At 64.4% G+C, this 922,746-nt stretch carries 806 protein-coding genes, 3 tRNA genes, 5 pseudogenes and 4 riboswitches (2 of these 818 only partly in view); of the genes and pseudogenes, 430 read left to right on the top strand and 384 right to left on the bottom strand.

Features of this window, described 5'->3' with window-relative positions:
* Window positions 1-1,171: the 3' portion of an L-2-hydroxyglutarate oxidase gene (lhgO, locus tag JOF47_RS18270; RefSeq protein WP_210001065.1), read on the top strand. It extends 38 nt beyond the left edge of the window; 1,171 of the gene's 1,209 nt are visible here — the last part of the coding sequence; its start codon lies beyond the left edge, outside the window; its stop codon occupies window positions 1,169-1,171.
* A gap of 140 nt (window positions 1,172-1,311) precedes the next feature.
* Here lhgO and JOF47_RS18265 read toward each other — a convergent pair whose 3' ends face one another.
* Both JOF47_RS18265 and JOF47_RS22550 read right to left on the bottom strand, forming a co-directional pair.
* A complete protein-coding gene (locus tag JOF47_RS18265; protein WP_342592836.1) occupies window positions 1,312-2,598 on the bottom strand; it encodes an alkaline phosphatase D family protein in 1,287 nt (428 codons plus the stop codon).
* A 183-nt stretch (window positions 2,599-2,781) separates the two neighbouring features.
* A pseudogene (locus JOF47_RS22550) lies at window positions 2,782-2,940 on the bottom strand (DUF7800 domain-containing protein); the annotation flags it as partial.
* A gap of 276 nt (window positions 2,941-3,216) precedes the next feature.
* A riboswitch (guanidine-III (ykkC-III) riboswitch) is annotated at window positions 3,217-3,282 on the top strand.
* Window positions 3,283-3,293: 11 nt separating this feature from the next.
* Here JOF47_RS22550 and JOF47_RS18260 point away from each other — a divergent pair.
* Both JOF47_RS18260 and JOF47_RS18255 read left to right on the top strand, forming a co-directional pair.
* Window positions 3,294-3,608, top strand: a complete 315-nt coding sequence (locus JOF47_RS18260) for a DMT family transporter (protein WP_210001064.1) — start codon at window positions 3,294-3,296, stop codon at window positions 3,606-3,608.
* Between the two features lie 206 nt (window positions 3,609-3,814).
* Window positions 3,815-4,603: a DUF429 domain-containing protein gene (locus JOF47_RS18255; RefSeq protein ID WP_210001062.1), complete on the top strand. Its 789-nt coding sequence runs from the start codon at window positions 3,815-3,817 to the stop codon at window positions 4,601-4,603.
* Between the two features lie 62 nt (window positions 4,604-4,665).
* Here the strand turns inward: JOF47_RS18255 and JOF47_RS18250 are convergent, their stop codons facing one another.
* Window positions 4,666-5,283 carry a TetR/AcrR family transcriptional regulator C-terminal domain-containing protein gene (locus tag JOF47_RS18250; protein ID WP_210001060.1) on the bottom strand — a complete coding sequence of 206 codons (618 nt, stop codon included), beginning with the start codon at window positions 5,281-5,283 and terminating at the stop codon, window positions 4,666-4,668.
* A gap of 258 nt (window positions 5,284-5,541) precedes the next feature.
* Between JOF47_RS18250 and JOF47_RS18245 the strand changes: the two genes are divergently transcribed.
* The 10 genes from JOF47_RS18245 to JOF47_RS18200 all read left to right on the top strand — a co-directional run bounded on the left by JOF47_RS18245 (window position 5,542) and on the right by JOF47_RS18200 (window position 16,202).
* Entirely contained in the window at window positions 5,542-6,810 is a 1,269-nt protein-coding gene (locus JOF47_RS18245) for an MFS transporter (protein WP_210001057.1), read from the top strand.
* Window positions 6,811-6,883: 73 nt separating this feature from the next.
* Window positions 6,884-8,536, top strand: coding sequence for an amidohydrolase (locus JOF47_RS18240; RefSeq protein ID WP_210001056.1), 1,653 nt, complete (start codon window positions 6,884-6,886; stop codon window positions 8,534-8,536).
* 55 nt (window positions 8,537-8,591) lie between these two features.
* Window positions 8,592-9,785, top strand: a complete 1,194-nt coding sequence (locus tag JOF47_RS18235) for a serine hydrolase domain-containing protein (protein ID WP_210001054.1) — start codon at window positions 8,592-8,594, stop codon at window positions 9,783-9,785.
* A 226-nt stretch (window positions 9,786-10,011) separates the two neighbouring features.
* A complete protein-coding gene (gene thiO, locus JOF47_RS18230; protein ID WP_210001052.1) occupies window positions 10,012-11,244 on the top strand; it encodes a glycine oxidase ThiO in 1,233 nt (410 codons plus the stop codon).
* Window positions 11,241-11,480: a sulfur carrier protein ThiS gene (gene thiS, locus JOF47_RS18225; protein WP_210001050.1), complete on the top strand. Its 240-nt coding sequence runs from the start codon at window positions 11,241-11,243 to the stop codon at window positions 11,478-11,480. Before thiO ends, thiS begins: the two co-directional genes overlap by 4 nt.
* Before the next feature lie 84 nt (window positions 11,481-11,564).
* Entirely contained in the window at window positions 11,565-12,368 is an 804-nt protein-coding gene (locus JOF47_RS18220; protein WP_210001049.1) for a thiazole synthase, read from the top strand.
* Window positions 12,369-12,540: 172 nt separating this feature from the next.
* Window positions 12,541-13,737 (top strand): molybdopterin-synthase adenylyltransferase MoeB, encoded by a 1,197-nt coding sequence (gene moeB, locus JOF47_RS18215; protein ID WP_210001047.1) that lies wholly within the window; start codon window positions 12,541-12,543, stop codon window positions 13,735-13,737.
* Window positions 13,738-13,924: 187 nt separating this feature from the next.
* The gene (locus tag JOF47_RS18210; protein ID WP_210001045.1) at window positions 13,925-14,554 is read left to right on the top strand and encodes a J domain-containing protein; all 630 of its coding nucleotides are present in this window, start codon (window positions 13,925-13,927) and stop codon (window positions 14,552-14,554) included.
* A gap of 159 nt (window positions 14,555-14,713) precedes the next feature.
* Window positions 14,714-15,124: a DUF302 domain-containing protein gene (locus JOF47_RS18205; protein ID WP_210001043.1), complete on the top strand. Its 411-nt coding sequence runs from the start codon at window positions 14,714-14,716 to the stop codon at window positions 15,122-15,124.
* 124 nt (window positions 15,125-15,248) lie between these two features.
* Complete coding sequence (locus tag JOF47_RS18200; protein ID WP_210001042.1) at window positions 15,249-16,202, top strand: acyl-CoA thioesterase; 954 nt, start codon at window positions 15,249-15,251, stop codon at window positions 16,200-16,202.
* Window positions 16,203-16,301: 99 nt separating this feature from the next.
* On the opposite strand, the gene JOF47_RS18195 is transcribed toward JOF47_RS18200, so the two are convergent.
* On the bottom strand, window positions 16,302-17,210 hold the full coding sequence (locus JOF47_RS18195; protein ID WP_209995814.1) for an IS982 family transposase: 909 nt from the start codon (window positions 17,208-17,210) through the stop codon (window positions 16,302-16,304).
* A gap of 95 nt (window positions 17,211-17,305) precedes the next feature.
* Here JOF47_RS18195 and JOF47_RS18190 point away from each other — a divergent pair, with 95 nt between their 5' ends.
* From JOF47_RS18190 to JOF47_RS18160, 7 genes are all read left to right on the top strand, one after another.
* On the top strand, window positions 17,306-18,745 hold the full coding sequence (locus JOF47_RS18190) for a glycosyltransferase family 87 protein (protein WP_210001040.1): 1,440 nt from the start codon (window positions 17,306-17,308) through the stop codon (window positions 18,743-18,745).
* The gene (locus JOF47_RS18185) at window positions 18,735-20,147 is read left to right on the top strand and encodes a phytoene desaturase family protein (RefSeq protein ID WP_210001039.1); all 1,413 of its coding nucleotides are present in this window, start codon (window positions 18,735-18,737) and stop codon (window positions 20,145-20,147) included. Before JOF47_RS18190 ends, JOF47_RS18185 begins: the two co-directional genes overlap by 11 nt.
* Window positions 20,148-20,694: 547 nt before the next feature.
* Window positions 20,695-22,086 carry a helix-turn-helix transcriptional regulator gene (locus JOF47_RS22225; protein ID WP_281070250.1) on the top strand — a complete coding sequence of 464 codons (1,392 nt, stop codon included), beginning with the start codon at window positions 20,695-20,697 and terminating at the stop codon, window positions 22,084-22,086.
* A 169-nt stretch (window positions 22,087-22,255) separates the two neighbouring features.
* Complete coding sequence (locus JOF47_RS18175; protein ID WP_210001038.1) at window positions 22,256-23,125, top strand: class I SAM-dependent methyltransferase; 870 nt, start codon at window positions 22,256-22,258, stop codon at window positions 23,123-23,125.
* A gap of 282 nt (window positions 23,126-23,407) precedes the next feature.
* Entirely contained in the window at window positions 23,408-24,721 is a 1,314-nt protein-coding gene (locus JOF47_RS18170; RefSeq protein ID WP_342592835.1) for a sensor histidine kinase, read from the top strand.
* Complete coding sequence (locus JOF47_RS18165) at window positions 24,714-25,349, top strand: response regulator (RefSeq protein WP_210001037.1); 636 nt, start codon at window positions 24,714-24,716, stop codon at window positions 25,347-25,349. Before JOF47_RS18170 ends, JOF47_RS18165 begins: the two co-directional genes overlap by 8 nt.
* Before the next feature lie 56 nt (window positions 25,350-25,405).
* Window positions 25,406-25,846 (top strand): hypothetical protein, encoded by a 441-nt coding sequence (locus tag JOF47_RS18160; RefSeq protein WP_210001036.1) that lies wholly within the window; start codon window positions 25,406-25,408, stop codon window positions 25,844-25,846.
* A gap of 44 nt (window positions 25,847-25,890) precedes the next feature.
* Here the strand turns inward: JOF47_RS18160 and JOF47_RS18155 are convergent, their stop codons facing one another.
* Window positions 25,891-26,886, bottom strand: a complete 996-nt coding sequence (locus JOF47_RS18155; RefSeq protein WP_210001035.1) for a CPBP family intramembrane glutamic endopeptidase — start codon at window positions 26,884-26,886, stop codon at window positions 25,891-25,893.
* 132 nt (window positions 26,887-27,018) lie between these two features.
* Between JOF47_RS18155 and JOF47_RS18150 the strand changes: the two genes are divergently transcribed.
* Entirely contained in the window at window positions 27,019-28,242 is a 1,224-nt protein-coding gene (locus JOF47_RS18150) for a sensor histidine kinase (protein WP_210001034.1), read from the top strand.
* Entirely contained in the window at window positions 28,230-28,898 is a 669-nt protein-coding gene (locus JOF47_RS18145) for a response regulator (protein ID WP_245356420.1), read from the top strand. The genes JOF47_RS18150 and JOF47_RS18145 overlap by 13 nt, the downstream gene beginning before the upstream one ends.
* A gap of 487 nt (window positions 28,899-29,385) precedes the next feature.
* Here the strand turns inward: JOF47_RS18145 and JOF47_RS18140 are convergent, their stop codons facing one another.
* Window positions 29,386-30,867, bottom strand: a complete 1,482-nt coding sequence (locus tag JOF47_RS18140) for a purine-cytosine permease family protein (RefSeq protein ID WP_210001032.1) — start codon at window positions 30,865-30,867, stop codon at window positions 29,386-29,388.
* A gap of 585 nt (window positions 30,868-31,452) precedes the next feature.
* Between JOF47_RS18140 and JOF47_RS18135 the strand changes: the two genes are divergently transcribed.
* The 13 genes from JOF47_RS18135 (at window position 31,453) to JOF47_RS18075 (ending at window position 46,562) form a co-directional block, all read left to right on the top strand.
* Window positions 31,453-32,403: an ABC transporter ATP-binding protein gene (locus JOF47_RS18135; RefSeq protein ID WP_210001030.1), complete on the top strand. Its 951-nt coding sequence runs from the start codon at window positions 31,453-31,455 to the stop codon at window positions 32,401-32,403.
* A complete protein-coding gene (locus JOF47_RS18130; RefSeq protein WP_245356419.1) occupies window positions 32,400-33,263 on the top strand; it encodes an ABC transporter permease in 864 nt (287 codons plus the stop codon). Before JOF47_RS18135 ends, JOF47_RS18130 begins: the two co-directional genes overlap by 4 nt.
* A gap of 31 nt (window positions 33,264-33,294) precedes the next feature.
* Entirely contained in the window at window positions 33,295-34,620 is a 1,326-nt protein-coding gene (locus JOF47_RS18125; RefSeq protein ID WP_245356418.1) for a sensor histidine kinase, read from the top strand.
* On the top strand, window positions 34,617-35,333 hold the full coding sequence (locus JOF47_RS18120) for a response regulator (RefSeq protein WP_210001028.1): 717 nt from the start codon (window positions 34,617-34,619) through the stop codon (window positions 35,331-35,333). The genes JOF47_RS18125 and JOF47_RS18120 overlap by 4 nt, the downstream gene beginning before the upstream one ends.
* A gap of 7 nt (window positions 35,334-35,340) precedes the next feature.
* Window positions 35,341-35,505 carry a hypothetical protein gene (locus JOF47_RS18115; RefSeq protein ID WP_210001027.1) on the top strand — a complete coding sequence of 55 codons (165 nt, stop codon included), beginning with the start codon at window positions 35,341-35,343 and terminating at the stop codon, window positions 35,503-35,505.
* Between the two features lie 81 nt (window positions 35,506-35,586).
* Complete coding sequence (locus tag JOF47_RS18110; RefSeq protein WP_210001026.1) at window positions 35,587-36,867, top strand: M18 family aminopeptidase; 1,281 nt, start codon at window positions 35,587-35,589, stop codon at window positions 36,865-36,867.
* Between the two features lie 1,642 nt (window positions 36,868-38,509).
* On the top strand, window positions 38,510-41,260 hold the full coding sequence (locus JOF47_RS18105) for a hypothetical protein (RefSeq protein WP_210001025.1): 2,751 nt from the start codon (window positions 38,510-38,512) through the stop codon (window positions 41,258-41,260).
* A gap of 305 nt (window positions 41,261-41,565) precedes the next feature.
* A complete protein-coding gene (locus JOF47_RS18100; protein WP_210001024.1) occupies window positions 41,566-43,713 on the top strand; it encodes an acyltransferase family protein in 2,148 nt (715 codons plus the stop codon).
* A gap of 188 nt (window positions 43,714-43,901) precedes the next feature.
* The gene (gene rpsF / locus JOF47_RS18095; RefSeq protein ID WP_210001023.1) at window positions 43,902-44,207 is read left to right on the top strand and encodes a 30S ribosomal protein S6; all 306 of its coding nucleotides are present in this window, start codon (window positions 43,902-43,904) and stop codon (window positions 44,205-44,207) included.
* 45 nt (window positions 44,208-44,252) lie between these two features.
* A complete protein-coding gene (locus JOF47_RS18090) occupies window positions 44,253-44,843 on the top strand; it encodes a single-stranded DNA-binding protein (RefSeq protein ID WP_210001022.1) in 591 nt (196 codons plus the stop codon).
* Window positions 44,844-44,905: 62 nt separating this feature from the next.
* Entirely contained in the window at window positions 44,906-45,145 is a 240-nt protein-coding gene (gene rpsR, locus JOF47_RS18085; protein WP_007269381.1) for a 30S ribosomal protein S18, read from the top strand.
* Window positions 45,146-45,160: 15 nt separating this feature from the next.
* Window positions 45,161-45,616 (top strand): 50S ribosomal protein L9, encoded by a 456-nt coding sequence (gene rplI / locus JOF47_RS18080; protein WP_210001021.1) that lies wholly within the window; start codon window positions 45,161-45,163, stop codon window positions 45,614-45,616.
* A 251-nt stretch (window positions 45,617-45,867) separates the two neighbouring features.
* Window positions 45,868-45,981, top strand: a riboswitch (SAM riboswitch).
* Window positions 45,982-46,052: 71 nt separating this feature from the next.
* On the top strand, window positions 46,053-46,562 hold the full coding sequence (locus JOF47_RS18075; protein ID WP_210001020.1) for a flavin reductase family protein: 510 nt from the start codon (window positions 46,053-46,055) through the stop codon (window positions 46,560-46,562).
* A 99-nt stretch (window positions 46,563-46,661) separates the two neighbouring features.
* On the opposite strand, the gene JOF47_RS18070 is transcribed toward JOF47_RS18075, so the two are convergent.
* The gene (locus JOF47_RS18070) at window positions 46,662-47,087 is read right to left on the bottom strand and encodes a DUF1801 domain-containing protein (RefSeq protein ID WP_210001019.1); all 426 of its coding nucleotides are present in this window, start codon (window positions 47,085-47,087) and stop codon (window positions 46,662-46,664) included.
* Between the two features lie 511 nt (window positions 47,088-47,598).
* Here JOF47_RS18070 and dnaB point away from each other — a divergent pair.
* Window positions 47,599-48,972 (top strand): replicative DNA helicase, encoded by a 1,374-nt coding sequence (dnaB, locus tag JOF47_RS18065; protein WP_210001018.1) that lies wholly within the window; start codon window positions 47,599-47,601, stop codon window positions 48,970-48,972.
* A gap of 90 nt (window positions 48,973-49,062) precedes the next feature.
* On the opposite strand, the gene JOF47_RS18060 is transcribed toward dnaB, so the two are convergent.
* Complete coding sequence (locus JOF47_RS18060; RefSeq protein WP_210001017.1) at window positions 49,063-49,500, bottom strand: SRPBCC family protein; 438 nt, start codon at window positions 49,498-49,500, stop codon at window positions 49,063-49,065.
* A gap of 121 nt (window positions 49,501-49,621) precedes the next feature.
* Between JOF47_RS18060 and JOF47_RS18055 the strand changes: the two genes are divergently transcribed.
* Window positions 49,622-51,025, top strand: a complete 1,404-nt coding sequence (locus JOF47_RS18055; protein WP_210001016.1) for an MFS transporter — start codon at window positions 49,622-49,624, stop codon at window positions 51,023-51,025.
* The gene (locus JOF47_RS18050) at window positions 51,022-51,213 is read left to right on the top strand and encodes a helix-hairpin-helix domain-containing protein (RefSeq protein ID WP_210001015.1); all 192 of its coding nucleotides are present in this window, start codon (window positions 51,022-51,024) and stop codon (window positions 51,211-51,213) included. The genes JOF47_RS18055 and JOF47_RS18050 overlap by 4 nt, the downstream gene beginning before the upstream one ends.
* Window positions 51,214-51,305: 92 nt before the next feature.
* On the opposite strand, the gene JOF47_RS18045 is transcribed toward JOF47_RS18050, so the two are convergent.
* The 7 genes from JOF47_RS18045 to JOF47_RS18015 form a co-directional block, all read right to left on the bottom strand.
* Window positions 51,306-51,638, bottom strand: a complete 333-nt coding sequence (locus JOF47_RS18045) for a GNAT family N-acetyltransferase (protein ID WP_210001014.1) — start codon at window positions 51,636-51,638, stop codon at window positions 51,306-51,308.
* Between the two features lie 10 nt (window positions 51,639-51,648).
* The gene (locus JOF47_RS18040) at window positions 51,649-52,044 is read right to left on the bottom strand and encodes a ribonuclease E inhibitor RraB (protein ID WP_210001013.1); all 396 of its coding nucleotides are present in this window, start codon (window positions 52,042-52,044) and stop codon (window positions 51,649-51,651) included.
* Window positions 52,045-52,107: 63 nt separating this feature from the next.
* Entirely contained in the window at window positions 52,108-53,115 is a 1,008-nt protein-coding gene (locus JOF47_RS18035) for a pirin family protein (RefSeq protein WP_210001012.1), read from the bottom strand.
* A gap of 109 nt (window positions 53,116-53,224) precedes the next feature.
* Window positions 53,225-53,512 carry a MoaD/ThiS family protein gene (locus tag JOF47_RS18030; RefSeq protein WP_210001010.1) on the bottom strand — a complete coding sequence of 96 codons (288 nt, stop codon included), beginning with the start codon at window positions 53,510-53,512 and terminating at the stop codon, window positions 53,225-53,227.
* A 2-nt stretch (window positions 53,513-53,514) separates the two neighbouring features.
* Entirely contained in the window at window positions 53,515-54,618 is a 1,104-nt protein-coding gene (locus JOF47_RS18025) for a WD40/YVTN/BNR-like repeat-containing protein (protein WP_210001008.1), read from the bottom strand.
* A gap of 64 nt (window positions 54,619-54,682) precedes the next feature.
* On the bottom strand, window positions 54,683-55,348 hold the full coding sequence (locus JOF47_RS18020) for an HAD-IA family hydrolase (protein ID WP_210001006.1): 666 nt from the start codon (window positions 55,346-55,348) through the stop codon (window positions 54,683-54,685).
* 135 nt (window positions 55,349-55,483) lie between these two features.
* Window positions 55,484-55,819: a YnfA family protein gene (locus JOF47_RS18015; protein ID WP_210001004.1), complete on the bottom strand. Its 336-nt coding sequence runs from the start codon at window positions 55,817-55,819 to the stop codon at window positions 55,484-55,486.
* Between the two features lie 95 nt (window positions 55,820-55,914).
* Between JOF47_RS18015 and JOF47_RS18010 the strand changes: the two genes are divergently transcribed.
* Window positions 55,915-56,361 (top strand): SRPBCC family protein, encoded by a 447-nt coding sequence (locus tag JOF47_RS18010; protein ID WP_210001002.1) that lies wholly within the window; start codon window positions 55,915-55,917, stop codon window positions 56,359-56,361.
* A gap of 3 nt (window positions 56,362-56,364) precedes the next feature.
* On the opposite strand, the gene JOF47_RS18005 is transcribed toward JOF47_RS18010, so the two are convergent.
* Window positions 56,365-57,141: an SDR family oxidoreductase gene (locus JOF47_RS18005; protein WP_245356417.1), complete on the bottom strand. Its 777-nt coding sequence runs from the start codon at window positions 57,139-57,141 to the stop codon at window positions 56,365-56,367.
* Between the two features lie 182 nt (window positions 57,142-57,323).
* On the opposite strand from JOF47_RS18005, the gene JOF47_RS18000 reads away from it, so the two are divergent.
* On the top strand, window positions 57,324-57,929 hold the full coding sequence (locus JOF47_RS18000) for a GNAT family N-acetyltransferase (protein WP_210001000.1): 606 nt from the start codon (window positions 57,324-57,326) through the stop codon (window positions 57,927-57,929).
* A 217-nt stretch (window positions 57,930-58,146) separates the two neighbouring features.
* On the opposite strand, the gene JOF47_RS17995 is transcribed toward JOF47_RS18000, so the two are convergent.
* The gene (locus tag JOF47_RS17995) at window positions 58,147-58,641 is read right to left on the bottom strand and encodes an FBP domain-containing protein (RefSeq protein WP_210000998.1); all 495 of its coding nucleotides are present in this window, start codon (window positions 58,639-58,641) and stop codon (window positions 58,147-58,149) included.
* A gap of 300 nt (window positions 58,642-58,941) precedes the next feature.
* Window positions 58,942-59,742: a formylglycine-generating enzyme family protein gene (locus JOF47_RS17990; protein WP_210000996.1), complete on the bottom strand. Its 801-nt coding sequence runs from the start codon at window positions 59,740-59,742 to the stop codon at window positions 58,942-58,944.
* Between the two features lie 250 nt (window positions 59,743-59,992).
* Here JOF47_RS17990 and aceE point away from each other — a divergent pair, with 250 nt between their 5' ends.
* The 5 genes from aceE (at window position 59,993) to JOF47_RS17965 (ending at window position 67,315) form a co-directional block, all read left to right on the top strand.
* The gene (gene aceE, locus JOF47_RS17985; protein ID WP_210000995.1) at window positions 59,993-62,710 is read left to right on the top strand and encodes a pyruvate dehydrogenase (acetyl-transferring), homodimeric type; all 2,718 of its coding nucleotides are present in this window, start codon (window positions 59,993-59,995) and stop codon (window positions 62,708-62,710) included.
* 1,120 nt (window positions 62,711-63,830) lie between these two features.
* The gene (gene uraD, locus JOF47_RS17980) at window positions 63,831-64,337 is read left to right on the top strand and encodes a 2-oxo-4-hydroxy-4-carboxy-5-ureidoimidazoline decarboxylase (RefSeq protein WP_210000992.1); all 507 of its coding nucleotides are present in this window, start codon (window positions 63,831-63,833) and stop codon (window positions 64,335-64,337) included.
* Between the two features lie 45 nt (window positions 64,338-64,382).
* Entirely contained in the window at window positions 64,383-64,727 is a 345-nt protein-coding gene (gene uraH / locus JOF47_RS17975; protein ID WP_210000990.1) for a hydroxyisourate hydrolase, read from the top strand.
* 4 nt (window positions 64,728-64,731) lie between these two features.
* Entirely contained in the window at window positions 64,732-65,658 is a 927-nt protein-coding gene (gene pucL, locus JOF47_RS17970) for a factor-independent urate hydroxylase (RefSeq protein WP_210000988.1), read from the top strand.
* A 76-nt stretch (window positions 65,659-65,734) separates the two neighbouring features.
* Complete coding sequence (locus tag JOF47_RS17965) at window positions 65,735-67,315, top strand: nucleobase:cation symporter-2 family protein (protein WP_210000986.1); 1,581 nt, start codon at window positions 65,735-65,737, stop codon at window positions 67,313-67,315.
* Between the two features lie 205 nt (window positions 67,316-67,520).
* On the opposite strand, the gene JOF47_RS17960 is transcribed toward JOF47_RS17965, so the two are convergent.
* A complete protein-coding gene (locus JOF47_RS17960) occupies window positions 67,521-68,285 on the bottom strand; it encodes an IclR family transcriptional regulator (RefSeq protein ID WP_210000985.1) in 765 nt (254 codons plus the stop codon).
* A gap of 189 nt (window positions 68,286-68,474) precedes the next feature.
* Here JOF47_RS17960 and JOF47_RS17955 point away from each other — a divergent pair, with 189 nt between their 5' ends.
* The 5 genes from JOF47_RS17955 to JOF47_RS17935 all read left to right on the top strand — a co-directional run bounded on the left by JOF47_RS17955 (window position 68,475) and on the right by JOF47_RS17935 (window position 74,640).
* Entirely contained in the window at window positions 68,475-69,863 is a 1,389-nt protein-coding gene (locus JOF47_RS17955; RefSeq protein WP_210000983.1) for an NAD-dependent malic enzyme, read from the top strand.
* Window positions 69,864-69,881: 18 nt separating this feature from the next.
* Window positions 69,882-71,507: a malate synthase A gene (gene aceB / locus JOF47_RS17950; RefSeq protein WP_210000982.1), complete on the top strand. Its 1,626-nt coding sequence runs from the start codon at window positions 69,882-69,884 to the stop codon at window positions 71,505-71,507.
* The gene (locus tag JOF47_RS17945) at window positions 71,504-72,781 is read left to right on the top strand and encodes a DUF6986 family protein (RefSeq protein WP_210000981.1); all 1,278 of its coding nucleotides are present in this window, start codon (window positions 71,504-71,506) and stop codon (window positions 72,779-72,781) included. The genes aceB and JOF47_RS17945 overlap by 4 nt, the downstream gene beginning before the upstream one ends.
* Complete coding sequence (locus JOF47_RS17940; protein ID WP_210000979.1) at window positions 72,774-73,610, top strand: bifunctional allantoicase/(S)-ureidoglycine aminohydrolase; 837 nt, start codon at window positions 72,774-72,776, stop codon at window positions 73,608-73,610. Before JOF47_RS17945 ends, JOF47_RS17940 begins: the two co-directional genes overlap by 8 nt.
* 82 nt (window positions 73,611-73,692) lie before the next feature.
* Complete coding sequence (locus JOF47_RS17935; RefSeq protein WP_210000977.1) at window positions 73,693-74,640, top strand: aminotransferase-like domain-containing protein; 948 nt, start codon at window positions 73,693-73,695, stop codon at window positions 74,638-74,640.
* 47 nt (window positions 74,641-74,687) lie between these two features.
* Here JOF47_RS17935 and JOF47_RS17930 read toward each other — a convergent pair whose 3' ends face one another.
* Both JOF47_RS17930 and JOF47_RS17925 read right to left on the bottom strand, forming a co-directional pair.
* Window positions 74,688-75,434, bottom strand: coding sequence for an aspartate/glutamate racemase family protein (locus JOF47_RS17930; RefSeq protein ID WP_210000976.1), 747 nt, complete (start codon window positions 75,432-75,434; stop codon window positions 74,688-74,690).
* A gap of 40 nt (window positions 75,435-75,474) precedes the next feature.
* Window positions 75,475-76,992, bottom strand: a complete 1,518-nt coding sequence (locus JOF47_RS17925; protein ID WP_210000974.1) for an NCS1 family nucleobase:cation symporter-1 — start codon at window positions 76,990-76,992, stop codon at window positions 75,475-75,477.
* A 300-nt stretch (window positions 76,993-77,292) separates the two neighbouring features.
* Here JOF47_RS17925 and JOF47_RS17920 point away from each other — a divergent pair, with 300 nt between their 5' ends.
* From JOF47_RS17920 to JOF47_RS17895, 6 genes are all read left to right on the top strand, one after another.
* Window positions 77,293-78,084: a hydroxypyruvate isomerase family protein gene (locus tag JOF47_RS17920; RefSeq protein WP_210000972.1), complete on the top strand. Its 792-nt coding sequence runs from the start codon at window positions 77,293-77,295 to the stop codon at window positions 78,082-78,084.
* 45 nt (window positions 78,085-78,129) lie between these two features.
* The gene (locus JOF47_RS17915; protein WP_210000971.1) at window positions 78,130-79,041 is read left to right on the top strand and encodes a 2-hydroxy-3-oxopropionate reductase; all 912 of its coding nucleotides are present in this window, start codon (window positions 78,130-78,132) and stop codon (window positions 79,039-79,041) included.
* 177 nt (window positions 79,042-79,218) lie between these two features.
* Window positions 79,219-81,024 (top strand): glyoxylate carboligase, encoded by a 1,806-nt coding sequence (gcl, locus tag JOF47_RS17910; protein WP_210000968.1) that lies wholly within the window; start codon window positions 79,219-79,221, stop codon window positions 81,022-81,024.
* 15 nt (window positions 81,025-81,039) lie between these two features.
* Complete coding sequence (locus tag JOF47_RS17905) at window positions 81,040-82,206, top strand: glycerate kinase (RefSeq protein ID WP_210000966.1); 1,167 nt, start codon at window positions 81,040-81,042, stop codon at window positions 82,204-82,206.
* Window positions 82,207-82,242: 36 nt separating this feature from the next.
* Window positions 82,243-83,640: an allantoinase AllB gene (allB, locus tag JOF47_RS17900; RefSeq protein WP_210000965.1), complete on the top strand. Its 1,398-nt coding sequence runs from the start codon at window positions 82,243-82,245 to the stop codon at window positions 83,638-83,640.
* A gap of 202 nt (window positions 83,641-83,842) precedes the next feature.
* On the top strand, window positions 83,843-84,319 hold the full coding sequence (locus JOF47_RS17895) for a GNAT family N-acetyltransferase (protein ID WP_210000963.1): 477 nt from the start codon (window positions 83,843-83,845) through the stop codon (window positions 84,317-84,319).
* On the opposite strand, the gene JOF47_RS17890 is transcribed toward JOF47_RS17895, so the two are convergent.
* Both JOF47_RS17890 and JOF47_RS17885 read right to left on the bottom strand, forming a co-directional pair.
* Window positions 84,300-85,646: a hypothetical protein gene (locus JOF47_RS17890; protein ID WP_210000961.1), complete on the bottom strand. Its 1,347-nt coding sequence runs from the start codon at window positions 85,644-85,646 to the stop codon at window positions 84,300-84,302. The two genes, JOF47_RS17895 and JOF47_RS17890, sit on opposite strands and share 20 nt — an antisense overlap.
* A gap of 35 nt (window positions 85,647-85,681) precedes the next feature.
* Window positions 85,682-86,989 (bottom strand): hypothetical protein, encoded by a 1,308-nt coding sequence (locus JOF47_RS17885; RefSeq protein WP_210000959.1) that lies wholly within the window; start codon window positions 86,987-86,989, stop codon window positions 85,682-85,684.
* A 380-nt stretch (window positions 86,990-87,369) separates the two neighbouring features.
* Between JOF47_RS17885 and JOF47_RS17880 the strand changes: the two genes are divergently transcribed.
* Entirely contained in the window at window positions 87,370-87,978 is a 609-nt protein-coding gene (locus JOF47_RS17880) for a hypothetical protein (RefSeq protein WP_210000957.1), read from the top strand.
* Between the two features lie 41 nt (window positions 87,979-88,019).
* On the opposite strand, the gene bcp is transcribed toward JOF47_RS17880, so the two are convergent.
* Window positions 88,020-88,508 (bottom strand): thioredoxin-dependent thiol peroxidase, encoded by a 489-nt coding sequence (gene bcp / locus JOF47_RS17875; RefSeq protein WP_210000942.1) that lies wholly within the window; start codon window positions 88,506-88,508, stop codon window positions 88,020-88,022.
* A gap of 279 nt (window positions 88,509-88,787) precedes the next feature.
* On the opposite strand from bcp, the gene JOF47_RS17870 reads away from it, so the two are divergent.
* Both JOF47_RS17870 and JOF47_RS17865 read left to right on the top strand, forming a co-directional pair.
* Window positions 88,788-90,521 (top strand): ABC transporter ATP-binding protein, encoded by a 1,734-nt coding sequence (locus tag JOF47_RS17870; protein ID WP_210000939.1) that lies wholly within the window; start codon window positions 88,788-88,790, stop codon window positions 90,519-90,521.
* Window positions 90,522-92,597 (top strand): ABC transporter ATP-binding protein, encoded by a 2,076-nt coding sequence (locus JOF47_RS17865; RefSeq protein WP_210000936.1) that lies wholly within the window; start codon window positions 90,522-90,524, stop codon window positions 92,595-92,597.
* Window positions 92,598-92,800: 203 nt separating this feature from the next.
* On the opposite strand, the gene JOF47_RS17860 is transcribed toward JOF47_RS17865, so the two are convergent.
* Together JOF47_RS17860 and JOF47_RS17855 are read right to left on the bottom strand one after the other, a co-directional pair.
* A complete protein-coding gene (locus tag JOF47_RS17860) occupies window positions 92,801-93,187 on the bottom strand; it encodes a phage holin family protein (RefSeq protein WP_210000933.1) in 387 nt (128 codons plus the stop codon).
* A gap of 484 nt (window positions 93,188-93,671) precedes the next feature.
* Complete coding sequence (locus tag JOF47_RS17855) at window positions 93,672-94,085, bottom strand: PLD nuclease N-terminal domain-containing protein (RefSeq protein ID WP_342592834.1); 414 nt, start codon at window positions 94,083-94,085, stop codon at window positions 93,672-93,674.
* 715 nt (window positions 94,086-94,800) lie between these two features.
* Here JOF47_RS17855 and JOF47_RS17850 point away from each other — a divergent pair.
* A complete protein-coding gene (locus tag JOF47_RS17850) occupies window positions 94,801-95,379 on the top strand; it encodes an FUSC family protein (RefSeq protein WP_210000930.1) in 579 nt (192 codons plus the stop codon).
* A gap of 412 nt (window positions 95,380-95,791) precedes the next feature.
* Here the strand turns inward: JOF47_RS17850 and JOF47_RS17845 are convergent, their stop codons facing one another.
* From JOF47_RS17845 to JOF47_RS17830, 4 genes are all read right to left on the bottom strand, one after another.
* On the bottom strand, window positions 95,792-96,061 hold the full coding sequence (locus tag JOF47_RS17845; protein ID WP_342592833.1) for an SHOCT domain-containing protein: 270 nt from the start codon (window positions 96,059-96,061) through the stop codon (window positions 95,792-95,794).
* A gap of 99 nt (window positions 96,062-96,160) precedes the next feature.
* On the bottom strand, window positions 96,161-96,598 hold the full coding sequence (locus JOF47_RS17840; RefSeq protein ID WP_210000924.1) for a DUF6325 family protein: 438 nt from the start codon (window positions 96,596-96,598) through the stop codon (window positions 96,161-96,163).
* 305 nt (window positions 96,599-96,903) lie between these two features.
* Window positions 96,904-97,575: a GAP family protein gene (locus JOF47_RS17835; RefSeq protein ID WP_210000922.1), complete on the bottom strand. Its 672-nt coding sequence runs from the start codon at window positions 97,573-97,575 to the stop codon at window positions 96,904-96,906.
* Between the two features lie 2 nt (window positions 97,576-97,577).
* A complete protein-coding gene (locus tag JOF47_RS17830; RefSeq protein WP_210000919.1) occupies window positions 97,578-99,254 on the bottom strand; it encodes a SulP family inorganic anion transporter in 1,677 nt (558 codons plus the stop codon).
* Between the two features lie 195 nt (window positions 99,255-99,449).
* Here JOF47_RS17830 and JOF47_RS17825 point away from each other — a divergent pair, with 195 nt between their 5' ends.
* A complete protein-coding gene (locus JOF47_RS17825) occupies window positions 99,450-100,403 on the top strand; it encodes a formylglycine-generating enzyme family protein (RefSeq protein ID WP_210000914.1) in 954 nt (317 codons plus the stop codon).
* A gap of 61 nt (window positions 100,404-100,464) precedes the next feature.
* Here JOF47_RS17825 and JOF47_RS17820 read toward each other — a convergent pair whose 3' ends face one another.
* Entirely contained in the window at window positions 100,465-101,139 is a 675-nt protein-coding gene (locus JOF47_RS17820; RefSeq protein ID WP_210000911.1) for a GAP family protein, read from the bottom strand.
* Window positions 101,140-101,343: 204 nt separating this feature from the next.
* Between JOF47_RS17820 and JOF47_RS17815 the strand changes: the two genes are divergently transcribed.
* Window positions 101,344-102,438, top strand: a complete 1,095-nt coding sequence (locus JOF47_RS17815; protein ID WP_245356416.1) for an AI-2E family transporter — start codon at window positions 101,344-101,346, stop codon at window positions 102,436-102,438.
* Window positions 102,439-102,553: 115 nt separating this feature from the next.
* Here JOF47_RS17815 and JOF47_RS17810 read toward each other — a convergent pair.
* The 3 genes and pseudogenes from JOF47_RS17810 to JOF47_RS17800 form a co-directional block, all read right to left on the bottom strand.
* Window positions 102,554-103,472: pseudogene (locus tag JOF47_RS17810) on the bottom strand (IS982 family transposase); the annotation flags it as partial.
* 85 nt (window positions 103,473-103,557) lie between these two features.
* Window positions 103,558-103,767 carry a hypothetical protein gene (locus JOF47_RS17805; RefSeq protein ID WP_210000901.1) on the bottom strand — a complete coding sequence of 70 codons (210 nt, stop codon included), beginning with the start codon at window positions 103,765-103,767 and terminating at the stop codon, window positions 103,558-103,560.
* A gap of 140 nt (window positions 103,768-103,907) precedes the next feature.
* A complete protein-coding gene (locus tag JOF47_RS17800) occupies window positions 103,908-106,124 on the bottom strand; it encodes a helix-turn-helix transcriptional regulator (protein WP_245356415.1) in 2,217 nt (738 codons plus the stop codon).
* Between the two features lie 1,134 nt (window positions 106,125-107,258).
* Between JOF47_RS17800 and JOF47_RS17795 the strand changes: the two genes are divergently transcribed.
* From JOF47_RS17795 to JOF47_RS17770, 6 genes are all read left to right on the top strand, one after another.
* Window positions 107,259-109,622, top strand: a complete 2,364-nt coding sequence (locus JOF47_RS17795; protein ID WP_210000895.1) for an arylsulfatase — start codon at window positions 107,259-107,261, stop codon at window positions 109,620-109,622.
* Window positions 109,623-109,634: 12 nt separating this feature from the next.
* Window positions 109,635-111,263, top strand: a complete 1,629-nt coding sequence (locus tag JOF47_RS17790) for a SulP family inorganic anion transporter (protein ID WP_210000892.1) — start codon at window positions 109,635-109,637, stop codon at window positions 111,261-111,263.
* A gap of 261 nt (window positions 111,264-111,524) precedes the next feature.
* Window positions 111,525-111,941, top strand: coding sequence for a hypothetical protein (locus JOF47_RS17785; protein ID WP_210000890.1), 417 nt, complete (start codon window positions 111,525-111,527; stop codon window positions 111,939-111,941).
* A gap of 231 nt (window positions 111,942-112,172) precedes the next feature.
* The gene (locus JOF47_RS17780) at window positions 112,173-112,829 is read left to right on the top strand and encodes a pentapeptide repeat-containing protein (RefSeq protein WP_210000888.1); all 657 of its coding nucleotides are present in this window, start codon (window positions 112,173-112,175) and stop codon (window positions 112,827-112,829) included.
* Window positions 112,830-112,883: 54 nt separating this feature from the next.
* Entirely contained in the window at window positions 112,884-113,651 is a 768-nt protein-coding gene (locus tag JOF47_RS17775) for a CPBP family intramembrane glutamic endopeptidase (RefSeq protein ID WP_210000883.1), read from the top strand.
* A gap of 27 nt (window positions 113,652-113,678) precedes the next feature.
* Entirely contained in the window at window positions 113,679-114,920 is a 1,242-nt protein-coding gene (locus tag JOF47_RS17770; protein WP_210001838.1) for an MFS transporter, read from the top strand.
* Here the strand turns inward: JOF47_RS17770 and JOF47_RS17765 are convergent.
* Window positions 114,917-115,201 (bottom strand): transcriptional regulator, encoded by a 285-nt coding sequence (locus JOF47_RS17765; RefSeq protein WP_210000881.1) that lies wholly within the window; start codon window positions 115,199-115,201, stop codon window positions 114,917-114,919. The genes JOF47_RS17770 and JOF47_RS17765 overlap by 4 nt on opposite strands.
* Before the next feature lie 3 nt (window positions 115,202-115,204).
* Window positions 115,205-115,864: a hypothetical protein gene (locus JOF47_RS17760; protein ID WP_210000879.1), complete on the bottom strand. Its 660-nt coding sequence runs from the start codon at window positions 115,862-115,864 to the stop codon at window positions 115,205-115,207.
* 137 nt (window positions 115,865-116,001) lie between these two features.
* Here JOF47_RS17760 and JOF47_RS17755 point away from each other — a divergent pair, with 137 nt between their 5' ends.
* Window positions 116,002-117,357, top strand: coding sequence for an MATE family efflux transporter (locus JOF47_RS17755; protein ID WP_210000877.1), 1,356 nt, complete (start codon window positions 116,002-116,004; stop codon window positions 117,355-117,357).
* Here the strand turns inward: JOF47_RS17755 and JOF47_RS17750 are convergent.
* Genes JOF47_RS17750 through JOF47_RS17740 form a run of 3 tightly spaced genes read right to left on the bottom strand, consistent with a single transcriptional unit; the run spans window position 117,354 to window position 119,986 of the window.
* Window positions 117,354-118,649 carry a sensor histidine kinase gene (locus tag JOF47_RS17750; protein ID WP_210000875.1) on the bottom strand — a complete coding sequence of 432 codons (1,296 nt, stop codon included), beginning with the start codon at window positions 118,647-118,649 and terminating at the stop codon, window positions 117,354-117,356. The two genes, JOF47_RS17755 and JOF47_RS17750, sit on opposite strands and share 4 nt — an antisense overlap.
* 6 nt (window positions 118,650-118,655) lie before the next feature.
* Window positions 118,656-119,357, bottom strand: coding sequence for a response regulator transcription factor (locus tag JOF47_RS17745; RefSeq protein ID WP_210001835.1), 702 nt, complete (start codon window positions 119,355-119,357; stop codon window positions 118,656-118,658).
* Window positions 119,357-119,986: a hypothetical protein gene (locus JOF47_RS17740; RefSeq protein ID WP_210000874.1), complete on the bottom strand. Its 630-nt coding sequence runs from the start codon at window positions 119,984-119,986 to the stop codon at window positions 119,357-119,359. The genes JOF47_RS17745 and JOF47_RS17740 overlap by 1 nt, the downstream gene beginning before the upstream one ends.
* Window positions 119,987-120,170: 184 nt before the next feature.
* Between JOF47_RS17740 and JOF47_RS17735 the strand changes: the two genes are divergently transcribed.
* A complete protein-coding gene (locus JOF47_RS17735; protein ID WP_210000873.1) occupies window positions 120,171-122,069 on the top strand; it encodes an acyltransferase family protein in 1,899 nt (632 codons plus the stop codon).
* Window positions 122,070-122,137: 68 nt separating this feature from the next.
* Window positions 122,138-123,682, top strand: a complete 1,545-nt coding sequence (locus JOF47_RS17730) for a polysaccharide deacetylase family protein (protein ID WP_210000872.1) — start codon at window positions 122,138-122,140, stop codon at window positions 123,680-123,682.
* 33 nt (window positions 123,683-123,715) lie between these two features.
* Here the strand turns inward: JOF47_RS17730 and JOF47_RS17725 are convergent, their stop codons facing one another.
* Window positions 123,716-124,375 (bottom strand): GntR family transcriptional regulator, encoded by a 660-nt coding sequence (locus tag JOF47_RS17725; protein WP_210000870.1) that lies wholly within the window; start codon window positions 124,373-124,375, stop codon window positions 123,716-123,718.
* A 142-nt stretch (window positions 124,376-124,517) separates the two neighbouring features.
* On the opposite strand from JOF47_RS17725, the gene JOF47_RS17720 reads away from it, so the two are divergent.
* The 4 genes from JOF47_RS17720 to JOF47_RS17705 are packed head-to-tail and all read left to right on the top strand — an operon-like array spanning window position 124,518 to window position 128,067.
* Window positions 124,518-125,852 carry an MFS transporter gene (locus JOF47_RS17720; RefSeq protein WP_210000868.1) on the top strand — a complete coding sequence of 445 codons (1,335 nt, stop codon included), beginning with the start codon at window positions 124,518-124,520 and terminating at the stop codon, window positions 125,850-125,852.
* A 57-nt stretch (window positions 125,853-125,909) separates the two neighbouring features.
* Window positions 125,910-127,136, top strand: coding sequence for an alpha-hydroxy acid oxidase (locus JOF47_RS17715; RefSeq protein WP_210000866.1), 1,227 nt, complete (start codon window positions 125,910-125,912; stop codon window positions 127,134-127,136).
* Between the two features lie 24 nt (window positions 127,137-127,160).
* Window positions 127,161-127,733 (top strand): DUF308 domain-containing protein, encoded by a 573-nt coding sequence (locus tag JOF47_RS17710; RefSeq protein WP_210000862.1) that lies wholly within the window; start codon window positions 127,161-127,163, stop codon window positions 127,731-127,733.
* Between the two features lie 37 nt (window positions 127,734-127,770).
* Window positions 127,771-128,067 (top strand): hypothetical protein, encoded by a 297-nt coding sequence (locus tag JOF47_RS17705; protein WP_210000861.1) that lies wholly within the window; start codon window positions 127,771-127,773, stop codon window positions 128,065-128,067.
* 89 nt (window positions 128,068-128,156) lie between these two features.
* Here the strand turns inward: JOF47_RS17705 and JOF47_RS17700 are convergent, their stop codons facing one another.
* Both JOF47_RS17700 and JOF47_RS17695 read right to left on the bottom strand, forming a co-directional pair.
* Window positions 128,157-128,486 (bottom strand): hypothetical protein, encoded by a 330-nt coding sequence (locus JOF47_RS17700; protein WP_210000857.1) that lies wholly within the window; start codon window positions 128,484-128,486, stop codon window positions 128,157-128,159.
* Window positions 128,487-128,549: 63 nt separating this feature from the next.
* On the bottom strand, window positions 128,550-129,098 hold the full coding sequence (locus JOF47_RS17695; RefSeq protein WP_210000855.1) for a CGNR zinc finger domain-containing protein: 549 nt from the start codon (window positions 129,096-129,098) through the stop codon (window positions 128,550-128,552).
* A 144-nt stretch (window positions 129,099-129,242) separates the two neighbouring features.
* Between JOF47_RS17695 and JOF47_RS17690 the strand changes: the two genes are divergently transcribed.
* Window positions 129,243-130,211, top strand: coding sequence for an EamA family transporter (locus tag JOF47_RS17690; RefSeq protein WP_210000852.1), 969 nt, complete (start codon window positions 129,243-129,245; stop codon window positions 130,209-130,211).
* 100 nt (window positions 130,212-130,311) lie between these two features.
* Here the strand turns inward: JOF47_RS17690 and JOF47_RS17685 are convergent, their stop codons facing one another.
* From JOF47_RS17685 to JOF47_RS17660, 6 genes are all read right to left on the bottom strand, one after another.
* Window positions 130,312-130,677: a cupin domain-containing protein gene (locus JOF47_RS17685; RefSeq protein ID WP_210000850.1), complete on the bottom strand. Its 366-nt coding sequence runs from the start codon at window positions 130,675-130,677 to the stop codon at window positions 130,312-130,314.
* Window positions 130,678-130,734: 57 nt separating this feature from the next.
* Window positions 130,735-132,108 carry an NAD(P)/FAD-dependent oxidoreductase gene (locus JOF47_RS17680; protein WP_210000849.1) on the bottom strand — a complete coding sequence of 458 codons (1,374 nt, stop codon included), beginning with the start codon at window positions 132,106-132,108 and terminating at the stop codon, window positions 130,735-130,737.
* Between the two features lie 46 nt (window positions 132,109-132,154).
* Complete coding sequence (locus tag JOF47_RS17675; RefSeq protein WP_210000848.1) at window positions 132,155-132,715, bottom strand: helix-turn-helix domain-containing protein; 561 nt, start codon at window positions 132,713-132,715, stop codon at window positions 132,155-132,157.
* 269 nt (window positions 132,716-132,984) lie between these two features.
* Window positions 132,985-135,300, bottom strand: a complete 2,316-nt coding sequence (locus tag JOF47_RS17670; protein ID WP_210000847.1) for a heavy metal translocating P-type ATPase — start codon at window positions 135,298-135,300, stop codon at window positions 132,985-132,987.
* Window positions 135,301-135,373: 73 nt separating this feature from the next.
* Window positions 135,374-135,694, bottom strand: coding sequence for a heavy-metal-associated domain-containing protein (locus JOF47_RS17665; protein ID WP_210000846.1), 321 nt, complete (start codon window positions 135,692-135,694; stop codon window positions 135,374-135,376).
* A 52-nt stretch (window positions 135,695-135,746) separates the two neighbouring features.
* Entirely contained in the window at window positions 135,747-136,076 is a 330-nt protein-coding gene (locus JOF47_RS17660; RefSeq protein WP_210000843.1) for a metal-sensitive transcriptional regulator, read from the bottom strand.
* A gap of 83 nt (window positions 136,077-136,159) precedes the next feature.
* Between JOF47_RS17660 and JOF47_RS17655 the strand changes: the two genes are divergently transcribed.
* From JOF47_RS17655 to JOF47_RS17625, 7 genes are all read left to right on the top strand, one after another.
* Window positions 136,160-137,428 carry a carboxylate--amine ligase gene (locus tag JOF47_RS17655; RefSeq protein WP_210000842.1) on the top strand — a complete coding sequence of 423 codons (1,269 nt, stop codon included), beginning with the start codon at window positions 136,160-136,162 and terminating at the stop codon, window positions 137,426-137,428.
* A 64-nt stretch (window positions 137,429-137,492) separates the two neighbouring features.
* Entirely contained in the window at window positions 137,493-137,660 is a 168-nt protein-coding gene (locus JOF47_RS17650; RefSeq protein ID WP_210000841.1) for a hypothetical protein, read from the top strand.
* Window positions 137,661-138,199: 539 nt separating this feature from the next.
* Window positions 138,200-139,321, top strand: a complete 1,122-nt coding sequence (locus JOF47_RS17645; protein WP_210000840.1) for an ABC transporter substrate-binding protein — start codon at window positions 138,200-138,202, stop codon at window positions 139,319-139,321.
* Complete coding sequence (locus JOF47_RS17640) at window positions 139,318-140,127, top strand: ABC transporter ATP-binding protein (protein WP_210000839.1); 810 nt, start codon at window positions 139,318-139,320, stop codon at window positions 140,125-140,127. The genes JOF47_RS17645 and JOF47_RS17640 overlap by 4 nt, the downstream gene beginning before the upstream one ends.
* Window positions 140,120-141,010: an ABC transporter permease gene (locus JOF47_RS17635; RefSeq protein WP_342592832.1), complete on the top strand. Its 891-nt coding sequence runs from the start codon at window positions 140,120-140,122 to the stop codon at window positions 141,008-141,010. Before JOF47_RS17640 ends, JOF47_RS17635 begins: the two co-directional genes overlap by 8 nt.
* Window positions 141,011-141,142: 132 nt before the next feature.
* On the top strand, window positions 141,143-142,510 hold the full coding sequence (locus tag JOF47_RS17630) for an NtaA/DmoA family FMN-dependent monooxygenase (protein ID WP_245356414.1): 1,368 nt from the start codon (window positions 141,143-141,145) through the stop codon (window positions 142,508-142,510).
* Between the two features lie 12 nt (window positions 142,511-142,522).
* Window positions 142,523-143,398 (top strand): ribokinase, encoded by an 876-nt coding sequence (locus JOF47_RS17625; protein WP_342592831.1) that lies wholly within the window; start codon window positions 142,523-142,525, stop codon window positions 143,396-143,398.
* 123 nt (window positions 143,399-143,521) lie between these two features.
* On the opposite strand, the gene JOF47_RS17620 is transcribed toward JOF47_RS17625, so the two are convergent.
* Complete coding sequence (locus tag JOF47_RS17620; RefSeq protein ID WP_210000836.1) at window positions 143,522-144,166, bottom strand: PadR family transcriptional regulator; 645 nt, start codon at window positions 144,164-144,166, stop codon at window positions 143,522-143,524.
* Window positions 144,167-144,308: 142 nt separating this feature from the next.
* Between JOF47_RS17620 and JOF47_RS17615 the strand changes: the two genes are divergently transcribed.
* Window positions 144,309-144,815, top strand: coding sequence for a flavin reductase family protein (locus tag JOF47_RS17615; RefSeq protein ID WP_210000834.1), 507 nt, complete (start codon window positions 144,309-144,311; stop codon window positions 144,813-144,815).
* A gap of 43 nt (window positions 144,816-144,858) precedes the next feature.
* Window positions 144,859-145,281, top strand: a complete 423-nt coding sequence (locus JOF47_RS17610; protein ID WP_210000833.1) for a riboflavin kinase — start codon at window positions 144,859-144,861, stop codon at window positions 145,279-145,281.
* A 119-nt stretch (window positions 145,282-145,400) separates the two neighbouring features.
* Here the strand turns inward: JOF47_RS17610 and JOF47_RS17605 are convergent, their stop codons facing one another.
* A complete protein-coding gene (locus JOF47_RS17605; RefSeq protein WP_210000832.1) occupies window positions 145,401-145,823 on the bottom strand; it encodes a VOC family protein in 423 nt (140 codons plus the stop codon).
* A gap of 199 nt (window positions 145,824-146,022) precedes the next feature.
* Between JOF47_RS17605 and JOF47_RS17600 the strand changes: the two genes are divergently transcribed.
* Window positions 146,023-147,333, top strand: coding sequence for a GAF domain-containing protein (locus JOF47_RS17600; protein WP_210000831.1), 1,311 nt, complete (start codon window positions 146,023-146,025; stop codon window positions 147,331-147,333).
* Here JOF47_RS17600 and JOF47_RS17595 read toward each other — a convergent pair.
* Entirely contained in the window at window positions 147,330-147,995 is a 666-nt protein-coding gene (locus JOF47_RS17595; RefSeq protein ID WP_245356962.1) for a GAP family protein, read from the bottom strand. The genes JOF47_RS17600 and JOF47_RS17595 overlap by 4 nt on opposite strands.
* A 291-nt stretch (window positions 147,996-148,286) precedes the next feature.
* Between JOF47_RS17595 and exaC the strand changes: the two genes are divergently transcribed.
* The 3 genes from exaC to JOF47_RS17580 are packed head-to-tail and all read left to right on the top strand — an operon-like array spanning window position 148,287 to window position 150,497.
* Window positions 148,287-149,810, top strand: a complete 1,524-nt coding sequence (gene exaC / locus JOF47_RS17590) for an acetaldehyde dehydrogenase ExaC (protein WP_210000829.1) — start codon at window positions 148,287-148,289, stop codon at window positions 149,808-149,810.
* A 40-nt stretch (window positions 149,811-149,850) separates the two neighbouring features.
* The gene (locus tag JOF47_RS17585) at window positions 149,851-150,042 is read left to right on the top strand and encodes a hypothetical protein (RefSeq protein ID WP_210000828.1); all 192 of its coding nucleotides are present in this window, start codon (window positions 149,851-149,853) and stop codon (window positions 150,040-150,042) included.
* A gap of 41 nt (window positions 150,043-150,083) precedes the next feature.
* Entirely contained in the window at window positions 150,084-150,497 is a 414-nt protein-coding gene (locus JOF47_RS17580; protein ID WP_210000827.1) for a DUF779 domain-containing protein, read from the top strand.
* Here the strand turns inward: JOF47_RS17580 and JOF47_RS17575 are convergent.
* Window positions 150,494-150,952, bottom strand: coding sequence for a pyrimidine dimer DNA glycosylase/endonuclease V (locus JOF47_RS17575; RefSeq protein ID WP_210000825.1), 459 nt, complete (start codon window positions 150,950-150,952; stop codon window positions 150,494-150,496). The two genes, JOF47_RS17580 and JOF47_RS17575, sit on opposite strands and share 4 nt — an antisense overlap.
* Window positions 150,953-151,034: 82 nt before the next feature.
* Between JOF47_RS17575 and JOF47_RS17570 the strand changes: the two genes are divergently transcribed.
* On the top strand, window positions 151,035-151,466 hold the full coding sequence (locus JOF47_RS17570) for an acyl-CoA thioesterase (RefSeq protein ID WP_210000822.1): 432 nt from the start codon (window positions 151,035-151,037) through the stop codon (window positions 151,464-151,466).
* 8 nt (window positions 151,467-151,474) lie between these two features.
* Here JOF47_RS17570 and JOF47_RS17565 read toward each other — a convergent pair whose 3' ends face one another.
* Window positions 151,475-152,974 (bottom strand): SulP family inorganic anion transporter, encoded by a 1,500-nt coding sequence (locus tag JOF47_RS17565; protein WP_210000819.1) that lies wholly within the window; start codon window positions 152,972-152,974, stop codon window positions 151,475-151,477.
* 252 nt (window positions 152,975-153,226) lie between these two features.
* On the opposite strand from JOF47_RS17565, the gene JOF47_RS17560 reads away from it, so the two are divergent.
* Entirely contained in the window at window positions 153,227-154,024 is a 798-nt protein-coding gene (locus JOF47_RS17560; RefSeq protein WP_210000816.1) for a dioxygenase family protein, read from the top strand.
* A gap of 27 nt (window positions 154,025-154,051) precedes the next feature.
* Here the strand turns inward: JOF47_RS17560 and JOF47_RS17555 are convergent, their stop codons facing one another.
* On the bottom strand, window positions 154,052-154,645 hold the full coding sequence (locus JOF47_RS17555; protein WP_210000813.1) for a GNAT family N-acetyltransferase: 594 nt from the start codon (window positions 154,643-154,645) through the stop codon (window positions 154,052-154,054).
* Window positions 154,646-154,804: 159 nt separating this feature from the next.
* Window positions 154,805-155,689 (bottom strand): SDR family oxidoreductase, encoded by an 885-nt coding sequence (locus tag JOF47_RS17550; RefSeq protein ID WP_210000809.1) that lies wholly within the window; start codon window positions 155,687-155,689, stop codon window positions 154,805-154,807.
* Between the two features lie 141 nt (window positions 155,690-155,830).
* On the opposite strand from JOF47_RS17550, the pseudogene JOF47_RS17545 reads away from it, so the two are divergent.
* Window positions 155,831-156,160 (top strand): annotated as a pseudogene (locus tag JOF47_RS17545) (winged helix-turn-helix transcriptional regulator); the annotation flags it as partial.
* A gap of 52 nt (window positions 156,161-156,212) precedes the next feature.
* Here JOF47_RS17545 and JOF47_RS17540 read toward each other — a convergent pair.
* On the bottom strand, window positions 156,213-157,172 hold the full coding sequence (locus JOF47_RS17540) for a D-2-hydroxyacid dehydrogenase family protein (RefSeq protein ID WP_210000804.1): 960 nt from the start codon (window positions 157,170-157,172) through the stop codon (window positions 156,213-156,215).
* 85 nt (window positions 157,173-157,257) lie between these two features.
* On the opposite strand from JOF47_RS17540, the gene JOF47_RS17535 reads away from it, so the two are divergent.
* Complete coding sequence (locus tag JOF47_RS17535) at window positions 157,258-158,385, top strand: hypothetical protein (protein WP_210000801.1); 1,128 nt, start codon at window positions 157,258-157,260, stop codon at window positions 158,383-158,385.
* 101 nt (window positions 158,386-158,486) lie between these two features.
* On the opposite strand, the gene JOF47_RS17530 is transcribed toward JOF47_RS17535, so the two are convergent.
* The 7 genes from JOF47_RS17530 to JOF47_RS17500 all read right to left on the bottom strand — a co-directional run bounded on the left by JOF47_RS17530 (window position 158,487) and on the right by JOF47_RS17500 (window position 164,259).
* Window positions 158,487-158,639 carry a hypothetical protein gene (locus JOF47_RS17530; protein WP_210000798.1) on the bottom strand — a complete coding sequence of 51 codons (153 nt, stop codon included), beginning with the start codon at window positions 158,637-158,639 and terminating at the stop codon, window positions 158,487-158,489.
* A 183-nt stretch (window positions 158,640-158,822) separates the two neighbouring features.
* Complete coding sequence (gene pcaC / locus JOF47_RS17525; RefSeq protein WP_210000795.1) at window positions 158,823-159,221, bottom strand: 4-carboxymuconolactone decarboxylase; 399 nt, start codon at window positions 159,219-159,221, stop codon at window positions 158,823-158,825.
* The gene (locus JOF47_RS17520; protein ID WP_210000792.1) at window positions 159,218-160,033 is read right to left on the bottom strand and encodes an alpha/beta fold hydrolase; all 816 of its coding nucleotides are present in this window, start codon (window positions 160,031-160,033) and stop codon (window positions 159,218-159,220) included. Before JOF47_RS17520 ends, pcaC begins: the two co-directional genes overlap by 4 nt.
* Window positions 160,030-161,427, bottom strand: a complete 1,398-nt coding sequence (locus JOF47_RS17515) for a lyase family protein (RefSeq protein WP_210000790.1) — start codon at window positions 161,425-161,427, stop codon at window positions 160,030-160,032. Before JOF47_RS17515 ends, JOF47_RS17520 begins: the two co-directional genes overlap by 4 nt.
* Window positions 161,428-161,560: 133 nt before the next feature.
* Window positions 161,561-162,169 (bottom strand): protocatechuate 3,4-dioxygenase subunit alpha, encoded by a 609-nt coding sequence (pcaG, locus tag JOF47_RS17510; RefSeq protein WP_210000788.1) that lies wholly within the window; start codon window positions 162,167-162,169, stop codon window positions 161,561-161,563.
* Window positions 162,169-163,002, bottom strand: coding sequence for a protocatechuate 3,4-dioxygenase subunit beta (gene pcaH, locus JOF47_RS17505; protein ID WP_342592830.1), 834 nt, complete (start codon window positions 163,000-163,002; stop codon window positions 162,169-162,171). Before pcaH ends, pcaG begins: the two co-directional genes overlap by 1 nt.
* Window positions 163,003-163,062: 60 nt before the next feature.
* Window positions 163,063-164,259 carry a 4-hydroxybenzoate 3-monooxygenase gene (locus JOF47_RS17500; RefSeq protein ID WP_210000784.1) on the bottom strand — a complete coding sequence of 399 codons (1,197 nt, stop codon included), beginning with the start codon at window positions 164,257-164,259 and terminating at the stop codon, window positions 163,063-163,065.
* Between the two features lie 141 nt (window positions 164,260-164,400).
* Here JOF47_RS17500 and JOF47_RS17495 point away from each other — a divergent pair, with 141 nt between their 5' ends.
* On the top strand, window positions 164,401-164,901 hold the full coding sequence (locus JOF47_RS17495; RefSeq protein WP_210000783.1) for a DUF3237 domain-containing protein: 501 nt from the start codon (window positions 164,401-164,403) through the stop codon (window positions 164,899-164,901).
* 83 nt (window positions 164,902-164,984) lie between these two features.
* Here JOF47_RS17495 and JOF47_RS17490 read toward each other — a convergent pair whose 3' ends face one another.
* Together JOF47_RS17490 and JOF47_RS17485 are read right to left on the bottom strand one after the other, a co-directional pair.
* Entirely contained in the window at window positions 164,985-165,386 is a 402-nt protein-coding gene (locus tag JOF47_RS17490; protein ID WP_210000781.1) for a VOC family protein, read from the bottom strand.
* Between the two features lie 133 nt (window positions 165,387-165,519).
* A complete protein-coding gene (locus JOF47_RS17485) occupies window positions 165,520-166,101 on the bottom strand; it encodes a PadR family transcriptional regulator (protein WP_210000778.1) in 582 nt (193 codons plus the stop codon).
* 177 nt (window positions 166,102-166,278) lie between these two features.
* On the opposite strand from JOF47_RS17485, the gene JOF47_RS17480 reads away from it, so the two are divergent.
* The 3 genes from JOF47_RS17480 (at window position 166,279) to JOF47_RS17470 (ending at window position 169,895) form a co-directional block, all read left to right on the top strand.
* Window positions 166,279-167,373 carry an aromatic ring-hydroxylating oxygenase subunit alpha gene (locus JOF47_RS17480; protein ID WP_210000777.1) on the top strand — a complete coding sequence of 365 codons (1,095 nt, stop codon included), beginning with the start codon at window positions 166,279-166,281 and terminating at the stop codon, window positions 167,371-167,373.
* A 38-nt stretch (window positions 167,374-167,411) separates the two neighbouring features.
* Complete coding sequence (locus JOF47_RS17475) at window positions 167,412-168,425, top strand: PDR/VanB family oxidoreductase (protein WP_210000774.1); 1,014 nt, start codon at window positions 167,412-167,414, stop codon at window positions 168,423-168,425.
* A 102-nt stretch (window positions 168,426-168,527) separates the two neighbouring features.
* Window positions 168,528-169,895, top strand: a complete 1,368-nt coding sequence (locus JOF47_RS17470) for an MFS transporter (protein WP_210000771.1) — start codon at window positions 168,528-168,530, stop codon at window positions 169,893-169,895.
* A gap of 26 nt (window positions 169,896-169,921) precedes the next feature.
* On the opposite strand, the gene JOF47_RS17465 is transcribed toward JOF47_RS17470, so the two are convergent.
* Complete coding sequence (locus tag JOF47_RS17465; protein WP_210000767.1) at window positions 169,922-170,659, bottom strand: IclR family transcriptional regulator; 738 nt, start codon at window positions 170,657-170,659, stop codon at window positions 169,922-169,924.
* A 299-nt stretch (window positions 170,660-170,958) separates the two neighbouring features.
* Here JOF47_RS17465 and betT point away from each other — a divergent pair, with 299 nt between their 5' ends.
* A complete protein-coding gene (gene betT / locus JOF47_RS17460) occupies window positions 170,959-173,187 on the top strand; it encodes a choline BCCT transporter BetT (protein WP_210001830.1) in 2,229 nt (742 codons plus the stop codon).
* A gap of 9 nt (window positions 173,188-173,196) precedes the next feature.
* Here betT and JOF47_RS17455 read toward each other — a convergent pair whose 3' ends face one another.
* Window positions 173,197-173,775: a CGNR zinc finger domain-containing protein gene (locus tag JOF47_RS17455; protein ID WP_210000764.1), complete on the bottom strand. Its 579-nt coding sequence runs from the start codon at window positions 173,773-173,775 to the stop codon at window positions 173,197-173,199.
* 26 nt (window positions 173,776-173,801) lie between these two features.
* Between JOF47_RS17455 and JOF47_RS17450 the strand changes: the two genes are divergently transcribed.
* The 5 genes from JOF47_RS17450 to JOF47_RS17430 all read left to right on the top strand — a co-directional run bounded on the left by JOF47_RS17450 (window position 173,802) and on the right by JOF47_RS17430 (window position 177,710).
* Window positions 173,802-174,011: a hypothetical protein gene (locus JOF47_RS17450; RefSeq protein WP_210000762.1), complete on the top strand. Its 210-nt coding sequence runs from the start codon at window positions 173,802-173,804 to the stop codon at window positions 174,009-174,011.
* Between the two features lie 162 nt (window positions 174,012-174,173).
* The gene (locus tag JOF47_RS17445) at window positions 174,174-175,385 is read left to right on the top strand and encodes a thiolase family protein (protein WP_210000760.1); all 1,212 of its coding nucleotides are present in this window, start codon (window positions 174,174-174,176) and stop codon (window positions 175,383-175,385) included.
* A gap of 73 nt (window positions 175,386-175,458) precedes the next feature.
* Entirely contained in the window at window positions 175,459-176,130 is a 672-nt protein-coding gene (locus tag JOF47_RS17440; RefSeq protein WP_210000758.1) for a 3-oxoacid CoA-transferase subunit A, read from the top strand.
* Window positions 176,130-176,801 (top strand): CoA-transferase, encoded by a 672-nt coding sequence (locus tag JOF47_RS17435; protein WP_210000757.1) that lies wholly within the window; start codon window positions 176,130-176,132, stop codon window positions 176,799-176,801. The genes JOF47_RS17440 and JOF47_RS17435 overlap by 1 nt, the downstream gene beginning before the upstream one ends.
* Window positions 176,802-176,912: 111 nt before the next feature.
* A complete protein-coding gene (locus tag JOF47_RS17430; protein WP_210000756.1) occupies window positions 176,913-177,710 on the top strand; it encodes an IclR family transcriptional regulator domain-containing protein in 798 nt (265 codons plus the stop codon).
* 3 nt (window positions 177,711-177,713) lie between these two features.
* Here the strand turns inward: JOF47_RS17430 and JOF47_RS17425 are convergent, their stop codons facing one another.
* Window positions 177,714-178,181, bottom strand: a complete 468-nt coding sequence (locus JOF47_RS17425; protein ID WP_210000755.1) for a MarR family winged helix-turn-helix transcriptional regulator — start codon at window positions 178,179-178,181, stop codon at window positions 177,714-177,716.
* A gap of 130 nt (window positions 178,182-178,311) precedes the next feature.
* Here JOF47_RS17425 and JOF47_RS17420 point away from each other — a divergent pair, with 130 nt between their 5' ends.
* From JOF47_RS17420 to JOF47_RS17380, 9 genes are all read left to right on the top strand, one after another.
* Window positions 178,312-179,238, top strand: coding sequence for an SDR family NAD(P)-dependent oxidoreductase (locus tag JOF47_RS17420; protein ID WP_210000753.1), 927 nt, complete (start codon window positions 178,312-178,314; stop codon window positions 179,236-179,238).
* 13 nt (window positions 179,239-179,251) lie between these two features.
* Entirely contained in the window at window positions 179,252-180,145 is an 894-nt protein-coding gene (locus tag JOF47_RS17415) for an amidohydrolase family protein (RefSeq protein ID WP_210000751.1), read from the top strand.
* The gene (locus JOF47_RS17410; RefSeq protein ID WP_210000749.1) at window positions 180,142-181,329 is read left to right on the top strand and encodes an acyl-CoA dehydrogenase family protein; all 1,188 of its coding nucleotides are present in this window, start codon (window positions 180,142-180,144) and stop codon (window positions 181,327-181,329) included. The genes JOF47_RS17415 and JOF47_RS17410 overlap by 4 nt, the downstream gene beginning before the upstream one ends.
* A gap of 63 nt (window positions 181,330-181,392) precedes the next feature.
* Window positions 181,393-181,848, top strand: coding sequence for a MaoC family dehydratase (locus tag JOF47_RS17405; RefSeq protein ID WP_210000747.1), 456 nt, complete (start codon window positions 181,393-181,395; stop codon window positions 181,846-181,848).
* 236 nt (window positions 181,849-182,084) lie between these two features.
* Window positions 182,085-183,074: an ABC transporter substrate-binding protein gene (locus JOF47_RS17400; protein ID WP_210000744.1), complete on the top strand. Its 990-nt coding sequence runs from the start codon at window positions 182,085-182,087 to the stop codon at window positions 183,072-183,074.
* A gap of 58 nt (window positions 183,075-183,132) precedes the next feature.
* On the top strand, window positions 183,133-184,653 hold the full coding sequence (locus JOF47_RS17395) for an acyl-CoA synthetase (RefSeq protein WP_210000742.1): 1,521 nt from the start codon (window positions 183,133-183,135) through the stop codon (window positions 184,651-184,653).
* 158 nt (window positions 184,654-184,811) lie between these two features.
* Window positions 184,812-185,645 carry an ABC transporter permease gene (locus JOF47_RS17390; protein ID WP_210000740.1) on the top strand — a complete coding sequence of 278 codons (834 nt, stop codon included), beginning with the start codon at window positions 184,812-184,814 and terminating at the stop codon, window positions 185,643-185,645.
* Window positions 185,642-186,415, top strand: a complete 774-nt coding sequence (locus JOF47_RS17385; protein WP_210000738.1) for an ABC transporter permease — start codon at window positions 185,642-185,644, stop codon at window positions 186,413-186,415. Before JOF47_RS17390 ends, JOF47_RS17385 begins: the two co-directional genes overlap by 4 nt.
* On the top strand, window positions 186,405-187,268 hold the full coding sequence (locus JOF47_RS17380) for an ABC transporter ATP-binding protein (protein WP_210000736.1): 864 nt from the start codon (window positions 186,405-186,407) through the stop codon (window positions 187,266-187,268). Before JOF47_RS17385 ends, JOF47_RS17380 begins: the two co-directional genes overlap by 11 nt.
* 151 nt (window positions 187,269-187,419) lie before the next feature.
* On the opposite strand, the gene JOF47_RS17375 is transcribed toward JOF47_RS17380, so the two are convergent.
* Window positions 187,420-188,295: an IclR family transcriptional regulator gene (locus JOF47_RS17375; protein WP_210000735.1), complete on the bottom strand. Its 876-nt coding sequence runs from the start codon at window positions 188,293-188,295 to the stop codon at window positions 187,420-187,422.
* A gap of 121 nt (window positions 188,296-188,416) precedes the next feature.
* Here JOF47_RS17375 and JOF47_RS17370 point away from each other — a divergent pair, with 121 nt between their 5' ends.
* The 4 genes from JOF47_RS17370 to JOF47_RS17355 are packed head-to-tail and all read left to right on the top strand — an operon-like array spanning window position 188,417 to window position 192,246.
* Window positions 188,417-189,385 carry an ABC transporter substrate-binding protein gene (locus tag JOF47_RS17370; protein WP_210000733.1) on the top strand — a complete coding sequence of 323 codons (969 nt, stop codon included), beginning with the start codon at window positions 188,417-188,419 and terminating at the stop codon, window positions 189,383-189,385.
* Window positions 189,386-189,408: 23 nt separating this feature from the next.
* On the top strand, window positions 189,409-190,656 hold the full coding sequence (locus tag JOF47_RS17365; protein WP_210000731.1) for a cytochrome P450: 1,248 nt from the start codon (window positions 189,409-189,411) through the stop codon (window positions 190,654-190,656).
* Window positions 190,657-190,660: 4 nt separating this feature from the next.
* Window positions 190,661-190,969, top strand: coding sequence for a 2Fe-2S iron-sulfur cluster-binding protein (locus JOF47_RS17360; RefSeq protein WP_210000728.1), 309 nt, complete (start codon window positions 190,661-190,663; stop codon window positions 190,967-190,969).
* Window positions 190,966-192,246, top strand: coding sequence for an NAD(P)/FAD-dependent oxidoreductase (locus tag JOF47_RS17355; RefSeq protein ID WP_210000725.1), 1,281 nt, complete (start codon window positions 190,966-190,968; stop codon window positions 192,244-192,246). Before JOF47_RS17360 ends, JOF47_RS17355 begins: the two co-directional genes overlap by 4 nt.
* Window positions 192,247-192,319: 73 nt before the next feature.
* On the opposite strand, the gene JOF47_RS17350 is transcribed toward JOF47_RS17355, so the two are convergent.
* On the bottom strand, window positions 192,320-193,501 hold the full coding sequence (locus JOF47_RS17350) for an FAD-dependent oxidoreductase (RefSeq protein ID WP_210000722.1): 1,182 nt from the start codon (window positions 193,499-193,501) through the stop codon (window positions 192,320-192,322).
* A gap of 115 nt (window positions 193,502-193,616) precedes the next feature.
* Between JOF47_RS17350 and JOF47_RS17345 the strand changes: the two genes are divergently transcribed.
* Window positions 193,617-194,903: a glycerophosphodiester phosphodiesterase family protein gene (locus JOF47_RS17345; protein WP_342592829.1), complete on the top strand. Its 1,287-nt coding sequence runs from the start codon at window positions 193,617-193,619 to the stop codon at window positions 194,901-194,903.
* 421 nt (window positions 194,904-195,324) lie between these two features.
* Here JOF47_RS17345 and JOF47_RS17340 read toward each other — a convergent pair whose 3' ends face one another.
* Complete coding sequence (locus JOF47_RS17340; protein WP_210000719.1) at window positions 195,325-195,879, bottom strand: potassium channel family protein; 555 nt, start codon at window positions 195,877-195,879, stop codon at window positions 195,325-195,327.
* Between the two features lie 144 nt (window positions 195,880-196,023).
* Entirely contained in the window at window positions 196,024-197,202 is a 1,179-nt protein-coding gene (locus JOF47_RS17335; protein ID WP_210000717.1) for an AI-2E family transporter, read from the bottom strand.
* A 127-nt stretch (window positions 197,203-197,329) separates the two neighbouring features.
* Here JOF47_RS17335 and JOF47_RS17330 point away from each other — a divergent pair, with 127 nt between their 5' ends.
* Window positions 197,330-198,646, top strand: a complete 1,317-nt coding sequence (locus tag JOF47_RS17330; protein WP_210000715.1) for an ion channel protein — start codon at window positions 197,330-197,332, stop codon at window positions 198,644-198,646.
* 19 nt (window positions 198,647-198,665) lie between these two features.
* Here the strand turns inward: JOF47_RS17330 and JOF47_RS17325 are convergent, their stop codons facing one another.
* Both JOF47_RS17325 and JOF47_RS17320 read right to left on the bottom strand, forming a co-directional pair.
* Window positions 198,666-199,763 (bottom strand): ATP-binding protein, encoded by a 1,098-nt coding sequence (locus tag JOF47_RS17325; RefSeq protein ID WP_210000712.1) that lies wholly within the window; start codon window positions 199,761-199,763, stop codon window positions 198,666-198,668.
* A 301-nt stretch (window positions 199,764-200,064) separates the two neighbouring features.
* A complete protein-coding gene (locus tag JOF47_RS17320; protein ID WP_342592827.1) occupies window positions 200,065-200,481 on the bottom strand; it encodes an SHOCT domain-containing protein in 417 nt (138 codons plus the stop codon).
* Window positions 200,482-201,652: 1,171 nt separating this feature from the next.
* Here JOF47_RS17320 and JOF47_RS17315 point away from each other — a divergent pair.
* Complete coding sequence (locus JOF47_RS17315) at window positions 201,653-202,069, top strand: hypothetical protein (protein ID WP_210000708.1); 417 nt, start codon at window positions 201,653-201,655, stop codon at window positions 202,067-202,069.
* Window positions 202,070-202,167: 98 nt separating this feature from the next.
* On the opposite strand, the gene JOF47_RS17310 is transcribed toward JOF47_RS17315, so the two are convergent.
* Window positions 202,168-203,523: a D-serine ammonia-lyase gene (locus tag JOF47_RS17310; RefSeq protein WP_210000707.1), complete on the bottom strand. Its 1,356-nt coding sequence runs from the start codon at window positions 203,521-203,523 to the stop codon at window positions 202,168-202,170.
* A gap of 346 nt (window positions 203,524-203,869) precedes the next feature.
* Between JOF47_RS17310 and JOF47_RS17305 the strand changes: the two genes are divergently transcribed.
* Together JOF47_RS17305 and JOF47_RS17300 are read left to right on the top strand one after the other, a co-directional pair.
* A complete protein-coding gene (locus tag JOF47_RS17305) occupies window positions 203,870-204,214 on the top strand; it encodes a cupin domain-containing protein (RefSeq protein ID WP_210000704.1) in 345 nt (114 codons plus the stop codon).
* A 173-nt stretch (window positions 204,215-204,387) separates the two neighbouring features.
* On the top strand, window positions 204,388-205,443 hold the full coding sequence (locus tag JOF47_RS17300; protein WP_210000702.1) for a zinc-dependent alcohol dehydrogenase family protein: 1,056 nt from the start codon (window positions 204,388-204,390) through the stop codon (window positions 205,441-205,443).
* A gap of 82 nt (window positions 205,444-205,525) precedes the next feature.
* Here the strand turns inward: JOF47_RS17300 and JOF47_RS17295 are convergent, their stop codons facing one another.
* From JOF47_RS17295 to JOF47_RS17255, 9 genes are all read right to left on the bottom strand, one after another.
* On the bottom strand, window positions 205,526-207,313 hold the full coding sequence (locus tag JOF47_RS17295) for an ATP-binding protein (protein ID WP_210000701.1): 1,788 nt from the start codon (window positions 207,311-207,313) through the stop codon (window positions 205,526-205,528).
* 216 nt (window positions 207,314-207,529) lie between these two features.
* Window positions 207,530-208,192, bottom strand: coding sequence for a CoA transferase subunit B (locus tag JOF47_RS17290; RefSeq protein WP_210000700.1), 663 nt, complete (start codon window positions 208,190-208,192; stop codon window positions 207,530-207,532).
* A gap of 27 nt (window positions 208,193-208,219) precedes the next feature.
* Window positions 208,220-208,945 (bottom strand): CoA transferase subunit A, encoded by a 726-nt coding sequence (locus tag JOF47_RS17285; RefSeq protein ID WP_210000699.1) that lies wholly within the window; start codon window positions 208,943-208,945, stop codon window positions 208,220-208,222.
* A gap of 176 nt (window positions 208,946-209,121) precedes the next feature.
* Entirely contained in the window at window positions 209,122-209,535 is a 414-nt protein-coding gene (locus tag JOF47_RS17280; RefSeq protein WP_210000698.1) for an SHOCT domain-containing protein, read from the bottom strand.
* A 239-nt stretch (window positions 209,536-209,774) separates the two neighbouring features.
* Complete coding sequence (locus tag JOF47_RS17275; RefSeq protein ID WP_210000696.1) at window positions 209,775-210,599, bottom strand: HpcH/HpaI aldolase/citrate lyase family protein; 825 nt, start codon at window positions 210,597-210,599, stop codon at window positions 209,775-209,777.
* Window positions 210,596-212,767: an acetyl/propionyl/methylcrotonyl-CoA carboxylase subunit alpha gene (locus JOF47_RS17270; protein WP_210000695.1), complete on the bottom strand. Its 2,172-nt coding sequence runs from the start codon at window positions 212,765-212,767 to the stop codon at window positions 210,596-210,598. Before JOF47_RS17270 ends, JOF47_RS17275 begins: the two co-directional genes overlap by 4 nt.
* Window positions 212,768-212,773: 6 nt before the next feature.
* Complete coding sequence (locus JOF47_RS17265) at window positions 212,774-214,375, bottom strand: carboxyl transferase domain-containing protein (protein WP_245356948.1); 1,602 nt, start codon at window positions 214,373-214,375, stop codon at window positions 212,774-212,776.
* 40 nt (window positions 214,376-214,415) lie between these two features.
* Complete coding sequence (locus tag JOF47_RS17260) at window positions 214,416-215,066, bottom strand: TetR/AcrR family transcriptional regulator (protein ID WP_210000691.1); 651 nt, start codon at window positions 215,064-215,066, stop codon at window positions 214,416-214,418.
* 384 nt (window positions 215,067-215,450) lie between these two features.
* Window positions 215,451-216,119, bottom strand: a complete 669-nt coding sequence (locus tag JOF47_RS17255) for a FadR/GntR family transcriptional regulator (RefSeq protein WP_210000690.1) — start codon at window positions 216,117-216,119, stop codon at window positions 215,451-215,453.
* A gap of 159 nt (window positions 216,120-216,278) precedes the next feature.
* On the opposite strand from JOF47_RS17255, the gene JOF47_RS17250 reads away from it, so the two are divergent.
* From JOF47_RS17250 to JOF47_RS17165, 18 genes are all read left to right on the top strand, one after another.
* Entirely contained in the window at window positions 216,279-217,544 is a 1,266-nt protein-coding gene (locus tag JOF47_RS17250) for an Nramp family divalent metal transporter (RefSeq protein WP_210000686.1), read from the top strand.
* Window positions 217,545-217,630: 86 nt separating this feature from the next.
* Window positions 217,631-219,397, top strand: a complete 1,767-nt coding sequence (locus tag JOF47_RS17245) for a gamma-glutamyltransferase family protein (RefSeq protein WP_210001817.1) — start codon at window positions 217,631-217,633, stop codon at window positions 219,395-219,397.
* A 95-nt stretch (window positions 219,398-219,492) separates the two neighbouring features.
* Window positions 219,493-220,140 carry a YoaK family protein gene (locus JOF47_RS17240; protein WP_245356412.1) on the top strand — a complete coding sequence of 216 codons (648 nt, stop codon included), beginning with the start codon at window positions 219,493-219,495 and terminating at the stop codon, window positions 220,138-220,140.
* 18 nt (window positions 220,141-220,158) lie between these two features.
* Window positions 220,159-220,440: a hypothetical protein gene (locus tag JOF47_RS17235; protein WP_210000681.1), complete on the top strand. Its 282-nt coding sequence runs from the start codon at window positions 220,159-220,161 to the stop codon at window positions 220,438-220,440.
* A gap of 280 nt (window positions 220,441-220,720) precedes the next feature.
* A tRNA-Gln gene (locus JOF47_RS17230) sits at window positions 220,721-220,792 on the top strand.
* Window positions 220,793-221,323: 531 nt separating this feature from the next.
* Entirely contained in the window at window positions 221,324-222,142 is an 819-nt protein-coding gene (locus JOF47_RS17225; protein WP_210000679.1) for a D-alanyl-D-alanine carboxypeptidase family protein, read from the top strand.
* Between the two features lie 226 nt (window positions 222,143-222,368).
* Window positions 222,369-223,199: a ribose-phosphate diphosphokinase gene (locus JOF47_RS17220; RefSeq protein WP_210000677.1), complete on the top strand. Its 831-nt coding sequence runs from the start codon at window positions 222,369-222,371 to the stop codon at window positions 223,197-223,199.
* Between the two features lie 72 nt (window positions 223,200-223,271).
* Window positions 223,272-224,843 (top strand): nicotinate phosphoribosyltransferase, encoded by a 1,572-nt coding sequence (locus JOF47_RS17215; RefSeq protein ID WP_210000676.1) that lies wholly within the window; start codon window positions 223,272-223,274, stop codon window positions 224,841-224,843.
* Between the two features lie 6 nt (window positions 224,844-224,849).
* Complete coding sequence (locus JOF47_RS17210; RefSeq protein ID WP_210000675.1) at window positions 224,850-225,008, top strand: hypothetical protein; 159 nt, start codon at window positions 224,850-224,852, stop codon at window positions 225,006-225,008.
* Window positions 225,009-225,018: 10 nt separating this feature from the next.
* Window positions 225,019-225,657, top strand: a complete 639-nt coding sequence (locus tag JOF47_RS17205) for an NUDIX hydrolase (RefSeq protein ID WP_210000674.1) — start codon at window positions 225,019-225,021, stop codon at window positions 225,655-225,657.
* Window positions 225,658-225,710: 53 nt separating this feature from the next.
* Window positions 225,711-227,132 (top strand): MFS transporter, encoded by a 1,422-nt coding sequence (locus JOF47_RS17200; protein ID WP_210000673.1) that lies wholly within the window; start codon window positions 225,711-225,713, stop codon window positions 227,130-227,132.
* A gap of 29 nt (window positions 227,133-227,161) precedes the next feature.
* Complete coding sequence (locus JOF47_RS17195) at window positions 227,162-227,935, top strand: SDR family oxidoreductase (protein WP_210000671.1); 774 nt, start codon at window positions 227,162-227,164, stop codon at window positions 227,933-227,935.
* A gap of 28 nt (window positions 227,936-227,963) precedes the next feature.
* On the top strand, window positions 227,964-229,406 hold the full coding sequence (locus JOF47_RS17190; protein ID WP_210000668.1) for an aldehyde dehydrogenase family protein: 1,443 nt from the start codon (window positions 227,964-227,966) through the stop codon (window positions 229,404-229,406).
* 12 nt (window positions 229,407-229,418) lie between these two features.
* Window positions 229,419-229,754, top strand: a complete 336-nt coding sequence (gene fdxA, locus JOF47_RS17185; RefSeq protein ID WP_210000666.1) for a ferredoxin — start codon at window positions 229,419-229,421, stop codon at window positions 229,752-229,754.
* A 779-nt stretch (window positions 229,755-230,533) separates the two neighbouring features.
* Entirely contained in the window at window positions 230,534-232,051 is a 1,518-nt protein-coding gene (locus tag JOF47_RS17180; RefSeq protein ID WP_210000665.1) for an RNA-guided endonuclease InsQ/TnpB family protein, read from the top strand.
* Between the two features lie 533 nt (window positions 232,052-232,584).
* On the top strand, window positions 232,585-233,262 hold the full coding sequence (locus tag JOF47_RS17175; protein ID WP_210000662.1) for a hypothetical protein: 678 nt from the start codon (window positions 232,585-232,587) through the stop codon (window positions 233,260-233,262).
* Entirely contained in the window at window positions 233,184-233,486 is a 303-nt protein-coding gene (locus JOF47_RS17170; protein WP_210000660.1) for a hypothetical protein, read from the top strand. Before JOF47_RS17175 ends, JOF47_RS17170 begins: the two co-directional genes overlap by 79 nt.
* A gap of 158 nt (window positions 233,487-233,644) precedes the next feature.
* Window positions 233,645-235,168 carry a competence protein CoiA gene (locus JOF47_RS17165; RefSeq protein WP_210000658.1) on the top strand — a complete coding sequence of 508 codons (1,524 nt, stop codon included), beginning with the start codon at window positions 233,645-233,647 and terminating at the stop codon, window positions 235,166-235,168.
* Window positions 235,169-235,343: 175 nt separating this feature from the next.
* Here JOF47_RS17165 and JOF47_RS17160 read toward each other — a convergent pair whose 3' ends face one another.
* Complete coding sequence (locus tag JOF47_RS17160) at window positions 235,344-236,270, bottom strand: hypothetical protein (protein ID WP_210000657.1); 927 nt, start codon at window positions 236,268-236,270, stop codon at window positions 235,344-235,346.
* A 731-nt stretch (window positions 236,271-237,001) separates the two neighbouring features.
* Between JOF47_RS17160 and JOF47_RS17155 the strand changes: the two genes are divergently transcribed.
* Window positions 237,002-237,415 carry a hypothetical protein gene (locus JOF47_RS17155; protein ID WP_210000654.1) on the top strand — a complete coding sequence of 138 codons (414 nt, stop codon included), beginning with the start codon at window positions 237,002-237,004 and terminating at the stop codon, window positions 237,413-237,415.
* A gap of 1 nt (window position 237,416) precedes the next feature.
* Window positions 237,417-238,133 (top strand): DUF4238 domain-containing protein, encoded by a 717-nt coding sequence (locus JOF47_RS17150; RefSeq protein ID WP_210000650.1) that lies wholly within the window; start codon window positions 237,417-237,419, stop codon window positions 238,131-238,133.
* A 778-nt stretch (window positions 238,134-238,911) separates the two neighbouring features.
* On the opposite strand, the gene JOF47_RS17145 is transcribed toward JOF47_RS17150, so the two are convergent.
* Window positions 238,912-239,637, bottom strand: a complete 726-nt coding sequence (locus tag JOF47_RS17145; RefSeq protein ID WP_210000649.1) for a hypothetical protein — start codon at window positions 239,635-239,637, stop codon at window positions 238,912-238,914.
* A gap of 686 nt (window positions 239,638-240,323) precedes the next feature.
* Here JOF47_RS17145 and JOF47_RS17140 point away from each other — a divergent pair.
* The 5 genes and pseudogenes from JOF47_RS17140 to JOF47_RS17120 all read left to right on the top strand — a co-directional run.
* Window positions 240,324-240,959: a hypothetical protein gene (locus JOF47_RS17140; RefSeq protein WP_210000645.1), complete on the top strand. Its 636-nt coding sequence runs from the start codon at window positions 240,324-240,326 to the stop codon at window positions 240,957-240,959.
* A complete protein-coding gene (locus tag JOF47_RS17135; protein WP_210000644.1) occupies window positions 240,956-242,575 on the top strand; it encodes an Eco57I restriction-modification methylase domain-containing protein in 1,620 nt (539 codons plus the stop codon). The genes JOF47_RS17140 and JOF47_RS17135 overlap by 4 nt, the downstream gene beginning before the upstream one ends.
* A complete protein-coding gene (locus JOF47_RS17130) occupies window positions 242,572-245,070 on the top strand; it encodes a DEAD/DEAH box helicase (RefSeq protein ID WP_210000642.1) in 2,499 nt (832 codons plus the stop codon). Before JOF47_RS17135 ends, JOF47_RS17130 begins: the two co-directional genes overlap by 4 nt.
* 408 nt (window positions 245,071-245,478) lie before the next feature.
* The gene (locus tag JOF47_RS17125; protein WP_210000640.1) at window positions 245,479-246,414 is read left to right on the top strand and encodes a DUF5655 domain-containing protein; all 936 of its coding nucleotides are present in this window, start codon (window positions 245,479-245,481) and stop codon (window positions 246,412-246,414) included.
* A 124-nt stretch (window positions 246,415-246,538) separates the two neighbouring features.
* Window positions 246,539-246,760: pseudogene (locus JOF47_RS17120) on the top strand (DUF4158 domain-containing protein); the annotation flags it as partial.
* A gap of 117 nt (window positions 246,761-246,877) precedes the next feature.
* On the opposite strand, the gene JOF47_RS17115 reads toward JOF47_RS17120, so the two are convergent.
* The 8 genes from JOF47_RS17115 to JOF47_RS17080 all read right to left on the bottom strand — a co-directional run bounded on the left by JOF47_RS17115 (window position 246,878) and on the right by JOF47_RS17080 (window position 256,600).
* Window positions 246,878-248,239, bottom strand: coding sequence for a phenylacetate--CoA ligase family protein (locus tag JOF47_RS17115; RefSeq protein WP_210000635.1), 1,362 nt, complete (start codon window positions 248,237-248,239; stop codon window positions 246,878-246,880).
* 11 nt (window positions 248,240-248,250) lie between these two features.
* Entirely contained in the window at window positions 248,251-250,830 is a 2,580-nt protein-coding gene (locus tag JOF47_RS17110; RefSeq protein ID WP_342592826.1) for a heavy metal translocating P-type ATPase, read from the bottom strand.
* A 671-nt stretch (window positions 250,831-251,501) separates the two neighbouring features.
* Entirely contained in the window at window positions 251,502-252,074 is a 573-nt protein-coding gene (locus JOF47_RS17105) for a GNAT family N-acetyltransferase (RefSeq protein ID WP_342592825.1), read from the bottom strand.
* Window positions 252,075-252,238: 164 nt separating this feature from the next.
* Window positions 252,239-253,102 carry a F510_1955 family glycosylhydrolase gene (locus tag JOF47_RS17100; protein ID WP_210000628.1) on the bottom strand — a complete coding sequence of 288 codons (864 nt, stop codon included), beginning with the start codon at window positions 253,100-253,102 and terminating at the stop codon, window positions 252,239-252,241.
* A gap of 86 nt (window positions 253,103-253,188) precedes the next feature.
* Window positions 253,189-253,797, bottom strand: coding sequence for a DUF305 domain-containing protein (locus JOF47_RS17095; RefSeq protein WP_210000625.1), 609 nt, complete (start codon window positions 253,795-253,797; stop codon window positions 253,189-253,191).
* Window positions 253,798-253,895: 98 nt separating this feature from the next.
* Window positions 253,896-254,354 carry a hypothetical protein gene (locus tag JOF47_RS17090; protein ID WP_210000623.1) on the bottom strand — a complete coding sequence of 153 codons (459 nt, stop codon included), beginning with the start codon at window positions 254,352-254,354 and terminating at the stop codon, window positions 253,896-253,898.
* A 561-nt stretch (window positions 254,355-254,915) separates the two neighbouring features.
* On the bottom strand, window positions 254,916-256,373 hold the full coding sequence (locus JOF47_RS17085; protein ID WP_210000621.1) for a multicopper oxidase family protein: 1,458 nt from the start codon (window positions 256,371-256,373) through the stop codon (window positions 254,916-254,918).
* The gene (locus tag JOF47_RS17080; RefSeq protein ID WP_210000619.1) at window positions 256,373-256,600 is read right to left on the bottom strand and encodes an SHOCT domain-containing protein; all 228 of its coding nucleotides are present in this window, start codon (window positions 256,598-256,600) and stop codon (window positions 256,373-256,375) included. The genes JOF47_RS17085 and JOF47_RS17080 overlap by 1 nt, the downstream gene beginning before the upstream one ends.
* 963 nt (window positions 256,601-257,563) lie before the next feature.
* Here JOF47_RS17080 and JOF47_RS17075 point away from each other — a divergent pair.
* On the top strand, window positions 257,564-260,638 hold the full coding sequence (locus tag JOF47_RS17075; RefSeq protein ID WP_210000617.1) for a Tn3 family transposase: 3,075 nt from the start codon (window positions 257,564-257,566) through the stop codon (window positions 260,636-260,638).
* A 302-nt stretch (window positions 260,639-260,940) separates the two neighbouring features.
* Here the strand turns inward: JOF47_RS17075 and JOF47_RS17070 are convergent, their stop codons facing one another.
* The 5 genes from JOF47_RS17070 to JOF47_RS17050 form a co-directional block, all read right to left on the bottom strand.
* Window positions 260,941-261,582, bottom strand: a complete 642-nt coding sequence (locus JOF47_RS17070) for a vitamin K epoxide reductase family protein (protein WP_210000614.1) — start codon at window positions 261,580-261,582, stop codon at window positions 260,941-260,943.
* A gap of 29 nt (window positions 261,583-261,611) precedes the next feature.
* Window positions 261,612-262,313 (bottom strand): DsbA family protein, encoded by a 702-nt coding sequence (locus JOF47_RS17065; protein ID WP_210000611.1) that lies wholly within the window; start codon window positions 262,311-262,313, stop codon window positions 261,612-261,614.
* Window positions 262,314-262,443: 130 nt separating this feature from the next.
* Window positions 262,444-262,953: a signal peptidase II gene (gene lspA, locus JOF47_RS17060; protein ID WP_210000609.1), complete on the bottom strand. Its 510-nt coding sequence runs from the start codon at window positions 262,951-262,953 to the stop codon at window positions 262,444-262,446.
* Complete coding sequence (locus JOF47_RS17055) at window positions 262,950-264,896, bottom strand: heavy metal translocating P-type ATPase (RefSeq protein WP_210000607.1); 1,947 nt, start codon at window positions 264,894-264,896, stop codon at window positions 262,950-262,952. Before JOF47_RS17055 ends, lspA begins: the two co-directional genes overlap by 4 nt.
* Window positions 264,893-265,279, bottom strand: a complete 387-nt coding sequence (locus JOF47_RS17050; RefSeq protein WP_210000606.1) for an ArsR/SmtB family transcription factor — start codon at window positions 265,277-265,279, stop codon at window positions 264,893-264,895. Before JOF47_RS17050 ends, JOF47_RS17055 begins: the two co-directional genes overlap by 4 nt.
* A 301-nt stretch (window positions 265,280-265,580) precedes the next feature.
* Here JOF47_RS17050 and JOF47_RS17045 point away from each other — a divergent pair, with 301 nt between their 5' ends.
* Both JOF47_RS17045 and JOF47_RS17040 read left to right on the top strand, forming a co-directional pair.
* Entirely contained in the window at window positions 265,581-266,174 is a 594-nt protein-coding gene (locus tag JOF47_RS17045; RefSeq protein WP_210000605.1) for a recombinase family protein, read from the top strand.
* A 193-nt stretch (window positions 266,175-266,367) separates the two neighbouring features.
* On the top strand, window positions 266,368-267,015 hold the full coding sequence (locus JOF47_RS17040; RefSeq protein WP_342592824.1) for a recombinase family protein: 648 nt from the start codon (window positions 266,368-266,370) through the stop codon (window positions 267,013-267,015).
* 187 nt (window positions 267,016-267,202) lie between these two features.
* Here JOF47_RS17040 and JOF47_RS17035 read toward each other — a convergent pair whose 3' ends face one another.
* The 4 genes from JOF47_RS17035 to JOF47_RS17020 all read right to left on the bottom strand — a co-directional run bounded on the left by JOF47_RS17035 (window position 267,203) and on the right by JOF47_RS17020 (window position 272,091).
* Window positions 267,203-268,177: an HNH endonuclease gene (locus tag JOF47_RS17035; RefSeq protein ID WP_210000604.1), complete on the bottom strand. Its 975-nt coding sequence runs from the start codon at window positions 268,175-268,177 to the stop codon at window positions 267,203-267,205.
* A gap of 464 nt (window positions 268,178-268,641) precedes the next feature.
* Complete coding sequence (locus JOF47_RS17030; protein WP_210000603.1) at window positions 268,642-269,871, bottom strand: hypothetical protein; 1,230 nt, start codon at window positions 269,869-269,871, stop codon at window positions 268,642-268,644.
* A 716-nt stretch (window positions 269,872-270,587) separates the two neighbouring features.
* Complete coding sequence (locus JOF47_RS17025; protein WP_210000602.1) at window positions 270,588-271,418, bottom strand: hypothetical protein; 831 nt, start codon at window positions 271,416-271,418, stop codon at window positions 270,588-270,590.
* A complete protein-coding gene (locus JOF47_RS17020) occupies window positions 271,411-272,091 on the bottom strand; it encodes a helix-turn-helix domain-containing protein (RefSeq protein WP_210000601.1) in 681 nt (226 codons plus the stop codon). Before JOF47_RS17020 ends, JOF47_RS17025 begins: the two co-directional genes overlap by 8 nt.
* A gap of 1,159 nt (window positions 272,092-273,250) precedes the next feature.
* Between JOF47_RS17020 and JOF47_RS17015 the strand changes: the two genes are divergently transcribed.
* The 4 genes from JOF47_RS17015 (at window position 273,251) to JOF47_RS17000 (ending at window position 276,068) form a co-directional block, all read left to right on the top strand.
* Window positions 273,251-273,790 carry a hypothetical protein gene (locus JOF47_RS17015; protein WP_210000599.1) on the top strand — a complete coding sequence of 180 codons (540 nt, stop codon included), beginning with the start codon at window positions 273,251-273,253 and terminating at the stop codon, window positions 273,788-273,790.
* A complete protein-coding gene (locus tag JOF47_RS17010) occupies window positions 273,783-274,400 on the top strand; it encodes a hypothetical protein (RefSeq protein ID WP_210000595.1) in 618 nt (205 codons plus the stop codon). Before JOF47_RS17015 ends, JOF47_RS17010 begins: the two co-directional genes overlap by 8 nt.
* Before the next feature lie 113 nt (window positions 274,401-274,513).
* Window positions 274,514-274,849 carry a hypothetical protein gene (locus tag JOF47_RS17005; protein WP_210000593.1) on the top strand — a complete coding sequence of 112 codons (336 nt, stop codon included), beginning with the start codon at window positions 274,514-274,516 and terminating at the stop codon, window positions 274,847-274,849.
* Window positions 274,842-276,068 carry a hypothetical protein gene (locus JOF47_RS17000; RefSeq protein ID WP_210000590.1) on the top strand — a complete coding sequence of 409 codons (1,227 nt, stop codon included), beginning with the start codon at window positions 274,842-274,844 and terminating at the stop codon, window positions 276,066-276,068. Before JOF47_RS17005 ends, JOF47_RS17000 begins: the two co-directional genes overlap by 8 nt.
* A 208-nt stretch (window positions 276,069-276,276) precedes the next feature.
* Here the strand turns inward: JOF47_RS17000 and JOF47_RS16995 are convergent, their stop codons facing one another.
* Window positions 276,277-276,900 carry a recombinase family protein gene (locus JOF47_RS16995; protein WP_210000588.1) on the bottom strand — a complete coding sequence of 208 codons (624 nt, stop codon included), beginning with the start codon at window positions 276,898-276,900 and terminating at the stop codon, window positions 276,277-276,279.
* A 294-nt stretch (window positions 276,901-277,194) separates the two neighbouring features.
* On the opposite strand from JOF47_RS16995, the gene JOF47_RS16990 reads away from it, so the two are divergent.
* The gene (locus tag JOF47_RS16990; protein ID WP_210000585.1) at window positions 277,195-280,347 is read left to right on the top strand and encodes a DEAD/DEAH box helicase; all 3,153 of its coding nucleotides are present in this window, start codon (window positions 277,195-277,197) and stop codon (window positions 280,345-280,347) included.
* Window positions 280,348-280,384: 37 nt separating this feature from the next.
* Here JOF47_RS16990 and JOF47_RS16985 read toward each other — a convergent pair whose 3' ends face one another.
* Window positions 280,385-281,164, bottom strand: a complete 780-nt coding sequence (locus tag JOF47_RS16985) for an IclR family transcriptional regulator (RefSeq protein ID WP_210000583.1) — start codon at window positions 281,162-281,164, stop codon at window positions 280,385-280,387.
* A gap of 121 nt (window positions 281,165-281,285) precedes the next feature.
* On the opposite strand from JOF47_RS16985, the gene JOF47_RS16980 reads away from it, so the two are divergent.
* From JOF47_RS16980 to JOF47_RS16970, 3 genes are read left to right on the top strand one after another with little or no spacing between them, the layout of a single operon-like run.
* Complete coding sequence (locus tag JOF47_RS16980; protein ID WP_210000580.1) at window positions 281,286-282,671, top strand: SLC13 family permease; 1,386 nt, start codon at window positions 281,286-281,288, stop codon at window positions 282,669-282,671.
* A 42-nt stretch (window positions 282,672-282,713) separates the two neighbouring features.
* Window positions 282,714-283,937, top strand: coding sequence for a CaiB/BaiF CoA transferase family protein (locus JOF47_RS16975; RefSeq protein ID WP_210000577.1), 1,224 nt, complete (start codon window positions 282,714-282,716; stop codon window positions 283,935-283,937).
* Window positions 283,934-284,752, top strand: coding sequence for an enoyl-CoA hydratase/isomerase family protein (locus JOF47_RS16970; protein ID WP_210000572.1), 819 nt, complete (start codon window positions 283,934-283,936; stop codon window positions 284,750-284,752). The genes JOF47_RS16975 and JOF47_RS16970 overlap by 4 nt, the downstream gene beginning before the upstream one ends.
* 245 nt (window positions 284,753-284,997) lie before the next feature.
* Here the strand turns inward: JOF47_RS16970 and JOF47_RS16965 are convergent, their stop codons facing one another.
* Window positions 284,998-285,678, bottom strand: a complete 681-nt coding sequence (locus JOF47_RS16965) for a GntR family transcriptional regulator (protein WP_210000569.1) — start codon at window positions 285,676-285,678, stop codon at window positions 284,998-285,000.
* A 130-nt stretch (window positions 285,679-285,808) separates the two neighbouring features.
* On the opposite strand from JOF47_RS16965, the gene JOF47_RS16960 reads away from it, so the two are divergent.
* From JOF47_RS16960 to JOF47_RS16930, 7 genes are all read left to right on the top strand, one after another.
* Window positions 285,809-286,837 carry an NAD/NADP octopine/nopaline dehydrogenase family protein gene (locus tag JOF47_RS16960; RefSeq protein WP_210000567.1) on the top strand — a complete coding sequence of 343 codons (1,029 nt, stop codon included), beginning with the start codon at window positions 285,809-285,811 and terminating at the stop codon, window positions 286,835-286,837.
* Window positions 286,838-286,839: 2 nt separating this feature from the next.
* On the top strand, window positions 286,840-288,315 hold the full coding sequence (locus JOF47_RS16955) for an ABC transporter substrate-binding protein (RefSeq protein WP_210000566.1): 1,476 nt from the start codon (window positions 286,840-286,842) through the stop codon (window positions 288,313-288,315).
* A 45-nt stretch (window positions 288,316-288,360) separates the two neighbouring features.
* A complete protein-coding gene (locus tag JOF47_RS16950) occupies window positions 288,361-289,266 on the top strand; it encodes a carbohydrate ABC transporter permease (protein ID WP_210000564.1) in 906 nt (301 codons plus the stop codon).
* A 101-nt stretch (window positions 289,267-289,367) separates the two neighbouring features.
* Window positions 289,368-290,231, top strand: a complete 864-nt coding sequence (locus JOF47_RS16945) for a carbohydrate ABC transporter permease (RefSeq protein ID WP_210000561.1) — start codon at window positions 289,368-289,370, stop codon at window positions 290,229-290,231.
* Window positions 290,228-292,153, top strand: coding sequence for an FAD/NAD(P)-binding protein (locus tag JOF47_RS16940; RefSeq protein WP_210000559.1), 1,926 nt, complete (start codon window positions 290,228-290,230; stop codon window positions 292,151-292,153). Before JOF47_RS16945 ends, JOF47_RS16940 begins: the two co-directional genes overlap by 4 nt.
* On the top strand, window positions 292,137-293,192 hold the full coding sequence (locus JOF47_RS22375) for a peroxidase-related enzyme (protein WP_210000557.1): 1,056 nt from the start codon (window positions 292,137-292,139) through the stop codon (window positions 293,190-293,192). The genes JOF47_RS16940 and JOF47_RS22375 overlap by 17 nt, the downstream gene beginning before the upstream one ends.
* 228 nt (window positions 293,193-293,420) lie before the next feature.
* A complete protein-coding gene (locus JOF47_RS16930; protein ID WP_210000555.1) occupies window positions 293,421-293,918 on the top strand; it encodes a winged helix-turn-helix transcriptional regulator in 498 nt (165 codons plus the stop codon).
* On the opposite strand, the gene JOF47_RS16925 is transcribed toward JOF47_RS16930, so the two are convergent.
* Window positions 293,915-295,285: an MFS transporter gene (locus JOF47_RS16925; protein WP_210000553.1), complete on the bottom strand. Its 1,371-nt coding sequence runs from the start codon at window positions 295,283-295,285 to the stop codon at window positions 293,915-293,917. The two genes, JOF47_RS16930 and JOF47_RS16925, sit on opposite strands and share 4 nt — an antisense overlap.
* A 136-nt stretch (window positions 295,286-295,421) precedes the next feature.
* On the opposite strand from JOF47_RS16925, the gene JOF47_RS16920 reads away from it, so the two are divergent.
* On the top strand, window positions 295,422-296,159 hold the full coding sequence (locus JOF47_RS16920) for a VOC family protein (RefSeq protein ID WP_210000550.1): 738 nt from the start codon (window positions 295,422-295,424) through the stop codon (window positions 296,157-296,159).
* A gap of 104 nt (window positions 296,160-296,263) precedes the next feature.
* Window positions 296,264-296,629: a nuclear transport factor 2 family protein gene (locus tag JOF47_RS16915; RefSeq protein WP_210000547.1), complete on the top strand. Its 366-nt coding sequence runs from the start codon at window positions 296,264-296,266 to the stop codon at window positions 296,627-296,629.
* 38 nt (window positions 296,630-296,667) lie between these two features.
* On the opposite strand, the gene JOF47_RS16910 is transcribed toward JOF47_RS16915, so the two are convergent.
* Entirely contained in the window at window positions 296,668-297,174 is a 507-nt protein-coding gene (locus JOF47_RS16910; RefSeq protein WP_210000545.1) for an Lrp/AsnC family transcriptional regulator, read from the bottom strand.
* 158 nt (window positions 297,175-297,332) lie between these two features.
* Window positions 297,333-298,790: an aldehyde dehydrogenase family protein gene (locus tag JOF47_RS16905; RefSeq protein WP_210000542.1), complete on the bottom strand. Its 1,458-nt coding sequence runs from the start codon at window positions 298,788-298,790 to the stop codon at window positions 297,333-297,335.
* 195 nt (window positions 298,791-298,985) lie between these two features.
* Between JOF47_RS16905 and JOF47_RS16900 the strand changes: the two genes are divergently transcribed.
* The 4 genes from JOF47_RS16900 (at window position 298,986) to JOF47_RS16885 (ending at window position 302,730) form a co-directional block, all read left to right on the top strand.
* Window positions 298,986-300,419, top strand: coding sequence for an APC family permease (locus JOF47_RS16900; protein WP_210000539.1), 1,434 nt, complete (start codon window positions 298,986-298,988; stop codon window positions 300,417-300,419).
* Window positions 300,420-300,438: 19 nt separating this feature from the next.
* A complete protein-coding gene (locus JOF47_RS16895) occupies window positions 300,439-300,792 on the top strand; it encodes a DMT family transporter (RefSeq protein ID WP_210000536.1) in 354 nt (117 codons plus the stop codon).
* 88 nt (window positions 300,793-300,880) lie between these two features.
* Window positions 300,881-302,314, top strand: coding sequence for an NAD(P)/FAD-dependent oxidoreductase (locus JOF47_RS16890; RefSeq protein ID WP_245356411.1), 1,434 nt, complete (start codon window positions 300,881-300,883; stop codon window positions 302,312-302,314).
* Complete coding sequence (locus JOF47_RS16885; RefSeq protein ID WP_210000533.1) at window positions 302,311-302,730, top strand: cupin domain-containing protein; 420 nt, start codon at window positions 302,311-302,313, stop codon at window positions 302,728-302,730. Before JOF47_RS16890 ends, JOF47_RS16885 begins: the two co-directional genes overlap by 4 nt.
* Window positions 302,731-303,090: 360 nt before the next feature.
* Here the strand turns inward: JOF47_RS16885 and JOF47_RS16880 are convergent, their stop codons facing one another.
* From JOF47_RS16880 to JOF47_RS16860, 5 genes are all read right to left on the bottom strand, one after another.
* The gene (locus JOF47_RS16880; RefSeq protein ID WP_210000531.1) at window positions 303,091-303,924 is read right to left on the bottom strand and encodes an alpha/beta fold hydrolase; all 834 of its coding nucleotides are present in this window, start codon (window positions 303,922-303,924) and stop codon (window positions 303,091-303,093) included.
* Window positions 303,925-304,173: 249 nt separating this feature from the next.
* Window positions 304,174-304,782, bottom strand: a complete 609-nt coding sequence (locus JOF47_RS16875; protein WP_210000529.1) for an NADPH-dependent FMN reductase — start codon at window positions 304,780-304,782, stop codon at window positions 304,174-304,176.
* A gap of 234 nt (window positions 304,783-305,016) precedes the next feature.
* Entirely contained in the window at window positions 305,017-305,406 is a 390-nt protein-coding gene (locus tag JOF47_RS16870) for a hypothetical protein (protein WP_210000527.1), read from the bottom strand.
* Between the two features lie 138 nt (window positions 305,407-305,544).
* A complete protein-coding gene (locus tag JOF47_RS16865; RefSeq protein ID WP_210000525.1) occupies window positions 305,545-306,516 on the bottom strand; it encodes a 2-hydroxyacid dehydrogenase in 972 nt (323 codons plus the stop codon).
* Window positions 306,517-306,521: 5 nt separating this feature from the next.
* Window positions 306,522-307,850 carry a glucarate dehydratase family protein gene (locus tag JOF47_RS16860; protein ID WP_210000523.1) on the bottom strand — a complete coding sequence of 443 codons (1,329 nt, stop codon included), beginning with the start codon at window positions 307,848-307,850 and terminating at the stop codon, window positions 306,522-306,524.
* A 102-nt stretch (window positions 307,851-307,952) separates the two neighbouring features.
* Here JOF47_RS16860 and JOF47_RS16855 point away from each other — a divergent pair, with 102 nt between their 5' ends.
* On the top strand, window positions 307,953-308,891 hold the full coding sequence (locus tag JOF47_RS16855; RefSeq protein WP_210000521.1) for a LysR family transcriptional regulator: 939 nt from the start codon (window positions 307,953-307,955) through the stop codon (window positions 308,889-308,891).
* Between the two features lie 40 nt (window positions 308,892-308,931).
* Here JOF47_RS16855 and JOF47_RS16850 read toward each other — a convergent pair whose 3' ends face one another.
* The 5 genes from JOF47_RS16850 to JOF47_RS16830 all read right to left on the bottom strand — a co-directional run bounded on the left by JOF47_RS16850 (window position 308,932) and on the right by JOF47_RS16830 (window position 315,029).
* Entirely contained in the window at window positions 308,932-309,873 is a 942-nt protein-coding gene (locus tag JOF47_RS16850) for an AEC family transporter (RefSeq protein WP_210000520.1), read from the bottom strand.
* A 142-nt stretch (window positions 309,874-310,015) separates the two neighbouring features.
* Window positions 310,016-311,347 (bottom strand): enolase C-terminal domain-like protein, encoded by a 1,332-nt coding sequence (locus tag JOF47_RS16845; protein ID WP_210000518.1) that lies wholly within the window; start codon window positions 311,345-311,347, stop codon window positions 310,016-310,018.
* Window positions 311,344-312,951 carry an aldehyde dehydrogenase (NADP(+)) gene (locus JOF47_RS16840; RefSeq protein ID WP_210000516.1) on the bottom strand — a complete coding sequence of 536 codons (1,608 nt, stop codon included), beginning with the start codon at window positions 312,949-312,951 and terminating at the stop codon, window positions 311,344-311,346. The genes JOF47_RS16845 and JOF47_RS16840 overlap by 4 nt, the downstream gene beginning before the upstream one ends.
* A 63-nt stretch (window positions 312,952-313,014) precedes the next feature.
* Window positions 313,015-313,953, bottom strand: coding sequence for a 5-dehydro-4-deoxyglucarate dehydratase (kdgD, locus tag JOF47_RS16835; protein ID WP_210000514.1), 939 nt, complete (start codon window positions 313,951-313,953; stop codon window positions 313,015-313,017).
* 188 nt (window positions 313,954-314,141) lie between these two features.
* Entirely contained in the window at window positions 314,142-315,029 is an 888-nt protein-coding gene (locus JOF47_RS16830) for a LysR family transcriptional regulator (protein ID WP_210001811.1), read from the bottom strand.
* A gap of 150 nt (window positions 315,030-315,179) precedes the next feature.
* On the opposite strand from JOF47_RS16830, the gene JOF47_RS16825 reads away from it, so the two are divergent.
* The 4 genes from JOF47_RS16825 to JOF47_RS16810 all read left to right on the top strand — a co-directional run bounded on the left by JOF47_RS16825 (window position 315,180) and on the right by JOF47_RS16810 (window position 318,742).
* Window positions 315,180-316,181 carry a tripartite tricarboxylate transporter substrate binding protein gene (locus JOF47_RS16825; RefSeq protein WP_210000512.1) on the top strand — a complete coding sequence of 334 codons (1,002 nt, stop codon included), beginning with the start codon at window positions 315,180-315,182 and terminating at the stop codon, window positions 316,179-316,181.
* A 66-nt stretch (window positions 316,182-316,247) separates the two neighbouring features.
* The gene (locus JOF47_RS16820; RefSeq protein WP_210000510.1) at window positions 316,248-316,793 is read left to right on the top strand and encodes a tripartite tricarboxylate transporter TctB family protein; all 546 of its coding nucleotides are present in this window, start codon (window positions 316,248-316,250) and stop codon (window positions 316,791-316,793) included.
* 24 nt (window positions 316,794-316,817) lie between these two features.
* Window positions 316,818-318,347 carry a tripartite tricarboxylate transporter permease gene (locus tag JOF47_RS16815; protein WP_210000507.1) on the top strand — a complete coding sequence of 510 codons (1,530 nt, stop codon included), beginning with the start codon at window positions 316,818-316,820 and terminating at the stop codon, window positions 318,345-318,347.
* Window positions 318,344-318,742, top strand: coding sequence for a universal stress protein (locus tag JOF47_RS16810; protein ID WP_210000502.1), 399 nt, complete (start codon window positions 318,344-318,346; stop codon window positions 318,740-318,742). Before JOF47_RS16815 ends, JOF47_RS16810 begins: the two co-directional genes overlap by 4 nt.
* 198 nt (window positions 318,743-318,940) lie before the next feature.
* On the opposite strand, the gene mqo is transcribed toward JOF47_RS16810, so the two are convergent.
* From mqo to JOF47_RS16790, 4 genes are all read right to left on the bottom strand, one after another.
* Window positions 318,941-320,422 carry a malate dehydrogenase (quinone) gene (gene mqo / locus JOF47_RS16805; protein ID WP_342592823.1) on the bottom strand — a complete coding sequence of 494 codons (1,482 nt, stop codon included), beginning with the start codon at window positions 320,420-320,422 and terminating at the stop codon, window positions 318,941-318,943.
* 36 nt (window positions 320,423-320,458) lie between these two features.
* A complete protein-coding gene (locus tag JOF47_RS16800; RefSeq protein WP_210000499.1) occupies window positions 320,459-321,163 on the bottom strand; it encodes a FadR/GntR family transcriptional regulator in 705 nt (234 codons plus the stop codon).
* A gap of 36 nt (window positions 321,164-321,199) precedes the next feature.
* Window positions 321,200-322,333 carry an L-talarate/galactarate dehydratase gene (locus JOF47_RS16795; protein WP_210000496.1) on the bottom strand — a complete coding sequence of 378 codons (1,134 nt, stop codon included), beginning with the start codon at window positions 322,331-322,333 and terminating at the stop codon, window positions 321,200-321,202.
* Between the two features lie 260 nt (window positions 322,334-322,593).
* Window positions 322,594-323,586, bottom strand: a complete 993-nt coding sequence (locus tag JOF47_RS16790; protein WP_210000493.1) for a 2-hydroxyacid dehydrogenase — start codon at window positions 323,584-323,586, stop codon at window positions 322,594-322,596.
* Between the two features lie 285 nt (window positions 323,587-323,871).
* Here JOF47_RS16790 and JOF47_RS16785 point away from each other — a divergent pair, with 285 nt between their 5' ends.
* From JOF47_RS16785 to JOF47_RS16760, 6 genes are all read left to right on the top strand, one after another.
* Window positions 323,872-325,470, top strand: a complete 1,599-nt coding sequence (locus JOF47_RS16785) for an ABC transporter substrate-binding protein (RefSeq protein WP_210000488.1) — start codon at window positions 323,872-323,874, stop codon at window positions 325,468-325,470.
* A gap of 71 nt (window positions 325,471-325,541) precedes the next feature.
* Entirely contained in the window at window positions 325,542-326,549 is a 1,008-nt protein-coding gene (locus JOF47_RS16780; protein WP_245356410.1) for an ABC transporter permease, read from the top strand.
* A gap of 12 nt (window positions 326,550-326,561) precedes the next feature.
* Window positions 326,562-327,551, top strand: coding sequence for an ABC transporter permease (locus tag JOF47_RS16775; protein ID WP_210000483.1), 990 nt, complete (start codon window positions 326,562-326,564; stop codon window positions 327,549-327,551).
* Window positions 327,551-328,642 (top strand): ABC transporter ATP-binding protein, encoded by a 1,092-nt coding sequence (locus JOF47_RS16770; RefSeq protein WP_245356409.1) that lies wholly within the window; start codon window positions 327,551-327,553, stop codon window positions 328,640-328,642. The genes JOF47_RS16775 and JOF47_RS16770 overlap by 1 nt, the downstream gene beginning before the upstream one ends.
* Window positions 328,639-329,718: an ABC transporter ATP-binding protein gene (locus JOF47_RS16765; protein ID WP_210000479.1), complete on the top strand. Its 1,080-nt coding sequence runs from the start codon at window positions 328,639-328,641 to the stop codon at window positions 329,716-329,718. The genes JOF47_RS16770 and JOF47_RS16765 overlap by 4 nt, the downstream gene beginning before the upstream one ends.
* 155 nt (window positions 329,719-329,873) lie before the next feature.
* Window positions 329,874-330,647: an aspartate/glutamate racemase family protein gene (locus JOF47_RS16760; RefSeq protein ID WP_210000476.1), complete on the top strand. Its 774-nt coding sequence runs from the start codon at window positions 329,874-329,876 to the stop codon at window positions 330,645-330,647.
* A 38-nt stretch (window positions 330,648-330,685) separates the two neighbouring features.
* Here JOF47_RS16760 and JOF47_RS16755 read toward each other — a convergent pair whose 3' ends face one another.
* From JOF47_RS16755 to JOF47_RS16735, 5 genes are all read right to left on the bottom strand, one after another.
* Window positions 330,686-331,132 carry a UPF0158 family protein gene (locus JOF47_RS16755; RefSeq protein WP_210000473.1) on the bottom strand — a complete coding sequence of 149 codons (447 nt, stop codon included), beginning with the start codon at window positions 331,130-331,132 and terminating at the stop codon, window positions 330,686-330,688.
* 93 nt (window positions 331,133-331,225) lie between these two features.
* On the bottom strand, window positions 331,226-332,212 hold the full coding sequence (locus JOF47_RS16750) for a C-terminal binding protein (RefSeq protein WP_210000471.1): 987 nt from the start codon (window positions 332,210-332,212) through the stop codon (window positions 331,226-331,228).
* Window positions 332,213-332,314: 102 nt separating this feature from the next.
* Window positions 332,315-333,955, bottom strand: coding sequence for a thiamine pyrophosphate-binding protein (locus tag JOF47_RS16745; RefSeq protein WP_245356408.1), 1,641 nt, complete (start codon window positions 333,953-333,955; stop codon window positions 332,315-332,317).
* Complete coding sequence (locus JOF47_RS16740) at window positions 333,948-335,684, bottom strand: amidohydrolase (protein ID WP_210000470.1); 1,737 nt, start codon at window positions 335,682-335,684, stop codon at window positions 333,948-333,950. The genes JOF47_RS16745 and JOF47_RS16740 overlap by 8 nt, the downstream gene beginning before the upstream one ends.
* Window positions 335,681-336,967, bottom strand: coding sequence for an MFS transporter (locus JOF47_RS16735; RefSeq protein WP_245356407.1), 1,287 nt, complete (start codon window positions 336,965-336,967; stop codon window positions 335,681-335,683). Before JOF47_RS16735 ends, JOF47_RS16740 begins: the two co-directional genes overlap by 4 nt.
* Window positions 336,968-337,249: 282 nt before the next feature.
* Here JOF47_RS16735 and JOF47_RS16730 point away from each other — a divergent pair, with 282 nt between their 5' ends.
* The 3 genes from JOF47_RS16730 to JOF47_RS16720 all read left to right on the top strand — a co-directional run bounded on the left by JOF47_RS16730 (window position 337,250) and on the right by JOF47_RS16720 (window position 339,538).
* Window positions 337,250-338,140, top strand: a complete 891-nt coding sequence (locus JOF47_RS16730; protein ID WP_210000468.1) for an Lrp/AsnC family transcriptional regulator — start codon at window positions 337,250-337,252, stop codon at window positions 338,138-338,140.
* A 157-nt stretch (window positions 338,141-338,297) separates the two neighbouring features.
* Complete coding sequence (locus tag JOF47_RS16725; protein ID WP_210000467.1) at window positions 338,298-338,882, top strand: hypothetical protein; 585 nt, start codon at window positions 338,298-338,300, stop codon at window positions 338,880-338,882.
* Window positions 338,876-339,538, top strand: a complete 663-nt coding sequence (locus JOF47_RS16720; protein WP_342592822.1) for an RES family NAD+ phosphorylase — start codon at window positions 338,876-338,878, stop codon at window positions 339,536-339,538. Before JOF47_RS16725 ends, JOF47_RS16720 begins: the two co-directional genes overlap by 7 nt.
* Window positions 339,539-339,594: 56 nt before the next feature.
* On the opposite strand, the gene JOF47_RS16715 is transcribed toward JOF47_RS16720, so the two are convergent.
* From JOF47_RS16715 to JOF47_RS16705, 3 genes are all read right to left on the bottom strand, one after another.
* A complete protein-coding gene (locus tag JOF47_RS16715) occupies window positions 339,595-340,827 on the bottom strand; it encodes an amidohydrolase (protein WP_210000464.1) in 1,233 nt (410 codons plus the stop codon).
* 112 nt (window positions 340,828-340,939) lie between these two features.
* Complete coding sequence (locus JOF47_RS16710; RefSeq protein ID WP_377737240.1) at window positions 340,940-341,689, bottom strand: hypothetical protein; 750 nt, start codon at window positions 341,687-341,689, stop codon at window positions 340,940-340,942.
* 25 nt (window positions 341,690-341,714) lie between these two features.
* Window positions 341,715-342,470 (bottom strand): DUF5058 family protein, encoded by a 756-nt coding sequence (locus tag JOF47_RS16705; protein ID WP_210000462.1) that lies wholly within the window; start codon window positions 342,468-342,470, stop codon window positions 341,715-341,717.
* Between the two features lie 469 nt (window positions 342,471-342,939).
* Between JOF47_RS16705 and JOF47_RS16700 the strand changes: the two genes are divergently transcribed.
* The 3 genes from JOF47_RS16700 to JOF47_RS16690 all read left to right on the top strand — a co-directional run bounded on the left by JOF47_RS16700 (window position 342,940) and on the right by JOF47_RS16690 (window position 351,256).
* Window positions 342,940-349,296, top strand: coding sequence for a DUF4011 domain-containing protein (locus JOF47_RS16700; RefSeq protein WP_245356933.1), 6,357 nt, complete (start codon window positions 342,940-342,942; stop codon window positions 349,294-349,296).
* A 138-nt stretch (window positions 349,297-349,434) separates the two neighbouring features.
* The gene (locus JOF47_RS16695) at window positions 349,435-349,875 is read left to right on the top strand and encodes a MarR family winged helix-turn-helix transcriptional regulator (RefSeq protein ID WP_210000458.1); all 441 of its coding nucleotides are present in this window, start codon (window positions 349,435-349,437) and stop codon (window positions 349,873-349,875) included.
* On the top strand, window positions 349,868-351,256 hold the full coding sequence (locus JOF47_RS16690) for an MFS transporter (protein WP_342592821.1): 1,389 nt from the start codon (window positions 349,868-349,870) through the stop codon (window positions 351,254-351,256). Before JOF47_RS16695 ends, JOF47_RS16690 begins: the two co-directional genes overlap by 8 nt.
* Before the next feature lie 55 nt (window positions 351,257-351,311).
* On the opposite strand, the gene JOF47_RS16685 is transcribed toward JOF47_RS16690, so the two are convergent.
* The 14 genes from JOF47_RS16685 to JOF47_RS16620 all read right to left on the bottom strand — a co-directional run bounded on the left by JOF47_RS16685 (window position 351,312) and on the right by JOF47_RS16620 (window position 365,326).
* Window positions 351,312-352,154 (bottom strand): DUF1684 domain-containing protein, encoded by an 843-nt coding sequence (locus tag JOF47_RS16685; RefSeq protein WP_210000455.1) that lies wholly within the window; start codon window positions 352,152-352,154, stop codon window positions 351,312-351,314.
* Between the two features lie 332 nt (window positions 352,155-352,486).
* Window positions 352,487-353,065 carry a dihydrofolate reductase family protein gene (locus JOF47_RS16680; RefSeq protein ID WP_210000453.1) on the bottom strand — a complete coding sequence of 193 codons (579 nt, stop codon included), beginning with the start codon at window positions 353,063-353,065 and terminating at the stop codon, window positions 352,487-352,489.
* An 85-nt stretch (window positions 353,066-353,150) separates the two neighbouring features.
* Window positions 353,151-353,645 (bottom strand): very short patch repair endonuclease, encoded by a 495-nt coding sequence (locus JOF47_RS16675; RefSeq protein WP_210000451.1) that lies wholly within the window; start codon window positions 353,643-353,645, stop codon window positions 353,151-353,153.
* 309 nt (window positions 353,646-353,954) lie between these two features.
* Window positions 353,955-354,659: an HD domain-containing protein gene (locus JOF47_RS16670; RefSeq protein WP_210000450.1), complete on the bottom strand. Its 705-nt coding sequence runs from the start codon at window positions 354,657-354,659 to the stop codon at window positions 353,955-353,957.
* Between the two features lie 156 nt (window positions 354,660-354,815).
* The gene (locus tag JOF47_RS16665; RefSeq protein WP_210000449.1) at window positions 354,816-355,628 is read right to left on the bottom strand and encodes an IclR family transcriptional regulator; all 813 of its coding nucleotides are present in this window, start codon (window positions 355,626-355,628) and stop codon (window positions 354,816-354,818) included.
* Window positions 355,629-355,829: 201 nt separating this feature from the next.
* A complete protein-coding gene (locus JOF47_RS16660) occupies window positions 355,830-356,708 on the bottom strand; it encodes a formylglycine-generating enzyme family protein (RefSeq protein WP_245356931.1) in 879 nt (292 codons plus the stop codon).
* Between the two features lie 234 nt (window positions 356,709-356,942).
* On the bottom strand, window positions 356,943-357,740 hold the full coding sequence (gene nagB, locus JOF47_RS16655; RefSeq protein ID WP_210000447.1) for a glucosamine-6-phosphate deaminase: 798 nt from the start codon (window positions 357,738-357,740) through the stop codon (window positions 356,943-356,945).
* A gap of 4 nt (window positions 357,741-357,744) precedes the next feature.
* On the bottom strand, window positions 357,745-358,719 hold the full coding sequence (locus tag JOF47_RS16650; RefSeq protein WP_210000446.1) for an ROK family protein: 975 nt from the start codon (window positions 358,717-358,719) through the stop codon (window positions 357,745-357,747).
* A complete protein-coding gene (locus tag JOF47_RS16645) occupies window positions 358,716-359,645 on the bottom strand; it encodes a Gfo/Idh/MocA family oxidoreductase (RefSeq protein WP_210000444.1) in 930 nt (309 codons plus the stop codon). Before JOF47_RS16645 ends, JOF47_RS16650 begins: the two co-directional genes overlap by 4 nt.
* Window positions 359,642-360,493: a carbohydrate ABC transporter permease gene (locus JOF47_RS16640; protein ID WP_245356406.1), complete on the bottom strand. Its 852-nt coding sequence runs from the start codon at window positions 360,491-360,493 to the stop codon at window positions 359,642-359,644. The genes JOF47_RS16645 and JOF47_RS16640 overlap by 4 nt, the downstream gene beginning before the upstream one ends.
* Window positions 360,490-361,455 (bottom strand): carbohydrate ABC transporter permease, encoded by a 966-nt coding sequence (locus JOF47_RS16635; RefSeq protein ID WP_245356405.1) that lies wholly within the window; start codon window positions 361,453-361,455, stop codon window positions 360,490-360,492. Before JOF47_RS16635 ends, JOF47_RS16640 begins: the two co-directional genes overlap by 4 nt.
* Window positions 361,456-361,527: 72 nt before the next feature.
* A complete protein-coding gene (locus tag JOF47_RS16630; protein WP_210000442.1) occupies window positions 361,528-362,835 on the bottom strand; it encodes an extracellular solute-binding protein in 1,308 nt (435 codons plus the stop codon).
* Window positions 362,836-362,903: 68 nt separating this feature from the next.
* Window positions 362,904-364,277 (bottom strand): sulfatase family protein, encoded by a 1,374-nt coding sequence (locus JOF47_RS16625; protein ID WP_210000441.1) that lies wholly within the window; start codon window positions 364,275-364,277, stop codon window positions 362,904-362,906.
* 5 nt (window positions 364,278-364,282) lie between these two features.
* Window positions 364,283-365,326, bottom strand: coding sequence for a hydroxyacid dehydrogenase (locus JOF47_RS16620; protein WP_210000437.1), 1,044 nt, complete (start codon window positions 365,324-365,326; stop codon window positions 364,283-364,285).
* A 131-nt stretch (window positions 365,327-365,457) separates the two neighbouring features.
* Between JOF47_RS16620 and JOF47_RS16615 the strand changes: the two genes are divergently transcribed.
* The gene (locus JOF47_RS16615) at window positions 365,458-366,609 is read left to right on the top strand and encodes an ROK family transcriptional regulator (protein WP_210000434.1); all 1,152 of its coding nucleotides are present in this window, start codon (window positions 365,458-365,460) and stop codon (window positions 366,607-366,609) included.
* A gap of 737 nt (window positions 366,610-367,346) precedes the next feature.
* Here the strand turns inward: JOF47_RS16615 and aztD are convergent.
* The 3 genes from aztD to JOF47_RS16600 all read right to left on the bottom strand — a co-directional run bounded on the left by aztD (window position 367,347) and on the right by JOF47_RS16600 (window position 370,452).
* Entirely contained in the window at window positions 367,347-368,690 is a 1,344-nt protein-coding gene (gene aztD, locus JOF47_RS16610; RefSeq protein ID WP_245356404.1) for a zinc metallochaperone AztD, read from the bottom strand.
* Window positions 368,691-368,930: 240 nt separating this feature from the next.
* Window positions 368,931-369,608 carry a GNAT family N-acetyltransferase gene (locus JOF47_RS16605; protein WP_245356403.1) on the bottom strand — a complete coding sequence of 226 codons (678 nt, stop codon included), beginning with the start codon at window positions 369,606-369,608 and terminating at the stop codon, window positions 368,931-368,933.
* A 148-nt stretch (window positions 369,609-369,756) separates the two neighbouring features.
* Entirely contained in the window at window positions 369,757-370,452 is a 696-nt protein-coding gene (locus JOF47_RS16600) for an HAD family hydrolase (RefSeq protein WP_210000433.1), read from the bottom strand.
* 192 nt (window positions 370,453-370,644) lie between these two features.
* On the opposite strand from JOF47_RS16600, the gene JOF47_RS16595 reads away from it, so the two are divergent.
* From JOF47_RS16595 to JOF47_RS16570, 6 genes are all read left to right on the top strand, one after another.
* A complete protein-coding gene (locus JOF47_RS16595) occupies window positions 370,645-371,406 on the top strand; it encodes a GntR family transcriptional regulator (RefSeq protein ID WP_210000430.1) in 762 nt (253 codons plus the stop codon).
* A 144-nt stretch (window positions 371,407-371,550) separates the two neighbouring features.
* Window positions 371,551-372,714, top strand: a complete 1,164-nt coding sequence (locus JOF47_RS16590; protein ID WP_210000426.1) for an ABC transporter substrate-binding protein — start codon at window positions 371,551-371,553, stop codon at window positions 372,712-372,714.
* The gene (locus JOF47_RS16585) at window positions 372,711-373,655 is read left to right on the top strand and encodes an ABC transporter permease (RefSeq protein WP_210000423.1); all 945 of its coding nucleotides are present in this window, start codon (window positions 372,711-372,713) and stop codon (window positions 373,653-373,655) included. The genes JOF47_RS16590 and JOF47_RS16585 overlap by 4 nt, the downstream gene beginning before the upstream one ends.
* Window positions 373,643-374,512 (top strand): ABC transporter permease, encoded by an 870-nt coding sequence (locus JOF47_RS16580; protein WP_210000422.1) that lies wholly within the window; start codon window positions 373,643-373,645, stop codon window positions 374,510-374,512. Before JOF47_RS16585 ends, JOF47_RS16580 begins: the two co-directional genes overlap by 13 nt.
* Window positions 374,509-375,567, top strand: coding sequence for an ABC transporter ATP-binding protein (locus tag JOF47_RS16575; protein WP_210000419.1), 1,059 nt, complete (start codon window positions 374,509-374,511; stop codon window positions 375,565-375,567). The genes JOF47_RS16580 and JOF47_RS16575 overlap by 4 nt, the downstream gene beginning before the upstream one ends.
* The gene (locus JOF47_RS16570) at window positions 375,564-376,388 is read left to right on the top strand and encodes an alkaline phosphatase family protein (protein WP_210000418.1); all 825 of its coding nucleotides are present in this window, start codon (window positions 375,564-375,566) and stop codon (window positions 376,386-376,388) included. Before JOF47_RS16575 ends, JOF47_RS16570 begins: the two co-directional genes overlap by 4 nt.
* A 94-nt stretch (window positions 376,389-376,482) precedes the next feature.
* On the opposite strand, the gene JOF47_RS16565 is transcribed toward JOF47_RS16570, so the two are convergent.
* Together JOF47_RS16565 and JOF47_RS16560 are read right to left on the bottom strand one after the other, a co-directional pair.
* Window positions 376,483-377,718, bottom strand: a complete 1,236-nt coding sequence (locus tag JOF47_RS16565; protein ID WP_210000417.1) for an MFS transporter — start codon at window positions 377,716-377,718, stop codon at window positions 376,483-376,485.
* Between the two features lie 82 nt (window positions 377,719-377,800).
* A complete protein-coding gene (locus tag JOF47_RS16560) occupies window positions 377,801-378,469 on the bottom strand; it encodes a TetR/AcrR family transcriptional regulator (protein ID WP_210000416.1) in 669 nt (222 codons plus the stop codon).
* A 384-nt stretch (window positions 378,470-378,853) separates the two neighbouring features.
* On the opposite strand from JOF47_RS16560, the gene JOF47_RS16555 reads away from it, so the two are divergent.
* Complete coding sequence (locus JOF47_RS16555) at window positions 378,854-380,494, top strand: ABC transporter substrate-binding protein (protein WP_210000415.1); 1,641 nt, start codon at window positions 378,854-378,856, stop codon at window positions 380,492-380,494.
* A 167-nt stretch (window positions 380,495-380,661) separates the two neighbouring features.
* Here JOF47_RS16555 and JOF47_RS16550 read toward each other — a convergent pair whose 3' ends face one another.
* Together JOF47_RS16550 and JOF47_RS22515 are read right to left on the bottom strand one after the other, a co-directional pair.
* The gene (locus tag JOF47_RS16550; protein WP_245356402.1) at window positions 380,662-381,237 is read right to left on the bottom strand and encodes a TetR/AcrR family transcriptional regulator C-terminal domain-containing protein; all 576 of its coding nucleotides are present in this window, start codon (window positions 381,235-381,237) and stop codon (window positions 380,662-380,664) included.
* Window positions 381,238-381,423: pseudogene (locus JOF47_RS22515) on the bottom strand (helix-turn-helix domain-containing protein); the annotation flags it as partial. It lies immediately after the preceding gene.
* A gap of 153 nt (window positions 381,424-381,576) precedes the next feature.
* Between JOF47_RS22515 and JOF47_RS16545 the strand changes: the two are divergent.
* The 8 genes from JOF47_RS16545 to JOF47_RS16510 all read left to right on the top strand — a co-directional run bounded on the left by JOF47_RS16545 (window position 381,577) and on the right by JOF47_RS16510 (window position 390,833).
* Complete coding sequence (locus JOF47_RS16545; protein WP_210000411.1) at window positions 381,577-383,256, top strand: amidohydrolase; 1,680 nt, start codon at window positions 381,577-381,579, stop codon at window positions 383,254-383,256.
* Window positions 383,257-383,269: 13 nt separating this feature from the next.
* Complete coding sequence (locus tag JOF47_RS16540) at window positions 383,270-384,901, top strand: ABC transporter substrate-binding protein (protein ID WP_210000409.1); 1,632 nt, start codon at window positions 383,270-383,272, stop codon at window positions 384,899-384,901.
* Complete coding sequence (locus JOF47_RS16535) at window positions 384,888-385,916, top strand: ABC transporter permease (RefSeq protein WP_210000406.1); 1,029 nt, start codon at window positions 384,888-384,890, stop codon at window positions 385,914-385,916. Before JOF47_RS16540 ends, JOF47_RS16535 begins: the two co-directional genes overlap by 14 nt.
* The gene (locus JOF47_RS16530; protein ID WP_210000403.1) at window positions 385,913-386,770 is read left to right on the top strand and encodes an ABC transporter permease; all 858 of its coding nucleotides are present in this window, start codon (window positions 385,913-385,915) and stop codon (window positions 386,768-386,770) included. The genes JOF47_RS16535 and JOF47_RS16530 overlap by 4 nt, the downstream gene beginning before the upstream one ends.
* A complete protein-coding gene (locus tag JOF47_RS16525; protein ID WP_210000399.1) occupies window positions 386,767-388,443 on the top strand; it encodes a dipeptide ABC transporter ATP-binding protein in 1,677 nt (558 codons plus the stop codon). Before JOF47_RS16530 ends, JOF47_RS16525 begins: the two co-directional genes overlap by 4 nt.
* A gap of 11 nt (window positions 388,444-388,454) precedes the next feature.
* Window positions 388,455-389,900 (top strand): NAD(P)/FAD-dependent oxidoreductase, encoded by a 1,446-nt coding sequence (locus tag JOF47_RS16520; protein WP_210000396.1) that lies wholly within the window; start codon window positions 388,455-388,457, stop codon window positions 389,898-389,900.
* Complete coding sequence (locus tag JOF47_RS16515; protein ID WP_342592819.1) at window positions 389,897-390,280, top strand: cupin domain-containing protein; 384 nt, start codon at window positions 389,897-389,899, stop codon at window positions 390,278-390,280. Before JOF47_RS16520 ends, JOF47_RS16515 begins: the two co-directional genes overlap by 4 nt.
* Window positions 390,281-390,485: 205 nt before the next feature.
* Complete coding sequence (locus tag JOF47_RS16510; protein WP_210000393.1) at window positions 390,486-390,833, top strand: nuclear transport factor 2 family protein; 348 nt, start codon at window positions 390,486-390,488, stop codon at window positions 390,831-390,833.
* Window positions 390,834-390,934: 101 nt separating this feature from the next.
* Here JOF47_RS16510 and JOF47_RS16505 read toward each other — a convergent pair whose 3' ends face one another.
* Together JOF47_RS16505 and JOF47_RS16500 are read right to left on the bottom strand one after the other, a co-directional pair.
* Complete coding sequence (locus JOF47_RS16505; protein WP_210000391.1) at window positions 390,935-392,314, bottom strand: APC family permease; 1,380 nt, start codon at window positions 392,312-392,314, stop codon at window positions 390,935-390,937.
* Complete coding sequence (locus JOF47_RS16500) at window positions 392,301-393,998, bottom strand: amidohydrolase (RefSeq protein ID WP_210000388.1); 1,698 nt, start codon at window positions 393,996-393,998, stop codon at window positions 392,301-392,303. Before JOF47_RS16500 ends, JOF47_RS16505 begins: the two co-directional genes overlap by 14 nt.
* A gap of 194 nt (window positions 393,999-394,192) precedes the next feature.
* Between JOF47_RS16500 and JOF47_RS16495 the strand changes: the two genes are divergently transcribed.
* A complete protein-coding gene (locus JOF47_RS16495) occupies window positions 394,193-394,816 on the top strand; it encodes a TetR/AcrR family transcriptional regulator (RefSeq protein ID WP_210000385.1) in 624 nt (207 codons plus the stop codon).
* A 125-nt stretch (window positions 394,817-394,941) separates the two neighbouring features.
* On the opposite strand, the gene JOF47_RS16490 is transcribed toward JOF47_RS16495, so the two are convergent.
* Window positions 394,942-396,375, bottom strand: coding sequence for an amidase (locus tag JOF47_RS16490; RefSeq protein WP_210000381.1), 1,434 nt, complete (start codon window positions 396,373-396,375; stop codon window positions 394,942-394,944).
* A 306-nt stretch (window positions 396,376-396,681) separates the two neighbouring features.
* Complete coding sequence (locus tag JOF47_RS16485; RefSeq protein WP_210000378.1) at window positions 396,682-397,722, bottom strand: Lrp/AsnC family transcriptional regulator; 1,041 nt, start codon at window positions 397,720-397,722, stop codon at window positions 396,682-396,684.
* Between the two features lie 154 nt (window positions 397,723-397,876).
* On the opposite strand from JOF47_RS16485, the gene JOF47_RS16480 reads away from it, so the two are divergent.
* Together JOF47_RS16480 and JOF47_RS16475 are read left to right on the top strand one after the other, a co-directional pair.
* A complete protein-coding gene (locus tag JOF47_RS16480; protein ID WP_210000375.1) occupies window positions 397,877-399,382 on the top strand; it encodes an AbgT family transporter in 1,506 nt (501 codons plus the stop codon).
* A gap of 59 nt (window positions 399,383-399,441) precedes the next feature.
* Window positions 399,442-400,596, top strand: coding sequence for a M20 family metallopeptidase (locus tag JOF47_RS16475; protein WP_342592818.1), 1,155 nt, complete (start codon window positions 399,442-399,444; stop codon window positions 400,594-400,596).
* A 68-nt stretch (window positions 400,597-400,664) separates the two neighbouring features.
* Here the strand turns inward: JOF47_RS16475 and JOF47_RS16470 are convergent, their stop codons facing one another.
* The gene (locus JOF47_RS16470) at window positions 400,665-402,164 is read right to left on the bottom strand and encodes a carboxylesterase/lipase family protein (RefSeq protein ID WP_210000369.1); all 1,500 of its coding nucleotides are present in this window, start codon (window positions 402,162-402,164) and stop codon (window positions 400,665-400,667) included.
* Window positions 402,165-402,318: 154 nt separating this feature from the next.
* Here JOF47_RS16470 and JOF47_RS16465 point away from each other — a divergent pair, with 154 nt between their 5' ends.
* Entirely contained in the window at window positions 402,319-404,592 is a 2,274-nt protein-coding gene (locus JOF47_RS16465) for a glycoside hydrolase family 3 C-terminal domain-containing protein (RefSeq protein ID WP_210000366.1), read from the top strand.
* A gap of 71 nt (window positions 404,593-404,663) precedes the next feature.
* Here JOF47_RS16465 and JOF47_RS16460 read toward each other — a convergent pair whose 3' ends face one another.
* The 3 genes from JOF47_RS16460 to JOF47_RS16450 are packed head-to-tail and all read right to left on the bottom strand — an operon-like array spanning window position 404,664 to window position 408,166.
* A complete protein-coding gene (locus JOF47_RS16460) occupies window positions 404,664-406,373 on the bottom strand; it encodes a PhnE/PtxC family ABC transporter permease (RefSeq protein ID WP_210000365.1) in 1,710 nt (569 codons plus the stop codon).
* Complete coding sequence (gene phnC, locus JOF47_RS16455; protein WP_210000364.1) at window positions 406,370-407,209, bottom strand: phosphonate ABC transporter ATP-binding protein; 840 nt, start codon at window positions 407,207-407,209, stop codon at window positions 406,370-406,372. The genes JOF47_RS16460 and phnC overlap by 4 nt, the downstream gene beginning before the upstream one ends.
* Before the next feature lie 39 nt (window positions 407,210-407,248).
* Window positions 407,249-408,166 carry a phosphate/phosphite/phosphonate ABC transporter substrate-binding protein gene (locus JOF47_RS16450; RefSeq protein WP_342592817.1) on the bottom strand — a complete coding sequence of 306 codons (918 nt, stop codon included), beginning with the start codon at window positions 408,164-408,166 and terminating at the stop codon, window positions 407,249-407,251.
* A 510-nt stretch (window positions 408,167-408,676) separates the two neighbouring features.
* Here JOF47_RS16450 and JOF47_RS16445 point away from each other — a divergent pair.
* On the top strand, window positions 408,677-410,101 hold the full coding sequence (locus tag JOF47_RS16445; RefSeq protein ID WP_210000363.1) for a flavin monoamine oxidase family protein: 1,425 nt from the start codon (window positions 408,677-408,679) through the stop codon (window positions 410,099-410,101).
* Between the two features lie 228 nt (window positions 410,102-410,329).
* Window positions 410,330-411,763 (top strand): flavin monoamine oxidase family protein, encoded by a 1,434-nt coding sequence (locus JOF47_RS16440; protein WP_210000362.1) that lies wholly within the window; start codon window positions 410,330-410,332, stop codon window positions 411,761-411,763.
* Here JOF47_RS16440 and JOF47_RS16435 read toward each other — a convergent pair.
* The 10 genes from JOF47_RS16435 to JOF47_RS16390 all read right to left on the bottom strand — a co-directional run bounded on the left by JOF47_RS16435 (window position 411,760) and on the right by JOF47_RS16390 (window position 422,116).
* Window positions 411,760-412,728, bottom strand: a complete 969-nt coding sequence (locus JOF47_RS16435) for a DMT family transporter (RefSeq protein ID WP_210000361.1) — start codon at window positions 412,726-412,728, stop codon at window positions 411,760-411,762. The genes JOF47_RS16440 and JOF47_RS16435 overlap by 4 nt on opposite strands.
* A complete protein-coding gene (locus tag JOF47_RS16430; protein ID WP_210000360.1) occupies window positions 412,725-413,321 on the bottom strand; it encodes a TetR/AcrR family transcriptional regulator in 597 nt (198 codons plus the stop codon). Before JOF47_RS16430 ends, JOF47_RS16435 begins: the two co-directional genes overlap by 4 nt.
* Before the next feature lie 224 nt (window positions 413,322-413,545).
* Window positions 413,546-414,046, bottom strand: coding sequence for a DUF805 domain-containing protein (locus JOF47_RS16425; RefSeq protein ID WP_210000359.1), 501 nt, complete (start codon window positions 414,044-414,046; stop codon window positions 413,546-413,548).
* A 249-nt stretch (window positions 414,047-414,295) separates the two neighbouring features.
* A complete protein-coding gene (locus JOF47_RS16420) occupies window positions 414,296-415,534 on the bottom strand; it encodes a saccharopine dehydrogenase family protein (RefSeq protein WP_210000357.1) in 1,239 nt (412 codons plus the stop codon).
* 100 nt (window positions 415,535-415,634) lie between these two features.
* Window positions 415,635-417,152 carry an APC family permease gene (locus JOF47_RS16415; protein WP_210000353.1) on the bottom strand — a complete coding sequence of 506 codons (1,518 nt, stop codon included), beginning with the start codon at window positions 417,150-417,152 and terminating at the stop codon, window positions 415,635-415,637.
* 125 nt (window positions 417,153-417,277) lie between these two features.
* The gene (locus JOF47_RS16410) at window positions 417,278-417,838 is read right to left on the bottom strand and encodes a TetR/AcrR family transcriptional regulator (RefSeq protein WP_210000352.1); all 561 of its coding nucleotides are present in this window, start codon (window positions 417,836-417,838) and stop codon (window positions 417,278-417,280) included.
* 200 nt (window positions 417,839-418,038) lie between these two features.
* On the bottom strand, window positions 418,039-419,643 hold the full coding sequence (locus JOF47_RS16405) for an SPFH domain-containing protein (protein WP_210000350.1): 1,605 nt from the start codon (window positions 419,641-419,643) through the stop codon (window positions 418,039-418,041).
* Window positions 419,644-419,646: 3 nt separating this feature from the next.
* Complete coding sequence (locus JOF47_RS16400) at window positions 419,647-420,123, bottom strand: NfeD family protein (RefSeq protein WP_210000348.1); 477 nt, start codon at window positions 420,121-420,123, stop codon at window positions 419,647-419,649.
* Between the two features lie 454 nt (window positions 420,124-420,577).
* Window positions 420,578-420,892: a hypothetical protein gene (locus JOF47_RS16395; RefSeq protein ID WP_210000346.1), complete on the bottom strand. Its 315-nt coding sequence runs from the start codon at window positions 420,890-420,892 to the stop codon at window positions 420,578-420,580.
* Window positions 420,893-421,204: 312 nt separating this feature from the next.
* Window positions 421,205-422,116 (bottom strand): LysR family transcriptional regulator, encoded by a 912-nt coding sequence (locus tag JOF47_RS16390; protein WP_210000344.1) that lies wholly within the window; start codon window positions 422,114-422,116, stop codon window positions 421,205-421,207.
* 134 nt (window positions 422,117-422,250) lie between these two features.
* Between JOF47_RS16390 and JOF47_RS16385 the strand changes: the two genes are divergently transcribed.
* From JOF47_RS16385 to JOF47_RS16375, 3 genes are all read left to right on the top strand, one after another.
* Window positions 422,251-423,573, top strand: coding sequence for an MFS transporter (locus JOF47_RS16385; protein ID WP_210000342.1), 1,323 nt, complete (start codon window positions 422,251-422,253; stop codon window positions 423,571-423,573).
* A 100-nt stretch (window positions 423,574-423,673) separates the two neighbouring features.
* Complete coding sequence (locus JOF47_RS16380) at window positions 423,674-425,320, top strand: amidohydrolase (RefSeq protein ID WP_210000340.1); 1,647 nt, start codon at window positions 423,674-423,676, stop codon at window positions 425,318-425,320.
* A gap of 121 nt (window positions 425,321-425,441) precedes the next feature.
* Window positions 425,442-426,878 carry an IS1380 family transposase gene (locus tag JOF47_RS16375; RefSeq protein ID WP_210000338.1) on the top strand — a complete coding sequence of 479 codons (1,437 nt, stop codon included), beginning with the start codon at window positions 425,442-425,444 and terminating at the stop codon, window positions 426,876-426,878.
* Between the two features lie 303 nt (window positions 426,879-427,181).
* Here the strand turns inward: JOF47_RS16375 and JOF47_RS16370 are convergent, their stop codons facing one another.
* The 7 genes from JOF47_RS16370 to JOF47_RS16340 form a co-directional block, all read right to left on the bottom strand.
* Complete coding sequence (locus JOF47_RS16370; RefSeq protein WP_210000335.1) at window positions 427,182-429,230, bottom strand: beta-galactosidase; 2,049 nt, start codon at window positions 429,228-429,230, stop codon at window positions 427,182-427,184.
* A gap of 119 nt (window positions 429,231-429,349) precedes the next feature.
* Window positions 429,350-431,071 carry an amylo-alpha-1,6-glucosidase gene (locus tag JOF47_RS16365; protein WP_210000332.1) on the bottom strand — a complete coding sequence of 574 codons (1,722 nt, stop codon included), beginning with the start codon at window positions 431,069-431,071 and terminating at the stop codon, window positions 429,350-429,352.
* Window positions 431,072-431,074: 3 nt separating this feature from the next.
* Window positions 431,075-431,977, bottom strand: a complete 903-nt coding sequence (locus tag JOF47_RS16360) for a carbohydrate ABC transporter permease (protein ID WP_210000331.1) — start codon at window positions 431,975-431,977, stop codon at window positions 431,075-431,077.
* Window positions 431,974-432,948, bottom strand: coding sequence for a carbohydrate ABC transporter permease (locus JOF47_RS16355; protein WP_210000328.1), 975 nt, complete (start codon window positions 432,946-432,948; stop codon window positions 431,974-431,976). Before JOF47_RS16355 ends, JOF47_RS16360 begins: the two co-directional genes overlap by 4 nt.
* The gene (locus JOF47_RS16350; protein ID WP_210000326.1) at window positions 432,945-434,264 is read right to left on the bottom strand and encodes an ABC transporter substrate-binding protein; all 1,320 of its coding nucleotides are present in this window, start codon (window positions 434,262-434,264) and stop codon (window positions 432,945-432,947) included. Before JOF47_RS16350 ends, JOF47_RS16355 begins: the two co-directional genes overlap by 4 nt.
* A 608-nt stretch (window positions 434,265-434,872) precedes the next feature.
* Window positions 434,873-436,462, bottom strand: a complete 1,590-nt coding sequence (locus tag JOF47_RS16345) for an amidohydrolase (protein WP_210000323.1) — start codon at window positions 436,460-436,462, stop codon at window positions 434,873-434,875.
* A gap of 266 nt (window positions 436,463-436,728) precedes the next feature.
* Window positions 436,729-437,394 carry a GntR family transcriptional regulator gene (locus JOF47_RS16340; RefSeq protein ID WP_210000320.1) on the bottom strand — a complete coding sequence of 222 codons (666 nt, stop codon included), beginning with the start codon at window positions 437,392-437,394 and terminating at the stop codon, window positions 436,729-436,731.
* Between the two features lie 108 nt (window positions 437,395-437,502).
* On the opposite strand from JOF47_RS16340, the gene JOF47_RS16335 reads away from it, so the two are divergent.
* Window positions 437,503-438,651 (top strand): ATP-NAD kinase family protein, encoded by a 1,149-nt coding sequence (locus JOF47_RS16335; RefSeq protein WP_210000318.1) that lies wholly within the window; start codon window positions 437,503-437,505, stop codon window positions 438,649-438,651.
* 19 nt (window positions 438,652-438,670) lie between these two features.
* Window positions 438,671-439,429 (top strand): SDR family NAD(P)-dependent oxidoreductase, encoded by a 759-nt coding sequence (locus tag JOF47_RS16330; protein ID WP_210000316.1) that lies wholly within the window; start codon window positions 438,671-438,673, stop codon window positions 439,427-439,429.
* A gap of 409 nt (window positions 439,430-439,838) precedes the next feature.
* On the opposite strand, the gene JOF47_RS16325 is transcribed toward JOF47_RS16330, so the two are convergent.
* The 4 genes from JOF47_RS16325 to gcvPA form a co-directional block, all read right to left on the bottom strand.
* Entirely contained in the window at window positions 439,839-440,159 is a 321-nt protein-coding gene (locus JOF47_RS16325) for a DUF805 domain-containing protein (protein ID WP_245356401.1), read from the bottom strand.
* A 383-nt stretch (window positions 440,160-440,542) separates the two neighbouring features.
* Window positions 440,543-440,707: a hypothetical protein gene (locus JOF47_RS16320; RefSeq protein ID WP_210000313.1), complete on the bottom strand. Its 165-nt coding sequence runs from the start codon at window positions 440,705-440,707 to the stop codon at window positions 440,543-440,545.
* Between the two features lie 734 nt (window positions 440,708-441,441).
* On the bottom strand, window positions 441,442-443,043 hold the full coding sequence (gcvPB, locus tag JOF47_RS16315; protein ID WP_210000312.1) for an aminomethyl-transferring glycine dehydrogenase subunit GcvPB: 1,602 nt from the start codon (window positions 443,041-443,043) through the stop codon (window positions 441,442-441,444).
* A 2-nt stretch (window positions 443,044-443,045) separates the two neighbouring features.
* Window positions 443,046-444,416, bottom strand: a complete 1,371-nt coding sequence (gene gcvPA, locus JOF47_RS16310; protein WP_210000311.1) for an aminomethyl-transferring glycine dehydrogenase subunit GcvPA — start codon at window positions 444,414-444,416, stop codon at window positions 443,046-443,048.
* Between the two features lie 270 nt (window positions 444,417-444,686).
* On the opposite strand from gcvPA, the gene JOF47_RS16305 reads away from it, so the two are divergent.
* The 4 genes from JOF47_RS16305 to JOF47_RS16290 all read left to right on the top strand — a co-directional run bounded on the left by JOF47_RS16305 (window position 444,687) and on the right by JOF47_RS16290 (window position 448,415).
* A complete protein-coding gene (locus tag JOF47_RS16305) occupies window positions 444,687-445,994 on the top strand; it encodes an ABC transporter substrate-binding protein (RefSeq protein WP_210000310.1) in 1,308 nt (435 codons plus the stop codon).
* 4 nt (window positions 445,995-445,998) lie between these two features.
* Complete coding sequence (locus tag JOF47_RS16300; RefSeq protein ID WP_210000309.1) at window positions 445,999-446,940, top strand: carbohydrate ABC transporter permease; 942 nt, start codon at window positions 445,999-446,001, stop codon at window positions 446,938-446,940.
* Window positions 446,937-447,758 carry a carbohydrate ABC transporter permease gene (locus tag JOF47_RS16295; protein WP_210000306.1) on the top strand — a complete coding sequence of 274 codons (822 nt, stop codon included), beginning with the start codon at window positions 446,937-446,939 and terminating at the stop codon, window positions 447,756-447,758. Before JOF47_RS16300 ends, JOF47_RS16295 begins: the two co-directional genes overlap by 4 nt.
* A gap of 123 nt (window positions 447,759-447,881) precedes the next feature.
* Window positions 447,882-448,415, top strand: coding sequence for a VOC family protein (locus JOF47_RS16290; RefSeq protein WP_210000304.1), 534 nt, complete (start codon window positions 447,882-447,884; stop codon window positions 448,413-448,415).
* Between the two features lie 36 nt (window positions 448,416-448,451).
* Here JOF47_RS16290 and JOF47_RS16285 read toward each other — a convergent pair whose 3' ends face one another.
* Window positions 448,452-449,270 carry an AraC family transcriptional regulator gene (locus JOF47_RS16285; protein ID WP_210000302.1) on the bottom strand — a complete coding sequence of 273 codons (819 nt, stop codon included), beginning with the start codon at window positions 449,268-449,270 and terminating at the stop codon, window positions 448,452-448,454.
* 124 nt (window positions 449,271-449,394) lie between these two features.
* Here JOF47_RS16285 and JOF47_RS16280 point away from each other — a divergent pair, with 124 nt between their 5' ends.
* Entirely contained in the window at window positions 449,395-450,618 is a 1,224-nt protein-coding gene (locus JOF47_RS16280; RefSeq protein WP_210000300.1) for a glycoside hydrolase family 3 protein, read from the top strand.
* A gap of 66 nt (window positions 450,619-450,684) precedes the next feature.
* The gene (locus JOF47_RS16275; protein WP_210000298.1) at window positions 450,685-451,827 is read left to right on the top strand and encodes a hypothetical protein; all 1,143 of its coding nucleotides are present in this window, start codon (window positions 450,685-450,687) and stop codon (window positions 451,825-451,827) included.
* A 93-nt stretch (window positions 451,828-451,920) separates the two neighbouring features.
* Here JOF47_RS16275 and JOF47_RS16270 read toward each other — a convergent pair whose 3' ends face one another.
* The 4 genes from JOF47_RS16270 to JOF47_RS16255 all read right to left on the bottom strand — a co-directional run bounded on the left by JOF47_RS16270 (window position 451,921) and on the right by JOF47_RS16255 (window position 455,163).
* Window positions 451,921-452,574: a VWA domain-containing protein gene (locus JOF47_RS16270; protein WP_210000295.1), complete on the bottom strand. Its 654-nt coding sequence runs from the start codon at window positions 452,572-452,574 to the stop codon at window positions 451,921-451,923.
* A gap of 31 nt (window positions 452,575-452,605) precedes the next feature.
* A complete protein-coding gene (locus JOF47_RS16265) occupies window positions 452,606-452,968 on the bottom strand; it encodes a hypothetical protein (RefSeq protein WP_210000292.1) in 363 nt (120 codons plus the stop codon).
* A 303-nt stretch (window positions 452,969-453,271) separates the two neighbouring features.
* A complete protein-coding gene (locus tag JOF47_RS16260; RefSeq protein ID WP_210000291.1) occupies window positions 453,272-454,312 on the bottom strand; it encodes a protein kinase domain-containing protein in 1,041 nt (346 codons plus the stop codon).
* A gap of 149 nt (window positions 454,313-454,461) precedes the next feature.
* Window positions 454,462-455,163 (bottom strand): class I SAM-dependent methyltransferase, encoded by a 702-nt coding sequence (locus tag JOF47_RS16255; protein WP_210000290.1) that lies wholly within the window; start codon window positions 455,161-455,163, stop codon window positions 454,462-454,464.
* Between the two features lie 251 nt (window positions 455,164-455,414).
* On the opposite strand from JOF47_RS16255, the gene JOF47_RS16250 reads away from it, so the two are divergent.
* Entirely contained in the window at window positions 455,415-456,242 is an 828-nt protein-coding gene (locus JOF47_RS16250) for a VOC family protein (protein WP_210000289.1), read from the top strand.
* Window positions 456,243-456,543: 301 nt separating this feature from the next.
* Here JOF47_RS16250 and JOF47_RS16245 read toward each other — a convergent pair whose 3' ends face one another.
* A complete protein-coding gene (locus tag JOF47_RS16245; protein ID WP_245356400.1) occupies window positions 456,544-458,088 on the bottom strand; it encodes an FAD-dependent oxidoreductase in 1,545 nt (514 codons plus the stop codon).
* A gap of 464 nt (window positions 458,089-458,552) precedes the next feature.
* A complete protein-coding gene (locus JOF47_RS16240; RefSeq protein ID WP_210000287.1) occupies window positions 458,553-459,227 on the bottom strand; it encodes a TetR/AcrR family transcriptional regulator in 675 nt (224 codons plus the stop codon).
* Window positions 459,228-459,342: 115 nt separating this feature from the next.
* Between JOF47_RS16240 and JOF47_RS16235 the strand changes: the two genes are divergently transcribed.
* Both JOF47_RS16235 and JOF47_RS16230 read left to right on the top strand, forming a co-directional pair.
* A complete protein-coding gene (locus tag JOF47_RS16235) occupies window positions 459,343-460,872 on the top strand; it encodes an APC family permease (RefSeq protein WP_210000285.1) in 1,530 nt (509 codons plus the stop codon).
* A gap of 2 nt (window positions 460,873-460,874) precedes the next feature.
* Window positions 460,875-461,795: a carbon-nitrogen hydrolase family protein gene (locus JOF47_RS16230; RefSeq protein WP_210000283.1), complete on the top strand. Its 921-nt coding sequence runs from the start codon at window positions 460,875-460,877 to the stop codon at window positions 461,793-461,795.
* 47 nt (window positions 461,796-461,842) lie between these two features.
* On the opposite strand, the gene JOF47_RS16225 is transcribed toward JOF47_RS16230, so the two are convergent.
* The 8 genes from JOF47_RS16225 to JOF47_RS16190 are packed head-to-tail and all read right to left on the bottom strand — an operon-like array spanning window position 461,843 to window position 468,878.
* Complete coding sequence (locus tag JOF47_RS16225; protein ID WP_210000281.1) at window positions 461,843-463,240, bottom strand: cryptochrome/photolyase family protein; 1,398 nt, start codon at window positions 463,238-463,240, stop codon at window positions 461,843-461,845.
* 29 nt (window positions 463,241-463,269) lie between these two features.
* Entirely contained in the window at window positions 463,270-464,133 is an 864-nt protein-coding gene (locus JOF47_RS16220) for a prenyltransferase (RefSeq protein WP_210000279.1), read from the bottom strand.
* A complete protein-coding gene (locus tag JOF47_RS16215) occupies window positions 464,130-464,456 on the bottom strand; it encodes a lycopene cyclase domain-containing protein (protein WP_210000277.1) in 327 nt (108 codons plus the stop codon). Before JOF47_RS16215 ends, JOF47_RS16220 begins: the two co-directional genes overlap by 4 nt.
* Window positions 464,453-464,791, bottom strand: a complete 339-nt coding sequence (locus tag JOF47_RS16210) for a lycopene cyclase domain-containing protein (protein WP_210000274.1) — start codon at window positions 464,789-464,791, stop codon at window positions 464,453-464,455. Before JOF47_RS16210 ends, JOF47_RS16215 begins: the two co-directional genes overlap by 4 nt.
* A complete protein-coding gene (crtI, locus tag JOF47_RS16205) occupies window positions 464,788-466,413 on the bottom strand; it encodes a phytoene desaturase family protein (RefSeq protein WP_210000270.1) in 1,626 nt (541 codons plus the stop codon). The genes JOF47_RS16210 and crtI overlap by 4 nt, the downstream gene beginning before the upstream one ends.
* Window positions 466,410-467,288, bottom strand: a complete 879-nt coding sequence (locus tag JOF47_RS16200; RefSeq protein ID WP_210000267.1) for a phytoene/squalene synthase family protein — start codon at window positions 467,286-467,288, stop codon at window positions 466,410-466,412. The genes crtI and JOF47_RS16200 overlap by 4 nt, the downstream gene beginning before the upstream one ends.
* Window positions 467,289-467,292: 4 nt before the next feature.
* On the bottom strand, window positions 467,293-468,384 hold the full coding sequence (locus JOF47_RS16195) for a polyprenyl synthetase family protein (protein ID WP_210000264.1): 1,092 nt from the start codon (window positions 468,382-468,384) through the stop codon (window positions 467,293-467,295).
* On the bottom strand, window positions 468,381-468,878 hold the full coding sequence (locus tag JOF47_RS16190) for a MarR family winged helix-turn-helix transcriptional regulator (protein WP_210000262.1): 498 nt from the start codon (window positions 468,876-468,878) through the stop codon (window positions 468,381-468,383). Before JOF47_RS16190 ends, JOF47_RS16195 begins: the two co-directional genes overlap by 4 nt.
* Window positions 468,879-468,996: 118 nt before the next feature.
* Here JOF47_RS16190 and JOF47_RS16185 point away from each other — a divergent pair, with 118 nt between their 5' ends.
* Both JOF47_RS16185 and JOF47_RS16180 read left to right on the top strand, forming a co-directional pair.
* Window positions 468,997-469,812: a tryptophan-rich sensory protein gene (locus JOF47_RS16185; protein WP_210000259.1), complete on the top strand. Its 816-nt coding sequence runs from the start codon at window positions 468,997-468,999 to the stop codon at window positions 469,810-469,812.
* Window positions 469,809-471,284: an SDR family oxidoreductase gene (locus JOF47_RS16180; RefSeq protein WP_210000256.1), complete on the top strand. Its 1,476-nt coding sequence runs from the start codon at window positions 469,809-469,811 to the stop codon at window positions 471,282-471,284. The genes JOF47_RS16185 and JOF47_RS16180 overlap by 4 nt, the downstream gene beginning before the upstream one ends.
* Window positions 471,285-471,319: 35 nt before the next feature.
* Here the strand turns inward: JOF47_RS16180 and JOF47_RS16175 are convergent, their stop codons facing one another.
* The gene (locus tag JOF47_RS16175) at window positions 471,320-471,886 is read right to left on the bottom strand and encodes a MarR family winged helix-turn-helix transcriptional regulator (protein ID WP_210000255.1); all 567 of its coding nucleotides are present in this window, start codon (window positions 471,884-471,886) and stop codon (window positions 471,320-471,322) included.
* A 211-nt stretch (window positions 471,887-472,097) separates the two neighbouring features.
* Entirely contained in the window at window positions 472,098-472,376 is a 279-nt protein-coding gene (locus JOF47_RS16170) for a hypothetical protein (RefSeq protein ID WP_210000254.1), read from the bottom strand.
* A 408-nt stretch (window positions 472,377-472,784) separates the two neighbouring features.
* Between JOF47_RS16170 and rlmN the strand changes: the two genes are divergently transcribed.
* The 3 genes from rlmN to JOF47_RS16155 all read left to right on the top strand — a co-directional run bounded on the left by rlmN (window position 472,785) and on the right by JOF47_RS16155 (window position 475,273).
* Window positions 472,785-473,990, top strand: a complete 1,206-nt coding sequence (rlmN, locus tag JOF47_RS16165) for a dual-specificity RNA methyltransferase RlmN (RefSeq protein WP_245356917.1) — start codon at window positions 472,785-472,787, stop codon at window positions 473,988-473,990.
* A gap of 46 nt (window positions 473,991-474,036) precedes the next feature.
* The gene (locus JOF47_RS16160; protein WP_210000252.1) at window positions 474,037-474,504 is read left to right on the top strand and encodes a carboxymuconolactone decarboxylase family protein; all 468 of its coding nucleotides are present in this window, start codon (window positions 474,037-474,039) and stop codon (window positions 474,502-474,504) included.
* Window positions 474,505-474,646: 142 nt separating this feature from the next.
* Window positions 474,647-475,273 (top strand): mycothiol-dependent nitroreductase Rv2466c family protein, encoded by a 627-nt coding sequence (locus tag JOF47_RS16155; protein ID WP_342592816.1) that lies wholly within the window; start codon window positions 474,647-474,649, stop codon window positions 475,271-475,273.
* 88 nt (window positions 475,274-475,361) lie between these two features.
* Here JOF47_RS16155 and JOF47_RS16150 read toward each other — a convergent pair whose 3' ends face one another.
* Entirely contained in the window at window positions 475,362-476,528 is a 1,167-nt protein-coding gene (locus JOF47_RS16150; protein ID WP_210000251.1) for an N-formylglutamate amidohydrolase, read from the bottom strand.
* A 204-nt stretch (window positions 476,529-476,732) separates the two neighbouring features.
* Here JOF47_RS16150 and JOF47_RS16145 point away from each other — a divergent pair, with 204 nt between their 5' ends.
* The 4 genes from JOF47_RS16145 (at window position 476,733) to JOF47_RS16130 (ending at window position 480,173) form a co-directional block, all read left to right on the top strand.
* The gene (locus JOF47_RS16145) at window positions 476,733-477,566 is read left to right on the top strand and encodes an oxygenase MpaB family protein (protein ID WP_210000250.1); all 834 of its coding nucleotides are present in this window, start codon (window positions 476,733-476,735) and stop codon (window positions 477,564-477,566) included.
* Window positions 477,567-477,885: 319 nt separating this feature from the next.
* Complete coding sequence (gene trxA, locus JOF47_RS16140; RefSeq protein ID WP_210000249.1) at window positions 477,886-478,251, top strand: thioredoxin; 366 nt, start codon at window positions 477,886-477,888, stop codon at window positions 478,249-478,251.
* A 124-nt stretch (window positions 478,252-478,375) separates the two neighbouring features.
* Window positions 478,376-479,581 (top strand): pyridoxal phosphate-dependent aminotransferase, encoded by a 1,206-nt coding sequence (locus JOF47_RS16135; protein WP_342592815.1) that lies wholly within the window; start codon window positions 478,376-478,378, stop codon window positions 479,579-479,581.
* A 181-nt stretch (window positions 479,582-479,762) separates the two neighbouring features.
* Entirely contained in the window at window positions 479,763-480,173 is a 411-nt protein-coding gene (locus tag JOF47_RS16130; RefSeq protein WP_210000246.1) for a DUF2695 domain-containing protein, read from the top strand.
* Between the two features lie 17 nt (window positions 480,174-480,190).
* Here the strand turns inward: JOF47_RS16130 and JOF47_RS16125 are convergent, their stop codons facing one another.
* Together JOF47_RS16125 and JOF47_RS16120 are read right to left on the bottom strand one after the other, a co-directional pair.
* Window positions 480,191-480,625: an acyl-CoA thioesterase gene (locus JOF47_RS16125; RefSeq protein WP_210000243.1), complete on the bottom strand. Its 435-nt coding sequence runs from the start codon at window positions 480,623-480,625 to the stop codon at window positions 480,191-480,193.
* Between the two features lie 98 nt (window positions 480,626-480,723).
* Window positions 480,724-481,239, bottom strand: coding sequence for a MarR family winged helix-turn-helix transcriptional regulator (locus JOF47_RS16120; RefSeq protein WP_210000241.1), 516 nt, complete (start codon window positions 481,237-481,239; stop codon window positions 480,724-480,726).
* Window positions 481,240-481,332: 93 nt separating this feature from the next.
* Here JOF47_RS16120 and JOF47_RS16115 point away from each other — a divergent pair, with 93 nt between their 5' ends.
* From JOF47_RS16115 to JOF47_RS16085, 7 genes are all read left to right on the top strand, one after another.
* On the top strand, window positions 481,333-482,004 hold the full coding sequence (locus tag JOF47_RS16115) for an NADPH-dependent F420 reductase (protein ID WP_210000239.1): 672 nt from the start codon (window positions 481,333-481,335) through the stop codon (window positions 482,002-482,004).
* Between the two features lie 41 nt (window positions 482,005-482,045).
* A complete protein-coding gene (locus tag JOF47_RS16110; RefSeq protein ID WP_210000237.1) occupies window positions 482,046-483,089 on the top strand; it encodes an LLM class flavin-dependent oxidoreductase in 1,044 nt (347 codons plus the stop codon).
* Window positions 483,090-483,319: 230 nt separating this feature from the next.
* Complete coding sequence (locus JOF47_RS16105) at window positions 483,320-483,502, top strand: hypothetical protein (protein WP_210000234.1); 183 nt, start codon at window positions 483,320-483,322, stop codon at window positions 483,500-483,502.
* A 69-nt stretch (window positions 483,503-483,571) separates the two neighbouring features.
* Window positions 483,572-484,183, top strand: coding sequence for a dihydrofolate reductase family protein (locus tag JOF47_RS16100; protein WP_245356399.1), 612 nt, complete (start codon window positions 483,572-483,574; stop codon window positions 484,181-484,183).
* A gap of 135 nt (window positions 484,184-484,318) precedes the next feature.
* On the top strand, window positions 484,319-485,416 hold the full coding sequence (locus JOF47_RS16095; protein WP_210000232.1) for a pyridoxal-phosphate-dependent aminotransferase family protein: 1,098 nt from the start codon (window positions 484,319-484,321) through the stop codon (window positions 485,414-485,416).
* Window positions 485,417-485,724: 308 nt separating this feature from the next.
* Window positions 485,725-487,173: an APC family permease gene (locus JOF47_RS16090; protein ID WP_210000229.1), complete on the top strand. Its 1,449-nt coding sequence runs from the start codon at window positions 485,725-485,727 to the stop codon at window positions 487,171-487,173.
* Window positions 487,174-487,222: 49 nt separating this feature from the next.
* Window positions 487,223-488,476 carry an acyl-CoA dehydrogenase family protein gene (locus JOF47_RS16085; RefSeq protein WP_210000227.1) on the top strand — a complete coding sequence of 418 codons (1,254 nt, stop codon included), beginning with the start codon at window positions 487,223-487,225 and terminating at the stop codon, window positions 488,474-488,476.
* 95 nt (window positions 488,477-488,571) lie between these two features.
* On the opposite strand, the gene JOF47_RS16080 is transcribed toward JOF47_RS16085, so the two are convergent.
* Genes JOF47_RS16080 through JOF47_RS16070 form a run of 3 tightly spaced genes read right to left on the bottom strand, consistent with a single transcriptional unit; the run spans window position 488,572 to window position 492,473 of the window.
* Entirely contained in the window at window positions 488,572-489,864 is a 1,293-nt protein-coding gene (locus tag JOF47_RS16080; protein ID WP_210000224.1) for an MFS transporter, read from the bottom strand.
* Between the two features lie 28 nt (window positions 489,865-489,892).
* The gene (gene guaD / locus JOF47_RS16075; protein WP_210000221.1) at window positions 489,893-491,209 is read right to left on the bottom strand and encodes a guanine deaminase; all 1,317 of its coding nucleotides are present in this window, start codon (window positions 491,207-491,209) and stop codon (window positions 489,893-489,895) included.
* Window positions 491,202-492,473 carry an MFS transporter gene (locus JOF47_RS16070; protein ID WP_210000219.1) on the bottom strand — a complete coding sequence of 424 codons (1,272 nt, stop codon included), beginning with the start codon at window positions 492,471-492,473 and terminating at the stop codon, window positions 491,202-491,204. Before JOF47_RS16070 ends, guaD begins: the two co-directional genes overlap by 8 nt.
* Window positions 492,474-492,797: 324 nt before the next feature.
* On the opposite strand from JOF47_RS16070, the gene JOF47_RS16065 reads away from it, so the two are divergent.
* The 7 genes from JOF47_RS16065 (at window position 492,798) to JOF47_RS16035 (ending at window position 497,568) form a co-directional block, all read left to right on the top strand.
* Window positions 492,798-493,148, top strand: a complete 351-nt coding sequence (locus JOF47_RS16065) for an ArsR/SmtB family transcription factor (protein ID WP_210001777.1) — start codon at window positions 492,798-492,800, stop codon at window positions 493,146-493,148.
* Window positions 493,145-493,642: an SRPBCC family protein gene (locus JOF47_RS16060; protein WP_210000217.1), complete on the top strand. Its 498-nt coding sequence runs from the start codon at window positions 493,145-493,147 to the stop codon at window positions 493,640-493,642. The genes JOF47_RS16065 and JOF47_RS16060 overlap by 4 nt, the downstream gene beginning before the upstream one ends.
* A gap of 178 nt (window positions 493,643-493,820) precedes the next feature.
* A complete protein-coding gene (locus tag JOF47_RS16055) occupies window positions 493,821-494,297 on the top strand; it encodes a DUF2975 domain-containing protein (protein WP_210000215.1) in 477 nt (158 codons plus the stop codon).
* Window positions 494,297-494,527, top strand: a complete 231-nt coding sequence (locus tag JOF47_RS16050) for a helix-turn-helix domain-containing protein (RefSeq protein WP_210000212.1) — start codon at window positions 494,297-494,299, stop codon at window positions 494,525-494,527. The genes JOF47_RS16055 and JOF47_RS16050 overlap by 1 nt, the downstream gene beginning before the upstream one ends.
* 68 nt (window positions 494,528-494,595) lie before the next feature.
* Entirely contained in the window at window positions 494,596-495,795 is a 1,200-nt protein-coding gene (locus JOF47_RS16045) for a LolA family protein (protein ID WP_210000209.1), read from the top strand.
* Window positions 495,792-496,763, top strand: coding sequence for an ABC transporter ATP-binding protein (locus JOF47_RS16040; protein WP_342592814.1), 972 nt, complete (start codon window positions 495,792-495,794; stop codon window positions 496,761-496,763). Before JOF47_RS16045 ends, JOF47_RS16040 begins: the two co-directional genes overlap by 4 nt.
* Window positions 496,764-496,770: 7 nt before the next feature.
* Window positions 496,771-497,568 carry an ABC transporter permease gene (locus tag JOF47_RS16035; protein ID WP_210000205.1) on the top strand — a complete coding sequence of 266 codons (798 nt, stop codon included), beginning with the start codon at window positions 496,771-496,773 and terminating at the stop codon, window positions 497,566-497,568.
* Window positions 497,569-497,623: 55 nt separating this feature from the next.
* Here the strand turns inward: JOF47_RS16035 and JOF47_RS16030 are convergent, their stop codons facing one another.
* From JOF47_RS16030 to JOF47_RS16010, 5 genes are all read right to left on the bottom strand, one after another.
* On the bottom strand, window positions 497,624-497,902 hold the full coding sequence (locus tag JOF47_RS16030; protein WP_210000202.1) for a hypothetical protein: 279 nt from the start codon (window positions 497,900-497,902) through the stop codon (window positions 497,624-497,626).
* A gap of 120 nt (window positions 497,903-498,022) precedes the next feature.
* Window positions 498,023-498,991 (bottom strand): hypothetical protein, encoded by a 969-nt coding sequence (locus JOF47_RS16025; RefSeq protein ID WP_210000199.1) that lies wholly within the window; start codon window positions 498,989-498,991, stop codon window positions 498,023-498,025.
* A 142-nt stretch (window positions 498,992-499,133) separates the two neighbouring features.
* Window positions 499,134-500,147, bottom strand: coding sequence for a TAXI family TRAP transporter solute-binding subunit (locus tag JOF47_RS16020; RefSeq protein ID WP_210000196.1), 1,014 nt, complete (start codon window positions 500,145-500,147; stop codon window positions 499,134-499,136).
* A complete protein-coding gene (locus tag JOF47_RS16015; protein ID WP_210000192.1) occupies window positions 500,144-501,577 on the bottom strand; it encodes a sensor histidine kinase in 1,434 nt (477 codons plus the stop codon). Before JOF47_RS16015 ends, JOF47_RS16020 begins: the two co-directional genes overlap by 4 nt.
* Entirely contained in the window at window positions 501,574-502,242 is a 669-nt protein-coding gene (locus JOF47_RS16010) for a response regulator transcription factor (protein ID WP_210000190.1), read from the bottom strand. The genes JOF47_RS16015 and JOF47_RS16010 overlap by 4 nt, the downstream gene beginning before the upstream one ends.
* Window positions 502,243-502,510: 268 nt before the next feature.
* On the opposite strand from JOF47_RS16010, the gene JOF47_RS16005 reads away from it, so the two are divergent.
* Complete coding sequence (locus tag JOF47_RS16005) at window positions 502,511-503,950, top strand: MFS transporter (protein ID WP_210000188.1); 1,440 nt, start codon at window positions 502,511-502,513, stop codon at window positions 503,948-503,950.
* Window positions 503,951-504,053: 103 nt separating this feature from the next.
* Here JOF47_RS16005 and JOF47_RS16000 read toward each other — a convergent pair whose 3' ends face one another.
* Together JOF47_RS16000 and JOF47_RS15995 are read right to left on the bottom strand one after the other, a co-directional pair.
* Window positions 504,054-504,893, bottom strand: coding sequence for an aldo/keto reductase (locus JOF47_RS16000; protein ID WP_210000186.1), 840 nt, complete (start codon window positions 504,891-504,893; stop codon window positions 504,054-504,056).
* Window positions 504,894-504,952: 59 nt separating this feature from the next.
* A complete protein-coding gene (locus JOF47_RS15995; protein ID WP_210000183.1) occupies window positions 504,953-506,146 on the bottom strand; it encodes an MFS transporter in 1,194 nt (397 codons plus the stop codon).
* Between the two features lie 156 nt (window positions 506,147-506,302).
* Here JOF47_RS15995 and JOF47_RS15990 point away from each other — a divergent pair, with 156 nt between their 5' ends.
* The 10 genes from JOF47_RS15990 (at window position 506,303) to JOF47_RS15945 (ending at window position 517,699) form a co-directional block, all read left to right on the top strand.
* On the top strand, window positions 506,303-506,749 hold the full coding sequence (locus JOF47_RS15990) for a MarR family winged helix-turn-helix transcriptional regulator (RefSeq protein ID WP_210000181.1): 447 nt from the start codon (window positions 506,303-506,305) through the stop codon (window positions 506,747-506,749).
* Between the two features lie 263 nt (window positions 506,750-507,012).
* Window positions 507,013-508,272, top strand: coding sequence for an acyl-CoA dehydrogenase family protein (locus JOF47_RS15985; RefSeq protein ID WP_210000179.1), 1,260 nt, complete (start codon window positions 507,013-507,015; stop codon window positions 508,270-508,272).
* A 32-nt stretch (window positions 508,273-508,304) separates the two neighbouring features.
* The gene (locus JOF47_RS15980; protein WP_210000177.1) at window positions 508,305-508,541 is read left to right on the top strand and encodes a hypothetical protein; all 237 of its coding nucleotides are present in this window, start codon (window positions 508,305-508,307) and stop codon (window positions 508,539-508,541) included.
* Between the two features lie 501 nt (window positions 508,542-509,042).
* Window positions 509,043-509,867 (top strand): IclR family transcriptional regulator, encoded by an 825-nt coding sequence (locus JOF47_RS15975; protein ID WP_342592813.1) that lies wholly within the window; start codon window positions 509,043-509,045, stop codon window positions 509,865-509,867.
* Complete coding sequence (gene hutG / locus JOF47_RS15970) at window positions 509,864-510,802, top strand: formimidoylglutamase (RefSeq protein WP_210000174.1); 939 nt, start codon at window positions 509,864-509,866, stop codon at window positions 510,800-510,802. The genes JOF47_RS15975 and hutG overlap by 4 nt, the downstream gene beginning before the upstream one ends.
* A gap of 8 nt (window positions 510,803-510,810) precedes the next feature.
* Complete coding sequence (gene gltS / locus JOF47_RS15965; protein ID WP_210000171.1) at window positions 510,811-512,088, top strand: sodium/glutamate symporter; 1,278 nt, start codon at window positions 510,811-510,813, stop codon at window positions 512,086-512,088.
* 490 nt (window positions 512,089-512,578) lie between these two features.
* Window positions 512,579-513,625, top strand: a complete 1,047-nt coding sequence (locus tag JOF47_RS15960) for an MBL fold metallo-hydrolase (RefSeq protein ID WP_210000169.1) — start codon at window positions 512,579-512,581, stop codon at window positions 513,623-513,625.
* The gene (locus JOF47_RS15955) at window positions 513,622-514,962 is read left to right on the top strand and encodes an MFS transporter (RefSeq protein WP_210000167.1); all 1,341 of its coding nucleotides are present in this window, start codon (window positions 513,622-513,624) and stop codon (window positions 514,960-514,962) included. The genes JOF47_RS15960 and JOF47_RS15955 overlap by 4 nt, the downstream gene beginning before the upstream one ends.
* A gap of 535 nt (window positions 514,963-515,497) precedes the next feature.
* Complete coding sequence (locus tag JOF47_RS15950) at window positions 515,498-516,925, top strand: amino acid permease (protein WP_210000164.1); 1,428 nt, start codon at window positions 515,498-515,500, stop codon at window positions 516,923-516,925.
* A 192-nt stretch (window positions 516,926-517,117) separates the two neighbouring features.
* Window positions 517,118-517,699 (top strand): dihydrofolate reductase family protein, encoded by a 582-nt coding sequence (locus JOF47_RS15945; RefSeq protein WP_210000162.1) that lies wholly within the window; start codon window positions 517,118-517,120, stop codon window positions 517,697-517,699.
* A 253-nt stretch (window positions 517,700-517,952) separates the two neighbouring features.
* Here the strand turns inward: JOF47_RS15945 and JOF47_RS15940 are convergent, their stop codons facing one another.
* A complete protein-coding gene (locus tag JOF47_RS15940) occupies window positions 517,953-518,876 on the bottom strand; it encodes a LysR substrate-binding domain-containing protein (protein WP_210000160.1) in 924 nt (307 codons plus the stop codon).
* A 286-nt stretch (window positions 518,877-519,162) separates the two neighbouring features.
* Here JOF47_RS15940 and JOF47_RS15935 point away from each other — a divergent pair, with 286 nt between their 5' ends.
* A complete protein-coding gene (locus JOF47_RS15935) occupies window positions 519,163-521,493 on the top strand; it encodes an aminotransferase class III-fold pyridoxal phosphate-dependent enzyme (RefSeq protein ID WP_210000159.1) in 2,331 nt (776 codons plus the stop codon).
* Here the strand turns inward: JOF47_RS15935 and JOF47_RS15930 are convergent.
* Complete coding sequence (locus JOF47_RS15930; RefSeq protein ID WP_210000156.1) at window positions 521,467-521,805, bottom strand: hypothetical protein; 339 nt, start codon at window positions 521,803-521,805, stop codon at window positions 521,467-521,469. The two genes, JOF47_RS15935 and JOF47_RS15930, sit on opposite strands and share 27 nt — an antisense overlap.
* 562 nt (window positions 521,806-522,367) lie before the next feature.
* Here JOF47_RS15930 and JOF47_RS15925 point away from each other — a divergent pair.
* The 4 genes from JOF47_RS15925 (at window position 522,368) to JOF47_RS15910 (ending at window position 526,462) form a co-directional block, all read left to right on the top strand.
* Window positions 522,368-523,654, top strand: coding sequence for a hypothetical protein (locus tag JOF47_RS15925; protein ID WP_210000154.1), 1,287 nt, complete (start codon window positions 522,368-522,370; stop codon window positions 523,652-523,654).
* 274 nt (window positions 523,655-523,928) lie between these two features.
* Window positions 523,929-524,888 carry an ABC transporter ATP-binding protein gene (locus JOF47_RS15920; RefSeq protein WP_210000151.1) on the top strand — a complete coding sequence of 320 codons (960 nt, stop codon included), beginning with the start codon at window positions 523,929-523,931 and terminating at the stop codon, window positions 524,886-524,888.
* Window positions 524,888-525,640: an ABC transporter permease gene (locus JOF47_RS15915; protein ID WP_210000148.1), complete on the top strand. Its 753-nt coding sequence runs from the start codon at window positions 524,888-524,890 to the stop codon at window positions 525,638-525,640. Before JOF47_RS15920 ends, JOF47_RS15915 begins: the two co-directional genes overlap by 1 nt.
* 147 nt (window positions 525,641-525,787) lie before the next feature.
* Window positions 525,788-526,462: a metal-dependent transcriptional regulator gene (locus tag JOF47_RS15910; RefSeq protein WP_210000146.1), complete on the top strand. Its 675-nt coding sequence runs from the start codon at window positions 525,788-525,790 to the stop codon at window positions 526,460-526,462.
* A 103-nt stretch (window positions 526,463-526,565) separates the two neighbouring features.
* Here the strand turns inward: JOF47_RS15910 and JOF47_RS15905 are convergent, their stop codons facing one another.
* The 6 genes from JOF47_RS15905 to nirB form a co-directional block, all read right to left on the bottom strand.
* Complete coding sequence (locus tag JOF47_RS15905; RefSeq protein WP_210000144.1) at window positions 526,566-527,456, bottom strand: metal ABC transporter permease; 891 nt, start codon at window positions 527,454-527,456, stop codon at window positions 526,566-526,568.
* On the bottom strand, window positions 527,453-528,196 hold the full coding sequence (locus JOF47_RS15900) for a metal ABC transporter ATP-binding protein (protein ID WP_210000142.1): 744 nt from the start codon (window positions 528,194-528,196) through the stop codon (window positions 527,453-527,455). Before JOF47_RS15900 ends, JOF47_RS15905 begins: the two co-directional genes overlap by 4 nt.
* Entirely contained in the window at window positions 528,193-529,155 is a 963-nt protein-coding gene (locus tag JOF47_RS15895; RefSeq protein WP_210000140.1) for a metal ABC transporter substrate-binding protein, read from the bottom strand. The genes JOF47_RS15900 and JOF47_RS15895 overlap by 4 nt, the downstream gene beginning before the upstream one ends.
* Window positions 529,156-529,494: 339 nt before the next feature.
* Window positions 529,495-530,622 carry a uroporphyrinogen-III synthase gene (locus tag JOF47_RS15890; protein ID WP_210000137.1) on the bottom strand — a complete coding sequence of 376 codons (1,128 nt, stop codon included), beginning with the start codon at window positions 530,620-530,622 and terminating at the stop codon, window positions 529,495-529,497.
* Window positions 530,619-531,644 carry a uroporphyrinogen-III C-methyltransferase gene (gene cobA / locus JOF47_RS15885; protein WP_245356397.1) on the bottom strand — a complete coding sequence of 342 codons (1,026 nt, stop codon included), beginning with the start codon at window positions 531,642-531,644 and terminating at the stop codon, window positions 530,619-530,621. The genes JOF47_RS15890 and cobA overlap by 4 nt, the downstream gene beginning before the upstream one ends.
* The gene (gene nirB, locus JOF47_RS15880; RefSeq protein WP_210000135.1) at window positions 531,641-534,271 is read right to left on the bottom strand and encodes a nitrite reductase large subunit NirB; all 2,631 of its coding nucleotides are present in this window, start codon (window positions 534,269-534,271) and stop codon (window positions 531,641-531,643) included. Before nirB ends, cobA begins: the two co-directional genes overlap by 4 nt.
* Before the next feature lie 378 nt (window positions 534,272-534,649).
* Between nirB and nirD the strand changes: the two genes are divergently transcribed.
* Both nirD and JOF47_RS15870 read left to right on the top strand, forming a co-directional pair.
* Window positions 534,650-535,027 carry a nitrite reductase small subunit NirD gene (gene nirD / locus JOF47_RS15875; RefSeq protein ID WP_210000134.1) on the top strand — a complete coding sequence of 126 codons (378 nt, stop codon included), beginning with the start codon at window positions 534,650-534,652 and terminating at the stop codon, window positions 535,025-535,027.
* Window positions 535,024-535,794: a sirohydrochlorin chelatase gene (locus JOF47_RS15870; RefSeq protein WP_245356396.1), complete on the top strand. Its 771-nt coding sequence runs from the start codon at window positions 535,024-535,026 to the stop codon at window positions 535,792-535,794. Before nirD ends, JOF47_RS15870 begins: the two co-directional genes overlap by 4 nt.
* Window positions 535,795-536,205: 411 nt before the next feature.
* On the opposite strand, the gene JOF47_RS15865 is transcribed toward JOF47_RS15870, so the two are convergent.
* From JOF47_RS15865 to JOF47_RS15855, 3 genes are read right to left on the bottom strand one after another with little or no spacing between them, the layout of a single operon-like run.
* Complete coding sequence (locus JOF47_RS15865; RefSeq protein ID WP_210000133.1) at window positions 536,206-537,714, bottom strand: FAD-dependent oxidoreductase; 1,509 nt, start codon at window positions 537,712-537,714, stop codon at window positions 536,206-536,208.
* On the bottom strand, window positions 537,714-539,885 hold the full coding sequence (locus tag JOF47_RS15860; protein ID WP_210000132.1) for a molybdopterin oxidoreductase family protein: 2,172 nt from the start codon (window positions 539,883-539,885) through the stop codon (window positions 537,714-537,716). The genes JOF47_RS15865 and JOF47_RS15860 overlap by 1 nt, the downstream gene beginning before the upstream one ends.
* The gene (locus tag JOF47_RS15855) at window positions 539,886-541,301 is read right to left on the bottom strand and encodes an MFS transporter (protein ID WP_377737316.1); all 1,416 of its coding nucleotides are present in this window, start codon (window positions 541,299-541,301) and stop codon (window positions 539,886-539,888) included.
* Between the two features lie 495 nt (window positions 541,302-541,796).
* Here JOF47_RS15855 and JOF47_RS15850 point away from each other — a divergent pair, with 495 nt between their 5' ends.
* Window positions 541,797-542,576, top strand: coding sequence for a VOC family protein (locus JOF47_RS15850; protein WP_210000129.1), 780 nt, complete (start codon window positions 541,797-541,799; stop codon window positions 542,574-542,576).
* 145 nt (window positions 542,577-542,721) lie between these two features.
* Here the strand turns inward: JOF47_RS15850 and JOF47_RS15845 are convergent, their stop codons facing one another.
* Window positions 542,722-543,153, bottom strand: a complete 432-nt coding sequence (locus tag JOF47_RS15845; RefSeq protein ID WP_342592812.1) for a winged helix-turn-helix transcriptional regulator — start codon at window positions 543,151-543,153, stop codon at window positions 542,722-542,724.
* Window positions 543,154-543,340: 187 nt separating this feature from the next.
* Between JOF47_RS15845 and JOF47_RS15840 the strand changes: the two genes are divergently transcribed.
* A complete protein-coding gene (locus JOF47_RS15840) occupies window positions 543,341-543,643 on the top strand; it encodes a DoxX family protein (RefSeq protein WP_245356395.1) in 303 nt (100 codons plus the stop codon).
* Window positions 543,644-543,722: 79 nt separating this feature from the next.
* Window positions 543,723-544,331 (top strand): NADPH-dependent FMN reductase, encoded by a 609-nt coding sequence (locus JOF47_RS15835; protein WP_210000127.1) that lies wholly within the window; start codon window positions 543,723-543,725, stop codon window positions 544,329-544,331.
* A 116-nt stretch (window positions 544,332-544,447) separates the two neighbouring features.
* Here the strand turns inward: JOF47_RS15835 and JOF47_RS15830 are convergent, their stop codons facing one another.
* Entirely contained in the window at window positions 544,448-545,377 is a 930-nt protein-coding gene (locus JOF47_RS15830; RefSeq protein ID WP_210000125.1) for a LysR family transcriptional regulator, read from the bottom strand.
* Window positions 545,378-545,560: 183 nt separating this feature from the next.
* On the opposite strand from JOF47_RS15830, the gene JOF47_RS15825 reads away from it, so the two are divergent.
* The 5 genes from JOF47_RS15825 to JOF47_RS15805 all read left to right on the top strand — a co-directional run bounded on the left by JOF47_RS15825 (window position 545,561) and on the right by JOF47_RS15805 (window position 552,842).
* Window positions 545,561-546,859: an MFS transporter gene (locus JOF47_RS15825; protein ID WP_210000124.1), complete on the top strand. Its 1,299-nt coding sequence runs from the start codon at window positions 545,561-545,563 to the stop codon at window positions 546,857-546,859.
* A 14-nt stretch (window positions 546,860-546,873) separates the two neighbouring features.
* Window positions 546,874-548,334: an amidase gene (locus tag JOF47_RS15820; protein WP_210000123.1), complete on the top strand. Its 1,461-nt coding sequence runs from the start codon at window positions 546,874-546,876 to the stop codon at window positions 548,332-548,334.
* 382 nt (window positions 548,335-548,716) lie between these two features.
* Window positions 548,717-550,072: an MFS transporter gene (locus tag JOF47_RS15815; protein WP_342592811.1), complete on the top strand. Its 1,356-nt coding sequence runs from the start codon at window positions 548,717-548,719 to the stop codon at window positions 550,070-550,072.
* Window positions 550,073-550,215: 143 nt separating this feature from the next.
* Window positions 550,216-551,895 carry an amidohydrolase gene (locus tag JOF47_RS15810; protein ID WP_210000122.1) on the top strand — a complete coding sequence of 560 codons (1,680 nt, stop codon included), beginning with the start codon at window positions 550,216-550,218 and terminating at the stop codon, window positions 551,893-551,895.
* Window positions 551,892-552,842, top strand: coding sequence for a CobW family GTP-binding protein (locus tag JOF47_RS15805; protein ID WP_210000121.1), 951 nt, complete (start codon window positions 551,892-551,894; stop codon window positions 552,840-552,842). Before JOF47_RS15810 ends, JOF47_RS15805 begins: the two co-directional genes overlap by 4 nt.
* Before the next feature lie 141 nt (window positions 552,843-552,983).
* On the opposite strand, the gene purB is transcribed toward JOF47_RS15805, so the two are convergent.
* On the bottom strand, window positions 552,984-554,393 hold the full coding sequence (gene purB / locus JOF47_RS15800; protein WP_210000119.1) for an adenylosuccinate lyase: 1,410 nt from the start codon (window positions 554,391-554,393) through the stop codon (window positions 552,984-552,986).
* Between the two features lie 200 nt (window positions 554,394-554,593).
* On the opposite strand from purB, the gene JOF47_RS15795 reads away from it, so the two are divergent.
* A complete protein-coding gene (locus JOF47_RS15795; RefSeq protein WP_210000118.1) occupies window positions 554,594-554,935 on the top strand; it encodes a hypothetical protein in 342 nt (113 codons plus the stop codon).
* Between the two features lie 5 nt (window positions 554,936-554,940).
* Window positions 554,941-556,416: a hypothetical protein gene (locus JOF47_RS15790; protein ID WP_210000117.1), complete on the top strand. Its 1,476-nt coding sequence runs from the start codon at window positions 554,941-554,943 to the stop codon at window positions 556,414-556,416.
* On the opposite strand, the gene JOF47_RS15785 is transcribed toward JOF47_RS15790, so the two are convergent.
* Window positions 556,397-556,789 (bottom strand): phage holin family protein, encoded by a 393-nt coding sequence (locus tag JOF47_RS15785; protein WP_210000116.1) that lies wholly within the window; start codon window positions 556,787-556,789, stop codon window positions 556,397-556,399. The two genes, JOF47_RS15790 and JOF47_RS15785, sit on opposite strands and share 20 nt — an antisense overlap.
* 92 nt (window positions 556,790-556,881) lie before the next feature.
* Here JOF47_RS15785 and JOF47_RS15780 point away from each other — a divergent pair, with 92 nt between their 5' ends.
* The 6 genes from JOF47_RS15780 (at window position 556,882) to JOF47_RS15755 (ending at window position 563,414) form a co-directional block, all read left to right on the top strand.
* Window positions 556,882-558,003, top strand: a complete 1,122-nt coding sequence (locus JOF47_RS15780; protein ID WP_210000115.1) for a histidinol-phosphate transaminase — start codon at window positions 556,882-556,884, stop codon at window positions 558,001-558,003.
* Window positions 558,004-558,123: 120 nt separating this feature from the next.
* Window positions 558,124-559,272 (top strand): pyruvate dehydrogenase (acetyl-transferring) E1 component subunit alpha, encoded by a 1,149-nt coding sequence (pdhA, locus tag JOF47_RS15775; protein ID WP_210000113.1) that lies wholly within the window; start codon window positions 558,124-558,126, stop codon window positions 559,270-559,272.
* Window positions 559,269-560,249, top strand: a complete 981-nt coding sequence (locus tag JOF47_RS15770; RefSeq protein ID WP_210000112.1) for an alpha-ketoacid dehydrogenase subunit beta — start codon at window positions 559,269-559,271, stop codon at window positions 560,247-560,249. Before pdhA ends, JOF47_RS15770 begins: the two co-directional genes overlap by 4 nt.
* 75 nt (window positions 560,250-560,324) lie before the next feature.
* Entirely contained in the window at window positions 560,325-561,752 is a 1,428-nt protein-coding gene (locus JOF47_RS15765; RefSeq protein WP_210000109.1) for a dihydrolipoamide acetyltransferase family protein, read from the top strand.
* Between the two features lie 143 nt (window positions 561,753-561,895).
* Window positions 561,896-562,675 carry a hypothetical protein gene (locus JOF47_RS15760; protein WP_210000107.1) on the top strand — a complete coding sequence of 260 codons (780 nt, stop codon included), beginning with the start codon at window positions 561,896-561,898 and terminating at the stop codon, window positions 562,673-562,675.
* A gap of 115 nt (window positions 562,676-562,790) precedes the next feature.
* Window positions 562,791-563,414 (top strand): phosphoribosylanthranilate isomerase, encoded by a 624-nt coding sequence (locus JOF47_RS15755; RefSeq protein WP_210000104.1) that lies wholly within the window; start codon window positions 562,791-562,793, stop codon window positions 563,412-563,414.
* A 75-nt stretch (window positions 563,415-563,489) separates the two neighbouring features.
* Here JOF47_RS15755 and JOF47_RS15750 read toward each other — a convergent pair whose 3' ends face one another.
* The 5 genes from JOF47_RS15750 to JOF47_RS15730 form a co-directional block, all read right to left on the bottom strand.
* A complete protein-coding gene (locus tag JOF47_RS15750; RefSeq protein WP_210000102.1) occupies window positions 563,490-563,750 on the bottom strand; it encodes a hypothetical protein in 261 nt (86 codons plus the stop codon).
* Window positions 563,751-564,013: 263 nt separating this feature from the next.
* Window positions 564,014-565,675 (bottom strand): dipeptide ABC transporter ATP-binding protein, encoded by a 1,662-nt coding sequence (locus JOF47_RS15745; protein ID WP_210000099.1) that lies wholly within the window; start codon window positions 565,673-565,675, stop codon window positions 564,014-564,016.
* The gene (locus JOF47_RS15740) at window positions 565,672-566,574 is read right to left on the bottom strand and encodes an ABC transporter permease (RefSeq protein WP_210000097.1); all 903 of its coding nucleotides are present in this window, start codon (window positions 566,572-566,574) and stop codon (window positions 565,672-565,674) included. The genes JOF47_RS15745 and JOF47_RS15740 overlap by 4 nt, the downstream gene beginning before the upstream one ends.
* Window positions 566,571-567,512 carry an ABC transporter permease gene (locus tag JOF47_RS15735; RefSeq protein WP_245356394.1) on the bottom strand — a complete coding sequence of 314 codons (942 nt, stop codon included), beginning with the start codon at window positions 567,510-567,512 and terminating at the stop codon, window positions 566,571-566,573. Before JOF47_RS15735 ends, JOF47_RS15740 begins: the two co-directional genes overlap by 4 nt.
* Window positions 567,513-567,601: 89 nt before the next feature.
* On the bottom strand, window positions 567,602-569,305 hold the full coding sequence (locus JOF47_RS15730) for an ABC transporter substrate-binding protein (protein WP_210000090.1): 1,704 nt from the start codon (window positions 569,303-569,305) through the stop codon (window positions 567,602-567,604).
* A 455-nt stretch (window positions 569,306-569,760) separates the two neighbouring features.
* Here JOF47_RS15730 and JOF47_RS15725 point away from each other — a divergent pair, with 455 nt between their 5' ends.
* A complete protein-coding gene (locus JOF47_RS15725; protein WP_210001764.1) occupies window positions 569,761-570,831 on the top strand; it encodes an IS110 family RNA-guided transposase in 1,071 nt (356 codons plus the stop codon).
* A gap of 86 nt (window positions 570,832-570,917) precedes the next feature.
* On the opposite strand, the gene JOF47_RS15720 is transcribed toward JOF47_RS15725, so the two are convergent.
* A complete protein-coding gene (locus JOF47_RS15720; protein WP_210000088.1) occupies window positions 570,918-571,523 on the bottom strand; it encodes an NAD(P)-dependent oxidoreductase in 606 nt (201 codons plus the stop codon).
* Between the two features lie 109 nt (window positions 571,524-571,632).
* Here JOF47_RS15720 and JOF47_RS15715 point away from each other — a divergent pair, with 109 nt between their 5' ends.
* Window positions 571,633-572,010 carry a winged helix-turn-helix transcriptional regulator gene (locus JOF47_RS15715; protein ID WP_210000087.1) on the top strand — a complete coding sequence of 126 codons (378 nt, stop codon included), beginning with the start codon at window positions 571,633-571,635 and terminating at the stop codon, window positions 572,008-572,010.
* Window positions 572,011-572,081: 71 nt separating this feature from the next.
* Here JOF47_RS15715 and JOF47_RS15710 read toward each other — a convergent pair whose 3' ends face one another.
* Both JOF47_RS15710 and JOF47_RS15705 read right to left on the bottom strand, forming a co-directional pair.
* A complete protein-coding gene (locus tag JOF47_RS15710) occupies window positions 572,082-572,951 on the bottom strand; it encodes a DUF2182 domain-containing protein (RefSeq protein ID WP_245356393.1) in 870 nt (289 codons plus the stop codon).
* Window positions 572,905-573,510 (bottom strand): DUF1326 domain-containing protein, encoded by a 606-nt coding sequence (locus tag JOF47_RS15705; protein ID WP_210000085.1) that lies wholly within the window; start codon window positions 573,508-573,510, stop codon window positions 572,905-572,907. Before JOF47_RS15705 ends, JOF47_RS15710 begins: the two co-directional genes overlap by 47 nt.
* A 304-nt stretch (window positions 573,511-573,814) precedes the next feature.
* Here JOF47_RS15705 and JOF47_RS15700 point away from each other — a divergent pair, with 304 nt between their 5' ends.
* From JOF47_RS15700 to JOF47_RS15685, 4 genes are all read left to right on the top strand, one after another.
* Window positions 573,815-575,446: an FAD-dependent oxidoreductase gene (locus tag JOF47_RS15700; RefSeq protein WP_210000082.1), complete on the top strand. Its 1,632-nt coding sequence runs from the start codon at window positions 573,815-573,817 to the stop codon at window positions 575,444-575,446.
* 67 nt (window positions 575,447-575,513) lie between these two features.
* On the top strand, window positions 575,514-576,818 hold the full coding sequence (locus JOF47_RS15695; RefSeq protein WP_210000079.1) for a cytochrome P450: 1,305 nt from the start codon (window positions 575,514-575,516) through the stop codon (window positions 576,816-576,818).
* A gap of 128 nt (window positions 576,819-576,946) precedes the next feature.
* Window positions 576,947-577,417: a DUF4383 domain-containing protein gene (locus tag JOF47_RS15690; RefSeq protein WP_210000076.1), complete on the top strand. Its 471-nt coding sequence runs from the start codon at window positions 576,947-576,949 to the stop codon at window positions 577,415-577,417.
* 222 nt (window positions 577,418-577,639) lie between these two features.
* Complete coding sequence (locus JOF47_RS15685; RefSeq protein WP_210000073.1) at window positions 577,640-579,103, top strand: L-lactate permease; 1,464 nt, start codon at window positions 577,640-577,642, stop codon at window positions 579,101-579,103.
* 42 nt (window positions 579,104-579,145) lie between these two features.
* On the opposite strand, the gene JOF47_RS15680 is transcribed toward JOF47_RS15685, so the two are convergent.
* The 3 genes from JOF47_RS15680 to JOF47_RS15670 all read right to left on the bottom strand — a co-directional run bounded on the left by JOF47_RS15680 (window position 579,146) and on the right by JOF47_RS15670 (window position 581,210).
* A complete protein-coding gene (locus JOF47_RS15680; RefSeq protein ID WP_210001760.1) occupies window positions 579,146-579,442 on the bottom strand; it encodes a DUF503 domain-containing protein in 297 nt (98 codons plus the stop codon).
* A 59-nt stretch (window positions 579,443-579,501) separates the two neighbouring features.
* A complete protein-coding gene (locus JOF47_RS15675; protein ID WP_210001758.1) occupies window positions 579,502-580,764 on the bottom strand; it encodes an aminotransferase-like domain-containing protein in 1,263 nt (420 codons plus the stop codon).
* Between the two features lie 68 nt (window positions 580,765-580,832).
* Window positions 580,833-581,210, bottom strand: coding sequence for a GerMN domain-containing protein (locus JOF47_RS15670; protein WP_342592810.1), 378 nt, complete (start codon window positions 581,208-581,210; stop codon window positions 580,833-580,835).
* Between the two features lie 16 nt (window positions 581,211-581,226).
* Between JOF47_RS15670 and JOF47_RS15665 the strand changes: the two genes are divergently transcribed.
* Window positions 581,227-581,520 (top strand): hypothetical protein, encoded by a 294-nt coding sequence (locus JOF47_RS15665; RefSeq protein ID WP_210001884.1) that lies wholly within the window; start codon window positions 581,227-581,229, stop codon window positions 581,518-581,520.
* A gap of 46 nt (window positions 581,521-581,566) precedes the next feature.
* Here the strand turns inward: JOF47_RS15665 and JOF47_RS15660 are convergent, their stop codons facing one another.
* Entirely contained in the window at window positions 581,567-581,977 is a 411-nt protein-coding gene (locus JOF47_RS15660) for a helix-turn-helix domain-containing protein (RefSeq protein WP_210000071.1), read from the bottom strand.
* Window positions 581,978-582,122: 145 nt separating this feature from the next.
* Here JOF47_RS15660 and JOF47_RS15655 point away from each other — a divergent pair, with 145 nt between their 5' ends.
* The 5 genes from JOF47_RS15655 (at window position 582,123) to JOF47_RS15635 (ending at window position 587,186) form a co-directional block, all read left to right on the top strand.
* Window positions 582,123-582,923 carry a helix-turn-helix transcriptional regulator gene (locus tag JOF47_RS15655; protein WP_210000068.1) on the top strand — a complete coding sequence of 267 codons (801 nt, stop codon included), beginning with the start codon at window positions 582,123-582,125 and terminating at the stop codon, window positions 582,921-582,923.
* Between the two features lie 181 nt (window positions 582,924-583,104).
* Window positions 583,105-584,079, top strand: a complete 975-nt coding sequence (locus tag JOF47_RS15650; RefSeq protein ID WP_210000066.1) for an ABC transporter substrate-binding protein — start codon at window positions 583,105-583,107, stop codon at window positions 584,077-584,079.
* Window positions 584,076-584,987 carry a siderophore-interacting protein gene (locus JOF47_RS15645; protein ID WP_210000065.1) on the top strand — a complete coding sequence of 304 codons (912 nt, stop codon included), beginning with the start codon at window positions 584,076-584,078 and terminating at the stop codon, window positions 584,985-584,987. Before JOF47_RS15650 ends, JOF47_RS15645 begins: the two co-directional genes overlap by 4 nt.
* Window positions 584,962-586,038 (top strand): iron chelate uptake ABC transporter family permease subunit, encoded by a 1,077-nt coding sequence (locus JOF47_RS15640; RefSeq protein ID WP_210000063.1) that lies wholly within the window; start codon window positions 584,962-584,964, stop codon window positions 586,036-586,038. Before JOF47_RS15645 ends, JOF47_RS15640 begins: the two co-directional genes overlap by 26 nt.
* Window positions 586,035-587,186 (top strand): FecCD family ABC transporter permease, encoded by a 1,152-nt coding sequence (locus JOF47_RS15635; protein WP_245356392.1) that lies wholly within the window; start codon window positions 586,035-586,037, stop codon window positions 587,184-587,186. Before JOF47_RS15640 ends, JOF47_RS15635 begins: the two co-directional genes overlap by 4 nt.
* Window positions 587,187-587,458: 272 nt before the next feature.
* Here the strand turns inward: JOF47_RS15635 and JOF47_RS15630 are convergent, their stop codons facing one another.
* Both JOF47_RS15630 and JOF47_RS15625 read right to left on the bottom strand, forming a co-directional pair.
* Window positions 587,459-589,222 (bottom strand): ABC transporter ATP-binding protein, encoded by a 1,764-nt coding sequence (locus JOF47_RS15630; RefSeq protein WP_210000062.1) that lies wholly within the window; start codon window positions 589,220-589,222, stop codon window positions 587,459-587,461.
* Window positions 589,219-590,904, bottom strand: a complete 1,686-nt coding sequence (locus JOF47_RS15625; RefSeq protein ID WP_210000061.1) for an ABC transporter transmembrane domain-containing protein — start codon at window positions 590,902-590,904, stop codon at window positions 589,219-589,221. Before JOF47_RS15625 ends, JOF47_RS15630 begins: the two co-directional genes overlap by 4 nt.
* Window positions 590,905-591,102: 198 nt before the next feature.
* Here JOF47_RS15625 and JOF47_RS15620 point away from each other — a divergent pair, with 198 nt between their 5' ends.
* Both JOF47_RS15620 and JOF47_RS15615 read left to right on the top strand, forming a co-directional pair.
* Window positions 591,103-591,888, top strand: a complete 786-nt coding sequence (locus JOF47_RS15620; RefSeq protein WP_210000060.1) for an ABC transporter ATP-binding protein — start codon at window positions 591,103-591,105, stop codon at window positions 591,886-591,888.
* 329 nt (window positions 591,889-592,217) lie between these two features.
* On the top strand, window positions 592,218-593,387 hold the full coding sequence (locus tag JOF47_RS15615) for an NAD(P)-dependent malic enzyme (RefSeq protein ID WP_210000058.1): 1,170 nt from the start codon (window positions 592,218-592,220) through the stop codon (window positions 593,385-593,387).
* A gap of 130 nt (window positions 593,388-593,517) precedes the next feature.
* Here JOF47_RS15615 and cycA read toward each other — a convergent pair whose 3' ends face one another.
* Window positions 593,518-594,984 (bottom strand): D-serine/D-alanine/glycine transporter, encoded by a 1,467-nt coding sequence (cycA, locus tag JOF47_RS15610; protein ID WP_210000056.1) that lies wholly within the window; start codon window positions 594,982-594,984, stop codon window positions 593,518-593,520.
* Window positions 594,985-595,191: 207 nt separating this feature from the next.
* On the opposite strand from cycA, the gene JOF47_RS15605 reads away from it, so the two are divergent.
* The gene (locus JOF47_RS15605) at window positions 595,192-596,037 is read left to right on the top strand and encodes an HpcH/HpaI aldolase/citrate lyase family protein (protein WP_210000054.1); all 846 of its coding nucleotides are present in this window, start codon (window positions 595,192-595,194) and stop codon (window positions 596,035-596,037) included.
* A gap of 186 nt (window positions 596,038-596,223) precedes the next feature.
* A complete protein-coding gene (locus JOF47_RS15600; protein ID WP_210000052.1) occupies window positions 596,224-596,820 on the top strand; it encodes a DUF2231 domain-containing protein in 597 nt (198 codons plus the stop codon).
* Between the two features lie 2 nt (window positions 596,821-596,822).
* Here the strand turns inward: JOF47_RS15600 and JOF47_RS15595 are convergent, their stop codons facing one another.
* Window positions 596,823-596,984, bottom strand: a complete 162-nt coding sequence (locus tag JOF47_RS15595) for a hypothetical protein (RefSeq protein WP_210000048.1) — start codon at window positions 596,982-596,984, stop codon at window positions 596,823-596,825.
* A 198-nt stretch (window positions 596,985-597,182) separates the two neighbouring features.
* Here JOF47_RS15595 and JOF47_RS15590 point away from each other — a divergent pair, with 198 nt between their 5' ends.
* Window positions 597,183-597,803, top strand: a complete 621-nt coding sequence (locus JOF47_RS15590) for a class I SAM-dependent methyltransferase (protein WP_210000046.1) — start codon at window positions 597,183-597,185, stop codon at window positions 597,801-597,803.
* 55 nt (window positions 597,804-597,858) lie between these two features.
* On the opposite strand, the gene JOF47_RS15585 is transcribed toward JOF47_RS15590, so the two are convergent.
* Complete coding sequence (locus JOF47_RS15585; RefSeq protein WP_210000043.1) at window positions 597,859-599,412, bottom strand: long-chain-fatty-acid--CoA ligase; 1,554 nt, start codon at window positions 599,410-599,412, stop codon at window positions 597,859-597,861.
* 423 nt (window positions 599,413-599,835) lie between these two features.
* Here JOF47_RS15585 and JOF47_RS15580 point away from each other — a divergent pair, with 423 nt between their 5' ends.
* Both JOF47_RS15580 and JOF47_RS15575 read left to right on the top strand, forming a co-directional pair.
* Window positions 599,836-600,804, top strand: a complete 969-nt coding sequence (locus JOF47_RS15580) for an asparaginase (RefSeq protein WP_210000041.1) — start codon at window positions 599,836-599,838, stop codon at window positions 600,802-600,804.
* 29 nt (window positions 600,805-600,833) lie between these two features.
* A complete protein-coding gene (locus tag JOF47_RS15575) occupies window positions 600,834-601,721 on the top strand; it encodes a polysaccharide deacetylase family protein (RefSeq protein ID WP_210001753.1) in 888 nt (295 codons plus the stop codon).
* A 23-nt stretch (window positions 601,722-601,744) separates the two neighbouring features.
* On the opposite strand, the gene JOF47_RS15570 is transcribed toward JOF47_RS15575, so the two are convergent.
* From JOF47_RS15570 to JOF47_RS15540, 7 genes are all read right to left on the bottom strand, one after another.
* Window positions 601,745-602,401 carry an SDR family oxidoreductase gene (locus JOF47_RS15570; protein ID WP_210000038.1) on the bottom strand — a complete coding sequence of 219 codons (657 nt, stop codon included), beginning with the start codon at window positions 602,399-602,401 and terminating at the stop codon, window positions 601,745-601,747.
* A gap of 347 nt (window positions 602,402-602,748) precedes the next feature.
* Window positions 602,749-604,182: an aspartate ammonia-lyase gene (locus JOF47_RS15565; protein ID WP_210000036.1), complete on the bottom strand. Its 1,434-nt coding sequence runs from the start codon at window positions 604,180-604,182 to the stop codon at window positions 602,749-602,751.
* Window positions 604,169-605,323, bottom strand: a complete 1,155-nt coding sequence (locus JOF47_RS15560; RefSeq protein ID WP_342592809.1) for a M20 family metallopeptidase — start codon at window positions 605,321-605,323, stop codon at window positions 604,169-604,171. Before JOF47_RS15560 ends, JOF47_RS15565 begins: the two co-directional genes overlap by 14 nt.
* A gap of 100 nt (window positions 605,324-605,423) precedes the next feature.
* On the bottom strand, window positions 605,424-606,101 hold the full coding sequence (locus JOF47_RS15555; RefSeq protein ID WP_210000031.1) for a DUF1028 domain-containing protein: 678 nt from the start codon (window positions 606,099-606,101) through the stop codon (window positions 605,424-605,426).
* Between the two features lie 29 nt (window positions 606,102-606,130).
* A complete protein-coding gene (locus JOF47_RS15550) occupies window positions 606,131-607,618 on the bottom strand; it encodes a 4-hydroxyphenylacetate 3-hydroxylase family protein (protein ID WP_210000029.1) in 1,488 nt (495 codons plus the stop codon).
* 48 nt (window positions 607,619-607,666) lie between these two features.
* Window positions 607,667-608,302: a flavin reductase family protein gene (locus JOF47_RS15545; protein WP_210000027.1), complete on the bottom strand. Its 636-nt coding sequence runs from the start codon at window positions 608,300-608,302 to the stop codon at window positions 607,667-607,669.
* Window positions 608,303-608,381: 79 nt separating this feature from the next.
* Window positions 608,382-609,317 carry a LysR family transcriptional regulator gene (locus JOF47_RS15540; RefSeq protein ID WP_210000026.1) on the bottom strand — a complete coding sequence of 312 codons (936 nt, stop codon included), beginning with the start codon at window positions 609,315-609,317 and terminating at the stop codon, window positions 608,382-608,384.
* Between the two features lie 126 nt (window positions 609,318-609,443).
* On the opposite strand from JOF47_RS15540, the gene JOF47_RS15535 reads away from it, so the two are divergent.
* Genes JOF47_RS15535 through JOF47_RS22370 form a run of 3 tightly spaced genes read left to right on the top strand, consistent with a single transcriptional unit; the run spans window position 609,444 to window position 613,045 of the window.
* On the top strand, window positions 609,444-610,604 hold the full coding sequence (locus JOF47_RS15535) for a M20 family metallopeptidase (RefSeq protein WP_210000024.1): 1,161 nt from the start codon (window positions 609,444-609,446) through the stop codon (window positions 610,602-610,604).
* A gap of 41 nt (window positions 610,605-610,645) precedes the next feature.
* Window positions 610,646-611,512 carry an ABC transporter substrate-binding protein gene (locus JOF47_RS15530; RefSeq protein WP_210000021.1) on the top strand — a complete coding sequence of 289 codons (867 nt, stop codon included), beginning with the start codon at window positions 610,646-610,648 and terminating at the stop codon, window positions 611,510-611,512.
* 9 nt (window positions 611,513-611,521) lie between these two features.
* On the top strand, window positions 611,522-613,045 hold the full coding sequence (locus JOF47_RS22370; protein ID WP_210000018.1) for an amino acid ABC transporter permease/ATP-binding protein: 1,524 nt from the start codon (window positions 611,522-611,524) through the stop codon (window positions 613,043-613,045).
* Between the two features lie 206 nt (window positions 613,046-613,251).
* On the opposite strand, the gene rraA is transcribed toward JOF47_RS22370, so the two are convergent.
* The 4 genes from rraA to JOF47_RS15505 all read right to left on the bottom strand — a co-directional run bounded on the left by rraA (window position 613,252) and on the right by JOF47_RS15505 (window position 617,733).
* The gene (gene rraA / locus JOF47_RS15520; RefSeq protein WP_210000015.1) at window positions 613,252-613,716 is read right to left on the bottom strand and encodes a ribonuclease E activity regulator RraA; all 465 of its coding nucleotides are present in this window, start codon (window positions 613,714-613,716) and stop codon (window positions 613,252-613,254) included.
* A gap of 129 nt (window positions 613,717-613,845) precedes the next feature.
* Complete coding sequence (locus JOF47_RS15515) at window positions 613,846-614,694, bottom strand: fumarylacetoacetate hydrolase family protein (RefSeq protein ID WP_210000012.1); 849 nt, start codon at window positions 614,692-614,694, stop codon at window positions 613,846-613,848.
* 112 nt (window positions 614,695-614,806) lie between these two features.
* Window positions 614,807-616,456 (bottom strand): N-acyl-D-amino-acid deacylase family protein, encoded by a 1,650-nt coding sequence (locus JOF47_RS15510; RefSeq protein WP_210000009.1) that lies wholly within the window; start codon window positions 616,454-616,456, stop codon window positions 614,807-614,809.
* 443 nt (window positions 616,457-616,899) lie between these two features.
* Window positions 616,900-617,733 (bottom strand): SH3 domain-containing protein, encoded by an 834-nt coding sequence (locus JOF47_RS15505; protein WP_210000007.1) that lies wholly within the window; start codon window positions 617,731-617,733, stop codon window positions 616,900-616,902.
* 1,528 nt (window positions 617,734-619,261) lie between these two features.
* Here JOF47_RS15505 and JOF47_RS15500 point away from each other — a divergent pair.
* The 5 genes from JOF47_RS15500 (at window position 619,262) to JOF47_RS15480 (ending at window position 623,681) form a co-directional block, all read left to right on the top strand.
* Complete coding sequence (locus tag JOF47_RS15500) at window positions 619,262-619,903, top strand: ABC transporter permease (protein WP_210000005.1); 642 nt, start codon at window positions 619,262-619,264, stop codon at window positions 619,901-619,903.
* Complete coding sequence (locus tag JOF47_RS15495) at window positions 619,896-621,179, top strand: ABC transporter ATP-binding protein (protein WP_210000002.1); 1,284 nt, start codon at window positions 619,896-619,898, stop codon at window positions 621,177-621,179. The genes JOF47_RS15500 and JOF47_RS15495 overlap by 8 nt, the downstream gene beginning before the upstream one ends.
* Complete coding sequence (locus JOF47_RS15490) at window positions 621,176-621,949, top strand: ABC transporter permease (RefSeq protein ID WP_245356390.1); 774 nt, start codon at window positions 621,176-621,178, stop codon at window positions 621,947-621,949. Before JOF47_RS15495 ends, JOF47_RS15490 begins: the two co-directional genes overlap by 4 nt.
* Window positions 621,950-621,951: 2 nt before the next feature.
* The gene (locus tag JOF47_RS15485; RefSeq protein ID WP_210000001.1) at window positions 621,952-622,944 is read left to right on the top strand and encodes a glycine betaine ABC transporter substrate-binding protein; all 993 of its coding nucleotides are present in this window, start codon (window positions 621,952-621,954) and stop codon (window positions 622,942-622,944) included.
* A 116-nt stretch (window positions 622,945-623,060) separates the two neighbouring features.
* Window positions 623,061-623,681 carry a nucleotidyltransferase family protein gene (locus JOF47_RS15480; RefSeq protein WP_210000000.1) on the top strand — a complete coding sequence of 207 codons (621 nt, stop codon included), beginning with the start codon at window positions 623,061-623,063 and terminating at the stop codon, window positions 623,679-623,681.
* Here JOF47_RS15480 and JOF47_RS15475 read toward each other — a convergent pair.
* The 7 genes from JOF47_RS15475 to JOF47_RS15445 all read right to left on the bottom strand — a co-directional run bounded on the left by JOF47_RS15475 (window position 623,634) and on the right by JOF47_RS15445 (window position 632,912).
* Complete coding sequence (locus JOF47_RS15475; protein ID WP_209999999.1) at window positions 623,634-626,480, bottom strand: molybdopterin-dependent oxidoreductase; 2,847 nt, start codon at window positions 626,478-626,480, stop codon at window positions 623,634-623,636. The two genes, JOF47_RS15480 and JOF47_RS15475, sit on opposite strands and share 48 nt — an antisense overlap.
* A gap of 4 nt (window positions 626,481-626,484) precedes the next feature.
* Window positions 626,485-627,333: an FAD binding domain-containing protein gene (locus JOF47_RS15470; protein WP_209999998.1), complete on the bottom strand. Its 849-nt coding sequence runs from the start codon at window positions 627,331-627,333 to the stop codon at window positions 626,485-626,487.
* Complete coding sequence (locus JOF47_RS15465) at window positions 627,324-628,538, bottom strand: XdhC family protein (RefSeq protein WP_209999997.1); 1,215 nt, start codon at window positions 628,536-628,538, stop codon at window positions 627,324-627,326. Before JOF47_RS15465 ends, JOF47_RS15470 begins: the two co-directional genes overlap by 10 nt.
* Window positions 628,539-628,580: 42 nt before the next feature.
* On the bottom strand, window positions 628,581-630,077 hold the full coding sequence (locus JOF47_RS15460) for an NCS2 family permease (protein ID WP_209999996.1): 1,497 nt from the start codon (window positions 630,075-630,077) through the stop codon (window positions 628,581-628,583).
* Between the two features lie 14 nt (window positions 630,078-630,091).
* Window positions 630,092-630,583 carry a nucleoside deaminase gene (locus JOF47_RS15455; RefSeq protein WP_209999994.1) on the bottom strand — a complete coding sequence of 164 codons (492 nt, stop codon included), beginning with the start codon at window positions 630,581-630,583 and terminating at the stop codon, window positions 630,092-630,094.
* A 407-nt stretch (window positions 630,584-630,990) separates the two neighbouring features.
* On the bottom strand, window positions 630,991-631,812 hold the full coding sequence (locus JOF47_RS15450; RefSeq protein ID WP_209999991.1) for a DUF4184 family protein: 822 nt from the start codon (window positions 631,810-631,812) through the stop codon (window positions 630,991-630,993).
* A gap of 158 nt (window positions 631,813-631,970) precedes the next feature.
* Window positions 631,971-632,912, bottom strand: a complete 942-nt coding sequence (locus JOF47_RS15445) for a LysR family transcriptional regulator (RefSeq protein ID WP_209999989.1) — start codon at window positions 632,910-632,912, stop codon at window positions 631,971-631,973.
* Between the two features lie 78 nt (window positions 632,913-632,990).
* Between JOF47_RS15445 and JOF47_RS15440 the strand changes: the two genes are divergently transcribed.
* Together JOF47_RS15440 and JOF47_RS15435 are read left to right on the top strand one after the other, a co-directional pair.
* The gene (locus JOF47_RS15440) at window positions 632,991-634,730 is read left to right on the top strand and encodes an L-aspartate oxidase (protein ID WP_209999986.1); all 1,740 of its coding nucleotides are present in this window, start codon (window positions 632,991-632,993) and stop codon (window positions 634,728-634,730) included.
* A 171-nt stretch (window positions 634,731-634,901) separates the two neighbouring features.
* Entirely contained in the window at window positions 634,902-635,450 is a 549-nt protein-coding gene (locus tag JOF47_RS15435) for a hypothetical protein (protein WP_209999983.1), read from the top strand.
* 175 nt (window positions 635,451-635,625) lie between these two features.
* Here the strand turns inward: JOF47_RS15435 and JOF47_RS15430 are convergent, their stop codons facing one another.
* Both JOF47_RS15430 and JOF47_RS15425 read right to left on the bottom strand, forming a co-directional pair.
* Window positions 635,626-636,765 carry an RsiV family protein gene (locus JOF47_RS15430; RefSeq protein ID WP_209999981.1) on the bottom strand — a complete coding sequence of 380 codons (1,140 nt, stop codon included), beginning with the start codon at window positions 636,763-636,765 and terminating at the stop codon, window positions 635,626-635,628.
* A 128-nt stretch (window positions 636,766-636,893) separates the two neighbouring features.
* Window positions 636,894-638,327: an Rv1352/Rv1906c domain-containing protein gene (locus JOF47_RS15425; RefSeq protein WP_209999980.1), complete on the bottom strand. Its 1,434-nt coding sequence runs from the start codon at window positions 638,325-638,327 to the stop codon at window positions 636,894-636,896.
* A 662-nt stretch (window positions 638,328-638,989) separates the two neighbouring features.
* On the opposite strand from JOF47_RS15425, the gene JOF47_RS15420 reads away from it, so the two are divergent.
* Entirely contained in the window at window positions 638,990-640,075 is a 1,086-nt protein-coding gene (locus JOF47_RS15420; protein WP_209999977.1) for a zinc-binding dehydrogenase, read from the top strand.
* 109 nt (window positions 640,076-640,184) lie between these two features.
* Here JOF47_RS15420 and JOF47_RS15415 read toward each other — a convergent pair whose 3' ends face one another.
* The 3 genes from JOF47_RS15415 to JOF47_RS15405 are packed head-to-tail and all read right to left on the bottom strand — an operon-like array spanning window position 640,185 to window position 643,131.
* Window positions 640,185-640,823, bottom strand: coding sequence for a LutC/YkgG family protein (locus JOF47_RS15415; protein WP_209999975.1), 639 nt, complete (start codon window positions 640,821-640,823; stop codon window positions 640,185-640,187).
* 4 nt (window positions 640,824-640,827) lie between these two features.
* Entirely contained in the window at window positions 640,828-642,333 is a 1,506-nt protein-coding gene (locus JOF47_RS15410; RefSeq protein WP_209999974.1) for a LutB/LldF family L-lactate oxidation iron-sulfur protein, read from the bottom strand.
* Complete coding sequence (locus JOF47_RS15405) at window positions 642,334-643,131, bottom strand: (Fe-S)-binding protein (RefSeq protein ID WP_209999973.1); 798 nt, start codon at window positions 643,129-643,131, stop codon at window positions 642,334-642,336.
* A 202-nt stretch (window positions 643,132-643,333) separates the two neighbouring features.
* Here JOF47_RS15405 and JOF47_RS15400 point away from each other — a divergent pair, with 202 nt between their 5' ends.
* A complete protein-coding gene (locus tag JOF47_RS15400) occupies window positions 643,334-644,068 on the top strand; it encodes a FadR/GntR family transcriptional regulator (protein ID WP_342592808.1) in 735 nt (244 codons plus the stop codon).
* A 91-nt stretch (window positions 644,069-644,159) separates the two neighbouring features.
* Here JOF47_RS15400 and JOF47_RS15395 read toward each other — a convergent pair whose 3' ends face one another.
* Together JOF47_RS15395 and JOF47_RS15390 are read right to left on the bottom strand one after the other, a co-directional pair.
* Complete coding sequence (locus JOF47_RS15395; protein ID WP_209999969.1) at window positions 644,160-645,170, bottom strand: NADP-dependent oxidoreductase; 1,011 nt, start codon at window positions 645,168-645,170, stop codon at window positions 644,160-644,162.
* Between the two features lie 40 nt (window positions 645,171-645,210).
* Window positions 645,211-645,600: a DUF1304 domain-containing protein gene (locus tag JOF47_RS15390; RefSeq protein WP_209999967.1), complete on the bottom strand. Its 390-nt coding sequence runs from the start codon at window positions 645,598-645,600 to the stop codon at window positions 645,211-645,213.
* Window positions 645,601-645,695: 95 nt separating this feature from the next.
* Between JOF47_RS15390 and JOF47_RS15385 the strand changes: the two genes are divergently transcribed.
* Entirely contained in the window at window positions 645,696-646,301 is a 606-nt protein-coding gene (locus JOF47_RS15385) for a TetR/AcrR family transcriptional regulator (RefSeq protein ID WP_209999965.1), read from the top strand.
* Window positions 646,302-646,374: 73 nt separating this feature from the next.
* On the opposite strand, the gene JOF47_RS15380 is transcribed toward JOF47_RS15385, so the two are convergent.
* The gene (locus JOF47_RS15380) at window positions 646,375-646,887 is read right to left on the bottom strand and encodes a cupin domain-containing protein (RefSeq protein ID WP_209999963.1); all 513 of its coding nucleotides are present in this window, start codon (window positions 646,885-646,887) and stop codon (window positions 646,375-646,377) included.
* 308 nt (window positions 646,888-647,195) lie between these two features.
* Between JOF47_RS15380 and JOF47_RS15375 the strand changes: the two genes are divergently transcribed.
* From JOF47_RS15375 to JOF47_RS15360, 4 genes are all read left to right on the top strand, one after another.
* Window positions 647,196-647,846, top strand: a complete 651-nt coding sequence (locus tag JOF47_RS15375) for a TetR/AcrR family transcriptional regulator (RefSeq protein ID WP_209999960.1) — start codon at window positions 647,196-647,198, stop codon at window positions 647,844-647,846.
* Complete coding sequence (locus JOF47_RS15370) at window positions 647,846-648,808, top strand: ABC transporter ATP-binding protein (protein WP_209999957.1); 963 nt, start codon at window positions 647,846-647,848, stop codon at window positions 648,806-648,808. Before JOF47_RS15375 ends, JOF47_RS15370 begins: the two co-directional genes overlap by 1 nt.
* Window positions 648,805-649,611, top strand: a complete 807-nt coding sequence (locus JOF47_RS15365; RefSeq protein ID WP_209999956.1) for an ABC transporter permease subunit — start codon at window positions 648,805-648,807, stop codon at window positions 649,609-649,611. Before JOF47_RS15370 ends, JOF47_RS15365 begins: the two co-directional genes overlap by 4 nt.
* A 154-nt stretch (window positions 649,612-649,765) precedes the next feature.
* Window positions 649,766-651,010 (top strand): MFS transporter, encoded by a 1,245-nt coding sequence (locus JOF47_RS15360; protein ID WP_245356389.1) that lies wholly within the window; start codon window positions 649,766-649,768, stop codon window positions 651,008-651,010.
* A 110-nt stretch (window positions 651,011-651,120) separates the two neighbouring features.
* Here the strand turns inward: JOF47_RS15360 and JOF47_RS15355 are convergent, their stop codons facing one another.
* From JOF47_RS15355 to JOF47_RS15320, 9 genes are all read right to left on the bottom strand, one after another.
* Window positions 651,121-652,674 carry an amino acid permease gene (locus JOF47_RS15355; RefSeq protein ID WP_377737379.1) on the bottom strand — a complete coding sequence of 518 codons (1,554 nt, stop codon included), beginning with the start codon at window positions 652,672-652,674 and terminating at the stop codon, window positions 651,121-651,123.
* A 591-nt stretch (window positions 652,675-653,265) separates the two neighbouring features.
* Window positions 653,266-653,811, bottom strand: coding sequence for an OsmC family protein (locus JOF47_RS15350; protein ID WP_209999955.1), 546 nt, complete (start codon window positions 653,809-653,811; stop codon window positions 653,266-653,268).
* 39 nt (window positions 653,812-653,850) lie between these two features.
* A riboswitch (SAM riboswitch) is annotated at window positions 653,851-653,969 on the bottom strand.
* 104 nt (window positions 653,970-654,073) lie between these two features.
* Complete coding sequence (locus tag JOF47_RS15345; protein WP_209999954.1) at window positions 654,074-654,331, bottom strand: DUF4190 domain-containing protein; 258 nt, start codon at window positions 654,329-654,331, stop codon at window positions 654,074-654,076.
* Between the two features lie 388 nt (window positions 654,332-654,719).
* Window positions 654,720-655,559 (bottom strand): IS3 family transposase, encoded by an 840-nt coding sequence (locus tag JOF47_RS15340; protein WP_342592807.1) that lies wholly within the window; start codon window positions 655,557-655,559, stop codon window positions 654,720-654,722.
* Window positions 655,560-655,570: 11 nt separating this feature from the next.
* The gene (locus JOF47_RS21990; RefSeq protein ID WP_245356220.1) at window positions 655,571-656,062 is read right to left on the bottom strand and encodes a helix-turn-helix domain-containing protein; all 492 of its coding nucleotides are present in this window, start codon (window positions 656,060-656,062) and stop codon (window positions 655,571-655,573) included.
* Window positions 656,063-656,170: 108 nt separating this feature from the next.
* Complete coding sequence (locus JOF47_RS15335; RefSeq protein ID WP_209999953.1) at window positions 656,171-656,494, bottom strand: DUF4190 domain-containing protein; 324 nt, start codon at window positions 656,492-656,494, stop codon at window positions 656,171-656,173.
* 252 nt (window positions 656,495-656,746) lie between these two features.
* Window positions 656,747-657,250, bottom strand: coding sequence for a MarR family winged helix-turn-helix transcriptional regulator (locus JOF47_RS15330; protein WP_209999952.1), 504 nt, complete (start codon window positions 657,248-657,250; stop codon window positions 656,747-656,749).
* A 161-nt stretch (window positions 657,251-657,411) separates the two neighbouring features.
* A complete protein-coding gene (locus JOF47_RS15325; protein ID WP_209999951.1) occupies window positions 657,412-657,813 on the bottom strand; it encodes a MarR family winged helix-turn-helix transcriptional regulator in 402 nt (133 codons plus the stop codon).
* Between the two features lie 112 nt (window positions 657,814-657,925).
* Complete coding sequence (locus tag JOF47_RS15320; RefSeq protein ID WP_210001745.1) at window positions 657,926-659,587, bottom strand: MDR family MFS transporter; 1,662 nt, start codon at window positions 659,585-659,587, stop codon at window positions 657,926-657,928.
* Window positions 659,588-659,833: 246 nt separating this feature from the next.
* Between JOF47_RS15320 and JOF47_RS15315 the strand changes: the two genes are divergently transcribed.
* Entirely contained in the window at window positions 659,834-660,259 is a 426-nt protein-coding gene (locus JOF47_RS15315; protein WP_209999950.1) for a VOC family protein, read from the top strand.
* Between the two features lie 84 nt (window positions 660,260-660,343).
* Here the strand turns inward: JOF47_RS15315 and JOF47_RS15310 are convergent, their stop codons facing one another.
* From JOF47_RS15310 to JOF47_RS15300, 3 genes are all read right to left on the bottom strand, one after another.
* Window positions 660,344-661,174 carry an SDR family NAD(P)-dependent oxidoreductase gene (locus JOF47_RS15310; protein ID WP_209999949.1) on the bottom strand — a complete coding sequence of 277 codons (831 nt, stop codon included), beginning with the start codon at window positions 661,172-661,174 and terminating at the stop codon, window positions 660,344-660,346.
* Between the two features lie 45 nt (window positions 661,175-661,219).
* Window positions 661,220-661,957, bottom strand: a complete 738-nt coding sequence (locus JOF47_RS15305) for a helix-turn-helix transcriptional regulator (protein ID WP_209999946.1) — start codon at window positions 661,955-661,957, stop codon at window positions 661,220-661,222.
* 124 nt (window positions 661,958-662,081) lie between these two features.
* Window positions 662,082-663,101 (bottom strand): proline racemase family protein, encoded by a 1,020-nt coding sequence (locus JOF47_RS15300; protein ID WP_209999944.1) that lies wholly within the window; start codon window positions 663,099-663,101, stop codon window positions 662,082-662,084.
* Window positions 663,102-663,457: 356 nt separating this feature from the next.
* Between JOF47_RS15300 and JOF47_RS15295 the strand changes: the two genes are divergently transcribed.
* The 18 genes from JOF47_RS15295 to JOF47_RS15210 all read left to right on the top strand — a co-directional run bounded on the left by JOF47_RS15295 (window position 663,458) and on the right by JOF47_RS15210 (window position 684,297).
* Window positions 663,458-665,407, top strand: coding sequence for a glycoside hydrolase family 127 protein (locus JOF47_RS15295; RefSeq protein ID WP_281070249.1), 1,950 nt, complete (start codon window positions 663,458-663,460; stop codon window positions 665,405-665,407).
* Window positions 665,408-665,509: 102 nt separating this feature from the next.
* Window positions 665,510-667,210, top strand: coding sequence for an ABC transporter substrate-binding protein (locus tag JOF47_RS15290; RefSeq protein WP_209999939.1), 1,701 nt, complete (start codon window positions 665,510-665,512; stop codon window positions 667,208-667,210).
* A 10-nt stretch (window positions 667,211-667,220) separates the two neighbouring features.
* Window positions 667,221-668,201: an ABC transporter permease gene (locus JOF47_RS15285; protein ID WP_245356387.1), complete on the top strand. Its 981-nt coding sequence runs from the start codon at window positions 667,221-667,223 to the stop codon at window positions 668,199-668,201.
* Entirely contained in the window at window positions 668,198-669,193 is a 996-nt protein-coding gene (locus JOF47_RS15280) for an ABC transporter permease (RefSeq protein ID WP_209999937.1), read from the top strand. Before JOF47_RS15285 ends, JOF47_RS15280 begins: the two co-directional genes overlap by 4 nt.
* Window positions 669,190-670,050, top strand: a complete 861-nt coding sequence (locus tag JOF47_RS15275) for an ABC transporter ATP-binding protein (protein WP_209999935.1) — start codon at window positions 669,190-669,192, stop codon at window positions 670,048-670,050. Before JOF47_RS15280 ends, JOF47_RS15275 begins: the two co-directional genes overlap by 4 nt.
* Window positions 670,047-670,907, top strand: coding sequence for an ATP-binding cassette domain-containing protein (locus tag JOF47_RS15270; RefSeq protein WP_209999928.1), 861 nt, complete (start codon window positions 670,047-670,049; stop codon window positions 670,905-670,907). Before JOF47_RS15275 ends, JOF47_RS15270 begins: the two co-directional genes overlap by 4 nt.
* The gene (locus JOF47_RS15265) at window positions 670,904-672,193 is read left to right on the top strand and encodes an alpha/beta fold hydrolase (protein ID WP_377737394.1); all 1,290 of its coding nucleotides are present in this window, start codon (window positions 670,904-670,906) and stop codon (window positions 672,191-672,193) included. The genes JOF47_RS15270 and JOF47_RS15265 overlap by 4 nt, the downstream gene beginning before the upstream one ends.
* A 291-nt stretch (window positions 672,194-672,484) precedes the next feature.
* Window positions 672,485-673,876, top strand: coding sequence for a fosfomycin efflux MFS transporter AbaF (gene abaF / locus JOF47_RS15260; RefSeq protein ID WP_209999927.1), 1,392 nt, complete (start codon window positions 672,485-672,487; stop codon window positions 673,874-673,876).
* A gap of 41 nt (window positions 673,877-673,917) precedes the next feature.
* Window positions 673,918-675,396 carry an alanine/glycine:cation symporter family protein gene (locus tag JOF47_RS15255; RefSeq protein WP_209999926.1) on the top strand — a complete coding sequence of 493 codons (1,479 nt, stop codon included), beginning with the start codon at window positions 673,918-673,920 and terminating at the stop codon, window positions 675,394-675,396.
* A 128-nt stretch (window positions 675,397-675,524) separates the two neighbouring features.
* The gene (locus JOF47_RS15250) at window positions 675,525-676,430 is read left to right on the top strand and encodes a dihydrodipicolinate synthase family protein (RefSeq protein ID WP_209999925.1); all 906 of its coding nucleotides are present in this window, start codon (window positions 675,525-675,527) and stop codon (window positions 676,428-676,430) included.
* Between the two features lie 94 nt (window positions 676,431-676,524).
* On the top strand, window positions 676,525-677,526 hold the full coding sequence (locus tag JOF47_RS15245) for a proline racemase family protein (RefSeq protein WP_209999924.1): 1,002 nt from the start codon (window positions 676,525-676,527) through the stop codon (window positions 677,524-677,526).
* A complete protein-coding gene (locus JOF47_RS15240) occupies window positions 677,523-678,476 on the top strand; it encodes an ornithine cyclodeaminase family protein (protein WP_209999923.1) in 954 nt (317 codons plus the stop codon). Before JOF47_RS15245 ends, JOF47_RS15240 begins: the two co-directional genes overlap by 4 nt.
* Complete coding sequence (locus JOF47_RS15235) at window positions 678,473-679,219, top strand: GntR family transcriptional regulator (RefSeq protein WP_342592806.1); 747 nt, start codon at window positions 678,473-678,475, stop codon at window positions 679,217-679,219. Before JOF47_RS15240 ends, JOF47_RS15235 begins: the two co-directional genes overlap by 4 nt.
* Window positions 679,220-679,231: 12 nt before the next feature.
* Window positions 679,232-680,413, top strand: a complete 1,182-nt coding sequence (locus JOF47_RS15230; RefSeq protein WP_209999922.1) for an NAD(P)/FAD-dependent oxidoreductase — start codon at window positions 679,232-679,234, stop codon at window positions 680,411-680,413.
* A complete protein-coding gene (locus tag JOF47_RS15225) occupies window positions 680,410-680,676 on the top strand; it encodes a (2Fe-2S)-binding protein (protein ID WP_209999921.1) in 267 nt (88 codons plus the stop codon). Before JOF47_RS15230 ends, JOF47_RS15225 begins: the two co-directional genes overlap by 4 nt.
* Window positions 680,673-682,124 carry an NAD(P)/FAD-dependent oxidoreductase gene (locus JOF47_RS15220; protein ID WP_209999919.1) on the top strand — a complete coding sequence of 484 codons (1,452 nt, stop codon included), beginning with the start codon at window positions 680,673-680,675 and terminating at the stop codon, window positions 682,122-682,124. Before JOF47_RS15225 ends, JOF47_RS15220 begins: the two co-directional genes overlap by 4 nt.
* Window positions 682,125-682,215: 91 nt before the next feature.
* Complete coding sequence (locus tag JOF47_RS15215; RefSeq protein WP_209999916.1) at window positions 682,216-683,679, top strand: aldehyde dehydrogenase (NADP(+)); 1,464 nt, start codon at window positions 682,216-682,218, stop codon at window positions 683,677-683,679.
* 207 nt (window positions 683,680-683,886) lie between these two features.
* Complete coding sequence (locus JOF47_RS15210) at window positions 683,887-684,297, top strand: hypothetical protein (RefSeq protein WP_209999914.1); 411 nt, start codon at window positions 683,887-683,889, stop codon at window positions 684,295-684,297.
* On the opposite strand, the gene JOF47_RS15205 is transcribed toward JOF47_RS15210, so the two are convergent.
* The gene (locus JOF47_RS15205) at window positions 684,294-685,397 is read right to left on the bottom strand and encodes a PQQ-dependent sugar dehydrogenase (protein ID WP_209999912.1); all 1,104 of its coding nucleotides are present in this window, start codon (window positions 685,395-685,397) and stop codon (window positions 684,294-684,296) included. The genes JOF47_RS15210 and JOF47_RS15205 overlap by 4 nt on opposite strands.
* Before the next feature lie 176 nt (window positions 685,398-685,573).
* Here JOF47_RS15205 and JOF47_RS15200 point away from each other — a divergent pair, with 176 nt between their 5' ends.
* A complete protein-coding gene (locus tag JOF47_RS15200) occupies window positions 685,574-685,912 on the top strand; it encodes a bifunctional 3-phenylpropionate/cinnamic acid dioxygenase ferredoxin subunit (RefSeq protein ID WP_209999910.1) in 339 nt (112 codons plus the stop codon).
* 101 nt (window positions 685,913-686,013) lie between these two features.
* Window positions 686,014-687,237: an NAD(P)/FAD-dependent oxidoreductase gene (locus JOF47_RS15195; protein ID WP_245356386.1), complete on the top strand. Its 1,224-nt coding sequence runs from the start codon at window positions 686,014-686,016 to the stop codon at window positions 687,235-687,237.
* Window positions 687,238-687,264: 27 nt separating this feature from the next.
* Here JOF47_RS15195 and JOF47_RS15190 read toward each other — a convergent pair whose 3' ends face one another.
* On the bottom strand, window positions 687,265-688,074 hold the full coding sequence (locus JOF47_RS15190; protein ID WP_209999908.1) for a hypothetical protein: 810 nt from the start codon (window positions 688,072-688,074) through the stop codon (window positions 687,265-687,267).
* A gap of 274 nt (window positions 688,075-688,348) precedes the next feature.
* On the opposite strand from JOF47_RS15190, the gene JOF47_RS15185 reads away from it, so the two are divergent.
* The 3 genes from JOF47_RS15185 (at window position 688,349) to JOF47_RS15175 (ending at window position 690,804) form a co-directional block, all read left to right on the top strand.
* A complete protein-coding gene (locus JOF47_RS15185; RefSeq protein WP_209999906.1) occupies window positions 688,349-689,611 on the top strand; it encodes an MFS transporter in 1,263 nt (420 codons plus the stop codon).
* Window positions 689,612-689,726: 115 nt separating this feature from the next.
* Window positions 689,727-690,179 (top strand): DedA family protein, encoded by a 453-nt coding sequence (locus JOF47_RS15180; RefSeq protein ID WP_209999902.1) that lies wholly within the window; start codon window positions 689,727-689,729, stop codon window positions 690,177-690,179.
* Window positions 690,180-690,309: 130 nt separating this feature from the next.
* Window positions 690,310-690,804 carry an Lrp/AsnC family transcriptional regulator gene (locus JOF47_RS15175; protein WP_209999900.1) on the top strand — a complete coding sequence of 165 codons (495 nt, stop codon included), beginning with the start codon at window positions 690,310-690,312 and terminating at the stop codon, window positions 690,802-690,804.
* 31 nt (window positions 690,805-690,835) lie between these two features.
* Here the strand turns inward: JOF47_RS15175 and JOF47_RS15170 are convergent, their stop codons facing one another.
* Window positions 690,836-692,293, bottom strand: a complete 1,458-nt coding sequence (locus JOF47_RS15170; RefSeq protein ID WP_209999898.1) for a GuaB1 family IMP dehydrogenase-related protein — start codon at window positions 692,291-692,293, stop codon at window positions 690,836-690,838.
* A gap of 242 nt (window positions 692,294-692,535) precedes the next feature.
* Between JOF47_RS15170 and JOF47_RS15165 the strand changes: the two genes are divergently transcribed.
* The 3 genes from JOF47_RS15165 (at window position 692,536) to JOF47_RS15155 (ending at window position 695,417) form a co-directional block, all read left to right on the top strand.
* Window positions 692,536-692,829, top strand: coding sequence for a DUF1540 domain-containing protein (locus JOF47_RS15165; protein ID WP_209999897.1), 294 nt, complete (start codon window positions 692,536-692,538; stop codon window positions 692,827-692,829).
* Between the two features lie 486 nt (window positions 692,830-693,315).
* Entirely contained in the window at window positions 693,316-694,533 is a 1,218-nt protein-coding gene (locus JOF47_RS15160) for an NRAMP family divalent metal transporter (protein WP_209999895.1), read from the top strand.
* Window positions 694,534-694,598: 65 nt separating this feature from the next.
* A complete protein-coding gene (locus JOF47_RS15155; protein ID WP_209999894.1) occupies window positions 694,599-695,417 on the top strand; it encodes a putative hydro-lyase in 819 nt (272 codons plus the stop codon).
* A 92-nt stretch (window positions 695,418-695,509) separates the two neighbouring features.
* On the opposite strand, the gene JOF47_RS15150 is transcribed toward JOF47_RS15155, so the two are convergent.
* The 3 genes from JOF47_RS15150 to JOF47_RS15140 form a co-directional block, all read right to left on the bottom strand.
* Window positions 695,510-696,499, bottom strand: coding sequence for an adenosine deaminase (locus JOF47_RS15150; RefSeq protein WP_209999893.1), 990 nt, complete (start codon window positions 696,497-696,499; stop codon window positions 695,510-695,512).
* Entirely contained in the window at window positions 696,496-697,485 is a 990-nt protein-coding gene (locus JOF47_RS15145; protein WP_209999892.1) for a nucleoside hydrolase, read from the bottom strand. Before JOF47_RS15145 ends, JOF47_RS15150 begins: the two co-directional genes overlap by 4 nt.
* A gap of 168 nt (window positions 697,486-697,653) precedes the next feature.
* Complete coding sequence (locus JOF47_RS15140) at window positions 697,654-699,141, bottom strand: MDR family MFS transporter (protein ID WP_209999891.1); 1,488 nt, start codon at window positions 699,139-699,141, stop codon at window positions 697,654-697,656.
* Between the two features lie 24 nt (window positions 699,142-699,165).
* Here JOF47_RS15140 and JOF47_RS15135 point away from each other — a divergent pair, with 24 nt between their 5' ends.
* A complete protein-coding gene (locus JOF47_RS15135; RefSeq protein ID WP_342592805.1) occupies window positions 699,166-700,515 on the top strand; it encodes an MFS transporter in 1,350 nt (449 codons plus the stop codon).
* A gap of 38 nt (window positions 700,516-700,553) precedes the next feature.
* Here the strand turns inward: JOF47_RS15135 and JOF47_RS15130 are convergent, their stop codons facing one another.
* On the bottom strand, window positions 700,554-702,167 hold the full coding sequence (locus JOF47_RS15130) for a PucR family transcriptional regulator (RefSeq protein WP_209999887.1): 1,614 nt from the start codon (window positions 702,165-702,167) through the stop codon (window positions 700,554-700,556).
* A 192-nt stretch (window positions 702,168-702,359) separates the two neighbouring features.
* On the opposite strand from JOF47_RS15130, the gene lysA reads away from it, so the two are divergent.
* From lysA to JOF47_RS15110, 4 genes are all read left to right on the top strand, one after another.
* The gene (gene lysA / locus JOF47_RS15125; RefSeq protein WP_342592804.1) at window positions 702,360-703,655 is read left to right on the top strand and encodes a diaminopimelate decarboxylase; all 1,296 of its coding nucleotides are present in this window, start codon (window positions 702,360-702,362) and stop codon (window positions 703,653-703,655) included.
* 69 nt (window positions 703,656-703,724) lie between these two features.
* The gene (locus JOF47_RS15120) at window positions 703,725-704,666 is read left to right on the top strand and encodes an ABC transporter substrate-binding protein (protein ID WP_245356385.1); all 942 of its coding nucleotides are present in this window, start codon (window positions 703,725-703,727) and stop codon (window positions 704,664-704,666) included.
* Window positions 704,667-704,703: 37 nt separating this feature from the next.
* Window positions 704,704-705,606, top strand: a complete 903-nt coding sequence (locus JOF47_RS15115) for an amino acid ABC transporter permease (RefSeq protein WP_342592803.1) — start codon at window positions 704,704-704,706, stop codon at window positions 705,604-705,606.
* 16 nt (window positions 705,607-705,622) lie between these two features.
* Window positions 705,623-706,432 (top strand): amino acid ABC transporter ATP-binding protein, encoded by an 810-nt coding sequence (locus tag JOF47_RS15110; RefSeq protein WP_281070308.1) that lies wholly within the window; start codon window positions 705,623-705,625, stop codon window positions 706,430-706,432.
* An 8-nt stretch (window positions 706,433-706,440) separates the two neighbouring features.
* Here JOF47_RS15110 and JOF47_RS15105 read toward each other — a convergent pair whose 3' ends face one another.
* The 7 genes from JOF47_RS15105 to JOF47_RS15075 form a co-directional block, all read right to left on the bottom strand.
* Complete coding sequence (locus JOF47_RS15105) at window positions 706,441-707,121, bottom strand: response regulator (RefSeq protein WP_209999880.1); 681 nt, start codon at window positions 707,119-707,121, stop codon at window positions 706,441-706,443.
* Complete coding sequence (locus JOF47_RS15100) at window positions 707,118-709,646, bottom strand: DUF4118 domain-containing protein (protein ID WP_209999878.1); 2,529 nt, start codon at window positions 709,644-709,646, stop codon at window positions 707,118-707,120. The genes JOF47_RS15105 and JOF47_RS15100 overlap by 4 nt, the downstream gene beginning before the upstream one ends.
* Window positions 709,647-709,649: 3 nt before the next feature.
* The gene (gene kdpC, locus JOF47_RS15095; protein ID WP_209999875.1) at window positions 709,650-710,261 is read right to left on the bottom strand and encodes a K(+)-transporting ATPase subunit C; all 612 of its coding nucleotides are present in this window, start codon (window positions 710,259-710,261) and stop codon (window positions 709,650-709,652) included.
* A 70-nt stretch (window positions 710,262-710,331) separates the two neighbouring features.
* A complete protein-coding gene (gene kdpB / locus JOF47_RS15090) occupies window positions 710,332-712,503 on the bottom strand; it encodes a potassium-transporting ATPase subunit KdpB (protein WP_209999874.1) in 2,172 nt (723 codons plus the stop codon).
* Between the two features lie 6 nt (window positions 712,504-712,509).
* A complete protein-coding gene (kdpA, locus tag JOF47_RS15085) occupies window positions 712,510-714,177 on the bottom strand; it encodes a potassium-transporting ATPase subunit KdpA (protein ID WP_209999872.1) in 1,668 nt (555 codons plus the stop codon).
* Window positions 714,177-714,266, bottom strand: a complete 90-nt coding sequence (locus JOF47_RS15080) for a potassium-transporting ATPase subunit F (protein WP_209999870.1) — start codon at window positions 714,264-714,266, stop codon at window positions 714,177-714,179. The genes kdpA and JOF47_RS15080 overlap by 1 nt, the downstream gene beginning before the upstream one ends.
* Before the next feature lie 236 nt (window positions 714,267-714,502).
* A complete protein-coding gene (locus tag JOF47_RS15075; RefSeq protein WP_209999867.1) occupies window positions 714,503-715,012 on the bottom strand; it encodes a hypothetical protein in 510 nt (169 codons plus the stop codon).
* A gap of 300 nt (window positions 715,013-715,312) precedes the next feature.
* Here JOF47_RS15075 and JOF47_RS15070 point away from each other — a divergent pair, with 300 nt between their 5' ends.
* The 3 genes from JOF47_RS15070 to JOF47_RS15060 all read left to right on the top strand — a co-directional run bounded on the left by JOF47_RS15070 (window position 715,313) and on the right by JOF47_RS15060 (window position 718,198).
* Window positions 715,313-716,608, top strand: a complete 1,296-nt coding sequence (locus JOF47_RS15070; RefSeq protein ID WP_209999865.1) for an SH3 domain-containing protein — start codon at window positions 715,313-715,315, stop codon at window positions 716,606-716,608.
* 125 nt (window positions 716,609-716,733) lie between these two features.
* On the top strand, window positions 716,734-717,267 hold the full coding sequence (locus tag JOF47_RS15065; RefSeq protein WP_209999864.1) for a hypothetical protein: 534 nt from the start codon (window positions 716,734-716,736) through the stop codon (window positions 717,265-717,267).
* Between the two features lie 175 nt (window positions 717,268-717,442).
* The gene (locus JOF47_RS15060) at window positions 717,443-718,198 is read left to right on the top strand and encodes a SurA N-terminal domain-containing protein (protein ID WP_209999863.1); all 756 of its coding nucleotides are present in this window, start codon (window positions 717,443-717,445) and stop codon (window positions 718,196-718,198) included.
* Between the two features lie 34 nt (window positions 718,199-718,232).
* Here the strand turns inward: JOF47_RS15060 and JOF47_RS15055 are convergent, their stop codons facing one another.
* Both JOF47_RS15055 and JOF47_RS15050 read right to left on the bottom strand, forming a co-directional pair.
* Window positions 718,233-719,486, bottom strand: a complete 1,254-nt coding sequence (locus JOF47_RS15055) for a sensor histidine kinase (RefSeq protein WP_209999861.1) — start codon at window positions 719,484-719,486, stop codon at window positions 718,233-718,235.
* Entirely contained in the window at window positions 719,473-720,129 is a 657-nt protein-coding gene (locus tag JOF47_RS15050) for a response regulator transcription factor (RefSeq protein ID WP_210001731.1), read from the bottom strand. Before JOF47_RS15050 ends, JOF47_RS15055 begins: the two co-directional genes overlap by 14 nt.
* 171 nt (window positions 720,130-720,300) lie before the next feature.
* Here JOF47_RS15050 and JOF47_RS15045 point away from each other — a divergent pair, with 171 nt between their 5' ends.
* The 4 genes from JOF47_RS15045 (at window position 720,301) to JOF47_RS15030 (ending at window position 723,780) form a co-directional block, all read left to right on the top strand.
* Window positions 720,301-720,801: a hypothetical protein gene (locus JOF47_RS15045; RefSeq protein ID WP_209999859.1), complete on the top strand. Its 501-nt coding sequence runs from the start codon at window positions 720,301-720,303 to the stop codon at window positions 720,799-720,801.
* A gap of 101 nt (window positions 720,802-720,902) precedes the next feature.
* Complete coding sequence (locus JOF47_RS15040; protein ID WP_209999857.1) at window positions 720,903-721,904, top strand: peptidoglycan-binding protein; 1,002 nt, start codon at window positions 720,903-720,905, stop codon at window positions 721,902-721,904.
* The gene (locus tag JOF47_RS15035; protein WP_209999855.1) at window positions 721,901-722,599 is read left to right on the top strand and encodes an ABC transporter ATP-binding protein; all 699 of its coding nucleotides are present in this window, start codon (window positions 721,901-721,903) and stop codon (window positions 722,597-722,599) included. The genes JOF47_RS15040 and JOF47_RS15035 overlap by 4 nt, the downstream gene beginning before the upstream one ends.
* Window positions 722,587-723,780: an ABC transporter permease gene (locus tag JOF47_RS15030; RefSeq protein ID WP_209999853.1), complete on the top strand. Its 1,194-nt coding sequence runs from the start codon at window positions 722,587-722,589 to the stop codon at window positions 723,778-723,780. Before JOF47_RS15035 ends, JOF47_RS15030 begins: the two co-directional genes overlap by 13 nt.
* Here JOF47_RS15030 and JOF47_RS15025 read toward each other — a convergent pair.
* The 3 genes from JOF47_RS15025 to JOF47_RS22210 are packed head-to-tail and all read right to left on the bottom strand — an operon-like array spanning window position 723,777 to window position 726,530.
* Complete coding sequence (locus JOF47_RS15025) at window positions 723,777-724,385, bottom strand: GNAT family N-acetyltransferase (protein ID WP_209999851.1); 609 nt, start codon at window positions 724,383-724,385, stop codon at window positions 723,777-723,779. The two genes, JOF47_RS15030 and JOF47_RS15025, sit on opposite strands and share 4 nt — an antisense overlap.
* The gene (locus JOF47_RS22215) at window positions 724,382-725,176 is read right to left on the bottom strand and encodes a penicillin acylase family protein (protein ID WP_281070307.1); all 795 of its coding nucleotides are present in this window, start codon (window positions 725,174-725,176) and stop codon (window positions 724,382-724,384) included. Before JOF47_RS22215 ends, JOF47_RS15025 begins: the two co-directional genes overlap by 4 nt.
* Window positions 725,163-726,530, bottom strand: a complete 1,368-nt coding sequence (locus tag JOF47_RS22210) for a penicillin acylase family protein (RefSeq protein WP_281070248.1) — start codon at window positions 726,528-726,530, stop codon at window positions 725,163-725,165. The genes JOF47_RS22215 and JOF47_RS22210 overlap by 14 nt, the downstream gene beginning before the upstream one ends.
* Before the next feature lie 138 nt (window positions 726,531-726,668).
* Between JOF47_RS22210 and JOF47_RS22205 the strand changes: the two genes are divergently transcribed.
* Window positions 726,669-726,791, top strand: a complete 123-nt coding sequence (locus tag JOF47_RS22205) for a hypothetical protein (protein ID WP_281070247.1) — start codon at window positions 726,669-726,671, stop codon at window positions 726,789-726,791.
* A gap of 69 nt (window positions 726,792-726,860) precedes the next feature.
* The gene (locus JOF47_RS15015; RefSeq protein WP_209999848.1) at window positions 726,861-727,136 is read left to right on the top strand and encodes a hypothetical protein; all 276 of its coding nucleotides are present in this window, start codon (window positions 726,861-726,863) and stop codon (window positions 727,134-727,136) included.
* On the opposite strand, the gene JOF47_RS15010 is transcribed toward JOF47_RS15015, so the two are convergent.
* Complete coding sequence (locus JOF47_RS15010; protein WP_245356383.1) at window positions 727,133-728,650, bottom strand: aldehyde dehydrogenase family protein; 1,518 nt, start codon at window positions 728,648-728,650, stop codon at window positions 727,133-727,135. The genes JOF47_RS15015 and JOF47_RS15010 overlap by 4 nt on opposite strands.
* 1,436 nt (window positions 728,651-730,086) lie before the next feature.
* Between JOF47_RS15010 and JOF47_RS15005 the strand changes: the two genes are divergently transcribed.
* Entirely contained in the window at window positions 730,087-731,529 is a 1,443-nt protein-coding gene (locus JOF47_RS15005; RefSeq protein WP_209999844.1) for an APC family permease, read from the top strand.
* Between the two features lie 754 nt (window positions 731,530-732,283).
* On the opposite strand, the gene JOF47_RS15000 is transcribed toward JOF47_RS15005, so the two are convergent.
* The 4 genes from JOF47_RS15000 to speB all read right to left on the bottom strand — a co-directional run bounded on the left by JOF47_RS15000 (window position 732,284) and on the right by speB (window position 736,226).
* The gene (locus tag JOF47_RS15000) at window positions 732,284-733,207 is read right to left on the bottom strand and encodes an NAD-dependent epimerase/dehydratase family protein (RefSeq protein ID WP_209999842.1); all 924 of its coding nucleotides are present in this window, start codon (window positions 733,205-733,207) and stop codon (window positions 732,284-732,286) included.
* 36 nt (window positions 733,208-733,243) lie between these two features.
* Complete coding sequence (locus JOF47_RS14995; RefSeq protein ID WP_209999839.1) at window positions 733,244-734,002, bottom strand: SDR family NAD(P)-dependent oxidoreductase; 759 nt, start codon at window positions 734,000-734,002, stop codon at window positions 733,244-733,246.
* Between the two features lie 188 nt (window positions 734,003-734,190).
* A complete protein-coding gene (locus JOF47_RS14990) occupies window positions 734,191-735,027 on the bottom strand; it encodes a polysaccharide deacetylase family protein (protein WP_342592802.1) in 837 nt (278 codons plus the stop codon).
* A gap of 200 nt (window positions 735,028-735,227) precedes the next feature.
* The gene (gene speB, locus JOF47_RS14985) at window positions 735,228-736,226 is read right to left on the bottom strand and encodes an agmatinase (protein ID WP_209999836.1); all 999 of its coding nucleotides are present in this window, start codon (window positions 736,224-736,226) and stop codon (window positions 735,228-735,230) included.
* A gap of 286 nt (window positions 736,227-736,512) precedes the next feature.
* Between speB and JOF47_RS14980 the strand changes: the two genes are divergently transcribed.
* Window positions 736,513-738,009 carry a PucR family transcriptional regulator gene (locus JOF47_RS14980; protein WP_209999835.1) on the top strand — a complete coding sequence of 499 codons (1,497 nt, stop codon included), beginning with the start codon at window positions 736,513-736,515 and terminating at the stop codon, window positions 738,007-738,009.
* Between the two features lie 13 nt (window positions 738,010-738,022).
* Here the strand turns inward: JOF47_RS14980 and JOF47_RS14975 are convergent, their stop codons facing one another.
* Genes JOF47_RS14975 through JOF47_RS14960 form a run of 4 tightly spaced genes read right to left on the bottom strand, consistent with a single transcriptional unit; the run spans window position 738,023 to window position 742,894 of the window.
* Window positions 738,023-738,703: a GntR family transcriptional regulator gene (locus JOF47_RS14975; RefSeq protein ID WP_209999834.1), complete on the bottom strand. Its 681-nt coding sequence runs from the start codon at window positions 738,701-738,703 to the stop codon at window positions 738,023-738,025.
* A 41-nt stretch (window positions 738,704-738,744) separates the two neighbouring features.
* Complete coding sequence (locus tag JOF47_RS14970) at window positions 738,745-740,487, bottom strand: acetyl/propionyl/methylcrotonyl-CoA carboxylase subunit alpha (protein WP_209999833.1); 1,743 nt, start codon at window positions 740,485-740,487, stop codon at window positions 738,745-738,747.
* A gap of 11 nt (window positions 740,488-740,498) precedes the next feature.
* Window positions 740,499-742,139: a 5-oxoprolinase subunit B/C family protein gene (locus JOF47_RS14965; RefSeq protein WP_209999832.1), complete on the bottom strand. Its 1,641-nt coding sequence runs from the start codon at window positions 742,137-742,139 to the stop codon at window positions 740,499-740,501.
* The gene (locus JOF47_RS14960) at window positions 742,136-742,894 is read right to left on the bottom strand and encodes a LamB/YcsF family protein (RefSeq protein WP_209999830.1); all 759 of its coding nucleotides are present in this window, start codon (window positions 742,892-742,894) and stop codon (window positions 742,136-742,138) included. The genes JOF47_RS14965 and JOF47_RS14960 overlap by 4 nt, the downstream gene beginning before the upstream one ends.
* A gap of 202 nt (window positions 742,895-743,096) precedes the next feature.
* On the opposite strand from JOF47_RS14960, the gene JOF47_RS14955 reads away from it, so the two are divergent.
* Window positions 743,097-743,285: a hypothetical protein gene (locus JOF47_RS14955; RefSeq protein WP_209999827.1), complete on the top strand. Its 189-nt coding sequence runs from the start codon at window positions 743,097-743,099 to the stop codon at window positions 743,283-743,285.
* A gap of 203 nt (window positions 743,286-743,488) precedes the next feature.
* Here the strand turns inward: JOF47_RS14955 and JOF47_RS14950 are convergent, their stop codons facing one another.
* Window positions 743,489-744,610 (bottom strand): M15 family metallopeptidase, encoded by a 1,122-nt coding sequence (locus JOF47_RS14950; RefSeq protein WP_209999826.1) that lies wholly within the window; start codon window positions 744,608-744,610, stop codon window positions 743,489-743,491.
* Between the two features lie 611 nt (window positions 744,611-745,221).
* Here JOF47_RS14950 and JOF47_RS14945 point away from each other — a divergent pair.
* Together JOF47_RS14945 and JOF47_RS14940 are read left to right on the top strand one after the other, a co-directional pair.
* The gene (locus JOF47_RS14945; RefSeq protein ID WP_209999825.1) at window positions 745,222-745,722 is read left to right on the top strand and encodes a DUF456 domain-containing protein; all 501 of its coding nucleotides are present in this window, start codon (window positions 745,222-745,224) and stop codon (window positions 745,720-745,722) included.
* Between the two features lie 205 nt (window positions 745,723-745,927).
* The gene (locus JOF47_RS14940; RefSeq protein ID WP_209999824.1) at window positions 745,928-746,290 is read left to right on the top strand and encodes a hypothetical protein; all 363 of its coding nucleotides are present in this window, start codon (window positions 745,928-745,930) and stop codon (window positions 746,288-746,290) included.
* A gap of 75 nt (window positions 746,291-746,365) precedes the next feature.
* Here JOF47_RS14940 and JOF47_RS14935 read toward each other — a convergent pair whose 3' ends face one another.
* Window positions 746,366-746,605 carry a LapA family protein gene (locus tag JOF47_RS14935; protein ID WP_209999823.1) on the bottom strand — a complete coding sequence of 80 codons (240 nt, stop codon included), beginning with the start codon at window positions 746,603-746,605 and terminating at the stop codon, window positions 746,366-746,368.
* 79 nt (window positions 746,606-746,684) lie between these two features.
* Window positions 746,685-747,350, bottom strand: a complete 666-nt coding sequence (locus tag JOF47_RS14930; RefSeq protein WP_209999822.1) for a TetR/AcrR family transcriptional regulator — start codon at window positions 747,348-747,350, stop codon at window positions 746,685-746,687.
* 109 nt (window positions 747,351-747,459) lie between these two features.
* Between JOF47_RS14930 and JOF47_RS14925 the strand changes: the two genes are divergently transcribed.
* The 8 genes from JOF47_RS14925 (at window position 747,460) to JOF47_RS14890 (ending at window position 756,167) form a co-directional block, all read left to right on the top strand.
* Entirely contained in the window at window positions 747,460-748,884 is a 1,425-nt protein-coding gene (locus JOF47_RS14925) for a flavin monoamine oxidase family protein (RefSeq protein WP_209999821.1), read from the top strand.
* A gap of 4 nt (window positions 748,885-748,888) precedes the next feature.
* Window positions 748,889-749,767 (top strand): universal stress protein, encoded by an 879-nt coding sequence (locus JOF47_RS14920; protein ID WP_209999820.1) that lies wholly within the window; start codon window positions 748,889-748,891, stop codon window positions 749,765-749,767.
* An 87-nt stretch (window positions 749,768-749,854) separates the two neighbouring features.
* Complete coding sequence (locus JOF47_RS14915; protein ID WP_377737452.1) at window positions 749,855-751,384, top strand: APC family permease; 1,530 nt, start codon at window positions 749,855-749,857, stop codon at window positions 751,382-751,384.
* 226 nt (window positions 751,385-751,610) lie between these two features.
* The gene (gene idi, locus JOF47_RS14910; RefSeq protein WP_209999817.1) at window positions 751,611-752,135 is read left to right on the top strand and encodes an isopentenyl-diphosphate Delta-isomerase; all 525 of its coding nucleotides are present in this window, start codon (window positions 751,611-751,613) and stop codon (window positions 752,133-752,135) included.
* Window positions 752,136-752,263: 128 nt separating this feature from the next.
* Window positions 752,264-753,028, top strand: a complete 765-nt coding sequence (locus JOF47_RS14905; protein WP_209999815.1) for an electron transfer flavoprotein subunit beta/FixA family protein — start codon at window positions 752,264-752,266, stop codon at window positions 753,026-753,028.
* A 13-nt stretch (window positions 753,029-753,041) separates the two neighbouring features.
* Complete coding sequence (locus JOF47_RS14900) at window positions 753,042-754,010, top strand: electron transfer flavoprotein subunit alpha/FixB family protein (RefSeq protein WP_209999814.1); 969 nt, start codon at window positions 753,042-753,044, stop codon at window positions 754,008-754,010.
* Between the two features lie 39 nt (window positions 754,011-754,049).
* A complete protein-coding gene (locus tag JOF47_RS14895; RefSeq protein WP_245356875.1) occupies window positions 754,050-754,979 on the top strand; it encodes a cytochrome b/b6 domain-containing protein in 930 nt (309 codons plus the stop codon).
* Between the two features lie 51 nt (window positions 754,980-755,030).
* Window positions 755,031-756,167 carry an acyl-CoA dehydrogenase family protein gene (locus JOF47_RS14890; protein ID WP_209999808.1) on the top strand — a complete coding sequence of 379 codons (1,137 nt, stop codon included), beginning with the start codon at window positions 755,031-755,033 and terminating at the stop codon, window positions 756,165-756,167.
* Window positions 756,168-756,264: 97 nt separating this feature from the next.
* On the opposite strand, the gene JOF47_RS14885 is transcribed toward JOF47_RS14890, so the two are convergent.
* Genes JOF47_RS14885 through JOF47_RS14865 form a run of 5 tightly spaced genes read right to left on the bottom strand, consistent with a single transcriptional unit; the run spans window position 756,265 to window position 760,673 of the window.
* Entirely contained in the window at window positions 756,265-756,681 is a 417-nt protein-coding gene (locus JOF47_RS14885; protein ID WP_209999806.1) for a Rid family hydrolase, read from the bottom strand.
* Between the two features lie 44 nt (window positions 756,682-756,725).
* Window positions 756,726-757,490 (bottom strand): amino acid ABC transporter ATP-binding protein, encoded by a 765-nt coding sequence (locus JOF47_RS14880; RefSeq protein WP_281070246.1) that lies wholly within the window; start codon window positions 757,488-757,490, stop codon window positions 756,726-756,728.
* On the bottom strand, window positions 757,487-758,413 hold the full coding sequence (locus JOF47_RS14875) for an amino acid ABC transporter permease (RefSeq protein WP_245356382.1): 927 nt from the start codon (window positions 758,411-758,413) through the stop codon (window positions 757,487-757,489). Before JOF47_RS14875 ends, JOF47_RS14880 begins: the two co-directional genes overlap by 4 nt.
* A 17-nt stretch (window positions 758,414-758,430) precedes the next feature.
* Window positions 758,431-759,375: an ABC transporter substrate-binding protein gene (locus JOF47_RS14870; RefSeq protein WP_209999804.1), complete on the bottom strand. Its 945-nt coding sequence runs from the start codon at window positions 759,373-759,375 to the stop codon at window positions 758,431-758,433.
* Between the two features lie 2 nt (window positions 759,376-759,377).
* Entirely contained in the window at window positions 759,378-760,673 is a 1,296-nt protein-coding gene (locus JOF47_RS14865; protein WP_209999803.1) for an alpha-hydroxy acid oxidase, read from the bottom strand.
* Window positions 760,674-760,801: 128 nt separating this feature from the next.
* On the opposite strand from JOF47_RS14865, the gene JOF47_RS14860 reads away from it, so the two are divergent.
* Window positions 760,802-762,502 carry a PucR family transcriptional regulator gene (locus JOF47_RS14860; RefSeq protein ID WP_209999802.1) on the top strand — a complete coding sequence of 567 codons (1,701 nt, stop codon included), beginning with the start codon at window positions 760,802-760,804 and terminating at the stop codon, window positions 762,500-762,502.
* Between the two features lie 92 nt (window positions 762,503-762,594).
* Here JOF47_RS14860 and JOF47_RS14855 read toward each other — a convergent pair whose 3' ends face one another.
* Both JOF47_RS14855 and JOF47_RS14850 read right to left on the bottom strand, forming a co-directional pair.
* A complete protein-coding gene (locus JOF47_RS14855) occupies window positions 762,595-762,993 on the bottom strand; it encodes a RidA family protein (protein ID WP_209999801.1) in 399 nt (132 codons plus the stop codon).
* A gap of 142 nt (window positions 762,994-763,135) precedes the next feature.
* Window positions 763,136-763,612 (bottom strand): Lrp/AsnC family transcriptional regulator, encoded by a 477-nt coding sequence (locus JOF47_RS14850; RefSeq protein WP_209999800.1) that lies wholly within the window; start codon window positions 763,610-763,612, stop codon window positions 763,136-763,138.
* Between the two features lie 392 nt (window positions 763,613-764,004).
* Here JOF47_RS14850 and JOF47_RS14845 point away from each other — a divergent pair, with 392 nt between their 5' ends.
* Window positions 764,005-764,217: a helix-turn-helix domain-containing protein gene (locus JOF47_RS14845; RefSeq protein WP_209999797.1), complete on the top strand. Its 213-nt coding sequence runs from the start codon at window positions 764,005-764,007 to the stop codon at window positions 764,215-764,217.
* An 80-nt stretch (window positions 764,218-764,297) separates the two neighbouring features.
* Window positions 764,298-764,370, top strand: a tRNA-Ala gene (locus JOF47_RS14840).
* Window positions 764,371-764,544: 174 nt separating this feature from the next.
* Here JOF47_RS14840 and JOF47_RS14835 read toward each other — a convergent pair.
* Window positions 764,545-768,378: an outer membrane protein assembly factor BamB family protein gene (locus JOF47_RS14835; RefSeq protein ID WP_209999795.1), complete on the bottom strand. Its 3,834-nt coding sequence runs from the start codon at window positions 768,376-768,378 to the stop codon at window positions 764,545-764,547.
* Between the two features lie 234 nt (window positions 768,379-768,612).
* Window positions 768,613-769,902 carry a HupE/UreJ family protein gene (locus tag JOF47_RS14830; protein ID WP_209999794.1) on the bottom strand — a complete coding sequence of 430 codons (1,290 nt, stop codon included), beginning with the start codon at window positions 769,900-769,902 and terminating at the stop codon, window positions 768,613-768,615.
* A 343-nt stretch (window positions 769,903-770,245) separates the two neighbouring features.
* Between JOF47_RS14830 and JOF47_RS14825 the strand changes: the two genes are divergently transcribed.
* A complete protein-coding gene (locus JOF47_RS14825; protein WP_209999792.1) occupies window positions 770,246-773,452 on the top strand; it encodes a glycosyl hydrolase family 95 catalytic domain-containing protein in 3,207 nt (1,068 codons plus the stop codon).
* 200 nt (window positions 773,453-773,652) lie between these two features.
* A complete protein-coding gene (locus tag JOF47_RS14820) occupies window positions 773,653-774,810 on the top strand; it encodes a N(5)-(carboxyethyl)ornithine synthase (RefSeq protein ID WP_210001726.1) in 1,158 nt (385 codons plus the stop codon).
* A 72-nt stretch (window positions 774,811-774,882) separates the two neighbouring features.
* On the opposite strand, the gene JOF47_RS14815 is transcribed toward JOF47_RS14820, so the two are convergent.
* Window positions 774,883-776,112, bottom strand: a complete 1,230-nt coding sequence (locus JOF47_RS14815; RefSeq protein ID WP_209999788.1) for a cobalamin-independent methionine synthase II family protein — start codon at window positions 776,110-776,112, stop codon at window positions 774,883-774,885.
* A gap of 14 nt (window positions 776,113-776,126) precedes the next feature.
* A riboswitch (SAM riboswitch) is annotated at window positions 776,127-776,234 on the bottom strand.
* A gap of 47 nt (window positions 776,235-776,281) precedes the next feature.
* Window positions 776,282-777,532, bottom strand: a complete 1,251-nt coding sequence (locus JOF47_RS14810; RefSeq protein WP_209999785.1) for a DUF4232 domain-containing protein — start codon at window positions 777,530-777,532, stop codon at window positions 776,282-776,284.
* 136 nt (window positions 777,533-777,668) lie between these two features.
* Here JOF47_RS14810 and JOF47_RS14805 point away from each other — a divergent pair, with 136 nt between their 5' ends.
* Window positions 777,669-778,340, top strand: a complete 672-nt coding sequence (locus tag JOF47_RS14805) for an alpha-ketoglutarate-dependent dioxygenase AlkB family protein (RefSeq protein ID WP_209999783.1) — start codon at window positions 777,669-777,671, stop codon at window positions 778,338-778,340.
* Window positions 778,341-778,342: 2 nt separating this feature from the next.
* Here JOF47_RS14805 and JOF47_RS14800 read toward each other — a convergent pair whose 3' ends face one another.
* Window positions 778,343-779,329 carry an endonuclease/exonuclease/phosphatase family protein gene (locus tag JOF47_RS14800; protein ID WP_209999779.1) on the bottom strand — a complete coding sequence of 329 codons (987 nt, stop codon included), beginning with the start codon at window positions 779,327-779,329 and terminating at the stop codon, window positions 778,343-778,345.
* A 295-nt stretch (window positions 779,330-779,624) separates the two neighbouring features.
* Here JOF47_RS14800 and JOF47_RS14795 point away from each other — a divergent pair, with 295 nt between their 5' ends.
* Both JOF47_RS14795 and JOF47_RS14790 read left to right on the top strand, forming a co-directional pair.
* Entirely contained in the window at window positions 779,625-780,878 is a 1,254-nt protein-coding gene (locus JOF47_RS14795) for an NAD(P)/FAD-dependent oxidoreductase (RefSeq protein ID WP_209999777.1), read from the top strand.
* Window positions 780,879-781,738: 860 nt separating this feature from the next.
* A complete protein-coding gene (locus JOF47_RS14790; protein WP_210001724.1) occupies window positions 781,739-782,878 on the top strand; it encodes an MFS transporter in 1,140 nt (379 codons plus the stop codon).
* 9 nt (window positions 782,879-782,887) lie between these two features.
* Here the strand turns inward: JOF47_RS14790 and JOF47_RS14785 are convergent, their stop codons facing one another.
* Window positions 782,888-783,493, bottom strand: a complete 606-nt coding sequence (locus JOF47_RS14785) for a TetR/AcrR family transcriptional regulator (RefSeq protein WP_209999776.1) — start codon at window positions 783,491-783,493, stop codon at window positions 782,888-782,890.
* 711 nt (window positions 783,494-784,204) lie between these two features.
* On the opposite strand from JOF47_RS14785, the gene JOF47_RS14780 reads away from it, so the two are divergent.
* Window positions 784,205-784,277 (top strand) — tRNA-Ala (locus JOF47_RS14780).
* A gap of 74 nt (window positions 784,278-784,351) precedes the next feature.
* Here the strand turns inward: JOF47_RS14780 and JOF47_RS14775 are convergent.
* From JOF47_RS14775 to JOF47_RS14765, 3 genes are all read right to left on the bottom strand, one after another.
* Window positions 784,352-784,711: a VOC family protein gene (locus JOF47_RS14775; protein WP_209999774.1), complete on the bottom strand. Its 360-nt coding sequence runs from the start codon at window positions 784,709-784,711 to the stop codon at window positions 784,352-784,354.
* 115 nt (window positions 784,712-784,826) lie between these two features.
* Window positions 784,827-785,744, bottom strand: coding sequence for an N-acetylglucosamine kinase (locus JOF47_RS14770; protein ID WP_209999770.1), 918 nt, complete (start codon window positions 785,742-785,744; stop codon window positions 784,827-784,829).
* Window positions 785,741-788,767, bottom strand: coding sequence for an alpha-mannosidase (locus tag JOF47_RS14765; RefSeq protein ID WP_209999767.1), 3,027 nt, complete (start codon window positions 788,765-788,767; stop codon window positions 785,741-785,743). The genes JOF47_RS14770 and JOF47_RS14765 overlap by 4 nt, the downstream gene beginning before the upstream one ends.
* A gap of 128 nt (window positions 788,768-788,895) precedes the next feature.
* Between JOF47_RS14765 and JOF47_RS14760 the strand changes: the two genes are divergently transcribed.
* The 3 genes from JOF47_RS14760 to JOF47_RS14750 all read left to right on the top strand — a co-directional run bounded on the left by JOF47_RS14760 (window position 788,896) and on the right by JOF47_RS14750 (window position 791,993).
* Window positions 788,896-789,708: an aminoglycoside 3'-phosphotransferase gene (locus tag JOF47_RS14760; protein WP_209999764.1), complete on the top strand. Its 813-nt coding sequence runs from the start codon at window positions 788,896-788,898 to the stop codon at window positions 789,706-789,708.
* Window positions 789,709-790,171: 463 nt separating this feature from the next.
* Window positions 790,172-790,498 (top strand): MBL fold metallo-hydrolase, encoded by a 327-nt coding sequence (locus tag JOF47_RS14755; RefSeq protein WP_342592863.1) that lies wholly within the window; start codon window positions 790,172-790,174, stop codon window positions 790,496-790,498.
* A gap of 94 nt (window positions 790,499-790,592) precedes the next feature.
* The gene (locus JOF47_RS14750) at window positions 790,593-791,993 is read left to right on the top strand and encodes an FAD-binding oxidoreductase (protein ID WP_209999759.1); all 1,401 of its coding nucleotides are present in this window, start codon (window positions 790,593-790,595) and stop codon (window positions 791,991-791,993) included.
* Window positions 791,994-792,586: 593 nt separating this feature from the next.
* On the opposite strand, the gene JOF47_RS14745 is transcribed toward JOF47_RS14750, so the two are convergent.
* Window positions 792,587-793,003 carry a hypothetical protein gene (locus JOF47_RS14745; RefSeq protein WP_209999756.1) on the bottom strand — a complete coding sequence of 139 codons (417 nt, stop codon included), beginning with the start codon at window positions 793,001-793,003 and terminating at the stop codon, window positions 792,587-792,589.
* 315 nt (window positions 793,004-793,318) lie between these two features.
* On the opposite strand from JOF47_RS14745, the gene JOF47_RS14740 reads away from it, so the two are divergent.
* Window positions 793,319-794,347: an SH3 domain-containing protein gene (locus JOF47_RS14740; protein WP_209999754.1), complete on the top strand. Its 1,029-nt coding sequence runs from the start codon at window positions 793,319-793,321 to the stop codon at window positions 794,345-794,347.
* A gap of 85 nt (window positions 794,348-794,432) precedes the next feature.
* Here the strand turns inward: JOF47_RS14740 and galK are convergent, their stop codons facing one another.
* On the bottom strand, window positions 794,433-795,578 hold the full coding sequence (gene galK / locus JOF47_RS14735) for a galactokinase (RefSeq protein WP_209999752.1): 1,146 nt from the start codon (window positions 795,576-795,578) through the stop codon (window positions 794,433-794,435).
* A 23-nt stretch (window positions 795,579-795,601) separates the two neighbouring features.
* Window positions 795,602-796,762, bottom strand: a complete 1,161-nt coding sequence (galT, locus tag JOF47_RS14730) for a galactose-1-phosphate uridylyltransferase (RefSeq protein ID WP_342592801.1) — start codon at window positions 796,760-796,762, stop codon at window positions 795,602-795,604.
* A gap of 299 nt (window positions 796,763-797,061) precedes the next feature.
* Between galT and JOF47_RS14725 the strand changes: the two genes are divergently transcribed.
* A complete protein-coding gene (locus JOF47_RS14725) occupies window positions 797,062-797,838 on the top strand; it encodes a DeoR/GlpR family DNA-binding transcription regulator (protein ID WP_209999750.1) in 777 nt (258 codons plus the stop codon).
* Between the two features lie 9 nt (window positions 797,839-797,847).
* Here the strand turns inward: JOF47_RS14725 and JOF47_RS14720 are convergent, their stop codons facing one another.
* From JOF47_RS14720 to JOF47_RS14710, 3 genes are all read right to left on the bottom strand, one after another.
* Window positions 797,848-798,870: a LacI family DNA-binding transcriptional regulator gene (locus JOF47_RS14720; protein WP_342592800.1), complete on the bottom strand. Its 1,023-nt coding sequence runs from the start codon at window positions 798,868-798,870 to the stop codon at window positions 797,848-797,850.
* 50 nt (window positions 798,871-798,920) lie between these two features.
* Window positions 798,921-800,660, bottom strand: coding sequence for a glycoside hydrolase family 36 protein (locus JOF47_RS14715; RefSeq protein WP_209999748.1), 1,740 nt, complete (start codon window positions 800,658-800,660; stop codon window positions 798,921-798,923).
* 88 nt (window positions 800,661-800,748) lie between these two features.
* On the bottom strand, window positions 800,749-801,873 hold the full coding sequence (locus tag JOF47_RS14710; protein WP_209999747.1) for an aminotransferase class V-fold PLP-dependent enzyme: 1,125 nt from the start codon (window positions 801,871-801,873) through the stop codon (window positions 800,749-800,751).
* Between the two features lie 309 nt (window positions 801,874-802,182).
* Between JOF47_RS14710 and JOF47_RS14705 the strand changes: the two genes are divergently transcribed.
* The 6 genes from JOF47_RS14705 to JOF47_RS14680 all read left to right on the top strand — a co-directional run bounded on the left by JOF47_RS14705 (window position 802,183) and on the right by JOF47_RS14680 (window position 809,101).
* A complete protein-coding gene (locus tag JOF47_RS14705) occupies window positions 802,183-803,772 on the top strand; it encodes a peptide ABC transporter substrate-binding protein (protein WP_209999746.1) in 1,590 nt (529 codons plus the stop codon).
* A gap of 95 nt (window positions 803,773-803,867) precedes the next feature.
* Complete coding sequence (locus JOF47_RS14700; RefSeq protein WP_209995755.1) at window positions 803,868-804,791, top strand: ABC transporter permease; 924 nt, start codon at window positions 803,868-803,870, stop codon at window positions 804,789-804,791.
* On the top strand, window positions 804,788-805,762 hold the full coding sequence (locus JOF47_RS14695; RefSeq protein WP_209995756.1) for an ABC transporter permease: 975 nt from the start codon (window positions 804,788-804,790) through the stop codon (window positions 805,760-805,762). The genes JOF47_RS14700 and JOF47_RS14695 overlap by 4 nt, the downstream gene beginning before the upstream one ends.
* 1 nt (window position 805,763) lies before the next feature.
* Entirely contained in the window at window positions 805,764-806,825 is a 1,062-nt protein-coding gene (locus JOF47_RS14690; protein ID WP_342592799.1) for an ABC transporter ATP-binding protein, read from the top strand.
* Window positions 806,812-807,852, top strand: a complete 1,041-nt coding sequence (locus tag JOF47_RS14685; RefSeq protein ID WP_209999744.1) for an ABC transporter ATP-binding protein — start codon at window positions 806,812-806,814, stop codon at window positions 807,850-807,852. Before JOF47_RS14690 ends, JOF47_RS14685 begins: the two co-directional genes overlap by 14 nt.
* Before the next feature lie 70 nt (window positions 807,853-807,922).
* The gene (locus JOF47_RS14680; RefSeq protein WP_342592798.1) at window positions 807,923-809,101 is read left to right on the top strand and encodes a Gfo/Idh/MocA family protein; all 1,179 of its coding nucleotides are present in this window, start codon (window positions 807,923-807,925) and stop codon (window positions 809,099-809,101) included.
* A gap of 131 nt (window positions 809,102-809,232) precedes the next feature.
* Here JOF47_RS14680 and JOF47_RS14675 read toward each other — a convergent pair whose 3' ends face one another.
* The 6 genes from JOF47_RS14675 to JOF47_RS14650 form a co-directional block, all read right to left on the bottom strand.
* Window positions 809,233-809,760 (bottom strand): methylated-DNA--[protein]-cysteine S-methyltransferase, encoded by a 528-nt coding sequence (locus tag JOF47_RS14675; protein ID WP_209999740.1) that lies wholly within the window; start codon window positions 809,758-809,760, stop codon window positions 809,233-809,235.
* Complete coding sequence (locus JOF47_RS14670) at window positions 809,753-811,153, bottom strand: DUF1731 domain-containing protein (protein ID WP_209999735.1); 1,401 nt, start codon at window positions 811,151-811,153, stop codon at window positions 809,753-809,755. The genes JOF47_RS14675 and JOF47_RS14670 overlap by 8 nt, the downstream gene beginning before the upstream one ends.
* Before the next feature lie 73 nt (window positions 811,154-811,226).
* Window positions 811,227-812,750, bottom strand: coding sequence for a S10 family peptidase (locus JOF47_RS14665; RefSeq protein WP_209999732.1), 1,524 nt, complete (start codon window positions 812,748-812,750; stop codon window positions 811,227-811,229).
* Between the two features lie 148 nt (window positions 812,751-812,898).
* Window positions 812,899-813,288, bottom strand: a complete 390-nt coding sequence (locus JOF47_RS14660) for a DUF4282 domain-containing protein (RefSeq protein WP_209999729.1) — start codon at window positions 813,286-813,288, stop codon at window positions 812,899-812,901.
* A gap of 182 nt (window positions 813,289-813,470) precedes the next feature.
* Entirely contained in the window at window positions 813,471-814,994 is a 1,524-nt protein-coding gene (gene putP, locus JOF47_RS14655; protein ID WP_209999727.1) for a sodium/proline symporter PutP, read from the bottom strand.
* Between the two features lie 164 nt (window positions 814,995-815,158).
* Window positions 815,159-816,100, bottom strand: coding sequence for a LysR family transcriptional regulator (locus JOF47_RS14650; protein WP_209999724.1), 942 nt, complete (start codon window positions 816,098-816,100; stop codon window positions 815,159-815,161).
* Window positions 816,101-816,324: 224 nt separating this feature from the next.
* Between JOF47_RS14650 and JOF47_RS14645 the strand changes: the two genes are divergently transcribed.
* A complete protein-coding gene (locus tag JOF47_RS14645) occupies window positions 816,325-819,861 on the top strand; it encodes a proline dehydrogenase family protein (RefSeq protein ID WP_209999720.1) in 3,537 nt (1,178 codons plus the stop codon).
* A 261-nt stretch (window positions 819,862-820,122) separates the two neighbouring features.
* Here JOF47_RS14645 and JOF47_RS14640 read toward each other — a convergent pair whose 3' ends face one another.
* From JOF47_RS14640 to JOF47_RS14620, 5 genes are all read right to left on the bottom strand, one after another.
* Window positions 820,123-820,758 (bottom strand): hypothetical protein, encoded by a 636-nt coding sequence (locus JOF47_RS14640; RefSeq protein ID WP_209999717.1) that lies wholly within the window; start codon window positions 820,756-820,758, stop codon window positions 820,123-820,125.
* 397 nt (window positions 820,759-821,155) lie between these two features.
* Window positions 821,156-822,358: an ABC transporter permease gene (locus tag JOF47_RS14635; RefSeq protein WP_209999714.1), complete on the bottom strand. Its 1,203-nt coding sequence runs from the start codon at window positions 822,356-822,358 to the stop codon at window positions 821,156-821,158.
* On the bottom strand, window positions 822,355-823,236 hold the full coding sequence (locus JOF47_RS14630) for an ABC transporter ATP-binding protein (protein WP_209999711.1): 882 nt from the start codon (window positions 823,234-823,236) through the stop codon (window positions 822,355-822,357). Before JOF47_RS14630 ends, JOF47_RS14635 begins: the two co-directional genes overlap by 4 nt.
* Window positions 823,237-823,345: 109 nt before the next feature.
* Complete coding sequence (locus JOF47_RS14625; protein WP_209999708.1) at window positions 823,346-824,032, bottom strand: response regulator; 687 nt, start codon at window positions 824,030-824,032, stop codon at window positions 823,346-823,348.
* The gene (locus JOF47_RS14620; protein ID WP_209999706.1) at window positions 824,029-825,420 is read right to left on the bottom strand and encodes a sensor histidine kinase; all 1,392 of its coding nucleotides are present in this window, start codon (window positions 825,418-825,420) and stop codon (window positions 824,029-824,031) included. The genes JOF47_RS14625 and JOF47_RS14620 overlap by 4 nt, the downstream gene beginning before the upstream one ends.
* A gap of 113 nt (window positions 825,421-825,533) precedes the next feature.
* Here JOF47_RS14620 and JOF47_RS14615 point away from each other — a divergent pair, with 113 nt between their 5' ends.
* Window positions 825,534-827,351 (top strand): glycoside hydrolase family 15 protein, encoded by a 1,818-nt coding sequence (locus tag JOF47_RS14615; RefSeq protein ID WP_209999704.1) that lies wholly within the window; start codon window positions 825,534-825,536, stop codon window positions 827,349-827,351.
* Between the two features lie 25 nt (window positions 827,352-827,376).
* Here JOF47_RS14615 and JOF47_RS14610 read toward each other — a convergent pair whose 3' ends face one another.
* Window positions 827,377-828,567: a metallophosphoesterase family protein gene (locus tag JOF47_RS14610; RefSeq protein WP_342592797.1), complete on the bottom strand. Its 1,191-nt coding sequence runs from the start codon at window positions 828,565-828,567 to the stop codon at window positions 827,377-827,379.
* 502 nt (window positions 828,568-829,069) lie between these two features.
* Between JOF47_RS14610 and JOF47_RS14605 the strand changes: the two genes are divergently transcribed.
* The gene (locus JOF47_RS14605) at window positions 829,070-829,444 is read left to right on the top strand and encodes a VOC family protein (RefSeq protein WP_209999702.1); all 375 of its coding nucleotides are present in this window, start codon (window positions 829,070-829,072) and stop codon (window positions 829,442-829,444) included.
* A 70-nt stretch (window positions 829,445-829,514) separates the two neighbouring features.
* Here the strand turns inward: JOF47_RS14605 and JOF47_RS14600 are convergent, their stop codons facing one another.
* Window positions 829,515-830,807 (bottom strand): MFS transporter, encoded by a 1,293-nt coding sequence (locus JOF47_RS14600; RefSeq protein ID WP_245356867.1) that lies wholly within the window; start codon window positions 830,805-830,807, stop codon window positions 829,515-829,517.
* Between the two features lie 142 nt (window positions 830,808-830,949).
* On the opposite strand from JOF47_RS14600, the gene JOF47_RS14595 reads away from it, so the two are divergent.
* Complete coding sequence (locus tag JOF47_RS14595) at window positions 830,950-831,498, top strand: acyl-CoA thioesterase (RefSeq protein ID WP_209999701.1); 549 nt, start codon at window positions 830,950-830,952, stop codon at window positions 831,496-831,498.
* Here the strand turns inward: JOF47_RS14595 and JOF47_RS14590 are convergent.
* The 4 genes from JOF47_RS14590 to JOF47_RS14575 form a co-directional block, all read right to left on the bottom strand.
* On the bottom strand, window positions 831,495-831,884 hold the full coding sequence (locus JOF47_RS14590) for a hypothetical protein (RefSeq protein WP_209999700.1): 390 nt from the start codon (window positions 831,882-831,884) through the stop codon (window positions 831,495-831,497). The genes JOF47_RS14595 and JOF47_RS14590 overlap by 4 nt on opposite strands.
* 312 nt (window positions 831,885-832,196) lie before the next feature.
* Entirely contained in the window at window positions 832,197-832,895 is a 699-nt protein-coding gene (locus tag JOF47_RS14585) for a potassium channel family protein (RefSeq protein ID WP_209999699.1), read from the bottom strand.
* A complete protein-coding gene (locus tag JOF47_RS14580; RefSeq protein ID WP_209999697.1) occupies window positions 832,888-834,255 on the bottom strand; it encodes a TrkH family potassium uptake protein in 1,368 nt (455 codons plus the stop codon). Before JOF47_RS14580 ends, JOF47_RS14585 begins: the two co-directional genes overlap by 8 nt.
* Window positions 834,256-834,349: 94 nt before the next feature.
* The gene (locus tag JOF47_RS14575) at window positions 834,350-835,084 is read right to left on the bottom strand and encodes a FadR/GntR family transcriptional regulator (protein ID WP_209999696.1); all 735 of its coding nucleotides are present in this window, start codon (window positions 835,082-835,084) and stop codon (window positions 834,350-834,352) included.
* A 179-nt stretch (window positions 835,085-835,263) separates the two neighbouring features.
* Here JOF47_RS14575 and JOF47_RS14570 point away from each other — a divergent pair, with 179 nt between their 5' ends.
* The 7 genes from JOF47_RS14570 to JOF47_RS14540 all read left to right on the top strand — a co-directional run bounded on the left by JOF47_RS14570 (window position 835,264) and on the right by JOF47_RS14540 (window position 843,489).
* On the top strand, window positions 835,264-836,880 hold the full coding sequence (locus JOF47_RS14570) for an ABC transporter substrate-binding protein (RefSeq protein ID WP_209999694.1): 1,617 nt from the start codon (window positions 835,264-835,266) through the stop codon (window positions 836,878-836,880).
* A gap of 106 nt (window positions 836,881-836,986) precedes the next feature.
* Window positions 836,987-837,943: an ABC transporter permease gene (locus tag JOF47_RS14565; protein ID WP_342592796.1), complete on the top strand. Its 957-nt coding sequence runs from the start codon at window positions 836,987-836,989 to the stop codon at window positions 837,941-837,943.
* A 6-nt stretch (window positions 837,944-837,949) separates the two neighbouring features.
* Window positions 837,950-839,968: a dipeptide/oligopeptide/nickel ABC transporter permease/ATP-binding protein gene (locus tag JOF47_RS14560; RefSeq protein ID WP_245356381.1), complete on the top strand. Its 2,019-nt coding sequence runs from the start codon at window positions 837,950-837,952 to the stop codon at window positions 839,966-839,968.
* Entirely contained in the window at window positions 839,965-840,771 is an 807-nt protein-coding gene (locus JOF47_RS14555) for an ABC transporter ATP-binding protein (RefSeq protein WP_209999690.1), read from the top strand. Before JOF47_RS14560 ends, JOF47_RS14555 begins: the two co-directional genes overlap by 4 nt.
* Before the next feature lie 112 nt (window positions 840,772-840,883).
* Window positions 840,884-841,816 carry a dihydrodipicolinate synthase family protein gene (locus JOF47_RS14550; RefSeq protein WP_209999687.1) on the top strand — a complete coding sequence of 311 codons (933 nt, stop codon included), beginning with the start codon at window positions 840,884-840,886 and terminating at the stop codon, window positions 841,814-841,816.
* A gap of 6 nt (window positions 841,817-841,822) precedes the next feature.
* Window positions 841,823-842,800 carry an ROK family protein gene (locus JOF47_RS14545; protein ID WP_245356380.1) on the top strand — a complete coding sequence of 326 codons (978 nt, stop codon included), beginning with the start codon at window positions 841,823-841,825 and terminating at the stop codon, window positions 842,798-842,800.
* A gap of 2 nt (window positions 842,801-842,802) precedes the next feature.
* Window positions 842,803-843,489, top strand: coding sequence for an N-acetylmannosamine-6-phosphate 2-epimerase (locus JOF47_RS14540; RefSeq protein WP_209999682.1), 687 nt, complete (start codon window positions 842,803-842,805; stop codon window positions 843,487-843,489).
* A gap of 10 nt (window positions 843,490-843,499) precedes the next feature.
* Here JOF47_RS14540 and JOF47_RS14535 read toward each other — a convergent pair whose 3' ends face one another.
* Window positions 843,500-844,738: a low temperature requirement protein A gene (locus JOF47_RS14535; RefSeq protein WP_209999679.1), complete on the bottom strand. Its 1,239-nt coding sequence runs from the start codon at window positions 844,736-844,738 to the stop codon at window positions 843,500-843,502.
* 144 nt (window positions 844,739-844,882) lie between these two features.
* Between JOF47_RS14535 and JOF47_RS14530 the strand changes: the two genes are divergently transcribed.
* Together JOF47_RS14530 and JOF47_RS14525 are read left to right on the top strand one after the other, a co-directional pair.
* The gene (locus JOF47_RS14530) at window positions 844,883-845,737 is read left to right on the top strand and encodes an SDR family oxidoreductase (RefSeq protein ID WP_209999676.1); all 855 of its coding nucleotides are present in this window, start codon (window positions 844,883-844,885) and stop codon (window positions 845,735-845,737) included.
* Between the two features lie 114 nt (window positions 845,738-845,851).
* Complete coding sequence (locus JOF47_RS14525; RefSeq protein ID WP_209999673.1) at window positions 845,852-847,270, top strand: HNH endonuclease; 1,419 nt, start codon at window positions 845,852-845,854, stop codon at window positions 847,268-847,270.
* 34 nt (window positions 847,271-847,304) lie between these two features.
* Here the strand turns inward: JOF47_RS14525 and JOF47_RS14520 are convergent, their stop codons facing one another.
* The 6 genes from JOF47_RS14520 to JOF47_RS14495 all read right to left on the bottom strand — a co-directional run bounded on the left by JOF47_RS14520 (window position 847,305) and on the right by JOF47_RS14495 (window position 854,620).
* On the bottom strand, window positions 847,305-848,066 hold the full coding sequence (locus JOF47_RS14520) for a methyltransferase domain-containing protein (protein WP_209999671.1): 762 nt from the start codon (window positions 848,064-848,066) through the stop codon (window positions 847,305-847,307).
* Window positions 848,063-848,545, bottom strand: a complete 483-nt coding sequence (locus tag JOF47_RS14515) for a mycothiol transferase (RefSeq protein ID WP_209999669.1) — start codon at window positions 848,543-848,545, stop codon at window positions 848,063-848,065. The genes JOF47_RS14520 and JOF47_RS14515 overlap by 4 nt, the downstream gene beginning before the upstream one ends.
* Window positions 848,546-848,604: 59 nt before the next feature.
* Window positions 848,605-849,855: a M20 family metallo-hydrolase gene (locus JOF47_RS14510; protein ID WP_209999668.1), complete on the bottom strand. Its 1,251-nt coding sequence runs from the start codon at window positions 849,853-849,855 to the stop codon at window positions 848,605-848,607.
* Between the two features lie 37 nt (window positions 849,856-849,892).
* Window positions 849,893-851,560 (bottom strand): amidohydrolase, encoded by a 1,668-nt coding sequence (locus JOF47_RS14505; protein ID WP_209999667.1) that lies wholly within the window; start codon window positions 851,558-851,560, stop codon window positions 849,893-849,895.
* A complete protein-coding gene (locus tag JOF47_RS14500) occupies window positions 851,557-853,197 on the bottom strand; it encodes a thiamine pyrophosphate-dependent enzyme (protein ID WP_209999666.1) in 1,641 nt (546 codons plus the stop codon). Before JOF47_RS14500 ends, JOF47_RS14505 begins: the two co-directional genes overlap by 4 nt.
* Before the next feature lie 100 nt (window positions 853,198-853,297).
* Window positions 853,298-854,620 (bottom strand): MFS transporter, encoded by a 1,323-nt coding sequence (locus JOF47_RS14495; protein WP_209999665.1) that lies wholly within the window; start codon window positions 854,618-854,620, stop codon window positions 853,298-853,300.
* 160 nt (window positions 854,621-854,780) lie between these two features.
* Here JOF47_RS14495 and JOF47_RS14490 point away from each other — a divergent pair, with 160 nt between their 5' ends.
* Window positions 854,781-855,965 carry an RsbRD N-terminal domain-containing protein gene (locus tag JOF47_RS14490; protein ID WP_209999664.1) on the top strand — a complete coding sequence of 395 codons (1,185 nt, stop codon included), beginning with the start codon at window positions 854,781-854,783 and terminating at the stop codon, window positions 855,963-855,965.
* 27 nt (window positions 855,966-855,992) lie between these two features.
* Window positions 855,993-856,562: an antibiotic biosynthesis monooxygenase gene (locus JOF47_RS14485; RefSeq protein WP_209999662.1), complete on the top strand. Its 570-nt coding sequence runs from the start codon at window positions 855,993-855,995 to the stop codon at window positions 856,560-856,562.
* Between the two features lie 93 nt (window positions 856,563-856,655).
* Here the strand turns inward: JOF47_RS14485 and JOF47_RS14480 are convergent, their stop codons facing one another.
* The gene (locus JOF47_RS14480) at window positions 856,656-857,639 is read right to left on the bottom strand and encodes a diaminopimelate dehydrogenase (protein ID WP_209999659.1); all 984 of its coding nucleotides are present in this window, start codon (window positions 857,637-857,639) and stop codon (window positions 856,656-856,658) included.
* 109 nt (window positions 857,640-857,748) lie between these two features.
* On the opposite strand from JOF47_RS14480, the gene JOF47_RS14475 reads away from it, so the two are divergent.
* Both JOF47_RS14475 and JOF47_RS14470 read left to right on the top strand, forming a co-directional pair.
* Window positions 857,749-859,473, top strand: coding sequence for an ATP-binding cassette domain-containing protein (locus tag JOF47_RS14475; RefSeq protein ID WP_209999658.1), 1,725 nt, complete (start codon window positions 857,749-857,751; stop codon window positions 859,471-859,473).
* Window positions 859,470-861,242, top strand: a complete 1,773-nt coding sequence (locus JOF47_RS14470) for an ABC transporter ATP-binding protein (RefSeq protein WP_209999657.1) — start codon at window positions 859,470-859,472, stop codon at window positions 861,240-861,242. Before JOF47_RS14475 ends, JOF47_RS14470 begins: the two co-directional genes overlap by 4 nt.
* Window positions 861,243-861,317: 75 nt before the next feature.
* Here JOF47_RS14470 and JOF47_RS14465 read toward each other — a convergent pair whose 3' ends face one another.
* A complete protein-coding gene (locus JOF47_RS14465) occupies window positions 861,318-863,726 on the bottom strand; it encodes a YhgE/Pip domain-containing protein (RefSeq protein ID WP_209999656.1) in 2,409 nt (802 codons plus the stop codon).
* 308 nt (window positions 863,727-864,034) lie between these two features.
* Here JOF47_RS14465 and JOF47_RS14460 point away from each other — a divergent pair, with 308 nt between their 5' ends.
* Both JOF47_RS14460 and JOF47_RS14455 read left to right on the top strand, forming a co-directional pair.
* A complete protein-coding gene (locus JOF47_RS14460; RefSeq protein ID WP_209999655.1) occupies window positions 864,035-865,801 on the top strand; it encodes an FMN-binding glutamate synthase family protein in 1,767 nt (588 codons plus the stop codon).
* A 53-nt stretch (window positions 865,802-865,854) separates the two neighbouring features.
* Window positions 865,855-867,048, top strand: coding sequence for an MFS transporter (locus JOF47_RS14455; protein WP_209999654.1), 1,194 nt, complete (start codon window positions 865,855-865,857; stop codon window positions 867,046-867,048).
* Here JOF47_RS14455 and JOF47_RS14450 read toward each other — a convergent pair.
* A complete protein-coding gene (locus tag JOF47_RS14450) occupies window positions 867,045-868,067 on the bottom strand; it encodes an enoyl-CoA hydratase/isomerase family protein (RefSeq protein WP_342592861.1) in 1,023 nt (340 codons plus the stop codon). The two genes, JOF47_RS14455 and JOF47_RS14450, sit on opposite strands and share 4 nt — an antisense overlap.
* A 216-nt stretch (window positions 868,068-868,283) precedes the next feature.
* Here JOF47_RS14450 and JOF47_RS14445 point away from each other — a divergent pair, with 216 nt between their 5' ends.
* The 3 genes from JOF47_RS14445 (at window position 868,284) to JOF47_RS14435 (ending at window position 871,710) form a co-directional block, all read left to right on the top strand.
* Window positions 868,284-868,673 (top strand): YidH family protein, encoded by a 390-nt coding sequence (locus tag JOF47_RS14445; protein WP_209999653.1) that lies wholly within the window; start codon window positions 868,284-868,286, stop codon window positions 868,671-868,673.
* A complete protein-coding gene (locus JOF47_RS14440; protein ID WP_209999652.1) occupies window positions 868,670-869,005 on the top strand; it encodes a DUF202 domain-containing protein in 336 nt (111 codons plus the stop codon). Before JOF47_RS14445 ends, JOF47_RS14440 begins: the two co-directional genes overlap by 4 nt.
* A 149-nt stretch (window positions 869,006-869,154) precedes the next feature.
* Window positions 869,155-871,710, top strand: coding sequence for a SpoIID/LytB domain-containing protein (locus JOF47_RS14435; protein ID WP_209999651.1), 2,556 nt, complete (start codon window positions 869,155-869,157; stop codon window positions 871,708-871,710).
* A 4-nt stretch (window positions 871,711-871,714) separates the two neighbouring features.
* Here JOF47_RS14435 and JOF47_RS14430 read toward each other — a convergent pair whose 3' ends face one another.
* From JOF47_RS14430 to JOF47_RS14420, 3 genes are all read right to left on the bottom strand, one after another.
* Window positions 871,715-872,650, bottom strand: coding sequence for a LysR family transcriptional regulator (locus tag JOF47_RS14430; RefSeq protein ID WP_209999650.1), 936 nt, complete (start codon window positions 872,648-872,650; stop codon window positions 871,715-871,717).
* Between the two features lie 58 nt (window positions 872,651-872,708).
* Window positions 872,709-872,978: a hypothetical protein gene (locus JOF47_RS14425; protein WP_209999648.1), complete on the bottom strand. Its 270-nt coding sequence runs from the start codon at window positions 872,976-872,978 to the stop codon at window positions 872,709-872,711.
* Between the two features lie 247 nt (window positions 872,979-873,225).
* On the bottom strand, window positions 873,226-874,218 hold the full coding sequence (locus tag JOF47_RS14420; RefSeq protein WP_209999646.1) for an LLM class flavin-dependent oxidoreductase: 993 nt from the start codon (window positions 874,216-874,218) through the stop codon (window positions 873,226-873,228).
* Window positions 874,219-874,706: 488 nt separating this feature from the next.
* Between JOF47_RS14420 and JOF47_RS14415 the strand changes: the two genes are divergently transcribed.
* Window positions 874,707-874,964: a hypothetical protein gene (locus JOF47_RS14415; protein WP_209999644.1), complete on the top strand. Its 258-nt coding sequence runs from the start codon at window positions 874,707-874,709 to the stop codon at window positions 874,962-874,964.
* Window positions 874,965-875,055: 91 nt separating this feature from the next.
* Here JOF47_RS14415 and cspE read toward each other — a convergent pair whose 3' ends face one another.
* Together cspE and JOF47_RS14405 are read right to left on the bottom strand one after the other, a co-directional pair.
* Window positions 875,056-875,259: a transcription antiterminator/RNA stability regulator CspE gene (gene cspE / locus JOF47_RS14410; RefSeq protein WP_007271190.1), complete on the bottom strand. Its 204-nt coding sequence runs from the start codon at window positions 875,257-875,259 to the stop codon at window positions 875,056-875,058.
* 398 nt (window positions 875,260-875,657) lie between these two features.
* On the bottom strand, window positions 875,658-877,241 hold the full coding sequence (locus tag JOF47_RS14405; protein ID WP_245356378.1) for an MFS transporter: 1,584 nt from the start codon (window positions 877,239-877,241) through the stop codon (window positions 875,658-875,660).
* A 110-nt stretch (window positions 877,242-877,351) separates the two neighbouring features.
* Here JOF47_RS14405 and JOF47_RS14400 point away from each other — a divergent pair, with 110 nt between their 5' ends.
* Both JOF47_RS14400 and JOF47_RS14395 read left to right on the top strand, forming a co-directional pair.
* Window positions 877,352-877,894, top strand: coding sequence for a TetR/AcrR family transcriptional regulator (locus JOF47_RS14400; RefSeq protein WP_209999641.1), 543 nt, complete (start codon window positions 877,352-877,354; stop codon window positions 877,892-877,894).
* A 5-nt stretch (window positions 877,895-877,899) separates the two neighbouring features.
* Window positions 877,900-879,156, top strand: coding sequence for an MFS transporter (locus JOF47_RS14395; RefSeq protein WP_209999639.1), 1,257 nt, complete (start codon window positions 877,900-877,902; stop codon window positions 879,154-879,156).
* Window positions 879,157-879,172: 16 nt separating this feature from the next.
* On the opposite strand, the gene JOF47_RS14390 is transcribed toward JOF47_RS14395, so the two are convergent.
* The 3 genes from JOF47_RS14390 to JOF47_RS14380 all read right to left on the bottom strand — a co-directional run bounded on the left by JOF47_RS14390 (window position 879,173) and on the right by JOF47_RS14380 (window position 881,359).
* Window positions 879,173-879,799: a trimeric intracellular cation channel family protein gene (locus JOF47_RS14390; RefSeq protein WP_209999637.1), complete on the bottom strand. Its 627-nt coding sequence runs from the start codon at window positions 879,797-879,799 to the stop codon at window positions 879,173-879,175.
* A gap of 259 nt (window positions 879,800-880,058) precedes the next feature.
* On the bottom strand, window positions 880,059-880,568 hold the full coding sequence (locus JOF47_RS14385) for a hypothetical protein (protein WP_209999634.1): 510 nt from the start codon (window positions 880,566-880,568) through the stop codon (window positions 880,059-880,061).
* Window positions 880,569-880,810: 242 nt separating this feature from the next.
* Entirely contained in the window at window positions 880,811-881,359 is a 549-nt protein-coding gene (locus tag JOF47_RS14380; RefSeq protein WP_209999632.1) for a DUF1697 domain-containing protein, read from the bottom strand.
* Window positions 881,360-881,493: 134 nt separating this feature from the next.
* Between JOF47_RS14380 and JOF47_RS14375 the strand changes: the two genes are divergently transcribed.
* Entirely contained in the window at window positions 881,494-883,455 is a 1,962-nt protein-coding gene (locus JOF47_RS14375) for a S9 family peptidase (RefSeq protein WP_209999630.1), read from the top strand.
* A 77-nt stretch (window positions 883,456-883,532) separates the two neighbouring features.
* Here the strand turns inward: JOF47_RS14375 and JOF47_RS14370 are convergent, their stop codons facing one another.
* A complete protein-coding gene (locus JOF47_RS14370) occupies window positions 883,533-884,876 on the bottom strand; it encodes an MFS transporter (protein ID WP_209999628.1) in 1,344 nt (447 codons plus the stop codon).
* Window positions 884,877-884,987: 111 nt separating this feature from the next.
* Here JOF47_RS14370 and JOF47_RS14365 point away from each other — a divergent pair, with 111 nt between their 5' ends.
* Entirely contained in the window at window positions 884,988-885,467 is a 480-nt protein-coding gene (locus tag JOF47_RS14365) for an acyl-CoA thioesterase (RefSeq protein ID WP_209999626.1), read from the top strand.
* 13 nt (window positions 885,468-885,480) lie between these two features.
* Here JOF47_RS14365 and JOF47_RS14360 read toward each other — a convergent pair whose 3' ends face one another.
* Window positions 885,481-886,500 (bottom strand): AraC family transcriptional regulator, encoded by a 1,020-nt coding sequence (locus tag JOF47_RS14360; RefSeq protein WP_209999625.1) that lies wholly within the window; start codon window positions 886,498-886,500, stop codon window positions 885,481-885,483.
* Between the two features lie 150 nt (window positions 886,501-886,650).
* Between JOF47_RS14360 and JOF47_RS14355 the strand changes: the two genes are divergently transcribed.
* From JOF47_RS14355 to JOF47_RS14330, 6 genes are all read left to right on the top strand, one after another.
* Complete coding sequence (locus tag JOF47_RS14355) at window positions 886,651-887,439, top strand: SDR family oxidoreductase (protein WP_209999624.1); 789 nt, start codon at window positions 886,651-886,653, stop codon at window positions 887,437-887,439.
* Window positions 887,440-887,497: 58 nt separating this feature from the next.
* Window positions 887,498-888,733: a styrene monooxygenase/indole monooxygenase family protein gene (locus JOF47_RS14350; RefSeq protein ID WP_209999623.1), complete on the top strand. Its 1,236-nt coding sequence runs from the start codon at window positions 887,498-887,500 to the stop codon at window positions 888,731-888,733.
* A gap of 40 nt (window positions 888,734-888,773) precedes the next feature.
* Entirely contained in the window at window positions 888,774-890,507 is a 1,734-nt protein-coding gene (locus JOF47_RS14345; RefSeq protein WP_209999622.1) for a flavin reductase, read from the top strand.
* Window positions 890,508-890,552: 45 nt separating this feature from the next.
* Complete coding sequence (locus tag JOF47_RS14340; protein ID WP_209999621.1) at window positions 890,553-892,163, top strand: phytoene desaturase family protein; 1,611 nt, start codon at window positions 890,553-890,555, stop codon at window positions 892,161-892,163.
* Between the two features lie 148 nt (window positions 892,164-892,311).
* Complete coding sequence (locus JOF47_RS14335; RefSeq protein WP_209999620.1) at window positions 892,312-893,088, top strand: cyclase family protein; 777 nt, start codon at window positions 892,312-892,314, stop codon at window positions 893,086-893,088.
* 2 nt (window positions 893,089-893,090) lie between these two features.
* A complete protein-coding gene (locus JOF47_RS14330; protein WP_209999618.1) occupies window positions 893,091-894,749 on the top strand; it encodes a thiamine pyrophosphate-binding protein in 1,659 nt (552 codons plus the stop codon).
* Window positions 894,750-894,851: 102 nt separating this feature from the next.
* On the opposite strand, the gene JOF47_RS14325 is transcribed toward JOF47_RS14330, so the two are convergent.
* On the bottom strand, window positions 894,852-896,297 hold the full coding sequence (locus JOF47_RS14325) for an MFS transporter (protein WP_281070245.1): 1,446 nt from the start codon (window positions 896,295-896,297) through the stop codon (window positions 894,852-894,854).
* A gap of 90 nt (window positions 896,298-896,387) precedes the next feature.
* Between JOF47_RS14325 and JOF47_RS14320 the strand changes: the two genes are divergently transcribed.
* Window positions 896,388-897,086: a TetR/AcrR family transcriptional regulator gene (locus JOF47_RS14320; protein WP_209999614.1), complete on the top strand. Its 699-nt coding sequence runs from the start codon at window positions 896,388-896,390 to the stop codon at window positions 897,084-897,086.
* A 158-nt stretch (window positions 897,087-897,244) separates the two neighbouring features.
* On the opposite strand, the gene JOF47_RS14315 is transcribed toward JOF47_RS14320, so the two are convergent.
* The 5 genes from JOF47_RS14315 to JOF47_RS14295 form a co-directional block, all read right to left on the bottom strand.
* Window positions 897,245-899,641, bottom strand: coding sequence for a bifunctional salicylyl-CoA 5-hydroxylase/oxidoreductase (locus JOF47_RS14315; RefSeq protein ID WP_209999612.1), 2,397 nt, complete (start codon window positions 899,639-899,641; stop codon window positions 897,245-897,247).
* Window positions 899,642-899,735: 94 nt separating this feature from the next.
* Window positions 899,736-901,367: an AMP-binding protein gene (locus JOF47_RS14310; RefSeq protein WP_209999610.1), complete on the bottom strand. Its 1,632-nt coding sequence runs from the start codon at window positions 901,365-901,367 to the stop codon at window positions 899,736-899,738.
* A gap of 75 nt (window positions 901,368-901,442) precedes the next feature.
* Window positions 901,443-902,312: an acyl-CoA thioesterase gene (locus JOF47_RS14305; protein ID WP_209999609.1), complete on the bottom strand. Its 870-nt coding sequence runs from the start codon at window positions 902,310-902,312 to the stop codon at window positions 901,443-901,445.
* Entirely contained in the window at window positions 902,309-902,791 is a 483-nt protein-coding gene (locus JOF47_RS14300; RefSeq protein WP_209999607.1) for a cupin domain-containing protein, read from the bottom strand. Before JOF47_RS14300 ends, JOF47_RS14305 begins: the two co-directional genes overlap by 4 nt.
* Window positions 902,792-902,837: 46 nt before the next feature.
* The gene (locus JOF47_RS14295) at window positions 902,838-903,689 is read right to left on the bottom strand and encodes a fumarylacetoacetate hydrolase family protein (RefSeq protein ID WP_209999605.1); all 852 of its coding nucleotides are present in this window, start codon (window positions 903,687-903,689) and stop codon (window positions 902,838-902,840) included.
* A 141-nt stretch (window positions 903,690-903,830) separates the two neighbouring features.
* On the opposite strand from JOF47_RS14295, the gene JOF47_RS14290 reads away from it, so the two are divergent.
* Window positions 903,831-904,253 carry a RidA family protein gene (locus JOF47_RS14290; protein ID WP_209999603.1) on the top strand — a complete coding sequence of 141 codons (423 nt, stop codon included), beginning with the start codon at window positions 903,831-903,833 and terminating at the stop codon, window positions 904,251-904,253.
* 112 nt (window positions 904,254-904,365) lie between these two features.
* Here the strand turns inward: JOF47_RS14290 and JOF47_RS14285 are convergent, their stop codons facing one another.
* Window positions 904,366-905,247 carry a PaaX family transcriptional regulator gene (locus JOF47_RS14285; RefSeq protein WP_209999601.1) on the bottom strand — a complete coding sequence of 294 codons (882 nt, stop codon included), beginning with the start codon at window positions 905,245-905,247 and terminating at the stop codon, window positions 904,366-904,368.
* A gap of 174 nt (window positions 905,248-905,421) precedes the next feature.
* Between JOF47_RS14285 and JOF47_RS14280 the strand changes: the two genes are divergently transcribed.
* Window positions 905,422-906,408, top strand: coding sequence for a D-2-hydroxyacid dehydrogenase (locus JOF47_RS14280; RefSeq protein ID WP_209999599.1), 987 nt, complete (start codon window positions 905,422-905,424; stop codon window positions 906,406-906,408).
* A 117-nt stretch (window positions 906,409-906,525) separates the two neighbouring features.
* On the opposite strand, the gene JOF47_RS14275 is transcribed toward JOF47_RS14280, so the two are convergent.
* Complete coding sequence (locus JOF47_RS14275) at window positions 906,526-906,753, bottom strand: PLDc N-terminal domain-containing protein (protein ID WP_209999597.1); 228 nt, start codon at window positions 906,751-906,753, stop codon at window positions 906,526-906,528.
* Between the two features lie 76 nt (window positions 906,754-906,829).
* Window positions 906,830-907,207: an RNA-binding S4 domain-containing protein gene (locus tag JOF47_RS14270; protein ID WP_209999594.1), complete on the bottom strand. Its 378-nt coding sequence runs from the start codon at window positions 907,205-907,207 to the stop codon at window positions 906,830-906,832.
* A 240-nt stretch (window positions 907,208-907,447) separates the two neighbouring features.
* Between JOF47_RS14270 and JOF47_RS14265 the strand changes: the two genes are divergently transcribed.
* The 3 genes from JOF47_RS14265 (at window position 907,448) to JOF47_RS14255 (ending at window position 917,319) form a co-directional block, all read left to right on the top strand.
* Complete coding sequence (locus tag JOF47_RS14265) at window positions 907,448-908,464, top strand: helix-turn-helix domain-containing protein (protein WP_209999592.1); 1,017 nt, start codon at window positions 907,448-907,450, stop codon at window positions 908,462-908,464.
* 71 nt (window positions 908,465-908,535) lie between these two features.
* The gene (locus JOF47_RS14260; protein WP_209999591.1) at window positions 908,536-909,528 is read left to right on the top strand and encodes an AraC family transcriptional regulator; all 993 of its coding nucleotides are present in this window, start codon (window positions 908,536-908,538) and stop codon (window positions 909,526-909,528) included.
* Window positions 909,529-910,005: 477 nt separating this feature from the next.
* Window positions 910,006-917,319, top strand: a complete 7,314-nt coding sequence (locus JOF47_RS14255) for an SdrD B-like domain-containing protein (RefSeq protein WP_245356858.1) — start codon at window positions 910,006-910,008, stop codon at window positions 917,317-917,319.
* A gap of 173 nt (window positions 917,320-917,492) precedes the next feature.
* Here JOF47_RS14255 and JOF47_RS14250 read toward each other — a convergent pair whose 3' ends face one another.
* The 4 genes from JOF47_RS14250 to JOF47_RS14235 all read right to left on the bottom strand — a co-directional run bounded on the left by JOF47_RS14250 (window position 917,493) and on the right by JOF47_RS14235 (window position 921,169).
* The gene (locus tag JOF47_RS14250) at window positions 917,493-918,023 is read right to left on the bottom strand and encodes a thermonuclease family protein (protein ID WP_209999589.1); all 531 of its coding nucleotides are present in this window, start codon (window positions 918,021-918,023) and stop codon (window positions 917,493-917,495) included.
* Between the two features lie 14 nt (window positions 918,024-918,037).
* Window positions 918,038-918,397 carry a hypothetical protein gene (locus JOF47_RS14245; protein ID WP_209999588.1) on the bottom strand — a complete coding sequence of 120 codons (360 nt, stop codon included), beginning with the start codon at window positions 918,395-918,397 and terminating at the stop codon, window positions 918,038-918,040.
* Between the two features lie 100 nt (window positions 918,398-918,497).
* Window positions 918,498-919,715: a metal-dependent hydrolase family protein gene (locus JOF47_RS14240; RefSeq protein WP_209999587.1), complete on the bottom strand. Its 1,218-nt coding sequence runs from the start codon at window positions 919,713-919,715 to the stop codon at window positions 918,498-918,500.
* The gene (locus JOF47_RS14235) at window positions 919,712-921,169 is read right to left on the bottom strand and encodes an aminopeptidase P family protein (protein ID WP_342592795.1); all 1,458 of its coding nucleotides are present in this window, start codon (window positions 921,167-921,169) and stop codon (window positions 919,712-919,714) included. Before JOF47_RS14235 ends, JOF47_RS14240 begins: the two co-directional genes overlap by 4 nt.
* A gap of 211 nt (window positions 921,170-921,380) precedes the next feature.
* Between JOF47_RS14235 and JOF47_RS14230 the strand changes: the two genes are divergently transcribed.
* On the top strand, window positions 921,381-922,746 hold the 5' portion of the coding sequence (locus JOF47_RS14230) for a Tex family protein (protein WP_209999586.1). The gene runs 1,064 nt beyond the window's last position; the window shows 1,366 of its 2,430 coding nt (coding positions 1-1,366); the start codon lies at window positions 921,381-921,383; the stop codon falls past the right edge of the window.

Genomic DNA, 922,746 nt, shown 5'->3' with positions numbered 1-922,746 from the left:
CGGGGTGGCCCTGGCGCGGGCCCTTGCCCAACGCCAGACCGGCGAGGTCACGCTCTTTGAAAAGGAAGACCGGCTGGCCGAGCACCAAACCGGCCACAATTCGGGGGTTGTGCATGCGGGCCTGTACTACGCGGAAGGTTCGCTCAAGGCCCGGCTATGCGCCGCGGGGCGTGTGGCAATCAAGGAATTCTGCCTGGAAAAGTCGCTGCCATACCGCGAGCTCGGAAAGCTGGTGGTGGCCCTTGACGACTCCGAACTAACGGCGCTGGCCGACATCGAGAAGCGCTCCCGCGCCAACGGGGTTCCCGGGCTCGTCAGGATCGAGGATTCCGCCAGGTTGCGCGAGATCGAACCGCATGTTGCGGGTGTGGCCGCCCTGCACTCGCCGCATACCGCGGTTGTCGACTACGCCGCGATCACCGAGGCCATGGCGCAGGACGTGCGGGCATCGGGCGGAACGATCCTGTTGGGCCAGGAAGTCACGGCACTGGAAATCGAGCGGGGTCGGGTGCGGGTCACCACCCCGGTTTCCGATGGGGTTTTCGACAGGGTCATAGCGTGTGCCGGGTTGCAATCGGACCTGGTCGCACGGATGGTCGGAGGCGACCCTTCGCCCAAGATCCTGCCCTTCCGCGGAGAATACTGGCACTTGTCGGGGGCGGCGAACCACCTGGTCAAGGGCATGGTCTACCCGGTGCCCGACCCGCGGTTCCCCTTCCTGGGTGTCCACTTCACCCGCGGCGTATATGACGACGTGCACATGGGCCCCAACGCCGTGCCGGCGCTGGCCCGCGAGGGCTACAACTGGTCCACGATCTCGATTCGGGACACCCTGGAATCGCTGCGGTGGCCAGGTGCCCTTCCGTTGGCGAAGCGGCATTGGCGCATGGGCATCGATGAGATCGGCGGGTCACTGATCAAGTCCCTTTCCTACCGGAAGGCCCAGCGGTTCATCCCCGAGCTGAAGCCCGCGGACCTCGCGGCCAAGGCTTCAGCCGGCGTCCGGGCACAGGCCTGGGGGAGGGACGGGTCGCTGGTGGATGACTTTGCCGTCGACCAGGTGGGGCCGGTGACATTGCTGCGCAACGCACCCTCGCCCGCCGCGACCTCGAGCCTGTCCATTGCCCAATACATCCTGGAGAACTACCTGCAGGTCAACGTCCAGCTGTAGCCCAAGCCACCGGCTCAAGGGGTCTGCGGAGGAGTGGGCCGTGCGGCATGAAGCCGCAATGTGGGGTGGTGGCAGCGATGCCCCGGGGACCTCTTGCCGGAGTGCGGGCTCACCATGGGCCGCGGCCCCCGGCGACGGCTTCAGTTCCGCCGCGCCTCGAGGGTTGCCTCGGCGACACTGTCCAACCTCGGGTGCATCTGGTCCCCATCCTCAACCACACCGGTGAGCCAGCTCAGTGCCAGCCCATCGCCGGTGTCCTCCAGGATTGCGAGGTTGTTGTCGAACCAGGGGCCCTTGATCACGTCCCAACGAAACGGGGGATTTGGCACCTTCGCGACCCGCGCCATCCAGGCCCCGAACGGGACTGCGGGTCCAAAGGCCATTGCTGCGGCAAAGTAGCGAAGGAACCGGGGAAGCGGGTTTCTGATTGGCGAACAGACCGCCTGCAGGATCCTGCTGCCGTTCTCCCGCTCGACTTCGGAGACGTAGGAGAAGTGCACGTCGCCCGAGAGGAACGTGACAGTTTGCGGGGCGGGCCCGCGTTTGCCGTCGGCGACCTCGGAGGCGAAGCGGGCCACGTCCTGAAAGCTGCGTTGGAACGCTGCCCAATGTTCAAGGTCCAAGGCCAGGCGCAACCGTTCACCGAGCCATGCCTGGCGGCGTCCTCGTTTGCCCGTGGAGAGAACTTCGTCCCAGGATTCCACGTGGTGCAGACCCATGGGCAGCAGAAACGGCAGTGACGTGCCGATCAGCAGGTGGCGGAAACCGCCCCGCATCCGCTCGTCCAGCCACGCAAGCTCCGCAGGGTCGAGCAAGCCGCGCTGCTCGGGTTCGAGCTTGCGGGCGGCCCGAGAGTCCACCACGATTAGGCGCACCTGATCCCAGTCGCGGTAGTAGCTCCACCTGTAGCTTTCAGGCACGGCATCGACGCGCTCGGCGAACGCGTCCAAGTCCGCGGTCAGATCCAATTCGCCGGGACCTGCGTGGCCGGAGATGCGCCGCCACAGCGGATCCACTGCCCGTTCCTTGGGCGAGAGGTTGCCGAGGTGTTGATAGATCCAGTACGAGCCAAGACCCGAAACGATGCGTTCGTGCCACCAACTGGTCTTCTGCATCTCTTGTTTCCAGCTCAGCGATGAGTTCCAGTCGTCGCGGATATCGTGGTCATCGAAAATCATGGCGCTGGGCAGGGTTGAGAGAAGCCAGCGGTTGGCCGGGTCCGACCAAGCCAACCGGTACAGGTGGGCGTATTCCTCAAAGTCCTTCAGCTCGGCCCCTGGCTCTTCCTTGATGTTGCGGCGCTTGCGGATGAAATCTTGCATCTCTTCGCTGGTGGAGTCCGCATAGACCTGGTCGCCGAGGAACAGCACCAAATCGGGCCAGCGGCCGTGCTCGGGCCCGGCCATGGACAGGGCATAGGCACGCATCGCGTCGATGCCGTGTGTGCGATTTCCGGATTCATCATGAGGAACACTGGTACGGCAAGAACCGAAAGCCAGCCGTGGCTTTTTGGAGGGGTCCAAGGTTACGATCATCGAATCCGGAAATCCATCATCGACGGGCCAGACGAGGGCTCCGTCCAGATGTACGGCATAGGGGCGAACGCTTCCGGTAGTCAACCCGGACACCTCAACGAGAGCGTAGTGGTGGCCGTGCGCAGCAAAGGTCATGGCCCGCCAAGCGTCCTCGCCGCAACGGACCTCGACAGTGCAGGCCGCAGCGGTTTCGACCCAAATGCTGGCGCAAGTATCGTCCACGTGACGGACCATCGGCCCGAGCAGTAGCCCAACTGCGGGCTCGGGTTGGTTGCCCGCCGCTGTGGGTCCAGTGATCATTGGTTTTCCCGCCTATGGTGGTGCCGGTGAACACAGAATGGCACATCGAAACCGATTGCCATAGACCGGTTTCCGGTCTTGGTGCTGGCGCCCGGGCAGTGGGCCCCGGGGTCTCGGTTCCGAAGCCCAGCCAAAAGCATCCGATTCGCGGGTACCCTCGGGTCGACCAGAGAAGTTGCCATCGGGCCGCGGGGTGTGCGACCTTAGAAGGAAGACCCTATGACAGGGGATCCGGACGATGGGTGCCGTACCCGGTGTGCGACAAGACGGCCCTTTAGGAGACTGTCATGTCCTGGCTCGTACTTGTTATTTCCGGTGTTCTGGAGGCCGTTTGGGCCACCGCCCTGGGCAAATCCGAGGGCTTTACCCGCTTGGCCCCGTCCATCGTCTTTGTGGTGGGCTTGATCCTTAGCATGCTTGGACTTGCATACGCGATGCGGGATCTTCCGGTGGGCACCGCCTACGCGGTGTGGGTCGGAATCGGCGCGACATTGACCGTCGTTTATGCCATGGCCACGGGTGACGAATCGGTTTCGCTGCTGAAAGTGCTCTTCCTTGTCATGATTGTCGGCGGCGTGGTGGGGCTCAAGTCCCTTCACTAGAAGGCAGCTTTCCCCGGGCGGGTGTCCCGCCCCGCCCCCTTGAGAGGTTTCCAATATGGCCGGTCGGCGAATGGTGCCATTCTGCAAGACTCGTCGACGAAGGCTCTGGCGAACGTTCGAAAAATCCTCATTGACGTAGGTCCAGAACGCAGGCAGGTCCGCCGGAATCCTGGAGCCATGGGTCGGCATCGGTAGGGTTGTGGAGCATGAAGACACTTGGTGTAGATCTTGCGGCCGACCCGAAGAAAACGGCGGTTGCCGCCATCCATTGGACCGGTGAAAATGCATCACTAACTCATCTGTCTCTTGCTGTCACCGACGATGAAATTGTTGATCTTTTCGGGACAACAGACGTCACGGGAATCGATTGCCCGCTTGGCTGGCCGGAAGCGCTTCTCCCATTTCTGATTGGTCATCAACTGAACGATCCACAGACGGTGCTCGAACAGGATGGGCTGGTGGGTCGACGGCGTCTCGCCTATCGTGCCACTGACCGGTTCGTCACTGCGACCACGGGAATCAGACCACTTAGCGTCTCGGCCGATCGACTTGGACACACCGCAATGCGGTGTGCGGCAATTCAGGCGAAGATTGGGCAGGTGCACGGAACTCAGTCGCGTGACGGTGCGGGCAAATTGGCTGAGGTTTATCCAGCGGCATCGCTGAAGTTATGGGGATTCAAGGCAACCAAGTACAAGGGAACCGGTTCAGCCGAAACCTTGGCGCGGCGCGAATTGGTCGAGCAGTTGAAAGTCGAAGCTCCGTGGCTTCAGTTGGGATCACACGAAGAGAAGATGGTGGCCTCTGACGATCTCTTGGACGCGGTCATTGCTTCGCTTACTGCCCGGGCGGTGGCGGTTGCTTCGACCTATGGTGTCGATCCGTCTCTGGCCAGCAGTGCTCGCAGCGAGGGCTGGATCCATCTTCCGAGCGGTCATCTGGGGGATGTCTTTGCGCATTTCAAGCACCCATCGCAGCCGCAGGCTTGCCGGTGACTGAATCCGAGGGTTCAGCCGAAGCGAAGGAGTGACCCACTGATGAGGCACACCAGCCGGCCTTAGTCCTGCTGGTGCCCCTCCAGCCGGACGCGCATGGCGTCCAGCAGCATCGAAAGCCCGATTTCGAAGGCCTGGTTGCTGCGCACCTTCCCGCGCGGCTCGAGCTCCAGGAGCCGCCCCAGGTTTCGGGTTTCCCCCTCGGGCCGCCAGACGGCATCGGGCGCCGCGTAATCCAGACCCGACCCGAGCGCGAATGCGTCGAAAAGCTGGACGAGCACCAGCACTTCGTCGTCGGGGAAACCGGCGTCGACAAGCGATGAGGCGATGGAGTCATAGGCGGTGATGGCCTGCTGGTCGGTCACGGTGCTGGTGGCAATCAGCGGCACGACGTGCGGGTGCGAGGTGTACATGACTCGCTCGGCACGGATGATCGATTCGATGGTCTCGTCCCAGGGCGCGTTGACGGGCAGATCCGCCATGTACCGGTCCGCCAGGCGTCCGCGCACCAATTCGATGATGGCCTCAAGCCCCTGGACATGGTTGTAGAGGGAGGGCGGTTTGACGCCCAGAGCCCGGGCCAGGGCGTTGACCCCGAAGGGTTCCCCGGAGTCGATGAGCGCGATGGCTGCGTCGGCGATGATTTCCGCCGTGAGCACGGGACGGTGCGGTCGTGCCATGGGGGCTGAATCCTGAGGTCGGGGGCAAGTCGGTCGTGGGCGGGTGGTGTCCCGCCGGCTTACCCAGCCTAGGACACCGCGGGGGCAGTGCCGGGCAGGGCGGCCGGCGAATTCCAGCGGGGGTCTTCCCAAATGGTGTGACGGCAGTCATAATCGTTAAAACTAACACCGTTAGTTTACGTGAGTGCAGCCCCCTCGGCGCATTCCCCGCTCGCCGTTTCCACGTCATCAGTGTCAGAATCCTGGAGAGACCCCGCCATGTCCCACGCTCCCAACGCAGGCCGCATCCCCCTGCGGCTGCCCAGCGCCTCGGCCACCTTTGCCATCGCCATCGCCGGCTACCTCGGTGTCAACCTGTCGCCGTACATGATCACCGCGCTGGAGGTGTCCATCGGGGTCGACTTCATCACCGCCGGGTGGATCGTCACCGGGGTGCTGCTGGCCACCGCGATCGTCGGCCTGTCCGTCGCGCCGCTGTGCGTCGGGCGCTCCCGGCTTTCCGTGGCCCGCGGCGGGCTGCTTCTGGGCCTGCTGGCCTTCGGTGCCGCCGCGCTGGTCCCCAGCCCGGCTGTGATCATCGCCGGCCTGCTGATCGGTGGCGCGGGGGCGGGCGGTGCGGTTGCTGCCTCCGGCGCCGCATTCGCCGCGTTCATCAACCCGGACCGCGTTGCCGGGTTCAACGGGCTGGCCAACCGCGCGGTGATCACCGTGGTGCTTGCCGTGCTGCCGGTGCTGGGGCTCGCCCCGATCAACGTCTTCGGCGCACTGGCGCTGTTCAGCCTGATCGGCCTGGTGCTCAGCGCCTGGCTGCCGCAGGTGCCGGCCGAGGCCCCGCAGGCCGCGACCGCAATGGCCGAGGCCGTGCCGCTGCACGCCGGCCGCACGGCCGCGCGGTCCGGGGACAGGCTGGTGACTGTCGCCGGCTTCACCCTGCTGGTGGTCTTCGCGCTCTGGGCGGTGACGGAGGATTCGCTCTGGGCTATGGGTGGGGTGCTCGGCGAATCCCAGGCCGGGGTGACCCCTGAGGGCCTGGGCCTGGCGCTCAGCGGAGCCACGGCCGGCGGGCTGATCGGTTCGGTGCTGCTGATGATCGTCGGCGGAAAGCTGGGACGCGCCGTCCCGCTGGCCGTCCTGATGCTGCTGGGCAGCGCCCTGAAGATCACCACCGGATTCGCCACCGACCCCACCGCGTTCATCGTCCTGTTCATCGCCTGGAACACCGTCTACGCCATCGCGTTCATGTACTTCGTGGCGGTGGCCGCGGCGCTCTCGGCCGACGGGCGCTGGTCCGGCCCGCTGCTGGCCGTCTACCTGGTCGGCTCCAGCCTGACCCCGGTGATCGGCGCAGGGCTGTTGGCCGCGCTCGGTAACCAGGGCTTCACCGTCTTCCTGGGCATTGCCAGCATGGTGCTGGCCGTCCCGACCGTCGCCATCGCGCTGCTCTCTACGCGGCTGAACCGGGTGACGCCGGCCGAGGGTCAGGCCGAAGAGGCGACGTCGTTCGCAACGGGGACCCTCGCCCCGTAGGACCTTCGCCCCGATCCAGCCGTCAACCAACCCGTCCATCCACAGACAATCCCACCACCCAGGAGTTTCCGCCGTGACCACCACGCTGTACACAAACGCCCGCATCTTCACCGCCGACACCGACCCGGACGCGTCCTGGACCGAGGCACTGGTCGTCGAAAACGGGAAGATCACCTTTGCCGGAACCTCCGCCAAGGCCCGGGCCCTCGCCGGCCCCGGCGCCGAGCGGGTCGACCTTGACGGCCGCCTGGTGGTTCCCGGCTTCATCGACTCGCACACCCACCTGCTGATGACCGGCGAGGCCCTGGCCAAGGTCGAGCTCACCTCGGCCCGCACCGTGGGGGAAATCCAGGCCCGGCTCGCCGCAGCCCGGGCGGCGGCCCCCGGGGCCGCACGCGTGCTCGGCCGCGGTTGGCTCTTCGACTCGGTTCCCGACGGCCGGCCGACGGCCGCCATGCTCGACGCGGCGGTCCCCGATGTGCCCGTCTACCTGGACAACAACGACTACCACTCCTGCTGGGTCAACGGCGCGGCGCTGGCCGAGCTGGGCATCACCCGCGAGACGCCGGACCCGATCGGCGGGCGGATCGTGCGCGACGAAAACGGGGACGCCACGGGCCTGCTGCTGGAAACCGCAGCCCAGCAGATCGTTTGGCCGCACCTTGCCTCGGTGACCACCGACGCCGAGCGCGATGCGGGCCTTGACCGGGTCTTCGAGGCGTACCTTGCCGCCGGGGTCACCGGCGCGGTGGACATGGCCTTCGACGAGATCGGCCTGGCCACGCTCGAGCGCGCGCTGCAACGCCACGGTGGCCGGCTGCCCATGCGCCTGGCGGCGCACTGGTTCATCTCCAACACCGGGGACGAGGCGGCAAACACCGCCCAGGTGCGGCGCGCGGCCGAGCTGGCGGCCCGCGACTTCGGCCCGAGCTTCCGGGTGGTCGGCGTGAAGTTCGTGTCCGACGGGGTGATCGACGCCTGCACCGCAGCCATGCACGAACCATACTTCGACGGCGGCAACGAGGGACCGATCTGGCCGCTGGACCAGCTCAAGCCGGTCCTCGCCGCGGCGGATGCCGCGGGGCTGCAGGTCGCCGTGCACGCCATCGGCGACGCGGCAAGCACCATTGCCTTGGACGCGATCGAACACGCCATCAACCTCAACGGGCCGCGGGAACGCAGCCACCGCATCGAGCACCTGGAATACGCCGCGCCCGGCACCGCCGAACGCATGGCGCAGCTCGGGGTCACCGCGTCCATGCAGCCGGTGCACACCGACTCGGCGGTGCGCGAGAACTGGGATGCGATGCTCGGGGACGAGCGCACCGAGCGCGGCTTCGCCTGGCCGGAGTACGAGGCCGCCGGCGCGCTGCTGGCCTTCTCCTCCGACGCGCCGACGGCACCCCACGCGGCGTTGCCCAACCTGTACGTCGCCACGACCCGGCGTTCGGCGCTGGATCCCTCCCGCGGCGCCGTCGAGCCGGACCTGGCACTGCCGCTGGCCAACGCGATCATCCATGCCACCCGCGATTCCGCCCAATCCGTGGGCGACGGCGCCACCCACGGGCGGTTGGCCGCGGGATACTCCGCGGACTTCGCGGTCATCGACGCGGACCCCTTCATCGAGGGCAACGACGTGCTGCTCACCGCCCGCGTGCTGCGCACCGTGGTGGCAGGGCAGGACGCCTACGACGCGGAACTCTCCGCATCCGGTCTGGCCGGCTAGCGCGCCGCGCCGCGCGACCCCGAATTTGAACCAGCCCCCGAGCAGAGAGAAACCCATGACCGAGGCCACCGACCAGCACCGCCCCACCGCCGCACAATGGCAGGAACCCGAACAGCTGCGCTGGTCGTTCCAGCACATGGACCGGCTCTTCCCGAGCGCAACCATCGCCGCCGCCGGCCCGGCGGCGGAACTCGCCCGGCATCCGCAAGAGCTGCGGGCCCTTGAGGTGCCGCTGCCCGGCGGCGTCAGCCTAAGCGTCGCCGAGATCCTGGCGCTGACCGGCACCGACGCGTGGGCGGTGCTGCACGGGGACCGGCTGGTCACCGAGGAGTACTTCGGGGAGATGGCCGCCGACACCCGCCACCTGCTGATGTCGGTGAGCAAGTCCCTGGTGTCCTGCATCGTCGGTTCGCTGGCCGGCTCCGGCGCCATCGACCTGGCCAGGGGGATCGAGCACTACATCCCCGAGCTGCGCGGCACCGGGTACGAGGGCGCCACCGTGCGGCACCTGCTGGACATGCGCAGCGGCATCAGGTTCTCAGAGGAGTACCTCGACCCGGCATCGGAGGTCCGGCAACTCGACCAGGCGATCGGTTGGGCGCCGCCGGTTCCGGGAGGCCCCGCGACGCTCAAGGAATTCCTGCGGAGCCTGGAAAGCGAGCGGGAACACGGCGGCAGCTTCGCCTACCGTAGCTGCGAGACCGACGTGCTCGGCTCGCTCTGCGAGGAAGCCGGCGGCAAGCCGTTCGCGGAGCTGGCCACGGAGCTGCTTTGGTCAAGGATCGGCGCCTGCAACGACGCCTACCTCGTCCAGGACGCGCAGGGCACCGGCGTGTTCGACGCCGGCATCTGCGCCACGCTGGGCGACCTGGTCCGGTTCGGGGCGATGATCCGGAACGGCGGGGTGTCGCTGACCGGGCAACGGGTGTTGGACAGCGCCTGGGTGGATGACATCTTTGCCGGAGGAACGGACTCGGCGGAGGCATTCGCCGCGGGGGACCATGCGGAAGACATGCCCGGGGGCATGTACCGGAGCCAGTTCTGGTTCCCCTCGGGGGACCGGGACGCGGCCTTCTGCCTGGGCATCCACGGGCAGACGATCTACATCAACCGCGCAAGCGGCGTGGTCGGGGTGAAGCTCTCCTCGACCGCGCTTCCCGTGGACCCGTTCGAGGGTCCGGCGGCGGAAGCGATGTTCGGCGCGATCAACGAGCACCTCCTGGCCACCTCCGCAACCACGGGCAACTGACCGGGGACATGCGGGCCGCAGCGCGGCGGGTTCCCCGGCGGGTCGAAGCGGTGTGACGTCATGGGCGACGGTGAGCTGGCTCATATCCCTTACACTGGGTTTCGTACCGCGGGAGCCAGTGATGCTGGCTGAGAGGGCGCCGTAAGCGCCGACCGACAGACGCCTTCCCGATACGGGAGGGTGTGGAACCTGATCCGGGTCATGCCGGCGTAGGGAAGGAGCCTCAATGTCGTGCACCATGCCCGACCCCATCACCACCGACGTGGCCGTTATCGGCGGCGGAATCGTGGGCCTCGGCATCGCCTGGGAAGCCCAGCGCACCGGTCGCCGGGTGGTGGTCATCGACCCCGCACCGGGCAGCGGCGCCACCTTTGCCGCCGCCGGCATGCTGGCGCCGGTCAGCGAGCTGCACTACCAGGAAGAAGACCTGCTGGAGCTGACGCTGGCCTCCGCGGAACGCTGGCCCGGCTTTGCCGCGTCGCTCTCCGGCGGTTCCCACGCCGAAACCGGGTTGCGCAGCACGCCGACGCTGGTGCTGGGCGCCGACGCCGCGGACCGGCAGGCGCTTGCCGACCTGTGCGAGGCCCAGCAACGGCACGGGCTGGAAACCACCCGGCTGGGCATCAGGGAAGCCCGTGCGCGCGAACCGATGCTGGCCCCGCACCTTGCAGCTGCCTACCTGGTTCCCCGGGACCACCAAGTCGATCCGCGCGCCGTGGCCGCCGCAATCGCTGCGCGGCTTGCCGAGGTCGCCGCCGCCAGGGGAGAACCGCACCCGGGGCGGACCCTCGTTCACGCCAGCGCCGTCGCCCTGCTGCACGAGGATCCCGATGACACCCGTTCCCGCGTGGCCGGCGTGCTGCTGGAGGACGGACGCGAGGTCCGCGCGGGGGAAACTGTGCTCGCCAACGGGCTCGGCGCCGCAGACGTGGCGGGTCTTCCAGAGGGCCTGGCCCTTCCATTGCGGCCCGTGTATGGGGACATCCTGCGGCTGCGCGTGCCGGAAAGCCTGCGGCCTTTGACCACGGCCACGCTGCGGGGCCTGGTCCGGGGGCTTCCGGTGTACGTGGTCCCGCGCAACGACGGCACCGTGGTCATCGGGGCCACCTCGCGGGAGGACGGAGCCCCAGGCGTCAGCGCCGGGGGAGTGCACCAGCTCCTGCGGGATGCCCAAGTGCTCCTGCCCGCCGTGGCCGAGCTTGAACTCCTGGAGACCACGGCCCGGGCGCGGCCCGGCACGCCTGACAACGCGCCGCTTCTGGGCCGCGTGGCCGGTGCGGCGGGGACCGAGGTGCCCGGGCTGGTCATCGCCACCGGGTTCTTCCGGCACGGTGTGCTGCTTGCCCCCATTGCCGCCCACATCACCACCGAACTATTGGACGGCCGGAGCAACCCTGCCTGGGCACACTTCCGCCCCGACCGCTTCTCACCCGCCCTTCACCCACAGGAGATTTCATGAGCACCATCCAACTCAACGGCGCCACCCGACCCCTGGCCGGCGCGAACACCGTGGCCGATCTGGTCGCCGCGGTCACCGGGCGCACCCTGCTGCCCACCGGACACCCCGCCGACGGCGGCAGGCTGGGCGTGGCCGTCGCACTCAACTCGGACATTGTTCCGCGCAGCCAGTGGGGCTCCACCGGGCTGACTGGCAATGATTCCGTGGAGATCGTCACCGCCGTGCAGGGCGGCTGAACGGCCCGTTCGCCGGCCAGTCCACACACCCCGGCCATCCTCCCGGCCACCCAAACACCCCTCCTTGAAAGAAAGCGACGCATCATGACCAAAGTACTGACACAGACGGACCCGCTGATCATCGACGGCATTGAGCTGGGATCCCGCCTCATCATGGGCACCGGCGGCGCCCCGAGCCTTGACGGGTTGGGGGCGGCCCTGGTCGCCTCTGGCACGGAACTGACCACCGTGGCCATGCGCCGATACAGCGTTCCCGGAGCCGGCACGGTGGGCGGAAGCAACCTTTTCGACCTGCTGGTTGAAAACGGCATCCGCGTCCTGCCGAACACGGCCGGCTGCTTTACCGCCCGCGAGGCACTCATGACTGCGGAGCTGGGCCGCGAAGCGCTGGAAACGGACTGGGTGAAATTGGAGGTCATCGCGGACGAGCACACGCTGCTTCCCGATGCGGTTGAGCTGGTGGAGGCCACCGAACAGCTGGTGAACCGCGGCTTCAAGGTGTTCGCGTACACCAACGACGATCCGGTGCTGGCGTTGCGCCTGGAACAGCTCGGGGTCGCCGCGGTCATGCCGCTGGGTGCACCGATCGGCACCGGGCTGGGCATCCTGAACCCGCACAACATCGAACTGATCGTGGCACGGGCCGGGATTCCCGTGATCCTTGATGCCGGGATCGGCACTGCTTCCGATGCGGCGCTGGCCATGGAACTGGGGTGCGACGCGGTGTTGCTGGCTTCCGCCGTGACCCGCGCCCAGGACCCGGTTCGCATGGCAGAGGCCTTCAAGCATGCGGTGATCGGCGGTCGGTTGGCCGCGTCCGCAGGGCGCATTCCCAAGCGCGAGCACGCCCTGGCCTCCTCCGCCATGGAGGGGCGAGTGCGCCTGTAGGTTTTCCGGGAAGTCGATCGACGCGATAATCCAATTTGCGACGATCATCAATGTTCTTTTGTAACCAAGAGTGTACAGAAAATTATCGTTTGTGAGCGGAAAATATAACGAGTTATTAACAGTGAACAACCATGATGTCGGTCCGCAAAAAAACCAATGGAATCGAGAATCAATGACTAACCGTTCTGCCCATAACGAAATTATTGAACTGGCTCCACTGGTGGAGCCCGGGCCGCCCCTTTCATCGGAGGACCTCGAAAGATACTCCCGGCACGCGCTGATTCCACAGATCGGCCTCCTAGGACAACGGCGGCTGCGCAATGCCAGGGTACTGGTCATCGGGGCGGGCGGGCTGGGGTCCCCGGCGCTGCTCTACCTCGCGGCGGCGGGCGTGGGAACCCTCGGGATCGTTGACGACGACTCCGTGGAACTGAGCAACCTGCAACGCCAGGTCATCCACGGAATTAGCGACATCGGACGCAGCAAATTGGAGTCGGCCCGGGATTCCATCGCGGAAATCAACCCGGGGGTCGCCGTCCGGTTGCATCACGTGCGGCTGGACTCCTCAAACGTGCTTGAAATTTTTGCGGACTACGACATCATCCTGGACGGGGCGGACAACTTTGCCACCAGGTACTTGGTCAATGACGCGGCAGCGCTGCTGGGCAAACCGTATGTCTGGGGTTCCATCCTGCGCTTTGACGGCCAGGTGAGCGTTTTCTGGGACAGGGTCGGACCCAACTACCGGGACCTGTATCCGGATCCGCCGGCCGCGGGCTCGGTTCCATCCTGCGCCGAGGGCGGCGTCTTCGGGATGCTGTGCGCATCCATCGGGGCCATGATGGTCACCGAGGCCGTCAAGCTCATCACCGGTGTCGGCGAAACGCTGCTGGGCAGATTGCTGGTTTTTGACGCGCTTTCCTCGCGCTGGCGTGAGCTGCGCATTGCCAAGGACCCGGAATCGGAGCCCATCACCGAACTTGTCGACTACGAAACCTTTTGCGGGCTCGCGGAAACGGCCGGCCAGGCTGCCGCGAACGACGCCCTGATCAGCGTCGACGAGCTGGCCGCCAGACTGGCCCGAAGGGAGGCAGGTGAGGACGGCTTTGTCTTGGTCGACGTGCGCGAACCTGTGGAATTCGAGATCGCCCGCATCCCCGGATCCGTGCTGGTCCCGGCGGGTGGCATCACGGACGGGTCGTCGCTGGGGCGGATCCCGCGGGACGTTCCGCTGATCCTGCACTGCAAGGCCGGCGTACGTTCCGGCCAGGCCTTGGAAACACTGGCAGCGGCCGGCTACGGCGGCGTTCTGCACCTCGAGGGTGGGATCGACGCCTGGCAGCTAGCTTTCCCCGCAGTGGACAGGTAGGGCCTTGCCCGTTTTTCGGGGTGGCCTTGAGACAGGCAACCGACGACGGGTGCGGCCGCCCAAAACGGGATGACCCGGCCAGTTCCGCACCGTTTCGGGGAAATATTTCCCTCCCTGTTCCTCTTGCGCATGGCCCTCTTTTGGGCAACTCTGGGAGAGTTGATGGCAGTTTCCCCGGGGAGAATTAGTGGATCACTACCAGTGCCTGGGAGTCGGGCGTTCCGCGTCCCCCAACCAGATCGAGTCCGCCGCACGGCTGGCATTGTTGCGCCATGGCGCCGATGCGGAGCTAACCGAGCGGATCATGGACGCTTGGTACGTTGTGGGAGACCCGGATCGTAGGTTCGACTACGATTTCTGGTTGCTGACCCACCCGTCACCCGCGGGGGCCTACGCAGCGGTCGAACACGGGTCTGCCCCGCAACGGATTCCCGAACCCGATGTACCGCGGGTGCCCGGGCAGCGACGCGCACCTTTGCCGTTGCCGCCCGTGGGAAGCCGTCCATCCCTGCCGGTCGGGCTTCCCCCTGCCGCCGCATCGACGGGCTCGGTGCCGCAGCTAGGCACGACGCGGTCGTCCTGGCGGGAAGGAGACCCGGACCCCGGGAATTCGGTCGGACCCGGATTCAACCTGCCGCGCCTGCTGGTTCTTCTTGGGCTGGCGGCCGTGACGATGGGTCTGGCGATGATCCTGGTGGCCTCGGCACCGTCGACCGGCATGCTGCTGGTCAATGCAATGTGTTGGCTGGGTTTCATCCTGATCGGCCGCCTGTGGCCGCGGGCGCATATCCCCAACTGGCATCACCGCAACAGGTGAACTTGGATCCTGCACTTGGTCCGCACAATCCGCGGGGAAAACGGCCGCAGGCGCGTGCGTCCCCGAGGGGGCAGACAGCGCCCTGGAACGCGGCTAGGCTGGGCCGCAACACCGGCAAGCCGACGCGCAACGCACTGCATTAGCGAGAGGACCACGGCCATGGGCTACACGCACAGCATCACCGTTCCACTGGAGTGGGAGGAGGCAGTGGTCCGCACCAAGGAGGCCCTGGGACGCCAAGGCCTCGGTGTGCTCACCGAGATCGATGTGTGCGCCGACCTGACGGCCGAGATCAGCGGGGAATCGGCCGACAGGATCGGCGACTACCTGATACTGGGGACCTGGAACCCGCATCTGGCGAATCGGGGACTGCTCACCGAACTCGAACTTGGCGCGCTGCTGCCATTCAACGTGGTGGTCCGCAGGGCCCGGGGCGCGACCGAGACGACGATAGAAGCCATCGACGCGCTGGTCCTGGCGGGTATCAGCGGCAACCCGGCCATTCGCGAGATCGCCGACGATGCGGACACCCGGTTGAAGGCGGCGCTTGAGCGGGTGCGGGCCGGCTGAGCCCTCGCCTCGAAGCCGACACCTGCGGGCCAATGAACGTAGACCCTGTTCGGGGTCACCGTTCATGGCGGTCCTGCGACGAAACATTCCATGCCGGGGAGGGGCTCGCGGCTAGGATTGGCCCATGAACGACGTGATGACGCTGCGCTTCCTGGCTGCCCCGACCGATGTCTCCGAGGACGGCGTCACGGTCCAGGCCGGACGCGTGCTCGAATGGATCGACAAGGCGGGGTACGCCTGCGCCGTCGGCTACAGCGGCGGCTATTGCGTGACCGCATACGTCGGGAACGTGCACTTCACACGGCCCATTGAAAACGGAGACCTGATCGAGGTCACCGCACGCATCGTCTACACCGGGCGCAGCAGCATGCAGGTGGTTGTCACCGTCGACGCCGCCGACGTGCGCGAACGCATCTTCCGCCCGGCCATGGACTGCATCCTGGTTTTTGTCGCGATGGACGAAGACCGCAGACCCAAGCAGATCCCGCACTTTGAGCCGGCCGACGCCGAAACTGCGCAACTGGGATCGGACGCCTCCGAACGCATTGCCGGGCGGGCCGCGATCCGCGATGCCATGTTCGGCCAGTCCTACACGGATGCGGGCACCACTCCGCGGGAGACCTTCAGGTTCCTGGCCGCCCCGACGGACGTGAACTGGGGTGGGAACGCGCACGGCGGGATCGTCATGCGCTGGATCGACGAGGTGGCCCGGGCCTGTGCCATGGGCTGGTGCGGGAAGGACGCGGTGGCCGTCTATTCCGGGGGCATCCACTTCCTGACCCCGATCCACATCGGCGACATCGTCGAACTCGAGGCCCGGCTGATCCACACCGGACCGCACTCCATGCACATCGTCGTCCACGTGCGGGCGAAGGACCCGAGCGGGACGCAGTGGCGGGACACCACCCAATGCATGACCATCTTTGTCACCCGGGACGACTCGGGACACGCTTCCGAGGTGCCGCAACTGGTGCTCCGCAGCGACGAGGACATCCGCCTCGATGAACACGCACTGGACCTGGTCCGCAGGCGGGCCGAGCTGGCACCCCTGCGCTTTGCCAAGGCGAGAGGGTACTAAGCGCCGTAGGAACATTGTGGCGCCGTCCTCGGGCAGCGCCACAGGCGTTCGGTTGGAGCCTATGGCCGGTCGACCAACTAGATGATTGATTCCAAGGGATCAGTGGTCGTACGCGGTCAACGAGCGCAGCGGATGCCTGCCGGTGTTTTGGTTGTTCCAGATCACCACGGTCAGGGCAAGGATCCGCTGCAGGACCCGCACGGTGACCCCGGCAATGGTTCTCCCGCCTTGTGATTCGAGGTCCAGCTGGCCCTTGAGTGTGTCGTTGATTGACTCGATGACCTGTCTCAATGGCTTCAGGAATTCCTTGCCCGGTCGTCGCCGCTCGCCCTGCCGGGTGGGCCGCACCAGGACGATGCCGGCCTCGGCCAGGTCCTGTTCAAAGATCCTGCCGTAGTAGTTCTTGTCCGCCAGGATCACTTGCCCGGCCCCGATCCCGGCGGGCATGGAGTCCAGGATCCCCAGCAGGGTTTCGCGTTCGTCGGCCTTCGCGCCGGTCAACGCGAAACCCACCGGCAGCCCGGACAGCGTGCACAACAGGTGCAGGCGCAGGCCCCAGAACCAGCGTGAATGCGAGGCGCAGTACCCGTATTCGGCGAACCCCGCCAGCTCGGAGCGGTGCGCCGTCTCGCGGGAGCGCCCGCATTCGACGGGGGTGGAGTCGGCCACCCAGATGCCATCGGCCCACAGGCCGGTGTCCCGGCCCAGGTAGGCAATCACGGCTTGGAGGGTTTCTCCCAGGTGCCGCAGGCGCTTGTTGTAGCCGGATTGCTCGGGCAGGTGTGGGAACCATTCGCAGAGGTCAGCCCTCGCATGGCGAAGCCAGCGGCGTTCCGAGGTGAAGCCCAGCAAGGCCTGGAGCACGGACACGGTGACCAGTTCCGCGTCGGTGATCCTCGGCTGCAAACCGACCGCCGGACGCCACGGAAGCAACTGCGGATTGGCCTTCAAAAAGTCGTCCGTCGAGGCGTACAGTGCTGTTGCAAGGGTGTCCAGGTCGTTGTCCATCGGAACCGTCCAAGGTCGATACGGGTAGTAATTCGAGTCTGGACACCCTTGCCTGCGCTGTCACCCCTTGGAATCAATCATCTAGGCTGAAATCCATGAGCCACACCCCTACCCAAGGCCCCCCGAAACCACGCGTTGGCCCGGTGCGCATCACCGTGCCGAGCCGCAGCGACGCGTTCCTGCGCAAATTCACCGAGGTCATTGGCGGGCCGCTGGGCAGGCATTCGAGCCCCGGGCGCATCAGCCCGGGCTTCTTCACCGTCGAACGCGTGCTGATCATCCTCACGGTGGTCGCCGCGCTGCTGGCCGTGGCCTCGAAGAACGCCTGCCGCATGAACGGCTGGGGCGGCACCAACTCCTACGAGTGGGCCTGCTACTCGGACTGGACCGCGCTTTTCCACGCCCGAGGGTTCGCCGAGAACCCCTTTGCCCCGTTCGCCACGGGGGCCGAGTTCGAGTACCCGGTGCTCATGTCGGTGGTGGCCTCGCTGACCGCCGCGCTGATCCCCGCGGGGGAGTATGACAGGGCGCTGGCATTCTTCGACGTGAATTTCCTGCTGATGGTGGGCCTCTGGATGGTGGTGGTGATCGCCACGGCACGCACCGCCGGGCGCCGTCCCTGGGACGCGGCGATGGTCGCGCTGGGACCGGGCATCATCCTGGCCGCAAGCATCAACTGGGACATGTGGGCCGTGGCCTTCCTGGCCCTGGCGATGCTCGCGTGGTCGCGCCAAAACACCTTCCTGGCCGGGGTGCTGATCGGGCTGGGCACAGCCATGAAACTCTTCCCCATACTCTTCTTCGGCGCGGTGATAGTGCTGGCCATCCGCACCGGGCGCTACAGGCCGCTGTGGGTGTCCCTGGGCGGGGCGGCCCTGTCTTGGACGGCCGTCAACCTGCCCTTCGCGGTGGTGAACTTCGACGCATGGAAGCACTTCTTCACCTTCACCGAGGACCGCGGCGCCGGGCTCTCCTCCTTCTGGCACATCTGGAACGTCACCGCGGCGGTGGTCCCGGGCATGGCCACGCTCGAGGCCAGTGCCATCAACGTGCTGGCCATGGGACTCTTTGTGGCCAGCTGCGCGGCAATCCTCTACCTGGGGTTGCGCGCGCCGGTGGCCCCGCGCTTGAGCCAACTGGTGTTCCTGATCGTGGCGTCGTTCGTCATGTTCAACAAGGTCTACTCGCCGCAGTTTGTGGTGTGGCTGATCCCGCTGGCCGCCCTGGCCTGGCCCAAGTGGAAGGACTTCCTCATTTGGCAGCTCTTCGAAGTGCTGCACTTCTGGGCCATCTGGATGTACCTCTACGCCTCCACCGCGGACATCAAGCCTTCCAACACGTTCCCCGCTTCCTTCTACGTCATGGCCGTGCTGGCCCACATGGTGGCCACCGGCTACCTGATGTACCGGGTCAGTGAATCCATGTTCAGGCCGGAACTGGATCCGGTGCGCAGGGTGGGGCAGTTCGACCCGCAGGCCGGCGCCTTTGCCGGTGCGCCGGACAAGTTTGTCCTGGGAGCACGCCGTGGCGTTTGATGCGGCGGTCATCGGCGCCGGCCCCAATGGGCTGGCCGCCGCGCTGACCCTGGCCCGGGCCGGGCTGGAGGTCAGGCTCATCGAGCGGAATCCCGGTGTCGGAGGCGCCGCGAGGACCCGGGAACTCGGCTACCCCGGTGCCGTGCACGACCTCGGCTCGGCGGTGCACCCGATGTCCCTGGTCTCCCCGTTCTTTGAGAGCATCGGGTTGCGCCGGCACGTGGACTTTACCGTCCCGGAGATCTCCTTTGCCCACCCGCTGGCCGACGGCCGGGCCGGCATCGCCTGGCGCGACCTGGACCGGACGGTGGCGGGCCTGGGCGCCGAGGGCCCCGGCTACCGGCGGATTCTTGGCCCCGTGGCCGAGCGCATGGAAGCCACGGCGGACATGCTACTGCACCCGCTGCTGCGCCTTCCCAGGCACCCCGGCGCGCTGGCGGCCTTCGGGCTGCGCGCGGCCCAACTCATGGTCCCGCGGCTCGGCACCGGGGAGCTGGCGGCCGCGATGATTGCCGGCTGCGGCGCCCACACCGCCGGCGGCGGACGCGGGCCCTCGGCAACCGGTGCCGGCCTCTTCCTGGCCGCCGCCGCGCACTCGGCCGGGTGGCCGATCCCGCGCGGCGGATCCCAGTCCATCTCCGACGCGCTCGCGAACATGTTCACCGAGGCCGGCGGCAGCATCGAGCTGGACACCGAGGTCAGGGACCTGGCGCAGATCCCTGAAAAGACGGTGCTCTTTGACACCTCGCCGGAGTCCATGGCGCGGATCGCCGGTGCCCGGTTGCCGGAGAAGTATGCCAAGCGGCTCACCGGAACGCGCCGGGCCCCCGGGTCCTGCGTCGTCCACTACGTGCTCAACGCCCCGGTCCCGTGGGCCAACGCCGAACTTGCCGATGCGGGAACCGTGCACCTGGGCGGGACCGCCGCACAGATCGGCCGCGGGGAACGCCGGGCGCGCACCGTCGCATCCGGCGCGCCCTACGTCATCGTTTCCCAGCCCAGCCGCTTCGACCCGAGCCGCGCCCCGGAGGGCAAACACGTGCTGTGGGCCTACTGCCACGTACCGAACGGTGACCCGAGCGACATGACGGCGGCGATCGGCAGGCAGCTGGAGGCCGTCGCCCCCGGCTTCACCGACACCGTCGAATACTCGGAGGCCGTCACGGCCCCGGGCCTGCAGGCGCAGAACCCCAACCTGGTGGGCGGGGACATTTCCGGCGGCATGACGGACATGCTCGGCATGCTGGTGCGCCCGGTGTTCTCGGCCGACGCGTGGGCCACCCCGGCCAAGGGGCTCTACCTGGCGTCGAGCTCCACCCCGCCGGGTCCGGCCGTCCACGGCATGAACGGCCACCTCGCCGCTCTTAGCGCGCTGCGCCGCGAGTTCGGTATCCGGGCGTAGGTGCCACGCTTCCGCGAGGTGAAAGCATAGGGATACTCCCATACGGCCGGATGCATGCATGCAGTTGGCATACCTTGACCTGAAGAATCAGTGCGGTACTGGAAGTTTCAGGGGTACGGGCCACTTCGTGTTGTCTGTGCCATGCCTGATGGAGTTGAACGGTGCCATCCTGCGGGCAGAAACCACTGGCAATGACGGTGTTCCCGTGCGGCGCGCACCGAACCCTTTGGTTGCCGGAGCGGATCAGGACCGGAGGATGGCGGGCCTGCAGCGGGTGCCGCCGGGGATCGACGCACCCACGACGGAGGGCCAGAATAGGGGCATGACATCCCACGCCGATCGGGGCCGCGCGCTGTTCGAGCAGCGGGTCTGGGCTGACGCCTTCACTGAACTTGCGACTGCCGACGAGCGATCCTTGCTGGGCGCGTCCGATCTGGAGCGTCTTGCAACCGCAGCACTTCTTGTGGGCCGGCTGGACGAGAGTGTCGCAGGCTGGGAACGTGCGTATCTTGCCCACGAGAGTGGGGGAGACCTGAGGAGAGCAGTCATGTGCGCGTTCTGGCTGGCGTTCGTGCTCCTCAACCACGGCGACCTCGCCCGTGGTGGCGGCTGGATACATCGTGCCGAGCGACTGCTTGACAGTGTCGGGATCGACTGCGTCGAAGAGGGCTACGTCGTCTACGCCGCTGCGCTGCGGCGCGTGTTCCAAGGAGATCCTGCGGGTGCCGAAGCCGGATTCAGTAATGCGGCTTCGTTTGGAGACCGTTTCGGCAACCGGGAGCTGGCGGCGCTCGCCCGGGTGGGCCACGGGCGGTGCCTGATCCACACCGGTGACATCCCCGGGGGCATGACTCTACTCGACGAGGCCATGGCGACCGTCTCGCCGGCCGTCGTCTCCCCGGGGGCAATGGGAGACCTGTACTGCACCGTGATCGATGGCTGCCAAGAGGCGTTCGACGTCCGGCGGGCCCAAGAGTGGACGGAAGCATTGAGCCGATGGTGCGACGACCAGCCCGGGCTGGTCCTCTACCGGGGCCAATGTCTGATCCATCGAGCCGAGCTCATGCTTCTGTCGGGATTGTGGTCGCAGGCGCTCCTCGAGGTACAACGTGCCTGCGACCGCCTCTCCCGGCCCCGAAGCGAACCCGTTCTCGGGGCCGCATACTACGTCCGGGCCGAGTTGCACCGGTTGCGCGGCGAGGAACCCGAGGCCGAGGCGGCCTACCGGCAGGCGCGCATCTGGGGACGCGAGCCGCAACCCGGGCTGGCGGAGCTGCGGCTCGCCCAGGGCCACGTTGCGGAAGCCTATGCCGCCCTCCGCCGCGGTCTTCAAGAAGCCGGTGCCGATCCGGTGGCGCGTGCACGACTGCTGGGGCCATATGTCAACGTCGCGCTGGTCTCCGGCGCGATCGAGGCTGCTCGCTCCGGCGCGGATGAGCTCTCGACCATAGCCGGCAGCTGGGACAGCCCCTACCTCGGTGCGGTGTCCGCGTATGCCACCGGCTCGGTGCTACTCGCCGAGGGTGACCCTGCGCAGGCGCTGACGCACTTGCGCAGAGCCCGGGCAGCATGGGTCGAGCTGGAGTTGGCGTACGAAGCCGCGCGTACCCGTATCCTGATCGGGAGAGCATGCCGGGACCTGGGCGATTCGGCGACAGCCGACCTGGAACTGGACGCCGCACACTCCGAACTCACCCGACTGGGGGCCGCCCAGGACGCCGCGCCAGTGCGCTCCCGCGTACGCGGCGACGGGTTGTCCAGTCGTGAGTTGGAGGTGCTGCAGCAGCTGGCGACCGGAAAGACGAACCGGGCCATCGCATCGCGGTTGTTCGTGTCGGAGAAGACCGTTGCCACGCACGTCAGCAGCATCCTGCGCAAACTCGGGGTCGAATCCCGGGCCGCGGCGACGGCCTACGCGTACCAGCATCACCTGCTGTAGGCCTTCCCGGCACGCCTGTGAGCCGTCCTTGCGCCACCGGGCCAGCCGCACCATCGGGAGTTTGACCGATACCGCACTCGCAGAAGTACGCAGATTGACCGATGCGGCGCGGTCACGGTCGGTGGTTGGCTTGATGTACCCCAACCAACCGATACAAGGGAACACTCCGATGAAGACGAATCATGAGGCACCCGGTTCCGCGAATCACGCGGAAATTGCTCCCCCGGCGGCCTGGGACGAAATCGCGGCCGGGTACGCTAGGTTCGTGGCACCCGGGGAGCAGCTCTTCTCGAGCGAGGCACTGCGCCTGGTCGGGCTCACCCGCGGGGAGGCTTTCTTGGACGTCGCCGCGGGCCCGGGCGGCCTCGCCCTGGCCGCCGCGCGGCTCGGCGCGAGCGTACTCGCCACAGACTGGGCACCGGCAATGGTCTCGCAGTTCCAGGCGCGGATCCGCGCCGAAAAGCTCCACAACGCCGAAGCCCGGGTCATGGATGCGCACGCGTTGACCGTGGCAGACGACTCCTATGACGTGACTGGTTCCCAGTTCGGTGTGATGCTGGTTCCCGACCAGCCATTGGCCCTGCGTGAAATGGTGAGGGTGACCAAGCCCGGCGGTCGGGTCCTCATCGTGGCCTACGGGTCCCCGACCGAGTTCGAGGCGTTGCAGTTCTTCATCTCGGCCCTTCGTACCGTCGTGCCCGCCTTCGAGGGACTGCCGGAACCTCCGCCGTTGGAGTTCCAGGTATCGGATCCGGGCGTCCTGCGCGACCGGCTCACAACGGCCGGGCTGGGCGCGGTCGAGGTGGACACCTCGTTTCGGGAGCGGGTCGAATTCGACTCGGGTTCGGCATGCTGGAAGTGGATGTGCCACAGTAACCCGGTCGTCGGAATGATCCTCAGCGAGGTGTCGGAGGGGGAACAGGCAGTCGTGCGGGACGTCCTCGACGGGATGATCCGGGAACGGGCGGCGGACGGGCCGTTCGCCGTCCTGACCGCGCCCCTGAACATCGGGTGGGGTCACAAGCCGGTGCCGCGATGAGCAGATCGATCCTGGCCGTGGATACCGGTACTGCGGCGGGAGTACCGCAACGAGGCCGGTCGGTTTCTGTTCGCCGTCGATGAGGACGAATCCCGGCTCGCGATGGGGCAACCGGTGTGCGTGTGCTGCAGGAACGCATGCCGAACGCCACCGACCGGGCGACCTGCGGCAGCGCGACTGCCCAGACGGTGTCGATCGAGCCGAGGACTCAGGTCGTTGCTGCAACCGGACTCAACCGTTCGGTGGATCCGGTGAGCACCGGAGCGGCGCTACGCTGGAGCTGTGAAGACCAGCAACCCCGATGACCTGACAAGCCCCGGCAACACCCTTGCGGATGCCGACCAGCTGCCGGCCTCGGCCGGGGACCTGGTGCTTCGGGTGTTGCGCGTGGGGCTCCACGTGGGCTTCGCCGCGCTGCTTGGCGTCGGGCTGGTCCGCATGATGGTCTCCGAGGAATCGCTGGGCCGGCGGCTGCTGGCGATCATCCTCACCGGCCTGCTAGCGGCCCTGTACCTGGTCGGGACCATCGCCGAAAAACGCCACTTCGGCGGCCGTGCTCCAAGCACCGTGCAATGGGCCAAATGGTGGCTCGGCGGGGTGGTGGTGCTCTGGCTGCTGCTGATGTACCTGAATGCCGACTACTCCTGGCTGGCGTTCCCGCTCTTCTTCCTGCACCTGCACATCCTGGGACCCCGGCACTCGCTGATCGCCGTGACCCTGCTGACCGCCGTGGTGATCGGCGCCGGCGCCTTCCACTCGGGCTCGCTGAGCGCACCCCAGGTGATCGGGCCGGTGGTCGGCGCGATCTTCGCCGTGGTCATGGGCATGGCCTACCGGGCGCTGTACACCGAGGGCGTGAACCAGCGCCGCGCGCTCATTGAATTGCGGGCCACCCGGGCCGCGCTCGCGGAGGAACAGCACCGCGCCGGCACCCTGTCCGAACGCACCCGGCTGGCCCGCGAAATCCACGACACCCTGGCCCAGGGCTTCTCCAGCATCGTGCTGGTCTCCCGCTCGGCCAGCGCCGCGCTGGCCGCGGGGGACACCGCGGCGGCCGCCGAGCGCCTTGAAACCATCGGCGCCACGGCCGCGGAAAACCTGGCCGAGGCCCGCGACTTCGTTCGCGACCTCACCGGCGAGGAGACGGGGGCCCAGGGACTGGCCGGGCGCTTGCGCAGGCTGTGCGCCTCCACCGAACGCACGGCGGAGGCGGCGGGCCAGGGCTTCGAGGTTGTCTTCAAGCAGGACGGCCCGGCCGCGGCCCTGCCGTCCCCCGTCTCCGCCGCGCTGTGGCGCGCGGCCCAGTGCGGGTTGGCCAACGTCGCCTCCCATGCCCGGGCATCGCACGCGGTGCTCAGCCTGGGCTACCTGCCCGACGCCGTCACGCTTGACGTGTTCGACGACGGCAGGGGCATGGACCTGGACGAACTTCCCCGCGAGCCGCGGGCGGACGGCACCGGATTCGGCCTGGCCGGCCTGCGCGAGCGCCTGGCGTTGCTGGACGGCACCCTGGACATCGAGTCGGCCCCGGGCGAGGGCACGGTTCTGGCCGTGCGCATCCCCTGGAACGGAACGGAAAGAGAGAACCATGCCTGAACTGAAGATCCTGCTGGTCGATGACCACCCGGTGGTGCGTGCCGGCCTGCGCGCGGTGCTCACCGAACAGGGCGGGCTCACCGTGCTGGCCGAGGCCTCCGACGGAGCGGCGGCGCTGGCCCAGCTGGCGCGCCTTGAAACGCTGGGCCAGCGCGTCGACGTGGTGCTGATGGACCTGCAGATGGACGGCATGGACGGGGTCACCGCCACCTCCCGGATCCGCGCGCAGGACGGGCCGCCGGTGCTGATCCTCACCACCTACGACTCGGACGCGGACATCCGTGCGGCGCTGGATGCGGGGGCCGCCGGCTACCTGCTCAAGGATGCCCCGCTGGCCGACGTGCTTGCCGCCGTCGAGTCGGCGGCCAAGGGTGAACAGGTGCTTTCCGCCGGCATTGCCGCCCGGATTACCCCGGAGGCGCGCGCCAACAACACCGACCTGAGCCCGCGCGAACTCGAGCTGCTGCAGCTGCTGGCCCGCGGGCAGAGCAACAAGGAAATTGCCCAGGAACTGTTCATCTCCCAGTCGACGGTCAAGACCCACCTGATCCACATCTACGACAAGCTCGGCGTGGACAACCGCACCGCCGCCATCGACAGGGCGCGCGGCAACCGGCTGATCCGCTAGCCTCGAGTGCGGCCATGGCGCGGGCAATCGGCACCGTGGCATGCGAGGATGTGGGCATGTGCTCAACCGTCTTGTGGACGATCAACCACGCCGCCTACACGCCGGGGTTCCGTGACTGGACCCGCGGGCGGCTCGGCGTGGAGCCCCGGGTGAGCCCGCTGCGGATCGACGCCCCGGAGCTGGTCGGCAGGACGGCCGTCGCCTTCACGCTGCCGTTGAACATGTGCGATTGCGGCTCGGCCGTCGGATACGGCGAAGGGAAATTGCGATCCGATGTGCCCGGTCCGGAGGATTACGCGGCCTGGCTCCGGGAACTGCCCGGGCACGCCCGTTTCACCAGCCGGGTCTGCGTCGTGCGCACCTGGAATCCCGAGGGAACCGTTCGTCCCGGCAACACCGAAAGGATCGGTGTTTCGGAGCTCGATGCCGCGGGCATCCTGATGCTTCCGGAGGAAACCCTCCTGGCCGTGGACTTCCCCGTCATGACGGGTTGGTAGGGCCCTCCGGCGCCGGCTGTCAGAATTCAGCGCAGGATGCGCAACTATGCGGCAGGCGAGAAACTCAACCGCTCGATCTTCCGCTTGTCGGCCAGCTTCACAATCGCGACCACGAAGATGGCCGTGGTGAAAGCCGACAGCAGCAGGCTGCCCAGGTTCCCTTCGGTTGCGTTGACGTCAACCAAACCGATGGCACCCATGGCAAAGATGACCGAGTTGTTGATGACGTGCAGGGCAATGGCTGCTTCCAGTCCGCCGGTCCGCCAAGCCAGCCAGCCGGCCACGAGCGCAAACATTGCCACATCGAGCTGTCCGTAGATGTCGTACTGGTGCCCGAACACAAAGAACGGGATGGGCAACAGGATCGCGAATGCCGGGTGGCGCAGCCAGCCGCCAATGAGCTGCATGAAGTAGCCGCGGAAGACGTACTCTTCGGCGGCAGCCTGGAATGGCACCAGCAGGATGGTCAGCAGCAGCAGCGTCCACATGTCCGGGCCCGAAAAATCGGGTTCGAAGGGGAATCCCTGGATCAGGTCCAGCACCGTTGATATTCCGAAACTGAGAACCAGAACGCCGAAAGCGACGGCCATGCAGATTCCAAGCCAGCCCCAGCGCATGGTTCCGCGCACCGAGGTCAGCATCCCCACCTTCTGGAAGTTCATGATGCGTGTGGCCCAGAACAGTGAGGGGATCATGAGGATCAGCGAGAGCATGGTGAACGCAAACGTCAGCGGATCGCTCATGTCCATGCTTTCCAGCGCCCCAAGCGACTCTTCCATGGAGCTTTCCAGCGAGGTGCTGCCGAGGGTGGCAATGAGCAAGGCGAGCATCAGCAGGAACGTCATGCCGATGTATAGCCCGAGCGCGATCAGGCCGACCACCACTGGTTTCCACCAGCGGTACACGGGGTACGTCCTTGAGAGCCGGTGGTAAGGCAGAGGTTCTGCCGGCGGAAGCTCGGCCGGCTGATACACGGGGTACATGTTGCCGGGGTGCGGTGCGCCTCCGGGCGGAACCGGGAACTCGGGATAGCTGCTCATACGACCATTCTTTACCAAGGGCGCATCTTAATCGTGTACCCAAAGGAGGATCTTTGCACCTGATCAGTCGGGAAATCGGTTGGTCCTTTTGGCCGATGCCCCGGGACGTGCGCCGTCGGTAGCATTGGATAAATGACCACTGACATCGTTGCCTATCCACGGCCCTCAGCACTGCGGACCATTTGGGAACATTCGTGGCGGTTGATCGTGGGAATCACTTCCGGTGTCGTCGGCTTTTTTCTGGTCTACGAGTCGTATTTCGCGGACCCGACCAACTACGTAATCCACATGGATCTGCTGATTCTGCTCGATGTGGTCTGTGGCATCGCGACAATCCTGCTCTACCCTTTGCGACACCGCTACCCGTTGCCGGTGGTTGTGGCAATCGTCGTTCTATCTACATTCTCGGTCTTGTCCGCAGGGGTTTGCGCGATGGCCGTCATCTCTCTGGCCACGCGACGCAAACCATACGAGATCGCCGGAATCTCGCTTCTCCTCGCGGTCTGTTCGATTGCGGGCGACAAATTGTTGCCGGGACCTGAACCCATCGCGTGGTGGGAGGCTCTGGTCTACAACGGTCTCTTCATTGGCGTCATAGTGCTCACCGGGCTCTACATCGGAGGCCGTCGGCAGTTGTTTCAGAGCCTGCGCGACCAGGCCCGGAGCGCCGAACGTGAGAATCAGGCGCACATCCATACGGCCCGGGCGGATGAGCGAACCCGGATCGCACGGGAAATGCATGATGTCTTGGCACACAGGCTCTCGCTGGTTGCCTTGCACGCCGGTGCCTTGGAGTACCGGACCGACCTTTCGCGCGAAGCCACCCGCGGGACCGCAACGGTGATCAGGGAGAACACTCACCTGGCATTGGGCGAATTGCGCGAGGTGCTGGGCATGCTGCGCGACCCCAACACGTTGTTTGTCGATGAGGATGCCAGGCCGCAGCCGACGTTGGGGCAGCTTCGGGAGCTGTTGGAACAGGGCCGTTCCGTAGGTACTGAGGTGGTCCTGTCCATGAGCCCCGGGTTCGAGGAGCGCATGGCGCTGCTGCCGGAATCCACGAGTCGACACCTCTACCGAGTCATCCAGGAAGCGCTGACCAATGCCCTGCGGCACGCCCCGGGCGCCGAGGTCGAGTTGTGTCTGGCGGGAAAGCCCGGGCGGAAGGTCCACGTTCAACTGAGCAACCACGTTCCCTTGCCCGCGACCGGGGAGCTGCAGACTTCGATGCCGTGTTCCGGACTGGGCCTGACGGGGCTGCAGGAACGCGTGCGACTGGCAGGCGGCGACCTTGTCGTCGAGCGTCAGGACAATGGAAAGTTTGTGTTGAAGGCATGGATGCCATGGCAGAAGTAATGCGGCGCATCAGGGTGCTGCTGGTCGACGACGAAAACCTGGTGCGCGTGGGGCTGCGGATGATCTTGGAGGGCGACCCGGGGATCGAAATCGTGGGGGAGTGCTCCGACGGGATGGAGGCCCTTTCCGCGGTCAGGATTCTCAACCCGGACTTGGTCCTCATGGATATCCGCATGCCGCGGATGGATGGGATCAGCGCCAGCCAGCGGCTCCTCGAACATCGCCCGGACCTCAAGATCCTGGTGCTCACCACCTTCGACGTCGACGAAATGGTGTTCACCGCGCTCAAGATGGGGGTGAGCGGGTTCCTGCTCAAGGACACGGTGCCCACCGAATTGGTCAGTGCGATCCATGCGGTGGCCGGTGGACGCACCATGCTCTCCGAATCCGTGACCCGCACACTGATCGACGCCGCAAGTCCAACCCCGCCGAACGCCCGACGGCTCGGTGCCCTGGAAAAACTGGGCCAGCTGACCGAGCGCGAACGCGAAATCGCCACCGCAATCGCACGGGGGCTGTCGAACTCCGAGATCGCCGAGCAGCTCTTCATCAGCCTGTCCACGGTCAAGACTCACATCGGCAGGGTGTTGGAGAAGCTGGATGCGGAGAACCGCGTGCAGGTGGCCATCTGCGTGTATGAATCGGAAACGACCTAGTGCGGGACGGCAGTGGCAGGACCGCAGGATCCTCCCATCTTGGGCTGTGTGATCCTGGTTCAGAGGCCGAAGGGCTTCCTCAAATAAGGCGCCATTCCAACAACTCCCACACAAGTGAGGCGCTTCCGCGCCACATGGCAGAATGCGCCTTTCTTACGGGTGCAAAACTACTCGCGTGCCGGTTCCGTGATGATCTTTTCCCCGGGGCATACGTAGCAGTCCGCCACGCGTCGTTCGCCGGTCACCATATTTTCGCCCCCCGTTGGGTGGCCCATAGTCTTCCGCCATGGGCCACCCAACGGGCAAACACTATTCGTCATCGGCGAACCGGTGTACCGACGTTGCCGGGGGTACCCTGCGCTGGCGCTGTTCCAAGTCCATGACCTGGTGGTCCTGGAAGCCGGCATCGTGATCACGTCAACCGACCAGCGGCAACGCGAAGAAACCTCAGGAGCCCAGCCAGCCCCTATGATCTCGACTTTCGTGTTCAGTACAGATTCACTTTTGGTTCTTCCAGGTGACCCGAGTCGGAATTGGACCGTTGATGGACTCGGCGACCCAGCATCGCATAGCTGGCAGCGCTGGTCAGTCCTCCGGCGAGCCAGGAGAAGTCCCACCCGCCAAGCGCCGTAGCTATCGGGCCCTGCATCTGCGGCACCATTCCGTACATGAACAGCCATGTAGCGACAACGCCGAGCAGGAGGGACGTAATTCCGGCCCAATTCACGACAGGAAGTTTGTGATCATCGGGAGCCGCGAACAGGCGGTCTGTGCGACGCGGCCACTTCCTTTCCAGCCAAAAGAAGTGAACCAGCATGATGCCGCTCCAAGCGGCCACCCATCCGACGAGGCCGATGAGCCAAGAGTCAAGCACTGATGCAAAGTCATCCTGGAAGATAAAGAAGATCACGGCCATAAACGAGAGGACCCCAACGAAGAGGTTAAGTTTTCGTCGGCTGATTGCGATGTCCAGAGCCTGGGTAGTTACTGAAAAGCTGTAAATGTTGAGGATGTTGGTAGCGATCGGGCCATGCAGAACCATGAAGAGCACGGGGAGAGCCAGCGCTCCAAAGTTTTGGACGATGAGCTTGCCCGGATCGATCTGACCGCTATTGGTTGCCAAGCTTGCACCGAGGATACCTAGCCAGACAACCGGGATGAACTGACCTAGCACCGAGGCAATGTACAGCTTGCGTTTGGGTACCGAGGTGCTGACAAACCGTGAGTAGTCTGAGGCGTAGGTGAACCAAGTAATTCCCCAGCCGATGCCGATGGCGGTCATGACGGCGCTCATCGCTGCTACCCGGTCGGCTCCTTCGAGGATTTGCCCCGGGGGACCCGCATATGACCAATCGATATCCAGGCCGAACCACGCCACAGCCGACATGACAGCAAGAATGACGAGAGTGGGTGGCACGGTCCAGCGCTCAAAGGTCGCGATTGCCTTGTAGCCAAACCATGCAATTGCCACTTGGGTGGCCATGATGGCGGCGGCGACACAAATTTTCCAGGCGTGGTTTTCCGCGTCTGGATCAACCCATCCAAGCGTGCCGAAAAGGGCCATCACGAGATCCAAAATGACCCACGTGTTCACCGCACACCACCCAATGACCAACAGGGCTTGCATTCCTGCAGGAATGTAGTTTCCGCGGCGCCCGAACGCGGCCCGGGACTGCACCATGGCCGTTGCGCCGGTTTGCTGACCGAGCAAGGCAAAACACCCGAACAGCAGCATGCCGATCAGGTTCCCCAAAACGAGAACGAAGACGGTGTCACCGAGCCCAAGGCCCAGATGAATGCCGAACGCCCCCAGTACCCAGTTGATTGGCGCCAAGTTGGCGCCGGCCCAGATCCAGAATTGACCCGACACTTTTTGAGTACGCGCCGATTCTGGAATCGGTTGAAGAGACGCTTCATAGTCTCCGGAATGGACTTCGTTGCCGGAGCTGACGTGCTGATGTGCGGTCACAGTGGGAATCCTCCAGTTGCTTGCCGTTTTTCGTGGTGGTCTCTTAATCGGGGTGTATGCCGACTTGGTGGGACAGGAAAACCCCGGAGGGTCGAACCCGGAGATGGTGAGGCTAGGAAGCCAGGGCTTTGCGGAATCATGTCCGTGGGGTGACGTCAACAAGATGGATTGTTGATCTCATTTGAGTGTTTTCGCTGACCGGGAGGTAAGTACCCCAATCATTCGTGACCCACATCATTGTGAATAGCCGCAAAATGACTACAAAGGACCTCGTCGCCTATACAAATGTCCATGGCTCGGGCAGAGTCGCATGCGTGATTCATGAAACTTGTTGATGGAATTTCCATGCGCCATTTGGGCGGGGTTATGGCATGGAAGCGTGGTCCGGGCGTTGAGGCTTGTGTCGGTCTCCTCGTACTTCTTTGCATAACTGCTGTCTTGCGGCCGCGGGCTATTCTCCGGCAGATGCGCCTTGGGGGCACCGCTTAGGGGTTTACCCGTACGCCAAAAGATTGACGATTCGCTCATCCAAGATCATCCGCTGGGGCGGTGACGGGGAAGCGAATCCTCCGTAGCGTTGAAGCCATGATCAGAGCTGAAGCATTGGCGAAAGCCTACGGCACCAAACAAGCGGTCGACGGTGTTTCCTTCACCGTCCAACCCGGCAAGGTCACGGGCTTCCTTGGCCCGAACGGCGCCGGAAAATCCACCACCATGCGCATGATCGTCGGACTGGATCGGCCAACGGCCGGCACGGTCACGGTCAACGGACGCAAGTACGCCGAGCACTCGGCGCCGCTGCGCGAGGTGGGCGCCCTCCTGGAAGCCAAGTCCGTCCACAAGTCCCGCAGCGCCCGCACCCACCTGCGGGCCCTGGCGGCAACACACTCGATACCCAACTCCCGGGTCGACGAGGTCATCGAACTGACAGGTCTTGGCGCGGTCGCCAGGAAGAAGGTCGGCGGATTCTCCCTCGGCATGGGTCAGCGACTGGGCATCGCCGTGGCGCTGCTGGGGGATCCGCAAACGCTGATCCTCGACGAGCCGGTCAACGGGCTGGACCCGGAGGGCGTGCAGTGGGTGCGCAACCTGGCGCGGCACCAGGCCGCCCAGGGCAAGACAGTGTTCATCTCCTCCCACCTGATGAGTGAAATGGCGCTGACCGCCGACCACTTGATCGTGATCGGGCGCGGCCGCATCATTGCGGATGCACCGATCGAGCAGATCATCGAGGGGCGGAGCCTGCCCACCAGCAGGGTCAAGACCGACCACGTCGATTCCCTCATGAACGCGCTGGCCGCCGAGCACGTCCAGTTGACCCGCGTGGATGCCGAGACCGTCCAGGTGGTGGGGCTGGATTCCAGGATGATTGCCCGGCGCGCACTGGACCACCAGATCCTGCTCCATGAATTGACCCCGATCCAGCAGTCGCTGGAGGACGCCTACATGTCGCTGACCCAAGACGAAGTCGAATACCACTCCCATTTGGGAAACGAACTGGCAGCAAGCGCCAACGGAAAGCAGGGCCTGAAATGAGCACCGAAGCCATGACCCGACCCCGGTCGTCGGTTCCCGGAGCCGCGGGAAACGGGAAGCTGACCTTCGCCGGCGTGCTGCGCGGCGAATTCATCAAGTTCACGTCCCTGCCCTCCACCCTGGTCCTGGTTCTTTCCACGATCGTGGTCATGGTGGGCTTTGCCGCCCTGAGCACCTGGGGCATTGGAGCGACCCTGGGCGCGATGAACTCTTCGCCGGAAATGGCAGCCCAGATGGGCGACATCAACGAGCTGACCGCATCGTTGCCCGCCAGCGGCATCACCTTCGCCCAGTTGATCATCGGAGCGCTGGCCGTCATGGTCATGAGCTCCGAGTTCGCGACGGGCTCCGCCCGCTCGACCTTCGTTGCGGTCCCCACGCGCCAGCCCGTTTTTTGGGCCAAGGTCCTGATGACGACACTTGTCTCCGCAGCGGTAGCCCTGGTATCGATCCTTTTGGGATACGCGGTTTCCAAGCCGATCGCGGAAAAGTACAATATGCCGCTCGAGTTCGCTTCCGACACCTTCCAGCGCAACCTGTGGTTCGGTGTGGTGTACGTGGTCATGGTGGCCCTGATCGGCCTGTCCCTTGGTACGTTGATGCGCAACTCGGCCGGCGGCATCGTGGTGTTGGCAGCGATCTTCTTCGTGCTGCCGATCGCCACGAACATCCTGCAGGGTTTCGTGGACTGGGTGGCCGACGCCGTCCGTTTCCTGCCCGACCGCGCAGCAAGCGCACTCATGCAGGCTCCCGGCGGCGAGGACATGCTCGAAACCTGGCAGTCCGGCCTGGTGGTCGCGGCATGGATCATCATCCCGCTGGCGGCCGCCGCGTTGGTGCTTCAGCGCCGCGATATCTAGATTCGGGGCAAGCACTGGATAGGCTCGGAGCATGAGCGAAAACCTGTCGAAGGAGGCCGCCGGAACCCCGGAGGTCTCCTTCGACGAGCTTTCGGCCCAACGCGTGGGACGCCTTCGTTCCCTGATGCGCCGCAAGCCACGCGGGGTCGACGCGGCAGTGGTGCTGCTGTACTTCCTGCTGTCGTTGCCGAGCATCATCGACTCGGCACTGAGCGCCCACTGGCCGACCGTGGCGCTGCTGGTCGTGACCGGGTTCGTGCTGTACTTCAGGCGCCGCTGGCCCATGGCCATCCTGATCCTGGTGGCGGTGACCGACAGCGCCGCAACGCTCCTGGATTCCTCCTACCTGGGCAGCAGCACCGGCCTGTGGATCGCGCTCTACACGGCCTCCACGCAATACGCCGCCAGGCGCATGTTCATCCTCACCATCCTGATCAGCGCGCTGCAGGGCCTGATCTTCGTGGTGATCGGCATCCCCGGCATGTTCACCGATTCCCCCGAGGACCAACAATTCCTGGCCGATGTCGGCGGCCGGGCCGTGCTGACAATCATCGGCGTGGCCTTCCTGGTCGGTTCCAACGTGGTGTTCGTGGCGATCGGTTCGGCGGTGCGAAACCACAGGTTGCACGAGGCCGAACTGAACAACTGGGCGGTGCGCGTGCAGACCCTCGCCCAGGTGCGCGAACGCAACAGGATCGCCCGCGAGATGCACGACGTCGTGGCCCACTCGCTCTCCGTGATGATCGCCCTTTCCGACGGCGCATCCGTGGTGCTCAAGCGCGACCCGCAACGGGCCGGCGAGGTGCTTGCCGAACTCTCCGCCACCGGACGGCACGCGCTGGCGGACATGCGCCGGGTCATCGGCGTGCTGCGCACCGGCGACGATGCCTCGCTTGAACCCCAGCCGGCCGTGGACTCCATGGAAAAGATGCTGGAGGGGTTCACGGTGGCCGGCCTGCCCCTGCGCTTCACCCAATCCGGCCCTCCGCTTCCCAAGGACGCGACCTTCCAGCTGACCGTCTACCGGATCATCCAGGAATCCCTCACCAACGTGCTGCGCTACGGCCGCAACGTCACGCGGGTCGGCGTGCTGGTCGAACGCAATGGCGACGAGGTGTCCATCCGGGTCAACGACGACGGGACCCAGCAGGGCGGCAGGCGCGAGGCCGTCGGCTCCGCCCAGGGCATCCGCGGCATGGGCGAGCGCGCGGCGCTCTTTGACGGCACGCTGACCGCCGGCCCGTCCACGGAAGGCGGCTGGGGCGTTGTCGCCACCCTGAAACTCCCGCATCCGGCAGCCGGCGCGAATACGGCTGCCGTCACCACCCCGACCACCGAAACCAGGACCGAATCATGAATCCAGAAGAAACCACGCAAAAACCCCGGATCGGCGTGCTGCTGGTCGATGACCAGCCACTGCTGCGCATGGGGTTCCGGCTCATCCTCGAGGGCGAGGAAGACCTTGAGGTGCTCGGCGAGGCCTCCGACGGTGCCGAGGGCGTGAAGATGGCGCTGGAGCTGAAACCCGACGTGGTGCTCATGGACGTGCGCATGCCGAACATGGACGGCATCGAGGCGACCAAGCGCATCGCCGAACAGCTTTGCGGCACCAAGGTCATCATCCTGACCACGTTCGATCTGGACGAATACGCGTTCTCCGGGCTGCAGGCGGGCGCCTCCGCGTTCCTGCTCAAGGACGTCGCCCCGGAGGAGCTGGTCAACGCCGTGCGCCTTGTGGCCAGCGGCGACGCGGTCGTCGCACCACGGGTCACCGCCAGGCTGCTGGAAACCTACGTGCGCTCGGCGTCCCCGGCCCGCGGCGCGGCCCCCGCGCCGGAACGCGACCCACTGCTCGAGGACCTGACCCCGCGCGAGCTGGAGGTGCTCGGAGCCATGTCCGAGGGGCTCTCCAACGCCGAAATCGCGCACCGGTTTTTCCTCTCGGAGGCAACCGTCAAGACGCATGTGCGAAGGATCCTGACCAAGCTGCACCTGCGCGACCGCGTCCAGGCCGTCGTCTACGCCTATGAGACGGGCCTTGTCATCCCCAGCCAGGGACTGGACTACTAGGCCGCCAATGAACAGCGAATTGTTGCGCAGCCCGTGGCTGCTGCTGGCCGTGGTGTTGCTGGTCGCGGGGGCCTTCCTGCTTTCGGTGTTCGGCTGGCCGCTCGCCGGGTGGGCTAGCATCGTTCTTGGAGTGTTTTCACTGGTGACAGCGGTTCTTCGCACCCGCATCTAGCGGCCGGCCGCTGTTCCCGGCGGCTCCGCGAATCTTGATACCAACGGCCTTTCGGGCCCAACGACACAAGGAAACGCCCCCATGCCCAGTGCAGCAGCACTTGACCACGTCAACGACCTCGCTACCTTTGTGGCGGCCTCTCCCTCCAGTTTCCACGCGGCGGCAGAATCGGCCCGTCGCCTGGCCGAGGCCGGCTTCACCGGACTCGATGAGCGCGCATCCTGGGATCTGGGGGCCGGCAAGTACTTTGTGGTCCGCGACGGGGCGATCATCGCCTGGGTGCAGCCCGAATCGGCAACCGCAACCACCGGCTTCCACATCCTGGGCTCACACACCGACTCGCCCTCCTTCAAGCTCAAGCCCAAGCCGACCACCGGTGCGTACGGCTGGCTGCAGGCAGGGGTCGAGGTCTACGGCGGCCCGCTGCTGAACTCCTGGCTGGACCGCGAACTGCTGCTCGCCGGGCGCCTGGCCATGGCCGACGGCAGCACCGTGCTGGCCCGCACCGCACCGATGCTGCGCTTCCCGCAGCTCGCCATCCACCTGGACCGCGCTGTCAACGACGGGCTGACCCTGGACAAGCAGGTCCACATGAACCCGGTGTGGGGCATCGGCAACCCGGACGAGGCCGACGTGCTGGCCGTGCTGGCGGAATCCGCCGGCGTCGACGCGGCACAGGTCGGCGGCTACGACGTGGTCATCGCCGACGCGCAGCGCGGCGAGGTCTTTGGCGGTTCCAACGAATTCTTCGCCAGCGGGCGGCTGGACAACCTTTCCTCGGTGCATGCCTCGCTGGTTGCCATGATCGAGCACGCCGCAACCGGCAGCGGCGACCACATTGCCCTCTTTGCGGCCTTCGACCACGAGGAAATCGGCTCCGCCTCCCGCTCGGGCGCCTGCGGCCCGTTCCTGCAGGACGTGCTCGAGCGCATCGGCCACGGACTGGGTGCCAACACCGAGGACCGCAACCGCGCCTATGCCGATTCATTCTGCCTCTCGGCCGACGCCGGGCACTCGGTGCACCCCAACTACGCGGGCCGCCATGATCCGGCAAACCGCCCGCTGCTGGGGCAGGGCCCGCTGCTGAAGATCAACGCCAACCAGCGTTACGCCACCGACGCCGTGGGGGCCGCACTCTTCGCGACGCTCTGCAAGCAGGCAGGGGTTCCGTACCAGGAGTTCGTGTCCAACAACCAGATGCCCTGCGGCTCCACCATCGGCCCGCTGACGGCCACCCGCTTGGGTATCCGCACCGTTGATGTGGGCATCCCGCTATTGTCGATGCACTCGGCCCGCGAGCTGTGCGGCGTCGAGGATCCCTTGCGCCTGGCCAAGGTTGCGGGCGGCTTCTTCTCGGCCTAGTACCGCGTGGCCCTCCGGTGCCAGACAACACGGCGCCGGAGGGCCACATGAAACCCCGACATTTCCCGGTCCCAGGTGGCCGTGCTGGTCGGGATTTCGCAGTACACGCCGGGCCCTGGAACAGGGCCCGGCAAGCCGCAGGGGAATCCAGGTCTGCGGTCAGCCGATGCCGAGGAGCAGAACCATAGGGCGGCTTCCATCCCGAAGATAGGCTGGGCATTTTCGAGATGGCGAAACCCGCACTCGATAGCGCTCCGTCTCGGAACTGTCACGTTCGAAGTTCTCAAGATGGTGCGTCGCGTGAATTGCCGACTCTCCGGACTTCGGCAGCACGAGTTGCTCATTGGTTCGGGAGGGCTACTGGTCGCCGCCGGCCATGTGTGAGCCGAGTCAGTGGTTCTCAAGGTCGCGAAATCGCCTGGCCGCGCATCGAATGGCCTTGAGGGCGCTATGACGAACGCGGCAGGTTGTGCTTTCAGGCAGCCGCCACAGGCCTGGTTGCTGCGCCGACGGTTCGTTGCCGTTCCAGATCCCATGCGAACCGACACCGGGTTGCCGCAGTGTTCCTTGGCGCAGGCCGCGATCCTGCGGCGGGTCACCGGCAACGGAAGACCCGTTTTCGCCCTTGGTGCTTCTTGCTGTCCGAGGCACGGTGCGCCGTGGACACACCATGCCTGCCATCGATTTTTTCGTGGTCCTGAGCTGGCGGCACCATGCGGTGAACGCGGAGGTTTCCATCCGGAGGACAACTTGCGCCGCGTGTCTGCGAGAAAATGCGAACACTTGCATCCCGGACAGGTCGAGGATTGCAACGCGCCGATTGCACCGAAGCCCTTCCCGAATACGCACCTTTCCCGACCCGAAGAGGACGCCGAGTGTGTACCGGGGCGCAGTTACCAGAGTGGATGCGCATTGCCCTGTGAAACAGTTCACTGTCTAGTTTTTTATGATCATTTTTCGACTGGAAACCATTCGGAATGCCCCTGAACAAATATCAGGCGTCGCGGCGCTCTGCATCGCCAGGCGATGCCACGGAAGGCCCTTTTGGCCAACCCACGCAGAGGTTGCTCGCGCCCCACGAAACCGGGCCCAGGGGCATCCGGGGCTAAGTCTGTCGATTGTGACCCGAAGATGACGCGGAAATTCTCCGGGCAATCGGAGGGTGAATCGGAGGGTGAATCGGAGGGTGAATTGCTCCGGCCGTTGCGGTAACTCAGCGGAAAGTGGCTCTGTTTGAACCTCGGGGCCACTTCGCAGAAAAACCCAAAATAACCTTGAAAATTCAAGCATTTGAGCGCCATCGAATTGATAAATACTTGTCCGTGGATTAAAAACAGTTCAACGCACGGTTATCGATTGTTGAACAATTCTTCATATTGTTAATAATTTGTTTGCCGGAAGCTCTTGGCCTCTTCAGCAGTTTTTGCCAAAGCGTTGATCGCTTGAGTTACAGTGTGTTGTACCGGGGGAATTTGAAAAATATTCAAGAAAAATCAAGTTCTTTGGTACCTCGAAATCATTAAAAATGAGTGTCTAAAACTCGGAGCGGTTCATTGTGTTGGGGCCTGATCGCTAATCCTTTCAGGACACATCCGCTCATCTTTTTTTGTTCGAAATCCTTTTTAACTCGATGGAGTATCTCTTGAACTACAGCACGCCCAAGCGTAATAAGGCAGTACTGGCCGTAGCATCGTTTGCCACTCTGGCATCGCTTGCCCTGACGGGTTGCACTTCTGCTTCCAGTCCGGCCGCAGGATCGGCGACTGCGCCGACGGCGCACAACATCCAGCTGGCGGGATACTCAACCCCGACGAACACCGCGATCACTGCAGCGCAGGCCAAGGCCGCACAGCACAAGGCCGCAGCAGTCAAGGCTGCAGCCGCAAACACTGCATCCGATGCTGCAGCGAAGGCCAAGGTCTCCGCAGACAAGAAAGCTGCTGAAGCCAAGTCCGCGGCCGAAAAAGCCGACAAGGCAGAAGCCTCCGCTAAGTCGAAGCTGAAGAAGGCCGAGGCCGCAGCTAAGAAGGCTTCGGCCAAGGCCAAGGTTGCAGCCCAGAAGGCTGTCAAGGCCGCCAAGGCCGCCGCATCCAAGGCCGCCGCTGCATCCAAGGCCGCAGATGCGAAAGCCGCTGCCGCCAAGGCCGCCGCAGTGAAGGCTGCAGCTGCCAAGACTGCCGCAGACAAGGCAACCGCAGCAGCGAAGGCCGCCGCAGAGAAGGTTGCGGCAGAGGCAGAGACCGCAGCAGCAAAGGCTGCAACCGCAAAGGCAGCCGAGGATAAGGCTGCCGCCGCTAAGGCCACCGCCGAGGCCAAGGCCGCTGTCGCCCAGGCTGCCGTCGACAAGGCCGCCGCCGCGAAGACCGCCGCCGAGGCCAAGGTCGCCGCCGACAAGGCTGTCGCCGCGAAAGCTGCCGCCGACAAGGCCGCCGCCGAGGCCGACGTGCTCGCCGCGAAGGCTGCCGCAGACAAGGCCGCTTCCGACGCCCAGATCGCCGAGGCCCAGGCCGCCGCTGACAAGGCCGCCGCTGACAAGGCTGCCGCTGACAAGGCCGTCGCCGATGCCAAGGCTGCCTCAGACAAGGCTGCCCAGGATCTTGCCGATGCTGAGCAGACCAAGAAGGACGCTGCCGACTACCGCAAGGCTGTGACTGACCTCTTCAAGGCCGAGACGGCCGTCACCGACGCCAAGATCGCCAGCGCAGGTGCGGCACTGACCGTCACCGCAATGAAAACTGCCTTCGACGACGCCGTAGCGAACGCCGCGCCTGCCCAGTTGGCCAAGGACAACGCCGATGGCCTCGTAGCCGCCGCGCAGGGCCCATACGACACCGCCGTCGCAGCCCACAAGGCCGCCAAGGATGCCCTCACGGTCGCAGAGACTAACCTTTCCGATGCCAACACCCTGGTCGACAACCTGACGGCCAACATCGTTGCCAAGAAGGCTGCGATCGTGACGCTCAAGGGTGAGACGGCAGGCCTCACGACCACCGCCAACACCGAATTGGGCAAGTGGAACACCGCCAACACCGCTCTGAATAACGCCAACGGCATCCTGGCCGACGCGCAGGATGAGTACGACGAAGCCGTTGATGCCCAGGTAGTGGCCGACCAGGCAGTGGCCGCCGCCGAGGCCGCATTGCTAGCTGCCGCAGCGACGCCGGAAGAACTCAAGGCAGTCACCGACGCGAAGGCCGCCCTCGACGCCGCCAAGACTGTCTCGGACGCTTCGAACAGCGCCCTTGCGAAGGCAACCGACGACCTGAACAAGGCCAAGGCAACGGTTACCGACTTGACCGCTGACAAGGCCGCCAAGCAGACCCAGGTCGACAACGCGGAGGCCGTCGTCACCACTACCGCGAATGCCCTTGCCGCAGCCAAGACTGCAGTTGTCGACGCTGACGCGCTTGTTGAAACCAAACTCGGTGCGAAGGCCGCCGCTTCGACGATCAAGGATCAGAAGCAGGCCGACCTCAGCGCCGCGGAAACCGCACTAGCGGCCGACCCCCTTAACCCGGCCCTCGTTACGGCCAGGGACGCTGCCTTGGCAGAGCTGACCACGGCCAACAACAACCTGACCACGGCAACTACCGAGCACGGCACCGCTGTGACGGCTGCTGCCGATGCGCGCACGGACGTCACCACCAAGCAGACCGCCGCAAACGATGCGGTGGCCATCGAGGCCACGCGTGAAAGCGAGTTGGCCGCACTGGCGACCAAGTTGATCGACGCCCAGGCATTGGTTCCGGCTCTGGAGACCGCAAACCAGGCTGCGACCGCCAAGGCGACCGCCGACGCGGTGTCCCTCTCCAAGGCCACCACCACCCACAACGCGGCTGTCGCCGCGGCCGATGTCGACCCTGCATTGGTGAACGCTGTTGCCGCTGCAAAGACTGCGGCTGGCAATGCAAAGACCAACGTCGATGAGCTGGCCATTGAGCTCGACGACGCCAAGGATGAGGCCGAGGTTGCCGACGACGTAGCCAAGGCCGCAGTGGTCAAGCGCGACGAGGCCAAGGCCGCACTGGACGCCAACACGGCTGCCATCCAGACTGCTGAAGCCGTAGTTGCTAGCGACGAAGCAGCCAAGGCTGGCGTCGTGGCAAGCCTCCCGGGTCTGGCAAACGCCATTGTCCCGCTGGCTGCTACCGAGCAGAGCACGCTGGCTACCAAGAATGCCAAGGATGGGGAACTGCAGGTCGCAAAGTTCATCCAGACCGGGGCCGCAACCACCTTGGCACCGCTCGCCGCACTTAGCACCGCAGCCCAGAATGCACACGCAGACGCAGTTGCAGCAGCCGGAGTGGCTACCGCTGCTGTGGCCACGGCGGAAACTGCTCTGATCGCTGCCGACAACCTGGTGGACGATCTGGCAGACAAGCTGGGCCTCTAGCAACACCGGTTTTATCCACGGAAGCGCCCCTGGCACATTGGCCCGGGGCGCTTCTGCCTGTTCCCGTCGCGTTGCGGACAGCGGGACCACCCAAGGTATAGCAGCGCCCCTTTGCTCCTCGGGCGCGACCGTCCGGCGATGCCGGGACGACCTCTCTTGACAGCATTAAGGTCTCATCCGGAGTCTGCACGCCGTATATAGGGGAGCGGGACCAAGCCTCCGGCCGGGCAGTGGCAGGCACCCGCCTGCAGCTCCCGGCCTGGACGCTTTACCCGCTGTTCATCCCGGCGTGCTTTGCTCGCGGTATGACCGCCGAACCGAAGCTTCCGCGCCGAGTCCTGCCAGAGGTCCAGGCGCTGCGCGCCGTCGCGGTGTTGCTCGTGGCGGGCTACCATTTCGCCCCGCAACTGGTCCCCGGCGGATTCATCGGGGTCGACGTGTTCTTTGCGATCTCCGGGTTTCTGATCACCGGGCACCTGCTGCGCGAGGTTCGCACGTCCGGCCGCATCGACCTGCCGGGGTTCTGGGCCGCGCGGGTGCGCAGGATCCTGCCCGCCGCGGTTGCGGTGATCATTGCGGTGCTGGGAGCAACTCTGGCCTTTCTGCCCGCCACGCAGTGGAAAGCCGTGGGGACTGCGGCCCTGGCCGCCGTCTTTTCGGTGGAAAACTGGGTGCTGGCCGCCGCCTCCGTGGACTACCTTGCGGCCGACACCGAACCCACGGCGCTACACCATTTCTGGTCCCTCGGGGTCGAAGAACAGTTCTACCTGGCCTGGCCGCTGCTGGTGTTGCTGGCCGTGTGGCTGGGCAGGTTGTGGGTGCGACTGCGGTTGGGCTCCCTGGCCCGGGAGCGCGCGGGCCGCGAGGATACCGCCGGAGGGTTGCCACGCATCGCGCTCCTGCTGGTCTTCGGTGCGGTCATCGTCGCCTCGCTGGCATACTCGATGGTGTTGGTGGGCTCAGGGAATCCGGCCGCCTATTTCGTCACCCCGGCCCGTGTCTGGGAACTGGCCGCCGGCGGCCTGCTGGCACTGCTGCTCGCCCCGTCCGGACCTGGTCTTGAACGAGGCAACGGCCGCTGGTTCCATGCTGCCGGAGCCCGCACCGCGCTAGCCTGGAGCGGTTTTGCCGCCATCGCGGCGGCGGCCTTTGGCTTTGGTTCGGCCACGCCCTTCCCGGGTCTGTCCGCGGCGCTGCCGGTGGCCGGAACCCTGGCGGTGGTCATGGCCGGGGAGACCCGAGGCCCGTTCGCCCCGCAAAAGATCCTCGAACTTCCCCCGGTGCAATGGGTGGGCAACGTGTCCTACTCGCTGTACCTGTGGCACTGGCCGGTGCTCATCTTCTTCCTCCACTTCTCCGGCAGCGAGCCGGGCCCGGCCCAGGGGATCGGGTTGCTGGCCCTGTCGTTGCTGCTCGCCGGGGCCAGCCACCGCTGGATCGAAACCCCGGTGCGTTCCCTGGCGCCGCTGGCTTCCTCAAAGTGGCGGACCCTGGGCATCGGGGTGATCGTGGTCGGACTGGTCGCGGCGATGTCACTGGCCCCCGGGCCCCTGGCCCAACGTGACACCGTCGCGCAGGAAGGTACGGCCGCCACCCTGCTCGCCGCACCTCCGCCCGGGTTCGGTGCCGCCTCGGTGCCCGCCGGCGCGCCGCCCTACCTGCGGGGCGTGAAGCAGATCGTCCCGGTCCCCGCCGACGCCGAGCATGACCTGCCGCACCTGGGCGAGTGCGTCCAAAAACCGCGTTCCCGGGTCACCCTTGAATGCACCACGGGTGCGGCGGACGGGTCCCTGACCATTGCCCTGGTGGGCGACTCGCACGCTACGCATTGGTACCGGGCGCTGGAGGCCACCGCCAAGGAACACGGCTGGACGCTGTTGACCTATCTGAAGAATTCCTGCCCGTTCACCGCCGCCGAGCGCACCGCCGAGAAGAACGGCAGCATTTCGTGCCACCAGGCCAACGAGGACACCTTGAAGCGGATCGTCTCCCGTGGAATCGTGGATGCGGTGGTGACCAGCCACTGGGCCGGGTCCGTCTTCGAAAAGGGTGCCGCCGAGGGTTTCGCCGACTACTGGGGCCAGCTTGAGGATGCTGGCATCAAGGTCTACCCGATTATCGACACCCCGCGCCCCGGGACGAAGTCCTATGCACGGGACTGCGTGGCGTTGCACCCGGAGGAACTGGAATCCTGCGGTGCCCCGGCGTCCAAGGCCTTCGAAGCCAACGACTCCACCCTCGCCGCGGCCGAACGCGAGCCGCGGGTCGGCGTACTGGATTTCTCCGACCAGTTCTGTGTCCGCGGATTCTGCCCGGCCGTGATCGGGAACGTGTTGGTGTACCGGGACGGGCACCACGTCTCCGACACCTACATGCGCACCCTTGCCCCGGTTTTCGGCATCCGGATCGAGGCGATGCTGCATGCCGACGGGCTGAACGACGACGTGCGGTGACCCGTGTGCTGGACAACGCGCGGGTGACGCATGCAACCCGGCGAAGTCTTGGCCGGCATGGTTTTTCCGTTAGACTGGATGAGGCTGTTTCTGTCGTGCCTGGCAATCGGGCATCGACGACAGCAAATGCAAAGAACCTCCTGTTGCGGAAATGCCGTGACCGTTTAGCCCAAAGGAGGTGGGTTCACATGCGTGCTTATGAATTGATGGTGCTGATCGACCCCGAGGTCGACGAGCGAACCGTTGAACCGACCCTCGGTAAGTTCCTGGACGTTGTCCGTAACGATGGTGGAACCATCGAGAACGTTGACATCTGGGGCCGTCGCCGCCTTGCCTACGACATTCAGAAGAAGTCGGAAGCCATCTACGCGGTAGTTAACTTCACCGCCACCCCCGCTACTTCCGCGGAACTTGATCGCCAGTTGAGCCTCAATGAGACCATCATGCGCACCAAGATCACCCGTCCGGAAGAGGCAAAGGTCGTTGCAGAGTAATTCTGCTTTTCGATCTTCGTAGAACAACACCTTTAGGAGGCTCCAATGGCAGGCGAGACCGTCATTACGGTAATCGGCAATTTGACCGGTGACCCAGAACTACGTTTCACCCCGTCAGGGTCGGCAGTCGCGAACTTCACGATCGCTTCGACCCCGCGAACCTTCGATCGCCAGTCCAATGAGTGGAAGGACGGCGACACGCTGTTCCTCCGCGCATCGGTGTGGCGTGAGGCTGCCGAAAACGTCGCTGAGACGTTGACCAAGGGCACTCGTGTCATTGCTCAGGGCCGCCTCAAGTCGCGTTCTTACGAAACCAAGGAAGGCGAAAAGCGCAACGTCACCGAGCTCGAGGTCGATGAAATCGGCCCGTCGCTGCGTTACGCTTCCGCAAAGGTCACCCGCACCCAGCGCTCCGGCAATGGTGGCAATGGTGGCTTTGGTGGACAGAATGCCGGCGGCAACGCCGGCGGATTCGGCGGCGGCAATGCCGGCGGCCAGGGTGGTTTCGGTGGCGGCAACGCCGGCGGAAACAGCGGTGGCGGCTGGAATGCACCTGCAGCCGATCCATGGGGCGCTCCTGCCGGAGGAAACAACGGCGGATGGGGCAACCCGGGTTCTGACGAACCGCCCTTCTAAACAAAATTATTCACCATCCCGCAGAAAATTCTGCGGGCTCCACCTGATAAAGGAGCTCCACGATGGCTAAGGCTGAACTCCGTAAGCCCAAACCAAAGTCCAACCCCTTGAAGGCCGCTGACATCACTGTCATCGACTACAAGGACGTAGCATTGCTGCGCAAGTTCATTTCGGATCGCGGAAAGATCCGTGCCCGTCGCGTTACCGGCGTTTCCGTTCAGGAACAGCGCAAGATCGCACAGGCCATCAAGAACGCGCGTGAAGTAGCCTTGCTGCCTTACTCCGGCGCTGGCCGCGGCTAAGGAAGGTATACAAACATGGCAAAGCTCATTCTGACCCACGAAGTTACCGGCCTCGGTGCCGCAGGCAACATCGTTGAGGTGAAGAACGGTTACGCACGTAACTACCTTCTCCCGCGCTCGTTCGCCATCACCTGGACCCCGGGCGGTGAGAAGCAGGTTGAGTCGATCAAGGCCGCCCGTGCTGCTCGCGCCGTTGCGTCCTTGGAAGAAGCACAGGCACTTGCCGCCGCTATCTCCGCCAAGCCGGTCAAGCTGACCGTCAAGGCCGGCGCTACCGGTCGCCTCTTCGGCACCGTCAAGACCGACGACATCGCCAAGGCTGTTGCAGCCGCCGGCGTTGGCGCGATCGACAAGCGCAACATCGAGATCAACGATCACATCAAGTCGACGGGCAACTACTCGGCTACCGTGCGTCTGCACACCGATGTATCCGCGACCATCTCGCTGGTAGTTGTTGCCGCAAAGAAGTAATTCTCTGCGCACCCATCGTCCCCCGGGTCGATAAACGATGAGGACTCCACCTTCGGGTGGGGTCCTCATTGCTTTGCCCCGGGGAAACGCCCGATGCGCGGTCTTGTCCAACCTTCCAAATCAGGCTATATCGACTACTGCCGGTAGATAGCGAGATTTGGTCGCAGAATCTTCGATTCTTACGCCACATGTCCCAATGTGTCGAAACAATCTTTGACGGACGCTAAACGTTTCTCTTAACGTTAGTCATGAATCAAGAGCGTCAACGTAAAAGCCCTGGCTTGTTGACCGGCAACCCTCTCACGGTAGTGGGGTGCTCCAGGTGACGATTCGGCCTACCGGGACCCCGGGGGCAAGTACCGCACACCTTTGATGGGCAGCTGCGCTTTTGGCGCGTACCCGGTACAAGGTGGGCACGAAGCCGAAGGACCGAGCCATGACTCTTGCAACAGACCTCACCCCAGATGCCTTGCGCAACGTTTTCGCCCAGCATCCGTCCGGCATTGCAGCATTGTGCGCCATCGTCGACGGGGAGCCCCAGGGCATCGTCGCTTCATCTTTCACCGTGGGTGTTTCGATGGATCCGCCCTTGGTGATGTTCGCGGTCCAGAACACGTCGCGCACCTGGCCCGTCGTTCGCTCCAATGCCCGTATTGGTGTCTCCGTGCTCAGCGAGAAGAACGAGGGCGTTTGCCGCCAGATTGCTTCCAAGACCGGGGACCGCTTTGCGGGGCTTCGCCTGGATTCCACCGACGAAGGCGCCCTGTTGCTCCATGATGCAAGCCTGTGGCTCGACTGCTCGGTGGAGCAGGAGATTCCCGCGGGCGACCACCACGTGGTGCTGTTGCGCGTGCACGGCCACCGGACGAGCGATGAAACGAATTCCCCGCTGGTCTTCCACGGGTCGGCCTTCCGTCGCCTGGAGGCTGAACAGCTCGTCTCCTAGACGCGGTCCAGAAGCACGAGGGCTGCAGGTCCGCGATCCGCCACGTACGTGGTCTTGCGGCCCTGCGGCCCTTCACTTTTGCGGCCGTAGTCCCGGTCGCTAGGAGGGGTCGTGTAATACGTTCATCGTGTGCTGGAAGCCGTGACGGGCCAGCTCGGTGAGGACCTCAAAGTCGATATCGGAGAGCTTGTTGACGTAGAGGCAGGCAGCGCCTCGTTTGTGCTTCCCAAGCTTGGCCAAGAGCTCGCGCGATTCCTCGGTGCCGGTCAGCACGTAGAGGGAAAGATTTGCCGAGCGTGGTGAGAATCCAATGGCCGGCGCATCGCCTTCCCTGCCCGAATCGTATTTGTAGTGGTAAGTCCCAAACCCGATGATGCTTGGTCCCCACATGGTTGCCGGCTGCCCGGAGACCCCCTCCATCATTTCCAGCAAGACCTGCGCATCGGCGCGCCGAGTCGGATGGGCGACGGAGGCGATGAATTCATGCGGGTCAACCCGGGTGGGGACAGTTTTATTGGCAGCCATGCGAGTCAGTATTGCAGCGCCGTCGACGCTCATCAACCTCGTTAATCCCCAGAAACCTTCGAGCTCTGTGGATAGCTGTGGATAGTTTGTGGGTAACCGTGGAATTCATCAGGTGTTAACCGCGGAATCTCGGGGTTTTTGTGTGTATAACCAGGTTTTTCATCCTGAGAAACTGTGGATAACTACTTTCTGTCCACAGGCATGTAAATATATAAAGCCTAGTCAACTGCCATTTTTAGAGAATAATTGTCGGTAATCCACAATGTTCTCCCCAAGCTGTGCACACAACACGCCGCGAGGTACACAGGTTATGCACAGCCCCTGTGGATAACGGTGTTGGGTTTGAGGCAAATGGGGTCTAAGGTGACAGTGTTCCCCACCTATTTCCACAGGCTTGCGTGTCTCTTCGCACACGTGAGATTGGACGTACCAAAAGGTCGGCCGACCCTGCGACACTGAAGTAGGAAATGACGCGGAAACTGGGAACCCGCGGTGCTTGAAGGGAAGACCCGTGTCGCTAGCCAACATCGAAACCAATTCTGAATCCGGCGATTCAGCCTACGGCCGCACGCCGCCTCAGGATCTCGTGGCCGAACAGAGCGTGCTCGGCGGCATGATGCTCTCCAAGGATGCCATCGCGGATTGCGTGGAGGTCCTGCGCGGACTCGATTTCTATCGCCCGGCGCACGAAGCCATCTACGAAGCGATCATCGACCTCTACGGCCGCGGCGAGCCCGCCGACGCCGTGACGGTCTCCGACCTCTTGACCAAGCGCGGGGAAATCACCCGCATTGGCGGTCCGGCCTACCTCCACACGTTGATCCAGTCCGTCCCCACGGCTGCCAATGCCGGCTTCTACGCCGAGATCGTTCGCGAGCGCGCGGTGCTGCGCCGATTGGTTGACGCGGGTACCAAGATCGTCCAGCTTGGCTATTCGCAGGACGGCGAAGTCGACGCGATCGTCAACGAAGCCCAGGCCGAGGTCTACAAGGTCGCCGAACGCCGCACCGCGGAAGACTACGTGCCGCTTCGCGACATCATCGAGGGAACCGTCGACGAAATCGAGTCGGCTGGTTCCCGTGGCGAGGGCATGACCGGCGTGCCCACCGGCTTCTACGAGCTCGATGAGTTGACCCAGGGCCTGCATGGCGGCCAGATGATCGTCATCGCCGCCCGCCCGGCCGTCGGCAAGTCAACGTTCGCGTTGGACTTCGCCAGGTCGGCGGCCATCAAGAACAACATGACCGCAGTATTCTTCTCCCTGGAAATGGGCCGAAACGAAATCGCCATGCGCCTGCTCTCGGCCGAGGCCAGCATCGCGCTGCAGGACCTGCGCAAGGGCACCATCAAGGACGAACAGTGGTCGAAGATCGCGACCACCATGGGCAGGCTCAACGACGCGCCGTTGTTCATCGACGACTCGCCGAACATGTCGCTGATGGAAATCCGCGCCAAGTGCCGCCGCCTGAAGCAGAAGCACGACCTCAAGCTCGTGGTCTTGGACTACCTGCAGCTGATGAGCTCCGGCAAGCGCGTCGAATCGCGCCAGCAGGAAGTCTCCGAGTTCTCGCGTGCACTGAAGCTGCTCGCCAAGGAACTCGACGTGCCGGTCATTGCGCTCTCGCAGCTGAACCGTGGCTCCGAACAACGTACGGACAAGAAGCCGATGGTTTCCGACCTTCGCGAATCCGGATCGATCGAGCAGGATGCCGACATGGTCATTCTGCTCCACCGTGAGGATATCTACGACAAGGAGTCGGCGCGCGCCGGCGAGGCCGACGTGATCGTGGCAAAACACCGTAACGGTCCGACCAAGACCATGGTGGTTGCCTTCCAGGGCCACTACTCGCGCTTCAACAACATGGCGCAAGAGGGCGGGATGTAGCCGCCCCCCAACACGATGGTGCGGCCATTCCCAATCTTCTTGGGAGTGGCCGCACCACTGCGGTAAGGGGCAGCAGGGCTTCCTGTTGCCCTACGCCTGAGCCTCGGCAAACGACTTGAACTCATTCATCGTCTTCAGGTTCTGCTTCGGGAACATCGAGCCGAACAGCAGCCCGACGATCTTCATGAACCCGGAGAATTCGAAGGTGTTGTGCGCGACCCAACGGGTCGAGATTCCGTCCACGTCGTGGAATTCGTTCTTGCAGACGTTGTGCACGCCCTTGGCATCATAGGTTCCGTCGAATGCGTCGGGCAGTTTGCGGCGGGTGACCGTCTCGACCATTTCCATGGTTCCCCTGCCCTGTTTGTAGAGCAGCCTCGAGGTGGTGCCGGGCTCCCCGGGCGTGCCGGAGACCGCATCGAAGGAGAGCAGGCCCTTCTGCCAGAGCTTCAGGTTCTCAGGGTCGTCGAAGAGCTCGATGAACCTGTTGCGCGGGACGTTGACGGTTATTTCGTTAGTGAACTCCACGCTCGCAACCCTACCTGTGGGCACCCCTATTTAAGGGCAAACGCGTCCCCCAAAAGCATTGGTGACAAGACACTCCGCAGAACGATGCGGCGGCGGAAAGCGCAAGCTTTAAGCTCTAACCATGACCTTGTCTGCTGCCGGATCCGGCGCGAAAGCGCCCCTCGGTCTTTTCGCCCCCCAATACCGTTGGGTCACCGTGGGAATGTTCGCCCTGGTGTTCCTTGTCGCCTTCGAATCGCTTGCCGTCACGACGGTCATGCCGCTGGTCAGCAAGGAGCTGGATGGCGCGTCCATGTACGCGCTGGCGTTCGCAGCGCCCATGGCCAGCGGCGTCATCGGCATGGTGGCCGCGGGTGGCTGGTCCGACCGAAAGGGCCCGACGGGTCCACTCTACGTGTCCTCGATCGTGTTCATTGTCGGACTGCTGCTGTGCGGCCTGGCACCGAGCATGCAGGCGCTGGTGGTGGGGCGCCTGGTCCAGGGACTCGGCGGCGGTGCCATCACCGTGGCGCTGTACGTGGTGGTGGCACGGGTTTACGTTCCGCGTCTGCATCCGAAGATTTTCGCCGCGTTTGCCGCGGCCTGGGTCATTCCATCGCTGATCGGCCCGTTTGCGGCGGGACTTGCGGCGCAAACGGTTGGTTGGCGTTGGGTGTTTCTGGGCGTTGTGGGGCTCGTGGTCTTTGCCATGGCCGCGGTGGTGCCGTCGCTGCGCGGGCTCGGCGGCGGGGAGAACCCGAAAGGCAAGATCGCCTGGATGCCCTTGGGCTGGGCGGCCCTGGCCGCGGCTGCGGTCCTGGCCATGAATCTGCTGGCCGACATCCCCACCGTGGGAACATGGCTGATGGTGCTGTCCCTGGTGGTGGTGCTCGTGGCGGTGCGCCCGCTGTTTCCGCGCAGGACCCTGAGTGCGGGGCGTGGCCTGCCGACCACGATCCTGGTTCGGGGATTGGCAGCGGCAGCGTTCTTCGGCACCGAGGTGTACCTGCCATACCTGCTGATGGACCGCTACGCACTCACTCCCGCCGTGGCGGGCCTGGCGCTGACCGGCGCTGCAATCTTCTGGTCGCTGGGATCCGCGGTCCAGGGTCGTTTGGGAGAGACGCTGGGCAATGAACTGGCAATGCTCATCGGCTCTGTGCTCGGCGTGACGGCAATCATCCTGGTCTTGGCGACCGCGGCCTGGCACTGGCCCGCCTTCGTGGCGATCGCGGCCTGGGCCCTCGGGGGAGCCGGCATGGGGCTGGTGTACCCGAGGCAGAACGTGCACATGATCAAGCTGTCGACCACCGCCAACCAGGGCTTCAATTCATCGGCGCTGGGTATCGCCGATTCCATGGGCTCGGCGTTGGCGCTGGCCGCCGCCGGACTGATCTTCGCGGCCTTCAGCGGAAACGACTCGTTCGTCGCGGTCTTCGCCTTCACCGCGCTCATCGGGTTGGCGTTGATCGTCTTGACCCCGCGGACGCGGGCCGTTGAAACGGCCGTGCCGGCTGCCGATGTGACGAATACACTCGGAGCATGAGCGATCACGAACTGCCGAAGATCGGTGCCCCCGCAACGGGGGCGCTGAAGGCCGACGGAATCACCACACTTGAACAGGCCGCGGCCCGGGGCGAGAAGGAACTGTTGGCCATGCACGGGGTCGGACCCAAGGCCATCCGGATCCTGCGCGAAGCGCTGCAGGAGAATGGCTCGGAGCTGGCCGAGTGAAGTCCGGTCTTGCACACCGACTACCGATCGAGGCACGCAAAATCGTGGGAACCCCGGAAACCAACGCCCCGCAGCGGCAGGGGCCCGGGCTCTTACGCCGTCGGCAGGATCCGCAGGTGCTGGCTTCCCGGGGTGACGAGTTGGGCATCGTATTGGTGGTGCTTGGCCGTGTACGCCTTGATGTACGGGCACACCGCCACGACCTTGTGCCCCTGCGCAATGGTGTCTTCCAGGGCAAAGGCGGCAAGCTTCGAGGCCAGCCCCTGCCCGGAAAAGGCTTCGTCGACGACGGTGTGGAAGAAGACGCGCTCGATGCCGTGGTCGGTTGACAGGTCCCGGTAGTGGGCCGCCCCGATGATTTTTTCGCCGTCAAACAGGGCATATCGCTGCCTCTCGGCGAGCTGCCCGACCTGGATTTCGCTCATTTCCGGCTCCTTATCCGTCGCTGCCTTGCCGGCCGAACAGGCGGCTGAAAAACCCCTGCGGCTCGCTGCCCTCGGCCAGGACCACCATGGCACCGAAGCCGTCGTAGTATCCGTGGTGTTGCTCGTTGATGGCGTAGATGGCGCGGATGGATCGCTCCGCGCTCTCCGCGTCGATGGCCTGCCGCCGGTACACGCGCACCGGGAACAGGCCGTTGGCATCCTGCCCGTCGGAACGGTCGACCGACCAGCCCGCGCTTTCAAAGTGCGCACAGGCGTCCTGGGCCTGCTGCGCCGAGGCGTACGAAACGAAATGTTCCACCTCGCGCTTGGCTTCGAGCAGGTCGCCGAGCTCGGCCCGTTCATTCAGCGAACGCCGCAGCCGTTCAAGCTCCGTCTCCAGGCTCATGGGTTCCTTCCTCTCCGCCGTCCCGCGACGTCGCGGGTCCGGGATTCATCGGGCGGTCGGCGCCTAGTTGCGCGGGCGCAGGCGGACGGTGGGCAACACCGGGGCGGGCAGCGGATCGGGTTCGCCGTCCGGGAAGGCGCCGAAGCGCCGTGCCGAGGCGTCCCCGGGTTCGGCACCGATTTCCGCCTGCCACTGCTCGCGGTACTTCACGACTTCCTCGTGGGTGCGCCCCACGAAGTTCCACCACATGAGGATCTGCTCATGGAGCGGCTCGCCGCCGATCAACAGTGCGCGCACGGGCTTGCTGCCGGCGGTGAGCGTGACGGTTTGGAACCCGGCGGGCAGGAACGCCAAATGGTCGACAGGGACATCGTCCGCCTCGACCTTCAGGCATCCGGCATCGAGCAGGATGCCGTGTTCGTGGTGAGCCTTGAGCGCCACCTTGATCCGCGTGCCCGGTTCCATCAGGATCTCGGCACCCACCAGCTCGGTGTGCGTGTGGACGGGGGAGGCCGAGTAGTGCTCGGCCCCGCGGTCCGCGGAAACGCTGAGCGATCCAAGGAACACGCGCACCGTCCAGTCGTTGGTTCCCATGGGCTCCGGGCGGTGGTGGACGAAGGTCGGCGCGGTGTGCCTGGCCCGGTCCGGCAGCGCGATCCACAACTGGGCGCCGTGCAGCACCGTGGTGTCGGGGGTCGAGAATTCGGAGTGGCTGATGCCCCGCCCCGCGGTCATCAGGTTGACCTCGCCCGGACGGACCATGGCGTGGTGCCCCGCGGAGTCGCGGTGCTCGATTTCGCCGGTGAAGAGCCAGGAGACCGTTTGCAGGCCGGTGTGCGGGTGGCGCGGAACGCGCATGCCGCCGGATGCGCCCACGGGGTCCGGCCCGTAGTGGTCGAGGAAGCACCAGGCGCCGATCAGGCTGCGCTGCTTCTGCGGCAGGGTCCTGCGCACATCCATGGCCCGAGGCCCGCCCAGCGGAACGTCCCGCGGGGCCAGCAGCTCGATGCCTGCGCACGCGCGGTGGTCGCTGCACACAAGTTCTTCGGGTGCGGTCTCGAGATTGCTCATGACCATAGCGTAGTGCCGGGCGCCGGATCCGGCGAGGGGACCCACGGGCAGGCCCGCCGGTGTCCAGCGCTCCCGGATGCCGCCGTGAAACCCCGCCGCCCGACCCGCCTCAGCCTCCGGCGACCGATTGCATGATCATGACCGTGGAGCCGGCGGGCAGCTCGGAGTCCAGCCCACGCAGCGCGCGGATGTTGTCCGGACCGATGAAGATGTTCACGAAGCGGCGCACCTGCCCGCGTTCGTCCCTGACCCGGCGGGCAAACAGCGGGTACGCTTCCCCAAGCTCGTCAAGAAGGTTGCCGATGCTGGAACCCGCAGGCATGTGGGCCTCGAGCCTGCGGTTCCCGCCCAGCGTCGCGGCCAGCACCGACGGCACCTCGATCTGGATCGTTTGCATGCTCAGCCGCCAACAACCACTGATGCGCGCACGCTGAGCACATCGGGCAGCCGTTGCGCGACGGTGTTGAAATGCGCCCCCTCGTCGGGGCTCGCAAAGACCTCGCCGCCGCGGGTCCCGAAGTACACCCCGACGGATCCGGGGTTGTCGTCCACGGCCGCCGCGTCGCGCAACACCGCGTTGTAGTCGGGTTCCGGAAGCCCGTCGTGCTGTTCCGCCCAATTGTTCCCGGCATCGGTCGAGCGGTAGACCGAGAGCCGCCCGCCCACTGGGTTGCGCTCCTCGGCGGCCTTCAACGGAATGGTCCAGACCATGCCGGGGGTGCGCGGGTGGGCGAGGAACACGAAGCCGAAATCGGCCGGAAGCCCCTGGGCGATGCTTGTCCATTCATCGCCCGCGTTGTCGGTCCGGTACACGCCGCCGTGGTTCTGGGCGTAGAGCCTGTCCGGGTTTCCCGCGTCCGCGGTGATGTGGTGGACGCACTGGCCGAACTCGGGCCACGGGTCGGGGAAGAAATCGGCCTTGATGCCCTTGTTCCGCGGTTCCCAGGAGTCTCCGCCGTCGGCGCTGCGGTACACGCCGCCGGTGCTCATCGCCGCGTGGACCACGTTCGGGTCAGCCGCGTTCGGCACGATGCTGTGCACCGCGGCCCCGCCGAAGCCGGCACCCCATTCGCTGCGGTGCGGGTGGTCCCAGAGCCCGCGGTTCAGCTCGAAGTTTTCGCCGTCGTCGGTGGACTTGAACACGGAGATGGGCTCGCAGCCCGCCCAGACGACTCCCGGGCGCTCGGCGGTGTCGGGGCGGATGTGCCAGATGCGGGCCAGCGCGGTGTCGGTGTCCTCGGGGAACTTCACCGCGCCCTTCTCGGTCTCGGACCAGGTGGCCCCCAGGTCGTCGCTGTGCACGATGGTGGGCCCCCAATGCCAGTCGTTGACGCCGGCGAAGATCCTGGTGCGGCCCCCGCGGGTGTCTATGGCGACGGACGGGACCTCAAGGGTGGTGAAATGCGGTCCGGTGAGCGTCCAATCCTGCCGGTTCGGGCTCTGGGCCAGCCAGAGGCCCTTCTTGGTTCCGATGGCAAGCACGGTGTTTTGGTCGTTTTCCATGGGAAACAGTGCAACATCGCCCGGGGTCGATTTCAAGGGTGGATCGGACCTCGGCGTGATGTTTTCAATGGCCGTCGGCGACCGTGATGAACCCGTCGACGTAGAGCAAACCCCTGAAGTTTTCGATGCGGGAAAGGCGTTTTGTCAGCGGGGATTCGTGGGTTCCGACGACGACGGTAGTGGCCCCCGAATTGACCGCAGACTGCAGCCCTGCGGGTGCATCCTCGAAGACCACGCAGGCGGAAATGTCGACCCCCAGCTCCGCGGCCGCCTGCAGGTAGCCCTCGGGCGACGGCTTGCCGGCGATGACGTCCTCCGCGGCAACCAGGACCTCCGGGATGGGCAGGCCCGCGGCCCGCAGGCGGGTTTCGGCCAGCGTCCGCCCGGCCGAGGTGACAACGGCATGGGGGATCTTTCCCAACTGGTCCAGGAACGCCCCGGCGCCGGGCACCTCGATGATTCCGTCCACGCGGGTGACCTCCTGCGCTTCGAGCTCGGCGGCGAGTCTGGCCAGGTCGCCGTTGGAACCAGGCAGGAACCGGCGCAGGGTGTCCAGGGTCTGGCGTCCGTGCGAGTATTCAAGCAGTTCGCCGATGTCGATCCCGTATTGCCTCGCGAAATCCGTCCACAGGTCCTCAACGACGGCCGTGGAATCGACGAGGGTTCCGTCCATGTCAAAGAGCAGGGCCCGGGCCTTCAGCGCGGGGAACGGCGGGGTTTCCGGAATCATGCGATCAGCCTAACCGGTGTGCCCCGGGTGTGGCACCGCCTGCAGATGGCGTGAAGGTCGCGCCGCAGAGAGGACCGCCCACGAACGTTCCGTCCTGCCGGTCGACACGGAGACCGGCAAGCCCAACTTCGATGCCTAGGCGTTGCGCGGTCCGTACATGATCAGTGCTACGCCACCCAGGGCAACGATGGCGCCGGCGACATCCCAGCGGTCGGGCCGGAACCCGTCGACCAACACGCCCCAGAGCAGGGAACCGGCGACGAAGACCCCGCCGTAGGCGGCCAGGATTCGCCCGAAATTCGCATCCGGCTGCAGCGTGGCGACAAAACCGTAGAGGCCCAGCGCGATGGCACCGGCCCCGATCCACAGCCAGCCGCGGTTTTCGCGGACGCCCTGCCAGATCATCCAGGCACCGCCGATTTCCAGGAACGCCGCAACACCAAAGAGCAGAACCGATTTGAGTATTGTCATGGGCTCCATCCTTTCACCCTGTGTGGCTTCGCGCGGAGCCCGGAAGGAGCGGCCGGCATTCGGTTCGGCGGCGGTTTAGCGGTAACCTCAGGCGCATGGATATGGGACAACTCGTACTTGAACATGAATTCGCCGTGCCGCGCCCCGCATTGTGGGCGGCCTTTATTGAACCCGAAATCCTAGCCGAATGGTTTGGTCCCGAGGGCTGGGGCGTTCACCTTGACACCGTCACCATTGACCCGCGCGTTGGCGGCGTCCAGGAATTTGTCATGCACTCTCTTGAGGACCCGACCCAAACCTCTCCGGTGAAGGCAAAGTTCACCGAGGTGCGCGAGCACGAGCTGCTCGTGGGCCAGGACGGCCCGCACGAGATGACGCTGAGCCTTGTCATCGAATTGCGCGTCGAGCTCTTCGACCGCCCCAACGGTTCGCTGCTGAAGATCACCCAGGGCCCGCTGCCGGCAGAGGTCATCGAACCCGCCCGTGCCGGCTGGGAATCCTCCTTCACGAAGCTCGAGAAGGTCTTCGCGGACTTTATGTAGCTCTTAGCCCCTGCCGATGAACGGCATGCCCGCGGCCGTGATGGTCACGTGGTTCACTGCGACATTGGCGGGGGAGGCTGCAATGAATTCGATGGTTGCCGCAGCCTGCTCCAAATCAAACGTGGGTTCCGGCTTGCGGCTTCCGTCTGCCTGAAGCGCGCCCGAGTTGGCCCCGACATCTTGCATCATTTCAGAGGCGGCGTTCCCGATGTCGATTTGGGAGCAAGTGATGCCGTGGGCTCGTCCGTCCAGTTCGATGGACTTGGTCAAGCCAGTGACTGCGTGCTTGGTGACCGCGTAGGCAACCGTTGACGGGCGTGGAACCTGGGCGCTGATGGATCCGTTGTTGATGATCCGCCCGCCGCCGGACCGCTGCATGTGCCTGAACGCCGAACCTGCGCAGTACATGGCCCCGCTGAGGTTCACCGCGCAGACCTCTTGCCACTGTGCGGGGCTGAGCTCGCCAATGTTTGCCGCGGGCCCGAAGATCCCGGCGTTGTTGAAAAGCACGTCGATGCGTCCGAAACGTTCGATGGCCGCCGCAAAAAGCTGCTCAACCGCCTCAGGATCCGTGATGTCTGCGGAAACCACCAGTGCCTGCGGGTGCTGTGCCGCGGTGTCGAGCAGCGGCTGTTCCCGGCGGCCGGCAAGCACCACATTCCACCCCGCTGCCAGCATGCGCCGCGTCACCGCCTGCCCGATACCCGACCCTGCACCGGTGACAAGAATTGTTCGGGGCATGGGGTGTGGGGCGGTGTGCTGCGGGGATGAAGCATTCATGGGGGTGGTCCTTGGCTGTTGAAGAGTCGAGTGATTCGTGGTGGTGTCCCCGAACGGGTCTTGGGGGTGGGTTTCCCCGATCCTACTGTGCGAAATATCTTGCGTGCATGTCGGTTACAGACCGGGAAAAACCTGTTTCATGCGGGTCGGCTGTGGGGTTCCGGGGATAGGTTGGAACAGTCATGGGTTCAGAACAGCAATCTTCGAGGCTGGTCCTCGACGTCCCGAGTAGGGGCGACTGCGCGGAAATTTTTGCGATTGCCAGCGATCCGCGCACGTGGACGCACATTCCGGGGGAGCGAAGCAGTGACCCAAAGAAAACCGCCGAGCTTGTTGAAATGTTTCGCGAGGGGTGGACCGCGCACGGGCTTTCAAATTGGGTCGTGCGCCTGGGGCTGCAACATGAGGATCCGCGGATTCGTCCCGGGATGCTTCTAGGTACCGGGGGAGTCCACCTCTTTGAGCCTCCGGCGGCGAGCCCGTTCTGGAATCTCGGATACCGGATTGCGCCAGAAGGTTGGGGGCGGGGCTTCGCCACGGAGGTCGCCGCCAGGGCCGTGGGGATTGCGCGGGAGGTGAATCCCGAGGCACCGGTGATCGCCAGGGTGTTGTCAACGAACCCGGCCTCGGCCAAGGTCGCGCAGAAGGCGGGCCTCAAGCTGGCGTGGCAGGGTGCTCCCTCGAAAGAAACGATTGCGGCCGTCGGGCAGGAAACGGTGCAACGGCTCATTTTTGCCGACCGCGACCTTGACCCGGGAATGCTGGGTTGGCTGGCTTCCCGCGGATAGCAAAAACTTCATGCTGCGCATGGTCCTTCGGATAGAACCGGTTTCCCTCATGAGTGAAGCGCTGAGCGAACCAACATTCCGGATGCTGAGTGCCATGACGGGCCTGTGCACTGAGGCGCAAGGTCTTGAAGCCAGTGCGCACGTTGCCCGGCAGCGACCTGCGGCGGGCGGGTAAACCTCCGGCGCAGAAGAGCCGTTCTCCTGCGCCGGAAGAGTCCTATTTTTCTCCGTCGCGGACCCGCTGGGTGAAGTTTTGTACGTGGTCCTGCAGAACCTGGATCCTGTGTGCGATTGCCGCCTCCCGGTCAAAGCCGACATACGGCAGGGACTGGGGTGTGCGGACGTTGACCGAGCATTCGAACTTCTCACACACCAACGTGCTGATGGTGTCGCCGTTGCGCCCGGCGGGGCCGGCCTGCCTGGCGTTGAAGAACGTCACGTCGTTGGGCAGGTTTATGTCCTCGCACCATGAGCACTGGGGACGACTGCGGGTTTTTCCCTCGGCCTTGCGGAAAATGATGCCGACGGGCTCGCCGTCCAGGAACGTGACCACGTAGCCAATGAGCGGAAGTTTTTCGTCGCGCCAGCCGAGGAAGTCGAGGCTTTCCCAGGAGAGCTCGTCAAAGTTGCTTGGCAGCGTGAGGGACTTGCGCTCGCGGAGCGAGGCATTGATGAACGATGACCGGATTTGTTGTTCTGTGAGGGGAAGCATGAAAAATGTTGCCTAACTGTCTTTTCCGCTCGGCGGCAGTGGCCGGGCACGAGGCGGGAAGGTGATTCGGGTGGGAAGGAAACCGTCCAAGGGGCGCCCGATGGTGGGCCAAGACCGCATGACGGAATCCGTCGCGCCGTGTGGCGCGGGAAAAGAACCGCGAAAGACAGCGTTATCTCGAGCCGGCGGAAAAGACGCCGGCAACCTCCGGACGCCGCGTGGGCAGCTGGGTCGAGATGAAAACGAACATGGGAAAACTATACGCCCGCCGGGAACCCGGCCACGTCGATCGGCCGCGGTTCAGCGACCTTCGAGGCTCCCGCTTGATTTGAGCAAGCCACGCAACGGCGTCCAGCCAACGGGCAGGGGCCCTCGGATATCGGCGCGCCGGCGGTCGGCTTCGGCGGACCAACCTTGTGCGACGGTGCCGCCCGGTTCTCCGACGGCACCGCGCGCCACCCGGAATCCGACGTCCTCCAACAGGGCGTCGGGTGCACTGCCACGGCGCACCGCGGCGCGGCAGCTCCACCTTTTGTCCGCCCAGCCGCCTCCGCGCAGGCTGCGGTAATCCCCGTACCTGGCAGTGTCCGCGTAATCCCAGCACCATTCCCAGACGTTGCCGATGGTGTCGAAGAGGTCGAAACCGTTTGGCTGCTTCAGCGCAACGCCCTGAGGTTTCTCGACGTTGTCAGCTGCCGTCCAGGCGATGTTTTCGAGGGGACCGTAGGTAGGCCCGGCGGTTCCCGCCCGGCAGGCCCATTCCCATTCGGCCTCCGTGGGAAGCCTGTAGCCGTCGGCACCCACGTCCCAGACGACCTCCCGGTCGTTGATGTCGTACACGGGTTTCAGCCCGGCAACAATTGACGCACCATTGCACCAATGTATTGCCTCGAACCAGGTCACCGGGTGCGCGGGTAATGAACCCTGCGGATTGGCCATTGTTCCGGGGTTGGACCATTGGCCGGCGGTAACCGGGGTGGTTCCAATTTCGAAGGGCACGAGTGCCACAGCGCGAGTGGATGAGGAACGGGCGTCCCGCAGCTGCACGGTGCCTGCGGGGATGGAGGCGAACGGCCCGGTGTTTTCGGGTGTGCGAGGCATGGTTTCAAGTCTTCCGCATGCCTTTGCGATTGCAAGCCGGTTGCGCGGATGTGTCCGCGGAGGACGTGTCCAGCTGCACGGGATTCTATGAATATTGCTGTAATCCATGACACGGCGTTGACTTCTGGGCTTAAAACAGCGTTCACTTAATCTTAGTATGCGAGAGAAAGATTTCGTACAGTGAAATACTCTCGTGCTTCAAATGGTGACCAAAAGTAGCCACCCCTCTCCACATCTGAAGGAAACACCCATGACCCTCGTTGATGAGTTCGCTCAAGCATCGTCGTTCGATCCAGAGGAAACCTCTGAATGGATCGAATCATTTGATGCGTTGGTCCAGGCACGCGGCACGCAAACCGCGGAAGGCATCATGAGCACTCTCATGAGTCGAGCGGGCCAGGCCAGCGTGAATTTGCCGCTGGTCCACACCACGGATTACGTGAACACCATTCCCGTGGACCAGGAACCCGAGTTCCCGGGCGACGAGCAGGTCGAACGCCGCTACCGCGCCTACATGCGCTGGAACGCCGCCGTCATGGTGCACCGCGGCCAGCGCCCCGGCGTGGGCGTCGGCGGGCACATCTCCACCTACGCCGGCGCCGCCACCCTGTACGAGGTGGGCTTCAACCACTTCTTCCGCGGCAAGAACCACCCCGGCGGCGGCGACCAGGTCTTCTTCCAGGGCCACGCCTCCCCGGGCATGTACGCCCGCGCCTTCATGGAAGGCCGCCTGTCCGAGGAGGACATGGACGGCTTCCGCCAGGAAAAGTCCCGCGCCGGCCACGCCCTGCCCTCCTACCCGCACCCGCGCTCGCTGCCGGACTTCTGGGAGTTCCCCACCGTCTCGATGGGCATCGGCCCGGCCAATGCGATCTACCAGGCGCAGTCCAACCGCTACCTGCAGAACCGCGGCATCAAGGACACCTCCGGCCAGCACGTCTGGGCCTTCCTGGGCGACGGCGAAATGGACGAGCCGGAGGCTCGTGGGTTCCTGCAGCTGGCGGCCAACGAGAAGCTCGACAACCTCACCTTCGTGGTCAACTGCAACCTGCAGCGCCTGGACGGCCCGGTGCGCGGCAACGGCAAGATCATGCAGGAGCTCGAGGCGTTCTTCCGCGGCGCGGGCTGGAACGTCATCAAGGTCGTCTGGGGCCGCGAGTGGGATGCCCTGCTCGAAAAGGACGCCGGCAGCGCCCTGGTTGACATCATGAACCAGACCCCGGACGGGGACTACCAGACCTACAAGGCCGAGAACGGCGCCTTCGTGCGCGAGCACTTCTTCGGCAAGACCCCGGAAACCAAGGAAATGGTTGCCGACCTCACCGACGAGGACATCTGGAACCTCAAGCGCGGCGGCCACGACTACCACAAGGTCTACGCCGCCTACAAGGCAGCGACCGAGTTCAAGGGCAAGCCGACGGTCATCCTGACCAAGACGGTCAAGGGCTACGGCCTGGGCCCGCACTTCGAGGCGCGCAACGCGACGCACCAGATGAAGAAGATGACCCTGGAGGACCTCAAGGGCTTCCGCGACCACCTGCGCATCCCGATCACCGACGAGCAGCTGGAGGCGGACCCGTACCTGCCGCCGTACTACCGCCCGGCCGACGACTCGGCCGAGTACAAGTACATGATGGAGCGCCGCGCCGCGCTCGGCGGCGCCGTGCCGTCGCGCCGCACCACGTCCAAGGAGATCCACCTCCCCGAGGACAAGGCCTACGACACCGCTTCGCGCGGCTCGGGCAAGCAGCAGGCCGCCACCACCATGGCGTTCGTCCGCCTGCTCAAGGACCTGATGCGCGACAAGGACTTCGGCAAGCGCGTGGTCCCGATCGTGCCCGACGAGTCGCGCACCTTCGGCATGGACGCGTTCTTCCCGACCGCCAAGATCTACAACCCGGCCGGCCAGAACTACCTCTCCGTGGACCGCGACCTGGTCCTGGCCTACAAGGAATCCCCGGCCGGGCAGCTGATCCACCCGGGCATCAACGAGGCCGGAGCCGTCGCGGCGTTCACCGCCGCGGGCACCTCCTACTCCACCCACGACGAGCCGTTGATCCCGATCTACGTGTTCTACTCGATGTTCGGCTTCCAGCGCACCGGCGACTCCTTCTGGGCCGCCGCCGACCAGATGGCCCGGGGCTTCATCATGGGCGCCACCGCGGGCCGCACCACGCTGACCGGCGAGGGCCTGCAGCACGCGGACGGGCACTCCCCGATCCTCGCGGCCACCAACTCCGCGGTCCTGACCTACGACCCGGCCTACGGCTACGAGATCGGCCACATCATGCGTGCCGGCCTGGAGCGCATGTACGGCGGGGCGCACGAGGACCCGAACGTGATGTACTACATCACGCTCTACAACGAGCCGTACCGGCAGCCCAAGGAACCGGAAGACCTGGATGTCGAGGGCATCGTCAAGGGAATCTACCGGGTCTCCGAGAACCACATGGAAGGCCCCCGTGCCCAGCTCATGGCTTCGGGCGTTGCGGTTCCGTGGGCACTCGAGGCACAGCGCCTGCTGGCCGAGGAGTGGGGCGTCTCGGCCGATGTCTGGTCCGTGACCTCGTGGAACGAGTTGCGCCGCGACGGCCTGGCTGCCGAGCGGGAGAACTTCATGAACCCCGGCTCGGAGCCGCGCGTCCCGTTCGTCGCCCGGCAGCTTGAGGGTGCGCAGGGACCGGTTATCGCCGCCACCGACTACATGTCTTTGGTCCCGGACCAGATCCGCCAGTTCGTCCCGAACGAGTTCGCGACCCTGGGTGCCGACGGGTTCGGCTTCTCCGACACCCGCGCCGCCGCGCGCCGCTTCTTCAAGATCGACGCCCAGTCAATGGTTGTCCGCACCCTGCAGATGCTGGCCAAGCGCGGGGAGGTCGACGCCTCGGCACCGGCCGCAGCCTTCGCCAAGTACCAGCTGAACGACGTCAACGCCGGCACCAGCGGAAGCGCCGGCGGCGAAGCCTAGCACTTAGGGCTCGCACGGGCAGCGCGGGGTCGTTTCAGAACGGAACCCGCCTGCGACGTCGCGAGACACGTTCCAAGCGTGGCCCGCGACATCGATTGTGGGGAAATGTCCTCAGCTATGTGCCGAGGACATTTTCTTTGCCCTTTATGCCGAGACAATTCCTGGTTTGCCGGGTGTGGCCGCCGGGAATCTGGACTGTTTGCTTCCATCGCCGTGGTTTTGTTGCGGGCAGGCATGATGGGTGTTTCACCTCGGGGCGAACCGGGCAAGAAGACGCGTAGGAGCCGCGTAAGAGCGCGCAGGAAGCCGTGGCACGGGAACGGCGCTCGACTTCAGGGGGGCGTTGGAAATCGCAGCATGCGGTCATGGGCCCCGGCGTACCGCCCCGAGGGGCAGCGAGGCCCAGAGCACACGCAGGAGCCCGCGCATGTGGACGGGCAGGCTCCGTCTTGCGGGTGAGCCATGTTGTGAGAGATCGCCGGGGGACGCCCGCCCAAAGCTTGCCAGGCTTTAAACACCACAAACGAGGGGATGCCATGGCGCCTCCAATAGCATCCCCTCGTGGACTGGTGGGGTGTTGTTGCTTGCTACTGCGTCCGTGGTTTTAGCTGCGTGCCTTGCTGCGGTGCAACCAAGACCACCACGATGTCGACTTCCTGTTCCGCGAAGTCCCGGATCCGAAGTCGGGATCTAGGCCTCGAATGGGTTCGAACATCGTGATGAAAGGCCTCACGGATAGTTCTCCGGATGCCAGTGCCTCATGTCCTTTGGATGATTCAGCTGCCGAATCGACGGTGTTCATGTTACCCCCTTCGAGGTGATTAATTTCGTATTGCGGAATACGGATTTTGTCTGATGGAATAATTATCATCACATTCTCGGCGCATGCACAAGGGTTCGGCGGGAAAAAGTTGCCGCGGGAGCCAAATGTTTCGTCCCTACAAAGAAGCCGAAAAGACTTTTTCGGCGAAACGCTTGACGGCAGTGATGTGATGGGGGTTACATGTATCGAAGGAAAGATTCCACGATTCAAAAACATCGAGTCGAAGCCGGCGTTGCCGGTGGTAAGGGTGTTCAGCGTTTGGGCGTGGCCTAAAAGTATTGAAAGAGCTGATCACCCATGAACTTATTGCATTTCAACACCCTTGACACCCCTGCCGCTGCAGGCGTCCTTCGTCCCTGCCTTGACGTTGACAGGTGGATTGATTCCATTGTCTGCAAGCGCCCCTTCGCATCGATCGACGATCTTGTTGCGCACGCAGGGCTTGCCGCGGCGCCGCTATCCGAGGAAGAAATTGCCTCGGCGCTGGCCCACCACCCTCGTATTGGCGAGCGCGCCGAGGGCGGTTCGACCGAAGCGACACTGAGTCGCGCGGAACAGTCGACACTCACCCTGGGCGAGGGCATCAAGGAATCCCTCTCCGCGGGAAACCGGGCCTATGAACAGCGGTTTGACCGCGTCTTTCTTATTCGCGCGGCCGGCCGCAGCAGTGAAGAGATCCTGGCCGAGCTTGATCGGCGCCTCTTGAACGACGACGAAGAGGAAACGCGCGAGGTCGGGCAGCAGTTGCGTGAAATCGCATTGCTTCGCCTCCGCGCGCTCTTCGAATCCGTTTCCGCACGCTAGCGGCATTCGCCAAAACCATCTTTGAGGAGCTCGGAGCCCGCAATCATGACAAATCGCAGCCACATCACAACCCATGTACTCGACACCGGGACCGGGAGGCCTTCCTCCGGTGTCAAGGCCACGCTGGAAGCCAAGACGGCATCCGGTTGGCAAGAAATCGGAACCGGGGTGACCGACAGTGATGGTCGGATCGCAAACCTTGGTCCGGTGCAGGTTGAAGCAGGTGAATACCGGGTTTCATTCGAGACCGGTGCCTACTTCGGGTCGAAGGGTACGGAAACCTTCTTCCCCGCGGTAACGATCAATTTCCTGGTGAGCAACACCGCTGATCACTACCACGTACCCCTTCTTATCAGCCCGTTTGCATTTTCCACGTACCGAGGGAGCTAATACAATGACTGCCACAAAGATCGAAACCCCTGTTTCGACCAAGATCGTCCTGGGACAGAACCAGTACGGCAAGGCCGAAGTCCGGCTCGTCAAGATCACCCGCGACACCAAGCGCCACGAGATCGAGGACCTGAACGTCACTTCGCAACTCCATGGCGATTTCACCCGGGCGCACATCGATGGCGACAACGCCCTGGTGGTGCCCACCGACACCCAGAAGAACACGGTTTACGGGCTGGCCCGCGACGGCGTGGGCGCCGTCGAGAACTTCCTGGTCCGGTTGGGAACGCACTTCACCGGCGAATTCGACTGGATCACCGGTGGCCGTTGGTCGGCCGAGCAGTACTTCTGGGACCGCATCAACGACCACGACCACGCGTTCTCCCGCAACAAGTCCGAGGTCCGCACCGCGGTTCTCGAGATCGTCAACGGCGAGAAGAACATTGTTGCCGGCATCCAGGGGCTGACGGTCCTGAAGTCCACGGGCAGCGAATTCAACGGTTTCCCCGTTGACCGCTACACCACGCTGCAGGAAACCTCGGACCGCATCCTGGCCACTGATGTCACCGCCCGTTGGCGCTACAACACCAAGGTCGTCAACGAGGGAGAGCTCGACTTCGATGCGATCTACACCTCGGTCCGGGGGCACCTGCTCTCGGAATTCGCCAACAACCACTCGTACGCGCTGCAGCAGACCATGTTTGAAATGGGCCGTGCGGTACTCGAGGCGCATCCCGAAATCGATGAGATCAAGATGTCGCTGCCCAACAAACACCACTTCCTGGTGGACCTCACTCCGTTCGGCCAGGACAACCCCAACGAAGTCTTCTTCGCGGCAGATCGCCCGTATGGACTCATTGAAGCAACCATCACGCGTGAGGGAGTCCCCGCCACGCATCCGATCTGGGAAAACACACCCGGTTTTTGCTAAGCGATGAGTAACAGGGTGCGCCGATGTAGCAGCACCGGCGCACCCTTCATCGCAGCAACCGACTAGGAGGTCAGTTGTGAACGCTACGCAAGACAAAACTACCAAACTTCGACCCGAGGACGAGCGCCTTCCCTTGGGCAGAACCATCGCCTATGGATTGCAGCATGTGCTGACCATGTACGGGGGCATCATCGCGCCGCCCCTGATCATTGGCGGTGCCGCGGGGCTCTCTTCGGAAGAGATCGGCGTCTTGATCGCCAGCTGTCTCTTTGTCGGTGGGCTCGCGACCATCCTGCAGACGGTGGGCATCCCGTTCTTCGGTTGCCAGCTGCCGCTGGTGCAGGGCACCTCGTTTGCCTCGGTGGCCACCATGGTGGCGATCGTCAACGGCGGCGGGGGAATCCAGGCCGTGTTCGGCGCCGTACTCGCGGCCTCTGCCGTCGGCTTCCTGATAGCTCCCTTCTTCGCCAGGATCGTGCGCTTCTTCCCGCCCGTTGTCACCGGCGTGGTCATCACCATGATCGGCATTTCGCTGACGCCGGTGGCAGCCAACTGGGCCATGGGCGGAAACGCCAAGGCCGAGAACTACGGAAGCCTTGAGAACATCGGGCTCGCCGCCGCCACGCTTTTGATTGCGCTGCTGCTTTCCAAGCTCGGCAATGCCGCGATCTCCCGTCTTTCGATCCTGCTGGCAATGGTGCTCGGAACCGTCTTGGCGCTGCTTTTGGGCATGGCGGACTTCTCCAAGGTCGGCCAGGGTGCACTCTTTGCCTTCCCGCAGCCGCTGGCCTTCGGCTGGCCCGTCTTTGAACTCGGCGGCATCATTTCGATGATCATCGTTGTCCTGGTGATCCTCACGGAAACCACCGCCGACATCCTGGCCGTGGGTGAGATTGCCGGCACCAAGGTCGACTCGCGCCGCATCGCCGACGGCCTGCGCGCCGACATGGCATCAAGCATTGTGGCGCCGTTCCTGAACACATTCACGCAGAGCGCCTTCGCCCAGAACGTGGGCCTGGTGGCCATCACCGGTGTCAAGAGCCGCTTTGTGGTGACCGCTGGCGGCGGCATCCTGGTGGTACTTGGCCTCCTACCGGTCTTGGGCAGGGTCGTTGCCGCAGTGCCCACCGCGGTGTTAGGCGGCGCGGGGATCGTACTCTTCGGCACCGTTGCCGCTTCCGGCATCCGCACGTTGAGCAAGGTCAAGTACGAGGGAAACCTCAACCTGATCATCGTTGCCACCTCGATTGCCTTCGGCTGCCTCCCGATCGTCAAGCCAGATTTCTACGATGCGTTCCCCACTTGGTTCGGGACGATTTTCCACTCGGGAATCAGCTCGGCCGCGGTCATGGCCATCCTGCTGAACCTGCTGTTCAACGAAATGAAGTTCGGAACGCCTAAGAAGGATGCCTCGGTGTTCGTCGCGGCTCCGCCGCGCATGGTGCGTGAAGAGGAAGTCCGCAGCCTGCTGGACGGGGACCACTATGAGGCAGGCAAGCTGATCGACGCCAACGGCGAGGAAGTGCCGGTGGTGAGCGACGAAGAGTTCAAGCAGGCCCTTGAACAGCACCAACAGGAGCTGGCCGGGGTCGGTATTCGGGTTCCGGCTGAAAATACCGGGCACAGGGCGAAAGGAAGTGAGTTCAAACACGCCTAGCGGGCGGGGAATACAACTGCTAACGAGATGACTGGCGGGGCGGGTGATCCGAGGGGGATGGGCCTTCGGATCACCCGCTCCGCTTTTGGGGTTCGGTGCCATGTGCGGCCGAAAAGAACATCACCCGGGGCCGCATGGGCGGCCCCGGGTGATTTACGTGCTTGACCTGGCTCGAATGCTGCCTTGACCGATTGCGCGTGAACGATTAGTCGACGCGCACCGCAAGCGAATTGGACAGTTGCAGGGCAGCGCTCCTGAGTTCGGGAATCGCGCGCTCGGCGAAGTCCTCGGTGACACGCGTGACGGGCCCGGAGATGGAGATTGCCATCGGCGTCGGCGCGCCAGGCACTGCCATGGCAAAGCAGCGGACGCCAAGTTCCTGTTCTTCTTCGTCGATTGCGTATCCCCGACGGCGAATCTGTTCAAGATCGGCGAAGAGCCGGCTCACGGTGGTGATCGTGTTCGGCGTGTACACGGCCATTCCGGCCTGATCGACAAGGCGACGGACCCGGTCATCATCCAGGACGGACAGGATGGCCTTGCCGACGCCGGTTCCGTGAAGGGTGGAACGGCGCCCGACCTCGGTGATCATGCGCATGGACTGCGGAGACTGCGCCTGGGCGATGTACGTGACCATGTCGCCGTCCAGGACGGCAATGTTTGCCGATTCCCCCAGGGTGTTCACCAGGTTCTTGAGCACCGGGGTGGCCAGGGCGCCGAGCTGACGGTTGGCCACCTCGCCCAGGCGGATAAGTCGCGGGCCCAAGGAGTATCGACGGTTTGCCAGCTGACGGACATAGCCGATGCCAACGAGGGTCCGCAGCAAGCGGTGGATGGTCGGCAGAGGTAGCGGAGTATCGACCGCGAGTTCGCTGAGAGCAGCCTCTCCGCCCGCGCGGGCGATGACTTCCAGCAGCTCAAATGCACGTTCAACGGACTGGACGCCGGACGCCGCCTTGGGTTCGGACATTGCGAAACTCCTCGTATATGGGGGATCGATGGAAGGGTCTGTACTTAACTTACCGGAGAGCGTGATAATTATTCCGCGATCCGGAAGTGCGGCGGAAAATGTATGAGCCAAGCCACATTTAGGGCTTGTATTTTCATCCTGTAGATAATAGTATCCACTATACGGAAAACTTTTCTCGAGGAGGACCTCATGGCTGTACCTAGCCCAGGCTATTCATTGACCCTTAGGGTAGAAACCCCTGCCACGATTACCGCGACGAGCGAGCTCGCCGCTGCCGTTGGCAAGGCCGGCGGTTCGATTACCGCGTTGGATGTGACCGAATCCGGCCATGAGCACATGGTTGTCGACGTCAGCTGCAACACCACCGATGCGGCCCACGGCGACCTCATCCGCGACGCACTTAACGCGCTCGAAGGTGTCACGGTCCGTAACGTCTCCGACCGCACCTTCCTGATGCACCTCGGCGGCAAGCTCGAGGTCGTCCCCAAGGTGGCACTTCGCAACCGCGACGATCTCTCTCGCGCCTACACCCCGGGTGTTGCCCGCGTCTGTTTGGCAATCGCCGAGAACCCAGCGGCCGCCCGCAACCTCACCATCAAGCGCAACACCATTGCCGTGGTCACCGACGGTTCCGCCGTCCTGGGCCTGGGCAACATCGGCCCTGCCGCGGCCCTGCCGGTCATGGAAGGCAAGGCCGCACTGTTCAAGCAGTTCGCCAACGTCGACGCCTGGCCGGTCTGCCTGGACACCCAGGACACCGAGGAAATCATCATGATCGTCAAGGCTCTCGCCCCCGTCTACGGCGGCGTGAACCTCGAAGACATCGCAGCCCCGCGCTGCTTCGAGATCGAAGCCCGCCTGCGCGAGGAACTCGACATTCCGGTCTTCCACGATGACCAGCACGGCACCGCAATCGTCACCCTCGCCGCGTTGACCAACGCGCTGCTGGTGGTTGGCAAGCAGATCGACCAGATCAAGATCGTTGTCTCCGGCGTCGGCGCCGCGGGCAACGCGATCATCCAGCTCCTGGCCGCACGCGGCGCAAAGAACATCATTGCCTGCGGTCGCAACGGCGCCATCAGCCGCGATGATGTCTCGGCGGACGCGCACCGCAACTGGCTGGCCGAGAACACCAACCCCGAGAACTTCAAGGGTTCCCTGCACGAGGCCATTGCCGGCGCCGACGTCTTCATCGGCGTTTCCGCACCGAACATCCTCGAAGAAGAGCACATCGCCTCCATGAACACGGATGCAATCGTCTTCGCCATGGCGAACCCGGATCCCGAGGTCGACCCGATCGCAGCAGGGCGCCACGCGGCCATCGTCGCCACGGGTCGTTCCGACTTCCCGAACCAGATCAACAACGTGCTTGCCTTCCCCGGATTCTTCCGCGGATTGCTCGATGCCGGAGTCTCGGACATCACCGACTCGATGCTGTTGGCCGCGGCCGACGCCATCTCCGCCCGCGTGAGCCAGGACGAACTGAACCCGGGATTCATCATCCCGAGCGTCTTTGACCCGCACGTGGCCTCCGATGTGGCCGAAGCCGTTGCACACGCGGCAGCAAAGAACAAGTAGCAAGAAAGAGCGCCTCCAATGACTATCACCGTCACCCACTACCCGGCCGTTGCACAGGCCGAAGAGATCCTTTCCACCGAGGCACTGGCCTTTGTCGGAAAGCTGCAAGAAAAGTTCGCACCCACCCGCGACTCCCTGCTTGAGGCCCGCGGCGTGGCCCGCGCCGAGGCAGCCCGCACCGGAAGCCTGGACTTCGACCCGGCCACCGCCGAGATCCGCAACGGCGACTGGAAGGTCGCCCCGGCACCTGCAGCGTTGCAGGACCGCCGCGTGGAAATCACCGGCCCGGCAACCCCGGCCAAGATGGCCATCAACGCGCTGAACTCCGGCGCCAAGGTGTGGCTCGCGGACCTCGAGGACGCCTCGACCCCGACCTGGCACAACGTCATCGACGCCCTGGCCAACCTGGGTGCCGCAGCACGCGGAACCTTGGCGTTCGTGTCCCCGGAGGGCAAGGAATACGCGCTGCGCACCGACGCGCCGCTGGCCACCGTCGTGGTCCGCCCGCGCGGCTGGCACATGGAGGAAGCCAACCTGCTGGTCAACGGCGAAGCAACCGTTGGCGCCCTCGTCGACTTCGGCCTGCACTTCTTCCACAACGCCAAGGTTCTCAGCGAGTCGGGCCAGGGCCCGTTCTACTACCTGCCCAAGATGGAGTCCTCCCTCGAGTCCCGCCTGTGGAACGACGTCTTCGCCTTCGCCGAGGCCGAGCTGGGCATCGAACACGGCACCATCCGCGCCACCATGCTCATCGAGACCATCCCGGCGGCATTCCAGATGGACGAGATGCTCTTCGAGCTGCGTGACTACGCCTCGGGCCTGAACGCCGGACGCTGGGACTACCTCTTTTCCATCATCAAGTACTTCCGCGAGGCCGGCGACAAGTTCATCATGCCCGACCGCGCCGATGTGGCGATGACGGCCCCGATGATGCGCGCTTACACCGAGCTCCTGGTGCAGACCTGCCACAAGCGCGGCGCCTTCGCGATGGGCGGCATGGCCGCAGTCATCCCGAACCGCCGCGAACCGGAAGTCACCGCCGCCGCCTTCGACAAGGTCCGCAACGACAAGACCCGCGAGGCCAACGACGGCTTCGACGGATCCTGGGTTGCACACCCGGACCTGGTCTCCATCTGCCGTGAAGTCTTCGACTCGGTGCTCGGCGAAAAGTCGAACCAGGTCGACCGCCAGCGCCCCGAGGTCTCCGTCACTGCCGACCAGCTGCTCGACGTCGCCTCGGCGCCGGGCTCGGTCACCGAGGCCGGGGTCAACGCCAACCTCTACGTGGCAGTCGCCTACACCGCCGTGTGGCTTTCGGGCACCGGCGCCGTGGCCATCCACAACCTCATGGAGGATGCCGCAACCGCGGAGATCTCCCGTTCGCAGATCTGGCAGCAGATCAACAACAAGGTCGTCGCAGCCGACACCGGCAACACCATCACCGCCGAACTCGTCGCCAAGGCCCTCGCCGTCCAGGTGGAGAAGCTGCGCGGTGAGGTCGACAACGCCGAGACCTTCGAGAAGTACTACGTGCCGGCTGCCGCCCTCATCGGCCGCCTGGTCTCGGGCCGCGAGGAAGACTTTGAGGACTTCCTCACCCTTCCCGCCTACCGCCTGCTGGACACCGGAGTGGCCGCCAAATGAGCACACGTCACGCACTGGATGCCGCGGCCCTGGCCGAGGTTGAATCGCGTCTGGCAGCCACCGACGAGTTGCTGGCCAACAGCTACCCGGGTGACGACGGGCGCCGCCAGCCCATCCACACCGCCTACGTCCCCGCCGACCGTTTCGCGCCCGAGCTTCCCGCCCAATGGGGAGCCGACGCGCTGAACGCCGCGGGCGGCTTTGCCGGCCTGGCCGCCCTGGCCCAGAAGCTCGGGTTGGAAGACCCCGCAGCCCTGGCAGAGCTGGTGGCGGCGAAGCTGAACAGCGAACCCATTGAGGACCTGCGACTGGACTTCGAGGACGGATTCGGTGTCCGCAGTGACGCCGAGGAAGACGCCGCCGTCGTCGAGGCCGCCCGCCAGGTGGCCCAGGCCGTCGCCGACGGCGTGGCGCCGCCCTTCATCGGCATCCGCTTCAAGTGCTTCGAGGCACCCACCCGTGCCCGCGCGTTGCGCACCCTTGACCTGTTCATTTCCGAGCTCGTCGCCCAGGGTCCGCTGCCGGAAGGACTCGTGCTGACGCTGCCCAAGGTCACCACGATCGATCAGGTCGAGGCCATGGTCTACGTCTGCGAGAAGCTCGAGGAGGTGCACGGCCTGCCCGCAGGCCGCCTGCGCTTCGAGGTGCAGATGGAAACCCCGCAGCTGATCCTCTCGCACGAGGGCACCGTGCCCTCCGCCGCGTTGATCCACGCCGGCAAGGGACGCGTTTCCTCGCTGCACTACGGCACCTACGACTACTCGGCCTCCCTCGGCATCGCGGCGGCCTACCAGTCGATGGAACACCCGGCGGCGGACTACGCCAAGAACGTCATGCAGGTGGCGGTCGCCGGCACCGGCGTGCACCTCTCCGACGGCTCGACGAACATCCTGCCGCTGGGCGATGCCGAAGCCATGGAAAGCGCCTGGGCGCTGCATGCCCGCCTGGTGCGCCGTCACCTGGAACGCGGCATCTACCAGGGCTGGGACCTGCACCAGAACCAGCTGGCCACCCGCTACCTGGCAACCTACGCGTTCTACCGCGAGGGTTTCGAGGCAGCCGCGGCCCGCCTGCGCAACTACGTGCACAAGGTCGAATCCGCGATCATGGACGAGCCTGCAACTGCCAAGGCGCTTGCAAACTTCATCCGCCGCGGCATGATCTGCGGCGCGCTGACCGCCGAGGAAATCACCGCCAAGGCCGAGATTTCCGTAACCACCCTTGAATCGATCGCCCTGGCGCGAGCAACACAGACGGAGGAATCCAATGCCTAACATCGAGACTCGTGCCGATGCAAGCTACTACACCAACTACGGCGGACACCCGCCGCAGACCGACCTGCTGACCGACCGCGCCATCGTCACCGAGGCGTACACTGTGATCCCGCGCGGCGTGCTGCGCGACATCGTCACCTCCGTCTTCCCCGAGTGGACGGGCACCCGGGCTTGGGTGCTTAACCGCCCGGTCGCCGGCGGTTCGACTACCTTCGCCCAGTCGATCGTGGAGGTCACCCCGGGTGGCGGTTCGCAGAAGCCGGAACCGCAGGCCGAGGTCCAGTCGTTCATCTTTGTCGTCGCCGGCGTGCTGACGGTGACGATCAACGGCACCGAGCACAAGCTGGAAGAGGGCGGCTTCGCCTACGTTCCGGCCGGCGCCGACTGGTCCGTGCTGAACAACGGCGGCGACATCACCACCTTCCACTGGATCCGCAAGCGCTACGAGCCGCTGGCCGGCGTCGCGGCCCCGGGTGCGGTCGTTGGCAACGAAAAGGACGTCGTGCCGGGCGCAATGCCAGGCACCGAGGGCAAGTGGCGCACCACGCGCATGCTTGATCCCGAGGATTTGGCATTCGACTTCGGCGTGAACATCGTGACCTTCGAGCCGGGCGCCTCGATTCCGTTCGCGGAAACCCATGTCATGGAGCACGGCCTGTACGTGCTCGAGGGCAAGGCCGTTTACCGCCTGAACGCCGACTGGGTCGAGGTCGAGGCCGGGGACTACATGTCGCTGCGCGCCTTCTGCCCGCAGGCTTGCTACGCCGGCGGACCGTCGAACTTCCGCTACCTGCTGTACAAGGACCAGAACCGCCAGATCGCCTTGTAGGCAATCACCAGGTTCAATAGCCAAAACCGGGTGCGTGAGAATCCAATCTTCCTGGATTCAAACGCACCCGGTTTTTTGCGTTGTGAGGGTACCCCGCGTGGTCGGCGGCGCGTGCGTGAACAACACGGTGACGGCCGTGGATGCCCAAGGCAACGCCTCCGGGCCAGTGATTGCCGAGACGACGCTGCGCTGGGGCGACAGGGTCGCCATGGAAAATCCCGGCTACATCGATGCGCGCCATGTTTTCCATCGCGCCGGGGCCCAGCTGCTCGACGTTCCGGTGGATGCCCAGGGGGCCGTGCCGCAGCGGGATTATGCTGGTGCACGGTTGGTCTATGTCACGCCGAGCCACCAGCACCCAACCAACGTGACCCTGTCGCTGGAGCGCCGCCTGCAGATGATTGCCCGGGGGGCCGAAGAGCAGGATTTCCTCATCGTCGAGGACGACTATGACGCCGAACTTCAGTACAGCGGCCAGACCAGTCCCTGCATGGCCAGCCTTGATCCCAATGGGAGCACCATCTACGTGGGCACCATCTCCAAGATCCTGGCCCCGGGACTCCGCGTCGGATACGTGGTCGGGCCGAGGAAGTTCATTGCCGCGCTTCGCCAGCGCCGTCGGTATGCCCACCGCCAACCGCCGGGCCACATCCAGCGTGCCATAGCGCTGCTCATGAACGCCGGGGACCTGGCCCGGTCCTACCGGCGCTACAGGAACGACCTGCGCCTACGGTGGCGGGCCGCCACGGAGTCTGCGCTGGAATTGTTCCCGCCGGGACAGATCCTGCCTCCCGGGGGCACCGGTCTGTGGCTGCGCACCGGTGCGGAGCGCCCCGCGCGCGAAATCGCCGCCGATGCCCGCGAACGGGGAATCCTGATTGATGCCGGAGACCACTACTTCTCCAACCCGGCGGACGGGAGCGGTTTCATCCGGGTTGGGTTCGGCGTGATCCGTGCCGAAAAGATTCCGGAGGGGATGCGGCGCCTGGCCGCGTTGCTGCCCCCACATCCAACCGCCCCCGTCGATTGATCGACGGGGGCGGTTGGATGTGAAATTTCTGCTGGCTGGCTTTGCTGCTAGTCGGCGTTGACTTCGATGCTTTCCTTGGTGATCGGCCACCCGGTCACGACCTTGGGACGCGGGGTGGCGTAGGTGCGGACCTTGGAGGTGCTCAAGCCCAGGCGAACCAGGGACTCGGCGATGGTCACCGCTGCCCGAACTCCATCCACGATGGGAACCCCGGTCGCCGCGGCAACCTTTGCCTCGAGTTCCGCCATGCCGCCGCAACCGAGCACGATGACCTCGGCCTTGTCGTTTTCCACGGCCTGGCGTGACTGCTCCACGATTGCTGCCACCGCGCGCTCCGGATCGGATTCGAGTTCGAGCACGCCCAACCCGCTGGCCCGGACCGAGGCGCAACGATCGGTGAGTCCGGCCAACTTCAGCCGATCCTCGATCAGCGGGACGGTGCGATCCAGCGTGGTCACCACAGAGTACTTGTGGCCCAGGAACTGGGCCGTCGAGGCGGCAGCCTCGGTGATGTCCACGACCGGAACGTCGAGCAGTTCCTGCAGGCCCTCGCGGCCGTGTTCTCCGTAACCTGCCTGGATAACCGCATCGAATGGCTCGGTGTAGTTCACAACTTTGTCCATCACCGCGATAGCCGCCAGGTAGCTTTCAAAGTTGCCTTCGCAGGAATCTGCGCCGAAATTCGGGGTCAGCTCGATGATTTCGGTGCCTGGCGAGGCTGCCGAACGGGCCGAGTCGCCGATCGAACGGGTCATGCTGGCCGTCGTGTTGACGTTGAGGACCAGAATTCGCATGGTGAAACTCCTTGGAGCCTATCGAAGTGGGTTGGGGTGGTTAGTGAGTTGGGGCGACTGCGATTTCTTCGCCGCTGACGTCCTTGTACTCCTGGCCGTGCTTGGCGATGGCCAGGTAAATGACCGCACCCAGTCCGGAGCCGATGAACCAGGCAAAGGAGGAGAGATGGGCGAATGCCGGCGAGAACGCGAGCACCAGGGCCGCGACCGCGGAAACGGCCAGGGCAATGACTGCCCGGAAGTTCACGCCGCGGGTGAAGAAGTAGGTGCCGGTGGGGCTTGTCCGGTACAGGTCGGGGATGTTGACCTTGGCACGGCGCATGATCCAGTAGTCGGCCATGATGATGCCGAACAGCGGGCCGAGGATGGCGCCCAGGCCACCCAGGAAGTAGGTGATGACCGCGGGGGAGTTGTAGAGGTTCCACGGCAGGATCAGCAGGCCGATGGTGCCCGAGATTATTCCGGCCCGGCGGAAGTTCAGGTGCTTCGGGAAGAGGTTCGTCAGTGCGTAGATCGGGGCGACGAAGTTTGCCATCAGGTTCACGGCAATGGTCAGGACCAGCAGGGCCGTCGAGGCGGCCAGCAGCAGGAAGACGTTCGGGATGGATTCAACAACATCCGAGGGGCTCGTGATGATGGTGCCGTCGATCTTGAACTGGGCGCCGGTCATCATGACAACGATCACGCCGAAGAGCAGCATGTTCAGCGGAATGCCGAAGAAGTTGCCACGAACGACCGACTTCTTGGAGATGGCGTTGCGGGTGAAGTCGCAGAAGTTCAGCACGAAGGTGGCGTAGATGGAAACCCACAGTGCGCCGCCGCCCAGGATGCTGAGCCACATGTCCGCGCCGGTCTTGGCTTCGCCGGTGGACCATGCGATGGAACCGCCGGCCTGGATGAACATCCACAGCGCCAGGGCGCCCATGGTGAAAAGAATGACGGGGCCGGCGAAGGCCTCGTACTTACGGATCATTTCCATGCCGTAGCTGACGATGACCAGCTGGATGGCCCACAGGGACACGAAGCAGATCCAGCCGAGTGTGGAGAGCCCGAGGAAGTTGTTGGAATTGATTGCCGCGGCACCAGGTGCCACTGCAAGGACCATGACCACCAAGACGACCGAGGCCAAATAGGTCTGGATGCCGAACCAGGCAACGGCGACTGCGCCACGGATCAGGGCCGGGATTTGCGCCCCGCGGATGCCGAAGGCGATGCGGCTCATGACCGGGAACGGGACGCCGGTCTTTTCGCCCATGAACCCGGAGAAGTTCAGGAGTGCGAAGAGCAGGATTGCGCCGAATCCGAGGGCCAGCAGGATCTGCCAGCCACCCAAACCAAGAGCGAAGAGTCCGATGGCAAACGCATAGTTTCCAAGGGAGTGTACATCGTTGGCCCACAGCGTGAAGATGCTGTAGCTGGACCAAGTCCGACCCTTCCTAGTGGTCGGGGCCAAGTCGTTGTTGTAGAGCGTTGCACTGAGGTCGTGGGGGTTGAGCTCGAGTGACGCGACTTCGGCCGGAGCCTTCAATCGCGGGGTGCTCACGTTTGGGGTGGTCATGGGATTGCGCCTTTCGGCCGAGCGGTGTGATGGGGATTACAGCTGCTGAGAAAAATGATGACACGATTCCACCCAAAAGAAAAGCGTTTTCGCATGGTGGAAAAGTGGTGGAAAAGTGTTGACCATAAATACGCAGGTCGCGGCCGTCGCGAGGCAGTAACATCGCCGTGGCTGAGCGGCAAAGTCACTCATTGATCGCCTTTGAAACCCCTTGACAGTGACCGAGGCCACTCGCTAGAGTTCTCATAAAGCAATAATCATATTTCGCTCTGCGGAAATAATCCTGTGAAGGAGTCGAAGATGTCTTACACCGTCAACTGTTCAATCCTGCTGACCGAGCTTCCGCTGCTCGAACGCGCCGAAGCGGCCAAAGCGGCGGGGTTCGACAGCGTCGAATTCTGGTGGCCATTTGCCGAGGCAGTCCCCGCCGAAGCAGACGTGGACGCCTTCATTGCCTCCATCAAGAACGCCGGCGTTCAACTTGCCGGGCTTAACTTCTTCGCAGGCGACATGCCCGCGGGCGACCGAGGGCTCGTTTCCTGGATCGGACGCAGCTCGGAATTCAAGGACAACGTCTCCGTGGTTGCAGCCATTGGCGCGGCCACCGGCTGCAAGGCCTTCAACGCCCTGTACGGAAACCGCCAGGACGAGCACACCCCGGAGGAACAGGATGAGCTCGCCTTGAAGAACCTGCTCGCCGCAACCGCCGGGGTGGCGCCGATCGGCGGCACCGTGCTCATCGAGCCCGTTTCCGGCACCCCCGCCTACCCGCTGAAGACCGCCGCCGACGCGCTGTCGGTTGTCAACAAGGTCAAGGAAGCGGGCGCCGGGAACATCGCGCTGCTCGCCGATTTCTACCACCTGTCGGTCAATGGCGACGACGTTGCCGATGTCATCGAAAAGCACGCCCACGAGTTCGGCCACGTGCAGATCGCCGACGCGCCGGGCCGCGGCGCACCGGGAACCGGAAACCTGCCGCTGGGCGAGTGGATCACCCGGTCCCGCGAACTTGGCTACAACGGCGGCATCGCCCTGGAGTACAAGCAGGAACGCGAAACCGCCTTCAACTGGCTGATTCGCCAGAACGCCTAAACGCCGCTTCCCCGTCACGGACCCAAGAATTTTCAGGAGCTAGATATGTCGAACACCAAAAACATCGCCTTCATCGGTCTCGGAATCATGGGCCTGCCCATGGCCATCAACCTGACCAAGGCCGGATTCAACGTCACGGGTTACAACCGCAGCCCGGAAAAGGTGGCAGAACTCGTCGCCGCCGGCGGCACGGGGGCCACCAGCATTGCCGAGGCCGTCGCCGGCGCCGACGTCATCATCACCATGGTTCCGGATTCCGCGGACGTCGAAGGCGTTGTTTCCGGCGAGGCCGGCGCCTTCGCCCACGCGAAGGTCGGCGCCCTGTGGATCGACAACTCCTCGATCCGCCCGGACGTGGCTGCACGCCTGTCCAACGAGGCCCGCGCCGCAGGCATCCGCCCGCTCGACGCCCCGGTCTCCGGCGGCGAGGCTGGCGCCATCGACGCTGTTCTTTCCATCATGGTCGGTGGCGACAGCGCCGACTTCGCGGATGCAGAGCCGGTCCTCAACGCGGTGGGCAAGACCATCGTCCACGTGGGACCCTCCGGCTCCGGACAGACCGTCAAGGCAGCCAACCAGCTGATCGTTGCCGCCAACATCCAGGCGCTCAGCGAAGCAGTGGTCTTCCTCGAGGCCTACGGCGTGGACACCGACGCCGCGCTCAAGGTGCTCGGCGGCGGCCTGGCCGGCTCCAAGGTCCTTGACCAGAAGGGCCAGAAGATCCTGGACCGCAACTTCGAGCCCGGCTTCCGCCTGGCCCTGCACCACAAGGACATGGGCATCGTGACCTCCGCCGCCCGCGAAGCCGGGGTGATCCTCCCGCTCGGTGCCATTGTGGCCCAGCTCGTGGCCTCCACCGTGGCCAGCGGCGACGGCGCGCTTGACCACTCGGCACTGTTCCGCGGTGTCGAACGCCTCTCGGGCAAATCCGAGGTTGCGGCCCTTTCCGCTTCCTAAGGCTTCGGGCCCCCTCCCCACCTCCTGGCGGGGGCCCGGCAAGAACCGGTCGCCGGTATTCGTTCCCTGATGGGTGCCGGCGACCGTAAGACTTCCCAACGATTCACAATTTTTTCCCGGATGGCCAACCGCACCAGTCAGGTCGGAACCCGGGCCACAAGCTAAGGACGAAGACCCATGACCAAGATGCGCGCAGTAGACGCCATTGCACTGATCCTGGAAAAGGAAGGCGCCACCGAAGCCTTCGGCCTTCCAGGTGCCGCCATCAACCCGCTGTACTCGGCCATGAAGGCCCACGGTGGCATCCGCCACACGCTGGCCCGCCACGTCGAGGGCGCCAGCCACATGGCGGACGGCTACTCCCGTGCCACCGGCAAGATCGGACTGTGCCTCGGCACCTCCGGCCCGGCAGGCACCGACATGATCACCGGCCTGTACGCCGCGATCGCCGACTCCATCCCGATGCTCTGCATCACCGGGCAGGCACCGACCGACAAGCTGCACAAGGAAGACTTCCAGGCAGTGGACATCGAAACCATTGCCAAGCCGGTCACCAAGTTCGCCGCCACCATCCTGGAGCCGGGCCAGATCCCGGGCTACTTCGCCAAGGCCTTCCAGGTCATGCGCTCGGCACGTCCCGGCCCGGTCCTGCTTGACCTGCCGATCAACGTGCAGCTCGCCGAGATTGAATTCGACATCGACGCCTACGAGCCGCTCGCTGCCGACAAGCCCGCGGCTACCCGCGGCCAGATAGAGAAGGTCCTGGACATGCTCGTGGCGGCCGAACGCCCGATCATCATCTCCGGCGGCGGCGTCATCAACGCAAACGCCTCCGCACAGCTCGTTGAGCTGGCCGAACTGCTGAACATCCCGGTCTCCCCGACCCTGATGGGCTGGGGCTCGATCCCGGATGACCATCGCCTGCAGTCGGGCATGGTCGGCATCCAGACCCACACCCGTTACGGCAATGTCTCCTTCCTGGCCTCGGACTTCGTCCTGGGCATCGGCAACCGCTGGGCCAACCGCCACACCGGCGGCCTGGACACCTACCGCAAGGGCCGCAAGTTCGTGCACATCGACATCGAGGCCACCCAGATCGGCCGCGTGTTCGCGCCGGACCTGGGCGTCACCTCCGATGCCGCGGCAGCGATCGATCAGCTGCTCGCCGCAGCCCGCGACCGCAAGGCCGCAGGCACCCTGCCGGACTACTCGGCATGGGCCGACGAGTGCACCGCCCGCAAGTCGACGCTGCACCGCAAGACCAACTTCGACAACATCCCGATCAAGCCGCAGCGCGTGTACCAGGAGATGAACACGGCCTTCGGCCGCGACACCACCTACGTGTCCACGATCGGCCTGAGCCAGATCGCCGGCGCGCAGATGCTGCACGTCTACGGTCCGCGCCAGTGGATCAACGCAGGCCAGGCCGGCCCGCTGGGCTGGACCGGCCCCGCAGCCCTGGGTGTTGCGCGTGCCAAGCCGGGCTCCACCGTGGTGGCGCTCTCCGGCGACTACGACTTCCAGTTCATGATCGAGGAACTTGCAGTCGGCGCGCAGTTCAAGCTGCCGTACATCCACGTGGTCGTCAACAACTCCTATCTGGGCCTTATCCGCCAGTCGCAGCGTCCGTTCGAGATGGATTACCACGTCTCCCTGGGCTTCGAGAACATCAACTCCCCGGAGACCAACGGCTACGGCGTCGACCACGTCAAGGTCGCCGAGGGCCTGGGCTGCAAGGCCGTGCGCGTCGAGGATCCGTCCAAGCTTGCCGAGGCCTTCGCCGAGGCAGGCCGCCTGGCCGCCGAGTTCCAGGTTCCGGTTGTCGTCGAGGTCATCCTGGAACGGGTGACAAACATCGCAATGGGTGCTGAACTGGATGCGGTCAACGAGTTCGAGGACCTGGCCGCCGCGGCCGCGGACGCCCCGAGCGCGCTGGTCCCCCTGGACGCCGAGACCGGTCTTCGGGCCGACATCTCCGCCTAAAGGAAACCTCCGATCATGCTGGTAGTCATCGCCTCCGACAAGTTCAAGGGCTCCCTCACGGGAGCCCAGGTGGCCCGCGCCGTCGAGACGGGCCTGGGCCGTAAGATTCCAGGGCTGCGCACCCGCGTGGTGCCCGTGGCGGACGGCGGCGAGGGTACGCTCAGTGCGGCCCTTGAGGCCGGATTCCTTGCCCGCGAGCTGGCGGTCGCGGGCCCCACCGGGGAGCCCGTTCCGGGCTCCATCGGGCTCCGCGAAGGAACCGCGGTCGTCGAATTGGCGACCGCCTCCGGACTGGACCTGCTTCCGGATGGGACAAAGGATCCCTTGGGGGCTACCAGCTACGGAACGGGTGAACTCATCGCTGCGGCGCTGGATGCCGGGGCACGGGAAATCGTGCTCGGCGTCGGCGGCAGCGCCTGCACCGACGGCGGAGCCGGAATGATCCAGGCCCTGGGTGCCCGCTTGCTGGATGCCTCGGGCGCCGAGCTGCCACGCGGCGGCGGGGCCCTGGGCAACCTGGCGAGCGTAGACCTGGGCGGGCTTGACCCGCGCATCGCCGAAAGCACCGTGGTCCTTGCCGCAGATGTGGACAACCCGCTGACCGGCCCCAACGGGGCAGCGGTGGTGTTCGGGCCGCAGAAGGGCGCAACCCGGCAGGACGTTGAACTCCTCGACGCGGGCCTTGCCAACTTTGCTCGTGTGCTTGGCCTGGCGCTGGATGCGGACAAGGTGGCGGCCCAGGCCGCGGCCCCCGGTGCCGGCGCCGCCGGCGGCGTGGGCTTCGCGGCCCTGGCCGTCCTGGGCGCAACGCGCAGGCGCGGCATCGACGTGGTGCTGGAACTCACGGGGCTGGAACGCGCGCTCGAGGGCGCCGACGCGGTGATCACCGGCGAGGGCAGCCTTGACAGCCAGTCGCTCGAGGGCAAGACGCCGATCGGGGTGGCCGAGCTTGCCGCCCGCCACTCGGTCCCCGTCTTTGCCATCTGCGGGCGCACGCTGCTGGGCGCGGAGGAACTGAAGGCCGCGGGATTCGTGCACGTTGTCTCCCTGCATGAACTCGAACCGGATGTGCGCCGTTCAATGGACAACGCCGAGGCCCTGGTGGCCCAGGCCGCCGAGCGCATCGCACCGGTGCTGCTGCGCACCACCGACCCTTCCGGCCTGAACACCGTGACCAGCTAGCCCCCACCACCCTCAACAACGTAAGGAATGAATCCCATGAGCAACACAGAGCTCGCCGAGGACACGACGCCAAGCGATGATTCAGCGCATGGCGCCGGTGCCGATTTCGACCTGGTGATTCGTGGCGAGCACATCGTCACCACCGCAGGCACCGTCGCACGCGAGGTCGGCATCCGCGCCGGCAAGATCGTCGCCATCGAGCCGCTGGGCAACAACCTGCGTGGCGAGAAGACCATTGACCTGACCGACGAGGAGGTGCTGATCCCCGGCCTCGTGGACACCCACGTGCACGTCAACGAGCCCGGCCGCACCGAATGGGAAGGCTTCGAGTCCGCCACCAAGGCAGCGGCCGCCGGCGGCGTGACCACCATCGTGGACATGCCGCTGAACTCCATCCCGCCGACCGTCAACGTCGAGTCGCTGGAGCTCAAGCAGGCTGCCGCGCGCCCCAAGGCGTTCGTCGACGTGGGATTCTGGGGCGGCGCCATCCCGGGCAACAAGACCGACCTGCGCAAGCTGCACGATGCCGGAGTCTTCGGCTTCAAGTGCTTCCTGCTGCACTCGGGCGTCGAGGAATTCCCGTACCTTGAGCCGGACGAGATGGAAGAGGACATGGGTGAGATCGCATCGTTCGACTCCATGATGCTTGTCCACGCCGAAGACTCGCGCGCCATCGACCGCGCACCGAACGCCGAGGGCGACCACTACGACCGCTTCCTGGCCTCCCGCCCGCGCGGCGCCGAGAACGTTGCCGTCGCGGAGGTCATCGAACGAGCACGCTGGACCGGGGCCCGCGCCCACATCCTGCACCTGTCCTCCTCCGACGCGCTGGCCATGATTTCGTCGGCCAAGCGCGACGGCGTGAAGCTGACGGTCGAGACGTGCCCGCACTACCTCACGCTGCTGGCCGAGGAGATCCCGGACGGCGCCACCGCGTTCAAGTGCTGCCCGCCGATCCGCGAGGCCTCCAACCGCGAGCTGCTCTGGAAGGGCCTGGAGGACGGGGTCATCGACTGCATCGTCTCCGACCACTCGCCCTCCACGCTGGATCTGAAGGACATCGAAAACGGCGACTTCGGGGTGGCCTGGGGCGGCGTCGCATCGCTGCAGCTGGGCCTGGCCCTGATCTGGACCGAGGCGCAGCGCCGCGGCATCAAGCTGGAAACCGTGCTCAAGTGGATGTCCACCCGTCCGGCGGAAATCGCCGGGCTGCACCACAAGGGCGCCATCGCGCTGGGCAACGACGCCGACTTCGCGTTCTTCGCCCCGGGCGACAGCTTTGTGGTCGACGTGAACAAGTTGCACCACAAGAACCCGATCTCCCCGTACCAGGGCAAGGTGCTGGCCGGCAAGGTCCGCCGCACGTTCGTCCGCGGCACCGAGGTCGACTTCAAGACCCCCAAGGGCCAGCTGATCCGCCGCGGCGAGATCTAAGCCGTAGTAACACCGGAAATTTCCCGGGCCACTCCCTCTCGTTCCGGCGATCAAGAAGGGGCGGCCCGGGTTTTTTTCATGCTTCCGGACTGTGCCGCGCGGCCCGATGAGGGGGTGCGGAACACGGGTTGAGCACCTACGCTGGTTGTTAACCGCTGAGCGCACCGGGCAATGCCCGGCGCATGACGAGAGGCCCGCACCCATGAGCTCCTATCTGGTCCGTCCGGCCGTGCCCGGCGATGTCCCGGCGCTGGCGGTGATGGTTGAAGCGATGGACCTGGACCTGGAACAGAGCAAGGCGAACATTGCGGCCCTGCTGAAGGACCCGTTCCACGGGATTTTTGTTGCCGAACTCGATGGCGAGCTGGTGGGCAACGCCGCCGTCCAGGACCGCGGTCCCACCATCCGGGCCCGCAGGAGGGCCGCCCGGCTCCATGACCTGTTTGTGGTTGAGGGGCAGCGCCGTTCGGGCATTGGCCGGGCGCTGTTTGAGCGGGCCCGGCTGTGGGCGGCCGAGCGGCCGGATGTGTACTGGATGGAATGGCAGTCCTCCGTGGGCGCCGTCGAGTTCTATGCGCGGCTGGGCTTCAACGCCAACGAGCACAACGACACCGCTGCGCACCCGTTTTACGAGGTGGCCACCGTGAGCGTTGCCGAATCTACGAGGCCCACCGGGTGATGACGTCCCATGTGTCGGCTCCGCTGCCCTCGGGGCCAACCGGGGACCAGCCGATGTAGTCGCCTGTGCAATAGCCGGCTCCGGTCTGCTGCGCATCGGGCACCACGGTGAGTTCATTGGAGTCGCGATCAAACACGTAGCGCTCGGTGGGCATGTCTTCGGATTCCTGTGCATAGGTCCATGAGATTCGGGTCCCGCAGTGCGTCACCCCCACAACTTGGGAGAGCTCGGGGCCCCGGAACAGTTCTGTTTGACGAGTGTCCGGATCAACGAGGAACAGGTCTCCGCCATGGACCACCGAGAGCACTTGCCCATCGGAGCCCCGTAGCGCCATTCGTGACGTGTCGTCGGTGTCCTCTTCTTTCAGGGGCTCCAAACGCTCCAGATGCAGGATTTCCCGCCGTTCTTCTCCCGGGAGGTAGGCGCTGACCGTCTGGGAGATTCCGAGGTCGCTGTCGTCCTGGACTTCGGCAACGGAAGCCAGACCATCTCCCCAGGTGTACAGGTTTTCCCCATCCAATTGGCGGTCGGCGCCATCCGGTCCGAGTTCTTCGCGCATTGCGGCGGGTTTCTTGAAGTCGACGGACAGCATTTTGTAGACGGCTGATCCTTCGGCATCGTGGGGTTGGAAGCTGTTCCAGTAGACGCGTTCGTTCACAAGGATTGGGTCGGAGACGGTTTGGGGATCCCAGCCAGTTTCTTGGCCGTCTAGCGGCGTCTGCGTTGCCAGAACCCGGACATCGGTGGTTCCCGGGGAGACTCCAAGGATCCTCCATCCACCGGTTTCAGGATCCCTGGAAAAGTTTTCGCTCCAAATGATCCCGGCGTCGGTGACCGAAATGCTGGTGATGCCGTGCGGGATGTACTTTTTCTTCAACGCTCCCGAAGTGGCGAAGGGTTCAAATGACTTCCCCACGTAGCGCCCGATCTGCATGGATTCAGGATCGATTCGATTCCCGGTCTCCTCGAATTCCTCCTCCGACAGGCGGGTTCCATGAAGACCCACCGGGGTGCCCGAGGCTTCCACTCCCAATGGCACGAAGGCCGTTTCAGCCGTCTTCATGTCAACAGTCGAGAATACTTCGGTGAAGTCCTTGTCCTTGGTTGCTTCACGGGCCTCGTCGATGCTTCGCTCATTGGCGGCGACCTCGGTTCCGTCTGCCCACACCAGTGCGAACTCGGGTGACACCGGCTGTGCGGACTTGCTGGACGGCGGGGTGCTGCCAGCGCCGGAAGGTTGGGTCAGCGGGGTGCAGCCCGTGAGGCCGAGGGACATCGCCGCGCAGGCAGCTCCAAGGGTGAAGAGGGTGCGGAAAGTGCCGTGCATGCTGCTCCTTATTGGTGCGGTTGGTGACGACCCGTCTAGTTTTCCCATCGGGTCACCACATCCCAGACGGCGGGATTGCCCCCGATTGATCCGCTGACACCCCAGGAGAGGTAGTCACCGCCGCACTGGGCGGTGCCGGTGAATGCCGGGTCGGTGAGCACCCGCAGCGAGGCGTCCAGGGCGTTGTACACATAGCGTGATTCCGCGGGACTGGAATTCTGGTCGACAAAAGACCACGTGGCGCGGTCGCCGCAATGCGCGACATTCGCCACATGCGTCGTGCCCGGCAGGGGGATTGCGACGACCTTTCCGGAGGTGGTGTTCGCGATGTAGAAGTCGCCCAGATAGGTAAAGCTGAAGATGTTTCCATCGGCGCCCAGCGATTCCAAGGAGCTGCCCTCCGGTGCCGACGCCGAGATGCGGACCAGATCGACGTCACCGTGGCTGGATTCAATCAGCGAGGTGCTCTTGTTGTCGGCGAACTCGCTGCCCGTGTGCTCGGTGCCAAGGACCGCAACGTCAGAGCCAAAGTTCGCCGGTGCGTACGCCTGCGTGCGCTCGACCCGAAGGTCCTTCCCGCCCTCCAGCGGGGCCGACAGGACCCGCGCTTCGTAGCCCCTGGCGGTGTCGGCGGGGAATGCCACATGCCAATAGGCGCGGTCGTTGGCAATGATGGGCACCGGCATGACGAACGCCATTGGCGAGTCTGCCGGAACCGAGGCCTCCTTCGAGGTGGACAGCACCCTCGCCGTCTTCTGGCCCGCGGGAACGCCCATGATTTTCCAGGTGCCTTCCATGAACGAATCTTCATCGAGTTCCGCCCACACGGTTCCCGCCTCCGTTGCGGAACCGCCCGCAACGAAATTCGGCTTGCGTGCCTTGGTGTCGGCACCCGCGGTGGTGAATGGCGTGAACTTCCCGCCGGCGTAGGTTCCTACACTGTCAGTGGCGGACAGGGCGTCGAGTACGTGTTCGTAGTCTTCCTGTTTGCCGGTGGACCCAACCAGCGACCCCTGTTCAGTCAAGGCAAAGGGAACCAGGACCCGGCCGTCCTTTGCAAGGTCCTGCGTGTTGTACTCCTTCCGGTAATCCGTGCCGGGCCGCGCAGCCACGGCGTCCCCGAGATTGAGCCGGGTGTCAATGAAGTCCGGGTCCTCGGGCCATTTGAGTCCTGGCACGCGCAGTGCCGAGGGCCCCGGTGATGGAGGGGAGAGCACTGCGGAGCCCGAGGCGGGAGCCGGGGTGGTGGCGCCGTCCGGGGTGGTCAGGGTGGTGCACGCGGGCAGCAACAGGGCGCCGAGCCCGAGGAGGCAAAGACGGCCCACCAATGACTGTTTCTTCATCTGCGACACGCTCCTGCGGGGGACTGGACAGTGGGGTTGCCTAGCAAGAGTCTTGCCTAATGGGGTTCGGAAAAGTAACCCAGACACGCGCAAGTCCGGCAGATGCAGCGCACGTGCCCCGCGCCAATCGGATCCCCGTGCCCGCGTTGTTGACTACCAACGCGGGCACGGGGATATCCAAAGGGGTATTGGCGCCGGGCGCAGCCACGATCGACCATCTTGAGGAACGCCGGACCACGATTGCCCCGAGGTATTAAGAATTCACTGCCAAGGGCCGGATACTTTTATGCCCGGCCCTGCTAGCCTCGCAGCATGAGCAAGCTACTGCCGCCAGCAATGTTCATCCCCCTTCACTGCACGTCCTCGAACCTCGATCCGTCATGAGTACCATCCAAGGATGGAGTTCGACGATCCGCGCGCACGAGCAAGCCATGGCCGCGGATTTGGGTAATTGGAGAACGACTCTCCGCCTGAACAAGGAAGAGGACAAGAAGTCACGCACCAACGACGTGGTTGGCATGATCGTGGGTGCCATCGTGACAACCGCCAGCGTCTTGTTTCTTGCCAGATGGCATCCGCAAGCCCTTGAACTATGGGTGGTCGTCCTGGCTCTGGGGGTCGTTGGCCTAAGCCTGATGGCGATCTTCGCCCGGGATCTCGTGCACAAGTACCGAGTTGGGGTGCGTGGAATGCTCTTGGCCCACGTTTATGAGATGGGCCTGGTCTTTGAACGCACCATGGGCAGCTTGTTCACGGTCCCGCTGAACTCGGCGAAGATCAGATATGTCGCTTGGGACGACGACGGCGAAGATGAGCGTCACCGGGAACAACTTTGGGTGACACTGATCGACGGTACGGTGCGCGCCGTCGAGACATGGACCGAGGCGGAGCGCAGACAGCTTTCGGAGCTGGCCAGCTGCCTTCGACTTGGTGGAAATCCGCAGGTCATCGAACCTACGTGGTCGGCAGGACGGCCCGAGGCGCTTTGAATCCGCCCCGGCCGCCCGTCCGTGTAGTTACCGCGGGCCGGCTAAACGCCTAGCTCTTCACGCAACCGGGCAACGTGCCCACTGGCAGCGACCTTGTACTCGGCCAGAGTGACCCTGCCGTCGGGACCGACCACGACGGTGCTGCGCAGTAGGCCTTCGACTTGGTTGCCGTTGACTTCCTTTTCACCGAAGGAGCCGTAGGCCTTGGTGACGGCGAGGTCGGGGTCGGACAGCAATGGGAAATTCAGGGATTCCGCCTCAGCAAAGGACGCGAGGGCCTCACCCTGGTCGGGGGAGATACCCAGTACTTCGTAGCCTGCCGAGCGCAACGAATTGAGGTTGTCGCGGAAATCGCAGGCCTCGGTGGTGCACCCTGGGGTGGCTGCCTTCGGGTAGAAATACACAACGACATTTTTGCCGGCGTAGTCGGAAAGCGAAATCTTGTTGCCTCGCGCATCGGCCAAGGAAAATTCGGGCGCGCGCTCGCCGACTGTCAAAGGTGTTGAAAGGTCCGACACAAAGAACTCCATTCATTTTCGCATGGTGGTATTGCATTTTCATCCTAGGGGATTTGTGGTCCATCCAACAGGTAGTGGATGACGGTGAATTGAATGCACGACACCGTTGGCCGGGCGATACTCCAAATGATGTAGGCGGTAGCGCAAAAATCACCCCCAGGGAGGGTCAACGCATGGGCGATCGAGTGTAGAGTGGCCAATGCTTCGGCCGAGAACCACCGCCGGACCGCTAAATCAAAGCCCGGAGCCACCGGCCCTTTGTGAAGCTAACACCATGAGGACACCCACTAGATGCTCTTAAAACTCATACTCAGATACTCAAAGCCCTACAAGGGGTGGATCGTTGCCGTGCTGTTCTTCCAGCTGGCAACCACGATCGCCACTTTGTTCCTGCCAAGCCTCAATGCACGCATCATTGACACCGGTGTGGTCAAGGGCGACACCGACTTCATCTGGCGCACCGGCGGCGTCATGCTCGCCGTCGCATTCGTCCAGGTCATCACGGCCATTGCCGCCGTCTATTTCGGCGCAAAAACGGCCATGGCCATCGGCCGGGACCTGCGCCACTCCGTGTTTGACTCCGTCACTTCGTTCTCCGCACAGGACGTCAACAAGTTCGGTGCCGCAACGCTGATCACCCGAGGCACCAACGACGTGCAGCAGGTACAGATGCTCGTTCTGATGGGACTGAACTTCATGGTTTCGGCGCCGATCATGTGCATCGGCGGCATCATCATGGCCGTACGCGAAGACGTCGGACTCTCCTGGCTGGTGTGGGTCTCGGTGCCCGTACTCATCGCCGTGGTGGGCACGCTCGTGTTCTTCCTGATGCCGCTCTTCCGCCAGATGCAGGACCGCATCGACAGCATCAACGGGGTGCTGCGCGAGCAGATCACCGGCATCCGCGTGGTGCGCGCCTTCGTGCGCGAGCCCCACGAAACCGAACGTTTCGAGGACGCCAACGCCAAGCTCACCCGCGTGGGCGTGAAGGTCGGCAACCTCTTTGTGCTGATGTTCCCTCTGATCGGTATGATCCTGCACATCGCCACGGCCTCTGTCCTCTGGTTCGGCGGACACCGTGTCGACACCGGTGAAATGCAGATCGGTGCGCTGACCGCTTTCCTGCAGTACCTGCTGCAGATCCTCATGGCGGTCATGATGGGTACCTTTATGGCCATGATGATCCCGCGCGCCATCGTGTGCGCCGAGCGCATCAACGAGGTCGTCACCCTCGAGCCAAGCCTGATGGACCAGACCGACCACATTACGGACATGACCGCCCCGGGAACCGTTGAATTCCGCAACGTGACCTTCGGCTACCCGGGAGCCGAGGCCCCGGTGCTCAACAACGTGTCCTTCACCGCCAAGCGCGGCGAAACCACCGCAATCATCGGATCGACCGGTTCGGGCAAATCCACCCTGTTGAACCTGATCCCGCGCCTCTACGACGCCGGCGAAGGCCAGGTGCTGGTTGGCGGCGCACCCGTCACCGAACTGACCCGTGCACAGCTGTCCAACAGCGTCGCCACCGTCCCGCAACGCCCGTACCTGTTCTCCGGAACCGTGGCGAGCAACCTGCGTTTCGGCGCCGACACGGCCACCGACGAGGAACTCTGGGCGGCGCTCGACGTTGCCCAGGCCCACGAGTTTGTCTCGGCGCGCGAGGACGGCCTTGAAGGCCGGATCTCGCAGGGCGGCACCAACGTTTCCGGTGGCCAGCGCCAGCGTTTGTGCATTGCCCGTGCGCTTGCGGCAAAGCCGGAGATCTACCTCTTTGACGATTCGTTCTCCGCGCTCGACGTGGCAACCGACGCGCGTTTGCGCTCCGCCCTTCGGGAACCGACCCGGGACGCGGCGGTCATCATCGTTGCCCAGCGCGTTTCCACGATCACCGGGGCCGACCAGATCCTGGTGTTGGACCACGGCGAAATCGTCGCCCGCGGAACCCACGAGGAACTGCTTGAGTCATCGGAAACCTACCAAGAAATCGTGACATCGCAGCTGGCAGTGGAGGAGGTGGCCTAAATGGCAAAACGTACCAAGGAAAACGCCGCACCAGCGGTTGAAGCAACCGACGAGATCGACGAGATCGACGAGTTCGACACCGCCGGGTCCTCCGACATGTTCGGCGACTCGGTGCCCGTCCGCAAGGCCAAGCACTTCTGGCCGTCGGCCAAGCGCCTGATCGGCCTGCTGGCCCCGCAAAAGGTCGGCATGAGCCTGGTGCTCGTTCTGGTCGCAGCGGGAGTCGTGCTCTCGGTCATTGCCCCGAAGATCCTGGGCGAGGCCATGGACGTCATCTTCGCCGGCGCCTTCAGCAAGCAGATGGATCCCAACGTGCCCGTCGACCAGGTCGTCGAGGGCCTGCGCCAATCGGGCCAGAACGACCTCGCGGACATGATGTCCAAGATGAACCTGGTTCCCGGGGTCGGCATCGACTTCACGCTGCTCAGCCGCTACATCCTCATTGTGCTGGCAATGTACTTCGTCTCCTCGCTGTTCATGTGGGCGCAGGGCTGGCTGCTGAACCGCCTGGTCATGAAGGTCGTCTACAAGCTGCGCAAGGACGTCGAGGACAAGCTCAACAAGCTGCCGCTGAACTACTTCGACACCCGACAGCGCGGAGACCTGCTCTCCCGCGTGACAAACGACGTGGACAACATCCAGAACGCGTTGCAGCAGGCGGTCAGCCAGCTGGTGCAGTCGCTGCTCACGGTCGTCGGCATTGTCATCATGATGTTCATCGTCTCCTGGCAGATGGCGTTGATCGCGTTGATCGCGCTGCCGCTTTCCGCGGTTGCCGCGGGCGTCATCGGCTCGCGCGCGCAGGGTCTGTTCACCGCGCAGTGGAAGAACACCGGCGCCCTGAACGGGCAGATCGAGGAATCCTTCTCCGGCCACGACCTCATGAAGGTCTTCGGACGCGAAAAGGACATGCTCGACCGCTTCCACGAGAAGAACGACGAACTCTACGAGGCATCCTTCGGTGCCCAGTTTGTTTCCGGCATGATCTTCCCGGTCATGAACTTCATTTCTTACCTGTCCTACGTCGGCATTGCCGTGGTCGGCGGTCTGCGCGTGGCCTCGGGCCAGATGAGCCTTGGCGATGCCACCGCATTCATCCAGTACTCCCGCGAGTTCACCCAGCCGCTGGGCCAGATGGCCGGCATGGCCAACATGCTCCAGTCCGGCGTGGCCTCCGCGGAGCGCACCTTCGAGCTGCTGGATGCCGAGGAACAGGATCCGGACACCATCACCGACAAGCTGCCCGCCCGCACCGACGGGCACGTCGAGTTCGAGAACGTCAGCTTCTCCTACTCGCCGGAAAAGCCGCTGATCGAGGACCTGTCCTTCGAGGCGCACCCGGGCCACACCGTGGCGATCGTCGGCCCCACCGGCGCCGGCAAGACCACGCTGGTGAACCTGGTCATGCGTTTCTACGAACTCAACTCAGGGCGCATCACCCTGGACGGCGTGGACATCACCGCGATCTCACGCGCCGACCTGCGTTCCAAGGTTGGCATGGTGTTGCAGGATGCCTGGCTCTTCGGTGGAACCATCATGGAAAACATCCGCTACGGACGCCTTGATGCAACCGATGCCGAGGTCATGGCCGCGGCCAAGGCCACCTTCGTGGACAGGTTCGTCCGTGCGCTGCCCGACGGCTACGAGACGGTCATCGACGAGGAAGGCACCAACGTGTCGGCCGGTGAAAAGCAGTTGATCACCATCGCCCGCGCATTCGTTGCCAACCCGTCGCTGCTAATCCTGGACGAGGCGACCTCGAGCGTTGACACGCGCACCGAGCTGCTGGTTCAGCACGCCATGGCAGCGCTGCGCAGCGACCGGACAAGCTTCGTGATCGCGCACCGACTCTCCACGATCCGCGATGCAGACACCATTTTGGTGATGGAGGAGGGCCGGATCGTAGAGCAGGGCAACCACCGCGAACTGCTTACGGTCCGTGGCGCCTACTACCGCCTGTACCAGTCGCAATTCGCCGGCCCGGTGGAGGACGACACCGTGCAGGCAGGCGGCGGCGCGCCCCTGGAAGGGGTCTTTGCGCCGGAGGATGCACAGGGCTCGGGCGCCACGAGCTAGCAACCGCTGCCCCCTGGTCGGGATAAATCGCAAGCGCCTAGGGGCGAAACAAGCGCAGGACCGGCGTGGATGAAAATCCTTGCCGGTCCTGCGCTTGTTTAATCTCCTGTTCGGATCCTTCGTCCCCGATACTGGTTTGCCAGCCGGTGTTGCCCTGGGCAACGTCCCGGTGTTGGTCACGAGGTTCCGGTTGCCCCGAGCATTCAATGCTTCTTTGCGGCCAAGCGCTTCTTTAAGAAAACCATGGGCAACAGCCAAGAGCCCAGCGTCGTGATGATCCAAACAATGAGTGGCGCAAGGATCCAAGTATCTATACCGTGAATGCCCAAGCCCTCGGGGAATATTTGGGCCACGAAGAGTGCAACGAATGTCGAGAGCAACCCGACTCCGCCCGCCGCGAGTGGAGCAAATTTGGAGGCAGTCCAGGAACCTACCCGCGAGAGAACTGTTTGGACTACTGCAAAGACCACTACCGCAACGATGAATCCGTTGGCCGTGAGCACAAAATTAGGAAGTATCCATGAAGCGACCAACAAACCTATCGCTGCGCTTCCAATGTAAATCGCTACCCGAATCAGGAAGATGATCATGTTGCTGATCGTAAAAGGACCGTGGTTCCGCGTCAAGGAACCACGGTGACTCCTAGCAAACCTCGCAAGACCCGATACGTTGCGTCACAAGGAAGCCTGCGTTTCCCCTTGTTCTTGTGCTCTGGGTCGCTGCGATTTTTTGTTGACGGCATGGGATTGAAAGCTACCTGCGGATGCCGGCGACCTAGCAGATTATCCCGCATTGCCGGCGGGCCACCCGGAGCGAAACCATCGTCGACCTTGCAGATGTCGAGCCCATGCTCCTTGCCGCCATACTCCCCGAATTCCGCGGTTGTCCGTTCGGAGTGACGATAAGTGCGAAAATTTGGGCACCTTATAAACGCAGAAAGGGTGCACCATCGAACCGGCGAGAACCAGGCACGGAGGCCCTGGTTTCCTGATTCGGTGCACCCTTTCGGCTGTCAAGTACGAAGGGCTCGGCGCTCGGAATACGGTGTCGGTGAGATCCCAAACTACGCCATGCTCATACGTCGGCGGTCGTCGCGTTTATGCGGCCCATGGCACGCTGCTTCAGATTTTCGTACTCGTCGGCGGTGATGGTTCCGCTCTCAAGGAGCGCCTTGGCCTTGACAATCTCGTCGCTCGGGCTCACCTGCGCAAGGCTGCGGATGTAGTCTTCGGTGGCCACGGTTTTGTCAACGGCATTCTTGTAGTTTCGTTCCGCCATGCCCTTGCCGCGGAAGATCAGGTAGACCAGCGCGGTCAGGAACGGGATGAAGACCATAGTGATGAGCCATACCGCCTTCCACCATCCATTGAGCTCTCGGTCTCGAAAGAGATCGGCGATGATCGAGAAGAGCGCCATCAGGTAGGCGATGAAAACAAACGCCCAGATGAAAAACCAAATGATATTCCAGAAAGATGACCAAAATTCCACTGTCGTTTTCCTTCGCACTTTGGGGCGTCTAAAGCCCGGGGATAGGAATTTTCTGTGCACGGCGAGCCGTTGCTTTCCCAGTGTTGGCCATTGGATTCCGTGTTGTCAACGACAGCTTGTTTCTAATTATTGAAGATAAACTGAATTGCCCACTAGTGCCCCCGCGCACGCATTTTCGGGGCATTCTTCACCCTTTGCGGGCGATGAAAATCCTGTAGGTGAACGCTAGCGTCAAAGCCGTGATGGTTCTCTCCCGAACACGCGCAAACACGCCGGCACGCTGCCTCTTGCCCGTGTGGGGTGCGCCATGAAGGCACGTGCACCCCGCGGGATCACCTGGGATTGGCCCCTGTTCATTTACGGTCTCGTCATGGCTTTGCCTGCAGCACTCGTCATCCCGACTAATCCCATGGCGGGACTGGCCTTGGCGCTCGGCGTCTTGCCAGCGGCCGCCTTCAAGCTACCTGGCGTCCGCCAGGAGAGACATACGATCATAATCGTCGGAGTCCTGTGCGCAGTAGCCTTGCAAATAGGATCGCTCCTCACAAACGTTCCCGCGGTCGCGGTGCCTGCAATATTTGTTCTGGCCGTGCTTACGAGCGTTTGGTCGCGCGCAAGCCGTTTCGGTACGCTCACCCTGTTTCTCGCGCTCCCGCTCACGGGTATTGGGCTCAGCATCCACAGTTTTGGAACGGCCGTGATTCTTGGTGGGCTCATGGTTGCTGGATCCGTCTATGCGTGGCTGGTGTCGTTGCTCTGGCCCGAACGGGTGCCGCCAACGGCACCCGTTCCGCCTCCGAAATTGCCGTTGAACACCATGTTCGTCTACGGGACGCTCCTGGGGCTAGCGGCTGCCAGTGCCGCGGCGATCGGCTACCTCCTTGACCTTGAACACGTTGGCTGGCCGACGGGAGCCGTGCTGCTCGTGATGCGGCCCGCGAGATCCCAGCTCGTGCTCAGAAGCATTGGCCGTGCTGCATCAGTTCTCCTGGGCTCGCTTGCCGCGGCCGCGTTCGCGGTGTTCAGCACGCAGGGCTTGGGTACCGCATTGGTTGTTGGCGTGGTCGTTGCAGCGATGGCCGCGACCACGGCGAGCCGCTGGTACGTGACGCCGGGGTTTGCGTCATTCATCGTGCTCACGTTCATCATGCAGGCAGACACAACCGAGTCCCCGGGCGATCGTTTTGTGGAACGCACCATGGAGACTCTGCTCGGCATCTCCCTTGCATTGCTGTTTGGTGCGCTGATCCCGGCGATCATCCAACGGGTGCGGAAGGTTCGCACCCCGGTCTAGACGATTGTCGCGTCGGGTTTTTGGATCCCAACGCCGGCCATTCGCCGCAGTCTCCGGGGCCTACCTCCATGGATGTTGCGGGCATAGAAATTTCCCTCAACGTGTCGGTACCGCGCCGGTACGCCCACACCGTCGCCAAGATTAGGAACGCGCCCAGAACCAGGCGCACCACGAAGGTCTCGGGGTCGACTCGGGCACGATTTTCACGTCGAACGCATAGAAGAGCCAGGGCCCGAACGGCATTGTCTGTGTAGTGCCGTTCGGGCCCTGGCAGGCTTCGAGACACGGAGGACACGAGCGCCACGACGGCGAGCGGGTTCTGCACCCGATACCGAAAGCCAGCGGAATTAACTGGAGGATTGGTTTGGCCAGCCCTCACTCCCGCTTTTCCAATCGAACACCGACGGGCGTCTCAGCCGAGCAATTTGGACTTCGCCGCGGTGAACTCGGCATCGGTGAGTACACCCGCGTCCTTGAGCGAGGCCAGCTTCTGCAACTCGGCGATGAGGTCGATGCCCGGTGCCGCCGCCGCGGGCGCCGCCGCCGGTGGGGGAGGCGCGGCGGCTTGCTGCTGGGCCACGGCATCCTGCGCCGCCTGTTGCATCATGGCCTGTTGCTGGGCCGCCTCGTACTGTTCCTGCTCGTACGAGGACTGTGCCTTCCTCTGCTGGCGATTGGCCATACCTCCTTGGACTGCGGTCGCGGTGCCGGCGACGACAGCGGTACGAGCTGCCAGGCCGATGAGGCCCGGACGTCCTCTTCTTAGCATGATGGTTTTCCTTTACTCTTCGTTCAGACCGTGGAGGGCGTCAACGAGGCCGTTGACAACGGGGGCGGGGATGCGCTCGACATTCAGCACTTCAGCGCCGGACGCGGCGAACCGCTGGCTGAGGGTCCTGGCCCACGCGAGCTCCAACACGACGAGTGCCGCCGAGCTTCCCGGCGGGACAAGCTCGGAGAGCTCTTCGATGTCGTCGTCCCCGGCAATGCCGATCGCAGCCATTTCCGTGCCGGCCAGTCCATATTCGTCGTCGCCGGTCTCGAGCTCGGTGACCGAGACTTCCCCGCCATCGCTCTTGGCAATGATCACGAAGTCCAGCAGCCGAACGAGCCCCGCATCGAGTAGTTCCCCGAGAGCGTCAAGCACGCCCGCCGAGGGGCGGCTGCCCTCCAACCCGATGAGGTAGAGCTCGACGGGTCCAAATGTGAACTGTCCCATGGCATTTCCTTTCTAGGAATTTCCGCTTCTGTTGCTGCCTAACGAGGCCTGGATGAACGACAACGGAATCGCCTTGATTGCCGTGCCCCTGTCAATCGGCTGCATCCATCTCGGGCGTGGGGTCAGCCGCGCCCGCACGAGACTGCCTCGTGTGAGTCTTGCCAGGGGTCGCTGCATGTTCGCCTCCGGGAAAAGTGCTTGCCTGCACCAATAGTCCTTCGCGGCCGCTTGGACGAGCATCACCCTGTCAGGGTGAGCTTCAGTGGCGGACCCGGGGCCGGGCTGTGGCGTGGCGTGTTTCGTATCTAGAAATGCCCGATTCCCTTGCCGATCATCGACACCCCGATCAGCAGCAAAAGGATTGCCATGATGAGCGCATTTTCCTTGGCGAGCCAGGTGCGCAATGAATCTAGCGGTCTGCGGAGTTTCTCGGCGGCAATCAGGTAGCCGAGCACGGGGACCATGACGGTTGACGCCGCGATCACCGTGAAGATTGCAACCACGAGGACGACGGCCCCGGTGGACAGCTCGGCACTGCCGATGTCCAGCCCGGCGCCGGCCGCCATGATCAGGTTCTTGGGATTCAGGGCCGAGAGCAGGAATCCCAACCCGAGCGCGGTGATGAAGGTGACCTTGTCGATTGCCTGCATCCACTTGGGCAGGGCGGGGTCCTCGCCCGGCTTGGGCCGTTTGCGCCATTGGCCGATCGCCAGCAGGAGCAACCCTGCCCCGAGCAGGAGCTGGATGATTCCTTGGACGGGTTTGGAAGCCTCCGGATCCTGCTCAGGCAGGATTGAGGAGAGCAGCGTGAAGACGGTGACGGCTACTATGATGCCGACAACCCAGCCGAGCAGGAACCCGACGGAGGTGACCCGGGCCTTGGGGGAGAGAAGCATGAGGATCGCGGCAATGACCGGCAACGGGCTGATCGCAATGCCGACAGCGAGCGGGAGTATTTCCCCGATGACGGGAACCATGGTCATCCTTCTTCGTTGGCCGGGCCGGAGACTGCGGCACTCGTCGACAGCGCCGCGATGGCGGAGCGATTGGTCGGGAAAACCCGCTGCTTGTCGAGCAGGCCCAGAAGGGTGAGGCGCTCCCGGGCTTCCGGGCGCACGCGGCTGAAGCTCAACTCCACGTCTTGTCCGGCGAGCCAGTTCTGGAGTGCCGTGAATGATTCGGCACCTGTCACGTCGATGTCTGTCACGGCTTCCATGTCGATCACCAGGTGGTCCACCTTATCGGGGTCGGCCGCCAGCACGGCACGCCTGGCCGCCTGGACGAACACGTCGCCGTTGGCGAAGAACAGTGGAGCGGCCAGGCGGATGACGAGCACGCCGGGAGTGGTCATGGAGCCGGCGGATGCGTCCTCCAGCAATGACTCACCGGGTTCCCCGGATGCCTTCAGCACGTCGATGGCCGGGTTGGAGGCGCGTTTGGCGAGGTTGACCAAGGCGAGTACGAACGCGACGAGGATGCCGATGATGGACCCGACGAGGAGGGTCGTGAGGAAACAGACGGCGCCGATGATGAATTCGAAGCGGTCTTGGCGCCACAGTTCCCTGAATTCCTTGATGCCCAGCAGCGGAATGATTGCCACTCCAACGACAGCGCCGATCGCCGGCGAGGGGATGTCGGCCAGCAGCGCCGTGCCGAACACCAGCAGCAGCAGCGTCCCGGCGGCCATCACCAGGGTGGGCAGCTGCGTGCGGGAGCCTGCCTGGTCCATGGCTGCGGTGCGGGAGGTTGAAGAACCCAATGTGAAGCTCGCCGAGGCCCCGGCGGCGATGTTGCCGACGCCGAATGCGAACAGGTCGCGATTGGGATTGGTCTCATAGTCCCGTTTCTCGCCGTAGGATCGCGAGACCAGCAGGCCTTCGGCCGTCGTGACCATCGTCAGGGCCGCGGCCGCGGGGATGAGCGCAATCCACATCGACCAGTCGAGCACGGGCCAGGACAGCTGCGGCGGTCCGGCCGGGACTTCCCCCAGCACGTTGACACCTGCCGCCTGTGCGTTGGTGAGGACCACGACCACGGTGGAGACGACGAGAACCACGAGCGCCCACGGCACCGCAGCCAAGAGCTTGCGCCCGCCCAACAGCACGGCGACGGAGCCCGCGGCGATCAGCATCGAGTACACATTGGCGGTGCCGAGACCCGAGAGCAGGTCGCCGACCTTTTCCACGAACTCTCCGCCCGAGTTGATGTGCACGCCCAGCATCTTTGCGATCTGGCTGACCATGATGTCCAGGGCCAGGCCGCCGACGAACCCGACGAGAATCGGCTTGGAAAGGAAATTGGCCAAGAACCCGAGCTTGAACACCGACAGCAGGATGAACATGATGCCGATGATGATCGCCTGGGCGAAGGCAAGGGTTGAATACTCCGCGCTTCCGGCGACAGCGAGCCCTCCGATCGAGGACGCGACGAGGGCCGCGGCAGCAGCATCCGGCGAAGCCACCAGCTGTCGCGAGGACACCGTCAGCGCGTACACGATGGCCGGGAGGACCAACGCGTACAGGCCCGCGGTGGGCGGCAACCCGGCAATCTGCGCGTAGCCGATGTTCAGCGGAATCGCGATGGCGAGCAGCGTCACGCCGGCGACCAGCTCTTGCACGAGGTTGCCCCGTGTGAGCCCGGCCAGGGGTCGCTGCATGTTTGCCTCCGGAGATGTGGTTGTCTGCACCAATGGTCATTCGAGGCAGATCGGGGAGGCATCACCCCGCCCGGGTGAACCGCGGTAGATGGCGATCAGCCGGCTTCATCTGTAACGGATGACCCTCGCCGCCCCACGGGCAGGGCAGAATGGTTCGGAAGGCAGGGCATAAGCGAGGGTAGGGGAATTGTGAAGATGCCGGAAGCAGCGACCAACACCGCGGGGCACCCCGAATGGAAAACGATTCCGGCCGGGACCTTCCAGATGGGTTCCCATGACTTCTACCCCGACGAGGCCCCCCGGCACGAACGGTCCGTCGGCGGCTTCCAGATTGCGGCCGGCCCGACGACCAACGCGCAGTTCGCCGCATTCATCGAGGCGACAGGCTATGTGACGGTCGCGGAGCGGGCCCTGTCCGCCGTCGATTTCCCGCACCTGGACGAGGCCGAACGCGCCCCGGGTTCTCTGGTGTTCACCCCCACGGGCGGGCCGGTGGACCTGGGGGACTGGCAACAGTGGTGGGCGTGGGTGCCCGGAGCGCAATGGCGCCACCCGCTGGGACCCGGTAGCGACCTGGCTGGCAAGGAAAACCACCCCGTGGTGCAGGTTTCCTATGCCGACGCGCTCAGCTACGCCCAATGGGCTGGGGCCCGGCTGCCCACCGAAGCGGAACACGAGTATGCGGCCTCCGGCGGAGCCGCCCCGGACCCCTACGTGTGGGGCAGGCAGCGCGACCCGGGCGGGACCGCCATGGCCAACACGTGGCACGGCCGGTTCCCGTACCTGAACACCGGCTCGGCCGGATGGGCCGGCACCTCCCCGGTTGGGGCATTCCCCGCCAACGGGTACGGGTTGTACGACTGCATCGGCAACGTGTGGGAGTGGACGGCCGATTACTACACCAGCTCGCATGAGGCGACCCGGACCGGGCCGGCCGCACCGGCAGGCGGTTGCAGTTGCGGCTCGCAGGATTCGCGGCTCGCCGCGCAGAGCGCGGAACCGGGTTCCGCCGCGCCGCGCCGGGTCCTGAAGGGCGGCTCCCACCTGTGCGCACCCGAGTACTGCCTGCGCTACCGCCCGGCGGCGCGCTCGCCGCAGACCGAAGACTCGGCGACAAGCCACATCGGGTTCCGCTGCGCCAGGCCCTAAAGGTTGCTTCGCCGCATCGACGGTGCAGCACCCGGCCTTGGGTACGTGGTTTGGCGCCGTCCTACAGCATGGTCATTCCGGTGCCGATGATGACAAATCCGATGAGGACCATGACCAGGATGGTGATGACGCGGTTGTTCGCGATAATCCAGTCGTGCACCAGCACCAGGTGCGGTTCGGCGCGTTCGGGGCTCACGAAGGCGAACACCACGGGGATGCCGACGGTTGACGCGGACAGTGCGGTGTACACCGCAACGGCAATCGTCGCGTCTGCGACCGTGAGCGGGTGGGCCGTAAGCACAACGCCCGCGGCGACACCGATCAGCAGGGACTTGGGTCGGAGGTTCAGTGCGAACCCGAAGCCGAACGCCTGCCAAGGCCGCACCGCGCCCACTGCCCGCAGCCATTTTGGCAGTTCGCTGGCGGCCGTCCGATCGGAGCGCCGCCACAGCACCAGCGCGAAGGCCTCCATCGTGAGGCCGATGGCGATCAGGAAGATGCCCACGAGGAACACCGGTTGGAGGTCCACGTGGGCGGGGAGCGTGGCCGCCCCGAGCGCGAAGAGCACCACCACCACAATGATTCCCAGGATCCAGCCGGACAGGTACGCGATGGGTGAACGCCCGGGGTTCGGGGAGAGCAGGATTAGCAGCGCTGCGGTGATGGGCACGGAACTGATCGCCATCGCCACGGCCAGCGGCAGCAAGTGCCCAATGGCTTGAAGGATCATGATCATGCAGGCAGCTCCCCTTGTACGCATACAGGCGTATGTAAACCCTAAAAGGGCCGTCGCCGCGATGTCTCACCCAGACAAGATGATGTTTTGGGATCAGGCACCACGTAGCGTTTGGGCCGGACCGGTCTTCGGGGCACCCGGAACCGCGCGAACCGTTGCCCGCCAATGGAGGAGGCTACTGTGGAAAGCACCCGTCGAGGAACGATGATCTTGCTCGCGCTCGCGGCCGCGACGGTCGCAGCAATCGGGATGAGCTCGATCCGGCACATCCTAGCCCCGGTCATCCTGACGCTGATCCTGACCATTTGCGCCCACCCGGTCCGGGTGGCGATGGAGAAGCGGGGGGTTCCGCACGGGCTCGCCACCGGATCCGTCATCCTTGTCGTCTTCCTGCTGCTGGCGGGGTTCATCTTTGCGTTGATCATCGCCTTCGCCCAGTTCGTCACGATGCTGCCGCAGTTTGCCGGCCAGCTCGCCCAACTCGGCACGGTGGTCACCGAATGGCTGGGCAGCATCGGGATCGGCACGGAACAGACCCAAGCCATTATCAAGGGCATCGACCCGGGCAAACTTGTGGCATTGGCAACCGGGCTCTTCGGAAGCGTCTTCAGCATCACGGGTTCCCTGGTGATCATCCTGACCATGTTGATCCTGATGGCGGCGGATGCCGTATACGTTCCCACGATCCTGCGGCAACTGGCCGTAACGCAAAAAGACCTCGTCGTTGCGTTGACGAGCTACGCATCCAACGTGCGGCGCTACATGGTCGTCACCACGGTGCTCGGCGTCGTCCAAGGCGTGCTGAATACCTTGGTGCTTTTCGTCCTTCACGTTCCCGCCGCCATTCTCTGGGGCCTGCTGGCGTTCCTGTGCAGTTTCATTCCGAACGTCGGATATTTCCTGGCGATCATCCCGCCCATGGTGTTCGGGTTCTTTGTCGGCGGCTGGTCAACAATGATTGCCGTCGTCATCGCGTACGGGCTGATCAACGGCGTGGTTCAGTCCATCATCCAGCCGCGGGTCGTCGGCAACGCGGTGGCGCTGAGCCAGTCACTCACGTTCTTCTCGGTACTGTTCTGGGCCGTCGTGTTCGGGCCAATCGGTGCCATTCTGGCCATCCCGCTGACGTTGATTTTCCGTGCCGTGCTGGTTGATTCGGATCCGAAAGTCCGGCTGTGGCGCCCGGCCATCGGGGACGTCACTGAGACTCGCCGTTTGCTCATGGAGGACGACGCAGTGGCGAAGGAAGCCCGGCGGACACGCCGCGGGGAACGCAGAGGCGACGAAGAGTCGCCATAGCCATTTCCGTGGCTGTTGCGGACGTCCCGGAAGTGTAGTCTCTTCAACGTCATTGGCATTGAGGCCATACCGAGGGCTTCGGAGCCGCTAGATGAGTAATTCCAAGGCTTAGTTGGTCGTAAACCACCAATGAGTGGCGGATCGCGGCACCGATGTTCTCGTTGTGCCAGATCGCCGCCGTCATCGCCAGCAGCCGCTGCACCACGCGGGTGATGACACCCGCCGGGGTGCGTCCTCCGTGCCGTTCCGGGTCAAGCTGCCCCTTGAGGGTGTCGTGGATGGATTCTATGACCTGCCGCAAGGGCTTGACGAACCGGGAACCGGGCCGGAGTTTCTCGCCCTTGCGGGCCCGGGCGCAGCATCTCGATGCCGGCCGCATCCACGGTGTCCTCAAAGTCGGCGCCGTAGTACTCTCTGTCCCCGATCAGGAGCTGGCGGATCCCGCCCTCCTGCAGCTGGTTCATGGTTTCGGTGCCGTCGAGGATGTCGAGGAACATCTGGCGCTCACCGGCCTTCGCGCCGGTCAGCGCGAAGCCGACCGGAAGCCCCTGCAGGGTGCAGGCCAAGTGCAGGCGAAACCCCCAGAACCAACGCGAATGCGAGGCGCAATACCCGTACTCCGCCCACCCCGCCAGGTCCGAGCGCTGCGCCGTCTCGCGGGAACGCCCGCACTCTACCGGGGTCGAATCAACCACCCACACATCATCCGCACCGACATCGGCGGCCCGCACCAGGGTGCCCATGAGCCAGGTCATCGTCGGATAAAGCCTGCGCAGACGCTTGTTGTAGCCCGTCTGGCCCGGCAGGCAGGGAAACATGCCCTCGAATTGTGCCCGGGCATGGCGCAGCCAGCGGGCCTGGGACACGAAGCCCAGAAACGCCTGCATCAAGGCCAGCGTCATCGGTTCGGCGTCCGAAATACGCGGGCTGATCCCGATCCGAGGACGGTAGGGAACCCGCTCCGGATGGTCCTTCAACAAGTCATCCGCTGCGACATAGAAGGCTGTGGCAAGGGTGTCCAGGTCGTTGTCCATCGGAACTCTCCAGGTTCACATGTTGGTTGTTGCACCTCGATTTTGGACACCCTTGCCCGCGATGTCATCCCTTGGAATTACTCATCTAGGAGGATTCCTTGCGCACATGGACTTCGGCGAGTTCCAAGCCCATGTCCGCGATCCGGGCCAGGATCCCGTGGAGTTCGGCTTGGTCATGGAGCATGCCGGTGAGTACGGTCGTCGATGGGGTGATCTGCACGGCGTCCAACTCCGGGAACGCCGCCGCAAGACTATCCGACAGGGCGTAAGGGAGTCGGATTTCGTAGCGATTCATGACCACAACCACCTCCGGGTGCAAGGAGCCTTTTCATCCCCCGGTTCCAGAAGACTCTTCGATCTTCCCGCGGCGCCAGCGCCCACACATCACCTCGCGCGGGTGAACCCCGGTGACCTTCGCGAAAGCAAGGGAACGGGTCAGAGCAGCCCCCTGTTTTGGGCAACTGAGACGGCTTCGCTGCGGTCGGAAACGCCGAGCTTCTGGTAGATGCTGCGCAAATGCGTCTTCACGGTATTCACGCTCAGCGTCAGTTTGCGGGCGATTTCGGCAACACTTTGATGCACCGGCAATTCCTTGAGGATCTCATGTTCCCGCGGTGTCAAGGTCTCGCCGCTGGTAGCGCCGACGGGCTCTTCAGGAAGGATCATCCGCACCCGGCGATGTATGTGGGCAGCGAATTCGTCCAGGTGGCCGAGGCGGCCGATCCGCGCGCCGAGCATGGCAGCGCCCTCACCGCCGCGTGCCGCGAACGGCTGCACCGCATCGAACCGGTGCGCCAGCTTTAGTGCCTTGGCCAGTCGCAGGTCCGCCTCGCTGCCGCGCCCCTGGAGCTCGGCGGCGCGGGCCAGCAAGATCCATGCTCCAACGGGGGCGCCCGCATGCCAAGTCTGCGCCCTGCGGTCGAGCGCAGAAAGAAGCTGTTCTTCCGCGGCATCGCCGGTTCGCGACGGAAACGCGAGTGCGAATCGAACGGTTTCCGATTCCAGGGTGTTTTCCCCGAATGCATTGAAGATTTCTTCGGCGCTCTCCAGCGCTTCGGATCGTCCGTCCAGCTTCAGGTGCAGGCTGGCCACACGCAGGGCGGCCGGGGCGAACACCCTGGGATACTGGTCGCCGTGGTCGCGCAGCAGGCGGTCCACCGTTTCCAGCGAGACCCGCGGATTGGCTTCCGAATCCAAATCGGGGAAGCTGCGCAGGGCGATGGCCGGCACCAGCGTGCCGTGGGTCGCATGGTACGCATCGGCGGTGATGATCTCGTCGAGCTCTTCGAGGGGCACCTGCTCGCAGCGCCTGAACGACCGTGCCGCAGACATGATGGTCGCGGCCGAACGCACCCAGTCGTGCTGGGTGCGCGGGCCGTCCAGAACCCGGACGGTGATTTCGTCTTCGAACGCGGCGGCCTTCTCCCACTGCCCCGAAAGAGCTGCCACCTGCGCCCCCAGCTCGGTCGCGAGCAATGTCAGCCAGGTGTAGCCGGCACGGTCGGCGCTGATTCCCACCTCACGCAGCATCCGCAGTCCGTCCGCAGACTCGCCCAGCTGGCCGATGCACCAGGCCTCCGCCGTTTCGGCCAGTAGGTCCAGGGCAAGGCTCTCCCTGCGCAGGGCCGAGATGTCGTCTTTTCGCAGGCGTTCGACTCGCTCGGCGAGCTGTAGTTTCGAGCGGCCGTCCAGGCAGTGGACGGCGATGGCGGCGGCCAGCCATTGGTCCTGTGTTGCCGCGTCCGTTGTGTCATGTTTTAAGGCTTTTAGGAACAAATGGGACGTCCGCGTCACGTCGGCGAAGTACGGCGCCTCGAGCAGGAGGTTCGTTGCCAAGAGCGCCACGGGTGCGCAGTGTGCAGGCAGGGTGGCCGCGGCGCGGGTTACAAGGTCGGTTTCGCCGGCGAGGATGAGTTCCAGGCCGAAATGCTCGATGGTCTGCTGGATGGTGGTCGGCCGGGCAGAAGCGATGGCCTCCTCCAGCGCATTCGTGGCGTCTTCCTGGGCGCTGAACCATCTGCAGGCGCTCGCATGGGCCGCAGCGAAGGCCTCCGCGTCCTTGCGGCGGGCATCGGCTTGCAGGAAGCTGAGCAGCACCGGGTGGTAGTGGTAGCCATCCGAGTCCTCGACCAGCAATGAATTCCGTTGGGCTACATGGTGCAGCAACTCGCCGGTGTTTGGCATGCCTGCCAAGTGAAAGGCCAGTTCGAAGGGCACGTCACTTCTGATGGCCGTCCGGGAGAGCACGGATCGCTCCTCAACGCTCAAACTTTCCAGAACCTCGCTCACCAAGTAATCGGCAACAGCGCGATGGTCGCCATCGAACCCGGTGACAGCCGCATTCGCATTGTGCCTGCCCTTCAACCACGGAACGGCGAGGGTCAATGCCGTCGCCCATCCGGCCGTTCTGCGCAGCAGCACCTGGGCAGCGGAATCGTCGAGTTCGCATTCGTGGTGCTCGACCAATACGTCCAGCTCCGCACGGGTGAAGGAAAGATCGGCAGTGCGCAATTCCGCCAGTACCCCGGCCGCTTGCAAGTCCCTAAGCGCGGCAAAGGGTTGGTAGCGCCCGGCGACGATGAACCCCGCCAAAGAAGGCAGCGTCTTGACGAGTGCTGCCGCTGTGGATTTGGCCCTGCCGGCCGCGAGCAAATGGATATCATCGATGATCACGATGCGTCTGGGGGGATGGGTGTGCATGAGCCTCTCGGTGTCGGTTTCGATGATGTCCTCAAGGATTTCGGGTACCTGCCCCAGGTCCTCTTCCATGATCCAGGTGACCTTGAGGCCTGCCGCCGCTAGCCGGCGCGCCCAATGCGCAAGCAGTGTCGTCTTGCCCGACCCGGCAGCGCTCCAGATGGTGATCGCCCGGTGTGAACCGGCGAGGAGCTCGTCGAGTGTTGCATCGAGCCGTGGTCGGCTTACGAATCGGGCACCTTGCGGCGGAACTCCCGGCAATGGGTTGACAATTGTCTTCAGTTGTTGCTCTTCTTGCATCCTTCATCGACCTCCAAATGGGAGCACTTAGGCGGCATAGCGTGGGCAGCGTCAGCGTAACCGATCGGCAGCAGGTTTCTCTAGGGTCTTTAGACGCTTGTAATCCGGTTCCAAAAATGCGGGAATCCCAGTGAGTGCGGGTTTCGCAACCGGGGAACACCGAAAATTCTCCTGAAGTTCCAGACGTGTCTTCCCGCGTCTGCCGGGTGGCGCAGGTCCAGGGAAAGCGGCCGCCAGCTGGTGCCTGTGGCGTTTCATTCGGAGAACGGCTCCGAGCATTGAGTTCTCCGGCCGCATTCGAGTGAACGTGCGGTCCCGGTGGTTCGATGAACCAGGTCTCGACCGGCACGCCACGAAACGAGCAAAACCCCTCGGGAGAAGGGGTTCCGCTTTCCGGATCCCGCATGCCGCCCATGGGCCGGCCGGCCGGTCACTCGAGGAGTTCGAAGTCGTCTCGGGGCCAGCCGTCGCCGAATGTGTATTCCGCGTTGTAGCCCGTCGAATTTGCGTCCAGCGGTGTCCGTGTCCACACCCGTTCGGCGTCGGCAAACAATTCTTGATGCGGCTCGGGCCAGGCGCGATGCCGGCAGTCTGCGGGTGAGGGGAGAATGCCGCCACCATTTTGGTTGATTCGTTGAATTCCAACATCGACCTCACCCTGTATGGGTGTGCCCGGTACAAGAAGCCCACCGCAGACGGGCTGTGGAGGGTCGGCGGGCCACCGAAACCGGGTGCGCCAAAAAAATCTCCAGCAGACATCACATCGAAAGCATGAGGAAGAAGAGAGAAATGGCGAACAACTCGAATGACATCCAACGTTCAGCGCTTCCGATCCCGGACCTTGCCTACACAGGCACCGTCACATACGACGCGACCTCGCCCGACACGAAATACCCGCCGATCAAGCGGTTGCTCCCGCCGGAGGGCGCGCCGAACGTGCTCGTGGTCCTGCTTGACGATGTCGGATTCGGGGCGTCCAGCGCCTTCGGCGGCCCGATCCACACCCCGAATTTTGAGCGGGTCGCCGCAGCCGGGTTGAAGTACACCCGCTTCCACACGACGGCGATTTGCTCCCCCACACGGGCCGCGTTGCTCTCGGGCCGCAACCACCACACGGTCGGGATGGGCGGCATCACGGAAATCGCGACGAGCGCACCGGGGTACAGTTCGGTGCGGCCGAACAACTGTGCACCGCTGGCCGAGACGCTTCGACTCAATGGATACAGCACGGCACAGTTCGGCAAATGCCATGAGGTGCCGGTGTGGGAAACGAGCGCGGTCGGCCCGTTTGACCACTGGCCGACGCCAGGTGGCGGCTTCGAGTACTTCTACGGGTTCATCGGCGGCGAGACGAACCAGTGGTACCCGGCAATCTACGAGGGAACGACGCCCGTTGAACCGTGGGGAACCCCCGAAGAGGGGTACCACTTCATGGACGACATGACTCAACGGGCCATCAACTGGACCAAGCAGCAAAAGTCGCTCGCACCTGACAAGCCGTTCTTCACCTACTTTGCCCCCGGTGCGACGCACGCACCGCACCATGTCCCGGCCGAGTGGGCGGACAAGTACAAGGGAAAGTTCGACCAGGGCTGGGACAAGCTGCGCGAAGAGACGTACGCCCGGCAGAAGGCCCTGGGGGTCATTCCCGAGGGTGCGAATCTCACGACCCGCAGCGAGGGAATCCCGTCGTGGGATGAGATGGACGAGCAGCTCAAGCCGCTGCTCGCACGCGAAATGGAAGTCTACGCAGGCTACCTCGAATACGCCGACCACCACGTCGGGATGCTCCTGGACGCGCTCGAGGAACTCGAGGTGCTCGATGACACGCTGCTGTACGTGATCATCGGTGACAACGGGGCATCGGCCGAGGGCACGATGGAGGGTACAACCAACGAGATTTTCACCATGAACCACATGACCGACATGGAGGATGCCGCATTCAAGCTCGCCCACATCGACGACTTGGGCACGCCGGCCTCCTACAACCACTATGCGGTCGGGTGGGCCCATGCGATGGACACGCCGTACCAGTGGACCAAGCAGGTGGCTTCGCACTGGGGCGGCACGCGGAACGGAACGATCGTCTCCTGGCCCAACGGGATCGCGGCGCGGGGCGAGATCCGCAACCAGTTCGCCCACGTCATCGACGTGGCACCCACCGTTTTGGAGGCCGCGGGCATCCCGGAGCCCTCCACCGTGAACGGCGTGACCCAGCGTCCCTATGAGGGCACGCCGATGAACTACAGTTTCGAGTCCGTCGACGCACCGGAGCGGCACACCACCCAGTACTTCGAGATGCTTGGCAACCGCGCGATCTTCCACAACGGGTGGACGGCCGTGGCCATCCACAAGAAGCCTTGGCTCGCCTCCGACCACGGACTCGACGACGATGTCTGGGAGCTGTACAACGTCGAGGAGGACTGGACCCAGACAAACGACCTCGCGGCCCAGGAACCGGAGAAACTGGCCGAGCTGCAGCGCTTGTTCCTCATCCAGGCAGCCCGGTTCAACGTGTTGCCGATGGACATCCGCTCGGCCGAACGCATCAATGCTGACATCGCCGGCAGGCCCCAGTTGCTGAAGGGCGCGTCGCAGACCTTCCACCCCGGCATGAAGCGCTTGAGCGAGGGCTCCGTCCTGAGCATCAAGAACAAGTCGTTCACCGTCACTGCGGCCATCACGGTTCCGGACGGCGGTGCGAACGGCGTGCTCATTGCCCAGGGTGGCGCGTTCGGAGGCTGGTCGGTGTATCTGACCGACGGCAAGCCCGCGTTTGCGTACAACGTGCTGGGCCTGAGCACCGACTTCACGCGCTCGGAAAAGGTGCTTGAGCCCGGTGAACATTCGCTGGTTGTGCACTTCGTCTACGACGGCGGGGGACTTGGCAAGGGCGGAACGGTGACGATCTCCGCAGACGGCACCGACTATGCGACGGGCCGGGTTGAACGTACTCAGCCGTTCCTGTTTTCCATTGATGAAACCCTGGACATCGGTGAGGATGTTGCCTCTCCGGTGTCGAGCGACTACGGGCCGAGCGACAACCAGTTCACGGGAGAAATCTCGTGGATTCGCCTTGACCTCGGCGATGACAACCACGACCACCTGATCGATCAGCAGCATTTGGTGAACATCGCTATGACTAGGCAGTAGCGCAGGTTCGTCATGAATTCGACAACAGGTGGGCGGCGCGGCTGGCTGCCGCCCACCCTGGCCGGCTACCAGCACCGGTGGCTCAGGAGTGACATCCTCGCGGGGGTTTCGGCCGGGGCAGTGGTGATCCCGCAGGCCATGGCCTACGCGACCATCGCGAACCTTCCGGTGCAGATCGGCTTGTACACGTGCATGGTTCCCATGCTTGTGTACGCGATGCTCGGCGGCTCGCGGGCCATGAGCGTTTCAACAACCTCGACCATCGCCACGCTGACCGCGACCACGCTGGTTTCCGCCGGGGTCGCGTCGGGCTCGGAGGATGCCATCGGCAACCTGATGATGCTCACCCTGCTCGTCGGGGCCATCCTCATGCTTGCCAGGCTGTTGAAACTCGGATCCATTGTCGAAAACATCAACAAGGCAACGATCACCGGCATCCAGGTCGGTGTGGGCGCCACCGTTGCGGCGGGGCAACTGCCCACGCTGTTCGGGGTGGACAGCGGGTTCACCGGGCACGGCTTCATCCGCTCGGTGACCGCGACCGTTGAGGCGCTGCCGCAGCTCAACGGGGCCACGTTCGCGCTCTCCGCCGGGTCGATCGCCACGCTGTTCCTGCTCAAGCGCTTTGCCCCCCGGGTGCCCGGGCCACTGGTCGTGGTGGCCGCCGGGATCCTGCTTGTCGCCTTCACCGGGCTGCGGGATGCCGGGGTGCAGCTGATCGACAAGGTTCCGCAGGGGCTGCCGTTGCCGGGGCTTCCCTCCTTTGAGAACATCGGGGCCCTGTTGCCGGGGGCGCTGGCCATCTCGATCATGGCCTTCCTTGAATCCGCTGCGGTGGCCCGCGGCATCCGCCAGGCCGGAGAGCACCGGATCGACAGCAACCAGGAGCTTCTTGCCACGGCGGCCGCCAACGTTGCAGGTTCCCTCTTCCAGACAATGCCGGCGGCGGGCGGCTTCTCCCAAAGCGCCGTCAACCAGGGGGCCGGGGCCAAATCGCAGTTCTCCGGCATGGTGACGGTGGCCCTTGCGATCCTGGTTGCCCTCTTCCTGGGCCCGGTGCTGAGCCTGCTGCCCAGCGCCACCCTTGCCTCCCTGGTGTTCGTCGCGGTGTTCGGCTTGATTGACGTCAAGGGGCTTGCCCGGTTGGCGCGGATCAGTCCCCGCGAATTCTGGATTGCGCTCGCGACGGCCGTTGTCGGTCTCACGGTGGGCTTGCTCGCGGCCGTTGCCGTCGGCGTCGGGGCGACCTTCGGCCTGCTGCTCCATGAATTGGGCCGCGTGCGCTTGAGCGTGGTCGAGCGCCGGGGATCTGCGCTCTGCCTAGCGGTCGGGGGACCGCTATACACGGCAAATGCCTTGGAGACCGAGAACCTGGTCTTGCGCCTGGCCGGCGAACAAGAAGGCATCGACACCGTGGTTCTTGACCTCACACTCATGCACCAGACCTCGGTCACGGTCCTGGACACACTGGTGGACCTCGACCATGAGCTCGCCGAAATGGGAATTATGCTGCGCTTGGCATGCGTGTCCGACATGTCGGCGGCGATGGCCATGAAGACGGCTTGGTACCGGGGGTTGAGCGAGGAAGACCGCGTGTTCGATTCGATGGACGACGCGTTCAGTGCGCCGGAAGCATCCTGAGCGCCGCTGCGTCGCGACGCGTACGAAGTGCGGCATCATCCGAGAAAGGTGATGTCTTACTTCGAAAGGGAATGGACGATTAGACAAGACCCGAGACGACGGGGACAACCGTAACCATGAATGAAAGCGGAGGACACGCAAGCCTTTGAGACCGAAGCCGTGGAACTTCCCGCCTGCGGGTATAGAGGAGCTGTTCCAGCAGCAAGCCCCGCCAAAGGGGCTACCGTATCCGACACCAAGCACGACCCTAAGGAGCCTTTCATGCGCAACACCACCAAGATGTTCACGTCCCTGACCTTGACCGCCCTTTTGGGGGTTTCCCTGGCGGCGTGCAGTTCCACGCCGGAGGAAAACACGGCCGCCGCTTGCGAATCATACGCGGCATTTGTCGGTTCCGTCGCCGAGGTGAAAACCTCCCTGGACAGCGGCTCCACCGTGGGCGATATCCAGGCGGCGCGCGACAAGGTCGCCTCCACCTACGACGACCTGCGAAAGTCGATGGAAAATGTCGCCGAGGATCGCAAGGGCGAGCTCGACACCGCCTGGAATGACCTGAACAAGGCGGTAAACGACGTGAGTTCGAGCATGACGGTTCCCGAAGCCAAGGCATCGCTGTCAGATGATGTCGCCAAGGTCGAGGCGGCGCAGGAGGCTGTCGGCGAAGACCTGAAATGCTAGCGTCCTAGCGTCCTAGCGTCCTAGCGTCCTAGCGTCCTAGCCACGCCGCCGCGGCGGAAAACTGCGGTTTCCGGACCGTAATCCACAGGGCCGCCTCAGGCCACCGTTTCATTTCGGTGTCCGGGGGCGGCTTTGCCATGTGGTCACGGGTTCGTCAAGCCGGGGTTGGGTGAGAATGCCAACGCGGTTTTCGGTAAGCACCTGTCCCTTGACCGGCATAAGCTATTGCCCATGTCTGCACCCGTGAAAGCACCCCGCCTGCCTGCCTTTAAGGAACCGACCACGCAAGGATCGGGCGACCTGACCGGGCTGGACCTCGACGGGCGTGCCGAGGGGCTGCTCTTCGAATCCGACGACGCGGACGGGGTCGACCTCGAGGATGCGGTTTTCACGGAGTGCATCTTCCGTTCCGTCGCGTTGCAGGGTGCCCCGATGGCCCGGGTGACTTTCGGTGACTGCCGCATCGAGGAGGTCAACGCCCCGGTGCTCGAGGCCCCCGAATCGGGTTGGTGGAACACTGCCGTCGTCGGCGGGCGCATCGGCTCGGCCGAACTCTACGGGGCGACGTTCCGCTCGGTGCTTTTTGAGCGCGCCAAGCTCGGCTACCTGAACCTGCGCCGCGCCAAGATCAAGGACGTGATGTTCCGTGACGTGCACATCGAGGAATTGGATGCCGGCACCGCAAACCTGGAGCGCGTCTCCTTCGTCGACTGCACGATCGACACGTTGGTGCTCAACGGCGCCAAGCTCAAGGACGTGGACCTGCGCGGGGCCCGCCTGCGCACGCTTTCGGGCATTTCCTCGTTGAAGGGGGCGACCGTCACCTATGAGCAGCTCATGGACCTAGCCCCGATCCTGGCCGGCGAGCTGGGCCTCAAAATCGAGTAGTTCCGCATTCACGCTGGACCCCAATGTCCAGCTTGGCTCGATAGGGTGGTGGTTATGCACCAACCGTACCCCCAGCACCCCTACGTGCCGCCTGCGCCGCGGCCGCGCCAACCTGTCTTCGATTCGGGCAAGATGCGCCGCGGGGATTGGGTGGTCATTGGCCTGTACACGGTGCTGTTCATCTTCGGCGCGGCCGGCCTGATGGCCATGATCCCGGGATTCACCGAGGCCTTCAACGACCAGGAATCCGCGATCTTCGGCGTGAACATGATCGCCTATGTCGTGGTTTTCACCGCGGCGATCATCATGGGATTCGATGCGCTGCGAAGTTCCTTTGCGACGTTCAAGTACTACCCGTGGGTCAAGGCCCTGGCGATCCCGGGCGCCTGGCTGGCCACGCTGTTTATCGGGGCGGCCGTGATGGTGACGCTGGGCAACCCGGTGAAGAGCGAAAACCAGCTGGCCATCGAGGGCATGACCCGTTCGGTGCCGTTCCTGACGATGTTTGTTGTCACGGCGCTCCTGGGACCATTTGTGGAGGAGTACGTTTTCCGGCACCTGCTCATCGGGAAATTGAGCCGCAAGATCAACGTGTGGGTGTGCGTTGCCATCTCCGTGGTGCTGTTCACCGGGCTGCATTTTGTCGGTGCGGGGTCCTTCGACATCACCTCGGCCGTTCCCTACATGACGCTGGGCATCATGATGTCCGTTGCCTACGTCCTCACCGGCAAGTCCCTTGCCTATTCGTACATCCTGCACGTCTTCAACAACTCCGTGGCGCTGATCATTTCCTATACGCTGCTGCCGCTCTTCCAGCTGTAACCCCTGTTCGTGGAGCAAAAAGAAATCATGGGTATCCAAGGGCACGGTGATTCGCCGTGGCAGGGGCATGTGCATGGCAGCAAGGGCTACAAGCGCATGATCCTCGCGCTTTTTGCCGCCGGCGTTGCCACGTTCTCGCAGTTGTACTCGGTCCAGGGCGTGCTTCCCGAACTCTCGCGCGATCTTGGCATCAGCCAGTCGCAGGCCGCACTTGCCGTTTCCTCGGCGACACTGGGGCTGGCCTGTTCGGTGCTGGTGTGGTCGCTGCTGGCGGACCGGATTGGCCGTTTGCGCACCATGACCATTGCCGTGGTTTGCGCGGTGGTCCTGGGGCTGGCGGTGCCGTTCTCGCCGGGATTCGAGTGGCTGCTGGCCCTGCGCTTCGTCGAGGGCCTGGCGCTGGGCGGGATTCCGGCGGTTGCCCTGGCGTACCTGGCCGAGGAGGTGTCGCACCTGCACGCGGCGGTTGCAGCGGGAACCTACATTTCCGGCACGAGCCTCGGGGGACTGGCCGGGCGTTTGGTCGCCGGTCCGCTGAGCGAATTCTGGAACTGGCGGGTGGGAACCCTCGTGGTGAGCGTCATGGCCGCGATAGCCGCGACGGTTTTCATTGCGGTGGCCCCGAAGCCCAGGGGCTTCACCCCCGTTCCCTGGTCCAGCCCGCACACGATTCCGTTGTGGAAAAAACTGTGGATGAACCTGCGCCACGGTTCGCTGTTGGCGCTTTATGCCCAGGGTTTCCTGCTCATGGGCGGATTCGTGGCGGTGTACAACTACCTAGGCTTCCGCCTGGAGGCGCCGCCGTTCCTGATTCCCGCATCGCTGGCCTCGCTGGTGTTCGTCGCATACCTTTCCGGAACCTGGTCCTCGCGCCAATCCGGGACGATGGTTGCGCGCTTCGCGCGGCTGCCGGTGTTGCTCGGGTCGATCGGCATCATGCTTGGCGGGCTGCTGGTCACCCTGATTGACTGGCTGCCCTCGGTAGTGTTCGGCATGCTCCTGTTCACCGCCGGATTCTTTGCCGCCCATGCGGTGGCCAGCGGATGGATTCCCCTGGCCGCCGTTGGCGGGCGGGCGCAGGCCGCGAGCCTCTACAACCTGGCCTACTACGGCGGTTCCTCGCTCTTCGGCTGGGCCATCGGCCTGGCTTTCGACGCCGGAGGCTGGCCCGCGTTGAGCCTTGCAGTTTCGTCGCTGTTGGTTCTGGCCGCGGTGTTGGCACTGCTGGGATTGCGGCGTAGCGAACAACCCGGGGCGGCGGGCTCCTAGAGCAGTTCCATGAGTTGCTTCTTATAGGCGTCGAAGGCGGCGACACCCGCTGCCGTGATACCCAGATAGGTTGCGGGGGAGCGTCCCTCGATGACTTTTTGCTGGGAAATGTATCCGGCGTCCTCGAGCTTGCGCAGGTGCGTGGAGAGGTTCCCGGCGGTCATGCCCAGGATTTCGCGTAGCTTCGGGAAGGCCACGGATTCGTGGGGGCCCAGGGTGTTCAGCGCCGACATGACACGCAGGCGGGCGTCGGCGTGGATGACCGGATCGAGTTCGGCCATGGCCTACTTCACCGCCGCGGTGTTGTCGCGGCGGCGCAGCACCAGCATGGTGATGCCTGCGGCCGTGAAGAGGACCGGGCCGCCGATGGCGAAGATCGAGATGAATGCCGAAGCCCCTGCGATCAGGCCGGCGATGTTCAGCACGGTGAAGCAGACGCCCAGGATGAACATCGGGCGGTCCTGGAAGACCGCGGACCCTGCCATGTACATGATGCCCACCACGAGGATTGCCACGGCGTTGATCAACCAGCCGGTGACCAGCTGGTCGCCGTTGACCATCAGCTTGGAGAAAGCGATGGAGAACACCGCCACGGCGGCGAAGCCGCCCATCCAGCTCAGCCCGTAGGCCATGCCGGCGAACTTCGAATCCCCCCGGATCCCGGACCCGGAGCGGATGCCGAGAACCGCGGTGTAGGCCACTGCCGCGAAGAGGATCGCGGCGCCGATGAGCAGCGCGGTGCCGTAGGCCAGCGGGAGCCAGCCGAATGCCGCGCCGTGCAGCAGCCCGTATCCGGCCAGGTAGGCGGCGGCCCACACAAAGTAGATCACTGCCGTGTTGGGTTCGGTGGAGGCGCGGGTGGCGGCCACAGCCTGGTTGATGGAGGCCAGTGCCGTGCGGGGGTCCAGCTGCGGTTCCGGGGCGGGGGTCGCGTTGGTATTCATGATGCCTGTCCTTCGGGTTCGGTGAAAGCCGGATGGTGAAGTGACGATCGATCTGCAAATCAGTTTGTAACGCAAACTGGTTTGTGTCAAGAGGTTTGCGGAGGATCCGCAACACCGCGCCCCGGTAGTCTGGTGGGGTGAATGAAGCTGCCAAAAACCAGGCCCAGACCCACGAGTCATCGCGGGGTCTTGGCCGCACCATCCTGGCGCTCGCCATTCCGGCGCTCGGCGCGCTGATCGCCGAACCGCTCTTCCTGCTGGCCGACACCGCCATCATCGGGCACCTGGGAATCAACGAACTGGCCGGGGCCGGGCTGGGGACCACGGTGCTGCAAACCGCGGTGGGCCTCATGGTTTTCCTTGCCTACTCGACGACGCCGGCGGTCGCCCGGGCCATCGGTGCGGGGCAAACCGGCAAGGCCATGGCGGCGGGCCGCGACGGCATCTGGCTGGCCTTGGGGCTGGGTACGGTCCTGGCACTGGTCGGCTTCTTCGGCGCCAAGCCCCTGGCCGCGGCCATGGGTGCACAGGGCCCCGTGCTCGGGTTCGCCGTCGACTACATCCAGTATTCGACCTTCGGAATCCCGGCGATGCTGCTGGTGCTTGCCGCGACCGGCGTGCTGCGGGGCATGCAGGACACCAAGACCCCGCTCTATGTGGCCGGGTTCGGGTTCGCCGCGAACATCATCCTGAACTTCATCCTGGTGTACCCGCTGAACATGTCTGTTGCCGGCGCCGCCCTGGGCACCTCGATCGCCCAGTGGGGCATGGCGCTGGTGTACCTGTGGATGCTGGTTCCTCGCATCCGCAGGGCGGGACAGTCGCTGGCCCCGCACGGTCGCGGCGTGCTGAGGACCGGGCGGGTCGGCTCCTGGCTCATGCTGCGCACCCTGAGCTTGCGACTCGCCCTGATCGCAACGGTGTGGGTCGCCACCGGGCAGGGGGCGCTCACTCTCGCGGCCCACCAGCTGGTGTTCACCATCTTCACCTTCATGGCCTTCGCCCTTGACGCGCTGGCCATCGCCGCCCAGGCGCTGATCGGCAAGGAGCTCGGGGCGGCCAACGCGCAGCGGGCGCGGCTGCTGACCCGGACCATGTGCCGCTGGGGAGTCTATTTTGGGCTCGTCACGGGTGCGGCGCTGGCCGTGGCCGCCCCGTTTGCCGGAGCCCTGTTCACGACCGACGAGTCGGTGCGCCAGGCGACGATGGTGGGAATCTGGATCCTTGCGGTGGCGCAGCCGCTCTGCGGATTGGTCTTTGTGCTCGATGGAGTGCTCATCGGTGCCGGCGACGCCCGCTACCTGGCCGTTGTCGGGATGATCAATCTCGTCGCCTACCTGCCGATGCTCTATGCCGTCACGCGTTTCGAGCACGGCGGGGTTTCCGCCGTGGCCTGGATCTGGGTGGTCTTCGGGATCGGCTTCATGGCTGCCCGTGCGGCGACGCTGTCATGGCGTGTGCGCAACGACAAATGGATGCGCCTGGGCGTCTAGGTCCGCAGGGCCTGGGCTGTCAACGACTGTGCGCTGACCTGGGGGATCGGTCGTGGCAGTGCAGCGTCGGTGAAATCCAACGTGATTCGAGCACCCGGGGCATTGGAGAGGTTCACCTGTGCACCCATGGCAGCGGCCTGGCCGCAGGCGATGGTCAGGCCCAGCCCGATGCCGCCACCCCTGGAAACGAAGCGCTCCGGACCGGTTTCCAAAATAAAACCGGGGAAACCGGGGCCGTGGTCGAAGACTTCCAGGTGCCCCGGGGAACTGCTAACCACCACCTGACCTCCTCCATGCGTGAGGGCATTGCGGACCAGGTTCTCCAAGATCCTCTCCAGCCGACGGGGCTCAAGCCACACCGTGGACTCCGGTGACTCCAGTTCCAGAACCAGCGATGCGCATTGGTCGGGGCAGTGTTCCCGGATGCGGGAGATGATGCCGCGGACGCAGGCATCAAGTTTGGTGGCCACCAGATCGATGGATTCCGTGCCCGATTCGAGCCGCGAGACCTCCAATAGGTCCTCGATCAGCGTACGCAACTTGGCTACCCGGTCCTGCACCAGCTCCGTGGGGCGAGAGGGGGGCAACAGGCTGGCCGCGGTGACCAATCCCGTCAACGGCGTGCGAAGTTCATGGGCCAAGTCGGCCGTAAAACGCTGTTCCGCCGCAATCTTCGCCGTAAGTTCCGCTGCCATGACGTCCACCGCCGCGGCGAATTCGTCGACCTCGTCCTTGCCGACGAAGGGTGGGCCGATGGCTTCCTCCACAACGATGTGCCGCTGCCCGGCGGCGATGGCCCGTGCGGCGTGCGCCCCATGTGCAAGCCGTCGAACCAGGCGAGACGCCACCAGAATTCCCAGCGCCGAGACAGCGAAGAGCGTGGCGATGCCCGCCCAGAACAGCGCGGTGTCCATGTGCGTGCGCACCTGCAGGCTGTCGGCCCAGGACACGGAGAGCGAGAGGATGGCTGGCTGTGAACCGAGCTCGACGGGGGCGGCCGCAAAGATCACGGGCACCCCATCCAAGGTTCCCCGATAGGACACCATGTCCCCGGCGCCGGCGGCTTCCCGCGCCTGAATCGGCAGGTCCGGATCGTTGACGGTGGCTCCCAGCACGCTGATGCCTGTCTCGCCCAGGATTTTCACCGCCTGCTGCAGTGATGCCGTGGCCTCGGTGCGCAGGCGTTGCTCTTCCGAGGTGTTGATCATCTGGCGCACCAGCAACGCGGAGACCAACAGTGCCATGAACACCGATACCGTGGTGACGAGCGTGATTTTCCACCGCAGACTCATGCTTGCTCAACCATGTAATCGATACCCGAAGCCGCGCACTGTCTCCACGCGCTCGGCCCCGATCTTGCGGCGTAGGCGCTGGACGTGCACGTCGATGACGCGGTGGTCGCTATCCCAGCCGTGCCCCCAGACCTCCGTGAGGATTTCCGTGCGGGATACGACGCTGCCGGGATCCTGGCTCAAGATCAGCAGGATGCGCATTTCGGTGGGGGTCAGGTGCACCACCTGTCCATCCAGCGTGACGCTGAGCCGGTGTGGATCAATGTCCAGCCCGTTTCCCGGGGTCTTGGGCGATTCGGCCTCAATGGGTGCGGGAATCAGTTCGCGGGTGCGGCGCAGCACAGCGCGCAGGCGTGCATCAAGAACCTGCAGGTCAAAGGGTTTGGCGAGGTAGTCGTCGGCCCCGGCATCCAACCCGTTGACCATGTCGATGCCGTCTCCGCGTGCCGATACCATGATCACCGGGACGCGGCTGAAACGGCGCAACGCGCGGCAGACCTGGGTGCCGTTCATGGTCGGCAGCATGACATCGAGCAGCACGGCATCCACCGGGTTTGTGGTCTGCTGTGCCTTGAGGCGCTCCAGACCCTCCAAACCGTCTCCGACGCCCTCCACCAGATAGCCAAGCCGGGAAAGTCCAAGCGTCGTGGCCTCGCGGATCACCTCGTCGTCCTCGATCATGAGCAACCGGATTCCCGGGGTCTCCATCACTTCTCTCCTTCAGGTTCCGCATAGTCGACGGGGCTCTCGAACGTGTCTCCTTCGATGAATCGGCCGTCTTGGTAGCGAAAGAGCCGAACCGACCAGCCCGAGGGGCAACACATTGGGTCTTGGGGTTCGTAGATGGCTTCCTGCGCAACCAGACTTCCGTCACTGCCCGAGGTCAGATAGATGTCTGAACCGCCCACCGCCAACACAATACGGGGAGTGCCGGCATCGTTGCGCACCACAAAGGATGCGAAGCTGTAGCTATCCCCGGCAGTACTCACTGAAAAAACTTGGAACCGCTCGCCTGCCGCCTCATGGCTGGGCAGGGCGATCACGCAGCGGGCACAGGTGCTGAGGTACTCGTGGATTTCCGCGGGATCCGCGCCGTCGGCGCGCAGGCCGCTCAAATCGGTGTTCAGCAGCAGGCTACGGATCTGCGCGGGGGTAAAGGGTTTTTCCCAAGCCTCCGCTTCTTCGGGGCTGATGGTGCGTTGCTTTGTTGCTGTCGCCGACGGCGAAGAACCCACGGACGGTACCTCCACGCGCAAGGCCTTACCCGTCGAGCAGGCACCGAGCATCACGCAGAAGGCCATGGCCAGGACGATGCCCAGGCCGCGGCGCAGAGCCATGGCGTTCCTTTCAGGGGAGTGCTGACCCCGGCGGAATTCGGGGGTTAGTGCCATTATGCCCGGTGTCATGCGTAGGAATTGTGACAAAATGCAGTCCCAACCTGTCGATTGTGTAACAACTTCGTGTGTCGTTCGAGACGTCCCCGGCCGTGAACCGTTGCCTGCATCGGGAAACATTGAGGCGGTGAATTCCACCCCCATCTCAATCACCGACCCCGCAGCAGGGGTTGCCGGCTCTTCGCCGACACCGGCGCGCAACCCCGCCCTCGATGGACTGCGTGGAATAGCAGTGCTGGCGGTGATTGCCTATCACCTGTGGCCGCAGGTGCTGCCCGGCGGATTCCTCGGCGTTGATCTGTTCTTTGTGCTCAGTGGTTACCTGATTACCGGTGGATTGCTCAGGCGCCTAGACGCGGGATTGTCCGTGGGGTTGCGCGGATTCTGGATTCGGAGGGCCAGACGGCTGATCCCGGCAATGCTGCTGATGCTGGTGGGTGCTACGGCACTGGCGATCCTTGCCGGCGGTGAGCTTCCCGCGAATCTGCGTGCGCAATGGCTTGGCGCGTTGAGCTACACCAGTAACTGGCTGCAGATCGCGTCAGGGAACAGTTACTTTGCGTCGGCAGAACCACCATATTTTCAACATCTGTGGTCACTTGCCATCGAAGAGCAGTTCTACCTGCTTTGGCCGGTGGTACTGGTTTTGCTGGTTGTAGTGCTTCGCACCAGGACCAAGCTGTTGGCCGCCGTGGCTATGTTGGGGGTTGCCGCGGCGGCAAGCATGGCGTGGGCTTTTGTTCCGGGACAGGATGCGAGTCCGCTCTACTTTGGCACCTGGACCCACGGATTCGGGTTGCTCATCGGTTCCGGGGCGGCCATATACACCAGCTTCCGTCCGAGCGCGCTCGCATTCGGGCTGCTGCCGCGAGTGCGCCGTTCGGGGGATCTGGCCGTCGGAGTGCTGTTCGCCGCAATTCTCATGGCCATGTTCCTCTTGCCCGACACGTCGTCGGTGGCCTATCGCGGGGGCATGGCTCTGTTTTGTGTGGCCAGCGCCGGACTGATTCTGTCTCTGGAACGACGGCATACGCTGGTGCGCGCGCTCTTGAATCAGCAGCATCTGCGGTGGATGGGCAATCGCAGCTATGGTCTCTATCTTTGGCATTGGCCGCTCCTGGTGCTCGCCGGTGTGCTCTTCCCGCCCCAAGCGGCCACGGCAGCAAATCTCTGCGTCCTCGCTGCAACGTTCCTGGCTGCCGCCGCGTCTTGGCATCTGGTGGAGCAGCCCATCATGCGTGACGGGTTCAAGGTCTCGCTGAGCGCGTGGCGATCGAATGTTGCGGGGCGTTTTGAGCCACTGGTTTCCGGTGCACCCGGCCGTTACAGCCAGATCGTGCCGTTGACGGCACTGCTACTGATTCCCCTGTGCACAATCACCGTATTGGTGGCTTCACCGAGGCAGAGCAGTCTGCAGCAGCAATTGACCGAGGCTCAAGAGATGCTCGGTGAGCAAGTCGACACTCTTGGCATCGCGGCGGCGCCCGAACCGCAGACTGCGCCCGTCACCGGTAAAGGAACAGGAAAAACCACGGGCTCAGCGAAGGGGAAACACGCCACGGGTGGCGACGTCACGGCGCTGGGCGACTCTGTCATGCTCGCCTCCACCAGAGAATTGCTGAAGGAGCTGCCGGGCATCTCCATCCATGCGGCCGTGGGCGCCCAGATGCGCGAGGCCCCGGAGAAACTGGAGCGGTTGCGGTACGAAAACCGGTTGCGCCGAGTAGTCGTGCTGGGTTTGGGCACCAACGGGGACCTGCCGGCGGGCACGCTGGAGAAGGTGCGTGACGTCATTGGTCCGGACCGCGAACTGCTTTTGGTCACTGTGCATGCCCCGCGGGCATGGTCCGATTCGGTCAACGAAAAATACCGGAGCGCTGCCGCGAAGTACCCAAACGTTCACCTGGTTGATTGGGCTTCCTTGGCGCCGGAACTCGACGATTTTGCACGCGACAGAGTCCATCCGGGCCCCCAAGGTACCCAAGAATACGCACGTCTGATGTCAAGTGCGCTGAGAAATTCCTGAACCACCGCTTTCCTGCTTCCCCCCACGTTTAGCCGCCGCTTGTCGGCTTCAGATTGAAAGGTCACATCTTGTCCGTCTTGCATCCGCGTTCCCGTCGCAGGGTTTTTACCTACCGCATCGCGGGACTGGCGCTGGTCGCCGCCTTGATGAGCGGGTGCGCGCCGGTTGTCGCACCGAGTACCCTGGCATCGGAGCCGACACCAACTTCTGCGCCGGCCAGCGAGCCCAAGCGATTCTCCCCGCGTCAGGGGCTGTCCCTGGAATTGGTGCCGGGAATCCATACGCTGGCGCGTACCGACGAAGTGAACCGAATCTTCGCGCAATGGTTGGCAGTACCCGGCCATCCGGAGGTGGAGAGCGCGCAACGAGCCACCGTCGATGAGACGATCGCGTCGTTCCTTGGCGCGCTGGAAGAGAAGTCAACCGGAGCGGCCTCGGCTCACGAGCTGAGTATTGACCCGGAACTGACAGGTTCCTCGCGCACGATGCTCGGAATCAGATCCAGCATCTCCGCCGTTGTTGGCGACAATACATCCAAGGGCTATTGGACGCAGTGGTTTGATCTAGGTGCAGGACGGATGCTTGAGACCAAGGAGCTCTTTGTCGATGCCGCGGCCCTGCAGAAGTTTGTAGACCTCGTGGGCTACGGCCTGCGCGGACGCCCCGGAATCGGTGAAGGGGCTGCCGCCCCGGTGGACCCACAACAGCCGGCATCACTCAACTTTGATGCCGCCGGTGACGCACTGGTGGAGTTCGGCGAAAACACCGTTGCGGCAAGCACGGAGGGCAACGTAGTAATCAAGCTGTCCGGCACCGTGATCACACCGCTTCTCAGCGCACCTGGTCAGCAGGTTCGTGACGCTGGCATGCGCCCCACCGGCATGCCTGCGCCGAAGCCTTCATCCACTTCGTCGGCTTCGGGCAGCAACTCCGGAACCAAGGATCCCGTTGACGGCACCCATGACGTTGACGGGAGAGATGTAGATTGCCGCAAGGTCAAGTGCGTGGCATTGACCTTTGACGACGGACCCGGGCCGAAGACGGAGCAGCTGTTGGATGCGTTGAAGCAGGAAAATGCGGCGGCAACCTTCTTTGTGGTCGGTCCGAATGCGGAGGCTCGACCACAGGTGCTGGCTCGCATGGTGGCGGAGGGACATGAAATAGGAAATCACACGTGGAACCACCGCGTGCTCACCTCACTGGCCCCGGGTCGCGTGGCCATGGAGATCAGCGGTGTCGCGGACGCGGTCGAGGATGCAACGGGTACGGCACCCACACTCTTGCGTCCGCCGTACGGAGCCACCAACGCCACGGTCAAGAAGGCCGCTGGAGTTCCAGTCATCTTGTGGGATGTGGACACCCTGGATTGGAAAGTGCGCGATGCGAGCAAAGTTGTGTCGAATGCGCTGCGAGACACCAGGCCGGGATCGATCGTGCTGATGCACGATATTCACTTCAGCACCATCGAAGCAGTTCCCGCGATCCTGAAGGGATTGCGCGCCAAGGGCTACCACTTTGTAACGGTCTCCGAGTTGCTTGCCTCGGCCAACCCGCAAGATGGTGCGGTCTATGGCCGTGGTCCGGCGCCGGGGAAAGCAAAATCGAAACGCTAAGGCATCAGGGGCACAAGCTCGGCGTCCAGTTCTTCAGGCCCAGAGACTTCCCGGATCGTTGAACTGCTGGGCCATCGTGGCGCGGATGGAGCGCAGGTGGGCCCGCATTGCGGCTTCGGCGGCCCGCGCATCGGCACCGGCGATCGCCTCGTATATCGCCTCGTGTTCGGCCTGCTCCGCGGGTGCGCTCATGTAGCGCTGGAGCCCCGGCAGGACATGATGCGCGCGGGCCGTTTCGTCGAAGCAATGGCGCAGCGTATCCGCCAGCCTGGTGTTGCGCGAGGCATCGGCAATGCACTGGTGAAAGCGCTGGGCTGCTTCCATGGCGGCCAAGGGATTTTCGGTGGAGACCTCGGCCTGCGAGTCCAGAATCTGGCGCAACTCCGCGACGAGTGCGGGGGAGAGATAGCCTGCCGCCGACGCCGCTGCATGAGGTTCCAACAACATCCGCAGGTCTAGGGTTTCCTGGACGTCGTTCAGTCCCATGGTCCTCACCAGATAGCCCTTCTTGGGCAGGACCGTCAGAAGGCCCTGGGTGGTCAGGATCCTGAGGGCCTCCCGCACGGGGGTCTTCGACACCGAGTATTCCTCCGCCAGGCGCGGTTCAACCACGATACTTCCGGGCGCCAGCTCTCCGGTGAGAATCGCCGAGCGCAACTGGACGACCAAGCCATCGGTCAACGAGGTTCCCATGCTGCCTCCTGGGGGATGTATGCCCGCACGTGGGCGTCATATTGGGAAAATGCAGATCAGACTGTTGTGAAAGATACTACCCGCCTGTTAGAAATATATTTCAGAGATTTTTCACGAAATTTTGCAAGGACGCTCATTCAACATGGCACAAAACCTGGCACCACCACTCAAGGAACAATCAGCAGATCCGCAGCGGCTCACCCCTGCCGGTCGCCGCGCGGTCTTTGCCGCAGTGCTCGGAACGGTGATCGAATGGTACGACTACGCCCTCTACGGCGCCGCGGCCGGGCTCGTGATTGCACCGCTGTTCTTCTCCGATGCGGTGGCCTCGGCTGGGGCGATGATGGCTTTTGCGACATTCGCCGTGGGCTTCGTTGCCCGTCCGCTGGGTGGTGTGATCGTCGGCCATATCGGCGACAAGTACGGCCGCCGACCGGCCATGATGCTGACAATCATCCTCATGGGCGTTGCCACGGTCGGTGTCGGCTTGCTGCCCACCAGCATAGCCATCGGTGCGGCCGCCCCGTTGCTGCTGGTGGTCCTGCGCCTGCTGCAGGGATTCGGTGCCGGTGCCGAGCTGGCCGGTGCGATGACGTTGGTTGCCGAGTTCGCGCCGCCCAAGCGCCGCGGTTTCTACACCTCGCTGGTGCTTTCCACGCCACCCGCGGGTATCGCCCTGGCGACCTTCGCATTCTTCGCCGTCTCGTCCATGGGAACAGACGCGCTGCTGGGCTGGGCCTGGAGGATCCCGTTCCTGTTCTCGGCTGTGCTCTTCTTCCTGGCCCTGTACATCCGCAACAGGCTCGAGGAAACCCCCGAGTACTCGGCGGCCATCAAGAAGGCCGAAAACGAACGCACCAAGACGCGGCTGCCGCTGCGCGACGTGCTGGCCCGCGACTGGCGCCAGGTCATCGTCGGTTTCTTCTCGATCACCGGCCACAATGCCATGAACTACATCCTGGCCGTCTATGCCCTCACGCTGATGACCTCCCCGGCGGTGGGGTTGGACAAACCCGCGGCCCTGCTGGCCGTCACGCTGGGCTCTCTGGTCAGCGTGGTCCTGACTCCGGTTGGTGGTTGGATGTCGGACAGGTTCGGTGCCCCGCGCGTCCTGCTCTTCGGTAGCCTCATGGGCGCGGCCTTGGCCTACCCGATCTTCGCGTTGCTCAGCGCCGGTGATTTCGCCCTGGCCTTCACCGCGATTGCCCTGGGCTACGGTCTTGTCATCCCCGCCACCAGCGGTGCGCAGGGCGCCTTCCTCACCAACCTCTTCCCGCCGCAACGCCGGCTAAGCGGCATCGGGCTGGCACGCGAGACCAACGGCGCGCTGGTTGCCGGGCTCAGCCCGCTGATCGCCGCGGCGCTGGTCACGGCCGCCGACGGGCAAACCTACCTGGCCGCCGGATACCTGCTGGCCTGCTGCCTGGCCTCGGCGATTGCCGTGGCAGCATCCAACCGGCTTCGCACCAACCGGTAGTTGTCGGGCCCTCCCGAGCCCGAATCCCGCCACCCCTACCCAAAGGAACAAAAAACGATGAAGCGACGCCTGCCGCAAATCTCCGAACTGCGTTCGCTGATGAAGTTCGAGCCGATTAACCTGGACCGGCGCGCGGCGCGGCTGGCCAAGGCCGCCGACGTGTGGGACATCAGGGCCATCGCCAAGCGGCGCACCCCGACGCCTGCCTTTGACTACGTGGACGGCGCGGCCCAGCGCGAGCTGACCTACCGCCGCTCGCGTCGGGTCTTCGATTCCATCGAGCTGATCCCGCGGATCCTGCACGGCACGGCCAGTGCCGACCTGTCCACCACCATCGCCGGCGCGAAGTCGTCGCTGCCCTTCGGCATTGCGCCGACGGGTTTCACGCGATTCATGCACGCCGAGGGGGAGACCGGCGCCGTTCGCGCGGCGGCCCGCGCCGGCATCCCGTTCTCGCTCTCGACCATGGGCACGCGTTCCCTGGAGGAGGTCGCCGAGGCAGCCCCGGAATCCCGCCGCTGGTTCCAGCTCTACCTGTGGAAGGACCGCGACAAGTCCCGCGAGCTGCTCCAGCGCGCCCGGGATTCCGGATACGACACGCTGCTTGTCACCGTCGATACCCCGGTTGCCGGCCAGCGCCTGCGAGATGCCCGCAACGGCATGGTCATCCCGCCGAAGCTGAACCTGAAGACGGTGCTGGATGCCTCCTACCGCCCCGAATGGTGGTTCAACTTCCTGACCACTGACTCGTTGAAGTTCGCCTCGCTGTCCAACACCAGCACCGACCTGCCGACGCTGATCAATTCGATGTTCGACCCGACGCTTTCCTTCGCCGACCTGGAATGGATCCGCTCGATCTGGCCGGGGAAGCTCTTCGTCAAGGGTGTGTTGACCGCCGAGGATGCCCGCAAGTCGGTGGACGCCGGTGCCGACGGCCTGGTCGTCTCCAACCACGGCGGCCGTCAGCTGGACCGCGCCCCGGTTTCCTTCGAGGCCCTGTCCGAGGTGCGCGCGGAAGTCGGCCGGGATGTGGAAATCATCCTGGACTCGGGCATCATGTCCGGGGCAGACATCGTTGCATCGCTCTGCGCCGGCGCCGACTTTGTGCTGATCGGACGCGCCTACCTCTACGGGCTCATGGCAGGCGGCGAGGAAGGCGTGGACCGGGTCATTGAACTTCTGGCCGAGGAGATTCGCGTCAACATGCAACTGATGGGGGCCGCGACCATTGCCGATCTTGGCCCGGAACTGATGCGCCGGCGCCCCCCTGAATTCAAGGGATAGAGCGAACGCCGTTAGACTCGAAGGGTGCCCGCTGTAAAAATCCCCGCCACTCTTGCCGCCGAAGTTGCAACCCCCGTCATGGGCCGCGCAATCACGGCCGCCGGGTTCGCGATCATTTCAATCTTCTGGCCCGGCGCCACAAGCCAGGTCCTGGCCTACGGCCTTGCCGCGTTCATGGTGGCCAGCGCCAAGTTCATGTGGGATTACGCCAAGGCGCCCAGTGCGCCGAAGGCCGCCCGAGGCCTCTACGCCGGTGCGGCGCTGGCGATGATCCTGTCCGGACTGGTCATGGTGTTGCGCCCGGAGGTGTTGGTCATCGGCATCGCCGCGGCCGCCGCCTTCATCATCGCCGGCGTCCTGGAAATCGTTGTTTTCATCCGCCACCGTGCCGACTTTGTTCCGTTCAAGGACCAGCTGGTCACGGGCTTTGTTGGCCTGGGCGTCGGCGCCGCTCTCTTGATGGGACTGCACCTGGATGCCCACGCGTTGCTCGGGCTGGCCGGTGGCGGTGCCATCATCCTGGCCGTCTTCGAACTGATCTCTGCGTTCGGGTTGCGGCATGATGCCAAAGAAGGCCAAGCCGGCCTTTGGCGCTAGACTAGACGTTGAACCAAACCTGTAGGAGGGCCTTAACGTGGGCAACAACCCGGCTGAGAAGAAATCTTGGCAGCAGAGCATCAAGGCGCCACTGTCCTTCTCGCTTGTCATGGCCTTGATCGCTGGCGTCGTGGCCACGATTTCGGCGACCGGCGGATCAAACAACCCGCTGCGGTTGGACGTCGGGCTTGTTGCCTTCGGCGTGGCGTTCGTGGCCTGCCTGCTGATCATCTCCGTGATGACCATGGCCGGCAAGGAGAATCCCGAGGACCTGGGCGCCGGATCTGGTGTCAACCGCTCCTCGGAGAATCCGGACAAGAAGTCGGGCCACTAACCAGGAATATGCAACGAAAGCCACCGAGGTTCAAACCTCGGTGGCTTTTGTGTTTCCAGTCCATTTTCCGGGGGCCGCAGGGATGCGCCTCAGGAGGCGTTTTCCTCGTTGTCGGCGGCGCTCCAGCGGTCCAGGAAATCATCGGCAGTGAGCTCGTCCAGATCCGAGCGAACCATGCTCACAAGGGACTCTGCCTCCTCGATGCTGCCGGTGTTGATGCGAATGACCTCGGAGTGGTCGTCGAGCCGGTGCACCACGACAGCGGCGCCCACGACATCGGATCCGTCGCCGCCGAAGAACCCTTCGACGAGGCCGGCGGCCCAGCGTGTGGCGGCGCGCAGGGGGCTTTCGTTGGCCTTTTCCAGGTCAACATCGAAGTCATCAGAGGCGTGTTTTTGGGGTACTTGTTCGTTGCTCACTGCTGCTCCTCGGTTCGATTGATCGGAACCATCTCCGGTTATGAGACCAGTGTATGGCGAGGATTACAGTTTTTGTGCGGATTTGCGTTGGCGGTACGCACGGACGTGTTCGCGGTTCGCGCAGTTGCCGGTATCGCAGTAGAGCTTGGAGCGGTTCTTCGATAGATCCAGGAGCACGGCGGCGCAATTCGATGCCGCACAGGAGCGCAACCTGTCACGCTCCCCGGAGCGAATGACATCGACCAGGGCCATGGCGGCCTCCACGGCCATGCGCTCACTCAGCGGCGTCTGTTGGGTCGTGGCGTGGATGTGGTAATCCAAGCCGTCGTGCTTGACCAGCTGTGGCAGCGCCCGGGCGTTGCGCAGGATGAAGTTGACCTGCTCGACGGCCTCGTCCTCGGGCGCCACCCAGATGTCGCGTAATTGGGTGCGCAGCTGGCGTACCGAGCGCAGCTCCGCATCGCTGTGGGTGCGGGATCCGAAGAAGCGCTGCTCGGTGACGAATTGGTCAAGGTCCGCAAGGGTCAGCAGGCCGTCGGTGTCCATGGCAACCGTGTTGATCAGATCGACGACCGTGGCAAGCGCGACTTCTGTGTCAGGGGCAAAGATCATTATGACTCCTGTGGGGCCTTGTGGATTGACGGATTATCACCATTGGTTCTAATGTCATTAGCATACATTCATTTACTCCTGACAGTCGATCTGGTTGTGCGCGACCACTCAAACGTCGGAACCCCGCCAAGCTGAGGAGCGCGCATGCCATTGGAGAAAGTTTCATCGGAGCCGGCCGGCTCGCCAGTCTTGGCGGTCCGCCGCGCAAGGCCCCGCATGGGCGGTGTCGGCATCGCGCTGTTTTCCTCGGCGATCTTCGGCCTCTCCGGCTCTTTCGCCAAGGCGCTCTTGGATTCCGGGTGGTCGCCTGCCGCCGCCGTGACGCTGCGGCTGGCCGGGGCCTCGTTGGTGCTGCTGATTCCCACGATCATCGTGATGCGCGGCAAGTGGGGGCTCGCCGCGAAGAACTGGAAGTCGATCCTGCTCTTCGGGTTCTTCGGGGTGGCGGTCTGCCAGTTCTTCTACTTCCAGGCCGTCGAACGCCTGGACGTGGGAGTGGCCCTGCTGCTTGAGTTCCTGGCGCCGGTGCTCATCGTGCTCTTCCTGTGGGTCCGCCACCTCAAGCGCCCCGCAGCCCTGACCATCGGCGGGGCGGTACTCTCCCTGCTCGGCCTGGCTGCCGTGCTGGACCTGACGGGGAGCACCCGGGTGGATCCGATCGGCGTGCTGTGGGGACTCGGGGCCGCGGTCGGGCTGGTCGTCTACTTCTTTGTCAGTGCGCGGGTCGAAGGGGCGTTGCCGCCATTGGTGTTGGCCTCCGGCGGACTCTTTGTGGGTGCTGCGACCATGGCCCTGCTGGCAGCGGTCGGGCTCCTTGAGATGCACATGGCGTTCGCGCCGGTGAAGCTAGCCAACTGGGAAACGCAATGGTGGGTTGCCCTGGGCGGGCTCATTCTCTTCTCCACCGTCATTTCCTATGTCACGGGCATCATGGCCGCCCGGGCCCTGGGGTCGAAGCTTGCCTCGTTCATTTCGCTGACGGAGGTGCTCTTTGCCGTGGTGTGGGCCTGGTTGCTGCTCGGGCAGCTTCCGGCGGGCATCCAGCTGGTCGGCGGCGCACTGATCGTCGGCGGTGTGCTGCTGGTGCGCGCCGATGAATTGCGCAGTCCGTAGGGAGCAGGCAAGGGGGTGCCGCACCGGCCGCGCACGCATCGGTTGTAGCCGCGCCGCAACGACGTGGCTACAACCGATCAAGGCAACTTCGCGTTTCCGGCTAGATGGCGTTGTCGACTCCGGAGAGGATCACATAGGTCTTGCGAACGGTTTCGTGGACCTCCCAGAGCCCCTTCCATCCGGCGGGCATCACCACCGTGTCGCCTGCGCCGACCAGCACCCCGAGGCCGCCCTCCGAGGTGATTGTCACGGACCCGCTGAGGATCTGGCAGACCTCGTGGTATTCGTCGCGGAAGGCTGCGAACGTGCCGGGGGTCGCCTCCCACACCCCGACTTCCAGGGAGTCGGCGGACCAGACCTCCCGCGAGGCCTCCTGCATGCCCTCGGTGACTGCCGTGGCCTTGGGTTCGAATGCCCCGAGTTCGGCGGTGCCGGCGGAGGGAAGGTGGATCAAATGTGCTGCCATGTCTGCCAGGTTCCTTTGCTCGTTGTTGTGTTCTGTGCGGGAGCGTTTCGGTGTCGTTCAGGCCCGGCCGGAGACGAGGTCCGCGATGTGGGCGATCTTCGAGGTTGCCGAACGCCCGTTCTTCTCCGCCTGGTCCGCAATGCCGTAGGCCTTGTAGAGCGACTGGACGGCAATCCAGCGGGCGGGCTCGACCTCCCAGCGCCTCACCTTGCGGTTCACCCATGGCATCTGCGCCAGCTCGCTGCCCGGATCAAGGATCAGGTCCCGGAGCGTGCGCCCGGCGAGGTTGGTCGCGGTGACGCCGGTTCCGACATAGCCGCCCGCCCAGCCGATGCCCGTTTCCTTGTCCAGCCCGACGGTTGCCTTCCAGTCCCGGGGCACGCCCAGCACCCCGGCCCAGGCGTGGTCGATCGCCGCGCCCCGGGTTGCCGGGAACATGTCGTGCAGGATGTCCGTGAGCAGCTTGATGGTGCCGGGCTGGGTGGCTCCGTCGGTGTCGGTCTTGGACCCGTAGCGGTAGGGCACCCCGCGCCCGCCGAGGGCGATGCGCCCGTCCTCGGTGTGCTGTGCATACATGTAGGCGTGGGCCATGTCCCCGACGGTGTCCCGCTCGCCCCACCCGATTTCGTCCCAGACCGAGTCCGGCAAGGGGGCGGTGGCGATCATCGAGGAGTTCATGGGCAGCCATTCGCGGTGGGAGCCCTTGAGGTTTGCGGTGAAGCCCTCGGTGGCGCGCAGGACGTAGGTCGCCTCGACGGTGCCGTACGCGGTGACGGCCTTGCGCGGCAGGATATCGGTGACGGCGGTGCCCTCGTAGATCCGCACGCCCAGGCGTTCGCAGGCCTCGGCCAGGCCGCGCACGAGCTTGGCCGGATGGATGCGTGCCGCATGTGGATGGTGGATGGACCCCAGTGTGTTGGCGACGTTGATACGTTCCCCGGTTTCCCTTGCGTCGAGGAACCGGACGCCGGCCTCCGGCCAGAGGGCTTCGGCGCTTGCCGCGTCCTTGAGCCGGGCCAGCTGTGCCTCGTTGCGGGCGACGGTCAGTTCCCCGCCCTTGTGGAAGTGCGCGTCGATGCCCTCGGCCCCGGCCGCGGAAATGACCTCGTCGACCGTCTCGTTCAGCAGCTCCTGGAAGCGGCCGACGGTCTTGCGGCCGTGGGACTTGACGTACTGGCCGCGGCCGCCGGTGATCGAGTTGGTCAGCCAGCCGCCGTTGCGCCCGGAGGCACCGAACCCGGCGAAGCGGCTTTCGAGCACCACGACATCCAGCGACGGATCCGCCTTCTTCAGGTAGTACGCGGTCCACAGCCCGGTGTAGCCCGCGCCGACGATTGCCACGTCGGCCGTGGTGTCCCCGGTCAGGGGTGTTCGCTGGCCGGGTAGGCCGTCGGCTGCGTACCAGAACGAAACATTGCCGTTCACTGTCATGAGATTGCTCCTGCTTGCTCTTCGGGGTGGGTATCGGCGGGGTGTGTCAGTTGGTGGGCGGGGAGATGACCCAGAGGACTTCGGCGGTGTCGTCGCCGATGTTGCGCAGTCCATGTTCGACGGAGCTCAGGTACTCGATGCTGTCCCCGGCATCGAGGACATGTTTTTCGTCTCCGACAAACAGTTCGATCCGGCCGTTGAGGCACGTCACGAACTCCTGGGCGTTTCCGTGGCTGTAATGCTCTTCTCCGGTGCTGCCGCCGGGTTCGAGATAGCCGGAGTAGATTTCCAGGTTGCGCAAGGGGGCTCGGGTCAGGCTGAACTTGGTCAATCCGTCGGCCATGTGGATCCGGGGGCGTTGGTCTTTGCGAAGGACGCCCTGCGAGTCCTTGATCCGTCCGTCGATGAGTTCGGCCGCGCTCACGCCCAGTGCAGAGGCGAGGCTCCTGAGGCTGGCGACGCTCGCGTTGGACCTGTCGTTTTCCAATTGGCTGATGAATCCGGAGCTCAGGCCGGTCATGCTGGCCAGCCGGCGCAGGGTGAGCCCGCGCAGTTCGCGCGCGGCCCGAACGCGGGCCCCGAGGGTTTCCAAGGCTTCCGTTTCCATCGATGCAGAATCCCGTTTCCCGGAATCAAACATTCCGTCACGCCTCACTAAACATGTTGTTCACGACCACTCTAGGGGCGTGTGACTCGCGGCACAATGAAAACCTTTCGGTGACAAGGAAAAATTTCACTGAAGGGCCCATCCAGCGTTGGGGTAGTGCGCGGCGGGCCGACATCCGGGACGCAACCATGCAAAGCCCGCAAAACGTCGAAGGTCCGGCGTTCCCTTTCGGGGACACCGAACCTTCGGGCGTGGGTGGCCGGACGTTGCTAGCCGCGTTTTCCGAAGCTGCGCAGGCGCAGCGAGTTGGCAACAACCAGCACCGAACTGGCGGCCATTGCGGCGCCGGCGATCATCGGGTTCAGGAAACCCAGGGCGGCGATCGGGATGCCCGCGGTGTTGTAGGCGAAGGCCCAGAACAGGTTCATCTTGATGGTGCCCAGGGTCTTGCGGGAAAGTTCGATGGACTGTGTTACCTGGTTCAGGTCGTTGCCCATGATGGTCAGGTCGGCGGCCTCGATGGCAACATCCGTTCCCGAGCCCATGGCGATGCCGAGGTCCGCCTGTGCCAGGGCCGGGGCGTCGTTCACTCCGTCGCCGACCATGGCCACGACCTGTCCGCGTGCCTGGAGGTCGCGAACGGCCTTCGCCTTGCCGTCGGGGAAGACGTCGGCAAAGACATCCTCCGGGGCGATTCCCACCTTCGCGGCAACCTGCCCGGCCACTGCCGCGTTGTCGCCGGTGAGCAGGACCGGGCGCAGGCCCAGTTCCTTCAGCTTGGCGATTGCGGCCGCGGAGGATTCCTTGACGGTGTCGGTCAGGTTGACCAGACCGGCAAAGGAGCCGTCGACGCCGACCATGATGGAGGTTGCGCCGGACTGCTGTGCCGCGGCGAGGCTTGCACGGTGCTCGTCGCTCAGCTCGATCCCGTTCTCCCTGAGCCAGCTTTCCCGTCCCGCGACGACCATGCGGGTGCCGACGGCGGCGCGGACGCCGCCGCCCGGGGCGGAGGTGAACGCGGTGGCCTCGGCCAGCGGGGCGACGGCCTTCGCGGCCGCGACGATGGCGTGGGCGATCGGGTGCTCGGAGCTGGACTCGGCCGCGCCGGCCAGGGCCAGCAGCTCGGCCTTGTCGAATCCGGCGGCCGGGGTGGCCGAGGTGACGGAGAGGTTGCCCTCGGTGATGGTGCCGGTCTTGTCCAGCAGGACGGTGTCGATCTTGCGGGTGTCCTCGAGGACCTGCGGTCCGCGGATCAGGATGCCCAGCTGGGCGCCGCGGCCCGTTCCGACCAGCAGGCCGATGGGTGTCGCGAGGCCCAGGGCGCACGGGCAGGCGATGACCAACACCGCAACGGCCGCGGCGAATGCCGAATCCAGGTCGCCGGTGAGCACCATCCACAGGACAAACGTGAGTGCGGCGATGGCCAGCACGATCGGGACGAAGACCGCGGAGATGCGGTCGGCCAGCCGGGCAATGGGTGCCTTGCCGGTCTGTGCCTCGGAAACCAGGCGGCCCATCTGGGCCAGCGTGGTGTCCTTGCCGACGCGGGTGGCGCGAACCACCAGCCTGCCGGAAGTGTTGATGGTGGCGCCGGTGACGGTGTCGTCCGGGCCCACCTCGACGGGCACGGATTCGCCAGTGACCAGCGCGGTGTCGATGGCCGAGTGGCCTGAGACCACAAAACCGTCGGTGGCGATCTTCTCGCCCGGGCGGACGACAATCTCGTCGCCCGGAACCAGCTCGGAAGCCGCGATCTTGGTTTCGACGCCGTCGCGCAGCACCGTCGCTTCCTTGGCGCCCAGGTTGAGCAGGGTCTTCAAGGCATCGCCGGCGCGGGCCTTGGCGCGGGCCTCAAGGTAGCGGCCGAGCAGCAGGAATGTTGCCACGACGCCCGCGGTCTCGAAGTAGAGTGCGTGTTCGCTCATCGACATGCCCGTGTGGGCCGTGATGTTCGGGTCCGCGATCAGCTGCCAGAGCGAGAAGAAGTAGGCCGCCAGCACGCCGATCGACACCAGGGTGTCCATGGTCGAGGCGAAGTGGCGGGCGTTGATGGCCGCGGCGCGGTGGAACGGCCACGCGGACCAGAACACCACGGGAGTGGCGAGGGCCAGTGCGACCCAACCCCAGTGCGGGAATTGTGCGGCGGGGACCATGGAGATGATGAACAGCGGCACCGTGAAGATTGCGCCCACGACGAGGCGCTTCTTCAGGTCGCCGCTGGCCGGTTCCGCGGCATGGTTCATGCCCGGCATCTGGTGCGGTTCGTTGGCCGCGGGGGAGTCGGAGGTCGGTTCCGCCGTCGCGTGGGCGTGTGAGGCAGGGGCCGCGGGTGCGGAAGCGTATTGGTCGACCTTGAGGCTGGCCTGGTAGCCGGCGGACTGGACCGTGGCGATGAGTTGCTCGTCGCTGACGTTGTCGGGGACCGTGATGCGCGCCGATTCCAGCGGCAGGTTCACCAGTGCTTCGACGCCCTCGATCTTGCCAAGCTTGCGTTCGACCCGGCCGACACACGATGCGCAGGTCATGCCCTGGATGTCCAGTTCGACGATGCGTTGGTTGACGGGGAACGTGATGTCGTTGCTCATGATTCCTTTTCTTCTCTCGAACCTGGCGGCGGGCCGGACGCGTGGTCCGGCCTCCGGCCGCAGGTGAGGGGGTTTAGGCGCTCGCGGAGACGAGCGTGTAGCCGGCCTCCGTGACTGCTGCTTCGAGAACAGAGTTCTCGACGGGTGCGCTGGTGGTGATGGTGGCGGTGGAGGTGCCGCCGGCGGAGAGGAAGACCTCGACGTTGCTGACGCCCGGAACCTCATTGAGTTCCTCGGTGACGGAGGCGACGCAGTGGCCGCAGGTCATGCCGTCGATCTTCAGGGTGATGCTGCTCTGGCTCATGGCTTCCTCAGTGGGTCGTGCAGTGATGGTGAGGCCTTCGTTTGAGTTGCTTCCGCAGCCGCAACCGCCGCAGCTTGATTCGTTGCTCATGTGTTCTCCTTGGGTGGTTCTTGAGGGGTGTGGAATGTATGCGTGCCGGTGATTAGCGCAGCAGGCGGCCGATGGCGGTAGTCACCTCTGCGACCTTGTCCGCCACGATGCTCTGGTCGCCGGTTTCGATCGACTGGGCTGCGGCGTTGACCACACAGTGTGAAACGTGGTCCTCCACCAGGCCGAGGCTGACCTTGTGCAGCGCGGCGTTGATGGCCGAAATCTGGGTGAGGATGTCGATGCAGTATTTCTCCTCGTCAACCATGCGGCTGACCCCGCGCACCTGGCCCTCGATGCGACTGAGCCGCTTCAGGAGGGCCTCCTTGTTGGCGGTGTAGGCGTGGTTTACATGTTCATCGACGGGGGCTGCAACGTTTTCCATAGTCGCAATAATACCCCTTGGGGGTATCTTGTCAAGTACCCTCCCGGGGTATGCGATGGGCGAATGATTGATAACTTTGGTTTATGCGTATTCCCTCCGAGCAGTCCTTTGTCCCTGTCATCCTGGGGGGCGACATCGGCACATACTCATTGGCTCGAGAGTTCCACCAGGAGCACGGGGCCATTTCCGCCGTTGTCCCATCCGTCATGACCGGAATCGTGGACCACTCCCGCATCCTCGACGCACGCCCCTTTGCCGACCAAGGCAACGAGGCGGCTTTCCTGGACTTCGTGATTTCGCTCGGCCGCGAATTTTCCGCCGGCGCGAGCGGGCCTCGACCGCTGCTGCTGCTGGGCGGAGCCGACCAGCACATCCGCTTCATCGCCCGCAACGCGGAGCGCCTGCGAGTTTGGTTCACCGTCCCGTACGTTGGCGAAAGCCAGCTGGATCGAGCCACGGAAAAGGACGCGTTCTACGAACTCTGCCGCAGTCTGGACATCCCGTTCCCGGGCACCGTGGTCCACGACTGTGCCGATGCGGCCGCGGACATCGAAGCACTGCCCGCGCGCCTGGCCGAGGCCACGGTTCCGTTGCCCGCCATCGTCAAGCCCTCCGACGGGGTTGCCTGGGGACAGCTTGAATTCGCCGGCAAGAAGAAGGTCCACACGGTTGCAACGGAGGCAGAGCTGAAGGACCTGGTGTCCAAGGCCACGGCCGCCGGGTACGCGGGAACACTGGTCATCCAGGACCTGATTCCCGGCGGAGACAGCGGCATGCACATCGCCACGTTCTTCAGCGACCAAAGCGGCAAGGTGCGCTTTGCCTCCTGCGGGCGGGTCATCGTTGAGGAGCACGCGCCGGGTGCACTGGGAAACTCCGCCGCCATCGTGGCCCAGCCCAACGACGTGGCCATCGAGGCCGGAACCAAGATGCTCAACGAACTCGGCTGGACGGGGTTCTCCATGTTTGACATGAAGCTGGATCCGCGCGATGGCAGCTACAAGTTCTTTGAACTGAACCCGCGGCTGGGACGCAACCACTTCTACATCTCCGCGGCCGGGGCAAACGTCTCTCGTTTCTACGTGCAGGAATTCCTTCAGGATGGCCTGCCGGAGGATCCCGAATTCACGCAATTCCAAGACGAACACCTCTACACCATCCTGCCGCTGCGTTTGCTGCGCCGTTATGTCCCCGAGGACATGAAGCAGAAGGTGGAAAAGCTCATTTCCTCGAAGTCCTACAGCCACCCGCTGTTCTACCGCAAGGAAACCGACCCCCGCCGCTGGTACTACATCCTGGTCAGCACCCTGAACCACTACCGAAAGTTCAAGCGCCACTACCCGGCGCCCTAGAGTTCGCCCGGTGCCCCGGCGTAGAGTGTTGCTACCGCCGTCGGGGAACCCTAAGGAGAACGCCATGGGCGAGTACAAGTTGTACACGGATGCTGAGAAGGCCACGTACATGGCCCCTGCTTGCGAACGCTGCGGCCAGCACCGGCATGTTGTCTGGGAGGATCGCGGCGAGGGTGAAGCCCACTGGTCGCCGAGGGACGCAGGCTGTTCCAACGAGGCCTGCACCTCGTAACTTCAGCAACCAGTCCGCACGCCAAAAGTGCGCCGGGTGATTCAGGAATCTTGAATAACCCGGCGCATTTCTGTGTCGCGGATGAATCCCTGTTGCGGGCCGAGTGCATCTGTCGCCCACGTGTCTCTTGCGTCTTAGGTCTTGCGTTGTGTGTTCGTCGGGCGGCCGCGGTGTCGCCGCGTCCAGTTCGCCGAACGTTGACTTGTTGCTTCGCCTGGTGCGCGGGGTCGTGTTTCCGCTCTGCCCACCCGTTCTCACTCCGCGAGCGATCTGAGCGAAGAATGGTCAAACTTAACTATGTTCGAGATTTTGAAACACCGCTGCGCAATGCCGTGTGCCCGCAGTTTTCGAGGTCGGTTTTCCGGCCGGATCTAGCCACTTTGATGGAGTAAATGGTGGCGCGAAGGCTCTCGCGAAACCTGCTTTGTGGCCAGTCGAAGTGGTGTGATCTTGATTGCTCAAAAGTATAGACAAGTTTATCCATTCAAGTTTATGCTGACTGAAATGCCCCATCCGGACCTAGGAAGGAATTTCAACTCGTGAGCAATCTGCTGAAAAAAGGCGCCCGTCGCCGCAGTCTTCTCGTTGTCGGCGGCATTGCCGCAGCGCTTTCACTGAGTGCCTGTGGCGGCGGCGCACCCGTTGCGACGAAGCCATCCAACACTGAGACAGTCCTCGACGACGCGGCCTGCCAGCGCAACAAGGATGCCGGAAAGATCACCTACATTTCCGGATACGGCTATTCGGCCAGCGCCGGCCAGCTGGATGTTTTCCTGGCGAAGGAACTCGGCTACTTTGACGCATTGTGCCTCGACGTTGAGATCAATGCCTCGGGCGCCAACGGCCAGCAGCTGGTCTCCTCGGGCCAAGCCCAGTTCACCGCACTGGGCTCCGCCTCGGACGTGATGCTCGCAGCGGCGAACAGCAAGAACCTGACAGCCGTCGCCACCTACGGCAGCGTCTCCCCGTTCTCGATCTTCGCCAATGAAAAGGTCGCCAGCCTCAAGGACCTCGAGGGAAAGAAGCTCGGCTACTTCATCAACCTCACCCCGATCGCATCCGCCATGCTCGACGCGGCCGGCGTGGATGTTTCCAAGGTCGAACTGATCAAGATGACCAACTACGACCCCACCGTCGTGACGCGCGGCCAGGTTGACGCGATCGTCGGCTACGCCTCGAACCAGCCGCAAACGCTCAAGGCCATGAACCTGCCGTTCAAGGAATTTCTCCCCGCGGACCTGAGCGTCAAGGGCACCTACAACGTGATGGAAGCCAACACCGAGTTCCTGACCAAGCACCGGGAAACCGCCTCCGACTTCATGCGCGCCTCGCTCAAGGCCCTGGACTACTGCCTCGAGAACGACGCGGACTGCTTGGACCGGATCAGCAAGCTTGCGGCGGACAACAACCAGGGATCGGCGTTCCCGCGCGAGCAGCTCGAGCGCACCTGGAGCGTCGAATCCAAATGGGTGAAGAGCGATCCGGCACTGAGCCCCGGCATGCAGACCGCTGACCAGTGGGCCTCGGAATACGAACTGGTGATGAAATACGGAAAGCTTGCCGCGGTTCCCCCCGTCACCGACATGATGGACACCACCCTGGTCACGGACCTCTACAAGGACGGCAACCTCATCTGGCCGACCGAAAAGGCGGCGTCGTGAGCCTCGCGCACGGGACCCCCGAGCATGCGGGCGTGCAGATCAGCAACGTCTCCAAGAGCTTCGGTGCCGTGGGGTCCAAGACCCTGGTGCTCGACGACGTCAGCATCACCATCAAGAAGGGCGAATTCGTCTCGGTGATCGGACCCAGCGGCTGCGGCAAATCCACGCTGCTGAAGATGATCGCCGGCCTGGGCGAGGCCGATTCCGGCGACGTCCTGGTGGACGGAACCTCCATCAAGACCGCCACCAAGAACAAGATGATCGGCTTGGTCCCGCAGTCCCCGGCGCTGCTGCCGTGGCGCACCGTGCTGGACAACGTCACCCTGCCGATGTCCGTGAACCGCAAGGCCAACGCGGGGCGCACGCTGCGGGACCCCAAGGAAATCCTGGCCTCGTTCGGGCTGGGGCACGCGCTGCACAAGTACCCCTCGCAGCTCTCCGGCGGCATGCAGCAACGCGTCGCGATCGCCCGCGCCTTCGTCTTCGACCCGAGCGTGCTGCTCATGGACGAGCCGTTCTCCGCGCTCGACGAGATGAACCGCGACCAGCAGCGGCTGGGCCTGCTCGATTTCTGGCAGTCCAACCGCAAGACGGTGCTCTTCGTGACCCACTCGGTGCCCGAGGCCATCATGCTCTCGGACCGCATCATCGTGATGCAGGCGCACCCGGGCCGCATTGCCGAGGTCATCGAAGTGGACCTGCCCCGCCCGCGGGATGCAGACGTCTACGCGACAGACGAGTTCCGCGACCTCGAAGGCCGCGTCCGATCAACCCTGCACAACGTCATGGAGGTTGCCCGTGTCTGATGTACATGTGGCCCAGGCCGCAACAAAAAACGAGCCCCCGCTGTCCGACAGCGCGCGGGCCGGAATCCTGAGGGCCGGCCCGCAGGCCGGGCAACTCTCCGCCGGCGCGAAGTTCTCCAAGGCGACCAGGTGGCGGCTGTGGGTCCCGCCGGCCATCACCTTCCTGGTGGTCGGGATGCTCTGGCAGGTGGTCGCGCTGGCCAATCCCTACGTCATCCCGACCATCGGCGACATCTGGGCCAGCCTGGCCGGTGACCCCGAGATGTACTGGAGCAACATGCTTGTCACACTCCAGGAGGTTCTCGTGGGCGCCGCGGCCGGCATCCTGATCGGCTTTGCCATCGCCGTGGTGATGGCCGAGTTCGAGATCATGGAACGCGCGGTCATGCCGCTCTTCGTGGTCATCATGGTCACCCCGATCGTGGCGATCGCCCCCGCGCTGGTGGTGGCCTTCGGCTTCGGCATGACGCCGAAGTACATCGTCACGGCCCTGGTGGTCTTCTTCCCGATGCTCGTCAACGCGCTGGCCGGCCTGCGCGACGTGGACCCGCGGACCATGGACGTCATGCGCACCCTGCACGCCAGCCGCTGGGAGATCTTCCGAGACCTGCGCCTGCCCGGCTGCATGCCGTTTGTCTTCGCCGGGCTGCGCGTGGCGCTGCCGCTGGCGATCGTGGGCGCGGCCGTGGCCGAGTTCGTGGCGGCCGGACAGCAGGCGGGCCTCGGCTCGCTGGTGACGATCTCCGCCGCACAGGCAAACCTGCCGGTCGTCTGGGCCAGCATCGTGCTGCTCTGCCTCATGGGCGTCGGCCTGGTCGCCGTCCTGGCCCTGGTGCGCAAGAAGGTCCTGTGGTGGAGCGACGGCAACGTCGTCGCCCGCTAGCTCGTCGCCCGCGAGACCCCCGCACACCCCCATTTAGCCGCACCTCAGATAGTCGCCCGCTGGACCGCCTCCAGCCGGGTTTCCCACCCGTGCCATCGGGATCCAACAAATTTTTTGATGAAGGGTAATGACATGAAACAGCTACGCTTCGGCCTGTTCGAAAACGCCCAGGCCAACGACTCGGGAACCGCCACCTGGCGCCACCCGGAGAACGAACGCGACCACTTCGACAACCTGGACTACTGGAAGAACATCGCCCGCATCTGCGAGGCGGCCCGACTGGACTTCGTGTTCCTCGCCGACGCCTGGGGCTGGTCGGAAGTCAACGGGGAACGCCCGGAGATCTGCACCGTCGAATCCCTGGACCTGCCGCGGCTGGACCCGGCGATCGTCGCCGCCGCCATGGTCTCGGCCACCACGGACCTGGGCTTCGTGATCACCGGCTCGACGCTGATCGAACAGCCGTATTCCTTCGCACGCCGCATGTCCAGCCTCGACCAGCTCTCCAATGGGCGGCTGGGCTGGAACGTCGTCACCACCGGCACCGCGGAGACCGCGGCGGCCGCGTTCGGCATCCCGATGGTCGCCCACGACGAACGCTACGACATGGCCGACGACTTCATGGAGGTCGTCTACAAGCTGTGGGAGGGAAGCTGGGAGCCCGACGCGCTGGAACGGAACAAGGACGGCCGCTTCGCCGACCCGGCCAAGGTCCACCGGATCAGCCACGAGGGGCCGTACTTCCGCTCCGAGGGCTACGGAAACACCTCTTATTCCCCGCAGGGCACCCCGGTGCTCTTCCAGGCCGGGTCCTCCGACCGCGGCCGCCAGTTCGGCGGGCGCCACGGCGAATGCATCTTCCTGGGCGGGGCCTCCGCGACCAAGATGGCCGCGCAGGTCAAGGCCATCCGCGACGAGGCGGTCGCCTCGGGCCGCGACGCGGATTCGGTGAAGCTGATGGCCGCGTTCTCCTGCGTCATTGCCCCGACCCGGCAGGAGGCGCAGGCCAAGTACGAGTCGGTGCTTCAGGCCCAGGATCCAGCCGTCGCCGTGGCCTCCTACGCCATGTTCACCGGCCTGGACCTGTCCTCCTACGCCCCGGAAACCCCGATGGCCGAGCTGCGCACCGAGCTTTCGCAGACCCAGGTCTCCCGCTTTGCCGACCTCACGGTGGGTGACGTGCTCGCGGACTGGCACGCCCACGGCGTGCGCAGCAAGCCGGTCGTCGGCACCCCGGAGGAGGTGGCCGACGCCATCTGCGCGCTGGCGGAGACCGCCGACCTTGACGGTTTCCTGCTCACCCCGGTGATCCAGCCGGGGTCGACGCTCGACTTCGTCGAAATGGTCCTGCCGATCCTGCGCGAACGCGGCGTCGCGGCCACCGACTACGAGGGTTCCACGTTGCGCGAGCGCCTCTTCGGCACCGGCACCCCGGTGCTGGGCGCCAGCCATCCGGCCGCGGGCCATCGTGTGCAGCCGGCCGCCGCGCTGAACCGCTAAGGGGACGACGGCGTGGGGGTCGTGTGCGTGGTTGGCAGCATCAACCTTGACGTGATGGTGCGGGTCGATCGCAACCCCGAGGTCGGGGAGACGGTGCTCGGCGAGGCCGTTGCCCGGCTCCCCGGCGGCAAGGGCTTCAACCAGGCGGTCGCCGCCGGGCGCAGCGGAGCCCAAACGCGTTTTTGCGGCAGCGTCGGCGACGACCCTGACGGATTATTCCTACGTAGGGCGTTGCATGACACGGGGCTCGACGACGCGTTCCTGTCGGTGAGCAAGGACCTGCCGACGGGAATGGCCCACGTGGCCATGCTGCCCGAATCCGGGAACTCCATCATCGTTTCGCAGGGGGCCAACGCCGCGCTGTCCGCCCGCGCCGCGGCAACCGCCGTCGACGGCGCGGATGTGGTGCTGGCGCAGCTTGAGGTTCCCGCGTCGACGGTGGAGGTGGCGCTGGCCGCCGGCCGGGTGGCCGGTGCGCTGAACATCCTGAATGCGGCACCGACCACCGGTTTCACCGAATCCCTGCTGGCGCATGTGGACGTGTTGGTGGTCAACGAGACGGAGGCCGCGGCGCTGGGCGGCGTCGATGCGCTGCTGGGTGCGGGCCCCGAATCGGTCATCGTGACCTTGGGCTCCCAGGGTTCCTGGTGGAAAAGCCGTGCAGGCGACGACCTGCGGGTTCCGGCGTTTGCCGTCGACGCCGTGGACACCACCGGGGCCGGGGATGCCTTCTGCGGCGCGCTGGCGGCGGCCCTCAGCGATGGGGCGTCGATGCCGGAGGCCATGAAACGGGCCTCGGCCGCCGGGGCGCTGGTGGCCATGGACCTGGGTGCGCAGACGGCTCGGCTGTGCGTTGAATCGCTCGCCGAGCTGGTGGCGACCCGCTAGCCAGGGTGTGTGTCGACGGGTCCGTTCCGGCTCCGTTGCGCATCGGAAATGCCGGTCTTGCCGCTTCGAAAAAGCGGGAAGACCGGCATTTTTGCTTGCCCTGGCGGCCAAGCCAGCGGTGCCTTAGGGGGCGGGCTCGGCAACCTGCGGCGGGGTCCCTGCGTTCGGGGTTTCCCTGCCCCGGGTCGCCTTGGGGGTCTTGGTTTCCCCTGCGAAGGTGTACTCGCCTGCGCGCATGCGTTCGGAGAGCCCCCGGACCCATTGCTGCTCCCCGCGCAGCCGGCTGATGGAGAGCTCGAAGATCTCCCGGACATAGGCGGGGGTGGACGTCGACCGGTGGACATCCTCGATGCTGTATTGGTTGCTGGCGATCTTTGCGTCAATCTCACGTACGCGGTGATCCAGCGCGGCAAGGACTTCCTCACGGCTGAGCGCATACATGAACGACGTCAGGGCCATGACCGGTCCGATGTCGAAGGTTTCCACCGTCCATAATGCCCCCCGGAGCAGGCGCAAGAACTCGACCTCGCCCTCGGGGGTGATGCTGTAGGTGGTGCGCTCGGGCCGGTTGCCCTCGGATTCGGTCCCGGTTTCCTCGACGTAGCCATCCTTCTTCAGGGACCGTAATGCGTTATAGATCGAGCCCGGCTGGATGTTCGCCCACTCGTCAACATGCCACGTGAGCAACTCACGTCGCAGGAAGTAGCCATGCACTGGTTGGAACTGGTGCACCGCACCCAGCACCAGGAGACGCGTTGTGGTTGACATGGCTCCCATCGTAGTCAAAAAAAGTCGTGAAAAACATCAAGGGCGCACTTGTTAGGACGACAAACCCGCAATAGTATCTTTCTAACTAATCAAACTTGAATATAAGTTGCGAGCAATCGTTGGATCGAGAAGGAGCCAGAAAATGTCAATACAGACAAACACCGAGGGCGCACCGGACCAGCTTGCCCTGCGACAGGCATTCTCGCTTTTTCCCACGGGCGTCGTTGCTGTCTGCTCGGTCGTTGACGAGGCTCCGGTGGGCATCGCGGTCAACTCGTTTACCTCCGTTTCGCTCGACCCGCCCCTGGTGGGGATCTGTGTTGCCAAGTCCTCCGCAACCTGGCCGGTCCTGGCTGATAGCAATCGCCTGGGTCTCAGCGTGCTTGGTTCGCACCAGGGGCAGCTTTGCCGCAGCCTGGCTTCGCGCAACACCGACAGGTTCCTTGATGCGCCGTGGCGCGCCACCGACGCCGGGGCCGTGGTCATGGAGGGCGCGGCGCTTTGGCTCGAATGCGAGGTGCGCTCGACCTTTGACGGGGGAGACCACGTGGTTGTCCTGCTGGAGGTCGTCAAGTCCGACCTGTTCCCCGACGTGACCCCGCTGGTGTTCCACCAGAGCAAGTTCCGTGAGCTGCAGATTGCCGAATGACCATCCAAGCTCCGACGCCGCACGGGACCCGGAGGTGAACCGGATGCTTGCCGGTCCAGCCGGCCCGACCGGGCTGCTGGCCCGGTTTGCCGGAGTCGTGGTCGGCGGCAACAAGCGTGGCCGGGTTTTGGGGTTCCCTACCGCGAACATTCAGGTCGATGCCCTGTCGGGGGATCTGGAGGACGGCGTCTATGCCGGCCTGGTCTCCTTCCCGCCAGGGGCTGAAACGTTTGGGGCAACCGTCAGCGTGGGCAACAACCCCACGTTCGGCGACGTGAAGGAAAAGCGCGTGGAAGCATACATCCACGATTTCGATGCGGATCTCTATGGGCGCAGAATCGGCGTTCATGTTATTGCATTCCTGCGCCCCATGGAACGCTTCGACACCGTGGACGAGCTCATCAGGCAGACCAGTGACGACGTCGTGTGCGCGCGGTCCTTCCTCAATGACCTGCTGGAGACCTAGGCGAGGGAACGCCAACGTGGCGATCGGGAAAGCGAAGCCCGGGACACAGAGAGTTTTGCCGGTGGTTTCGGATGCTTCGAAACCGCCGGCACTCCCAACGGCGCGGGAAAGTTTCTCCGCTAATCCCCGTCGGCACCAAAGGCCGACATGTCCAACCAGCCGACCTCCCACTCGTGCCCGTCGGGGTCGAGGAACGCCACCGAGTACATGCCCGGCATTTCCTCGGCAGCCTCTCGGTAGATCGTGCCGCCATGCGCAAGCGCGCGGCTGGCGAATTCGTCAACCTCGGCGCGGCTCTCGCCACTGAGGGCGTTGAGTACTTCGCGTCCGCCCGCGCCATAGGCGGGGGTGTCGCCGTTGCGCAGGAACGATTCGTAGAACCCCTTCGACAGGATCATGATCCAGCTGGTATCCGTGATCATCCACGAACTGGCCATGTCATTTGAAAAATCTTCATTCTTCTTGAAACCGAGGCCGGCGTAAAAAACATCCGAGGCCGCGAGATCCTTCGTTGGAAGATTGATGAATACCATGCGGTTCATCCGACCGCTCCCTTCTGTCAGGCTTGTGCCCTTGGTCGGGCGACAATGTGGCCCGACACATACTCTGGCATGAGGGAGGGGCACTTCCAAGGGTTCAAAAGGGACTCAATCTCACCTAGGCTGGGCTAAACATTGCGATGGAATCGTGTTGACCATGTCTCCAGACGACCGCCATGAAACCTGCCTCGAAAGGTAGAGAATGCCGCTGATTTCCCCGGCTTCGCAGTCGCACCAGCGTCGTGCGCTAAGGGCCCATGAAATTTTGGGTGCAAATGACCATCGAAATTCCGTCCTTCAATTGCGCGACGTCGTCAGGGAATCATGGATTCGCTCCATCGGCTTCCAAGAGGACTCGACATCCAATGAACACACGGTGCTGGCCGACGGGGACCTGCACCAATTGCGCACCGACTCTCCGCTGCGCCTGGTGCTTCCCGTCTTTGACAGGCTTCTGTTGGAGCCTGCTCGGGACACTGGGTTGATCCTCGCCATCGGCGACCACACCGGTCGCCTGCTCTGGGTCAAGGGCGAAAGCCAAGTGCTCCGGAAAGCCGAATCCATGGCCTTTGTCCCGGGGGCAGACTGGTCCGAGCGCACGGTGGGAACCTCCGCGCCGGGCACGGCCCTGGCCACGGGCGGGGGGGTGCAGGTCTCGGGCGCCGAACATTTCAACGAAATCGCCCACTCTTGGAGTTGTTCCGCCGTTCCCATCCACGCGCCTGACACCGGCGAAGTGATTGGCGTGGTCGACCTGACCGGCGGGGAGGAAGCAGTTGCCCCGTATTCGCTGGCCCTGCTCAAGGCGGCCGTGGCAGCGGCGGAATCCGAGCTTCGCTGGCAGCAGCAAAGAATCGAACCGACCGCCGCAAAGCACAGCATTTTCACCGTTCCCGGCCGGCGTGCCAAGACGGATGCCGATTCCCGGTTGCGGCTCATGCCGGCCACCGGGCCCGCGGTGGTTCGCGGGACCAGACAACTGGAGCTCAGCACCAGGCATGCGGAACTCCTGACCCTGCTGAGCTGGCATCCACGAGGGCTCAGCGGCGAAGAACTCGTGGACCTGCTGCACGTGAACCCGGATGCCGCGGACCTTGGAACCCTGCGTGCGGAACTGGTGCGGCTACGCAAGGTGCTATCCGGCTTCGACAAGTCCCTGGTTCCGCTTTCGCGCCCCTATCGACTGGCGAAGGTTCCGCGCAGCGACGCACGCGACGTTCTGACGGCCATCGAGTCGGGTGATTTGGACGCCGCCCTGAAACACTACGACGGGCCGGTGATTGAACGTTCGAGCGCACCGGGCATCGAAGCGATCCGTGAGGAAGTCTTTGCCGCGCTGCGCCAGGCGATGCTGCAGGACGGCACCGAACAACAATTGCTGCATTTCCTGCAGGCCCCCGAAACACAAAGCGACGAGGAATTGCTGAGCACCACTTTGCAGGTGCTGCCGGCCCGTTCGCCGCACCGCGCGCTGATAGTTGCCGCGCTCGAGCGGCTGGAAGCGAACGGCTAGAGGTAGGTCAGCCCGTCACTGATCAGCACGACGCCCAAGGCCAACAGCACGACGCCGACCACCGTTGACTGGTGGCGCAACAGCCATGCTTGAACGGGGCCCAGGACGCTCCGGGCGCGCCCGGGCGCAACGAGGTGCAGGATGACAGGCGCCAGGACGCTGGCACCGGACAACACCGTGTAGATCAATGCCAGGACGATGATGGCTCCGGGCTGCTCGTGCGCTGCGCCGATGGAGATCGCCGCGCCCAAGGTGAAGGCCAGTTCCTTCGGGTTGGCGACAGTCAACGCGAGACCCATGCTGAAGGCGCGCGGCGCGGAAATCGTGTTGAGGCTCGACATCCACCCCGGCACCTTGGGTTCGGTTTCCCCCTGCGGCCTCTTGCGCCACTTTCGCGCGGCCACATAGATGAGTCCAAGGCCAAGCGAGATCTTCAGCAGGCCGCTGAGCGTGGTGGCTTCCGAGGACTCCGGCAAGGCCTCGGCCGCAAGCGTCATAGCGGTGAGCATCATCGCGATGCCAATCAGGCGCCCTGCCATGAACCCCAGGCTGCGTCCGGTCCCGTTGGCGGAGAGCACCAGGACAACAATCGCGATCAACGGCAGCGGACTGAGCGTCATGCCGAGTGCGAGGGGCAGGAATTCGCCGATGGCGGTGAGCATATGTGGCACTTCGCTTTCGTTGGCGGTCTGGATGCAGACTCTTGATGATCTCCCGCGGAAATTCCGAACACAAGTCGCCGGCGAACGTCCTGACTTGGCACGAACAACTCCGACGGGCGGAACCGGCTCGTTGCGGACACGGGGAAGAGACTGCGATGCGGCCTGTTTTCGCTGCATGCTTTCTTCCCGCGGTTGCAACCTTGCCCGCGAAGGCATGCAACGTTGCCGCAACGTCGGCGTGAGTAGGCTCACACATGGTAGTGAAAACCCCTCGAAATCCAAGGAGACACCATGACTGTCTACGTAAACCCGAACACCGAAGGATCCCTCGTTCACTTCAAGACCCGATACGACCACTACATCGGTGGGCAGTGGGTGGCTCCGATCAAGGGGCAGTATTTCGAAAACGTCACCCCTGTCACCGGCAAGGGATTCTGCGAGGTCGGCCGCGGCACTGCGGAGGACATCGAGGCGGCAATTGATGCAGCGGAGGCCGCGGCGGGCCCGTGGGGCAAGACCAGCCCGGCTGCGCGCGCGGTGATCCTGAACAAGATCGCCGACCGCATCGAGGAAAACCTGGAAATGCTCGCCGTCGCCGAAACCTGGGACAACGGCAAGGCCGTGCGCGAAACGATCAACGCCGACCTCCCGCTGGCCATCGACCACTTCCGCTACTTCGCCGGCGCCATCCGCGCCCAGGAGGGCGGCCTCTCGCAGCTCGACGACAACACCACCTCGTACCACTTCCACGAGCCGCTCGGCGTGGTCGGCCAGATCATCCCGTGGAACTTCCCGATCCTCATGGCCGTCTGGAAGCTCGCCCCGGCCCTCGCGGCGGGCAACGCCATCGTCCTGAAGCCCGCCGAGCAGACCCCCGTCTCCATCCTGGTCCTTATGGAACTGATCGGCGACCTGATCCCGGCCGGCGTACTGAACGTCGTCAACGGCTTCGGCGTGGAGGCGGGCAAGCCGCTGGCCTCCAACAAGCGCATCCGCAAGATCGCGTTCACCGGCGAGACGACCACGGGCCGGCTGATCATGCAGTATGCCTCCGAGAACCTCATCCCGGTCACCCTGGAGCTCGGCGGCAAGTCCCCGAACATCTTCTTCGAGGACATCGCGGCCAAGGACGACGCGTTCTACGACAAGGCCCAGGAGGGCTTCACCATGTTCGCGCTGAACCAGGGCGAGGTCTGCACCTGCCCGTCGCGCGCGCTGGTGCAGGACTCCATCTACGACACGTTCATGCCGGACGTCATCAAGCGCACCGAGGCCATCAAGCAGGGCAACCCGCTGGACACCGAGACCATGATGGGTGCCCAAGCCTCCAACGACCAGCTGGAAAAGATCCTGTCCTACCTGGACATCGGCAAGGCCGAGGGCGCCAAGGTGCTCACCGGCGGCGGGCGCGCCGAGCTCGGCGGGGACCTTGAGGGCGGCTACTACGTGCAGCCGACCATCTTCGAGGGCCACAACAAGATGCGCATCTTCCAGGAGGAGATCTTCGGCCCCGTCGTCTCGGTGGCCCGCTTCAGCGACTACGACCATGCCATCGAGATCGCCAACGACACCCTGTACGGGCTGGGCTCGGGCGTGTGGAGCCGCAACGGCAACACCGCCTACCGCGCCGGCCGCGACATCCAGGCCGGCCGCGTCTGGGTCAACCAATACCACGCCTACCCGGCGCACTCGGCGTTCGGCGGCTACAAGTCCTCTGGCATCGGGCGTGAGAACCACAAGATGATGCTGGACCACTACCAGCAGACCAAGAACCTGCTGGTCTCCTACTCGGAGGACAAGCTCGGCTTCTTCTAAACCGCATTTTCCCCGGGACGCAGGCCAACAGCCTCATCCCTTGCCCGTCGGCGTCCCGGGGACCCTCCACCATTTCCTGCCCACACCGATCCACGCAAGGAGCGACGGCCGTCTGGCCATCGACGGCATCGGGCAAAAGCAGGACAATTGGCCCAACACCGGCCAAGCCATCCAGGTCAGCATCGAGGTCCGGCACCACCGTCATGGAGCGGCGCCGGACCTCGGTGTTTGAATCAGAGCTTCCGCCTGGCGGCGGACACTAGGGAGCACATCATGGAAACCGTCATTGAATCAGCGTCGGCCATTTACGGGGAGAACTTCTCCCGGGTGGCCATGACCGAGGAAGCCGCAGACCTCCTGCGTTTGCTGTGGCACCGGCACGGTCCGCTGATGTTCCACCAGTCCGGCGGCTGCTGCGACGGCTCCTCGCCCATGTGCTTCCCGGCCGGCGAATTCAAGACAGGGGATTCGGATATCCTGCTGGGCGTCTTCACGCTGCCCGATGCCGACGGCAGCGCCCTGGGGACACTGGATTTCTGGATGAGCAAGGAACAGTTCGAGTACTGGAAACACACCAAGCTGACCATCGACGTGGTGCCCGGGCGCGGCTCCGGCTTCTCGGTGGAGGCACCGGAGGGCAAGCGCTTTTTGATCCGCAGCGAGATCATTGAGTTCCCGGTGTCCTAGGGTCCCGTGGGCTGGTTCGAGGGCCGTTCCCAGGGCTCGATGTCCCCGGGAACCGCCTCGAAGAGCGGGTGCAGGGCCGGCGGATCCTCGGCGGCCAGAACGGCTTCGCGGTGGCTGTCGCGCACCGCCAGCTTTGCAAGCAAGTGCTCCCGCTCGTAGGCAACCTGGCCACTGGTCACGGCAATCCGGGGCCCTTCGCCGCCAATCGGCGGGCGCAGGATCAGGCCCCGGTTGAAGTTGTAGCCCCGCGCATCGGACTCCACGGCCAGCTTCCCCAGGTAGAGTCCGATCGTCGCCAGCGGGTCGGCCGTGGCGCGGAACCGTTCGAGTTGCGGATGGTTCCGGTATCCGGTGGTCCCGCCGTCCAGCACCTTTTGCGCCAGCAGGGTTTCGCGCCAGCAGGCGAGCAGCCCCTTGGTGTCCAGGTATCGCGGGTGCAGGCTCCAAAGACGCATCTGCCCAGCCTATCGGCCCGATTCGGTTGCCGAGTGCTTAATCTTCTGCGCACTTGGCCCCGGCTCTGGTGCAATGGGCTTCATGAGTGAAAACACCCCCGCGGGCACCGGAGTGCCCATCGACATGGAATTGCAATTGCGTTGGTCCGACGAGGACGCGTTGGGACACGTGAACAACGCCCGCGTCGTCACGCTGATGGAGGAGGCCCGCATCCGCTGGACGCAGCCACGGGGCAAGTCCGGCCGTTTCCCCTTCGGCACGGTCGTTGCCTCGCTGCAGCTGAACTACCTGCGTCCGCTTTATTACCAGCCAACGTTGGTCGTCCAGCTGTCCGTGGTGCGCATCGGCACCAAGTCGTTCTCACTGCGGCACGTGGGAATCCAGGACGGGCAGCCGGTTTTCGACGGCACCTCGGTGATGGTTCCGCTGGCTGAGGACAAGGTCTCCAGCCGTGCGCTCAACGATCTCGAACGTGCCTGGCTCGAGGGTGCATTCGTCGAGGCCCGGGTCTAGCTCGGCAGTTAGCCCAGGTGTCCGGCCATGCGTTCGTGCATGGCTGCGCTGGCCTCGTTCATGCCGGTGATGCTGACATGTTTGTCCCGGCCCGCGTACTTGGCCGTGATCGCCTCCAGCGCGGCGATCGTGGAGACGTCCCAGAGGTGGGATTCGTGCATGTCGATCACGACGTTCGCCGGGTCAAGCGCGTACTCGAACTGCGTGTAGAGGTCGTTCGAGGAGGCGAAGAACAGCTCGCCGTGGATCGTGTAGGTGACGGTGTCCCCGCTCGGGTCCAGGCGGCGCTCCACCGTGGCAAAGTGAGCGACCCGCCGGGCAAAAAGCACCATCGCGGAGAGCACGCCCAAGCCCACACCGATCGCGAGGTTGTGCGAGAAGACGGTCGCCACCACGGTGATGACCATGACCGCGGTTTCGCTCTTGGGCATGCGGCGCAGCGACGAGGGGCGGATGCCGTGCCAGTCGAAGGTCGCCACCGACACGAAGATCATCACGGCCACCAGCGCGGCCATGGGAATCAGCGAGACCACGTCGCCGAACACCACCACGAGCACCAGCAGGAAGACGCCGGCCAGGAACGTCGAGATGCGGGTCCGGGCCCCGGAGCCCTTCACGTTGACCATGGTCTGGCCGATCATCGCGCAACCGCCCATGCCGCCGAAGAACCCGGTGACCAGGTTGGCCACGCCCTGGCCCCAGGCCTCGCGGGTCTTATTCGAGCGGGTGTCGGTCACGTCGTCGACGAGTTTCGCCGTCATCAGGGATTCAAGCAGCCCCACGAAGGCCACCGCCAACGCGTAGGGGGCGATGACCTGGAAGGTCTGGAAGTCGAGCGGAACCTGCGGCAAGAACAATGTGGGCAGGCTGTCCGGCAGCTCGCCCTTGTCCCCGACCGTGGGAACGATCGCTCCGCTGAGCACCGTGATGAGCGTGAGCACCACGATCGCCACCAGTGGCGCCGGGACCGCGGTGGTCAGCTTCGGCAGCCCGAAGATGATGGCCAGCGCCAGGGCCAGCAGCGGGTAGACCAGCCACGGGACATTCACCAGCTCCGGAAGCTGGGCGATGAACACCAGGATCGCCAGCGCATTGACGAATCCGACCATGACCTGGCGGGGGATGAAGCGCATGAGCTTGGCGACGCCCAGGAGAACCAACAGGATCTGGAAGACGCCGGCCAGCAGGATCGCCGCCACCAGGTAGTGGATTCCGTGGCTTGCCACCAGCGGGGCGATCACCAGGGCGACGGCACCCGTCGCCGCTGAAATCATCGCCGGCCGGCCGCCGGTGAACGCAATGGTCACCGCCATGGTGAACGCCGAGAACAGTCCCACCCGCGGGTCGACCCCGGCAATCACTGAAAATGCGATGGCCTCCGGGATCAGCGCGAGCGCCACCACCAGGCCGCCCAGGACCTCGATGCCGAGCAGCCTGGGGTGGCGAAGCGTGCGCAGCACCGATTGGCGTTCCTCGGGTGTCGGCGCGGCCGCGGTCAGGGAAGGCATGAATGTGTCCGTTCGAGAATTGGTTGCTGCACGTAGCCGCCGGCGAGAGGGCCTGGTCCGCGCGAGAACGGCGGGCAGGATCATGGGCGCGGGCGCACTACGGGGATTCAGCCCAATACTAAGGGAGCCGCAGGGTTCTCGCTTTGCAATGTGTCCAAGATGGCGGTGTTTTTCGTCTCCGGCTGTGTTGGGTGGCGAACTTCCGATCCCAATTTGCTTGAAGCGTCAACCAAATTGGTTTACGCTGGATTCATGACTACTTCAGCCGATCGACCCCCGGTACTCTTCCTCTCCCATGGCGCTCCGCCGCTTGCCGACGACGCCACCTGGACCGCCGAGCTGGCGTCGTGGTCGGGGGCCATGGAGAAGCCCAAGGACATCCTGATGGTGTCCGCGCACTGGGAAAACGCGCCGGTGACGCTGAGCGCCACCCACCGGAAGCAGGGGCTTGTCTACGACTTCTGGGGCTTCCCGCAGCACTACTACGACGTGCGCTACGACGCCCCGATGGCACCGGACCTGGCGGACGAGGTCGCGCGGCTGACCGGCACGCACGGCCACCACGTGGAGCGCGACGAGACCCGCGGCCTTGATCACGGCGCCTACGTCCCGCTCAAGGAGATGTTCCCCGACGCGGACGTCCCGGTGGTGCAGATGTCCATGCCCACGCTTGACCCCCAGGGCCTGTTTGAGCTCGGGCAGACGCTTGCCCCGCTGCGTGACCGCGGCACCATGATCATCGGCTCCGGATTCACCACGCACAACCTGCGCTGGTTCAACCCCGCCGACGGCCCGAACACGGCTCCGCCAGCGGCATCGAGCGAATTCGACCACTGGGCGCAGGAGGCCATGGCCCGCGGCGACGTGGATTCCATCCTCGACTTCCTGCACAAGGCCCCGGCTGCCCGGGAGGCGCACCCGCGCTCGGAACACTGGGCGCCGCTCTATGTTGCGCTCGGCGCGGCCTACGCTTCCGGAGGCATCGAGACCAAGACGGCAATCGACGGCTTCTGGTACGGGCTTTCCAAGCGGTCCTGGTCGCTCACCTAGACATCGACGCGCGGCCCGAGGCCGCCATCAGAGGTCGCGGCGCATGATGAGCCGCGGCATCCGGCTGGCCACCGCATCGGTGGTGCCGATGACCCGGAACCCCGCATGCTCAAACATGGCCCGGGTGCCGACGAACGCCATGGTGGTGTCCATGCGCCCTGCCGGGTCCACGGGGTGGGCCTCGACCGCGGGTGCCCCGCGCGAGGCCGCGTAGTCGAGCGCACCCTGCAGAAGGTGCTCGGTGACGCCCTGCCGGCGGTGTCCGCTGCGCACCACCACGCAGATGATGCTCCACACCGGAGCTTCATCCACGGGCCGGATGAGTTTGGAGGCCGCCAAGCGCGGGATCTCGGCGCGCGGTCCGATGCTGCACCACCCGACCGGAACACCGTCGCGGTAGGTGATCACCCCGGGCGGGTTCTCCCGCTCGCAGAGCCTGCGCATTGCGGCCTCGCGGCTGCCGTGCCCAAGCTCGTCGATGTCCTTGGCGCCCACCCGGTGGGACAGGCACCAGCAGTGGGTGTCACGCCGGGTCGGATTGATGACGTCGGCGAAGTCCTCGAACCGGTCGGGGGTGACCGGGTGGGTCTGCCACTCGGGGTCCGGCGCATTCTGGGTCATGCGCCAATTCTGCCGCCGGGCATTGCTTCCGGCCAGAGGAATTCCATCGCATCCCGTGGCAATGGCCGACGCGCGCCGTACCGCAAGCGCGGCTGCCCGACTCCCGGGAGGGGAACCGGGCCGCCGCGTTTGCGCACTTAATCCAACGGATACAACCGGCTATTCGGCGCCCTTGGCTGCGAACTGGCCGGCCGCAGCCCGGACTGCCTCGCCCAGGGAAGTGGTGGGTCGTCCCAGGGCGGTTGCCAGGTCGTTGCCCGGCACGAGCAGTTCGCCGCGGGAGATACCGCGATCGCTGTCGGCCAGGATCCGGGCAAAGGGCTCTGGAACCCCGGCACCCACCAGCAGTCGTGCGAAGTCCGCCTCCGGCAGGTCCTGGTAGGTCACGCTCTGGCCGGTTGCGGCGCTGACCTCGCGGGCCAGGTCCTCGAGGGATATCGCCTCGTCGCCGCCCAGCTCGTGGACGGTGCCGGCCTGGCCGTCGGCCAGCAGGATCGCCGCGGCGGCCTCGGCCAGGTCCGCCCGGGTTGCGGCGCTGACGCGCCCCTCGCCCGCGCTGCCAAAGACGGAGCCGTGCTGCAGGTAGCCTCCGAGCTGGTCGGTGTAGTTCTCGAGGTACCAGCCGTTGCGCAGCATGGCGAAGGGAACCCCGGACTCGCGCAATGCCTGCTCCGTGGCCCGGTGGTCGGCGGCCAGCGCCATGGTGTTGGTGTCCGCCTTGGTGATGCTGGTGTAGGCCAGAAGCCCGACGCCCGCATCCTTGGCGGCTTCGATGACGTTCAGGTGCTGGGGCACCCGCTGCGGGCCGGGCTCATTGCCGGAGACCAGCAGCACCTTGTCGACCCCGACCATGGCCTCGCGCAGCGATACCGGGTCTGAGTAGTCCAGTGTGCGGGTCTGGACACCCAGCCCGGCCAGTTCTTCGAGCTTGGCGGCGTTTCGCCCTCCCGCCACGATCTGCCCGGCGGGGACGTTGCGCTCGAGCAGGGATTCGATGACGAGTCGACCGAGTTGGCCGGTGGCACCTGTAATGAGGATGGTCATGAGGGGATTCCTTTCGAGGGTGAACTGAACTTCCTCCCATCACAACCGAGCACCAATTCGATTACTTCCCAAAAGAGAGTACGCACTTTAAAGTAAGCTGCTTTCACGTCGGTAACCACCAGTCCCCAAGAGCCAGCTGGCCCGGCCCCGGTTTTCGAGGCCGGCTGCCCGAACCGGACGGTCCTTGACCACGTCACCAGCAAATGGGGCGTGTTGATCCTGGTGTCATTGGCGAACGGGCCGTTGCGCTGGAGCGAATTGCGCCGCCGCGCCGAGGGCATCAGCGAAAAGATGCTCGCGCAGACACTGAAGACCCTCGAGGCCGACGGCTTCATCCACCGCGAGGCCCAACCCGTGATCCCGCCGCGCGTCGACTACAGCCTTACCAAATTGGGACAAGGGTTGGTACAACAACTGTTGCCACTGGTCGTCTGGATCAGCGAACACGCCGACGACATCGTCAACGGGTAGCTCCCCGGCGGTCGTTGCCGGGGGCTTGGAAACGCCGCCCGGCCTGCGAGGCTCAGGCCAGCAAATTGGTCGGGGCCCCGGCCGACCACGCGGCGATGTCCTCGACCGCGTCGGTGTAGAAGATCCGGAACTGCTCTTCGGTCACGTATCCCAGGTGCGGGGTGGCAATCACCCCGGGCGTCTGCAGCAGCCGGCTGTCCGAGGGCAGGGGTTCTTCGTCGAACACGTCGAGGGCCGCCAGAAACGGCACACCCGTGTCGAGGGCCTCAACCAACGCATCCTCGTCGATCATGGGGCTTCGCGAGGTGTTGACAAGGATCGATCCGGGTTTCATCAGCGCCAGTTGCTTCACGCCCACAACCTTGGTGGTGCGCTCGGAGAGTTTCAGGTGGATGGTGAGCACGTCGCTTTCGGCGAAGAGCCCGTCCTGGTCGACCCATTCGACCCCGACCTCTGCGGCACGGGCCGTCGTCAGGTTCTGGCTGTGAGCGATGACCCGCATCCCGAAGGCCTGGCCGATCCGGGCGATCTGGCTGCCCAAGTTGCCCAGGCCGTAGACCCCGAGGGTCTTTCCCGACAGCCCGGTGCCCAGGGTCTGCTGCCACGGTGCGGAGGCGGCGCGCGGACGTGCGACAGAGAACAGCTCCACGTCCAAGCGGCGGGCAGCGGCCAGGATCAGCGCCCAGGTGTGTTCGGCGGCGGCCGTCGGGCTTCCCGCGGTGCCGCATACGGTGATGCCCAGCTCCTGCGCGGCATCCAGGTCGATCGAGGCATTGCGCATGCCGGTGGTGACCAGCAGCTTGAGATTCGGAAGGCTCCGCAGCCGGGTGCCAGTGAACGGCGTGCGTTCGCGCATCGCCACGACCACTTCGAAGTCCTGCAGGGCACGACAGACGGTGTCATCGTCATGCCCGAGGAATTCGGTGAAGAACGTGGGCTCGCCGGGCAGCGAATCCCAGTCGGCCAGGGATCGGGCGGCATTCTGGTAGTCATCGAGGATCGCTATGCGCATGGCTTCATCCTAGAAGCCGGCGACCGCGTACGGTGGAAAGACGGTCGCAGTGTGACGGACGGCGATCCCCATCGGAAGGGTGCATGTGAAACTGGTTGATGCGTTGCTCGGCGGGCGGCGGGGGCGGCGGTTGCTGCTGGAGTTCGCGCTGGAATCCGAATCGATCCTGCTGGGGGAAGACGCCGAGAACCCCCTGAATACGGGAATGTACTACGCCTCCTACCAGGCGGATCCGGACCGCGGGCAGGGTGTAGCCTTCTTCGGGCCCGGTGCCGAGGCGGCCCGCAACACGATGGTCACGGCCGATGAGGTTGCGTCATTGTTGGCCGCCGTTGCGCTGGTGCCTGCGACAGAAGGGACGCTGCGCAGGGCCCTGTTCCGGAGCGTCGATTCCGCGCGCTACTGGCAGCAGCCCGACGGCCATGACGTCATCGCCGGGTCGGAGCCGGTGCGGAAACTGCTGGTGCGCGTCGCGGAACACCTCGCCGGATCGGCGGATGCCGCCCGGTGGATGCGACCCGCATCAACCGCGGACCAATGGAGCGTTGAAGGGGAATCGCACGCCGGAGCAGCTCCGTCCTGGCCCGCCGGCGAAGCGGCATCAGCAGTGCTCGCTTCGTGGCGGACGGAGGTGGAGAACGCGGAACGCCGCGCCATGCCCGACCGCTTTGCCGACCCGTCAGCCAATTTCAGCGGGGAGTGGTGGTCGATGCCGCCGGCGAAGTTGCGGCATTCCACGGGCGCCTTCACCGACGGGTCCCCGGTGGGCCTGTGGTGCGTGGAAGACGGATTCGGGTGGGACCGCGCGGAGACGCGACGGCTGAGCGTGTTGCCCTCGGCTCGCATCCTTGAAATCACCGACGCCCAGGCCTGGGCGGAACTGTGCCGCGAATATCCGCTGGATGTCACGGCACAGAAGCGGCACGATTGGTACCGCACCACGGGCCGGATCGGCCGCTGGACCATGCCAGATTTTTCGCAGGCGGCACGCGACCACGACGGTGTGCACCTGACGGTCGCCGCATACCTTGCGCTGGCGGGGGAGGCCATTGCGATCGACGAGGACAGCGCGAGCGTGATTGCCGGCTGGAACCCGGACGAGACCTATTGGTTCACCGACGATGCGCGCCACTACGACGCGCCTGAAGCCTGGGAGTGTGCCGATGCGAATTCCGGGGATGCCGCCTGGTTGCGTGTCGCGAGCATTTCCTGAAGAACACGGAACCGCGGGGTTTTCACGTGGCAAGCGAAACGGCCGGCGTGGCATCCAATGGTTGGATGTCCAACCGGCCGTCTGGATTATGTGTTTGTGTGTCAGTCGTCGATCACGCGGCGGTCCCAACGCCGTTTGCGTCCGAGTGCGCGGTTAACGCGCCACGGGGATTTGCGGGCCGTGCCCTGGCCGCGCCACTGGTGCGGCTTGCACAGGGCGCAGCCCCGGTTGCGACGATGAGGCGAATGGGCCATTGAATGTTCCTTCCCGAGTCATTCCCCGCCCGGGTGGGCGGGGTAGCTTTCGGGAAGTGTCCGGATGGAGCATGTTTTAAGCCTAGGCCTGGCACCGGTCGCGGTGCCAGAGGGTCCACTCTTGGCGAAAATGGGCCCGGCATCGAACGATGCCGGGCCCGAAATCGCACGGGAGTGCGGCGCCTACTTGCCTTCGTATTCGGCCAGCACGGCCTTGCCGATCTTGAACGCGGTGTTGGCCGCCGGAATCGAGCAGTAGATGGCGGACTGCAGGAAGACTTCCTTGATCTCGTCCGCGGTCATGCCGTTGCGCAGGGCCGCGTGGACGTGCATTTCCAGTTCTTCCCAGTAGCCGCCGGCGATCAGCGCGGTCAACGTGATGGCGCTGCGGGTGGTGCGCGGCAGGCCGTCGCGGGTCCAGATGGTGCCCCACGCGAAGCGGGTGATCATTTCCTGGAACTCGTCGGTGAAGTCGGTGGAGTTCGCGGTGGCGCGGGCGACGTGCTCGGTGCCAAGGACCTGCTTGCGGACCTCGAGCCCGGCGTCGTAGGCGTCGCCGGGCAGGCGTGGTGATTCGGTCATGCGATTTTCTCCTGGGAAACGGAAGCGAAGAATTCAACGAGCAGCGCGGAGGTTGCCGCGGGGTCCTCGGCCGGGGCCAGGTGCGCAACGGTGTCGATGACGGCAGCGCGCGCATTGGGCGCGTGTTCGGCGATGAATTCGGCGTAGGCCGGCGGGCACACCTGGTCATGGGCCCCGGCTATGGCCAGGATCGGGTCGTTCATGCCGCCGAGGGCCTCGCGCACATCGAAGCTGCCAAGTGCGCCGCAGGCGTGGGCGTAGGAGAAGCGGTCCGCGTCCTGCAGGTTGTGCAGCAGGTTGGTCGAGGCCACCGGGTTGGCCTCGATGAAGCCGGGGGCAAACCAACGTTCGGCCGAGCCGGTCATGACCACGGGGGTGCCGGCCTTGGCGACGAGTTCCGCGCGTTCGGCCCAGCCCTCCGGGGTGCCGATCTTGGCGGCGGAGCAGATGACGGAGAGGCCCGCAAAGCTTCCGGGGAAGTCCGCGGCCAGCTGCAGCGCAGTGGCGCCGCCGATGGAAACGCCCGCGTAGAACAGGGCGTTGCCGTCAACGATCACGCCGTCGGTGCGCAACGCGTCGATCATGGAGATGACCCCGGCGGCCAGCTCTCCCATGGAGAAGCCTTCGGCTGACGGGGCGCTTTCCCCGTGGCCGGGAAGGTCCCAGGCGATGAGCTGGAAGTGCTCTTTCAGGTACGGGACCGCCGGACCCCAGAGGGCCAGGGAGCCGGTGCCCAGCGAGGGGCCCAGGACCATCGTCGGCAGCTGCGGCGCGGAGTTGAAGAGGGACGGTGTCAGCACGGGGATGCTCATGATTCCTTCCAGGCCGAGAAGTCGGCGCAAATTCGGTTGATGATGCTGCCTGTTGCACCCAGGTATTCCAGCGGGTCAAGCAACGAAGCCAATTGGGCGTCGGAGAAGTCCTCGACGGGCAGCGCGACGCGCAGCAGGGCGCGCAGGGTTTCGCAGGTGCCCAGCGAGGAACGCACCAGCGACTGGACCCGGTCCTTGCCCAGCAGCGGGGCCAGCACCGTGGAGACGCGTTCGGAAACCAGCAGGTCGCCGGACAGCGCCATGTTCCGGGCCAGCGCGTCCGGGTGGACCTGCAGGCCTTCGATGAGGGTCGCCGCGTGTGCGGCGGCGCCGCCGGCCAGGCGGAGCAGTTCGCGCAGGGCTGCCCATTCGGTGTGCCAGCCGCCGTCGGGGCGCTCGTCCACTGCGGTGCCCGCTGCCAGGAAGAGCGAGGAAACGTGCGCGGGTGCGGTCAGTGCCGCATTGCGCAGCAGCACCGACAGCACGGGGTTCTGCTTCTGCGGCATGGCCGAGGACCCGCCCTTGCCCTCCTCGCGGGGTTCGGAAACCTCGGCGATCTCGGGGCGGGAGGCCGTGAGCACGTCGGCGCCCATGGAACCGAGTGCCGCGACGAGCGCGGCCAGCGTGGAACCGAGTTCCACCACCGGGGTGCGGTTGGTGTGCCAGGGTGCGAGGGGTGCCGTGAGACCCAGTTCCACCGCCAGTTCTGCGGTGAGCGCGTGGATCTTGTCGTCGAGCTCGGCGCCCGTTGCTTCCGGGTCCAGCTCGCCGAGCTTCTGCTTCAGGGAGGCCAGGGTTCCCACCGCGCCGCCCCACTGCAGTGGCAGGGAGACCTGCTCCAGGTTGCGGGCGGAGGCGGTGAGTGCCGACAGCCAGTTCGCGGCGCGCAGCCCGAACGTGGTGGGCAGCGCGTGCTGGGTCAGCGAGCGTGCGACGGCCGGGGTCATGGCGTGCTCGGTGGCCAGCCGCGCGAGTCCGGTTCCGGCGCGGCGGACATCGGCCAGCACGATCGTGCGGGTGCGGGCTGCCATCAGCTGCAGGGCGCTGTCGATGATGTCTTGGCTGGTGGCCCCGCGGTGCAGCGTGGCGGAGGCGCCCGCGGGTGCCCCCTCTGCTGCGAGTTGCTTGCGCATCATGCCCAGCAGTGGGATCAGGGCGTTGGCGCCGTCGGGTCCGCGCTCGGCCAGGGCGGCCAAGTCGTAGAGCTCCACCCGGGCAACGGCGGTGATGGCCGCGGCGTCCTCGGCGGTGCAGAGCCCTGCCTTGGCCTGGACGCGCGCCCACGCGGCCTCGACGTCCAGCATGGCCTGCGCAAAGGCCGCGTCGGAGGCGGTGGTGGCGGCGGGAGTTGCCGCCCAGGCGGGGTTCAGTAGACCGAAGTCGGCCGGTTGCATGGGGTGGGTGTGCCCTTCCGTGGGAGAACCTGTGGGGGAGAAACGGTTAACCGCAGAGCCCCCGGAGCCACAACCCACGCTACCTCCCCCGTCGGGGAGGCAGCGCATGTCGGTGGAACCGGGGGTGGCGTGCCTAGGACTCGCGCGGGTAGGCGAGGAAGACGGTTTCGTTTTCGCCCTGCAACGACACGTCGAAGCGCAATCCGCCGTCTTCCTCGCGGGTGGCGATCAGCGTCCTGCGGCGGTCCTCGGGCAGCGAGGCCAGCAGCGGATCGGCCGCCAGTGCCGCGGTGTCCTCCGGCAGGTAGATGCGGGTGAACAGGCGGTTGAGCAGGCCGCGGGCGAAGACCGTCAGCATGATGAACGGTGCCTTGCCCTCCTCGGTGGCGCCGGGGTTCAGCGTGGTGAACGTGTAGTGCCCGACGTTGTCCACCGCGGTGCGGCCCCAACCGGTGAAGGTGTAGCCGTCGCGCACCAGGGAACCGTCCTTGGACACCACGTTGCCGGCCTCGTCGGCCTGCCAGATTTCCAGCAGCGCATCGGGGATGACGGTGCCGTTGCCGTCGGTGACCACCCCGTGCAGCCGGATGGAACCGGGGCGGGCCTGGCTGACCAGCTCGTTGTCCTTCGCAAAGGGCAGCGCGTAGCCGTAGAACGGGCCGATGGTCTGCCCCGGGGTGGGGGTGAGCTTCAGCGCCGGGGCCGCGGTGTTCGCCGCGACGGCGTTGGATGTCGCAGTCATTAGTGGTCTCCCTCTTCGTCTTCCATCCAGGTGCGGTTGGATCCGGTGAGCACGATGTCCCAGTTGTAGCCGGTGGCCCATTCGTGGCTGGTGATCGAGTGGTCGTAGGTGGCAACCAGGCGGTCGCGCGCCTCCTTGTCGGTGATCGCCTGGTAGATCGGGTCCAGGCTGAACAGCGGGTCGCCCGGGAAGTACATCTGGGTGATCATGCGCTGGGTGAAGTCGGTGCCGAAGAGCGAGAAGTGGATGTGCGCCGGGCGCCACGCGTTGTGGTGGTTCTTCCACGGGTAGGGGGCCGGCTTGATGGTGGTGAAGCGGTACTCGCCGTTCGGGCCGGTGATCGCCCGGCCCACGCCGGTGAAGTTCGGGTCGATCGGGGCGGGGTGCTGGTCGCGCTTGTGGATGTAGCGTCCGGCGGCGTTGGCCTGCCAGATCTCGACCAGCTGGCCGGCCACGGGGCGGCCGTCGCCGTCGAGCACGCGCCCCTGGACCACGATGCGCTCGCCGATCGGCTCGCCGTTGTGCTGGATGGTCAGGTCCGATTCCAGGGCGTGCACGTCGCGCTCGCCGAAGGCGGGGGAGTGCAGCTCGATGGTCTCGGGATCCACGTGGTGCAGGTTCTTGGTGGGGTGGCGCAGCAGGGACGAGCGGTACGGCGCGAAGTCGATGCGCGGCTGCGTCGCGGCCTTGGCCCCGTCGACGACCGACTGCCGGTAGGCGGCGTGGATGTCGGTGATTTCCGCGGAAATCGCTTCCTGCGACAGCGCGGTGGCTGCCGGGTCCAGCACGTGCGAATCGTTGAAGGACTCGTTCAGGGTGGTTTCGGTGCTCACGTCGTGCTCCTTTCGAAGTGGCATAAGGGTGTGGTGGGGAGGGAAAACGGCAGGCGAGGCCTAGCCGTGCGGCCAGCCGGTGTAGGACTCGGCCAGGTACTGCTGGCCGAAGCGCGAGGAGGTCACGGTCTCCAGCTCGCCCAGCGCGCGCTTGGCCATGAACGGGTCGCCGCCCACCGGGGTGTGCAGCATCGAGGTCATCCAGTAGGAGAAGTTCTGCGCCTTCCACACGCGCTTCAGCGCCTTGTCCGAGTAGCCGTGCAGCAGCGTGTCGTTCTTGGTCGCGTAGAACGAGTCGAGCGCCTCGAACAGCACCTTGACGTCGGCGAAGGCGAGGTTCAGTCCCTTGGCGCCGGTCGGCGGGACAGTGTGCCCGGCATCGCCGATCAGGAAGAGACGGCCGTGGGAGAGTGGTTCGCGCACGAACGAGCGGAACTTCAGCACGCTCTTGTCGAAGATGTTCCCGGTCTTCAGCTGGAAGTTGTCGGGCCCGTCGACGCGACGCTGCAGCTCGGTCCAGATGCGGTCCTGCGACCAGTCGTCGACATTTTCGTTCGGGTCGCACTGGAAGTACATGCGCTGCACGGTCTCGGAGCGCTGGGAGATCAGTGCGAAGCCGTGCGGGGAGTTCGCGTAGATGAGTTCGGGGGAGGACTTGGGCGCCTCGGTGAGGATGCCGAACCAGGCGAACGGGTACTCGATCTTGAAGTCCTGGCGGTTGGTCTCCGGGATCTGCCGGCGGCAGAAGGAGCGCGAGCCGTCGGCGCCGACCAGCACGTCGCAGTGCACCTCGAACTCGGTGCCCTCGGCGTCGGTGAAGCGGAACTTCGGGGTGTCGGTCTCCAGATCCAGCAGCTCGGTGACCTCCGCGGAGAAGCGCACGTCGCCGCCGTCGAGTTCACGGGCTGCCGCGAGGTCGACGAAGACCTCGTTCTGCGCGTAAAGGGTGACGGTGGCGTCCACGAGTTCGGTGAAGTCCAGCGGGTGCGATTCGCCGTTGAATCGCAGGTCGATTCCGGCGTGCTCGTCGCCGTGGGTGAGCACGCGGCCGTTGACGCCCGATTCGACGAGCATCTTCACGGCCTGGGCCTCGAGGATGCCCGCCCGGTGGGTGTTGCGGATCGTCTCGTGGTCGCGCATTTCCACGACCAGGTTCTCGATCCCGGTCTTGGCGAGCAGGTGCGAGAGCATCAGGCCGGCGGGACCGCCGCCAACGATGCCGACCTGTGTCTTGATGATGGTGCGGGTAGCGGTCATGGCAGGCCGTTCCTTCGTGCTGGACGGGAAAACTGGAAGTCTGGAACCAGTCTGTGGTGCCCGCCATCACAGACGCACCCCGATTCTTATTGAATGAGAATCGACGATTTTGATCGGCCATGGGTGGCCATAGTTCTGGGTATGACTCACTCCACCTATGACATCCCGAGGGTCGAGGTCCCGGCCCCGACCCTGCGCTTTGCCTTCCGGATCGATGCCGAAGTTGCCGACAACATCCCGATCGACGAAAGGGCCGGCGGCGAACTTGGATTCATTCCGATCACCGGCGGCACCGTGAGCGGCGACTTGGCCGGGGCGGTGACGACGGGCGGCGACTGGTGCCTGCAAAGGGATGAAGAAACGTACCGGGTGGAGGCCCGCTACGGCCTGCGCCTCGACGGGGGAGCGTTTGTCGACGTGCACAATATCGGCATTCTCAACCAGCGGCCGCGCGGCGCGAGCGGTGCTGGGCCCGACGTCGAGTACTTCATGACCTCTCCCGTCTTCCGGACAGTGGATCCCGGGCTCGACTGGTTGAACCACTCGGTGTTCGTCGGGCACGCGCGGGAGCTTGAGGGCCTCACGCGCATCGATGTTTTCGAGGTCATGTTGCCGGTGGTCATCCCCGTGGTCGGCCCGTAGTCGACGCGGCTTTCCGCCAGGACGCGGCTCTCCGTCATTCCCCTTCACCCGGGATGGTGGACGGCCGTGTCCTTTGTGTTGGTTCAGCCCTTGGGAATCAGCACTTCGCCCTCGAGCCCATCCGGATCCCGGAAGAACATGCTGAGCACGGGGCCGAAGTCGTTCACCGTGCCGTCGCCGGCTCCGGCTTCGACGAGTCTGGCGCGGATGGTCTCGAACGCCTCGGGGGAAGTCGCGGAAAGGCCGAAGTGGTCGAGGCGGCCGCGACCCCACATGGGTGTCTGCCGGTCCGTTTCGGTGTTGCCTTCGATCACGAATACGTTGAGTTCCGTCGACGGCCCGATCTTGATGTTTGTCATGGTTTCGCCGGGGCCGTGGCCCCGAGTGGGGCCGATCTCCGCGTCAAACACCGTCCGGTAGAACTCGCCTAATTTCGCGACGTCTTTCGAGATCAGTGCAATGTGGTTGATGCCGTCCAGCAACATTGAAGTGCATCCCTTCGTCGTCGGTCCACCGGGCCAGCGAAGTGCCAGTAGGTCCACCGCCATTGAGCCCCATGCGCCGCCCGAATTCAAGGCCGACGCGATGCCTTTTCGCCCGCGCCCGGGGTCGCCGCGCCTACTGGTTGAGCTTATCGATCAGCGTCAGCCCCCGGTTCGCCCAGACGACTTCGGCCTCCGCCTGCGCGATCAATCCCTCGTAGGTGAACCGCTTGTAGGCGATGGTTTTTTCCCTGTCCGCCTCCGGGGTGTGGGCCAGACGCCGTGCCAGCATGGGGCTGGTTCCCTCGTCGATTTCCCGCACTTTTTCACGCCACTGTTCAAGCAGCCCGCTGTGGTGCTTGATGTGGGCGCGCATCTGCTCGCGCGCGGCCTCCGGCTCCGCCCATTCGAGGTATGCGGCCTTGAGGTGCGCGGGCTCGCGAATGCGGGCGTAATCCAGGGTGGTGTTCATCCAGCTCCTGAAGGCCAAAAGGCCGGCCTCGGTGACGTGGTACTGGCGTTTTTTCCCGCGCGGGCCCCAAGGGATCTCCTCGCCCTCGAGCAGTCCTTCCGCCTCCATGCGCCGCAATTCCGGGTAGATCTGCGAGTCGGGCGCATGCCACACGTGCCCCACCGACGTTTCGAATTCCTTGAACAAGTCGTACCCCGTCATGGGCTCGACGTTCAGCAGTGCGAGCAGGGCGTAGCGGAGACTCATTGGCGACTTTCTTTCAAAACGTGTTGCCAATCACTATATCCGTAGTTACTCTGGAGCAACACAACTCACTATGTCGATAGGTAGTTGAGCGGTTGCTCGACACATGCCTTTCGCCTGGTCCACCGTCCCCGCGCGTCGTTGCCTCGGGGCGGGCGCAACAGCTCCGGAAGGAAAACCATGACTGTCGTTTCATCCACCAGTTCCACGACCAACAAGGTCCTGCCACATCCGCTGAACGCCTGGTACGTCGCCGCCTGGGACTACGAAGTGACCCGCAAGCCGACGTCCCGCCGGATCGCCAACCGCCCGGTGGCCATGTACCGCACGGAGGACGGCAAGGCGGTTGCCTTGGCCGATGCATGTTGGCACCGACTGGCACCGCTGTCCATGGGCAAGACCATGGAAAAGGACACGATCCAGTGCCCGTACCACGGCATCGTCTACAACTCCGCGGGCCGCTGCGTCTCCATGCCTGCGCAGGAAACCATCAACCCCAGTGCCACGGTTCCCTCGTTCCCCATCGTGGAGCGCTACCGCTACGTGTGGATCTGGATGGGCGATCCGACGCTGGCCGACCCGGACTTGGTGCCGGACATGCACCAGATGAGCTCCGACGAGTGGGCGGGCGACGGGCAAACCATCCATGCGGCCTGCAACTACCAGCTGGTCCTGGATAACCTGATGGACCTGACCCACGAGGAATTCGTCCATTCCTCCTCGATCGGGCAGGAGGAGCTCAGCGAGTCCGACTTCGTCACCGTCCGCGAAGGCAACAAGGTGACGGTCACGCGCTGGATGCACAACATCGACGCCCCGCCGTTCTGGCTGAAGAACATGCGCGACAAGTTCCCCGGCTTCGAGGGCAAGGTCGACCGCTGGCAGATCATCAACTTCGAGGCCCCCTCTACCATCACCATCGACGTGGGCGTGGCCAAGGCCGGAACCGGCGCACCGGAGGGCGACCGCAGCCAGGGCGTCAACGGATTTGTCATGAACACCATCACCCCGGAAACGGACCGCTCCGCCCACTATTTCTGGGCCTTCATGCGCAACTACTGCCTGGACAGCCAGCTGATCACCACCCAGCTGCGCGACGGTGTGCACGGCGTGTTCGGCGAGGACGAGGAAATGCTCATGGCCCAGCAGGCAGCCATCGATGCCAACCCCGACTACGAGTTCTACAACCTGAACATCGATTCCGGCGGCATGTGGGTGCGCCGCATCATCGAGGGCATGCTCGCCTCCGAAGGCCGACTGGCAACCTCCGCCTAAGCGCGGCTGGACCAATCCCGAAAGGCTGAAGAGCACTCATGGCAGCAACAAACATCGAAGTCTGGCAATCGGCAACGGTCGTCGAGGCCGTGCCGGTGGCGGACGGCATCCTTCGCATCATCCTGGAACCGTCCCTGCCGAAACGGGCCGAACCCGGGGCACACATCGACCTGAAGGTCGTCATCGGCGGGGAGGACGCCAAGCGTTCGTACTCCGTGGTGGAATCCAACGAGGACGGAACCCGCCTGGTCATCAGCGTGATGAAGGCTCCGCTTTCCAGGGGCGGGTCGATCTTCATGCACGGCCTCGTTCCCGGCCAGCGGCTGGAAATCACCCAGCCGCTGCAGAACTTCCCGCTGCGGATCGGCGCGCCGCGCTACATCCTGCTGGCCGGCGGCATTGGCATTACCGCCATCGCCAACATGGCCGCGGTACTCAAGCGGCTCAAGGCCGACTACACGCTCGTGTACGTGGGGCGCAGCCGTGAGGCCATGGCCTACCTTGACGAGCTCGCCGACCTGCACGGGGACAGGCTCGAGATCCACGTCGACGCCGAGGGCACCCCGCTGAGCGTTCCCGGGCTGGTGGGCCGAGCGGATGCCGGCACCGAGCTGTACATGTGCGGGCCCATCAGGCTCATGGACGCGGTGCGCCGCAACTGGGTTGAGCGTGAGCTCGACCTGCCGAACCTGCGCTACGAGACCTTCGGCAACAGCGGCTGGTACGACCCCGAGGAATTCATCGTCAGGGTCCCCAAACTGGATTTGGAGGTCACCGTCCCGCAGGGCCGCTCCATGCTGGAGGCGCTCGAGGACGCGGGAGCGGACATGATGTTCGACTGCCGCAAAGGGGAGTGCGGGCTGTGCGAGGTGCGCATCCTTGACCTCCAGGGCGCAGTCGACCACCGCGACGTGTTCTACAGCGAACGCCAGCAGCGGCTCTCGACCAAGATGAACTGCTGCGTCTCACGTGCAGTCACCTCCGCTTCCGGCGCCCGGGCCGACGCCGACCGCGGAGCCGGACCGGCAATCATCACCATCGAACCCAACTAAACAAACCTCACCAAGCAACCTCGAGACATCTCTCCCGTCCGGCCGTCGAGGCCGTTGGCAGGTGATTTGTCGCGCCCAAAAAGTGCAAGGAGTTTCGCCAGCATGAACATCAGAGAACGCATAGACGCCTCACCCATGTCACCCTTCCAATGGGTGGTCGTCGGAGTCTGCACCTTCCTCAATGCCCTGGACGGGTTCGACGTGCTGGCCATGGCGTTCACCGCCAACCGGGTGTCGACCGAGTTCGGGCTCAGTGGTTCCCAGCTGGGGGTGCTGCTCAGTGCCGGGCTCTTCGGCATGGCGGCAGGTTCCCTGGTCCTGGCCCCCTTTGCCGATGTCTTTGGCCGTCGGCCGATGTTGCTTTTCACCACGGGGCTCGCTGCGGCGGGCATGTTCCTCTCCGCCACCGCACACTCCGTGCTGGAACTCGGACTGTGGCGAGTGGTCACGGGTCTTGGGGTGGGCGGAATCCTGGCCTGCACCAACGTCATCACCAGCGAGTACGCCAACAAGCGCTGGCGAGGCATGGCGGTGAGCATCTACACCGCCGGATACGGGGTGGGTGCCACGCTGGGCGGCATGGCCGCGGTTTCCCTGCAGGCGTCCTTCGGGTGGCGTTCGGTCTTCGTGTTTGGCGGCATTGTCAGCACCATTGCGCTGCTCCTGCTGCTGGCTATCGTGCCCGAATCCGTTGACTTCCTGGTGAGCAAGCGGCCGGCGCGGGCCGAGGCCCGGCTCGCCGCACTGGTGCGCAGACTGCGGTTGAACCAGGACACCGTGCTGTTGCCTGAGGCCGCGGTTGGCGGGGCAGTCGGTGCGGCAAAGGGCAAGCAGCTGACCGCACTGTTCTCGCCGGCGAACCGTCGATCCACCGCCCTGATCTGGGTCGCCTTTTTCGCCACCATGTTCGGCTTCTACTTCGTGAACAGCTGGACGCCGAAGCTGCTGGTGACGGCCGGAATGACCGAAAGCCAAGGCGTGGTGGGCGGACTCATGCTGACCCTGGGTGGAACCTTCGGTTCACTGCTCTTCGGGGCCTTGACCACCAAATGGGAGGCACGCAAGGTGCTCCTGGTGTTCACGGTGCTTTCCTCCATCACCATGGTGCTGTTCATATCCGTCGCAGGAATCCTGGCCCTCGCCTTTGCCATGGGCATCGTGGTGGGCATGCTCATCAACGGCTGCATCGCCGGGCTCTACACGCTGGCACCGGCCTCCTATGCTCCGCAAAATCGCGGAACCGGCGTCGGATGGGCCATCGGAGTTGGCCGCTTCGGTGCGATCCTGGCCCCGCTGGCGGCGGGCGCCTTGCTTGATGCCGCCTGGACCGCGGGGCAGCTGTACCTCGGCGTGGGCATCGTGGTGCTGGTTGCCGCCGCGGCCGTCGCCTTCATGCGCTCGCCCCAGGGGACCATTGCCGGCGCGGCCACCGGGAACGGTGTGCTTGAGGGAGCAGCCGCCCACAAATAGCCAGCATCCCGGATACTGTCGTTGTGTCAGGCACCGAGCGCGCGGGAAATCCCGCGCGCCGCGGTGCGCAGCGCCATCACCGCGGCCGGCAGGATCCCCGCGTCGCGCGGAACCACCACGGCCAGCACCGCCAGCGCGTGGCCGCGGGAATCAAGGATCGGAACGGCCGCGCCGGTTGATTCGGTGTCGATGAATCCGTCGAGCGTCGCATAGCCGTTGCGGCGGATCTCCGCTAATTCGCGGCGCAGCTGCGGGTGCGTGGTGAGCATTGTTTCGCCGTGCCGTTCGAGAAAGCCCTCCAGCGTTGCGGCCGGGGAGAACGCCAGCAGCGCCAGTCCCATGGAGGTGCGGTGCACCGGCATGCGGCCGGCGACATTGGCCTGGTTGACCACCGCGCCGGGCCGCGACAGCCGCTCGATCACCAGGACTTCGTCCTCGTGCAGCAGCGCCAGCTGGGTGTTGTGCCCCACCAGCTGGTTCACGTCCTCCATGAAGGGCAGGGCGGCCCGGCGAAGGTCGAAGGTCGGCGCACTGCGGTTGGCCAGCTCCCACAAGCGCACGCCCAGGCGGACCTGCCTATCGGCATCGCGGGCCAATAGTCCGTGCGCCACCAAGTCGTCGACCAGCCGGTAGGCGGTGGCCTGCGGGACGTCGGCGCGGTGCGCGAGCGAATTGACGGTCAGCGTGGGGTTTTGCGCATCAAAGGAGTCGAGGATCCGCACGAGGCGGTCGAGCATCGAGTCCCCGCTCGGTGAGTTGGCCATGGATCCACTGTAGGGCAACCGGCGTGCCTCAAAGAGGTCGAAAACCGAGCGTCGACGGGAAATCCGTGGAGATTAAAGTAACCGTTCCGCGCCTTCCTGATCCGCGTGCATCAAGCCTACGATGAGGGCGCAAAGGCAACCAGATGCACAGGTCCGCTCGGCCTCGGCTCTTTGGGATTGATCCAGATGTTCTTGAATTCGTTGGCGGGCATGGTGCATTCCTGGTCCACGGAGCATGGGAGGACCACGTGGCCGATCAAGAGAAGAAGCAGGGCGCCGGGAATAAGCGCCCCGAACCGATGGTGGAACGCAGCAAGTTCGGCGTCCCCGAGCGTCGCAAGGACCCCGTTGCCGAGGAATTCCGTCCGCCTGTCACCAGCACCGAGCTGAGCAAGGGACCCGCGGAACTCGTCGAGTATCCGGGCCCCAAGGTCAACTGGCGCGTCTTCATCATCTCCGCGATCATCATCCTCGCGTTTTCCATCTGGGCCATCGTTGTGCCGGACAGTGCGGCGGCATCGATGCGCACCGCCGTCTCCTGGATCTCCACAAACCTGGGATGGTTCTACGTCTTGACCGTCACCCTGGTGGTGCTCTTTGTCCTCTGGGTCGCGTTCTCCAAGGAGGGCAGTGTCAGGCTGGGCCCCGACCACTCGAGACCGCAATACAACCTCTTTACCTGGGTCGCGATGCTCTTTGCCGCCGGCGTGGGAATCGACATGCTGTTCTACTCGGTAACCGGTCCCATCACCCAATACATCACCCCGCCCGCGGCGGATCCCCAGTCCGCTGCGGCCATCCAGGATGCGGTCGTATGGACCATGTTCCACTACGGCATTGCCGGCTGGGCCATGTACGCGCTGCTGGGCATGGCCATGGGCTACTTCGCCTACCGCTGGGGCATGCCGCTGTCGATCCGCGCCGCACTGTATCCGTTGCTGGGAAAGCGCGTGCGCGGGGCTGCCGGAGACGTCATCGACATCTTCGCGCTGGTCGGCACCGTGTTCGGCGTGGCAACCTCGATGGGCATCGGCGTGGTGCTGCTGAACGTCGGGTTCTCCCTGCTCTTCGGCCTGCCCGAGGGCCTGGCCCTGCAGATCGCCCTGGTGCTGGTGGCGGTGATCATGACCATCGCGGCCTGCACCTCCGGGGTGGACAAGGGCATCCGGCTGATCTCCGAGCTGAACCTCTGGTCGGCCGGGGCCATGATGCTCTACATCCTCGTCACCGGCCACACCTCCTTCCTGCTGACGGCCATGGTGGAGAACATCGGCCGCTTCGTCTTCACGTTGCCCGAACGCACCCTGCAGACCTTCGCCTACCAGGAGGGTGGCGCCGACTGGATGGCCAGCTGGACCCTCTTTTTCTGGGCGTTCTGGCTGGCCTGGGGGCCCTTTGTGGGACTCTTCCTGGCCCGCATTTCCCGCGGCCGCACGTTGCGCGAGTTCGTGATTGCCGCGATCACCGCACCGGTGCTCTGCGACTTCTTCATCGTCTCGATCTTCGGCAACAGCGCCATGGAGAAGGTGCTGGGCGGCAACACGGAGTTTGCGAACCTTGCCGTCGAGAGCCCCGAGCACGGCTGGTACGCGCTGCTGGAAATGTTCCCCGGCGCCCCGTTCCTGATCGGCCTGGCCACCCTCTCCGGCCTGCTCTTCTACCTGACCAGCGCCAACTCCGGGGCGATGATCATGTCCAACTTCTCCTCCTCGATCCCCGACCCGTCGGTGGACGGGGCCAAGTGGCTGCGCATCTTCTGGGCGCTGGTCACCGCGGTGCTCACCGTGGCCATGCTGGTCGCCGGCGGGGTGACCACCATGGAACACGCGACGCTGATCTTCGCGCTGCCGGTGACGATCATCGCGTACCTTGTCATGGCCTCGTTCTCCAAGGTGCTGCGGATGGAGCGGGCCGAACGCGAGGGGACCGTCATGCGTCGGAAAACCGTGGCGGCGCACGGCGGCGCGGCGCCGGAGAAGACCTGGCGCCAGCGCTTGGCGCACCTGCGTGCCTACCCGTCCAACAAGGCGGTGGCGCAATTCGTGGACACCGTCATCCATCCCGCGCTGGTGGAGGTCAAGGACGAGTTCAGGCAACTGGGCTACCAAGCCGATTTGACCACCAAGCCCAATGCGGAGACCGGCATCGACGAGAACACGTTGCTGGTCCACATGCACGACCACCGCAACTTCCACTACCAGGTGGCGGCGGTCGAGGCGCCGGTGCCCGCTTTCGGTGCGCGCACCGTGGCCCGCGAGGTCGACGTGTACTTCCGGCTGGAGGTGTTCACGCAGACCGGCACCGAGGGCTACGACCTCATGGGCCTGGACAAGCAGCAGGTCATCAACGACGTGCTGGACCGCTACGAGGCCCACCTGTCCTTCCTGCAGTACTCGTCCGAGCGAGACCTGGCCTCGGTGCTCACGCCCCCGCCGCCGACGACCGGCATGATCCCGCAGGTGCCCAAGGAACCGGAAAAGCCCAACCGCGAGGCCCCCGGGGAAGCCGGGGGCGATGAGAAGCCGTAGGCCGGCGAACTAGTTCACCGACGGACGTTGGGGTTTCTGACCGTTTCCCGAGGGTGCGCCGGTGCGGGCGCGGTGCCGCCTGACGGCCGCGCGGTTGGCGCAGCGCACCGAGCAATAGCGCTGCCGGCCGTTGCGGGTCACGTCCACGACCACTGCGCGGCAGGGATCGCCGGGGTCCTCGCCGGCGGCGCAGCGGCCCAGCCTGTGCATTCCCCTGGTGGTCAGATGCAGGGCGGTACCGACGCTGAAGATCGCGCGGAAGACGTGGGGCATGCCCTGGTTGGTGTCGCGGTAGTGCAGATGCCAGCCCTCGTCGTCGTGGTCCACGAGCCGCGGATAGGCCGCGGCCGCTGCCATCTGTTGGTTGAGCAGGGCCGCTCGTTCCTGAGGGTCCGTGGCGTCAACGACGCGCAGCCAGTCCTCGATGACCCGGCGGGTCAGTTCATGGTCCTCGGGGGTGGGGATGAAGTCCATGGTCATCCCGAACGTGCGGGCCCGTTCCTCGATGCCGCTCCTGCCTTCCGGCATGTCATTGGCCAGCGATGCCGCGAGCAGGACGGCATATTCTCCGTAAGGGTTGAGGTGCATAAGGCCATTACAGCATAGTGGTTCGCATGATGCACACAACTACAACCAACGGCTTCCAGGCCGCTTGCGAACAGCGAGCCCACGAGCACGCGTGGGTGGTGGAATCCGCGCACAACACCTCCGAGGGGCGGGTGCTGTACGTGCGCTGCGCCGGAAATTGCGGCGCCCGCCGCATCGACATTCAAGGGGCAATCGAGGTTCCGCCCAGCGAAGTGAGCTTCGTTGTGGGTGGATAGCGGGCGTCCAGAAGGGGCCTTTGAACGGGCGACCGCTTCACGTGCGCCAGCAGGCAGTTGACGGCAAACCCTTGAAGTCGATGCGCCCCTGCTGATAAAGTTCAATTAGTGAACAAGCGTTCACAATGCGAACATTTTGGTCGGAAAGTCGGTCCCCACACCATGCAGCAGGCGTACCTCTACGACGCGATCCGCACGCCCTTTGGCAAGATCGGCGGAAGCCTTTCCGGGCACCGCCCCGACGACCTGGCAGCGCACGTGGTCCGCGAACTCGTGGCCCGCGCCCCGCAGCTGGACCCGGAACGCATCGACGAAACGATCTTTGGCAACGCCAACGGCGCGGGCGAGGAAAACCGCAACGTGGCCCGCATGGCCACCCTGTTGGCGGGCCTGCCCACCTCGATTCCCGGCACCACCATGAACCGCCTCTGCGGTTCCTCGCTGGATGCCGCCATCGCCGCCTCCCGCCAGGTCAACACCGGGGACGCGGAGCTGGTGCTGGTCGGCGGCGTCGAATCCATGAGCCGCGCCCCGTGGGTGTTGCCCAAGACCGACCGCCCCTTCCCGATGGCCAACCTGGAACTGGCAAACACCACCCTGGGCTGGCGCCTGGTCAACCCGGCCATGCCCGGCGAATGGACCGTCTCCCTCGGCGAGGCCACCGAGCAGCTGCGCGAGAAATACGAGATCAGCCGCGAGGACCAGGACGAGTTCTCCGCACGCTCGCACCAGCTGGCCGCGGCCGCCTGGGTCGAGGGCAAGTACGAAAACCTCGTGGTCTCCGTGCCCCCGGCCGGTAAGCGCGGCGCCGAGGTCACCATGGACGAGACCATCCGCCCCGATTCCACCGCCCAGGCGCTGGCCGGGCTGCGCACCGTCTTCCGCGAGGAATCCACCGGAACCGTCACCGCGGGCAACGCCTCCCCGATGTCCGACGGCGCCTCCGCCGCCTTCATCGGCTCCGAGCACGTCGGCGAACTGCTGGGGGCCGCACCGCTGGCCCGCATCGCGGGCCGCGCCTCCTCGGCCCTGGACCCACAGTTCTTCGGCTTCGCCCCGGTCGAGGCGGCCAACAAGGCGCTGGCCAAGGCCGGCATCGCCTGGTCCGACGTGGCTGCCGTGGAACTCAACGAGGCCTTCGCCGCACAGTCGCTGGCCTGCATCCGCGCCTGGGACATCGACCCGGCCATCGTCAACGCCTGGGGCGGCGCGATCTCGATCGGCCACCCGCTGGGTGCCTCCGGCCTGCGCATCCTGGGCACGCTGGCCCGCCGCCTGCAGGAAAACAACCAGCGATGGGGCGTCGCGGCGATCTGCATCGGCGTCGGCCAGGGCCTGGCCGTCGTGCTGGAAAACCCGAACGCCACCGCTTAGATGGACCGAGGGATTTGAACCCTCGGTCATTCGCACTCAGGAAAAGATTTCAGGAATTTAGGAGAGAACCACCATGGCACCACGCATCGCCGCCACGGCCGCAGAGGCAGTGGCCAACATCCACGACGGCGCGACCGTCCTGATCGGCGGGTTCGGCAACGCCGGCCAGCCGATGGAACTCATCGACGCACTGCTGGCCAACGGCGCCACCGACCTCACGGTCGTGAACAACAACGCCGGCCAGGCCGACGCCGGCCTCGCGCTGCTGATCAAGGAACGCCGCGTCAAAAAGGTCATCTGCTCCTTCCCGCGCCAGTCCGACTCCTGGCACTTCGATACGGCCTACCGCGCCGGGGAAATCGAGCTGGAACTGGTCCCGCAGGGCAACCTGGCCGAGCGCATCCGCGCCGCGGGCGCAGGCATCGGCGGCTTCTTCACGCCCACCGGCTACGGCACGCTGCTGGCCGAGGGCAAGGAAACCCGCGTGATCGACGGGCGCGGCTACGTCCTGGAAAGCCCCATCCACGCCGACTTTGCCCTGGTCAAGGCCCTGCGCGCGGACACCCACGGCAACCTTGTCTACCGCAAGACCGCCCGCAATTTCGGCCCCATCATGGCGGCAGCGGCCAAGCAGGCCATCGTGCAGGTCGATGAGATCGTTCCCGTCGGCGGCATCGATCCGGAGGTCGTGGTGACCCCGGGCATCTACGTCAACACCCTCGTCGCACTCGGAGGCAACAACTAATGAGCACCGATACATCCACCTTCACCACCACCGAAGCGCCGCTGACCCGAGACGAGCTTGCCGCGATGGTCGCCGCCGACATCCCCGCCGGCGCGTTCGTGAACCTGGGCATCGGCCAGCCGACCAACGTCTCCAACTTCCTCACCGCTGAACAGGGCGTCACCCTGCACACCGAAAACGGCATGCTGGGCATGGGCCCGGTCGCCACGGGCGAAGACATCGACGGGGACCTGATCAACGCCGGCAAGATCCCGGTCACCGAGTTGCCCGGCGCCAGCTACTTCCACCACGCGGACTCCTTCGCGATGATGCGCGGCGGACACCTGGATGTCTGCGTGCTCGGCGCGTTCCAGGTGTCGGGCTCCGGCGACCTTGCCAATTGGCACACCGGCGCGCCCGGCGCCATCCCGGCCGTCGGCGGTGCCATGGACCTGGCGATCGGCGCCAAGGCCACCTGGGTCATGATGTCCCTGTTCTCCAAGGACGGCGCATCCAAGCTGGTCGAGACCCTGTCCTACCCGGTCACTGGGCTGGGCTGCGTCTCGCGCATCTACACCGAGTCGGCGATCTTCGAGCTGGAGGATTCGAGGGTGGCGGTGCGTTCCGTCCACGGGATCACCTTCGAGGAGCTCGCCGGGCGCCTGCCCGTGGCGTTGGTGCGCGGGGCGTAGCCGGTAAGTTTGAAAGAATGGGGGCAGTCAACACCCTGTCCCCGTTCTTTTGCCTTCCCGCCGAAGCTTTGCGGGGCACTTTCACCATCGATCACCCAGGAGCCGCACGCCATGAGCCAGGACGCAGGAACCACCGCCGCGGGCGGATCGACGTCCGTCCAGTCTCTGGCCCGCGGCCTCGAGGTGATCACCTCGTTCGACGCCGAGCATCCCTCGATGACGCTCAGCGAGGTTGCTAAGCGCACCGGCCTGTCGCGTGCCACGGCCCGCCGGTTCCTGCTCACCCTGCAGGAACTCGGGTATGTGCGCGGGGACGGGAAGTTCTTCGAGCTCACCAGCAAGGTCCTGCAGCTGGGCTACTCCTACCTTTCCAGCGCCACGCTGCCGCAGCTGATGGAGCCGGTGCTTGAGGACCTCTCCACCGCGGTGCACGAGTCGGCCTCGGCCTCGGTCCTTGACGGGCGCGACATCCTCTACATCGCACGCGTGCACACCCGCTCGATCATGCGAGTGGGGATCTCGGTCGGCACCAGGTTCCCTGCCGTGAACACCTCCATGGGGCGGGTGCTGCTGGCCTTCCAGGCCCCCGTGGTGATTGACGTCCTGCTGGCGGAGGGTGTGCATTCGGCCACTGGCCTGGGAATCGACAACGTCGCCGACCTGCGTGCGGAGCTGGAGAAGATCCGCGCCCGGGGCTACGCAATCGTCGACCAGGAGCTGGAGATCGGGCTGCGTTCGGTCGCGGTGCCGGTGTTCAACGCGGACGGCAGCATCGCTGCGGCCATGAACGTTTCGATGAGCGTGCGCCAGCAGGCCCCGGTCAGTGCCGAGGAAGCTGCGCAGGCCGTGCTCCCCGCGCTCCAGCGAGCCGCCTGCCAGGTGCAGGAAGCACTCGCGGCGAGCCGCTGAGGCTCAGGCCGTAAAGGCGATCCGCGAAAGCAGGTCGCGCAGGGTGTCCTGCTCGGCCTTGTTTAGGCGCTCCATCGACATCGATTCGCCCTTGGCCGTTTCCAGGCGTGCCTTCTTGTAGAGCTTGTGTCCCTCCGGCGTTGCGCTGATGACCTTTGAGCGCCGGTCGTTGGGATCGGCATGGCGCTGGACAAAACCGCCCTTTTCGAGCTGGTCGACCAGCGGCACGATCTGGCTGGGATCCAGTGACAGGAACTCCGCCAGCTCGCGCTGGGTGGGGGAGAGGTCGCTGCAAGCCAGCGACAGGACGGAATACGAGCGGACCTTCAGGCCCAGCGGTTCCAGCAGCCCGTTGGCGCGCGCCGAACCCAGGGAGCGCGTGCGTGCGGCCAGGAACTCGATTTCCCCTGCCAGCTCGCAGTCCAGGAACCGTTCAATCCCGCTGGCTATGGTGCTCGACTTGGGTGGCATGAAGGCATCTCCTGGATATTGGTGAGAAACTTAATCGTTGACTTTTTCAAGAGTTTAAGTTGTTATGTATCTAAGCAAGGTTCCCATGTGCAAGGCCGCGGGGGCAACAGCAACCTATGAGGGAGTAAACGTGTCACTTGAAGGAAAAGTAGCAATTGTCACCGGCAGCGGACGCGGCCTGGGCCTGAGCTACGCGCAGGAACTCGCCCGCCAGGGCGCCGCCGTGGTCATCAACGACGTTGACGCCGGCGTCGCCGCCGAGGCCGTCGAGTCGATCACCGCAGCAGGCGGCCAGGCCGTCGCGGTCGTCGCCCCGGTGGGTTCCACCGAGACCGCCATGGCATTGGTTGCCGCGGCAGTTGAGAACTTCGGCCGCCTCGACATCCTGGTCACCAACGCCGGCGTGCTGCGCGACAAGTCCATCCTGAAGATGACCGACGAGGACTTCGACCTGGTCATCAACGTGCACCTGCGCGGAACCTTCACCTGCGTCCGCGAGGCCTACGCCTACTTCAAGGAAAACGGCATCGCCGGGCGCATCATCGCCATCGGCTCGCCCACCGGCCAGCGCGGCAACTTCGGCCAGACCAACTACGCCGCCGCAAAGTCCGGCATCGTGGGCATGGTGCGCACCTGGGCCCTGGAAATGAAGCGCGCGGGCGTCACCGTCAATGCGGTCATCCCCGTTGCGGCAACCGCCATGACCAAGACCGTTCCGTACTTCGCCAAGGCCGTCGAGGCCGAAGAGCGCGGCGAGGCAATGCCCGACTTCTTCCGCAAGACGCTCGGATTCGGCACCTCAGACGACGTTGCCGGCCTGATCGCCTTCCTCGCCTCGGATGCCGCAGGCAACGTCAACGGCCAGGCCATCGGTGCGGGCGGGGACCGCCTCCAGCTCTGGAGCCACCCGGAAGCCATCGAGTCGGAGTTCAACGACGGTGGCTGGGACTACGCAACCTTGCAGGAACGCTTCCCGTTTGCCGGGAATCTGCAGTCGGTCGGCGAGAACTTCCCGGAGCTTCCCGCCGAGCTGCAGCCCGAACCGGCAGCCAAGTAGAAAAGCCGGAATCATGGGCATCAAGTACGAATCGCGGATAGACCTCGCGGCCATCACTGCCATCGACATGCACGTGCACCTCGAGGTCGACGACTGCGGTCACAAGGCCATGCCGGAGGAACTCTTCGAGGCCTCGGCCGCCTACTTCAAGTCCACCGAGCGCACCCCGTCGGTGGACCGGATCGCAGAGGTCTACCGCGAGGCGAAGATGGCGGCCGTGCTGTTCACCGTCGACGCCCGCACCGCACTGGGACATGCGCCGAACTCGATCGACGACCTGGTCGCCGGGGCCGCGCGCAACAACGACGTGTTGATCCCCTTCGGCTCCGTCGACCCGCGCACAGGTCCCGAGGCGATCACCGAGGCGCGCCGCCAGGCCAACGACCTCGGCGTGCGCGGCTTCAAGTTCCACCCCTCGCTCCAGGGCTTCGACCCCTCAAGCGAGGAGTTTTACCCGCTGTGGGCGGCGCTGGAGGAACTCGGCCTGCCGTGCATCTTCCACACCGGGCAGAACGGCATGGGCGCGGGGCTTCCCGGCGGGCGCGGCATCAAGCTGCGCTACTCGAACCCGTTGTTGCTTGACGACGTCGCGGCGGACTTCCCGGGCCTGGTGGTCATCATGGCGCACCCCTCGGTGCCGTGGCAGGACGAGGCGAACTCGATCGCCACGCACAAGGCCAACGTCTTCATCGACCTCTCGGGTTGGAGCCCGAAGTACTTCCCCGCCTCGCTGGTGAAGCTGAGCAACAACGTGCTCTCCCGCAAGGTGCTCTTCGGCACCGACTACCCGCTGATCACCCCCGAAAAGTGGCTCGGCGCCTTCGCCGAGCTGCCGCTGAAGGACGAGGTTCGCCCGCTGATCCTCAAGGACAATGCCGCGGGTCTCCTGGGATTGACGGCACAGTGAGCGCCTTCTATCCCAGCGACCAGCTCGGCTTCGCCGGGCTGCTCAGCGACGCCGAACGCGCGGCGCTGCTGCGTTTGCGGACGGCGTTGGACGAGCATGTCCGCCCGGTCGTGAACGAGTACTGGGAGCGCGGGGAATTCCCCGAACAGATCACCGGCCCGCTCGTCGGGCTGGACCTGATGGAACCGGCCGAGGTCCTGGCCGCCGGGGAAAAGGTCCGTGGACTCTTTGCCGGCTTCAGGAACTTCGAACTGGCCCGCATCGACGCCTCGGTCGCCACGTTCTACAACGCGCAGTCCGGGCTCTTCAGGACCACGGTGAACCTGGGCGGCAGCGAGGAGCAGGCGGCCGCACTCGACCCGAAAATCAGCTCCTACGATCTCAGGGGCGTGTTCGCGCTGACCGAGCCCGAGCACGGCTCGGACATTGCCGGCGGCCTCGAGACCTCGGCGTCCTTCGAGGACGACGAGCGGGGCGGCTCCTGGGTCATCAACGGGTCCAAGCGCTGGATCGGCGGTGCCGCCCAGGCCGACGTGCTTGCGGTCTTCGCCCGCGACACGGCCGACGGCCAGGTCAAGTGCTTCCTGGTGCCGGCCGATGCACCGGGCGTGACGTTGTCCAAGATCGAGCGCAAGGCCAGCCTGCGGATCATGCAGAACGCGGACATCGACCTGGCGGACGTGCGGGTCCCTGACTCCGCGCGCCTGGCGCGGATCAACTCGTTCGCGGACGTCGCGGCCTGCCTGCGCAACATGCGTTCGGACGTCGCCTGGATCGCCACGGGCGCCGCCGCCGGGGCCTACGAGGCAGCGTTGAAGTACGTCTCGGAACGCAAGCAATTCGGCAAGCCCCTGGCGTCCTTCCAACTGATCCAAGAAAAGCTCGCGCAGATGCTTTCGAACGTCACGGCCTGCCTTGGCATGGTCGTGCGGCTCACCGAGCAGCAAGACCAGGGCCTGTACAAGGACGAGAGTTCGGCCATGGCCAAGATGTTCACCGCAAGGATGCTGCGTGAGACCGTGGCGCTTGCGCGAGAGATCTGCGGCGGCAACGGCATCGTGCTCGACTACGACGTCGCCCGGTTCCACGCGGATGCCGAGGCGATCTATTCCTACGAGGGAACCCACGAGATCAATGCGTTGATCGTCGGCCGGGCCGTGACGGGCATCGGCGCCTTCCGCTAACCGGCAGGCACAAGACTTCATTCATCACTTTCCAGCACCAACAACTCACAGGAGGGTCCCACCATGGGCCAGACAGTTCTTTCCTACGAACAGCTCGCAGACGCAGCCGGCACCGACCTGGGCTACAGCGAATACCGCCTGGTCACCCAGGACCAGATCAACACCTTCGCCGACGCGACCGATGACCACCAGTGGATCCACACAGACCCGGAAAAGGCCAAGGACGGCCCCTTTGGCGGCCCTATCGCCCACGGCTACCTTTCGCTGAGCCTGCAGATCGCCTTCTGGTCCGAACTCTTCGATGTCACCGGGGTCTCCACCCGCGTTAACTACGGACTGGAGAAGGTCCGCTTCCCCGCCCCGGTTCCGGTGGGCGCCAACATCCGCATGAAGGCCACCATCGCCGAGGTTGAGGAAGTCAGGGGCGGCTACCAGATCGCCGTCGACCAGGTCGTCGAGGTCGAGGGCGCGACCAAGCCATCGGTCGTCTCGCGCGGAATCTACCGCTTCTACGCCTAAATTGCGGCCAGCGTCCGGGGAGCCCCGAGAGGGCGACCCCGGACGTTGGTGTGCCCTTTTGCCTCTCCTGTGGGGCGGTTCAAGGATCGGCCGCACCAAGTCCTAAAAGCAGTAAAAATCGAACCATTGATTTTTTCAATGATTGCAATTAGATTGAAACCTGTGGCGTCGGTCACAAGTTCTTGGCGAATGGGGCAATGACTCCGGTGCCGCATCAAAACCACTCAGGAGAAATCATGAAGAAGCAATTCACCGCGATTATCACCGGGGCAACAATTGCCGCATTCGCACTGACGGGCTGCGGCGGTGGATCCCTGTCCGGACAGGCCGCAGCGGAAACGGGCGCATCCGGTTCGGCCGGGCTGACCAAAGTGGTCGTTGGCGTCCTTCCCATCGCCCCTTCGGTCGCGGTGAAGTACGGAGTCGACAAGGGAATCTTTAAAAAGCACGGCCTTGACGTTGAATTCACCACCAGTTCCGCCGGGGCAGCGATGCTTCCGGCGGTTTCCACCGGCGACTTGAACTTTGCCGTAGGCAACCCGCTCTCAGTGCTCACCGCCGTGGACAAGGGGCTGGACATGAAAATCGTCACCGGCTACTCGAACTCCAAGGCTGAAGGTGATGACATCAACGGTGTGGTTGTCCGCGCCGATTCAGGCATCAATACCTTCGCTGACCTCGCCGGCAAAACCACAACCGTCAATGCGCTCAAGACACAGGGTGACCTGACAATCAAGGAGTCGGCGGCAATCGATGGTGCCGATCCGGCGGCACTGAAGTTCAGCGAAATGCCCTTCCCGGACATGGAGGCGCAACTTGAACGCAAGAATGTTGATGCCATATGGGCTCCCGAACCTTTCCTCTCCAAGGCCCTTGCCAACAAGGACAACAAGCTCGTTGGCTACCCGAACCAGAAGGCAATTCCGGGCCTTCCGACCATGGTGAGCTTCACCAGCGGCAAGTTCGCCCAGGAAAAGCCCGAGGTCGTCGCCGACTTCAAGGCGGCAATGACCGAGACCCTGGCCGCTGCCGAGGCCGACCAGGCCGGCGCGAAGGCAATGCTTCCGGACTTCATGAAGATGGATGCCACGGTTGCCAAGAACCTCAAGATGGAAACCTGGGACGGAGCCGTTCCGGCAACCCAGCTTGATGCGCTCGGCCAGCTCGCGGCCAAGCTCGCATTCCTCTCCAAGGCCCCCGACGTCGCGGGCCTGACAATCAAGTAGTCAAGAACGCTAGAAACCGTTGCGCCGGCCCGCGGGCCGGCGCACAAGAAAGGCACCGATGCTTAACCAAGGGCTTGGTAGTTGGATCCACAAGCGCCGCATCAAATCGCGGGAGCGCGTGGCCATCGTCGACCGCGATGTGTCCCTGAGCTACGCCGAACTTGCCGTGCGTATCGACAGGTTGGCCAACGCCTTGGCGGATCGGGGAGTGACAAAGGGGTCGCGCGTTGCCTACCTCGGCAACAACCACCCCGCATTCCTTGAAACCCTCTTTGCATGCGGCAGTATTGGTGCCATCTTCGTTCCACTCAACACCCGGCTCGCGCCGCGTGAATTGAACTATGCACTCAACGACTCGGGAAGCGTTGTACTCATTGCCCCCGCGTCACTTGAAACCCAGGCAACGGCTTCGCTCCCGGGAAGCCCCGTTGGGCACACTCTGGTCGTCAGCGACGTGCCGGGGGAGGGTTCGGAGTACGAATCGGCGCTCCTGGCGGCAAGCCCCGCACGCCAAGATGTCGAGGTGGTGCAGGATGACCCCGCAATCATCCTCTACACCTCGGGAACCACCGGCCAGCCCAAGGGCGCCGTGCTCACGCACGGGAACCTCACCTGGAACTCGATCAACGTCCTTGTCGACTACGACGTCACCAGCAGCTCCATCGCGTTGATGATCGCCCCGATGTTCCATGCGGCATCGCTCGGCATGGGAGCCCTGCCGACGCTGCTCAAGGGCGGCACTCTGGTCCTGCAGGACCGGTTCGAGCCTGCCGCGGTGCTTGCGGCGATTGAAAAACACTCGATCACCACACTGTCCGGGGTGCCGACGACCTTCCAGCTGCTCGCCGAGCACCCTGCCTGGCCAACCACCGACATCTCCTCGCTGCGCATGATCACCTGCGGAGGGTCGGCAGTTCCCCTGCGCGTGCTCGAAGCCTATGAGAAGCGCGGGCTCGGGTTCTCCGGCGGCTACGGCCTGACCGAAACAGCACCCGGCGCCACTTCCCTGCAGGCTGAGCATTCGCGCGAAAAGATCGGCTCCGCCGGCCTGCCGCACTTCTTCACCGACATCAAGATCGCCGGTCCCACCGGCCAACCCTTGAGCCAGGGCGAGGTCGGTGAAATCCTCATCTCCGGCCCCAATGTCATTCATGAATACTGGCAACGGCCCGAGGCCAGCGCCGAGGCGTTCGCCGAGGACTCCTGGTTCCGTTCCGGGGACCTGGGATACACGGACGAAGACGGGTTCCTGTTCATTTCGGACAGGCTCAAGGACATGATCATTTCCGGGGGCGAGAACATCTACCCGGCCGAAGTCGAGCAGGCGATCATGGAACTCAACTCCGTGGCCTCCGTCGCCGTCATCGGCATCCCGGATCCCAAATGGGGCGAGGTTCCCCGCGCCGTCGTGGTTGCGGGCGAGGGCATGGCAGTTTCTGAATCAGAGGTCATCGAACACCTCAACGGACGTCTGGCCCGCTACAAGATCCCCAAGACCGTCAGGATCGTGGAGGAACTTCCGCGAACGGCCAGCGGAAAGATCCGCAAGGCCGACCTGCGGAAGTCCTTCGGCGACTGACGAAGCGAAAGCTCCGACGGCACACCACACTCTGCGTTTCGAAGAAGAGCTCAACCACTACCAAAGGACGGCAACCCCGACATGCGAAAGAAACCCTCACGTGCACTGACGGCGTTGGGCATCCGCACGCCAGCGAGCCCCGACGAATTGCTTCCGCAATGACCCAAATCGCTGAAGAACAAGTTGTTGGCGGGCACAAGGCCGCCACGACAAGGCCCCGCCAAACACCCAAGGCAGTCCTTGGACTCATCGGCGTCCTGGTGTTCCTGGGTGCCTGGGAACTGCTGCCGGTGCTGGGGATCGTGAATGCGAAGTACCTGCCGCCGGCCTCCGAGGTCCTGGCGGCCCTGGCCTTGGATCTGGGCCTGACCGCCTTCTGGGTTGCCGTAGGTGACACCATGACCGCCTGGGCCATAGGCCTTGCCATTGCCGTGGTCCTTGCGCTGGTGCTGGGATTGCTCATTGGCATGTCGCCGTTCCTGCGCCGCTTCACGAACTCCACCATCGAGTTCCTACGCCCGATTCCCTCGGTCGCGCTGATCCCGTTGGCCGTGCTGCTGTTCGGGATGAAGATCGAGTCCTCGCTGTTGCTGATCATCTACGCCTGCTTCTGGCAGGTGCTGATCCAAGTGCTGTACGGCGTTGCCGACGTGGACAACGTCGCCATGCAGACGGCCCGCTCCTACGGGTTCTCCCACTGGCAGCGGGTGCGGGACGTGGTCTTCCCGACCATGCTTCCCTACCTGATGACGGGCATCCGACTTGCCGCATCGGTGGCCCTGATCCTTGCCATCACCGCCGAACTGCTCATTGGTTCCCCCGGCTTGGGCAACGAGATCACGCTGGCCCAGTCCGGCGGCGCCATCGCCGGGATGTATGCGCTGATTCTGGCAACCGGGTTCCTCGGTGTGCTGATCAACGTGGTCACACGTGTTGTTGAAAAACGTGTGCTGTCCTGGCATCCGTCCGTCCGTGGGGAGGCAACGCCATGAAAACGCTAAAATCCATCGGCTACCTGCTGGGCCTGCCGCTGATCCTGCTGGCCTGGTGGTGGATTGCCACCTCCGGTGCCGCGAACTTCTTTGTCCCGACCCCGGCTCAGCTCGCCGAAACGTTCGTCGAGACGTGGATGGGCGAGCGCCTGGTCACCGACGTGCTGCCGAGCGTGATCCGCCTGGTCGTGGGCGTGCTGGCCGCGATTGTGCTGGGCATCGGCCTGGGCCTGGCCGTCGGGTTGAACCGCACCATGCGTGCGCTCACCGAGCCGGTTTTCGAGTTCTTCCGGGCGCTGCCGCCGCCGGTGTTGGTGCCGGTGCTGATGCTGCTGGTGGGCATCAACGACGGCATGAAGATCGCGGTGATCATTTCCGGCTGCATCTGGCCGGTGCTGCTGAACACCATCGAGGGCGTGCGCTCCATCGACCCGGTGCAAAACGAAACCTCCCGCTCCTACGGGATCTCCGGCTTCAACCGTATCCGCTACCAGGTGCTGCCCTCGGCAACCCCGACCATCATGGCCGGGGTGCGCCAATGCCTGTCCATCGGCCTGATCCTCATGGTGATCTCCGAAATGTTTGCCTCGTCCTCCGGGCTGGGGTTCACGATCGTGCAATTCCAGCGTTCCTTCGCCGTGCCGGAAATGTGGTCAGGCATCGTGGTGCTGGGCCTGATCGGCGTGGCCTTGTCCTTTATCTTCCAATGGTGTGAACGACGCGTCCTGCGTTGGTACCACGGCCTGAAAGAGGTTGAAAATGCAGTCTGAAAACCCAACGTCCCACGCCGGCGGGCGCACGCTTCCCGATGGCGAGGCACTACTGTCGGTGCGCAACCTGAAGAAGGTCTACCGCACGGACGCCGGCGACATCGAGGCCGTCCGCAACCTGACCTTCGATCTGGGCCGCGGCGAGCTGGTCTGCCTGGTCGGCCCCTCGGGCTCCGGCAAGACCACACTGCTCAAGTGCATTGCCGGCCTGCTCGCTTCCACCGAGGGCGAGGTGCGCCTGGACGGCCAGGTCATCACCGGCCCGCCGAAGAAGATGGCAGTGGTGTTCCAGGAGTACGGTCGTTCGCTGTTCCCCTGGCTCCGCGTGGCCGAGAACGTCGAGCTGCCGCTGAAGAACGCCGGCGTGCCCAAGAACGAGCGCAAGGTGCTGGTCGAGCAGGCGCTGGAGGCCGTGGGTCTGGCCCACGTGCCCAAGTCCTACCCGTGGCAGCTCTCCGGCGGCATGCAGCAGCGCGTGGCGATCGCCCGCGCCGTCGCCTACCAACCCGAGGTGCTGTTGATGGACGAGCCGTTCGCCGCCGTCGACGCACAGACCCGCGCGGACCTCGAGGACCTGATCCGCAGCGTCTGGAAGAAGCTCGGCGTCACCGTCCTGTTTGTCACCCACGACATCGACGAGTCCATCTACCTGGGCGAGCGCGTCATCATCCTCTCCTCCTCGCCCACCGTGGTGCAGGAAGACATCGTGATCGACCTGCCGGCCGAGCGCGACCAGCTGGAAACCCGGTCGCTGCCGCGCTTCACCGAGCTGCGCCACCACGTGTACGCGGAAATCCAGAAGGCCAAGCAGGGGCACCGCCCGGAGGAAGCCATCACCATGGTCGCCAAGTAGCCGGGCCCTGTTCCATTCGATGACGCCGTTGCCCGCCTCCGCCCATCAAGGGGCCGAGGCGGGCAACGGCGTTTTTCGCAGGGTGGTCGTTGAGCCGGGCCGGCCCGCGTGGAGTGCCGGTTTCACGTGCCGTGCGGGTGCGGTCAACGCGTCAAGATGACTTGTGGTGCACGCCCGTCGGTTCCGGGGTGATCTTGGGAATCGAGGGCAGGGCGGCCATCGATCGTTCGCTGGAGCGCACCAGCACCCGAAAGGTACCCTCCCCGTCGTCAGTGTAGGCGGCAAGCAAATCCCGTGAAATGGCCCGGGATGCGGCGGCCAACAGGGTGACGACGGGTGCTACCGCGGTCTCGTCGTTGGGCACCACCACGCTCAAGGCCGCGATGACGTCCTGGTTCACCCCGCGAATGGGCACCGCAATGCCGCGCGCATCGGCGTGGATGTAGCCGTTGCCCACGGCGTGACCGTCCCGCCGCACATTTTGCAGGAGCCCGCGCAGCGCGGAGGGCATGTGCACGGTTTCCGGTGTGTAGGCGAACAAGTCGGAATCGATCATTTCCTCCTGGAACTCTGTCGGTGCATGCGCCAGCAGCACCAGCCCGCTGCTTGAAGCATGCAACGGCAATCTGCCACCGATGAGCGTGTAGTTCACCACCGCCTGCGGGAACGACACTCGGTCCAGGAAAATCACCTCGTGGCCGTCGCGCACAGCCAGCTGCGTATGCTGCCTGACCCGGGCATGCACGGCGTTCAGGTGCGGCCTGGCTATTTCGCGCAGGCCGACGGCGCCCGGGGTCTTGGCGGCCAGCTCCCAGAGCCGCACGCCCAGGCGGTAGCTCTTGTCTGGTTGCCGTTCCAGCAACCCGGTCTCGACCAGTTCGCCGAGCAGCCGGTGGGTGGTCGTCAGCGAAAGGCCGGATCGGGCCGCCAGCTGGGACACCGTCAGGAACAGGGCATCGACGTCGAAGGCCGCGAGCAGCTGTATGGCTCGACTCAACGAGGATCGACCCGCCGATGAATTGGCCACTTCCACTCCTGTCCGGTTCGTTTTTCCTATGAACGGAAAAACACCTTCCAGCATAGTGTGACATGGATCACAGTTGAGCGTGATCCGGCGGTTTCCCGCCGACCGTGCTGAAAGGACTACGATGCTTTCTTCGACTCCCACCCGTCGCGCACTTCTGGGCGCAGGCGCCCTCGCTCTCCTCCTGACCGCCACCGCTTGTGCGGGCACCAATGCCGGGGCCGGCGCCGCCGAACCCGGGGCCGCCACGGTAAAGGTCGGGTACTTCCCGCTGGTCCACACCGCGACCGCGGTCCACGCATCCGAGGCGGGGGTCTTTTCCAAGAACGGCATCAACGTCGAACTGGTGCAAACCCAGGGCGGAGCCACTGCCATCCCGACGCTGGTCTCCGGGAACATCGATGTCACCTACACGAACTACACCTCAGTCCTGCTTGCAAAACACAAGGGCATCCCGCTGACCATCATCTCCGGAAACGACGTCGGCGTCGAAGACCACGGGATCTTCGTCAAGAAGGACTCGGGAATCGAGTCCATTGCCGACTTGAAGGGCAAGAAGTTCGCGGTGAACAACCTCCAGAACATCGGCACGATCGCCATCACCTCCCTGCTGGAGGAAGCAGGCCTGCAGCGCGGCGACGTGGAGATCATCGAGATGCCGTACCCGGACATGCAGGCGGCGCTGGACAGCGGCAACACCGACGCGATCTGGCAGGTCGAGCCCTTCCAGGCGAGCGCCAAGACCAACGGGTTCACCAAGATCGGGAACCTCTTCGACGGTCCGGTGGCCGACATGCCGGTGGCCGGCTGGATCACCACGGAGAAATTCGCCAAGGAAAACCCCGAGGCGATCAAGGCCTTCAAGGCTTCCATCGGCGAATCGGCGAAGGAATTGCAGGACAACAGGGACGAACTGGTGAAGCTGGTGCCGACCTTCACCAAGGTCACGGCCGAAGTCGTGAAGCAAATCGAAATGCCCAAATTCACCAGCGACATCGACAATGACCAGCTTGCCAAGGCCGCGGAGCTGATGCACAAGTACGGCATCATCGACAAGCCGTTGGACGTCGGCACCCTGTTGCCGAACGAATAGCAGAGAAAGGATCACCATCAATCATGAGCAACGCATTGCCTGCCGAAACAACGTGGACCATCGCCCCGGAGGGTGTCCCCGGACTTGACCTGGATCCCTTCAGCGATTACTTCCTGACCGACCCCTACCTTGGACATGCGGCCATGCGTGATGCCGGCCCCGTGGTGTGGCTTGAACGCTACGGGATCTATGCGGTTGCCCGGTACAAGGAAGTCTCAGAGGTCCTGGCCAACCACGCAATCTTCGTCTCCTCACGCGGTGTGGGCATCAGCGATTTCGCCAAGAACAAGCCCTGGCGCCCGCCTTCGCTGCTCCTCGAAGCCGATCCGCCGGAACACACCGAAGCCCGTGCCGTGGTCACCCGGATCATGAACCCGAAACTCATCCGTTCGCTCAAGGAATCGTTCCAGGCGCACGCGGACACCGTCGTGGTGGAGGTTGCCGCCCGGGGGCACATCGACGGGGTCAAGGACCTGGCCGAGCGCTACCCGTTGGAGGTTTTCCCCGACTGGGTGGGTCTGGACAAGGACGGGCGCGAAAACCTGTTGCCCTACGGGTCAATGGTCTTCAACACCTTCGGTCCGATCAACCGGCTCTACGAGGAAGCACTGGAGAAGGGCTCCAAGGCCGCCGTGTGGATCATGGAGCAATGCGCCCCGGGCCGTCCGGCCCCCGGCGGATTCGGTGCGCAGGTCCACGCGGAGGCAGCCGCCGTGGGCTACACCGAGGACGAACAAGCCAGGCTGTTGCGCTCGTTCCTCTCCGCCGGGGTGGACACCACGGTGCACGGCATCGGATCGGCGTTGCATGCGCTGGCCGCCAACCCCGGACAGTTCGAGCTCCTCAAGGCCGACCCCACGCGGGCCCGTGCCACCTTCGAAGAAACCGTGCGGCATGCCGCCCCCGTCCAGACGTTCTTCCGCACCGCCAACGAGGACACCCAAATCGGAGGGATTTCGATCCCCGAGGGTTCCAAGGTGTTGATGTTCCTGGCTGCGGCCAACCGGGATCCCCGCGAGTGGGAAAACCCGGATGACTTCGAGATCATGCGGCGCGCCAACGGACACGTGGGCTTCGGGTTCGGCATCCACGCCTGCCTGGGACAGATGCTGGCCCGGCTGGAAGGGGAATGCGTGCTCAACTCCCTGGCCCGCCTTGTCGACAAGATTGAAATGACGGGGGAGGCGGAAATCCAACTCAACAACACGTTACGCGGGCTGGAAAGACTCCCGCTGCGGCTGACCCCGGCAACCGAGGAGCAGAAGGGCTAGGACGATGACAACCATTGTTTACGAGCACGCCGACGGCAGTGAATCAACGATCCTCGCGAAACCGGGGGACAGCGTCATGCGCACCGCGGTGCTGAACAACGTCCCCGGCATCGTGGCCGAATGCGGCGGCAACGCCATGTGCGCAACATGCCACGTCTACGTTGCCCAGATCCCGGGACTGCCCGAGGTCGCGGACGCGGAGGATGAGATGCTCGACTGCACGGCAGCGGAACGCGGCGCCGACAGCCGGCTGTCGTGCCAGCTCCCGGCCGTTGACGGGTTGCGCGTCAGGATCCCGGAAACCCAAACATGAGCATCGGCGGAACGCTGATCGTCGGTGCGGGGCAGGCAGGCGTCGAGCTGGCCACTGCACTGCGCGCCGCGGGGGACGACCGCCCGATCACCATGATCGGGGCCGAACGCCATGCCCCCTACCAACGCCCGCCGCTGTCCAAGGGTTTCCTCAAGGACCCGTCGGACGCGGGCAAGCTGTTGTTGCGCGATTCGACGTGGTTTGCGCAGCAAGACATCACCGTTGCCTGCGGTGAATCCGTTGACGGCCTGGTCTGGGAATCTGACAGCGCGGGAAAGGCGCTTACCTCCACGGGACGGAAAATCGGGTTTGCTTCCCTTGCCCTGGCGACCGGGGCCACCCCGCGGCGGCTGTCCCTGCCCGGGGCGGACCTCGGCGGAATCCACTACCTGAGAAGCGTGGAGGACGCCAGGACCCTGGCGCAAGGCCTGGGGCAGTCAGCGAAGCTGGTGGTCATCGGGGGCGGATTCATCGGGTTGGAAGTCGCCGAGACGGCAAGGCAATCCGGTTGCCGGGTCACGATCCTGGAGGCCGCCCACCGGCTCATCGGTCGGGCCGTTTGCGAAACCACCAGCACGTTCTACCTGCAGGCAGTTCAGCGGCGGGGAACGAAGGTGCGCACCGGTGCGGAAATAGCGGGATTCACCGGCGAGAACGGATCTGTCCGTTCCGTGCAGGTCCGCGACGCCACCGGGAACCTTGAGGAGATCGCGGCGGACCTGGTGCTCATCGGCATCGGCGTGGTCCCGGAGACCGGCCTGGCCGAACGGCTGGGATTGGCCGTGGACAACGGCGTCCACGTCGACGAGCGCATGGTGGCGTCGGACGGGCGAACCGTGGCGCTCGGCGACATGGCCAACATGCCGTTGCCCGGCGGCCCGCGAGGGGACATCGAACGGATCCGGCTGGAGAGCGTCCCCAACGCGATCGAACAGGCCCGGATCGCCGCGGCCACGCTCATGGGCGGGACCGAATCCTACTCGGCCGTTCCGTGGTTCTGGTCCGACCAGGGCGGCATCAAACTGCAGATCGCGGGCCTGTCGCACGGTCATGACCGGACCGTCCTGCGCGGGGATCCGGACAGCGAGAAGTTCTGCGTGCTGTATTACCTTCGCGAGCAATTGGTCGCGGCCGACTGCATCAACAATCCGCGTGATTTCATGGCGGTCAAGACGGCATTGCGCACCGGCGTCCCGCTGCCGCCCGATGTGGTGTGGGACGTGGGCGTCCCGTTGATGGAAATCGTACGCGGCGGACAGGTCGCGGTATCCATATAGGTGTTTACCGGTGCCAGCCACCTGGCAGCGGCGTCTTGAGGCGACCGGCGCTTGGGCCAATGACTAATACAAATCAGTCGCTGTTCCGGGGCAGCCGTGACCGACGATCGGAGAACGTGGTGTCGGCGATCTTCCGGGCGGCGGCAAACTTTGCCGGCGCGGTTCCTCTGCCGTCGACCAGGTCCGCAAGGATCCTCCCGATGACAGGTGTGAACTTGAACCCGTGTCCGGAGAACCCCGCACCGATGACGACGGGACCGATGCGGTCGAGGACGAAGTCCTCGTCCTCGGTGTTCGTGTAGGTGCAGCTGATCTCCGTGAAGGCGTCGGCGTCCACGCCCGGAAGCCAGACCCGCGCATAGTCCTGCAGCGCGCGGCGCTGGGAGGGCTCGGATGCGAAGCTCCGCTTGTCCGGATCGGTGGGTGCGCCTGTCCCGTGCCATCCGGCCTTGACGCCCTCACCCGGGGTGAGCATCCCGTAGACGGGGGAGTACGCGTGCTCAAATCCCGGGGACCCGGGAACCAGCGCGTGGTTGAAGCCGGGCCACACGGCGTCCCGGTTCGCGGGCGCAAAGTGCAGCGGTTGTTCCTGCGTGACGGTCATCCGCAGAAGTGGGTACTCGGCGCCGAGCAGCTTTCCTGTCCAGGCGCCGGCCGTGACTACGACGCTTCGTGCATGAACGGTTTCGGTTCCTGCAGCCGATTCGAGCACCAGGCGCACCTCGTCATCGGCGAGCACCCGCAGTTCGACCAGACGTACACCGTGCCGGATGTGCGCTCCGGACTCCTGCGCAACCTGCTGGAAGCTGGGCAGCGCCAGGTCCGGATTCAGCTGTCCGCCGTCCGGCATGTACAGCGCTGGCCCTCTGAACCTGATGCCGCGCCAGCGCTCACCAGCTTCGGCCGCGGAAAGCTCCTCTGCGCGAATGCCCACTTGAGTGAGCACCTCCAGGGTCTGCGCCTGGGCTGCGGGATCGCCGTGGTTGACGGTTCCGGTCCGGGCGACTTGTTCGGTGCCGCTTTGTTGGCCCAGCAGCGTCCATAGGCCCAGCGCCTCGGAAAGCATTGCCACATAGGTGGGGTCTGAATAGCCGAGGTTCAGGTTGCGGGTGGTTCCGTGCGAGGCGCCGAGCTTGTGGCCCGGTTCGAATTGCTCGAGCAGGGTGACCTCGCGTCCACGCCCGGCCAGCGCCCATGCGGTTGCCGAACCCATGGCACCGCCACCAACAACGACCGTATCCAACCGTGCAACCATTCCGGCGCTCGCCCCCTTCGCTAAGACTCTTGACGAGCTTATCCGGGGCGTTCGCGTTCACGTGGCTTGTGACGGCCCGGAAACCATGCGTAGGAGATCTTAAGGCGCGGTTCACGTGGCATTCTCTGAACCGTTGCGTGGCCACGGAAGGGTGTTGGGTGTGTTCATCCCCGAGACTGAAAGCAACCACACCATGAAGCTTCGCAACCTCACGCTTGGAACGTTGACCGCCTGCATGCTCGCCGGAATGGCGGTACCCGGCGTGGCCGCACCGCTGACCGCCAACAATAATGACGCACCGATCCTGGTCGGGCACCGCGGCGCAGGTGGCGTCGCACCGGAAAACACGCTGGCGGCGTTCAAGGCCGGAAGCCAGTCCGGTGCTGACTTCGTCGAGCTCGACGTCCAGCTCAGCAGCGACGGCGTCCCGTTCATCTTCCACGACGAAACCCCGGCACGCACCACCAACGTCGAAGAGGTGTTCCCGGGCCGCACGAACGACCCGATCACCTCCTTCACCTGGAAGGAACTGCGCCAGCTCGATGCGGGTTCCTACTTCTCCGCCAACTACGCAGGGGAGAAGATCCCGCACTTCGACGAGGTCATCGACGTCGTCACCGGGAACACCGGGGTGTTCATCGAGATCAAGTCCCCGGCCAAGTCTCCGGGCGTGGAAAAGGTCGTTGCCGATGCGCTGGCCAATGACGCCAAGTGGAGCAAGCTGGAACGGGCGGGAAAGATCGAGGTCCTCGGCTTCGACGTCGCCTCGAACAAGAAGTTCGCCGCCCTGGCCCCGGAGGTCCCGCTGCAGCAGCTGACCGGCAGCGTTCCGGGCGAGGCGGTCCTGGCCGATTACGCGACCTACGCCGACTCCTTCGGCACCAGCTACCGCGGCCTGGATGCCGCGGGAGCCGCCCGCGTCAAGAACGCCGGCCTGGGCCTGGGCGTCTACACCGTGAACTCCGCCGCGGCCGTGGACGCTTCGCTGGCGCTGGGTGCCGAGCGCATCACCGGCGACTTCCCGCAGCAGATGAAGCGCCACATTGCCGGCCAGAAGCCCTTCCCGTCCAACGACGGGGTGGTCATCGCGGATTCGGTCAACGACATGCCCGGCGACGACCTGCAGGCCGAAACCGGCGAGCACGTCATCCTGGCCAACACCGGAAACCGCAGCATCGACGTCGGCGGCTACGTGCTGCGCGACGCGGCAAACAACATGTTGAGCATCGGCGAGGGCTACACGCTGGAGCCGGGCGACCGGCTGCGCGTGTACCCGGGTCCGGGCACCAACAGCGCCGACGCCTTCTACCTGGGCGGCAACGTCGGGGTGCTGAACAACGGCGGCGACTCGCTCGGGCTCTGGAACGCCAAGGGAAAGCTGATGGACACCTTCGCGAACTAGTCTCGATTCTCGTCGGGTGCTGTCAGGGTGCTGGTTCCGGGATCTTCCCGGGACCAGCGGCCTGCCCGTATTGCGGGCATGCCGGGCTAGACAAGCGTCTGGCCGGGGTGGGCGGGACGCAACGGATCGGCCCGCCAGAGAGTTCGGTTCCTTCGAGGTAGTCCCTCAGCCCGAACAACAAGCTCGCACTGATCTACCGGTCCGCAGTCGTTTTGGAGGTCATTGCCATCTGGAGCGCGGCGATTGCCGTACCAGTAGACACGCCTTAGTCCATCGGCGCGAAGGGCCGCGTACGTATGATGTGCCTGTCGCGGGCACCAAATGGGCGTCCTGCGAACGCGTGGTCCCGTTGTGATCCGTCTTCATTAAGCATCACGCACTGCAATGGCATGTGACCGATGTACTAGTAGCAGGACCCCGTTTAGACCTCTCGACCCAGCCCCTTCCGGGCAGCAAAGAAAGCAAGCTTGGCGACCATGACAAGGACCCCAAGGCCCGCAATCATCTGGATGGAGACCAGCCCCCTGGCCAAGGATGTCACGGGCGTAATGTCACCGAATCCGACCGTGGCGAACGTGCTCGAAGTGAAATAGAGGGCGCCGACCCTGTCCAGTGGTTCGCTAAAGTTCGACGTGTCGGTGGCCGAGAGCGACAAGTAGAGCAAGGCAAACAGGAGTATGAACACCACGACACTTTGCACCACCGCTTCCACCGCTTGGACCTGCGGAACACGTGCGGTAACCACGACCCGCACCTGGAAGCCCAAGATCGTGAGGAATGCCAGGACCACGCCGGAGAGCCTGATCCACGCCGCGGCAGGGTTGCTTTCATTGAACCCGCCGATGGGAATCAGGAAGTAGAAAAGAAACGAAGCCGTCAGCACAAGGAGCATCCGGAGGGCGCCCAGAATCGCAACACGGATTCTTCCGCCGGCATCAAGATTCATGAAATCCGTTTGCGTCTTTTTGACGGCCATGACGTGTTCCGACCCTTCGATATCAAGGACATGCGCGGGGCAGAATGCGCCGTGTACAACGATAACCACAACCATCGTCACTGCGGAACCCCGTCGGACGACGGTTCCCCGCACTGCGTCCGGGAGAGTCGGCTCGGTCCGGAATCATTGGTTGCTGCGTTGTGGAACCACGATGTATCGGACTATGAGGATGCCCGCGGCCGCCGCGGGAACGGCGATCAGCGCCCCGGGAAGGCCCATGAGCGTAGCCCCGGCGGTGGCCGAAATCAGCACGATGGCTCCGGGAACTTCCAGAGCCTTGCTCATGACCTTCGGCGTCAAGACGTAGGCCTCCACCTGCATGTAGATCAGCATGGAAATCAGCACGATGAGCCCGGCGGTTGGCGAACTGATCAGGGCAAAGATCGTCATGAAAACCGTGGTGAGGATGGTTCCGATCAAGGGAATCAGCGTGATGAAAAAGGCCGCCAAGGAAATCACGGCGGCGAAGGGAACCCCCGTCAGGGTCAGCAGCAACAGGCTGAAGAGCGCGTTGAAAAAGGCCAACACCACCATTCCGCCAAGGTATCGTCCGACCGAGTCGGTGATCTTCTCGGTCAGGTAGATGGTCGTGTGGCGCTTCGAGGCGGACACCAGCGAGTAAAAGCCCCGCTTCATGGACCTCAACGACATCAGGAAATACAGGGTCAGCACGGCGATGAAAACGGCCGAGGAGACCAGACCGACCAGGGTGCCGCCCAGCCGCAGGGCGCCGCCGGCCACAGACCCCCAAAACGCCGTCTGGCCCACGGTGTCACCCAAGGTCCGCAAGAACGACTCGACCCCGCCGTTTGTCAGGGTATTGAGGTCCAAGACCCATTCCTGGGTCGCCAGGCTTTGAAGGCCCGCTGGAATGGAGAGCACCAGCGCGATGCCCTGCCGTATGGCGAATGGCACGAAGAAAGCCAGGAAGACCCCGGCCACCAAGGCAAAGACAAGCGCTATGAGCAGCACCGCCTTCCCGCGCGAGACCCCCCGGCGGCGAAGCATGCCGACGAGCGGATTCAAGGCCAACGCAAGGAACAGCGCGGCACAGATATTGAATGTCACGGGGGCAAGCGAGTCCAGCGAGACCGCCAACAGCAGGGCGATGAGCACACCGAGGGTGACCCTGAAACCCCACCCCATGGGGTTCGTGCCGATGCCGGGGATCGGCCCCAAGGAGACTGGACGGCGTCCGCGCCGCGGGCCGGAGGCCTGGTGCCTTGAATTGCGGCGGGTCAGGCTTTCTGGGGCATGCGCGTCCGCCGTTTTTCCGGCGGATCCGGCCGTTTGCTCATCCATGGCCTGACTCTATCCTCAGGTTGGTCTGCACCGGAACCCTTTGCAAGGGTCGCCGGAAACGATGCGCCGATGCCCGGACCAATCCATGGGGCGTTACCACTGACAAGGTGATTTGCCCTCGGGTAGCATGTGGATCGTGAGCACTGTTGATGAGCAGGAAGTTCCATCCGTCCGGTTGTTGCTGCAATTGTCGGTACCGGCGATCGTCGTGGGCGTCGTTTCCGCGGTGGGCTTGTTCCTTGTGGACGAAGCCGCCCACCTCATCGAGGAATTCCTGTGGGAGTTCCTTCCCCACCTGCTGAACATCCCGCCGGACTCCGGTTGGTGGATTTTCGCGGTCCTGTCCTTCACGGGCTTTGCCATCGGATTGATCGTCACTTTCGTCCCCGGGCGCGGAGGCCCGGACTCGGCAACCATCGAACTCGTTGCCCCGCCCATGGCTCTGACTGCGGTTCCCGGGGTGTTCATGGTGGCGGCCTTGGGCTTGGCCGGCGGAGTGAGCCTGGGCCCGGAGGCACCGGTCATCGGCATCAACACGGCGATCGTCTTCGCGCTTGTCAATCGCTTTTGGCCGCAGATCAACGTCGGGCTCGTGATGATGGTCTCTGCGGCGGGAACGATCGGGGCGCTTTTCGGCACCCCGGTGGCCGCGATACTGGTGCTGACCGGTGTTGTTGCGGCGGCCAAGAGCGGCGGCGTGCTGTGGGACAGGCTTTTCCTGCCGCTACTCTCGGCAAGCACGGCGTCGGTGACGATGGTATTGCTCGGGGGACAGCTACTCAAGGCGCCGGTGTCGCCTCCCGTGGCTTCCACCTTGTTGGAGTTGATCCCCGCGGCCGTCCTAGTGGCAGGTCTCGCGGCCCTTGTGGGACTTCTGGGGTCCGTGCTTTTTGCGCCGGTCCACGGGTTGTTCCGGCGTTTGAAGAGCCCGCTTCTCTATACAACGCTCGGCGGGCTGATCCTGGGCGTGCTGGGCGTGTTGGGCGGCCCGTTGACGCTCTTCAAGGGCAGCACGCAAACGGTGGAAATCGTTCAACGGGCGGGGGAGTTCACTCCGTGGCAACTCGCCATCATGGTTCTCATCAAGCTTGCGGCGCTGGTGATCGCGGGCGCTGCCGGTTTCCGCGGTGGCAGGATCTTCCCCGCAGTGTTCATCGGTGTTGCCACCGGACTCATGTGCCACGCACTCATGCCGCAGATCCCGCTGACCGTGGCGATTAGCTGCGGTGCCTTGGGCACGGTCCTTGCCGTCTCGCGCGACGGATGGATCGCCATATTTATTGCGGCCGTGATTGGCGGGGATACAACGCTCTTCCCGCTGCTTTGCTTTGTGGTGCTTCCGGTGTGGCTATTGGTCGCGCGGGCGCCGGAGATGATTGTGCATCTGCCGGAGGAACCGAAGTCACCGGAAGAGCCGAAACCCGGCGGACGCCACGCAGGCTAGCCGTAGTTTTCCGGAAGCATCAAGCTGTCGATGACGGCCGAACCGGGACCTTTACGTCGGATCCGCCCTCACGGGTGATCCTGTCGCGCATCTGCGTCAGTGTGGGTGCGTCGATGAATCCGCCGGCAAACAGGCCCTGGCCCTGACGGAACTGTTGGGAGCGCTGGAGCAGTTCCTCGGGGACAAAGCCGAAGACCTCGGCAAGTTCGGCCAGGTCCCGCGGCGCGTTGATGCGCATCAGGCCCAGGTTGTCGCATTGGGAGAGCACGTTCGGGTGGATCTTGGTGGGCCGTTGGGTGGAAAGGAAAAGCCAGAGCCCGAACTTGCGTCCCTCCGCGGCGATTTGGATCAGTTGTTCGGTCAGCGCGCGTTCCACGGGAGTGACGGGGTTCGGGGAGCAGAGGTTGTGGGCCTCGTCGATGACGATCAGCAGTGGCCGGCGCTCGTTGCGGGTTGTCCACAGATGTTCGAGCAGTCCCAAGGCCGCGACCTTGGGTTCGTCCGGGTGGCTGAAGCCCCCAAGGTCCAGAACCGTGGCCCGGGGGCGGCTGTCAATGATGTCGGTGACGGATCCGCCACCGCGGGACCACAGCTCCCACTCGAGCACCTGGAGGTTTTCGATGCGGGTGGCAAGTTTGGCCCGGCCCGGATCGCCGGAGGCACGCAGCGAGTCGGTGTAGGTGTCTTCGTTGACGTTGGTTGCCGCGAAGTCGAGGTGCAGCAGCACATTGAACTCCTCGGCATCCCTGATCGGGTCAAGTTGCAGGACTGCTGCCTTGGAAGCGACGGACAGGGAAAGGAACCGAATGCGAACCTGGGGTCCGTCGGGGCGGGTTGAGTCCAGGACCCGGATGCCGGCGTCGGCGATGCCGCGCGTGGCCTCGGATCCGGCTTCGGGGCGTGTTTGGTCAAGGTGGGTGAAATCGGCATTGGGATCGAAGATCAACATTGGAAGTTCGGTGTGCAGCAGCAACTGCTCGAGCACCACGCCTAGGGCGTAGGTTTTTCCCGAGCCGCTCTGTCCGCACCAGAAGGTGTGGCGGTTGAAGCGTTCGGCACGAAGCTCCACAGCACCCTCGGGGTCGCCTAACGGTGAACCAATCTTCAAAAAAACCATGGTTTTCACTTGCCTTCCATTTGGCGAATCCCGCGGGTTCCGAAACCGTTCCCGAAGATCGAAAATCCGGGTTTGAACGCGGCAGCGGAACACAGCGCACCGGGTTCACCTTGAGAATTCCATATGATCGCTCGCACCGCCATGGAAGGGCTGCACTTTTTGGATTCCCATGGCTGACAGCACGGGCGGAAGGAGCCCATCTCGGTGCCGAAATCCTTGGCGCCCCATTTGTGGGAAACCACAAAACACGGGGCCGTCCGTGGAAGGGACAGCCCCGTGAAATGGGATCTCCGAAGGAATGTTAAACCTGTGGCGAGGCTGCTCCGGACGCGTGTCCCAGGGCACGGCCCTTGAGTGCCTCGTATTCGTCGGCGTTGATTACTCCGGAATCGAGGAGTGCCTTGGCCTTGACGATTTCGTCGCTGGGGCTGGTGTTGGCAACGGTTCGAATGTAGTCCTCAGTCGCGACGGTGTTCCGTGCCGCAATCTCGTGGTTGCGCTTGGCCATGCCCTTGCCGCGGGCGATGAGGTAGACAAGTGCGGTGATGAACGGGATGAAGACCAGTGTTAGGAGCCAAAGCGCCTTCCACCAGCCATTCAATTCATGGTCGCGGAAAAGATCCGCAAAGATCGAGAAAAGCACCATCAGGTAGGCAATGAAAACGAATGCCGTGATGAAGAACCAGATAACGTTCCAAAAATCTGACCAAAAGTCCACGGTGATAATCCTTCCGGTTCCGTGCGGGAGCCTGTTGCCCCGAGGCGTTAGGGGTGCTGGCTGTATTTCCCCTTGGTCCTCATTCTTGGCGTTTGGGCGCCGTCTGGCCATACTTGTTCGGCAAATGATGGACATTTCACCCAAAGGTGATGATGAAAGGCGAAGCACCTGGCGCCGGCATCAGGGGTGAGTTTTCGGGGCTCACGGGAAATCTCTTTGCTCCATGGCGGGCCGAGAAGGCGCCGCCAACATTGGATGCCGCCTTGACGTTTCGACAACATCGCAGGCCGTGCCACGGCCAAGGATCGTTTTCGCCCGGGGCCAACTAAATCATCATCTGTGGATGATGCAGTGCGGGTGGATCCGGACGACGATTAACTGGGCCATGAAATGACTAAGGAAGGCCGAGGCCTCGATGATGCGAAACCTGTATAGGTCGACGATTTTATCCGCGCCGGATTCGATCACATGCTCACTGCCATTGCGCAGCAGCCTGCGGGCACTGGCTTGTGGAGCCGCAGCAAGTCGCCGGCGGCGATCGACACCCAAAGGCCATCGCACCAACAGGTTGCTCCATGTTCCGGGCAGCTATGAGCCAACCTCCGCCGAGTTCGGGACCGACTTCGTGATGGCGACGGACCGCGTTCCGATGGATCAGGAATCCCGCGTCGACCGGGCACGCTACCTGATTGGCCTCGTGAAAGGGTGTGACGGGATGCCCGAGAACGCGGCCTCCCGCAACAATGTTTGCCCGGGCTGCCGACTGGAAGTTACTTGCTGGACATCGGCGAGACACCGGTTGACGGGTTCACCGGCCAGGGTCGTCAAGCCGCACTGGGCGAAAGGGATGGCATTACCCATGGAAAAGTATGAATACGGGTCTGAGGAGATTCTTGTCGTCGAGTTCGAGGGGGACCGGATTGATCCCTGCGTCCTCGAATCGGTCCTTGCCGCGACTCCCACTGCACCTCCCGTTGCACCTCCTGCGGCACGAGCTCCACCGACCCACAGCAAGCACGGCAGATGGATGTCGTTTCCAGATTGCAGCAACTTGGGGAGCTGAAGCAGCAGGGCCTGCTCAGCGACTTGGAGTTCGGACAGGCCAAAAGCAGTTGCTGGGCCCCTGAACTCCCTCCGCGATTCGCACCACACAAGTAATTAGGAGCAACCAATGCGCAAGTCCACTAAGCTTTTCACTTCCCTGGCGATGACCGTCGCGCTCGGCGCATCGCTCGCGGCGTGCAGCTCGACGCCCGAGGAAAACACGGCGGCCGCGTGCGATTCCTACGCGGCTTTCGTTGGGGCGGTGGCCGAGGTCAAGACCTCCCTGAACAGCGGCTCTAACATTGGCGCGATCCAGGCCGCCCGCGACAAGGTCAAGGCGGCCTACTCGGACCTGGAGAAGTCGTTGGAGAAGGTCGGCGAGGATCGCAGGGACGCCTTTGAAACGGCCTGGGACGACCTGGACAAGGCTGTCTCCGATGTCGACCCGGACATGACGGTTCCGGAGGCAAAGGCATCCCTCAGCGACAACATCGCACAGGTCGAAACGGCGCAGAAGAACCTCAACGACGAACTGGGCTGCTAACCACATGACCGTCGGTGCGACGGGCGTCTTTACGACGCTTGAGCAGGGCAGAGGCCCCGGAACCGCGTGGGTCCGGGGCCTCTGCCTGTGGTTGCTGCCTAGCCCCAGACGACCTCGTTGACCAGACGCTGGCCCTCGGCCACGTAGCCGGCCATCTCCGCCGCGGGAACCATGGAACCGCCGGTGGCCCACACGATGTGGGTGGCGTTTGCCATGCGGGTTTCGTCGAGCCCGAATGCCGCTCGGTAGGTTTCGTCCCCGAGGATCCGCCAGGGGCCCGCGAATCCTGCGGCGGCGGAGGGTTCGATGTCGATGCCCTCGGTGTCGTGGAGCAGTCCCTGGAACGCCTTCATGCGCTCATCGGTGACGGTCACGTAGCCGTCGATCAGCTGCTGCAGGTGCTCGCCGACCAGGCGCGAGGGGCGTCCCACGGCAAGGCCGTCGGCGGCGGTGATGCCGTCCAGCCCGATGTCGTTGACGCTGATCGCGTCGTGCAGTCCGGTGCGCACGCCCAGGGACATGCAGGGGGAGTGGGTCGGTTCGGCGAACACGCAGTGCACGGCATCCCCGAAGGCAAGCTTGAGCCCGAAGGTCACGCCGCCCGGTCCGCCGCCCACGCCGCACGGCAGGTGCACGATCAGCGGGTGGTTCGCATCGACGGTGATGTCCAGGGCTTTCAGCTGCCCGGCAAGCCGTGCGCCCGCGACCGAGTAGCCGGCGAATAGCATCAGCGAGGCCTCGTCGTCCACGAACCACACGCTGTGGTCTTCCTCGGCGGTCTTGCGCCCGGCCTCGACGGCGTCGGAGAAGTTGCCCGCGTGCTCGACGACCTCGACGCCGCGGGAGCGCAGCAGGTCCTTCTTCCAGACGCGTGCGTCCATTGACATGTGGACGGTGGTCTTGAACCCGAGCTCGGAGGCGACGATGCCGATCGACAGGCCCAGGTTGCCGGTGGAGCCCACGGCGATGCCGTGCTTCGAGAGCACGTCCTGCACCGCGGGGGTCATCAGCACGCGGGCGTCGTCGTCCGGGCCCATGAGGCCGGCCTCGACGGCGATGCGTTCGGCGACCTGCAGCACCTCGTGGATGCCGCCGCGGGCCTTGATCGAGCCGCTAACGGGCAGGGAATCATCACGCTTGACCCAGAGCGTGCCCGGCAGTTCCTTGCCGAAGCGGCTGCTCAGTTCCGCCTGCATGTCGGGGATGCCGACCAGCGCGGATTCGAGGATGCCGTGGGTGGCGCGGGTGTCGGGGAAGTGCTCGGCGAACCAGGGTGCGAAGCGCAGGAAGCGTGCCTGCGCATCGGTGACGATGGCCGGGTCGATGCCCGACTGCTCGATGCCCGCGGCCGTTTCGGTGGGAGAAGCGGTGAACCAGGCAGTCTCTTCGGCGCGGGCCAGGGTCGCGACCACTGGATCGGTGAGTAGCTGCTCGAGGTCGGGGGTCTGGTTCATAACTGCTGGTTTCTCCATGCTTTCGGGTCTGTCTTGCCTCCTAATGTAGGGCAATGATTTCCTACCGGCGAGTTGGTGGTCACAGCCACGCCCCGGGTTTCGGCCGGGGCGCGGCCCTATTAAAGGTCATTGCCGCACCTCGGATGGGAACGGCCGCGCTCCTGGCGTTCCGCTGCTCGGGACCACACGGCGGATGCCGGGATCCGGCAGGTATTGCCTGATCAACGCCGGGAACTGGCCTTGCCGCCCATCGCCCGATCGGGCAGGTCCAGACACCCTAAAACCTTGACACCTCCCGGGCCGAAGCAAACCATGTGAGTACTGGACGCAGGGAGAGGCGAGGACGATGGGCAACGAAGAGTCTGTACCCGAGACGAGGGGTGTCACGGTGGAGCTCCTGGCCATTGTCGACCTCGGCTCCGAGATCGAGGGCATGACCGGGCGCCAGCTGCGGATGCGCAAAGTGACCATCGAGCCCGGGGGCGTCTTCGGCCCTGTTCACGACCACATAGGCAGGCCGGGACTCGTCCACATCCTGCAGGGAACGATCACCGACCACAGGGACGGGGCCGCCACGGACTACGGGCCGGGCGTGGGCTGGCCCGAGGATAAGAAGACCCTGCACTGGCTGGAGAATCGGGGGACGATTCCGGCGGTGGAGATCTCCGTCGATATCGTCAGGAAAGACTAGGCCCGGTCCGGCCTCTCCCGGGGCTGGCCAAGTGCTGAAATCCGATGGATTCCTACACCATCAACCGCTTTCGCGGTGCTATACACTGCTGACATCTGCGGGGGAATCCAAGCCGTCCTTGAGGATGGCATCAAGTGTTGCATCAGACTTGACCGAATCTAAGGACCAAGAATATGAAAGCCCTTGTTTACCACGGCCCGAACCAGAAATCCTGGGAAGAAGTACCGAATCCCAAGATACAGAAGCCCACCGACGTGATTGTCAGGATCGAAACCACCACCATTTGCGGCACCGACCTCCACATCCTCAAGGGCGACGTCCCGGCGGTAACCCCAGGCCGGATCCTCGGCCATGAAGGCGTGGGAGCCATAACCGAGGTCGGCTCGGCCGTGACCAACCTTGCCGTGGGAGACCGGGTCATCCTGTCATGCATCTCTGCCTGCGGACGTTGCGACTATTGCAAGCAGGGCCTGTTCTCCCACTGCCTGGGCGAGGAAGGAGCTGCCGGCATTGGGTGGATCTTCGGTCACCTGATCGACGGCACCCAGGCCGAATACGTGCGCGTTCCCTATGCAGAGACTTCCGTGCACAAGATGCCCGAGGGCGTCAGCACCCAGGAAGGTACGCTGCTCTCCGATATCCTTCCCACGGGCCACGAAATCGGCGTCCAGTACGGCGCGGTGAAAGCCGGGGACGTTGTCGCGATAGTCGGCGTGGGTCCCGTGGGACTCGCCGCCGTCACCACCGCGCAGCTTTACGGCCCCTCGCGCATCATCGCGATCGATGTGGATGCAAACCGCCTGGAGGAGGCCAAGGCCTTCGGAGCTACCGACGGGGTGCTGTCAACGGACGCGGATTGGAAGGAACAGGTGCTTGCCCTGACTGACGGGCTGGGGGTGGATGTTGCCATCGAGGCGGTGGGCATTCCACAGACCTTTGCCATGGTTCTTGACCTGGTCAGGCCCGGCGGGCACGTGGCAAATGTCGGCGTGCACGGCAAGGGCGTGGACCTGCCAATCGACAGGCTCTGGATCTCCAACGTCACGATCACCATGGGCCTGGTGAACACCAACACGACCGCCACGTTGCTCAAACTCGTCGCACAGAAGAAGCTGGCCGTCGACAGGTTCGTGAGCCACACCTTCAACCTGCAGGACATTGAAGCTGCCTACGACACCTTTTCCCGGGCCGCCGAGACCAAGGCACTCAAGGTCATGCTCAACGCCTGACCGGGCGGCAGCCAAACGAGATGGGTGAACCGCGGGATCGGCCGATTGCCACAGGCGACCGGCCGATCCATGCATGCCAGAGTTATGCGCCGGCCCGGCTGTAGGTCGTCACCTTGTGCCCCTGCCCGCCCTCGCGGACGACGATTCCCGCTGTCAGCAACGGGGAGAGCGCATAGCGGATCTGATTTGCGGTCAGCCCGGTCTTCGAGGAAATGTCTGCAACCTCCAAGGGATCCGAACCCAGTTCCCGCAGGATCGCCGCGGCGTTCTTCGAGGTTTTCATCGGCTCGGGAACACGCAGTGCGGGCGCCGCGTTCGAGGCCGCAGTGTCGTGTCCAACCGGCGTGCCCGCGGACGCCCCGTTCACCGCGGCGGTGTTCGCGGCGACATTGACGGCAGCGGGAGCCAGCGCCGGTGCCATGGCAAATGAGGAACTCTTGCCAGTCAAGACGGCCAGCCCCGCGGCGACCAATCCCTGCAGCTCCCCGCCGGCCTCGGCGGAACCGAAGAGCCCGAATTCGTCGTTGACCATGTGGCTGTTCCACGACCGGCCGTGGCGCATCGATATCAGCAGCTGCTTCTGGATTTCCGAGAGCCCCGCAGCGGCGGGCAGTTCGCCCAGCCACAGGCGGTCCGTTGCGGTGACCGAGGTGCCGCGCATGAGGGACGCCGTGAACCTGACGCCGTTGTCGTTGAACCCCGGGCAGCGCAGCCCGGCGTCGCGGAGCGCCAGCCGGACCTCGCGCAGGCCACCGCCCTCGCCCTCGACCACACGGTGCGCCGATGCGGTGCGCGTCATCTTGCAGATCTCGTACAGGAACTCGTTGACCGAGGACTTGGCACCGGGCCATCCCAGCTGGTCCTGGCTCAGCCCCCAGAGGCCGCCCGGGCTTGAAACCACCAGCTGGTCGCCGCTCAACCGGATCTGGACGTTCTTGCCGGTGGTGTGCGGCCCCAGGTCGCGGTGGACCAGGGCGTTGGCGATGAGCTCGCGCACGGCGACCATCGGCATTTCGGTTTCGTCTTGGCCATGCCCGTTGGACCCGAAGCGGATCTCGGTGCGGGTGTTGCGCTGGACCCATTCCACGGCGCGGTCCAGCAGCTCCGGCAGCGGGCCGTCGAACTCAACGCGGTCGAGGTTCCGGACCTCTCCGCGGGTGGCGGGTTCGGCGACGGCGGTGATGGACAAGTGCGGTTCGAACTGCTGCGGGTACCTGCCCAGTGCGTAGAGCCCGGCCAGGGTCAACCTGCTGCCCTGCGGTTCTATCACGCGCTTGAAGCGCAGCACTTCCTCGTCGGATACCTCGCTCAGGCGGCGCGATGCGGAGCGGGCCACCGCAATGAAGTGGTCGCGCAGCTGGGAGTCCAGATCCGCTATCGAGGTCTCGTCGACCGGGCGGGTGTCGTGCCGCGGGCGGGTGCCGGCGGCCAAGAGTTGCTGGACCTCCTGCTCCGACATCCGGTACTGGCCGTCCGGCTGGCGAAGGTAGGCGAGGTTCCCCTGGACGGTCCGGCAGGGCCGTGCCTCCGGGACAACTCCGGCGACCGTGGCAATGACCACAGTTTCGCCCTCGAGGTCCACACGCTCAAAGGCGACCTGGACCTCGGGCACCACCGCGGTGCGTGCCTGCGATGCCACGAGGGCTTCCAGGGCGCCGGGATCTTCGACCCCCGTCGCGGTGAACCCGTTGGCGGCATCCAGCCCGAGGACGATGGTGCCCCCGCCGGGCATGTTGCCGAAGGCGCTAAGCGTCTCCTTGAGGTCCGGGCATCCCTTGGAAGCTCCCCGAACTTCGGTGTCGGTGAAGTCTCCGGCGTTCGAGCGAAGTCGAGCCAGAAGGAGTTGAAGGTTCTCGGGAGTCCATGCCATGACCCCAGCATAGGCAGTAATGTCTAAACATTCAATATGTAAGTTGCAACCTTCAAAGTTAGACGTGCACCACATTGCAAGTGTGTAGTACCAGGTCAACTAGTATTTTATGGCGTTGAATAATCTTTGGGCGACAGTGTTTGCTGACTGTTGGTGTGGATGTTTCAAACATTAATGTTTGAAACATCCACACTTTGCCCGAAGTTTGCGAAGAAATTAATGTTTGATTACCGCGTCTTGGACGGCGAACTCGGCTTCGGTTTTCTCACGCAGTTCCTCGACGGTGACACCGGGTGCCATGTGCGTCAGGACGAGTCCGGGGCCGCTTCCCGAATCCGTGATGTCGAAGACCGCGAGGTCGCTGATGATCTTGTTGACCACGCGGACGCCGGTCAGCGGGAGGGTGCATTCGCGCAGGATCTTGGGAGTGCCGTCCTTGGCCACATGCTCGGTCAGCACGATCACCTGCGGGGTGCCTGCGACCAGGTCCATGGCCCCGCCCATGCCCTTGACCATCTTGCCCGGGATGGTCCAGTTGGCCAGGTCCCCGGCTCCGGAGACCTGCATCGCACCGAGGATGGCGACCTTCACGTGGCCGCCGCGGATCATGCCGAAGGACGTGGCGGAGTCGAAGACGCTGGCCCCGGGCAGCATGGTGACGGTTTGCTTGCCGGCGTTGATCAGGTCTGCGTCTTCTTCGCCCTCGTAGGGGAAGGGGCCCATGCCCAGCAGCCCGTTTTCGCTTTGCAACACCACGCGCACCCCTTCGGGCACGTGGTTGGCGACAAGCGTGGGGATGCCGATGCCGAGGTTGACGTAGTCCCCGTCGTTCAGGTCCGTGGCCGCGATCGACGCCATCTCGTCTCTGCTCCAGCTCATGGTGAATGCTCCTTGCTTGTCGTGAATTCAGTTGGTGGCGGTGCGTGGGCGGACGGTGCGTTGTTCGATGTCCTTGACCTTGTCGATGGCCTGGACAACGCGCTGCACATAGACGCCCGGGGTGATGACGTGGTTCGGATCGATGCCGCCGAGGGGGACAATGATCTCCGCCTCCGCGACGGTGACTTTCCCTGCGGTGGCGACGACGGGATTGAAGTTCCGCGCGGTGTGCCGGTAGACGAGGTTCCCGTCGGTGTCCGAGGTGTGGGCGTGGACCAGAGCAAGGTCAGCGACGATGCCGCGTTCACGCACGTAAAGTTCGCCGTCGAATTCCTCGACCGGCTTGCCCTCGGCGACGAGGGTGCCGACTCCCGTCTTGGTGTAGAAGGCGGGGATGCCTGCGCCACCGGCGCGGAGCCGTTCGGCGAGGGTGCCCTGGGGGACGAACTCCACCTGGAGATCACCGGAGAGATACTCCTCGGCAAAACGTTTGTTTTCCCCCACGTAGGAGGCCAGCACCCTGCTGACCTGGCCGGAGTCGATGAGCACGCCCAGGCCCTTGCCGTCGACGCCCATGTTGTTGGAGACGATGGTCAGGTCCCTGACACCGGAGTCGCGGACCGCGTTGATCAGGTCGACGGGAATGCCGCTGAGGCCGAAGCCGCCGACGGCGATGGTGATGCCGTCGGCCAGGACGTCCGCCATGGCCTCGATCGCGCTGCCGTGGACTTTTCCGCGTGGTGGCGTTTGCATGTGCACTTCCTCGGAGTTCTCTCGCTGGGTGGTTGGGGCCCGGGACGGAGCCAGCGACACGTTTCGTGCCCGAAGGGATATTGGCGTGCCAGGTAGTGCCGGCCGACACCCGAAACTGTATAGGGACCGACTCCGCGAGCCGGTCCCTATGCCAGTGATGTCCCTCCTGCCGGCAACTACTGCTGCGGCGCGGTTGCGGGGGACGTGCCCATGGCCCGGGCTTTCAGGTGCTCGTACTCTTCGGCGGTGATGGCGCCGGAGTCATGGAGGGCCTTGGCCTTGGCGATTTCGTCGCTCGGGCTTGCATGGGCGACCGTCCGAATGTATTCCTCGGTGGCCAAGCTGGATTCAACGGCACTCCTGTGGCTGCGTTCCGCCATGCCCCTGCCACGGGCGATGAGGTACACGAGTGCGGTGATGAATGGCACGAAGATCAGGGTAACGAGCCACACTGCCTTCCACCAGCCATTGAGTTCACGGTCCCTGAAAAGATCAGCAATGATGCTGAAAAGAGCCATCAGGTAGGCGATGAAACAGAAGGACCAGATGAAGAACCAGATGATGTTCCAGAACGATTCCCAAAAATCCACGGGTGACCTCCTTGGGGTCTACGGAATCCTTTCGGGGTTCCGACGATGGGATCCTACGTGTGCCACCGGTCGGTGACGCTTTCATTCTTAGTGATCAGTCATGGCTTTTACCAGAGGTGAGAGGCCCTGACTATTGATTGCCCCGGTTTTTCGATCGAGGCATCGCCCCTGGACCGAACCGGTGAACGCCGTAACCGCAGGGCAGCGCGACCGTTGGATTCCGTGACCGACGGACACAGTTAGCCCCGAAACGTGGTGCCTGCGGCCCTGGATAGGATCCTCCGCGCATGGCGCAACAGCGGCTCGTCGACCATCTGCCCCTCGAAGGCAAACACCCCCAGTTCCTTCTCGGCCGCCGCCAGAATGCGCACCGCGCGCTCGACCTGCTCGGGGGGCGGCGTGAAGGCCTGTCGTATCATTGGCATCTGTCCGGGGTGGATCGAGGCCTTCGCTCCGAAGCCCGAAGACTGGGCGTCGAGCGACTCGGCCAGCAGCCCCGCATGGTCCGCGATGTCCAGGTACACCGAGTCGATGGCGACCTTGCCGTGCGCCCCGGCGGCGAGCAGCACCTGCGAACGGGCGTGCAGTGCCACATCCCGGTAGCTGCCCCCTTCGGTCCGCGAGGACGATCCGCCCAGCGAGGCGATGAGGTCTTCGGCGCCCCACATCAGGGCCGCCACGTGGGGTGCCGCGGCGATCTGCGCTGCATTGAGCACCCCGAGGGCGGTCTCGCAGAGGGCCACGACCGAATAGCCCCCGAGCGCGTCGACATCTGCTGCCGATTCGGTCTTGGCCAGCATGACCGTGCGGTAGTGCGTGGAGTCAAGGGCCTCCAGGTCTGCCGCGAAGTCGGGACTGCCGACGGGATTGACGCGCACGATGGTGCGTTCGGGATCCTGTGGGTGTTCGATCAGTGCCGCACGCGCTGCCGCGCGGTTCCCGGGGGCCACCGCGTCCTCGAGGTCGATGATGACGGCGTCGGCGCGTTCGAGCGCCTTGGCGTAGCGGTCGGGCCGGTCCGCGGGGCAGAAGAGGATGGCTGGTCCCATGGTGAAGGCGGTCATGAGGGCATCCTCGCTTCTTCCGGGTCGTTGGAGTTGTTGGAGCCGGTGGACCCGTCGAGCGGTTCGTGCGGGTCCGGCCTGCCGTTGTTGGTGACGGAGCTGGTGGAGGTGCTGGTGACGGTGGCGACCACCTGCTGGGCCTTCACCAGGTCGCCGACCCGCAGCCGGCCGATCCGCACGGTGCCCTCGCCGGGGGAGCGCATGGGGTGTTCCATCTTCATGGCCTCGATGGTCACCAGCACATCGCCCTCCCGAACCTGTTGCCCGTCGACGACGCCCACGGCAATGACGGTGCCGGGCATGGGGGAGCGGACCTCCGGGGATGCGGTCCCTTCCTCCCGGCTCAGCCCTGCCAGCTCCCTGTGCAGTTCCTCTTCGCGGCCGACCACCCGCAGGCAGGACACCCAGCCGTCCCGACTGAGCCACAGCGTGGAGTCTTCACCGAACGCGACGGCAACGCGCTGCCGGATCCCGTTGACGGCACAGTCTTCATGGCCCAGGGTGGTGAACTCGAAGGACTCGTCCCCGACCATGAAGGTGCGGCCGCCGGCGCCGGATGTCGATGTGCCGGGTATCGAGTGGAGAACCCGCAGTTCCCCGTCGAGCTCAAGCAGGCTCCGGGTGCGTGCGGGTCCGCCCAGCCGCCACGAATCCCGGGCACGCCACGTCCCGCCGGTTCCCGGGTGCCGGTCCAGGGCCAGTCCGGCGGCGAGCACCAGCTCCGCGTCGCCGACCGCATGGAACACCATGCCCGGCATCTTGCGCTCGATCAGCGTGGTGTCCAGGTTTCCGGCACGGACATCGGGATCGTTCAGCAACAGCCGCAGGTACTCGATGTTGGTCAGCACGCCCAGGACAACCATCCGGGCCAATGCGCCATCCAGCCGTCCCAGCGCCTGGTCCCGGTCCGAACCCCAGGCGACGACCTTGGCCAGCATGGGGTCGTAGTGCGGGGAGACTGCGAAGCCCTCAAGAAGGCAGGAGTCCACGCGCACGTGTTGACCGGCGGGTTCCTCCACCCTCAGCAGCGTGCCCGTCGACGGCATGAAGTCGCGGGCCGGGTCCTCCGCATAGACGCGGGCCTCGATCGCGTGGCCGGCCAGCGTGACGTCCTCCTGGGTGAAGCCCAGCGGCTGCCCCGCGGCGATCCGCACCTGCGCCTCGACCAGGTCGATCCGCCCGCCGCGGATGCGCACGACCTCCTCGGTGACCGGGTGCTCCACCTGCAGCCGGGTGTTCATCTCCATGAAGAAGAACTCGCCCGGTGCCTCGTCGGAGACCAGGAACTCGACGGTCCCGGCCCCCACGTAGTTCACCGACTCCGCCGCCGCGACCGCGGCGGCACCGATCTCGGCGCGGATGCGCTCGCCGTCCGCCTGGTGTTCCAGCAGCGGGGAGGGGGCTTCCTCGATGACCTTCTGGTGCCGGCGCTGCAGGGAGCATTCGCGCTCGCCGAGGTGCACGGTGTTGCCGTGGGTGTCGGCGAGGATCTGCACCTCGATGTGCCGAGGGCTCCGCACCAGGCGTTCCAGGAAAAGCGTGTCGTCCCCGAACGAGCTCAGCGCGGTGCGCCGGGCGCTGGCCAGGGCCGCCGGTAGCTCGTCGGGGGAGTCCACAGCCACCATGCCCTTGCCGCCGCCGCCTGCGGAGGGTTTGATCAGCACCGGGAAGCCGATCTCGGCGGCCGCGTCGATCAGCTCCTCGTCGCTGAGCTCCGGTTCGGCGATGCCCGGGGTGACCGGGACGTCGTGGGCGGCGACGTGGTTCTTGGAGCGGATCTTGTCGCCCATGAGCAGCAGCGCGTCGATGCCCGGGCCGATGAACACGATGCCCGCGTTCTTCAGCGCGCGCGCGAATTCCACGTTCTCGGAGAGGAAACCGTAGCCGGGGTGCACGGCCTGGGCGTCGCTGCGCCGGCAGGCCTCGATGACCGCCTCGATGTCCAGGTAGCTGTCGGCGGCGGGGGACGCCCCCACCCGGACGGCCACGTCGGCCTCGCGCACGTGCAGGGCCCCGGCGTCGGCATCCGAATAGATGGCCACGGACCGGATGCCCATGCGCTTGAGCGTGCGGATCACGCGCACGGCGATTTCGCCGCGGTTGGCAACCAACACGGTGTCAAAGAGTGAAGCGTCAAAGAGCTCGGTGTTAGAGGGATTTGTGGTCATGGTGCATCACATCCTGAAGAGGCCGAAGGAAGTTTCGGGCAGCGGCTGGGTGGCACAGACGTCCAGCGCCAGGCCCAGGATCCGACGGGTGTCCAACGGGTCGATGACCCCGTCGTCCCAGAGCCGGGCGGTGGAATAGTAGGGGTTTCCCTGGTCCTCGTACTGCTTCTTGAGTGGTTCCTTGAAGGCGGTTTCCTCCTCGCGGCTCCAGCTGGAGCCGGCGGCCTCGAGCTGGTCCCGCTTGACGGTGGCAAGCACCGAGGACGCCTGCGCCCCGCCCATCACGGAGATGCGCGCGGCCGGCCACATCCACAGGAAGCGCGGCGAGTACGCCCGCCCGCACATCGAGTAGTTGCCGGCGCCGAAGGAGCCGCCAATGATCACGGTCAGCTTGGGGACCCGGGCCGTGGCGACGGCGGTGACCATCTTGGCTCCGTGCTTGGCGATGCCGCCGGCCTCGTAGTCGCGGCCCACCATGAAGCCGGAGAGGTTCTGCAGGAACACCAGCGGAATGCCGCGCTGGTCGCAGAGCTCGATGAAATGCGCGCCCTTGAGCGCGGATTCGGAGAACAGCACGCCGTTGTTGGCGACGATTCCCACGCGGTGCCCGTGGATGCGCGCAAACCCGGTGACCAGCGTGGCACCGTAGCTGGCCTTGAACTCGTGGAACTCGCTGCCGTCGACGATGCGTGCGATGACCTCGCGGACGTCGTAGGAGGCGTTCACGTCGGTGGGCACCACGCCATAGATTTCGTCCGGGTCCTCGGCCGGCGCGGCGACCTCGGGGATCACGTCCCAGACAGGAACGGGGGTGGGCGGCAGCGTCTGGATGATATCGCGGACGATGCGGATCGCGTGTGCGTCGTTCTCGGCCAGGTGGTCAACGACCCCGGAGACGCTTGCATGAAGCTCACCGCCGCCGAGCTCCTCGGCCGTGACGATCTCGCCGATGGCCGCCTTCACTAGCGGCGGGCCGCCCAGGAAGATGGTGCCCTGGTTGCGGACGATCACCGTTTCGTCGCTCATCGCCGGGACGTAGGCGCCGCCTGCCGTGCAGGAGCCGAGCACCGCGGCGATCTGCGGGATCTTGCGTGCGGACAGGTTGGCCTGGTTGTAGAAGATGCGGCCGAAGTGCTCGCGGTCCGGGAACACCTCGTCCTGCATGGGCAGGAAGGCGCCGCCCGAGTCAACGAGGTAGACGCAAGGCAAGGCATTTTCAAGGGCAATTTCCTGGGCGCGCAGGTGCTTCTTGACCGTCATCGGGAAGTAGGTTCCGCCCTTGACCGTGGGGTCGTTGCACACGACCATGACGTACCGGCCGTGGACCATTCCGATTCCGGTGATCATGCCGGCCCCGGGGGAGTCGCCGCCGTACATGTCTTCTGCCGCAAGCGGTGCAACCTCGAGGAACGGCGACCCCTGATCCAGCAAGGCATCCACGCGGTCGCGCGGCAGCAGCTTGCCGCGGTCCACGTGGCGTTGCCGGGATTTCTCCGAACCGCCCTGTGCCGCCGTGGCCAGACGCTGACGCAGTTCGGAAACCAAGTCCTCCTGCTCAACTGCGTTCTTGAGAAAACCGGGGTCCGCGGTATCGATGCTGCTGGTCAGTCGTTGCACATTTCCTCTTTTCTGGTGAGCACTGGGGAAGCTAGGCGGGAACGCTTGTGGATTTCGGGATTGGTTCGCTGACCAGCAATGTCGGTGGGCGAATGTAGTCAATATCGTCGAGCAGAGTGTGGTCGGCCGACAGGATCTTGCAGGCCATGTTGACGAAGTAGCCCTGCACCTCGGCAAGTGTGAGGCGGCCGTCGGTCCGGTACCAATGGGCAACTCCGGTTCCCATTTCCACCAGGGCGAGCCGCGCCATGGTGGCGTCATCGGCGGAGAAGTCGCCGACCCGCAGTCCGCGTTCGACAACCAGCGCAAAGAGCGACTCGTATTCGTCGCGCAGCGACTGCATTGAGTGGCGATTTTCGGGTCCCAGCGCACGCATTTCATACTCAACAACGCGTGAGGTGAGCGGGTTGGTGGCGGTGAAACCAACGTGTGAGGCAACGAGGGCTGCCAGTTGGATGGTGGGCTCGGCGCCTATGCGGATGGCATCGGAACCGGATTCGATCATGGCTTCCAGACAGGAACGCATGATGCTGACCAGAAGGTCTTCTTTGCTGCCCGTGTAGTGGTAAAGCGTGGCGGAGTTGATTCCGGCCGCAGCGCCCAACTCGCGGATCCCCGTGGCTGCGAATCCGTGCGCGGCGAAACATTCGACTGCTGCTTGCTGAACCCTGCCAAGATCCATGGAACGTTCCCTCTGTTGGAGGTCTGTCACGCTTCCCAATCGATCGATCGGGTATCTGCTGTCAGTCAAGTCCAAGGCCGCCGACCTTGTCAATCATTTGATTGGGAATTGAACGAATCAATTACGACAATGAGGCGCTTTGTCTACTGGGTGAAAAGTCCACTCATTGAGGGTGTGAAAGATTGCGGTCGAGGTTGGGGATGCTCAGGTTCCATCGAACCGTCGCTCGAAATGAATCTCCACGCGGAGTCTGTTTCCGATTGAATTTTCGGCGCCGTTGGCACGACAGAGCGAAACCGTTGCCAGTGCTCACGGACTACCGGAATAGCGGGATGATCCTTGCTGGAATGCCAGTCTTTCGTCGGCTCCGGAAAGTGGATTGTCCTAGTTGTTTCCGGGGGACTGGTCAGCCTTGGGGGCAATCAGCTCCTGGATTCCAGAAATGTGTTCCCTCATGGCGTTTTCCGCCAAGGCCGGCTGGCCGGCGCGGAGTGCATCGACAATTTGCCAGTGCCCGTGGAGCGACGCTTCTTTCCGCTTGCCACCCTGAAACCCCAGGCGGCGGGAAGCCCCGGCCCAGTCGCCGACAATTCGGATGAGGTCCGACAGCAACGGATTGCGGGCGATGTCGGAGAGGGCCACATGGAAGGTCTGGTCCAGCTCAAGCAGCTTCATGGAGCTTGTTTCGCTCTCCGACTCTGCCAGGATCTGCTCCAACTTGCGGATGTCGGCTGCGGTTGCCTTGGTTGCAGCTAAGCGGGCCACTGCAGGTTCGATGGTCAATCGCATTTCCATGACCTGGGAGAAATCTTGCTGTGCCGCGGTAAACGCCTCACTGAGCTGCTCGAACTGAGACTCGGTTGGGGCCTCCAGCACGATGGTTCCGCGTCCGGGGCGACGACTAAGCAGTCCCTTGATCTCCAATTCCAAGAGGGCTTCCCGCAAGGTGGCGCGTGATACGCCCAGCGTGGCCGCGAGTTCTCGTTCCGGCGGAATCTTTTCACCCTGGGGGAGCTCCCCACGCACGATCATCAGTTCGAGTTCAGCAGCCAAGTTCCCACCGAGAGAATTCCATTTTTGGTTGATTGATGACCAATTGACCATGTTGCGTTCCTTCCCTGAATGTTGACCTTGCTAACTACAGTGTACGCATGGCATATTGGTCAGACCAGCAGACCAGTATGGCCTGCGTCACCAAAGGAGAGTGTTGGCATGCAGACGAAAACCAGTCCAGATCAACTAGGACAGCTTCAAGGGTCTCGGTTGCGAAGAATTGTCAATGTCGCTGGCCCCGGGCTGATTGTAGCCGCGGCCGGTGTTGGCGCTGGCGACCTGATTGCTTCGTTGAACTCCGGTGCCAGCTATGGATTGGCGCTTGCCTGGGCCGTGGTTGTCGGCTGCTTCATTAAATTCATAGTCACCGAGTGCATTGGCCGCTGGTCACTGGCGACGGGGATTAGCCCATTGCGGGGCTTCCATAAGTTGAACAAGGCATTCACCACTTATTTTGGGATCTACTCGGTCATTCTGGGATTCTTCTACGGTGCTGCCATTGCGGGCGCGCTGGGGCTGACGATCAATGCCATGTTCCCGAGCGTCGACGTGAAGCTGGGCGCGATTGTTGCCGTTCTCGTGGGAATGGGAATCTTGTGGATCGGCAAGTATGCATCCTTTGAGAAAATCATGGCGTTCTTCGTTGCCGTCATGTTTATTTCCATTGTTGGCGCTGCGGTCCTGACACGCCCCGACATGAGCATTCTGGCGGGCGGCCTGACTCCACGGGTTCCCGATGGAGGAACCTTCTATGTTTTGGGCATCATGGGTGGCGTAGGCATGTCCATTGGACTCCTGTCGTACGGATACTGGCTGCGGGACCGTGGCTGGACGGGCCCGGGATGGATCGGTTCCATGCGGTTGGACCTGGTCATCGGGTACGGCATGACCTTCATATTCATGCTTGCGATGATGATCGTCGGCGCAGCATTCCTGCAAAATGGCGGCACTGAGGTCAGTGGACTGTCCGATTTGAAGCAGCTGGCGCAGCCGTTTGGCGAGCAGTTCGGTGAGCCGGCAAAGTGGCTGTTGCTCATCGGCATGTTTTCCGCCGTTTTCAGCTCATTGATCGGCGGATACAACGCGCTGGCAAACGTATTCAACGACATCGTGAACATTTTCCGAGGCACGACCCATGAGCGCGATGAAAACGCGGCTCGCTCGATTCCGTTCCGCGCCTACATCGTATGGATGTGTATCCCTCCTCTGTCGATGTTGTTCCTGGACAAGCCGGTGACGCTCGTACTCATTTATGCCGCGATGGGTGCGTTGCTCATGCCGGTGCTGATCGGAGGCCTGCTTTGGCTGATGAACTCCAAGGGCTTGGACAAGAAACACCGAAACGGCATCGCCATGAACACGTCATTGGTTCTCGGGCTCGTTATGTTCGTCTCCTTGGCGGTAAACGAGCTGGGCTCACTCTAGTTTTATTGAATATGTATGTTTTTTCTTCGAAAAGGTGTTACTAAGTGAATTTCACTACTCGCCCTGAATTGGCCGGTACCTTTGGCATGGTGTCGTCGACCCATTGGTTGGCGTCACAAGTAGGCATGGGAATCCTTGAACGCGGGGGAAATGCGTTTGACGCGGCGACTGCTTCTGGATTTGCTCTTCAAGTAGTTGAACCGCATCAGAACGGCCCCGGCGGAGATCTCCCGCTGATCTTTGCCAAGGCAAATGAGGGCAATCCGGTCGTGCTTTGCGCGCAAGGGCCGGCTCCCTCCGGGGCCAGCCTCGAGGCCTTTGCGGAGCTGGGCATTGACATGGTGCCCGGGACGGGGCTTCTGGCAGCCGCGATTCCCGGTGCCACGCTGGGATGGCTGACATTCCTGAAAGACCACGGAACGTTCAGCCTCAAAGAGGTTCTGGATGCCGCGATCGGATACGCGAAAAACGGATACCCTGCGACATCCAAGGTCGTGGAGTACATCGGACGCATGGAGCCGCTTTTCACGATGCATTGGGGCCCATCGGCCGAGGTATACCTGCCGAACGGGGAGGTGCCGGCCGTTGGACAGCTCCTGACCAATCCCGCGTTGGCGCAAACCTACCAGCGGTTGGTCGATGTCGAATCCGAGGCGCTTGGCAGCGGTGCCACGCGAGATGCAGCCCTTGAAGCCGTCATCGATGAATGGACCGGCGGATTCGTAGCCGAGGCCATCGACGAGTTTGCAAAGACTTCGTGGAGGGACTCGACGGGAGAAGACCACCGAGGTTTCATCACCAAGGACGACATGGGGAAATGGCGGCCACACTACGAAGCCCCGGTTACTGCCGAATTCGGAGGTGTCACGGTCTGCAAGGTCGGGTTCTGGAGCCAGGGCCCCGTTTTCCTGCAGCAATTGTCATTGCTGCAGGGCATGGATGTTGTTCCCGGCACGGCTGACGGAATCCACAAGATCCTGGAAGCAACGAAACTTGCCTTCGCGGACAGGGATGCCTGGTACGGGGACGTTTCAGACGTTCCCGCCGCGGCGCTCCTCTCGGCGGATTATGCCGATGAACGTCGGACGCTCATTGGCGAAAACGCATCCCACGAAATTCGCCCGGGCTCGCCTGATGGACGGGAGCCGCGGCTGCCCCGTCTGGAGACGAAAGCGGATTTCGATCCGACGGGACTGAGCGGCGTGGGGGAACCGAATGCAGTGGCCGCCGCCTTGGACTCCGGTCCGAAGGCAAACGGCGAGGCCCGTACCGATACCGTCCATGTTGACGTGGTCGACCGGTGGGGGAACATGGTTTCGGCAATGCCCAGCGGGGGTTGGCTGCACTCGTCTCCAGTGATTCCGGAACTCGGGTTCCCGTTGGGAACCCGGTTGCAAATGGCTTGGCTCGAAGAGGATCTACCCAACGTGTTGGCCCCGGGAAAGCGACCTCGAACGACGCTTTCCCCGACGCTGATTTTTAAGGACGGTGAACCGATCATGGCCTTCGGGTCTCCGGGCGGAGACCAGCAGGACCAGTGGCAACTTCACTTCTTGCTGAACCATCTCTTGGGTGGCATGAATCTTCAAGAGGCAATTGATGCTCCGGCTTTCCACAGCACTCATTTCCCGAGTTCCTTCTTCCCGCATGAGCACCAGTTAGGTGTGGTTCTCATCGAGGAAAGGATTGGCGAGTCGGTCATTGAAGGGCTTGAATCGCGAGGACATATTGTTGGAAAAGCCGGCAGCTGGGAGATCGGGCGCATGTGTGCAGTGTCGCGAGACCCCGAAACCGGCGTACTCAAGGCAGCCGCGAATGCTCGCGGCATGCAGGGATATGCGGTCGGACGATGACTTTAATTGTTGGCGATGAAACGAAAACAGCCGCTTCGAACCGACTCCGAAAGGGTCGTGCACGCGTATCGGAAGCAAAGCTACTTACCTGGCTCATGCTGTCCCTGACGTTCTCAACCGGAATCGTCGACGCCGTCGGCTATCTGGGATTGGACAGGGTGTTTACCGGCAACATGACGGGCAACGTCGTGATTCTGGGAATGGCATTGTCTGGAACCACGGACTTGCCCGTGGTTGGCCCGGCCATAGCGCTGGTTCTCTATTTCTTGGGTGCCGTTGTTGGCGGCCGGTTGCTGCGGGGACACCGTGAAGGATGGACGTCTGCGACAACGATCGTTTTCGGTCTGGTGTCGGCGATGCTGCTGGCATGTTCCATCTTCACGCTGGTGGTTCCCCTGGGAGCAATCCCGCATTCGGCCGTTGCCTTGGCAGCCGTTCTGGGGTTCGTCATGGGCGCCCAAGCTGCTGCCGCCAGACAGGTCAAAATCGCCGATGTCACAACGGTAGTGGTGACCTCAACGATCACTGGTCTGGCCGCGGATTCCTGGTTTGGCGCCAGGCTAAAACAAGATTGGGTGAAGCGCCTGATGGCCGTTCTGCTTATCTTGTTGGGAGCTTTGTGTGGAGCCGTCCTGCTTCCGCATGGAATGTGGATTCCCATCTTGGTTTCGGCCTGTTTGTCGCTTGCCGTGACCATTGTTGGCGAGAAGCGAAGAAGAGTTGAACGGGACCTGACCGCCTGAGCTTTCCACCGCGAGTTGATGAACTTCATCAACTCGCGGTGGATTGCCAGCGGTTTGTTGAGCGTCATCGGCTGGTACCCGGAGGTCATCGCCTGCGGGTACCAGCCGATGCGCGAGCTCCGCTCGAAGGTCTGGGAACCGGCACTGGACCAGAATGAAAACCCGCGCGCGAACGGCTGGGCCATCGGAGCAACCATGCTTCGGGAAGGTGCGAGAACCGGGCTGGCCAAGTTGCGGGACACCGAGGAACGTGTGGGGTCCATGGGACCCCACACGGACATTGCCGGCTTCCATGACTAGGCCCATGCCTTTGATTTGATGGCCCCGGCGCCGCAGGTGAATATGGTTGCAGCAGACGCACAGGCGCGGCATATGCTATGGAACATGCACCTACATTGACAAGACGTGCCTGCTGAACGGCCCTCACTCGCAGTTTCATTCCCCGCTGATATCGACAAGAACTCGTTGGGATTATCGGCGATTGTGCTTATAGGTCGGAGTTAGGGTACTATTTGTGGTCGAGTTGCGCTACTAATTCATGCTCTGGCTTGCCGCCGAACAGGGAATTTTTCGTAATTTTTGGGATATGGTGTAATTGGCAACACAACGGTTTCTGGTACCGTCATTCTAGGTTCGAGTCCTGGTATCCCAGCTCTTTCAGCGGACATGATGCGAATGCTGATTTTATTGAAAATTTCTCTAAAATCAATTACTTTTATTTTCGCCGGAGCCCTTTGGGCTACGCCTCACAGCAAGTACAAAATCGATCGATCTGACGCACGGCAGGTTCCGGTATTTGCGCGCCGGGAATCACCGTTCGAGTCAGTCGCTAAACCTGAACTTCAGGACCAGCACCTACGGCCGCATATGGGTCATCGACTTCAACTGCATGCTGGTGTGTTGAGGGTTCGTTTATGTGACCCGAGCCAATGACCTGAGCTTGAGGATCTTTTCGGCCGGGCCAGGAATTACCTCTCTCCGGATCTGTCGAATAGGCTAACACCTGGTATTGATCGGCATTCTTTGACGATCAAAACGGTAGCGGGTTGATGAATCGGAACCCTTGTGCAACCGATAGGAATTGTTTATGGCCTGTACAAGTGGGCATCGAATCAAGACCATAACTACACTCGCGATTTCAGCGGTATTGCTCAGTGGTTGCGCAGTGGCGCCGAGCCCGTCCATGGCAACCGATGCGCTACAGGTTGAGTCAGTCGCAGCAAGGGCCGCGTTGCCTGCCGCTTTGAAGAGCGTGAATTACAACGTCATAACCAGCAGCAAGGTGCACCTGCGAAAGTCCAATACCAACGCTTCCGCATCCATGGGACTGATCCCAAGGGGTACCTCAGTCAAAGCGACCGCAGTCGCAGTCAATGGCTGGTACAAAGTCTCGTATAAGGGCAAGCGCGGTTACATTTCCAACCCCTACGCCAAGCAGGCGGCCACTTCCAAAGGCTCATCGTTTGAAACGAGCGCAGTGCTGGGCAAACGCAACAAGCTGTCCGCAGATTACAAGCCCAGGCTGGGTAAGCTCCCCAACTCCAAGCAAAAACTGCGCACTGATGCTGCAACTGCATTCAATGAATTGAATGCCGAAGCGAAGGGCAAAGGGATTCGGTTGAAGGTTGTTTCTGGCTACCGTTCGTACGATAGCCAGAAAGCCGAACTGGCCAAGTACACCAAACTTTATGGCGCGCAGTACGCACGCAAGGTCGTTGCGCTGCCGGGGCTGTCGGAGCATCAGACGGGACTCTCCGTTGACCTGGGTGCATCGAACGGGCAATGCCGAGAGCGGACCTGCTTTGCGAAAACCAGGGAAGGTCGCTGGCTTGCCGTGAATGCCCCTCGATACGGGTTCATTCTCCGGTACCCCAAAGGGTCGGAAAAGGTCACCGGATTCAACTTCGAGCCTTGGCACTACCGGTATGTCGGAACATCGGTGGCAAAAACCATGAAAATCAAGAAGATTGCCACGCTGGAGCAATTCAACAAGATGAATTGAGCAGCCTCTCTCAACGAGGCGCCACGACGCCTTGGTAAGCGTCGAATTGCAGCCCTTCCTTGGAGTCCTTGCGGGATTCCATGGAAGGGTTGAGTAGTTTCGGCGCCTACGGCCGGCCTTGGTTTCGGACATTTTTGGGAGACTTGGCGAGGGACGGCTCCGCGACGTTATGTGGCGTTCCCACGAATAAACATCGCATGATGTTTATTCGTGCTATGCTCATTCCATGATCAAGGCATTCGCAACCGTCCCGGCAGGATTCACCGTTTTCTCCGATGCAACGGAAATGACGTTCCCAGCAGGGGAGCAGCACATTAAGACCCAGGCGGGCAGCACGCAGACCCCGTCGCACGTGCTGATCTCCGGTGCGGATGCCAACGATTTCGTCTCGGCGGCGATGTGGATCGACCACGCCCGTCAGGGTGGCCACACTGTCACCGCGCAGATCCCCTACCTCCCGGGTGCCCGACAGGATCGCGGCACACCCTTTGGGGCGCAGGTCTACGCAAACCTGATCAACTCGATGGGTGCCGACCGCGTTGTCTGCTTCGATCCGCACTCGCTCGTGATGCCGGCACTTGTCGAGAACCTCGCCGTGGTCCACTCGGACGAGGTCATCGCCGCAAGCCTCCCGCCCCACGACCGCGGCTACGTCGGTGTGATTGCACCCGACGCCGGCGCCGTCGAACGGGCCCGCCGTGCCGCGGATGCCCTCGGCCTTCCGCTCTACCGGGCGACGAAAGAGCGCGACTTCGCCACGGGAAAACTCTCCACCTTTCAGTGCGAAGCACTTCCGGAATCCGGACGGCTGCTGGTCGTTGACGACATTTGCGACGGCGGTGGAACCTTCATGGGCCTGGCCCAAGCCACCGGGCTGCCGAAGGAACGCCTCGATCTGTGGGTGAGCCACGGGGTGTTCTCCGGACGCGCCGCCCAGATCACGTCGGCCTACGGCCGCATCTTCACCACGGATTCGCACCCCGGGCACGGGAACCCCGACGTCAACGCCACCGTCATTCCGCTCGCAGCATTCCTCGAAGCCGGCGCCACCGCCTAGCCGGGCACGTCGCCCGCACCGCTTCCCACCAACTACTTAAAACCGACCAACATTCCCGAAGGGAAAAAGACCATGACAAACACCGCGAGCACCTTCACGCAAACCAACACCTTCACCGGCACCTCAACCAAAGCCGCGGTCACGGCGCCGCTCTTTGAAACCGACGCCTACAAGCTCGGCCACCGCGGCCTGTACCCGGCCGGAACCACGCAGGTGCTGGTCAACTTCACTAACCGCGCCTCGCGCATCGACGGCGTGGACAAGGTGGTCCACTTCGGACTCCAGGCCTTCCTGCAGTCCTACTGCATCGAAGCGTTCGCGCCGTTCTTCGCTGCGGACGAGGACGACGCGGTGAACGCATACCTCGACACGCTCACCGGTGTGCTCGGCCCGAACCACGGCATCGACGCAGAACACGTCCGCGCGCTGCACCGCCGCGGCTACCTGCCGCTGATGTTCCGCGCCCTGCCGGAAGGCACCCTAGTTCCGTTGCGGGTCCCGTCGATCACCGTGGAGAACACCGAGCCCGAGTTCTTCTGGCTGCCCAACTACATCGAGACGGTCCTGTCCGCTGCGATCTGGCAGCCCTCGACCTCGGCAACCATTGCCAACGAATTCCGCACCATCCTCGATGACGCGGCAGCCAGGACCGGCGGGGACACTGCATTCGTGAACTGGCAGCTGCACGACTTCTCCTTCCGCGGCATGGCCGGTGCCGCGGCGGCTGCCGCATCCGGCGCGGGCCACCTGCTCAGCTTCACCGGCTCAGATTCGCTGGCCACCATCGACTGGGTCCGCCGCTACTACCCCTCGGAGTTCGGAACCGACAACGGCCAGGTGCTCGGCTCGATCCCGGCCACGGAGCACTCGGTGATGTGCGCCGGCATCAGCGAATCCTCGGAGTTGGAGACCTTCAAGCGCATCCTGGACGTGCACACCAACGGCAACGTCTCGATCGTCGCCGACACCTTCGACTTCTGGAACGTCCTGCTGGAAATCCTCCCGGCACTCAAGAGCCAGATCATGGCGCGCGACGGCAAGGTTGTAATCCGCCCCGATTCCGGGGACCCCGCCGACATCCTGTGCGGGACGCGGAGCAGCCCGTCGATCGCGCACGACAAAAAGCCGGCCACGATCGCCGAGGACCCCGCCTACTTCGGCGCGGTGCAGATCCTCTGGGAACTTGCGGGAGGCACCGTCAACGACGCCGGTTACAAGGTCGTCGACGGACACTTCGGGTTGATCTACGGCGATTCCATCACCATGGACCGCGCCCGGGACATCACCGAACGGCTTGAGGCACTTGGCTTCGCGGCCGGGAACGTGGTCTTCGGCGTCGGCTCGTACACGTACCAATACGTCACCCGTGACACCTTCTCCTCGGCCATCAAGGCCACCTGGGCGATGATCGACGGTGAGGAGCACAACCTGCTCAAGGACCCCGTCACCGACAGCGGCATGAAGAAGTCGGCGACCGGCCGCCTCGCGGTCACCAGGGACAAGGGCGGCGAACTGGTGCTCATCGAGAAGGCAACGGCGCAGGAGGAAGCCGATTCGCTGCTCGAGCCGGTGTGGGCCGACGGCCGGTTCCTGCGCACCCAGTCCTTCAACGACGTGCGTGCGGTGCTCGGGAACCTGCGGTGATTCCCGATGCCGGAACGAACCCTTGAGGAGCGGCTTGAGGCGGCGGAACGGGAGCTCGCGGAGTTCGAGCACCAGCCGCCGCTGGGATGGCGCGCCTACCAGCGCGGCCGCAACGAGCGAATGGGCATCATCCTGGCCCTGAAACGGCAGCTGGAAGATGGGTAATATCAAGGGCATGCCTACTCAGCCTTTGGTCTCCATCGACGCCGTGCCCGTGATCCTGCATGAAGGATCGCTGCACCTGGTGCTGGGTGTCCGTGACCTCGACCCATTTGCCGGCCGCGCGGCGCTCCCCGGGGTCCTACTCAACGCCCACGAGCGGCTGGCCGAGGCGGTCCAGAGGGCGTTGCTGAGCAAGGCCGGCGTCGCGGCCGGCGCAATCCTGGCGAGCGTCGAGGCCGGGGTGTTCGATGATTTCGAGCGTGACGAGCGTGGCCCCACGCTCTCGATTGCGCGCCTGGTCATCCTGGATGAAAAGACTGCAATGACCGATCCCCGGGTGATGCTGGTTCCCCTGGACGGGCTTCCGGATCTTCCCTTCGACCACACGGCGATCGTTGCAAAGGCCGCCGCCGTGTTGCTGGATTCGCTGTGGATCAATCGGGACACCACCAGGGCGCTGCTGGGAGAAAGTTTTGACACGGCAGAGCTGATTGCCCGCATGAAGGAGCTTGCCGCGGCGGCGGGGTTGCCGGTGCCAGAGACGGCCAACATCGGCCGTTCCCTGGGTTCGAACAAGTTGCTTGAGCGCGTGGCCCCGGCGGCCCCGGCTGCGGGCCGCGGTCGCCCACCGGCGCTCTGGAAGTGGCTCTAGCGGATTCCCGCCCGACCCTACCGCGGGCCGTGCGCGAGTCCTAGGCTTTAACCATGTCGCAGGAAGACTCGCGTACTGCCGACGACGGTTTCTTGGAACCGCAATCCACCGGCAAGGCCGCGGTGCCCGATCCCGGGCACCGGGCGTTCCTCCATGTACTGGTCAATACCGCCGTGGCCAACGTTGTCACCAGTTTCCTCTGGTTCGCCCTGACCTTCTGGGTCTACCTGGAAACACGATCCGTGCTGGCCACGGGGCTCATTGGCGGCGCCTACATGCTGCTTGTCTCGGTCTTCGGCCTGTTCTTTGGCGTGATCGTGGACAGATACCGCAAGCATGCCGTCATGCTCGGTTCAACGCTGTTCACCCTGCTGTTCTTCGGGCTAGCCGGCACGATGTTCCTGCTGATCCCGGAAGCGGATTTGCTTGATATTTCAGGGGTCTGGTTCTGGATTTTTGCCGTGGTGATGCTGATCGGGGCGGTGGTGGAACAGCTGCGCAACATTGCGCTCTCAACAACCGTGACCTTGCTGGTCCCAGCCGAGAAGCGGGCGAACGCCAACGGGCTGGTGGGTTCGGTGCAGGGCATCGCGTTCCTGGTCACCAGCGTCTTCAGTGGCTTGGCCATCGGCACGCTCGGCATGGGCGGAACCATCATCATCGCGCTGGTGGCGATCGTGGTGGTGCTGGTCCATCTGCTGACCATCAGGATTCCCGAACCCCGGATTCTCCGGGAAGCTGGGCATACGGGACTGTCCGAATTGAAGGCAGGGGTCGGGGCGGTCAGGGCCACGCAGGGACTCTTTGCGTTGATCCTCTTCACGACCTTCAACAACCTCACCGGCGGGGTGTTCATGGCGCTCATGGATCCCTACGGCCTGACGCTTTTCCCCGTCGAGATTTGGGGTGTGGTGCTGGGCGTGACGGCCACCGGCTTCATCATCGGCGGCGGCCTGGTGGCGAAGTTCGGGCTGGGCAAGAACCCGATCCGCACCATGCTGATCCTGGTGGCCGTCACCGGCGTGCTGGGTGCCACCTTCACGCTGCGCGAGTGGTGGTGGCTGTACCTGGTGGGCATCTGGCTGTTTATGATCCTGATGCCGGCTGTCGAGGCCGCGGAGCAGACGGTGATCCAGCGGGTCGTCCCCTTCGAGACCCAGGGGCGGGTCTTCGGGTTTGCCATGACGTTCGAGGCGGCGGCCGCCCCGGTCACCGCGTTCATCATCGCGCCGCTGGCCGAGTTCTGGATCATCCCGTACATGGACTCGAAGGCTGGGCAGGACGACTGGGGATGGCTGCTGGGCGAGGGCGATGCTCGCGGGATCGCGTTGGTGTTCCTGGTGTCCGGGATCGCCTCGCTGCTGCTGGCGCTTGGGGCGTTGTGCACGCGCTCCTACCGGCGGCTTTCGATCGCATATGCCGCGGCTCCGGAAAACGCGCCAGAGAATGTCGACAGCCAGGATCTCAGCGAATAGGCCATCTCGTTGGTGTCATTGAAGGCATAGTGGACCTCGGAGTGGAAGGACGCGTCGCCCTCGTTGCGGCATCAACGGGCGGCCTCGGCCTTGCGGTGGCCACGTCCCTGGCCGCCGAGGGTGCGCGCGTTGTGGTCACCGGGCGCGATCTTGAGCGGGCCCGGTCCGTGGCCGCGTCCCTGCCGGGCGCCGTCGCGTTCCACCTGGACCTCAGTGTCCCGGCCGCGCCGGCAGAAGCCGTTGACCGGGTCACCGCGGAGCTGGGTCCCGTCGAGATACTCGTGACGAACGGGCCCGGCCCCAAGCCAAAGCCCGCAAGCACCACGAGTGCCGAAGACCTCTCCGCAGCAATCGACGGACTGCTGCTGCCCCAACAGCGGCTGATTGCCTCGGTGCTGCCCGGCATGATCGAGCGCGGCTGGGGGCGCATCCTCGCGATCGGATCGAGCGGGATCACCGCGCCCCTGCCAAACCTCGTGCTGTCCAACGTCGGGCGCTCGGCCCTCGCCGCCTACATCAAGACCCTCGCCGCCGAACAAGCCCACCAGGGAGTCACGGCAAACCTGTTGTTGCCCGGCCGCATCAACACCGACCGCATCGATGCACTCGACGCGGCGGCCGCGGAACGGCGGGACACCGACGTACAGACGGTGCGCGCCGAATCGTTCGCGGCAATACCTGCGGGCCGCTACGGCCGCCCGGAGGAATTCGGTGCCGCGGCTGCCTTCCTGTGCAGCGACTCCGCCTCCTACATCACGGGGGTTGCGCTGCGCTGCGACGGCGGACTCGTCCGCTCCCTCTAACCCATCCGACACAGTATTGGAGTACACCATGACCAGCACCCTCGAAGCCACAGCCATCGCCCAAAACCTCATCGGTGGTGAATGGACCGGAACCTCGGATTTTGAACGCATGAATCCGGCACGCCCCGGCCAGGTCGCATCCGTCGCACCAAGTTCCACTGTCGAAACCCTGACCAATGCCATCGGCGCCGCCAGTGCCGCGCAAGGCAAGTGGGCGGCACTCTCCATGCCGGCCCGGGGCGCGATCCTCATGGCTGCCGGAGAGATCCTCCGCGGCCGTCTGGGCATCGTTGCCGCCGACCTTGTACGCGAAGAAGGAAAGACCCTTGCCGAAGCCACGGGTGAGGTGAACCGTGCCATCGATGTGTTGCGCTTCTTCGGTTCACTCGGCTGGGCGGCAAGCGGCGACGTATTGCCAAGCGGGTTGCCGGGAACGAGCATCCACACGCGCCGCGAGCCGCTCGGGGTGGCGGGGCTCATTACCCCGTGGAACTTCCCGATCGCCATCCCTGCATGGAAGTTGGCCCCAGCGCTCCTGGCCGGCGACTCCGTGGTTCTCAAGCCGGCAGAGCTCACGCCGATGTCGGCAACACACCTGGCCATGGCCCTCATGGATGCCGGCCTGCCCGAAGGTGTACTCAACGTCGTCCACGGCAAGGGGAGAGTCATCGGCGAGGCTCTGGCCGATGACCGGCGCATTGCCGCCCTCTCCTTCACGGGATCAACAAACGTGGGCCTTGGCCTGCACCGCACGCTAAGCGAGCGCCGCGCCCGCGTGCAGTTAGAAATGGGTGGCAAGAACGGTGTGCTTGTCCTCGACGATGCGTCTCCGCGGACCGCGGCACGAGTGATCGCGGCAGGCGGTTTCGGCCTCACGGGCCAGGCCTGCACCGCCACCTCGCGCGTCTATGCGACCCCCGGGATTTTCCCCGCGCTGCTCGACGAGCTCTCGGGCCTGGCGCGTAACTATGTTCCGGGCGATGGCCTTGATCCGGCAACCACCATGGGCGTGGTCGTGAGCGAACAACAGCTGGCAGCGGACATCGCTGCCGTTGAAGGTGCGACCCGGCGTGGTGCGCGCGTGCTGCAGGGTGGCCGCTCAAACGGCCAGGCCTTTGAGGCGACGGTCATCACCAACGTTTCCAACGACGACCCCGTCGTCACCGACGAGATATTTGGTCCCGTGGTCGCGGTTCTTGAAGTTCCCGACTATGAGGAAGGGCTTGCCCAAATCAACAACTCATCCTATGGACTTACCGCAGGTATCTGCACCGACAGTCTCGCTCGATCAACCGACTTCACCCAGCGTGCCCAAGCCGGGGTCGTCAAAGTCAACCGACCCACCGCGGGGCTGGATCTCAACGTACCGTTCGGCGGGATCGGGGATTCATCCACAAACACCTTCCGGGAACAGGGCCACTCTGCGCTGGAGTTCTTCTCCTGGGGCAAGACCATCTACACGGGTGTCTAAGGGATGTGAAAAATGGCTTACGTCATTGCCCTTCCCTGCGTGGATGTCCTGGACCGATCGTGTGTCGATGCATGTCCCGTTGACTGCATTTATGAAGGCGAGCGCTCTCTCTACATCCACCCGGGGGGGTGCATCGACTGTGGGGCCTGTGAATCGGTTTGTCCGGTCGAAGCAATCTATTTTGATGAAGACTTGCCGGAGATCTGGGCCGGCTATGCCATCGCCAATGCAGAATTCTTCATTGAGATAGGTTCACCCAAGGGTGCGGCAGCACTGGGTCCGTTGCCCTTTGATGCGGCACTCGTTGCAGCACTTCCCCTGCAAGAGGCAGCTGCCCACCTGACATAGAAGTATCCCCATCTCGTGGCACCATATGGATCAAACAGTCCACCCCAACCGGAGCAGGCCCCGGTTGGGGTGGACTCACATCAGGTACTTAATTCACCAGGGGTTTCATCTCGAAGCCCATGAGTCCATGCAGCCGAAGCCTGGCTTCGTGTCGTTGCGGATGCCCTCAAAGTGAACTGTCCGGCACGACGGTCACAACGAGATTCGAAAATGGCGTTCCGCCGCTGCATTGCCCGAATTTGGGCTGGAGGCATCCTGTTGGGCTCGCCGCAAAAGCAGGAACAGTGTTCACGCTCATTGGGACGGCGCAAGAGTGCAAGTCGATACCGGGGCTGGACAGGAGCTACCTGGACGGCCTGACCCTGTATGTGCCCGCAGACGAATGTGAAGACCACCGACCTGATGGATGCGCTTCAGTCGAGTGCGTTCATCTGAACCTTGCTGTGCTTAAGAATCGTGACCCATCGGCCTTCTGTGGGAGCCGATGGGGAGACTCGAACTATGATTTGCGTTCGTAGTAACCAGACATCCGGCAGGATCCAATCAAGGTGACAGAAGTGCTGTTATCGGCGTTTGAAGGGGACCGCCCCGTAAAGCGGCTTCTTACAAAACGGCGGCATGATTCCCGGGCCGGTTCACTTCCTCGAATGTGGTGGCCAGTGGTGGATGGCTTGCGACCGGACGTCGGTTGCTTGTGGTCGGCAAAGGCCATTGAGTTCCGGTTCGCGTCGGCATCCACGGCACTGGTCGTTGCCGCACCCCGGGTGTACATTCATTCCATGAGCGTCCAGGCGGCGATGGCAACCACTATCATCCACCGTGCCTACCGCCTCACCCTTGATCCAACACCGCAGCAGGCCCGGAAGCTTTCCCAATGGGCGGGCGCGGCGCGGGCCATGTACAACCACGCGATCGCGGCGAAACAAGCAAGCCACCGGCGCTGGCTGCAGGAAGTTGCCTTTGCCACCTACGAGCAGGAACTCACCGAGGAACAAGCCCGCAAATCCATCAAGGTCCCCATCCCCACAGCGTATGGTTTCAACGCCTGGCTCACCGAAACACGAAACACCCACCATGACGCCGCCGAGAAAGGATTGCTTCTGCCTGGTCGTGACGGACGTGAACATGACCCGTGGATGCACGAAGTGAACCGGAGCGCGCTCGTGAGTGCGATGAGACACGCAGACGACGCCTGGACCAACTGGATTGACTCTTTGACGGGAACTCGCGCCGGTAGGAAAATCGGGTACCCGCGTTTCAAGAAACGCGGTGTTGCCCGAGACTCTTTCACGATCACCCATGACCGCAAGTCACTAGGCATTCGTTTAGCAACCACCCGGCGCCTGAGGATCCCCACGTTCGGTGAAATCCGGATCCACGACCACGCCAATCGCCTCCACAGGAAACTCCACACCGGAACCGTTGAGGTCACCTCCGTCACGGTCAGCCGTCACGGCCCCCGCTGGTACGCCAGCCTCACCGTCGAAGAAACGATCCCCACACCGCGCCTGTCGAAACGGAAGCGCGCCGCCGGGGTCATAGGTGTCGACCTGGGAGTGAAGGTAGCAGCAGCCCTCTCGAACGGTGAGCTGGTGCCCAACCCGCGCTTTAAGGCCTCACACGCTAAAAAGCTTGCACGCCTGCAAAAGGCACTCACCAAATCGCAGAAAGGATCCCGCAACCGGGCACAGATCGTCCAAAAAATCGGGCGCCTCACCCATCTCGAGGCACGTCAACGTGAAGGCCATGCACACAACGTCGCCAACCGACTCGTTCATACCTGGGCCATTATCGGCATCGAGGACCTCAACGTCGCGGGCATGACACGGTCATCCCGAGGGACAATCGAAAAGCCCGGCAAAAACGTTCGCGCCAAGGCCGGTCTCAACCGGTCAATACTCGACGTCGCACCCGCCCAGATACGGCACCTCCTCGACTACAAAACAGCCTGGTCCGGCACCCAGCTGGTAGTCATCGATCGGTGGGCGCCTACAAGCAAGAAGTGTTCAACCTGCGGTGCGGTGAAAGCCAAACTGACACTTGCAGAACGAACATTCGAGTGTGAAGCCTGCGGCTTGGTACTCGACAGGGATATCAACGCCGCCCGCAACATCGCCGCCCTAGCGGCCGTCGCCCCCAGCACGGAGGAGACGCAAAACGCCCGCCGAGCCGCCCCGCGTAAACCCGTATCCAGTACGGTCAAGCAACGGACAGCAATGAAACGGGAAGACCCACCAGGGTCATCTCCGCCCAGCAACGGGAGGACGTTCCACACCGTGTTGGTGCAGGTCATTTAGTGTCCTGCCCGGGCGCACGCGGAACGGCTCGACGAAAAGACCTCGCCGCCAATGAAGGCGACGTCCTGCCCGGGCGCACGCGGAACGGCTCGAAGAAAAGACCTCGCCGCCAATGAAGGCGACGTCCTGCCCGGGCGCGCGCGGAATAGCTCCAGCGGTCACACTGGAGGGCGATGGCCCACTGGTCCTTCCCTGGCACACACGGAACGGCTCAACGACGAGAAGGAGCCGAAGCCGCTGACCCCGTCCTGCTCGGGCGCGCGGAACGGCTCAATCTTTCACGGCGCTCCTTCGCCGCCTATTTGTTCTGCCCTGGCGCCTACGCACCGACAAACCAGCGGTTGATCCACCCCGGGAATGGACCGTTCCATTTCTGCTGGCCAGACTTGCGTAGATCGCATGAATAAGGGAGTCGTACACATAAGCCACGATCTAGCTTTCCCGACCCCGGAACACGCAGATTCACCACGTCCCACCGTGGATGCCGCGTCACCGGATTGCGGCGCGTGTTCTCATGCGTTTCCACCCGGGTGATGAGCCGGCCGAGCCCACGCCACCGGGCGACCACCATCGGCACCCCGGTCATTCCGGTCGAGGTCACCGCCCGCACCCCGCACCTGGTGCTCGTGACATGGATCGATGACACCGGCGAAACCCCGGGCACCTGGTGCCCCACCAACTTGGTGGGAACAGCACGCGGTCCACGGAACCAGGAGAGCATGAGCATGGATGAGGACCAGACCCCCGAGGCAGTCCACGTTGCCGATAACGCCTACGAGTCACTGCGAGCCCTGGCCCAGCTGACCCGGGCCACCCATCCGGCACCCGAGGTGTACCGGATCCTGGGGAACCTGAAGAACTTTGGCAGCTTCCTGCCCCAGATTTCCACCCAACTCGCCCAAGGCCTCGTGAAATCCCTCGAGGAATACGACGTCACCGAATACGAAGGCAAAGACCCCGCGACCAGCGTCGCCCTGGCCGGCGAACACCTAGCCCGGGCCGCACAGCTGGCTACGCAGATGGGCGAGGAACTGGCCAAGGCCCAGAACGCCATCGCCGGGCAGGGCTACCGCACCGCAGAGGAACGCCGCCGCGCAGAAGAACTCCAGCGCGAAAGCCACGGCGCCCAACCATGGGACCGCTGGACCCCGACGACTACCAGGAACTACTCGCCGGGCACGACGAGACGGATGACGCCCCGGTCCGGCTGACCCGCTACCAAGCGCAGAAATGCGCCGCCATCCTCACCGCCGGACCAGCCGGCCACACCAGCTACGCGGAGGCCACCGACACCGTGGCACGGTTCCTGCAGGCACTCGCACTGGACCTGACCCCGGGCATCGGCCGAACCGAAATGGGCAGTGCCGCGCTGTGGCAGGAGCTCGATGAGCTGCCGCGGCCGGCGCCCGGAGTCCCAGCATCGCAACCCACCTAAGCCCGCCGCTATAGGGCGAAGCCGTCAAAATCGACACGTAAGGCCAAACGAAGACGGTCGAAACTTCCTCCCCGGCACGCAAATTCTTGTCTTGGGATGTTGCGGGCACCAAACTGTCCGACTAACGCGCTACTCTGCCCAAAAGGGGGATGAGGGGCATGCCGTTTGTAGCGATGCTAGGCACAGAAAGAGTCGTCTCGCTGGAGCTCGACGAGATCAAGTGGGCCGCCCTGCGTGGCCAAGAACTGACCATGCCTGGCTGCGGCGTGCGCGCCATCGCCAAGAGCTCGTCACTCGGGACCCACTTCTTCGCACACTACTCCGCCTCCGAGTGCACGATCATCCACAAGCCGGAGTCGCGGCAGCACCGCGCACTCAAGGCCGCCGTGTACCGCCTCGTCGGGCACACCCCCGGCTGGCGGGCTGTCCTGGAACATCCCGGTCCCCAACGACGATGGGTGGCCGACGTCCTGGCGATCGGCCCGGCCAACCGACGCATGGCCTTCGAGATCCAGCTCTCCAAGCAGCCGACGCAGGCATGGGAGGAACGCACACAAGCGTACTTTGACGACGGCATCCTTCCGGTCTGGGTGACCCCGCATACCAAACGGTACGAGCGCATCATCCTTCCCATGGTCCACACCGGCATCACCAAGGTGTCGACCCTCCCCGCCGACCCGGCACACCTGCTCCGGGAGACGGTGTGGCACCCGTCCGAGAACCCGGAACGGTCCCTGGGTGACCGGCTCCAGGACCTCCTCCTGGCCCGACGTGTGTGGAAATCCGGATCCCCTGCGGAGCAGCGGGCGCGCTATGCTGCGGAAGAGCGGGCCCGTGCCAAGCAGGAAGAGGCAGCACGCCGAGAGCACGAGGGTCGACAGGCCGTGCTTCGAGCCCGGCAAGCCGCCGCACGGGCCAAGGCGGAAGCAAAGGCGCGCCAATTCGTCGACAGTGCCGTCTCCATCGAGGTGCCCCCGGTTCCCGCAGTTGGCAGCATCTGGGGCACCAGCATCGCCTGCCCGACCTGCAGCGCCAGATCCACCGTATGGACGTGTGGGAAAGCCGGGGCCTTCCACGTGGCCGAGAAACCCACCCGGGGCCGCGAGGAGCGGAGCCCGTGGGTCGAGGGCGCCATCGGACGATGGCTCGCGGGAACCGGGCACACCCAAGCCCGTCTGTCGTACGCGGCCAGCGACCGGCAGCGCCAGCAACCTGGCTTTTTCTGTCCGGCATGCCGCCACCGGATCCTGCAACAGCTCATCGCCCGGATCCCCGAGCCTCGGTGGTCCCGCGCAAGCGTCCGGGGCAGCCAGTCTCCACCGCAGATGACACGCACCGACCCGCCCGCCCGTCCACGCGATCCAGGGCGGGCCGTCCGGCTGGTCGCGGTGAAAACGCCTGCCCCGCCGCGGCCGCCTGCCCCGCCGCGGCCGCCTGCCCCGCCGCGGCCGCCGGCCGCCCCTACGACATTTGCGCTGCCCGTCTGGGATGAAACGACGTCCCCGGAGGAGATCATCCAGCGTAAGGCCGCCCAGGCAGCACGGGTCGCTGAGAAAGAAGCCGTCCGCACCAACCCCCAGTACGTCCGGGTGTCCGGGGATTGGCGGTACCGGTGCACCCTCTGCGGGGCCGAATTCGACGACTTGCGCGAAGGCCGCCACCGCGGCGGCGGCTGCGTGTAGAACGGTTCCCGCTCGGACCAAATAGTGCGTCCCGAAGCGCGCCTGTGACAGGGATATAGATCTCGGCACGGTTCCAAGCGAATCTCCAAGGTGGTTCGCCAGGTTCTCAATTACGTAGGTGGCAGTATCTCTGCGGCATCAAATGCGGGACGGTTCAAATCGAAAGCGCCGAACGCTACTTTTGGGCATGCCATTGTGCATGCCAGGCGAAGTATTTCGCAGTATGCGGGGTATGGGACGAGACGCGTTTTCCCACCAGGGCGTTCACATAGGTTCTGAGGTGATCGGTCTCGGCACTTCTTGGGCCAATCCCGATAATTCCAGCCTGATCGACCGCAATGTACCCGCGCTCGTACACCGCGTCGCATCCCAGCGCACATGCGGCCATGACAACACGCAGGTCGCCGCGTTCCCCGAGATCGCATTCCGACCGCTTTTTGATGTGTGAAGCCACCAGCAGGCTGTTGGGAAGCACGTTTCCGCACAGTGCGCAGGCGTTCAGCTTCGTATTGCCGAATAGGTATCCCTTGAGCCGTGCATGCTCGGGGCGCCGTGTGGTTGTAAATTCCCCATCGGGACCCACCACGATGACCAATTCGAGCTGGTCGTCGCTGGTGCCTGGCGCCGCGTCGGCCAGGTCGTCGGTGGGCTCCGCGGTCAACCCGAGCTCTTTCATGATCCAAAGGCCGGCGTCATCCGACAGCTCGAAGAGATATCCCTGGTTGATGCCTCCGTGTATGTTGAAGGGGCTTCCGGGGCTTTTCCACGATCTGCGGAGTTCTTCCGGGATGTCGCACAGCTCGAGAGGCACGTCCAGCAGGTGCATGCTGAGGTTGATTTCTCGTCCATCCCGCTGCCATTCAAGATCAGTGAGCCCGAGGTGCGGGTTGGTGGCTGATCGTTGAGGCGCTAGCACCTCACTGACCGCTCGGATCTTCTTCTCGGAGTAGTTGATGACGACATCGCCCGGGCTGAGCAATTCCATGCGGTCCCAATGGTGCTGCTTTTTGCCTCCTTCGGTAGCCAGCGGAGACCACAGTATGCGTAGCTCGGATTCCCACTTGTAGCTTTGTCCTTGATTTACCCACCAGAATTTGCTCACGTTTACCCTTGGTTCCTAACTGTATTTCCTACAATCAAAGCAGGCCGGAGTGACATTTCGACGTTTCACAGAGATCGGATTCACCGAGAAGGGTGCGCTGCCTAAGTGCCGCTGCGTGGAAAATCGAGAGAAAGTTGACGGCATGTATGGACGTACGAATGAAGAGTGAGAAGAAATACGCTGTGACGCGGAGTCCTTCCTCGTGTCCGTGGCAGAAAATCAATCGCTAACGGATTACCGTCATTGGGGACTATCGATACAGCGGTTGGCGCTAAGCGAGAGACCGCAGTCCTTGGCTGCGGGTCACCGCGCCGTTCAAAGCTCAGAGTCCGGTCCTCGTCGTCGAGGAAGAAGAAGCGCTCTAACTCGGGCCTCGTAGGTTCCTCTGCGAACCGTCCATAGGCATCGACATACTCATCAGTCAGAAATTCCACTGGCCTGAGACTGACAACAGCCACCCCACCAGTGATCGAGAGTCTTCCGGCAAAACTCCGCACAACATGGATCGCCTGCGCTAAACGACCCCTAAACGATCATGATCAAGTGCTTAGCGCCAATCGCTGTACCGGTAGTCCCAAAGCCCGGATTACGCATGGCACCAGGCGCAGGATGCACGGATCGCGTTCAGACCCGATCCCTGGAACATTTACGGCCAAGAATTCCCTGACTCTGACTACTAACAAGCGACACCGGCACAGGGGCCGGCTAACAACCTTCAAAGGAAAAACACCATGACCCGACCCGCCCCGATCAAGTCAACGTTTGGCCAGCCCGACGAAGCAATTCCGGCCAGCTCTACCGCACTCAAGTCCACTTTTGTCGGACGTAGTTCAATCGTGCCCCCGGCATCGGTAGAAAGCGGAACATGGGCTGATGCAATGCAGGACTTGAGCGATGAGAACATCGATGATTTGAGAGCAGCAGAAGATGGCGCAACGCTGCTCCATGCCTTGGCTGTTCTTTTGGAAAGGGCGGGTGCAGTCTCTTACTCACTCGAGGCGCGAACTAGCGCAGAGGCAATTGAGCGAATTGCGAAAATGTTCCCCGAAGCTGATGTTAGTGGAAAGGGTGAGGCCTCCGATGGTGACGCTGGAATTGCAGATAACGTGAGAGAGCTTCGTCTAGCCCTTGGGGTTGACTACTAACATGGCTGTGAAAGACGCACATATGGTCTCAAAGAGCTATATTCGCGCGTGGGCTAATGCAAAGAACGTGCTTGAAGTCTTAGACAAACAAGATGGTCGAGGTTACCGAAGATCGTATAACAGCGCCACAGTCGTCAGTTACGTCTACGACCCAAATATTCTTACTCACGACCTAGAGCAAGCCTATGCAGAGGTCGAAAGCAACGGCATCCCAGTTATCAACAAATTACGCGACGGCCATTCCGATTTGTCGGATGCCGAACGAAAAGCGCTGGTCGCATTCCTTGATATGCATCTAGATCGTGGCCGTTATGCAAATCAAGCTAAGACCTTGGCCCCCGCAATTTTAGTGAAAACTGATGGTTCGCACGAAAACGCCAACCTGAATCTCGGTGACCTGATACTTCTTTCACAGTACTTGCCGGAAGTGCGTCGATTGAGCAAACTTGGCATCGAAGAATGGCCTTGGGAGATATGGCCAGCCAACGGGCTTGTTACCGGAGACGGTGCGGTTCTTCTGTGGTGTGAACCTGGTGGTGAGGAAGTGTGTACGATTTCCTTCCCATTGTCTCCGACTAAACTGCTCGTGATTGGCCAAGACCTGGCTGACGGTATTTGGCTTAACTCGAAGGTCGTAGAGAACAGCAAGCGATGGATTGTCGGAGAATTAGGTTCGCTGAATCTCAATTTTGCTACCGCTGAAGGAACCCAAAACTAGAACTATTTGGGATGATGCGCTGTTGCAGCGCGTGCTTCCTAATCGACCGTATTCTGACGAAGTGCCCCAGGGGGCACCCCCACCCATCTAGTTCGATGGGCAGGGGGCACCCCCACCCATCTAGTTCGATGGGCAGGGGGCGACCATCAGTCCAATATCTGATTGATGACCGCAGGGATGTCGGTGTCCACCGGGGATGCGATTGGCGAAGCCCCACCTGCCCCAGCCACCAGGAAGACCACTGCAACACAGCCCGCAGCGAACATCCGGGGTGACCCCTCAACTTTGAGTTGTATGCGCCGCTTCTTCGTCCTAGTCTGGAAATCAATCAACACATCTCTTCCAATCTCTCGTGACTTACTGGTCGTTTGAATTGCTAGGGACCAAAGAGCATCCGGCGGCAACCGGATGCTCTTTCTTTTGCAGTCCCACCTTCCAGTCTCCCGATATTTACCCCGATAGGTTAAGTGTTCGCTCACGGGATAGCTTCGTTCGCTCACGGGATAGAAAAGCCGAGCTCAAACCCACTATTCGTCTTTGCGGTGGCGCGGGATATGGCCGCCTGTGTGGCGGCCCTTGCACAGCCGGAGACCGGTAGTCCCAAAGCCCGTACTAGTCCACTAACGACCGTTTGTGGGATGGGCTTTTAGGCGCGATACGGGAGAGGTCGACTAGGCAGCCGTTCTCCAGCTGCTCGAAAGCGGATCAGGAGCAAAATCCTTAGATTTCCGTCACGTGACTGTGGAGTGTTCGCCTAACGACACTGAACTACGCAGTCCTAATACTGCTTACCTCGGTAAGCCTCCGTGTGGGCCGATCGCTCAAGCTTGGTCTCGCCTGTGATCTGAGCACGGAGGGCACGAACCTCTTTATCGGCGGAATCCCGCATGTGGTCCGCCCAGACTGTGACGTTGCTCAGATCAACCGTCATGGGCCAAGAACCGTCGGGATTCGCTACCGCCGGAGGCTGGCGAAATTCCTGCAGAGCAGGAGCTGAGGAGACGAACAATGCAGTGTCGTGGGTATTGTTGACCAGCCGAGTCAAGGCTGCCTCCACCGCAGCAACCGACAGTGTCTTGTCGGCACTTGCCCAGGCATCGAACCGACGATCCAGAGACGGGTGCCCTGCCCATTTGTTGCGGAGGTGGCGGACGTACATCAACGGCATGTAATGATCACAGTTGATGTCAGTTTGCAGCTTGCCTAGCTGATCCAGCTCGGCAGCGGACGCGTTGGCGTCGGTCAAATGCCGCTTCATACGTCGATGGGCTGTGGGCAGTGACGCCACCCGAGTGTTCTTGGGGTCGTTGCTTGCTAGTCCGCGGTCGTTGAGCGCGGCGATGTCGAGCACCGCCATCCGCATTAACCTGTTGTTGATGTTCTCGATCGCCTGACCAACGCGATCGTCGTTTTCCGGCAGATCACTGAAGTATTGACTGGACCGTTTTGCCAGGTAGAAGCTTTGGACGGCTTGGATCACTGTCGTCCCCAAAAGAGCGGACATCTGCGTCCATGGAGTCTCCGCATCCGCGCTGTTTCTCACCGCGTTATGTGTGGCTGGGGCACCCTGAAATGTTGGAAGGGCTGAATCTGCATACTCGGATTCGAACGGCGATAGCTTCATGACTCAATCCAACCATCGAGAGCATCGCCGACCAAGCTCCGTTGTCCTCAGGCGAATGGAACCGTTGATACATCGAAGAAACCCCTCAATTGGGTGGTGCTTCGACCAACAGGATCCGGGGTGCCCCAACTGCAACACAACCTTGTGGCGGTTCTGCCAGATCACCAGCGGTGGAGGAGGGGTGGCACAAACGACCGTTTGAGAACTGATCTTTGAACTTCTCTTGACCCCGGCGACACGCCGGGGTCGATCCGTGTCTAAAAGGTTGTTCAAAACTGAATCGCCGGAATTCTGACCCGGTACCGTTTTTGGTATGGCGATTATTGGATACGCGCGAGTGAGTATGTCGTTTTTGGGGTCGCCGCAGAAAACGGAAAAATCGTACGCTAAGGGCGAGTGGAGCCAGATAGCAACTGGACTTCAGCTTGCCGACGGAATCAAGTCAAAGTCCGTCCCATAGCAGGAACGGCTTACGGACATGCTCGGTGGCACTGCGTCGGTGTTCTGGTGCTTTGTACTTGGCTGAGACAATGGACTGGTGAACCCACTGTGACTTGAGGAGAAACATGCAGATTAAGACTCGCCAGCGGGTGCGTGACCTCGCTGAGGTCTACACCCACACCCGCGAGGTGACGGCCATGCTTGACTTGATCCCTGACATGTTCCCCACCATGGACGACCCCAGCAACACCGACCGCAAGTTTTTCGAGCCGGCGGCAGGTTCCGGCAATTTCCTCGAAGAGATCCTGCGCCGCAAGCTTGCCTTCGTGACTGCTGACCATTACCGCTCCACCGTGTTGTACGAACACCGGCTGCTGCGTGGCCTTGCCTCGATCTACGCCGTAGACATCGACCCCGAGAACGTCGACGAGTCGAAGGACCGGATGAAACACGTGATGCAGTCCCACCTGGACAACGACCTCAACACCAAGGTGCCGACTCCTGGCTTCGCCAGTGCGGTCGACGCCATCTTGGAAACCAATATCGTCCTGGCCAACACCCTGACCGATCTTCACTCCATTGAGTGGGTCGATTACCGCGCCAGCCGTAACGGTACCTTCCAGCGAGAGTGGTCGACGGCCGGTGCCGCTGACCAGCTCGACCTGTTCTCGGTGCCGAAAGCCGACGATGCGCCGATCCACTACTCCCTGCTGGCCGGCAACCCCGGACCAGTGATGGACACCAAGAAGGCCCGATCATGACCACGACGCGTTTTGGGCACCACGTTCCCGATATCCTCGACTGCCTTGCGCAGCTTTCCAACGACGAGGTTCCCACCCCGCCCAAGCTCGCCCGAGCGATGTTGGATCTGCTTCCCGACGAGGTCTGGAGTAGGCCCGACTTCGTGTGGCTCGATCCGTTCAGCAAGTCAGGTGTCTTCCTCCGTGAGATCGCCACTAGGCTGCTCGACGGCCTGGCCGACTGGGAGCCAGACTTCGCCACACGCCGCGAGCACATCCTGGGCAACATGCTCCACGGTGCCTCGATCACCGAGATGACCGGGATCATCTCGCGTCGCAGCCTCTACTGCTCCGCGAACGCCTCCGGCCCGCACAGCATCGTCCGATTCGCCGAGCCGCAGGGCAATCTCCCGTTCGTCCCCGCAGCGCACGACTTCCAGGCCAACGACCGCTGTCGTTTGTGTAGTGCGCCCGAGGAACTTGAACGCGGCGAGGGTCGCGAAAACTATGCCTATTCGTTTATCCACGGCACCTACCCCACGCAGGAGATGGCCAACATGAAGTTCGACGTCATTGTCGGCAACCCGCCCTACCAGATTGACTCTGACGGCAACACACGGACCATGCCGATCTACCAGAAGTTCGTGGACCAGGCCATCGCCCTTGACCCTCGATATGTCTTGATGATCACCCCGTCGCGCTGGTTCGCTGGTGGTCTCGGTCTCGACGATTTTCGCGCGCGGATGATTGCCGATCGCCGCATGGCCAAGCTTGTCGACAACCCCAAAATTTTTGACTGCTTTCCCGGAGTGAAGATCCGCGGGGGTGTGAGCTATTTCCTCTGGGACCGGGAGCACAATGACGATACTGAGTTCTCCACGAGGATTGACGGCACTATCCGATCGACCGCGCGAAGGGACTTGCGCAAGGGTGAGGGCGTTCTTGTCCGGGACAACCGCGCCGCCTTGATCACCGAGCGGGTCGCGCAGCACGGCTACCCGTCGGTCGAAGAAACTTTCGGCCCCCAGGTCCCCTTCGGGTTGAGGACTAACTTCGCCGGATCCTTGGAAGCGCCCTTCCCCGAATCCATCCCCCTTATCTACGGGACGCGCGTCGGTTACGTCCGGGACGACCAGCTTGAGCGAAACCATGCCTGGGTAGATCGGTGGAAAGTATTGCTCCCAAAGGCAGGCAGTGGTGACACCCCGCTCGATGACGAGGGCAATATCATTGACGTCGTAACTGGAGCGCCGATCGCGCTCGCCCCCGGTTCTGCGTGTACCCAGACATACTTCGTCGCAGGCGTCTTCAACTCCGCCACGGAGACGGAGAACTACGCCAACTACCTCGCCACCAAGTTCGTCCGCTTCCTCGTGCTGCAACGCAAGGTCACTCAGGACATCACGCCGGATCGCTTCCGGTTTGCTCCCATGCTCGATATGACTCGGAGCTGGACCGACGAGGAGCTGTACGACCACTTCCATCTCACCCACGAAGAGCGCGACTACATCAACTTGACCATCAAGCCGCGTTCGGTGAACCTCTCTCTCGACTCGCCCATCCCGGCCAGTCACCTGCCCGGCGGATCGAAGCACCGACCTGGTGCAGGAACCGATGGGCCGGAGATCGACGAGTGACCAAGCGCATTTACGTCTACACCGTTGTCGGCAAGGACACCGAGCCCTGGGAACGCACCGAGGGGTCGACACTTGTCACGGGCGCCGGTCTGCTGAAAGTTGGACAGACCGCCAAGGGCACCGCCCGCGCCCGCATCAAGCAGCAGCTCAACACCGCCTACCCCGGCCTCAAGGGCGTGACCATCCTCCTGGACGAGCCCGCGACCAACATGCACGGCGAGGACTTCTCCGACCATGATGTGCACGCGGCCCTGGTCGCGGCCGGTATCAAGCGCACCGGCGGTGAGTGGTTCGAGGCGACTCTTGACGAGGTCCAGGCCGCGATCCAGACGGTGCGCTCCGACATTTCCTACCAGCCCAAGCGGACCCAGTCTTTTGACATGCGACCTGAACAGCGCGCCGCCGTCGAGACCACTGCGGCCTACTTCCGCAACCACGCAGGCAGCAAGGCGCCGAAGTTCCTATGGAACGCAAAGATGCGCTTCGGCAAGACCTTCTCGACCTACCAGCTCGCTAAGAAGATGGGCTGGCAGCGGGTGCTCGTGCTCACCTTCAAGCCTGCGGTGGCCACGGCCTGGAACGACGACCTGATCTCCCACGTCGACTTCGACGGCTGGCGCTACATCGACAAGGAGGCCAGCGAAGCAGAGCGCGACGACGCCGCCGACTACGACGGCCCGGTGGTTTGGTTCGCCTCTCTGCAGGACCTCGGTGGCCGCGATGCCGACGGCAGCATCAAGGCCAAGAACGAAGCCATCCACTTGATCGACTGGGACGCCATCGTCCTGGACGAGTACCACTTCGGGGCCTGGCGTGACTCCGCCCGGGCCCTCTACGACCCCGCTGACAAGACCGAGGCCGAACTGGCGGAGCCCGACGAGCAGGTGACCGTCGAGGGCCTCGCCGAGGAACTAGCGGTCAAGGCTAGCCACTACCTGTACTTGTCAGGCACCCCGTTCCGCGCGATCACCGACGGCGAGTTCACCGAGGACGCGATCTTCAACTGGACCTACGTCGACGAGCAGCGCGAGAAGGCCGAGTGGGATAACGCCGAGGGTCCCAACCCGTACATCACGCTGCCCCAGATGCAGATGTACTCCTACGACATGGGCAAGAACGCCGAGAGCTACGCCGAGGACGGTGAGTTCAACGGCTTCAGCCTCAACGAGTTCTTCAAGGCCGCCAAGACCAACGACGGCTTCGAGTTCGAGCGCCCCGACGAGGTGGCCGAGTTCCTGGAGATGTTCCGCGGCAAGCTCTCGGACCAGATGAAGCTCCAGGTGCTCACCCAGGACAAGCCGCCGTTCCCCTATGAGGCCGTCCGGTTCAAATCCGCCGTCAAGCACTCGGTCTGGTACATGAACAACGTCGCCGCCTGCTTCGCGATGGCCGAGATGCTGCGCAATCATCCGTTCTTCTCCCAGTTCGAGATCGTGATCGCCGCCGGCGACAAGGCCGGCCAGGGCGTGGCCGCCCTGCCGCCCGTCGAGCGCGCCATCGAGGACGTCAAGAAGGGCGACGGGGTCGGCTCGATTACCTTGTCGGTCGGCAAGCTTTTGACCGGCGTCACCGTGCGCGAATGGGGCGCGATCTTCATGCTCCGGTCGCTGAAGGGCCCCGAGTCATACTTCCAGGCCGCGTTCCGCGTCCAGTCCCCGTGGGCCTACCGTGACGCCGAGGGCAACCTCGACCTGCGCAAGCCGACCTGCTTCGTCTTCGAGTTCGACCCCAACCGCGCCCTGTCGCTGGTCGCCGAGTACGGCTCCAAGCTCGCCACCACCGGCGACACAACCCCGTCGCAGGCCATCGGCGAGCTGATCAACTACCTGCCAATCTTTGGCTTCACCGGGGGAGCAATGACCCAGCTCGACGCCACAGCGGTGCTGGACTGGGCCAGCGCTGGAGTCGGAGCTGCGGCGCTGGCTCGTCGCTGGAACTCCCCGCTGCTTGTCGATGTCAACGAGCACACCCTGTCCGCAGTCCTGGCCCAGCCGGCCCTGATGGAGGCCCTGGAGAACGTCGAGGACTTCCGCGCGCTGGTCGACAACGCCCAGCAGGTCATCACCAACACCAAGGACCTCAAAAAAGCCAAACGCGACCAAAGCGGCACGCTCACCCCCGGCCAGAAGAAGCAACAGTCCGAGACCGCCAAGAAGCGCGCCGAGATCCGCGAGAAGCTGCAGAAGTTCCTGGCCAAGATCCCGGTGTTCATGTACACCACCGACTACCGCGAGGAATCCCTCAAGCACGTTATCGAGTCGCTCGACTCGGAGCTGTTCGAGCGCGTCACCGGCCTGTCAGTGACCGACTTCAAGACGCTCAACAACCTCGGCCTGTTCAATGCCCAGCACATGAACCACGCCATCTACCAGTTCAAGCGCTTCGAGTCCGCCAGCCTCGACTACGCCCTCACCGACGAGGAACGCGAACGCCGCCACCAGCACGAACAGATCGGCCTATGGGACACCGTGACTGTGGGGGAAGGCCATGCCTGATAAAGGGCAGCATGCTTGCCGCGAGTTTCCCGGAACCAGCGTGCTGACCACCAACCAGATGAATGATGAGATCACCGCGTCACTGCGTGCAGCAGTGGAAGGCGTTGAAGCCGTGGAAACCTTTCGAAGCACTCCGTTTGCCCGTCCAAACCCAGATGCTGGAGACTGCCGCCGCCATGGAACTTCTGGCCCGTGTCGGTGGCGACCAACAAGTTCATGGCGAATTTGCCGGCATTGCAGATAGCAGAATAGGACTAGTCGTCAGCGGCGATCTAGAAACCTCCGTATACCCGGAAAAGCCCAAGCGATCGAGTCGCAGGGTGGCAGAACATGTTAGCCCGCGCAGACGGGCAGTACCTTGTCCGGGGAAGCCGGGCATGGGGAGCAGCAGCGAGAAAGTGATTTTTGATGGCCGATTTGAAGTTGTTTAGGATCGCAGAGGGAACGGCTACCGAGATTCCTTCGGGCAGCGTTGCCTTGGAACGTGGTCTGCAGGTGCTTCTCGAGAATAATCTTGAGGCGATTTTTGGCATGAGGTTTTTGGCCAGCGAGTACCTGACCGGCAAGGTCCATAGGGGGCGCATCGACTCCCTCGGGTTGGATGAGAACGGGTCTCCCGTGATCCTTGAGTACAAGCGGACGATCAACGAGAACGTCATCAACCAGGGGTTGTTCTACCTCGACTGGTTGATGGACCACCAAGCAGAATTCCGGCTCCTCGTCGAGGAAAAACTTGGGCGCGACGCTTCCCTGAACATTGATTGGTCGACGCCGAGACTGGTTTGCGTGGCGAATGATTTCACCCGGTATGACGAACATGCGGTGAAGCAGATCGACCGCAACGTGGAGCTCGTTCGGTACCGTGACTTCGGCTCGGATCTACTGGCCATCGAATTGGTGACGGCCACGACTGCTGCCTCGCCGACTCGCAGGATCGTTGCCCCGGAACCAATAGAATCACCGGTACAGGTCACAACCGGCAGCAGGAGACGCAATGCGGGTGACCTCCTGGCGAGAGCCGATAAGGAGCTGGCAAGCCTCTACAAAGCGTACGAGGAGTTTGTCCTCTCCCTGGGGGATGATGTGGTCAGAAACGAACGCCAAGATTATTTCGCGTTCCGAAGGCTGAAGAATTTTGCCTGTGTTGAGGTGCATCCGACCTCCCGGAACCTGCTCATCTATTTGAAGCTCGACCCGCAGACGGTTGAGATGCAGGCGGGATTGATTCGGGATGTTTCCAGCATCGGCCATTTTGGGACCGGGGATGTGGAGCTGCGAATCCATGACCGGGAATCGTGGGACCTCGTGGAATCCCTGTCACGACGGGCCTACGAAGCAAATTAGTCCTTGCAAAACCAACTCTCGAGATTTGGTTTTGCAAGGGATCCGGGGTCTTGGTAGTAACGGCGGGAAATTGAACGCTAAGCCTCGTTGAGCTGGTCTTGGTGCTGTTCGGTAGCCTTGGTGTGTGTCGGTGGAGTTTCTGAGCGAGGAGCAGGCGGGCGGGTTCGGGCGCTTCCTGGGTGAACCGTCGTGGGCTGATCTGGAGCGGTTTTTCTATCTTGACGACGCCGATCTGGAGTTGATCGCGAAGCGGCGTGGAGACCACAACCGGCTCGGCTTTGCCGTGCAGCTTGGGACGCTCCGATTCCTGGGTGTGTTGCTTGCGGATCCGCTTGATGTTCCGTGGCGCGCGCGGATGGGACACGGAAGAGTCCGTGGGTGAATCCGTTTTGTCCTACCGTTGCCGGTCGCCTGAGTGGCTGGGGTGTTCGGCCCGTGCCGGCTCCGACACGGGGTGAATCTCTTATGGCGTGGCCTTCAATCCGCGCACGAAGGGGGCCTTGCCGAGGGCTGTTCTTTCAAGCCGATCCACGATCCTCACATCCACACCAGTTGGCATGACTCCGGCCTCCGCAAGGGCATGCTGTACGGCGGCGCGGACTCCCTCCTGCGAGTTTCCGTGCGAGAGTCCCACCATAAGCACCCGCAGCCGGCCGGGTTCCTGGATAATTTGCCATCCGGTGAGGGCGGCTTGATCCAGCACGTGGTGGAACACAAGGGGGTGGACGGCTACGGTTCCGGCCTTGCCTGGCAGGTGCAGGATGTCTTCGGTTCGACCTTCGATGTCCTCCATGAGTCTGAAGGCGCGTCCGCAGGGGCAGCCGCGGCCACCCAACCGGACGGTGTCGGACATTTCGTAGCGGATCAACGGGAGGGTGCGGGAGAACAGGACGGTCACGAGGAGTCTTGCACCCGTGGTTCCCGGCGGCACTGGGTTTCCGTCCCTGTCCACGGGTTCAATGATCAGCAGGTCTTCATAGACGTGTCGGTTCCGGTGGATACAGGGTGAGGCTATGCCGGCCGTTTCGGTCGCCGCGTACACGTCGAAGGGCGGGCTTCCCCAAGCCGCTTCCAGTTCGGCGGCAGTGTGCGGGGTGAGCACTTCGGAGGCGGAGATCACGCCCTGGGGGGAGATGCGAAGCCGCCCCGCGTGCTGCTCCGCGGCGAGGGGTTTGAGTGCCGAGGCATAGCCGACCAGGATCCTGGGCTGAAACCCGTTCAGTGCGGCGACCGTCTCACCGAGGGGGGCGGTCACATCCAGACGGAGCGTGGGGACGAGCTTGGAACGCAGCGAGGCCCCGACGACGGCGGACTGGTGAGTGGGGATGCGGGAGCTGACGATCGCCGCCTTCAGCGGCCGGGTCGGTCCGGCGGCGATCCCGGCCCAATCATTGGCCCGGGCATAGGATGCCAGGACGGTGCCCCATTCGGAGCGGTTCCAGACGAAGGTTCCGCGCCGGCCCGTGGTCCCTGCCGTGCTGGCCGCCCACCACCGGCCTTGCCACGGCACTCCGGGGTCAGCTCCATTCCGGGTCAGCGACTGCAGGTGGGTCTCAAGATCCGCCAACCTCAGTCCGGGTGAGGTGATGGCTTCGTCGAAGTGTTCCATCAGGTCCGCTTTGGTCACGGGTGGCAGCTCGTTCAGGGGCGCGACGTGCAGGCCTGCGTGATGGCGCCGGTAGAACTCCGAGCCGGTGTAGGCCGCCCGTCGCAATTCCTGCAGGGCGTGGTCCTGGTGTTTGGCGATCAGGGCGGCGTCCCAACGGTCCCGCCTGCGCCAGGCGGCGCGGAGGAACAGCACCCGGGAGATGAGTCGGAGGTCCATGGCGCGGGTACCTAGCGGTTTCCTGCCGGGGCCAGCGGGCGGGTTTGTCGGGCGGTGCTGTCCTCGGGCGTTTCCGGCCGCGGCAGTCGGAGTCTTTTGAGCAGCAGGGCGTTGACGGCGACCAGGAAGCTGGAGCCGGACATCGACAGGGCAGCGATCTCCGGGCTGAGGACGATCCCGGCGAACGCGAACACCCCGGCCGCGAGCGGCAGCGCTATCGCGTTGTACCCGACGGCCCAGCCCAGGTTCTGGCGCATCTTGCGCAGGGTTCCTTTCCCGATCCGCAGCGCGATCGGCACGTCCAACGGGTCAGAGCGCATCAGCACCACGTCGGCTGTTTCGATGGCCACGTCGGTGCCGGCACCGATCGCGATGCCGAGGTCGGCCTGGGCCAGGGCGGGGGCGTCGTTGACGCCATCACCGACCATGGCTACTTTCTTCCCCTCCTGTTGGAGCTGGGCCACCTTGGCCGATTTGTCTCCTGGCAGCACCTCGGCGATGACGGTGTCGATGCCCAGCTGGCCCGCGATCCTGCGGGCGGTCGCTTCGTTGTCCCCGGTGAGCATGACGACCTCAATCCCGACCTCGTGCAGGGCTGCGACCGCGGCGGCCGCGGTTTCCCGCGCGGCGTCCGCCAACGCGATCACCGCCGCGGCCTTGCCGTCGACGGCAACGAGGACTGCGGTGCGTCCGGTGGCGGCAAGTTCATCGCGCACCGGGGCCAGCGACCCCAGGTCGATGTCTTCGTTGGCCATGAGTCTGCGGTTGCCGACCAGCACCCGGCGTCCGTCAACGGTGGCGCCTGCACCGTGCCCGGGAACATTGAGGAAAGCCGAGGCGGTCAGGACGGGTGCGCCTTTTTCCTGCGCGTACCGGACGACGGCGGCAGCGAGGGGGTGCTCGGATTCTTGCTCCACCCCGGCGACCAGGGCCAGCAGCACGTTTTCGTCGATTCCCTCAACGACGACGTCTGTGACTTCCGGTTCACCCTTGGTCAGGGTGCCGGTCTTGTCCATCACGACGGTATCGATCCGGGCGGAGACCTCCAGGGCGGTGGCGTTCTTGAACAGGACGCCGCGTTTGGCCCCGAGGCCGGTGCCGACCATGATGGCCGTCGGTGTGGCCAGGCCCAGTGCGTCGGGGCAAGTGATCACAACGACGGTGATGGCGAACAGCAGCGCGGCCTGGATCGGAGCGCCGAGGGCAAGCCAAGTCGCGAACGTCGCGGTTCCGCCGATCAGGGCGACCAGGACGAGCCAGAATGCGGCTCTGTCGGCCAGCCGCTGGCCGGGTGCCTTGGAGTTCTGGGCTTCCTGGACCAGGGCGACGATCTGGGCCAAGGCCGTGTTGGCGCCGACCTTGGTGGCCCGGACCCGCATGGTGCCGGTGGTGTTGATGGACGCGCCGATGAGTTGCGAGCCGGTGGATTTGGTCACCGGAAGGCTTTCCCCGGTGACCATGGATTCATCCACCTCAGACTGGCCGTCCTCGACCTCCCCGTCAACGGGGATCTTGGATCCCGGGCGGATCAGCAGCAGGTCCCCGGTCCGGACCTCGGAGGTGGGTATTTCGACCGTCCCGCCATCGCGGATGACGACCGCGACCGGTGGTGCCAGCTCGAGCAGGGTGCGGATGGCCTCGTTCGCCCCGCCCCGTGCGCGCATCTCGAACCAGTGGCCCAGCAGCACGAAGGAGGTCAGGACCGTGGCGGCTTCGTAGAACACTTCACCGCCGCCGGTGAGCGTGACCCAGACGCTGTAGAGCCAGCCGGTGCCGACGGCGATCGCGACCAGGACCATCATGTCCAGGGTGCGGGCCTTCAGTGCCCGGTAGGCGCCGTCGAAGAAGATCCAGGCGGAATAGAAGATGACCGGCAGCGACAGGATCAGGGCCATGACGTCATCACGGAGCCCGAACGGTGTCGGGACGGTGAAGCCGAACATGTCCCGGCCCATCGGTGACCAAAGCGTCACACCCACTGACAAGATCGCTGCGACCAGGAACCGGTTGCGCATGTCCTTGACCATGTCATCCATCGACATGCTGGCGTGGTGTCCACCGTGGCCCATCGTCTCCTGCGGGGTCCGGGGCATCGCTGCGTGTGTGCCGGCATCGTCGTGTCCTGCATGGCTGTCCGCCGGAGGCTGGGCATGGCCGGGGTGGGGTTCCACCGTTTCCGGCGCGTGCCCTGCGTGTAGTCCCCGGTGATCAGGCTGCGTCGGGTGCATATGCTCCATTGGTTGTGCTGCACTGGGGTGGACGTGACCTGACGGTGGATGGCCGGCGCCGGTCTTGCCTGCGACATCGTGCCTCGTCCCGGGGGTGAGTCCTGTTTCGTCCATCGGGTAGCAGACATGGTCGGGGACGGATGCGCCCCGGCAGTGGTATCCGCAGTCCCGGATCCACCCTGAGATTTGCTCCACGGAGGTCACGGAGGTGTCAAAGGTCACGGTCGCGGTCTGGGCAACGGGGTTTGCATCGACGGCGGCGACTCCCGGGCGCTGCAGCAGCACGCGCTCGATGACCGCCTTGGAGCTCGCCCGGTGCAGGCCGCGCACCTCCACGACCGTGATCTTCAAAGGAGTGTTCACGGCTCCTCCGGCGCCCTTCGTCTCAGCAGCCATGGTCCGCCCTTTCGCGGGATTGTCCGCGGACGGCAGCGGGGCGGCACACCCGTTGTCGAGCCTGCACTGCGTGGAGGCTGTCGCCGCGACGTCATTTTCCGGTTATCGTCGAACGTATACCCTCTAGGGGCATCGTTCAAGGAGTGTAGGCACCGCCGTTCACCGTAGTGCACCGCGTCCGCGGCGGAGTACGGTCAGCCCGACGGTGTCTTCACTCTCCTCAATTTCATAGCGGGCAAAACGCTCTGCGAGCCGATCCTCTGCAATGCCGGGATCCGGCACCCCGCCCTCATACCGTCGGCCATCGTGGAGCGGGCGAACAGGACGATCGCCATGAGCCTGACACCCCAGGAGCAACACAAAGCTCATGACCGTCAGGACGTAGCCCCAGCTGCCCATGTCTCCGCCGATACATCATCGTTGCTTCCTCCGGCGCGTCGATGTGCCACCGTCCTAACGTTCACTATCGTTCCCGGCACCGTGAGACATCAGGGGCTTTGGTCCCCTCAAGGCTGGGCGGTCGCCTGAGCACCAGGACAAAAGATGCAAGGGAACGCACCGGCGCAGGCCGCCGATTTGAGCAAGGATCGGACGATCCCGGCCCAGGGCAGCGTTCTCGGACGAATACGCTTCGTCAGTCAGCCGGGTGTCCCCAGAGACAAACGGAAGCGGTAGGTCCTGGCGATCCCTCCGTCCCTGGTGGTGTGCTCGTGCACCGGGGCCCACCCGAGCCGTTCGTAGAAGCGCCCGGCCCCGTCAGGGCCGGCCTTGGTCACGAGTTCGGCCAGGGGTGCCCCGGCGTCCGACGCTTGGGCGAGGAAATGTTCCACCAGTTGTCCACCTATGCCGTGTCCCCGGGACGCCGGGTCTACCACGAGAGCGGTGATGACGGCAATACGGGGCTTGGCCACTGGCATCGGGCCGGCTGCAGGAACCGTCTCGGGGACCGGGCGTTTCAGCAGTCGGCGAAGGTATGGCCTTGCGCGGGTGCGCAAGAACCCCAGACACAGCCGGGGCCGCACCGCCAGCCCGAGAACGCCTTGAATGCCCAGCCGCGTGCGGTGAGATCGGAGAACGTCGTCAACGTGCCGTAACTGGTCGCTGGATCCGAACAGGAAGCCTGACGGCACCGGTCCGTCAGGACCAGTGGTTTCGGCAATGAAGGCGAAACCCCAGGGGGCGTCGAGGAAGGTCGCGTGCCAGTGCCTCACGAACCTGGGTCCCAGCAGGGGAAAGAGTCCGTCGCGCAGAAACCGGCATTGCCAGTCGGCAGTCAGAGGGAAGTCGCCGAGTGTGGCTGGACGAATCGCAACGTGGGAATTGATAGGGCTTGGCATGGTGTTTTCCCGGGAGTGGGGGCGGAAATCGACAGGGATCATTTGGCGTCCGTGCTGAAGGTTTGCCCACCATCGGTGGAGCGTTCGATGCCGGTGGGTGTGGCAACCCAGATCTGCGGGCGTTCATCGGGGCCGGCGGCGGCGAGGGCCGAGGGGTGGCCGGCGACCGCTCCGGCGGCCCTCCATGTCCGGCCCGCGTCCGAGCTCAGGTGCACTGTTCCGTCCGGTGCGATGCCGACGACCGTCGAGGCGGTGGCGAAGGCCGTCAGCAGCAGGACCGGTCCGCCCGAGGGCGCCGTCCAGGTCTTCCCGCCGTCGGTGGAACGGTGCACGCCGGCCTCCGTGGTGGCCAGCACGACATCACTGGTAGGTGTCCCGGACAGGTGGTAGGGGGCGAAGCCTCCGTCGCGGGTGGTCCAGGTTTCCAGGTCCGTGGTGCTCTTCAGGGTTCCGTCAAAGCCGATGATTCCGCTGCGGGTCATCGCCAGGGCGTGGAAATCAGAAAGGCCGCCCAGGGAGAGCTGCTGCCAGGTGTCCCCGCCGTCCTGGGTCCGGAGCAGTCCGGCCGGTTCGGGCAGGCCGGTCTCCGGGGCCGGATGCCCCGAGGCGTAGTAGTGGTCATTGCCGGCTGCCGCAAAGCCCATCAGATCAATGGTGGGGCCAATCTTTTCCGGCGTTCCCGAGTCAAGGCCAAAGAGCCCGTCGTGGGTGGCAAGCATGACTTCTCCGGTGTCGGAATCAACCGCCATGCCATGGATATGGGCGAAGGGCTGGTTCGGTGCAGTGACGGGTTGTGGGCCTTGGGTGGACGCCGGGGTGCAGGAGGTCAGCAGCAGGATCAGGGCGGCGGCCGCGGCCATGCGGCCCGTGGCGTGGGCAGGGCAAAGGGAAGTGCGGTTCATGAGGGAGTCTCCAGAACAGAAAAGGGGGTCAACGACGAGGGTGCTGTGGGGCGCACCTGCGCCCCACAGCCAGATGCAGCCGAGCTTCAGAGGCCGGCCAGCAGTTCCTTCATTTTGTCGATTTCCGCACTCTGGTCCCGGGCCATTTTTTCTGCCTGGGCGACGGCGTCCGGGTTGGACCCGTTGGCGATTTCGTCCTGGGCCATCTTGATGGCGCCCTTGTGGTGCGCAATCATCTGGGTCAAAAAGAGCCTGGCGGCCTCGGTTCCCTGGGCTGCTTGCAGGGCGGCCATGTCGTCCTGACTCATCATGCCCTGCATCCCATGGCCCCCGGACATGGCGGCGGGTTCTCCCCAGGCGCTGAGCCAGCCGGTCATGGTCTTGATTTCCGGTCCCTGGGCGGCCTTGATGCCTTCGGCCAGGTCGGTGATCGCCGGGTCGATGCCGTCCTTGGCGAGCATCAGTTCACTCATTTCCACGGCCTGCTCGTGGTGCGGGATCATCATTCGGGCGAACATCGCATCGGCGCTGTTGTGATCGGCGGGCGCAGCGGTTTCGGCGGACGGGGACGCGGACATGGAGCCAGGGACCACGCCGGGCGTGGTGGCGGGATTCGTTCCGGTGTCGGTGGCGCAGCCGGTCAGTGCCAGGGCGGCAGCAAGAGCGGTTGCCGAAATAAGGGTCAGGCGTTTCATGGGTTTTCCTTCAAAAATCAATCGGATGCTGTCGATCGGCCCGCAATGGTGCGGGCGCGCGAAAACTGGCCCACACCATTGCGGCGGGGGCCAAGGTTCTACGTGCGGCTGATGGACAGTTCGATCAATGAAGGAGGGGGCGGGATGTATTCGGTGGCGCCGGTGACCGGTGGCGGGCCGCGCAACCCCAGATCGCCCGGCAACACCAGGAATACCGGGAGGAAAAACGAGGTCATGCTGCCGGCCACCGGTGCCAAGTCACAGCCCGCGGCCTGCGGCATATCGCCGCAGCAGCTCGGGCATTCCAGGTCCGCCCAGCCCGTAGCGGGGGAGGACACCGACGAATCGTGGGCGTGGTCCGCGGGACCGGAATGGTGGTGGTTCCCGCCGCTCGCGGAAACCGTCACCGAGGAGCCCGCCATGGATGGTCCGGCGTGGTTGCCGGCGATGGTGTGCATCCCCATCAGGCCCAGAATGAGCAGGACCAGCCCCAGCAGGGCCGGTAGTGGGAGGAAGAGCGTAGCGGAACGCCGACGCAGCGGTTTGCCGATGCCCATGTGTCCCGCCTTTCCGGTGGTTGCCTGCTTTCCAGCTTACCGGGGCGTTGCCGGGTGCGAGTCCCTAGGATATTGGATGGTGACAGATCCAGACCTGAGCCGGCGCAGGAGTTGCATGTTCGGGAAGTCCAGAAGGGACGAAACGGACATCAGGATCGCAACCACCGCCGGAGAAAGGACGAGACCCACGGAGGCTAAGGCCCCGGCTGGCAAGGGAACGGCATTGGTGCTGTGACCGGCACCCCCAACGAGGTCCTGTATCAAATTGCGTTAACTGGCCCGGGACATACCCGACACGGACGGCACCTCGCGCGGATCTTCCCTGCCAAGGCCGCCCCTGGCCGATTCCACCGTGATGCCAAGGCCAGCGAGAGAGGTAGCGGCATCGAGCCGTGCCAGCGCCAGGAAGCAGTACACTCCTCCCATCATTTTCTCAAATAGTTATTCGCCGGCCGCGAGGCAGTCGACGGTCCTTCCGCAGATGGAGCTGTTTTCCCCGCCGCGCCAGTTATCCACGGGGAAGGCGCGGCGCATCGGTTGCGGAACCTGGAAGGTGTCGGGTCATCGCGCTTCCAGCAGTCCCATCATCCCGGCGTCCTCGTGATCCAGAATGTGGCAGTGGTAAACGGTTTTTCCGGTGAAGTCATCGAAGGCGATCCGAACCCTGACGCTGCTGCGAGCCGGAACGTTGACCACGTCCTGCCACCGGGGGGTGGCCACGGGAAGGCCTGCCTGTTCGATGACCTGCATGGGCCACACATGCAGATGCACGGGGTGGTCCATAAGGCTGGTGTTCCGCAGCGTCCATTCCTCGACGCCGCCGGCCGAAACAGTGGTATCGACCCTTGCCGGGTCGAAGGACTTGCCGTTGATGGTGAAATCCATCATCCCGGTGCCCGGCCCCATGCCCATGCCCATGGCGAAGACCAGTTCGCGCCGGGCGGCGACCGGCTCGGACCGGAGGTCCCGCGGCGCCTGCTGCTCGGGGACAGGAGCGAGGGGGGCAACGGGTGCACCTGCAACGGTGAAGGTCGCCAGGACCGCCCCGGATCGGCCAGCCGAAGAGCGCAGAGGCCCATTGCCGCCCATCATCGGGCCTATGCTTCCCCTGTCGACGGGCAGTGCCCGCAGCACAGCAGTGCCTGCCTGGGCGGTGACCAACAGATCGGCCCTGTTTCCCGGTGCCAGCAGCACCTCGTCGGCTTTGGCGGGGACCCTGAAGCGGCCGGAGTCCAGACCCAACAGTTGCAGCGACTGACCATCCAGGCGAAGCTTCAGGTACCGGCCGGTGCAGGCATTGATGACCCTCCACCGTTCTCGCTCGCCCGGCCGGGCCGCCAGGCGCGGGTTCAGCTGCCCGTTGACGAGGACCATGTTGCCTTCCCGGCCCATCATTTTCTCCATCACCGACACTGCGGCGATTCTTCCGCCCGGAGTCAGGGAAATATCGGAGATCACCAGAACCCGTTCCCTACTCGTCGGGATGGGCTGGGGATCCTGGATGACGATGGCTCCATACAGCCCGCCGAAAATCTGGTCGGCGACCAAGCCGTGGTGATGCGGGTGGTACCAGTACACTCCCGGCGGGTGATCCGCCGGCAGCTGGTACTCGTAGTCAAAGGACGTGCCGGGGCCAACGGAAAGCAACGGATTGTCGCCGTTGCCCTGCGGGGAAACATGCAGCCCGTGCATGTGCAGGTTCGTCGGGTCCCGCAGCCGGTTCTCCAGCGTCACGTTCAGCCGGTCTCCGGCCCGGAGGAACAGGGTGGGACCGGGCAGGGAACCGTTATAGGACAGTGCAGTGGCATCCTTGCCGGCGATCTTTACCTTCCCCAAGGCTGCTGAAAGCGTAAGTTGAAGCCGGCCATCGGCACTTCGTAGGGTCTGCGGTTCTTCCAGCTCCTGCCCGTGGACGGACTGAACCCCGCTGCCCCACAGCAATCCTGCCGCACCCGTCGCGGTGGCCGCTGCCCCGACACTTACCAGAATCAGTGCGCTGCGACGGCTAAGAGGTTGCATCAGGTTTCGCCCCTAAGGGTTTTGAGGCGTTCGCGGTATTCTTCGGTAGTCATTTCGCCCCGGGCATAGCGTTCATCCAAGATTCGCCGGGCGCTCCTGCCGTCGCGAGCCCCGCCGGAAAAAGCCCGCACGGCAAAGATGACCAGCAGGACGAGGCCGATGACCAACAGCAGCCAAAACAGCCAGGTCCAGCCCATCATCGAACCATATCCATATCCATCCATCATTTTCCTTCTCCCTTCTTGCCATACCTGTCGCCGCCCGTCTACAGCCCACCGCACCATTTGCGCAACGGTTCCCGGCTGCACCCGGCCAAGAGCCGCTTCAACCGGATTCGCTTTCAATGTGCCGCCGTGCGGAAAACCGAAACGGTAGATTCAGCGATTTGCCGCCCGCCGCTGGTTGCCCGGTGACGACGAGGGCTGTATGTTGCCCCGATCTCGGCGCCACTGATGCCGGCCGGCTATTGCGGCACACCCTCGGCGGTGGAGGCCAGAGCCGAGCGGAGCCGCGCGTCTGCCTCGTTGGGAATGTCCGGCAGCGCCGGGTTGTCACGCATCTAAGATCACATAGTCCCCAATGGCGTTGGCGGCTTCGGTACCGAGCTTGACTGTAAACGTAGCCCGGACGTCAATTTCGGACTGAATCCAGAACCCCCGGGAAGCAAGGGCCCCGCGTGTCCGCCGGACGGCTTCATCCCATCCCACTGGGACGGTGACGGTACGGGTGTAGGACTTCGCGGTTCTCCTTAGGCTTGGATTCTCACCGGTTGCCCGTAGGCAAATGACTGAAAGAATCTATCCAGGTCCCTCGTTTCATCCTCACCGCTTTCTGGGCGACGGCGCTGCCCTGCTCGCGCATTTCCTCCGGCATACCTGCGTCCGTGCGCTGGCAGCGTACCCGCCGGAATACCGCTTGAGCACAGATTGATCACGTGGTCCAGGCACTCTGAGCCCTGGGAACTTCTGCAATTCACCGTATACCCCCAGCGGTGTTAGAACCACCCTTGCAGGTCATTCTCGCTGCCCTCCGCACAGCCGGAATCACGTGTTCAACGATTCATCGGAGAAAGCGTCGAGCACTGGTTCAAGCCGTCATGTACGTATTAGGGGTCTTGTACTGGTAACGGCGGGAAATTGAACGCTAAGCCTCGTTGAGCTGGTCTTGGTGCTGTTCGGTAGCCTTGGTGTGTGTCGGTGGAGTTTCTGAGCGAGGAGCAGGCGGGCGGGTTCGGGCGCTTCCTGGGTGAACCGTCGCGGGCTGATCTGGAGCGGTTTTTCTATCTTGACGACGCCGATCTGGAGTTGATCGCGAAGCGGCGTGGAGACCACAACCGGCTCGGCTTTGCCGTGCAGCTTGGGACGCTCCGATTCCTGGGTGTGTTGCTTGCGGATCCGCTTGATGTTCCGTGGGGTGTTGTCGATTACCTTTCGGCCCGACTCGGCATCGCGGACCCCTCGATCGTGAAGAAATACATGCAGCGGCGACCGACGGTTCACGAGCACGCCCGCGAGATCCGCGCTGTTTACGGCTACCGTGACCTGGTCGGGCCTGTCCTGGAAGACCTGTCGGCGTACGTCTACTCGAGGGCGTGGACGCACGGGGAGGGTCCGACTGTTCTTTTCGAGCTTGCGACGGCGTGGCTTCGTCGGGAGCGTGTGCTTCTTCCCGGGGTGACGACGCTCGTGCGGGTGGTGCAGTCTGCGCGCGAGGCGGCGCAGTCCGGGGTGTACGGCGTCGTCGCGACGGCGGCCAGCGCTGTCGATCCGCGGTTGCCGGTGGTGTTGCGCGGGCTGCTCGTGACTGACCAGGGTGACCGCGCGAGCCGTCTGGAGGCGTTGCGGGCGGGTCCGACGAGGGTCTCGGGCCCGGAGCTGGACAAAGCGCTGGGGAGGGTCGCTGCGGTGCGGGCGCTCGGGGCCGGGGTGGTTGACCTGTCGGCGGTGCCACCGGCGCGGGTGCGTGCCTTGGCCCGGTACGGGATCGTGGCCAAGGCGCAGTCGTTGCGGCGTTTGGCCGAACCACGACGCACAGCGACGCTCGTGGCGACGGTCACGGCGTTGGAGGCTAACGCAGTCGATGATGCGCTGGACCTGTTTGATCTGCTGATGACCACGAGGGTGCTCGGCCCGTCGCGGCGTGCGGCGGCCGCGGAGCAGCTGGCGAAGTTGCCCGAGCTGGCGAAGGCCTCGCGCGTCCTGGCCCGTGTCGGAGCCCGGCTGCTTCGCGTGCTTGAGGATTCCGGTGACCATGTCGACGTCGCCGCAGCCTGGACGGCATTGGAACAGATCGCCGCGCGGGACCAGATCGCCGAGGCCGTGGTGACGGTCGGCCAGCTTGTGCCGGAGGGCTCCGGCACCGAAGGCGCCATGCGCGAGCAGATGGCGCGTCGCTTCCGGACCGTGGCACCGTTCCTGCGGCTGTTGGCCACTACGATCCCGTGGGGTGCGACCGTCGCCGGCCAGCCCCTGCTCGAGGCGCTTGCCGGCCTGGACGCTTTGCGGGGCCGGCGCAAGGTGCGGCGTGAGGAGATCGACGAAGCGCTTATTCCGCCGGCCTGGCACTCCGCGGTGTTCGGCCGCGTCGACGAGGTCGAGGTGGACCGGGACGCCTGGGTCGTGTGCGTGCTGGAACAGCTCCGCTTGCACCTGCGCCGTCGGGACGTGTTCGCCACGGTCTCGACGCGCTGGGCCGACCCGCGCGCCCAATTGCTCGATGGTCCTGCTTGGGACGCGGCTCGCGGGCCGGCGCTGCGGTCACTGAGTCTGGATGTCCCGGTGAGCGAGCATCTGGCTGGCAAGGTCGAACTGCTGGACGTCGCCTGGCGAGGCCTTGCTGACGCGATCGTTGGGGCCGGCCCGGACTCGAGCGTGCGGCTGACCGAGACCGAGGGTGGCAAGGTCAAGCTGTCGGCCGCGCCGCTGGATGCCCTCGATGTACCTGAGTCCCTGACGGTGTTGCGGGCACGGGTCGCCGGAATGCTGCCGCGGGTGGACTTGCCCGAGATCCTGCTCGAGGTGCACGCCTGGACCGGGTTCCTTCACGCCTACACCCACGTCTCCGGCGCCGGCCCGCGAATGAGTGACTTGCCGGTCTCGGTCGCGGCGGTCCTGATCGCCGAGGCCTGCAACGTCGGCCTGACACCGGTTCTCGCCGAGGGACACCCGGCGCTGACCCGGGACCGGTTGGGGCATGTGGACGCGAACTACGTTCGCTCCGAGACCCACGCGGCCGCGAACGCCCTCCTGATCGATGCGCAGTCCGACGTGCCGATCGCCGCATCGTGGGGCGGCGGGCTGCTGGCCTCGGTCGACGGGCTGCGGTTCGTGGTGCCGGTCCGCACGATCAACGCCGCTCCGAACCCGAAGTACTTTGGTCGCGGGCGCGGGCTGACCTGGTTCAACGCGGTCAACGACCAGGTCGCCGGGATCGGCGGAGTCGTCGTGCCCGGCACGGTGCGCGACTCGCTGTACGTGCTGGACACCATGCTCAACCTCGACGGCGGCCCGAAGCCCGAGATGGTCGCTTCGGACACCGCCTCCTACTCCGACATGGTCTTCGGGATCTTCACCCTGCTCGGATACCGGTTCTCACCACGCATCGCCGACCTCGCGGACCAGCGGCTGTGGCGCGCCACGCTCCCGGGCCAGGCACCGGGCGACTACGGGGCGCTGAACGACGTCGCCCGGCACAAGATCCGTCTGGAGAAGATCACCGACCACTGGGACGACATGGCCCGCGTGGCCGCCTCGCTGGTCACTGGGACGGTACGCGCCTACGACGTGCTGCGCATGCTCACCCGCGACAACGGGGCACCGAACCCGCTCGGGGCGGCGATCGCGGAGTATGGGCGCATCGCCAAGACCCTGCATCTGCTGGCCGTGGTCGACCCGACGGATGAGACCTACCGGCGTTCGATCAACACCCAGCTCACCGTGCAGGAGTCACGGCACCGCCTCGCCAGGGCGATCTTCCACGGCCGGCGCGGGCAGATCTACCAGCGCTACCGCGAGGGCCAGGAAGACCAACTTGGCGCGCTCGGACTCGTGCTCAACGCCGTCGTGCTATGGAACACCCGCTACACCGACGCCGCCGTCACGGCGCTACACAAGGCCGGGCAGGAAATCTCCGAGGTTGACGTTGCCCGCCTGTCTCCGTTGGCCGATCAGCACATCAACATGCTCGGCCGCTATGCCTTCACCGCACCCGCACCCGACGGGCTGAGACCGCTGCAAGACCCCGCAGCCGGGCAGATCGAGCTCTGACCGGCACCATTCACGAAATTCGTGCCAGAACCCGCTAAATGTCGCATTATTTGCAGCGATAAATGTCGCAGTTCCAAGCTCCAGAACTCGCTGGAGCGCAGTAAACGCGGGATCCCTGTGACATTTGGGCCGCTGTCCCGGGTAGGGAACGGCAATCGGGACCGCGGATCTCAACGCCAAATGCCCTGATTCCAGCGGTGCCTGGCGGCTGTTGATGAAAGGTTCCTTCGACCGCGGCAAGATGAACCCGCGGGGTACGATGCTCGCCGCATCGCTCCCGGGGAGTACCTCGGGACCGGTGGCTATCCGCCGGTGAAGGCCGGGAAGAATCGAAGGAACACGGATCCGGCGACCGCGACATAGGCGATGGCCACGAGCGTGCCGGCCCAGCCGGCAACGAACCGGACCACGGCCCGCGGTGCGGGTATGACGCCGTGGACGAGGTTGCGGACCGTGAGCAGGAGGAACAGGGGGATCATCGCCGCCCACACCACCATGCAGTACAGGCACAGGATGTAGATCTCAAAGAGGGCCTGGCTCCAGAGCCAGATGACGAACACCGTCCCCAGGGTCACCCCGGCCTGCAGCCCGGCCCAGTACCAGCGCCCCGGGGCGGCCCCGGAGAGGACCACCATGGCGGTGGCCAGGACCACGGCGAACGCGACGATGCCGATCAGCGGGTTGGGTAAGCCGAACAATTCCGACTGCCAGGTGCCCATGACCCGCCCGCAGGAGACCCACGGGTTCACGTCGCAGCTGGTAACGTGGCCCGAATCCTTGAACAGGGCCAGGCGCTCCAGGACGAGGATGGCCGAGGCGACCCAGCCCACGGCCCCGGTTGCCAATAGCAGGAAGCCGAACGTGCGCGGGCGGGCAAAGCGTGGGCTGCCGGGGCTTGGGTGCCGGGGAACGGCTGCGGGATCGTCGGTGGCCGGTGTGGTCATGGCGTATTCTCCAGGTTCGGGACGGCGGGCTAGTTTGCGGCGGCTTCTGCGATGGCGGCGACGAACTGTTCCAGGCTCTGGACCGTGAGCATCTTTCCCTCGAGGAAGAACGTCGGGGTTCCGCTGACGCCCAGGGCCTTGCCGTCTGCGATGTCGAGCTTGACGCGGTCTTGGGTGGAGGGGTCGCCCACGGCGTGGTCGTACGCGGCCATGTCCAGGCCGAGGTCTTCGGCGTAGGTGCGGAAGACGGCACTCTTGTTGTCCGCTGATTCGCCCCACTGGGCCTGGGTCTCGAACATCTTCTTGTACATCGGTTCGTAGGCGCCCTGTTCGGCCGCGGACTCCACCGCCACGGCGGCATTCATGGAATTCAGGTGCCCGGGCAGCGGGAAGTACCGCTGGACGAAGGTGACGTTTTCCGAATATTCGCCGCGCAGCTCCTCGATGATCGGGTAGAACGCGCCGCAGGACTCGCACTCGAAGTCCAGGAACTCCACCAGGACCGCCTTTTCCTTCGGCGCCTGGGAGAGCACCCGGCTGTTGTCCCGAACGACCGGGGCCTCCGTGACGGAAGCGGAGGCTTCCGAGGCCTCGTGGGCCGCGGTCCTGGCGTTGTTCTGCGCAACGACATAGCCGACGATTGCCGCCACGACGACGGCGGCCAGCAGGGCCCAGACGATGATCTTGGCCTTCTTCGGGGCGCGGTCGGTTGCCGGGGGATTGGTGTTCACGGGGTGTTCCGTTCATTGGGCTGGATGGCCGCGGTGCGGGCCGAGCAGCATGGTTGTGATCCGTTGGCCCGGGTCGGGGCCAACGGATCGTGTCAGGTAAGTTGCCCGGGTGTGTCCCGGGACCCGGTGGTCATTTGCCGTGTTGTGGCGGTGCAGAACGAAGTGTGCCCAGGGCGTAGAGCACCACTCCGGTGGTGACGAAGACATCGGCGAGGTTGAAGGTCGCGAACCAGCCGCTGTGCAGGTAGTCCACGACGCCGCGCCCGTCGAGCCGGTCAATGAAGTTGCCGACGGCCCCGCCGAGCAACAGCGTCGCGCCGGTGCGGGAAAGCCGGCCCATGGCGGGGGCCGTGGTGAGCGAGTACCAGGCCATGGCCGTGATGATCAGCCCGGTGACGGCGATGACGACCCAGCCGGGAAGGTTCGCGCCAAAGCTGAATGCGACGCCGGGGTTGTAGAGCAGCCGGAGATTCATCAGCCCCAGGTCGATCGTCTCACCGGTGGAAAGCAGCGCCTCGGCCAACGCCTTGACGGCCAGATCGATAGCGACCAGCCCGGCGGCACACAGGATCATGACGGTACGGGCAGTGCGCGCCGGTCGCCCCGGCGCCGCGATATGGTCCGTGGTTTGGCCGCTCATGCCACGGGCTCCAGGGCTGATGCCGGCTGGATGGTCCGCAGCGCTGTCTTGCGGCGGAGCCGTCCGGCGCGCACGCCGTTGGCGATCACGACGATTTCGGCCAGTTCGTGGATGAGCACCACGGCGGCGAGTCCCAGGACCCCGAAGAGCGCCAAGGGGATCAGCACCGCGATCAGTGCCAGGGACAGGCCCACGTTCTGGAGCATGATGCGCCGGGTGTTGCGTGCGTGGTCAAGGACCTGGGGCAGGTGGTGCAGGTCCTCGCCCATCAGGGCGATGTCCGCGGTTTCGATGGCGACGTCGGTGCCCATGGCGCCCATGGCGATGCCGGTGTCCGCGGTGGCCAGCGCCGGGGCGTCGTTGACGCCGTCACCGACCATTGCGGTGGGCTGGCGCGACTTGAGTGTGCGGATGATTTCCGCCTTGTCCTCGGGGCGCAGGTCCGCGTGGATCTCGGTGATTCCCGCGGCCTTGCCCAGGGCCGTTGCGGTGATGAGGTTGTCCCCGGTGAGCATGGCCGTGGTGTATCCGGAGGCCGTGAGCCTGGCGATGACCTCGCGGGCTTCGGGGCGCAGCTCGTCGCGGACGCCGATGGCGCCGATGACCGCTCCGTTGTCCTCGATGAGCACCGCGGTGGCTCCGGCGTGTTGCATCCGCTCGATGTCCGGGGCCAGGGAACCGGCCTCGATCCATCCGGGGCGTCCGAGCCGGATGACCCTGCCATCAAGCAGCCCCTCCAGGCCAGCTCCGGGAACCGTGTCCACGTCGGTGACCGAGGCCCGTTCGGTGGTCGAGGCGAGGATCGCGCGGGCGAGCGGGTGTTCGCTGCGGGCCTCCAGCCCGGCCGCGAGGGCCAGGACCTGTTCGCGGGTGGTGGTGGGGGTGCCGAGGACCTCGATCACGGAGGGCTTGTTCCGGGTCAGGGTCCCGGTCTTGTCCAGGGCGATGGTGCGGATCTTGCCGAGGGTTTCCAGCGCCCCGCCGCCCTTGATGAGCACCCCGATCCGGCTGGCGGCACCCACCGAGGCCACGACGGTGACGGGCACGGAGATGGCCAGCGCGCAGGGGGATGCCGCGACCAGCACGACCAGGGCGCGTTCAAACCAGAGCACGGGTTCCCCGACGATGAAGCCGAAGGCGATGATCAGGGCGGCGGCGATCAGGATGCCGGGGACCAGTTTCTTGGCGATGGAGTCGGCCAGTCGCTGTCCCGGTCCCTTGCGCGATTGCTCGGCCTCGACGATGTGTACGATCTTGGCCAGCGAGTTGTTCTCCGCGGTGCTGGTCACTTCAACTTCCAGCGGGCCGGTGCCGTTGATGGACCCGGCGTAGACCTCGGAGCCGGGGCCGGCCTCGACGGGGACTGATTCGCCGGTGAGTGCCGAGGTGTCCAGCGAGGTGCGACCAAGGACGATTCGTCCGTCGGTGGCCAGGCGTTCCCCGGGGCGGACGACCATGCGGTCCCCGGGGACAAGGTCCGTCGGGGAAACAACCGTCTCGGTCCCGTTGCGCAGGACCCTGGCCTCGGCCGGGACCAGGTCCAGCAGTGCCCGCAGGCCGCGCCGGGTTTTGGCCAGCGAGTATTCTTCCAGACCTTCGGAAATCGCATACAGGAACGCCAGCATGGCCGCTTCCTCGAACTGGCCAAGGGCGACGGCGCCGATTGCGGCGATCGTCATCAGTGTGCCGACCCCGATTTTGCCCTTGAACAGGCGCCGGAGCGTGGAGGGCACGAACGTCCAGGCCGCAACCAGCAGCGCGCCGAGTTCCAGCGGCAGCGTCACGACCCGGGGGCCTCCGGCCAGCGAGGTGATCCATGCCGCCAACAGCAGCACGCCGGCCACGGCGGCCGCCCGCACCTCGGTCACCTGCCAGAAGCCCAACGGCTCCTCGGCTTCACCGGTTTCGGTTTTTTCGTCGCTGCAGCCGCAGGCGTCGCTCATCGGGCGTTCTCCTTTTCAACCATCGGGGCGGTGGTGCCGTCGGGGCCGTAGTTCGGGCACAGGCTGACCGCGTTGCCGGTGGCGGCGAGCAGGATCTCGGCCTGGGCGAGCATGTCCATCAGTTCCGGACGGGACAGCGAGTAGTAGACGCTGCGGCCTTCGGAGCGTCCTTCGACCAGGCCGCAGTCTCGCAGGCAGGCCACGTGCATGGACACCGTCGATTGGGGCAGGCCGAGCTCGCGGGTGAGGTCTCCGACCCGCACCTCGCCGCTGGCCATGCGCTTGACGATTTTCAGGCGAACCGGATCGCCGAGGGAACGGAACAGGGCGGTCGCGGGATCCAGGCCGCAGGTGTCCGCCGGAACATTTTGATTGATCAGCATCTACTGATGATATCCAAATTTTCTGATCAATGACATGATGCTCGGTCAACGGGGCCCGCACCGACGGCCTCTGGGGCCGACCGCCGAAGTTGCCGGGAGTGGCGTTCCGTGGCGTTCGCATTTCAGTCATGCCCCGCGAGCCCGTCTCATAAATCTGAAGCTTTATGAGACATTGATACGGATCCCGATCCATAAATACACTGGCCCGGGGTGACGGGGCGCAATATGTCTCGAAAAGTCGTCCCACCGTAAAACGTCTCGCGCGGTTGGCATCAAGGGATTTCTGAGTCAAAATGGCGGGGTGAGACATTTGGGATACACGCGGGTGAGCACCTCGAGCCAGGACGCGCAGCTGCAGCTCGACGCGCTGGTCAAGGACGGGGTGCAGAAACGGGACGTGTTTGCCGACGTCACCTCCGGCAGCAGGACCGCGATCGAGCGCCCCGGGATGAAGAAGCTCCTGGAGTATGCCGAGTCCGGCGACACCGTGGTCGTTTGGCGGGTCGACCGGCTGGGGAGGTCCCTGATCGATGTCCTGAACACCGTGAACCTGCTGCGCGAACGCGGCGTGAACGTCCGCTCCATTTCGGACGGGATCGACCCGGCGACCTCGACCGGGCGGATGATGCTGAACCTACTGGCCTCCCTGGCCGAGTACGAGCGCGAGCTGATCGTGGAGCGCGTCAACGCCGGGATCGCCGCGGCCCGGCAAAACGGCACCCGTTTCGGCCGGCCGCCCTCCGATCCCACGGTGATCGCGGACAAGCTCGCGATCGCGAAGGAGGCCCGTGCGAAGGGACGCACCGCGGAAGACGCGGCACGCTTGGTCGGATGGAGTCGCGCGACGCTCTACCGCCACCTCGGACAAGACTCCGGATCCGTCAAGAGCCAGTGATCCCTGGTGCCCCAGGGGAGTGCAGTGTGCTTCTGAACGACGCATGCCCGAAGGGGTCGACCTCCGCGAGCGTCTTCAACCTCACCCGCACCCGAAGGCCCGCAGCCAGGAAGAACTACGATCACGTGCTTAGCGCCAACCGCTGTACCGATGGTCCGGACACCCTCGGAGTCTCCGTGCCCACCCTCTATCGGTGGGTGCCGGCAACAGTCGCTGCGGGGGCTCCGACGCAATAGCCGTTGCTGTTTGGTGCAGACGCCTTAGAGAAAATGACATCAATCTCATCGGCTACGCCCGCGTCTCCACCAACGGACAAGACTCCCAACTCCAACGGGACGCCCTCGAAACCGCCGGATGCGGCCGGATCTTCGAAGACAAAATCTCCAGCCGCGCCACCGCCCGCCCGGAGCTCGTTGAAGCCCTCGACCACCTCCGGCCAACGGACACCTTGTGCGTATGGAAATTGGACCGTCTCGGCCGGTCGGTGAAGGAAGTACGGACCATCGCCGAAGGCCTCCACGACCTGGGAGTCGGCCTGCGCATGCTCACCGGAACCCTGACGGGAACCTACAGCCCGACCGGGGAAGGGAAATTCTTCTTCGTCATGATGGCCGCGTTCGCCGAACTCGAGCGCGACATGATCCGTGAACGGACCATGGCCGGCCTGGCCGCAGCCCGTGCCCAAGGCCGCACCGGCGGCCGCCCCACCGTCATGGATGCCGATACCCTCGCAGCCGCCCGAGCCAGACGCGCCAACGGGGAAAGCCACACGCAGATCGCCAAAGCACTGGGAGTCTCCCGTGCATCCATTTACCGCCACCTGCCCACCGGCAACACCTGAACCATGCCGCCCAAACAGATTCCTTGGCGCCAACCACTGTTCCCCTCCAGATCGGGCCCGTCCGCACCGTTATCGCAGACCACCGCGCCGCCATCGGCCCGACCTCAACCTGACGCCGCGAGCTTAGCGTTCAATTTCCCGCCGTTACTACCAAGACCCCGATCCCGACTGTGGGGAGGGCCTGACTTTAAGGGCCGGGGTGGATACTTGACTTCGCTCCGGCATTCCAGCGGCGTTGGAGCCACTTCGGGTTGGGCGGAAATTTGGTGGGTTTGCGCAGCTTGACTCCGTCGTAGGGCATAAGTTCTTGGGCGAGTGCCTGGTCAGCGCCGACTTTACTGTGGTTCACGTGGACTACCCCGTCGGGTGCAATCCGCAGATATCCGTCTTCGAAGGCGCGGTCTACCAGCGTCGACAGGCAGATACCATTTGTGGGATCCAATCGGATGGTGTGATCTTCACTCCACGGCACAATATGTGAGGCAACGAGGAAGTGCGGGGTATTGATTCCAGTCAGTGCGCACGCGTACCCATAGTCGGACTTCACGCGGTTGGCGAAAGCTCTCTGGGCGCTTCCTCTGGTTTTTTGGTTCGCATAGCGGTCTGGCGAGCTTGTCTCCAGGTCCGAAACGGAATAGTCTCCCTGATCCATGCGATCTGCGAATTTCCGGACCAATAGTTTTTCGGTGGGGTACCTCTCCGCTGCGCTGTCCTCCACGGGGGGCGTCGTGGGGGCAAGAAGGACTTGACCCAAGAGGTCCAGGATTCCCTGCGACGCGCGGCGTCGCCCTCGGACCGGGCCCGGTAGTCCGGCGTTTTCCATCGCGGAGAGACCCAGGAGCCTCCGTTCGTTGCTGTCTAGCACGCGTACCAGCTGAAGAGCCATCCAGGTCTTGTGCACACGCGCCTTGCGGGCAGCTTTGTTGGTCCAGGAGCTCTTCCCGTCCGGGAGTCCCGTCTCGGTCACGATGCACTGGTGGGTCAGCGCCTGCGTTGGCTTGGTGGCATACAGGAAGACCGTGTCACCGAGCTGCACATGTGCGTTCGTCGTCTCTGACCACCAGATCTCGTCTTGAGTGGTGAATGCTTCTTCTGCGTCGAAGTTTGCGGCGTTGGAGGCAAATAGCCATACCTCTCCCGGGGATGAAACGTTGGACGTCATGTTCTGCGGCCTTTCAAATTGACGCTTTCGATCCGCAAGACCCTCGTATCAGTTGCGAATCAAAGCTGGTTGAAGGGTACCTGAAATCCTGCCGCCATTGTGCGAGAGGGATGATTGGCGGGGCGCTTCGGGCTCCACGCTGACAACGGCGCATATGGCTATTTGAAATGATCCAGAGCGACGTCCCTGCGACAGCGAGCGGCGGATACCTCCATACGAGAGTTCCTCCGATGACAATCCGGTTGCTCTTCCTCTGACTGGAACGGGTCCGGCCTCTCAATAGACCGTGGGAGGGTCGAAGCCGCCGGCATTGGGATTCCCGAGCCTGGGGGCGAGTGCAGCCGACTTCTGGCGGTGAAACCGTTGTCGTCTGGAGCGCTGAGATTGCGGGTAAGGAAACTCGCTGGGGCGAGCTTACCGATATGAATTGGTACGCTCGCCCCAATGTTGAGCAAAACCGGAGTCTACTTGCGGACCTTCACCGCTCCCGAGTACTTGGTGTTTGCGCTGAATCCGAAGGAGTCCTTGACCTCGGCGACCGGGTGGCAGGTGGTCTTCAGGCGCAGGGTCTTTCCGACATCGGCGCGGGCAGCCTTGTACGTAAGTTTGGTGGCTCCCTTGATGTTCTTGGTGTTCCGCTGCCACTGGTAGCTGCACTTGGAAATCACGGGGTTCCAGCTGTGGGACTGTTTGTCACGGGCGGCGGTAGCTCGCACCGTTTGTCCCTTGCGGGCGGTCTTCTTCGACACGGTGGGCTTCGTGAAATCGATCTTGCCCGGCGTATGGAGTATCAGGGAAATAGTGTTGGTCACCCAGAACTGTCCTAGCTTGCTTTCCTTCCCGGCGGAGAGGGCAGCCATGCCTGTACCGTTGGACGACACGGAGCGGACGTTCTTGGTTCCGGGATTCCATCCGATAGCGGCGCGCGCGGTAAAGGCACCGTATCTGTTGCGTATCTCAGCAGGGATCTTGTAGGTTTGTCCCTTCTTCAATTTCGTGAGCGTCTCGGTGTGGACTTCGACGACCGCCAGGGAGGTTGACTTCCGCAAAGGCTCCAGCGACGGCGCGTTGTCACTGAACAGCGTGAGTCTTTCCAGGCTCGGGAGTGCCGCGATGGATTCCATATCGACAGTTGAACGGCCAACGTCCAGCGCTAGGGAAGTCAGCTTTTCGTCACTGGCCAAACTGCTAAGGTCATGCGGTTTACTGGTTGCCATCGACAACCGATCAAGATCCTCAAGTGTGGCGATGTGCTCGAGCGAGGAGACCGTGGTCGTCCCGGTGCTCAGCGCCGTAAGTCGCGGGAAATCCTTCACAAAGGCAAATGTCGGGTCGCTTACGCCAATCCCCATGTGCAGGGTGGTGATGCCAAGATCCTTGAGCTTGGACATGCCGGTGATCTTCAGCGTTTTGTCGTCACCGAGAAGGTTGAGCCACCGCAGGTTCTTCGCAGCTGACAGGGGTGACACATCGGCAATGTTCCTGCAGTTGATGAAATCTGTGCTCTCCAGGATCCTCGGGGTCAGTTTGCGGTCATTGATATCGGTGCATTGTTTGTAGATGTTGTTTGCCGCGGCGTGGGCCGGCGCCGAGGCTCCGACGAGAGCGCCAGCGACCAGAGTTGCTGTGGCGGCCAGCGTAGTGATTTTCCTGATCATGTTTCTCCAAAATGGGCGTTTGATGAGTGCAAACAAGCCTACCCAAGGGGAGGATTTCGGCGGCCCAAAATACGTAGATGACGCGGGCCTATGGGGTTACAAGATTGATGGCGCGATTCGTGGCAGGGACCCCTGCTTTTGGTTGCGCGGGTGCGCTCAGCCGTTAGATGTCTCCGGCTTCCAGGCGCTTCGCCTTGCCTCGGGTTGCCACGTATTTTCCTGAAATGCTCATTGGATGGATGATTAATGCATCATCCGCTCAAATCTGGATACCCGGAATCCAGGGGTAGTTGTTGGCTCCTTCGGGAATATTTACACCCGTTGCGTCGGGGTAGGCGCCAGGAAAACGCGTGACATCGTTTTTTGGGGTCTGTTTTCCATCGCATCAAAGGATGGTTTGATGAGACCGTCGACTGGAACGGAGTGACAAGTTAATAGGGCGCAGGATTCACTGGTGGAAGCAAATTTGACCGTCCCAACAACGTGTCTGACGCCCATCCTTCGCAAGGAACACCGACCGGGCCTTTTATGAGATCCCAGGCTGGTGCCGTGCTGATGCTTGGGTGGCAATCGCACTTCTGCGATCGAAGGCGGTGCCTTTCTTCCGGAAGCCCTTTTCGGCGAGACCGATGTGCCGTTATCCCGGAATTCATGCTTCGTACAGTGTCACGCATGAATTCCGAAACGTTTCCGGCTGGCATTCAACGCATAATTCCAAGCGAGTTATGCATTTGTTCGGGTACCCGATCCAGCTAGTGCCCGGTGTTCGGTCCCAACCCGCCGGGCAACCCCGTCGGGAGCGCGAAGTCCTGCGGGTTGGTGGCCAGGATGCGCAGGGCGTCCTGGCCGTGGGTCCGGTCCTTTTCCTCCAGCATGAGCCAGGACGGAAACAACGGGTCGGCCAAGGCCCGGTGCAGGGTGATGATCCGGCTGCGATCGCTGCCCTTCAATTCCGGCACCAGCCCGAGCGGGTCCTTGAGCGTGGCAGTCAGCACCGCCGCATCGTCCAGGTGGCGGCGCCCGTCGCGGGAGTCCTCCCTATAGGCCGCCCCCTTCAGGACCAGCGCGCCAAGCGTGTTGGGGATGCTGACCCTCACGGCTCCCTCGCCGGTGTCGATGCTGCAGTAGACGGTTCGCTGCAGGGCCTGTGTCCCGGCGGGGACCCGGAACACCTCCCGCCGGCCCAGGAACAGCGGCGGCTTGGCCACCCCGTGGTCGGCGACCATGACATCGATCTGCTCGGTGCCCCGCACGAAGCGGTGGGCCGGGGCGTCGCCATCGATCGAGGCCTGCAGGCTGTATCCGAGCGTGCGCAACGTTTCGGTGAGTTCGCCGGCGGTAACCGAGCCCGTTTCGACATGCAGGATGATGTCGACGTCGGAGGTCGGCCGGGTGACGTCCATTCCCGCGACGGCGGCGTGCAACTGCACCATGAGTCCGCCGACCAGGGTCCATTTGCTGGCGGGCAGCGCCCGGGCCAGCTCGAGGCACTGCGGCCAGGGCGAGCCCCATCCGCCCGGAGGCGTGGGGGCTTCCCAGGTGGGGCGGTCCCCGTCCCGGTCCAGGCTTGTTGGTTCAGCCATGGAGCAGTTCCTCGAGGACGCGGATGCCTGCGGAGCGTTCCCGGGTGGACAGGGAATCCATCAGGTCCACCGCGACCGCGGCCAGGGGGGTTCGGCCGGAATTGAACGGTTCGGCGAGGGCCGTTTCACGGATCACCACGTTGCCGTTGGGGTCCTCGACCATGCCCAGTGCGGTGGCAAACTTCTCGCCATCCCCGGCCGTTGCATAGCCCTCGGCAAACCCGCCGCCGCCGGAGAGACCGAAGCGTGCGGCCGTTTCCTCATCGTGCATCGCCGAACCCGCGGTCGGCATGAGCCGTGGGCGGAGCAGGTCCACGGCCGCCGGGGTTGCCCGGTAGCGCTTCACCGCGGCGCGGTTCCTGGCCAGCAGGTGCACGTCCTCGGCACGGATTTCACCCAATCGGGTCTTCAGGCGGTATTTTTCCGCCGCGCTGATCCATGGTGTTTTCTGCCCGGAGAGCAGGCACAGGGCCGCCCATGCCGTCTTGGGGCTCCACAGCCTGCCGGCATGTTTGCCGGAATCGGCAACCCGCTGCAGGGAAGCGGGGTCGATGAGCAGGGTGCGGCCGGCGGTGCCCGCGCCGGTGAGCCGGCCCGTGCGCAGCATCTTGCGCACCGCGACATCGCTGATGCCCAGGCGGTCGGCCGCTTCCCTCGTTGTCACAGAATCCATACATAAAGGTTCTCATAAAAGAACCATTGTGTATACTCAATTCGTCTGATCATTGACCAGCACGGGAAGCCTATGGTCCATTGGGCGCGATGGGGGAGCCGGCTAAGGCGTCGGGCCGAAGCGAGAGTGAGCGTAGTGTTTGCAACCGTGCTGGACGACTGGGTGACAAAACGCTGACTTATGTTTACTGGAGTTGGCCGATGCTTCGAGGCCTACAGCCTCGTAGTGGTGTTGGTGTTGGTGTTGGTGTTGGTTGGCATAGGACCTCGTACCCCTTGCCATCTTGAATGAGATTGGCTCACTAACAGTGTGCCGCGCCAACCAGCGCCTGCCCTGGGTGTGGTTCGACAGAGGAATGACCAATCTCTTGAAGTCAGGATGCCCGCCTCGGGAGTCATCTCTTTGAATCGAACAAGGTAGGCAACATGACCATCATTGGCATTGATCCGCACAAATCTTCCCTGATGGCAGTAGCCCTGGATTCCCAGGGAGCGGTCCTATAGGCCAAAGAAGATGGGGGGTGATTTTGGTTGTTCTCGTGAGATGAATGGCAAGCCGAGGAATCGTCAACCTGAAACATCCACCGAAACCTCAACGAGTCGAAACACAGGACATGCCATTTCGAGCCAATCCGACGTTGGAGACAGGTAAGAATCTGAGATTTTAAGTAATCAGTGAACTCAATAGATTGGAATGGAACGTGAAGAAGGTACCGGAGGTCAGAGGCGACCCGGACTTGTCTCGAGAAGCACCTGCAGGGCTTGTTCGCCTAGGTCATCAACATCAAATGCAGCGCGGTTCAGCTACACCACGATCCGCTTGCATATTCTGGGCGTCGTGCAGACGCGCACTCAGAAATCTTTAGAAAAGGTCGGGACGTGCTGGCATAATTCCGTACAACTTGCTATGGGAAGATTATAGGACTGTGGGCTGAATGGTCTCAGCGCCTGAGTCGCACGGACAAGAGGAAGATCGGAAAAACACGATAAAGGCCCTAGAATTACCCTACTGGTATCACTACCAGTACTGCGCTCTAGGCGTCCGTCGTGAATACAGAAAAAGAATTTAATTCTCTTTTTGTCTGCGAATAAGACGAGTGAATCTGATTATAATAAATCAGTAAGTTTCAAAGATGTTTATATATAATAAGGAAGGTAAAATGAGTGATCCAATTGAAATCGATGATGCAATAATTCTTCTCATCGGTTCAGGTTCACCGAAGAACCCGGGCGGATCTTTGAGCGGCATTACCAGGCTCGAAAAACTCATATTCCTACTTGAACGAGAAACGAATAGCAAGAATTGGCTTGACCAAGATGCTGATTTCGAAGCGTACAACTTCGGCCCATTTTCTCAAAAAATATATCAAGCAGTGGATACACTTGGTGCCGCAGGATTACTGCTGGACTCCTCAAAGGAATCATCTGATACTACCGACTCCTGGGAACAGCGAGAAGGGATCGGGTTAAATCCCGACCCGTACTCCACCAGAGACTTTCAGTTGACCGATCGAGGATGGCGATACTTCAACGCGCTCAGCGGAGAATTATCGAAAGATGCTCTAGATGAGCTCCGAGACTTCAAGAATCAGTTTGTCAATTTACCCTTACGTCAATTAATACGTTATGTATATATGAAATATGATAATTTCACAACAAAATCCATTATCAGGGATGAAGTGCTAGGTGATCGTGCCTAGTCTTACTCAGTTAACTGAATTAGTAGCTCGTGATATTCCAAATATGGATCTTGTTCTGAGCCTTGGGGTAGTCCTGACCATATTTGGCATCGGGGGGTTCGTCAGTGCTGTTCACATGAGGGAAAAGAATAGGGAACGCCTGACTACCAAAGTTAGGATTGCGTTCGCGGGGCTTACCGAAAACGCCTTCGGCGCCTTAGAGCAACTGCGAGAAGAAATAAATTTGATACTCCCGCTTCACGATGCCCTCTTTGATCCATTGACTGTTATTGCAGAACCCAGCTCCGCAATCAAGCCAGCCCAGAAGAGTATTAAGCTGATAAAAGAACGCCAAAGCATTTCAAAGAATCTAAAATATTTATTAGTCTCATGTAGTATTATAAAATATTCACTATTAGCCTTTCCGATATTTTGCGGAACAGCTACAATGAGTTATTGGCTAAATTACAGTGATAAAATGCAGTGGATGACATTAATAGTCATGACTGCAATTGTTGCCACATTACTTGTATTGGTTTTCCTTTGGTTTGCGTTCTTAGATCAACGTATCCAGCAAGGAATTGAGGATGGAGTAGTGCCCGAGACTGTTGAAATCCGAGGAACGCGATGATCGCGTTTGCCCGTCATGACGCCGCGTTTGATACGAGAGGTGAGTCCCGCATGATGCCCATACTCGTAGACTTTCTGAGGGCGCGAAGATGGCTTCGAGGAGACACCGTCTTGGTGCGCGAATTTCCAGTTAGTGGTCGACGGGTAGATTTAGCGGCTTTGACAAAGAGCGGCGTGCTCAGTGCGTTTGAACTCAAACTGGATGACTTTGGACGCGTGCTGGAACAAGCGGTATATAACCGCCAAACTTTCGATAGATCATGGATTGTAATTGGCAGAACCCCGCGCGATTCTAGCCTCAACGATGCGTCGCGCTTCGGGGTAGGTGTGATTACGATCATTGGTGACCAAGCAAAAATCCTGGTGACTCCAGGAACCCCTTCCTGCGATCGAACTGCACGAGATCGGTCAGTCGTAAGACTCAAGTTAGTTGGAGAAATGAATGTTTAATAGTTTTCAGCACTACTTAAGTTACGGCTCAACTGATCAAGCAACAATGAGAGAGTTGAAAGATTCGTTTAATGGCCTTATCGTGCCTGGTACTATCGCTGCTTTTCAGTCTGAAGGAACCAAAGGTTTTGTTCTGACACTTTCGGCGCGATCTAAAGAGCCTTACGTAATCGATTCTCGTTTTCCGCTTTTTCAAAATAAGCTAAAGAAGCCAAAAAAATCACACCAAATGTTGGCTGAAATTTTGGGTGTTTCCCATGTTCTATTGAAGGACGGAGGGGTGACCCCTTCCGATTTTACCAAAGATATAATTAAAACTATTGCCATAAATTGGCTGAAGTTTAATATTAATTTTGATAATGTTCAATCAAAAACATTTGATAAATATGCGAAACGTTTAGGCGAGAAGATATTATCGGAAGATAAGGAGCGTCCGTTGTTCGTCTTGCCTCCGTATCTAATGGCGAAGCAAGCCGACGATGGTTGGGCGCAGGTTTCTAATGCTATTTGGGAAGCAACCGTAATCGAGGCCAGGCATGTCGAGGAATTAGGTTTGCTTCGTCGCGTTATTGCGGCCGAGTCTCCCCGCGTATGGTCGGAACTTGCCGCGCAAGTTGATGATCGCGAGATCGTTGCTTGGGTCAGTGACTTAGATGAATTTCGAGTTGGATCAGAACGGGATTTGGTTGACTACGGCGAGGCAATTAAGGCCGCGGCCGCGAGGGGGCAAAGCGTTTTTGCATTGTACGGCGGATTCCTGGCCGTTCTTTTTGCTCGATTCGGTTTGACGGGGGCTTCTCACGGGATTGGGTTTGGGGAACATCGTAACTGGGTCGAGTTGCCTTCGTCAGGGGCACCGCCCGCTCGATTCTATCTTTCTATTCTGCATCGTTATGTGTCAGTGGACATCGCCCAGATCCTCTACGAACAGTTTCCCGATCTCGTCGCATGCGCTTGCCTGGAATGCGAATCGAAGTCCCCAATTTCGCTGGAATACCATTCCCTTATGCGGCATTCGGTTTATGCGCGTGCGCGGGAAATCCAAGAATGGTCGCAATTGTCGACAGCCGATGTGACTGGACGATTGCTAGCGGACTATCGAAGGTTCAACGATGCAGTTGAATCGCTTAATCAACCTCAAAAGGTTATACAACGCCTCGAAGACAATAGCCTTCATTTACCTATGTGGGCGCGAATACTGGAGTCAATAGAGCATTAACTCGACCGTGAGTTGCCGGGGTGAATGCAAAGAGAATTTTTATGCCAACTCCGTGCAGTTTGTCGACGTTTTATGGCTATCCATCCGAAAAACATTTTTGTCGGTGAATTGGGAGGAAAGTCGCACAGGTATACCGGTTGTTCAGGTTCCCCGGTCAAGGTCCAGTCGGGGAACTTGACCCTGGTGTTCTGCATTTTGGTTTGCATCCTCACGTGCTGGGACTGTCCTCGTAGTCGCTATTAGGAAATTTCAGCACTTTCGATGGTGTCCGTTGCACGATGCGGTACACCGTACTCCGGGCGACCCCGAACAGCTCGGCGATTTCCGCGCTGGTGTGCTGGCCTCCGCGGTGGAGGGCGACGAGGTGCTTTTCCTGGGCCTTCGAGAGCTTGGGCTGCTTGCCGCGGAGCTTTCCCTTGGCCTTGGCGATTTGCATGCCTTCGCGGGTGCGGGCGCGGATGAGGTCGGATTCGAATTCGGCGACCATGGCCAGGACGTTGAAGAGGAGTTTGCCGACGGGGTCGGTGGGGTCGTGGATGGAGCCGCCGAGGCTGAGCTTGACGTTGCGCTTGGTGAGGTCCTCGACGATGTCGCGGGCGTCGGGCAGGGAACGGGCGAGGCGGTCGAGCTTGGTGACCACCAGGGTGTCGCCGGCGCGGCAGGCGGCGAGGGCTTGTTGGAGTCCGGGGCGTTCGCGGTTGCGTCCGGTGAGGCCGTGGTCGACGTAGACCAGGTCGTCCGGGACGCCGAGGGCCTTGAGGCCGGCTTGCTGGGAGCTGAGGTCTTGTTGGTTGGTGGAGACGCGGGCGTACCCGACCAGGTGCGGTGACATGTCTCGAGTGTAGCGTTTGTGTCACCTGACCGGGACGGTTTTGCGGGCTGGGTATACGCGAATCCGGGTTCCTTGAATTTTCAATGTTTTTGAAGGCCGGATTTTTGGTGCCCGGGTGTCGCGGTGGGGGATCCTCATAAAGAACTCAGCTGCGGTTTCATCTGCGCAAGTAACTAGATTTGAAGATGTGTGTCTGCCCAAAATGACTCCTACCTCGAAACTCGGGAAACGTTGGGCTGTCCATGAATTGTTGCGGGACCGCGAGCTGAAGCCTATTTCTAGTAGCCTGGCAGGATGGACACTCCCGGAGTAAATAGCGAGTTCGACTTGGGTGAAGGAATTTTTGAGAGCTTGCTGACCGATCGTCTGGCAGAGAGGCTTGAGCCCCTTAACGGCTACAAGTGGTCCGTGGAATCGGTCGCGGTCGAAAACGCACCGGGCGAACTGGCTCGTTTCCTCGGACACGCGATTGAAGCACGGTTGAGTGTGCTCGAAGCTGATCAAATGATTACGCTGACCAATCAGCTGCTTGACCTTGTCGGGCACGCTGAAGACGTGCTTCCTGGGCCTCAGAAGCTCATGGAGCTGCAACGCGACAATGGTGTTCGTGTTCGGTCGTTCAAACGCCCGCAAACCTCATTGAGTTCTGCAGCCTTGCTTACGAACAGTCGCGAAGACCCGCAGCTGGCCGCTGAACTACGGGCCGAACTTTCCTCAGCGGATCGTGTTGACCTGTTGTGCGCCTTTATCAAATGGGAAGGGCTGAGACTGCTTTCGGAGTCGCTTGAGGCGATCAAGGACCATGGCATTCCGATACGGGTCATCACTACGACCTACATGGGCGCCACCCAACGCCATGCCATCGACGAATTGGTTCGCCGTTTCGGTGCAGAAGTCCGCATCAACTACGAGACGAATGCGACGAGACTTCACGCGAAGGCATGGATGTTCCACCGCAATTCGGGATTTGATACCGCGTACGTTGGAAGCTCCAACCTCAGCAGGCCGGCGCTGCTTGACGGCCTCGAATGGAATGTCCGGCTCTCGGGTGCGGCGACGCCAGGACTACTGCAAAAGTTCGCGCTGACCTTCGACAGCTATTGGGAAGACGACGCCTTCGTTCCTTACGATCCCGATACGGATGCAGAGCGGCTGGATTCGGCGTTGAAACGTGCCGGTGGAACGACGGCGGAGCGGATGCTCGGATCCACCGGGCTTGAAGTGCTTCCGTTGCTTCACCAGAAGGAGATGCTCGAAGAGCTCGACGCAGCCCGGACCAACCGCAACGAGCATCGCAATCTCGTGGTTGCCGCAACTGGGACCGGCAAGACAGTCCTGGCAGCGCTGGACTACAAACGACTGTGCGAAGCGGCTGGACAGCAGCTCACGCTCTTGTTTGTGGCACACCGCAAGGAAATCCTTGAGCAATCCATGAAAACGTATCGCAAGGTCTTGGGCAAGGGATCCTTTGGCGAGATGTTCGTCGATGGGCAAAGGCCTGTGGCGTGGAAACACGTGTTTGCCAGCGTCCAGTCCTTGGCAGCACTTGGACTCTCCAAAATCGACCAACAAGCCTTCGACGTCGTGGTGATCGACGAATTCCATCATGCCGAGGCGACCTCGTACCGCAAGCTCATTGAACACCTGTTGCCGAGCGAATTACTAGGACTCACGGCAACACCCGAACGCGGCGACGGCATCAATGTGGCGGATACCTTCTTCGATGGTCGCATTGCCTCGGAGCTGCGGCTGTGGGACGCACTCGACGCCGACTTGCTGGTTCCCTTCCACTACTTCGGGGTGGCGGACGACGTCGACCTCAGCGCCATTGAGTGGAAGCGAGGGTCCTACGACCTGGAGCAGCTGAGCAACGTGTACACCGGCAACGACATGCGTGCGCTGAAGATCATCAACGAACTTCGCGACAAGGTGCTCAGCACCTCCATGATGCGAGCGCTGGGTTTCTGTGTCTCGGTCCAACACGCAAACTACATGGCGAAGGTCTTCAACGAGGCTGGCATCCCTTCGGCGGCGGTTTCGGGAAACTCGAGCACCGAGGAACGCGAGGAAGCGCTGGCCAAGCTGCGTGCCAGTGAACTGAACTGCATCTTCGCCGTCGACCTCTTCAACGAGGGACTCGACGTGCCGGAGATCGACACGATCCTCCTGCTGCGTCCGACCCAGAGCTCGACCATTTTCCTCCAGCAGCTCGGTCGTGGACTCCGTCGAGCCGACGACAAGGCAGTGCTCACCGTGCTGGACTTCATCGGGCAACAACGCCGGGAGTTCCGTTTTGACGTCAAGTACCGCGCCTTGCTGGATGTTCCACGCAAGAAGCTGGAACGCATCATTGATGACGGTGCGCCCGGGCTGCCCTCCGGATGCCAACTCATGCTTGACCGGGTGGCGCGCACCATCGTGTTGGATAACATTCGTTCCCAACTCAAGCTCAACAAGCCAGCGCTGGTTCGTGAGATCAGGTCGCATGGGTTGCTTGGACTGGACGACTATCTTGAAGAATCCGGCCGGGACGTCAAGGACATCTACCGCAAAACGGGGGCTTCCTGGACAGATCTGATTCGCCGGGCAGGACTGGTCTCCGCGCGCTCGCCATGGGAGGAAAACCTGGTTGAGTTCGGCGTCGCCCAGCAGGACGAAGAGCGGGACCTGCTCAAGCGGGTCACGGGTTTCCTTCACGTTGATGATGCCGAGCGTGCCGAGGCATATTCCGACCTGCTCTCTACGGACGCCCCACGCTATGCGGAACTGGGGGATCGGAAACAGGTATTCGCGCGCATGCTGTTCTTCACGTTCTGGGACAACGGCGGAGGCTTTGCCACCTACGACGACGGGCTAGATCGTATTCGTGCCAATGGGTACCTGGTTCAGGAGCTGCTTGCTGCATTCGCGCGTGGAGTGGCTCGAAGCCCGCACGCGCCGAAGGGGCTGCCGCTGGGATTGCAGCAGGTTCCGCTGTACTCCCACGCCACGTATCGGCGATCCGAGGTGCTCGCGGCGCTTGAATATGGTTCCTTGGAACAAGGCAAGGGGGTCAATCACCGCGAGGGCGTTGCCTGGTGCTCACAGGCGAGTGCCGATGCTCTCTTCGTGACGTTGGACAAGGACGAGTCCGTTCACAATCCCAACACGCTCTACAAGGACTATGCGATCAGCCCGCGTCTTTTCCACTGGGAGTCGCAGAACGCAACGTCACCAACCAGCCCGACTGGCCGACGCTACTTGAACCGCAAGGACCACGATTCACACATCCTGCTTTTCACACGCGACGTTGCCAAGGATGCTGACGGGATGGTTGTGCCCTTCACCTGTTTGGGTGCAGTCGACTACGTCAAGCACCAAGGTTCCAATCCGATCGCAATTACATGGAAATTGCAGCGCGAAATGCCTGTCAACGTATTCACTTCGGCCAACGCCGTGGCGCGCTAAGGCAAAAACGGCCTTGGCTGCCAGTTCGTTGTCCACCTTAATGGCGAACGCGCCCCGCTCCGCCCAATGAGCGTTGTCCCAGTAGGTCACTGATTTCACGGGCAGTCCTCGCCACCGCGGTGCCATAATCTTCAAACTTCGCAGCGACGATTCGGCTGGAAGGCCCGGAAATCGACACGCAGCCGAGGGGCTTTCCGGCGGAGCTGACGATTGCCGCTCCCACCGACGTGATTCCACTGCTCAGCCCCTCTGCGTTGATCGAATAACCGCGTTCCCGGGATTCCCTGATGAGCTGCCAAACGCTACTGGGTTGGGTTTTCGTTTGGTCGCTGACCTTCTCGAGTGAGCCGCCCAGGATGTCGTGCACATATGCATCCGAAGACGCTGCGAGAAATGCCAATCCGGTCGCCGAGGCGTGGAGTGGAATCTGGGTACCCAGAGCCAGGAAGGCCCGCAGGACGTGTGGCGTATCGAGGCGTTCAACCACGACCAATGCGTCGCCATCGGGGACACACAAGTGAACGGTTTCCTGCGTGTCCAGCTGCAGGCCGTTCATTGGACCGATGGCCACATCGCGGAGATTTGCGCCTATGCTTGCCCTCGCGGTGACGGCGTAGGCGTGGATGGTCAATGACCAGGCCGCATCTCTCGACTCGCTCTGTGCGACCCAATTCAGCTCCTTCAGGGTGCTGAGCATGCGCAGAACCGTTGCCTTCGATGAATCCAGCTGTTTGGCAATATCCGAGAGCCCGATGGGCTGGTGCAACGAAATCGTCTCGATGACTTTGATTGCCGTCACCACGCTCTGCGTACTCATTTAGATGTTTACCGATCTTTCCTTGACCAACCACGGGTTGTGATATAGCTTACATCCACATTCCAGAAATGAACCGTTGGTTCACTGGATGAACCATTCCCGCTGTTGTGAAAGGTTAAGCATGCTTTCTCAAGTTCTTGCTCTATTGATCTTCGTGGGGATTTTCGCGCTGGCAACCCTGCGCAAGGTCCACCTGGGCGTCATCATGTTCGCCGCAGCAGCGGGAGTCGGTATCTGGCTGGCCGATATGAAGCTCAGCGAGGTGATCGACGGTTTCCCGATCTCCATCCTCGTGTTGCTGGTGGGCGTCACCTACTTCTTCGCGATCGCCCAGGCGAACGGGACGGTGGATCGGATCATCGAAGCCGCCATCGCCAAGGTGGGCGACAACGCCTTCATCCTCCCGGCGGTCTTCTTCGCGCTCACTGCCGGCATCTCCGCCATGGGATCTCCACTTGCGGGTTTGGTCATGACTCCCATCGGAATGCCGCTGGCCAAAAAGTACGGAATCGACAGGATGCTCATGGGCCTGGCGATTGGCTGCGGCCTGAGCGCAGGCGGCTTTGCACCCACCAGCCTCTTCGGAATCGTCACCTACGGCACCGCCCACTCGGTCGGCATCGACCTGAACCCGCTGGTTCTCTTCGGCGTGGCACTCGGCGCCAACCTGATACTGCTCTTCGCCGCGTACGTGATGTTCGGCGGCTTCGGATTGCTCCGCTCGCAGAAGACCGGCGGCCTGGGCAACGCCGCCATGCCGCGCTTCAGCAACAGGAAGCCGCTGCCGGCCCACCCGTTCGAACGCGAGGGCCTGACCGAACGCAGTCGCCAGGCGGCGCAGGCCGGCGTCCAGGTCCTTGAGACCGTCGATGTCCCGGTTGAGCCGCGCGCCAAGATGAACGCCACCCAGCTCGTCACCGTCTTGTGCATGGCCGGCCTGGTGGCAAGCGTCATTGCCTTGGCAGTGTTCGACCGCAACCCGGACATTGGCGTCCTGTGCTTTGCCTTCGCAGCGGTCATGACACTCGTCGACCCGAAGACCGGCAAGACCGCCGTCACCAAGATCGACTGGTCGACGGTGCTGATGGTCGGAGGAATCATCACCTTCGTGGGCGTCCTGCAGAAGATGGGCGCCGTGGACATGCTGGGCGACGCTGCAAGCCAGATCGGCACGCCCCTGATCGCGGCACTTGTCATTTGCCTGATCGGCGGCCTGGTCTCGGCGTTCGCGTCGACCACCGGCATGCTGGCGGCGCTGGTTCCCCTGGCAATCCCGCTGGTCGCCTCGGGCGACATCGCCGGATGGGCGGTCATCGCGGCACTCGGCGTTTGCTCCTCGATCGTGGACGTCTCCCCGTTCTCGACGGTCGGCGCAACCCTGGTGGCAACCGTCGACGAAGAGGAACGGCCCCGGATCAACCAGCTATTGACCCGCTGGGGACTGTCAATGGTGGTTGTCGGCCCACTGCTACTGGTGGGTGCACTCGTCGTACCGACGATGCTTTAGCGCCCTCCGCCACTCACCACTACCTTGACCAAGGAGCACCACTTGCTGCCATTGAACGGAATCCGAGTCATCGACCTCAGCCGAGCGCTTGCCGGCCCCTACTGCACGGCATTGCTCGCCGACATGGGTGCAGAGGTCATCAAGATCGAGACAATCAGCGGGGGAGACTCCTCGCGCGCCTGGCCTCCCTTCCAAGGGGATCACAGCCTGTACTTCGACTCGACCAACCGCAACAAGAAGTCCATCTCCGTGGATCTCTACAGCGAGGAAGGCCGGGTCCTGCTGGACCGGCTTCTGGCCGACGCCGATGCGCTGGTGGAAAACTTCAAGCCCGGTACGATGGAAAAGATGGGGCTCGGCCCGGACCGGCTGCGTGAAATCAACCCGCACCTGGTCGTCTCCTCGATCACCGGGTACGGCGCGGCCGGACCGTGGAAGGACAGGGCCGGACTGGACCAGGTGATTCAGGCGGCCTCCGGGTTGACCTCCGTGACGGGCAAGAACGCCGAGGAAACCTACCGCGTGGGGATCCCGCTGGTCGACATTGCCACGGGCATGACCGCGGCCTTCGCGTTGGTGAGCGCGCTTTACTCTCGACTGAACGGCAACGGGACCGCGCGGGTTTCCACCTCCCTGTTTGAAACCGCGCTCGGGCTCTCCGCGTTCCAGGGCCAGACCGCCCTGTCGCTGAACCAGGCGCCGGTGCCGCAGGGCAACAACCACCCGACGATTGCGCCCTACGGCGCCTTTGCCACAGCCACGGAAAACATCGTGGTGGCGGTCGCAACCGAGGCGCAGTGGAAGGCGTTCTGCTCCATCCTGGATCGCCCCGAGCTCTTCGACGACCCGCGCTTCGGCACGGGTCGGGACAGGGCGATCAATAGGGACGAGCTCAACAAGTGCATCCTGAAAGTCCTTGTTGATCGGCCGGCCAGTGAATGGATTGAGGCGATCAATGCCGTTGGCATTCCGTGTGGGCCGGTGCTCAATTACTTGCAGGCAGTCAACAGCGAACAGGCCCAGGCGCTTAAGCTCATTGCCGATACCCAGCGGGCGGATGGTTCGAACCTGCGTGTCCTCCGCGGGCCGATCAGCGTCGACAATGAGCCCACCCCGGTCAGGCAGGCACCGCCTGCGCTCGGGGAACACAGCCGAGAGATCCTGGATTTCATGGGGCTGTCCGCGGAACAGATAGATTTGCTGGTCACCGAGGGCATTGTTCGCGAACCAAAGGTGCTGAGCCAGAGCGGAGTGGCATCACGATGAGTACGGAAACCCTGATGGCCGCCACCGAGTGCGGGCAGATCGCCCTCGATGTTGATGGTTGCATCGGCCGGATCGTGATCGACAATCCGCGCCAACGCAACGCCATGACCCGGGACATGTGCATTTCCCTGGTGAAGGCAGTGCAACGGGCAGACGCCGACCCGCGGGTCAAGGTCATCACGCTGCGCGGTGCGGGAAAGGACTTCTCCGCCGGTGCCGCGATCAATGAGTTGCACCAGGTGCTCTTCGACAACGGCGCCGCCGGGCAGGCGATTGACCGGCTCAGCGAGGCCGACGCCGCGCTCCAGTCGGCATCCAAGCCAACCATTGCGTTGGTAGAAGGGATCTGCATGGGCGGCGGGTGGCAGATCGCATCGGCCTGTGACATGAGCATTGCCTCCGAAACGGTGAAACTGGCGGTAACCCCGTCCAAACTTGGCATCATCTATCCACGCAGCGGCATCGAGCGTCTGGTCCAGCGTCTGGGCGCCGACACGGCAAAATACGTGCTGTTCAGTGCAGACCTGATTCCGGCGAAGAAAGCGGCGGATTGGGGGCTGCTGACCGAAACCGTGCCGGAGGAAGAATTCGAGGAGTTCGGCCGGTCGTTGGTCTTGCGAATCGCCGAGCGCTCCCAGTACTCGATCCACACCATGAAGGCGCTCATTGATTCCATGGTTGCCGCAGATGACCAAGACAGCGCGGCGTTGTGGGATGCCGAATGGGCGCAAGTACCGGATGGCGAGGACTTCCGAGTTGGGCAGGCAGCGTTTTTGGCCGGAGAAAAACCCAATTTTACGTGGAGCGCAGCATAGGATCAGCGCCGCGGGGTCACCGCCAACGCAGTCCTGATGGAAACCAGGTGCAGGGGCATGGCATTCGCATTTGGAAGCCATGCCCCTGCACTTTTTGTGCCTAAGCTTTATGTCGGCTGCCGAAATGCTGCGAGCAACACGGTGACGATACCCCTGCAACCTCGTGGGGATTCGCACAGCTGACCTTTTGCTTCAACCCGGAATATGGGAAATTCTAACCTTCGAATGCCAAGGGCCTGCGTAATCTAGCGGGTGTCGCCCTTGCCGGTAAGCAGGCCATATTCTTGCTCTTGGGCCATCTGCGAAGTTATCTGTGCGCGTGACCTGGCAATGCTCTCTTCGGTGATTAGTCGGGCACGATGTGGATCGCCACTCTTGATAGCGTCGATGAGTTCAGTGTGCCTGTGTCGCGGTGGCATTGGGCCACCTTCGGCCGCACGAACAGACAAGAACCAATGCATCTGGTCCTGCAATTCGGCAATAATCTTGGTCATCTTTGGAATGCCCGCAAGCGCAGCAATGCCAACGTGGATGGAACTGTGGGTGTCCAAGTCCGGGGAATTTTCATCGCTCCGTTGGAACACTTCATCCAGGTCCTCTAGATAAGCGATCTGGGCAGCTGTAGCTTTCAAAGCGGCTATTTCACTTGCAGCTGGCTCCAGGAGCGCACGAAGCAAGTAGACATGACGGATGTCGTTTGCAGAAATTCGGTTTACCAGTGTTCCTCGTTGGGGGAGTATCCGAATGAATCCCTCGGAAGACAGCCTGACCAGTGCTTGGCGGACAGGCGTTTTGCTGGCGCCGAGTTCGGCGGCAAGGGCGTTCTCGTCAATGACCGAATCTGGCATGAGCTGGGCGCTGAGAATTCGACCCTTGGCTAGGTCGTAGGCACGGTCGACAAGCGACACCTTGGAGGAGGTCATCATTTCGCAAGAGTACCAATCCAATCCGAAAAATTCTACTGAAATTTAAGTTGGATTTTTTCTTGACACGACTCAAGTTTTAGATTGAACTGTTACTCAGGTCACACGGGTAATCGAGAGTCGGAGGTGAAAGTTGTCCATTCTTATTTTTGGAGACCAGCAAGCTGTCAACGTTGCTGGATATGTTGCATCCGTTTCTGGCGAGATGGTGTATCTCAGTGCAAGCAATCAAGTTCCAGTCGTAGCAGTAGAACGAGATGGCGGCTTGGTGGCAGTGGACGTCATTTCGCTATCGGTTCGGGAAGCAGCGAGCCAACAATTCGAAGCCGCAATCGTCGTCACCGAGTCGCGCAGGCTTCGTGAAGCCATTGAACCACTTCGCTTTGCGCTTTGCGGCAAGCCGCTGTTGCTTGCACCAGGCGGATTTGGTGGCGTTTTGCGGGTCAAGAAGTGGTTCGAGGAATGGTCGTTGGTTCCACCACGCCTGGCAGAGACCACCGGATTCCCCGTCTCGGGAACCATCGCGAACGGAAACCTTAGATCTCACACACTCAAGCATTCCCTCCCGTTCGCCGCTGAATCGCTTGTTGCGACACAGGAACTATTGAGCTTGTTCGAGCGCTTCCTGCCGGAACTTACCGCGAGCGATTTGAGCACAACGTCTCTGTCCAACACGAACCATATGATTCACCCCAGCGTGGTGCTACTCAACGCGATCCGTGTTGAGAATGGCGAAGAATTCAATTTCTACCGCAATGGGTTGTCACCTGCCGCTGGACGTCTCATCGAACGAATAGATGCCGAACGAATCGAAATTGCTCGACGCGTCGGAGCCGAGGCACTCACCGTTCGTGAATGGATGATTCGTTTCTACGGGGAAGAAGGCATGGCGGGCAATGGAATTGTCGAGTGCCTGCTCAACTTCGCCAATTTCGAGCGGGTTCCATCCCCACCAAGTCTCGACTACCGGTATATCGCTGACGACGTCCCATTCGGCGTGGCGCAGTGGGCTTCCTTGGCCAGGACCTTGGGGATAGAAACACCGGCAATGGACGCGTTGCTCGGCAACATAGAACTTCTCGCGGTTGGCGTCCCCCTGGAAGCCGATCCGATTACCACCGACCTGTTCCTCGATCACCTCGCACTACCCAAAGGAGTCTGACAATGAAGGCTGGAATGGAAAGCGAACACGCAACTCTACGGAACCTCAAAAAGCGTTTGGTCAATGGAGACATTGGACGCCGAGGATTCCTTGCAGGCGCCATGGGTCTTTCGGCCTCGGTGCTCCTCAGCGCCTGTGCCGGGGGTACCGCTTCAAACGCTGGCTCGCCAGGAAAGACCAGCAACGTCATTCCGCTGTACACGGTAGAAAACGATCCGGCCACACTCGCCTTCTACAACCTGACAATTGAGAACTTCAAAAAAGACTTTCCCGACATGGACGTCAAGGTAACCGTCTACGCTGATGCCAACCAGCTCCAGTACCTCACGACAGCATTCCAGAACAAGGTGGATGTCGGAATCTTCTCCCCGGCGGTGAGTTCATTCCCCGACTTCGCTCGTGCCGGTCATCTGTCGAACCTGGATGATCTGATCCAAGAGATCGGGGCCGATGATTTCATGGACGGCACCCGCATCATCGTCGATGGACACGACGTTGCCATGCCGCTGCAATCCAATTCGTCGCTGGTCTACTACCGCAAGGATCTGTTGGAAGGTGCCGGGCTAACCGTCCCCAAGACCTTCGACGAGTACTACAACGCCATCGAAACCCTCCACGGCAAGGACGGGATCGCCGGCATGGCCATGGCAGTCGGCCCGACCCCGCAGCTGCCCCTGCAGTTCTTTGCTCCGTACATCTACCAGTCAGGCCACGACTACTTCGACCGTGAAGGCAACGTCACTTTCAACAACCCCGATGTCCTCGGCGCCGTTGAAAAATTCGTATCAGTCATGAAGTTTGCACCGAAATCCATGCACAACGCTGCATTCGGAGACATCGTTTCGGCATACACGGCCGGCCAAGCTGCCTTTGCCACATTCCCCGGACGCATGGGAGCCGTCATCGCAGAGCGTGACCCGGAACTGGCCGCAAAGACAGGCGTCATGCGCATCCCGGCCGGAGACTTCATGACCGGAGATCTGCACTTTGGCTCAAGCCAGCAGTACGCGATCTATTCGAAGACAGCCAACCCGGAGATGGCACGCGAATTCTTGAAGCGGCTGACCACAGGTCCCGATGCACTCGCCTTCGCGAAAACGGTTCCCGGCCACCTGCTCCCACCGTTGAAGAGTGTCATGGCGGAGTTCAAGAAAGAGCTGGCAACACCCAAGGAAGAATTCTTCAAGAAGCATGGCGACTGGGTTCAGACCTTTATGGATTGCGCCCCAAACTCCATGACGGCTTCCGTCAGCATGGGTGCGGTAGTCGACGGAAAGTACGAAAAACGAATCACGAATTTGGCTCCATTCGGTTCACAGATTTGGGCAGCCCCCGCAGTCGACGGCGTGATGTTCCAGGAGATCCTGTTGGAGAACCGAAACACCAAGGAAGCCTGGCAAGACGCCGGCAAGAAAATGCAAGACATCGTCGACAGCTTCCGGAAGAGTAATCCGTCATGGAAACCGGAAATCATCTAGCCATGTTCCCGGTCTTCCACATACTCCGAAATGAGCGCTGACCCGATGAGTATCGACGTCAATTCACGAGCTGCCCAACCCATTGCTCCCGTCAGCAGGGCAGCTGCAAAGAAACGTAGCCCCATGGCAACCCTTGGGCGGACATTGCAATACGCCGCACTTGTCACGGTCGTCTTGACCGCTATCGTTCCCATGTACTGGATCGTCGTGAATGCGATACGTCCTGACTCGGAAATCGCCGCGTACCCGCCAACGATTTTCCCGAAGGAACTGACGTTCAAGCACTTCATCGATCTCTTTGAAGTCTACGGATTCCAGCAGTACCTCACCAACAGCCTGATCGTTTCCTCGATAGCCACCGTGGTTGCCCTGGTCTTCGGCATCATGGCGGCCTATGCAATGAGCCGGTTCGAGTTCAAGGGGGTTCGTGCCGTTGGCGAACTGTCACTTCTCGCCTACCTCTTGCCGCCCATTTTGGTCTTGGTTCCGATTACACAAATTCTCTTCGGAAATGGTCTGGGTGATAACCGCGCAGCGCTTGCGGTGCTGTACGTGGCGACCTTGCTGCCGTTTGCCCTGTGGATACTGCGCTCGTACTTCTCGGGTTTGGGAATCGATACCGAGGAAGCAGCAATGATTGATGGTTGCACCCGCTTCGGGGCATTCATTCGAGTCGTACTGCCGCAAACCCTGCCAGGAATTGCATCAACCGCAATCTTCACCTTCAACGCAGCCTGGAGCGAGTACCTATTCGCTTCCACGCTCATGACGAGCAATGAAAAGCTCCCGGCAAACCCGGCAGTGTTCCTGCTGATGGGACATATGGGTACCGAATCGTGGGGCCTGCTCATGGCAGCAGCTCTCACCATCATTCTTCCGGTCATGATTCTGTTCTTCATGGCACAAAAGTGGCTGGTTGCTGGCCTGACTGAAGGAGCTGTGAAGGGTTGAGCACGACACTTGAGAAAGCGCCCAAGCAATCGTTGGTTGTTCGCCGTGGACAAGGTTCGGATCAACAGCCAAAGCCGAAACGCTACCTTAGCGACAGAGCATTGGCATATCTGCTGATATCGCCGGCGTTGGTTCTTATCCTGGTCTTCGCCGTCTACCCGTTCATTGTCGCAGTCATCAACAGCTTCAACCTGGTTGACATCAACACGGGCATGAAAACCCCCGTGGGGTTGGAAAACTATGTTGCCATCTTTGCCGATGCAAATACCCGCGACTCGTTCTTCAGAAGCATCAGCTGGACAACGTCGAACATGATTCTGCAGGTTGTTTTGGGCGTCGCAGTGGCAATGCTGCTGAACCTGAACCTCAAGGGCCAACGTATCGCCCGTGTCTTGGTTCTCATCCCGTACATGGTTCCGGCCATCGTGGCTGCACTGGTCTTCAGGTTCATGTTCAACGACGTCACGGGCGTAGTCAACTATGTCCTGATGAAGGTTGGATTCATCGATCAGCCGCTCAATTGGCTTTCCGATCCAGCGATGATGATGCCGACGTTGGTTGCAGTAAATGTCTGGAAATACTCTCCGTTCTTCATCATCGTCGTCCTTGCCAGGCTTCAGTCGATCCCGAAGGACCTATTCGAGGCGGTCGCCATCGATGGTGGCGGCTGGTGGCACCGTTTCACGGCGGTAACGCTCCCCTCGATCATTCCCGTGGTGCTTGCCGGCATGCTCTTGCGTACCATCTGGACGGCGTATGACTTTGACGTTCCCTACCTGCTTTCGAATGGAGGCGGCCCTTCGGGTTCCGCAGTCACCGTGCCGCTCCAAATCAGGGCATTGGCATTCGACCAGCAGCAGTTGGGGCAAGCCTCAGCATTGGCTGTCTGCACGGCAATCTTGTTGACCGGAGCGGCGTACTTCTACCTCCGGGGCTACCGCAAGAGTGAAAAGGCATCCGAATGACCGAAGCAGGTGCAGCTACGATCCGCATAGCAATTGTGGGCGCGGGACCGCGGGGGATATCCGTGCTGGAACGGCTCTCTGCGAATAGTGCGCTGGCCCAGGGCGTATCAACAAATGTCACGCTCTTCGACCCCTTCGAACCGGGAGGGGGACGGGTGTGGGCAAGCGCGCAACCGCAGCATTTGCTGATGAACACCTTGTGCGCCGACGCCACACACTTCACGGATCGTTCGGTTCAGTGCGAAGGCCCGATCGTCGAAGGCCCAAATCTCTACGAATGGTCCCGAATGGTAGCCAACGGGACCATAGAAACCGTGGAGACTGGCATCCTTGCCGAATCAAGCCGGATGGAACCCCACCGCCATCCTTCGCGAAAGATCCTTGGACACTACCTTGAGTGGTGCTACGACAAGGACCTGGAACGACTGCCTGAGAACTTTACTGTGGCATTTGAACAACGGGAAGTGACGGGCCTTCGCCGTGTCGGTGCCCGAACCATCGTGGAAACCGAATCCGAAACCTACGAGTTTGACGTTGTCGTTATCGCAACCGGGCATACGGATTCTCTGCCCAATAAACAGGAAGCAGCAAATCTTGATTTCGCGGCGGATCATGGCCTCTACTACGGGTTGCCGTCCAACCCGATAAGCCAGGACTTGAGCAGTATCCAGCCTGGATCAGTCATCGCAGTTCGCGGATTGGGCATGAACTTCTTTGACTACGTCTCACTTCTTACCGAAGGCCGAGGCGGTCGCTTTGTGGAAGAAGCGGACGGGTCGCTGACCTATCTGCCATCGGGGCAGGAGCCAATCCTTCTAGCGGGGTCGCGACGCGGAGTGCCATACCGGGCCAAGGGCCTCTTTGGCCAGATGACACCGCAGTTTGCCGCACGCTATCTGACACCGGCCATCGTTGAAAACCTTGCCTCCCAGGAACGTCAGCTCAATTTCTTGGAAGACCTTTGGCCGCTTGCTGTCAAGGATGCGGCGTATACCTACTACCGGGTCCTTTCCGAGCAGCACCCAGAGTATTTCGCCGGCACGTTCGGGGACATCGTCGATGGCCTGGACAGCTTCAACTGGGAGAGCGCTGGGATGGAAGCGGTCTTGGCAAGCGCCGTGCCAAATCAGCAGCATCGGATTGACTTCGGCGCAATGGACAAGCCGCTGGCCGGGAAAACTTTTAGCACCTATGACAGCTTCCTTGACTGGTGGAAAACCGATTTGGCTGAGGACTACGAGGAAGCAGTCAACGGGTTCCATAGCGCTACCAAGTGTGCGGCGGTCGCCATTGGTGCAGCGAGAGGGGCGATTCGCAGGTTGGCACGGTACGGAGGGTTCACAGGGGACTCTTATGCCAAGGATGTGCAGGGATGGATACGTGGCTTTGCAGGTTCAGTCGCTAGCGGTCCGCCAGCGCGGCGCATCAACGAGCTCAAGGCACTCGTGGAAGCCGAAATCGTTTGCCCACTCGGCCCCGACATGGTTGTTGAAAGATCGGACGGGTGTTTCAAGGCTTTTTCACCTGCGATTCCCGGCATTGTGCATGAATGCGTTGGATTGCTTGAAGCCCACCTACCAGGTAACCATGCCGCCCGCAGTAGTTCATCGCTGCTTCGCCAAATCGTTGAAGATGGGACTGGACGGCTTTTCCAAATCCCGAACCCGGGCCAAGAACCTTTCATATCAGGGGCGCTCGAGGTGGGGCATGAGCCGTATGCCCTGATCGCCGCAGACGGAACATCGCAAGAAGGAATCTATGTGGTGGGGGTTCCACTGGAATCCATCCACTGGGGTACACAACTAGGACCCTTGGCGCATACCAACTCTCGATTCTTGCGTGACAATGATGCCGTGGCTCGCGCCGCAATAAACTTCGGAAGGACGAACATTGCTGCATTGGAAAGTGCCCAACGCGCTTAGAAGTGAGGTTGCAAGGCTGACGAATGTTTCGCTCGAGGCGGCATTCGGCGAATTGAACTCGGTGCAGGAAGCACTGACTTCAATTTCGGCTGCTGACCGACTTCGAATCGCCATCTGTGTTGCCCCGTATTGCGGTGATCAGACCCTTGTAGATGAGTTTGGCAGTGAGCTGGACGCGATAGCGGGAAACGGCAGCTACGCTGCGATCCTTGACGAATCCGCTTGGGTTAACAACTTTAGTGCGCGCCGGATCTCACTTTTTGAGCATGCGATTGAGATGGCAGTGGATCCGACATCAACCGGGGAAGCTGCAATCATCGCACTGCGCGAAGCGGGTCATAGTGAGGCAGCGATTGTGGCGGCAAGCCAAGTCACCTCGTTTGTTGCGTACTTTGGCAGGCTTCGCAGGGTCGCCGAGCTGTTGAACGTCAGTAGTGCTGCGGTCGCGCCACAGTTGATTCCTTATTCCGAAACCAGTGAGCAGAAGTTCGGGCACCCCCGGCAGGAGTACCCGTTGATGGATTGGCGTGGATTTGTCATTGGCATCCCGGCTTTCTCCGAAGACGTGCGTACGGACCAAGCCAAGGGGGCCTCGGACTACTATTCGGTGCTCAGGCACGAGGAAGGATTCCTGGGAGTCCGTACCGAGCTGTACGACACGATCATGACCGGGGAGGGGCAACTGGAACGCGCCGAACGCGAATTCATTGCCCTGGCCACCAGCTTGGAGACCGGTTGTGAATTCTGTGCCACGGTGCATGGCCGACGGCACTTCTTCCTCTCAAAGGACACAATTTCCAGCCCGCGGCTCAAGCATCTTGGTATTGCAGGGCTAGAGTCATCGCGTGAGCGTGCACTTGCGGGATTTGCCAGCGCCATGGCAACTTCACCGTCCTCGGTGGAAGCGGGCCATCTGGAGGCGTTGAAGGTGCACGGGTTGGATGACGGGCAGATTTTGGATGCTGCGGCAGTCTCGGCGATGTTCAGCTGGGCCAACCGGCTCATGCTCACGTTGGGTGAGGGGATCTCGCAGAACTAGGACAATTCGCCAGTTATGAATTGACGGACATGTTGAGTAAGTGTCCGAACACGCAGCACTCAGAATCATCCCTGCGCGCCTGTGATCTCTTTGAGCGCGCCCGAGGCGTTGTCGTAGATGTGCAAGGTGGTATCGATCGTCCTGCATCTCGCGATGCAGGCTCCAGACAGGGAAGGGCGCTAAGCTTTCCTCAGGATAGTTTGTTCCGTGAACCTTGAGGAGTCGGGCATGCCATTGCGTTCTGATTGGTCCGAGAGGCCGTGCTCGATCGCGCGCGGAATCGACGCGGTCGGCGATCCCTGGACACTGCTGATCATCCGCGAGCTCATCTCCGGCGTACGGCGTTTCGACGAGATCCGCGAATCGGTCGGGGTGTCGGACAAGGTCCTGGCCAACCGGCTGCGCCAGCTCGTCGAGGGCGGTTTGGCCACGCGTATTCCCTACGGGAACGCCTCGACGCGACGCTATGAGTACGAGCCGACGCAGGCCGGGATCGATGCGCTGCCGATCCTCCATGCCTTCGCCCTGTGGGCCGAAAAGCATACCCCGACCGCGGGGCTTGGGCAGCGCCTGGTCATCGTGTGCCGCGACTGCGGCCGGGAATCATCCAGGGGGGAAACCTGCAGCGAATGCGGTGCCGTCCTGAGCGCGGACAACGTTTCGTGGATCCGGCCCATCTCGACGGATCGGATCCCCAAGCCGCTCGGTGCCGCTGTCGAGCGCTAAATCGGCTTCTGTGCCGAGCTTTCTTCGACGGTCTCATTCTGCTCTGGCGTATCGAATGCTTTGGGCGCGCCGGGCAGGAAGAACAGGCTGCCGGCGGCCAGGAAGCAGAGCACCGCGGCGGTGATCCAGGCCATGAGGTAGCTGCCGGAGATGTCGCGGCCGATGCCGGCGGTGAGGGCTCCGGCGCCGGCGCCCACCATGTGGAAGGCGAAGACCCAGCCGAAGACCACGGTGGCGCGCACGGGCCCGAAGTACTTGCGGCACAACACGACGGTCGGCGGTACCGTTGCCACCCAGTCCAGGCCGTAGAACAGGATGAAGATCCACAGCACGGGTTCGACCGTGGGGCCCATCAGCGAGTGAACCGTCAGTAACGAGATTCCGCGCAGGCCGTAGTAGACGACAAGCAACAGCCACGGACGCACGCGGTCGGTCAGCCAGCCCGAGGCAATGGTTCCAATGATGTCGAAAACGCCGATCAGCGCCAGCAGTCCCGAAGCGGTTGTCGCCGGCATGCCGTGGTCATGGGATGCGGGAATGAAGTGCGTTTGGATCAGCCCGTTGGTCGACCAGCCGCAGATCCAGAAGGTGAAGGCCAGGATCCAGAAGGCCCGGAACTTCATGGCATGTTCGAGGACCTTGAACGTTTCGGCGACTGCACCGCCCGCGGGCCGCTGCAAAACTGCAGGGGCGCTCTCGACCGCATCGGTTTCATCGGCACCGTAGGCGGTGGTTTTTACCGCCGCGGGGGAGTTGGCAAAGGGCCAGAACAACAGCGGCACGATGGCCAGGGCGAATCCCGCCACCAAGAATGAAGCAACACGCCATCCGTGATGGCCGGTCAGGTGGACGATGGTCGGCAGGAAAATCAGCTGGCCGCAGGCGTTCGCTGCGGAGAAGATTCCCATGACAAGCCCACGCCTGCGCACGAACCAGCGGTTGGCCACCACCGCGCCAAAGACCAGGGCCATGGCGCCGGTGCCGACGCCAACGAGCCCGCCCGACAAGATCCATAGGTGCCACACCTGGGTGATGAACACCGCCAGCCCGGCACCCGCGGAGACCAGCGTCAACGCTATGGCTGCAACCGCTCGCATGGAGAATCGTTCAAGGAGCGTGGCGGCGAACGGCGCCACCAACCCGTAAACTACCAGGTTGATCGTCACTGTCATGGAAAGTTGGGCCCGCGTCCACCCGAATTCCGATTCCAGGGGTTCGAAGAACGCCCCGGTGGTGGAACGGAAGGCCGCTGCCGCGACGAGCGCCAAAACCGTCACCGCAACCACCAGCCACGCGCGGTGCAACCGCGGCCGTGGTCGGCTCGCGACGGCAAGCGCGGGTTCGGCGGGTGACGAAGGCAGTGACATGGTTCAGGCTTTCTCGCGAGGCTGGTTCGTCGCACCACACTGCCACGCTTTCCTTAGGAAAGTAAAGTGTTACGAGGGGCGAACCGCCGCGATGCACCTCCAAATCGGGTGCTGCCTCGGTATAGGATCTGGCGGTATGGCACTGCGACTTGTACAGGTGAATTTCAAGGCCCGGGACGACTCCGCGCTTGGCCGCTTTTGGGCCGATGCGCTCGGCTGGGGTGTTTCCAGCGAGGGGCCCGGCGTGACAAACGTCGAACCACCGGACTTCACCTGGCCGGATCCCGTCGCGGTCTGCATCGACGTCGTCACCGTCCCGGACCCCGAGACGGTGAACTACCGAACGCACCTCGACCTGGCAACCACCTCTGCTGCCCACCAGACGGAACTGGTTGAGCGCCTGAAAAAACTCGGTGCGACGCCCGCCGACATTGGCCAGGGCGACGTGCCGTGGACGGTTCTGGCCGACCCGGAGGGCAACCTGTTTTGTGTGCTGGAGCCCCGGGAGATCTACAGCGACACCGGGTCGATCGCCACGGTGGTGGTCAACTGCGCGGATCCGCGGGCCATGGCCAAGTTCTGGAGCGAGGCGACGGATTGGACGCTGGACGAGGTGACGGACGACCATGCGAGGCTGCGTTCGGCCCGGGGCGTCGGGCCGTATCTGGAGTTCCTGCGCACGCCGGATCCCGACAGCTTTTGCGGACGCGTCCATCTGGATGTGTTGCCGTACCCCGGTGATGACCAGGCCGCGGAGGTGGACCGGCTGCGGGCGCTGGGCGCCACCGACGCGGACGTCGGACAGGGCGATGTGCCGTGGGTCTGCCTCGCCGATCCGGAAGGCAACGAGTTCTGCGTCCTCGCACCGCGATGACGCCAAGCAGCCTTGGCCTTGCCGACAAAGGTCTTCACTCGAGGTGCGAAGCCCGCTAGCCTCGAAAGCATCGCTCGGTGACGAACAGGTTTTGGAGGTTCCCCATGTCCGCAAACAAGGAAACCGTCATGAAGTACATCGACGGATTCAACAAGAACGACCATGACCAGATCCTGTCCTGCCTGACCGACGACATCGAATGGACGGTGTTCGGGCACTTCCACCTGGTCGGCAAGGAAGCCTACGACAACGAGATCGATGGCCAGGAGTTCGCGGGTCCGCCGGTCTTGAAGGTCGTCCGGATGGTCGAGGAAAACGATGTCTTGATGGCCGAGCTTTCGGGCGAGGTGCCCCGACCCGATGGTGAAGTCATGCGCATGGTGGTGGGCGAGGTGTTCGTGATGCGGGACGCCAAGATCGCCGAGCGGCGTGCGTTCCTGGTCGAGCTCAAGGAGAACGAGTACAAGTAGGCGCGGCCCCGTGTGGACTTGGAGCGCTCAGCCGGTAGTCAGGATTCTTCGCCGGGCTTGATTCCCATGTGGCGTGGGTTCAGGCCCGCGGGCGTGCCCACGCCCCACCCGTAGGCCAGCTTGTGGGCCTCGAGGACGAAGAAGGTCTCGGTGGCAACGACCCCGTCGATGAGCTGCAGGCGGTCGTAGAGCAGTTCGGTGTAGTGCTCGAGGTCCCGGCACACGACCTCGACCATGACGTCGTAGCTTCCGGTGGTCAGCACCACGTAGCTGGACTCGGTGAGCGCCGCCATTTCCTTGCAGACGTTCCGTGCCTTGCCTGGTGCGCAGCGCACGCCGATCAGTGCCAGGCGGTCGAAGCCGATCGAGAGGGGGTTGGCGATGCCGACGATCTGCAGCGTCCCGGAGTCTTCCAGGCGCTGCACGCGGTAGCGCACGGAGGATGCGGGAATGCCGGTTTCCTCGGCAATTTCCTTGAAGGACTTTCGGCCATTGAGCTGCAGCGCGGCAATGAGCTGGCGGTCAATGTCATCGAGTTCGGTCATCGGATTCCTTCGCGGCAACGTCCGTTGGTGCCGTTCATTGTGAACATTCGGGCAGGCACCCGGTTGGGCGGGCCTGCCCCGGCACCACTGGTTCCTTGTTAAGTGGGTACGGCTGTGGCGATACTTCCGTATCGCCACAGCCGTACCTGTCTTTTACCTTAGCTGAGGTGGATGACACCCGTGCGGAGGTCCGTCATGTCGAGCAGGGTGTGGACCCCGCCGATGCGGCCCCAGCCGGTGCCCTTGCCGCCGGCGCCGCCGAACGGCATGTTGATGTCCCACCAGCCGTTGGAGTCGTTCACGACGACCTGGCCGGTCTGGAGCTCCTCCATGAAGCGGAAGGCGCTCTTCATGCTCTGGGTGAAGACGGCGGACTGCAGGCCCAGCGCGTCGCCGTTGGCGATGCGCAGGATGTCGTCGTCATCCTGGCCCACGATGATCGGCAGGACCGGGCCGAATGATTCTTCGCGGCTCAGCAGGCTGTCCTCGGTCACGTTGTCCACCACGGTGAATTCGTAGTAGAGGTCGGTGGCGAAATCCGGGCTGCGGCGGCCGCCCAGGAGGATGTCCAGGCCGCGCTCGCGGGCGTCGGCCATGTGCGTATCCATCTTCACGGCAACGAGCTCGTTGTTCAGCGGGCCCAGGTTGGTGCCCTCGGCGAACGGATCGCCGAGCTTCACGGTTGCCTTGGCGTATTCCAGGACTTCCTTGACGAATGCCTCGTGGATGTCCTTGTGGACGATGACACGCTCGGTGGCGCAGCAGACCTGGCCGGCGCAGAAGAATGCACCGTCGACGGCGGCCTTGGCCGCACGCTTGACGTCGGCATCGGCGAGGACAACCACCGGGCCGTTGCCGGAGCATTCCATGATGGAGCGCTTGAGGCCCGCGGTCTTCTGGATCTTCGCGGCGGTGGCCGAGGAGCCGATGAAGCCGATGGCGTCGATGCCGTCGTGGGAGACCAGCTTGGCGCCGAAGTCGCCCTCGCCCGGAAGGATGGAGACGAGTCCCTCGGGAACGCCCGCCTCGATGAGGCATTCCATGGCGGCCAGAACCGTCAGTGCGGTGTTTGCCGGCGGCTTCACGACGTGTGCGTTGCCGGTGGCAAGGCCCGGGGCAACGAACTCCGCGAACATGAGCAGCGGGAAGTTCCACGGGGTGATGATGCCCCAGACGCCGACGGCCGCGCGGAAGGTGAACATGCGCTTGTCGGTGTCGGAGGACGGAATGGTTTCGCCGTTGAGGCGGATTGCGTCTTCTGCATGCAGGTGGAAGAGCTGTGCGGCTTCGGTGACGTCGGCGATGGACTCGGCCAGCGGCTTGCCCTGCTCCTGCGACTGCAGGTGGGCGAGCTCGTCGATGCGGCGCTCCATGGCGTCGCCGATCTTGTGGCAGATTTCGGCGCGCTTGAAGACGCCGAGCTTCTGCCAGGCTCCCTTGGCCTCGTGGGCCTTGGCCACAGCGCGGTTCAGGTCTTCTTCGGTGGGAACCGGGATCGAGGCGATGAATTCACCGGTGGATGGGCTGATGACGTCGTAGCGCTCCTGGCCGCTTCCATCTGAGTACTCTCCGGCGATAAATAGCTGTGTGCGGGTCGGCACGGATACAGCGGTCATGGAATCAAAAGCCCTTTCAAGAGGAATCCGTTGTTGATGATGTAGATCACTATAGCCCGGTCGCGATTGGCGTCAAGAGTAAAATCTCAATGTTTCTTGCTGAAAAAACAATGAGTAGCCAATCTATTGACTTTCGCGACAATTTTGGCAGGCTTCTATTTGTCCTAATGACGGTGATCGAATTGGAAGGCACGAATGTCCGAGCAGTTGACGCTCCCGGAGAGCGAAGAGCAATTACCCAAGAAGATGCGATGGTTCGACGGATTCGCAATGTCCATGACCATGCCTGCGGCGCTGATTGCCACCCTGGGAGCCTCGATTGCCGACCTCGGCGGCTGGGGCGCCGCGTTCCTCTGGGCGGTGTCGATGATCATCGCCATGGGCGTGAACTGGATCTACACCGAACTTGCCACGATGTTCCCCGAGTCCTCGGGCGGCATCACCCACTACGCGGCCGAGGCCTGGAAGAAGCGCGCACCCTGGGTCGCGCCGCTTGCAAGCGTCGGCTACTGGTTCCCGTGGGGCACCAACCTGGCAACCTACGGCGCCATCACCGGCGCACTGATCCAGGCGCAGTGGTTCCCCGAATCGACCTGGGTGGTGAATCTCGGGCCCATTGAGCTGAACCTTCCCATCGTGATCGGCATCGGCGTCATCCTCTTCATGTACCTGATCAACATCGTCGGCGTCCGCATGACCATGGCGTTCGTCTACATCACCGCCGGCATCCTGATGATCCCGCTCTTCGCGTTCATCGTCCTGCCGCTCTTCAGCGGCCAGTGGGCCCCGGCCGAGCTGACCTGGAACCTGCACGGCATGGAGGGCTTCCACAAAGCGCTCGTCTGGCTCTACATCATGGCCTGGACCACCTTCGGCATCGAGGTTTGCGCGACGTTCGCCCCCGAGTACCGCGACTCCGTCAAGGACACCACCAAGGCCATCAAGGCCGCCGTGCTCTTCTGCTTGGGCGTCTTCTTCCTCATCCCGATCACCCTCGGCGGCTACGCCGGCGAGGAGGCCATCAAGGCCAACCCGGCGACCTTCTTCGTTGACAGTTTCGGCTCCCTGGTCGGCGGCGCCTCGGATGTCATGGTCCTGTGCCTGATCGCCTCGCTGCTGCTGATCATGACCACCTCCGTGGCCGACGCCTCCCGCGTGCTGTTCAACATGGGCAAGTCCGGCATCACCGTCCGCGCCGTGGGCAAGCTGAACAAGCGCGGCGTGCCGGTGCGGGCGCTGAACGTCATGGTCGTGCTGAACATCGTGGTCCTGGTGGTGCTGCAGTCGCCGTTGGCCATCATTGTCACCGGCAACCTGGGTTACATCCTCACCCACATCTTTGCCGTCTCCGGCTTCTACATCCTGCGCAAGGACCGCCCGAACGCCGTCCGTCCGATCAAGCTTGCCCCGTGGTTCGTTCCGCTGTCGCTGGTCCTGACGGTCTTCATGATCGTGATCCTGGTCGTCGGCGCCACGGGCTTCTCCGTCACCGGCTACGGCGGCTTCAGGGAATTGGCCATCGCCTTGGGCGTGCTCGCCAGCGGCGTGGTGATCTGGATCTTCGTGCAGAGGAGCGACGCGCGCAAGGAAGCCGAGCGGCAGCCGCAGGACCTCTCCGAACAGAAATAAAGAGGGGGACCAACACGCCATGCACTGGTTCCTGCTTGCGATTGCCATCGCGGCCGAGATCGTTGCAACCACGCTACTGAAGATGTCCGCCGGATTCACCAAGCCGCTGGCCACCATCGGCACGGTGCTTTGCTACGGGGTGGCCTTCTACACGCTGAGCCTGGTGCTCAGGCATGTGCCGCTGAGCATGGCCTATGCCATCTGGTCCGCCGGGGGAACCGTGGCCATCGCGCTGATCGGCGTGGTGTGGTTCTCCGAGAAACTCACCCTCTGGCAGATTGCCGGAATCCTGCTCGCCGTGGTGGGAGTGGCAATGATCAACCTGGGTGCGGCACAAGTGGTTGCGGCACCCGTGGGGACCGCTGGGCTTTAACAACAGTCCAACTGACTCCGAAACGGGCGTGGTGGTGGCATTGCAAACAAGGCCACCACCACGCGTTATCGAAAACGAAAGAAAACAATTGAGTATCTACGAAAACGTGGCCGAAGCCTACGACGATGTGCTGATCGATGCCGCCCTGCGGGCCGTCAGCCATGTTCCCTATTGGTTGGACGATCCCGACCGTCCCGCGGCGCTACCCGCCCTGGAAGGCTCGACGGAAGCCGACCTGCTGGTGGTCGGCGGCGGATACTCCGGCCTGTGGACGGCGCTGATGGCCAAGGAACGCGACCCGGAACGCTCGGTGGTGTTGATCGAAAGCCACCGCGTGGGATGGGCGGCCTCCGGGCGCAACGGCGGTTTCTGCGAGGCCTCGCTGGTGCACGGCGACTCCAACGGCCGGCAGCACCTGCCGGAGGAGAACGACCTGCTGCGCGAACTCGGGTTGGAAAACCTGCGGGAACTGGCCGACGCCGTCGAGCGCTACGGCATCGACTGCGAGTTCACCTTCTCCGGTGTCCTTAAGCTTGCCACCGAGGACCATCAAGTCCAGTGGCTGCGTGACGAGGCAAAGCGCTACCCCGAGCTGGAGTTCCTGGACCGCCAAGAGGTGCAGGCAAGCGTGAAGTCGCCGGTGTACCGCGCGGGACTCTGGGACAAGGAAGGCACCGCGATGATCAACCCCGCCAAGTTGGCGTGGGGACTGCGCCGGGTCTGCCTGGAAAAGGGCGTGCGGATCTTCGAGAACACCCACGCCACCGGCATCGACGACACCCCGGACACCATCATGGTCAGCACCACCGCCGGCAGCGTGAAGGCCCAGCGCGTGGCACTTGCCACCAATGTCTTCCCGTCGTTGCTCAAGCGCCACCGGCTGCACACCATCCCGGTCTACGACTACGCGATCATGACCGAACCGCTCACCGATGAGCAGTTCGCGACCCTGGGCTGGGAAGACAAGCAGGGCCTGGCCGACCTGAACAACCGCTTCCACTACTACCGCAAGACCCGGGACGCCAACGGGGCCGTCCGCATCCTCTTCGGCGGCTACGACGCGGAGTACTACTTCGGCGGCAAGGTGAAGCCGGAATACGACCAGAACCATGAGACCTTCCGGAAGCTGGTCACGCACTTCTACTTCACCTTCCCGCAGCTGGAGGGCCTGAAGTTCACCCATGCCTGGGGCGGGGCGATCGACTCCTGCAGCAGGTTCTTCGCCTTCTTCGACACCTCGCACAACGGACGGGTCGCCTACACCGCCGGGTTCACCGGGCTGGGCGTCGGGGCAACCCGCTTCGCCGCCAACGTGATGCTGGACCTGCTCTCCGGGGAAAAGACCCAGCGCACCGAATTGCAGATGGTGAAGAAAAAGCCGATCCCGTTCCCTCCGGAACCGGTGGCCTTTGTCGGCGTCAAGATGATGACCGGCGAACTGGCCAGGGCAGACCGCAACCAAGGCAAACGCGGGCTCTTCTTGAAAACAATGGACGCACTGGGAATGGGATTCGATTCATGAGCAACACAGCAGAAACCACGGAAACAGCAGCCAACGACGAGCAGCAGGCCCTACACGGCGGCAGCAAGGTCGACGTCCCGGCGCTGGAACTTGAGCACGAGGCGGTGGCGCCCGAGCAGGACGGCGGCGACGCTCCCACCACGGGGTCGGTCGGTTTCGGCGCCCTGGCCGGGGTCGACTTCGGCGTTTGGGAAATGAGCACCGGAAACATGTTCGATGTCGAGGCCGAGGAAATCTTCGTCGTCACGGCCGGCCGCGGAACCGTGATCATCGGGCCCTTTGAGGGTCGGCCGGCGCAGAGCGTTGAGCTGCTCCCCGGAACGCTCATGCGACTGAGTGAGGGAATGAAAACCATCTGGACAGTGACCGAAACCCTGCGCAAGGTCTATGTCACCCCGAGTGCTCCCGGCGCGTAATTTCGCCTGACCCATACGAACGGTGGCACCGGTTCTGCAGTGAAATCTGCAGGACCGGTGCCACTGTCGTGTGGGCGCATACTTCCCGTCCTTCACGACGGGGTCCGGGTCGCCGATGTGCGCCTCGGCGTTCGTCCAACGCGTCATGGACGCCAACGCCACCCTGTCCCAATGGACCATATGGCCGACCCCGCTCGCCAGGCTCACCACCATTGGGCTTCCGGTCACTGGATCGGAAAGCGCAGCGCAGCCCAAAGACGTCCGCGATCAGTTCCGCAGTGACGATATCCGGTGGTGGGCCGCGATGTGACGATCGTTCATGGCCACCTGCGGATCTCAGTGCCCCGAAGAACCCTTGATCTAGCGCGCGAGGAACTCCAACAGAATCGAGTTCACCTCGTCTGCGTGCGTCCACAACAACCCGTGTGGTGCTCCCTCGATCTCGTGGTACTCGGTCGCGGGCAAGAGAGTCGTAAAGCGGCGCGCTGTATTGTCGATGGGCAGGATGCGATCGGCCGTGCCATGCACGATCAAAGCAGGCACGTTGATATGGTCAATATCCGCCCTGAAATCCGTGAGCCATGTGGGTTGGGCCGCGATTGAGGCATAGGCGGAAGCACTGTAGGCAAGGTTCTTATTGGCCTCCAGCGCCTCAGGACTTAGCCGATTGCCCAAGAACTCATCGGTGTTGAAGAAATTCTTGAAGAATTCCGTGAAGAAGGCGTAGCGATCCTTGGAGACCGCCTGAAGCATCGGATCAAAAACTGACTGAGGAATACCCTCCGGGTTGTCAGAGGTCTGTAGAAGGAAAGGCTCGAGCGAGCCGAGGAAGACTGCCTTGGCGATTCGCCCCGAACCATAGCGTGAAAGGTAGCGTGCCACCTCACCGGTGCCCATGGAGAAACCGACCAAGACGGCATCGTTTACATCCAGCGCGTCCAATACTGCTTTCAAGTCGGCGGAGAAAGTGTCGTAATCATAGCCGGAGACGACTTTCGAACTCTTGCCGAAGCCACGCCGGTCGTAAGTGATGACACGGTAGCCGGCTTCCAAAAGTGCGACGGTTTGTTTTTCCCACGATGAGCCGTCTAACGGATATCCATGGATGAGAACGACGGGCACTCCGTTGCCCTGGTCCTCGTAGTAGAGATCGATCGGTGCATTGTTCTCGGTGCCAACAGTGAGTGTGGCCATGACGGTGCTCCTCCCGGGGTGGCTGGAACAATCGTTCCGGCTCGCGTGACCCACCCTAGGGAATAGGCAGCAGGCGTGCAAGGGAGCCAGAACGAATGCCGCGGAGAAGCGATTGAACTAGCCACGTACAGGCTTGCGGCTTCCGGACGTTGGCCGTGGTGTCACGAAAAAGTGCATTCGTGGCACCACGTCAATTTACGACTGCCGCTCACAATAGGAACTACGGCATCCGATACGTAAGGTCAGCAGTTACTTTTCGACCTTCGCCACGGGATCCGGGTCGCCGATGTGTCCCTCGGCGTTGGCGTCCAGGACGCGCTGAACGAACGCCGCGTACTCGCACATGTAGTGGGTGAGGAAATCGGCGGTCGACTCGTCTTTGACGGTGCCGTCTTCCGCAAAGGCCGACGGTTTGAAGTTGATGTAGGCCTCGGGGGAGTTCAGCTGCGGGGCGTCCAGGAAGCTGAGCACGCTGCGCATGGAGGATTGCATGACCGCGGTGCCGATGGCGCCCACGGAGGCCCCGATGATTCCGGTGGGCTTGCGGGCGAAGGAGTTGGTGCCCCAGGGGCGGGAACCCCAGTCGATGGCGTTCTTCAGCGCGCCTGGAATGGAGCGGTTGTATTCGGGGGAGATGAACAGCAGGCCGTCGGACTCGGCGATCGACTTCTTGAGGGCCAGGCCCGCGGGCGGGAAGTCGGCGTCGTAGTCGTAGCTGTACAACGGGAGGTCCTTGATGGGGATCTCGGTGAATTGCAGGCATTCGGGCGCCAACTTGATCAGCGCCTTGGACAGGATGCGGTTGATGGAGCCGGTGGCCAAGGAACCGACGAAGTAGCCGATGTTGTAGGTAGACATGGGGCCAGTCCAGCACTCCGGAACGCCGCAGTCCAGAGTTTTTGATGAATCTTCGTGCTTGCTTGATCTTTCTGGTATTTCGCCCAGCATGGTCTAATTTTCGGGGCCTAATCCATGACTCTGAACCAGGTGATGACCAAACCTGAAACCGCCGACGCCTGTATGCCCTGATCCGTCATAATGGGCCCATTATGCGGCGACCCAAATCGGCTATGTCCGTCCTTGAAGTTCCGGCTAATTATGGAACCCGGAAGGCCTCATCCAGGCGCTTCCTCCCTCCGGTCGTCTTTTCAAGGTCTTCTTCACGCGTAAGTCCTGCATTTCATCAACGATTATTTTGGCCCATTTCGGGCGCACTTCGCGGTAGTGCCCCAGAAAATCTCGGGCATGTAGCGTCAATGCGGCAAATTCTTTGAAAAGCGGATCTCCTTGAGCTGGGGCTCCCGAACCGTTCAATTCAACGCGAAGACGACATATTTGTCGGCATAAATCATCGTATTGTCGCTTTCTTGTCTCGTAGTAGGGGCTCCAGCGAATCGCGTTGGCAGAACCACTAGCGTCGAGTTTTTGCGGCTTTGATTGCAAATTTGTGAGTGTTTTTGCGGTCTCAGAATCCAAATTCACTTGTAATCACCCCAAGAATCAAAATCTATTGGCAGGTTTGAGAGTCGAACCTAACCTGAGGATGCTTTGCTGCCGCGAGGGTTGTCAATAGGTCTTTACGCGTGGAAACACTCCGCGATTCGAAGGACTTCCGCCACGTCAACGCGGAATGCTATTGCTTAGTCTGCCGCCCTCATTGAACGCATTGATATTCTCCGCGATTTCCGTGGCGCGACGCACGAATGTCTGGCGGGCATGGCCGGAATGATGCGGGGTGGCAATGACGTTTGGCATGGCTGCGAAACGAGACACCGATTCCGGTGCATCGGTTCCGGTCGGCGCATCCCACCACACGTCGAGGGCCGCGCCCCCAATGAGTCCATCCTTGAGTGCCGCATAAAGCGCGTCTTCATCGATGATCGGGCCGCGGGACACGTTGACCAGCAGGGCGTCGCTGCGCATCTGCCTGAATTGGATGGCTCCCATCAAGCCGCGGGTTTCCTCGGTGAGCGGCAGGCAAAGCACCACCACGTCGCTGACCGCCAGAAATTCGGGCAAGGCGTCCATGGACTTCACCCACTCAAGGCTGGATCCCAGTGCTTCCGCTGCCACCGGGCTCCTGCGCACGGCAACGGCCTTCATGCCAAGGCTTGTGCACAGGCGAACCGCTTCGGTGCCGATGCCGCCGAGCCCCACGAACCCAATCGTGAGTTCATCGAGCGTGCGATGAAGGGGCGTCGATGCTTCGGTGGCCACCGAGCGCCACACTCCTGAGCGCATCTGCTCGCTCACGGCCGGCAGTCGCCGCTGGTGTGCCAACACCGCCATCAGGATGTGTTCGGCGATCGAGCGCTCATGGTGCGCGGTCCGCGAAACGACTGTCTCGGCGGGCAGGTCATCCACAGCAACCCTGTCGGTGCCGGATCCGGTGATGTGCACGAACCTGGCGGTGCATGCGGCGGCGTCCCGGGAGGCGAGCTTCGCGCACAGCAAGACATCGGCACGGGCAATAGCCCCGGATTGGGCTTCCGGGGAAATGCCAGCAACGAAATCCCAGTCGTTGCCGGGGGCCTTTTTCCGCAGCAGGTCCGCGAACTCGGAGATGATGGGGTCGGTGACAACAATGCGCATTGCCGTCACCAGCGCGGGGTTGCGAGCCGGAATTCCGGGTGGATGCTCTGCATATATCCGGTGTCGTCGCGCTTTGTCAGCCCGCAATCTAGATACTGCTGGTGCATCCGGGCCAGGGCCTCTTCGTCGAGTTCGATTCCCAGGCCCGGTGCCGTCGGGACCTTGACGGAGCCCCCGCGGATTTCCAATGCACTGGGAACGATGACATCATCGCTAGCCAGCTTCCAGGGCCAGTGGGTGTCGCAGGCGTAGTCGATGTTCTTGGTGGCCGCGGCCAACTGGATCATCGCGGCGAAACTGATGCCAAGGTGCGAATTCGAGTGCATGGACAGGCCGAGCTTGAAGGTCTCCGCGATGCCGGCCAGGGTTTGCGAGCGCCTGAGCCCGCCCCAAAAGTGGTGGTCCGACAGGACGACGTCCACGGCGCCCGCCGCGATGGCCGGCGGTACGTCGTTGAAGGACACGACGCACATGTTGGTGGCGATGGGCAGCTTGACGGCGGCGCGCACCGCGGCGTTGTCTTCAATGGACAGGCATGGGTCCTCGAGGTACTCCAACACCGGCTCCAGTCGCTGGCCGACCTTGATAGCGGTGTCCACTGTCCACACGCCGTTGGGGTCTATGCGCAACGGCATGTCGGGGAATGCCTCGCGCAGGGCTTCGATCGTGGCGGCTTCGATCTCCGGTTCGAAGACCCCGCCCTTGAGCTTCAGCGCGGTGAAGCCGTACTCGTCGACTATCTTGCGGGCCTGGGCCACGATTCCCGCGGGATCCAGGGCAGCTCCCCAGGAGTCGTCTGCATGGCCCGGGTGCCCCGCCCACTTGTAGAACAGGTATCCGCTGAAGGCCACCTCATCGCGGACCGCGCCGCCGAGCAGGGTGCTGACCGGCACGCCGAGGGCCTTGCCCTGGATGTCGAGGCAGGCAACATCGAAGGCGGACAGGACGCGGTCCTCCAATGAGGTGGTGGTGACCATGCCGCCGGTGCCGTGCCCGCCGACGCCGGCGTCGTCGGCCAGCGACGCGGCTACGAGGGAGGAAACTTGGTTGAGGTTGAAGGCGTCGGCCCCCACGAGCAGGGCGCCGGCGCGATTCAGCCGGACCAGGTGCGCCTCATCGCCGTAGGTTTCCCCCAGTCCGTATAGGCCGTCCTCGGTACGGACCACCACGATTGCCCGCAAGGCGAAGGGCTCGTGCACCCCCACGGAATTCAGCAACGGAGGATCCGCGAAGGCCACCGGCGTAATGCTCACCTCGGTAATGAGGCATCGATTCGTTGCCGTTGCCGGGTCGTTTGAGACGGTGGGCAAGAGGTCTAGTTCAAGTTCCGACATGAAGGGACTCCGTATCAGTTGCGTGGTTAGACTCACCCTAAGAGGCTGCATTGATGCATGTCCAAGCCAAAAAAGGCAACCAATCATTCAAGGAGTGAATTGATGTTTTCGCTGATCCAGCTCGAATCCTTTGTTGCCGTGGCCGAGGAGCTGCACTTCGGGGCGGCCGCGGAACGGTTGAACATGACCCAGCCCCCGTTGAGTCGGCAGATCCAGCTTTTGGAACGCGAGCTCCAGGCGCAGCTGTTCGTGCGCAATTCCCGGCGGGTGGAACTTACCGCTGCCGGCCAGGTCCTGTTGCCCAGTGCACGCCGCATCCTGGACCTGAGCGCCAAGACAAGCCTCGAGGTTTCCCGGGTGGCCACGGGGGACGCCGGAACCGTGGTGATCGGCTATACTGCGGTCGCCGGGCAGGCCGTGCTGCCGCAACTGCTGGCCCAGGCCTCAAAGCACCTGCCGCACGTCACCCTGGTGCTGCGAGAGGCGGTTTCGGTTGAGCAGCTGGACGCGCTGAGCAAGGGCTCGATCGACATGGGGCTGCTGCGCCCCATCGTCACGCGTGCCGGAGTGCAGACCCAGCTCATCAAGAAGGACCGTTTGATTGTCGGGCTTCCGCAGGGCCACGACTTGGCCACGGGCAAGGGAGTTTTCATCAAGGAAATTGCCGGCTTGCCACTGATGATGTATTCGACGGGGGAGGCCCGGTACTTCTACGACCTCGTGCTGCGGCTCTTCGACTCGGTGGGTGCCAGGCCCGAGATCGCCCAGATAGCCAGCCAGATTCCTGCGCTCCTGGCGCTCGTTGCCGCCGGCCTCGGGGTTACCCTGGTTCCGGCAACAGCCATGGAATTTGCCCCGCGCGGCGTGGTCTTCGAGGAAATCACCGGGCCCACCGGGCTATCGGACCTGAACCACTCGGACATGTACCTGGCCTGGGACGAGGCGTCCGCGAATCCCGCTGCCGAGATGCTGCGGAAGATCTTCCTTGAGTCGATCGACCTGGACACCGAGGACCACCAGCCGGTTTCTTCCCGGAAGTAGCGAGTGGGACATCGGCCCCATCTTCGCGTTTGGCCGCGGCTCAGCCCAGGAAAAATGTAATCAAAAGCGTCACGGGGATCGCCAGTAGGGTGCTGGACAGGATCACTTCACGGGGCACGGCCGTTTCCAGCCGGAATTGCTGTGAAAAGAGGAGCACGTTCTGTGCCGTGGGAAGAGCCGCCATGATCACCACTCCGAGAAGGGCCGTCCCCTGCAAACCGAAGACGAAGGCCGCGAACACCCAGGCCACCAGCGGCATGAAGAGCATCTTGAAGGCGGAAGCCAGCAACACCTCGCCGCGCAGCGATTTCTCGGCCAGGGGGCGCTGCCCAAAGAGGGACATTCCGAACGCCATCAACAGCAGCGGGATCGACGCCTGGCCCAGCATCTCAATCGGTATGTGGATGACCTCCGGCAGGTGGATGTCCAAGCCCGCGAAGACGGCGCCCACAAACGTGGCGATGGTGACCGGATTGGCGATCGAGCGAAGGATCGTCTTGCCCAACGGGGCATCTTTTTGCCCGCTGCCCGTAGCCCGGGCCGCCAACGCGAAGAAACACAGGTAGATCGGTGCGATCACCAAGAGCTGGGCAATGAGTACGGACACCACGGGGTTGGTGTTGCCCACGGCGTAAAGCGCCAACGGCACGCCGATGTTGCCGGCATTGACGTAGCTGGTGGCCATGGCCGCACCCGGAAGCCGGGCCGTGGGCACCTTGAACAACAGCTTGGCGGACACCGCATAAAGCGATCCCGTCAATGCCGCGGTGATGAGTGCTATCGGCGTGTACACGCCGATCACGGAGCGCAGGTCCGTATCCGCCAGCAGCGTGAACATCAGGGCCGGATTGGTGATGTAGTAGATCAGCGGGGTCAACCCGGTGGCAATGCTCTCGCGCTTGCGCGGCAGGAAGCGCGCGGTGGCCAATCCGATGCCGATCAGTATCAGGACTATCGTGAATCCCTGGAGCACTCCCTGCATGTGGCCTTCCCGTATTGCTCTTGAGTACCGCCATGGCGAACGGTGTCCGCGGAGAGGCATAGCATGGAAGAGGACGGTGGGGGTGTTCCGTTCAATACCTCCACCGTCCCCGGTATTTAGGCGGCGCTTTCCAATGGCACCGCTAGCGCACCAGAGCCGGGCTCTTGGCGTTGAATTCCCAGCCCGGAATCAGGTACTGCATGGATGCCGCGTCGTCGCGCGAGCCCAGTCCGTGCTCCAGGTAGAGCTCGTGGGCCTCCTGGAGGCGTTCGCGGTTCAGACTGACACCCAGGCCGGCACGTGCGGGAACCTTGATTTCGCCGTCGCGGATCAGCAGCGGCTCTTCGGTCAGCCCCTGGCCGTCCTGCCAGATCCAGTGCGTGTCCAGCGCCGTGATCTCGCCCGGAGCCGCGGCACCGACCTGCGTGAACATGGCCAGAGAGATGTCGAAGTGGTTGTTCGAGTGCGACCCCCAAGTGAGTCCGAACTCGTCACAGAGCTGTGCCACGCGCACTGAACCGGCCATGGTCCAGAAGTGCGGGTCCGCCAGAGGGATGTCCACGGCATTGGTGCGCACCGCGTGGGACATTTCGCGCCAGTCGGTGGCGATCATGTTGGTGGCCGTCTGCAGGCCGGTGGCCCGACGGAACTCGGCCACGACCTCGCGCCCGGAGAACTTGCCCTCGGCGCCGCACGGGTCCTCCGCGTAGGCCACGATTCCGGCCATGCGCTTACCCAGACGGATCGCGTCCTTCAGCAGCCAGCCGCCGTTGGGATCCAGGGTGATGCGTGCCTCGGGGAAGCGCTGCTTCAGGGCGATGACGGCATCGACTTCCAGGTCCCCGGACTGCACGCCGCCCTTGAGCTTGAAATCCTTGAACCCGTAGCGTGCCTGGGCGGCCTCGGCCAGCCTGACGATGGCCTCCGGGGTCATGGCCTCTTCGCGACGGACGCGTTCCCAGTCGTCCCGACCGTTTGGCTCGCGCAGGTAGGGCAGGTCGGTGTCATCGGGGTTGCCCACGTAGAAGAGGTAACCGAGCATCGGAACCGCATCGCGCTGCTGGCCCTCGCCCAGCAGTTCCGCGACGGGAACACCGAGGAACTGGCCGTGCAAATCCAGCAGTGCCGATTCGATGGCGGTGACCGCGTGCACCGTGGTGCGCAGGTCGAAGGTCTGGGCGCCGCGGCCGCCGGCATCCCGGTCCGCGAACCGGGTTGCCACGGCACGCAGCAGCGAGCGGAACCGTGCCACCGGCGCACCGATGAGCAGCTCGCCGGCTTCCTCGATGGTGCGGCGGATGGGCTCCCCGCCGGGCACCTCGCCGAGGCCGGTGCGGCCCTCGGAGTCGGTGATGATGGTGATGTTGCGGGTGAAGAACGGGCCGTGGGCCCCGGAGAGGTTCAGCAGCATCGAGTCGTGCCCGGCAACCGGGACGACCTCGATGGCTGCGATGGTTGGCTGTGTTGCGCTCATGCTTGGTCTCCGGCGTTCTTCAGGGTGCCGTCGATGCGGCGGGTCAGCTTCCAGGGGTTGGCCCGCTGCAGCGGGGCCGGCAGCAAACCGTCGGGGATGTTTTGGTAGGCCACCGGGCGCAGGAACCGTTCGATGGCCAGCGTGCCCACCGAGGTGGTGCGGGTGTCAGAGGTTGCCGGGAACGGTCCGCCGTGCACCATGGCGTGGCCGACCTCGACGCCGGTGGGCCAGCCGTTGACCAAGATGCGTCCGGCCTTGCGTTCCAGGATGGGCAGCACCGCGGCGACGGCTTCGTGGTCGGAGTCGTTCAGCTGCAGGGTCGCGGTGAGCTGGCCCTCCAGCTTGGACAGGGCGGTTGCAAGGTCGGCGACGTCCTCGTAGCGGATGACCAGCGAGGCGGCGCCGAAGATTTCCTCGTGCAACACCGGGTTCTCCAGCAGCTGCTCGACACCGGTGGAGAAGATGGACGGGGCCGGGGCGTTTTCGCCTGCACCCTTGGTGCCGCGGCCCAGGAGCTCGACTCCGGGCTGGGCGCCAAGGTTGTGGACACCCTGGACCCAGGAGTTGTAGATGCCCTCGGTGAGCATGGTCTGCCCGGAGGCGTTGCCGGTCTCGGCGCGAAGCGCGGCGGCGAAGGCGTCGCCGGATTCCCCTGCCGGGACGAAGACCAATCCCGGGGCGGTGCACAGCTGGCCGCTGGAACCGGTGACCGAGCCAAGGTACGCCTTGGCGTGGCCGGCGGCGTCCTCGGCCAGTGCCCCGGCGAAGAAGATGACCGGGTTGATGGAGCTCATTTCCGCGTAGACCGGGATCGGCTCCGGGCGGGCCGCCGCGGAAGCCATCAGCGCGGTGCCGCCGGAACGGGAACCGGTGAAGCCCACGGCCTTGATGCGCGGGTCGGCCACCAGTGCCTGGCCGATGCTTGCGCCGGGTCCGTAGAGGAGGGAGAAGATGCCCGGGTGCAGGTTCGCATCCGTGATGGCCTGGGTGATGGCCCGGCCGACGATCTCGCTGGTGCCCGGGTGGGCGTTGTGGGCCTTGAAGACCACCGGGCAGCCGGCGGCCAGTGCCGAGGCGGTGTCGCCGCCGGCGGTGGAGAAGGCGAGGGGGAAGTTGGACGCACCGAACACCGCGACCGGACCCACCGGGATCTTGCGCTGGCGGATGTCCACCCGTGGCATCGGAGTGCGTTCCGGCAAGGCCGGATCGATCCGCACCCCGTGGTGGTCGCCCGCCCGAACCACCTGGGCAAAGAGCCGCAGCTGGTTGCAGGTGCGCCCGCGCTCGCCGGTGAGCCGTGCCTCGGGAAGCCCGGTCTCTGCCATGGCCCGGGCAACCAGCTCGGTTCCCACGGCCTCGATGTTCTCGGCAATTGCCTCGAGGAAGGCGGCGTGGGTTTCCGGGTCAAGGGAACGGAAGGACTCGAAGGCGTCCTCGGCGGCGGCCGTTGCCAGCTGCAGCTGATCGGTGTCGATCAGGCTGTACGCCGGGTCGAGCGCCTGGTTGGTGGCGGGGTTGAAACCCCGGACCTCGCCCCCGTTGCCTGGGGTGGTGATCCCGGCCAGGATGGACTGGCCGGTGAGTTGCTGGGTATCCGTGGACATTGCTGCTCCTGCGTCGCGGGTGGGTGTATCGGTCGTGATGTTGGTGCGTCCCTGCTGCGTTCCTTAGACGGTGGCGGGGGCCGGCATCAGTCCGGCCTTCTGGATCAGTGCGCCCAGGTCGGCCAGGTCCGCCTCGGTGAGGTTCTGCAGCGGCGGGCGTACCGAGCCGGCGTCGCGGCCGATGGCCTTCAGGCCGCCCTTGACGATGGAGACGCCGTAGCCGCTGACGCGGTCGCGGATGTCCAGGTACGGCAGGACGAAGCGCTTGAGCTTCTCGGTGACGGCTGCGTGGTCCTGGTTGCGCACGTCCTTGTAGAAGTCCAGGGCAAACTCCGGAACGAAGTTGTACATGGCCGAGGAGTAGGTGCTCATGCCCAGCTGCAGCAGCGGCAGGGCGAAGGTCTCGGCGGTGGGCAGGCCGCCGAGGTAGAAGAGGCGGTCGCCGTTCTTCGTGTAGACCTTGGTCAGGTGCTCGATGTCGCCGGTGGCGTCCTTGAATCCAATGAAGTTTTCGTGGGTGTCGGCCAGGCGGGCCACGGTGTCGGCCGAGTAGATGGCATTGGCGCGGTTGTAGACGATGACGCCGGTGGAGGTTGAAGCGCAGACGGCCGAGACGTGCTGGAACAGGCCCTCCTGGTCGCATTCGGTCAGGTACGGCGGCAGCAGCAGGATGCCCTCGGCGCCCGCGGCCTCCGAATCCTGGGCGTTCTGGATGGCCTGCTTGGTGGAGCCGCCGGCCGAACCGAGCACCGGAACGCGCGAGCCCGCTTCCTCGACTGCCATACGCACCACGCGGGAGGCTTCCTCGGGGGTGAGGGTGAAGCCCTCGCCGGTGCCGCCGGCGGCGAAGAGGCCCGCGACGCCGAAGCTTGACTGCCAGTCCAGGTGGCTGCGGTATGCGGCTTCGTCGATTTCCAGGTTTGCATCGAATGCCGTCACCGGGAAGGAGAGCAGTCCGTCCTTGAGCTTGGCGGCAAGTTCGGCTGGGGTGTAGGTGGCCATGGGGATACTCCTAAAGCTGGGGCGCCTCCACGACAAGGTGGATATGTGGCAGTGGACGATGAAGTTGTTCGTTGGCTTCAGCCTAGGGACGACCAACGATGCCTGTCCAAGCCCATATTTGTATTGTTTGATACCCGTCGGGTATCGCCAGTTTCGGGAAACACGGCAACGGCCCGGATGGCCAAGATCTAGGCCTGCATGGCCCCGCGCACGATCTGGGCGAGTTTGGCCAGCGCAGGATTCCGGGTGTCCCGGTTCCAGATCGCGTGCAACTCCACGGCGTCCTCCGCAATGTCATCAAGCCGCAGGTAACGCACGCCCTCGACCCCGAGCAGTTTGGCGCTTTCGGGCACAAAGGCGATGCCGCGCCCGGCCGCGACCAGCGCAATCATCGTCAGGATCTGGCTTACCGAATGGACAACGTTCTGGTGCTCGATATCGATCTGCCGTACCACCAAGTCATAGAAATAGCGGGCCTTGGTTGGTGAGTGCATGATTAATGATTCACCTGCCAGATCTTCGACAACGATCTCGCGGGGGAGCAGATCCAGACGGTGCCCGGTGGGCACCGCAATGTACAGGGATTCGGAGAAGAGCAGTTGTGATTCAAGGATATTTTCATCGAAAGGCGGCCTGGCCAGCCCCAGATCTATGTCCCCGTCCTGCAACGCCGTGATCTGTTCCCCGGTCACCATTTCAAAGAGTTCCAGATGCACATTGGGCAGCTGCGTCGAAATTTCGGACAGCAGGGGACCGAGCAGGCTGAAGCCCGAAGCCGCGGTGAACCCGATGCGCAGTTCCCCGAACTGCCCCGAGGCAATGCGTCGCGCGTTCAGCGGGGCGCGTTCGGCCGAAATCACCAGCCGCCTGGCATCGATGAGAAAAGCGTGCCCGGCGGCGGTGAGGCTGACCTTGCGGTTGTCGCGTTCGAGCAGCTCAACCCCGACGCTGCGCTCGAGCTTCTGGATTTGCCGGCTCAGCGGGGGCTGGGTCATGTTCAGGCGTTCGGCGGCGCGGCCGAAGTGCAGCTCTTCGGCGACGGCTACAAAACTTCGGGCTTGATCCAAGGTGAACAATTGATACCTTTCGGGAATCATTCCATGCATTTATGGGGTTGGACAAGCATCATAACTATTTCTAGGCTCAAGCAGAAGTAAAAAACGTGTTGTGACTCACTCGCAGGGGACTCCCCGGCCAGCACGTATCGCCAACAAGGAGAACTAGCAATGAAGAACCGTTTCACACGACGTGCCATGCTGTCGCTTGCCGCCGCCACCGCTGCCCTTTCGCTGACGGCCTGCGGAGGAAATGTTGGCGCCGGAGCTGCCGCTGACGGAGCCTTCCCCAGCGGGCCGGTGACCCTCACCGTGGGTCAGGCCCCGGGTGGGTCTACCGACCTGATCGCCCGCGCAGCGGCCGAAGGCATGGCGGAAAAGCTTGGCGTGGCGCTCCCTGTCGTCAACAAGCCCGGTGCCAACGGCGCTCTGGCCACCCAGGAAGTCGCGGGCATGAAGGCGGATGGGCAGAACCTAGTCCTGCTCAACGCCTCCCTGATCACCATCACCCCGCTGGCCGTCTCGGAAGCCGAAGCAGTGAGCCTGGACAAGCTCGATGTCCTCATGGGCCTGTCCCAGGATGACTACGTGATGGTCGCCAGCACGAAGTCCGGCATCAAGTCGGTTGACGACTTGAAGGCCAGCGCATCCAAGCTGACCTTTGGCACCACGGGTGTTGGCACGGGTTCACAGCTCGCCCAGGAATTGCTGCTGGCCCAGGCCGGCATCAAGGGCACCACCGTTCCGTTCGACTCCGGTTCTCCTGCCTTGACCGCGGTCATGGGCAACCAGGTTCAGGTTTCCACCATCCAGTTGGGTGAGGCCAAACCGCAGATCGATGCCGGCACCGTGGTTCCGGTGGTTGTCTTCTCTTCCGAGCGCAATGAATTCCTTCCGGATGTTCCAACCGCTGTCGAGGCCGGATACGACGTCCCCGTTTCGCAGTACCGTGTGATTGCGGCCCCGAAGGGCCTGAGCGCCGAAGCCAAGTCCGCACTGGTTGACTCGATCAAGGCGGCCGTGGCGAGCGATTCCTACAAGGCCTTCAACAAGCAGAACCTGCTGACCCCGAAGGAAATCTCGGGCGAGGAAGTTGTCACCGAGTGGAACGCGTTGGCCGCCAAGTACAAGGCGCTGACCGCCGAACACAACATCTCGCTGGCCTCCAAGTAGTCTCAGCCCGTTCCCAATCCCCAAGCGCCATCCACAGGTGTGCGCGAGTCACGAAGGAAGCACGCCATGCGAGCCAAACAAGAGCCGCACCCGGAATCGATCCTGGTCGACGAGGAAGAGATCCTCACTCCCGAGCAGCTGGCAGCCCAGTGGGCCGCCGAGGCGCCCGAGGCCGCAGGGCCGGTGGCCAACCTCGTCTCGTCCCTGGTGGTGCTGGGCCTTGGCCTTGCAGGGGTATTGCTTTCCCTTCAATTGGGATTGGGAACGCCGGCCGAACCGAAGCCGGGCATGTGGCCGTTCATCGTCAGCCTCATCGTTGCCGTGCTGTCCGGCGTCCAAGCCGTGATCGGACGCACCGGTGGCACGGACGGCGAAAAGTTCTCGAACAACTCCTGGTACGCGGCCATCGGGTTCGCAACGCTCGTCGGCATGGTGCTGTTGATGCCGGTGATCGGTTTCGAGATTCCCTCGATCCTGCTGTGCTTCATCTGGATGCGGTGGCTCGGCGGTGAACGGTGGCGCTCCGCCGCCGTCTATTCGGTCGTGATCGTCGCGGCGTTCTACGGAATCTTCATCGCCGCACTCGGCACCACCATCCCCCGACTCTTCTAAGTCGCAGATCCAAAGGTAAACGGCATGGATTTCTTTCAGCCGGTCATGGACGGCTTCGGCGTAGTTCTTGACCCCACAAATCTCCTGTACTGCCTGTTCGGCGTGCTGATTGGCATGTTGATCGGCGTACTTCCGGGCCTGGGCCCGGCGGCCACCATCGCCATCTTGCTGCCCCTGACCTACAACGTGGAACCCGTCACCGCGATCATCATGCTCGCCGGCATCTTCTACGGTGCCCAATACGGCGGAACCATTACCTCGGTGCTGCTGCGCATCCCGGGTGAAGCGAGTTCCGTGGTGACGGTTTTTGACGGTTATGTGTTGGCCAAGCAGGGCAAGGCGGGAACCGCCTTGGGCATCGCCGCCATTGGTTCCTTCATTGGTGGCACCATCGCCATCGTCGGCCTGACCTTCCTGGCCCCGGTGGTGGCGGGCTTCGCCCTGGACTTCGGTCCGCCCGAATACACGGCACTGGCGCTGCTGGGCATCTTGCTGGTTGCCACCATCTCCGGCGGCTCCAAGATCAAGGCGCTGATCGCCGCGGCCATCGGCCTGTTCCTGGCCACGATCGGCCGCGACGTGTTCACCGGTGCCGAGCGCTTCACGTTCGGCAACCTGTCACTGGCCGACGGCATCGACTTCGTGCCGATCGCCATGGGCCTGTTCGGTGTCGGCGAGATCCTCTACAACCTGGAGGAACGTCACCGCGCCGCATCGGCTCCCATGGCCGTGGCCAACGTCTGGCCCTCACGCAAGGACCTGAAGCAGGCTTCCGGCGCCATCGGCCGCGGCTCCGTGCTCGGCTTCTTCCTGGGCATCCTGCCTGGTGGTGGCGCAACGATTTCATCGCTGGCCTCCTACGCCGTGGAGAAGAAGCGTGCCAAGGATCCCTCACGGTTCGGCAAGGGCGCCATCGAAGGTGTCGCAGGACCGGAAACCGCAAATAACGCGGCGGCCACCAGCTCCTTCATCCCGCTGCTGACGCTGGGCATCCCGGCAAATGCGACGATGGCCATCATCTTCGGTGCGCTGCTCATCCAGGGTGTGACCCCGGGTCCGCAGCTGATCACCGAGGAACCCGAGCTCTTCTGGGGCGTGGTGAACTCGATGTACATCGGCAACATCCTGCTGCTGATCATGTCCATCCCGCTGGTTGGCCTGTTCGTGAAGATCCTGCGAATCCGTGCCGCCATCCTGGCTCCGATCACCGCGCTGATCACCATGCTCGGTGCCTACACCATCCGCAACTCGATGTTCGATGTCATGCTCGTGGTGCTCTTCGGCGCTCTGGGCTACCTGATGAAGAAGTTCGGTTTCGAACCCGGCCCGCTGGTGCTGGCCTTCGTGCTGGGTAGCCTGCTCGAATCAAGCCTGCGTCGCTCGTTGCTGGTGCTCGAAGGCGATCCGACAGGGTTCTTGACCCGGCCGATCTCCGGCACGTTGCTGGTTGTTTTTGTGATCGTTGCGGTATGGCCAATGATCAAGACAGTGGTCAGCAAGCGCAAGACGGCAAACACCCTCTTGTCCGACACCAAGGTTGAGGAAAAAGTATGAGCATCCTAGTTGGATACGTTCCGACCAAGGTCGGCGAGGCCGCCGTGCGGGCGGCCATTGGCGAAGCCAAGCTTCGCGACGAGGAACTGCTGATCGTGAATTCGGTGCGCGAAGGCGCACTGGTGGACAAGTCGGTGGCAAGCCCGGAGGACATCGAACGCATCAAGCAGTCCACCGCGGCCGCCGGCATCAAGGCCAAGGTCCTGGACTCCATCCACCGCGACGACCTCGCCGCGGAGATCCTGGACTTGGCTGAGAAACATGACGTCTCATTGATTGTCATCGGGCTGCGCCAGCGCTCGCAAGTTGGTAAGTTCATCATGGGATCACATGCCCAGCGCATCCTGTTGCAGGCCGAACACCCGGTTCTGGCCGTCAAGGCCGACCAGGTCTAGAAGCGCTTCGGGCCCAAAGTCCAGGCCGGGCCGGTCAACCGCCGATGGGGGCGTGTTGACCGGCCCGGCCTTTGTCTTGTGTGGCGGCGGGGCCCGTATGGATGTTGTTGGGGTGCTTGGCTATGGGTTTCCCGTCCAAAGCCTCACGGGCTTACTGGATTGAAACAGATTCGCCGACCGAAACCTACAAATCCCGAATCACCAATCCAGCGAGAGGTGTGTGCCGACCTGCTCCCGCACGCGGGCGAGCGCCGCGGCATCGGTATTCAGTTCAGTGCCCAGATGCGGCATGTCCTTTCGCAGCGCCGACAGCCACTCCGGGTAGCGCTCGGGGAAGCTGCGCTTAAGCAGGTCCAGGACGACCCCCACCGAGGCGGATGCGCCGGGGGAGGCGCCCAGCAACGCCGCCAGGGAGCGGTCATCGTTGAGCACGACTTCGGTGCCGAACCCGGCAATGGCCCCGGCACCATCAACGTGTTTGATGACCTGCACCCGTTGCCCGGCCCGCACCAGTTCCCAGTCTTCGGTACGCGCGTTGGGAACAAACGCCCGCAAGGCGTCGAGGCGTTGGGTTGGGGTGGTGAGAATCTGGGAAACCAAGTACCGCACCAGATCCGCGCTGGTGCGCGCGGCGGAGAGCAGGGTGCCGAGGTTTCCCGGGGTCACCGACGCTGCCAGGTCCCGCAGCTTCCCACGTTTCAGGAATCGCGGCGAGAACGCGCCGAAGGGACCGAACATCAGGTATTCCCGTCCATCGAGAACCCGGAGATCAAGGTGCGGCACCGAAATGGCCGGTGCACCGTCGCTCGGGTGCCCGTAGACCTTGGCCCGGTGCTGCTCAATGAGTTCCTTGTTTGAGGTGCGCAGAAACAGTCCGCTGATGGGGAAGCCGCCCATCGTCTTGACCTCGGGCATGCGCGCCGACTGAAGCAGCGGCAGCGTGCCCCCGCCTGCAGCGACAAAGACGAATTTGGCCTCGAGAACCCGATCGCCCTGGGCGTTCCTGGCACGGATGGACCAGTGTCCGGTCTTGGGGACCCTCGCGATGCCACGCACGCGGGTTCCCAATGCCACTTCGACACCGGCCGCGCTCGCGTCCGACATGAGCTTGGAGGTCAAGGAGCCGTAGTCCACGTCGGTTCCCAGGGCGCTGCGCGTGGCTGCAATATCTTCGATGGGCCTGCGCCCCCGAAGCATCAGCGGCAACCACCGGCGCATCGTCGCGGGGTCATCGGTGAACTCCATGGAGGCAAAGAGCGGGTGGGCGCTGAGCGCCGCATGACGGATCCGCAGGAATTCGGTCCACTTGCCGCGGGCAAAGCTGCAGTGGGGGACGCTGCGGATGAAGTCCGCCGGGGCGTCGATACGCCCCTGTTGAACCAGATGTGCCCAGTATTGCGTCGAGACGAGGAACTGTTCGTGGATGCGCAGGGCATCGGTCGGATCGATGCTTCCGTCTGCGGCGGCAGAGGTGTAGTTGAACTCGCAGAGCCCGGCATGGCCGGTTCCGGCGTTGTTCCACCCGTGCGAACTTTCCAGGCCGACGGCATCCAGGGCTTCCAACACGCCGATACGCCAGCCGGGTTCCAGTGTGGCGAGCAATCCGGCCGCGGTGGATCCCATGATCCCCGCCCCGATGATGATCACGTCGAAATGCTCGGTGGTTCCGGACTGCTTCACGAAGGATTCCTTACCTTGGGGGCGAGACCGGCTCGCTCAGTCGTCGGCGGATGCGACTCCGGCTTCGATCTCGAGTCGGTGTAGCGAATTGGCCAGGTGCACGCGCATGGCAGCGGCGGCGGCCATGGCATTGCCCGAGGCGATGGCGTTGCGAATGCTGAGGTGTTCGCCCGCCACTTGCTCCAAACGCGGGGCGGGGATGGAATCCTGGGACTCGAGGCGCTGGCGCGGCATGGCAATCATGGCCGGGCCAAAATGTTGCACCGCATCCAGGAAATAGGGGTTGCCGCTCGCCGAGGCAACGGCGGCGTGGAACTCGAAGTCGCAATTCATGGACAGCGAGGCGTTGGTTCCTGCCTTGGTAAATGCCGCCAGGGCCGCATCGAGGTTCCGCAGTGTTTCGGTATTTGCCGTGCCAGCCGCTGCAGCCGCGGCCTCGGATTCAAAACCCATCCTGAACTCGAGCAGTTGCCTGCGTTCGGCCAGGGTCCGGGGAACCCGCGCCTGCGCAGCTGTCTCGGGTGCCGGGGGAGTCAGCGCAAAGCTGCCGGCACCGCGGCGCGTATGAACCAACCCTTCTGCCTGAAGCCTGGTCAGTGCCTCGCGCACCACGGTGCGCGACACGTCGTGCTCCGCGATCAGTGCATTTTCGCTCGGAAGTTTGTCTCCCGGGGCAATGAGTCCGCTACTGATCTGCTCACGCAGATGCTTGACCAGTTCGGTCGTCAGGTTGGCTTTCATAAGAAGAATCGTTTCACGCGCGCCACGGTCTGATGCTTAGGCTCGGCCGAACTCGACGGTGTCCGTGGTCCAGGCGCGGACCTGGTCGCTGAAGGTGAAGCCGAGTCCCGGGCGGTTCGGGACCAGCATGCGACCGTCCTTGGTCTCGAGGCGCTCATTGAACAACGGGTCCAGCCAGTCGAAGTGCTCCACCCACGGCTCGCGCGGGTATGCGGCGGCGAGGTGCAGGTGGATTTCCATGGCGAAGTGCGGGGCCAGGTCCAGGCCGGCCTGGTCGGCCAGTGTGGACAGGCGCAGGAACTGCGTGATGCCGCCGATGCGCGGGGCATCGGGCTGGATGATGTCGCAGGCGCGGGTGGCAATCAGGCGTTCGTGCTCGGCCACGGAGGCGAGCATCTCGCCGGTGGCAATCGGAGTGTCCAGGGCGGCAGCGAGTGCGGCATGGCCCTCGGCGTCATAGGCGTCGAGAGGCTCCTCGATCCAGACCAGGTCGAATTCCTCGAGCTTGCGGCCCATGCGCAACGCGGTGGCGCGGTCCCATTGCTGGTTTGCATCCACCATCATCGGAACGTCCGGGCCGATGTGTTCGCGAACCGCGGCGACGCGGCGAAGGTCCTCGGCGGAATCGGGCAGTCCAACCTTGATCTTGATGCCGCCGATTCCCTCTTCGATCGACTGGCTGGCGCGTTCCTTGACCTCGGAGATCGACGCGTTGAGGAAGCCACCGGAGGTGTTGTAGGTGCGTACCGAGTCGCGGTGCGAGCCGAGGAACTTGGCCAGGGGCAGGCCTGCACGCTTGGACTTGAGATCGTAGAGGGCAATGTCGAGGGCCGCGAGGGCCTGGGTGGCGACACCGGAGCGCCCCACCGAGGCGCCGGCCCACAGGAGCTTGGTGTAGAGCTTGGCGATGTCATTGGGATCCTCGCCGATCATGGTTTCGGCGACTTCCTTGGCGTGGGCGAACTGTGCCGGCCCGCCGGCGCGCTTCGAGTAGGAGAATCCCAGGCCCTCGTGGCCCTGTTCGGTCTTGATCTCGGCAAAGAGGAAGACAACCTCGGTCATCGGCTTCTGGCGCCCGGTGAAGACCTTGGCGTCCGAGATGGGAGTGGCCAAGGGCAGGCGGGCGGTCGACAGCTTAACGTGGCGGATGGCGTCGGGGGTGTAGCTCATGGCGACTCTTTGCTCCTAGGGGGAGGGTGGGATGTGTGGGGGAACACAACTTATCGTATAAGTTGAAAACTTGTAACACAAGTAGTTCGGCGGAGAACTTTTGGATAGATGATTCGCCGTATTTCCCGTTGGGGGAGCATGCAAAATCGGCCCACCCGGAAAACCGGGTGGGCCGAATACGCGCATGCCAAGCTTCCAGCGGGGCGTCCGCGTAGCCACGGGTCGCCACATTGGCGTGCTGGGAGTGAATCCTTGGGCGGCTAGGAAACGGGGGTGATGAGCTCGCCCGAGTTCACGTAGCTCCGCAGGTTTTCCAGCACGAGTGCCGCCATATCGGCGCGAGTCTCGTGCGTGCCGCTGCCCAGGTGCGGCAACAGGACCACGTTGTCCAGCTCGAGGAGTTCGGTCGGTACATGAGGCTCGTTGGTGAAGACATCCAGTCCGGCGCCGGCGATTTCGCCGTTTTGCAGGGCCGAGACCAGTGCTGGCTCGTCAACGACGCTGCCGCGGGCAATGTTGATCAGGAAGCCCTTCGGGCCGATCTTTTCCAGCACCTCGGCGCTGACCAGCCCGGCCGACGCCGGACCGCCCGCTGCGGCGACGACCAGCACATCGGTGGCTTCCGCCAGCTCCGCGGCGGAAGAGTGGTAGGCGTATGAACTGCCCGCGATTTCCGAGCGGTTGTGATAGTGGATTTCGCACCCGAAGCCCTCGAGCCGCTTGGCGATTGCCGCGCCGATGCGACCCAAGCCCAGGATGCCCACGCGCTTGCCGCTGGCGCGGGTGGCCAGCGGGAAGTTCACGCCCGTTGCCCAGGTGCCGTTGCGCACGAAGCGCTCGGCGGCACCGAGCGAGCGCAGGGTTTCGAGGTAGAGGCCCAGCGCGGTGTCCGCGACGCAATCGGTGAGCACATCCGGGGTGTTGCTGATCGGGATATTGCGTTCGGCCGCCTGGGCGACATCGCTGGCGTCGTAGCCGACGCCGAAGTTCACGATGGCTTCCAGGTTTGGCAGGTGTCTCATGAGTTCGGTGTCAACGCCGATCTTTCCGGAGCAGACCGCCACGCGAATCGATTCGGCGTGATTGTCCAGGAAGGCCTCGCGCTCCGGACCCCCTGCGGGAAGGATCAGTGCGTCGTAGTCGTCAATGAGCGCCTGGGCGACCGTCGGGTTGACCGGGCCGACGCGCACTATTGCATTCCCGGTGATGGGGCTTGGATCGCGCCGGGTAAGGGCGCTCGTTTCTGTTGACATACCTGCATCCTAGGAACGGCCAAGGATGCGCGTCCAACACGTAGATTGCATGGATCAATACCGTTGAGGTATTGATCGCCCGATTGCCGCCAAATGTAGCGGAAGTCACATTCATCAAACCGACACTCGTTGCTCACACCGCCCCAAAACCGCGTGTTCATGCGGAAGTAATGCCTTGACGTGCTTTGGAGTTGCCGCCGAAGCTTTTGGATACACGACCAACAACCACCGTTCATCCCGGTCGTTCCCCACTCGCTCCATTCTTCCAACGCAGAGGAAACAACGATGTTTTTTGCCAGCAAACCAGGTGCTCCAGTGACCCGTACCCGTCGACTCTCCATGGCAGTGGCTGCCGGTGCGCTACTGGGCACCACGGTGTTGTCGGGTTGTTCGGTCGCCAACTCCTCAGCATCCAATTCCTCGGGAGCGGCAGGGGCAGCGGCCGGAGACACCCTGCGCGTCGTCCTGCAGCAAGAGCCGCCGACGCTCGAAGCCTGCGAATCCAACCTCACCAGCACCGGCGTCGTGGTGCGCTCCACCATCACCGAACCACTGATCGAACGCAACCCCACCACCGGTGATCTCGAGCCGAAGCTCGCCACCGAATGGACCAGCAAGGACGACACCAAGTGGACGCTGAAGCTGCGCGAAGGAGTGAAGTTCCACGACGGCAGCGACTTCACCGCCGAGGATGCCGCTGCAACCATCGACCGGGCAGTGAACTCAAAACTGGGATGCAATGTCGAGGGCTATGTTTTCGGGGATGACGACCTGAAGCTCAACGTCGTCGATGCCGGCACCCTTGAGGTCACCGCCCCGAAGGCCGACCCCATCCTGCCGCTGCGCCTCTCCTTCCTGGAAGTGGTGCCGGCCGAAACCTCGAGCACCGAAAAGGTACGCGAGCCGATTGGCACCGGGCCCTACAAGCTCGACAAGTGGGAAGCCGGCCAGAGCATCAACGCCTCGGCATTCGCCGACTATTGGGGCGAGGCCCCGGCCTTCCCGAAGGCCAACTACCAGTGGCGTTCCGAAGGCAGCGTCCGCGCGGCCATGATCACCTCCGGCGAGGCAGACATCGCCACCGGCTTGAGCCCCGAAGACAACATCGGCGATCTGGGAGTCACCTTCCCGAACAACGAAACCGTCGCGCTGCGCATGCATGGCGACACGGCACCGTTCACCGATATCCGGGTCCGCCAGGCCGTGAACTACGCCATCGACAAGGAAGCCATTGTCGCTTCCCTCTACGGCGGGCGCGACAAGGCTGCCGCCCAGTTGGTTCCGGGCGGCGTGGTGGGCCACAGCGAATCGCTTCCGGTCTGGCCCTACGATCCGGAGAAGGCCAAGTCCTTGGTTGCGGAAGCCAAAGCAGCCGGCGTTGATACCTCGGCCCAGATCAGCCTGGTGGTGCGCACCGCGCAGTTCCCGAAGATCGAGGAACTGGGCCAGGTCCTTCAGGAACAGCTGACCCAGGCCGGGCTGAACGTGAAGCTGAAGATGCTCGAAACCAGCCAGCACCTGACCTACCAGGTCCGCCCGTTCCCCACCGATGACGAGGGGGCCATCATGTTGATGACCCAGCACGGCAACCAGGCCGGCGACGCGGCCTTCACGGTGGACCAGTACATGACCACCAAGGGCGCCCAGTCCGCCTTCGGTACCCCGGAACTCGACAAGCTGATCGCTACGGCCGATGCCGCAACCGGCGCCGACCGCCAGTCGGCATTCGAGAAGGTGTTCTCCTACCAAAACGACAACGTGGTCCAGTTCGCCCACATTGCGCACCAGACCGGCATGCTCGGTCTCGCCAAGACCGTGAACTACGCACCGAACTCGTCCACCTCGGACGAACTGCGTTTGGCCGAAGTCACCCCGGCCAAATAGTTCCACCAGCCTTCGCAAGCGACAGGCAATAAAGAACTCGACGGAAAGCAATCAGAACAATGCTCACTTATTTGCGTAAACGGATTGTCTCCTCCGCGCTGCCGCTGGTGGTTGTGGTGGTGGGCGTGTTTGCCCTGGCCCGGATGACGGGAAGCCCGGCAAGCCTCTATCTGCCACTGAACGCCACCGACGCCATGCGGGCGGACTTCATTGCCAAAAACGGTTTGGATCAGCCCGTTTTGGTCCAGATGTTCGACTACTTCGGTGGTCTCTTGCGATTGGATTTTGGAACCTCACTGCGTACCGGGGAGGACGCCGCAGCCATGGCGCTGCGCGCCTTCCCGGCCACGCTGCAACTCGCCGCGATGACCATGGTGATAGCCATTGTCTTGGCCATCATCGTGGGCTCCGCGGCGGCACTGAAGCCAAACGGGGTGCTGGACAGGTTCGCCAGTTTCGTTTCCATGGCGGCTGCCTCGATTCCCGACTTCTGGTTGGCCATCGTGGGCATCTGGGTCTTTGCGATCTACCTGGGGTGGCTGCCCACCTCCGGCGTGATGGGTGCCGCGGCCTGGGTGCTGCCGGTGGCAACGCTGGTGATGCGTCCCTTCGGGGCGCTGGTCCAGGTGATCCGCGGCGCCATGGTCACCTCGCTGTCCGAGCCCTACATCAAGCTCGCCCGGTCCAAGGGTGCCACCGAGTACCGCGTGGTGACGGGCCATGCCCTGCGCAACGCGGCGGCCCCGGCGCTGACCGTTGCCGGCGACCTCACCGTGGGCCTGATCAACGGCGCCGTCGTCGTGGAAACGATCTTCGGCTGGCCCGGCATCGGCAAGCTGATGATCGACTCGATCCTGCAACGGGACTTCGCGGTGCTCCAGGCCTGCGTGCTGCTCACGGCGCTGGCCATCTTCGTCCTGAACATCCTGATCGACCTCGGCTACGCACTGCTTGACCCGCGGGTCCGCCCCGCCGCCGGGGCCAGGGCGCGGCGCAAGACCCGGGCCGTCACGATCGAGAACGAACCGAGCGAACCGATCGAACCCAACGTACCGACCGCCGCTTCGGCGAGCGTCTAGGGGGATACCACCATGACACAGACACTCACTGCGCCCCGCCGGGACCAACGCACCGGCCCGGCCAGGAAACCGAACCTCGGCGGACCGAGCATGTTCCGGATGCTGCTGCGCGACAAGTTCGCCACCGCGGGCGCCGTCATCCTGGCCTTCGTGGTCCTGGTTGCGTTCTTCGGCCCCGCGCTCATGGGCGAGCTGGCCACCAAGCAGAACCTGATGTTCATGAACAAGGCGCCCTTCAACCCGGCCAACGGGTGGGCCTACATCCTGGGGTCGGACTCGCTGGGCCGCTCCGTGCTCGCCCGGCTGGTCGTGGCCACGCGCACCACCCTCATGGTGGCGGTTCCCGCCGTCATGGTGGCACTGGTCGTCGGGTCGCTCTGGGGCGTCTGGGCCGGCTACCACCGGGGCCGGCGCGAGAGCCTCTCGATGCGCATCGCGGACATCATCATGTCCTTCCCGTCGCTGCTGCTGGCCGTGGTGGTGCTCTACGTCTTCAGCCCGTCGGTCGCCAACATCGTGCTGATCCTGGCCGTCACCCGCATCCCGATCTACATGCGCACCGCCCGTGCCGAATCCGCCGAGCTGCAATCGCGCACCTTCGTCGATGCTGCGCGCACCTTCGGCACCAGGCCCAACTCCATCATCGCCATGCACGTGATCCCGGTGGTCACCCCGACGCTGCTGACCCTGGCGACGCTGGAATTCTGCTACGTGATGCTGGCCGAGTCCTCGCTCTCCTTCCTGGGCATCGGAATCCAGCCGCCGGACGTGAGCTGGGGGCTGATGGTGGCCCAGGGGCGCCAGTACCTGCAGACCGCCTGGTGGCTCTCGATCCTGCCGGGCCTGGCGATCGTGATCACGGCCATTGCCGCAAACATGCTCGCCGCGTGGCTGCGCATCGCCACGGATCCGGCCCAGCGCTGGCGCCTGACGCTCGACAAGCCGGCACGCAAGGCCCTGAAGCCCGCATCCCCAAAGCCCGCAGCCAAGGAGGCAAAGTGATGATGGAAGTTCTTGAATCCCGCACCCACAAGCAAACCACCGCCGAAAAGGTCCTGGAGGTGGAGGGACTCGACGTCGACATCCGCACCCCCAAGGGCACCGTCCGGGTCGTGGGCAACGTCAGCTTCACGGCGTACAAGGGACAAACCCTGGCGCTGCTGGGCGAATCGGGCTGCGGCAAGTCCGTGACCGCCAAGGCCATCGCGGGTCTGCTGGACCCGGTGGCGTCCGTGGCCGGGGGAAGCGTTGAATTGGAAGGCGCGGACCTGAACGCGATGAGCCCGCGGCAACGCCGTGAAGTCGCGGGACCGGGCCTGGGCATTGTCTTCCAGGATGCGCTCACCGCGCTGAACCCCGTCTACACGGTGGGAACGCAACTGGGCGAGGCCTTCCGGATCCACCGCGGGATGAACAAGAAGCAGGCCTTGGTCGAGGCCGTCGAACTGATGCGCCGCGTCGGCATCCCCGAGCCCGAGCTGCGCGTCTTCGCCTACCCGCACCAATTCTCCGGCGGCATGCGCCAACGCATCCTGATTGCCATGGCGGTTGCCTTGAGCCCGCGGTTGCTGATCGCCGACGAGCCCACCACGGCCCTCGATGTGACGGTGCAGGCGCAGATCATGCAATTGCTGCGGCGCCTGCGCGAGGAGGAGGACATGGCGGTCGTCCTGATCACCCACGACCTGGCGGTGGTGGCCGAGGAGGCCGACGACGTCTGCATCATGTATGCGGGCAACGTGGTCGAGCGCGGCCCGGTCGCGACGGTGTTTTCCGCGCCCACCCACCCCTACACCAAGGGCCTGCTCGAGTCCGTTCCCACGCACGCGCAGCGCGGGGACGACCTGTCCTCGATTCCCGGAAGCCCGCCCGAACTGCAGCTGATCCCCGCCGGGTGCGTGTACCAGGACCGTTGCCCGATCGCGGCGCAGGTATGCCGCGAGAAGCGCCCCGAACTGCGCCCCAGCGGAGAGAACCAGTTCTCCGCCTGCCACTTTTCGGAAACGTTGTCCGCGGGCGCGGCGCCGAAGCGCGCCGCCGAACCAGTTGCCTCGCCGCAATCCGCTCCAACACCGCAAGGGGAAAACGCATGAGCGTCAACGACATCGATACCCGGAAGCCGAACGTCCTTGAGGTGGAGAACCTGAGCAAGTCGTTCACCGTCTCGGCGGGATCGTCCGGATCCAGGAAGCTGAAGGCGCTCGACGGGATCAACCTCTCGGTCCGCAAGGGCGAAACCCTGGGCCTCGTGGGGGAATCGGGCTGCGGAAAGTCCACGCTGGCCCGCACGCTGATGATGCTGGAACAGCCGGATTCCGGCACCGTCCGCTTCGACGGGCAGGATCCGTTTGCGTTCAGGGGCAAGGCGCTTCTGGCCTGGCGTCGGCGCGTGCAGATGGTGTTCCAGGATCCCTTTGCCTCCCTCAACGCGCGGATGACCGCCGGCCAGATCATCTCCGAACCATTCGCCACGCACCGGGATTTGTACCGCGGATCCGCTGCCCGAACGAAGAGGTTGAACGAGCTGCTGGATTTGGTGGGGCTGCGTGCCACCGATGCCTACAAGACCCCGCAGGAGTTCTCCGGCGGCCAGCGCCAACGCATCGGCATTGCCCGCGCCCTGGCGCTGGACCCTGACCTGATCATCCTCGATGAGCCGGTCTCCGCCCTGGACCTCTCGGTGCAGGCCCAGGTGCTGAACCTGCTCAACGAACTGCAGCAGCAGCTGGGAGTCAGCTACATCTTCATCTCCCACGACCTGTCCGTGGTCCGCCACGTGACCGACCGGGTGGCGGTGATGTACCTGGGGCGGATCATCGAAACGGGTTCCACGGAGGATGTCTTTGACCGGCCGCTGCACCCGTACACCGCGGCGCTGATGTCGGCCTCGCCGAAACTCGACCCGGCCATGCGCCCGGCCCGGCGGATCGTGTTGCAGGGCGAGCTTCCCTCGCCGTTGGATCCGCCCAGCGGGTGCCGTTTCCGGACCCGGTGCTGGAAGGCCGAGGACATCTGCGCCTCGCTGCGGCCGGAAGAAACCACCAGTGTGGCCGAGGGAACGATTTCCCTAGGCATTCCCACGGTCGGACCGCGCGACGAGATGCACATGGCCGAATGCCACTTCCCGGTGTCCAGCGCCGCCGAGGCCGGGTTGGTTCCGGTCGGGTAGCGGGCTGCGGGGTGGACCCGCACCTGAAAGCCGGTGCCGCGCGTGCGTACAAGAACCTGGCCGGTAGTACAGCCAGCTCCTGCGGCTGGTGGCGTTAGGCTGAACCCGTCAGCCGGTTGGAACACCTTCACCGGCCACGCAGAAAGGATTCCCCCTTGTCTGAATATCCGGTCAATGCGAAACGCCGTCAACAATTGGTGCCGGGCCTCATTGGGATGTCGGTGCACACGGATTGCGTGTATCTGCAGGAGATCAACCGCGCGAATCCGCTGAACACCGTGGAGCCGCAAGTCAGCAGCATCAGGATGGTCCTGCAAGCCATCGATTTCGGCCAACTGATCGCGGACCTGAAGACCGGCCGCCGGGATGAGGCCGAGGTGTCGATCCGGCAGGCGCTGGCGGCCGTCCAGCGGGCCGGGGCCGACTTCCTGGTGGTCACCGCGAACACCGTCAGCGCCATGCTTGATGACATGGCCGACGCGGTGTCTGTGCCGGTGCTGGACATCACCAAGGCGGTCTTTAGCGCTGCACGGGAGCAAGGACTGTCCCGGCAGGGCCTGCTCAGCACCTCGCAAACCGCAAAGTCGGGCATCTACCAGGACGGCGCGGCGGAATTTGGATGCTCGGTCATCACCCCGCCGGCCGGGATTGCCGAGGCCGTCGATGAGGCCATCTTCCAGCGGCTGATCCGCGGCATCTGCATCGAGCAGGACGCGAAAACCATCCTGGATGCTGTGTCGTGGTTCAAAAGCCAGGGAGCGGATTCGGTGATCCTTGGGTGCACCGACATGACGCTGCTGGCCGAGCAGTTCACGTTGTCCCCGCTGCCGTTGCTGGACAGCACCGTGCTCCACGCCCACGCGGCGCACTACGTGGCGACCACTGGCGACCTGGACCGCTATTGCGTGCGGTATCCGGCGGGCGCATAGCCTTCCGGCGTTGACGCCTTCACGTTCCGACGGGGTCCCTAGTCAGTCCTGTCCTCGTTGCCGAAACCATGGTCGGGGTCCTCGATGGCCTTGATGCCGACCAGCCACCGGATGATGACCACGCGCATGGCCCGGTCCTTGAACTCGAACCAGGCCTCGCGTTCGTCGGGGAAGGAGCCGAGTACGTCCTTGAAATGCCGGAAGGGGTGGCTGCGGATCAGTGTCTGCTCGAGTTCGGTGCGGGCCCGGCCGTCCGGCAGCGAGACCGCGAAGTCCTCCATGTGTTGGTATGACTCGTAGGGTTCGATGCGGTCGATATAGGCGTAATTGCCCGCCTCGATGTCCTCCATGGCAAGGTCTTCCTCGAAGCCGGGAATCACGATTTCGCCGGTGTCCAGGTTCAGGTAGAACTCGGCACCCAAGGAGTGATCGTCCTGCATGGCCCAGCCGATCCGCTCCAGGTCGAGGTCTTCAAGTTTCAGCATGGTGATTCCTCGCCGCGGGTCGGTGCAGTGTCACTACCAGCCTTGCGCGTGGGCATTGATCGCGCAAGGCCGGTAGCGACGCGGGTCGCCGTCCTAGTTCGCTGCGGCGGGAACCCGGAGCGACGTTTCCGGTTCGGTGCCCCGCAGGACGGCAATGACGTTGCGGGCGGGCAGAGCAATGTACTCGCGCAACGACGCGTCGCTCCGGTAGGCGGTGTGCGGGGTGACGATCGCCGAGGGGTGGTTGACGAGCGGGTGGTCCGCCGGTGCGGGTTCCTCCGCCAGCACGTCCAGCATGGCCCCGGCCAGCTTCCCGGAATCCAGGGCTTCAAGCAGTGCGGCCTCGTCGACCAGCCCGCCTCGGGAAGCGTTCACCAGGTAGGAGCCGTCCGGCATGGACTCCAGCGCCCGGGCGTCGATCAGGTTTTCGGTTTCCGCCGTCAACGGGGTGTGCAGGCTCAGCACGTCGGCCGCGGCCAGCACCTCGTCCAGCCCGGCCTGGCGCACATTGCCGGGCCAGAACTCCGCCGGGGTGAACGGATCGTACGCAATGATTTCCTTGAACGCCGGTGCGGCGAGCTCGGCAAGGTACTGGGCGATCCGGCCGAACCCGACCAGGCCCAGGGTCAGGTTGCCGGGGCGCGGCGGCACCGGGAGCCCGGTGCCTGTCCAGTCCCCGGCCCGCGTGAGGGCCTGGGAGCGCGGGATCTGCCGGACCAGCGCGAGCATTCCGGCGAACGCGTGGGTTGCCACGTCCTGGGTTGCCGCCGAGGGAACCGTACACACGGTGATTCCGGCGTCGGCAGCGGCCCGGACGTCGACCATGTCGAAGCCAGCGGACATGGTGGCGATGACTTTGAGCTCCGGAAGCTCGGCGATCATTCCGGCATCCAGCGAGGCGTAACCCAGGATGATGCCCGAGCAGCCCCGTGCCGCGGCAAGGATTTCCCCGCGGTCGCGGGAGTTCAAGTACTCGGCCTCAAGGCCTGCGGCGGAGAGCAGGTCCAGGGCGATGGTGTGGTCAAGGTCGGCGGCGTCGGTGATCAGGACCTGAGGCGTGGAAAGCGGTGTGGCTGACAAGGGAAACTCCTGAATCTAGGGGGAAGCGAAAGACGGGGATAGACGAATGAGGGCTGCGGGGAAGCGCAAAGGCTTCCCCGCAGCCCCCATTCGGGTCGGCGCTTAGTTGAACAGTGCCATGGGCACGTGGATGAGCTGCACGCCGCCGGCGGCAAGCGCGGCCCGGATGGCCGGGGCCAGTTCCTCGGCGTCGGCGAGCTTGGTGCCGTTTCCGCCGAAGGCCGTGGCGAGCGCCGCCCAGTCGGGCTGCACCAGGTCCACGCCCACCGGGGTGATGGCGCGGTCCAGCTCGTTCTGCTTGATCTCGCCGTAGCCGCCGTTGTCCGCGCAGACCACCACGAGGTCGAGGCGCTGTTCCACGGCCGTGGCGAGTTCCTGGATGGCAAACATCAGGGCGCCGTCGCCGATCACGCAGACCACCGGGCGTTCCGGTGCGCCGATGCGGGCGCCGATGGAGGCCGGCAGGCCGTAGCCGAGCGTCGCGTAGGCGGGGGTGTACAGCAGCGAGTGCGGCGTGTCCTGCGGGACGAAGCTTGCCGTGCCCATGTAGGTGGCCTGCGAGGAGTCGCCGCCGATGATGGTGTTGGCCGGGACCGCCGAGGCGACCTGCTCCGCCAGCGCGGCGAAGGCGGGGGAGAGGGCCCGGGCGTCGTCGCGCATCTGGCCGCGCAATGCGACCAGCTCCGGGGCGGCGGGTGCCCGGTGGTCGCCCAAGGCGGCAATCAGCTGCGGGATCACCGCGGCGCTGTCGCCCACCAGGCCGATGCCGGCCTTCAGGTTCTTATCCAGCTGGGTCTCCAGGATGTCCACGCGCACCACGGTGCCGGCGGGCTTGAGCTCGTTGAACCAGAGCTCGGCCTCGCCGACCTTGGAACCGATCACCAGCAGCACGTCGGCCCGCTCGCAGAACTTCTGGGCGACATCCAGCCGGATGTCCGAGCCGAGCGAGAGCGGGTGCGATTCGGGGATCGCGCCCTTGCCGTTCAGCGTGGTGACGACCGGTGCCTGCAGGGCCTCGGCCAGGGCGAGTACGTCCTTGCCGGCGCGCAGCGAACCGCCGCCGGCCAGGATGACCGGGTTGGTGGCGGCGCGCAGTGCTGCCGCGGCCTGGGCGATCTCATCCAGGTTGGCCGCCTGCGGGGTGCGCGGGGCGACGGCTTCCAGCAGCTCCAAAGGCGCGTCCGAGGGCCCCTCGAGGATGTTCAGCGGAATCTCGATGTGGATCGGGCGCGGACGGGAATAGCGGAACAGCTCGAAGGCGTCGTGGATGGCCTGCACGGCCTCGGCGCCCGAATGCACGCGTCGGGACCATTCGACGATCGCGCCCACGGCGCCGGTGGCGTCCTTGGTCTCATGCAGGGACCCGACGTCCGCGAACTCCTCGCCCACCGGCACACCGGGGGAGAGGATGATCAGCGGGCGGGATTCGCAGTAGGCGGTGCCCGCGGCGGAGAGCGCGTTGAGCAGGCCGGGGCCGGAAGTGGTGATGACCACGCCCGGTAGGCCGGTCTGCTGGGCCCAGCCGTCGGCGCCGTAGCCGGCACCCTGCTCGTGGCGGGAGGTGACCGGGCGGATGCCCAGCGGGGCCAGGTGCCTGTAGAACTCCAGGTTGTGGGTTCCGGGGATGCCGAAGATGGTGTCGATGCCGTAGTTGCGCAGCACCGTCATGACGTCCAGGCCGGCGTTGTTGGCCACGACGCCCTCGGGCAGCTCGATGGTGGCGGCGGGATTCGGGTTAGACATGTGCCGGCTCCTTGGGTGCGTTGGCGGTGCGATCGGTGTCGCGGTCGTCATTTCGGTCGGCGGTGAAGTGGCAGACGCCGTCCACCCAGGTTTCCAGGACGCGGATCCCGGCGATCTCGCCGGCCTCCACGGACAGCGGGTCTACGGCCAGCACGGCGAAGTCCGCGCGCTTGCCGGCAACCAACGAGCCCAGGTCGTCCTCGCGGCCCAGCGCGTGGGCTGCATTGATGGTGTGGGCGGCCAGGGCCTGCGCCGGGGTGATGAGCAGGTCGTCGCTGCCCAGCTTGTGACCCTGGCGGGTCACGCGGGTCGCGGCGGCCTGGATGGCCTCCAACGGCAGCGGCTCGGCGACCGGGGCGTCGGAGCTGATGGTCACCTTCACGCCGGCGGCGATGAATTCGCCCAGCGGGTTGAAGCGCTCGCCGGGGGTGCCGATCGCCTCGGTGACGCCCTCGCCCCAGTTGTAGTAGTGCTGCGGCTGGTTGACCGGGTGGATGCCGGCCGCGGCCATGCGGGTGATCTGTTCCGCGGTTGGGAGGCCGCAGTGCTCGATCCGGTGGCGGGCATCCGTGTCCGGGCGCTCGGCCTGGGCCGCCTCGATGGCGGAAATGACCATCTCCAGCGCGGTGGGGGACTGCGCGTGGGTGGCGGTCTGCAGGCCCAGACGGTGGGCCTTGGCGATCAGCTCGGTGTACGCGGCGGGCTCGTGGTAGAGCTGGCCGGTGCGGCAGGGGTCGCCCACGTAGCCGTCGGGGAAGTAGGCGGTCCAGCCGCCCAGCGTGCCGTCGGCGTAGAACTTGAAGCCCGCGAAGCTCAGCTGCGCGTTGCCGAAGGCCCCGTGCATGCCCATGTCCGCTGCCTCGTCCAGCAGGTGGGAGAGCAGGTACATGTTGACGCGGATCTTGAGCTGGTTGGCCTCGGCCATGCGCAGGTACATGTCGAACTCGCGGCGGGAGACCTGGGCGTCGCCCACGGTGGTGACGCCGCCGGCCAGGAAGCCCTCCTGGGCGATCTGCAGCTGGCGCAGATGCTCCTCGGGGGCGTCGGCAAGGTGGAAGTTGGGGCCGTGGTGCCCGATCTTCACGCCCTCCAGGCCGGTGAGGATGTTGCAGGCAGCGTCCGAGAGTTCGCCGGTGAGCTCGCCGTCGGCGTCGCGGAAGAACTCGCCGCCCGCCGGGTTGGGGGTGTCCTTGTCCACGCCGTGCAGCTCGAAGGTGTAGTTGTTGACGACGCCGCCGTGGCCGGAGGCGTTCATCAGATAGACCTCGCGGTCGGAGGCGACCTCGTCGAGTTCCTTGGCGGTGGGGTGGCGCTGCTCGATGAGGTTGGTCTGCTCGTAGCCGTAGCCGCGCACCGGCAGGCCGTTGGGGGTTGCCGCCGCGCGTTCCTTCAGCAGCGCCACGATCTCCGGGATGCTCTTGGCCTTGTCCGGCCCGCAGTCGACCCAGGTCTTCAGCTGCCCGTACATCAGCGGGTGGGCGTGGGCGTCGATGAAGCCGGGAACCAGGGTGGCGTCGCCGAAGTCCTGCACGCGCGGTTCGGGCAGGCCCAAGGAGGTGGCTGCGGCACGGCACTCGGCCTCGGAACCGACGGCCAGCAGGTAGCCGTCGTGCAACAGCATGGCGGTTGCGGAAGGGTTCTCCGGGTCCATGGTGTGGATGCCGGAGGCGATGACCAACTGCGGCACGAAGGTGCGTGCCGGGGCGTCGAAGGTCTGCAGTTTTCTCATTTTGAGGCCCCAATCGGGTCGTTCATGGTGTTCGGTGTGGCTGCGTGCTTTGGTTCTTCGTCACGGTGCTGCGGGGCGATGGACAGGCAGAAGATGCTCAGGGCGCCCATGGCCAGGAAGAGGAAGAGGACCGGCCAGACGTTGCCGGTTGCCGCGTAGAGCAGCGTGGCCGCCAGCGGGGAGATGCCGCCCCAGAAGGCTGCGGCAACGCCGTTGGACAGCGAGATGCTGGTGTAGCGGGCCTGCGGCGGGAAGAGCTGGGACATGATCGCGGCCATCGGGGCGTAGGTTGCGGTCATCAGCAGGCGCATGGCGCAGAAGGCCACGAAGAGCAGCCACTCGGGTCCGGTCGACATGACCAGGAACTGCGGGATGACCAGGATCATGGAGCCGAGCAGGCCGATGAACATGACGCGCTTGCGGCCCCACTTGTCGCCCAGCCAGGCAACGCCCAGGGTTGCCACGAGTTCCACGAACGCGGCCATTGCCAGTGCGTTCAGGATCAGGGTTTCGTCCAGGCCCACCGACGGATCGGTGCCGTAGGCGGTGGCGAAGGTGGTGGTCAGCTGGTAGCCGCCGGTGGAAAGCGGCAGCAGGCCGACGCCGATCAGCAGCGCCTTCCAGTTGCCGACGATGGCGGTCTTGAGCGGCAGGGACTGAACGGTGCCCTCGACCTTTGCCTCGAAGACCGGGGATTCCTCGACCCGGTTGCGGACCCAGAAGCCCACCAGGATCAGCACGAAGGAGACCAGGAACGGGATGCGCCAACCGCCGTTGAGCAAGAAGTCATCACCCTGGGAGCTCAGGGCACTGAACATCAGTGTCGCCAGCAGGGCGCCGGCGGGGTTGCCCAGCTGGGCAAAGCCGCCATAGAAGGACTTGTGCTTTTCCGGTGCGTGTTCCACGGCCATCAGGACCGCGCCGCCCCATTCGCCGCCGACGGCCAGGCCCTGCAGTGCGCGCAGGACGATGAGGAGCGCCGGTGCCCAGACGCCGATGCTGGCATAGGTGGGCAGCAAGCCCACCAGGGCGGTGGAAATTCCCATGACCAGCAACGTGATGACTAGGGACGGGCGGCGACCGAACTTGTCGCCGATGTGCCCGAAGATGATGCCACCGAGCGGGCGGACCACGAAGCCCACGGCGTAGGTTGCGAAGGCGGCGGCAACGCCGACCGCCCGGTCTGCCTCGGGGAAGAACAACGGGCCGAAGACGAGCGCCGCCGCCGTTGCGTAGATGTAGAAGTCGTACCACTCGATGGCGGTGCCGACAAAGGCAGCCATGCCGGCTCGCCTTGCACGGGCGTGACTGAATTCTTTCACTGCGGCCCTGTTTTGTTCCATGGGAGATTCCACCTTTTCCAGCTCTAGCCAGAACTTGTCTGTGATTCGCACAACTGTAGCCACGGAAAAGCGTGACGGCAAACACAATAAATGCGTCATTTGTGCGGTAATCTTCACTATTGTTTGGATCTTTCGATGTTTGCTCGCAAGGCGAAAAAGATTCACGCGGTCAGACGCAGTTTTTGTTCCAGAGTCGAAACAAACCTGAGATATGAAGGTGCCATGAAAGACCCGCAAAACTTTGACACGGCGATCATCCGGGCCCTGCAGGTCGATGGGCGCGCCAGCTTCCTGGACATTTCCCGGGAGCTGGGTGCGCCCCGGGCGACGATTGCCACCCGAGTGCAGCAGCTGCTGGATTCGGGTACCGTACGGGTGCTCGCGGCGGTGGACCCGTCGTTCCTGGGCCAGCGGGTGATCGCCCATGTGTCGGTCGTGGCCGAGGGACCGGTCCGCGTCATAGCCCAACACCTTGTCCGGGACTCGGACACGGTGTTGGTCTCGGCGGTGGGCGGCGACCACGACCTGATTGCCGAGGTCCGGGTGACGAGCCACGAGGAGCTGCACCGGACCCTGGCGAACGTGCGCCGGCTGCCGGGCGTGGCCAAGATCGACACCCTGGTTTACACCTCGGTGCTCAAGGGCTTCTTCATCTCCAAGTACACCGGGGACGCGTCGATCGATGCCATGGACACCCGGCTGATCGCGCTGCTGCAGGCCGACGGCCGGGCCAGCTACCGGCAGATGGCCGCAGAGGTGGGCCTCTCGGCCACCGCGGTGCGGGTGCGCGTGCAAAGGCTGCTGGATTTGCGCATCATCAAGATCAGCGCGGTGGAGGCGCGCGGCGCACACGGGCGGCAACTCTCCATGGGGGTCGGGCTGAATCTCAACGGCGGCCACGGCGAGGTGCTAGAACAGTTGCGGAACTCAAAGGACGTTGAGTTTGCCGCCGAGACCGTGGGCAGGTTCGATGCCGTGGCGACGCTGGTGGGCCGGTCGCCGGCCGCACTCCTTGATTCGCTCGAGGAGCTGCGAGCGCTGCCCGGGATCAAGCGCACGGCGTCGTGGTCGCACTTGGAAGTGCTGAAGGAAGACTACGCGCGCCGGGTCTGAGGAGGCGTAGGCGCACGGGGACGCGCCCACCTCACGGTGGAAGGGCCCGCGGTTTTCGGCGTCGGGCTCCATGCCGTTGATGTCGCGACGCCCCTAGGCTTCCACGGAATCCACAACTAAACTTGAGCTGTAGGTTTCGTGGGAAGAGGCGGGTCTAATGGCGCAAGAAACCGGACGAACCTGGAAGTTGCGTGGCGGCGGCACCATCGCATATGAACCCAGCAAGGTTGCCTCTGTTGGCGCAACCGAACGGATCGCGCGGATCGTGGCCGACGCAATCGAGGCTGCCGAGGCATCCGCCAGTCTTGGTGCGGCCGTCAGTGCACTTGCGACAACCGCCAGCCCCCAAAGCGCCAGATCCGTGCAGGCAACGGAGAACGTTTTCCGCAGCGCGGAGCAAGAATTCGTCATGCTCTCCAGTGGGGAAGCCGATGCGGAGATTGGATCGAAACCGGGAGCCGGGCGGGCCCGGTCCTGGCGACGCGAGAACCGGGCGCTGGGTATCGAGCGTGGAAACAAGATCCTCTTTCCCAAGTTCCAGTTCACGCGTGAAGGCAAGGTCCACGAAACGATTCTGTTGGTGCTGCGCAAGGCCCGTGACCAGGAACTGACCCAGAATGAAGTGGCGCTCTGGCTGCTCAGCCCCAGCGCCACACTGGATGGACAACGGCCGGTGGACCGACTCAATGCTACCGACGAGGTTGCCATGGCATTCGGGGCGGCCTTCGAAATGGAGTGGTAACGGTGCCCGAACCTGCACCGGTGCCGGTCCCACCGATTGGCGAGATCGACCCGATCGCTTATGAGGTGCCGTCCTCGACGCGGTGGTACAGGGTGTATTCCATCGCGTCGGGGCGCTCTGCCGTGGACTTCAATCCCGGCAGCGCAAGCGCCAAACCCACGAGGTTTGCATTTTTTGAAGACGACAAGAGCGTGAACGTTCCCGTGCTGTATGCCGCCCAAACCGAGGTTTCGGCGGTTTGCGAGTCCATCCTGCATGACGTGCCCGCATCCGGGGGAAACGTCCAACATGCCAGCTACATAAGGGCGGCGATAGGTGCTTTTACGACAAGGCGGCCGCTGACTTTGGCAAATTTCATGGGTACCGGTCTGCGCCGGTTGCGGCTGGAACACGGCCAACTGACATCCACCGATTCCAGGCACCACGGCATCACCGTCCAGTGGGCCAGGGCCGCACACCGTGCCGGCTTCGACGGCCTGATTTGGATGAGCCACCGGTGCAATACCGACCAGGCCATCGTGCTCTTCGGGGACCGCGTAAGATCCGGGGACCTCTCGCTTGATCCGGGGTATGCCAGGATCTTTTCCAATCCCACGGACAGGGATTGGCTCGTCGACATGTGCACGCCACTGCACGTCGAAGTGGTGACGCGCTGACTCGGACCGGGCGTTGATACCCGGGCCGGGTCGTTCGTGTGATGGGTGTGGACCTGCTACTTCTTGCCGACCTTGGAGAACAGGGCGCGGACCGCGGCCCGCACGCCGGTGGCCAGCGTCGGGTCGATGACCGGGGCGAAGAACGGCGAGTGGTTTGCCGGCGGGTGGCCCGCGGCCAGGGTTTCGGCGTCGTTGCCGCCGAAGAACCAGAACACGGACGGGACGTCGATCGCGGCGGCCAGCGCGCCGAAGTCCTCGCTGCCCATGGCCGGGGTGCCCGGCAGGACACGCTCCTGCCCGAACTCCGCACGGAACTCGTCGGCAAGCTTGGCGGTCTCCGCCGGGTCGTTGTACAGCGGCGGGAAGTGGGAGATGTCCTCGATGAGCGGTTCCGGGGCGCCGGAGGCCTGGGCCTCGCCGGCGATGATGCGCCGGATCGAGGAAAGCACGATGTCCCGGACCTCTGCCTCGAAGGTGCGCACGTTGAGGGTGAACACGGCGCTGTCCGGGATGACGTTTTCCTTCAGCCCGGCATGGAATGAGCCGATGGTCACCACCGCGGCGGACTGCGGGGCCACCTGGCGCGAGACGATGGTCTGCAGGCGCAGCACCATGGCCGCGCCCAGCACGATGGGGTCGATGGAGCGCTCGGGCATGGACCCGTGCGAGCCCTGCCCGAAGACTGTGACCCTGAACGAGTCGGCGGTGGTCATGGCCGCTCCGCCCATCAGCGAGACGGTCCCGGCCGGCCCGTTCATCACGTGCTGGCCGAACATGATCTCCGGCTTCGGCGCCCTGTCCCACAGGCCGTCATCGACCATGGCGCGGGCGCCGGCTGCGGTTTCCTCCCCGGGCTGCAGCACAAACGCGATTGTCCCGGCCCAGGCGTCCCTGGCCCTGGCATAGAGCTCGGCGGTCTTCAGCGCGGTGGCCATGTGGGTGTCATGGCCGCAGGCGTGCATGAGCGGGACCTCGGTGCCGTCATCCAGGTTTCCGGTCGCGGTGCTGGCGTAGTCGAGGCCGGTGTCCTCGAGCACGGGCAGGCCGTCTGTGTCGGCGCGCAGGCCGATGACCGGGCCCTCGCCGTTGCGTAGCACGCCCACCACGCCGGTGCCGCCGCAGCGGAACACCTCCAATCCAAGGTCCTCCAACCGCTTGGCCAGGTAGTCGGCGGTCCGGTGCTCCTGCATGGACAGCTCGGGGTTGGCGTGCAGGTACTTGTAGGTTTCGACCAGTTCGGCTGTGGAGTCCTCGGTCAGCGCCAGGGACTGCGGGATGGTGTTTGCCATGGGGGTGTTGTTTCCTTGCCTCGGGGCGGCAGCGGCGTGGCCAAGAGCTGCTGCCGGCCAACATCTTGTTTTCAGTGAATATCGCAGGCCAGGCCATGGCCAAATCCGTGTCCTAGTACACGGGGCCTTCCGGCAGCTCGGTCTCCGCCGTGACGTCCTCCGGGGCGCCCAGCTTGGAGCGGTCGCGCAGCAGCCAGGCGAGCGCCGCGGTGGAAATCACCGCCACGGCCGTGGCGTAGAGGGCGAATCCGGGGATCAGCGGGACCAGCACGAACACCACGATCAGCGAGACCACCAGGGCGATCACCGCCGAGCGCGGGGCCTTCTGGCTCACGATCGCCTGCACGACCACCGCGCCCATGACGGTGGGCAGGATGTAGAGCTGGACGGTGTGGACAACGTCGACCGGGATGACGCTGACCAACCAAGTGCCCAGCAGGCCCACGAAGATGAACAGGGAGAGCAAGTGGACGGTTGCCGCGCCGCAGATGGCGGCGATCGTGGCCAGCTCGCCCTTGCGGGTGCCGGCCTTCACACCGATGGTCGACTGGGCGATCATCGCGGCGGGCAGCAGCTTGTTGGAAATGTTGCCGATCATGAACGCCTGGTACATGGAGGGGGCCCCGAGGATCGGGAAATAGGTTAGCGGCTCGACGATCCAGATTACGCCGAACACCGCGGCGAGCGCCCCGAAGGCGGTGAGGATGCCGGAGATCGTGATGTCCAGGCCAGCGAAGAAGACCAGGTATGCGGGGGCGGCCAGGGAGAAGAACAGGCCCATGATCATGGTGATCCGGCCCCAGCGGGAGGTGGTCTTGTCGAAGGCGCCAAGCGCCTGGTGCACCTGCGTCATGTTGCTCATGGTGTGCTCTTTGCCTTTCTTGGCGTCAGGGGAGGCGGGTGGCGGCGTATGTGATGGCCAGGGACAGGATGATGGCGATGCCCAGCGCCCATTCCTTGATCCACGGTTTGTTGACCCGTTTGGCGATAAGCATCAGGACCGTCATGATCGCGGCCGAGGACACGAACGCGACCACGTGGAGCCACGACTTGGACAGTTCCCCGAGGCCAAGGACCATGAATGCGGCGATCATCGCCGCGCCCGGAACAACCAGCATGATGGCGGGGTTGACCTTGCGCAGCGCCGAGTCGCCGCGCTTGAGCAGTGGGGTCAGGATGAGGGTGGCGATCATCCACATGGCCCCGCCCAGGCTCATGGCGGCCAAGGCCAGGCCGAAGACCGCCTGGGTGTAGGTGGGGCCGCCGAGTTCGGCGCCGGCGGTCTTGGCGGCGATGGCCGCGGCCGCCGTTTCATAGGACACCGACCCGATCAGGCCGATGCGCACCAGCACGGCGGGGGTTCCGAAGACCGTGAGCAGCGCGACGGCGACCATGACCACTGCCAGCGAGGGCCCCAGTGCGGAGATGGCGCCGGCGCGGAAGCTGGTCTTGAGCTCGTCCTTTGTCATCCCGACGTGGGGCGCTGCGGTATCGGCTGCCTTCAGGTAGATGATGCTCTGGAGAACGATGACCAAGAAGACGCCGACGGCGCAGGCCCAGAGGAACGGCGAGTTGGCGATGGCGAGGATATCCGTGGAATTGCTGTCAGCAACGGCGGCGGGCAATGCGGCGGGAATGCTCATGTGGGGGGGTCTACCGTTCATCGAAGGGTTCAATGCGGTGAGCCACCCATCCCGGGGTCGCTCTCCGGAGTTTCCTCACACGGCCGTTTTCGGTATCTGGTGGATTGCGGGTGCTTACGCCCGTCGGTGCCCGAGTGCTGTCCGGGATTCTCCAGCCGCGTGTGATCAGAAGACTATTCAGTTCTCCGCGGATGCCTTGCCGCGTGCGGCCAACGATACTCGAAGTGGATCAACGCGTCAGCCTTCGTGCCATGGAGAAAACTGACTTTGGAAACCCGACATCGTCTGGTCAAGGCGTGTTTGGACAGCCGGCGACGGGGAGTCGTTGTTGTATTGTCGGCCGGCCCGATGAGGCTGGCCCGAGACCACCGTGGCCCGCGGCTTTTCCCGCGTGGGATAGGTTTGGAGGGACAAATCCGGAGTCCCGCGGCAGGCGGTGCAAGCGTTTGAACTGAGGATGGCTTTCTTGATGATTCACCGTGACTATGTGGGAACGGCACTGGAAATCGTCTCGACGGCACTGGACACTTTCGCGGCCGAGAAGCAGGCGGCAAGGACCGCGGCCGCCGGCTGGGCGGGACTGATGGGACAGCTCGACCAGGCGCTGGGAAGCCCGGCGCCGTCCGTGGGCATCGTTGACCTATCCGCACAATTACGTGATCACTTGTCGTTTTCCAGTGAACCCGGCCTTTCGGCGGAGCAGGAACAACGGACCCGACGGCTGCAGGAAATCCACCAGATCTGGGTGAACGGCACGGCATTCACCGAAGCGGACGTGCGGCGCGCATTGGCAACCTGCGAAGATTTCCTGGCCGAACTGGACCTGGACTATTCGGCGGGCCAGATGGCGGAGCTGGTTCAAGCTTTCGCCGCGGGCGACCAGTCACCGGCTTCCGGCCGCACCCTGAACGACAGACCCGTTCTGGTAGACATTGCACATAGTAGAACAGTCAATTACGCCACTGCGCACACGCATGCCCGCATCCTCGAACGGGTGGTGCTCGATAACCGAGGTGGGGAGCGGCGCCAGGTCCTGGTGACGGCCGTCGTGATGAGCGGCAACCTGGCCGTCTCCGCGGTGGCAGAGCGCTGCATGGATCTGCCTTCCGGAGTGACGACTCTCCACGACCTGGACGTGGTGCTGGATCCTGCTGCCTTCGCCCTGATCGATTCCCGTCGTCCGGGAAAGCTCATTGTCAGGGTTGCAGAGAACGGGAAGCTTCTGGCCGAGAAGTCCGTCGAAGTCGACCTGCTGCCGGCAAGCTATTGGCCGGGCGCGGGAAGCCAAGCCAACGCCGAGCTGCTGGCCGCGTTCGTGCAACCGCAGCATCCCCGGCTGGCCGAACTCCTCTCCGAGGCCGACGACCTGTTCCGCATGCGTACCGGCAGCGAGAACGCCGCCTCACGCCTGGGTGGCTCCGAGCGGGTGGACCAGTCCGTCGAATCGATCTTTGAGGTGTTGTGCACGCTCGGCATCCGCCGCGGTAACCCGCCGGCGAATTGGGATCTGGCGGCGACCGGCGGACAGTACATCCGCGGAGCGGAGGAGGTGCTGGGCGAAAAACTCGGCACCGCATTGGACACCACTCTGCTCATGGCGGCGCTGCTCGAGCGTGTGGGCATCAACTCGGTGATCTGGTTGGCGAGGGGACACGCATTCCTTGCGTACTGGCGCATCCCGGACGGGGGACTGCCCAGCAGCAGCCTCGATGCCGAGGGGGCCCGAGCGCTGGTGAACCTTGTGGGTGCCGAGCACCTGCGCATCGTGGAGACCACAGCCATCACCAACGACCGACGAATGTCCATCGCCGAGTCCTCGGCCGCGACCAAGCGCGAGTTTGCCCTGGATTCCGTTGCCGCCGGGCAGCTGACGTTCGCCATCGACATCCGGCAGGCACGCCGCAGCGGAATCACCCCCTTGCCGGCCCGGGGCCTCTCGGAGACAGGCAAGCCATCCGTGGTTGAGTACCGTGCGGCGCAGTCGGACACCCTGGAACGCTTTTTCAAGGAGAAATCCGAACGCCGCCAACAGGCTCCGGCCGCCACGGGCAAGGCGGCACCGCCGCGCATTGCCGCCTGGAAGAACGGGCTGCTGGATCTTTCCCTGCGCAACCGACTGCTGAATTTCACTGACCGCTCCCGCCTTCCGCTGGCGGTCCCGGACAACGTCGTGGACGGCCTCGAAGACCTGGTCAACAACGGCAGAGCCATCGAACTGCTGCCCGCCGACGAGATCGGCGCATTGGACAAAGAGCGGTACAAAACCGGGCCGCTGCTGCCCGTCGAACGCCGGACCGAGTTGCTGCTTTCCCGGGGGAGGGCCTACACCCGTCTGGATTCGGCTCCCTACCTCTCAAAGATGCGCCGCATGGCCGGCGCGGCAAAGCGGATCATTGACGAGAACGGCGCCAACAACCTCTACCTGGCCCTGGGCTCGCTGAACTGGTCAATGGACGGGCGGGCCCTGCGCTCCCCGTTGTTCCTGATCCCCGTCCACCTGAAACCAGCAGGGCGCGGAAAGCACTTCCGCATCGAGATGGATGAGACGGGAACCTCCACCCCGAACTATTGCCTGAGCGAAAAGCTGCACGAACAATTCGGACTGCGCATCCCGGGATTCGAGGACCCGGTCCGCGACGAATCGGGCATCGACCTTGCAGCGGCGATTGGCGCATTGCGGAACGCGTTGGCCGAGGCGGACCTTCCCTTCCACGTGGAGGGAAGCGCGGACCTGGCGATCCTGCAATTCGCGAAGTTCCGGATGTGGAAGGACCTGGACGAAAACTGGGAAACCTTCATGGCCGCACCGCTGGTCAGGCACCTGGTCGAATCCCCGACCAACGAATTCGTTGACCCCGCGGGTGCCGGTTCCGCGGAGCCCAGCGTTGACCTGGATCGGTTGGCAGCCGACTGCCCGGTTCCCGCCGACGCGTCCCAGCTTGAGGCCGTCGCTGCAGCACAGGCCGGGCGCACGTTTGTGCTCGAGGGCCCTCCGGGCACGGGCAAGTCCCAGACCATCACCAACTTGTTGGCACACGCCATGGCCTCGGGGCAGCGGGTGCTTTTCGTGGCGGAAAAACGTGCCGCGCTGGAGGTTGTGAGCAAGCGCCTCAACGAGGTGGGCCTGGGCGAATTCGCCCTGGACCTCCATGACAAGGGCTCGTCCCCGAACGCCGTGCGTGCGCAGATCAAGGCCTCGCTTGACCACTTGGTCTTCGCCGACGAGGCCGGGATGTCCCTAACCGCAAGCGACCTGACCGCTTCCACCCGCAGGTTGGCCGGCTATGCGCGCGACCTCCATGACGAGGGCCCGTCGGGCTATTCCGCCTACGGTGCCCGGAACATCGCCCTGTCCATGCATCCCGCCATTGAGGCACTGCCTGTCACCGAGGCATTCGCCGCACGGGCCGGCGAGGCGGAGGTCGACGTGGTGCGCGAGGCGCTCAGCAGGCTGCCCGAAGCGGCGGAGCCCGCGCGCCCGCGAAAAGACCACCCGTGGGGGTTCCTCGGCGGGCCCATCGCCGAGGACCGGCAAGAAGCCGTGCTGGAAGCGGCCGACAGGCTGACGCATGCACTGGCAGGGGCGGCACATGTCCATGTGGATGCCGGGGTGGCTTCCCTGCTGCGGCTGGCGACGGAACCGGAAGACCTGCGCCATCTCGCCGAACTTCTGGAGGAACGGGTTCCCGTCCCGGTGCTTGATGCCGCCGCGACCCCGGAATGGAAGTCGACGAGCGACGGATTGCTGGGTGAAGCCACGGCGCTGGTGCAGCGCATGAACTGGCTGCCCGCCATCGTTGACCCGTCGGTGCTCTTGGCTGATCTTGCCCCGGCCCACCAAGCTGCCACGGTTGCCGACGAATTTGGGTTCCTGGGATTCGGCCGCAAGAAACGGCGGCTGCGGGTCATCTCCGAACACTTCGGCGAAAACTGGAGGGGTGCCGACACTGATGCAAAGAACCTCGTGACCATCGTGGCGGACCTGATCGAGGCGCGGGCGCAACGTTCACGGCTGGCCAAGGGGCTGGCTTCCCTTGCGGGGATCAGCCTGTTGGAGGACTGGAACCCGTTCGCGGACGGGGATATCCGGCGCGTTGCCGAGCAGCGCGATAGGCTGCTGTGCCTGGCCGTGCTGTTGCCCTCGAGCGGGAAGGTAGGCCGAGATGGGGACTACACCAGTCAGCTGCGCAAGGTCCTAGGGAATGACTCGCCACTTGCCACGGCGCTCGCCGGGGAACTCCGTGAAATTGCGAGGGCCTGGGATTCGCTGGTGGCGCTCCTCCCGCCGGATGCCGGCACCCACACCGCATGGCCCGGTGCACCGGGATTCCTGGACGGGTTCCAACGAACCTCGGACGAGCGCGGCACCGGGCGGACGGCCCAACGCGGGCTGGAACGCTGGGTCGGGTTTGTCGACACCCTGGAAATCCTGAGCGCAAACGGGCTGGATGAAGCTTGGTCGAAACTTGCCACCGGCGAATTCCCGGCAGAGGCCGCGCTGCGTGGTTTCATGCGCGGCATGGCGGAGGCGGCCCTTGCCGAACGGCTCGCGGCCCACGGCCTGGACGAGTTCAACGGCGATACCCAGGCGCGCGCCATCGAACGGTTCACCGACTCGGCCAGATCCCTGCGCCGGCACCTGGCAAAATCATTGCCCGAAATCATCACCCGGCAGCGTACCGATCGCCTGAAGGCCGCCGAGAAACGCATGGGGGAGCTGGCCCGGCAGCTTGAACGCCGCAGGGGCGGCATGAGCGTGCGCCGGCTCATGGATTCCTACGGGGACCTGATCACCACCATCCTGCCGTGCGTGCTGGTCAGCCCGGACTCCGCGGCACGTTTCTTCCCGCCGCGGGCCGGGGAATTCGACATCGTGGTCTTTGACGAGGCCTCGCAGATACGGGTGGCCGACGCGATCGGCGCCCTGGGCCGCGCCAAGTCGGCGGTGGTGGTGGGCGACAGCAAGCAGATGCCGCCCGGTTCCTTCGCCGAAGTCTCGCTGGATCCCGACGAAGACCCGGAGTCGGAGATGCTTGTTGCCGACGAGGAATCGATCCTGACCGAATGTGTCATGGCCCGGGTCCAGCGGCGCTGGCTGTCCTGGCACTACCGCAGCCAGGACGAGTCGCTAATCGCCTTCAGCAACCGGCACTACTACGACGGCAAGCTCTCGTCCTTCCCGTCCCCGCGCAACGGTGCAGTGACCAACGGGGCCGCGTCCAACGGTGCAGCGCAGGCAGGAGCGGACGGCTACGGGATTTCCCTGGTGCGGGTCGACGGCACCTTCCACCGCACGGGTGCCGGCGCACTGCTGCGCACCAACCCGGTGGAGGCCGGGCGCATTGTCGCGGAGATCAAGTGCCGCTTCGATGCCTCGCCTTCGGCCATTCCGTCCATCGGCGTTGTCACCTTCAACGCCCCGCAACGCGACCTGATCGAGGGCTTGCTGCGCGACCACGGGGACGAACGCCTGGGGGCCGCCCTTGAGACGGACGCCGATGGGCTTTTCGTGAAGAACCTCGAAAACGTGCAGGGCGACGAGCGCGACGTGATCCTGTTCTCCACCGCCTTCAGCGCCAACGAACACGGGAAGCTGCCACTGAACTTCGGCCCGTTGAACAACGTCGGCGGGGAGCGGCGCCTGAACGTTGCGATCACCCGTGCGCGCCGCCAGGTCGTGGTCTTCTCGAGCTTCGCCCCCGCCGACCTGCGTGCCGAGGACTCCTCGGCACTCGGCATCAAGCACCTGCGGGCCTACCTGGACTTGGCGGACGAGGGAACCTACATGCTGGGCAACGGGTCGCTGTCGGCCATCGCGCGTGACAGGCACCGCGAGCAGGTTGCCGCACGTTTGAAAGAGCGCGGCCATGTCGTGGCGACTAACGTCGGACTGTCGGACTTCAGGATCGACCTGACGGTGGCCGACGCCGACCGCCCCGGGGAACCGTTGATGGCCATCCTGCTGGACAACGGGCCGTGGGCGGCGCGCAAGACCGTTGGTGACCGCGACGGCCTGCCGCAGGATGTCCTGCGCAACCTGCTCGGCTGGGAATCGGTGATGCGGATATGGCTGCCGTCCTGGCTGGAGGATCCTGAAGCCGTCCTGGACTCGATTGATTCCGAACTCGAACGGGTGCGGGAGGAACAAGCTGCCAGGGAAGCCGCGCCGGGCAATGGCGCCTCGAAGCGCGGGAGAGAAGATTCCTCGGTTCCTGCGGCAGAGGACGCCCAAGACTCGACAGCCAAAAAACAACCCCGCATTTATCCGGGAAAGTCTGCCCCATACAAGCAGTGGGACTTCCGCCTGGTTGGCAAGACCGGCGAGCTGGATCAACTAAAGAGCGCCGCCGGTAAGAAGAAGGCGGCAGCCCTCTTGGCCGAAATCGTGGAGGCGGAATGGCCGATCCACGAGCGAAGCCTGGCCAAGCTGGCCATCAACACCTATGAATTCGGACGAGTCTCGGCCGCCCGGGAGAAAGCAATGCTTGCAGCCCTCAACCAAAAGACCTGGACCACGGATATCGACGGGTTCATCTGGCCGGCGACGCAACAGCAAGACCGCTGGATCGATCACCGCACGGAGTTCGCGAAGCACGACGTGAAAGTCCACGAGATCAGTCCTCGTGAGATCGCCAACCTGATGTGTTCGCTTGCCTTCGCCGCCAAGGAATCCGGCGTCGACGAACTCAAGCGGGCAGCCCTCGGCGCCCTGGGGTACGGGCGCATGACCGAAGGGGTTTCCCGGTGCCTGCAGCAGGGCCTGGAGCTGGCGGTGCGTGAGGGACGCCTGGAATCCGTGGCCGGGAAGATCCGCCCGGCGGGGTAGCGGGAGCCCGGCCTGCCCGGGCGTTGCCGTTCCGGCCAGCCGGGCGACGGACCTTGTGGGGTTCGGGCTCATCGGGTCTTGGCAACACTGGGAAATAATGATCAAGTAACTTGATCAAGTTAGTTGTATGATTTAACGATGACTTCCGAAAGTACACCAGACCCCGTATTCGTCAGGGAATTCCTCGAGGCGCTGCATCCCCTGCTGAGGAGAATGCGGGCCGAACGGTCACTCTCCCCGGGCAAGGTGGGAATCCTGCATCACCTCTCGCAGCACGGCCGGGCGACCAGCAAGGAACTGGCTGCAGCAATACGGGTCAGCCCCCAGGCCATATCGTTGGCAACGCCCGAACTCGAGGAACTGGGATTCATCGAACGCGTCCCCGATTCCGATGACCGCCGCAAGACCTGGATTGTGCTCGCCGAAGCCGGACGGGCAAAACTGGAGGAAGAGATTCGGGCCGGAGAGGGCTGGATTGGCCAGGCCATCACCGAGCAGCTGACCAGCGACGAACGCAGGATCCTTCTGGCGGCCATCCCGGTCCTGAAAAAGATCGGCGTGGAGGCGCCGCGTGCTTGAAACCCGTTCACCCATGGTGCCCGCGTTGGTCTATGCGGCACTATCCACGGCAATCGTCAGCTCACTGGGCATGTTGCTGGTGCCCTCGATCTCTCAGGAAATGGGGGTGTCAGTCAGCACCGCTCAGTGGATGCTGACGCTGAATCTCCTGGCCGGTGCCATAGCCACCCCGGTGATGGGCAGGCTCAGCGATGGCCCGCACAAAAAGAAGCTCTTGCTGGTTTCCCTGGCGATCATCCTTGCCGGATCTGTCATCGCTGCGCTTGCGCCGAACTTCACGGTGTTCCTGATCGGGCGCACCCTCCAGGGCCTGACCTACGGAATCGTCGCCGTGACCATCTCCCTGGCGCGCCGCTACGTGGAACCCGCCAAGGTTCGGGGAGCAATCTCCAGCCTCTCGGTCACCGTGGCCACCGGAATCGGCATTGGCTATCCGCTGACGGGAATCATCGCCGGGCTCGCCGGATTCAGGTGGGCCTTCTGGTTCGCCGCGCTGTTCGTGCTTAGCGCCATCATCGTTGTCATCCGCGTCATTCCCAACGGCCCCGATGAACATGCGGCCGCGATTCCCTTCGACTACCTGGGTGCAACGCTGCTGGCCTTCGGGCTTGGCAGCCTGCTCCTGGGCATCAGTGAAGGTCCCCACTGGGGCTGGACCTCGCCCCGGACCCTCGGCATCCTGTTGTTCGCAGTGGTGCTGCTGTCCCTGTGGATCCGGACGGAACTGCGCAGCGACCACCCGCTGATCAACCTGCATGTCTTCAAGAACGGGGAGGTGCTGCTGGCCAACCTCACGGCGATCGGGCTTGGCGCCGCACTCTACATAGGACTGTCGCTGGCAAGCCTCGTGGCCCAGGCCCCCGAATCCACCGGATACGGCTTGGCCCTGCCCGTGATTTGGGCCGGCTTCGTGATGTTCCCGCTGTCGGTGGGCAGCTTTGCGGCCAACCGCCTGGTGCATCGCCTGGGCCACAGGTTCTCCCTGGCAACGCTGCTGCCCATCGGGGCCGCGCTCATGGCCGTCGCCGGATCGGTGCTGTGGCTGGCCCACAGTGAACTCTGGGAGATCCTGCTGGGAATGCTGCTCTTCGGGCTGGGTCTGGGCGCCGCCTATGCCGCCATGCCGGCGCTGATTGCACGCAGCGTGGCGACCGAAGAACTGGGCAGCTCGGTGAGTTTCAACCAGGTCCTGCGCACCATCGGCAGCTCCTTTGGCACAGCCATCTCGGGTGCGGTCATCGCCGCGCACACCTCGGCCGACCACCACGCCACAGCCACCGGAATCAACCTCACGTTTGAGATCGGAGCCGTGCTCTGCATGCTGGTGTTCCTCGCGCTGATCATCAACGGGTTCGCCACACGTTTCCGCTCCGCGACCTAGCCCGCGGCCTATGCGGGCCGCGACCTCCAGGGGAGCTGCCTTTGCGGGCTGGGGATCAGTTGGCTGAGCGTTCGAACGGCGTTTGCTCGCCGGCCTCGATGGCCACGGTCAGCCGGTTCTCTGCCGGCGGCAACGGGCAGGTGGCCAGATCGGTGAAGGCGCACGGAAGGTTCACCGCCCTGTTGAAGTCCAAAACGACGATTCCGTCCTCGGTAGGCGTGGCCACGGCAAGCGAACGGTTGGCCGCATAGGTGGTCTTTCCCGACGTTGCGTCGGTGAACAGGAAGTTCAAGGTTCCCTCGGCATGGCCGTTGAAGGCCGTGAGGGAGTGGGTTTCCCCGTCGAGTTCGAACACCACCTTGCCGGGTGCCTCATAGATGTGCTCGATGCCCTCCACTGCCGCACCGACAAGGGTGGGCCGGGGTGTCTCGAAGCGGCGGTAGCTGCCGGTGATGCGCCAGCGCAGGTCCGGAGTGTAGGCCGGGACGCCGTTGAAGTCCTGCAACAACGGGTTTTGCGGGTGGCGCGGGCGCAGGATGTATTTGCCGCCGCGCTTGGCTGCTTCGATGATGGTTTCCCCGTGGCCAAGGTCGAACCCGTCGCGTTCGGCGATGCTGCCCAGCTTCTGGACCCCGGAAACCGCCTTGCCGTTCAGTAGCAGGCTCTCGTCGGTGGCGAGTTCCACGTAGAGCCAATCATCCGAGACCCACCACTGGCCGGGGATCCCGTCGAAGCGTGTGGGCTCATGCGTCAGCCAGTGCAGGTCGGTCACCGCGAGGAATCCGTGGGGTGAGGCGAGCACCTGCAACCGCTGCTGGTGCCAGGCTTGCCACTCGGCAGCGAAGCCTGCTGCGTCGGTTTCTTCTGCTGCGGTGATTGCGGGTGCCGGTGCTGACATGGGTTCCTCGTTTCCGTCACGAACGGGACCGAGTAGCGCTGTGGCCCTGCTTCGTTGACTAGGCGTGCATGCTGCGTGGTCGCGCGTTATGGCGTCCACCGGCTTCAATATAGGCATGGCACGCGTAGGATTTCGAGCATTCCGAAACCCCGTGTCACCCTGCTTTGTATGAGGTCATCAACGTGTTTTGGGTGCCATTTGGGGGCGACTTCAAATCGTATGCATCTCGCATTAAGACGTTTTGTGGCCCCCGGATGGGACTGGTTACTTGAAATTTATCGCCCTGTGGGAAGCGGCTGGATCCCGCGGCACTGCAAAAATCGAGACCTGACCTACACCGTCGTCGGCCTGAAACTCGTGATCGAGTTGCCGGGGTCGAAGACGATGCTCTTGGTCATCGTGAACTGTTTGGGGGCGAAGTCCGTGCCGAACGGGCGAATGCCTGAACCAATGAACACGGGGTATCGCTTGATGATGATTTCATCGATTTCCGGCAGCAAGGAGGCGGCCAGCTGGCCACCGCCGGCCAGGTAGATATCGAGCGGTGAATCCTCGTTCTTCAGCGCTCGGATGACCCGACGTGGATCCGCATCGGTGATCAACACCTCGGGATCCGTTGAGTAGAGACTGCGCGAAAAAACGATTTGGCGCAGGTGTGGGTAGGGACTCGCAATGCCCATCTGGAGCGCCGGATCGTAGGTGCGCCGTCCCATCACTACAGTGTCGAACCGGGTCAGCGGTGCCTGTCCGATGCCGAGTTGCTCGCGTCCGTGCTGAGGCAATGTATCGGAGTAGTTCCCAATCATGTGCTGCGTGTATTCATCGGAACCCTCGAAGAAATCGACTTCATCCTGCGGACCGGCGATGAATCCATCGAGGGTCAGGGCAACGTAGTAAACCAATTGGCGCATGTCGGGTAGTCCTCCCCTTTTCAACTTGGTCGTCCCAAGGCTATGTGGAAGCTTCACCCCTTGGCTAGAGACCTCTAGCCGGATTTCACACTGCCACGGTGGAGCCGTCCGTTGGTCCGAGGAACCCGGTGAGGCGGTCAAGAACGACTTTCGGGTCACCGAGTTCGCATTCCCACAAGACCATCGACTCCCAGCCGAGCTCCCTCAGGGCAACGATGGTGCGTTGGTCCCGTCCGCGCGTTGCGGTGCGCTTGGCTTCCCAGAACTCCGCATTTGTCTGCGGTGCGTGCTGGCCATCGGGGCAGTCGTGGAGGTGCCAGAAGCAACCATTGACAAAGACCACCTGGTGGCGTGCGGAAAAGACGATGTCGGGTCGGCCCGGGAGCTTGCCGCCGGGCAAGTGCGCATCCGGGTGCTCCTTGAGAATATTTTCCAGCGTTGAGCGCGGAATACTCCCTTGCAGCCGAAAACGGTATCCAGCGGCGTGCAGCAATCTGCGCACGAAAAGCTCGGGCTTGGTGTTTTTGCCCCTGATCTTCGACATGAGTTGGGAACGCTGCTGAGCGGACATGCTGTCCATGCCTCGATTGTGCACCCGCTGCACTCGGTGGCGCATTCTCGATTCGAGGTTGCCGGCTCGGCACGGAAATTCTCTGGGGAGTGGCCTTAAAGGTTTGAGCACCGGCCGGGTCCACGATGCGGGGGAATGCATCTTGGATCCGGCCGGTGCTCTCATCACTCGCACCTTCATGAGGTAGTTATGACTCTAGGGGGCAAGCCTATGGATTCCATGTGTCAGGGCATCACGTTGCATGTGAACGTGTAATTTTCGCGGCCTACACCCGGGCCGGTGGCCAATGCCAACGCGGCCCCACCACTGAGACGGCACTCATCTCAGAATCCCCGTTTGCAGAAGGGTACGTGAGCGACCCAAGTCGGCCATGGCCATGTCGACGGCTGCGGAAGTGATCAGCTCGGGAATGATTTCCGATTCCAGACGGTCCGTGTAGGCAGCGGGAGTCATGTCTAACCAGCCGGAGACCACCGCGATCCCGGTGGTGTCGAAACGCCACAGCCTGTCAGCGTCGCGCATCAATGCGTCTTCGATGGAGTGGGCCAGAGGGCGGGTGTCGTGTCCGTCGATGATCCTGCAGGCCCCATTGATGAACTCGGTGCTGTAACCCAGCGACGGCAGAACCCGACGGGCCACGGCACAGCCCAGGCGCTCATGTTCGAAGCGGATTTCGGCCTTGCGCCAATCCCCGCGGAAACCATCGGAAATGATCTTGCTTTCATCCACATGCGCCCATCCGGTGTCGTGGAGCAGCGTGGCAACCAGCACCAGCTCGCGATTCGCCTGCGGATGGGCATCACAAAGGCGGCGGGCGTATGCCAGGGAGATGGGCAGGTGGAAGTCGTTTCGGCGGGCCCGTGTTTCCGGAACAACTGCTGCCCAGACCGGGTTCAGGGATTCATCCAGGGCCGCGGTAAGCACTATCGGGCTGGTGTCGACCCGCCCCTGCGCTGGAATAGGTAACTGCGGGTAATCGGCGGCGAAGGTCGCGCCGGGGTCGAAATCGGAAACTGTAGTCATGGCGCGCGGAGGTTCCTTGCATGGATGGGCCAAAAATAGGGTGGGCCCGATGCTGTGGACGGGCAATAATCATGGCCTCAAGTCTTGTCCTGGACGTGCCGGATGGAAACGAATCACTTCCACTCAGCGGAAAGCCGCATCCCGTCCGACGACGTTCTATTCGAAGGGCGTCGGTGCCGGCTCAGGATTGATGGCGGTGCCCAGCAGTGTTCCCAGCGGAATATGCGCGGTGGCTGCTTCGATGCGCTTGGAAATCCCGTGCAAGGCCGGAAGCCGGCGGGCCATGCCCGAGGCATGAGTCGAGGGCACCACCAGCGCGATGGAGCAGGAGAAACGTCCCGTGTGGAATACCGGTACCGCAATGGAGCAAGAGCCGATACGAACCTCCTCCTGGGTCGTTGCGTATCCCTGCTCCCGGACCTGGGCCAGTTCATCCCGCAGGCGTGCGGAATTGACGTGGGTGTGACCGGTGAGCGCGGCCAGCGGGCGTTGGAGATAGGCATCCGCCACCCAGTCCGCGGAGTAGGCGAGCATCACCTTGCCCACCGCGGTGGCGTGCAGTGGAAGTCGACCGCCCACGCGCGTGGTGCGCGGAATTCTTTGGCTGCTGTAGACGCGTTCGACGTAGAGCGCCATGTCGCCGTCGCGCACGGCCAGCTGGCTGGTTTCCCTCGTGAGTGAGAAGAGATCTTGGATGTAAGGCTTGGCTGCATCACGCAATGGGCGTCCTGCGTTCTGCGCGATTGCCCATATGCGCAGCCCCAATTGGATTTTGCCGTTGGGGCCACGACTTAGCATGCCCCACTCCAACAGTTCCGTGACCAGACGGTGTGCGGTGCTCATCGGGACTCCGGACAACTCGGAAATTTCGGTCAGGCTCAGTGACCGACGGGAGGCTTCAAAGACCTCAATGATGGCCAGGACCTTGGAGGTGACGCTGCGTCCGGGTTCTCGGTTGCCTCCGGACATCGATGTTTTCCTCTCAGTGGGCGCACACCGGCGCGGTGCATCCCTAGAGTGTAAGCCTCAGGGTTCACTGGCGTCGGGGATTGAGCCAGCGGTTACGTTTTTTGCCGGCTGTCGGCGCTCTTCTTAAGGGAAATAAATGCGCATGAGAAAACAGGCCAACGCCCGGAGGTTCGGATCCTCGTGCTCTTCGGTGCGACTGTTTCAGTTGTCGACAACAGTGGATTCGGTTCGCGCAACGGTCCGGAAACCGCAGTTGCCAGAGGATGAATCAGGGGTGTTGGATGTTCGGGCGGCGACTCGATAGCGTTCGCAGTAGGAGGCATGGCAGAGGTATGAACCTCCGCGCATGACCCGTCCGGATCCGATGGTCGGGCCTTGGGGGGCATCGACGGGGGAGTTCCGGTAGTACTTGGGCAGGAACCAGTCTGCGCACCATTCCCAGACGTTGCCCGCCATATCGAAGAGTCCGTATCCGTTGGGCGGGAAAGACTTCACCGGGGCGGTCCCGAGATGCCCGTCATCGAGGGTGTTACTGGTCGGAAAGGTTCCTTGCCAGATGTTGCAGCGGTGTTCGCCGCCGGGTGTTAGTTCGTTTCCCCAGGCAAAGCGCTGCGACACCAGACCGCCGCGGGCGGCGTACTCCCACTCGGCCTCGGTCGGCAGACGGCGTCCGGCCCAGACGCAGTATGCCAGTGCGTCATGATGAGAGACGTGAATGACGGGGTGGTCCGGAATGTCTTGCCAGTGGGAATCGGGCCCGGTCGGGTGCGCCCAGTCCGCACCGCGAATGTTCAACCACCACGGAGCCCCGGCCGCCGTCCCGAGAATATCGGGTCGCGCTGCAGCGGAAAGCAAATGAAACACCGCCGAAGAACCGTACTGCTGGGCTTCGGTCCGGTAACCCGTGCTCGCCACGAATTCTGCGAACATCGAATTGGTTACTGCCGTCGCGTCGATTCGAAACGCCTCGAGCCGGACCTTGTGCACTGGGGTTTCGCCATCGGCCGGGTAGCCCTCGCCGAAGGCATCGCCCATGAGGAACGTTCCGCCCGGCACCAATGCCTCATCGCGCACACCCAGGGGAGACTCCCCTCGCGAGCCCTGACAGTCGCTCGTTGTGCCCGAAGTTGCTGTTTCAGCGGCGCGTGAGGGCGTGCAACAGCTGGGTTCGGGGTGTTGGGGTGAAGTACTTAGCGGCAGCAAATTGACTGTCCCTCCTTGGATGTGGTTCTCAGGATATCCGCGTGTTCAGTGGCAAGTGCACAGATGGAAACGGGACACGCGGCCGTCGAGACTGCCGTGACACTTTCCCTGTCAGGCGAGTACGCCCGAGAGGGCGATGCCGGCGGCAGCTTGGCTGGCCTGCCGGTAGTACTCGGATCCTGTAAGCTCCGCGGCCGCTTCTTCGTCCACGATGACCGTGACGTGGGGATGAAGTTGGATGATCGACCCGGGGATGGTTGCGGAAACCGGTCCTTCAACGGCCGCGGCAAGTGCCCGGGACTTATTGGCACCAAAGGCAAGCAACAACAGATGCCGGGCTTCTTGAATGGTGCCAAGCCCCTGGGTGATGCAGTGTGTGGGGACCTCATCGAGGGAGTCGAAGAATCTGGCGTTGTCGCTGCGGGTTTGAGCTGTCAGGGCCTTGATCCGGGTGCGGGATGCAAGTGAGGATCCCGGTTCGTTGAAGGCAATGTGGCCGTTGGAGCCGATACCGAGGATTTGGACATCAATGCCGCCGGCTGCCGTGATCATTTCCTCATATTCGTTGCCGGCCTCCTCGATGTTGCTCCCGGTGCCCCGCGGCGTGAAGACACGGTTGGGGTCGAGCCCCATTGGTTCCACGACTTCGCGAGAAATCACCGAGCGATAGCTTTCCGGGTGTTGCGGCGGGACGCCCAGGTATTCGTCGAGCGCGAAGCCCCTGACGCAGGAGAGATCCAGGTCGGCATGGCGCAACGAGCGCGACAACGCCGCGTAGGTGGACAACGGTGTCGAGCCTGTGGCCAGACCGAGTACCGTGTCGGGGACCGCGGTGATTTGTTTCAGAAGGATTGAGGCCGCGATGTTTCCTGCCTCAATGTTGTCGCGAACTATGATGATTTCAGCCACTGATTTACCTTTGCTGCTGTGGTTGCGGGGTGTGTACGTGGGTGGATCCGGCAATGGCGGCACCTATTGATCCAATGGGCAGTCCCGGAGGAACCAGGCTGACGCGTTGACCCAATGACAGCCCGGCAAGGAACGGGGATCGGGCATCGGCCTTCTTGAGTTCCTCGCGGATTCCGGTCAGCAGTGGTTGCCCCAACGCATTCAGGCCGCCGCCCACATAAATGGAAGCAGGATCGAATGTCAGTCCAAGAATGCGAATCGCCGTTGCCGTCCCGTGGAAGAACCGCTGTTGGATGGAGCGTGCCTCGGGGTTTCCCGCCGCGGCATCGTTGAAGAGCGAGACTGCCGGCCAGCGGCCCCCGCCTCTCCACTGTCGGGCGATACCCGATCCCGAGGCGACGAGTTCCAGGCATCCGCGTTGCCCGCACGGGCAGGGTTCATCAAGCAATCCGAGCGTGAGGTGCCCGATTTCCCCGGCAGCACCCGAGGCTCCACGGACCAGCTGGCCGCAGGAGACATATCCGGCGGCCAGGCCCGTCCCGAGGTTGAGGTACGCGCTGGACCGTGATTGTTCCGTGGTGCCCAAGACATGGTGGGCGCCGAGGGCCGCGGCGTTGACGTCGTTTTCCACGGTGACTGGAAGCCCGTGTTCGCCCTGGGCCAGTGCCCCGAGTTCCAGGCTGCCCAAGCCGACGTTGACCGCACTCGACACCAGGCCCGTGGCCGTATCGACAGTTCCGGGAATGCCGATTCCCAGGCTCGTGACGGGCAGCCCATCCAGGGCCGGTGTCCCGCGCAGTTCGCTGACCACCGTGTGGAGGCTGCGAAGAACCTCGTCTGCACCAAAACCGGTGGGACGGCGCAGGGTATGCAGGACGTTGTTGTCCGCATCGATGGCGACGGTTTCGGTTTTCGTGCCACCGATGTCCACGCCGATCCTGATGGTGCGCGTCAGGGTTGCTGTGGCCGATTGCGTCATGTCAGGCTCCCCAGGGACACGGGGCGCCCGGTGTCCAGGCTCTGGTTTGCGGCCTGGACGATGGCGACGATGCCGAGAATGTCGGCCGGCGGGACGTTGGGTGTTCCGCCCAGGCAGGATGCGACGAGGCCCTCAAGCAGGCCCACGAGCATCGGTGGCCCGGCTTCGATCGAAAACTCCGCGTTGCTGTCGGCCCGTTCCAAGACTCCTGCGGTGAAGGCGCTCCACTGATCTTCGCCGCCCAGGTCTATCACCCTGCCATCGACACAACGGATGGTGACGCGAGTGCGCCCGCCGGCCTCATCTCGACTCGACTCGATGACGGCCCCGGCCAGATCGGTGTCGGCGCCCAGTGCTGTAACGGCCAAATCCACCAGGTGGACGCCGTACCAGGCCAGGCCGGGGTGTCCCGGCTGGGTCGGCAACGGACCGGTGAGTGAAATTCGCTCGGCCGGGCCCGCCGCCACCGCGGATGCGAACTCGGGGGTGAACCGTTTGGGCGAACCGGCAAGGACCAGGGCGCCGGAGGCCTGCGCCGCGGCGAGCATCGACCGCGCGTCATCCAACGTCGTGGCAAAGCGCGTGTCCACGTAGATCGGCTTGCCGAAGCCCACAACACGATCGAAGTACGCGCGGTGCGTGCGGGTATCCGAGGCGACGATCAGCAGGGCATCACACACCTGGGCCACCTCTTCGGGGGAAGCGCACATGCTCACCCCCAGGTCGATGACCTGCTGCTCAAAACCGTCGATGCGCTCGAAGCTGAGCGGAAAGTCCGCCGCAGCTTCCCCTTTCCACGCGTGTGTCACGGTGCCGCCGGGCACCGCGCCATCGATGCCGTCCCCGAACAGGGAAGTGAACGAGGGCGCGTGCGGCGAATCGACGCCGATCAGGCCGAACCGGATCGGTGCACTACCCGCGCTCATCCCTTCACGCCGCTGTGGGTGATGCTGGCAACGATGTGCTTCTGCAGCAGGGCAAAGATCACCAGGCACGGGATGAAGCTGATCAGCGTTGCCGCCATGACGCTGGAGGTGGATGCGGTTTCCGTGTTCAGCGTCGCCAAGCCAACGGTCAGCGTTTTGGCGGCGTCGGATTGGCCCACGACCAGCGGCCACAGCAGGTCGTTCCAGTGCCAGAGGAAGACGAAGATCGCCAGCGTGGCCAGGACCGGGCGGATCAGCGGCAGGACGATCTGCCAGAAGGTGCGCCATTCCCCGGCACCGTCGATGCGGGCCGCGTCGAAGAGTTCCTCGGGCATGTCCCGGATGAACTGGTGGATCAGGAAGATGGCCTGAGCGTTGGCCAGAGTCGGCAGGATCAAGCCCCAAAGCGTGTCCACGCCGCCCATCCTCGAAATCATGATGAAGGTGGGGATCAGAGTGGCCTGGACCGGGACCATGAGGGTTGCGATGATTGCCCAGAGCAGGGCGTTGCGGCCCGGGAAGCGCTTGCGGGCAAACGCATAGGCCGCCATGGAGGCGGTGAGCAGCACGATCACCACCGAAACTGCCGAGTAGATGAACGAGTTCCACAGCCAGAGCGGGAACTCGCCCACGTTGAGCACGCGGATGATGTTCTCGAACGTGAGTTCCTTGGGTATCGCGTAGGGGAGCGTGGGTGCGTTCTCCGGGGACAGCGCCAGCACGACCACGGCAATCAGCGGGGCAACGGTGAAGAGGGAAATGACGGCAAGGACGATGGTGAGCGTGCGCTGACGTCGTTTCTCCATGCCGTTTCGGCGGACGACGGGAGCCGGGGCTACGGCGGTCATTTGGAATCCTTACCTTCAAAGAAGCGCTGCTGGACGAGCGAAAGAATGAGCACGATGACAAACAGCACCACGCCGACGGCCGATGCGTAACCGAAGTCGAAGAACTTGAAGCCCTCGTCGAAGAGGAAGTAGATCAGGCTGTGGCTGGCGCGGGCCGGGCCGCCGCCGGTCATGACGTAGATGGTGTCGAACACCTGGAAACCGATGATGGTTTCGATGACCAAGACAAAGAAGACAACGGGCTTGAGTAGCGGCAGGGTGACGTACAAGAACGACTTCCAGGCCCCGGCTCCATCGATCCTTGCCGCCTCGTGCACCTCCGCTGGCTGTGCCTTGAGCCCGGCCAGGAAGATCAGCATCGAGTAGCCGAAGCCCTTCCAGACAGAGACGAGCGCCAGGGAGGCAAGCACGAGCCACTGCGAACCCGAGGTGAAGGGGACCGGGCCCAGCCCCAGTGCACCCAGGGCCGCGTTCAGCGGTCCGTCGGTGGAGAAGATCCACGTCCAGATGATGCCTGCCATGACAAACGAGCTCAGGTAGGGGATGAACAGCAGCGCCCGGAATGTACCGGTGAAGCGGACCAGCTTGTCGAGCAGCACGGCGCCGGCCAACGAAACCGCAATGATGAAGGGAACAAAGATCACCACGTACAGGAGCGTGACGCGCAGGCTCTGCCAGAAGTTGGGATCCCTGGCCAGGCGCGCGTAGTTGTCGGCACCAAGGAATTCAACGTCTCCGTTGAGGCTGTATTCGGTCAGGCTCATGGCTCCGGCACCGAAGATGGGGAGGAACTTGAAGAGCCCGAAAATCACCAGTGTCGGAAGGACAAACAAGATGCCGGCAATGGCCTCGCGCCTGCGGGCCAGGTTGCGTTTGGGCGTGGGCGTGGGCGTGGGCTGGGGTGGTGTGGTCGGCGATTCCCTACGCGTCGGCGCTGACCTGAGGCTGGTGTTGACTGACATGGGTGACCAATCGGGTTGAGGGGGAATAGGGATACGGTCCGGGCTGGGGATGCCCGGACTGCATCCCCCGGATCATTTGGCCGAGCGCTGGAGGATTCCGCGGGCTTCCTCGGCGGCACGGTCCAATGCTTCGCGGGCCGAAACGTCGCCCCGGAGGGCTGCCTGGATGTTCGGGGCCAGGGTGCCCATCACCTGTCGTGCCACCGGGGAGGATTCTCCCGGGTTTGCGGTTTTCAAGGCCTCGTTCATGGCCACCAGGTCCGGATCCGAGCTCGGGGTCCCGGCGTCGGTGCGCGTCGGCAGGTTTCCCGCCGCCGCGTTCAAGGCCTTCTGCGATTCCGCGGAGCTCAGGTAGGACATGAGCGTGTAGGCAGCGTCCCGATTGTCCTTCTTGTTGATGGACGTCAGTGCCAGCAGTCCGGGGTTGCCATAGGTCGCCTGGACGGTGCCCTGCAAGGGAGCTCTCAGTGTCACGTTTTCCTCACCGAGGGCCGCCCGCATCTGCTTGAGTTCGGCCAGGGAGGTGGTGGCACGCATGGCGACCTTTCCGGCGGCGATCGGGGCGCCTTCCACCTTGGGGCCGTCGGTGGCGGCATCAACGGGTAGTCCGCCGAGCTTCTTCAGGTCGATCAACAACTGCAGGGCGGCTTCCCCGGCCTCGGAGTCGAATGCGACGTCCTTGGCATCGTCGGTGAAAACGGTTCCGCCCGCCTGCCACAGCAGGGGGTAGAAGGACAGGTTGAGTGTTTGCTCGGGGCTGCCTGCGTAGTCCATGACGGCGATGCCCTTCTTGGCGAGCACCGGTGCCGCGCTGCGCAGGTCATCCCAGGTCTTGGGCAACGGGAGGTCGGCATCGGCAAAGATCTTGGTGTTGTACGCGGCAGTGTTGACGTTCTGGAAGATCGGGACGCCGTACAGCTCGCCGTCGAAGGTCGCTGCCTCGAGCGTCGTCGGGTAGAAGGAGTCCTTGTCCTTTTCCACCGCTTTGTCCACCGGCAGCAGACCGCGCACGTTCTTGTAGGTGGCAGCCTGGTCGGGGGTAATGAGGACCACATCGGGTCCCGAACCCGCGGCGAGAGCCGCGGAGATCTGGGGGTCACGCTTCTCGAACGTCTGGAGTTCGATGGCCAGGTCGATGTTCGGGTTTGCCTTCTCGAATGCGGCCTCGGTGTCCTGCCAGTACTTCTTGCTGGCCGTCTCATCCTTGATGACAGGGTACATCCAGAGCGTGACTTCGCTTTTCTTCTGGCCGCTATTGGCTTCCGGGGAGGCCGAGGAGGAGCCACAGGCCGAAAGCGTCAGTGCTGCGGCGGTAAAGATAGCTGCGGTTGCTACCGCTGAACGCGTGGCGCGAGGGCCACGGAACTTCTGGGTGATCATGTTCTTAACCTTCTGCTGGAGTGGATGTGCGGACCTGGCGGCCGCTTCGGGTGTGGTGCGTGGTGGTTCTAACTGATGGCGAGCTCGGGTTGGACGGGTGTGGGCGCGTGCCGTGCACCCAACAGGTATTGCAGGGCATCGCGGTGGCGTTTGGTTGCGGTTCCGGTGTTGAGCAGGGGATCCTCGCATTCCCGCATCCAGTCAAGGAGCGCCGCCGATAGCGATGCAAGCGTGTCTTCCTGGGCCGGATCCTCGGCCAGGTTCTCCAGTTCCTCCGGGTCGGTTCGGAGGTCGTAGAGTTCCCTGACCGGACTGGTGCCGATGGTCGGTCCGTTGAGGTCCGCGGGCAAACTGCGGTGAACCCACGATTGGGTGGGATCCATGGCCCGTGGAGCGTTGGAGAAATTGACGATGAGCTTGTGGGTGGGGGTGCGCACCGAACGCTTGGGGTCGTAGTAGGTGTGGTACGACAACTGGCTGAAGCAGTGGGTGCGCGCCTCCTCGCCCGACTCGACGGCCGGCCGCAGGCTGGTGCCCGGCAACCGGTCCGGCACCGGCAGCCCGGTCAGGTCAAGCAGCGTGGGGACGACGTCCACGTGGCTGACGATCCCGGCGATCCGGCGGGACCTCCACGCCGGGTGCGCCGGGTTGCGGATCATCATCGCGACACCCAATCCCGCGTCGTACAGGGTGCATTTGGCGCGGGGGAGGGCGAGCCCGTGGTCGGTGGTGAAGACCACCAGGGTTTCATCCCGCAGTCCCAGTGCCTCGAGCGCGGCCAGGATGCTGCCGACGCCCTCGTCCATGTGCCTGACGGCGCCCTGGAGTTCGGCGATTTCCTCGCGGGCTCCCGGATCGTCAACCAGGTGGCCCGGGACCGTGAGCCCGCGTGCGGCATCGGGGTCGACCCCGTCGGCGAGGAATCCCATGACCCCCGGCCGATCGCGTTCGGAGGGCACACGGTGCGGTTCGGTGAAGCCCACTTGCAAGTAGAACGGTGCGTTTTCGGTTGCCATGCGCCGCAACGCCTCGGTGGCACGCTCCACGACGACGTCGCGGGCGCCGCCGGTGCGGGCACGGTCGAAACCAAGCCGCTCGGCGACGACCTCATCGGCCAGCACCCGTGACTCGTGGTGCACGCCGACCAGTTCGGTTTGGTAGCCGGCCGTCTTGAGGCGGTGTGCCAGGTGCGTCTTGGGGTCGTTCAGGTCCCAGTCGAACGGCTCGTGGGTCAGGCCGAGCACGCCGTTGGACTGCGGGTAGTTCCCCGTGAAGAGGGAGGCCCGGGCCGGGCTGCAGTGCGGCGCCGTCGAGAAAGCCTGCTCGAAGAGCACGGATTCTTCGGCCATGGTATCAAGATGCGGGGTGGACACCGTTTCAACGCCATAGGCGCCGACGAAACGTCCCAGGTCGTGACAGTGGATCAGGAGGATGTTGCGCATGAGGGTCATCCCATTTTCTCGAGGTCGGTTCGGGTCAAAGCGTGTTCCATAGGGAGGCCACCCAGGAATCTGCGTAGTTCATCGACGACAATCAGGCCAGCGCGCCGACGTGAGTTCGCGGTGGCGCCGCCGAGATGCGGTGTCAGCAGTGCGTTGGGCAGTGATCTCCAGCGGTCATCCGCGGGCAGGGGTTCGAGGTCAAAGACGTCGAGCGCGGCGTCAAGGCGACCGGAGGAAACCTCGGTGTAGAGGGCGTCCATGTCCACGATGGTGGAGCGGGCGGTGTTGATGAAGCCGGCGCCGTCGGGTAGCAGCGCCAGGTGGCTGGCGCCGATCAGCCCCGTGGTCTCCGGGGTGGACGGGGCATGGACCGCGATAACGTCGCTGGTTGCGAAGAGTGACTCGAGGTCAGTGGAGAGGGCGGCCAGCGGATCGGATTCCTGCACGTACGGGTCGTAGATCCGCACGTCCGCGCCCAAGGCTTGGCAGGCCTGGATGTAGCGTCGTCCCGTGCGCGAAGCCCCCACTACGCCAATGCGCGCCCCGCAAATCTCCCGGGCCCGGCGAATGTTTCGCGTGCCATCCCAGGTTTCGCCGTTGCGAAGGCCGTGATCGAGTCTGTTGATGCGGCGCAGGAGGTTCAGCGTGAAGGCCAAGGACAGTTCGGCGACGGCCGGCGCCATCGCGGCACCTGCCTGGGAGACCGGGATGCCCGTGGCCCAAAAATCGTCGCTCACCAATGCATGCAGGGAAGAAGCTGCATGAATGACACAGCGAAGATTTGGTGCGAGGGACAGGCGGTCGGCGTCCAGCTTCGGAAAGCCCCACGCGGTAATAAACACGTCTGCATCGAATGCGGCCCGGGCAAAGGCGCCGGGGGATTGGAGGTCGGACGGCGCAATCGAGGTGACATGTCCAAGTTCATCCAGTGCCGTGCGTGTCGCAGCCGGGATGAAAGCGTTGAACTCGGCTGCGGGGATGCTTAGTAGAATCCTAAGCTTGGGGATGTCGCTGAGCGTGTGCCCAGTCACAGCGTCGTCGATATTCATGGTTTGAGATTAGTGAGCGTCAATCCTTTTGTCAATGACTAAACTAAGTATGATGGGTTGAAGAGATGGCGCCGGAATCGACGCTGGGGTCGAAGAGTTTCCAGACGTAGTAACCGAAGGGGGTAGGTCAGATGAAGCCACGCGCAGGAAGTAAGGCCCTGATTCGAGAGATCAACGAGGCGCTGATCCTCGATATTCTCCGTACCCAGGCACCTGTGTCTCGGGCGACGGTGGCAACCCAAACAGGGTTGAGTGCCGCGAGCGTCACCGGTATTACGGGAAAGCTCATCCGTGGCGGCCTGGTGGTTGAGACTGAGACAGTCCGGGATACCGGCGGCAGGCCCGCGCGACTGCTCGAACTTGGCCTTGACGGAGTATTTGCCGCAGGTGTGCGACTTTCGCCAACGGAGGCGCTCGCCGTCGTTGTTGATCTGCGCGGCGGTGTGGTGTCGACTCACCGGGAGTCGCTGGCTTCCACCGACCCTGCCGATGCGGCGGAAGCCGTGGGTAACGCGGTCCGTCAAGCGGCAGGTGGGAAGCTGTCGCAGCTCATCGGCGTGGGGGTCACCCTGTCCGGCATTGTAGATCAGGCAAGCGGCGTGGTCAGGCATAGCGGCGCGCTGGGCTGGGCCGACGTATCTTTCCAGGCGCTGCTGGAGGATGTGCTTGGTGAAGCCGTGGTAATCGATAGCTATGCCAATGCCTATGCCCGCGGACTGCTCTTCGACGGTTCGTTTACGGTGAGCGAATTGCTGGTTTTCAGCGTTGGCATGAGTTTGGGTGCAGCTGTGGTGGTTGAGGGGCGTATCCAGCCAGGCTTCAACGGTTCGGCCGGTGGTTTTGCCCATTCTCGGGCGATTACAGGAGCCGAGCCAGTGAGACTGTGCCACTGCGGCGCGGAGGATTGTCTGGAAACACGCGGAAGTCTTTGGGGGATGCGCCACGCGATTGAACGGAGTGGCGGAACCGCGCGGGCCATTGATCACGAACTGGATCACGAAGTCATCTCCAAGGCGGCCTGGCATCTGGGGGTTGGCATGGCGAACGTGGCCAAGGTCCTCGGCCCGGAAAAAGTGGTCGTCGGGTTCGCTCCCGAGGCCCGACTCGGGACGTTCGCCGAACAAACCAAGGAATCATTCCTTCGGCAATACGAACATTCGAACACTCCGGCGCCCCAACTGGAAACCACCGTCACGGATCATGTTGCGCTGGCGCGCGGTGCGGCGTGCTCGGTTCTTGGAGGGCTTTTCACGGCGAGGGAGTCGCAGGAGCGCAGCGCCTAGGGTGCGGTTCTAAATCGCGACGTCCCATGCATTCAACCTCGTGGTTGCGCGAGGATGTGCCGAAGTCTCCTGTGGTCGCGGTTCGTCGCTCCACCTGTTCTTTTGTCGTGATCTCGAGCTGCATCCGCGTCCGGGCCATCGTGTGTATTGCCCCGGTAAGTTGCCGCCGCGATTGATGCGTCGTAACCTGATTCTCCCGTTAAAGGTTTGAGCACCGGCCGGGTCCACGATGCGGGGGAATGCATCTTGGATCCGGCCGGTGCTCTCATCACTCGCACCTTGCATGAGGTAGTTATGACTCTGGAGGGCAAGCCTATGGATTCCATGTGCCAGGGCATGGCGTTGCATGTTAGGACAGGGCGCGGCATTGTGAAAACAATGCGCGCGACCACCCGCCGCAGGGTGAAATGGTCGACTTCGGTGAACCCGGCGTCGACGAAGACGTTGCGGCTGCCGACATGCAATTCGACCCTGACAGCCTTCTTTCCCGGAGACAGGAGCATGGGACGGCCCTCCAACGCTCGGGTGCCACGTTGCCTGGACAGGACGAATCGCCGATTCAATTCGCGAAGGTCCGCTCGCCAACGGGTTGGAATGCAGGTGCCCGGGTTCGTTCTGGTTTGAGGGTCAAAAGTTTTGTTGACCCGTTTCGCTGTGTCGACATAAATGTCCTGGCGGACGCGGGGAACCGTTGAAACCGTGGGATAGATGCCATATCGATCCCAACGGGCCGTCGGCTAACTGGATGCGATCGCTAATTCATTCGGGATTTCTGGCAAGACGATACTTTGAATCACCTTGCCTTTCTTGAGGTCGACGGTGTGCAGCTCCTTGGTGGCCGGATTGGTGACAAAGGCAGTTTCTCCCTGCACTAGCAGAGTCGGCCGGGGCTCTTGCCAGTCCAGTGGCTCTTCCCACTCGTCAACAACCTTGATGACGGATTTTTCTTTCCCTGTGGACGGATCATAGATGTGTAGCTTTCCATCCGTGCCGAGCACGAGGGCGCCACCCGATTTGTTGCGTCCCAGCGAGCGGAAAGAATACGAAAAGTCCGTGTCAACCAGCCGAAGCTCGTTGGTGGCGGTGTCCGTGAGCGAGAAGGTCGTGGGGCGTTCCAATTCCGCGTCTTTGTCCATCTTGTAGTCGCCAAGAACCACGGATGAGTTTTCGTTTCCGGATTGGTTGCCGATCCGTCCGTAGGCGTCCGGTGATGAAACCTTGGTGATTTTCCCGTTCTTCACCACGAGCAAACCGTCTTCACACCCAACGACTATTGCCTCGTCCCGGGCTGCGGCTTCGCCGTGAACACCTGGGCAGTCAGTGCTTGTCGCAATCGTGCTTCTGCTGCCGTCCGTTTTTGCCTCACCCAGAAGGGCGATGCCTGAGCGGGACTCGCTGTTACCTTCCGTGACGAGCAGCCGCCCGTTCTCCAGCGACACGGCGACGCCATGGTGCGCTTGCGGGGTTTTGTGATCCTTGGTCTTGGGCAGCGTTTCTTTCGACAAGGCCCTTGGATCGAAGATGCTGACGTTTCCTGTTGCGTCATCGAAGAGAACCGTTTGTCCACCATGGTGGACGGCATGCCCGGGTTGTTGCGCCGGGAACTTCTGTTCTTTGAGTGTCGGATTGGAAACAAAGTGGTGGAAATGATCGCCGTGGACTTCGGACCAAGACCCCGTGTCCAAGACTTGGAACCCTCCGGCTGTGGATACGAGGACATGCCGTCCGTCGCCAGCAGGGTTCACACGGTTGAATCCGTCAATCCGGAAATCGGAGACGACCTTTCCATCGGTGGCACCCAGCACAAGGACGCCGCCGTCGTATGTTACAGCCAGGCGCGGCTGAGCCGTTCGGGATTCCGTTGTCTGCGGGGATCCGTCCTTTGCGGTGTCTGCATCGTTCTTCGGGTCCTGGTTTGAAGTCGTTGTCGGTCCAGGGTTGGTGGCGGGCGCTGGTGCGGTGGCGCAGGATGCGAGCGCCAGTATCGAGGCAAAAGCGGTAGTCACCACAATGGTGCGACGCGCTCGACGTTCAGCGGTCTGAGTTTCGATCGAGACGTATTCGGTGTGGGTGGGTTTCATGCCCGTCAGCATATTGCAAATAAGAATCATTCGTAATAATGTGAACCGGATCGGCTCCGGAACGATTGGTTCACTGCCGGGCGGCCATAGGCATGTCGCGTCAGGAGGTGCATTCAAAAGGTTTGTTGGGCGGGCTCGATGCTCGCTCGAACTCTTAGGAGATCGCTTTGAGCCCGCGGGCCAACTTGCCGGGCTCCCTGCGCAATGGCACTGGATCACATGTGAAGCGAGCGTGTGGCATCACAGGGCAGTTGCCGGTTGTTTTTGAGTGGGGAAGTCGATCCGCATGACCGCCCGCCGCGGGGTGGGGTGGCTGACTTCGGTGAACCCTGCATCGACGAAAATGCTGCGGCTTCCGACATACATTTCGCCCCAGACCGCTTTCTTTCCCGGAGGCAGGACCATGGGGTATCCCTCCAGTGCGCGGGCGCCGCGTTGCCTGGCGAATTCAACGGCTGCCGCCGCCAAGGCGCGTGAAACGCCCCGGCGACGATACCCGGTACGCGTGACAAAGCAGACCAGTGACCAGACGTTTGGATCCTCACGGTCTTCGTTGCGACCGCTCCATGGGACCTTGGACCCCAGCAAGCGTGGATAAGTGGTGCGGGGTTCGACGGCGCACCAACCCACCGCCTCATCACCCAGGTAAGCAATGAGTCCGCTGGTTTTCGCGGCACTCGCGTTTCCGCAGGCGGTTTGAGTTTTCAGACGATCGGCTAGTTCCTCGACGCTTAGCTCGTCGAAGCTGAGTCCGGGATTCTGGAACCACTGGCATTGGCAGGTCGTGGGGGTTCCCCGCGTCCCGAAGACCTTTTGGATATCGGCCCAGCTGGCCTCATTGGCCGGTATGATGACTGGGACAACCGCTGGGTCGGAAGCGGCCGCTACCTCACCTGTGGTTTCCATGTTCTGCTTCATGAAGTCCCTCCGATCGCCAGACAGTCCCGTTCCGCACCGTGTGGAAACGAGACTGCCAGCGCCGACCACGACGGTCAAGGACCCCGGCCCGTAGTCGACGCCGTGGCAAGTCAACGGGCCATCATACTTGGGGAAACTTGGCTATAGCTCAGCCGAGGTCCAGGTCCAAGCATGCGGTGCCGAGCTCCGGAACGATGATGCGTGCGTGCTGTTCCAGCACTTCGGTTGGGTGCGTGCCTTCGACGCAGATGGCGATCATGCCGGCCGCGGCAACGGCGCCGAGTCCCGGGATCGAGTCCTCGAATGCGGCGACCCGCGCGGGATCCTCCAGGCCGAGGGCGGCTGCCGCACGTTGGAAGCCCTCCGGGTGCGGCTTTCCCTGCACCACGTCCTCGTCCGTGACCACAATGCCAAACAGATCCAGCAGTCCCGCGCGCTCCAGCGCCGGGAGCACCTGCAACCGGCTTGCCCCCGTGACAACGCCGAGCTTCAGGCCCGCGGCATGCAGTGCGTGGACCAGTTCCCGGGTGGCCGGGCGGATCAGGCTTTCCCGTTCGATGCGCACGGCGTATTCGGAGTCGATCAGGGGCAGGTACTTGTCCACCGGCCCGGCATCGGCCGGCGCGAGCGCCAGGATGTCGGCCATGATCTCTCGATCGCTGCGACCAGCCAAGGTCTCCTGGTATTGCCGGGCGGTGAGGTTCACGGAACAATGGGTGGCTGCCAAATCGATGAACAGGTCCCGCAGGACGCCCTCGTCGTCGGAGAGTGTGCCGTTGAAATCAAAGAGCACGCCGTCAAGGTTCGTGAGGGTCAAAACGGCATTGGCGGAGGTGGCGCGCATGGTGCGTTTCCAATCTTGTAGGGTTTAGTGAAATCGTTAATCGGTCTAGACCTATGGGCGATCGAGAGACCAAGCTAGCGAGCCGACATGTCCCCGACCGCCTCTTTGGGTGGACCCCAGCTTGGCTGCGGATTAACGGAACGTGAACGCGGCCCGGCAAATGAAAGCGAGACGAAAATCAATACCGAGGAATTGCTTGAACAAGCACAGGGGCTTGTCCTTGATCCGGGGCTGCCGGCCCACCAGTCGATCAGCGATTGGCTCTCCGGCATCATCGCCGGAGGCCTGCTTCCGGCGGGCAGCAAGCTGCCGGCCGAGCGGCAATTCGCCCAGAGCATGGGAGTCAGCCGCATGACCCTGCGCCAGGCCCTGGATACCCTGCTCCAGGAGGGGCGGATCGTGCGCGCGGTGGGCAGCCGCGGAGGTTCCTTCGTGGCGGAGCCGCGGGTTCCCGTGGATATCTCCAACCTCATGGGACTTAGTGCACAGCTGCTCAAAAGCGTGCATAGCGCCTCGTCAAGAGTGCTTTCGGCGGAGACTATTCCGGCAGACAGGGCCGTGGCCGAGGCCCTGAGGATGTCCGTCGGGTCCCCGGTGCACCGGATCCACAGGCTCCGCTTTGCCGCCTCGACACCGGTGGTGCTGGAAGAGACGTTCTTGCCCGCGGAGTTGTTTCCGGGACTGCCGGAGCGTGACCTGACAGGCTCGATCTACGCGGTGATGGGCGAGGATTACGGACTGGCGCCGTTCTCCTCCGTTGAGGAGCTGAACCCGGCGGTGGCAGGCGAGGAGAACGCGGGTCACCTTGAAATCGGACCCGCGACGGCGGTGCTTGGAATCAAGCGCACCGGGCTGGCCCGCGACGGGCGCCCGGTCGAGTATTCCGAGGACCTGGTCCGCACCGACCGGCTGAAGATCGTGGTTTCGGGGCGCGTGGGAGCGTCAAGCGACTGAGCACGACGCAGGCTTATCGGTCTAGACCATTGTTCATCTGTGGGACACCTTGGCGTCGCTGCCCGTCAAGGTGGCGTCGTTAGGTTTGAGTCCGCAAGCAGGTCCTTCCCCGGGCCGACTCACTCACACGGAGAGCATCCCGCCTTGAATACTTCAATCGTTCCGGCAGCAATACGTTCGACGAAAACCACCCGACGCACCCTGCTCCGCGGAGTCGCCTCGCTCGCGCTGCTTGCCACGGTGGGCGGTTCGCTCGCCGCCTGCAGCCAGGCACCAACCGCTGCGGCAAACATCGGCACCACGACCAGCGAGATCGCGGCCCTGGCCAAGACCGAGGGCACGGTCCAGCTGATCGCGGTGCCGGCAGACTGGGCCAACTACGGCGGCCAGTTCGCCGCCTTCAAGGAAAAGTACGGCGTGGACACCCCTGTGGCCACCCCGGACGCCTCGAGCGCGGACGAGATCACCGCGGTCAAGAACCTGCGCGGCCAGAAGACACAGCCTGACGTGATCGACATCGGCTACTCCTTCACCAAGAAGGCAAGCGACGAGAAGCTGATCGCGCCGTACAAGCCCAGCAACTTCGACGCCATCCCGGCGGACCTGAAGGACCCCAACGGCATGTGGGTGGGCGCCTACTACGGCGTGGTCCAGGTGGGCACCAACACCTCGGTGGTCGAGGCCCCGAAGACCTGGGACGACCTGCTGGACCCCAAGTACAAGGGCAAGGTCGCCCTGCCGGGCGATCCGCGCAAGGGTGCCTCCTCCATCGCTGCGGTCTTCGCCGCGTCCCTGGCCCACGGTGGCAGCCTGGACAACATCCAGCCGGGCATCGACTTCTTCGAGAAGCTGGCAAAGTCCGGCAACCTGGTGAGCATCACCTCCCCGGTCTCCGCCCTGAGCACCGGCCAGGCCGCCGTGGTCCTTGACTGGAACTACAACTTCCTGGGCATGGACGAGGAATTGAAGAAGTCGAACATCGCCCTGGAAACCAAGACCTTCGAGGACGGTGTCTTCGGCAACTACTACGCCCAGCCCGTGGTCGCCGACTCGCCGCACCCCAACAGCGCCCGCCTCTGGGTCGACTGGCTCACCAGCGACGAGGGCTCCGAACTCTTTGCCCGCGGCGGCGGCATCCCCGCACGCTACATCGAGCTGAAGAAGGCCGGCAAGCTCTCCGAGGAGGCGCTGTCCAAGCTGCCGGAGGCGGACGTGATCGAGAAGATCAAGTTCCCGAGCATCGAGCAGGGTGAAACGGCCGGCAAGCTGATCGTCGAGCAGTGGGGCCAGAAGGTCGCCGCGCAGTGACGATCGAGCTCGACAAGGCGGCCGACCGGCCCGAGGCGGTGCAGACACCGCCGCCAAGCAAGACATCGCGTAAGACAACGCATAATACAACCCGCAAGGCACCGGGCAAGCTGGCCGGATGGCTGGGCGCGCTGCCGCTGCTGGTGTTCCTCTCGGTGTTCCTGATCGCCCCGATCGCCACCAACATCTTCACCAGCTTCCGGGTGGACGGGCAGTTTTCCCTGGAGCCCATGGCGAAGCTTTTTGAACCGCAGTACCGCGATGCGTTCATCCAGACCATCAACCTGTCCCTGCTGACCGCGGCGGTCGGAGGGGTGCTGGGATTCATCCTGGCGTGGGCCCTGGCCACCGGCACCAAGCCGGCCTGGCTGCGGAACCTGGTGCTGTCCTTCTCCGCGGTGGCCTCGCAGATGGGCGGGGTGGCGTTGGCCTTCGCGTTCATCGCGACCCTCGGCGTGCAGGGCTTGGCGACCCGCATCATCCTGTCGCTGACCGGCTGGAACCTGAGCGAGAACATCCAGCTGGCATCGTTCTTCGGGCTGGCCCTGGTGTACCTGTACTTCCAGGTCCCGCTGATGGCCATCCTGATGCTGCCGGCCTTCGGCTCCCTGAAAAAGCAGTGGCCCGAGGCCGCCTACTCACTGGGTGCCAGCCGCTTCCGCTACCTGGCGGACGTGGCCCTGCCCATCATGTGGCCGCCGATCGTCGGCGCACTGTTGCTGCTCTTCGCCAACTCGTTCAGCGCCTATGCCACCGCCTACGCGCTGGCCGGGGGCCGGGTGAACCTGGTGCCGATCCTGATCGGCTTCTTCATCTCCGGGGACGTCATGGCGGACGAAAGCTTCGCCGCGGCGCTTGTCACCGGCATGATCGTGATCGTGGTGGCGGCCATGGGCCTGCGGACCCTGCTGGAAAGAAGGACCAACAAATGGCTGCGCTAGAAACTGCACCCGAAACACTCCGGGAAGCACGACCAAAAGCAGCGCCGCGCACGAAGCCGGCCGGCGCACCGAAGTTGCAGGACACCGCGCGGATCATCATCTTTGCCGCGGCGCTGGTCATGTTCTTCATACCGCTGGTGGCCTCGGCCGCATTCGGCTTCACCCTGCCGGGGAAGGGCTTCACGCTCGAACCGCTCACCGACGCACTGGCGGGCACCGACTTCGCCGCGCAATTGTTCACCACCCTGGAGCTGGCGGTGCTCAGCACGCTGGGATCCTTGGTGCTGCTGGTGCCGACGCTGCTCTTCCTGCATTTGAAAGCCCCGAAGATGCTGCGGCTGACCGAGTGGCTGTCAGTGGTTCCCTACGTGGTGCCGGCCATCGCGCTGGTGGGCGGGGCGAACCTGTTCTTCCGCAACGTGGCACCCAGCTTCCTGGTCAGCACGTATTCGCTGGTTCCCTTCTACATGGTGCTCACGCTGCCGCTGGTCTACCGGAGCCTGGACGCGGGAATCCGCGCCCTGGATGTCCAAACCCTGTTCGCCGCAAGCGCCAGCCTGGGTGCCAAGCCCCGGCAGACGCTTCTCCACGTGGTGCTGCCGAACATGCGCGCGGCCCTGCTGGGTTCCGCGCTACTCTCCTGCGCCATGGTGCTGGGGGAGTACGCGCTGGCCAGCCTGCTGCTGCACTCGACCTTCCCGGTCTTCATGGTGCAGGTGGGCATGAACCAGCCGCGCGCCGCGGCCGCCCTGTCCTTCCTCACCATCCTGGCCACCTGGCTGTTGCTGGCGTCCCTGTCTTCAGTGACGGCGCGGCGCGGCACCAAGAAATCCACCACGAAAGGGGGATCCCGATGACCCGGGATTCTGCAGAAGTCTCACTGGCCGGCATCAACAAGGCCTTCGGTGGCCGCATGGTGCTGGACAACTTGGACCTGGACCTCGCCGGCGGCGAGCTGCTGGCACTGCTGGGCCCCTCGGGCTGCGGCAAGACCACGATCCTGCGCGTGCTGGCCGGGCTTGAAACCCCGGACGCCGGCACCGTGCGGATCTCCGGCAAGGACATGACCCGCACCCCGGTGCGCGAGCGCGGCATCGGGATCGTCTTCCAGGCCTACAGCCTCTTCCCGCACATGTCTGCGGTGGAAAACGTTGCCTATGGGCTGAAGGTCGCCGGGACGTCACCGGGCAAGCGCACCGCCCGGGCCAAGGAGCTGCTGGAAACCGTGGGGCTGGGCGAACACGCGGCCAAGTTCCCAGCCCAGCTCTCCGGCGGCCAGCAGCAGCGCGTGGCACTGGCCCGCGCGCTGGCGATCGAGCCGCGGGTGCTGTTGCTCGACGAGCCGCTTTCGGCCCTGGATGCGCAGGTGCGGGTGCACCTGCGCGAGGAAATCCGGCGGATCCAGACGCAGTCCGGGACCACCACCCTGCTGGTCACCCACGACCAGGAGGAGGCCCTGACGGTCGCGGACCGGGTGGGCGTGATGCTCAACGGGCGCATCGAACAGCTCGGTTCCCCGCAGGAGATCTACCAGCGCCCACGCACGCCCTTTGTCTCCGAGTTCGTCGGGGCCGTGAACCGGATCCCCGCGCTGCGCGCGGGCAACGAGGTCACGGTGCTGGGCCACCGGATGCCGATGTCCAACACGGCCCCGGAGCTGCTCGCCGCCACGGGCCTGGAGGCCTTGGTCCGTCCGGAGGACCTGAGCCTGCTGGCGCAGAGCCGCGGGGAAGGGATCGTCAGCTCCATGGTGCTGCGCGGCCCCACGACCAGCGTGGTCGTCGAACATGCCGGGTCCAGCCTGAGGGTGGACATGCCCTCGCACGAGGCCGCCGGGTTCACGCTGGCCCAACGCGTCGAGGTCCACACCCGACGCTCCTCGGTGCTGGTTGATGCGGAGCGTGCGGCATGAGCCCGAAGACCGCAAGCCCGAAAATTGCGTTGGTGGGAATCGACGGCCTGCGCATCGACCTGGCGCGCGGCACCGGAAAAATGCCGACGCTCGACGCGGTGATCGAGCAGGGCGTGTTCAACGAGCTGGTGATGGAGGTGCCCACCCTGTCGGGGCCGGGCTGGTCCACCCTGCTCACCGGCAGCACCCACGCCGAGCACGGGGTCAAGGACAACAAGTTCATTGGCCACCAACTGCTGCACCGCCCGGATTTTCTGAGCCGGGCCTACTTCGCCGACCAGTCGACCACCACCATGGCGGCGGCCGGATGGCCGCCGCTGGTGGACCCGGCCGACGCCGGACCGGTCCTCTGGGAGCGGCGCGAACAGCAGCGCTCCGGCCACCACCGGGTGATCTCCCGCGACGGGGAAACCTACGGCTACCAAACGGTGGACGCGCAGATCGCCGACCATGCCGTCGACGTCCTGTCCGCCAAGGGGCCGGATGTTTCCTTCATCTACTTCTGCGACGCGGATGACGAGGGGCATGTCTACGGGCCGCACAGCGCGCAATACGCCGCGGCCATGACCCGGGTGGAGGGCCACCTTTCGCGCATCAAGCAGGCCATCGCCCGCCGCGTCGAGGAACTCGGCGAGGACTGGTACCTGGTGCTCACCACCGACCACGGGCACGTTGATGCCGGCGGTCATGGCTCCGACAGCGCCGTGGAACGGGCCTCGTTTGTTGCGGCAACCCGCTTCGGCGGCTCGTTGGAACACTGGCCGGAAGCGCTCGCGCCCTCGGAACTGACCCCGCTGCTGCTGGAGTGCCGCAAGGGCTGACGGGCGCACGCACGGCCACAGGCGCCGAGTCCCCGGGCAGGACCTTCCGTCCGGGGACTCGGTGTTTCCAATGTCGTATTTAGGGGGCAGTCTTCTAGCGGTGTGAGAAGCGCAGCCCAAGCCGCCGCTCGCTCAGCGCGAGCGAGAGCAGGATGCCGAGGGCGGCAAAGCCACAGGTCATCCACCAGGTGGAGGACCAGCCGCCGGTGGTTGTGGCCAACCAGGCCACGATCATCGGGCCGGTGAAGTTGCCGATATTGAAGATCTGCTGCATCAACCCCATGGCCGCGGGCGCCGATCCGCCCTCCGGGGCCAGATCCACCGCCATGCGGGTCAGTGTGGTCGGCACCATCGCGCCGGTCAGCGAGAACAACGCAACGCAGGCCACCTGCCAGGCCATGCCGTGGGGCACCTGCGACCAGTCGACCGCGAAGGTCAGCACGCTGGTGACACCCATCGACATGAAGGCCAGGTTCAGCAGCAGGCGCGCTGGCGCCCCGCGCTGCAGCAGGTACCCGGTGGCCAGGGCGCCCACGGCATTCATCCCGCCGACCACTCCGGTGAGCACGCCGGGCCCGACCCCGGAAATCCCGCTCTGCGCGTAGACGGTGGGCAGGAATCCGACCACCGCCATCCACTGGATCGTGTAGCAGCCAAAGACGATGCCGGCGATCCAGACCCGTCCCGACCGCGCCGTGATGCCGATGCGGGCCATTGCCGTGCGTGCGCCGCCGGTGCCCGCTGCGGGGTCGGCCGGGACAAAGCGCAGGACCAGCGGGATGGGCAGCAGGCTGACCGCGGCCATCATCCACCACAGCGACTGCCAGCTGGCGACCTGCAGCAAGAAAGCGCTGGCCAGCAGGCCAACCAAGGTGGCTGTTCCCTGGTATGCGCTCCAGCATCCCACCGCAAGGTTGACGCGCCGCGCCGGCGTATGGGACCTGATCAGCCCGGGTCCCACCACCGTCGCCACGATGAAGCCGACACCCTCGACGGCGCGGGAGGCCAGCAGCATGCCTGCCCCGGTGGACAGTGCGCCGAATGCAGATCCGGCGCTGAGCAAGAGCAGTCCCAGGAGAAGGGTTCGGCGCGGCCCGATGACCTCGGCCAGCAGGGAGACGGCCAGCCCGCCGACGATTCCGGCAAGCTGGACAATGCCCAGCAGTACCCCGGCCGTCAGCAGCGAGAAACCCAAGCTTTCCTGGATCAGCGGCAGTGCGGCGGGCAGCTTCCAGATGTGCAGGGCCGCACTGATGCCCGCAATGACCACCACGATCCATGCGGCATTGCCGCCCCGGGTTTTCTGGAGGCGTGCTTGGGTAGTGGTCACCGGTTCGGTCCTTCGTTGGGCGGATCTTCGGATTGTTCCACGGCCCGGGCCGGGAGGCCCAAGTCGTGTCGCCGGACTGCCCTTAGTTTCTGCCCTTGTCCGCCGCCGTGCGGATGATTTGCCGCACGCCGGCGAGGAAAATTTCCCGGTGGTCGAGTGCGAGGATCTCGTCCCGGATGGAGGCGACGAGTGGGTGGTGCGACGGGTCGACGAGTAGCGGTCCCGTGAACCATTCGTGTGATTCAGGGTCGGAGGATTCCGCCAGGTCGCGGGCCAGTCCGGCCGCGCCGGCCAGCACGTAGGCGCCTAAAATCGCATACTGCTCGGCCAGGGCGCCTCCGCGCAGGCCCGCCTCGGAGAAGCAGGAGAGCATGAGTTCGATGCTGTCGAGTTCCCCCTGCCCGCTGGTGGTCAGCGATGTTGCGGTGACGGCGATGGCCGGGTACTCCAAGAAAGTGTCGAGGGTCAACGCAGCAAATTCCGCCAGGCAGTCTTCCCACTGCGAAGTCGGGACGGTCCTCCGGTCATGGGCCATCTTGAAGAGCCTGTCGAGCAGCTCCTGCATGAGGCTTTCCTTGCTTTGGAAATGCCGATATATCGCGGTGGGGTCGACCCCCACTTCCTTGCCGAGATCGCGGTAGGTCAGGCTCAGTGTGTGCGGGCGTGACGCCAGGCGAAACGCCGCTTCGACAAAGACTTCGCGATCCAGCGGCGCCTTGGCTGGCCTGCCGGTCGATGATTTGCCTGACACGCGGGCCTCCGTTCTATCCGCCGGGGCGGGATCTGATGGTTTCTCCGATCATCCTACATTCGATGCTGACAACGTCTATGTCAACACCATTGACAGCGGCATTGACGGCACTTAGGGTCATAACTATCACTCTGAAGAGACGGGGGTCACATGGTTGGGGATTCTGTAGTGCGGCTTCTTGGGCGCGGGAATTCCATGCGGTCCTGCGGGGCCGACCGTCCGGCGGAGCCACTTCCAGCCGCCTGGCCATTGCACCAAACCCCTATTTGAGTTTCACGCCGAGGATTACCAACCCCGGCCGGGTCCCGCGCATCCGGGATCTATGGCCAATTGTGTTCGCTTTGAAGACGACGATCTGTTCCACCTGAGCAAGGAGCCTGAAAAATGAGAAACAAGTCCCTGAAGCTGGCGCTGGCGGCAAGTGCCGTTCTGACGCTTGCTGCCTGCTCGGCCTCCCCCGGGGGTGGTGCTGGCGGTGGTGCAGGAGCCGTGGCGCCGAGCTATGAAGTTACCGCCAATACACCTGCCCCGACCGGCGAGCTGGACAAGCTGATATGGTCCACCTACGCCGAGCCGTTCTCGCTGGACTACGTCTACGCCTTCGACTACGCCGACAACCAGATCCTCTCCAATGTGTGTGAATCCCTGGTGCGGCTGAACGACGACATGTCGATCTCCCCGGGCTTGGCCACGAAGTATGAGAATCGGACGCCCAACACCTGGGTTTACACCATCCGCGAGGGTGTGAAGTTCCACGACGGCACCACGCTCACCGCGGACGACGTGGTGGCATCCATGAACCGCCACCTGGATCCGAAGGTCGGGTCCTTCTGGTTCTCGGTCTACCAGAATGTTGAAAGCATCAAGAAGACCGGCCCGAACGAGGTCACCGTTACCTCGAAGCAGCCCGATGCGCTCTTCAACGAGTCGATGTCCGGTGCCGCGGGCGTTATCGGCAATGCCGCAACCATGGCGAAGCTCGGCGCCGATTACGGAAACTCCAAGGGTGGGGTCAACTGCACCGGACCGTTCGAGCTCAAAAAGTGGCAGAGCGGCGAAAAGCTGTCCCTGACGCGATTCGACAACTACTGGGACAAGGACCTGAAGGCCAAGGCCAAGGAACTCGACTTCGTGGTCATGACCGATCCGGTGGCGCGCGTCAACGCGATGAAGTCGGGCGAAGTGGACGGCGGATGGCTAGTTCCAACCAATGCAGTGAAGGAATTGGACGCCTCGGGCGCCGGCCAGGTTCACTTCGGGATGAACACCGCGGTGCAGTCGCTGATTGCCTCAAACCCTGAAGGCCCGTTGGGCAAGCCGGAGGTCCGCAAGGCGCTGCTGATGGCAATCGACCGCAACGGCCTGGTTCAGGCCGCGGCGTCCGGATATGCCAAGCGAACCAATTCGTTGACCACCGAATCGGTGTGGAGTCATGCGGATCCTGCCACCAAGGAGGCGGCGTTCAAGGACCTCGAGGATTACCCCTACGACGTCGAGGCAGCGGCCAAGATCATCAAGGAGCAGGGCGTTGAAGGCCAGGAAATCACCATCACCACCGCGCCGATCAGCAATGACTTCGCCGTGATTTCGCAGGCCACAGCGGCCGCGGCGGAGTCGATCGGCCTCAAGGCGAAGATCAACACGGTGACCCCCAACGCCTACACCGCACTCTTCTCCGACCCTGAAGCGCGCAAGGGCACCGACCTCTACTTCACCAGCTGGTACCTTTCCGTGGCCGACCCGCAGGAGATGTTCTCCATCCTGCGCACCGACGACTTCTCCAACTACGGCAAGTGGTCAAACCCGGATTTCGACAAGTCCGTCACCGATGCCGTGCAAACCATGGATCAGGACGAGCGCTTCACCAAGTCCCTCGTGGCACAGGAGATCACCAATGCGGAGATCCCGTGGCTGCCGCTCTACGAGAGCCCGAACCTGCTGTGGATGAACAACAAGATCACCGGCGCCTCGCCGTCGATCAACTTCATGTACTACCCGTGGGCGGCAAAAATTGGCTCAAAATAACATTGCGCCAAGCGGTCTAGGCTAGCCAGAGCCGAAATCAAAAAAATGTTCCAGGCCCGAGATTCTTCTCGGGCCTGGAACATTTTTGCCCGTGTCGCAAGAAATGCAACCTTTGTCGGCAGGGCTTTTTGAGAGTGCGGCTCTACGCGCGGTGCTTGGTGACCGGGCTAATTCGGCAGCGTGCCCGGAGGCCGCCCCGTGAAGCCCATGGTGTTTTCGTGTTCGAGGGGCGCGACGGGATTTGGTTGCGAAAAAGGGCCTTGGTTCTGCGCCTTTTCCTTCGCCGCGGCGATGATCTGATTGATGCCGGCGAAGAATATTTCCCGTTCCTCAAGGGCCAGGATGTCGTCGCGGCTAGAGAGTGCCAATGGGTGGTGCGAGGGGTCTGCCTGCAAGGGGCCGGCAAACCATTCGTAGGTCCCGTTGTTCGCGGGGTCGGTAGTGTCCCGGGCCAATCCGGCGGCCCCGGCGAGGACGTAGGAGGCGAAGATTGCGTACTGTTCGGCCAGGGACCTGCCTTGCAGGCCGGCCTCGGAGAAGCAAGCGAGCATGAGTTCCATGCTTTCCAGTTCGCCCGGTCCGCTGGTGGTCAGCGACGTTGCCGTCACTGCTATGGAGGGGTATTGCAGGAATGTATCGAGGGTCGCGGTCGCGAGTTCGGTCAGGCAGGCTTCCCACGCGGTTGGCGAGGTTGTCATCCTGGAGTGGGCCATTCGGAGCACCCTGTCCAACAGCTCCTGCATGAGGCTTTCCTTGCTGTGGAAATGCCGATAAATCGCCGTCGGATCAACATTGAGTTCTTGCCCGAGGTCGCGGTAGGTCAGTGACAATGTGTGCCGGCGCGAAGCGACGCGCAGTGCTGCCTCAACAAAAACTTCGCGATCGAGGGGGACTTTTGCGCCCCTCGTCCTTGGCGATCCGCCTGCCACTCGGGCCTCCGTTCTCCCCGCTGAGGGCGGGCTTAGGTGGTTACTCCACCAACCCTACAATCAATGATGACAACAGATCTGTCAACAGCATTGACAGGCGCGTTGACCTCCCATAGTGTTCTACCAAACAGACTATGGAGACGAGGGTCACAAATGCAGGAATTCGCGGAAATCGCATTCCACGGGGGCAGTGTTTTTACCGGTTCCGGTGAACCAATCACGGGACAGGCAGTGCTTGTTCGCAACGGCCGCATCATGGCAGTCGTGCCGGAGGGCGAGCTTGAAGCACACCTCGGCTCCGACACTGAAGTCATCGACCTCGACGGTGCGCTGTTGGCGCCCGGATTCCAGGACTCTCACATCCACCCGACCGGTGGCGGCACCGAATTGCTCCAGTGCAACTTGTCCGAAGCCGACAATGCCCAGGAAGCGGTGGCCCTCATCGCCGCCTATGCCGCAGCCAACCCCGACGTCGCCTGGATCCAGGGCGCCGGTTGGTCCATGGACCACTACGAGGGTGGCTCACCGCTGGCCTCGCTCATCGACGCCGTGGTTCCGGACCGCCCCGTCTCCCTGTCCAGTCGTGACCACCACTCCATGTGGGCGAACAGCGCTGCCTTCCGTGCCGCCGGCGTTGATGCCAACACCCCGGATCCCTCCGACGGACGCGTAGAGCGTCTGGCCGACGGATCACCCGCGGGCACCCTGCATGAAGGTGCCATGGGTCTGGTCGAAGAGCACGCCCCGGCCGCCACCGCCGACCTGCTGGTTGCAGGGCTTTCCCGCGCCCAGGACGAACTGATTGCCCAGGGCATCACCGGCTGGCAGGATGCCATGGTCGGCGCAGGTGTAGGCATCCCCGATCCCAAGGACGCCTACTACCGACTCATCGCCGAGGGTCGACTGAAGGTCCGCGTGCGCGGCGCCCAGTGGTGGAAGCGCGACCAGGGCCTGGAGCAGGTAGATGCAATGATCGCAACACGTGCCGAAGCCGAAGCGCTGGGCCTTCCGGATCGCTTCAACCTGGGCACCGTGAAGATCATGGTTGACGGCATCGCCGAGAACTTCACCGCCGCCATGATCGAGCCGTACCGCGACAAGTGCGGCCACGCCACCCACAACAAGGGGCTTTCCTTCATCTCCGCCGAGGACCTTGCCGTCTACGTGACGGCCCTGGACGCCGCAGGCTTCCAGGTGCACTTCCACGCGCTGGGCGACCGCGCGGTGCGCGATGCGCTGGACGCACTCGAGGCAGCCCGCGCCGCCAACGGACCGAGCAAGCTGCGCCACCACCTGGCCCACCTGCAGGTTGTCTCGGAAGCCGACGCCGCGCGCTTCGCCGACCTCGACGCCGTGGCAAACCTGCAGCCGCTCTGGGCCTGCCACGAGGACCAGCTCGACACGCTCACCCTGCCGTTCATGCCGGAATCCGCCCAGGAACGCCAGTACCCGTTCGGTGACCTCTTCAACGGTGGCGCCAAGCTGGCGGCGGGCAGCGACTGGCCAGTCTCCAGCGCCGACCCGATTGCCGGTTCGCACATTGCCGTGAACCGCATCTCCCCGGAGGCTGACGACGAGCCGCTGGGCGGCGAAAAGCAGCGTCTGGACCTTGCCACGATCTTCGCCGCCTACACCTCCGGCACCGCGTTTGTGAACCACCGCGACGACGTCACGGGCACCATTGCCCCCGGCTACTTCGCCGACTTCGCGATCGTGCACCCGAATCCGTTCGACGTTGCCCCGGAGGACATCTTCCGCAGCCGCGTCACCTCCACCTGGATCGACGGCAAATGCGTGTACGTGGCAGCCGACATCTCCGTGAATTCCAAGTAAGGCCCCGAAGAACATGATGAAGAAAACCCTGAAACTCGCGTTCGCTGCCGGAGCCGTGCTGGCCCTTGCCGCATGCTCGGCCTCCCCGGGCGAGAACAGCGCCAGCGCCGCGAAGCCCAGCTTCGACCTCACCGTCAACACCCCGGCACCCTCCGGAGAGCTCGACAAGCTGACCTGGTCCTTGTACGCCGAACCGAGCTCGCTGGACTACGCCTACGCCTTTGACTTCTCGGACAATCAGGTCTTGGCCAACGTCTGCGAGTCGTTGCTGCGCCTGAATGCAGACATGAGCGTTGGCCCGGGCCTGGCCACCAAGTTCGAGAACCCGGACCCGACCACCTGGGTTTACACCATTCGTGAGGGCGTCAAGTTCCACGACGGAACCACGCTGACCGCGGATGACGTGGTGTTCTCCATGAACCGCCATCTGGATCCGGCCGTCGGTTCGTTCTGGTACTCGGCGTACAACAACGTCAAGGACATCAAGAAGACCGGTGCCAACGAGGTCACCGTGACCACCAAGGTCCCGGACGCCTTGTTCAACGATTCACTCTCGGGTGCCCCGGGCGTCATCGAATCGGAAGCTACCCTCAAGAAGGCCGGGGCCGACTACGGAAACTCCACCGGCGGCGTGAACTGCACCGGCCCGTTTGAACTCAAGAGCTGGCAGAACGGCGAGAAAATCAATCTCACGCGCTTCGACGGCTACTGGGACAAGAAGCTGACGGCCAAGGCCAGTGAAGTCGAATTCGTCATCCAGACCGACCCCGTGGCACGAGTCAACGCCCTGAAGTCAGGCGAGATCGACGGCGGCTGGATGCTTCCCTCCAACGCCATCGGCGAATTGAAGGCCTCGGGCGCCGGCGATGTCTTCTTCGGACTGAACTCGGCCGTGAACAGCTTGGTCGTCTCCAACCCCGAGGGCCCGCTGGGAAACGCGGAGGTCCGCAAGGCGTTGTTGATGGCCATTGACCGCAACGGCTTGGTGCAGGCGGCCGAGGCCGGCTACGCCACCCGGACCAATTCGCTGACCACCGAATCGGTGTGGGGATCGGCCGATGCCGCAACCAAGGAAGCGGCCTTCAAGGATCTTGTCGACTACCCGTACGATATCGAGGCCGCGGCCAAGATCATCCAGGAACAGGGCGTTGCCGGCCAGGAAATCACCATCACCACCGCGCCCATGGGCAACAACTTCGCGGTGACTGCTCAGGCAACTGCCGCTGCAGCCGAATCGATCGGCCTGAAGGCCAAGATCAACACGGTGACCCCGAACGCGTACTCCGCGCTCTTCTCGGATCCGGCGGCCCGCGAGGGCACCGACCTCTTCTACACCAACTGGTACCTCTCCGCGGGAAACCCGCTCGAAATGTTCTCGATCCTGCGCACCGGAGACTTCTCCAACTACGGAGGCTGGTCGAACCCGGCGTTCGACAAGGCAACGAACGCCAGCGTGCACACGAAGGATCCCGCCAAGAGCCTTGCTTTGGCCGTGGAATCACAGAAAATCACCAACAAGGAAATTCCCTGGTTGCCGCTCTATGAGAGCCCGACCAATATCTGGATGAACAACAAGATCACGGGTGCCTCACCGTCGGTGAACTACCTGTACTACCCATGGGCGGCCCAAATTGGCGCAAAGTAACCTCGCCACAGCGACCCCGCCGGCGCCGGGGGCAACCAAGCCCCCGCGCCAGGCGGGCGCGGCACTGAAACTGGCGGCCGGCAAGATCGGCGCATTCCTCTTCACCGTGTTCGTTTCCTCGGTGATCGTGTTCTTCTCCCGCTGGCTGGTGCCGGGGGACCCGATCAGCTTCCTGCTGCGCGGGCGTAGCCCCAACCCCGAGGCAATCGCCGAGGTCACCGCCATCTACGGCCTGGACAAGCCGCCGCTGGAGCAGTACTGGAACTGGCTTACCGGCATCATCCTGCACGGCGACTTCGGCCGCTCGCTGCAGTACCGGCAGGACGTCACCGACGTGATCCTGGGGCGCCTGCCGGTGACCCTGGGCCTGGTTGTCATGTCCGGCGTGATGATCGCGATCCTCGGCCTGGCCGCCGGCATCGCCGCATCGCTGCTGCGCGGCACCTGGGCGGACCGTGCCATCGTGGCGTCGATGTCCGGCCTGGCGGCCATTCCGTCCTTCGTTGGCGCCATCGTCCTGATCGCGATCTTCGCGGTGCAGCTTGGCATGTTCCCCTCCTTCGGTTCGGGAACCGGCTTCGGGGACATGGTCTACCACTTGGTCCTTCCGTCGCTGGCGCTGGCGCTCTCATTCATCGCCGTGGTGGGCCGCGTGACCCGCTCGTCCATGGTCGAGCAGTTCGCCCGCGAACACGTCGAGGTTGCCCGTTCGCGCGGCGTCACCCCGGTGGCGGTTGTCACCCGGCACGTGTTGCGCAACGCCACCGGCCCCATCCTCACCGTCAGCGGCCTGCTGGTTGCCGGCCTGCTGGTCTCCTCGGCGATCGTGGAGCAGGCCTTCGGCCTGGCCGGCCTGGGATCCCTGCTGGTTTCCTCCGTGGACCGCCTGGACTTCCCCGTGGTGCAGGCCATCGTCCTGATTGTCGTCACCGCGTTCGTAGCCATCAACACCCTGGTTGACCTCCTGGGTCCCGTTATCGATCCACGCCTCAAGGCGGGGGAGGGAGCACGATGACCGTCCAAGCTGCTCCGCGTTTGCCCATCAAACGCCTGACTCTGAAGAACCGTCGCTGGGGGCTGATCCTCGCCACGACATTCCTGGCGCTAGTCCTTTTCGGTGCCGTTTTCGCACCGCTGCTGGCACCCTACCCGCCCGCGGCCGTGGACCTGTTGCAGGTCAACTCGGGACCGACCGCCGAGCACTGGCTCGGCACCGACGCCCTGGGCCGCGACATCTTCTCCCGCATGCTCTACGGTTCGCGCACCGCGCTTGCCGGTCCGGCGTTCGTGGTCATCCTTTCCACCATCCTGGGCCTGCTGCTCGGGCTGTGGGCGGGCTGGGCCGGGGGCAAGATCGATGCGATCATCAGCCGCGTCTTCGACATCGTGCTGGCCTTCCCGGCACTGCTGCTGGCAATCCTCGCAGTGGCCCTCTTCGGCAAGGGCCTGGTGGCCCCGGTGCTGGCCATGTCCATCGCCTACACCCCGTACATCGGGCGGCTGACCCGCCAGCTGGTGGCGACCGAGAAGAACCGCCAATACGTGGCCGCATACAAGGTGCAGGGTTTCTCCGCACCATGGATCGCCACCCGCGCCGTGATGCCCAACGTGCTGGGCGTGGTCGGTTCGCAGACCACGCAGAACTTCGGGTACGTGCTCGTCGAGCTCGCCGCCCTGTCCTTCCTGGGCCTGGGCATCCAGGCGCCGCAGGCCGACTGGGGCACCATGATCAACGAAGGCCAGGCCGCGCTGGTCAGCGGCAACTTCCTGCCGGCACTCATCCCGTCGGTGGCAGTTGTGCTTGTTGTTGTCGCCGTCAACACCGTCGGTGGCTGGCTTTCGGACAAGCTGGGAGATCCCTTCGCATGAACCTCTTAAACATCAGTGACCTGAGCATCGAAATCAACCAGCCCACGGGTTCGACCCTGCTGCTGGACAAGGTGTCCCTCCACATTGCGCGCGGCGAGACCGTGGCATTGGTCGGGGAATCGGGATCCGGAAAGTCGTTGACCGCCCGCGCCGTGTTGGGCCTGCTGCCCTCCTCGGCCGACGTGACCGGCGAGATCGACCTCGAGGGCGTCCAGGTTCTCAAGGCATCCCCGGCCGAGCTGCGCGCCATGCGCCGCACGCGTGCGGCCATGGTCTTCCAAGACCCGCGCTCGTCCATCAACCCGGTGCGCACCCTCGGTGCCCACTTGGTCGAACCCATGATGCAAGAGCCGGGCGCCAACAAGGCGGCGCTGGAGGCCCGTGCCGTGGAACTGCTCGGATCCATGGGGCTCACCAACCCCGAGGCTCGCATGAAGCAGTACCCGCACGAGCTCTCGGGCGGCATGCTGCAGCGCGTCATGATCGCCGGCGCCCTGATGAACAACCCCGAACTGCTCATCTGCGACGAATCGACAACGGCGCTGGATGTGACCACCCAGGCCGCGGTGATCCAGCTGCTGTCCAACGCCGTGCGCGAGCGCTCCATGGGCATGCTTTTCATCACCCACGACCTGGCCCTGGCCGCGTCGATCGCGGACCGCACCTACGTGCTGCGCCACGGCGTGGTGCAGGAGCACGGCGATACCCGGCAGGTCTTCGAACGCCCCGCCTCCGACTACACCAAGCAGCTTGTTGCGGCAACGCCAAGCATGCAGAGCGCCCCGAAGACCGGAGCGCACCAGGTCGAGTCCGCAGCGGCCCCGGTGCTGAGCGTGGACAACGTCTCCAAGACCTACCACCTCCGCGGGCAGCCGCCGGTCGAGGCTCTGAAGTCCGTCTCGCTGGCCATCCCGACCGGCGGCGGCCTGGCGATCGTCGGCGAGTCGGGTTCGGGCAAATCGACCCTCGGTCGCATCGTCGCGGGCCTGGAACACGCCGACACCGGTGAGATGACCATGGCCGGCGGCAACGTGCAGGGCGGCAGCGCCAAGGAACGCCGGCTGAAGACCGCTTCGCGCGTCCAGATGGTGTTCCAGGACCCCTACCAGTCCCTGGATTCGCGGCTCACCCCGGCCAAGGCGTTGGGAACCGTCCTGAAGCTGCACTACAAGCTCGACGCCAAGGCCATGAAGGCGCGCATCAAGGAATTGCTTGAATCCGTGGGCCTGGAGGAAAAGCACGCAAACCTCTACCCGCGCAAGCTGTCCGGCGGCCAGCGCCAGCGCGTTGCGATCGCCAAGGCCATGGCGCTGAACCCGCGCCTGCTGGTGCTCGACGAGGCAACCAGCGCACTCGATGTATCGGTCCAGGCCCAGGTGCTTGAACTGATCAACAAGCTGCGCAAGGAGAGCGGGGTCTCGGTGCTGTTCATCAGCCACGACCTGGCCATCGTCGGGGAAATCTGCGACGAGCTGCTGGTGGTCCAAAACGGCGCCATCGTGGAGAGCGGCCCGACCAAGGCAGTGCTGAGCAACCCGCAACACCCCTACACCCAGACGCTGCTGGCCTCTGTACCGCGCCCGCGATGGGAAACCGGCGGCAGCGACAGCGGCCTCGATGACCAGGGCCCCCTCGACGGGGAACTGGCACCGGCGCAGAACAACAGCCTCTAGAGAAAAAGACAATGACGACATCAAATCCGACATTCTTTGAGAATGCCGAAAAGAACATCGACCTGGCGCTGTGTGCGGCGTCGCTGCGCGACACCAAGCGGGCCGTTTACTGGCTCGATTCCCCGTTGCGTCCCGGCGTCCGTGAACCGCTGCGCGCACAGATCGACTGCGACCTGCTCGTGGTCGGCGGCGGCTACACCGGGTTGTGGACTGCCCTGCAGGCCAAGGAACGCAACCCAGAGACCTCGGTGGTCCTGCTCGAGGCCAACTGGGTCGGGTCCGAGGCTTCGGGCCGCAACGGCGGTTTCTGCGAAGCTTCCCTGGTGCACGGTGAATCCAACGGCGAGCAGCACCTGCCCAAGGAAAACGCGCGGTTGACCGAGCTGGGCAACGAAAACCTGGCCGAGCTGATTCAGGCCATCGAACGCTACGGCATCGACTGCGACCTGTACCGCGAGGGCGCGCTGGCCGTGGCCACCGAGCCGCACCAGGACGCCTGGCTGCGCGAGGAAGCGGACGGCGAGGACACGATCTACCTCGACCGCGAAGAAACCTCAAAGCTGGTCAAGTCGGATGCGTTCATTTCCGGTGCCTGGAGCAAGACCGACACGGTGTTGGTGAACCCGGCGAAGCTGGCCTGGGGCCTGCTTGCCGCCTGCGAACAGCTCGGCGTACGCATCTTCGAGCAGTCGAAGGTCACGGGCATCGAGGAACGCGACGGCAAGATCGTTGCCAACACCGCCACCGGCCAGGTTCTGGCCTCCAAGGTCGCGCTGGCGACCAACGTGTTCCCGTCCCTTCTCAAGCGCAACGCGCTGATGACCGTCCCGGTTTACGACTATGTGCTTGTCACCGAGCCGTTGACCGCCGCACAGCGCGAGGCGATCGGCTGGGAAAACCTGCACGGGCTGGTGGACCTGAACAACCGCTTCCACTACTCGCGCCCGATCGTCGACGAAAACGGCGACTTCCGCATCCTCTACGGCGGCTTCGACGCGATCTACCGTTTCGGCGGCAAGGTCAACCCGGAGTTCTACGACAGCGAGACCACGTACAAGAAGCTTGCGGCGCACTTCTTCGCCACCTTCCCGGAACTGCAGGAACTGAAGTTCTCACACGCTTGGGGCGGGGCGATCGACTCCTGCAGCCGCTTCTTCTCCTTCTTTGATCTGGCTTACAAGGGCAAGGTCGCCTATTGCGCCGGCTTCACAGGACTGGGCGTCGGGGCCTCGCGCTTTGGCGCACGCGTCATGCTTGACCTGCTCGAGGGCAAGAAGAACGAGATCACCGAGCTCGAAATGGTCAAGAAAAAGCCGTTGCCGTTCCCTCCGGAACCGTTGGCTTGGATCGGCGTCAAGATGATGACCGCCGCCCTGGCCCGCGCCGACCGCCGCGAGGGCGAGCGTGGACTGTTCCTCAAGACCATGGACGCCGTGGGAATGGGGTTCGACTCGTGATCACCCTCGAACACGTGGACCATGTCTCGGCCGCCAACCGCACGGTCCTGGCACCGGCAGTGTCGCTGGAACACGAGGCCGTTCCGGCGGACCAGTCGGTTGCCGGGGATCCCACCACCGCCGCCGAGCGGCTCGGGGAGATCTTCGGGGTGGAATTCGGCCTCTGGGAAATGAGCGCCGGAATCATGACCGACGTCGAGGCGGAGGAACTCTTTGTGGTGCTCAGCGGATCTGCCACCGTGCAGGTCCACGCGGCCAACGGCTTCGACGCTGCCGTGCTGAAGCTCGAACCGGGAACCGTCTGCCGTCTGAGCGAGGGCATGCGCACCACCTGGATCCTGGACGAGCCGCTGCGCAAGCTGTACCTGACGCAGGCGTAACCGACAAGCACACTGCAAACCAACAGGCAGGTCAAACATGGCAACGGCCGCGGGAAACCCCCGCGGCCGTTGCCTTTCGCTTGTGGTTTTCCGCGGCCGTTGTATGCCGTCGACCGCCCGCCTACGCTGGTCGCGTCCAGCCCCGGGGAGGCACGGCAGCGCGACCGGAGACCGAGCCCGGCGCGCCCGGAGAACTGAGGAAACCATGGGTGACGAACAGGTTGACCGCAACCTCAAGGGAATGGACGATCTCGACTTCGACGGTTGGAACAACGCCGACTGGAACGGAGTCTTTGCCCACCACCACACCGACGATGTGCTCGTGGACTGGAAAGGCCAGGAACCCACCCGTGGGATCGCGGAGCACATTGACGCGATGAAGGCCTTCGTCGATTCGGTCGGGGGCACGCCGCCCCGGATCACCTCCCACCCGATCTCCTTCGGATCCGGCGAGTGGACCTGTGCCATCGGCGAGTTCGAGGACGGGAGCCGCATGGTGACGGTCGCGAAATGGCGTGACGGAGCGATCGCCGAGGAATACATCTGGGCGTAGAACCCCGCCCATGCACGGAAGCCGCACCCTCAAGGGGAGCGGCTTCCGTATTTCACCAGCGATGCGCCCTGTCCATCCACTAGACCAGACGGGCTGGGTTGCTACTTTTCCGTCATGTCCAGATGCGGCGTCGGGCGGCGGAAGAAACGGGTGATGACCAGCAGCCAGATGAAGCCGATGCCAAGCCACACCAGCCCGATGGTCAGGGCCGTGGCCGACAGGCTGGTCCACAGCCAGACCGTCAGTGCCAGGCCGATCAGCGGCAGCACCAGGAACCTGAACGTGTCCACGGCCCCGCGCCGGGCCTCGTCGAAGAAGTAGTGTTTGATGACCGCAAGGTTCACTGCGGAGAACGCGACAAGCGCCCCGAAGCTCACGGTCTCGGAGATCAGCTGCAGCGTCACGAACAGCGAGCCCATGGCGATCACCGATACGGCCAGGATGGAGAGGACCGGGGTGTTGAACCTGCGGCTGAGCCGCCCGAAGAAGGACTTGGGCAGGACGCCGTCGCGGCCCATCGCGTAGAGGATCCGGGCCACGGAGGCCTGCGCGGCGATCGAGGACCCGATGCCGCCGGCCGTGAATGCGGCCAGGAAGATTGCGGTGAACGTCTGCCCGCCAACGGCCATCATGACATCCATCGCCGCGGAATCCGGGTCGGTGAAAATGTTGCTCGGGTAGGCCAGCTGGGCCACGTAGGCAAGGACGACAAACAGGATTCCCGCACCGAGGGTGACCAGCGTGATGGCGATCGGCAGCGAGCGGCGCGGGTTCTTGGTTTCCTCCGCCAGGGTGGAGATCGAGTCGAAGCCCAGGAAGGAGAGGCACAGGATCGCAGCGCCGGACATCAGCGGGGCGATCCCGTCGGCGCTGCCGTCGCCGGTGAACGGCCTGGTGATGCTCAGGTCGGCCTGCCCGGTGGCCGAGGCCACGGCCATCGCTATAAACACGACGATGAACACGGCTTGGACGGCGATGATCACCAGGTTGGCCCGGGTGACCGAGACGATGCCGATGATGTTCAGGGTGGTGACGAGCGCAATCACCGCGACGATGAACACCCAGTTGGGGATCGCCGGGAAGGCCGCGTTGAGGTAGATGCCGGTGACCAGGTAGTTCAGCATGGGCAGGAAGAGGTAGTCCAGCAGTAGGGACCAGCCTGCCATCAGGCCGGTGGCCGGGCCGAAGCTTCGCTGCGTATAGGTGTAGGCGGAGCCCGCGTAGGGAAACGCCCTGGACATGAGCCCGTAGGAGCGTGCGGTGAACATCATGACGCACAGCGTGATCAGGTACGCCATGGGCAGGCGTCCGCCCGAGACCTGGGTGACGATCCCGTAGGTGGTGAAGACCGTCAACGGAACCATGTAGACAAGCCCGAAGAGCACCAGGCCGGGAATGCCCAGAACGCGCTTGAGCTGCGGTGCGGCGGCATTGGCGCTTGCGGCCTGGAGCTGTGCCGCGTTGGGGTTACTGTGCGACATGGCTCGGTTGTCCTTCATGGTCGGAGTCGTTGACGTACTCGTTTACGTTGTCGTTTGCGTAGGTGGCTTGGCCGGCAAGATACGTGGCGATGACCGGATTGCCAGGCAGTTCGGCCGGTGCAGCGGTCCGAGGGTCCTGCCCGAGCCACACCAGGTCGGCGCTGTGTCCCGGGGCCAGGGTGCCCCACGGGGCCGGGTGCGCATCGGCGAAACCCTGGAAGGCGGTGCCGCGCGTGTAGATGTCCAACGCGTCCTCGATCCCGATGATCTGCTCGGGCACCCAGCCGCCGTCGGGGTCCCCGTCCGTGGTGGTCCGCGATGCGGCAATGGCGATGCCCTCGCGCGGGTCGGCGGAGGACGCGGGCCAATCCGAGCCGAAGGCGAGCCGGGCACCGGATTCGGCCAGCGTGCGGGTCTTGTACTGAGTGTCGGCGCGTTCCCGGCCCAACCTCGGGATGGTCAGCACCGTCATGAGCGCGTCGAGCTGGGCCCAAAGCGGCTGCATGTTTGCCACGACGCCCAACTCGGCAAAACGTGCCAGGTCCTTGTCGCTGGCCAGCTGCACGTGGGTGACCACGGGGCGTGCGGCGGCTGCATCGGTGAAGTGCGCCGAATGCTCCATGGCATCAAGGGAAATCCGCACCGCGTCGTCGCCAATGGCATGGATGTAGGGCTGGAAACCTTCGGCTCGAACGGCCGCGACGGCCTTGGACAGCTCCGCCGGCTCCCAGATCCTCATGCCGTGGTGTTCAACCGTGCAATAGGGGTCCAGCAGTGACGCCGTCTCGTTCTCGATGACCCCGTCGGCGAAGAACTTGATGGTGTTGAACGTGAGGTTGGGATGGTTCAGGGCCCGCACTTCCTCGCGCGCCGCAAGCATCTCCTGAAGTGAACCCGGGAAGTGCCGCGGGTCGGCGATTAGGGCGATGTTCATGCGAACCTTGAGCAGTCCGCGCCGTGCCGCCTCGATGTAGACCTTGTAGTTGTCCAGCTCGGCCCAGGATTCCTGGGCCCAGGTGATCCCGAAGGAGGAGAACATGTCCAGGGCGGTGGCCAGTGCATTCAGGCGCACTTCGAAGGCCGGTGGCGGGCAGACCGCGGCCATCAGGTCCAGGGCACCCCATTCACGCAGTACGCCCAGCGGCTCGCCGTCGGCACGCCGCGGAATTTCGCCCATCTCCGGTTCGGGTGTGTCCTTGGTGATCGAGGCTCGGCGCAGTGCCTCCGAGTTGCACCAAAGGGTGTGGCCGTCCCATCCCCGCAGGACCACGGGGCGGTCGGAAACGCCTTCATCGAGCCAGCGAGCGTCGAAAAGGCCGCCTTCGGCGAGCGAGCCGTTGTAGGCGACGCCCTGGATCCATTCCTCGTCGGGGTTTTCCTCGGCGTAGCGCCTTACTTCGGCGACGATTGCTTCCACCGAGGCGAGTCCGACGAGCTTGGGGCCGTAATTTTCAAGGCCGCCGTGGATCGGGTGGGAGTGGCCCTCGCCGAACCCTGGCATGAGGAATCCGCCGTCGAGGTCGATGGCCTCGTGGTCGATGTCCTTGGCCTGCTGCACCGCGTCGGTGCCCAGTGCGGCGATCAGGCCGTCGCGGACGAGCAGGGCGTGCGTGTCGCCCAACCCCTTTCCGGGCCACACGGTTCCTCCGTGAAACAAGGTGGATCTCTGCTGCTGCGTGTTCATGCAAACCCTTTCCAAGGCCAAGCAACGTAAACGGCACGGCTCGGCACCGACCAGGAGATGGGAGCGGGGGCGCCGAGTGGCACGAACGAACGTCGTTCGTATAAGTAGAATGGAATCTACAGCCGAGGCTAGAGTGTGTCAATGGTCACTTTTGCGGGCTGGCTGCAAGTGTTTCGAAGGTGGGGAAATCAAGGATGAGTATGAATCGCCGGAAGATCGCGATCGCCGCGCTCGAGTTGGTGGGGCGCGAGGGCATCGAGGCGCTCACCATGAAGCGGCTGGCGGAGGAAGTCGACCGGAAACCCGCCTCCCTGTACAACCACATTGCGGGCAAGCAGGACCTCATCGAGGCGATGCGAGGGATCCTGTCCGAGCACATCGAGGCGAGCTACTTTGAGTCACTGGGTTGGCGCGATGCGCTGCTGGCCTGGGCACGCGACTACCTCAAGGCCTTTGCCCAGCACCCCAAGATCATCGCGGTGATGGCCACGACGGCGATCTCCGACCCGGCGACCCTGGCCACCTACGAGAAGGTGGTGGCCAGCCTGGTCCGCGGCGGCTGGAGGCGCGGCGAAGCGGTGGCGGTCATGCGCGCCGTGGAGGCCTACGTGCTCGGATCGGCACTCGACATCGTGGCGCCCGATACGCTGCTCAATCGCGACTCGCTCCCAATGGAACTCAACGAATTGCATGCGAACCTGGATCCGCAAGATGCGGAGATCTGGAGCGCCCAGGCGGCGTTCGACCTGGGCATCAATGCGCTGCTCGACGGACTTGTCGTCACCCTCGAACGCAACGGCGCGCGCAGCCTCCGGTAGCCGGCGAGCGAAGCCCACCGGGCACAAAAGGCGGGCACAAAAAGGGATTGGCAACGCCCGGCTTCCGTCCCCACACGGCCGGAAGCCAGGCGCCGCCAATCCAGCCTGAAGTGTCGGTGCCCGATCTAGGCGGTTGCCGACGCCTTGACCTCGGGCCACCAGGAATCGGCGGTCCATAGGTTCAGCGACTCCTCGAGGGCCGCGCCAAGGGTGAAGACCGTCGCGTCGTCGTAGGTGCGCCCGACGATCTGCACACCCGTCGGTACGCCGTTCGGGGCGATTCCTGACGGCACGGCGAGCACCGGGACACGGCCGATGACGTTGAACGGGAGGGTCAGGGCCGATTCGAGCCAGGGAACTTGCTGCCCGTCGATTTCGATGAGGGCCTCGGGATCCGGGAAGTCCGCCACCAGGCCCTGGGCCGCGTTGGTGGGGCAGAGTAGGGCGTCGTAGCTTTCGAGCAATTTGCCCAGCGGCTCATACAGCTCGGTCTCCGAGATGAGGCCGCCGGCGAAGGATCCGCCCGACGCGGCGCGCTTGGCGAAGTCGCGGGTGTATGGCATCAACAGTTCTTGGTGCTCGCCCGAGATTTCCGAGATGAATGCTCCCATGATGCCGCCGAAGTGTGCCAGTGCCGTTTCGACGAGCTGCTTGCGGGTCCAAGGCAGGGTGACCTCGTCCACGATGACACCGGCGTTGCGCAGGGCCTCGGCCGCGGCGCGGGTGTTGGCTTCCACCGCCGGGTCGATGGCGTAGTCGCCAAGGTTCACGCACAGGGCAACGCGCATGCCGGCCGCGGCCGCAGCCTTCGGCGTGTCCAGCACGTAGGCCGGGCGCAGTGAGGCCTGATCGGCGTAGTGCGGGCCGGCGATGACGTTCTGCAGCATGGCAACGTCGGCAACGCTGCGGCCCATGGGGCCGTCCGCGCAATAGGTGTCCTGATTGAACGGCGCCATGCCGGGTACTCGGCCAAAGGGAGGCTTGAAGCCAACAAGTCCGTTGAAGGAAGCGGGGATGCGGATGGACCCGCCGATGTCGGAGCCGGTTGCAAGGATGGTTTCGCCCGCGGCCAGGGCGGCGCCGGAACCGCCGGAGGAGCCGCCCGGGGTCATCTCGAGGTTCCACGGATTGCGGGTGACGCCCCAGAGCCTGGAGTGGGTGTAGCCGGCGCAGCAGAATTCGGGGGTCGTCGTGCGGCCGTGCACCACGGCGCCCGCGGCAAAGATCCGCTCGACGATGGGGTGGGTGACGTCGGCGATGTTCCCCTTCTCAAGCAGGGAGCCTTCCTCCGAGGTGTATCCGGCAATCGGCTGCTCTTCCTTGAGTAGCAGCGGGATTCCCTCAAGCGCGCGAAGCTGCGTGCCCGGCTTGGCGAAACGTTCCTGTGAGGCGCGGGCGGCGTCGTAGGCCACCTCGAGCATTTCCTCGGTCAGTGCGTTGATGCTCGGTTCCACCGCCGCGGTGCGGGCCACGACCGCGTCCAGCAATTCGACGGGCGAGAGTTCCTTTGCGTTGAAAAGTTCGCGTGCCTTGGTGGCCGTGAGGTGGTGCAGCTCCATGAATGGCTCCAATCGAAAGGTGTACGAGGGCGTGCGGGCCACGGAGACATGGCCTGGAATCGAGGGCGCGTGAAATGTCCTCGCATGATGAGACTAGGCTCACGTTCCGATTAAGTCAACGGTGATGACATCTTTGTTGACACTTGGAGGGATGCGGTGTTCGGAAGCTTGGGGGACCGCCGGGGAAGGTGGTGCGAAATGCTCTCTACCTCCTTGGTGAGGGCGTCGCCGGATCGGCCGGCGCAAATGCGGAAACGGCACCACCCGCATGCTTGCGGATGATGCCGTTTCTGTTGCGGGCGCGAGTCAGGGCGCCTTGTCGTCATGCGTTCGCGGCAGCGCCGAGGGCTGGCGCTCGCCAAGAACGAAGCCGTCTTCGCGGTCGATCCACTGGCGACGCAGCACGCGCAGCACCATCGACATGTTCATCCCCACGATCCCGGGCAGGGCACCGATGTCGTCGGTGACGAAATCCGCCAGCGCCTCTTCGCTGCGGAACACCCCGTGGTAGAACACGGAAGTCGGACCTGCCGTCATGACCGTGTATCGGGCCGACTCGTGGGCACTAAGCCGGGCCAGAGCCTCGGGAATGTGCTGGGGCTGGACTTCCAGGCTGATCAACGCGGTGATCGGGTAGCCCAGCAACGCCGGTTCGATCTCCGCGCGGGGCCTGGCGGTTCCCGATTCCAGCAGGTTCTGGACCAGCCGGTAGGCGCTGGAGTTGCTGATGCTCAGCTTGCGGGCCACCTGCGCCGAGGAAACCCTGCCGTCGTCGAGCAGCATGGCCAAGGCGCCGTGTTCATTGGGACCCAGGGCGGGGTTGGCCGCGGCCGGCGCGTCCGGGTCGTAGTCGGCCAAGGCCGTGAGTGTGGCGGTCTGTTCCTCGCCGAGGCGGTGCAGCCGCCAGCCGAACCCTTCGCGTGCTGCGCGCAGCACCAGGTCCGAGCGGATGGAAGCCACGCCGTCGATGGCGGGCAGCCGGGTCATCAGCAGGTGGTTGATGTCGGTGCCCGGCAGCGGGTAGACGGTGCAATAGAGGTCCGTGGCCCCGGTGGTCATCATGATCGACTGCACCTCGGGCACCCGGCGCAGCTCATTGGCCACCGCATCGGTATGCCCCGGGGCGCACTTGATCCACACCACGTACGGGTTCCCGCTGGTCAGTACCGTCCACCGCGCGGAAGCGATCACACGCAGCACCCCGCGCTCCTGCAGGTTCGCCAGCCGGCGGCTCGCGGTGGTCGGCTTAAGCCCGATGACCTCGGCAATCAGGTTGATTGGTGCCCGCGGAGCGATTTGCAGGGCGGCGACGATGTCTAGGTCGGCGGGGTCGAGTTCCTGGACCAAATTTCCTCCTTGGGATATTTCACCACTATAGTTGCCTGTCGTGACAACAATCACCACTAAATGTGGTGTGGCTGGTTGAAATTATTGATTGGATTGGCTTGTGGTGATGGAAGTGGAGACGGAGACTAAAAAGCCCCGTCGCGGAATTGGTGCCATGTTGAAGTTCATGGATGCCGTGGAACAGTTGGGCAACAGGCTGCCGCACCCCTTCTGGCTCTTCATGGGACTGAGCGTCGTGCTCATGCTCGTCAGCGCCCTGCTGGCTGCCTTGGACGTCTCGGCGGTCTCGCCGGCCACCGGGGAAACGATCAAGGCGCGCAACCTGCTTTCGGCCGAGGGCCTTGAGCTGATACTCGGCGACCTTATCAAGAACTTCATCACCTTCCCGCCGCTGGGCCTGATCCTGGTGGTCATGCTCGGCGTCGCCATTGCGGACAAGGGCGGCCTGCTCACCGCCGTCATGCGCTCAATGCTGGCACGCGTGCCAGCAAAGATGGTGACGTTCACCGTGGCGCTGACCTCCATGTTCGCCCACATCGCCTCTGATGCGGCATTCATCGTCATGATTCCGCTGGGCATGATCGCTTTCAGGTCGGTGGGCCGCAGCCCTGTCATCGGTGCCATCGTCGCATACGTGGCCGTCGGCGGCGCGGGCAGCGTCAGCCCGATCATCGAGGGGTCCGACGCCGTCTACGCCGGCCTGACCACGGCAGCGGCGCAGACCATTGATCCTAACTATGTGGTTTCCCCCGTAGCAAACTACTTCTTCGGCGTCGTGTCCTCCTTCGTGCTCGCCATTTCGATCACCATCGTGACCGAGCTGATCGTGGCCCGCCGCGTCGAAGCCATGAACAAGGTCATCCCGGACCTGACCGACCCGACCGGCATCCCCGACATGAAACTCAACCCCATCGAGCGCCGGGGCGTGCGCCGGGCAGGCATTGCCGCGGCCATCTTCATGGCCCTGCTGGTGCTCTCCGTGGTGCCCCAGGCTTCCCCGCTGCGCGGCGAGGGCGGTTCCATCGTGGACTCCCCGCTCATGGACAACGTCGCCGTGTTCCTGATGCTCTTCTTCGCGGTGGTCGGCATCGTCTACGGAAAGACCGTGGGCACCATCCGCTCGGCCCGCGACGTCCCGGACCTGATGGGCCAGGGCGTGCGCGACCTGGTCCCCGTGATCGTGCTCTTCTTTGCCGTTTCCCAGTTCCTTGGCTACTTCAAGTGGACCAACGTCGGCCAGCTGGTGGCCATCGGCGGCGCGAACGCGCTGAATTCCGTCGACGCGCCCGTCATGTTGATCTTCGTCGGCGCCATCCTGCTCATCAGCATCATGAACCTGCTGCTCACCAGCGGCATCGCCATGTGGTCGCTGATCGGCCCGGTGCTGGTGCCGATGCTCATGCTGCTGAACATCTACCCCGAGACCAGCCAGGCGCTCTTCCGCATCGCCGACGCGCCGACCAACTCGCTGACCCCGATGAGCCCCTACTTCGTGATCGCCCTGGAATTCATCCGCCGCGTGCGGCCATCGGCCGGCATCGGCACGCTGATGTCGCTGGTGCTGCCGCTGACGGTGATCAACCTGGCGGTCTGGACCCTGATGTTCCTAGGCTGGTACGCCCTGGGCATCCCGCTGGGCCCCGGCGCCCCGGTTCGCTAAGACCGGCCCGTGACGACATCAAAGCAAGAACGAAAGAGGCGTACGTGCTAGGCATCGACGTGACAACGACCGACATCCATGACTGGGCCAAGGCCCACGCCGAGGATATGGTCGCCGACGTGGCCATGCTGGTGGGTTACGAAACCCCCAGCCGGGACCTGGAGCTGCTGGACACCGCGGCCGGGGCCATCACTGCCTGGATGCGCGAGCGGCTCGGGGAACCGGACAGGTTGGTGCGCCACAAGCTTGAGGGCCACGGGGACGCCATCGATGTGACCTACGGGGATCCGGGCAGCGCCGGCGTGCTGCTGGTGGGCCACTACGACACCGTGTGGCCGGCCGGAACCCTGGCCGAATGGCCCTTCACCATCCGCGACGACGGGACCGCCACCGGGCCCGGCGCCTACGACATGAAGGCCGGGCTCGTCACCGCGGTGTGGGCGCTGCGCGCCCTGCGCGAATCGGGCGCCGCCCACCCGCCGGTGCGCTTCATCTTCAACGGGGACGAGGAAATCGGCAGCCCGGTCTCCCGCCCGGTCATCGAGAAGGCCGCGGCCTCGGCGCTCTCCACCCTGGTGCTGGAGCCGGGCGTCGGATGGGACGTGAAGACCGAACGCAAGGGTGTCGGCGCGTTCACCGTGAACATCTCGGGCATCGAATCCCACGCAGGGAACGACCCGCTGGGCGGGGCCAGCGCCATCCACGCGCTGGCCGAGCTGATCCCCGAACTCGTCGCCGCACAGGACCACAAGGCCGGCACCACCATCAACGTCGGCGTCATCGGTGGCGGCACCACCCGCAACGTGGTTGCCGGGGCCGCGCACTGCGTGGCCGACGTGCGCGCCTCCACCACGGCCGAGGCCGACCGCGTGGCCGAACTCTTCGCCTCGCTGGAGGCCAGCGACCCGCGCATCGAGGTGGAGGTCACCGGCGGCTGGAACCGCCCGCCCATGCAGTTCACCTCGGTGAGCCGCCCGCTGTGGGAGATGGCGCACGAGGTTTCGTCCGAACTGCGCGAACCGCTCGAGGGCATCAGCGTGGGTGGCGGCAGCGATGCCAACTTCATCGCCGCACTGGGCTTGCCGGTGCTGGACGGGCTGGGCGCCAGCGGCGGGGGGCCGCACGCGCGCCACGAGCATATTGTGCTGGCCGACGTTCCCGACCGGGCGGCGTTGGTTGCGGGGATCCTGCGACGCCACCTGTCGCAAGACTGACTTCCACAGCAAAGCGACCCTTGCCGTCCGTTGGATGGCAAGGGTCGCTTTCGATTCGCGGGGGCGGACTAGACCGAGGCCCCGGGGCGCAGTGCCCGGACGCTGGCGTAGCCGTCCTTGACGGTGCGGGTGTAGCTGTCGAAGATCCGGGTGAACTTTTCCTCCGCACCGTATGGCTCCCAGCCCGGGTTTGAATCCCTGATGAAACTCAGTGCCGCGGCATGCAGCGTGTCGGCCAGTTCCTGCGGGGGAATGGGGCCCGCCAGCGGCTCGACCTTTTCCGAGCCCAGACAGTCGAAGAAGAACGGCACGTCCAGGCAGTGGACCGCCGCCGAGAACACCGGGGTGCGCCAGCTGAAGCGCGAGACCCAGGTGGGGGTGCTGCTGCGCGTATCGGCGAGTTCGGCCAAGGCAACGCGGAACATCCGGTCGGTCAGGAAGCGCCCCATGACGGCGGCGGTGCCCAGCGCCTTGACGTCCGCGTTGTGGGTCATCCAGGCGCGGCGGGCCTCCTTGGTCCCGCCCATCTTGGTGATCATGCGGCCAGCCGGCAGGAAACGAAGGAACTTTGCCGCCTTGCTAAAGGCCATGGCGAATTCGTCGTCGGTGGCCGAAAGCCACAGCGGGACGTCGCTGCCGTGGCCCGCGGCCAGCGCCTCGGTAGTCGGGCGGGGGAGTAGGTCCCCGTCGACAACGGGGCCGAGCGAGAGCCCCTCGTCGAGCATCTTCTGCAGGGCGCCCTTTGCCGTGAGGCTGGTGTTCTTCAGTTGCAGCTCGATGAGCTTTTCCTCGGGCACCGAGCGGAAGCCCTCGAGGTCCGCGCTCACCCCGGCTTCCTTGGCGATGGTGTCGGTCAGCTCCTTGGCCCGCGGCAGGCTGACATCGGCCAGTGCGCCGGAAAGCGAGATGGCACCGCGGAAGAGTCCGCGGGCCGCGGGCATGCCCAGCAGCGTGAGCACCGCGCCGCCGCCTGCCGACTGTCCGGCGATGGTGACTTGGTCCGGGTCGCCGCCGAATGCCGAGATGTTCTCGCGCACCCATTCAAGGGCGCAGAGCCAGTCGCGCACCCCGCGGTTCTCCGGCGCACCGGGGATGTGCCCGAACCCGTCGAAGCCCAGCCGGTAGGACACCACGACCGAGACGACCCCGTCGCGGGCGAACCCGGTGCTGTTGTACCAGGGGCTTGCGGGGGAGCCGGCGAAGAAGCCGCCGCCGTGGATCCAGACGAGCACCGGAAGCCTTGCGTCGCTGTCTCCCGCCGCGGGGGTGGTGACGTTGAGGTTGAGCGTGGATTCGCCGGGCACGCTGGGCTCGGGGATCAGCGTCACGCCGGGGTCCCCGCGCTGCGGCGTGGGACCGAAGGCGAGCGCGTCGCGGATTCCGTCCCACGGGCCGACGGGAACCGGGGCGGCGAAGCGGAGATCGCCCACCGGGGCCTGGGCGAAGGGGATGCCCATGAATGACGTGATGTCGTTGCGGCCCTCGACGGGCCGCCGGATGCCGCGCATGCGACCCAGCGGGGTGCCGATGATCAGCTGGTCCTGTTCGGTGCTTTGTTCTGCTGACATCGTGGCTCCTGATCTGTTGGAACAAAGGTTGTTGGCGGCGGCGTCCGTGACGTCCCAGCGCAAGACTAGCCGATGCTTGTGGCAAAATCCCGAGTGTTGTACGGTATTTCAAAATGCGGTGTTGTGACCGCCGGAACAGACACGAGGACAGCAAATGAACGCAATGATCCCGACCGAGCTGACAATCCAGGAAAAAGCATCATTGACAACGGGTCGCGATTTTTGGAGCACTTCCGGCCATGCCTCCGCGGGGCTGCCGTCGGTGATCCTCACCGACGGACCCCACGGCCTGCGCCTGCAGACCGGCGCCACCGACCACCTGGGGCTCGCGGATTCCGTGCCCGCAACCTGCTTCCCGCCGGCCGTGACCCTGGGATCAAGCTTCGACGTCTCCCTGCTCGAACGCGTGGGAGCGGCCATCGGTGCCGAGGCACGCGCCCAGGGCGTGGGCGTGGTGCTTGGCCCGGGCGTCAACATCAAGCGTTCGCCCCTGTGCGGCCGCAACTTCGAGTACCTCTCCGAGGACCCGCTGGTCTCCGGCGTGCTGGGCTCGGCACTGGTCGACGGGCTGCAGTCCCGGGACGTGGGAGCCTCCGTCAAGCACTTTGCCGCGAACAACCAGGAAGCCGACCGCATGCGGGTCTCCGCGGACGTCGACCCTCGGCCGCTGCGCGAGATCTACCTGCGCGCCTTCGAACGCGTGGTCCGCAACGCCAGCCCGTGGACCGTCATGTGCTCCTACAACCGCATCAACGGCGTCTCCGCGGCGGAAAACCGCTGGCTGCTCACCGATGTGCTGCGCGAGGACTGGGGCTTCGACGGCATCGTCGTCTCCGACTGGGGAGCCGTCACCGACCGGGTGCGTTCCCTCAAAGCGGGCCTGGACCTGGAAATGCCGGGCAACCCGGGCAACAGCATCCAGCGGATCTCCGACGCCATTGCCTCGGGCGAACTCGAGGAATCGGTGCTCGATGAAAGCGTCGTGCGCCTGGCTGAATTCGCCAAGCGGGCCCGGCCCGCCGAGGGACCCGCGGACCTCGAGGCGAACCACGCCCTGGCCCGCGAGGCCGCCGGCAAGGGAATCGTGCTGCTGAAGAACGAGGGCGGTCTGCTGCCCGTGCCGGCAGGAACGGACATCGCGGTGATCGGCGAATTCGCGCGCACCCCGCGCTACCAGGGTGCGGGCTCCTCGCAGGTGAACCCGACCCGCGTGGAAAACTTCCTCGACGAACTAAAGGCCGCCCCGGGCGTCGGGGCCGTCGAGTTCGCCCCCGGCTACTCGCTGGCGGTGGACGCGGCCCCGGAAGCTGAACTCTTCGCCGAGGCGGCGGCGGCAGCCGGCCGGGCCGACACCGTCATCTTCCTGCTTGGCTTGCCAAGCGCCGTCGAATCCGAGGGCTTTGACCGGGCGGACCTGCAACTGCCGGCCGTCCAGCTGGCGCTGCTCGACGAAGTGCGCGCGGCCAACCCGAAGGTCGCCGTGGCCCTGGTGGGTGGCGGAGTGGTTGAAATGCCGTTCGCCGACGAGGTGCCGGCAGTGCTTGCCGCTTGGCTTGGCGGCCAGGCCGGCGGAGGCGCACTGGCCGACGTCGTCACCGGTGCGGTGAACCCCTCGGGCCGCCTGGCCGAGACCATCCCGCTGCGCCTCGAGGACACCCCCGCGGCCCTGGACTTCCCCGGCGAGCACGGACACGTGCGCTACGGTGAGGGCATCTTCGTGGGCTACCGCTGGCACGACGCCCGCAAGGCCGCGGTGCGCTACCCGTTCGGACACGGGCTGAGCTACACCGACTTCGAGTACACGGACCTTGACGTCCAGAGGTACGACGACGGACTGCGTGCCACGGTGACCCTGCGCAACACCGGAAGCGTCGCGGGACGGGAAATCGTGCAGCTCTACGTGGGCCTGCCGGGCTCCGGCGTGGCACGCCCGCCGCGCTCGCTCGCCGCCTTCGCCTGCGTCGAACTGGCTGCGGGTGAAAGCACCGAGGTGGAGTTGCTGGTCGACCGTTCCGAACTCGCCTACTGGGACACCCGGGTCGACGGCTGGACCGTCGAGCCGGGAACCTACGAGGTCTCGGCCGCCGCCTCGAGCCGCGACGTGCGCCTGAACGCGGACATCGAGCTGGCCGGCGACGTGGTCCAGGTTGCGATCAACGCGGAAACCACCCTCGGCGAATTGCTGGCCGATCCCATCGGCGGCGCCATCATGGCCCAGCATGCCGGCGACGCGCTCTCCGGGATCACCGGCGGCTCGGGCGACGACGAGGCCTCGTCGATGATGGCAACGATGCTCGGCTCCCTGCCGATCGGGCGCCTGGTCAACTTCCCGGGCTCCCCGATGACCCATGAAGGCCTGGCCCAGTTGATTGGCGCCGTTCAGGGTGCACGTGCCGCTGCCGCGGCGGGAGTGCCGGCGAAGCAGTAAGACCTGATCATCAAACAGGACCCCCGCGCATTGTGCGCGGGGGTCCTGTGGCCGTGTCGCGGGGGAAAGCCCTAGCGCAAGACCTTGCGCACCCACATGGCGATGCCCTCGACGGCGAGCCCGGCAACCAGGATCATCAGCACGATCGAGGTGACAAGCGGGTAGTTCGACCCCTGGCCCGCATTGAGCAGGTAGTAGCCGATGCCGCCGCCTCCGACGATGCCGAGGATCGTCGCGGCACGGATGTTGGAATCCAGCAGGTAGAAGCTGTGGCCGATGATGGCGCGGGCGCCCTGCGGCAGCGTGGCGGACACGTAGGTTTGGAACCGGGTGGCGCCGGTGGCGGTGAGTGCCCGCTGCGGACCGGTCTGCACCTCCTCGAGCGAGTCGGCGATCAGTTTGCCCAGCAGCCCCACGCCGGCGAAGGCCAGGGCGATGATGCCCGCCTGGCTGCCCAGCCCGGTGACTATGATGAGCAGGATCGCCAGGATGATCTCGGGGACGCCGCGGATGGCCACCAGTGCCAGGCGCGAGCCCGCGCGCACCGAATCGTTCGGTGCCACGTTGCGTGCGGCTAAGGAGCCCAGCACCAGGGAGAAGACCAGTGACAGGATCACCGCTGCCAGCGCGATGGCCAGCGTCTTGCCCATGGCCGAGGCCATGGTCGCGAAGTCATAGGAGCCGAAATTGGGCGGCCAGAACTGTGCCATGATGGCCGGAAGCTTGGGCCAGACCTCGATCAGGTCGCTCCACTTGATGTCGCAGACCCACACGCCGGCCACTGCCACGGCGACGGCGCCCCAGCCCCAGAGCAGGTTGCGCACGCGGGCCGGCGTCCACGGCCTGCGCGAGTGGACCGTCAGGGGTGCGGCGGCGCGCGCGGCCCGGCGGGCCATTGCGCGCTTGGCGGTGGAGCGCGTGGTGTTCGCGGCGTGTCCCAGCAGGACCTTGCGAATGGCGCCGGAAACCAGTTCCATGGCCACGCAGAGGATGAACATCACGATCGCGATGCCGACGCCCAGCGAGTAGTTCAGCGACTTGAACGCATGGGACATTTCCAGGCCGAGGCCCACCACGCCCACGTAGCCTAGGATGACCGAACCGCGGAGGTTGATGTCGTTGCGGTGCAGCACCGTGGCGATCCACGACGGCAGCACCTGCGGCAGTACGCCGCCGATGAATTCCTGGGTCTTGGAACCGCCGGCCGCCCTGATGGCCAGCCGTGGTCCCTCGTCGATCTGTTCGATCGCATCGGCGAAGAGCTTGGAAATCATGCCGATCGAGTGCAGGCCGATGGCCAGGATGCCCGGCAGGGCGCCGATGGAAAACACCAGGATGAACACCATGGCGAAGACGACGTCGGGGATGGCGCGGGTGAAGACCGTGATGAACCGGCCCGCGGCCTGGAAGGCCGGGCCGGGGGTGGTGTTGGCCGCGGCGATGTAGGCCACCGGCACGGACAGGACCGCGGCCAGCAGCGTGCCGGTCAACACCAGGCCCAGGGTGAGAACCGTGAGTTCCAGCAGTTCCGCCAGGGGCGGGAACTTGACCGTGCCGACGCGGGCCAGGAAGCGCTCGGCATTGGCGATGCTCCCGACCATGTTGGCGATTGAGATCTCGGCCTTCGCCAGCGAGTAGATGGAGATGCCCACGATGGCCAGCAGGGTCAGCACCACCGCGGTGCGCTCGGGCGTGGGCCGGGGCAGGGCCCCGGGCTTGCCCGCCACCGGTGTGGTCACCGGCGTGGGAACCGGGGTGGGAATCCGGGTGTCGACGCTCATGAGGAGGCTGCCCCGCTGACGGCCAGGGATGCTGCGTGCTTGGGTTCCGCCTCGGCCTGGGCGGGTGCCGCCGGGGCCTCCGGTTCGGCCGAGACCTTTCCGTAGATCTCCATGACCTGTGCCCGGCCCAGGCCGGCCGTCGGGGTATCCAGGACCACGGCGCCATCGCGCAGCCCGATGATCCGGTCGGCCCAGGAGAGGGCCAGATCCACCTGGTGCAGCGAGCACAGGACCGTGAGGTTGCGTTCGCGGGCGATTTCGCGGATCAGCGACATGACAACCCTGCTTGATTCCGGATCCAGCGAGGCGACGGGTTCGTCGGCCAGCAGGATCTCGGGTTCCTGCATGAGCGCGCGGGCAATGGCGACGCGCTGCTGCTGCCCGCCGGACAGCGTGTCGGCGCGCTCGTAGGCGCGCTCGAGCAGCCCGACCCGATCGAGGGTTTCCAGCGCCTTCACGCGCAGGCGGCGCGGGTAGGTTGCCAGGCCCAGGCGCGGACCCCTGAGCGTGGCCAGCGCACCGGTCAGCACGTTTTCAAGTGCCGTCAGGGATGGAACAAGTTCAAATTGCTGGAAGACAAAGCCCACCTTGGAGCGCAACTGGCGCATGCCCTTGCCCGAGAGCGTGGTGAGGTCCTGGCCCAGGACGTTCAACGTGCCGCTGGTCGGTGTTTCCAGCCCGTCCACGTGCCGCAGGAAGGTCGACTTCCCGGACCCGGAGAGACCCAGCAGCACCACCATTTCGCCCGGTGCGATAGCGAGGTCTACGCCCTTGAGTGCGGCCTTGTCGCCGAATACCTTGACCACGTTTGTGGCCGTGATTGCATGTCCAGACATCTTGTTCACCTGTTCCATCCCCTTCGATCTACCTGGTACTTACTGGCACTGCGAGGCGTTGGTGCTCTTGCAGATGTCGCGGATGGTGTTGTAGTAGGCGTCGTCCACCGGCTTGGTCTCGAAGAAGACGGCCTTGAAGCCCTCGGAATCGGCACCCGCGATGCCGGCGGCGGCGATCTCGTCGATGGTCAGTTCCTTCATCAGCCCGGCAACCTCGGTGCGCAGTTCCTCGGGCAGGTTGTTGGAGACAACGATCGGTGCGCCCGGAACCATGGTCTGGTCGATGACCTTGACCTTGTCGCTCTTTGCGACCTCGCTGTCCTCGGCGAAGCCTGCCTCGCACTCCTTGCCCTCGCCGACCTTTGTCACGGAAACATCGTGCTTGCCGGCAAAGACCTTCTCGATGTCGGAGTCGACATTGATTCCGGCCTTGCCCAGGTTGTAGGAGGGGAAGAGGTAGCCGGAGGTCGAGGACGGATCCACGAAGCAGACCTTCTTGCCCTTCATGTCGGCGATGGTCTTGATGTCGCTGTCGGCCGGCACGATGGCCTGGGAGAAGTAACCCGGCTCCTGGCCTTCCGAGGTGACGATCGAGGAGACCGGGGTGAGCTTGGCGCCGTTGTTGGTGGCGGTCACGTACGTGAAGCCGGAGAAGGATGCGACATCGATCTTGCCGGCGATGGAGGCCTCGATGAGCGCGGCGTAGTCGGTGGACTCGTGGTATTCGACGGTCTTGCCGGTTTCCTTGGCCAGGTAGTCCATCAGCGGCTGGTAGTTGGTTTCGGTGTCAACCGAGTCCGGGACCACGCCGAACACCAGGGTGCTGGCGTCCTTGGCGAAGCCGGCTGCGGCCTCCGGGGTTTGTGCGTTTCCGGCCGGAGCGGCCGAGCATGCCGCCAGGGAAACGCTGGCGAGGAGAGCAAGGGTGAGGGCCGAGATCTTGGTGCGAGTAGACACGGTACTGGTTCCTTCGGAAGTCATCATCTTGTGTGCACAGGAGTCTGTGCCGAGTGTCGACGATATGCACCAAGTTCAACCACCAACCACTCAATCCGTGAACTGCCGGTGAACTGAACCTGCATTTCTGGTGTTGGGTTTCGAAGGTGCATTGAACCACTGACCTGCATGGCGAGGCAGAAGTGTTGTGCGGCGACATGGGCATGGCCGACCGGCCGGGATGTCGGGCGAGCTGGCGGCGCTCGGGCGAAGTTGGCCAGACAAGTCTGCGGCGCCGCCCGGGGGATTGCGCCGGCCCCGGCCTTGAAGTGGGGGTTTGCAGGTGCCGGTGCGCGAGCGGAAGGCGCGGCCTCGGGCGGTCAATTTCGTCGACAACACCCTTGTCAACTGCGTAGACAACGCTGTTGACGATTGTTAGTGTGTGACGCAGTGCACAATCGCCGGTGGGGGCATGGGGACGGCATGGCACTTTGAAGCCCCGCGGTCTCGCGGACTACGAAAGGAAGCTCTATGCAGTCAGAAAACCTTCGGCCTCAGGATAAGCCCACGGGAAATGTTTCCCGACGGGCCATCCTTGGAGCCGGTGCGGCCGCCGCCGGCCTGTTGCTCACGGCCGGGGCCAGCCCGTGGTCGGCAGTTGCGGCGCCGACCTACACCTGGGACGCAATCGTCGTCGGCGCCGGGGCCGCGGGCCTCGGGGCGGCCAGAAAGATCGCCGCCGCCGGCAAGCGGGTCCTGGTGCTCGAGGCCAGGGACCGGATCGGCGGCCGACTGTGGACCGACCGAACCTCGCTGAGCATCCCGCATGAGCGCGGCGGGGAAATGGTGCATGGTCATGACGTTTCCACCTGGGACCTGATTCGGCAGCAAAACCTGACAACCCATCGCTGGGAAGACAAGTTCGCCAAGATCAATGCCGGTGACAGCGTGTGGAACAGCGCCAAGAACTATGACACCTTCCACTTCCCGCAGGGCGCCCCGTCGTTCCCTGCGGGTGTTCCGCAGCCGCTGGCCGGGGAGACCGCCGAGGTGTGGTTGGCGCGGATCGGGATTCCGCGTTCGAACTACCCGATCTACTTCTGGGTGCTGGAGGGTGATTACGAACAGTTCGACGTCATGCCCGCGGACATGGTCGTGGAGGAACTTGGGTTCGTGCTGGACATGCAGCAGTACGCGGGCACCATGCCGCCGGAGGAGTACGGCGACTACAGGGTCATCGGCGGCTATGACCAGATCCTCAAACCGCTGATGCGCGATGTCACGATCCGCAAGTCCACCGTGGTGAACACCGTCGAATACAGTGCCAATTGCGTGAACATCCACACCAACAACGGTTCGTTCAGGTCCCGCGTGGTGGTCATGGCGGTGCCCGGTGGCGTGCTGAAATCCGGCGCGATCACCTTCAACCCGCCGCTGCCGTCTGCGCGCCGCACGGCCATCGACGAGATCAGCTACCTCTCGGTGTTCAAGGGGATCCTCGAGTTCCCCGAGCCCGTGGTGCCGGCGGATGCCGCACTCCCGCGCCGCTGGGACGTCACCGCGCTGTTCTCGGAGAACCCGCCGACCCTGTGGGATGCCTCGCGCGGCACGCCCGGATTCGGGGGACAGCTCATCGTCACCTGGATGACCGGCGGGAAGGCCCAGGAGTTGCTTGACCTGCCGGTGGCCGAACGGCACCAGGCGGGGCTTGAAACCGTCCGCAAGCTGGCCGGCGACCCGGGTTTGCAGCACGTGGGGGCCACAACGTACGACTGGTCCAAGGACAGGTTTGCATTGGGCGCCTATCCCGGCCCGTTCTCGCGGCGCGAGGGCCTGAGTGATCCGGTCGGCGGGGTGCTGTTCTGGGCCGGCATGACCACCAGCACGATCCACGAATCGCGCGATTCGGGAACGGTGGCCGCTGGCTTGGCGTTGGCCGCCCTGCGCCGGGCCTAGTTGCGGGCGAAGCCCGCGTTGGTTGCTGCATGGCGCAGCGACCAACGCGGGTTTTTTGCGTGTGGATGAAGCCGCGCCCGAGCTTTAATCAACACCATTGTCAACATCATGGACAACTATGTTGACGATTGTTAGTGTGTGACCCAGTGCACACTGGCCCGCGGGTGTTGGTCGATCAGCGTGGCACTTTGAAACCCCGCCGCGTAGCGGACAACGAAAGGAAGCTCAATGCAGCCCGAAGATCACCGGCAGGCGAACCGCCACGAAGGAAGCGTCTCCAGACGTACAGTGCTCGGAGCCGGCGCGGCTGCCGCCGCGGGCCTGTTGTTGACGGCCGGGGCAAGCCCCGGCGAGAGCCGGGGAAACGGCCTGGGATCGCTGAACCGCATGTGGGACGCCATCGTCATCGGCGCCGGTGCCGCGGGGCTCGGAGCTGCCCGCAAGCTCTCGGACGCAGGCAAGCAGGTCCTTGTCATCGAAGCCAGGGACCGGATCGGCGGCCGCATGTGGACCGACCGCACCTCGCTGAGCATTCCACACGAGCGCGGCGGCGAGCTGGTGCACGGCCACAACGTTTCCACCTGGGACTTGATCCGCCAGCAGAACCTGAAGACGCATCGCTGGGAGGACAAGTTCGCCAAGATCAACACGGGCGACAGTGTTTGGAACAGCGCCAAGGACTTTGACACCTTCCACTTCCCGCAGGGCGCGCCGTCATTCCCCGGCGAGATACCTCGACCGATGGTCGGGGAGTCTGCCGAAACCTGGCTGGCAAGGATCGGGATTCCGCGCTCGAACTACCCGATCTATTTCTGGGTCATCGAGGGGGATTCCGAACAGTTCGACGTCCTGCCCGCCACCCGGGTCGCCGGCGAGCTCGAGTTTGTCTTGGAGATGCAGCAGTACTCGGGTGAAATGCCGCCGGAGGAGTACGGCGACTACCGGGTCATCGGCGGATACGACCAGGTCCTCAGGCCGCTGGTGCGCGGCGTGGAAATCCGCCACTCCAGCGTTGTCCACACCATCGAGTACCGCAAGAACCGCGTCGACGTGCACACCAACAACGGTTCGTTCAAGTCCCGCGTGGTGGTCATGGCGGTGCCCGGTGGCGTGCTGAAATCCGGCGCCATCAAGTTTGACCCGCCACTGCCCGACGCGCGCCGCACGGCCATCGATGAGATCAGCTACCTGCCGGTGTTCAAGGGAATCCTTGAATTCGCCGAACCCGTCGTGCCCGCGGACCCGACGCTCCCGCGCCGCTGGGACGTCGCCGCGTTGTTCTCCGAGAACCCGCCGACCCTGTGGGACGCCTCGCTCGGCACCCCGGGATACAAGGGGCAGCTCATCGTCACCTGGATGACCGGAGGGAAGGCGCAGGAGCTGCTTGACCTTACGGTGGCCGAACGGCACCAGGCCGGGCTTGAGACCGTCCGGAAGTTTGCGGGGGACCCGGGGCTGAAGCATGTGGGAGCCACGACCTACGACTGGTCCAAGGACAGGTTTGCGTTGGGCGCCTACCCCGGGCCGTTCTCGCGGCGCAGCGGCCTGAGTGATCCGGTCGGCGGGGTGCTGTTCTGGGCGGGCATGACCACCAGCACCATCCACAGTTCGCGTGATTCGGGAACCAAGGCCGCAACGCTGGCGCTGGACGCACTGCGTTAGGGCTTGGCCCCCGGAGTCGGTTGAAGGTCGCGGGCTGGGGTGGGGCTGGTTGGTGCCGTGTCATCGGTTGAAGCTGCGGCGTTGGCTGGCGCAAGGGCCAGGATGACAAGTGCCGCGCCGATGATGGCCAGCCCGCTCCAACCCGCAGGACTGAGGGTTTCCCCGACGATGGCCACGGCCAGGATCGCGGCGACGGCCGGCTCGCTCAGGGTGATGGTGGTTGCGGTGCTGGCTCCCAGACGCGCCAGACCGTATCCGAAAAGCACATAGCCCAGGAACATCGGGACCAGCGCCATGTAGGCCGCCACGGCGAACGCCTGGGTGCTGGCGAGCAAGGGTGCGCCGGTCAGCACGAGCACCGGCAGCAGCAGGATTCCACCGACCCCGAACACCGCACCCATCGAGGCGGAGCGCCCGACGCCTCGATCCATGAGGCGTCGGGCGCACCATGAATAGCAGGCATAAGTGGCACCGGCAACAAGTCCCAGTGCCATGCCGGCGAGGGTGTTTCCGGCGCCACCGGGTCCGTCGGCCATCTTGGACAGGCACAGCAGCAGGCTGCCGATGATGCCGAGCCCGGCGGCAACCATCCACCACCGGCCGAGCGGGGTTCGTTGCACGAACCATTCCAGCACCCCGGAAGCCAACGGGGCCGAGGCCAGGGACACAACGGTGCCGAGCGCCACCCCGGCCAGGTGCATCGAGCTGTAAAACGCCAGCGGGTAGATCGCCACCGCCACGGCGCCCACGGCGACCAGAGGCAGGTTGGCACGCAGTCGACCGCGCTGTGCCCGCAGTGCGGGAATCGCGATGAGGGCCTGCAGGATGCCGCCGATCCCCAGTGCCGCGGCCCCGATCGCCAGCGGGCCTGCATCGGGCGCGAAAGTGGCCGCGGTTCCCGTGGTGCCCCACAGGATCGAGGTGATGGTGATCGCCCCGATGGCGAGCATCCTTCCGCGGTTCATGCCGCGTCCACCAACTCTGCATCCACCAGTGCGGCGGCGATGGTCCGGGCGCGAACCAGGCGGTCGGATGTTCCTTCCAGTCCTGCTCGGGCCACGGCGCCTTCGAGCAGGAATGACAGTTCCTCGGCGAGGTCTGCAGCCAAATCGGCGTCGAGGGCCTCGGTCAGCCCGGCGGCCAGGATCGACTCGACCTCTTCCTTGTGTGCCCGCACCGCCGCCCGCCCGGGCGCGCCCACAGGCAGCTCGGCCGCCGCGTTGAGCAGCCCGCACCCGCGGAACCCGTGGGAGTAGGCGGCTTCGGCGTGGTCGATGTAGGCATCGAACACCGCCAGCACCCTCTCGCGGGCAGTCCGCGCCTCGGCGGTGCGCAGCCTGTGCAGCCCCAGCCATTCCTGGTGCCGTTCGGTGAGATAGGTGAGCACCAGCTCGTCCTTGGACGCGAAGTTGTTGTACAGGCTCTTCCGAGCCACGCCCGCCTGCTCGGTGATCGCATCGATGCCGGTTGCCGCAATCCCGTGCGCGTAGAACAAGTCCGCCGCGGCCTTCAGCAGTCGATTCCTTGCCGGACGCTGCCGGCCCACAATTTCACCCATCACATTCCAATTCTCGGTAGGTAGACCAGTCTACCTACTTAATGTCCTTGGTGCCACCGGTGCGTTGCAGCCTGGATGCGGAAGGTCGAAGCCAGGAGCGAGGGCCTGCCGTTTTGCCCGACGCCCCCGGCCGTGCAGCGGTCGGGCAGGGGTGCCGCTCAACGAGCAGCGCCCATGCAACCGGGTTCCGGTTGCAGGGGCGCTGCCTCCGAAAGGGTTCGCGGCTACGGCGTTGGCTGACCCGTTGGCCGGGCCTGACCCTTGTCGAAGCGTGCGCCTGCCGGATTGGACGGCATCAGCGCAAGGATCAGGATGGCCAGCGACCCGAAGAGCGGCGCCAAGGGGAGCAGGACCAGCCAGCCGCTGAAGTTGCCGTCGTGGAGGCGGCGCACCATCAGCGCCAAGCCGGGGATGATGGTGGCAAGACCGTAGAGTGTCAATAGCAACACCCCGGGAATGGCGCCCGGGGGCATCCCGGCGGAGTTGGGCTCGAAGTTGAATGCGCCACCCATGATCATGGCGGCTACTGCGACGATCCCGACCAGGGCGTTTAGTACCGCTATCCACCAGTACTCGCTGCGGCTGGCACGACCGCTGAACGTCGCATACTTCTTGAAGTACCGCTTGACGGCTTCACCGAAGCCGGCGCCATAGCGGGGCAGGTCCAGGGGGTCTTGGGGAGTGGAAGAGCCGGGGTTCCCGGGCGGGTAGGCAGGGTGTGACATGGTGTGCACTCCTCCATCGAAGTGATCTTTTGCCATGGTACTCGACGGGCTGCCCGTGCCGCGACGGGGTGGTGCGACATATATGGCACCGCCGATCAGGTCTGGTTCGGAGGTGTTTCCATGACCGGCGTTGACGAACATGTCTGGCCGGACGCTCGGCGCGGTGGGAAGCTGGCCGCCGTACAAGTACCCGCAATACGCAGGGAGGCCCCGGCCAAAATAGCCGGGACCTCCGTTGCATGTTATGACTTATTCGCCCAGTTCGTGGGTCCGATCCTGGATGTGCCACGGGGAACCGTAGCCGGCCGGGGCCTCGGAGCCGAGCAGGTCGAGGAACGGCTTGGCGTCGAAGGCCTCCGGGCCCAGCACGCCCGCGCTGCTCCACACGCCGGTCGCCAGCAGTTCCAAGGCGATGACCGGGTTCAACGCGGTCTGCCAGACCACTGCCTGCGAGTTGTCGCGGGCCATCGTCTCCTCGTTGTCGGCCACGTGGTACAGGTAGACGCGCTTGGGAGCCCCGTCCTTGCCCTTGCCGGTGACCAGCAGGCCGGCGCAGGTCTTGCCCTTCATCAGGTGGCCCAGCTGTGCCGGGTCCGGAAGCGCCGCGGCGACGACGTCGCGCGGGGAAACCATCTGGCCCTTGACGTTGACCGGCTTGGTGGAATCAAGGCCGAGCATGTGCAGGGTCTTGAGCACGGAGATGAACTCCTCGCCCAGCCCGTACTTGAAGTTGACCTTCTTGGCATCGATCCAGCGCGGCATCAGCAGCACTTCCTCGTGCTCGACGTTCACGCATTTGACCTCGCCGATCCCTTCCGGGAAATCGAAGACCTCCGGCTCGGAGAACGGGGCGGTGGTGAACCAGCCGCGGTCGGCCTCGTACATCACCGGCGGGTTCAGGCATTCCTCGATGGTGGTCCAGATGGAGAAAGAAGGGGCGAAGTCGTAGCCCTCGACGGTCAGGTTGGCGCCATCGCGCACGCCGAGTTCGTCGATCTCGCTGAACAGCTCGTCTGCCGCGTAGCGGGCAAAGACATCGGAGAGGCCCGGCTCGACGCCGATGCCGCACAGGGCAAGAATGCCGCGTGATTCCAGGTCTTCGTGCGCCTTGAACTGCTCGTCGCCCAGCTTCACGCCGGTGAGCTCGTGCGGGGTTTCCGGGTGCGGGGTGGACAGGGACATGGCCATGTCCAGGTAGGTGGCGCCCGCGTGGGTGACGCCGGTGAAGATCGGCATCACGAAGCGCGGGTCCACGGCGTTCAGCGTGTGGGTGATGCCGTGCTCGCGCACCAGCGCCTCGACCGCGGCGGCGTCGGAGGCGTCGACCTGTGCTGCCTTGAAACGGGGATCCGCCAGTTCCGCGATGAGCTTCTCGGGACGGGTCGGATCGTAGTCGGCGATCAGGCAGGTGGTGAAGAAGTCGCGACGCTTGGCGATGCGGGCGGCTGCCGCGCCGACTCCGCCTGCTCCGATGATGAGGATGTGCACGTTGTGGCCTTTCCTGATGTCTTTATGCGGTGTTGTCTTCCGGCGGCTGTGCCGGAATGGGGGAGTGGTTGCGGGGCCGGGTTTATCCGAGCCCCGGGGATTACTCGGGTGCCAGGATCTTGGAGTCTTTGTTGATGGTTTCCCTGCGGAAGTACGGCTTCGATTCGGGGAACAGGGACCAGACGAACATTGCGACAAGGCCGAGTGCCAGCGAGCCGATGCCAATCACGAAGGTGGAACCGATCCCTCCGATGGTTGCGTAGCCGTACTCGGGATCCGCCATGTCGATGGCCGACTGGATGAACGCCCAGGCCATGAACACCCCGCCGAGCAGCGGGAAGAGGAAACGGTAGAAGACGTTGCGTGCGGAGGTGAACAGGGACGTGCGGAAGTACCAGATGCAGGCGAAGGATGCGATGCCGTAGAAGAGCGCGATGGCCAGGCCGATCGAGAGGATCGAATCCTGCAGCAGGTTGTTGCTGACCAAGCTCATGCCCACGAAGTAGGCGATGGAGATGATTCCCATCAGCAGCGTGGAGAACGTGGGGGTCTGCGACTTTTCGCCGACCACCGCGAAGCGGGCCGGCAGGGCCTTGTAGATGCCCATGGCAAAGGTGCCGCGCGCGGTGGGCAGGATGGTGGTCTGCGAGGAGGAAAGCGCGGAGATGGCCACGGCGATGATGAGGAACCATCCCAGCGGGCCCATGGCCTGGGACGCGAGTCCGTAGAAGACGTCGTCAGCGTTCTCCGGATTAGCCAGTCCGGTCCCTTCTTCCCCGATTCCGGCGTACATCATCACGGCGAGGGTGATGCCGACGTAGGTGACAAGCAGCAGGACGGTGGACAGGAGTGCGGCGCGGCCGGGGGTCTTCTTCGGGTCCTTGGTTTCCTCGGTCAGCGCCAGGCAGGTGTCCCAACCCCAGTAGATGAACAGGGCGAGCATGACGGCCTGGACCATGCCGGATTGGTCGGCAAGTATCGGGTTGAACCAGTCGAGGGATATCGGGGTGGCATCCGGGGCGTTGCCGGTGAAGTACCCGACCAGGCAGCCGATGACAAAGGCGGCCATGGCGGCGTACTGGATGACCAGCAGAACCGTCTGCACCTTCTCGCCGAGTTCCACGCCGCGCATCGACACGTAGGTCATGATCGCGATGGTTGCGGCGCCCAGCCCGACGACCACGGCCCGGTTTTCGACGAGCGACCCGTCGCCGACCAGGTGGAGGATGTAGACGGCGGTGATCTCGGCGAGGTTTGCCATGACAAAGATGCCGGCGACGGCCAGCGCCCACCCGGAGAACCATCCGGTGCGCGGGCCGAAGGCCTTCGCGGCCCAGGTGAAGACCGTGCCGCAGTCGGGCAGCGCGCTGTTCAGCTCGCGGTAGGCGAAGGCGGTGAACATCATCGGCACGAAGGCGATGATGAAGGCGATGGGCGCCTGGGCGCCGACCGCCAGCACCACGTAGCCCAAGGTCGCTGCAATCGAGAAGAGCGGTGCGGTGGAGGCCAGCCCGATGATCGTGGAACCGGCGATGCCGAGCTTGCCTGTTGCAAGGCCCTTGCCCGGCGTGGCCGCGGGTGTGGGTTGGCCTGCAGGTCCATGCGTGGTGGTTTGCATTCGGGCCCCTCCGCGGTTGTGTGATCCACCGCATAGTGCGGCTGTGACCTAAAACCTACCATCTGGTTGGTAGGTGAGTAAAGTGACGCGGAGCACTGTCGCTGGAGGCGTGTTTTGTTACAGGATCAGGCCCTGGGGCCGGCCGTTTCGCGGAGCCTTTCCACCAAACCCAACAGGTCGTTGGCTGTCGAGGAACCAAGGAATGTTTCATTGGTTTCATCGAGGCTCAATAGGGCATTGTGGTTGATTCCGTCGCCGGCGAAGAGTACCAGCTTGGCCAGCGCAGCGTCGCCCAAGGCCAGCAACAACGCCTCGTACCAGCCCGTGCGGCACGTGCGCAGCAGCTCGAGGGCGGCCTCGTCCCCTGTTTGCGCCAACCTGTTCACGGCCTCGATCAGACGTTCAAGCAGGCTGTCGCGACTCAGGGATGAAACCAAGTAGTAGTTGGCGGCGTTGGGCAGGTCCTCCAGCATCTTGTTGGCGTCTGCCGCTGCCTGGGCTTGAAGCTCAACAAAGATTGCCTGCCGCAGTGCGCCCATCGAGGAAAAGTGGTGCAGCACACCGGCCTTGGAAAGCTGGCAGGCCGAGCCGACCGCATCGAGGGTGGCGGCACGGATCCCCTGGTGTACGAGCAGGTTCAGGTACGCGGTGAGAATTTTCTCCCGCTTTCCTTCTTGGGTCAGCATGCGACAATCCTACTCAGGGTCTGGAAGCCGAAGGGGCACCATGAAGGCGCCTGGCCATGCCGGGTGTGATGGCGTGGCTTGAAGCCGCAGGTCAGCCGACCCCGCGCATGGCGTCGAGCAGGCGCTGGGCACGCCCGGGATTGCCGGCAGGTACAGCAAGACGCCCCGCAAAAAAACCGCGGGGCGCCTCGTTGGCCAGGCTAGTTCTGTTCGAAGACCGGGTTCTCGGGCCTGGCGTCGATCGCTGCCAGGGACTTGTCGTCCTTCGATGTTGCCGGGTTCCCGGTGCCGCCGAGCAGTCCCGAAAGCATGTCGCCGAGATCCACTCCGGAGCCCGCCTTGATCATGGCCAGGCCCTCGGTGACGATCCGGTTCGCCTGTTTGACGGCATCCGAGGCACCGTCGCTGCTGATGACCGTGTAGTTGTCGATGCCGGATACCGCATCCGAGCTGGCCTTGACGATCTCCGGCAGGGCGTTGATCGCCAGGAACGCCAGGCTGGACTGGGTATGTCCGGTCAGTGCCGTGGCCTTCGCGTCCTCGGCTGCAGCGGTTGCCGCACCGATGGCTGCAATGGATGCACCCTCGGCCTCGCCGCGCAGGCGCACCGCGTCGGCCTCGGCCTTTGCATTGTATTCAATGGCCGTTGCCTCGGCCTTCGCGTTGAGCTCCACCGCTGTGGCCTTGCCTTCGGCACGGAACACCTCGGCGTTCTTCGAAGCTTCGGCCTCCACCGTCTGGGCGGCGGCGCGGGCCTCTGCGTCGGCAATGGAGGCGCGCTTGGCACCGTCGGCCTCGATGGCCTTGGACTCGGAACGGGCCGTTGCGTTGAAGACGTCGGCGTCCCGCTTGGCCTGGGCCTCGGTGCGAAGCTTGTAGGCTTGGGCGTCGGCAGGCTTGTGGACCTCGATGTCAAGGCGTTCCTGCTCCACCAGGGCCTTTTCGGCCAGCGCCTTGCGCTCGAGCTCTGCAACCAGGACGTCCTGCTCGGCCTTGGCAAGCTCATGGGCCGAGCTGGCGATGGCCGCTGCACGGTCCTCCTCGGCCTTGAACTCGGATTTCTTGATCGCGAGGTCACGCGCCAGAGCCGCGGTGGCCCCTTCCTGTTCAATGCGGGCCGCTTCCGATTCCTGGAAGGCCTTGGACGTGGCGACGCGGGCTTCGCGTTTGGCTCGCTCCAGGCCCGGTTTGCCGACCTCCTCCAGGTAGTCGATGACGGTCGGCATATTGTCCGGGCCGATCACGGTGCGGGAAGGGGTGCTTACCGAGGAGATGTTGAACGCGTCGATCTGGATGCCCTGCTCGGCGAACTGGGTGACCGCTGATTCCAGAGATTGGTCCTGAAATTCCTTGCGGTTGTTGTTCGCGTCCTCGACCGACATGGCCGAAACAATGCCACGAAGCACGCCCTCGGCCGACTTGGTCACCGAGGCGTTCAGGTCTTCCTTCGAGTGAGTGAGGAACCGTTGGACGGCCTTGCTCATGCCCTCGACCGAATCGTCGAACTTGAAGTTCAGGCTGGCTGTCACCGAGGTGGTGATGAAGTTCTTGTCTACGCCTTCCACGGCAAGCTCCACCTGGCGCTGCTCGAGGGACATCACATATTTCTGGTGAATGACCGGCAGAAAAAGCACGATGCCCTTGGTGAATATTTGAACCTGCCCCTTCGCTCCCTTGCCGGCGCGAATGACGGCCTGGTTTGGGGCCACCGTGACCAATCGGGTGGTGGCGTACCAGATGAGGGCTACGAGGACGGCGAGGATTGCTGCGACGGCGATGACCGTTCCATTTACGGCAATATCCATGGGTTAGACTCCGTTCAGTTCAGAGGTGGATGCGACCCTGATGCGGTCTCCAACAACAGCCACAACGGCAATTGGTGTGCCCTGCTCGATAGGGCTGCTTGAAAAGGCGAGGCGCTGGTTGATTTCATCGGGGTGGTTCAGTTGAACCTTCCCAATGATGTTGTTGATATCTGTGGTGGCGACGCCCAGAAGTCCGATGACTTCGTGGGGCTGTGCGTCGGAAATGCTGGCCATCTTCCGGGCAAGCAGCGCTACGCCGACGATGCCGATGGCTCCCAGAAGGGCGCCCGCGATGTAGGCCAGCAACAGTGGACCGTCGTTGAGCAACACAATCGCACCCGCGGCGCCGAAGAGCGTGGCAGCCGCACCGACGGCAGTGGCGGAGATGATTCCGTCGAAAAGATCGAAAATCTCTCCCAGGGTCATGGACATGATCAGGAGCAGGAGGCCAATGCCTCCGATCACTGCGAATGCGAGCATGGGGCTTTCTTTCCGTCGAAGGGATTAACTGTTCAGCCTACTTGGGAAAGGGATATATGCGGTATTTGGTGACTTCTTGATTTGCGCATGTCGGATAGTGATGAAGGCATTGGTCAATGCTTTCGAATTAGTATCGGCACGCGGTCCAGACGCCTGAAAATGGCCCGTTGGCGGGGAATTACTTGTGGCAGGTGGTGGCGGCTGACGGAGTGAATCCACCCGCGTGCGCAATGCTCGGCAAGTGCGGCCTTGTTCTTCGCCATGGACGGTGGGAGACTGCCCGGCGGACGCCTGTCCATGCGGCTGTTGCGCGCCTGATATGCGAAGCGGGCTCGTCAGTGAATCGCGGTTGGCGGCATGGAACCGATCATCGGCCGCGGGCGGGGCGTCGATGAATGCTGTGCCTGCGAGTGGGAAGTTGCGACCCTGTTCGACCTTCCGGTTATCGGGTCAGCTACATGTAGACCGGTGAACTGTGCCCGGGGCAGGTGCAGTGAACCTCGTAGAGTGGCAGGCCCACGGGAGTGTCACCGTATCCCGTGGAAACCAAATGTTCCTCGGAGAACATGAATACCGGGAATTCGTAACTGGCATAGGGGTTGTAGGCCGTTGGGTAGACCCAATGCCCAATGATTTCGTAGCTGGGAAGCGCGTACGGATCGCGCTGGTTGTGCGCGCTCGGGAAAAATTCGGTGCCGACCAGATAGTGACTGGCCACGCCATACTCGTGTTCCTGGTTGATGTGCGCCGGGAACAATATGGCTTCCACCGTGAACTTCCTTATCTAGAGAGGAGGCCGGCGGCTGGATGCCACTGCGAAGGCTCCGTCCGCCGGCCTAACGCCAGCAAAGCGATAAAGTAAGGCTAGCCTAAGATATTTACGTTGTCGATAAATTGCGTTATTTGAACGCTCGGTGTTCCCGCATCAAAACGATCCAGCGGCTCGGCTGTTGGGCATGTGAACCGAACGCAGCGGGCAGAAAAATGCCGGGAGTGCACTGGACGTTTCCGTCCAGCTCCCTCCCGGCATGGAGTTCTTGATTGTGGTCAGGCGTGCATCTTCGCGGTCGCCCCTGAACGCCTATGTTCCTATGGAGAGCTTGTGGTGATGAGTGTTCGAATGCGCCTGTGGCGCAGTGTATTTCATCCATGTTGCCAATTCCTTGGCCAGCGCCTCTAGCTCGGGCGCTGCATAGTGATCCGATTCCCAGGCGGCATGAATGTCAACGGCCAGTGGATCTCCCTCGTGAATCAACAGGGCCTCGTTTAGCCCAAATGCTGCGGGTTCGATGGCAATCGAAGCCCCGCGGCCCGCGGCTGCCTGGGCTTGGGCGAGGATGCCGTTGCTTGCCGGCGTGGCAAGCGACAGGTCGATTGAGGATCGTCCTGCGGCAGCGCGGACGTTGCGCTCCACTGCGCTTCCGTAGCCGGGCATCTGCATGGCGAAACGGGCAACATCCTTGAGCTCGGCTTGTCCCTTGGTGACCGGGAATGGTGCGTTGCCGGGGAAGTGAACGAGGATCGGAGTGGATAGAAGGTGCTGGGAACGCAGCTGTGCAGGGGGTGTCATGGTGTTCACGGCCATGTCCGCTCCGGTGTCAAGAAGCCCATATACATCAGCGGGCCTTGAGGGCAGGATATCGGAGATTGGTGCGCCGGTGGCGATAAAGGGTGCAACAAAGTAGTTGCCAGTGGTTTCGGGACAGGCCACGGTGAAGAGGTGCTGTCCTTCGCCAAGGGCGCCCATGACGTCACTGGCCCGCTCGAGGCGGTTGTGTAGGTCTTGCGCTAGAGCTTGGAGGCGCTCGCCGGCGGCCGTGGGCACCATGCCGGAGGGCGTGCGCCGGAACAGTCGAAGGCCGAGGCTTCGTTCGAGGGAGGCGATTCTGCGTGAGACTGCCGGCTGGGAAACGAACAGTTCGGCTGCCGCTCCGCTCACTGAATTCGAGCGGGCCACTGCAAGAAAGTACATCAGATCCAACTGATTCATCATTACAACAGGTTATATGGTGCTGCAATTTTGGCATTGGACGATTATGTCTGCGGTCACGATAGTAGGTGGTAAGCAACATGTCGCGTCGATCACGTTTAGTCATCGATGACTCGCATCCAAAGGAAGTCCCTCCTATGTCCCAAACCATCACCGACGCCGCCGGGCGTCAGCGCCGATCCATGGCCGGTGCCTTCGTCGGAACCGCCATCGAGTGGTACGACTTCTACATTTTCGGGACCGCAGCAGCCCTCGTTTTCGGACACGTCTTTTACCCGGGCGCTGCGCCGGGTGCCGCTCTGATGGCCTCGTTCGCCACATTCTGGGTGGGCTTCTTGGCCCGTCCCATCGGCGGAATGATCTTCGGGCACTTCGGTGACAAGCTCGGTCGCAAGAACGTACTGGTCATCACGCTGTTGATGATGGGTGCCGCCACCACGATGATCGGCCTGCTGCCCGGTTACGCCCAGATCGGCGCACTGGCCCCCGCCCTGCTCATTGTTCTTCGCGCGCTGCAGGGCATTGCTGTGGGTGGTGAATGGGGCGGCGCAGTTTTGATGGCCACCGAAAACGCCAGCGAGAAGAAAAAGGGGCTAGCCGGTGCCTGGGTGCAGCAGGGATCCCCGGCGGGGTCCATCCTGGCTACGTCCATGTTCATGCTGGTCGGCCTGCTGCCTGACGAGGACTTCTTGTCCTGGGGCTGGCGGATCCCGTTCCTCCTCTCCGCGGTCTTGGTGATCGTGGGTCTAATCATCCGCATCAAGGTCGAGGAATCAGCGGACTTCGAGGCCGCCAAGGCAGCGAACACCGTGGTCAAGGCACCGATCGCCGAGGTCTTCCGGGTTGCCCCGAACATCGTTTTCCTGGGCATCGTCGCCTCCATCATGGGCATCTCGCTGGCATACTTCACCAACACATTCATGCTCTCCTGGACCACTGGCTCCCTGGGCATCGAACGCCAGACAATGCTGAACGTGCTGCTGGGCATGGCGGTGCTGCAATTCATTTGGCAGCCCATTGCAGCGCTGATTGCCGAGAAGATCGGCGCGACCAAGGTGATGATCCTAGGCCTGCTGCTCGCGGTGATCATGGTGGTTCCATTCTTCCTAGCGATTGTTTCCGCGAACCCCGTAAACATCGCCATCACCCTGTACATCACCACCATCGGTGGGACCGCGTACTACGCGCTGCTGGCCAATGCGTTAGCCGCCGCCTTCCCCGCGAACATCCGCTACACGGGCGTCTCGCTCGCATACCAACTGTGTTCCTCGCTCATCGGCGGTGCTACGCCGTTGGTGGCGCAATGGATCCTGAACAGCTCCAATGGCAGTCCCTGGGGTGTTGCCGCGTTCTATGGCGCAATGTTGATTGCCACCATCGTGGGCGTGGCCGGTCTTTCCCGGGCCGCTGCCCGCAGTTCCTTGAAGGCCGTCGCCCAACCAGTGGCCGCCGACCACTAAACGATTGAGCCTTCCCGCATAACCCGTTGCCGGGTCACACCCCTGGGACGTGTCCCGTCAACGAAGTACTTGAAGTCTTTAGAACCCTAGGAGTGACTCCGTGCGCATTGACGCCATCTACACCAACGCCCGCATTCGAACGCTGGATTCGACCAGGCCCACCGCCACACGCATTGGCGTGTTGCATGGGCGCATTGTCGGGTTCGACGAGGAACTTGAGGGCGTGGACGCCGATCGCGTGATAAACCTCGGGGGTGCACCGGTGCTCCCCGGATTCCATGACGCGCACTATCATCTCTCGTTGACCGGGGCGCGGCTTGCCGCCTTGGACCTGAGGCCCACCCGGGTACGGAATCTTTCCGATGTTTACGCTGCGGTGGCCGAGCACGCCGCCACGCTGCCTGCCGACGCCTGGGTTCGCGGGTCGGGCTACGACCAGAACTTCCTGGAGTCCCATCCAGACGGTGCCGAGTTGCACCGGGCCGCGGGCGGGCGCCCCGTTTACCTCGAGCACGTCTCCGGGCACATGGGCGTGGCCTCCACGAGGGCTTTCGAACTGGCCGGGCACCCCGGAGGCCGTGGCGTGCCGGATTTCGACGGCGGCCACGTGCAGCGCGACGAATCGGGATCCGCCACCGGACTGCTGCAGGAGCGGGCCATGCAGCTGATTTACGACCTGGTGCGCCCCATGAAGCTGGACGAGGTGCGGCGAAATCTCGATCTGGCCAACAGGCAGGCCGTCGCCTACGGGCTGACCTCGGTGACCGAACCGGGCATCGGGGACTACAAGATGCTGGGAAACACCCCGGCCGACTTCCATTCCTACCAGAGCGCGGTGGAAGAGGACGTGCTGCGCACCCGTGTGACACTGATGCCCTACTGCAGCACGCTGCATGAGCTGGAAGGTTTCAAGGACCACGGGTGGTTCGGACTGGATCTGGGCATCCGCACCGGGCTGGGAGACGACAGGCTGCGCGTCGGGCCGGTGAAGATCGTCTCCGACGGCTCGTTCATCGGGCGTTCCGCGGCAATGCACCACTGCTACCACGGCGAACCGGACAACCATGGCATGATGCAGCACGACCCGGAAGAGTTGCAGTCCATGATCGTCGGTGCCCACCGGGCCGGGTGGTCCGTTGCCGCCCACGCCATCGGGGATGCCGCAATCGACCATGCCATGGACGGTTTTGCAGCAGCCCAGCGGCTTCTTCCGCGACCCGGCGTGCGTCACCGCATCGAGCATTTTGCGTTGAGCACCGATGCCCAGATCGCCCGCGCGGCAGGTCTGGGGCTGATTCCGGTTCCGCAGGGGGTGTTCATCTCGGATTTCGGCGACGGGATGATGGACGCGGTCGACCCCGCTCTGGCGCCGTTGATCTACAGGATGAAGTCGCTCATTGCCGCAGGCATGGTTTTGCCCGGCGCGACAGATTCGCCCGTCTCCGACGGCAATCCGCTGGTCTCCATCCATGACATGGTCAACCGCACCACGGCAACGGGCCGGGTCCTGGGCCCGGACGAGCGGCTGAGCGTGGACGAGGCAGTGCGTGCCTACACCCACGGTTCGGCGTACGCAGTGGGCCAGGAAAAGGACAAGGGCACGCTGCGCGTGGGCCAGCTGGCCGACTTCGTGGTGCTCTCCGATGACCTGTTCGAGCTCGCCCCGACCAAGATCCGTGACGTCTCCATCGGGGCCACGATCATTGGCGGGCGCACCGTGTACGATGCGGCGGGCCACGCAAGCTAGCCCGGCGTTTTCATGAGTTGCGGATGTCATTAAGCGTCTTTAACGACGAAAAGGTGAGCTGAACTGGGAAAATAGAGGTAACCACACCTTTTATCCACCCAAATCAGGACTCACCTTTTCGATGATCAATACTACCCGCGTTTTCCCTTCCGTTCCGGCGGCCTTGACCGGCCAGTCGCTCATTTCCCATGCCGGGTTGAACGTGCTGACCTCGTTCGTGGAGGCGACCGGTTTCGGTGCCCTGTGCGAGGACCGCTTCTCCCAATTCGTCCCCGAACGAGCCACTCACCGGCCGGGCCGGATCCTCGGCTCGCTCGCGGTGATGCTCGCCGGCGGCGGGGAACACGTCTCGGACCTGGACGTGCTGCGCAACAGCCCCGGACTCTTCGGCCCGGTCCCCTCGGACGCGACGGTGTCCCGGTTCGTTGCACGTGCCGCCGACCAGCCCGAGGCCTTCGCCCACGGCTTTTCCACCCTCAGCCATCGGCTGCGTTCCCGGATCTGGGCGGCGGCCGGAAAACGGAACCCCGCAGCGTTGGCCACCCGTCTGGACCCGCTGGTGATCGACATCGATGCGACCCTGGTAACCGCGCACTCCGAAAAGGAAAACAGCGCCGGAACCTACAAGGGCGGGTACGGGTTCGCGCCCATGATTGCCTCGGTGGATTACGGCAAGGACAACGGCACCGGGGAGATCCTGGCCGCGATGCTGCGGCCGGGAAACAAGGGTGCGAATTCCGCGAAAGATCACATCACCGTGCTCTCCGAGGCCTTGGGGCAGCTGCCCGACACGATGCGCGACGGTCAGGGGAACCTGGCCGCGGAGAGGATCCTGGTGCGCACCGACAGCGCCGGCGCCTCCCGCGAATTCCTGCACCACCTGTATGTGCTGGGACTCCAGTTCTCCACCTCCTTCGCCCTGCCGGTGCCCAACGAACGTTTCATCGGCTGGATCAACAACAAGGAGCACTGGGAACAAGCGCTGGACCAGCACGGAAACCAGCGCCACGACGCCTGGGTCATCGACGCGACCAAGGTCATCGAGCTCAAGGACTACCCCGAAGGCACCCGTCTCTATTTGCGGGCCGAACCCTTGCATCCCGGGGCGAAGGCCTCGCTCTTCGACGTCGACGGGCACCGCGTGACCGCGTTCCTCACCAATGCCCCGCGCTACAACGTCGCATTCCTCGATGCCCGGCACCGAGCCCGGGCAAGGTGCGAAAACCGCATCAAGACCCTCAAGAACGCAGGCCTGGGAAAGCTGCCATTCAAGGCGTTCGCGGCCAACCAGCTCTGGGCCAACCTGGCCGTGCTTGCGCTGAACCTCGTGTCCTGGATGCAAGTGGCGATCCTGCCTGCAGGTCATGCGGCCGGGGTCTGGGACCTGAAGCGATGGCGCTACCGGCTGTTTTCGATCGCCGGAAAACTCACCAGCAGCGCACGGCGGCGACGGCTGCTGGTCCCCGAGGCGGCACCCGAAGCCAACCTCTTCACCACGCTACTCGAGGGAAACACCCGGTTGCGGCACCGATGGCGAAACGGGCACCTGACGGCATAACGGCCCGCCAACAACAGCCCCTTCGAGACGAAAGAGACCCCTTCCGGGAGATGGAACCCGGCGCCCATGCCGGCGACATGGCCATCCCTGCATGCCCGAAAAACAGCCGGGCCGCCGATCCCGGGAAAATCACGGAATCAGCGGCCTGCCGGCACCCGGTGAAAAATCGAGGCTAGGTTCGTCAGGTCCGGTAGTTCACATCGCGGCCAGGCAACCGGCCCATGCGACGCTGTCAAGCAAATGCCGGGAATGCACTGGACGTTTCCGTCCAGCGCCCTCCCGGCATCATGTGTTTGTTTTTGGTCAGGCGCGTCCGATGAACGGCACGGCCCCGGTCCGTGCCGAAGCCAGGACCGCAACGCCGTAGCGAGGCAACGTCACAACGCCGTCCGCCACGGGAACGCCCAACAGGTCAACCGAATCCTGCGGGGTAGTCACCGCCAGCGGCTCGGTGCCGTGGTTGAGCACGAACGTGTAGTCGGTGTCCGCGTCGCTGCGGGTCACCACCTCCAGCGCGGTGTCCGGTACCTCGCGTGCGGGAAGCCCCGCAGCCTCAAGCACCCGGCGGAAGAGTGCGTCCAGGCCCGCGGCCTCAGGTACCACACCCAGGTACCAGGCGGCACCGGTGCCGGAGCCGGCACGACGGGTCACCGCCGCGCGTCCCGCCAGCTCGCCACTGGTGTGCGACCCCAGCACCTCGGTGCCGGTGATGAGCTCGAGCCATTCGCTCCAGATGGATACGGCAAACGATTCTCCGGCGACCTCAAGCTTTTCGTGGATGCCGTCGGGAATCGGCCAGTGCTCGTCGACCTCGATGCCCAGCAGCTCGCGCAGCGGGCCCGGTGCGCCGCCGGCGTGGACCTTCTCCGTCTCATCGACGACGCCGCTGAACGGGCCTACGACCAGTTGGCCGCCGCGCTCCACGAACGCGGTGAGGGCCGCGGCCTGCTCGTTGCTGGCGATGTAGAGGTTGGGGACCACGACGACGTCGTAGCCCTCGAAGGAGTCGGTGGCGCGCACAGTGTCCACAGGGTGCCCGAGGCGGAAGAACGCAGCATTCCAGGCGCGGGCCTGTGCCGCGTAGTTCAGGCGCTGGGACGGCAGGGACTCGGTGGCGGAGGAACCCCACCAGGAATCCCAGTCCACGACCAGGCCCACCGAGGCGCGCACGCGCGTTCCGCGGACGGGTTCCAGTTTCTTGAGCTCGGCGCCCAGGGCCTTGGTTTCCTTGAAGCTGCGCGATTCCTCGCCGCGGTGCCCGAGCATCGCCGAGTGGAACTTTTCCTGGCCGAACTTGGCCTGGCGCCACTGGAAGAACATGGCGCCGTCGGAGCCGTGGGCGATGGCCTGCATCGAGTCGATGCGCATCTGCCCGGGGGCCTTGGGCACGTTGACCTCGCGCCAGCTCACCGCGCTGGCCGACTGCTCGAGCAGCAGCCACGGCGCACCGCCCTTCAGCGAGCGCATCAGGCCGTAGTTCAGCGCCGCCGAGACGTGGGCCAGCGGGTCGGCCGGGTCCGGGTAGGCGTCGTCGGTGACGAGGTCCTCCACCGCGGCGAAGTCCCAGTAGTTCAGGTCGCGCAGCAGCGACATGAAGTTGGTGGTGACGGCGATGTCCGGGGTGACCTCGCGCAACACGTCGATTTCCACCTGGAAGAGTTCCAGCAGCGCGTCGGAGGAGAAACGCTCGAAGTCCAGCAGCTGGGTCGGGTTGATGGGGCCGGTGGCGGTGCGCGGCGGCTCGATGTGGTCCCATTCGGTGTAGCGCTGGCCCCACACGCCCACGCCCCAGGCCTCGTTCAGGCCCTCGAGGGTGGTGTAGCGGTTCCGCAGCCAGGCCCGGAAATGCGCGGCGGAGGCCGGGCACCAGCAACGCGAGACGTGGTCGCCGTATTCGTTGGAAATGTGCCACAGCGCCAGCGCCGGGTGGTTGCCGTAGCGTTCGGCCATCGCGCGGGTCATCCGGGCGACGTTTTCGCGCCAGATGGGCGAGCTGGGGCAATAGGCCTGGCGGGAGCCGAATTCCAGCTGCTGGCCGTCCACGTTGCGCGGGAGCATTTCCGGGTGCCGGCGGATCAGCCAGGACGGCGGGGTTGCGGTGGCGGTGGCAAGGTCGATCTTGATGCCGGCGTCCCAGAGCACCTCGATGACACGGTCAAGCCAGCCCCAGTTGTACACGCCGGGGGTCGGCTCGAGCTGCGGCCAGGAGAAGACCGGAAGGCTGACGATGTTCACCCCGGCCTCGACCATGAGCCGGGCATCTTCCAGCCAGGTCTCCTCGGACCACTGGTCGGGGTTGTAGTCCCCGCCGTAGGCAAGGGCGTCTAGCCGGATGGACCGGGGTTCGGGCATGTCCGTTCCTTTCTGTGGCGGCACCTGCCGCCGGGTGTTTGCCGGTGGGAGCGTCCCGCTCCGTGGGTGTGCCGGCCCCGTGCGGGGGCCGGCGGAGTTGCCTGTGAGCCCGCTCGGGGCTACCAGCTTTCGTCGTTCGTCAGCTGCACGGCCAGGTCGATGAACAGCGCGGCGGACCAGCCGAACGCGGTGGTCGCCGTCTTGGCCTTCTGTCCGGTGACGGGGTTGAAGTATTCGTGCGGGCCGCCGCCGTGGATGACAAGATTCACCGTCTGCTCGGCCAGATCGCGCGCACGTTCGGGCTCGCCCGAGTTGCGCAAACCTTCTATGACCAGCGAGTTGGTGTTGATCCAGACCGGTCCGCGCCACATGCGCTCGGTGGAGAAGTCGGCGTCGTCGGCGGCAACCGTGGGAATCGACCACGGGGTGCCGAACCTTGCCGGGTCCGCCAGGCCGCCGAGCAGCCGCTGCTTGATGGCTTCCGGCAGCGAACCGGTCAGCAGCGGCATCAGGCCGACCACCGCATGGCTGGGCACGGGGTTCCCCGCGGCGCGGGCGTGGAAGAAACCTGTCCGCTCGTCCCACATGCCCAGGAGCAGCTCTTGGGTGCGGGCGGCCCTGGCCCGGTGCTTCTGCGCCAGTTCCTGCGCGCCGGCGTGGCCCTGGCGCTCGGCGAATCCTGCCAGCTCCAGATCCTGCAGCACCAGGTAGGCGCCGAGGTCCGGCGCGGTGGTGGGAAGCGGCCCGTCGAAGATCGGGCTGTCGTCGAGCCCCGAGGAGTACGGGTGGCCGTATTCGGGCATGCCGTCGCCGTCCAGGTCGGAGGCCGCGAACCACCAGTCCTGCGAGTTGCGCAGCGTGGCCAGGTGCTTTTCAACCCAGTCCGCCCCGTCCCAGTCCTCGGCGGGATCCGCTTCCAGGACCTTGCGCAGCGCCCAGGCGGCCAGCGGCGGCTTGGTCAGCGGAACCGGGGCCGAGGGGTCGGCGATTGAGGATCCCGCACGGCGCAGGGTCTCGCGGTCGGAGGCCGGAAGGTCGTCGCTGGTGGCCAGGATGCCGAGCTCGTGCACCACGTCCGGCAGCTGGCCGTCGGTTCCGGGGAAGCCGAAGGCCAGGGACAGCTGTTCGCGGGCCAGCTCCGGGTCGCCGTGGCGCAAACCCACGGCAATGAAGTACGCATCCCACTGCCACAGGCCCACGTAACCGATCTTGGAGGGGACCACCGCGCGGGCCGAACCCAGCGCCGGCATTTCCACGATGTTGGCGCCCAGCACCCACCAGCAGAAGGCGGCCATGTCCCGCAGGTCCTCGCGGACCGCGGGGCACTTGGCGAACCACTCCAGCCAGATCAACTCGGTCGCCGCAACATGGGCCGTGTGCCGGACCGAATGCACGGCCACGGCCGTGCGAGCGGAATCGATGGCAAAGAGCATGGAGCCGGCGGGGGCTTCGCCGACCGACATCGAGTGTGTCAGGCCGTCGGGGGTCTGCCAGCGGACCGTTGCGGGCCCGCCCTGCCCGGGGCCCGGTCCGATGCTCAGGCCCGAGGGCCCGGCGAAGCTCAGCGTGATGGCGCCGCCGCCGAACTCGATCACGTGCGGCAGGACCCGGGTGACGGGCAGGATGCAACCCTCGGGCCCGTGCACCCGGAGGTTCTCGAAGACCAGGCACTCGCTGAGCCGCTTCTCGTATTCGGAGGTGCACACGCGCAGGCCATCACCCTGCGCAAAGACGATCAGCCGCGAGCGCGGCAGCGTGAACGGCGCCTGGATGAGGTCCAGGTGTCCGCCGGCGGCCTCGAGGTTCTCGCGGGCACTCGCGGTTTCGGTCGGGAAAAGCATTTGTTATTTTCCTCCCAGGCCTGAGGCGGCCATGCTGTTCAGGATGCGGCGCTGGCCGATGACAAAGGCGATCAGGATCGGGATGGTGGCGATGGAGGATGCCGCCATGACCAGTCCGTAGTTGACCGACCCGAACTGGCTGGTGAAGGACGCAAGGAGCAACGGCACCGTGTAGAGCTCGGGGGAGTTCAACAGGACCAGCGGGAACAGGAAGCTGTTCCACACGCTCAGCGCGGTGATGATCACCAGCACGCCCAGGCCCGGCTTCAGGTTGGGCAGGATGACGCTCCAGAAGATGCGCCAGCGGCTCGCGCCGTCGATGACCGCAGCCTCCTCGAGCTCCTTGGGCAGCGCCAGGACAAACTGGCGCATCAGGAACACCGCGAACGGGTTGACCATCATGGCCGGGACGATCAACGCCAGGTGGGAGTCGATCCACCCCATCTTGCTCATGAGCAGGTAGAAGGGCACCAAGGTGACCTGCGAGGGGATCATCTGCGTGGCCAGGAAGACCACGAAGATGGACTTGGAACCGCGGAACTTGATCCGCGCGAACGCGTACCCGGCCATCGACGCGGTGACCAGCGTGCCCAGGATGGACAGCACGGCGATGTAGATGCTGTTGAGGTAGGCCTGCGCAAACGGGACGGCGTTCCAGGCGTCGGCGAAGTTGGACCAGGTCCACGGGTCGGGCCAGAAGCTCAGCGGGTCCTGCAGCAGCTGCGGCAGGCCCTTGAGCGAGGTGGCGATCATCCAGAGGAACGGGAAGACCATGGCAATGCCCGCAACCAGCAACACGATGTGCAGCGTGGAGGAGACGCCGATGGCCGCCAGGCGTTCGCGCATCGGCGCCTTCGGGGTGGTCCCCGCGGGGACCTTCGTTTCTTCAAGGTTCAGGGTGCTCATGCTGCATCATCCTCGTAGTGGACGAACTTCTTCTGGGCGCCGAACTGGATGGCCGTGATGACCAGCGTCATGACCAGCAGGATGACCGCGGCGGCGCTGGAGGGACCGAACTGGAAACGGCCGAAGCCCAAATCGTAGATGTGGTAGACGATGGTCCGGGTGGCGTTGTCCGGGCCCGCGTTCTGGGTCAGGATGAACACCGTGTCAAAGGTCTGCATCGAGGAAATGAACGCCACGATCGTGGAGAAGAAGACGATCGGGGAGAGCAGCGGCAGCCGGATCTTGGTGAACAGCGACCACCACGCGGCGCCGTCGATGCGTGCGGCCTCGATGACCGAGGGGGAGATGTTCTGCAGGCCGGCCAGGAAGATGATGACGTTCAGGCCCAGCGAGGACCAGATCGACACGATCGACACGGCGATCAGTGCGAGCTTCGGGTCGCCCAGCCAGTCCGGCGGGGTGATCCCGAAGATCTTGCCTATGGTGGCGCTGAAGATCCCGTCGGCGCGGAACATCTGCTGCCAGATCATGGCCACGGCCACGGTGCTTGTCACCACGGGTGCGAAGAACAGGATCAGGTACAGGGTCCGGGTCTTGAGCTTTTCCAGGGCCACCGCGATGACGACCGCCAGCCCCAGCCCGATCGGCACCGTGATCAGTGCCAGCAGCAGGGTGTTGATGATCGACTTGTGCAGCAGCGGGTCCGCGAGCTGGTCGGTGAAGTTCTTGAACCCCACCCACGTCAGGTCCGTCAGGCCGTCCCATTCCGCAAAGGCCAGGACCAGGCTTGCGCCAAACGGAATGAGCACGAACAAGACCATGCCAATGACCTGCGGGCCGATGAAGACATAACCCCAAGCGCGGTCGCGCTTGCGCCAACCGGCTTCCTTGCGCATGCCCGGGGGAGTGGCTTGGGCGGAGGACCGCCGCGTATTCACTCGCGCGGGTTGCTCCGCGAGTGTGGTGCTCATTTGCCGGTCTTCGACGCGATGAGGGCCGCCACCTTGTCGAGGGTTCCCTGGGCGTTGTTCTTGCCCTGGTAGAGCTCAAGGAACAGGTCGGAGATGTCGGTGGACAGTGCCGGGACCGCGCCTTCGGCGGCGTAGTTTGCGAAGCCGACGTCGCGCATGTCCAGGAAGGTCTGGGCGTGGGTCGGGTAGTTGTCCTCGAGCACGACCTCGTCGGCGCCCTTGATGGACGGCACCGCGTTGCCGCCGCCGGTCAGGCGGAATTCCTGGCCCTCGGCGGAGAGGAACTCGGTCCAGTACGTGAACGCGGCATCCTTGTTCTTGGTGTCGGTGTTGATCGCCAGGTAGGAGGCGGCAACGCCGGTCGGTGCCGGCTTGCCGTCCGGGGTCGGCCAGTCGACAACGTCGTAGCCTTCCTGGACCTTGGCGCCCTTGAGGGTGCCGATCGTGTAGCGGCCCTGGGCGAAGAATCCGGCCTTGTGGGTCACGAACTTGCTGTCGGCGCCGGCGCCGGAGGGCAGGGAATCTGCGTCGACGAACTTCTTGTCCTGGAAGTACTTGCCAAGGGTTTCGACAGCGGCCAGGGTCTTGGGGTCGGAGTTGCCCACGAACTTGCCCGAGGCGTCATACGCGGCGCCTCCCTGTGCGGAGATCCAGCCGTAGTGGGTGGCCCAGTAGTTCCAGAACATGGAGCCGATCAGCCCCTTGGCGGCGATCTGGTCATTCATTTCAAGGAACTTGTCGGTGGTCCACTTGCCTTCGGCGGCGAGGGTTGCAGGGTCCTCGGTGATGCCGGCCTCTTCCAGGACCTTCTTGTCGTACCAGAACGCGTCGCTGTTGACGTCGTTCGGTGCAGCGTAGGTGATGCCCTCCTGCTGAGCGGCGCCAAAGGTGCCGGGGAAGAAATCGTCCTTCTTGGTTTTGCTGGCGTCGGATGCCATCAGGTCATCCAGTGGCATGAGGCGCTTGGAACTGACAAACTGCCCGAGCTTGTCATCGCCAACGTAGAAGACGTCGGGTGCGGTCTTGCTGGTGAGCTGGGCAAGGAGCTTGGAGTGGTACTCGCCGTAGCTGGCCACGGGCTGGAGCTTGACCTTGATCTCCGGGTGGCGCTTCATGAATTCGGTGTTGAATTCGGTGAAGCGGGTCAATTCCTCGGGGGTGCCCCAGGTGCTGAAAACGATGGAGCTGTTGCCGCCCGCTGCCGGGCCGGATGTGGTTCCGGAACCGCCGCCGCATGCGGTCAGGACCAAAGCGGAGACCGCGGCGACGCCTAGGGACAGAACGCTTCTTCTTTTCAGATCCTTGGAATTCCACATGCCAATACCTCTTTCGGTGAGAACGGTCGATTCTTCGCCGCAATGGCTCGAAATGATGCGATCTACCCCGAGAGGATGGAGTGATCGACGCCACAGCAGTGCTTGTATTCTGTATACATGAGACACGATGTGTCAAGTGTCACTTTGTTTGCTTATGTTTGAACTTGAAAGAAGGTCCGGACTCGCCGGTTGGCGCATGGCCGCCTAAAGACTTGCAATTTCCATGCCCACCTCTAGTGATATTGCACATGGCATACCTTTTTGGTTGCATTTGTTCGCAATCGAACAAAGTGTTTTGGGTTAAATTTGGCCAAGAAAGACGCGTGGAGGACCCCGCGCACCCGCATTGGCCACGCGGCGGGGCACTCACGCGGCCCGTGCCGCGTGCAGCGCTGGGACGGCCTTTTAGGTCGCCGCGGGCCGTCTACTTGCCCGGCCGGGCAAGCCTGCGGGAGTTGTGTTCTCGAACGCCTCGGTGCAGGCGCTTCGAGGGTCCGATGGCGTTTACGCCAAAAACCGGCCTTCGCATCCGGTGAGAGGACCGATTGCGAGCGTCGCAGCGAAGGTCATTCCTCGCTTGAAAACCTTCAAGATTTTCTGCTTTTGAACTAGTCGGACCAGCGGATGTCGCCATCGATCACGGTCATGTTTACTTGGGTTGAGCGGAGTTCGAGCGGCACACAAGTGGTTGGGTCGCGGTCAAGGACAATGAAGTCCGCGAGTTTTCCGGGTTCCAGGGTTCCCTTGAGGTGAGATTCGTCGGTGGCAATGGTGTGTGAGGTGGCCGCCGCGTGCAGGGCCTGTTCCCTGGTGAGGATTTCCTCGGGCTGCCAGCCCCCGGCGGGGAATCCGTTGGGGCGTTGACGGGTAATTCCAGCGAACAGGCTGTGGAAAGGGTTGGTGTCTTCCACCGGAGCGTCCGAGCTGAACGACACGGTGCCTCCGGCATCCACGATGCTGGCCCAGGCGTAGGAAAGTACGTCATGGTCAGCGAGCAAGTCGTCCACCAGCTCGATGTCCGAGGTGCAGGAGGCCGGCTGCATGCAGGCCAACGCGCCGCTGGCGGCCAGACGCCCCAAATCCCGGCGCGCGATGTGCTGGACATGCTCGATCCGGTTGGCCGCGGCGGGTTTGTCCCCGGATTGCGCCGCCGCATGTTCGAAGGCGTCCAAGGCGTTGGACACGGCGCGGTCGCCGATTGCATGAACGGCGGCCGACAGCCCGTTGCGGTTGGCCAATGAGACAAGGCTGTTGAGTTCTACCGCCCCTGTCACCGCAAGGCCTTCGGAATGAGTGTGGCCGTAGGGTGCATGCATGAGGCAGGTGCCGGAGGAAAGGGACCCGTCGGAGAAGATCTTCACTCCTCCGCGGCGCAGCCATGCATCGCCTTGGCCCGTGCGTATGCCTTGCTCAATCAGCGATTCGAGGGCACTGACGGGCATGACCTTGTTGACGCGAAGGGGCAGTTCGCCACGTTGGTGCAGGTCGGAAAATGCGTCCCAGGCATCCATGCCGTCGATGTCGTGGAGGGTGGTGATGCCCTGGGCGGTGAGTGCGCGGAGGGTTGCCGGGAGGTAGGTTGCCAGATCTGCCCGGGTCACGTTCTCCAGCATGCGGCCGGCCCAGAAGCCCGCGGCTTCCAACAGGATGCCGGTCGCCGCTCCCGAAGCGTCGCGCATGATGGTGCCGCCGCTGGGATCCGGTGTTGCCGAATCGATGCCCAGGTATTCCAGGGCTGCGGAATTCAGCCAGTAGGTATGCAGGTCCGAATGATGCAGTGCCGTGGGGCGCCCGCCGGTGACCGCATCAAGTTCCCTCAGGTCGGGAAGTTCAGTGTTGTTCCAGGTCCGGTGGTTCCAGCGTCCGCCGAAAATCCAGCTGGTGCTGTCCCTTGGATCGAGCATCGCGGCCCGGGCGGCCACGAGCGCGACGGCTTCGGAGGCGGATGTGGCCGGGGCCAAATCCACTTCGGCCCGGCGTAGGGCCAACTGGGCGGTGTGGACGTGGCTGTCGGCCAGTCCAGGCATGGCGTGTGCCCCGGCGAGGTCGATGCGTTTGGCCTTCGAGGCGAATTCGCGGGCCTCGGAAACGGAACCGAGGAAGTGAATGCGACCTTCCGCCGTCACGAGTGACGATGCCGTGGGATTCGTTGAATCCAATGTGTGGAATACGGCATTCTCATACACCGTGAAATCCATGCAGCGCCCCTTGTCATGCAGTACATATATGCCGATGTCGAAGAACCTACTTCGAATACGTTGCACTGTATGGGGCGCACGGTTTCCGAACAAGGATTCTTTGCGACGTGGCCGGTATTCGGGAAATTGTGACACCGGCAGCCGAATCGCGAATGGCAGGGGGTCTCCCGACGGGCGCGCGGAGTCCCAAAATGACCTTGCCGGGAAAGCAATCGGCCTCCCTGCGCGTGCAGGGAGGCCGGGTGTGTATGTGGAGCGCGCCGGGTTTAGACGCGGGCGCGGCTGTCGTCCTTGTTCGCCATGGCCTTGCCGATGCGCGAGGTGCTGTTGAGCCAGTTGGCAGTCAATGCTGCCTTGGCGGCGGTGAGGTCCTTCTCGATAAGCGCCTTGGCGATTGCCGAGTGCTCGGTCGCGGCTCGTTCTACGCGGTCCTTGGCCCCGACGAAGAACTTTTCGTAGCGCCGCAGGGCAACCTTGTGCGAGGCTATGGTCTCGAGGAGCCGCCGATTGGGGCACTTGGAGAGCAGGAGCTCGTGGAAGTCGTCGTCGTGGCTGTTGACCTCTTCGGCCAGGGCTTCGGTGGCCGTAAACGCCTTCGCGGCATCCATGACCCGTGGCGCAATCGCGTTCAGTTCGTCAGCGGGGCTGAGTTCCAGTGCGAGGCACTCGAGGGCCGCAATGATCTGCACGGCCTCGGCGAAATCCCGCTCGCTTATGGGGGCCCAGCGGAAGCCCTTGCCGGAAATGCGGGTAATGACACCCTGCTGGGATAGCGAAATAAGCGCCTCGCGCAATGGAGTCCGGCTGACGCCGAGTTCCGCCGAGAGTGTCACCTCGTTGATGCTCTCGCCCATATCGAATTCGCCTGCGCCGACGCGGTTCATGATTTCTGTTTCGATCTGTTCGCGCAGTGATTGGCGTTGAATTGCCACTGTCGCCCCCTGGTTCTCGATAGATGAAGCACCGGATTTGATCACCTCTATTGTACTAGAGACTGGGTTCAGTATACTGTATACAGAAATATGAGAGGAAGTTCACAAATGGACGTGACGATTGGCTTGATTGTGAATCCCGTGGCCGGCCTCGGCGGCCGCATGGCCCACAAGGGCAGTGACGCCTCGAATATTCGCGATTTGGCCAAGCGTGCCGGGATCGAACCCCTGGCTCCGGAAAGGGCCGGGCAAGCTGTTCGCCGGCTGTTGGACGGGCTGGAATCATCCCCGGTTGCCGTGCGAATCCTCGCAGGTGCTGACGAAATGGGTGCCGATGCGCTCGATGTCGGCATTCCCCACAAGATTATCGCCTCGGGTGCCATCCACCCCGGGGCTTCGAGTTCCGAAGACACCAAATCAATTGCGCGGAACATGGCCGCCGCCGGTGTCGACCTCCTGCTGTTTGCCGGGGGAGACGGCACGGCCCGCGACATCCTCGACGCCATCGGATCCAGCATCCCGGTGCTGGGCATCCCCGCAGGCGTCAAGATCTACTCGGGCGTCTTCGGCTTGACACCTTCGGAAACCGGCGCGTTGGCTGCGGGTTGGCTCGCCAACCCCAACCGTTGCAGCGACGAACGCGAAGTCGTGGACATTGACGAAGACGAACTGCGCCAAGGCCTTGCGACTCCCAGCCTCTACGGGACGCTGCGGGTCCCCTCGGACTCTCGCCGGCTTCAGCCTCGCAAGTCCGGCAGCCCCGCCTCCGACATCAATGCCGCCCGCTCGTTGGGCATGGCATTCGCCGCCACCATGGTCCCGGATCGCCACTATGTGCTTGGCCCGGGTAGCACCACCATGGCGATCGGCAGCGCACTGGATTTGGAATTGACCCGACTGGGAGTGGACGTTGTTTGCAACGGCCAACTCATCGCCGAGGACGTCGACGCGGATACGCTGAACGCGATGGTTCCCGCCGAGGGCGCCACCATCGTGGTCACCCCGCTGGGGCAACAAGGTTTCGTCATCGGGCGCGGCAACCAACAGATCGACTACCGCGTGCTGCAACGCAGCGAACTGAAGATCGTTGCCACGCCCTCCAAAATGATTTCCCTGGGCGGGCGACCGCTCTGGGTCGATTCGGGACATCCCGAACTGGACGCCACGATCTGTGGCTACACCAAAGTATTTACCGGGGCGAAAGCCGAAGTAATTTATCCCATCAGCAACACCGCTGATGCCCAGGTTCGAGCCTAAACACCATAAGGAGCAGTTCATGCGTTTGAAGGACAAGTCTGCAATCGTCACCGGCGGCGGATCCGGCATCGGCCGGGCCACGGCACTGGCCATGGCTGCCGAAGGCGCCAACGTCGCGATCTTCGACATCAACGAAGAAGCGGCACAGGCCGTTGCCACCGAAGCCGCGGCATTCGGCGTCAAGACCCTGGGCTTGGCCGTCAACGTTGCACTGGATGAAGACGTGAAGCGCGGAGTGGCCACGGCCGCGGCCGAATTCGGCACCGTCAACGTCCTGTTCAACAATGCAGGCATCATCCGCCGTGCCAACGTCATCGACACCACCCTTGAGGAATGGGACCAGGTCATGGGCGTGAACGTGCGCGGCCCGTTCTTGCTCTCCAAGTACGTCATCCCGCTGATGATCGCCGACGGCGGCGGCGCAATCGTCAACACCGGCTCCGGCTGGGGCCTCAAAGGCGGCGGCGACGCACTGTCCTACTGCACCTCCAAGGCGGCAGTCGTGAACATGACTCGCGCCCTGGCCATCGACCACGGCCCGGACAACATCCGCGTGAACTCGGTGAACCCGGGCGACACCAACACCCCGATGCTGCGCGAGGAGGCCCGCCAGCTGTCCCAGGCCGAGGCCGCCTTCCTTGAGGAGTCCAACGACCGCCCGCTCAAGCGCATGGGAACCCCCGAGGAAATCGCCGAGGCCGTCATCTGGCTCGCCAGTGATGCCAGCAGCTACGTCACCGGTTCCGCACTGGTTGTCGACGGCGGCGGAATCGCCTAAATTGTTCCCGCACAACCACCGAGTCCCGCCGGGTGAAGCTAAACACTTCGACCGGCGGGTCTTTTCTTACCTTGTCGCTAGCAGGGCCAGGTGCACCAGGTGAAGCCCGGTTCGATAGCCATCATGTATTGGCTCATTGTTGGTCGGGGCTTAGCGCGTTGAAATGTGACTGGAGACCTTGACGGGTCGCTTCCAACGCTGAATGTTGCATCATCCATTGCCTACGAGAAGCGTGCGCTTTTCCGTATCGATCGGAAAACTGAGGGGCACGACGCGGGTGCTGCAGTTCTACCCGACACCTCGGCCGTGTATCGGTCAGGCATGGGGCCGCACAACGAGAAACGTCCACGCTGCCGTGATCCGGCAGCGTGGACGTTTCCTTGAAACGGTTTCGAGGCTACGACGCTGGTTAGACCACGGTCCATTCCCACATCTTGTCGTAGCGCACGCCTGCGGGGCTGGACGGCATAAGCACAAGGATCAGGAGGACCAGCGACCCGACAAACGGCACAAAGGCGAGTAGGTACAGCCACCCACTGAAGTAGCCGTCATGGAGACGGCGCACTGTCAACGCCAAATTGGGGATGAACGTGGCAAGGCCATAGACGATCAACAGCAACACCCCGGGAACAACGCCCGGGGGCATCTCGGTGGAATTCGGCTCCAGGTTGAACGCGCCACCGATGCCCATGACGGCCACCGCGACGAGCGCGACCAAGGTGTTAAACAAGGCGACCCACCAGTATTCGCTACGGCTGGCACGGCCGCTGAAGATCGCATATTTCTTGAAGTACCGTTTGACGGCTTCACCAAAACTGGCTCCATAAAGTGGCAGAAAAAGTCGGATTAGTGGATTTGAGGCATCGGAGTTCGCGGTCGGGTGAGCAGGGTAAGACACGGTACGTGTTCCTTCAGTGAGATGGTCTTTTCAGATTGTTCGAACCGCAACCCGGACAACGACACGAAGTTGCGACATACGACGCTACAAAATGTTGCGGAACTTGGCGTTGGGGCCGACGGGCGAAGTAGGTCCTATGTTGGCCAGCAGGGTGCGTCGGCAGTAGCAGGGTTGCAGCGCCAAGTGCTTCGAATGCCGCAATCCTTGCTTCGCGTCTAGGCAGTCATGCTGATGCCGGATGCCACCATCTTGTCGGCGAACTCCTTGATTGCCTCCGGGGCGATTGCTACGGCGAAGTAGATGATGAATCCAACCACCACCGCAATTAATACAAAGAGGGCAATCTTGACAAGTTCTCGGAACGTGAAATCGAAGTCCACATCAACTTCTTTCTGGCTGCCAACTGTGGCACCTTATGGAATCTGTAATTTGGCTCGGAAGAGATCCCGGAATTGATTTAACGAACGGCTGCAACCGATAGCCACTTCAACTTGAAATCCGGGAATAACGAATGCTTACGCATGAGCGGCGGCCCTGTAAGACCCCGCAAACCTCGACTCCGCTGAGTCTGGCCACAGGGCAGGTATCTGGTGTGATCCATCCTGAGCCTCCGTATGGAAACGAGTTGACTGTTTCACGAGACTGTCCACACGAATAGTGAAAAGTCGAGGGCCTTTCGCCGCAGCTGCCCGCCAAAAATATCACCCGATTTCGCTGGGGCGTTCAATCGAGAGAGGTACAACTGGGGTATGACATCTCATCAAATTACTAGTCAGTCTCCCTAGCAATGGCCCATGGCGCGTGGCCGTGTCAAAGGTCACGCCGGGGGCGCATTGGTGGATTTTTCCGGTATGCCGAATCTGGTGCCAACGATGAAGGGGAGAATGCCCACCATGAAACTTGCCGCCCCAAACCTGCTGCATGTCGTCAACGCTTCAATCACCAGGTGGGCAGAGGCGGCGGTTCGCAAGCCCTGAACGAACCTCACGTGCACCCGGACCCATGCGCTCGAGACCGGGGCCGAAAGTGGACGAGGACGTGGCCATACGCATGTGGGCTGCCACCGGTAATCCGGCGACAGCCCACATGGGTAATCCGTCAACAATCTGTCTGGTTAGCCCACCGAGACGGGCTCTTCAGCCAACTGCGCCTCGGCGCCGCTGAAGTACTTCTTCTGGTAGGAGCGCCAGGTAATGGCCCAGCGTGCCGGATCGTCCAGGTCATCGTGGTCGATAGCGTGCACGGTCTGGTTGTGCGGGGCGGTGCGCACCAGCTCGGGGTTTTCCCGGGCCTCGGTGGCGACCTGAGCCAGCGCGGCCACGTATTCGTCGATTTCCGACTTGGAGTACGACTCGGTCGGCTCCAGCGTGAACGGCTGCGGGACCAGGTACGGGTGGTGGCTGGTCCAGTAGTGCATGCCGTAGTCGCTCATGCGGATGCCGATTTCCTCGGAGCTGATGCCGGTGTCCTCGAACAATCCCTGCCACGAGTAGCGGACCTGCTCGATGCGGTGCTTGCCCTCGGCGTACGGTGCGCTGGCTCCCGGGATCTGGCGGACCAGGGCCAGCAGGTAGTTGTTGTTCAGCACGGCGATTTCCGCGACCTGGCGCAGGCCGGAGGCGCCCAGTGCCACGATCCAGGCGTAGGCGCGGACCACGTTCGGGGCGACACCGAAGAACGGTGCGACCTTGCCGATGGACTTTTCGCCGCCGTAGTTCACGGTGAAGCCGGCATCGGTCTTTTCGATGCGCGGGTTGGGCAGGAACGGGGCAAGTCGCTCCGAGACGGCGCTGGCACCGGCGCCCGGTCCGCCGCTGGCGTGCGGGGTGGAGAAGGTCTTGTGCAGGTTGAAGTGGCACAGATCGAACCCTGCATCCGAGGCGCGGGTGATGCCCAGGATGCCGTTGGCGTTGGCCTGGTCGTAGGCTGCAAGGCCGCCGACCTCGTGGACGATTTCCACGAATTCGCGGATCTTGTCGTTGTAGATCCCTGTGTCCTCCGGGTTGGTGATCATCAGTGCGGCGGTGCGCGGTGAAACCGCTGCGCGCAGGGCCTCGATGTCCGGGTAGCCGTTGGCGTCCGGCATCAGGGTGATGACCTTGTAGCCGGCGGCCTTGGCGCAGGCTGCGTTGGACGGGTGGGAGAAGATCGTGGTGATGACCTCGTCGCGCACCTGGCCCTCGCCGTTGGACTCGTGGAAGGCGCGGATCATGGAGATGTTGGCCCAGATCGCGGCGGAGCCGCCCTGGGTCTGCAGGCTCACCGAGTGCATGCCGGAGATCTCCGCGATTGCCTGCTCGGTGCGCCAGAAGATTTCCAGCACGCCCTGCAGGGAGGCCTCATCCTGCATTGGGTGCAGTTCGGAGAGCTTCGGGGTGCGGATGATCGTCTCGTTGACCTTGGGACTGTACTTCATGGTGCAGGTTCCCTGGCCGATGTCGACGTTGAAGTCGGCACCCAGGTTCTCCTGGCTGATGCGTAGGTAGTGGCGCACCACGCGCATCTGGGCCAGCTCGGGAAGTGCGGGGGCGCTGGAACGGCGCAGCGAAGACAGCTGCTTCTCGATGCCGTCCAAGGCCTCGACGGCGGCCGGTTCGGCCTGCGACACCAGGATGCCGCGCTCGCCCGGGGTGCTGAGTTCGAAGATGATCGGCTCATCCCAACGGGCCTGGTGGAACCGGCGGTGGGCTGGCTTGGGGCTGACTGGAAGGGCCATTGTTACTTCTCCTTCAGGAAATCGGTGAGGGCTGATACCAAGGTGTCGATGTGTGCCGTGGTGATGCGTTCGGTGACGCAGACCAGCAGGCCGTGTTCGCCGATGGCCACGCCCGGCTCGATGTCGCGTGCACGCAGGGCCGTGACAACCTCTGCGGCGGTCTTGCCGGAGGCCGAAAGGTCGAGAGCGAATTCGCGGAAGTGTGCGGCCGAGTCGCCCAGTTCAACGCCGTCGATGGCGGCGAGCTGCTGCTGGGCGTAGGCGGTGCGTGCCAGGACGGTGTTGCCCAGATCGGCCATGCCGGTCGGGCCCATCGAGGCCAGGTAGACGCCTGCGGCAATGCCCCAGAGCGCTGCTGCGGTGCCCACCCATTCCTTGCCTTCTTCGCGCAGGGCGAAGGAGGTGCGGTCCCAGGCGACGTCACCGAATCCGTACTCGCCCTCGACGGAGGTGCTGGCCAGACCGAAGAGGCGCGATGGCATCTCCATCACGAACTTGGGGTCGTCGTGCACGGCGATGAAGCCGCCGCGTCCGCCGCCGAACCACTGGTGGATGCCCAGGGACTGGATGTCGCCGCAGACGATGTCCGCTCCCCAGTCGGCCGGGGGAGTGAGGCTGCCGTAGGCGATCGGGTCGGTGCCCACGACCAGCAGCGCACCGAACTCGTGCGCCAGGTCGGCGATGGCCTGGCCGGAGGTTTCCAGCGCGCCGTGGAAGCTTGGGGTCTGGATCCAGACGGCCGAGGTGGCGTCATCGACCTGTGCCGCAAGTGCGGCGGTGTCGACCAGGCCGTTGACGGTCGGTACGAAGACCAGCTCGGTGTGGCTTCGCACGTAGTCGGTGACCTTGGAGAGCAGGTCCGGGTTCACGTCGGAGACGACGATGATCTTCGAGCGTCCGGTGATGCGTCCGGCCATGGCCAGGGCCGTGGCCGTGGCCTGCATGCCGTCGTAGGTCGGCACGTTGACCACGTCCATGTTGAGCATTTCGCCCATCATGGAGGTGTATTCAAACAACGCCTGGAAGCGGCCGTGGTCCTCGTAGGGCTCGCCAGCGTAGGCGGTGAGGAACTCGCTGCGGTTGATGACCTCTTCCACGACGGATGGAACATAGTGGTTGTAAACCCCGGCGCCCAGGAAGCTGATGACCTCACGGGTGCTGCGGTTCTTGTTCAGCAGGCCCGTGACGTGCTCTTCCAGCTCGGCCTCGGCAAGGAACGGCTCCGGCAGGTTCAACAGGCCCTTGACGCGCAGGCTTTGGGGAATGTCTTCGTAGAATTCCTCGATGCTGGATGCTCCGGTGACCGCGAGCATTTCCTCGATGACCGAAGGCACCGTATTGGGAATGTAAGGGTGAACTGTGGAATTTTGCATGGAAGGTCGCCTCCTGCTTTTGTCATGACCCGGGTGCGTTCACTGAAGTTCGCAGCTCGGGATAACTTGGTGAAATTCTGTATACAGTGCACATTATGCGGATTCGAAGTGAGAGTCAATTGTGACCCACGCCGCTTTTTGTTCGGCAGTGCCCTGTGGCCTTTTTGTTTGGTTCTGGTGGGAAAAGTATGAAATCTATCCCAAATGTTCTGAATACTGTGTACAGTGTCGTCAACAAACGAGGTCTTCCTGATGACAAGGAGCTCCACAATGATCAAACTCGCAAAGCTGGCCGTGCCGGCCCTTGCACTCGCACTGTTGACCGGCTGCGCCGGCGGCGGAGTCCCCGCGCAGAGTGGCGCGACACTCAAGCCGAATGCAGAAGTGTCAGGCGAAATCACCGTCTGGAGCTGGGATGTCGCCGCGACCGCGCTGAAGCGGTTGGCCACCTCCTACTCGGCCGAACACCCGGGCACCACCATCAAGGTCGTGGACATTGGGTACGACAATGCATACGACAAGATGTCGGTTTCCCTGCAGGCCAACAGCGGGTTGCCGGATGTCATCACCGTCGAAACCGACCGGATGCCGGCCTACGTCACCCAGTTCCCCAAGGGGTTCACCGACCTGGCGCCGCTCATCGACAACGCAACCAAGGACTTCGACCCGTCGAAAATCGCGGCATCATCGGATAAGGGCGGACGCTTGTTGTCCCTTCCGTGGGATTCGGGAACCGTCGGATTGTTCGTGCGCACCGACTACTTCGCCGAGGTTGGCATAGACCCGGCCTCGATCAAGAGCTGGGACGAACTCGTGGTGGCCGGCGAAACCATCAAGAAGAAGACCGGCCACACGCTGATCTCCACCGACCTGTCGGGCGGCGGAATCTTCTCCATGCTGCTCCAGCAGCAGGGCAAGGGCACCTTCAACGCCGCGGGCGACATCGACCTGAACTCGCCGGAGGCGGTGCAGGCGCTGACCCTGATGAAGACCATGAACGAAAAGGGCCTGCTGCACAACGTCAAGGGTTGGGACGGGCAGGTCACCGCGGCCAAGGACGGCAAGTCCGCTGTCAACCCCGAAGCCGTCTGGTGGATCGGCACGCTGACCGGCGAAGCCCCCGAGCTTTCCGGCAAGTACGGCGTGCAGCCGCTGCCGGCGTTCGGCACCGGGGGCGGAACCACCTCCAACAACGGCGGTTCGACCCTGGCCGTTCCCACCCAGGCAAAGAACCCCGAGCTGGCCGGCTCGTTCGTCAAGTACGTGCTGGCCAACAAGGGCAACCAGGTTTCGATGATGAAGGACGAGGGCCTGTTCCCGTCCTACCTGCCGGCCTTCGCAGACCCGCTCTTCGCCGAGCCGCAGGACTACTTCGGCGGCGAGAAGGTCTACCAGCTCTTCGCCGAGCAGACGGCCAAGATCCCTGCGGGCACCACCAACAGCGACAGCGCCAAGGCCGGGGACATCGTGGCAAACGCGGTGGTTTCCGCCGTGCTGAACGGCGCCGACCCGGCGGCCGAGCTGAAGTCCGCCGCCGAGCAGATCGCCACCGCCACCGGCCGTAAGATCGCGCAGTAACACGATGACTACAACGCTGACGCGGCCCTCCGAGCCGAAGGAGGGCCGCGCGACGGCTCGCGCGGCGGCAGCCCGGGCAACGCGGCGGGCAGCACGCCGCCATCGTCCCGGGTATTTCTTCATCCTGCCGGCGCTCGCCCTGTTCGCCCTGTTCTTCATCTACCCGCTGGTTTCGTCGTTCATCCAAAGCTTCCAGTCGATTTCCGGCGGGGAAACCAGCTGGGTGGGGCTGGCCCAGTACCAGCGCCTGTTCGAGGATCCGCTGGTGGCGCAGAGCCTGTTCAACGTCTTCTTGATCCTGGTGATCCAGGTGCCGCTGATGGTGTGCATCGCGATCGGACTGGCCTACATCCTGAACCAGAGCTGGGTTCGCTTCCGGACCGGCTTCAGGGCCATCTACTTCCTGCCCGCGGTGACCACGCTGGTGGCCTACTCGCTGGTCTTCCGGGTCATGCTGGCCACCGACGGGGGAGCGGCCAACCAGATGCTGGGAATGATCGGGATGGACCCGATCGACTGGCTCAACTCCGAGGGCTGGGCGCGGGTGGCGCTGATCGCCTCCATCACCTGGCGCTGGACCGGGTACAACATGATCATCATCCTGGCCGGCCTGCAGGCGATCCCTGCGGAGCAGTACGAGGCGGCCCGGATCGACGGGGCGGGCCGCTGGGCCATCTTCTCCAGGATCGTCGTTCCGCAGCTACGCCCGGTGATCCTGTTCAGCAGCATCACCTCGACCATCGGGGCGCTGCAGCTCTTCGACGAGAACTTCATCCTGACCGGCGGAGGCCCCAACAACGCCACGCTGACCCCGGTGCTGTACCTCTACAAGGTCGGCTTCCAGCAATTCGACTTCGGCTACGCCTCGGCCATCGCCTGGCTGGTCGTGGCCATCATTGCCGTCATCTCTGTCATCCAATTCCGAATCATGAGGGACAAGCCATGATGCAGACCCTTCGCCGCTCCCCGCTCTATCTCCTGCTGGTGCTCGGCGCCGTGGCCAGCCTGGTCCCGTTCCTGTGGATGGTCATCGCCTCGACGCACACCACGGCGGCGATCTTTGCCACGCCGATGCCTTTCCTGCCCGGGGGAGAGCTGTGGAACAACCTGGCCCGGCTGCAGGAGGAGACAGGCTTTGCCCGGGTCATGCTCAACAGCGTGCTGGTGGCCACCATCTACACCGCATTCTCCTGCATTGTCAGTGCCATGTGCGGGTACGGGCTGGCCAAGTACCGGTTCCGCGGGCGAGGCATCATGCTCGGCGGGGTGCTGCTGACCATGATGATTCCCGGCCAGGTGCTGCTGGTGCCGTTGTTCCAGATGATGGCCAGCGTCGGCTGGATCAACAGCTTCCAGGCGCTCATCCTGCCGTTCCTGGCCAACGCCTTCGGCATCTTCCTGATGCGCCAGGCCTTCCTTGATTTCCCGGACAGCCTCATCGAGTCCGCGCGGATCGACGGTGCCAGCGAGATCAAGACGTTCTACCGGATCGTGCTTCCGGTGGCACGGCCGCAGCTGGCCGCCTTGGTGATCTACACCTTCATCAGCCAGTGGAACTCCTTCATCTGGCCGTTGCTGATGCTCAACAGCGAGGAGAAGTACACGCTGCCGGTGGCACTGAACACCATGGTGGGGCTGTCCCGGGTCGACTACTCGGGGCTGATGCTTGGCTCGCTGCTGGCAACCCTGCCGCTGCTCATTGTCTTCCTGCTCTTCCAGAAGCAATTCATCTCCGGGCTCATGGGCGGCGCGGTCAAGGGGTAGGAGCATCGAGGCCGCCGGGCTTCGGGTTCGACGGGCTGTCGGATTTTTTCAAGACCGGCCCCGCCCGTCCGGGTTTCACTGGACTCGTTGACAGCCCACCGCAACTGGTAAAGGAATTCGAACATGTCCACGCAACCCACACAGTCCCCGGCGACAGGGAACCACACCACGGCCGGAGTCCCGCACGGATACACCACGCTGACGCCGTTCATCGTCGTTGAACCGGCGCATGCGGCCATCGAGTTCTACCAAGAGGTCTTCGGGGCGACGCCGCTCTCGGTGATGCCGGGCGCCCCGCGCGAGGACGGAAGCCCCACGGTTTCGCATGCCGAGCTCGACTTCGGAAACGGCATGCTGCAGCTCTCGGATCCGCAACCGGGGTACGGCCTGGTGGCTGCGGACGCGCAGCACACCAACAACTCGATTGCCCTCTACCGCCAGGACGTGGATGCCGTTTTTGCCTTGGCCATCAAGCACGGGGCCACGGCCGTGGAACAGCCCGCCGACTTTGTTTCGGGGGACCGCTTTGCCACATTCGTTGATCCGTTCGGGCGGCGCTGGAGCGTGATGACCCGCATCGAGGACCTCTCGCGGGAGGAATCCGAACGCAGGGTCACGCAGTGGCTTGCGTCGTTCAACGCAGACGCCGGGAAATAGGGGCGGCCGGCGGGACACCGTGGACCAAGGCTCCGGCTAGCGGCCGGAGCCTTGGCCATTAACCTGCTTCAGGTATTCCCCGGGGCTCATGCCCGTCACCGCGGCGAAGTCACGGGTGAAATGCGCCTGGTCCGCATAGCCCAGGGCGTAGGCCACATGCGACAGGTCCGGGCCCATCCCGCGGCCGATCAGCGCCGCCGCCTCCTGCAGGCGGTGGCGCTGCAGCAGCCACTTCGGGGTCAGTCCCAGGCGCGAACGCACCAGGCGTTGCAGGCGGCGTTCACCGATCCGCCATCTCTCGGTGAGCTGTTGCACGCGCTGCAGCCCGGGGGTGGTTTCAATGTCCCGGCATATCCGGTTGAGCAGCAGCCCGTCCTCATCTGCGCCGTCGGGAATCCGTGCAAGCAGCCACTCCTCAAAGAGCCCGATCGCCGCGGCTTGCCGCTGTCCGGGCGTGCCTCCGGCGTGCAGGGCCGCATCGATCGTCGCTGCGCGGTCCAGTCCGATGTCGCCTTCCGGCATCGAGGAATCGACGATCTCGGGCATCGGCCGGGTGCTGAGCAGCGCGCCCGCGGCCGGGCGCAACAAAACGCCCAGGGCACTGCCGCTTCCGGCAAGCCGCTTGGTCGAGAGCCGGGTCACGGGACCGTAGAGCGTACCGGCGCCGTCCTCGATGACCAGGTTGCAGGCGGGATGGGTGAGTATGCGTTGTTCATGTTCCGCACCCGCGGGAATCTCCCAGCGGGCAACCCAATAGTTGCCCACGAGTTCACGCAGCCGTGGGCTTGGATCGATGCGTTCAACACGGGCCCATCCCGGGCCGGTGGGCAGCAGCGGGCCGCGCGGGGTATCCATGGCCCCATTATTCCCCGCCCGGGACCCCCGCCGGAATCGTGGACAGCTACCGAGCGGCGTGGGTCGATTGTTTGCGGCCGAGACTAGAATTGCGTCAACTCGCAACGAATCGGGGGTGTCCCTCATGGGCAACACAAAATCATCAGGTCTCCACGTCACCGGGCGATTGGTGCTGACGGGGACGCTCGCCCTCGCACTGGTCGTGGGCATGGCTCCGATGTCGCAGGCACAGGTCGACGGGGGCCTTGCAAACAGTGCGATCTTGGACGCCACACCCGCATCGGTGCTGCCGACCGCCGTCGCCGCGGCGACGCCCACCCCCAAGCAGGCGCTGGCCAAGCTGACGCTGGACCAACGCGTGGGGCAGGTCCTGATGATGGGCGTTCCTGCCACCGGCGCCAGCAAGTCGGATCTTGCGACCCTGACCAAATACAAGGTCGGCAACGTGTTCCTCAAGGGCCGCAGCTCTTCGGGGGTCAAGTCGACCAAGGCGATCGTGGCTAAAATCAACGCGACCGTGGGCAGCTCGAGCACCGGCGGACAGAAGCGCTTCGTCGCCACCGACCAGGAGGGCGGAAACGTCCAGGTGCTCAAGGGGGCCGGCTTCTCCGCCATGCCCACCGCGTTGCGCCAGGGCACGTGGTCGACCACTGCCCTTCGTTCGAACGCGACGACCTGGGCCAAGCAACTGAAAGCGGCGGGCATCAACGTCAACCTGGCCCCGGTCGCAGACACCGTCCCCGGCGCGGCATTCGCCCCCTACAACTCTCCGATCGGCTACTGGCACCGCGAATTCGGCTACACCTCGGGACACGTGGCCAACGATGTTGCGGCATTCGCGCAAGGGATGCGCGCCGGGGGTGTCGCCCCGGTGGCCAAGCACTTTCCGGGGCTGGGCAGGGTCACCAGGAACACCGACACTTCCTCGAACGTCAAGGACACGACCACCACCCGGACCAGCGCCTACATCAAGCCTTTTGCCAAGGCCATTGCCGGCGGCACGCGGTGGGTCATGGTCTCCAACGCCTACTACACCAAGATCGACGCGGGGCACGTCGGGCCGTTTTCATCGACCATCATGAAGAGCATGCTGCGCAAGGACCTGGGATTCACGGGCATCGTCATCTCGGATGACATGTGCACGGCCAAGCAGCTCTCGCCCTGGAGCTACGCGACGAGGGCGAAGAACTTCTTCAATGCGGGCGGGACCATGATGCTGTGCGTCAACGCCGCCGCCGTCCCCTCGATCCACAAGGCGCTGGTGGCGGAGGCGAAGGCCAGTCCCGCGTTCCGGGCCAAGATCGACGCCGCGGCGCTGGAGGTGTCGGAGACCCGGGCCGGGAAGTAGCCAGGGGCCCGTTTGCCCTTCCGGGGTCCTCCCGGATTCCGCGGGAACGGTGGCAGAATCGAAGGCATGGAGATCCAACCGGAAATTCGGCGTCCTCCGGAGCCCGCGGAGACCCGGCTGCGCATAGAAAGCTGGGCACTGTGGATGGGGCTGGCCTGGACCGTGGCGGGGACACTGGTCGGCTTCATTGGCTTTGCCCGGTACCGCCCGAACTTGGCGGGTCCGGGTTCGGTGGCCATTTACGCGGCCATCGTGGCCGGCTTCGCGGCGACGTCCGCAAGCCTGACGGGTTACCTCAGGATCCTTGTCCTCACGCAACCGTGGTTGAAGGGCTTCCCGCTGTACAGGCAGATCACCAATGCCGTTGCGCTGGTGATCATCCATGCGGCGATCTCCGTCATGGCCGCGCTGGTGACCTTCCGGATCTTCCAGAATTCCTTCCTGGGCCTCACGGTCGACCGCTATGCGGGAAGCATCATGGTGGGGGTCTGCTCGGGCATCGCCGCATACATCGCGCTGACCTCCGCCGCGCGGTTGACGGCCCAAAGCCTTTCCACGCTGCTGGCGGTGTTCCTGGCCACCGGCGTTTTCATCAGCATGCTGGCGGCCGACAACCCCCTGTGGTGGACCGGCATGTTTTCAACCCTCGGGACCTGGCAGTCGGGGCTCACCTCTTTCTGGAGCTTCAACGTAACCCTGGTGGTGTCCGGGCTGGTGCTGAGCACGCTGACCGCGTTCATCGTGCGGGACCTGAGCCTCATGGCGAAGCTGCACGACGACTATGCCAGGGTCATGGGCCGCCCGCCGGCACGATTCATGCGCCCGCGCCCGGCGGTGGTGCGGGTCTGCCTGCTGGGTCTGGGGATCTGCACCATGGGCATCGGGCTGGTCCCCATCGACGTGGCCGAACCGGTGCACACCATGCTGGCGCGGCTGGCCGTCGGTTTCATCGTGGTGCTGCTCCTGGGTGCCGCATTGTGGCTGCCGGGATTCCCGTTGGCATTCCACGTGCTCACGCTGGCTTGCCTGCTGGGCATCGTCGGGGCCGGACTGCTGTGGCGCCCGCTTCGCTACTACGACCTGACGGCCTTTGAGCTGGCCCTCGTGGGCACCACCATCGGCTGGCTGGCGGTCCTCGTGAGGACCACCTCAGCCGCGCTCGCCGTCGACGCAAAAACCGTGGCAAAGGCCCTTGCCGCCAAAGGTTAGCCGGCCGGCGCTGGCATGCCGCCAACCGATCCCGCCGACGGGTTCCGCCAACAGGTCCCGCCGGCGGTCACCTAGTTGAAGTCGGCGCGCATGTCATTTGCCCGTGTTCTTGCGCTGGCGCTCGGTGAAGATGCCCTCGGCGAGGACCTCGTCCCAGTCGGCCCCTCGCAGGCTGGCGCCGCGGACCGACGTGGTCAACTGGCTGTAGGTATCCATGGCCTCCACCGCGGTTTCCCGTGTATAGGTCAGCGAACGCTCGGGGGCGATGCCCAGGCTGGCGCCGACCTCGACGGCGTTCTGGTCGCAGCCCATGTAGGAGATGATCCACTTGTCGACCTCCTCCTGGGTTTGGACCATGTCGCGGATGGCCTGGCGAGTGTATTTGGTGGACGCGTTCTCCAACCCGTCGGTGGCGATGTTCAGGTGCACGATGCCCGGGCGCATCTCTGGGGGCATTTTGGCGATCTGCAGGCGGACATCCGTGATGGTCTTGCCGATCCCGTCAAACAATGCAGTGGTTCCGCGTGGTTCGAGCTCGAAGCGGGGAACCTCGGCCAAGGGCACGTTTCGGTACGTGGCTTCGAACCGGTCGTCGAATTGGTAGAGGGATGCCATCGCCGTGCCCGCTTCGGCCAGTTGCTGGGCGACGTAGGCGTTCAGGCCGCCCTCGATGTCTGCCTTGATGTCGTGCATGGAGCCGGAACGGTCAAGCAGGAAGATGAGCAGTGCGGTGTCTTTGTTGGTCATGGCGACTACCTTTCGGGATGTGGCGCGTTGGTTAGCTGGAGCGCCTGGGCTTGAAGGTCATGGGTTCCTTGGGCGCGGGGCGCCCGGTTTCCGAGTCGTAGCGGGCTCGCTCGATGGAGGAGCTTGACACCTTGCCGCCGGCGTCCGTGTAGCTGGACAGCTGCGAGGTGCGGGCCAGCCGCGGGGGGACCGCATTGGGCGAAAGCCCGGCGCGGACGGCCACCGAACGGATCGATGCGCCCTCGAGGGTGGCCTCGGCCATCGCCTCGTTCAGGGCCGTATCGATGAGTTCGCGGACCTCTCCCAGTCGTTCGACTGCAGCCAGAGGATCGGACGGAATGTCCGAAAGCATCTGGCGGGCTTCGTCGATCGGTGCGCGCTTCTCGTTGCTCATAAACTCATCATGCGCAGTTTCTGAACATGCGTCAATAGTGCGAATCAAATATTTCTGCGCGCTCGAAAGATCGTCAGGGCACTATGAGGTACCGCGCCACGCAGTTGGGCCCATCGGTCGAGTTTGGTTACAACCAGGGTGCCCCAGACCCATTTAGCGTTGAAAACCACATGTCGGCCGAATCAGGGAAGCCAAAAAACTGAACGAGAAATGATCTTCTATGGTCACCTTTCGGTCCGTCGGGCACGGTCTGACCATGCCCTCGACGCAGCCGACAAAACCTCATCACCACCTGTTGGGCAGCTATCGCTGAGTGTTCCCGTCGTGGGTGCCGTTGTACCGCGTGGCGGACGCATCCTGCATGAGGACACCGAACATCTCGGTCATGTAGACAGCGACACTCGCATGTTGGGCAATCAGGTCGGCACCCCCGCCGAGTGCCACGCGCACCGGATCCAGTGCTGGCGTAGCAGGGTCGGCGGCGGCGGCACGCAACAGTGCCAGGCGCTGCGGTCCGGAGGTGTAGCCGAGTTCGAACAGCACCCAGTGGAACAGGTGCATCAGGGCGCTGTCACGGTCGTAGCCTTCATGCGTGACCATGGAGGCTTTTTCCTCCGGGGTGAGGTCGAACTCGCGGTAAAGTGCCAGGCCGAAGTCCGTGAAGAGCAGCCTGCCCTCACGTACGAGGATGTTTCCCGGATGCACATCGAAGTGCTGGAACCCTTGTCTCTTCATCCATGCTGTGGCTTCGATGATCTGCTCGACCACATCGGCGAAGACAACCGGCCCGGTGCCGGCGGATAAGCTCCTGCGCACCCAAGCACCCAGCGTCTCGGGCACGTACTCAAGAAAAAGCACCACGCTCTTGGATGCGTCCTGCATCGCGGTGAGTTTCCTCTTGACCTGAGGCCAATGCGTCCCCCACTGGCGTTGGGGAACATCGCCCTCAAATTCACTCAGGTCCGTATTGCACTTCAGATCAACGACCCGCCACCCGAGCAAAAGCGGGAAGAAATCCGCCGCTCCTGCCTGCACCCACTCGGAGGTCGCCCGATGTGCTGCCAATTCTCGCCCGGCTCCGTGGGTAGGGCTTCCTATCCCGTAGTGGCAGACAAAGGGGAGCCGGACTCGACTAGACGTGGCGGTTGGATCCGCCTCTTCAATGCTGGTCAGTGGGAGCTGTTTCACGAAGACAGTCGTTTCACCGATACGGGCTGTCTTGGTTGTTCCCCCGATGCCTACGCCAACCGGCTCGGCAGCATCGATGAGGGTCCGCACGCCGGCATCATCGAGCCCGGCGAGCACATCGGAGATACCTCGGGCTTTGTCTGTGCGTGCCGTCATTATTACACCCTAAGGTCTGGCCCTTGCCGTGCTTTGAACATCAGTGCTCCTGCCAATAACTATTAGAGAAAAATGACAAAGCCATGGAAACCAATCTTCGTGAACCAGAAATGATCGTTTGTGGTCGAGTTAGTTGTTGGTAAAGGCGGTCATTGTGCGCGCAGCACGAAGAAAATAAAGCTCAGGAACGATGTCCGGTCCTTGAATTGTGGCGGGATGATTTCCGCGGGCGCATCGGTCGAGTACGGTGGTTCGCTGACTGCCTCGATCTGGAATCCCGCCTGGGCAAACGCATCCGTCATGGCGTGCAATGGCCGGTGCCAATACGTCAGGGTGCCCGGTTGGCCATTGAAGGTGTGTTCGTCCGAGTACTTCGCGGGCTTGAAGTAGTCCGTGCCGGGGTTTGTCCAGGGGTAGATGATCGGATGGTTCACGGACATGATGATTCTGCCTCCCGGCCGCAGGACGCGCCGGATCTCCGTCAGTGGTTCCACCCAGTCTTCCAGGTAGTGGAAGACCAATGAGGCAACGACATCGTCGAACGTGTCATCGGGGAACGGGAGGGGCCGGCCGAGGTCGGCCACGAGCAGTTCGGCCTCCTCGCCCAGTCTTTTCCGGGCCAGGTTGATCATCTCTTGGCTGGAGTCGAATCCCGTCACGGTGGCGCCGCGACCGACAAGCGCTTCCGCCAGCGGTCCGGAGCCGCAACCGGCGTCAAGAATCCGGCGATTTCGGACGTCTCCGGCGAGTTTCAGCATCGCCGGTCGTTCGTAGAATGCGTTAATCAGGCTGGTTTCGTTTTCGGTCGAGTAGGCCTCGGCAAAGGTGTCGTAATTGGTGTCCTGCGACATAAATCGTTTCCTCCGTATTCCAGAATGGTGGCATGTATTTTCATGAGGCTAGCAGCCATATCTCCTTGTCACGGGCGAGAAACGATACTTTCACCCGAAAGTCGCCCTCCGGGATGGCGCCGCGTGAAAAGCCTGAAACCTTTTTCCAGCAGAAGGTTCCGCTCACGGCCCCTCCGGTCGCGAATGGTGACGGGCGGGGTACCCGGCAGCGCCCTTGCTCGCTAGGCTTTGTCCATGGACGGGAGCGAGACGTGAACCAACGGACCTACCCACAGGGCGTACCGTGTTGGATCGACACCGAACAGCCCGACGTCGAGGCGGCCGCTGAGTTCTACGGTGGACTCTTCGGCTGGACGTTCGAGAACGCCATGCCGCCGGAAGCGCCGGGCCGCTACCTGATAGCCAAGCTCGACGGCCAGGACGTCGGCGGGATGGCCGGCACCCTGAAAGGTGCCGCGGCCTGGAACACCTACATTGCCGTTGACGACGCCGATGCCTCCGCACAGCGACTGGTCTCTGCCGGCGCCACGATGCAATCGGCTCCCGCAGATGCGGGAGAGGGCGGCCGCGGCTCGGTGCTGGCCGATCCGGCGGGCGCCGAGTTCCGCATCTGGCAGGCGAGGCGGCGTCTGGGCTCACAGGTGGCCAACGTGCCCGGGGCCTGGAACTTCAGCGACCTCCACACCTCCGACCCCAGCGAGGCGATGGCGTTCTATGACGACGCGTTCGGCTGGCAGGTCGATGACCTCGGCTTCGGGCTGCTCATCCGCAGGCCCGGCTATGGCGACCATCTTGAGGCGACAACCGATCCCGGCATCAGGGCGCGGCAAGCCGGGGTGGCCACCCCATCCGGCTTCGAGGATGCGATCGCCTGGATTGCGGACGCAGACCCCAACGAACCGCCGCACTGGCATGTCTCGTTCACCGTGGCAGACCGGGACCAGACGGCGGCTGACGCCGAGCGGCTCGGCGCCCGCGTCCTAAGCCAGAGCGACACCTATTGGACGCGCACGGCACTGATCCGCGATCCCCAGGGAGCGGAGTTCACCGCCAGCCAGTTCACGCCCCCATCCGGCTGAGCTGATCCCGCACCGCACACCGGCAACGGCCTGTTTTCTCCTCACCCCAGTCAACGCAGGTCGGGGGAGACTTGGCCAAAGCCGCGATGGGCGGTGCCACTGGGGCCACACGCGGATACCTTCCCCTGTGTTGCTCCTGACCGTCGTCCCACTCACCGTTCCTCTTGGGGCACGCACAAAACAGCCACCTGACCGCTTGGCGTTAATTTCCGTACCGATCATCCTCACACCATAGGACCCAGTCGTGGATGCCGGGGTTGCCAGCTACAGGCGAATCAGCGATGCCGTTGCACCGCTCGGCTCACTCGGGAACTTGCTCAAAATGGGCCACGAACATGTCCGGCCGCACCAGGACGACCGACCCCTCGGGCAACAAATGCTTGGGCGCCGCCGGGAAGATGTGGCAGTCAACGCCGAGCTCCGTGGCAAGCGCGTTCGCCCGCGCCGAGGCGCTGGACCCGTAACCGTGGATCTGCCAGCTGGCGTCGTTGAGCACCTCGAAGTTGTCCGGGTAATCGCCGGTCCGGAAGGGAACCCACGGCAGGCGCCGACCCATGACTTTCCCGCGCCGCCTGGTCTTGGCAAAACCGCGTGCCAGGGCCGCACGGTCCCGGGCATGTTCGGTGATCCAATAGTGGATGCGGATCTGGGACAGGTAGCCAAAGAAGCGGCGTCCGGTCGGAATGCGGCCGATCACCCTGATGGCCACCGGCCAGATCAACGGGAGCATCCGGATCCGCAGGGTGCGGGCGAACCACGAGCTGGAGGTCACGGCACTGAAGACCCGGTCGGTGGTCTTGACCAAGCGAAGGGCCACGGGCCGACGTTCGGCCTCATAGCGTTGCAGGTAGTGCTCGGGCATCCCGCCGGAGAGCACGTCGTTGATTTTGCACACCAGGTTGTGGACATCCTGAAGGCCGGTGTTCATGCCCTGCGCGCCGACGGGGGAGTGGATATGCGCGGCATCGCCGGCCAGGAAGACCCGACCGCGTGCAAAGGTTTCGGCGACGCGGTGGTGCACCCGGTACTTGGAGAACCACTGGGCGTCGGTGTAGAGGACGCCGAACTCCCGACGCAGCTCGGTGCGGGCCTGCTTTTCATCCACCTCGATGACATCGGTCGCCGCCGTTTCCGGTTCGCTCACGATGCCCAACAGCCGGCGGCGCTCCCCGCCCTGCGCATCGGTGCCCATGGGGAAGCCGAGCATGAAGTTTTCCTCGGCGAAGCGCAGATTGATGCCCGATCCCATGCCCGTCACGCCGTTGGCATCAAGCACATAGAACACCTGGTCCGCCGTTGCGCCCTCAAAGCGGATGCCCATCGCCTCGCGAACCTCGGAGGAAGCGCCGTCGGCGGCAATTACGTAGCGCGCGGATATCGCCAGCGGTCCCTCGGGGCCTGTGCACCGAACCTCGACGCGCTCGCCGGTCTCCTGCAGCGAGTCGAACCCGTGGTTCCACAGCACCTCGTGCCCGGCGTCCTTGAGCGAGTCGGCCAGGATTTCCTCGTTGGCGCTCTGCTCCAGCATGGTCAGGCCCGCATATCGTGTTTGGGAGTACCCCAACCGGTTGAGCTTGATGCTCTTGAAGCTGCGGGCCCCGATGCCGGGACGCAGTTCCCCGGTGGGGACGGCCCGGCGCAGGACTTCGTCGACGAGCCCGAGCTGGCGATAGATTTCCATGCTTCTCGCCTGGAGCGCCAAGGCACGAGACTCCCGGGTTGGCCCCGACTTCGCGTCGATGATCTGTGCGTCGATCCCGAACTTGTGCAGCCACGCCGCGGCCATAAGCCCCGTGGGACCTGCGCCGATGACCAACACGTCCGTCTGCAGTTGCTTGGCATCCATGTTTCTCACGCTACCCCCCTTGGCTGTGCAAATCACCAGTTTGGCAGCGGCTCTCCGCGTGACTGCCCTACGCCGGTGCCGCCCGGCGTGGCTTTGCCGGTGATTTTCTTGGGATTGATTGTTTGACGTATTTGATCAAAGTTTTTATCTGCAGAGGCATGTGAGCTGCGCGTCGGGGGCCACGAACCTCTGAGGATGTTGACCTGCGGGACTTTCTCCGGCGCGACCGTGGTCTTGCGTGCACACACGGTCCTGATGGCTGCCGGCGGGTTGCCGAACATCCAGATTGGTCATGTCGCCGGTTTTGCGGTGCCCGCAGTGCTGAAGCTGCAGTTCCACACGGTCTTGCCGACGCCAAACGCCCCGGGAAATCAAGCAGCGGAGTCCTCGTCCGGTGGCGGAAAAGTTGCACTTGGCGTCAACCGGCGCCACCGAAAGATTTTTGGTGGCCCATCCCTGGGAAGCTAGGGCCGCGGGGCTTCCCCGGCCGCTGCAGTATTTTCTTGGTGGGTCCGTGCCGAACGGATGTGGCCATGCTCCCCATGCTCGAGCTTGGCTCCGACAAGGTGTTCTGCGACGCTGCAGATCAGGCTGATGACTTCCTGGGGCGCCTTGGCACCGGTCAGGATCTCCATCACGAGCCCGTCCTCCAGGGCCACCAGGGTCCACGCAAGTGCATCGGCGTCGAGCACTGGCCGAAATGCGCCTGAAGCGGTCCCGTCTCGGATGATGTGCCCGTAGATCGCCACTTCGCGCTGGTCGAGTACGCGGTCTGCGTCATTCATGCCGGCATCACGCAGCCCGGTGGGCCAGAATTCGTACAGGATGCGGGAGTCGTTGCTATCCAGGCCGCCCGTCGTGCCGGCCACGATGGCCGCCCGCAAGCGTGCCTCGGGGGTTTCGGCCCGGTCGACCGCTGCTTCGATGCGCTCGATAAAGGCGTCTGACGACGCAAAGACGAGTTCGCGGAAGATCTCGGCAAGTCCGCCGAAGTAGTAGAGCACGGCAGGCGGTTCCATCCCCGCCTGCGCAGCGATCGCCCGCAGGGTCGTGCCTGCGGCACCGTCACGCACCGCAACGCTCTTGGCCGCGGCGAGGATCTCGGCGCGGCGTTCGGTCTGTCGATTGGGGCGTCCCATCCTGCCATTCTGCCTCAAAAAGTACGCAGACCTTGACAGGCGCCGCCGGTGTTGTTTGAATGACGTTCAGTAATCTGAATCACATTCAGATAAAAACCCGAAGGAGAGATCCGCCATGCAAGAACCCGCCCAGCCGATCGTGTCGGCGACGTCCCCGACCGACAAAGGCCTCCGCAGCAATGCCATCGGGATGGTACGGATCGTGGCGGTCGGTCTTGCCGCAGTCGCGCCCGCCTACAGCCTCGCGGTGACGCTCGGATTCGTCGCTGATTCCGTGGGTGTTCACGCCCCGGCTGCATTCTTGGTCGGATTTCTTCCGATCCTGTTCACCGCGTTCGCCTTCCGTGACCTCAACCGCGTGATGCCCGATTGCGGCGGTGTGTTCGTCTGGATTTCCCGCGTGCTGGGCCCGGTCGCGGGATGGTTCTTCGGAGGCTGGGTTCCCCAGATTGCCACGTTCATCGCGACCGCAGCCCTGGCACAGGTGGCCACGGTGTACCTTCTGGACTCCGTAGGGCTCGAAATGCTCGCGGCGAACCCCGCGGCCACGATTCCCCTTGCGATCGCACTTATTGCGGTAAGCGCCGTGGTCGCGATCCGCGGGATCGAGCTTGCCGCCTGGGTCCAGTACGCCCTCATCGGCCTTCAGATAGTAGCCATCGGCGGATTCTGCGTCGGCGCCTTCCTGGCGATCGGACGCGGCACCGCACCCGCAAGCGCCGAGCCGGTCAGCCTGGACTGGTTCAACCCATTTGCCACGGACCCCTCGGGCCTTGTCGCCGGGGTCATTCTTGCGCTGTTCATCTACTGGGGATGGGACGCGTTGATCGCCGTCAACGAGGAAACCACCCATCGTTCCCGCACGCCGGGCCGCGCGGCCATCGTCTCGACGGTGATCCTGTTGGTCCTCTACGTCTCGGCCTCCGTCGCCGCACTCGGATTCGGCGGCGTCGACCTGCTCACCTCGGACGAGGCGATTGGCGATGTCCTCTCGGTGATCGGTCCACTGGCGACGGGCGAATTCTTTGGCCGCATCATCACGCTTGCGATCGGCATGTCTGCCCTGTCCGCACTCTTTACGGTGGCCGTCGCCTCTCCGCGTTCCTGGCTGAGCATGGCAACCTACCGGGCACTTCCGAAATCCATCGGTACCGTGGACCCCAAGAGCCGCACGCCGAGGACCGCGACCCTCTGGTGGGCGGGGCTGAGCATCCTCACCATCATCGTGCTTTCCCTGATCTCCCAGGACTTCGTCGGTCTCGCCATCCTGTCAATCGGTTTGCAGGTGGCCGTCTACTACGCAGCCACGGCGGTCGCGGCCATCATCTACTTCGCACCCCGGATGCGAGACCCGAAAACCCTGATCCTGGCCGGCGTCCTGCCCGGACTCGGGGCATTGATGATGGCCATCGCGTTCGTTGTCAGCGCCATCGACATGGCCCGCCCCGAGTACGCCGACGTTTCCTGGCTCGGCATCGGAGCCGTCTTCTGGATCGGCATCGGGGCACTGGTCCTTGGCCTGATTGTCACCCTTGCGGTACGTCCGCTCTGTCCCGAATTTTTCAATCGCTCCACGATCCCCGTGGGCAATGCAAACAGCACCGACTTCCATGTAATGGACCCCACCGAAGAAATGAGCCACTGACCATGCCCATCCTTAACATCGCCGCCATCCAGACCAGCCCGGTGCCCGGGGACATTGATGCCACCTTCGAACGGTTCGAGGCGCAGGTGCGCACCGTTACCGCGATGCGTCCCCACCTTGATCTGGTGGTTGTTCCCGAACTGCTTCTTGCCGCCCCGAAAGCGATGCTTGAACCCGACCCCGATTTCGATGAACGCGCGGCGACCACGGTGCCGGGGCCGCTCGCGGATCGGCTTTCCGATTTGGCGCGGGAGCTCAAGATCTGGCTCATCCCCGGTTCGCTGGTTGAACGCTCGGGGAAGCACCTCTACAACACCGCCATCGCGATCAACCCCGACGGCGAAATCGTTGCCCGATACCGAAAGATCTTCCCCTGGCGCCCGTATGAGACCCTCGAGCCCGGCAGTGAGTTCACGACCTTCGATATCCCGGGTGTCGCACGTATTGGTCTGGCGATTTGCTACGACGGCAGTTTTCCCGAAGTGGCCCGGCAGCTCGCCTGGCTCGGTGCGGACGTGATCATCCAGCCGACCCTCACCACCACCCGCGACAGGGAAATGGAACTTGTCATGGCCAGAGCCAACGCGTTTACCAACCAGGTCTTTGTCGTCAACCTCAACGCGTCCGATCCGGCGGGCGTCGGCGACAGCGTGCTCGTCGACCCCGAAGGCACGATCATGCAGCGAGCCGGGGCCGGTGAGGAAACCCTTTTCGGGGTTCTCGACATCGACAGGGTTGCCATTGTCCGCAAGTACGGAACCCACGGCATCAACCGGCCATGGGAGGAGCTGGAAAGCAAGTGCAACAGCCTCGCCTTCCCGATGTACAACGGTGCACGGATGCTCCCTCCGGTGTTCCGCACCGATCCGGCGGACCAAGTCCCGCACTCGCCTGCGGAAGCGGCCGTTCGGGTGTATGGGTAGACCGTCGGAGGCATGCGCGTCGACGTGCATGCCTCCGACGCTCTGCATTAGTGATCCTTCATCCGGGCATAGGCATCCAGCGCCCGCGCCCGCGATTCCTTCAGCTCCACGATCGGTGCGGAGACCGCCACCGGCGCAAAACGGGCAACGTAGGATCCCCGTGGGTCGAATTTCTTGGCCTGCAGCTCGGGGTTGAAAATCCTGAAATAGGGCGACGCGTCGGCGCCGCAGCCGGCGACCCACTGCCAGTTGGCGGGATTGGAGGCGGCATCGGCATCCACGAGCGTGTCCCAGAACCATTGCTCGCCGACCCGCCAGTGGATGCCGAGGTTTTTCACCAGCAGGCTGGCGGCGACCATGCGCACCCGGTTGTGCATCCACCCGGTTTCCCAGAGTTGTTTCATGCCCGCATCCACCAGCCCGAATCCCGTTTCGCCGCGGCACCATGCCTCGAAAGCTTCGTTGACCTGTGCCTCATGGGAGCCTCGGGGGACCCCGCCGGATGGCCACGCCCACTCGAAGGCATCGAATTCCGTGCGCAGGTTTTCGGTGGCCATGTCCGGGTGGTGGTAGAGCAGGTTCCAGCAGAAGTCGCGCCAGGCCAGCTGGCGCATCATGGCACGCGCACCTTCGGCGGCCGGTGGATGTTCATGGATGAGCGCGCTGAGGGATTCCCACACCTGGACCGGGCTCAGGTGGCCCCAGCGCAGGGCCGGCGAGAGCCGCGACGTGCCGTCCATGTCCGGCCGGTCGCGGGTGTCGCCATAGTTGGCGGCAATCTCCGCAAGCACCACCTCCAGCCGCTCGCGGGCGGGCCCTTCTCCGGGTGCCCACGCCGAGGCCAGTCCGGGCGACCAGTCCGGGGCGGAAGGCAGCAAATCCCAGTCGGCCAACTCGTCACTGTGCACTGAAAGGAGCCCGGTCGGTTCTTGCCGCGGGGGTTCGACCAACGCGGGGCGCATCGGCAACCGAAGCAACGCATTGAAAAACGGCGTGAAAACCTTGAACGGCTTGCGGTCCTGGGTCAATGGAACCCATGGTTCCTGCAGCAACGTGCCCGAAAAGCTCAGTGCAGTGCCTCCCGAGGCGTTCACGAGTTCCTTGACATGGGTATCCACCGCGCGTTCGGGGCCGCCGTACCGACGATTCCAATAGATGGATCGCGCGCCGCTGGCCGAGAGGAGCTCCGGCAGGATGTTCGCCGCCGCACCGCGACGCAGGACCAACGGGACACCGAGCCTGCCCAGACTCGCCCGAAGGTCATCCAGGGCATGGTGCAGCCACCAACGGGCCGCGCGGCCAAGCGGGCGGATGCCCGGTGACCTTTCGTCGAGGATGTACACGGCAATGGTTGTCCCGGCTGCCATTGCAGTATCCAACGCAGGATGGTCCGCAACCCGCAGGTCATCGCGGAACCACACCAGGTTCGTCGCATTCAAATTCACTTTCCACCTTCCCGGTGTCTTCGCGGCGGTTAGACATTGCGTTCAAGCGCATACCAAATCAGCACCATGGTGACGAAGAATCCGGTGACGTAGTTCAGCCAGAGGAACCTGACCCAGCCTGCATGGGCGTGTTCCGACTCCGCGTCCTCGATGTTGGCATAGGGCAGCACATTGACCAGGTACGGCAGGGTCAACAACCCTGCCAACGGCCCGGGCCAGGTGGTGAACAGCAACAGCAGCCCGGACACCAGATAGGCCAGCGCGGCGCCCCGTACCGTCCGCTTGGCCCCGAGCACCGTGCCGATGGAACCCAGGTCGGCGGCACGGTCGGGAACAATGTCTTGCACGGCGCCAAAGGCGTGAGAGGCCATGCCCCAGAGGAAGAATGAGACAAGCAAGGCCAGCAGCGGGCCGTTGAAGTGCGCGCCGGCAAGCACCAAGCCATAGACGGCCGGGGACACGAAGTGCATGCTGGAGGTCAGCGAATCCAGGAAGGGACGTTCCTTGAAACGCAGCCCGGGGGCGCTGTAGGCGAGCAGCGCAAACATTGACACCAGCAGCACCAGGTTCGCCTGCCAGGAACCGGCAAGCACCAATATCACCAGGAACGGCACTGTCGCGACGGCACAGGCGACCAGTATGCCGCGGTGCCGCGTGCGTTCCAGCACGGCGCCCTCGGCGCCGCCCTTGCGCGGATTGAGCAGGTCGGATTCGTAGTCGAACACGTCGTTCACGCCATACATGGCCAGGTTGTAGGGGATCAGGAAGAAGAGCGTGCCAACCACCCAGATCCAGTCGATCCGCCCCGCGGCCAGCAGGTATGCGGCGGCAAAGGGGTAGGCGGTGTTCACCCATGAAACCGGCCGGCTGGTCATGAACAGTTCGCGGATCATGGACGGTCCTTCCCTGCCGGTGCGTTGCCGCCGCCAAGCCACCACAGCGCGGGCATGAACAACACGGCCGCGAGCGGATAGCTGAAGTCCTCGATCGGGGCCAGACCCACGCGGATCCCCAGCAGCGTCTGGTCCCCGTAGCCAAAGAGCCCGGAGGCGATCATGACGTTGTCGAAGACCGCGGTCAGCACCGTGAGGACCGCCATCGCGAAACCAAGGGCCGGCGCAACGGATCCAAACGGGATCCGGCGCAGCCGCAGGGACACCAGAAAAAGCGCCAGTGAACCGAGCAGGAACCACCCGGAGAGAAGGGCGAAATTCATGGTGCCTCGACTCCCGTCCGCAGCCTGGCCCGATGCGCACGCCAAGCCAGTGCACCGTTGGCCAGCACCATGCTTTGGTAACAGAGGAAGAACAGGAAGAAGGCTTCCTCCAGCGGCATCTGTTCCCCGATCATCAGCCCCGTCATGAGCCGTGATTCACGGTGCAGGAAGATGCCCTGGTCGATCGCGATCACGTCCCATAGCAGGAAGATGCAGGTCCCCATCGACAGGGATGCGAGGGCCGGGATCGGCCGGGCGAAGACGAAGAGCCGGTACCTGGCGTCGAGCAACACCATGCACCCGATCAGCGCGAGCAGCATCAGCAGGTACGTCATTTGGCCACCCGCTCTTCCTGCACATCCCCTTCGGGTTCGCGGGCGTCGCGATTCTGGCCGTCCATGGAGAATGGTCCGAGATCCTTGATCCCGTTGACTGCCTTGGCAGTGATTTCCGCACTGATCAGGCACATGGGAACACCGACGCCGGGGCGCACCGAGCTTCCCGCATAGTGGAGACCCTCCACCTTGGCGCTCCTGTTGGCGGGCCGGAAGAAAGCACTTTGCCCGAGCGTGTGGGCCAGGCCCAACGCCCCTCCGCGCCACGCGTTGACGTTGTTCACGAAGTCCCCGGGTCCGAAGGTTTGCCGCACCACGATGCGTTCGGCCAGGTCAGGGATGCCTGCCCAGGCCGCCAGCTGGGCCAGGGCCGCATCGGCGACGGCCTCCACCTGTTCGCTGCCGTTTCCGTCGGCACCGCCGGTTCCCCACTCCGGCAGCGTCGGGGCGGGAATGAGCATGAAGAGGTTCTCGTGCCCGGCCGGGGCGACTCCCGGATCCGTGGCGCTGGGCATGCACACGTAGATGCTGGTCTCCGTATCCAGCGGTTCCCCGCGGCGGATGCGGCCGAAGTTCTCGTCCCAGTCTTGGGTGAAAAGTAAGTTGTGGTGGAGCAGCTTCGGCAGCTTGCCGCGGATGCCCAGGCAGATCAGCACGGCGCTGGGACCCGGGTCGCGGCGCTTCCACGCGGCATCGGAGGAAGAGCGCAGCTTCCGGGGCAGCAGCCGCGATTCGATGTGGTGCAGGTCGGCGGCGCCGACCACCACGCTCGCATCGAGGCGATGGGTTTCGCCGCGGCTGTCGCTCCAGCGCACCGAATCCACTCGGGTATGCCGGCCGGTTTGCACGGTGTCGATGCCCTCCGCCGTGGCACCGGTGACGATCTTGACCCCGGCCTTGGTGCACAGCTCGGCCATGGCATCGACCAGCTTGGCGAATCCGCCGAGCGGATACTTCACTCCCTGGGTCAGGTCCAGGTGGCTCATCAAGTGGTACAGGGCCGGTGTGTGTTTGGGGCTGCTGCCCAGAAAGACCGCCGGGTAGCCCAGGATCTGGCGCAGGCGGGGATCGCTGAAACGCTGGGCGACGAACGAATCCAGCGAGCGGGACAGCAGCGGTGCCAGCCGGGGCAACAGGGCCGGCAGCCGGGGATTGAGCAGGGACCGGACCGAGGAGAAGCCGTCGTACAGGAAATGTTCCAGCGCCAGCCCGTAGCTGGTTTCGGCGTAGGCCAGGTATTTTTCCAGAGCGACCCCGGCCCCGGTCTGCACGGATTCGAAGGCTGCCACCGCGCCCGGCCCCGTGGTCATGTCCAGAGGATCGGGGTGGCCCTGGAACCAGGTGCGGTACCCGACCTCCAGGTCAACCAGGTCGAGTTCCACCGTGGTGGAGGTGCCCATGAGTTTGAACCAGTGCTCGATGACCTCCGGCATGAGGTACCAGGACGGGCCCGTGTCGAAGCTGAACCCGTCTCGGTGCAGCCGTCCGGCCCGCCCGCCCAGTGAGTCCTGCATTTCCAGCAGCGTGACCCGGTGGCCGGAGGCCGCCAGCAGCCCGGCGGTGGCCAGGCCGGAGAATCCGCCGCCGATGACCACCACGTATTCGGAGGATTGGTGTTTCACGCCGCTTCCTTTCTGCGGGTGCCGATCGTCGAGCGCAACGCGATCAGCGCCTTGCGCCGCGCGGGGACAGAGATTCGTTGGTACATCAGCTGCGCCGCCGTCGTGCGGTCCAACTCCCGCAGCAGTGCGCCAAAAAGCCCGTGGGCCATACGTACGGCCCGGGCCGCGCGCGGTGCCAGGTACGGGATGCCGAGCGCGGCGGCGGAAAGGTCGGCGCGGATTTCGGCGACCAGCGCATCCTTGTGGGTGCCGGAAAAAGCGGTGGGGTCCAAGCCGGGGAAGTAGCTGCGACCCAGCTCGCCGGTGTCCGTGGGGAGGTCGCGCAGGAAATTGACCTTTTGGAAGGCGGCGCCCAGGTGCCGGGCCGCGGTTTCGAGTTCAGCGTCGTGCCCGGCCGGTGCCTGCGGCATCGACCGGAACACCCGCAGGCACATGAGTCCCACGACCTCGGCCGATCCGTAGATGTATTGGTCCAGGGTGGCGGCATCGTGGGTGGTGATGGACAGGTCGGCGCGCATGGAGGCGAAGAACGGTCGGGTCAGTTCGGTGCCGATGCCTTGGCTTCGGGCGGTGCACGCGAAGGCGTGGACTATCAGGTTGGTGCTGTAGCCGGTGAGCAGCGCGGCCTCGGTCTCGGACTCGAGCCGGGCCAGCGCCTCGGCGACAGCCTGCGGATCCAGGCCCGCCTCGCGTGCCACCCCGTCCACCACCTCGTCGGCCAGGCGCACCAGCGCGTAGATGTTGGAGATGTGCCTGCGGGAATCTCGGTCGAGCATCCTGCAGGCCAGCGAAAAGGACGTCGAATATTGCGTAATGACCACGCGGGCGCTGCTGCTCGCGGCTTCCGTGTAGCGTTCCAATGCCGTGTGTTCCATGTGGCTAGACCCCCCTGTGCAGGATGAGTGAGGCGAAATCCTCCAGCGCGGCGCTCACGTGGGCCGGCAGCCGGAGCTGGTGGGCCGATTGGGTGGCGCCGTGGCAGAGTTCCTCGGCAAGCTGCCTGGCGAGGGATTCGGCACCGGTGCGCTGCAGGCTTTCGCGCAGCGTTGCAACGTCCGTCCGGTGTTCGCGGAAGAGCTGCAGGTTCGCCGCGAACGCGGGTGTCGTGGAGGCCATCGCCGTAAGGATGGTGCTCTTGCCCTCGCGCAGATCCGATTCGATGGATTTCCCGGTGACCGCCGGGTCCCCGAAGGTCCCCAGCACGTCGTCGATGAGTTGGTACGCGACCCCCAGCTGGCTGCCGATGGCCCCGAGGGCCGCCGCCTCTTCGGCGTCGGCCCCGGCCAGGAGCGCACCTGCCTGGAGCGGCACCTGGAAGGAGTAGGCGGCGGTTTTCAGTTCCTCCATGCGGAGCACCTCGGGGACCTTGGCGGGGGAACCTGCGAGGGAAAAGAGCAGGTCCTCCAGCTCGCCGGCACCGGCATTGTGGATGGCTTGGTGGAAGGAGTGCTCAATGGCGGCGGCCGCGGGCAGGGAACCTGCCGCTTTGAGTGCCAGCTTGATGGAGGCCGCCAGCAGGAGGTCCCCGGCGATGATTGCGGCCGCATGGCCGGCGTGCTCGGCATCGGCCGGTGATTTTCCTTGGGCGAGTGCCTCGTCGCGGTAGTGCGCGGAGAGGGTTGGCCGTCCGCGGCGCGTGAAGTCCCTGTCGATCACATCGTCATGCATCAGCAGCGAGCCGTGGAGCAGCTCGAACGCGCATCCCAGCGTGATGACGCGCCTGGTGTCCCGGCCGCCGAAGGCCTCGTGGCCCAGCATGGCCAGGCGCGGCCGCGTGAGTTTTCCGCCCTCAAGGGCCGTGCCGATGCGCTCCCAGAGAATCGCGGTCGCCGGCGAGTACGCGGCCGCGGTCTGTCGGTATTCGCCGATGACGGCGTCCAGTTCACGGCGAACCGACCGTTCCAGGGGCGGCGAAGGATCGATCGTCGTTCCGCCGCGGGTCTGCACGGCGCTGTGGGTTGGCAGGCTCATGATCGTCCGCTCCGATTCTTGGTGGTGGGGGTGTCCATGGTGTCGATCTGCGTATGCATGGCCTCGAGCATGGCGTCGAGGTAGCGCACCACTGCCTGTTGCTCGCCGGGAGCCAGGGTCTGGACGACGCGTTCGGCATCGTTGAAGAGCGGGCGCAGTGCGGTGAGGGTCTGGGTGATTGCCGTGGGGCTGGGGGATAGAAGGAAACTGCGGCGATCGCTGGGGTGCGGTGCCCGGAGCACGTGGCCGCGTTCGCTCATCCTGTCTATGACGGCGGTGGTGGCCGCCGTCGAAATATGCAGCCGCGCGGCCAATTCGCTGGGGGTCATGGAGTGAAAGCGAATCAGGTGCTGCAGGGCCTGGAAGTCGGTTTCATTGATGTTCAGATGGCGGCACATCGCGTGTTCGAGGGCATCGTTGAGAACCAGCACCTCATGCAGCAACCGCGAGGCGGGGTGCAGCGCAGACCCGTCGTCCGGGGATACTCGAATCATCTTTACCTCGAAAGGTTGATTGCTAGCCTATCTAGATACATCATGGGTTAACAAGTTGTTGCTTGTCGAGTGGGACGGGCAACCAAAGCAAAAAAATCCCTCGAACAGGAGGACCGAGATGCACGTCGAAGAGAAAAGCCCAATGGCGATCCCGTTGCTGGTCGCGCTGGCGGTGTTCGCGGCGATCGGTGGGGCGTTCGTGGGCAGCGGGGCTTTGGGCGGTACGCCCATCAAGGATGCGGCCGACGGATGGCTGGGTGCCGATTCGACGCTGGTGGCGCCGGGCACCGGAGCGTTTGTGATCTGGACGTTCATCTACCTGGGGCTGGCCGTCTATGCGGTGTGGCAGCTGGGTGCAACGGCCCGAAGTTCCCCCACCCAGCGCATTTTGCGGCCGCTGGCTGCCGCCTCGGCGATCCTCAACGCCCTGTGGCTTGCGGTGGTGCAGCTCGGCTGGCTGGGGATCAGCGTCCTGGTGATACTTGCGTTGCTTCTGGTGCTGATCCGGATCTTCATGCTGTTGGTCCAGGAACCCGTCGTCGACCTGACCGAGCGCTGGATCATGTGGCTGACCTTCGGGCCCTACCTGGGGTGGGTGAGCGTCGCGACGGTTGCGAACATGGCGGCGTGGCTGGCCTCCCTCGGTGTGGGTAGCGATGCCGGTTGGGCGCAACCGCTGGCTGCGGTGTTGGTCGTCATCGCGGTACTCATTGGCGCCGCCACGGTGCTGTATTCGAGGGGACGGATGTCGGCTGCCTTGGCCATGGTGTGGGGCATTGCCTGGATCGGCGTCGGTCGCAGCGACGGAGGGACGTCTTCGACGATTGTCGCCGTGACTGCATTTATCGGAGCGGGTGCCCTGCTGGTGTTCACGGTGGTTGCCGGGGTGGCGCTCACTTCCCGCCGGAAGCAGATGCAAGAGGCACAGCCATGAGTGTCATTGCAGTGACGGGAGCCTCGGGTTACATCGGTGGGCGGCTGGTCCCGTTGTTGCTGGAAAACGGCCACCAGGTGCGGGTGCTGACCCGCCGGAAGGATGCCCTCCGCGATGTTCCCTGGCGTGCAGAGGTGGAGGTGATCGAGGGAGACCTCACCGATCTGCGCGCCGCGCAGGAACTCTGCCGCGGCGCAGCCGTCCTCTACTATTTGGTGCACTCCATGGGAGGGACCTCTGACTTCGCGCCGCTTGAGGAACGCTGTGCGCAAACCATCGTCCAAGCGGCAAGGGCGGAAGGTCTCGAACGCTTCGTTTACCTTTCGGGGTTGCACCCCGACGGTGAACTCAGCCGCCACCTGTCCTCACGGGTCAGGGTGGGGGAGATCCTCGAAGCCAGCGGCATCCCCACACTGACGTTGCAGGCGGGGCTGATCATCGGTTCGGGCTCGGCAAGCTTTGAAATGGTCCGGCACCTCACCGACGTGTTGCCGGTGATGCCCGCCCCGCACTGGGTGCTCAACAAAGTCCAGCCCATCGCCGTGCGCGATGCCTTGCACTACCTGGGCCGTGCTGCGGAACTCCAGCCAGACATTTCCGGCGCCTTCGACATCGGCGGCCCCGATGCGCACAGCTACGGCGACATGATGCGTCTCTATGCGGATGCCGCACGCATTCGCCGCCCCGTCATTTGGCCGCTCCCGGTGCTGACCCCGTGGCTGGCGGCGCAATGGGTCAACCTTGTCACCCCTATTCCGCGATCCCTCGCGATACCGCTGGTCGAATCCCTGCAGCATGACTGCGTGATGCGCAACAGGGACATCGACTCGATCATCGAACGTCCCGAAGGAGGGTTGACGGGGTACCGCAGGGCCGTGGAGCTCGCGCTGGCCAAGATGGAGGCGGACACCGTGGAAACGACATGGGCCACGGCCCACGCGCTGGAGTCCCCGGCCGAACCGCTGCCTTCCGACCCCCAGTGGGCGGGACAAACCGTCTACACGGATGATCGGGAACGGGCAACCACGGCCGCACCGAGCCAGCTCTTCACCGTGATCCAGGGGATCGGCGGGGACACCGGCTACTACTCGCTTCCCGGAGCCTGGGCCGTGCGCGGGTTCATGGACAAACTGGCCGGGGGAGTGGGCTTGCGCCGGGGCAGGCGCAGCCGCCAGTCCCTGGCGCTTGGCGATGCACTGGATTGGTGGCGCGTCGAGGAACTGGTGCCCGGCGAGCTGTTGCGCCTGCGTGCGGAGATGCGCGTCCCGGGCCGGGCCTGGTTGGAGCTCTCGGTGAAACCCATTCCGGGCGGCAGCCTCTACAGGCAGCGGGCCGTCTTCTTCCCCCGCGGGCTGGCCGGACGCCTCTATTGGCTATCGATCCTGCCGTTCCACGGGGTGATCTTTTCCTCCATGGCCCGCAGAATCACCACCGCCGCGGAAAACCTTGGGGAAACCAAGAATCGGGGTTGACCCGGTGAACCCGGAAACAGTCCGACCGGGAACGGTTACGCGTCGTCGCCGGCGCGCTCGCCGACCGAAGCGATGCTGTCCTCCAGATCGCGGGCGGTCTCGGAGAGGAAGCGAATGACGACTTCCCGTTCCTTGGCGCTGAGCCGCGCCGCGGCGCCGAAGCGCGCCGCGTGGTGGCGGCCAACTTGTTCGCGTGCTGCCATGTGTGTTTCGGCAGTGACGGTGACGCAGAGCGACCGGCGGTCGGTCGGATGCGAAGTGCGCACCACATGCCCCGCCTTTTCAAGGCGGTCAATCATCTTGGTTACAGATGCCGTGGTGATCACCAGGTGTTTGGCCAACATGCCGGGTGTCACCGATATCGAAGTGTTCTTGGCCGAGATCAGGAAGCGAATGGCTCGCATGTCCGTCTCGTTCAGGTTCATGTAGCGCTGGGAGGCGCGGGAGATCTTGCGCTCGACGGCGCGTAGCCGACCCATCTCCGCCATGATGTGGTCGATCTGCTGCAGCGTTTCATCGCTCAGCCCGGACCTGTCGATCAGTTCGCTGCGCGGGTCGCTCGAGGCTAGGTTGAAGATGGTGGGAAGCTCTTCGCGTTCCATTGGCTTCCCCGCTTTCCTCGAATCACACAGATGTAGTTGACCAATTCATAATACGGCTCTTGGGTGAATGACATCCCAACTCCAATGGCGGTGCCGCATGTATGGAGAGGCGAGGGAGTTTTCAGGACTGGCCCGCCGGCGCACCCGACGGGCCACATCGTAACTCCTGGCGATCGATGACTCGGGCAAGCTCGCCCAGACGCAGGGGCGGCTATTCTTCGCCCACCTTATTTTCAGTCTTTTGTTCAAGGGCTTGGGCCTGCATGATGAACATCGCCATCGTGGCTGCCGAGGTCTTTTTCGTGTAGCCGGTAATCATCAGCAGCAAGCCAAAACCGACGCCAAGGAGTGGCGTCCCGGTACCGGAAGCGAAGAGAGCTAGGCAGCCTACCGCCAAGCACAACACCGAAATGAAGATACCGGTTGTTTCCAAGCCATCTCCGGCCTTGCTGATTGTCTCTTGTGCGGGAACTGCATCTTTATTGGCCATGTTTCTGATGCTCTCGGAAGACCAACGGCTGACATGGATAAATATGAGCCGTATCGTAGAGCCCGACCTGTTGTTGGATGCCTTGGCCTGGTCACGTTCTTTCAAATCAGGACCATTTTCCAGACGTTTGGGCGTCGGCCATCGCGGACCGCCGCGCGGATGCGACAACCAAATTGTCTTGCGGACCGGCGGGCTCCCGGAGATTTGTCGTAGTCAGCCTCCCGTTCAGCACATGGGTAAAGCGTGGTGCCCAATCTCACCGCCCATATGCTGGACATGCATGGGAGAATGATAGGGATGACTTCCCCCAAAAACACCCCAGAGACCGTGCCTGCCGAAACTGTGCCCAGCGCAGAGGACGTGGCCGCGCGCCGTGCCGCCCAGGCAACCGCCCAAGGCGCCCAGCAAATGCGCATCTCCGAATCCCGTGCCAAGGCCGAGGGTCGCGCGCAGGTTCGCCCGACCGCCGAAGGCTGGAAGCAGGCCATGGGCGACGACGGTCGTCCGCAGCTGCAGTTCACCGCCAAGAAGCGCGTCTCGCAGCCGCCGGTCCACCTGGCCGACCTCACGCTGGCCGAACGCGCCGACAAGCTCAAGGAGATCGGTCTGCCGGCCTTCCGCGCCAAGCAGCTCTCCGTGCACTACTTCCAGCACTACACCACCGATCCCGAGCTGATGAGCGACCTTCCCAAGGACCGCCGCGCCGAGATCGCCGAGGTCATGTTCCCGAAGCTGCTCACCGAGGTGAAGCGACTGGCCACCGACGATGGCAAGACCATCAAGTTCCTTTGGCGCCTCTTCGATGGCTCGCTGGTCGAGTCGGTGCTCATGCGCTACAGCAACCGCATCACGCTGTGCATCTCCTCGCAATGCGGTTGCGGCATGAACTGCCCGTTCTGCGCCACCGGCCAGGCCGGACTGACCCGCAACATGTCCACCGCCGAAATCCTGGACCAGATCGTCCAGGCCAACCGCGTCATTGCCGAGGGCGGACTGGGCGGACAGAAGCACCCAGAAGAGCGCGTGGGCAACATTGTCTTCATGGGCATGGGCGAGCCCCTGGCCAACTACAAGCGTGTGATGAACGCCGTGCACCGCATGGTGGCCGACGTCCCCGAGGGCCTGGGCATGAGCGCCCGCGGCATCACCGTCTCCACAGTGGGCCTGGTTCCGGCGATCAACAAGCTGTCCGAAGAGGGCATCCCGGTCACCTTCGCGCTTTCGCTGCACGCGCCGGATGACGAGCTGCGCGACGAAATGATCCCTGTGAACTCGCGCTGGAAGGTCGACGAGGCACTGGATGCTGCGTTCAACTACTACGTGAAGACCGGCCGCCGCGTCTCCATCGAGTACGCGCTGATCAAGGACATGAACGACCACGGTTGGCGCGCGGACCTGTTGGCCCGCAAGCTCAACGCCCGCGGCCGCGGCTGGGTCCACGTGAACCCGATCCCGCTGAACCCGACCCCGGGCTCCGTCTGGACCGCCTCGGAGAAGGACGTCACGGCAGAGTTCATCGACCGCCTGGAATCCGCAGGCGTGCCAACCACGCTGCGCGACACCCGCGGCAAGGAAATCGACGGCGCCTGCGGCCAGCTGGCGGCAGCCGAGTAGTACACTCGTCCCTATCGGCCGGGCTTGTCTTTGAGGAAGGTTTCACATGTCTTTATCTGATCCGTTTTTCCTTGACAAGTCCGACACCGATAGCTGGAAGGCGCTCAACGCCTTCTCCCTGAAGGTCAAGGCCGCGGGCGAAGCCGCGGGCCTTGACTATCGCCTCATTGAACTGCTGAATGTACGCATTTCGCAGATCAATGGCTGCGCCTTCTGCCTGGACATGCACGTGCGCCAGGCGCTCGAAGCGGGGGAGAGCGCCCAACGCATCGCGGTGCTCCCCAACTGGCGCGAAACCACGCTCTTCAACGACGTCGAGTCGGCGGCACTTGCCGTCGCCGAGGCGACCACCACGCTTCCCGATTCCGAATCCCGCATTGCGGAGTTGGCATCCTCCCGGCTGGTGCTCTCCGACGCGCAATTCTCCGCCGTGCAGTGGGCCGCCATCGCGATGAACGCGTTCAACCGCGTCTCGATCCTCTCGCAGCACCCGGTGCGGGTGCGCAAGTACTAGTCTTTGAAGCGTTGCGTCTTCCCAGTACTTTTTCGTGGTTGACGTCGACGCAGTGGCCACGCGGGAACAAGCCGGTCTGTTTCGCTGTTTTGCTTGATAGCCGCGTAAATATCGCGGTGCCCCATGTTGAAAGGAGCGCACCGTGTCCACAAGCACAGTGCCCACCACCGAAAAAGCCGACTTTTGGTTTGACCCCATCTGCCCGTTCGCTTGGGCGACCTCGCGCTGGATTGGCGAGGTGGAAAACGTGAGGAACATTTCCGTAGATTGGCACGTCATGAGCCTGTCGGTCCTCAACGAAAACCGTGAAAACCTCCCCGAGGACTACCTCACCATGCTCGCCCAGAGTTGGGGCCCCGTGCGCGTAATCACGGCCGCCGCCGCTTCCCACGGCGCACAGGTCATCAAGCCGCTCTACGACGCCATGGGCACCGACATCCACGTCAACGGCAACAAGGACCTCGCCCTCGTCGTCACCAACGCCCTGGCCGAGGTTGGCCTGCCCGCCGAGTTGGCCGGCGCCGCCACCACCGACACCTACGACGCGGCCCTGCGTGCCAGTCATTCCGATGGCATCAACCGCGTGGGCCAGGACGTCGGCACGCCCATTGTGGCCGTCAACGGCAATGCCTTCTTTGGCCCCGTCATCACCCGAATCCCGCGCGGTGAGGAAGCAGGAAAGCTATGGGATGCCACGGTGATGCTGGCCGGGTTCCCGCATTTCTTTGAGATCAAGCGGACCCGCACCGAAGACCCGCAGTTCGACTAATCCAGGCCACCGGAACGGCCAAGGGGCCAGGTCGCAACGGGCAGCATCCCCGTTCTTGCGACCTTGGATCAGGAGTTTCCGTTGCTTGCTATGGTTCCTGCGCGGTGAACCAGGCACGGAATTCGTTCCAGCTGGCCATGCAGTGCCGTGCCAGCGTCGCCGTCCACTCGGTGTCTTCGTCGGGCCACCCGGTGCCCGGCAGCTGGAGTTCGGCGCTTGCGGCGGGTCCCAGCAGGTAGTCGCGCAGGAACTCGGCCTGCACCGCGCCGAGCTGGACGGTCCCCGAGCCCGATTCCAGGGTGAACGTGGAATCGGTGAGGTTCCTGAAGCGTTCCCCGGAGGCGATGATTTCCTGTCTGCCCAGATAGGGGGTGTTCAGGGCGACATCGGCGTCGAATGCCACGTCGAACCCGGTACGGTGGCAATCGGCAAGCGCGCGCAGTGCCTCCGGGTCCATCGTGATGACATCCTCCCCGCGCCTGTTGCCCAGTGCATCCCCTCGGTTGGAAAGCACAACGATGTCCGGCAGCTGGTCGGCCCGCCCGCGCAACACGTTCACGGCACCGTCGCGGGTGGTGAAGTGGTTCGTGGCGTCGTGGAACGACAGCGTGGTGACCTGGGCCCGGCCGCCGTTTTTAACGCGCTCGGAGGCCGTAGCAACCATGGCATTGCGGATGGAATTCCTTGTTGATTCGTAAACGCCCAGGCCGCGCTCGGCGACCGATTCAAAGGCCTTGACCATCGCCTCGAGTTCGGCGTCGGAATCCGGTACCCGCAGCAGGGGGAAGAAGGAGAAGGTGACGGGGCGGATCGTGTCCACGCCTGTCAGGTCGACCTTGTTCCAGACCCCGGCGTCGCGCACCCGGGTAAAGGCCTCGCGCAGCTGTGCCCCGAGGTTCGCCGGCCGCGGCCGGTTGGGATCGCGCAGCAGCCGCGGGTGGGGGTTCTCGACGTAGATGATGCGCGGATCCAGTTGCGCCCAGTTGCGCACGATGTGCCCGGCGGTGCGGTCCGAGTAGTCGAACTGCAGGCGCTGGGTGATGTCAGGGGCCAGGAATCCGGCGAGTTCCTCGGGCACCGCATCCCCGGCGTGCGGGCAGTTGACCAGCACGTCGGCCTCCGCAATGGCCTGCTCCAGGGTGCGGTTGCCCTTGTCCTTGAAGAAGGTGATCTCATTGGGAGTGAAGGTTTCACCGGCGGGAATGAGCACCGGTGCGCCTGGCTTGGCGGCCGCCGGCTGATCGGACTGCGACATGCGGTTCTCCTCGTGGCGATACTGTTGTTCTGAGGTGCTTCAGTGACTTGACCTGAGCCTATCGGCTGGTATGTCCGACTGGATAGCAACGGGGCAAATAATTCCGGAACCGCTGGCGGCTATCGGAACTCGCTCAGGATGGCAGGACACAATGGGATGGGGATGTCGCAAAAGCGAGGCCCATCGCTAATGAATGGAAAACAGATGAGCCAACCAGCTCCAGCGGCAGGTTTCGGGCCGGATTCGGTCTTGGGCAGGTACGCGCCGGAAAGCGTTTACTTGCTCGGAGCAGGGCGCGCAATCCTGCTTCAGTTGGCCCTGGCTCCGGTGGGCCACGGAGTGGCGCGGCATTCGAATTTCGCCACCAATCCGGTCGGGCGGCTGCACGGCACACTGACCTATGTCTACGCCCAGAGCAACGGCACCAAGGAACAACGGGCCAAGGTGCGGGAGATGGTGCATGTTGCCCACGCCCCGGTCCGCTCCCCGGTCGCCGCGGACGGATCACATCCGGCCTATTCGGCACGGGATCCGCGATTGCAATTGTGGGTCGCTGCGACGCTTTATGATTCGGCCATGCAAATCCATGAGATGGTGTTGCCGCCGATGGATAACGAAACCGCGGAAAGGCTCTATCGGGAGTACGCGGTGTTGGGCACCGAGCTGGGCATGCCGGAAGGATTCTGGCCCGCGAACCGTACGGACTTTGCGGAGTATTGGGCGCGCACGTGCGCACAGCTTGAGGTCGATCGGCCGGTACGGGAGGTGGCAACGGAACTTCTCGCGGCACAGCATGCGCCACTCTGGGTGCGAGCGTTGATGCCGATGGCCAGGTTCATGACGATCGGGTTGCTCCCCGAATCGGTGCGTTCCATGTATGGCTTCGGCTGGACCGAATGCCAACAGCGGCGCATGGAACGGGCGCTTCGGTGCGCCCGGGTTGCAGTGCGGATCATGCCGCGCCGCCTCCGGCATTTTCCGATGCACTACTACCTGCGGCGTCTGGATGGCCTGGGCGGAGCAACGACCGCCGGATGAAGGTTCGGCGCCGGCCAAGAGCAGCGCTTAAATAGGTTGGGCCCGGCAGCTGCCGGGCCCAACCCCGAAAATCGGGGAACTACTTGCAGGTGCAGCGATCGGCCACTGCAACATCGCCGAGTGCAGCTTCGATGTGCTCGCCGCAGCCTTCCCAGGTTGGCTTTGCGCAGCTTTCGCAGGTGACCTTCTTGCACATATGGTGACTCCTTGTTGAAGAAAAGAAACATTCACTCGGAATAATACCCCTGCGGGTATGGTTAGGCCATTTGGGGATTCGTTCGGAGTCCATATCCACACCTCCCGAAGGGATGAAGCATCCATGGCTTCAGTTGAACTTAATGCAGCAAACTTTGAATCGATCATCTCCGCACCGGGCACCGTGCTGGTGGATTTCTGGGCGGCATGGTGCGGCCCCTGCCGCCAGTTCGCGCCGGTGTTCGAGGCCGCCAGCGAAAAGCACGAGGACATCGTCTTCGGGAAGATCGACACCGAGGCAGAGCAGCAGCTGGCCGCCGCCGCCAACATCACCTCCATCCCGACGCTGATGGCTTTCCGCGACGGTATCCTCGTCTTCTCCCAGCCCGGCGCGCTGCCCGGCGAGGCGCTCGAGGACCTGATCGGCCAGATCCAAGGTCTGGACATGGAAGCCATCAAGAAGGACATCGCTCAGCGCGCAGACGCCTGATTCCTGCGCGATTCTTGCCTTCGTGGCCCCGACCGGTTTGTCATCCGGACGGGGCCACGGCCGTTTTGCGTGTCGCTTGTGACAGGCTGGGGAGAGCCGAAAAGAATCGACCGTTGGAGGAATCGTGCAGCGCAGTCTCAAGGTGGCCGGACGGGCCAAGGTTCCGGCCTTCGAGGTCATGAGCATTCTTCACAGGGTCGCGGCCCTGCGTGCCGCGGGGCGCGACGTGGTTTCCCTCTGTGCCGGGGAGCCGGGCGGCGGGGCGCCGTTGGCGGTGTCCAGGCGCGCCGCGGAGATCCATCTGGCCGGCACGCCGATGACGTACACGCCGGCGCTGGGCATCCTTGAACTGCGCCAGGCAATCGCCGGACACTACAAGCGTTGGTACAACATCGAGGTTCCTGCTTCCAACATCGCAATCACCACCGGCAGCTCCGGGGCCTTCATGCTGCTTTTCCTTGCGGCGTTCAACGCCGGGGACAAGGTGGCGCTGGCGCGGCCGGGCTACCCTGCGTATGCAAACATCCTGCGCACGCTCGGCGTCGAGGTCGTGGAACTGGCGGCCGGACTGGAATCCCGTTACCAGCCGAGCATCGAACTGCTTGAGGCCGCTTGGAAGGAGCACGGCCACCTTGACGGGTTGATGCTTGCCTCCCCGGCCAACCCGACGGGCACCATGGTCTCCGGGGCTGAGCTTGCCGAGCTGGCCGCGTGGTGCCGCGAGCGCGGGGTCCGGCTGATCAGCGACGAGATCTACCACGGCATCGACTATCCGGAACCGGGTTCCCAGGCCCGCCGCTCGGTCAGCGCGTGGGAGATCGACACGGACACGGTTGTGATTTCCAGCTTCTCCAAGTACTGGGGCATGACAGGGTGGCGGCTGGGCTGGGCGCTGGTTCCCGATGACCTGGTGGGCACCGTCGATGCGCTTGCAGGAAATGTCGCGCTCTGCCCGCCGGCGCCGGCCCAATACGCGGCGCTCGCGGCATTCGGGGAGGAATCCTACCGCGAGGCCGAGGCCCGGGTTGCCGAATTCTCCAGGGCGCGCGGCGCGCTCCTGGAGGCGCTGCCGCGCCTGGGCTGGGGCGAATGCGCCCCGGCCGATGGCGCCTTCTACCTCTACGCGGACCTTGGCGATGCGCTGGGATCCTTCGCTAATTCCAGTGAATACTGCGCTGCCCTGCTGGAGGCCGAGGGCGTGGCGATCGTCCCGGGCATCGACTTCGACAAGGTCGACGGGGGCCGCCGCGTGAGGTTGAGCTTCGCCGCGGGTCTTGGCCCCGTCATCGAGGCCATCGAACGGATTGTGCGTTTCCAGGCGAGGCTCTGACCAGACCAGACCAGACCAGACCAAGCCAGGCCTGGCCGGGTGCCGGGTTCGGGGGACTGGTCCGCACTGGGTGTTTCCGTGCGCGGAACCGCCGGAACTCTGTCCACAGGTTTCGTGCCGAACGGGCCGCCGCGCGCGAATCCATTCCATCCTTGAGGCACGCCAAGCCCAGGAGGAAGCGATGGAACAGTACCCCGACAAAGAACTCGAAGACGCGCTGAAGAACGTGCGGATGCTGCTGCCGTGGCGCCATGAATGTCTGGCCTGCTATGTCTTCCGCATGCTCGCCCACGGGTGCGACGGACTGAAATGGTCCAAGACCTATCGCGACATGCGCGCTCCGCGTGCCACCGCGCTGGAACGGAAGCTCCCGGAACTCGGCGGATACTGCGACTGCGAGGTCATGGCCAACGTTTTCCACCCCAACGACGCCATGTGGGAACTCGACGACCAGGGAGAGGTCGACGAGACGCGTATCCCGCAGTGCCACGGCGTCCGGCTCGGAACCATCAAACCGTGCGCATTGTGGTTCATGCGCAGCGGCATCCAGTGGGGCGGCGGAGTGTACAGGGGCGCCAGGAAGGCGTCCTAGCCTGCTTGTGCCGGAGGCTAGTCCTCCGGGTGCTTGATCTTCAGGTGCTCGCCCGGGATGCGATCGCGGTCGTAGGTGATTTCCGTGAACCCGTGAGGGGACGGTTTGCCGTCGTCGCCCATGTTCACGAAGACGATTTTTTCGATCGTGAGGATGGACTGACGGGTGATCATGTTGCGCACCTCGGCGCGCATGGTCAGCGAGGTGCGGCCGAAGGCCGTTGCCGTCAGTCCCATTTCGATCAGGTCGCCCTGTTGGGCGGAGGAGACGAAGTTGATTTCCGACATGTACTTGGTGACGGCGAAGCCGTTGCCTAGCTGGACGATCGCGTAGATCGCCGCTTCCTCATCGATCCAGCGCAGCAGGGATCCGCCAAAGAGCGTGCCGTTGGCGTTGAGGTCTTCGGGGCGGACCCATTTGCGGGTGTGAAAAGTAATATCGCCATCAGTCATGCGTCGATTCTATGGCGCGCGCGTGCCCGGCGGCGACGTCGGTGACCAGTGCGACGGACGCGAAGTGGCGCGGGCGTGCGGGCGGCCCGGAAAATTCGCTAGCCCAGGTGGTCCATGGCCTCGCACGGATTGGCGCCAGGCTGGGCGCGGTGCACCGACATCGAGAGCTTGCCCAGCAGGCCCGCCAACTGCGCGGTCTCGCCCGCATCGAGTCCGGTGAGCAGCGTCTGTTCGGCGTCTGCCACGCGCTTTTCCAGTTTTTCCAGCAGCTTGAGGCCGGTGTCGGTGGCGACGATCTTCCGTGCGCGGCGGTCTGTGGGTGCCGGGACGCGCTCGACGAGCTCCGCGGCGACGAGGTCGTCGATCAGGTAGGTCAACACCGTGCGGTCAATGCCAAGGTGTGCACCGAGGGCCTGCTGGTTTGCCGGGTCATGGTGGACCACCGTCGAGAGCATTTGGTAGCCGCGCACGGAGCAGGGCATCTCCTCGACAGCCTGCGCAAAGAGTGTCTGGTGGCCGCGCAGGATCATGCCCAGGTGCCAGGCGAGATCGCCGGGAATGAATCCGGGAAGCGGCTTGTCCTGGGATAGCGGTGTGCGCGTTGAAGTGGCCATGACACCCATCATAGCCGAAAGCATGGTGTTGCGCAGATGTTCTGTTTGGAATATAGTCTGTAGTACAGCATATATTTCTGGAGAGAAGGAACGATGGACATCGGTGCACAAGAGTTTGTGGCAACACGGGGGACCGTTGGCATTTTGGGTGCGGGCCGCGTGGGCACCGCGATTGCCCGACTGGCGGTTGCCGCCGGGTACCGGGTGAAGATCGCCACCTCCAAGCCCGCCGCCGACAATGCGTTGATCATCGAGATCGTGACCCCGGGAGCCGAAGCGGCCGACGTGCCCGAGGCGGCCGACTCCGACTTGGTGGTCGTCGCCGTCCCGCTGCACAAGTACAAGAGCGTCAGCGCCGAATCCTTGGCCGGCAAGGTGGTCATCGACGCGATGAACTACTGGTCGGTCACCGACGGCGACATCGCCGACTTCGAGGCCGACGAGCGCTCCTCCAGCGAGGTCGTCGCGGCCCACCTCGCGGCCTCGCGAATCGTGAAGTCCTTCAACCACATCGGCTACCACGAGATGGAGCCCGATGCGGCGGCGCCCGGCACCGCCGACCGCCGTGCGCTGGCCGTGGCCGGCGATGACGCGGACGCCAAGGAGCGGGTCGCCGAGTTCATCGACGCGCTCGGCTTCGACGTCGTGGACGCCGGCGACCTGGCCGCGGGCAAGGCCTACGAGCCCGGAACCGACATCTTCAACGGCCGATTGAACTCCGACGAACTTTCAACGAAGCTGCGCGGCAGCCTCGTCACCGCCTAACACGCACCCCCACACTTCCTTACCGAAAGAGAGAGCACCACATGGAAATCGGCGCCTACAGCTTTGGCGATACCCAGCGCAATGCCGATGGAACGCTGCGTTCCACGACCGAAGCGGTCCGGAACCTCTTCGAGGCGATCGTCCACGCTGACAAGTCCGGCTTGGATTACTTCGGCGTGGGCGAGCACCACACCACCACCATGCCCGCGTCCTCGCCCGGAGCCATGATCGCCGCGGCCGCCGCGGCCACCACGCGGATCAAGCTCGGCAGCGCCGCCAGCATCATCGGTACCGACGACCCGGTGCGCATCTTCCAGCAGTTTGCCACCGCCGACGCCATCTCCGGCGGCGGGCGCGTGGAAATCACCGCTGGCCGCGGCTCCTCCGTGGAGACCTTCCCGCTCTTCGGGCACAGCCTCGAGGAGTACGACGACCTGTACGCCCAAAAGCTTGACCTGCTCATGGCGATCAACAACGCCGAGACGGAGAACGTCACCTGGTCCGGCACCGTGCGCCCGGCACTGGATAACTTGGCCGTGGTGCCCCGCCCGGCCTCCGGCAGGCTGCCGATCTGGCTGGCCACCGGCGGCAACGCCAGCTCCTCCGCCCGCGCCGGCCAACTTGGCCTGCCGGTGTCCTACGGCATCATCGGCGGTGCGCCGCACCGCTTCGCCCCGCTGGCCGACCTCTACCGGCGTGCGGGCGCGGCGGCCGGGCAGTCCCCGGAGTCGCTGAAGGTTTCCGTCGGCGCCCTGGGCTTCGTGGCACCGACCAAAAAGGAAGCCATCGACCGCTTCTACCCGGGCTGGCACAACCTGAACGTGGAAATGGGCCGTTTGCGCGGCTGGCCGGCACCGGACAAGCGTGCCTACCTGGCGCAGGCCGACGCCCCCGGGGCCTACTACGTGGGCTCGCCGGACGAGGTCGCCGAACGCATCGTCCACCTTCACGGCTACCTGGGGCACATGCGCCACTTCCTGCAGATGGACATCGGCGGCATTCCGCAGGAACAGCTGCTCGAGTCGATCACGCTGCTGGCCACCGAGGTCAAGCCGCGCGTCGAGCGCCTGCTGGCGCAGAAGTAGCCTTCACGAGCTTTCACCACGCGGCATTCCCCGGAGCGGGGCCGGAACCATTGGTTCCGGCCCCGCTCCGGGTCTAACGGGAACCTGCGAAAGCCCGAAAAATCCCCGGGAAAGCCCGGCATGGATGGGTTTTGGAGTTGACCGGTCAACTTGTTGCCAAACACCCCAACCGGTGCAACGGTGTAGATATCCGGGAGCAAGCTGGTCCGGGATCGACATTGGAGGGCGTCATGGGCAACCACCACCATGAAGACGAACGCTACAAAAAGTACTACGATCGGCCGCCGCGCGGCGAAGTACCGGCCGACGAGCGGGTGCGTCAGGCCAAGGACGGCGGAACCGAACCAGTCCAGGACGGAGGCGTCCCGAAACAGGTCCCGGAGCCGGCCAAGGGCGAACCGGGGAACCGGTAAACCCCTGCCACCCCGACCATGCGCGGCCGCGACGGGCCTGCGCGCCACCTCGTTGAAAGGTTGTTGGCCATGCGGAAACTGCCGGTCTTGCGGAAACTGACGGTGCTGAACAACCTGACCCTGGACGGGGTGATGCAGGGGCCCGGGCGCCCGGACGAGGACACCCGCAACAGGTTCGGCCATGGCGGCTGGGCCCAGGCGTATGCCGACGCGGTGCTGGGGGAGTACCTGGGCCGCGGCATGGGGACCGCCCACGAACTCGTCCTGGGCCGCCGCACCTGGGAGGATTTTGCCTCGTTCTGGCCGACGCAGGAGAACAACCCGTTCACCGACCTGCTCAACACCCTTACCAAGCACGTGGCATCCCGCACGCTTCACGAACCGCTGGCGTGGGCCAACTCCCGGCTGCTGCCCGGGGACGCGGTCGACGCCGTCGCCGCTCTGCGCGCGCAACCGGGACCGGACCTGTTGTGCATGGGCAGCGGCAACCTGCTGCGCTCGCTCATGGCCGCGGGGCTGGTGGACGAATACACGCTGCTGATCCACCCGCTGGTGCTAGGCACGGGCCGCAAGTTTTTCGCCGACGGGCTGCCGCGCGCCGAGCTGAAGCTCGTCGAGGCAATCACCACCACCACGGGCGTCATCATCGCGGTGTACCGGCCGGAGGATCGGGCAGACTGACGGCCGTGCCGGTGTCCGGGGCGGTGTCCCGCGCGGGGAGGACGGAAGAATTTCCTCGGCGTCGACCAGCCCCCGGCGTAGGGTGGGTGGTGACGAGTCCCGACATCCAGTCAGACAGACAGAGAGGGTTTTGCGATGACCCAGATTGTTCCCGTCCGCCACCTCTTCGGCCCCGGCCCCTGCAACCCCTACCCCGAGGCCACCGCCGCACTCGGGCTGCCGTTGCTCGGCCACCTGGACCCCGCATTCATCGCCCGCATGGACCGAACCTGCGAGGGCCTGCGCACCCTGTGGGGAACCGAGAACAAACGCACCCTGCCGCTGAGCGGCACCGGCTCGGCCGGCATGGAGGCCTCGTTCGTGAACACTGTGAAGGCGGGCGATGTTGCGGTCATTGCCGTCAACGGCCTCTTTGGAGAGCGCATGTGCGAGGTTGCGTCGCGCGCCGGTGCCGAGGTGGTCCGCGTGGACCACGAATACGGCACCCCGGTGGATGCCCAGCGCGTTGCCGAGGCACACCCGAACCCGACGGTGATCGCCGCGGTACACGCGGAGACCAGCACGGGCGTCATCTCCGACATCGCAGCACTCGGCGCCATCAAGGGAGACGCACTGCTGATCATGGACGCGGTGACCTCCATCGGCGGCATGCCCGTGCTTGCCGACGAGTGGGGAGTCGACGTGGCCTATGCCGGCACGCAGAAGTGCATCGGCGTGGCCCCTGGTCTGGCGCCTTTCACCATTTCGGACCGGGCGTTCGAGCGCCGCGTGCAGAAACCGCAGTCCTGGTACCTGGACCTCGGATTGCTGGGCGGCTACGCCACCGGCGGGACGGGCGGCGGCCGCACCTACCACCACACCGCGCCCGTTGCGATGGTCGCCTCGCTTGAGGCGGGAATCGACCGGATCCTCGCCGAGGGACTGGACAACGTCGCGGTCCGCCACCAAGCCGCCGGCAAGGCGTTGCAGGACGGGCTCGAGGAGATGGGCCTGACACTCTTTGCCGCCGAGGGCCACCGGCTGCCCCAATTGACCACCGTGTACGTTCCGGAGGGCGTGGACTCGGACAAGGTCCGCGGCTACCTGCTGGAGCGATTCAACATCGAGATCGGCGGAGGGGTGGGCAAGTACGCCAGCACGGTGTGGCGGATCGGGCTCATGGGTCCGAACGCCAACCCGGCCTCCGTCGTGCTGCTGCTCTCCGCGCTGAAGGAAGCCATCGCCAAGGCCTGAGGCGCTTTCCCGCGGCTCCGGCCGGGGAACCGGAACGGGCATGCGGAAAACCGGCGGCCAAGCGCCGCCGGTTTTCCGCGTGTGGTGGCTCTGCGCGTGTGGGCAACTTTGTGTCGCGGTGTTGCCGCGGCGGCGTGCCGAATGACGAAATGTTGCTTGTGGAATGCGGAGGGAACCTGCGGACGGGAAATTCACGTCATGAAGCGACGCAGTGGGCAACGCCCTGACATGTGCTCGCAGGCCGCCACTGCGCGAACTTAATGTGGATCCAAATCCCACTAAGTGAACTTCCGTTCGGAGCAACGCACATGTCCCAGCAACAGATTCTTGCACCCGCGCCAATCGCGACGCCGGATACGGCAACCGCCAGTCCCCGGTTGCGCGGCAACCTCGGGGTGGCCTCCATCGTTTTCATCGTCGTGGCCGCGGCCTCGCCCCTGGGCGTCATCGGCGGCCCCGTCCCGCTGGGCATTGCGTTCGGCAACGGCTCGGGATTCCCGTTCTCCTTTGTGGTGGCCACGGTGGTGCTGTTGCTCTTCTCCGTGGGTTTCACCCAGATGACCCGGTTTGTGCCGACCGCCGGGGCGTTCTATTCCTACGTCAGCAAGGGGCTGGGCCGCGGGTTCGGCCTGGGCGCGGCCTTCGTCGCGCTGCTGGCCTACCTGGCGCTCGAGGCAGGTGTCTTCGGGCTTTTCGGCCCCGGGCTGGCAGAACTGGTGAAATCCTACGGCGGGCCGGAACTGCCTTGGTGGGCATGGGCCGCGATCGGCTTCGTCGCCGTGACGGCGCTGGGCTACAGGAACATCGCGCTCTCCGGAAAGCTGCTGGCCGTGCTGCTCATCGCCGAGGTCGCGATCGTGCTGGTGCTCGACGCCGTGGTCATCTTCTCCGGCGGCGGGCCCGAGGGTTTTGCCACCGGAATCGTGACCCCCTCCGAAATCGTCTCCGGCGCGCCGGGCATGGGCATCCTCTTTGCCATCCTGAGCTTTGTGGGCTTCGAGGCCACCGCCGTGTTCCGCGACGAGGCCAAGGACCCGGACCGCACCATTCCGCGGGCCACGTACATCTCGCTGATCTCGATCGGCGTCTTCTACACGGTCTCCAGCTGGGTGCTGATCAGCGCCAACGGCGAGAGTGGCATCGTCGCCAACGCCACCGAAAACCCGGGCACGATCCTGCAGACCACCACCCAGGCCTACCTGGGCGCCGCCGGCGGGCACATCGTCCAGCTGCTGTTTGTCACCAGCCTGTTCGCCTGCATCCTCTCCTTCCACAACATCGCCTCCCGCTACCTGTTCCAGCTGGGCGCCCGTGGCGTGCTGCCCGCGCCCCTGGGCAGCGCGCACCGGGTCCACGGCGCCCCCTCGGTGGCATCGTTGGTTGCCTCGGGAACCGTCGCCGTGCTGGTCATCGCCGCCGCGGTGCTGGGGCTTGACCCGATCGGCCAGTTCTACACGTGGCTGGGCGGAATTTCCTCGGTCGGCATCGTCCTGCTGCTGACGTTGACCTCCATTGCCGTGCTGGTCTTCTTCGGGCGCAAGGAACGCGGCGGTGCCCTGTGGCCGCGGCGGATTGCCCCGGCTCTGGGACTGGTCGGACTGTTGGCTTTCCTTGCCATCATCCTGCTGAACCTGCCGGCGCTGGTGGGGGAGAGCAGCTACGGACCGTTCTCCGTGGGTGTGCTGGTCTTGCTGGCCGCGGCCCTGCTCGCGGGCCCCGTCGTCGCCGCCTGCCGGCGCGCCGTCGTCCTTGACTAGAGGCCGCACCGCGTCCGCCTCCCAACCACAATTCGTTTCAGGAGAATCCATGAGCACCGTTCTTTCAGCCGAGACCCTGTCCGCTGCACCCCTGTCATCCGCGACCCTATGGTCCGGCCGCCACGCCGACAGCCGGGAACTGGAGCATTGGAGTGCGGTGGCACAAACCGTTGCCGCCGAGCTGGCCGCCGGCGCCCTGGAACGCGACAACAGCGGTGAAGATCCGCTGGAGGCGTTGGAGCTGCTGCGTACACACGGATTGGCGGGGCTTGTGGTCCCTGCCGTTTACGGCGGCGCCGGGGCGCACTGGGAAACCGCTTTTCGGGTCATTCGGATCCTGGCGCGGGCCGATGCCTCGGTGGCGCAGATCCTCGGGTACCACTACCTGAATTCGTCCTGCCTCGCGTTCTACGGCGCGGGCCGCGACCAGTCGGCATGGTTCCGGAGGATCGCCGAACAGGACCAGCTCTGGAGCGACGCGCTGAACCCCGTGGACCCGGACCTGGAACTGATCGCCGACGGCGCCGGCTACCGGCTGACCGGACTCAAGCGCTTTGCCACCGGGGCCTCCGCCACCGACGTCATCATCTCCGCGGCCCAGGCCAGCGGTGGCCGGCACGACGGCCGCATCGTGATCTTCGCCGTGGAGCGCGGACGTGAAGGCATCAGGTTCCCGGGCGACTGGGACCACCTGGGGCAGCGTGCCTCGGCCAGCGGCTCGGTGCGCTTCGATTCCGTGCACGTGGGCGAAAAGGACGTTGTGGGATTCGACGAGGGCACGGCGTTCTCCACGGTGGTGACCCCGGGCGTCCAGCTGCTCTTCGGCAACATCTATCTGGCTGCCGCCGAGGGCGCGCTGGAACAAGCCAGGGAGTTGACGCTGGCCAGGCGCAACTCCTGGTTCCTCTCCGGGGTGCAGACCTATGCCGAGGACCCGCTGGTGCACCGCACCTACGGCGAACTCGTGGCCAGGACCCAGGCCGTCGAGGCGCTCGCCGACAAGTTGAACCGCCGCTATGACGAGGTGATCGGCCTGGGTGAAGCGGTGACCGAGGCGGACCGTGCGCGCCTTGAGGTCGAGGTTGCCGGGCTCAAGGTGGTCTCCACGGAGGTGGCGCTCGATGTCACCAGCCGCGTGTTCGAGGTGACCGGTGCCAGTTCCACGAAGCGCTCGGTTGGACTGGACCTGTACTGGCGCAACATCCGGACCCACTCCCTGCACGACCCGGTCGACTACAAGAAGACCGAGGTCGGCTCGTACTTCCTCAACGGAACGGTGCAGCCGATTTCGCTCTACACCTAGTAGCAGTCTCGTTGGCGGGGTGTGGCCTCAGGCGGCCGATCCGCCGCCCGGATCGTGTCCGTCCGTCACGACGCTTCCCCGCCACCCTCGGAGACTCATGTGGCGGGGACGACGGCATCTTCGCGGATGAATAGCGCCGCAACGGCGCCGACGACGACCACGGCCGGCAACAGCCACAACGCCGCCTGGTAGTCGGCCAACACCGCCTCGTCGGGCAGCATCGCGCTGGGGATGGAGGTCAGGAGTCCGCCGATGATGAAGCAGACGCCGTTGACGATTGCCGATGCGCTGCCGATCAGCCGGCCGGGCACGGCCTCGGCGGCGATGGTGAATCCGAGCATGTGTGACCCGGCGAAGAATCCGATGGCGAACATCAGGATGAGGGCCGCTCCGTTGCCCTCGCGGGGCATGTAGATCACGAGGATGATTGCGAGCGCCTGGAGCAGGATGCCGTAGAAGGCGGGCCATTTCCGGCTGCGCCACTTGTCGGAAACCACGTTCACGATCGGTGCGCCGGCCGCGAGGCCCAGCCAGGCCAGCGCGGTCAGGATCGTGGCGAAGCTGGTTTCGGCACCGCGCGCTTCCATGATCCGGGGACCCCAGAGAGTGCCGACCGCGAGCATCGCACCGAATGAGGTGCCGGCGAGAATGGCGGAGAGGTCGACCTTGTAGTTCGAAAATGAGGTGCCGAGGTCGCGGAAAATCTGCCTGAACACGTTTTCGCCTTGTGCCGGGCCTGCGTCGGCGAGGGCCGGCTGCTCGGCGGGCGGGTTTCGCACGAATAGCACGAACAAGACGACAAGGATCACGCCGAAAGTCCCAAAGGCAACGAGCAGCTGCTGCCAGTTCAGGCTCGCGAGCGCTGCGAGGATCAGGGGCTGCCCGACCGCGGAACCCAGGGAAGCGAAGGTCTGCACGAGCCCGAACATGAGGCCGTACTTGGCGGCCTCGAACCACTTGCCGCCGAGGTATCCGGCGCCGACGAACCCGAACGAGGACCCGATCGCAAGCACGGATTGCGCGAGTGCGAGGGTGGCGAAGTTCGTGGTGCCGGCGTAGAGGAACGCGCCGATGGTGACCAGGGCGACCGCGATCGCCATCAGCGGCCGGCTGCCGAACCGGTCCAGGAGCGCGCCGGAGAAGAATTGCACGACCGCGAACACCCACGTGTAGATCGACGCGGCGAGACCGATTTGTGCGATGGAGAGGCCCGCCGTGACTTGGATGTCGGGCGAGACGACGGCGTAGCCGGTCTGGATTGCGAAAAGCCACACAACGAAGACGGTGGCGAGCACCCAGACCAGCCAAGCCTCGGGTCCGCCGATCTTCCGGTGCCCGACGAACCACTTGTTCGCCCCGTGTGCATATGCGGTGTGTCCTGTGGACATGATTCCCTCCCGATCTTGGTGCTTCTGTTCAGCGGTCGCGCGTGTGTGCGATTTCGCCGGCGATGTAGGTGGCCTGGACGGTGCGGTCGTCTCCCATGACGGAGAGGACGAAGAGCTGTTCTTCGAGCGAATCGACCTGGCTGCTGCGAAATGCGAGCAGGTCGGTGGCCCGGGTATCCAGCACGACCAAGTCTGCGGCCTTGCCGACCTCGATCGACCCGATGCGGTCCTGGACGCCGAGCGCCTGCGCCCCGCCAAGGGTGGCGAGGTAGAACATCTTGATCGCATCCAGCGGGTATTGGGTGAGCTGAGCCACCTTGTAGGCCTCGTTCATGGTGGCCAGCAGCGAGAAACTCGTGCCGGCCCCGATATCGGTGCCGAGCCCTACGGTCAGGTTGGATTTCGGGTTCTTGGCCTGGTGGATGTGGAACAGGCCGCTGCCCAGGAACAGGTTCGAGGTCGGGCAGTGCGACACGGCGGTGCCGGTCTCCACGCAGCGCATGCGCTCCGCGGCGGTGAGGTGCACGCCGTGGGCTAGCACGGCGCCGGGGCCGAGCAGCCCGGCATGGTCGTAGACGTCGAGGTAGCCGGCCCGGTCGGGGAACAGCGATTTCACCCAGGCGATTTCGCCGAGGTTCTCCGACACGTGCGTGTGCATCAGCACGCCGGGGTGCTCGCGCCGGAGCGCGGCAGCGGCCTCGAGTTCGGCTTCGGTGCTGGTCGGCGCGAACCGGGGGGTGACCGCGTAGAGGTTGCGGCCGGTGCCGTGCCAGCGTTCGATCAGCGCCTTGGAGTCGTCGTAACCGGTCTGGGCGGTGTCGAGGAGCCCGGACGGGGCGTTGCGGTCCATCATCACCTTGCCGCCTGCCATCAACATGTTCCGGCGGGTGGCCTCCTCAAAGAAGGCATCGACCGAGTCGGGGTACACGGCGCAGAATGTCAGGGCGGTGGTGGTGCCGTTGGCGAGCAGCTGGTCGAAGAAGATCTTCGCGACCATCGACGCGTGGACCTTGTCGGCGAACCGCTGCTCCTCGACAAACGTGTATTCGTTCAACCAGTCGATCAGTTGCGCTCCGAAAGCGGCGATGATGCCCGTCTGCACGTAGTGGATGTGGGTGTCGACGAACCCGGCGCTGATGATTGCGTGCGGGTAGTGGTCGACCGGCACCCCGTCCGGCACGGACGCAGCGAGATCGGCATAGGGGCCGACGGCGGCGATGGTTCCGTTCTCGATGAGGATAAGCCCGTCGGTGTGTTCGACCAGCACCTCGTCCTCTGCGGCGACAAAGGGGTCGCCGGTGAGGGTGACGATGTGGCCGCGGATGGCCCGGTTCGGTTCATGCATGTGAGGGTGACCCTTCTGGTTGCGGCGACAGTGGAAGGCGTGGTTCGCGAAGTGCGGCGGCGCCGAGGACACCGCACAGGATGACAACGGGCATCAACCACAGCACCGCCTGGTACGCGCCGAGGTCCGGAACCTCCGGGAGCAGCGCGCTCGGGATCGAGATGAGGAGTCCTCCAACAATGAAACAGACCCCGTTGACGATGGCGGAGGCACTGCCGATCAGGCCGCTGGTGACGGACTCGCCGGCGATGGTGAATCCGAGCATCTGCACGCCGGAGAACAACCCGACGGCGAACATCAGGCCGATCGCCGCGCCGTTGCCGGCGCTGGGCAGGTAGATCACCAGGGTGATCGCAGCGCCCTGCAGGGCCAGCGCGACAATGGCAGGCCATTTGCGGCTGTGCCACCGGTTCGAAACGATGTTCACCAGCGGCGCCCCGACCGCGAGGCCGAGCCACGCGATCGCCGTCAGCACCGTCGCGAAGGCGGCATCCAGGCCACGCGCTTGCATGAGTCGCGGACCCCACAGAGTCCCGACGGCGAGCATGGTCCCGAACGACGCCCCGGCGATCACCGCGGCAAGCACCACCCGTGTGTTCGAGAAGCAGCGGCCGAGTTCGCCAAGTATGTCGCCGACAACGTGCCCGCCGGTCTGCCCCGGCCGGTGTGGGGCGGCGTCCCGCACGAACACGATGAACAGGGCAGTGAGCAGCACCCCGAAGGTCGCGAAAGCGAGAAGGAGTTGCTGCCAGTCGAGCGCGTTGAGTGCGGCGAGGATCAGTGGCTGCCCGACGGCGGAACCAAGGGAAGCGAACGCCTGCACCAGGCCGAACATGAGGCCGTAGCGGGCTGCCGGGAACCAGGTGCCGCCGATGTAACCCGCACCCACGAACCCGAACGACGCACCGATGGCGAGCACGCATTGGGCGGTAGCAAGGGTGGCAAACGTGGTGGTGGAGGCGTAGAGGAACGCGCCGATCGTCACCAACCCCACCGCACAAGCCAGCAGCGGCCGGCTGCCGAAACGATCAAGGAGGGCGCCGGAAAAGAACTGCACGATCGCGAACACCCACGTATAGATCGACGCCGCCAACCCGACCTGCACGATCGACAGCCCGGCGGTGGCTTGGATCTCGGGCGAGACCACGGCGTACCCCGTCTGGATGGCAAACAACCACACCACGAAGGAAGTCGCCAGCACCCACACCAGCCACGCCTGCGCACCGCCAAGTTTCACCGTCGCGGAAGACCGCACTCCAGCCATCGTGCCTCCAAAAGAAAGGCCCACCGGCGCAGTACCGCGCCAATGACCAAGCTACGGTTGAGAACCAGCCGCAACATCACCCATAGCGGATGAATGCATCGCCGCAGGTGCGATGGCGGTTACGGCCCAAAGCAACTCGTGGGCGACATGGCTGCCCATGTGGCGGCACCGACCGCAGGCAAGGGTGAACGGGGCGGGCGCCGCAAGTTTTTCGACCAGGGCCGGCACCTCGGTGGGGCGGTCTTTTGCGCGCATCCGTGCCCGTGGAATTGGGTGTGGAAAACCCCTTGCGCGCGGTTTCTTCGCGAGGTAACCTACAACCAAATGGTTGTACATGAACTGAGCGAACTCGAGATCGACCGCATCTTCCAGGCCCTGGCGGATGCGACCCGGCGCGACATCATCAAGCAGGCAATGCGGCGGGAACAGTCGGTCTCCGAACTGGCGAAGCACTACCGGATGAGTTTCGCGGCCGTGCAAAAGCACGTCGCGGTACTGGAAAAGGCCTCGCTGATCACCAAGGAAAAGCGCGGAAGGGAGCAGATCGTGCACGGAAACCCGGAGATGCTGCACCGCGCGGCGCAACTGCTCGACGCCTATGAGGACATCTGGCGGCAGCGCGCGAACCGCATCGGAGAAATCCTCCTCGAACCCCGCAAAGGAACGGAATCATGACCGTCATCAGCACACATAAGGACACCGAAAACCTCACGCTCACCTTCGTCGCCGAATTCGCGGCCGACGTCGAGCGCGTCTGGCAGGTCTGGGAGGACCCGCGCCAGCTTGAACGTTGGTGGGGCCCGCCGACCTGGCCCGCCACCTTTGTCCGGCACGATTTCGTCGAAGGCGGCGAATCCCGCTACTACATGACCGGCCCGGAAGGTGAAAAGGCCCGCGGATGGTGGAAGACCACCGCGGTTCAGGCGCCCAACACCCTTGAATTCGACGACGGCTTTGCCGGCGAGGACGGGGAACCCAGCGGATTCCTCGGCACCACCCATTGCGTGGTGAAACTCGAGGGGACCGGAGCGACCACCCGGATGACCACCAGAAGCTCGTTCGAGAGCCTGGAGCAGCTTGAGGAAATGCTCAAGATGGGCATGGAGGAAGGCATGCGCGAGGCCATGGGCCAGATCGACGGGTTGCTGGCGCTCGAAGCCAATGCCTAGAAGCCGTCAAACGCACGAACCACCGTGGGCGGGAGTCGGGAATGCGACTCCCGCCCACGGTGCGTCTGTGCCGCCGTCGAACATTTTGGTCGCACCCCTCTTGTCTCTGTGGCCCCCGCTTTGAAAAACCTATCGTTTAACGATAGGTTTTGATCGCTGTTCGACACTAGGAGATCCAATGGGAAACATGACAATCCACGCGCTGCGCACGGTGCTTGCCCTGGCGCTTGCGGGGACGCTCTTTGTTCAGGTCGTGATGGTTCCGCTGCTGGCCGTGGACCTGACGGAGTTCGGCGCGGGCATCGAGGCCGTGCGCATTCCAATCATTGTCATCGCGGTCCTGGGGATCGTGGCACTTCAGGTCGTGATCGTCTGCGTGTGGCGCCTGGTGACCATGGTGCGCAGGGGCACGGTTTTTTCGCGTGCCGCCTTCCGCTTCGTGGACGTGGTGATCGGAGCGGTCACAGCCGCCGCGCTGCTGATCTTCGGGCTGGGCATCGTGCTGGCACCCGGCGAGGCGGTGGCCCCGGGCATGGTGTTGCTCATCGGCGGAACCGGCCTGCTGGTTGCCGGAATGGCATTGGTCGTTTTGGTGATGCGAAAGCTGTTGGTCCAGGCATCGGGCATGGCCGCCGAGCTCAACGAGGTGATCTGATGCCGATTGTCGTCGACATCGACGTCATGCTGGCCAAACGCAAGATGTCGGTCGGCGCTCTTGCCGACCGAATCGGGATCACCCCCGCCAACCTCGCCGTTCTCAAGAACGGGCGGGCGAAGGCCGTGCGCTTCACGACCCTTGAGGCATTGTGCGAGGTGCTCGACTGCCAGCCCGGGGACTTGCTGCGCTGGGAAGCCTGCGAACCGGAAGAAGGCAATCCGACCTAGGCGTCGCCATCGACGGTCCGGCGGCGTACCGTGGAAATACCTATGTATCTGAGTCGGGAATGATGGCCATGAAACCCGTTGCAGTCAAAAAATGGATACCCGCAGTGGCGGTGCCCGCATTCATCGCGGCGGCCGCACTGGGGGCCACGGCTTCAGCAAATGAGCAGGTGGAGCTGGATCCCAAGTCGCCGCAGGAAATCCTGCTGATGATCGAGAACTCCAAGGACACCGACTTTTCCGGAAGCCTCACGGCAACGGTCGACCTGGGCCTCCCGCAGCTGCCCGACACCGGTGAATTCGGCTCGTCCGATACAGGACCGTCCGACGACACCGGGGCAACCGACGATACGGACCCGTCCGATGGAACAGAGGCAACCGACGACACCGGGGCAACCGACGACACGGATCCGTCCGATACCGGGGAATCCGACGACGCCAAGCTGATGAAAATGCTCTCCATGGTGTCCGGAACCCACGAGGCACGCGTCTATGTGGACCGGCCCGACAAGTTCAGGTTGCAGGTCATGGACGGCCTGGACGAACAGGACTTCATCCGCAACGGCACCGAGCTGTGGCACTACGACTCGGCGACAAACACCGTCGACAGGTCCGCGGTGCCCGAACTGTATGACGACACAAAGCGGCATTGGGGAAACAGCGACGAGGAGGAATCGATGACGCCGGGCGAAGTTGCCGACAAGTTCCTTGCCGACATCGACCCGAGCACCATGGTGGAGGTCAACGAGGACGTGCAAATAGCGGGCCGCGATGCCTACAGCCTTGAACTGACCCCGCGCACCGAAGATACCCTAGTTGCCGGCGTGAGCATCGGCGTCGATGCGGAGACGGGAGTTCCCCTGGGCATCACCGTTGACGCGGTAGACCAGGAAGATCCGGCGATCTCGGTGGAGTTCACCTCCTTCACCCCGGAAACCCCCGATGCCGCACTGTTCGAATTCACCCCGCCGGAAGACGCAACGGTCCGCGAACACGACATGTCCGAATGCATGAAGCACCACGACATGCACGAACACGGCAACAAGCCGGAGACAGAGGGAACCGGCTGGGAAACGGTGGTGGTGCTTTCCGAGGACGAAGTGCCCGCCGGGCTGATGGACTCCGAGATGCTGGACCAACTCGCCGTCCCCGTTGACGGCGGCCACCTGCTGCACAGCTCGCTGTTGAACATACTCGTCACCGATGACGGGCAGGTGCTCATCGGTTCGGTTCCCGAGGCCCGGCTGCAGGCCGTGGCCGACGAGCAGTGAGCCCGCCGCCCCTCGATGGGGCACTGGCCATCCAGACGTTCGGATTGGGCAAGAGCTTCGGCAAGCGCCGGGCCGTCAACGACCTGGACCTCGAGGTGCCGCACGGATCGGTCTTCGGGTTCCTGGGTCCCAACGGATCGGGAAAAACCACGACCATCCGGATGCTGCTCGGTTTGGCCGCGCCCAGCAGCGGAAGCATCAACCTGCTCTCCCGGCCCATGCCCGCGGCCGCATCGCATGTCCTTCCCCGGGTCGGGGCCCTGGTCGAGGGCCCGGCCTTCCACCCCTTCCTGTCTGGGCGGGCCAACCTCGTGCGCATGGATTGCGCCGACACCACCTCCGACCCGGCGACCCGGACCATGCGCGTGGAGGCGGCACTGGAGAAGGTCGGCCTGGGCAAGGCCGCCAAGCTGGCCGTGCACGCGTATTCGCTGGGCATGAAACAACGGCTGGGAATCGCCAATGCGCTGTTGCGTGAGCGCGAATTGCTGGTGCTGGACGAGCCGACCAACGGCCTTGACCCGCAGGGAACCCGCGAGGTCCGGCATCTGATCGGTTCGCTCGCACGCGAGGGGACGACGGTCTTCGTCTCCAGCCACCTGCTCAGCGAAATCGAGCAGATGTGCACCCACGTGGCGGTGATGAGCACCGGAAACCTGCTGGCCCAGGGGACGCTGGCGCAGTTGCGCTCAGGCGGAAGAAGCCGGCTGACGCTGCGCACCCCGGATGCCGGGCTCGCCCTGGGAGTGCTGGCCCGGCTGGGGCTCGAAGCGCTGCCGGACCCAACAGCGTCCGGGGCAGACCGGGTGTTGAGGTCCAAATTGGATTCGGGGGCCCCGGAAGCCGAGCTGATCGTGCAGGAGCTGGTTGCGGCCGGCGTGCGCGTGCGCGGATTCGCCGTGGAAGCGGCCAGCCTCGAGGAACGTTTTGTTGCGTTGACGGGGGAGGGGTTCGACCTTGCACAGTAGCGGATTGATGCGCTCGGAACTCGCACTGCTCTTCAGACGCCGCCGCACCTGGGCGATGCTGCTGGCGCTGGGGGCGGTTCCGGTGCTGATCGCCGTCGCCGTCAGGCTCACCTCCGGCCCGCCGTCCGGCCGCGGCCCCGCCTTCCTGGACCGGGTGGCGGGCAACGGGTTGTTCGTGGCCGTCACCGGCCTGCTGGTCTGCATTCCGTTGTTCCTGCCGCTGACGGTTGCGGTGGTTGCGGGGGACACGATTGCCGGGGAGGCCGGCACCGGGACGCTGCGCTATCTGCTCACCGCACCCGTTTCACGTCCGCGCCTGCTGCTGGTCAAGTATGCGGCGGCGGTGGTCTTCTGCCTGGCCGCGGCGCTCATGGTGGCCCTGTGCGGGGTGCTGGTGGGCTGGATGCTATTCCCCGTGGGCCCGGTGACGCTGCTGTCCGGCGACACGATTGCGCCGGCCGCCGCTCTGCTGCGGCTCGGGCTCATTGCCGCCTACGCGGCGCTGTCGCTGCTCGGCCTGTCGGCCATCGGCCTGTTTGTTTCCACGTTGACCGACGTGCCCGTAGGCGCCATGGCCGCCACCGCGGTGCTTGCCGTGACCGCGCAGATCCTCGGCCAGCTCCCGCAGCTGGACTGGCTGCACCCGTGGCTTTTCCCGCACCACTGGCTGGGCTTCGCGGACCTGTTGCGCGAACCGATCCTGTGGACGTCGTTCGGCGACAACGCCTTGCTGCAGGGCGGCTACATCCTGGTGTTCGGGGCGCTGGCCTGGGGCCGGTTCGCCAGCAGGGACGTCCTGTCCTGAGTTTCAGGCCGGGTCGAAGCCGGGATGATGCGCCGCGGTCGGCGGCGCATCGTCGCTATTTCTTGGACCTCTTGGACATGCCCGGGCGAACCGGCACGAACTCGACGATCTTGTTGCGGGCAAGCGGCTTTCCCTTGTTGCGGTCGAAGCCCTTCGCATCCAGCTCGTTGGCCAGACGGTAGGCGGCGTTGGCCTCGGCGCGCAGCTCGTTCAGTCGCTGCCCGGTGAACTCCTCCTGCGTCCCGTCGGTGAAGATGACGTTGACGCGCACGGTCTTGGGGTAGATGGCGCGCATGCGGATGTTGCCGTCGGAGTCCTGCTGGAGATTCATCATGTGGTGTTCGCCTTCGTAAGTGTGGGAGTACAGTCTTTCGCATTTTTCCGCAGGATACATCTTGGCCGCGTGGAGCAAGCGATGAGCATGCGAATCCGGTGTGCCGTCCGCCGGGCCTATTCAGAGGGAATTGAGTGTTTGGCGCACCGTTTCGTCGTGCTGCCGCAGATCGAAGGTGAAGGAGACCCCGTGCGGGAAGACATGGAACGGTTCGGCGAATCCCGCGTCATGGGCCTGGAACTCGTCCCAGACGACAATGTCCTCCAACCTTCTGACTCGCGCGGTGACCGCGCCGCAGGGGATCTCGAGGCATGCGCCAATCAGCAGTGGAACCCTGCCGGGAAGATCGGTAAAAACGCGCGTGCCCAGAAGCATTTCCAGGACCTCGCCGCCGGCCGGGCCGTAGGGGGTTCCCCGTTCCTGGACGGGCGAATGGACCAGATCGGAGAGCTTCCTGCGTTCGGGCTTCGCAACGATCCGGCCAAGGGATTTCTGCAGGATCCTTGCCAGCGGCAAGCCACCAACCGTCCATTGCAGCCCCTCCTTGGGGTCGCGAAGTCGCAGGCTGCGCCGGGAGACGCAGGCCCCGATTCCCAGTGCCACGGGCCTGGAAAGTGCGGCGGGGGAGTGCACCTCGGCGAAGACCGCGCGCAGGTACACGCCGAGGTCGTCCAGGGCCTTCTCATAGCCGGTCCGTTCAAAGGTGAACGGACCGAGCTCGTCCAGTGGAGCGGGTTCGTCGGCTTCCTCGTCGAGATCGGGTTCGGGATCATGTGAAAAGTCCGACCACACCACGACGTCCGCCGAAACCTCGACCCTGACGCCGAGTCCGCCGCAACCCGGATCAAAGCAATTGGAACAAAAATACAACCACACACGATCAGCCCCGAAATCGCCGGGATCTTCCGCCTTGAGCCGCCTGATTTGGCCGAGCGCGGCGTCGAAGTCCAATTCCCTGCGCATGAGCGTGAGCGGGCATTCGGACTGGTTGGCCCCGGCATAAACCATCGAGCGGAGGAAGCGTCCGTCGATGAATGCATCGAAACCTCCGCTGGGGTCCGGGCGAAGCTCAAAGGTGTTGACGTCCATGTTGCGCCCCCTGTCTGTCCGGACGATCCGGTGAACGCTCCGTCTCGGTGGCACTAACGATAGTTCAAACATCCAATGGTGTTCATGCCCAAGACAGGACGCCAAAGCGCAACACCGACACCAGCGTTGTGTCGATCGGCGACTACCCGTGCAGTGTTTTGTAGGCGGCGGCCGCGGCGGGGTGTAGGGGTATGCCCGCCGTGTTGATCAGCGATTCCGGGCTCAGGAACTGGATGCCGACGCTCGAGCGCGGAATCAGTTCCTCGGCATGGAGCACCAGTAGCTCGACGGTCCGCTTCACTGTCCGCTCGTCCAAATCAGCCCGGCACAAAAGCAGGTTGGCCACGCCGATGGTCCACACCGCGGGCATGCCTTCGTAGCTTCCAGCGGGGATCAGCACCCGGTCGTAGAAGGCGCCGTACCGTGCCCGAAGGGCCGGGAGCAGGGCCGAAAGATCAAGCAGTGAGAGCCCCGTGTCCCCATGCGCCGCGGCAATGGCGGCGGTGGGCACGCCGCCTGACCAGAACAAGGCATCCACCGAACCGTCTTGGAGGGCGGCAAGCCCGTCATTGAGTCCCAGGTTCTTCACGGTGATGGTTTTCCGGGTGGCCGGCGCGCCGTCGGGGGAGGAACTCAGCCCGGCGACCTCGATGAGCCGCGGGGTGATCAGCGACGTGCCCGAGCCGGGCTGGCCGACGGCAACCGTCCGGCCGGCAAGTTCGGCGAGGGAGCCAATGTTGCTGTCCTTCCGCACGACGCAGTGGACGTAGTTTTCGTACACCTTTCCAAGCGCGGCAACCTCCCCGGGGTGCGCGCCGGGGGCAGCGGCCTGCTGGGCCGCGGCATCCGCCAGCGCGACGGCAAGGTCGGCCCTTCCGGTGCTCAGATGCTCCAGATTGTCCAGGCTGCCGCCGGTTGCCTCCACGACGGCCCTTTCGGCGACACCGTGGCGCTGGAGGGATTCCGCCAGCAACGTTGAAAACTCAAGATAGAAGCCGCCCGGCTCCCCGCCGGCAACGGTGAGCAGGCCGGGCCGGCCCTCGGTGGTGCATGCGCCGAGGGCCGGAGCGATGATTCCGGCCAGGCCCGCGACAAGCCCCGCCCTGAGCAAACTGCGTCTGGACAACCCCAATGCGCCTTCATTCTGAGTGTTCACGGCCTTGTTCCCGACCCCGGCGACACATGTATCCGGTCAAATTCAAGGCGCACCCTCAATCCGTGCGGGAATTGTTCGCCCAAGACCAGACGACCGCCATTGGCTTCGGCGAGCTTGTCGACAATGGTCATTCCCATGCCGCTGCCGCGAATTCCCGAATGCCCGGGTGCGCGCCAGAACCTCGTGGTGGCGGCGGCCAGCTGGTCCGCAGCGAGTCCCGGGCCGTGGTCCGCTATCTCGATGACCGTGTGCCCTGCTTCGGTTCGGACGGCGGCGGTGATGGTGGCCCCGGCGGCGTACTTGATGGCATTGGTGAGCAGCTCGCCGATCATTTGGGCAAGTTCGGTGGGGTTGCAGGCGATCTCCGCCTCCGGGTTTTCATCCGTGGCAAGGATGACGGCCGAGCCGGCGCGCTGCGCGGCCGGTTGCGCCCTTTCAACCTCTTCCTGCAGCACGGGGAACGGGTTGATGGCCGGCACCTTCGAACCGTCTGCCGGGCTCAGTGCCGCGCGGGTCGATCCCTCAAAGGCCCGGTGCTCGGCCACGGCAAGCCTGAGCACTCCGTCCAGGATTTCTTCCACACGTTCAAGTTCCGCCAGCACTCCCGCACCGGCTTCCAGTTCGCGTTCGCGGTCCAATTCCAGCAGCAGCAAATCGATCCGCAGACGCAGCGCGCCGATGGGATTTCGCAATTGGTGCGAGGCGTCCGCAATGAGCTGGCGCTGGGATTCGATGCTCTCGCTGACGGCGTCCGCCATGGTGCTGAAGGAACGGCTCAACTCTCGCAGCTCCGGCGGACCGTCCTCCGGCAGCCGGCCGGTTCGGCCGGTTTCCTTCAATTCCGTGACTGCCTCGTTCAACCGGAGCACCGGACGCAAGACCCAACCGGTGACGCGCGCGGCACCCAGCAGCAGCAACGCCGCGAACGCGGCCGCGGCCAGGCCCACCACCAGCCACCTGCACAGCAGCTTCTGCCGTGCAACGTCCAGATTGACCTCGAGCACCACCTCGCCCAGGACCTGGTTGGCGCTTCCGATGGACCGGGAGATGACTTCGGTGCCGCTCCCGAACGGCGTGACGGGGTCCAGCGTGGTGTCGCTGAGGTTGAGGCTGGCCCGCGCGAGCGCGTCCGCGACGTCCGGCCGGTTCTCGTCCAATGCGCCGGAACGCAGCGTTTCCCGCTGCAACCGAACCACGATTCCTTCGCCGTAGAGCCCAGAGTAGGTGTCCATTTCCCGCTGCAACACGGTGCTGTCCCCGTCGACCGCGGCATCGTAGGCCACCAGCGCGATCCTGTTGAGCGATGCAACGCGGTTGATCTGCAGCTCCTGGGTGAGCTCACGGCTGCTGGACGTCAGGATCACATTGGAGATGACAAGGACCAAGAGCAGCGAAAGCACGCTCAGAACGCCAAGGACACGTGCCTTCACCGCGGGTCGGCTTCGATTCGGTACCCGACGCCGCGGACATTGACGATGAAACCCGGAAGCTGAAGCTTGGAACGCAGCCCGGTCAGGTGGACATCGAGGGACCTGGACGAGGCAAGGAACGCATCGCCCCAGAGCGCGTCGAGAATTTGTTCCCGGGTGACGACGGAACCAGCATGCCTAGCCAGGAGCGCAAGCAAGTCGAACTCGGTGGCCGTCAACGGCAGCACGCGTCCGGCGACCGCCGCCACTCGGCGGTCCAGGTCGATGTCCAGCTCGCCCACGTGAAGGTGTGGATCGCTCCGCCCGTCGAGCAGCCGCGTCCGTCTGGTGACTGCCTCGATCCGGGCCAGCAATTCAACAAGCTTCACCGGCTTGACGAGGTAGTCATCCGCGCCGGAACGAAGCCCCAGGACAACACTGCGTTCGTCGTCGCGGGCGGTGAGGACCAAGATGGGGCATTGGGTCACCTGGCGAAGCTTGCGCAGCACCTCAAGCCCGTCCATGTCCGGAAGCCCCAAGTCCAGCAGGATCACGTCGAAGTCGCGGTGCCGCAGCAGGGCATCGCTGCCGCGGGAAACCCGATCTACACCGTGGCCGGTGGACTTCACGGCTGCGGTGAGTGCTGCGGCCATGGAGTCGTCATCCTCAACGATGAGTACGTCCATGGCAGGGTTCCTTGCGTCGTCAGTTGTGTCGTCAAAAATTCGTTGTTCACGCCCGGTCGATGCGACCGGGGCCCGTCTTGGAGGGTACCATTTCCCCGCGTTTCCCGCCCTTCGCCGGCTCCGGGGGCAAAGCCGCTGCGGGCCAAAATGCGGATTCTTAAGGAAGTGTTAGGAATTCCAAATCGCGTTGGTTGTGCCGTGTCTCACGATTACCTTGGTGGAGGACCTCGGTTATTTTGGGGGCCGCCAACGTAGAGGAGGAACCCCCATGAGCAATGTCGCCGTGGACAAAATCAACAAGGCACCGAAACCCGGTTCCGGCACCAAGGACGCTGCGTCCGCCAGCGAGGCCGCCGCGACCCGCAAGGCCGTGAGCAACATCCTCAAGGGATCGGCCGGAAACCTCGTGGAGTGGTTCGACCTCTACGTCTACACGGTGTTCGCAGCCTACTTCCAGTCGCACTTCTTCAATGCCACGAACGAGCTGCAAGCAGGCCTCGAGGCGATGGCCGTCTTCGCCACCTCGTTCCTGATGCGCCCCGTTGGCGCCTGGTTCTTCGGCCGCTACGCCGACCGCCACGGCCGCAAGGCCGCGCTGACCCTGTCCGTGACCATGATGTCCGCCGGGTCCTTCGCGATTGCGCTGCTGCCGACCCAGGAAGCCATTGGCATGTGGGCCATGGTCCTACTGGTCTTCGTGCGCCTGCTGCAGGGCTTCTCCGTGGGCGGCGAGTACGGCACCAGCGCCACCTACATGTCCGAGGCCGCGACGTCCAAGCGCCGCGGGTTCTTCTCCAGTTTCCAGTACGTGACCCTGATCGGCGGCCAGATGCTGGCCCTGCTGGTGCTGGTCATCCTGCAGAACACCATGAGCCACGAAACCCTGGTCGAATGGGGCTGGCGCATCCCGTTCGCCATCGGCGGCCTGGCCGCCCTGGTGGTGCTGTGGTTGCGCCGCAGCATGGAGGAAACAGTCTCCGCCGAGCAGGTTGCCGCCGCGAACAAGCCCGGCGTTGCCGGCGAAGCCCAGCCGGGCACCATGAAGCTGTTGTTCACCCAGTACTGGAAGCCGCTGCTGGTCTGCATCGGCATCACCCTGGGCGGCACCGTTGCCTTCTACACCTACACCAACTTCATCCTGAAGTTCATGAACGATACCTCCGGCATCCCCAAGACCGAGACCTCTGTCATCAACTTCTGGGCGCTGTTCATCTTCATGCTCCTGCAGCCGGTCTACGGCATGATCTCCGACAAGGTCGGCCGCAAGCCTCTGCTGCTCTGGTTCGGCATCACGGGTGTGCTGTTCACCTGGCCGCTGCTTTCGATGCTTTCCAAGACCCAGAACCCGGTCTTCGCCTTCCTGCTGATGATGGGCGGCCTGGTCATTGTCGGTGGATACACCTCGATCAACGCCCTGGTGAAGGCCGAGCTGTTCCCGGCTTCCATCCGCGCCCTCGGCGTGGGTCTGGGCTACGCGATCGCCAACTCGCTCTTCGGCGGCACCGTCCCGCTGATCGGAGCGGCCTTCCAGAAGGCCGAGCGCGTTGACCTGTTCTTCACCTACGTCACCGTGGCGATCGCCATCTCGCTGCTGGTCTACATCTTCGCCCTGAAGAACAAGAGGACCACGCACTTGGACGATGAACAGGGCCATGCCTGGAACGCCAAGAACCAGGAAGACGACAAGACGGAACTCGTCGACGCCTAGTTTCCTGGGTATTAAGAAGCGGGGCCACCCGTTTTCACGCAAGAATCTGCGTGAAAACGGGTGGCCCCGCTTCGTTGCTTGTGGCTACCGGGCCGAATCGCGTCTAGCCGTTGAAGGTCAGCGGGTGCGGGCCGGTGCGACCGTCACGCTCGAGCACATCGATGGCCGTCATTTCCTCGGCGCCGAGCTCGAACCCAAAGACGTCGAAGTTCGAGGCCATGCGCGAGGCCGTGACCGACTTGGGGATCACCAGGTTGCCGCTTTGCAGGTGCCAGCGGATGACCACCTGCGCGGGGGTGACCCCGTGCGCCTGCGCCGCGGCGAGGACTGCGGGTTCGGTCAATGCGGCTCCCTGCGCCAGCGGGCTCCACGCCTCGGTGGCGATGCCGTGGGCAAGGTTCACCGCGGCGGTTTCGCGGTTTTGCAGGAGGGGGTGAAGTTCCACCTGGTTCACCGCGGGGATGGTTCCGCCCAGGGCGACGATGCGTTCAAGCTGCTCGGGCAGGAAATTGGAGACGCCGATCGCGCGGGTCAGGCCCTCGGCCTTCAGCTCCTCAAGCACCTGCCACGATTCGAGGTAGGCGTCGGTATCGGTGCCGGGCCAGTGGATGAGGTAAAGGTCAACGTAGTCGAGGCCGAGCTTCTCGAGGCTGGTGAGCAGGGCGGCGCGGGTCTTTTCGCGACCTAGGTCCGCCAGCCACAGCTTGGTCGTGATGAACAGTTCCTCGCGGGGGATTCCGGATTCGGCAAGGGCGCGTCCGACGCCGGCTTCGTTTCCGTAGATTGCCGCGGTATCGATGCTGCGGTACCCGGTTTCCAGGGCGGTCGCGACCGCCGCCGTGGTTTCCTCGTCGGAAACCTGGAATACCCCGAAGCCCAGCTGGGGCATGGTGACCCCGTTGTTCAAGGTGATGGTCGGGACGTTGGTGGATGTGGTGTTCATTGTCGAGTTCCTTTTTAGGTGTGTGCGGTTGGATGTGTACGGAGGGGGAAGACGGGTGGTTACGGCACTGGAACCGGCGAAAGCCGTGGTTCTTGGTCTTTTGCATATTCGCCGCCGCGAACCCGCACGGCGACGAGCAGCACCAGCAGCCCGGCAACGGTGATTGCGGCACCGGCCCACAGTGGCGAGGTGTAGCCGAGCCCCGCCGCGATGGTCAGGCCGCCGACCCACGCACCGAAGGCGTTGCCGATGTTGAAGGCCGCAATGTTGGCGCCCGAGGCGAGGGTTGGCGCGTGTGCCGCGTGGTTCATGATGCGCATCTGCATCCCCGGTACGGTGGCAAACCCGACGCCACCCATGAGCACCAGGGCGATGATGGTTGCGATCTGGTTGTCGGCCGTGAGCGCGAACCCGATCAATACGATCGTGAGGACGCCCAACAGCGCAATGAGCGTTTTCGGCAGGTTCTTGTCCGCGGCGCGGCCGCCGAGGATGTTGCCGGCGAACAGCCCGACGCCGAAGAGGATCAACAGCCACGGCACGGTGCTCGGGGCGAAACCGCCGACGCCCGTGAGCGTGAAGGCGATGTAGGTGAAGGCGCCGAACATGCCGCCGTAGCCCAAGATCGTCACCATCATCGACAGCCAGACCTGCGGGCTGCGGAAGATGGTGAATTCACCAAAGACGCCGGCGTTGGAGGAACGGGCGAGGTTGCCAGGCACCAGCAACATGATGCCGACCAGTGCGATGACGCCAATGGCCGTGATGGCCCAGAATGTGGCACGCCATCCGGCCGCCTGGCCGAGCATCGTTCCGAGAGGTACGCCGAGCACGTTGGCGATGGTGAGTCCTGCGAACATGAACGCGATGGCGCCGGCACGCTTGGTGGCCGGCACCAGGTCGGCGGCGACAACCGAGCCGATGCCGAAGAACGCGCCGTGGCACAGCGCGGCGATGATGCGCCCGAGCATGACCAGCTCGTAGCTTGGGCCGGTGGCCGAGAGCAGGTTGCCGATGATGAACAGCACCATCAAGAACAGCAGGGACTTCTTGCGGTCGTACCTGCCAAGCACTGCCGTGAAGATGATGGCGCCGATGGCAACGGCGAGGGCGTATCCGGAGATGAGGTAGCCGGCGACGGTTTCGGTGACCCCGAAATCGGACGCGACCTCGGGCAGCAAGCCCATGATGACGAACTCGGTCAGACCGATGCCGAAGCCGCCAAGGGCGAGGGCATAAAGAGCAACTGGCATGAGAACCTTCTGTGCGAATTTTGGGTGCGGATGCAGTGGCGTACCGGCCGGATACGTTCGTTGCGTGTGCAACTACTGCGTAAGCAATGATTGCACGCGCGGCATATCGGCGCAAGGTGGTAGTCTTGTGGTGTAGAGAACAGAGGAGTTCCGCCCATGGGAATCAAGGACGACGCGGTACAGATTCGCGCGCAGGGCTGGCGAACGCTTGCCGCGCTGCACAACCTCATCGAGGGTGAACTTGAGCGCGCGCTGCAGGCCAAACACGGACTGTCGGTTGTTGAATTCACGGTGCTCGACGCGCTGGGTCGGCAAGATGGCTGGCATATGCGCATGGCCCAGCTGGCCCGCGCCGCCGCACTCTCCAGCAGTGCCATTACCCGGCTGGTCACGCGACTCGAGGACCGCGGCTTGCTCACCCGCATCCTCTGCATGGATGACCGGCGCGGAATCTACACCGAACTCACGGCGGCAGGCGAGAAGCTGCTGAACGAGGCACACCCAACCCATGACGCCGTATTGCGCGAGGCGCTGGAAAATGCCGCCCGCGTGCCCGAACTCCAGGACCTGGTCACGGCCGTCGCGCCGCGCGACGAAAACTGACACCGCGGGATTCCGCGGCGTCCAAGCGCGGTGGGTTATCAGTACCCGACATTGCCGGAGCCGCGCATTTCCCTGGTTTGCCGAGTGTGCACTTCTGTGACGGCAAAAGTCCCTGCATGACGTTTCCGGCCCCAAGCAACGGTCGCGTGTGACACTTCGCGACCCCCTTATTCCCCACGTGAAGCGGGGTATTTGTAGTGGCGTCGCCGGTTCCTAGAGTCGGACATATTCGTTCGCACCTCGCCCGGAAGGAACCACCAACCATGACCAGCACCGAGCTCGAAGCCCCATCCCGGACCAGACTCGAGCAACTCAAGGAACACTTCGCGCCGCTGTTTTACGACATCGCCGAGGGTGCCTCGGAACGCGACAGTAACCGGAGCCTGCCGCGCGAACAGATCAAGGCCCTTGCCTCGGCCGGATTCGGGGCCTTGCGGGTGCCCGAAACCCACGGCGGCGCGGGTGCCACCCTGCCCGAACTCTTTGCCCTGCTCACGTTGCTGGCTTCCGCCGATCCGAACATCACCCAGGCGCTGCGCGGGCACTTTGCGTTTGTGGAGGACCGGTTGGTCGCAGCAGAAGGCCCCGAACGCGACGCCTGGCTGGACCGCTTTGCGGCGGGGGAACTTGTCGGGAATTCCTGGACCGAGATCGGGTCAGTGGCACTGGGCGAGGTGAACACCAGGGTGGCCCCGGACGGCAACGGCGGTTTCACCGTAACCGGAACCAAGTACTACTCCACCGGCAGCATCTTTGCCGACTGGATCGACGCCTATGCCGAGCGCACCGATACCGGCCAGCGGGTCATCGCCGTCGTCAAGGCCCGCCAGCCGGGTGTCGTGTTGGAGGACGACTGGGACGGGTTCGGGCAGCGCACCACCGGCACCGGCACCGCGACCTTTGCCGGGGCGGCGGTGGAGCCGGCGAACCTGATCGACTTCGACACCCGCTTCAAGTACCAGACCGCGTTCTACCAGGCCGTGCTGCTCGCGGTGCTGGCCGGCAGCGCCGCAGCCGCGGAACGCGACTTCGCCGCCGAACTTCGCGCCCGCAAGCGCACCTTCAGCCACGGTGCGGCGGAACGGGCCAGCGACGACCCCCAACTCCTGCAGGTCATCGGCGAGGTCTCGGCCGTTGCGTTCGTGGCGAATGCCACCGTCGATTCCATGGCCGAGGCGCTGGAAGATGCCTACCAAGCGGCAGTGGCCGTGCGCGCGGGGGAGCTGGGCGTGGCGGAAGAGGAAGCCGCAAACGACGCCGCCGAGCTCGCCTCCGCCCAGGCGCAGATCGCCCTGACCCCGTTGGTGACCAATGCGCTGTCGCATGCGTTTGACGCGCTGGCGGCCTCGGCAACCAGCACCGCCAAGAACCTGGACAGGCATTGGCGCAATGCGCGAACCGCCGGGAACCACAACCCCTGGGTGTTCAAGGCCCGGTTGGTCGGCGAAAACGCGGTGCATGGCTGGGCGCTGCCGCGGGTCTGGGCCATCGGGGCATCTGCCGGGTCGCCCACCGGGAGCTAGAACGGCAAGTACATGCAAGAACAGTAGGGCGGGTGCGCGAATGCGTGTCCGCCCTCGGCGTATGCTCCCGTCGAATACTCGCCAGCGTCGAGGTGGCCGAGGCCTCCGTCCTTCGGGTCCTACCGTATGACCTCGAGGCCGACGGGCTGGCGGCCATGACCACGCTGAAGCCGGCGGAGCTCGGTCGTGCGGCCGACCGCGTTGGGGACTCGCAGTGTGCGGGAGGATTTCTCGAGTTCGATCGACCGAACCAGCCGTGGGCCGGCTGAGTGTCCACCTCCGGCGTGGGCCTGAATATCTCGAATCCGGGAAAAGCCTCTTCCCCGATCACCTGCCGCGGTTCTGCTCGTAGGCGTTCCGTCCGCTGCGACAAATGGAGCGGCCATTCCTGCCTCGGTGGCATTCCGCCATGCATTCCCTTGTGCCTCTTGTGTCGAGCCCGTCTTTCGCCTGCCGCGTTGAATGTCGCGGAGAGCGGATGCCGGTCGCTGCGGCGGCATTGCCCTGGGCAGGGGATCGCCGGTGTGTCAGAGGCCTCAAAACACCTCCGCAACGTGAAGTGCATCACGTGCACACCCTTGGGCGGTGGTGATTTTCGGCACCGGCCAATCAGCAAGTAGGGGCCTTTCCGGGTGTTGACAAGTCCCGCTCGAGACGTCGCGCTAGCACCCCGGGTGTCGCGGGCCACGTTTCGTCCATCGGGAAGAGTCCCAACAAAATTCTCACCATGCGAGAATTTTTTCTTGAAAGAACCGTGTTGGTCATCTTGAATGGAGCACTGGACTGCCAAGGGAACCTTGGTTTACCGGCGCGGTAGATGCCTGCGGGGTTGGCCGGGCGGCATGAATGACAGGGACTTTGTGGGAGACGAAAACGAGGCGGATACGCCAGCCACTAGGGCGTTACGCATCCTAGGGGCGCTGGCAAAGGTGCCACAGGCAAGCGCGAAGGAATTGGCTGATTCAACACAGATACCGGTCAGCACCGTGTATCGGATGCTGACGTCGTTGGTGTCCTCCGGTTTTGCACAAAAAACCTCCACCAAGCACTACGGCGCCGGGCCAATCGCTGTGCAGCTCTCCGAGCGGTACCGCGATACCACCCTCACCACTGGCTCGGTGACCCCGTACCTTCGTCAGCTTGCCCAGGACTCCGGGGAATTCGTGGCCTTCATGGTGGCTCATGGCACCGAAGCGGTGTGCGTGGAGGCTGTGGACTCGCGGCACATGCTGCGCTGCTGTTACACCGTGGGCGCCTCGCAACCATTGCTGCGCGGGGCCACCGCGACGGCACTGCTCTCTCGGATGCCGCGGGACTCGCGCCACAGGGTCTTCGACCATTACCGGGTTTCGGACGAGACCCGGACAGCCATCGAACAGGCCTGCACACAAGCGGTCGCCGACGGGTACGCAGTCAGCTACGGCGAACTTGACGCCGGGATCTGGGGCGTGAGCGCGCCGGTAGTGGACGGCGCCGGGGGGCTGAGCGGGGTCGTCACCCTGATGGCACCGGCCGAACGCAGTGCATACCGCTCTTCGCAATTGATTCGACTTGTCCGCCGCACGGCGGACTTCCTAAGTGGAGGAATACAATGACTCGGAAAAATCCCGAGCCGTGGAACGGCCGTAACGACGGCCCCGGTGCGGAAAACGCGCGCTGGCACAACACCATCGTCGACTGGACGCCCGGCGTCGCCGCTGGCAGCGCCCTGCTGGGATTCGCCAGTGATGAGGGCGTGCGTCGCAACAAGGGCCGGGTGGGTGCCCATGCCGGTCCTGGAGCGTTGCGGGCGGCACTGTCTTCCCTTGCCCTGCATCGTCCGGTGGCGCTCTACGATGCCGGTGACGTGGTGGTCGAGGGGCAGGATCTGGAATCGGGGCAGGAACAGTTCGCCTCGGCGTTGGCGTCCCTGCTCGCCGACGGGCACTTTACCGTGGGTCTGGGTGGTGGCCACGAGATCACCTTTGCCAGCTATGCCGGTGTGGCGCGGGCCCTGGGTGATGACGGGCAGTGGAGCCTGGGCATCCTGAATATCGATGCGCACTTCGACCTGCGCGATGAGGACCAGGCGTCATCGGGCACCGGCTTCGCCCAGATCGCCCGGGCCGAGGCTGCGGCCGGACGCACCTTCCACTATGCGGCGGTGGGCATCAGCGAGGGAGCGAACACAAAGGTGCTCTTCGACCGTGCCCACGCACTTGGTGTCAAGACCCTGTTGGACACCGAATGCCACATGGCAAACATCGGGCGCGTTCGCGACTTCGTCGTCGAATTCGCCAAGTCGGTGGACCACTTGTACCTGACCGTCGACCTCGACGCGTTGCCGGCGAGCGTGGCCCCGGGTGTGAGTGCCCCGGCCGGGTACGGCATAGGGCTCGACGTCGTGCGAGAGGTCGTGCTGGCGGCTGCCGGCAGCGGAAAGCTCGTGCATGCCGACATTGCCGAACTCAATCCCGACTTCGACGTCGACCAGCGAACTGCCCGCACCGCGGCACGTTTGATCAATGACCTGATTCTGAACCGAGGCTAAATACCCACATGGAAATCCAACTTAATCTTGTCCAATCGGCGGCACTGGCGCTGCTTCTGCTCTCCCTGGGTGAATGGGCGCGCCAAAGGGTCGGCTTCCTGCAGAAGTACTGTATCCCGGCACCCGTCATTGGCGGCTTCGTGTTCGCGCTGATTGTCCTGCTGCTGCGCCAGACCGGCACCGCGCAGGTCGGGCTGGACACCTCGCTGCAGTCCCCGGCCATGATCGCCTTCTTCACGACCATTGGCCTGGCCGGCTCGCTGGCCTCCATCAAGAAGGGCGGCAAGTTGCTGCTCGTCTACCTAGTGGTGTGCTGGAGCCTGGCCATCATGCAGAACCTGATTGGCATCGGCATGGCCACCGCGGTGGGCGTTTCCCCGATGCTGGGCATCATGGCCGGCGCGGTGAGCCTGGAAGGCGGGCACGGGGCGGCCGCCGCATTCGGCCCCACTGCCGAAGCGATGGGCGTCGAGGGTGCCACCGCGGTGGCGATTGCCTCGGCTACCTTCGGTCTGGTCGCCGGCAGCCTGATGGGCGGGATGACCGCAAGCTTCCTGGTGGCCCGCCACAACGTGCAGATTCCCGAAAAGGCAGGACTGCGCGGGAAACTGGCCTTCGCCGGTGCCGTGGCCAGGAACATGTCGGCCGGTGGCGGCTCGGACAAGGCCGCCACCGCTGTTGCCGAACCGATCGAGGAGACCCCGGCCAAGAACGGGATCAACTACTCGAACCTGCTGACGGCCGTGTTGGTTATCGGTGTTGTCATGGTGATCGGGATGGCCTTGGGCACTTGGTTGTCCGACGTGACCGGGTTCTCGCTGCCGGCCTATGTCGGCGCGATGATCATCGCCCTGGTCTTCCGCAACATGAACGACAAGCTCGGCTGGGTCAAGATCGACGACGACGCGGTGGACCTGATCTCGCGGTTCACCCTCGGCTTCTTCCTGACCATGGCCATGATGAGCCTGAAGATCTGGGAGCTGGCGTCGTTGGCGGGTCCGTTGGTGCTCATCCTTCTGGTGCAGCTGCTGTTCATCCTTGCCTTCGCCGTCTTCGTGGTCTTCCGGGTATTGGGAAAGAACTACGATGCGGCCACCATGGTGGCGGGATTCATCGGCCATGGTCTCGGCGCAACTCCCAATGCGCTGGCGAACATGGACGCTTTCAATTCCCGCTTTGGTGTCCGGTCGGAACGTGCGTTCCTGATCGTCCCGTTGGCCGGCGCGGTCCTCATCGACCTGGTCGCCCTGCCGTGGATTGTCTGGTGCATGAACTGGGTGGCTTAGCGCCCACTCGGACCGGGACCCGTCGGCATCCACGGGGCGGGGCGGCCTGCCGGTTCCGCCTTCGGGTCGCGGCGCGGTCCCGCCAGGATGGACACGTCTCGAAAGCCGCGGTGTAGAAGAAGCGAAGGTGCGGGGTCATGATGACCCCGCACCTTCGCTTCAGTTGTTTGTGAGCCGAACCGTGGCATTCCGCCCGCTCCATGAGTCAGCCCGATGCCGATGGCCCTTCGGGGGCAAACATGTGTTTCTTGGCGAGGGATTCCAGAAGCGCCAGGACATCACGGTCGTCCAAGAACTCTGCGCCGTCCCGATGAGCTTAGGAAAAATCGAGGCCACCGTCCCCGGGACGGTGTCATGCCATGGCCCGCCAGTCGTCTACATAAGAAAAACCGATTAAGAAGGAAGATAAAAACAGTTTTACGAATGTAACGGGGGACACCATCCTTGTCTTAGAGGACCTACCCGTTTGAGAAGCCAAGGAGCCGTTCGCGTGCACAGCACATCCCTGAAACCCCACGTCGTCACGCTGGGGACCGCCGGCGGTCCGCGCTGGTGGACCGGCGAAAATGCCGGCAAGCGTGCGGGTATTTCCACGGCAGTCGTCGTCGGCGACGCCGTGTACCTGGTGGATGCCGGAACGGGCGTGGGAAACCAGCTCATGAAGGCCGGTTTCAGCACCGCGAACCTGCGCGGGATCTTCCTGACCCACCTGCACTCGGACCACACCATCGACCTCGCGTCGCTGGCCATCTTCGGGCTGTTCACCATCACGCCGGGCCAGAAGTCCATCCGCATCATCGGCCCCGGCGACCGCGGCATCCTGCCGCCGGCATCCCCGCGCGCCGCGGTGCCGCCGACCCCGCTCTACCCGGCGAACTCGACCCCGGGCACGGCCGACATGTTCAGCCACCTCATGCAGGCCTACGCCACGGACCTGAACGACCGGGTGATCGATGCGCTGCGCCCCTCGCCGCTGGACCACTTCGTTGCCTCGGACATCCAGATCCCGCAGGGAACCGGCTACCACGCGAACGAGAACCCGACCCCGGAGAACTTCGCCCCGTTCGAGATCTACCGCGACGAACTGGTGACGGTGACGGCCACCCTGGTCAAGCACCCGCCGATCGCCCCCGCCTTCGCCTTCCGCTTCGACACCGCCGAGGGATCGGTGACCATCTCCGGCGACACCGCCCCGTGCGAAAACCTCGTCACGCTGGCACGCGACACCGACCTGCTGCTGCACGAGGCCATCGACTTCGACTGGGTCGAGCGCGCCTACGGCCACATCGGCACCGAGGCGGCACAGGCCTCCATGGACCACCACCGGCTCTCCCACACCTCCGCGCAGCAGGCCATCGAGCTGGCCGAACGCGCCGGGGCCCGCACGCTGGCCCTGCACCACCTGGTTCCCGGAACCACCCCCGTCTCGGTCTGGCGCTCCCACGCCGCCGATTTCTCCGGCACCTTCGTGGTCCCGGACGACTTGCAAGTGATCTCCTTCGCCACCGAACCAGCAGAAATGGTAGTCTCCCGATGACACACAGCCCGGCTATCGACAAGGCCACCGAGAAGTTGGACATCCCGTCGCTGAACTCTCCGCAGATGCGGCGGATCTTGGCCTCCTCCTTTATCGGCAGCGCCATCGAGTTCTACGACTTCATCCTCTACGCCACGGCCGCCTCCTTGGTCTTCAACAAGGTGTTCTTCGTGAACCTGGAGCCGTCGGTAGCGATCTTCGCTTCCTTCGCCACGCTGGCAGTCGGCTACCTTGCGCGCCCGCTGGGCGGCATCGTCTTTGGCCACTTCGGCGACAAGCTCGGGCGCAAGGGCGTGCTGATCACGTCGATGGTGATGATGGGCGTCGCCTCGACCATCATCGGCCTGCTGCCGCCGACCGCGCAGGTGGGCATGATCGCCCCGATCGCGCTGATCTTCCTGCGCATCGTGCAGGGCCTTGCCGTGGGTGGCGAATGGGGCGGGGCCATGCTGATGGCCCTGGAACACGCACCCAAGGAACGTCGCGGATTCGCCGCGAGCTTCGCGAACATGGGCGGCCCCGCCGGCGCCGTCATGGCCACGCTTGCCGTCTCCGCCGTCTCGACGCTGCCCAACGACCAGTTCCTGGCCTGGGGCTGGCGCATCCCGTTCATCGCCAGCCTGGGCTTGGTGGCAATCGGTCTGGTCATCCGCCTGAAGGTCTCCGAATCCCCGCTCTTCCTGGCCCTTGAAAACAAGGCCGAGGAAAAGAAGATCCCGCTGATGCAGGTGCTGACCAAGTACCCGAAGTCGGTTCTCATGGGCACCCTGGTGGGCATGAGCTCCTACACCGTGCAGGGAATCATGACGGTCTGGGCCATCTCCTACGTGGTGGAAGCCGGTGGCATGGACCGCACCTCGGTGCTGAACATCAAGGCCGTGGGCGCCGCGTTGACCGTGGTGTTCGTCTGGATTGCCGCACGCTACTCGGACCGCATCGGACGCCGTCCGGTGATGATGGTCGGCATCCTGGCCGGCGCAGTGCTGGCCCTGCCGATCATGTGGATGCTGCAGATGGGCGAAATCTGGCTCTTCGCGATCGCGTTGTTCCTCGCCAACGGCCTCATCCAGGGCGTCATCTTCGGACCCTTCGGTGCCTTCACCGCGGAATTGTTCCCCACCCGAATCCGCTACACCGGTGCCTCGCTGGTCTACCAGCTTTCCTCGACCCTCGGCGCGGGATTCACCCCGATGATCGTCACCGGCCTGGTGCTGCTCGGCGGCGGCTCCCTGTGGCTGGCAGGTGCCGGGTGGGCCGTGGTCTTCGTGATTGCGGCACTGGCGATGCGCAGCGTGAAGGAAGGCAAGGACGCCGACCTGAGCGCCGAAAAGATGTAGTTCCGCGGAGCTTTTGAAGGGATGGGCGGTTTCTCACGAAACCGCCCATCCCTTCTTCGCGTTCGGCACCGGTCCGTTGGCAGAACTCGAAGGAGGCGGTCAGTTGGGGTCTCGGCCCGCAGTTGCCCACCGGCCGTGGCTCGATGCGTAGCTTCTCGAAGGCGTTCATGGCGTCTGGCCACATGTCTTTTCGGCTGCCGACGTTTCTCGCGGACGGGGCCCTGGCCCGGGTCTGGGAACCACGCTCGTGCATCCTTGCTGCACTGCGCCAGATGGGCACAAACCGCCGCGGCAACGTATGATCCCCATCACTGGCGTGTGGTGCCTGCAACACCTTGAAGGGGTGCCGCAGCGCCCGGAAATTGGCATTTTTTTCGGTGCGCCCGGGGTGTTCCCCGATATACCCTCGGCTCAAACAGACATCGCGCGGAGGGGTATTGTCTCCAAGGGCACATCTCGCCTATGCACCAGAGCACATTTCTGGCAGGCGGCCGAAGCGCCAAAAAATCTCTGGCAAGACCCCGGAAAGTTTCACATGTCTATTAGTACTACTTCGACGGCAACGGAGCCGTCCGCAGAAGGTGCCGAAAGCGGCAAGTTGCGCTCGCGGCACGTCACCATGATCACCCTTGGCGGCATCATCGGTGCCAGCCTCTTTGTTGGTTCGGGCAACGTCATTCGTTCGGTCGGTCCCGCGGCCGTCATTTCCTACCTCATCGGCGGACTGCTGGTCTTCCTGGCCATGCGCATGCTCGGCGAGATGGCCGCAGCACGCCCGACCGTCGGCTCGTTCATGGAATACGCCCGCCAGGGTCTCGGCAACTGGGCCGCATACCTCGTTGGCTGGCTGTACTGGTACTTCTGGGTCGGCGTGCTGGCCTATGAATCCGTGCTTGGCGGCAAGATGCTCAACGGTTGGTTCCCAGAGCTTCCGTCATGGCTGTTCTCCGCTATTCTTTTGGTCCTCTTCATTTGCACCAACATCATCTCGGTGCGCACCTTCGGCGAGGTCGAGTTCTGGCTGGCCAGCATCAAGGTCATCGCCATCGTCATCTTCCTTGCCGTCGGCGTGCTCTTTGCCTTGGGCATGTGGCCGAACTCCAGCTTCTCCGTCGATAACCTGTGGCAGCACGGTGGATTCGCCCCGAATGGCGTGTGGATCTCCATCACCGGCGTGGCCGTCGTGATCTTCTCCTACTTCGGCACCGAGATCGCCGTCATGGCCGCCGCCGAGTCCGAGGATCCCTCCAAGGGCATCCGCCAGGCCAGCAGCACCATCATCTGGCGCATCCTGCTGTTCTTCGTCGGAGCAGTGCTGGTGATCGTGACCATCGTGCCGTGGAACCAGCTGCCCGACCCGGCCGAGATCGCCCCGTTCACCTACGTATTCTCGCTCTTTGGCCTGCCGGGTGCCGAGCTGGTGATGAGCCTGATCATCTTCACCGCCGTCTGTTCGGTGCTGAACTCCGGCCTGTATTCCGCTTCGCGCATGTTTGCGGCGTTGGCCGACCAGGGCTTCGCCCCGAAGATCATGACCAAGCGTTCAAAGAACGGCGTGCCTCTGGCTGCATTGATCGCCTCGACGGTCGGCGGCTTCGTGGCGACCATCGTGAACTTCGCATTGCCCGACTCGGGCATCTTCGACTTCATCATGAACTCCGCCGGCCTGGTGGCACTGTTTGTCTACGTCTTCATCGCCGTGACCCAGATGCGCCTGCGCTCACGCATGTCCCCCGAGGAAGTCGCCGGGTTGAAGCTGAAGATGTGGCTCTTCCCCTGGTTGAACTACTTGCTGATAGCCGGAGTGGTGGGTGTCCTGGCCATCATGTTGACCACCGAATCCGGCCGGACCCAGGTATGGACCAGCTTGCTGGCCACCGGTGTACTGGTTGCCTTCTGGCCCGTGGTCCGCAAGAAACTTGCGGCCCGCGACCGCGACGCAGTCACGTCCTCCGCTTCCTAGCCTGAAGCTACATTGGACAGAAAGCCTGAACCGGCCCCCGAAAGGTGGACTCGGTAGGTAAAAGTCCAAGCAGCGAGTGCCTGGGCCCGATATTTCATCGGGGCCAGGCACTCGCTGCGTTAACCAGGCACTCGCTGCGTTAACCAGGCACTCGCTGCTAATATGGGGCACCCCAAACCAAAGGAGGGCCCCGTGGGCAAGGTGGTCATGTACGGCTCGGTGTCGGTGGACGGCTTCGTCGCGGACGGGAACGACCAGCCCGGACCGCTGTTCGACTGGTTGTCCGGCGGGGATGTCCCGTTGGGCGAGAGCGGCGAGGTGAAGGTGTCGCAGACGTCCTACGACTACACCCGGCCGTACTGGGACCAGATCGGGGCGACAATCGTCGGCCGCCACGTCTTCGACCTGACGGACGGCTGGGACGGGAAGCCTCCGGGCGGGGTCGACCACGTGGTTGTCGTGACGCACCGGCCGCAGCCCGAGGGCTGGGACCCCGAGGCGCCGTTTCACTTCGTCGACGGCGTCGAGGCGGCCGTGGCCAAGGCGCAGGAGCTCGCGGGCGACCGCATCGTCGAGGTCGCCGCCGGCGACGTCGGCGGCCAGGTGCTTGCCGCGGGCCTGGTCGACGAGGTGCGCATGGACGTCGCACCCGTCGTATTCGGGTCCGGCAAGCGCTACTTCGGGTCGGTCCACGCACAGCACCTGTTGGAGGATCCCGACGTGGCGATCCGGGGCAACCGGGTGCTTCACCTACGCTATCGGGTGCGCCGTTGACCGATCCGGGCGGGTGCGCGAAGAAGCCCACTGCGAACGGTGGCACAAGGTCGGGCCTCCGGCTGCGTTTGCGCATCGCCGCCCCGGGACCGACGCGCCAGCCGACATCCAGCCAGCGATTGCACCCTCAACTGTGAAGAGCCCGTTAACAGGATCTCGTCTATGCTCGGCGGTCAATGGGACATTTCGACGCATGTAAAACTCCACGGACGTAAGGAACTGAATTAATCATTCCGGTCTCCGGGGGAGCAGTTCAGAAACCGCCCATCCCGTCTTCGCGTTCGGCACCGATCCGTTCGCAGAACTCGATGAAGGCGCGCAGGCGCAGGCTGGGTCGGTCAGAGGCCGTGTAGGCGACACAGATGTCGCTGCGGCCCACCGGTCCCTCGATTTCCAGCATTGCCAGAGGCAACCCGTCGTAGCTCATGTTCACCGGAGGGCGTTGGACCAGCACCGTGTAGCCCAGCCCGCGGGCCACCATGCCGCGCACCGCCTCGAAATTCGAGCTGCTCCAGGCGATCTTGGGATCAAGGCCGGACATGCGCAGGTTCACCAGCTGGTTGTCCTGCACCGAAGGGATGTCCAGCGAGACGAAATCCTCGTCGGCCAATTCCGCCAGCCGGACGCTGCCCCTGCCGGCGAGCGGATGGTTGGCGGCCAGCAAAACGTAGGGGCGCCCGGTCATCACCGGGGCGTGCTTCACCACGGGAAGCAGGTGCCTGGTGTGGGTGAGCACTGCATCCAGGTAACCCTCGAGCATCCGTTCCTGCAAGACGACTCCGTCACCCTCGATGATCCGTACCTCGAGTCCGGGATTCGGCTTGGTGAACTGTTCGCAGATGATCGGCAGCCAGAACGCCGAAAGGCTCGTGTAACAGCCGATGACCAGCGGGCCGGCCAGGGTGCTTTGGCGTTCCCCGATGTGGCCCTGGACTTCTTCGGCGTGGCGGACCAGGTCCTTGGCGTCGCGCAGGAAATGGGCCCCCACCGCGGTGAGCACGACCCCGCGCGCCCGGTGCCGCACCAACAGCTGCGACCCCACGATGCGTTCGAGTTCGTTGATGGCCTGCGACATGGCCGCCTGGGAAATGTGGCACGCGGCGGCGGCGCCGGAAATCGACTCGGCATTGGCCACGGCGATGAAGTACTGCAATTGCTTGAGGGTGTAGTTGACCACCTATTCAGCGTAGGTGATGCGGTGTTCGAAGCCTCGAACGGAGTCTTTCATTGCGCGCGGAAAACACTTGCCGGCCCGACATTTGTTCATGCGCGATCCGTATCCGAAGGCCCCGCGCTGCGAGGCAAATCGGCACTCTTCGTCAATGCCCGAGCACTGAAACGCAAGCATCTTGCCACGGCGGATTCGTACAGTGGGTGGTGGACCGCGACGCAAAGCGGCGTACCTGCGTGGCGAATGCACCGAATCGATCTCGCGCCCCGAACCGTCGTGGAAAGGCGAAACCATGGAAACCACACTCGACCTGCGCAGCATCACTGCCCAGGAGGCAGAGCAGCTGGTGACTGGGGCACTGGATTCCTACGGGATTCCGGCCGAAGAAGCGGTGTTTGAGCTCATCAAGCACCGCGAAAACTTCGTCTACCGCCTGGCGGTGCCCGGGAGAACCGACTTGGCTGTGCGGCTGCACCGCCCGGGTCTGCGCAACGACGCGGAAATCCATGCCGAAATGGCGTTCCTCGACGCGGCCGGTGCCCGCGGAATCATGGTGCCCCAAGTGCTGCCCACGGTCGATGGCCGGCTGTTCGTTTCCCTGCTCGACGGTTTCGGCAGGTCCTGCCAGATCGACCTGCAGGAATGGATCACCGGCTCCACAACGCTGGGTTCCATCGACGAGGGGCTGTTCGGCACCAGCACGCTGGGGCCGGAGGACTTCAGGAACCTGGGCTCCACCATCGCCCGGCTGCACGTGCTGGCCGAGGAACTGGGCCCGGAGGCCGGCACGGGGCGCGGTGCCTGGGACGCGGAGGGACTCACCGGGGCCGCACCGCTGTGGGGCGACCCGCTGGCCGCCAGCGTCTTGGACGACTCCCAGCGAGCCCTGCTGCGCAAGGCCTTGGACCGCGCCGGCCGGATACTGAAGGACCACGGCAAGGCCCCGGACCGCTATGGGGCCATCCACGCTGACTTCACCCCGGAGAACGTGCTGACCTCTCCCGCCGGCCTGCGGGTTATCGACTTCGACGACTTCGGCCCCGGCTATTTCCTTTTCGACCTGGTGACGGCGCTCTTCTTCTTCCAGCCGCATCCGGCCTACCCCGCGTACCGGGAGGCGTTGTTCCAGGGGTACGGCAGCGTGCGCGAACTGCCGCCGGAACACCTTGAGCTCTGGGATACGTTGCGCCTGGCACGCGGTGCCAGCTACCTGGGGTGGGCCGCCGCCCGCGAGGGACAGGACGATGCCCTATTCATCTTCGAGAACGTGCTGCCGCTGGTGCTCCGGCTGGCGGCGGACTATGCAAAGGACAGCCCGACGTTGATTTCCGAGACCGTTTCCACCACCGATGAACTGCTGGCCCGGCGCTTTGCCACGGTGGGCAGGCATTCCCCGCTCTTCTACGCCCAGCCGATCGCCCTGGCCTCGGCCGAGGGCGTGTGGCTCACCGACACCGAAGGACGCCGCTACCTGGACGGCTACAACAACGTGCCGCACGTGGGGCACTGCAACCCGCGGGTGGTCGCGGCCGCCTGCGCGCAGGCCAAGGTCCTGAACCTGCACAGCCGCTACCTCAACGAACCGATGGTGGCCTACGCGGAGAAGCTGCTTTCCTGTTTCCCGGCGCCCTTGGACAAGATGTTTTTCACCAATTCCGGCTCCGAATCCAACGAGTTGGCGCTGCGCATCGCCCGCCAACACACAGGCGCCCGGGGCGTGCTGGTCAGCGATTTCAGCTACCACGGCAACACGAGTGCACTGGCCGAACTCACCACCGGGCTGGTGACCCGCGAGGGACTGGGGGAGCACGTCCGTCCGATCCGCATTCCGGACCTGGAACATGCGGGCGGGCTGACGGAGGACGAACTCACGGCGGCTGCCCTGGCCGGGGTGGATGCGGCGATCGCCTCACTGAAGGCCGCGGGCATCGGACTGTCCGCGGTGCTCTTTGACCCGCTGTTCTCCACCGAGGGGCTGAACCGGGTCCCGCGCGGCTACGTGGCCGGGCTGGCCGACCGCGTGCATGCCGCCGGCGGCCTGGTGATCGCCGACGAGGTCCAGTCCGGGTTCGGGCGCACCGGGGACGCCATGTGGGGATTCGAGCTGCACGGCATCGTCCCGGACCTCGCCACCCTGGGTAAGCCCATGGGCAATGGCCACCCGCTAGGCGCCGTGGTGACCACCACGGCGTTGCTCGACGAGTTCGGCAGCCACAACATGTACTTCAACACCTTTGCCGGAAACCCGGTCTCCGCCGCCACCGGGCTGGCGGTGCTGCAGGAAATGGAGGACCGTTCGCTGCGGGCCAACGCCAGGGGCCTCGGTGTCGGCATCCAGTTGAGGCTGCGGGAAATTGCGGCCGAATCGCCCGCCGCGGGCGCGGTCAAGGGCCGCGGCCTGTTCTTCGGCGTCGAGATCGTGCGCCCCGACGGCGGCCCGTGGGCCGAGGGTGCCAAGGCCGTCATCGAACACATGAAGGCGAACGGTGTGCTGGTCAGCAGGATCGGCCCGGATGACAACGTGCTGAAGATGCGCCCGCCCATGGTGATCGGCAGGGAGGAAACCGAGCTGCTGCTCGAGGCCTTCGGCGCCGCGCTACTGCATGTTGGCAGCGCGGGCTAGGGGACCAAAAACGCGAAACTCCCTTGGCTGGCACCGGAAGAACCGGTGCCAGCCAAGGGCGTTTGCTGCTTGTTGCCCTGCGGCGTGGTGCCGTGCGGGGTGTTGCGTCTTGGCCTTGCATGCGTTGACGATCTCCAGGACCCGCTCCTCGGCGTCGATGTCGGCCTTGATGCCGCCGGGAACCTTAAAGAAGAACACGGTGCCCATGCCCCACCAGACAAAGAAGATCAGCCATGACTGCCAGCATAGCGAGGCGGGCCCGTCCTGCAACTTTTCGATCGTGCACTCTCGGAGGTTAGGTTCCGAATTCATGTGATTTTTATACCCCTAGGGGTATATGACATACTCGAATGTGAGGGGGCTTCGATGCCCCGTTGAACAGTTGCCGCCAATCGCGAGGAATAAACACATGTGCCGTGCAGTCAAATGCCGCAAGTGCCAGAAGACTACCTGGGCCGGTTGCGGCCAGCACGTCAAGCAGGTCATGGCCCACGTGCCGCGTTCCGAGCAATGCTCCTGTGATCCGAATGCGCCGAAGGCCCCCAAGGAGTCCGCTGGCTGGCTTACACGACTCTTTCGCCGCTAGACCGGCGCGGCCACGAAGCTTGCGGCGATCGACACACCACCTGGTGTGTCGATCGCCGCTTTTGCATGTCATGCGCGATGGGTGGCGCACCGTAAAGCGGTTTGTCCGCGGGATCCCCTTTGCGTCCCTTGTTTCATTACGATTTCATGACGATTCGTTTTTGCTGAAACGCATTGGCATGTGCTGGAGCGCTGGCTAGGCTGGGTGGGCTTGGGAATTGCAGCATCGCAGGGAGCTTCGCCGGCTCGGTGTCTTTGGGGGAGGGGGAAACTGATGAAAAGGTCGAGAATGAGGATTGCTGCTGCGAATTTGCTGCTTTTGTTCGCGGTCGCTTTCCCGCCGGCCGGCGCTCTTGCCGCGAGCCCGAAGTGCGCGCTGGCTCCCGAAAGTGCCCTTCGATTGAATCCTCCCAAATCGAACAGGGCGATCCAATCGTTCGACTATGGACCCGGTGGAAATGTCTATTTCATGCAGCCTTCCCGCAACGACACGCGGCTGTCCAGATGCTTCCGCACTTCGGCGGGAAAATGCGTTCAGCGTGACAGCGTCAAGTTGCCGCGTTTTGGGCACGGAGAGTCGCTTGAGGTGTATTCGAAAAAGGGCCGCACTTATGCATGGGTGGGGAGCGGTGCCCGGAAAACGCCGCCGCGTTATCACTCGAGGACGATCTCGCTGATCGAGTACATCAAGGCGCCCAAGGGCTCGAAAAAAGCGAGCTATCGCCGAGTTGGCACGCTGACGGACTTGGCTTCAATCGTCCCCGGCAAGTCTGGTGCCGCAGCTCGAAGTGCCGTTGCGCTGTCCGACAAACAGGGTCGATTGGCCATTCGGGTGCAGCTCGGAGGGCCACGTTCGGCCGCCTACTACGGCATCTACAAGACTGCGGCACTCACCGCACTTATGAAGAAGGCGCCGGGAAACAAGTTGCCGATCGCAAAAGCCAAGAAACTAATGGTGTCCCAATTCAAGGAACCCAAGACCTCGAAGAAGGCGTTCCAGGGCTTTGACATCAAGGGCGATGGCGCCAAGCTAAAGCACCTCTACGTTTTTCGGGGTTATGTAGGTCAAACTCCCACGATTTATCTTTACTCCTGGCGGAATGGCGGGGAAGTCGCCAAGCGGGGAAAACGCGTCATCGAGAGCAAGTCCACCGCCGGTTTTGAAGCCGAAGGCATCAAGGTTGAAGCCGATCCGATGGACACCGGGGGCGTACACGTTCAAATCGGATTCAATCCGACTCGACGCGACAGTAAGGACCGACGGATCTTCCGGCTGTACCGATTGGCGGAATCCGCCTCTGGGCTGAAGGCGGGGGCCGCGGTCCTTCCCCCTTGCCCCGCGGCGGATCCCCCCAGCCAGAAGGTGAACAAGCACAACCAGGGGGACCTGTCCCGGGGCTCGAATTTGTTGACCGGTGAGCTGCCCGGGGCGCCAGTCCCTCAAAGAGATACGGTGGACCCGCCGGAGTTTTGCGAGGATCCCTTGTTGCAAAAGTTCATGTGGACTCTCGTGCCCATATGCTCGCGGAGCGGTGGGCAAAACCTTGCCCCGTACCCCCTGGCGTATTATCGCTAGCGTCCAGCCAATGGCGTGCTCGTCAGCCACTGCCAGCTGGAAGTGCGCAATTCCGTGGCAGCTGCGCGCGCTGGAACTCGTGGAACATTCAAAACGCCCGGAACGGCCAAAACTCCTAATTGGCGCCCGAACCGGCCCTACATTTTCGTACCCGGAATTCGCCCGCAGCTCCCGCTCCATCCGATGAATCTGCCAAAGCCCACCGGATTCACTTCAGTCAACCAATGTGTTCTTTCTCTTTTGTTGGGCCGCCAAACACAGAAGACTGGGCCGTATGAATGAAACGACCGAACAATTGGCCGCACGGTTGGAAGCCAATCCGGATCCGGGGATCGCGCTAAGGCTCGACGGGGTCCGCAAGACCTTCCACACCGCCCTAGGCCCGCTGGAAGCCGTGGCGGGAATCGACATGAGCGTCGGGACCGGAGAGATCGTTGCCTTCCTGGGGCCCAACGGCGCGGGAAAAACCACCAGCATCGACATGATGCTTGGGCTCACCGCACCGACATCCGGCACCATCTCGGTGTTCGGCAAGAGCCCGCGCGCGGCCGTGGAGGCCGGGGAAATCTCCGCGGTGCTGCAGACCGGCGGGTTGCTGCGGGACCTCACAGTGCGCGAAACCGTCACCGCGATCGCCGCGCTGCACGGTGCCAAGGACCGCATCGAAGAGGTCATGGAACGCACCAACATCCTCTCCCTGTCCCGCCGCAAGGTCTCCAAGTGCTCGGGAGGCGAACAGCAGCGGCTGAAATTCGCGCTCGCACTGCTGCCCGATCCGAGGTTGCTGATCCTCGACGAACCCACAGCCGGGATGGACGTCGCTGCGCGCCACGCGTTTTGGGGCACCATGCGGCAGGACGCCTTGGAGGGTCGCACCGTCCTGTTCGCCACCCACTACCTGGAAGAGGCACAGGACTTCGCCGAACGCACCATCCTCATCGGGGCAGGACGCGTGCTGGCGGACGGCCCCACCAACCAGCTGCGCACCATGACAGGCGGACACGTCGTCTCCGCCACACTGCCCGATGACCGCCCCGCCGAGCCGGCACTTGCGGCGCTGCGCACCCTGCCGCGGGTCGTCTCCGTGCGCTTAGAGGGCCGCCGGGTCAGCATCACGGGCCCGGAATCCGACGCCGCGGCGCTGATGCTGCTGACAGGACTCGGGGCCCGCGAGCTGGAGATCACCGCACCCACCCTGGAATCCGCCTTCATGGCGTTGACGGAAGCACGCTGATGAACCCCACCTATGTACGCATCGAACTCTTCCGCCAATCCCGGGACATCATGAACGTCATGTTCGCGGTGTTCATGCCCGTGGCCATGTACGTGCTCTTCGGGAACATGTTCGGCTCCGGGGACACGAGCGCAGGCAACGGCAACGTGAAGTTCTACGTCATGGTCTCCATGGCCGCCTACGGTTCTGCCGTCGCCACCACGGCCATCGCCGGGACCGCCGCCACCGAGTCCATGCTGGGGTGGGGACGGCAAATCGCGCTGACCCCGATGAAAGCCTCGGGATTCGTGGCCGCCAAGATCACCGTCGCCCTGGTCATCTCCGCCGCTAGCGCCGCCGCCGTGTACCTGACCGGCATGCTCACCGGGGCGCAGGCAGACGCGGCCTGGATCTGGGCGCTCAGCTACGGGACCGTCGTGCTGGGCTCGGGGGTCTTCGGCCTCTATGGCATGGCCGTCGGGCTGGCCTTCAAGTCGGAGACTGCAATCGGCATTGCCAGCAGCGGCCTGGTGTTCTTCGCCTTCTTCGGTAACGTGTTCATGCCGCTGAGCGGGGTGCTGCTGGACATCGCACGATTCACCCCGATGTACGGGTTCGTGGGATTGGCCCGCTACCCGCTGACCGAGGGCTACGGGGCCGGGACCGATACCGTGGATTCGATTGGCATGCTCCTAGCCAACATAGTGGGTTGGGCACTGGTCTTCGCCGGGCTTGCGCTGTGGGCGGTCCGCCGCTCGAGGGCGCGGCGGTGAAACTAGCCCCGCCGGTCCCGTTTCCTTCCGGGTGATCCAACTTCTTGATCCACACGATCAACGCGCCCGCAATCTCCGGGGCCGGATCCGGGCTGCGCACCCAGGGAGCGCCCGCACGCCGCTCGTCCGATCTGTAGACTCGTATGCATGTCGGTTTCGGAGCTTTCGGTCAGTACGCAGAACTACCTGAAGGTCATCTGGGGTATCTCCGAATGGTCGGACGTTCCCGTGACGGCGACCGTCATTGCGCAGAAGACGGGGCTCAAGGTCTCCTCTGTTTCCGACGCCGTGCGGAAGATGACCACCCAGGGCCTGGTGAGCCACGCGCGCTACGGCGCCGTCGAACTGACCGACCTCGGCCGCAAGCACGCCCTGGACATGGTGCGCAGGCACCGGCTCCTGGAAACGTTCCTGGTCCAGGTCCTCGGATACGACTGGGACCAGGTCCACGACGAGGCCGAGAACCTGGAACACGCCATCTCGGATTTCATGGTGGAACGCCTCGACGCGTTCCTGCAGCACCCCACCCGCGACCCGCACGGAGACCCGATCCCGTCCGCGGACGGCGTGGTGGTGCTGCCCGACGCGGTCCTGCTCAGCGAGGTGGGACCGGGCCAGCGGGTCGTCGTGGAGCGGATCTCGGATGACGACCCGGTGCTCTTGAAGTTCCTCCACGCCCAAGGCGTCGTGCCGGGAGTCGTCTTGACGATCGTGGGGGCAACGCCGTTCTCGGATGCCCTGAGCCTGAACGTCGGCGACGGCGAAATCCCTGTCAGTCTGGGCCGCCAGGCGACGGACGCGCTTTACGTGTCCCACGCCTAAGTCACGCAACGCACCGAAACACGCCCAAACGCACCGGAGGCCAGGGGCGCCGGCGCGGTGCGCTGCTTCCCCCGGCCTCCCCGGTGCGGTGTCGTCGGCGGTCCTAGGCGACCTGCGACGGTTCGGGTGACGCCGCGGCGCGGCGGCGCTTCGAGGCCGCGTACCTCTTGCCCAGCAACCCCTGGGTGGGGCTGAAGAGGTACACCAGGGCGAACACCGCGCCCTGGGTCAGCACGATCATGCCGCCGGAGGCCGTGTCCAGGTAGTAGCTCACGTACAGGCCGACCACGGAGCAGACGACGGAAATCGCGGGCGCGATCACCAGCATCCGGCCGAACCGGTCGGTGAGCAGGTGGGCCGTGGCCCCCGGGATGATCAGCATGGCCACCACCAGGATGACGCCCACGGCCTGCAGGGCCACCACGGAGGTGAGGGCCAGCAGGCCCAGCAGCGCTGCGCCGATGATCTTCGGGTTCAGCCCGATGGCGTGGGCATGGGTCGGGTCGAACGCGAAGAGCGTGAAGTCCTTCCGCTTGAACAGCAGGATGCCCAGCGCGATCGCACCGAGGATGACGATCTGCGTCAGCTCGGCCTTCGAGACGCCCAGGAGGTTGCCGAAGATGATGTGGCTCAGGTCGGTGTTCGAGGGCGTGACGGAGATCAGTACCAGGCCCAGGGCGAAAAGCGTGGAGAACACGATGCCGATGGCCGCGTCCTCCTTGATGCGACTGGTGTCGCGGACGGCGCCGATCAACGCCACGGCCAGGAACCCGAAGAGCAGCGCGCCGATCGCGAACGGCACGCCGAGCACGTAGGCCAGCACGACGCCCGGAAGCACCGCGTGGGACACGGCGTCTCCCATTAGCGACCAGCCGATCAGCACCAGCCAGCAGGAAAGCACGGCGCAGACCGCCGCCGCCGTCACGGCCGTGGCCAGCGCGTTCACCATGAAGTCGTAGCCCAGCGGCTCGACGATGAGGTCTATGAGGTTCATGAGTCGTTTCCGCTTCCCAGGACGTCCAGGCCGAAGGCCAGGGCAAGGTTTTCCGGCCGCAGCACGGTCTTAGGGTCCCCGTGCATGAGCACCCGCTGCATGAGCAGGACGGCCTCGTCGGCCAGCGCCGGCAGGGCGTGCAGGTCGTGGGTCGAGACCAGGATGGCGGCGCCTTCCTGGGCCTGCTCGCGCAGCAGGCGCGTGATGGTGGCCTCGGAACGCTTGTCGACGCCCGCGAACGGCTCGTCCAGCAACAGGATGTTGGCGTTCTGGGCGATGCCGCGGGCCACGAAGGCGCGCTTCTTCTGGCCGCCGGAGAGCTGGCCGATCTGACGGTGCGCGTACTCGGTGAGTTCGACGCGTTCCAGGGCCTCGTTCACCGCCACGTGGTCGGAGCGCTTGGGGCGGCGGGTCCAGCCCATGCCCCCGTAGCGGCCCATCATGACAACGTCGTGCACCGAGACCGGGAAGGCCCAGTCGACGTCCTCGCTTTGCGGGACGTAGCCGATGGCCGCGGACTTGCGGGCCTGCGCCGGGGTTCCTCCGTTGATGGTGACGGTGCCGCCGTCGGGCTTGACCAGTCCCATGATCGCCTTGAACAGCGTCGACTTCCCCGAGCCGTTCATGCCGATCAGGCCGCAGATCCGTCCGTGGTTCAGGGTGAGTTCGGCCCGGTCCAGGGCCAGCACGTCGCCGTAGCGCACCGTGACGTCCCTGACCGTGATCGCCTGGGTGCTCATGACGTCTTCCCGGTGAGTGCCTCGAGGATCACCTTGGAATCGTGCCGGATGAGGTCGAGGTAGGTGGGGACGGGGCCGTCGGCCTCGGAGAGCGAATCGACGTACAGGGTTCCGCCGAACTTGCTGCCGCTGGCCTGGACCACCTGCTGCATCGGGGCATCGGACACCGTCGACTCGCAGAACACCGCCGGCACCTGGTTTTCCTTCACGAACTCGATGGCGGACGCGATTTGCCGCGGGGTGGCCTGCTGCTCGGCGTTGACCGCCCAGATGTACTTCTCGGTCAGGTCGGCGTCGCGGGCCAGGTAGGAGAACGCACCTTCGCAGGACACGATCGCCCGGTGGTTTGGTTCCAGTCCGGAAAGCCCTGCGACGAGGTTGTCCTGAAGCTGCTTCAGTTCCTGGTTGTAGGCGCGTGCGTTATCCGTGTAGACGGTGCTGTTCGCGGGGTCGAGCTCGATGAAGGCATCTCGGATGTTGTCGACGTAGATCTGCACATTGAGCGGGCTCATCCAGGCGTGCGGGTTGGGCTTGCCGGCGTAGGAATCCTCGGTGATGTCGATGGGTTCGACGCCCTCGCTGACCACCGCATGCGGCACGTCGATTTCCTCGACGAACTGCGTGAACCAACCCTCGAGGTTCATCCCGTGGTCCAGGATCAGCTGCGCGCGGGAAGCCTTGGCAATGTCCTGCGGGGTTGGTTCATAGCCGTGGATCTCGGCCCCGACCTTGGTGATCGACTCCACCTGGAGCTTGTCGCCGGCAACGTTCTGGGCGATGTCGGCCAGCACCGTAAACGTGGTGAGCACGACGGGGCGATCGGACTGACCGCCTCCGGCCCCGGGGTTTGAGTCGGAGCAGGCGCTGAGCGAGGCGATGAGCGCGACACTTGCCGCACCGGCCAGTAGTCGGCGCAGCAACGAGGGTGCGGCTGTCTTGTGTCGGCGAGGATTCGTCATTGATGTCCTATGCGGCGTGGTGTAGTCGTTGGGCCGGGGGAACGCGGCGTAAAAGCAATGTTACGTCATGCCGTAGAAGAATGTACGTCTAGACGTAACTATTGCGTAGCGTGAAGAAACGGCCGGCAAACGGGCCTCCGGGCGGGACGGATGCGGACCGATCCGGAGGTGTGTTCGGGAATCCTTGGTGACTAGGCAAGGCGAAAAACTGGAGCGTCCACGCGTCGTCGCCTGCAAGCGACGCGGGAACGCTCCGGCGTGAAAAATTTACGGTGGTTGATGACGACCCCGCTGCCATCCGGTGGATGCCAGGGGCGGCGTGACAGGGGCCGGGCGGATCTAGACGTTGATCCGGTAGCCGCGCTTGACGACCGTGGAGATCAGCCGCGGGTCCGGCAAGGCCCGCCGAAGCCTGCTGAGAGCCATGTCAAGGGCGTGGTCCGAGGAACCGTCGGGCAAAAGCGAGACCAACCGGGCACGGGGAACCACCCGTCCGCGAGCGCTCAGTATCGCCTTGAAGAGTTTCAGCTGGATGGCGCTGAGTTCGCGGTCGTTCCCGCCCAAAAGAACGGTGTCCCCGCGCAGCTCGCAGGAACCCAGAACAGATTGGCAACTGATCGATCCGCTGTCGGAGAGGTGTTCCACCAGGATGCGGATCATGGCACCCATCCGGTGCCGTTCGGGAACCAGTGGTTCGATCCCGACTTCCCGCAGCGGGGCGGCAGTCACCGGTCCCACGGTCACGCAGCACACGCTGAACTGGAGCGCCTCCAACAGCTCCGTGTAGCAACCCTGTTCCTCCGCGGCGGCGAGCATCGCGCGGACCGCCGGCGCACTGGTGAAGGTGACGGCATCGATGGCCCCGGAACACAGGGCCCGCAGCAATTGGGTCATCCGGTCCGCGTCCTCCGGGGGTCCCCAGCGATACGGGCTGATCCGGATGACCTCGCTGGCTCCGGCGTCCGTGAGGGCCTGTGCCGCGGGGTCGTCACCGATCCCGTGCTGTTGCAGCACCACCCTCTTGCCGGCAACCTTCGGGGACACCTCGGAAACCAGCGTGGAGGTCAGTTCGTCGCTGCTCATGCCGTCGGCCTCGAAACCCAGCGCGCGCACGGCGCCCAGGGCCTTGGGGCCGCGCACGTGGATCGACGCGTCGTGCAGGACCTGTGTCAGCTCGTCGCCCAGGCCTGCGGCATCGGCCGTCTCGAACCACCGGCGGAATCCGTAGGCCGTGCTGACCAACACGAATTCTGGCCGCAGGTCCAGAACCAGCCGCGTGTGTTCCAGCAATTCCGCATCTTCGACCAGCGGCGCCATGCGCAACGTCGGTGCGTGCTGCACTTGCGCGCCGCGGCGTTGCAACGCCTCGATGAGTTCGGCCGAACGCCGTTCAGAGGTGACGGCGATCCGGAATCCGGACAGGGGCGAGGCCACCCGGCCAGGTGTTTCCAGCTCGGCCACGCTCATCGTGCAACCGCCGGGATCAGCGACTGCAGTTCAAGGTCCCGGTCGCCCAGGGCCGCGACCCCGCCGATCACGATGACCGCGGGGTTGCTGCAACGCGCGCTGCGCGCCGCCTCGGCCAGCGTCCCCAGGGTTGCCCGGGTGCTTCGTTGGGTGTCGGTGCAGCCGCGCTCGATGATGGCGGCCGGCGTGCCGGCATCAAGCCCGTGGCGCAACAGCCCTGCGGTGGTCTGCTCCAGCGTGGCGACGCCCATGAGCACCACCAACGTGCCGCCGAAGCCGGCCATGTGCCCCAGCTCCTGTTCGGTGAACGGGTCGTGCCCCGAGAGCACCGTGAAGCCCTTGCTGATTCCGCGTGCCGTCACCGGAATGCCCACAGCGCCCGGAACCGAGATCGCGCTGCTGATTCCGGGGATCACCGTTGCCTGGATTCCCGCGGCCCGGCAGTCCGCAAGTTCCTCGGAGCCGCGCCCGAAGACGTACGGGTCCCCGCCCTTGAGGCGCACCACGTTGTTCCCTGCCCGGGCCGATTCGATCATCAATTCGGTGATGCGCGCCTGGGGCACCTTGTGGTGGCCCGGTGCCTTGCCCACATCAACCAGAGCGGCGCCCGGTGCCAACCGGGCCAGATCGTGGCTGGGCCCCAGCCGGTCGTAGAACACCACGTCGGCCGCCGTCAGCGCGGCGACTCCGCGCTCCGTGAGCAGGTCGCTGCTGCCGGGGCCGCCGCCGAGCAAAGTCACGGACCCCTCGCCCGGGGCCGCGGGCTCATGCGAAATCAGGATCGCTTGACTTGCGGCAAGCTTTTCGAGGACCGCCCACCCAGCGTTGCCGTCGTCGACCGCGACAACCAGGCGAATCAGGTGTGCCGCGTTCAATTGCCTTTCCGCCGTGCCTGGATCATGTGCCTCGCTGACGTGGGCGCCGGCGGCCCTGTAACGCGCCACTGCGCGCCGCGCGGCCCGGGGTTCTCCCGCAATGAGCACGTGGTGGCCGTTGAGTTGAAGGTTGCCGGCGAACATCATGCCTCCCAGGTTGAATTCGGGGTGCCGATGCCGATGCTGGCTCCCAGCGACACGGGGGCGGCCGGACGGTGCTGGCCGCGCTCGGGGACGTATTCCAGGTCCGGATCGGACATGCCCGGTGCGTTGACGAAGGAACGGAAACGGCGCAATTTCTCCGGGTCCGCCAGCGTGGCGGCCCATTCGTCCTCGTAGTTGCCGATGTGGTTTTCCATGGCTTCTTCGAGTTCCGCGCCCAGACCCAGCGAGTCCTCGACCACCACGGAGCGGACCATCTCGATGCCGCCGTCGAGGTCCTCCATCCAGCGCGCAGTGCGCTGGAGCTTGTCTGCCGTGCGGATGTAATACATCAGGTACCTGTCCACGTATCGAATCAGTGTCTTGTCGTCGATTCCCGTGGCCAGCAACCGGGCGTGGGCGGGATTGGCGCCGCCGTTGCCTCCCACGTAGAGGTTCCAGCCTTCCGCCGTGGCGATGACCCCGACGTCCTTGGCGCGGGCCTCGGCGCATTCGCGGGCGCACCCGGAGACGCCCATCTTGAACTTGTGGGGTGCCCGCAAGCCTCGGTAGCGCAGTTCCATTTCGATGCCCATGGCCACCGAATCCAGCATGCCGTAGCGGCACCAGGAGGATCCAACACATGTCTTCACGTTGCGCAGCGACTTGCCGTAGGCCTGCCCGGATTCGAACCCGCCGTCGACGAGTTCGCGCCAGATCTCGGGCAGCTGTTCCAGCCGGGCACCGAACATGTCGATGCGCAGTCCGCCGGTGAGCTTGGTGTAGAGGCCGTACTTCTGGGCGACGTGCGCGATGAGCGCGAGCTTCTCCGGGGTGATTTCCCCGCCGGGGATCCGGGGGACCACCGAGTAGGTGCCGTCCTTCTGCATGTTGGCCATGACGCGGTCGTTGGTGTCCTGCGCGCCGGCCAGTCCGGCTTCCATCGGGTGCCCGGAGGTCTGCGAGGCGAGGACGGAGGCGATCACCGGCTTGCAGATGTCGCAGCCCGCCCCCTGGCCGAAGCGCTGCATGATTTCCGGGTAGGTTTTCAGGCCGGCCACGCGGACGGCCTCGAAAAGCTGGGCCCGCGAGAGCTCGAAGTGCTCGCACATGGCCGCCGAGATGACGGCCCCGTTCTTGAGCATCTCGGTTTCCATGAGTTTCTTGAGCATGGGCACGCAGGATCCGCATTGGGTTCCGGCGCGGGTGCAGCCCTTCAGCGCCGAAAGGTTGGTGACGGGTTCCTGGCCCTCGCAACTTCCGCATCCGCCCACTGCGTCCCTGATGGTTCCGGCGTTGACGTTGTTGCACGAGCACAGGACGGCGTCGTCGGGCAGTTCGCCGTCCGGGACCTCGCCGCCCAGGGCGCTGAGGTAGGCGCCCGGCTCGGCAGGCAGCTCCCTGCCCAGCAGCGGGCGCAGCGCCTGGTAGGGGCTGGCATCGCCGACGAAGATCCCGCCCAGGAGCACCTTGGCATCCTGCGAGACAACGATCTTTTGGTAGAGGCCGCGCGGCGCATCCGCGTAGACCACCTCGAGGGCGCCCTCGGTGCGTGCGAAACCGTCGCCAAAGCTTGCCACGTCCACACCGGAGAGCTTGAGCTTCGTGGCGGTGTCGAACCCGCCGAACTCGGCGGACCCGCCCTGCAGCTGTTCGGCGAGCACTTCCGCCATGGCGTTGGCCGGGGCCACCAGGCCCACGCACAGGCCGCCGAAGTTGGCGACCTCGCCGATCGCCCAGACATGCGGCACGGCCGTGGCGCAGCGTGCGTCGATCTCGATGCCGCCGCGCGGGCCCAGACCGAAGCGCGGTGCCAAACTGTCCTGCGAATCAAGGAACTCGTTGTGGCGGCGGGCCAGTTCGTCGCGCGGCCGGACGCCGATCGAGACCACCACCATGTCCGCGTCGATCCGGCGGCCGTCGGCCATCAGCACGCCTTCGACCCGCACTTGTCCTGCCTCGGTGCCGGTGATGATTTCCTGCGGGTACACGCCGCCGTGCACCGTGAATCCCGTGTCGGCGATGAGCCGGCCCATGGCTTGCCCCGCGCCCTCATCGAGCTGGGTTCCCATGAGCCACTTGCCGCCGTCGATGACCACCGCGTCCGCTCCGAGGGCCTGGGCGCCGGCCGCTGCCTCGAGCCCCAGCAAGCCGCCGCCGATGGTGGCCACCACCGGGGCTCGGCCCAGGCGTTCGGCAAGCTCGCACACGGACGCCGCAATGGCCCAGACGTCCTCCAAGGTCCGGTACACGTGGGTGTGCCCGGCACCGGGAATGGGCAGGGTGGCTGCGTTGGAGCCGGTGGCCAGGACCAGTTCGTCATACTCGAAGCTGCGTCCGTCGGCCGTGGTCACCCGGCGGCTGATGCTGTCGATTCCGATGGCCGCGGCATGTGTTTCGAGGGCGACATTCTCCCGTTCCCACAGCCCGGCATCGCCCAGGGTCAGATCCACCCCGGGGTTGGTCAACGCCTGCGACAGGGCGACCCTGTCATAGGGAAGGTGGACTTCCTCGGTGAGCACGGTGATGTGCACGTTGCTCGGCTCCCGGCCGGCCATGGCCTCGGTGAAACGATGTGCGGCGGGGCCTCCGCCAACCACCACAATGCGGCGTGATCCATTCACTGCGCTCATTTTGTATCTCGACTTTCGCTCACGAACCCAAGGGTGCTGTGGTTGACTGCTTTCCACCCTAGGGAGCCGGTTTTGCCGCCCGATGACCCAGACGTTTCGGTCTGCGCAATTTCATGCACCAATCTCATGACATGGGGTGAGTGTCCCGAAACATGGATGAAACGATCGACGGGAGAGGCGTGCGCAACCCGAGCCGGGACCTCGCGGCGACCGCCGGTTTCGGACAGGATCACTCCGCCTCACCGGATCCTCCCGTCGGTGTGAGCGACGGTTTACAGGTGCGCAACACCAGAACGTCGAGCACGAAACAACGGCTCCGTAGGCTCGCCTCATCGGAACAACCCGGATCGAAAATTCCCAGTCGAGAGGAACCCAGTGATGAGCGCTGTAGTCGAAGAAGTCGTACTCGAATCCGAAGACGGCATGGTGTCGGTGTGCCGGCCCGAGGACCTCGAGCCGGGGTGGGGTGAGGCCGCGTGGCTGGGCGGGAAGCAGGTCGCACTCTTCCGCACGGAAGGCGAGGACTTCTTCGCCGCCTCCCACCACTGCCCCACCAGCGGGGCCAAGGTCATGGCCCGGGGGATCCTGGGCGACCAGACGATCGACGGCCACCGGGTGTCAACCATCGCGTGCCCGCTGCACAAGGAGGTGTACCGGTTGGACACCGGTGCCTGCCTGAGCGCCTCGGCGCAGCCGCTGCCGGTCTTCCCGCTGGTCGAACGCCAGGGCCAGCTGTGGATGGCGGGAAGGCCATGACCACGGCGTACGCGGAACCCGTAGTGATGGACCACGCCGCGTGGCAGGGGTGGTCCGAGATGCTTCCCGAGCCGTCCCTGGTGGCCGTCTCCCACGGAACGGGCGATCCGGCGGGCCGCTCGGCGACCCGGGGACTCGTGGATGCGGTGGACGCGGCCATGGGCACCACCCCGGTGCATGACGCATTCGTGGATGTCGAACACCCGAGGGTTGGCCGGTTCGTCTGCTCGGAGGAGCTGGGGCCGGATGCCGCGGCGGCCCTGGTGCCCTTGCTGCTTTCCGCGGGCACGCATGCATCCGGCGACCTTGCCGATGCCGCAGCGCTGCGTCCGGGCACGCGGGTCGCACTTCCGCTGGGCCCGGCCAGCGGGCTGGCGATCGTTCTGCGCCGCCGTCTCCTGGAGGCCGGCTGGGTTCCGGGTGAAGCGGTGATCTTGGCCTGTGCCGGGTCGACCGATCCCGCGGGCGTCGCGGACTGTCGCACGATGGCACAACGTCTGGCCGGCCACCTGCAAGTCCCCGTCACCGCCGCATTCATTTCGGCCGCCGAACCACGACTTGGCGAGGCCATCAACGCGGCGCGCACGCGCAACCCGAGAGTCCGCACCGCGGTTGCCACTTATTTGCTGGCCCCAGGCTATTTTGCGGACCTGGCTGCAGCTTGCACACCGGACGTGCTGGGCAAACCGCTGTTGGTCCCCGGCGAGAACCCGCCGCAGGAACTGGTTGACCTGGTGATCAAGCGATACCGGCAGGCCATCGCTTAGAACCTCGCTTTGCCACGCTCGGCGATGCCACCTTTGACCGGGAATCACCAGCCTGGGGGTGGGTTGTGAATTCGTCGAATATCCGGCGCTAGGACTCCGAAGCGTCCGGCAACGATCGTTCGCATGACACTGTTTGGTTTCATTGGGCCCGGGAAACCAAGGACTCGCGGTGTCATGCCTTGCCGTGTGCACGCCAGTGCAATGGATGCACTCCTGGGCGAGACGCAATTCCGGCGAAGGCCGGACCCACGGCTGGGAACTGCGCAGATTGCAAGTCGGCGGCTGCCAATTTCTGTCGGAAAACCGCGCCAGCGTCGGATGTTTCACTTTCTCACAAGCCACACCAAGAAACCGTCCGATCCGTGAATGCACCGGATCGGACGGTTCTTTTGGTGCCGCGCTCGCCGAGCCTCAGGCGGAAACCGGAACCGGTCTGAGCATCGCTTCAATCGTGGCGCGGCAGCCGCCGCATCCGGTGCCGGCCCGGCAGGCATCGCCCACCTCGGAGACAGTCAGGCAACCGGCCTCCACCGCCCGGGCCACCTGCCCGTGCGTGGCACCCGAACAGCGGCACAACTGGTCATCGGTCCCCGCAGCCACGGGTGTCTCCAGCGCGCACGGGTCATCCAGGCGCAGCAGGGTCGAACGATCCTGCGGCAGCACGCTGCCACGTTCGTAGGCCAGCACCAGTTCGGCGCTGGTGCGGGGCAGCCCCATGGCCAGGAAACCGGTGGGGACCCCGTGCCTGGTGACGAGTTTCAGGTAGCGGCCCTCCGCGGGGTCGGCGAAGACGGTCACCTGGTCCTCGCCCCCGTCCCAGAGGCCCGCCGAGATGTTTCCGCCGGCCGTCACCTCCAAACCCTGTCCCTTGAGCATCAGCACGTCCGAGGAGTGGTGGGCCGGTGGGGCGATCGCGGGGTCCAGGCGTTCGGCGGGGGCATCCGGCCGAGGTGCCGGGTGCGTGAGCATGAAGTTCGCCAGCCAGCCGGCCTGTGCCCACCCCGGGGCCAACAGCCCGACCGGTGCCCTGCCGGCAACCTCCGCGCAGTCACCGATCGCAAAGATGCGGTTCTCGGAATCGGCAACGAGGAATTCGTTGGTTTGAATCCCGCGGTTCACCTTCAACCCGCACCCCGCGGCCAATTCGGTGCGTGCCCGGACACCCGTTGAGATGAGCAGGGCATCGCCGGGGATCACTCCGTGGCCTTCGGTGGCCAGCCCGGTGAATCCCGCATCGTCCTTTTCCACGCCCGTGGCCCGGACGCCGGACACCACCTCGATGCCCGCGGCCCGCAGGCCCCGGGCCAGGAGCTTCCCGCCGTCGGCGTCCACCGTGCGGCCCAGCGGCGCCTCCCCGTGGTGGATGAGCACCGGGCGGTGCCCGGCCTTGGCCATGGCCAGGGCCGCCTCGATGCCCAGGATCCCTCCGCCGAGCACCAGCACCCGGCCCTCGCGTTGAAGCACCCCATGCAATTCCGTGGCGTCCTCGAGGGTGCGCAGGGCGAGCACGCCGTCGGGCAACCGGGCCTCGACGTGCGGCTCGAAGTTCACTCCGTGCAGGGTCGGGATCACCGGCCGCGCGCCGGTGGCAAAAACCAGCCGGTCGTAGGGCAGCACCCCGCCATCCCCCAGGCGCACCTGGCTGCGGGAACGGTCCACGCGGGTGACCTTGGTGCCCAAGCGCAGGTAGACCCCGGACTGCCGCAGCCGCTGTTCGTCGACCATGTTCAGGTGCCCGGCCTCGGTGGCCCCGACCGCCAGCTCGGCAAGCAGCACCCTGTTGTAGGCCACGTGTTTTTCGGCGGAAACCACGGTGAGGTGGATCCGTCCGTCGGCGACGCCGGGGAGCAGGCCCTCCGCGAGGGATGCTGCCACGGGGCCGAACCCGATGACGATGATGCGTTCCGGGGTGCCTGGCATCAGGACTCATCTCCCAGGGGATACAGCGACACGGGGACGTGCTTGAATTCGGGCATCGCACTGAGCGGGTCGACCAGCGCCGGGGTCAGCAGGTTGGCGTTGTTGGCGCCGGCGAAATGGAAGGGCAGGAACACCGTGTCCAGCCGGATCCCGGCGGTGAGCCGTGCCCGGGCCACCATCCGTCCGCGGCCGTTGGCGAGCGCCACGCGCTGCCCCTCGGCAATGCCGTGCGCCAGCGCTGTGGCCGGGTGGATTTCCAGCAGTGCCTCGGGCGCCGCCGCATGCAGTTCCGCCACGCGGCGAGTCTGCGTGCCGGTTTGGTAGTGCTCCAGCAACCGGCCGGTGACCAGGGAGACCATGCCGGGCTGGTGCGCGGCCTCGGGTAGCGCGGCGTGGTGGACGGGGACGATCACGGCCCTGCCGTCGGGGTGGGAGAAGCGTTCCAGGAAGAGGCGCGGCGTGCCGGACCGCCGCCCCGGCTCGCGGGAGACCGGCTGTGCCGGGGAGCAGGGCCAATACACCGCGGCCCCCGCATCGAGGTCGTCCCAGTCGATCCCGGAGTAGTCGGCCAAGCCGCCCGCCGAGGCGAGGCGCAGCTCCTCGAAGACCTCGCGGGCCTCGGGGGAGAACGTCCCGGGGGAGTCCAGGCGCCGGGCCAGCTCGGCGAGGATCCACAATTCGTTGCGCGCCATCTCCGGTGCCTCCAGGGCGGCACGCCGACGGAGCACACGGCCCTCCAGGTTTGTCATGGTGCCTTCCTCCTCCGCCCACTGCAGCACCGGGAGCACCAGGTGGGCTTCGGCCGCGGTTTCCGACAGGAAGAAATCGCAGACCACCACGAAGTCCAGGCGCCGCAACCCGACAATCACCCGGGAAGCGTCGGGTGAGGAGAGTGCCGGGTTGGATCCGTGCACCATGAGCATGCGTGCGCCGCGCTCCCTGCCCAGGGTGTGCAGCAATTCGGTGGCTGGGACGCCGGGACCGGGAATGGTTTCCGGGGCCACGCCCCACACCTTGGCCACGTGTTCCCGGTGCGCGGGGTCGGTGATTTTTCGGTAGCCGGGCAGCTGGTCGCATTTCTGTCCATGTTCGCGCCCGCCCTGGCCGTTGCCCTGCCCCGTGATGGTTCCGAACCCGCCGGCCGTGGTGCCCGGCAACCCGAGCAGCAGGGCGAGGTTGATCGCGGCCGTGGTGGTGTCGGTGCCGTTGGCGTGCTGTTCCACGCCGCGACCCGTCAGGATGTAGACGGGCCCGCCACCGGATTTCGCCGCGCGCGCCGCCAGTGCCAGGGCGCGGGCGGTGCGCCGGATCTCGCCGGCGGGAACACCCGTGGCCGATTCGACTCGTTCGGGCCACCACTGCGCCAGCGAGCTGCGCAGCGCACCCAAGCCGTTGGTCCGCCGCGCCAGGTATTCATGGTCGACCAGCGACTCGCCGAGGAGCACGTGGGCCAGGCCCAGAAGCAGCTGCAGGTCGCTGGCCGGTGTTGGTTGCAGGTGCCAGCCCGCGCCGTTGGCGCAGAGCTCGGCCGTCGCCGAGCGGCGGGGATCCACCACGACCAGCCCGCCGGAGGTGCGTGCTCCCTCGAGGTGCCGCACAAACGGGGGCATGGTGTCGGCAACATTGGACCCCAGCATCAGAATCATGGAGGCCCCGTCCAGGTCCGCCAGCGGGAAGGGAAGGCCGCGGTCGAGTCCGAACGCGCGGTTTCCGGCCGTTGCGGCCGAGGACATGCAGAACCGGCCGTTGTAGTCGATGCGTGAGGTGCCCAAAGCCAGCCGGGCGAACTTACCCAGCTGGTAGGCCTTCTCATTGGTCAGGCCGCCGGCACCGAAGACCGCCACGGCATCGGCCCCGTGTTTGGCACGGATTCCCGCGGCCCGTTGGGCCACCATATCCAGGGCCTCGTCCCAACCGATGGGTGAGAAGCCGCCATCGGGATGGCGCAACAGGGGAGTGTCCAACCTTTCGGCGTGCCTCAGCAGCCTCGCCGCGCTGTAGCCCTTGCGGCACAAGGCGCCGCCGTTGGTTTCGAAGTTCCTCCCGCTCAGTTTCACCGGCTCGCCGGCGTCGGGCGTCGGCTCCAGTGTGATACCGCATTGCAGGGCGCAGTAGGGGCAATGTGTGTCGGTGGCCTGATGGACGTGTCCGGCCTCGGTCGGAATGCTCATTCAGACTCCTCGGTTGGCGAACTCTGTGCCGCGGCGAACGTAGCAGAACCAAGTCACAGCCATAAGCGCAATATAGAACGCGACGAAGATACAAAATGCCGGGGTGTAGGAGCCGCGCAGCGAGATCGACAGTCCCAGGGCCTGCGGGACCAGGAAGCCGCCGTAGGCCCCGATGGCCGAGACCAGCCCGAGTGCCGCGGCCGCCTTGCGGGCCGCGCCCACCCCGCCGGTCTTTCCCTCGGTATCGGATGCCATCGTGGCGCGCAGCGCGAAGACCGCCGGGATCATCCGGTAGGTCGAACCGTTGCCGACCCCGCTGGCCGTGAAGAGCACCAGGAAGAGTGCGAGGAACAGCCAGAAGTTGGCGTGCGCGAGTGTCAGCACCAAACCGACGGTCACCGTTGCCATGACGCTCAGGGCGCCGAGGGTGATCCTCGCGCCGCCAAACCGGTCGGCAAGTTTCCCGCCGAAGGGACGGGCCAGGGAACCGACCAGGGGGCCGAGGAAGGCCAGGGAAATCGTGGCCGTGCCCAGCTGGAAGGCGGAGTATCCGGTGAAGGTGTCGGCGATGAGTTTAGGGAACACCGCCGAGAACCCGATGAAGGATCCAAAGGTGCCGATGTAAAGGGTCGCAATGATCCACAGGTGCTTTTCACGAAGGCACGCCAGCGCGCCGCGCACGTCCGACCGGGCGTTGCTCAGGTTGTGCATGTTGCGCCAAGCGCCGAACGCGGCCACCAGGATCAAGGGGATCCAGATGATGCCGGCCATCGGCAGCTGCAACGAACCGGCGGCGAAGACCGTGATGGCGATCGGCACCAGCAGCTGGGCCACCGCAGCGCCGAGGTTGCCACCCGCGGCATTCAATCCAAGGGCCCAACCCTTCTGCGAAGCCGGGTAGAAGTAGGTTATGTTGGCCATCGAGGAGGCGAAGTTGCCGCCGCCGAACCCGGCGAGCCCGGCCAGTGTCAGCATGACCCAGAAGGGGGTGCTGGTGTCGGAAACGGCCAGGGCCAGGCCGCCGGCCGGGATCAGCAACAACAGGGCGGAGACGACGGTCCAATTCCGGCCCCCAAAGCGGGCGACCATGAACGTGTAGGGGATTCTCAAGGTTGCGCCGATCAAGCTGGGCATCGAGATCAACCAGAAGAGCTGGGTGGTGCTGTAATCGAATCCGGCCTTCGGCAGGTAGACCGCGACGATTGCGAAGAGCTGCCATACGACGAAGCCCAGGAACTCGGCGAAAATTGACCAGCGAAGGTTGGTGGCGGCGGTGGAGCGGCCGATCCTGTTCCAGAATTCGGGGTTTTCCGCGTCCCAATTGCTGACCCACCGTCCCTTGGCCATCACCAGGGAAGTTGTGGGAGCTGCGACGGTGCCGATCGTTTGCGTTTCGGACTCTAGCTGGGTGCTCAAGGCGAATCGTTCCCTTTCACTCGTGGTTGATGCTGTTGAGCATTCCAGAGCTGGATTTCATCGGGGCGCAGTTGCTGTTGCGCCAAAGGCAAATGGAAATCACGATCACAATACAAAGCGGGAGAACCGCGAAACCTGCTGGAAACGCGGCCGGGAGATCCACGCCGGAGGTCCGGTGCTTGGCATGCCCTATGCAGGGACCCGGCACAAACCGAATGGCGACGTACAACGTGAGATCAGGGTTAGCCACTGGGCAGTAGGTCGTGCTGACCATGGGGTAACGCCATAAAACTGTCTGGCCGGGCCGATACGCTCATGCATGAGTCACGTTGTCGTCCGCGGGTTCAATGGAAACGGCCTAGCCGCAGGCGGTACGGTCCATCTATTCAGGGGTAAAAAGTTCACCGGAATATGTCCAATGGTTCATTGCCACGCACTGGTCCCAGACATAGACTCGCCTCTGGAACAGACCCCCACTCACGGAACGGAAAACACATGCCCAAGCCAGACATCACCTCCGGATCGCCATGCTGGATCGACCTGATGACCGCCGATCCACAGCGCTCGATGGATTTCTATTCCGAGCTGTTCGGATGGACCTACGAGGTCGGCGACCAGGAGAAGTACGGCGGTTACACCATGGCGTTCAAGGACGGGCAGTCCGTCGCCGGCCTCATGAAGAACGACGGACAGTCCGGCTACCCGGACGTCTGGTCGACCTATCTGCGCGTGGATGACATCGGCGCGACGGTGGAGGCGGCCGCCGCCAACGGCGGAGCGGTCTTCATGCCGCCGATGGAGGTGCCGGAGCAGGGCAAGATGGCGATGATTGGCGACCCGGGCGGGGCAAGCCTCGGCCTCTGGGAGTTCGGCGGCCACACGGGCTACCAGCTCGTCGCCGAGGAAGGGGCTCCCGCATGGCACGAGCTTTTCACCCGCAATTTCCCGGCCGCAGTGAAGTTCTACGAGGACGTGTTCGGCTGGGACATCAACGTCGTTGGCGACACCGACGAATTCCGCTACTCAACCCTTGGCTCCAATGAGGATGCCAAGGCCGGAATCATGGATGCCAGCTCGTTCCTCCCGGCCGAGGTTCCCGCCAACTGGCATGTCTACTTCGCCGTAGACAACGCGGATGCAACCATCGAAAAGGCACTGGCCCAGGGCGGAACCGTCATCCAGCCGGCCGAGGACACCCCCCACGGTCGCAACGCGGCACTCACCGACGCAACCGGTGCGCCGTTCTGGATCACCCAGGAAATCAAGCAGGGCTAATCCCGGGTTAAACCAAGGCCGGCCGCATCCCAGACTGGGGATGCGGCCGGCCTTGGTTGTGTCTGGAGTCCGCCGGTAGCCAACCAGCATGGGGCCGGAACGAAGAACGTCCACTTCCGGCACACCGCACCCGAACCGCGGCTGTTTAGGCTTCGGGTCCGTCGAATGCCGAGCGTGCGTCGAGGATCGCGCGGTGATTTGTTGCCGCCCAGCCCACGAGTTCGATCACCGGCTCGCTCAAGGAGCGGCCGAGCGGCGTTGTTGCGTATTCGACGCGGGGAGGGATTTCCGGATAGCTCGTGCGGGTGACGAGCCCGTCGCGTTCGAGACTCCGGAGCGTCTGGGTGAGCATGCGGTGCGAGATCCCGTCGACACTGCGCTGGATCTCCGTGAAGCGGCGGGGACCGTCATGCAGGAGACCGATTACCAGCAGGCTCCACTTGTCGCCGACACGGGCAAGGACCTCGCGGATCACGCGGCTGGCGGGATTGTCCGTGCTGCACATCGCTGCGCCGTCGGTATCGCCGAGCACGTGGATGGATTTGGGCGTTTGCACTTGTGATGGATCGGTTTTCATGTCTGTTCCTTTCCAATACGCACCTCAAGGTGCGTAACGAACGTAGAAGTTCGGTAGGCCTTTGGGGAACATCTAACATTTGGTGCGTTATGCACCTTTAGTAACTAACGAACTAGGAGTTCCTATGTACATCGCTCTTTGGGTAGTAACAGGTATTTTTGCAGCACTCTTCGCCATGGCCGGGAGCATGAAAGTCGTGAAGCCGTACGCCGGCATTCGCGAACAAATGGAATGGGTGGAAACGGTGACCCCCGCGCAGTTGAAGGGCATCGGCATCGTCGAGGTGCTCGGCGCCATCGGCATGGTGTTGCCGGCCGCAACGGGCATCGCGCCCTGGCTCACCCCGGTTGCCGCCGTGGGACTGCTTGTGACAATGATCGTCGCGACGGCCCTGCACATACGCCGTAAGGAACCCTTCCTTCCCAGCCTGATCCTCGGCGTTGTCGCACTGGTTGTCGCAATCGGTTGGATCCTAGTCCCGCAACTGTGACAAGTGCCGAGGTCGTCACGCCCGGCTTACAGTCACCGTAAACAGAAATCTTTGTCCCGACCGAGAGGAGCCACCTCGCATGTCCACTTCCACCGAACGCCCGCTCATCAAGGTCATCGTTGGCAGTGTGCGTCCCGTGCGCGTCGGCGACCAAATCGCGGCCGCCTTGGCGCCGGTGCTCGCCGAGGCCTCGGGAGCGCGCGTCGAAATCATCGACCTCGCCGGGCTTGCGCTGCCGATGCTTGACGAACCGATGATGCCTGCGATGGGCAACAACCAGAAGCCCCACACCATCGTGTGGAGCGAGATGGTCAAGGAGAGTGATGCGGTGGTGTTCCTGACGCCGCAGTACAACGGCGGCTATCCGGCGGCGCTGAAGAACGCCGTCGATTACCTTTATCGCGAGTGGTCGGCCAAGCCCGCGCTCATCGTGAGCTACGGCGGCCACGGCCACGGCGGCGGCCAGTCCGGGGCGCAGCTGCGCTCGGTGCTCGAGTTCGTCGGGCTCGACCTGGTGGCAGGCAATGTGGAGCTCACCCTTCCCCGCGACTCCTACGGCGCCGACTGGCGGCTCACGGATGCCGAACCGATCGTCACGAGCCACGAGACCCCAATTCGCGCCGCAGCCGAGGCGCTTGGTGCGCGGTTGCGAAACAAGGCAGAGGCGCCGGTGGCCGCGGGAGCCTAGGTCTGCAGTCACCGATCCGCCTCACCTTTCGATTGAATTCGGAGGTGGGGCGGATCGTTTTAATTGCCGGGAAGTGGCAGGCAGCTACCGCTGCAACAAGCCTCCTGCATGCGACGCTACCGAGGTGCACGTGCGGCGAACTGCTGCACCACATTGTCGATGACTTCGATCAGACGCGCCGTTCGCGCCGGGGGTTGGTCCCGGGTGGGGGTCACCGCGCACAGCTGAGAATCCGCGACGTCCTCCTCGATCCGCAGCGGGACCAGCCTCCGGCCGCAGTGCGTCTTGTGCGTCAGGTGTTCGTGGTGCAGCAACGAATATCCGAGTCCGGAGGCGACGTAGGAACGGATCACCTCGTAGCTGGTCGAGGTGTACTTGATGTTCGGCGTGATGTTCAATGCCCGGAAAAAGCTCATGTAGCGGTTGAAGGTATGCGGGCTCGAGAGGAACGCCGCAGGTTCGTTGGCCAGCTCATGCAGCGAGACCGAGGTGCGGCCCGCCTGAACCAGCCTGTGGTCCTCGGCGACGACGACGTGGGGCGCGATGGTGCGCAGCGTGGCGATGCCGAATTCGGGGGTCAACTCGTCGGCATAGAGCAGTGCCACGTCGAGCTGCCTCCTCCGCAAGGCCTCCGGCAGTTCGTCCAGGTCCCCCTCGGTCAACGTGAGAGTGACTCCCGGCATGAGCCGCGCCGCCTCCAGCAGGATCGTGGGCGCGTAGAACGGGGCAAGCGGGGAATATACGCCGATGCTTAGTTCGCCCTGCAGCGGATCGTCGGTGCCTCGTGCGATCGATCCCAGGCGCCCGACCGAGTCCAATAACGGTTCCAATGCCGTCAACAGCCGGAGGCCCGCCAGTGTCGGTTCGACGCCCTTGCGTGGAATGCGCGCGAGCAGCTGGATGCGATACTGCCGCTCCAGGCGGGCGATCGCCGTCGACAACGTCGGCTGGGTGACGCTCAGTGCCTCCGCGGCACGGGTCAGGCTGCCCAGCCGGACCACGGTGCGGAAATACTCCAGTTGGACGATCGTTGCGTCATCGAGCATGGGTCGAATCTCCTTTGTATTGATTTTGGCAATGCTAGCGCGAAAGAGCATCGATTGGACACCGCACCAGGATCGGCACAAGCTGTGATGGTCATCACAGCGATAGACCGAGATTCCTTGGAGGCTTTAGTGGGTCAATCACCCTCACCGCGTGCCGATACCCGGACCGCGCGGTCCGGATCGATGCAAAAGCGGGTCCTGGCAGGCGGCGCCGTCGGACAGTTCATCGAGTTCTACGATTTCAGCCTGTATGGGCTCAGCGCCCTGATCCTGGCGACGCACTTCTTCCCCTCCGGATCGACGTTCACCGCGATGCTGGCCACCTTCGCCACCTTCGGCGTGGCGTTCCTGATCCGCCCGCTCGGCGGGCTGTTCTTCGGTGCGCTGGGCGACCGCATCGGCCGCAGGCCGGTTCTGTTCATCACCCTGATGGGCATCGGCCTGGCAACGGTCGGCATCGGGCTCATGCCGTCCTACGCTGCCATCGGGTTCGCCGCACCGGTCCTGCTGGTGTTCTTCCGGCTCATCCAGGGGTTCTCCGCGGGCGGCGAATCGGTCGGGGCACCGGCCTTCGTCCTGGAACATGCACCCGTGGAGCGGCGCGGACTCTGGCTATGCATCACCATTGCGGCAACGGCGCTGCCCGGCGTCTTCGCCGGCGGGCTGATCCTGGGTCTGAACCTGGTGTTCGGCCCGGACGGGTACGAGCAGTGGGCCTGGCGCATCCCGTTCCTGCTGGCATTGCCGCTGTCGGTGTTCGGGTTCTGGATCCGCAGCCGGACCGAGGAATCGCCGGAGTTCCAGAAGGTGCTCCAGTCGGCCGAGGCCAAGGAATACAGCCCGATCCGCGAGGCCTTCCGCACCAATGGGAGGCGCATGGTCCAGGTGGCGTTGGTGTGTGGCCTGACGGCACTGTCCTTCTACTTCCTGGCCGGCTACTTCGTCTCCTTCCTGCAGACGGCCGGCGGCCTGACCCGGGCCCAATCGCTGGGACTCAATGCGGTGGTCATGTCGGTCGTGGCGTTGGCCACGCCGTTCGCTGGGATGATCAGCGACAAGGTCGGACGACGGCCGATGCTTCTGGTGGGCTCGGCCGGTGTGGTGGTCCTGGTCATTCCCGCGTTCCTGCTGATCACCAGCGGCAACGTCTGGGTGGCATTGCTTGGCCAGCTGATCTATGTCCTGCCGCTGCTGGTCTACAGTGCCGGCAGTGCCACGATCTTCGTCGAGATCTTCCAGACCAAGACCCGCTTCACCTCCGCCGCCGTGAGCTACAACGTCGGCTACGCATTGCTGGGCGGCACCGCACCGCTGGTCGGCACCTGGCTGGTCGAGACCACGGGCTCGTCGATCTCGCCGGGTATCTACCTGGGTATCTACGCGGTCATCGTCTTCCTGGTGGTCCGCTTCGGCGGGGTTCCGGAAACCCACCCGCTGCTAGGAAAGCGCGCAGCGGACGAACCCGATCTTGTAAACCAGTGAAAGGAATTTTCTCCATGAACACCCCTGTCACCGACACAACGCTGTGTTTCGCAACTGCCACCGAGCTGCTGGAGGGATACCGCCGCCGCGACTACAAACCCAGCGAGGTTCTCGCTGACCACTTTGCGCAGATCGAACGCACCAACCCCGCCACGGGGCTGGGCGTGAATGCCCTGACCGAAGAAATGCGCGAAACCTCCACGTCGGCCGCCCTTGCCGCCGACGAGGCATACGTTCGCGGAGGTTCCCTGCCACCACTGCTGGGTGTGCCGCTGGTGACCAAGGAAAAGCACGCGATCGCAGGGCTGGCCGTCACCCAGGGGCTGGGCAACGAGCGGGCGCAGTTCCCGACGGCGAACCAACCCATCGTCCAGCGGGTGCTGGATGCAGGGGTGCTGCTGCATGCCCGAACCACCACCCCGGAGTTCTCCTGCGCTTCCGTCACCCATTCGAAGCAGTGGGGCGTGACCCGGAACCCGTGGAACCTGGCTGCGGGGCCCGGCGGATCCTCCGGCGGTGCGGGCGCGGCCCTTGCCGCGGGCATGAGCACGTTGGCCACGGCCAGTGACATCGGTGGATCGACCCGGATTCCCGCAGGTTTCAACGGGATGGTCGGCTACAAGGCCCCGTACGGTAGGGTTCCCGGGGCCGCGCCGCTGAGCGCCGACTGGTACCGCAGCGACGGGCCGATGGCACGCAGTGTCTCCGACGTTGCGCTGTTGCAGTCGGTGATGGCCGGCCGCCACCCCTCGGATCATAGCTCCTGGGGCGAACACGGGGCCGACTACCTCTCTCATGTGCAGGCAGGAACGCCGCAGTCGCTGCGCGGGGTGCGCATCGCCTACAGTCCCACGCTGGGAGATTTCCCGGTGGCGGCCAGCATCCGCGCCAACACCGAGGCGCTCGTCGCGCGGTTGGCGGAGCAGGGCGCCATTGTCGAGGTCGTCGAACCGCGTTGGGATACGGAGCAGATCCTTGACACGATCTTCTCCCACTTCGGCACCATCATGGGCAGGGCGCTGCTTCAGCAAGTAGATGGAAACCTTGAGGAACTGTCCGCATACGCGCAGCTGTATGTGGCGCAGGCCGCCGAGGCTGCCGGAAGTGGAACCATCGTGGATTCGCTCACCAAGGACATCGCGATCCAACAGGAACTGGCACGCATTATGGAGGGTTGCGACGTGCTGCTGACCCCGACCCAGGGTGCGGAGATGCTCCCGGCGGACGGAAACTTCGTCGAGGGCATCACACTCGAGGGGCGCCACTTTGACAACTACATGGCAGCCCACATGACGATGCCGTTCAACATCGCCAACCGCTGCCCGGTCATGGCCATGCCGACGGGACTGTCCAGCGTAGGCGTGCCCACCAGCGTCCAGATCGTCGGGCACCCCTTCGGCGAGGCGACCGTCTTCAAGGTCTCTGCCGCGGTCGAGGCACTGACTGATCAGTTGGGGCGCCCGGCCGGTTGCTGATTCGATGATCCGCGAACGCCGTGCCCGAGGTGGAGGCAATGCCACCCCGGGCGCGGCGTTTGCGCGTGTTCAGTGCACGGGCGTTAAGAGGCTGGCGCCGCAACTGAAGGAGATATTGCGGCTGCTGGAACTGGCTGGCCAATAATTTGATCTGCTGGGTGTCTTTCAATGAGCCCATTGCCCCGCCGTGCAGACGAATCCAGTCTCGGCACAAAAGCAGCCGAGACGGAAGACGGTAACAACCAAGACCGTCTCTCCCGGCGAAACGTATAGATTTTTTCAATGCTAGTACAAAGAAGCATTGATTGGACGTGATATGAATTCCACTACAAACTCGTGACTGTCATCACAGTAAGAAACTGAACTATTTTTGGAGAATACAGTGGATCAAGCAACCTCTCTGCACGACACTTCCCGGCCCAAACCGGCCGGAACAATGCAGAAGCGGGTCTTGGCCGGCGGCGCCGTCGGACAGTTCATCGAGTTCTACGACTTCAGCCTCTACGGCCTGAGTGCATTGATCCTGGCAAAGCACTTCTTCCCCGCCGGGTCGACATTCACCGCGATGCTCGCCACCTTCGCCACCTTCGGTGTGGCCTTCCTGATTCGCCCGCTCGGCGGACTGTTCTTCGGGGCATTGGGCGACCGAATCGGCCGCAGGCCGGTCCTGTTCATCACGCTGATGGGCATCGGCCTGGCGACGGTTGGAATCGGGCTCATGCCCTCCTACGCGGCCATCGGGTTCGCCGCACCGGTCCTGCTGGTGTTCTTCCGCCTCGTTCAGGGTTTCTCCGCAGGCGGGGAATCCGTCGGGGCGCCGGCCTTCGTGCTGGAGCATGCGCCGCTGGAGCGGCGCGGACTCTGGCTGGGCGTCACCATTGCCGCCACGGCGCTTCCCGGGGTCTTTGCCGGCGGGCTGATCCTGGGACTGAATATGGTCTTTGGCCCCGAGGGTTATGAACAGTGGGCCTGGCGCATTCCGTTCCTGCTGGCATTGCCGCTGTCGGTGTTCGGGTTCTGGATCCGCCGACGGACCGAGGAATCGCCCGAATTCCAAAAGGTGCTCCAGTCGGCAGACAGCAAGGAGTACAGCCCGATCCGTGAGGCCTTCCGCACCAACGGGAGACGCATGGTCCAGGTGGCGCTTGTCTGCGGTCTGACGGCATTGGCCTTCTACTTCCTGGCCGGCTATTTCGTCTCCTTCCTGCAGACGGTTGGCGGCCTCAGCCGCGGCCAGTCACTGGGACTCAATGCGGTAATCATGGCGCTCATGGCAACAATCTCTCCGTTCGCCGGGCTGATCAGCGACAAGGTGGGACGCCGGCCGATGCTGCTGGTGGGCTCGGCAGGCCTGGCGATTCTGGTCATTCCAGCGTTCCTGCTGATCACCAGCGGAAACGTCTGGGTCGCCTTGCTCGGCCAGCTGGTCTACATCCTGCCGCTGCTGGTCTTCGGAGCGGGCAGTGCCACGATCTTTGTGGAAATCTTCCAGACCAAGACCCGTTTCACCTCCGCCGCCGTGAGCTACAACGTCGGCTACGCGTTGCTTGGCGGCACGGCCCCGTTGGTCGGCACCTGGCTGGTCGAGACCACCGGCTCGGCAGTCTCGCCTGGCGTGTACCTGGCCATTTATGCCGCCGTCGTGTTCCTGGTGGTTCGATTCGGCGGGGTTCCGGAAACCCACCCGCTGCTTGGCAAAGCCCGCCTGGAGAAGTCCGAACTCGTCAACCAGCACTAGCACCACTCGTCCGGTCGGCCAGATCACTGGGCCCTTGCGCAGCCGCGAATTTGTTTGCGGCTTGTGCAAGGCGTCTAGGCAGGCCGACCGGCATTTCAGCTACACGCAATAGATCAGTTTTTATGAAAGGCAGCTAATCCTCCATGGAACCCACCATTGTCTACCCCGCCCGCATGATCCGCACGATGGACCCCGCACGTCCCACCGCGGAGGCAATTGCCGTGCGCGGCGAACGGATCCGCGCGGTTGGCACCGTGGCCGAACTGATGTCCTACCCGGGGTCGGTTCGTGATGACCGCTATGCGGATGCCGTATTGGTTCCGGGCTTCGTTGAATCCCACAGTCACGCGGGAACGGGAAACATGTGGAATGACATCTATGTGGGGATGGTTGATCGCACCGACCCCAACGGAAAGCGCTGGCCCGGTTGCCTGACCATAGAGGATGTCATCGCACGTCTGATCGAGGCCGACGGCGATCTCCAGGACCCCGATGCACCCCTGGTGGCGTGGGGACTTGATCCCATCTACTTCCCGGGAGAAAGACTCTCGGCGAAGCATCTGGACAGGGTATCGACCACCCGTCCCATCCACATCACGCACTCCAGCGGACACTCTAGTTCGGTGAATTCGGTGGCAATGGATGCCTTTGGAATTGATTCCGGCACCAACGTCATCGGGGTCGTGAAGGACGAGAACGGCGACCCCACGGGAGAACTCCAGGAAATGGTGGCCATTGCCCTGGTGGCGCCGCTGACCGAAGGCCGCGGCGTGATGTACACGAACCCGGCGGCGCTGCGGGCCTTCGCCCAGGACGGAGTGAACACGGGCACCACCACCTTGACCGACCTGGGCTCACAACTCCTGATGGATGACGCAGGCGTGGGTGTCTACGAATCCGCGGTCGATGATGATTTCCCGGCCCGGCTCAACGTGTTCCACTTCGGTTTGGGCCTCGGGAAGGTGGCGTTGTCATTTGAGGATGCCGCCAAACGATTGGTGCACTTGCGCGAGCGCTCCAGCAGCAAATTGCGATTCGGCAACGTGAAACTCATGCTCGACGGCACGATCCAGGGCTTCACGGCCAGGCTGTTGGAGCCGGGCTACTACGGCGACCAGCCCAACGGGATCTGGGCCGTCAGCCCGGAGGAGTTCCGCGAGGCCTTCGAGACGTTCCACCGTGCGGGCATCCTGGTCCATGTCCACTGCAACGGCGACCAGACGACCCAGCTGTTCATCGAGACGCTCGAGGCCATCCTCTCCAAGTACCCGCGTCCGGACCACCGCCACACGGCCACCCACTCGCAGCTAAGCACCAGCGCACAGTACCGTCGCCTGGCAGCGCTGGGCGCGTGCGCCAACATCTTCGCCAACCACATTTGGGCCTGGGGCGACCAGCACATGGATCTCACCGTCGGCCCGGACCGCGCATCACGGATGAACGCGGCGGCCACGGCGCTGCGCCACGGGGTCCCGATCTCGCTGCACTCCGATTCCCCCGTGACACCACTGGGCCCGCTGCGCACCATGAAGCACGCGGCGACCCGGTTGACCGTCTCCGGCCGGGTCATGGGCGAACACGAACGAATCAGCGCCCAGGATGCCTTGGAAGCCGTCACCCTCGGTGGCGCATACATGCTGAAGATGGACCACGAGGTAGGGTCACTCGAGGCCGGAAAGTTTGCAGACGTCGCGGTTTTGGCCGAGGACCCCCTCGACGTGCCCGCCACCCGGATCGGCGAGATCCACGTGTACGGCACCATGGTGGGCGGACAACACCACGCAAGCAACGTCGCCGCGCCGGCGTTGGCCGGCACGCCGTGACTCCCAAGCTGGGGCTGATCGGCGGCTACCTGGGCTCCGGAAAGTCCACGCTGGTCAACCGGCTGCTATCCGGGGCCCTGCCGGGCCGCACGGCCGTGGTGGTCAACGACTTCGGCAGCGTCAACATCGACGCAGATCTCATCCAGTCGGCGGACGGCGACACGATCGAGTTGAGCAATGGGTGCATTTGCTGCCAGCTCAACGACGACGTGGCACGCACCATGACGGCGTTGGCGGCACGGGAGGACCTCGACAACGTCATTTGCGAGGTCAGCGGGGTGGGAGACCCCGGAGAACTGGCTGCCTGGCGAAGCTACCCGGGGTTCGGCGCCGGCCCCGTGGTCGTCTGCGCCGATGCCACGGCAATCGTGCGATTGTCGCGCGATCAGTATGTGGGGGATACTGTTCGCCGTCAGTTGGGTTCGGCCGAACTGGTCTTGATCATCAAGACGGACCTGGCCATGCCGGGGGACGCTGCTGCGGCACTGGCGGTTTGCGAAGCGGCAGCCCCGCAGGCACTGGTGGTGCAGCAAGACCCGTTGGACCCGCAACTCACCGCGGCTCTGGTCTTTGCCGCCGAAGTGCCCCCGTCCGCGGCAGCAGGTCCCGTGGTGGCAGATGCGCATACCGACGTCCATTCCACCTGCACGGTTGCGGTGCCCGGACCGATCGACGTCGATTCACTTCGGCTGGCCTTGTCTGCCCAGTCTCAAAGGCTGGTCCGCGCCAAGGGCATCGTCCAGGATTCGGCCCACCGTTGGCACGAGGTGCAGCTGGCAGCCGGCCGGGTCGAGGTCAAGGAGCGTTCATCGGGTGCTCCGACACCCGATGGCGCCCGGCTGGTATTGATATCGGCCGGTGCCGACCGAACGGCATCCTTGGAGCAAGCCCGGGCAAAGCTGGTTGATGCCGTGGGTGTTGTTCCGATGGCTGTTCCCGGCCGCTAGAACGGTCCGAACACGACGGTGGCCATTTTGGACACGGGCAATCCCGTGAACATCCGCTACAGGGGATAACAGCGATCGCCCCGACCGCAAGGGTCGGGGCGATCGCTGTTTAAAACACGTAGCGGAAGAATCCGCCGGGGTTTACTTCTTGAGGTGGTCTACCAGCTGCGAGGCGATGCCGTTGTAGGAACCCGGGGTCAGCGCCAGCAGGCGTGCCTCGGCCTCGGCGGACAGGCCCAGCTCGGAGACGAACTCCTGCATGCGGGCCGCATCCACGCGCTGGCCGCGGGTCAGGTCCTTGAGGCGCTCGTACGGGTTTTCCATGCCGTCGACGCCGGCGATGGCCTCGGCGCGCATGACCATCTGGATGGCCTCGCCGAGCACCTCCCAGTTGTGGTCGAGGTCGTCGGCCAACACGGCCTCGGCAACGTCCAGGCGGTCAAGGCCCTTGGCGACGTTGGAGATCGCCAGCAGCGAGTGGCCGAAGGCGGTGCCGATGTTGCGCTGCGACGAGGAGTCGGTGAGGTCGCGCTGCCAGCGGCTGGTCACAAGGGTGGCGCCCAGGGTGTCGAGCAGGCCGTTGGAGATCTCCAGGTTCGCTTCGGCGTTCTCGAAGCGGATCGGGTTGACCTTGTGCGGCATGGTCGAGGAGCCGGTGGCGCCGGCAACCGGGATCTGCGCGAAGTAGCCGATGGAGATGTAGCTCCACACGTCGGTGCACAGGTTGTGCAGCACGCGGTTGAAGCGGGCCATGTCGGCGTACAGCTCGGCCTGCCAGTCGTGCGACTCGATCTGGGTGGTCAACGGGTTCCAGGTCAGGCCCAGGCCCTCGACGAAGGTGCGCGAGACTTCCTGCCAGTCGGCGGCGGGCACCGAGGCGTAGTGGGCGGCGTAGGTGCCGGTGGCGCCGTTGATCTTGCCCAGGAACTCGGTCTTCTCGATGCGGTCCAGCTGGCGGGTCAGGCGCCAGGCCAGGACGGCAAGTTCCTTGCCCAGGGTGGTGGGGGTGGCTGGCTGGCCGTGGGTGCGCGAGAGCATCGGCACGTCGCGGGATTCCTCGGCCATGGCGGTGATCTGTGCGACCAGCGTGCGTGCGGCCGGCAGCCACACGTTCATGACCGCATCCTTGACGCCCAGGGCGTAGGAGAGGTTGTTGATGTCCTCGGAGGTGCATCCGAAGTGGACCAGCGCGGTGAGGTCGGCGATGCCGATGGCCTCCAGGCGGCGGCCGATGTAGTACTCGACGGCCTTCACGTCGTGAACGGTCACGGCCTCGATCTCGGCCAGCTCGGCGACGGAGGCTGCATTGAAGTCGGTGACGATGGCGCGCAACGCTGCACGCTGTTCCTCGCTCAGCGGGGAGGTGCCCGGGAGCACCGAGTTGTCGGTCAGGTGGATCAGCCACTCGACCTCAACGTGGACGCGGTCGCGGTTCAGGGCCGCTTCGGAGAGGTGGTCGACCAATGGGGCGACTGCTGCACGGTAACGACCGTCCAGGGCACCAAGGGCGAGGGGTTCGGATGCAAGTGAAATGCGCGCGGAATCAGCCATGATGCCCATTCTTTCATGTTTTGCCTCACTACGGCCGGGAGAGTGACGCCGCACACGCTCGCGGGTCTGCTCCCGCATGGGCAGGATATCCACAATCCGGGACCCGCAGGGAGTTCGGCGCCCGGCGGGCTTCTACCGTTGCACGCAATGGCGGCGTAACAAGGCGAGGCACCGCAAAGCGAGGGAGGAGTGAAACAAGGATGTTGGAGGCAATTGCCGACGAAATGCTGATGCGGGTGGTCGCCACCCAGGCGGTGGTGTACCGGGCGCGGGAACAACTGGGCGAGGTGCTCAACCTGCAATGGGAATCGCCGGCAGGCCGGGCGTTCAGGGACCGGGCCGCGGAATTGGCCGCCAAGGTCGCGGACCTCGATGCGCGGCTGGAAACGGCGCGCGGCGAAATCTGGGCCGCCCGCGCCGACCTTGCCGAGCTCGAGGCTTCGATGCTGTCGGGGCTGACCACTCTTGGGCCGGTGTCGATCCCGGGCGGGCTGCCGATCGGGTTGCTGGGCGGACTCGGGCTGCCCGGCGGGAACCAGTAACGCCGATGGGATACGAAAGCCGCGGGGGAGTGGCGGGGACCGAGTTTTCCCTGGATGAACTTGAACGGAGTTCCGCAATGCTGGCGGCCGCGGGTGCCGAACTGCTTGAGGGGGCGGCGAAGTTGGCGCTTTCACCGCAGCCGCCCGCGGCCCTTTTGCTGCTGGGCACCGTCCTGATGCGCCAGCGGGTGCTCGCGGCAGCCGGCACCGTCATCGAGCTGGCGGCGCTGTGCTCGGTCCGGGCGGCGGAGGCGGGCGGCCTGGCGCTTCGGGTCCATACCGCGCGCGAGGCCTATGAACAGGCCGAGGCGCTTGCGACACGGCAAATCAACGATGTGCGCGGTGCACTGCTGCCATTGATCCTGATGTGGGACCTGGCCACGAACAAGGGCCGCCCGCGCACCGACACCATGGAGGACCTCATCAACCAGGCCCCGGCCATGCTCGGTGCCTTGCTGCCGGGTCCCGCAGGCGGCGTGGCCTTGTTGCGGGACCGGGAACACGGCGGGATCTTTGACACGAGTGTGGCCCAACGGTTGTATCCGGTGCTGGGGGCCGGGCTCTCCGGGCTCGGCCTGATCCAAACGGGACCCGTAGAGGTTGCGGCACTCAACGGGGCCCGCACCGTGGAAGCACGGGGCGCACTGGACACGATGCTGGACCTGCAGGAGATCGCCGAGCACGAGCCGCCGGGCAGCCTCCTGGTCAGCACGGTGCAAGGCAGCGGGCCGCCGGTGCACATCGTCACCATCCCCGGAACCCAATCGGATCCGCTGCGCGAGGGCATCGAGTCGATCAAGGGGCTCGGCGGTGTCCAGCCGGTGTCCGCCGGAATGAACCCCTGGGACACCGCGGGCATCGCCGAGGGCATGGGCTTCGGGTCCCAGCACATCGCGGTGGCGGTGGGGGAAGCGCTGGTGCAGGCGGGGGCCAAGCCGGGGGACACTGTGGTGCTCAGCGGATACAGCCAGGGCGGGATCCACGCGGCGAACCTCGCCGGAGACAGCCGGCTCAGCGACACCTTCGACGTGTCCTATGTCTTGACGGTGGGATCCCCGGTGGCGCTGGCGGCGCTGCCGAAAATGACAAAGGCGCTTCACCTGGAAGACCGCCGGGACATGGTGCCGGGGACCGACGGTTCACCGAATCCAGCCGGACGGAACCGAGTCACCGTCTATTTCGATGGCCCCGGCCAGGAGGAGGAAATGCCGAACACGGGATTCGGGCAGGCGCACAAGTTGTCCAACTACCGGGAACATGCCCGCGATCTCCGGGGTGCCACGGACCCCGGCATCGTCGAATCCACGGGGCGGCTGGAGACGCTGCTGGCCGGGTCCGGCGGCCTGACCGTGCGTTCCTACCAGTTGAGGCGGGTCGTGCCCTCGGGCAAGGCCTCCGCGGAACCTAAGCCCGCACCGAGGGGCCGGCCGCTGAAGGAAAAGCCGAAAGGCGTTCCTCCGGTTACTTCCGGCTGGGGGTGAGCCAACCGATCAGTGCGGAGACCAGCGAAATGATCAGGGAAGCGATGATTGCATCCCAGAAGAACTTGTCCACGTGCAGGCCGAACGGCATGTAGGTGGTGATCCATGAGGTCAACATGAGCATGCCGGCGTTGATGACAATGGCAAACAGTCCCAGCGTGAGGCACGTGATGGGCAGCGACAGGAGCTGCACGATGGGGCGGACCAGCGCGTTGACCAGACCGAAAATCAGGCCCACCGTAAGGTATCCAACAACTATGCCGAGCGTCTTGTCGTGGGTTGGCGCCGGGGTGACTTCGACGCCCGGCACGATCCACGCGGCAACGGCCAAGCCCAGGGCATTGATAACCACACGGAGAATAATCGCAATCATGGCCCCATGATTACATAGGTTTATGTGTGCCGTCGGCATACACGCAAACTTTCCAGCCGCTTCTCAGCGACCCAATTCGATAGGCTGTGACCATGACCACGCAAAACCCTGTATCCCACGATCCGGTCCAGCCCCGCACCATCATTGGGCGGATGCCGAAGTATGCTGCCGGGAAGCCGCCGACCGAGGTGTCGGGACTGGAGGCTTTCAAGCTTTCCTCCAACGAGAACCCGTTGCCGCCCATCCCCGCGGTGCTCGATGCAATCCGCGAACAGGTTTCGCTGAACCGCTACCCGGACCCGCTCTCGACCAAGCTGCGCAATGCGCTGGCCGGGTTCCTGGACGTTCCGGCCGACGACATCGTCACGGGCGCCGGTTCGCTCGGTGCGCTGACCCAGATCCTGGCGACTTTTGCCGGCCAGGACGACGACGGCGTGCAGGACGAGGTCATTTTCGCTTGGCGCTCATTTGAGGCCTACCCGATCGTGGTCCAAACCGCAGGCGCACTGCCGGTGGAGGTGCCGTTGCTGGCCGACGGCCGCCACGACCTCGACACCATGGCAGAAGCGGTCAACGAGCGCACCGCGGTCATCCTGCTGTGCACGCCCAACAACCCGACGGGACCGATCCTCACGCAGGACGAGGTCGATGCCTTCATCGCGAAGGTTCCCAAGAACGTCTTGATCGTTGTCGATGAGGCGTACCAGGAATTCGTGCGTGACGAAAACGCCGTGGACGGTATCAAGACCTACCGTGAGCACACCAACGTCGTGGTCCTGCGAACCTTTTCCAAGGCCCACGGGCTGGCAAATCTCCGGGTTGGATACTCGGTCTCGCATCCCGAGGTCACCGAATTCCTGCGCGTCGGGGCGACCATGTTCGCGGTCTCCTCGCTGGCCGAGGACGCAGCCGTGGCCTCGCTGGCCAATTACGGGCAGGTTGTGGAAAGGGTACAAAAGATTGTCGACGAACGCACCCGTGTCGTGAATGCCCTCAAGGAGCTTGGATGGGACATTCCGAAAGCCGAAGGAAACTTCGTCTGGCTGCCCCTGGGCGCGAATACCGCCGAGTTCGTTGCCCTTGCCGAGGTGCAGGCACTTTCGGTGCGCGGATTCGCCGGTGAAGGCGTTCGTGTGAGCATCGGCGAGATCGAGGCGAACACCCGCTTCGTGGATCTTTGTCGGAACTATCCAAAAGGTTCTTCGCTTTCCTAGGGCGAATAAGTCGTAATCAGCGACTTGTCACCGTTAGGCTTGAACTAATAAACCCGCTATATGCCCCATGCGGAATGCATTCCAATTGGGGCATATTTCATTTATGTAAGGACCCTCGGTATGACCCAAACCGTGCACGAGCCCTCGGTCGAAACGCTGATCCAGCTATTGACCCCCGAAGGTGAGCGTCGCTCGCATGCCGAGTACGACCGCTACATCCAAGACGTAGACGCCGCCATGCTTCGCGATTTCTACCGCGACATGGCGCTGACCCGCCGATTCGACCAGGAAGCCACCGCGCTCCAGCGCCAGGGACAGTTGGCCCTGTGGGTGCCGCTGCGCGGCCAGGAAGCCGCCCAGATCGGGTCCGGCCGGGCCACCCGGCCCAACGACTACATTTTCCCCACCTACCGGGAACACGGCGTGGCGCTGACCCGCAACGTCGACTTCCCCCAGATGCTACGCATTTTCCGCGGCATCTCCAATGGCGGATGGGACCCGCGGGAAAACAACTTCCACATGTACACCATGGTGCTTGCGGCCCAGATGCCGCACGCCACAGGTTATGCGATGGGCGTGCAGCGCGACCAGGCCGGCTGGGACGCCGAACGCCTGGAAAAGGAAGGGACCGCGGTTGTCGCCTACTTCGGCGACGGCTCGTCCACCGAGGGTGAAGTTCACGAATCAATGGTCTTCGCCGCAAGCTTCGAAGCCCCGGTGGTCTTCTTCTGCCAGAACAACCAGTGGGCGATCTCCGTTCCGTTCCACGTGCAGTCCAAGGTTCCATTGGCCGAGCGCGCCGCGGGCTACGGATTCCCCGGAATCCGCGTGGACGGCAACGACGTACTTGCAGTCCTGGCGGTCACCCGCTGGGCACTGGATCGTGCCCGCCGCGGCGAGGGTCCGGCCCTGATCGAGGCCGTCACCTACCGCATGAGCGCACACACCACCGCGGATGACCCCACGAAGTACCGCATGAGCGCCGACGAGGAAGCCTGGGTCGACCGCGACCCGGTCGCCCGGCTGGAAAAGCACCTGCGCGACAACAACCTGGCCGACGAGGCGTTCTTCGAACAGGTCGTCGCCGACGGCCACGAGATGGCAAACCGCGTCCGCGAGGAAGCCATGGCGTTCCCCGAACCCGAACTGGCACAGTCCTTCGCCAACGTGTATGCCGAGGCGCACCCGCTGATCCAGGAAGAGCTCAAGTGGCACCTGGAATACGAGGCAGGTTTCGCAGAGAACACCGAGGAAGGGGCCACCCGATGAGCACCACCACCATGACCCTGGCCAAGGCCATCACCGCCGGACTGGACAAGGTCCTGGCTGACAACCCGAAGTCCCTGCTCATCGGCGAGGACATCGGACGACTTGGCGGCGTCTACCGCGTCACCGACGGGCTGATCGACACCTACGGGCCGGATCGCGTCATTGACTCCCCGCTGGGCGAGGCCGGAATCATCGGCACCAGCATCGGCATGGCCATCCGTGGCTACTCGCCGATCGCCGAGATCCAGTTCGACGGCTTCGTGTTCCCCGCGTTCAACCAGATCACCACGCAGCTGGCCAAGATGCGCGCCCGCTCGGAGGGCCGCTTCGGCGCCCCGGTGGTCATCCGCATCCCGTACGGCGGCGGCATCGGTTCCATCGAGCACCACTCCGAATCCCCGGAGGCGCTCTTCGCACACACCGCCGGCCTGCGCATCATGGCACCGTCCAACGCCCACGACGCCTACTGGATGATCCAGCAGGCCGCCGCATGCCAGGACCCGGTGATCTTCTTCGAACCCAAGCGCCGCTACTGGCTCAAGGGCGAAGTTGACACGGAAAACCCGGCCGCCGACGCCTTCAAGGCACAGGTCATCCGCCCCGGCGAGGACGCCACCATCGTCACCTACGGCCCGCTGGTGCCCGTGGCGCTGGCCGCGGCGGAGGCCGCGCGGGAGGACGGGCGATCCGTGGAGGTCATCGACCTGCGCTCGGTGTCCCCGATCGACTTCGACACCATCACCGAGTCGGTGGAGAAGACCGGACGCCTCATTGTCACCCACGAGGCCCCGACCTTCGGCGGGCTTGGCGGAGAAATCGCCGCCCGCATCACCGAGCGTTCCTTCCTGTCCCTGGAGGCGCCGGTCATCCGCGTGGGCGGCTTCCACATGCCCTACCCGGTGGCCAAGGTCGAGGAACAGTACCTGCCGGACATCGACAAGGTCCTCGAGGCACTCGACCGCTCCTTCGCCTACTAACCTTCGGCCGCCCCCACCTCAACCGGTGCGTTTGCGCGCCACAGACCCATCAACGTCCCCTTAAGGAGTCAGACGATGAGCACCTTTAATCTTCCCGACGTAGGCGAAGGCCTCACCGAGGCGGAAATCGTCAGCTGGAAAGTCAAGCCAGGGGACACCGTGGCCATCAACCAGGTCTTTGCCGAGATCGAAACGGCCAAGTCGCTCGTGGAACTGCCGAGCCCGTACGCCGGCGTGGTCAAGGCCCTGCATGCGGCCGAGGGCGAAACCCTTGCCGTGGGCGCACCGCTGTTCACCGTGGACGAGGTCGGCAGCCAGCCCGAACCGTTGACCAACGTGCCCGCGGTGGCGGACATCGCGGAGGCGGACACCCCGGTGGCCAGCGAGGAGCCGGGCCCGCTGGTCGGCTCCGGCCCGAAGGCTGACGCCGTGAAGCGCCGTGCCCGCGTTTCGCGCCCCGAACCGGCTGCCGCAAGCCGCCCGGCACCGGCGGCCCCGGCCCCAACCACCCCCGCAGCGCTGGCCGACACCATTTCCCGCCGCGCCGCCGAGATCGGCCAGGCCTCCACCCGGCTGACCGCCGCCGCCAAGCCGGCGGTCGCGGCCCTCGTGAACCGCGTGCTGGCCAAGCCGCCGGTCCGGAAGGTCGCCAAGGAACTCGGCATCGATTTGACCGAGGTCATCGGCACCGGCGGCAAGGGCGAGATCACCCGCGAGGACGTGCTCTCCTACAAGGCGCAGCGCGAGGCCGAACGCGACGCGGCACCGACGTTCTGGTCCCCGAAGGGCGTGGAGCTGGACCACCGCATCATCCGCACCCCGGTGCGCGGCGTCCGGAAGGCCACGGCCAAGGCCATGGTCGACTCGGCGTTCACCGCGCCGCACGTGTCGATCTTCGTCGACGTGGATGCCAGCCGCACCATGGAATACGTGGCGCGCCTGAAGAAGAGCCGCGACTTCGAGGGCATCAAGGTCTCCCCGCTGCTGGTGCTGGCCAAGGCCGTCATCTGGGCCGCCGCCCGCAACCCCTCGGTCAACGCTTCCTGGGTGGAGACCGAGAACGGTGCCGAGATCCAGGTCAAGCACTTCATGAACCTGGGCATCGCCGCGGCCACCCCGCGCGGACTGATGGTGCCGAACATCAAGGAAGCCCAGGACCTGTCCATGCGCGAGCTGGCCATCGCCCTGAACGACCTTGCCGAGACCGCGCGCGCCGGCAAGACCAGCCCCGCCGCCATGACCGGCGGCACCCTGACCGTGACCAACATCGGTGTGCTGGGCATCGACACGGGAACCCCGATCATCAACCCGGGCGAGGTCGCGATCGTCGCCTTCGGCACCATCCGCCAGAAGCCGTGGGTCGTCGACGGCCAGGTGGTTCCGCGTTGGATCACCACCCTCGGCGGCTCCTTCGACCACCGCGTGGTCGACGGGGACCTGTCCGCCCGCTTCATGGCAGACGTCGCCTCCATCATGCAGGAGCCGGCGCTGCTGCTCGACTGATCCGGAAGTGCGATCCAAGAGACCGAGTCCAACACCCTGGAAACAGGGCAGTTGGACCCGGTCTATTGGTTTTAAGGAGCGGATCGGGCAGATTTGTGGCAAGCAGGTTTTCACCAAGGCCCTCTTGCTCGAGGAGAACGTCTATGCCCGTCGCAAACGAACGCCCGGTCCGCTTTCCCATGCGCCGCAAGCCCCTTGTTGCATGGCTCGGTGTGGCCGCGGCGATGGCCCTTGTGGCCGGCTGCGCGGTCTCGCCCGCACCCGGAGCCGTCCCGGACGGGACCGGACAGCAAGTGCCGGCCGCCGCGGTCGGCTCCCCGACGCCCTTCCTTACCCAAGCGCCGCAGGTCGACACCTCCGACTGGAAATCGTTTGAAACTTTCGGCGTGGGTTTCAAGTACCCGGCCGAGTGGAAGGTCGTTGCCAAAAAAGAGTGCCAAGGGTGTGAACCTGCGGGGGACCCCAGGAAGAACCCGTATGCCAAGTGGAACGTTCTGGACGCGGACGGCATCGAAATCGCCGAGTTCAGTGCCGACTCGGCCGAGGACAACGACGGGGACGCCACCTACGTGCGGACACGGCTTGAAACGATCGAGCTGGACTCCAACATGTCGACTCCCACCGTGGTTCTCTTCGAACACTCGTTGGCAAACACTCCCACCAGGGACAACTACCGGACCGCGGCCCTCATGGTGGACGATGCGGTCCTGGCCGCCGAACGCGACGAATTTCCGCAGCTTGCCTATTTCCGCCCGCGCAAGGGCGTTGCCGCGATGCTGGAAACCACCAACGGCTTCCCCAAGAGCCTGGGGTTCACGGCGCAGGACGTCAGCCTCGGAGACGCCATCAAGATGATGGACACAACCGGGTACCGGAACATGGTGGCACTTATGCTCAGCGTCAAGGCGGTGCCGCAGGAGTAGCGGCCGCACCGCAAGGCCGGGTGCCGGCCACGGAGCCATCCGCGGGGCCTCGGACCCGTCGCCACTGGATACCATGGATAGGGTAACCAAGGACTCGCGACGGGGAAGAACACCAATGCCACAGCTGTACATCAAGATCTGCGGGTTGAGCACCCCCGAGTCGGTCGCCGCTGCCGTGGCGGCCGGGGCCGACGCCGTGGGGTTCGTCTTTGCGCCGGGCAGCCCGCGCACCGTTGACGCGGAACTGGCCGCCTCCTTGGGTCAGGCCGTTCCCGCGGACGTTGAGACCGTCGGCGTCTTCCGGAACCAACCGCTGGCCGAGGTCATGGACATCGCGACGAGCGCGGCCGTGAGCACCGTGCAGCTGCACGGGGACGAGCCGCTCGCCGACATCCGGGCGCTGCGGGACGCGGGTTTCAAGACACTGCGGGCCTTCTCCGTGGACGCATTCGAGGCCCTGCCGGAAGCGGAACGTCTGCTGTGGGACGCGGAACGCATCCTGATCGACGCCGTGGAGCCGGGGGCTGGTGTCACTTTTGACGCCACGAACGTGCTGGCCGAACCGCCTGCGGGCATGTGGCTCTTGGCCGGCGGGCTCAACCCGGGCAATGTCGCGGGACTGGTCAAGACCCTCAACCCGAGCGGCGTTGATGTCTCAAGCGGCGTCGAATCAAGCCGCGGCGTCAAGGACAACGGGCTGATCGCCGACTTCATCCGGGCGGCGCGTTCGGCCGAATGATCCGCCACGTCCTCGCGACGGGACAGCGAAAGGCCCCCGCCGATGCGAGGGCCGAGGGACTTGGTTGGGAGCGGGCTAACTGAAGATGAACGAGACGGCGGCGGTGAACGACTTGACCTCGTAGTGGACCACTGCCGGGACAACCGCCGGGGCGTGGTCCTCAAGGAATCGGCGCAGGTGCCACATGGCCCATCCCAGCCGGTCGGCCGGCAAGACCGTGGTGGGGACCATGACCACAAAATGCGTGGCAACCGGGGCGCCTGCCGGGGTGCGGTCGGTGATGGTGGCGGTTACGCTGCCGATGGATAGGGTTTCGGCGGCTACTTGGGTGCGCATTTCGGGGTCCTTTGAGGTCCTGCGGCTTATGGGGGTTGGGATCGGTTTGCGGGCCGGTTTGGCGGGTCCGGGTTTTGCTTAAAGCATCTCGCCACGATCCGACAGTTTGCTCCCGGATCGGGCGGCTTGGCTAAAGTTTTTATGCCTCTGTTTATTGATGTTCGTAGCCGTCAGGGTCGTGGATTGCATCGACCGTGCGAGAGCGGTTGCCGCCGGCATTCGGGCGCATTTTCGCCCCGCAGCAATTCAGGTTCGCATCCGGCTCATTCGCCGGCGAAGATCCTCGGCGAGGCGCTGAGCAGCGCCCGGGTGTAGGGGTGCTGCGGGTTGTTGAACACCGACTCGACGGGCCCGGATTCCACGATGGCACCGCCCCGCATGACCAGCACGCGATCGCTCATGTGCCTGATCACGGCCAGGTCGTGGGAGATGAACAGGTAGCTGAGCCCCAGCTTCCGTTGCAGGTCATCGAGCAGGTCAAGTACCTGTGCCTGGATGGAGACATCCAGCGCGGAAACCGGCTCGTCGCAGATGAGCACGCGCGGCTCCGGGGCCAACGCCCGGGCGATGGCCAGCCGCTGTCGCTGCCCGCCGGAGAGCGTTGCGGGGTTCCGGGATGCCAGCGAGGTCTCAAGCCCCACCAACCCGAGCAACCCGTCGATGCGCGCCCGGTAGGCCCGCGGGTTGCGTGTCGCCCCGGCGCTGAGTGCATCGGCCAGCAGCCGTTCCACGCTCATGCGCGGGTCGAAGGAGGAGAGCGGGTCCTGGTAGATGGCCCCGAGCTTGGGACGCGTTGCCCGGCGCTCCGATTCGCGCAGGGCGCTCCACGGTTCGCCGAAGAGCTCGACCGACCCGCGCTCCGGGGCCAACAGCCCCAGCACCATGCGCGCCGTGGTGGTCTTGCCCGACCCGGATTCGCCGACCACGCCGAGGGTTTGCCCCGGCAGCAGCTCGAACTCGACATCCGACACCGCCGTGAAGTCCTCACGGCCCGGGGTCCGGAATGCCTTGGACAGCGACCGAGCGGTGAGCACCGGTGCGGGCCTTTGGTCGGTCCCCGGTTCCGCCGGTGCCTTGATGCTTGCGGGCGCCGCGATGCATTCCGGTGGCTCGACGGCGGGGGAGAGCCGGGTGTGGCGCGGCTTGCCGGCCGGCACCGCGCGCAGCAGGCGCTTGGTGTATTCGTGTTGTGGGTCGCCGAGGACCTGTTCGGCGGGACCGGTTTCCACGATGCGCCCGGACTGCATGACGGCGATCGCGTCGGCCACCCGGGACACCGCGGCCAGGTCGTGGCTGATCATGAGCATGGCCGAACCCTGTTGGCGCAACTGGCCCAGCAGGTCCAGCACCTGAGCGGCGATCGTTGCGTCAAGGGCGGTGGTGGGCTCGTCGGCGATGAGCAGCGCCGGGTCCAGGGCGATGGCGGAGGCTATCAGAGCGCGCTGGCGCATGCCCCCGGACAGTTCCCCGGAGAGCTGTCCGGCCCGCAACGCCGGGTCATCGAGCCCCACGGCTTCCAGCAGCTCCATGACGCGCGCGGCGCGTTGGGCGGGGGAACCGCCGATGTGCAGGCGCAGTGCATCGTCGATTTCCCGGCCGATCTTGCGCAGCGGGTCCAGGGAGGTCAGCGCGTCCTGCAGGATGAATCCGACGTCCTTGCCGCGCAGCCTGCGCCACGCACGTTGGCCCAGTGCTCGGACGTCGCGGCCGGCCAGCGACATGGTCTCGGCCCGCACCGTCGAGCGGGGACCGGCCAGCCCGATCAGCGAGCGCGCCGTGACGGATTTTCCGGAACCGGATTCCCCGACCAGCGCCAGGCAGGCCCCGGGCTGCAGGGAGAAGGACACGTCGCGAACCACGTGGTTGGTGCCGAAGGAGACGTTGAGGTTGCGCACCTCGATCAGGGGCAAGGGTTCTTCGCTCATCGCTTGCCGCCGCCCTTGTTCAGCAGGCGCGAGAGCACCGTGGCGGCCGCGGCGACCAGCACGATGGCCAGGCCGGGGAAGAACGTCATCCACCACGCCAGGGACAGGTAGGTGCGCCCGGCGGAGAGCATCGCGCCCCATTCGGGTGCCGGCGGCGGGGCTCCGAGGCCCAGGAAGCTCAGCGAGGCGGCCCAGAGAACGGCCTGGCCCAGGCCCAGCGTGCCGAGCACCGCGATCGGGGCCAGCGCATTGGGCAGCAGGTGCGTGGTGAGGATCCCTGCGCGGCTGCGTCCCAGCACCGTGGCGGCCTCCACCATGGGCGAGTTGCGCAGCGCGACCAGCTGGCCGCGGATCAGCCGCGCGTACCCGGGCGCAGTGGTCAGCCCGACGGCGATGACGGTGGTGCCCACGCCTGGCCCAGCCAGGGCGATGAACACGAGGGCCAGCAGCAGCCCGGGCAGCGCGAAGAGCACCTCGAGGATGCGCCCGACCCCGGCGTCCAGCCAGCGGCCGCCGAAGCCGGCAACCGTGCCCAGGACCAGCGCCAGGCCCAGCCCGATGGCCGTTGCAGCGGCGCCGATCAGCAGCGAGGGCCGCGAGCCGTAGATGATGCGCGAATAGATGTCGCGCCCCGACTCGTCGGTGCCCAGCAGGTGTCCGGGGCCCGGGGGAGAAAACGCGTCGGCGGGGTTGATGGCCAGCGGGTCGAAGGGGGCCAGCCAGGAAGGAACGATGGCGGCGAGCACAAAGAAGCCGAGCACCAGCACCGGGAAGGCCAGCTGCAGCCGGGTGGCCCACGCGTGCGAACCGCCGAGGGCCCGCGGATTCGCGCTGTGCCCGGCGAGCACCGGGTCGCCGGCTGGCAGCTCGTGCGGCAGTTCGTGTTTGGCCAGGCTCATGCCGCACGCACCCGGGGGTCGGCGAGGCGTTCGGCGATGTCGGAGAACGCCATGATCACCACGTAGGCGGCTGCCGAAAGCAGCGCGACGCCGGTGACCATCGGGATGTCGCGCGCGGTCACGGCGGAGAGCAGGCTGCGGCCCAGTCCCGGGCGGGCAAAGATCGACTCGACCACCACCGCGCCGGAGAGCAGGGAACCGAACGCCCAGCCGGAGAGCGCGATGCCGGGCAGCGCAGCGTGGCGCAGGGCATGGCGCAGCAGCACCCCGTTCTCGCTCTCGCCGCGCGCCCGCGCGGAGAGAGCAAAGGAGGAGATGTGGGCATCGAGCATCGAATCGCGCATGACTTGGCCCAGGAACCCAGCCAGCGGAAGTGCCAGGGTGGCCACGGGCAGCACCAGCCCGGCGGGGGTTTGCGTGCTCACCGGCGGCAGCCAGCCCAGCGAAGTGGAAAAGAGCAGGATGAGCACGCTGGCCAGCCAAAAGTGTGGGACCGCGGCGGAGACGATTTCCAGCCCGGAGGCCAGCGCGCGTCCCACGGCGCCGCTGCGGATGGATGCGGTGGCCACGGCAAGTGCCAGCACCCAGGCCACCAGCAGGGACAGCACCGCCAGGGTGAGCGTGGGCGGCACCAGTTCGCCGAGCACCTCGGCCACGGGGACCTTCAGCGAATAGGAGGTGCCGAGGTCGCCGGTGGCCAGCCGCCACAGCTGGCCGAAGTATTGGGCCAACAGCGGCTGGTCAAGCCTGTATTCGGCGCGCGCCGCGGCCAGCGCCTCGGCCGAGGCCTGTGAACCGGGGCCGCCCATGATCGCCTCGGCCGGATCGCCAGGAATCATCCGGATCCCGAAGAAGATCGCCGTGGCAACGGCCCACAGCACAAAGATCCCGCCGCCGATTTTGCCCAGCGTCCAGTAGGCGACTTTCCCAAGTCGCATGCCGGGTCGCGGAGGGTGCTTCATCGGTGGGCGGGATCTTCGTTCGCTGGTGGTGCGGTTGCTGATGCGGGGTGCCTAGACGGGGATGGTTACTTGCCCAGCCAGGTGTCGAAGAACGTCGGCGAGGCAACCGCGGTGGTGGTTCCCACGCCCTGGGTCTTGGCCGAGTAGGTGGTGGTTCCCACGCCCTGGGTCTTGGCCGAGTACAGGAAGTGGTTCTGCTGATCGTACAACGGCAGCAGGTAGTAGCCCTCCAGCACCAGCTTCTGCGCCTTGGCGTACAGGTCCTTGCGCTCTGCCTCGTCCTTGGTGGAACCCGCGGTTTCCAGCAGCTTGTCCAGTTCCGGGTTCTTCACCTGGGACAGGTTCGCGAAGTAGCCCGACGGGGCGGGGATCGTGGAATCCGAGTGGAAGAGGATGCTCAGCACGCTCGGGCCCACCTTGGTGTACGGGGCCGAGACCAGGTTGTACTTGTGCTGGAACAACTCGCCGTACCAGCTGGACAGGTCCAGCAGGTTGATCTTGACCTCGATGCCCGATTCCTTGGCGGTCGCCTGCAGCTGCTGGAAGAGCGACTGTTCGGCGGGGATCGACTGGCTGGTGCTCACCGGGAAGACCAGGGACAGGCGCTTGCCGTCCTTGGTCCGGTAACCCTCGGCATCGCGCTGGGTGTAGCCGGCGGCATCCAGCAGCTGGCCCGCCTTGGCCGGGTCGTAGGCAAAGAGCGATTCCTCGCTGAAGCCCAGCGGCTCGACGCTGGAGAGCGGGGAGTAGGAGCGCTTGGCAGTGCCGAAGAAGAGCGAATCGACACCCGCATTCACGTTCACCGCATGGATGAAGGCCTCGCGCACGCGCACGTCGTCAAACGGCGCCTTGGAGGAGTTCAGCTCGATGCGGTTGGAGGCGCCGGGGCGCGGTGCGTCGAGGTGCTTGATGGCCTCGTTCTTCGCGGCGGCGGCAATGGTGTCCGGCTGCGCGTTGTCGATGATGTTGACCTCGCCGGCCTGCAGGGCCGCGTAGCGGGTTGCCGCCTCCGGGATGAAGCGCCAGGTGATGCCGTCCAGGTAGGCCGCGCCAGCGTGGCTCGGGGAGTCGGTCGGCTGGACGTAGTCGGCGTTGCGGACCAGGTTCACCGAGTCCTGCTTCTTCCAGGATTCGACCTTGAACGGGCCGGTGCCCACCGGGGCGGCGCAGTTTTCTTCCTGGGAGCGCTTCAGCGCGGTGGGGGACTCGATGGCAACCCACGGCATGGAGAAGGACTCGAGCAGCGCGTTGTCCGGCGTCGAGAGCTTCAGCTCCAGGGTCGAGGCGTCGACCGCCTTCATGGTCTTGATCTTGCCCAGGGCCAGGTAGCCGGTGGAGGAAGCGGTCTTCGGGTCGCGCAGGTGTTCGAAGTTGGCCTTCACGGCGGCGGCGTCAAGCGCAGTGCCGTCGGTGAACTTGATGCCTTCGCGGATTTTCACGGTGCGCGTGAGGCCGTCGTCGGAAACGGTGGAGCCGGTGGCCAGCCACGGGACCAATTCGCCCTTGGCGTCCTTGGTGTAGAGCGTCTCAAGGTACTGGGAGGAGACGAGGGCCTGCGGGTAGTTGCCGCCCACATGGGGGTCCAGGCAGCTGGGCTCGGCGTCGCCGGAGGCGTAGACCAGGGTGCCGCCGGTTACCGGGGTTCCGGCGTCGTTGCCGGCTCCCGGGGCTGGGGCGGGGGTGGAGGTGCAGCCTGCCAGGACAAGGGCGGCGGCGACCATGGCGCTCGTGGTGAGAACGCGGGGTGCCAGGGTGCGGGCGTGGGTCATGGAACAACTTCCTGCATGCAGATGATGTCGAGCGAGGATGCGCACTCCGATGTGCGCACACCGAATCCACCATAGAACAGTCGTTGGGGGCGGGGCAGGCTCTGTGTGCGAGGTCATAGTCGCCGGCGTGCGTTCGAGGGGCGGTTAAATGCTGTGAGACTCGATCCAGCTGGTCTGGGACTGGCTGGCAGGATAGGTACCGGCTGTTCTTCCCCGTGGATGTGACTCATTAAATGACTGACCCTCAGGTGTCCTTCGCTTGACCTGTCCGTCCAACAGGGGTGGGTCGGCCGGTACCCGTCCGGCCCACCACGGTAGCTTCATTAGAAGATTGTCCACCCTTACGGGCGTGACCCATCACAGTTCTGTTCCGTAGTGATTCCTACCCGGACCGGTACCGGCCTTTCACGGCCACCAACCAAGTCCATCACAAGAGGAAAAGTACGGTGACCGCCATGTCTATCGTCGCGCATTCTCACCCCTTTGTCGTGGGTGTCGACACGCACGCCCGCAACCACGTCTATGCCATCCTCGATGCCGCCAACGGGGCACTCCTGGATACGCAGTCATTCCCGAGCACCGCAGTCGGCATCAACCGGGCCATCAAATGGGTGGCACGTCGTACCAACGCCGACGCAGACGCCCTCTGGGTGATCGAAGGCGCTGCGTCCTACGGCGCGGTCCTTGCCGGCACCGTGGCCGCTCAGGGATTCGCTGTTGCCGAGGCTCCCCGCATGGATGCAAAGAGCCGTCGCGGAGTCGGCAAAACCGACGCCCTGGATGCCCACCGGATGGCCATGGCCGTGCTGCCTTTGCCGGTGGAGAAACTGCGTCGTCCCCGCCTGAACGAGGGGATCCGCCAGGGCTTGCGGATCTTGTCCACGGCCCGTGAATCCATGTCCAAGGACCGCACCCGTGCGGTCAACGCCCTGAACGCCGTGGTACGCAGCAACGACATCGATATCGATGCCCGCAAGAAGCTCACAACCTCTCAGATAGGGGAAATCTCTCGGTGGCGTGAACGTGACGAAGAGCTGGCGTTGAGTATCGCCCGGGCCGAGGCGGTCCGGCTGGCAAAACACATCCTGGACTTGGCGGAGGCGCTGCAGTCCAACGAACAGAAGCTGGATGAGCTGGTGCGGGCCAGCGAGGCGGCCCCTTTACTTGAGGTCAAGGGCTTCCGGGCGGTGACCGCAGCGAAGTGTTTGGTGGCGTGGTCGCATGAGGGTCGGGTCCGTAGCGAAGCTGCTTTTGCCTGTCTGGCGGGCGTGAATCCCATCCCCGCGTCCTCGGGTAACACGGTGCGGCATCGGTTGAACCGGGGTGGCGACAGAAGGCTCAACAGCGCTCTTCACCTAGCTGCGCTCACCAGGATGACCCACGACGCTGAGACCTGTGACTACGTCGAGAAGCGTCGCGCCGAGGGCAAAAGCGACAGGGAGATCCGCCGCTGCGTGAAGCGCTATTTGGCCCGTCGTGTGTTCAGGATCTTGAATGCTGCAGCTGAGGCGCAAAAGGTCCAGTAAGACGGTTGACAGACATAGAAGAGTCAACGTGCGTGTGCCGCGCCCGCGTTCGGGGGTGCGGCACACGCAGCGGAGCTGCGCCCTGGTTAGGCGCTGGCCACCGTGAATCGGCGGTGCAGGTGCTTCGGGTCCTCGATCTCGTCAAGGGCGGCCACGGCGAAGTCACCGGTGCTCACGCGCTCGCCGGCCGGCGAATCGTTGCCCAGGACAATCGAGCCGGTGGCCGGTCCCGGTGCGATTTCCGGTGCCGGTGCCAGCATGGTCCAGTCCAGGCCGGAGGCCGAGGTGTAGAAGTCCAGGACGGTGCCCATGGTGCGGGCCTCGGGCATGTAGGCCTCGGGGAAGCCCGGGGTGTCGACCAGGCGGACGCCGTCGATCTCGGTGGCGCCGGCTCCGCCGACAACAAAGAGGCGTGCCGGGACGAGGGTCTCGGAGATTTCCTCGTGGGCGTCGATGAATGCCTGGTGGTCCTCGCCCGTGCGCGATGGCGGGATCGACAGGACCACGACGTCGTTCTCTGCGGCGAGCTTGCGGTATGCCGAGATGTCCGTCAGGTCGGCCGCGGCGCTGGTTGTTCCCTCGACGGTCTTGCCCGAGTGCGAAACGGCCGTGACCTGGTGGCCGCGGGTCAATGCTTCGGCAACGATCTGGCTGCCAACCATGCCGGTTGCTCCGTAGACGGCAAATTTCATGATGCGTTCCCTTCGGTTTGTTGGTGCGGGTTCTGGGCGGCCCTCACCGGGTAAGTGTCTCAATAGTATCTATTTGATACCGAGTACCTCAAAGTAATAGGGTTACCGAATGGATACTGAGGCCCAGGATTTCGACGTGATGACCCTCGGCTGCCCGTCGCGGGTCATCATGCAGCGGCTCGGTGACAAGTGGACGCCGCTGGTGTTCCTGGCCCTGAAGGACGGGCCGCGCCGATTCTCCCACTTACGCAACGACATCGGCGGCGTCACCCCCAAGGTTCTCACCCAGACGCTGCGCTCCCTAGAACGTGACGGATTGTTGAACCGCACGATCTACCCCGAGGTCCCGCCGCGCGTGGAGTACGAGCTCACCGAGCTGGGCCACACGGTGCTCGGCCCGCTGGAGGTCATTAGGGCATGGTCGCAGGACCACGCCTCCCTGATCCTGCAGGCCCGTGACGACTACGACGAGCGCAACGACGCCTAGACCCTTCGCACGGACACTCGCCCGTTCCCTGAAAGCGGCCGGGATGCTTCGTTGATGCGCCAGGCCCGCTGCTACATATCGATTCCGGGGTCCATGTCGGGAGTCATGCCGGGATCCATATCCGGGTCCATGACAGGGCCGAGGTGCAGCCCCGGCAACAGCTCGGGGAAGAACGGAGCGACGAGGGCGAAGACGATCACGCAGACGCCGACGACGCGGCTGAAGGCGACCCCGTGCCGCCAGGTCTTTTCCAAAAGGACCACCGCCGCAATGACGGCCATCCACGCCAGGTTCATGGTGCCGACGACGATCAGCACGAGCATCAGGCCCCAGCAACACCCGGTGCAGTACGCCCCGTGGTAGATGCCTGTCCGCACGTCGCGCAACGGACCCTTGTAACCCGATACATGCAAAAGCAACGTCACGGGGGACCTGCAGTGCCGGAGGCAGAAATTCTTCAGCGGCGTGAGCTGGTAGGCCCCGGCCGCTGCCAGCAGGACGGCGCCCACCCACGGCGCGGCCGCCGGTGCCCGCGCGGCCAAGGTCCCGCCGAGTGCCGCGGCACCGTAGGCCAGAATGCCGAACAACGCCCAGACCGCCAGATAGCCGGCGACGAGGGCCACGGTGCGGGCCGTCCTGATCCATCCGTTGGGCACCGACCGGAGGGACCTGAGATACACGCCCAAGAGGGGCGCCAGCGCCGGCAACATCATCGCCGACATCATCAGTTCCCAGCCGACCAGGTACCCGAACAGGCCCAAACCCATCGTGCCCGGGCCAACGGGCATGCGGGCTGCGGCCAGGATGGTGAAATACCAGGCAACCAGGGCGCACGCCAGCAAAACGAGCAGCCCCGGAAGGGGCATGACCGCCAGGGCGGTGCGCCCGGCCGCGTCAGGCTGCCCAGGCGAAGGGTGCCGAGAAGGAGTTCTTGCCGGCATTGTCCCATTCCATTCCGAAGACATCGACGGTGGCGGTGGTGCCGGTGCCGGCGGCCAGGGTGTCCGCGGGGAATCCGATGCCGCTGACCCGGACCCCCAGCTCCGTGGGATCGAGCGGGGAAACGAAGTCCTCGACGTCGACGTTGACCGCGTCACCCACCTGGATCCGGTGGCGGCGTCCGTCGTCGGAATAGTTGATCTCGTGGGACTCCATGCCGACCATCTCGCCGATCAGCGGGGCCAAGCCCGCCATCGGACCGCCGGCTTGGCCTCCGAACACGGAGCCGAGGGCCTCGGCCTGCTCGGGGGAGGCTGCCGCGTCCATCAGGACGCCGATCTTCCAGCCACCGTCACTCATCTGCTGCGGGGCGTCGCCGATCAGGCAAACCGTAAGCCCGCCGACTTGGATGCCGTTGATCTCCCCGGTGTCGACGTGGAACGCCAACTCAACCTGGCAGCGTTCGTAGTCGGCCGGTGCGGTCAGCCCCGAGGTCGCGCAGGGACAGATGGAATCGCAATTGCAGTTTTCGAAGTATGTGCCTTCAATATGCCAGCCCATGGTGGGCTCCTTCCGGATCTTCCCCCAGGCTCGCCTTAAGTTTGCGCCCACCAGGAAGGCCGGTCAATACAGGGAAGGCGACCGGATCGGATCGATTTCGCGGGGTCGATGGACCCGTCCGTTACCGCCCTCGCTCCGGGACTGTTCCCATGATTTTCATCGGCTCGCGGGTCACACGGATGGAGCCCCTGCGACTGCTGCAAGGCTCTCACACGGTACTGCCAGCTACCGCCCTTTCCCTGCCCCGGTGCCAGGCCTAGACTCAAAATGATGCCCCAGGGTCGGAGCAAGGAAAGAGTTCGATATGCGACTAGTCGTCGACCTCACCAAATGCCAAGGCTACGCACAATGCGCCTTCCTCGCGCCGGATGTCTTTTCCATCCAGGGCGACGAGGCACTGGTCTATGACCCGAACCCGTCCGAGGAACAGCGCCGGCGCGTGCTGCGCGCCGCCGCCGCGTGCCCGGTCCAGGCCATCAAGCTGGACAGGGTGGATAGGGCCGCCGTTCCGCCCGTGCCCGGCGAACCGCCGGAGGAAGAGGGTTCCGGCGACGGCAGCCAGGACGCCTTCATGCAGACCGGACGGATCGTCATCGTCGGCGCCTCGCTGGCCGGACTGCGTGCGGCCGAGAAACTGCGTGAGGAGGGGTTCTCGGGATCCTTGACCCTGGTTGGCGACGAGCCTCACGAGCCCTACGACAGGCCGCCGCTGTCCAAGCAGGTCCCGGCCGGGGTGGTTGCCCCTGAGCACACGGACCTGCCCCGGCAGCGCGAGATCGACGCGGACTGGAAGCTGGGAGTCGCCGCCACGGGGCTGGACCTGCAAGGCAAGCAGGTGCGTCTTGCCGACGGCACGGCACTCGACTTCGACAAGCTGCTGATCAGTACGGGGGTGCGGGCCAGGCCCTGGCCGAACCCGGAGGAAGCGGCGCTGAAGGGCGTGCTGACCCTGCGCACCCGCGAGGACGGCGCCCGGCTGCAGGAGCTGCTGGCGGCCCGCCCCCGGCGGGTGCTGGTCATCGGCGCCGGGTTCATCGGATCTGAGATCGCCTCCGTATGCGTCGAGCTAGGCCTGGACGTGACGGTCGCCGAGGCCGGGCCGGCCCCGCTCGGGGCCGCGCTGGGCGGGGTGGTCGGGGCAATCGCCGGGGAGATCCAGAAGGAGAACGGCGTCGACCTGCGCTGCGGGGTCCGGGTCACGGCCCTGGAAGGGGACGCATCCGGGCAGCTGTGCAGAGTCCGACTGTCCGACGGCACGACCCTCGAGGTCGACGTCGCAGTTGCGGCCCTCGGCGTGATCCGCAACGTCGACTGGCTGGAGGACTCCGGGCTGGCCTGCGGCCCCTGGGGCGTTGCCTGCGACGCCGGCTGCCGCGTCATCGACGCGAACGGGCTTGTCACCGACGACATCTTCGTTGCAGGCGACGTGGCCCGGGCCCCGCAGCCGATGTTCGGCTACCAATTCCTGGCCATCGAGCACTGGGGCAACGTCGTCACCCAGGCGGAGGTGGCCGCGCACAACATGGTCAACGGACAGGCGGGGCGTTGGCCGCACCTGGCCGTCCCGAAGTTCTGGTCTGTCCAGTTCGGCCACGAAATCAAGAGCGTGGGCGTGCCGTCGGTCGCGGACGAGGTTGTCATCACCCAGGGTTCCGTGGCCCAGCGCCGGTTTCTGGCGGTCTACGGCTACAAGGGCCGCATCGTCGCGGCCGTGGCCTTCAACCAGAACAAGTGGGTGGAATTCTACGAACCGCTGATCGAGCGCGCCGCCCCCTTCCCGCCGCCGCTCGCCCTCGTTGACGAACCCACGCACGCGGACCCGGTCCCCGCCGGGTTCCAGGCAATGGCCAGCCCCACCCAGGACGCGACGGTCGTGGTGACCGGACACGACCCGGGCGAGCGCCGCGCCACGCTGAATCGCACGCCACTGCGCTAACTTCCCCCTGCCGGCCGTTGAGGGCCGGTGCCCGCCAATCCTCCGCACGAACCAAGGAGCCAGCATCATGACCGAGTCAAGCATCTGGGACCAGGTCCTCGACTACTCCCACAGGCCCAACCCCTATCCGCTGTATCAGGAGATGCGCAAGACGCCGGTGAGCCAGTTGCCGGACGGCGCCTATCTGGTGAGCACCTACGCGGAAATCGTCTCGCTGTTGCACGACCCAAGGGTCAGCTCGGACCTGTCCAACAACCCCCACGCGTTGGCGATGGCGGCCGAAGCGGCCGGGGTGCGCGGCGCCGAGGAGAGCATCGAAGCCGCGGCTGCAGCAGAAGCCGAGGGGGACGGGGAAGTGGAAGGGGAAGGCGGGCGGCCGATGTCCAAGACCTTCCTGCTGATGGATCCGCCCGACCATGACCGCATGAGGCGTCTGGCCATGCGGCATTTCGGGCCGCCGAATTCGCCGCGGCGAATCGCGGACCTGGAACCCAAGATGCTGCAGCTGGTCACCGATTTGATCGACGCCATGGAGGGAAAGGAGCGGATCGACTTCGTCGAGGACCTGGCCTACCCGTTCCCCGTGTCGGTGATCTGCGAGCTGCTGGGGGTCCCCGACGAAGACAAAGCCCGCTTCCGTGTGTGGGTGGACATGGCACTGCAATCCACGGACCCCAGCCTGGACCCCGAAACGCAGAAGGCGCGCGGCGAGGAGGCGGGCAAGGAACTGAACGCCTTCATGAGCGAGCTCGTCGCTGCGCACCAGGAAAACCCCGGCACCGACATGCTCTCCGCCATGGCCACCGACGACGGCCCCGAAGGCCGGATGACCACCGAGGAACTGGTCAGCGTCGGGCTGCTGCTGCTCATCGCGGGCCACGAGACCACGGTCAACCTGATCTCCAACGGCGCGCTGACCCTGCTGCGCCACCCCGAGGTGCTCCAGCGGCTGCGCGACGATCCGGACCTTGCCATTCCGATGGTTGAGGAACTGCTGCGCTACGAACCCCCGGTGCACTTCGTGCCCTTCCGCACGGCGCTCGCCGACATCGAGGTCGCCGGCACCACCATCCCCGAGGGATCCGCCATCACGCTGGTCCTGGGTGCCGGCAACCGCGACCCCGGCCATGTTTCCGACCCGGACAACTTTGTGCCGGAGCGGGAAAACAACGAGCACCTCGGCTTCGGCGGCGGCATCCACATGTGCTTCGGTGCACCCCTTGCCCGGTTGGAGGCCCAGGTCGCGCTCACCGAGATGGCCAGGCGGCTGCAGAACCCGCGGCTTGTCACCGACCCGCCGCCGTACCGGATCAGCCCGATCCTGCGCGGCCCGCTGCACCTGGAGATGGACATCGACGGCATCCGCCCGTAGGCGGTGGAGCGGCGCCCGCCCCGGAAAGTTTTGTTCCCGGCGCCCAATCCGTGGGGCGCGGCACTCCGAATACCCTGTGTCTGCAACGCAACCGGCGTTGGACAACCAAGGGATTCAAGGAGTCAACCATGGCTACGGCACATGCCAGCTCGGCCCATCACACACCGACCCGCCACAGCCTCGTGCAATACGCGGCGCTGGTCGTGGGCGCGGTTTTCCTGCTGGTCGGCATCCTGGGATTCATTCCGGGAATCACCAGCAACACGGAGCACCTCGGCATGGCCGGACACCACTCCGGCTCCATGCTGCTGGGGATCTTCCAGGTCTCGGTGCTGCACAACATCGTGCACCTGGTCTTCGGGATCGCAGGACTGACGCTCTGGCGCAGCGCGGTGGCGGCCAAGCGTTTCCTGGTCATCGGAGGCGTGATCTACCTGGTTCTCGGGTTCTACGGAGTTTTCATCGACCAGGCCAGTGCCGCCAACTTCGTCCCCGTCAACTCCGCGGACAACGTGCTGCACTTTGCCCTCGGCGTGGGCATGGCAGCACTCGGGCTGATCCTGGGCAGGAGCACGGCCCCCGCCCGCCGCATGGCCTAGGAGATCACTCCACCCCGAACCAGGGGCCCGGAATCCGCCGATCTGTTCACCTCCATCAAACAGGCCGACGGGTTTCGGGCCCCGTGTCATGGATGTGAAGCCGACGGCAGCCCCGGAATCGGCCAGAATCCAGCTGCACGGGTAGTCTCGGCCTCGAAGGAATCAGCCCGGAGGGCGTGCTTCTTAGAACCGCCACGAGCAATCCAAAGGGGTAACCAAGACATGTTGGCCATCGCAGCCGCCCTGCCCATCGTGGTGGCCATGGCACTGTTCCTTGCCCGGGCGAAGGCCGTCAACATGGCGCTCTGGTCCCTGGCCACGGGGCTGGCCGTGGCCCTGGTGTTCTTCCCCGCCGGCCCCGGAAAGTGGCTGGACGCGGGGGTGCTCTTCGGGCCGACCATCATCGAGGTGCTGCTGATCCTCTTTGGCGGCGTGCTGCTCTCCCGCATCACCACGGAGACCGGTGCCATGGCCAGCATCTCCGGTTGGCTGGGTCGCAGCGCCTCGCACCCGCAGGCCGGCACGGTGCTGGTGGTGTTCGGGCTGGTGCCCTTCGCAGAATCCGTGACAGGGTTCGGGATCGGTGTGACGGTGGGTGTCCCGTTGCTGCTGCGGCTGGGCCACGACGTGCGGCGCGCCGCGGTCCTCAGCCTGCTGGGCCTGGTGGCGGTTCCGTGGGGAGCACTGGGCCCGGGCACGCTGGTGGCCGCGGACCTGGCCGGCCTGAGCCTGCAAGACATGGGTGTCCGCTCCGCGCTGCTGAGCCCGCCCGTCATGCTGGGTTCGGCACTCACCTGTTGGCTGGTGCTGCGCCGCGGGGCCGAACGCCCCGGCCGCCTGCTGGCCCACCTGGTTGCCGCCGCGCTGCTGCTCAACTGCGGAATCCTTGCCGCGAACCTGCTCATGGGCACGCCCCCGGCCGGAATCGTCGGCTCGCTGGTGGTGATTCTGGTGCACCTGGCTGCCTTCAAGATCGCCGGCAGCCTGGTTCCGGCCGGGCCGCAGGTGCTGCGCTCGTTGCTGCCCTACGGCGTGCTCACCGCCGGCCTCTTGCTGGCCAGGCTTGCCACCATGGGAATGGACGCTTCGCTGTCCAAGCGGGCACTGGCCAGCGGAGGAGTGTGGCTGCTGATTGCCTGCCTGGTCGCGCACCACCTCGCCCCGGAACGGGGAACCAATGCACGTCCCCTGGGAAGCCGGATGCATGCTGCCTACCGTTCGTGGATCCCCGTCGGGGTGACCACCGGCGCCTTCACGGTGCTCGGCGCAATCCTGGCGCTTTCGGGCATGGGGCAGGAACTGGGCTCGACCCTTGCCGCGATGGGCCCCGCCTACCTGGTGCTGGGGCCCATCGCCGGCGGGTTCGCGGGCTTCATCTCCGGCTCCAACACCGGGGCGAACTCGATGCTGGCCGCCACCCAGGCGCAGGCGGCGCTGGCCATGGGATCCTCGGTGCTGCAGCTGGTGGCGGCCTCCAACGTGGCCGCATCCATGGCGACCATGCTGGCCCCCTCGCGGATCCTGCTGGCCTACGAAATGGCCGCGCTGGACCCGGGACGGGACTCGGATCCGGACGCCGAACACCCCGGAGAGCAGGAGGTCACCGCGTGGGTCGCCCCGAAGATCGCCGCGCTGCTGGCGTGCGTGTGCACCCTGCTGGGCGTGGTCACCTGGGTGATCCATTAGCCCACGGCCGGCAGACAGGCCCCCGGCCGTGTACTGGAGCGGCTATTCGTCCTCGGAGGAATGCAGCCGACGCCGGGCATTGAGCAATTCCACGTCCGGTCGCGCCGCGACCAGCCGCTCGATGCCGTCGAGCACCTCGATCACGTGCGCGGCGTCGGCAGCGACAAGTCCCGCTGCCACCCCGGCGCGCCGGTGCAGCTCCAACTCTCCGGTCTCCGCAACGGAAACCTCGAACCGGCGCTTGATCTCGGCCATGATCGGGCGCACGACGGAGCGCTTGCCCTTGAGCGAGTGAACCTCGCCCAGCAACAGGTCGAACTCGATCCATCCAAACCACATGGATACAGCATGCGTCATACGCCGTAGCATTGCTGCGCGGACCGGGCTGTGGGCCGTTCCTAGCGCGCGTCGTTCTCGGCGATGGCTCGTTCGAGCACCGGCGCCAAGCGCCTGACGCCCTCGCGGATCTTTTCCTCGGGCACGGCGCTGAAGGCAAGGCGCAGCCGGTGGCTCGGTGCGTCGTGCGGGCTGAAGGCGGCACCCGGGATGAACACCACTCCGGCCTCGATGCCCTTGGCCAGCAGCGAGTAGGTGTCGATTCCCTCCGGCAGCGTCACCCAGATGAAGAAGCCGCCCTCCGGGCGGGTGTACTGGACACCCTCCGGCATGTGCTCATCGAGCGCCTCAAGCATCGCCTCGCAGCGTGCCGAGTAGAGCGCGCGGTACTCGTCGATCTGTCCGCGCCAGTCGTGGCCCTTGAGGTATTCGCTGATCAGCATCTGGTTCAGCGTTGCGGGGCAGAGCGAGACGGCTTCGGCCGCAAGGTAGAAGCGGCGGAAAAGGTGCTCCGGAACCAGTGCCCAGCCGATGCGCAGGCCGGGGGCCAGGATCTTGGAGAACGAGCCCATGTAGATCACGTGGTTCGGGTTGCCTGCCCGCAGCGGCTTGATGGGCTCGCCGGAGTAGCGCAGCATGCCGTAGGGGTTGTCCTCCAGCACCAGGATGTTCTCGGCGGCGCAGATGTCCACGATTTCCTGGCGGCGTTCGGCGGCCAGCGTGATGCCGGAGGGGTTGTTGAAGTTGGGGATCGTGTAGAGGAACTTGATGTTGGCGCCGGCCTGGCGCAGTTCCGCGATGCGCTCGGTCAGGGCCGAGGGGATCAGCCCGTGTTCGTCGGTGGCGATCGGCTCGACCTTGGCCTGGTAGGCCTCGAAGGTGTTCAGCGCACCCACATAGGTGGGGTCCTCGCAGAGCACGGTGTCGCCCGGGTTGCAGAACACCTTGCAGGCGACGTCCTGGGCGGACTGGGACCCGGTGGTGATCACGATGTTGTCGGGGTGCGCGTCGGTGATGCCTTCCTCCGCCATCACCTCGCAGATCTGCGCGCGCAATTCCTCGGTGCCCTGGCCGCTGCCGTACTGGAGGGCGCTCATGCCCTCTTCGACGATCAGCCGGTTGGCCATCTCGCCGAGCTTGGCCAGCGGCAGCGATTGCAGGTATGGGTTGCCGCCGGCCAGCGAGACAAGCGTCGGGTCGAGCGAGAGTTCAAAGACGTCTCGCACTGCCGACTGCTTGATGTGGGAGGCGCGTTCGGAGAACAACGTCTCATGGCGTGAAAGGGACTCGGCGCGTGCAAGCGCCAGCTCGGATTCGCCGCTCATGTCTGCTTCAAGTTGTGACTTCACACCCGCACCCTATCAACATTTGTTGTCTGTGAGTCAACAGTTTTCTATTTTTGGCTCAGCAATTCTTCAATGTTCGATCCATTGACCAGGATCCTCGCGCTGCCCACGCCCGCGGCGACCTTTGCCGTGTATTTCAGCTGCTCGATGATGCGCGGGTCATCGCAGGTGCCGCCCGACATCACGGTTCCCGTGAGGTTGACCGTGACCTGGTCGCCCTTCACTGAGGAGGACTTGTAGCGCAGGTCGGATGCGGCCACGGCGTTCTTGAGTCCCGACTCCCCGTGGGTCGCGGCGTTGTCCTTCAGCAGGGCGTTCATTGCCGCCTCGACCTTGTTGGTGAATGCGACCGGGCCGGTCTCGGTGGCCACCAGGGTGTCCCCGCAGCCGATCGTCGGTCCCGAGGCCCCCTCTGGGTCATCCACCTCCACGTAGAACACCGTGAGCTTCGCCGTCGTGGTGCTGGGCGATGCCGACGGGCTGGAGGGGCTCGACGATGCTACTGGGCTGGAAGCGCTTGCGCTCACGGTCGGTGCCGGACTCGCGATGGCGGTGTCGCTCGGGGACTGGATGGCGGAGGTGCTCCCCGGCACCGGAGGCTCTGCGGGCGCGCAGCCGCTCAAGGCCAAGCCGAGCAAACCGGCGAGCAAAACCGTCGCATGGCGCGCGGACCTGTGGTGGAGAAACACGTTGACCTCCTGGGTCGGGATTCGCGGACACTTGTGCCCACGGTAGGGATTCCGGGCCTGCGGAGTGAAGCGCGGAAAAGTTGCGTTTTGGCCTATTCCACGTTTTCCACGTTGCCGTCCTGGGGATGTTCGCGGGTTTCCAGCCACGCCTCGATCGCCGCGGGGCGGATGCGTCGGTGCGTGCCGCGGTACTCAACCGGGATGACTCCGGAATCGGTGAGCTTGCGCAGGTAGCTCGGCGAGATGCCTGCCATGTGGGCCGCCTGGGACGTATTGAGCAGGGACTCGACGGTGCTGATGCTCACCTCATCCCCGCGAGACATCCTGTGCAGGACCTCGATGAGTGCCGTGTGGGCCGTGTCCGGCAGTTGCAGGGCAGTGCCGTTGACGAAAATCGTCGTGTCGGCGGATTCGTCGAGGGCTGCTGCCAGCTTGGTGGCGAGCTTCGGCTCCAAGGCGGGGAACGAAGCGGCCTTGGCTAGAGACGTGGTCGGAGAAGGCATGCTTCCATCGTATCCGTCGCACGGAGCAGCAACTTTGAACACCACGCAACACATTATTAGGCAACCCTGCTGCTGTTAGTATCAATAACGCAAGGCTATCCTTCCTAAATTGGCGGTCCCAATGGCATCTGCACCCCTGGCCGTCATGGCCGAGCGTCAAGCACCAACCGATGCGTCTGCGACGTGCTTCGATAGCTCCTGCCCGCGCTTCTATCGCGTGCACACCAGCCTCTTCACCACGCCCTCCGGCCAAGCCTGGGAATCGCATTGGCACCAGAACTTTCACGAGGTGCTGTGGGGGAGCCGGGGCGTGCTGACAGTGGAAACCGGCCACGGCGTATTCATGGTTCCCCCGGGGCTCGGCCTGTTCGTGCCGGCGGGCGAGGACCATGCGGTTCTGGCCGGGCCCCGCGCGGAATTCCGTTGCACCTATTTCCATGCCCAACTGGGTGCCGCGCCGGGAACCGGCCCCACCGCGATTGCCATGCCGACCGTGCTGCAGGAACTTCTTCTGCATTTTGAGCGCAACGACGACGATCTTTCGCTGCGGCGGGACACCGAGAGCGTAGCATTCCGCATGCTGCGCCCGACCGACCTGCGCGTCGTGGACATTGTGCTGCCGGAAGATGACCGGTTGCGCACGGTCGCCCGAGGCATCCTCGACGACCCTGCGGAGGACTGCACGCTCGAACTGTGGGGTTTCCGCGTGGGAGCCAGCCCGCGCAATCTCTCGCGCCTTTTTATCCGGGAAACGGGCATGACATTCGCCCAGTGGCGCCTGCAGGCCAGGCTGCGCATCGCCATGAACCTGTTGCTTGATGGCCTTCCGGTCGGACAGGTTGCCCGACGAGTCGGATACCTTTCGGTGAGCGCTTTTGTGGCGGCATTCCGCAAAGAGGTTGGTCAGACGCCGGGCGCCGTCCAAGGGGAGCTTCTCGAGGCCTAGGCTCGCCGGTTTATCCATCGGAGTATGTCGCTTGCGAGCCACAGCCTGTCCGATTCGCGGCATAAGGGCGATTTACTGTGGAGATACAAGGTAGGCAACCCTAACTCCCTGGCGAACATTTTGAAACGCCGGGGTTGCCGAATGCCTTCCCTCCACGTCACTCGCAGAATTGGATTCCCCCATGAAAACCATGTCGACCAAGTACCTCGGCGTCGTTGCGGCCCTCGGGGCCTCACTCCTGCTCACCTCCTGCAGCGCCGGTGCGGCAGCCAAGGACCAGGCGCCGGCCTCGGCCGAAGCGCAGACGATCTCGATCAGCAATGAATTCGGCGCGGCCGAGGTTCCCGCGGATCCGCAGCGCGCCCTGGGTTTCTACACCACCGACACCGACATCCTGATCACCCTGGGCATCAAGCTGGCCGACCAGCAGCCCATCCGGGGTGACAACGGATTCACCACCTTCCCCGACTTCTTCCCGCAGGAAGCCCTGGCGAACGTGAAGCCGTTTGCGAACTACCCGGAATTCAACTACGAGAAGGTCCTTGAATCCAACCCCGACTTCATCCTCAACGGACTGTCTTACGACACCGAGATCCCCAAGAAGCTGAACCCGATCGCGCCGACCTACAACTACAACGCCTTCGACGGCGGCGACTGGCGCGAGCACTTCAAGAAGACCGCCGAGACGCTGAACCGCACCGAGCAGTACCAGGCCTGGACGGACAAGTACCAGGCGCGCGTCGACGAGATCAAGGGCAAGATCAAGGCCGCAGGAATCGACCCGGTGGTCGCCAGCGTCTCCTTCTACGACGGCAAGGTCGGCGTTGACTGCTACGGCATCGCCTGCCTGGTGTTCGACGACCTGGGGCTGAAGATCAGCAAGCTGGCACGGGCCAACGACGAAGGCGTCACGAACCTGAGCCTCGAGCAGCTCGACCAGCTCAAGGACATCGACGAGGCGTTCACCACCGTGGGAGTCGGCGAGGAACGCTCACTGCTGCAGACCTCGGACAAGCTCAACGCCAGCAGCGTCTGGAAGGGCCTCGACTTCGTCAAGAACGACCAGATCACCAACATCAACATGGAAATGGTCTACGGTTCCCCGAGCGGCCAGATGGCCTTCCTGGATGAGGTAGAGAAGGCCCTGTTGCCATGAGTGAAACCACGCTGAACGAGACCAAGCTGCCCAACCGCATCTATCGCGCGGTGGTGATGCGCACCGAACGCCTCACCGAAGGCATGATGCGCATCGTGCTGGGCGGCCCGGACCTGGCAACCTTCATCTCCACCGGGATTGGCGACGAGTACATCCGCCTCTTCCTCCCGGAGCGCGGCGAGACGATTCCCGTGTACCCTCACCCGGAGGGCGACTACTGGGAGTACACGGCCGACCAGGTTGCCGGCCCCATGCGCACCTACACCATCCGCTCCGTCGACCCGCAGGCAGGCGAGATCAGCGTCGACTTCGTGGTCCACCCCGGCGGGATCGCCGCGGACTGGGCGCTCTCGGTCGAGACCGGATCCGAGGTCGGATTCAACACCCCCACAGGGCTCTACGAACTGCCCGCGGACGCCACCTGGCAGGTGCTGCTGGCGGACGCCACAGGCCTGCCCGCCGCGGCGCGTCTGCTGGAGGACGTCCCGGCCGGCACCCCCACCACCGCCATCCTTGAGGTCTCTGGCCCGGACCACGAACAGGCGCTGGAACTCGGGAACGAAACAAGGGTGCGTTGGCTCCACGGAGGCAACGGATATTCACCCAGCCGCCTCGCTCAGGTGCTGCGCGAGATGGACCTGCCGGAAGGCCCGGGCTACATCTGGGTTGCCGGCGAGGCCCGGGTGACCCGCGAGGCCCGCAGGTACCTGCGCAGGGAACGCAAGCTCCCCGTCACCAGCTTCAAGGTCGTCGGTTACTGGACGGACAAGGCCGAGGACTGGAACGAACGCTACGAGGCCCTCGGCGAGGACTTCAAGAAGTGGCTCGAAGAATTGTGGTCCGCCGACAAGGACCCGGAAATCATTCAGGATGAAGTAGCCGATGCCTTCGACGCCCACGGTCTCTGAGACTGCTTCTCCTGCCGAAAAGACCGGGCAGGCCGCCGCACCGGGGTTGATGCGCGTGAATTCGCGCCGCATCGCCGGGGCGGTGGCCGCCCTGGCGCTCTTGGCGGTCGTCCTGACTGCCAGCCTGCTGCTCGGATCTCGCGAGGTCAACCCCATGAGCATCATCGAGGCGCTGACGGGCCAGGGTTCAACCCCGGACCATGCGGCGATCATCGACTTCAGGGCCCCGCGGACCCTGGCCGGCCTGCTGGTGGGCATCGCGCTGGGCATCTCCGGAGCACTCATCCAGGCGCTGACCCGAAACCCGCTGGCGGATCCCGGCATCCTGGGCGTCAACTCGGGCGCGGCCTTCGCCGTGGTCATGGGCGTTGCCTTCTTCGGCGCCCGGGAGATGGGCGAATTCGTCTTCTACTCCTTCGCCGGTGCGCTGATGGCGGTCTCCGTCGTCTACTTCCTGGGATCCCGTGGCCGTTCCGGCGGAACGCCGATCAAGCTCACCTTGGCGGGCATCGCCTTTGGCGCCGTGCTTTCCGGCATCACCCAGGGCTTCATCCTGCTCGATGAATCCACGTTCAATGCCATGCGCTTCTGGGGTGCCGGCTCGCTGGCAGCAACCCCCGGCGACGCGCTGGGCTGGCTGTCCGGATGCGTGGCGGCGGGCGTGGTGATCTCGCTGCTGGTTTCCAGGTCGCTGAATGCCACCTCGCTGGGCGACGACCAGGCCGCGGCCATGGGCGCGAGCCTGGGCCGCACCCGCGTGCTGGTGGTCATTGCCGTCACGCTGCTGTGCGGCGCGGCGACCGCGGCGGCCGGCCCCATCGGTTTCATCGGGTTGATGGTCCCGCACGTGGCGCGTTGGATCACCGGCCCGGACCAACGCTGGATCCTGCTCTACACGATCCTGCTGGCCCCCAGCCTGCTGGTCGGCGCGGACATCGTGGGCCGGCTCGTCATCCGCCCAGACGAGTTGCAGGTCGGCATCGTCACCGCATTCATCGGTGCCCCGGTACTCATCTGGCTGGTGCGCCGGAAGTCGGCGAGCACCCTATGAAAAGAGAGAACACGCTCATGCTCACGGACCTGGCGGAAGATCCCGCGACGCAAGAGGGCCGGCGGGATTCCCCTGCACCAGTGCCGCCCGCAGAAATTCCCAAGATCGACTTCGGGGAACGCGTCTGGCGGCTGCGCGTGGGCGCACACGGCCCTTCCATAGTCATCAGGGCGCGCCCGGCGCTGACCGGGGCCGCCGCCGTGCTGGCCATCGCGGCACTGGCCGTGGCCGGCATGTCCATGGGCAGCTTTGTGCTCAGCCCCTCCGAGGTCCTCCAGGCGCTGCTGGGGCAGGGCACGGCCAAGACCGAGCTGGTGGTCATCTCCTGGCGCCTGCCGCGGGTGCTCATGGCGATCGTGATCGGCGGGGCGCTGGGCATCAGCGGGGCGATCTTCCAGTCGCTGACCCGCAACCCGCTGGGCAGTCCCGACATCATCGGCTTCAACGTAGGCGCCTACACCGGCGCGCTCGTTTCCATGTTGCTGCTCGGCGGAGGATTCGTGTCCACCACCATCGGCTCCTTTGCCGGGGGACTGGTGACCGCCGCGGTGGTGTACCTGCTGGCGTTCAAGCGCGGCATCCAGGGCTTCCGGCTGATCATCGTCGGCATCGGCATCAGTGCCATGCTCGGATCCATCAACACCTGGCTGATCATCAAGGCGGACCTGCACCTGGCCATGATGGCGGCGATCTGGGGTTCGGGCACGCTGAACACCGCGGGCTGGGAACGTGCGGTCCCGCTGCTGCTGATCGCCGTGCTCATGGTCCCTGCGCTGATGCTGCTCTCGCGCCCGCTGCAGGGCCTGGAAATGGGCGACGACGCCGCCGCGGCGCAGGGCATCAGCACCGAACCTGCCAAGCTGTGGCTGCTGGTCATCGGTGTGTGCCTGACCGCGATCTGCACCGCCGCCGCCGGGCCCATCGCATTCGTGGCGCTCGCCGCCCCGCAGATCGCCCGGCGCATGACCGGAAGCGGGCGCGTGTCGATGCTCTCCGCAGGGGTCTTTGGCGCCCTGTTGCTGCTGGCCAGCGACCTGATCGCCCAGCATGCGCTGGCGCCGGTCCAGATGCCTGTCGGCGTAGTCACCGTCAGCCTCGGCGGGATGTACCTGGTGTGGCTGCTCTTCCGCGAGGCCAAGCGCAGCTGACCGGAATCGGAGGCGGTCGCCAAGCAACGACCTGCCTCAGGGCACAGGCAAGGGGGTCTGCCCACCTAACGGTGGGCGGACCCCCTTGCCGTTTCCATTGCCCTCGACCCACATGGGGTGCACTGGGGACAGCCGGGGCAGGCGTTGAATCCAGCACCAGACCCGGGCCCGCAACGGTTTCGCCGGGCCCACGGACCCAGCGGTAGCCGGCCAACGCCCCGGTTCCCTTGACTTCGGGGTTTTCTGCCGTGGGAGTAGCCACGCAACGAGGGCTAGCCTCGGGCGCTCCAGGCCTCCCACAAGGTGGCGTAGGTGCCGGCCGATGCGAGCAGTTCCGCGTGGCTGCCCTGCTCCACGATCCGCCCGTCCTCCATGACCAGGATGCGGTCCGCCTGGGCCGCCTGGGACAGCCGGTGGGCCACCACCACCCCGGTGCGGCCGCGGGTGATGCGCATGGCCACGCGTTCCATCAGGGCGGCGCTTGCCGATCCCGCCTCCGCAGTCGCCTCATCGAGCACCACCATGCCCGCCTTGTTCAGCAGCGCCCGGACCAGGGCCAGGTGCTGTGTTTGCTCGCCGGTCAGGTGCAGCGCCCCGTGACCCACCACGGTGTCCAGCCCCTCGGGCAACGCCAGGACCCAGTGGGCCTCGGCCTCGAGTATGGCCCGGGTCAATTCCTCCGTGGTGCTTGCGGGGGCGGCCAACAGCAGGTTTTCGGCGATGGTGCCGCTGAAGACATGCACCTCCTGGCTGACCAGCAGGGTGCTGTGACCCAGCTTCGGGGCCGCGGATGCATCGAGTAGCACCGTTCCCGCGCTGGGGTCCAGGTTTCCGGCCAGCACCCGTGCGAGCGTGGTCTTTCCGGCCCCGCTCGAACCCACCAAGGCCACGAGCTCGCCCGGGGCAATGCTCAATTCGAAGTCCGTGATCACGGCCGGGGAATCCCGGTATCCGGCGGAAAGCCCGCGGACCACCACGCCGGGGGCGGTTCCCGAAACTGCGTCGGGCCCGGGCGCTTGTTGCTCGCGATCCGAATCGATCAAGCCGACCAAACGCGCAAGCCCGGCGCCCGCCTTTTGCAATTCATCGACGTTTGCCAGCAGGGCGCCGATCGGGCCGAATAGTCGGTGGAAGAACAGCGCGGCCGCGGTTGCCGCACCAATGGTGACGGCATCGGCACGTACCAGGAAGAAACCGGTGGACAGGATCGCGGCCATGCCCAGAAGCTCGGCCATGTTCAGCCACCCGTAGAAACGCGAGGAAACCACCACCGCCTTCAGCATCAGACCAATGGCGCCGCGGCTGGAAGAAGCGACAGCGGACACGTGGTGCTTCTCCGTACCCAACGCCCTGATGGTGTCCGCACCGCTGGTGGCCTCAAGCAGGTGCTGGCCACGTTCGGCCTCCGCCACGCGCATCGCCCGGTAGATAGGACCACTGCGGCGCAGGAAGGAACGCAACGCCAGGGCGTGGATCGGAACACACAACAGGGTGACGGCGGCGAACCGCCAGTCAAGTACGCCGAGGCCCAGCAGAGTGAGCGCAATGGTGAACAGGGCGGAAATGAAGGTTGGCAGGATTCCGCCGATGGCCTCATTGGTGGCGTCCACGTCGCGGGAAACCCGCGAAATCAGGTCCCCGCTGCCGGCACGCTCCAGACGTTCCTGGGGCAGCTCCATGGCGGATTCGAAGACTTCCTCGCGCAGCTGGGCCAGGCCGCTCTGCCCCATCTTGGCCAGCAAAACCTGGGAGATGCCGGTCAGGATCCCGGTGGCCATCGCCGCAATGAACAAGAGCCCCAAGGAATTCAGCAGCGCCTGCGAACCCCCTTTTGCGGAGACAACATCCACGATCACGCCAAGCAGCGCGGGAATCGCCAGCCCCGTCACCGCAACGCACAGCAGCGTGAACGTCGTTAACGCCACCAGCCAGCGCCTGGCCCCGAAGATCCGGATCACGTGGCGCCAGGTGGTCCGGCCGTCGGCGATGGGTAACCTGTCGACGGCCGCCTGGATCCCGGTGGTTGGCTCGCTCATGGGTTCACTCCTGCGGTGTGTAGGGAGATGGCGTCGATGACCGTGTCACAGGCGCCCAGCAACAACGGGGAATCGGAGACGACCAGCAGCGCGGCGGCACGGAAACCGCCAAGTGCCGAAGCAATGCGTGCCTCGCTGACCGAGTCCAGGGCCGTGGTTGGATCCGTGAGCACGATGACCGGCTGCTGTTGGTGCAGCGCCCGGGCCAGTAACAGCCGCTGGCGCTGGCCACCTGAGAGCGCACTGCCCTGTTCGCCGACCCGTGCGTCCAATCCCAGTGGAAGCCTGGCGCAAATCGCGGCCAGGCCCGAGGCTGTCATCACGCTGTCCAACGGCTCGTGCGCATACAGGTTCTCCCGGATGGAACCCGTGAAGATCGCCGCGTCGTGATCGGAGACAAACACCGTTGAGCGCAGCTCCGCAAGCCCGCGGACGGCGGCGGGAACACCGTTGATGTGCAGGCGTTGGTTGGAGTCCTCGATGCGCCCGGCAAGCAGCATGGTCAGTTCGCGCGCGGTTTTCGCATCGGTGCGCAGACCCGTGATGGTCCCGGGGAGCAGCCGGAAATCGGGGTGGCTTCCCTCACCGCGCACCAGCATTTCGCGGAAGGTCGCAGGGCCGGTGGCCATGGAATCCGTGGCAAGTTCGGGCGCATCGGCACCGGCCTCGGTGTTCAGTAGCGTGGCGATGCGTTTGGCCGCGGCACGCTTTTGCGCAAGGGCGGCCGGGTAGTACGCCAGCGAACTCAGCGGCTCCTGGATGAATTGGGCCAGGCCCACCACGGTGACCAGCTGGCCGATGCTGATCTCGCCGGCCAGGGTCATGGATGCGGCCACCCAGGTGATCGCGGCCAGGAATGTGGCGCTCAATCCGAGGGTGACCGTGGAAAAGAGGGCCTCGGACTTTGCCGTGCCCAGGGCAGCTTGCAGCGAGGCCCGGCTGGTTTCCTTGTAGCGTTCGGTGGCCGTGCGGGTGGCGCCCAGCCCCTGGAGCACGCGCAACCCGGTGACCAGGTCGGTGGCCAGGCCCGTCGCCTCGGCCGCGCGTTCCTGCTGGAGGTGCGTGCGCCGTTCCAGCGGTGCGGTGATGAAGTGCATGAGCACCAGAAACACCACGGTGGCAACCAGGACCAACAAGCCCAGCTGCCAGGAGATCAGCAGCAGCGAGGTCGCGGCCGTGATCAGTGCCGCGAGGCTCGCGCTCATCTGGGAGACCACCCAGCTCAGCCCTGCGGTGATCGCAGTGTCGGAGGTGGCGATGTTCAGCGTCCGCCCGGCACCGAATTGTTTGCCGGTGGCCCGCGGATCAAGCACCTTGGCGATGACCATCTGGCGCAGGGAATGGTCGCCGTATCCATAGACCCGGCTGGTCAGCCGGTAGCCGTGCCGCCAGCTGTAGGTCAGCATCAGGAAGAGGCCTACCAGTCCGCCAAGGGCCCAGAGCAGGGCACCCAGGTCCGAGGGGCCGATTGCCTTGTCGATGCTCACGCCAATCAGCACCGGCACCAGGGCCTCGCAGATCTGGTGGATCATGAGCAGGGCAGTCGAGGCCCCCAGTTGAAGGCCGCGCCCCTCGGCGAATGCGCCGTGGCGCAAGGCATGTTTGCCCAGGGTTATAGCGGAGAAATCCGGGGACAAGTCCCGATCAACGGGGCGATGGTTGTTGGTTTTTGTTGGGGCCACTCCAAGAGCCTATGCAATGCCCGTGGGGCGGGCTGGACATGCTGTATCGCCAGACGGACACATCGGCGAAAATCGGCATGAATTGGCGATATTTCCTGCTTTGCTTGTGTTGTACGCAACGCCGGGACCAGCACCATCGCCCCGGCACCGAGCCGGCCGTCCCACGGATGGGCCGATCAAATGTGAAAGTAACGATCCATGGCACTTGCAGCAGAGACCATCACCCTGGGCTACGACGAGCGGGTGATCTCCCGGGATCTGAGCATCGAGATTCCCGAGGGGGCCTTCACCGTCATCGTGGGGCCCAACGCGTGTGGAAAGTCGACGCTGCTTCGTGCCCTCTCCCGGCTGCTCAAGCCCAAGCTCGGATCGATCCTGCTCGACGGGCGCACGATCCATTCCTACAAGGCCAAGGAAGTGGCGAGGAAACTCGGGCTGCTTCCACAAACTTCGACGGCACCGGACGGAATCTCGGTCGCAGACCTGGTGGCACGTGGCCGGTACCCGCACCAGTCACTGATTCGCCAGTGGTCCAAACACGACGAGGCGGCCGTCGTGGATGCCATGGCGGCCACGAATGTCACCTCGCTTTCCGGACGGCAGGTCGACGAGCTCTCCGGGGGCCAACGCCAGCGAGTCTGGGTGGCCATGGCACTGGCCCAGCAGACACCGACGCTGCTGTTGGACGAACCGACGACGTACCTGGACATCGCCCACCAAATTGAACTGATGGAACTTTTCAGCAGGCTCAACCGCGAAAACAACCAAACGATGGTCGCGGTCTTGCACGACCTGAACCATGCCTGCCGCTACGCAACGCACCTGATCGCGATGAAGGACGGAAACGTTGTCGCCGCGGGCAATCCCTCGGAAATCGTGACGGCCGAGCTGGTCGAGGAGGTCTTTGGGCTGCCGTGCATGATCATCCCCGATCCCGTCTCCCACACGCCCCTGGTGATACCGCTGGGGTCAGCAAGCCGCTAGGTTCGGAGCCAACGCGACCCGGAAACCCGGCGGCGGAGCGCCACCCCTGTTGCCCTTGGCAGCAACAACGGATGTGGCACGGGCCACAAAATGTTACGAATTCGGGTGGCCAATGAACGCAGTTGTGCCGTAGTGTGGGCCTCACGGTCTAAAGAAAGTACTGACCAGCGCGGCACTGCCGTCAGCCCCCACCCCGGGCCGGCACACGCGCAGCGAGGCGAAGAAAGAGCGTTCGACACGACGACGTGTGAACCCAGCTCTCCAAGCCCAACGACTATTTGGTTCGTTTCCTCGCTTCCTCTTCGTTCAGAACTTTCAAGGAGACACACATGTCTGTCGACACCTCTTTCAACGCTGCCGCCACCATCACCGACGCCGATATCTTCGACGCCCACATCGGCGGCAAGCTCACCGTCCAGAGCACGATGCCGCTGACCTCCAAGCGCGATCTGTCCATCGCCTACACCCCGGGCGTCGCCCAGGTTTCCCGCGCCATCGCGGCGGATCCGGCCATGCACGCAACCCACACCTGGGCCTCGCGCCTGGTGGTTGTCGTCTCCGACGGCACCGCGGTGCTGGGCCTCGGCGACATCGGCGCCGCCGCATCGCTTCCCGTCATGGAAGGGAAAAGCGCGCTCTTCAAGGAATTCGGCGGCCTCGACTCGATCCCGCTGGTCCTGAACACCACCAACGTCGATGAAATCATCGAGACGCTCGTGCGCCTGCGCCCCAGCTTCGGCGCGGTGAACCTGGAAGACATCTCGGCCCCGCGCTGCTTCGAGCTCGAGGAACGCCTCATCGAGGCCCTCGATTGCCCGGTCATGCACGATGACCAGCACGGCACCGCCGTCGTGGTCCTTGCGGCCCTCATCAACGCGGCCAAGGTCGCGGGCAAGACGTTCGGGCAGATGCGCGTCGTCGTCTCGGGTGCCGGGGCTGCGGGCATCGCGGTGGCCGAGATCCTCATCCGGGCAGGCATCGGAGACGTGGTCCTGGTTGATTCCAAGGGCACCATCCACCGCGACCGCGACGACCTGAACAACATCAAGGCAAAGTACGCGGCCCTGACCAACAAGGACGGAATCATCGGCGGTATCCGCGAGGCCCTTGACGGTGCCGACGCCGTTGTCGGTGTCTCCTCTTCCAAGTTCGCCGAGGAAGACCTGGCCCAGATGAACGACGACGCAATCATCTTCGCCCTGTCCAACCCGGACCCGGAGGTCATGCCGGAGGTTGCCCGCAAGTACGCCGCGGTGGTCGCCACCGGCCGCTCGGATTTCCCGAACCAGATCAACAACGTCCTGGCGTTCCCGGGCATATTCCGCGGCGCGCTGGACGCCGGCGCCCGCCGCATCACCCCGGAAATGAAGATCGCTGCGGCCCACGCAATCGCCGCACTGGCCGAGGACAAGCTTTCGAGCGACTACATCGTTCCCTCCCCGCTGGACCCGCGCGTCATGCCTGCCGTCGCTGCGGCAGTCGGGGCAGCCGCCGAGTAACGACGCCTGGTTCGCCTCCATGGACGGCGAACGGCAAGTAACGACAAAACGCCCGTGGCTGGCGGCCGGGAACAACCGGCTGCCAGCCACGGACGTTTGCGCTGCGGAGACTTGCATCAACGCCTCGGCGTCAGAGGGAGACCTTTTCCGCCTCGCGCTCCTTGAGCGCCGCGTACTCCGCAATGACCTTTTCGCGGTGCGCTTCGCGCAGGCGAAGGTGCGCCGGGTTGCGCCGCAGCACCAGGTAGCCGATTCCCACCAGGGCAAACCAGATGGGGGTGAAGATGAGCGCCTGCAACGTATCGGCCTGGGTCGTCAGCGACCACAGCACGAAGACGAAGAACGCCAACACCACGTACGGCATGAACGAACCGCCGGGAACCTTGAAATCGCTTGCCCGGTGCAGCTCGGGGCGTCGGCGCCGGAACACGATGTAGCTGATGAGGATGATCGACCACACGAACATGAAGCACAGCGCGGAGACCGTGGTGACAAGCGTGAACGCCTGCGACACCGAGCCGCCCGCGTAGAGCAGCACGACCGCCGCCAGCAGGAACATGCAGGAGAACACCAGCGCGTTGCGCGGGACCCTGCTGCTCGAGAGCTTCCTGAACGCCTTCGGAGCCGAGCCCTCGTTGGCCAGTCCGTAGATCATTCGGGAGGTCGAGTAGATGCCCGAGTTCGCGCTCGAGGCGGCGGAGGTGAGCACCACGAAGTTCACGATGCCCGCCGCACCGGCCAGCCCCGCCAGGGCGAACATTCCCACGAACGGGGAGTTCTCGGCGTCGAACATGTCCCATGGCTGCACTGCCATGAGGATGACCAGCGAGCCCACGTAGAAGAGCAGAACGCGCACGGGAATCGAGTTGATCGCCTTGGGCAGGGTCTTGGTCGGGTCTTTGGTCTCGGCCGCGGTGGTGCCGACCAGTTCGATGCCTACAAAGGCGAAGACGGCGATCTGGAAGCCTGCAATGAAGCCGGTGATCCCTGTGGGGAACATGCCCCCGTGTTCCCAGAGGTTGGAGAACGAGGCCTGGGTGCCGTTGTGCTCGAACCCGGTGAGGATCATGGTCAGGCCGATGATGATCAGCGCGGCAATCGCAACGATCTTGACCAGCGAGAACCAGAATTCGGTTTCGCCGAAGGCCTTGACTGTCGGAAGGTTCAATCCGAGCAGCAGAACGATGGCGATGAGGGCCGGAATCCAGAGGGACAGATCGCCCCACCAGAAGGCCACGTAATGGGCGATGGCGACGACGTCGGCGATGCCCGTGACCACCCAGCAGAACCAGTAGGTCCAGCCGGTGAAGAATGCCGCCCAGGGCCCCAGAAGGTCGCCTGCGAAGTCAGAGAAGTTCTTGTAGTCGAGATTGCTCAGTAACAATTCACCCATGGCCCGCATGACGAAATACAGCATGAAGCCGATGATCATGTAGACAAATATCACAGAGGGTCCGGCAACCGAAATGGTTTTTCCCGACCCCATGAACAGTCCGGTGCCGATTGCACCGCTGATGGCAATGAGTTGAATATGGCGGTTCGTAAGCCCGCGCTCTAGGTGCGGAGACGATTGCTCCGCCGTACTAATTTCGGGCATGTTGGTCGAGCTTCCTGCTGGCGGGCCGTGCTCAGATGTCCACTCTGCGGCCCTACGGTTTGGTGCACGCAATCAACCACCAAGGTGGTTTCCTACACCAAAAGATTACGCCCGCTTGGGACGACGTCGAATCCGAGGGCTCCAGGGCGAGTCTTGGAAGCGACGCTAGGTGGAAGGTTGGGTAAAGAACTCGGTAGGCTATCTGATATGGCATTCCGTAACCGTCGCGCAGCTTCCCTTCCAGCCAAACTTTCGCGCTCTTGGCTGCTCGTAAACGCTTCCAAGCCGGAAGACTTCGCACCGGCACTGGCCTCCGAGGCCGACTCCGTCATTTTCGACATGGAGGCAGCGGTCCCGGACGACAAAAAGGACGAGGCACGCGACAGCGTCGTGGAGGCCCTTTCCACCGGCATGACGGCATGGGTCCGCGTCAACGGAATCGATACCGATTTCTGGGCCAAGGACCTTGCGGCGCTTTCCAAGACGCCGGGGCTTCGCGGCGTCATGCTGGCCATGACCGAAAAGCCCGAGCAGGTCACCTACACCGCCATGCGTCTGCAGGCCGGCACCCCGGTGCTCGCACTGGTCGAGTCGGCCGTCGGCATCGAAAACGCAACGGCCATCGCTTCGGCACCGGGTACCTTCCGCCTGGCCTTCGGCGTGAATGACTTCCGCAAGGACACCGGCGTATCCGGTGACCCGCTGGCCCTGGCCTATGCGCGCGGCAAGCTTGTTGTTGCATCCCGAGTCGGCAAGTTGCCGGGCGCCATCGACGGCCCGCCCGCACCGGGCGCAGGCGCCGAAGAGGTCCTGGCGGAATCGGCCATCACCGCCTCCATGGGCATGACCGGAAAGCTGGCGCTTTCCCGCACCCAGGTCGACGAGATCAACCTCGGCCTCTCGCCGAGCGCCGATGAACTGCACTGGGCCCACGACATGCTCGACGCCCACGCGGCCGGCGCCTCCGTCGGTGACGGCTCCTACCTGCCGCGTCTTGCGCGTGCCCAGAAGATCGCCGACCTGGCCGACTCCTACGGATTGTGGAACGCCTAGAGTTTCACCGGAACCCCGGTTCCGGGCATCAAGCCGCGGCATCGTTCCTTATCCTTCCCCGCCACGGGGCAGGCGCGGAACCGATGGCCGCGGCTTTTGCCGTTAACGCGCCCGGGCGCCGACTTGTCCGGCGACCCGTTCTCGCTCCCTATACAGCGGCGCAGCGTCGGCGTACCGTAAATGAGCATGAGTGAATTGTCTCTGCCGCAACGGGTGGCCCGGGCCGTGGGCGAGAGTCCACTCTCGGAACAGGTGGCTGTCGTCCAAGAATTCGTCTACGGGCCGGTTATCGACTGGGCACGGCGCAGCCCATTTCACACCAGCGTCCTCGGCCACTCGGTGCATCCGCTACTCACCGACCTGACGCTCGGGTGCTGGGTCAGCGCATCCATCCTCGATGTAGCCGGAGGATCCCAGGCGCGTCGCAGCGCCACGCTCTTGGTCGGGGCCGGGTTGGCGGCGGCTGGACCGACCGCTATCGCAGGTGCCGGTGACTGGGCGGAATTGACGGGCGCCGAGCGCCGGATCGGCGCGGTGCACGCACTGGGCACCGACGTCGCCGCCTTTCTTCTCCTTGGCTCCTTGATCGCGCGCATGCGCGGCCGCCATACCCTCGGCGTGCGGCTCGGCCTCGCAGGAAACGCGATCGTTGCAGGAGCGGGCTTCCTGGGTGGACATCTGGCGCTCAACCGCGGAACCGCACGCCGGACCACTGCCGGCCAAGGAACCATCAGCCCGGCAAATCAACCAAGCCGAGAGCAGTCCCCTCTGCCTCCCCTGTGAAATCAGGGAACCGCCAGCACTGACACCCAAGCGTGCATGCCCAGGTCGACCGCGTCGACGCGCTCCGGCTGCGTGCACGTGATGCCGCTGTCGGGATCACCAGCGATCCCGAAGTCCCTGTGTACGGCGAACGCGGCTTCTCGGCGGGAGACCCCAATGGACATGTCCGGATTTTCGCGCGCACCTTGCTGGAGGTGCTCGCCACGCAGCCGGGAGCCTGGACTCCAACCCGGCGTCGCCGGGTCACGGCTTCGGATCTGCATGCTGCTCCTGTCGCGCTCGAACCGTCCGCCCGCCGTTGCCCGGGCAACGGCGGGCGGCCACACTTAAAGCGGTGCCGAGGCCAAAGAACGGAGCGCAAAATGCCCAACATCTACGAACGGCTGGTGCTGCCCCGCTTGATCGCGGTTTCCTGCGGCAACAAGAGCCTGGTGCCGCTGCGAGAGCTGGTCTGCGCGTCCCTGTACGGAAATGTCGTGGAAATCGGCTTCGGCTCGGGCAGCAACGTCGGGCACTACCCGTCTGCGGTGGATTGCGTTGTGGCGGTCGAACCGTCCGACGCGGCCTGGAAGCTGTCGACCATGGCCCGGGATGCCTCGGCGGTCAAGGTGGTGCGCGGTTCCCTGGACGGGCAGTGGCTGGCCGAGGCGGACGGGAGCTTCGAGGCCGCGCTGAGCACCTTCACGCTGTGCACCATCCCTGACCCGGCAGCGGCACTGGCCGAGTTGCGCCGCGTGCTGAAGCCCGGAGGGGAACTCCACTTCCTGGAACACGGGCTGGCGCCCGACGAGCGCGTTGCGCGGTGGCAGCACCGGATTGAACCCGTGCAGAAGGCCCTGGCCGGCGGTTGCCACCTGACCCGGTCGAATGTCGAAATGCTGCGCGAGGCGGGATTCCGCATCACCAAGCTGGAAACCTTCTACCAGCCCGGTGTGCCGCGTTTCGAGGGGGCGTTCAGCCTGGGGACGGCCGCGCGCGACTGAATGCGTCGCGCGCGGACCGATGGGCAGGGGAGCAGGGTACCCGGGACACCGGCGCCTAGGACTCCTGGTACCTGGCGACGAGCTCACGCTTGAGGATCTTCCCGCTGGGGCCCAGCGGGAACTCGGTGAGGATCTCGATGCGGCGCGGGTACTTGTAGGCCGCCAGGCGCGATTCCCCGTACGCACTGATTTCCTGCCCGGTCAGCGTGCTTCCGGCAACCAGGGTGACCGCTGCGGCGACCTCCTGGCCGTGCTTGTCGTCGTGCACGCCGAAGACGGCGACGTTGACGATGTCCGGGTGGGTGATCAGAGCTTCCTCGACCTCGCGCGGGTACACGTTGTAGCCGTTGCGCAGGATCATGTCCTTCTTGCGGTCGACGATGGTCACGTAGTCGTCCGCGTCCTTGGTGCCCAGGTCCCCAGTCCGGAACCAGCCGTCGACGACCGCCTCCGCTGTGGCCGCCGGGCGGTTGAGGTAGCCCGAGAAGAGCAGGTGCCCGCGCACCACGAGCTCCCCGAGTTCTCCGCGCGGCAGCAGCTCGATGGCGTCGTGGACCTCGGCGCGGGCGATCTCCACCTCGACGCCCCAGATCGGCTGGCCGATGGTCCCGGGGCGCGGTTCCTTGCCGACGTGGTTGAAGCTGGCGACCGGGGATGTCTCGGTCAGCCCGTAGCCCTCGTGGATGAGCGCACCGAAGCGTGCGTTGAATCCCTCGAGTACGGTCAGGGGGAGCGAGGCGCCGCCGGAGACCGCGTAGCGCAGTTCCGGGGCGGCTTCCGGGCGCGACTTTGCGGCCTCCAAGAGTCCCACGTACATGGTGGGGACGCCCGCGAAGATGTGCACGCCCTCGTCGAGCACCATGGACAGTGCTGCCTCGCCGCTGAACTTGGGCATCAGCAGCAGTTCGGCGCCGGCGCGCAGGCCCGCGTTGAGCACCACCGTCTGCCCGAAGGTGTGGAAGAGCGGCAGGCCGCCGAAGATCTTGTCGCCCACGCGGATGTCCAGGGTGTTGAGCAGGATGACGTTGACCTGCTCCACCAGCGCCAGATGGGTGCCGAGGGCGCCCTTGGGCTTGCCGGTGGTGCCGGAGGTGTAGAGGATGGTGGCGATGTCCAGCGGGTTGCGCGGCAGGTAGGTCTCGATCGGCATCGCCGTCGCGGCAAGGTCCTCCAGGCGCGGGAATTGCCCGGCCTCCGGGGAAAGTACGGTGAGCACCTCGGCCCCTGCGGCCTGGGCACCGGGTGCGCCCTCGCCCAGCAGCGGGGCCGCGCAGACCATCGTCTTCACCTCGGCGTCGGCGAGCATGTACTCGATCTCGTGGCGCTTGAGCAGCGCGTGGATCGGCACGGCAACGGCGCCCAGTGACAGGATCGCGTAGTAGACGCGGGCGAAGTCCGTGACGTTGGGGATGAGCACGGCAACGCGGTCGCCCTCGCCGATTCCCGCGTCGCGCAGGGCGCCAGCGTAGGCGCGGGTCTGGTCCCACAATTCCCCGTAGCTGGTGCTCACGCCGCCGAAGGTGATGGCCGGGCGGTCGGTGTGGCGCCGTGCCGATTCGACCAGGATTGCTGCGACTGACAGGGTTGCGTTTGCTGCGGGCGTATTCACTGGTGCGGCTCCGTGGGTTGATATGACCTGTGTCACGTTAGTCTTTCGTGAGACTCGGGCTCATGTCAAGGAACTGGGTTCCATTGCCGGGCGTTCGGCTCCGCGGACGCCACGAGGCAGGCGGGCCGAAGCGGTCCGACCCCGACAGCGTGTGGCTTGAATCGACCCGCCGGCATCCATCCGGCGCCAACTTCGCCATCGTAAGAGAGGCAGATGGATGAGGGTTTCGGGGATCGGGGCGGGCCGCTGGCCCCGACCCGGACACCGGATATTCGTGGTCGCACCGCCGCCGGGAAAGTACGTGGTTCGCAGACCTTTCTTTCTGCTTCCATGTGAGTCATATTGGACAAGCAGTTGCAGCTCTCTTCCTCATGGATGGCCCGCCCTCTGCGGGCTCGGCCCCGCTCGAAATGGAGGCGCACAGTGGCCCACATCCAGCTGTTGGGCACTGGAGGCACCATCGCCTCGCGTGGACATGGGCCCGGCGGATCCGTTGCCACCGACGCATCCTCCTCGCTGGTCCAGACGCAGTATGGCGATGTCACTGTCAGCGCACGCGACGTACTTACCACCGGCAGCTACCTCCTCGGTCTGGCCGACCTGCGCCGGATTGCCGAGGAGGTCGGGGAGGCGCTCGCCGATCCGGGCATCGACGGCGTGGTGGTCACCCACGGAACCGACACCCTCGAGGAGACGGCATTCCTGCTTGACCTCGTGCACGCCTCGCCCAAGCCCGTGGTGCTCACCGGCGCCCAGCGCACTGCGGACAGCCCCGACGCCGACGGTCCGCGCAACGTCGCGGAGGCGGTGCGAGCGGCGGCCAACGAGCATTTGCGAGAGTCCGGGGCGCTGATCTCCTTCAACGGGACGGTCCGTTCAGCCCGCGGCGCTCGCAAGGTGCATACCACCGCGGGCAGCGCCTTCGGGGGCGGCATCGAGGTGGCCCACATGGCGGGCGACCGGCTCGTGGTTGTTGCCGCGCCCCGCCGTTACCCGCCGATGCCGATGCCGAAGGTGGCGTTCGATGGCGTCCGCGCGGAAATCATCACGGCGTATCCCGGGGCGACGCCGGAGCTCATGGATTACGCGGTGCGGCTCGGGAGCCGCGTCGTCGTGCTGGCCGGCACCGGGGTCGGCAACGCGGGGCCCGGATTCGCCGACGCCGTGAAACGGGCGACGGAGAACGGTTGCATCGTCGTGCTCAGCACCCGGGCGCCGTGGGGACCCATCGTCCCGACCTACGGCAACGGCGGAGGCATCGACCTGGTTGCGGCAGGCGCCATTCCCGCGGGCGACCTCAACCCGTTCCAGGCGCGCATTCTCGCCGCCGTCCTGCTCTCCTGCGGCACCGGGACGGAAGAATTCCCGGCAGCATTCAAGACCTACTGCTAAAAACACCCACCTCTCACAGAGGAGACATGATGTCCAAGAAAATCTACGTCTCGGTCGGCATCCACGTCGACGCGGTCGGCGGCTGGCTGGGCTCCTACGGCGGGGAAGGTTCCCCGGGCGACATCTCCCGCGGCATGTTCGCCGGCGAGGTCGGCGTGCCGCGGCTGCTCCAGCTCGCCCAGCGCCGCCAGATACCCGTGACCTGGTTCTGGCCGGGACACTCGGTGGAGACGTTCCCGGCGCAGTTCGACGCGGTCGTGGCTGCCGGACACGAAATCGGGGTGCACGGCTACAGCCACGAGAATCCGATCGCCATGACCCGCTCGCAGGAAACCGAGGTCCTCGATTACTGCACCGACCTCATCGAGAAGCGTTCCGGGCGCAAGCCGGTGGGCTACGTGGCGCCGTGGTGGGAGTTCTCCCCGGTGACCAACGAGATCCTGCTTGAACGCGGGTTCCTCTACGACCACTCCCTGATGCACGACGACTTCACCCCCTACTACGTGCGGGTCGGGGACTCCTGGACCAATATCGACTACGAGGCCGACTCCGCCAAGGAATGGATGAAGCCGCTGGTGCGCGGCGGGGAAACCGACCTGATCGAGATCCCCGCTTCGTGGTACCTCGACGACCTGCCGCCGATGATGTTCATCAAGTCCAGCCCCAACAGCCACGGGTTCGTGTCCCCGAACGTCGTCGAACAGCTCTGGCGGGACCAGTTCGACTGGGTCTACCGCGAAATGGACTATGCAGTCTTCCCGATCACCATCCACCCCGATGTCTCGGGCAAGCCGCAGAACCTGCTCATGCTCGAGCGGCTCTTTGACCACATCCAGTCCCATGACGGCGTCGAGTTCGCCCGCATGGAAGATCTCGCCCGTGACTTCGCCCGGCGGAACCCGCGCCTAGAAACCTGACGGACCCGTCGCCGGGTCTGCCGTCAGGCCCGGGGCGCGGCGATGGCCCGGGCCACCGGAACCGTGCCGTCGGTGAAGTTGATGGTGCGCCCGATCGTCGACGGGTCGTCAAGGGTGGCCGCGATCGCCAGCGCGACGTTGCCCCGCGAGGTGCCGGTGTCGCCGGAGGCGTCCGGCGTGGGATCGAGCAGCCCGCTGGGCTCCCGGAGTGTCAGCGCCCCGGGGCCCAGGATCGTGTAAGCGAGTCCGCTGGCGCGCAGGTGCTCGTCGGCGGCGATCTTGGCGGCCATGTAGGGGTAGAAGGGGTCGTCCAGCGGCACCAGATGCTCGGCGTCCGCGGTCAGGAACGAGACCATGACGTACCTCTTGACGCCGGCCAGCTCGGCGGCGTTCATGGAGCGGATCGCCGCGTCCCTGTCCACCGCATAGGTCCGCTCCGGGTTTCCGCCGCCGGCCCCCGCTGACCAGACGATCGCGTCGGCGCCGGCGAAGGCCTCCGCCAGCTCGGTGGCGGTTGCCGTTTCCACGTCCAACACCAGGGCGAGCGCGCCGGTGTCAGCGACATCCGCGACGTGGTCGGGATTGCGGATGACCGAGGTGACCTCGTCCCCGCGGCTTGCCAGGATCCTTGCTGCGAGCAACGCGATCTTGCCGTGTCCGCCGATGATGGTGACCTTCATGGTGGTGCCTGCTTTCGTCCATGGACAATAGAGCGCTTGGCTCAACCGGGAGATGGTTGCGGCGCAACGTATTGTCCGGCTTCGCCCTTGCCGACGAGCCTACACAGTGCGGTGCGGAATGGGGGACAGCAAAGCCCATTTCCTGCTGCCCGCAGGCCACCGCCGAGGAGGTCTGGCCGGCCCGTACACGAACAGGGGCGTCGGGAAGGCAGTGCGGTCATGATCCTCCAACGGAGTGGTACGGGGTCGTTGAACTGCCGACGTCTTGCTGTTCAACGACCCACGAGCCAACGTGCCTGCCGTTTCGCTGTCCGTTCGGAGGAGACACTTCGTCCTCGTATTTCGAGCTAGCTAGATACCGATTGCGTCGCTCCCGTGAGATTCTGCGGTGAGATGGCTTCCGCCAACTCGGATTCACTAAGCAACCCGCGTTCAAGGATCAGCTCAGAGAGACTCTTTTTTCCGTGCAAGGCTTCCTTCGCCAATTCAGCGGATACGGCATATCCCAACAGTGGGGTCAGCCCCGTGATTACGGCGAGGGAACCCTCAACACGCTGTTTGAGAAGGCTTTCATTTGCTTCAATTCCCACCACGCAACGTTCCCTCAATGTCTCGCTCGCGTGAGTCAGCCACTGAATGGATTCCAGCAATGCATCAGCCATCACCGGTTCGAAGGCATTGAGCTGCAGCTGCCCTGCTTCCACTGCCATGGTCACGGTCATGTCGGAGCCGACGATTCGGAACGCCACCTGGTTCACCATTTCCGGGATCACTGGGTTTACCTTTCCGGGCATGATTGAGGATCCGGCTTGGACCGCTGGAAGATATATTTCACCGAAACCGGACTGGGGTCCCGACGACAGCAACCGCAAGTCGTTGCAGACCTTGGACAGCTTGACCGCTGCCCGCTTGACCATGCCGGAAAGCAACAGAAACACACCGGTGTCAGATGTCGCTTCCACGAGGTTGACCGCCGCAACCAGGGGCAGCCCGGTGATTTTGGCGAGCTCCGGGACCACGCGTGCCCGGTACTCGGCCGAGGCCGTGATGCCGGTGCCGATTGCGGTGGCGCCCAAGTTGATTTCGGCCAGATGCAACCGCATTTCACACATGCGGTCATTGTCCTCTCGCAATGTTTCGGCAAAGGCGCCGAATTCTTGTCCGAGGGTCATCGGGACGGCATCCTGCAACTGAGTGCGTCCGATCTTGAGGATGTCGGCGAATTCCAAGGATTTCGTGGCGAATGCTGCCGCCAGCTTGCCGTGTTCCTCGACGAGCTCATCCAGAGAGCGGCGCAGCGCAATCTTTACGGCCGTCGGATAGGTGTCGTTGGTGCTCTGGCTGCGATTGACGTGGTCGATAGGATCCAGATGCTGATACTGGCCTTTTTCATGTCCCAGTAGTTCCAGTGCCCGGTTGGCAATGACCTCGTTGGCATTCATGTTGGTGCTGGTTCCAGCGCCGCCCTGAATGCGGTCAACCACGAATTGGTCATCGTATATGCCATCCATGACTTCGGCGGCTGCGGCTTGAATGACCATGGAATGCTTGGCGCTGAGCAGGCCCGTGGACTCATTTGCCCGCGCGGCGGCCGCCTTGACCGCACCAAAAGCCCAGACCAGATGACGGAAATCTCCAACGGTTCGACCACTGATCGGGAAGTTTTGGCGGGCCCTCTCGGTACTGATCCCGTAGTAGGCGCAGCCCGGTACTTCGACCTCCCCCATGGAATCATGTTCCCGACGGGTGGAAAGCGATCTTGCCGGCTCATTGCCCAACATACTCGTTCCTTTCGTTTTGGAGATGGCTACCTACATAGTCCAATGCCGTCAAAGCCAGGGCCGCGGCCCCATCATGAATTGCGTTTTCGGCTGCGGCCCCGACGCAATGCTCGGCGAATTGCACTTGATGGTTGGAATCCGGATAGCAGTTCAGTCCTATGTAGGGGTGAATGGCCGGAACGAGTTGCGACACATTGCCCATGTCGGTCGAGGCCCTGTTCATGGTTGCGTGCTCCGCGGGCGCGTCAAAGCGGCGCCCAAGTTTTTGTGCGTGGTGGACATACATTTCCAGTGCCCGCGCGTCGGTCCTGAACTCGGAGTATGGTTCGGACTCCGGGGTCATTTCGAGGTCGCATCCCGTGGCCAGCGCACCCGCCTCAAAGCAGCGGCGCACGCGGGCCTCGGCCAGTGCCAGCTCATCAAGGGTTTCGGCGCGGACATACCAGCGTCCTTCTGTATGTTCCGGGATGGCGTTGGGTGCCTGACCTCCGCGTGTCTGGATGCCGTGCACCCTAGTGCTGCCAGGCAGTTGCTGTCGCAACAATCCAAGTGCAACCTGGGCTACAACAAACGCGTCATTCGCATTCACTCCCTGTTCGGGGTAGGCGGCGGCATGGGCCGACTTCCCTCGATAGGAAATATGGTGGTGTCCCACCGCGAAGGGTCGGGCCTCCGCGGAATCAACGGGTCCGGGGTGGGCCATCATGGCCAGGTCCAAACCCTGGAACGCGCCTCGTTTGAGCATTTCAATCTTGCCGCCGCCGCCTTCTTCGGCGGGGGTGCCATAGACCTCGACCGTCAGGTCGTATTGATCTGCCAGATCGGCCAACGCAACGGCGGTCCCGCAGGACATTGCGGTAATCAGGTTGTGTCCGCATGCGTGCCCCAATTCGGGCAGTGCGTCATATTCAGCACAAAGTCCGATTCGGAAACGTCCTGATCCAAACACCGCGCGCAACGCAGTGGGGAATCCAAGGTATCCGCGTTCCACCTCGAAGCCGTGGCGCTCCAGGAATTGCGCAGTCCATTCGGCAGCCTTGAACTCTTTCCAGCCCAGCTCGGGGTTGGCATGAATCTTCTCCGATAGCTCGACGAGTTCATGCTGTATTTCTCTAACGCGGCGTACAACATGCTTGTGCACTGTCGGGTCCAACTTCCTTCTCAATCACGAGGCGCATTCGGGAACCTGATAACGCAATGGGTCCCAGACCGACGATCTGGAACCCATTGGCGCTTGATTGTCAGAGATCCCCGGGGACCCCGTAGGACGGGGCAACCGTTGGGTTGATCGCGCGGGAACGGTAGGCTTCCTTTTCGGGTGCCCAACGCTCCCAGAGATCCTCCAAGACCCCGATCGGGTCCTCATCGTCCCAATCGACGCGTAGGTCGGTGGAGGCCCAGGAATGTCCATCCACAACCACGAGACCGGCCGAGTGGACGGTGCCTTCCTCGCCCCCGGCGTTCAACCCGGCAACCAGGCCGTCCAGTAGCCGTCGTTCGAAGGCACTTGCCGCCGAATTTTGGTAAGCAGCCATGATGGCGGCGGGAACTCCCGGGTCGGAGAGCAAATTACCCGCAGCCACGGCTCCATCAAGGGCAACGACACGGTTGGTTCCAAGCGTCCCCGATCCGGAGAACGAAGCCACGTTGCCGTCCTTGTCAACGACGGCGACCTGCCGAAAATCCATGTGCTCCGCATCCCGGGCAACGCTGTCAAGCGCGACCTGCGCGTTGGAACCGGACTCAAGCGCGTTGAGAATCCGTTCGCCCAGTCCAGGGTCGGTCACGTTCTGGGAGGCAACGCCTCCCACATCCGACCGCAGATGGACGCACCGGGCGGCCACCGATGGGCTGGAGGAGGTGACCACCATGCCGAACGCTCCGGTGCGGGGATCACGGGCAACCAGTGAAAATGTCATGTCAGTGTCCTAGGGGTTGTCTTGGCTGCTCAAACTCGGGTGGCAAGCTTGGCCGCGTCGTTTGTTTCACCGGTGACCCGGTCGGAGAGGTCGGCAGCCTTGCGTACAAGGTCGAGCGGCCCTTCGAAGTCGAAGTTCCGGTAGATGGCACCGAGCTGGGCAAACGGCGGCGACTGGGCAAAGAGCTGGAAGGTCAGCCGGTGCCCGGCGTAGTCGCTGTTGAGCAGGTCGCGGGCGAATGCCAGGAGCTTGCGGCGATCGTCGGCAATCCAGTTCTCATTGACGTTGTAGTACTTGTCCAGCCAGTCCTTGGTGTCCGGGTGTTCGAACGAGGCTGCATCGGGAGTGATGCAGATCTGGCCGCCGCACAGTTCACGAGCGATGTGCATCATCGTGGGGAGCTGCGACAAGGCCGTTACCCGGCCGGTGTAGAGCAAGGATTGATTCGGCATGAGCAGCCCGCCGGGGCTCTTCTCTGCCATGGCGATGGATGCGGTCAGATGCGCATTGATGTTTTCGCGGTAGCAGGCGAGCTGGGCCAGCTTCTCCTGAACGGCTGGCTGCTTCTCCAAGCCGGTCTGCTTGACGTTCCACAGGGCAGCCCCGATCATCAAGTCGGCGAGATGCTGGGTGCGCTGGACGAACGGGAACGCACTGTAGCGGTGCAGGGTGGAGCGAATGAACGCCGCAGCACGCGTGTGGCGGTAGAAGAGCACATCCTCCCAAGGGATTTCCACGTCGTCGAAGATGACCAGTGATTCGACTTCGTCCACCCGGTTGGACAGCGGGTAGTCCTTGGCCGAGGCCCGGCCGGCAAAGCCCGTGCGGGAGATGAACTTCAATCCCGGGCTGGAAAGGTTCGCGACGAACCCAACGGCATAGTTGGAGAGTTTGTCGTTGCCCCAATTGGCGATGGTTGGCTTGGTGAATGCCTGGTTGGCGTAGGCCGCAGCGGTTTCGTACTTGGCGCCGCGAACCACGATCCCGTTGTCGGTTTCGCGGACCACATGCAGCAGCATGTCCGGATCCTGGTCCTGGGGCGCCTTGGACCTGTCGCCCTTGGGATCCGTGTTGGCCGATATGTGGAAGGTGTCGGCGGTGATGGAGCGCTCGATGTGTCGCCGGATGTTGTCCGAAAAGCGCGGGTCGACTTCGTTGAGGACATCCTGGCCGTCAAAGAGCGACCACATTTCACCAATGGTCTCGTCGCCGACTCGGGTAACGACGCCGCCGGCCTCGCGAAGCGTCAGGTCCACTGCGCGACGCTTGTCCGACCAGTCTTCCTGGGTCCGTGGAAGGCGATTGCCGATCGCGTTGAGTTCCCCATTCTTTTCATCGACGTAGGTCATCGTCGCCTGGGTCGACTCTTGATGGGCCATGTCGAAGATCATGGCTCGCTGATCAACGATGGGCTTGAACATGGGGTGCGTGGTTACGTCGTCCACCTGCTCGCCGTTGACGTAGACCTTGCGGCCGTCTCGAATGGACTCGCGGTATTCTTCACCAGTACGAAGCATTTGCCTCTACCTTTCTCGCATGAAAATTAGTTGGATAATGCTGGCGTCTTAGCGCACCGGGCCCGAACCCGGGTAGTCGGGAAACACCGACGGCTCAACAGGTTCTGGTTTGCCATAGGTGCGCGCGTGATAGGTCAAGGGTTCTCCCGGTTGGCCTCCTACCGCGGTGACGTTTCCGAAATAGATGTAGTGGGTGCCGCATTCGACGACCTGCCGTAGGATGCAGTCAAATGAAGCCAGCGCGTCCACCAGCGTGGGGCAGCCCGAAGGCAGCGGCGCCCATTCTCCGCAGGTGAAATCCCACCGTTCCTTGCCGGGCCAAGGCCGGCCGGCAAAGGTGTCGGCCACATGGTCATGCTGGCGTCCCAGTAACGAGACGGAGAAAACGCCGTGCTTGACGATGGCCTCGTTGAGCGGGCTTTTTCGGTTCACACATACCAGCAGGGTGGTTGGATCGGCTGTCACCGAGCACATGGCGCTGACCGTCTGGGCATACCTGCCGCTGGGGCCATCGGTGCCAACAATCGTCACGCCGGTGGCGGCGCGCCCCATTGCCTCAACGAACGAGTTCCGCAACGCTTCTGGATTGCTCTTGAGGCCAACGGTGACAGCTGGCTTGACTGACGTAGACATTGAATCAACCTCCTTGGATCGACCGGAAATGGTGCCGGTCTGAATGTTCACAAGAACAGTCTGTGATTCAAGTCGCAATTGAACAAGCAGATTATTTCTTAGTTATCCATCTAAAAAATCGAAACCCAATTCATCGAGGTTCATGCATTCCACTCCAGAGCGCGAGGCTGGTTTCGACCTGTTCCATGAACGCCCGCACGCGTGCAGTCGGCCGCACCCTGGATAGATGCGCAGTGGCAATGCCCAGTGGCGGGATGTCCGCCGCAAGTTCGCGCGTGGCCACCTGCAACCCTTCGTAGCTCATGGAGATTGCGGTGCGCTGGCTCAGGATGGAGTATCCGAGGCCGCGCGCGACAAGCGCGCGAACCATCTCGAAACTGGTTGTCTGAAAGCGGACGGTCGGCTCTAGCCCCTCAAGCTGGAAGAACGACAGGAAGTACTCCCCGCCGGGAGCAAGGTCGAACAGGATCATCGGTTCAGGGGCAAGCTCGCGCAGGGAGACTCGGCGGTGTTCTGCCAATGGGTGGTCGACAGGCAGGACCACGTAGGGCTTGGACGCATAGACCCGGGTCAGGGTAAATGTTCCGGATTGCTTGAGTTCGTGCAGCTGGTAGTCGTAGACGATGATCAGATCCAATGCCCCGTTTGCAAGAGAATCGGCGAGAGTCTTCTGGTCGCCTTCCATGAACGAAAGCTCGACCCGCGGGTTCTTCCGCAGGAATTCATCGATCACCATGGGCAGCAGCACGGGAGCCAGGGACGAGTAGCAGCCGACGCGGAGCTTGCCTGCTAGAGAATCGACGCTACTTCTGGCGGACTCATGCATTTCCTCAATGCCCATAATGATCCGCCTGCTGTCGGCCACCACCTCGCGGCCCACCGTGGTGAGGCTCATTCCTCGAGGGTGGCGAACAAACAGTTGCGCGCCGAGCGACTGTTCCAGGTCGGCGAGTGCCGTCGAGACGGCAGATTGGCTGAGAAACAGCTTCGTGGCCGCACCTGTGACACTGCCGGCCTCGGCCGCCGCCAGCAAGTATTCGAGTTGCTTGAGGGTTATTTCAGCCATCGATTATTCCGATACCTTCCTTCGAATTCATGTGATATGCAGCACTCGCAAAGTGTTGCATAGTTTTCACAACGTCGAGGTCGCAAACGGCGAGGGCACCGGGCGACCAGCCACCAAGGAGGACCAATGACAGAGCTCAGCGCGGATGTACAGCTGCTTCAGGAAATACTTTCCATCGACTCAACATGGGGTAATGAAACGCAGCTGGCCGAATATATTGCGCAGCGGATGCGTGAATGGGGCGTTGACGAAGTAGAACTTGTTGAGTCGATGCCTGGACGGTATTCGGTTGGTGGACGCATCCGAGGAACCGGCGGCGGCAAGTCGCTCCTTCTGAACGGGCATCTGGACACGTACGAAGCCTCTCCGGACTGGACCAAGGATCCCTTCCACGGAACGGTTGAAGATGGTCGCATCTATGGGGCAGGCATTGCGGACATGAAGGCCGCTACCACGGCGGCCCTCGCTGTCATGCGCCGCATTGCCACCGGCGGCCAGCGTCCGAAGGGCGACCTCGTGTTCCAGGGCGTCTCTTGCCACTTCGAAGGTGGAGTCGGCACCCGTTCGCTCCTCGAAGCCGGATTTACTGCGGACGCAGGCATCTGCGGTGAGCCCACGGACAACACCATCGGCACGGTCCACAGGGGGGCCGCCTATCTGAAGGTCACCACGCACGGCAAACAGGCGCATACTTCCGCCAAGGAACTCGGACTCAACGCCATTGAAACCATGGAACCGGTCCTCGCAGGCATGCGGAAGTTCGAATCCGAAATGCCGTACGACCCGCACCCCGAACTCCCCGGCGGACCCAAGCTGAACATCGGCACTGTGCGCGGAGGCACCAAGCACAACCAAGTTCCTGACCGTTGCGAAATGACCTGCGACATTCGGTTGCTTCCCAGCCAGGACCCATACGACGTACGCGACCAAGCGGAAAGCATGATTCAGAAACTCGCGGAAACCGATCCGCGCATCGACGCGACGGTTGAATTCAGCGAACACTGGCTTTCCGGCCCCCGCCTTCCCTACGAAATCGACAAAGACAGCCCCATCGCTCGTGCCGTGGCTGCGGCCATGCACAGCGTTGGCGCCGAACCGGTCTTCCAGGGCATTCCGTTCTGGACCGACATGGTTCCGCTCCACCAAGCAGGCATTCCATCGGTGAACATCGGTCCAGGCACACCTCCCTACTCCTGGGCCGACGAATGGGTGGAACTGGCGAAATACGAAGAAATTATCGAGATATACGCCGCAGTAGTAAGTGGCTGGTGTAACCAGAGCGTCTAGCATCACTCTTCGGCGCCGCAACTTTTAACTAGGAGAACATCATGGGTAAGACTTTCCGCAGTACTCTCGTTGGGTGTGCAGCCATCGCATCACTCATGCTGACCGGATGCGCGGGTTCCAGCAACGCCGGCGCCCCCGTCGACGGCACCGTCCCCAAGGTGGCCACCAACGCCGCTGGCATCCTCAATATCGGCGTTGACCTCACGTATCCTCCCTATGACATGCTGCAAGACGGCAAACCGGCAGGCTTCGACGTTGAATTCATGAATGCCGTGGCAAAAAACCTGGGCCTCAAGGCCAGCTACACCGACACCCGTTTCGCGCAGATCGTCGCCGGCATCAAATCCAACCGCTATGACGTGATTGCCTCGACGCTCTACATTTCCGCGGCCCGAGCCAAGGAAGTCGATTTTGTTCCCTACTTCCAGACCGGAAACTCGATTGTCAGCCTTGCTGACGGGGCGAAGTACGTGACTGCGCAGGATCTGTGCGGAAAGAGTGTTGGAGTTGTCACGGCAACGGTCATCGCCGACATCATGCCGCATGCCGAAAGCGACAAGTGCAAGGAAAACGGCAAGGAGGGCATCACCGTCAAGGAATTCCCGACCGACCCCGAAGCCACCCAGGCGCTGCTGGCACATCAGGTCGATGCTCAGATGACCGACGGCGCTGTCGCCAAGATTGCCGTGGAGAAGTCTCGCAACCGTCTGGTCCTGAGCAGCGAGGAATTGATCTATCCCATCGCAGTGGGCATCGGCGTAAGCAAGGGCAACACCGCCATGCAAGATGCGGTGGCCGGGGCCATTGAAACCATGAAGGCCGATGGCAGCTACAAGGACCTGTTGGCCAAGTACAACCTCGAGCCGGTGGCTCCCGAGGTTCTCAAAGAGTCATTGAACCGGAAATAGGTGAGTGCCATGGTGTTTGATTGGGGATATACGTTTTCGTTGTTCCTGGATCCCGATCTTTGGAAGGGCGCCGGCGTCGTGGTCGCCTTGGCCGTCTTGTCATGGACGATCGCCAACGTCGCGGGAATCGGTTTGGCCCTCATGCGCGAATCGCGCAAGCGGGCACTGAATGTGATCGCCGGCCTCTACATCTGGCTCTTCCGGAGCCTGCCGTTGCTGGTTCTTCTGGTCTTTGCCTACAACATCCCACAGGTGTTCCCTGCCTCGCAGGTCATACTGGGTTCGTCGTTCAACGCCGCGTTGATCGCCATGGTCCTGCACGAGGCGGCCTACATGGCGGAGATCCACCGCGGCGGACTGCTCTCGGTCGGACTCGACCAACGTGAGGCCGCCAAGGCGCTCGGCCTGCGCTACGGGCAGTTCCAGCGCCGGATCGTGCTGCCGCAGGCATTCCGGATTGCACTTCCAACACTGGGCAATGAGTTCATTTCGATCCTGAAGCTCACGTCGCTTGCCAGCGTGATCTCGCTTCCGGAGATCCTGTTGGTGGGCCAGCGGCTTTTCACCCAGAATTTCCTGGTCCTGGAGACTCTGACAGCCGTCGCGGCCTTCTACGTCCTGCTGGTGACGGTCTTTGACCTGCTGCGAGCGGCGCTGGAACGCAAGCTGGACGTCACGCGCCGCCACACGAAGCTCGAGGGCGGCCCGGCAGAGATCGAACACCTGACGGCTCGGATTCGCGAACGCCACCCGCATGTGGGCGACAAGCTGGTGCGTGCAGAGGAGGTCACCAAGTCCTTTGGCGAAAACCAGGTCCTCAAGGGCGTGAATCTCGATGTCCACCGCGGAGAAGTTGTGGTCGTGATCGGGCCATCCGGTTCGGGCAAGACCACGCTCGTGCGTACCTTGAACCACCTGGAGCCACACGATGGCGGGCAGATCGTCGTCAACGGGGAAACCATCGGCTACCGGATAGATGGCGACGGACGGAAGCTGCCCCTGGGCGATGCCGCCATGGCCCAACAGCGTTCCAACATCGGCATGGTCTTCCAGCGCTTCAACCTGTTCCCCCACCTCAGCGTGCTGGAAAACGTCACGCTGGCACCGGTGCAGACCAAGCTGATGACTCAGGCGGAGGCCGACGAGTACGGCCGCGAGCTGTTGAAGCGGGTGGGCATGGGACAGCATAGTTCCAAGTACCCGCACCAACTCTCCGGCGGGCAGCAGCAACGCGTGGCCATCGCCAGAGCCCTGGCGATGAAGCCCTCGGTGATGCTTTTCGACGAACCCACCAGTGCACTGGACCCGGAGCTCGTGGCAGAGGTGCTGGATGTCATCGCGGGCCTGGCCAACGACGGCATGACGATGGTCATCGTGACCCACGAAATGAGGTTGGCCCGCGACGTCGCCGACTGGGTCGTGTTCATGGAGGAAGGCAACGTCGTCGACACCGGCTCTCCGGAACACATCTTCGGTCCGGACGGTTGCGATCGTGTCCAACGATTTGTCAAGCATGTCTCGGCGGGCGTTTAGCCGCTGATACGGCAGTGGGCGGCGTGGTGTTGGTTGCCACGCCGTCCACTGCCGTGTTTGCCCAAAACCGCCTAAGACAAAGCCTGAATGGTGTGAATCGGGAAGGGGATCCAATCGCGAGGAGCAGAGGCACACCGGACAAAGGACTTGCCCGGGTTTGTCCGCATGCAAAATAAACGCAAATCAGGGAACACCCGGCTAGCGAATTACGACGCGACGAGGATTCCGTCTTCGTCGCTCCACAGGGTGGCGCCGGGCCGGAAGACGACCCCGCCGAAATCCACGACGACGTCGACGGCACCGACCGAGTCCTTGGCGCTCTTGCGCGGGTTGGAACCCAGTGCCTTGATGCCCAGCTCGGTCTGCGCCAGTGCCACGCGGTCGCGGATGGCGCCGTTGATGACAACCCCCGCCCAGCCGTTCTTGACGGCGGCGGCGGCGATCATGTCTCCCATGAGGGCGGAATCCAGCGAGCCGGCCCCGTCGACGACCAATACCGCTCCGTCTCCGGGGGAGTTCAGCAGCGACTTGACCAGGCCGTTGTCACGGTAGCAGCGCACGGTGCGGATGGTCCCGGAGAACCGGGGGCGGGCGCCGAAGTCGTCAAGCTGCAGCGAGAGCGACTGCAGGGTTTCGTCGGCATCGAAAAGATCGCAAGTAGTGAAGCTCATGGGCCCAGCCTACGATTTGAGCGCGGAAAAACCGCGGGGTGTTACGCGTTATTCGCGCAACCCCCTTGGGGAACGCCCAGCCGCGGCCGCTCAGCCTTGGTACGGGGGATGGGACACTTGGCCGCTTTTCTAGATGAAGGTGTTGCGGCTGGTGCCGAGGGATTCGATCTCGGTTTCCAGCACGTCGCCGGGCTTGAGCCACGGGTGGCGGCCGGATTCGTTGCGGCGGCCCAGCGCGACGCCCGCCGGCGTGCCGGTGAGGATGACATCGCCCGGGCGCAGCTCGTTGAACACCGACAGGTAGGCGACCAGCGCCGCGGGGGAGAAGACCAGGTCGGAGGTCGAGTCCTCCTGGACCACTTCACCGTTGACCCGGGTGGTGATCTTCGCGCCCGGGGTGAAGTCATCGGCGCTGACCAGCCACGGGCCCAGCGGGGAGGCGGCATCCCAGCACTTTCCCTGCGTCCATTCGGCGGTGCGGCTCTGGTAGCCGCGCATGGAGACGTCGTTGGACACCGCGTACCCGGCAATGTGGTTTGCCGCCTCCGATTCGGCGATGCGGCGCCCCTTGGTGCCGATGACAATCGCCAGCTCGCCCTCCCAGTCGATCCGGTGGTCCTCGGCGGGAATCTCGATGTCGTCGTTGGCGCCGGTGAGCGAGGACGCGAACTTGGTGAAGACCGTCGGGAACTCGGGTTCCTTCTTGCCGACCTCGGCAATGTGGTTCCGGTAGTTTAGCCCGATGCAGTAGATCTTGGCGGGGTTCAGGACCAGCGGCGCATAGTCGGCCGAGGAAAGCGGGACGGCGGTGTCGATGGCGACCGCCGCGTCGAGTGCATCCATACGGGACTCGTCGGTTGCGGCGAGGAAGGCCCCGACATCGGTGAAGCCCGCGAGCTCGAAGGCCGCGTCGCCCTCGATGAGTGCGGCAAAGGTATGGTCGGTGGCACCGGCTCGGCGCAGCGTTGCAAGTTTCATGGAATCATCACATCACAGGTGCGCCTGAGCTGCGGAAAAGAAGACCAAGGTGTCCGCGCACCCTCTGTTTCCGGCGCGGCGGCGCCCGGCCAGGGCAACCCCGGCGGGGTGTCTAGGATGCTTGGGTGTTCCCCTCCGGAGTGCGGCGCAGGGCGCGGCCTGCCAGCGCGCCGGTTGGCCGGTGGTCGTCGATGGCGCAGACTCCGTTGACAAAGACGTAGTTGATGCCCGCGGCGGGCTGCCGGGGTTCGGTGTAGGTTGCCATGTCCAGCAGCGCATCCGGGTCGAAGACCACCAGGTCTGCGGCGTACCCGGCGCGCAGCAGGCCGCGTTCGGCCAGCTTGAGCCGGGCGGCGGGGCGCCCGGTGAGGTGGTGGACCATCTCCGGCAAGTCCATCAGGCCCAGGTCGCGGGCATAGTGGGAAATGAATCGGGGGAAGGTTCCCCAGCCGCGCGGGTGCGGCTTGGTGCCGACCAGCATGCCGGCGGATCCGCCGGTGTGGGTGCGGTGCTTCGTGATGGCCTGGACATTTTCCTCGTTGCCGACATGCAGCAGGACGCCAGTGGCCAGACGGTCTGCGGCCAGCACGTTGCAAAAGACCGTGAACGGTTCAACGCGTTGGATGCGGGCGATCTCCGCAATGGTCTGTCCGGCCAGCACATTCAGCTGCGGAGTCCCGACCGAGGCGATCTCGACTGAATCCCAGTCGACGGGCATCCCGTGGCCGCCGTCGGAGCCGTTGGCCTCCATGTCGTGGCGGATCTTCGCGGCCGTCGGATCGTCTTCCAGCCTGGCGATGACGGCCTCCGCGTCCCCTGCAGCGGCCCAGCCGGGCAGCAGCGACGCCAGGGAAGTGGCGCCGGACAGGTACGGGTAGGTGTCGCAGGTGATGTCCACGCCGGCCTCCAGCGCCGCATCAAGCATTGCCAGCAGTTCCGGGGCCTTGCCCTCGTTCGGGGCGAAGTCCATGGTGGCATGGGTCAGGTGCAATGCCACCCCGGTTTCGGCGGCGAGCGCGATCATTTGGGCGTAGGCGTCGAGGGCGCCGGCCCCGTAAGAGCGGTGGTGCGGCGCGTAGTATCCGCCGTAGGCCGCGACCGTGGCGCAGAGCCTTGCCAGTTCGGCTTCGCCGGCATACATTCCCGGGGTGTAGGTCAGCCCGGAAGACAAGCCCACGGCGCCCTGTTCCATGCCGTCGGCCACCAGCTTCACCTGGGCACTAAGTTGCTCGGGCGTCGGATCCCCCGGGCCCAGGCCCATGGCCAAGGCACGGATGGTGCCCTGCGGCAGCAGGTAGGCGGCGTTGACGCCGATGCCGGCATCCAGCCGGTCCAGGTACTCGCCGACCGTGCGCCACGAATATTCCAGGTCCGAGGGGTTCCCGTTCCACCCGGCGAGCTTCTGGCGCATTGCCCCAAGCGTGGCATCGTCCACCGGCGCGTAGGACAGGCCGTCCTGGCCGAACACCTCGGTTGTCACGCCCTGGGTGAGTTTGGCCGGGTGTTCCGGGTGCAGCAGGATCTGCAGTTCTGAGTGTCCGTGCATGTCGATGAAACCGGGACTGGTGATCAGCCCCGCGCCGTCGATCACCCGGGTCGTCCCGGTCGCGTCGGGGTAGCCGCCCGGGGGCAGGATCGCGGTGATCTTGCCGTGTTCAAGTACCACGTCCCCGAGGTAGGCGGGGGCGCCGCTTCCATCGATGACGCGGGTGTGGGTGATGACGGTGGGTTGGGGACGGGGGCGCACTGGCTCGCTGCTCATAGGAAGGAGGGATCGATCGGGCGTCGGAGGCTGGCGGAGCGGAGGTTCAAAACTTCTCCTTGCTGTCGGCTGCATTCCCCGATTGCGCATGCTTCAACTCTTGCAGCGGGAAGCCGCACCCATGTTCAACAGGGGCCCGAAATACGGAGCAAGAACATGGTGCGCAACCCTCGGCGGAGCCCAAAGGGGAATCTGAATTCTTGAGGGTACTGACGCGAGTCTATGCCGCGGAGGGGAAACGACGGCCGTATTCACTCCGGCGAGTGTCGCGCCGCTTTCAACCACCGAGCGGTTCCACCGCGCCGCCGCAGGAAATCGGGCCTGGGTGCTAGATCCCTGGTGACCACTTGGGACACCGACGGTGCGACGCCCGGATGCACCGCCCGGACCCTTGAAAACATGCCGGTGTTTCGCGCCGGCAGCGTAGGGCGGGACGGTTTTGCCTAGCAGGGCAGCGACTTTGGCAGGTTCAGTGGGGTCTTTTTAATGGCTCCGTGCCCGTCGGCACCACGATATGCACGGCAAAGATTGACCTTCTTCTTGCCCAGCCGATCCCGAATCTGCGCAATCGAATTCGGGCTAAACCCGTACCAGTGCATGTGCATGAGCACGGTCTCACCGCGGCCGGCTGCGGCGGCCCTCGAGATGGTGATTTTCTTGCTTTTGACGTCCATGTCCCGTGTGGTGCGTGTCCATGTCCAGATGGACATGTGAGCTTTCTTGAAGGCGCAACGTACGTTGTCATTGATGGCGCCATAGGGCGGACGGCCAACGTTCGTCGCTATGCCGCCGCGGGTGAGTTCCTTGGCGCCGGCGGCACACGACAGGGCACGCATGTCCGGGTGCGTGGCGGTATGGCTGATGATCCATTGGCCCTTGGCACGGGCCATCTCTGCAATGTCCACGCCGTACTTCTTCTTGAACTTTTTCAAACAATTTCCTGTCGGGGCAATCACCAACCCGATATTGCGCCCTGCCGCATAGTCCAGGACGGACTTGTACCCCTTCAGGTTCAGTGGGCAATCGTCATAGGTGAGGATGACGCGGTTCGTCCGATTGTGCCCGCGGTGTACGTCGAACTTTTGGGAAGGTGCCTGCTCCAGCGTCACAACAAATTTATGGCTCACCCATCCGGTCCGGGATTTGTACTTCACTTTGTACCAACCATTTGTCGCCCGTTGTAGCGGGGAAAGCAAACTTCCCCGCGGGATCGTCAGCACTACCTTTGAATTCGCATTAGCACTTTTTCTAAGGTTGAGGGCTGCCGTGGTTTCCATCTTGGCCGGGGCCTCGGCTGTTACCGCAGTCGCCGGACCCGTGAACAAGATCTCCCTGCCAGGTTTCTGGTGAAGTGCCACAAGAGCGTGTGCCATGCGCGGTGCGGACACCCCGGAGGTTCCAATCATGCCCATGCAAAGCGCAAGGACGCCGAGCACCCTCAGTGTATGCCTTCTCATCTGCGATAGTCGCTTCACAGAATCCCCAAAAAGTATGCTGGCCACTGTTCGGAGGTCCTGTCTCGCCGAACCAGCAATTCGAAGCCATAGCAGCGCCTACATCGCTCGCGTTCTCCATGCTCGTCACCACCCATGCGGCCACGAATTCCTGCTGTTTCCGGGGCTGCCGGCTCTGTCTAATAGACGCCGCGGACGGCCTACCCCTAAGCGGGGCGCTGGCTGCTGCGGCTTTGGAGATGTACTGATGCCTTGCATCTACCGAACCAGGCGCGAGGGATTTCCCTCGGTGAACGAGGCTCGTGAGAGCCAGGGTTAGGCGCAAGCGGGAAAAGCTTGTTTTGGCCGGAGCGGGACAGCAGCTCAACCTGACCTTCAACCCTCCTTCCGCTTTGTTGATAACCCTTGGAAGCGCTTTGGGCTCAAAAGTAAATGTTAAATCTGCGCACCTAAAATTAATATTGATAAATTGGTTCAATATTCTTGGAATTTGAACCAGCAAATAACGGCCGGTTTGACTGCGCGGAAATCGGTTGCCGTCTCGTTGCTGTTAGCCGGAGGGGTGAAAAGTCTTGATTAATTTATGGACTATTTGGAATCGCACGGGAACACTTGAAGGCAATATCGGAGTCCGCCGATGCTGTGGATGCGCGATTCTTTGAAAGTGGACTTCCTTCCACTGGAGGCCTTTGTTTCGGAAGACTCCGCAGATGGCCTGATGTGGGCGGCTGTTGCACGAGACGGCTGCAAATGTCGGAGGGAGCACTTCGATCATCGTGATGACTAGTATGACCTCGACCTTGAGCCTGGATTCCCCAGCGCGCAACCGGCGCACCGGTGAGAGCGAGTAAAAACACTTTGGTCTGATCAGATACGAGATTTCATCGAGGCCGATGGAAATCTGGGCACTGGAGCAGGGTGCGAGGCCTCCGGGGCGCCAGCCTTCACGGTGTCGGATGCGTGTCGGCGGCGTTGGTTTTCTATGTGGTTTCCGGCGCGGAATCAGCCGGTTGCGCAACCCGGTATCCCGTCCGGGACGGGCGGGCGAATGGCGAAACCGGCTGGGTGTCGGCTGGTGTTCACCTGCGTGCCGCATGTGGAAAACTCTGTAAAACCATCGATATTTCAAAATATTCTGTGGTGATATTCGTCATTATCTCAAAGTGCGAACAGATGACTAGTGAGGGACTATTTTTCATCGAACAGCGTCAATTACAAACTAATCACAGTATTGTCTAAGGGCGCTCTCAGTTGGATATGAGACAGGCAATCAGGTTATGTTTGGCCAGTATCCTAGGTCCGTTGGGCCTAAGAGAGCGCGCTACGTAACCTAAGTGAAGCAGGTCTTGATGTGTTTGAATTTGTTGGCGAAAGATACCGCCAAATATTGTTTGCCTCCTGGCAGCATTTTTCCCTCGTTGTGCAGTGTCTAATCCTCGCAACGCTGATCGCCGTGGGAATCGCGGCACTGGTTTACCGCAGTAAGACCCTGTCATCACTGGCGAACGGGGTGTCGGCCATCGGCCTGACGATTCCGTCCTTTGCCGCCATCGGCTTGTTGATTGCGCCATTCGGGTTCGGTGTGACCCCGGCCGTGATCGTCGTGGCCTTCTTCGCTGCGCTCCCCATCCTCCGCAACGCCATCGTGGGGCTGGCCGGAATATCACCGGCAACGGTTGAAGCTGCACGGGGCATCGGCATGAGCCGCATGCGCACGCTGGCCACCGTCGAACTCCCGATGGCCTGGCCCATCATTCTCTCCGGGATCCGGGTATCGGCCCAGATGGTCATGGGCGTGGCCGCAATTGCCGCCTATGCGCTGGGCCCCGGGCTCGGCGGATTCATCTTCTCCGGCCTTTCCCGCTTGGGCGGCGCCAAGGCCTTCGAATCGGTCTTGGCCGGCGTCATCGGCGTGGTCATCCTGGCCCTCATTCTTGATCTCATTTTGCTCGGCATCGGCCGACTAACCACCCCGCGAGGTATTCGTGTCTGAAAACACCGGCGCCGTCACCGGCGCATCAATCTTGCTTGATGAAGTCACCAAGCAGTACCCCGGCCAAATCAAGCCGGCCGTCGGCGGACTCACCCTCGAAATCCCTGCCGGAAGCATCGTCATGTTCGTCGGCCCCTCGGGTTGCGGCAAGACGACCACTCTGAAAATGATCAACCGCCTGATCGAACCGACCGGCGGAAAGATCGTGATCAACGGCGAAGACGTGACCAAGATGGACGGCGACACGTTGCGCCGCCGCATCGGCTATGTCATCCAGGCCGGCGGGCTCTTCCCGCACATGACGGTCGCGGCAAACATTGCAATCGTGCCCAAGATGCTCGGCTGGAACAAAGCCAAGATCGCCGCACGCGTCGATGAACTGCTCGAACTTGTATCCCTTGATCCGGCAATCTACCGCGACCGCTACCCCAAGGAACTCTCCGGCGGCCAGCAGCAGCGAGTTGGTGTGGCCCGCGCGCTGGCCGCAGATCCTCCGGTGTTGCTCATGGACGAGCCGTTCGGCGCCGTGGATCCCATCACCCGCCAACGCCTGCAGGATGAATTGCTGAACATCCAGTCCGAGGTCCAGAAGACCATCGTGATGGTCACCCACGACTTCGACGAAGCCGTGAAGCTGGGGGATTGGATTGCCGTCTTCGATGAGGGCGCACAGCTGGTCCAGTACGATTCGCCCGAACGGATCCTGGCCAACCCCGCCAACGAATTCGTGGAGAACTTCATCGGCTCGGGTGCCGGCCTCAAGCAGCTGACCCTGACCAAGGTCCACGAGGTCGAGCTCATGGACGCAGTCACCGCCCAGCCCGGCGAGTTGGCCAGCGACGTGCTCTCCCGCATTCAGGGCGCGGGCGCTTCCCACGCCGTGATTCTCGATTCCCGTAGCCGCCCGGTGCGCCGGCTCAACCGTCGCCAGCTCTCCAGGCTGCAGCTGATCGATGACACCATCGACGAGTCAATGCCCGTGGTGGGCGACCGGGCGACGCTGAACGATGCGCTGGACACCATGCTGGTTGCCAGCTCGGAATCCGCAGTGGTCACCGGCCGCCGCGATGTCTTCCGCGGCGTGATCAACGTGAAGACCATCATGGAAGCCATCGCCCAGGCCAATGCCATGGCGGAGGCCGCTGCCGGCGACGCCCCGGTTGGCCTGAACTCCGGCGCCATCCCGGCATTGGCCGTGGCAAACGCCGTTGCCGCCGAGGCCTCGCAGTCGAGGGACAACCTTGAGCAACCGGTGAGCGCGGAGGAACCACGATGAGTGCCGCCGCAGCAACCGCGCTAACAACCATGCCCGCCAAACCGGTTGAGCGCCCGTGGCGTGCACTGGGCCTGCAATTGCTGGGAATCCTGGCGGCGCTTGCCGCCGTGGTTGTTTGGCTGGCAGCCTCCGACCTGAGCGAGACCGAGCGCACCACGCTGGACCCGGCGACCCTGTGGGGATACACGGTCGAGCACCTGCAACTGACCTTGATGGCTGCGGTCATCGTGCTGGTGATCGCCATTCCGCTGGGCATCGTGCTCACCCGGCCCTCCATGCGCCGCTTCACCAACCCGGTCATGGCCGTGGCCAACATCGGCCAGGCGGCCCCGGCCATCGGCCTGGTTGTCATCCTGGCCTTCTGGATCGGATTCGGCTACTGGGCCGCGGTCATCTCCTTGGTCGCCTACGCGATCCTGCCGGTGTTGACCAACACCATGGTGGGGCTGAGGCAAGTGGATGAGCGGCTGGTTGAGGCCGGCCGCGGCATGGGCATGAGCTCCATGGCCGTGCTGTTCAAGGTCGAGCTGCCGCTGGCCGTTCCGGTCATGCTCTCCGGCATCCGCACCGCACTGGTGCTGCTCGTGGGAACCGCGACGCTGGCAGCCTTCATCAACGGCGGCGGGCTGGGCATCCTGATCACCACCGGGGTGAACATGAACCTCACCGTCGTGCTGATTGCGGGGTCCCTGCTGGTGGCGCTGCTGGCCTTGCTCATCGACTGGCTGGGCCGTGTCTTCGAGCAGCTGGCCCGCCCGAAGGGATTGTAGAAATGATGTTTGGAAAATTGTTCACAGCGGCCACCTTGGTGGCCGCGGCCGGCGTCCTGCTGACGGGCTGCGGGTTGGCTCCGGCCGCGTCCTACGTGCCCGAGGCCGGGCCCGGAAGCATTGCCCCGCTGGACGGTTTGCCCGAGAATGCGCGCCTGACGGTGACCAGCAAGGCTTACACCGAACAGCTCGTGTTGGGCAAGATCGCCGTGCTGGCCGCGCAGGCCGCCGGATTCAAGGTCACCGACCTGACCGGCGTTCCCGGTAGCCAGCCCGCCCGCGAGCTGCTCCATTCCGGCCAGGCAAACATGATGTGGGAATACACCGGCACCGCGTGGATGACCTACCTTGGCCACGAGGAAGGCATTGCCAACCAGAAGGAACAGTGGAAAAAGGTCCACGACCAGGATCTGGGCAACGGGATGACCTGGGGCAAGCCTGCGCCCATGAACAACACCTATGCCATGGCCGTGCGTTCGGAAGCCGTCAAGAAGCTCGGCGGAATCACCAAGATGTCGCAGTTGAAGGATCTGCCGGCCAAGGACCGGACGTTCTGCGTCGACGCGGAGTTCAACTCCCGCTCCGACGGCCTGAACCCGATGCTTGAGCACTACGGGCTCAAGCGTGGAGACGCCAAGTCTGTTCCGGACTCGAACGTCGGGGTCTATGACACCGGTGCGATCTACAGCGCCACCGATGCGGGCAACTGCAACTTCGGCGAGGTCTTCACCACCGACGGGCGTATCCAGGCACTGGATCTCACGATCCTGGAAGACGACCTGGGCTATTTCCCCGCCTACAACGTGGCGCCCGTGTTCAACGGCAAGTTCCTCGATCAGTACCCGGGCATGGCGGACGTGTTTGCCAAGATCGCCCCGCTGCTGACCGACAAGGAACTCCGGGCCATGAACCTGGAGGTGGACGTCAAGGGGCGCGAGCCCGCCGATGTCGCCTTCGACTGGATGGTCAAGGAAGGCTTCATCTCCAAGCCTTGATGTCGGGTTCAAACAAAGCAACCGGTGCGGGTTGGTTTCACGTGAAACCAACCCGCACCGGTTGCTTTGCAATGCTGTGCCTGCCCTCGAGCGAAAAGGCGATCTAGGATGGGCAGATGACCAACCTAGCCAAACGGCCACCTTGCTACGGCGTTGTGCTTGCCGCAGGATCCGGCTTGCGGCTGGGCCGCGGCCCCAAGGCACTGTTGGTGAAAAGCAACGGCGAAACCCTTCTGGACTCGGCGGTCCAGGCCCTGGTTCGTGGGGGATGCGAGCACGTCGTGGTGGTGCTCGGCGCCGAAGCACAACGCGTTGCCGCACAACTGCGTGACGGCGAGGCCACGGTGCTGGTCAACGAACATTGGTCCACCGGGATGGGTTCCTCATTCGTGCTGGGGATGGGCGCGGTTCCCCCCGGGGCCAGTGCCCTGATAGCGCTGGTGGACCAGCCCGGCATGGATGCCGAACTGGTCCGCCGGTTGATATCGGCCCACCGCCCCGGACGGATCACCGCCGCAGGCTATCGCCAGGGAACCGAACCCCCGAGGCGCGGGCACCCGGTGCTGTTCGCACCGGAGCACACGCAACCGGCAGCAGCTGCTGCCACCGGCGATGCGGGGGCCCGCGCCTACCTGGCCGCGCACCAGGGGCTTATCGACCTCATCGATTGTTCGGATCTGGACACGGGATCAGACGTTGATACCCCCTTGGACCTCCACCTGCTCGGTGGACACTAGCGGCGGAACCTTGCCCGCCGCCCGAAGGGCAAGATAGATGTCGTCGCGACGAATCGGGGTCCTGGTGAACCGAATGCCCGTTGCATCGCGCACGGCGTTGGCGAGCGCCGGAGCCACCGGATTGAAGGGGCTTTCGCTCATGGACTTGGCTCCGCGCGGACCCAACGCATCGGTGGTTTCGGCAAAGTAGATTTCGCTTCGAGGCACGTCGGCAAATGTTGGAATGTGATACTGCCGCAGCACATCGGTTTCGACCTTTCCGCCATCATCGATGAGCACCTCCTCGTAGAGGGCCGCACCGAGTGCCTGGGCGATGCCGCCCTCGATCTGGCCCCGGCACTGCCTGGGGTTGACCACGACACCCGCGTCCGCTGCCTGGACGCTTTGCAGGATGCGCAGTTCCCCGGTGCGCGAATCAATGGCAACCCGGAAGCCGTGGACGTTGAAGGCGACCGAGCGGGGTGTGCCACCCCACCGGCCTTCGGCCCAATGCCGCCGGGCCGGGCTGGCCGCGGCAAGGATGTCTGCATGGGGAACAAGCATTCCTGCGCAGGAAACTCCCTCGGGGACAAGCACGCACTCCTCGACGGGGATCCCGCTGAGCTCCGCCGCCACATCCCGAAGCTGCAGGGCCAGGGCCTGCGCCGCGGCAAAGGTTGCCTTGCCGGCCACAACGGTTCCGGCCGAACCAAACGCACCCGTGTCGTGCTCGGTGAGCCCGGTGTCTGATTGCCGCAGGACCATCGATGCGGCGGTGGTTCCCAGCGCATCGGCCGCCAACTGCGTGTGCACGGTGGAGGTGCCGTTGCCGAACTCGGCGGTGCCGACCTTCAACAGGAAGCTGCCATCGCCCAGGGACTCAATGGTGGAATGCGAGTAGTGGCCGCGCGGGGGAACCGTGGCGATCATGGACAGGGCGGTGCCCTCGCCGATGAGCCAGTGTTCGTCCAGTTCGCGTCCGTCGGCACCGCGTTCGGCGCCCCTGGCCAGGGCGGTCCGGGCCAGTTCGACGCACTGGTCAAGCCCGTAGGAACCGTAGAGGAGGTCGTCCTCTGGCTCGTCATGGAGCGACAGCATCGGGTCGCCCTCGCGCAGCATGACGTTTGCCCTGAATGCCAGCGGATCCAGGCCCAGTCGCCTGGCGAGTTCATCCAAGGCCGATTCCACGGCGAAGATCGTCTGGCTCAGGCCATAGCCGCGGAAGGCCCCGGCCGGCACCGTATTGGTGTACACGGCGGCGGCGTCCACCCGCTTGTTGGCTGTCTTGTACACGGCAACGGACTCGGAACAACCATGGAACATGACCCCCGGTGCGTGGTTGCCGTAGGCCCCGGTGTCGGTGAGGACCTCGATGGCCAGGGCCGTGAGCTCGCCGTTCTTGTTTCCGCCCACGCTGACCTTGACGTTGAAGGCATGGCGGGTGGTGGTGGCCGTCAGGACCTCGCTGCGCGTGAGCTCAAGCTGCACCGGGCGGCGTAGCCTTGTCACGGCCAGGGCGACCACGTCCTCGACCAGGACCTCCTGCTTTCCGCCGAAGCCTCCGCCGACGCGGCCGGCAACAACCCGTACCGAGTCATGCGGCAGGCCAAGGATCCGTTCAAGCGTGCGCTTGACCAGGAACGGGACCTGCGTCGAGGTGCGCACGGTGAGGATCCCCGCGTCGTCGAACCACCCCGTCGCGGCGTGCGTTTCAAGCGAGACATGCTGCACGCGCTGGGTGTTGAAGGTTTCGGTGTAGCTGACGTCGCTTTCTCGCAGGGCCGCGTCCACATCACCCATCTCGTGGTGGACCTCGACCACGATGTTGCGGGACGTGTCGGCAATGCGCGAGGCGGCGGGCTTGCCGGCGTGGATCGCCGGTGCGCCGTCGGCGATCGCCTCGAACGGGGAGAAGACCGCCGGCAGCATCTCGTAGTCGACCCGCAGCGCCCTGACTCCGGCCTCGGCGATGGCCACGGAGTCGGCAACGACAGCCGCGACGCGCTGTCCCTTGAAGCGCACGACGGGATCGAATATGCGTGAGTCGTCAGGATCGTCCTCGATGAGTTCGTGCTGCGCGGCCGAGAAAAGCACACCCGGATCGTCCACGTGGCTCAGCACCGCATGCACGCCGGGAATGGCCAGCGCGGCGCTGGCGTCGATGTGCAGGATGCGCGCGTGGGCGTGCGGGGAGCGGGCCAGTTTCATGTGCAGCAAGCCGGGCAGCTCTTCGGCGGGAATGTCCAGGGTGTAGCGGGCCTGGCCCGTCACGATGGCGTTGGCCGCGGGGGCCGGGGTATTGCTTCCCACGGGGCCCGACGCGGCGGGATCGGAGCCGTCCAGGGCGCATTTTTCCTCCGGCGGATGCGAACAGGCATCCCCGTCGCGTCCCAGCACGGCATCCTCGATGGCCCGGTAGCCGGTGCAGCGGCAGAGGTTGCCCTTGAGGTTCCGGGGCAGGTCCTCCAGCTGCTTGTCATCGAATGTCGAGGCCGTCATGATCAGCCCGGCGGTGCAGAAACCGCACTGGAACCCCTGGGCCCTGGCCACCTGCTCCTGCATGGGTGCCAGCGATCCGGCGGTGCCCTGGACCGCGGCGAGACCCTCGATGGTGGTGACCTCGTGCCCCTCGGCGCGCACGGCCGGGTAGATGCACGAATGAACCGGAACCGAATCGACATGGACGGTGCAGGCGCCGCAGTCCCCGCCGTCGCAGCCCTTCTTCACACCCAGTGCGCCCTCGGAACGCAGGAAGGTGCGCAGGCATTGCCCCGGCTCGGGGGTGGTTTCGGCCGGCTTCCCGTTGATATGGATGGACATGGACTCAACCTTCGATCGGGCCGCGGGTCGCGGGCAACAGCTCGGCAAGGACTTCCAGGCCCAGGCGATGGGTCATCTCCTCGCGCCACCGCGTGCGGCCGTGGATGTCGTCGTGATAGGCCTCCGGGGCAATGCGGGACTTCAGCTCGGCCAGAAGTTCCGTGGGGCGTGGGTGGTGGCCGGCTGCAAAACGCAGCTGGACGGGGCGCTTGGTGGATCCGCTGACGGTGAGCGTGAACAACCCGTCGTCATCGACGCGTCCGATGACCATCACCCCCGTGCGGCCGAGGTTCGAGAGCGAGAGCCGGCGGAACGCCGTGCGGGCCCGCAGTGCATGGGCCGGAACATGCAGCGAGCGGATCAGCTCCCCGGGTCCCAGGGTGTTGCTGCCGTTGCCCGTGACAAGTTCCGCCACCGGCTGGCGGCGCAGGGCCCCGGCGGGTCCGTGGATTTCGGCAACGGCGTCCAGCGCCGAGCACAGGGAGATGATCGGCCCGGCCGGCAGCGAGGTGGCAATGTTGCCGCCCATCGTCGAAAGGTTCCAGACCTTGAATGAAGCAACAAACGCATCGCAGGCGGGCCGAACCAGCTCCATTGCCTTCCAGCCGTCCGGCAGGGCGGGGTCCCCGGGCAGGGCGTAGAGCTCGGCGATGGTGCAGGTCGCGGCGAACTCGATGCCGTCCTCGCGCACCGTGATTGCCTTCCACCCCGCGGTGGTGATGTCCAGCAGCCGGGTCAGCGTCTGGGATCCGTAGGAAAAGAGCACGGTGCCCCCGGCGAGCCAGGCGTCCCCGTCGCGGTATTGGTCCGGGTCGGTCGTGGGAACCACCGCTTCGATGGTGTTCATGTCCATGCCGGGTCCTCCTGTGTCATGGTCTGGCCGGCAGCCGCGGGCTTGGCTCGGGAGCGGGACTGCGGGCGGGAGTGGATGGACCCGGATCGGGTGTTCAACGGACTCATGGTGGCGTGCTCGGAGCGGCTGGCGATGATTTCGGCGGCGATGCTGATCGCCACCTCTGCCGCGGTTCCGGCCTGCAGGTCAAGCCCGATCGGTGAGTGCAGCCGGGCAAGTTCCTGCTCGGAAACCCGTTCCCCGCGCAAGGCGAGCATGCGTGCCTCGTGGCTGCTTCGTGAACCCATGGCTCCAATGTAGGCAACGGGTTGGCGCAGCGCGAGGGTCAGCAGGGGGATCTCGAACTTGGGGTCGTGCGTCAGGATGCACAGCACCGTGCGCGAATCGATGCGTCCCGCGGCGATCTCGGCCGCCAGGTATTCGTGCGGCCACACGGTGGAAATCTCGTCGGCGGTGTTGAAGCGCGGCTGCAGCGTGAACGCGGCGCGGGGATCGCACAGGGTGCTTTGGTAGCCCAGCATCGGGGCGAGCTTGAGCAGTTCCTCGGCGAAGGTGTTGGCGCCGAAGACGATCATGCGCGGCGGGCTGAGCCGGGACTCGACGAGCAACTCGATCGGGGTTTCGGCACAGGAAGCCCCCTCGCCCTCAAGGCCCACGATGCCCGTGCGTCCGCCCGCAACAAGCTGGAAGCTGAGCGTTGCGGCCAGCGAGCTGGCGTTTTGGCCGACCACCGGGGCCAGGAGCTCGGCGAGGTCGTGGAGGCCCAGCTGCGCCGGGTTGGGAACCAGCACCGATCCGGTGGAGCCGATGTCGATCCGGCGGATCAGTGCCACGGGATCCGTGGCGTGGAATGTTGCCAAGAGGTCCAGCACTTCGTGCATGGACGAATCCGGCGCAAAGGGTGCAATGTGCACGTCGATTTCGCCTCCACAGGTGAGACCGACGGCGAAGGCGTCGGTGGGTGAATAGCCGTAGTGTTCGCGGCGTTCGCGGCCGTCTTCGAGTGCCTCAAGTGCGGCGGCATGGACCGCGCCCTCCACGCATCCGCCCGAGAGGGAAGACGTCGTCGAACCGTCGGCATGGATCAGCATCGAGGTGCCGATGGGGTGCGGGGTGGAGCCGGTGGTGCCCACGATGGTGGCTACGGCGAATGAATTGCCGGTAGCCACCATCGCGGTGTCCAACCCCGAATGGAGATTGAGCATTGAGCAACGTCCTTCGTGAAGGTCCTTCAAGAAGCCCAGGGGCTAGGCGCCCAGCAGCAGGGAGATGGGTCCGCGCGCGAAGTAGACCAGGAAGCCGGCCGAAACCACCCACATCAGCGGGTGGATCTTCGATCCGCGTCCGGCCAATGAATTGATCAGCACCCAGGAGATGAATCCGACGCCGATGCCGTTGGCGATCGAGTACGTCAGCGGCATGGTCACCAGGGTGAGGAATGCCGGCATGCCCACGGAGAAGCGCTTGAAGTTGATCGCGCGGATCTGCCCGGCCATCATGGTGCCCACCACCACCAAGGCGGATGCGGCCACCTCGATGGGGACCACCGATGTCAGCGGGGTCAGGAACATGGCACCCAGGAACAACATGCCGGTGACCACCGAGGCCAGTCCCGTGCGTGCGCCTTCCCCGATGCCTGCCGCCGAATCCACATAGACGGTGTTGGAGGAGGTGCTTGTCATGCCGCCGAACACGGCGCCCATGCCCTCGACAACGAAGGCCGACTTGATGCGGGGGAATGTGCCGTCCTTGCGGGAAACGTTGGCGCTCTTGGCAAGGCCCGTCATGGTTCCCATGGCGTCGAAGAAGTTGGTGAACACCAGGGTGAAGACCAGCATGGTCGCGGCCAGCGGGCCAATGCGTGAGAACGCGCCGAACATATCGAACTGCCCGACGATGGAGAAATCGGGGATGGAGAGGATCTGTCCCGAAAGCTCGGGAACGTTCAGGTGCCAGCCGCCGGGGTTCGCCTCGCTGGCGGCCCCGATGCGCAGGATCTTTTCGGCAACGACGGCCAGGATGGTGGTGGCGATGATGCCGATCAGCAACCCGCCCTGGACCTTGCGGGCCACCAGCCCGCCCATGAGCACCACGCCGATGACGAAGACGATGGTGGGGAATGCGGAAATGGAACCGTCGGTGCCCAACTGAACCGGCGGGCCGGCCGGCGTGCGGGTGACGAAGCCCGAATCAACGAACCCGATGAAGGTGATGAACAGGCCGATGCCGACGGTGATTGCCGCCTTCAGGTCCTTGGGAATGGCCCTGAAGATGGCTGTCCGGGCACCCGTCAGCGCGAAGATCACGATGACGATGCCGTTGAGCAGGACCAGGCCCATGGCCTCGGGCCAGGTGACATCGCCGATGACGGAGACTGCCAGGAAGGAATTGATGCCCAGTCCCGCGGCGAGCCCGAAGGGCAGGTTCGCCACCAAGCCGAAGACGATGGTCAGCAGGCCGGCCGTCAGGCCCGTGGCCGCGCCGACCGCCGCGGCGGGAAGGAAGTTTCCCGCTACGTCCACGGGGGCTGCGTCGGGGCTGAACCCGCCGAGGATCAAGGGGTTGAGCACCACGATGTAGGCCATGGTGAAGAAGGTGACGATGCCGCCACGGATTTCCCGCTTGACCGTCGATCCGCGTTGGGTGATCTTGAAGGTGCGTTCCAGCATCGACCCACTGGCGAGGACCGGTGGTTCGGTTGTTGCCGGTTGGGTCTGCTCGTGGTTCGTGTTGACGATGGTCATCTGACTCGCCCTGCCTAGTACTCGACGCGAGTTTCGAGCGCGGACCAAAGGGTGAAGGGCTCGAGGTGGTCGAACCCGTCGTCGGGGACCCGGTCCACCGGCATGAGCCTGGCGCGGTCGGCCGCGTCGCCCTCGAAGAATTCGTAGAAGGCGGCATCGTCGAATCCGGCGTCTGCCGCGTCGTGCCGGTTGGCGGCAAAGACCACGCGTGAGACGCGCGCCCAGAGGGCCGAGGCCAGGCACATGGGGCATGGCTCGCAGCTGGTGTAGAGAACGGCTCCACTCAGGTCGAAGGTGCCCAGGGACGAGCAGGCGTTGCGAATGGCAGTGACTTCGGCGTGGGCAGTGGGGTCATTGTTTGCGGTGACCCGGTTGACTCCCTCGAAGCGTGATCCGTCGGCGGTGACGATCAGGGCGCCGAAGGGACCTCCGGCATTGCGGACATTTTCCGCGGCGATTGCCACGGCTGCGGCAAGGTGGTCCGTTGAAACAGTGGTGCTAAACATGGTGGCGACTTCCTTATGCTCCAGACAAAGTGCTGGATCGGTGTCGCCGATGGTTTGTTTCCCGAGGCGACCGTCCGCAGCTTCGAAATGGCTGATGGATTAGTAGCGCCTGGTAGATAACTTCCCGACCGGGAAGCCCGCCTTTGGCAAACACCAAGATAGCAAGATCCTGTGACCTGCGCCACTGATTCTGTGGAAGTTTTTATCTGCATCGTGAAATTATTCGAAAAATTTCGGCCCGGCGGTGAAGCGACGTGTTCGGGGCAGGATGGGATTTTTGCCGCCGTTCCTCACGTCGGAGGCGGTGTTCAAGTAGTCGAAATATCCACTGATATGACTGTATGCAGAATGCAAAGCGCCCCCGGATCAGCGATCCGAGGGCGGCGGTGAAGCGGTGGTGAATGCAGTCAGGCTTGTTTGGCGGAGCCCACGGCAGTATGTAACTTTTTGGCCAAGATTACGGCGTGCCACACGAGTGCGTAGGCCACCAGCGCCACAACCAAGGCGGCCCCGCCGCGCGTGATGGTGGTCCAGAGGAACGTCTCGGGAGTGAATGCGGCGCCGGTGGAGAGTTCCCCGACCACCGCGATGCCGGCGACGGCCAGGGCGGGAATTGCGAGCACCAGTGACAGCAGTGCCAGGCGCAGGCCGGCGCCCTTCGGATTGCCGGCGTTCTCCGGAGCGGGGGTGGCTTTCACCCGTTTCCGGTACCAAAGCGCCAAGAGCACAAGTCCGGCCACCGTGCTGCCGTGCTGCAGGACGCGATAGATCGGCACACCGGCGATCGGCTGCGCGGCCAGGAACGGAACCTGTTGGACCATCCAGCCGTAGGAGTGGGTGAACGAGTCCCAGACAATGTGCGTGGCCAGGCCCAGGAGCAGCGAATAGAACGTCCACAGGGCAATGCGCGCGCTGCTTGGCCGTCGACCGCGCGTCGCTTCCTTGTCCGGAACCCATGCATCTGGAACTGCCCAGCGAACCGGCTGGGCCACGAGCCATAAAACTGCGGCGAGCAGCAGCGCCAGCGGGAATCCAACGGTCAGGATCTGCGCCAGATCGTGCGAGTTGCTGCCGTTGACCAGCGGTTCGTACCAGGAGCCGCTGGTGACCGGGACCTTGAGGAAGTAGGGGACATCCGGGGCCATGGCCCCGGCGACAAGCGCGATCGGGACGAAGGGCTGGCGCAGGAACGGTAGGACGGCGGCCGGGTGGGCCAGTGTGAATGGCAAGAGAATCCTCGAGAGTCGTTTCAGAGCCCACGGTGCAGCGAGGAATCGATGCGAATGGGTTCGCCCTTAAGCCTAGTCGCAGCCGCCGACATGAGGTGCCGCATCTGATGTTGGCGCCAACACGTCTGCCCGGCCCGCCCAGGAAGGCGCCGACGGTGCTAGGAAGCGCGGGTGATCAGTGCGTCGGTGGCGGCGTTGGACGACGAAAGGATGTTGGCCGTGTCGATGATCATGCGCTGCATGGCCTGGGCCGCCCGCGTCAACGTCACGTCGTTGCGGTGGGCCAGGCTGATCGAGCGTGCGAGCCGGGGTTCTGAGAGTCGCACTGAGCGCAGTCCGGGTCGATCCACAAGGACCATGGCCGGAACCACCGCGACGCCAAGCCCGCGTTCCACGCACCGGAGCACCGCATCCATTTCGGCCCCCTCGAGGACCACCTTCGGGGTGAGTCCCGCGTCGTGGAAGGCCAGCATGGTGGCGGCCCGCAAGTCGTAGCTTTCGTGGAAGGTGATCTGCGGCAGTGCCGCCAGTTCCTTGAGCGTGAGCGACTGGGCGCCCTCCAGGACTGGGCTGTGGATCGCCGAGATGACCACAAGTTCCTCGGTCAGCAGCGGGATCCGCTGCAGGCTGGCGGATGCTGTCGAGCGATCCTCCGACGTGGTGATCAGAGCAAGATCGAGGGCCCCGCCGGCAAGTTCCTCCAGCAGGCCGCGCGACCCGCGCTCGGTCAGGTGCAGGTCGATGCCCGGATACTTCGAGTGGAACGAGGTCAGGACCTCGGCCACCAGGCTGATGCACAGCGTTGGGGTGGCACCGAGGCGCACCCGTCCCTTGTTCAGGCCGGCCAGTTCCTGCATCTCGTAGCGGACGGTGTCCGCGTCGGCGAGCATGCGCTTGGCCAACGGAAGGAGGGATTCGCCGGCGTCCGTCAGTGTGATGTTGCCCCGGGCGCGGTGAAAAAGCGCGGTGCCGAGGTCCGATTCCAGTGTGGAAATCTGCCTGCTGAGCGAGGGTTGGGCCAGGTGGAGATGCGCGGCGGCGCGCGTGAAATGGCCGATTCGGGCGACTTCCACGAAACTTTGGAGCTGTTCCAGGTTCATGGTCAATAGCATATATGCATCGAAATGAGTCGAAGGATTCATTGGACTAATCAAAGTGCCGTTCTTAGCGTTGAATACATGAGCGCAACAACAAAGAACGAACGACAGATTTCCACCACCGTCCTGGTCATCGGCACCGGCGGATCGGGCCTCAGGGCCGCGATCGAGCTGGCCGAAATGGGGGTCGACGTGCTGGCCGTGGGCAAGCGCCCACGCAACGACGCGCACACCTCGCTCGCAGCGGGCGGCATCAACGCGGCCCTCGGAACCATGGACGAGGAAGACACCTGGCAGCAACATGCTGCGGACACCATCAAGGAAAGCTACTACCTGGCCAACCCTCACACGGTGGAGATCGTCGCCCGCGGAGCCGCACAGGGAATCCAGGACCTGGAACGCTACGGGATGGGCTTTGCCCGCGAGGAAGACGGGCGTATCTCGCAGCGCTTCTTCGGTGCGCACACCTTCCGCCGCACCGCGTTTGCCGGGGACTACACCGGCCTGGAAATCCAGCGCAGCCTGGTGAACCGGGCCCAACAGCTGGACATCCCCATCTTGGACGAGGTGTACATCACCCGGCTGCTGGTGCGCGGGAACCAGGTCTTCGGCGCCTACGGCTTCGACATCAACAGCGGACAGCGTTACCTCATCCACGCGGATTCCGTCATCCTGGCCGCGGGCGGGCACAACCGCATCTGGCGCCGCACCTCCTCGCGCCGCGACGAGAACACCGGCGACTCGTTCCGCCTGGCGGTCGATGCCGGAGCGCGACTGCGCGACCCCGAACTCGTGCAGTTCCACCCGTCGGGCATCATCGAACCGGAAAACGCCGCGGGAACCCTGATCTCCGAGGCCGCCCGGGGCGAAGGCGGCATCCTGCGCAACGGGCTGGGGGAGCGGTTCATGGAACGCTACGACCCTGTGCGCAAAGAACTCTCGACCCGAGACCGCGTGGCGCTGGCCGCCTACACCGAGATCAAGGAAGGCCGCGGCACCGCAAACGGCGGCGTCTGGCTCGACGTCTCGCACCTGCCGCGCGAAACCATCATGAAGCGCCTGCCTCGCGTCTACCAAACCATGCTGGAATTGCAGATGCTCGACATCACGCAGGAGCCGATCGAGATCGCGCCCACCGCGCACTACTCAATGGGCGGGGTCTGGGTCCGCCCGGAGGACCACAGCACCGATGTCGACGGCCTCTATGCAATCGGCGAGGCATCCAGCGGCCTGCACGGCGCCAACCGACTGGGCGGCAACTCCCTGATCGAATTGCTGGTCTTCGGACGCATCGTTGCACGGGCGGCGGCCAAGTACTCGTCCTCGCTGGATTCCCAGCCGCGTTCTGCCGAGGCGCTGGCCTTGGCGCGGGCGGAACTGGACAACCTGCTGGCTGCCGACGGACACGAAAACGTCCGGGCACTGCAGCGCGCCATCCGCAACATGATGACCGAGCATGCCGGTGTGGTGCGGGACGAAGAGGGCCTGAAGGCAGGGCTGGCCAAGCTCGATGAGATCGAGGAGCGCATGGGAAACGTGGGCATCCACCCGGACATCGCCGGGTACCAGGACCTTGCACACGCTTTCGACCTGAAGGCCTCGGCCCTGGCTGCGCGTGCAACCCTGGAGGCGGCCGTCGAGCGCCGCGAGACCCGCGGCTGCCACAACCGCAGCGACTACCCGGAGATGGATCCGTCGTTGCAGGTCAACCTAGTGTGGTCGCCAAATACGGGCGTGGTACGCGAGGAGATTCCGGAGATCCCCGCGGAAATCGCGGAGCTGATCAAGGAAGTGTCGACGGCCGGCAAGCTGGTCGAGTAGCAGCAGGGCCAACACTTTCCCTCTCCGAGGGGTGTTTCCAGTTGTCACAGCCCGTTGCCAGCTCTCGAACAGTCCCGACATAACAGCGTCGAGCAATGTTGATACGGAGCCGGCGAGGCATGCCGGACCACCAACTGGTACCGCTCCGGGCGGCCACTGAAGGGAATACACATGGCAATGAAAAAGAAGATCGCATTGGGCACCTCCGCCGCGGCTTTGGCTCTGGTCGCCGGGCTGGGTCTGGCGGGGGGAGCCTCCGCAGCCGATTCCAGCTCCTCCGACGCGACCACCGGCACCACGCAGTCCGCACCAGCCGAACGCGGAGGACCCGACGGACACCGCGGCGGGGGTCGGGAAATGGCCTCCGGCCTGGCCGAGAAGCTGGGCGTCGACGAGAGCAAGCTCAGCGACGCGCTGGACACGTTCAGGAAGGCCAACAAGCCGACCGAGCGTCCTGCTGATGGGACCAAGCAGGACGGCACCGAGCCGGACCGCACCGCGATGGATGCGGCGCTGGCCAAGTCCCTGGCCGACTCGCTGGGCATCGAGGAATCCAAGGTCACCGCGGCCCTGGAGGAACTCCGTGCGGATGCCCAGACCGAGCGGGCGACCGAGATGAAGTCGAAGCTGGATGCGGCGGTGGGCGACGGAACCCTCACGCAGGCCGAGGCTGACGCCGTCACCAAGGCCATCGAGAAGGGAGTGATCGGCGGGCGCTAGCCCGAGAATTGGTCGCAGATTGGAAAGAGGTGGCCCCCACGAAGGGTGGGGGCCACCTCTTGGTGTCCGGGGTTGGAGCCACTTGATCATGTCCAGCCGGCACTGTCCTCGCCGTGCAGAAGGCGTTAGTCGAGCTCGACGAGGGTTACCGGAATCATGTTTGGGTCTTCTCTTGTTAGCCGCACATCCGGATGGCGTTGGTGGAACCCACATAGGACTTGGCGATCTGAGTTTCCTTTGCTGTGGCCAGACGCAAGCCGTTCTTCAGCGAAGACTTAGAGAGCTTGGGGTTACTTGAGGAGTCTGCCAACCGAATCTTGACCTTGGTTTTAGTGTCGTATTGGTCCAAGAACGTGGCATCGCGTCCGCTCCGGACGCCGAGCCCGCAGAAGGAAGCCTCATGACCCAAGAGCGCACCCTTCAACAATGCCACCTTGCGTCCCTGAGTGGACAGGACAACGACGTTTCCCTCGTATTCTCCCCAGGTCTTGTTCCACTTGAAGTCCGAGACATAAACGCGGGACTTGACGGCGCCCTTCATGGACTTGGCAGGGGCGACCTCGGACCATGGCAGGACCACGGACGGTGAACCGCAGGCCCCGGCCGCGATGGTGTACTTCTCGTAGGAGACACGAACGCCCTTGGAGGAGACGGACCAGGCATCCGGTCGGGGGATCGGGTTGCCCCGGTTGGATTCAGAAGCCCAGGTGTCAGAGAGGGTCATTGCCGCGCAGGAGTCTTTGGTCGCAAGGTTGGCCACAGTCGCCAACTTGGTGGTGAGGTCGTCCTGGTCCAGGAAGGTCGAGATCCCCACTTTCTTACCTGTCTTCAAATCCAGGGTGAAGGATCGCGGATTGCTGTGGGACACGCCCCCGCAGCCGGGGTCGCTCGAGAAAGTCATGGTAACCGAGGCATAGCGGGACTTATATACGGCGGCGGAGACCGATGCACCGAGATAGGCCTCGTACCTGCAGTCGGAAAGACCCGACCGCCACTTGGAGAGGAACCTTTTTTCGGCCACAACCATGGTGTTGACGTGCCCGGCGAAAAGCTTCCGGTTCTTGGCGGTGGAGCCCTTTAGTACCGGAATCCGCAGGGCCTGCTTGGTCCGGAACGGCTTCGTGACCACCTTTGTCTTGGCCTTCGGGACCTCGATCTTCGAGGAGACCGTTTTCTTTGCGGACAGGATGCCCGTTGCTTGTACGGAAACATTCGCTGCCGGGACGGTTGCCGGTAGCGCCGTGGCAGGCGTGGCTTGGGCGAGAAGTCCGGTGAGCAGGGCAGCCGCAACCAGCGAGGCTTTCAGTTTTTTCACAAGTGTGACTCCAAAGGTGCAAAGGTTTTTTGGTTCGGCCCGCAGGAAAGCGGAGCTTTTCTGCGGGCCGAATTTGAACGCTGACATCTTTACCGGGATCGGCAGAGGCGGGGCGTTCGTCCCTGTTTCTAGTCGCGCACCAAGGTGCCGCAGCGGCTGACCTTGAAGCCCGCGGCACTGGACGGAATGTCCACGATGGTCCGGGCTGAACCCAAGTAGTTGTCCTCGATTTCGTCAAAATCTCCAGTGAAGTCGTTGAGGACCGCCCAGTAGCAGCTGTCGCCGGAGCTACGGCCTACATATGTCCCCGGCTTGATGTCGATGCCGACGCGGTAGGTGCCGTCCCGGGTGATCTTGCTGGCCTTGGGTCCGGAGCTGGAGACGGTCTTCCAGCTGCCGCAGCGGCTGGTCTTGAAGCCTTTGTCAGACGAGGTGATGCGCACGTACGTGTTGCCGGTGCCCAAATAGTTGTGGTTGATTTCATCGAACGACCCCGAGAAACCGCTCAGTGTTGCCCAGTAGCAGCTGGTGCCACCGGTGGCTTTGTACAGCCCTGGCTTGATTCCGGAGCCGACCCGGTACGTGCCGTCGCCTCTGATGACCACCCGCGGCGGCTTCGGTGGCCGGGGGATGCTCACTGCACGGCTCGCAACCGTCCTGGTGGAATAGTGGCTTCGCTTGATGGTTACCTTGGCCGTGATCTTCTTGCCCACGTCGGAAGAGGTCACACGATAGTTGGACTTGGTAGCGCCCTTGATCTTGCTCGAGCCGCGGTACCAGCGGTAGTCGTATGACGATGGCTTGGCCGAGTAGCTGCCCTTGCTCACTTTGAGCGTGTGTCCGGCTTTCTTGGTACCGGAGACCTTCGGCGCGGTTTTCGTGGAGAGTTCACCCTTGCTGGCCTTCGCAGACTTGGCAGTTGCGCTGAAATCGTTGAAGCCCACCTTCTTGACAGTGGCCTTTACCGAGATGGTCTTGCCGATATCCCGGGAGATCGGCTTGTAGGCGGTCTTCGTGGCGCCGCTGATTTTGCTCGTGCCGCGGTACCACTGGTAGCTGGCCTTGGACCCGGACGGCCAGCCGGCGCTGACCTTGAGCGTGGATCCGTACCGTGCTGTTCCGCTGATCTTCAGGGATTTGGAAGGCTTGATGATTCCGCCAGTGACCATGCCGCCGTCGAGCGTGAATTCACCGAAGTTTCCCTCGTCCCAGTACGACCCCTCAAAGGTCAGCTTCTTACCGGCGGCATGGGCCGGAATGGTGTAGCGGACGATGTCGCCCACCGGGTCCAGAACATCTTCCCACTCGCCGTCCAGGTACAGATCGAGGTAGGCCCAGTCGGTACCGGTCACGTCCCCGAGGTCGATGCTGATTCGCGAGCCGACCTTCACGTCCCCGGTGATCTTCGGTGCGATGACTGCGGTGTGGACTGAAACGCTTGCCGGAACGGGTACCGGGGCAGCGCCTGCGGCAGGAGCCACGGCCATGCCTCCCAGCAACAATCCGGCGGCAACAATCATGGATAGGCCGGCATTCCGCCAGTCCTGGATGTATTTCTTCATGTCCCCCAACATTTCTTGCCGTCTCCAGCGCATGTAGTTGTCAGCCCGTCCGGGTAGCGACAGGTCAACCTTATTTATACATCGAACGAAGACGATTTGCCTGTTTCTTAAACCATTAGCGTGGCATCCCGGTTGACCGTTGGAGATGTGCATATCCAACGACCCGCTGGGCCTTATTCGAGATTGGCCACCGTGAGCTCTGCTTTCTAGGCCCGCAGCATGCCAGTCGTCAGCCGGGGGAGGGGAACGTCCTGGACTGTGACAAAAAACGATGATGTGTTCCGGATCGAGAAGGGTTTTGCCACCCGCTTGCCAAAGGGTGGCAATCTTTGGCAACGAAGAATTCAAAAGAACCGGGCACTTCCGTTGCTGGACCGACATTGTTCGTCGAGTCGGCTATCACCGTTAATGAAGCTGGCTATCACCCTTTGCCCAGCCCGGCATCATCACTCGGGGTGGAAAATCCCCGAAACCCGTCTTGCAACGGAGGGAAGCCCCAAGTCAGCCACTCCTTTGAACAACGCAAGCCTTGCGGGGCGAGGAGGGAGGGGAGTCCGATGAGTCACGGGTCGGAAGGGCCCGATCGGAAAATGGACACCATATAGTGATCTGCACCACAGGCGGTGTCTTCCTGGTGAGCCCGAATCAAGGAGAAATCAAAGATGAAAGCAGTTGTCGTGCGTGAAATTGGCGGCGGATTCAACGTCGAAGACATCGCCATTGACGATCCGATCGGTCAAGAGGTTCTGGTCGAGGTCAAGGCAGCCGGGCTCTGCCGCACCGACCTGAGTGTGGCGGGCCACCGTCATGATCACCCCGTGCCGGCGGTCTTCGGGCACGAGCTTGCCGGAATCGTGACCAAGGTCGGGTCCGAGGTCACGGATTTCACGGTTGGCGACCATGTGGTCGGATCCCTCATCCAGTTCTGCGGGCGTTGCGCGAACTGCCTCGCGGACCGCAGTTTCCAATGTCTCCAGCGGGAGGCCACGCTCCGCAACGCCGACCAGCCGCCGCGGTTGACGCGAGACGGCACCGACGTGGCGCAGGGCTTCGGGTTGGGCGCCTTCGCCCAGCAAGCCCTCGTCCATTCCAACCAGCTGGTGAAAATTGCGGACGAGATGCCGTTCCCCCAGGCGGCGCTGCTCGGATGCGGCGGACTCACCGGCACGGGTGCGGTGCTCAATGCGGCGAGGGTCCGGCCAGGCGAGAGCGTCGTGATCGTGGGAGCCGGCGGCGTCGGACTCAACGGGGTCAACGGAGCCGTGATCGCCGGCGCATCGCCGATCATCGTGATCGATGTTGCGGCGGAAAAGCTCGACAAGGCACGGGCATTTGGTGCCACGCACACCGTCAATTCAGCGGAGGAGGACCCGGTCGCGGCGGTCAAGGAGATCACCGGCGGCGGCGCGGACCATGTCTTCGACTTCGTGGGCATCGGAAAGGTCCAGGAGCAAGGCATTGCGATGCTGGGCAAGGGCGGTGGCTTGTACTTGATCGGCGTGACGCACGGCCAGACGATGAACGTCGACGGACGTGCCCTGCTCCAGGGACAGAACTCCATCACCGGCATCCACATGGGCTCGGGCGTTCTGCGTCGCGACGTGCCGAGATACGTCGACATGTACCTCGCGGGAGAGCTCCAACTCGACGGCATGATTTCGAGGGAAATCAGCCTGGACGAGGTGGAAGCGGGCTACGAGTCGTTGAAGGATCCCACCGTGACCCGGGTTGTCATCACCCGCTTCTGAGGCGACGCGGCGGAACGGGTCTCCTTCCGCCGGACAGGTCGAACACCCGGGGAACCCTGTCGCGAGCGCTCCATGGTGCGCCGGCGGGGTTCCCTGAGGTGCTTGGAAGCTAGAGCCCCTTGACGATGATGACGTCCAGCCGGCGCGGGCCGTGCACGCCCTCGACGCGTTCGAGCTCGATGTCGCTGGTGGCGCTCGGGCCCGAGATCCAGGTCAGCGGTCGGCTGATGTCCATGCGCGGCAGCGCCTCGGGCAGCAGGCGCACGATGCTGGATACGGGAACCACGCACACGTGGTGGTCCGGGACCAGGGAAATGGCCCGGCGTCCCTGGCTGGGGGTTCCGTCCAGCACGATGGTGCCCGACTCGGCGATCGACACCGCCGAGGACGTCAGCACGGCACCGGTCTCATCCAGATCGGTCACGCTCAGCACGGCGCCCGGGGCGTCGATGCGGCGGCGGCCGTCGTTGGCGAGCGCGGCATCGGCCAGCCAGGCCTCGTCGATGCCATGGGGGACAACGTAGCTTGCCGCATCCCTGAGCCGTTCGGCAATGGTCGCGGGAAGCTCTTCCTGCTCCACGACGTCCACGTGGGCCTTGTAGTCCTCGAGCCTGTCGACCAGCAGCTCAATGAGCTCCGCCCGCGGCATGTCCGAGCCCTTCCGGTATTCGCGGGGGATGGGAGCGGGGACCGGGGCGTCGTGCAGCGCGGAGGTGATGCGGGCGAGGATTTCTTCCTTGGCGCTCATCTGCTTAGTTCTCCTGCTTGTGGGTAGGGGCAACCGGTGTGTGGTCCTTCTTCCACCAGTCGCGGAAGGACTGCGTGGGAGGTGCGAGCATGTCGCGGGACTGGGTCCAGCCGGCGGCGATGCCCGGAAGGGCCTTGATTTTCTTGTCGCGTCCCGCGGCGAGCTTGCCCAGCGGCAGGCCCTTTTCCAGCAGGGCCAGGTGCTTGCCGGAGGAGAACGCCCAGCTGGCGCCCTTCATCATGAGGTCCATCTGGCTCGGAAGCTTCTTCGCGCCGCGCTTGGAATCGACGTCCTCGCCGCGCAGGTGCACCAGGATCTCGGGGATGTTGATCTTCACCGGGCAGGCGTCGTAGCATGCCCCGCAGAGCGACGAGGCGTAGGGCAGCGAGCTGTTTTCCTCGGACTTGATGCCGGTGAGCAGCGGGGAGAGGATCGCGCCGATCGGGCCCGGGTAGGTCGATCCGTAGGCGTGGCCGCCGGTGCGCTCGTAGACCGGGCACACGTTCATGCAGGCCGAGCAGCGGATGCAGTTCAGCGCGGTGCGCCCGTACTTGTCCGCCAGCGCCGCGGTGCGCCCGTTGTCCAGCAGGATCAGGTGCACGTTCTGCGGCCCGTCGCCCTCGGTGACACCCGTCCACAGCGAGGTGTAGGGGTTCATGCGCTCGCCGGTGGAGGAACGCGGCAGCAGCTGCATGAAGACCTCGAGGTCCTCCTTGCCCGGCAGCAGCTTCTCGATCCCCATGACGGTGATCAGCGTTTCGGGCAGCGTTAGGCACATCCGGCCGTTGCCCTCGGATTCGACAACCGCCAGGGTGCCGGAGTCGGCGAGGGCGAAGTTGGCGCCGGAGACGGCGACCTTGGCGGAGAGGAACTTGCGGCGCAGGTGGGCGCGGGCGGCCATGGCCAGCTTGCGCGGTTCGTCGGTGAGGTCCGGGTCCACGTTCGGCATCTCTTTCAGGAAGATGTCGCGGACCTCGGTGCGGTTCTTGTGGATGGCCGGGACCAGGATGTGGCTGGGCTTGTCGTGGCCCAGTTGGACGATCAGCTCGGCGAGGTCGGTCTCGAAGGCGGAGATGCCGCGTTCCTCGAGGTACTCGTTGAGCCCGATTTCCTGGGTGGCCATGGACTTCACCTTGACGACCTCGGTGGTGCCCTGCTCGCGGATCAGGTCGGCAACGATCTTGTTGGCCTCGTGGGCGTCGCGGGCCCAGTGGATGGTTCCGCCGCGGGCGGTGAAGTTCTTCTCGAACTCCTCAAGCAGCGCCGGCAGGTTTGCCATGACGTGGTTCTTGGTGGCGGAGCCGGCGTCGCGCAGTTCTTCCCAGTCGGGGAGTTCCGCAACCACCTTGAGCCGCTTGTCGCGGATGGTGTGGGTGGCATGGCGCAGGTTGGCGCGCATCTGGGTGTTGCCCAGTTCGCGGTGCGCGGCGGCCGGGAACGGCTCCTCGATGTGCAGGTTGCCCATCCCGAAGACCGGGAGCGTTGGCATTCCCATGAAGACGTTGCTCATTTACTTGCCGCCCTTTCCCACAAAGACCTGACCTGTCACGGAGACCGGCTCGTCGAGGGTGCTGGCCAGGATCTCGGCGAAGTGCAGCGTGGTCGCCGCGGACTTGGTGCGCGAGAGCCCGCCGCCGATGTGCATCAGGCAGGAGGCATCCCCGCCGGAGCACAGCGAGGCACCGGTGGATTTCACGTTGTTGGTCTTGTCCTCAAGCATGGCCGAGGAGACGTCCGCGTTCTTCATGGAGAAGGTGCCGCCGAAGCCACAGCATTGGTCGGCTTCGGGCAGGTCGGCGACCTCGATGCCGCCCACGGACTTGAGCAGGTCCAGTTGGCGATCGCCCAACCGCAGCGAACGCATGCCGTGGCAGGAGGGGTGGTAGGTGATCTTGTGCGGGAAATGCGATCCGAGCTGTTCGGCGGCATCGGTTACACCCAGGACGTCGACCAGTAGCTGGGAAAGTTCGAAGGTCTTCGCCCCCACGGCCTCCGCCCGTGCCTTCAGCGCGGAATCGCCGCAGCGTTCGGCCAGCACCGGGTGTTGGTGCTTGACCGAGGCGACGCAGGATCCGGACGGGGCGACGGCGACGTCGTAGGCCTCGGCCTCGAATGCCTCGACGTGGTTGGTGACAACCGGAAGGGCCTCGTCCATGTAGCCGGAGTTGATGTGCATCTGCCCGCAGCAGGCCTGGCCTGAGGGGAAGACGACCTCGTGGCCGAGGCGTTCAAGGATCTTGACCGTGGCGCGCGCGGTTTGCGGATACATGGCATCGACGATGCATGTGGCGAAAAGTGCGATCTTCATGGGGACCCTTCCGGCGTGCTCTGCCGAGAAATTGATGTGGTCAGACCATACTAGGTCGCTGGTGCCCGTACGTCTATCCGATCAGGAAAAACCGTGTCATATCCGGGCGTCGGGGACTTGCCCCGAAGGGAAGCGGGTGGACACCGGGGCCGGCACCCGGCGCCGCCCCGGGCGCTCTGGACAAGCATGGGAAAATGAACTGGTGACAAGCAAACCAAGCACTCCGTCGGTTCCCGCCCGTGCCTACGAAACGGTCCTGAACAGCATCGAGGCGGATCTTCGTGCCGGCAGGATCAAGCTGGGGGACCAGCTTCCGGGCGAGCGCACGCTGGCCGAGACCCACGGGATTTCCCGCGCCTCGGTGCGCGACGCCATTCGCATCCTCGACGCCATGGGCGTGGTGCGAACCTCCACCGGCTCGGGTCCGAATTCCGGCGCCGTGGTGATTTCGGAGCCCGCAATCGGGTTGTCGGCGACCCTGCGCCTTCATGTGGCATCGCGCCAGCTTTCGGTGGAGGACATCGTCGAAAGCCGCATCCTGCTTGAAACCTGGGCTGCCGAATCGGCGGACCTGACCAGCGATCCCCAACGCAGTGCCGCCGCGCTGGAGCACGCCGGCGAATTGCTCAAGGCCATGGACGCGCCGGAGCTGGACCGCGAGGAGTTCCACGCACTTGATGCGCAATTCCATGTGCTGCTCTCATCGTTGGCCGGCAACGCGGTGATCGAGGCGATGATGGAATCGCTTCGCCTGTCCATCACCGACTACGTCAGCGAATCCGTGCAGGGGGACGAGGCGTGGGACGATATCGCAGCCGTCCTGCGCGCCCAGCACCACGGCATCCACGAGGCTTTCGTTGATGGCGAGGGAAAGCGCGCGGCGCAATTGCTTCGCGAACATATCGAGTGGTTCTACGCCGAGTCCCACCGGATCTAACGGGCAGCAAATGCCAAGGGCCGGCCCAACGCGCCAAACAAGGCGTGCATTGAACCGGCCCATCCGCTGCTCTTGGCGGAGGCGGTGCTTTCTAGAGCTTTACAACCATCTTGCCGGTGTTGGCGCCGCGCATCAGGTCGATGAGTGCCTCAACTGAGTGGTCCAGGCCTTCGACGACGGTTTCATCGAAGACGATCTTTCCCTGGGCGATCCACTCGGACATGTCGGCCATGAATGCCGGGTAGTGCTCGGCGTAGTTGCCCACGGTGAACCCCTTGAGGTTCAGTCCGCGGGTGATCATGTTGCTCATGTTTCGCGGCCCGGCGGGAGCTTCCGTCGCGTTGTACACGGAGATGGCTCCGCACAAAGCGCCGCGGCCACCCGGGTTGAATGAATCCAGCGCCGCTTCCAGGTGTTCACCGCCCACGTTGTCGAAGTACACGTCGATGCCCTCCGGCGCTGCCGCGCGCAACTGTTCGCGGACCGGTCCGTCCTTGTAGTTGAAGGCCGCGTCGTAGCCGTACTTTTCCGTCAGGAGTTCGACCTTCGCGGCGCTTCCGGCGGAACCGATGACACGCTTGGCACCCTTGAGGCGCGCAATCTGGCCGGCGGCACTGCCCACGGCGCCCGCGGCGCCGGAGATGAACACGGTTTCACCGTTCCTGAGTCCGGCGATTTCGAGCAATCCCACGTAGGCGGTGAATGCGGTCATGCCCAGGATGCCGAGGTAGGCCGAAAGCGGCAGGCCCGGAATGTCCTTCACCACCCGGAAGTGGCTGGCGTCGCCCTGGGCAACGTCGCGCCACCCGAGCTGGTGAAGTACCGGGTCTCCGACGTTGAATCCCTCGGCGCGCGACTCGACCACGCGGCCGACTGCTCCGCCGGTCATGACCTCGTTCAGTGCATACGGTGCCGAGTAGGACTTGGTGTCGTTCATCCGCCCGCGCATGTAGGGGTCGACGGAAATGAACTCGTTGGCAACCCGGATCTCGCCCTCGGAGAGCTCGGGAAGTTCCACCGTGACGGTGGAGAAGTTCGCATCCGTCGGCCAACCGATGGGTCGGCTGGCCAGGTGGATCTGGGTGCTGCTTGGCGTAGACATGAAGTCGTTGCTCCGTTCGGTGGGGATTGCGGAAGAGGAGTTAGTTGGTGAAGGCAAACAGGCCGGAAGCGATGGCCAGGGCAGGTGCGGTGAGCTGGAACATTGCTGCGCGCACAAGCTTGGGCGATGAAATGAGCAGAACCAGGCCTGCTGCCAGCATTGAACCAGTTCCTGCAAAAATCAGCGTCGCTCCGACGACGGAGGAGGAAGCAAGCACAAAGGTCATGCCCGCAACCGTCATGACGGCAAGAAACAGGTTGTAGAACCCCTGATTGAAGGCCATCGGCCTGGTCGCACTGGCTTCGGCGTCCGTTTGGATCCCAAAGGCTTTGCGGGTGGCGGGATGGTCCCAGCGCAGGGATTCGAGGACAAAGATGTACACATGGATTGCGGCCGCAAGGCCGGCGAAAATCATGGTCATCAGCAGCATCTGGTGTGTCTCTCGGTCGGCGGAGTGATTGTGTAACGGTCGTTCCAATATATGCTGGAATGACCGTTACACAAAATAGGGGGAATTCGGGACTCATGGCCAGAACGCAGGAATTCGATACCGGCAAGGCGCTCGGCGATGCCCGCCGCGTCTTTTGGGAGAAGGGCTTCGATGCCACATCGATCACGGATCTTGAATCGGCCACGGGCCTGGGCCGTTCAAGCATCTATCACGGCTTCGGCTCCAAGCGGGGGCTTTTCGACGCGGTGATCCAGGACTACATGGACACGGTCCTGCGGCCGCGCCTGAACCTGTTGCACGGCTCATCGAGCTCGAACGATGGCATCTCAACCTACCTGCGCTCGTTGTCCACCGATCTGGTGAAGGCTTCGGAGCAGACTGCGAACCGTGGCTGCCTGCTGATGAATACGGCCGCAGGCATCGCGGGCAACGACGAGGCGCTGAGGCTGCTGATCGACGGGTACCAGATCGAATTGCGCGACGGCGTGGCAGGTGCCCTGCGGGCCCTGGATCCAGGTCAATCCGACTCCGTGGTCCTCGCACGTGCACGAATCGTCGCCGGACTGGCCATGAGTGCGCTGCTCCTGGCGCGGCTGAACCTGGCCGAGTCGTTGGCGACCCTGGAGGCAACCGAGGGACAGGTCCGCCAGTGGCTTCCCGCGGACAGGCCGGTTTCATAAGATCGATTTTCGGAACCGGCGCCGCCGGGCTTCGGCCGCTCGCAGGAACCGTATTGCCAGTGGCTCGTTTCCGTCAGATCATGGGTGGTGTCAACCCGTAGCGGGCGATGATGCCCGGCAGCCACGGGGCCTCAGGGAACTCGATGCCGTAGTGGGCTGCCAGTTTGCCGAGGGCCTCGGGATCGAGCGGCCCGGTTTCAAGCTGGTTGGCCAAGCCCCAGAAGAAATGCTCAAACCCCGCCGGGCTGATGATTTCGATCATCCGCGCCGGGACCTTGCCGGCGTTCCACATGGTGTGCAGTTCCCCGCGCGGTTTGGTGATGTAGCCGCCGGCACCCAGCACCACCTCGCGGTCGCCCGACCTGAATCCGATCTCACCCTCAAGGACGATTGAGTACTCGTCTTCACGGGTGTGCAGGTGCGGCGGAACCAGTGCCCCGACAGGGAACGGGTGCTCCACGATCGAGATCTGCCCATTGGTTTGCTCGCCGAGCAGCTTGAAGACAACCCCGATGCTTCCGAGATCGCCCTGCCGCCCTTGCCCTGGCTGCACGATTGTTAGCCGTTGTTCGCCTTGAATGCCCATGACGGGCCGTCCTTTCCAGCTCGTTGTAGACGTGTCTATAGCGAAACTGTCCAGCCGTGAGGGATCGGTGTCAATGCCCTGTTGCTCCAAAGAAATGCCTCGGGCGACGAACCGCTGGCTGGCTTGGAGGCAGGCGAAATCGACATCGACCGGGCCAACACCAACCTGACCACATACGGCGAGACGGCCCCTGGAAACGGCAGGACGGCACATTGCCGATGATGCCGAAGCCTCCCGGGCGGAAGAAATCCCCACTTTGGTACTTTCGCCCCTTACTTAACCCTGAACATGTGTTTAGCATCTTAAACATGCGTACAGAACGCGAGGATTTCACCACGAGATCCAAGATCCGGGACGCGGCCATAGTGCTCTTTGGCCGGCAAGGCTTCGCGCACACCACGATCCGCGACATTGCCGCGGCCGCGCAGGTCAGCCCGGGACTGGTCATTCACCACTTTGCCTCGAAAGCAGGCCTTCGGGAAGCCTGCGACAGGCATATCCTCGGCATCAGCTCGCAGCGAGCCGTGGAAAAGGCAGACGTTGGTTCCCTGCAAAAAATGATGAGTGAATACCTCAGCAAGCCCGATACCTACATGGCCGAGACTGCGTACATCCGCCAAGCCATCATGGATGACTCGGCTTTGGGGGACGCATTCTTCGACGCACTTGTCGCCATGACGGTGGACATGCTCGAGGCAGGCATCGCGAACGGAAGCATTCGCCAACTTGAGGATCTGCGGGCGACCGCGGTCGTGCTGGCGACCAACTCGATGGGCATGCTGGTGCTTGGCCGGCACGTTGCCCGAAGCCTGGGGCAAGAGGAATTCGGTGTAGACACCGTAAACCTCATCGGCGTCCCGGTGGTGGACCTCTACACGCACCCCCTGTACGCGGACGAACGCTTCCTGACCGCGGCCCGGGCCGCCATCCAAACCACTGCCAAAACCGAGGAGCACTAGTGGATCCCGCCATCAAAGTCGCAGGCCTCAGCAAGAAGTACGGTGGAAAGGAAGTGCTGCACGGCATCGACTTCAGCGTGCAGCCCGGAAGCATCTTCGGGGTCATCGGACCCAACGGCGCCGGCAAGACCACGACCATGCGCTGCCTGCTTGACATCATTCGTCCAAGCGGCGGGACCATCGAGGTCCTGGGAAAGAATCCAACCCAGGGCGGCCCCGAGCTACGGAGGCGGATCGGGTACCTGCCCGGCGAACTGATTCTTGAAAGCCGGACCACGGGGCGCAGGATCCTTGAACATTTTGCCGCAATCAGCGGACCGGTCAAGCCGGGAATGGTCGAGTCGTTGTCAGAGCGGCTGGACCTGGACCTGGACAACCAGGCCCGGCGGCTCTCCAAGGGAAACAAGCAAAAACTGGGACTTGTCCAGGCCTTCATGCACGAACCGGAACTGCTGGTCCTCGACGAACCGACCAGCGGACTGGATCCGCTGATGCAACGGGAATTCCTTGCACTGATCCGCGAGGCCAAGGACAACGGCCAAACGGTGTTCTTGTCCTCGCACGTGCTCAGCGAAATCCAGCAGGCGGCGGACGAGGTCGCGATCCTGCGCGAAGGCTCGATCGTCACGGTCTCCACCGTGGACAACCTGCGCGAAAGCGCCGTCCGGCACGTGCGGGTGCTCTTTCCCGGCCACGACCTGCAAGGCGCGCGCGATCTCTGCGCCGGCATTCCCGGGGTCCGCGACCTTGAAGTCCGCCAGGTGCATGACGGAAACGTCAGTGCGGTGGTCGAGGCCAGAGCCAGCATCGAGGGATCGGTCGAACCGCTGATATTTAGACTTTCCCGCACCAGGGTCATTGACCTGGTGATCGAGGAACCGGACCTCGAGGAAGCCGTGCTGAAAATGTATTCGTCGAGTCGGGAGACCGATTCACCCTCGCGGCGGAAAGAGCAAAAATGAAAACCCAAAGCTATCCGTTGATGCGCAAGTCGCTGACCGATTCGTGGCGCTCAACCGTCGGCTGGGGCATCGGCCTGCTGGCGATCATGTCGCTGTACCTGCCGCTGTATCCGAGCATTGGCGGGAGCCCGCAGATGCGCGAGCTTTTGGCTTCGTTGCCGCAGGAAATGATCAGGGCGCTGAACTACGACCAGATTGCCTCCGGCCCCGGTTACACCCAGGCCACGTTCTTCGGGCTCACCGGGTTCCTGCTCATGTCCATTGCCGCCATCTCGTGGGGAGCAAGCGCGATAGGCGGAGACGAGGAGGCTGGGCTCCTGGAACTCACGATTGCCCACGGGGTGACCCGCACGCAGGTGGTGTTGGAACGCACCGCCGCGTTGGTCATTCGCATTCTCTTGCTGGCGCTCTTGGTGCTGGTGGTCATTCTGGCGCTCAACGGTCCCGCCCAATTGGGTATCGATCCGGCGAAGGTTGTCGCCGGCGTCCTCATGTTTGTGCTCTTGACGCTGCTGGGCGGAACCGGCGCCCTGGTGGCAGGTGCGCTGAGCGGGCGCAGGATGTTCGGCATCATCGCGGGCACCGCGATCGCCGTGGTTGGCTACGTTTTCAACGCCCTGGGAAACCAAAGCCAGGACCTGCAGTGGCTCCACAATTTTTCACCCTATTACTGGGCCTATGGCCAGTCGCCCCTGGTGAGCGGGGTCCCGTGGGCATCGGTTGCGGGCCTGGGCGCGCTGAGCCTTTTGTTTATCGTCGTGAGCGTGCTGGCGCTGCGGCACCGTGACATCGGCGCGTCCTAGTCCTCCGAGGAATTCCCGGTGGATTGTTCGGGCTGCGGGAGTCTTGCCGCTGCCAGCCAGAACGTCCGCACTTCCCCGAATTGCCGCCCTGATGTGAGCAATCTTGCCAAGAGCTCATTGGCTCCCGAACGGACTTGCCACGTAACCTGTGAGCATGCCCAATAAGGAAAAACCAATAGCAGACAACGTAATTTCGCAGCAGACCCCGCAGCGGGCGTCGCGCGGATTCATGTTGCTTTCGCTGCTTGCCGTGATCCTGGTGGGGTTGAACCTGCGGGCGGGCATCACCAGCGCCTCTGCGCTCTATCACGACCTGCAGCAGTTCCTCGGCTACGGGCCGTTCGTTGCCGCGCTACTTCCTTCCATCCCGACGCTGGTCTTCGCCGTGGCGGGCACGGCAACCGCGTGGGTGGCGCGGCGCCTGGGGCTCAGCGGAACCATCCTGCTTGCCCTGTGCGTCCTGGGTTCAGGGCTGGCCTTCCGCGGGATTCCCGCTACATGGGCGCTGCTGGCCGGAACCGTCGCGGCGATGTGCGGCATCGCTCTGTGCAACGTGGCGATGCCCTCGTTCATCCGCGAAAACTTCGCCCAAAAAACCTCGATGATGACCGGCGTCTACACCATCACCATGTCGATCGGAGCCACCGCCGCCTCCTCGCTCAGCGTGCCGCTGGCGATGGCCGCAGGGTCGCCCACGCTGGGACTGGCCGCCTGGAGTGTGCTCGCCTTTGCCGGCGCGCTGGCCTTCATTCCGTTCATGCTGATGGCGCGCAGCGAGAAGAAGGCGCCTGCGGCCGGCCCCCGGGTCAGCGCCTGGGGCCTCCTGCGCACCAAGCGCGGCCTGGTGATCACCGGGTTGTTCACGGTCCAGGGCATCCTGGCCTACGCGATCATGAGCTGGCTGCCGACCATCTTGATTTTCCGGGGCATGGCGACCGCCCAAGCCGGCATCATGCTGGGGCTCCTGCAAATCATGTCGATTCCCGCGACGATGTTTGTGTTGTGGATGGCGAACAAGCTCAACAAGTTGCGCTCGGCCATGGTGGCTTGCTCCGTGGCCGCGGGGATCGGCGTGGCGGGCTTGCTGCTGTTGCCGCTGTCTCTGGCGTGGATCAGCGCGATCGCGCTGGGCTTCGGCTTTGCCATCTTCCCGCTGGTGCTGCTTGTCATCTCGCACAGCGGTGAAACGCCCGAGGAAACCACCGCCATGAGCACGTTGGCGCAGTCGATCGGCTACCTGGTGGCTACTAGCGGCCCGTTCGGCATGGGACTGCTCTTTGCCCTGACCGGAGCCTGGACCGTTCCCCTTGTCCTGCTCCTGGGTGTGGTGGTGCTCCAGTTGCTGCTGGGCATCGCGGCAAGCGCCTACCGCCGGCCCGCCCTGCGGCGCGTGCAGTAGTTTTCCGACCCGGGGCCGGTCATCGGGCCATTGTAAACAAAGCCGCAGATGCGCATGACCCTCGGGTTTGCGCATCTGCGGCTTTGGTTTAAGGACAGGGCCCTAGAGGGCTAGCCGACCTTGGATTCGGTGTGCTCCTCGACGTCCTCGGGACCGGAAAGGTCCATCTCGAGCAGCGGCACGACGCGCGACTTGGTGACATAGCGGTGGATGATCCACAGCCCCAGGAAGATCGGGATGCCGATGTAAGAGGAGAGAACCTCCATGCCGCGACCGGCCAGCACGGCCTCGTAGTTCTGCCCGGCGATCACCACGATCAGCACGGCAAAGGCCAGCAACGGACCGATGGGGAAGAACGACGCCTTGTATGGCAGATCGCTGACCTTGTTGCCCTGGGCCAGGAAGCCGCGCCGGAACCGGTAGTGCGAGAGCGCGATTCCGGCCCACACGATGAACCCGCACAGGCCCGAAACATTCAGCAACCAGGCATACGCAGCACCTTGCCCGACGATGGCGCTGAGGAACCCGAAGAGCCCCACGGCCGCCGTGGCCAGCAACGCATTGATGGGCACGCCACGCGAGTTGGTTCGGCCGAAGGCCTTCGGCGCCTTGCCGTCATGGGCCATTGCGTAAAGCATGCGAGTTGAGGCGTAGAGGCCGGAGTTGCCCGCCGAAAGAATGGCCGTCAGGATCACGGCGTTCATCAGGGCCGCGGCAAAGGCGATGCCCGCGCGCTCAAAGACCAGGGTGAAGGGCGAGGCCGCGATGTCCGCTTCGCCGGAGGCCAGCAGGCTCGGGTCGGTGAACGGAATCAGGCAGCCGATCACGAAGATGGCGCCGATGTAGAAGATCATGATGCGCCAGAACACGGAGCGGATGGCCTTGGGGACTTCCTTCCGCGGGTTCTTGGCCTCGCCCGCCGCAACGCCCACCAGTTCGGTGCCCTGGAAGGAGAACCCGGCGATCATGAAGACGGAAATGATCGATACCCAGCCGCCGTGGAACACGTCCTCGCGGTTCTGCCAGTTGCTCAGGCCCGGGGAACTGTCCCCGAGTATGCCGACGATCATCAGCACGCCGGCCACCAGGAACAGCACGACGGCAACGACCTTGATCAGGGAAAGCCAGAATTCGCTTTCACCGAAGGCCTTGGCCGAGAGTGCATTGACCCCCGTGAGCAGCACCAGGAATGCGCCGGCCCAGATCCATCCGGGGACTCCGGGGAACCAGAAGTCCATGATGATGCCGGCGGCCACGAGTTCGGCGGCCACTGTGATGGCCCAGTTGAACCAGTAGTTCCAGCCGATCGCGAACCCAAAGGACGGGGACACGAACCGGGTTGCATAGGTCTGGAACGAACCGGCGACGGGGATCTTCGCCGACATCTCACCGAGCGACTGCATCAGCAGGAACACCATCAGGCCGACCAGAGCGTAGGCAACGAGTGCTCCGCCGGGTCCTGCCTGTGAGATCGTGCCTCCGGAGGCGACGAACAGGCCGGTGCCGATGGCGCCGCCGATGGCGATCATCTGTAGGTGGCGGCTGCTTAGCCCGCGCTTTAGTTCATTGTCGGGTTTCCCGGTGTCGGTGCCGACCCGGGCCTCGCCCACGGTTCCACGTTGAACCGGCGATTCGTTTTCAATTGTCACGGAAGTTCTGCTCATGGGTGTCATGCAACACCACCGGAGGCAATTGAAGCGACTTTGCTCACAGGGAGGCGGCGCGGTCGAGCCGTTGCGCGAGAGGTGTCTGATTTGTCACACGCCGCGCATTCCCGGAGCGCTCCGGCTGCTTCCGGGGAATTTCGGGGGGGTGGACTATACAGAGAGTCACGCAAAGTTGCCAATCCGAAGGCGTGAGCCACAGATGGTCGAATGGATAACCTGGTTCTCGTTCGCTTCGAGGCACAGTGTTGCTTATGCATTGATGGCTTCCCGGCTGGTGGTCTATCTGGATCAAGACCATGCCACAGTCTTTGATCTGGGCCCGCTAGGCCCGGAAACGTCGGTCGGAGATACCGTCTGATTGCTCCGATTCGACGAAACGACACTGACTATTATGACGGGCGTACGTCACAAAATGAGAATCGGATGGTGCTGGAGCGCCTCGGCGGCGCCTCTGCTCTGGTGGCGCATCGGAAAGCATGTGTTATAAGGGGTGGTGTCCGAACATATGCGGCGCCGGCCGCACATGCGCAAGGAGGGGGCCACCCGCCTGATTGGCGGGTGGCCCCCTCGAGCGGACGCTGCCTACGTCTAGTCGGCGGTGATCAGTTCGACGGTGACCGGCGTGGGGTTCGCGATGATGTCGAAGACCGGGCAATGGTCGTCGACGGCTGCCTGCAGCTCCTCGTAGCGTTCGCGGGTTTCGGGGCCGGACAGTTTCACCTTGAGTCGGACGCCGCCGAAGCCCGGACGGACCGTTTCATCGATTCCGAAGAGCCCGCGCACATCGAGGTCTGCCTCCGCATCGATGTCCAGTGAATCGATCTTGAGCCCCAGCTGGTGTGCGTACAGGCGGTAAACGACCACCTGGCAGGAAATCAACGCTCCAAGCGCGTACTCGGCGGGGCTTGCCGCGGCGTCGTCCCCGGCCAGCCCGACGGGTTCGTCGACCAGGAAGCTGTGCTTGCCGGCGGTGACTTCGGTGGCCACCGAGCCGACAGCGATCCCGTTGGTCTTGAACGTCAACGAGGCGCTCGCGGTGTTTGCCGCGATGCGCTCGCCCCAGGCGTTTCCGGCCGCATTGAGCTTCTGGGCACGCAGGATGTCGGGGGTGGTTTCGAGCAGGGTTTCGGACATGGGAAATAGATCCTTCCGTGGTGGCGCGTGCCAATCACGACGCCATACTTACGCCGATCCGGTTGGACGGCGTCGAATCTTCACCTGGAGCACCCCGCTATGACGAAGGGGGTTGCCGTCCAACCGACCAGGGTCGTGAATGGTTGGAACTCGTGATTCTGTTGACAAGTGTGCCGGGGTCGCTGCGGGGGAGACAAGCAAATGCTTCACGCAGCGTCATGAAACGGGGAGGCTCCCGCATCCAAAACGGTAGCGCCGCCGCTTAGGCCCCGGAGACAAAAATGAAGGGGATGAGCAGCAAAAACGGAATCAATGTCAGGATCCACATGATGGTGCCGACCCAGCCCGTCACCTTGCCGACCGTCGCGGCGGTGTTCAGCTGCTCGGCCTCTTTCGCCTTCTTGATGGCAATGATGCCCAGGACGATACCGACCAGCGGGATCACCAGGGAGAGGATGCCGAGGATCATCGAGGTCTGCGCAAGCTGCTGGCCGCGCATTGGTTCCGGGTACTGTGTCATGTTTCCTCCAACGCGATAGCTGTGGTTGCCGGACTCCACATGGCGGAACATCCGGTCGACTTGAGCCTATCTGAGCCCAACTGCATACGGCGTAAGTTCCCATGTCGGCACCGGTGAAATGACCACAGGTGCACTTGTGGTTCCGAATGCGCCAACCGTGCTTCATGAAGATTCCGATCCTTGTCGGATACTTTGCCCACGGACGGCAAAGCCACGAGCGCCCGGCGGGCGATCACTCGAACCAGCTTCAAACCCGACCAGTGCAGCAATCGGAATCGGGGAAAACCGAAACCGTTCCGGGTGGCGATCGGGAATCAGGCAAGACACAAAAATGGCGGTCCACCCAAGATGAACTGGCCCCCGAAAGTTGGACTCGGTAAGCAAGAGTCTACGCAGCGAGTGCCTGGGCCCGATATTCCATCGGGCTCAGGCACTCGAGCGTTAACGAGATGCGCTCGGTGTTGTACCAGCGGATGTAGTCCTTCAGGTCGGTGGTGAACGCCTCGATGCCGGCGTGCTCGTGGTGGTGGAACATTTCTTCCTTCAGGTGCCCGAAGAAGTTCTCCATCACCGCGTTGTCCAGGCAGTTGCCCTTGCGCGACATGGACTGGGCCATCCCGGCGTCGCTGAGGAGCTTCTGCCAGCTGGAGTGCTGGTACTGGAATCCCTGGTCCGAGTGCACCATCGGGGCCTCGCCGGCGGCCAGGGTCTCGATGGCCCCGATGAGTGATTGGTTGGTGAAGGCGACGGTCGGCGACTCCGAAACCGAGTAGGAAACGATCGAACGGTCAAAGAGGTCCATGACGGGCGAGAGGTAGACCTTGCGGTCCGCGACCTTGAACTCGGTCACGTCGGTCACCCACTTCAGGTTCGGCGCCGCGGTGTCGAACTCGCGCTTGAGCTTGTTCTCGGCGATCTTGCCGACCTGGCCCTTGTAGGAGGAGTAGCGGCGGCGGCTGCGGACCTTGCAGGCCAGATTCTCCTGGCGCATCAGTTTCAGCACGGTCTTGCGGGCCACGTGCCGTCCGTCGCGGGCCAGGGTGGCGTGGATGCGCCGGTGCCCGTAGCGGCCCTTGGCCTCGGTGAAGATCTCGTGGATCCGGGTGCGGAGGTCCGCGTGCCGGTCATGGGTCTTGAGTGCTGCCTGGCGGTGGAAGAACGTGGAACGGGGCAGCCCTGCCGCGGCCAGGAGCAGGGGCAGGGGGTGGGATGCCTTGAGGGCGATCACCGCGCTGATCTTCAGCGCGGTGGGTGGTTCCTCAAGGCCCGCACTTTTTTTAGGTAGGCGTTCTCGGCCTGCAGGCGCTGGTTCTCGCGGCGCAGCTTCTCGAGCTCTGTGAGTTCGGTCGGCTCGGGACTGGATGCCGCCCTCGGTCGGCCCTTGGGCTTGGGGCGCAGTCCGTCCTCGCCCTGTTCCCGGTATATTTTCGCCCAGTTGCGGACCTGGGCCGGGGAATTCAGCTGGTGCTTGAGGGCAAGGTCCATCGCGGTCGCCTCGCCGGAGAGGTACCGGCGGACGAGCTCGAGCTTGAACTCGAAGGAATACACCTGCTTGGTCGGTTTGCCTTCCAACGCTGCCCTACCCCAAATCCTGAAACGTTCCCCGAGCTTCTCAACGGCACCGGCGCTGACTCCAAGTCTTGAGGATACCGCGACATGCCCGAATCCTTCCTCGAAGAGATCGACGGCGGCCAGCCGTTGCTCGGCGGTCAATGAACTATGTGGATACATGAAAAACTCCCCGGAAGTATGGAACTGAATTATTCAGTCCAACTTCCGGGGAGCAGTTCAAGACTTGAATCCTGAACTGGGCCGCCATTTCCATGGTTCTGCGACGGATTACGACTGGGACGCGGCGACGCTCATGACCACGAGGAGCACGATCCAGAGGATGCTCAGGATGCCGAAAATCGTACCGATCCAGCCGGTCACCTTGCCGACGGTTGCCGCGGTGTGCAGCTGTTCGGCCTGCTTGGCCTTTGAAATGGCGATCGGGCCAAGAATGATCCCGACTACGAAGAGCGAAAGAATGCCCAGGATCATCGAGGTCTGGGCAAGCTGGGCGCCGCGCATCTGCTCGGGGCTGTTTTGGATGTACATGGGCGCTCCCTGGTTCGGAGCAGAACCATTGAACTGCGGCTGGTTGTCGGCCGGCTGAGTCATTTTTCCTCCGCGAAAAAGATGATGATGCAAGTGAGTGATCGCTAAGGTGCTTCCTTAGGTGTTGAGCGTACCGGGGTTTGGCCATGAAATGGCGAAAAGCACCGCCGTGCGTTCTAACGAAATGATCACATATGCCAATGGCGACGCGATGAACAAATGGCAAACCACGGAAGCGCCGAGGGCCCTGCCAGCGGGTTGATTCTCGACGGGGGGTGTCTCGTTGGGGTCTGACCGATCGGGTGCCGCCGACGTCTAGCCCTCGTGCTGGTCCGACTCAGAGTCGTTGAGCCGTGCCAGCAAGTCCGCAAAACGCCGGATCTCGGAGGGGTCCCAGTTTGCCAACCTTTCGCGCATCAGGCTCCGGGCCCGTGCCCCGGATGCGTTCCAGGCTTCCCGAGCCGTATCCGTGATGCTGACCAGCATGGCACGCCCATCGCTGGGGTCCGGTTCCCTGGTCACCAAGCCCTGGCTCTGCAGTTGCTTGATGGTCCGGCTCATGGTGGCCTTGTCCACATGCAGCTCCGACGCCAGGACTATTTGCTGCTGTGCCTGTTGCCTGACCAAAATCGACAGCACCCTGTAGCCCAGCGGCTGCAGCTCCGGGTGGATTTCCAGCGCACGCTTGCGGATCGCGGTACGGGCCTTGACGGCCATGATCGAAAATTGCTTCTCGACCTCTTGCATCAATGGCTCCAGCACCTGCGGATCGGCGGGCTGATCGACGTCGGGGGTTCGCCCGGAGCTAGGAGTTTCCATGGACACCATATTAGTGCGTTTCACGGGGAACGCCGGGCGGAAAGCGGGTCATCCCCTTCCTGGAATCCCATTCCGGCCTGCGGCAAGCCGGTGAACGACGACGGCCCCGCACCTTCCCGGTCAAGGGGAAGATGCGGGGCCGTCGGCCAACGAATCCGAGGCTAGCCTTCCTGCCTCAGCACGTCGCTGACATTGAGCCTTCCGAGCAGAACGGAGAAGCGCTTGATTTCAGACGGTTCCCAGGTGGAAAGCCGTTCGATCAGCATCGCTCGCGACCGCGAACCCGCGGCGGCGAAACCTGCCCGCGCGGACTCGGTGATACTCACGAGCATGGCCCGGCCATCGGCTGGATCGGGAACCCGGTTGACCAATCCCTGGCACTCCAGCTGTTTGATGGTCCGGCTCATGGTTGCCTTGTCCACCTCAAGTTCCTCGGCCAAGACGACCTGCTGCTGGGCTTGTTCGCGCACCAGGATCGAAAGGACCTTGAAACCCAAGGGCTGCAGGTCCGGATGGATGGACGTTGCCCGTTTGCGGATAGCCATGCGGGCCCTGATCACCATGGTTGAGAATTCCTTTTCAACCTCTTGGATCAGGGCACCGAGATCCGGATCATCGCTCAGCGGCTCTTGGGAGGGAGCCGCGTGGGGGAAGCAAGCCGGCTGGGCGTCCATCTCAGCGGCCGGGTGCCGATTCGAGCTCGTCCGCGGGCAGCGTGGTTTCCGCGGTCGCGCCGGCAGCGGAGCCGCCTGCTGCCGGGAGCTCTCCAGGCCCGCTGCCAACCGTTGCGGCTGCCTCCTCGACCTTGCTGCGTTCGGTGCGCGTCATCCTGCTCAAGGGCAGGTTCGGCAGGAACGCCACGGCGAGGATGGTCAGGAAGCCCAGCGGTGCGGCGATGGCGAAGACCTGTGCCACGGCATCACCGTAGACGGACTCGATGATCTGCCGGATCGACTCGGGCAGCTGGTTCATGGCGGGCATGGTGCCCGAAGCCAGCGCCTGGCCAACGTCCTTGCCGGCCGCGCCCAATTGCGCCAGCGCGGCACCCATCTCTTCCTTGCGCTCGGCAAGCATTTCGGGGATGCGCAGGGCCAGGATCGACCCCAGGGCGGCAACGCCGACGGTTCCGCCCAGGGAGCGGAAGAACGTCACGGCGGAGCTGGCAACGCCGAGTTCCTTCTGCGGAACCGCGTTCTGCACCACCAGCACCATGTTCTGCATGACCATGCCGACACCCGAACCGAGCAGGAACATGTAGGCGGAAAGCAACAGGTAGTTCGTGTCGTAGTGGATGGTTCCCAGGGCGAACAAGCCGATGGTCTGCATGATGGAACCTGCGACCACGAAGGCCTTCCACTTGCCGAATCGAGAAATCATGGCTCCGGCAATGGTGGAGATGACCAGGACGCCGGCCATCATCGGCAGGGTCATCAACCCGGCGCTGGTCGCCGTGGCGCCGCGGGCCATGATCATGTACTGCGAGAGGAACACCGAGGTGCCGAACATCGTCACGCCGACCGAGAGGGAGGCGATGACGGCCAGGGTGAACGTGGCGTTCTTGAACAGGCCGAGGTTGATCAGCGGCTCGGAGGCGCGGATTTCAACGACCACGAAGGCGATCAGTGCGAGGACCGCACCGCCAACCATCCATGCGGTGGTGGGGGAGGCCCACTCGAAGTTCGTGCCGGCCATTGAAACCCAGATCAGCAACAGCGAAACGCCTGCGGAAAGCAGGATGATGCCGAAGTAGTCGATCTTGACCTTGCGCTTGGCAAGCTCCGGCAGGTGCAGGGTGCGCTGGATCAGCCAGATGGCCACGACGGCGATCGGCAGGGCCACGAAGAAGTTCCAGCGCCAGTTGATGGTGTCGGTGATGAATCCGCCGATCAGCGGTCCGGCCACGGTTCCCACGGCCATGATGGCGCCGAAGAGGCCCATGTACTTGCCGCGCTCGCGCGGGGAGATGATGTCTGCCATGACAACCTGGCTCAGCGCGGCCATGCCGCCGCCGCCCAGGCCTTGGAGCACGCGCATCGTGATGAGCATGTTGGTGTCCTGCGAGAAGCCGGCGATGGCCGAGGCGATCACGAAGATCGCGAGGGACAGCTGCAGCAACAGCTTGCGGTCGACGAGGTCGGCAAGCTTGCCCCAGATCGGGGTGGAAATGGTGGTTGCGAGCAAGGTCGCGGTGACCACCCAGGTGTAGGAGGTCTGGCTGCCGCCGAGGTCCGAGACGATGATCGGAAGCGAGCTGGCAACGACGGTGCCCGCGAGGATGGACACGAACATGCCCATCAGCAGGCCCGTCAGGGACTGCATGACCTGGCGGTGCGACATTTTTGCCGGTTCGCCGGGGTGAAGCGTTTGGGTGGTTGACACAGAGGAGTCCTCAAATGAGCCGCGAATGGTTGATTTGAGTCAACTATAAAATTATTAGTTGCTTGTTGTCAACTAATTGCCGGAGGGCGTGACCGAGCGCACCGTGGCGGATTTGGGGCAAACAACGGGCGCGGCCCTTTCGCTGTGCCCATGTCGCAGGGCAGAATGGCAATTTGCTAGACCTCGACGAGTCAGGAGAACAGCATGGCCACAATCCTCAATCCCTACATCAGCTTCCGCGGTGAAGCCCGCGCTGCATTGGAGTTCTACCACTCGGTGTTCGGCGGTGAATTGGACCTGCGGCCCTTCGCGGACTTCGACTTCGCCAAGACCGACAATCCCGCGGACGACGCGAAAATCATGCACGGGCACCTGCGCGGGTTGAACGGCCTGAACATCATGGCCTCGGACACCCCGGAATCCATGGAGTGGAAGGGCGGCAGCGCCATCTCGATCACGCTCAGCGGCGAGGACAAGGACGAGCTCCAGGGCTACTGGGACAAGCTCTCCGAAGGCGCGGCCATTGGTGAGCAGCTGGCACAGGCCCCGTGGGGCGACTGGTTTGGAATGCTGCGCGACAAGTTCGGCATCGACTGGATGGTGAACATCGCAGGATCGCCAAGCGCCTGAGCCTGGCTGCAGGGAACTGGTTTCCGGCGGGTGGTGGACTCAAGCTGTTTTTGGGTGCACCACCCGCCACTCCCGACACTCAGGTCAGCCGCGCTCGAGCAGTTCCTCCGTGCGATCCCACAGTGAGGCGCTCAACCCGGCGTCGTTGGCCTGCCTGTTGGTTGAAGAGACCCTTCTGCGCGTGAAGTACTCACCCGCCGGCCAGTCGATGTGTGCGACTCCGTTGGACAGCCAGACCAGGGTGTTGGCGCCCTTTTGGGGAGAGGTCAGGAACTTGGAAAGAATCTTGCTGCCGTAAATGGCTTCCATGGAGGTGCCGGGTGAGCTGGAAAAGCTCGTGGCAACAACGCCAGGGTGGAATGCAGCCGCGGAGAGCCCTCGAGGGCCATAGCGTTTCTGCAATTCACGGGTGAACATGATTTGTGCCAACTTGGCATTCCCGTAGGCGCGGTTGGGGCTGTAGAAGCGTTCTGCATTGAGGTCATCCACATCGACCTTTCCATACAGGCGGTTTGCAAGGCTCGACGTATTGACGACGGTCGCCCTCGATTCGAGCAACCGATCGAGCAAGAGCTGCGTCAGCAAGAACGGCGCCAGGTAGTTGACTTGGAAAGTGAGTTCAAAGCCGTCGACGGTTGTCTCCCGGACGGGCGAGAAAATGCCGCCGGCGTTGTTGGCCAGGACATCGATGCGCGGATAGCTTTCCAGAAGCTCGGCGGCGAGACTGCGCACCTGGGAAAGGTCCGCGAAGTCCGCGAGGTGAAAATCCGCCCCCAGCTCCGTCGCGATGGACCTCGTCTTTTCGGGGTTCCTGCCAACCACAACCACATGATGGCCGAGCTCCTTGAGCTGCCGGGCGGCGGACGCCCCGATTCCGTCGCTGGCTCCGGTGATGACGATTGTCTTGCCTGGCATGTGAGTCCTCTCGAAACGAAGGGTCGTGCTGCTGTAATAGGCAGCCTACGCCGCGCTCATGGCCCCGAGCTGAAAACGGCTCGTTGCGCCGAAGCTTCTTTGGATGGCTTGCACCTTGCGCTGGACGGTGCGCAGGCTGACGCCCAGGAACCGCGCGATGGATTCGTCGGTGAGGCCGGTTGCCAGCAAGCGCAAGATCTCTTGCTCTTCACCGCTCAGCCGCGGCGAGGTTGCCACCCGCTCGGTGGGCAGGGGGAGTGCGGATCCCCAGACGGTTTCAAACGTATCGTTGAGCAGGGCAGCAAACCATGGACTGTGGATTCGAGCCCCCAGTACCCCGCCCGAGCGGTCGGCGGCGCTGAATATCAGCGATTCCTCCCCGTCGCGTATGACCAAGCGGGCCGGAACGATCGAGGAGACGCGCGCACTTGACCCGGGCAGGGCGGGAGAACCCGGGCGCATCGGGACGCCGGACTCTCGTTTGAAGGCCGAAGGATCGTAGACCACCCGGTAGTTGACCCCGCGTTCCAGCGCGTCACGCCGAGCCGTCTCCGTTCCCGCCGCATCTGGTGTGTCGCTTCCGCGATCGAAAGCCTCGATGGACCGGCGAGCCCGGTATTGGATGTCCGAGTAGGCGGTGGCAAGGCTCTTCCTGATGGTGATGAACTCGATCTCCGAATGCGGGAGGGCCTTCGCCGGCATCGAACTGTCGGCGGTTGCCCCTATGCCGGAAGCCAAGTCATCGAACTGCCGGGATAGTTCTTGCAGCCCAAATCCGATCATCGGAAGTTCTCCATTTCGTGGAATCATGCCTGGCCGTCTGCCACCCAAGCGAGGGCCGATGGGCCGCAGACGCCATCAAGGGCTGCGGCCCATCGCCGGAATCGACGCCAGGCATTCCGGGGATTTAGAACAGGGTGAAACCGGTTCCCAGCTCGTCCTGTGGGTTGAGCTCGAACTGGTGGCGTCCGGTCCGGTACGCCATGCCGGTGACCACCGGTATGACAGCAGGGAACCGCGAGCCCGACACGTCGTGGGGACGAATCGTGCCGATGAAGGTCGAGCCCACGATCGAGTCGTGCTTCAGGGAATTCTGGGTGATCTCGCCCGTGGCGGCCAGGCATGCCAGGCGTGCCGAGGTGCCCGAACCGCACGGGGAACGGTCGACCTCGCCGTCGGCAAAGACCGTCATGTTGATTTGGTTCGGTCCCGTTGGCAGGTCATCGAGCTTCTGGAACAGGATCGTTCCGTAGACGCCGCTCTGTCGCGGGTCGGAGTGCTGGGCCTCGGGCAGGTCGTTGCAGGCCCACTTCACGGCGCGGCCGATGGCGCGCAGCTCGGAGTAGTTCTCCTTGGTGATGTCCAGGTCCAGCTGGGCAACATCCAGGCAGGCGTAGATGGCTCCGCCGTAGGCCAGGTCGACGGTGTACTTCTTGCCGTCGACGTCGACCTTGAGGTCCTGCCCGACGACGTAGGACGGAACGTTTTCGAAGGTGACGCCGCGGACGATGCCGTCGCGGGATTCGACGTGTGCGGCAACGCGACCCGAAGGAACGTCGATGACGACGACGGTTGTTCCGTTGGGGTCGGATTCAACGATTCCCTCTTCGACGGCCCAGACGCCCAGCGCCATCGTGCCGTGTCCGCAAGCGGTCGAATAGCCGTCCTTGTGCCAGAAAACGGCCCCGAAGCTTGCGGCCGAATCGTCGGGCTCGGTGATGAAGCAGCCGTACATGTCCGTATGTCCGCGAGGCTCCTGAACCAGGAGCTGGCGAATCTTTTCGACCGTCGAACTGTTTTGTGCCGACACCCGACGCTCCGCGACAGTCCGGCCATCAAGCTCACCGTAGCCATCGGTGACAATCCGGAATGGCTCACCACCGGTGTGGTAGTCGATGCTGCTGATCTGGATGGATTCTGTCGTCATGTTCTTCGGATCCGTTCTCATGCGTGTCGGTTGGCGTGAGGGTCAGTCGCCAGGGGCTTGGCGTCAAGCCGGGGGAGGGGTTGTCCTTGGTGATGCGGGTGCAGCAGCCAAAAGAGAACGATTTTCGCCGTGTTCCCGGTGTTTTTGGGTAGAGGGCATCCTGCGCCGAGACTGTGACCCAATACACCTCTATGCAATAGTACATGGCATAGAAACGCGCATGTCAACGCCGGCGGCCACGCGAGGGGTTCGACCCGGCGTCTTTGAAAAATATCGAAATTGTTACTTGCGCCACCTTGATTCGCACCCTAGGCTTCTATGCAATATCACATGACACATTGGTGCAGGAGTGAACTATGGCGCGACCCCAAGACGTTTTTCCGGCAGACACTGCCAAGCGTGGAGCCAGCAACACCCTCCCGCGGACCGGTCGCTTCGGAACTCTTGGGTCATCGCACGTTCAGCTTCTCTCGGGTGAGTTGGCCCACTGGCAATCGCTGAACAGGAACGCAACGATCGGCCACTCGCTTCGCGAGCTCCGCGCCGCGGGCAACCTGGAAAACCTGCGGACCCTCGCCACCGGGCACCCGGACCACTACCGCGGAAAGTACCCGTTCCTGGACACGGACCTTTTCAAGACCCTTGAAGGCCTGGCCTACGAAATCAACCGTCCGCGCGTGGAACCCGATCCCGAAACGGTTGCGTTCTTCGAGGAATCGGTAACGCTGATTGAGGCGGCGCAGGCTGCGGACGGTTACCTGAACAGCTTCTACCAAAACCCGCTCACGGATGCCGAGCCATGGAGCGATCTGGCATGGGGCCACGAGCTTTACAACCTTGGCCACCTCATTCAGGCCGCAGTGGCCGCCAGCCGCCAGCTTGGTGATCGGCGGCTGCTGGACGTTGCCGTCCGCTTCGCGGACCTTGCGATCGAAAACTTCGGAAACGAAGGTGCCCCCGAGGTCTGTGGTCATCCCGAAATCGAAATGGCCTTGGTCGAGCTGTACCGGGAAACCGGCGACCGGTCGTACCTGGACCAGGCGAAGCTGTTTATTGACCGCCGGGGCCACGGCACGATCAAACTCAGGACCTTCACGGCAGACTATTTTCAGGACAATCTCCCCATCCGGGAGCTGCCCTCGGTCACGGGCCATGCCGTGCGCATGGCCTACCTTGCGGCCGGGGCCGCGGATGTCGCCCTGGAATCGGGGGATCCCGGGTTGCTGGCCGAGCTTGAGCGGTTGTGGGACGACCTGGTCTCCAGCAAGCTGTACGTGACGGGCGGACTGGGCTCCAGGCATTCGGACGAAGCCATCGGGGACCGCTTCGAGTTGCCTTCCGAACGCTCGTACTCCGAAACGTGTGCGGCAATCGCAACGATGCAGTGGGCCTGGAGAATGTTCCTGGCGCAGGGAAAAACCAAGTACCTCGACACCTTTGAGACGATCCTCCACAACGCCTACGCGGTGTCGCTTTCCACCGACGGAAAGGCCTTCTTTTACGACAACACGTTGCAGCGCCGGGAGGACCACGAGCAACGCTCAGGATACGAATCCGGCGGCGAGCTATTGCGTCGCGCGTGGTTCGGCTGCCCCTGCTGCCCGCCAAACATCATTCGGTGGGTGGCGGAACTCCAAGACCATCTCGCCGTCGTGGAACAAGGATCGCTGCGCATCGCCAACTATGCCAGTGCAAGGATTGCCACGGCCGATCTGGGAATCACGATGCACACGGAATTTCCCTGGAGCGGCGCGGTCCGGGTAACCGTCGACAGTGCCTCCCCGGAATCGCAGGGACTGGCTTTCCGGGTTCCGGCCTGGGCGAAGCGCGCCACACTGTCCGTCAACGGCGAACCGCAGGCCGTTGGCGTCGTCGACGGATGGCTTGAAATCAATCGGGCCTTCCTCGGCAGCGATGTCCTGGAACTCAACCTCGAGATGGCCGCCCGGTTCCTGGGGTCGCACCCGCACCTCGACGCCACGCGGGGCTGCCTTGCGGTGACCCGGGGCCCGATCATCTACTGCCTGGAGCAGGAAGACGCCCCGAAGGACATCAACGACCTGGTCGTGGATGCCCGGTCAATGCGGGAGATCGAAGAAGTGTCCAACCCCGTTCCTCGGGCGGTTCGGAGCGTTGCGCTTTCCCTTCCCCTGCGGGTGGAACCACAGGGCGGCGGCCAGCTTTACCCCGAATACACCGGTGCCACCCGCGCCGGGCAAACGCGTGAAAACGTCACTTTGGTTCCCTATGCGCATTGGGGAAACCGTGAACCTCGAGCCATGCGCGTATGGCTCAGAAACGCCTGAAGCCTTTCTCTCGCGAGCTCCACAGCAAGTCCCGCACCATCCCTGATCGGTTCAACAGTGGCTCAACGATGCCCGCACGGACCCCAATTTGAAGGAAACGCAATGAAAAGCAAGAAATTCGTACTGGGCCTTGCCCTGACGTCGGCATTGTTGCTGACGGCCTGCGGAGGTGGCAGCAATGCGCCTGCGCCCAGCGGCAGTGCCGGCGCCGGTGCAGAAGGAACCACAGGCGGTTCCGTCCGCGTATTGCTCAACGCCGATTACTCGCACCTTGACCCGGCCATGGGTTTCGACACCGGCGTCAAGAACTTCTACCGGTTGATCTACCGGACGCTCACGACCAACTCGACAGAGGAAGGCAAGTCCGGGGAAATGAAACCCGACCTTGCCACCGACCTGGGAACCCCATCCAACGGCGGAAAGACCTGGACCTTCACGCTCAAGGACGGCATCTTCTTCGAAGACGGGACGCCAATCACCAGCGCCGAAGTCAAGTACGGTGTCTCTCGCGCCTTTGACCCGGAAATCGGAATCGGTTCCCCGTGGGCCAAGCAGTTGCTCGACGACGGTTCGGGCTACAAGGGCCCCTACATCGACAAGGACAAAGACTTCAAGGCCATCGAAACGCCCGATGCCAAGACGATTGTCTTCAACCTGAACCAGCCGTTTGCCGACTTCGGTTCGGTCGTCGGACAGAACAGCTTCGTTCCTTTCCCTGTGGGTTCGGGTTCCGGCAAGGGATTCGATGCGAAGCCGATTGCATCCGGCCCCTACAAGGTCGATTCCTACACGCGCGGCGGAGAGCTGAAGCTTTCACGCAACGAGAAGTGGGATGCAAAGAGCGACACCGTTCGCCCGGCCAAGCCGGACCACTATGAATTCCTCTTCGGCATCGACGGTGCAACGATCGATGAACGTATGCTGGCGGGCCAAGGCGAGGACAAGAACGCCATCTCCGGCGGCGCGCTCCAGCCGGCAAACGTCTCGCGCATCCAGGACCCAAGCGTCAAGGACCGGGCGGTGCGTGCCGAGCCCGTCTGCACCACCTACCTGACGATGAACAACACCAAGAAGCCGCTGGACAACCTGAAGGTCCGCCAGGCCATCAACTACGCCATCGACAAGTCGAGCCTGCAGACCGCCGGCGGCGGGTCCCAGCTTGCAACCGCGGCAAACACCATCATGGTCCCGTCGCTGCTGGGCTGGTTGGACTTCAACGCCTACCCGACCACGGACAACAAGGGCGACGTGGAGAAGGCAAAGGCACTGTTGGCCGAGGCCGGATACCCGGACGGCATGGAGCTGACCCTGGACACCCGTGGCACGCCGAAGATCCAGGCCTACTCGGAATCGGTGCAGCAGTCGCTTGCGAAGGTCGGCATCAAGGTCAACCTGAACGTCATCGACGTGTCTTCGTTCTACGAGGTCATCGGCACCACCAGCCAGCAAAACGACCTGGCCATCACGGGCTGGTGCCCGGACTGGGCCTCGGGCCAGACCTTCCTGCCGCCGATCCTGCACGGAGACAGCATCGTGGCCAAGGGCAACCAAAACGTCCCCCAGCTCAACGACCCGGCCGTCAACAAGCGCATGGATGAAATCGCGGCCATGACCGATGTCGCCGCCGCCAACAAGGCTTACGGCGAGCTCGACAAGCAGATCATGGAAACGGCCGCCCCCATGGTCCCGATGGTCTACGAAAACGTCATGCAGTTGCGCGGCAGCAACGTCGATCCCGGAGTCGTAGGATTCGACGCCGGCATTGACCTGGTGACGCTCAGCCTGATCGATCCAGGCAAGTAAAGGTCCCACCATGTCAATGCTTCCCGCCGACCTTCTGGTCGCGCCCGGTGAAGTGACGCCTGAACCAAGCGAAGGACCGTCCTCATCCCGAGGACGGTCCTCCTCGCTCCGGCGCGTCACCTCCGCAATGCTTGCTTCCCCCGCTGCCATGCTCAGCGCGGCCTTCATCGTGCTGATTGTCCTTGTGGCGATCGCAGCGCCCCTGCTGACCAAATGGAGCGGCTGGGATCCCTTCCAATACGACGACACGGCGGTAAACCCCGATCTGGGAGGCTTGCCCGCGCTGCCCTGGGGCGGCATCAGCACGGACCATTGGTTCGGTGTCGAACCCCAGAGCGGCCGCGACGTCTTTGCCCGCATCGTCTACGGTGCCCGCGTCTCCCTGGCCATTGCGTTTGCCGCCGCCGCCATCACCACCATCGTCGGAGTGGTCCTTGGCATGCTGGCCGGATTCTTCGGCGGCTGGGTCGACCAAGTCATTTCCCGCGTGATGGATTTCCTGATGGCGTTCCCGTCGCTGATCTTCATGATCGCGCTCCTGTCCGCGCTGCCTGCCGGCAACCGGCCGGTGCTGCTGGTCATGGTCCTGTGCATCTTCGGCTGGCCGTACACGGCCCGCGTTATCCGGGGACAGACCATGTCGCTGGGCCAGCGCGAGTTCGTCGAGGCCGCCCAGGCCTCCGGCGCCAGCAAGGCGGCGATCGTCTTCAAGGAAATCCTGCCCAACCTCACCGGAACCATCATCGTCCTGGTGACGCTCGCCGTCCCCTCCTACATCGGCACCGAAGCGGCGCTGTCGTTCCTGGGCGTCGGCGTTGTTCCGCCCACCCCGTCTTGGGGCCAGATGATCGCCACGGCCGTGCCGTGGTACGCGACGGACCCGATGTTCTTCTTTGTCCCCGGCCTGTTCCTCTTCCTGACGGTCCTTTCCTTTACGGTCTTCGGGGACCACCTCAGCCGCGCCATTGACACGGGAGATACCTCAAAGTGATTACGTATCTAGCCAGACGACTTCTGGCGGCAGCGGGCGTGCTTGTCCTCGTGGCGCTGCTGACCTACTGGATCTTCTTTGCGCTGTCGCCGGATCCGGCCGTGATGATCTGCGGCAAGACCTGCACGCCCGAACGCATCGACCAGATCCGCGCCACCCTCGGGGTCGACCAGCCGTTCATGACCCAGTTCTTCACCTTCCTCGGCGGGATCTTCATGGGCCGGACCTACGGCACCGGGGCCAATGCCATCGAATGCGCCGCACCGTGCCTCGGCTTCAGCTTCCAGACCAACCAATCGGTACTCGAAATGATCGGCGACCGCATGCCCGTTTCCATCACCATTGCCGTGGGCGCGGCGGTCCTCTGGCTCCTCATCGGTGTCAGCGCCGGCGTCCTGAGCGCAGTCCGCCAGGGCACCTGGTGGGACAAGGCAGCCATGATGGTCGCCCTGAGCGGCATCAGCCTGCCGAACTACTTCATCGCGCTGGTGCTGCAGTACGTCCTGGTGGTCGAGCTGCAGATCCTGCCGTTCCCCTCCACGCCGGCCTTCGGCGAGGACCCGTTGTTCTGGTTCCAGTCGTACCTGATGCCGTGGACCGTGCTGGCATTCGGCTATGCCTCGATGTATGCGCGGCTGACCCGGGCCAACATGATCGACACCCTGGGCGAGAACTTCATCCGGACCGCACGGGCCAAGGGACTTTCCTCCGGGCTGGTGTTGGGACGCCATGCGCTGCGCCCGTCGCTGACACCCATCGTGACGTTGTTCGGCATGGACTTCGCCGGCCTGCTCGGCGGTGCGTTGATCACGGAAACCGTGTTCGGGCTCAACGGCGTCGGCAAGATGACCTCAGATGCCATCAGCAAGAACGACCAGCCGGTCATCATGGGCGTGACCCTCATGGCCGCACTGTTTGTCATAGTTGCCAACATCATCGTCGACATTCTCTACACCACGCTGGATCCACGCGTAAGGACAAAGGTCGCATGAAACATGTAGAACCGGCCGGCTCAACGCCCCTGCTGGAAATCAAGGACCTCACGGTTTCCTTCGCCTCGCGTGCGGGAACGGCAACGGTGGTCCAGGGGATCAGCCTGGTCGTCGAACGGAACCAAACCGTCGGCATCGTCGGCGAGTCCGGCTCCGGAAAATCGATGACCAGCCTGGCCATCATGGGACTGCTGCCGGCCAAGGCGGCAACCACCGGCAGCATCAAGCTGCAGGGCCAGGAGATCCTGGGAAGCCCGGAACGGCACCTGCACAAACTGCGCGGGGAGCGCATGGCCATGGTCTTCCAGGACCCGCTGTCCTCGTTGAACCCCTACTACACGGTGGGCAAGCAAATCGCGGAGGCCTACAAGGCCCACCGCGGAGGATCGCTCCGTGCGGCCCAGGCCGTGGCCATCGACGCCATGGGACGGGTCGGAATCAGCGATCCGAAGCGCCGGGTGGACAACTACCCGCACCAATTCTCCGGCGGCATGCGCCAGCGCATCATGATCGCCATGGCCATGTGCTGCGAGCCCGACCTGTTGATCGCCGACGAGCCGACCACGGCGCTGGACGTCACTGTGCAGGCGCAGATCCTGGACTTGATGTCACAGCTCCAAGCGGAATCGGGAACCGGAATGGTGTTCATCACCCACGATTTGGCCGTGGTCTCGCAGGTTTCCCAGCGTGTGCTGGTGATGAACAAGGGCCACGTCGTGGAAAACGGGACGACCGAAGACGTCTTCTCGAATCCGCGCGACCCCTACACGCAGGCCCTGCTGGATGCCATCCCGCGGATCGACGATCCGATCCGGGCCATGAAGAAAGTGAATTCAGGACTGGTGAAGGAAGCATGAGCGTCGTCATCGAAGACCTCCGGAACGAACCGCTGCTCGAGGCGAAGAACCTGGTGCGCGAATTCCAGGTCAGCAAGGGCGGCGCATTCGCCGGAACGGAGACCTTCCGCGCCGTCGACGACGTCTCGCTTGCCCTGCACGCGGGCCGGACCATGGCACTGGTCGGCGAATCGGGGTCGGGCAAGTCGACGACGGCGCGCATGATCGCCAAGCTCCTGGACGTCACCTCCGGGTCGATGCACTTCGAGGGCCAGGACGTGACCCGCGCCGGCGACACGATGCTGCGCCGCTTCCGGGCCAACGTGCAGGTGGTCTTCCAGGATCCGTTTTCCTCGCTGAACCCCAAGCACACCGTCGAGCGCATCATCACCGCGCCGCTGGACTACCAGGGGATCAAGGGCGTCGACCGGCGACTGCTGGTGAAGTCGCTGCTGGAACGCGTCGGGCTGAACCCCGACCACAGCACCAGGTACCCGAACCAGTTCTCCGGCGGGCAGGCCCAGCGCATCGGCATCGCCCGCGCCCTTGCGGTGGAGCCCAAGCTGGTCATCTGCGACGAGGCCGTCTCCGCGTTGGACGTCTCCGTCCAGGCGCAGGTCATCAACCTGTTGCGCGACCTGCAGCAGGAATCCGGTTACTCCTACCTTTTCATCGCCCACGACCTGGCGGTCGTGCGGCAGATCGCCGACGACGTCGCGGTCATGAACAAGGGCAGGATCGTGGAACAGGGCACGACGGCGCAGGTCTTCGAGAACCCCGTGGAAGAGTACACCCGGGCGCTGCTGAAGGCAGTTCCCGTCATCAATCCCGAATGGGAAATCCGTAGGCAGCAATACATGGGGGGAATGGCACATTGATCACCGCCGAATATGTGGCAGCAGGCATGCAGGTCCGTGACCATGTGGTCACGGTGCCGTTGAACTGGGCGCGGCCCGACGAGAGGACCATCCAGGTGTTTGCCCGCGAGCTGTGCTCCGCGGAGAAGGCGCGGCAGGACCTGCCGGTCCTGTTGTTCCTGCAGGGCGGCCCGGGCGGCAAGGGCCCGCGACCGCTCGACAAGTCCGGGTGGATCGGCGAGGCGCTGAAGACCCACCGCGTGCTCCTGCTCGACCAGCGCGGAACCGGACGCAGCAGCCGGATCACGGCAGCTTCGATGGAACGCTTCCCGAGCGCGGCGGACGGCGCCGAGTACCTGGGCCACTTCCGTGCCGATTCGATCGTTTCCGACGCCGAGTTCCTGCGCAAGACCGTCTTCGGCGGGCGGAAGTGGTCGACACTGGGCCAAAGCTACGGCGGATTCCTCACGCTGACCTACCTTGGCCAGGCGCCCGAGGCGCTGAACGCCTGCTACATCGCCGGCGGGCTGCCGAGCCTGGCGCCCGACGCCTCGGAGGTCTACCGCCGAACCTACGTGCGCACGAGGGCGAAGAACGGGGAGTTCTACGCACGCTACGGGAACCACGTGGAAACGATGGCGAAGATCGCCGACCGTTTGGCCGTCGGCGACGTCCACCTGCCGGACGGAGACCTGCTCACGGTGCGTCGTTTCCAGTCCCTGGGCATCGACTACGGCATGAAGCCGGGGTTCGAAAGGATGGCGTGGCTGATCGACGAGGCGTTCGACGACGGCGGCGAGCTGAGCGACACCTTCCTGGCCCAGGTCCAAGCGCGCAGCAACTACGCGGAGAACCCGTTGTTTGCCGTGATGCAGGAGAGCATCTTCGCCGACGGGGCAAGCGGTGCAACGGCCTGGGCGGCGCAGCGGGAAATCGAGCGGCACCCGGAGTTCGCCGAGTCCGCCCGCCCGTTGCTGATGACCGGCGAAATGATGTTCCCGTGGATGTTCGAGGAAATCCGCCTGCTAAAGCCCTTCGGCGCCGCGGTGAACGAAATGGCCCGCCGGGACGACTGGGGCCCGCTCTACGACCCGCGGATACTGGCGGAAAACCAGGTTCCTGTCTCCGCCGTCGTCTACCACGACGACATGTATGTGGACGCGCCGCTCTCGCTGGAAACGGCCGCGCAGGTCGGGAACCTGCAGGCCTGGGTGACCAACGAGTTCGAGCATGACGGCATCTCGGCCCCCGGTGTGTTCCCGCGGCTGGTTTCGATGGTCGACGCTGTTGGCGGTCCGCTGGCCTAGCGACGGAGTACGGTCCGAGCTTGTTCGGGATGGCCGCTGCGGTGGACCTTGGAGCCCGACCCGTGGATTGATTTCCACGGGTCGGGCTCTTTCCACATGTCTGCATATTTGCATAAACACCAGTGAGGGTCGGAATGCTGCAATCTGCGCAGTCCGGCATCGTTTCGATCCGTTGGCGCCCAAAAATCGGGCAATAAAATCCTTGATTCGCGAAAATGTGACATGTACCATTGCATAGATTCGTGATGCAGAACACGTGGGCGAGGTTGCCCACCTTCTCAAGGAGACCAAATGAGCAACAACGAAACGCTTGAAAGGGAGGCCCTTGGCGGCCGCCCCGACGCTGGGCACGAAACCTCGACGCCGGCGGGTCTCAAACGTGTTGTGGCCGCCGCCATGGCGGGAACCGTCGCCGAATGGTACGAGTTCTTCCTGTACGGAACGGCTTCGGCCTTGGTCTTCGGCACCCACTTCTTCCGGCAGACCGGCAACCCGGTCGATGGCGTCATCGCCGCGTTTGCGCTCTACGCCGTGGGCTTCGCCGCCCGTCCGATCGGCGGACTGGTCTTCGGGCACTTCGGCGACCGCATTGGCCGCAAGGCGTTGCTCCAGCTGAGCCTTGTGGTCGTCGGCATCACGACGTTCCTCATGGGATGCCTGCCCACCTTCGATGTCATCGGCTACTGGGCGCCCGCACTCCTGGTGACCCTGCGCCTCATCCAGGGCTTTGCCTTCGGCGGCGAGTGGGGAGGCGCGATCATCCTGGTGAGCGAGCACAGCCCCGACAACAGGCGCGGCTTCTGGGCCAGCTGGCCGCAGGCCGGGGTCCCGATGGGCAACCTGGTAGCCACACTCGTCCTCCTCGGACTGTCGAGCACCCTGCCCGAAGAGGCGTTCCTTTCGTGGGGTTGGCGCGTGGCGTTCTGGTTCTCCGCCGTGGTGGTCTTGATCGGCTACTGGATCCGCACCAAGGTCGACGACGCGCCGATCTTCAAGGAAGCGCAGGCCCGCCAGGCCGCCTCGCAGGAAGCCCAGCCGGGCGTCCTGCACGTCCTTCGCTACCACTGGCGTGCCGTGCTGATCGGCATTGGCGCCCGCTTCGCGGAGAACATCCTCTACTACCTCGTTGTCACCTTCTCGATCACCTACCTCAAGTTGGTCGTCGAGATGGACACCTCGCGCATCCTCCTGCTGATGTTCGGCGCCCACTTCCTGCACTTCTGCATGATCCCGCTCGTCGGGCTGCTCTCTGACATTGTTGGCCGCAAGCCCGTCTACCTGACCGGCGCCGTGCTGACCGCATTCTGGGGATTTGTCGGCTTCCCGATGATGGACACCGGCAACGACTGGATCGTCATGGCGGCCATCACCCTGGGCCTGGCCATCGAGTCCCTGACCTACGCGCCGTACTCGGCGCTGATGACCGAAATGTTCCCCACCAACGTGCGCTACACGGCGCTTTCGCTCTGCTACCAGTTTGCGCCGATCCTGGCGGGTTCCCTGGCCCCGCTCATTGCGCTCTCGCTGCTGCAGAAGTTCGATTCGTCGACTCCGATCGCCCTTTACCTTGTCGGGGCCGCGGTCATTTCCATCGTCGCCGTTTCGTTCGCCAAGGAAACCAGGGGCAAGTCGCTGCGCGAGGTCGATGCCGAGTCGGCGTTGCGCACCAACGCCCCGGCCTAGTCCCGATTCCCGCAGCTGCCCGAAAGACCTAAGGAAAAATTATGGACATGCTCACCAGCATCAACGATGCGATCTGGAACCCCATGGCGTACTTCGCCCTGGCCGTCGGACTGTTCTTCACCGTATTGACCGGATTCGTCCAGTTCCGGCGGTTCCCGGACATGATCCGCCAGATCCTCAGCAAGAAGAACAGCTCGGACGGCATCTCGCCGGTCCAGGCGCTGCTCCTGACCCTGGCCAGCCGGGTGGGCGTGGGAAACATCGCCGGCGTGGCAACCGCCATTGCCGCAGGCGGCCCCGGCGCGCTGTTCTGGATGGTTGTCTGCGCGCTGCTCGGATCGGCCAGCTCCTTCGCCGAATCCACCCTGGCCCAGGTCTACAAGCGCCGCATCAACGGTGAGCACCGCGGCGGCATGCCGTTCTACATCGAGCACGGCCTGAAGCTCAAGTGGCTGGCCGTCGCGGTGTCGCTCATGGCCATGGTCGGCTACGGATTTGTGTTCCCGGGCGTCCAGTCCAACAACATCGCCTCCAGCGTCGAGACGGCATTCAACGTGCCGCCGCTCGTGAGCGCCATCGGCATCACCGCGCTCATGGCATTTGTCATCATCGGCGGAACCAGGCGCGTCGTCGGTGCCGCGCAGCTGATGGTCCCGGTCATGGCCGTGGGTTACATCCTTGCCGCACTGGTGATCGTTGCCGTGAACTTCGAGCAGATCGTTCCGACCGTCAGCCTGATCATCTCTTCCGCCTTCGGAGCCCACCAGGTCTTCGGCGGCATCGTCGGCGCGGCCGTGGCCTGGGGCGTGCGACGTGCGGTGTTCTCCAATGTCGCCGGCGTGGGGGAGGGGACCTACGGTGCCGCCGCGGCATCGGTTTCACACCCCGCCAAGCAGGGCCTGGTCCAGGCCTTCTCGATCTACATCGACACGGTCGTTGTCTGCTCCGCCACTGGCCTGATGATCATCATGACCGGCTCCTACAACGTCACGGCCCCCGACGGCACGGTCCTGATCCAGGGCGTGCCAGACCTGAAGGCCGGCGCCGCGTACACGCAGCAGGCCATCAGCACCGTGCTGCCGGGCGTCGGGCCGGGCTTCGTGGCGGTCGCACTCTTCTTCTTCGCCTTCACCACGCTTGTCGCGTTCTTCTACATCGCCAAGACCAACCTGGTCTACCTCGTTGGCCGCGACGACAGCCCGGTGCTGGACTGGGCCCTGAAGCTGGGCATGCTTGGCATCACCTTCCTCGGCGGCATCATCAGCGCCGATGCGATGTGGGCCATTGGCGACATCGGCTATGGAACCCTGGGCTGGATCAACATGCTCTGCCTGCTTGCCCTCACCTCGGTGGTCTTCAAGGTCACCCGCGACTACGACAGGCAGTGCAAGGCCGGCCTCGACCCCGTCTTCAACCCCGTCGCCCTGGGCATCCGCGGGGCCGACTTCTGGGTCGAGGAAGCGGCGGAAATCGCCGGAAACCAGGCGCTTTTGGCCTCGGGTGAGACCCGAAAGAACTAATTTCTCCCGACCCCTTCCGTCTGTACAATGTCACATGATACTATTTGAATGTGATGTACGGCATGGAGTCGAAAGCGTCACCCACAACTTTGAAAATCATTGAAAAGTCCCCTTGAAAGGAACACAACATGAGCACCACCAAGAAGCCCTGGCACGGAGTCATCGTCGCATCGGCGCTGCAGTTCAAGGACGATTACTCGGTCGACTATGAGGCATTCGCAGACCACGTTCGTTTCCTTGCCAGCAGCGGCTGCGACGGCATCGCCCCGAACGGTTCGCTTGGTGAATACCAGACCCTGTCCGACGAAGAGCGCGCCAAGGTCATCGAGACCGCCGTTGCCGCAGCTCCGGAGGGCTTCGTAGTCATGGCCGGCGTTGGCGCCTACGGTGGACTGCAGACCCAGAAGTGGGCACAGCAGGCCAAGGATGCCGGCGCACACGCCATCATGTGCCTGCCGCCGAACACCTACCGCGCTACCGACGACGAGGTCGTTGAGCACTTCCGCCTCGCCGCCTCCGCCGGCCTGCCGGTTGTTGCCTACAACAACCCGATCGACACCAAGGTCGACCTGACCCCGGCCCTGGTTGCACGCCTGTTCCACGAAGGCCTGATCGTCGGCATCAAGGAATTCACCGGCGACCCGCGCCGTGCCTACGAAATCAAGGAACTGGCACCGGGCATGGACATCCTCATCGGCACCGATGACACCGTCCTGGAAATGGGCCTCGCCGGCGCCGTTGGATGGGTTGCCGGTTACCCGAACGCCATTCCGCACGCCACCGTCGAGCTCTACCGCCTGGCCACCTCCGGCAACCTTTCGGACATGGAGCGCGCCCGCGAGATTTACCGCGACCTGCACTCGCTGCTGCGCTGGGACACCAAGACCGAGTTCGTCCAGTCGATCAAGCTCTCGATGGACGTCGTCGGCCTCAACGGTGGCGTGTGCCGCCCGCCGCGCGGCCCGCTGACCGACGCCGTGCGCGCCGCGGTCATCGCCGACACCGAGGCCGCAGTGGCCAAGGGTTACAAGTAACCTCGAAGTTGCCGTGTTGTTGGCCGGCCCCGTGAAAGCGGGGCCGGCCAACGGCACCACCCGATCAACGACGATTACCCAGAGAGTTTGCACCATGCGCACCAACAGGATCTTCCACGCAGTGGATTCCCACACCGAAGGCATGCCCACCCGCGTCATCACCGGAGGCATTGGCACCATTCCCGGAGCCACCATGGCAGAGCGCCGCCTCTGGTTCATGGAGCACAGCGATTGGATCCGCACCCTGTTGATGTGCGAACCGCGCGGACACGCCTCGATGAGCGGCGCGATCCTGCAGCCCTCGACGCGCCCCGACGCCGACTACGGCGTCCTGTACATCGAGGTCTCCGGACTGCTGCCGATGTGCGGACACGGAACCATCGGCGTTGCCACCGTGCTGGTGGAAACCGGCATGGTCGAGGTCCACGAACCCGTGACCACCGTGCGCCTGGACACTCCGGCTGGCCTGGTCATCGCAGAGGTCGCCGTCAAGGACGGGGCGGCCGAATCCGTGACCATCCGCAACGTGCCCTCCTACAGCGACCGCCTGGACGCATCCGTCGAGGTCCCGGGCTACGGCACCGTGAACTACGACCTCGCCTTCGGCGGCAACTTCTACGCCGTCGTCGAGCTCGAGGACCTGGGCCTGCCGTTCGAACGCGAACGCAAGGACGACCTGATCACCGCCGGCCTGGCCATCATGGGCGCCATCAACGCGACCGACGAGCCCGTGCACCGCGAACGCGACGACATCCGCGGCGTCCACCACGTCTACCTCAAGGCCCCCGGCTCCACCGCCGAGCATTCCCGCCACGCCATGGCCATCCACCCGGGCTGGTTCGACCGCTCGCCGTGCGGCACCGGCACCAGCGCACGCATGGCCCAGCTCCACGCCCGCGGCGAACTGGCCATGGACACCGACTTCATCAACGAGTCCTACATCGGCTCGCAGTTCACCGGGCGGCTGGTCGAGGAAACCACCGTCGGCGGGCTGCCCGCCGTCATCCCCACCGTGACCGGACGGGCCTGGATCACCGGCACCGCCCAGTACTTCCTTGACCCGACCGACCCGTTCCCGGAGGGATTCCTGCTGTGAACCTGCCATATTTCGACGCCGCCGAGGTTCGCGCCTCGCTTCCCTTCGACCGCGCCATCGCCGCCATCGAGGATGCGTTGCGCGGCCAGACCGATCCGGAAATCGACGGGCCGCGCATCTTCGCCCCGGCACCGGACGGTGAATTCCTGCTGATGCCGGCGATCGGCCAGGGCTACACCGGACTCAAGGTCGCGACCATCGCCCCGCTGAACCCGGCCAAGGGCGAGGAAAAGATCCAGGGCGTCTACCTGCTTTTCGGTTCCTCGAACCTCACTCCGATTGCCTCGATGGACGGCGCCGAGCTCACGGCCATCCGCACCCCGGCGGCCACCCTGACCGCCGTCAAGAACATTGCCGACGCGCCGGGTGACGCGCCGTTCACCCGGACCCCCAAGGTGCTGGTCTTCGGGGCCGGCATCCAGGCGGTCAACCACTTCCGTGCGGCCAAGGCGGTCTTCCCCGAGGGCACCTTCGCCGTGGTGGGCCAACGCGCCGAGCGGATCCAGGCACTGATCGAACAGCTGGCCGCCGAAGGCATCGCCGTCACCCGCGGAAGCCTGGAAGACGTTCCGGACGCGGACGTGATCCTGTGCGTGACCTCCTCGCCGACCCCGCTCTTTGACGGAGCGCTACCGGCCGACCACGCAATCATCGCCTCGGTGGGACAGCACGGACTTGATGCCCGCGAGGTCGACGAGACGCTCGTCAAGCGCTCCGAGGTCGTCGTCGAGGGACGCGCATCCTCGTGGCGCGAAAGCGGGGACCTGATCCCCGCACGCAGCGTCGAGGAATGGAAAGAGATCAATCCGCCGAACCTCAAGGACCTTGTCAACGGCAAATTCAGCCGCACCGGAGGCAAGCCGACGCTTTACACGGGTGTGGGCATGGCATGGGAAGACTTGGTTTCCGCCGCAGTGGTGTATGAAGATCACAGGAGTAAAAACGCGTGAGCGCACCTGTGGAAATCGGAGAACAAACCATGACCGGCAATTCAAGGTTCACCATTGAAAAACTTGACCGCCAGATGAGCCTGCGCGAAACCGTCACCGAACGGCTTCGCACCTCGATCATCTCGGGCGACTTGGTGGAAGGCGAGCTGTACTCGGCGCCGAGCCTGGGCGCAGCCTTCGGCGTCTCGGCGACCCCCGTCCGCGAGGCCATGATGGACCTGGTCCGCGAGGGCCTGGTGGAGACAGTCAAGAACAAGGGATTCCGGATCACCGGCATGACCGATGCCGAGCTCGACGAAATCGCGGAGATCCGCCTGCTGATCGAACCGGAGGCAACCAAGCGGGCGATGCCCCTGATTCCCGCCGACAGGATCCCCGAATTGCGTGCGCTGGCCGACGTCATCGTGCGCACCGCCCGCGACAAGGATTCCGACGCCTACCTTGCCGCGGACCGCGAGTTCCATGCCCGACTGCTGAGCTTCGCGGGAAACAAGCAACTCGTGGAACTTGCCACGTCGTTGCGCCTGCGCACCCGCATGTACGGTCTCAAGACGCTGATGGACAACCACCAGCTCGACGGCTCCGCGCAGGAACACCACGAAATGATCGACTGCGTGGAACGCGGCGACGGCGAGGCCATCTATGAACTGATGGTCCGCCACATCAGCCACGCACGCGGCATGTGGAACACCGGCAGCCCGGACGACGAGGCCCCGGCCGAGTCCAAGAAGCACACCCAGTAACAAGGAGTAATCATGAATGCGCCCAGCGACGTCATCGTCATTGGTGCGGGAGTAATCGGTTCGGCGATTGCATACTTCGCCACCCAACAAGGACTCTCCGTCACCGTGCTGGAGCGCGGACTGCCCGCCAGCGGAACCAGCTCCGCCTGCGAGGGCAACATCCTGGTCTCCGACAAGGAACTCGGCCCGGAACTCGAGCTGACCAAGTTCTCGCTGGACACCTGGCGCGGCGACCTGGCCGAACACGCCTCGCACTGGGAATTCGAGTCCAAGGGCGGCATCATCGTCGCCTCGCGGGAATCCTCCATGGCATCGCTGGACCGCCTGACCAAGGCCCAGACCAACCACGGGATCGACGTCGAATGGGTCGACATCCCGCGGCTGCGCGAGTTCGAACCCAACATTTCCCCGAACGCGCTGGGTGCCGCCTGGTACCCTGACGACTGCCAGGTGCAGCCGATGCTCGTGGCCGGGCACCTGCTGAAGCTGGCCCGCGCCGCAGGGGCAAAGGTGCAGACCCACACCATGGTCACCGGCTTCGTGCGCAATGGAGGCACCGTCACCGGCGTCAAGACCGACCGCGGTGAATTCCACGCCCCGGCGGTCGTCAACGCCGCGGGCAGCTGGTCCGAGGACATCGCGGCGCTGGCCGGGGTCAACGTGCCGGTGAAGCCCCGCAAGGGATTTGTCATGGTCACCGAACCGCTGCCGCCGATGGTGCACCACAAGGTGTACGCGGCCGAGTACGTGGACAACGTCGGAAGCTCCGATGCCGGGCTGCAGTCCTCCCCGGTGGTCGAGGGCACCCCCGCCGGCTCCATCCTGATCGGCTCCTCCCGCGAGCGCGTCGGATTCGACCGCAGCGTCAACACCGACGCGCTGCGCCAGATGGCGGCCAACGCGATCGCGCTCTTCCCGTTCCTGGAGAACACGCGCATCATCCGCCACTACCACGGCTTCCGCCCCTACTGCCCGGACCACCTTCCGGTCATCGGGCACGATCCGCGCGCACCGGGCCTCTGGCACGCCAGCGGCTACGAGGGCGCCGGCATCGGCCTGTCCGCGGGCACCGGGAAGCTGGTCGCCCAGGCGCTGGCCGGGCTGCCCCCGGACATGTCCCTGGTGCCCTTCGCCCCCGAACGCTTCGGCGAATTCACCCCGGCCGGAAAGAACCACCAGGAGTCAGCAGCATGAGCACCACCCCGCAGCGGATCACCGTGACACTCAATTCGAAGCCGGTGGGCACCGAACAGGGCCGGAGCGTCGGCGCCGTCCTGATGGGCGAGGGCATCAAGGCCTGGCGCACCACCCGCAACGAGGGCAAACCCCGCGGCCTCTTCTGCGGCATCGGCGCCTGCTACGACTGCCTGGTCACCATCGACGGCCAACCCAACCAGCGCGCCTGCATGGTCGAGGTTTGCGACTCCATGAACATTGAAGGGGACTTCGACGCATGAGCGCCCACGAGGAATTTGCCTTCGACGTAGCAGTCATCGGCGCAGGCCCGGCGGGCCTGTCCGCGGCCGTTGCCGCGGCCGAACGCGGCGCCAAGGTCGTCGTGTGCGACACCGGCACCCAGCCCGGCGGCCAGTTCTGGCGCCACCGCCCGGAATCGGTTTTCCCCGAGCCCGACGGCCACGGCCACCACGGCTGGAAGACCTACCTGGACCTGCGCGCGCGCTTCGACGCGGCCATTTCCCGCGGCCTGCTGCGCTACCTGCCCAACACCCAGGTGTGGATGACCGAACGCGAGGACGCCGGCCGCTTTGTGCTGCGCCTGACCCCCGCCACCGGCACCGCCATCGAAGCGGCAACGGTCCGCGCCGCCAAGCTTGTCTCCTGCACCGGCGGCTACGACCGCCAGCTGCCGCTGCCCGGCTGGGAACTGCCCGGCGTCATGGCCGCCGGCGGAATCCAGGCGTTCATCAAGGCCAACGGCACCCTGCCGGGCAAACGCTTTGTGGTCGCCGGGACCGGGCCCTTCCTGCTTCCGGTGGCCGCAAACATCGCAGAGGCCGGCGGCAAGGTCGTGGCCGTGTGCGAATCGGCCTCGCTGGCCAACTGGCTCCCGCACCTGGGGGCCGCAAGCGGCGTGCCGGGCAAGGCACTGGAGGGCGCGGAATACGCGGGCATCTTTGCCAAGCACCGCATCCGCTACCGCACCCGCACGGTTGTCACCGAGGTGCTGGGGGAGTCCAGCGCCAAGTCGGTGCGCATCGCCAAGGTAGACGCCGACGGCGCCGTCATTGCCGGAACCGAACAGCTGCTTGAGGACGTGGACGTCGTCGGTTTCGGCTGGGGCTTCACCCCGCAGGTCGAACTTGCCGTGGCCCTGGGGGCCACGACGCGCATCGACGCCGACGGTTCGCTGGTCTGCGTCGTCGACGGCCAGCAGGCGTCCAACGTGCCGGGCCTTTACCTTGCCGGTGAAGTGACGGGCGTAGGCGGGGCCGTGCTGGCCGTGGCCGAGGGGCTCGTTGCCGGGGCCGCCGCGGCCAACGGCGAGGCGCCAAGCGCCGGCACCGCACGGCAGATCCAGCGCCACCGCCGGTTCGCCGGGGCCATGCACCGGGCGCACCCCGTCCCCGAAAAGTGGGACGACCTGCTCGCCGACGACACCCTGGTGTGCAGGTGCGAGGAAGTCAGCCACGGCGAGGTCGTGCACGCGCGCGTCGAACTGGGCGCCACGGATGCGCGCACCATGAAGTCCTTCACCCGCACCGGCATGGGCTGGTGCCAGGGCAAGGTCTGCGGCTTTGCCGTCTCCTGCCTTTCCACCAAGGGGGCCGACGACGCCGGGACCGAACAAGCCTCGCTTGCTGCCTTCGCCAAGCGCCCCGTCGCAGCCCCGCTGACCCTGGGCGAGATCAGCACCCTGGACTCCCGGCAGCCCCAGGACTCCTGAGCGCTCGCACTACCCGCCATCCCCGAATCTTGACCTTTGACTCACCATCCGGGTCACCACCGAACTTCCCCGTGAAAGGACCACACCCATCATGACGACCACCATCACCGTCACCCCGACGACAGCCACCGAGCTCGAGGAAATCCTCGTTGCCGCACAGCAGGCTGCGGCCCCGTGGGCGGCACTGCGCCCCTCCGAGCGCGCCGGCGTGCTGGATACGGTTGCGGACGCCCTTGATGCGGCCGCCGGCATCCTCATCCCGATCGCCATGGCCGAGACCAACCTGCCGCAGGCCCGCCTGACCGGCGAGCTCAAGCGCACCACCTTCCAGCTGCGCCTCTTCGGCGAGGTGCTGCGCGACGGCGCCTACCTGGACGCGCGCATCGACCACGCCGATGCCCAGTGGCCGATGGGCGCCCCGCGCCCGGACCTGCGCCGCGTGCTCGAGCCAATGGGCCCGGTCGTCGTCTTCGCGGCCAGCAACTTCCCGTTCGCCTTCTCCGTGGCAGGCGGCGACACCGCCTCCGCATGGGCCGCGGGCAACCCGGTCATCCTCAAGGCCCACTCGGGCCACCCGGAACTCTCGATCGCCACGGCAAACACCGTTGCAGCGGCACTGGCTTCCGCCGGCGTCCCGGCCGGCGTCTTCGCCTTGGTCATGGGCACCGAGGCCGGCGCCACCGCACTGAAGGATTCGCGCGTCAAGGCGGCCGGCTTCACCGGATCGATCCCCGGCGGCCGCGCCCTCTTCGACATGGCCAACGCCCGCCCGGAGCCGATCCCGTTCTACGGCGAACTCGGTTCCAACAACCCCGTCTTCGTCACCGCCGCCGCGGCCGCCGAGCGCGGCGCCGCGATCGCCGGCGAATTCGTCGCGTCCTTCACCATGGGCGCCGGACAGTTCTGCACCAAGCCGGGAACCATCTTTGTCCCGCGCGGTTCCCAGATCGTCGAGACCCTGCGCGCCACCGAGCTTCCGGCCGCTGCCGCGCTGCTCAACGGCCGCATCCAGGCCGGCTACGTCGAGGTGCTTGAGGCGTTGCAGGGCCACGACAAGGTCAAGGTCCTGGCCCAGGGCTCTGACCCGCTGGCCGATCCGCCAAGCCCCACCCTGTTGCTCACCAGCGCCGAGGACCTGCTGGCGCACCCTGAGTCCCTGCAGACCGAGTGCTTCGGCCCGACCGCCCTGGTCGTCGAGTACACGGACGAGTCGGAACTGGTTGCGCTGGCCGAAAGCTTCGAGGGCCAGCTGACCGCCACCCTCGTGGGCACCGAGAGCTGCGAAGTCACCGAGCTGATCGAGGTGCTCTCCCGCAAGGCGGGCCGCGTGCTGTGGAACCAGTGGCCGACCGGCGTCTCGGTGACCTACGCGCAGCAGCACGGCGGCCCGTACCCGGCAACCACCTCCGTGGGAAGCACCTCCGTGGGCACCGCGGCGATCTCCCGCTTCCTGCGCCCGGTTGCCTACCAGGGCTTCCCGCAGGCGTTGCTTCCCGAGGCGCTGCAGGACGGCAACCCGCTGAACGTGCCGCAGATGGTCAACGGCAAGCGCTAGCAGCATGACTTCAGCGGCCCCGGTGGAACAACCCAGCATTTGGGTTCTTCCACCGGGGCCGCTGTTCTTTCGGGCAGAAGTTGCCCGCCGCATTGTCAAACGAGTGGCCACAAGCGACTTGGCCAACAAGATGGCCGGCCCGCATACACTGCGTGGCGTTTGCGGAAACCACCTTCCGTAACCGGGCCCAGGCCATATCATGTAGCTGTGCGTGAAATCCTTGCGGCCATTGGGCCTGCACTCGAACTCTTTGGCTGGATCGCACTGTTCGGTGCCATCGGTTTCTTTGTGGTGGCGCGGGTTTCCCGCCGCAGCCAGGCCGCTTGGCGGGAGGCGCCCTGCGAAGTCACCAAGCTCGAGGGCCAAGATTGCCTTGTCTGGACCAGTGCCGACGGCACGGCCCACAGCAGTGCGTTCGACGAATTGGAACCGGCTCCGTCCGGCAACCCCGATCGGGTGTACTACAAGGTCTCCGCACCCCAGAGGATCCAGATCGAGAAGCCCCGCTCCCATGTGCGTTTCATGTTGGTCCTGGCCTGGACCATGTTGGGCCTGTGGGCGTTGTGCAATGTCGTGCCGCTGGTCCTGCACCAAATGATGATTTCCGAACCGTCCTAGGCCGGGCCCGGCCCGGGCAGGGCGAGCGAAATGATTCGTGAGCTTTCGCCCTCGTTGGTGGCGATCCACAACCCGGAACCGGACACCGCAAGCACATCGCGCAAGCGTCCCTGGCCTTTGAGAATCCCGCGGGCATCAGGCAGGGCGCCTCTGGACGCCGGCTCGCCAGCAGGGAGCCCCAACCGCCAGAGCTTTTCCCCGCGCAGGCATGCCACGTAGGCGGCGCCGTCCACGATCGCCAAGGCGCTAGGGGAAGCGTCGGCCGTCGATTTCCACACATGAACGGCGTCGATGAAGCCCTCCTTGTGTGGTGCGCCCGTCACCTGCGGCCAACCGTAGTTGCTGCCCGGGACCACCAGGTTCAATTCGTCGTTTTTGTCCGGGCCCAGCTCGCTGGCCCACAACCGACGAGACGAATCCCAGGCGAACCCCTGCACATTGCGGTGTCCATACGAGTAGACGGGCGATCCGGTAAACGGATTGCCGACCGGAATGCTGCCGTCGGGATTCAGGCGAAGGATTTTCCCGTTCATCCGAGCTGGGTCCTGGGCCGCCGCCGAATCCGTTGCGTCCCCGGTGCCTATGTAAAGCAGTCCGTCGGGGCCGAACTTGATCCGCCCGCCATTGTGGATGCTGGCCCGCGGAATGCCCCTGATAATTGGCTGGGCCGCCCCGAGTCCGTCCGGGCCCATCTCGAATCGAAGCACCCGGTTGTCCGTCTCGGTGCTGGCGTAGGCGTACAGCCATTCGCGGCCGTCTTCCTCCAGTACTTCGAGCCCCAGCAGGCCGCCCTCACCGCCCGGGACAACACCGGGAACCTCGGCAAAGGTTTCGAGCGTCCCGTCGGGGGAGAGAAGCTTGACCCGCGCCGTGTCGCGTTCGGAAACCAGGGTGCCGCCGTCGCTGCGCCGGGCCATTGACCACGGGGTGGCCAAACCGCTGGCGACCACCACCGGGCGGTTCACTTGTTCCGGGGAATTCGGATTGGGCTTGAGCGGATCCGAGCAGGAAGACAAGACGGCCAGCGTTCCCGCCCCGGCCAAGAGCAGAAAAGACCGCCGAACCACACCTGCTGGCACTCCGGGCTGCACCGCCGTCATGGTCAGAGCTTAGGCGGAAGTCCAGCATGCTTCCAGAGGAAGCTGCGACTTCGACGCTGTCAGCGATCAGGCTTTGGGTCTGGCGGGCTTTGCGCGGGATGATGGAGTCACATGTATTGAGAACTTATCTCCCCGTGCGGTCCGCGGCGGCGATGACACCACCAGGAGGCACCCTAATGAGCGAAGCCATCAACATCGGTTCCGTCGACAGCATCGACGAAGGCGAAGCCATTGTCATTCCCGCCGAAGAAAACGGCACCAAGGACGACATCGCGGTGTTCCACGCCGAGGACGGCAACTTCTACGCCATCAACGACGAATGCACGCACGAGACCGCCTCGCTCGCAGACGGCTGGATCGAAGGCACCGAGGTCGAGTGCCCCGTGCACGCAGCAAAGTTCTGCCTCAAGTCCGGCGAAGCGCTTTGCCTGCCGGCCACCGTCGCCGCGCGCACCCACAAGATCCAGGTCGAGGACGGGGAACTGATGCTCTACCCGGATACCCCGGCCGTCTAAGACGCCTCCGAACACGGCAAGGCCGGACGCACCACCGCCCGCGCGCAGGTCCCCGCGGCCCAGCGTCCACACGGCCACCCAGCACCCAAGCAGAAGGACAAATGTCCCACACCATGAACGTTGAATCGATTCTCATCATTGGCGGGGGCCTGTCCGGCTTTGCCGTGGCACAGAACCTGCGCAACCGCGGCTTTGATGGCAGCATCGGCATCATCGACCCGGCGGGGATCCCCTATGACCGGCCGCCGCTGAGCAAGGCCTACCTGCTGGGGACCAAGGATGCCGAGGGCATCGAGCTGGCCCCGCGCTCGTGGTTCGCCGAGCACCGGGTGGACATCATCCCGGGCACCGCCGCCGAATTGCTGCTTGAACCCCTGGGCGTGCAGCTTGAGGACGGCAGCCGGGTGCACGCCGATCGCCTGGTGCTGGCAACAGGCGGTTCGGCCAGGCCGCTGCCCATCGAGGGCGGGGAGCTGGAATCGGTGTTGGCGCTGCGCAACCGGCAAGATGCGGACCTGCTGCGCGGCAAGCTCCGCCCCGGCGTCCACCTGGCCATCGTGGGGGCGGGGCTCATCGGCGCAGAGGTTGCCTCCGCGGCCCTTGTACTCGGCGCCCGCGTGACCCTGATCGACCCGATCGACCCGCCCCTGGTGCCGGCCGTGGGCCCGGAGCTGGCCCGACGCCTGCATGACATGCACGTCACCGCGGAGATCGACACGATCCAGGGCAGCCCCGAGCGCATTTCCCGTTTGGATGGCAAGCACCTCATCGAGATGTCCGACGGACGGAAAATCACCAGCGACGAAGTGCTTGTCGGAATAGGCATAGTGCCCAACAGCGCGTTGGCGGCCTCTGCGGGCCTCAAGACCGACAACGGCGTGATCGTCGACCGGAACCAGCGCACCAGCCACCCGCATATCTACGCCGTCGGCGACCTGGCCCGAACCCAAACCGCAGCCGGCGAATTGCTGCGCCGCGGCGAGCACTGGGAACACGCGATGAACACCGGTGCCACCGCGGCGGCGGCACTGCTCGGACAGGAGCTGCCGCTACACGGGGCCTCGTGGTTCTGGTCCGACAGGCACGGGGTCCACGTCGAGGGCGTGGGAGAAATGAACGCCGAAGGGAACACGGTGTTGCGCCTCGTCGACGGAGTGCCGGTCGCGGCGTTCCGCCTCGACGCCGGGGGACACATGCTCGGCGCTGCGGCCATCGACGGCGGGCTGACCATCCGGGCGGCCCGGCGCATCATAGACAATCGCATTGTCGTGGATCCTGCCGCCCTCGCCGATCCCTCGGTGCCGCTGAAAAAACTGGCCCGCTAGCCGGTCCCGCGGGTCGCAGCCGTCACACTAAGCGGCGGCGGATCGTCCTTGGGCGTCCGGGCCCAGCCCGGCCACCGTCGCCAAAGCCGAATCCGTGCCGAGCTCGGCACGTTCCTCGGGGTGTTGCAGGTAGTGCGCCAGCGTGCGGAGCAGCGCATCCGGGTTTGCCGCAAGCTCATGCACCTGGACCAGCAATCCGCAGAGTCCCTTGTTCGGCCCGGGCAACGGGGGCCCTGGCTTGCCGTCTTCCTTGCACGTGACAAGAATCCAGGCGGGTCCGCGCTTGCCCAGCGGCTGTTGCCGCGGGGGATCGGCCGCTTCGATGGAGGACACGTCGTTCCAATAGATTTCGTGCATGCCCCGTGAACCGTAGAGCACAATGCGGCTGCGCGTGAGGTAGACCCCGGGGTCCTGGGCGGTCGCGGCAATGCGGGCCATCCGTAGTCCGCGGAACATCAGGAAGATTCCGCAACCGATCAAGGCAATGCCTAACAGCACGATCAAGAACAACGGGTTGTAATCGTGCAGGAATATAAGCCGGGCACTGAGCGCGACGCTTGCCACCAACACCACCACGGAGAGGCCAACCACCAGCGCCGCCAGGATGGCCGAGCTCCTGAAGATCGGGAACCACGTGGCTGCCCGCTGGCCGGTGCTGGTTTCGACTGCCGCGGTTTCCACGGGGCTGTCATGGGCAGGGCGACGGAATGCAGAAATCACGCCGAGCAGAAGGGCTGCGGCGCTGGCCAACAACGCCGTCGAAAGAGCCGTTTTTCCATGGGCGATGGCATAAGCACCGGCCGCACCCAGAAAGATGATCAGGAAAAAAGTGGGCATCAAATGGTGAGCCAGGTTCCAGCCGTGGTGCCGGGGTCTCCACACCAACGACCCGAATCCCGATTCACTCATATTCAGTAGCCTAATCCGGCGATCCTCCAAATGGAGAAATCTTCCTCACTTTTCCGCTTTGCAAGTCGCTGATTCATTTAGAACTCGTTTACGATGAACGCATTATGGAATCAATGCGTAAACGTGCAAAATTGATCACTTGGCTGCTTATTGGCGCTTTGGTGGTAGGCGCCGGTGCCGGCCTGCTCTCGGGGTTGGTCTAGTGCCCACGGAGGACGGCCTGACAGGCACGCTCCCGGAAGCGCTGCGAGCACCCACGAAAAAGGTCTCCCGCGGGTGGATCACCTCGGTGGTGCTGGTCAACCTGGGCATCAATATTGTCATCTTTGCGCCATTGAATATCCTGCTGGGGTTGCAGGCGACTGCCATTGACGCAGGAAACAAGGAAGCAATCCTGTCATTGGTGACCGCCTGCGGTGCAGCCGTGGCGCTTGTCTCAAATCCTCTCTTCGGGGCACTGTCGGACCGCACCGTTTCCAAAATGGGGCGCCGCTCTCCGTGGATTCTTGCCGGTGCCATTCTTGGTGCAGCTTCGTTGTTGATGCTCTCCGGCGCCACGACAGTGGGACTGATGCTCATTGGTTGGTGCGCACTGCAGGCCGCGGTCAACGCGGCATATTCGACGGTGACCGCCGCGGTTCCCGATCGTGTTCCATTGGCCAAACGGGGGTCCGTTGGCGGATTGGCCGCGATGGGCCAGACGGTCGGCATTCTTCTCGGTGCCGTGGTCGGATTCGTGATTTCTGGCAATGTCGCCGTTGGTTACATGATTTGCGCCGTGGCATTGGTTGTTTCGGTTATCCCCTACGTGCTGCGACCGAATGATCCGCAGCTGCCCAAGGAATACCGGACACCGTTCAAGCTGGGCGAATTCGCCAGGGGCTTCTGGATCAACCCTGCCAAGCACCCGGACTTCGGTTGGGCCTGGTTGACCCGCTTGATGATGAACACCGGCAACCAAATGACCATCGTTTACCTTCTATTTTTCCTCACCGATGTGGTCAAGCATCCGGATCCGGCGGCTGGCGTACTGGTTCTGACTGGTACATATGCCGTGATGGTGATCATTAGCGCCGTGATTTTTGGACCGTTGAGCGACAAGAGCGGCAAGCGCAAAGTCTACGTTATTTTCTCTTCGGTGGTGGTGGCCTGCTCGGCGCTGATCCTTGCGGTTTCCCAGAATTTCCTCGGAGCGATTCTTGGTGCGGCGGTTCTCGGGTTCGGCTTTGGCGCCTACCTGGCCGTTGACTTTGCCTTGCTGACCCAGGTTTTACCGTCGGCGCGTGCGCGGGCCAAGGACATGGGCGTCATCAATATCGCCAATTCCCTGCCGCAGGTCATTGCCCCGGCGCTGGCGTTCTTCGCCGTGACGGTTCTCGGAAGCTACACGGCGTTGTTTGTCGTCGCGGCGTGCATCGGGTTGGTCGGTGCGCTTCTCGTGCGCAACATCCGTTCGGTTCCCTGACGGGGCAGGGCCGCACCCCGCTCAAGTGGCTGCGCCGAACAACCGGTGTGAGTGAAGGGTGTCATCTGGCTCACCAAACGCCCAAATAGATGCAACGCACCGATAGGCTTTGACCATGGACTGGTTACGAGATGCACCCTTTGGTTGGGCTTATGCATTTCTGTTCCTGTTGGCCATGGCGCGGGCCAACACCACTTATTGGCTCGGCCGCGGCATCGCCGCCGGCGTGAAACACACTAGATTCCAGCACCTGATGACCGGCCCGATCTACCAGCGCGCCGAACGATTCATCCAAAGGTGGGGAATCTTCGCCATCCCGCTCTCATTCATGACGGTGGGAATCCAGACCGCGGTCAACGCCAGCGCCGGGGTGGCCCGCATGCCCCTGGCCAGGTACATCCCTTCGGTCATCGTCGGTTGCCTCATCTGGGCCACCATATATTCCACCGTGGGAATGGCAGTCATCTACGCGTGGATCGCCTTGGGTTGGCAGTGGATTGTCGCAGGTGCGCTGGTCGTGGCCATCGTGACCTTCACCTGGATCCGCTACCGCCGGCAAGACGGCTAACCACCGCAACCACTGCCGCGGCCACGGCGCATTCCAAACCATTCTTGCTGCGGCGCGTTGGGGTATTTTGCGAATTTTCATCGGTACTATCGATGAAAACGGAAAATGATTGCGAAAGTCGGGTAGCTCGGTGGCCATTACAGCAAAGAATCTTCGGCCGACCAATCCGGTCGAACTGGACGACATCGACCGCGGGTTGCTGCGCATGCTCACCGAAAACGCGCGCCGCACCAACAACTCCTTGGCAGAGGAACTGGGCATAGCCCCCTCAACGTGCCTGGCACGACTCAACGCCCTGCGCTCCGCCGGGGTCATCCGCCGTTTCACCCTGGAAATCGATCCGGTCGTCTTGGGCCACGCCCTCGAAGCGCTGATTTTTGTGAAGATCCGTCCGGGCGCCCGGCACCTGATGTCGACCTTCGCCGAGGAAATGCGGGCCAAGCCGGGCGTCACCCAGCTGTTTTTTCTGGGCGGCGCCGACGACTTCCTGATCCATGTTGCGGTGCGGGATTCAAACGACGTGCGTCAGTTTGTGCTCGACAATCTCTCGGCAAACCCCGCTGTGGCAACCACCCAGACGTCGTTGGTGTTCGAACACAGCCAGGGCGCAGTGCCCTGGCTGTGACCGGTATCTTGGGGAAGCAGCCGGAGGTGCCTCACCACGAAGTGTCGCGCGGGCGTCCCTCGTCGTAGCCGGCTGCCGACTGGATGCCCACGATCACGCGTTCACGGAACTCCGCAATGGACGAGGCCCCCGCGTAGCTGAAGGATGAGCGCACCCCGGAAATGATGGAATCGATCAGGTCTTCCACGCCGGGACGCTGTGGGTCCAGGTACATCCGCGAATGCGAAATGCCTTCCTCAAAGAGCGAGGCCCGGGCCCGTTCGAATGCGGACTGGTGTCGGGTGCGCTGCTGGACGGCACGCGCCGAGGCCATTCCGAAACTCTCCTTGTAGAGGCGGCCTTGCCCGTCGCTGGCCAGGTCGCCCGCGGATTCGTAGGTACCTGCAAACCATGAACCAATCATGACCGATGCCGCGCCGGCAGCCAGTGCCAGTGCGACATCGCGCGGGTACTTCACGCCGCCGTCGGCCCAGACCTCGGCACCAAGCTCTTGGGCGGCGGTTGCGCACTCCAGCACCGCCGAGAACTGGGGCCGCCCGACTCCCGTCATCATGCGGGTGGTGCACATGGCGCCGGGGCCAACGCCGACCTTCAAGATGTCTGCGCCCGCGGCCATCAGGTCCCTGGTGCCGGCTGAGGAGACAACGTTTCCGGCGGCGATCTGCAGGCGTCGGCCGGTTCGCTGGGCAAACTCATCACGTGCGGCAACCACCAGGGGAAGCGCTTCGATCATCTTTTCCTGATGGCCGTGGGCCGTATCCACGACGATGACGTCCACGCCGGCTTCGAGCAACGCGAGTGTCTTCGCATGAACGTCGCCATTGATGCCCACGGCAGCACCGACCATGAGGCGCCCGTCCGGATCGATGGCCGGGGTGTACATGGAGGAACGGAGCACTCCCTTGCGGGTGAGTACTCCGGCCAGATGCTCGCCATTGAGCACCGGCACCATGCCCAGATGCCGGGTGGTGAGAGTGTCAAAAACCGAATCCAGATCGGCATCCTGATTAACCGTGACGATTTCGGTTGTCATGACCTGATGGATCGGGGTGAAGCGGTCCACCTCAAGGCAATCTTTCTCGGCGATGATTCCAACCGGACGATGGCCGTCCAACACGACGGCCGCGCCGTGGGAGCGCTTGCCAAGCAATGCCATGGCCGTTGAAACACTGTCGTTGACGTTGACGGTAATGGGGGTCTCGAAGACGGTATGCGCCCGCTTCACCTTGGAAACCATGTCTTGGATCGCCGCAAGCGAGATATCCTGCGGCAGGATGGCGATGCCGCCGCGTCGGGCTACGGTTTCGGCCATGCGCTTTCCGGCCACCGCGGTCATGTTGGACACGACCAGCGGGATCGTGGTCCCCACGCGATCCGGGGTCACGAGATCCACGCCGCTGCGCGAGGCCACCGCTGAACGGGACGGGACCATGAACGTGTCACTGTAGGTCAGGTCATGGGCAGGTTGTGCGTCATTGAGAAATTTCACTCTTTCAGGCTACAGGCGGAAGGGGCTGCGTGTGTGATCGCGGTCACGCGCAATGTCATACGGGTTGCAGGCAAAAGGGCATGAAAGGTTGGCCATAACATGCCGCAAGGAGGGCGTGATCCTATGCTTCGCCGACGAAATTAGGGCCGAAAATCAGCACTAATTTAATTGTTGCTTCCGGGCGTATGGTGGGTGGACTAGCGGCTCGAATTCCGCGTGGCTGCCAATCTTGGGAGAATGTCATGACTGTTTCTGTCCCCGTCGCCGAATGCGCCGTGGCAAATTGTTCGTTCAATGATCATTCGCATTGCGGTGCCTCTGGAATCACCATCGGCGGCAATGAGGACCATGCCCAGTGCGCCACGTTTATTGACACCGGCGTCCATGGCGGTTTGCCGAAGGTCCTGGCTTCGGTTGGTGCCTGTCAGCGCTCCGAATGCTCACACAATGATCACCTCATGTGTGCTGCCAAAGAGGTTCGCGTTGGTCCTGGTGCGGACAATGCCGACTGCCTGACATATGAGCACAAGCTCTGAGCCCAACCAACGCATAATGCCGTCGGCGCGAACCCTGTGAAAACATCAGGTTCGGGTCGGCGGCATTTGCTGTTTGGGCTGTTTGCCGACGCTCGCCGGTTGCTGCCTGGCGAGCGTTGCCCCATGCCATCAATCTTGTGTCCGGGTCAGACCTCGGATTCATTGTTGCGCGTGCGCACCGTGGTGTCGTCGTTGTCCGTTGAATGACTCCGCGCCGGCTTGGTGAGGGGGCAGCTTGGGGAGGTCGGTTCCGCCTTCTTCATGGTGACGGGACCGTAGTAGGGCTATTGCTTTCGAATAGGTGTTGTCTCCTATGGGTCGGGGCGTTTCAATGAGAGGACGATGGTCTCCAAGCATTGTGGGCGCACCCAAATTGCCTCAATTGTTGAACAACCCTCTTGCCATGATTGTTCAACAACATGTAATGTACCTTTCATCGCTCCCCACTTGTGACAGCTGTCACCCGCACTCTTGATGGACGGAATCATGGCTACTCCCAGCACAAAACCGAAGCTCAGTACCTCAGCTCGGCGCACGGCACTCCTCGGTGCCATGTTCCTCATGGCGACCAGCGCCATCGGCCCGGGCTTCATCACCCAGACCACTGAATTCACCGTCAGGATCGGGGCTTCGTTCGCCTTCGCTATTGTCGTTTCGATTCTCGTGGACATCGCAGTACAGCTTAACGTCTGGCGCATCATCGGCGTCTCGGGCCTGCGCGCTCAGGAACTTGGCAACAAGGTGCTCCCGGGCGCCGGTTGGGCCCTTGCAGTCCTCGTCTTCATCGGCGGCATTGTCTTCAACATCGGCAACATCGCCGGCACCGGCCTGGGCATGAATGCCATGATCGGCATCGACCCAAAGATCGGCGGCGCCATTTCTGCAGCCGTTGCCATCCTTGTCTTCCTCTCCAAGCGCGCCGGCATGGCCCTGGACAAGATCGTGGTGCTGCTCGGCGCCATCATGATCCTGCTGATGCTCTACGTGGCCATCGTTGCCGCCCCTCCGGTGGGCGAGGCGCTGAAGAATGCGGTGCTTCCGGAGCAGATCGACTTCCTGATCATCACCACGCTGATCGGTGGAACCGTCGGCGGTTACATCACCTACGCCGGTGCGCACCGCATGCTGGACTCCGGTGCCACCGGCATCGAGAACGTCGGCGACATCTCCAAGAGCTCGATCCTGGGCGTCATTGTCACCGGCATCATGCGGGTGCTGCTGTTCCTGGCGGTCCTCGGCGTTGTCGCCGGCGGCGCAGTGCTGGTCACCGACAACAAGGCGGCCGAGGCCTTCGGCATTGCCGCAGGCGAAATCGGCATGCGGTCCTTCGGCATCATCCTCTGGGCAGCGGCCCTGACCTCCGTGATCGGCGCCGCTTACACCTCGGTTTCCTTCATCACCAAGTCCACCACCCCCGAGCGCACCCGCAACCTGATCACCGTGGCCTTCATCGCGGTCTGCACCGTCATCTACCTCTTGCTGGGCCAGGCCCCGCAGACGCTGCTGATCTTCGCCGGCGCCTTCAACGGGCTGATCCTGCCCTTCGGCCTGGCCATCCTGCTCTACGCGGCCTGGCGACGCAAGGACCTGCTGCACGGCTACGCCTACCCGAAGTGGCTGCTCTTGATCGGCGTTGCCACCTGGCTGCTGACCCTGTTCCTGGGCTGGAACTCGCTGGCCGGCCTGGCCAAGCTCTGGGCCTGACCCGGACGGGTTTCTCCCAACACACCCTTCGCCCCTACCGCCATGCGCATTGAAAGGACATCCAGATGACGAACGCCGGTGCACGAACTGCCCAGCTTCCTGAAAACCGTGCCGGGCTTTCCCCGGCAGAGGCGCGCGAACTGTTCCGCGACGGCTTGGTGGTCCCGACCGCCGGTTTCTCGCTGGGCTATGCGCAGGCGAACCTGATCATCGTTCCCAAGGACCAAGCGTTCGACGTCCTGCTCTTCGCCCAGCGCAACCCCAAGTCCTGCCCGATCCTGGGCGTGCTGGATGCGGGCGAGGTTAGCGGCGAGCTGCTGGCCGGCGGGGACATCCGCACCGATGTTCCGCAGTACTTCGTCTACGAAAACGGGGTGAAGATCGCCGAACCCACGGACCTGTCCGAGTACTGGCGCGATGACCTGGTGACGTTCATCGTGGGCTGCTCGTTCACGTTCGAGACGGCGCTGATGGAGGGCGGCATCAAGATCGCCCACATCGACCAGGGCGTGAACGTGCCCATGTTCAAGTCGAACATCCGCAGCGCCTCCGCCGGTTCCATGAGCGGCCCCATGGTGGTGTCGATGCGCCCGATCCCCGCCTCCCAGGTGGCTGACGCGGTGCGCATCACCTCCCGCTACCCGGCGGTGCACGGTGCGCCGGTGCACATCGGCAACCCTGAGGAACTGGGCATCATAGACCTGTCCAAGCCCGACTTCGGCGATCCGGTGGAGATCCCGGCCGGACACATCCCGGTGTTCTGGGCCTGCGGGGTCACGCCCCAGGCCGCCGTCATGGAGTCCCGCCCGGCGTTGGCAATCGGCCACGCCCCGGGGCACATGCTGATCACCGACGCACGCGACAGCAACTACCTGGTGCCGTAGCGCCGGCCGCATCCAAACGCAGAAACAACAAGTAGTGCCCGCCCGGTCCAACCGGGCGGGCACTACTTTGCTCTGGGGGCCTTGGCTTGAACCTAGTGTGATCCCAGCCAGGCGTTCACTTCGGCGAGAAGCATGGCCTTGGCCGGGGCGTCGAGGAAGGAACCCTCGACCGAGTTCCTGGCCAGCACCGCTTGGTCCTCGCGGCTCAGGTCGAACTGACCGATGACCGCGGCGAAATTCGCGTCCAGGTAGCCGCCGAAGTAGGCGGGGTCATCCGAGTGGATGGATACCTTCAGGCCCAGGTCCAACATCTGCCGCAGGGGATGGTCGGCGATGGTATCCACCGCCCGCAGCCGCACGTTCGAGAGCGGGCACACAGTCAGCGGCATCTGTTCGGCCACCAGCCGTTGCACCAGGGCCGGGTCCTCGAGGCAGCGGATTCCGTGATCGATGCGTTCGACTTTCAGAAGGTCGATGGCCTGGACGATGTACTCGGCGGGGCCTTCCTCGCCGGCATGGGCCACGACGTGCAAACCGTTTTCACGGGCGTAGGCGAAGACCTCCTGGAACAGGATCGGCGGGTAGCCGAGCTCGGAGGAATCCAGCCCGATGCCATCGATGGCGTGTTTTTCCTGCACCAGGGTGCGCAGAATCTCCATGGCGGATTCGGCGGGGGCATGGCGCCAGAAGCAGGCGATGAGGCGGTGCGTGATGCCCCAGCGTGCCAGGCCCTCGTCGAGGCCCGCGCGGATCCCGGCGATCACCTCGGCAAGTATCAGGCCGCGCTCGAGGTGGGCCTGCGGGTCGAAGAACAACTCAACGTGCCGCACGCCCGATTCGTGGGCGCGCAGCAGGTAGGCGGTGGTGATCTCCTGGAAGTCCGCTGCGGTGCGCAGCACTGCCATGTTCGCGTAGAACAGGTCAAGGAAGGACTGCAGGTTGCTGAAGTTGTACTGCGCGCGCAGCTCCTCCAAGGAAGGCCACGGCAACTCGATGTTGTTTTGCCCTGCTAGACGCAGGATGGTCTCTGGCTCCAGCGTCCCTTCCAGGTGAATGTGCAGTTCGGCAACAGGCAATTTCACGGGCGCGCCACTGACGACGCATCGGCCAGCGCCAGGGTGCCGCGCAGGATCTCGTCGATGGCGCCCTCCCCGGCTTCCAGCACCACTCGGCAGTGCGCACCCGACGGCTTGGGGTAGCCCTTGTAGAGTCCGCGCAGATCGCAAATGGTCTGCCCGCGCCCGGGGCCGTCGGTGGCATCCACGACCACGCGAGCGTAGGGGGCGGAGGTTGCCTGCACCCGCCCGACGGCGATGGCCGCGGCCAGCGGGTCGTGCATGACCGAGCAACGTCGGCCGAAGACGCCCTTGTAGAAATCGAAGTAGTAGCCGAGCATCGACCCGACGGCCTGCACCGCGGGGGATTCGCTGGCCTGCAGGCGTTCGAGGTCGGCTTCCTCAAGCACGTGGGACATCGTCACGTCCAGCGGCACCAGAACGATCTCCCAGTCCGCGGCAAAGACCTCCGCCGCAGCTTCCGGGTCGTTGTGGATGTTGGCCTCGGAGGCCGGGGTGATGTTGCCCGGGGCCATGGCCGCGCCGCCCATGATGGTGAGTTCCCGGATGAGGCCCGGAAGCTCCGGGTCCAGGCGCAGTGCCGCGGCGATGTTGGTCAGCGGGCCGATGGCGATGACACGCAATTGGCCGGGGGTGGCCCGGGCCAGCCGGACCAGCATCTCGGGTGCCGACTCGGGCGCGAGTTCCAGGCCGGCGTCGGGCAACTCGACTTCGCCGATGCCGTTCTGGCCGTGCACGTGCGGTGCGCCGCCGCCGTAGGGACGTGCCTGCGGGTGGTGGTGGCCCAGGGCCACCGGGACGTGCCCGTGTCCGGCCAGCGCCAGGAGGTTCTGCGTGTTGGTCGCTCCCTGCAGCGCATCGGTGTTGCCGCTGACCGAGCCGACGCCCACGAGGTTGGCCCCGGATCCGAGCAGGTAGGCCAGCGCCAGGGCGTCGTCGATCCCGGTGTCGCAATCGAGGAAAACCGGGGCGTTGTCGGGGGTGGTGTTCATGCGTTGATCCTTGGCTTGAGCGTGCGAGTTGGCTACAAGGATACCCGCCATGTTACGGGGAGCCGGCGTTGACTCCCGGTGTCTGCCCCTATCGCGGTTCCAGCTGCCGGCGCTTCCTGCCGAAGCCCCCGAAGCTCCCGAAGGCGCGGCAGGAAGCGTGCGTCGGTGCTAGCTCCGGCTGGTGGACAGGGGCGTCTCCCGGATCAGGAACCCCAGGACAAGCGCGCCTGCCGCGAGTCCCATCGAGATCAGGAAGATCTGAGGCATGGACCCGGCCAGCGCATCTGCGATCATCTCCTGCGTTCCCGCCGGCAGGCTGTGCACGAATTCCGGGGTCAGCGATCCCAGCCCGCCCTCGCCGCCGGCGGTGAAGCCGAGGTCCGCACCCGCCAGCTTGGACGAGAAGGACGAGATGAAGATCGACCCGAAGACGGCGATGCCCACCGAGGCGCCGATCATGCGGAAGTAGTTCGTGGTGCTGGTGGCCACGCCCAGGTCGGAGCGCTCGACCTGCGACTGCACAATGACCACGAGGTTTTGCATCATGACGCCGATGCCCAGGCCCACCAGGAACATGCCGGCCGCGGCCGAGGCGTACGGGGTGTTGGCCCCCATGGTTCCCAGCAGCGCGAGTCCGCCGAGCATCAGGACCGGTCCGCCGAGCAGGAAGAGCTTGTAGCGCCCGGTCTTGGAAACGATCGATCCGCTGCCCATCGACCCGATGACGTTGCCCAGGGTCATCGGGATCATCATGAGCCCGGAGCCGACGGCCGTTGCCCCGTTGACCAGCTGGAAGAACGTGGGCAGGTAGGAAATCGTGGAGAACATCACGACCCCGACGAGGATGCCGACCATTGTTGCCAGCAGCACCTGGCGGTGCCTGAAGAGGTGGCCGGGCATGAGGGGCGAAACGGCGCGTCGCTCAACGAGGATGAAGGCAGCCACCAGCGCCAGCAGCAGGGCTCCCAGGCCCAGGATCAGCGGGGAGGTCCAGTCGTGGGTGCCGCCCCAGCTGGTGACCAGGACCAGCACCACGGACGCCGAGCTGAGCAGGGCCATTCCGGCGTAGTCCAGGGAACCGCTGCGCTTTTCCTGCCTGGGCAGGTGCAAGTGTTTGAGGATGAAGGCCAGGGCGATCGCGCCGAGCGGCACGTTGATGTAGAAGATCCAGCGCCAGCCCCAGAATTCGGTGATGACCCCGCCCAGCAGCGGGCCGCTGATGGAGGCGACGGCGAAGGCGGCGCCGAGCAGGCCCATATACTTGCCGCGGTCTCGCGGCGGGACCATGTCCGCGATGATGCCCTGGGCGCCGATCATCAGCCCGCCGCCGCCCAGGCCCTGCAGGGCGCGGAAGGCGATGAGCATCGGCATTGAGGTGGCCAGGCCGCTGAGGACCGAGCCCGCCAGGAAGAGGACCACGGCAAAGACGAAGACCGGCTTGCGGCCGAACTGGTCGCCGAGCTTGCCGTAGATCGGCAGGCCGATGGTGGAGGCCAGGATGTAGGCGGTGATGACCCAGGCGAGCTGGTCGAAGCCGTTGAGCTCGCCGACGATGGTGGGAAGCGCCGTAGCCACGATGGTTTGGTCAAGGGCGTTGAGCAGGACGGCCAGAAGCAGCCCGGCAAACACCAGCTTGAAGGCCGGGCGGGCCGTCATCAACCCCGTGAGCCGGGGCCAAACATGAAACACTGGCCTGAAATGTGTTTGCGCAGCTCCCGCCGGCCGGCGTGCCGAGGCGGTTGGTGCGCCCCCTGCCGAATTGAAAGTCGAGTCCCCGCCGTCGTGTCACGACCCGCAAGACCCTGGTTCCCCGCAGCACTGTCCCTGACGATGGTCGGCTGGGGTGCCAACCAATTCGTTTCATTGCTGGTCTACTACCGGCAGCACCACGGCTTCTCCGAGGTCCTTGTCACCTCGATGCTGGGCATCTATGTCGCGGGCCTGGTTCCGGCACTGCTGCTGGGCGGGCGGTACTCGGACAGGACCGGTCGCAAGCGCGTGACGATTTTTGCCGTGTCCCTGTCGATGGCCGCGAGCGTGGCCATGATGGGCGCGGTCTTCGGGGCCGCGCCGCTGTTCGTCGGCCGCCTCATGGCGGGAACAGCCACGGGCCTGACGATGGCGGCGGCGACCAGCTGGGTCAAGGAACTTTCCCAGGCGCCCTGGGACCTGAAATCGGTTCCGGGGTCGGGGGCCCGTCGGGCCTCGTTGCTGACCGCGGCCGGATTCTGGCTGGGCCCGGTCGCGGGCGGGCTGCTGGCGGCGTGGGCCCCTGCCCCGGAGGTCCTGCCCTATGCCGTGCACATCCTGTTGTGCGTTCCGCTGCTGGTCATCCTGGCGAGGCTGCCCGAAACCCTGACGCGGCAACATTCCCAGGCCTCCCGGTCAGCCGGCGAACCGCACCACGGCGAGGGGCGCAGGAGGTTTCGGCTGGTGGTTGCCCCTGCCGCACCGTGGGTGTTCGCCGCCGGTACCACCGGCTTTGCCGTCATTCCGGCCGTGGTTCCCGGGCTGGGGGACGGGCGTCTGGCCTATGCCACGGCGGCCGTGGCCATCACGCTGGGCTGCAGCGTGCTCATCCAGCCTTTGGCCCGGCGCGTGGACACCGTCCGCAACGCCAGGTCCCTGCTGACCGGAACCGGCGTGGTACTCATCGGGCTGTGCCTGGTGTTGCTGGCTATTCTCCTGGCCAGCCCGGCGCTGGGCCTGGTAGCCTCGGCGACCCTTGGATCGGGAAGCGGCCTGCTCATGGTCGGCGGCCTGCTGGAGATCCAGCGTGCCGCCGAGCCGCACGAGCTCGGTGCGCTCACCGGGTACTTTTACACGCTGGCCTATGCCGGCTTCCTGGCCCCGACCATCGTGGCGTTCCTGGCCCAGTGGATCGGCGGCGCCTGGATCCTGGCGGGCATGGTCCTGCTGTGTGCCGCGTCGCTGGGCATGGTCGCAATCAACTCTCGGAAGCACCTGCCGCACGCCCTCGAGCGCGTGGATCCATCCGCGGCGTCAACGAAGCCGCACACGCGGGCCTAGGCGGATTGCTCCGGACCGGGGCAAAACAGGGTTCCGGCTCAGCCTGCGGCGGACTCGGCCAGCCGCAACTGCACCCAGAGCGCCAATTGGTCATCGCCCCGGGTGAAGTCCAGGCCGAACAGCTCGGTGGCCCGCCGTACGCGATAGCGCAGCGTATTCGGGTGGACATTCAGCGACCGTGCGGCGGCCGCCATGTCGCCAGTGTGCGCAAAATACGCGCAGAGGCTCGCCCGGTACTCGCTTCCGGTGCGCGCATCGTGATCCAGCAACTCATGCACCCCCGGATGAATGAGCCGTGGCTGGTTGCCAAGCAGCGAGGTGAGCTGGCGCAGCAGCAGCGCTGCATTAACGTCACGGGTGCTCACCACCTGCGCAATTTCCCGGCCTGGCTCCGGTCGCTCAATCACGCCGATGATGTCTTCGATCTCGCGGCGCAGATCCGCCACGGTTCCGGGGCTCTCGCCCACCGAACTGACCGCCACATTGACCTGGTGTCCCAGCCGTGCGCCCAATGCGGCGGTCGCCCCGGACGCCAAGCGGAGGGCCGCAGCCTCCGAGCGGATGGCCGGCACCAGGACGTAAACCACGCGGCCGGATTCCAGCGCGGAGACGTTGGCGTGGAAAATCGAGCAGTACTGCTCGGCGGCGATTCCGAGTTGCCGGGTCAGAGGCAGCGGCGGCGCACCGGCACCGACCGCCGTTTCGGAGGCAAACATGAAGCCCAGCAACACCGGGGATAGGCCCTCCATCAACCCGAAGCGGGCCGAGGTGGCCGGGTCCGAGCCATGCCCGTCCAGCGCCGAACGCAGCCACTCGGTACGCACCTGGCGTTCGAGGTCCACGGCATTCTGCGCGCGCAGGATATGAACCGCGGCCAGCCGGGAGACCTCCAGAAGAGCGCTCTCGGCCTCCGGCCCCAGAGGTTCCTTGTCCTCGATGACCCAAATCGATCCTAGCATTTGGCGTCCGGCACGGACCGGGGCGGCGCATCGGGGCAACTCGCCGTCCGAGGGGTCGTACGGAAAATGCACCACCGTGTCGGTGAGCATCACGGAGCGGTACTGGTCGATGTTCTTTTCCATGTCAGGCACTTGGCGCGCCAGGATTCCGCTCCGGCGCAGCGGGTCGACCACATGCCGCTCAAGGTTCGAATAGGCGAGGATGTTGCGATCTAGGTCCTCGATGGCCACCGCGCCGTCGGTGGCCGTGGCCAACGCATTGGCCAGAACAAACAAGTCTTGGCCGTATGACTCGGCCGATGCGCTGCCGGCGGGCCTGCCGCTGGTGACCGCGGTAATGAGGTTGTCCAGGTGCAACCACGGCACCTGGTCGTCGACCTGAATTACTGGCAGCGGCGCCGAATCATGGATCCCGCTTTCCGGCGGCTGGCCATGGGTCTTCAGCGCGACCGCGCTGTAGCCGTTTTCGGCCGCGCGCACCAACAGTTCGCCAAACCCCGGGTCCTGCGGCTGCACCCCCACCAACAACAGGATCCCGCCGGGGGTTTCCGGCAGCGTATCCAAATGGTCGTGGATGACGGGGACCGAGATCGAAGACTCGAGTCCGGCGGCACCGGTGAGTGGAGTCAGCAACGGGGCGCCCAGGATGCCAAGCAATCCGCCGAGGCTGAGCGGTCGACCGCTGTTGTTCATGGGAGTCCCTTCCGGCGCCTGCCCCCACGTCTTTAGCGGATAGGACAAATCGAGCGCATCAATATTGTTTGGTACTACTAAATCTTTCGATGCTGGCAATCCTACGCTTGACGCAGATCACATTCACACTTGATCGCTCCAGCTGCGAGGCGGGAGTGATTGCCAGCTCGAAGGAATCCCATCAATATGACAGTGACCCAGCAAGCAGCGCCCTCGGTGGATCTCCTCATGGAGATCCTCCCCGAGGAATCAACCATTTCCGACACCGGCGAACTGTCCATCGGCGGCGTTCCCGTCACCGAACTTGCCCGCCAGTACGGTACCCCGGCCTACATCATGGACGAAACGGGACTCCGCCGGCAGATCCGTCGTTTCGTCGACGGAATCAGCAGCCGCCGTCCGAACTCGGAGGTGCTCTTCGCCTCGAAGTCCCTTCCCTGCGTGGCCATGTACGCCATCGCGCAGGCAGAGGGACTGAGCGTCGACGTTGCCGGCGGCGGTGAACTGATGATGGCCCTCACCGCGGGAGTCAGTCCCGAGCGCATCTATCTGCACGGCAACGCCAAATCCAACCAGGAAATCCAGATGGCGTTGGAAGCCGGAATCCGGGCCATCATCGTGGACAACTTCGACGACCTAGACCGCATCGAGAAGCTGGCCGCCAAACCGCAAAAGGTACTGCTGCGGATGATTCCGGGAATCACCCCGGCCACCCATGCCTCCCAGGTAACCGGTGGAAACGATTCCAAATTCGGCCTGCCACCGGCCGACATCACCCGGGCCATTGCCCGCATCGAGGCACACCCCATGCTTGAGTTCGAGGGAATCCACGTCCACATCGGCTCCCAGGTGCTGGAAACCGAGCCATTCGCCGCGGCCGTGCGCTCGGTGGCCGAGTTCGGCAGCTTCTCCACCTACGACGTGGGAGGCGGGCTGGGCGTGAAATACACGTACGACGAGGTCGCACCCAGCGTCGATTCCTACCTCGACACCATCACCGAGGCGGCCGACAGGCTGCTGCCGGCCGACGCCAAGCTCATCATCGAACCGGGACGCTCCATCGTGGCCCGCGCCGGCATCACCCTGTACACGGTCAACACGGTCAAGACCACTGGCAAGACCTTCGTGGCCGTCAACGGCGGCATGGCCGACAACATGGACATCGCACTGACCGGGCAGCGCTATGAGGCGCTGCTGGCCACCAAGATCGGGGTCGAACCCACAGTGGTGGCCGACGTGGTGGGGCGCCAATGCGAGTCCGGGGACCTCATGTGCCAGGACGTGGCGCTCCCGGACCCGCAAGTCGGGGACCTTGTTGTCATGCCGGCCACCGGTGCCTACGCCTACACGCTGGCCAACAACTACAACGGCGCCTGCAAGCCGCCGGTCATCTTCTGCGCGGACGGTTCCTCCACCCTGGCGGTGGCGCGGGAAACCTACGAAGACCTGCTGCACACGCAGCAACCCGCGCTCCAGCGCCGCTGGTAATCCGTATCGTCCCTCCCCAACCTTCGCTCCCCACCTGTGTGCCCCCGGACTCCCAAAGGAAAACCCGTCATGATCAGCACTGAAAATCGCTTCCGCCCCGGACTGAAAATGTTCTCCGTCGCCGCGCTCGGCCTGGCATTGACCCTCGCCGGATGTTCCTCGGACGAGCCGGCAAACGCCGGGCCGGGCTCCGCCGCCCTGGACATCAGCGTTGACAGCACCGCGGCCGCGGCACTGCCCGCCAAGTTCAAGGAATCGGGAGTCATCAACGTGGCGGCGGACATCCCGAACCCGCCCATGGAGATGCTCGACGAAAACGACAACCCCACGGGGCTGGACTACGACCTGTCGCAGGCCATGGGTGCCAAGCTCGGGGTCAAGTTCAACTTCCAGCAGCAGGCCTTCGACGCATCCATCCCCTCGTTGCAGGCAGGGAAGAACGACATCATCTTTGCCGGCATGAACGACACGGCCGAGCGCCAAAAGGTGCTCAACTTCGTCGACTACTTCCACGCCGGATTCATGATCCTGGTCAACGCGGGAAATCCCGACGGGGTCAAGTCGCTGGTCGATCTGTGCGGCAAGCCGGTTGCGGTCCAAAAGGCCACGATCCAGGGCGAATACCTGAATGCCTACGCCTCCAAGTGCAAGGATGCAGGCAAGGGCCCCATTGAATTGGTGCAGTTGCCCAGCGAACTCGACGCACAGACCGCCGTGCGTTCGGGCAAGGCCGTCGCAGACGTCGTGGATGCGGCGGTTGCGTCCTACGCCGCGGCAACCGCGGGGGACGGAAAGATCTTCGAACTGGTCAGGGACCCGGAGTTTGCGTCCGGCTACAACCCCGTCTACACCGGCATCGGCCTGCTGAAAGACAACACCGAGCTGACCGAGGCGTTGCGCCTGGCCTTGCAGTCCCTGGTCGACGATGGGACCTACGCCAAGTTGATGGAAAAGTACGACCTGGGCGACTTCGCCGTGACCGAGGCCGGTGTCAACAATGGCGGGAAATGACACGTTGCAAGGCGCAAGCGCGGAGGAACTGCGGTCGGTGGCAAGTCCGAACCCTCACGACATCGTGGCGGTCCCGCTGCGACACCCGGGCCGGTGGGTCCTGGCGGCCGTCATCCTGCTGGTACTGGTGGGTGTGTGCACCTCGCTATGGAACAACCCGAACATCGACCACGCCACGATCTCCAAGTACATGTTCAACGACCGCATCGTCCAGGGCGCGGTGCTGACGGTCGTGCTGACCGTTATCACCATGGTTCTCTCAACGCTCCTCGGCATCGTTCTGGCCCTGATGCGGCTCTCGGCCAACCCGGTGCTTGCGGGTGTCGGCTGGCTCTACGTGTGGATCTTCCGGGGAACGCCGTTGCTGGTGCAGATCGTCTTCTGGGGCTACCTGGGCCTGCTGTACAAGCAGCTTTCGCTCGGGGTTCCGTTCACCGACTTCACGGTGTTCACCGTGGACACCAACGCGTTGATCCCGGCCTTCGTTGCCGGTGTCATTGCGTTGACCACCAACCAGGCCGCCTACACGGCCGAGATCGTGCGTGCCGGGATGCTCTCGGTGGACCCGGGGCAAAAGGAGGCCTGCTACTCGCTGGGCATGACCCCGCTGTATACCCTGTTCAAGGTCGAACTGCCGCAGGCCATGCGGGTCATCATCCCGCCCATGGGAAACGAAACGATTTCGATGCTCAAGGACACGGCGCTGCTCTCGCTGATCGCCGTGGCCGAGCTCTACACCGTTGCGGCCAGGATCTCCGCGCAAAACCTGCACCAGGTGGAACTGCTCATCGTCGTCAGCGTCTGGTACCTGGCCCTGACCTCGGTCCTTTCCGTACCGCAGTACTACCTCGAACGCCACTACGGGCGGGGTTCCCGGGCCCTGGGCCCCACGCCCATCGGCCGGGTAGCAGCCCTGTTCAACCGCGCACGCCACAGCTAGGAAAGTGAAGACCACCATGAACGGAACCCTGGAAATTACAACCCCGCTCCATATCGACGAGGCCCGCCAACCGCTGGTCCAGGCCCAAGGCGTCCGGAAGAGCTACGGCCCGATCGAGGTGCTCAAGGGAATCGACCTCTCGGTGCAGGCCGGGCAGGTCATGTGCCTGCTGGGACCCTCCGGATCCGGCAAATCCACCTTCCTGCGCTGCATCAACCACCTGGAACGCATCGACGGAGGGCGGATCAACTTCGACGGCCAGCTCATCGGCTATGCGCAGCGCAACGGCAAGCTCCATGAAATGAAGCCCGTCGAGGTGGCCAAGCAGCGCCGCGGCATCGGCATGGTTTTCCAAAGGTTCAACCTGTTCCCGCACATGACCGCGCTGGAAAACATCATCGCCGCACCCATCGGCATCAAGAAGATTCCCAAGGCACGGGCCGTGGCCCATGCGCGCGACCTGTTGGAACAGGTGGGGCTGGGGGACAAGGCGTCGCTGCACCCCTCCCAGCTCTCCGGAGGCCAGCAGCAGCGGGTTGCCATTGCCCGGGCGCTGGCCATGGAACCCAAGCTCCTGCTCTTCGACGAGCCGACCTCCGCCCTGGACCCGGAACTTGTCGGGGACGTGCTCGATGTCATGCAGGGCCTGGCCGCCAGCGGCATGACCATGATCGTGGTGACCCACGAGGTCGGATTCGCCCGGAACGTCGCCGACGAGGTGGTGTTCATGGACGGGGGCGTGGTGGTCGAATCCGGGCCGCCTTCCGCGGTGCTGGACAACCCGGTCCACGAACGCACGCGGGCCTTCCTGGAAAACGTGATCTAGCAGGGGACTCAGTCCGGGACGAACCTGTAGCCCATGCCGGGCTCGGTGAGCAGGTAGCGGGGCTCCGCCGGGGCGGCCTCGAGCTTCTTGCGCAGCTGCCCCAAATACAGGCGCAGGTAGCCGGTCTCCTTGACCAGGTGCGGCCCCCACACCTCGCGCAGCAGCGTCTGCTGGGTGACCAGCTTGCCCGGGTTGTTCAGCAACACTTCCAGCACACGCCACTCGGTGGGCGTCAGCCTGACCGGTTTTTCCGGGGTTCCCCGGGTGACCTGCTTGGCCGCCAGGTCGACGACGACGTCCCCGAACCGTATGGCGGGAACCTCCGGCGCGCCGGGGGTGCGCCGGGAGAGCACACGGATCCGCGCCAGCAGCTCCTCGGTGGAAAACGGCTTGGTGACGTAGTCGTCGGCCCCGGCGTCAAGTGCCGCGACCTTGTCCGATGCATCGCTGCGCCCGGAGATCACCAGGATGGGGATTGACGACCAGCCGCGCAGCGCGGCGATCACCTCCAGCCCGTCCAGCTTGGGCATGCCAAGGTCCAGCAGCACCAGGTCCGGGTGGGTTGCCACGGCCAGGCGCACCGCGGCGGCCCCGTCCGCGGCGGGGACCACCTCGTAGTCGTAGGCGCCCAGGGTGATCCGCAGGGCGCGCAGGATCTGCGGGTCGTCGTCGGCAATCAAGATCTTCATGCGCTGGCGCCTCCTGTCGGTTCGGCCGGGGTGGTGGGTTCCGTCGGTTCCGGCGCCGCCGGCAGCGACAGCACCATGGTCAATCCTCCGCCGGGGGTGTCCTCGGCGGCCAGCGACCCGCCCATGCCCTCCGCGAAACCGCGGGACAGTGCCAGGCCCAGGCCCAGGCCGGTCAGGTTGTCGGTGTCCCCGTGGCGCTGGAACGGAACGAAGACCGCCTCCCGTGCCGCGGCGGGGATGCCGGGGCCGAAGTCGATGACGCGGACCTCGGTGCGGCCGGCGAACTGGCTGGCGGCAAGGATCGGGCGCCGGGTGCCCGCCCCGTAGCGCAGCGCATTGAGCAGCAGGTTCACCACGATGCGTTGCATCAGGACCGGGTCCGCGGTGAGCTGGTCCAGGTCCTGCGGCACGTCCACCTCGATGTCGGCGGGTCCCAGCCCGGCTTCCTCGAGCGCGGGCAGCAGCACGTCCTCCACGGAGATGACGGTGTTGTTCACGCCCAGCATGCCCGCCTGCAGGCGTGAAACATCAAGGAGGTCGGTGACCAGGACGGAGAGCGCGTGCAGGGACTCGTCGGCGGTTTCCAGCAGTTCCGCCCGGTCCTGCGCGCTGTAGGCGACCTCGGTGGACCGCAGCGAGGTCACTGCTGTGGTCGCGGCCGTGAGCGGGCGGCGCAGGTCGTGCCCGACGGCCTGCAACAGGGCGCTGCGGACCCTGTCCGCCTCCGCCAGCGGGGCCAGTTCGCTGGCGGCGGCGGAGACGGCCCGGAAATCCAGCACGGCCTCCAGCTGGGAGACGATCGCGGCCAGCGCGCGCCGGTCTGAGGCGGGCAGGTCCCGCCCGTGCAGCTCGAGCGTCGCGTGCCCGCCGACCGGCAGCACGGTGTCCGCGGGACCGGGCCCGGGGGTTCCGGCGCTGTGCACCTCGCCGTTGGACTCGACAAGCCGCACGCCCCGCAGTGAGAAGGCCTCGCAGGTCTGGTTGACCAGGGCCTCCAACGCGTCGGCCCCGCGCAGCACGGAGCCGGAGACGGTGGCCAGCAGCGCCGATTCCGCCGCGGACCGGGTGGCGGCGCGGTGCCGCCGGGCGGCCTGATCCACCACCACGGAAACCAGGACGGCGATCAGGATGTACAGGATGAGCACCACCAGGTGCGTGGGTTCGGCAATGGTGATGGTGTACAGCGGGTTGATGAAAAAGAAGTCAAGCGTCAGCCCTGAGAGCAGCGCGGCAAAGACCGCGGGGAAGAGCCCGCCGACCAGCGCCACAATGACCACCAGCAGCTGGTAGGCGAGCACATCGACGGTGATGGAGTCGTCCGAGGCCTGCAGCCCGGTCAGGAACCAAGTCAGCAGCGGCCCGCCGAGCAGGGCCAGCACGAATCCGGCGAGCGTCCGGCCCCGGGTCAGCGCCCCGCGGGAGCGCGGCAGCCGGTGCCCGGAGGCGGCGGCCGCGTGGTTGACCATGTGCACGTCGATGTCCCCGCTCAGGCGCACGATGCCCGCCCCGATGCCGGGCCCGGTCAGCGCCGTGGCCAGCTTGGACCGGCGCGAGGCGCCGATGACCAGCTGCGTTGCGTTGGAGGCACGCGCGAACTCGACCAGCGCGGCCGGAACGTCCTCCCCGATCACCTGGTGGTAGGTGCCGCCGAGCCGTTCGACGAGCAGGCGCTGGTCCGCCAGCACCTTGGGGTGCGCGGCGAGCAGCCCGTCGGGGGCGGTGACATGCACCGCGGAGAGCTCCCCGCCGCTGCTGCGCGCCGCGATGCGTGCCCCGCGGCGCAGCAGCGTCTCGCCCTCCTCGCCGCCGGTCAGCGCGACCATGACGCGTTCCCGGGTTTCCCAGCGCGCGGAGATCCCGTGTTCGGCCCTGTACTTTTCCAGCGCCGAATCGACCTCGTCGGCCAGCCAGAGCAGCGCGATCTCGCGCAGCGCGGTCAGGTTGCCCAGCCTGAAGTAGTTGGACAGGGCCGCGTCGATGCGCCCGGGCGGATAGATCAGGCCCTCGCCCAGCCTGGCGCGCAGGCCCTGCGGGGTCAGGTCGATCAGTTCGATGGCGTCCGCGGCCCGCAACACGGCATCGGGGATGGTCTCGCGCTGGGCGGCCCCGGTGATGTCGTACACCACGTCGCCCAGGGACTCGATGTGCTGCACGTTGACCGTGGAGATCACGTCGATCCCGGCATCGAGCAACGCGTGCACGTCCTGCCAGCGTTTCTCGTTGCCGCCGGTGCCCACGTTGGTGTGCGCCAGCTCGTCCACCAGCGCGATCTCCGGGGCCCGGGCCAGCACCGCCGCAAGGTCCATGTCGCTCAGCTGCACCCCGCGGTGGGTGAACCCGCGGCGCGGCACCATTTCCAGGCCGTCCACCAGGGCGGCGGTGGGTTCCCGGTCGTGGGTTTCCACCAGCGCCAGGACCACGTCTCGGCCCTCGGCCGCCAGCTGGTGCCCCTCCTGGAGCATGGCGTAGGTCTTCCCGACGCCGGGGGCGGCGCCCAGCAATACCCGCAGCGTTCCGCGTGTCATGGGTTAATTGTCCAGCCCCACCAGGGCAATGTTCAGCTTCAACACGTTTACCCGGGGTTCCCCGAGGAATCCGAGGTCCCTGCCGATGGTCTGCTCGTGGACCAGTTCCACCACTTTGGCCGGATCCAGCGAGCGGGCCTTGGCAACGCGTGCGGCCTGCTCCAGGGCGTTGGCCACGGAGATGTCCGGGTCCAGCCCGGAGGCCGAGGCGGTCAGCGCGTCGGCCGGGACCACGGTGGTTCCCGAGTTTTCGGTCAGGTAGGCGGCCTTGCGCTCGTCGATCGCCTCCAGGAACTTGGGGTTCTCCGGGCCCATGTTGGAACCGGAGGAGGCTGCCCCGTCATAGCCGTCGCCGGCGGCCGAGGGACGGGGCTGGAAGTAGGCGGGGTCGGGGTTGCCGGAGGCGTCGTTGAAGGTCTGCCCGAGCAGGGCCGAGCCGACGGAGGCTGCATGGCCCGGGACTTCCAGCAGGGAGCCGTTGGCCTGGCCGGGGAAGGCGAGCTGCCCCACGCCCAGGATTGCCGCGGGAAAAAGCACGCCGAGCGCCAGGGTGAGGATGAGCATGGTGCGCACCGACACCCAGAGGGTGCGGGGCCAGGATCGAATGGTGGCCATGGTGGAAGTCATTTCTTTTCGAAGGGTGGGACGAAGGATGGGACAAACGGCCTGACAAGCGCGGTGTGCATCAGAACCCCGGGATCAACGAGATGAGCATGTCGATGAGCTTGATGCCGATGAACGGGACCAGCACCCCGCCGACCCCGTAGATCAACAGGTTGCGGTTCAGCGTGGCGGCGGCCGAACGCGGGTGGTACTTCACCCCGCGCAGCGCCAGCGGGATCAGGAAGACGATCACCACGGCATTGAAGATCACGGCGGAAAGGATCGCGGAGGCCGGCGTGGACAGCCCCATGATGTTCAGGACCGCCAGGCCCGGGAACACCACGGAGAACATTGCGGGGATGATCGCGAAGTACTTGGCCACGTCGTTGGCGATGGAGAACGTGGTCAGCGCGCCGCGGGTGATCAACAGCTGCTTGCCGATGCGCACCACGTCGATCAGCTTGGTGGGGTCCGAATCCAGGTCCACCATGTTCCCGGCCTCCTTGGCGGCGGAGGTGCCGGAGTTCATCGCCACGCCCACGTCCGCCTGGGCCAGGGCCGGGGCATCGTTGGTGCCGTCGCCGGTCATCGCCACCAGGTTGCCTCCGGCCTGCTCGCGCTTGATCAGGTCCATCTTGTCTTCCGGGGTGGCCTCCGCCAGGTAGTCGTCAAGGCCGGCCTCAGCGGCAATGGCCGCGGCGGTGCGCGGGTTGTCGCCGGTGATCATCACCGTGCGGATGCCCATGGCGCGCAGCTGGGCGAAGCGTTCCTTCAGCCCCTCCTTGACCACGTCCTTGAGGTAGACGACGCCAAGGACCGATGCCGTGTCCCCGGTGCGGGTGGCAACCACCAGCGGGGTTCCGCCGACGGTGGAGATCTTCTCGACGACCGCGTCCAGTTCCCGGTGCCGTGCGGCACCCAGCGGCGCGACCTCGGCCACCCAGGCCAGGACCGCGGAGCCTGCCCCCTTGCGCAGCGCATGACCGTCGGCAAAGTCGATGCCGCTCATGCGGGTCTGGGCTGTGAATTCGACGGCCACGCCGTCCGGGTTGCGGTTGGCCTCCACCCCGAGGGTCGCGGCGAGGGCAAGAATCGACTGGCCCTCGGGCGTCGCGTCGGCGACCGAGGCGTCGGCCGCGGCACGTGCCAGTTCCTGTTCGGTGTATCCGGCCAGCGGGTGGAATTCGGCCGCCTGGCGGTTGCCGTAGGTGATGGTGCCGGTCTTGTCCAGCAGCAGCGTCGTCACGTCTCCCGCGGCCTCCACCGCGCGCCCGGACAGGGCCAGCACGTTGTGTTGGATGAGCCGGTCCATGCCGGCGATGCCGATCGCCGAGAGCAGCGCCCCGATGGTGGTCGGGATCAGGCAGACCAGCAGCGCGATCAGCACCGGCAGGCTCACCTGGGCGTTGGAGTACGCGGCGATCGGGTTCAGCGCCAGCACCACCACCAGGAAGATGATCGAGAGCGTGGCCAGCAGGATGTTCAGCGCCACCTCGTTGGGGGTCTTCTGGCGCTGGGCGCCCTCGACCAGGCGGATCATCTTGTCCACCAGCGAATCGCCGACCGCGGTGGTGATCCGCACGACGATCGCATCGGAGATGACCTTGGTGCCGCCGGTGACCGCCGAGCGGTCGCCGCCGGATTCGCGGATGACGGGTGCCGATTCGCCGGTGATGGCCGATTCGTCGACGGCGGCGATGCCGTGGACGATTTCCCCGTCACCCGGGATCAGCTCGCCCGCGACGACCCGCACGTAGTCGCCGATGCGCAGGTCCGTGGAGGAAACCAGGGTGGTCGGCTGGTTGGTGCCCGCCGGGTCCGCAGCCGGTTCGTAGTTCCCGAACCGGGCGGCCATGGTGGAGGTGCGGGAGGCGCGCAGCGACGCGGCCTGGGCCTTGCCGCGGCCCTCGGCCACTGCCTCGGCCAGGTTCGCGAAGAGCACCGTCAGCCACAGCCAGAGGGCCACCGCGGCGTTGAAGCCGACGGGGGTGCTGGCGTTTTCCGCGCCGGACGCCGGCGGCAGGAAGGGCTCGGCAATGGCCAGCGCCGTGGTGAGCACCGCGCCGATGAGCACTATGAACATCACGGGGGAGTGCCACATCTGCCGCGGATCCAGCTTCCTGAATGCACCCGGCAGGGCGGCGCGGATCTGGGCAAGGCTCAGGGCGCTGGGCTGCGGGGTGTGCGGATGGTGGTGGGAATGGGCCGGCGATCCGACCGGAGGTTCTGTTGGGGGCTTGGTGAGAGTGGACATGGGAAGTTAGAGCAATCCTTCGGCTAGGGGGCCCAGGACAAGGACCGGGAAGAACGTCAACGCCGTGACGATGAGGGTGATGCTGCCCAGCAGCATGGAGAACTGGGGCTTGTGGGTGGGAAGGGTTCCAGCGGTGACGGGGACGCGATCCTGGGCCGCGAGGGTGCCGGCCAGTGCAAGCACCCAGAGGATGGGCAGGAACCGACCGAGCAACATGACGATGCCCAAGGTCGTGTTCAGCCACGGGGTGTTGGCGGTGAGCCCGGCAAAGGCCGAGCCGTTGTTGTTGGCGGCGGAGGTGAAGGCATAGAGCACCTCGGAGAAGCCGTGCGGGCCGGGGTTCAGGATGGAGACCGACTCGATGTCGGCGCGGATCCCCGGGATGGCGAAGCTCAGCGCGGTGAAGGAAAGGATCAGCGTCGGAACCGTGAGCAGGTAGAGCGAGGCAAGCTTGATCTCGCGCGCGCCGATCTTCTTGCCCAGGTATTCGGGGGTGCGGCCCACCAGGAGGCCGGCGATGAACACCGTGATGATGGCCAGGACCAGCATGCCGTAGAGGCCGGATCCGACGCCGCCGGGAGCGACCTCGCCCAACATCATGTTCAGCAGCGGCAGCATTCCGCCCAGCGCGGTGAAGGAATCATGCATGGAGTTCACGGCGCCGGTGGAGGTCAGCGTGCTGGTGGTGCCGAAAAGCGTCGACCCGCCGATGCCGAAGCGCTGTTCCTTGCCCTCGAGTGCGGCGCCCGCGGCCTGCGGACCTGTTCCGGCCCCCGCATATTCAAGCAGGGTCAGTGCGGTGAGCGAGACCAGGAACAACCCGGCCATGACGGCCAGGATCGTGTAGCCCTGCTTCTTGTTCCCGACCATGACCCCGAAGGTGCGGGTCAGCGCGAAGGGGATGGCCAGCATCAGGACGCACTCGAACAGGCTGGTCAGCGGAGAGGGGTTTTCAAAGGGGTGGGCGGAGTTGGCGTTGAAGAATCCGCCGCCGTTGGTCCCCAGGAGCTTGATGGCCTCCTGGGAGGCGACGGGCCCGCCGGGGATGGACTGCACCCCGCCGCTGAGCGTGGTGATGTCCGTGAACCCGTTCAGGTTCTGGATGACCCCGCCTGCCAGCAGCAGGATTGCGGCGATTGCGGACAGTGGCAGCAGCAGGCGCACGGTGCCGCGGACCAGGTCCACCCAGAAGTTCCCCATGGTGGAGGCCCGACGCGCCGCCAGGCCCCGGATGAGCGCCACCGAAACGGCCAGTCCGACGGCGGCCGAGGCGAAGTTCTGCACGCCCAATCCGGCGGCCTGCACAAAGTAGCCCATGGTTGCTTCGGGGGAGTATGACTGCCAGTTGGTGTTGGTCACGAACGATGCTGCGGTGTTGAAGGCGATGCCCGGAGGGACCGCCGGCAATCCCAGGGCCAGCGGCAACCATGCCTGCAGGCGCTGGAGCGCGTAGAGCAGGAGCACGCCGATCAGCGAGAAGGCCAGGACCGAACGTGCGTAGGCCTGCCATGTCTGGGCGGCGGAGGGATTCACGCCCATGACCCGGTAGAGTCCACGTTCAACCTTGGTGTCCCTGGTGGACGTGTATACCCTAGCCATGTAGTCGCCCAGCGGACGGTAGAGAACTGCAAGGACCAGTGCCAGGGCGGCGGCCTGGGCGATGGTGAACCACATTAGAATCGCTCCGGCTTCAGCAACGCAACAAGTAGGTAGGCGACGCCGGCGATGCCCAGCGCGACGGCGACAAGCTCGAAAATGATCAAAGCTTCTCCACCGCCCGCACCACGAGGCCCAACGCGCCGAACAGCACGAGGGTGGTGAGTAGATACAAGATGTCGAGCATGATGGGCGACGGCCCTCCTGATGGATGAGGTGATGACATTTCCATCAGATACCCGCCGGTGCGCCGTGAACCCGATCCTCACGAAATCCTTACGCCCCGGCGCCAAAGACCTACGCCACGCTGACGCCGGCGGCAGGGAAAGCGGCTGTCAGCGCGCTATTTGACGACCCGGAACGCCACGTACGGCGTGGCGCAAGCGGCGCGCACCTCGATGACGCCGGACTGGCCGAATCCCGGGTTTTCCAGGCGGTTGTTCTTGCCCGTGTCATCGCACCAATCCACGTTGAATGGCGAGGCGGAGATGCTGTAGCTGCCGGGTTTGGTGGTGGCCGGAATACGCAGGGTGTGCTCGAAGGAGCCGGCATCACCCATGGGTGCCAGCTTGGTGAGCAGGACTTCGTTTTGCCCATTCAAGAGTTCGATCTGGATTTGGGCGCGCTCGCCGTAACGGGGGTCGCAGGTGGCATCCGGTGCCGAGATCTTCAGATCCTCGCCGGCGCGCAAGCTCGAAGGAGCAACGACGTAGTCCGGGGGCATGCATGGCCGGCTGCCGAAATACTGCGGGATGCAGGCCGTGGTGGCGAGCAGCATTCCGCCGCCGAGCAAAAGCACCGTGGTGGTTCCCAGCACTGCATGCCGGTGCGTTCCGCTTCTTCTGCTGGCCATGCTGCCAAGTATTCCCGCGGTGGAAGGCATCTGAAATGAGCATGGGGAATTTGTGATGAATTCGTTGTTGGACTGTCGGCCGGGCACATTCGCCATGGTTTTTGATGCGGTGCCTGGGAGGCGTATGCGCTGGAAGAAAAAGCAGACAGCAACAAACTCGATGTTTTCTTCCCAACGTTTTTTGAATGTCAAAGAAGGTTCGATTTTTGTTGATAGATTTGTTGCAGTAACGCGATTTTATGATCGCCTTGGGGGAACGAGGAATTGGTGCAACAACGAGGTATTGCCCTTACGCTTGCCGTGATCATTGCAGTAACTGGAAATACGACTGCTTTCGCGCTGGCCGATGCACCGAAGGTGTCTTCTTTTGCTGCGGGGCAGAACCAGCGCATCGATCTGACGTCTGCAAAGGCGGAACAGCAAAAAACGACGTCGGAGTTCCTGCAGTTGCTGGAATCGGCGAGTACGACGTCGAAATCGCTGGCGGATATCCCAAAGAATGCGACCGTGACTGTGACCGAGACCCGGGGGGACTGGTCCAGGATTTCCTACAAGGCGATGACTGGTTGGGTCCCCACCGATAGCCTCGGCAACGAGCCAACGTCCAAGGCGAAGGTGTACAACTACACCACCAAATACACAACGCTGCGCAAGGACGCCTCAACAGAGTCGGAGCGCCTCGGAACTCATGAGCGACGTACCAAGGTCGAATACCTCGGGAAATCGGGCGCATTTTCGAAGGTAGGGATTTCGGGCAAGACTGGCTATATCCAGACATCACATCTGTCAAAGGACAACCCGAAAGCTGTTTACCGGTGGTCGAAAAAAGAAATATCCATCCATAAGGATCCGAGCGACAAGACCCCAAGGATTTCCCGGCTCAAGGAAAACACGCGAGTTGAGTGGCTGCGCAACTCCGGTGACTGGCAGAGAGTCAAGTCATCCTCGGGCCATGGCTGGGTACGGTCCGCATCGGTGGCCAACAACGCGGTCCAGTACCGATGGACCAAGTCGAATGTAAACCTGCGCAAGGGAACTTCCACGTCCCATGGGAGCCGGGGCCTCATTCCTGGCGGTGAAAAGGTTGCCTATCTCAAGACTTCCAAGGGCTGGTCGCAGGTCAAGTCGTCCAAGGGAACGGGTTGGATCAAGAATTCGTACCTGACGGCCACGAAAACGAAGCAGTATCCCGTGGCCGTCTATGGCACCCTGCGTAAGGGACAAAAGGCTTATCGCCTGGTCAAGGGGAAGACCAGCAGCGAGGTCAAGACCAAGGTCGTTTCACACAATTTGTTCCTGCGTCGCGACCTCACTTGGCTTTCCTACATGGTTCCGTCCAAGGACCGGGGACACCTCGTGGTGGCCGAACGGATGACGTTGAAGACAGGGTCCTACGCCTCGACGCTGGCGGCGCTGGACCGCTATGAGCGCTTTGACCCGCGCAAGCCCATGGCGAACCAGAGCTACAACCGGAAACTGGTCAAGGACCAGCAAGGCAACCAGGTATGGGCCTATGTCGGATCTGCCAAGATGAGCAAATATCTCACCAAGAGTGGCATCCGTGTCAAGTCCGGTGACTACCTGAAGCGGTACTGATCGTGGGCTTGAAGAAAAAGGTCCTGATCACTGTGTCCTCGGTGTTGTCCGGATTGTTGGTGGTTGGAGCGATCCTGCTGGCATCGAATTTGGCCCAGGGTGGTGCGTCGCAGCCTCCGACCCAGTTGCAGGCAAGCGCCGACACCGCTATGGCAACTCCCACGCCCGATGCAAGCGTCACGACCGACCGCTTCGGCAACATCCAAAAGCAGCTGGGCGAAGAAGCGGGCCTGGTCGATGAAAAGACCAATGAAAGCTACTTCACCTTTGAGGTCGTCACTGCCCGGCTCCTCGACAGCTGTCCGTCGCGGATGGGCGGCCCCGAGCTGCGCCCCACGAGATCCCATTTTTTGGTGCTTGAGGTGAAAACCGAGTTGAAGAAGCAAGCGGGTGAAAAGGCCGGCGGAAGCTCCGAGGAACTCTTCATGCCGCTGGTTACCGAGGCATTCTCCGTCATCGATGCAGATGGAAGGGGCGACGGGGATGTCTCTTCCGACAAGGCCTGGGAGTGCTATGAGGATTCCGAGCTCGCACCGAGTTTCCTGAATCCCGGCGAGAAGGCCATGGGCAATATCGTGCTGGATGTGGCCGCCCCCAAGGGAAGGGTTGTCTATGACCCCGAAGGCAAAGGCGGCTGGTCCTGGCCCTTTGGCGGCTAACGCGATCGCGGTGCCCATTTGGGGATTTACGTCGGTCGGCCCCATGAAACGGGTTCCGGACGAGGCAATTTTCATCGGCGTGAAACAACGGGCAGGCAGGGCGTTTGGGCGCACAGCGTCGTTTCAGCTGTAGCTGTTAGTGTTCCAAGGGTTGTCTAAACATCGGGAGTGAACCGTGAACAAAAAATGGATGGCCTCCATCGTCCTGATTGCATCGTTGTCGTTTATGACCGCGTGCAGTTCATCGGCCAAGCCGGAAACCAGCCCATCGACCAGCGAATCTTCCCCGGTTTCACCCGGTGCCGAGGCAACTGCGCCAAAACCTGACCTGTCGGGCGTTCCGGATCTGGTGGCCACGGTGAACGGCGAGAAGATTTCCAAGGCCGACTTCACCCGCATCTATGAGGGACAGTTTCAGCAGGTGGCGTTGCAGGCGCAAATGTCGGGCCAGGAACTCGATCAGGCACAGCTGAAGAAGCAGACGGCCGAAGGCCTGGTGAACACCGAATTGCTGATCCAGCAGGCGGCGAAGGAAAAGATCTTTGCCACCCCGAAGGACCTGGAACAGGCGCTTGCCGATGTTGCCAAGAGCAACAAGATGAGTAGCGCCGAATTCTTGAAGTCCATGGAAGCCCAGGGGCTTGACGAAAAATCCGTCCGCGCGCAATTGCGTACCCAGCTGGAAGTCGAACGCCTGATTGCCAAGGAGGTGGGCGATTTCAAACCCACCGAAGAGGAACTCAAGGCCGCGTATGACGTGCTGCTGCAGCAGCAGAAAGCCAAGGGATCGCCGGCAAACACCGAGGTCCCGAAGTTCGACCAGATCAAATCCGAGCTGGGCCAGCAGCTGAAGCTGCAAAAGGAAGCAGCCGCGGTCAAGGCCTATGTGGACAAGCTCCGCAAGGGCGCCGAAATCAAGATGTACATGTAGCTAAAGAACCGCGCCGCCCGCGCGGGACAACCCGCTACTCGGCGAAAACGCCCGCGCCGGGGAACGTGACCGTCACCCGCAATCCGCCCGTTGGCTGTGCTTCCAGGTCAAGCGTGCCGCGATGCCGTTCGAGGATGGCAGAGACGATCGACAGGCCCAGCCCGTGTCCCTTGCTGCCCGACGAGGAGGTGCGCCCGGCCGCCCGGAAGAACGGTTCGGTGAGGCTTTGCACGATGCCCGGTTCGAGCACGGGACCGCTGTTGGCGACCACAAGAGTCGCCTCGCCGTGAGCTCCCGACGATGCCGTTTGGATGGACAGGTGCCCGTCACCGTCGGTGTTGTGCCGGATGGCGTTCTGCACGAGGTTTGTCAGCAGCTGGCGGATCAGGACCGGGTCCCCTGCCATGGCGGCCGGATCCAGCGAGAGCTCGACCTTGATCCCGTGCGCTGCAGCTTCTGCAGCACAGGCCCGTGCGACTTCGGCCGCTGTCGCGGCCAGGTCGATCGGCTCGGTGCGCGCGGTTGCGGAATCCACCCGTGCCAGTTCCAGCAGCGCACGGGTTATCTCGATGCTGCGCTCGTTCATGATCCGCAGCCGATGAAGCACCTTGGTGAACTCGGGGCCATCGTGTTTTGCGATGGCCACGTCTAGCATGGCGCGGCTGGTGGCCAGCGGGGTGCTCAGCTCGTGGGAGGCGTTCGATGCGAAGCGCTTGGACGCGGCGAAGGAGCGTTCCAACTGCTCCAGCATGGTGTCGAAATTCGTTGCAAGCTCGGAGATCTCGTCACGCGGACCGGCGAGCCCGATGCGCTGGCCCAGGTCGCCGTGCGTCGCTCCGCGGACTGCCGCGTTGATGTACTGAAGTGGCTTGAGCATGCGTCCCGCGACCGCCCAGCCGACGACCACTCCGATGACGGCCAAGACCACCAGTACCACCAGTGAAATCACCAGCAGCAGGTTGAGCATCTGGTCGGTGGAGGTGACCAGCAATTCCGAGGCGGTCCCCGAGGGAACCGCGGGGGTGCTTCCTTCGGGGACCCCGGGAACCGGAGCCGACGGATCGGGCGTGGAGCCGGGAACGGCGGTCGTCGCGGGGGTTACGGTGGCGGCAGCCAGGTCGTAGGTCGGCACAAAACGCATGAAGACATAGACGAGGCCGAGCATGATGATCCCGGACCCGGTGAGCAACGCGGAATAGGTCAGGGCCAGGCGCATGCGGACCGTGGCCCGGTACCTGCGGATCCCGGGAACTGTAGTTTCTTGGTTCGTGGTCCTAGACAAAGCCATACCCGGCTCCCGAAACGGTCTTGATGGGGCTGGGTTCGCCGAGCTTGCGGCGAAGTGTGCTGATGGTGACCTTGACGGCATGGGTGAACGGGTTGGCGTTCGCATCCCAGGCCTGCTCCAAAAGGGTCTCCGCACTGAGCACTCCGCCGCCCGCTTGCATCAATAGTTCCAGGACCGTGAATTCCTTTGGGGTCAGCGCGATCGGGGTCCCGTCGCGGCTGACTTCACGGCGCACCGAATCAACGCGGATCCCGCCGCGTTCGAGCACCGGCGGCAGCGTGGTGAATTTCCTGCGGGACAGGGCCCGCAGCCGGGCAATCAGCTCGGCGAACTCGAACGGCTTGGACATGTAGTCGTCGGCGCCCAATTCCAGGCCCGCGACGCGCTCCTCCAAGTCCCCGGCGGCGGTGAGCATCAGCACCGCAGGTCCCTGTGGGTCGGCCGCCAGCCGGCGGGCCACCTCATCGCCGTGCACCCCGGGAATGTCCCGGTCCAGCAGCACCACATCAAAGTCCTGTTCCAGCAGCGCGGCCAGCGCGGCGTCACCGTCGCCCACCACCTGAGCGGTGATCGATTCCATCGCCAGCCGATCATGGATCGCCTCGGCCAAGAATTCTTCATCTTCAACGATCAGGACGCGCACGTGTGACTTCCCGTTCTCTTCGCGGTTCGGCTGCTGGTTACTGCTACCAGTCAATCAGGAAGTCGGTTGGGAAAAGGTAAATATCGACCTTTACCTTCCTTAAACCCCGGTTCTGGTGTGCTGGAACCCAAGAGACCGAAGCGCCTGCTTATCGAATGTAAGGACAGCACCATGAAGAACACCTCCATCGCCCGTCGCATCACGGCCTTCACCGGGATCGCCCTGGTGCTGGGCCTGACGGCCTGTTCCCCGGCAAAACCGCAGAGCACCGAGCTGAAGACCGACAACTACCAGCTCTCGCTGATTGACTGGCGACAAAAGACCGACGACTGCATGAAAGCCGCGGGCTTCGACATCACCGGCCCGGCTACCGGTGAGGACGGTATGACCGGCTCGGTGGACCTCTCGAAGTACGACATGGTGGCCTTCGACGCGGCCTACGCGAAGTGCGCGGAAACTATCGGGGATCCGCCGGTCGACGAAAACCAGCCCACCGAGCAGGAAATGTTTGAATCCCAGCTGGCCTTCGCCTCCTGCATGCGCGAGGCAGGGTACGACTACCCGGACCCGGTCAAGGGCAGCATGGGCATGAGCTCGGCTTTGGGCCCGGAAATCGATGTGAACGTCGTCGACAAGTGCTCTGCCAAGGCCAACGGACAGGAAAACAACTAGTGAGCGCCGAACACACAGCGCACCGTGACGGTGAACCAACTATGAAGCGGCCTCGCCGCAGCAAGCGTGCGATACTCTTCACGCTCTTAGGCATAGTGGTAGTGGCCCTGGTAGCGGGCATCCTGGCCTTGGTTCGGCCACCGGTCACCGAGGCCGAGGGGCCAGCTCCGCTCAACCTTGAACGCACACAGGTGGTGCGCGGAGATTTGATCGAGACGGTACGAGTCCAGGGCACCTTGGGCCACGGTACACGCCGCGACATGGGAACCCGCCTAGACGGTACGCTCACGTCCATCCCGGCCCCGGGAACCATCGTTTCGGTAGGCGATGAGCTTTTCCGCATCGATGATCTTCCTGTTGTCATGATGCACGGCGAGCTTCCGGTGTGGCGTGCCTTCTCCGAGGGCATGAGCAACGGTAACGACGTACTGCAGCTGGAGAAATCGCTGGCCAAACTTGGCTACTTCCGGCTGACCCCGGATACCAGGTTCACCCCGGCCACCAAGAACGCCGTCAAGTACTGGCAAAAGTCTTTGGGGATGAAGCAAACCGGGATCATCGAGCACGGCCGCATCGTCTTCTCCTCCAAGGACGTGCGCATCCAGGCGGCCAAGGCGAAGGCGGGTTCGGTGGCCAGCGGCGAGATCATCTCCGTCACCGGAGTCCAGAAGGAGATCGCGGTCTTCCTTGACACCTCAGCCCGGTCCCTGGCCAAGAAGAATACCAAGGTAGAAGTATCCTTGCCGGGCGGTGCCACCGAGAAGGGCACCGTGCGCTCGGTCGGCACGCCGGTGGAGAAGGAAGGCACCGAGGGCGCCACCCGCAAGATCCCCGTGACGGTGGTGCTGGACAAGGAGAAGGCCGGCGCGGGCCTCCAAGACGTACCCGTTGGCGTGCAGTTCACCCAGGTCAAGGCCAAGAACGTGGTGCAGGTTCCGGTCTCGGCGCTGCTCGCCCAGCCCGGCGGCGGATTCGCCGTCGAGATTACCGCGGGCGGCGGCGTCAAGTTGGTTCCCGTGAAGCCCGGCGTCTTCGCCAACGGGTTGGTTCAGGTGCAGTCGGTCGAACTGAAGGCCGGCGACACCGTGGTGGTCGCCAAGTGAGCACCCCTATCATCGAATTGCGTTCGGTGGGCAGGACCTACGGGTCCCCGCCCACCACCGCACTCACCGAGGTCGACCTGAGCATTGAGGAGGGCGAGATGCTTGCCATCGTCGGCCCCTCCGGCTCGGGCAAATCCACCATGCTGAACATCATCGGCTCCCTGGATAGGGCAACCACCGGTGAGGCGCACATCGCCGGGCACGACCTGGCGACCCTTGACGACGCGGGGCTCTCCGCCGTGCGCGCCTACACGATCGGGTTCATCTTCCAGCAATTCCACCTCTCCGACGGGGTCAGCGCCCTGGAGAACGTTGCCACTGGCCTGCTTTATACGGGGATTCCGCCGCGCGAGCGCCGCGCCCGGGCCGCCGCCGCACTCAAGCGCGTGGGGCTGGGACACCGGCTGGGGCACAACCCCCGTCAGCTTTCCGGCGGCGAACGCCAGCGCGTGGCGATCGCCCGTGCCGTGGTGGGGAACCCGTGGCTGATCCTCGCCGACGAGCCCACCGGTAGCCTCGATACGGCCTCGGGCGCCGAGGTCGTCTCGGTGCTGCGCGAACTCAACGCGCAGGGGGCTGCCGTGGTTGTCATCACCCACGACGCCGAGTTGGCCGAACAGATGCCGCGCCAGGTGCGCATCCGCGACGGCCGAATTGTTTCCGATGTACGAAGGGAGGCTTCATGGGCCAGCTAAAACGCTCCAAGCTCCGGTCCGGAGACCTGCTCGCGCTGGGCTTCCACGGGCTGCGCGCCCGCCCCATGCGGGCGGTGCTCTCCTCGCTGGGCATCGCCATCGGCATCGCGGCGATGATCGCGGTGATCGGCATCTCCACCTCCAGCCAGGCGCTGGTCAAGGAGAAACTCGCGGTGTTGGGCACCAACCTGCTCACCGTTTCTGCCGGCACCGATGTTTTGGGGCAGGAGACCGAGCTTCCCAAGGACGCCGTAGCGAACATAAAGCGGATTCCCGGGGTCCAGCACGCGGGATCCATCGGCACCATGGAAGGGGTGAACATCTACCGCAACGACCGGATCGAGCCCTCGCGCACCGGGGGACTCACCGTGGCCGTGGCCGGAGGAGATTTGCTCTCGGCCACCGGAGTGAACCTACTCGATGGTTCCTGGTTCAACGATGCCACGGAGAGACTCCCGGCCACGGTGCTGGGGCGCACCACCGCCGAACGCCTAGGTATCCAGAAAGCGGGATCAATTGTCTGGCTTGGCGGGCAGCAATTCACGGTGGTGGGAATCCTGGATTCCTCCCCGTTGGCCCCCGAGCTGGACTCCATCGCGCTGGTGGGGGAGCCGGTGGCCCGCAAGTTGCTGGGTTATACCGGCATCCCGACGCGGATCTTTGAACGATCCGTCGAGGACCGGGTGGCCGCGGTGCGCGAGCTGCTGCCGCCGACCATCAACCCGCAGGCACCCAACGAGGTCAAGGTCTCGCGCCCCTCGGACGCGCTGGCCGCGAAGAACACCGTCGACCAAGCGTTCACCGGTCTGCTGGTGGGCGTTGGCTCGATCGCCCTGCTGGTCGGCGGGATCGGGGTTGCCAACACCATGGTCATCTCGGTGCTTGAACGCCGCTCGGAGATCGGGCTGCGGCGCTCGCTCGGTGCCACGCGGCGGCACATCCGCCTGCAGTTCCTCTTCGAGGCCATGCTGCTCTCGGCCCTGGGCGGGGCAGCGGGCACGCTGCTGGGCTGGCTGGTCACCGCGATTGCCGCACGGTCAAACGGCTGGGCCGTGGCGATCCCGCCCGCTGTGCTGTTTGCCGGGATCCTTGTCACCATCGCGGTGGGTGCCATTGCCGGCGTTCTGCCCGCGGTTCGCGCGGCACGCACGGCGCCGACCGCGGCGCTGGCCTCGGCCTAGCGCGTGCGCAGCGCTTCCGTGCGCTCGAAGCGTTCCCGGGTCAGGAAGGCCATCTGCGCTTCCTTCTCCGCCAGCTGGATCATGGGCCCGAGCTCGAAGCACGTGGATTCAAGCCGGCGCACGGCCTTGTCATTCCGGGCATCGGGTTCCACTACGATCCGGTCGATGGCGGGGTTGGAGAACATGAAGTTGATCAGCGAGGTGACCAGCCGCGGCGTGAAATGCGGGACGGGCCGGGTGGCCGGCGCCAGCAGCAGGTGCATGCCGATGTCCTCAGCACGGGCCGGGTAGGCCTCGCCCACGGGATCATGCAGGGGCTCGTAGGTCTGGAACAGGGCCATCGGTTCACCATCGAGCACCACCAGGAACGCGTGGTGCGTCTCGAGCGACTCGAGGAACTGGTAGACCTCCAGGACGTCGCTGCGGGAGTACTCCGTCATGCCCCAGAACCGGGCACGATCCTGCGTGACCCAGCCGTGGATGAGATCGAGGTCTCCCTCCGGGGACAGCGGCACGATCCGCACCGTCCCCCAGGACCCAAGGTCCTCGGTATAGAGGGTGGTGCGGAGGCTGAAGTCCTGGGCCGTTGCGGGGGTGGTGTTCATGGGGTCCTTCTCGATGGGGGTTCCGTGGCAAGCAAAGGGTCTTTGACAAGCAGATTCCAGTCCGTGATGACCGGAACGAGGCCGCCGGCTGCCCAGAGCGGCAGTTGGTCGGAAAAATGGGGGCTTCCAGGGTTGCCGGCCGCGCCGAACGGGACAACCCAGCGGGAATTGGCGCGGTCCGCGAGGTCCCAGACGTAGCGGGCCACCGGGCCGCGGAAGCTGCGGTCCTCGACGCCGGGCAGGCTCTCGGTGGAGAGCACGCAGCCGGTGTCGCCTGAGAGGGCCGTGGCCGGGATGCGGGCCGCGAGCCGGCCGGGGAGCTCGTGCACGGGGAGCATCGTGTGGCGCCCGCCCCAGCTTTCCTCCGGCACGGCAGCGGCCTCGGCCAGGGCGGTCGCGGCCTCCACCGCCGGGTCGATCCCCAGCTCCGTGCCGCGAAGCAGCAGCGTCTCAACGGCGAAGCCCACCCGGGAGGCCACGGAAAGCCACGGCCCGAACAGCGGCGAATACCCGTGTGCTCCGGCCAGTGGTTTCAAGGCCGGGTGCCGCGCAATCCTGCGGACCAGGGCCGAGCGCCACGCGGCGAACGCCCCGGCGTCTGCCCCGCCCGCGTGCATGTGGCCGTCCCATGCGAGGATGCGGGAGCGGAGCCGGGCGGCGGCAGGCGGCAACAGCCTGGCATCGAGCGTTTCCAGCAGGGCACGGAACGCGGGCAGCGAGCCGAGCAGGGTGTCCGAGTGGATGGCCTGCATGGCGTCCACCGTGAGGGGTGCGGCGTCAGGGACTTCCAGGAGTTCGCGGATCCGCCGGGCGCGGTGGGCGGGGGGCGAATTCCATCCCGACGGGGTCTCCGCCGCCTGCCTCGCGGTCGTTGGCGCTCACCGCGAAACGGTCCACCCCGGTCCTCGGCAGCTCCACATAGCTGCCGTCCCAGGAATGTTCGGCTGAGGCTGCCGGCACCGGCACGCGCCGGTTGTCGTGGTTCCGCTGCGGCACCAGCCCGGCGAGGAAATGCCGCACGGTTCCTTCTGTGTCTGCGGCGACCACGCTGTTCACCGGCTCCACCCACTGCTGCAGGGCCGTCTCCACGTCGGCGACGCGGCGGCTGCGCAGCAGCGGCAGGAGTGCGTCGAAACCCAGCCGTCCCTCGACCCGGGCCGGCACCCGCAGGCTCAACGCGCCGCCGTCGGGCCCTCCGGCGATTACCGGACCGCGGGCGGTCTCGACGACCTCCACGTCCTCGGACGCGCCGCCTCGGACCAGGATCGTCTCGACGCCCGCGACGGCGGATTCCCAGCCAAGGGGGCCGCGCGCCTGGATACCGCCGTCCGCGCTCCGGCGCAGCTCTTCTTCGAAGAGGTCCTGGTAGTCGGCCATGGCGTTGGTGATGGCCCAGGCGGTGTGGCCGGTGTGGCCGAAGTGCGGCAGGCCCGGGACGCCGGGGAAGGCGAAGCCGACGGCGTCGAAATCCGGGCAGGCAAGGTGTACCTGCTGGTAGACGCCGGGCAGTTCCAGGAGGCGGTGCGGGTCGCCGGCGATCAGCGGCGCACCGCTCGCGGTGGCCGAACCATGGGCTGCCCAAGCATTGCTGCCGGACCACACGGGGGCCTCGATGCTGAACAGGGCGACGGCGTCGGGGCCTAGGGTCCGGGCGACATGGGCGCGGAAGAGCTTGTTCGGGAACGTGGAGAAGAGGATGTGCTGGACGAGGAACACGCCCAGGGGGGTCCACGGGTTCCACAGTGCCGGAGCGGTGCCGGACTCCTCGAATTCCGGCCCGCCGCGCAGGCCGGCGTCGAGCGCCTCGTTGATGCCGGCCACGTAGCTGCTGCACCAGCGCTGCGTGTCGGCGTCGAGGGTGTCGAAGCAGCGGCGCGCGGTGTCGTCAATCCGGCACTGGCGGGAGAATCGGTCCCACAGCACGCCGTCGGCGCCCAGCATTTCGGCGGTTCGTCCCTCGGAGCGCCAGCGTTCCAGCTCGATCTGCCATGAGCGGTCCGTGGCGGCGTTCAGGCCCTGCAGGCGCGCCAGTTGGTCGGCGGAAGTGGCCCGCAGGTGTGGGATTCCCCAGGCATCGCGGTAGATGCCCGCGCCCGGGGCGTTGCCGGAGGTGTGGTTGCCGGGGCTGGCGGGGGCAGGCGTCATGGTCACAAGGCGCTCTCGAAGTTAGGTTAGGCTTACTTTAGTCAAAGATAGGTGGCTTGGGGCGGATTCTCAAAACCGGGGCTGTTCGTGAAGGAGTGTTGCACGAAGCGCAGCTGGCAAGGGGTCGTCCTGAAGGTCATGGGGGCCAAGGATTTCGCCTTGGGGGTCACCGGCCGCGCGCAGGTCACCCCGGACTTCCTACGCCTGCACTTGCGCGACGGCGGGCTCCTGGAGCGCTGCGGCATCCACCCCGCCATGTGAATCCGCATCTGGTTCGACGACGCCAGCAAACCCCACCAGCGCGCCTACACCCAGGTGGAGCCCGTTCCCTTGGCCGGGACATTCACCCTGGGCGTCGCCCTGCACGACGGCCTCGCCGCGGACTGCGCCCGGGAAGCCCAAGCCGGGGACACCACCGAAGCCACGGTCCAGGGCAGCACCTTCGAGCTCCCGGAGCCGGCATCGCGGCGCGTGTGGATGTGGGCGACCCCGCGTCCGTCCCGGCCATCAACTCGCTGTTCGACGCCGTGGATGATCCCCCCGTCACGGTACGGTGCAACGGGATTTCACCCGTCAATCCTGCCAAACCCGGTTGCCGGGGATTAGGAGTCACGCACTAGTCGCCATGGTTGATCATGACGTGCTTGGTGCGGTAGAAATCCGCGATCGCGTAGAGCGAGAGATCCCTGCCGTATCCCGAGCACTTGAAGCCGCCAACAGGGACGATCGCTGGCCAGAGCGAGGTGCGAGTTGACCCAAACGGTGCCGAAGGAAAGCTTCCTGGGGACGTTGAGTGAAAGTGCCGAATCCTTGGTCCATACCGATGCTGAGAATCCATAGGGGGTCTCGTTGGCCCGGGCGATGGCCTCATCGGTGTTGCTGAAGGACTCGACGGTGACCACGGGGCCGAAGATTTCGTGGCTGGTGACCTTGGCGCCGGCCGGAACGTTGCTCAAGACCGTCGGCTGGATGAAGTATCCGGGGCCTTCGCAGGCTGCGCCTCCGGTGGCCACCTCGATGCCGGCCTCGATGGCTTCGCCGAGGAGCTCCAAGACCTGATCGTAGTGTTCCTTGGAGATCATGGGACCGATCTCGACTTCTTCGCCACCTCCGGGGGCGCCGACCACGAGGCTGTTGACCCCGTCGACAAGGTGCTTGGTGAATTCTTCGGCCACGGATTCGTGGACCAGCACGCGGCAGGCGGCTCCGCGATCCTGGCCGGAGTTCCTGAAGCCGGCGGCGCGAACGCCCTCTGCCGCTGCCTTGAGGTCGGCATCCGGGAAAACGACCACGGGTGCAATTCCGCCGAGCTCAGGCTGGACGCGCTTGCTGGAGTGCGCGGCCGTTTCGGCCACGCCTTCGCCGCTTCGCACGCCGCCGGTTTGCGCAAGAAGAGCCACATCCGGGTGCTCGGCGATGCGCTGTCCAACCACGCGACCGTGGCCCGTGACGATATTCAGGATTCCATCGGGAATATGCCTGCTGACAAGTTCGGCCAGCTTCAAGACGGAAAGCGGGGTCTGCTCGGAAGGCTTCAGCACGACGGTGCTGCCCGCGGCCAAGCTGGGAGCGATCTTCCAGGCCGCCAAGAGCAACGGGTAGTTCCACGGGGTGATGACACCCACGACGCCAACGGGTTCGCGCATCAGGACCGAGGTGTGGCCGGCTACATGATCCTCGCTGGCCAGCGCGGTCAGGGTGCTGGCGGCACCGGCCATCAACCTGAAGGCGTCAATCGAGCTGGCGACGTCGTCCTCGGCCACGGCGGTGGGCTTGCCGGTGTTGGCCGACTCAATCACCCCCAGCACTTCCTTGTTTGCCTCAATGATGTTGGCGATCAAGATAAGTACCTCGGATCGTTCCTTGGGAGTGGTGTTGCCCCAGGATTCCTGGGCACGAACCGCTGCCTCTACTGCCAGATCGACGTCCTCGGATGTTCCTTCCGGAACCTTGGCCAGTACTTGTTCGGTGGACGGATTGGTGACTTCGGTGGCGGTGTTTGACGAGCCTGCAACGAACGATCCATCGATGTAGTGGCCCGCTGGCGGCAATTCCGCTATCGGGACGCTGCACGAGGAGGGGCGGAGGACGATTACCTTTTCGATTTCAACCTGAGTCATGACGATTCACCATTGCTTTCTGCGCGCTGTGCGCGGTTTGTAATTTTGCTTCGAAAAGGTATGACTTGGATCAGGCCATGGCATTGACGGGTCGGGCAGCTTCGGGGCTTCGAAGGATGGCGCCTTCTGGAAAATGCGGGCTTCGAAATGGCAGATCGACGTGATGGCGAACGGTCCCATGCTCCAGGAGATTTGAACCCCGCCCGGCACCCCACGGGAACCGAACTGGCTGCGGACCTGAATCATTCGGGCGATGCCTGACCGGGGACCTGGGGCAGAGTGTAAGACCGTGCGCGGCCAGAGCGCCGATGACGATGGCCAGGATTGCGGAATTGGACCCAAACATGATCATGTGGCGATGCTGCGCCGTTCCGTGGCGCTCATCCGCTGGAATGGGCCGGATCTTGCTGTCGTCAATGCTCGGAACTGTTTGCGTTCCTGCGAGTGTGGCAGTGCCGCTCATCGTGTATTCCCAGAGTTTGCTGCAAACGTCATTGTCTCCAGGAGACCTTGCCCGAGGCATTGGTCCACGGAAGCTGTCATTTATAGTATTGGCGGCCCGGATCACTCAAGGTATTCATGGAATGACTAGAAATGTTGTTGTGACTTCTGCATTTGTCTATTGAGGTTCATTCGGGACGGATGCGGCCCATGAAAATTGTCTTGATCGATGCAGATGGGGGTGCGGGCGGGGCGCAATTGGCTCCTGATCGAAAAGTGTTGCGGAGGGTTGCCGCCAAGGCAACGCATCGAGGCTCCTTCCGTTTCGGCGCGCGAAGGACTGCGCGAAATGCGGGCCTGGGGCCAAGTTAGCCGGAACCTTATGGCGCCGGCGAACGCGACTCGGTTTGCCTGCCAAGAGTCCAGTCAAGACTTGAGGCGCCAAGGAGTAGTGCTGCCCTCCCAAAAAAGGGGAGGCGGAGCGAAGTGCCGCATCGGCATGCGCGGGACATCGGCAAAGCGAAACGTGATGGGGGAGCGGAACCTTTTGGCAGCTGTGCACATGTCTGGGCCTGAAGAGCTCGGGGGGATCCAGCCGGAACCCCTGAGGTCGATTTCAGCGGGAAGCGCCATGGTGACAGGTGCTTCAATCGACCGGTGGGCAAGGTCGCCCGGTGGTCATGATTTGTACACATGTATGAATCATTTCGACGTCTCTAGCTAATCGGCACCTATCCCGGGTGACTCGGGTCACTAATCATGGAGATGTAAGCATTTTTATGGCGACAACGAGCATGAGGGCGGATGGGAAACCGCATGCGAAGGGCGCCTTCGATGGACCGGATATGTGTCGGCCCTGCCCCCACGGCAAGCACTTGGCGGGCGGGCGAGGTCTCAGCTCCATCGCGGGCGATGCAATCCCTGCGAATAACTTTCACAAGGATTTCATTCCATAAATTATCAACGATTAATAATCATTTGATAGGAAATTTCTCATGAGTGAAACGCTGAAAGTGGAGCAGAGCAGTGCATCTGACGCGCCACTGGAAGGAGGCCCTGTCCTCAAACGGGAGATGGGCTTCTGGTCATCTTTCTCATTGGCTTTTGCTTTCATGTCGCCGATCATCGGTCTATACGCCGTCTTTGCCTTGGCGCTCACTGCCGCCGGTCCGTCATTTTGGTGGGGCATGCTCGTGGTGCTTGCCTGTCAGTGTTTGGTTGCGCTCGTTCTTGCCGAATTGGCATCGAGGTGGCCGGTTGCTGGCGGTGTATGCCTCTGGTCGCGAAGCCTTTTGGGCCACACGTACAGCTGGTATGCCGGATGGGCGTACATTTGGACCTTGGTGATCACCGTGGCCGCAGTGTCATACGGAGGAAGCACATTTCTTGCTTCGTTCCTGGGCTGGGAGAACCCGAGTTCCCTAACAAAGGTCCTGCTGGGCGCGGTAATCTTGGCAATCAGCACCATTGCAAATTCCGCAGGCAGACGATGGCTCAGCCTGTTTGTCACCATCAGTATCATTTGCGAAGTTATTGCCAGCCTTGGTGTTGGACTTGTGTTGATCATCTTCTACCGCAAGAACTCGCTTAGCACGATTTTTGAATCGTTCAGTTCGCCTTCCGATTCCTCCGCATACATTTTCGGCCCTTTCCTCGCTGCCGTCGCAATCATCGGCTGGTCGTTTGTTGGGTTTGAGAGCGCTGGAGCAATTGCTGAAGAGGTGCGGTCGCCGGAGCGCAAGGTTCCGCGTGCCATTATTACTTCTTTGATCACTGTCGCTTCCGTCATTACCTTCTCGGCCTTGGCCCTGCTGCTGGCCATCCCTGATTTGAAAGCAGCTGTTTCAGGCGCTGATCCGGATCCGATTTCCACAACGCTTACAACGCACTTCGGCGTCGGGATTTCCAGGCCACTCCTGATCCTCATCGTCCTTGGATTCATCGCTGGCGTGGTTGCGCTTCAGGCGGCGGTTTCAAGAGCAATCTTTGCATTTGCCAGAATTGATGCGCTGCCAGCCGCCAAGACGCTGAGGCGTTTGAGCAAGTCCGACAGCCTCCCCATCAACGCGGTCCTGGTATCGGCTGTGGCTTCAATGCTGATCCTGGCGATCTCGGCTTCACAGGTATACGGTGCGCTGATTTCCTTTGCAACAGTTGGTTTTTACATCGCCTTTGCATTCCCTGTCGTTGCCGCGCTGATCGTGAGGTTGAAGGGGGAATGGAAGCAAGGTCCATTCAGCCTTGGGAAGTTTGGCCTGGTAATCAACGTGGCCGCGGTTCTTTGGTTGGGCTTTGAGATCATCAACATTGCATGGCCCCGGATGACCGACGGGCCGTGGTACCAAAATTACTCCGTAATCATCATCTTTGTATTACTTGGAATCAGCGGGTACGTGCTTGAGAAAAAACTGAGAAAGAAAAGCTCGAGTCTTATCTAAAGTGCAGTAAGAACAGCTGTCTCCTGTGAACACGTTTCGCAAGAGGCAGCTGTTCGTTTGCTCGGAACGAGGCGAGCGGTGTCGTTTCGGCCGTCCTACTGCCCTTGGCGATTAAGCCAGAGATTCTCGGTCGACAATTGCCGGTTCCGTTAGCTGGCTGACTTCCGGGGTTCGAATCTTGTTTCCAAACAGTCAGTGACAGCAGACGCCTCCGGGAAGGACCCAGTACCATTCCGGAAGCTTTCACGGGCCACATAGCACCGGCCAACTCCCGAGAGAATCCCGATTCCAATGATGCAGGTCGACTTGGGTGGCGCCATTGCTGGCCCACCCGCGGGCCGGCCGGGCGGATGTCGTCGGCGCATCGCGGCTCGTCGTAGACATAAAAATCTGAAACCGGGCTTGGGGCGCCCCACCCAAGAAGGCCCAAGTCCCTCTCGCATCGCTGGTCTGCCAGGGCAGACGAACCGGCACCAAAACGCTTCCGACGAATCGACTGAAGCCGTCGGTGTCGTCATCGAAGGTTCACGCGGTGTTACCGGGCAGCACGACATCGGCAACCACCGACCGGGCCTGATTCTGGCCGATGGGGGCGCTTTGTCCAACGTTGGGCCAAGCCGCCAAGCAGTCCCCCCCCAGAGCCCGGGACTGCTCCCTTCCAAGGAACGGCAAGTTAAATGCCGAAGAGCGGTTTCCAAGCCCCCGTGGGGCCAGAAACCGCTCTTCGGCTCTGCACGACTGGCAGGCCAGTTTGTTAGCTGTCGTGCTTTGCCAGCCACTCTCCGTAATCGGGAATGGCGCGCTCCAACGGCCAGCTGGGAACGTAGCCCAGATCGGCAGCCGCAGCTGCAACGCTGAAGTGTCCCTGCAGATCAAGCGTCGGATCAAGCCCCGGCCCGATTTCAATGGGGTTCCCCGGGAAGGCGGCTCGAACCACGTCCGCGATTTCCGCAAGCGTTGCATGCTCCGGCCCGGAAACGTTGTAGCCAAGCTGCCGCGGGGCAGTGGCCATCGGTGCCTGGACTGCGGCGATGGCTGCGTTGGCGACGTCTCGAACGTAAACCAGGTTGTATCGGTGGTCTGCCCCGTGATCGATGGAGAAAGAACCGTCGTGGATTACGCCCCGCATCACGTCACGGACCACCTCATCCATGCGATTGCCTGGACCATAGACTTGGCCGATGCGAAGTGAGATGACGTCGATCCCGTACCGCTCCTGGTAGACCTGGCCAAGCCATTCACCTGCGACTTTCGTGATCGCGTATGGAGTCGTCGGGTTGTGCGGTTCGGATTCGAGAACCGTGGCGACCGAGATTTTTCCATAGACGCATTCCGACGAGAAGTTCACGATCCGCTTGATCCCGTGGATCCGGGCTGCTTCGAAAACGGATACGGTACCTTCAACGTTGGCCGAGAAAGTGGCCAGTGGAAAGTCCAAGGAATAGGTTGGATGCGACATGGCAGCAGTGTGAATGATCGCGTCGACATCGTGATCCTTGAATGCCGCCAAAAGGCGCGGAATGTCGAACAGCTCGCCCTGGATGGCAGTGACGTCCGGGCGCGGAGCCTCAAGGAAGTCGCGGTTGTAGCTGATGACGTTGTGGCCGGCGTCGGCCAGGTCATTGACGATGTGGCGGCCAGTGAATCCGGCACCACCGGTAACTAGGATATTGCTCATTTGACTACCTTCTGTGAGTATTCGTTGCTGCGTTTCTTAACCGTTGAGCGAAAAGGTTCCGGTTCTGCCACCATCGACCACAAGGTTTGTGCCGGTGACATATGAGGATTCTGGTCCTAGAAGCCACAGCGCAGCCGCGGCGATTTCTTCCGGCGAAGCAAAACGCCCCAGGGGAACCGATGCTTGGTCTCGCAAACGTTCGGCGTCGTTGGCGAATCCTGCCGCAAGCATGGGGGTGTCGGTTGTTCCCGGCGAAAGGGAATTCACGCGGATGCCAATCGGGGCCAGCTCGGCCGCGAGGGACCTTGCCATCGCAAGTACCCCGCCCTTGGACGCCGTATACGCGACGTAGTCGGCCTGGCCGACCAGTGAGAGCTCGCTTGCAATGCAGACAATGGAGCCGCTTCCGGCGGTGGAGAGAGCGCCCGCGGCGGCTCGCATCACGTGGAATGTTCCCGACAAGTTGACTTGAATCATGCTCTGCCACAGCTCATCGGTCGTTTCGCCAATGGGGACCACCTTGAGGATGCCAGCCGCATTCAGGACACCGCTTATTGACCCAAAACGTGCTTCGGCATCAGCGAATGCCCTGTTCACCTGCTCCGAGTTGGAGACATCGGCTTCGAGAACCAAGAGCCGGTCGTTTGCTTCGTTGGCCAGGGCCTTCAATTGTTCGTCGGGAAGGCCCACTGCAACGACATTGGCATCCCTTGACAGCAGGGCGTGGGTAACGGCAAGGCCTATTCCCGAGGTAGCACCTGTGACAACGTAGGTTTTGTCCGCAAAAATCGTCATTACAACCCTTTCCTGCTGCATGGAAGTCGGCGGCCGCGCTGCCGAACTTTCTTGGTGGAGACCGCCTGGTTCATCGGGCTGCCATTGCGTTCCGTTGACTGCATCCCCGGAAGAAGCTCACGGCAAGCCGCGGCTGGACAAATCCAATCACGATTCACCCATGGCCCCGGCTTCCCGTGGCCTCGGTCCTAGTAGTCGGGGTACAGGTCCTCGGAGACGGTGATCGGTACCAGTGGTGCTGGAACGAGGGCCGGGTCGGCAAGCGCCGCATCGGCAAGCGATTCGCATGTCGTGAACCGTACGTCTCCCCAGTCGGCGGCCGTTTCGATGACCTTTCGGAGGGCTTCGAGGCGTCCTGCCCTGCCTGTGAGGAATGGGTGGCAGGTAAGCATGAACAAGGAACCATGGCGTCGCATTGCGTCGATTTCGTTTATCCACATGTCGGCAACGATTGTCGGCGACTGAATGATTTCCCCGAGCCGGGGTTCAGGAAGGAACGCGTATTGCTCCCAGTCGTCCAGGCTCCAATGTGGAGGAAGTTCTGCCACGGTTCCGGACTCGGTCTCGATGAGGTACGGGGTATCGGAATCCATCAGGCTGGAATCGTACTTCAAACCGAATTCGGCAACGAGGGATGGTGTCTGCCACGATGGCTGCCACATGGCAGCGCGGTGGCCCTTGGGGGTGATGCCAAATCGTCCGAGTGCCTTCATCGCCAGATCGAAATCGCGCCGCTCTTCATCCAGCGTCAGGTGTACTGCCTGCCGATGGGTGTGCGAGTGGTGTGCGATTTCATGCCCGGATTCCAGCACCTGCTCAACCATCTGCGGGTAGCGCTCGGCGGTGACGCCGGGAATGAAAAACGTGGCCGGTTGTCCGACATCCTTGAGCATTTGGAGAATCCGGGGAACGCCAACTTTTGGCCCGAAGGCCTGATGCGTCATGGCCATCGCACTTTCCGCGTGCCTGCGGCCTTCCGCAAGCACCGGGGATTCGGCATCCACATCGAACGTTAGCGCGGCCACGCATGCTGCACCTTGGAGCCAGCCTTTGTCGGTTCCGGTGTCTTCTCTTTGATTCATCGGGTCCTCATCACATATTTTGCGATTAATGAAGTGTGTTTGCACTCAGGGAAAGTTGCTTTTCGATGAGCCGCCAAGGTGGGCACGTGGCCCACCTTGGCGCAAGCGGGGTGTGCCACGTGCCCACAAATGACTGGAGGAACTTACGCTGTGGCGCTTTCCAGGGCTGAATCGCCCGAGCGGTTGGCCTTCTTGTCGCGGTTGACCATGAGTCCAAGCAGGTCAAAGACGACTGTTGCCGCGGCGAGGGTCGTGATGTCGGCGTGGTCGTATGCGGGTGCCACCTCTACAACGTCGGCGCCGACGATGTTGATTCCGTCCAGGCCGCGCAGCAACGCCAGCAGTTCGCGTGAGTGCAGTCCACCCATTTCCGGGGTTCCGGTGCCCGGTGCGAACGCGGGGTCAAGGACATCGATGTCGATGGAGACGTAGACGGGTGTGTCACCCAGACGATCCTTGACCTTTTGGATCGCGGCGGGAACACCGATCACATCGATGTCGGAGCAGCGAATGATCTGGAATCCGAACGCGTGGTCGTCGAGGAAATCCTTCTGGTCGTAGACCGGGCCGCGGATGCCTACATGCATGGACTTGTCCTCGACCAGGAGGCCCTCCTCGAAGGCGCGGCGGAAGATCGTGCCGTGGGTGATCGGCTCGTCGAAGTATGTATCCCAGGTGTCCAGGTGTGCATCGAAATGCAGGAGTGCGACCGGTCCGTGGACCTTGTTCAGTGCCCGCAACATTGGCAAGGCAATCGTGTGGTCGCCGCCAATGGCCACGACCTTCTTGTCGATGGCCATGAGGGGCAATGCCTGCTCTTCGATTTCCTCCACGGCCCTGGTGATGTTGTAGGGCGTGCAGGCGATGTCCCCTGCGTCGACGACCTGGGCTTCGCGGACAGGCTCCACGCCAAGCTCAACATGGTAGCCGGGGCGCAACAGGCGCGATGCCTCGCGAACGCCGGCCGGGCCAAAGCGGGCGCCCGGGCGGAAGGAGCAACCGCCGTCGAAAGGTACGCCAACGATCGCAATGTCGTAGTCAGGCACGGCATCGATTTGTGGCAAGCGTGCGAATGTTCCCAGTCCGGCATAACGGGGGACCTTGGTTGCATCCACGGGGCCGATTGGCTTGTGAGTCGTCATGATGTAAACCCTTCAAGGTGGAGGGACTGCCGGCTTGCCGTACTAGAAAGCGCTGGGATGCCCGAATGTCGTTGGTAGGAAGGTCTCCTGAAACGAGAGCGGGAATCCAAGAATTCATTCTCGCTCCGGGTCGTTCAGGGTGTTTGTCCGTGTTGTCTTCCCATCATTGGCAATAGGAGGTGTCATGTACAGAAAACAATTGACTACGAATAACAGCCCGAGCTATACATATGTATAACCAGCTCGGCGCTTCTTCCCGCGTCCGCGTGAACCGGAGGAGTACACCATGGCCATCACGGTTGCTGAATTGCTGGCCGAACCCCAGCTTGGCCTGAGCCTTATTGCCGGCGCAAGCGGGCTGGAAAACCAACTCACCTCGGCCCACACCTCGGATCTCCCGCGCCTCTGGGAATGGGTCACCGGCGGCGAAATCCTCATGACCAACGGAATGTCCATACCGGCAGACGCCGCCGGCCAGGTCGAGATGGCTCGGTCCCTGGTCGGTGCCGGCGCCCAAGCCCTGGCCATTGGCGCGAAGATGCACGCACCCGAACTCATGCCGGAGTTCCTGGCAGTGTGCGACGAGCTGTCGCTTCCAATCGTCAATGTTCCATTCCCGCTGCCGTTCACCGCGATTGCCCGTTCCGTCGCCACCGCATCGCAGAGCGAGGAATTCCGCAGGCTTCGGCAGACCGCGCGGATCTACGAGCTGCTTCGTCTGCCCTCTGCTGCGGAAGGCCAATGGGCAGCGCTGGTTCAAGGCATCGCCACGGTGCTTCGATCCACCATTTTCGTTGTAGACAAGCGTTGCCTGCATCCATGGCATCCGGAGGGCGACGCGCTGCCGGAGGACGTGCGCGAACAGGTCGGCCGATTCAGCGGCGGCCACGCCGAAGCGGCAAAACCCTTCCAATGGCACTTTGTGGATGACAGGCACATCCTGATGATGGAAATACCGACCCATGCCAACGCGGTCCTCGTGGTGCTTCCCGAGTCCCAGCCGCACCCCGATGCGGTGGTCCTGCTGCACGCCGCAACGGTCCTTGGGCTGGAACTTTCTCGCACGGCCTTGGCCCTGGAAAGCCAACAGCGGCTCGGTGCGGAGTTCCTGCGGCAGGCCTTTGAAGGGCACTTTGACGTGGCCGAAATGGAAAACCGGCTGGATGGCTTCGGGATTCCGGCAGGCAACTTCATGATGGTGTCGATGTCATGCGAGGACGCGCAAAAACTGGCAACGATCCACCAAGAGCTGTGGCAGCATGGCTATTCTTCGGTGTGCCTTCTCCAGGGCGATCGCTTGCACCTAGCCATCTCGGCCGAATGCCGAGGCGAGACGTTGCTGCATGTCGCGGGACCGGACATGCGGATCGGCATCAGCGCCATGGCGTCCACCCACCGGATGATCCAGGCGCAGCAGGAATCGCTGTGGGCGTTGGGGTCGGCCGAAAGCGGCAGCACCCCGCTGGTGCACTACTCCGATGGCCCGTCGTGGCTGGGCGTCACCAGCCACGAGCAGGGACTGGCAATCGTGAAACGCCTGCTGGGTCCGATCATGGACTACGAGCAGGGCAAGCAACCGGACTTGATGGTCACGCTCAGGACGTACCTGGAGCTGCAGCGATCGTGGCAGAAGACAGCCACCGCATTGTTCACGCACCGGCAGACCATCATCTACCGGATCCGGAAGATCGGCGAGCTGACGGGGCTGGACATGACGGAAACCTCGAGTTTGGCCCAGCTCTGGTTTGCCCTTGAGATCCAAAAGGTTATGCAGGCAAGCTGAGCCGCAGGCGGCGCTAGTTGTCCTCGCCCAGGTGGGCCAGGAGTTCCGCCTCGGCGCGATCCAGGTAGCCGCGCAGCGCAATCGAGGCTTCCTCGCGTTGCCCGGCGACCAGCAGCTCCACCAGGGACGCGTTGAGCTCGACGTAGTGGGAGTGGAAATCCGGGGCGTCGCTCATGGCGTGGAAGACCAGGCGCATCTGTGCGAGCACCCGGGTCATGAGTTCCTGCAGCCGTTCGCTTCCGGTGGCCCGGACCAACTGCTCATGGAAGCACTGGTTGGCGTCCGCCATTTGCGCGATGTCCCCGGCGGCCAGCGCCGCACGCGCGTCGACGACGATCGCGGCCAGCGCATCGGTGTCCAGGTTCGGGCCCCACAGCACCGCGGCGGGCTCGATGATGCGCCGCACGCCGTAGATTTCCTTCACGCCGCTGGCGCCGGGGGAGGAAACAAAGACCCCTCGGTTGGGGATGCGGGTGATGATCAGCTCGTTGTCCAGCACGGCAAAGGCCTCACGCAGGGTGTTGCGTGAAACCCCCAGGGCCGCGGACAGCGACTGCTCGGAGAGCTTGGCCCCGGGCAGCAGCTGGCCCTCGGCGATGCGTGAGCGCAGCACCGCGGCCACCCACTCGCCGGTGTGCGCGTGGGTGGAACCCTCGGCGAGGGGCAACGACGAAAGTACGGTGTTCACCAGCATCTTTCCAATCTAATCGATACTCGCCGAGAGCCCGCGATGCGTTAAGCGATGCTCCCGAGTGCTTCGCCGCGGTTGATGGCGGTTCCCGGTTCCTGGGCGCCGCGGGTGAAGGTGCCCGCACGGTGCGCCGCGATGGCCGACTCCATTTTCATGGCCTCGAGCACGGCAATGGTGTCGCCCTCGGCGACTGCCGCGCCCTCCTCGACGGCCCACTTGACCAGATTGCCGTTCATCGGCGCCACCAGCGTCGACTCGTCGGCCGCGGCCGCGATGTTCTCGGCGGCCAGGTCGAAGGCCGCCCCGGTGCCGCCGTGCCGGATCGAATCGACAAGCGAGGCTGGCAGGCCGATGTTCATGGCCTTGCCGTCGACCTCGATGGTGAGGGTTTCGCGCGCGGAGCCCGGCTCGGCCGCGGCGATTTCCGGGCTTGCGGCCAGCGCCTCGGCGAACTCGGACTCGATCCAGGTGGTGTAGACCCCGTAGCGCTCGTTGTTGGCGAACTCCGCGTTGCGCACCACGGCGCGGTGGAACGGCAGCACGGACGGAACGCCAGCGATGACCATCTCGTCCAGGGCGACCTTGGCGCGGCGCAGCGCCTGGGCGCGGGTGGCGCCGGTGACGATCAGCTTGGCCATCAGCGAGTCGTAGTGCGGGGGAATCACCGAGTCGGTGCGCACGCCGGAGTCGACGCGGATGCCCGAACCGGTGGGTACCTCGAACGCGGTGATGCGGCCCGGGCCCGGCAGGAAGCCGCGGGCCGGGTCCTCGGCGTTGATGCGGAATTCGAAGGAGTGGCCCTGCGGGGCCGGGTCCTCGGTGAAGGAGATGGCCTGGCCCGAGGCGATGCGGAACTGTTCGGCGACCAGGTCGACGCCCGTGGTTTCCTCGGTGATCGGGTGCTCGACCTGCAGGCGGGTGTTGACCTCAAGGAAGGAGATCAGCCCGTCCGGGGCCACGAGGTACTCGACGGTGCCGGCACCGTGGTAGCCGGCCTCGCGGCAGATGGCCTTGGCCGAGGAGTGGATGGAGGCGCGCTGTTCGTCGCTAAGGAACGGCGCGGGCGCCTCCTCCACGAGCTTCTGGTGGCGGCGCTGCAGCGAGCAGTCGCGGGTGCCGACGACCACGATGTTGCCGAGGGTGTCGGCCAGGACCTGGGCCTCGACGTGGCGCGGCTTGTCCAGGAAGCGTTCCACGTAACATTCGCCGCGGCCGAAGGCCACGGTTGCCTCGCGCACCGCGGATTCGAAGGCGTCGTCGATTTCCTCGAAGTTGCGCACGATCTTGATGCCGCGCCCGCCGCCGCCGAAGGCCGCCTTGATGGCAACCGGCATGCCGAATTCCTCGGCGAAGGCGCGGACCTCGGCGCCCGAGGCCACGGGGCCTTCGGTGCCCGGCACCAGCGGGGCGTTGGCGCGCACGGCGATTTCGCGTGCGGTGACCTTGTTGCCCAATGCGCGGATCGAGTCGGGGGAGGGGCCGATCCAGGTCAGTCCGGCGTCCATGACGGACTGGGCGAAGTCGGCGTTCTCGGCCAGGAAGCCGTAGCCCGGGTGCACGGCGTCGGCGCCCGAGCGGGCTGCGATCTCAAGGATCTTTGCGATGTTCAGGTAGGTGTCTGCCCCGGAGGCTCCGTTCAGCGCGTAGGCCTCGTCGGCGCGGCGCACGTGCAGCGAATCCGCATCCGGGTCGGAGTAGACGGCCACGGAAACCATGGATGCGTCGGCGCATGCGCGGGCAATGCGGACGGCGATTTCGCCGCGGTTGGCGATCAGTACTTTCTTCATGCGTGGATTCCTTAGAGGGTGCGGGAGCCGGTGGCCCGGGCTGCGTGGGAGACGTGGTGGGCGTGCGGGTCGATGAGCTCAAAGCGGATGCCAGCCCCGGGCGGGAGCTGGGCGGCGGCGCCGAGGTCCTCGGCGATGACCCCGGCGATGACCGGGTAGCCGCCGGTGACGGGGTGGTCGGCCAGGAAGAGCACGGGAAGGCCCGACGGGGGGACCTGCAGCGCGCCCATGGCGACGCCCTCGCTGGCGAGCTCGCCGGAACGGATCCGGGCTAGCGGGGTGGCGCCCTCGCCCAGGGCCAGGCGGACACCGACGCGGTTCGATTCGGCCGAGACCTTCCAGACCTGGCCGGTGAGCTGCGCCAGTCCGGCGTCGCCGAACCAGTCGTCGCGCGGTCCGGCGCTGATGCGCAGCGTGTACACGCCGTCTTCGTCGGGGACCGGAAGCGTGGAGGGCTCCGGGTTGCCGACCACGTGCGCGCCGTGGACGGCACCGACGGGGAGCAGCGAACCGCGGGTGAGCGGGGCCGGGCCGATGCCGGACATGGAGTCGGTGGAACGCGAGCCCAGCACCGGGGCCACGTCGATGCCGCCGCGCACCGCGATGTAGCTGCGCAGGCCCTCTCCGAGCGGGGTGAGGGTGAGCGTTTCGCCGTCGAGCAGGGCGAAGGGGGTGTTCATGGGGAGCAGACGTTCCTCGTGGAACTCATCGTCCTCGACCGGCACAATGAGGATCTCCGCCTCGGCGCCGGCCACGGCCAGCACCTGGTCGCCCGTTGCCTGCAGCGTGATCGAACCCATGAGGTTCTCGATGAGCGCCGAGGTGCTCTTGTTGCCGACCAAGCGGTTGGCCTGGCTGGCCGCGCCGATGTCCGCGGAGCCGGCCGCGGAGACGCCCAGGTTGCCGTAGCCGGGGCGGCCAAGGTCCTGGATGAGGGACTGCAGGCCCGGGTCCACGACCAACAGCGTGCCGTGGGCGGCGGCCGGTGCCGTCGAAGCCGGGACGGCCGACTGGGCCGGGGCAACCTGCAGGGAGGTGCGCGAGGGGATGAAACGCACGCGGTCCTGCGGGCGGATCAAGGCGGGGTTTTTCCGCTCCAGGTCCCAGAGCAACGCGTCGGTGTGGCCGATGAGCTGCCAGCCGCCGGGGGATTGGCGCGGGTAGACGGCCGAGTAGTCGCCGGCAAGCGCCACTGCGCCGGAGGGGACCACCTTGCGCGGGGTGTCGCGGCGCGGGACGTTCAGGATTTGGTTCTCGCCCAGCAGGTAGGCGAAGCCCGGGGCGAAGCCGCCGAAGGCCGCGCGCCAGGTCTGCTGCGAGTGCGCGTTGACGACGCCCTCGACGCTCAGTCCGGTCAGCCGGGCAACCTCGGCGAGGTCTTCGCCGTCGTAGTGCACCGGGACCTCCACCAGGGAACCGGCATCGGCCGGGGCCGAGCCCAGTTCCAGGGCGAGGACGGCGGCGGCGATCTTCTGGGCGCTGGCCCAGCCGTCGGTCTTGATGAACAGCGTGCTGGCCGCGGCCAGCACGTCGACCTGGCCGGGCAACGGGCTTGCCTCGAGCAGGGCGCCGAGAGCCAGGACCGAGTCCAGGTCGGAGAGCTCGACGAGCACCGAACGGGTGCCGGCAAAACGGGTGGAAATGATGCTCATGCGAAGCTCTTGATGCCGACGCCGGCGTTTTCAAGGCCGCTGCGCACGGCGGCGGCCATGGCCACTGCCCCGGCGGTGTCCCCGTGGACGCAGATGCTTTCGGCGTTCGTCTTGATGACCGATCCGTCAACGGCAACGATGGTGCCCTCGGTGGCCAGGCGAACCATGTTGGCCGTGACCTGGGCCGGGTCATGCAGCACCGCATTGGCCTCGCGGCGGGAGACCAGCGTGCCGTCCGGGTTGTAGTTGCGGTCGGCGAAGGCCTCAGCCACCGGGCGCAGGCCCGCTGCCTCGGCCTTGGCCAGGGCCACGGAACCCGGGAGCAGGAGCACCGGGAGGTCGGAACCGAAGGCGCGGATGGCGTCGATGACGGCCTGGGCGTGGGCCTCGTGGTGCACGATGGTGTTGTACAGGGCGCCGTGCGGCTTGACGTACTTGATGGTGGAGCCGGCTGCGCGGGTCAGCGCCTCGAGCGCACCCAGCTGGTAGAGCACGTCGTCGGCCAGCTCGGTGGGGGAGCAGTCCAGGAAGCGTCGGCCGAAGCCGGCAAGGTCCCGGTATCCGACGTGCGCGCCGATGGTCACCGATGCGGCGACTGCGTCGCGGCAGGTCTGGGCAATGACGCTGGGGTCACCCGCGTGGAATCCGCAGGCAACATTTGCCGAGGATACGGAGGTGAAAATTGCGGCGTCGTCGCCCATGGTCCAGTTGCCGAAGGATTCTCCGACGTCGGAATTCAGGTCGATGTATGGCATTTGTGACCCCCGTCTCGTGGTGTGGTTCCTTTAAGGATGCACTAATTTCACGGATTGTTCAACAATCCTTCGGGGGTTGTGTGCCGTCGGTTTGTCGAGGACCCATGTAGCAGAATCATGGCATAGCGGGTTGCCGGTGCCTAGGATAAGGGAACAGGGCGTGATGCCGCGGGGCGTCACCGAACCGAGGGGTGGGGAGAACATGAAATTTGTTTTCGAGATCGACATGAACACCGATGCGGTCAAGCTGGACCCCGAGGCCGAGATCACCAGGGCCCTTCGGTATTGGGCGGGGAACCTCAAGAACTACCCGATGGAGCAGGGAGCCGAGGAAGACGTCTACGACAGCGCCTACGAGCGGGTCGGCAGCTGGTGCATCATCGACGACTGAAACGTCGGTTGGCTTGTGCCGCGATCCTCACCGCGGCGCGGGCAACGCTCCTGCGACGGGCCCGTTGCAAGGGGACCGGGCAGCCCGCCGGCCTCCCGTAGGATCCAGCGGACTGCCCTGGCATCGACGTCGGCGGTCGTCGAGGATTTCCCGGCCGACGCGTTCGTTCGGGCGATACGGATTCGGCTTGCGGGAAGCGGTGCCTAGCCGTAGTACTCGAAGTGCCAGGCCTCGGCGTACGGGCTGCCTTCTTCGAGGATCTTGCGGTGGATCCAGCCGTACTTGCTCGAGTTCTGCTTCAGCCACTTGTAGTACTTGCCGCGGAACGAGTAGTCGTACGTTTCGGGGAAGTCGATGGCAGTACCCCAGCCGTGGTTCGAGGTTCCCGGACGCGCGGCAATGTAGGGGCCGAGTTCCTTCCAGTAGTAGTCCTGGGTGGCCCGGGTGCGGTAGGACAGGTCAATGGAGAGGTTCTTGCCGAACTTCTTCTTGAACGCGGTGTTCAACTTGGTCAGGGACGCAACAGCAGGCGCCGCAATCAGGGTCTTTTCCTTGTCCCATGGAACCGTGGACATTGCCCCCTGGTCGATCTTGCCGTTGGTCATGCGTTTGATCGACTGGTAGCTGTACTTCTTGGTGTTGCCTGTCGGTGCGCCGGAGCTGCGCTTCAATGCCGAAGACTTGACCCAACCCGAGGTGCCCTGGGTCCTGACGAAGTACCAGCCGGCTCGTTGCCCGCCCCGCTTCTCCAGCTTCAGGTCGCGGTAGGCCACCGAATTGCGGGGGATGTCCTTGATCCGGACGGATCCGCCAACGCTGCGGTATAGGCTCGTGGTCTTGTTCTTTGTCCAATACCTGTCGGTCAGTCCGGCACGGTTGGTGCTGTACTTGCCGGTGTTGACGGCCCTTCCGCCGAACACGTTCGTTGCCGCGGGCTTCCCTGCGGTGACCTTTTTCGCATGGGCATTCGAAACATGCCCGGCAATGCCCTTGTAGCTCACCTTGTACCAGCCGTTCGCGGCCTGCGCGGTGGCCCGCAAGGTGGTGCCCTTCGGGATGAGCTTCAGGGACTTCTTTTTGGCTGATGTGCCCCGGCGGAGATTGACATTCGCGGTGGTCTTGACCGAGATGTTGATGCGCTTGGTGCCGGGTTTCAGCGCCTGCCGTGTTTGTGGCGTCGTCGCGCCTTGTGCCATTGGCATGGCGGTGTGGGCCGCTTTTGGTGCGGCGCTTGCCGGAACTGCGGCCAGGGAGCTGAAGGCAAGGCTTGCGCCAAGGCCCAACAGCAATCCCTGTTTCCAGAAGCGGTGGCTCACTGGGCTCATGGGTGAAGCGGATACGGTCGATATTTTGGTCATAACGAAATGGGCCCCCTGTCTATGGCTGTGTGCAGCTACGAATAGGGCATGAATCATGCCTCTTCGCGTCATCGAGCTGCGTGAGACGAAGAGTCAATCTTAGCAATTTTCAATTCATAAATTTCTTGAAAAGTTCTTATCAAGCGGCAAAAACGCGCCGTGCGAGCGTGCAGGTTGCGGGAAATGCCTTATATTGAATCATGTTCCTCAACGGCCCATATTCCACTGGTTCCGCGGGAATTGAATAGTTTTGCGAAATGGTGGAAGCCGTTGCACGTTAACCCGTACAAATTGGGTGAAAATTCTGTATGTTCCCGCGTTTCGGCATGAAATAAAATCTGTCGCTTGCGCAGGAAATCGCAGGGGTCCCCCGGCCTGTCGGGATTCCAATGGCCGGGGGAGCTTGCTTTCGGCTCGGGTGGCCGCGAATTGCCGTTGCTCCAGATCCCGCCGGGGAGCGGGGCAAACGATCATCCGGTGACGCAACGGGGGCATCGAGGCCGCCGCCGGTGATCCCGAATCGCGGGCGATTTGCTCGCCGGTAAAAGTCCCGTGGGGCTTCCTGACAGACTTGGTGCGTGGACATCCAAATCATCACAACCGTCATTGCCGGAATCCTGTTGGCCGTAGCGGCGCTGGGAACCATCATCCCGGTGCTGCCCGGAAGCCTTCTCACCATCGGCACGCTTCTGGCCTGGGGATGGATCATTGGCAGCCCGGCAACGTGGTGGGCGGCGGGAATCGGCATGGTAATTGCGCTCGCCGGCTGGAGTGCCTCCACTGTCCTCACCGGGCGGAACCTCAAGCAACAACTCATTCCGCGTGGATCCATTTTCCTGGCGATCGTTTTGGCGATCGTTGGAATGTTCCTCATCCCGGTGGTCGGGCTTTTCCTCGGCTTCGGCGTCGGGCTGCTCGTGGGCGAATACTCGCGCCGCAAGAATCTGACCGAGGCGCTGCATGCCTCGGGATCCGCGCTGAAGGCGATGGGTCTGGGAATGCTGGTGGAATTCGGGTGCGCGGCCCTGGCCTCTTCGGTGTGGATGATCGGCGTCATCGTGCACTTCAGCACGCGCTGACGCGGATTGTGCGCCCGGGCACAGAACGCCCGCGGCCTACGCCACACCCCCCTGTGAGTTTGCCAACCGTTAGCCCCGTATTCGGACGCTGCCACGCCGTGGGCCAGTAGTCTCGAAAAAGAAGCGACTGAGACGTCCGCGGGTGTTCATTCCCCGCGGCCGGGTGACCTTGAAGGGGAATGCAATGCGGCTGGCACATCGAACGATGCCACTTGGTGAAGACATCTTGCTGGCCCGCCACGGGGATCGCATCCTGGAAATGACCCAGGACCGCAAGAACAACACGACCCGGGCGCTCTTGTCCGATGGCACCAGCGACACGGCTTCAAACTTCTTGGTGAGCCTCAACGCCCTCGCGGCGGTCACCCCCGCCGAGCGTTTCGGCAAGGTGGCCGGCGACTACTCCGCGGACCGGTTGCCGGTCAGCCGTCAGGAGATCCGCCTGATGGTGCGCCTTTCGGTGGCCTGGGCTGTAGTGAGCACCGCCATCGTCGGCGGCCTGACCTGGGCCATCTACTCCTACGGTGACCCGGCGACGCTGACCCAGATCATGGGCTCCAGCTTCTGATCCGGAAATCGATCGCCTCGATGCGCCGCCAACGCCGGTTGGCCGTGACTCGAGGCGATTTTTTGGTTGTGTGGCCTAGCGTTTTCGGAATGAATAGCGTCCGACGGCCCAGCCAATCAGCAGGACAACGCCAAGGGCTATCCACAACGGCGCATTGAGATTCAGGAAAAACAGCTCAACGCGAACGCGCTGGCGGTTTTGCACAATGAAGACCACGGCAAGGATTGCGCCGACAATCGCGATCCAGTTCTTGGCCGTAAGTTTGGACAGGAAACCGGTGACCGGATTCTTGCTGCTGCTGCGTGTATGGCTCATGGCACCACTCTATGTTCTGCACGGCGCACCGGCACAAGACTGCCGCGCATTGCCCCGGCCCTTGTGGCAACGGACTTTTCTAGTTGTTGGTGCCCGCTACAAGCAGGCCGCCAATGATTGCCGCCAGCCCCGTGAGGAACGCGGTTTCGGAGTTGTTTTTGCCGGTGGCGCGCTGGGCATCGAGGGCGCCCTCGAATTGCGGCAGTTTTCCCGCATACTGGCCGGGGTTGAAGATATCCAGCGGGGCGGTGGCGTCCAGCGCCGAGCCGAAGATGAACGACTCCAGGGCGACGATGGCCGGGACGATCGATTCCGGCTTCCATCCGGCACGCACGAAACCCCCTGCCACGGCTTCATACATTTCCAGGGTCCGGGGGGAGCCTGAAACCGGAAGCACGGCGATCATGGGGATCAGCGGGGAATGCTCCGCAAAGACGTCCCTGTACGACTGTGCCCAGCGGAAGAGCGCCTCATCCAGGGCGTGCGTGGCGAACACCGAGGAATCGACACCGTCCATGACGATTTCCTGGATCCATTGCATGAGTTCCTGCTTGGAGTCAACATGGTTGTACAGCGCCGAGGGCGAGACGCCAAGCGACTTGGCCACGGCGGACATGGTCAGCGTCGAATACCCATGCGTCGAGACCAACTTCAGTGCCGCCCTCGCAATGAGCTCTCGGTCCAGCACCACCGAACGCGGACGGCCGGCTCGGCGGCGCGGGGATTGCGCTGCTTCTTCGGGCACAGGTGGCTCCTCACGTGGCTCACTTCACAATACTTCTCTTCTGTCCTACTATTAAACCAGTCTAGTAAATGAACGCCATTCATTTAGCGCAACGAAAGAAGTGGAAATCATGACAACTCTGGATCGTGACGTCGTCATCATCGGAGCTGGCCCCTCGGGCCTGACCGCAGCATACGAGCTGCGCAAGGCCGGCAAGACCGTCGCAGTACTCGAAGCGCGCGACCGCGTGGGCGGCCGCACCTGGAGCCAGAACATGGACGGAGCCACCATTGAAATCGGTGGCCAGTGGATCTCCCCGGACCAGACCGGCCTGTACTCGCTGATCGAGGAACTGGGCATCGAAACCTTCGAGCGCTACAAGGAAGGCAAGTCCGTCTACATCGCGGAAGACGGCACCCGCACCGTGTATGAAGGCGAAGACTTCCCGGTCGGCGAAGCCACCATTGCCGAAATGAACAAGCTCATTGCCGAAATGGACCGCCTGACCGCAGAGGTCAACCCGGACGCCCCGTGGGAGCACCCGCAGGCCGCGGAGCTGGACATGGTCTCCTTCCACCACTGGCTGCGCACCATCTCCAACGATGAGGCCGCCTGCAACAACATCGGCCTGTTCATCGCCGGCGGCATGCTCACCAAGCCCGCCCACACCTTCTCCGCGCTGCAGGCATTGCTGATGTCCTCCTCCGCAGGATCCTTCTCCAACCTGGTCGACGAAGACTTCATCCTCGACCGCCGCATGGTCGGCACCATGCAGGGCGTCTCCATCGCCGTGGCCAAGCGCCTGGGCGAGGACGTCTACCTGAACAACCCGGTGCTGAAGCTGGATTGGTCCGAAGAGGGCGTCACCGCCTACGGCGCGGGCGTCACCGTCAACGCCAAGAAGGTTGTCATCGCGGTTCCGCCGAACCTGTACTCGCGCATCTCCTACAACCCGCCGCTGCCGCGTCGCCAGCACGTGACCCACCAGCACCAGTCCATGGGCCTGGTCATCAAGGTGCACGCCGTCTATTCCACCCCGTTCTGGCGCGAAGAGGGCCTCTCGGGCACCTGCTTCGGCCCGAACAGCATCGTCCAGGAGGTGTACGACAACACCTACCACGGCGAGTCCACAGGCACCTTGGTCGGCTTCATCTCCGACGTCAACGCCGATGCCATGTTCGAGCTTTCCGAGGCCGAGCGCAAGGAAACCATCCTCAAGGGCATCGCCGAGTTCCTGGGCGACAAGGCACTGACCCCCGAGGTGTTCTACCTTTCCGACTTCGGTTCCGAGGAATGGACCCGCGGCGCCTACGCCACCAGCTACGACCTGGGCGGACTGTTCCGCTTCGGACCGGACCAGAACAAGAACGTCGGCCCGATCTACTTCTCCTCTTCGGACCTGGCCGGCGAGGGCTACCAGCACGTCGACGGCGCGGTCCGCATGGGCCGGCGCACCGCCGCGCGCATCGTCGCGGCAGTGGACGGCACCGACTACGACGTGAACTACGACGGCGTCGTCTCCAAGTTCGCCGCCGCGCAGGAACAGAACGCTTAATTCCATGCGCTACCTAGTCGGATACACGGCCGATGCCCGCGGCGCCGAAGCCATCGCCCTGGCATCGGCCATGGGCGGAGCCAAGGCACACCTGGACATCGCCATCGTCCTGCCCGAAAGCACCCCGTTCTCCGCGGTGTACCCGGGCAGCGACCACGGGTACTCCTCCATCCTTGCCGACAAGGTCGACGACTGGGCGAAGCAGGCCCTTGCGCTGGTGCCCCAGGGCATCAGCGCAAGGGTGATCGCCCGCTCGGTTCCGTCCCCGGCCGAGGGCTTGATCTTGGTTGCCAAGGAAACCGGCGCACAGGTCATCGTGCTCGGTGGACGGCGGCGCCACATGGCCGGGTTCTTCGCCCCTGGGTCGGTGGCCAGCGCGCTGCTGCACGCCTCACCGGTCCCCGTGGCCATGGGTTCCCCCGAGGCCGTCGCCTCGCTGGAAAAGGCCAACGGAAAGCTCAGCCGCGTCACCGCATTCGTGGGGACCAAGCCGGGTTTGAAGGGTGTTGTGCAGGCAGCGGCCGCTGCCTCCGCCGCCCAGGGATTGCCGCTTCGCGTGGTGTCACTGGTGGCACAGGACCAGATGGATGCGGACGCCGCATCGCTCGAGGAGGCGATTGCCTCCACGCGCGCCAAGGTCGGCGAGATTGTTAGCTCGCTGGAGCTGGACGCCGAGGTACTGGTTGCCTCCGGGCTCAACATCGATGACGCAATCGCGGAATTGAGTTGGGAAGACGGCGAAATCGCGGTCGTCGGTTCGAGCCGTCTGGCTCGCAAACGGCGACTCTTCATGGGCCCCACGGCCCAGCGCATGCTGCGGACCCTGCCGGTTCCGCTGGTTGTGGTTCCCAAGAACTACAAACCCGGGTCGGCGCAGTCCTAGCGTTACTCACCACTTGATGCCGCTTCATCCCCAATCCCGTCTGCCGGGAAGGGGGACGAAGCGGCATCCGGATGAAAGAATTACATCATGAGTCGTCCAGAAGCGACCGGCGCGAAAACGCCGATGCTAGAGACCGAATCGGGCCTCGGCGAAAAGGGACTGAACAAGGGCGTCGTTGGCGTCCTTGGCGCGGTCGTCATCGGGATTTCCTGTATCGCCCCCGCCTACACCCTGACGGCGGCACTCGGCCCGACCGTCGCCGAAGTTGGCACCCAACTCCCGGCCATCTTCCTCGCGGGCTTCCTGCCCATGCTTTTGGTGGCCCTTGGCTACCGCGAACTCAACAGCGCGATGCCCGACTCCGGCACCTCGTTCACCTGGGCCACCCGTGCCTTCGGACCCTGGATCGGCTGGATGGGCGGTTGGGGCTTGATTGCCGCAACCATCATCGTGCTCTCCAACCTTGCCGCGGTCGCCGTTGACTTCTTCTACATCCTCCTGGCCCAGCTCACCGGCAACGAAGCCATCGGCGAGCTGACCAAGAACCTGTGGATCAACATCCCCACCACCCTGGTGTTCATTGCGATTGCCTGCTGGATCTCCTACCGCGGCATGCAAACCACCAAGATCTTCCAGTACGTCCTGGTGGCTTTCCAGCTGATCGTCCTGGGCTGGTTTGCCATTGCAGCGTTCGTCCACGTGAACAACGGCACGGCCTTCGACGCCACCCCGATCAGCCTTGAATGGTTCAACCCGATGGCCGTGGAATCGTTCTCCGCCTTCGCGGCCGGCGTCTCGCTGTCGATCTTCATCTTCTGGGGCTGGGATGTCACCCTGACCATGAACGAGGAAACCAAGGACCCGGACAAGGTCCCGGGCCGCGCCGCGACACTCACCGTGCTGATCATCATGGCCATCTACATGGTCGTTGCCCTCGCCGTGATCTCCTACGCGGGCGTCGGCGACACCGGTCTGGGTGCCGGAAACCCGGAGAACCAGGAGTCGATCTTCGCGGTCCTCTCCGGGCCGATCATGGGACCGTTCGCGATCCTCATGTCCCTGGCGATCCTTTCCTCCTCGGCCGCCTCACTGCAGTCGACAATGGTTTCACCGGCCCGCACCATCCTGGCCATGGGCTACTACAAGGCGCTGCCCGAGCGCTTCGGAAACGTCTCCCCGCGCTTCATGTCCCCGTCGGTGGCAACCATCACCGCCGGTGTCGCAGCAGCTGCGTTCTACGTGCTCACCCGCCTGCTTAGCGAAAATGCCCTGTGGGACACCATCACCGCCCTCGGCATGATGATCTGCTTCTACTACGGAGTCACCGCCTTGGCCTGCGTCTGGTACTTCCGCCGCGAGCTGTTCGCCTCGGCACGCAACATCGTCTTCAAGTTCCTCGCCCCGCTCGTCGGCGGCGTGGTTCTCTTGGTGATGTTCTTCAGCACCGCCAGGGACTCGATGAGCCCGGACTACGGATCGGGATCCAACGTCGGCGGCCTGGGCATGGTGTTCATCCTGGGCATGGGCGTGCTGATGCTGGGAGTCGTCATCATGGTCGTGATGCGCGTGCGACAGCCAGGCTTCTTCAAGGGCGAAACCCTCAAGCGCCTGAAGTAGTTCCGTGCCGCAACGGCACGCACAAGCCGGCTACCCCGCATCGTCTTTGACGCCTCTTCGACGGTGCGGGGTAGCTTTATGTCCGGATGGTGGCCCTTCGTGGGGTTGTGCCGGCCGAATGGCCGCCCGTTCCCGGACATGGGATGATCGAAGCAGGCGCCGCAGCAGCAACCAGAGTGCGACAGCGGTGCATGCCCCCTGCAAAACCCCTTGATGGAAGAGTGCCATGAGCGAGGAATTGGTGGTGCTGCTGGATCAGGCAGGCACCCGCATCGGAACCGAATCCAAGGCCCGCGTGCACACCGCAGAGACCCCGCTGCACCTGGCCTTCTCCTGCTACCTGTTCAACGAGGCCGGCCAAATCCTGATGACCCGCCGGGCCCTGTCCAAGAAGACCTGGCCGGGGGTCTGGACCAACTCATTCTGCGGGCACCCCGGACCGGAGGAATCGTTCGAGGAAGCCATCGTACGCCGGGCGGAGCAGGAACTTGGTGCCGGCATCACCTCCATCCGCAACCTGCTTCCCGACTTCCGCTACCGCGCGGTCGATGCCTCGGGCATCGTCGAGAACGAGATCTGCCCAGTCTTCGCCGCCGTCATCGGCACCAGGCTGGACCCCAACCCGGACGAGGTCTCGGAGTACGCCTGGGTGGACCCGGCGGCACTGCGGTTGGCCGCGGAGGCCACCCCCTTCGCGTTCTCACCCTGGTTGCTGGAGCAGATCGCCCAGGGCTCGCTAGACGCCGGGTAGGCAGCGGCCAACACCCCGCGCACGGCATGGCCCAAGCGCCATTTTTTGCTAGGAAGCCCTAGTAAATTCGAAACCTTGCAAGTAGTCTCACGATTGAGCGAAAAGCCCAGCATCGAGGGAGCACTTGGATGAAAATCGTGGTCTTGATCAAGCAGGTTCCGGACACGGCGGAGGAACGCAGGCTGGAGCCGGACACCGGCAGACTGGACCGCGACGCCAACGAACCCGTCATTGACGAAATCACCGAACGCGCCCTGGAACTGGCGCTCACGGTGAAGGACAAGGACAAATCGACCGAGGTCGTCGTGCTGACCATGGGCCCCTCCGAAGCCTCCAAGGCCATACGCAAGGCGCTGTCCATGGGTGCCGACTCGGGGATCCACGTGCTCGACGATGCCCTGTCCGGGGCCGACCTCACGATCACGTCCGCGGCCCTGGCCGCCGCGCTGCGCAACACGGACGCGGACCTGGTCATCGCCGGCAACGAATCCACCGACGGCCGCGCGGGAATCGTCCCTGCCATGATCGCCGAACACCTGGGATATCCGTTGCTCGGATCGCTGCTGTCCGCCGACATCACCCACGGAATGGTGACCGGTGAACGCCAGACCGAGGCCGGAACCCAAAACGTCCGGGCACCTTTCCCCGCCGTGCTGACGGTCACCGAAGGCTTCGACGAAGCCAGGTTCCCGAATTTCAAGGGCATCATGGGTGCCAAGCGCAAGCCGGTTGCAACCCTTTCCGCATCCGAACTCGGCGTGGGGTCGACTCCCCGCAGCAGCGTGCTGGATCTGGCCGAACGCCCCGCGCGGGCAGCGGGACGCAAGATCGTTGACGGGGGAGCCGCCGCCGCCGAGCTCGTCGATTTCCTGACCGCCCAACGGCTGATCTAGCAAAGGACCGAGCATGCCAAACATCGTGGTTCTCATCGAACTCACCCACACCGGGCACGTCCCCGCGTCGGCCCGGGGCCTGCTGGCCGTCGCGGCCAGGCTGGGAACGCCGGTCGCGGTCACCGTCTCCGCCGGAGCGCTGGACCCCGTAACCATTGCCGTGCTCGGCGGGCTGGGTGCCGCACGGATCCATGCCGCCCAAACGGAAGCGGCACACACCGTGCTGGGCACCCCCATGGTCGATGCCCTGGCCGATGCGGTCGCCGCCCACGCCCCGTCCGCCGTGCTCGCCGCCGCCTCTGTGGACGGGCGAGAGGCCGCCGGACGGCTGGCCGTCCGCACCGGCGGGGGAGTGCTTGCCGACGTCGTGGACGCATCGCTGGCGGACGGACGGATCGTGACCGAACATTCCGTCTTCGGCGGCAGCTACACGGTCCACGCCACGGTGCCGGACGTCCTGCCGATCATCACCGTTCGCTCCGGGGCCGTCGACGACCAGGCCCCGGCGGCGACCCCGGAGGTGACAACCGTGCAGTTGGCCCCGGCCACGGGCAGCCAGACAACCATCGATTCCTATGCCGATGCCCCCGAAAACCTTTCGCGCCCGGAACTGCGCGGGGCGGCCACCGTGGTCTCAGGCGGACGCGGCCTGGGCTCCGAGGAAAACTTCGTGCTTGTCGAACAACTCGCGGACGCTCTGGGTGCGGCGGTCGGCGCCTCGCGGGCGGCCGTGGACGCCGGATTCATTTCCCAAACGGCGCAGGTCGGCCAGACGGGAGTCAGCGTTTCGCCGCAGCTTTACGTGGCGCTGGGAATCTCCGGCGCCATCCAGCACCGCGCGGGCATGCAGACGGCAAAGACCATCGTGGCCATCAACCAGGATGAGGACGCCCCGATCTTCGAGATCGCGGACCTGGGCATCGTGGGGGACGTCTTTACGGTGGTTCCCCAGGTCATCGAGCTGCTCAAGAACCGTTCCTGACCGGGGAAACAAGAACATGTCTGCGAGGTGTTGGTAATGATGGCTCGGTCCACCGGGAAGAAGCAGGCCGGCAACAGGTGGGTGCGCGCCGGAGTCGTTGCCGTGTCGTCGGTTGTCCTGCTCATTGTGGCAGTGGTGTTTGCCATGTGGCTGGTGGGGGTGGAAGAGGTCAAGGCCTGGATGGCCATGTACCCCGGGCATTCGCCGCTGCCCGAGGGCGCGCCGGTCGGGCTTCCGGCCTGGCTGGGCTGGCAGCACTTCCTGAACATGTTCTTCCTGGTGCTGATCGTGCGCACCGGCTGGCAGGTCAGGACCGTGACCCGGCCCGCGGCGCACTGGGTCCGCAACAACAAGGGGCTGATCCGGACCAAGGGCGCCCCAACCCGCATCAGCCTGGACCTCTGGTTCCACCTGACCCTCGACGCACTGTGGGTGCTCAACGGCATCATCTTTGTCATCGTGCTTTTTGCCACCGGGCAATGGATGCGCATCGTGCCGACAAGCTGGGACGTGTTCCCCAATGCGGCCTCCGCGGCGCTGCAGTACCTCTCGCTGGACTGGCCCACCGAAGACGGGTGGGTGAACTACAACGCCCTGCAGCTGCTGGCCTATTTCACCACCGTTTTCATTGCCGCACCGCTGGCCATCGTCACCGGCCTGCGCACGTCGGGGGCCTGGCCCAAGAAGGCCACGAAGCTCAACAAGGTTTACCCCATGGAGCTGGCCCGGGCACTGCACTTCCCGGTGATGCTCTACTTCGTCGCCTTCACGATCGTCCACGTGGCCCTGGTGTTTGCCACCGGCGCACTGCGCAACCTCAACCACATGTACGCGGCCAACGACTCGGAGAACTGGACCGGGCTCATCATTTTCGCCGTCTCGATCGTCGTGGTTGTCGGGTTCTGGTTCCTGGCCCAACCGGTTTTCCTGCGGCCCGTTGCCGCGCTGACCGGAAAGGTCGGCAAGTAGAGCACCAATCGTCCAACGCCATCCGAAAATCCCCCGAAGACAGGAGCCGAGATGTTTGACCTGACCGAAGACCAGCAAGCCATTGTCGCAATGGTGGGCGACTTCGCCACCGAAAACATCGCCCCGCACGCCGTCGAATGGGACCAGGCCAAGCATTTCCCGGTCGATGTGCTGGCCCAGGCCGGCGAGCTGGGCATGGGCGGCATCTACGTGCGCGAGGACTTCGGTGGTTCCGGGATGAGCCGGCTGGACGCTGCACTCATCTTCGAGGAACTGGCCAAGGCCGACCCGACGATCGCCGCCTATATTTCCATCCACAACATGGTCGCCTGGATGATCGACGAATTTGGCAACGACGAGCAACGGGCGGCCTGGCTGCCGGGGTTGTGCAGCATGGAAACACTGTCCAGCTATGCCCTGACCGAGCCCGGCGTCGGCTCCGACGCCGGGGCACTGAGCACCCGGGCGGTCCGCGACGGGGACGACTACGTGCTCAACGGGACCAAGCAATTCATCTCCGGGGCGGGAAGCTCGGGGGTCTACGTGGTCATGGCACGCACCGCCGACACCGGCAGCGCCGGGATCACCGCCTTCATCGTCCAGGACGGCGTCGAGGGCCTCTCGTTCGGCCCGCTGGAAAAGAAAATGGGCTGGAACGCCCAACCCACGCGCCAAGTGGTGTTCGAGAACATGCGGATCCCCGCGAGCAACCGGCTGGGGGCCGAGGGTGGCGGATTCGGCATTGCCATGAAGGGGCTGAACGGGGGCCGGGTCAACATCGGCGCCTGCTCGCTGGGCGGCGGGCAGGCGGCCCTGGACAAGTCGATGGCCTACCTGAAGGAACGCTCGGCCTTCGGCGCCCCGCTGATCGGTCAGCAGGCGCTGCTCTTCCAGATCGCGGACATGCAGACCGAGCTGGAGAGCGCCCGCACCATGGTGTGGCGCGCCGCGGACGCGCTCGAGCGCGGCACCAAGGACACCGTGCGGCTGTGTGCCATGGCCAAGCTCGTGGCCACCGACGCGGGGTTCAACGCGGCAAACACGGCGCTGCAGCTTCACGGCGGCTACGGCTACCTTGCCGACTACGGGATCGAAAAGATCGTGCGGGATTTGCGCGTGCACCAGATCCTGGAAGGCAGCAACGAGATCATGCGCCTGATCATCGGGCGCCTGGCGGTGGAGCGCTAGCAGCAACACGGCCGCCGGGGGCCGCAAATGCATGAGGATGCGTATCGAGGGCCGCGTGGCCCTTGATACGCACCCTTGGTGCGTGGTGTGGCGTCGGCTAGCTGGCGGGCTCGACCGGCGGGACGACGGCCACGACATCGATCTCCACGAGGAAGTCCCCGAGGAACGAACCCACGGTGGTGCGAGCCGGGTAGGGCTTGACCATGAACTGTTCGTAGATCGCATTGAACCCGGCGGCGTCGCGGCCCGGGTGGTGCAGGTGCACGCTAGCCTTCACCACGTGGGAGAAGTCCAGGCCGTGGGCGGCCAGCACCGCTGCAAGGTTTTGCATGGTCCGGGTGGTTTGTTCCTCGATCGAGATGCCGACGGTTTCATCGGTGACCGGGTCGTGCGGCGTTTGCCCGGCGGTGAAGAGGAAGCCGTTGGCGACGATGCCCTGCGAGTAGGCCCACGAGGGTGGCGGTGCGTCCGCGGTGGAGACCTGCAGGCGGAGCGTGTTGGTGGTTTCTGGCATTGGATTTCTTCCTGGCGTCGGGGCGGTCAGTGGAGGGGAAAGGGTCAGAGGACCTTGGAGAGGAACGCCTGGGTGCGTTCGTTCTGTGGATTGTCCAGGACCTCGGACGGTGGCCCGGATTCAACCACCACGCCGCCGTCCATGAAGACCACGTGGTCGGCGACTTGGCGGGCGAACCCGAGTTCGTGGGTGACAACGACCATGGTCATGCCCTCCTCGGCCAGGTCCTTCATGACGTCCAGGACCTCGCCGACGAGCTCCGGGTCAAGGGCCGAGGTCGGCTCGTCAAAGAGCATCAGTTTGGGTTTCATTGCCAGCGCGCGGGCGATTGCCACGCGCTGCTGCTGGCCGCCGGAGAGTTCCTGCGGGTAGGAACGTCCGCGGTCGCCCAGCCCCACCCGGTCCAGCAGGACCTGGGCCTCGGCGGTGATCTCCCTGCGGTTCCGGCCCTGCACCTGGATGGGTGCCTCGATGATGTTCTCCATGATGGTCATGTGCGGGAACAAGTTGAAGCGCTGGAACACCATGCCGGAGGCGCGGCGCGAGATCGCCGTCTGCTTGTCCTTCATTTCATGCAGGCGGCCGTTGCGTTCGGTGTAGCCGACGAGGGAATCATCGACGTAGATGCGGCCCGCGTTGATCTTCTCCAGGTGGTTGATGCAGCGCAGGAAGGTCGTCTTGCCCGAGCCCGAGGGGCCGATCAGGCAGGTGACAGAACCGCGTTGGACCTGCAGGTCGATGCCCTTGAGGATTTCGAGGTGCCCGTAGCTTTTGCGGACTCCCTGGGCCTCAACCATGACGTTGCTCATTTTGCTCTCCTGGCTTTGCGTGAACGCTTGCGCTTGATGACAGAGTCAAAGCCGCGTCCGTAGTGACGTTCGAGTTTTTCCTGGAAGAAGCTCAGGATGGTGGTCATGAGCAGGTACCAGAGGCTGGCGACGATCAGCAGCGGGATCGTCTGGTAGTTCTCCGAGTAGATGATCTGTGCGGAGTACAGCAGGTCGGAGATCGCCAGCACGGACACCAGCGAGGTGCCCTTGAGCATCGAGATGACCTGGTTGCCGGTCGGCGGCAGGACCACGCGCATGGCCTGGGGCAGGATGATGCGGCGCATCAGCTTGGAACCGCTCATGCCCAGCGCCTTCGACGCGTCGTACTGGCCCCTGTCCACCGAGCCGATGCCGCCGCGGATGATCTCGGCCATGTAGGCTGCCTCGTTTAGGGACAGGCCCAGTAGGGCCGCGCCCAGCGGGGTGATCAGCACGTTGGCCGAGCCCAGCACGATCGACGGGCCGCCGAATGGAAGGCCCAGGGCGATCACCGGATAGAGGGCGGCAATGTTGTACCAGAAGATCAGCTGCACCAGCAGCGGGGTGCCGCGGAAGAACCAAATGTAACCGCGGGCGATCAGGCTCAGGATCGGGTTATCCGACAGTCGCATGATGGCAAGCGCTGCGCCGAGGGAAATGCCGATGCTCATCGAGACGACGGTGAGCACCAGGGTCAGCAGCGCGCCGGTGAGGATGCGCGGTGCGAAGAGGTAGTCGGCGACGACGTCCCAGTGATAGCGCTCGTTCAGGGCCACGTCCATCGCGGCGAGTGCCGCGACGATGACCAAGAAGACGGCGATGGTGTTTCGTACCGGGTGTTTCAGTGGAATGACCGGGGCCGATTCCCCGGCAGTCGCTGCCGTGGCCTGCTGGGCAGGGGACAGGGCGTTCTGGGGTTGCATGGTTTTCACTTCCATAGCTACTGGGCGAAGTTGACGCGTGCGTCGGTGATGGCGCTGGTATCCAGGCCGTACTTGGCCAAGACCTGCTTGTACGCGTCGGACTTGATGACCACTGCCAGCGACGCTGCGACAGGGTCCTTGAGGCCGGAGTCGATCGGAACGCCGGCGGCGACGGCGGTCAGGTCGTATTCGGAAGCGATCTCGATGGAGTCGTTCTGCGTCACGGCGAAGCCCAGAATGGGGGAGTCTGCCAGCACGGCGTCCTGCCGCCCGCTGGTGAGAGCGGAGATCGCCTGGCGTGTGTCCTGGTACTGGTTGGAGATGATCTCCGGCTTCCCGGCATCCACGCATTCCTGGTTGTAGTCCGGGATGTTGACGGTCAGTTGGTAGGAACCGGTAAGCAGGCCGACCTTCTTGCCGCACAGGTCCTGGTACTTGGCGATCCCCGTGGGGTTGCCCTTGGCCACGGCGATGGCGGTGCCCATCTGCATGTAGTCCACGAAGTCCAGTACCTTCATGCGCTCGGTCGTCGGGGTCATCGAGGAAACCGTCATGTCATAGCGACCTGCGGCCATACCCGGAATGATGGAGTCGAAGTTGGCCACCTGGATTTCCACCTTCAGGCCCAGCGCAGCGCCAATCAGGCGGGCGATGTCCGGGTTGACGCCGGTGAGCTCCTGGGTGCCTTCCAGGAAGTACTGGGTGGGCTGTTCATTGGTGGGGATGCCCACGCGGAGAACCTTGGAGGCCTTGATCGATTCGGGCAGCAGCTTCACCGCGGCCTCGTTGAGGGCGATTTCCGGGACGGCGGTTCCATCCGCGCCGGCGGCGGCCGAGGAGGTGGTTGCCGTTGGGGTGGAGCCGCCGCACGCGGTCAGCGCCAGCAGGGCTGTGGCTGCCACGGCGGTTGCTGCAGCAAAGCGGCTGCGCCGTGAACGGAGGCGGGGTGTCTCGTTTTTCATGGTTACAGGCTCGTTTCTGCGTAGCTGTTGTTGGAATCCGCAGGCGTCTTTGCCGGTGCGGAGGGGAAGGACTCGGACCTGTGGCGGAGCAGTTCGCGACCGTTGGCTCGAAGTTCTTCGATGCTGGTGACACCCAGCATCATCATGGCGCGCATCATTTCGTCGCGGAACAGGTCGATGACGTGGCCGACGCCGACTTCGCCGGCGGCGGCGAGGCCGTAGAGGTACGGGCGGCCGATGGAGCAGGCGGTTGCGCCCAGGGCAATGGCCTTGACCATGTCCGAACCGCGGCGGATGCCACCATCGACAATGATTTCCAGGCGGCCGTCGACGGCGGCCGCGATGACTTCCAGCACGTCCAGCGGCGAGGCCATGTGGTCGAGCTGGCGTCCGCCGTGGTTGCTGACCTGGATGGCGTCGAAGCCGTATTCGGCGGCGAGGGCCGCGTCCTTCGGGTTGACGACGCCCTTGAGGATGATCGGCCCGCTCCAGCGCATGCGGATCTCACGCAGGTCGTCCCAGTCGGTGGGCTCGTAGGCGCCGGCAAGCAGGGTGCGCCACATGTCCGGGCTGCTGGACAGCGGGCCGGTGGGCTCCTCTGCATCAAGGTTCGGGAAGGCAATGGCGTCGTTGGCGAGGAATCCCAGGGCCCAACGCGGGTGCAGTGCGCCCTCGACGACGGTCTTTGGCTTGATGGTCGGCGGGGCGGTGAAGCCGTTGCGGTAGTCGCGTTCGCGGTGGCCGATCGAGCGGCAGTCGACGTTGACGATCAGGGCCTCGTAGCCGGCGCGGGAGACCCGGTCCAGCACCGCCTGCAACTCGGCCTTGTCCGCGATCGGCTCGAGGTTGAACCACCGGCGAAGGGCGGGTGCTGCCGCGCTGACGTCCTCCATGGTGGTGGTGCTCAGGTGTGCCAGGCCGTAGGGGATGCCCTGGGTCAGGGCCGCACGTGCCACGGCGGTTTCACCCTTGGGGTTGAACAGGCGGGTGCCGCCGGTGGGGGAGAGGTAGAACGGCAGCGACGTCGGGCCGCCGAGCAGGGTGGAGCTCAGGTCCATGTTGTCGACGGAGCCCCACTTGGGCATGAACGACCAGTCATCAAAGGACGAGCGGTTTCGGCGCATCGAGAACTCGTCTTCTCCGCCACCTTCGATGTAGTCGAAAATGGATTTGGGAAGGCGCTTGGATGCGAGTTTGCGCATGTCCTCCACGCTGTGGCAGCTCCGCTTGAGCCGTTCGGCCGGCGTGCGGGCCGGGACCTGGATGGAGGCTAGTGCCAAGATGTCTTTCAGTCGCATTGCTATTCCTCAAATTTCTAACGTGGAAGTCCGTTCCACCTGCTTCATCAATAGTGATCTAAATCTCTTCACTTCTTCATGTGAGAACGTCCATAAGATGCTTCGGGTCTTTGTGGTATCTTCCAAAGATGGATGCTCAGAGCTATGCAAGCCAGATCCCAGGGGCTGAATCGGGGCGTGTGCGCCTCTCCGACTGCATCGAGTTCATGCAAGCGGATCTGGTGCACGTCAATCCGACGCCCGGAAACCTCGAGCATCACGTCTCCGATGTCCTGATGTACGACCCGCTGGATGAGTGGACAAACGTCGATGACCGGATCATCCTCGCCGTCGGCATCACCTACGGGTCGGCGGACTTCGACCAGCTGCTTCACCGTGCTGCGAACAGCAACGCGGCCGCGGTGATCATCAAGGCCCGCGGCGCCCACATGGAGCAACTGCGATCCGTGGCCGAACGCAACCAGCTTGCGGTCCTGGTTGCGCCTCGCGATGCGGACTGGACAAGACTGGTGGCCTTGGCCAGGGCTTCGGTCATGGGGGCCTCTGCGGACTCGGTCTCCGGGGTACGCCTCGGTGATCTCTACGCGTTTGCCAACGCGGTTGCCTCGATCACCAATGGCGCCGCAAGCATCGTGGATCCGCTGGGAAGGGTCCTGGGGTATTCAACACTGCCCGGGCAGCCCATTGACGAGCTGCGACGTGTGACAACATTGGCTCTCCAGGAATCCACGCCGCCGGCGTTCGACGCGGATTTCAAGGCCGTGTATGCGGCTGCCGGCGCCCTGTACATCCCGTCAACATACGAGGGCGTCGGCCGGCTGGCGTTGGCGGTGCGGGCCGGCGGCGAATTGCTGGGGTCCATATGGATCGTCGACCCGGGGGCCGGAAACGCGCAGGCGGCGTTGGAGGCGCTTGACCGGATGGCTCCGCTGGCCGGCCTGCACATGCTCCATGCGCGTTCGGCCTCGGACTTCGGGGAACGGCGCAACGGCGACCTGATCCGCACGCTCATCGACGACCCCGCGCATGCCTCGTTTGCCGCCGCACAGCTGGGGCTGGACGTGACCCGGGGGCTCGCGGTTGCCGCATTGACGATCGCCAGGCCGGAATCGGGTTCGCTGGATTCGGTGCGTGAAATCCAGCGGCTGCTGCACCTGGTCACAACGGTGTCCAACGTGCAGTTCAGGACCAGCCACAGCGCCCTGATCGGTTCGGTCATTTATGCGGTGTTTCCCTGCCCCGGAAACGACGCCCGGGCCTTGCACCGCAGGGTTGTGCAGGAGATCGGGGCCTATTCCCACACGATCAGTTCCCACCCGCTCATTGCCACGGTGGGCGGCATCGCGCGGCGCGTCGAGGACCTGCCGCAATCGCGGACCGAGGCGCTGCAGGCGCTTGAATACCTGCTGAACCGGGAAGCCGTGGCACGGGGTGCCGGAAGCATCGAGGGCAAGGCGGTGCCTGCCGTTGCCCTCTATGAGGACCACCGGATTCCGTTGAACCTCATGAAGATCGGGAGATTCGTCGCGGAACAGGGGCTTGGCGCGGCCGACGACATCGAGGCAATCCGCGCCTACGACGAGGAACACCAGACGGACTACACGGATACGCTGCGGGCCTATCTGGTCTCCAACGGAAATATTTCGACCATGGCGGCAAGCCTGCATGTACACAACAACACGGTCCGCTACCGGATTGCGCAGATGGCCAAGACCTTCAGCCTGGATCTCGACGATCCGCAAAAGCGCCTCTGGCTATGGTTGCGCCTGACCACCACGGATCTCAGCACCCAAACCAGGCTGCGCAGCATGACGATGCAGGAACGCTGAAGCCGCGCAACGGGCAGCAAAATGCCCCTTGCGGGTGCGCGGCGCCGGGATCCGGGACCGCGCACCCTCAAGGGGCATTGGAGATTTCGGGGCTATTTGCCGGCCCAGGCGGTGGCCTGGACCTCGACCAGCAGCTTGTCGTTGAGCAGCGGGGCCACGATGGTGGCGCGCGACGGACGGTGCCCGGCAAAGGTGTCGACCCATGCACGGTTGTACTCGCCGGCCATGGCCGCGTCGTTGATGTAAACGGTGGTCGTTGCCACCGAAGCCAAGGTCAGGTTGTAGGCGGCGAGCACCTTTTCCAGGTTCTTCAGGGTCTGGACGGTCTGCGCGTAGATGTCGCCCTCGCCCACCAAGACCTTGTTCTCGTCCTTCGAGACCTGGCCCGAAACGAAAATGAAGTCACCTGCACGCGTGGCGCTGGGGAACGGGCTCTGATCGGTGGTCATGCCGGCAACGTCAATGTTGCTCAGGCCTGTGGAAGTGCTCATGGTGCTCCTGGATTGACTGGTGGTGAGGCCTGTCCCGGCCCCCTGAAAGCCTATGGCATCGGCGCAAGGCGCCGAAACACCTTCGGCCGCTTCCAGGGGAAACGGCCGAACGGTCACAGGGGGTTCCGGGTGGGGCAACGCCCTAGCTCAGGTGCTTGAGTAGCTCCGTGGTGCGGTAGGGGATCACGTCGCGCAAGATCATGGACGTGGAGGTGCGGGTGATGCCGGGGCACAACCGGATCTCCTCGCTCACTCGGTACAGGTCATCGGGGTCGATCGCCACTGCGCGGATCAACAGGTCGGTGTCACCGGCGGGGGCGACGCATTCAAGGACCTCGGGGATTTTCCGCAGCGCCTCGATCGCCTCGTTGAGATGCGATTGGTCAAGCTCCGCGCTCACCATGGCCGAAACGCCACGGCCGACGGATACCGGCTTTACGCGGCTGGAATTCGGGCGCAAAGCACCAGATGTGGCCAGCCGCTCCATGCGAGTCTGCACCGTGCCGCGGGCGAGGCCCAGACGCTGCGCAAGCATCATGGTCGGAACGCGGGGATCATCATCCAGGGCCAAGACAATGCGCCTGTCCGTATCATCCAGTTGGTACGATTCCGGCGTCATTCCGACTCCTTCGGCTAAGTGCGGTCAGATTGACCAAGTTGTTCGGTAGCTACCGCTCCATGTTAGTCAAAATGATCAGCGATTCCCAACTGTGTTGCACGGTATGACCGATGGTTGCTTTAGTAGTTGTTAGCAGCTCATCCAACGCCACAAGCCGCGGCGAGCAGACCCCCGGTCCGGGAACCTATCAGGTCCCGGTTTTGGGTTGACCCACAAGGTTTCAGGTCGAATTCAAGGGTGGGCCGCAACGATTCCAAACGCTTGGAGTTGTCGCGGACCACCTTTTGGTTAACGGGGGCTTGGCCTGTTCCGCGCCGGGGGTTGGATATCCACAAAATGGGTTTGACGCGTTTCCCGCTCGGCATGGGGGTAACGTTCTTTGTATGAGATTCATGCGTCTTGAAGATGTTGCCGACGAGTTGAACGTCAACCTGCCGCAGGTGCGCTCACTGGTGCGCAGTGGCGACCTCCCTGCCATCAAGATTGGCGGCCGCGGGGTGTGGCGTGTTGAGCGCAGCGAACTCGAAGCCTATATCCAGCGTCAGTACACCGTTGCCCGGGAATCCATCGAGGCCGGTTCCATCGAGCAGGAATCCGCCGAATAGGCATCTGGCGTCACCATATTTTGTTCATGGGGTTTTGTGGGTTTAGGCTATGAATCGTTGAGGGCATTGGCCCGAGACCCGGGGCATTAGCTCAGTTGGTAGAGCGCTTCGTTCGCATCGAAGAGGTCAGCGGTTCGATTCCGCTATGCTCCACCTGATCGGCCCTCCGAATCACGGAAACGTTGATTCGGAGGGCCATTTGTTTGCCCCGAAACCGGGCACCCGGTGAAGGTGCGACCGGCACAAGCAAGCGGCTCCCGGTTCAATGAACCGGGAGCCGCTTCCTTATATGACTTGGTGACAAACGTATTTACACGTCAGCAGGCGTTAGCCTCCGTTCGGTGCGGAGTTAGTGGCCACCAACGCGTGCATGGTTCCGTCGTCGGTCAGCGCGAACAGGGTGTTGCCGCTGACCGTCAGCGACGAGGCCACAGCTGCGCCGAGGTTGTACTCGGCCAGCTTCTTGCCCGAAGCCCGGTCAAGAGCGACCATGCGTCCGTCGCGGGTTCCCGCGTAGATGACGGTCTCGGTGGCCAAGGCGTGTCCGGCCGGGGAGCCGGCACCTTCGCCCTTGCAGCCTGCTTGCACCCGGAACGGGTCATCCATCGGGCTTTCGCCCGGCAGGTAACCCAGCTTGGTTTCCCACAGGGGGGTGGCCGGGGTGTCCGAGGTGGTGTCGTACGCCCGCACCACACCATCGATGCTGGCCACATAGGCCTTCGAGTCGAAGGTCGCGGGGCTGCTGACCGGCGGCGGGCCGTCCTGGCAGGTGGCGCCGGTGCCGAGCTTGGCGTGCCAGCTGGTACTGACGTCCTTCGGGCTGTGCCCGCGGGTGCCGGAGACCGTGGTGGTCACCAGCTGCGGTTCTCCTGCTTCGGGGTTGGTGAAGGCGGGGGAGGACTGGGTGAACAGGTCACCCGCGGTGTCCACCGAGGACAGCTGCTTGCAGGTGGACAGGTCCATGCGGATCAGGCTCTGGCTGGAGCCCGAGTGCAGGAACGCGGTGGTGGAACCCGGTTCGCGGACCGCGGTGCTGCGGAACTGTCCCCAGCCGGCGGGGGCGGCGAAGCCGCCTGGCAGCTTGGCACCGGTGTCCGCGTTGCGGCAGATGACGTGTCCCCATTCCTGGTAGACGGCCACGGGGGGCTTGCCCTCGAGGTCGAACACGCTCACCGGGCCGCCGGCGCGGCCGTAGCGGCGCACCGTTTCGCCCTTGTTGTGTTCGTCTTCGATGGACTCCCAGGCCACGGCGCCGTTCTTGGCGTCAAGCGCGTACACGCGTCCGACGCCGGTGGTCAGGTAGACCTTGTCGCCGTGGACAGTGGGGGAGGACTCGGCGTCGCCGTCGAGGTAGGTGCGCCAGGCCTCGGCGCCCGTGCGGGCGTCGTAGGCAAGCATCATGCTGTACGGGGAGTCCAGCGCGCGGGAGGCGACGATGACCTTTCCGTCGACCACGGCGGCGCCGTTGAGGTGGAACTGCTCGCCGGTGTTTGCCGACCAACGCAGGTCCAGGTCCGCACCCGGGTTGTCCGCGCTATCCGATCCGCCGGACTCGTCGCGGCCCTGGCGCAGCCAGTCCTGGCCCGGCTTGGCCTTCGAGACGCGGGCATCGGCGAGGACCTCGAACTCGTTGACGACCTTCGGCCAGGTCTTCCCGGCGGTGTCGACGGCGTTCATGGTCGCGACGTACTTGCCGGGGGTCAGTCCCTCGATGTGCGCACCGGCCCGGGTCCAAGAGGTCCTGACCTCGGGGCACTTCTCTGCCTTGCCGCCCGGAGGCGTGTAGCAATTGACGATCCCGGTGGCCTTCTTCTCCTTGCCGAAGGCCAGGGCGTCGTCCTTCCAGACGGTCTTGCCGTTCGGCTTCTTGGTCACGACCAGCGACGCGGTGTCGGGGGTGCGGCCGTCGTCCTCGACGAACAGCTGCACGGGCACGCCCGACTTGTGGCCGTGGGTGCTGCTCGCGGCGGGGCTGACCATGGCCACGTCGTCGTTGACACCGAACTGGCGGTGAGTGCCGCCGATGTAGCCGGTGTCCTCGTTGGCTTCGGTGGCCGGGTCATCGGTGATGCCGGAGAAGTCGACGATCTTGTAGTCGGGGCGGGTGGAATCCAGGCCGTAGGTGCCCATGTTGTTGACCTCCACCGAGCGCTTGAACGCGCCGCGGCGGTATTCTGCCTGCTGGTTGTGGCCGGCGGCGAACATGCGCACGTCGTACTTGGCGAGCTCGTCGATGATCGGCTGCATACCGGCGCCCGGGCCCCACTTGGTGAACAGCGAGCGGTGCGCGAACACCATAACCTGCTTGCCCACCGCGTGGCGCTTCAGGTCCTCCTTGAGCCATTCCAGCTGTGGCTTCAAGCCGGAGGAGTCGTAGTTGTTCTCCAAGACCACCGCGTGGCGGCCGTTGCGGTCGAAGCTGTACCACTCCGGGCCCATGTTCTTGCGCCAGTACTCCATGGATCCGCCGTAGCCCACCGAGGTGGCGGTACCGCCGACGTCGTGGTTGCCGACGACCGGGTAGAAGGCGTGGCCGAGCTTGCCGGCGGTCAGGCCGTTGCGCAGCACGTCGTAGCCGCCCTGGCGGCGCGGTTCGGCGGCGTAGTCGGTGACGGTCAGGTCGCCGGTGGTGATGGTCATGGTGGTTTCGAGGTTCTCGGACATCGCCTTCACGCGTCCGGTCCAGGTCGGCAGGCCGGAGGCGGCCGAGGCGTCGGTGGTGTTACTGACCTCCACGTCGGAGACCATCGACCACTTCTCCTTGGGGTTCGCGGCGTTCTTGTCCGGCACCAGGGCGAAGTCCAGCCCGGTCAGCGGCGAGGGGCCGGCGGGGACGTTGCGGAAGTGCTGCGGCACGGAGTCGGCGCGCAGCGCGGGGGTGTAGCCGTTCGGGGACACGATCTGGACCAGGTCGGTTTCGCGTCGGGTGCGGTCCATCTGGAAGCTGTAGGATCCGTCGGCCTCGCTCTTGGACCAGACCTCGCCGTCGGTGACCGAGACGCCGCCCATGCCGGGCTCGCCGGAGTCGCGGACGCCGTCGGCGTCGAGGTCTTTGAACACGGTGCCCTGGACGACGGCCACGTCGGTGGAGGTCGTCTTGGTGAGCGTGAAGGTGATCGGGTCGGCGAGCGGCTCGTAGCCGTCCTTGGCCAGGAAGTGCGCGGTCCAGGTGCCGGCACCCAGGACGCCACTGCCCAGGGTGATGGTGCCGTCGGCCTTGGCGGCGTAGCCCCAGGTCCGTGCGGCGATGGGGCCCGGGGTGTCATTGGGTCCGTAGATCCCCACCCAGTTGTTCGAGGCCGGGGCGTCGGTGATGTAGCGGAAGGAGAGCTGCTGCCCGACCTTCGGGTCCTGCGTGGTGAGGGTCAGTCCGGGGGTGATGGAAGTGGTTTTGGCAGTTGGAGCAGATGGGGCAGTCGAAGTGGTGGTGGGGGCAGGGTCCGCGCTGGGTGCGGGGGGTTCGGGGGCTTCGATGGCTGCCGGGGAATCAACGGACTCGCTGGCTGCCGCGGATTCGGTGGCAGCGGGGGACACCGGGGCAGCGGTGGCGGCACCCGGGGCCAGCACCAGCAGCGGGGCGATCAAGGCCACGACCAGGCCGCCGCTGGTGGCAACGCGGAACTTGCCGGTTCGCGCCGGGCGCTCTGCGCGCGGGCGATCGGAGTCGGCGGGAACCTTGCGGCGGGCGAGGATGACAACCAGTGCCACGCCCAGTCCCAAGGCCAGGATCAATAGGCTCTGCGGAGGCAGCTCAAGCCCTCCGACGGGTGCCGGTTCGTGCACGCCGTATGCGTCGACGACGGGGGTCGCTGCCGTGGCGACGACGGTGTTGCCGTCGAACTCGACCACGAGCGAGTCCATCTGGGCCGCCTGCAGCAGCGAGGACAGGTCAACCTGGTCCAGCTTGCAGTCCCAGGCCAGCTGGAGGACGAGGGAGCCGGGTGCTCCACCGGTCTCGCCGGCCACGCCTTCGGCGGTGAGCGGGCATGCACCGGCGAGCATCGTCTGCGCCCAGGCGGCGGACTGCTCGATGCCGACGATCTCGTTGCTCAGCATCATGTGGCCGGTGGAGGTCGCCCCGCTGGTCGAGACGACGAGCTCTCCATGGTCACGGCTCTGGTGGGCGGATGCGGTGCCCACGGTGGATAGCAGGAAGGTCATTGTCGCTATGAATACCGCGAGAATGTTTCGATATGTATGGGGTGCGCTGCGCGCGTCAGGTTTCACGCCGACAAACGTAACGATTCAACGTGTCGGGTCGGTGTCCCCAACATGAACGCCGCCTGACCAGTGCATGCTTCGAAATGGACATTGCGGTGCAGTCGGCTGCGGGAGGCCGCCGGGCCTGTTTGACGGCCTCCCGCGGGGATTGTCTGGCAGCGGTTTTTGGCGGCGCTACTTGGCCGCGGTCAGGGCATCGGCCTTGGACTTGGGCTTGGCCTCCGGCTCGGCCGCCCGATTGCCCGGCGTCCGGCCCCCGGTGTACCCCAGCAACAGCATGGCGCCGATGAACACCACGTAGGAGAGCAGCGGGTTGGCGGCGACGCCGTCGAAGAGCGGGGTCAGCGCCGAGTCCGTGTCCGTCCAGATGCCCGCCACCCAGGCGGCCGAGGCCACGACGCCGAACGCGGCGAGGCCCCGGCAGAAAGTTCCGTAGTGCTTTCCGTTGGCTGCGACGTGGATCAGCGGGACCACCAGCAGCACGCCGAGCAGCTGGGCCAGCTCGATGCCGATGTTGAAGCCGAGCACCGCGACCAGCGTGTCGGTAAGGTTGAGGTTCATCTCCAGGATCGTCGTGGCGAAGGCCATGCCGTGCACCAGCCCGAAGAGACCGGCCAGCATCACCTCGCCGTGCGCAAACATGGGTCGCACCAGGTTCCACGCAGCCACCGCAATGGAGAGCGCAACAAAGGTCTCGACGTAGCGGACCGGAGGGGTGAACCAGCCCAGGCTCACCACGAGCAGGGTGACCGAGTGGCCGATGGTGAAGGCGGTGACGATGGCGAGGATCCGCTTCATCGACGGGCCGAGGCCTGCCTTGTGCTGGCTCCAGCGCCATCCGGCGCCGGTGCGCACCGCCACCAGAGGGGCCGAGAGCAGCAGCACCGCAAGGAACAAGAGGTGGTCGTAGCCGTCGGCGATGTGGTGCATGCCGTGCGCGATCATCTCTCCGAGGCCCGCCTTCTGCGAGTGCGCGTCGACCTCCAGGGTCTGCTGGGTCGCGGTGATGACGCCGAGCAGCTCCGCTTCCTCGCCCTCCACGACCCGCGAGACGTAGACCTTGTGGCCATCGATCACGTCGGTCATCAGCGACGACTTCACGGTGAAGGGACCGGACCCGGTCGGGGACACCGCGGTCATTGCCACGACGACGGCGTCGCGGTCGTTGACGATGCCGTGGGCGACTCCGGTGATCTCCGTGGCGCCGGCCTCGCCGCCCGCGGTGATCGCGACCCTGTCGTTGACGAGCTGCTCGATGGTTCCGGCCGGAATCGGATCGCCCGCCGCCAGGTCAAGGCCCGGGTACTTGTTCAGTTGGTCGAGCTGGAGCTGCAGGGTCAGCCCCATGCGGTCTCCCTCGATTTCGACCAGCATGCCGGTGGTGCCGACGGGGTGGGCCTGGGCCGCGGCGGCGGGGACGAACAGGAGGAGGAAGGCGATGAAAATCATCACGAGGCGGCGCATGGAGCTCCATTGATTGGTCGAGATCGGTAAACACACATTGAGTCATGAAGCCATGAATGACTCGGGAAGGCCGGGTGAGGCGCAGGGGGACACGAGGTTAACGGTTGGATCGCCGGGCCGCGCTCGCCGGAGGGCGCCATCACGGGTTTCCGGAATCCGGCCGGATCGCGCCCCCGCGACCGTGAATCGGTAAACCTTGCCCGCGTCATAAAGGTGTTCGCGAGTGGTGATCCTATACATCCGATGTTTGTCGTGTAAAAATGGCACGTCGGGGCGATTGTTCTTGGGGATGCCTCACATTTAGGAGCTAAACAACCGATCAATGAAGCATTGGAGATTGTCAATGGTCTACGCATCACCCAGTCGACGCCAGGTCCTCAAGATTGGCGGGCTGCTGGCGCTCACCCCGCTCGTCACCCAAATCATCGCCCAGTCGGCCAATGCCTCCCCGGCCCTGGCTCCGGCCGTCGGGCTGCTGAATCACCCGGTGCTTTCCAACCACACCCTCTGGTACCAGCGTCCCGCCACCGACTGGCAATCCGGCGCCCTGCCCGTCGGCAACGGCCGCCTCGGCGCCATGTTCTTCGGCGACCCGGACCGCGAGCGCATCCAGTTCAACGAACAGAGCCTCTGGGGCGGGCTGAACGACTACGACAACGCCCTCGCAGGTCAGCCGGATGGTGCCTACGACACGAGCGTGACCGGGTTCGGCTCCTACCGGAACTTTGGCGACGTGGTGGTGACCTTTGCCGAGCAGGCCGTGGTGACGTCTCCCGGCGGCCCGTACAACAACTCGTCCTCCGAAACCGTGGCCGCCACGATCGACGGCAACAGCGGCACGAAGTGGTGCATCGACGGCCCGCCCGCCAAGGTGCAATGGCTGGTCAAGCTGCCCGGCCCGGTGAACGTTGCCCAGTACACGCTCACCAGCGCCAACGACGTTCCGGCCCGTGACCCCCGCAACTGGACCCTGTCCGGCTCGAACGACGGCGATTCCTGGACGGTCATCGACACCAAGGCCCTGCCCGGCCCGTTCGAGGGCCGCCGCCAGGCCAAGGACTTCGCTGTCGCCAACCCCGGCTCCTTCAGCCAGTACCGTTTCGACTTCACCCCGGTCCCGGGAGTCAGCCACTTCCAGGTCTCCGAGATCGCCCTGGCCGGCGTCTCCTTCGGCGGCGGCGCCAAGATGTATGTCTCTTCGCCCACCGGGCAGGCCGACGGCGAAGGCCCCGGCTCCGACATCCTGCGCACCCTTGACGGCGGGGCATCCACCGCGTGGATGGTCGCCAAGCCGGGCGCGGAGGTCATCTGGCAGGCGGAACTGGCCAGCGCGGTCATGCTCAACGCATACTCGCTGACCTCTGCGGCCGATGCGCCCGCGGCAGATCCGCGGGAATGGACGCTGGAAGGTTCCACGGACGGCCGGACCTGGGCCGTGTTGGACACCCAGTCGCCCGGAGCTCCGTTTGCCTCCCGCGGCCTGGAGAAGACGTTCACGATCGCCGGCGGCAGGAGCTTCAACTCGTACCGGCTCACGCTGCGCGGCGAGGCCGGGGTGGACCGGCTCCAGCTTGCCGGGGTCTCGCTTTCGGGGCCGTCGTTCAATTCGCGCAAGTCCTCCGCCGTGGCCGAGTACAAGCGTGCCCTTGACCCAAGTGTCGGAATCCACGTGACCCAGTTCGGCACCACGGGCGACCGCGTGCAGCGCGAGGCATTCGCCAGCCGGGACTCCGACGTCATCGTGCTGCGTTACGAGACGGACCGGGCGCAGGGGCTCAACGCGGGCATTGCGCTGACGTCCGCCCAGACCGGGGCACCGACCTCCGCCGTCGCCGATGCCCGCTCGCTGTCCTTCTCCGGCGAGATGGCCAACAAGCTCAAGTTCGCGGCAACGCTTGCTATCACCGAAACCGACGGAACCGTCAGTGCCGCAGGCGATTCGCTGAAGATCGGAGGGGCACGGAGCATGACGGTGGTCCTGGATGCACGCACCAACTACAAGCTCGACGCCAAGGCCGGCTGGCGCGGCGCCGACGCGGCCGCCACCGTGGCCCGCAACATCGCGAAGGTGTCCACCCTCCGCTACGAGGACATGCGCGCGGCGCACCAGACGGACATCGAAAGCATCATGGGAAGGGTCAGCGTCGACTGGGGGACATCGAAGTCCGCGGTGTCGGGCATTGCCACGAACCTCCGCCTCGGCGCCTACTCCGCGGGCACGGACGACCCGAGCCTGGAACAGACGATGTTCGCCTTCGGCCGCTACCTGCTGCTGAGTTCGTCGCGACCCGGCGGCCTGCCTGCCAACCTGCAGGGCCTGTGGAACGACAGCAACTCCCCGGCGTGGGCCTCGGATTACCACACCAACATCAACGTGCAGATGAACTACTGGGGAGCCGAGACCGCCAACCTCAGCGAAAGCCACGAGCCCCTCATCGAGTTCATCCGGCAGGTTGCCGTGCCAAGCCGCGTCGCGACCCGCAACGCGTTCGGCAAGGACACCCGCGGCTGGACCGCGCGCACCAGCCAGAGCATCTTCGGCGGCAACTCCTGGGAGTGGAACACCGTGGCCAGCGCCTGGTACGGGCAGCACATCTACGAGCACTGGGCCTTCAGCCAAGACAAGGCCTACCTGCGCGACACCGCGCTGCCGATGCTCAAGGAAATCTGCGAGTTCTGGGAGGACCGGCTCGTCGAGGACGAGAACGGCAAGCTGGTGGCCCCGGACGGCTGGTCGCCCGAGCACGGCCCGCGCGAGGACGGCGTCATGTACGACCAGCAGATCATCTGGGACCTGTTCCAGAACTACCTGGACTGCGAAGCCGCCCTGGAGTTCGACCCGGTGTTCCGCGACAAGGTCGCCGGCATGCAGGAGCGGCTTGCGCCCAACAAGATCGGCAGCTGGGGCCAGCTGCAGGAATGGCAGACGGACAGGGACAACCCCAAGGACATCCACCGGCACACCTCGCACCTCTTCGCGGTGTACCCGGGGCGCCAGATCACCCTGGAGGACACCCCGGAACTGGCCGCGGCCGCACTGGTGTCGCTGAAGGCCCGCTGCGGCGAGGTCGCGGGCGTGCCCTTCACCGAGGCCACGGTCTCGGGCGACAGCCGCAGGTCATGGACTTGGCCGTGGCGCGTGGCGATGTTTGCCCGGCTGGGGGAGGCCGACCACGCCAGGCTGATGCTGCGCGGCCTGCTGCGCTTCAACACCCTGTCGAACCTGTTCTGCAACCACCCGCCGTTCCAGATGGACGGAAACTTCGGCATCACCGGGGCCGTGGCGGAGATGCTCATCCAGAGCCACGGCGAGAAGATCCACGTGCTGCCGGCCCTGCCCTCGGCCTGGCCCGACGGTTCCTTCACTGGCCTGCGGGCACGCGGCGGCTACGAGGTCAACGCAACGTGGAAGGACGGCAAGGTCACCGAGGTCTCGGTGATCGGCGACCGGGCCCCGAACCAGGGCAACATCACGATGCTGATCAACGGAAAGGACTGCAAGGTCAAACCGAGCATGCGCGGCCACAAGCCCAAGCCGTTCCGCCCGTAATTCCAGTGACCGAAGCCCGGCGCTCCTCCGTCATTTCGGCGGGGGAGCGCCGGGCTTCCCACGTGGGGTTTCGGAATACGCCCCGCGTCGGAACGCCCGCATAAGACGTCTGTTAACTTGGGACCAACCCGGCCGCCCAGCCGGACAGTGTACCGTGAGCCCTAGGGGAACCGCGGGTTCCCAACATAAAAAGGGCGTATATCGTGGCCACTGCTAATGAACTTTCATTGGGTCTTATCGCAACTTCGCACAAGGTGGATGAACAGCGCTTGCCGATCCACCCGGCACATTTTGAACGAATCGATGAGCATCTCCGCAGCCGAATCATGATTGAATCCGGCTACGGGAAGTCCTTCGGATTCGACGACGAGCAGCTGGTGCCGTTTGTCGGGAAGATCGGCTCGCGCAGCGAGGTCTTCGCTCAATCGGACATCCTCTTGCTGCCGAAGCCGCAGGTGGCGGATCTGGAGGAAATGCGCGACGGGCAAACCCTCTGGGGCTGGCCGCACTGCGTCCAGGACAGGGCGATCACGCAGCTGGCCATCGACAAGAAACTCACGCTGATCGCCTTCGAGGCGATGAACCACTGGGGCACCGACGGCAGTTTCGGGCTGCACGTCTTCCACAAGAACAACGAGCTTGCCGGCTACGCATCGGTCATCCACGCGCTCCAACTCTGTGGCTCCACCGGAGACTACGGCCGGAAGCTCACCGCGGTCGTCATCGGCTTCGGCGCCACGGCCCGTGGCGCTGTGACGGCGTTGCGCGCCCACGGCATACATGACATACGGGTCCTGACCAACCGCTCCGTCGCCGCAGTTGCCTCACCCATCCACTCGGTGCAGATGGTGCAGTTCGAACACGACGGGGGCCCGCACCTCAGCGAGGTCATCACGGACGAAGGACGGGTGCCGCTGGCTCCGTTCCTTGCCGAAAGCGACGTGGTGGTGAACTGCACGCTCCAGGACCCCAACGCCCCGCTCATGTACCTGCGCACCGGGGAGCTGGCTGCTTTCTCCCCGGGCAGCATCATTGTCGACGTCTCCTGCGACGAGGGCATGGGTTTCGAATGGGCCAAGCCGACGAGGTTTGCCGACCCCATGTTCACCGTGGGAAAGAACATCAACTACTACGCGGTCGACCACAGCCCGTCCTACTTGTGGAACTCGGCAAGCTGGGAAATCAGCGAAGCATTGTTGCCGTTCGTCGAAGACGTGCTGGGCGGCCCCGGCGCATGGCAGGCAAACAACACGGTGGCCAAGGCTATCGAGATCTTCGACGGCGTCATCCAGAACCCCGCGATCCTCGAGTTCCAGCACCGGGCAAAGGCCTACCCGCACCTTGGTGTTGCCGGCTAGCCGAATGAACATGTGGAAGCCGCCGCACGCTGGTGCATGCGGCGGCTTCCACAAATGACTCGGATGGCGGGATCAGGCGATGATCTCGGCACCCTTCCACAGGCGCTTGGTGGCCAGTGCGGCGCCGGCACCCAGCGCTTCGAGCTTGGCCATGGCGATCTGCGGGTGGACGCGGCCGCCCAGGCCGCAGTCGGTGGACGCGATCACGTTCTCGCGGCCGACCAGGTTCGCGAAGCGCTCGATGCGGTCGGCGACCAGCTCCGGGTGCTCGACCACGTTCGTGGCGTGCGAGACGACGCCGGGTATCAGGATCTTTCCCTCGGGCAGCGCGCGGTCCTCCCAGATGCGCCATTCGTGCTCGTGGCGCACGTTGCCGGCCTCGAAAGAGACCATGCCGGCGTTGATGCGCAGCACCGGGTCGAGGATGTCGGCGAATGGGATGTCCGTGGTGTGCGGGCCGTGCCAGGAACCCCAGCACACGTGCAGCCGGATCCGCTCGGCCGGGAGCCCGCGCAGCGCGTGGTTGGTTGCCTCCACGCGCAGCTCGAGGAACTTCAGGTAGTCCTCGAGGCTCGGCTCCGGGTTGACCTGGTCCCAGGACTCGGCCAACGACGGGTCGTCGATCTGCAGGACCAGCCCGGCATCGAGGATCGCCTTGTACTCCTCGCGCATGGCATCCGCGGCGGCAAAGAGGTATTCCTCGTCGCTGGTGTAGAAGTCGTTGGCCAACCGCGCGCAGGAAGCGGGGGAAAGCGCCGCGAGGAAGCCCTCCTCGGTGCCCGTCGCCGCCATGGCGGTTTTCAGGTTCTTGATGTCCGATGCCACCAGGTCGTGCCCGGTGTAGGTCAGCGGTGCGACGACCTTTGGCTGCGTGGTGGCCTTGCGGTGGGCCAGGATGCCGGAGGTCGGATCCGCGTACGCCTCGGCGAAGGCCTCTCGATCGCGGCGGTCCGGGAACGAGGTGAGCACAACGTTGCCGGGGGTGGAGCGCTTGACCGCGGTCTCGGCCCAGCGGTCGACGGTGGTTTCCTCCAGCCCGCCGAGGCGGGCGAAGGAATAGTTCCACCAGGCGCCGAAATCGACGGCGGAGGACATGGTGTGCCCGAATTCGCCGTCGTTGGGGATGTCGATGCCCAGCTTGCGCTGCTTGGCGACGATGCCGGTGACCGATGCCTCGAGGAGTTCGTGGAATTCGGGGGTGATTCCGCCGCGTTGCTTGGCCTCGTTGGCGGCCAGCAGCTCATCGGTTCGCGGCAACGAGCCGGCGTGGGTGGTACGGATATGGCTGTTGTTGGAGGACATGGGTGATTGCCTACTTTCCATCGAACCTGGCAGTAGCACCGTTACCGTTTCAGAAGCCTCGTCGGCGGGTTAGGTTGCTGCGGCTTCATCGATCCAGGTCTCTCGGCCGCTCCGGATGGTTACGTATCAATACCTATCACGGAACTGTTTTCTGCCGTCCTTCGGCGCATTAGTGTGACGTGGGCCAAGCCTTGATCCACGGACGTGCCTTCGGCCCCGTGCCCGAACCTCGCCGGAAGCTAGTTGCCGGGGCGGGGGAGGAACCGGTATCGATGCTCTTGCCCGCCTTCTGCCAGGCGGTGACGGACACGGTTCCCCCGTCGATGATGTCCAGGTCGACCGTCGCCTTCTGGCGCAGGGTTCCCGCGTACGGGGCCAACAACATGCTGCCCACGCGGGTATCGCCCGCAGCCGCCATCGCATTCCATCCCATGAAAGCTTCTGCGCTCTCCCCTGGGGCGAGCATGACCCGGGTGATGCCCGGGTCGTCGGTCATGAACGAGCCGCCGTGGACCACCAGGACATCGATCACCCACCCGTCGACGTTGTCGAAAGAGACATCGGGGTAGGACTCCAGCACGCAGGGTTTTGACCCGTTGTTGGTCAAGCTGAATCCCATGCCGCGGTGGCCGGTCGCGGCATCGGGTTCCGATAGGGAAATGGTGGCGTCCTTGCCGTCGCACCAGTTTTTTCCAGCGGGCTGCGTGGCATATGACACGCTTGGCGAACCAATGGGATCAGGTTCCGGGGAAGCAGGCGGGGCGACTGTCGGCGGTTCGACGGCGCCCTGGGCCGTGGTTTCCCGTTGGGCCTGTGGGATGGCGATAACCAAGGCGCCGGCCGCGAGCACGGCCGGAACTGCGACAAGAAGTCTCGGCACGCTGAACGAGGTACGTTGCCGGCTACCGGGTTGCCGTTGTTTGGCGATGAAGGCACCGGCCAACACCGGAACCCACCCCCAGAAGATTCCCCAGTATCCTGCCGACAACAGATCCGATTCCACGCCCTGGAAAAGCCACGCCAGACGTGGCGGCGGCCAAGTCGCAATGATTTCCCCTGCTGACGAAAGCACTGTCGTGGCGAAGGAGGCAATGACAACGCACATCCACGTCGCGAAGAACCTGAGTCGCCGTTGCGCGGGATTCAGGGCATCCAGCGGGCCGATGAACAACAAGGCGCCGGCCGTGAAGAGCATCAGCGTGAGCGTCGAAAGCACGGGAATGAATACGGGCCAGATGTCCGCTGTGCGCCACGTGGCAAGCGCTATCGTCTCCGGGAACAGCAGCTGCACGAAGGGCACCGGGAGGAACGTTGGGCGTGTAATCAGCCAGCCATTGAGCAAGCCGCTCAGTAGCCAGCCAAGCCCCGCGAATCCAGCGATCCACGCGCTGCCGGCAGTCAGGCCTTTGTAGTTGCTCATGCTGGAAAGCCTAACTGACCTGCAAATGTCCTTGGATTCGGGACCTTTTCGGGGTGATGGAATTGCTGGACCTGCATAATGGAGCCCACGGGGGTACATCCTGTCCCGCGCACCGATTCAGTTCGAGGAGTACATTTTGAGCACGCTCTTTTCGGAGAGTTTCCTTGACCGCCCCCGGCGTGAGCTCAGCCCCGGCGCCGTTTGGGTACCCGACTGGCTCACCCTGGCTGAACAACGCTGGCTTGTGGATAGGTTCCATGAGTGGGGGCGGGGGCCCGTGCCGCCACGCGCCGCCAAGATAGGGTCAGGTGAAATGTCGGTCCAGACGGTATGCCTGGGCTGGCATTGGCAGCCGTACGCCTATTCCCGTGAAGCAACCGACGTCAACGGCAACCGGGTGCTCGAGTTCCCCGATTGGATGGTCAGGCTGGGTCGCAAAGCGATCCTTGAAGCGACAAATGACCCCTTGGCCGCGGCGAACTACACGCCCGACACAGCCTTGGTGAACTACTACTCGGATGATTCCAAAATGGGAATGCACCAAGACCGGGACGAGCAGTCGACCCAGCCGGTGGTCTCGATCTCCATCGGGGACACCTGCCAATTCAGATTCGGCAACACCCTCAACCGAAACAAGCCATACGAAGACATCGCGTTGGCGTCAGGGGACCTGTTTGTCTTCGGAGGTCCGGCGCGACTGGCCTACCACGGAGTCACAAAGATCCTGCCAGGCACCGCGCCCGCGGAATGCGGCCTGGCTTCGGGCCGGATCAACATCACCATGCGGGTGACCGGGTTGGACGGTTGATCTCAGGAGTCCGGAAGGTTCACGGTGGCCCGCACGGCAAGGTGGTCGCTTTCCCCGGCGGGGACCACGGTGTTCGAGGTGACGTCGAGCCCCCGCTGAAGTACATGGTCCAAACGCATGAATCCAAAGGGCTCGCGTGGCCAGGTGAAGCCGAACAAGCCCGCATCCTGGTTTGGTTCATCCAGGGTTTCGGTGAGCGAGGAGAAGGACCTGTCGGCTGACGTTGCATTGAAATCTCCGACGGCGATGACCGAGTGACTCGTATCGGCACGCAAGGTTGCCGCCAGCTGGGCGAGCATTTCATCGCGGTTGCCGTGGTCGTTTGGGCGTGCCGAGGCGGCATGCACGGCATAGAGGCGGATGCTTCCCGCCTCGGTGTCGATCTGGGTCGTCAGGGCCCGTTTCCAGCCCAAGCCAAGATCCAGGGGCTGCGACTGCGAGAGTGGGTATTTGCTCCAGACGCCCACGGTGCCGACCACAAAGTGATGGGGGTAGTCGGCATTCAGCGCGGCGGTGACGTCCTGCCCGCTGCCCGCATCCAGTTCCTGAAGTGCGATGACATCGCTGCCGCCGCGGGCCAATTCGCGGGCCGACTCGGCAGCCGCCCCGGTGCCCGCCTTGATGTTCTGGCTGCTGACGGTCAAGGTATGCGCAGAGGCCGCCGGGGCTGTCCATGAGAGCGGAACAATGGCGGCACCGAAACCCGCGAGCCACACCAGCGCAGGGACCAATGCAAAGGCAACGGCGCCTCGGCTCTTGCTGATCAGCGCCGCCAGCAAGAGGACGGGCGCCGCCAAACCCAGCCACGGAGCGGCGTTATCCACCAGCAGGGCAAGGCCCATGAAGTCCGGTACTCGGGAATGGAACACCATGAGAAGCGTGCTGAGCAGCGCCCCGAGAAGCACGAGGGCCCGGAGTTGGCGTTGCCAGCGCAACAAGCGTCGGGGCTTGCGTTGCCGGGGCGGAGCGGAAGCGGTTTGAACAGACATCGCTATCAAGGGTCGCATATGGAACTGGTACATGCATGGGATAAATCTGTGAACCAGCAGGACGTGGGGATGGCGGACGCACCGAAAGCACCGGCCGCGCCGGGTAATCCACCCGGCCTTGTGATCCGCAGGAATTATTTTGGGCCGGAATCGGTCGGATGAAATCCCGTTCAGGAACCTATCGACTGGCACTGTGCAAAGTGCCATTCTGAGGTGAGGGATACTCGCCGCCACCACGACTTTCGACACAACGATCGATCCGACCGGTGGCCTCATGTTGTAGGAGATGGCAGCTATGTCCGGTGTTGACGACGGGAATTCCCCGGATCACAACAGTGCAGGAACCGTGGTGATCGGCGGGGGACTGGCCGCGGCGCACTGCGCTCACGAACTCCGCAAGGGAGGCTACGGCAAACCCATCACCATCATCGCCGACGAGGACGCCGTCCCCTACGAACGGCCGCCGCTATCGAAGGAATTCCTGCAGGGGAACAAAACCGCGGACGAGTTCCGGCCCTTCCCGGAGGAATGGTATGCCGAGGCCTCGGTCCAATTGCGTCTGGGCCTGACGGCAACGGCGATCGACACGGCCAACAAAGTGGTTGGCCTGTCCGATTCGACATCTATCGATTACGAGAACCTCGTTATTGCCACGGGATGCCGTTCCAGGCTGGGCGGCCGCGCTTCAAACATGACCGGGTGGGATCTTCCCGGCGTCCATACCTTGCGTTCCCTGGCCGACTCGCAGGCCCTCAAGGAGCAGCTCGTTGAGGGCAGGCGGTTGGTGATCATCGGTGCAGGGTGGATCGGCATGGAGGTGGCGGCTTCGGCCCGGGCCGCGGGCGTGCAAGTCACCGTGCTGACGCCGGACGAGGTTCCGCTGGCCGTCGCCATGGGAACGGAATTCGGTTCCCATGTCGCTCGCCTGCACATCAAGAACGGGGTGCATTGCCGATTTGGAACGATGGTCAACGGGATCACCCTGGATCCGGAATCCGGGTTGAAGGTGATGACATCGACCGATGCAGTGGCGGCGGACCTTGTGCTCTTGGCCATCGGCGCAGTTCCAAACAACGAACTCGCGGCCGAGGCCGGTCTGGAAATCGGAACCGGCGTACTCGTCGATGCCCAGCTGCACAGCAGCGACCCGAGCATTTTGGCGATCGGCGATATCGCGGAGGCGTTCAACACGACTCTGGGCCGTTCACTGCGCGTTGAGCATTGGGACAACGCGATTCGCCAAGGCAAGCTTGCCGCAGCAACCATCCTGGGGCGTGAGGAAGCCTATGACTGGCTTCCATACTTCTTCACCGACCAGTTTGACTTGGGCATGGAATACGTCGGCGACCGAGCCGCCGACGATGACGTGGTGCTGCGTGGAGAAATGGACAGCGGGGAATTCATCATCTTTTGGTTGCGCAAGGGGCTGGTAACGGCTGCCATGAATGTGAATATCTGGGACGTAAATGACCATTTGAGAAGCCTCGTAGGCAAAAGCATCGCTGCGCACAGGCTTGCCGATACCTCGGTGGATTTGCTCTCGTTGTAGCGCCTTTGAAAGGAACCGACGGTACCTCTATTGTTTCGGTATGCCGGAATTCGCGCGATCGATATGCCTGGCGTCTTGACCGTATCGGAACGCCAAATCGCGCTTTGGCTTGGGAATCGGTGCACCCGAGCCAAAGTCGCCTCCCAAATCCCATTGTTTGTTAGTGAGCTATGCCATACTGTTTTTAGCCGGCCGGGGAGCCGGTTCCAATGGGGCCGTTCAATACTGAACAAGTGGACTGAAAGAGGACTCGATTCATCAGAGACGTGCGCAGGCCGTGATCTGCAACGGTACTTGGGGTATCGGTTGCAAGACGGTGGCGGGAACGGGCAAGCCTGCTGTTTGGGGCGGGGTCGCTCCGACCGAGCCGGCCGTAGCCACAGTGAGAGTACCGGCGCCACTCACCACCGGCGTTCCGACCATTGGATCGGCGCGCCGCCACATACTGAGCTAATCGCTCACTCGCGGGTTTGTGAATCATCCCCAGTTCATGAACCCAAACACCGGGTGTTCATTGCGTTCCCCAAGGCGCGACCGCCCGACATGGAGCCGTCACCGATCCTGCTACCCACAGGGTTGGACGGCTCGACATCGAGAGGTGGGTTTCGTTTCGATTAGACGAAACCCACCTCTCGGTTATTTTGGCGTGGTGGGGACGATCACGTTCGGTGCCCCGGGCAGGATTCATGCCCGTAGGCTGTTACAAGTGTCGACGAAACTGATCTGACACCGAGCACTCCCAGCTGAACCTTGAAAAGGCACCCGTGAATTCTGACGCCACAGTAATTGTCAAAAACCCAGCCATCCAATCCACGCAGTTGTCCGGCAAGGCCTTGTTCTTGGCCGTCGTGGCACTGGCCATGGGAGGCTTTGGCATTGGGACCACGGAGTTCACGATCATGGGGTTGATGCAAGAAGGTGCTGCGGACCTTGGGGTTTCCAACCCCCAGATGGGTTTGTTGATCTCGGCCTATGCGCTGGGAGTGGTTGTTGGTGCACCGGTTCTCACCGCGCTCGGGGCCAAGGTCGCGCGCAAGACAATGGTCTTGTGGCTGATGGCCTTCTTCACGATTGCCAACCTCAGCTCGCTTTTGGCTCCCAACTACGAATCGATGCTTGTTTCGCGTTTCTTGGCGGGACTTCCTCACGGAGCATACTTCGGAATCGCGGCCATTCTTGCAGGAACGCTGGTGCCCGCTTCGATGCGCGGACGTGCCATCGCCTGGGTCATGATGGGCCTCGCGGTTGCCAACGTCTTGGGCGTGCCGTTCGTGACATTCCTCGGTCAGAGCTATGGCTGGCGCTGGATGTTCGGCATCGTCGGCATCGTCGGGGCCTTGACCTGGATTTCCATTCGGACGTTCGTCCCCTACTCGCCGGCCCACGAAGGCGCCAGCATCCGCAGAGAACTCACGGCGCTGCGTAGCGGGCAGGTGTGGATGGCAATGCTGACCGGAATCGTCGGCTTCGGCGGCTTCTTTGCCGTGTACTCCTACATCAGCCCGATTCTTACCGGTGTCACGGGCTTGGACATCAAGACAATACCCGTCGTGCTCGGCATCTATGGTGTCGGCATGGTGGCCGGGTCCCTGATTGGCGGACGGCTCGCGGACTGGTCGGTACACGGATCGATATATGTTTCAATGGCGGCCATGGTGGTTTTCATGGTGCTCTTCGGGCTGTTGTCCAGCTACGTGGTTCCAACGTTGATCATCATGTTCATTCTTGGAGCCACCGGATCCGTGCTGGTTCCGGGGCTCCAAGCGCTCCTGATGGATTCGGCGCCGCATGCCCAATCATTGGCGGCGTCATTGAACCACTCGGCCCTGAATGTGGCCAATGCCTTGGGTGCGGCGCTAGGCGCCGCTGTCATTGCTGCCGAGTTCGGTTACCGGGCTCCGGCCTTCCTGGGCGCGGGGCTCGCGGTGCTCGGGCTGCTGCTGGCATTGGTGACGGGTTGGCGAGCGAACAGGATCGAAGCCCAAGCCGCCATGCGGTAGCGGTTCAGCCTATTCTTCGGTATTCGGCCGGGCATACGCTCCTTCCACGAAGGTGCGCACCTGCTGCAGGAAGATCTCCATCGTTCCTGCGACATCGATGTTTCGATCCACAAGCCACTGCTGCTGCAAGCCATCTGCCATTGCCAACGACGCACGAGTCATCGTGCGGAAGAATGCGAGTTCTTCCTCAGTCGGGTTCGGCTTGTCTTCGTAGTACGAATCTTCGGCGAGCTTCATCAGCCGGTCGTACCGTTCTTTGAAGTAGGCTGCCGCGGGATGCGCGGGGTCCGAGGCCGCCGCGACCATCGTCACGTAGAGGGCGACGAGGCCCGGTTCCTGAGTGTTCCTGTTAAGTACGGTGGTGAAGTTTCCCTGCTGCACAACGTCATTGCCGACGATTTCGTCACGCAGATCCTTCTTGCGCAGGATCTGGACCAGTAGGTCTTCCTTGGACTCGAAGTAGTGCATGACGCCCGCGAGGGAGAGATTGCAAAGGTGCGCGACTTTGCGAAGCGACGTTCCCCGGTAACCTTCTTTGGCGAAGACTTCCAGGGCAACGTCGAGTATTTCGGCTCGTTTAACGATGCCTTTTGCGTATGAACCACGTGTTGCCATGTTGATAGAGTAGCGAGAATTTTCGCCGTCGCTTACTAACCGGACATTCAAAGGTTTTGGTACTTGTCGGTAACTTTTTCATACTTGTCAGTAGGTTTAAGATCGTCCGGAGGATTCGTGGCGAGAACACTGTCGGCATCGAAAAATTGCGTACATTCCAGCGGAAGTGGCGCGGTTGAGCCACAAACAACCCACTTCAACGGGAAATTGGGGCCCGATCCTGATTCGTTGTGGCGTTTGAGTATTTTGCCGGCGTCACAGATTCGTCATGTGGCCGGGAAAGTGTTGTAGCCAGACCTCAGGTGAGCGGTGATGTCAAGACTCCGGACATGATCAGTGGTATATCGCGTTTCCATGCGAGGCGCGCCGGATTGGAGTGGCCGTTGTACATGGACGCGACCATTGTGGTTGCCGCGTCGAAGTTGGCTGCACCGTGAGTTTTGCCCACCGGATCGGTTCGCTGAAGCGGTGGCGGAAGGCCACTTGATGAGCCTGGAATCGACACTGTCAAACCGGGGTGGCGGACGTCACAATTCAATTGTTGGGGTCGGAAATTTCCCGAAATTAAAGGGAACTAGGCGGCTGTCGATTGGTTCGATCGCCCGCGCGGAAGCTGTTTGTGATTCTCGATTGGCGCTCCGGGGTGATCGTGCTGTAGATTATTATCTCGGTTCGGCAGTCCTCCGGGAAAGCCAAATACCAACCCGATTCGGGGGTATGGCGCAGTTGGTAGCGCGTCTGCATGGCATGCAGAAGGTCAGGGGTTCGAATCCCCTTACCTCCACGAATTGAATGAGGCTCCGCAATGCGGAGCCTCATTTGTTTAAGCGGGATGCGCTGCCGCTCGGGTGCCCGGTATTAGTGCGGATCGGAAACGCAGAAGACATTTCCGTGCGGATCCCGAAGTACGTCCCAGGCGAAACCTTCCAGCCGCTGCTGGTCAACCAGAGTCGCCCCGCCGGCGATGAGCTTTGCAACAACCGGTTCGCGCCCGCCCGCGCTTGAGGTCGCCGCCAGATCCAGGTGGATGCGGTTTTTGCCCGCGGTTGGTTCTTCAACAAGCTGGAAGGCCAGGCGAACAGGCAACATGGGTGTCTCGACGATGCAGAAGTATCCGTCGTTGTCCTCGACTACCTTCCCGTCCAGCTGATCCGCCCACCATTTGGAGAGCCCCAGCGCATCTCTTGTATCAAAAGTGATCATTCCCAACGTGAGCATGTCGAAGTTCCTTCTTGGCAGGGTGAATGCACCACGAAGGTGCCGTTGACCTCGACGCTATTGCCCTGGACCGTACGTGGTCAAGGAAAAACCGTTCACCCGGCCGGCCGGCCGGCTATGCGTGGGAAATGCTGTCAAGCAGGGGATGGCCGAGGGGCAGTTTGCCCAGCCGCTCCGAGCCGTCCAAGGGGTCGCCCAAGGCTGGAAGCAGGCGGGCATTCGGCCATTGCGCGGCAAAACGCCTGCCGAGTGCTTGGGCCAGGACCTGACTGCGCACCACCCCTCCGGTCCAGCAGACAACGGGGGCACACTCAATCGTGAACCCGGCCTGCCGAAGGGCCGCATCCATTGAGGCGTAGAGTTCGTTTGCCGCATGCATCGCCACGTCCGCTGCAACCGCATCCCCGGCTTCGGCTGCATCCAGAACCACCCTCGCGAAGGATGCAACGGACCGAACTCTGTCGGGATCCGACTGGATGCGAAGATAGGCGCCGGCCGGTTCCCCGAACAAGGCGATCAGGTCATCGAGCAATACTGTGGATTCCCCTCGGCCGTCGTAGGCCCGCATTGCCACTTCCAGGCCGGCCCGTCCTATCCAGAATCCGCTGCCGCAGTCACCCATCAAATAACCCCAACCATCAACCCTGTGCACGCCCCCGCTACCCACGCCAAGCGTGACCACGCCGGTGCCAACTGCGGTGGTCACGCCCAGCTCCGTGCCGGCCGAGCCCAGGTAACCGGAGATTGAATCATGGGCAACCCGCACCGCGGCCGAAGCCAGCGCGGGTACAAGGCTCTTGAGCCTCCTCGCCAGTTCCGGGTCGAAATCGACGCCGGAGGTGCCCACGTTGACGGCGTCAAGGACCAGGCCCGGCTCGGCGGAAATATCGCCAATCGCGGCCGCCAGCTGGGTGATGACATCGCTGTCGGTGCGCACCCCCGGCCGGGAACAATCACGCGAAGTGCCGTCCGCATCCCGCAAGCGCACGCGCATCCCGCTTTGGCCGGCGTCGATGGACAGGGTGGTCATCATGCTCCGGTGTTCCGCTTGAATCGGAGTGTCCGTACTTCGAAGGGCTTCAGGTCCAATGAAACGGTTGTGCCCTCCCCGCGTGGTGCGTCCTGAAGCACGTCCTCGATCAGGCTCGCGGTTGTCCACCCGTTGGCCTGCGTGTTGAGGCTCAATGCCCCGGAGGCGCGGCGGCCGAGGGACTCATGGAGTCGAACGATGACGTCCCCGGAGCGGTCGGCTGCGAGTTTCACCGAGGAAAGCAGCAAACCCTCCCCGTCGATCGAGACGAGGGGATCGAATCCGCCGCCGCCCGAAACCAGACGGCCCGGTGCGTTCAGGGAAACACCAGCGGCTATTGTCTGCCCGATGTCGGCCCCGACCACCATGCCGTAGCGGTGTTCGTGGAGGCCCTGGTCTGCCTCGGGGTCCGGGAAGCGCGGGGCGCGAAGCAGCGAAAGCCTGGCGGTGGTTGTCACGTTGGCCTGCTCGTCGACCTGGCGGGTCACGTCGTAGCCGTAGCTCGAGTCGTTGACCAGTCCGACGCCGAAGCCCGGTTCCTCGACCTGGATGAAGCGGTGCATCGAGGTTTCGAACTTTGCCGCTTCCCAACTGGTGTTGGTGTGGGTGACCCGCTTGAAGTGCCCGAACTGGGTCTCGGCAATCGTGTGCTCGGCCCGGATGTCCAGCGAGAACGCCACCTTGAGGAATTTCTCGGTTTCATGCCAATCGGTGACCTGACGGAATGACAGGGTACGGGATCCCGGTTCCAGCACGATGGTTTGGCGCACCGTCGAATCCGCGGAGATCGGGCGAACGATTTCCAGCACGGCGCTTCCGTCGGGGTTTTCCGTGGCGTCCATCGAGGTGATTTCGCGCAGGTCGGTGACCCGGTTCCTGTAGAACTTGTCCACGTCCCAGGCGTCCCACTGGTTGGGGAAGTCCTGGTGCAGCTGCAGCAGGTTCGCCACCTGGCCCTGCGCGATCGCCTCGCGTCCGGTGGCCAGGTCGACCGCCGAGGTGATGAGTCCCTCCGGGGAGAAACGGATGTCAACGAGCTCGTTGAGCAGCCTGACGCCCGAGCCGTCCGAGGTCACCTGGACGGCGGGCAGCCGGTTGGGCTTCGCCTCGCGGCCGCCGCCGGCCGCAACGGTTCCCGCGATGCCGGCCGGGTTCACCGAAATTTGTTTGTCGCCCTCTCCGGCAAGCGCGCCCAGTGCCCGCTCAATGACCAGCTGTGTTGCGGCGATGATGCGTTCGTACTCGGCGACCGCCTCGCGGTGGACCCACGCGATGGAGGTGCCGGGCAGGATGTCGTGGAACTGGTGCAGCAACACCGACTCCCAGAGTGCATCGAGTTCGTCGTAGGGGTACTCGAAGTCCCCGTACTGCGCCGCGGTGGTGCACCACAGTTCGGCTTCCACCAAGAGGTGCTCGGTGCGGCGGTTGCCGGCCTTCATCTTGTGCTGCGAGGTGAGCGTCGCACGGTGCAATTCCAGGTACAGTTCGCCGACCCAGACCGGCGGCTGCACGGACTCTTCCTTGGCACGCTCGAAGAAGGTGTTGGGGTGTTCCCAGCGGACCGTGGGGCTGCCCTCGAGGTCTGCCATGCGGGAGGCCCTGCCGGTCATCTCGCGGGTGGTTCCGCCGCCGCCGTCGCCCCAGCCCACGGGGGCGATCGAGCCCGAGGTGGCGCGGGCGTCGCGGAACTGGTGTTCGGCCAGCGCGACCTCGGCGCCCGAGAGCTGCGAGTTGTAGGTGTCCATGGGCGGGAAGTGGGTGAAGATCCGCGACCCGTCGATTCCCTCCCAGGCAAAGCTGTGGTGCGGGAACTTGTTGACCTGGTTCCAGGAAATCTTCTGGGTAAAGAACCACTCGAATCCAGCGCGGCGGGTGAGCTGCGGCAGCGCGGGGGAGTAGCCGAAGCTGTCCGGCAGCCAGACGCCGTCGCAGCTGATGCCGAATTCCTTCCTGAAGAAGTTCTGCCCGTACAGGAATTGCCGGACCAGGGATTCTCCCGAGGGCATGACGGTGTCCGATTCGACCCACATGCCGCCGAGCGGCACGAAGCGGCCCTTGGCTACAGCAGTCTTGATCCTGGCGAAGATCTCCGGGTACTGAACCTTCAGCCACTTGTATTGCTGGGCGCTGGACATGCCGTAGATGAAGTCGGGGTCCTCCTCGATGAGCTCGAGCATTGAGGAGCAGGTGCGGGCCACCTTGCGCATGGTTTCGCGCACCGGCCACAGCCACGCCGAATCGATGTGGGCGTGGCCGACCGCCGAAAGCGCGTGGGAGCTTGCGGCCGCCGGGGTGCAGAGGGCCGGCGCGAGCTTTGCACGGGCCGCGGCGGCGGTCCCCGCGATGTCCTGCAGGTCCAGTTCGTCCAGGGAATCATCCATGGCCTGGTGGATTTGTGCCCGGCGGGTTCCGGCCGGCAGCTCCGCCTGCAGTTCCAGAAGCACGTCAAGGTCCAGCGCGAGCTCGAATACCTCGTGTTCAAGGACGGCAAGATCGAATCGCCGGGTTCGGTACAGCGGTTCCCTTGAAGACGTGCGGATGTCGCCTTCCTGAGTGGGGAGGAACGGGTGGTCCTCGAGCAGCACCGGGTTGGAAGCGGCTTCAACGAACAGCAGCACCTCTTCGCCGCCGGCTGCCGAATCGGTGACCGGCACCCATTGATTGCGCGGGTTCACAGACTTGATGGTCGATCCATCCGGCCTGTAAACGAGGCCCTCGCATTGGAAGCCTGTTTTGGAGACATCGAAACCGAGATCCACCAGGAGCTCGACGCGCTTGCCGCTCCATTCGACGGGCACCGTGGCGCGAACCTGGAACCACGTCGTTCCCCAGGCCGCTCCCCAGGCGCTTCCCACACGGTAGGGCTCATAGTCCAGCTCCAGGCCCTCGCGCGCAGGGACGGGCTCGGAAGGCAATTCATGAAATGACACGGTCGCCGGCCGGGGGCTTGAGTGGATGGCCGGGCGGATTCGTTCCTCAAGCACGCGCCTGGCGCGGCCGATTGTGAGGGACGTTTGATCATGCATGGAAAGCCTCTCAGCCCTAAACGGATATGTCACCTCATTGTTACAGCAAAATCGAGTCAATGGAGATTTTCTTTGCCACGGGCATGCCGCCTGTCACGGCACCCTCCTGACTAGGGGATCATTTGAACATGAGTGTGAAACCGCTGGCCTTTATCCCCGAACACGGCGTTCTTGTTCCGGAAAGACTGCTGGCCCTCGCCCAGGGTGACTCCATCCGGCCTGTCTGGGTCAACGGGGTGGGTGGCGTGACGTTCAGGATGGGTGAAGGCACCGGGCGGGAACGATATGTGAAGTACGCCGCCGCGGGAACGCCGGAGAGCGACTTTGCCAGGGAAGCCGCGAGGATGGAATGGGCCGGGCGTTTCAGCCCGGTGCCGGAGGTGTTGGAACAGGGGGCCGATGAGCAGGGAAGCTGGCTGGCGACCCGGGCGATGGCTGGGGCCTCTGCGGTGGATCCGGTGTGGGTCGCCCGCCCCGAACAGGCCGCCCGCGCCATAGGTGCCGGCCTGCGGGCCCTGCACGATGCGCTTCCGGTGGAAGGCTGCCGCTTTTCCTGGTCGGTGGTGGACCGTCTGGAGGGGTTCGAGGCGCGCATCGCTTCGGGTGGATCCCCGGCGGACTGGGGGAATGGCTATTCGCGGTTCACCGTGGAACAGGCACGCAAAATGCTTTGCACACCGCCGCCGATAGACAAACTGGTGGTGTGCCATGGGGACGCGTGTGCTCCGAACACCCTGTTGGACCGGGACGGGAATTTTGCCGGGCACGTGGACCTGGGGGCAATCGGGGTTGCCGACCGCTGGGCGGACCTTGCCGTCGCTGCCTGGAGCACCGAATGGAACTACGGTCTCGGCTACGAACGCCTGGTCTACGAGGCGTACGGCATCCAGCCCGATGCGGAACGCATCGCCTACTACCGCATGCTCTGGGACCTGACGTAGCAACGAGGGGGCCAGGGATCCCATTGTCCCGTCAGCCAGGGGCCAATGCACCCCAACGCTAAGTGGTACATCCTCGAAAAAGTGCGTCCCGGTCTGACAAGGATCATGGGCCCCTGTCTGTCCGATGCTCCAATCAAATATTGGGTGGTTACGTGGACGAACCAGCGACCTGGTTATCGAAACAGGACTGGGAATAGTGCCACTGCGCCAAGCCATACCTCAGATATTCGAACGGGAACCACAAGTGGTCATCACCCATGGGTATTTGGACCATGCGGGCGGAGCATATGTTTGGGGACGTTGCCATCCCTCACTCTGAATCCGAGGCTCTGACCTCGCCGCAACCCGTTTCTTTGGACACGGCGACAATATACGGGTTGTTGGGAATCGAAGTCCCCCGAATGAAGCGACCTCAATGCGACGCCGTATGCCTTACCCCGGTTAAGACACCACGCAGCATCAGATCAACCCTGTCACGCCGACGAGACTGCTAAAGGACGGGGGCACGATCGACTCGATTGACTACACGCTCGAAGTGACTGGTACACCGGGACATTCCCCTGGAAGCAATTGCCTTTACGATAGACAAAGGCGGTGGTCGTTTACGGGAGACACCATGCATGAGGGCCGGCTCCTGGACACGATCAACGGCGCCAACCCCGCCGACTACCGACTCACCATGGACAGATTGCTGCGCCAAGACGTAACTGATGCCTTTGCTGGACACGGGCCCGTGCTGAATGCGGAACAGTTGCGCGCGATCGCTGATGAATACCTGGAACGAGTCTAATTCCGAGTCGGCGCAAGAGGGCAGAAAACAGCTCCGCACGGCCCCGGTCGGCAGCAGAAAAGTTAGGAATGACATGACAGCGGCATATGGTCCCATGGGCGAAGAATTTGGGCGAGAACTGAGGGAAGCCGTACGGTTCGACCAGGTCAGTGTGGCCCCTGCGGAATTATCACGCTATGCAATCGACCAAGGCCCAGTGACTGACTACCAAGAGCCGGTGGCTGTCGTCTTCGCCGAATCAGTGGAGGACGTACAGGCAGTGGTCCGCCTCGCTGCCCGGTACAGAGTGCCGATCGTTCCCCGCGGAGCCGGAACAGGCGTATCCGGCGGGGCACACGCCACACTCGGCTGCATCGTCCTAAGCCTTGACCGAATGAACAAGATCATCGAGCTCAACCCTGCCGATGAGATTGCCCGGGTGGAACCCGGTGTCATCAACGCCGCACTCAATGATGCCGCAGCCCAACACGGCCTGATGTTTGCCCCCGACCCCGCCAGCTACAAGATTTCCACCATCGGGGGCAACATTGCCACGAACGCCGGAGGGCTGCGATGCGCCAAATATGGAGTAACCCGTGACGCAGTGCTGGCCTTGGATGTGGTGCTGGCCGACGGCCGGCTCATCCACACCGGGCACAGGACCTTCAAAGGCGTAGCCGGGTACGACCTGACAAGCCTGTTCGTCGGCTCGGAAGGAACCTTGGGAATAGTAGTCGGGGCCACCGTAAGGCTGAAGTACCTGCCCACCGTCGTGCGCACGTTGGCCGTGTTCTTCCCCGATGTCCAGAGCGCAGCTGCGGGAGTCCTAGCCCTAGGCCGTGAACGTGTCCAACCCTGCATTCTGGAACTCCTGGACGGCCCGTCCCTTGAAGAGCTTGATTTCCGCAACGGCAGCAACCTAGCAAGCCGTGGGACGGCGTTGCTGTTGATTCAATTTGACGGCTTGGGAGCAGACGCCGAGGTGGCGATCGCCGAAACGGCATTGGGTAAGTTGGGCGGGCTCGTCATCCAAGAGGATCCCGCCGAGGCTGAGCAACTGGTTGAACTACGGAGGAACAACCGCGGCCTTGATGTCGACGCCGAGAACCGTGTGGGCGAAGACATTGCAGTGCCACGGTCACAGTTGGTTTACTACATCACCGCGCTTGAAGAGATGTCGAGAAGACATGGGGTCGGTCTGCGCGTGATTGCGCACGCCGGAGACGGAAATTTGCATCCCACCTTTTGGGTGCCGGGAATGGACTTGCAAGGCATTGCTGCACTGAACGCAGCCTTGGACGAATCAATCGCCAAGGCCTTGGAACTGGGCGGCACCATAACCGGAGAGCACGGCATTGGTCAGTACAAATTACGCTGGCTGGGGCTGGAGCAGGGAGAAGATGTTTCAGGCCTGCAACGCAGTGTCAAGAATCTCTTTGACCCGCACGGCATTTTCAACCCAGGGAAAGCCATTTTGTGCGGTCCGCCATTCACGAATCTTCAAACGACGCCATAGCAACGATCCGGGAGACCCGACCTGGCCCGGGTTTTTGTAAGGGTGGTGCTGCACCGGCGTGCAAACGAGTTGAAAGGGTGCGCGGGGGACTGGTTCTTCTTTGCATTCCATCCTGACGCGGGAGACGGGGATTCGGCTGAGTGCACACGAGATGTTGCGGGTTCAAGCGAACCTCCCGGCAAGGCGTTGGATCCGTGAACTGCGGGATCCGAGATTTCATTCTGTGAACGGGCCGCAAGACAACAAGATATCCGGCATCTCGAAAGCCTCCAGCTTTTTGAGACATGTTCCCTTGTCTCCGTCCATCATCGTCTGCGCTGAAGTGGCGGGGCGCTTGCTGCCTCGAGCGCTCTCGCGGACTTCAACGGGCCGGAGGATCCCGGGTTCGTTTGCCGGAGGGCGAGCCTGCACAACAGCGGGGCGATTGCATCAACCGCGAAGGTGGCAGGCCCATGAGGAACGCGCCGACGGACAGCGGCAGGACCAACACTCGACCGGCCAGGAAATCCCTGGCCGGTCGAGTGGTGGACATTTTTAGCCGATGGGGCGCATCACCGCTCGTGCCGGAAGCCGCGCCCGGCAGGCAACCGCGGTTAACCCGTCCATCTGTAACCGGTCGTGCCAATCATGCTGCGCAACCACGTGACCAGTGGATCGAGCCTCGTGAGCGTTGGCTGCGTTGCGTCTACAGCAAACACCGGAACCTCGCCGCGCATGTGCTTGGGCAAGAGGCGCAGGACCCGGTCGGTGTCCCCGATGCCGGTCAACAGCAATGCCGTCGGTTTGAAGCCAAATGATGCCTTGATCAGGGACAGCCCGTGCATTCGGGAAAAATGAAGGGGGCCGGCGAGCACCACGGCGTCAAAGTAGATTAGTTCGTGCGCCGAGGCGTGGGCGACGTCACGAAGTTCTCCACGCAACTCGTAGACCCGCAATTTGTCCGCAAGTTCCATGGCCAGCACCTTGGAATATGCATCGCGTTGGTAGTGGACAATGGCTACGTTATCCATCAGGATCCCCTCCCGCACCGAAGTGGTTGCGCTGCCGACGGAGCATCCCTTCGCGGCTTGAACCTATTCGCTTAAACGCTAGACGGGATGCCGGTGAATTGGCTGGGAGTACTGGAACGAGCCTGCTGCATTGCCTGAAGAGACATGTCCAGCACCAGCTGTGCGAGTCTTGGAATCGTTAGCCATGAGCAATGCAGGAAGGCGATTTCAACGATTGGCACACGAATCCCATCCGCCATTGTCTCAGGTCTGACTGGGGTAGAGACTGAAGGCGCATAATCCTCACGTTGCTCAACTCGCGAAGGGGGGAGGATCATGTTGAACAAAACCACGACCTACGGGCTTGTACGCGGAATCCTCGGGACGATTTTGGCGGCGGCACTCATGGCTACGGCCGTTCCCTTGAGCGCTTCGGCGTCCGAGACGGCATCAGCGGCCAATGTCCTTTCGTCGACCGAAGCGCTTGCACCACCACTTGGGGTAATTTTGGCAACGGTGCCCGCCAAGGTGCGCACCACGGCAAACGTCAACCTCCGAACCGGTTCCTCCACGAGCCACAAGATCCTGCTCACGATTCCGTCGGGAAAAGTGGTTCCGGTCTCCGCGCGATCTACCAATGGATGGTACAAAGTCGCCTATGCGGGCCGCACCGGCTGGGTCAGCAACAGCTATGTCACGACTAGCACCAAGACCCCGGTCGCACCGCGGGCGCCCCGCCTGAAGGGTCCCAACCGGACCTCGCGGGTGGTCCTGACATTTGACGATTGTCCCCGCACCCTGAGCGCGTTTACGAGCGCCGTCAACTACGCATCGGCAAACAATATCGGATTGGTGCTGGCACCCACCGGGAACTGCCTCACATCGTTCAAGTCGCGCTACGGGGTGGATATCGCCGCCCGGGCCCGCGCGAAGGGGCAATGGGTGATCAACCATTCCATCAGCCACCTGGACCTGCGCAAATTGAGTTGTGCGGCGGCAGCTGCGCAACTGGGCGGAAGCGGTGTGCACACGAACTTCGGCAGGCCTCCCTTTGGTGCCGTCGACGCCAGCGTGACCTGCGCGTATGCCAGGGTTGGCATGGCCATCTGGACTTGGTCGCGCGACACCTTGGATTGGAGCGTGAAATCCAAGGCCACAACCGTGGCCAGGGCATCTGCTGCCAAGCCCGGGGACACCGTCCTGATGCACATGCAGTGGTACGGATTCGAGCCGGATTCCCTCCACCAGATCAACAAGAACCTCAACAAGCGCGGCGTGAAACTGTGCAGGGCCTACCACGGCACGGACGGGACGGGCGCGGTTGCCTCGACCCCGGTCCGCCTGCCGAGTTCCCTGCCCTGCTGAACGGTCCCCGCCTGTTGCCAGCCGCTGGAGCAACTGGCCAGAGATGCAGGGTTTCGGGGGCCGGCGCCCTGCCGGCCCCCGAAACCTAAAGCTTCTGCGCTCCCGGCCCCGGCACCACCGCGAAAATTTCGGGGGTGGTGTAGCCGGCCTCGGCGAAGTCCTTCAGCACCCGTTCGGAAACGGCTTGTGCCTGCGAGGACTCCACCAGGGCGATGGCCGAACCGCCGAATCCGCCGCCCGTCATGCGGGCGCCCAATGCCCCGGCCGCCATGGCGGCGTCGACTGCAAGGTCCAGTTCCTCGCAGGAGATCCCGAAGTCGTCCCGCATCGAGGCGTGGCTTGCCAACAGCAAGTCGCCGATTGCGGCAGGGCCGCTGGCATCCAGCTGCTCGATCGTGTCGAGCACGCGTTGGTTCTCGGTGACGATGTGACGCACGCGGCGGTAGATGTCCGGGTGCAGGCGCTGCTTGGCTTCGGGCAGCCGTTCGGGGCCGACATCGCGCAACGCCGGAACTCCCAGTTCCCTGGCCCCGCGGGTGCATGCCTCGACCAGTTCCTTGTAGCCGCCGGAGTCGTGGGCGTGGCTCACGCGCGTGTCGATCACCAGGATCTGCAGGCCCTCGGCTTCAAGGGGCAGGTTCACCTGTCGGGATTCGCGGGTGCGGCAATCGAGGAACAACGCATGGTCAGCGGTGCTCAGCAGCGACGCGGATTGGTCGAGGGTGCCGGTGGGTGCGCCGACAAAGTTGTTCTCCGCGTTTTGGCACAGCAGCACCAGTTCCTCGCGGCCCAGGCCCAAGTGCAGCATTTCGTTCAGGGCCAGGGCCACCGAGCATTCGATGGCCGCGGACGACGAAAGCCCCGCGCCGATGGGAACCGTCGAATCAAGCAGGATGTCGGCTCCCGGCAGCGTGAAGCCCTTCTGTTCAAAGGCCCAGAACACGCCCGCGATATAGCGAGCCCATGGCGTGACGTCTTCGGCCACAAGCGTGCCCAGGTCCACCTCGATGACGTCCCCTCCCATGGTGGATGCCACGCGCAGGGTGCGCGGTTCGGCGGAATGGCGGATCTTGACGGCAATCCGGGCAACCCGGTCGATGGCGAACGGCAGCACGTAGCCGTCGTTGTAGTCGGTGTGCTCACCGATGAGGTTCACCCTGCCTGGTGCGGCGAAGCATCCGTCCGGGGCGTGGCCGAAGAGCGCGGCAAAGGATTCATTCATGGTGCTCATGGGGTCGACTTTCGTTTGGGTGCTCATGCGTCGCCGTTGGCGCGCGATGCCGCGTCCCGCAAGGACTTGGCGGAAGTTTCCGGGGTGACATCGCCGATGAAGGCGCCCATGGCTGCCTCCGAACCGGCCAGGTACTTCATCTTGTTTTCGGCCCGTCGGGGTGAGGTCAACTGCAAGTGTAGCCATGCCTCGTCCCGGTTCGGGTGTGTTCGCGGCGCCTGGAACCAACCGGCAATGTAGGGCGTCGGCGTGGGGTAAAGTGCGTCGACGCTGCACAGCAGCCGGTGGTACATTTCAGCCAGTTCGTCGCGCTCCTCCGTGGTGAGCTCGCCGAGCTCGGCGACCTGCCGGTTGGGCATCAGGTGCACCTCGATGGGCATGCGGGCGGCGTACGGGACAAAGGCCGTCCAGTGGGTGCCGCGCTCGACGATGCGCTTGCCGTCGGCGAGCTCGAATTCCAGGATGTCGGCCATGAGGTTGCGCCCGGTTCGTTCCCGGTGGGACACGGCCCGGGCCAGCTGGTTGGCGGTTCGCGGGGTGGTGTACGGGTAGGCGTAGATCTGACCGTGCGGGTGGTGCAGCGTGACGCCGATTTCGGCGCCGCGGTTTTCGAAGGCAAAGACCTGTTCCACGCCCTCGAGCGCGCCCAGCTCGGTGCTGCGGTGCGCCCAGGCATCAATGACCGTGCGAATCCGCTCAACGCCCAGCGAGGCAAGCGAATCGGTGTGCCCCGGTCCGAAGGCGACCACCTCGCAGCGCCCGTGGGACGGGGTGAACGCACCGAGTTCGGCGGCGACCTCGGAGGTGTGCTGCTCGGGGCCGAAGGACGGGAACCGGTTTTCGAAGACCGCGACGTCGTAGGACGCGGCGGGGATTTCGCTGGCCATGTCGCTTCGGGTCGGGCACAGCGGGCATTCGCTGGCGGCCGGCAGGTGGGTTCGCGTTTGGCGGTGTGCCGCGAACGAGACCCATTCGCCGCTGAGCGCGTCGTAGCGCAATTCCGAAACGGGAGGCCGCGGCGGCAGCTCCCGGGTGTCCGCCGGTACCACGAATTCCGCACTCCGGTCGGGGGAATCGAAAAAGTAGATCAGTTCCCGGCCATCGGCCATTGCGGCCCGAACGGGGCCGTGACCAAGGGAATCGCCGCCGAATGATGTCGGGCTTGGGCTTGATTGCTTGCTCACGATTACTCCTTGGGCCGGTGTTGCATCGATGTTGTTGACTGGGGGCAAATATTTCATTAGTTAACAAAAACGATCATATTCGATCGTGTCCTCTTTGTGCCAGAGCTGGCCAAATGTTGCGTGGCAATGATCTTCGACTGTCCAAGGTCAGAATCGTGCCCGGAATCCGACCACTGCGGAATGCCTAGGTGAAAAATGATTGGACCCACAACGCTCAAAATCGAACACATAAGTGCTTTCCATGTTCGATTGTCGCTAGGATGTTGGTGTTCACCCGACAATCTGATGACTGGACGATCATGACCGAGATGCTGGCTACGGCGCGACACCAACGAATTCTTGATCTCCTGCACCGCCATGGGCAGGTGCGCGTGACGTCGCTGGCCCGTGAGCTGGGCGTTTCGGAGATGACCGTGCGGCGTGACCTGAGTCTGTTGGCCGCCGGCGGCGCCCTGGTCAAGGTGCACGGCGGGGCGACAACCAATGCGGCACCCACCAGCCGGGAGCCGGGGTTCGTCAACAAGTTGTCCCTGGAAGCGGCCGAAAAGCAGTCCATAGCCGCCGCGGCGGCCGCAATGGTGAAGCCCGGCATGTCCATTGCGCTGAATTCGGGCACCACCACGTTTGCGCTTGCCGCGCAGTGCACGGGCATCAACGACCTGACGGTGGTGACGAACTCGCCGCGGATTGCCGAGGCCTTCTACGCGGCCGACAACGCCAGCCAGAACATCATCCTCACGGGTGGAATCCGGACCATATCCGATGCGCTCGTGGGGCCGCTGGCGCTGTCCGCCCTGGGCCAGCTCCATGTCGATGTCCTCTTCCTGGGTGTGCACGGCATGACCGTCGAGGACGGATTCACGACGCCGAACATGCTTGAGGCGCAAACCAACCAGGCCTTTATGCGGGCGGCCGCCCGGCAGGTCGTGGTTGCCGACCACACCAAGTGGGGGATCACCGGCCTGTGCCAGATTGCGGCCCTGTCGGTCGTCGATGCACTGATCACCGGCGAGGCCCTGGATCCCGAGGCCGCAGCGATACTGGGCCAATCCATCGATACGGTCGTGCTCGCCTAAACGGGGAGCCTACGCACGGGATGCGTTGTTCGAATGCGCTTCCTGGGTCAGCTGGAAGCTGTCCCGGACGATGAATTCGGGCTGGAGGTAGGTACCTTCGGAGGGCCCCGGCTGCTTGCGGATCTGCTCCAGCAACAGCTCGACGATCTTCTCGGCGATGGCGGTCAACGGCATCCGCACCGACGCCAGCTGGGGGGTCAGGAACTGGCACAGGGGCAGGTCGCTGAAGCCCACCACCGACACGTCGGCGCCGACGCGGAGCCCGGCCGCGCGCACCGCATCGTAGACGCTCACCGACAGCACGTCGTTGCCGGTGACAACCGCCGTCGGGGCATTCGGTCCCTGCAGCTTGGCGCACAGCCTCTCGATGAGCTCGTCCTTGTGGTTTCCGTGTGACGGCGGCTCGTGGATTTCCGTGACCGACATCGACAGCTCGCGGGCGGCGTCGGTGAAGCCCTCGGCCCGCTTCAGGAGCCACGGGGTCGGGGTATTGGGATAGACGTAGGCGACGTTGCGGTGGCCCTGGGCCGCCAGGGCCCGCGCCACTTCCTGCATACCGCTGGTGTTGTCGACGTCGACCCAGTGCTGGGGCATCTCCGGTTCCGTGCGGCCGAAGGTCATGAAGGGCAGGCCCAGTTCGGCGAGCCGCTCGACGCGCACGTCGTTGGCCAGGATGTCCGAAATGATGAAGCCGTCCACCTGCCGGGCCGCGGCAAGGGTGTCGATGGCCCGTTTCTGGTCGTTCGTGGGACGGAAGAGCAGGATGCGGTAGCCGGCAACCGCGGCGGCATCACACAGCGCGGTGAGGAAGCCGCCCATGACGGGATTGGGGTTCAGGGGATCGTCGTCCGGGGCCATGTACCCGATGGTGTAGCGCAGCCCGGTCTTCAGGCTGCGCGCCGACTGGTCGGGGATGTATCCGAGGGACTCGATCACCGCGATGACGCGGCTGAGTGTTTCGGCCCGAACACGTTGTGGTGCGTTCAGGGCGTTTGAGACGGTTTGTCGGGACACTCCGGCCACGCGGGCCACATCTTCAATGGTGACCCCGCTGCCGGAGTGTCCTCGACTGGTATTAATTGTTATGCACCTTCTGCGCCGTCAATGGAAAGAGTCAACAGGCCGCCCAACGGTACCGAGACCGTGGCGACGTTCTGCTCGAAACTTACCATCTCAGATGTAACTTCGCGGCCCTGTGAGTCTTGTACCGTAGCACGAACCTCTGCTGCGGGGCCGCCGGTCAGGATCACCTGGGAATCGGCATCGGCGTTCGCAACGAGGAACGTCGACCAGCCGGACTCCGGGACGGAGATGGGCAGCGGCGCGTAGCGGGCAACCACCACGGCGTCGCCGTGTGCGCCGCGGATCATCGGGTAGCCGAGCTCCGGGCGCGCTGGTTCGATGATGCTCAGCTGCAGCAGATCCTCGTACTTGCTGAAGATGCCAAGCCAGAACTTGATCGTGGCGATCTGCTCCGGGGACTGGGTTTCCAGGGCCACGGAGATCTGCGGCACGGAGAAGAGCACGTTGATCAGGTGGACTGCAACCTGTTCCGGGGTTTCCTCGGTGTGCCACATGAGCATGTCGGCGTGGATGGCCAGGGGACCCTGGGTCATGCGCAGGTCGGCGATGCGCTGGCGGTTCTCGTGCGGGCTCAGCGGGCAGTCGGTGGCGCGGATCATGCTGGTGTACGGCCACAGACCGTGGCTTACGTACGGCTGGCGGTGCTCGACCATTGCCTCGGGGTTGGCGGCGGTGATGCGTGCGTGGACCTCGCTGAGCAGGCGCTGGACGCCCTCGGAAACGTCGGCGCAGTCGGCCTCGGGGCCGGCAACAGGTGCATCCGGGGTGGCGAACCAGTCGACGAAGTCGACCTTCAGGCCGTCCATGCCCCATTCGCTGACGGCGCGGGACAGGCGCTCGGCCAGGTACTCGCGAACCATCGGGTAGCGCGGGTCGACCACGATGGCCTGCATGTGCTCAAGGTTGCGCAGCCCGTAGTCCTTGAACTTGTCCCATACTGGGCTGTCCCAGCCGACGAACGGGATGGCGTACCAGAGCATGTATTCGAGCCCGATGTCGTGCACGCGGGCAACGTGTGCCGCGGTGTCGGGAAGCGAGATGGGGTTCCATTCGCCGCAGTGGCCGTAGCCGCGGGTGCGGTCGGTGGTCATCCAGCCGTCGTCGACGATGATGACCTCGCAGCCGACCTCCTTGGCCAGCTTGGCCTGGCTTTCGACACCCTCGGGGCTGATGTTCTGGTGCATGGAGTACCAGGTGGAGTAGGCGGGCTTACGGGCCGCGGACGGCACGTGGTAGCTCTTGCCCTCGCCCCACCATGCGGCGAAGGAAGCCAGGGACTGGGCATAGTGCTTGTCCGAGGTGTCGATGCGCACCGTCAGGTTGTTCTCGGCCTGGATCCAGACACGGAACTCGCCGAGTTCCTCGATGACGCCGGCGCTCACCATGGCTTCGGTTTCCATCGCCGCGAAGGAGCAGATGTTCTTGTCGCCGGTGCCGATCAGCGAACCGACGGCGCTGCCGCGGGCCAGCGTGTTGGCGTGCGGCTTCATCCAGGCCGCCGGCAGCCAGCGCGAGCTGGAGCCTTCCGGGCTCCAGTATGCGGTGGCCGCGGTGCAGGGGAAGCGCCAGTCGATGCGGACCGGGCCGTTGCCGGTTGCCTCGATCTCGATGACGCCGTCTTCGATGGTCTTGTAGGTGGCAACACCGTTGTAGATCGAGAGGTTGAGTCCGCCGGCCGAAAGCTCGGTTGGCCCATCGGTGGTGGCCTGAGGCGCGTGTGGTTCCCAGATAGTGATCATCTAACTAACCTTTCTAATTGCCGTGTAGTAGGCAGAAATGGGTAAAACAAAAAGTGGTTTGGCGAAACGCCGGGTGCAGCGGGCAGCGCTAGTGGCTGCGCGCAAGGCCCAGGGAAGCCAGGGTGTCCGCGAGCATGTCGACGGACGCCTGCGAGGTTGTGGCGTGGGGGGAAAGCCTGATCCAGTCGCCGCGTCTGGTGGAGTGGATGCCAGCATTTTCCAGGCGGGCAAACAGCTCCGCAGGGTCGATGTCCGGCATGCGGAAGGTGGCAATGCCACTTTGCGGCGACGGGTTCCTGGTTTCGCCGCCGGCCTTGAGTACTGCCTCCAGCAACGAATCGAGGTTCCCGCGAATGGCGGCATTGATTTCCTTGAGGCCGGTCGCGATCACCAGATCCACCGCGGCACCGTATGACGCGACGGCGATGCTGTCCGGATTGGTCACCGTGTGCGCCAGCGCGCCGGGAAGGGTTGGGTGCGGAAGTTCTCCGGGGCCGATGGGATCCACCACGCCGGACCATCCTCCCAGACCTGGGAGCAGCTTGTCTGCCACCCTGTCCCTGACGAGCAGTGCCGCGGCGCCCCAACCCGCACGGAGCCATTTTTGGCCCCCCGCGGCAAGGATGTCCGCGGCTTCCACATCGAACGGCACGGCGCCAAAGGCCTGAACGGCATCCACCGCCAGGATACGGTCGGCGCCGATGACCTCCTTGATCCGTGCCAACGGAGCCAGGAAGCCGGTCCCGGCGTCGACCGCCGACACCGCGACTGCCTTGACGCTGGAATCGAGAGCGTCGCGAACGGATTCGGCGGTGACGGGTCCATCAATCCAGCGGACGGCAAGGCCGCCTCGTTCCGCGGCCCGGATCCAGGGGTAGGTGTTCGCGGGAAAATCGTTTCGGGGGACAAGCACCGTGCCAGGTTGCGGGCTCAAGGCTTGGGCCGCGGCAAACATCCCGTGACTGGTGGAGCCAACGAATGCGACCTCGTGGGTCTTGGCGTCGAGCAGCGTCGAAGTGGTCGCACGTGCTTTATCCACCAAGTTGTCTAAATACTCAAGAACCGCTGGTCCGGCCGTCTTCAGTCGATCGACATTGGCTACCTTTTGCTCGGCCACGACGGTCGAAAGCGGCCCGATGCGCGCAAAGTCCAGGTATCCGGCCGATTCGGAGAACTGCTGCCTGTAGTCCTCGAGCGTTAGGGCTTTTTCCATACTATGAACGTTCATTCACCTGTCACGATTCCGCTTGTATCCGTGGATAAATCCTTATATGAACGTTCAATATACACGGAATGTGATGCATGTCGCAAGCGATCCGGGTTTCGGGGTATCCTAATTCTCGGGTCGAAATTTGAACGATCGAAATTTTTGACCGAAATCCTTGACAGGCCAAAACGGCTCTGGTTTATTTCATGGGGTTGAATAAGTGTGAATCCGATCACGAAAATGATCCGACCTTACTGACGAAACCTCTTCGGCTGGAAGCTCCGCCTGGATTAATCGTCGGACGATAGGAATGAAATGTTGAAGAAGAACCTGATCGCTGTTGCTGCAGCGTCGGCTGCCTTCATGTTGGTGGCTAGCGGTTGCAGTTCCGCTGCCCCCGGGCCGGCTGCCAATGGCGAAAAGACGCTGTCGTTTAATACAGGTGAGCCGAAGTCACTGGTGGCCAGCAAGGACGCCGGCAGCCAGCTGGCCATGGCCATGTGCGCAAACCTGATGGAAGTCAACGTAGAGACCCAGGAATACGAGCCGCTGGCCGCCAAGTCGGTCACCAGCACGGACGCCAAGACCTGGAAGATCCAGTTGCAGGACGACTGGACGTTCCAGGACGGCTCCCCGGTTGTCGCATCGTCGTTCGTCGACGCCTGGAACAAGACCGCCACCGGCTCCAACGCCTGGCAGGGCAACGCTTACTTCACGGTCTTCGAAGGCTACAAGGAATTGAACCCCACCGACGGTTCCAAGCCGACCACCGACAAGCTCTCGGGCGTGAAGGTCATCGACGACAAGAACTTCGAAGTCACACTGAAGGCCCCGAACGCCGACTTCCCGATGCTGTTGAGCGCCAACGCACTGTGCCCGCTTCCCAAGCAGGCCTTCAGCGATCCGGAAGGCTACGAAGCCAACCCGATCTCCAACGGTCCGTACCAGTTCGTCTCATGGGACCACAACGTTGAAATCGTGATGAAAAAGTGGGACGGCTTCAAGGGCGCCCAAGGATTCTCCGGCGGAGCCGACAAGCTCGTCGGCAAGATCTACACCGCCATCGACGCGGCATACACCGACATGGTCGCCGGCAACCTGGACATGATCCGCGCCGTGCCTGCCTCCATGATTTCCAAGGGCAAGTCCCAGCTGGGCGATGATTCCGTCTACCCGATGTCCATCGGCAGCGCACAGCAGACCCTGCAGTTCCCGGAGTACGTCGCGGAGCTGAAGAACCCGGACCTGCGCAAGGCAATCTCGATGTCGATCGACCGCGAGGCCATCGCCAAGTCGTTGCTCGAAGGCCAGGCCACGGCATCGGATGCACTGGTTCCGCCTTCGCTGGCTTCCTACCGCGAGGGTTCCTGCGACTCCTGCACCTTTGACCCGGTTGGCGCCAAGAAGTTGCTGGAGAAGGCAGGCGGCTTCGACGGCACCCTGTACCTCGAGTTCGGCGGCACAACCTACCAGCAGTTGGTCCAGGTCATCTCCAAGCAGATCCAGGACAACCTGGGCATCAAGGTCCAGATGAAGCCGATGTTGGGCACCGAACTGGAAGCACGCCGCAACGGCAAGAAGCTTGAAGGCGCCGTCTTCGGCGGCTGGGGCTGGGCCTACAAGAGCCCGGACCAGTTCCTGAGCCAGTACGAAACCGGCGGCGACGGCAACGCAACCTCCGGCTACTCCAACCCTGCCGTTGACAAGTTGATCAAGGATGCCCGCGCCGTTCAGGATCCGACGAAGGCCGGCGAAGTCTACGCCGCGGCCGAAGCCGAGATCATGAAGGACATGCCTTCGATCCCGCTGTTCATTCCAGCTGATCCGGGCCTGCACTCCAAGTGCGCCGTGATGAACGATTCGCAGGGCGACCTGCAATACTACCGAGCTGGTTACGCCTGCTAATTTAGCTCAACTCTCGTGCCGCGGCCCGTCAACGAGTCACGTTGACGGGCTTCGGCACAAGATGGCCCCCAGGGGCCGCGAAAGGAAGCAGTCGCATGCTTGGCTACACAGTACGCCGAATCCTGCAGATGATACCGGTCGTCATCGGCGCCACGTTCATCATCTTTGCACTCACATTCTTGATGCCCGGGGACCCCGTCGCGGCACTGACCGGGGCCCGGCCGCTGCCCGAATCCACGGTCGCCCAGATCCGCCTGGCCTACCACCTCGATGACCCCTTCCTGGTCCAGTACGGCAACTACATGCTCGGCCTGATCCAGGGGAACTTCGGCATCGACTTCTTCGGGCGCCCCATCCTGGGGCTCATCCTCGAACGCCTCCCCACCACCTTCGCGCTGGCGATGACCGCCTGGGTGCTGAAGCTGGCCATCGGCCTGGCCATCGGCGTCTACGGCGGACTGCGCCACGGCCGCGCCGGGGACCACTTCGCCCTGGTCTTCACCGTGATCTTCCTGGGCATCCCCGGCTTCGTGATCGCCCTGGGTGCACAGACCGTCTTCGGTGTGCAGCTGGGCTGGGTCGACCCCGCCGGCATCCGCGCCGGATGGCCGATGGCGTTCATCCTCCCGGCACTGGTCATGGCCGTCGAGGCCTCGGCCGGGCTGGCCCGGCTGACCCGCACCTCCCTGGTGGACGTGCTGCGTGCCGAATACCTGCGCACCGCCCGCGCCAAGGGCCTCTCCCCGAACCGGGTCATCTGGGGACACGCGTTGCGCAACGCGATGATCCCGGTGGTCACCTACCTGGGCCTGAGCCTGGCCGGCATGCTCGGCGGCGCCGTGCTGATCGAGGCGATCTTCAACATCCCCGGCATCGGGGGACTGATGGTCACGGCCATCAACAACAAGGAGGGCACCGTTGTGGTGGGCATCGCCACGATGCTCGTGCTGGTGTACCTAGTCTTCAACCTGCTCGTGGACCTGCTCTACGGCATCATTGACCCGAGGGTACGGATATGAGCCAAAGTACACAGACCAATCCCGGCGCGGACACCGCTGCGGACCCGCTGGCACCGACCAACCCGATCACGGCCCCGGCCGGCCTGAAGGCCCCGGTTGCCCCGGTGCCGGTCGGCCCGCGCCGGGTTGCCAAGAAAATCAACCGCGGACCGATCTGGCTCAAGCCCCGCTTCCTGATCTCCGGGTCCATCGTGGCGCTCATGCTGCTCATGGCCGCGTTCCCGCAGTTGTTCGCCGGCTTCGGCGCGGACCCGAACGCGAACTGCGACATCATGAACACCAACCAGGCCCCGAGCGCCGAGCACATCTTCGGCGTCGACATCCAGGGCTGCGACTACTACACCAACGTCATCTTCGGCGCCCGCGCCTCGATCCTGGTCGGCATCGTGGTCACCGCGATCTCCTTCGTGATCTCCGCACTGCTCGGCTCGCTGGCCGGATACTTCGGCGGCTGGGTCGACACCATCATTTCCCGCGCTTGCGACATGGCGTTCGGCCTGCCGTTCATCCTGGCCGCGATCGTGGTCCTGCAGCTGTTCAGCGAACGGACCGTGTGGACCGTCATCTTCGCCCTGGCCCTCTTCAGCTGGGCCGGCGGCGTCCGCTTCATGCGCTCCTCGGTCCTGGAGGTCCGCAACCGCGAATACGTCCAGGCCTCCAAGCTCCTGGGTGCGGGCCACGGGCGGATCATCAAGACCCACATCATCCCCAACTCGCTGACCCCGCTGCTGGTGCTCCAGACCCTGGGCATCGGCGGGGTGATCTCCGCCGAGGCGGGACTCACGTTCATCGGCATCGGGTTGACCCCGCCGTCGGTGTCCTGGGGCCTGCAGCTGGCCGCGGCCCGCGAATACATTTCCGCGGCCCCGCACCTGCTGGTCTTCCCCGCGATTTTCCTGACCATCACCGTGCTTGGCTTCGTGCTCTTTGGCGAGGCGCTGCGCGATGAGTTCGACCCGAAAGGCAAATAACGTGGGCACCCACCAACTTGCGACCCCCGCAGCCAATGCCGCAACGGACCCCGCCGACGACGTGCTGCTGCGCGTGAAAGACCTCGAGGTCGAATTCAACACCACCCGCGGCATCGCCACGGCCGTGAACGGCATGAACTTCGAGGTCAAGCGCGGGCAGGCGCTGGGCATCCTGGGCGAATCCGGCTCCGGCAAGTCAGTGACGGCACGGGCCATCATGGGCATCCTGGACATGCCCCCGGCGCACATCCCGCGCGGGGAAATCCTCCTGGAGGGCGAGGACCTGCTCACCGTGACCCCCAAGCGCCACCGCCAGCTGGTCGGCTCCCGGGTGTCGATGGTCTTCCAGGACGCGCTGACCGCACTGAACCCCGTCCACCCGGTGGGACGCCAGATCGGCGAGCTCTACCGCGTGCACCGCGGGTACTCCCGCAGGGACGCCAAGGCAGCGGCCATCAAGATGATGGACAGGGTCAAGATCCCCGCGGCCGCAAAACGGGTGAACGACTACCCGCACCAGTTCTCCGGCGGCATGCGCCAGCGCATCGTGATCGCCATGGCGCTGGCCCTGGACCCGGTGCTGCTGATCGCCGACGAGCCGACCACCGCGCTGGATGTCACCGTGCAGGCGCAGATCCTGGAACTGCTCAAGGAGCAGCAGGAAGAGCGGAACATGGGGCTGATCCTGATCACCCACGACATTTCCGTGGTCAAGGAGGTCACCGACCAGGTTGCCGTCATGTATGCCGGCCGGGTCGTGGAACACGGGCCGACCGCCGAGGTGCTGAACCGCCCCGGACACCCCTACTCGCGAGGTCTGGCTGCCTCGATCGCGGGGGAGGAGCTCAAGGGCCAGCGCCTGCCGGCGATCCCCGGCACGCCCCCGGACCTGTTGAACCTGCCGGTGGGTTGCTCCTTCGCCAACCGCTGCTCCTTTGTCACGGACAACTGCCTGGAGAGCATTCCGGCGCTCGAAACGATCGAAGCATCACGGCACATCGATACAGCACGGCACAGTGCCTGCTTCCACACCCCGAAGGTCTTGGCCCATGTCAACGTCTGAAACACTCACCCTCCCCGTCCGCGCGGACGAAGCCACCGCAACGCCGCTGATGGAGTTGCGCTCGGTCAAGCAGCACTACCCGGTGGCCCGCCACCTGCCGATCGGCCCGCGCAAGTTCGTCAAGGCCCTGGACGGTGTCGACCTGTCCCTCTCCGAGGGGGAGACCCTGGGCGTCATCGGCGAATCAGGTTGCGGCAAGTCCACGCTGGCCCGCGTCATGGCCGGGCTGGAGAAGCCCACGGCCGGCCAGGTGCTCTTCCGCGGCCAGGACATCAACGGGCTCAAGGGCGATGAACGCCGCGAGATGCGCCGGAACATCCAGCTGATCTTCCAGGACCCGTACTCCTCGCTGAACCCGCGCATGAGCGTGGAGGAACTTGTCGGCGAGCCGTTCGCGATCCACCCGGAGGTCGCCCCGAAGGCCGGGCGCAAGGCCAAGATCAAGGAATTGCTGGAACTGGTCGGGCTGAACCCCAACCACGCCGACCGCTACCCGCACAACTTCTCCGGCGGCCAGCAGCAACGCATCGGCATCGCCCGCGGCATCGCGCTGAACCCGCAGATGCTCATCTGCGACGAACCCGTCTCCGCGCTGGATGTCTCGGTGCGCGCCCAGGTGGTGAACCTGCTCGACGACCTGCAAAAGGAACTGGGCCTGAGCTACCTGTTCATCGCCCACGACCTGCAGATCGTCAGGCACATCTCCGACCGGGTCGCGACCATGTACCTGGGCCGCGTCGTGGAACTGGGAACGTACGCCGACGTGTACGACCGGACCGGGCAGCCGTACACGCGTGCGTTGATGTCCGCGGCCCCGGAACTGCGCCGCAACGACGGGACCGACCGGGAACGCATCGTGCTGCAGGGGGACCCGCCCTCGCCGATCGACCCGCCCGCCGGCTGCCGCTTCCACACCCGCTGCCCGATGGCCCAGGCCATCTGCGCAACCAAGGAACCCGAGCTGGTCCAGATCAGCGACACGCACGTGTCCCGCTGCCACTTCGCCACCAACACCCCAACCAACTAAAGCCATGGGTGCGCCCGAGGCCGGGTGCACCCATACCGAATTCAAGTTTTTCATTAAAGGAGCAATTTTCGTGGATCTCAAAGTAGGCGTCGTCGGGTTCGGACTGCGTTCCGGGCTGTACGAGCACGCCCACCGCCCCGGCGCGGGCTCGGTCGTGACCATGGTGTGCGACACCTCCGAACGCGGCCGCGCCGACGCGGCGAAGAAGCTGCCCGAGGCAAGAATCACTGCCGACCTGGGCGAACTGCTCGATGCGGGCCTGGACGCCGTGCTGGTGCTGACCCCGGACAACCAGCACGCCGTGGTTGCCAAGCGCACCCTGGAAGCCGGGATCCCGACGTTCTGCGAAAAGCCGCTGGACGTCACCCTGGACGCCGTGGACGAGGTGCTGGAAACGGCCTTCCGCACCGGCACCAAGCTGTACGTCGGGCACAACATGCGCCACATGCCGGTGGTCCGCCAGATGCGCGAGATCATCGAATCCGGTGCCATCGGTGCGGTCAAGGCCGTCTGGTGCCGCCACTTCGTGGGCAACGGCGGCGACTACTACTTCAAGGACTGGCACGCCGAGCGCAAGAACACCACCAGCCTGCTGCTGCAAAAGGGCGCGCACGACATCGACGTGATCCACTGGCTTGCCGGCGGATACACGCAGCGCGTTTCCGCCGTCGGCGACCTGGCAGTGTACGGGGACATCGAATCGCGCCGCGACAACACCGACCGCCGCATGGGGGACTGGTTCTCGCTTCAGAACTGGCCGCCGACCGAGCAGACGGACCTGAACCCGGTCATCGACGTGGAAGACATTTCCATGATGCAGATGACGCTGGACAACGGCGTGCTGGCCTCCTACCAGCAGTGCCACTTCACCCCCGACTACTGGAGGAACTACACGGTCATCGGCACCGCGGGCCGCCTGGAGAACTTCGGCGACGACGCGGGCAACCTGATCAAGGTGTGGAACACCCGCAGCCAGGACGGCTACGTGGAGGCCGACCTCGAGGTGGAAATCGAGGCCGCCGGCGGCGGCCACGGCGGGGCGGACCCGCGCCTGATCGCCGAGTTCCTGCGTTTCGCGGCCGAGGGCGGACCGACCGAGACCTCACCGGTCGCGGCCCGCGCCGCGGTTGCCGCGGGCGTGCTGGCCACCGAGTCGCTGCGCACCGACGGATCGGCCAAGCAGGTTCCCGCGCTCGGCGGGGAACTGTTGGCCTACTTCGCGGCCAACCAGGAACGCGCCGCCGTCTAGCCCGGCAAAGCTCTGGCTCAGGGCATGCTAGAAGTCTTGCCAATGGGCAGAAGCAGGCGGCTTCCGGAATCTTGTTTCCGGGAGCCGCTTTTCCCATGCCCCGGCGGTGGCGTCGTGTCTGGCGGGCCGGGCTAGAAGAGCGTTTCCTCGGCCTCCGGAACGATGCCCTCGAGCCGCAGCAGGAACAGCTTGCGGTCAAGGCCACCGGCGTACCCGGTCAACGAGCCGTCGGCACCGATCACGCGGTGGCACGGAACGATGATTGAGACGGGGTTGCGGCCGTTGGCCGTTCCCACCGCGCGCGTCAGCTTCACGTCGCCGAGTTCCAGCGCCAGCTCGCCGTAGGAACGGGTCTGCCCGAACGGGATCCTGGCCAGTGCGGCCCAGACGCGCCGCTGGAATTCGGTGCCGTCGGCATCGAGCGGGACATCGAACGAGGTGCGTTGGCCGGAGAAGTATTCGCCCAGTTGGTCCGCGGCCCGGGCGATGAACGGGTCATCGCCCGCCGCGTCCAGCGTCTCGCCGAGTGCTTCCGCCGCCGGCGGGTGCGAGTGGTTCAGCATGTAGATGCCGGTCACGCCCCGCGCGCTGGCGGCGATCGTCAGCGGCCCGATGGGCGAATCGACCACGGCATGGCGGACCGCCGGCCGCTCAGCCAAAGATCCCCCTCAGGGCGCCGGCGAACGTCGGGTGCTCGAACTCGAACCCTGCAGCCTCCAGCACCTCGGAGGTCACGTACCTGCCGGTGGTCCCCAGTGCGGGATCGGTGTGCAGCAGCACGGCGCCGGCGGCGAGCACCGGCTTGGGGGTGGGCAGCCCGAACTTCTTCAGCACCCCGGGGGCCACGCGGGCCCGCAGCAGGGACATCATTTCGGTGTTGCGCACCGGATTCGGCGCGGCCAGGTTGATGACGCCTTCCGGCAACGCCGGATCTTCCCCGAGGCCCAGACAGGCCCGCACGATGCGCAGCCAGTCGGCCAGGTGGATCCAGCTCACCCATTGCCGGCCTCCGGCCACCGGGCCGCCCAGCCCGGCCTGCGCCAACAGGCTGAGCCTGTCCACCAGCGGGCTTTCCTGCTCGAACACCAGCGAGGTGCGCAGGATGTTGACGCGCTCGGCGTTGGCGCCGGCCACGGCTTCCTCCCACGGCCGTGCCACGCCCGTCATCTGGGGCAGCGCCCGGGTGCCGGTGGGCAGCGCCGAGGACTCGGTGAGCCGTTGCTCGCCGGCATCGGCAAAGATCGCGGTGGTGCTCGACTGCAGGAAGGCTGCCAGCGGGCGGGGCAGCGCTGAGCTTGCTTCCACGAGCGCTCGGGTGGAATCCACCCGGGAGGAACGCAGCCGCTTGATGTTTTCCGGCGTCGGCGGCAGGTCCACCAGTTCGCCGGCCAGGTTCAGCACCGCGGTCGGCCGGCCCTGCGCATACAGGGCGCCGGCCCACGGCCCCTGGGTCTTGCCGTCCCACGGCAGCTGCCGGTAGGGGCTGTCCTTGCGCACGGTGCGGGTGAGCACGGTGACCTGGTGCCCGCGGCAATGCAGGTCCGCCGCCGCGCGGCTGCCCAGGAAACCGTGGCCCCCGGCGATCACCACGCGCAGGTCGCGGGTCTCGGTGCCGCCCGCCAGGGTGTAGAGCCTGGCGCAATTCTGCGCGAAGTTCCCGGCGATCGGCTTGGCCGCGGTCTGCGCAAAGAGCGGGGAGGCGAGCCCGGAGACGGAGACGAGCTGGGTCAGCTCGCAGCCCCCGGAAACCTCGCTCAGCGACCACCGCACCAGCAGGTAGCCGCCGGGCTGGGGCTGCCGCCAGGTCAGGCTGGAGCCCTCGTCGATCCGGGTGATGACCGCGGGCGCGGCGGTCTTGGCGTGGATCGGGCCAATGACGTCCCCGGTCGGCACCAGGTCGATCTCGGTTCCGGCCGTCGCGGGTTGCGTGCGCGGGTCCAGCCGCGCGATGGCGGGGTTCCATTCGGGAACCCGGGCGGGATCCTTCAGCACCTCCCACAGGGCGGAGACGGGGAGGGCGAAGAACTGTGTCTGTGTACGCTGCCAAGCCATGGGTTCAGCTTAGCCACTTCTGCGGGAGCCCGAATGCACGGGCCCCCGCAAGCGGGTCCGGATCAGGTCCGGATCAGGCCTTGGTGACGAACTCGGAGAGCGCCCCGAGCTGTGCCACGCGCACCGCGGGGTCCACGTACATCATGTGCCCCGCCGCGTAGTAGTAGTGGCTGAAGCGTGCGCGGGCTGCGGCCGGGATCTCCAAGTGCGCCCACACGTACTCGGCCGCGAAGTGCGGGGTGGCGCCGTCGTGGTAGCCGTAGTCCACGTGCACGCGCAGTTCCGGGATGTCGATGAGCAGGCGCTCCAGGTCCCGGGTGACGTCGACCGGCTTGCCCTCGAAGGTCTCGTAGCTCCACGGGTGCACCCGTCCGGTGAGCACCTCGTAGGGCAGGTCCGATTCGTAGCCGAGCTCGGCGCGCACATAGTGGTTGATCGCCGCGGCGTAGGGCGGGGTGATGGCGCGCAGCGACGGGTCGTCCCAGGTGTGGGATTCCTGCAGGCGCGGCGGCACGCCGGTGAAACGGCCGTCGATGCGCCCGACCATCAGGCCCTTCTCGCGCAGCAGCTCGGTGGCGAACTCCATGTAGTCCCAGCGCAGGTTGGTGCGGCGGATGAAGGCCTCGGAGAGCGTGGTGAGCTCGGCCAGGTGCTTGACCGCCCCGTCGAACTTCCGCTTGGACAGCCGGCTGCCCAGGTGCAGGGCCACTACGTAGTCGCCGGCCGCGTAGTCCTCGGCGTCGCGGATGATCTCATCCAGCGGGCGGTTGCCGTGCCGGCCGTGGTAGTGGGCGATGGCCGCGTAGGTGGGCAGGTGCAGCGCATAGGGGGTGTCGTTGCCCGGCGCGAAGTCCAGGGTGGACATGTTCAGCACCGTGGAGATGAGGCCCAGGCCGTTCACGGCCATGCCGTGCGCCTCGTGCAGGCGGCGGGCCACGGCCACGGCGCGCATGGTTCCGTAGGATTCGCCGATGAGGTACTTGGGGGAGAGCCAGCGCTGGTTGCGGGTGACCCAGAGGCGGATGGCCTCGGCGATCAGGTCGCGGTCGGCGACGAAGGCATGGAACTCATCGCTCTTGCCGCCCTCGATCACGCGGGAGAAGCCGGTGTTCACCGGGTCGATCATCACCACATCGGCGTGCTCCAGCAGGGACTCGGGGTTGTCGATCACCCCGTACGGCGCCGGGGTCATGTTCCCGACGTCGCCCGAGTCGACGATGCGCGGGCCCAGCAGGCCCATGTGCAGCCAGAGGCTGGCCGAGCCGGGGCCGCCGTTGAAGGCGAAGACGACCGGGCGGCGGTTGATGCTCGGCGGGCCGCTTGGCTTCTTGGCACGGGCCTTGCCGGCGGCGGTCGTCGCGGCCGGGGCCTCGGGCTCGTCCGCGGTGTAGGAAATCATGAAGATCTCGGCCTTGGGCTTGAACCCGTCGGTCTTGCCTTCTGCGTCCTCTTCCCGGCGCAACACCATCCGGCCGGTGGTGCTGGTGTAGCGCAGACCCGAGGATGTGCGGTGCTGGCGGGTGACAAAATCGTCCACGGCTTCGGGTTTTTCGGCGGTCGTGGAGGCGGCAGGGGATGAGGCAGGAACTTCAGGCATGGGAAGAGCCTACAGCCTGATGCGGGCAAACCCTGACTCGGGGAATTCCCGGCAAAGTCGGGGCAAATTCCCAATTCGGTGGCTTAACGCCGACGGCGGTGCGGCGCCGTGCCGGGGCGCCGCAAGAACCGCCGTTTTCAACTCTGTTTCAGCCCTGCGGCTGGCCGCCGTCGTACGGGGTCGCGGGCGGGGCCGGCGGCGGGTTCATCGGTGTGCCGGGGTAGGGATTCTGGACCGAGCTGGGGCCCGGTGCGCTGCCGCCGGCCAGGCGAACCAGCTCGCCGGTGTTTTGTGCGGTGCGGATCGTGGCAACCAGGGATTCAAGTCCCATGCGGGCCAGCGCCAGGTAGATGATGGTGACGAGCGGGCCGATGACCAGCAGGACCAGGATCCCGAACATCGGGCTTTCGAAGGTGAACGAGGCGATCACCATGCCCAGGTACAGCACGGCCAAGCCGATGGTGATCAGGATGTAGACGATCTTGACGATCTTGGGTGTCACGAAAGTACCGAAGTTGAAATCAAAAAGCTGTTTCATGCTTGTCCCTCATTTCGACCATTGGTGAATCGAGCGATCACTGCAAATCCCAGTCAAACACGAGAGGGGCGCCCGCGTGAAGGCCGGGAACGCCGCACAACGGCCGCGGCGCAGGCGCCGCCGGGGACGAAAAAGCGGGCCCGGTCATTTGACCAGACCCGCTTTTCAGTCAGTCCGAACCGTTAGACGGTTTCGGCGACGTATGGAGCGTTTTCGGAAACTTCCTTCTCCATCGCGGAGAATTCAGCCTCGATCGTTTCGTTGTGCTTGTAGGTCATGCGTGAAACAACGACGGCAACCAAGAGGTTCAGCAGGAAGCCGGGGACGATCTCGTACATGGCATCGTGCAGGGGCGTGATGTTGCCCCAGACGAAGACGACGACGGCACCGGTGATCATGCCGGCCAGCGCGCCGGTGGAGGTGAGCTTGCGCCAGTAGAGGCTCAGCAACACGATCGGGCCGAAGGCGGCGCCGAATCCGGCCCAGGCGAAGCCGACCAGGTCCAGGATGCTGGAGTCCCGGTTCAGCGCCAGCAGCGAGGCGACGACGGCGACGACCAGCACGCCCGAGCGGCCCAGGGCCACCTCGCGCTTGGGGGTCAGCTTCTTGCCGGCGATGTTGTAGAGGTCCTCCACCAGGGCGGAGGAACAAACGATCAACTGCGAGGACATGGTGGACATGATCGCCGCCAGCACCGCGGCCAGTACCAAGCCGGCAACGAACGGGTGGAAGAAGATCTGGCTCAGCAGCAGGAAGACGGTTTCCTCGTCCTTGATTTCCTTGGCCGGGTTGCCGGCGAAGTAGACGATGCCCACGAGCGCGGTGGTGATGGCGCCGATGGCGGTCAATGCCATCCAGCCGATGCCGATGCGGCGGGCGGTCTTGGCCTCGCTGGGGGTGCGCAGCGCCATGAAGCGCACGATGATGTGCGGCTGGCCGAAGTAGCCGAGGCCCCAGGCTGCGGTGGAGAAGATCGCGACGGCGGCAAGGAGGCCGTTGGTGCCGTTGAAGCTGGAGAACAGGTTCAGGGCGTCCGGGTTGATCTCGGTCAGCTTGGTGGTGAAGTCGCCCATGTTGCCCATCTGGATGACGGCGACGATCGGCACGGCAATCAGGGCCGCGAACATCAGCAGGCCCTGGGCCACGTCGGTGAGGGTGGCACCCAGGAATCCGCCGAAGAGCGTGTACAGCAGGGTGATGCCGACGACGATGAACATGCCGGTGAAGTAGTTCCAGCCGAAGGAGGACTCGAAGAACTTGCCGGCGGCGACCATGCCGGAGGAGACGTAGAACGTGAAGAACGCCAGGATGATCAGCGACGCCGCGATGCGCAGGAAGTGGCTGTTGTCCTTGAGGCGCTTCTCGAAGAAGCTCGGGATGGTGATCGCGTTCTGGGCGACCTCCGTGTAGGAACGCAGCCGCGGGGCCACGAACTTCCAGTTCAGCCAGGCGCCGACGGTCAGGCCGATCGCGATCCAGGCCTCGATCAGGCCGTTGAGGTAGATGGCGCCGGGCAGGCCCATGAGCAGCCAGCCGGACATGTCCGAGGCGCCGGCGGAAAGGGCTGCGACCCCGGGCTTCAGACCGCGGCCTGCGAGCATGTAGTCGTCGATGTTGTTTGTGCGCTTGTAGGCGAAGTAGCCGATGGCCAACATCGCCGCCAGATACACGGCAATGGCTATCAGCTGGAACGCTTGTTCAGACATGGGGACCTCGTGAATGTGGTGCGTACCGGGAAATGAATGATCTCTCGGCAAGTTGCACTGCCTCCAGCACCTGCCGGGCGCGCACAACGAAGTTTCGAGTATGACAGCAAAAGCACGTGCGGCGTGATCCCAAAAGCCGCCACGTTATCTTCCTGTGATACGCATTACAGGGGTGCGGACGCGCTGCCCTGCGTCGTGGGAAGGCCGCCGGCCTGCTCGTGCAGGGCCCTGCGCACGGCGATCAATCCGGGGTGCTGCGCCGAGGAATGCCGCATGGCGGTGAAGATCGTGCGCTGCGGCGCACCGGGCAGGTCGACGATGCGCAGATCGAGCTTGCGCGCCGCCCACACCAGGTCCGGAAGCAGGGCGACGGCGTTGCCCGATTCCACCAGCCGCACGTGCGCCTGGAGGTCGGCCGTTTCATAGCGGACATCGGGCTCGAAGCCGGCCGAGCGGCAGACCTGTTCGGCCCAGTGCCGGGAGGCCGCCCCGTGCGGTTCCATGACCCAGGGCAGGCCCGCTGCGGCCTCGATCGAGGATACGTGGTGGAACTCCTCGGGCATCGCCTCGTTGCGCCCGGGCAGGGCCAGCCGGATGGCGTCGTGGGCCAGGATCCTGCGGTCCAGTTCGGCGTAGTGCGGGGCCGCGTGCCCGGGGTATTGTTCCGCTACGACTAGGTCAAAGTCGCGCGCCCAGGTTTCGTGCAGGGCCGTTTCCGGCTCATGCTGGACCATCTCCACGCGCAGGTGCGGGTAGTCCTGGCGCAGCTGCCTGAGCATCGAGGGGATCAGCGAAAGAACCGCCGTCTGGAACACCGCCATGCGGACCGTTCCGGCGATCTCCGGCTGGGTCGAGGCGAGGTCCGCCTCGGCCCGTTCCATGGAGTCCAGCAGCTCGTCGGTGTGGGCCACCAGGACCTCTGCCTGCGGGGTGAGTTGCAGGCGCCGACCGACCTTGCGCAACAGCTGCACGCCGGTCTCTTTTTCCAGCAGCGAGAGCTGCTGGGAGATCGACGAGGGACTATAGCTCAAGGCGTCGGAAACCTCGGCGATCGTCCCGCGGATGCTGAGTTCGCGAAGCAGGCGCAGGCGGCGTATTTCAAGCATTGTGGCTCCGGGGGTGTGGGGAAGATCTCGGTGATTCTTCATGGGTGGGAACACCCCAAGAATACATTGGGAAACCCGAAGGAAAACATTCGGGTTTGTTCACTTTTGCTGAAGGTATGGTTGGGGTCATACTGACTTGTGAACCCGTCTGCCCGCATCCTCTCTGGTGTGCTCCCGGCAGACGAGTAACCGACAAATATCTCATCTTCCAAGGAGAAGCAGCCTTGTCCCTCGAGACCTCGCACGCGCGCATCGTGCCCCCGGCACTAGCAGCCGATGGCACCCCCCTGGCCCGTCCCCAGGACCTGGCCGATGAAACCATCAAGCTGGTGCGCCACTGGCTCACCGAGGGCGCGAAGGTTCCGGTTGACGCTTCCGCCGCGCAGCTTGCCGGTGTGTTGAAGGACCCCAACGGCCTTGACTTCACCGTCGGCTTTGTCGACGGCGTCATCCGCCCCGAGGACCTGAAGGTTGCCGCCCGCAACCTCAAGGCCCTGGCGCCGAAGGTTCCGTCCTTCCTGCCTTGGTACATGAAGTCCGCAGTTGCCCTCGGCGGCTTCATGGCCCCGATCATGCCGGGCGTCGTTGTCCCGATCTCCCGCAAGGTCTTGCGCGAGATGGTCGGCCACCTGATCATCGACGCCACCGATGCAAAGCTCGGTGCCTCGATCTCCAAGATCAAGAAGGAGGGAATTGACCTCAACGTCAACCTCCTGGGTGAAGCCATCCTGGGCCAGGGCGAAGCCGCCCGCCGCCTTGAGGGCACCCACAAGCTGCTGTCCCGCGACGACGTCGACTACGTCTCCATCAAGGTTTCCTCCACGGTTGCCCCGCACAACCACTGGGCCTTCGACGAGGCAGTCGAGCACATCATCGAGAAGCTCGTCCCGCTCTACCGCTTGGCCGCCACCTCGGCACCCAAGAAGAAGTTCATCAACCTGGACATGGAAGAGTACAAGGACCTGGACCTGACCATTGCGGTCTTCACCCAGATCCTTGACATGGAGGAATTCCGCGACCTCGAGGCCGGCATCGTGCTGCAGGCCTACCTGCCGGACGCCCTCTCCGCCATGATCCACCTGCAGGAATGGTCCGCCAAGCGCACCGCCATCGGCGGCGCACCGATCAAGGTCCGCGTCGTGAAGGGTGCAAACCTTCCGATGGAGCAGGTCGAAGCCGACCTCCACGGCTGGCCGGTTGCCACCTGGAACACCAAGCAGGACTCGGACACCTCTTACAAGTCGGTCCTGGACTACGCACTGCGCCCGGGCCACGTCGAGAACGTGCGCATCGGCATCGCCGGCCACAACCTCTTTGACGTTGCCCTGGCCTGGTTGCTGGCACAGTCCCGCGGCGTGACCGCAGGCATCGAATTCGAAATGCTCCTGGGCATGGCCACCGGCCAGGCCGAGGCCGTCCGCAAGGATGTCGGATCGCTGCTGCTCTACACCCCGGTTGTACACCCGGGCGAGTTCGACGTGGCCATCGCCTACCTGATCCGCCGCCTCGAAGAGGGCGCGAGCCAGGAAAACTTCATGTCCGCAGTCTTCGAACTGGACAAGAACGAGGCCCTGTTCGAGCGCGAAAAGAACCGCTTCCTGGCCTCGCTGGCCGACCTTGACGACAAGGTTCCGGCTCCGCACCGCATCCAGGACCGCAACGTGGTCGACGCCGTCGAGGTTGGCGCCAAGCTTGCAGGCCTGGCCAACGGCACCCTCGACTTCGAGAACACCCCGGACACCGATCCGGACCTTCCGGGCAACCGCGCCTGGGGCCGCGAAATCGTGAACAAGATGGTTGGCTCCACCTTGGGTGCCGATTCAGTTGCCGCGGCATTGATCCACACCGAGGACGAGCTGAACAAGGTCGTCGAGACCGCCGTTGCAGCATCCGACTCGTGGGTTGCCATGGGCGCCGTCGCACGTGCTGCCATCTTGCACCGCGCAGGCGTCACCCTTGAGGCCCGCCGTGCCGAGCTGCTTGAGGTCATGGGTTCCGAGTGCGGCAAGACCCTGGACCAGGGTGACCCGGAAGTTTCCGAGGCCATCGACTTCGCCCACTACTACGCACAGCGTGGCCTGGAACTGGACAGCGTCGAAGGTGCAACCTTCGTTCCGTCGAAGCTGACCGTTGTCACCCCGCCGTGGAACTTCCCGGTGGCCATCCCGGCAGGCTCGACCCTCTCGGCCCTGGCCGCGGGTTCCTCCGTCATCATCAAGCCTGCCGGCCAGGCAGCACGCTCCGGCGCCGTGATGATCGAAGCCCTCTGGGAAGCAGGCGTCCCGCGCGACGTGCTGCAGATGGTCCAGCTCTCCGAGCGCGACCTGGGCACCGAGCTTGTCTCGCACCCGGCCGTTGACCGCCTGATCCTCACCGGTGGCTACGAGACCGCCGAGCTCTTCCGCTCCTTCCGCAAGGACCTGCCGATGCTGGCAGAGACTTCCGGCAAGAACGCCCTGATCATCACCCCGAACGCCGACCTTGACCTCGCGGCCAAGGACCTGGCGGCATCGGCCTTCGGCCACGCCGGCCAGAAGTGCTCCGCCGCCTCGCTGGTGGTGCTGGTTGGTTCGGCTGCCGAATCCAAGCGCTTCCACAACCAGCTCATCGACGCCGCCCGCTCGTTGAAGGTCGGCTACCCGCAGGATCCGCAGACCCAGATGGGCCCGGTCATCGAGGCCGCACAGGGCAAGCTGCTCCGCGGCCTGACCGTCCTGGGCGAAGGCGAAAAGTGGGTTCTCGAGCCCAAGCAGCTGGATGACTCCGGCAAGCTGTGGAGCCCGGGCGTACGCTCCGGCGTCAAGCGCGGTTCCGAGTTCCACCTGACCGAGTACTTCGGCCCGATCCTCGGCGTCATGACCGCGGAGACCCTCGAAGAGGCAGTGGCGATCGTCAACGACATCGACTACGGCCTGACCTCCGGCCTGCACTCGCTGGACTCCGATGAGATGGCTTACTGGCTGGAGAACATCCAGGCCGGCAACCTCTACATCAACCGCGGCACCACCGGTGCAATCGTGCAGCGCCAGCCGTTCGGCGGCTGGAAGAAGTCGGCCATCGGCGCAGGCACCAAGGCCGGCGGACCGAACTACCTGGTGGGCATGGGATCCTGGGAAGACGCCCCGCTTGCCAAGTCCGGCATCCTCTCCGCCTCGGCATCGGCGCTGTTCAACGCAGCACGCACCGCAGGCCTCGAAGAAGCCGACCTCACCTGGCTCGAAGGTGCTCTGGCGTCCGACAACGACGCCTGGATCAACGAGTTCAACACCGCCAAGGACGTTTCCGGCCTGCACGCAGAGCGCAACGTCTTCCGCTACCGCGCCCTGCCGGTGACCGTTCGCTTCGAGGGCGAAACCTCGGGCCACGGCATCGCCGAGCTGATCCGCGTTGTTGCCGCAGGCATCACCGCCGGATCCCGCGTCACCGTTTCCTCCGCAGTCGAGGTTCCGGCCGCGATCCGCACCGTACTGACCGAATCCTCGGCCACCGTGTTCGTTGAAGACGACCAGGCCTTCGGTGCACGCGCCGCACGCCTCGCCGCCAAGACCGGCCCGGACTCCGCAGCCCGCATCCGCCTCATCGGTGGCTCGATCACCGATGTTGCCGAGGCAACCAACGGCAAGCCGGATGTTGCGATCTACGCCAACAACGTGGTCTCCGCAGGCCGCGTGGAAATGCTGACCTTCCTGCACGAGCAGGCAGTCTCCATCACTGCGCACCGCTTCGGTACCCCGAACCACCTGAGCGACTCGGTTATCTAGCAACCCGAAGCTCTAACGACGAAGGCCCGCAATGCTTCCCTGAAAGGGGGAGCATTGCGGGCCTTCGCTGTTTTTGTCTCGGGACCGGGAACGAGCGCCGGTCTGTTACTTACCTGAAGGTAGTATGACTCATGGGGCCTATGAGCATCTATGCACTACTACAGTGCTTGCTACCAACCGGAAAAGGAACAAAGCTACTAGTCGTCGTTCAATCAGCTAGGTGCTCCACCGAGGGAAACCGATTTTCCAGAGTCTCGTGCCCTAGACATTAGCTTTCTCGCCAGGGTACTCCCAGACCCACCCGCCGTCGCCGTAAGGATTGAATGCGACCTCGCCGGACTTGGTGGTTACATCGAGCAGGACCATGCCTTTAGCCTTTTCACCTTTCCCGATGTAATCGGGAAGAAGCTTTGCCTTGGACTCGAAGCAATTCTGGACGGCTGTGCTATCCAGGTCATTCATCCGTGTACCGTCAGGTTCGTAACCGCGCCAGTGGTATGCCACGAAGCTTATTAGGCCTGGCGCACCGTCGACCGTAAGCGGCCCTTCGTAGTTGCCCGTCGTTTCCACCTCGACATGTGCAGCAAGAGCGCGACCGTTCAGATCGCCCGCATACTTGGAGCACTTCACGAACTCAAACTTGGTTACAGCGAATTTGAGGTCTAGCTCGCCGTCTTCTCCGGGAATGCCTCCGGTTTCGCCAAGTTTCTTGGCGATCTGGCCCCGCTCGTTCATATTCGATGACGGCGATGGAAGAACCGCACTTGGGGCGGCATTTGTTGGAGCGGTGCTCGCTGACGAGTCGTTGGTGGCTGTTGGTAGTGCCTCTGGCGACGAGCTACAACTTGTGAGTAGGAGGGCTGACAGCGCGGCGACAGCCATGTATTTCTTTTTCAATTGTTCCCCCAATAACGATGCGATTCTCACGCAATCTTAGCGAGTGGCGCCGACGGCCAGTGCCGACGGCTCAATATGAGTGCCAAGGGTTCAGGGATACTGAGTTGGGGAACGACGGGTCCTTCGAATATCTATGGTGAGCAGCCGGAGCACTTTGCCCAGAATTTCCAGAAATCCTAAATCTGGATGCTCCCGTGCTACGTGTCAGACTGGAACGATACAAAATTGGCAGTGCAAACTAGATCGATCGCGTAGGGCACAAACCAAAAAACTTGAAGGTTATTTCCGATGCCATGCAAGCGGACTCAGAACTTCCACGGATAGTTACTGCTGTCTGCACACGAGGCCGGGTACTTTCCAATACCTGCTCAAATGAGCATTAAAGATTTTCGTGAAGCTATTCTTCGAGCTTCAATGCCTTGCGCCATGACAGCGCCGACCCGGTCTGCATGATCGCCCGGCGATAGATCCGCTCACTAAGCAGCACCATGATCCAAGCTCCAGCCACCGCAATGACCAGCGAGACAAATGGCTCCCACAGCGGAACATTGGTGCTCAGCAGTCGGATAGGCATTGCAACCGAGGAAATCACCGGTATGTAGGAAGCGACAACCAGCAAGGTGCCCTTGGCGTAGATCCCCACGAACAACACGGCAACCAGCACGGTGATCACCGGACCGGTGGACTGCTGCAGGTCCTCAGTGCGGGAAGCCATCGAGCCGAGCGCCGCCCAGATCGCGGCAAGGATCAGGAAGCCTGCCAGGAAGAACGCAAGGAACCACCCGGAGGCTGCAATGACCACGGAAATGAACGGGATCTCGGTAGGCATCATGCTCAGCGCCAGCAATCCGATGCCCACGAAAAGGCAGAGCTGGCCCATGGCCAGGATCAGGTTGCCCAGGATCTTTCCGGTGAGCAACTGGCGGATCGGGATGGCGGTAGCGAGGATTTCCACCACGCGATTCTGCTTTTCCTCCACCACGGAATTGGCGATCGGCATGCCGAAGATCAACGCCGACATGTAGAAGAGGAACGAGAAGATGAACCCCATGACCGTTGCCATCGAGTTGCGTTCCTGGTCGCCCTCCAGCAACACCGAGGTGACCGTGGACCCCGCGGTCAGCGACTCGACGGAGACACCCAACTTCTGGGCGTTCGACTCAAGGGCCTGCTCTGCTGCCGCATCGGCGAGCAACTTCTCCACCGACGCGGGGACATCCGTCAACCCTGTGAGGCTGTAGCCCCCGGCCGTCGGCGTGAGCACCAGATCCGTGTTCTTGGCCCGCAGGGCCTCCATGGCCTGTTCCTCGGAACCGAGCGGGGCGGGCGTCAACACGATCTTTTGGTCTTGTTCCACGGCGAGCTCGTTGGCCGCCTGGACCAGCGCCGCAGTTTGGTCATTGTTGGCGAAGGCCACGGAGGCCTCCGTGGTGCGGTCGGCCAGGATCCCGGAGATGACCACGGAACCGACAATCAACGCGAGGGTGATGGCCGTGGAGATGATGAAGGACTTGTCGCGGAGCCTCACGGTGACCTCGCGAAGCGTCACGATCAGCCACGGGGTGCCTTGCCTGGTCGTGGCCGGTGTTGTGCTGCTCATCGGATGACCTCCCGGTAGATTTCCGCAAGCGAGGGGCGCTGCGGTGCGAACTCCGTGACGCTACCGCGGTCAAGTGCCGCGCGCAGGATGCGCTGGGCTGACTCTTCATCGGCGAACTCGACGACGGCGCGGGGGCCGGCAACATCGAGCACGTTCACCTCGGGCATCTCGCGCAGCCAGCCGGCATCCGGCGGGGTCACCATCACGTGCGTGGACCTGGCGCGGGCGCGCAGCTCCCCGGCGGAACCGGAGGCGACGATCTTGCCTTCGGCCAGCACCACCAGGTTGTCGCAGAGCTGGTCGATCAAATCCAGTTGGTGGCTGGAGAAAAGGATCGGCACGCCCGTGGCCGCGCGTTCGGCCAGCAGCGAGCTCATCGAGTCCACGGCGATCGGGTCGAGCCCGGAAAACGGTTCGTCCAGGATGAGCGCGGTGGGGTGGTGCATCAGCGAGGCGGCAACCTGCACGCGTTGCTGGTTGCCCAGCGAGAGGGACTCGAGCTTGTCCTTGGTGCGGTCGGCGATGCCGAAGCGGTCCAGCAGGTTCAGCGCCTCGGTGCGGGCATCGTGCCGGCCCATGCCGTGCAGTTGGCCCAGGTATTGCAGCTGGTCGAGGACCTGCTGCTTGGGGTAGAGCCCGCGTTCCTCCGGCATGTAGCCGAAGCGGGCCCGGTCGGCGTCGACAAGCGGCTCGCCGTTGAAAAGCACCCCGCCGCCATGGGCCTTGAGCACGCCCATGATGATGCGCATGGTGGTGGTCTTGCCGGCGCCGTTGGCCCCGACGAATCCCGTCATGCCGTTGGCGGGGACGCCGAAGGAGACGTCGTGCAGCACCGTCCGTTCCCCGAAGCGCCGCGTAAGATTCCGTACCTCTAACACCTGCTGGTTTTCCTCACTGTGAAGCTGGCTGTTCCCTTGCCCTCCAATCTATGGTGGGCCCCGCGGCGGACGGATCGTTCAAACGAATGAACTTGCGGGAACCGGTTTCCTAGACCTCCGTCAAAGGGATGAGCCGCGCGCGGTAGGCAAAGACGACTGCCTGCACCCGGTCCCGCAGCCCGGCCTTGGCCAGGATGTTTGACAGGTGCGTTTTCACCGTCGCCTCGGAGACCGAAAGGACCGCTGCGATCTCCGTGTTGGACAGGCCGCTGGCCAGCCTGGTGAGCACCTCGAGTTCGCGGGCCGTCAGCGCGTCGAGGACCCGTTGGTCATTCGGGTCCAACTGCGGGCGCGCGGCGGATGCGTACCGGTCCTCGCCGGTGCCTCGGCGGATGATGCGCAGCGTGACCTCGGGGGAGAGCAGCGCCTGCCCTCCGGCCGCGGCATGGACGGCGGCCAGGAGCATTTCCGGCTCGGTGTTCTTGAGCAGGAAACCGCTGGCCCCGGCATCGATCGCGTCAAAGAGGTAGTCGTCGCGGTCGAAGGTCGTCAACACCACGACCTTCGCGGCGCTTGCCGCGGTGATCCGTGCCGTGGCCGCCACCCCGTCGAGCACCGGCATTTGGATGTCCATCAGCACCACGTCGGGGTGCAGGGACCGCGTTGCCGCAACGGCCTGCTCGCCGTCGGCGGCGGTGCCGACGACCTCGAGGTTTTCGTCGGTGCCCAGGATCAGCTCCAGCGAGGAACGGATCAACGGCTGGTCGTCGCAGATCAGGATGCGGGTCTTGCTCATGCTGTGGCCTCCGTAATGATGGGTGAAAGCGGGGTGGTGCCGGGAACGCGCAGGCGGGCGCGTGATCGCCACCCGGCGGGGGAGCGGGGCCCGATGTCAACGAGCCCGTGGTGCAGTTCGGCGCGCTCGCGGATGCCGCGCAGCCCGAATCCGCTGCCGCCGGTGCCCGGGCGCGGGCTGCCGTCGTCGGTGACCTCAACCTCCGCCCACTCGCCGGTCCCGTCGACGCCGCTGCGCAGCGACAGCACCGCGGAGCGCGCCGTCGAATGTTCGCGCACGTTGGCCAGGGATTCGGCGGCAATGCGGTACAAGGCCAGGCCCAGCCCGGCGCCCACCGAGTCGAGGAAACCCTCGCGGTGTTCGACGGTGATCAGCTGGACGCGGACCCCGGCCCGGGCGGATTGCTCGACGAGCGCCGGGATGTCGGTGAGCCCGGGTTCGGGGGAGCGGTGCGCGTCGGTGCCGGGCGAATCGGTGTCGTCCTGCTCCTCGTGGCGCAGCACGCGCAGCAGCGACCGGGTTTCCCCGACGGCCTGGCGTGCCGAGTCCTCGATGCCGCGCATCAGCTCTGCGGCGCGCTGCGGATCCCGGGGCTGCACCATGCGCGCGGCCGCAGCCTGCACCCCGACCGCCGAAATGTGGTGCGCCACCACGTCATGCAGTTCGCGGGCGATGCGCAGGCGTTCGTCGATGACGGCCCGGCGGGCCAGCTCGATCGACTGCTCGCGCAACTTTTCGGCCTGGGCAATGACCACCTCATGCTGCCAGGCGCTGCGCCACGAGGAGGGGCCCAGGAAGATGGCGCCGCCAAAGTAGAAGAGGTTGACCAGGAAGTTGTAGCCAGCATAGGCAACCACCGGGTCGATGAACCCGGAGGTGTCGATCGCCATGGGCAGGTCCAGCTCGGAACCGAACACAAGCTTGGCATTGGTGATCGAAATGACCAGCCACAGGAACATCACCAGAATGACCCCGCCCAGCGCCAAACGCAACGCACGCCGGTCCCGCGCCCACGTGACGGCCGAGTACAGCCCCACGAAGTAGGCAATCTGCGGGGCCAGCTGGATCATGACCTGCGGCAGCCATGTGCCGAAGCCGATGAACAATGCCGAGAGCAACAACATGGAACTGATGGGGAAGCGCCGGCGGACCGCCAGCGGCGCAATCAGCGCACACATGGCCAGGTAACTCATCGCGCGGTCGGGGGCGTCCTCGGCCGGCGCAAAGCTGAGGGTCATTTCCATGCCAAGCAGCGAGCAGGCCATGACCAGCAGCGTCACCCACACGTCGCGGCGCAGCTGTTCCGTGCTCGGCATGGGCCGTTCCCATTCCGGCGGAGGGAATTCGCCCGGAAGGAAGCGCTGGCGCATGGCCGGTGGTTTCATCATTTCCGTCTTCCGTCCGTGTCAACCCGTCAATGTCCCGCCATCGAACCTATCCCATGGCGGTGGCGCCGCGGAAAGACCTTGTCTGGTGTGACAAAAAGGTGTTGTGTGGGGCCATGAGTACGCCCATCGAAGACTATGCATTGTTGTCTGACCAGCGAACCGCGGCGCTGGTGTCGCGGAACGGTTCGGTCGACTGGTTGTGTTTTCCGCGTTTCGACTCCAGCAGCGTGTTTGCCGCGCTGGTGGGAACCAAGGACCACGGGCGCTGGCTGCTGGCGCCGCGCGACGGGCACGTCATTGGCCGGAACTACCTCAACTCGTCCTTTGTCTTGCGCACCCTGTGGGGCAGCGAAACGGGGCAGGTGCTTGTCACCGACTTCATGCCGGTGGGCAACGGCCGCTCCAGCGTGATCCGGCGGGTGGAGGGCCTGAGCGGTTCCATGGTGATGGAGCACGAGCTGATCATGCGTTACGACTACGGCAAGGTCCTGCCCTGGGTCCGGCGCAGCTTTGACACGGTGCAGGGCACGGAATCGCTGATTGCCGTGGCCGGTCCGCACGCGGCCGTGCTGTATGCCACCCGGCTGCCCAAGGCCCACGAGCATTCGCACCGCGACGAGTTTGTGGTGAACGCCGGGGACATTTTCGATTTCGAGTTCGCCTGCCATCCCAGCCACGAACCGATGCCCGACGCCAGCGACGTGGGCATGAGCATGACCCGAACCGCGAAACAGTGGCACGACTGGGCGAGCGACATCACCCCGCACGGCGACTACGAACCCGTTGTCAGGCGTTCGCTGCTGGTGCTCAAGGCGCTGACCCACGAGGAGACCGGCGGCATCGTCGCGGCCCCCACCACCTCCCTCCCGGAGTTCCTGGGCGGGGAGCGGAACTGGGACTATCGGTTCTGTTGGTTGCGCGATGCGGCGCTGACCCTGCAGGTCATGATGACGCACGGCTACGGCAACGAGGCCCTGCAATGGCGTGATTGGTTGCTACGCGCCATTGCAGGGGACCACCACCAGCTGCAAATCATGTACGGGCTCGACGGCAAGCGCGAACTTTCCGAGCGCGTCCTGCACCACCTGCCCGGATACGCGGGATCCGTCCCGGTACGCGTCGGCAACGGGGCCGTGAGCCAATACCAGGGCGACGTGATCGGCGAGGTCATGGTGGCACTTGAGGAGTTGCGCACCCTGGGTGGACACGAGGACCATTTCTCCTGGCCGCTGCAAAGGGCGCTGATCGACTACGTGCTGGACAACCTGACGCGCAAGGACCGAGGCCTGTGGGAAATGCGCGGGGACCCGCACTACTTCACGCATTCGCGGGTCATGATGTGGGCCGCCCTGGACAGCGGAGTGCGGGCCGTGAAACTTCACGGGCTGGCCGGCGAAGTCGAGGCCTGGGCCGATGCCCGCGACAAGCTCAGGGAGGAGATCCTCTCCCGGGGATTCAACGCGGAGCTGGATTGCTTCACGCAAACCTATGACGGCACCGAGGTCGACGCGTCCCTGTTGGTGTTGGCGCAGGTCGGGTTCGTCGACCACAAGGATCCCCGGATGCTTGGCACCGTGAAGCGCATCGAGGAGGACCTGGTCGACGGGCACGGGTTCATCAGGCGCTACCGGACCGAGGTCGGTACCGACGGGCTGCCGCCCGGGGAGTCCGCCTTCCTGGTGTGTTCCTGCTGGCTCGTCGAGCAATATGCCCACTCCGGGCGGTTGGCCGACGCCCGCGGGCTCATGGACAGGCTTGCGGGCGTGGTGAACGACCTGGGCCTGGTCTCGGAGGAATACGACCCCGCCACCGGGCACATGGCGGGCAATTTCCCGCAGGCGCTTTCCCACCTGGGGTTGATTCGCGCCGCCGACGCCATCGAGGAGGCGGCGGGCAACCGCCCGGCGCATCCGCGCCGGGCCTACACGTAGGCCCGGCGCGGATGCGCGCCAGAACCTAGTGCTTGGGCAGCGGCAGCGGCTTGTCCAGCGGCTGGCGTGCGGCGTTCATGTCGATGCCGAAATCCTTGGCGAAGACGGTCCGCGTGGCCGTGTAGATGGCCTCGGCGTTTTCGTCGAGTTCAAAGACGCGTGCGCCGCGTAACTGGTGCTTGTCGGCACCGTTCTTGCCGTACGGTCCAAACCCGGTGCCCGGGCCGTAGCCCAGCTCGATCCCGAAGTAGTTGCCCATGTATGAGTTGATGTGGTCGTGTCCGCAGTACGCTCCGCGCACGTCCCCGCGCTCCAGCAGGGCGGTGAACAGGCCGGAGTTGAAGGCGCCGCTATAGACGGCCTCGTTCTTTTCGCCGACGATGCTGTGCTTCTTCACCGCGGCGGCGTGGTCGGCCTCGTTGGAGGTGAACTGGGAGCCGTACCACATGTGGTGGTGCTCCCAGAGGGGGATGTGGAAGAACATGAGCGAGGGCACCTTGCCGTGGCGGCATTCGGTGGCCTTGGAGGCCTCGCGGTACCACTGGACCTGTTCCGGGCGGATCCAGTCGTAGTTCTTCAGGCCCTTGAAGTCCTGGCCGCCGATCTGGCTTGCGGCGTAGCGACCCGAATCAAGCAGCCAGATGCCAAACTTCGGCTTGTTGCCGCGTGAACCAGAGATCAGCAGTTGCGAGTTGGAGGAACCGAAGATCTCATCCTCGCGGGTGTTCACGTTGTATTTGTAGCCGCGGATGAAGTCGAGCATCTTCGCCTCGGTCATGTTGGTGCCGTTGGAGAGGGAATCCTCGTCGTGGTTGCCGAAGGTCAGCGCCCACTTGACCTTGCGCGATTCCATTGGCTGGACCACATTGTTGATGGCCTGCTTGACCTCGGTGGCAGTCTTCGGCTGGCCGTCGATGACGTCGCCGTTGATCAGCACGAAGTCGGGTTTTTCGGTTTCAATGACCTTGTCCATCAATTCCAGGGTGCGCCGATCGGTCAGCGGCCCGTCCTGGGTGTCGTTGAACTGCACGATCTTGAACTTGCCGTCCTTGCCGAACTTCAGTGAGGCGCTCACCGACGATTCATGCTTCTTGGTGGCGGTACTGGCGGTATTGGCAGTTGCCGCTTGCGCGCCTGCAGCCAGGATGCCGGTCACGGCCGCTGCCGTGCCGCCGACAAGGATTCCGCGGCGGGGGACCGAAGATGAGGGATTCACACTATGCCTTTCAAGGATTACGACCATGGAGAAGCGACGAACACGGAGGGTTCGAGGTCGTGATCTAGAGCGTAGGAATTCCATCTGTCCGGCAGGTGAAGTGCCGGCGGCGAATGGGTACGCTGAAGGCAAATAGTGCGTGCTACTTGGATGAACAGTCGATTGCCTGCCGTTGGTTGTCATGCCGGCTGATCCGGTCGCGACGATTCCCAGAGCCACGATGCTGAACGATCAGGGCGAACGGCAACCAAGGGGTCCGGAGCGTGCATTGAAGCCGGATACGACTCGTACGAAAATCCCTTCTGCGCACCGGATGCGCCAAGGTGTTGGGAAGCGCGGCAACTCACGTGCTCACCGCGCCGCAAACCGGCGGGATACTTGCGGACCCGCAAGAGCCCAAGGGTCCCTGGGGGCACGCACACTTACCCATCCATTGCCCGGCGGCCGAGTCATGCGATGCTTACATCATTCGGTTTTACGAGTCCGGAAAGCAGGAAGCCCCATGAGCATTTCCTTCGACCACATGACCATTGCCGCCAAGGACCGTGAGGCCTCGGCACAATTCTTCATAGAGCTTGCCGAAGCCCACAGTGTCGAAGCCTCGGGGCCGTTCGCCACTGTCCAGCTGGACGACGGGGTCATGCTTCAATTCGCCGAGTCGTCCGTCGATTTCCCGCCGCAGCACTACGCCTTTCTGGTTGATGATGAGCTCTTGGACCGCATCCTTGCGCGCATCACGGATCGAGGGCTCGAGCATTGGGCGGACCCGCAGCTCACGCAACCGGGTCAAACCAACGACGAGGGCGGAGGCCGCGGCGTGTATCTGATGGACCCGGCGGGGCACTACGTCGAGTTCACTACCCGTCCCAACCGCTGAGAAATCCACCGCCAAAAGACAGCGGCGCCCCGAGCGGCATCAGCCGTCCGGAGCGCCACCTGCGCCTGTATTATCCGCGGTCCTCGGCCGGGGCCGTTTCCCGCGGCCCGACCGCGCGATCCAGCGGATGCTCGATCTCGTCGCGGTACATCTTTCCGGCCAGCCAGGCCACGATCCCGATGACCGGGGAGGCGACGCCGGCAATCACAAAGATGGCCCAGATCGGGATGATCGACGCCAGCGGTCCGGCCAATGCCATGGACACGGGCATCAATGCCAGTGAGACAAAGAAGTCCAGCGAGGAAACCCGGCCGAGCATGTGCTGGGGCACCCGGCGCTGCAGGAGCGTTCCCCAGATGACCTGTCCCAGGCCGCCGGTGATTCCCACAACCACGAGAAGCGCCGCCAGCTGCCAAGGCGTGGTTGTCAGGCCGATGAACGCCAGCGGCAACGTGCCGAAACCCCAGAACATGATCATGAACGTGAGGTAGCGTCGCGGTAGCGGGAAGGACGCCGTCACCAGCGAACCAATGGCGCTGCCGATGCCGAAGGCCGCGAGCATGAAGCCAAAGGTCCGCGCATCCCCGCCCAGTTGGTCGTCGACCACGAACGGCAGCAGCACCTCGATGGGGCCAATGAAGCTGAGCACCGAAATGACGGCAAAGAGCAGCGTCCACAACAGCCACGGCGTGCCCAGGGTGTAGCCGACGGCCTCACGCAGGTCGGCCAGCGCGCTCGGTCGTTTCTGGCCGGGTTCCAGGTGCTCGTCGTAGGCCTTGTGGTGGCCCAGGGCATTGAGCACGATGAACGCCACCAGGTGGCAGGCCGCGATTCCGACGATTGCCATGGGCGGGCTGAACGAAGCGACAAGCACCCCGGCAATGGCGGGCCCCGCGGCCTGCTGCAGCACCGGACGGAACATTCCCTCCATGCCGTTGGCCGCCAGCAGGTCGTCGGCAGGCAGGATACGGGGGAGCAGCGCCGAATAGGCCGGGAAGAAGAACGCGGCTCCCGCGCCCTGGACGAATCCGGCCGCCGCCAGATGCCAGAGCTGGATGGCGCCCGTCGAGGCAAGGACCGCCACGGTGCTCATGACCAGAAGCGAAAGCGCTTCAACGGTGATGATGATTTTCCGGCAGCTGACACGGTCCGCGGTGATTCCGCCGATGAGCACGAATCCCAGCAGGCCGATCGAGGTCGCCGTGGCGACCAGGGAGAGCTGTGCGGGCCCGCCGCCCAGGTGCTTGACCTGATAGACCATGGCCACGGCCCACATTCCGTGGGCGAAGACGCTGATCGCCATGGCGATCAGCAGGATGCGGTAGTCGCGGTGGGCGAAGGGTCTAAGGGCGCGCGGGGCCATGATGTGGGTCCTGAAGCTGGTGAATTTCTTGGCGAACGACGGTACGCCACTCTCAATCTTGTCGCAACTCATTGAGATATGTCAATCAGTGTTACGTGAAATACGGGTGACGAATAAGTTACCGACGAGTAGGCTTTGGTTCATGCATGCACTCTTTCGACTTCTCGTCCTGCTGACCACGGCCCGCAAGCGGCCTCCCGTGTCTATTTTCGACCCTGTCTCGACGCCGATGCGCGCAAGGTTGACGGACATCGACATAGCCATGCACATCAACAACGGGATGTACTTCTCGCTCTTCGACCTCGGGCGCTTCGAGCTGATGGTGCGTTCGGGCGCCTGGGACGTGATCCGGAAGAACAAGTGGACCCCGGTGGTCCAGGCCGAGACCATCACCTTCCGCAAGTCCATCGTCCTCAACCAGAGGTTCACCCAGGAAACCAGGATTATCGGCATGGACGAGCGCTGCATCTACTTCGAACAGCGCATGGTCGCCGACGGCGAGATCTATGCCCAGGCGACCATCGCCACCCGCATGGTTTCCAAGAAGGGCCCTGTCTCCAACCAGGAGATCATCGCGACGGTGGGGGAGGACGTGCCGGCGGACCTTGTGCTCCCCGGATGGATCGAACAATGGCGGGAAAACACCGCGTTGCCCGGGGCCCGCAGGCCCGCGCCGCACCAGTGGGTCTAGGTCCCGTTCGCCGGGACCTGTTCCAGGACGAACGCCTCGGCAACGTCAATCACCTCGCGTGTGTGCAATTGCGCGATGAAGGCCACCGGCGTTGCGCCGTCGAGCCCGGGATTCGACCCCAGCAGCCAGAGCGCGGCCTTTTCGCGGTCGCCGAGGGATTCCAGGGTCTTCCACACCCTGTAGCCCAGACGGACCCGCTGCTCTTCGACAGGTCCGGGGCCCGTTCCCTCCGGATGCGCCCACCTGTGGGGCGCGGTGTTGTCCCTGCTGCCGGCCATGGCCTGGACCGTTGGCCCCCCGAGATCCACGAGGAGTCTCCGGGTGAGCTCGCGGACGTCCGACTCCGTTGACTCCACATATACAGCGCTGTGGTTTGAAGGTTTCATGACACCAGCATCGCGCTGCGGCGCGCATAAATCCATGCGCGCCGGCGCCTATTTGATGCTTCGAAGCAGAATGCGGACCAGCCAGACCAGCACGGCGGTTCCCGTCGTGAAGAAAACAATCGTTCCGAGTATCTCGCCATCCACGGTGCGGCTCTCCCTGGGTCAACGGCTTCAAGCGCCGCCGGCGGCAAACGCTTCCTTGTGAACCAGTGAGCCATGCGCCGGGAGCCGCGTCGAGGGGCAACGGTGTATCCGTACGCTTTCCCTACGCCGAAACCGCGAACCCATGCGCCCGTCGCGCGCGGGAAGGGCCTAAAGCAGCGTGGCGAACCGTTCGGCGGCGGCCGTCGCACCGGCCACGATGATCTCGTCCTCCGGGTTCAGGATCGTCTGCGGGGTCGCGTAATCCCATTCGCCGCTCTGGCGCTTGACCGCAACGACCGTGACATGGTGCTTTGCCCGGATCCCGGTGGTGCCGAGGGGCTGACCCTGGGCTTCCCTGGGTGGCCGGGTCTTGACCATCGCAAAGCCGTCCTCGAACTCGACATAGTCCAGCATGGCGCCGCGGACCAAGTGGGCGACGCGGCGCCCCATGTCCTGCTCCGGACGGACGACGTGCTCAACGCCCAGCTGTTCGAGGATCTGGCCGTGGGCCTCGCTGACGGCCTTGGCCCAGATGGTGGGCTTCTTGAAGCGCAGCAGGGCGGAGGTGGTGAGGATGCTGGCCTCGAGGTCGCTGCCGATGCCGACCACGGCGCTGTCGAATTCGTGCACCGACAGCTGGCGCAGGGCCTCTTCCTTGGTCGAGTCCGCCCGCACCACATGGGTGAGCCTGCCGTTGAACGACTGGACGATGTCCTCGTCCGCGTCTATGCCCAGGACCTCGGTGCCGGCGGCCGCCAGCTCTAGGGCCAGCGCGCCGCCGAAACGGCCAAGCCCGATCACGACCACGGAATTGGCTTCCGCGATGCGTTCGATGGATTTGGGGGTGAATAGATGGTGCTTAGCCAATGAGTGGTCTCTCTTTCGGGAATTCGTAGAGCGGGGTGCGGGCGCGCAGGGCAAGTGCCGAAGCCAGGGTCACTGGCCCCAGTCGGCCGACGAACATGAGGAAGACAAGCAGCAGCTGCCCGGCCGGGGGCAGCGAGGCGGTGATGCCGGTTGACAGGCCGACGGTGGCAAACGCCGAGACCGTTTCGAAGAACAGCCGGTCAAAGCCGATGTCGGTGATGAGCATCAGTGCCATGGTGGAGCCGATGACCAGGGCCACCGCCAAGAGGACGATCGTGATTGCCTCGCGGTGCACGGAACGCGGAAGCCGCTTGCCGAAGACGTTGACCGCCACCCCGCCCTGGATCTCGGTGAGCAGGATGAAGAACAGGACCGCGAAGGTGGTGATCTTCAGGCCGCCGGCGGTGCCCGCCGGGCCGCCGCCGATGAACATGAGGATGTCCATGCCCAGCCACGTCGCCGGATCCATCTGGCCCAGGTCCAGGGAATTGAATCCGGCGGTTCGGGTCATGACGGATTGGAAGAACCCGGCCAGCAACTTGTCGGCCGCGGACAGGGGGCCAAGGGTCTTCGGGTTGTTCCACTCCAGGGCGCTGATGAATGCGGTGCCCGCGGCAAGAAGGATGCCAGTGCCGGTCAGGACCAGCTTGGTGTTCATGGTCCAGTGCAGGGGCTTGCGGTAGTGGCGCCCCAGTTCGAAGAGCACTGGGAAGCCGAGGCCGCCGATGATGATGGCCAGCGCAATCGGCATGCAGATCCACGGATCCCCGACGAAGCCTATGAGGTTGTCGCTGAACAGGGCGAAGCCGGCGTTGTTGAAGGCCGAGACCGAATGGAAGAACCCCAGCCAGAGCGACTGTCCGAAGGAATGCCCGTAGCCAAGCCCGAACCGCAGGGCCAGCAGCAACGCGGCGCACAACTCGACCATCGCGGTGATGCGCAGGACTCCCAGCAGCACCGACTTCACGTCGCCGAAGCCCGTGCTCTTGGTTTCCGCGGCGGCCTGGATGCGTGATTTCAGGCCCAGCCGGCGGGCCATGATCACACCCAGCAGGGAGGCGAAGGACATGATGCCGAAGCCGCCGAGCTGGATCAGGCACAGGATGGCCACCTGGCCGAACGTCGTCCAATAGGTGGCGGTGTCAACGACCGCCAGGCCGGTGACGCACACCGCGGAAGTTGCGGTGAACAGCGCCTCCAGGGGACCGGCGCCGCCGGGGCCCACCTTGGAAATCGGAAGCATCAGCACCAACGTCCCCACGACGATGGCGGTGCCGAAACCCAGAGCGATCGCCTGGGCCGGATGACGGGGCAGAAATGCCCGGCCCAGGTGCCTGAACCTGTTTGCAGTGAAACGCATGAGTTACAGGGTAACCGCTGCAATCCCTATTGCCATGCCCGGTACGGGGAGCGTGAACGGCAATTGGCCGCGTGTGTCGGGAACGGGCCCCGATTCAGGCCTTGACCGTGTTGATCGCGGCGAGCTGTTCGCGGATGCCGTCGAAGTGACGGCTGAGCAATTCGCTGGCCAGAGCCTTGTCCCCGGCCTTCACCGCATTGAGAAGCTCTCGGTGCGAATGCGCCGTCTCGGCAAGGTGCGCCCGGGTGCTGTCCCGTACGCCGATGCCTTGGTGGATGGTGCGGTAGACGTCCCAGAAAACGCCCAGCAGGTTGCTGAGCAGCTGGTTGTTGAGCGGCTCAAACAGGAGGCGGTGGAAATCCTTGTCGGCATCGACGAAGTTCTGGCCGTCGGCGGCGAGCGACTCCATGGTCACGACGGTGGCCTCGAGCTTGGCAAGCTGTTCGGGGGTGATGGCGGAAATCGCCGAGCCGACGAGCCCCGCCTCCAACGCCTGGCGCACGTCGACCAGCTCGTTGGCCTCGTGCCCCTTGTGGCGCAAGGACATCTGCCCGCGGAAGGTCAGTGAATCCGAGAGCGCCAAGAGGTTTTCCTCGGCAACGAACATGCCGAAGCCGTGCCGGATTTCCACGACGCCGAGGGCCTGGAGCACCTTGATGGCCTCGCGCAGGGTGTTGCGGCCGACGCCCAGCTCGGCGGAAAGTTCCTGCTCGGTGGGCATGGCATCCCCGGGCAGCAGGCCGCGGTCCAGGATGAGGTCGGTGATATCGGCAGTGAGCGCGCGCAGACGCGCATGGGCATCGAGACGTGGTGTTCGCGTGATGGTCATTTGTGCTGATACCTCCTAGTCGTGCAGGGAAATGCTCCCCTGAATCCAATCATCGTCCATTGTGCGCCAAAACGTGTGACCCAGTTGACTATGGGTCGTGATGCCGCTTACAGTCTATCTCACAGCATAGGACATCCTACGTCCGACTTTCTCAGTCTTGGATTTGAAAGAGGTTAGATATGACCCTGAAGGACTTGGCCAATAAGCCCCGCGGCCGCCGTGAATTTCTCAAGATGACCGGCATGCTCGGTGCTGCGGCCGCCTTCTCGGCCACGGTCGCCGCATGCTCGAGCCCGGGTGCCTCGGCCGGAGGCGGCAGCGCGGCCGCATCCGGAGCCACCACGCACCTGGAAGCAGGCATCTCGTACGCCCTGTCAACCGGTTTCGACCCGATGACCTCTTCCGGCGCGACCCCGTTCGCCGCCAACATGCACATCTTCGAGGGCCTCGTGGACCTGCACCCGGCAACCCGCGAACCGTACCTGGCACTCGCCGCGGCCGACCCGAAGCAGCTCGACGACACCAGCTGGGAAGTCAAGCTCCGCTCCGGCGCCAAGTTCCACAACGGCGACCCGGTGACCGTCGACGACGTCGTGTACTCCTTCGAGCGCGTGCTCGACGCGAAGAACGCATCGCTCTTCGCGCAGTTCGTGCCGTTCATCAAGACCGTCAAGGCCAAGGGCGACGACACCGTCGTCTTCACGCTGAACTACGCCTTCCCGCTCTTCCCGACCCGCATCTCCGTGGTCAAGATCGTCCCGAAGAAGCTTGCCTCCGCGGACCAGGCCGCCTTCGACGCTGCCCCGGTCGGCTCGGGCCCGTACAAGCTCATCTCGGCGACCAAGGACGACAAGATCGTCTTCGAGAAGTTCGCCGACTACAACGGCGCCTACGCAGCCAAGGCCGAGGCCATGACCTGGTACCTGCTCTCCGATGCAGCAGCCCGCGTCACCGCCGCCGAATCCGGCCGCGTATCGGTGATCGAGGACGTGCCGTACCTGGACGTCGACCGCCTCAAAGCCAAAATGAACGTCGAATCGGTGCAGTCCTTCGGCCTGCTCTTCCTGATGTTCAACTGCGCCGAGGGACCGTTCGCCGACAAGCGCGTGCGCCAGGCGTTCCACTACGCCACGGACACCCAGACGATCATCGACCGCGCGTTGCTGGGCAACGCCAAGGCCGCGACCTCCTACGTGCAGGAAACCCACCCGCAGTACGTCAAGGCCGCAACCGTTTACGGCTACGACCAGGCCCGCGCCGAGGCATTGCTCAAGGAAGCCGGCGTCACCACGCTCGAATTCGAGCTGCTGACCACCGACACCTCCTGGGTCAAGGACATCGCCCCGCTGCTGCTCGAATCCTGGAACAAGCTTCCGGGCGTCAAGGTCACCATGCAGAACCTGCAGTCCGGTGCCTTGTACACCGACCACGTGGACACCGGAACGTTCCGCGTCGTCGCGGCCCCGGGCGACCCGTCGGTCTTCGGCAACGACCTGGACCTGCTGCTGAGCTGGTTCTACCGCGGCGATGTCTGGCCGACCAAGCGCTTCCGCTGGTCCAAGGCCGCCGAATACAAGGCGCTGCAGGGCATGCTCGATGCCGCGGTGAAGGCCAAGGACGAGGCCGGCGCCACCAAGGCCTGGACCGAGGCCATCAACCTGATCTCCGAGAACGTGCCGCTGTACCCGGTGCTGCACCGCCAGCTGCCGACCGCCTGGAGCGAAAAGTCGGTTGAGAACTTCAAGCCGCTGCCGACCACCGGCGTCTCCTTCGTCGGAGTCGCACCGAAGGCCTAACCGCCTCCCCACTTGCATGGCGCACCCGTTGCAACTTCCCCCGAGTGCATCGGGTGCGCCACGCACCCCCCCTGACAATTTGTTGCCTACCCATCGGAGTCCTTGCGTGGGAACCCTCCTACGGCTACTGCTACGTCGCCTCGCCGCCCTGCCCCTGATGATCCTGGGTGTCACCTTCCTGGTCTTCATCATCCTCAAACTTTCGCCCGGTGACGAGGCCACGTCCGCGTTGGGCGAAGGCGCCTCCGACGCGGCCAAGGACGCCTACCGCGAAGCCCGCGGGCTCAATGCGCCGCTGGTCATCCAGTACTTCAGCTTCCTGAGCCGGCTGCTGGTGCTGGACTTCGGCAAGACCACCCCGCCGGAGCGCCCGGTCAGCGAAATGATCGCCAACGCCTTCCCGCTGACCCTGCAGCTGACCTTCTACGGCGTGCTGATCGCCGTGGTCATCGCCCTGGTGTTCGGCGTCATGGGCGCCCTCTACCGCGACAAGATGCCCGACCAACTGGTCCGCGTCTTCTCCATCGCGGCCGTGGCCACCCCGTCGTTCTGGCTCGGCATCCTGCTCATCCAGTGGCTGGCCCTGGGCGCGAACCCGCTCTTCCCCTCCGGCGGCGCGGCCCCCGAGGGATCGGGCATCGTCGGCTGGCTGTCCCACATGACGCTTCCGGCGCTAGCCCTGGCCATCCCGGTCTCCGCCTCGCTGATCCGCGTGGTGCGCACCTCCATGGTCGAGGAACTGGATAAGGACTACGTCCGCACCGCCATCGGCAACGGCGTGCCGCGCGGAGAGGTGCTCACCCGCAACGTGCTGCGCAACGCACTGGTCACCCCGGTCACGGTGCTGGGCCTGCGCATCGGCTACCTGCTCGGCGGCGCTGTCGTCATCGAAATGATCTTCTCGCTGCCCGGCATGGGCCAGCTGATCATGAACGGCATCACCAACTCCGACGTCAACCTGGTCCAGGGCGTGGTGCTGACCATCGCGGTCACCTTCGTGCTGGTGAACATCGTCGTCGACCTGCTTTACCTGCTCATCAACCCGCGCATCAGGACGGTGTAACTCTTCATGGCTATGCTTGCCCCCCGAAACGGCCTCGTCGCCCGCCTGAGCTCCGGAACCACGCGCTTCACGGCGCTTCCGCTTGGCTCAAAGATCGCACTGCTCTTCCTGGTGCTGATCTCCCTGGCAGCCGTCTTTGCCCCGGTGCTCGCCCCGCACGACCCGCTGGCATCCGGCATCCCCGCCCAGCCCCCGAGCTCCGAGAACCTCTTCGGCACCGACCGGCTGGGCCGGGACATCTTCTCCCGCCTGCTCTACGGCGCCCGGTCCTCGCTGCTGATCGGCATCGGCTCCGTCACCCTGGCCCTGATCCTGGGCGGATTGCTCGGCGCGCTTGCCGCAACGAGCGCCAAATGGGCCAACGAGACCATCATGCGCATCATGGACATGCTCATGGCGTTCCCCGGCATCGCGCTGGCCGCGGCGCTGCTTGCCTCGCTGGGCAACACGCTGCCGGTGATCATCCTGGCCATCGCGGTGATCTACGTGCCGCAGATCGCCCGCGTGGTCCGCGCCAACGTGCTGGCCCAATGGGGCGAGGACTACGTCCGCGCCGAGCGAGTCATCGGAGCCGGCCGCTTCTATATCCTGGGCACCCACGTGCTGCGCAACTGCGCGGCCCCGGTGCTGGTGTTCGCCACCGTCATGGTCGCCGACGCCATCATCCTTGAGGCATCGCTCTCCTTCCTGGGCGCAGGCATCCAGGACCCGGCACCGAGCTGGGGCAACGTGATCGCCTACGGCCGCACCCTGGTGCTCAACGGCGCCTGGTGGGCCACCACCTTCGCCGGCCTGACGATCCTGCTCACGGTGCTGGCGCTGAACATCCTGGCCGAGGGCATGACGGATGCGCTGGTGAACCCCAAGTCCACCAAGAAGAGCGCCTCGAACTCGGAAACCGCCGCCGCCAAGGCCTCCAAGCCGGCCGTGGACACCGCCGCGCTGGAACGCCTGCGCGGGGAACTGGCACTGCTCTCGGAGACCGAATCCCGCCGCACCGACCGCCTGAGCCTGGGCGCCGGCGGCACCGGCGAGGGGGAGCCGAAGGTCATCCTCGAGGTCAAGAACCTCTCCATCCGCTTCCCGGCCCGCTTCGGCGACACCCGGATCGTGGACAACGTCTCCTTCACGGTGCGCGAGGGCGAAACCATGGGCCTGGTCGGCGAGTCCGGCTGCGGCAAGTCGATCACCTCGCTGGCGATCATGGGGCTGCTTCCCGAGACCGCCAAGATCTCCGGCTCCATCAAGTTCGGCGGCAAGGAATTGCTGCCCGAGGGTCCCGACGGGTTCGCGCTGGCCGGCGACGAGAAGGTCTACAAGGGCCTGCGCGGCGAACAGATCGCCATGGTCTACCAGGACGCGCTGTCCTCGCTGAACCCCTCGATGCTCGTGGGCGACCAGCTGCGCCAGCTGACCAAGCGCAACGGGCGCACCAGCCCCGAGGAACTGCTGCGCCTGGTCAAGCTGGACCCGGTGCGCACGCTGCGCTCCTACCCGCACGAGCTCTCCGGCGGCCAGCGCCAGCGCGTGCTCATCGCCATGGCATTGAGCCGCAAGCCGAAGCTGGTGGTCTGCGACGAGCCGACCACCGCGCTGGATGTCACGGTGCAGAAGCAGGTCGTGGACCTGCTCAACGAGCTGCGCGAGCAGCTGGGCTTCGCGATGGTCTTCGTCAGCCACGACCTGGCACTGGTTGCCTCGCTGGCACACCGGGTCACCGTCATGTACGCGGGCCAGGTCGTTGAATCCGGACCGGTTCCCGCCGTGCTCAAGGGCCCCGCCCACGAGTACACCCAGGGCCTGCTCGGTGCCGTGCTGTCCATCGAATCCGGTGCCACGCGGTTGCACCAGATCCCGGGTTCGGTCCCGTCGCCCTACTCGTTCTCCGACGGCGACAGGTTCGCCGAGCGTTCCCAGCGCATGGATGCAGATCCGAACATGCCCACCGACTTCGTGCCTGCAAGCTCCGAGTCGGAGCACTTCTGGGCCAGCCACGAAACAGTTTCACAGGGAGTCCGCCCATGAGTGCCGAAACAAACACCCCGGTCGTCGAGCTTCGCGACATCCACGTGCACCACCGTGCCCGTGGCGGCAAGCTCTTCGCCCCGAACATCGTCCGGGCCGTCAACGGGGTCGATTTCTCCGTCTCCCGCGGCGAGACTGTGGGAATCGTGGGCGAATCCGGCTGCGGCAAGTCGACCCTGGCCTCCGTGCTGGTGGGCCTGCAGGAACCGACCAGCGGAACCGTGCTCTTCCGCGGCAAGGACGCTTCCAAGCGCAACGCCGCGGGCCGCAAGGAATTCGGCCGCTCCGTCGCCGTGGTCTTCCAGGACCCGTCGACGGCGCTGAACCCGCGCCTGACGATCAGCGACATCCTCACCGATCCGCTGAAGATCCACGGCATCGGCAACGCGGCATCCCGTGCCGCGAAGGTGACCGACCTGCTCTCCGTGGTGGGCCTGCCGGCCTCGGCCGCCTCCGCGATGCCCAACCAGGTTTCCGGCGGCCAGCGCCAACGCGTTGCGATCGCCCGGGCCCTGGCCTTGGATCCGGACATCATCGTCGCGGACGAGCCGACCAGCGCGCTGGACGTCTCGGTGCGCGCCCAGGTGCTGAACCTGCTCACGGACCTGAAGGCCTCGCTGAACCTCGGCATGGTGTTCATCTCCCACGACATCCAGACCGTCCGCTACGTCTCGGACCGCATCTGCGTGATGAACGCCGGGCAGATCGTCGAGCAGGGCACCGCCGCCCAGGTCTTCGAAAACCCGAGCAACGAGTACACCCGCACCCTGCTCGGTGCGGCCCCCTCGCTCCTGCAGCTCTAACCCCCCCCAACCCGGCGGGCGGTGCGCGTGTCCCACACACTCACGCGCACCATCCGCCACCCCCCCATGCAGCACCCCCCAGCACCACCACCCTTAGAAGAAAGATTTTCTCGTGGCATTCGCAAACAACCCCAAGTACACCGGCGTCATCCCCCCGGTAGTCACCCCGCGCACGGCGGATGGCGCCATCGATATTCCGGGTCTGCAGGCCGTCGTTGAGCACCTGGTCACCGGCGGCGTCACCGGCCTGTTCGTGCTCGGTTCCTCCGGCGAGGTACCGTATCTCACCAACGCCGAGCGCGCCCTGGTGGTCTCCACCATCCGCGAAGCCAACGCCGGCCGCGTGCCGCTGATCGTCGGCGCCAACGAGCAGACCACCGAGCGTGTCATCGAGGAAGGCCGCGCGATGATCGAACTCGGCGCCGACGCACTCGTCGTTACCACCCCGTACTACGCACTGTCCAACGCCGCAGAGGTCGAGGCCCACTTCCGCGCCGTCCACGCAGCGCTGCAGATCGACATCTTCGCCTACGACGTGCCGGTGCGCACCCACGTCAAGCTGTCCGTCGCCACCGCCGTGGCGCTGGCCAAGGACGGGGTGATCGTCGGCGTGAAGGATTCCTCCGGCGACGATGTCTCCTTCCGCCAGCTGCTGCTGGCAACCCGCGACTTCGAGGGCTTCTCCGTCTTCACCGGCCACGAGGTCGTCGTCGACGGCGCCATGCTCGGCGGCGCCCACGGCGTGGTCCCGGGCCTTGGCAACGTCGACCCGGCCGGCTACCGCCGCCTGTTCGATGCGGCCGTCGCCGGCGACTTCGTCACCGCGGCCAAGGAACAGGACCGCCTGACCGAGGTCTTCGAGATCGTCTACACCCCGGACTCCGCACGCGTTTCCGGCGGCGCCGCCGGCCTGGGTGCCTTCAAGACCGCACTGGTCGAGCTGGGCGTCATCGGCTGCAACAAGATGAGCTCCCCGATGGAGGACCTGAATGCGTCCGAGGCCTCGGCGATCTCCGGCATCCTGACCCGCACCGGACTGCTCTAAGCCCCCATGAACAAAGCAACAGCACAGATGCGTCCCGAGGAATCGGGGCGCATCGCCGCGTTCGGCATCGATCTGGGCGGCACAAAGATCGCCGCGGGCCTGATCGACACCGAGGGCTCCGTCCTGGCCTCCGCCTCCGTTCCGACCCCCGCCACCGAGGGCGCCGAGGCGGTGCTCGACGCCGTCGCGGGACTCGTGGACGCGTTGGGCGCGGCACCGGAGGCCGCCGGCCTGCGGATCCGGGGCCTGGGCATGGGGGCCGCCGGGGTGATCGACGCGGGCAACGCCCGCGTGCTCTCGGCCACCGACACGATCCTGCACTGGGCGGGCACCGACCTGTCCGCCGGCCTGCTGGCCCGCACCGGGCTGGCGGTGCGCGCCGTCAACGACGTGCACGCCCACGGCCTCGGCGAAGCCTGGTGCGGCGCCGCCGCCGGCAAGGCCAACGCCCTGCTGCTGGCCGTCGGCACGGGCATCGGCGGCTCGCACCTGCTGGGCGGGGTGCCGCAGACCGGCGCACACCACGTCGGCGGGCACATGGGCCACTTCGCCTCCCCGCTGGCCACCGGCGTGCGCTGCTCCTGCGGGCGCACCGGCCACCTGGAGGCCATCGCCGCGGGACCCGCCATCCATCGCAACTACCTGCGCCTGGGCGGCGATCCCTACGTGGCCGACACCCGCGAGCTGACCGCCCTCGCCCATGCGGGGGACCTGCTGGCCATCCAGACGCTGCGCACCGGCGGGCGCGCCGCGGGCATCGCGGCCGGTTCACTGGCGAACATCCTGGACCCGGAACTCATCGTGTTTTCGGGCGGGATGACCGGTGCCGGGGACCTGTGGTGGGACGCGGTGCGCGAGGGATTCGCCGCCGAGGCCATCGACCCGTTGCAGCAGCTGGAACTGGTTCCCGCGACCCTTGGCAACGACGCAGCACTCATCGGCGCGGCAGGGCTTTTCCTGGCGCCACAAACCTCGAAGGACTGAACATGCTCTTGACCCCCAGCGAACTCGAGGCCCTGCGCGGGCGCCTGATCGTCTCCGCCCAGGCCTACCCGGGCGAGCCCATGCGCACCCCCACCACCATGGCGCAGGTCGCCGCCTCTGCCGTCATCGGGGGAGCGGCTGCGGTGCGCGTCCAGGGCATCGTGGACGTGCAGTTCACCCGAAGCGCGGTTGAAGTTCCCGTGATCGGGCTCTGGAAGGACGGGCACGACGGCGTTTTCATCACCCCCACCGCGAGCCACGCCCTGGCCGTGGCCAATGCCGGGGCGCACATCGTCGCCCTGGACGGGACCCGCCGGGAGCGCCCGGACGGGCTGGACCTCAAGCAGACCATCGCCATGGTGCACGAGCAATCCCACGCACTGGTCATGGCAGACTGCGGTTCCCTGGCCGACGCGCTGAACGCAGTGGAGGCCGGCGCGGACCTGATCGGCACCACGCTGGCCGGCTACACCGGGGAACGGCCCAAGACCGAAGGCCCGGACCTGGACCTGTTGGCCACTCTGGCAGCCTCGGACCTCGGCGTGCCGCTGATCGCCGAGGGCCGGATCCACACCCCGGCCCAGGCCCGCGCGGCCCTTGACGCCGGTGCCTTCGCGGTCGTCGTCGGCACGGCCATCACCCATCCGGCCAGCATCACCGGCTGGTTCGACGCGGCCATGCAGGCGTAGGGAAGCGGCGTCAGTTCCCGGTCAAACGGTCCAGCGCCGCTGCCCGATTGCGATGGCCGATCAGCTCATCGAGAATGATGGTCGCCGTCGGCATCGCCAGGATCATCGCCAGGCAAAGCGTCAACGGCAGCCCGGCCATGGCTAGGGCGATCGCTGCGGCGCTGCACACCAGCAGTGCCGCAGCGAGCCACAACTGGAGCGGATCCACTGCCACCATGTAGGCGTGCAGGAACGTCAACACGATCGCGAACACCGCGGCCGGGATGGCCACCGAGGCCACCACCGCAGCCTCGCCGATCTGGGTCTTCCCCTCCAGGTAATACGCATAGACGCGCAGCCCGACGCCGGTGGCGGTAATTGAGGCGAAGAGCAGCATGTGGGCGTAGCCGAAGACGAACGACCGTTCACGCTGGGCGTGCAGTGCGGTTCCGGCCGGGACCATGAAGTACATCCACCACATGGCGAAGGCCAATCCGATGCCGGCCAGCCCCACTGCCACCATGTCCAGACTCCAGCCGCTGCCGGAAAGCACGGCCCGCAGGGCGGTGATGGTGCCGACGAGGCACTCGCCCAGCGCGATGATCGCCAGCAAACTGTAGCGTTCGGCAATATGGTGCGCATGCCAGGGCGTCCGGGTTTTCCTTTCGGCGATCACCGGGGCCGCCATTTCAAGAACGAACAGCGGCCCAGCTATCAGTAGCATCGCCCAAACCTCGGTGTCCACCAGAATCACCACGATCCAGCCGACCTGCGCCACCGCAAGGTACTTCGCATAACTGAGGCATGTCGCTCGGCGCTGCGGATCCTGTTTGGCGGCACGCAGCCACTGGAAAATCAGGGCAACACGCATCACCACATATCCGAGCACCATCACACCGTTGTCCACGGGGGAACGCTGCTGGATGGATACGAACACGGGTTCCAGGCCCAGGGACAGAATCAGCACACCGAGCATCTGGACCATTGTCACCAGACGAAACACCCAGTCGTCTGTGTCGTAGGCGCTTGCGAACCAGCTGAAGTTGATCCATGCCCAAATGATTGCGAACATCACGAAGGAAAAGCTGATGATGCCCGTTCCCACATGTCCGCCGGCCAGGCTATGGGCGAAAAGGTTTGCGGCGGCACCAAAGGCTATCGCGAAGGTCAGGTCGAAGAACAGTTCCAGCGGCGTGGACACGCGGTTCTGCTCATGGGGGTCCCGGCCGCCCATGCGTGCCATGGCGTGCCGCAGCGGATTGTCGCTCATGGGTTTTGATCCCTCCAATGCCTCCGGTGGCGTTCCTGTTCCCCATGATGCGCCATTGCCGGGCTGTGTCGAAACAATCCGGCATCGCTCCAAAGCCCTTTCGCTTCCTGTACTTCGGATGTGAACCGATGATGCAATGAGTCCATGAACAAAACTTTGCTCCCACTCGGCGTGACGGGTTCCAGCGGCGTCCTTGGCGGGATCGTGGCAACCGCGTTGTCCAAGGCAGGCATCGAGCAACGCCTGTTGCTGCGAACGCCAAGCCGTGCTCCACTCCTGGCCGGATCCACGGTGGTGGCGGCATCCTACGAAAACACCGTCCGAACACGCAAAGCCCTATCCGGGATCGGCACCCTGTTCATGGTCTCCGCGTCGGAAAGCGCGGATCGCCTGGACCAGCACCGCGCATTCATCGATGCAGCCGTGGATTCCGGGGTAAATCACGTGGTGTACACGTCGTTTATGGCGGCGGCCGCCGATGCCGTCTTCACCCTGGCCCGCGACCACTTCGCCACCGAGGAATACATCAAGTCCTCCGGGTTGGCATGGACGTTTCTACGAGACAACTTCTACGCCGACTTCATGAGCGCCATGGTCGGGGAGGACGGTGCCATACGGGGACCGGCAGGCAACGGCCGTTGCTCGATTGTCGCCCGGGCGGATGTCGCCCGAACCGCCGCAGCCGTTCTGCAGGAACCAAGCAAGCACGCGTACCAAAGCTACGACCTGACGGGGCCCGAAGCGCTGTCCTTCCCGGAAATTGCCGGGATTCTCAGCGCCGAGGGCCTTCGTCAGGTGGGGTTCGTGAACGAAACGCTGGATCAGGCCTACGCCTCGCGTGCCGGCTACCAGGCACCGGACTGGCAGGTCGATGCGTGGGTTTCCACCTACACCGCCATCGCTTCGGGCGCACTTGAATCCGTGAGCGGTGATATTGAGTCGATTACCGGCCAAGCGCCGATGGGACTGCGAGAGCTGCTGCGCACCGCGGTTTCTTGATCCGGTCTTGATGACAAACGGGGCTCAACGGAAAGCTACGCCAATTTTGGAAGGTATATTCGTTGATTTACAAATCAAGATCAAACTGTCGGAACTGTTTTCTATAATTGAGTCATGACAACGAGGTCAGAAACGGGTGGTCTTGGGGACGGTTCGGAATCCGGTCCCGGGGACCTGACCTATGAGTATCTGGCCGAACAGGGCATGGACTTGCGCCGCTTCCTCCAACAGGCACTGAACGCCGAGGGCACTGACGGGCTGCGGGCCATCGCGGCAGCCCTGGACCACACACGCATTTCCACATCGTCTTATGAGCGGGTCGAATGCATCGCGGCGCTGGAAGAGCTCAAGTCCAGCGCGTGCGCATTTCAGGCAAAGACCACATGCGTTTATGACGATGAAGTTGCCGAACGTCGCACAGCCAAGGGAGAACGGATACTCAACTCCAATTGGGGTGTGGGACCGGAGATCGCTTTTGCCCGCCATCAGCCACCACGCTCCGGTGCCCAGTACCTGGACTTTTGCCACGTTCTCACCGATGACTTGGTCTTCTCTTACGATGCACTGCATCGAGGAGTGATCACCGAGGCGGAAGCCATCATCGTCGTCAAGGAAACGCGTGGACTCACCCGGGAACAACGCGGAGAAATCGACATCCGGCTTTTCTCCGAGGGGCACCAATGTTTTGGGCTCGGAGGCAAGAAGCTTGCAGCCATGATCCGGGAATGGGCGCTGGCATACGGGTCGGAAAAGGAAATCGACCTTGAAGCCAGAGCCATAAAGGAACGCTACATCAGCATTTTCCCCATCGATCGCCACCGGATGAAAATCACCGGGATCCTACCCACCGAATACGGGGTGTTGATCGCGCAAGTACTTGAGAGCCTGGTCTCCAGCGCAAAAGCACAGGGCGATGATCGTTCGCGTCAGCATCTGGCAGCTGATTCGCTTCTTGAGCGCCTGACCGGATTGGACAGTCCCACCGCAATACCCATCCAACTGGGGCTGGTCATGACCGATCGGACCCTCTTTCAAGGACACTCCGAGCCGGCGCTCTTGCAAGGCTACGGAATCATCTCCGCCCAGAAGGCCCGCAGACTCATCAGCGGCAGCGAAGAGAGCCCCAACGAGTTGGGGATCTGGCTACGGCGCCTCTATACGGCGCCGGGAACGGGTGATCTCATTGCAATGGATTCGACGCAACGGCTCTTTGGCGGCGGGCTGAAGAAATTCATCAACATTCGAGACCAGTTCTGCAGGTCGCCCTTTTGCGATAGTCCGATCAGGCATTTGGACCACGTGGTTCAAGCCGCTCGAGGCGGACCGACCTCGGCTGAAAACTCGGGAGGATCCTGTGTTTTCTGCAACCAGACCAAGGAATGTCCGGGCTGGAAAGAAGAAACAATTCCGGGGCCACGGCACACCAAACGAGTCACAACCTTCAGCGGCCACACATATGATTCCACGGCGTTGCCTCTGCCTGGCACCAACCAGTACAACGTCCACCCCACACCGCCGCACAATCGACAGTAAAAGGCGCACCCGCTAGCGGCATTGGGAATGGTTTCTAATGTGGCTTGCGGGCCTCTATGAGGAAACGCGTAGAGTGCGCCACGAACGGGCCCTCGGAAACAATGAGATCGTGCATCTCGCGGAGCCGCGGGATATATGCCTCGACGCTGAAGCCCGGAACCATCCAAACGACCATCCGCAGGAAGTAGACCACTGCGCCGATGTCATGGAACTCAAGGCGCAACTCTTCCAACCGCAGGTCGGCGACTTCCAGCCCGGCATCCTCCGCGGCCTCGACATCGAAGTCCGGGTGGCGAGCCAGCCGAATCGCTTCGGGTTGTTCACCCAGGAAGTACTCAACAACTTCAAAGACGCTGTGCGGACCAACATGCTGTGCCAGGTAGATTCCGCCGGGCCGAAGCACACGGGCAATTTCCGCCCAGTAAACCTTCACGGGATGGCGGCTGGTGACGAAGTCAAAGGCGGCATCACCGAAGGGGAGCGGCGGTTCGGGCGAATCCGCCACGACTGCCACGCCCCGGGGATGTAGCAACGCGGTGGCCTTGGCAATGTTGGGTTCCCAGCCCTCGGTCACCACCATGAGCGGCGGGTGCACGGGAATGCCGACGATGACTTCTCCGCCCCCGGTCTGCAGGTCCAGCGCGGCGGAAACCGCGGGAAGGCGTTCGGCAAGAAGCCGGGAGTATCCCCACGAGGGGCGTTCCTCGGTGGCGCGCCCCTCAAACCACGAAAAGTCCCACCCATCGATAGGTGCGTTTTCGGCCTCGGAGACAAGCTCCTCAAAGGTGCGGTTCATGGTCGGCCACTTTCCGCGTTGGCGATGAGCAGGTCCCGGGTGATCTCGAGTTGCCCCAGATGCTGGCAGAGCTCCTCGAACACATGCAGCAGGACACCCTGGGTGGTCGCCGCCCAGAAAATCTCGCGGCCCTCGGGAATAAAAACCGGCGCGGCCGCCGGGTCCACCGACATGACATCGGTGGTGAATTCCTCGCGGACGGAAGCGGCCCGGGACAGGAGTTCCGCCACGGGACCAAGCTGCGTGAACTCCGCATCGCGATCACGGGGAATTTCTATCCCGCGATTCACCGTGCTGCTCCAGCGGCGCATCATCCCGAGGCAATGGTTGAGGATTCCGTAGGGGGCGTTGGCCCCCGGCACTGCCGGGGGCCTCGTTGCAAGTTCATCGCCCAATGCCGCAACGATCCGGGTCATCTCATCGAACTTCAGCAGCGAAAATTCCAGGAGCAGGTGGTCCTTGGGAGCAGGCGACGGCATCGGTGGATCCTTACCTCGAAAACGTATGTGACGAGGACAAGACTAGCGAAGGCCGGGGCCTAGGCGACGAATTCGCCGCGCACCACGCGCAGAAGCACCTCGCTGAGCAGATCCACGCCGGCGACCATGTCGTCGTCGCTCGTCAACTCGCGTTCGTTGTGGCTGATGCCCTCGACGCTGGGGATGAAAAGCATGATGGTGGGAACGAGGTCCTTCATGTTCGTCGAATCGTGCCCGGCCAGCGTGCGCACCACGCCATGGCTCAGGCCCAGGCTCTCGGCTGCTTCGGCGGCCAGCTTCAGGCCTGCCTGATCGTAGGCCTTGGCACCCCAAACATGCTCGGCACCGCGCACGATCTTGACGTTGGCCATCTTCTCGATCTTCGCCACCCGGGCATGGAGGGCCGCGTCCGCAGCCGCCAACACGTCCGGGTCCGTGGAGCGCACATCCACAAGCAGGTTCACCCGGCTCGCCACGACGACCGGCGAATTCGGGAACACGTTGAACTCGCCGCACGAGGTGATCACCATGTGCTCCTCGGTCGAGTGCTCCAACGCGATCTCGCGGGCAGCGACAACCAGCGCCGAGGCGCCCAGAAGCGCATCCTGGCGGTCGGCGATGATCGTTGCCCCGGTGTGGGCCTGGTCGCCGTGCACCACGAACTCGTACTTGTTTGCGCCCCAGGTCGATTCGACAAGGCCGATGGTCAGGCCGCGGTCCTCGAGGGAGCGTCCCTGTTCGATGTGGATCTCCACGTAGGCGCTGACCGGCAAATCGAAATCGCCGATGGTGCCGATCGACTCCAGGGCCTCGCGCACCGAGACGCCGTCGGGGTCGGTGGTTTTCAGGACCTGGGCCGCCGAAAGCTTGCCGGTGTAGACGGAGCTGCCCATCATGGAGGGCTTGAAGCGGCACCCTTCCTCGTTGAACCAGTTGATGACGACGATGTTGAACTTGGCGTTCGACTCGCCCCCGGCCGCGGCCAGCATTTCCTGCACGCGCTTGGCGGCGTGGGCGCCGGCGAGCACGCCGTAGGCTCCATCGAAGCGTCCGCCCAGCGGCTGCGAATCCAGGTGGGACCCGACCGCGATCCACGGGGCGCCGGGGGAGAGCTCGAGCATCGAGTACTGGTTGCCGACCTGGTCGTAGTGGACGGTGAAGCCGTGGCCCTCGACCAGGCCGCGGAACCAATTGCGGTTCTGGCCGTCGGCAACGGTTGCGGCCTGGCGGTCGACGCCGCCGCCGGCGGTGGCGCCGTTGCTGCTCATCGAGGCGAAGTCGGCAAGGAACGATGCGTGGTGTGAATTCATGGTGTTTCCTGGGATCTGTGGAACGAGGAGGATGTGGTTAGACGGCGGCCGGGGCGTCGACGTTCAGCGACGAGTAGCTCTGCTTTCCGCCGACGAAGGTGCCGATGATGTGCAGGGCGGCGATGTCTTCGGTTTCCAGCGGGGACTCGGAGAGCACCACGAAGTCGGCAAGCTTGCCGCGGGACAGGCTGCCGCGGTCATCGAATTGGCCGGTGGCCCTGGCGGCGTTGACCGTGTACAGGCGCAGGGCCTCAAGCGGCGAGAGGCATTCGGACGCCCCGCCGAGCACCCGGCCCTTTTCGGTGCGGCGATCGACCGCGGAGGCCATGGCGCGGCGGACGTTGTTGTCGGCCACCGGCAGGTCGGAGCTGCCCGCGGCCAGGACGCCGGCCTCGAGGAGCGAGGCGCCGCGGTAGAGCCAGCCCTCGCGTTCGGGCCCGACGAGCTGGGCAAACTGGTCGCCCAGCGGGCCGATGAAGGAAGCCTGCGGGGTCACCGCAATGCCGTGCCGGGCCACCGCAGCCACCTGGTCCGGGCGGGCGATGCCGAAGTGCTCGATGCGGTTGGGCAGTGCATTCATGCCATGGCGTTCCTGCAGGCCGGAAATGATCTCGATCGCCAGGTCGATGGCCGCATCCCCGATGGCGTGCAGGGCAACCGGCCAGCCGCCGCGGTACGCGGAGGAGACCCGTTCGCGGTACTGCTCCGGGGTGTCGAGCAGGTAGCCGGTGTTGTGCTGGTGCCCGCAGTAGTCCTCCGTCACGGCGGCGGTGGCTCCCAGCAGGGAGCCATCCATGAAGACCTTGATGGGGCCCAGTGACAGGTGCTCGTTGCCGAACCCCGCCCGGATGCCAAGGCTCAGGCCGCGGCCGCCTCCGGCGCCATGGGAGTCGGAGGCATGCGAGGACTGCTCCGCCAGGGCGTCCAGGGCCGGCATGAGCTGGGCGCGGGCATGCAGGCGGCCTGCGCCCAGGGCCTCTTGGTAGGCGGTGATTTCGACGGGGGAGTGGCCGATCCAGCCGCCGCCCACGCCCGCCTCGGTGAAGGAGGTGATGCCCTCGGCCGCGTAGCGTGTGGTTGCCGCGTCCAGGGCCCCGACGATCTGGTCCACGGAGTACGGAAGCAGCAGGTTCTGGATGAGTCCCTGTGCCGATTCCTCGACCAGGCCGGTCGGGTTGCCGTGGGCATCGCGGACCACGGCGCCGCCCACGGGGTTGGTGAAACCCTCGTCCAGTGCGCTGGCCAGGCGCAGCGTGGCGGTGTTGGTGATCGAGGCGTGGCCGGACACATGGCGCAGGTACAGCGGGCGGTCGCCGGTGATCGCGTCGAGCCGCTTGATGTCCGGGAACAGGCCGTCGTGGTGTTTGTGGTTGAATCCCGTGCCGTTGAGCCACACGCCGGGCCGGTCCTCCAGCCGCAGCATCTCGGATTCGAGCAGGGCATAGAGTTCCTCCAGCCCGCGTGCGGGGGAGAGGTCCAGCGCCGACAGGCCCAGTCCCCACCAGGTGGTGTGGCAGTGCGCGTCGATGAAGCCGGGGGTGATCACGGCATCGCCGAAGTCCTCGGTGCGCTCCGCCGTGCATCCGGTGAGTTCCTCGTCGAAGCCGACGATCCGGCCGCCGATGACGCCCATCTCGCGGGCCGCGGGGCGCGCCTCGTCCATGGTGAGGATGGTGCCGGCGCGGACAACCAAATCGAGCCTCATGCCGAGACCTCCGCGCGGTGCGCCACGGTGCCCGGGCCCATGGTGGAGGGGTCGGTCTTCAGGTGCAGCACGGCCGGCAGGCCGCTGGCCAGGGCCCGCTCGAGTGCCGGGGCGAAGTCCTCGGTGCTGGCGACGAATTCGCCGTGGCCGCCGAAGGACTCGATCCACTTCGCGAAGTCGGGGTTGCTCATCGACGTGCCGGAGGGGCGCTGCGGGTAGTGCCGGCGCTGGTGGTCGACGATGGTGCCGTAGATGCCGTTGTCCACCACGATGACCAGCGGGGTCCCCCCGTGGGCAAAGGAGACGGCAAGTTCCTGGGCGTTCATGAAGAAATCCCCGTCCCCGCAGATCGCCACCACGTGGCGGCCCGGGTGCATGATGCTTGCCGCGACCGCGGCCGGAACCGAGAGCCCCATGGCGCCGTTGCGCGGTCCGGCCAGCGACTTCGGGCCGTGGTGGCTGAGGTAGCGGTGGCCCCACAGCGTGGCGTTGCCGGCGCCGTAGGTGATGATCCGGTCGGCGTCCAGGGCGGCCTCCAGGGATTCGAAGGCCAGCCCCAAGTCGACGCCGGTGCCGCCGTCGGGGCCGGGGGCCGTGAAGTCCAGCTGCTCTTGGCGCAGCGTGTCCATCCACTGTGCGCTCCGGGTGCCGCGGACCTCGTCGCCGGCGGGAAGGGCGGAGACAAATTGCGCCGGGCCGAGGCCCAGGTGCGCATCGATGCGCCCCGCATGGCCGGTTAGTTCCGCATCCGGGGAAACGACGATCGTCGGGGTGTCCAGCGCGGCCTTGTAGCCCTCGGAGAGCACGTCGCCGCGGGTGCAGCCGATGAAAACCAGAAGGTCTGCATCGTTCAGCGCCTTCACGGTGCGTTCGGCCCGGCCGTAGCCCAGCCAGCCCGCGTAGGCGGGGGAATCGTGGTCGACGGCGTCATAGGCGCGCCAATCGGCAAGCACCGGCACATGGGCGGCCGCGGCGAATTCGGCAAGCGTGGCCGAGGTGGCCGAGTCCCAGCCGTCCCCGCCGACGATGATCGCCGGCCGCGTGGCGTCGCGCAGCATGCCGGACAGCGAGTCGAGGCTTGCGGTGCTCGGCGCGGCGTCGGGCAGCGGAAGCACCGGCGGGACGGGGGAGGAAGTGATGCGGACCAGAACGTCCTCGGGCAGGCCCACCACGACGGGTCCGGGGCGCCCGGTGGAAGCCAGTCGCATGGCCCGTGCCACCACGTCGCCGGCCTGGTGCTCGTCATCGAGCACAAACACCGCCTTGGAGGTGGTGGAGAACCAGCCCTCCAAGCTGAATTCCTGGAAGGAGTCGCGTCCGCGGTCGGCCAGCGGGATCAGCCCTACGAAGAGCACCATCGCGGTGGAGTCCTGCCATGCGGTGTGGATCGCGATCATGGCGTTGGCGGCGCCGGGGCCGCGGGTGACCATGGCGATGCCCGGGGTTTCGCCGAGCCGGCCCTCGGCCAGGGCCATGAAGCCCGCGCCGCCCTCGTGGCGGGTGACCACCGTGTGGATCGGGGAGTCGTGCAGTCCGTCGAGCACGTCGAGGTAGCTTTCGCCCGGCACCGCATAGACGCGGGCCACGCCGTGGGCTTCGAGGGTTTTGACGATGAGGTGGCCGGCTGACAGTGACATGAGCGGTCGTGGTCCTTTGCGGTGGAGCGTGAAAGAAGAATGAAGGGCCCGGTGTGCACCGCAGGACTTGGGGGTTCCTGCGGGGCACACCGGAGGTTCGCTAGTGCTTGAAGCCGGGAAGATCGACGCTGAGCTTCGGGGCAATGACGCCCGCAACCGCGGTGAACAGCGAGAGGAAGATCAGCATCGCGGCGGCCGGCCACCAGTGGTTGGACGCCGCGGCGACCAGGGCGGTGGCGGCCAGCGGAATGAAACCGGAGATCATGCCGGCGGTGTTCTGGGCGAATCCCACGCCGGTGTAGCGGGTCTTGGCCGGGAACAGCCCGGTGAGCACCGTGCCGGAAGCGGCGTAAGGCAGGGACAAAGCCGCTACGGCAAGGGTCATGCCGAGGATGACAAGGAAGTCGTTGCCGGATTCGATGAGCAGGAAGGAAGGCCAGGCGATGATGGCGGAGAAGATGCCGCCGTAGGTGATGACCTTGGAGGAACCGAAGCGCTCGCCGAGGCGGCCGCCGAGGATCAGCACGGGAATTTCAACGACCGCGGCAATGATGCCGCCGAGCAGCATCAACGAACGCTCGTATTCCAGCACGTTGACGCCGTACCAAACCACGAACGCGGTGACCAGGTAGAAGCCGCCGATGCCGAGCATGCCCGCGGCCATGCCGATGATGATCTGCTTCCAGGATTCCTTCAGCGTGGTGCGGATCGGGGCTTTTTCGGTCTCGCCCTTCTCCATGAGCTCCTTGAAGACCGGGGACTCATCGAGGCGGCTGCGGATGTACAGGGCAACCAGCAGCATCGGGATGGCTGCAAGGAACGGGAGGCGCCAGCCCCAGGCATCGAAGCTTGCCTTGGACAGGAAGACCGTCATCAGGAAGAAGCCGCCGGAGGAGAGGATGGTGCCGATCGGCGAACCGATCTGCGGCAGCGCCGCGTAGCGGGCACGGCGGTGCAGCGGGGCGTTTTCCACGACGATGGTCATGGCGCCGGACCATTCGCCACCGACGAACAGGCCCTGGGCGATGCGCAGGAACACCAGCAGGATCGGGGCGGCGATCCCGATGGCGGCGTAGGTGGGCAGCAGGCCGATCAGGCCGGTGATGATGCCGATGCCGACGATGGTGACCATGAGCGTCTTGCGTCGCCCGATCTTGTCGCCCATCACGCCGAAGATCATTCCACCGATCGGGCGGGCCACGAGTCCCACGCCGAACGTGGCGAAGGCGGCCATCGCCGCGGCGGTGGCGTTCTGGCTTGCGAAGAACTGGACGTTGAACACCAGCGCCGCGGCGGCGCTGAAGAGGAAGAAGTCGTACCATTCCATGGCGGTGCCGATGAGGGCGCCGACGGCAACCTTGGTGGCCTCCTTGTCGGAGATCTGCCGTGTGGCGCCTGCTTCTAATGTTGCAGTGTGGGTCATGGGAATTTTTCTGCCTGATCTCAAGGGCGGGATTTGCCTCATGCATTGCCGCCGGAACGTTGTGACAAAGACTATCTTCCCAAGGAATCGACGTGACGCGGCGCACGTTTCCCAACGAGTTCCATGCCACAAACAGGGCAAATGCACATATTATGGGGAAATGTTAACGTCTGATTTCGCGAGAAGTGAGCAAAATGGCCAAGAAAGCGATTCGCTGCGCTGGAGCGCGCTGATCGACCAGCTGGACGTCGGTGAACTGACCGACGAATTCATCGCGAGGCTAAGCGGCATCCCGATCTATGCCAGTGCCCCGCTGCCGCTGAGCGAGATCAGGCGCACCGGCCGCGCCTCGTTTGACGCGTTGATCATGGCGATGAAGGCGAGCAGCGATGCCCCCGACTACCTCAGGGAACGCAAGGCCATCGCGCTGGACGTGGGTGTCTCGCGGGCGCGTGCCGGGGTGCCGATCGACGCGCTGATGACGGCGATCAGGCTCGACTTTTCGATCCTGTGGGGAGCCATCACCTCCGTCGCCCGGCCGGAGGACGCGCCGTTGCTGGTGGGGCACACCGCCCGCGTGTGGGAAGTCGTGGATGGCTACGCGGGCGAAACCCAGCGCGCCTATGTTGCCGAGCTGGCCAGGATCCAGGCCGAGGCCGCAAGCATGAGGCAGGGGTATCTCGCGACGCTGTTCAGCGAGAAGAACCTGGCCGCGGCCACCCTCGAACGCCTTGCCGCGGAGCTGGGGCAGCCGCTGGAGACCGAATACGTGGTTGTTGCCGCGCTGGGGGAACAGATTCCCGCCATGCGCCTGGCGTTGGCCAACGAACGTGCCAGCAACCGCGTCTACACCTATTCGCTCTCCGACGCCCTGGTGGTGTTTTATCCCCACGACGAGCGGGCCGGATCCGAGGGCCTGCGGCTCGGTGCCCGGATCGAGAAACTCGGCTGCGGATTCATCTCCGACCCCTGCGGGCTTGAAGCGATTCCCCAGGCCGCGACCGTCGCGAGGTCGCTGGCCAAGCTGCTCGAGCCACACGAATCGGGCGCCATGACCTGGGCCCGGGGTTGGGCCCGGATGGCACGGCGGGAACTGGCCGAGGCCGGGGCGCCGGGGCTCGGCGAAGTGGAGCGCGCGCTGGAACAGTGCGGCGCGGCCGAACGCCGCAGGCTCACCGAGGCGGTCCGGGCCTACCTGCAGACGGGCAGCGTGGGCCAGGCCGCCGAAGAGCTTTTTTGCCACCGCAACACGCTGATGAACAGGCTCAATCGCTTCGCTGCGCTCACGGGCGTGGACCCCGCGATCCCCGTGCAGGCCGCCCGCCTGGTGGTGGGTTGGTCGTAGCCGCTCCGCGGGGTCTACATTGATGGAATGCCACAAGCTACGCCCATCACCGTTTCCATCACCAGAACGGTGCTTCCCGAACACCACCGTCGTTTCAATGCCTGGGTGCAGGCCGGCCAGGAACTGGCCCGTGAATGGAACGGCTACCTCGGATCCGGTTGGATCCGCACCGCGCCCGACTCCAACGAGTGGCACGTGCTCTACCGCTTCGCCGATGCAAAGTCCCTGCGCGCCTGGGACGAGTCGGACGAGCGCCGCTGGTGGATGGACAGCGCCGCGGAATTGGTGGAAACCACCAGGGTCGAACACCGCACCGGAATCGAGGGGTGGTTCGAGCCGCCGGGGGAGCAGAGCATCAGCATCCCCGAAACCGTGGTGCCGCCGCGCTGGAAGCAGGCGGTCAGCATCTTCCTGCCGTTCTTCCCGCTGAGCCTGCTGTCCAATTTCCTGCTGGTGCCGCTGCTGAAGGACTGGCCGTTGGTCTTCGCGGTGCTGCTGAACATCTGCATCCTTACCCCGCTGATGACCTACATCTTCCTTCCGGCCACCACCCGCTTGCTGCGTCCGTGGCTGCACAAGCCCCGGCGACGCCCCTGAGATCCACCGCAAACAGCAATCGCGGGTGCCGCACCCAACCGGGGGGACGGCACCCGCGATCACTTTGGGCGCTGTTGTTTCGGGCCGGCGGCCCTAGAGCAGTTCGGCGCGCAGCTGCTCCGGGGACTTCGGGGACAGCAGGCCCGGGGCGACGTCGAACACGGTCTTGGCGCCGACCTGGCCGGCGGCGTTCATGCGGTGCACGGCGCGGGCGTAGGCAACCAGCACGCTGGAGGTGAACTCCGGGTTTGATTCAAGGGTCAGCGAGTACTCGATGACCTGTGCGTGCTCGTCGGTGGTGTTTCCGCTGCGGAAGACAAAGCCGCCGTGCGGCATCGCGGTGTGCTCGGCGGCCAGCGTCGCGGCGTCGATGAAGTTCACGGTGGTGTCGTACGCATCGAAGTAGTGCTCCATGGTCACGATGGCCTCGCGCACCGCATCCGCGTCGGCGCCGTCCTCAAGGACCACGAAGCAATCGCGCACGTGCTTCTCGCGGGTGCCCAACACCGGGCGCTCGCCGGCCCGCACCTTCTCGATCGCCGTGGGGTTCGGGATCGTGTACTGCACGCCGCCGGCGACGCCCGGCACGCGGCGGATGGCGTCCGAGTGGCCCTGGCTGAGGCCGCGGCCCCAGAAGGTGTAGGTTTCCCCGTCCGGAAGCAGCGCCTCACCGTAGACGCGGTTGATGGAGAACATTCCCGGGTCCCAGCCGGCCGAAACCAGCGCGGTCTTGCCCGCGGCGGTGGCCGGGGCGTCGACGGCGGCGAAGTACTCGGGGATCATGGCGTGGGTGTCGAAGCTGTCCACGGTGTTGAAGGACGCGGAAAGTGCCGGGCCCTGCTCCGGGAGGTCGGACTTGGAACCGCCGCAGAGGATCAAGACGTCGATGTCACCGGTGTGCTTGGCCAGGTCATCCATGTGGAAGACGGGGGCGGGGCCCTGCAGGACAACGGCGGACGGATCGCGGCGGGTGTAGACGCCCACAAGTTCCATGTCCGGGTTCTTGGCGATGGCGGCTTGCACGCCGCGGCCAAGGTTTCCATAGCCTGCAATGCCGATGCGGATTGATGCTCCCACGAACTTCCTCACTTCAAACGTTTAGGACCCTATTCACGGTAGCCGCTGGGCGGGCGCATCACCTAGACGGAACGGGCATATTGCGCGGCCGTTGCCTAGGATGGATCGGGTGTCTGGGAAAAAGAATCCGGCGGCCCGCGCGCTGCCGGTAATCGTTGTGTGTGCCGTGCTCGGCACCGCCGCATTGGCGGCGCTTGCGCTGTTGCTGGGTGTTGCCGTCGACGGGTACCTGGCCGGCGGTGCGGGTGTCTCCGCCGCCTGGGTTGCCGCGGCGCTTGTTGCCCTGCTGGTGGCCGGTGCCGCGGCCGTGGTTGCCCCGCGGCTCGTCGCCCGGGCCACCGGGGGCCAGGAAGCCGACGACCGCCGGGCGGTGCTGCTGAAGTACTTTGCCCTGGGGCAGGGCTACACCGGGGCCCGGGCCGGCGGCGAGCTGGTCTCCCTGGCCACCGACGCCGTGGAGAAGCGCGCGCGATTCAGGGCGGGGTTCAGCGCCCCGGCGCTGGCCGCGGTGCTCGCCCCGATCCTGGTGGTGCTGGTCATCGGGGTCTTCATCGACCCGGTGTCGGCGCTGCTGTTGGCCATCGCACTGCCGGTGATCCCGGTGCTCGTGACCGGGTTCCAGAAGCTCTTCAGGTCCTCGAGCGCCAACTACCGCCGCAGCCAGGGCATGCTTGCCGCCTCCTTCATGGACGCGCTCAACGGGTTGGGCATGCTGCGGCTGAACAACGCCGAGGGCGCCGCGGGAGCCAAGATCGCCGCCGCCTCCGAGCGGGTGCGCCGCCAAGTCATGAAACTGCTGGCCGGCAACCAGCTGGTGCTGCTTGTCATCGATGCGACGTTCGCACTGGGGTTGGTCACCGGGTCCGTGGTGCTGGCCGGCTGGCGGCTGGGTGGCGGGCACATCAGCCCGGGCCAGGGCGTGGCCATGGTTTTGTTGAGCACGCTGATGCTCCAGCCCGTCGCGTTCGTCGGCGGCTTCTTTTATATCGGCATGACCGGCCGGGCCGCGGAAAAGGAAATTACCGGGCTGCTGGAATTGGACCCGGACGTCGCGCCGGACGTCGCGCCGGAGGCCGCGCCCGTCGCGGGGACGGCCCGCGGAATCGTCGGCGGGCTGGCCGTCGAAAACCTCAGCGCCGGGTACGGCGGGCGAACGGTGTTGCACGAGGTGTCCCTCCAATTCCCGGCGGGATCCCATACGGCCGTGATCGGTCCCTCCGGGTCGGGGAAGACGACGCTGGCCAGGGTGTTGCAGGGGCAGCTGGTGCCCGCCGCCGGGGCTGTGCTTGACGGTTCCGGAAACAAGGTTGGTCCGCTGCGGCTGCGCGCAGCAAGCGCGGTGCTGGACCAGGGCGCCGGGCTGCTGGGCGGCAGCGTGGCGTACAACCTGCGCGTGGGCGGGCCGCACGCCACCGACGCGGAACTGCGCGCGGTGCTGGGCCGGGTGGGCCTGGAAGCGCTGGGACTCGAAACCCCCGTGGGGGAGAACGGCCACGGGCTCTCCGGCGGCCAGGCCCAGAGGCTGGGCCTGGCCCGCGCGCTGCTGGCCGCCCGGCCCGTGCTGGTCATCGACGAGCCGACCTCCGACCTGGATCCCGACAACGAGGCGCGGGTGCTGGAAACCCTGGCCTCGGCAACCGGGGACAAGACCACCATCACCATCACGCACCGGCTGGGCCTGCTCTCCGGCTGCGACAGGGTCGCGGTGCTGGAGCACGGGCGGGTTATCGAGGCGGGCCCGCTGGAGACGGTGCTGGCAGCCGGCGGCTACCTGGCCGCGGCGCTTGCGGCCGCACGCGCTGGAACCGATTCGATCCCACGGGGGGAAGCATGAAACGCCGGCAGTTGATCGGGTGGCTGCTGCGGACCTGCCGCAGCGTGCTGGGCCCGCTGGGGCTGGCCAGCGTGCTGGGCATCGCCCACAAGCTCAGCAACCTCGCCCTCTACTTGGTGGCGGGCATTGCCCTGGGCCAGGGTGCCCAGGCCTGGCTTTCCGGCGGGCAAGCCCCGTCGCTCTGGCCGGTGGCGGCCTGGCTGGCGGGGCTCTCGCTGTTGAAGGGCGCCCTGCGCTACGGCGAACAGTACTTCGGCCACAAGGTCGCGTTCAAGGCGTTGGCGCTGCTGCGCAACGAGCTCTATGCCGCGCTCGCCCCGCAGGCGCCGTTCAACGCCCGCACCCGGGCCGGCGGCGACATGCTCACCCGCGCCACCCGCGACATCGACAGGGTCGAGGTCTTCTTTGCCCACACGATCCCGCCGCTTCTCGCCGCCCTGGTGGTCCCGGTGCTCGTCGTGGTCTCGGTGGCAACCTTCGCCGATGCGGCGCTCGCCGGGATCCTCGCCGCGGGGTTGCTGCTTACGGGTCTTTGTGTGCCGCTGCTGGGGCTGCGAACCACGCGCTCCGCCGCGCGGGAGGCAACCGCCGTCCGCGCCCGCATGGCCCAGCACGTGAGCGAATCCGTGCGGGCCGCCGGGACCATCGTCGCGTTCGGCCACGAGCCGGCGCGGGCGGCCGAACTGGCGGAACTGGATGCCGCGCTGGGTGCGGCGTTGGCCCGCGGGGCCGCGGCCGCATCCTGGCGGGCGGGCCTGAAGGCAGTCCTGCCGTGGGGAACCACCGTGCTGTTGTGCCTGGCCGGGCTGGGTCAGGTGGCCGGCGGGAGCCTAGGACTGGAGCAGTTCCTGTGCCTGCTGCTCATTGCTGTTCCGTCCTTCGCGCCGGTGCTTGAGGTCGACGGTTTTGTCTCCGGGCTGCAGGATTCCCTGGCCTCCGCCGAGCGGCTGCATTCGCTGGTGCACCGGGCCCCGTTGGTGGCGGACCCGGAGAAGCCCGTGGCGCTGCCCGAGGGTCCGTTGGGCCTCGAGGTGCGGAATGCAGGCCTGGTCTTGGAGGGGGAGTCCGGCCCGGTGGCCGTGCTCGATTCGCTGGACCTGTCGGTTCCCGCCGGCGGATCGCTGGCCGTGGTGGGCGGATCCGGCTCCGGCAAGTCGACGCTCGCCGCCCTGCTGGTGCGCGCCATGGACCCGGGAACCGGAGCGGTGTTCCTGGGGGAGGGCAACGTGCGCGACGCGGCGCTGAAGGACGTCCGCGGGGCGATCGCCATGGTCTCGCAGCGCGAGCATCTCATGCGCGGCACGCTGCGCGCCAACCTGCTGGTCGCCAACCCCGCGGCCGGGGACGACGAACTGCGCACCGCCTGCCAACGGGCGGGGCTGGGGCAGTGGCTGGCGGCCCAGCCCAAGGGCCTGGATGCGCCGCTGGGCGAGCGCGGCGGCAGGGTGTCCGGCGGGCAGGCCCAGCGCGTGGCCTTGGCCAGGGCGTTCGTGAAGGACGCCCGGGTGCTGGTGCTCGACGAGGCAACCAGTGCGCTTGACGTGCACACCGAGTCGCTGGTGATGGACTCGGTGCGGCAGCTGGTGGCCGAGGGCCGCACCGTGGTGGTCATTGCGCACCGCATGCGCACCGTCCTGTGGGTCGACGAAGTCGCCGTGCTGGACGGCGGGCGGCTGGTCGAATCCGATGCCCCCGCCCAGCTGGCGCGGCGCGAACACGGGCGCTTTGCCGCGCTGCTGCGCCGCGAACGCGAGTCGCTGGGGGAGTAGGGCAAACGGCCAGGCAGACAGCGGTGCCCCCGCCGAAAATGCTTCGGCGGGGGCACCGGCATCCTGTCCCGGCGGTTAGCCGCGCAGGTGGCGCCGGTTGCGGACCATGAGCACGGCGGGGATCAACAGCAGTCCCAGCGGGACCAGCAGCAGCGCCGCACTCGGCCCGGTGCTGATCTTCGCGGCCGAAACGGCCTGGGTGCTGAGCTCCAGCTTGGAGGTGCCGGCCGCAAGTTCCGTCGAGCCGTTGGAGAGCGTTGCCATGCCTTCGGCCAACTGGCCGTTGCCGTCGGCCAGGGACCCTGCCCCGGCATCGAGCTTGCCTGCGCCGGCGGACAAGTCGGAGGCGCCCCGTTCGAGCGTTCCCAGGCCCAGTCCCAGCTTTTCGGTGCCCGCCGCCAGCTTGGAGGCCCCGGCGTCGAGCTCGCCGGCTCCCCGGTCCAGCTTGGAGTTGCCCGCTGCCAGGTCCGATGCCCCGTTCTTCAGCTTTGTGGCTCCCGCGGCGGCGGAGCTTGCGCCGGCGGCAAGGGCGGGAGCCTTGGAAGCGAGTTTGCCGGTGCCGTCCTTGAGGGTGCCGGTTCCGGCCAGCAGGTCCTTGGTTCCCGCGGCAAGCTTCTTGCCGCCTTCAGCAAGTGCGCCCGCGCCGCCGTGCAATTCCTGTGCGCCGGCGGAAAGCGTGGACGTGCCGGCGGCAAGGTCCTTGCCGCCTTCCGCGAGCCTGGACCCGCCGTCGCCGAGCAGCGCCGCGCCGTCAACCAGGCTGCCGGTGCCGGCCGCGAGCCTGCCCACGCCCGTGCTCAGGTCCAGGGATCCCGCGGCGAGCGTCTCGGTGCCCTGAGCCAGTGCGCCTGCCCCGGCGCCGAGCGAACCGAGCCCGGTGAGGAGGCCCTTCGCTGAATCGTTGAAGCCGGCGTCAAGCCGTCCGAGGCCCGCGTTGAGGTCCTTCGCGCCGGCGTCCAGCGCTGTTGCGCCGTCCTTGAGGGTGTCGATGCCGCCGGTTAGCAGCTTGCCGCTGGCACCGAGCTGCGCGAGCCCGCCGTCGATCTGCAGCGCGCCGGTGTTGAGTGCCTTGGCGCCCGCGTTCAGGGCAGCCGCCTGCGCCGGCAGGGACTTCGTCTTGGTCTTGAGCTCGTCCAGTCCGTCCAGGAGCTGGGTGCTTCCGGCGCGCAGCCGTCCTGCGCCCGCAGCCAACGTGCCGGTGCCGGCCTTGAGCTGCCCCAAGCCGCCGTTGAGGTTTGCCGCCCCTGCCTGCAGCCCCTCGACCTTGGCTTGCAGGTCCGCCGCGGTGAGCCCGGGGTTGTCGTTCATGAAGGAAACAAGTCCGTTGAGGTTCGCGTTGAGGTCCGCGGCACCGTCCTTCAGGGCGCCGATGCTCTGGTTTGCGTCGTTGGCCCCGGCGAGCAGGTCGCTGGCGCCTGCCTGCACGGTGGTGGCGCCGCCGGCGGCTGCGGAGATTCCCTGCTGCAATGCGGGGGCGTCCGCCGCCAGCTCCGCGGTTCCGGCCTGCAGGTCGGTGCTTCCCTTGGACAGGTCGGCGGATCCCTTCTTGAGTGCGTCGACGCCGGCGACCAGGGCGGGGGCCTTTGCCGCAAGGTCGCCGAGGCCCGCGGCGAGCTTGCCGCTTCCGGCCGCGAGGTCGGAAGAACCGGCCGCTGCCGAGGAGGTTCCGGCCGCGAGCTGTTTGGCACCGTCGTTTGCGGCCTGGGTGCCGGCCGCCAGCTGCTTGGCACCGTCGTTTGCCGCGGCTGCGCCCGTGGCGAGCCGCTGGGAGCCGCCGCTGAGGGCTTGCGCGCCGGTGTTGACCTCTGCGGTTCCCGCGCCGAACGTGGTGAGGCCGGCCGACAGGTCCCGGGCGCCGTCCTTCAGGCTCCGGGCTCCCGCGTCGATCGCCGAGGCACCGCCGGAAAGGGCCAGGGTGCCGGCCTGGAGTTGGGAGGCCCCGTCGCTCAACGCCCCTGCGCCGTCGTTGGCCGCCGATGTGCCGGCCTGCAGTTTGCCGGCGCCCGCGTCCAGCTTGCCGGCCGCGGCGTCGACCTTGTTGGTGCCGTCAACGAGTTTGTGCACGCCGGTGGAGAGTTCTGCCGCGCCGTTGCTGAGTTTGACCGATCCGGCTGCCGCGCTGTTTGCGCCGTCGGCGAGCTTGGTGGTGCCCTCGTGCAGGGAGCCGGCGCCCTCGGTCAGTTCCCCGGCGCCGGTGTTGGCGTCCCGGGCCCCGTCGGCAAGCTTGGTTGCGCCCGCGGACAGTTCGCCCGTGCCTGCCGCGAGCGTTGCGGCTCCCTCGGCCGCGCTGCCAGAACCATCGACCAACTTGGCGACACCGTCGTTGGCCTGGCCCATGCCCTTGTTCAGGGCCGAGGCGCCGGTGGCCACTTGGGAGGAGAACATCGCGTAGAACGCGACGAAGGCTATGAGGAACAGGCCGAGCAGGGCGGTGATGACGGCATGCATGAGAGTGTGCCGTTTGGCTGCAACATGTGCATTCAACTGGATTCCTTGTGTTGTGCGGGCGGTGAAAGTGTCGCGTTTTTGGGCGCACTGAAGTACGCCTCGTCGCGCGGACGGGTGGTATCGGGAATGGTGCGGGTATGTGATCTGGCTAACAATTTTTGGAGCTAGCAATATTAAACTTACTCGCGGGTAGGTTTTCAAGAGTTTTGGCGAATAAACTTACTGCGCAGTAAGTTGAAGGTTCGGGGCAATCCTCCGGCTGCCGGGCACCCGGACGTGGACCGGTGCCGATTTTCCGGGAAAAGCCCTCCAACAGGGGGCAACGAAGCTATAGGCTCACACCCATGGTGAGATTTCTGATTTTGGCATTGCTGTCGGTCTTGGGATTCGTCACGATCGTGGCCGCATCCCTTGGCTCAACCGGGTGGTGGATCCTTGCAGCACTGGCGCTGGCCCTGCTGGGGCTCGGCATCCACGACGTGCTGCAAACCAAGCACGCAATCCTGCGCAATTTCCCGGTGCTCGGGCGCATGCGCTTCCTGCTCGAATCGATTCGCCCCGAAATGCAGCAGTATTTCATTGAACGCAACACGGACGGGCGCCCGTTCGCCCGCGATACCCGATCGCTGATCTATGCGCGGGCCAAGGGTGCCGACAGCCACAAGGCCTTCGGCACGGAACTCGACGTCAACGAGGTCGGCTACGAATTCCTGTTGCATTCCACGGTGCCCGTCAACGCCCCGGCCGAACAACACCGGGTGCGCATCGGAGGGCCCGACTGCCTGCAGCCCTACGACATCTCCTTGATGAACGTGTCCTCGATGAGTTTCGGTGCGCTGTCCAAGAATGCGGTGCTCGCCATGAACAAGGGCGCGGCCATGGGAGGGTTTGTCCATGAAACGGGCGAGGGTGGACTGACCAAATACCACCTGGAATACGGGGCCGACCTGTTCTGGGAAATCGGCTCCGGCTACTTCGGCTGCCGCGACGCGGACGGCAACTTCGATCCCGACCGCTTCGCCGCCAAGGCCGCCCACGGGAACGTCAAGGGCATCACCATCAAGTTGTCCCAGGGCGCCAAGCCCGGGCTAGGAGGGGTGCTTCCCGCCGCCAAGGTCACCCAGGAAATCGCGGCCGCCCGCGAAATCCCGATGGGCGTCGACTGCATTTCCCCCGCCTCGCACTCGTCCTTCTCCACGCCGCGGGAGCTCATGGCGTTCGTGAAGCACCTGCGCGATCTCTCCGGCGGCAAACCCGTCGGCTACAAGTTCTGCGTGGGATCGCGCACCGACGTCTTGGCGATGTGCAAGGCCATGCTTGAAACCGGCATCACCCCCGACTTCATCACCGTCGACGGCTCCGAGGGCGGCACCGGCGCCGCGCCGCTTGAGTACGAGGACCACGTGGGTACGCCGCTGACCGAGGGGCTCATGCTGGTGCACAATGCACTCGTCGGCTGCGGGTTGCGCGACAAGGTTCGGCTGGGCGCCGCGGGAAAGGTCGCCACCGGCTCGGACATCGTCAAGCGGCTCATCCAGGGTGCCGATTTCACCTTCAGCGCGCGTTCGATGATGATGGCCACCGGCTGCATCCAAGCCCAGAAATGCCACACCAACGAATGCCCGGTGGGCGTGGCAACCCAGAACGCGCACCTGTACCGGGCCCTTGACGTGCTGGACAAGGGCAACCGCGTCTACAACTACCACAAGCTCACCGTCCAGGAGGCTGCGCAGCTGATGGCCTCCATGGGTGTCTCCCACCCCTCGCAGCTGAACCCGCGCATGTTGCGCCGGCGCATCGACCACCTGACGACGCGCAGCTACGCGGCCCTGCACACATGGGTGGCACCCGGTGAACTGCTCCGAGAACCTGCGCGCGGATGGCTGGCCGACTGGACCGAAGCCGACGCCGACACCTTCGGCGAACACGCTCCCATGCCGTGGCCGACGCCCCGCGAACCGGCAGCGGCGCCGGTTGAGCTTGCTGAAACGGTGGAGCCCAAGCGCGTGGAACCCAAGGACTCGACGCACAAGGCGGTGGCCCCGGTCCACCCGCACGCCAAGCGCCCCGAGGGCCGCCTCGCGCCCAAGAACCCCATCCCCAAGCGCTAAACCGGCCGTCATCAAGGCCGGTCGGGGAGCCCCTGCACGGAATAATTGCCGGCATGGCAGTATCCGCCCCGGCCCGGCCCCTCGGCTTCCCTTCGATCCTTGCCCACGCCTTCTTCCTGCAGGGATCGGTCTACCTGGTGCGCCCGGCCACGTCCTACCGCGCACTGGAACTCGGCGTGGACCCCGGTCTGCTGGGCCTGGTCGTGGCGAGCTTCTCCATCCTGCCGGTGTTCCTTGCCGTGGGCATCGGGCGTGCCACCGACCGCGGACGGGAACAGGGGGTGCTGCTGCTGGGCGCCGGGCTGATGATCGCCGCGGGCTTCGGGCTTCTTTTTGCGGCCGCTTCGCTGCCGGCCCTGCTGGGCTGGAACCTGTTGTTGGGCGTCGGTCACCTGATGAGCCTGATCGGCGAGCAAAGCAGGCTTGCCTCGGCGAAAAACCGCAACATGGACAGGATCTTTGGCTACTACACCACGGTCACGGCGATCGCCCAGGCCGCGGCCCCGCTGCTGCTTGGCTTCCTGGGCGGGGAGAGCGTCCTGCCCGACACTGCGGTGCTGCTGCAGGCCTACCTGTATTCGGCGGTGGCGATGGCCGTCGCTACGCTGTTCATGGCGCGGCATGCGGCTCCGCGCGCCGAGGCCAAAGCCCGGGTGCAGGTCACGCTGTCGGCGGCGTTGAACGTCGAGCCGGCAACCCGCAACACCCTGCTGGCCTCGATCGGGCTGAGCATGATGGTGCTGTGCACCATCGACCTTTTGCAGGTCTACCTGCCGGCCCTCGCGGTGGAGCGCGGAATCCCCGTGCAGACCGTCGGCATCCTGCTGTCCCTGCGCGCCGGCGCAACGGTTCTTTCGCGGCTGGGGCTCGAGAGGCTGGTGCGCACCGTCGGCCGGGCCAGGCTGCTGCTGGCCTCCACCGGGATCTCTGCGGTGCTCATCACGATGTTGGCGATTGACCTGGGAGTGTTCTGGATGGCCGTGCTGCTGGTGCTGGCCGGGTTCAGCTTGGGCATCGGGCAGCCGCTGAGCATGAGCATTGTCTCCGCCGCGGCTTCCGAGGGCACCCGCGGCACCTGGATGTCCATTCGACTGCTGGGCAACAGGCTGGGCCAGGCGGTCATCCCCGTGGGCGTCGGGATCTTCGCCACGGGCCTCGGGGCCGGGGGAGTGTTTGCGGTGCTGGGCTCGACGATGGCCGCCGCGACCCTGGGCTCGATCCTCCCGCTGCGCTCCATGAAGGACTAGTTCGGCTCGGCCACCACCGCGGCGACCGCCGCAACGTCCACCTCGCCGATGCTTGCCGGAACCCATGCCGGGTTGCGGTCCTTGTCGATGACCTGCGCCCGGATGCCCTCGGCGAGGTCGCCGCGGTGCATGAGGTACTTGGCCAGGCGAAGCTCGCGGTCCAGCGCCGAGCGCAGGTGCTCCTCGGCGCGAGCCGCGCGGATGGACTGCAGGGCGCACTCCATGGACGTCGGGCAGTTCGCGCGCATCTGTTCCGCGGCCTCGGCCGCCGCGGAGTGGGACATCGCGTCGAGCCGCTCCAGGATTTCCCCGAGCGTCGGGGCACTGAAGGCGTGGTCGATCCACGGCTGCGCGGCCATCAGCGGGGATGCGGCGAAGGACCCGAAGAGCACCTCGAGCCCGGCGGCGATGTCCGCGGCGTCCATGCCCTCGAAGTCCGGCAGCGCGTCGAGCACGTCGTCGAACTTTTCCCCGTCCACCAGCATGTCCGCGAAGCCGAGTTCCACAGCGTCGACGCCGGAGAACGTGGATGCCGTCAGCGCCAGGTACTCGCCGATGAAGCCTGGGGCCAGCGCCATCAGGTGCGTGCCGCCGACATCGGGGGTGTAGCCGATGCGGGCCTCGGGCATGGCAAAGCTGGAGTCCGGGGTGGCGATGCGGATGGCCGCGTGCGAGGCAAGGCCGATGCCGCCGCCCATGCACAGCCCGTGCGCAAGGGTGACGACCGGCTTGGGGTAGCCGGCGATCATGGCGTCCAGGTCGAACTCCAGGGACAGCAGGTCCGCGAACTCGCCGTGGGCGTCGTTGCTCACCGCACGGTGGAAGTCCTTGATGTCCCCGCCGGCGCAAAAACCGCGCTCGCCCGCCCCGCGCAGGACCACCATGGAGACGGACGGATCGTCCTTCCAGAGCAGCAGCATGTCGGTGAGTGCCTGGAGCATGCCGCGGGTCAGCGCATTGATCTTTGAGGGGCGGTCAAGCGCCAGGATTCCCAGCGGTCCGGTGATTGAAGCGCGGATGTGCGAAGTGATGGTCGGGGTCCTTCCGGAAAATGCCGTGTGCAGGGCGCAAAATGCTAGTAGAAACGCTACAGGCAGGCGCCCCGAAGTGCAGATTCCCGCGGGGCCGGGTCCGGCTTCACATTCCGCCGCCGTGGTGCTCCCGCGGTAGGCTTCAGGGGGATTTTGGGTCGGGCAACGCCTCGGCCGCACTGTGTTTGAGAGGGGTCCTGGCCGATGGCTGAATACGATGAGGAAGACGACCGCGGAGCATTGGCCAAGCGCATCCTGCCCGGGGGCAGGGAACCCGACCCGCGTTTCACCTTGGCCAACGAGCGAACGTTCCTCGCCTGGATCCGCACCTCGCTGGCCTTCCTGGCCGGCGGCATCGCCCTTGAGGCCTTCGCCGCCCACGAATTTCCCGCACCGCTGCGTACCGGCATCTCCGTTTTCCTCATCATCATCGGCATGCTGATCAGCGGCGGGGCGGCCCTGCGCTGGCGGAGGATCGAGCTTTCCATGCGCCACGGCAAGCCGCTGCCGCTGCCGGTGATCATCCCCATCCTGGGCCTGGGCGGAGCAATCGCCGCGGCCATCGTGGCGGTGCTGATCGCGACCAAGCTGTGAGCGTCAACGGGCCTCTGCTTTCCCACGACGATCCGGGGCTGCAACCCGAACGCACCGTGATGTCCTGGGGGAGGACCACGATGTCGCTGTGCGTGGCGGCGCTGGTTTTCCTGAAGTGGTATCCGCACTACGGCACCGGGATCCTGGTGATGCTTGCGTTGTGCCTGTTGGCTGCCGGCGGCATCTATGCCACGCAGCGCAGGCGCTACGCCCTGGCGTCCCACGGCATTGCGCTGGAACGCGTCCATGCGGATGTCGTGGCCGTGCTCGCGATGAGCGGGGCCGTGGTGGGCGTCGGGGCACTGGGCATTTTCCTGGTGCTGACCGACTGAGGCCGGGCCGAGCGGGGCCCCGCGGCAGGTGATCTTTCATGGATTCGGCCGTTGACGTGAGCCGTCCGGGTGCTGGAATGGGCGGCTCGCGTATGATCGGGGTTCATCGCCCTGCTATCTCGCACCCGAAACGTCGTTCAAGGATGTCCATGAGAAAAACAGCCCTCGCCCTTTCCGCAGCCCTGGTGGCCGCCTTGCTGGTTCCGGCGGCGGCCGCGACAGCCCTTGAACCGGCAGCGGTGAATGTCGCGACGGCGAGCATCGCGCAGGACAACGCCACGTACCTGACCAAGGCGGCCAAGAGCCTGGGCGGTGCCAGCGACGGCTCCGGAAAGCTCAAGGACGGAAGTTCCTGGCGCTCGTACCGCGACGGCGTCGTGGTCTACTCGAACAACCGCAGGGCGCTGACGGTGCGCAACGCCATCGCTAAGGCGTGGGCCGACACCGGATGGGAAAACGGCAGGTTCGGCTACCCGAAGGGGGAGCAATACAAATCCGGAAGCGACACGCGGCAGAACTTCAGCGGCGGCGTGCTCGGGGTACGCAGCAACGGAACCTCCTACTGGCTGCCCAGCGTCCCGAAGCTGCCGGACTTCACCGTCTCCGGCGCCGGATGGGGGCACGGAGTTGGCATGAGCCAGTACGGCGCCCGGGCGATGGCAAGCGAGGGCAAGAAGAACGCCACGCAAATTCTCGAGTACTACTACAACCCGGCCAAGGTCACCTCAAGTGCCACGGCGGCGGCAAAAGACATCCGCGTGCAGGTGCTCAAGTCCGCGACCGCCTCGGTGACGGTGGCCGGCGGCGGGATACGGGTCAAGGACCCGACAGCCCAAAAGACCTATACGGCACCGGCCGGCTCCTCGCTGACTTTCAGCCGGAGCGGTTCCCAGCTGAGCTACGTGCTGAAGAACGACAAGGGCCAAAGCGTTGCTGCAAACAAGGTCACGGACAAACTTCGCATCGAATGGGAAGGCACCGGTGCGTGGCCCTCGAGCAAACGTTCCGTTCTCTCCATTCCGAAGGCCAACGCCGAATCATCGACTCCAGGAACCTACAGGCACGGCGTCCTTGAAGCAGGGATCCTGGACAGCCAGGTCAACCTGGTGACTTCGCTCCGCCTGAACGACGAGTACCTCTACGGCCTTGCCGAGGTCCCTTCCTCCTGGCCGGGCGCGGTGCTTCAGGCCCAGGCGATTGCGGGACGCACCTACGCCATGCGCAAGATCGACAAGGTGAGGGCCTCCTGCGACTGCAATGTGACGGACGAGGTGCAGGACCAAAAGTTCACCGGATGGCGCAAGGAAAACGAGCAACCAGGATACGGCGCCATGTGGAAGGCCGCGGTGGACGCCACGGTCTCCCGCAGCGGGGGCACGCCGACCTCCGGCAAGGTCGTCATGTACGGAGGTCGACTGGCCGAAACACTCTATTCCTCATCCACCGGCGGAGCCACCCGCAACAGCGAGGACGTATGGGGCGGCGCAGCGCTTCCGTACCTGCGTTCCCGGGACGACTCATGGTCGCTGAAGCCAAGCGCCAACAACCCCTATGACTCATGGACCCAGAGCGTGAGCCAAGCCAAGATGGCCAAGGTCTTCGGGCTCAACGACGTTGTCTCGGTGAAGATCACCAGAGCCAAGGACCTGACGATCGGCTCGGCCACCGCCACGTCTTCGGCGGGAAGCACCAAGACTTTGACGGGCTCTGCCTTCAGGGGTTCGACCAACGGCATCGGCGCGCGTGCCGCGTGGATCTCCGGAGTGAATGCATCGGGCAATACCCCGGCTGCGACTACGATCAACCCCAACAACTTCTGTACCACGACGGTGAAAACCAGTTCGAGCATCCCCAAGGCGATTGCCTCCCAGCGGGAGGGAGCCGTCATCTGTTTGAAGGCCGGAACCCACAATCCGGCGAACCTGGTGCTCAAGTCCCGCCAAACGTTGGTGGGGCAAGGCAGCAGCTCCACCCGCTTCGATGGAACCACCGCGGTAAGCACCAAGAAGTCGGGCAAGATCTACAAGATTTCCTCCAGCAAGATCCCTTCCAAGGCACCCAAAACGCTCAAATGCACCACCGGCTACCAGTGCAACAGTGCCCAGATTCTCTTTGCCAACGGGATCCAGCTCAATAGGGTCAGTTCCAAGGCGAAGGTGAAGGCCGGCACCTACTGGATCGACCACAAGGGGCGGGCCATCTACACGGGCAAGGCCAGCAGCAAGAAGTACAGGTACTCGATGGCAGCGCAAACCCGCGCCATCTCCCTGGGTACTTGGTCGCGCATGGGCAAGATGAATGTGGTCGGATACGCCAACCCCAGCAACACGGGTGCCGTACGGCTCTCTGGTGCGCATTCGGGGCTGTTCTCCTCGCGGGTGGCCGTGAACCACGGCATCGGCGTGCAAAGCAACGGTGCCGCCACTGAAATCCTGAATTCGACGATCCGGCTTAACGGCCAGGTGGGCATCAGCGCCTCGGGCGGAAAGAACTCCTTCGTTCGGGGAACCGAAATCAGCAAGAACGGTTGGGCCGGCTACAAACCAGCAACGTTCACCGGCGGCATCGCAGCGGCCAACAAGGCAACCATGAAGGTCACCGGCGCGAAGATCCTGGACAACAGCGCCGCTGGGAAGCTCGGGGTGCGCAAGAGCTCGGGCGCCAGTATCTCGGTCGCTTCAAGCACGGTGCGGGGCAACCGGTAGTTGCCTAGCGCCGTTTGGGCGCGATGCTCAATTCCCCGAGTACGGTAGTGAGCCGATCCATGAAGACCCGCACCTTTGGGTTGTGGTTTTCGGGGGATTGCAAGGCAAAGATGCTGCGGGCCAACCTGATCTCCGGCGCATCGATGACCCGGATGCCTTCCGGTGCCTGCAGCATGGCCAGCTCGGGAACCAGCGCGGCGCCAAGGCCCGCTGCGGCCATGTGCAGTGAGGCGTTGAAGTCGTCGCTGTAGGCGACAATCCGCGGGTGGATGTTGAACGCGGAGAAAAGCCGGGAGATGACCGTCGCGTCGCTGGTGCCGGGATGGTGCATGATCCACGGCATGTTGGCCAGCTGTTCGGCACTCACCGTGGAGGAGCTCGAGAGCTTCCAGGAAGCCGGGACCACAACCCTGAACGGATCGTCACCCAGCCATTGGCGTTCCAGCTGGGCGGGCCAGGCAAGTCCGGCCTGTCCTACCTGGAAGATCAACGCCAGGTCGAGTTCGCCGTCCTGGCGCAATCCGGCAACGGTTTGGTGCGGTTCCCCGACGTGCACACGAAGCGCTATGCCAAGCTGGTCCCAATCCGGGGACCCCAGAAGGCGGGGCAACGTGTAGATGGCCAGCGACGGGAAAATGCCGAGCCGCAACTCCTGGAGAGGCTTTCCACTGGGGTCAAGGTCGGGGGTGGACGTGGCGGCAAGCAGCGCGTCGATGTCGGTGAGTACCCGTTGCGCATGGCGGACCATGGTCATGGCCGCAGGCGTGGGCTCAATGCTCTTGGCACCCCGCGTAAAAAGCGTTGTGCCGGTGGTGCGTTCGAGGGCTGTCATCTGTTGCGATACGGCCGAGGGGGTGTAGCCGAGCCGGGTTGCGGCCACGGCAAAGGACTTGTGGTTTACGACTTCGATCAGAGTGCGCAGGTGCACCGGATTGACCACTGGTTCTCCCGAGCCTCAAGGTGATTGGGGTCGGCAACATACGTTGCCAACCCCAATCCTACGGTGCGGAGGCGAGACCCTCGGCTTCTTCCTCGGAAAGCTCTTCCACCCATTCCACTTCCACGGTTTCCTCGTCTTCGGTCGCGTCTTCGGCCGTCAGATCGTCGTCAAGCAGATAGAGGTGTCTGCGCAGAGGGTCCATCGCCCTCATTGTTTCGGGGCTATCGGATGAGCCCTCATAGGGCTGGCCATCGCGGCCATCGCCAGGCTCATACATGTCATCGTCAATTGGCTCATCAAAGACCGTGTCGTCATAGATGTCGCTCATCGTGTCCCTCTATTCACCAAACGCGGTGTTCGTGGATGATCCGCGATTGATTACAGCCTATGTCCCATCCTTGGTTATGGGAATGGGCACTATTTCGCGTGGCACTTCTTCCTGTTCGGGACGGTGATCGCGGCCTGCCGGGGCGTTTGGAGCGAGCCATTTCCCTGCGAAAAAGGCCGGGCTGCAACCACTCGAGGGGAAAGTTCCTCGTGGTCTACAGCCCGGCCCGTTGGCCTTTGGCGTCTAATTAGCCGGCGAGGTTCATGGCCCGGGCGGTGATTTCCACGGATGCCAGGCGCTGGGCCGCACTGCTGGAGTTGTGCACGGTGATCAGCTCGTCGGCCTGCGCCGTGCGCGCGAAGTCCTCAAGGTACTGGGCGACGGTGGCGCCGTCACCCACGGCCGTGTACTTGAGCATGTTCATGATCGATTCTCCGTGCGACGAATCCAGGAGCATGTCGATCTCGGCTTCGGTGAACGGGGTGGGACGGTTCCTGCCCAAGAATAGCTGGATGCGATCGCGTCGGACCTGTTCCATGATCCGGTGGGCATCCGAGTTGCTTTCGGCAGCGACGACTCCCACGCCCGCAATGACATGGGGTTCGGCGAGGAATTCCGAGGGCCGGAATTCGTTCCGGTAAGCGGTTGTCGCCTGGACCAACGCATCGGGTGCGAAGTGCGAGGCAAACGAGTACGGCAGTCCCAGCTGCGCGGCAAGCCGGGCGCCGAAGAGGCTGGATCCCAAGATGTACAGGGGCACGTTGGTTCCGTGCCCGGGGTAGGCGTTGACACCCTCAATGCGCGAATTCTCGCCGAGGTATGCCTGGAGCTCGAGCACGTCATGGGGGAATGCATCGGAAGCGGCGGGGTCGCGGCGAAGGGCCTGGAACGTGAGTTGGTCGGTGCCGGGGGCGCGGCCCAGGCCCAGGTCGATGCGTCCGGGGAACAGCGTTTCAAGGGTGCCGAACTGTTCGGCAATCACCAAGGGGGAGTGGTTGGGCAGCATGATGCCGCCTGACCCCAAGCGAATGCTCTTGGTGTGGTGGGCAATGTGGCCAATGAGCACCGACGTTGCGCTCGAGGCGATCGAGGACATGTTGTGGTGTTCGGCGTACCAGACACGGGTGTAGCCGTTGGCTTCGGCGGTTTGCGCCAGCCGAACGCTTTCGGCAAATGTTTCGGCGGCTGAACCGCCGCTGCGGATGGGGGCAAGATCAAGGATCGACAAGGGAATGCTCACGTAGGATGGCAACCCCGGCCGTGCCTGATTCATTCCCCGGCTGGCTGCTGCGGGTACTTTTGTGGCCGAGGAAACGTAGTATCTGAGCATGAAGCGGACGATGCTTGTCCCTGTGTGCGGATTGCTCCTGGGCTTGCTGAGCGCCTGCACGATTCTTCTCCCGGATGAAACCGAATCGTCCTCTGCATCATCGGCAGACCGGCCGAGGATGCAGGAGCTCCCCGCGGGGTGCCCCTCCGCCGATGGATTCATGGTTCCGGGACCCCTGGGAGCAGGAACCGGTGAAAAGGGCGCAGAACTGCTGCTGGAGCGTTTGAGCGACTGGGCAAATGCCGGGACAGCCATGATTGCCAATGAGCCGGACTGGATCGCTGAATCTCACACGGGGGGGTTGTTTTGAAGCACTTGCCGAGGCGATAGGGCAGGTCTGCGGGCAGGTGCTCTATTCCCGGGAGGGGGACGAGACCCTTACGGAGCTACGGAAAGCCATGGTGGGCGAGAACCTGGGAAACCTGCGTCGGGCCCGTGCGCAGGCGCAGGCCTCCGAAGCCGAGTATTGGCTACTAGGCCTTGTGGGCTCATCGTCGTCCGGTGACGGCCAATTCCTGAAAATGCGCGTGAGCGTGCAGCCCGGAGATTCCACGCAACCGCGGCGTGTGGAGGACTGGATTGTGCTCCTGAAGACGCAGGATGATGTGCCTTCGCTGGCCCATGTGAGCGGTTTCTTGCCCTGGGAACTCCAGTAGCATGCGTGATTAAAACAATTTGGGCGGTACCTCCGCAAGGAGATACCGCCCAAATAGAATCAGCTAATTAGCCGAAGGTGATGATCCGAACTTAGACAGCGCGGATATCGGTGGCCTGAAGGCCCTTCTGGCCCTGAGTTACTTCGAACTCTACGCGCTGGCCTTCTTCAAGCGAACGGAAGCCGTTCGACTGGATGGCGGAGTAGTGAGCGAAAACGTCATCGGAGTTGTCGTCCGGAGCGATGAAGCCGAAGCCCTTTTCGGCGTTGAACCACTTAACGGTACCTGTTGCCATGATGGGTGTGTCCTTTCGAGACTGTCCTGAAATGGGACGTAGGGGAGCGAACTCCACTGTGGAATTCACTTGCAGCTACGTGATTCACCGCGGTTCAGAAAGGTACTCTCCCCGGCAACGGGGTATTTGCACTGCTTTACTGCGAGAAAAACTAGAACTACAAGTACTACGGTACGCGACTATCGGCGCAGTTACTACCCTTTGGCACATAAATGTAGAAAGTTTGCCGTTTAGAGGTCTGGTATTCACCGCTATTTTGGGATTTTGGAGCCGTGCAGGGACGTTGAAAGTGCGGAATTCCGGGGGATTTTTTAGATCCACACAAAATGGGTGCCGTAGGAATCACAATTCCTACGGCACCCATATTCATCGGTGGGCATAAGTGCCCATGGAACTTTCTATGCGGAAGGCGCTGTTTCTGGGGCTGGGGTATGCTCCGGGGTTCGTGCCCCGCGGATGGTTTTTGAAATAACGAAAATCGTAATTACCGTCAAAGCAACTGCAATTCCCGAAGTGATAACCACGCCTGCATCAAATGCGGTTGCCGCGGAAGCGAGAAGCTGATCGGCAATGGAGGCCTGGGATTCAGGAAGGCCCGCAGCGACCTCATGGGCGCCACCCAGGGTTTGGCGTGCCGCCTCGGCCTGTTCGGCGTCCAGTGCGGCCGGCACCCGCAGGTTGCGTGAATAAACGGCGTTGAGAATCGAACCCAATACTGCGGTGCCAAGTACCGAACCAACCTCGTAGGACGTCTCTGAAATCGCTGAGGCAGCACCTGCCTTTGACGCAGGGACTGCCGATAGTGCCAGATCGTTGGACAGTGTCTCGGCCATGCCGACGCCGGCCCCCAATACGCCGAATGCAATCATTAGCGCCGCGACGGAGCCCGACTGCCCAAAGGCAAGCACTATGCCGTAGGCGATGGCGCTCAGTGACAGGCCGGCAATCATCACGGTGGAGACCTTGAACTTGCGCACCAGCGGGACGGCCAAAAGCCCGAATGTCACGGTCAGGGCAAGGCCGGGCAGCATCAGGACGCCTGCCATCATCGGGGTGTTTCCGGCGACCAGCTGCAAGTGCTGGGACAGGAAGTAAATGAAACCAACGAATCCAAAGATGCTGAGCAGGTTCACCGTCAGGGCTCCGGAGAACACCGGGTTGGTGAACAGGCGGACATCAAGCATCGGGTTCGAACGTTTGAGCTGACGGAATACAAAGAGCACGCCGCAGGTAATGCCGATCGCGATGGCCATGATTCCCACCCACGGCGAGGCGGAGTGGGTCAGTTCCTTGACGCCAAAGACGATGGGCAACAGGGTCATGATGACCAGGATGATCGAAATTGGGTCGATGGCACCCGGCTTGGGGTCGCGCGATTCCGGAATTAACACCGGCCCCAGGATCAGCAGCGGCAGCAGCATCGGCACGGCCAGCAGGAATACCGAACCCCACCAGAAGTGCTCGAGGAGGAAACCGCCAACAATCGGTCCGAGTGCGGCGCCGCCGGAGAATGCAGCGGCCCAGATGGCGATGGCCTTGCGGCGTTCATTGGCGTCCGTGAAGATGTTGCGGATCAACGACAAGGTCGCCGGCATCAGCATGGCACCGAAGATACCGAGCAGCGCGCGGGCGGCAATGAGCTGCTCGGCACTCGTGGCAAACGCCGCGGCTGCGGAAACTGCCGCAAAACCGGTCGAGCCAATGAGCAGCATGCGGCGGCGGCCGAAGCGGTCGCCGAGCGATCCCATGGGAACCAGGAGGCCGGCAAGGACCAGCGGGTAGATGTCAATGATCCACAGCAGTTGGTTGCCGGAAGGGGCCAGCGCCGCGGAAAGCGCGGGCACCGCAAAGCTGAGCACGGTGTTGTCCACCGAGATCAGGAGAACGGGGAACATCAGCACCACAAGAGCAGCCCAACGTTTGCGGTTCATTGAACCGGCTTGCTCTTGCGCTGATCGGGTCGTGAGTTTCGAGGTGCTCATGATGATGGGTTTCCTGAAGGAGGGGGACGTTCGGACATTCATAACTGTACCGTCTGGACGGTACAGTTACAATGTGACGATGCCTACCAGAAAGGGATAAGGTTCACTACATGTCTCGCCCCCCATTAGCCAAGGAAAAGATCATCGACGCCTATGTTTCGATGCTCTGTGAAGAAGGCGAACGCGCAGCCACCATGGAGGCCACCGCCGCACGGGCAGGCGTCTCCAAGGGAGGGCTGCTCTACCACTTTGCCTCCAAGGAATTGCTGGCCCAGGGGGCCATCGACGGATTGCTCAGGACCCACGAGGAGGACCTGCAACACATGGGGTCCGCCCCCGAGGGGCCGGCGAGCTACTTTGTGCGCACCAGCACCGTCATCGGCGGGGAACTCGACCGCTACTTCCTGGCCGTGCTTCGACTTGCCCAGGGCGGACACGAACCATCGGTCAAGGCGCTCGAGGACGTCCAGGAGGGCTGGCTGAACCTGATCCAGCTCGAGGTCAAGGACAAGTACGCGGCGGAAGCCATCATGCTCATAGGCGAGGGTCTGTACTACCAAACCTCAATGCCCGGTTCGTGGTCCACGGGCACGTTCGGCAAGGATCTCGATCACCTGCTGAAGCAGGTTGAGCGACTCAAGAACGGAAACTAGCACTCATGCCATTGACCCCACCGCGGCAAAAGATGGCGGGCCGTATCGGTGCGCTACTCGGCATTCTTCTCATGGCATTGTCGCTGCGCGCAGCGGTGGTTTCTGTTCCGCCCCTTTTGGGAAGCATCGGACCGGAACTTGGATTTGATTCCTTCAGCACCGGGTTGCTGGCGATGCTTGCGCCCATCGTTTTTGCAGCCTTTGGCTTGCTTACACCACGGCTGATCCGGTGGTGGGGCCTGGAGAAGATCTTGATCACGGCAGTGTTGTTGGCCATTACAGGACAGCTGCTCAGGGCGGCGGTGGGGGACGTGGCCAGTTTCCTGCTGCTTTCGGTCATCACGCTGGCCGGATACGGCATGGGTAACGTCGTATTGCCACCGCTCGTGAAAAAGTACTTCCCCGACCGTCTGGCGATCGTGACCTCCGGGTACGTGACGATGCTGGCCGTTGGCACCTGGATGAGTCCGCAGTTCTCGGTGCCGCTGGCAAACGCCACCAACTGGCGTTCCTCGATTGCCGCGTGGGCACTGCTTTCTGCCATCGTGTTGGTTCCGTGGACGATACAGATTTTCAAGGACCGGAAGCACCCCCGTCCCGACACTCCCTTGGTCAACGGAATGGTTGCCGCGCCGCCGGCCAAGATCAACCCCTGGCGCTCACCCGTGGCGTGGGGGCTGGCGATTTTCCTTGCCGGCAACTCCGCACAGACCTACGTGTACTTCACCTGGTTGCCGCCGTACCTCGCGTCGCAGGGGCTGGACACCATGACCGCCGGATCCATGCTGGCGCTCTTTGCCATCCTGGGACTGCCGGTCAGCCTGCTGGTGCCGCTGTGGGTTCCGCGGCTTCGCAATCCGATTATCGCGGTACTGGTCTTCACCTCGTTCTGGATCACCGGCCACCTCGGCCTGTATCTTTCGCCCACGCAGGGCACAGCCATTTGGGTTGTCTTTGCCGGCCTGGGGCAGGGCACCTTTGCCATCGCACTGCTGATGATGAACCTGCGCTCGCGCACTACTTACGGCTCAGGAGTGCTTTCCGGATTCAGCCAGGGCCTGGGCTACGCGGGGGCCGCGATCGTGCCAATGCTCTTCGGCATGGTCAAGGACGCAACGGGCGGGTGGAGCGCTTCCTTTGCGATGCTCGGAATCTGCATCGCGGTCATGCTCACCGGCGCCGTGATGATCAACGGGCCGCGCAAGATCGAAGACGGTCCCGACGACGCGGGTGTCCGGCGGCCGCTTGAGCGCGTGGGCTAAGGACGGGCCGCACCGGTCAGTTCAACGTGGCATCCCTGTGCCACGGCCCGACGGCCCGCGGCACGTGCCAATGGAAGGTCAGGGCCAGCAGGCGCAACAGGAACACGACGCCGGCAACGGCCAGTTGCCAGGCCCCGCCCGTCAATCCCATGCCCCAGAATCCGGCAATGAGGCCCGCGCCGAGCATCGCCGGGACGGCGTAGATGTCCCGCGGGTTGAACAGTTCGGGCGTCTTGTTGGCCACGACATCGCGCAGCAAACCGCCGCCGACTGCCGAGGTGACGCCCAGTAGCGCCGAGGCAAAGGGGTTCATGCCCGACTCCAGCGCCTTGATGGTGCCGGTGATGCAGAACAGGGCAAGGCCCGCCGCATCGAAGACAAGCAGCGGGCGCATCATCCTCTGGACCCCGGGTGCCAGGAAAAAGACAAGCAGCGCTGCCAGCACGGGCGGAATGAAGTAAAACGGGTTCGCGAATGCCGTCGGCGTCTGTCCGAGGATGACGTCGCGGATGATGCCGCCGCCGATCCCGGTCAGCCCCGCCAGAAGCAACGAGCCGACGATGTCGAATCCCCGCCGCGCAGCCAGCAGGGAACCCGAGACCCCGAAGAAAAAGACCCCGAACAGGTCTAGCACCAGTGGCATTGTCAACGGAGGCTGTCCTATTCGTCGGCGGGGGATCGGTCAATCAGGCAGGCTACAGCATCCGGTGTTGCCGCAGTTAATCGGATGTCTCCGTTTCCTCCTGATGGCGGATTCCGCCAAGGAGTTGCTGGGCCGCCGCGGCAAGGCAACCTCGGGCAAGGCAACGGCCGGGTGCCCCGGGGTATTGGCCTCGGGACACCCGGCCGTTGCGACGAGACAACCGGGCGTCGTGCTCGCCGCCGCCCGATTGCGTCTCCTGTTAGTCCTTGTCCTCGGAGCCCAGCGAAACGACCAGCGTCTGTGTCTTGGACTCGGTCTGGATCTCCGACCAGACGTTCTTCTTGACCTTCTTCACCTTCTTGCCCTTGGACTTGACCTTCACCACGACCTGCTTGACCAGGGTGCGGTACTCGACCTTGGTGGTGACCTCGTACGTTCCGACGCCCAGCTTGGCCTTTTTCTTCCCGTCCACCAGGACGGTGCCGTCCTGCGAGACGGTCAGGGTCTTGGAAACGACCTTGGCCTGCTTGCCCACCTTGACCTTCGGCGTGATCGTGGCAAGCTCGTCAGCTTCGACGGTCTTGTTCTTGGTGTCACGGATGACAACCGTCGGCTTCGACTCCGATTTGTGGCTCGTGGCTGCCACCGATTTGTGCGCCTTGACGGTGGATGCCGGTGCCGGGGCGGCCGTGGCAACGGAGGCACCGCCCAAGACCAATGACGATGCGGCGATGATGGCAGCAGTGGCGCGGCCGATACGGTTCTTCATACTTCCCCTAACTTTCAGGCCGGGGTGCGGAGCCGGCCGATTGGTTGTCTCGGGAATCATAGGCATCACTTGATGGCAAAACCTAGCGAATCATCAGCATGTGTACACAAATCTTTCATGAATAGATTGCGGAATGACGGCCGTCAGAGCGTTCCGCGGGCGCTTGAGACCTAGCTCCTCGTAGGGTCACCGCGTACGGAGCCGATTCAGGAGCCTGGAACGAAATTGCACGGCTTCTCCCGCTAGGCCAGAGCCTTGAGTGCCGTGAGCATCTTGTGGATCGTGTTCATGTTCCTCGTTGTGACAAGGGACTTTGAAGCCACCTTGGCGAAATGCTTGGCAAGCAGGCTGTCGAGGCTCTGCCCGCGGGGCACCTCCCAGCAGATTCCGTGGGAGAGCTGGGCAACACGTTCTTCAGTGGAGGGTTCCGGTGCAGTCCCCATGATGCTTGCCGCTTTTTCCTCGGACTCCGTCAGGACCAGGTATTCATGACGCTGGATTCCGTCATTCGGAGGGGCAAACGGGAAGTTCCCGGCCAGGTATTCCAGCTGTGCCGCATCCTGCACGATCACCCGGGTCCCGTAGCCATAGACCGAGTTGATGGCCGCCTCGCAGGCCGTTTTCACTGCCGCGGGATCCGATTCTTCGCTGGCAAACACCACATTCCCGCTGGCCAAAAGCGTGCGAACCCGGGAAAAACCGGCTTGCTCCAGCAGCGCGGTGAGGTCCTTCATGAGAATCTTGACTCCACCGACGTTTACGCCCCGCAGGAAAACCGCATAGAAATACATGGTGCCAAGTCTGTGCCCCGCAGGGCGGGTTCGGCAAGGCGCCCCGCGGCGTGTCCGACCATTGCGCGGCGACGCGTGTAGACCCACGTCGGAGGATGGATCAAAGCGCGGTGTGCGCGGTCTAAAATCTCATCATGACTACGCCCTTGCCCTATGGTTCCTGGCCCTCGCCCATCACCGCCGAACACGTTGCAGCCGGGACCACTCCGGTGGGCGGCGGCGACTTCGTGGGGGAGGAGCTGTGGTGGCTCGAGGGTCGCCCCGCCGAAGGTGGACGCCTGACGGTCGTGGCGCGCGGGGCCGGAACCGACGCGGCCCCCCGTGAACTCGTCGCGGCCCCCTACAACGTCCGCAGCAGGGTCAACGAATACGGCGGTTCCTCGTGGGCCGCGATCTCCGTGGCCGGCGTCCGGACGTTGGTCTTCGCGAACTTCGCCGACCAACGCCTTTACCTGGCCGTCGCGCACGGCGGTGCCCCGGTGCCGCTGACCCCGGAAAGCGCGGGGGAGGACGGCGACCCGCAATTGCGTTTCGCCGAGATCATCCCAGGCACGAACGCCGGTGAGGTGTTCACCGTCTGTGAGGACCACCGCGATGGGCTGCGCCGCTACATCGTTGCCATCCCGCTCGACGGCTCGGCGGCGGAAGACGCCGGCAAACTCCGCGAGGTCAGCCCGGCCTCCCGCTTTGTCGCCAGCCCGCGGCTCAGCCCCGACGGAACCAAGCTGAGCTGGATCTCCTGGGAGCACCCGCAAATGCCGTGGGACGGAACCGAGCTCCACGTCGGGGATCTTGTCGAAGGACGCGTCTCCACCGACTCCGTGCTGGCGGGCTCCGCCACCGAATCGGTGCTGCAGCCCGAATGGCTCACCGACGGCAACCTGGTCTTCGTCTCGGACCGCAGCGGTTGGTGGAACCTGTACTCGCACAGCCTGGAAACCGGCGAACAGCGGGCGCTGTGCACCCTTGAGGAGGAATTCGCGGGCCCGCTGTGGTCGCTGGGGCAGAGCTGGTACAAGGTCGAGAACGAGCACAGCCTGCTGGTGACCCACGGAACCCACGGCACCTCCCTGGCCCGCCTGGACCTGGCCAGCGGGGAACTGGCAGAGCTCGAGCTGCCGTTCACCAGGGTTTCCCCCTCGGCGCTGAGGGGAAACCGGTTGCTGGCAAGCGCCACCTCGCTGGTGGAGGGCGACGGGCTGCGGCTGATTGACATGGAGACGCTCGGGACGGAAAACGTCGCCCTCTCGCTCTCCGCGCTGCCCGACCCCGAAGCCCTGCCGCACGCCCGCGCCATGGAGTTCGCCACCGCCGACGGGTCGCCGGTCTACGCCCACGTGTACGCGCCGCGGCTGGGGGAACGCACGGGCCCCGAGGGGGAGAAGCCCCCGTTCGTCGCGTTCGTGCACGGCGGGCCGACCTCGCAGGCCTTTGCCCAGCTTTCGCTGTCCATCGCCTACTACACCTCGCGCGGCATCGGCGTGGTCGATGTGAACTACGGCGGCTCAACGGGCTTCGGCCGCGCCTACCGCGAACGGCTGCGCGGCCAGTGGGGCATCGTCGACGTGCAGGACACCGTGGCCGTCATGAAGGGGCTTGTCGCCGCGGGCCTGGCCGACGGCAACCGCCTGGCGATCGAGGGCGGGTCCGCCGGCGGCTGGACCGTGCTCAGCGCGCTGACGGACACAGAGACCTTCGCCGCCGGCATTTCCCGCTACGGGGTCTCCGACCTGGTCGGCCTGGTCACCGACACCCACGACTTCGAGTCCCGCTACATGGACTCCCTCGTCGGCCCCTACCCGGAGGCCGCCGAGCTCTATGCGGAGCGCGCGCCGATCAACCACGTCGACGACATCTCCTGCCCGGTGCTGCTCCTGCAAGGCGACGAGGACAAGGTGGTGCCGCCGGCCCAGTCCCAGGTTGTCGCCGACGCTCTCGCGGCCAACGGGATTCCGCACGCCTACGTGCTCTACGCGGGGGAACAGCACGGCTTCCGCCGCATGGAAAACATCATCAACGCGCTGGAGACATCGCTGGGTTTCTACGCGACGGTCTTCGGGTTCGATGCCGACGTCCCGTCGCTGGAACTGAGCTAGAAGCCGGTAGAAACACAAATGCGCGAGGCGTCGGACCCCTTTCGGGAGCCGACGCCTCACGCCATGTCGGGGATCGGCTAGTCGAGCACCGCTTCGCGCTCGGCGGCAAGAGCCGGGGCCGAGCTGGCGGTGATGCGCGGCGGGATCATCGACACGGCAAGGGCCGCAACCACGCCGACGATGGCGAAGAAGACGAAGTTGAACTGGAAGTTCATGCCGGTGGAGGCGATCCAGCCGCCGATGATCGGGCCCGAGATGGCACCGAGTCGGGCGAAGGACAAGGCCCAGCCGGTGGCGGTGCCGCGCTGGGCCGCCGGGTAGTAGTCGGCGATGTAGCCGGTGAGCACTAGCGAGGTGGAGATCGACCCGATGCCGGCGAAGGCCACGAAGCACAGGTTGATGAACATGGTGTTCGGGAACATCAGCAGCAGGATGCCGCCGGCGCCCAGCAGGTAGAAGATCACCAGGATGGGCTTCTGCCCGTACTTGTCGGCCAACCAACCGAGGATCAGGCCGCCGACGGCCGAGGCCAAGGAGAACACCAGCAGGAAGGTGAGCGAGGTGCCGAGGTCGTAGCCGGCCTTGCGCATGATCTGCGGCAGCCAGGTGTTCAGGCCGTAGACAAGCACCATGCCGCAGAAGAGTGAGATCCAGAAGAAGACCGTCGAGCGCAGGTACTTGCCGGAGAACATGGCGGCCATGACCTCGCGCCACGGAACCTTCGCGCCCGGCTTGGCCGGGGCCACGGGCTCGTAGTCGCGCACGTTGAGCTTTGCGGCGAGTGCCTTGGCCTCGGCGATCTTGCCCTTGGAGACCAGGTACTCGAGGGACTCGGGGAGCAGCCAGGCGACCAGCGGCAGGATCAGCACCGGCAGGGCGCCGACGGCGATGACCCAGCGCCAGCCGAGGGTCGGCAGTAGCGCCATGGCAACCAGCGCGGAGACCACGATGCCCAGCGAGTAGCCGGAGTACATGATGCCGTAGTTCAGTGAGCGCTTCTTCGGTGCGGAGTATTCGATGGTCAGCGCCGCGGCGACCGGGATGATGCCGCCCATGCCCAGGCCGCCGAGGAAGCGGAAGAGGCCGAACATTTCCGGGGTCGGGGCCATGGCCGCGCCTACCTGCGTGATGGTGAAGATGAGCATGGCAAGCAGCAGCATTTTGCGGCGGCCGATCACGTCGCTCAGGGTGCCGATGAACAGCGCGCCGAAGAGCATGCCCACCAGCGCGTAGGCGCCGAGGCCACCGAGCTGCAGCGGGGTCAGCGACCATTCCTTGTACTCGGCCAGTGCCGGCAGCACTGCGCCGAGCACGCCGACGTCGTAGCCTTCGGCCAGAATGGCCAGCCAGCAGGCGAAAAGCACAACCGAAGTGGTGCGCTTGGGGATGTTCCAGTCCGAAACCGTGGATGAAGGCGCCACGTAGTTCTCCTTGCGTGGAAGGGAAGAAAAATGAGGGGTGGTGCGACGATCCCTAGTATTATGGCGTTAACGTGACGTACGTAACAATAGTTGGATGGAGATTGGTTAGCGATGGTCATAAACTCAATTGATTCGGACGGGGGCGCAGATGCCTCGATCGATGCCCTGGTGGGGGAATTCCTTGCCGGCGGGCTGGCGGGAAACTCCCTGCGGCGCACCATTGAATGGGTGGACACGGACGCCGCCGGGCACCAGCACAACTCGGTGATCCTGCGCTTTGTCGAGGCCGCCGAGGCAAAGCTCTTCCGCGAGCTGGGCCAGAATTCGTACTTCGCCATCGCGCCGCGCGTGCGCCACGAGACCGACTACCGCGCCAAGCTCTATTTCGGGCAGGCGGTCACCACGGCAGTGAGGATCGAGCGCATCGGAACCAGCTCGATGGACTTCGCCTTCGGGGTGTGGGGGCATCCGCACGAGGGTCGCGGGGCGGTGCTTGCCGCCGAGGGTCGATTTGTCACCGTATGCGTGCCGCAGGGCAGAGACTCCTCCGCGCCGTGGCCGGGAGGGATTCGTGCGGCACTGCTGAAGTAGCGTCCGGGGGGGGCTATCCGGCGGAGGGGCTGCGCAGCGTCTGTGAGGGCGCGAACCCGAATTGCTGCCTGTAAGCCTGCGCGAAACGCCCCAGGTGCCCAAAGCCGCAGCGTTCGGCAATGCTTGTCACGCTGTCGATGCGCGGATCGGCCTCACCAAGCATTGCGTGGGCGCGGCGCAGTCGTGTCTCACGCAGCATCTGGGACGGAGTGGAGCCCAGTTCCTTGGCGAGGGCGACCTGAAGCGTGCGGATTGAAACCCCCAGTGCCTCGGCCAGGTCGCCGACGTTCACGTCCTCGCTGCTGTGGGCATCTAGCAGTTCCGAGAATGAGCAGACCAGCGACGAGTTCTTGCTGTCCTCGGCGGGGGTGTCCCATTGGCTGAGGGCCGTTGAAAAGTTCGATTTCACCGCCATGAGCCAGCGGGCCAGAACCATTTCCTCATGCAGGCGCCGGGCGTAGGGTGCCGGTGCGGCCCCCGGGGTGTTGAGCAGGTCGTGGTATTCAAACACTGACCGCAAGAACGACCGGCCCTCCGGCGTGGCCATGTCCATGCTGTTCGCCAACTTCAGAGGCCCCTCGAGCCTGGCGCCGTAGAGCGCCGCGGCCGCATCGCTGAGCAGCTCGCGCGGGGCGGTGACGATCAGCTGCGGCGTCCCGGCCTGCCAGGTCATCGAAAAATCGTGGTCGATCGGCGGGACCGAGGCCAAGTTGGGTGTCGACTCGATGGTTGAATCTGGGGTCCGCAATTGTGCGCTGCCCGCAAGCGGCACCTGGACCATGTAAAACGTCTTCAACGCGGCGGGGCTGATCCGCACGGCCGTCCCGTAGTCCAGCAGGTGCACGCCGAATCCGGCACCGGTGGAGCGGAGGTTCAGCTTCACGTTCCCGCGCCCCGAGATCGGCTGCAACGTGTGTTCGCAAAAGAGCTGGCTGATCCGTTGCTGGGCTTCGTGCGGGTCGGGTGTCTGCAGCGTCGGCAGCCCGTCGAGCACACTGCTGGGTGAAGGCATGGTGTGCTGCTGGGTCAGCATGCAGGATGCTCCTTTGCTGTGCTCGCTCCGTGCGCATATCGGATGGAAGGTGCGCGAAACGGATAGAGGCGGCCGTGCCCCGCGGGGTAGTTTCTTCTCAGGCCACCCATTATGACATGGGTCACAGGAAGTTTGCGGGGAAGGAAGACCATGAAATCGCTTCAGGATCGCGTCGTACTGCTCACCGGCGGAGCCACCAAGGTCGGCGCCGGGGTTGCAGGTTCGCTGATGGATGCCGGGGCGCGGGTGATAGTTGTTGACATCGACGAGGTGGGCGGTGCCGAACTGCAGCAACGCCACCCGGGTATCGAATTCCATGCCGTGGACATCACCGACGACGCCGCCCTCGAATCCCTGGTCTCTGGCATCGAGTCCCGCCACGGGCGCCTTGACGGCCTGGTCAATCTGGCCTGCAGCTACCTGGACGAGGGCATCGAATCGAACCGAAGCGACTGGCTCACCGCCCTGGACATCAACGTCGTCTCCGCCGTGATGCTGGCCAAGCTGGTCCGCCCGTTGCTTGCCGCCTCGGGGCACGGGGCGATCGTCAATTTCACCTCGATCTCCTCGGGCGTCTCGCAGACCGGCCGTTGGCTCTACCCGGCCAGCAAGGCAACGCTGGTGCAAGTCACCCGTTCCATGGCCGCGGACCTCGCGGCCGACGGAATCCGGGTGAACTCGGTCAGCCCGGGCTGGACCTGGTCCAAGATCATGGACACGCTCTCCGGAGGGGACCTGGCCAAGACGGATTCCGTGGCGGCACCCTTCCACCTGCTGGGCAGGGTCGGGCGCCCCGGGGAAGTCGGCGACGTGGTCGCGTTCCTGCTCTCGGACCAGACCTCATTTGTCACCGGCGCGGACTGGGCCGTGGACGGCGGCTACTCCGCCATGGGACCCGAACGCAACGAGCCGGCCATCCCGCTGCTGGCGGCCAACTAGTTTTCCTACGCAACACCTCCCACTCCATCATTTCCAGCGAGAACAAGGAACCAGGACCATGACCCCACGCACCATCACCATAGTCGGCGCCGGCCAGTCCGGCCTCCAGCTCGGCATCGGCCTGCTGGACGCCGGCTACGACGTCACCCTCGTCTCCAACCGCACCCCCGAGCAGATCCGCACCGGCTCCATCGCCTCCAGCCAGTGCATGTTCGATCAGTCGCTCGGGCACGAACGCGAGCTGGGCCTGGACCTGTGGCCCGACGCCCCGGTGGTCGAGGGCATTGCCTTCACCGTGGCACCGCCGGAGGCCCCCGGCGTCAAGGCCATCAGCTGGGCGCACCGGCTGGAAGCCCCGGCCCAGTCGATCGACCAGCGGGTCAAGTTCCCCGCGTTCATGGAGGTCTTCGAGGCCCGGGGCGGCACCCTGGTCTTCGAGGAAGCCGGCGTCGAGGACCTCGAGCGCTACGCGGAGCAGAGCGAACTGGTCCTGGTGGCGGCGGGCAAGGGTGAGATTGCCGGACTCTTCGAACGAGATGCCGAGCGCAGCCAATATGCAGCCCCGCAGCGGGCGCTGGCACTGACCTACGTGAACGGCATGAAGCCGCGCGAGGACTACTCCGCGGTCAACTTCAACCTCATCCCGGGCGTCGGCGAATACTTCGTCTTCCCCGCGCTGACCGTCACCGGCCCCTGCGACATCATGGTGTTCGAGGGCCTGCCCGGTTCCGACATGGACTCCTGGAAGGGACTGACCCCCGAGGAACACCTGGAAAACTCGCTGCGCATCCTGCGCACCTATCTGCCGTGGGAAGCCGAACGTTGCACCGACGTGACGCTCACCGACCCCAATGGCGTGCTGCAGGGACGCTTCCCCCCGACCGTCCGGCACCCGCTGGCAACCCTGCCCTCCGGAAAGACGGTGCTGGGCATGGCCGACGTGGTGGTGCTCAACGACCCCATCACCGGGCAGGGCTCCAACAACGCCGCCAAGTGCGCGGCCGCCTACCTCGAGGGAATCCTCGACCACGGCGAGCGCCTCTTCGACGACGAGTTCAAGCAGGGGCTCTTCGAGAGCTACTGGGAGTACGCGCAGCACGTCGCGGCCTGGACCAACACCATGCTGGCCCCGCCGGCCCCGCACGCGCTGCAGCTGCTGGGCACCGCCCAGGGGAACCCCGAAATTGCCAAACGCTTCGCCAACGGCTTCGACTACCCGCCGGACTTCGCCGCGTGGTTCATGAGCGAGGAAGCCGCAAACGACTACCTCGGCTCCTTCGACCCGGTGCACTAGGCACGGCCACACACCACTTCCCACACCACTGGAGTTTTCAATGCGTACCATCGCCATCGTCGGGGCCGGAGAATCCGGTGCCCAGCTAGCCCTCGCCCTGCAGCGCTCGGGCCACAGCGTCACCCTGTTCTCCGACCGCTCGGCCCAGCAGATCCGCAGCGGGGCGATCACCTCCAGCCAATGCGTGTTCTCCTCCTCCCTGCGGGTCCAGCAGCCGCTGGAAATCCCCGGGGCGAACACCGCGGACATGGGCATCACCGGGGTGCACATGAACATCGCGGGCGGCGAGGGGCGCGAGGAGATCGACTGGCAGGGCACGCTTGAGCGCCCAGCGCTGTCGGTGGACCAGCGGGTCAAGTGCGCGCACTGGATCGAGACGTTCATCGGCCGCGGCGGGGACTTCCGGATCGAGAAGCTGTCGGTGCGCAGGCTCGAAGAGCTGGCGGCGCTCTTCGACCTGGTGGTGGTGGGGACCGGGAAGGGCGAGCTGGGGCAGGTCTTTGCCACCGACAGGGCCAAGTCGCCCTTCGACCGTCCGCAGCGCGCCGTGGCCGTCACCTACGTCAAGCCCGCGCACGGCACCGGGGAAGAGCCTGATGCGACGAGTATCAGGATGAACATCGTGCCCGGGGTCGGCGAGTTCTTCACCTTCCCCGGGCTGGGCACCGAGGGGCCATGCCAGATGATGGTCTTCGAGGGCCTTCCCGGAGGCCCCATGGACTGCTGGGACTCGGTCACCACCGCCGAGGAGCACCTGGCCAAGTCGCTGGGGATCCTGCGCGAACACTTCCCCCACGAATACCCGCGCTTTGCCGGCTCGGTGCTCAACGACGCCGGTGCCGGGCTCCGCGGCCGCATCACCCCGGTGCTCCGCTCCGCGGTGGGAGTGCTGCCCGGCGGCCGGGTTGTCATGGGCATTGGTGATGCAATCATGCTCAACGACTCGCTCACCGGCCAGGGCTCCAACAACGCGACGCTGGCCGCGGACCACTATGCCCGGGCCATCGATGCCCGCGGGGACGAGGACTTCGACTCCGAGTGGATGCTGCGCACCTTCGACGAGTTCTGGCGCGGCTGGGGCCAGTTCTCCACGGTGTGGACCAACTCGATGCTGCGCGAACGCAAGCCCTGGCAGCTGGAGATGCTCGCGGCGGCCCGGCACCATGAATCCCTGGCCGCCGCGTTGGCCAACGGGTTCGACGACCCGCGCACGCTCTTCCCCTGGTGGTTCGAGCCCGAGGAGGCCGAGGCGTTCATGGAACGCGCCGTGGCAGAGGATGGCGCAACGTTCGACCTGCGCGACTTCCGCTCCACGCTTGGCCAGTTCGCCACGGGTGTCACGGTGGTGACAACCCGCACCCCGCAGGGCGCGAAGGTGGGGATGACCGCCAACTCCTTCACCTCCGTGTCCATGGATCCGCCGCTGGTGCTCTGGTGCCCGAGCAAGTTCGCGCCGTCGTTGGGCGATTTCGAGGCCTCCACGCACTTCGCCATCAACGTGCTCGAATCCTCCCAGCACGTGCTCTCGCGCCAATTCGCCACCCCGGCCGAGGACAAGTTCGCCGGAGTGGACTGCGTAGAGGGGATTGCCGGGGTGCCACTGCTCGAGGGGGCCGTCGCCACCTTCCAGTGCCGGACTGTGGCCAGGCACGAGGCTGGCGACCATGTCATTTACGTGGGCGAGGTGGAAAAGTATTCCAGGATCGAGGGTGACCCGCTGGTCTTCCACGCCGGGGCCTACCACCGCACGGCCTTGCACCCGGACTTCAGCTGAGCACCGGGCACCCGGTTGCCTGGCACCTACGCGAGAGAGAAACACATGGAAACCGACTACGTCGTTATTGGATCGGGCATCAACTCCCTGGTCGCCGCGGCCGAACTGGCGCGCAGCGGGGCGGCAGTGGTGCTGCTGGAGGAACACGAGCGGCTCGGCGGGTTCATCGACTCGGGCGAGCTGACGGTCCCGGGGTTCATCCATGACACCTTTTCCTCCTGGCACCCGCTGTTCATGGCTGGGGCCGCCTACGCGGAGCTTGGGCAGGAGCTGCATATCCGGGGACTGCGCTACCGCAACACCGAGGACGCGGACACCACGTGGGTGTGCGCAAGCATCGGCACCGATGCGCGGGGGACCACCACGGCGGTCTACGCCCAACGGGACCCCGGCGCCACGGCCGACGCCTTCGAGCACGCAGGGGACCGCGAGGCATATGCACGCATGCTTGAAGACTTCGGAAAGCAGGCACCGGTCATCTTCGGGGCGTTGGGCAGCGAGATGAACCTGCCGAACGCCGCGAAACTTGGCTTCAAGACCATGCGCCTGGGAATGAACAAGGCCCAGCAACTGGTGCGCCAGGGGCTGATGAGCGGTCGCAACCTGACCCGCAGCACCTTCACCGGGACGGAGGTCGACCAGCTCTGGGCGCCCTGGCTGCTGCACGCGGGGCTTGGCCCCGAACAGGCAAGCGGCGGCGTCATGCTCCCGGTCATGGCGGCCAGCATGCACCAATTCGGTTTGCCCGTCGTCCAGGGCGGGGCCGCGCAATTCATTGCTGCCTTCGAACGACTGCTCATCGACCACGGCGTGGTGATCCGCAAGGGCACCCGCGCGCAGGGCGTGGTTGTCTCAGGTGGCCGTGCGACGGCGGTGCGCACTGCCACCGAGACCTTCACCGCACGCAGGGGGATCCTTGCCTCCGTCTCGGTTCCGCAGATGTACAACGAACTGCTTGGGCCCGCCGCAGTGCCGGAGGAAACCCGTGCCGAGGTCCGTGCCCACCGGCCGGGCCGCGCGGCCATGCAAATACACATCGCGCTCTCCGGCCCCGTGCCGTGGAACGACGAGCGCCTGGCCAAAACCCCGCTGATCCACATTTCAACCGGCTCCGACTCAACGGCAATCGCCTGCGCCCAGGCGGAGGCCGGGCTGCTGCCGGCCAACCCGACCATCGTGGTGGGCCAGCAATGCGTGCTCGATCCCTCGCGCGCACCCGAGGGCCAGGCGACGCTATGGCTGCAGCTTCAGGAACTGCCGTTCGATCCCGTGGGGGATGCTGCAGGGGAGCTGGACACGAGTGACGGCTGGGACGAACAACTTACGGACGAGTTCATTCAAAGGGTGCTGGGCAAGATCGAGCAATACGCCCCCGGCCTCGGGGAACTGGTGCTCGGCATCAAGGCGTTCAACCCGCGGCAGCTGAGCCGGGCGAACAGGAACGCCGTGGCCGGCGACCCGTACGGCGGCTCGGCCGAACTGCACCAAAACCTGTTGTGGCGTCCGTTGCCGCGGCTTGGCAAGGGGCGCTCGCCGGTCAAGAACCTCTGGCACATCGGGGCGGCAACGCACCCGGGCCCGGGCCTGGGCGGCAGTTCGGGGCATCTGGTCGCCCAACGGTTGATCCGGGCGGCCCGACGTCCCAAGCGTCGGTGATCCGATATGTGAGAAGGGTCTTTTGCTGGCCCCTACGCACTGATACATTGGCAATGAGTTGAATGATTGTGACGACCGTCACCCGGTTTCGATAGCCCATCCCTCGGCGGGCGCGAAGGCACCCGCCAACCCAAACACTGGAGATTCGATGAGTCCTGTACAAAATGTCCTGGCGTCGCTGGCCACCGGTGCCGTTGAAGTCCTCGACCTGACGGCGCCGCTTTCGTCCGACACCCCGACGCTGGTGTTGCCCGAACCGTTCGCCAACCTGATCGACTTCAGCATTGACGAGGTCTCCGCCTACAACGAGCCGGGTCCGTTCTGGAAGCACCACAACATCCACACCGGCGAGCACATCGGCACGCACATCGACGCACCGATCCACTGGATCTCCGGGCGCGAGGGCAAGGACGTCTCGCAGCTGGACCCCGCGCGACTGGTCGGACCGGCAGTGGTGCTGGACTTCAGCGCGGAGGCCGCCGCGGACCCCGACTTCCTGATCGACATCTCGCACCTGGTCGACTGGCAGGAAGAGCACGGCGCCTTCCCCGCCAACTCGTGGCTGCTCTTCCGCACCGGGTGGGACCAGTACGGGCACGACCAGCAGGCATTCCTGAACCTCGACGAGGACGGCTCGCACACCCCGGGCTTCACCGCCGAATGCGCCAAGTGGATTGCCGAGGAGCTCAAGATCTCCGGCATCGGCGTGGAAACCGTGGGCATCGACGCCGGCAACGCCGGTGCGCTGAACCCGCCGTTCCCGATGCACTACTTCCTGCTGGGCGCCGACAAGTACGGCATCACCTCGCTGAAGAACCTGGACAAGCTGCCCACCCACGGGGCCATGATCGTGGTGGCGCCGCTGCCGATCGTCGGCGGCACCGGCGCGCCGACCCGCGTGCTGGCCATGGTCGGAAAGAGCTGAACGTGAACGTTGCACAACTTGTCGGCAAGACCCTCGCCGAGCTGGGCGTCGGCCACTGCTTCGGCGTGGTGGGTTCCGGGAACTTCACCATCACCAACACGCTGATCGAGCACGGCGTGCCGTTCACCGCGGCCCGGCACGAGGGCGGGGCCGCGACCATGGCCGATGCCTACTCGCGCGCCAGCGGCCAGGTCGCCCTGCTCTCCGTGCACCAAGGGTGCGGGTTGACCAATGCCGCAACCGGCATCGGCGAGGCGGCAAAGTCCCGCACCCCGATGATCGTGCTCGCCGCCGAGGCGGCGCCCTCGGCCGTGTACTCGAACTTCGCGATGGACCAGGACGGCTTTGCCGCCTCCGTGTACGCGGTGCCCGAGCGCGTGCACTCGGCCCAGTCCGCCGTCGCGGACACCGTCCGGGCCTACCGCCGCGCGGTGAACGACCGCCGGACGGTCGTCCTGAACCTGCCATTGAACGTCCAGGCCCAGGAAGTGACCGACCACCAGGCCGCAACGCCGGCCGGGATTGCTCCTGCCGAACCGATCCGTCCCTCGCGCGCCTCCGTGCAGGCCCTGGCCGAGCTGCTGGCCGGGGCGCGGCGCCCGGTGTTCGTGGCCGGACGCGGCGGGCGCGGCGCCCGGAACGAGATTCTGGCCCTGGCGAAGCACGCGGGTGCATTGGTGGCGACCTCGGCCGTGGCCAAGGGCCTGTTCAACGAGGACGACTTCAACCTCGGCATCTCCGGCGGATTCTCTTCCCCGCTCGCGGCCGAACTGATCACCGACGCCGATCTCATCATCGGGTTTGGCTGCGCGTTGAACATGTGGACCATGCGCCACGGGCACCTGATCGGCACCGGCACCAAGGTCGTCCAGGTCGACCTCGAGGAACAGGCCCTGGGAGCCAACAGGCCGATCGACCTGGGTATCGTCGGGGACTCCGCGCAGTGCGCCGCCGACGTGCTCGAGGCACTCGTCGCAGGAAACGTGCAGGCCCGCGAGGGCTACCGCACGCATGCCGTCGCGGCGCGCATCAAGGAATCGATCGACTGGAATCAGGTCGATTTCGATGACCTGTCCGACGGGCAGTTCATCGACCCGCGCACGCTGACCAAGCGGCTCGACGAGCTGCTGCCGGCCGAGCGCATCGTCAGCGTGGACTCGGGCAATTTCATGGGATACCCCAGTCAGTTCCTCTCGGTGCCCGACGAGTTCGGCTTCTGCTTCACCCAGGCCTTCCAGTCCATCGGGCTGGGCCTGTACACGGCCATCGGCGCGGGTCTGGCGCAGCCCGGACGCATGCCCGTGCTGGGCACCGGCGACGGCGGTTTCCACATGGCGATCGCCGAGCTGGACACCGCAGTGCGGCTGGGCCTGCCGCTGGTGTGCATCGTCTACAACGACGCCGCCTACGGCGCGGAGGTGCACCACTTCGGCATCGATGACCCGGAAGCGGACATGAGCTCCGTGCAGTTCCCGGACACCGACTTCGCGGCCATCGGGCGCGGCTTCGGCGCCGACGGAATCACCGTGCGGACCCTTGCGGACCTGGACGCGGTGGGGGATTGGGTGGCTTCGAACCCCTCCCAGCCGCTGGTGATCGATGCGAAGATCGCCTCCGACTCGGGCTCATGGTGGCTCGCGGAGGCCTTCAAGGGGCACTGACCGACTGGTGCCCCACCCGGGTGCGCGAAGCCTTGGCGGGGGAAATTCCCCGCCAAGGCTTCGCGCCTTGTGGCCGAGTGGTGTCTTTGCCGGGGAATGGGTTTAGTCCCGGGGGGCGGCGCCTGTGCGAACCCCGATCCGCAATCCGAGCGTGAGCAATGCGCCAACGACGCCCATGGCGGCTGCCATGAAAAACAGCGTCGAGAACGATACCAGGGTTGTGCTCCCGGAGTCGGACAGGGCCACCGTTGTCAGGATGACCGTGGCGATGGGGGTACCCAGGGCTGAACCAACCGTGCGCACCACACCGTTGACACCCATGGCGGCCGCCACCTCGTTGCGCGGACTCAACGTGGCGACAAGATCGGCGCAGACCGCAAATCCAATGCCGTTTCCAAGCCCGACGATCGAGAAGAACACCACCACCATCACCAGGCTGCCGGGAGCGATCGCAACGCCGATGCTGCCCGCGGCCATGATGGCCAGCGCCATGAACGCCGTGGGCTTGGATCCGATGCGCTGGATCAGCAGGGGCGCGAACCGGCCACCGAGGAATACCAGGAGGGCAGACGGAAGCAGGGCGAGCCCGGTTTGGGTCACCGTGAACCCCTGGCCAACGCCGGAGGCCGACGGAGCCTGAAGAAGTACGGGCAGGCCGATGTAGAAGAGGTATGGGATAAATCCCAGGACCAGCGAGAGCCCGTTGGCGATGGCCAGCGCGGGGCGGGCCAGGGTGCGCACGTCAAGCAGCGGCGCCTCGAGACGGAGTTCCACGCGAACCAGCGCGATGAGCGAGGCAACCGCGAGCGCGAACAAACCCAGCACCGCCGGTGAGGTCCAGCCCCAGCGTCCGCCCTGCGAGATCCCCAGCAGCAGCGAAACCAGCCCAAGGACCAGAAGCGCGGTTCCTGCCCAGTCGGTCCGCGTTGGCTTGCCCTTGGAGGAGGCCGGAACGAAGAAGAACACCAGGAGCAATGCCGCGCCGCCCATGAGCGCCCCGATGGCAAAAAGCCACTGCCACGAAAGGGCCTCGAGCACCAGGCCCCCGATGACAAGAGCCACGCCGGCCCCGAGGCCGAGGGTCCCGCTGAGCCAGCCAAAGTACGCTCGCTGCGTCGCGCCCGTTGTGTGGCGTCGGACGATAGCCAGCGCCAGCGGGAAGGTTGCCGTGCTCACGCCCTGCAGGACGCGACCGAGCAGCAGGAAGGCAAAGTTCCCGGCCGCGGCGGCCGTGATGCTGCCGATCACGAAGATCGCCAGGGTGGCGAGCAGGATCTTGCGGTGGCCATATCGATCCCCAAACGATCCGAGGATCGGTGCGGCCACGGCGCCGACAAGAAGGTACGCGGTCAGGATCCAGCCTGCCGTGGACGCATCGATACCGAACTCCTCCATGAAGGTGCCGAGTGCCGGAACCAGAAGGGTCTGCATCATTGAAAAAGCAAGTACCGCCAACGCCAGGGACGGCACCAGTAGTCGAGGCCCGGGCGCGGTGGCGGGGTCGACTCCCGGGGGCAGGGTGGTTGTCGGTGCTGGTGCTGGGGGCATCGGTGCTGGTCCTGTCGAAAGTCACTCTTGAACGGAACGGAATATTCCATTCCGATAGAAGTGTACTTCAATCGGTTGTACGGTGGAGCTATGAGTGTCACGAACCACGGAAACCCCCCGCTGCGCGGCCGAGCTCGTGAGGCGCAGAACAACGATTCCGCGATCCTGCGGGCGGCCCACGAGGTATTTTGCGAACGCGGTTGGGGTGCGCCGATGTCCGAGGTGGCGGCCCGGGCGGGAATCGGAGTGGCGAGCATCTATCGCCGGTATCCCAGCAAGCCAGTGTTGGTCAACGCCCTGCGGATTCTTGCCCTGGAGCAGCTCATCGAGCGGGCCGATTCGTGCGCCGCAGCCGCGGCAACGCCCGGCAACCCGAATTCCGCCGTCGAATCCTTCCTCCGCCGCAACATCGTAGAAGCCTCGGCGCCGCTTGTTTCGGTATCCGGCCACCAGCAGGAAACCACGCCGGAGATTGATGCCCTTGCCGCCCGTCTCGAGAAGTCCCTCGAATCGGTCATCGCCGTAGACCGCCGGCTCAAACTGGTTCCGGAACACTACGGCCCCGCCGATCTCATGCTGACCTTTACGCACCTGCGTCCGAACCTGCCGGTGCAGCGGGAACGGCTGACCGAGATCCATCTGCGTGAACTCGACTACGTACTTCGCGGGCTGCGCGCCGCGGCCTCCGACGGATCCGGGGTGGCCGGAAGACCCTCAAGCTGGCAGGAATGGTTGCAGATCAATGGCGCCCCGGCGGCAGGCAGCCGAACCCGCCACGGGTCCAACTGAGAAACCACATGAAACGTGGTCCCCGGGTCGGCCGACCCGGGGGATCGGGACCGAAAATGCCAGCCCCCGGAACAACAAAAGACAGGAAAAACAAAGGAGTGGGAGCAGCTCGACCCGCCGTCGGCGGTTGAACTGCTCCCACTCCTTGGGCACCGGGGCTAGACGCTCGGCACCAGGTCCTCGGTGGAGGAGTCCTTGGCCGGAGTCCAGCGCAGGTGGACCTGCTCGTCGATTGTCTCCTCCTTCAGCAGCGAGAGGCGCGGGCGGACCGCGTCGGTGCGGGCACTTGGCGGCTTGCGGCGCCCTGCCTTGAACGGCAGCGGCCAGCTGGCGCCGGCTCCCGAGTAGTCCTGCTCCGCAGCGGCCTGCAGCGTCCACTGCGGATTGTACAGGTGCGTGCGGCCCAGGGCGACGAGGTCCGCGCGGCCCGCCAGCAGGATCGAGTTCACGTCGTCGTAGGAGGAAATGGCGCCCACCGCGATGACGGCGACGTCCGCGGCGGCAGCGACCTGGTTGCGGATCTTGTCCGCAAACGGGGTCTGGTAGCTGCGGCCGAATGCCGGGCGTTCGTTGCGCACGATCTGCCCGGAGGAGACGTCGATCGAATCGATGCCGTGGTCGATGAAAGCCTGGGCGATGGCCAGCGCGTCGTCCTCCGTGTTCCCGCCCTCGACCCAGTCGGTGGCGGAGATGCGGGCTCCGATCGGCTTGTGGGCCGGCCAGGCTGCGCGCACCGCGTCGAGCACCTCAAGCGGGTAGCGCAGGCGGTTCTCCAGCGATCCGCCGTACTCGTCCGTGCGCCGGTTCGACAGCGGTGAGAGGAACGAGGAGAGCAGGTAGCCGTGGGCCGCGTGCAGCTCCAGCAGGTCGAAGCCCGCCGCATCCGCGCGGCGTGCGGCGGCGACAAACTGCTCGCGGACCGTATCCATCTGGGCGCGGGTGATTTCGGCCGGAACGTGGCAGCCCTCGCCGTAGGGGATGGCGCTGGGGGCCAGCACCTCCCAGTTGCCGGTTTCCAGCGGCTCGTCGATGCCCTCCCACATGAGCTTGGTGGAGCCCTTGCGGCCGGAGTGGCCGATCTGCGCGCCGATCTTGGCGTTCGAGTTGGCGTGCACGTAGTCGGTGATGCGCTTCCACGCGGTCGCCTGCTCGTCGTTGTACAGGCCGGTGCAGCCGGGGGTGATGCGGCCGGTCTCGGAGACGCAGACCATCTCCGTCATGACAAGCCCGGCGCCGCCCATGGCCTTGGATCCCAGGTGCACCAGGTGGAACTCGCCCGGCACGCCGTCGGTCGCCGAGTACATGTCCATAGGGGAGACGATGACGCGGTTCACCAGTTCCAGCTCACCGATCCTGTACGGCTGGAACATCGCCGGGGCGATTTCCTTGGAGCCTGCCAGGCGCGCGAAGTCGGCGTCGACCTTCTCGGCGAAGGACGTGTCGCGCAGCTTGAGGTTCTCGTAGGTGATGCGGCGGGAGCGGGTGAGCAGGTTGAAGCAGAACTGCACCGGGTCCTGGTCCTTGTACTGGCCGATGTTCTCGAACCATTCCATGGACGCCTGGGCTGCGCGCTGCGTGGATTCGACGACCGGGCGGCGCTCGGTCTCGTAGGCGGCCAGCGCGGCCTCGACGGTTCCGTGCTCGTGCAGGCAGGCGGCCAGGGCCAGCGAGTCCTCCATGGCGAGCTTGGTGCCCGAGCCGATGGAGAAGTGCGCGGTGTGGGCGGCGTCGCCGAGCAGCACGATGTTTTCGTGGCGCCAGTTCTGGTTGCGCACCGTGGTGAAGTTGATCCACTTGGAGTTGTTGGTGAGCACCTCGTGCCCGGCGAGCTCGTCGGAGAAGATCTCGGTGATCTTCTCGACGGCCTTCTCGTCGCTCACGCCGGGGGCGAAGACCTCGTTCTCGGTCTCGTCGAAGCCGGCGGCGCGCCAGACGTCCTCGTGCATTTCCACGATGAAGGTCGAGCCTTCGTCGGAGTACGGGTAGCCGTGGATCTGCATGGTGCCGGCGTCGGTTTCCTTGACGAAGAACTTGAACGCCTCGAAGACCTGGTCGGTGCCCAGCCACATGTACTTGGACACGCGCGGGTCCAGCGAGGGCTTGAAGGAGTCGGCGAACCTGGCGCGGATCGCGGAGTTCAGGCCGTCGGCGGCGAGCACCAGGTCATAGTCGGCGGAGAGCTGTTCGACATCCGGCGCCATGGTGGAGAAGCGCACGTCCACGCCGAGTTCGATGCAACGGCGCTGCAGCAGCTCGAGCAGTTCCTTGCGGCTCATGGCGGCGAAGCCCTGGCCGCCGACGGTGTGCATCTCGCCGCGGAAATGGATGTCGATGTCGCTCCAGCGGGCGAAGCGGCGGGACATGTAGTCGGCGATGACGGTGTCCGCGTTGCCGATGCCGCCGAGGGTCTCGTCGGAGAAGACCACGCCGAAGCCGAAGGTGTCCGAGGCCGCATTGCGTTCCCAGACGGTGACCTCGTGGGCCGGGTCAAGCTGCTTCATGAGGGCCGAGAAGTACAGGCCGCCGGGGCCGCCGCCAACAACTGCGATTTTCATGGGTGTGTCCTTATCTAGGGTCGGCAAGGCACGGGCCGCCGGTGGGAACCGGTGGCCGCGGGATGGATGCCGGGGAAGAGCGGTGGGGGATGCGCTAGGAGGCGGGGGCGTCGGCCAGTGCCTCGCGCAGCTTGAAGTGCTGGAGCTTGCCGCTGGGGTTCCGGGGCAGCTCGTCGACGAAGCGGACCTCGCGCGGGTACTTGTAGGGCGCGATGACGGTCTTCACGAAGTCTTGGAGTTCCTTGGCCTTGGCCGCTGACCCGGAGACCCCGTCCACCAGCACCACGAAGGCGCAGACCACCGATCCGCGGTGCTCATCGGGGCGCGCCACCACGGCGGTTTCCAGCACGTCCGGGTGCTGGATGATGGCCTCCTCGACCTCCGGCCCGCCGATGTTGTAGCCGGAGGAAATGATCATGTTGTCGCTGCGGGCCTGGTAGGTGAAGTAGCCGTCAGCGTCGCGCACGAAGGTGTCCCCGGTGACGTTCCAGCCGTTGGAGACGTAGGCGTGCTGGCGTTCGTCGTCCAGGTAGCGGCAGCCGGTAGGGCCGATGACGGCAAGCCGCCCGACCTCGTCGGGGCCCAGTTCGTTGCCGTCCAGGTCCAGAATGGTGGCCCGGTACCCGGGCACCGCCTTGCCCGTGGTGCCGGGTCGGATCTGTTCCCCCGCGGCGGAGATGAACACATGCAGCAGCTCGGTGGAGCCGATGCCGTCGATCAGTTCCAGCCCGGTGGCGTCCTTGACGGCCTGCCAGGTCGCCGCCGGCAGGTGCTCGCCGGCGGAGACGGCAACGCGCAGACCGCGCAGCAGGTCGGCTTTGCCCTCCTTGAGCATGGCCCGGTACGCGGTGGGTGCCGTGAAGAGGATCGTGGCGCCGGCGTCGTGGGAGAGCTGTGCCAGTTCCACCGGCGTGGTGCGTTCGGTCAGCAGCGAGCTGGCACCGAAGCGCAGCGGGAAGACCACCAGCCCGCCCAGGCCGAAGGTGAAGGCCAGCGGCGGGGAGCCCGCGAAGACGTCGTCCGCGGTGGGTCGCAGGATGTGCCGGGCGAACGTGTCCGCGTTGGCCAGGATGTCGCGGTGGAAGTGCATGGTGATCTTCGGGACCCCGGTGGTGCCCGAGGTCGGTCCGAGCAGTGCCACGTCGTCCGCCGCCGTGTCTACGTTGGTGAACTGCCCCGACTTGGCCGCGGCGCGTGCCACGACGTCGTCCTCCGAGTCGGAACCCACCGGGACGACCGGGTAGCCACCGGCCGAGGCGGCCAGTGCGTCGTCCATGAAGCGGTGGTCGCAGAGCATCAGCGACGGCTTGGTCAGCGCCGCAAGCTTTTCGATTTCCGCCGCGCGCAGGGCCGGCATGGTCGTGACAACCACAGCTCCGGCCTTGATGACGCCGAGCCAGCAGGCGACAAGCCACCCGTTGTTCGGGGCACGCAGCATCACGCGGTTGCCCGGGACGATCCCGAAGTCCTCGGTGAGGATCTGCGCGACCTGGTTGGCCCGTGTGAGCAGTTCGCCGTAGCTGAGCGAGGTTCCGTCCGGTGCCAGCAGTGCCGGTCGGTCGGCGCCGAAGGTTTCCACCGTGTCGTCGATGAGGACGGTGGCGGCGTTGAGCCGTTCGGGGTACTGCAATTCCGGCAGCGTGAACTCCAGCGTCGGCCAGAGTTCGTGCGGCGGCAGGTGGTCGCGGGTGAAGGTGTCTTGATGCGCAGTGCGGGATAGTTCCATGACGTCTCTTTCCAAGAGTCGGTTCTCGATGGTTCTTTGGAGCTTGTGGTGCGGTGGAGAAGTGGTGCTGTGGAGCTAGCCGCGTGGTCCGCGGATCATGCCTTCCTGGGCAACGGTGGCCAGCAGCCGGCCGTCGCGGGTGTAGAAACGGCCCAGGGCCAGGCCGCGGTTGTTCTGGCTGGAGACCGCTTCCTGGACGTAAAGCACCCAGTCGTCGACTCGGCCGTCGCGGTGGAACCACATGGCGTGGTCCAGGCTGGCCGTGACGAGTCCCTCGGTGCTCCAGGAAAGGTTCTGGGTCCGCAGCAGCGGTTCGAGGATGGTGTAATCGCAGACGTAGGCCAGGGCCGCGCGCTGGGTGATCTGGTCGTCGGGAAGGTCGGTGAAGGCCTTCACCCAGACGGCCTGGTGCGCGGTGCTGGCGCCGTCAAGCGACAGGTACAGGGCGCCGGGCACATGGCGCATGTCGAAGCTGCGACCGTGGGACCAGTACTCGGCCGCCGCACCCTCGGCCTCGGCGAGGACTTCCGAGGCGCTGGCCAGGGTTTCCGGATCGAGGTCCAGGTACTCGGCCGGGGCCGTCGAGGACTGCTCCGGGCCGGACTCCGGCACGTGGAAGGAGCCCAGGGCGGTGTAGACGGCCTTGCCGTTCTGGAAACCGCGGACCTGGCGGGTCGAGTAGCCGCGGCCGTCGCGCATGAGTTCGACCTCGTAGCGCACCGGCACGTGCATGTCGACGGGGCGCAGGAAGTAGGAGTGCATCGAGTGCAGCTCGCGGTCCTCGCCCACCGAACGCATCATGGCCGAGGCGCCCTGTGCCACCATGTCTCCGCCGTAGGCCTTGGGCCACGGCACGTACTGCGGGATGGCGGTGAACGCCTGGTCGAAGACCTCAGCCTCGCACGAGGTCAGGTCGATGGCGTCGAGGAAGATCTGTGAGCTCATGCCCGACGGTATCCTTCCAGGGACTCGTCGGCGACGTCGTCGAGGTTCACGACGATGTTTTCCGGGGTGCGTGCCGTGAGCCAGACCAGGTCCTCGGTGATGGACATGTTCGCCTCGACGTGCGGCATGAACGGCGGGACAAACACCCAGTCGCCGGCGGTCATGTCCAGGAACTGCTCGTAGTTCTCGCCGAAGTAGATGCGTCCGTGGCCGCGCAACACGTAGCCGCCGGTCTCGGCCTCGCCGTGGTGGTGCGGCAGCGAGCGGTAGCCGGGGGTGTTGGAGACCTGGCCGAACCAGATCTTGGTGGCCGGGGTGTGCTGGATGCTGACGCCCGAGACGCGGATGCAGTCGCCGGACTGTGCGGTGTTGGTGTCCTCGGCGCCGGCGCGGGTCACCACCGGAACGACGATTCCGTCGGCTCCTGCGTAGATCGAGTTGTCGCCTTCGGTGCGGTAGATCACGGGGGTGCTGCTCATGGGGATTCTCTCCTTTGAAGTGGTGCCGGTGTTGGGATGGGGCAAGTTAGACGGTGGTTGAGATGCGGGCGCTGAACTTGTTGCTCAGGGTTCCGATGCCGGGGATTTCTGTGTGCAGCTCGTCGCCGTCCTTGAGGAAGCGCGGCGGGACCATGCCCATGCCGACGCCGCCGGGGGTGCCGGTGAGGACCACGTCGCCCGGGCGCAGCACGGTGAACGTGGAAATGTAGGACAGCAGCTTGGCAGAGGAGAAGACCAGGGTCTTGGTGTTTCCGCGCTGGACTTCCTCGCCGTTGAGGGTGCAGATGACCTCGACCCCGGCTTCCGGGTCGATCTCATCCGGGGTCACCATGACGGGGCCCAGGGGAGTGGTGCCGTCGAAGGCCTTACCCTGGAACCACTGCAGGGTGCGTCGCTGCCAGTCGCGCATGGATATGTCGTTGGCGACGGTGTAACCGGCGATCGCGGCCGCTGCTTCCTCTTCGGTGGCGTCCCGGAGCGTGGAACCGACGATGACCGCGAGCTCGGCTTCCCAATCGACGTTTTCCGAATGCCCGCCGACGATCTCGGCGTCCGGGTCGGTGAGGGTGTCTGCGAACTTGGCAAAGAGGGTCGGGTACTGAGGCAATTCGCGGCCCATCTCGAGGATGTGGTCGGAGTAGTTCAGCCCGCAGCAGATGACCTTGCGGGGGTTCGGCACGGGGTTCAGAATGGTTGCTTCCTCGCGTGCAATCACGTCGGGGGCGCTGTGGCCGTTCAAGGTTTCGCGTACCAGCGCCTGCCAGTCGGTGTGCCCGACCAGCTCGCCGACATCGCGTGCAGGCAGCGGCAGGTACCCGCCCGCAACCTCAAGTGCTGCTGTCGTTCGGCCTGCGTGGCGAATTGTCGCGAGTTTCATCGATGCCCCTTCTCATGTCCATCAAATTCATTGTGTCGACTTTTTGACTGCCGTCACGTATCCTCAATGTAACACGCGTCACAGGTGTGGCGCTAGGGCGGGTTCGCCATGAAAACCATCAGAGTTCACAGGGAGTGCACAATGACCGAGACAACGGTTCACGAAAACCTCACGATCAACCCCGATTCGTTGCCGAAGCCGTCCGGATACGCGCACGGAATGCTGGCCGGCGACACCGTGTACCTCGGAGGCCAGACGGCGCTGGACAAGAACATGCAGATTGTGCCGGGCGGCATCATCGAGCAGTTCAAGCAGGCGTTCTCCAACGTGCTGACCACCCTGGTAGAGGCCGGCGGGCGCCCGGAAGACCTCGTTTCGGTGACGATCTACCTCACCGACGTGGATGACTACATGGCCAACGGCCGCGAAATCGGACGCCTCTGGCGCGAAATGGCAGGCACCAAGTACCCGGCGATGGCCGGCATCGGTGTCAGCCGCCTGTGGCAGAAGGAAGCCCTCATTGAAATCCAGGGTGTTGCCGTCATCCAGGATCGCGACAACTAACCGGGTCGTTTGAACCGATATCGAGGCAACAAAAATGTGCCGTGTGGTGGCTGTCGAATCCAGGATTCGTAAGCCAACCACACGGCACATCTTCTTTTCCGCTTCGACGGGTTTAAGCAACAGCCATGTCGTCGTCGATGACGCGGCTGGCATGCCTCTCGGCACGCGGGGAAAGCAGCGCGTGCAGTTCCTGGAACAGCTTTTCGGCATGCAACGCATTCCAGTTCTTTGGCAAGAACTCAATGGGCAGTCCGGGGTCAAGGTAGGGGAGCCTGCGCCATTGCGTGATCAGGACCAGATAGTCGGCAAAGGCCCGGGCATCGGCATCGCGGCTTGCCGCAAGCTTTTCCTGGCGTTTCCAGCCAGCAAGAAGCCCCTGGTTGTTGTCGATGAAATCCGAATACAGGGCGTCAAGTGCGGGCAAGTCCCACCAGGAAGCAACGTTCTTGTGCGGGTCCGCGCCGCCGATGTGATCCGCCATGAAGAACTCCAAGTATTCGCTGAGTCCACGACGGTCGAAGTATGCCAAAACCTCATCACGCAGATGCCCGGGAGCTATCCACAGCCCCGGGGTGACGGAACCAAATCCCATTCGGACCAGGGAAGAACGGATCATGTGGCGTATGTTGCGCTGTGATTCCGGGACGGTGAAAGTGGCCAATAGCCATCGGTCCTCTTTGTTTGCCCGGCGAGGGTGGAAAATGCGTTCGTCGCCCTCGATGAATGTTTCAATGACCGAAGGGGCCAATGCATATCCATTGCGGTTGTTCACCTGCACGCTGTCAATGATGCCGCGTTTCTTGAGCCTCGAGATGGAGGACCGCGTGCCGGCGGATTCCACACCGATATCTCGCATGAGAGAAATGATTGCGGCCACTTGCAGGGCGCCACCGTGCCGGCGGGCATAGAGTCCAAAAAGGGAGACTATGAGTTGGTGATGGCGTGGGACCGGGGCCTCGACGGGGGCTTTCGGGTCACCTGCGTGGGAAGTCATGCGCCCACCATATCCAACCGGGAACGGTATTCTTGGCGAAGCACTGACTTTTTGCACGTGTCGTTTTCGTGACGACCGGCCGGGAATCGGATCGATGGGATTCGCTCCAACGGGAAAGCAAAAATACATCGAGACGGGGAGAATGTGCGTCCACGGTTGTTGATCTGTTCGTATTTGCAAGAAGAGCTGGTGGGGAGGCTGGTCCGCGAAGTTCCCGAGGTCGAAGTCGTGTATCGACCGGAGCTCCTGCCAATCCCGCAATTCGACTGCGATCATGTGGGCAGTGCACGAGAGCTGACCCCGGAACAATTGTCCGAATGGCGAATGCATCTTTCGGAAGCCCAGATCGCGTTTGAGTTCGACTGGAACGAGCCTAAAAAATGGCGCGAAAACAGCCCGAACCTTCGCTGGGTGCAGGCCGCCCAAGCCGGGGTGGGGGCGCGAGCAGAGTCCTATGGGCACGGGGCAGGCCAGGTCCAGATCACCACCGCGGCCGGTGTGCATGCCAAGCCGTTGGCCGAATTTGCACTGGCCGGATTGCTGAACTTTGTGCGGCAACTTCCCGAACTTGAGCATCGGAAGAATATCCAGCAATGGAACACTGGCCCGTCCAACACGCTGTTTGGCAAGAGGGCGCTCGTTGTCGGGGCGGGCAACATCGGCAGGGAAACGGCGGCGACGCTGAGCTTCATGGGCGTCCACTGCGATGGCACCACCCGGAGGGGCAAGGACCTGGGCGAACCGTTCGAGCGTTCGATGCCACTGCAAGAATGCGATTTGGGTGACTACGACATCGTCGTGCTGGCATGCCCACTGACGGCTGAAACACGGGGGCTTTATTCCAGGCAAAAGATTTCCGCGATGAAACCCGGGTCGTTTTTGGTCAATTTGGCCAGGGGGCCCGTGCTTGACCAGGATGCATTACTCGATGCACTCGAAACAGGCCGTTTGGGCGGGGCTGTCTTGGACGTTGCCGACCCGGAACCATTGCCGGCTGGCCACAGGCTGTGGCGGGCGCCCAACCTCGTACTTTCTCCGCATACAGCGGCCAACGTTTCCGCAGAGAATTCGCGAATCATAGATATGCTGATTGAGAATCTGCGTCGGTACTTGACCGGTGAAGAACTCATTAACGTTTATGATCCCGAACGCGGGTATTAGCGGTTCCGGATAAGCGTCTGAGCCGATGTGCATCCGGGATCCGGTCGGTTCCCGGGCCTGACCCGCAACCGGCAAAAACCTGCTGGTTGCGGGACACGACGCCAACGCCCGGAAAACCTATTTCTTGTTGGGGATCCGTCCGAAGACCAGATATGCAACGGGCCCGATGAAGTTGATGAAGGACGCAGCTGCCCAAGCGCTCTTGGACCCCCGGACGCCGTCCGCGGGTCGTTTGGCCAGGTCGCGCAGGGCAACGAATTGGATCGCCAGCTGCGTGATGCCCAAGATTGCAATCCGCCACCGTGAAACCACGGAGAGATCATTCCAGTGTTTCTTCTGAGCCATGGTGCTCCTCATCCGGATTGCGGGTGCAATCAATTCTTAGACCTCAGGGTTGCTAGCTATCATCGTAGCCTTTGCCCTAATGAAACTTTTCGCGAAGCCGTTCCATTTCGCGGCGGTCCTTCTTGGTGGGGCGGCCCGCGCCGCGGTCGCGAACCGGGACCTGCGGGATGGCTTCCTTGGGACGCACGGGGGTGTGGTCGATGTAGCAGCGGGCAGCTATATCGGCGCCGACCCTCTTGGCTATCACCGCGGTGACTTCCAAGATCCTGTCGAAACCTGACTGCCTAACCCGGATGGTGTCACCGGGAACAACTATTTGCGCGGCCTTGGCAGGCTTGTCGTTCAGGCGCACATGGCCGGCCCTGCATGCGGTGGTGGCTGCGGAACGTGTCTTATAGACACGAATAGACCATAGCCACGCGTCGATTCTTACTGCCTTGGATTCCTGCTTCACATCGCAAGTCTAGCCATCTCATCGAATGAGCCCACTGGTACACGCCCAAGCAAGGAAACCGGCCATTGCTGTTGTTGGCAGTTGGCCCAGAAACGGCTTGTGCTTGATGTTGTTCGACGCAGGGAGGTTGCGGATTAAGCGACGGGGATAAAGCTGGTCCTGTGACAGTTCCACATAAAGTCAGGTCAATGCGGGTGGTGAATCGCTAAGACTCGCAGGAATCGTGTCAGGATTCTTACTATGATCATGGGTAAGGTCGATGCCGTCTCCCGGGTTTCCGTCTTGAAAAACGAGCCCGAGGAGGGCCTCCGGCGATTCGACCGGCGTTTTTCCGACGGCGGTTTACTCAAAGGGGCCAGAAGCCTGCGCTCGATCTCGGGCCCATGCATCATACGTCCCCTCATGGAACGTGGTTTCGTTGCCCACATTCGGACCTGGATGCATGACCGTCTGCTTGTAACCTACTCGACTGGGGACGGGGTTTCCCTCCTGAGAACGTCCCAATTTTGCGGTGACGGGTTCGAACGGTTCGTTCTTGTCTGCATGTTGGCGAGCGGGAGAATGGCCGCGAATCAGCGGGGAACGGACGTTGAGGCAGGCCCGGGGGACGCGCTCATCTTGTTGCCGGGAGAACCCTACACAGCCCATATCGAAGATGGCTCGGATACCCTGGCGTTTTTTGTCGCCCGTGGATTCTTTGACTCCCAGGGGATCAACACCGACTTGCTGAACGTGGCCAGCATTCAGGTCAACGGAGCGGTCAGTGCGCTTGCGGCCTTGTCGCACTGGGCGATGCAGGATCGAGACAGTGAAGTGTCTGGGCACACAGGCCATATCGAACGGGCCATCCTTGAGATCCTGGCGGGAGTCGTCACGACGTCCATGGAAAGCCTGGACGATTCGGATGCAGAAACAATCAAGAGCAGGGGCAGGGTCCTGGAGCTCATCGATTCTTGCTTCGCCGATCCGGATTTGTCTGCGGATTCGATCGCCCGGCAAGTAGGGATGAGTCGACGGAACCTCTACCGGTTGTTCGAAGGCAAAGGTCCGGGGATCACGCAAATGATAAGGGACCGCCGACTCGATCATGCTCAAGTCTTGCTCCGGCGCATGCCCGAAACGTCCATTGGCGCAGTTGCCATCGACTCCGGGTTCAGCGGAAGCGACCAGTTTTCCAGGGCATTCAAGGAACGCCATGGTCAATCCGCGAGTCAATACCGTGAAGCCGGCGGCGTCGATGCGCCGACGGAATTCTGAGGTGAAACCTTCGAGCAAACTAGGGCGGGGAGTGGCTCAACAGCGCGTGATCCTGTGCCATGATTTCATTGATGAGTAGCGTAAACACTTGGCCTGGGAACGGCAATGCCAGTTCGGAAGTCATCGAACCGATCAGTGAGTACATCGGACACTTCACGCCCGGTCGTAAAGTGCGCACGGACTCCGGTTTATGCGAGCTTTGGACGGCATGGGATATTGCTCCAATTCATCCGGAAAGGTATTCAAGCCATGTCGAAGGCTGGTACCACGAACGGATCATGATCATGCAGTGCCTCGGTGACGGAGTCTGCCTGACCCGGGGTCAGCAGCACCTCGGTGATGCCTATGACAGATTCGTCCAGATCGGGTTCATGATCTCGGGGACCATTACCACAACCCAGAGAGAAACCGTCAGTACGATCACCGCGGGCTCGGTGATCACCTTGGTCTTGGACGAGCCCTTTGAATCCAAAACCGGCGATGGTACGGACGCGATCCTCTGTTTCGTTCCCAGGGGATATTTTGAATCACGTGGAATCAACACGGACCTCATGGCTGGGAGTGTCATGCACGACGTCGACCTCGTCCCCGTTGTGCGGAATATGGTGGCCTGGGCGCTGGAACTGCAGCGTGAGGGGGATGCATCCCAAAAACGGTTCATTGAGCGCTCGTTCATGGAACTCTTTGCATTAGTGGCGGAGCGATTCAGCGAAGGCTTCACGTTGATGGATGATGCCTCCCTGTCGATGCGTCGTCGTGTATTGGACACCATTGAATCCGATTTTGCTGACCCGGGGCTTTCCGCCCAGACGGTGGCGAAAAAACTTGGGTTGAGCCGTCGTCAGCTCTATCGGCTCTTCGAAGGGCGTGACGCATCTCTGGCTAAGCTGATCCGTGACCGCCGGCTGGACCACTCGGAGGAGCTCATGCGCCACCGCGGGGAGATGACGATTGCCGGGGTCGCCAGCGCCTCGGGATTCCAGAGTGCCGACCAGTTCACCAGGGTCTTCCGCCAGCGTCATGCGGCCTCTCCGAGTAAGTTCAAGAGCCGTTTTCAGAGCTGATTTCACACCGAAAACCGCAATGTATGTTGTTTTGTGCCAAACTTTCCGGCCATCGATGCCAAAATCCCTCAAACCGCGATCCGCGGGACACCTGCCTATTTGAATTATCTTTGGTACCCCCATGTCAACTGGGGGCCCGGTGCATGCAACCAAAAGTCTGCATGACCACCGGTGGGGAACAAATAGGGGAGATCTCGGCACATGCAACGAACCAGATTAGGGACGACGGCAAGGCTTTTGCTTGCTTCGTCCCTCATTCTCACGGGAGTGGGTGCAGTCCCGGCGTATGCCGATGAGACGCCCCCTCCCGTGTCGGCCACGGAAGTGGCCCGGACAGATGTTCCGGAGGGTGAGGCAACTGCCCCCGCCGATGAAACGACAGCACCAGTTGAGTCCATAGCACCGGTTGAATCCAAAGCCCCGGTTGCGAAGACGCTAGACAGCAGTCCTGCCGCGGCGAAAGCCGCCGAAGTGGGCATGACCCTCCGCAAGGAACTCATCGGACCGGCCACGCTCGCGCCGGGCGGCGAAGTCACCTACAAGTTCCATGTCGGTTGTGCGTCGATCACGGATTCTTGCGTTGGCGCAGTACTCACTGACGTACTCCCGGCGCCGCTGGTCATGAGCGACAAGAATATTGAATACTTTGGTTTCAAAGCCAAGACTGTCGAAAAAATTTCGCCCAACGGTACCGAGCTCGAGCTCAAGTTCCAAGAATCCGACGACGACACCGGCGGCAAGGTGGGCCTGAATGCCGGCACCGACTACACCGTGACGATCGTTGCCAAGCTTCCGGCCAATACACCTGCCGATCTGGACAAAACGGAGTTGACTAACAGCGCCACCATCAAATCAGATCAGGGCGAGGCCTCCGATGACTCGGAGCCGGTCGAGCTGAACATACCTGTGCTTCCCGGTGCCTCGATCAGCAAGGATTGGGCAGAACCCAAGCTGCTTCAGAACTCGGGCACTGATAACACGCTGACGCTCGGCGGGATCAAGAACACCTCCAAGGTCGGAGCCACTTCGCTGACCATCTTGGAGCCTTCCGGGGGCACCGATCCGTTTGCTTCGGTTGCCTTCACCGGTTTCGGAAACATTGCTTTCCCCGAAGGCGCAGACATACTCAACGTGACCTACTTCGTGGGCTCGGGTGATGTTAATGGAATCCTGGCAACGCCCGGGAGTCCCAACGCCCCACCGGCCTTCCCGGCAGGTCTGGACCTATCGACCATCACCGGATTCAAGTTTGTTTTCAGCTCATCGAAATCCACCGCCGAAAAGGGCGGAATCGTTGCCAACGGCACGGTCGGCTCCGTCAAGCTGAACACCGAGCTGCGTGACGGCGCCGCTCCAGGAACTGTCAACAACGAAGTAAGCATCACCGCGGAGACCCTCAAGGGCAACTCCAAGAATCCCTTCACCGACGATGCCTCATTTGAGATTGAGAAGATCGACTACAAGGTCACGGCCCACAAGAAATTCGCGCCGAAGACCGTGGTCGCCGAAGACCCCACTAAACCGGGCCTTGCCCAGAACCACTCGACGGTGAGCATTGGCGCGACCAACGACTCGAACAAGCCGCTGGGCACGCTGACCATCAAGGAGCCGTCCAACGGCACAGCACCCTTCGGCGCAGGCATCGATTTCAACAAGTTCGTTTCCAGCCCCTGGCCAGCAGGAGCCCTCACGGGTGGCATCACCGTTGGAAGTACGCGCTACGAGCTGAAAAATACCGCCGGCATGATCGAATTCCCGGCCGACCTTCTGGCGAAGGTTGCCACGGACGGCATCAAGTCCTTCGAAGTTTCGTTTGAGGGAACCTTTGCACCGCAGCAGGGCATCGAGCTGAAGTTCGATGTCATCGGAACCTCCGCCGGTTCGCACACGAACGAAATCACGGCCGGTGGCGCATCCCCGGAAGGCACGGTAGCTGACCCCAAAACGGTTGATGACACCCTGGTCGTCGAAGCACCGAAGGAAAAATTCAACGGCTCCAAGTCGTTCTTCCCTGACCGTGTCGAGGGGCTTGTCGGCGATACGACCTCGGCGACACTGAACACCAGCGTCCACACGGACAGCAATGTCGATGTTCGCAATATCGTCCAGACTGACATTTTCGGCAGCAACATGATGCTGGACTGGAAGCCGACCCACATCAAGGTCACCGAGACACAGGGAGCCGATTCGGTACTTGTCGAATACATGGACGCCCTCGGAGCTTGGCAGACCCTGCCGGGTTTGGAAGGCACACTTCCTGGCGACAGCAAAGGCGTGCGTATCACCTACACGCTGCTCAATGGCGCGTTTGTCGATAACAAAAACGTCTCCACGGTCGTTGACTTCGAGCTGGAGAACGGCCCCGTCGTGAACACGAAGACCTGGGCGAACGTTCTGGTCAACCCCGATCGCGAAGAGCACGAGGGAACCGTCACCGTCGACACGGGCATCCAGCTCAAGACAGGAAAATCCTGGACATCTGACCGCATCGTGCAGAAGCCATCGGACCTGAACCCGACATCGGCGCTGAAGTTGTGGGCCGAAAACACCTCGACGTACGCCGTCGATTCGTTGAAGCTCACGGACCCGACCGGCGGCACGAAGCCGTTCGATTACGTCGACATCACCGGGATGAGCGCAAAGCTGTCCCTCCTGGGCGCCGAGTCCCAGGAAATGGAGCCGCTGGCACGTCTGGTTCTCCATATGGAGGACGGCAGCAAGCGTGCGCCGCTCGTGGGCGGGGACGCATTGAATCCCGGCCTTGTTGCGGGTATCGAGTGGAACAAGGTCGTTGGATTCGACTTCTACCTTGAAACCACGGCCGGCAAGATGGTTCCGCGGTATGCCAGGTTCGACCTGACGGTTGACACCAAGCTGCGCACCCACCTGCGTGGATCGGCCCCGGCGATGCTGATCGATGACGCCTTGGCCAGTCTTACGCCTGCGTACGTCATCCCGAACAACGCATCGTCCTCGATTGTCCGTGGTGCGGACACCGTCTCCAAGGATGCACCGGCGACGCTGAACGTGGTCACCGAGAATTCGGTGACCATCGAGCCAGAGCTGACGAAGTCGTTCTATCCGGCCGGACCCACGACGTTCTTCCCGGCGAATGGCGTTCCGACACCAATCGAGGTTACCCTCGGGCTGACTACGGGCGAGAACGCGGACATGGTCTACCTTGAGGACACCGATCCGACGTTCTGGAACGCCTTCGATTTCGTTTCATGGACGGCACTGGACAGCGGCCCCGAAGCGGCAAAGCTGAACTACGAGTTCCTGACCGGCGCAGCGTTCGAGACCGTTGCCGGCAAGGTCCAGGTGACCGGCGGTACGTGGAGCTCCGTGACCGACGAGCGCGTCAAGATTGATTCGTTGACCGATGCGCACTCGTCGATCCCGATGACCGGAATCCAGGGATTCCGGATCAGGGTCACTGCCGAGGACTTCTCCGAGCTGGATCGTGCCAACCACGAGCTGAAGTTCACCGTCCTGCCGCGTTACACGCTGCGCACCGGCGAACCGAACAGCATTGACGGCAAGTCTGCAAACCCCGGCGAAACGGGCAAGTCCACCGTCGAGAACACCGCAACCGCAAAGGTTGAACGTCTGGGTCAGAACCATGTTGTTCCGCCTGCATCGAAGGACTACGAATTCCTTCCCGGTGCACCGGGAGCGGGAATCGAGAAGACCAACGACGCAGCCGGCGGCCAGATCTCTGCCGGACGCGACATCAAGTACACCATCACGGTGAAAAACAGTGGGACCGAAGCGATCCTGCAACCGAAGATCACCGACCTGTTGCCCACGGATGCCAAGGGCCCCCTGTTGGTCTTGGACGAAGACTGGACGTCGCAGTTTGGCTACACCTTTAGCCCGAAGTTCACCGGCGCTCCTGTCGGCTCGAAGATGCCCACCAATCGTGATGGCGTCACGGCTGCACTGAACGGGACGAACGAAGTTGCCTTCTCGTTCCCAGCGGGCGCAAAGCTGTACCCGGGTGAGAGCATCGTTATTGAGCTTCCGGCAACGGTGCGCCCGGGCGCTCCCGCCAAAGGCGACTTGAACAACAAAGCCACCGTCAACGGCGGCAATTCCACGGGGGTTGCCGACGACTCCGAGCTTAAGCTCATCGAAGGCCAGGCCTACGCATCGCGCAAGCTGGTCCGCGAGGTTCCCTCGCCGGGACAGACAACGCCGACCGGTGTGCACAACGCACTGACCGGCGTGAAGAACGACCCCACGTGCCACGAATTCGCGGGCGGCTTCTACCGCTACCCGTGTGTCGTTGAAACCAAGCCCGGCGGAACCGCCGAGTGGAAGCTCAGCGTCACCAACACGGGCAACGTGCCTTCGCAGCATCTGGAGATCCTGGATGTCTTCCCGTTCGTGGGAGACACCGGTGTCACGTCGACCCAGGCCGGAAAGCCACGTGAATCGAAGTGGTCACCGACCCTGCTGGACATCGCCCTTCCGGACGTTCCCATGGGAGCCACCCGGGAGATCCACTACCTGACCGGTGATCCCGCGAAGTGCAAGCCAACCGGAACGACCCCTTCGGATCCCTGGGCAGGCTGCGACGACAAGGACATCTGGACCACCGAACGCCCGGCCAACCCGCGTTTGATCCATGGGCTCAAGCTGGTCATTGACTTTCCGAAGGACAGCGCTGGTCTCCAGCCCGGGGACAGCATTGAGCTGAGCTTCAAGACGCAGTCGGACACCGAATTGCCCGTTGGTTCGGGCGACCTTGCAGCGGCATGGAACTCCTTCGGCTACGCGGCAAATGCGCTCGTGGACGGAAAGGTCGACTACCGCAGCCAGGAGCCCATCAAGACGGGCATCACCTTCAAGCCTGTTGCGGCGGCAAAAGTCTCCGTTGGCGACTACGTATGGGTGGACACGAACAAGGACGGCCGCCAGGACGCCAGCGAACCCAAGATCAAGGATGTTGTCCTGAAGCTCGTCGGCTCGGACGGAAAGACCCCGGTCACCGACGTCTATGGCAATGAAGTCCTGCCGGTCATGACCGATGGGAACGGCAAGTACATCTTCGAGCACTTGCCGGTGCTCAAGAACGGAGAGTCCTACACCGTCATCATCGACCAGGTCGCTTCCAAGAAGCCGCTGGCTCCGTACTCGCCGACCAAGTCGGGCCAGGGCAACAGCGAGGGCGACTCCTCCTCGTGGACGGCCTCGACCGACAACAAGGACGCCGACCTGACCCAGGACGGCACGCACGATCCGACCCTGGACTTCGGCTTCATCGAGGCCAAGGTCTTCGTGGGCGACTACGTCTGGGTTGACTCAAACCGAGACGGCCGCCAGGACGTGGGCGAAAAGGGAATCGAGGGCGTTGTCCTTGAGCTGCGCGATCCGGAAGGCACGGTTATCGGCACCACGACGACCGACGCCGACGGAAAGTACCTCTTCGAGAACCTGCCGGTCCTGCGCGATGGAGAGACCTACACCGTCACAATCGACAAGGATGCCTCGGCGGCGGCGCTCAAGCCGTACGTACCGACGAAGCCGGGCGCGGGCGACCGCGAGGGCGACTCCTCGGAGTGGACAGTATCGACCGATCCGAACTCGGACGTGCTGACGAAGGACGGCGGCGAGGACCTCACCCTGGACTTCGGTTTTGTCGAGAAGTCGGTCTCCGTGGGCGACTTCGTCTGGATCGACACCGACCTTGACGGCCGCCAGGATCCGGGAGAGCCCGGCATCCCCGGTGTTGTCCTTGACCTGTACGGACCGGATGGCAAGCTCATCGGTTCGACGACCACCGACAAGGACGGCAAGTACACCTTCGATCACCTGCCGGTTCTGACCGGCAACCAGAAGTACACGGTGAAGATCGACAAGGACAAGGCCGAGAACGTCAAGGCGCTCAAGGCCTACGTTCCGACCGTGTCCGGCACGGGCGACCGCATCGGGGACTCCTCGACGTGGGAAGCCTCGACCGATCCCATCGCCAATCCGCTGACCGAAAACGACCAGCGGGATCCGACCCTGGACTTCGGTTTCGTTCCGGGCAAGGTTTCCGTGGGCGACTACGTCTGGGTTGATTCCAACGGCGACGGACGCCAGGACAACGGCGAGCCGGGCATTCCCGGTGTTGTCGTAGACCTGTACGGACCGGATGGCAAGCGCATCGGTTCAACGACCACCGACAAGGACGGAAAGTACAACTTCGCGGACCTGCCGGTCCTGAAGGATGGAGAGTCCTACACCGTCAAGATCGACGCGGAGAAGTCGAAGGACGCCCTGTGGACGTACGTTCCGACCACACCGGGCCAGGGCGGACGGGACAAGGACTCCTCGACCGGGGAAGCCTCGACCGACAACAAGGCCATCGACCTGACCATGGCCGGTGCACACGATCCGACCCTGGACTTCGGCTTCGTGGAGGCCAAGGTCTCCGTCGGTGACTACGTCTGGGTTGATTCAAACCGCGACGGCCGCCAGGGCGGCGGCGAGCCGGGCATCCCGGGCGTTGTCCTGGACCTGTACGGCCCCGATGGCAAGTTCATCGCCTCGACGACGACCGACAAGGACGGCAAGTACGATTTCTCGGACCTGCCGGTCTTGAAGGACGGCCAGTCCTACTCCGTCAAGATCAACCAGAAGAAGTCGGCCGAGGCGCTCAAGCCCTACGTTCCGACCGAGTCGGGTGCGGGCGACCGCGAAGGCGACTCCTCGAACTGGTCGGCCAAGTCCCAGTGCCTGACGAAGGACGGTGACCGGGATCCGACACTGGACTTCGGTTTCGTGCTCCCGATGGTCTCCGTGGGCGACTACGTATGGGTTGACACCGATGGCGATGGCCGCCAGGAGCAGGGCGAGCCGGGCATCCCCGGTGTTGTCCTGGAACTGACCGGCCCGGACGGCAAACCGGTTACCGACATCAACGGCAAGCCCGTTGGCCCGGCGACCACCGACAAGGACGGCAAGTACAGCTTCGGCAACCTGCCGGTTCTCAAGGACGGCCAGTCGTACACGGTCACCATCAACCAGGAGAAGTCCGCGGACGCGCTGTGGCCGTATGTTCCGACCCAGTCGGGCCAGGGCGACCGCGAAGGCGACTCCTCCAAGTGGACAGCAAAGTCCGAGGGACTGACCAAGAACGGCGACCGGGATCCGACCCTGGACTTCGGTTTCGTTCCGGGCAAGGTCTCCGTGGGCGACCGCGTCTGGGTCGACTCCAACGACAACGGCATCCAGGACAAGGGCGAGCCAGGCATCAAGGACGTCGTCCTGGACCTCTATGGCCCGGATGGCAAGAAGATCGGATCGACGACCACCGACAAGAACGGCAACTACGTGTTCACGGATCTGCCGGTTCTCAAGGATGGCCAGTCGTACGTCGTCAAGATCGACCGCAAGAAGTCCAAGAAGGCCCTGGCCCCTTACCTTCCGACGGTCGAAACCGACGGCAACCGCGAGAAGGACTCCTCCACGTGGGAGGCCCCGTCGGAGGGCCTGACCCGTGATGGGGAATCCGATCTGACGCTGGACTTCGGCTTCGTGCTGGAGGAAGACGATCCGGAGCTTCCGGCCACCAATGACGGCGAGGAAGGCAACAACGGGGAGGGCACCGGAAGCGAAAGCGGGAACGGTGACGGTTCTGCCAACGGAAGCGACTCTGACGAGAAGCCTGTCAAGAAGCCGAACGGCGACAAGCTTGCAGCGACCGGGTTCGCGGTGCTTGGAGTACTCGCCGGCGGCCTGCTGTTGATCCTCGGCGGTGTCGCGCTCGTGCGTCGCCGCACCAGAAGCAACGAAGGCTAGCCTGTAACCGGGATTGGCCAAGGTGCCTTGTCTTCCATCCTCACCGGTGGAAGACAAGGCACCTTTTCGTTTGGGCGCATACGCCAGGGGACCGCGCCGGACATGGAAAAAGGACCGCCACCTTGAAGGTAGCGGTCCTGCCTGTCGCGTTTCCGCAAGCCGAAAGGCAGCTTCTAACGGCACCCATTGGCCGGATCGAACAATCCGGCCTTGGCGCGTTCGGCCTTCTTTTGCGCCGTGCGCATCGGCTCGTAGAACTTCACGTTGGGGTTGACCTTCATGGCGGTTGCATGTCCGGAGGACACCAGCGTCTCGTTGATGAACTCTCCCTGGTAGGTGATCCCGGCCAGGGAGCGGCCGTAGCGGTCGAACCGCTCCACATCAAACTCGAGTTGTACCTTGCTGCCTTCGGGGAGCTTCTGCGCGAGGAACCGGGTGGCCTCCTCGCCGAAGCATTCACCGGGCTTGCCGGGGTGCGGGATTTCCGGGGCATCCACGTTGAGGAGGCGCACCCTGGTGCGCTTGCCGTCCAGCATCACGTAGACGGTGTCGCCGTCGACCACGTGCTGGATGGTCGCCTGCTCGGTTTCGGTTTCGGGTTCGGGATGATTCTGTTTGGGGAGGAAAAACCAAGCGACCGCCAGTGCGGCGATGCACAGGCCAAGGGCCAGTACCGTGAATCCGAGGCGCTTGGCTTTTCCCATGGAGGCTGTTCGGGCTAGCTGGCCAGTGCGTTGTCGCAGGCGGCGACCAGGTTGGCCTGGGCATCGGCCGGGACATTGTCACCGGCGGCGGCGACGTCATCCAGGGCATTGACGATTTCCTTGGGCAGGCCGCCCTCGCGCACCGCATCGACCATGGAATTGAGGATTTTCAGGTCGCCGGCGTTGATGGTGCCGTCCTTGATGGGGGAGCAAACCGTCTTGATCATTTCCTTCTTGGCACCGTCGGCCAGCTGTGTGGCGGCGGAGGAAGCAGCCGAGGATGCCGTGTCGGCAATCCCCGCGCAACCGGTCAGCGAAACAAGCAGCACTGCGGCCGCGGCGAACACTGGCATTTTGGGGAGCAAAATTCTCATGCGTTCCATCTTAGGCGCAGGCCGTGGGTGGCACCTGTGAGTGGGCCCGGATGCACGGAAAATGCATTCGGGCCCACACGCCGCGAGTCTTGTTCGATTCCTACCTGGCGCCGAGGTCCACGACGGCACCGCCCTGGACGACGGTGCGCGGACGGGACTCGTCGAAAAGCACTGCGGGATCCTCGAACGGGTTTCCGTCCAGGATGAGCGCATCGGCGACCATGCCCGGGGCCAGACGCCCCAGCGTCGGTTCCTGCAGAAGCGCGGCGTTCACGCTGGTAGCCGAGCGCAGCGTCTCAAAGACGCCCGCGGCCTCGATCTGCAGGGCCAGGCCGTTGAGCTGTTCGTCGGCAAGGTCGCCCATCAAGTCCGAGCCGAAGCCCACCGGGATGCCGGCGGCCAAGGCGATCTTGATGGCCTCGCGGCCCGCGGTGAGCACCTCCAGGTTCTTGGCCTTGGAAACCTCCGGCAGGCCGACCTCGTCCCCGCGGCGGTCCATGGCGGCATAGGCGGCCAGCGTGGGAACCAGGTACGCGCCGTGCTCCGCCATCAGGGCGGCCGTGGGCGTATCGAGCAGGTTGCCGTGCTCGATCGAACGCACGCCGTTGCGCACCGAGTGGGCGATGGCCTCCGGGGAATAGGCATGGGCCGCGACGTAGGATCCCCGGCGTGTTGCCTCCGCGACCACCACGGAGATTTCCTCGTCCGAGTACTGCGGGATGGCCAGCGGGTCGGTCAGCGAGACCACGCCGCCGCTGGCCATGATCTTGATGGCGTGGGCTCCGGTGCGCAGGCGTTCGCGCACCGCGATGCGCAGCGGCTCGGGCCCGTCGACGACCTCGCACATGTGGCCGTGGCCGAAGCAGACGTCCACGTCGGCCTCGCGCGGGTCCCCGTGTCCGCCGGTCTGGCTCAGTGCCGGGCCGGTGTAGAAGTAACGCGGGGAGGGTAGCAGCCCGGCCTTGATGGCACTGGCCAGGCCGATGTCGCCGCCGGCCACGTCGCGCACGGTGGTGAAGCCGCGGGACAGGGCCTCGCCCAGGCGCTTGGCCCCTGCGAGCGCGGCGAAGGACAGCGGTCCGCGTTCGTTGCGCATGCCGTCCAGCGAGATGGCGTAGGCGTGGAAGTGGGCGTCGATCAGGCCCGGGATCACGACCTTGCCGCCGGCATCGAGCAGCTCGCCCTCCTCCTGGTCGCCGATGGCCGAGACCAGCCCGCCCTTGAACGTGACGTTGCCGCGGATGAGCTCCGGGTTCTCGCCGTCGAAGACCAGCGCGTTGGTGATGGTCAGGGTGCGGTTCGAAGATTCGGCGCTCATGCGCGGGCTCCGGCCTGCGCGGCCATCCAAGCTTCGATGCCCGCGGCGTCGATGGGCAGCGGGTCGGAGAGGTTCTCGTACCCGTCGGCGGTGATCAGCAGGTCGTCCTCGAGACGCACGCCCATGCCGCGCAGTTCCGGCGGGACCATCTGATCGTGCTTGTGGAAGTAGAGGCCCGGTTCCACGGTGAGGACCATGTTCTCCTGCAGCACGGCGCCCTGGTATTCCTCGTAGGAGGCCGAGGAGCAGTCGTGCACGTCCAGGCCCAGGTGGTGGCCGACTCCGCAGACCAGCCAGCGTCGGTGGTGCTGGCCGGCGGGGGAGAGCGCCTCGTCGACGGAGACCGGGAGCATGCCCCAGTCGCTCAGCCCGTTGGCGATGACCTCCATGATGGAGGTGTGGAAGGCCGTGAAGTCCTTGCCGGGGGCGAGCTCGGCCAGGCCGGCGCGGTGCGCCTTTTCGACCAGGTCGTGGACCTCGCGCTGGGCCGTGGTGAAGCGGCCGTTGGCGGGGAAGGTGCGGGTGACGTCGGCGGTGTAGAAGCTGCTTTCCTCGACGCCCATGTCCAGCAGGAGCAGTTCGGACTCGTGGACCGGCCCGTCGCAGCGCACCCAGTGCAGGGTCGGTGCGTGGTGGCCGGAGCCGATGATGGTGGCGTAGCCCGGTCCGTGGCCGTGGGTGCGGGCCACCCGGTCGAAGGTGCCCTGCAGCCAGCGTTCGCCGCCGCCGGCGATGGCCGTTGGGATCTGGTTGATGACCTGGGAGAAGCCCTCGACGGTGTGGATGACCGAGTTGCGCAGTTCGTTGATTTCCCAGGCGTCCTTGAGCAGGCGCAATTCGCCCAGGGTGCGGCGCAGCGTGGCGGAGGGGTTCAGCCCGTGGGTTGCCACCATGGAGGAATCCAGGTTGCCGGCTGCCTCGGCGCCGGACAGCTTGGACAGCGCCTCGTCGAGGGCGCCGAGCGGGGAGGTGGGCAGGCCCAGGGCCTGTTCCCAGTGCGTTGGGCCGTGTGCGGCGCCAACCCAGAGTTCGCCGTGCGCCGCGCTGGTGAAGAACGCCGGGTCACCGGGCAGTGCGGGAGCCGGGACGAACAGGCGGTAGTCGTGGCCTCCGGGGCGCGGGGTGCCGACCAGCACGGCGCCTTCGGCGTTGCAGTTGGTCAGCCAGAGGAAATCCGAGTGCGGGCGGAAGTCGTAGAAGCAGTCGTTGCTGCGGACCGGTGCCCATCCCGCGGCCACCACAATGGTCGACCCGGGCAGGGCCGCGGAGAGCTTGTTGCGGTGGGCCGCGGCGGCCGCGGCGGCATCCATGCTGGCCGCGGGGGTGCGCTCCGGATCCGCCCAGCCCTGCGCCATCCACTCGGTGAAGGCCGGGACCTCGGCCAGCCGGGGCAGCTTCGGGTCGGCTTTCTTCGGCGCCGGCATGGATGCGGTCTTTTGTTCGGAGGTGTTCACTGCTCGAGGCTTCCTTCGCTGGGTACTGGGACGACCTGGGTCCGGGTAGCCGCCAGGCTCCCGACACAGTCGAAATCAAGCATTGCATGTTTGCGCATCCGGGCACCCCCTGCGCGATGTCGTATTTACGACAGCAGCATGCCCGCGCGGCACGGAAACGCGCGCGGTTCGAACCTGCGCCCGCACCCGAGGATGCGGCACACTAGTACGGGTGAGCCAGAAGCGAATTATTGACACCATTGCCGCCGAACTTTCGGAAGGCACCACCCGCGTTGCCACCTGGCAGGTGAAGGCCGCCGTCGAATTGCTCGATGCCGGTTCCACCGTGCCGTTCATCGCCAGGTACCGCAAGGAAGCCACGGGCACCCTCGACGACGCACAGCTGCGCATGCTTGAAGAGAGGTTGCGCTACCTGCGCGAGCTGGAGGAACGCCGTGCCTCGATCCTGAAGTCCATCCAGGAGGCGGGCAAGCTCACCGCCGAGCTGGAGGCCGCGATCAACGCCGCAACCACCAAGGCAGAGCTTGAAGACCTGTACCTGCCGTACAAGTCCAAGCGCCGCACCCGCGCACAGATCGCCCGCGAAGCAGGGCTCGAACCGCTTGCCGATTCGCTGGTTGCCGACCCCACCCAGGACCCGGAGGCGCTGGCCGCAGGCTTCCTGAATGCGGAGCATGAGATCAATGCGGCGGCAGACGCCCTCTCCGGGGCGCGTGCGATCCTGACCGAACGCGCCTCCCAGGACGCCGTGCTGGTTTCCGAGCTGCGCGAGCGCCTCTGGACCCGCGGCAAGATCGCCTCCAAGACCGCCCCGGGAGTCGCAGCGGCCGACGCCGCAAAGTTCTCCGACTACGAGGACTTCGTCCAGCCGGTCGCCACCCAGCCTTCCCACCGGGTGCTGGCCCTGTTGCGCGGCGAGCGCGACGGCGCGCTGAACCTGGAGCTTGCCGAGGCCGACCCGCGCGACGACGACGCGCTGGCCGAGGCCCGCGCCGGCTACGAGGCAGCAGTCGCCAAGTCGCTGGGCATCAAGGCCGGGGCCGACGGCCCGGCGGGCAAGTGGCTGTCGCAGACCGTGCGCCTGGCCTGGCGCGGGCGCCTGCTGGCACGGCTCGAGTCCGACCTGCGCACCCGCCTCTTCGAGGCCGCCGAGGAAGCCAGCGTGAAGGTGTTCGCCGCGAACCTGCGCGACGTGCTGCTCGCGGCCCCGGCCGGCAACCGCGCAGTGCTGGGCCTGGACCCGGGCCTGCGCACCGGCGTGAAGGTCGCCGTCGTCGATGCCACCGGCAAGGTCGTGGACACCGCCACCATCTACCCGCACGCCCCGGCCAACAAGTGGGACCAGTCTGTCGCAACGCTTGTCGCACTGGCCGCCAAGCACGGCACCGAACTCATCGCCGTGGGCAACGGCACCGCCAGCCGGGAAACCGACAAGCTCGCCGGCGAGGTCATCGCCAAGCTGACCAACAAGCCAGCCAAGGTGATCGTCTCCGAGGCCGGGGCCTCCGTGTACTCGGCCTCCGCGCTGGCCAGCGCCGAGCTGCCGGAGCTTGACGTGTCCATCCGCGGCGCCGTGT

The sequence above is a fragment of the Paeniglutamicibacter kerguelensis genome, from assembly GCF_017876535.1.
GTDB lineage: Bacteria > Actinomycetota > Actinomycetes > Actinomycetales > Micrococcaceae > Paeniglutamicibacter > Paeniglutamicibacter kerguelensis.
The sequence above is the reverse complement of the archived record's forward strand: the minus strand, read 5'-3'. Positions and strand labels throughout refer to the sequence as shown.

Coding starts and splice junctions, on each gene's coding strand:
- JOF47_RS18265 (WP_342592836.1), bottom strand. CDS start 2,598: ATGCGTGCCTATGCCCTGTCCATGGCCGGGCCCGAGCACGGCCGCTGG.
- JOF47_RS18260 (WP_210001064.1), top strand. CDS start 3,294: ATGTCCTGGCTCGTACTTGTTATTTCCGGTGTTCTGGAGGCCGTTTGG.
- JOF47_RS18255 (WP_210001062.1), top strand. CDS start 3,815: ATGAAGACACTTGGTGTAGATCTTGCGGCCGACCCGAAGAAAACGGCG.
- JOF47_RS18250 (WP_210001060.1), bottom strand. CDS start 5,283: ATGGCACGACCGCACCGTCCCGTGCTCACGGCGGAAATCATCGCCGAC.
- JOF47_RS18245 (WP_210001057.1), top strand. CDS start 5,542: ATGTCCCACGCTCCCAACGCAGGCCGCATCCCCCTGCGGCTGCCCAGC.
- JOF47_RS18235 (WP_210001054.1), top strand. CDS start 8,592: ATGACCGAGGCCACCGACCAGCACCGCCCCACCGCCGCACAATGGCAG.
- thiO (WP_210001052.1), top strand. CDS start 10,012: ATGTCGTGCACCATGCCCGACCCCATCACCACCGACGTGGCCGTTATC.
- thiS (WP_210001050.1), top strand. CDS start 11,241: ATGAGCACCATCCAACTCAACGGCGCCACCCGACCCCTGGCCGGCGCG.
- JOF47_RS18220 (WP_210001049.1), top strand. CDS start 11,565: ATGACCAAAGTACTGACACAGACGGACCCGCTGATCATCGACGGCATT.
- moeB (WP_210001047.1), top strand. CDS start 12,541: ATGACTAACCGTTCTGCCCATAACGAAATTATTGAACTGGCTCCACTG.
- JOF47_RS18205 (WP_210001043.1), top strand. CDS start 14,714: ATGGGCTACACGCACAGCATCACCGTTCCACTGGAGTGGGAGGAGGCA.
- JOF47_RS18200 (WP_210001042.1), top strand. CDS start 15,249: ATGAACGACGTGATGACGCTGCGCTTCCTGGCTGCCCCGACCGATGTC.
- JOF47_RS18195 (WP_209995814.1), bottom strand. CDS start 17,210: ATGGACAACGACCTGGACACCCTTGCAACAGCACTGTACGCCTCGACG.
- JOF47_RS18190 (WP_210001040.1), top strand. CDS start 17,306: ATGAGCCACACCCCTACCCAAGGCCCCCCGAAACCACGCGTTGGCCCG.
- JOF47_RS22225 (WP_281070250.1), top strand. CDS start 20,695: ATGTGCGCGTTCTGGCTGGCGTTCGTGCTCCTCAACCACGGCGACCTC.
- JOF47_RS18175 (WP_210001038.1), top strand. CDS start 22,256: ATGAAGACGAATCATGAGGCACCCGGTTCCGCGAATCACGCGGAAATT.
- JOF47_RS18165 (WP_210001037.1), top strand. CDS start 24,714: ATGCCTGAACTGAAGATCCTGCTGGTCGATGACCACCCGGTGGTGCGT.
- JOF47_RS18160 (WP_210001036.1), top strand. CDS start 25,406: ATGTGCTCAACCGTCTTGTGGACGATCAACCACGCCGCCTACACGCCG.
- JOF47_RS18155 (WP_210001035.1), bottom strand. CDS start 26,886: ATGAGCAGCTATCCCGAGTTCCCGGTTCCGCCCGGAGGCGCACCGCAC.
- JOF47_RS18150 (WP_210001034.1), top strand. CDS start 27,019: ATGACCACTGACATCGTTGCCTATCCACGGCCCTCAGCACTGCGGACC.
- JOF47_RS18145 (WP_245356420.1), top strand. CDS start 28,230: ATGGCAGAAGTAATGCGGCGCATCAGGGTGCTGCTGGTCGACGACGAA.
- JOF47_RS18135 (WP_210001030.1), top strand. CDS start 31,453: ATGATCAGAGCTGAAGCATTGGCGAAAGCCTACGGCACCAAACAAGCG.
- JOF47_RS18130 (WP_245356419.1), top strand. CDS start 32,400: ATGAGCACCGAAGCCATGACCCGACCCCGGTCGTCGGTTCCCGGAGCC.
- JOF47_RS18125 (WP_245356418.1), top strand. CDS start 33,295: ATGAGCGAAAACCTGTCGAAGGAGGCCGCCGGAACCCCGGAGGTCTCC.
- JOF47_RS18120 (WP_210001028.1), top strand. CDS start 34,617: ATGAATCCAGAAGAAACCACGCAAAAACCCCGGATCGGCGTGCTGCTG.
- JOF47_RS18115 (WP_210001027.1), top strand. CDS start 35,341: ATGAACAGCGAATTGTTGCGCAGCCCGTGGCTGCTGCTGGCCGTGGTG.
- JOF47_RS18110 (WP_210001026.1), top strand. CDS start 35,587: ATGCCCAGTGCAGCAGCACTTGACCACGTCAACGACCTCGCTACCTTT.
- JOF47_RS18100 (WP_210001024.1), top strand. CDS start 41,566: ATGACCGCCGAACCGAAGCTTCCGCGCCGAGTCCTGCCAGAGGTCCAG.
- rpsF (WP_210001023.1), top strand. CDS start 43,902: ATGCGTGCTTATGAATTGATGGTGCTGATCGACCCCGAGGTCGACGAG.
- JOF47_RS18090 (WP_210001022.1), top strand. CDS start 44,253: ATGGCAGGCGAGACCGTCATTACGGTAATCGGCAATTTGACCGGTGAC.
- rpsR (WP_007269381.1), top strand. CDS start 44,906: ATGGCTAAGGCTGAACTCCGTAAGCCCAAACCAAAGTCCAACCCCTTG.
- rplI (WP_210001021.1), top strand. CDS start 45,161: ATGGCAAAGCTCATTCTGACCCACGAAGTTACCGGCCTCGGTGCCGCA.
- JOF47_RS18075 (WP_210001020.1), top strand. CDS start 46,053: ATGACTCTTGCAACAGACCTCACCCCAGATGCCTTGCGCAACGTTTTC.
- JOF47_RS18070 (WP_210001019.1), bottom strand. CDS start 47,087: ATGGCTGCCAATAAAACTGTCCCCACCCGGGTTGACCCGCATGAATTC.
- JOF47_RS18055 (WP_210001016.1), top strand. CDS start 49,622: ATGACCTTGTCTGCTGCCGGATCCGGCGCGAAAGCGCCCCTCGGTCTT.
- JOF47_RS18050 (WP_210001015.1), top strand. CDS start 51,022: ATGAGCGATCACGAACTGCCGAAGATCGGTGCCCCCGCAACGGGGGCG.
- JOF47_RS18045 (WP_210001014.1), bottom strand. CDS start 51,638: ATGAGCGAAATCCAGGTCGGGCAGCTCGCCGAGAGGCAGCGATATGCC.
- JOF47_RS18040 (WP_210001013.1), bottom strand. CDS start 52,044: ATGAGCCTGGAGACGGAGCTTGAACGGCTGCGGCGTTCGCTGAATGAA.
- JOF47_RS18035 (WP_210001012.1), bottom strand. CDS start 53,115: ATGAGCAATCTCGAGACCGCACCCGAAGAACTTGTGTGCAGCGACCAC.
- JOF47_RS18030 (WP_210001010.1), bottom strand. CDS start 53,512: ATGCAAACGATCCAGATCGAGGTGCCGTCGGTGCTGGCCGCGACGCTG.
- JOF47_RS18025 (WP_210001008.1), bottom strand. CDS start 54,618: ATGGAAAACGACCAAAACACCGTGCTTGCCATCGGAACCAAGAAGGGC.
- JOF47_RS18020 (WP_210001006.1), bottom strand. CDS start 55,348: ATGATTCCGGAAACCCCGCCGTTCCCCGCGCTGAAGGCCCGGGCCCTG.
- JOF47_RS18015 (WP_210001004.1), bottom strand. CDS start 55,819: ATGACAATACTCAAATCGGTTCTGCTCTTTGGTGTTGCGGCGTTCCTG.
- JOF47_RS18010 (WP_210001002.1), top strand. CDS start 55,915: ATGGATATGGGACAACTCGTACTTGAACATGAATTCGCCGTGCCGCGC.
- JOF47_RS18005 (WP_245356417.1), bottom strand. CDS start 57,141: ATGAATGCTTCATCCCCGCAGCACACCGCCCCACACCCCATGCCCCGA.
- JOF47_RS18000 (WP_210001000.1), top strand. CDS start 57,324: ATGGGTTCAGAACAGCAATCTTCGAGGCTGGTCCTCGACGTCCCGAGT.
- JOF47_RS17995 (WP_210000998.1), bottom strand. CDS start 58,641: ATGCTTCCCCTCACAGAACAACAAATCCGGTCATCGTTCATCAATGCC.
- JOF47_RS17990 (WP_210000996.1), bottom strand. CDS start 59,742: ATGCCTCGCACACCCGAAAACACCGGGCCGTTCGCCTCCATCCCCGCA.
- aceE (WP_210000995.1), top strand. CDS start 59,993: ATGACCCTCGTTGATGAGTTCGCTCAAGCATCGTCGTTCGATCCAGAG.
- uraD (WP_210000992.1), top strand. CDS start 63,831: ATGAACTTATTGCATTTCAACACCCTTGACACCCCTGCCGCTGCAGGC.
- uraH (WP_210000990.1), top strand. CDS start 64,383: ATGACAAATCGCAGCCACATCACAACCCATGTACTCGACACCGGGACC.
- pucL (WP_210000988.1), top strand. CDS start 64,732: ATGACTGCCACAAAGATCGAAACCCCTGTTTCGACCAAGATCGTCCTG.
- JOF47_RS17960 (WP_210000985.1), bottom strand. CDS start 68,285: ATGTCCGAACCCAAGGCGGCGTCCGGCGTCCAGTCCGTTGAACGTGCA.
- JOF47_RS17955 (WP_210000983.1), top strand. CDS start 68,475: ATGGCTGTACCTAGCCCAGGCTATTCATTGACCCTTAGGGTAGAAACC.
- aceB (WP_210000982.1), top strand. CDS start 69,882: ATGACTATCACCGTCACCCACTACCCGGCCGTTGCACAGGCCGAAGAG.
- JOF47_RS17945 (WP_210000981.1), top strand. CDS start 71,504: ATGAGCACACGTCACGCACTGGATGCCGCGGCCCTGGCCGAGGTTGAA.
- JOF47_RS17940 (WP_210000979.1), top strand. CDS start 72,774: ATGCCTAACATCGAGACTCGTGCCGATGCAAGCTACTACACCAACTAC.
- JOF47_RS17930 (WP_210000976.1), bottom strand. CDS start 75,434: ATGCGAATTCTGGTCCTCAACGTCAACACGACGGCCAGCATGACCCGT.
- JOF47_RS17925 (WP_210000974.1), bottom strand. CDS start 76,992: ATGACCACCCCAAACGTGAGCACCCCGCGATTGAAGGCTCCGGCCGAA.
- JOF47_RS17920 (WP_210000972.1), top strand. CDS start 77,293: ATGTCTTACACCGTCAACTGTTCAATCCTGCTGACCGAGCTTCCGCTG.
- JOF47_RS17915 (WP_210000971.1), top strand. CDS start 78,130: ATGTCGAACACCAAAAACATCGCCTTCATCGGTCTCGGAATCATGGGC.
- gcl (WP_210000968.1), top strand. CDS start 79,219: ATGACCAAGATGCGCGCAGTAGACGCCATTGCACTGATCCTGGAAAAG.
- JOF47_RS17905 (WP_210000966.1), top strand. CDS start 81,040: ATGCTGGTAGTCATCGCCTCCGACAAGTTCAAGGGCTCCCTCACGGGA.
- allB (WP_210000965.1), top strand. CDS start 82,243: ATGAGCAACACAGAGCTCGCCGAGGACACGACGCCAAGCGATGATTCA.
- JOF47_RS17895 (WP_210000963.1), top strand. CDS start 83,843: ATGAGCTCCTATCTGGTCCGTCCGGCCGTGCCCGGCGATGTCCCGGCG.
- JOF47_RS17890 (WP_210000961.1), bottom strand. CDS start 85,646: ATGCACGGCACTTTCCGCACCCTCTTCACCCTTGGAGCTGCCTGCGCG.
- JOF47_RS17885 (WP_210000959.1), bottom strand. CDS start 86,989: ATGAAGAAACAGTCATTGGTGGGCCGTCTTTGCCTCCTCGGGCTCGGC.
- JOF47_RS17880 (WP_210000957.1), top strand. CDS start 87,370: ATGAGTACCATCCAAGGATGGAGTTCGACGATCCGCGCGCACGAGCAA.
- bcp (WP_210000942.1), bottom strand. CDS start 88,508: ATGGAGTTCTTTGTGTCGGACCTTTCAACACCTTTGACAGTCGGCGAG.
- JOF47_RS17870 (WP_210000939.1), top strand. CDS start 88,788: ATGCTCTTAAAACTCATACTCAGATACTCAAAGCCCTACAAGGGGTGG.
- JOF47_RS17865 (WP_210000936.1), top strand. CDS start 90,522: ATGGCAAAACGTACCAAGGAAAACGCCGCACCAGCGGTTGAAGCAACC.
- JOF47_RS17860 (WP_210000933.1), bottom strand. CDS start 93,187: ATGATCATCTTCCTGATTCGGGTAGCGATTTACATTGGAAGCGCAGCG.
- JOF47_RS17850 (WP_210000930.1), top strand. CDS start 94,801: ATGGTTGCTGGATCCGTCTATGCGTGGCTGGTGTCGTTGCTCTGGCCC.
- JOF47_RS17845 (WP_342592833.1), bottom strand. CDS start 96,061: ATGGCCAATCGCCAGCAGAGGAAGGCACAGTCCTCGTACGAGCAGGAA.
- JOF47_RS17840 (WP_210000924.1), bottom strand. CDS start 96,598: ATGGGACAGTTCACATTTGGACCCGTCGAGCTCTACCTCATCGGGTTG.
- JOF47_RS17835 (WP_210000922.1), bottom strand. CDS start 97,575: ATGGTTCCCGTCATCGGGGAAATACTCCCGCTCGCTGTCGGCATTGCG.
- JOF47_RS17830 (WP_210000919.1), bottom strand. CDS start 99,254: ATGCAGCGACCCCTGGCCGGGCTCACACGGGGCAACCTCGTGCAAGAG.
- JOF47_RS17825 (WP_210000914.1), top strand. CDS start 99,450: ATGCCGGAAGCAGCGACCAACACCGCGGGGCACCCCGAATGGAAAACG.
- JOF47_RS17820 (WP_210000911.1), bottom strand. CDS start 101,139: ATGATCATGATCCTTCAAGCCATTGGGCACTTGCTGCCGCTGGCCGTG.
- JOF47_RS17815 (WP_245356416.1), top strand. CDS start 101,344: ATGATCTTGCTCGCGCTCGCGGCCGCGACGGTCGCAGCAATCGGGATG.
- JOF47_RS17805 (WP_210000901.1), bottom strand. CDS start 103,767: ATGAATCGCTACGAAATCCGACTCCCTTACGCCCTGTCGGATAGTCTT.
- JOF47_RS17795 (WP_210000895.1), top strand. CDS start 107,259: ATGGCGAACAACTCGAATGACATCCAACGTTCAGCGCTTCCGATCCCG.
- JOF47_RS17790 (WP_210000892.1), top strand. CDS start 109,635: ATGAATTCGACAACAGGTGGGCGGCGCGGCTGGCTGCCGCCCACCCTG.
- JOF47_RS17785 (WP_210000890.1), top strand. CDS start 111,525: ATGCGCAACACCACCAAGATGTTCACGTCCCTGACCTTGACCGCCCTT.
- JOF47_RS17780 (WP_210000888.1), top strand. CDS start 112,173: ATGTCTGCACCCGTGAAAGCACCCCGCCTGCCTGCCTTTAAGGAACCG.
- JOF47_RS17775 (WP_210000883.1), top strand. CDS start 112,884: ATGCACCAACCGTACCCCCAGCACCCCTACGTGCCGCCTGCGCCGCGG.
- JOF47_RS17770 (WP_210001838.1), top strand. CDS start 113,679: ATGGGTATCCAAGGGCACGGTGATTCGCCGTGGCAGGGGCATGTGCAT.
- JOF47_RS17765 (WP_210000881.1), bottom strand. CDS start 115,201: ATGGCCGAACTCGATCCGGTCATCCACGCCGACGCCCGCCTGCGTGTC.
- JOF47_RS17760 (WP_210000879.1), bottom strand. CDS start 115,864: ATGAATACCAACGCGACCCCCGCCCCGGAACCGCAGCTGGACCCCCGC.
- JOF47_RS17750 (WP_210000875.1), bottom strand. CDS start 118,649: ATGAGTCTGCGGTGGAAAATCACGCTCGTCACCACGGTATCGGTGTTC.
- JOF47_RS17745 (WP_210001835.1), bottom strand. CDS start 119,357: ATGGAGACCCCGGGAATCCGGTTGCTCATGATCGAGGACGACGAGGTG.
- JOF47_RS17740 (WP_210000874.1), bottom strand. CDS start 119,986: ATGGCTCTGCGCCGCGGCCTGGGCATCGTCCTGGCCATGGCCTTCTGC.
- JOF47_RS17725 (WP_210000870.1), bottom strand. CDS start 124,375: ATGGGAACCTCGTTGACCGATGGCTTGGTCGTCCAGTTGCGCTCGGCG.
- JOF47_RS17720 (WP_210000868.1), top strand. CDS start 124,518: ATGGCACAAAACCTGGCACCACCACTCAAGGAACAATCAGCAGATCCG.
- JOF47_RS17715 (WP_210000866.1), top strand. CDS start 125,910: ATGAAGCGACGCCTGCCGCAAATCTCCGAACTGCGTTCGCTGATGAAG.
- JOF47_RS17695 (WP_210000855.1), bottom strand. CDS start 129,098: ATGATCTTTGCCCCTGACACAGAAGTCGCGCTTGCCACGGTCGTCGAT.
- JOF47_RS17690 (WP_210000852.1), top strand. CDS start 129,243: ATGCCATTGGAGAAAGTTTCATCGGAGCCGGCCGGCTCGCCAGTCTTG.
- JOF47_RS17685 (WP_210000850.1), bottom strand. CDS start 130,677: ATGGCAGCACATTTGATCCACCTTCCCTCCGCCGGCACCGCCGAACTC.
- JOF47_RS17680 (WP_210000849.1), bottom strand. CDS start 132,108: ATGACAGTGAACGGCAATGTTTCGTTCTGGTACGCAGCCGACGGCCTA.
- JOF47_RS17675 (WP_210000848.1), bottom strand. CDS start 132,715: ATGGAAACGGAAGCCTTGGAAACCCTCGGGGCCCGCGTTCGGGCCGCG.
- JOF47_RS17670 (WP_210000847.1), bottom strand. CDS start 135,300: ATGAGCAACGACATCACGTTCCCCGTCAACCAACGCATCGTCGAACTG.
- JOF47_RS17665 (WP_210000846.1), bottom strand. CDS start 135,694: ATGAGCAACGAATCAAGCTGCGGCGGTTGCGGCTGCGGAAGCAACTCA.
- JOF47_RS17660 (WP_210000843.1), bottom strand. CDS start 136,076: ATGGAAAACGTTGCAGCCCCCGTCGATGAACATGTAAACCACGCCTAC.
- JOF47_RS17655 (WP_210000842.1), top strand. CDS start 136,160: ATGCGTATTCCCTCCGAGCAGTCCTTTGTCCCTGTCATCCTGGGGGGC.
- JOF47_RS17650 (WP_210000841.1), top strand. CDS start 137,493: ATGGGCGAGTACAAGTTGTACACGGATGCTGAGAAGGCCACGTACATG.
- JOF47_RS17630 (WP_245356414.1), top strand. CDS start 141,143: ATGAAACAGCTACGCTTCGGCCTGTTCGAAAACGCCCAGGCCAACGAC.
- JOF47_RS17620 (WP_210000836.1), bottom strand. CDS start 144,166: ATGTCAACCACAACGCGTCTCCTGGTGCTGGGTGCGGTGCACCAGTTC.
- JOF47_RS17615 (WP_210000834.1), top strand. CDS start 144,309: ATGTCAATACAGACAAACACCGAGGGCGCACCGGACCAGCTTGCCCTG.
- JOF47_RS17610 (WP_210000833.1), top strand. CDS start 144,859: ATGCTTGCCGGTCCAGCCGGCCCGACCGGGCTGCTGGCCCGGTTTGCC.
- JOF47_RS17605 (WP_210000832.1), bottom strand. CDS start 145,823: ATGAACCGCATGGTATTCATCAATCTTCCAACGAAGGATCTCGCGGCC.
- JOF47_RS17600 (WP_210000831.1), top strand. CDS start 146,023: ATGCCGCTGATTTCCCCGGCTTCGCAGTCGCACCAGCGTCGTGCGCTA.
- JOF47_RS17595 (WP_245356962.1), bottom strand. CDS start 147,995: ATGCTCACCGCCATCGGCGAATTCCTGCCCCTCGCACTCGGCATGACG.
- exaC (WP_210000829.1), top strand. CDS start 148,287: ATGACTGTCTACGTAAACCCGAACACCGAAGGATCCCTCGTTCACTTC.
- JOF47_RS17580 (WP_210000827.1), top strand. CDS start 150,084: ATGGAAACCGTCATTGAATCAGCGTCGGCCATTTACGGGGAGAACTTC.
- JOF47_RS17575 (WP_210000825.1), bottom strand. CDS start 150,952: ATGCGTCTTTGGAGCCTGCACCCGCGATACCTGGACACCAAGGGGCTG.
- JOF47_RS17570 (WP_210000822.1), top strand. CDS start 151,035: ATGAGTGAAAACACCCCCGCGGGCACCGGAGTGCCCATCGACATGGAA.
- JOF47_RS17565 (WP_210000819.1), bottom strand. CDS start 152,974: ATGCCTTCCCTGACCGCGGCCGCGCCGACACCCGAGGAACGCCAATCG.
- JOF47_RS17560 (WP_210000816.1), top strand. CDS start 153,227: ATGACTACTTCAGCCGATCGACCCCCGGTACTCTTCCTCTCCCATGGC.
- JOF47_RS17555 (WP_210000813.1), bottom strand. CDS start 154,645: ATGACCCAGAATGCGCCGGACCCCGAGTGGCAGACCCACCCGGTCACC.
- JOF47_RS17550 (WP_210000809.1), bottom strand. CDS start 155,689: ATGACCATCCTCATTACAGGTGCCACCGGCCAACTCGGTCGACTCGTC.
- JOF47_RS17540 (WP_210000804.1), bottom strand. CDS start 157,172: ATGCGCATAGCGATCCTCGATGACTACCAGAATGCCGCCCGATCCCTG.
- JOF47_RS17530 (WP_210000798.1), bottom strand. CDS start 158,639: ATGGCCCATTCGCCTCATCGTCGCAACCGGGGCTGCGCCCTGTGCAAG.
- pcaC (WP_210000795.1), bottom strand. CDS start 159,221: ATGACCGAATCACCACGCCTGCCCGGCGACGCCTACGACGCCGGGCTC.
- JOF47_RS17520 (WP_210000792.1), bottom strand. CDS start 160,033: ATGAGCATCCCCGTGCTGACACCGTCCCTCTTCAACTCCGCGCCGCAG.
- JOF47_RS17515 (WP_210000790.1), bottom strand. CDS start 161,427: ATGCAACCGGCCGACTTCGGTCTACTGAACCCCGCCTGGGCGGCAACT.
- pcaG (WP_210000788.1), bottom strand. CDS start 162,169: ATGACTGCGACATCCAACGCCGTCGCGGCGAACACCGCGGCCCCGGCG.
- JOF47_RS17500 (WP_210000784.1), bottom strand. CDS start 164,259: ATGACCGCTACCCGCACCATCATCAAGACACAGGTCGGCATCGTTGGC.
- JOF47_RS17495 (WP_210000783.1), top strand. CDS start 164,401: ATGACTCACTCCACCTATGACATCCCGAGGGTCGAGGTCCCGGCCCCG.
- JOF47_RS17490 (WP_210000781.1), bottom strand. CDS start 165,386: ATGTTGCTGGACGGCATCAACCACATTGCACTGATCTCGAAAGACGTC.
- JOF47_RS17485 (WP_210000778.1), bottom strand. CDS start 166,101: ATGAGTCTCCGCTACGCCCTGCTCGCACTGCTGAACGTCGAGCCCATG.
- JOF47_RS17480 (WP_210000777.1), top strand. CDS start 166,279: ATGACTGTCGTTTCATCCACCAGTTCCACGACCAACAAGGTCCTGCCA.
- JOF47_RS17475 (WP_210000774.1), top strand. CDS start 167,412: ATGGCAGCAACAAACATCGAAGTCTGGCAATCGGCAACGGTCGTCGAG.
- JOF47_RS17470 (WP_210000771.1), top strand. CDS start 168,528: ATGAACATCAGAGAACGCATAGACGCCTCACCCATGTCACCCTTCCAA.
- JOF47_RS17465 (WP_210000767.1), bottom strand. CDS start 170,659: ATGGCCAACTCACCGAGCGGGGACTCGATGCTCGACCGCCTCGTGCGG.
- betT (WP_210001830.1), top strand. CDS start 170,959: ATGGTGGAACGCAGCAAGTTCGGCGTCCCCGAGCGTCGCAAGGACCCC.
- JOF47_RS17455 (WP_210000764.1), bottom strand. CDS start 173,775: ATGCACCTCAACCCTTACGGAGAATATGCCGTCCTGCTCGCGGCATCG.
- JOF47_RS17450 (WP_210000762.1), top strand. CDS start 173,802: ATGATGCACACAACTACAACCAACGGCTTCCAGGCCGCTTGCGAACAG.
- JOF47_RS17445 (WP_210000760.1), top strand. CDS start 174,174: ATGCAGCAGGCGTACCTCTACGACGCGATCCGCACGCCCTTTGGCAAG.
- JOF47_RS17440 (WP_210000758.1), top strand. CDS start 175,459: ATGGCACCACGCATCGCCGCCACGGCCGCAGAGGCAGTGGCCAACATC.
- JOF47_RS17435 (WP_210000757.1), top strand. CDS start 176,130: ATGAGCACCGATACATCCACCTTCACCACCACCGAAGCGCCGCTGACC.
- JOF47_RS17430 (WP_210000756.1), top strand. CDS start 176,913: ATGAGCCAGGACGCAGGAACCACCGCCGCGGGCGGATCGACGTCCGTC.
- JOF47_RS17425 (WP_210000755.1), bottom strand. CDS start 178,181: ATGCCACCCAAGTCGAGCACCATAGCCAGCGGGATTGAACGGTTCCTG.
- JOF47_RS17415 (WP_210000751.1), top strand. CDS start 179,252: ATGGGCATCAAGTACGAATCGCGGATAGACCTCGCGGCCATCACTGCC.
- JOF47_RS17405 (WP_210000747.1), top strand. CDS start 181,393: ATGGGCCAGACAGTTCTTTCCTACGAACAGCTCGCAGACGCAGCCGGC.
- JOF47_RS17400 (WP_210000744.1), top strand. CDS start 182,085: ATGAAGAAGCAATTCACCGCGATTATCACCGGGGCAACAATTGCCGCA.
- JOF47_RS17395 (WP_210000742.1), top strand. CDS start 183,133: ATGCTTAACCAAGGGCTTGGTAGTTGGATCCACAAGCGCCGCATCAAA.
- JOF47_RS17390 (WP_210000740.1), top strand. CDS start 184,812: ATGACCCAAATCGCTGAAGAACAAGTTGTTGGCGGGCACAAGGCCGCC.
- JOF47_RS17385 (WP_210000738.1), top strand. CDS start 185,642: ATGAAAACGCTAAAATCCATCGGCTACCTGCTGGGCCTGCCGCTGATC.
- JOF47_RS17380 (WP_210000736.1), top strand. CDS start 186,405: ATGCAGTCTGAAAACCCAACGTCCCACGCCGGCGGGCGCACGCTTCCC.
- JOF47_RS17370 (WP_210000733.1), top strand. CDS start 188,417: ATGCTTTCTTCGACTCCCACCCGTCGCGCACTTCTGGGCGCAGGCGCC.
- JOF47_RS17365 (WP_210000731.1), top strand. CDS start 189,409: ATGAGCAACGCATTGCCTGCCGAAACAACGTGGACCATCGCCCCGGAG.
- JOF47_RS17360 (WP_210000728.1), top strand. CDS start 190,661: ATGACAACCATTGTTTACGAGCACGCCGACGGCAGTGAATCAACGATC.
- JOF47_RS17355 (WP_210000725.1), top strand. CDS start 190,966: ATGAGCATCGGCGGAACGCTGATCGTCGGTGCGGGGCAGGCAGGCGTC.
- JOF47_RS17350 (WP_210000722.1), bottom strand. CDS start 193,501: ATGGTTGCACGGTTGGATACGGTCGTTGTTGGTGGCGGTGCCATGGGT.
- JOF47_RS17340 (WP_210000719.1), bottom strand. CDS start 195,879: ATGGCCGTCAAAAAGACGCAAACGGATTTCATGAATCTTGATGCCGGC.
- JOF47_RS17335 (WP_210000717.1), bottom strand. CDS start 197,202: ATGGATGAGCAAACGGCCGGATCCGCCGGAAAAACGGCGGACGCGCAT.
- JOF47_RS17330 (WP_210000715.1), top strand. CDS start 197,330: ATGTGGATCGTGAGCACTGTTGATGAGCAGGAAGTTCCATCCGTCCGG.
- JOF47_RS17325 (WP_210000712.1), bottom strand. CDS start 199,763: ATGGTTTTTTTGAAGATTGGTTCACCGTTAGGCGACCCCGAGGGTGCT.
- JOF47_RS17315 (WP_210000708.1), top strand. CDS start 201,653: ATGCGCAAGTCCACTAAGCTTTTCACTTCCCTGGCGATGACCGTCGCG.
- JOF47_RS17310 (WP_210000707.1), bottom strand. CDS start 203,523: ATGAACCAGACCCCCGACCTCGAGCAGCTACTCACCGATCCAGTGGTC.
- JOF47_RS17305 (WP_210000704.1), top strand. CDS start 203,870: ATGGGCAACGAAGAGTCTGTACCCGAGACGAGGGGTGTCACGGTGGAG.
- JOF47_RS17300 (WP_210000702.1), top strand. CDS start 204,388: ATGAAAGCCCTTGTTTACCACGGCCCGAACCAGAAATCCTGGGAAGAA.
- JOF47_RS17295 (WP_210000701.1), bottom strand. CDS start 207,313: ATGGCATGGACTCCCGAGAACCTTCAACTCCTTCTGGCTCGACTTCGC.
- JOF47_RS17290 (WP_210000700.1), bottom strand. CDS start 208,192: ATGAGCTGGAGCAGAGACGAGATGGCGTCGATCGCGGCCACGGACCTG.
- JOF47_RS17285 (WP_210000699.1), bottom strand. CDS start 208,945: ATGCAAACGCCACCACGCGGAAAAGTCCACGGCAGCGCGATCGAGGCC.
- JOF47_RS17275 (WP_210000696.1), bottom strand. CDS start 210,599: ATGACCGCCTTCACCATGGGACCAGCCATCCTCTTCTGCCCCGCGGAC.
- JOF47_RS17270 (WP_210000695.1), bottom strand. CDS start 212,767: ATGACCACAAATCCCTCTAACACCGAGCTCTTTGACGCTTCACTCTTT.
- JOF47_RS17260 (WP_210000691.1), bottom strand. CDS start 215,066: ATGGATCTTGGCAGGGTTCAGCAAGCAGCAGTCGAATGTTTCGCCGCG.
- JOF47_RS17250 (WP_210000686.1), top strand. CDS start 216,279: ATGCAGACGAAAACCAGTCCAGATCAACTAGGACAGCTTCAAGGGTCT.
- JOF47_RS17245 (WP_210001817.1), top strand. CDS start 217,631: ATGGTGTCGTCGACCCATTGGTTGGCGTCACAAGTAGGCATGGGAATC.
- JOF47_RS17240 (WP_245356412.1), top strand. CDS start 219,493: ATGCTGTCCCTGACGTTCTCAACCGGAATCGTCGACGCCGTCGGCTAT.
- JOF47_RS17235 (WP_210000681.1), top strand. CDS start 220,159: ATGAACTTCATCAACTCGCGGTGGATTGCCAGCGGTTTGTTGAGCGTC.
- JOF47_RS17225 (WP_210000679.1), top strand. CDS start 221,324: ATGGCAACCGATGCGCTACAGGTTGAGTCAGTCGCAGCAAGGGCCGCG.
- JOF47_RS17220 (WP_210000677.1), top strand. CDS start 222,369: ATGATCAAGGCATTCGCAACCGTCCCGGCAGGATTCACCGTTTTCTCC.
- JOF47_RS17215 (WP_210000676.1), top strand. CDS start 223,272: ATGACAAACACCGCGAGCACCTTCACGCAAACCAACACCTTCACCGGC.
- JOF47_RS17210 (WP_210000675.1), top strand. CDS start 224,850: ATGCCGGAACGAACCCTTGAGGAGCGGCTTGAGGCGGCGGAACGGGAG.
- JOF47_RS17205 (WP_210000674.1), top strand. CDS start 225,019: ATGCCTACTCAGCCTTTGGTCTCCATCGACGCCGTGCCCGTGATCCTG.
- JOF47_RS17200 (WP_210000673.1), top strand. CDS start 225,711: ATGTCGCAGGAAGACTCGCGTACTGCCGACGACGGTTTCTTGGAACCG.
- JOF47_RS17190 (WP_210000668.1), top strand. CDS start 227,964: ATGACCAGCACCCTCGAAGCCACAGCCATCGCCCAAAACCTCATCGGT.
- fdxA (WP_210000666.1), top strand. CDS start 229,419: ATGGCTTACGTCATTGCCCTTCCCTGCGTGGATGTCCTGGACCGATCG.
- JOF47_RS17180 (WP_210000665.1), top strand. CDS start 230,534: ATGAGCGTCCAGGCGGCGATGGCAACCACTATCATCCACCGTGCCTAC.
- JOF47_RS17175 (WP_210000662.1), top strand. CDS start 232,585: ATGAGCCGGCCGAGCCCACGCCACCGGGCGACCACCATCGGCACCCCG.
- JOF47_RS17170 (WP_210000660.1), top strand. CDS start 233,184: ATGGGACCGCTGGACCCCGACGACTACCAGGAACTACTCGCCGGGCAC.
- JOF47_RS17165 (WP_210000658.1), top strand. CDS start 233,645: ATGCCGTTTGTAGCGATGCTAGGCACAGAAAGAGTCGTCTCGCTGGAG.
- JOF47_RS17155 (WP_210000654.1), top strand. CDS start 237,002: ATGACCCGACCCGCCCCGATCAAGTCAACGTTTGGCCAGCCCGACGAA.
- JOF47_RS17150 (WP_210000650.1), top strand. CDS start 237,417: ATGGCTGTGAAAGACGCACATATGGTCTCAAAGAGCTATATTCGCGCG.
- JOF47_RS17145 (WP_210000649.1), bottom strand. CDS start 239,637: ATGTCCGCTCTTTTGGGGACGACAGTGATCCAAGCCGTCCAAAGCTTC.
- JOF47_RS17140 (WP_210000645.1), top strand. CDS start 240,324: ATGCAGATTAAGACTCGCCAGCGGGTGCGTGACCTCGCTGAGGTCTAC.
- JOF47_RS17135 (WP_210000644.1), top strand. CDS start 240,956: ATGACCACGACGCGTTTTGGGCACCACGTTCCCGATATCCTCGACTGC.
- JOF47_RS17125 (WP_210000640.1), top strand. CDS start 245,479: ATGGCCGATTTGAAGTTGTTTAGGATCGCAGAGGGAACGGCTACCGAG.
- JOF47_RS17115 (WP_210000635.1), bottom strand. CDS start 248,239: ATGGACCTCCGACTCATCTCCCGGGTGCTGTTCCTCCGCGCCGCCTGG.
- JOF47_RS17100 (WP_210000628.1), bottom strand. CDS start 253,102: ATGAACCGCACTTCCCTTTGCCCTGCCCACGCCACGGGCCGCATGGCC.
- JOF47_RS17095 (WP_210000625.1), bottom strand. CDS start 253,797: ATGAAACGCCTGACCCTTATTTCGGCAACCGCTCTTGCTGCCGCCCTG.
- JOF47_RS17090 (WP_210000623.1), bottom strand. CDS start 254,354: ATGGGCATCGGCAAACCGCTGCGTCGGCGTTCCGCTACGCTCTTCCTC.
- JOF47_RS17085 (WP_210000621.1), bottom strand. CDS start 256,373: ATGCAACCTCTTAGCCGTCGCAGCGCACTGATTCTGGTAAGTGTCGGG.
- JOF47_RS17080 (WP_210000619.1), bottom strand. CDS start 256,600: ATGATGGATGGATATGGATATGGTTCGATGATGGGCTGGACCTGGCTG.
- JOF47_RS17070 (WP_210000614.1), bottom strand. CDS start 261,582: ATGACCACACCGGCCACCGACGATCCCGCAGCCGTTCCCCGGCACCCA.
- lspA (WP_210000609.1), bottom strand. CDS start 262,953: ATGAGCGGCCAAACCACGGACCATATCGCGGCGCCGGGGCGACCGGCG.
- JOF47_RS17055 (WP_210000607.1), bottom strand. CDS start 264,896: ATGAGCGACGCCTGCGGCTGCAGCGACGAAAAAACCGAAACCGGTGAA.
- JOF47_RS17050 (WP_210000606.1), bottom strand. CDS start 265,279: ATGCTGATCAATCAAAATGTTCCGGCGGACACCTGCGGCCTGGATCCC.
- JOF47_RS17035 (WP_210000604.1), bottom strand. CDS start 268,177: ATGACGTCCAACGTTTCATCCCCGGGAGAGGTATGGCTATTTGCCTCC.
- JOF47_RS17025 (WP_210000602.1), bottom strand. CDS start 271,418: ATGGCTGAACCAACAAGCCTGGACCGGGACGGGGACCGCCCCACCTGG.
- JOF47_RS17020 (WP_210000601.1), bottom strand. CDS start 272,091: ATGGATTCTGTGACAACGAGGGAAGCGGCCGACCGCCTGGGCATCAGC.
- JOF47_RS17015 (WP_210000599.1), top strand. CDS start 273,251: ATGAGTGATCCAATTGAAATCGATGATGCAATAATTCTTCTCATCGGT.
- JOF47_RS17000 (WP_210000590.1), top strand. CDS start 274,842: ATGTTTAATAGTTTTCAGCACTACTTAAGTTACGGCTCAACTGATCAA.
- JOF47_RS16995 (WP_210000588.1), bottom strand. CDS start 276,900: ATGTCACCGCACCTGGTCGGGTACGCCCGCGTCTCCACCAACCAACAA.
- JOF47_RS16990 (WP_210000585.1), top strand. CDS start 277,195: ATGGACACTCCCGGAGTAAATAGCGAGTTCGACTTGGGTGAAGGAATT.
- JOF47_RS16985 (WP_210000583.1), bottom strand. CDS start 281,164: ATGAGTACGCAGAGCGTGGTGACGGCAATCAAAGTCATCGAGACGATT.
- JOF47_RS16980 (WP_210000580.1), top strand. CDS start 281,286: ATGCTTTCTCAAGTTCTTGCTCTATTGATCTTCGTGGGGATTTTCGCG.
- JOF47_RS16970 (WP_210000572.1), top strand. CDS start 283,934: ATGAGTACGGAAACCCTGATGGCCGCCACCGAGTGCGGGCAGATCGCC.
- JOF47_RS16965 (WP_210000569.1), bottom strand. CDS start 285,678: ATGATGACCTCCTCCAAGGTGTCGCTTGTCGACCGTGCCTACGACCTA.
- JOF47_RS16955 (WP_210000566.1), top strand. CDS start 286,840: ATGAAGGCTGGAATGGAAAGCGAACACGCAACTCTACGGAACCTCAAA.
- JOF47_RS16950 (WP_210000564.1), top strand. CDS start 288,361: ATGAGTATCGACGTCAATTCACGAGCTGCCCAACCCATTGCTCCCGTC.
- JOF47_RS16940 (WP_210000559.1), top strand. CDS start 290,228: ATGACCGAAGCAGGTGCAGCTACGATCCGCATAGCAATTGTGGGCGCG.
- JOF47_RS16930 (WP_210000555.1), top strand. CDS start 293,421: ATGCCATTGCGTTCTGATTGGTCCGAGAGGCCGTGCTCGATCGCGCGC.
- JOF47_RS16925 (WP_210000553.1), bottom strand. CDS start 295,285: ATGTCACTGCCTTCGTCACCCGCCGAACCCGCGCTTGCCGTCGCGAGC.
- JOF47_RS16920 (WP_210000550.1), top strand. CDS start 295,422: ATGGCACTGCGACTTGTACAGGTGAATTTCAAGGCCCGGGACGACTCC.
- JOF47_RS16915 (WP_210000547.1), top strand. CDS start 296,264: ATGTCCGCAAACAAGGAAACCGTCATGAAGTACATCGACGGATTCAAC.
- JOF47_RS16910 (WP_210000545.1), bottom strand. CDS start 297,174: ATGACCGAACTCGATGACATTGACCGCCAGCTCATTGCCGCGCTGCAG.
- JOF47_RS16905 (WP_210000542.1), bottom strand. CDS start 298,790: ATGACCGCTGTATCCGTGCCGACCCGCACACAGCTATTTATCGCCGGA.
- JOF47_RS16900 (WP_210000539.1), top strand. CDS start 298,986: ATGTCCGAGCAGTTGACGCTCCCGGAGAGCGAAGAGCAATTACCCAAG.
- JOF47_RS16895 (WP_210000536.1), top strand. CDS start 300,439: ATGCACTGGTTCCTGCTTGCGATTGCCATCGCGGCCGAGATCGTTGCA.
- JOF47_RS16885 (WP_210000533.1), top strand. CDS start 302,311: ATGAGCAACACAGCAGAAACCACGGAAACAGCAGCCAACGACGAGCAG.
- JOF47_RS16880 (WP_210000531.1), bottom strand. CDS start 303,924: ATGGCCACACTCACTGTTGGCACCGAGAACAATGCACCGATCGATCTC.
- JOF47_RS16875 (WP_210000529.1), bottom strand. CDS start 304,782: ATGTCTACCTACAACATCGGCTACTTCGTCGGTTCCTTGGCCACCGGC.
- JOF47_RS16865 (WP_210000525.1), bottom strand. CDS start 306,516: ATGCGCATTGTTGTCACCGACCCCATCATCTCCGAGTTCGCGGACCTG.
- JOF47_RS16860 (WP_210000523.1), bottom strand. CDS start 307,850: ATGTCGGAACTTGAACTAGACCTCTTGCCCACCGTCTCAAACGACCCG.
- JOF47_RS16855 (WP_210000521.1), top strand. CDS start 307,953: ATGTTTTCGCTGATCCAGCTCGAATCCTTTGTTGCCGTGGCCGAGGAG.
- JOF47_RS16850 (WP_210000520.1), bottom strand. CDS start 309,873: ATGCAGGGAGTGCTCCAGGGATTCACGATAGTCCTGATACTGATCGGC.
- JOF47_RS16845 (WP_210000518.1), bottom strand. CDS start 311,347: ATGAGCGCAACACAGCCAACCATCGCAGCCATCGAGGTCGTCCCGGTT.
- JOF47_RS16840 (WP_210000516.1), bottom strand. CDS start 312,951: ATGTCCACGGATACCCAGCAACTCACCGGCCAGTCCATCCTGGCCGGG.
- kdgD (WP_210000514.1), bottom strand. CDS start 313,953: ATGGCCACCTACACCCCAGCCGAACTTGCCGCCAAGCTCAAGGACGGA.
- JOF47_RS16825 (WP_210000512.1), top strand. CDS start 315,180: ATGAAGAACCGTTTCACACGACGTGCCATGCTGTCGCTTGCCGCCGCC.
- JOF47_RS16820 (WP_210000510.1), top strand. CDS start 316,248: ATGCGAGCCAAACAAGAGCCGCACCCGGAATCGATCCTGGTCGACGAG.
- JOF47_RS16815 (WP_210000507.1), top strand. CDS start 316,818: ATGGATTTCTTTCAGCCGGTCATGGACGGCTTCGGCGTAGTTCTTGAC.
- JOF47_RS16810 (WP_210000502.1), top strand. CDS start 318,344: ATGAGCATCCTAGTTGGATACGTTCCGACCAAGGTCGGCGAGGCCGCC.
- JOF47_RS16800 (WP_210000499.1), bottom strand. CDS start 321,163: ATGAAAGCCAACCTGACGACCGAACTGGTCAAGCATCTGCGTGAGCAG.
- JOF47_RS16795 (WP_210000496.1), bottom strand. CDS start 322,333: ATGAGCTACACCCCCGACGCCATCCGCCACGTTAAGCTGTCGACCGCC.
- JOF47_RS16790 (WP_210000493.1), bottom strand. CDS start 323,586: ATGTCAACAGAAACGAGCGCCCTTACCCGGCGCGATCCAAGCCCCATC.
- JOF47_RS16785 (WP_210000488.1), top strand. CDS start 323,872: ATGTTTTTTGCCAGCAAACCAGGTGCTCCAGTGACCCGTACCCGTCGA.
- JOF47_RS16775 (WP_210000483.1), top strand. CDS start 326,562: ATGACACAGACACTCACTGCGCCCCGCCGGGACCAACGCACCGGCCCG.
- JOF47_RS16770 (WP_245356409.1), top strand. CDS start 327,551: ATGATGGAAGTTCTTGAATCCCGCACCCACAAGCAAACCACCGCCGAA.
- JOF47_RS16765 (WP_210000479.1), top strand. CDS start 328,639: ATGAGCGTCAACGACATCGATACCCGGAAGCCGAACGTCCTTGAGGTG.
- JOF47_RS16755 (WP_210000473.1), bottom strand. CDS start 331,132: ATGCTGAAACTTGAAGACCTCGACCTGGAGCGGATCGGCTGGGCCATG.
- JOF47_RS16745 (WP_245356408.1), bottom strand. CDS start 333,955: ATGTCTAACCCGAATCCCGCCGCCACCATCGAGCTGCCCGAGGGCGTC.
- JOF47_RS16740 (WP_210000470.1), bottom strand. CDS start 335,684: ATGAGAAAACTGCAGACCTTCGACGCCCCGGCACGCACCTTCGTGCCG.
- JOF47_RS16735 (WP_245356407.1), bottom strand. CDS start 336,967: ATGGCTGCCTTTGTCGGCACCGCCATCGAGTGGTACGACTTCTACATC.
- JOF47_RS16730 (WP_210000468.1), top strand. CDS start 337,250: ATGAAAGACCCGCAAAACTTTGACACGGCGATCATCCGGGCCCTGCAG.
- JOF47_RS16725 (WP_210000467.1), top strand. CDS start 338,298: ATGGCGCAAGAAACCGGACGAACCTGGAAGTTGCGTGGCGGCGGCACC.
- JOF47_RS16715 (WP_210000464.1), bottom strand. CDS start 340,827: ATGGCAAACACCATCCCGCAGTCCCTGGCGCTGACCGAGGACTCCACA.
- JOF47_RS16710 (WP_377737240.1), bottom strand. CDS start 341,689: ATGAGCAACATGACGCAGGTGCACCAGGCGCTTGGCGCCTTCGACAAG.
- JOF47_RS16705 (WP_210000462.1), bottom strand. CDS start 342,470: ATGAGCATTCCCGCCGCATTGCCCGCCGCCGTTGCTGACAGCAATTCC.
- JOF47_RS16700 (WP_245356933.1), top strand. CDS start 342,940: ATGATTCACCGTGACTATGTGGGAACGGCACTGGAAATCGTCTCGACG.
- JOF47_RS16695 (WP_210000458.1), top strand. CDS start 349,435: ATGACTTCCGAAAGTACACCAGACCCCGTATTCGTCAGGGAATTCCTC.
- JOF47_RS16685 (WP_210000455.1), bottom strand. CDS start 352,154: ATGTCAGCACCGGCACCCGCAATCACCGCAGCAGAAGAAACCGACGCA.
- JOF47_RS16680 (WP_210000453.1), bottom strand. CDS start 353,065: ATGCGCCAATTGGTTTACTACGTTGCCCTGACCCTCGATGGATTCATC.
- JOF47_RS16675 (WP_210000451.1), bottom strand. CDS start 353,645: ATGGACAGCATGTCCGCTCAGCAGCGTTCCCAACTCATGTCGAAGATC.
- JOF47_RS16670 (WP_210000450.1), bottom strand. CDS start 354,659: ATGACTACAGTTTCCGATTTCGACCCCGGCGCGACCTTCGCCGCCGAT.
- JOF47_RS16665 (WP_210000449.1), bottom strand. CDS start 355,628: ATGTCCGGAGGCAACCGAGAACCCGGACGCAGCGTCACCTCCAAGGTC.
- JOF47_RS16650 (WP_210000446.1), bottom strand. CDS start 358,719: ATGACGCAATCGGCCACAGCAACCCTGACGCGCACCATCAGGATCGGC.
- JOF47_RS16645 (WP_210000444.1), bottom strand. CDS start 359,645: ATGAGCGCGGGTAGTGCACCGATCCGGTTCGGCCTGATCGGCGTCGAT.
- JOF47_RS16640 (WP_245356406.1), bottom strand. CDS start 360,493: ATGACCGCCGTAGCCCCGGCTCCCGTCGTCCGCCGAAACGGCATGGAG.
- JOF47_RS16635 (WP_245356405.1), bottom strand. CDS start 361,455: ATGTCAGTCAACACCAGCCTCAGGTCAGCGCCGACGCGTAGGGAATCG.
- JOF47_RS16630 (WP_210000442.1), bottom strand. CDS start 362,835: ATGATCACCCAGAAGTTCCGTGGCCCTCGCGCCACGCGTTCAGCGGTA.
- JOF47_RS16625 (WP_210000441.1), bottom strand. CDS start 364,277: ATGCGCAACATCCTCCTGATCCACTGTCACGACCTGGGACGTTTCGTC.
- JOF47_RS16620 (WP_210000437.1), bottom strand. CDS start 365,326: ATGAATATCGACGACGCTGTGACTGGGCACACGCTCAGCGACATCCCC.
- JOF47_RS16615 (WP_210000434.1), top strand. CDS start 365,458: ATGAAGCCACGCGCAGGAAGTAAGGCCCTGATTCGAGAGATCAACGAG.
- aztD (WP_245356404.1), bottom strand. CDS start 368,690: ATGAAACCCACCCACACCGAATACGTCTCGATCGAAACTCAGACCGCT.
- JOF47_RS16605 (WP_245356403.1), bottom strand. CDS start 369,608: ATGAAGCAGAACATGGAAACCACAGGTGAGGTAGCGGCCGCTTCCGAC.
- JOF47_RS16600 (WP_210000433.1), bottom strand. CDS start 370,452: ATGCGCGCCACCTCCGCCAATGCCGTTTTGACCCTCACGAACCTTGAC.
- JOF47_RS16580 (WP_210000422.1), top strand. CDS start 373,643: ATGGCTGCGCTAGAAACTGCACCCGAAACACTCCGGGAAGCACGACCA.
- JOF47_RS16575 (WP_210000419.1), top strand. CDS start 374,509: ATGACCCGGGATTCTGCAGAAGTCTCACTGGCCGGCATCAACAAGGCC.
- JOF47_RS16570 (WP_210000418.1), top strand. CDS start 375,564: ATGAGCCCGAAGACCGCAAGCCCGAAAATTGCGTTGGTGGGAATCGAC.
- JOF47_RS16555 (WP_210000415.1), top strand. CDS start 378,854: ATGAGAAACAAGTCCCTGAAGCTGGCGCTGGCGGCAAGTGCCGTTCTG.
- JOF47_RS16550 (WP_245356402.1), bottom strand. CDS start 381,237: ATGCAGGAGCTGTTGGACAGGGTGCTCCGAATGGCCCACTCCAGGATG.
- JOF47_RS16545 (WP_210000411.1), top strand. CDS start 381,577: ATGCAGGAATTCGCGGAAATCGCATTCCACGGGGGCAGTGTTTTTACC.
- JOF47_RS16540 (WP_210000409.1), top strand. CDS start 383,270: ATGATGAAGAAAACCCTGAAACTCGCGTTCGCTGCCGGAGCCGTGCTG.
- JOF47_RS16530 (WP_210000403.1), top strand. CDS start 385,913: ATGACCGTCCAAGCTGCTCCGCGTTTGCCCATCAAACGCCTGACTCTG.
- JOF47_RS16525 (WP_210000399.1), top strand. CDS start 386,767: ATGAACCTCTTAAACATCAGTGACCTGAGCATCGAAATCAACCAGCCC.
- JOF47_RS16520 (WP_210000396.1), top strand. CDS start 388,455: ATGACGACATCAAATCCGACATTCTTTGAGAATGCCGAAAAGAACATC.
- JOF47_RS16510 (WP_210000393.1), top strand. CDS start 390,486: ATGGGTGACGAACAGGTTGACCGCAACCTCAAGGGAATGGACGATCTC.
- JOF47_RS16505 (WP_210000391.1), bottom strand. CDS start 392,314: ATGTCGCACAGTAACCCCAACGCGGCACAGCTCCAGGCCGCAAGCGCC.
- JOF47_RS16500 (WP_210000388.1), bottom strand. CDS start 393,998: ATGAACACGCAGCAGCAGAGATCCACCTTGTTTCACGGAGGAACCGTG.
- JOF47_RS16495 (WP_210000385.1), top strand. CDS start 394,193: ATGAGTATGAATCGCCGGAAGATCGCGATCGCCGCGCTCGAGTTGGTG.
- JOF47_RS16490 (WP_210000381.1), bottom strand. CDS start 396,375: ATGGAGCTGCACCACCTCACGGCCACCAAGGCACGCGAACTTTTCAAC.
- JOF47_RS16480 (WP_210000375.1), top strand. CDS start 397,877: ATGTTGAAGTTCATGGATGCCGTGGAACAGTTGGGCAACAGGCTGCCG.
- JOF47_RS16470 (WP_210000369.1), bottom strand. CDS start 402,164: ATGTCAGCAGAACAAAGCACCGAACAGGACCAGCTGATCATCGGCACC.
- JOF47_RS16465 (WP_210000366.1), top strand. CDS start 402,319: ATGAACGCAATGATCCCGACCGAGCTGACAATCCAGGAAAAAGCATCA.
- JOF47_RS16460 (WP_210000365.1), bottom strand. CDS start 406,373: ATGAGCGTCGACACCCGGATTCCCACCCCGGTTCCCACGCCGGTGACC.
- phnC (WP_210000364.1), bottom strand. CDS start 407,209: ATGTCTGGACATGCAATCACGGCCACAAACGTGGTCAAGGTATTCGGC.
- JOF47_RS16445 (WP_210000363.1), top strand. CDS start 408,677: ATGCAGTCAGAAAACCTTCGGCCTCAGGATAAGCCCACGGGAAATGTT.
- JOF47_RS16440 (WP_210000362.1), top strand. CDS start 410,330: ATGCAGCCCGAAGATCACCGGCAGGCGAACCGCCACGAAGGAAGCGTC.
- JOF47_RS16435 (WP_210000361.1), bottom strand. CDS start 412,728: ATGAACCGCGGAAGGATGCTCGCCATCGGGGCGATCACCATCACCTCG.
- JOF47_RS16430 (WP_210000360.1), bottom strand. CDS start 413,321: ATGGGTGAAATTGTGGGCCGGCAGCGTCCGGCAAGGAATCGACTGCTG.
- JOF47_RS16425 (WP_210000359.1), bottom strand. CDS start 414,046: ATGTCACACCCTGCCTACCCGCCCGGGAACCCCGGCTCTTCCACTCCC.
- JOF47_RS16415 (WP_210000353.1), bottom strand. CDS start 417,152: ATGCAAACCACCACGCATGGACCTGCAGGCCAACCCACACCCGCGGCC.
- JOF47_RS16410 (WP_210000352.1), bottom strand. CDS start 417,838: ATGCTGACCCAAGAAGGAAAGCGGGAGAAAATTCTCACCGCGTACCTG.
- JOF47_RS16405 (WP_210000350.1), bottom strand. CDS start 419,643: ATGGATATTGCCGTAAATGGAACGGTCATCGCCGTCGCAGCAATCCTC.
- JOF47_RS16400 (WP_210000348.1), bottom strand. CDS start 420,123: ATGCTCGCATTCGCAGTGATCGGAGGCATTGGCCTCCTGCTCCTGATC.
- JOF47_RS16390 (WP_210000344.1), bottom strand. CDS start 422,116: ATGATGAATCAGTTGGATCTGATGTACTTTCTTGCAGTGGCCCGCTCG.
- JOF47_RS16385 (WP_210000342.1), top strand. CDS start 422,251: ATGTCCCAAACCATCACCGACGCCGCCGGGCGTCAGCGCCGATCCATG.
- JOF47_RS16375 (WP_210000338.1), top strand. CDS start 425,442: ATGATCAATACTACCCGCGTTTTCCCTTCCGTTCCGGCGGCCTTGACC.
- JOF47_RS16370 (WP_210000335.1), bottom strand. CDS start 429,230: ATGCCCGAACCCCGGTCCATCCGGCTAGACGCCCTTGCCTACGGCGGG.
- JOF47_RS16365 (WP_210000332.1), bottom strand. CDS start 431,071: ATGCTTTTCCCGACCGAAACCGCGAGTGCCCGCGAGAACCTCGAGGCC.
- JOF47_RS16360 (WP_210000331.1), bottom strand. CDS start 431,977: ATGAGCACCCTGAACCTTGAAGAAACGAAGGTCCCCGCGGGGACCACC.
- JOF47_RS16355 (WP_210000328.1), bottom strand. CDS start 432,948: ATGAGCACCACACTCGCGGAGCAACCCGCGCGAGTGAATACGCGGCGG.
- JOF47_RS16350 (WP_210000326.1), bottom strand. CDS start 434,264: ATGTGGAATTCCAAGGATCTGAAAAGAAGAAGCGTTCTGTCCCTAGGC.
- JOF47_RS16345 (WP_210000323.1), bottom strand. CDS start 436,462: ATGGATTTCACGGTGTATGAGAATGCCGTATTCCACACATTGGATTCA.
- JOF47_RS16335 (WP_210000318.1), top strand. CDS start 437,503: ATGGACGTGACGATTGGCTTGATTGTGAATCCCGTGGCCGGCCTCGGC.
- JOF47_RS16330 (WP_210000316.1), top strand. CDS start 438,671: ATGCGTTTGAAGGACAAGTCTGCAATCGTCACCGGCGGCGGATCCGGC.
- gcvPB (WP_210000312.1), bottom strand. CDS start 443,043: ATGGCCCTTCCAGTCAGCCCCAAGCCAGCCCACCGCCGGTTCCACCAG.
- gcvPA (WP_210000311.1), bottom strand. CDS start 444,416: ATGCAAAATTCCACAGTTCACCCTTACATTCCCAATACGGTGCCTTCG.
- JOF47_RS16305 (WP_210000310.1), top strand. CDS start 444,687: ATGATCAAACTCGCAAAGCTGGCCGTGCCGGCCCTTGCACTCGCACTG.
- JOF47_RS16300 (WP_210000309.1), top strand. CDS start 445,999: ATGACTACAACGCTGACGCGGCCCTCCGAGCCGAAGGAGGGCCGCGCG.
- JOF47_RS16295 (WP_210000306.1), top strand. CDS start 446,937: ATGATGCAGACCCTTCGCCGCTCCCCGCTCTATCTCCTGCTGGTGCTC.
- JOF47_RS16290 (WP_210000304.1), top strand. CDS start 447,882: ATGTCCACGCAACCCACACAGTCCCCGGCGACAGGGAACCACACCACG.
- JOF47_RS16285 (WP_210000302.1), bottom strand. CDS start 449,270: ATGGATACCCCGCGCGGCCCGCTGCTGCCCACCGGCCCGGGATGGGCC.
- JOF47_RS16280 (WP_210000300.1), top strand. CDS start 449,395: ATGGGCAACACAAAATCATCAGGTCTCCACGTCACCGGGCGATTGGTG.
- JOF47_RS16275 (WP_210000298.1), top strand. CDS start 450,685: ATGGAGATCCAACCGGAAATTCGGCGTCCTCCGGAGCCCGCGGAGACC.
- JOF47_RS16270 (WP_210000295.1), bottom strand. CDS start 452,574: ATGACCAACAAAGACACCGCACTGCTCATCTTCCTGCTTGACCGTTCC.
- JOF47_RS16265 (WP_210000292.1), bottom strand. CDS start 452,968: ATGAGCAACGAGAAGCGCGCACCGATCGACGAAGCCCGCCAGATGCTT.
- JOF47_RS16260 (WP_210000291.1), bottom strand. CDS start 454,312: ATGACGGCACGCACAGACAAAGCCCGAGGTATCTCCGATGTGCTCGCC.
- JOF47_RS16255 (WP_210000290.1), bottom strand. CDS start 455,163: ATGTCGCAGGACACCAATTACGACACCTTTGCCGAGGCCTACTCGACC.
- JOF47_RS16245 (WP_245356400.1), bottom strand. CDS start 458,088: ATGGATGCCAAGCAACTGCAGACGGACGTGTTGGTCATCGGCGCAGGT.
- JOF47_RS16240 (WP_210000287.1), bottom strand. CDS start 459,227: ATGGGACGCCCCAATCGACAGACCGAACGCCGCGCCGAGATCCTCGCC.
- JOF47_RS16235 (WP_210000285.1), top strand. CDS start 459,343: ATGCAAGAACCCGCCCAGCCGATCGTGTCGGCGACGTCCCCGACCGAC.
- JOF47_RS16230 (WP_210000283.1), top strand. CDS start 460,875: ATGCCCATCCTTAACATCGCCGCCATCCAGACCAGCCCGGTGCCCGGG.
- JOF47_RS16220 (WP_210000279.1), bottom strand. CDS start 464,133: ATGATCCGCGAACTGTTCATGACCAGCCGGCCGGTTTCATGGGTGAAC.
- JOF47_RS16215 (WP_210000277.1), bottom strand. CDS start 464,456: ATGAATTTCGCCCTTCTCTCCGGGTGGTTCCTGCTCGGTTCACTGGCG.
- JOF47_RS16210 (WP_210000274.1), bottom strand. CDS start 464,791: ATGACGTACCTGCTGATGCTGCTCGCGCTGATCGGGTGCATGGTGTTG.
- JOF47_RS16200 (WP_210000267.1), bottom strand. CDS start 467,288: ATGGAACACACGGCATTGGAACGCTACACGGAAGCCGCGAGCAGCAGC.
- JOF47_RS16195 (WP_210000264.1), bottom strand. CDS start 468,384: ATGAGCCTGCCAACCCACAGCGCCGTGCAGACCCGCGGCGGAACGACG.
- JOF47_RS16190 (WP_210000262.1), bottom strand. CDS start 468,878: ATGATTCGAGTATCCCCGGACGACGGGTCTGCGCTGCACCCCGCCTCG.
- JOF47_RS16185 (WP_210000259.1), top strand. CDS start 468,997: ATGCACGTCGAAGAGAAAAGCCCAATGGCGATCCCGTTGCTGGTCGCG.
- JOF47_RS16180 (WP_210000256.1), top strand. CDS start 469,809: ATGAGTGTCATTGCAGTGACGGGAGCCTCGGGTTACATCGGTGGGCGG.
- JOF47_RS16175 (WP_210000255.1), bottom strand. CDS start 471,886: ATGGAACGCGAAGAGCTTCCCACCATCTTCAACCTAGCCTCGAGCGAC.
- JOF47_RS16170 (WP_210000254.1), bottom strand. CDS start 472,376: ATGGCCAATAAAGATGCAGTTCCCGCACAAGAGACAATCAGCAAGGCC.
- rlmN (WP_245356917.1), top strand. CDS start 472,785: ATGCGCATCTCCGAATCCCGTGCCAAGGCCGAGGGTCGCGCGCAGGTT.
- JOF47_RS16160 (WP_210000252.1), top strand. CDS start 474,037: ATGTCTTTATCTGATCCGTTTTTCCTTGACAAGTCCGACACCGATAGC.
- JOF47_RS16150 (WP_210000251.1), bottom strand. CDS start 476,528: ATGTCGCAGTCCGATCAGCCGGCGGCCGCCAAGCCAGGCGCACCGGTG.
- JOF47_RS16145 (WP_210000250.1), top strand. CDS start 476,733: ATGAGCCAACCAGCTCCAGCGGCAGGTTTCGGGCCGGATTCGGTCTTG.
- trxA (WP_210000249.1), top strand. CDS start 477,886: ATGGCTTCAGTTGAACTTAATGCAGCAAACTTTGAATCGATCATCTCC.
- JOF47_RS16130 (WP_210000246.1), top strand. CDS start 479,763: ATGGAACAGTACCCCGACAAAGAACTCGAAGACGCGCTGAAGAACGTG.
- JOF47_RS16125 (WP_210000243.1), bottom strand. CDS start 480,625: ATGACTGATGGCGATATTACTTTTCACACCCGCAAATGGGTCCGCCCC.
- JOF47_RS16120 (WP_210000241.1), bottom strand. CDS start 481,239: ATGGCCACTTCAACGCGCACACCGCTATCCCAGGACAAGCCGCTTCCC.
- JOF47_RS16115 (WP_210000239.1), top strand. CDS start 481,333: ATGGACATCGGTGCACAAGAGTTTGTGGCAACACGGGGGACCGTTGGC.
- JOF47_RS16110 (WP_210000237.1), top strand. CDS start 482,046: ATGGAAATCGGCGCCTACAGCTTTGGCGATACCCAGCGCAATGCCGAT.
- JOF47_RS16105 (WP_210000234.1), top strand. CDS start 483,320: ATGGGCAACCACCACCATGAAGACGAACGCTACAAAAAGTACTACGAT.
- JOF47_RS16100 (WP_245356399.1), top strand. CDS start 483,572: ATGCGGAAACTGCCGGTCTTGCGGAAACTGACGGTGCTGAACAACCTG.
- JOF47_RS16095 (WP_210000232.1), top strand. CDS start 484,319: ATGACCCAGATTGTTCCCGTCCGCCACCTCTTCGGCCCCGGCCCCTGC.
- JOF47_RS16090 (WP_210000229.1), top strand. CDS start 485,725: ATGTCCCAGCAACAGATTCTTGCACCCGCGCCAATCGCGACGCCGGAT.
- JOF47_RS16085 (WP_210000227.1), top strand. CDS start 487,223: ATGAGCACCGTTCTTTCAGCCGAGACCCTGTCCGCTGCACCCCTGTCA.
- JOF47_RS16080 (WP_210000224.1), bottom strand. CDS start 489,864: ATGTCCACAGGACACACCGCATATGCACACGGGGCGAACAAGTGGTTC.
- guaD (WP_210000221.1), bottom strand. CDS start 491,209: ATGCATGAACCGAACCGGGCCATCCGCGGCCACATCGTCACCCTCACC.
- JOF47_RS16070 (WP_210000219.1), bottom strand. CDS start 492,473: ATGGCTGGAGTGCGGTCTTCCGCGACGGTGAAACTTGGCGGTGCGCAG.
- JOF47_RS16065 (WP_210001777.1), top strand. CDS start 492,798: ATGGTTGTACATGAACTGAGCGAACTCGAGATCGACCGCATCTTCCAG.
- JOF47_RS16060 (WP_210000217.1), top strand. CDS start 493,145: ATGACCGTCATCAGCACACATAAGGACACCGAAAACCTCACGCTCACC.
- JOF47_RS16055 (WP_210000215.1), top strand. CDS start 493,821: ATGGGAAACATGACAATCCACGCGCTGCGCACGGTGCTTGCCCTGGCG.
- JOF47_RS16050 (WP_210000212.1), top strand. CDS start 494,297: ATGCCGATTGTCGTCGACATCGACGTCATGCTGGCCAAACGCAAGATG.
- JOF47_RS16045 (WP_210000209.1), top strand. CDS start 494,596: ATGAAACCCGTTGCAGTCAAAAAATGGATACCCGCAGTGGCGGTGCCC.
- JOF47_RS16035 (WP_210000205.1), top strand. CDS start 496,771: ATGCGCTCGGAACTCGCACTGCTCTTCAGACGCCGCCGCACCTGGGCG.
- JOF47_RS16030 (WP_210000202.1), bottom strand. CDS start 497,902: ATGATGAATCTCCAGCAGGACTCCGACGGCAACATCCGCATGCGCGCC.
- JOF47_RS16025 (WP_210000199.1), bottom strand. CDS start 498,991: ATGGACGTCAACACCTTTGAGCTTCGCCCGGACCCCAGCGGAGGTTTC.
- JOF47_RS16010 (WP_210000190.1), bottom strand. CDS start 502,242: ATGGACGTACTCATCGTTGAGGATGACGACTCCATGGCCGCAGCACTC.
- JOF47_RS16005 (WP_210000188.1), top strand. CDS start 502,511: ATGAGCAATGTCGCCGTGGACAAAATCAACAAGGCACCGAAACCCGGT.
- JOF47_RS16000 (WP_210000186.1), bottom strand. CDS start 504,893: ATGAACACCACATCCACCAACGTCCCGACCATCACCTTGAACAACGGG.
- JOF47_RS15995 (WP_210000183.1), bottom strand. CDS start 506,146: ATGCCAGTTGCTCTTTATGCCCTCGCCCTTGGCGGCTTCGGCATCGGT.
- JOF47_RS15990 (WP_210000181.1), top strand. CDS start 506,303: ATGGGAATCAAGGACGACGCGGTACAGATTCGCGCGCAGGGCTGGCGA.
- JOF47_RS15985 (WP_210000179.1), top strand. CDS start 507,013: ATGACCAGCACCGAGCTCGAAGCCCCATCCCGGACCAGACTCGAGCAA.
- JOF47_RS15975 (WP_342592813.1), top strand. CDS start 509,043: ATGGAGCACTGGACTGCCAAGGGAACCTTGGTTTACCGGCGCGGTAGA.
- hutG (WP_210000174.1), top strand. CDS start 509,864: ATGACTCGGAAAAATCCCGAGCCGTGGAACGGCCGTAACGACGGCCCC.
- gltS (WP_210000171.1), top strand. CDS start 510,811: ATGGAAATCCAACTTAATCTTGTCCAATCGGCGGCACTGGCGCTGCTT.
- JOF47_RS15955 (WP_210000167.1), top strand. CDS start 513,622: ATGACACACAGCCCGGCTATCGACAAGGCCACCGAGAAGTTGGACATC.
- JOF47_RS15950 (WP_210000164.1), top strand. CDS start 515,498: ATGTCTATTAGTACTACTTCGACGGCAACGGAGCCGTCCGCAGAAGGT.
- JOF47_RS15935 (WP_210000159.1), top strand. CDS start 519,163: ATGGAAACCACACTCGACCTGCGCAGCATCACTGCCCAGGAGGCAGAG.
- JOF47_RS15930 (WP_210000156.1), bottom strand. CDS start 521,805: ATGAATTCGGAACCTAACCTCCGAGAGTGCACGATCGAAAAGTTGCAG.
- JOF47_RS15925 (WP_210000154.1), top strand. CDS start 522,368: ATGAGGATTGCTGCTGCGAATTTGCTGCTTTTGTTCGCGGTCGCTTTC.
- JOF47_RS15920 (WP_210000151.1), top strand. CDS start 523,929: ATGAATGAAACGACCGAACAATTGGCCGCACGGTTGGAAGCCAATCCG.
- JOF47_RS15915 (WP_210000148.1), top strand. CDS start 524,888: ATGAACCCCACCTATGTACGCATCGAACTCTTCCGCCAATCCCGGGAC.
- JOF47_RS15910 (WP_210000146.1), top strand. CDS start 525,788: ATGTCGGTTTCGGAGCTTTCGGTCAGTACGCAGAACTACCTGAAGGTC.
- JOF47_RS15905 (WP_210000144.1), bottom strand. CDS start 527,456: ATGAACCTCATAGACCTCATCGTCGAGCCGCTGGGCTACGACTTCATG.
- JOF47_RS15900 (WP_210000142.1), bottom strand. CDS start 528,196: ATGAGCACCCAGGCGATCACGGTCAGGGACGTCACGGTGCGCTACGGC.
- JOF47_RS15895 (WP_210000140.1), bottom strand. CDS start 529,155: ATGACGAATCCTCGCCGACACAAGACAGCCGCACCCTCGTTGCTGCGC.
- JOF47_RS15890 (WP_210000137.1), bottom strand. CDS start 530,622: ATGAGCGTGGCCGAGCTGGAAACACCTGGCCGGGTGGCCTCGCCCCTG.
- cobA (WP_245356397.1), bottom strand. CDS start 531,644: ATGATGTTCGCCGGCAACCTTCAACTCAACGGCCACCACGTGCTCATT.
- nirB (WP_210000135.1), bottom strand. CDS start 534,271: ATGAGCGCAGTGAATGGATCACGCCGCATTGTGGTGGTTGGCGGAGGC.
- nirD (WP_210000134.1), top strand. CDS start 534,650: ATGAGCGCTGTAGTCGAAGAAGTCGTACTCGAATCCGAAGACGGCATG.
- JOF47_RS15870 (WP_245356396.1), top strand. CDS start 535,024: ATGACCACGGCGTACGCGGAACCCGTAGTGATGGACCACGCCGCGTGG.
- JOF47_RS15865 (WP_210000133.1), bottom strand. CDS start 537,714: ATGCCAGGCACCCCGGAACGCATCATCGTCATCGGGTTCGGCCCCGTG.
- JOF47_RS15860 (WP_210000132.1), bottom strand. CDS start 539,885: ATGAGCATTCCGACCGAGGCCGGACACGTCCATCAGGCCACCGACACA.
- JOF47_RS15850 (WP_210000129.1), top strand. CDS start 541,797: ATGCCCAAGCCAGACATCACCTCCGGATCGCCATGCTGGATCGACCTG.
- JOF47_RS15845 (WP_342592812.1), bottom strand. CDS start 543,153: ATGAAAACCGATCCATCACAAGTGCAAACGCCCAAATCCATCCACGTG.
- JOF47_RS15840 (WP_245356395.1), top strand. CDS start 543,341: ATGAAAGTCGTGAAGCCGTACGCCGGCATTCGCGAACAAATGGAATGG.
- JOF47_RS15835 (WP_210000127.1), top strand. CDS start 543,723: ATGTCCACTTCCACCGAACGCCCGCTCATCAAGGTCATCGTTGGCAGT.
- JOF47_RS15830 (WP_210000125.1), bottom strand. CDS start 545,377: ATGCTCGATGACGCAACGATCGTCCAACTGGAGTATTTCCGCACCGTG.
- JOF47_RS15825 (WP_210000124.1), top strand. CDS start 545,561: ATGCAAAAGCGGGTCCTGGCAGGCGGCGCCGTCGGACAGTTCATCGAG.
- JOF47_RS15820 (WP_210000123.1), top strand. CDS start 546,874: ATGAACACCCCTGTCACCGACACAACGCTGTGTTTCGCAACTGCCACC.
- JOF47_RS15810 (WP_210000122.1), top strand. CDS start 550,216: ATGGAACCCACCATTGTCTACCCCGCCCGCATGATCCGCACGATGGAC.
- purB (WP_210000119.1), bottom strand. CDS start 554,393: ATGGCTGATTCCGCGCGCATTTCACTTGCATCCGAACCCCTCGCCCTT.
- JOF47_RS15795 (WP_210000118.1), top strand. CDS start 554,594: ATGTTGGAGGCAATTGCCGACGAAATGCTGATGCGGGTGGTCGCCACC.
- JOF47_RS15790 (WP_210000117.1), top strand. CDS start 554,941: ATGGGATACGAAAGCCGCGGGGGAGTGGCGGGGACCGAGTTTTCCCTG.
- JOF47_RS15785 (WP_210000116.1), bottom strand. CDS start 556,789: ATGATTGCGATTATTCTCCGTGTGGTTATCAATGCCCTGGGCTTGGCC.
- JOF47_RS15780 (WP_210000115.1), top strand. CDS start 556,882: ATGACCACGCAAAACCCTGTATCCCACGATCCGGTCCAGCCCCGCACC.
- pdhA (WP_210000113.1), top strand. CDS start 558,124: ATGACCCAAACCGTGCACGAGCCCTCGGTCGAAACGCTGATCCAGCTA.
- JOF47_RS15770 (WP_210000112.1), top strand. CDS start 559,269: ATGAGCACCACCACCATGACCCTGGCCAAGGCCATCACCGCCGGACTG.
- JOF47_RS15765 (WP_210000109.1), top strand. CDS start 560,325: ATGAGCACCTTTAATCTTCCCGACGTAGGCGAAGGCCTCACCGAGGCG.
- JOF47_RS15760 (WP_210000107.1), top strand. CDS start 561,896: ATGCCCGTCGCAAACGAACGCCCGGTCCGCTTTCCCATGCGCCGCAAG.
- JOF47_RS15755 (WP_210000104.1), top strand. CDS start 562,791: ATGCCACAGCTGTACATCAAGATCTGCGGGTTGAGCACCCCCGAGTCG.
- JOF47_RS15750 (WP_210000102.1), bottom strand. CDS start 563,750: ATGCGCACCCAAGTAGCCGCCGAAACCCTATCCATCGGCAGCGTAACC.
- JOF47_RS15745 (WP_210000099.1), bottom strand. CDS start 565,675: ATGAGCGAAGAACCCTTGCCCCTGATCGAGGTGCGCAACCTCAACGTC.
- JOF47_RS15740 (WP_210000097.1), bottom strand. CDS start 566,574: ATGAGCCTGGCCAAACACGAACTGCCGCACGAGCTGCCAGCCGGCGAC.
- JOF47_RS15735 (WP_245356394.1), bottom strand. CDS start 567,512: ATGCGACTTGGGAAAGTCGCCTACTGGACGCTGGGCAAAATCGGCGGC.
- JOF47_RS15730 (WP_210000090.1), bottom strand. CDS start 569,305: ATGACCCACGCCCGCACCCTGGCACCCCGCGTTCTCACCACGAGCGCC.
- JOF47_RS15725 (WP_210001764.1), top strand. CDS start 569,761: ATGTCTATCGTCGCGCATTCTCACCCCTTTGTCGTGGGTGTCGACACG.
- JOF47_RS15720 (WP_210000088.1), bottom strand. CDS start 571,523: ATGAAATTTGCCGTCTACGGAGCAACCGGCATGGTTGGCAGCCAGATC.
- JOF47_RS15715 (WP_210000087.1), top strand. CDS start 571,633: ATGGATACTGAGGCCCAGGATTTCGACGTGATGACCCTCGGCTGCCCG.
- JOF47_RS15710 (WP_245356393.1), bottom strand. CDS start 572,951: ATGCCGGCAAGAACTCCTTCTCGGCACCCTTCGCCTGGGCAGCCTGAC.
- JOF47_RS15705 (WP_210000085.1), bottom strand. CDS start 573,510: ATGGGCTGGCATATTGAAGGCACATACTTCGAAAACTGCAATTGCGAT.
- JOF47_RS15700 (WP_210000082.1), top strand. CDS start 573,815: ATGCGACTAGTCGTCGACCTCACCAAATGCCAAGGCTACGCACAATGC.
- JOF47_RS15695 (WP_210000079.1), top strand. CDS start 575,514: ATGACCGAGTCAAGCATCTGGGACCAGGTCCTCGACTACTCCCACAGG.
- JOF47_RS15690 (WP_210000076.1), top strand. CDS start 576,947: ATGGCTACGGCACATGCCAGCTCGGCCCATCACACACCGACCCGCCAC.
- JOF47_RS15685 (WP_210000073.1), top strand. CDS start 577,640: ATGTTGGCCATCGCAGCCGCCCTGCCCATCGTGGTGGCCATGGCACTG.
- JOF47_RS15680 (WP_210001760.1), bottom strand. CDS start 579,442: ATGTGGTTTGGATGGATCGAGTTCGACCTGTTGCTGGGCGAGGTTCAC.
- JOF47_RS15675 (WP_210001758.1), bottom strand. CDS start 580,764: ATGAGCGGCGAATCCGAGCTGGCGCTTGCACGCGCCGAGTCCCTTTCA.
- JOF47_RS15660 (WP_210000071.1), bottom strand. CDS start 581,977: ATGCCTTCTCCGACCACGTCTCTAGCCAAGGCCGCTTCGTTCCCCGCC.
- JOF47_RS15655 (WP_210000068.1), top strand. CDS start 582,123: ATGGCCGAGCGTCAAGCACCAACCGATGCGTCTGCGACGTGCTTCGAT.
- JOF47_RS15650 (WP_210000066.1), top strand. CDS start 583,105: ATGAAAACCATGTCGACCAAGTACCTCGGCGTCGTTGCGGCCCTCGGG.
- JOF47_RS15645 (WP_210000065.1), top strand. CDS start 584,076: ATGAGTGAAACCACGCTGAACGAGACCAAGCTGCCCAACCGCATCTAT.
- JOF47_RS15640 (WP_210000063.1), top strand. CDS start 584,962: ATGCCTTCGACGCCCACGGTCTCTGAGACTGCTTCTCCTGCCGAAAAG.
- JOF47_RS15635 (WP_245356392.1), top strand. CDS start 586,035: ATGAAAAGAGAGAACACGCTCATGCTCACGGACCTGGCGGAAGATCCC.
- JOF47_RS15630 (WP_210000062.1), bottom strand. CDS start 589,222: ATGAGCGAGCCAACCACCGGGATCCAGGCGGCCGTCGACAGGTTACCC.
- JOF47_RS15620 (WP_210000060.1), top strand. CDS start 591,103: ATGGCACTTGCAGCAGAGACCATCACCCTGGGCTACGACGAGCGGGTG.
- JOF47_RS15615 (WP_210000058.1), top strand. CDS start 592,218: ATGTCTGTCGACACCTCTTTCAACGCTGCCGCCACCATCACCGACGCC.
- cycA (WP_210000056.1), bottom strand. CDS start 594,984: ATGCCCGAAATTAGTACGGCGGAGCAATCGTCTCCGCACCTAGAGCGC.
- JOF47_RS15605 (WP_210000054.1), top strand. CDS start 595,192: ATGGCATTCCGTAACCGTCGCGCAGCTTCCCTTCCAGCCAAACTTTCG.
- JOF47_RS15600 (WP_210000052.1), top strand. CDS start 596,224: ATGAGTGAATTGTCTCTGCCGCAACGGGTGGCCCGGGCCGTGGGCGAG.
- JOF47_RS15595 (WP_210000048.1), bottom strand. CDS start 596,984: ATGTCCATTGGGGTCTCCCGCCGAGAAGCCGCGTTCGCCGTACACAGG.
- JOF47_RS15590 (WP_210000046.1), top strand. CDS start 597,183: ATGCCCAACATCTACGAACGGCTGGTGCTGCCCCGCTTGATCGCGGTT.
- JOF47_RS15575 (WP_210001753.1), top strand. CDS start 600,834: ATGTCCAAGAAAATCTACGTCTCGGTCGGCATCCACGTCGACGCGGTC.
- JOF47_RS15570 (WP_210000038.1), bottom strand. CDS start 602,401: ATGAAGGTCACCATCATCGGCGGACACGGCAAGATCGCGTTGCTCGCA.
- JOF47_RS15565 (WP_210000036.1), bottom strand. CDS start 604,182: ATGTTGGGCAATGAGCCGGCAAGATCGCTTTCCACCCGTCGGGAACAT.
- JOF47_RS15555 (WP_210000031.1), bottom strand. CDS start 606,101: ATGACATTTTCACTGGTTGCCCGTGATCCCCGCACCGGAGCGTTCGGC.
- JOF47_RS15550 (WP_210000029.1), bottom strand. CDS start 607,618: ATGCTTCGTACTGGTGAAGAATACCGCGAGTCCATTCGAGACGGCCGC.
- JOF47_RS15540 (WP_210000026.1), bottom strand. CDS start 609,317: ATGGCTGAAATAACCCTCAAGCAACTCGAATACTTGCTGGCGGCGGCC.
- JOF47_RS15535 (WP_210000024.1), top strand. CDS start 609,444: ATGACAGAGCTCAGCGCGGATGTACAGCTGCTTCAGGAAATACTTTCC.
- JOF47_RS15530 (WP_210000021.1), top strand. CDS start 610,646: ATGGGTAAGACTTTCCGCAGTACTCTCGTTGGGTGTGCAGCCATCGCA.
- JOF47_RS22370 (WP_210000018.1), top strand. CDS start 611,522: ATGGTGTTTGATTGGGGATATACGTTTTCGTTGTTCCTGGATCCCGAT.
- rraA (WP_210000015.1), bottom strand. CDS start 613,716: ATGAGCTTCACTACTTGCGATCTTTTCGATGCCGACGAAACCCTGCAG.
- JOF47_RS15515 (WP_210000012.1), bottom strand. CDS start 614,694: ATGAAACTTGCAACGCTGCGCCGAGCCGGTGCCACCGACCATACCTTT.
- JOF47_RS15510 (WP_210000009.1), bottom strand. CDS start 616,456: ATGAGCAGCGAGCCAGTGCGCCCCCGTCCCCAACCCACCGTCATCACC.
- JOF47_RS15505 (WP_210000007.1), bottom strand. CDS start 617,733: ATGGAAACCACGGCAGCCCTCAACCTTAGAAAAAGTGCTAATGCGAAT.
- JOF47_RS15490 (WP_245356390.1), top strand. CDS start 621,176: ATGAGTGCCGCCGCAGCAACCGCGCTAACAACCATGCCCGCCAAACCG.
- JOF47_RS15485 (WP_210000001.1), top strand. CDS start 621,952: ATGATGTTTGGAAAATTGTTCACAGCGGCCACCTTGGTGGCCGCGGCC.
- JOF47_RS15480 (WP_210000000.1), top strand. CDS start 623,061: ATGACCAACCTAGCCAAACGGCCACCTTGCTACGGCGTTGTGCTTGCC.
- JOF47_RS15475 (WP_209999999.1), bottom strand. CDS start 626,480: ATGTCCATCCATATCAACGGGAAGCCGGCCGAAACCACCCCCGAGCCG.
- JOF47_RS15470 (WP_209999998.1), bottom strand. CDS start 627,333: ATGGACATGAACACCATCGAAGCGGTGGTTCCCACGACCGACCCGGAC.
- JOF47_RS15465 (WP_209999997.1), bottom strand. CDS start 628,538: ATGCTCAATCTCCATTCGGGGTTGGACACCGCGATGGTGGCTACCGGC.
- JOF47_RS15460 (WP_209999996.1), bottom strand. CDS start 630,077: ATGACCATCGTCAACACGAACCACGAGCAGACCCAACCGGCAACAACC.
- JOF47_RS15455 (WP_209999994.1), bottom strand. CDS start 630,583: ATGTTTAGCACCACTGTTTCAACGGACCACCTTGCCGCAGCCGTGGCA.
- JOF47_RS15445 (WP_209999989.1), bottom strand. CDS start 632,912: ATGAACCTGGAACAGCTCCAAAGTTTCGTGGAAGTCGCCCGAATCGGC.
- JOF47_RS15440 (WP_209999986.1), top strand. CDS start 632,991: ATGAGCGCAACAACAAAGAACGAACGACAGATTTCCACCACCGTCCTG.
- JOF47_RS15435 (WP_209999983.1), top strand. CDS start 634,902: ATGGCAATGAAAAAGAAGATCGCATTGGGCACCTCCGCCGCGGCTTTG.
- JOF47_RS15425 (WP_209999980.1), bottom strand. CDS start 638,327: ATGAAGAAATACATCCAGGACTGGCGGAATGCCGGCCTATCCATGATT.
- JOF47_RS15420 (WP_209999977.1), top strand. CDS start 638,990: ATGAAAGCAGTTGTCGTGCGTGAAATTGGCGGCGGATTCAACGTCGAA.
- JOF47_RS15415 (WP_209999975.1), bottom strand. CDS start 640,823: ATGAGCGCCAAGGAAGAAATCCTCGCCCGCATCACCTCCGCGCTGCAC.
- JOF47_RS15410 (WP_209999974.1), bottom strand. CDS start 642,333: ATGAGCAACGTCTTCATGGGAATGCCAACGCTCCCGGTCTTCGGGATG.
- JOF47_RS15405 (WP_209999973.1), bottom strand. CDS start 643,131: ATGAAGATCGCACTTTTCGCCACATGCATCGTCGATGCCATGTATCCG.
- JOF47_RS15395 (WP_209999969.1), bottom strand. CDS start 645,170: ATGTCTACGCCAAGCAGCACCCAGATCCACCTGGCCAGCCGACCCATC.
- JOF47_RS15390 (WP_209999967.1), bottom strand. CDS start 645,600: ATGCTGCTGATGACCATGATTTTCGCCGGCCTTGCGGCCGCAATCCAT.
- JOF47_RS15385 (WP_209999965.1), top strand. CDS start 645,696: ATGGCCAGAACGCAGGAATTCGATACCGGCAAGGCGCTCGGCGATGCC.
- JOF47_RS15380 (WP_209999963.1), bottom strand. CDS start 646,887: ATGGGCATTCAAGGCGAACAACGGCTAACAATCGTGCAGCCAGGGCAA.
- JOF47_RS15375 (WP_209999960.1), top strand. CDS start 647,196: ATGCGTACAGAACGCGAGGATTTCACCACGAGATCCAAGATCCGGGAC.
- JOF47_RS15365 (WP_209999956.1), top strand. CDS start 648,805: ATGAAAACCCAAAGCTATCCGTTGATGCGCAAGTCGCTGACCGATTCG.
- JOF47_RS15360 (WP_245356389.1), top strand. CDS start 649,766: ATGCCCAATAAGGAAAAACCAATAGCAGACAACGTAATTTCGCAGCAG.
- JOF47_RS15355 (WP_377737379.1), bottom strand. CDS start 652,674: ATGAGCAGAACTTCCGTGACAATTGAAAACGAATCGCCGGTTCAACGT.
- JOF47_RS15350 (WP_209999955.1), bottom strand. CDS start 653,811: ATGTCCGAAACCCTGCTCGAAACCACCCCCGACATCCTGCGTGCCCAG.
- JOF47_RS15345 (WP_209999954.1), bottom strand. CDS start 654,331: ATGACACAGTACCCGGAACCAATGCGCGGCCAGCAGCTTGCGCAGACC.
- JOF47_RS21990 (WP_245356220.1), bottom strand. CDS start 656,062: ATGTATCCACATAGTTCATTGACCGCCGAGCAACGGCTGGCCGCCGTC.
- JOF47_RS15335 (WP_209999953.1), bottom strand. CDS start 656,494: ATGACTCAGCCGGCCGACAACCAGCCGCAGTTCAATGGTTCTGCTCCG.
- JOF47_RS15330 (WP_209999952.1), bottom strand. CDS start 657,250: ATGGAAACTCCTAGCTCCGGGCGAACCCCCGACGTCGATCAGCCCGCC.
- JOF47_RS15325 (WP_209999951.1), bottom strand. CDS start 657,813: ATGGTGATCAGGGCCCGCATGGCTATCCGCAAACGGGCAACGTCCATC.
- JOF47_RS15320 (WP_210001745.1), bottom strand. CDS start 659,587: ATGTCGCACCGCCAGGTCATGCAGTCCCTGACGGGCCTGCTGATGGGC.
- JOF47_RS15315 (WP_209999950.1), top strand. CDS start 659,834: ATGGCCACAATCCTCAATCCCTACATCAGCTTCCGCGGTGAAGCCCGC.
- JOF47_RS15310 (WP_209999949.1), bottom strand. CDS start 661,174: ATGCCAGGCAAGACAATCGTCATCACCGGAGCCAGCGACGGAATCGGG.
- JOF47_RS15305 (WP_209999946.1), bottom strand. CDS start 661,957: ATGATCGGATTTGGGCTGCAAGAACTATCCCGGCAGTTCGATGACTTG.
- JOF47_RS15300 (WP_209999944.1), bottom strand. CDS start 663,101: ATGACGACAGAATCCATCCAGATCAGCAGCATCGACTACCACACCGGT.
- JOF47_RS15295 (WP_281070249.1), top strand. CDS start 663,458: ATGGCGCGACCCCAAGACGTTTTTCCGGCAGACACTGCCAAGCGTGGA.
- JOF47_RS15290 (WP_209999939.1), top strand. CDS start 665,510: ATGAAAAGCAAGAAATTCGTACTGGGCCTTGCCCTGACGTCGGCATTG.
- JOF47_RS15285 (WP_245356387.1), top strand. CDS start 667,221: ATGTCAATGCTTCCCGCCGACCTTCTGGTCGCGCCCGGTGAAGTGACG.
- JOF47_RS15275 (WP_209999935.1), top strand. CDS start 669,190: ATGAAACATGTAGAACCGGCCGGCTCAACGCCCCTGCTGGAAATCAAG.
- JOF47_RS15270 (WP_209999928.1), top strand. CDS start 670,047: ATGAGCGTCGTCATCGAAGACCTCCGGAACGAACCGCTGCTCGAGGCG.
- abaF (WP_209999927.1), top strand. CDS start 672,485: ATGAGCAACAACGAAACGCTTGAAAGGGAGGCCCTTGGCGGCCGCCCC.
- JOF47_RS15255 (WP_209999926.1), top strand. CDS start 673,918: ATGGACATGCTCACCAGCATCAACGATGCGATCTGGAACCCCATGGCG.
- JOF47_RS15250 (WP_209999925.1), top strand. CDS start 675,525: ATGAGCACCACCAAGAAGCCCTGGCACGGAGTCATCGTCGCATCGGCG.
- JOF47_RS15245 (WP_209999924.1), top strand. CDS start 676,525: ATGCGCACCAACAGGATCTTCCACGCAGTGGATTCCCACACCGAAGGC.
- JOF47_RS15230 (WP_209999922.1), top strand. CDS start 679,232: ATGAATGCGCCCAGCGACGTCATCGTCATTGGTGCGGGAGTAATCGGT.
- JOF47_RS15225 (WP_209999921.1), top strand. CDS start 680,410: ATGAGCACCACCCCGCAGCGGATCACCGTGACACTCAATTCGAAGCCG.
- JOF47_RS15220 (WP_209999919.1), top strand. CDS start 680,673: ATGAGCGCCCACGAGGAATTTGCCTTCGACGTAGCAGTCATCGGCGCA.
- JOF47_RS15215 (WP_209999916.1), top strand. CDS start 682,216: ATGACGACCACCATCACCGTCACCCCGACGACAGCCACCGAGCTCGAG.
- JOF47_RS15205 (WP_209999912.1), bottom strand. CDS start 685,397: ATGACGGCGGTGCAGCCCGGAGTGCCAGCAGGTGTGGTTCGGCGGTCT.
- JOF47_RS15200 (WP_209999910.1), top strand. CDS start 685,574: ATGAGCGAAGCCATCAACATCGGTTCCGTCGACAGCATCGACGAAGGC.
- JOF47_RS15195 (WP_245356386.1), top strand. CDS start 686,014: ATGTCCCACACCATGAACGTTGAATCGATTCTCATCATTGGCGGGGGC.
- JOF47_RS15190 (WP_209999908.1), bottom strand. CDS start 688,074: ATGCCCACTTTTTTCCTGATCATCTTTCTGGGTGCGGCCGGTGCTTAT.
- JOF47_RS15180 (WP_209999902.1), top strand. CDS start 689,727: ATGGACTGGTTACGAGATGCACCCTTTGGTTGGGCTTATGCATTTCTG.
- JOF47_RS15165 (WP_209999897.1), top strand. CDS start 692,536: ATGACTGTTTCTGTCCCCGTCGCCGAATGCGCCGTGGCAAATTGTTCG.
- JOF47_RS15160 (WP_209999895.1), top strand. CDS start 693,316: ATGGCTACTCCCAGCACAAAACCGAAGCTCAGTACCTCAGCTCGGCGC.
- JOF47_RS15155 (WP_209999894.1), top strand. CDS start 694,599: ATGACGAACGCCGGTGCACGAACTGCCCAGCTTCCTGAAAACCGTGCC.
- JOF47_RS15145 (WP_209999892.1), bottom strand. CDS start 697,485: ATGAACACCACCCCCGACAACGCCCCGGTTTTCCTCGATTGCGACACC.
- JOF47_RS15140 (WP_209999891.1), bottom strand. CDS start 699,141: ATGACGGCCCGCCCGGCCTTCAAGCTGGTGTTTGCCGGGCTGCTTCTG.
- JOF47_RS15135 (WP_342592805.1), top strand. CDS start 699,166: ATGAAACACTGGCCTGAAATGTGTTTGCGCAGCTCCCGCCGGCCGGCG.
- JOF47_RS15130 (WP_209999887.1), bottom strand. CDS start 702,167: ATGAACAACAGCGGTCGACCGCTCAGCCTCGGCGGATTGCTTGGCATC.
- JOF47_RS15120 (WP_245356385.1), top strand. CDS start 703,725: ATGATCAGCACTGAAAATCGCTTCCGCCCCGGACTGAAAATGTTCTCC.
- JOF47_RS15110 (WP_281070308.1), top strand. CDS start 705,623: ATGAACGGAACCCTGGAAATTACAACCCCGCTCCATATCGACGAGGCC.
- JOF47_RS15105 (WP_209999880.1), bottom strand. CDS start 707,121: ATGAAGATCTTGATTGCCGACGACGACCCGCAGATCCTGCGCGCCCTG.
- JOF47_RS15100 (WP_209999878.1), bottom strand. CDS start 709,646: ATGACACGCGGAACGCTGCGGGTATTGCTGGGCGCCGCCCCCGGCGTC.
- kdpC (WP_209999875.1), bottom strand. CDS start 710,261: ATGGCCACCATTCGATCCTGGCCCCGCACCCTCTGGGTGTCGGTGCGC.
- kdpB (WP_209999874.1), bottom strand. CDS start 712,503: ATGTCCACTCTCACCAAGCCCCCAACAGAACCTCCGGTCGGATCGCCG.
- kdpA (WP_209999872.1), bottom strand. CDS start 714,177: ATGTGGTTCACCATCGCCCAGGCCGCCGCCCTGGCACTGGTCCTTGCA.
- JOF47_RS15075 (WP_209999867.1), bottom strand. CDS start 715,012: ATGGCCAGCAGAAGAAGCGGAACGCACCGGCATGCAGTGCTGGGAACC.
- JOF47_RS15055 (WP_209999861.1), bottom strand. CDS start 719,486: ATGGCTTTGTCTAGGACCACGAACCAAGAAACTACAGTTCCCGGGATC.
- JOF47_RS15045 (WP_209999859.1), top strand. CDS start 720,301: ATGAAGAACACCTCCATCGCCCGTCGCATCACGGCCTTCACCGGGATC.
- JOF47_RS15030 (WP_209999853.1), top strand. CDS start 722,587: ATGGGCCAGCTAAAACGCTCCAAGCTCCGGTCCGGAGACCTGCTCGCG.
- JOF47_RS15025 (WP_209999851.1), bottom strand. CDS start 724,385: ATGAACACCACCCCCGCAACGGCCCAGGACTTCAGCCTCCGCACCACC.
- JOF47_RS22210 (WP_281070248.1), bottom strand. CDS start 726,530: ATGACGCCTGCCCCCGCCAGCCCCGGCAACCACACCTCCGGCAACGCC.
- JOF47_RS22205 (WP_281070247.1), top strand. CDS start 726,669: ATGGGGGCCAAGGATTTCGCCTTGGGGGTCACCGGCCGCGCGCAGGTC.
- JOF47_RS15010 (WP_245356383.1), bottom strand. CDS start 728,650: ATGACTCAGGTTGAAATCGAAAAGGTAATCGTCCTCCGCCCCTCCTCG.
- JOF47_RS15005 (WP_209999844.1), top strand. CDS start 730,087: ATGAGTGAAACGCTGAAAGTGGAGCAGAGCAGTGCATCTGACGCGCCA.
- JOF47_RS15000 (WP_209999842.1), bottom strand. CDS start 733,207: ATGAGCAATATCCTAGTTACCGGTGGTGCCGGATTCACTGGCCGCCAC.
- JOF47_RS14995 (WP_209999839.1), bottom strand. CDS start 734,002: ATGACGATTTTTGCGGACAAAACCTACGTTGTCACAGGTGCTACCTCG.
- speB (WP_209999836.1), bottom strand. CDS start 736,226: ATGACGACTCACAAGCCAATCGGCCCCGTGGATGCAACCAAGGTCCCC.
- JOF47_RS14980 (WP_209999835.1), top strand. CDS start 736,513: ATGGCCATCACGGTTGCTGAATTGCTGGCCGAACCCCAGCTTGGCCTG.
- JOF47_RS14975 (WP_209999834.1), bottom strand. CDS start 738,703: ATGCTGGTGAACACCGTACTTTCGTCGTTGCCCCTCGCCGAGGGTTCC.
- JOF47_RS14970 (WP_209999833.1), bottom strand. CDS start 740,487: ATGAAGAAAGTACTGATCGCCAACCGCGGCGAAATCGCCGTCCGCATT.
- JOF47_RS14965 (WP_209999832.1), bottom strand. CDS start 742,139: ATGAGCATCATTTCCACCCGTTTTGCCGGCACCCGTTCGGTGCTCGTC.
- JOF47_RS14960 (WP_209999830.1), bottom strand. CDS start 742,894: ATGCCATACATCGACCTGAATTCCGACGTCGGAGAATCCTTCGGCAAC.
- JOF47_RS14955 (WP_209999827.1), top strand. CDS start 743,097: ATGAAATTTGTTTTCGAGATCGACATGAACACCGATGCGGTCAAGCTG.
- JOF47_RS14950 (WP_209999826.1), bottom strand. CDS start 744,610: ATGAGCCCAGTGAGCCACCGCTTCTGGAAACAGGGATTGCTGTTGGGC.
- JOF47_RS14940 (WP_209999824.1), top strand. CDS start 745,928: ATGCCACTTGGTGAAGACATCTTGCTGGCCCGCCACGGGGATCGCATC.
- JOF47_RS14935 (WP_209999823.1), bottom strand. CDS start 746,605: ATGAGCCATACACGCAGCAGCAGCAAGAATCCGGTCACCGGTTTCCTG.
- JOF47_RS14925 (WP_209999821.1), top strand. CDS start 747,460: ATGACAACTCTGGATCGTGACGTCGTCATCATCGGAGCTGGCCCCTCG.
- JOF47_RS14920 (WP_209999820.1), top strand. CDS start 748,889: ATGCGCTACCTAGTCGGATACACGGCCGATGCCCGCGGCGCCGAAGCC.
- JOF47_RS14915 (WP_377737452.1), top strand. CDS start 749,855: ATGAGTCGTCCAGAAGCGACCGGCGCGAAAACGCCGATGCTAGAGACC.
- idi (WP_209999817.1), top strand. CDS start 751,611: ATGAGCGAGGAATTGGTGGTGCTGCTGGATCAGGCAGGCACCCGCATC.
- JOF47_RS14905 (WP_209999815.1), top strand. CDS start 752,264: ATGAAAATCGTGGTCTTGATCAAGCAGGTTCCGGACACGGCGGAGGAA.
- JOF47_RS14900 (WP_209999814.1), top strand. CDS start 753,042: ATGCCAAACATCGTGGTTCTCATCGAACTCACCCACACCGGGCACGTC.
- JOF47_RS14895 (WP_245356875.1), top strand. CDS start 754,050: ATGGCTCGGTCCACCGGGAAGAAGCAGGCCGGCAACAGGTGGGTGCGC.
- JOF47_RS14890 (WP_209999808.1), top strand. CDS start 755,031: ATGTTTGACCTGACCGAAGACCAGCAAGCCATTGTCGCAATGGTGGGC.
- JOF47_RS14885 (WP_209999806.1), bottom strand. CDS start 756,681: ATGCCAGAAACCACCAACACGCTCCGCCTGCAGGTCTCCACCGCGGAC.
- JOF47_RS14880 (WP_281070246.1), bottom strand. CDS start 757,490: ATGAGCAACGTCATGGTTGAGGCCCAGGGAGTCCGCAAAAGCTACGGG.
- JOF47_RS14875 (WP_245356382.1), bottom strand. CDS start 758,413: ATGCAACCCCAGAACGCCCTGTCCCCTGCCCAGCAGGCCACGGCAGCG.
- JOF47_RS14870 (WP_209999804.1), bottom strand. CDS start 759,375: ATGAAAAACGAGACACCCCGCCTCCGTTCACGGCGCAGCCGCTTTGCT.
- JOF47_RS14865 (WP_209999803.1), bottom strand. CDS start 760,673: ATGCGACTGAAAGACATCTTGGCACTAGCCTCCATCCAGGTCCCGGCC.
- JOF47_RS14860 (WP_209999802.1), top strand. CDS start 760,802: ATGGATGCTCAGAGCTATGCAAGCCAGATCCCAGGGGCTGAATCGGGG.
- JOF47_RS14855 (WP_209999801.1), bottom strand. CDS start 762,993: ATGAGCACTTCCACAGGCCTGAGCAACATTGACGTTGCCGGCATGACC.
- JOF47_RS14850 (WP_209999800.1), bottom strand. CDS start 763,612: ATGACGCCGGAATCGTACCAACTGGATGATACGGACAGGCGCATTGTC.
- JOF47_RS14845 (WP_209999797.1), top strand. CDS start 764,005: ATGCGTCTTGAAGATGTTGCCGACGAGTTGAACGTCAACCTGCCGCAG.
- JOF47_RS14835 (WP_209999795.1), bottom strand. CDS start 768,378: ATGACCTTCCTGCTATCCACCGTGGGCACCGCATCCGCCCACCAGAGC.
- JOF47_RS14830 (WP_209999794.1), bottom strand. CDS start 769,902: ATGCGCCGCCTCGTGATGATTTTCATCGCCTTCCTCCTCCTGTTCGTC.
- JOF47_RS14825 (WP_209999792.1), top strand. CDS start 770,246: ATGGTCTACGCATCACCCAGTCGACGCCAGGTCCTCAAGATTGGCGGG.
- JOF47_RS14815 (WP_209999788.1), bottom strand. CDS start 776,112: ATGTCCTCCAACAACAGCCATATCCGTACCACCCACGCCGGCTCGTTG.
- JOF47_RS14810 (WP_209999785.1), bottom strand. CDS start 777,532: ATGAGCAACTACAAAGGCCTGACTGCCGGCAGCGCGTGGATCGCTGGA.
- JOF47_RS14800 (WP_209999779.1), bottom strand. CDS start 779,329: ATGTCTGTTCAAACCGCTTCCGCTCCGCCCCGGCAACGCAAGCCCCGA.
- JOF47_RS14795 (WP_209999777.1), top strand. CDS start 779,625: ATGTCCGGTGTTGACGACGGGAATTCCCCGGATCACAACAGTGCAGGA.
- JOF47_RS14790 (WP_210001724.1), top strand. CDS start 781,739: ATGGGAGGCTTTGGCATTGGGACCACGGAGTTCACGATCATGGGGTTG.
- JOF47_RS14785 (WP_209999776.1), bottom strand. CDS start 783,493: ATGGCAACACGTGGTTCATACGCAAAAGGCATCGTTAAACGAGCCGAA.
- JOF47_RS14775 (WP_209999774.1), bottom strand. CDS start 784,711: ATGCTCACGTTGGGAATGATCACTTTTGATACAAGAGATGCGCTGGGG.
- JOF47_RS14770 (WP_209999770.1), bottom strand. CDS start 785,744: ATGATGACCACCCTGTCCATCGACGCCGGCCAAAGCGGGATGCGCGTG.
- JOF47_RS14765 (WP_209999767.1), bottom strand. CDS start 788,767: ATGCATGATCAAACGTCCCTCACAATCGGCCGCGCCAGGCGCGTGCTT.
- JOF47_RS14760 (WP_209999764.1), top strand. CDS start 788,896: ATGAGTGTGAAACCGCTGGCCTTTATCCCCGAACACGGCGTTCTTGTT.
- JOF47_RS14750 (WP_209999759.1), top strand. CDS start 790,593: ATGGGCGAAGAATTTGGGCGAGAACTGAGGGAAGCCGTACGGTTCGAC.
- JOF47_RS14745 (WP_209999756.1), bottom strand. CDS start 793,003: ATGGATAACGTAGCCATTGTCCACTACCAACGCGATGCATATTCCAAG.
- JOF47_RS14740 (WP_209999754.1), top strand. CDS start 793,319: ATGTTGAACAAAACCACGACCTACGGGCTTGTACGCGGAATCCTCGGG.
- galK (WP_209999752.1), bottom strand. CDS start 795,578: ATGAGCACCATGAATGAATCCTTTGCCGCGCTCTTCGGCCACGCCCCG.
- JOF47_RS14725 (WP_209999750.1), top strand. CDS start 797,062: ATGACCGAGATGCTGGCTACGGCGCGACACCAACGAATTCTTGATCTC.
- JOF47_RS14715 (WP_209999748.1), bottom strand. CDS start 800,660: ATGATCACTATCTGGGAACCACACGCGCCTCAGGCCACCACCGATGGG.
- JOF47_RS14710 (WP_209999747.1), bottom strand. CDS start 801,873: ATGGAAAAAGCCCTAACGCTCGAGGACTACAGGCAGCAGTTCTCCGAA.
- JOF47_RS14705 (WP_209999746.1), top strand. CDS start 802,183: ATGTTGAAGAAGAACCTGATCGCTGTTGCTGCAGCGTCGGCTGCCTTC.
- JOF47_RS14700 (WP_209995755.1), top strand. CDS start 803,868: ATGCTTGGCTACACAGTACGCCGAATCCTGCAGATGATACCGGTCGTC.
- JOF47_RS14695 (WP_209995756.1), top strand. CDS start 804,788: ATGAGCCAAAGTACACAGACCAATCCCGGCGCGGACACCGCTGCGGAC.
- JOF47_RS14685 (WP_209999744.1), top strand. CDS start 806,812: ATGTCAACGTCTGAAACACTCACCCTCCCCGTCCGCGCGGACGAAGCC.
- JOF47_RS14670 (WP_209999735.1), bottom strand. CDS start 811,153: ATGGCTTGGCAGCGTACACAGACACAGTTCTTCGCCCTCCCCGTCTCC.
- JOF47_RS14665 (WP_209999732.1), bottom strand. CDS start 812,750: ATGCCTGAAGTTCCTGCCTCATCCCCTGCCGCCTCCACGACCGCCGAA.
- JOF47_RS14660 (WP_209999729.1), bottom strand. CDS start 813,288: ATGAAACAGCTTTTTGATTTCAACTTCGGTACTTTCGTGACACCCAAG.
- putP (WP_209999727.1), bottom strand. CDS start 814,994: ATGTCTGAACAAGCGTTCCAGCTGATAGCCATTGCCGTGTATCTGGCG.
- JOF47_RS14650 (WP_209999724.1), bottom strand. CDS start 816,100: ATGCTTGAAATACGCCGCCTGCGCCTGCTTCGCGAACTCAGCATCCGC.
- JOF47_RS14635 (WP_209999714.1), bottom strand. CDS start 822,358: ATGAGCAGCACAACACCGGCCACGACCAGGCAAGGCACCCCGTGGCTG.
- JOF47_RS14625 (WP_209999708.1), bottom strand. CDS start 824,032: ATGAGCAAGACCCGCATCCTGATCTGCGACGACCAGCCGTTGATCCGT.
- JOF47_RS14620 (WP_209999706.1), bottom strand. CDS start 825,420: ATGATGAAACCACCGGCCATGCGCCAGCGCTTCCTTCCGGGCGAATTC.
- JOF47_RS14615 (WP_209999704.1), top strand. CDS start 825,534: ATGAGTACGCCCATCGAAGACTATGCATTGTTGTCTGACCAGCGAACC.
- JOF47_RS14605 (WP_209999702.1), top strand. CDS start 829,070: ATGAGCATTTCCTTCGACCACATGACCATTGCCGCCAAGGACCGTGAG.
- JOF47_RS14600 (WP_245356867.1), bottom strand. CDS start 830,807: ATGGCCCCGCGCGCCCTTAGACCCTTCGCCCACCGCGACTACCGCATC.
- JOF47_RS14595 (WP_209999701.1), top strand. CDS start 830,950: ATGCATGCACTCTTTCGACTTCTCGTCCTGCTGACCACGGCCCGCAAG.
- JOF47_RS14590 (WP_209999700.1), bottom strand. CDS start 831,884: ATGAAACCTTCAAACCACAGCGCTGTATATGTGGAGTCAACGGAGTCG.
- JOF47_RS14580 (WP_209999697.1), bottom strand. CDS start 834,255: ATGCGTTTCACTGCAAACAGGTTCAGGCACCTGGGCCGGGCATTTCTG.
- JOF47_RS14575 (WP_209999696.1), bottom strand. CDS start 835,084: ATGACCATCACGCGAACACCACGTCTCGATGCCCATGCGCGTCTGCGC.
- JOF47_RS14570 (WP_209999694.1), top strand. CDS start 835,264: ATGACCCTGAAGGACTTGGCCAATAAGCCCCGCGGCCGCCGTGAATTT.
- JOF47_RS14560 (WP_245356381.1), top strand. CDS start 837,950: ATGGCTATGCTTGCCCCCCGAAACGGCCTCGTCGCCCGCCTGAGCTCC.
- JOF47_RS14555 (WP_209999690.1), top strand. CDS start 839,965: ATGAGTGCCGAAACAAACACCCCGGTCGTCGAGCTTCGCGACATCCAC.
- JOF47_RS14545 (WP_245356380.1), top strand. CDS start 841,823: ATGAACAAAGCAACAGCACAGATGCGTCCCGAGGAATCGGGGCGCATC.
- JOF47_RS14540 (WP_209999682.1), top strand. CDS start 842,803: ATGCTCTTGACCCCCAGCGAACTCGAGGCCCTGCGCGGGCGCCTGATC.
- JOF47_RS14535 (WP_209999679.1), bottom strand. CDS start 844,738: ATGAGCGACAATCCGCTGCGGCACGCCATGGCACGCATGGGCGGCCGG.
- JOF47_RS14530 (WP_209999676.1), top strand. CDS start 844,883: ATGAACAAAACTTTGCTCCCACTCGGCGTGACGGGTTCCAGCGGCGTC.
- JOF47_RS14525 (WP_209999673.1), top strand. CDS start 845,852: ATGACAACGAGGTCAGAAACGGGTGGTCTTGGGGACGGTTCGGAATCC.
- JOF47_RS14520 (WP_209999671.1), bottom strand. CDS start 848,066: ATGAACCGCACCTTTGAGGAGCTTGTCTCCGAGGCCGAAAACGCACCT.
- JOF47_RS14515 (WP_209999669.1), bottom strand. CDS start 848,545: ATGCCGTCGCCTGCTCCCAAGGACCACCTGCTCCTGGAATTTTCGCTG.
- JOF47_RS14510 (WP_209999668.1), bottom strand. CDS start 849,855: ATGAATTCACACCACGCATCGTTCCTTGCCGACTTCGCCTCGATGAGC.
- JOF47_RS14505 (WP_209999667.1), bottom strand. CDS start 851,560: ATGAGGCTCGATTTGGTTGTCCGCGCCGGCACCATCCTCACCATGGAC.
- JOF47_RS14500 (WP_209999666.1), bottom strand. CDS start 853,197: ATGTCACTGTCAGCCGGCCACCTCATCGTCAAAACCCTCGAAGCCCAC.
- JOF47_RS14495 (WP_209999665.1), bottom strand. CDS start 854,620: ATGACCCACACTGCAACATTAGAAGCAGGCGCCACACGGCAGATCTCC.
- JOF47_RS14490 (WP_209999664.1), top strand. CDS start 854,781: ATGTTAACGTCTGATTTCGCGAGAAGTGAGCAAAATGGCCAAGAAAGC.
- JOF47_RS14485 (WP_209999662.1), top strand. CDS start 855,993: ATGCCACAAGCTACGCCCATCACCGTTTCCATCACCAGAACGGTGCTT.
- JOF47_RS14470 (WP_209999657.1), top strand. CDS start 859,470: ATGAAACGCCGGCAGTTGATCGGGTGGCTGCTGCGGACCTGCCGCAGC.
- JOF47_RS14460 (WP_209999655.1), top strand. CDS start 864,035: ATGGTGAGATTTCTGATTTTGGCATTGCTGTCGGTCTTGGGATTCGTC.
- JOF47_RS14455 (WP_209999654.1), top strand. CDS start 865,855: ATGGCAGTATCCGCCCCGGCCCGGCCCCTCGGCTTCCCTTCGATCCTT.
- JOF47_RS14445 (WP_209999653.1), top strand. CDS start 868,284: ATGGCTGAATACGATGAGGAAGACGACCGCGGAGCATTGGCCAAGCGC.
- JOF47_RS14435 (WP_209999651.1), top strand. CDS start 869,155: ATGAGAAAAACAGCCCTCGCCCTTTCCGCAGCCCTGGTGGCCGCCTTG.
- JOF47_RS14425 (WP_209999648.1), bottom strand. CDS start 872,978: ATGAGCGACATCTATGACGACACGGTCTTTGATGAGCCAATTGACGAT.
- JOF47_RS14415 (WP_209999644.1), top strand. CDS start 874,707: ATGGTGGGCGAGAACCTGGGAAACCTGCGTCGGGCCCGTGCGCAGGCG.
- cspE (WP_007271190.1), bottom strand. CDS start 875,259: ATGGCAACAGGTACCGTTAAGTGGTTCAACGCCGAAAAGGGCTTCGGC.
- JOF47_RS14405 (WP_245356378.1), bottom strand. CDS start 877,241: ATGAGCACCTCGAAACTCACGACCCGATCAGCGCAAGAGCAAGCCGGT.
- JOF47_RS14400 (WP_209999641.1), top strand. CDS start 877,352: ATGTCTCGCCCCCCATTAGCCAAGGAAAAGATCATCGACGCCTATGTT.
- JOF47_RS14395 (WP_209999639.1), top strand. CDS start 877,900: ATGCCATTGACCCCACCGCGGCAAAAGATGGCGGGCCGTATCGGTGCG.
- JOF47_RS14390 (WP_209999637.1), bottom strand. CDS start 879,799: ATGCCACTGGTGCTAGACCTGTTCGGGGTCTTTTTCTTCGGGGTCTCG.
- JOF47_RS14385 (WP_209999634.1), bottom strand. CDS start 880,568: ATGAAGAACCGTATCGGCCGCGCCACTGCTGCCATCATCGCCGCATCG.
- JOF47_RS14380 (WP_209999632.1), bottom strand. CDS start 881,359: ATGTATTTCTATGCGGTTTTCCTGCGGGGCGTAAACGTCGGTGGAGTC.
- JOF47_RS14375 (WP_209999630.1), top strand. CDS start 881,494: ATGACTACGCCCTTGCCCTATGGTTCCTGGCCCTCGCCCATCACCGCC.
- JOF47_RS14365 (WP_209999626.1), top strand. CDS start 884,988: ATGGTCATAAACTCAATTGATTCGGACGGGGGCGCAGATGCCTCGATC.
- JOF47_RS14360 (WP_209999625.1), bottom strand. CDS start 886,500: ATGCTGACCCAGCAGCACACCATGCCTTCACCCAGCAGTGTGCTCGAC.
- JOF47_RS14355 (WP_209999624.1), top strand. CDS start 886,651: ATGAAATCGCTTCAGGATCGCGTCGTACTGCTCACCGGCGGAGCCACC.
- JOF47_RS14350 (WP_209999623.1), top strand. CDS start 887,498: ATGACCCCACGCACCATCACCATAGTCGGCGCCGGCCAGTCCGGCCTC.
- JOF47_RS14345 (WP_209999622.1), top strand. CDS start 888,774: ATGCGTACCATCGCCATCGTCGGGGCCGGAGAATCCGGTGCCCAGCTA.
- JOF47_RS14340 (WP_209999621.1), top strand. CDS start 890,553: ATGGAAACCGACTACGTCGTTATTGGATCGGGCATCAACTCCCTGGTC.
- JOF47_RS14335 (WP_209999620.1), top strand. CDS start 892,312: ATGAGTCCTGTACAAAATGTCCTGGCGTCGCTGGCCACCGGTGCCGTT.
- JOF47_RS14325 (WP_281070245.1), bottom strand. CDS start 896,297: ATGCCCCCAGCACCAGCACCGACAACCACCCTGCCCCCGGGAGTCGAC.
- JOF47_RS14320 (WP_209999614.1), top strand. CDS start 896,388: ATGAGTGTCACGAACCACGGAAACCCCCCGCTGCGCGGCCGAGCTCGT.
- JOF47_RS14315 (WP_209999612.1), bottom strand. CDS start 899,641: ATGAAAATCGCAGTTGTTGGCGGCGGCCCCGGCGGCCTGTACTTCTCG.
- JOF47_RS14310 (WP_209999610.1), bottom strand. CDS start 901,367: ATGGAACTATCCCGCACTGCGCATCAAGACACCTTCACCCGCGACCAC.
- JOF47_RS14305 (WP_209999609.1), bottom strand. CDS start 902,312: ATGAGCTCACAGATCTTCCTCGACGCCATCGACCTGACCTCGTGCGAG.
- JOF47_RS14300 (WP_209999607.1), bottom strand. CDS start 902,791: ATGAGCAGCACCCCCGTGATCTACCGCACCGAAGGCGACAACTCGATC.
- JOF47_RS14295 (WP_209999605.1), bottom strand. CDS start 903,689: ATGAAACTCGCGACAATTCGCCACGCAGGCCGAACGACAGCAGCACTT.
- JOF47_RS14290 (WP_209999603.1), top strand. CDS start 903,831: ATGACCGAGACAACGGTTCACGAAAACCTCACGATCAACCCCGATTCG.
- JOF47_RS14285 (WP_209999601.1), bottom strand. CDS start 905,247: ATGACTTCCCACGCAGGTGACCCGAAAGCCCCCGTCGAGGCCCCGGTC.
- JOF47_RS14275 (WP_209999597.1), bottom strand. CDS start 906,753: ATGGCTCAGAAGAAACACTGGAATGATCTCTCCGTGGTTTCACGGTGG.
- JOF47_RS14265 (WP_209999592.1), top strand. CDS start 907,448: ATGATCATGGGTAAGGTCGATGCCGTCTCCCGGGTTTCCGTCTTGAAA.
- JOF47_RS14260 (WP_209999591.1), top strand. CDS start 908,536: ATGAGTAGCGTAAACACTTGGCCTGGGAACGGCAATGCCAGTTCGGAA.
- JOF47_RS14255 (WP_245356858.1), top strand. CDS start 910,006: ATGACCCTCCGCAAGGAACTCATCGGACCGGCCACGCTCGCGCCGGGC.
- JOF47_RS14250 (WP_209999589.1), bottom strand. CDS start 918,023: ATGGGAAAAGCCAAGCGCCTCGGATTCACGGTACTGGCCCTTGGCCTG.
- JOF47_RS14245 (WP_209999588.1), bottom strand. CDS start 918,397: ATGAGAATTTTGCTCCCCAAAATGCCAGTGTTCGCCGCGGCCGCAGTG.
- JOF47_RS14240 (WP_209999587.1), bottom strand. CDS start 919,715: ATGAGCGCCGAATCTTCGAACCGCACCCTGACCATCACCAACGCGCTG.